This window comes from Polaribacter sp. NJDZ03, assembly GCF_019263805.1.
GTDB lineage: Bacteria > Bacteroidota > Bacteroidia > Flavobacteriales > Flavobacteriaceae > Polaribacter.
This window is the reverse complement of the sequence record NZ_CP079195.1, coordinates 588874-1395000: the sequence shown is the minus strand read 5'-3', so window position 1 is coordinate 1395000 and position 806127 is coordinate 588874. Positions and strand designations below refer to the sequence as shown.

Here is an 806127-nt window from a genome sequence, read left to right as displayed (position 1 = left end):
GTTGAAGCAATTCAACTGAAAATTTTAGGGTGGTTATAGCATTGGGGCTCACCTCTTCCCATCTCGAACAGAGAAGTTAAGCCCAATCGCGCCGATGGTACTGCATTTATGTGGGAGAGTAGGTCGCCGCCTTTCTTTAAACCTCAATTCTTACGAATTGAGGTTTTTTTTTTGTGCTAAACTCAAAGTAGAATGGCAAACTGTATGAAAACCAATTATCTGTGACGGTACTCGTTACAAACGAGCACTAGCCTTATGGGAAGTCTTGTTATTTGTCATTCTGTTTTTATTTTAGTTTTACCTTATTTTTCTGGAATTAAATTAGCACTAGCCTTATGTGAATCTTTATTTTTTATCGATCTTAATTTATTATAGGTTTACCTTAATCTTGGAATTGAGTTTTATATTTGCTAAAGTGAAAGCATAGTCTTTTTTCAGCACATTATATAAAACTATCTATGTTGTTATTTCGATTGGCAAGAGATATCTCATATCTTTGATTACAGAATACTTTACATTGTTAGATGATTTCTCCCCAAAAGGTAGAAATGATAAAATGTATGTGAAAATTAATTATCTGTGACGGTACTCGTTACAAACGAGCACTAGCCTTTCGTGAAGTCTTGTTATTTGTCAATCTGAATTTATTTTAGTTTGTCTTTTTTTATCACATTATATAAAACTATCTATGTTGTTATTTCTACGATAGGAGAAATCTCTTATATTTGATAACAGAATTCTTTAAATTGTTAGATGTTTAGTATTTTGGGAGTATTTAATTGAAGACTTAACTGCTTTTAAATAGTTTTTATACCCTTGCTTTCTTACAACAAAATTAATTTTATGAAACATTAACTGATATTGGTTTTTAATTTAGAAAAAACAAGTTAATTAAAAGACAAATATCCTTTATAAATGATCTCGTATTAGTAATAAAACATAGATATGCTTTACTACAAACAAATGGTTAAATATAATTCTTTAGTAGGTCTATTGTATAGTGATTTGTTATGGGAAACTTATTTTGAATCTGAAGAAGATTTAAAAGAAGAAATTTCATAATATTAGTACCATTATAATCTGGAAAGGACGACAGCAAACGTATAAACGGTTCAAGAACTAGTAAATTTAATGAAATCGTTCTACGAATTGTTAACTTTAAAGTACTGATTTATTTTTTATTCGCATTGCTACTAATAAACATTTCGTTTTTTTCTTCGAAATAATAGCTAAAAGCCTTTCGTAATGTTTGAGAACATCAGAAATTAGTTCATCTTTAGTAAAAAGGCGTACGTCATATCCTTTTCTGTAATCACCAAAATAAGTTATAGGAAGGTACGAACAATCTTCTTCAAACCCTCCAAGGTTGTCTTCATCAATTAAATATTGAGAAACTAATTTTGATTGATTTTTTACACCATATACAAAATTATTAACGACATCATACTTAATTTCAATCTCTACGCTTTTGGGTTTTTCGGAAAAAATGAACAGTTGCTTCAATTCCATTATTTACAAATTCTTGTTGTAGTTCTTTAAAGGCTGGTTTAACCGTATTTTCTATAAATTCATTAACAGATTTTTGATCATCATAAGAAATAATTTGTTTTAAACGTTCTTTCCAAAATAAACCAGACCATGGAGTTACTTGAAAATCACGTTTGTAATAATCATTATCTATAGCGAGTGCTTTTACAAGGCTTACAACAAATAAAAGAATTATTATGGAAAACGGTAGTGCTGTAATAAGCGTCATGCTTTGTAAGGCTTCAAGTCCACCAGCATTTAATAAAAATAGAGCCAGAACAGCAAGTAGAATTCCCCATCCTGCAGTTTGCCATTTTGGGTGAATTTTGTGAGTTCTTACTAGAGATACTATTCATTACAAACATCCCTGAATCTGCAGATGTTACAAAGAAAATAAGAATGATAGAAATAGCTAATAAACTAATTAACTTAGTGAATGGAAGGTATTCTAAAAAATTAAACATCAAGGCATCAGGATTACTAGATAATTCACTAAGTAGTCCATTTGCGACATTCATATCAAACCAAATAGCACTATTTCCGAATACAGACATCCAAATAAAATTGAATAATGTTGGTATAATTAATACTGCTGAAATAAATTCTCGTATAGTTCTTCCTTTAGAAATTTTAGCAATAAAAAGTCCAACATAAGGAGACCAAGAAATCCACCACGCCCAGTAAAGTATGGTCCAATCGTAAAACCAAGGCAGTGTTTCTTCTTCATAATATGTGTGTTAAATGTTAGTTTAAAAAAAGTTATGAATATAACTTCCCATTCCTTCGGTAAAACTGCTTATTATATAAACAGTTGGGCCTAGAAATAAAACAAATAATAATAAAATAACAACACTAATAATATTAATATTACTCAGTATTTTAACACCTTTATCTACGCCGGTTACAGCAGAAATAATGGAAATAGAAACCAATACACCTACTATTATAATTTGATAGATAAAACTACTTTCGGGTACTATGTTTAGGGTTTCTAATCCGGAATTTATTTGAACAACACCAAAACCAAGTGTGGTTGTTATTCCAAAAAAGGTACTACAAAGAGCGAATACATCAATTGCGTTACCCCCATTTTCCTTTAACCTTATCTTTTAGTATTGGATATAAACAGCTTCGTAATGAAAGTGGAAGTTTGTATCGATATGCGAAGTAGGATAATGATAATCCTACAGTACCATAGATAGCCCAGGCATGAATTCCCCATGGAAAAAAGTATATAATTGAGCATTTTTTGCAGGACTAATGTTACTATTGCCCATTAATACTTCATTGGAGTAATGTTGCATCGGTTCTGCTACACTAAAATACATCAACCCAATTCCCATGCCTGCGGAAAATAACATTGAAACCCAAGAAAAGTAAGAATAGTCTGGTTTGCTATCGTTACTTCCTAGCTTAATGTTTCCGTACTTACTAACATTAAATAAATTAAGAAATAACAAATATTGTAACAGACCAAACGTATACCCAGTTAAAGTTAACAAATATGAAGTTTTTAACCTTATCCAGCAGGGTTTCTGTAAATTCAGGGAAAATAGCAGAAATTAGACAAATGGAGATTATAAAAATCAGACTAGGTTATAGTTTACGCCTTTATCTAAGGTAGTTTTGGATCTAAAAGAATTACTCATATTGTAGTTTTCGTAAAATATATAGGTTAATTTATTTAGTGGCTTGTTTAATACTGTTTTTAAGAGGTAAACTTTAATGTGTAGTCAAGATAAAGCTTATAAGAAACAAATAAATGTAGAAAAACAGTTGTATGGACGAAAATACAATAAATAATAAGGAATCAAAAATATTTCAGTACTCAATAGCCTTTGTTTTTAATAAAGTATAGTTGATTTTCTTAGTTTTGAAGCGTTTAATATAATATGTATTCAGAATAAGTGGCTGTCTCAATATTATACTTTTTGAAGTGCCTTTTTAAGACAAAACCATGTATAATTATATTTTTAGAAAATAGGAGGTAGGAACTTATTAGCTTTATATGTCTGTTGAATCTTAATATTAATTATGATGAAATTATAAATATTTCTCAAGAATAATATTCAGGATTATTTTATAATGACATTTATATGAAAATATTTTATAGTTTTAAATAGTAATTTTTATGATGCTACAACGTTATAAAGTATATTTGTAAATTGAAACTAAATTAGTTAATGATTAAATTATTTTTTATTTCTATTTTATTTTTTTCTATCTCTTTAACTGCTCAAGTTGGAGGAGAAGAAGTGTATCAGTTTTTAAATATTTCTACTTCTGCGAGACAAGTAGCTTTAGGTGGTGAGGTTTTAACACTTTTAGATGATGTAAACCAACCTATTTGGAATCCTTCTGTGATTAGTGTTGAGCTTGATAATAAAATATCTGCAAATTACACGAGTTATTTAGCTGGTATAAATATTGGGTCTTTAGCATTTGCAAAGACTATTTCTAGAAGGTTTGGAACCATACATGGAAGTATTAAATATATAGATTATGGTTCTTTAATAGGAGCTGATGAGCAAGGAAAAGAAACAGGTAATTTTAATGCAAGTGATATTGCAGTGTCAGCTGGTTATGCTTTAAATATACCAGAATCAAATATTTTTGTTGGTGCTAACCTAAGGTTTATAAATTCTAATATAGACAGTTATAGTTCTGTTGGTGTTTCTGCAGATTTAGCCATTTTATACAATAACCCTTACAAACCTTATACATTTACTTTAGTTGCTAGAAATATTGGTACTCAGTTACAAAATATAATGGTGTAAAAGAAAAAATGCCATTTAAAGTTGCATTAGGAGGTTCTTACAAATTAGAATACGTACCATTAAAATGGTATGCAACTATAGATAACTTACAAAAATGGGATATTTCTGTAGCAAATCCTTCTGATCAAATAGCCGATTTTGAAGGTAATGCTACTAATGAAGACGTAGGTTTTATAGGAAATACTTTTAGACATTTTGTAATAGGAGGTGAATTGTTTCCTGAGAGTTTAATTAATTTAAGATTGGGATATAATTTTAGAAGAGCAGCAGAATTAAAATTACAAAACGCTAGAACTTTTAGTGGTTTTTCTTATGGGTTTGGAATTCAATTGAACAGATTAAAGTTTAATTATGCATATTCTAAATTTCATTCTGCAGCAAATGCAAGTACTTTTAGTTTATTAATAGATTTAGATAGTAGAAGGTAATATGAATAAAAAAATTATAATAGCTATTGATGGTTTTTCATCAACAGGAAAAAGCACCATTGCTAAATTATTAGCAAAAAAATACAATTATATTTATGTAGATACAGGTGCAATGTACAGAGCGGTTACTCTGTTTGCTATGAATAATAATTTTGTAAGTAAAACTCATTTAGATGAAAAAGGACTTCTTTTAAACCTTAAAAATATTTCTCTTACTTTTCAATTTAATAAAGATTTAGGTTTTGCAGAAATGTTTTTAAATGCTATTAATGTAGAAAAAGAGATTAGAACCTTAGAAGTTTCTCAACTAGTTAGTAAAGTATCTACTATTTCTGAAGTAAGAAAAAAGTTAGTTGCAGAACAGCAACTTATGGGAGTAAACAGCGGTATTGTTATGGACGGTAGAGATATTGGAACAGTTGTTTTTCCGAAGGCTGAATTAAAATTATTTATGACTGCTTCTGCAGATAAAAGAGCTACAAGGCGTTATAAAGAATTAATTGATAGAGGAGATAATGTAAAATTTGAAGATATTCTTTTTAATGTTGAAGAACGAGATAGAATAGATTCTACAAGAGAAGATTCTCCTTTAATGAAAGCGAGTGATGCAATTGGTTTTGATAATTCTGATATGGGAATTACAGAGCAATTTGAGAGAATTTGTACCTTAGTAGATAAAAAACTCACTGATTAGTTATTGTTTTATAAATACGCTTAGCCCTGATTGAAATGGCATCCTTTTTATAGCCTTTTAAATGTGATGATATGTTACCTTAAAGGAGATAGCCACAGTTTACAAAAAAGTAAACCTGGCAATGATAGTTATAAAAAGATATAATGAAAAGCAGGAAACAGCTTCTAATAAAAATATAAAGTACCTGAATATTATGGAATATTCAGGTATTTGTGTGTTTGTAAAGAAATTTTCCATTTTGGATTTTTCATTACATATTCTACAATTTCTGCTGTCATTTTTTCTTTTTTACTCCATTCTGGTTGTAAATAAAGTTGACATTTTTCTCCGACCTTAGCAGCTTCTTGTTCTGCAAAATCAAAATCAGATTTGTTATGAATTATCATTTTAAGCTCATCTGCTTCTGGATAACATTCTGCTAAAGGCATTTTTGTTTTCTTTGGCGATAGGCAAAACCAATTCCATTTACCCGAAAAAGAATACGCACCAGAAGTTTCTATGTGCGTTCTAATATTGTTTTTTTGAAGTAAATCTGTAATATAATCCATAGACCACATTAAAGGCTCACCACCAGTTATAACAACGGTTTCTGCATATTTTTTAACATTATCTACAATAGTGTCTGCTAAAGTTGGTGGGTGCAATTCTGCATTCCAACTTTCTTTAACATCGCACCAATGGCAACCTACATCGCAACCACCAACTCTAATAAAATAAGCGGCAGTACCTGTATGAGCACCTTCTCCTTGTATGGTATAGAACTCTTCCATTAACGGAAGCATTATTCCTTTATCTACTAAATCTTTTGTATTTTTATCCATCTTCATTAAAATCTACCTAAAAGGTTTTAAGGGTGCAAAGGTAGTTTTTTGTATATCAAGAATAAAAGGAATAATAAATTAATTGTAAAGTGTTATAAATCAAAACATTTTTGTAAATTTGCACTCCTTTTTACGAGAACAGATTTATAAAAGGAATATTTAAAACAATTTATAAAAACAACTCTTTGCGTTTATATCGTTAAAATCTGATAAACAATAAGATACAAAATTATTATTCAGAAATGTCTGAAGAAACAAAAAACACTGAAGAGCAAGTAGTTGCTGCTGAAGTACAAGAAACAGCGACTCCTGCTGTAGATCCAACACAATTTTTAGCTGATTTTAACTGGCACAAATACGAACAAGGTATTGAAGCTGTTGATGAAGAAAAATTACAAGCATTTGAAAAAGCGTTAGAAGGAACTGTAGGTTTTGTAAACGAGCGTGACGTAATTGAAGGAACTGTAATCAGAATTACTGATAGAGATGCAATCATCGATATCAACTCTAAATCTGAAGGAGTTATTTCTTTAAACGAATTTCGTTACAACCAAGGTTTAAAAGAAGGAGATACTGTAGAAGTATTAGTTGACAAAAGAGAAGATTCTTCTGGTCAATTAGTATTATCTCACAAAAAAGCAAGAGTTATTAAAGCATGGGAACGTGTTAACAATGCTCATGAAACTGGTGAAGTAGTTAACGGTTTCGTTAAATGTAGAACTAGAGGTGGTATGATTGTAGATGTTTTCGGAATTGAAGCATTCTTACCAGGATCTCAAATTGACGTTAAGCCAATTAGAGATTACGATCAGTATGTTGAGAAAACAATGGAATTTAAAGTTGTTAAAATCAACCACGAATTTAAAAACGTTGTTGTATCTCATAAAGCTCTTATTGAAGCTGATATTGAATTACAGAAAAAAGAAATTATTGGTCAATTAGAAAAAGGACAAGTATTAGAAGGTATTGTTAAAAATATTACTTCTTATGGTGTCTTTGTTGATTTAGGTGGTGTAGACGGATTAGTACATATTACTGATTTATCTTGGTCTAGAATCAATCATCCAAATGAGGTTGTTGAGTTAGATCAAAAATTAAACGTTGTAATTTTAGACTTTGATGATAACAAATCTAGAATTCAATTAGGATTAAAACAATTATCTGCTCACCCTTGGGAAGCTTTAAACAACGAATTAAAAGTTGGTGATAAAGTAAATGGTGAAGTTGTTGTTTTAGCTGATTATGGTGCGTTTGTAGAAGTAGAACAAGGAGTAGAAGGGTTAATTCACGTTTCTGAAATGTCTTGGTCAACTCACTTACGTTCTGCACAAGATTTCGTGAAAGTTGGAGATAAAGTTGAAGCTCAAATTTTAACTTTAGACCGTGAAGACCGTAAAATGTCTTTAGGTATCAAACAATTACACCCAGATCCTTGGACAGATATTACTACTAAATATCCTGTAGGTTCTACTCACACTGGTACAGTTCGTAACTATACTAACTTTGGTGTATTCGTAGAATTAGAAGAAGGTATTGATGGTTTAGTTTATATCTCAGACTTATCTTGGACTAAGAAAGTGAAGCATCCATCAGATTTTGTAACTGTTGGTGATAAACTTGAAGTACAAGTATTAGAATTAGATGTAGAGAACAGAAAGTTAAACTTAGGTCATAAGCAAACTCAAGATAACCCTTGGGATGCACATGAAGCTACGTATGCAATCGGTTCTAAACATGAAGGAACAATCAAAGAAAAGAATGATAAAGGAGCAGTTGTAACTTTCGCTGATGGCGTAGAAGGATTTGCACCAACAAGATTCTTAGAAAAAGAAGATGGTTCTAAATTAGAAAAAGGAGACAAAATCGAATTTGTAGTTTTAGAATTCTCTAAAGAATACAGAAGAGTTGTTGTTTCTCATACATCTTTATTTAAAGAGCAAGAGAAAAGAAATGTGAAAGTTGCCGTTAAGAAAGCAGCAGACGCAGAAAAAACTACCTTAGGAGATATTGGTGGTCTTGCAGCATTAAAGAAAAAAATGGAAGAAGGTAAATAATCATTTACAATTCTAATATATTTTAAAAGCCGATACAATTTGTATCGGCTTTTTTTGTGCTTTAAAGTTTCTAACAATTTTGTAGGTTTCCAGTATTCAAAAAATTTATTTTTTGAATACTGAATACTGAATACTGAATACTGAATACTGAATACTGAATACTGCCAACTCTTTTCTGGGTGTTCCCTAAAAAGGTCGGTCTTTCCACTATATCTTTTTATAGCTGTCATTACGAAGTTTATTTTTTTTGTAAACTGTGGCAATCTCATCATTAATTAACAGTTTGCTTCGTTCCTCGCAATGAAGCTTTTTAATAAGTGCTATAAAAAGGATGCCGTTGCAATCCCTAACGCACATTTTTGCCAACCAAAAGCAAATCAAAATTTACTACCTACTAATTTATTTTATCATTTAATAGAATTATATTTGTCCCGCTTAAAAAGACAACCAAAAATTATGACATTAATAAAATCAATTTCAGGAATTAGAGGAACCATTGGCGGAAAAACTGCTGATAATTTAACACCAATAGACGCAGTAAAATTTGCTTCTGCATACGGAGCATTTATTAAGGCTAGAAATCCTGGTAAGAAAAAAATAAAAGTAGTAGTTGGTAGAGACGCTCGTATTTCTGGTAAAATGATTTCTAGTTTAGTTGCCAATACTTTAGTAGGTTTAGGAATAGATGTAATAGATTTAGGTTTATCTACAACACCAACAGTAGAAGTTGCAGTACCTTTAGAAAAAGCAGATGGAGGAATTATTTTAACAGCATCTCACAATCCGAAAGAATGGAATGCTTTAAAACTTTTAAATGAAAAAGGAGAGTTCTTAAACGGAGAAGAAGGAGAGCAAATTTTAGCTTTAGCAGAAAGTGAAGATTTTTCATTTGCAGAAGTAGATGATTTAGGTTCTTATAAAAAGAATAAAAAATACTTAAAGAAGCACATTAAAGAAGTTTTAAAACTAGATTTAGTAGATGTTAAGGCTATTAAAAAAGCAAAATTTAAAGTAGTTGTAGATGGTGTAAATTCTACAGGAGGAATCTTTATTCCTGCTTTATTAAAAGAATTAGGAGTAAAGTGTGTAGAGTTATATTGTACACCAAACGGTGAGTTTCCTCACAATCCAGAACCTTTAAAAGAACACTTAACAGATATCTCTGAATTGGTGGTAAAGAAAAAAGCAGATTTCGGAATTGTAGTAGATCCAGATGTAGATCGTTTGGCTTTAATTTCTGAAGACGGTTCTATGTTCGGAGAAGAATATACTTTAGTTGCTTGTGCAGATTATGTTTTAGGGAAATTAGGTGGTGGAAACACGGTTTCTAATTTATCATCTTCTAGAGCATTAAGAGATGTAACAGAAAAGCATGGAGGAACGTATACCGCTTCAGCAGTTGGAGAAGTAAATGTGGTTATCAAAATGAAAGAAACCAATACAGTAATTGGTGGAGAAGGAAATGGTGGAATCATTTATCCAGCTTCTCATTATGGTAGAGATTCTCTAGTGGGTGTCGCTTTATTTTTATCGCATTTAGCAAACAAAAAAATATCTTGTAAAGAGCTAAGAGATTCATACCCTAGTTACTTTATGAGTAAAAATAAAATTCAGTTAACACCAGAAATAGATGTAGACAAGATTTTAGAAACAATGGCGTCTACCTATTCTAACGAAGATGTAAATACAATAGATGGTGTAAAGATAGATTTTGCAGAAGAGTGGATTCATTTACGTAAATCTAATACAGAGCCAATTATTAGAATCTACACAGAAGCAAAATCTCAGCAAGCTGCAGATGATTTAGCAGTAAGATTTATCAATGAAATTAAAGCAATAATAGCGTAGTATTTTGAAAACAAAAATAATTATAGGTTCATTTTTATTAATGAGTATCTGCTCTTTTTCACAAGAAAATAGCACAGAGAATATTGATAATTTAAAAAGTGTAGATAAGATTACCAATAAGGGAAAATTCTTTTTTTATTGGGGATGGAACAGGGCTAATTATTCTGATTCTGATATTCACTTTACTGGAGATAATGGTAGTTATGATTTTACTTTACGCAATGTAAAAGCAAAAGACAGGCAAACGCCATTTAGTTTTAACGATTATTTAAATCCGGGTAGAATTACCATTCCTCAAAACAATTATAGAATAGGATATTTTTTAAAAGAAAATTATACTATTTCTATTGGAGTAGACCATATGAAATATGTAATGGTTGCAGATCAAACTGTTAAAATTGATGGACACATAAATGCAGGAACGCCATTTGATGGTGTTTATAATAATGATAATCAAATATTATCTGAAGATTTTTTACAACTAGAACATACCGATGGTTTAAATTATGTAAATGTTGAGTTTAGAAGATTTGATGAAATTGGTCATTTAATAGGTCTAAACCATAAAAACTTTCAAATAAACCTTACGGAAGGTTTAGGAGCAGGGATTTTATATCCTAGAACAGATGTAACTTTGTTTAATCAAGAAAGACATGATGAGTTTCATATTGCAGGTTATGGTACTTCCGCTGTTGTTGGACTAGATTTTACATTCTTTAAATACTTCTATATTCAATCAGATTTAAAGTTTGGTTATATTTATATGCCAGATGTTCAAACAACTTATAATCCAAATGATGGAGCTTCTCAAAGTTTTACTTTTTTCCAAAGAAATATTTTAATTGGTGGAAGATTTAATTTGTAAAAGAAAAAAAAATCTACTAAAAGTGCCAAAAGGATTATAAAAATTCTTTTGGCACTTTGTCTTTATGTTTAAAACGTTTGTGAGACCATAAATATAATTCTGGTTGTTGTCTTATATTTTCTTCTGTTATTTTGGTATATTTATCTGTAATTTTATAATCATCAAAATCTTTAGGGGTTTCAGTTATTAATTGAAATTCAACTTCATAATAACCTCTTTTTACTTTTCTTGCTACATAGTTAACTACAACAAAGTCGAAATTTTTTGCAAGCATTTCTGCACCCGTATGTATTGGTACTTTTACACCAAAAAACTCGCTCCAATAATACGTTTTATGCGGTTGTGGAGATTGATCACTTAGTAAAATATAAGCAGCTTGTAGGTTATTATCAATATTTTTTTGAATATTAAGAATTGTTTCAGAGGTTTTATAACCATCAATTCCAAATCGCTTTCTACTTTTTTTAATAGCTTTTTCGTAATACTTGTTTTGTATTTTAGAGTATGCACCTAAAATAGTTGTTTCTAAAGCAAGTGGCATACTTGTAGACCATTCCCAGTTTGCCTGGTGTGCACCAACAATTATAATACCTCTTTTCTTTTTGTTATAATTATCTACTAATTCAGGATTTAGATACTTATAACGTTTTTTAATCTCTTTCTCACTAATAGAAAAGTATTTAACGCTTTCTACAACTAAGTCTGTAAAATGTTTAAAGAATTTTTTAGAAATTAATTTTATTTCATTCTCCGATTTTTCAGGGAAAGCAAGATGTAAGTTTGCCAAAACTACCTTTTTTCTGTAACGAAAGACATAATATACTAGAAAGAAGAAAAAATCTGAAATAATATATAAAACTCTCATAGGTAAAATAGAGAGTAGTATAATTAAGGGATAGGTAAATGCAAAACTTAAAAACTGCATATTTTTATTATTTATGATGTAGATGGCGGAACTTTATCTCTATGTTTAAAACGTTTGTGAGACCATAAGTACACTTCAGGCTGGTTTCTTATATTTCTTTCCGTTATTTCTAAAAATTTATCTGTAAGTTGGTAATCTTTATATTCTTTTGGGTTTTCTGTTATCAATTCAAATTCAACTTCATAATAACCTCTTTTAATTTTTCTTGTTGTCCAATATACAAAAGACATGTCATATCTTTTAGACAAAGTTTCTGCACCTGTGTGAATAGGTACTTTTACTCCCATAAATTCTGCCCAATAATGGGTATTCTTTATTTGTGGAGATTGATCGCTTAATAAAATATAAATACCCTGTTTTTTATTTACAAAATTTCTATGAAGATTTCTTATCGTGTCTGAAGTTCTATATAAGGTTCCACCAAACTTTGAACGAGACATTTTAATTACTTTTTCAAAGTGTTTATTTTGTACTTTGGTATATGCAGCATAGAAATCTGGTTTTTTAATTTGTAAAGGTAAACCGGTAAGCCACTCCCAATTTGCTTGATGAATTCCTACTAAAGAAATACTTTTTCCATTTTTAGCAACCTCTTTTAATAAATCAATATTTTTATATGTAATTCTTTTAGAAATTTCTTTTTCAGAAATTGTAAAGGTCTTTATACTTTCTACAATAAAATCTGTTAAATGTTTAAGAAAACCTTTTTGAATTTTTTTAAGTTCTTCTTCTTCTTTCTCTGGAAAAGCTAATTTTAAGTTCTCTAAAACTACCTCTTTTCTATAGCCAATAATGTAGTAATTTAATAAGTATAATCCATCTGAAATGATGTATAATACCTTCATAGGAAGTTTAGATATTAACCAAATAAACGGGTATATAAGACTAAAAACAATTAAATGCATGGAGTATTATTTTGAGTACAAATATCCGATATATATTTAAAATGAAGTAGCATTAGTAAATCAGATTTCAGTAATTTTGCTTTATGATGAACAATATAAATCAAGCAGTATTAATACTGATTATTGCCAATGTTTTGGTTTCTATGAAAGGGTTTAAGGATTATTCTTTTTTAGATAAATATAAGTTTCAAGTAGGTAAAGTTTTATCTGGAGAAAAAATAAGAACACTTACCTCTGGTTTTTTACATGTAGACTGGATACATTTAGGTTTTAATATGTATGCTTTATATCTTTTTGGAGATATTGTAGCTCATATTTTAGGGATACCAAATTTTTTAATGATCTATTTCGGGAGTTTATTAGCGGGCAGTTTGTATTCACTAAAATATCATAAAAATGAACCTTATTATAGTGCTGTAGGAGCTTCTGGAGCCGTTTCTGGTATTGTGTATGCTTCGATACTTTTATATCCTGCAATGGAATTGTATTTGTTTTTTATTCCAATTCCAATTCCTGGTTATATTTTTGGAGTTGGGTATTTATTGTATTCAATTTACGGAATGAAAAAGCAGTTGGGTAATGTTGGGCATTCTGCACATTTAGGTGGAGCTATTGGTGGTTTTGCAATAACATTGTTGCTAAATCCGTCTTTATTTGAAACAAATAAAATCTTAGTAATCTCATTAGGAATTCCAATTATACTATTATTACTTTTTGGGGATAAATTAAAAAATTTATAAAAAAAGAATCTATTGCTTACTATGAAGAACTGCTGATATAATGATCTTGTATCAGTATCTTAACGCATTAAATTTTAGTAGTTACAAGAATCTGAAATAAATTCAGATTGACAAACAAAAGTCTTTTGTATAGCTTTTTTTTTAAAGTGGGATATTGATACTATTTTAAATAATCAGAATTTATACCTATTTTAGAGAGAAACCTTTTTCATCTTGTTATTTTTGCAACAAATATACTTTCTGAAAAAAGCGATAATAAAATTAAGTCAAAATAAAGAATGAGTTTAAAAATTGGAAATAAAGTAGCTGTTTTAGATGATGTTCTAAAAGGAAAAGTCATCGGGATTAATGGTGATGATATTTCTGTAGAAACTACCGATGGTATGATTTTTAAATTCAATGCATCAGAATTAGTAAAGATTGATGTTGAACAACATGAATTATCTAAGTTTAGTGATATTAATAATTCGATCTTAAAAGAGAAGATTGCACAAAATAAACCAAAGAAAAGTTTATTTAAAAAAGAAAAGAAAGAAGTGATTTTAGAAGTCGATTTACATATTAGTAAACTGACTAAGTCTACAAGAAACATGGATAATTACGATATGTTAAACCTACAATTAGATACCGCAAAAAGTAAAATTGAGTTTGCCATAGCTAAAAGAATTGCTAAAGTTGTTTTTATACATGGAGTTGGAGAAGGTGTTTTAAGATCTGAACTTTTAAGATTATTAAATAAATACCCAGTTAAGTTTTATGACGCTTCTTACAAGAAATATGGCTTAGGTGCTACAGAAGTTTATATTTTTCAAAACCCTATTTAATTTTAAGTTATGAAAACCGTTTATTTAGATAACGCAGCAACCACTCAAATAGATGACCAAGTTATAGATGTAATGCATACGTCTATGAAAAATAATTATGGTAATCCATCCTCTATTCATCAATTTGGTAGAAAAGCAAAATCGGCTGTAGAAACTGCAAGAAAAAATATTGCAAAGCATTTTAATGTAACGGCGAACGAAATTATTTTTACTGCAGGTGGTACAGAAGCAGATAATTTAATTTTACACAATGCTGTTTTTAATCTCGGCGTAAAAAGAATTATTACTACAAAAATAGAACATCATGCCGTTTTACATACGTGTTATCATTTAGAAAAAACACATAACATACTTGTAGAGTATGTAAATCTTAATGAATTTGGAACTATTGATACTGTTCATTTAGAGCAACTTTTATCAGCATCAAAAGACAAGACATTGGTTAGTTTAATGTTGGTTAATAATGAAATTGGTAACATTTTAGATATTGATGAAGTCACCGAAATTTGTAAAAAGAATAATGCATTACTTCATTCGGATACCGTACAAGCAATAGGTCATTATAATATTGATTTACAAAAAACACCATTAGATTTTATGGTAGCTAGTGCACACAAGTTCCATGGACCAAAAGGAGTAGGGTTTGCCTTTTTTAGAAAAGGATTTGGAATTTTACCGATGCTTCATGGTGGCGAACAAGAAATGGGAGCAAGGTCTAGTACAGAAAATGTTCATGCTATTTTGGGCATGGAAAAAGCATTGGAGTTAGCTGTTTCTAATCTTGAAAAAGATCAAAAAGAAATAGGGGAGTTAAAAGAATACTTTATTTCAGAATTAAAAGGATTTTCAAAAGACATTGAGTTTAACGGACTTTCATCAGACATAGAAAAAAGTAGTTACACCATTTTAAATGTACGTTTTCCTTTTACCAACGACATGCTTTTATTTAGTTTAGATATGGCAGGAATAGCTATTTCAGGAGGAAGTGCTTGCCAAAGTGGTAGCAATAAAGGTTCACACGTTTTAAGAGAGATTTTAAATGATACTGATGCAGATAAAACTTCGGTTCGTTTTTCTTTTTCTAAATACACTACAAAACAAGAAATTGATTTTGTTGTAAATTATTTAAAAGAAAATATTTAGTTAGCAATGCAACTAACGTGTTTGACGATTAAATTATTTATAAAATTTATCCTCATTCCACATTAAAGGGTTGTTTGTAATGTAATTCTGAATGTTATTAAAAGAGATATTATTACGAATAATATGATCATGAAAACGAGATTGCCAACCAAAATATGGGTCAATTTTTCGGGCATTTTTTGACACAACAGATTTATAAGATCGTATAATGGTAGAAATAGAACCTGGTTTTGGTGAAATTTTTGCCATTTGTTCGTTTTTGGCACCAATATTTTTATCCCCCGTAGAAACGTTGCACTGCAACGTTTCAATTTGTTTGTCAATAATTTGTTTGTCAATAATTAGAATTCCATGGGTATGATTGGGCATTATCACAAAATTACCCAGTTCCACAAATGGAAAATGTTCAGGAATTTCCATCCAATATTTTTCTGCCAATTTTCCTATTTCATTCAATTGCATTGTAGGTAAATTGCTGGGCAATTTTTTTACAATTTCACCAAATAAATGTTTTCGATTGGCGGTACAAATTGTTATAAAATATGCACCATTGTTCCTGTAGTCCCAAGATTGCAAACGGGTAGAGGAAACGCGGTATTTATTTTTAAATTTGTCCAATTTTTTTGATTGATGTTTAATTTGTTTTTAATCAAGGAGACAATGCAATGTTTCCAAGAGAGAGACCTTGCAATGCAAGGTCTTTACGATATTATTTCAACTTAAAAAAAGAGATGTTATACTTTAAACCGAGGTTGATAAACGGGCTGCTTAGTTCTCCTCCTTTTGCTTTTACATAACCAGCAGCAGCTCTTAAATTTAAGGTTTTAGAAAGCTCATAATCGAATCCTAAACTTGGTTTAATAATAAATCCTTGTCCTGTACTTATATTTCCTCCACCTGCGGCACCTCCTAAAACTTGTATAAATAAAGAAGTAGAATTATTAAATAAAGGATTCGTTTTTAAACCTGCACCAACTAAACCTTCTGCATAAGCACCTGCATTACCAAAGTTTGCAAAAGAAGTTTGACCAGCAACATATACATTTTTATTTAAATCTAAATTTACTTGCAAAGAAATCTGATGCATATGTTCCGTTGGATCTTCCATTCTTTTTGCATTAAAGTACATGTCTTGTTTTACAATTACCTCTAAACCTTTAAATTTTCCTTGTGAAAAAGAAGTGTTCTCTGTTTTGCTACCATTTCTCTCTATATAATATTTAATTCCCACCCCAAAAGTAGAGGTGTAAAAATCCTTATTCGGAGTTAATAAATATCCCTTATTAACAGAAACATAAATGTCCTTAAATAATTGTTGTTCTATAGATAAATCAGGATATAATAAGAATCCACCTTTACTATCTACACCGCCACCGCCACCTGCACCAATACCAAATTTGGCTAAAATGTTGGTTCTGTTTCTGTTCATTGATAAATGATATCCTCCACCTAAAAGTACATCCATATAACCTGCTCTAATACCATCGTAAGCACCATCTACTTTTAAAAATGTAAACCAATTTTTGTTTAAATAAGAAGTGTATTCAAATCCGGCTAATTTTATGGTTTTACCTTCTAAAATTTTATCATCTGTAGATCTAGCCGTACTTAAAACTTTTAAGTTATTAAAGTGAACCATTAATGAATTTCTTTTGGGATTTTGATTCCAACTTGTATTTTTAAACTGTTCTAAATCTATTTCTTTTTCTGCCGATTTATAATCTGCATATTCAAAATCTAAAGGAATTTCTAAAGCAACATTTAGTTGATGCCCTTTAATTTCTCCACCATCAAAAAAGTTAACATAACTCCAACCTCCATTTATTGAAAAATCTTTAAAGTCATAACCTAAATTCAAATGAGGTAATATAAAAGCACCACCACCATCTGGAGCACCTGCACCACCACCGCCACCAAAGTGAAAGCCGGTATCTACATATAATTTATTAGAAAAATATTTTTTAAGACCTGCATTTACTCCCAATGTAAAAAATCCGCCTCTAATACCGGAAACAGAACCATAAAGTCCAACACCTGTATAGAATTCCTCACCTAATAATAAATTATAATGAATCCCGGTAAATCCCATGTTTGGCTCATTAAAATTTAGTGGAGTTGTCTCTGTGATAGGCATATCTATGGAAAGGAAATCTATTTTGGCAAATCCTTTTTGTATAATTTTCTTCGGAATATTTTCTGACTGAGAAAATAATAGTTGATTTGAAATAAGAAGTATAAGTAAAAAAGTAATCTTTTTCATAAGGTAATTTTTATCTTTTTTTGATGGTAATAATTACTGTTTTAGAAGTAGGTGTATTGCTAATATCTGCCTTACTTTTTAAAGGGACTAATACATTTGCTTCCGGAAAATAAGTAGCTGTACATTGTTTAGGTATACTATAAGGAATCACTAAAAATCCTTTAGCTTCTCTTTCTTCATCATTAAAATGACTTGTTAAATCTACCAAATCTAATTTTTCTAAATGTAAAGATTTCATATCATCTTCATTCATAAAAATAACTCTTCTTTCATTTAAAACACCTCTGTACCTGTCGTCTAAACCATAAATAGTGGTGTTGTATTGATCATGAGTTCTAATGGTCATCATCATAAATTGATTTTTCTTTAATTCAATTTCGGAAGGTTTATTGATACTAAAATTTGCTTTACCAGTTTTTGTTGGAGTAAAATCATTTTCACGTGCATTATTTGGTAAGTAGAATCCGCCTTTAATTCTTACACGTTTATTAAAATCACTAAAACCAGGAATAGTTACTTCAATTTTATCACGAATATTATCATAATCAGAAATTAGTTCCGTCCAATTTGTAGTTGTATTTTTTATTGTTGCATTTGCAACTCCTGCTACAATTGCAGCTTCACTTAATAAATTTTTAGAACAAGGTTGCAATGTACCATGAGATTGTTGTACAACTCCCATAGAATTTTCTATAGATACAAATTGCTCTCCTTTTGTTTGAAAGTCTTTTTCTGTTCTGCCTAAACATGGTAAGATTAATGCTTTTTTACCTGTAATTAAATGACTGCGATTCAATTTGGTTGATACTTGTACTGTTAAGCTGCAGTTTTGTAAAGCTTTTGCAGTAAAAACAGTATCTGGTGTTGCGGAAATAAAATTCCCACCCATTCCAAAAAATACTTTGGCTTCTTTTTTATGCATAGCGTCAATGGCTTCTACCACGTCGAAACCAAATTTTCTTGGTGCTTTAAACTTAAATTCTTTTTCTAAATTGTCTAGAAATGAAGTGGGTGGTCTTTCCCAAATCCCCATAGTTCTATCACCTTGTACATTTGAGTGTCCACGAACAGGACAAGTACCTGCTCCTTTTTTACCAATACTTCCTTTTAATAATAGAATGTTTACAATTTCACGGATATTATCAACCCCATTTTTATGCTGTGTTAAACCCATTGCCCAACAAATAATAATATTTTTATTGTTGATAATGAGTGCTGTAGTTTCTTTAATTTGATCTAAAGTTAGTCCTGTTTGCGGTAATAACTCGGCTATAGAATAGGTGTCTAAATCTTTTAAAAGAGCTTCTAAACCCGCTGTTTTTTCTTTTATAAATTGATGATCAAAAACACTATTTGGCTCAGCATCTTCTTTTTCTTTCATTAACTTTAAGATGATTTTTAACAAAGCAACATCACCATTTATTTTTACGGGTAAAAATAAATCAGTTAAATCTTGACCAGATCCAACCCATTTTAATGGATTTTGTGGGTCTTTATAATTCATTAAACCTACTTCAGGAAGTGGGTTTATGGTAATTATCTTTCCACCTTGTTTTTTTGTTTCCCCTAAAGCTGTTAACATTCTTGGGTGATTTGTTCCTGGGTTTTGCCCCATAACAATTACTAAATCAGCGTGATTAAAATCGTCTAAGGTAACAGAACCTTTTCCTATGCCGAGTGTTTGTGAAAGTGCAACTCCACTAGATTCATGACACATATTAGAGCAATCTGGTAAGTTATTTGTACCAAACTGGCGGACAAATAATTGATATAAAAAAGCTGCTTCATTACTAGTTCTTCCAGAAGTATAAAAGATAGCTTCGTTAGGAGAGTCTAAAGAATTTAATTCTTCACCAATCATTTTAAAAGCATTTTTCCAAGAAATTTCTTCGTAATGCGTTGCGCCTTCTGGCAAATACATTGGGTCTGTAATTCGTCCACTTTTACCAATTTCGTAATCAGAAAATTCTGATAGCTCTTGTACAGAATGTGTTGCAAAGAATATAGGAGAAACTTTGTTTTTAGTAGCTTCTTCTGCAACTGCTTTGGCGCCATTCTCACAATACTCAGCTAAAAAAGCTCTTTTCTCATCAGGATCTGGCCATGCGCAACCTGGGCAATCAAAACCATCTTTTTGATTTAATTTTGACAATAATTTAATTCCTTTTACAACACCAACTTCATTCTTAATATGCGTTAATGCAGAAACAATTGCTTTAACACCAACTGCAGATTTAGGAACGTCTGTTAATTGAATTCCTGTTCGTTTTTCCGGCGGTTGTTCTTTTATTTTTTTAGACATCGCTTTTTGTTGTTTTAACAAATGATGGATTAGAATAAATGGTCATTTTTTGTTCTCTTGTAAAACCTATTAAGCAAATACCAAATTCTTTTGCAAAATCTACGGCTAAAGAAGAACAGGCAGAAACTGCTACTATAATTGGTATCTTTGCAATAAATGCTTTCGAAACAATTTCGTAAGAAACGCGTCCGCTTACCAGTAAGTATTTAGCATGCTTTAAATAGTCTTTTATCAACAAGTCGCCAATTACTTTATCTACAGCATTATGTCTACCAATATCTTCTTTAACGGTTAAAAATTCATGATTTTTATTAAAAAGTGCTGCTGCATGACTACCACCAGAGTTTTTAAAGGTATGCTGAAAACTATTCATTTTTAAAAACATTTCATGTAAAACAGCACTAGAAAAAGTAGTTGTTTGAGTTAGTTTTTCGCCTTCAACATTAATATCTTTTAGCTCTTTTTTTCCACAAATTCCGCAAGAAGAAACAGACAGTAATGTTCTTTTATTTAAATATCCTTTACCTAATAGCTCTTTAGAAATAGTAACGTTTACAATAGTCGGAATTTCATTGTCTTCTTCAATTACTTCAAAAATTAAAGTTTTGTCACTTTTATAAATATCTTCAGCAAAAAGCAATCCTCTTATTAATGCTTTGTCATTATCTGGTGTTCTCATAACCACAGTATAAGGTTCGTCATTAATGTTAATTTGTAAAGCAGCTTCTACAACCAAAACATCCTGAATTGAAGTCTGTGTATTTTGATTAATTTTTAGTGCTTGATAAGTGCTTGTTTGCATGTTTAGAAAGTTAAGCTTTCCTTACAAAATTACTGAAAAAAGTAGTGTAAAAAAACAAAAGTCTCGAAAGTGAATTCGAGACTTTTTATTTAAGTGTTTTAAGCCCCTAATCAAAAAACACTTAAAGCATTTGTAAATTTAATGAAAAAAGTTAATAAAATGTTAAATAATTAGGTTAATTTATTAACATTTAGTTGTTTAGTTTGATTTTAATCTGTTTTCTTCTTACAGCTAATAACAATATAATCATTGGTATTGTGTGTGGTGAAAAATAGGTATGAATTTCCGCCGTCTTTAATTTTGGTTTCTTTTCTGATTTGAGCTACCGTTTTTGGAAAATTTCTTGTGGTAATATTTGCTTTATTTTCTACAACTAATTTTTTAAGTTTCTTTTTATCGTAACTTAAAACATTCTCTATTTTGAATGTCCTTCCAGGAAAATCAATGATTTCATCAGAAGTATATAAATGAGAATGTTGTTGTAATTTAAAAACCTTTAATTGTTGTGAAATTTCATGAAAACCTCCAGATTTTAAAATAGCAGCATTGGGTTCGTATAAATAGGAGCGTGGGTCAGAATATTCAGAATTTACTGCTTCTTTATAATTAAAGTTAAAAGTTTGTATTTCTTTTTTACCAATATTTACGGTTTTAATTTTTATTGGATCACTGTACTCTTTTTCCAATAAAAATAATAATTCTTTCACTTCATTATTCACCGCAATAATATGAATTTCTTTTACAAATTTTAATTCATTTATTGTGCTTGTAATATCTAAAATAGGTGAATTTTTAATGAGTATTTGATTGGTTTTTGTAAAAAGTAAATCGATGTTTTCGGGTACATTCGGCAAACAGTCATTTAGTAAGAAGACCTTTCCTTTTAGATCATTTCTTCTTGAAGGATCTATGTAAATACAATCAAAATTTTCTTTGTTATTTTTTAGATATTCAAGTCCATCACCCGAAAATGTAGTTATATTTTTTACTTGTAGTTTCTGATAATTGTGTTTTACAATTTCAGATAGATCTTCATTAATTTCACAATGAATAACTTCTTTAAATTGTTTTGAAAAATAATAACAATCTACTCCAAAACCTCCTGTAATGTCTATAATTGAATTGCCTGAAACTAGCTTGCTTTTATAAGCAGCCGTAATTTCTGAAGAGGTTTGTTCTATACTTATTTTAGGCGGATAATAAATATTTTCTGTAGAAAACCAGCTTTTAAGTTTGTGTTCAGATTTTTGTTTAGCCACAATTTGATTGGCTAATTCTTGTACAGAAACATTTTTAAATGGACTTCCTTTTAAAATCAGTTTTGTAATGTTTGATTTTAAATTATCAGTAATAAATTGCTGAATTTCTGGACTTAAAATGGCTTTATTCAAAAGAAATTAGAGGTCTTTAGTTAATGATTTTACTATTTTATTATCAGATAAAAACTCTTTTAAAATTACTTTTAACGCAGTGTATAAAGGTACAGCAGTAATCATACCTACAACACCAAAAAGGAGGCCTCCAATAATTATTATTAAGAAAATTTCTAACGGATGAGATTTTGTTGTCTTAGAAAATATGATTGGCTGACTCGCAAAATTATCAATTAATTGCGCTATTAAATAACCGATCATTACATACATGGTCGTTGGTAAAATTTCCGATTGAAAATCGAGTCCAATATTACTTGTCATCGATAAAATAAACATAATTACAGCGCCAATTAATGGTCCAACATACGGAATTAGGTTTAACAAAGCACATAAAAAAGCAATGACTACTGCATTATCAATTCCAAAAATTAGTAAGATAATTGTGTATATGATAAAGAGGATTGTAATTTGAGAAATTAGTCCGATAAAATATCTAGACAGTAAATTATTAATGGTATCTAAAGATTTAGAGAATCTGCTTTCATTGCCTTCTGGGACTATTGCCATCACGCCATTTTTAAGCAATTGACTATCTTTCATAAAAAAGAAAGAGATAAATAAAACAGAAAATAACCCAACACTTATAGAACCTACAGCGCCTAAAACGGCATTTAATAAATCTGGAATTTCTTTAAATTGAGAAATAAAATCTAGATTTTTTAATTCTCCTAAAACATCTATTCCTCTAGAAGAAAAATAGCTTGTTATTTGATTGAAAATTTCTTGAATATTTGATTCTAATTTATCTACTTCTAACAAAGATAAATTTTGACCTTGCTCTGTAATTAAAGGGATAAACATTACAATTAACCCTGTTAATAGGCTTAACATAAAAATCATGGTAAATACAACAGCAAGGGTGTTAGGAAACTTTAATTTTGTTCTAAGAAAAATAATGATGGGTCTTGCAACCAATGATAAAATACCTGCAATTATAATATAGATAATTACAGATTGAATGGTGTATAAGAAATAGCCAAGAAGAAAAATTCCTAATAGTATTCCTATAGCCCTTAAAATTCCGTTGGCAATTATTTTAGATTTCATTAATTATATCCTTTTACAGCACCCATACTTAAATTTCTATCATTTTCAAAAATATGATTTGTAGGCAATAATGTACCACTTTTTGTGGTAACCCAATCTTGCCAAGTAGCAGAAACCCCGTTCATATTCATGCTTGGTACAAACATTTTATAGCTTTTAGGAATGTAGTTTTCATCTACAAACCAAAGATAAGAGTCTCCTGGAGTTGTACCACCAGTGGTATATTTTACTAATAAAGCATCTTTGTCATCTACTTTTTGAATAGTTCTAATAGTTCCATTATCAAATAATTTATGAGGAGCAACTAACCAAAAAGAGTCATTATTAAAAATATCCCAAGCTTTTTTTACAATTTTAGTATTTGCAATTTCTTGTTTATTTTCGTTGATAAAAACGGTGCTATTTTCTTTATTTCTAGGATATAAATGTACACGAATGCTATCCCAAGAAACGTCTACAATATGTTTTTCTTTGTCCCATTTAAAATGTCTTTTTCCTCCAAAGCTCCATTCTATAAAACGAGTGTTTTTGTAAGCTTTATGTTTTATCGCTTTTAAAATATTATTAGCAAGAATATCTGCTTTACTATTTTCCGATGTTACTTCTCCCATGTCTATTTCTAAACCAAATAAAGAAAGTTTGTGTTTAGTTGGTAATTTGATTCCTGTTTTGGTGTCTTTTAAATCAGACCAAGTGGCAGAAACACCACCAATAGGAATTATTGAAGTCCACATTTTGAAAGAAGTTGGTAAATAGTTTTCATCTAAAAACCATAGATAAGAATCTCCAGGGGTAGAGCCTCCGGAAGTGTACGTAATTAATAAGGCATCTTTATCATTATACTTTACTAGGCGTCTTTCTGTTCCTGCATCAAAAACTTTGTAAGGAGCTACTAACCAAAAAGAATCGTTATTAAAAAAGTCTTGTGCCTGTTTTATAATTTTTGGATCAGGATTTTTAACCTCAATTCCTTTAACGTCCACAAGGCTTTTTTGCGGTTCATTTAAAAATAAATGAACGGTATTTTCATCCCATTTTACAACAACAACATTCGATCTTTTAATCCATCTATAATGATGTTCATTTCTAAAACTCCATTCTAGTATTTCTGTGTCTTTGTAGGCATCAATATTTAATGCTTTTAACATTTTATTTGCCAAAGCATCGGCTTCTTTACCTTGTTTTCCTTCCGGTAGAGGTTCGTTTGTAGCAAAATAATAGATTCCTGCCGATACAATTATTAGTAATAAAATAATTCCAAGAAATTTAAAAAGCTTCTTCATTTTGTGATTTTATAATAAGTGGCTAAATTAATCTTTTTAGAATGAAGAAACTATGTGTTGGCTTTATTAAAAGTTAATGAGATTTTTAAAACGATAGTTCATTAAATATTTTTTTAAATTTCTTTGGAAGTTCTTTTGATATAGAAATAGGTGTTTTTGTAAAAGGATGCATAAAATTTAAAGTTGCTGCATGTAAATACAAGCCTTTTCCGTTTAAAACTTTACCTTCTAAAAAGTATTCTTTATCACCTAAAATAGGATTTCCTATAGAAAATAAATGTTTTCTAAGTTGGTGTTTTCTTCCTGTTTTTGGTGATAATTTCACCAAGTTTAAATACTCAAAACGTTCTGAAATTACAGATTGTAAAACTTGAAAATCTGTTTCAGATTCCTTTTCATCAATAGGAAGTTTTATCGTTCCTTCTGAGTTCATTTTACCAATAGTAACGGTAAAATAGGTCTTTTGAACTTTTTTCTCTTTAAATAGTTTTCCTAATGCTGTAATTGCTGTGCTTGTTTTACCTACTAATAAGAGTCCGCTTGTAGGATAATCTAACCGATGAATTGGTTGTGGTTTTACAGCATCAGCTAAAGTACTTTTTTTAAGGTTTTGTGCCAATCCATTTGCAATGGTCACAAACTTATTACCACTCACTAAAATACCTGCAGGTTTGTAAACGATGGCTAAAGTTTCGTCTTCAAATAAAACTTTAATATCTAGTTCTAACCTTTCAAATGTAGATGAGTTTTCAGATTCAAATAGTTCTATTTTTTCTCCTCCAGAAATGTATTTGGATGTGGTTGCTAAACTTCCATCAATAAAAATAAGTCCCTTTTTAATAGCTTTTTTAATACCAGATTTTGTGGGGATTGTGTTAAAAATACCAACGCTATATTCTTGAAAACGAATTGGTTTTTCTAACTTATCTACAATATGAGTTTCTGATATATGCATTATCTTATTTTAATTAATTAAAGAGTTTAATTGAATTTCAAAAATAGTGCCTTTTATAAGATCTTCTAACTCATTTATATTTTTTCTTGTTGATTTAAAAATAAGTTTTGTATAACTTGTATTGCAGGTTATTTGTTTGAGTTCATTACAATCATCACATTTACAAGCCATTTTCACCGATTCTATGACCTCCAAAAAAGAAAAAATCTCATTATCTTCTAATATTAAAGCGATATCTCCTATTATTATCTGAATTTTATTCATACTTAAATCAGGGTCTAAATTATCTTTAAAAAAATAAGTAGCACCAATATTGTTATGATAAATGGTTTGTAGATAAAACATTTTATTTTTTGTCAAAAATACACTTATTTTTATTTAGAATAAATAAAAATAAGTGTATTTTTGCATTGTACTTAAATTGATAAAAGTGGGAGAATTAGAAAAAATAGGGTTGTTTTATGGTTCCGATACTGGTGTAACAGATGAAATTACAAAATATTTTGAAGAATATTGGGAAGATGGAAATTTAGAGTTATCTGAAATTGGGTATGTTTCTATTTGTGATTTTAATAAATATAAAACGATCATAATAGGTTTGTCAACTTGGTATGATGGAGATTTACAGAGCGATTGGGAAGATTTTTTTGATGATTTTAAAACAATTAATTTTACAGGTAAAACAGTAGCTATTTATGGTTTGGGAGATCAAATTGGCTATGCAGAATATTTTGTAGACGGTATCGGAATACTTGCTAAAGTAATTATAGAAAATGGAGGTAAAGTAGTTGGTTATTGGCCTACAGAAGGTTATCGTTATACAGAATCTGTTGCCATTATTGAAGACAACGAAGATCTGTTTTATGGTTTAGCATTAGATCATGATAATGAATCTCAATTAACCGATGATCGTTTAAAATCCTGGATAAAACAAATCAAAAATGAATTTAAAGAAGCTTAAAATTAAATGTGTTGTTTTGTTGAAGTAGCTGTATTAATAGAAAAAGTAAGTTCTTAAACTTTCACACTATTTTATAGCTACTTTTTTATAAATAAAAATCCCAAATACGTATTATTCAAAATGTAGTTGGGATTTTTAATTTTTATGCAATCATGAATTTCTACTAATTGCTTTATTTAGCAAATAATTGATTCATATCTTGAAAAGCTTTAAACTCTAAAGCATTATTTTCTGGGTATTTAAAAAACATGGTTGCTTGTTCACCAACTTTTCCTTGAAAACGAATACAAGGAGCAATTTCAAATTTTGTGTTAACAGATTTTAAACGCTCTGCTAAAGAATGCCAATCTTCCCAAGTTAAAACAACTCCAAACAAAATGCGGAACTGGAACATCATGACCATCAACAGGGTTTGTAACAGCTTCTGTTGGTACATATTCCTCTTTTTGGTGAATTACCAATTGATGTCCGAAGAAATTAAAATCTACCCATTGTTCTGTACTTCTGCCTTCTTCACAATTTAAAATATCTCTGTAAAAGGTTCTGCATTTTTCTAAGTCTTGAACAGGAATCGCTAAGTGAAATGGTTGTACTTGCATACGTTTAAAAGTTTTGTTGATTTATTATTTTGTCGACAATTTCTTTAGTCTCAATATTTTTATTTTTGCTAACTGCTAACTGCTAACTGCTAACTGCTAACTGTCAATTAAAATCCTACAGCAGTGTCATCTCCACGTTTGTCTGCTCCACCTTCTAAGGTCGCGTCGGGTAACACTAAAATTGCTGAAACTTTACCGATAATTCTAGAAGTAGTTTCATCAATGGTGTATCCAAGGTCTTTTAATTCTGAGGTTACTTGTTTGTCAAAACTGTTCGGTTCCATTTTAACTACATCTGGTAACCATTGGTGGTGAAATCTTGCAGCATTTACGGCTTCTTGCATCCCCATTTTATATTCATGAACATTTAGGATCGTTTGTAAAACAGACGTTATAATGGTAGATCCACCAGGAGTTCCGACTACCATAAAAAGTTGGCCATTTTTTTCTACAATAGTTGGTGTCATAGAACTCAACATTCTTTTTTCGGGATGAATTTCATTTGCTTTTGCACCAATTAAACCAAACATATTTGGCACACCAGGTTTGCTGCTAAAATCGTCCATTTCATTATTGAAAAAGAAACCTAATTCAGGTGAATATAATTTAGATCCATAAGCACCGTTTAAGGTTGTAGTTACAGAAACTGCATTTCCAAATTGATCTACAATTGAATAATGGGTAGTTTCATCACTTTCTATAATTTCTATATGTCCATGAGAAACATCAGCTGATTTTGTTGCTTTTTCAAAGGAAAAATCAGACATTCTTTCTGTTGCATATGCTTTAGAAATTAATTTTTGTTGTGGTACGGTAACAAAATCTGGATCTCCTAAAAAGAAGCTTCTATCTGCATACGCACGTCTTTCTGCTTCTGTAATAACTTGAATAGATTTTGTAGTGTTATGTCCAAATTTATCTACATCAAAAGGCTCAATGGCTTTCATTATTTGTGCTAATGCAATACCACCGCTAGATGGAGGAGACATCGAAATAACTTTTAAATCATCATAGGTAAAAGTAACTGGAGTTCTCCATTTAGCTTCATATTTTGCTAAATCTTCTAACGTGATGATTCCTCCATTGGCTTGAATAAAATCGACTATTTTTTGAGCAGTTTCCCCTTTGTAAAACTCATCCAATCCATTTTGTTGAATACGGATTAACGTTTCTGCTAACGCAGGATATTTAATAGTGTCATTTTCTTTCCAGTTTTTATTAAAAGGAATGGAATCTTTATTTGCTTTTAAAAATAAAGATTGATAATTTTTGATTCTATCTTCTTGCTTTTTAGTTACAACCACACCTCGTTTAGCTAATGCGATAACAGGCTTTAAAATTTCTGACATTGGCATTGTCCCAAACTTTTTATGAGCAGTAAAAATACCTGCTAATGTTCCTGGAACTCCTACAGCCATCGCACCTAAAGTGCTTTTTTCATTTACAACATTACCTTCATTATCTAAATACATATCTCTGCTGGAAGCTAACGGGGCTTTTTCTCTATAATCTAAAGCGCCAATTTCTCCATCAGCTTTTCGGTAGACCATAAAACCACCACCACCAAGGTTTCCTGCAAATGGGTATGCAACTGCCAAAGCTAAATCTGTTGCCGCCATTGCATCAAAAGCATTACCGCCTTTTTTAAGAATATCAGAGCCAATTTTAGAAGCTTCAATTCTTGCAGAAACAACCATTGCTTTTTGAGTGATTAAACCTGTAGTATGCTCTTTTTCAGGTGCTGTTTTACAGTTTATCATTAAAAGTGAAAGACTTAAAAGTAAAATTGTTTTTTTCATAAGGTTGGTATTAAGTTCTTTAATTTTTATTTAGATGGTCTTTTTAATCGGCTCTCTGCTTTGATTTTTTTTAGAAGGAATGATACTTCAATTTAAAAATTCTTCGTATTAGTTATGCAAAATGTATTCAACAAATATTACTCTTGAATTTCATTTGTATTAGAAACGCTAGTTATTTCTTTAAACTTATGATTTGTATGCTCAATTAAATCTTTAAAAAATAAGGTAAAATCTTCTTGAAGTTCATCTTCTAAAAGATTTAAATCTTCGATAGCTAAATTCATTTGAGATTTTCCTTTTGTTCTGGTATTCATTCCGTTTAAAACCTTTGCGATTCCTTCTTTATTCTGATAATTGAATAGAATGTTATATTCAATCATATATTTAATAAAGTTTTGAGATTTTATAGGCAATTCGTTAGCTATTTTACCAAACATTTTATTGATGCCATCTGTGTAAACCTCTAGAGGAACGTCTGAATAATCGGACCAATTCTTTGCTAAGAAATAATCATAAAAGATATCGATAATTACACCATCGTAATGTCTGTATCGTTCGTGCAAACGTCGTTTGCTTTTTCTTACAATTTTATGTGCGTCTGTAAACGTGTCTATTTCTCTATGTAAGAAAATACCTTGCTGAATTTCTTTAGAAAAACCTTCGTAATTATTACCTCTAATATGATCTGCAATAAAATTACCAATCATAATATTGGTGTCGTTTTGTGATAAATATAAATGTGCTAGGAAATTCATAAGGTAAATGTAAAGAAAAAACCACAATTAATTTTTAATCAATTGTGGTCTTAAATATTATAGATTCTTGTTTGTACAAGAAAGATATTTTTTTGTAATAAAAAAAGGTGTGTCTTAACTATTCAACATTACTGGCATTACCAACATAGTAACTTGTTCACCTTCGTCTGTTCCATCAATAGGCGTTAAAATACCTGCTCTGTTTGGTAAAGACATTTCAATTAAAACATCGTTAGAACTTAAATTGTTTAACATTTCGCTTAAAAAACGAGAGTTAAACCCAATTTGCATATCATCACCTTGGTAATCACAGCTTAAACGTTCGTCTGCTTTGTTAGAAAAATCTAAATCTTCTGCAGAAATATTTAATTCTGTACCCGCCATTTTTAAACGAATCTGGTGTGTTGTTTTACTAGAGAAAATAGAAACACGTCTTACAGAGTTTAAGAAAGAAGCTCTGTCTACTGTTAATTTATTTGGATTCTCTTTAGGAATAACTGCTTCGTAGTTTGGATATTTTCCATCAATTAAACGACATACTAAAACTACGTTATCAAACGTGAATTTTGCATTTGCGTCATTATATTCAATAGTAACATCACTTTCAGAACCACCTAAAATTCCTTTTAATAAATTTAAAGGTTTCTTTGGCATAATGAATTCTGCAGTTTGATCTGCAGTAACATCCGTTCTAGTGTATTTTACTAATTTATGAGCATCCGTTGCAACAAAAGTTAAGCTTTGTGAACTAAATTGAAAAAACACTCCACTCATTACTGGGCGTAAATCGTCGTTTCCGGCAGCAAATATTGTTTTAGAAATTGCAGTTCCTAAAATACTTGCAGGAACCACTGTTTTACTTGGTGATGGTAAAGAAACCGCTTTAGGGAATTCATCTCCACCAAAATAAGCCATGTCATATTTACCTTGATCAGAACTAATTTCAATTGCATTGTCACCTTCCGTTTTAAACGTTAAAGGTTGGTCTGGAAACGTCTTTAAGGTATCTAATAATAAACGTGCAGAAACAGCTATAGAACCAGAACTATCACTTTCTACATCTATTACAGAACTCATAGTTGTTTCTAAATCTGATGCAGAAACTTTTAATTGGTTTTCAGATAATTCAAACAAAAAGTTATCTAAAATTGGTAAGGTATTGTTGCTATTTATAACGCCGCCTAAAACTTGTAATTGTTTTAATAATTGCGAACTCGATACAATAAATTTCATTGATTTTTTATCTTAATTAGTCTTACAAATATAACCTTATTAAGTGATTCTGAAAATTAATTTATTAACAGGTTATGAGCATTTTGTTAATGAAATTAGAAACGTTATAATTATGTTAACAAATTTTAAAAACCCTCATAAAAAACTACATTTGTTTTTACATCAATCTTTTTTTAAGATTGTCTCCTCGTGCGCAGATAAGAGATTTCTATTAAGTTTCACCTGCGTGCTACCGTACAACAATTGACCAATATCTAAATATGAAGAAATTTTTACTTTCTACACTAGCTTTTTTACTGATTTCTATTTCAGTATTTGCACAAAAACCTCAAAAATTAACCTCAAATCAGATTTACGAGAAAATTCAGAAACTGAATTTTCTAGGAACTGCGCTCTATATTGCTGCGCATCCAGATGATGAAAACACGCGCTTAATCTCTTATTTATCAAATAATGTAAAAGCAAGAACTGGTTATTTGTCTTTAACAAGAGGAGATGGAGGTCAGAATTTAATTGGCTCAGAACTTAGAGAATTATTAGGAGTTATTAGAACACAAGAATTATTAGCGGCAAGACGCATTGATGGTGGAGAGCAACTATTTACAAGGGCCAATGATTTTGGATTTTCTAAACACCCAGATGAAACGTTAAAAATCTGGAATAAAGAAGCTGTTTTAAGTGATGTTGTTTGGGCAATTAGAACTTTTAAGCCAGATGTAATTATTAATAGATTCGATCATAGAACGCCAGGTACAACACACGGGCATCATACAAGTTCGGCAATGTTAAGTGTAGAAGCATTTGATATGGTGGGAGATTCTACAAAATATACAGATCAATTAAAATATACCAAAACTTGGCAACCAAAACGTTTGTTTCATAATATTTCTACGTATTCTTTTAAAAGTCAGGCAGCATTTAATGAAGCAGCAAAAGATTTAATGTCTGTTGATGTTGGTGAGTATTATGCTTTAAAGGGCCTATCTAATAACGAGATTGCATCTATAGCTAGTAGCCAACATTTAAGTCAAGGTTTTGGGCGTTTAACAACCAGAGGATCTCAAAAAGAGTATGTGGAGTTTTTAAAAGGAGATTCTTTAAAAGTAGATAGTGATATTTTTTCTGGAATTAATACTACTTGGAGTCGTTTAAAAAATGGAGCTTCCATTGGAAAAATTTTAAAGGATGTTGAAGATAATTTCGATTTTGTAAATCCGTCTAAACACTTATCTAAATTAATGTTAGCGTATAGCATGATGAGCGATTTAGAAGACAATCATTGGAAAACAATTAAAGAAAAGCAAATTAAAGAAATTATTGAAGCTTGTGCAGGTTTGTATATAGAAGCTTCTGCAAACAGTTCTTCTGGGACCCCAAACTCTAAAATTGATATCAATTTTGAAGTCTTAAATAGAAGTGATGTAAACATGCAATTAACATCTATTGTTTCTGAATTGGATAGCGTTGAGATTTTTAAAGGATTTAATTTAACAAAGAATAAGAAATTTACATTTAAAGAAACAGTTACTTTAAAAACAGACACGTACACAGATCCTTATTGGTTGCGTAAAGAACCTAGTTTAGGTATGTACACCGTAGACAATCAAGAATTAATTGGGTTGCCAGAAACACCAAGTATTTCTAAAATAACCTATAAATTAATTATAGATTTTATTCCCATAACCTTTACTAAAAACATTGTAAGAAGATATGCAGAAAGAGATAAAGGAGAAATTTATGAGCCTTATGAGGTTTTACCAGAAGTAACTACAAGAATTAAAAACAAAGTACTTGTTTTTTCTGATAGCATACCTAAAAATATCAATGTAGAAATTAGAGCAGGTATCAGTTTTGTACAAGGAAAGGTGAGTTTAAAAGTTCCTGAAAATTGGACTGTAACTCCTACAGAAATTAATTTTAATATTGAGCAAAAGGAAGATTTACAAATGGTTTCATTTTTAGTAACTCCACCTAAAGATCCATCTGAAGGACAATTAGAAGTTATTGCGGTTTCTAAAGGAAAGAGTTATACGAAAGAATTAGTAGAAATTAATTACAACCATATTCCTAAACAAAGTGTTTTATTAAATTCTGAAGCAAAAGTTGTTCGTTTAAATATTAAAAAAGTAGGAAATATAATTGGTTATATAAAAGGAGCAGGAGATGCGGTTCCAGAAAGTTTACGTCAGATTGGTTATAAAGTAGAGTTGATAAAACCTATTGATATTAATGGCGAAAATTTATTAAAATATGATGCTATTGTTTTAGGTATTAGAGCTTATAATGTGGTTGATGAACTAAAGTTTAAACAAAAATTCTTGTTAGAATATGTTGCAAAAGGAGGAAACATGATTGTGCAGTATAATACTAATAGAAATGTAGATGTTGCAGCACCTTATCCTTTACAATTGTCTAGAGATAGAGTAACAGATGAGTCTGCAGATGTTTTAATCTTGGCAGAAGACAATCCTTTAATGAATTTTCCTAATAAAATTACTAACGACGATTTTAATGGTTGGGTGCAAGAACGTGGTTTGTATTTTCCTAATATGTGGCACGAAGCTTATGTTCCTGTTTTATCGATGCATGATAAAGGAGAAAACATGAAATTGGGTAGCTTGCTAATTGCAAAATATGGGAAAGGAAATTATATGTATACAGGTTTAAGTTTCTTTAGAGAATTGCTTGCTGGTGTTTCTGGTGCGTACAAATTATTTGCAAATATGTTGTCTGTAGGAAAAGAGGTTTCTAAGTAGGTTTCATAGTGGTGAGGTAACAAAGTTTCAAAGGTTTAAAGGGGCAAAGTTACAAAGGTGTTGGAGTACTGAGTTGTAGGGTGAATTATAAGGTGTTCCTAGAGCACAGTTGAGAGGTTTATTTAGTGCGTGATTCTGATAGAACTGATGGTGAGTTGGCAAACCAGTTTAGCCTTGATTGAAACGGCATCCTTTTTTGAGGGACGAAAAAAAGATATAGTGGAAAGCAGGAAATAGCTTCTAATAAAAACAAGATAAAATGAAAGGACAGAAATACATTTGGAAAAAAGAATATTCAATGGTTTTAATTGCCAATGTAATTTACATTATTGCGTTTTATTTTATTTCAAATTATTTTACGGTTTAGTCTATGGAAATTGAAAGTAAATTACATTATATAGATTGGATTATTCTGTCTGTAACGCTTATTTTTATTGTGGCTTATGGTACGTATGTTACGCGTAAAAATGACAATGTTACCGATTATATAAAGGGTGGAAGTGACTCTAAATGGTGGACGATTGGTTTGTCTGTTATGGCAACACAAGCGAGTGCAATTACGTTTTTATCTACACCAGGGCAAGCGTTTCATAGTGGTATGGGGTTTGTACAGTTTTACTTCGGATTGCCCATTGCAATGATTATTATTTGCGTGGTTTTTATACCGATTTATCACAAATTAAAAGTCTATACAGCCTACGAGTTTTTAGAAGGAAGATTCGATTTAAAGACAAGGAGTTTAGCTGCAATTTTGTTTCTAGTTCAGCGTGGATTGGCCGCAGGAATTACCATTTTTGCGCCTGCAATTATTTTAAGTGCTGTACTAGATTGGGATTTGTTAACGCTAAATATTATCATTGGTTTCTTAGTGATTATTTACACGGTTTCTGGAGGTACAAAAGCTGTAAACGTAACGCAAAAACAACAAATGATTATCATTTTTATTGGAATGCTAATTGCGTTTTTTATGATTATGAGTCAGCTTCCGGAGAATATTACGTTCACCAACGCATTAGAAATTGCGGGTGCAAGTAATAAAATGGACGTGTTAGATTTTTCTTTCGATTTAAGTAATAGATACACCGTTTGGACAGGTATTTTAGGAGGTACTTTTTTAATGTTATCCTATTTTGGAACAGACCAAAGTCAGGTGCAGCGTTATTTGTCGGGGAAATCGGTTCGTGAAAGTCAATTAGGTTTAATTTTTAATGGATTGTTAAAGGTGCCAATGCAGTTCTTTATCCTGTTAATTGGGGTAATGGTTTTTGTTTTTTATCAATTTAATGCATCGCCTTTAAACTTTAGCCCTACGGCAAATGATGCAGTTCATAACTCTGAATATTTAGCAGAATATCAAGAACTAGAAGCAGAACATACCATTATAGAAAACGATAAAAGACTGTTGTTTTCTGATGGATTTCAGGCTGAAGAAAAAGAACGAATTCAAGAATTAAATGCAAGAGATTTAGAATTAAAAGAATCGGCAAAAGAAATTATTAAAAAAGTTGATGAGAAGTCGATTAAAAAAATAGAATCGAACGACAAAGATTATGTGTTTATTCATTTTATTTTAAACAACTTACCAAGAGGATTAATCGGGTTATTATTGGCTGTAATTTTATCTGCAGCAATGTCTTCTACCGCGTCAGAATTAAACGCGTTGGCAAGCACAACTGCTATAGATTTATACAAACGAAATGTAAGAGAAGACAAAAGTGAAGCCCATTATGTAAAGGCCTCTAAATGGTTTACTTTACTTTGGGGAATCATAGCTATTTCGGTGGCTTGTGTGGCTAATTTATTCGATAATTTAATTCAGCTTGTAAATATTATTGGGTCTATTTTTTACGGAAATGTCTTGGGTATTTTCTTGTTGGCGTTTTTTGTTAAATTTGTTAGAGGAAATGCTGTTTTTGTAGCAGCATTAATTACACAAGCATTAATTATTACTGTATTTTTACTTGATTGGTTGCCATATTTATGGCTTAACTTATTAGGGTGTGCGTTAGTAATGGGAATTGCAATTATTATTCAAACATTTATTCCTGTGGATAAATCCGCAGGCTATTCAGACAGGTAAATTAAAGATTATATTCAATAGACATGGGCTTTAGCCTGTGTTAACAAAGAATTACATGATATTGGCTTTAGCCAAATTTAAAAATGTCAAAATTTAAAAATGTTAAAATGGAAAAAAAAACGATTAAATGGGGAATTATAGGGTTAGGTAATATTGCTCATAAATTTGCTGAAGATTTAGCAACAGTAGAAAATGCAGAATTAGTTGCTGTGGCGTCTAGAAGTCAAGAAAAAGCAGATAAGTTTGCACTAAAATACAACTCAAAAAAAGCCTATGCTTCTTATTCAGATTTAGCGAATGATGCTGAGGTAGATGCGGTTTATATTGCAACTCCACACAGTTTTCATAAGGAGAACGCGATACTTTGTTTACAAAACAAAAAAGCGGTTTTATGCGAAAAACCTTTTGCAATGAATTTACAAGAGGTAGAAGAAATGATTGCGGTTGCTAGAGAGAATAACGTTTTGCTAATGGAAGCATTATGGACTTATTTTTTACCACATTATACTTATGTTTTAGAAAGTCTTAAAAATGAGAAATTTGGAAAGGTATTAAAACTAGAAGCAGATTTTGGTTTTTCTAGCACATTTGATAATGAGAGCAGATTATTTAAAAAAGAAGTGGGTGGAGGTAGTTTGTTAGATATTGGTGTTTATACAATTTTTGCAGCATTATCTACTTTAGGAGTTCCTAATTCTATAGAAGCAGATGCTACTTTTTTTGATAACGGAGCAGACTCTGCGTGTAATATGTTGTTTACTTATAATGACCAGAAAGCAATTTTAAAAACTACATTGGTAGAAGATGCTGCTACAGAAGCAATTTTTACTTGCGAAAGAGGTATTATAAAAATAAACACGATGTTTCATATGCCTACAACTGTAACTATTACAGAAAATGGTAAAGAGGAAACCATCGATTTTAACTACAAAACGATTGGTTATAATTTTGAAACGGAACACTTTAATAACCTTTTAAGAGCAGGTAAAAAAGAAAGTGATATAATGACGTTTGATTTCTCTAAAAACTTGATTAAAACCTTAGATGAGGTAAGAGATCTTATTGGATTAGAATATTAGTATTTTTTTAATATGTATTTTCAATTAGAAGAGCTATAAAAATCAAAAATATACATAATATAATTTTGATTTTTATAGCTCTTTTTAATGTTTTAAAAGGTGTTTTTACCTAAGAAAGTAGTTCTCTAAATTTTAGGTTGCCTTTTTTATCTAAACGAGACATTATTTTTAAAAAGATAATTGCTGTAATAAAAGCATCTCCACTTGCGGTGTGTCTATCGCTTTTAGAAACATTTAATTCATCGCACAATTTATCTAAAGTATAACGCTCTTCTGGCAATGTGTTTTTATAAATAGTATGTTTAGATTTTCTATACAAATACTCTGTGTCTAGCGTTTTGTTTTTAAGACCTGGTAAGTTATTTCTCAATAATATTTGGTTAATCATAGCAACATCAAAACCAACATGATGACCTACCAATACCGAGTTGCCAATATATTTTAAAAACTGTTTTAAAGCTTCTAATTCTGTAATTTTTGTAGTGTTACCTTCCTTTAAAATTCCATGAATGTGTACCGTTTCTGGATTAAATATTTCTTGTTTTAAATACACTTCAAAGCTATCATTTACATTTAAAGTATTATTAATTAAAGCTACGGCACCAATAGATAGAACTCTGTCTTTTTTCTTGTCTAAGCCAGTTGTTTCTGTATCAAAAACTACAAACCGAGTTTCATTAATTGGCAGTTTTTCTGTGTTTAAAATACTTTTTTCATATTCTAAAAAGAAGGCAGGTGGCACTTTTTTGTTTTTTTTACGAAACCAATTAAAATTCATAATTATATGATATTGGATAAGTTAAATTTAACGCTAAGTACTTCTTGAATCTCTCTAATTGGTTTAAAGCACCCTTTTAGTTGTAGCTTTTCTTCTTTTGTTAAAGATTCTAATTGAATAAATTTACCAGAATCGTTGTGTAATATTCCCTGTTTTGTTTTAAATTTTAGCAAAGCTTTAAAAGCATAAGAGCAAGATTGATACAACTCTTTATTTTGAGGTTCTATTTCTGCTAATCTTTCAAAACGGAGAGCAGTATTGTTAATCTCGAAAATATTATTGGAGAGTGTTAAAAGTCTTGCTGCATTAATTAATGGCATTAAGGCTCTTTGTTTTATATTAAAAGAATCTTTGTGGTCTCCATTATTCTCTAATAAAAATTGTTTAAAAAAGCCTAAAGGCGATGGACTTGCAACTGCTTCTTTTGCTAAAAAAACAAATAAAAGACTCCTTTCATTTAGTGTTTTAAAAATGCTTTTGGTTAGCGCTCTTGCCATTGAGAAGTCGCCATAAATAGCATTAAAATCAAAGAAAATAGACGATAATAAAATGGCTTCTCCATCAATATTTAAAATCCATTCGTTAAATTGATCTTTCCATTCAGACAATGATAAACACCATTTAGGGTTGCTTGCCATCATTTCTGCAGGACAATATTCATAGCCAATCTTATGCAATGATTTAGTGATATGACCTGCTAGTTTTAAAAAATATTCTTTTGTTTCTGCGTACTGTTCTTTACTAACATCTTCAAAAATAAGAGCGTTGTCTTGGTCTGTATATAAAAGCTGTTCTTTTCTACCCTGACTACCTAATGTTAACCAAGTAAATTTAGCCGGTGCAGGCGTTTCCATCTTTTCTAAAGAAAGCTCAATAACTCTCATGGCAACTCCATCATTTATTTCTGATATTATCTTAGAAATATGCGATAACGGAATATTTAGCTCTAAATAAGATTTTAAAAGTAGGTTTGCTTTGTTTCTAATTTCACGAATCTCTTTCGTTTTTTTAGCACGTTTAATTTCCTTTAAAATAATAATAGGGTTATTCCCTAGTGAAGTTAAAACATCATGGTTCGTTAAAATTCCTAACAGTTTAGAATTACTAGTTCCATCTGCGGTAATACATAAATGGCCTACCTTGTGTTTTATCATTTGTAACTGAGCATCTAAAACAGTAAGATTTTTAGATTGTGTAATTACTGGAGATGACATAATTTCTTTTACAGAGGTATCTATAGAAAAAAGGCCTGTTGCTATTTTGCTTTTAAGATCTCCATTTGTAATAATCCCTAAAGGAACGCAAGCCTCATCAACCACAATAATATAGCCAATTTTTTGATTGCTCATTTTTATTGCCGCTTCTTTAACTGTAGATTTAATGGTACAGTTTAAAGGTTTTTTGGTGTAATTTACAGAATGTAAATTAGAATAAGCCAAATTATCATTCTCTATATAATCTGTAAAAACATTGTTATTTTGTTCATTTGTATAGGGATCAAAAGAATTAGAAGCAAAAGAAGTTAATAGGTATTTATTAATCTTTAAACTTTTTTCTGAGACAGCTTCAAAAATTTCAATAGGAATAGCATAAACAATAGATTCTTCATTGGCAATTGCGTCTAGTAAATAGTTTTCTTTACTAATTAAGGGTCTTAAGCCAAAAATGTCTCCACTATCACAAATATCTACCAGTACTTTTTTGTCATTAGAATTTTTATACAAGCTAATTCCGCCATTTCTTACAATGTAAAAATGTTTGTGAATTTTATCATTTTCGTTTAAAATAACTTTTCCTTTTTCTAAATAGATGATGGAAACTTCAGTAGCAATTTCAAGTATTTTTTTAGGAGCTAATAAGTTAAAAGGAGGGTAGTTTTTTAAAAAATCATACACACGTTCTGCAATTGAATTTTTCATCTTTTTTTTAGTTTTTGATGCGCTTTTTATACTACAAACAACAATACGTATGAAATCTAGAAGGTTAAATACTTTTGTTTAGAATTCGCTTTTGCTAACGGGTGATTTTTCTAAATCAAAAACAGCTGTAGAAATAGTCACTTCAAACCATTTTTTAAACATTTTGTAATTACGTCTTTGAGGCCATTCTGTTTTGTTTGTATGCCAACCCTCTAATTCGAGCATAAAATATTTATCAAATTTCTTTTTTAGATGTGCCTCAATATCTGCATAACTAGTGCTGGTAATTAAATAGATATTTATATCATTAAAGTCTGTTGTATCAATGGTAGCGTCTGTATAAATAGCATTGTGCCAATCTATAAAAGGTTGCAAGGGTTTAATAGAAATTGCAGATCTATTGATGTAGTTTTCATCAAACTCGTCTTCCGTGAGTTCTGTTTCTGAAGATTGAAGTAACATATTAGTCATGTATGTCTCTTCATTTTCTGTAACTACGGTTATAGAGAGTTTTTTATTTGTTGTTTTTATATCAAAGTCAATTATAAAATTAGAAAACTCTTCAAAATTTAGACTTTTATATGCAATCATCTTTCGCAATAAATCATAATTAATAGCATCATCTTTTGCATTAGATATTATTTCCTCGAACTCATCATTATCAAGAATAGAACTCATATTCCCAAAATTCCAAGCATTAATGGCAAACTCAAAAATATCTTCTTGATATTCAAAATTCACAAACTCTTTTGCAAATGGCGACATAAATTTTTCAAGTAATGCAGAATATTTTACTGCTGCATTTTTAATGTCTTTGTTGTCTCCAAATAAATTGATAACCTTATTTTTTTTCATTTTGATATACCTTTTTAAATGTAATTTATAATTTTATCATAAACCGAACAATAATACGCATGAAATCTAGGGAGTAAAACATTTTCTAGATTTTCGGTATTCTTTAAAGTTGATAAATCATATAATTTGATAGCATCAACTTCCTCTTCTTGAATAGTTAGTGTTGATAAAGGAACTTTTAATTCTGCGATAAAAACATGATGATGTTCGTTATCTTGAATTCCGTTTGCATGAGAAACTTGATGAATTCTTGTGCCAATTTTAATAAGGTCTTTAGTCTCTAATTGTAACCCGATTTCTTCAAAAACTTCTCTTTTTGCCGAGGTTAAAATATCTTCACCAGCAGCAACATGTCCTGCAACAGAAATATCCCACAGACCAGGAAATACTTTTTTTGTCGACGCTCTTTTTTGAAGCAATATTTTTTCATCCGAAGTAAATAACCAAATATGAACCGTGGCATGAAACCAACCGTTTTTATGTGCTTCAGATTTTAAAGCAGTTTTTCCTGTAGGTTGTCCTTCGGGAGTTAATATGTCTAAGAGTTCATCCATAATTATAAGACACGAATTTCACTAATTATCACTAAATAGAGTTTTATAAGAACTAGTTTGTCATTTCTAAATGAGCTTTTTTAAGCCTTTGGACTTTGCTCAAGATATACTAATGAGAAATCTCATAACCATTCTATGTAATTATAAGATTCTTCCTCATTCTTCGTTCGGAATGACAAAACGGAATTTTATCAGTGTGAATCTGTGAAATTCGTGTCTGTATTTTATTTATTCAAAATAAGAAAAAGTCTCTCCACCCTTAATATTCAATAATGTTTCATAAATCATTTTAATCACATTTTCTACATCATCTCTATGTACCATTTCTACAGTGGTGTGCATGTATCTTAATGGTAAAGAAATTAAAGCAGAAGCAACCCCACCATTGCTATAAGCAAAAGCATCTGTATCTGTACCAGTTGCTCTAGAAAGCGCAGAACGTTGAAAAGGAATATTTTCTTTTTCGGCAGTTTCTGTAATTAAATCACGTAATTTTTGTTGTACAGCTGGTGCGTAAGCAATAACCGGACCTTTACCTAATTCTAAAAGACCAGCAGATTTTTTCTCAATCATTGGAGTTGTAGTATCATGTGTTACGTCGGTAACAATAGCAACATTTGGTTTTATGGTTTGTGTAATCATTTCTGCACCACGTAACCCAATTTCTTCTTGTACAGAGTTTGTTATGTACAAGCCAAAAGGTAATTCTTTTTTATTTTCTTTTAATAAACGCGCAACTTCGGCAATCATAAAACCACCCATTCTGTTGTCTAAAGCTCTACAAACAAACTTGTCTCCGTTTAAGATGTGAAATTCATCTGGATAGGTAATTACACAACCAACATGAACGCCTAAAGCTTCTACTTCTGCTTTGGTAGCACAACCTGTATCAATAAAAATATTGTCTGGTTTTGGTGCTTGTTCATTTGCTTTGTCTCTTGTATGAATTGCTGGCCATCCAAAAACACCTTTTACAATGCCGTTTTTTGTATGAATGTTTACAATTTTACTAGGTGCAATTTGATGATCAGATCCTCCGTTTCTAATCACGTAAATCAATCCGTTATCAGAAATATAATTTACATACCAAGAAATTTCATCTGCATGCCCTTCTATAACTACTTTGTATTTTGCGTCTGGGTTTATAACCCCAACAGCAGTTCCGTAAGTGTCTGTAATAAAAGTGTCTACATAAGGTTTTAGATAATCCATCCAAATTTTCTGACCTTCCCATTCGTAACCAGTTGGAGCCGCATTATTTAGATATTTTTCTAAAAATGTAAGTGACTCTTTATTTAATATTGATTTTTTTGCCATTATATATGTTTATAAGTGTGAAAAGTATTTAAAAATTAAAATGTCTGTTTGTAGGTTTTCTTTTTATGGATTTGAAAAAGAAAAAGTATGGAGAGCATTTTGTATTTCCAATTGTAAAAATAATACGATTTTTTAGGAATTCCATTAAAATAATCACAAAAAAGTGTAACAAAAGTGCTTACTTTTACACTAATCACCAAACGAATATCACTAAAAGCAACAATATGAAGTTAGTAATTGAAAATTTAACCAAGACTTATAAAAACGGCGTAAAAGCAATCGATAATCTAAGTATCGAAATTGGTACAGGAATGTTTGGTTTGTTAGGCCCAAATGGAGCAGGTAAATCATCTTTAATGAGAACCATAGCAACGTTACAAAGTCCAGATTCTGGTTCAATTACTTTTGGTGATATTAATGTTTTAGAAGACAATATGTCTTTACGTAAAGTGCTAGGGTATTTACCGCAATCTTTTGGTGTGTATCCAAAAATGTCTGCAGAAGAATTATTAGATTATTTTGCTACTTTAAAAGGAATTTCAAAAAAAGACGAGAGAAAAGCGATTGTAAAAGAGGTGTTAGAAATTACCAATTTATATGATGTAAGACATAAACATGTTGCAGGATATTCTGGCGGAATGAAACAACGTTTTGGTATTGCACAATTACTTTTAAACAACCCAAAATTAATTATTGTTGATGAACCAACAGCTGGATTAGATCCTGCAGAAAGACATCGTTTTTTAAATGTTTTACGAGAAGTTGGTAGTAATTGTACGGTTATTTTTTCTACACATATTGTAGAAGATGTAAAAGAGTTGTGTAATGAAATGGCAATTTTAAACGGAGGTAAAATATTAAAACATTCTACACCACAGAAAGCAACAGAAGAATTAGAAAATACTATTTGGACAAAAATTATAGAGAGAGACGCATTGGAAGAAAATGAGAAAAACTACAATATTTTATCTTCTAATTACAATCAAGATAATACGTTAAATATTAGAGTACATGCTGCCGAAAAACCTTCGGATGATTTTATTGCTGCAACTCCGCAATTAGATGATGTGTATTTTATCGCTTTAAAACAAGATGAACCCGTAATTGCATAATTAGAATGTCCGTTCGAGCGCAGTCGAGAACTAAAACTAAACAATTTAACAGTTCAACTTTTACATATCAAAATTATGTTTTTAACTATTTTTAAACAAGAATTAAAATACTGGTTTAACAAGCCTGTCTTTTATATTTACATAGCAATATTTTTACTAATTTCTTTCTTTTTATCCGCAACATCTGCAGGTATTTGGGATGGAGTTACAGGAACCACAGGTTCTTCTAGAATTGTAAATTCGCCAATTGGTGTTACAGGAATTATTAATGCATTTACGGTTTTAATATTCTTTTTATTTCCATCAATAATCGGAGTTTCTATTTATAGAGATTTTAAGAGTGAAATGCATACCATTTTGTATTCGTATCCGTTTACAAAAGCCAATTATTTATTCGCAAAATTTTTTAGCGGTATTGTAGTGGTTTCTGCTATCGTTTTGGTGGTTGCCTTTGGGATGATTATTGGTTTTAGATTTCCAGGAACCAACTCAGACATTGTGGGCGATTTTAATATAATGACGTATTTAACAACTTACTTGGTGTACATTTTACCCAATATATTGTTTTTTGGAGCAGTTGTTTTTGCGGTTGTTACTTTTTCTAGAAATGTAGCTGCTGGTTTTATTACCGTAATTATTTTAATGTTTGTACAAGGTGCAATTTCTAGTATTTTATCTGAACCAGAACACGCAACTTTGTTGGCAATTTTAGATCCTTTTGGGGCTTCTGCATCTTCTTATTATACTAAATACTGGACCGTTTCTGAACAAAATGAATTGCAAATTCCTATTAAAGAATTGGTTATTTATAACCGTTTGCTTTGGTTGGTAATTTCTTCTTTAGTTTTTGGCTTGGTGTTTAAGTACTTTAAATTCAGTCAGAATGCAATTACAATTTCTTTTAGAAAAGCAAAATCAGAAAGAGTTATAAAATCTAATTTCAGGGGAATTACTAGAATTAGTTTACCAAAAGTAACACACGATTATTCTTTTATTCAGAATTTAAAAGTGATGTGGAGGTTGTCTAACATCGACTTTAAATACATCTTTAAAAGTTTACCATTTATCTGTATTCTTATTGTAGGACTATTAATGTTATTTGGAACCTTATTTGTTTCTAGTGAAATTTTTGGAACAGATACACTGCCCGTAACTTGGCAAATGTTAGGCGGAGGTAGTATTTTTAGCTTATTTGTTATAAATGTTTGTACTTTTTTATATGCAGGTATGTTGGTACAAAGAGCTAGAACAGCAAAAATAAACCACTTGGTAGATAGTACTCCAATACCAAATTGGACGTTATTATTCTCTAAATTAATTGCTATTTTAAAAATGCAATTGGTTTTATTGGCAGTCATTATGGTTTCTGGTATGTTGTTTCAGGCGTATCAAGGATATTATAATTTTGAGATTGGTCATTACATAAAAGAGTTATTTGGGTTAAAATTTTTAAACTATGTAATTTGGGCTTTCTTGGCAATATTTGTACAAACCTTATTTAAAAATCAATATTTAGGTTTACTAGTTTTATTGATTGTTGCAATCGGAATTCCGTTTTTAGATTTAATAGGAATTGAGTTAGCAATCTTTAAATATAACGAAGGACCAGGTTTTAGTTATTCGGATATGAATGGTTACGGTTCTGCATTGTCTAGATATTTATGGTACAAATTATACTGGGTTTTAGGCGGGACATTATTACTGATAGCAAGTATTTTATTTTGGGTTAGAGGTTTACCAAGTTCTTTTAAAGAAAGAATAGAAATAGCCGAAGCAAGATTTAGAACACCTCAAAAAATTAGTTTAGCAGTTATTTTAGTGGCTTTTTTAACTTTAGGAGTTACTATTTATCAAGCAACAAAATCTGACGAAGAAAATACAGCATCTAAACAAGCCGAATTAAATGCGGTAGAATGGGAGAAAAAATATAAAAAATACGAAGATTATAAACAACCAAGAATTGTAGCAGTTAATGCCGATGTTGCTATTTATCCGAAGAAAAGAACGTACAAAGCCAGTGCTGTTTTTACAATGATAAATAAAACGGATAAAGCAATTGATAGTATTTTCTTAAATCATAATTCATTAGAAAGTACGTTTGAGTTTAATAAACCAAACAACTTGGTTTTAGAAGACACCATTTTCAATTTTGATATTTACAAATTTGAGAATAGAATACAACCAGGAGATTCTTTGCAATTAACAGTGCATTTAAAAAGTAATAAAAATACCATGTTTCAGCAAAAATCTCCAATAAGAGAAAACGGAACATTTATAAACAGTAATATGTTTCCTTCTTTAGGATATTCTGCAGGAGGAGAACTTACAGATAATAAAACACGTGAAAAATACGATTTACCACCAAATAATTTACAAGCACAACCAACCGATTCTACAGCTTTAGGAAACACGTATATTTCTAAAGATTCTGATTGGATAGATTTTGAAGCAACCGTTTCTACATCCGAAGACCAGATTGCAATTGCACCTGGTTATTTGCAAAAAGAATGGACAGCAGAAGGGCGTAAATATTTCCATTATAAAATGGATAGTAAAATGTTGAATTTTTATGCATTTAATTCGGCAAGATATCAGGTTAAAAAAGAAATGTGGAATGGCATTAGTTTAGAAATTTACTATCACAAACCGCATGATTATAATTTAGATAGAATGATGAAAGGGATGAAAGCTTCGGTTACTTATAACGAGAAAAATTTTAGTCCTTATCAACATAAACAATTAAGAATTATAGAGTTTCCAAGAACTCAAGGTACTTTTGCGCAGTCATTTGCAAATACAATTCCGTTTTCTGAAGGTTTTGGGTTTATTGCTGCTGTAGATGATACAAATGATGATGGCGTAGATTATCCTTTTGCAGTTACTGTTCACGAAGTTGCGCATCAATGGTGGGCGCATCAAGTAATAGGAGCAGACGTTTTGGGAGCAACAATGTTATCAGAAAGTTTGTCGGAATATGTTTCTTTAAAAGTGTTAGAACATCAAAATGGAAAACCTAAAATGCGTACATTTTTAAAAGAAGCTTTAGATGGTTATTTAATGCAAAGAACCATGGAGAGAAAACGTGAAAAAGCGTTAATGTATAATGACGGACAAGGGTATATCCGTTATCAAAAAGGTTCTTTGGTTTTTTATGCTTTGAGTGATTATATAGGTGAAGAAAACTTAAATGGCGCTTTAAAAAAGTATGTAGAAAAAGTAAAGTTTCAAGAAGCACCTTACACAACTTCTGTAGAAATGGTAAATTATATAAGAAAGGTAACTCCAGATTCGTTACAATATATAATTAAAGATATGTTTGAAACAATTACGCTTTATAAAAATAGAATTGTAGACGTAAAATCTACCCAATTAGCAAATGGAAAATATCAAGTAGACATAGAATTTGAAGTTTCTAAATATAGAAATGATGAAAAAGGAAAGAAGTTTTACGGAGAAAAAGTAGGAGATACTTTACGTTATCAAACCGAAAAAATGAGCAAACCAATTTTATCTCTTCCTTTGCAAGATTATATAGATATTGGTGTTTTTGCTAAAGAAGAAGTAGATGGAAAAACGAAGGAAAAAGAACTGTATTTAAAGAAACATAAGATTACACAAATTAATAATAAGATTACAATTATTGTTAATGAAAAACCGGTTGAAGTAGGCGTGGACCCTTATAATAAATTAATAGATACGCAGTCTGACGACAACAGAAGAAAATTATAATAAAATGAAAAAAGTAATATTTGGTGTGCTACTTACAAGTCTTTTTTTCTCTTGTAAAAATACGAAGCAGACGCAGTTAAATTTTTTAGATGAATTTGTTTTAGCAGATTCAATTTCGTTTCAAAATTCAATTATTGGTGGTTTATCGGGTGTAGATTATGCAAACGGCGCGTATTATTTTGTGGTAGATGATGCTAGAAATCCGCGTTTTGTGAAAGCTAAAATTAGCATCAAACAAAATAAAATTGAGACAGTAGATTTTGAAAATGTTGTTTTTCTAAACGATACCACTACATCTTATTATAAAGAAAATGTCTTAGATTTAGAATCTATTTTTGTAAATTCAGAAACCGAAGAGGTTTATTTTGTTGGGGAAGGATCTATTAATAATGATAAAAGTCCGACTATCTTTAAGACAGATCTAAACGGAAAATTTATAGACGCTTACGAACTTCCTAAAAGTTTAAATGATAATAAAATGATAAAGCACAATGCTGTTTTTGAAGGTTCGTCTAAAAGTTTGGATGGAAAAGGATTTTGGGTGGCAATGGAAGGTCCTTTAACAACAGACGGAGAAGATCCTACTTTTACAAAAGCATCATCTCCGGTTAGAATTACATATTTTGATAAAACATCAAAAAAAGCCACAAAGCAATTTGCGTATCAACTAGAACATATTACAAAACCATCTAAAGGGAACATCAATTTAAATGGCGTTACTTCAATTTTAGAATACAAAGAAAATCACTTTTTTATTATTGAAAGAACGTATCAAAGTGGTTATGGAGCTTATGGAAATGTTGTAAGAATTTTTGATGCAATTATAGACGATAAAACAACCAACGTTTTAAATGTAAATTCTTTAAAAGAGTCTAAATTTATTCCGCTTAAAAAGCGCTTATTATTAAATTTTGATGACATAAAAGAACACTTAACAGACGGAATTATAGATAACATAGAAGGGATTACTTTTGGACCCAAATTAGCAAACGGAAATCAATCTTTAGTTTTAGTTGCTGATGATAATTTTCAGGTGTACGGCAGACAATTAAATCAATTTATTTTATTAGAAATTGTACATTAATAATTAACGCATTTTAAGCAATGAATTTTTTGAAGTTAAAAGAAGCTAGAATCAAAAAAAAGTTTGATAAAAACCTCAAACAAATATCTGAGCACAGAATTGTTTCTCAAAAGGAAATTAAATCTGTAGGTGTTTTAACAACCGCAAGTATTTCTTTAAGTGTAGATTTACAAACAAAAATAGAAGCGATTCTTGGCGTTAAAAATGTTAAAATATATAGTTTTAAAAAGTATTCTAAATTAGATGATGTCTCATTTAAATATTTTTCAGAAAAAGATATTAATTGGAAAGGAATGTATGTTCAACCTAGTTTTAAAGGTTTTTTAGAAGAACCATTCGATTTATTAATAGGTTATTTTAATGAAGCAAATTTGTATTTAGAAACTGCTATTTTACAATCTAATGCTACTTTTAAGGCAGGTTTTTCTGGTGTGAACCCTAAGTTGTACGAGTTAGATATTTCTGAAAAAACAACACACGTAGATGCTTTTTTATCAGAACTAAAAAAATACCTTCAAATTCTTAAAAAACTAAAAAATTAAACTTTAATAATAAAGTTGTTTATTCTTGGTAAGAATTGTTTTTTTAATGATGAGATTCAGCATTAAATTGTAATTTTACGCCTTATAAAATACATAATAATGCAAAAATTTATTGGAACTGGAGTTGCGTTGATAACACCTTTTAAAGAAGATTTAAGTGTAGATTTTGATGCGCTTATAAAATTGGTGAACTTTAACATCGAAAACGGAACAGATTATTTGGTTATCAATGGTACAACTGGAGAAAGCGGAACAATTACCAAAGAAGAAAAACAAGAGATAATAAATGTTATTATTAAAACAAATAATAAACGTTTGCCTTTAGTTTTAGGTGTTGGAAGTAACAACACTGGTTTGGTTATAGAAGAACTACAAACAAGAGATTTTACAGGTTTAGACGGTATTCTATCTGTAGCACCTTATTATAGCAAGCCTACTCAAGAAGGCTTTTATCAGCATTTTAAAGCGATTGCACAAGCTACAGATTTACCTATTATTTTGTATAATGTACCTGGTAGAACTGCAAAAAACATGGAGCCTGCAACCACAATACGTTTGGCTAATGAATTTAGCAATATAGTCGCTATTAAAGAAGCAGGTAATAACCAACAACAGTATTATACGCTGTTAAAAGATAAACCAGCAGATTTTTTAATTATTTCTGGAGATGATGATATGGCTTTAGGAGTTGCATTAGCAGGTGGTTCTGGAGTGATTTCTGTTATAGGGCAAGCTTTTCCGAAGCAGTTTTCTACGATGATAAATCATGGTTTACAAGGCAATAACAAAGAAGGATATGACATTCATTATAAAATGATGGACATTGTAGATTTTATTTTCGAAGAGAATAACCCTGCAGGGGTAAAAACAGTTTTACAAGAATTAGGTATTTGTAGAAATGAAGTTCGTTTACCTTTAGTAAAAGCAAGTGCAGAACTTCAATCTAAAATTGCTAAATTTGTAACGAACTTTAAATAGAAATTATGTTATCACCAATTATTGAAAAAGCATTAAACGAACAGATAAAAGTAGAAGCACAATCTTCTCAAATATATTTGGCAATGGCTTCTTGGGCAGAAGTTTTAGGTTTTGAAGGAGTTGCACAATTTATGTATGCACATTCAGACGAAGAAAGAATGCACATGTTAAAGTTGGTGAAATTTGTAAATGAACGTGGCGGGCATGCAAAAGTATCTGCATTAGATGCACCTCCGGTAGAATTTGGAGCTTTTAAAGAAATGTTTCAAGAATTATTTAATCATGAAGTGTATGTATCTGATTGTATTAATGACTTAATTGATATTTGTTTACAAGAAAAAGATTACGCAACACATAACTTTTTACAATGGTACGTTTCTGAGCAAATTGAAGAAGAAGCATTGGCAAGAAATATCTTAGATAAAATAAAGTTAATTGGTGATGATAAAGGAGGTTTTTACCTGTTTGATAATGATATTAAACAATTAATTACTGCAGTACCAACTGTGCAACCATAATATTAACAAACTTTTAGTAACAACTAATCGCTTTTTTTGCGTCTTTTGTGTCATTATTATAGGACATAATTTATTGTCAAAAAAAGCGTTTTAGTTTCAGATGTTGTTCTTAATACAGAGTATTTAGAACTTTCATTGAAACAGTTATCTTAAATTTAATTTAAGAGCTAAAAGGAAAGAATTATTTGAGTAAAAATAAATTCTTTTATTATCCATATTTAATCACTAATTTTGCACGATGCAAAAAATTAAAAATTTAGCGTGTTTATTGATGTTCTCACTTGTATTATTTTCATGTGGTGAATATCAAAAAGTATTAAACAAAGGTACTGCTGAAGAGCAGTATAAAATGGCTGTGAAACTTTACGAAAGTAACAAGTTTGGTAAAGCTTTGCGTTTGTTTGATAAAATAACACCAACTTACAGAGGGAAACCACAAATGGAACGTATCCAGTTTATGGTAGCGCAGTCTAATTTTAATGAGAAAAACTATACCCAATCTGGTTATTATTTTGATCGTTTTGCAAAGAATTATCCTAAAAGTTCAAAGCTAGAAGATGCTGCTTTTTTATCAGCGTATAGCTATAAATTGGCTTCTCCACGTTTTAGTTTAGACCCAACAGATACAAATAAAGCATTAGAGGCTTTTCAAAGTTTTATAAATACGTTTCCAGATTCAGATAAAATAGAAGAAGCAAACCAGCATTATAAAGAATTAAGGTATAAGCTTCAGAAAAAATATTTTGAAATTGCGATGACCTACTATAATACAGCAGGGTATGATTCTAGAAATTATAAAGCGGCTATACAAGCTTTTGATAATTTGCTTTCTGACTATTTAGGTTCTGAATTTAAAGAAGAAGCGTTGTATTACAGATTAAAAGCGGCACATGATTTTGTTTTAAAAAGTTATGATAGAAGAAAATCTGAACGTATAAAAGATGCTATAGACGCATATGATAAGTTAAAAAGAAATTACCCAGAATCTCAATTTATGGAAGATTCAAATATAATGTTAGCTACCCTGCAAGAAGAACAGGCAAGAATTGAAGCATTGATTGCAAAACAAGTTGAAGTTCAAAATTCAAAAAAGAAATAATAATTAATTATGGATTATAAAGACACAAAGGCACCTTTAAGTACTATTACTTATAATAAGAATGAAGTAGAAGCTCCTACACAAAATATTTATGAAGCTATTTCTATTATTGCCAAAAGAGCAAATCAAATCAACGGAGATTTAAAGAAAGAATTGGTTGATAAATTAGAAGAGTTTGCTACTTATAACGATAGTTTAGAAGAAGTTTTTGAAAATAAAGAACAGATAGAAGTTTCTAAATTTTACGAAAGATTGCCAAAACCAACAGCTATGGCTATGGAAGAATGGTTAAATGGTAAAGTGTATTTTAGAACTCCAGAAACAGAATAATGTCTGTTTTAAGTGGTAAAAAAATTCTATTAGGAATTACTGCTGGAATTGCTGCATACAAAACGGCTAGTTTAGTTCGTTTATTTATAAAATTAGACGCAGAGGTCAAAGTTATTATGACTCCTGCGTCTAAAGATTTTATAACACCTCTTACACTTTCCACACTTTCTAAGAACCCGGTTCACTCTACTTTTTATGATAAAGAAGATGCTGAAAATGAACTGTGGAATAACCATGTAGACTTAGGTCTTTGGGCAGATTATATGGTTATTGCTCCTGCAACTGCAAATACCATGTCTAAAATGGCAAATGGTATGTGTAATAATTTGCTGTTAGCAACGTATTTATCATCAAAGTGTCCTGTCTATTTTGCGCCTGCAATGGATTTAGATATGTACATTCATCCATCTACAAAAGAAAGTTTAGAAAAATTAAAATCTTTTGGTAATACAATTATTCCTGCAACATCTGGTGAGTTAGCTAGTGGTTTGGTAGGAGAAGGTAGAATGGCAGAGCCTGAAGATATTGTATCATTTATAGAAAATGATATTTTATCGAAATTACCTTTAAAAGGAAAAAAACTTTTATTGACTGCAGGACCAACTTATGAAGCCATTGATCCTGTTCGTTTTATAGGGAATCATTCTTCTGGTAAAATGGGATTTGCAATAGCAAAAGCAGCGGCTAATTTAGGTGCTGAGGTTTTTTTAATTTCTGGTCCAAGTCATCAAAAAATACAACATTCTTTAGTTCATAGAATAGATGTGGTTTCTGCGGATGAAATGTATAAAGCAGCTCACAAATATTTTAAAGAAGTTGATATTGCTATACTTTCTGCAGCGGTTGCAGATTATAGACCAAAAAATGTAGCTACTCAGAAAATAAAAAAGACGACTTCTGCGTTAGAGATTGAGTTAGAGCCAACAAAAGATATTTTAGCCTCTTTAGGAGAAATTAAAGAAAACCAATTTTTAGTTGGTTTTGCTTTAGAAACAAATAATGAGGTAGAAAATGCAAAAGGGAAGTTAAAACGTAAGAATTTAGATGTTATTGTTTTAAATTCTTTGCAAGATAAAGGAGCTGGTTTTGCAACAGACACAAATAAAATTACTATTATTGATAAAGATTTGACTGAAAAATCATTCGAATTAAAATCTAAAGAGGAAGTAGCTAAAGATATTATGAATGAAATTGTAAGTAAAATATCTTAATATTTCTTATCTTCTCGAGCGCAGTCGAGGGGTTTCAATTTAGGTCTCAACTGCGCTCAACCAGACAGTAACACACAAAATGAATGCGTAAACTTATATTCTTTTTTCTGTTCTTATTTTCAGTTTCTTTGTTAAAAGCACAAGAATTGAATTGCTTGGTTACTGTAAACTACAACCAGGTTCAAGGTTCAAATACGCAAGTTTTTAAAACATTAGAAAAATCTTTGTCAGAGTTTGTAAATCAAACCAAATGGACAAATAACGAAGTAAAGCCAGAAGAGAGAATAGATTGTGCTTTTACAATTATCATTACTTCTAGAGATGCAAATAATTTTAATGCAACCATACAAGTTCAATCTACAAGACCGGTTTTTGGTTCTACATACGCATCACCTGTATTAAATTTAAAAGACAACGATTTCAATTTTAAATACAATGAGTTCGACCCATTAATTTTTAATAAAAACTCTTATGATAGTAATTTAATTTCTACCATTGTTTTTTATGCAAATGTAATTTTAGGAGCAGATGGAGACACCTTTAAAAGAAATGGTGGAGAGTCGTCTTTTAAAGTAGCAGAAAATGTAATGTTGCAAGCACAACAAAGTGGTTTAGCATCTTGGCAAAACGTTGTGGGTAAACAGAATAGATTTTTATTAATTGATAGTTTTTTATCGCCAAAACTTTCTGCATATAGAACAGCCAGCTACACCTATCATAGAAGAGGGTTAGATGAGTTTTCTTTAAATAAAGGTATAGCCAAACAAAATATGGAAGAGGCTGTAATTTCTTTAGAAAGTATGTATAATAAAACTGTTGGTAATTATTTAATACGTGTATTCTTTGATGCTAAGGCAGATGAAATAGTAAATATGTATTCAGACGATGCTACTTCTAGAAATAAAAATAGACTAGTTGAAATAGTGAAAAAAATATCTCCAAATAACAATGCTAAGTGGAAAAATATTAAGTAAAACATTCCTTATAATTATTGTTTATTCTTGATACAATTTTCCTTAATTTTAGCTTCTAAAACTTAAAGAATTTGTTAGCACAACTTACCATTAATAACTACGCATTAATCAATCACTTATCTATAGATTTTTCTTCGGGATTGTCTATTATAACAGGTGAAACCGGAGCAGGTAAATCTATACTTTTAGGAGCTTTAGGTTTAGTTTTAGGTAACAGAGCAGATTTATCTTCTTTAAAAGATACGTCTACAAAATGTGTGGTAGAAGCAAAGGTTGCTATTGCAAATTATAATTTAGAAGATTTCTTTAACGAAGTAGATTTAGATTACGAGGCAGAAACCATTATTAGAAGAGAAATTTTACCATCTGGTAAATCTAGAGCTTTTGTTAATGATACGCCTGTTACGTTGTCAGTTTTAAATCAATTACGGTCTAAATTGATAGATGTGCATTCTCAGCATCAAACAATGCAATTATCAGACAATAGCTTTCAGTTTACTATTTTAGATGCATTGGCAAAAAATACCGCAAAAATAGCGTCTTACAAACGTGGTTTTAACCAGTTGACTAAATTAAAAAGAGAACTTACCGTTTTAGAAGAGCAACAAAAAGAGGCAAATAAACAATACGATTATAACCTTCATCTTTTTAAAGAATTAGAAGAAGCAAAGATTAAAGTTGACGAGCAAGAAGATTTAGAAGAAAAGTTAGAGAAACTTAACAATATAGAAGATATTAAAGACAATTTATCTGAAGCTTTAGGAATTACTGTAAATGATGAAATCGGAATTCAGAATTTGCTAAATACTTTAGAAAACAGGTTGTCTAAAATTGCAATATTTTCTAAAGAATACCAAAATCTTTCAGAAAGGGTTACTTCTGTAAAAATAGAGATTGATGATATTGTTACGGAGTTAGAAGATGCAAATGAAAATGTAGATTTTAATCCGAATGAAGCAGAAGAGATTAATGATAGATTGCAGTTATTATACAATTTACAGAAGAAACATACAGTAGGTAATAATATAGAATTGATAGCTATTTTTGAAGAACTTTCAGAAAAAGTAGCACAAGTAGAATCTGCAGATGAAGTTATCAATCTAAAACAAAAAGAAATAGGTGAAGTTTCTGAAAAACTAGACAAAGTTGCAGATTTAATTTCAAGCGCAAGAACAAAATCAATTCCAAAACTAAATAAAGAACTACACGCTTTACTCAGCGATTTAGGTATGGAAAATGCCCGTTTTTCAATTAAAATAAAGCAAACTAAAAACTATTTTTCAAACGGAAAAGATGAATTAGAATTCCTTTTCTCTGCAAATAAAGGTGGTAGTTTTGGTGAGTTGAAAAAAGTAGCTTCTGGTGGAGAATTATCTAGAATAATGCTTTCTGTAAAAACTATTTTATCTGAAAACACACAACTACCAACCATTATTTTTGATGAAATTGACACTGGAGTTTCCGGTGAAGTTTCAAACAAAATAGCAGCTATTATGCAGCAAATGAGTAAGAATATGCAAGTAATTGCCATTACACATTTACCGCAAATTGCTGCAAAAGGTGCAAATCATTACAAAGTGTATAAGCAAGAAGTAAAAGGAGTAACCACAACTAATTTAAAACTTTTATCTACTGATGAAAGAATTAAAGAAATAGCAGAAATGTTAAGTGGTAAAGACATTACGGACTCAGCACTTACCCACGCAAAAGAATTATTGAGCTTATAAATTACAGCGTTTTAAAGCAGCAAAGCTTCAAAAGCGTTAAGAGACAAAACTATGTTTTTCTATGTATCTATGTGGTAAACTTTTAATGTAAGCACTAAAAACGAACAACCAAAAACGAATAAAGAACAACTACATGTACAACTTACTAAAAGGAAAAAAAGGAATTATTTTTGGTGCTTTAAATGAAAATTCTATCGCTTGGAAAACAGCACAAAGAGCACATGAAGAAGGAGCAGAGTTTGTGTTAACCAACGCACCAGCTTCTATTAGAATGGGTGAATTGGACGTTTTAGCAAAGAAAACAAATTCTCAAATTATTCCTGCGGATGCAACTTCTATCGAAGATTTAGAAAACTTGATAGAAAAATCTATGGAGATTCTAGGCGGTAAAATTGACTTTGTTTTGCATTCGATTGGTATGTCTGTAAATGTGCGTAAAAACAAACCGTATACAGATCCAAATTACGATTTCACTGAAAAAGGGTGGAATGTTTCTGCGGTCTCTTTCCATAAAGTATTAAATGTTTTGTATCATAAAAAAGCCATGAAAGATTGGGGCTCAATCGTTGCGTTAACCTATATGGCGGCGCAAAGAGTGTTTCCAGATTACAATGATATGGCAGATAATAAAGCCTATTTAGAATCTATTGCACGTAGTTTTGGCTATTATTTTGGTAGAGATTTTAAAGTGAGAGTGAACACCATTTCTCAATCACCAACACCAACAACTGCTGGAAATGGCGTAAAAGGTTTCGACGGATTTATCAATTTTTCTGAAAAAATGAGTCCGTTAGGCAATGCTTCTGCGGCAGATTGTGCAGATTATACCATTTCACTATTTTCAGATTTAACCAAGAAAGTAACTCTACAAAATTTATTTCACGATGGCGGATTCTCTAATATGGGAATTAGTGATGCCGTTATGGATAAGTTTGAGTAGTAATATATTCAGTTTAACTTTTTAAAAATAGCTTCATATAAATATTCTTATTTGAAGCTATTTTCTGTTAGGTGTTTATCTTGTATGTAGTCTAAAGACTTTCGTTTTTTTATTCAGAAACAGCATAAAAAAGAGTTCAAAAAATTGCTTCAATCAGGGCTAGGCTATTTGCTTATTTAATTTATAAGCATCAATAAGCCCTTATATAACTTCTGAAGTTAACTCAAAACCTTTTAGTTGCGGCCAACCTTCCCAAACAACAAGCCCATCAGGATCAATAATTATAAAATGCGGAATTCCTTTAATTTCTGAGGCTCTATTAAGTCTTGCTCTTCTATCAATAGCGTTATAATATTCAATTTTAGCCTTCTTAAAACGTTTAATTTTAGCCGTAGATTCGTTACTAATACTTATAACTACTATTTCTTTGGCAAACTCTTTATAAAAAGCGTTCATTTCTGGAATTCTCTTTATACAAAGTACACACCAAGTTCCCCAAAAATCGATTAAAACAAATTTACCATCCGTTTTAGGCTTATCTGTTAGCTATTTACTAACCACTAATGCTGGTGCTTTTTTATTTAAAAATGACTTTGACCACATCTTTTTTTGTTGCGCATAAGAAGTCATAAAAAAGAGACAAATACATAATAAGGTATTATTTTTTATATGTTCTATTCTATAATTTCGTAATCGATACTTAGTTTTCTTAAAGCCCTTAAAGCAGAACCAGCATTTTTATCTTCCATTTCAATATCTACTACGTCGCCTTCTAAAAGAATTTCTGTAAGTTCATTAGATAAAGATTCAGATATGCTCACGGAAATTTCTGCAATACATCTAGCAATCGCTCTTTTATCTGGTCTTTGGGCATCACAAGACAATAAGTTTAATTTCATAATATTTATTTGTGAATGCAATATACAAGAATTGAAATAGGTATAGTTATTACATCTATTCTAATATGAAATTTTGAAACGATTGAGGAATCTTAATTACTAAAGGTTGTAAGATTTTCTTCTTTCTTGTTTGAATTGGAAGGGTGCTTGCTTTTATTTTTGTGCTTAAAATCTAGCAATTTTTAAGAGAAACCTGTTTTTTTATTAGGACATTATTTGGATTCCTTTTTTTTCCAAACAGCACTTTTTGTTAAAAGAGTTAGTGTTACAAATATTAAAAGAAGTATAATTTTACCAATTAAATAACCAAAACCATATTCAGTTAATCTATCAAAATCATTATTTAGAATATTAAAAATACTGATAAGTAATATTATCGAAATTACAGAAGAAATATAAAATATTATTTTTTTCATTTTCAGATTATTCAAAAAGAAGGTAACTGTTAAATTACCTTCTTTTATTTAATTTACAAACTATTTAGTTACTGTAGTTGTAGATGGAGTATAAATTCCGAATGTTAAAGCAGACACTAATCCGTTAACAAATGATTGTCTAGTGAAAACAGTATAATCTTTAGCACCATCTGCCATTTGTTTAGAGTCAGAAACTCCAACAGGAGCTAATCCATAAACAACATAATGATTCCATTGAGTTGTCTGAGAATTCCCTTTAGCACCTTCACCTACAACACTTGTGTAAGAGTAACAAGAAGATAGTAACATTGATGAAGCAAATAAAACAGTCATCATTTTCATTGAATTTTTAATCATTTTTTAAGTTTTAAATTAAACATTATTTATAATACTCTTTATTGAGTTTTGTTAGGGGTTTTTTACCCATAATTTATGCAGATTAATCTTTCATTTTTGCAAATGAAGTTAATCTTTCTTAAGTTTTATATTCTAATTTAGAAATTCTTTCATAGCAAATAAGAAGAATTTTTAATGCTAAAATTAGTGATAATATTGGTTTTAGACTTCTTTAACTTTTAATTTTTTTTAACATAATCCTTACAGGTTGATTTTAAAATAATTACAAATATTTAAATTGTAACTACATTTCTTATTATTTGATTATAATTTGTAAACTAGGTTAAAAATCATTGTTTTTTTGTAAAAGTAGTCTCTAATGAATTGAATTAAATAAGGCTTTCCGTAAAGTGATTCGTTTTATAGTTGTCGTCCTGAAATAAGTTTTTTTAAGCATTTGAGAAATCTCATTTTTTGATGATTCTAAGATTTTCTCCTCCTTTGTCGTCCGAAATGAAAAATGTGAGTTTTTATATGAACTGTGAGAAGTGAAGCAACCTTTCTACTTTATATTTTTTATATGATATATATTAGGTTAAGTATGTCATTCCGAAATGAGCTTTTTTGCGATTGAGGAATCTTATTTTGTAATGATTATAAAGGTTCTCGGTAAATTCATTATTGTATTTATTAAAATAAAAGCCAATTGTATATAAATTACCGTCTATTCTAAGTATTTCACTGCACTTATCAATAGAAAAAAAGAAAGAATTAAACTAAATTAGAACCCTACAAAATAAATAGACATCGTATTTTTAAATAACATAATGTGTTGTTATTTAGTGTTTTAATGAAATGTGTAACTGTTGGGTATAATGTATGTACAGGTTTAAAAACGGAAGAAACCCAATAAATCGTTATTTTTGGTAGCTGATTATCATTTAAATAATTAAAGAACAAACAAATGGCAAATACATTATTTGACAAAGTATGGGATTCACACGTTGTTCGTCAAGTTAAAGACGGACCAGATGTGTTTTTTATAGACCGTCATTTCATCCACGAAGTTACAAGCCCTGTAGCTTTCTTAGGTTTAGAAAGTAGAGGAAACAGTGTTGTATATCCTGAGCGTACATTCGCAACAGCAGATCACAACACACCAACCATAAATCAACATTTACCTGTGGCAGATCCTTTATCTGCAAATCAGTTAGATGCTTTAGAAAGAAATGCAAAAAAGCACGGTATTTCTCATTGGGGATTAGGAGATCTTAATAACGGAATTGTACACGTTGTAGGTCCAGAAAACGGAATTACGCTACCTGGTGCAACAATTGTTTGTGGAGACTCTCATACATCTACGCATGGTGCTTTTGGTGCTATTGCTTTTGGTATTGGTACTTCTGAGGTAGAAATGGTATTGTCTACACAATGTATTATGCAACCAAAACCTAAAGCGATGCGTATTAACGTAAACGGTAAATTAGGTTTGGGGGTAACACCTAAGGATGTTGCTTTATATATTATATCAAAGCAAACAACTTCTGGTGCAACCGGATTTTTTGTTGAATATGCAGGAGATGTTTTTGAAGACATGTCTATGGAAGGTCGTATGACTGTGTGTAACTTATCTATAGAGATGGGAGCACGTGGAGGTATGATTGCTCCAGATGCTAAAACATACGAATATATAAAAGGTCGTGCTCAAACTCCTAAAGGAGCAGATTGGGATACTGCAATGAAATATTGGGAAACACTGTATTCTGAAAAAGGAGCAGAATTTGATGTTGAATTTAATTATGATGCAACAGATATTGAACCAATGATTACTTACGGAACAAACCCAGGAATGGGAATGGGGGTAACAAAATCGATTCCTTTGGCAGAAAATGTTGAAGGTGGTGTTGAAACTTATAAAAAATCATTGGGATATATGTCTTTTAACGAAGGCGAATCTATGATTGGTAAAGAAATTGACTTTGTGTTTTTAGGTTCTTGTACAAACGGACGTATAGAAGATTTTAGAGGTTTTTGTTCTATTGTAAAAGGAAGACAAAAAGCACCTAATATTACTGCTTGGTTGGTTCCAGGATCACATAAAGTAGTAGATCAAATAAAAGCAGAAGGTTTAGATAAGATTATTACAGACGCAGGTTTTGTTTTAAGAGAACCAGGTTGTTCTGCATGTTTGGCAATGAACGATGATAAAATTCCTTCAGGAAAATTGTCTGTATCAACATCAAACAGAAACTTCGAAGGAAGACAAGGACCAGGATCTAGAACCTTATTAGCTTCTCCTTTAGTAGCTGCAGCATCTGCAGTTAGCGGAGTAGTAACAGATCCTCGTACGCTTCTTGTGTAGTTGCAGTTTACAGTCGCAGTTTTCAGTGAACTGCGAATAACAATTAATATTAAGATAACAACTGCCAACTGATACTGGCAACTGAATACTAAATAACATGGCTTACGATAAATTTGAAGTACTTACAAGTACAGCATATCCTTTACCTACAGAGAATGTAGATACAGATCAAATAATTCCGGCTCGTTTCTTAAAAGCAACTGAGCGTGTAGATTTTGATGTTAATTTTTTCCGTGATTGGAGATACAATGCAGACGGAACACCAAAAGCAGAATTTCCTTTAAACAAAGAAATTTATGCAGGTTCTAAAATATTAGTTGGAGGTAGAAACTTTGGTTCTGGTTCTTCTAGAGAGCACGCAGCTTGGTCTGTGTACGATTTTGGTTTGCGTTGTGTAATTTCATCTGCATTTGCAGATATCTTTAAAAATAACTGTTTAAATGTAGGGGTTTTACCTGTACAAGTTTCAGCAGCATTTGCAGATACTTTATTTGCAGCAATTATGGCAGATCCTAAAACAGAAATTAAAGTAGATTTACCTAACCAAACAGTAACTTTAGTTGCTACAGGTGAGTCTGAATCTTTTGTAATTAATACCTATAAAAAAGACAATATGTTAAACGGTTTTGATGATATTGATTACTTAAAAAATATAGAAAATGAGATTACTGCTTTTGCTGAAACGAGACCGTTTTAATTATAAAGCATAAACACTATTTTTAACCACATAGTAACATAGGTTATATAGCTATGTTTTCTATGTTACTGTGTGGTAATGAAATTTTTTCATTACCATTGAAGAATTATTTATGTTTTTAACATTGATAAAATGACCAAGAGAAAGATTGAAATAATGGATACGACACTGCGTGATGGAGAACAAACATCAGGAGTGTCGTTTTCAGTTTCTGAGAAATTAACAATAGCAAAACTATTGTTAGAAGAATTAAAAGTAGATCGGCTAGAAATAGCGTCTGCAAGAGTTTCTGAAGGAGAATTACAAGCAGTAAAAAAAATAACTTCTTGGGCTACAGAACAAGGTTGTTTAGACAAAATAGAAGTGTTAACTTTTGTTGATGGAGGAAAATCTATCGATTGGATGCTAGGTGCTGGTGCAAAAGTTCAGAATTTATTAACCAAAGGATCTTTAAATCACTTAACACATCAACTTAAAAAAACACCAGCACAACATTTTGCTGATATTAAAGCAAATATTGAGTCGGCTGCTTCGCATAACATTAAAACCAATGTCTATTTAGAAGATTGGTCTAACGGAATGCGTAATTCTAAAGAATACGTTTTTGAATATTTAGATTTTTTAACAGCTTTAAATATAGAACGTGTTTTATTACCAGATACTTTAGGTATTTTAACGCATGATGAAACTTTTAAATTCATATCTGAAGTTCGAGAAAAATACCCAACAACACATTTCGATTTTCATGGTCATAATGATTATGATTTAGGAGTTGCCAATGTTATGGAAGCTATAAAAGCGGGTGCAAATGGATTACATTTAACCATAAATGGGATGGGAGAGCGTGCAGGAAATGCACCAATGGCAAGTGTTATTGCTGTTATTAATGATTTTTTAAAGGATGTAACAATCACCGTAAATGAAAAAGCATTAAATAAAGTTAGTAAGCTTGTAGAAACTTTTTCTGGTTTTCGTATTCCTGTAAATAAACCTGTTGTAGGGGCGAACGTATTTACGCAAACTGCCGGAATTCATGCAGATGGAGACAATAAAAACAACTTGTATTTTAATGATTTAATGCCAGAACGTTTTGGAAGAAAACGAAAATATGCATTAGGAAAAACATCTGGAAAGGCGAATATTCAGAAAAACTTACAAGATTTAGGTCTGAGTTTAAATGATGAAGAGCTAAGGAAAGTTACCCAAAGAATTATTGAATTAGGGGATAAGAAAGAAGTTGTTTCTCAAGAAGATTTGCCTTATATTATTTCTGATGTTTTAGATAGTAATGCCATTGAAAAGCGTGTTGTTGTAGAAAATTATGTTTTAGGACATGCAAAAGGAATGAAACCATCTACTACTTTACAATTAAGAGTAGAAGGCGTACAATATGAAGCACATGCACAAGGAGATGGGCAATTTGATGCCTTTATGAATGCATTAAAAAAGTTGTATAAAATACATAGTAAAAGAGATTTACCAAAGCTGATTGATTATGCAGTTAGGATTCCTCCAGGAAGTCATTCTGATGCATTATGTGAAACTATTATTACCTGGAAATTAGAAGAAAAAGAATTTATTACGCGTGGTTTAGATTCAGATCAAACAGTATCTGCAATTAAGGCTACCGAGAAAATGTTGAATATAATTTAGTAGGCAGTTACAGTCGCAGTTTTCAGTTCGAGTGATTTTCGGTTTTTTGAAGAAATTATATCGAGAATATTTTAAAATAAGAATAGAATTTAAACATAAAAATACAGTCATATGTCTTACGTCATAATAAGTCATACGTCATAAAACAAAAACAATGAAATTAAATATCGCATTATTAGCAGGAGACGGAATAGGACCTGAAGTAATTGACCAAGCAGTAAAAGTATCTGATGCAATTGCAAAGAAATTTAACCACGAAATTACTTGGAATCCAGCTTTAACAGGTGCTGCTGCAATTGATGCAGTTGGTGAACCTTATCCAGATGCAACACATGATATTTGTGTGGCTTCAGATGCTGTTTTATTTGGTGCAATTGGGCATCCAAAGTATGATAATGATCCTTCTGCAACGGTTCGTCCAGAGCAAGGTTTATTAAAAATGCGTAAAAAATTAGGTTTATTTGCAAATGTAAGACCAACATTTACGTTTCCTTCTTTGTTAGATAAATCTCCTTTAAAAAGAGAAAGAATAGAAGGAACTGATTTAGTTTTTTTACGTGAATTAACTGGAGGTATTTACTTTGGTGAAAAAGGTAGAAGAGATGGAGGAGAAACTGCATTTGATAATTGTGTTTATACAAGAGCTGAGGTGCAAAGATTAGCTGTAAAAGGTTTTGAATTGGCAATGACTCGTTCTAAGAAATTATGTTGTGTAGATAAAGCAAACGTTTTAGAAACATCTCGTTTATGGAGAGAAACTGTACAAGCTATGGAAAAAGATTATCCAGAAGTTGAGGTTTCTTATGAATTTGTAGATGCAGTTGCAATGCGTTTAGTTCAATGGCCAAATAGTTATGATGTTTTAATTACTGAAAACTTATTCGGAGACATTTTAACAGATGAAGCTTCTGTTATTTCTGGATCTATGGGCTTAATGCCAAGTGCATCTGTAGGAACTGAAAATGCATTGTTTGAGCCTATACATGGTTCTTACCCGCAAGCAACAGGATTAAATATTGCAAACCCAATGGCTACAGTTTTATCTGCAGCAATGATGTTTGAAAACTTTGGTTTACAAGAAGAAGGAAAAGCAATTAGAGACGCTGTAAATAAAGCTTTAGAAGCAGGTTATGTTACTGAAGATTTAGCAGACGGAGGAAAATCTTACGGAACAAAAGAAGTAGGAGACTGGTTAGCTAAAAATATCTAGTGTCCGTTCGAGCGCAGTCGAGAACTTATTGAGGTTTTAAATCTTAAATAATTTGTTCTACTTTACGCAACGAGACAAAAAAGTACATATATTAAAAAAGGTTCGCAATTTGCGAACCTTTTTTTGTTATAAAATGATTGTTATTATTTTATTTTCTTAGCTCTTTTTACCAATTCTAGTTTATCTGTAGTCGTTTTTGTTGTAAAGAATCCATAATTAATGGTTACTTTTTTCTTGTCTATTCTGTCGATTGTACCCACAGAATTAGAACCAATAACTTTTACACTATCATTAATTTGATAGTTATATTCAGATTTTTCTTTGGCTATTTTAGCTTCCTCTATTTTCTTTTCTTTTCTAACTTCTACTACTTTTTCTAAGACTTCTTTTTCTACTTTTTTAATTATTTCCTGCTGCTGTTTTTCGGCAACTTTAGCTTTTTGTTTTTGTGCTTTAGTTACAGGTACTACAGGTTTTTTCATGACTTGTTTTACTTTTAAGTCTGCAACCCATTTATTGAAATTAGTATTTAATTCCTTTTTGTTATTGGTTTGAAAGTATTTATTAAGTAGCTCATTGGTCTTTCTTCCTAAAGAAAGCATTCTTTGGTTCTGATCATATAATTCTTGAAAACCAGATAATTTATCTTGAACACGTTGTTCTTTTTCTTGTAATTTATCTAAATGCTCTTGTCCTTTAAATTTTTGTTGCTCTAAATTATCAGAATGCTTTTGCAATCTATTACGTTCTTTTTGTAGTTTAGAAATGGTTCTATCTAAACGCACTTTTTCTGTCTCTACACGTTTTTTAGCTTTGTTGATAATGCTAAACGGAATTCCGTTTTTCTGAGCAACTTCAAACGTAAAAGAACTACCTGCTTGTCCAATAAATAATCTATACAGCGGTTCTAAAGTACGTTCATCAAACTGCATATTTGCGTTGGTAACATTCTCTAATTCGTTGGCTAAGACCTTTAAGTTAGAGTAGTGTGTAGTTATAATTCCGAATGCTTTTTTATAATAAAATTCTTCTAAGAAAATTTCTGCTAAAGCTCCACCTAATTCAGGGTCTGAACCTGTACCAAATTCATCAATTAGAAACAAGGTGTTAGGTCCACATTTACGTAAAAAGTTACGCATGTTTTTTAAACGATAGCTATAGGTACTTAATTGGTTTTCTATAGATTGATTGTCTCCGATATCTGTTAAAAAAGTATCAAAAATATACGTCTGACTGCGTTCATCAACAGGAATTAAAATTCCACTTTGCAGCATTATTTGCAATAAACCAATGGTTTTTAAAGTGATACTTTTTCCACCAGCATTAGGACCCGAAATAACAATAATCTGTTGTTTTTCATTCAGTTCTATACTTTGAGAAACGGTAGGTAAATCTTGTTTTTTATTTTTTCGCCATAAAATGGGATGATATGCATTCTTAAAAAATATCTTTTTCTCACTAGATATTTTTGGTAAAACTGCATTCATTTCGTTGGCATACTTTGCTTTTGCACCCACAACATCTACATGGATTAAAAACGAAAGATATTCTTCTAATAAATATACATGCGGACGAACAGTTGCAGATAATGCACGTAAAATTTTTACGACTTCTTGCTTTTCGTCATAAATTAAATTTTGATATTCTCTAGAATACGCAAGTGTTGCTTGTGGTGCAATATAAACGATATTACCAGATTTTGAAGAACCTAATAAACTACCAGAAACTTTTTTTCTGTGCATTGCAGAAACAGCTAAAACACGCTGATTGTCTACAACGGTTTCTTTAATATCATCTAAATAACCTGCGGAAATAGATTTTGATAAAGCACTAGAAAAACTTGCTCCAATTTTTCCACGTACATTATTTATGTCTTTTCTTATTTGTCTTAAAGCGTCTGATGCGTTGTTTTTTACTTCACCAGAAATGTCTATTATTTTTTTTATTTCATCATCTATAAAAGTAGTGAATTCAATTTGTTGAGAAAGGTCGAAAAAAGTAGGAAATTGCACATTAAATTTCTTAAAAAACTTAATCAATTCGTTTACGGTTAAAGAAGTCGTTGCTATTTTTAAAAAAGCATCAGTTTCTACAAAGCTATTTTCTATAGCTAAACGTTTTACATTTTCGGTAATATTATCGAAACTATGGTTAGGAACTCTATTTTCACTTTCAAAAGAAGAAACGTATTCGTTTACCAAATACAACTCTTTAAAAAGTGCTTTTTTATTAACTATAGGTTCAATTTCAGTAACTTTTTCTTTGCCTAAACTAGAAATACAATACTCTGAAACGTGCTGTAAAACCGTTGAAAACTCTAAATCTTGTAAGGTCTTGGATGATATGTTATTATTCAAAAAAAAATATTTTATTGCGAACACAAATTTATAAATTCTTTTCGTTTGGTTTTAGAAACTGGCACTCTTTTTTTATGTTCTAATATAATATATCTTTCATGCTTTAAATGATGTGCTTTTTCTGAATTTATAATGTAAAGTTTGTGAATTTATAGAATGATTTATTCATTTTTATCTAGTATTTATTTGTCTTATTCTATAAACTTGATTACTTGCTGTCACATCGTTAATTATGTAATTTTTGTATTTATTTGCAAAAAAAAAACTCCCTATCATTTTTAGTGATATGGAGTTTAAAATAAGCGAATCTGGTTTTCTGTTTTCTAAATATTTTTTTTAATTAATCATTAAAAAGGAACCTCATCTTTATATTAAAAGATGAGGTTTAACCTTTTATTATTCTATCACAATTTTAGAAGTCTTTTTAAAGCTGTTTCCAACTGTTTTTAAAATATAAACTCCTTTAGATAAATTGCTTAGATTCACTTTGTTTTCACCATTATTAAGCGTGAAACGTTTTAGTTCTTTACCATTAATGTCATATAGAATACCTAATCCAGCTTCTTCTGTGAAAATATTTAAATTATCTTTTACTGGGTTTGGATATATAGACAATGAGGTCTTTTTATTTTTATCTTCTGTAGATAAAACTTCATTTCCTTTAACGTTTATTTCTCTTAAGATTAGATCTTCTTTATAGTTACCATATTTGTCTTTTATAGATACTTTAAAGTATAAGGTAGCTATATAGTTACAATCTGCACATTCTTTAAAGTAAGGTAGGTTATAAGCCAGTTTTAAGTTTTGTTTTTCTTTTAAACTTACACCTTCTTTATTAGACCAAGAAATTTCATTAAAAATAGAGTTGCCTTTATTTTCGTTTCCATAAATTGGTTTTTTAAATTCCATTTTTTTATTAGAAATTTCAATTTTTAATGGGTTTAAAGAAACTTTATGTGCTATTTTAGAATCTTCTTCTTTAGTGTATTCAATATCTACATATACAAGGTTTATTGTAAAATCTGTAACAAATTTTGAACCTATAGTAAAACTATAGTTATCGAATACAGATATAATTCCAAAATCTGCATAAACTTCTTCATAAACGTTATCAAATATAAAAGGACCAATACAGCAAAGTGGTTCTATAACCTCACAAGCATCTCCAATTCCATTTCCATCTGCATCTTCTTGATTTGGGTTTGGATTAGTAATACAATTATCTACAGAGTCACAAATACCATCATTATCTGTGTCTGTATCTCCATCTGCACAAACAGTTGCTGTTACACAATCTTCACAAGCATTACCTGTTCCATCACCATCCGTATCTTCTTGGTTAGGGTTTGCAATTTCTGGACAATTATCACATAAATCAGGGACTCCGTCTCCATCTGTATCTACAGTACCACAAGGAGTTGGGTCACATACATCACCAATACCATCATTATCTGTATCTAATTGGTTATGATTAGGCGTTTTTATACAATTATCACAATCATCAAAAATACCATCTTTATCTGTGTCTATGGAGCCACAAGTGTCTATAATAATATCGCAAGCATCACCAGTTCCATCTCCATTTAAATCTTCACCACAAGGAGTTGGGTCGCAAACATCACCTTCACCATCACCGTCTGAATCTAATTGATTTGGATTGTATTTGTCTGGACAATTATCACATTCATCACCAATGCCATCGCCATCAGAATCTCTTTGTTCTGGGTTTTTTGCATCAGGACAATTATCTTTATTATCTGGTATTCCATCACCATCAGAATCGTCACCTACAAAATCGCTATCACATAAATCACCTTTACCATCATTATCTATATCTGATTGATCAGGATTAAATTTTTCAGGACAATTATCACAAGCATCTGGCCAACCATCTTTATCATAATCGGGTCCTTCTACACAGTCTGGATCACAAAGATTTCCAACACCATCTCCATCTGTATCTTTTTGGTCTGGGTTGTATCTTGTTGGGCAATTATCACAATCATCAGGTATGCCATCTTTATCCCTGTCTTCTTTGCCTTCACAACAAACATCGCCTATACCATCATTATTAGAATCTGCTTGATCTGGGTTATATTCATTTGGGCAATTATCACATTCATCTGGTATACCATCACCATCAGAATCTTTGTCTCCTTTACATGGTGGTTCACATTCTGAGGCACAGAAATTATCTAAACTTATAACTTCGTTATTAGAACCATCATATTCAGATTCAAATAAAATACCTGTAACACCAATTATTAATTGATTCCAAGCATTTACAGCAGCAGCACCTGTTAATTGAGTAGTGCTGTTTGCATCAAATAATTGCCAACTACCTGTATTATTAGTAGGTATTGTATTATTTGTAGCTTCATAGATTGGTAAACAATAATTTCTCCAAACATTATTTGGTAAGGTTTGGTTTGCAGGGTTACCTACAAAAATTGCTCTTAACTTACTATTAACTTGTGTAATAGAGTTAATGGTAGAACCTGTGTAAATTGTTAATTTAGGTGCTGTACCAATGGTAGTACTTGTTTTATCTTTATATTGAATTTTAAAATCGAAGCACATACAATTGCCTGGGTAATTTTTGATCCAATCTCCAGAAAAATCTGAGTTATTTATTAGACTAGACTCTTTTGAGCTATTTACAAAAGAAATATATTTTTGATGTTCTTTGTCTTCTTTGTAATAAACATCATTAAGACTATTGTTTATCCAATTTTCTTTTTTGAAATCTTCATCAAAAGTAAAGCAATCATCCTCTTCTGGAGGTGTACAAGTATCTCCTATACCATCACCATTTGTATCTATTTGATCTTTATTTGATAGATTAGGGCAATTATCACAAGCATCACCAATACCATCATCATCTGTATCTGTTTGGTCTGCACTGTCTATTCCTGGGCAATTATCTTTAACTACAACACAAACAGCTGCTGGAGTTAAGTTTTGAGTAGATAAGCCATTGTATTGATCAACAGCAGTATATGTAAAAGTATTACAGATGGTGCTATTCAATTGAGCAGTTGCTACAACTGTTGCAGGTATGTCTATATTAATTTCATCTCCATAAACAAATAAGAAGTTACTTAAAGAAGAAACGGTTATTGTATTACCACTAAAAACAGAACTAAAATCTGTAGTGTTTGGAATAAAGTTACTACCTCCCGTTGAAACTGATATTGTTTCTGAATTCGGTGTGAAACTAACATTTGGTAAAGCATCTGTAATTATTAAGTCTTTAAACTCTAAATTACCTAGGTTTTTAATATTTAATCGATATAAAATATTTTGACCTGGTAAAATATTTGGTGTTGTAGTAGAATTTGTCCAAGTAGTACCATTATCTATACTTTGCAATTTAATAACGTTATTACCTGCCAACACCTTTACGTTTATACGTGATTTATTAGATGTTGCACTTGTAGAAATTTCATCTCCATTAACAGTAAAATTATTAAAGTAAGGCCCTGGAGGTGTGTTTTCATTTATTTTTACATCAAATTCTATATAGTTATTATGAGATGTAGAAGTATTACTACAAAGAGGACCAATAGAAGGAATAGTCCATTCTAGGGTATTTGTTTGTGTTGAGTTATTTAATGTTACTCCCCAATTACTGTAGTTACCTGATATTGTTGGATTGCATCCGTTTAGATTGACGTTTCCTGAATAGGAGTAATAGCTTTCGCTTCCTGGAATATAGGTGAAATTGGGGTCTAGTACATCTGTAATAACAACATTATTTAGTGCATCTGTACCTATATTTCTTACTCTTAGTTTATAACGTATGATGTCTCCAGGATTGTGATAAGAATTATATCCTTCACAAACTTGCTTAAACACATCAATTTCTGGTTCAGGTGTTTCAACATTAAAAGACTTACTAGCTGTGTTAAGAATCGGAGTATTATTTAAAAAGTTAAATTCTGTTTCAGCCTCATTAGTAATTGTTGTGCCAGGTTGTACACCGTTATTAATAGTGAAATTAACTCTAACAGTAAAATAATAACCAGCTTCTATGCCAGAGTCTAAACTTACTAAAAGTGATGTTATAGGACTTGTTGGTGTAGGGATATTGAAAAAACTATTTGCACTAAAAGGCAATGGAGAAGAAGAACCATTTAGTGAATATGTACCAGATATTGGCATATGACCAACAGATTGTTTATAAACATAGAAATCCATAGCCGTTACCGTTATATTTTGGGGTAATTGATCTGATATATCAACATTTTGAATGGTTTCTCCAGAAGTTGAATTATTATGAAGTACAATTTTATAATAAAGAGGACAACCAACTGTTTTTTTTCTACCATAAACAGATTTGTAAAAACTATAGTCATAATTAGCAATATTACAATTATTTGTAACACAATAATCACTTATGTAAATACAAGAAACATCAGAGCCACTGCTAGCTGTAAAGGTGTTGCTTGCCGTTAAGGAAGCATAATTTGCAGTAATATCTGCAACATTACCAAAACAAGTAGTTGTGTTTACTGGCAGGTTTGATGGATAGGTTATATCTATATCAATGTAAAATTCGCTAAATGTTTTTGTTGCATCTAAGAAAGTCTGAGGGTTAGTGCTAGTAATAATATTTGTATTTGGATCTAAATTTAATAGACTTAAAGGTATGTTATTATTACCTCCAGTAGCAACAAGATTCATAGTAACATTAGAGGGTTGTGGAGTTTCTAGTATTTGTATGTTTGTTAAATTTAAAATGCCCAAGTTGTCTTGTGGATTTTTTTCTTTAATAGTTATTCTAAACCTAGCAGTTCCTCCAGGTGCAACTATCCATTTACCTGTATTTGGATCTGTTTGTGTGGGTTCAATTATTTCTTTTTTAATTTCCCAATTTAAAATTGCAATTGCAGTTACAGTAATCGGGTTTGTAGTTACAGATTGACCGTTTGTTGTTATGGTTGCAGAATTACTTGCAATGGTTCCGTTTGGAGTTACACCTCCTTTAAATCTAACTGGTATTAGTATTTCAACGGAAGAGCTACTACCATCAGAAGGAGCTTGTAGTGCAACAGTAACTAAATTATTGTTTTGACCTCTTGCAGCGGTATTAGCAATTGATTGAGGTGAAATAGTAATATCTGAATTATTTCCAACAAATTCTAATTCTAGAGGTAATTGATCTGTTATGCTAACAGTACTTCCATCTCCATATAATGTAATGTATAATTTATAATTAAATACAGCGCCTGTTTTTACAGAACTTAGAGATGCAGATTTGTACAAACTATGGTTACCAATATTTACAGTATTAGAAACATTGGTTTGTGCTTTTGTACTAAAAGCGGCCATAAAAAGAATGGCTAAAACAATGCCTTTACATTGGTCGAGTTTTTTTAATCGATAAAATAAATAGTTTTTTTTCATGATAGAAGTTTTTAAAGTTATACAAATTTGGGTCACTATTTTAAAGAGTATTCAATTTAAACATCCCTTATTAATAGTAAATTTCCTATAAAAGTAATACTGTTTAAGGCTAATTTTTAGCTCGTTTGAGTAAGTGCTTGTTTCATTAAAGGAATGGTAGCTTTCATCGATTTATATGTAAAAAGCTATAATTAGGAAGCTTTTTAATAGGGGGAAAGTCCTCTTTTTTTGGATATAAAGTTTATATATCATTTAGCGCTTACATTGGTTTTTGTATTTTTATCACATTATTAATAATGGAATTGAATACTAAAACAATGCACCTAAATCTTACAAAATCTTGGACACCTATTTTACAACCAGAATTCGAAAAACCTTATTTTGAAGAATTAACAAATTTTGTAACATCAGAATATGAAAATCACCAATGTTTTCCGAAGCAAGAAGATATTTTTGCTGCATTTAATTTTTGCTCTTTAAATGATTTAAAAGTGGTGATTATTGGTCAAGATCCTTATCATGACATAGATCAGGCAAACGGATTGTGTTTTTCTGTAAAAGACGGAATGAAGCAACCACCTTCATTAAAAAATATTTTTAAAGAAATTGCAACAGATTTAGATCAAGAAATTCCACAAAGTGGGAATTTAGAAAAATGGGCAAAACAAGGTGTTTTATTATTGAATGCAACTTTAACTGTGAGAGCACATGAGGCCGGAAGTCATCAGAAAAAAGGATGGGAAGACTTTACCGATGCTGTAATAAAAAGTATTTCTGAAGAAAAAGAAAATGTAATTTTTTTACTTTGGGGTAAATTTGCAGAAAGTAAAACGAATTTAATAAATTTAGAAAAACACATTGTATTTACGGCTCCACATCCATCTCCATTAGGTGCTTGGAGAGGTTGGTTTGGTAGCAAACATTTCTCTAAAACTAATGAGGTTTTAAAGAAATTAAATAAACCTACGATAGAATGGTAGGGAAAGCGGTCTGATTTTCATAAGGTAATAAAATAGCGTCTAAAATGTCTTTTGTTTTGTCGGGATAATCTACAGGGATAAGAACATCACTCTGAATCCATTTAGCTATTTCAGGAACTTGTTTTCTACTTAGTTTTTTTAATACAGAAACGCCTATTTCCTTTAAAGATAAAGCATTACATTGTTGTTCATATTGATTTTTCATAGGAATTACCATTAACTTTTTCTTTAAAAATAAAGCTTCAGAAGGTGTTTCAAAACCTGCGCCACAAAGAACTCCTGCAGAAGAAGCCATGCTTTTTATAAAATCGAATTCGTTAATTGGGTAAATGGTAATGTTCTTTTTAAAGATTAAACGTTTATTTTCTTTAGAAAAAATATGCCATTTTATAATAGGTATTTTAGATAAGACGGCTACAATTTTAGCCACATTATAAGAGGGTAAATAAACCGTTATATGCCCTTTGTTGCTTATTTTTTTAGCACGAATACTTTTTCTTATAATAGGTGTAAATGTAGCAGAACTGTACGTTTTAAAGTGAAAGCCAAACCGAAGGTTAGCGGGAGCGTAGTATTTTAAAATAAGCTTTTCTATTTTATATTTTCTATATTTTGGAGAAGCAATATCTAAAACTGCATTTTGGTGACTTAAAGATACAATTTTAATGTTATTTAATTTTGCAGCCCAAGCAGTAACAGGCTCAAAATCGTTTACAATTAAATCGTAGTCATTTATGGGGAAGTTTTTAATTTCATTATAAAAACGAACTAAATTCATTTTTTTGTAGCTTTCCCAAAAGTCAACACCTCCTTTTTTACCGAAGGTGAAATTTAAACCAGATAGTTTGTATTTTATATTGAAACCAATATCTAAATTATTTTCATTTCCACTAACTAAAATATCTAAATCTCCTTTTTCTTGAAGAATAGGTATAATTTCTTTAGCTCTTGTAATATGGCCATTTCCAGTACCCTGAATTGCATATAATATTTTCATCATTAATTATTTTAAGGGTTTTTGAATATCAAATTCTTTGAGTAATTCTTCAAAAAGAAAATTGTTCTTTTCTTCTTTATTTACATTTTTTAGTTCCTTTTTGCTAAGTTTATTTTCGGTGTTTTGAGCTATTTTATCATTTGCGTATTCATACAAACTCCATTGCTGATTTTTGTATTCTAAAGCCGTTAAATTTTCGATCCAATCTCCAGAGTTTAGATAGGTAGTTTTTCCTTTTTGGTTTTCAATTTTTCTAATTTCTGGTTGATGAATATGTCCGCATATTACATAGTTATACTCATTTTCAATAGCAATGTCTGAAGCCGTTTTTTCAAAATTATCAATAAATTTAACGGCGCTTTTTACACTGTTTTTTATCTTTTTAGAAAGTGATAATTTTCCGTAACCAAAGAGTTTACTAATCCAATTTATAAACGTGTTTATTAGAATTAGAAAATCGTAGCCTTTTCCGCCTAATTTTGCTAACCATTTAGAGTGCTTCATGGTGATATCAAAAACATCTCCATGAAAAATCCATGCTTTTTTATCATCAATATTTAAAACTAGTTTGTTTAAAATTTTAAAGTTTCCTAATTGAAAACCTTTAAATTTTCGCAGCATTTCATCATGGTTTCCTGTTATGTAATAGATGGTTGTTCCATTAGATAGGAGAGAAGTAATGTGTTTAATTACACTCATGTGAGACTTAGGAAAGTAACGTTTGTTAAATTGCCAGATGTCTATAATGTCTCCATTTAGTATTAATACTTTTGGCTGAATTGTTTTTAAGTAATTTAATAATTCTTTAGCTCTACAACCATAAGTACCTAAGTGTACGTCTGAAATTACAACATAATCTAACTTTCGTTTTTTTTGTTTTTTCATTTTGTTTCATATAAAGAAAAAGAATTGTTTCTTGTGTACACACGTTTATGAAGAAAATGATTTTCTAAATATATGTAAACAATTATCTTATTTCTAAGTTCTTTCAAACATAAAAAGAGAATGTATTGTAAACGTAAAATAAAAATGAAAAAAAGGTAAGATAAACTTTATGAAAAAGTTTACGAATAGTTAGCTTATTATTAAGAGGTATAGCGGTTTAGAGCAAAAAAAAATCCGCAGTAAACGCGGATTCATTGAATTTGAAATTAAGAAACAAATAGATTTTAGGTTAAATCTACTTGCTTTAAAGTTGTTTGAATAGTTGTTGTATTGTCTGCTAAACCACATGGTTTAGAGGTACTTCTACAAGAAGAAAAACAAAGGATTCCTAAAATACAAACTGCAATAAATACTACTTTTTTCATAGATAATGGATTTTCGTGTTAAATGTACATATTTTTTATGAAATTGCTCGAATTTTTCTTCTCTTCAATAACGTTAAACTGTACCATTTTATTTTGTATACGTGTAATTATGTTTTTAGTAATTGGTTTTCCGTCATTCCATTCGGTGATTTTTAGCCATTGCTGGATGTCTTCTAATTGCTGCTCGTATCTTTCTGCCAGAATTTTATCAATAGCATCAATTTGTTTAAAGTCTTTTGTTTTGCCATTAATAATGTCTAAAACTTTTTTAACTTCTTCAAAATTATTTTTTAAAACTTCATCTCTAACTGCAATTACAAAACAGGGCCAAGGTGTAGGGCAGTCATCAATTAATCTAAAAGTACCATCATCTACCAAAGGTTTTGTGGTAAAATGTTCCCACATAAAATAGTCTGCTTCTCCATTGGTTAAAGCATCAATTCCGCCTTGTAAATTAGCAATTACTTTAAATTTTAAATTGGCTATATCCCAACCCTGGTTGTAAGCATTTACAATAGCCATTAAATGAGAACCAGAACCAAAACGACTAATGGCAATGGTTGCGTGTTCTAAATCTTCAATGTTTTTAAAAGATGATTTTGCGCCTACATGAATTCCCCAAATTAATGGAGATTTTACAAATGTCTGTACAATCTTAGAAGGGTTTCCGTCTGCAATATCTTTAATAATTCCTTCGGTTAAAACAATAGCAATATCTACATTACCAGCACGTAAGGCCTTACACATGGCACCAGTTCCGCCAGGGAAATCTTGCCAACGTAGATTGATGTTGTGTTTTTTGTATTCTTTGTTTTTTAAGGTTAAATACCAAGGATAATTAAAATGCTCTGGAACTCCTGCAATTGTAAGATTTGTCATTTACTCAATTAATTTTTCTAGTGTGTATTCTATTAAATCGGCAACAACTTTCCCTGGGTTTTCGCTAAAAGAACCATTAGCTCTATTAGCAATAATTGCGTTTATAGAACAAGCTTTGTGACCCAATAGTTTAGATAAACCATAAATAGCAGAGGTTTCCATTTCTAAATTGGTAATTCTATGTTGGTTAAAACTAAAACTATCAATTTTATGGTTTAACTCATTGTCTTGTAAAGCCAAACGTAAAATTCTACCTTGTGGTCCGTAAAAACCTCCTGCGGTAGCTGTGATACCTTGGTGTGTTTTATCAGATTTTAACCTATCTTCTAATTCTTTGCTATTTTCAATTACAATAGGATATGATTTTTTAGTACTCCAATTGGTATGCTTTACAAAAGCATCTTCAATTTCTGGATTAGAAATAGCATCTATTTGATAGGAGTGAAGCAACCCGTTTAAATCTAATCCGTGAGAACCAATAACAAAAGAATCTACCGGAATATCGTTATGCAAAGAACCCGAAGTTCCTATTCTTACAATGTTTAAAGACGTTAAATTCTCTTTAGGTTTTCTAGTTTTAAGATCAATATTTACAAGTGCATCCAATTCATTTAATACAATATCTATATTGTCTGGACCAATACCAGTAGAAATAACCGTAAATTGTTTGTTCTTGTAAGTACCTGTTGTAGTTTTAAATTCGCGTTTTTGAGTAGTAAACTCTATAGAATCAAAATGTTTTGAGATTTTATCAACTCTATCTTGATCGCCAACAAAAATTATATTTTTGGCAATATGTTCTGGTCTTAAATTTAGATGATAAATACTTCCATCTGGATTTAAGATAAGTTCTGATTGTTTTATAGACATTTAAGATGTAATTTGTAATAGTTTTTCTGATTGATTATTATATAGAAAACTATATTTTTTTGCTCCCCCAAGATACGAATTTTCATTACGAAGTTCGCCATAAAAATTTAGCTGGTTTTTTAAAACTTTTTTCCCTTTTCGAGATAATTTTACGGGATTGAAAGATGTAAATAATTTTTGAAGTTGTGCTATATGATGTTCGTACTGTAAATCTCCAAAGCCATAAACAGTTTGTGTTTTTAGCAATTGCTGTACTAATTGGTTTTTAGAAGAAAATTGTTGTGTATTTGCAGTTTCTAAAATAATATTCTCAACATTATTTAATCCATTTTTAATGGAAGGAAATCTGTGTAAATGTGCTTCTAATGCTTCTACTAGATAAATAAAAGGAGACATTGGGTTAAATTTATAGACAGTTTCTAACCTAAGCGGACTCTCTGAGCAGTATAGTTGCCATATATAATCTGCATATTCAATATCATCTTCAGATAAATCTATTCTGTTTTTATAATGTTGCTGAATTTGATTTTCAGTAAGCTCAGATAAACTTTTTAGTTTTGTACTTCCTTTTATTTTGGCACTGGTTACTAAAGAAATATGATAGCCACTTCTATAAGTTTTTAACCAACTAATAACAGCAATCATATTAATTTGGCAGAACAAATCGTGATCAAACCATAAGACTATTTCTTTAGATTCTTTTTTACTACAAAGGTTTCTATATTCTTTTAAAGTAAAGTCTATAAATTTGCTTTTGCTAATATTATAAGAAGTTTTTAAAAAGTGGAACCTGTTTTTCCAGAAAGTTTCACTGCCAACATCTATAGACGTTTTTCCTTCACATAACATTTCTCTCCAAGTGATAAAATCTCCAGAGAAATGAAGTTTTTTTAGATAGTTTGTAGTACTATCTCCATTTGTAATATGTAGTATAGACGAGCTCATAATTTATTAATAACGTTTACAGTAATTATTTATTGTAAGAGTACTAAAATTTATCCACCAACACGCTTCACTTTAAAGCCTTTATCTTTTAGCATGGTCATTATTTGATCTCTAAAATCACCTTGAATAATAATTTTATCATCTTTAAAGCTACCGCCAACAGATAGTTTTGTTTTAATTTCTTTTGCAAGTAGTTTAAAATCTGAAGTTGCACCTGTATAGCCTTCTAAAATAGTAATTGGCTTTCCTTTACGTTTTTCGTATTTGCAAATAATAGGATCGTCTTGTAACCAAATATCCGATTTTTCTTTTACAGGTTCTGCAGTTTCCTTATGCTCTGGAAATAAATTTTTTAATTGATCTTTAAAATCCATTTTTTATTAGTTTACAGTTCTCAGTAGCAGTTTTCAGTCAATTGATAACTGCAAACTGCCACTGCAAACTATTTTTTTAATCCTAATTCTCTTAATCTTTCGTCTAAAAATTCACCTGCAGTGATATCTTCAAATTGTTTTGGGTTGTTTTCATCGATACAGTTTTCTAAAACATCTAATTTCATATCAGAAACTGGGTGCATAAAAAACGGAATTGAATAGCGTGATGTTCCCCACATTTCTTTTGGTGGATTTACTACTCTGTGAATGGTAGATTTTAATTTGTTGTTACTGTGGCGCGATAACATGTCTCCAACATTAATCATTAATTCATCAGGTTCTGCCATAGCATCAATCCAATCTCCTTTGTGGTTTTGCACTTGTAACCCTTTACCTTGGGCACCCATTAATAAGGTAATTAAATTAATGTCTCCATGAGCTGCAGCTCTTTCTGCTCCTTTTGGTTCTGTTTGTATTGGTGGGTAATGAATTGGGCGTAGAATACTATTTCCGTCTTTAATATAATTATCAAAATAGGTTTCTTCTAAACCTAAATGCAAGGCTAAAGAACGTAACACATATTTAGCTGTTTTTTCTAACATTTGATACGTTTCTTTACCAACGGCATTAAAGTTTGCCAATTCATTAACAGTAACGTTTTCTGGGTATTCTTTAGCGTATTTAGAAGCAGCATCTACATACTGACCAAAATGCCAAAATTCTTTTAAATCGCCTTCTTTTTTTCCTTTCGCAGATTCTTTCCCGAAAGAAACATAACCACGTTGGCCTCCAATACCTGGAATTTCATATTTTTCTTTGGTTTCTAATGGTAAATCAAAAAAGTTTTTAATTTCTGTATATAAGCTTTCTACTAATTTTTCATCTAAAAAGTGACCTTTTAAAGCTACAAAACCTATGTTTTCGTAAGCATGACCAATTTCATCTATAAATTGTTGTTTTTTGCTTTTATCCGAAGATAAAAAGTCTGCTAAATTTACACTAGGAATTTTATTCATGATGTTTTGTTTAAAAATAAGGTTGATAAAGTTACTGAAAAATACTAAGTTGTAATAAAATTACTTTTTCTTAAAAGGAATTAAGTAGGTAAGTGTGTAGTTAAATCCGAAACCTGTACCACTATCAAATACTCTATTAAAGCCAGGGGCGTAAAGAGTTTCAAAATTATCTGGCTCTTTTACACTTATTGATATTTTATAAGAACCGCTAAAAGAAACAAAGAAGTTTTTAAACGTTTCTACTTTTAAACCTATTATAAATTCGGTCCAATGTACATTTAAATCTGTAGCCGAAACGGATGAGGTTATTTGGTTTGCAGGGAAATATACTGAATTAACGTTGGGTGTGTAAGTGTTTAAAGTTTGGTCAAAAAGACTAAAACCATAACGAGCTCCTATAAAGATTTCATTGTTCATGTCTAACCAATTTTGGTAGACATTATAGTTAACACCTAGTCTTATATAACTTCCTTTTGATGTAGAATTTGTGTAGTCTTCCGTAGTTGTTTCTTCTTCAAAACCAACTTCTGCAGCAAGGTATAAGTTTTTCTTAATTCTATAATCTCCTACAATTTCTAATCCGGTATAAGAACTATTAAATTGTGCCAAAATGGGTTTGCTAATGTCTACACCAAGTCTTAATCCATATTTAGATTTATATACTAGAGAATCTTTTTCAGCATTTATTAGGGTATCTTTTTTTTGTTCTTGAGCTTGCCCATTAACAAAAACAAAAAGGAAACAGATGCTAATGAAATATTTGTACATGCGCTGTATTTTGACTGTCTATAGTTGTTAATGTTGATGGTGTAAAATCTTTTATCCAATTAGTATTGTCTGATGAAAAAGAAACATCATTAAAGATTACTTTATAACCACAAGATCTAGAAACGTATTCTTCTTCTGGTGTATAGGTTATTGTAAAGGTTGTATAAAGATTATCTACTTCTGCTCCGTCTTCATTATTTATTTTTAAATTATAAATTGTTTCTAATGCTAAAGAATTTAAAGGAATAGCAATACTATCTGTAGTTCTACTGGTATAATCTGCAATGGTATCTTTACCTTCTGCCCAAACAGATAATAATTTAGCTGTTTTTAATGTTTCTTTATTGGTATCATCATAAAAACGTAATACCAAGTTTGGAGTAACAGGGTTTTTTAAGCAGAAATCATCTTTTGTACAAGAAGTATTTATAAGCAAACCAATTATTAAAATTACTATTATTTGATATCTATTATTCTTCAACTTCTACAATTTTATTGATGGCTTTAGCCAATTTAAAATCTAATTTAGTAACACCTTCTGCATCGTGAGTGGTTAACTTAATATCTAAAGTATTATAGTTGTTTGTCCATTCTGGATGATGGTTTAAAGCCTCACATTCAAATGCAATTCTATTCATTGCAGACATACAATCTTTAAAGTTATCGAACTCAAAATCTGTATGCAAAGCATCGTCATAATAATCCCAATCTTGTAATTTTTCTAATTTTCTATTAATTTCGAAGTCTGTTAGTTTTTTCATTCTTTTTAACTTTTATTATGAGTTACCAATATATAATGATTCTTATAAATATTTATTGTCCATTTTAATAAAATTATCTTAATTCTAATAAATTAGTTTCCTTATTAATAGTTCTCTATAAAATTTGATAAATAAACTTTTTATAAACAAATATCATTTACCCTTTTTCAAACAAAACAACCGTTTCAATATGGCTTGTATGCGGAAATTGATCTACCAAACTAATTTTTTTCATTAAGTAACCAGCTTCTGCCAACAACTCTGTATCTCTAGCTTGTGTTGCCGGATTACAAGAAACATACACCATTCTGTCTGCATTTAAATTGATGATTTTCTGCAGTGTTTTAGGTGCAATTCCTGCTCTTGCAGGATCTAAAATAATGGTTTTTATTTTATCTTTATATTCTGGATTTGCAACTAAGAATTTACCAACATCTGCTGCATAAAATTTTAATCCATCAATATTATTTCTTTTGGCATTTTTTTCTGCATCTTCAATTGCAGAAGCTACAATATCTACACCAACAATTTTTGCATTTTCACTTTTAGAAGCTACAATTTGCCCTATGGTTCCTGTTCCGCAGAACAAATCCATTACCACAGTATTGTCTACCTTGGTTTTGTCTTCTAAAACATATTCAACAACTTTAGAGTATAATTTTTCTGCACATTTAGGATTCGTTTGAAAAAAGCTTTTCATGCTGATTTCAAAATTCAAACCTAATAACTCTTCTACAATTTTATCTTTACCATACACTAAATCTAAACTACCGGCTGTTGCAATGGTTCTGTCACCAGTTTCATCATTAATAGTATGTAGTAAACCAGCTAAACGATCTCCAAAAATATCTTTTAGAAAAGAAGCAAATTTCTGTAAATCGAAATTCTCTAATTCGGGAGAAGTCGTTACTAAATTACATAATAATTCATCTGTTTTAAAAGATTTTCTCACTACAAAATATCTAAAAAAACCAGTCTTTTTTGGTCCGTGCCAAGGTTCTAAACCAGTGTCTATACAATATTGACGAATATTTTTTAGATTGTCTTCCATCTGTTTATCAAACAAACCAGAATCTTTTTCTAAATTATCTCCCATCCACCAAACACCACGTCTTTTAAAACCTAGTGTAAACTCATCTTTATCTCTTTTTGTTACTCTATCATATCCAATAGCAGAAAAACCATATTCCATTTTATTTCTGTAGTGAAATACGTTTGGCGATGTTACAAATTCATCAAAAAGATCCTCTATATTTTCTACTTTTCCTATTTTTTTAAATAAGGTTAAAGTACTTTCTTTTTTATATTGATGTTGTAAATCGATAGGTAATTGAATATAAGGCGCACCAGGAATGTCTTGAAAAGGAACTTCCACTTCATCTTCAGAAGGTTCTAAAACATCTATTAACTTAGCTTCTGCATAGTTTTTACTAGACTTACTTATTTGTGCTTTTACCAATTGACCTGGTAAGGTATTCGGAACAAAAATAACAAAACTACCTTCTTCAGATTTTATTCTTGCAATTCCTTTTCCGCCAAAAGCGTAATCTTCAATTTTTAATTCTAAAACTTGATTCTTCTTTACAAATTTATTTCGTTCTCTACGTGGCATTCTTAATTGTTTATGGGTTGCAAAATTAGGGAAAATATAGTTTGATGAAACAAAAAAGGCTACTCATTTGAGTAGCCTTTTTATAAAAGTAATATTATGTTTAGTTTTTTGCTTCTTTTTGTGCTTCTTTAATCATTTGTTCATTGGCAACAATTGCAAATTCTACACGTCTGTTTTTACTTCTTCCTTCTGCAGTTTCGTTTGTTGCAATAGGATCATTTATGCCTAAACCTTTGGTTTCAAATCTTGCATTTTCAAGACCTTTAGTTGTTAAATAATCTTTTACAGAACTTGCTCTTTTAGCAGATAAAGTTTGGTTGTACTCAACTTTACCAGTACTATCAGTATATCCGTAAATAACGATATTAGTGTTTTCGTAGCTATTAAAAATAGGAACTAATTTTTCTAAGTTTGCCTGTGCACTTGCAGATAAAGTTGCTTTATTAGTGTCAAATCTAACGGCATTTTCACCTAAAGTTAACATAATACCTTCACCAACTCTTTCTACTTCTGCTCCTGGTATCGCTTCTTCAATTTCACGAGCTTGTTTGTCCATTTTATTACCAATTACACCACCAGTAACACCACCAATTACACCACCTAAAACAGCACCTAATTCAGAATTTTTACCATTTCCAACATTGTTTCCAATTACGGCACCTAAAATAGCACCTGCTGCAGTACCAATACCAGCACCTTTTTGTGTGTTATTTGCGTTTTTAACAGCTTCACAAGAGGTAAGCATGCTTGCAGTTATAAATAATACTGATAAACTATAAATTATTGATTTTTTCATTGTGTTTCTTTTTTAATTATTTTCTTTGAAATGAATAGGTAATATCTTTTGTTTGTCCTGCAACATTAATTTGGTCTACCAGTTGGAAACTTGTTTCTGTTACATTTATAATGTCTAAAACAAAACCATTATTAACTTCTTTTGCTTTGTAGTCGTTAATAATTTTTAAAACAAATTTACCTTCTTTATTAAGGTACCAAGTTATTGGAGAACTAAATTCTTTACAAGAAGTACTTAGGCTAGTAAGTGCCATTTCTCCTTTGTTGTTATTAGAAACAAAACTCCAGTCACTGCCAACAAAACATTTAGAGTCGGCTATGTAAAAAGAAGTTACATTTAAAAAGTCTGATCCAGGAAAGTTAACAGCAGTAAGTGTAAAATCTCCTTTTAAAATACGTTCGGTTTTATTGTCTAATTTGGTACTAACTGCAGAGGTAGATTTACATGCAATAGCTACTGAGATAAATAAAACAATACATAAAAATTTTTTCATAAGTAATATAAATTAGTTTTTGCAAAGTTAAGAATACTAGTTCGCATATTCTTTGTTTTTATATGCTATAGTTTAAGACACGTTTTTATAAAGATAGTCACTTTTATTGACATAATTTTTGTGTTTTTTATCATTCACTTAAAATAAAGTCTAATATGTAATTTAAGGATGATTTTGTTGAGGTTCTAAATAGAAACATCCAATTGAAACTTTAATATTTTTTTAGCCTTTTACTGTAACAAACTTATTTTTGGGTCGTCTTATTTATATAACCAACCAAATATAAAAATGAGTTTTATAAGAGTATTATTTGCTATTTTCTTTCCACCACTTTCTGTGATAGATAAAGGTTGTGGGTCTTTTTTTATTATCTTTTTACTAACACTTTGTGGTTGGATTCCTGGAGTAATAGGTGCTTTAGTAATTTTAAATAATCCGAAAAATTAATTTAGACAGTGTTATTTTGGTGAATTTTATAATTTTTAGAGACAAGAGACAAGAGACAAGAGACAAAAAACAATTTGTACCTTTTTGAAATAAATCCTATATTTAAGATGATTTTATGTAATTTTTTTAAAATTTCTTAAACCTTTAACCTTAGTTACTATGTTGTTAATTAACCTGTTCTCCGTTTTTAATTTCTTTAGAAGCTTGTAGTAAAACCACATTTCCCGCTGTATTGTAAACACCAATTACTAAACATTCGCTCATGAAATTAGCAATTTGACGAGGTTTAAAATTTACAATTACAGAAACTTGCTTGTTTAGTAAATCTTCTTTTGTATATAAATCTGTTATTTGTGCACTCGATTTTTTAATACCTAAAGCGCCAAAATCAATTTTTAATTGATAAGCAGGTTTTCTAGCTTTTGGAAAATCATTGACTTCAATAATAGTTCCTATTCTAATATCTACTTTTAAAAAATCTTCAAAGGTAATTTCTTCTTTCATTCGTTATTTTTTCTTTCCTAATTTTTGAATGACCCATAAAGGACCAATCAATAAAAATTCTAAATCTTTTAAGAAGGATGGTTTTGCTCCTTCTACTTTATGTCCATAAAACTGTCCAATCCAAGCTAAAACAAAAATAATTAAAGAAGCAAAAAGTAAGTTTACTTGGCTACCTAACCAAAAATTAGCCACAATTGCTATTAAAATTATAAATAACATTTCTATAAAATACCAAAAACCTAAACGTAGATAAAAAACAGAAATGATAATACCCACCATAACAGCCCAATTTTCTAGTATTGGGTTAGATAAATTTAAGGTGTTTTCTAGAAATGTGGTTGGTATACTCATGAGTAAACCAATTACACTAAAAAAAATTAAAGGCACACAAATATAGTGTATCGCTTGGTTTGTTTCGTTTTGGTGACTTACAGCATATTCGTCAAAATATTCTTTGGCGGTTTTCATAAATTTTCAATTAATAATTTAAAAGATAAGTGTTTTTACAATCTATTTTATTTCCAACCTTCACGAATCATTAACTCTTCTATATGTGCAAAATGATGTTTACTATGCCAAGCATACATGCAAATATTTTCTTTTAAACTAATTTGTTCATTTTTAGAAGGGTGAATAAATGTTTTTTCTAATTGCGCATCCGTTAATTCTCGTAAGAAATATACCCATTTAGAGTGTAAGGCTTTTAAAGCGTCAATTGATAAAAAAACAGGAGCAGATTTAGAGTCTTGTAATGCTGCCCAACGATCTTCATAATATGCTTTAATAACCGGTTTATCTTCGGTTAAAGCCCATTTAAAGCGCGTGTATGAATTATGATGACTGTCATAACAATGATGCACCACTTGCCTAATAGTCCAACCACCTTCTCTGTAAGGAGTGTCTAATTGGTTGTCAGATAATTCTTTAATTAAGAATTCTAGTTCTTGAGGAAATCGCTCTAAAATAGAAACCCAATCTTCAATATTTTTTTTGGTGATATTTTTAGGAACATTTGTTCTTCCTATCGGATATTTTAATTCTTCTAGTGTCATTTATTTTTTGTAATTTTCTTAAAAAAGCGTTCAGAATTTCTGTTTTTATAGCGAACGTTTTTTTAAAGTTGATAATTGCATTAACAGTATCTTTTTTTTAAAAATATGCTTCTACTATGCAATCAAAAACGTTTGATTTATTTGGGTATAAGATAACATTTATTTTTAAAATGTTTAAAGAGATTTTAAAGGTGTCTTTTTGAGAGTTATTCTACCAACTTACTAAATGCAACAATTTTATTTATCGTTTTGTTAGGGTCGTTTTTTCTCCAATTGATAAACAAATCTATATTTTCATTTAGCTCAATAAACCGCACGTTTTTAGATTTAGAAAATTGATAAGAATAAGGCAGAATAGAAATGCCAAGTCCTTTAGCAACTAGGTTTAAAATCATGCCACCAAAATCTGATTCTATGATTGTTTTAGGTTCAAAATTATTTTTTTCAAAAAAGGTTCTTAATAGTGAAGCGAAAAAAGTGGTCTGATGTAAGCCCGCAATAATAAACTTTTCATTTTTTAACTCGTTAATGTTGTTTAAAGAAGCTTCGGTTAACCAATGATTTTTTGGTACTACAACACAAATTGGTTCAGAATTTAGTTTTAAGGAATCTATGTTTACATGATTTATTTTATCTCTACTAAAAGCAATATCTGTATTATAGTTTAGTAATAATGCTTCATGACTCTCGTCTGTGGGTTCAATCAATTCTAATTTTAAATCAGGTAGATTAGAGTTGATTACTTCTAAAAAATTAGGCAGAAATTTAAAAGCAATAGAACCAGGGTAACTAATAGATACAAAACCCATAGTACCTTCGTCAATTTTTTTTGCTTGTCGGTGTACTTGGTCCAGTTCTTTTATCATTGTAGACCAGTGGTCTCTTAAAAAAATACCAGCGTCCGTTAATTTTACATTTCTTTTATCTCTTTCAAATAGTTGAATACCCATTTCGCTTTCAAGCGCCTGAATTTGTCTACTTAAAGAAGATTGAGAGATATAGACCTTTTCTGCTGTTTTCCAAAAATGGAGTTCGCTAGCAAGAATTAAAAAATATTTTATTTGTTGAATCGTCATCTTTAATGTGTTTTTTGCATTAATCAACCAAAAATAAGTATTTTTTTAGAGGTTGCAAAATAGTTCCTTTGTATTCAAGTTTATTTTAATATAAAAATATCATGGGAATAGAGAATTTTATAGCTTTTATGTTTAGTGCGTTATTTTTTGTGATTACTCCGGGCATCGATACCGTATTTGTTTTAAACAAATCTATTGGTCAGGGCAGAAAATCTGGAATACATGCTGCTTTGGGTATTAATGCAGGTGTATTAACACATACTTTTTTAGGTGCTTTGGGGTTGACTGTGTTAATTTCTAAATCTGATTTTGCTTTTGATGTGATAAAATATGTTGGTTTTTTGTATTTAGTATCCGTTGGTTTTTTAAAGCTTAAAAACAGTAAGAAGGTAATGGATTTGGGTGATGAAAATACGACTCAAAAAAAAGGTAAAAGTGATTTTTGGTCTGGCTTTTTAACCAATACGTTAAACCCGAAAGTTGCATTATTCTTTTTGGCTTTCTTTCCGCAGTTTATCAATCCATTAGAAATAGAAAACCCAGTACCCTTTATTTTATTAGGTTTAACATTTGCCTTAATTGGTACAATTTGGTATTTAGGATTGTCTTTTTTTGCAAGTCTTTTTTCTCAAAAACTACAGAGCAACCCCAGTTTTAATGTATGGCTAAATAAAATTAGTGGTTTTGTTTTTATACTGATGGCATTTTCAATTTTACTAAGCTAAAGGAGTCTATTTTTTGTTGTTTTTTTGAGTTATTAGCGTTCAATTTTTTACATTTACAAGATCGTTTTAAATTAGTTTAACATTTACAACGTTGAAAATATTTATAATTTGATACTACATTTTTCTTTAATAATTCCAGTTTACAATCGTCCTAAAGAAATAGAGGAGTTGTTAGAAAGTCTTACAAAACAAGATTTTTCTAGTGATTTTGAAGTTTTAATTATAGAGGATGGTTCTACGGATAAAAGCAATTTAATTATTGAGAAGTATAAAACTGAATTAGATTTAAAATACTTTTTTAAAGAAAACAGTGGAGCAGGAGCGAGCCGTAATTTCGGTATGCAAAATGCTTCAGGTAATTATTTTATCATTTTAGATTCAGATGTAATTGTACCAGTACAGTATTTATCCGAAGTAAAAAAAACGTTAGAGACTAATTTTACTGATGCTTTCGGAGGACCAGATGCAGCACATAAAAGCTTTACATCCTTACAAAAAGCCATAAATTATTCTATGACTTCTGTGTTAACTACTGGCGGAATTCGGGGTAAAAAACAAGCGGTTGGTAAATTTCAACCAAGAAGTTTTAATTTAGGTTTATCAAAAAAGGCATTCGAAAAAACACAAGGTTTTTCTAAAATGAAAAATGGAGAAGATATCGATTTAACCTTCCGACTTTGGGAAAGCGGTTGTGAAACTCAATTGATAGAAAAAGCTTTTGTGTACCATAAAAGAAGAAGTACAATTCAGCAATTTTTTAAACAGACTTTTGGTTTCGGAACTGCAAGACCCATACTGAATAAAAAATATCCGGAAACAGCAAAACCAACCTATTGGTTTCCTTCTTTGTTTATTATAGGAATTGATGTGAGTATCATTTTAGCTTTCTTTGGCTACAATGAATTACTCTATTTTTACGGATTTTATTTTTTGCTAATATTCCTTGATTCTTTAGTGCAGAATACCAATTTGTATGTCGCTTTTTTAAGTATGTTTACTTCTTTAACCCAGTTTTTAGGATATGGTTTAGGGTTTTTAGAATCGAAATTTTATCCGAAGAAAAAATAAATTTGGCTAAAGCCATTGTGGTGATAAATTTTATTCAACTATGGATAAATCCATAGGCAATTGAAAAACATAAAATTTGTTTTGTTTTGAATTGGCATAGGCTTCAGCCTGTGCTAAAATTAATGAGATGAATATTGGCTTTAGCCAAATTTTAAAAGTTTAATGTTAGACAAGAATATGTCTTATGAACTTCTGTTTTAAAATAAAGATTTAGAGTTTACTACCTAAAAAACTCTTTAGATTTTTCCCAATAGACATCCATTTCAGTTAAGGACATATCTGCAAGTTCTTTTCCTTCTTTTTTAGCTTCTTGTTCTAGAAACTGAAAACGATTGATAAATTTCTTATTGGTTTTTTCTAAAGCATTTTCTGGGTTTACACCAATAAAACGAGCGTAGTTAATCATAGAAAATAAAACATCACCAAATTCTTTTTCGGTATTTTCTTTATTTCCTGCTTTTACTTCTTCATTTAATTCAGTGAGTTCTTCTTGTACTTTTTCCCAAACTTGTTCAGGTTTTTCCCAATCGAAACCAACTCCTTTTACTTTTTCTTGAATTCTACTTGCTTTTACAACAGCAGGTAAACTTTTAGGAACACCTCCTAAAACAGATGTGTTTCCTTCCTTTAGTTTTAATTGTTCCCAATTACGTTTTACATCTTCTTCCGTTTCGGCAACAACGTCACCATAAATATGAGGATGTCTGTGTATTAATTTGTCGCAAATAGCATTAGCAACATCACCAATGTCAAAAGCTTTTTGTTCGCTTCCTATTTTAGCATAAAAGACGATGTGCAGTAGCACATCGCCTAATTCTTTTTTTATTTCTGGTAAATCGTTTTCTAAAATAGCATCTGCCAATTCATACGTTTCTTCAATAGTAAGATGACGTAAACTTTCTAAAGTTTGTTTTTTATCCCACGGACACTTCTCACGAAGATCATCCATAATATCTAACAATCTATTAAAAGCGGCTAATTGTTCTTTTCTGCTATTCAAAATGATGTTTTATTAAAGTGTTATTTCGAAACGAGTTGATAAACTATTGAGAAATCTAAAAGAGATTCCTGCTCATTCTTCGTTCGGAATGACAATTGTTATATTATTTTTAGTATTAAATACCACAAACTTGCTCACTGAAAACTGAGACTGAATACTGCTTACTTTTTTTCAGTTTCTAAGTTGAATATTATGTTCAGTTTTTAGTATATCTAATCTGTTTATGAGATTTCTCAATCTCTTAAAAAAGCTCATTTTGAAACCACAGACGTTATATTATTTAGTTTCTAATGCCTAATACTACAAACAGGCTAACTGAAAACTGAGACTGAATACTGTTTACTCCTTTTCCGTTTCTTCAGCAGCAACTTCTTCTACTTTAGGGAACTCCATACCTGCTTTTACTAACATATTAAACCACTGAATTACTTTTTTAATGTTAGAAGCATACACTCTTTCTTCATCATAACCAGGTAAAACCTCAGAGAAAAAAGCAGTTAAATTTTTACTACTTTCTTTATGAGATAACGCTTCTTTACCTTCTGTTTTTTCATACATAGAAGTAAAAATGTTTAATAAAGGTACGTCTTCTTCATACGTGTAAATTGCTATGTTTTCTAACAAGCTAACGTTTTGAGCAGCATTAATTGCCACACGTTTTTTTTCTACTAAAGATTCTGCGATTACTGCATTTTTAGATTGTGAGATTACTTGAAATAATCCAGGTTTACCAGTTACGGCAATAATTTTGTTAAATTCCATTTTTGTATATTTTATTATATGTTATTTCTAGAGCAGACAAATGTGTTCTTAAATCAAAAATGAAAATTTTTTGATTGGACTAGAAAAAAACATGGTTTTTGTTATTTACCTTTTTTAGCATTTGGGAAACGCATTCTATAATCTGCATTAATTTTCCCTTTAGAAATATTTTCTAATTTCTTTTTTATCAATCTTTTTTTAAGAGTAGATAGTTTATCTGTAAATAAAACGCCATCTATATGATCGTACTCGTGCTGAAAAACTCTAGCAGCCAAACCATCTAAGGTTTCTGTATGGGTTTTAAAATCTTCATCTTGATATTCAATAGTAATTTCTGGCTGACGAAAAACGTCTTCTCTAACATCTGGAATACTTAAACAACCTTCGTTAAAAGCCCATTCATCACCTTCTTCTTTCAATATTTTAGCATTTATAAATACTTTATTGAAGTTTTTTAAAGCTTCTCTGTCTTTTTCAGATAAATCTTCATCTTCTGCAAAAGGAGATGCATCAATAATAAATAAACGAATTGCTTTACCAATTTGAGGAGCTGCCAAACCAACACCAGAAGCGTTGTACATGGTTTCTTTCATATTAGAAATCAATTTTTCTAAATTAGGATAATCGGCATCAATTTCTACGGCCATTTTTCGTAAAACAGGATCTCCGTAAGCAATAATTGGTAATATCATTTCTTTATTTTTAAGATTGGCAAAAATACAATTTACAATTACGAATTACGAATTTTTTGAAATTGGATTTTATTTTTTTTTGAAGTTTAGTTTTTTTAACAGTTTTGTCTTTTTTTAGAATAAAATAAAAGCATCTAAAAAAGAACTTATTATTTAAAAGTGAGTTTCTCATTCTTCGGATGAAAAGTAGAATAGTAACGGTTGCTTAATTAATAGCATAACCTTTGTGATCAATCTAAAAATTATGCGTTTTATTACTTATTGTATAAATAAGACTGTAAAATTATGGTAGCGCTAATTTCATCAACTAAAGCCTTGTTTCTGCGTTGCTTTTTATTTAAGCCACCATCAATCATCGTTTGAAAAGCCATTTTAGAGGTAAAACGTTCGTCAATTCTTAACAATGGAATTTGAGGTATTTGTTTTTCTAATTTTTTTAGAAAGGGTAGTATCAATGCTTCGCTTTCACTGTCGGAATTATTCATCTGTTTCGGTTTTCCTACGATAAAAAGTTCTACCTGATTCTCTGAAATATATTTTTTTAGAAATGGAATTAAATCATCTGTATTTACCGTAGTTAAACCAGAGGCAATAATTTGCAGTTCGTCTGTAACTGCAATACCTGTTCTTTTTTTGCCAAAATCGATGGCGAGAATTTTACCCAAATTAAATGTTTTTTGCAAAAATAAAAGTTATAATATAATAACTGCTGTTTAATTGAAATATTATCAATTAGTTAACGTTTTTTTTCTTAATATTTATCGAAAGGCAAGAATTAACACCAATTTTATCAGTTAAAGTCGTAATAATAGTTGGTGTTTTAGTTTCTAACTAATCCGTAATAAACTAACAATTTTGTCAGTTTGAGTATTTAAACATTGCAAAGTACAAGCTTTTTCTAACACTTTTTTTTATCAATTGAATATTCTTCGACAAGTTCTGGAAGACATTTTTGAGTTTTAATTGTTTTACGACTTTATAAAATTAAAAGGGTATAATTTAAATCTACTTCTTTTCATTTTAAAAATCATTTGTTATCACTCACATTTGTTTTTCAGTTAGTTGTAATAACGTCTTAGTTCTTAATTCTAAAAAGAAAGCGGTCTTAGAGCTTTTATTGATGATAAATGAGAATTGTATTTTAAACAAGATGTAATAATCTGTTTAAAAAACGTATATTCGTCCACGTTTTTGTGGATAGATTTATATTTGCGCAAATATACATATTACGATGAAAGAAATTAGAAAAATCATAGAGTCAGCTTGGGATAACCGCGAGTTGTTAAAAGAAGAAAATACAATTAACACAATTAGAAAAGTTGTTGATTTATTAGATAAAGGAGAATTAAGAGTTGCAGAGCCTGTTGATGGTGGATGGCAAGTAAATGAGTGGGTAAAAAAAGCAGTAGTTTTATATTTCCCTATTCAGAAAATGGAAACTTTAGAAGCAGGTATTTTCGAATACCACGATAAAATGCCTTTAAAAACAGATTATGCAGCACAAGGAGTTCGTGTGGTTCCTGGAGCATCTGCTCGTAAAGGATCTTACCTTTCACCAGGTACTATTTTAATGCCAAGTTATGTTAATATTGGTGCGTATGTAGATGAAGGTACTATGGTAGATACTTGGGCTACAGTTGGTTCTTGTGCACAAATTGGTAAAAATGTTCACCTTTCTGGTGGAGTAGGTATTGGTGGTGTTTTAGAACCATTACAAGCAGCACCTGTAATTATAGAAGACGGCGTTTTTATTGGTTCTAGATGTATTGTTGTAGAAGGTGTAAGAGTAGAAAAAGAAGCGGTTTTAGGTGCAAATGTTGTATTAACAATGAGTACTAAAATTATTGATGTTACTGGTGATGTACCTGTTGAAACTAAAGGAGTAGTGCCTGCACGTTCTGTAGTGATTCCAGGGAGTTATACTAAGAAATTTCCTGCAGGAGAGTTCAATGTACCTTGTGCATTAATTATTGGAAAAAGAAAAGAAAGTACAAATAAAAAGACTTCTTTAAACGATGCGTTACGTGAATATGATGTAGCAGTTTAAGAAATTAGGTTACTATGACAAAAATTACAGCAATTATTCCTACTTTAAATGAAGAATTTCATATTGCCGATGCTATTAAATCAGTAAGTTTTGCAGATGAAATTATTATTATAGATTCTTATAGTACAGATAAAACAATTGAAATAGCTGAAAAGTTACATGTAAAAATCATCAAGCGAAAGTTTGATGATTTTTCTTCTCAAAAGAACTTTGCAATTGACCAAGCAACACATAGCTGGATTTATATTTTAGATGCAGATGAAAGGGTAACTCCAGAAGTAGAAAAAGAAATTTTAGAGGCAGTTAAAAAACCGAATGATTTTGTGGGTTTCTATGTGAAAAGAGCTTTTTATTTTGCTCAACAGAAGATAAATTATTGTGGTTGGCAAAGAGATAAGGTTGTTCGTTTGTTTTTAAAGGAACATTGTAAATATTCTGGAGTTGTCCATGAAACTATTTCTACAAAAGGAGAATTAGGTTTTTTAAAAAATAAAATAGATCACTATGGATATAAAAATTATAACCATTTTATATCTAAAATTCATCAATATGGAGAATTAAAGGCACAAGAATTACATGCTAACGGTAAAACTGTAAATGCATATCACATTCTTGTAAAACCACCTTTTAGGGTTTTTAGTCATTTTATTTTGAGAAAAGGTTTTTTAGATGGTTATCCAGGATTGATACTTTCTGTAACTCAAGGGTATGCTGTTTTAACAAGGTATATTAAACTTTGGTTGTTAAATAAAGGATTAAAAGAGGGCTAATTTTTTTTGTAGAAAATATAATTTCTAATACATCTATTTAGCTTGTAGGTGAACAAGGTTAGAACTTGCCAAAAAGGGCGAATTATCTCTCTGATCGCTTTTTTCCAAATAATCATGTTGTTTTGCTGAATCGTACTACCGCCGATTTTTTTATCAATACTAAATACATATTGTTTATTTGTAGAATATAACTTCACTTTATGTTTGTAAACATCTTGTTTCATTACATCGATGGGAGCATAGTAACCACTTAAATTATCAGATAATTTTTTAGCAGCATTTTTACCTATAATTTGTCCAATCATTAGAACAGGAGGCATTAAAAAGGTATTAAGTAAATCATTTTTTTCTAATGAATAGAACCCTTTTTTTCCTGAGATATCTATGAAATCATCTGTAGTTATTTTTTCTAATAATAGTTCTAAATCCTTAAAGAAATCATTATTAATTTGAGCATCATCTTCTAAAACAATTGAAAAATCTTCTGGTTGTTTAGAAAGAAAGTCCCAAAGTTTAAAATGCGTTAAACAAATTCCAATTTCACCATCATTAGGAAAAGGGTAATGTGCTAAAATATTGTGTTTACTTTTTTCTTTTTTAAGAAGATTAGGGGCTAATTCCTTACCATGAACAGCAGATATTCTTGTAATAGGAATATTCAATTCTTTAAATTGATTTTCCATAAAATTTTTACGATCTGTACTTTTATCTAAATTTATGTAGTATACTTTGTGTGAAATCATCTAAGCTAAATAAATTGTTGTAATCAAGCAAATATAAAATTTAAATCTTATTTTCGTATTAGGAATTTGAATATATATAATAGATGTTAATTGATGCAGTAATTACTTGGGTTGATGGGAACGATTCTGACCATAAGAAAAAAGTAAGAAAATTTATATCTAAAGAATTATCTAATTCAAAAGATATTAGAACAAAATTAGACCAAGTTAATGAAATTGAGTTTGCTGTAAAATCAATTTTAAAATATGCTAAATTTGTAAGGAACATCTATATTGTTACAGATAACCAAACACCAGGTTTTTTAAAAGACAAAGAAAAATCTTCAAAAGAATTCCCGAATGTTATTATTGTAGATCATAAAGTTATTTTTGAAGGAAATGAGGAATGTTTACCTGTATTTAATTCCATATCTATTGAAACACTTTTATTTAAAATCCCGTCTTTAGCAGAGCATTTTATTTATTTTAACGATGATTTTTTTTTAAAAAAACACACAAAAATAACAGATTTTTTTATTGAAGGAAAACCTATAATAAGGGGGCATTGGAGTCCTTTTTATGATAATATTTGGCATAAGAAATTAAAGAAAATATTTCTAAAAATTATCAATAAAAAACAAAATACAGCTTATAAACATAGAAAAGGATTACAAAAATCTGCGGAGTTTTTAAATTTCGACAACTATTTTTTTACAGAACATACTCCTACATCAATTAGGAAATCTACATTAGATTCTTTTTTCAGTAAAAATAAAACGTTATTAAATTCAAATATTAAACATCGTTTTAGGAGTCCTAATCAATTTGTAATGCATTCTTTAGCAAATCATTTAGAAATAAAGAATAATACTTTTGTTTTAAAAAATGATTATCAATTAGTTTATTTTCAAAACTACAAGAAACCTTTTTGGTGGATAAAGAATAAACTTAAAAGAGCTGAGAAAGATCAAAATAAACTATTTCTATGTATGCAGAGCTTAGATCAATGTCCTGAAGAAAAACTAATTTATATAAAAAAATGGCTTCAAAATAAATACGAGTAATTATTTTGAAACCAAATTATAATTTTAACTATTTAGTCTACAGTTGTAGGTTTAGGTAGTTTCTTGTTATTAAAGTATAAATACTTAGTTGTGTAATAGTAAGCAGATAAAAGGCTATCCATTTGTTTTGCAACTTTAGGATTCTCTAACTGAATATCTTTTACGGTATTTGCTTCTAAACTGTACAACCCAGTTTTTTTAGAGATGTTTGTTTTTTCGTAATAAAAATTATCTTTTAATACACCAACTCCTTTTTCTCCTTTGCTTTGTAGATACACAAAGGCAGCAGTATTTATACTTGTGCTGTCTAATAGATCTCGTCCTAGTGTATAATTGGTATAGTCTACTTTTGCTAAACTTGTTGCTGTAGGAAATACGTCTATTAATTTAGCATATTTATCAACTACTTGAGGTTTTATATACTTTGGAGCATGAATAAAAAAGGGCACATTGTGTACTTGTATTCCTAAATCGTCTTGATTATTTTTTAAGAAATTTAGTTTTTTCATACCACCTCTATGATCACCAAAAAAGGCAAAAATAGTATTATCATAATAACCTGCTTCTTTCGCTCTTTCTAAAAAACGTGCAACGTTAAAATCTAAATATCTAATTCCATTTAATTGACCTAAAGACCTAAAACCTCCTTTTAACAAAGTTTCTTCGTCTATTTCATCTTCTAATATTGGTTTAAAACTTTCTTTTTGGTCTGGTACAGTAAAAGGCATGTGGTTTGTTGCAGTTTGAATGTAAGCAACAAAAGGTTTACAGCTATCATGTAATTTTTTAAATTCTTTATCAGCCTCCTTAAATAAGTCGTAATCATCAATACCCCAAACATCGGCTCTGTTTTCTTCATCAAAACTACCTTCTTCAAAGATTTGTAAATCTTTTACATTAGATTGAAATACGCCTCTTATATTAGCCCAATTTGCAGATCCACCTATAAAATATTGCTTTTCATATCCTTTATATTGATCAAAAATAATACGTTGATCTATAATCATAGGGTTTCTAGAAGCTGTTTTTACATCTTCTATATCTGGTAAGCCAGTAACACTTGCAAAAACGCTTGCTGCAGTTCCTGGTTTATGAACGTAGAATTTAGAGAAACTTAAACTTTCTTTTATAATAGAATCTATTTTAGGGCTACAGTTTAATGGATTTCCGTATAAACTTAATGTTGCAGTTCCGGTAGACTCTAGCATTACATAAATTACATTTGGTTTCTTACTATAAGGTTCTTTAAAGGTTACTTTCTTTGCAAAATTTATAGTGTCTTTTGGTAAGTTTAAGTGTTTTGCGATTACGGGATAATAGGTTTTAAATTTTTCAATATTAGCACCTTCACTTCTAAATGAAAAACTATCAAAGAAATATAAAACAGGGTTTAAAGCAAATTGATTTATAGTGGTGTTTTTAGAGAAAAAAGCCTCACTCCAGCGCAAAGGATAATGGGTAATACTGTTATAGATACCAAAAGATAAAACGAGTACGGTTAGGATAACAATTACTGCTTTTACTTTTTTAGTAATTTCTTGATGCGTTTTTGTAAATACATTATATATAAACCCCGCATATTTATAGATGATAAAACATAGAATTAACAACCCTATAAGTCCTTTGTAAATAGGGTAACTTTCTACTAAAACTTGAGTAGATATTTTTAAGTTACCTAAAAATCGAAGAGAAGAAGCATCTAGTCTTATTGCTAAATACTCATAATACCCAAGGTCGAACAGGTAAAATAACGTTAAAGTCAAGTAAATTAAAACGATATATATGGACGCTATCTTTTTATAAATTTTGTTTTTAAAAAAACGAAAATTAGTAATTAGAACTAATATTGCTAGTGGAAAAAATGCAATAACGGCAAGTTTTATATCAAAACGTATGCCTAAGGAAATAGCTTTTTGCAATTTTAATGGATCAAGATCTTCTAATTGTATAAAAAGAAGGTAGAAGATTCCTCTAAAAAGTAGTGCGAAAATAAATAGAAAAAATACATTTGTGAAAATGTATTTTATATAACTCGGAATTTTTTGAAACATAGGTATTATATAGAACTACAAAGATACTATTTTTCGAATACACAGTTATAAACTTCATTTCAATATTTAAAGAAATCTAGAATCCTCTTATCATTTTATAACTATAGGTTTAAGACTATGATTTAACAAAGTTGTAGTAGCATTTTTCTGTCAGATACTTTTTGATAAGAATTTTTTAACGGCTGGTTTGTTGTTTTGGTTATTGTATCTGTAATAATTACTTTAAAAATCATTTTAAGAAAAAGTAATTCATTTTTTTGCATAGCATGTTTTATATAGTAAATTTGCCTTAAATTAACAAGAATGTAAAATGACCAATCACTTAAAGATTGGTGGCTTATATTCGAACTTTAAGAGCGTAAATTAATGCAAAAGCAATTCTTCAAAGAAGCAATTTCCTCAGAAATATTTAATGTTATATCTAAAGCATCCAAAGAGTTACAAATAGAAAGTTATGTAATTGGCGGCTATGTACGTGATTTTTTCTTAAAAAGAGGAAACTCTAAAGATATTGATGTAGTAGCAGTTGGTAGTGGAATTGAGTTGGCTCAAAAAGTTTCTAAACTATTACCGAATAAACCTAAAGTACAGGTTTTTAAAACCTACGGAACAGCAATGTTACGTTATAACGATATAGAAATAGAGTTTGTGGGTGCTAGAAAAGAATCTTATTCTGAAGATAGTAGAAACCCAGATGTTACAGAAGGTAGTTTACAAGACGATCAAAATAGAAGAGATTTAACGATTAATGCCTTGGCTTTAAGTTTAAATGAAGATGATTTTGGTGCTTTATTAGACCCTTTCAATGGAATAGAGGACTTGAAAAATAAGGTAATTAAAACACCTTTAAACCCTGATATTACCTATTCGGATGATCCTTTAAGGATGATGCGTGCCATACGTTTTACTACGCAGTTAAATTTTAATATTGATACTGAATCTTTAGAGGCAATTTCTAGAAATGCATATCGATTAAAAATTATTACTAGAGAAAGAATTGTTGATGAACTAAATAAAATTTTATCATCGCCAATACCTTCTATTGGTTTTTTATTGTTGGAAAAAACAGATTTGTTAAAGCAAATTTTGCCAGAATTACTAGCACTAAAAGGAGTAGAGGAAGTAGAAGGACAGAAACATAAAGATAATTTTTATCATACCTTAGAGGTGGTAGATAATATTTCTGAAAATACAGAAGATGTTTGGTTAAGGTGGGCTGCTTTATTACACGACATTGGAAAAGCACCAACTAAAAAATTTAGTAAAAAAGTAGGTTGGACTTTTCATGCACACGAATTTGTAGGTTCTAAAATGGTGTATAAGTTATTCAAGCGCTTAAAAATGCCTATGAATAACAAAATGAAATTTGTTCAGAAAATGGTTATGCTAAGTTCTAGACCTATTGTTTTGGCTACTGAAGTTACAGATTCTGCCGTAAGGCGTTTGGTTTTTGATGCTGGCGATGATATCAATTCTTTAATGACGTTATGTGAGGCAGATATTACTACTAAAAATCCAAAGAAATTTAAACGTTACCATCAGAATTTTGAGTTGGTAAGAATCAAAATAAAAGAAGTAGAAGAAAGAGATCAAGTACGTAATTTTCAACCTCCCGTTACTGGAGAAGAGATTATGGAAGCTTTTAACTTAAAACCTTGTAGAGAAATAGGTCAAATTAAAGAAGCTATAAAAGAAGCTATTTTAGAAGGAGAAATACCAAATGAAAAGCAGGCTTCTTATGATTTTATGATTGAAAAAGGGTTACAACTAGGGTTGACGCAAATTTAGAGTTATATTTTTACATAAAATACATCATAAAAAAGACCATTACGAACTTAGTAATGGTCTTTTTTATGATGTATTAGAGTTATTCTTAACTTAAAGATTGCATAGTAACCAATTTAAAATACTCACCTTTTTTAGCGAGTAATTCTTCATGTTTACCTTGCTCTACAATTTTCCCTTTTTTAAGTACTACAATTTTATCTGCTTTTTGAATGGTAGATAATCTGTGTGCAATTACTAAAGAAGTTCTGTTTTGCATCATTTTTTCTAAAGCAAGTTGTACCAGTTGTTCCGATTCTGTGTCTAAGGCAGAAGTAGCTTCATCTAAAACCATTATTGGTGGGTTCTTTAAAACAGCTCTTGCAATAGATAAACGTTGTTTTTGTCCGCCAGAGAGTGTATTACCACTATCTCCAATATTTGTATCGTATTTTTCTGGTAAATTCTGAATAAACTCATCTGCATTCGCAATTTTTGCCGCTTCTAAAATTGCATCATCCGTTGCCTGTTGTGTTCCTAATTTAATGTTATTTGCAATGGTATCATTAAATAGTATTGAGTCTTGAGAAACAATACCCATTAAATCTCTTAAAGACTTTTTGGTAATGTCTTTAATATTGTTGTCATCAATAATTACATCTCCCTTATTAACATCATAAAAACGAGTAATTAAATTAGCTAAAGTAGATTTACCACTACCAGATTGACCAACCAAAGCGACGGTTTCTCCTTTATTAATCGTTAAAGAAAAGTCTTTTAAAACATATTCATCTTTATACTTAAAAGAGATGTTTTTAAATTCTATTTTACTTGTAAAGTCTTGTTTTATAATTGCGTTCGGTCTGTCTTTAATGGTGTTTTCTGTATTAAGAACAGTCATAATTCTTTCTGCAGAAGCCTCTCCTTTTTGAATGTTATAAAAGGTAGTGGTAATTAATTTTATAGGGTTTAAAACAGTATAAAACAGTACAATGTACCCCAAAAACTGACTCGCTTTTAAATTACCGGTATTAGACAAAACTTCTGTACCACCGTACCAAAGAATCGCAATAATTGTTGCCGATCCTAAAAACTCACTCATAGGTGAAGCTAATGTTTGCCTATGATAAACACTCGTCATTAATTGCTTAAAATTAAGTGTTGAGTTATTGAATTTTTTTGCGATTACATGTTCTGCATTAAAGCCTTTAATAATTTTTAATCCAGTTAATGTTTCTTCAATAAAAGATAGAAAGTTACCTGTTTCCTTTTGTGCTTTTGCCGATTTCGATTTTAATTTTTTACTAATAGAAGATATTATAAAACCAGAAACAGGTAATAATACAAAAACAAACAATGTTAGTTTTAAACTCATGTACAGCATAATTGTTATAGAAATAACAACTGTTAACGGTTCTCTAACAATGGTTTGTACAGAGCTTATTATTGAGTTCTCTACTTCTTGTACATCTCCCGTCATACGAGCTATAATGTCTCCTTTTCTTTTTTCTGAAAAATAGGCAATAGGGAGTTCTACAATTTTATTGTATAAATTATCTCTTAAATCTTTTACAATTCCTGTTCTTAAAAAAGCGATTGCATAAGAAGCTAAATATCTAAATAGATTTTTAAAAAAGAATAACGACAGTGATAATAAACAAATAAATAAAAGCACATTTATTTCGCCGTCATTAATAATTTTTTGAGAAATAAAGTAGTTAAATTCATTTTCTAAATAACTACCAATATTTCCGATACCACTATAAATTGGCTTTGAGACGGCTACTCTTTCTTCTCCAAATAAAATTTTTAGAACAGGAATAAACGCCAATACAGAAAGCACATTAAAAATTGCGTAAAGTATATTGAATAGAATATTTAGAATAGTAAATTTTCGATACTTTTTCTCATATTTTAAAATGTCCTTAAAATAGCCCATTAATTTAATTTCATTTCTTTAATAATTCTTTGAATTTTTGCATCTAAAGCATCTTCTACAGAAGTAGCGTTTTCTTTAGTATCTATAGATGTATTTACACTAAAGTAAAACTTAATCTTTGGTTCTGTACCACTTGGTCTTGCAGCAATTCTTGTACCAGATTCTGTTTGATAAATTAAAACATTAGATTTTGGTAAGTCTATATTTGTTACTTCACCAGTAATTAAGTTCTTTTTTGTTGATGCGTCGTAATCACAAAGAGATTCTATTTGCTCTCCGTCAATTTCTGTAATAGGGTTGTTACGCATGTCACTCAACATTTGCTGAATTTCGGCAGCACCATCCATTCCTTTTTTAGTAATAGAAATTAAATGTTCTTTATAAAAGTTGTTTTTAACATAGATTGCTAATAATTCTTCATAAAAAGAACTTCCGTTTTGTTTTGCGTATGCAGCAACTTCACAAGCTAATAGTGTTGCAGTAACCGCATCTTTATCTCTTACAAAACCACCAACCATATAACCAAAACTTTCTTCACCACCACCAATAAAATCTAATTCTGGGAAATCTCTAACCATTTTGGCTATCCATTTAAAACCAGTTAAACCAACTTTGGTTTCTACACCATAACTAGCAGCAACATCATTTACTAATTCGGTAGAAACAATCGTAGAACCAACAAATTGTTTTCCGTTTATTTTTCCTTCTTCTTTCCACTTCTTTAACAAGAATTCAGTCATAACAACCATGGTTTGGTTCCCATTCATTAATTTCATGTTTCCGTCTAGATCTCTAATAGCTACACCTAATCTATCGCAATCTGGGTCTGTACCAATTACAATATCAGCACCAACTTTGTTTGCTAAATCAGTAGCCATTTTTAAAGCTTCTGGCTCTTCTGGATTTGGAGATTTTACAGTTGGGAAATCTCCATCTGGTTCTCTTTGTTCTTCAACAATGTGAACATCTGTGTAGCCTGCTTTTGCTAATGCATCTGGTACAGAAACAATAGAAGTTCCGTGTAAAGAAGTAAAAACAATTTTTAAATTTTTACGATCAATTTTATCAGATAAAGTTCCGTTTTTTACAGAAGCATCAATAAAAGCAGCATCTACTTCTTTACCAATTACTTCAATTAAACTTTCGTTTGCATCAAATTTAATTTCAGAAAAATCTAAGGCATTTACATTACCAATAATTCCACCATCATGCGGAGGAACAATTTGTCCGCCATCTGCCCAATATACCTTGTAACCGTTGTATTCTGGTGGGTTGTGAGAAGCAGTTAAAACAATACCAGCATCGCAACCTAAATGACGCACTGCAAAAGACAATTCTGGAGTTGCACGTAAATCTTCAAAAAGAAATACTTTTATATTATTTGCAGATAAAACATCTGCTACTATTTTAGCAAACTTTTTACTGTTATGTCTACAATCATACGCTATTACTACGCTTAATTGTTCTTTTTTTACGTTTTCTATTAAGTAATTAGACAAACCTTGTGTTGCTCTACCTAACGTATATTTATTAATTCTGTTAGTTCCAGCTCCCATAACACCACGCATTCCACCAGTACCAAACTCCATATCTTTATAGAATCTGTCTGCTAAAGCATCCGGGTTATTGGTAATTAATTCTTGAATTTCAGTTTGAGTTTCAGCATCAAAAGTAGCTGTTAACCATTGCTTTGCTTTGTCTAAAATATTATTCATCGTTTATAGTTTGTATTACTTAGTTGAAAACAAATATACTATTTAGAAATTGAGTTTTTCTTTAATTGTATAGTGTTTTTCGTTACTTTTTGTTTTTATAATGAGTTCTCCAATAAATCCTGCTAAAAATAATAGTGTTCCTAATACCATAGAGGTTAGGGCTATATAAAACCAAGGATTATTTGTAATTAAAATTGTTTTAATGCCGTTAAAAACGTTGTAAAGTTTATAAGCACCAATGTAAAAAGCAGATGTTGTTCCAAATAAGAACATTAAAGTACCCCAAAGACCAAAAATGTGCATAGGTCTTTTACCGAATTTTGATAAAAAAGAAATGGTAATTAAATCTAAAAAACCATTTACAAAACGGTCCATTCCAAATTTAGTTTCTCCGTATTTTCTTGCTTGGTGTTGTACTACTTTTTCTCCTATTTTGGTATATCCTTCGTTTTTAGCTAAAACGGGAATGTATCTGTGCATTTCGCCACTTACTTTTACAGCTTTTATCACCTCGTTTTTGTAGGCTTTTAATCCGCAGTTAAAGTCGTTTAATTTTAAACCAGATGTTTTTCTGGCAGCAGCGTTAAATAATTTGGAAGGGATGTTTTTGGTGATAACATTGTCATAACGTTTCTTTTTCCAACCAGAAATTAGGTCGAAATCTTCCCTAATAATTAAATTATACAATTCAGGAATTTCATCTGGGTTGTCTTGTAAATCAGCGTCCATGGTAATAACCACGTCACCTTTTGCCATTTCAAAACCAGCATCTAATGCTTGAGATTTTCCATAATTTTTTTGGAATTGTATTCCTTTTACCTCGGTATGTGCAGCGGATAGTTTTTCAATTACATTCCAAGAATTGTCTGTACTACCATCATCTATAAAAATAACTTCATAAAAATAACGATTGGATTGCATCACTTTTGCAATCCAATCGTATAATTCTTGTAAAGATTCATCTTCGTTAAGAAGTGGTATTACTACCGAAATATCCATGTTTGTTCTATTCAATATGTATCATTCAAAGTTTAATTGATATTAAACCTTTAATATTAAAATTTAGTATGTTTCTTCTTCAGTTTTTTTCATAACAGCAGAAGCTATTGCAGAAATAATAAAACCTAAAATTGCAGCACCAATAATTGAAACAGCAGCAATAATACCAGGAGATTGAAATTTCTGAGCTATTTCATTAGCTCCTTCAATTTGTTCTTCTGTCATACCAGCATCTAAATATGCTTGATTTTGAATTTCCATAGCTTGCAGCATAAAGTCTGGCTCTATAACAGTCATAAAAATATATTGATAAATTGCAGTTATTAATGCAGAAAGAATACAGATACCAACACCAATTTTAACACCTTGTCCCCAAGAGATAAAACCATTATTAATTTCTTTGTATTTTTTTATTCCAAATACTACAAAAGCAATAGTTAATGCTATAGATATAACAGAAACAGACCAATGAGGTTTTAGGTGTGCACCCATTACATAGGTAATAACACTTAGTAATATACCAGCGACTGCTAAAATAACACCATAATTTATAATAAGACTTTTACTGTTTGCTTGTTCTTCCATTTTTTTAATTTAGTTAGTTATACAAATATATTGTTTTCATTGTTGATAGTTTTTAATTATTTATAAAAGTTTGTTTACTATCACAACAATACATTAGTATTCAGACTGTTGAAAATGTTACATAAAATTTACACTTTTTTTCTTGTCAATATAAAAATAGATTGTAAATTTGCCTCGGCAAGTCCTACACAACTAGCTCCCTTTGAATCCTCCAGGGCGGGAACGCAGCAAAGGTATTAGGTTGTAGCGGTGTGATGTAGGTAGCTTGCCATTTTTTTTATCTCTATTTAATTCTGAATTTTTTCAGAATTTTTCTTTTTTATAGACGTTATTAATTTTTCCTTTTTAGTTTCCTTCATTTAGTTTTATGATATTTGCCAAATACATATTTATAGATTGAAATATGTAAGATATTTAAAAATAACTTGTTTCAATTTTTTTAACCTTTCAATTATTTAAAAACCAATGTCTAAAGTTGTATTAATTACCGGAGCTTCTTCTGGAATAGGAAAGTCTATTGCTATTTTTTTATCAGAAAAAGGATATAAAGTATATGGAACAAGTAGAAACCCTAAAAATATTGCCGATTTTTCTTTTGAATTAATTGCTTTGGATGTTTTAAAGGTGGATACCATTACTACTGCAATCGACTTTATTATTAAAAAAGAAGGCCGGTTAGATGTTTTGATAAACAATGCAGGAATGGGAATTACGGGTCCAATAGAAGATACGCCAACAGATGAAATGCGTGCTGTTTTTAACACGAACTTATTTGGTGCGGTAGATGTAATGAAGGCTGTTTTACCGCAAATGCGCAAGCAAAAGTTAGGTACTATTATTAATGTAACTTCTATTGCTGGTTATATGGGATTGCCTTTTAGAGGTTTGTATTCTGCTACAAAAGGAGCTTTAGAAACCATAACGGAAGCAACAAGTATGGAAGTAAAACCCTTCGGAATTAAAGTAACGTGTGTTGCACCTGGAGATTTTGCAACCAATATTGCTGCAGGAAGATATCATACCCCAGTTTTTGATAATTCTGCTTATAAAGAGAATTATCAGATGAATTTAAATTTGATGGATGCACACGTAAGTGGTGGTATGGATCCAATAGAAATGGCAAAGGCTGTACATAAGATTATAGAGACAGAAAATCCGAGAATTCACTATAAAGTAGGTGGGTTTATGGAGAAATTCTCAATTGTTTTAAAACGTATTTTACCAGATAGAATGTATGAGAAAATTTTGATGAACCATTATAAATTGTAGTTTTTGATCAAGACCTCACAGGTTTTTTAAACCTGTGAGGTCTGAAAATATCTTTATTTAACTTCTATGAATTGTTATGAACTAACTATCTTTGCGTTAGGGATTAAAACGGCATCCTTTTTTATTTTTATAAAAAAGATATAGTGTAAAGCCCGACCTTTTTAGGGAACGCCCAAACCTTTCGACTGCACTCGAGATATTAATTATTAATATACTAAATATATACAAATGAAATTTTTTATTGACACTGCAAATTTAGAGCAAATTAAAGAAGCGCAAGCTTTAGGTATTTTAGACGGAGTTACTACAAACCCATCATTAATGGCTAAAGAAGGTATTACAGGAGAAGTAAACATTATTAACCATTATAAAGCAATTTGTGAGTTGGTAGATGGTGATGTTTCTGCAGAAGTAATTGCTACAGATTTTGACGGAATGGTAAAAGAAGGTGAGGCTTTGGCTGCTTTAAACCCTCAAATTGTGGTAAAATTACCAATGATAAAAGACGGTGTAAAAGCGTGTAAATATTTTTCTTCTAAAGGAATTAAAACAAACGTAACATTGGTGTTTTCTGTTGGTCAGGCTTTATTGGCTGCTAAAGCAGGAGCAACGTATGTTTCGCCATTTTTAGGTCGTTTAGACGATATTTCTACAGACGGAATGAACTTAATTTCTGAAATGAGACTTGTTTTTGATAACTATAAATTTGAAACTCAAATTTTAGCAGCTTCTGTAAGAAATACAATGCATATTGTTAATTGTGCAAAATTAGGATCTGATGTTATGACAGGGCCTTTAAGTGCTATTGAAGGTTTGTTAAAACATCCTTTAACAGATAGTGGTTTGGCTCAGTTTTTAGCAGATTACCAAAAAGGAAACTAACCAACACAGTTGGTTTTTATATAATAAGGTCAGAAAGTAGAAAAATATTTTACTTTCTGACTTTTTTGTCTTTAATAACTTTTGGACTTTGTAACTTTGCCTCTTTGTAACTTATTTAAATGTACCCTAAAAAAGAACTCGCACAAATTGTAATTTCAGCTTGTTGTCAATTTAATATTGATACGGTTGTTATTTCTCCAGGATCTAGAAATGCGCCTTTAACGGTTGGTTTTTCTAATCATCCAGAAATAGTAGCATTAAGTGTGGTAGATGAGCGTTGTGCTGCTTTTTTTGCATTAGGTATTGCACAGCAAACTCAAAAACCAGTTGCCATTATTTGTACCTCTGGTTCTGCTTTGTTAAATTATTATCCGGCAATTGCAGAAGCTTTTTATAGCAATATTCCGTTGGTGGTAATTTCTGCAGACAGACCAAAACATTTAATTGATATTGGAGACGGACAAACTATTCGTCAAGAAAATGTGTTTGATAAACATATTTTGTTTTCAGCTAATTTAGAGGATATAAACTCGAGTGCAGTAGAGAGCCTAAAACTTAAAAATAAGAACTTAAAACTTATTTCGGAAGCTTTACAGATTTCGGTTTCTCAAAAAGGACCAGTACATATAAATGTCCCTTTTGATGAACCTTTGTATGAAACTGTTGCAGAGTTAAAGAGTTTTAAATTGCCCAATGTTATTGCGAGTGTATCGAAACAATCTGTAGATTATAAAAAGTTAGCATCTATTTGGAATGCATCCACTAAAAAAATGATTTTGGTTGGTGTAAATTATCCTGATGCAGATTTACACAAATTAATGGATTTGTACGCAGATGATGCCTCTGTTTTAATTTTAACTGAAACAACATCTAATTTACATCAAGAAAAAGGCATAGATTCTATAGATCAGCTCATTTTTTCTTTAGATGAAACTCAGTTTGAAGATTTACAACCAGAAGTGTTAATTACTTTTGGAGGCATGATTGTTTCTAAAAAAATAAAACAATTTTTAAGAAAATATTCACCAAAACAGCATTGGAATATTGATGAATTTAAAAAAATGGACACGTTTTTTTGTTTGTCAGAATTTATAAAGATAAAACCTGTAGACTTTTTTAGTAACTTTAATAGGTTCGTTATCTCTAAGAAAAGTAATTACCAGCAGAAGTGGTTGCAAATTCGTGACGAAAAACGGGTAAAACATAGCGCATATTTATCAAAAGCAACGCATTCAGATTTTAAAGTTTTTGAACAGGTTATAGAAAGTGTCCCTGCAAATAGTCAGTTGCAAATAAGTAACAGTTCTATTATTAGGTATGCACAATTATTTTCTATTGATAAAACAAATACAGTGTTTTGTAATAGAGGTACAAGTGGAATTGATGGCAGTACTTCTACAGCAATTGGAGCCGCTTTTGCAAACAAAAATCAGACTGTTTTTATAACCGGAGATATTAGCTTTTTCTATGATAGTAATGCCTTATGGAATGCTAACATACCAAAGAACTTTAGGATTGTATTAATAAATAATTCTGGTGGCGGAATATTTAAAATTATTCCAGGACCAGGAACAACCAATGCTGCTAAATATTTTGAAACTCCGCATAACTTAACTGCAGAGCATTTGTGTAAAATGTATAATTTCGATTATTTAAAAGCAGATGCTACAATAACAGTAAAAGAACAATTAGTGGGTTTTTATGAAACATCAGAAAAACCAAAAATATTAGAAATCTTTACGCCAAGTGAAGAAAATAATTTAATTTTAAAAGAATATTTTAAATACATACAATAATGAGTTTACAAGAAGATTTATACGACGAAGAAGAGAACTTACAAGATGACGAAAACAACTCGGAAGAGGTAGATATGTACTTGAAAGAGGGAGATAAAGTTAGCTTAGTAATTGAAACAGAAACCAATTTAGGATATACGGTTTTAATTAATGAAGAGTTTGATGGTTTACTTTTTAGAAGTGAAGTTTTTCAGGAATTAGAAGAAAATATGGAAGTTGTTGGTTATGTGAAACAAATTCGCGAAGATGGAAAAATTGATGTTTCTCTAAGACCACAGGGTTTTAGAAATGTTATTGACTCTGATGTAGAGAAAGTATTGACAAAACTAAAAGAAAGTAGAGAAGGGTTTTTATTATTAACAGATAAAAGTTCTCCAGATTCTATTCGTTTTCACATGAAAATGAGTAAAAAAGCATTTAAAAAAGCTGTAGGAAATTTATACAGACAAAAACTAATTGTTATTAAAGAAGATAGAATAGAGTTGGTGTAACATAAGTATTCAGTCGTCAGTTAGCAGTAGGCAGTAAAGTTGTTTTTATAAAATTTATTTGTTATTTTTTTAACGAATATAGAATTTTTAATTTTGCATACTGCATACTGCATACTGCATACTTTTACCTTCCACCCAATCTTAAAATGTTTTCATAAAATTTATCTGCATTTGGGTCTGCAGGATTCATTTTTCCGTAACCAATTTTATACTGTATAATTGCTTTACTAATTTGTTTTCCGCTTTCGTAAAACTTACCAATATAGTAATCACCTAGCGGTGACGAAGGATATAGTTTTAAAATCATTTTACCAAAAGGAAGTAACTGATCTCCATTTTCTTTTTCCATAATTATTTTCTCGATTGCAAAAACATCAGCTTCTCTTATACCTAAACTACTACCAAAAAGAAATTCGATTTCTAGATATTTATTTTCTAAATAAGCAATAGCGTCTGAAGGTGATAAGTCTTTTATGTTTTTATCAAACTCTTCTTTAGAGATGGCAGAATATACTTGAAAAACTTGATTTAGTGCTCTAGGAATTGCTTCACCAATGGCCGATATGCTACTTGACGTGTTAATGGTGTCGTTTATAATATTAAGATTTTTTATCTCTAAAGATTTTAAACCTCCTTGTAATTCTCCTATCTTAGTCTGTTTTTCAAAAGAAAATGAAGTAGAATTGTTTATATATAGGTAAAAAGTATTGTCTTCCTTTTCATATCTCGGTAAATTATAACTTTGCAATTGCTGTCCTATAAAGTCAGAAAAAACAGGATTTATACAGATGTAAGAATTAACAAGAGGAACTCTTTCTCCTAAAAAAAAGGAAACTAAGTTTGCAGAAGTACCTTCACCAATAATAGAAATAAAAGGAGACGTTTTGTAGGTGCTTTCTATTTCAAAAATAACTTCATCTTTTATAAATTGATAAAATTTCTTATTATCTGTCGTTAATTCGCCAGTTGTAGTATTAAAATAGGTGTCTTTTTTACGGGTTTTAGCCATTTCAATTCCAACCACAATTTGCTTTGGTGCTTTGTCTTTAGCAGCAAATAATATAGAATTCCCTACATACATATCAAACAAAATCTCACTATCTAAAACAATTGCCAACGGATAATTTTTGTCTCCTTCAGAATCGTAACCTTCTGGTAAATATATTTTTATGTCTCTTTTATCATCTGTGTAATCAGAGATAATTGTTTTATTTATTATTTTTTGTGCATACCCGATAAGGCAAATCAGCATAAATATTAGGGTGAACGATTTCTTTATCATAAATTTGAATCTTTATTTTTGTAACCAATTTTTTTGTTCTTCTAAAAGAACGTCCAAAATACAAAATTATGATACAACCCGAGTGGAAAACTGTTAAAGAATACGAAGACATTACCTATAAGAAATGTAATGGAGTTGCTAGAATAGCATTTAATAGACCTAATGTTAGAAATGCTTTTAGACCTAAAACTACTAAAGAATTATACGATGCTTTTTACGATGCAGGCGAAGATGTAAATATTGGAGTTGTGCTACTTTCTGCGGAAGGGCCAAGTACAAAAGACGGTGTGTATTCATTCTGTTCTGGAGGAGATCAAAAAGCACGTGGACACCAAGGGTATGTTGGTGAAGACGGATATCACAGATTAAATATATTAGAAGTACAACGTTTAATTAGGTTTATGCCAAAAGCAGTAATTGCTGTAGTACCAGGTTGGGCAGTTGGTGGCGGACACAGTTTACATGTAGTTTGCGATTTAACTTTAGCTTCTAAAGAACATGCTATTTTTAAACAAACAGATGCAGATGTAACTTCTTTTGATGGTGGTTATGGTTCTGCATATTTGGCTAAAATGGTGGGGCAAAAAAGAGCTCGTGAAATCTTTTTCTTAGGTAGAAATTATTCTGCACAAGAAGCGTATGATATGGGTATGGTAAATGCTGTTATTCCGCATGAAGAATTAGAATCTACTGCGTATGAATGGGCACAAGAAATATTAGAAAAGAGTCCGACTTCTATAAAAATGCTAAAGTTTGCAATGAATTTAACAGATGACGGTATGGTTGGTCAGCAAGTTTTTGCAGGAGAAGCAACAAGACTTGCTTATATGACAGATGAAGCAAAAGAAGGAAGAGATGCTTTTCTTGAAAAGAGAAAACCAAACTTTCCTAAAAAATGGATACCATAGATTAGTAGGCAGTTTCAGTATACAGTCTCAGTGTTCAGTATTAGTAATAAAATGGAGCTTGCTCTAAAAAGGAAAAAATAATTAGAACTCCAAATTACCCAGTTTGTAGTTCCTTCCCTTCGGGAAGGTTAGGATGGGCTGTTTTTATGAAACCACAAGTAGTCTCTTTTTTAATTAAATGTCCAGATCAAAAAGGATTGGTAGCCAAAATTACCACTTTTTTTTATGAAAATGGATTCAATATTTTAAGTTCTCAGCAGTATGTAAATGCTATTGAAAACACCTATTTTATGAGAGTTCGTTTAGATGCAGAGGGAACGGATATTTCTAAAGAAACTCTAGAGCATAATTTTTTACAATTGGCAACGCCATTAAATATTGATTGGTCGGTAAACTATTGCGATAAAAAACAAAATGTAGCCATTATGGTTTCGCACACTAGTCATAATTTATATGATTTGTTAGAGCGTTCTAAAGAGGGGCGTTTAGATTGTAATGTAAAAATGGTTATTAGCAATCATGATAAATTAAGGTATATAGCAGACATGTTTAATGTGCCTTTTTATTATTTACCTGTTACTAAAGAAACCAAAAAAGATCAAGAAGATCAAGTTGTACAATTGTTAGATGCTAATGAAGTAGATTTAGTAATTATGGCAAGGTATATGCAAATTTTATCTTCAGATTTTATCAATCATTATCCAGAGAGAATTATAAATATTCATCATTCTTTTTTACCTGCTTTTCAAGGAGCAAACCCTTATAAAAAAGCATACGAAAGAGGTGTGAAATTAATTGGAGCAACGGCACATTATGCAACAGTAGATTTAGATGAAGGGCCAATTATTGAGCAAGATGTAAAACCGGTAACGCATGAAAGTACACCAACAACCTTAAAAAGAATTGGTGCAGATATAGAGAAATTAGTGTTGGCAAGAGCGGTTAAAAACCACTTAAATCATCAAATAATTGTTTCAGGAAATAGAGCTATTGTTTTTCCGGAAGCAGGGGAATAAAACAGTTGGCAGTTTTCAGTCAACAGTAATCAGTTAACCTAAATATGATTTTAAGTTAATCAATTTTAATAGTATAAAATTAACACAATAGTGTTTCTTCCCTTCGGGAAGATTAAGATGGGCTTTTTTTATGAAAATAATTTGTATTGGGCGCAATTACGCAAAACATATAGAAGAGTTAGCAAATGAAAGACCAGAAAACCCTGTAGTTTTTCTAAAACCAGATTCTGCTATTTTACCAAGAAAAAATCCGTTTTTTATTCCACCTTTTTCTAATGATGTTCATTATGAAGTAGAGGTTTTGATAAAAATAAATAAAGTTGGTAAACATATTGACGCTAAATTTGCTCATAAATATTACGATGAAATTGGTTTAGGAATCGATTTTACAGCAAGAGATATACAGGCAAAATGTAAAGAAAAAGGGTTGCCTTGGGAAAAAGCAAAAGGTTTTGACGGAAGTGCCGTGGTGGGAGAATTTTATCCGAAGGAAGAATTTGATTTAGAGAACTTAAATTTTCAACTTTTTAAGAACGACGAACTTGTTCAGGATGGTAACACCAATGCAATGTTGTGGAAAACAGATGAATTAATTGCTTATGTTTCTCAATACTTCACCCTTAAAAAAGGAGACATAATATATACAGGTACACCTGCAGGAGTAGGTAAAGTTGTAGAGAACGATAACTTAAAAGGAATTATTGAAGGAAGAGAAGCTTTTGATATAAGAGTAAAGTAGGTTGATAAATTTTACAATACAAATAATAGCCTCCATATTTGTTGGGATTTGTTTTATGTATTTGGCTAAAAGGTTTGAAAAAAATAAGACACTTTACTTTTGTATAGGTTTTTTTGTTTCTCTTGCTATTCGAATTATTTATTTACTTATTTATGGCTTTTTTACAGACTTTAAACTTCAGCAAGATTTTGAATCAAATAGAAATTTATCAGTCTTATTGAGTGTTATTATTTCATATTTCCTTTTCGTTTTTTTTCGAAAAAGATTAAAGAATAAAAATTTAGATTATCAGAATATAAATGAAATAGGCTCATAATGAATGCAGAAATTATTACAATAGGAGATGAAATTTTAATTGGTCAGATTGTAGATACCAATTCACAATTTATTGGTCAGGAATTAAATAAAATAGGAGTTTCAGTTTATCAAATTACTTCCATTCAAGATGATGAACAGCATATTTTAAACGCTTTAAAAGAAGCACAAGAAAGAGCAAGTATTGTTATTATTACTGGAGGTTTAGGACCAACAAAAGATGATATCACAAAAAAAACAATTGCAAAGTTTTTTAAAGATACTGAGTTAATTGAATATCCGGAAGTAATAGCACATATTAAAGAGATGTTTATAAAAGTGAATCATCCTTTTAATGAAGTGCAAAGATATCAGGCGCAATTGCCTTCTAAGGCTACTTTGTTAATGAATAATTTTGGTACTGCACCCGGAATGTGGTTTTATCAAAACGAGACTGTCTTTGTGTCACTCCCTGGAGTTCCTTATGAAATGAAAGGTTTAATAACCGATCAAGTTTTACCTAAAATTCAAAAGCAGTTTAAATTACCTTTCATTATTCATAAAACAATTATGACGTATGGGCAGGGGGAAAGTATGATTGCAGAAAGAATTGAAGAATTCGAAAACAATTTACCACCTTATATTAAGTTGGCATATTTACCTTCTTTTGGTAAAGTAAGACTGCGTTTATCCGCCAAAGGCGATCATAAAGAGACTTTAGAGGCAGAGTTAAATGAAAAAGTAGCTGAAATTTATAAACTAATACCAGAAATTATTACCGGTTTAGATGATGATAGCTCATTAGAGAAAAGAATAGGAGCGTTGTTAAAAAGAAATAAGCAAACAATTGCTACGGCAGAAAGCTTAACAGGAGGTCAAATATCTGCAAATTTAGTATCCGTTGCAGGCTCGTCTGCTTATTATAAAGGTAGTATTGTTGCGTATTCTGCAGAAACTAAAATTAATTTATTAGGTGTTTCTGTAGAAACTATCAAAAAATATAGCGTTGTAAGTAAGGAAGTTGCTTTAGAAATGGCTAGAGGAGTTAAAAGCAAACTACAAACAAATTATGCAATTGCAGTAACAGGTAATGCAGGTCCAACAACAGATCATACAGATAAAAGTGTAGGGATTGTTTACATAGCTATTGTGTCTGATGATAAAGAAATTGTAAAAGAATTTAATTTTGGGCAACCAAGAGAAAAGGTAATTAATAGAACAGTTAGTAAAGCGTTAGAAATAATCTACAAAGAATTAGTGTAATATCTCTTTTAAGTATTCTAATGTTTGAAAGGAAATAACATAAAATGAATGATAAAGAAATTATAGAAACCTCTAATAGTCTTTTAGAAGTTGGTAGTTTGTTAATGGAATCTGGAGCGAGCACGCATAGAATTAGAATAACAATAGAACGTTTGGGTGCTGGTTTAGGGTATAGTTGCGAAACATTAATAACTCATAAAACCATATTTTTATTACTAAGAAATAATACCACTGACGAACTTTATAATAGTTTTAAAAAAACGCCTCCGCATAGTGTTAATTTTACTTTAGTATCTGAAATAAGTAAATTAAGTTGGAAAGTTGTAGAAGGTAAATTATTATTAAAGCAATTACAAAATGAGGTTATTAGAATAAAAAATATTCCTCGTTACTCTTTTATATATGTTTTAATCTTTGTGAGTTTTGCAGGTGCAGGATTTTGTAGATTATTTGGAGGGATGTATTTAGATATGCTTATTGCATTTATAGCTACATTTTTTGGCTTTATTGTAAGGCATTATACGGCAAAAATAAAATTTAATATTTATTTAAGTATTTCTTTTGCAGCATTAACAGCAAGTTTAATTGCTGGTGGAAGTACTTTTTTTAATGATAATAGCACCAATCATTTAGCTTTTGCCACCTCTGTTTTATTTCTAATCCCTGGTGTACCACTAATTAATTCATTTTCTGATTTAATGGATGGTTATACAATGAACGGAATTGTTAGAGGTGCCCATGCCATGCTAATAGCATTATTTATTTCGTTAGGTATGTTTGTAGCCATGTTAATTTATGATTTTTAAACTATGAAAATTCTCCATTTTTTAGAAATGGCAGTTTGGTTAGCTGTTGCTTCTGTAGGTTTTGCTAAATTATTTAATGTGCCTAAAAAAGCATTAATTACGGCAGCTGTGTTAGCTGCTATAGGTGGTACTTGTAAGTTAATTCTAATTCACTTTGGGGTGCATATAACGTTAGCGTCATTAATAGGTGCTATTGTTGTTGGGTTTTTAAGTATCCCAGCGGCACATAAACAACATGTGCCTCCTTTAATATTATCTATTCCAGCAGTTATCCCTATGATTCCGGGAGCATTTGCATACGAGGCAATGTTAGGTTTTTTTAAACTTACCTATGAGTTAGATGCAGAAACATACCAAGTTGTTTTAAATCATACTATAAATAATGGCTTAAAAGCTATTTTTATTATTTTTTCTCTAACCGCAGGAGTTTCGTTTCCAATGCTAATTAGCCGTAAAGAATCTGCAAAAAACATCCATTTTTAATCAGTTTAAATGATTAGATAAATAAAAAAGTAAAAAATAGTAAAAATAGTTTTGTTCAGAATTAGAATTAACTGTATATTTGCACCTCGTTTAGAGATAACACTATAAATACTGTCGAAAAGATGTCTAGAGTTTGTGAATTAACAGGTAAAAAAGCAATGGTTGGGAACAATGTATCTCACGCTTTAAATAGAACTAAGAGAAAGTTTGACGCTAATCTAATGACCAAGCGTTTTTATATCCCAGAAGAAGATAAATGGATAACATTAAAAGTGTCTGCTTCTGCATTAAAAAATATTAACAAGAAAGGAATTTCTTCAGTTATAAAAGACGCAAGAGCTAACGGATTTTTAACTAAATAAGCTTAAGCAATTTAAAATTTTATACAGATGGCAAAAAAAGGAAACAGAGTTCAGGTAATTTTAGAATGCACAGAGCATAAAGCTTCTGGTAAAGCAGGTACTTCTAGATACATTACAACAAAGAACAAAAAGAACACTCCGGATAGAATGGAAATTAAAAAATTCAACCCTATCTTAAAGAAAATGACTGTTCACAAAGAAATTAAATAATTAAACTGTCTAGAACTCAGAATAGAGCACATAGATTAAAAAACTTAGACAATGGCAAAAAAAACAGTAGCATCGTTACAAACATCTTCAAAGAGATTAAGTAAAGCTATCAAAATGGTAAAATCTCCAAAATCTGGTGCTTACACTTTTGTAGAATCAATTATGGAACCAGAAAAAGTAGATGCTTTTTTAGCAAAAAAGTAATATTTACTACATATATTATATAAAACTACTTTCTTATTTAGGAAGTAGTTTTTTTACGTCTTATAATTCCGTATTTTTGGGCGTTACCTAAAAAGGTCGCGCTTTACATTATATCTTTTCTTAGACTCTTATGGTCAAGAAAATTTTGTACTTTTAATAATTAAATTTAAAAAGTAACTTAGTTACTTTTTAAAAGAAAAGGATGCCATTTCTATCGCTAACGCAGGCACTTTTAGTGACAATTTGACCAAACCCAACTAATGGCACGTTTTTTAACGTATAGCTATTATAGTATAATAAGATAAAGATGAGTTTTTTTAAAAAAATATTTTCAAAAGAAAAAAAAGAAACCTTAGACAAGGGATTAGAAAAATCTAAAGAAAGTTTCTTTGGTAAATTAACAAAAGCAGTTGCTGGTAAATCTAAAGTAGATGATGCTGTTTTAGATAATTTAGAAGAAATTTTAGTTGCTTCTGATGTTGGTGTAGATACCACCCTTAAAATTATTAATAGAATAGAAGACAGAGTTGCTAAAGACAAGTATGTTGGTACAGACGAGTTAAATAGAATTCTGCGCGAAGAAATTGCAGGTTTACTTTCTGAAACCAATGTTGGTAACGAAACCGAATTTGTAATTCCGGAAATTCCTAGAGATAAAAATGGTAATAAAATGCCTTATGTCTTAATGGTTGTTGGTGTAAATGGAGTTGGTAAAACTACTACTATTGGTAAGTTAGCAGCGCAATTTAAAAAACAAGGATTAAAAGTTGTTTTAGGAGCTGCAGATACTTTTAGAGCGGCAGCTATAGATCAATTACAAGTTTGGGCAGACAGAACAGGTGTACCAATTGTTCGTCAAGAAATGGGATCAGACCCTGCTTCTGTAGCTTTTGATACTTTAAAATCGGCTGTTAATCAAGATGCAGATGTTGTAATTATTGATACTGCAGGTCGTTTACACAATAAGATAAACTTAATGAATGAGTTGACTAAGATAAAACGTGTAATGCAAAAAGTGGTAGACAATTCACCTCACGATGTGTTGTTAGTTTTAGATGGTTCTACTGGTCAGAATGCTTTTGAACAAGCAAAACAATTTACGTTGGCAACAGAAGTTACTTCTTTAGCGGTTACTAAATTAGATGGTACGGCAAAAGGAGGAGTTGTTATTGGTATATCAGATCAATTTAAAATACCTGTAAAATATATTGGAGTAGGAGAGGCTATAGATGATTTACAAGTGTTTAATAAACACGAATTTGTAGATTCATTCTTCAAATAAAAAGGGTGTTGCTTAAAAGTATGTAACTTTTTCATACTGAACTTATTTTTGCTACTGAATGTCCTTAGACAAGCTCAGGAAGATATTTAGGTTTTCAATTGTTTTAACTATATAATAAAATTGGTTTAAGAATTTGAATTCAATTAAGATTGATAAAAAAGAAGCCTCACAAATTGTGAGGCTTTTTCTATGATTATACTTTTTGTAATTTATTATTCCGTTAAAAGACCTTCTACAGAAAGATAACGTTCTCCGGTATCATAATTCATGGTTAAAATCACCTCTTCACCTTTTAAGGTTGCTAACTGTTTTCTAACGGCAGCTAACGAGGCTCCTGTAGAAATACCTACTAAAATTCCTTCTGTTTTTGCAATGTTTCTAACTTCTTCAAAAGCTTCTTCATTGGTTATTTTAACAGCGCCATCAATTATGTCTTTATTGAATGTTTCAGGAAAGAATCCTGGTCCAATTCCTTGTAATTTATGAGGTCCTGGTTCTCCTCCAGAAATAATAGATGACCCACTAGGTTCTACTGCCAATACTTTTATTTTTGGAAATTTTTCTTTTAAAACTTCTGCCATACCCGTAATGTGTCCACCAGTTCCAACACCAGTAATTAAATAATCTAAACCTTCCGGAAAATCATTAACCACTTCTTGAGCAGTTGTTTCATGGTGTATTTTTGGGTTTGCTGGGTTTGTAAATTGAGAAGGCATCCATGCATTTTTATTTTCAGCAACCATTTCTTTAGCCTTAGCTATGGTACCTCCTAAACCTAATTCCTTTGGAGTAAGCACAAGGTTTGCTCCGTAAGCTTTCATTAAAGCACGTCTTTCTACAGACATAGACTCAGGCATTACCAAGGTAAGTTTTAAGTTTTTTACAGCAGCAACCATTGCCAATCCAACACCAGTGTTACCAGAGGTTGGTTCTATAATTTCTGTATCTTTTTTAATTAGGTTTTTGTTTTCAGCATCTTCAATCATTGCCAATGCAATTCTATCCTTAATACTTCCACCCGGATTTGCTTTTTCTAGTTTCATCCAAACATTTGCATTTGGGAATAATTTCGCCAATCGCACAACGGGTGTGTTACCGATACCTTCTAATATATTATTAATTTTCATAAGAACTTTATATTTAGTTTGTATTGTTATTTATAAGAGTACTAAGTTATAAAATTCAGTTAAAATAGCCTTAGAATAAATCCTAATTTAATGCTAAAAATAGCTTAACTAGCTTAAAAATTAGATGAAATAATACTTTTAAATTGTTTGAAAATTAGTTGTTTTTAAGTACCCAAAACGTGTTTAGGTGAAGCCTATTCTTAGAGGTAAAGTGTAATAATTATAAATATTTACTCTTAGATGTAGTTAAGATATTTGAGTTTAAAGAGTAACTATAATTGTATTACGATCAAAAAAAAAGCCTCACAAATGTGAGGCTTTTAGAGTAATATAAAACAATAAATTATTGATTTACTTTATTTTTAAATTTATCAAACTCATTGGTTTCTTTCTTAGGCCAGTTATTGTTAGAAGGATCTACATCTGCCGTTTCAAAATCTGGATCTATTGTTATGCTTATTATTTCTTGTGTTGATGAAAAAACTCTTTTAACACTAGTATCACTTTTCATCCAAATTTGTGCAGGGAATGTTTGTTTTTCAGTGGTGCCATCTGCATAGGTTAAGCCTACTATAATTGGCATTACTAATCCTCCTGGTTTTTCAAACTCTACAGCATACATATAAGAAGGTACTTCTTTTCCTTTTGCGTATGCATCCATCGCTTTAGCATTGGCATCTTCTTTTTTGTCTGTAATGTAGACTAAGTCTCCTAAACCGTCAAAATATTGCTTGTATTGTTCTTTTAACTTGGCAACTCTTTCGTTTGGTTTGTCTGTTAAGTATAAAGGTTTTACTTCCTTAATACCTATATCTGTTACATCTGTAGTGTAAAACCAACCTCTCCAAAACCAATCTAAATCCATTGCAGAAGCATCTTCCATTGTTCTAAAGAAATCAGAAGGTGTTGGGTGTTTAAACATCCATCTTTGCGAATAGGTTCTAAAAGCATGATCAAATAATTCTGGTCCCATTATAGTTGTACGTAATATGTATAATGCCGCTGCAGGTTTTGTATATGCGTTAGGTCCAAATTGTTTTACGTAATCTCCTTGAGACATAATAGGTGAGATGTTGCTTTGGTCTCCGCCCATATATCTTGTAATTTCTTTAGCAGGGTTTTTTGAAAATAAGTCATAATCATAAGAAAATTCTGCTAATATTTCTACAAAAGAGTTTAAACCTTCATCCATCCAAGTCCATTGTCTTTCATCCGAATTTACAATCATCGGAAAAAAGTTATGTCCTACTTCATGAATAATTACGCCTAACATACCTTTTTTAGTTCTGTCAGAATACGTTCCATCTGCCTCCGGACGACCAAAGTTGAAACAAATCATAGGGTATTCCATTCCTTGTCTTTCTGAGTGTACAGAAATTGCTTTAGAATAAGGATAATCGAATGTTAGTTTAGAGTATTCAATTAAAGTATGAGCAACTGCTCTTGTAGAATGTTCTTCCCATAAAGGGTTTCCTTCTTTAGGGTACAAAGAAACGGCCATAACTGTTTTACCATTTATGTTGGTAGCCATTGCGTCCCAAATATATTTTCTAGAAGAAGCAAAAGCAAAATCTCTTACTTTTTCAGCTTTAAATGTCCAAGTTTTTGTATTGGTAGCGCGTCCTTTTTCTGCTGCTTCAGCTTCGGCTTGCGTAACAATCATTACTGGGTTATCAAAAGTTTTTCTTGCTTGTTCCCAACGATTACGTTGTGTCTTCGTTAAGACATTTTTTTCGTTTTGTAAATCTCCTGTAGCATCTACAATATGATCTGCAGGTACTGTTATGTTAACTTCATAGTCTCCAAATTCTAAAGCAAATTCACTACGACCCCAGAACTGCATATTTTGCCATCCTTCTACATTATTATATACTGCTAACCTTGGAAAAAATTGTGCAATTGTATAGTTGTTGTTTCCGTCAGGAAAAGTTTCTAAACCAGAACGACCACCATCTTTATTAATGTCGTTAATTTTGTAATTCCATTTGATACTAAATTTAAAAGTATCTCCAGAAGCTAATGGTTTTGGTAAATTAATACGCATCATGGTTCTGTTGATAAAGTGAGATAAAGGTTTACCTGCACTTTCTACTTTTTCAATATTAAAACCAAAACCTTTCCCTTCTTTCATAAAGTCTTTTTGGAAATTTTCTGGAGTTATAAAAGGAGTTGCAGCGTTAGATTTAGCTAAAGGAGTTTTAGAATCATCTGCTCTCATGTTTTGATCTAATTGTACCCATAAATACTCTAATTGATCTTTAGAGTTATTATGATACGTAATTGTCTCGTCTCCATGAATTTTGTTAGCACTTTCGTCTAAACGAATGTCCATTACATAATCAACTTTTTGTTGCGTATATTGACTTCCTGGTGCTCCAGAAGCTGCATGTTGATCATTAGGTGTTGCCAAAACGTCTTTTAGTTGTCTAAATTTGTTTTGGTCTGTGTGCCCTTGTAGGGTTTTACTTTCTTCTTTTTTTTCTTGAGCAAAAGTACCTGCTGCAATAAAAAAGAAAGAAAATACGAATAAAGTAAATTTTTTCATTTGAGTTATTTGAATTTAAAGTGAGCTAAACTAAGGATATAGTTGGGAATCTGTTAAAAAAAGTTAAAACTTTAACAAATTTTTATAAAAAAAAGCGATATGTTGTTATATCGCTTTAATTATTGGGTTTTTGTTAACCTTTTATTTTACTTTTAAATTTATCGAAATTATTATTAGTTTCTTTTGGCCAGCTATTGTTGCTAGTATCTACATCTGCTGTTTCTAAATCTGGATCTATAGTAATTTTAGTAACCTCTTTAGTTGAAGAAAAAACCTTTGTAATTTCTTGATCATTAAGTCTCCAAATTTGTGCTGGATATACTTTTCTATCCGTTGTATCATCTTTATAAGTAAATTCTACAATAATAGGCATTACTAATCCGCCTGGTTTGTTGTAAGTAATTTCATAATGAAATTTAGATTTTTTGTTTTTATCAGCACCAAAACCTAGTCCTTTAGTAGTGTCTTCAATAAAATCTACATTTTCTCCATTTGCTTTTGTATAGTATTTTTTCACCTCTTTTATACCAATATCGGTAACATCTGTAGTGTAAAACCAACCTCTCCAAAACCAGTCTAAATCTACTCCAGAAGCATCTTCCATAGTTCTAAAGAAATCTGCAGGTGTTGGGTGCTTAAACATCCATCTTTGAGAATATGTTTTAAAAGCATGATCAAATAATTCATGACCCATTATGGTTTCTCTTAAAATCCATAAAGCAGTTGCAGGTTTACCGTAGGCATTGTTTCCAAATTCATAAACATTGTCTCCTTTAGACATAATTGGTGCAATTTTAGATTGATCTCCAGCCATATATTTTACTATATTTTTCGGATATCCTCTTACCACAGGAAAATCTTTGTCGTATGCTAATTCTGCTAACATTTCCATATAAGAATTTAAACCTTCATCCATCCAAGTCCATTGTCTTTCATCAGAATTTACAATCATCGGAAAAAAGTTATGTCCAACTTCATGTATGGTTACTTTTACCATTCTGTATTTTACTCTATCAGAATAACCGCCATCTGCTAAATCTGGTCTTCCTGGGTTGAAACAAATTTGTGGATATTCCATTCCCATTTGTCCGTCTACAGAAATTGCTTTGTGATACGGATAATCGAATGTGTATTCAGAATATGTTTTTAAAGTTTGTGCAACTGCTTTTGTAGAATGGTCACCATACAAAGGGTTTGCTTCTTTAGAATATAAAGAATGTGCCATTACTGTTTTGCCGTTAATATTTACTGCCATTGCATCCCAAATAAATTTTCTAGAACTAGCAAAAGCATAATCTCGTACGTTTTTGGCAACAAATTTCCAAGTCTTTGTTTCTTTAGATTTGCTTTTTTCTATTTTAGTAGCTTCTTTTTGAGTACGAATTACAACAGGCTTGTCAAAGGTTTTTTTAGCTTTAGCGTATCTTTCTAATTCTGTTTTTGTAAAAACATCATTTTCGTTTTGCAAAACACCTGTTGCACCTAACATATGATCTTTAGGCGTGGTAATGTTTACAGTAAAATCTCCAAATTCTAAAGCAAATTCACTTCTTCCCCAAAACTGACCATTTTGCCAACCTTCTACATTATCATACACGCACAATCTTGGATAAAATTGAGCAATTACATAATTGTTATTGTCGTTTTCTGTAAAATGTTCAAAACCAGATCTACCGCCTTGAGTTCTGTGATTATTGATGTTATACCACCAATCTATTTTAAATGAAAAAGTCTCTCCAGAAGCCAAAGGTTTTGCTAAATTAATACGCATCATTGTTTGGTTAATGGTATGCGATAATTTGCTGCCATCAGTATTTGTTACACTGGTAACTTTAAAACCACCATCAAAGGGAGCTGAATTATACGTACTTTCAAATGTACTTTTAGTAATGCTTTTTGAGATTTTATTAGGCTGAATATCTGGTGACTTAGAATCTTTAGCTCTTACATTTTGATCTAATTGAACCCATAAATACGCCAATTCATCTTTAGAGTTATTATGATACGTAATAGTCTCGTTACCTATTATTTTTTCATTTTTATCATCTAAAACAATATTCATTACATAATCTACCTTTTGCTGCGTGTAGTTTATGCCAGGAGCACCAGAAGCCGTTCTTTGACTATTTGGGGTGGCTAATTCATCTTTAAGTTGTTTAAACTTGTTCTGGTTGGTATGACCTTGTTTTGTGATTTTTTCTTGGGAGAATGTAGCTGTCCCAATAAAAAAAATGCTCAATAAGAGCAATGTGATTTTTTTCATTTGTACCTGAGTTTAATTAGCCTACAAATTAAGGATTAGTAGGGGAAAAAGTTAAAAAGAGTTAAAATTTTAACAAACCTTTATCATTTTTAGCATTTAACAGAATACTCTTGTGCTTTTTGCCAACTTTAGATTTAATTAAATTTTCTTGTTCTGGAAAGTGATTTGTTAATATTTTATTGATAATTTCTATAGTGTTAAGCTCTTTTATATCTTCAATTTCTAGATAAAAATAAACCAAATCACCATCATATTCTTTACCTATGTAATTAAAAGATTTAGGAGTACCATCAACTTTTAAATGTAGTTTTTTGTTTAAATATTTTATAAAATAAACATCGTTATCCTTTAATTCTTTCTTTGTTGTTAGTTGTAAATCAATGTTGTAATCTTTGTTTATGGCGAATTCAATATCATCCATAAAAACATTAATTGTTATTTGTACAGTTTGCAATTCACTTCTATATTCAATTTGAGTGAGGCTCAAATAATACTTATGAGCGGAGAAGGAGAGAAGAGGAATTATTAATAAAAGTAAAATAGATTTTTTAGTATTCATGCTGGTTTTAAAACAATTATTCTGCCAATTTACTCTTTTTTTATGATTTGTAAATAAGGCACACTTTCTTTCTGAAAAATTTTGATGAGTTCTAAAACATTACCTTCTTTGTGAAGACGTTCTATACCTAAAGGATTACAGTAGTCTAGAAAATGAAAGTAATTGTCTTTTGGGATTTTTAATTCTTCAAAGAAAAATGGTTCACCAAGTTCTATGAGTATTTTATCTGGAACAGCTTTTTTACGATTCAACTCTTTACGTAATAGTAAATCTTTAAATTTAAAAGTAATTGAAGCGCTGCCGCCGGCACCACCAAATGAATTTGCAACTGTGTTAACAATTGGTGGTTTCATTCTTATGTTAGCATCAATTCTTGTGTCTACTAGTTTAAAATTGACATTAGAAAAATTTAAGGTCTTTTGTAACAAAGAATCTTTTCTATCTGTGGGTACGTCTTTTATATCGACACCTAATCGTCCTATTAAATGATGTTTTTTTAATTCAAATTCATCTAAAACAAACGTATTTGTTCCCAATATAATGGTCATAAATTTATTATTGATAACCTCTTTGCTTATTCTAAGTTTTCTGGTAATGTGCTGCACAGACGAAATTTGTAAAGAATCTCCTTCGGTAGCATAGATTCCAAACATTCCATCATCTGAAGAAAAAGTACCTTTATTTGTTTTTAGGTTGATGATATTTACATTTTTAACAAAGCCCAAAGAGTCTACAACTTTACCGGAAATTAAGGTTTGACTTTCTTGGGATAAAGAGGTGCATGTTACAAAAAATAATAAAAATTGAAGTAGATTTTTTTCCATGCACAGCTGTTTTATTCTTCTTTTATGATTTCTAAATACGGGATACTTTCTTTCTGAAATATTTCTATAAGTTTTAAAACTTTATTTTCGTTATATATTTTATCGAGATCTAAATAATCACAATAATCTAAAAAATGATAATACTTTTCCTTAGGTATTTTTAATTTTTCAAAGAAAAAATCTTCACCAAGTTCAAGTAATATTTTGTTTCCCAATGCTCTTTTACGATCTAACTTAGCATCTAATAATTGTGACTTTTCGAATTTTTTAGAAGAAAAAAGACCTCCAATAAGTCCTGCAGCATTAAGTCCTGAATAAGAATTAGCAACCGTATTTACTACTTTAGATTTTGCCCTATCATTTGCATCAATTCTATGATCTTTCAAGGAGAAGTCTACATTAGAGAAATCCATATTACTTTTTAATAAAGCATATTTTTCTTCAGTAGGTATGTTTTTAACATCTAAAGCCAATTTACCAGTTAAATTATTTCTTTTTAATTCAAACTCATCTAAAACATAGGTATTGGGTTTAAGTATAACAATTAGTGCCTTGTTTGCTGTAATGTTTTTGGTAATCTTTATTTTTTTGGTAATGTGTTGTATAGATGAAATACTTAAAGTATCTCCTGTTGAAACATAGATTTGAAAACGACCAGCATCCGAAGAAAATGTACCTTGATTGGTATTTAGATTGATAATATTTGCATTTTTTACAATGCCAAGAGAATCTAAAATTCTACTAGAAATTAACGTCCCATTATTTTGAGACAAAGAGGGGAGTGTTATAACAAATAAAAAAATAGTAAGTAGTTTTTTTTCCATTCAATAGGGTTATTGGTTTGTTAAATAAAGTTCTTCCTCAACTATTCGTTTAGGAAATAGTTTGCTTTCTCTCATTAATAAGTTTAGCACATCTAATTTGTTTTCTCTCTTAAATACGCGAATTATATTTTTATCAATACAGTCATTTAAAAACTGATTGATATAGATTTTTTCAATTTTTAAGTCTGTGATAAAAAAGTCATCCGTAAAATAGTCTCTTACCTTTTTAAGTTCCGTGTCTTCTAAAGCCATTTCCTTTAGTTGCTTTTCCCTTTTTGCATTTCCGTTTATAAGATTTATTAAACTTGCTAAATTTATGGCAGCACCAGAGCTAAATTTTAATAATGATTTATCTTCCTTTGTTATGATATTTGCATAGGGTAAATTTAAGGTTTTTGCATTTATAACAATACCATTATTTGGAAGTATTTCTGGATCTTGGTAAAAAATACTTTGTTGTTTTTCTAATACTATTTCTTTTAAAACAACTGTTTTTTCTTCTAACGGAATGTTTAGCTTTTTAGTCGAAATCACTTTGTCTGTAATAACAATATACTTGTCTATATATTTTAAATGAGAATAAAATAAAGTATCACCTACTTGAACAGGTATTTCAAAAAAACCATTGGTATTGGTAATCGTACCACTACTAGTATTCTGGTTAATGATATGAACATCTGGAATAGCCAAACTATCTAAGACAGTTTTACCAGTTAGGTTCGTTCTTTTTTCTTGAGCTTCTAAGGATAGAAAACTTATAAAAAAGGCAAGAAAAGTAATTGCTTTTGACATTAATACAAAGTAAAGAAGTACGTGTCTTAAAATTCTATTAAGAGAATTGTAAACTTGTGTTAAAATGAATAGTTAAATTCTTATTTTTGGATTATGAAAAAAATGATTATTGCAAGTACATCAACAGTGCACGGAAGTAGCTATTTAGAATATTTATTACCTACTTTAAAAACACATTTTAAGGGAGTAAAACAATTACTATTTATTCCGTATGCAAGACCAAGCGGAATTAGTTATAACAGTTATACAGCAATTGCAAAAAAGGCTTTTTCTACTATTAATATTGATGTAAAAGGTATTCATGAATTTGAAAATGCTAAAGAAGCAATTCAGAATTCTGAAGCAATTTTTACAGGAGGAGGAAACACTTTTGAGTTGGTTAATCAATTATACAAAAATGATGTATTATCAACCTTAAAGCAGGTGTTAGATAATGGTACACCATATTTAGGCACAAGTGCCGGAAGTAATATTTGTGGGGTAGATATGAAAAATACCAATGATATGCCAATTGTATATCCGCCTAGTTTTACAACTTTAGGATGCATTCCATTTAATATAAATGCACATTATTTAGATCCTATAGAAGGTTCTACACACATGGGAGAAACAAGAGAAACCCGTATAAAAGAGTTTCATGTTTTTAATAAAACAGCGGTTTTAGGTTTGCGAGAAGGCAGTTGGCTTTCTGTATATGGTAATCAAATTAATTTAGAAGGTACATATACTGCCAGACTTTTTCAGCAAAATAAAGAAGCTTTAGAACTAGAAAGTGGAGTAGAGGTTAAGATTTAATTAACCGCAAAGTTTGCTTAGTATTTTACAAAGAACATTGCTATAAATAAGGCTATGTTCTTTGTAAAATAAGACTTTTACTTCTGTTAAAGAAAATAAATAAAATTGGTGTTACAAAAACCTTGTGTATTAATTAACGGCAAAGAAATGGTTAAGAATACAAAGAAAAACACCTATTGTAATAACTTAATAGCCTACATAATCTACAATTTCTAACCCATAACCAATAATACCAACACGTTTAGTTTGTTGGGTATTTGTAATTAGCTTTAATTGACGAATGTTTAAATCATGTAAAATCTGAGCTCCAATTCCAAAATCTTTATTATCCATTTTAATAGCAGGAGCTTTAATGTTTCCGTTCTTTTGGTTCTCTTTTAAAACAGCCAATCTACTTAATAAGTTTTGAGATTGGTTTTGTTGATTTACAAATATAATAGCCCCTTTACCTTCGTCATTTATCACCTGAAACATTTGGTCTAGTTTCTTATCGGCATTATTTGTTAAGGTTCCTAAAATATCATTATTTATTAAAGTAGAATTTACTCTAGTTAAGATTGCTTCGTCTTTAGACCAAGAACCTTTTGTTAAAGCAATATGAACTTGGTTATTAGTAGTTTGCTGATATGCTCTTAATCTAAAATCGCCAAATCTAGTTTGTAAATTAAAGTCTTCTTTTATTTCAATTAAAGAATCATGTTCCATTCTGTAAGCAACTAAATCTTCTATAGAAACAATTTTAATATCAAATTTTTTAGCTACCTCTAACAATTCAGGTAAACGTGCCATGCTACCATCTTCGTTCATTATCTCAACAATAACACCTGCTGGTTGTAAACCTGCTAAGCGAGCAAAATCTATAGCTGCTTCTGTATGTCCTGTTCTTCTTAAAACACCACCTTCTTTTGCTATTAATGGAAAAATATGACCTGGTCTTGCTAAATCAAAAGACTTTGTATCTTTATCTACTAATGCTTTTACCGTTAAAGCTCTATCTCCGGCAGAAATACCTGTTGTAACTCCTTTACCACGCAAATCTACAGAAACTGTAAAAGCGGTTTCCATTGGGTCTGTGTTGTTGTTAACCATAACGTGTAAGTCTAGTTCTTTACAACGTTTTTCTGTTAATGGAGCACAAATTAAACCTCTACCATGGGTTGCCATGAAATTAATTAATTCTGGGGTTGCTTTTTCTGCTGCTGCTAAAAAATCACCTTCGTTCTCCCTATTTTCATCATCTACAACAATAATAATTTTACCATTTCTAATATCTTCAATTGCTTCTGCAATTGAATTTAATTGTGTACTTTTTTTAGGGTTCTGGAGTGTCATATTATTTATGCTTCTTTTGTTGTAAATATTTTTTTAAAGAAATTGATAATGGGTTGCGTAATAGCATCCAGATTAAAAATACCTTTGTCTTTTGTAGCCCTTCTTGTTAAGATAATACCTATTGGAATCATTATAAAAGCAGATGCCCAAGATCCTAAAAAGGAAGTAATAGAACTTTCTTCTGCTAAATTTTTACCAAACGTATTGCTAAAGAAGTAGGTTACGTAAATAGCAATAGCCAATATCATAGGTAAACCAAAACCACCTTTTCTAATAATTGACCCTAATGGTGCACCAATAAAGAAGAGTATTAAACAAGATAATGAAAATGAAATTCTATTATAATACTCTGTGTCGAAAAAGTTTAAGTTTTTTCTTTTAAATTTAATGGATGTTTGGTTGTTTTTTATAGAGCTTAAAGTACGTTCTATTTTTGTAGTAGCAGAGTTTAGAACATTAATTTTAGATTGTAAATCAAAATTTTCTAGAACATCAATATTAATATTTTCTGCCTTTAAAGAATCTGGATATTTGTATAAATCCCTTGCAACCGCAGTGGCATATAGGTTCTTAGATTTTAGTAATAAGGCTTCATCATAACTTGCTTTTAAATCGGGTATGGTGTCGCCTAATTGGTTTAAACTAAGCATCATAAAGTTTTTGGTATGGTCTGTTTTGTTTAAATCATCATCTCCGGTAACAGAAGAAATATCAATGTTAAACTCATATTCTTTAAAGGTGGCATTAGAAGCCGCCATCTTTTTTCTTTGTAAAACTGTTTTTGCAGATTTTACGTGTTCTTGGTAGTAATAACCATCGTATAAAATAAAAGTCATATATCGACTTCCTTCTTCTGAGATAATCTTACCACTTTCTGCTGTAATTACTTTTTGGTTTCCTTTTCCGGCAGTTAAATCGTAAATTAAAACTTTTTTTAATAAACTTACTTCTTTTCCATCTTTACCTTCTTCATCAAATTTTTCATCAAATTTAATTTGAAAACCAGGAAGGTCACTATTAAAACTACCAGGTACTAATGCTAAAGCAGGTTGTTTCTTTTTAATATTTAAATATAAATTCTTTTGCTTTAAAACGGCATAAGGATATACATTATTTAAAAATAAGAAGTTAATTCCACTAAGAAGCATTGTTAAGAAAACCAAAGGTCTTACCAAACGTTGTAAAGAAATACCTGCAGATTTTGCTGCTGCAAATTCGTAGTTTTCACCTAAAGTACCCAATGCCATTATAGAAGATAAAAGAACTCCAATAGGCAATGCTTGTGGTGTAATAATTAAGGTAGAGTAGTATAAAAATTTTAAGATAAAAGGCAAGCTAATTCCTTTACCTGCAATGTTTTCGAATGTTTGCCATAATACTTGCATCACCAAAACAAAAAGCACGATTAAAAACGTAGCTATAAAAGGAACTAAAAACGTTTTTAGTATGTATCTATCTAAAATTTTCATCTAGGCAAAAGTAGTTTCTTATGATGAAATAAGCTACTAAATATCTGTTAATTGGAAATTTATTAATCTATTGAGAAGTTTAGCTTTTTGTATTTTGCTTCATCAAATGAGAAATGATTACTAGGTAAGGTTTGGTTGCTTTTAAATTCATTAATAGTAAAGGTTGTTTTAGAGCTATTAGAACCTGTTTGAATTAACTTATAAATATGCTTTGTTTTTGCATCAATTGCTAATTCTACCTTTACAATATCAGAAGCGCTATCTATTGGGCTTAAGGTAACTAGTTGAATATTTCTACCGTTTAAATTTTTTAAATCTCCCATTTCAAAATTATAACCTTCTTTGTAAAAAGTTAATAATTTAGAAGGATAAATAAAGCCATCATCACCACTCATGTCTCCATCTGTAATTGTTACTTCTTTCTCGTCATTATTAATTACATACAGTTTTTTTCCGTCAAAAATAAATTGATTCCCTAAGTAGTTAAGGCTATATTTTTCTCCAGATAACGTAATTTTTCCTCTAATTGGTGGTTCGTCACCTTCCATTATACCTGCATCTTCGTTACTTAAGGTTTGACTAAAGCTAATAGACATGTTTTTATAAGCCCCCATTGTGGTAGAAACTTCATCTAAAAGAGTTTTTGCTTTTTCTGCATTTTGAGAAAAAGTGATCGTAGTTAAAAATAAACTTAAAAATAAGATGGTTACTTTTTTCATAATTATAATTCTTATCATCTCGATAATAATCGAGAGGCTATTGGTTCTTTTCGTTTTCTAATAATTGCTCTAGGGCTATAAAATCTGGAACTAATACTTGTCTTGCCTTACTTCCTTCAAAACCGCCTACAATACCGGCAGCTTCTAACTGATCTATTAATCTACCAGCTCTATTATAACCTAATTTTAATTTTCTTTGTAATAAAGAAGCAGATCCTTGTTGTGCCGTAACAATAATTTCTGCGGCATCTTTAAAGAGCTTATCTCTATCGGCAATATCTATATCAATACTCGTGCCACTTTCATCATCTACATATTCTGGTAATTGATAGGCTTCTGCATAGGCTTTTTGAGAACCAATAAAATCTGTAATTTTTTCTACTTCTGGCGTATCTACAAAGGCACATTGTATTCTGTTAAGATTGTTTCCTTCGGTATACAATAAATCTCCACGTCCAATTAATTGATCTGCACCACCAGCATCTAGAATGGTTCTAGAGTCAATTTTAGAAGTTACTCTAAACGCAATTCTTGCAGGGAAATTGGCTTTAATAATACCCGTAATTACGTTTACAGAAGGTCTTTGTGTTGCAACAATTAAATGAATACCAATGGCTCTAGCAAGCTGTGCTAAACGTGCAATTGGTGTTTCTACTTCTTTACCGGCAGTCATAATTAAATCTGCAAATTCGTCAATAACCAAAACAATATAAGGTAAATATTGATGCCCGTCGTTAGGGTTTAATTTACGTTGTTTAAATTTAACGTTGTATTCTTTAATGTTACGCACCATTGCTGCTTTTAGCAAGTCGTAACGGTTGTCCATTTCTATACAAAGTGAGTTTAAGGTATGCACCACTTTTGTAGTATCTGTAATAATTGCATCTTCTACATCTGGCAGTTTTGCTAAATAATGACGCTCTATTTTATTAAACAACGTAAGCTCTACTTTCTTTGGATCTACCAAAATAAACTTTACTTCTGCAGGATGTTTTTTATATAAAAGAGATGTTAATACAGCATTTAATCCAACCGATTTTCCCTGACCAGTTGCACCAGCCATTAATAAGTGAGGCATTTTAGCTAAATCTACCACAAAAGTTTCGTTAGAAATGGTTTTACCTAATGCAATTGGTAGCTCCATTGTAGATTCTTGAAATTTCTTTGATGAAATTACAGAATGCATAGAAACAATGGTAGATTTTTTATTAGGTACTTCTATACCAATAGTACCCTTACCAGGAATAGGAGCAATAATTCTAATTCCTAATGCAGATAAAGAAAGTGCAATATCATCTTCTAAATTTTTAATTTTAGAAATTCTAATTCCTGCTTCGGGCACAATTTCATATAATGTAATTGTAGGTCCAACAGTTGCCTTAATTTCTGCAATACCAATTTTGTAGTTCTTTAAAGTTTCTACAATTCTATCTTTATTTGCTTCTAATTCTTCTGGATCTATAGAAATAGATTCATTGTATTGTTTTAAAAGGTTAAAAGTAGGAAACTTAAAATTCCCTAGTTCTAAGGTAGGATCAAACTCACCAAAGTCTTTTACCAATTGATTGGATAAATTTTCTGTAGAATGTTCTTCATCTCGACCGATGGCTACATCAATCTCAACGTCCATTTCTACTTCCATTTCAATTTCTTTTTCTTCTTCTTTAGGTATTTCTGTTGTTAATACAGGTCCCGATTTTTTATCAACATTTAAAGATATTTCTTCTTTTTTAGAAGGAACATCAGAATATTTAGTAATAGTTGGTTGTTGTTTTTCTAAAGATAATTCTACGACAGATTTTTCTTTTTGATCTGTTTTTAAAGTAACTGTTTCTGTTTTTTCTACAGCTTTAGTAGGTGTAACTGAAGCTGTTTCTGTTTCACTTAAAACTAATTCTTGTGCTTTTCTAGCCTCTCTTTCTTCTCTTTTTACTTTTAAGGTTTCTATGTGTTTATCAAAAGAAACTTTATAACGTAAAACTAAATAAGCAATAAAAAAGAAGGTTAAAAGTATTACTAAACCAGTTTTACCAATAAATGCTTGTAAAAATTCATTAATTTCAAAACCAATAACCCCAGATAGTAATGCGTATTTGTTATATGCAAAACCTAACGTTATAGAAATCCATATCATGGCCAAAAGAGACCAGTTCCAGGAAATTATTAGTGCAGCGAATTTCTTTTTAAAAAGAATATACCAACCTGTTAAAAGTATCTGAAAAGCTATTATAAAGGCTGCTATTCCAACTCCCTCATAAATAAAAAAGTTACTTAAAGTTGCACCAATTTTACCCAATAAATTTTTACTTCTAACGGTTTTATCTGCAAATTCTTTAAGTATGCTTTGATCTTCTTGCCAATTAAAGAAAAAAGAAATAAAGGCAATACAAAGAAAAACAGAGAATAAAATTAGGAAAGCCCCTAAAATAGTCTTTGCTTGTCTTGTTTTTAAATAGGCAAAAATACTCGGTTTATTTTCCGAAGAATTTAAGGGTGTTTTTGTACTTGTTCTTCTCTTGGCCATTAATAATTTTTGGTCGTTTTAGCAGTATATATAAAAATTCGCCTAAAATAATAAAGCTATTTTAGGGATGTATATAAAACCTGCAATAATTAATGAAATAAAAGCTGCAAAACTTGGTGCCCCTGCAGCTATATCTTTAATAAAACCTATTTTCTCATGATATTCTGGGTGTATAAAATCTGCCACTTTTTCTATAGCAGTGTTTAAAGCTTCTGCCACTAAAACGAGGCCAATAACTATAAACTGAAACATCCATTCTATATTAGAAAGATTAAAATAAAAACCTAAAATAGTAGCAAGTACCGCAATAAAAAGTTGTGCTTTTATGCTGTCTTCAGTAGTCATTAAAAGCCACATACCTCTTAAAGCAAACTTAAAACTACGAAGTCTTCCTCTTATAAAGCTATCATTAGGATTCTTCATAAATTAAATTGCGTTTAAAGCAGCTGTATAATTAGGTTCGTCAGCAATTTCAGAAACTTGTTCTGTGTAGATAACGTTTCCGTTTTCATCAATAATAACAATAGATCTAGAATGTAAATGTGCCAAAGGACCATCTGCAATTTCTAATTCGTAAGATTTTCCAAAGTTTCCATCAGCAAAATCAGATAACATTACTACATTATCAATCCCTTCTGCACCACAAAAACGAGCTTGTGCAAATGGTAAATCTTTAGAAACACATAAAACAACGGTGTTTTCTAAATCTGCAGCTTTTTTATTAAATTCTCTAACAGAAGTAGCACAAGTACCAGTATCTACACTAGGAAAAATATTTAAAATTACTTTTTTGCCAGAAAAATCTGATAAACTTTTTTGAGATAAATCTACTGCAGTTAGTTTAAAATCAGCTGCTTTAGTACCTGTTTTAGGTAAATTACCTATTGTGTTTATTGCATTTCCTTTTAATGTGATATTTGCCATTTTGGTATGTTTTTAGTATGTTTTTTAGAACTTCAAAAGTAATGATAATTAAATTATTTATGGAAATATTCTGGCGATTCATTTTATTTAAAATTTATTTTAAAACCGTAACTAAAAAAATCTCGTAGATATGTTGAACACAAATTATTATTAATTTTAAATATCAAATTATGAAAACCTTAAATTTTTTTAAAGTAACAGTTTTAATACTTAGTTTAGTAATTAGTCAAAATTTTAGTGCACAAGAAAAAACAAAAATGGTAGGTGGAGCAGAAATGTACCCTTCTAAAAATATTGTAGAAAATGCAGTAAACTCTAAAGACCATACTACGTTAGTTGCAGCCGTAAAAGCAGCAGATTTAGTAGATGTATTAACAAGTGATGGACCTTTTACTGTTTTTGCACCTACAAATAAAGCTTTTGAGATGTTGCCAGAAGGTACCGTAAGCACTTTATTAATGGCAGAAAATAAAACAAAATTACAAACAATTTTAAAGTACCATGTTGTTGCAGGTAACTGGAGTGCTAAAGAAATTGTAGGCTTAATTAAAAAAGGAAACGGTAAAGCTGCTATTAAAACAGTAAGCGGAGGTACCATTACTGCTTGGATGAAAGGAAAAAACGTTTATATTTCTGATGAAAACGGAGGGAAAGCTAAAGTTACTATTGCAGATGTAAACCAATCTAACGGAGTTATACATGTTATTGATGCTGTTTTATTACCAAAACCAGCAATGTAATAAACTATAATTATTAGTATTAAAAATCCACTTTGAAAAAGGTGGATTTTTTGTGTTTTTATTTTATAGAATAGCTGCAAATTATTCTAATTACAAGTTGTATTTTTGCAAACCGTAAAAAGAACAATAGACGTGAATATTTCTCAATATACATCAGAATTTAAATACAATTGGAAGCTTGCAGCACCAGTAATGTTAGGTATGCTTGGGCATACATTTGTAAGTTTCGTAGATAATATTATGGTGGGCCAAATGGGAACAGCAGAATTAGCTGCGGTTTCTTTGGGAAACAGTTTTATGTTTATCGCCATGTCTATAGGTATTGGTTTTTCTACAGCGATTACACCTTTAATTGCAGAAGCAGATTCATCCGATAATCTAAAACAAGCAAAAGCAACTTATAAAAGTGGTTTGTTTTTATGTACTACCTTAGGTATTGTCTTATTTGCTGGCGTCTATTTCTCTAAGCCTTTAATGTATTTAATGAAACAACCCAAAGAAGTGGTAGAGTTGGCAATTCCGTATTTAGATTTGGTTGCTTTTTCATTAATTCCTTTGGTTATTTTTCAGGCAATTAAGCAGTTTAGTGATGGGCTGTCTATGACGAAATACCCAATGTATGCTGCGTTAATTGCAAATGTTATAAACATTGTTTTAAACTATTTATTAATTTTCGGAAAATTTGGTTTCCCAGAAATGGGAATTATTGGTGCCGCCTATGGTACGTTAATTTCTAGAGTAATCATGGTTATTTACTTATGGTTATTATTGCGTTATAAAGAAAGATCTGCACAAATAGTAAGAAATATAAAATTCTTTGTTTTAGATGTTGTAACGATAAAAAAAATTGTGAATATTGGTTCTTTAAGTGCTATGCAAATGTTTTTTGAAGTTGCTATTTTTACAGCGGCAGTTTGGTTAAGTGGTTTGTTGGGGAAAAACCCACAAGCGGCAAATCAAATAGCCTTAAACTTATCTTCTATGACGTTTATGGTTGCAACTGGTTTAAGCGTTGCTGCTATGATTAGAGTAGGGAACCAAAAAGGATTACAAAATTATAAAGAATTGCGCAGAATTGCTTTTTCTATCTTTTTATTAGGAGTATTGTTAGCGATGTTTTTTGCATTACTTTTCTTTATTTTTCATAAAAGTTTACCAATGATTTATGTAGATTTAAGTGATACTGCAAATTATATAGACAATATGGAAGTGGTTTCTATTGCATCAAAATTATTATTAGCAGCAGCATTTTTTCAAATATCAGATAGTATACAAGTTGTGTTTCTAGGCGCATTGCGTGGTATACAAGATGTTAAAGTACCTACAGTTCTTACTTTTATATCTTATTGGGTTATCGGTTTTCCGGTTTCTTATTACTTAGGGAGCGAAGAAATGTATGGTAGTTTTGGTATTTGGTTAGGTTTACTTGCAGGCTTAACAACAGCTTCTATTTTATTATTTATCAGATTTAATTCATTAACTTTAAAGTTGATAAAAGAGAAAAAATAATGGTGTCCTCTCGAGTGCAGACGAGCGGATATTAAAATAAATAAATTAGTTATCGACTGCGCTCGAACAGACAGCATCTATAATCAATAAAATATTATGACTTTACCTAAATTTTTATTAGCAGATAACAGTAAATTTCCTGAAGATATTTTTGTGTTACACACAGAGTTTCCTCGTTTTTTAATCAACTTAAAAGATGATGAAGTAGAGTGGTTTGAAGATTTAACAGGAGAGAGTGAAGAAGATATTGCTACAGAATTAGCTGATTTAATGGATAAAGCAGGTGCTTTTTATGATGCTGAAATGAAGGAATTTGATTAAGATTCATTAATGTGTACGTAAGTTTTATTTTAATAAATACTTAAAAGCAGCAACTAGTCTTCTAAATACAATACTTATTAATAACGCTTAAAAAAAGGAAATCATATTTCTAATTTTTAAGCGTTTTTTTGTGACTAAAAGTAATTATATCTCTCTTTATTTATTCGTTTTGTATTTAAAAAATAAACTTTTTTTCTAATAAATATTAAAAATATTTTCACCAAATAAATTGATGAAAATATTTTTAGACTTTAAAAAGAGAGAATAATAGCACGTTATCGCATTTAAAAAGATACTAAATTTTAGTATTTTTATCCTCATATTTAAAACATGATAAAATGAAAAAAATACTGATTACATTTATTGTATTTATAATGTCGCTTCCGTCTGCAATGGCAAACGAAGGGATGTGGTTTTTAATGCATATAGAACGATTAAATCATCGTGATATGCAAAAAATGGGGTTACAGTTAACTTCAGAAGAAATTTATAGTGTTAATAATCAAAGTTTAAAAGATGCTATTGTACAGTTTAACGGAGGTTGTACAGCGAGTATCGTTTCAGAAAGCGGATTGGTATTAACAAACCACCATTGTGGTTATGATGCGATTGCAGAATTGTCTACAGCAGAACAAAATCATTTAAAAAATGGTTTCTGGGCAGGTTCTAAAGAAGAAGAATTGAAACCAGAAAGCTTATATGTGCGCTTTTTTGTAAGAATGGACGATGTTTCTAAACGTATTTTATCACTTGTAAATCATAAAATGAGTGAAAAAGAACGTGAAGCAATCATTAATAGAGAAATTGCTAAAATTGAAAAAGAAAATAACGAAGGTGGAAAATACACCGTTTCAGTGCGTTCTTTCTATGAAGGTAATGAGTTTTACTACTTTGTGTATGAGGATTATAATGATGTTCGCTTAGTAGGTACACCTCCAGAAAATGTTGGTAAATATGGTGGAGATACAGATAACTGGGAATGGCCAAGACATACCGGAGATTTTTCTTTATTTAGAGTTTATGCAGATGAAAATGGAGAACCAGCAGAATACTCTACTGCCAATGTGCCTTTAAAAGCAAAATATCATTTACCTGTTAATATTGATGGTGTAAAAGAAAACGATTTTGCGATGATTTTAGGATATCCAGGTAGAACAAACCGTTGGATGCCTGCACAAGGAGTAGAACAAAATGTAAAGTTTGCATATCCTGCTTGGGTAGAAGGTTCTAAATTAAGTATGGATGTTATGAAAAAATACATGGATGCAGATGAGTCTGTAAATCTAATGTACGCATCTGCTTACGCCGGAATTGCCAACTATTGGAAAAATAGAGGTGGAATGATTACCGCTTTAACAGAGCATAAAACGGTTGAAAAGAAGAGTAAAGTAGAAGCGAAGTTTGCAAAATGGGCTAAGAAAAAAGACAATAAAGAAGCCTACGGAAAAGTTATTGAGAATATCAATAATTACTATAGTTTAACCAACGGAAAAGCTAAACAAACAAACTACTTATTAGGGATGTTGCGTTCTAGTAAATTTGCTGTTTTACCATACAGAATTGGTGGTGCTTTAAAGCAATATACAGCTGCAAATGAAGCTGAACGTGCAAATATGTTACCAAGATTACAAGCGCTTATAGAGAGTTCTTATAAAGATTTTTACTTGCCTTTAGAAGAAGAGGTTTTTGCAAAACAATTAGGTTTGTTAGCATCAAAATCTAATTACTCATTGCCAGAATTGGTTGCAGAAATAGGAGGGAAAAACGATAATGATTTTTCTGCGTACGTAAAAGCTATTTTTAAGTTGAGTATGTTTACTTCTAAAGAAGGAGTAGAGGCTTATTTACAATACCCAAATGAAGCCATCTTAAATAGCGACCCTTTATTGCAATTGTCTAATCAGTTATTAGATAAGTATAGAGAGAACCCAGAAAGTTTGGTACAAGCAGAAAATGATTTTAAAGCATCTTTTAGATTGTTAGTAAAAGGATTGCGTGAATCTGGATTGAGTAATATTAAATATCCTGATGCAAATTCTACATTAAGATTGTCTTACGGTAAAGTTAGAGCTTTACCAGCCGATAAGAGAAACGATGCCAATGAGAATAATTATACTACTTTTCAGGGCATGATTAAAAAGTACAAACCAAACGATCCTGAGTTTGATTTAGATCAAAGCATGTTAGATATTTACGAAAAGAAAGATTACGGACGTTATGCAAATGAGCGTGGTCAATTGCCTGTAAACTTTTTAACAGATAACGATATTACTGGTGGTAACTCTGGTTCTCCTGTTGTAAATGGAAAAGGTGAATTAATTGGTTTGGCTTTTGATGGAAACATTGAAGCAATGGCTGGTGATGTTATTTTCGATTCAAACTTACAAAGAACTATTAATGTTGATATTAGATATGTACTTTGGTTGATAGATAAATACTCAAATGCAAAACATATTGTAGATGAGTTGACTATTATTAGTAAAAAATAGTAAAGTCTATTTGTAGATTTTATCTATAAAAAGAGGTTGTCTAAAAAGTGAATTTTTGTCAATCTGAATTTATTTCAGATTCTTTTGAACTGGAATTTCAGTAAGTAAGAAGCTGAAACAAGTTCAGCATGACAAGGTTTATTGCTTTTTAGACAGCCTTTTTTATGTTTTTGGAATTAAAGATTTTGGGGGTGCTAACGTTGTTGTGTATTGGAATTTGCGGTTTTATGAACGGCTATTTTCCGAAGGAAAACAGAAGTTTATAAAAAAGTAACTACTTTTAGTTAAGCACTAATTTAGCAATTTTTACTACACGTTGTTGGCTAAAGTACTTTTTTTGTTAAAATCGTATATAATTTTTCATTGACATAGTAATTGCCTGTTCCTAGTTTTTGTTTTTTTAGAATTCCATCTTTCGCCAGTCTATTTAAATAATTAGCAGCTGTAATTCTTGATACACCTAAATCTCTTTCTATAAACTCAATTTTTGTGTATGGATGTTGAAATAAATTATTCAATAAATCTTGACTATAAAATTTATAATTATCTCTAATTATGTGTTTATACTCAAGCATTAATTTCTGTATCTCTTTTATTAGAATTATAGTTTGTTTAGAAGTTTGCTCGACTGCTTTGATAATATAAATTAACCAATTCTCCCAATTGTCAGTAATTCTAATTTCTTGTAATAATTCATAATATTTAGCTTTATTTTCGATAATAAACCTACTCAAATATAGAATTGGTAAATCAAGTAAATCTTTCATTACTAAATAAAGCACATTAATAATTCTTCCTGTTCTACCATTACCGTCATAAAAAGGGTGGATACTTTCAAATTGATAATGTATGATAGCCATTTTTACTATTGGGTCAAAGTCAGATAAAGTATCGTCATTAATAAATTGTTCTAAATTAGACATTAAATTTTTTATAGTTTCAATGTCTTGTGGCGGAGTATAAACTGTTTCTCCAGTTTTAGCATTTTTTAATGCAGTTCCAGGAACTTTTCTAAAACCTGCATTATTTTTTTCTAATTCAGATTGTATTTGGATAATGTCATTATTTGTTAAAATATTTCTTTTTGAAATTAATGAATATCCAATTTTTAATGCAGAAATATAATTTTGAACTTCTTTAGCATCTAACGATTTTACTCCATCTAAATTTAGTTCAGCTTTATAAAGATCATCGTGTGTTGTGATGATATTTTCAATTTCAGAACTATCTTTTGCTTCTTGCAATCCTAAAGTATTAATTAGGATATTTTCATTTGGAATACTAGATACTAAACCTTTTAATTCAGCTAATGCTCTATGAGCTTCATTTAATTTTTTCAGAACATTTTTTGTTTCAATGTCTTTTTTTAAAGGAAGTTTTTCAAGTTTAAAGTCATTCATAATGATAAGAAATTCTATTTTTCTTAACAAAGGTAATTTATAATGATAAGAAAATTCATTTTTCTTTACATTATAATTTTAAATGATAAGTTATTTTAGTTTTCTTTACATTATATTTTTCGAGCTCACTGAGGTATTTTTGCCAACTTCTTTATATGCTAACTTTAATTACGGATATGTATCATTTAAAAGGGGATATATCCAGCAATCAGTTTAATTTTTAGGGAAAATTCTTTCATAGGAAATGGGAAGAATTTGATGCTTTGAATTTACAATAAATATTGAGTTTATTCTATTTTTTTTGTAAAATATTGATTTTTAGTTGTCAACGGAAGCTGTATAGGGTGTCAACTATAGAAAAACAAGTTTCAGAAATTTCTCTTAAGATGCTTTATTAGTAGGTGCTATTTGTTTTAAAATTTTAGGAATCATTTTAAAAATCATTCCGTATTAGAGAAGCCTATTTTAAGTATTAAAACTTTTATACATAGAAAAAGCTCCCTGAAATCAGAGAGCTTTTTGTAATTATATAACTTGTAAAGAATATTATTCTTATTTTACAGCCATTAATTCTACATCAAAAATAAGTGTTGCATCTGGTGGAATAACTCCTCCTGCACCTGCAGAACCATATGCTAAATTAGAAGGGATTACAAAACGAGCTTTGTCTCCTACTTGTAATAATTGAATTCCTTCATCCCAACCAGAAATAACCTGACCTACACCAACATTAAAATCGATTGGTTCTTTTCTCTTATAAGAAGAATCGAATACAGTACCGTCTAATAATTGACCTTTGTAGTGTACAGAAACTCCAGCACCTTTAGTTGCTTTTTTTCCTGTTCCTTTTTGTAAAATTTGGTAACGTAAACCACTTGCAGTTTCATCATAACCAGCAGCAACCGTATCTAACAATGCTTTTTGTTTTGCTATTTCATCAGCTTCACGCTTTTCTCTAGATCCTTCAAAAGTTCTAAAAGCTTCAACAGCGTTAAAAGCTTCTGCTTCTGCACCAACTTTAATAATTTCTACAGTCATATCATCACCTTGTGCAATTGCATCAATTACATCTTGACCTTCAATTACAGAACCAAAAACAGTATGTTTACCGTCTAACCATGGAGTAGGAACGTGGGTAATGTAAAACTGACTTCCGTTTGTTGCAGGACCAGAATTAGCCATTGCTAATTTTCCTGGAGCATCATGTTTTAAATCTGGGTGAAATTCATCATCAAATTTATAACCTGGGTTACCAGTTCCTGTTCCTTGTGGGCAACCACCTTGAACCATAAATTCTGGAATTACTCTGTGGAATTTTAATCCATCGTAATAAGGAGTTCCTTGTTCTTTTACTGAGTTTTCTAAATTTCCTTCTGTTAAAGCAACAAAATTACCAACAGTTCCAGGAGCTTTTTCGTGTTCTAATTGTACTAAAATCTCACCTTTTGGAGTGGTGAATTTTGCATAAATTCCGTTATTCATAATCTTTTAATTTACTTTTTTTGTTTTCTCGAGCGCAGTCGAGGTGTTTCATTCATTTAATAGTTCTCGACTGCGCTCGAACTGACATTAATTATAATCTTGAAATGCATCAAGATTTTATTGTTATTGATATGATTCTGAAATACTGAAACAAGTTCAGCATAAACAAGTCTAGAATGCATTATTTTTTAGCATTTAAAATTGATAAACCATAGGTAAAACCAATATTTAAATTTGTTGAGTTTACGTTACCATAAGGAGACCACATTTGTCCGCCCGAAGCTGTAAACGAAAAATTATCGTTTAAATGATAATTAATACCGGCGGTTGGTCTTACTAAAACACCTTCGCCAGAATCTACACCACCACCACCTGCAACACCTGCTGCAGCTTCTGCAAATAATGAAAAGTTATCATTTAAAAATTTATTTGATTTTATTCCTAGACCAAAAATACCATGAGCATAGCCACCTGCACCACCTAAATAAGCAAAGGAAGCTTCTCCGGCTATATAAAAACGATGGTTTAGGTCGTAATTAATTTTTAATGCTATTAACTCTAAATCATGTTCTTTGTATTGTGGTTTATCAAGAATGGCAACATCAAAATAGGTTTGATTTTGCACACCAATTTGTATTCCTTGGGTATTTATATATTTAATTTTTTCTGCTGTGTAAGGATCTTTTATTCCGCCGCTTAAACCATAATATTTTAAACTAAAACCGGCTGTATATGCTTCAAAAGTACCACTAACAGATTTATGATAACCACCATGAAGACCTAATCCAAAATTTTTGGTAACTTTTACATCTGCACCAACACTTGGGTACATGGTTAAACCACCTTCAGGGAAAATTCTACCTCCTGCAGCACCAATTCCTGCCTTGGCAAAAAAGTTTACATATTCTGTTTCTACAAAGTTTTTACCAATACCGAAAAAAACATCCATAAAACCAGCTCTTAAACCACCATACATAGCGTCTACATGTGCGTAAATAAAGGTGTTTTTGTTTAAATAACGTTGGTACTCAAAACCTAAAAGGCTTAATGTTTGGGTAAGTGGAGTGGTATTATTAAAGTTTCCAATACCATCATTTCTTGAAGATCCTATTGGAAATAAGTAGTCAAAAGTTATTTGTTGTACACTTTTTGCAGCGGGTTTTGTCCAAACTTTATCTTTAGTTTCATCGTTAGCTGTAAAAGATTTTTGAGCATGTTTGTAAGATGTAGATCTTAACGAGGTTGGTATTTCTACAAAAAAGGAAATATTATCTCCTTTTTGAATTCCTGTAAAAAAGTTTACATAACCATATTGCAAACCAAATGAATGTCCGTTATTTTTATATTGCAACCCTATATTTGGGTAGATAATTCCACCGCCATCAACTAAGCTTCTAAAGCCGCCACCGCCTCCTATATGCACGTTGGCGTCAAAATATAAGTTTTTATAAAGTTGGGTGTTTACTCCTAAATTTACGCCTAAAGTAAATAAACCACCTTGATCTCCATATACTGCCCCGTGAAAACCAGCACCTGTATATAACCAATCATTTAAAGGAAAATTATAACTTAATCCAAACAAACCCATTTTTGGTTGAAGTGTGTAGGATGTACCATCTCCATAATCGTATGTTTTATTTGGTTGGTCTATTAAAATATAATTTAAACGAATAAAATTGTGTAATTCTTTTGGTTTAAAATCTGATAAATTATAAGTCTGTGAAACCCCGTTAAAACTGAGAGCTGCTAGCAGTAAAAAAAGAAGTTTCTTCATCATAATTATTTTTTAAATTCACTTGTAAAATGCAACTTTACCGTTGGGTATTTACTTTGTGTCATTTGTATGGTAAATTCAGAATCTGCTAAAAACACCAACTGACCTTGTTTGTCTTTTGCTAAATAACGTTGCTTAACACGTTTAAATTCTTTAAATTCATCGTTCTTAATATCTTCTGGTTCTACCCAACACGCTTTGTGAACACTTAAATTTTCGTAAGAACATTTTGCTCCATATTCGTGTTCTAGTCTGTATTGAATTACCTCATATTGCAACGCACCAACAGTTCCAATAACTTTTCTACCATTCATATCTAAAGTAAATAGCTGCGCTACACCTTCATCCATTAATTGATCTAAACCTTTATATAATTGTTTAGATTTCATTGGGTCTGCGTTGTTTACGTAACGGAAATGTTCTGGAGAAAAACTAGGAATTCCTTTAAAATTCAATTCTTCACCTTCTGTTAACGTATCTCCAATTTTAAAGTTTCCGGTATCATGTATTCCTACAATATCGCCAGGAAAAGATTCGTCTACAATTTCTTTCTTTTCAGCAAAAAAGGCATTCGGACTAGAGAATTTTACTTTTTTACCATTTCTAACATGTAAATAAGGCGCATTTCTTTTAAAAGTACCCGATACGATTTTAATAAAAGCCAATCTATCTCTGTGTTTTGGATCCATGTTTGCATGGATTTTAAACACAAAACCAGTCATTTTTTTCTCTTTAGAATCGACTAAACGCTCTTCTGCTTTTTTAGGTTGTGGAGAAGGCGCAATCTTAATAAATGCATCTAATAATTCTTTTACTCCAAAGTTGTTTAAAGCAGAACCAAAAAATACAGGTTGGAGCGAACCGCTCAGGTACTCTTCTCTGTCAAAATCGGGGTAAACCTCGCTTATCAATTCTATTTCTTCACGTAAAGTATCCGCGGCTTTTTTACCCACTATTTCGTCTAGTTCTGGGTTCGATAAATCATCAAACTCAACACCTTTAGAAATAGAGGTTTTATTATCACCAGAAAAAAGATTTAATTTCTTTTCCCAAATATTATAAATTCCTTTAAAGTCATATCCCATTCCTATTGGGAAACTCATTGGAGTAACGCGCAAACCTAATTTTTGCTCAACTTCATCCAATAAATCAAAGGCATCTTTTCCTTCTCTATCCAACTTGTTGATAAAAACCAACATTGGTATGCTTCTCATTCTACAAACTTCCACCAATTTCTCGGTTTGAGGCTCAACCCCTTTTGCAACATCAATTACCACAATAACGCTATCTACAGCAGTTAAAGTTCTAAAAGTATCCTCAGCAAAATCTTTGTGACCAGGAGTATCTAAAATGTTTATTTTTTTATCTTGATAAATGAAAGCTAAAACAGAAGTAGCAACAGAAATACCACGCTGACGTTCAATCTCCATAAAATCGGAAGTTGCTCCCTTTTTTATCTTATTATTTTTTACAGCACCAGCTTCTTGAATTGCGCCACCAAAAAGTAATAATTTTTCTGTTAATGTGGTTTTACCAGCATCCGGATGCGATATAATACCAAAAGTTCTTCTACGTGCTATTTCTTCTAAAAATGTCATCTACAAAATTTGAGGTGCAAAGATAGGGTTTATTCTATAATTTTTTTAGTGATTTTAATCGCAGATCGATAGCTAAGGATTCAATTCTCTGAGGTTTGTTTCTAAATGAAAAATATTTGTATTAGAAGCAAGTCTAGTATCTTAGATAAAAGGTTGTTGATTGGTGATAAAAAGAAAATAAAGACACCTATTTTACAGGCTTTTATTGAGTTTTTCTTTTAACGGACCAAACACTTAAAAATAGTTATTTGACAAAGTCTTGTTTCTTGTGTCTTTTAGTGCAGCGGTCTTAAGTCCTTTTTTGCTAGACACTAAATAGTATCATTTCTTAACAATTCTCTATGGAATAGCTCTTTATTCTATAATTTCTATGTGCATTTTTACATCATTAACGGGCCATTCATCTACGCCAACTTCTACTTTAGATATTTTTGTCATGGTATCAAATCCAGAAATAACTTCACCAAAAACAGTGTGTTCATTATCTAAATGATGAGCACCTCTCTTGCTCTGAACAATATAAAACTCAAAAGGGCTGGATAATTTATTAGGGTTGTGGTCCCATTGTCTTGCTGCTGCCAATGCACCATATTTATGTTTTCTGTTATTTCTAAATTCTGGTTCTAGCAGATAGTTTCCATATTTTCGGCGTTCTCTCTGGGTGTACATTTCATCAGAATTACCACCTTGTAGCACAAAGTTTTTAGCAATTCTATAAAAAACGGTGGTGTTAAAATATTTTATTTTGGTTAAGAAAATAAAATTAGCTCTATGAATTGGCACATCATCAAATAAACGCAATTTTATTTTACCAAAATCGGTTGTAATTTCTACAATGGTTTCTGGGTTTTGTTTGCCAAATTCGGTTAAAAAAGCTTCTGTGTTTTTACTATTTAAGCTATCCCATGCTTTTACAACTTTCTCTTCTAGTTTAGTTTTATTGGTTTGTTTTTCTACAGGTTTCTTTTCATCTTTACATTGATAAAATGCAATTATGGCAACTATAAAAAAGGCTTTTAAGAAAATTTTCATGAAACAAATTGGGCGTTAAGAATTACAAATATATGTTATCAAAATAAAAGAAAAGAAAACTCTGATGGCTTTTGTAATTATTTTATGATTTAATACTCATTGATTTTCTTATTTTTGCTAATATGGAAGAACAAGTAGTTTTAGTTGATGAAAAAGATACCCAGATTGGGTTAATGGCAAAAATGGAAGCGCACGAAAAAGCATTATTGCATAGAGCTTTCTCAGTTTTTGTTTTTAACGATAAAGGAGAATTAATGTTGCAACAAAGAGCAGCACATAAATACCATTCGCCTTTATTATGGACAAATACCTGTTGTTCTCATCAAAGAGATGGTGAAACAAATTTAGCTGCAGGTAAACGAAGATTAATGGAAGAAATGGGATTTGTTACGGAGATAAAGGAAGTTTTTTCGTTTATGTACAAAGCACCTTTTGATAACGGTTTAACAGAGCATGAATTCGATCATGTAATGGTTGGTTATTATAACGATGCTCCAAAAATAAATAAAGAAGAAGTAGAAGCTTATAAGTGGATGACTTTACTTGATGTTAAAAAAGACATGGAGAACAATCCAAATGAATATACAGAGTGGTTTAAAATTATTTTTGATAAATCTTTTGAAAAATTAAAAAATGCCTAAAGTAAAAGTTTATAGAAGAGCACATTTTAATGCTGCTCACAGGTTATTTCATCCGGACTGGTCTGATGAGAAAAACGCAGAAGTATTTGGTAAATGCAGCAACCCAAACTATCATGGTCATAATTATGAAATGATAGTGGCGTTGTTTGGCGAGGTAGATCCTATTACTGGTTTTGTGTATGATTTAGGCTTGTTAAGAGAATTGATTAAAGAAGAGGTAGAAGAGCCTTTTGATCATAAAAACTTAAATATTGAAGTTCCAGAATTTAAAAACTTAAATCCAACTGCAGAAAATATTTCGATAATTATTTATAATAAATTACGAGCTCACATACCAGCAAATTTAGAAATAGAAGTAACTTTATACGAAACACGAAGAAATTTTGTGCGTTATTCTGGAGAGTAATAATTTTTTACAGTACCCTTTTAAATATAATTTATGAAAATAATTGCCATGATTCCTGCACGATATAGTGCATCTCGTTTCCCTGGAAAGTTAATGAAAGATTTAGGAGGGAAACCTGTTATTTTAAGAACGTATGAAGCCGCTTTGCATACCAATTTATTTGATGATGTTTTTATTGTAACAGATTCTGATGTTATTTTTAAAACTATAGAAAACGCAGGCGGAAAAGCAATTATGAGTATCAAAGAACACGAATGCGGTTCTGATAGAATTGCCGAAGCAGTAGAAAATATAGAAGCAGATATTGTAATTAACGTACAAGGAGATGAACCTTTTATAGATGAAGTTTCGCTTTCTAAATTAATTGATGTCTTTAAAAAAGACGATAAAAAAGAGATTGATTTGGCTTCTTTAAAAGTACAAATTACCAATAAAGAAGATATTGAAAATCCTAATAATGTGAAGGTAATTACCGATGTAGATAATTTAGCAATTTACTTTTCTAGAAGTGTAATTCCGTTTCATAGAGATAAAGATATTGCAGTTAAGTATTATAAACACAAAGGCGTGTATGCTTTTAGAAAACAAGCGCTAATAGATTTTTACAATACACCAATGACTCCATTGGAAGCTGCAGAAAAAATAGAAGCCATTAGATACCAAGAAATTGGTAAAAAAATTAAAATGGTAGAAACAGATGTAGAAGCTGTAGGTATAGATACTCCGGAAGATTTAGAAAAAGCGATTCAATTTTTAAAATTATAAATCATGAAAATAAGTAACAACATAAAGGTAATTGCTTTTGACGCGGATGATACTTTGTGGGTAAACGAAACTTATTTTAGAGATGCAGAACATCAATTTGCAAAATTATTAGCAAAGTACGAGACCGAAAATAAAATAGACCAAGAACTTTTTAAGAAAGAGGTTAAAAACTTAGCCTATTATGGTTATGGTGTAAAAGGTTTTATTTTATCGATGGTAGAATGTGCTTTAGAGCTTTCTAATTATACCGTAAATCAAAAAACAATAGCCGCAATTTTAAACATCGGTAAAGAGATGTTAGATAAACCTATAGAATTGCTAGATGGAGTAGAAGAGGTGTTGCAATCGCTACAAGGAAAATATAAATTGATTGTTGCTACCAAAGGAGATTTATTAGATCAAGAAAGAAAGTTGGAGAAATCTAATTTGCTAAAATATTTTCATCACATAGAAGTAATGAGTGATAAGAAGGCAAAAGATTACAAGAAGTTGATAAAGCATTTAGATATTAAGCCATCAGAATTTTTAATGATTGGTAATTCGTTAAAATCAGATGTTTTACCATTAGTAGCTTTAGGTGCATCTGCCATTCATGTTCCGTTTCATACCACATGGGTTCATGAAGAGGTGAGTGATCAAGAAAAATCTGATTCAGACTATACAACAGTTGCTAACATTAAAGACATCCTTCCTTTTTTATGAAATATTTAGATATTGATATCTGGAATAGGAAACAACATTACGAACATTTTAAAAATTTAGAAGATCCTTTTTTTGGAGTGACGGTTAATGTTGATGTTAGTAAGATTTATAAAAAATCTAAAACAGCAAAAGAATCTTTCTTTGTTATGTATTTACATGCTTGTTTAGTGGCATTAAATAAAATAGAAAATTTTAAATATAGAATACAAGGAGATAAAATTTTTATCTGTGATACTATTCATGCTTCAGCAACCATTGCAAGAAAAGACCATACTTTTGGATTTTCTTTTATTCGTTTTTCTGAAGATTTTAAAATATTCAATAAGAATTTTTTAGACGAGAAAGAACGAATTTCGAATTCTACAGATTTATTTCCACCAACAGAATCGGATAGTTGTATTTATTGCTCTGCTTTACCATGGTTTACTTTTACAAGCCAAAAAGAACCCATTTCTGGACTTAAAAATGAAAGTATACCAAAGTTATCTTTTGGTAAAATTTTTGAAGAAAACGATAAAATAATGATGCCTGTAGCTATTGCTGCAAACCACGCATTAGTAGACGGATATCATATTGGTTTATTTTTTGAAGAATATAAGAAACAATTAGATAAAAACACCTAACTTTGCAAAATTAAATTTTAAATAAGTTATGGCAAGTATAAAAAACTTAAAAAAAGATATCAATTACGTTTTAGGTGATGTTATCGAATATGCATTAGATGTTTCAATCTTAAAAAATGCAACTGAAAAAGGAGAAGCAATTATTGATGAAGCTATCGAAACTTTTGACACTTTAGTATCTAAAGTAAACAACAGTAAGGTAGAAAACAAAAAAGCTCACTTTAAAGCAATCAACCTAGAATTAGAAGAAAAAGCAAAAGGTTTAGTAGAAAAGATTAACACTTTATAATCTTAACAAATTTTTAAGCAAAATTTAAGACCATCATTTCAATAATGATGGTTTTTTTTGTTAAATTTGGTAACGCTACTATAACGATTTAGTAGGTGTTTTATATTGTCTAATTTAATTAATAAAAATGGCTAGAGCAATGTTTGAGTACACTAAAACGGTACTAAAGAAGGTGAGTTTTAATTCAGATTTGTTTTGTAAAGAAGTCGAAAAGGCCTTAAGTCGATTGTTACCTTATGAAATAGATGAGCTAACAATTTGGTTAAAGCAGTTTACTTCTAATAAACCAGAATTATATTCTTGCATGGCATTAATTAAAGAATAAAAAAAAGGAAGCATTTAGCTTCCTTTTTTTTGTTTAATTTTTAGATTCTGATTTCCTATGTTTGTATTTACTCATTAATTTTCTGCCAAACTCCATTTCTGCTACTTGTAGTTGAACAATCTTTTTATAAGAAATTACTTTTTTAATGTTATTTATAAAGATTTTCTGAGATTCGTACGTTTTCTGATCTGTTGTTAATTTTAACAGGACTAATTTTTCTGCATCATTTTCGGTTAAACAGTTTGTTTCACCTTCCTTATCTTTCATTGCCGTTTTAATTTCGTGCCTAAGTGTATATCTTAAAGAATATTGTTCTTTAGAGTATGCGTTGTAAATAGGCCAAAATTTTTCAGCTTCACTTGGTGTTAAGTTTAGTTTTTCTGTTAAATAAGAAACTTTAAGTGCCTTAATTTTCTCTTTACTTCCTTTACTGTCTTGAGCAGACAGGGTAAGAGTACAAAAAAGGGTAATGCAAATAAGGGTTATAATTTTTTTCATATTCTTAATTTTTATTTTATTTCATTTAAAAATGAAGTGTTATCTATAGAATTTATATAATCTTCAATGTTTTCGTCTTCTAAAGATGAAAAATAAAAATCACTTTCTTCTAATATGTCATTTTCTAATACAATAGCAATGTCATTAGTGTGTAGCGTGTTAGAGTTTATCCAAAATTCAATATCATCATCAGAAAGAGAGTCTATGGTAAGTTCTTCTGTTTTGTTAAATACATAAGAATTAAACCCGATAAATAAAATGATTGATGCTGCTGCTGCAAAAGGAATTGTTTTTAAAATCTTTTCTTTTAAAGAAATAACTTTTGTTTCTTTTTTAGGTGCTGAAACTTGAGCTAAAATTTCATTTTCTAAATCTTTAAAGTAGTTATCTGGTGTTGTAAAACCATTTTCTTTTTTTAGATTTTCTTCTGCTAATTTTGTTTCAATAGCATTTTCAATGGTATCAAAATAGTTTTTAGGAAGAGAAAAACTAGTTTTCTTTCCTAATATTGAGTTTAAATACTCTTCGCTATTTTTAATATTGTTTTCCATGATATTCTTTAGACCTCTTATTTATAAAAAGGTTTAATTTGTTTCTTTTTTTATATAAAGTTCAATTTTTTTAACAGCATGATAATAAGAGGCTTTTAAAGCTCCTACAGATGTTTCTAAAACTTCAGACATTTCATCATACTTTAGTTCATCAAAATATTTCATATTAAAGACAAGTTGTTGTTTTTGCGGTAATGTTGCAATTGCTTTTTGTAAAATGAGTTGAATTTCATCACCTGTAAAAAAATCATCACTCGCTAGAGTAGAAGCTAATTCTTGTTGATAATCAGCAATATCTAAACTTCGTTTTTTTGCCCTTTTGTTTATAAAAGTAATAGCTTCATTGGTAGCAATTCTGTACATCCAAGAAAATAGCTTACTCCCTTGGTTAAACTTATCTATATTTTTAAAAACTTTAATAAAGGTGTTTTGTAAAACATCATCTGCATCATCATGAGAAATCACAATTTTACGGATATGCCAATACAAGCGTTGTTTATAGAGAGTTATAAGTTCTCTAAACGCTTTGTCTTTAGTCTGAACATTTTTTAGTTGTTCTATTAAAATAGTTTCATCAGTCAACTATAATAGTTTGTAAAGTTTAGACTCAAAAAGTAATAAAAGGTTTAATGCTTATTTTCTTACTCTTGTTCTAGAGTAACCAAAAAGTCTTTTTTGCTTTATAGTGTCAGAAATTCCTTCAGGCAACATTTCTTCCCATCCTTTTTCTCCGTTTAAAATCATTTTTAAGATAGTACGAGAAAAAATATCTAAGATGTCTTTGTCAAAATCATCTATGTTAACCAGTTTTCCGTTGTTTTTAAAGAACTTATACAGTTCTTTCATTCTTGGATGAACTTTTAAGTTTTCTATGGTAATATACTCATCAGATTTCGTGTCATGATAAGGGTAGGTGTATACCTTTAAATCTCTATAAAATAACTTACCAAAAGCCTCTAAGATTCCTCCACTTAAATTACGGTAATATTTTTCTTCAAAAAGCTCTATAAGATTTTGCCCTCCCATGGTTAAGCCCATTCTTTCTTTGGTAAATTCACTAAAATATTCTACCAATTTAAAGTATTGTTGAAAGCTTGTAATCATTACATTTTGTCCTAGAGAACAAAGTAATTCTGCTCTGTCTAAGAAATCTCTTTCATTAATTTTACCTTCTGATGTTAGGTTACTTAGGGTAATCTCGAAAATTACTTGCGTTTTACTTTCTTCTACTTTATTTTCTGCTAAAAATATTTTTTTAGATTTTTCATACATGTCCATATTTACCTTAGTAACAGGTCTAAAACTTCCACGTAAAGCTAAAATGTTTTTCTTATATAAAACTTGTGCTGGTAATAAATTGTTTCCGTCTGGGCCAAACATAACGGCATTTGTCATACCATTTTTTAGTAATTGTAAACTCATTAAACGGTTGTCTACATACATAAAACGAGGTCCCGCAAAATTAATCATATCAATTTCTAACTGGTCATTGCTTAAGTTATCATAAAAAGATTTTACTAAATCTTTAGGATTATCATTTAAATAAAAAGCGCCATAAATTAGATTTACACCTAAAATACCTAAGGTTTCTTGTTGTAAACGAGCATCCGTTTCTTTAAAACGCAAGTGTAAAACAATTTCATTATATCCTTCTAAAGGATCTAGTTGAAAACGAATACCTACCCAACCATGTCCTTTAAACTGTTTTGCAAAATCTATGGTAGTTACAGTGTTGGCGTAACTAAAAAATAATTTATCTGGATGTTTTTGTCTGCTTAATCGATCTTCCATTAAATCGATTTCGTGACCTAGCATCTTTTTTAAACGAGGCTGTGTTACATAACGATTGTCTTGTTCCATGCCATAAATAGCATCAGAGAAATCTTTATCATAAGCACTCATCGCTTTTGCTATTGTTCCTGAAGCAGCTCCAGATCTAAAAAAGTTACGAGCAGTTTCTTGTCCTGCACCAATCTCAGCAAAAGTTCCGTAAATATCTCTATTTAAATTAATTCTTAGCGCTTTGCTTTTAATTGTAGGAACACTACTAATCTCTTGATCTCCTTTTAAAGATATTGCCATATATAATGCTATTTATTAAGGTTGAAACAAATGTACTAAAATAGACGGCTATCAGTCAATTTTTATGTTATTTTTGTTGGAATGAACTTAACTAAGAAACAACTGAATATTACTTTTTTAGGAACAGGTACTTCACAAGGAATTCCGATGATTGCAAGTAACGACCCTGTTTGTTTGTCTAAAAACTTAAAAGATAAGCGTTTAAGGTCTTCCGTTTTGGTGTCTTGGGACAATGTTTCTTATACCATAGATTGCGGTTTAGATTTTAGGCAGCAAATGCTAAGAGAGCATGTACAATCTTTAAATGGTGTTTTTTTTACACATGAACACGCAGATCATATAGGAGGTTTAGATGACTTAAGAGCTTTTTGTTACCAAATAGGAGAAATGCCTATTTATTTAAACGAGAGAACTTTAAGGAGTTTAGAGAAAAGGTTTGAGTATATTTTTAGTACAAAAAACAGGTATCCGGGTGCGCCAAGTGTGTTGCCAATAATTGTAGAGGGCACGAGCTTACTTATAGATGAATTAAAAGTAACTCCCATAAAAGTTTTACACGGAAGTTTACCAATAACTGCATATCGATTTGGAGATTTTGGTTATTTAACAGACGTAAAATCTATTTCTGATGAAGAAAAATTAAAATTGAAGGACTTAGATGTCTTAGTTGTTAACGCTTTAAGAATAGAAGAACATCCAACTCATTTTAATTTAAAAGAAGCCCTCGATTTTATTGCAGAAATGAAACCTAAAAAAGCGTACTTAACTCATATTAGCCATAAACTAGGTTTTCATGATGAAGTTTCTAAAATATTACCCAAAAACGTGTTTTTGGCCTATGATGGTTTAAAAATAACAGTTTAAGATTATATAAACTCTTTTTTGATGTATATTTGTTAGAAGTGCCTTTTTTTAACACTTATTAAGAATATAATAATTACTTATTGTAACCAACTTTTAGTATAAATGGAAAAAAATTCAGAAAATAAACAACCTGTTGTTGAAAATCATAAAATAGATGATAGAATTGCAGCGGTTAGAGATTTAATCTTTGGTGAAAACATGCAGCAATACAGCACAGAATTTGCTGATGTTTACGACCAGATTAAAACACTTAAAGACCAAACAAACAAAAATCTATCTGAGTCTGTTACTAACCTTGAAAATAAATTAGCAGATCTAGAAAGTTTAATGGAGCACAAGTTTCAAGACTTAAATGACGATTTAGATAAAAGATTGGCCGATTTAGATGATGAAAAAGCAGATAGAAAAAAACTAGGTAAAGCTTTAGAGAAAATTGCATTGATGTTGCAAGAATAGATGAAAAAAAAGCCTGCAGATAACAATAAAGACAATCGTTTTGAGTTGCTCAGAGACCTTTTATTAGCTGATGATAGAGAAAAGTTTGATTCTCTTAGTGAAGAAATTATTCTTAGAGAAAAACTGTCTAAAAGAGTTGCGCCTCTAGTAGATGAAAAAATTGCGGACTTACGTAATAATTTTTCAAGAGATTTTGGAGACACCATTACAGAAACTATAAAAGTTCAAATTAGAGACTCTCAAGATGAAGTTGTAGAAGCCTTGTACCCAATTATGGGTAAAATGGTTAAGAAATTTATTGTTGCAGAAATTACTAAATTATCCGATAGTATTAATAAAACTATAAAAGAAAAATTTTCTATTCAACAAATACTTAAAAGATTTTTTAAAGGAAAAAGAAATGATTCCGGTATTGTTTTAGAAGGAGTTTTTGAGTTTGTAATTGAAGAAGTTTTTATCATAGAAAAAGAATCTGGTTTGCTTTCTGGAAACTATTCTAGAGGAAGTATAGCCGATAAAGATATGATTTCTGGCATGTTAACGGCTATTAAATCTTTTGCTGAAGACGCCTTTTCTAAGGAAGGACAGGATTTAGAAAATATAAAGTTCGAAACTTTTCAGCTTTCTATAAAAAACTTTAAAACTATTTATATTGCCATTGCAACTTCTGGGGTTATCACAGAAGAGCATGCAGAAGAATTGTCTGACAACATAAATAATTTATCAGAAATTATTTTAAGAGATCGTTCTTACTTATCAGATGAAGAACGTTTAAATGATTTAATTTTAAACGAATTGATTAAAGAGTAAACAATTATTTATAATTTATGATTGCAAAAAAGGTACTGCTTGTTGGTAATTTTGGTGTTGGTAAAACATCCTTAATTAGACGATTTGTTTTAAATGAATTTTCTGAAGATTACATTAGTACTATTGGTGTTCGAGTAAGTAAAAAAATAGTGGAATACAAAAATGAAACTATTAAATTAATGATCTGGGATGTTGCTGGTACAAACGGCAATGAAAAAATACCCAAAGCTTATTTTCTAGGTTCTAATGCGGCAATGTTTGTTTTTGATGTAAGTAGAGAAGAAACGTATTTAACTATAGATGAAAATCTAAATATGGTTAAAGAACTATCTGGTTTACAAAACATAACAGTTATTGGTAATAAAAAAGATTTGCTTACTGCAGAAGAATTAGAAAGTGTAATACAGAAAATTTCTGTAAATATAGATTTAATTACCAGTGCTAAAGAAGATGAAAATGTTGAAGATGCCTTTATGAAATTAACCTCACTAGCTTTAAAATAAAAGTATTGATACCTGCAAAAATAGAGGATGTTTTTATACAATTAACTACTGATTATTCGGGGGTTATTACAAGTGTTATTGCTGGTAAATTTATCAAAACTACCTTTACACTTCAAGAATCTATCTATGATGCTTGTCCTTTTTTAGAAGGAACTTTAGAAGCGTTGCCTTTAAATGACCCATTTCTGTTAGAAGGTATGGTTATTGTTTCTGAAGGTATAGAATACAATATAGATTTAGAACTTTTTAAAAAAGAAGCTTCTGTTGTTATTTTAATACATAATAGAAGTAATGTTTACAAGTATGTAAGTCAACTAAATCAAAATAGAAATGATATCTTTTTTATAAAAAGAGAACTTGCAGAGAAAAATATAGAATTAGATAAACTACGTAAAATTGCTGACAAAGCAAACGAAGAAAAATCCCGTTTTTTAGCAATGATGAGTCATGAAATTAGAAATCCATTGAATTCTATTCTTGGCTATTCTGAAATGATTTCATCAGAAAAATTGAATAACAAAGCTACGGAATACATTAAAAACTTATCATCAGCAGGGAATAATTTAAAGGTTATAGTAGATGATATTTTAGATTTATCGCGTATTGAAGCTGGTAAATTAGTTTTAGTTAATGAAGAGATTTCTATTCTAGAAACTATTAAGAATTGTAAAAATGATTTTCAGCATATTCATACCAATAAAAATGTAGATCTCGTTTTTTTAACTTCAGAAAAACTACCAAAAATTGTTTTAGGAGATGCTGTAAGAATTCAACAAATACTATCAAATTTAATTAGTAACGCTATTAAATTTACCAGTAAAGGAGAAGTTGTTATAAGTGCAAAAGTAACTTTTGAGGTAGAAAATAAGGTTACCGTAATCTTTGAAATTACAGATTCTGGTAGAGGAATGAGTGCGTTTCAATGTTTAAAAATATTTGAAGAATACCAACAAAACGAATTGAATGACCATCGTGTTTATGGAGGTGCAGGTTTAGGTTTGGCTATTGTAAAACGTTTGTTAGGAGCCATGAATGGTAGTATTTCTGTGAAAAGTAAATTGAATAAAGGAACTTCCTTTTTTGTTGAAATTCCTTTTGAAAAAAACTCAAAATTAAAGAAGCAGAGAATAATACCTAAAGAGGTTAAGACTAAAAAGATTGATTTAAAAGGAAAAAATATTTTAGTGGCAGATGATGATCTAATGAATCAAAGAATAGTGGCGTATATTTTAAAAAAAGAAAAAGTGAATTTAACCATTGTAAAAGATGGTTTAGAAGCACTTTCTAAGATTAAAGAAGAAGTTTTTGATGTTGTTTTATTAGATATCAATATGCCAAATATGACTGGTGAAGAATTGATGAAAAAGAGAGCTACTATTACAAACGTAAATTCTAAAACGCCTTTCTTGGCATTAACAGGGAATACTTCTACCCAAGATATTGAGCGGTATTTAACACTAGGTTTTTCTGGTTTTATATCTAAACCTTTTACGATTGCTAATTTTGTTGATAAAATTAAAAATGCTTTGATAAATTAATAATTGATCAAACAAAAAGATTTTTCACTAAAATTTATTAAACTTAATCACGATCTAGAAAATCTTGAAAAGCTTCTTGAGAAATAGATTTACCTAATGAGTCTAATTTTGCAGCTTCTGTACCTTCTTCTAAAATTGCTTTTTTACTTACATGATCAAATAAATAAAGTCCGTTTTTAGAGAGTGTACCAAAACCTTTGTTAAAGATATAATGTGCATATTGTTTCTCGGAAGTATTAAAGATATTTTTACTGAATTTAAAATCAGAATTATCTCCTTTTAGTAAGTCTAGAAGTGTGTAAGGTAAATCTACTTGACTAGCAATATTGTCTATTTCAATTCCCTTTTTGTTTAAAGCACCACCTAACCATAACATTGGGATGTGAAACTTTAATGGTGAGTTAAAAGCTCCTTTGTGCTCAGGAGAACGATGTCCATGATCTGCAATAATAACTATTAAGGTGTTTTTGTACCAAGGTTGCTGTTTTGCAAATTGAATAAATGTACCAATAGTTTTATCTGTGTAGGCATGTGCACTTCTAAATTTATTTTCTTCAGTATCTTTTCCAAATTTATAGGTATCTGGGAACTCGTATGGCTCGTGGCTTGTAAGTGTTAACGCTATTTTAAAAAATGGTTCGTCTTGTTTTTTAGACAAGTCATCTGCCAAACGTTTCATAAATACATGGTCGTGCGCTCCCCACTTAGAATTCCAATCTTTTACATCAAAATCATTTCCGTCTACAAAATCGGTAATTCCAGAATTTCGTAAATAAGTATTCATGTTTCCAAAGTTTAAATCACCACCATAATAAAAAGAAGTATGGTACCCTAAATCCATCATTTTTTTAGGTAACATTGGTAGTCTTCTAGCTTTGTTGGGCATTTTCATAATGCTTTGTGTTGGTTGTGGGTAATAACCACTTAAAATAGCAGGAATCCCTTTATCTGTTCTATCTCCGTTTGCATAGTAGTTAGTAAATAAAATACCTTCTTTAGACAGTTTGTTTAGATTTTCTGTTACATTAGGTTCTCCACCTAAAGAGCCCACAACTTTTGCGGTTAAACTTTCCCATATAATAAATATTACGTTGGGTTTTGTTGTATTTAAAATACTATCTGTGTCTGCTTTTAAAAGTAGAGATCTTCTTTTGTTAATAGTGTTTTTTGCTATTTCACTATCAAAAAATTTATAAGGATTTTTACCATCTGGTTTATGAGTAAGTGCGTTAAAAAAGTTCCAAGCATAATTTATAGATGCATGGTTTGCAAACATATTATTAGAAAAATAGACATTACTTTGGTTAACAGGTATGGTTTGTATACCACCTCTTACTGGTATAATTAATGCCGCTGTTATTAAGAAAAATAGTACTGCTTGTAGCCAAAAACCTTCTTCTACCTTTGCTATTTTCTTTGAAATAATGTTGTTGAACCATTTTATAAAGACGAAAGAAGTTGCAATCCAAAATAGAGTTCCGGTTATCTTTTGAAAAGTAGAAACAGAAGCAATCATAATTTCTGGAGTATTTAAATACTTTAACAAAGCGGTATCTAAACGCGTTCCCCAAGATTGGTATAAGCTTGCGTCAATAATTAGTAATAAACTTAAAATAACAATCATAATACCCGAATACCATTTTATAATTGTTCCAATTATTTTAGAATTGATAAAAACAGAAAAAATGATAATTAAAAACGGAATAAAACATAAATATGCGGCAAAAGAACTGTCTAATCGCACACCATAAAGAAATGTTTTTAGTGTCGTTAAAAAGTCTAACTCTTTTGTTTTATCAACATAAAAAAGAAGGAAAAATAATCGTGCAAATGCAAAATATCCTATCCATAATAGAAAATAGTAAATATTGAATAATAATCTGTTTTTTAATGTTTTCAAGGAGTAGGAATTCAGTTTGTTAATTATATTTGTTTTTTCTGAAAATTTTTTAAGAATTCTCTGTAACTTTTAAACGTGCTTTTGCAGTTACAGAAACATCAGAATAATCGTTGTTTAAGTATTTTAAATAACCAGTAATAGCAATCATTGCAGCATTATCGGTTGTGTATTCAAATTTAGGCACGTAGGTAGTCCACCCAAAATGTTTTTCGGCTAATTGTAAACGGTGTCTAATTTCTGAATTAGCAGAAACTCCACCAGCAATAGCAATATGTTTAATGCCTGTTTGTTTTACTGCATTTTTTAATTTATCCATTAAAATTTCTACAATTGTATATTGTATGGAAGCACAAATGTCATCTAAATTTTCTTCAATAAAATTAGGATTTATTCTTACTTGTTTCTGAATAAAATATAAAATACCCGTTTTTAAACCGCTAAAACTAAAATCTAAATCGCCTACTTTAGGTTTTGTAAATTGATAAGCTTTTGGATTTCCTAGTTTTGCATGCTTGTCTATTAAAGGGCCTCCAGGATAAGGAAGACCTAAAATTTTTGCAGATTTATCAAAAGCTTCACCAACAGCATCATCAATAGTTTCGCCTAAAACTTCCATTTCAAAATAATTGGTAACCTTTACAATTTGTGTATGTCCGCCACTAATAGTTAGGCAAATAAAAGGAAAAGGAGGCATTTTACTATTTTCTTCTTCAATGAAATGAGATAGAATATGAGCCTGCATATGGTTTACATCTATTAAAGGTACTTGTAACCCTAAGGCCAAAGATTTGGCAAAAGAAGTACCTACTAGTAAAGAACCCATTAAACCAGGGCCTCTTGTAAATGCAATTGCAGATACGTCTTCTTTAGTTATATTTGCTTGTTCTATAGCTTGTTGTACTACTGGAACAATGTTTTGTTGATGCGCCCTAGATGCTAATTCTGGAACAACACCACCATATTTAGAATGTATTTCTTGATTGGCAACAACATTACTCAGCACTTTTGCATTGCAAATTACGGAGGCACTTGTGTCATCACAAGAAGATTCTATCCCTAATATATAAACCTGTTTTTTCATTAAAAATGATAATTTAAAGCAAAATTAAGGATTATTTTATCTTGTCTTCCTTTTTTAAGAATAGAAATTTAATTCTTTGTTAAATTTGCACGTTCTTTGTAGTAATTGGCAACGTTTTTGATTCGTATTTATCATCTTTGTTACAATCATTTTAAATAGAAAAGATTATCAAAAAAGTAGGAAAAATAATACTGAAATGCCTTGGGTACTTTGTGCTCTTCTTGCTGTTCATTTTTATTTTTATTTCTATACCTGCGGTACAAACAAAGTTAGGTAGTTATGCTACCCAAAGACTTAATAAAGATTTTAATACACATATCTCTATAGAAAAAATAGATTTATCATTTTTAGGTAATATTCAATTAAAAGGAGTGGATATTAAAGACCATCATCAAGATACTTTAATATATGTAAAAAAAATATCGAGCTCCCTTTTAAATGCCAAAAATTTTTTAGATAATAAAGTAAATCTTGGTAGTATTTCTCTAGATGGAGCTTACGTTTATATGAAAACCTATAAAGGAGAAAAAGACGATTCTATGTCTATTTTTATAGATAATTTTAATGATGGTTCTCCAAAAGATTCTCTCTCCAAACCTTTTATATTAAAATCTGATAATGTTTATGTAAGTGATTTAAATTATAAATTGATTAACGAAAATAGTAACAGTCCTGTTTTATTTTCTGCAAGTAATGGAGGCGGAAATTTACAGGATTTATTAGTGTATGGACCCGATTTTTCATCGAATATAAGAGGACTTTTTTTTGTAGATAATAGAGGTTTAGAAGTTACCAACTTAACCACCGATTTTTCGTATTCTAAAACGGAAATGCATTTTGTAAAAACAACATTACAAACTAGAAAATCTAAAATTAAGGCTACAATAGCTTTTAAGTATAAAAGAAAAGATTTAATTGACTTTAATAATAAGGTAGATATTACTGCGGCTTTTACTAAAAGTACTATTTCTATTCCAGATTTAAAGAAATATTATACGGAGTTATATGGAAACGACATTATTACTTTTACTGGAGATTTTAAAGGAAAGTTAAATAACTTTTCCTTAAATAATCTTTGGTTAACCTCTAATAAAGGAATTAAGGTAGTTGGTGATTTAGATTTTGTAAATGCGGTAGATTTTAAAAAAGGTTTTATTTTTAAAGGTAATTTAAGAGATGTAACAGCTACTTATAATGACTTAAAAAGTATTTTACCTAATGTTTTGGGTAAAACACTACCATCGGAATTTGTAAAATTTGGACAATTTACTTTAAAAGGAAAAGTACATGTTACATCAAAAGAAATTAAAGCCAATTTAGATTTAAAATCTGAAATAGGTAATGTTATATCAGATTTACAAATTTCTAATATAGACGATATTGATTATGCCGCCTACAGCGGAAAAATAGCCTTAAATAAGTTTGATATTGGTGCGTTATTCAATGATCCTTTATTTGGTAAAGTTTCTCTAAAAGGAGATGTAAAAGGGAGCGGTTTTAAGCTAGAAAATATTAATACTTCTTTTATAGGTACAGTTGCAGAGCTCAATTTTAAAAATTATACGTATAAAAATATTGAAGCAAATGGTCAATATCAAAATAATAAATTTGATGGAGATTTAAAGATAGATGACGTTAACTTTAAAATGAAGTTTAATGGGTTGGCAGATTTGTCTACAGATATAAATAAGTTCGATTTTAAATCTAATATAGAATACCTAAACTTAAAAGAAACAAAACTTTTTACAAGAGATAGTATAGCTGTTTTAAAAGGTAATATTGAATTAGATGTAGAAGGAAACACGTTTGATGATATTACCGGTAAAGCCACTTTTACAAACATTTTATACACAAACCAAAAAGAAGAATTTAATTTTAAAGAATTTAATGTTATATCTTCTTTAAAAGATAGTATTAAAACAATAGAGGTAGTGTCTAAAGATATTGCAGAAGGGTATTTGTCTGGTAAATTTTCATTTTCAGAATTGTTACCCGTTGCGCAAAATGCTTTAGGTAGTGTTTATACAAACTATAAACCTTTTACAGTAGCACCAAATCAGTTTTTAGATTTTAATTTTACAATCTATAATCAAATTGTTACGGTGTTTTTTCCTGAGATTTCTATTGATAATAATACAAAGATAAAAGGTAAAATAAAGGCAGATAAGAACCAATTAAGGTTAACGTTTTCTTCTCCAAAAATAGAAGCTTATGGCAATGAGGTAAAAGATATTTTGTTAAGAACAGACAATCAAAACCCACTTTATAACTCTCATTTAACGGCATCTGAAGTAAATACAAAATATTATAATATTTCTAAACTAAACTTATTAAGTTTAAACCAGAATGATACGTTATATTTTAAATCAGAATTTAAAGGAGGTATTAAAAAGAACGAAGATTTTAACCTCGATTTTTTCTACACTTATAATCCGGAAGGGAAATCTGTAGTTGGTTTCGAAAAATCATCTTTTATATTTAAAGAAAATACATGGGAGATTAATCCAGACTCATTAAATAAAAATAAAGTTACTTTCAATATCAAAGAAAATGACTTTGATTTTAGTCAGTTTAAATTTACCTCTGGCGAGCAAAAAATAGCGTTTTCAGGTAGTTTAAAAGGAGATTCAGAGAAAGTGCTTGTAGCAGATTTTACAAAGGTAGAATTAGAGAGTTTTTTACCTAAAATAGATAGCCTTGCATTAAAAGGAGTTTTATCTGGTCATGTAGATTTTGTACAAAGTAAAGGAGTTTACAACCCGGAAGCATTACTTTCTATAGCTAATTTTCAAGTTAATAATTTTAAGCAAGGAGATTTATCTTTAAATGTAAAAGGAGATAATTCTTACGAAAAATATCAAGTAGATTTAGCTATAAATAATGAAAAAGTAAAAAGTATTGCAGCTACTGGTTCTTTAGATTTTTCAGAAAAAAGGCCCTTAATAGATTTAGATGTTTATTTAGAAGAATTTGGATTAGATGCTTTTAGTCCGCTAGGTCAAGACGTTTTATCCTCTATAAGAGGTACTGCCAATGGAGATTTTTCTTTAAGAGGTTTCTTAGGTAATCCCGAAATGGAAGGAACTCTAACGCTTAAAAATGCAGGTTTAAAGTTTCCGTATCTTAATGTAGATTATGATTTTGAAGGAGAGTCTATAATTAGTTTACAAGAACAGTCGTTTATTTTTGAAGAAGTAAGACTGGTAGACACCAAGCATAAAAGTCGTGGAAGACTTATTGGAGATATTACCCATTTAAATTTTAAAAAGTGGTTTTTAAATATCGAAATAGAGAGTAATAATTTATTAGTTTTAGACACCAAAAACACAGATGAATCACTCTATTATGGTTCTGCTTTTATTGATGGATCTGCTAGTATTACTGGTTTAACAGATCAATTAACCATAGATATTAATGCCAAAACAATGCCTGGAACCGCATTTGTTGTTCCTTTAAAAGATATAGAAACCGTAGATAGTTATAATTTAATCCATTTTAAAACGAAGGAAACCGGAATTCAGGAAAAACAAAAAGAGGTTGCCTTAGAAGCAATAAAAGGACTGTCTTTAAATATAGATTTAGACGTAACAAGTGATGCAACCGCACAAGTAGTTATAGATGAGGTAAATGGAAGTCAGTTAACCGGTAGTGGTAAAGGAAATTTAAGAATAGAGATAAATACACGCGGTAAATTTAACATGTTTGGCGATTATATGATAGATACTGGTGTTTACGATTTTAAATATGGAGGTATTGTAAGCAAACCATTCTTAATACAAAAAGGAGGTACGGTTTCTTGGAATGGAAACCCGTATGAAGCCAATTTAGATGTCACCGCAATTTATAAAGCAAAAGCGAATCCTGGGGTTTTATTGCAAAATTTTAATTCTAATAGAAAAATTGAAGTAGATTTAGTAACAAAAATTACAGGAGGTTTATTTAGTTCTAAACAAGATTTAGACATTCAATTAACAAATGTAGATCCATCGATTGCGAGTGAGTTAGAGTTTATTTTAAATGATAATAATGTAAACGAGAAAACAACCCAATTTATATCATTACTAGCTTTTGGTAGTTTTGCAAACCCAGATAGAGCAGATTTTAATGCAGGAGAAACTTTTTCTAATACAGCTTCTAGTGCAGTATCTGCAGCTTTTTCTAGCTTATTAAATAATCCTGATGGTAAATTTCAATTAGGAGTAGATTATCAACAAGGAAATAGTGGTACAGATATAGGTAGTTTATATACCGATAATCAGGTTGATGTTTCTGTAAGCACACAGTTAGGAGATAAAGTGGTTATTAACGGAAAAGTGGGAGTGCCTGTTGGTACACAAACGCAATCTAGTGTTGTTGGTGAGGTAAAAGTTGAAATTCTATTAAATAAAGAAGGTAATTTTAGAGGTGTTATTTTTAATAGACAAAACGAAATACAATATTCTACAGAAGAAGAAGGCTATACGCAAGGTGTAGGACTTTCTTATCAGGTTAATTTTAATACACTTTCTGGCTTGTTAAGAAAAATTAAAGGAAAGAAAAGAGTTGTTAGAGAAAACGAAACTTTCATAAAAAGAGATTCTACCTTAAGATTAAAGGATAAATTAATAAATTTCGAAGGAAACTAATAAACTTACAATTTATTAAAACAAAAGTGATTTTTATCATTTAATTTTTTCGAGTTCATGGTTATTTTTGCGTCTTAAAAAATAATAACAAAACAATAATGTAAACCATTAAAATATTTAGAAAAAATTAGCTACTTTTCACTTATAATAACGAAAATTAGCCTAAAACGATTTCGTAATTTTATTATTTTAAATGGTTATAAAGCAGTAAATTTACATCAGGATATGAAGAAAATTAAAAAAATAGCAGTTATGACTTCTGGAGGAGATGCTCCAGGAATGAACGCCGCAATTAGAGCAGTAGTAAGGTCTTGTGCCTATTATAGTTTAGGTTGTGTAGGTATATATAGAGGATATGAAGGCTTAATTGAAAATGATCTTGTAGATTTAAATGCAAGAAGTGTTCATAATATTATTAACAAAGGTGGAACAATCTTAAAATCTGCTAGATCTAAAGGATTTAGAACCAAAGAAGGTAGACAGAAAGCTTACGATAACTTAATAGAGCGTGAGGTAGATGCATTGGTTGTTATTGGTGGAGACGGTTCTTTTACAGGAGCAGTGTTGTTTAACGAAGAGTTTGATTTCCCTGTAATAGGTATTCCAGGTACTATCGATAATGATATCTTTGGAACATCCCATACTTTAGGATATGATACCGCTTTAAATACGGCAGTAGAAGCAATTGATAAAATTAGAGATACAGCATCTTCACATAATAGACTTTTCTTTGTTGAGGTTATGGGACGTGATGCCGGTTTTATCGCTTTAAACGCAGGTGTTGGAGCAGGAGCAGAAGAAATCTTAATTCCTGAAGAAGATTTAGGATTAGATAGATTATTAGAATCTTTAGAAAGAAGTAGAAGAGCAGGTAAATCATCTAGTATTGTAGTCGTTGCAGAGGGAGATAAATCTGGTAGAAACGTATATGATCTTGCAAAATATGTAGAAGAAAACTTACCAGAATATGACGTTAGAGTTAGTGTTCTTGGGCATATGCAAAGAGGTGGTTCACCTTCTTGTTTCGATAGAGTTTTAGCAAGTAGATTAGGCGTAAAATCAGTAGAGTTATTATTAGATGGCAAAACCAATTTAATGGTAGGTTTACAAGATAATAAAGTAATTTGTACAGATATAAAAATAGCAATTGCTGGTGGGCATTCTATAAACCACGAGTTGCTTAGAATTTCTGATATTATAACAACATAAAAAATAATTAATTAAAAACTAGTAAAATGATTAAAATAGGAATTAACGGATTTGGTAGAATTGGAAGATTAGCATTCAGATCTGCAGTAAATAGAAAAGACATACAGGTAGTAGGAATTAATGATTTACTAGATGTAGATTATTTAGCTTACATGTTAAAATACGATTCTGTTCACGGTGCATTTGATGGAACTGTTGATGTAAAAGACGGTAAATTAGTTGTAAACGGAAACGAAATTAGAATTACAGCAGAAAGAAACCCAGCAGATTTAAAATGGGGAGAAATTGGAGCTGAGTATATTATTGAATCTACAGGGTTTTTCTTAACAGCAGAAACTGCAGGAAAACACTTAGAAGCTGGAGCTAAAAAAGTAGTTTTATCTGCACCATCTAAAGATGATACACCAATGTTTGTAATGGGTGTAAATAACAAAGAATTAAAAGCAGATACTAAGATTTTTTCTAACGCATCTTGTACTACAAACTGTTTATCTCCTATTGCTAAGGTATTAAATGACAACTGGGGAATCTCAGAAGGTTTAATGACAACTGTACACGCTGCAACTGCAACTCAAAAAACTGTTGATGGTCCTTCTATGAAAGACTGGAGAGGTGGACGTTCTGCTATTGGTAACGTAATTCCTTCTTCAACTGGAGCTGCAAAAGCTGTTGGAAAAGTAATTCCTGCTTTAAACGGAAAATTAACTGGTATGGCTTTTAGAGTTCCTACTATGGATGTTTCTGTTGTAGATTTAACTGTAAAGTTAGAAAAACCAGCAACGTATGCTGAGATTTGTGCTGCAATGAAAGCTGCTTCAGAAAGTGATGCAATGAAAGGTGTTTTAGGATACACTGAAGATATGGTAGTTTCTCAAGACTTTGTTGGAGATACTCGTACTTCTATCTTTGATGCTAAAGCTGGTATCGCTTTAAACGATAACTTTGTAAAAGTTGTTTCTTGGTATGATAACGAAATGGGTTACTCAACTAAGATTGTAGACTTAATAGAATATGCTGCTTCTTTGTAAGATAAAGTAGTTTATACATAAATAAAAAGCCTGATAGAATTAATTTTCTATCAGGCTTTTTTTTATCTTTATAGTAAATAAATTTAATACTATTTTATGGAAATAGCAATTATAGCACATGATGGTAAAAAAGCAGAAATGGTTCAGTTTTTAAACGAACATAAAGAAGTTTTGCTTAAAAAAAATATAAAATTAGTTTCTACAGGAACTACAGGTTCCAAAGCAGAAAAAGCGGGTTTTGTAGTTACAAAATTCTTATCAGGTCCTATTGGAGGAGATGCACAAATTGCAGCAAGAGTTGCAGAAGGAAAATGTAATATGGTCTTGTTTTTTAGAGATCCTCATGCAAAACACCCTCATGAGCCAGATATTATAATGTTGTTAAGAATTTGTGATGTACACAATGTTCCGTTAGCAACAAACCCTGCATCTGCAGATTTATTAATGAAGGCAATTGCTATTTAATAGCAATTGCACTAATTTCTACATTTACAAACTTTGGTAAGTTTGCTACTTCTACAGTTTCTCTTGCAGGAGCTGTCTCTTCATTAAAATAGTTTCCGTAAATAGCATTTATTTCTCCAAAATTATTCATGTCAGAAATAAAAATAGACGTTTTAATGACGTTTTCGAAAGTCATATCAGCAGCAGCTAAAACTTCTTTTAGGTTTTCCATAACTTGAGTTGTTTCTTCTTTTATGGAAGATAAAACCAATTCTCCTGTTTCTGGATTAATTGCAATTTGACCAGAAGTGTACAACGTATTTCCACTTAATACTGCCTGATTATATGGTCCTATTGGAGCTGGTGCTTTACTTGTTGTTATTATTTTTTTCATTGGGTTGTATGTTTCTAAATTATTGCATTCTAAAGCTACAAAGTTAATACGTTTTAACGATTGTTACTTATAAGGTAGTCTAAGTTTTTTAGATTAGAACACTGAACACTAAGTAGTATTAAAACAATCTTCTATCTGCAGGTTTGCTTTTATCCCATTTAAGATCTGATAATACAGAAGATTTTACACCAATAAAAAACGTGTAAGAAGAATTTGTACCAAAAGGAACCCAGTTAAAATTAAATTGCCAGCTATCTAAATCTCTAGTGAAATTAAATCTAGAAAATGTAAAAGCACCTCCTTTAACATCGTAACCAGAAGAATAGCCCATTTTCCATTTTGGAGAGAGTTCTAAGTTACCACTAAACATAATACTATGCACACCAATATTACCACCGTCTATACCATTATTCGTATAATTAGTAGAGTAGGCTAAATTTATAGACCAAGGGATATCTGCTCTATATAACTTTGTCTCTTTCTTTGTGTTTTTTTCTTCTGTATTATTAGCGTTATTTCTATTATCTCTACCAGTAGGATTAATATCTGCTCCAATAATATCTACATTATTGTCACCTCCGTTACCGCTTTCTTTAGATTTGTCTTTTTTATCCTTGTCAAAATCGGTACTAGATATAGAATAATTTGCAGTTAAATTAGCATTTGTTAATCTTAAAATATTTGCATTATACTCATTAATTCTTACACCATCGCTATTTACTTTATAAGGATCCATAGAACCACTTAAATTAATAGATAACTTATCTTTAAATAAACGTGTTCCTGCAGAAAAACTAACAGGAGACCATCGTAAACTATCGGCAGCAATATTATAAGAACTGCTAAAGTTTAAATTATTTAAAAGAGTTATTTTTTCATCTTCCTCGTCACTATCTGGGTCTTTGGGAGCAACCTTTGCTTCTAAAACGTTGTTTAAAGTAATACCTATAGAATTACTTAAGCCAGAAGACGGAGCACCATAAATACCTTGGTCATAAGCAGTGTAATCTAATAAATCGGTGGCATCTGCACTTTGCTGTACTTGTTTTATGTATTTATCCTTAAAATCGGGTCTGTAAGAATAAGAAATAGATGGTCTAAAGGTATGTCTAATAGTTTTTAATCTTCCTTTCTTAAAATTAAAAGTACCATAGATGTTTGTAGATAAACTAACACCAGCATTGTATTCTCTATAGCTTTTAAAGCCCCTAAGAGTGTCTGTAACAACAACATTTTCTGTTACATCATAATCTTTCTGAATATAATCAAACTGCCAAGTTTCTTCATAATTAGCACTTGGTGATAATGTAAAGTATTTAAATGCTTTTATATTTGTACTAGTTCCTGTTTTATGCTGCATTCCAGATCTTGCTGTTTCAAACATTTTTGGTGTAAAAAACTCATCATCTGTAGTGTTAATTAAATACTGGCCTTGCATTGTGTAGTTAAAACCCATTTTTTGAATGGGTGTTTTCTGAATGCCATTTTTTCCCGCAAACGGATATATTCTACTCATATTTACAGTTAAGGATGGCAATGTCATTGTAATCGCTTCTGTATTTGTATTTTGTTGATGACTAGCAGTAAGGTTCATGTTAAATGGCGTACCAACAAAAGTTTTGCTATAATTTATTGAAGAGTTAAATGTGTTTGTTAACGTCTGTGCTATGTTATACTGGTTTTGAGATTCTCTAAAAAACTTACTACTACCTAAGTTTACAGAAGCAGAGAATCTAGAGTTAGGACTCGCCTTAGCATCTTGACTGTGAGACCATCTAATATTAAAGTTGTTAGATTTACTATAAGTATCGAAGCCTCTAATTCCGCTGATATTATTTTCGAAGTTTAAACTAAAAGAACCGTTAAAGCGATACCGCTGCCTGTAGTTAGAAGATATTCTAGAACCCCAACTTCCGTTTGAATAGACATCAGACAAAACTGTTAAATCCATATAATCACTAATCGCAAAATAATAACCACCATTCTGAAAACCAATACCTCTATTACTACTTCCAGTATCAAAAGACGGAATTAAAAATCCAGAAACACTTGTTTCTGTTATAGGAAAATAAGCAAAGGGTAAATAGATTGGGGTAGGTATGTCTGCTAAAACTAAATTACTAGTACCCACAATTATCTTTTTTCCAGGTACTAATTTAGCTTTGTCAGTTGCAATGTAATAATCCGGATTTTTCTTTTCTGAAGTAGTAAAACGTATATTTCTTACATATATAGTAGAATCATTTACACGCTTGGTTTTTTCTCCATACGTAAACATTTCTCCTTGTTTTGTTTTTAATCCATAAATTAAAGCTCTTTTACTCTTAAAATTATAGATAATAGAATCTTGTTCAGATTCTTGACTGCCTTGTTTAAAAATAGGACGTTGAACGTAACCAGTACTATCTATGATTCCTTTTGCAAAAAGAGTGTTTTTCTTATAATCAACAACAATTATACCTGCTTTTAAATCGATATCTGTATAGGTGATATTTGCTTCGTTATAAAGTGTAACCGTTTGGTCTTTTGCATTTTGTATGGTGTAGTCTGTAGCAACATGCACAATAATGTCTTCTATAGTTTCCTTAAGTTTTATAGAGTCTAAAGAAATTGAATCTGTTTTTTTTAATGCTAAAGAATCTCTCTTATTTTTAAAAAGAGAATCTTTCTGAACATTAGTAATTGCTGTTTTATCTTCAGATTCTAGTGCTTGTGAAAAGCCTATTTCTATAAAAAAGATACCGCAAAATAAAAGAATGTATGATAGGTTTGTTTGCAATGCTTTAAATGCTATTTTTGTATAAAGGTTAAAAGTATGGCTCAATATTTGAAACACCAAATTTACGATGCCAAAATTAGTTAAATTTTATTGATGCAAATTAAAGAAAATCACAAAATTAATATCAAAGTAAGAAATCTTTTATTTTTTCTCTTTGCGTTCTCATTTTTAATGAATCCATCATTACTATTTGGGCAAAAAGAATACGTAGTTGTTATTGATGCTGGTCATGGTGGTAAAGATCCTGGAAACCTAGGTAACGGTTACAAAGAGAAGAATATAGCGTTAAAAGTTGCGCTACTTGTAGGAGGAAAATTATCTAAGACTAAAGATATAAAAGTTGTTTACACTAGAAGTGACGATGTTTTTATCGATTTATGGAAAAGAGGAGAAATTGCAAATCATGCAAAGGCAGACTTGTTTCTATCCATTCATTGCGACTCTCATACGTCTAATGCATATGGTGCGGGTACTTTTGTTTTAGGTTTAAGAGGTAATAAAAAGAACTTAGAAATTGCTAAAAGAGAAAATGCTTCCATTTTTTATGAAGATAATTATGAAGAGAAGTATAAAGGATTCGATTCTAATTCTGCAGAATCTGTAATTGGCTTATCTCTATTACAAGAAGAAAACTTAGATAGAAGTTTAACTATTGCCAGTTTAATTCAACATAGTTTTACCTCTAAATTAAAAAGACATGATAGAAAGGTAAAGCAAGATAACTTTCAGGTTTTAAGAGAAACTATTATGCCAAGTGTTTTGGTAGAATTAGGTTTTTTAACCAATAAAACAGAAGGTAGATATCTAAATTCTAAAAAAGGTCAAGAACAAATGGGAACTGCCATTACAGCAGCTGTTTTAAAATATTTAGGTAATTTAAAACTAAATACAGTAAACAATAATGTGTCAGAAAGCAAAGTAGTAGGTAATGTAGAATACAAAGTGCAAGTTGCCTCTGGAAGAAATAAAATAGAAACAAAAGCATACAATTTTAAAGGTTTAAGAGAAGTAGAGCGAGTTGCTGTAGGTAGTTATTATAAATATTATTTTGGAAACACTTCTAACTATTCTAATGTAAAACAATCTTTAAAGGTTGCAAAAGGTAAAGGGTATACTTCTGCTTTTATTGTTGCTTTTAAGAATGGTGAAAAAATTTCTGTACAAGAAGCGCTTAAAATACAATAGATTTGATGGTCTCAACCAAAAATTATTAGTAGTTTTGTTATTAAACTTTTATGGATGTCTAAAGAATTAAAAACAGGAATTGTTGCTATTGTTATTATATTCATATTTATATGGGGATATAACTTTTTAAAAGGTCAAAACTTGTTTGATGGAAATACCCGTTATTTTAAAGTAGAATACACCAATATTGGTGGTTTAACGAAGTCTAGCTCAGTAACTATTAATGGGTTAAAAGTAGGTAAAGTTATAGATATTGCTTTTAATCAATCAGATGATAAAAAAGGGCAATTAGTCGTTAATTTTGCTATTGAAAAAGATTTTGAATTCTCTAAAACTAGTGTTGTAAAAATATATTCTCCTAGTCCTTTAGGTGGCTCTAATTTAGCTATAATACCAAATTATGATGGTGAAATGGCTATTTCGGGAGACTATCTTAAAGGTCAAATAGAATCTAGTTTATTTACTTCTATTGGAGAGCGTTTAGATCCTATACAAGCTAAGTTAGAAATGGTAATGGTAAGCGCAGATTCATTATTTAAAAATGTAAATAATGTGTTAGATACAAACACACAAAAGAGTTTAAAAAACTCTGTTACAAGTTTAGAAACGACTTTAGGTGAAGTTCAAAAAATGATGTTATCTGTAAATGGAATGATAGATGCTACTTCTTCAGACCTAAAAGAAAGTGTACAAAACACCAAGAAAATTACAGAAAATTTCGCAAAAGTGTCTGATACTTTAGCAAATGCAAATATTGGAGCTGTTATTAATAAAGCAGAAATAACATTAAATTCTGTTAATTTAATGTTAGCTGGTATTCACGCTGGTAAAGGTACCGTTGGTAAATTAATTACTGATGATGCGATGTATAATAACTTAACTTCTATGTCTAAAGAGTTAGAAAACTTATTAAGAGAAATGAAAATGAATCCTAAGAGGTTTGTACATTTTTCTTTATTCGGAAAAAAAGCAAAACCTTATACGCCTAAGAAAGAGACCGAATTACAAGAAGAAAATAACTAATTTTATATAAACTACTAACTAATATGCAATACCTACCCAACATAATTTTTGCTTTAGCCTTAGCTTTAGGACTTAGTTTTTTTGCGATGAACATTCGTAAACTATTAAGAAATATTAAATTAGGTAAAGAGGTTAATCGTACAGATAAAAAGCCTGAACGTTTAAAAAATATGTTGATGATTGCTCTTGGGCAATCTAAAATGGTAAAAAGACCTTTTTCAGGATTTCTTCATATTGTTGTGTACGTTGGTTTTATTATTATAAATATAGAAGTTTTAGAAATTATTATTGATGGGTTATTTGGAACTCACAGAGTTTTTAAAGGACTTATAGGTGATGGTTTATATGGATTTTTAATTGGTGTTTTCGAGGTATTAGCAGTCTTAGTTTTTGTAGCTGTTATCGTTTTTTGGCTACGTAGAAATATATCTAACATTAAACGTTTCTTAAGTAAGGAAATGAAAGGTTGGCCTAAAAACGATGGAAATTATATTCTTTATTTCGAAATGGTGTTAATGACCTTGTTTTTAGTGATGAATGCTACAGACGCTAGTTTTCAGCAAGCTGGAATTGGAAATACAATCAGTCAGTTTATAGCGCCTTTATTTGATGGGTTTTCTCCAGAAGGGTTGCACACTATAGAAAGAACTTGTTGGTGGATTCATATTTTAGGAATCTTAGTTTTCTTAAACTATTTATATTACTCAAAACATTTACACATCTTATTAGCGTTTCCAAACACCTATTTTGCAAACTTAAATCCTAAAGGTCAGTTTACAAATTTAGAATCTGTTACTACAGAAGTAAAGTTAATGATGGATCCAGATGCAGATCCTTATGCAGCTCCAGCTGAAGGAGAGGAAGAAGCAATTCCGGAAAAATTTGGAGCATCTGACGTTGCAGATTTAAACTGGGTACAATTATTAAACGCATACACCTGTACAGAGTGTGGTAGATGTACATCATCTTGTCCTGCAAACCTTACCGGAAAAGAATTATCTCCAAGAAAAATCATGATGGATACTCGTGATCGTTTAGAAGAGGTTGGTAGAAATATTGATGCTAATAAAGGCGTTTTTGTTGATGATGGTAAGCAATTATTAAACGATTATATTTCTCCAGAAGAACTTTGGGCATGTACAAGTTGTAATGCTTGTGTAGAAGAATGTCCGGTAAATATAGATCCTCTTTCTATTATTATGGATATGAGAAGATATTTGGTAATGGAAGAAAGTGCAGCGCCACAAGAGTTAAATATGATGATGACAAACATCGAAAATAATGGAGCGCCTTGGCAATACAATCAGCAAGACAGATTAAACTGGGCTAACGAAGAGTAAAAAAATAGTTGGCAATTTACAGTTGTAGTTTTCAGCGAAAAGCTGTGGTTTTCAAAATTAGTATTCAGTAAACAGTCTCAGTTTTCAGTTCCTGTCAGTTCGAGTGAATTTAAGAGGAACGAATAAATTTGTATCGAGAACATACGATTAATCATTTAAACGAATAAACATCAAAGTTATGAACGTACCAACAATGGCAGATATGATGGCTCAAGGTAAGCAACCAGAAGTGTTGTTTTGGGTTGGCGCAGCAGGAAGTTATGATGATAGAGCAAAAAAAATATCGAGAGCATTTGTAAAAATATTACATCAAGCTAAAGTAGATTTTGCTGTCTTAGGAACGGAAGAATCTTCTACTGGAGATGCCGCAAAAAGAGCAGGAAATGAATTTTTGTTTCAGATGCAGGCAATGATGAATATTGAAGTGCTAAATGGTTACGAAGTAAAAAAAATAGTTACTTGCGATCCGCATTCATTTAATACTTTAAAAAATGAATATCCTTCTTTAGGAGGAAAATATGAAGTTTTCCATCACACACAATTCATACAAAATTTAATTGCAGAAGGGCGTTTAAAAATTGATGATACTACTTTAAAAGGGAAAAGAGTAACGTTTCACGATCCTTGTTATTTAGGTAGAGCTAATGAAGTGTATGAGTCTCCTAGAGAATTAATAAAAAGATTAGGCGTTAATTTAACAGAAATGAAACGCAATAAATCTACAGCATTGTGTTGTGGAGCAGGAGGAGCGCAAATGTTTAAAGATGCAGAAAAAGGGGATAAGGAAATTAATGTTTTAAGAACAGAAGATGCTTTAGAAACCAAACCAAATATTATTGCCACAGGTTGCCCTTATTGTAATACCATGATGACAGACGGAATTAAGTTTAAAGAAAAAGAAGCCGAAGTTGTTGTTAAAGATATTGCAGAATTAATTGCAGAAGCTAACCATTTGTAGATAAAAACATTAAATTATTTTAAATGTTTAAAAACGAATTGGTTTCTAATTTACCAAATATTACCGAGATAGCCTTTAAACAGATTCATAAGAATTATTTAAAAGTTATTTTATTTAATGTATTATTAATTTTTACTGCTGCCTTATTAGGGATTTACTTAGCAAGTTATTATAATTTTCTTGAAGGAATTAGTCCTTATGTTTACCTTATCTATATCGCCTTTATAATTGTTTTTATTTTCACAGTACTTTTACTTTACTACGGATTTAAAAAAAGAAAATACGCGGTTAGACAAAAAGATATTTCTTATAAAAGTGGTCTGTTCTACAAAAAAATAACAACAGTACCGTTTTCTAGAATTCAGCATATAGAAGTAGATGAAAGTCCTTTTTCTAGGTTTTTTAAATTGGCTTCCTTAAGTGTTTTTACGGCAGGAGATAGTAGTGATGATTTAGAAATAAAAGGAATTACCAAAAAAGAAGCTATAGAAATAAAAGAATTTATCAGCCAAAAAATCAATGAATAACACGTTTGATTTTAGCCAATTTTCTAAGCAATCTAAAAAAGGAATACTTATAATTTATCTTAAGTTACTGTATAAAGTATTAAAAACTTTTTGGATTTTACTGTTTCTATTTATTCAAAAATTTTCTAAGCTTAACGAAAGTACATTTTTTTATATATACTTGGCGCTTGGGTTTTTATTATTATTTTTTCTGATTAGAGCTTTTTTAATTTATGAAAACTTTCAGTTTAAGGTTCAAGATAATCACTTTATCTTAAAACAAGGCATTTTAAACAAGACAAATACTTCCATTTCTTTTGATCGAATTCAGAATATTAATTTTAAGCAAAATATTATTCAGCAAATTATTAATGTTCATGAAGTTAATATAGAAACTGCTGGGTCTAATAAAACAGAAATTTCTATAAAAGCATTGTCTTTTCAAAAAGCAAAAGCACTTAAAAGTGAACTTTCAAGTTACAATTCTACAGTAATAAATGAGGAAGAGGTTAAAGAGAAACCTTTTTTAAAAATAAGTTTATTAGAATTGTTAAAAGTTAGTTTAACAGAAAATCACCTACAAAGTTTACTTATTTTTCTAGCATTATTATTAGGTCTTTATCAGCAGTTAGAGCAATTATTTAGCGGTATTGGAAAAGATTATTTGCTAAATGAATATATAGAGAAGAGTGGTAGTTCGTTTCATAAAAGCGTATTTGTATTTATTGTGCTCTTTATTTTACTCGTTTTTATAGCCATTTTAAGTTCTTTTGTAAGAGTGTTTTTATTTCATTTTAATTTAACTGTTTTTATAAAAGACCAGAATTTTGAAATCTATCAAGGATTGCTTACCAAGAAATCTATTATTTTAAAAAAGGATAAAATTCAAAGTATTACTGTTTCTACAAATCCAATAAAAAAGATTCTAGGCATTTCCTTTATCACATTTAAACAAGCTGTTAGTGGTGAAATTGGTAAAAAAAACAAAGATAAATTAATACGAATTGTTGGTTGTAAGAGAACTCAAGTTAATAAGATTAAAGAACTGCTTTTCAATTTTTCTGAAGTAGATCATTTAGAAAAAAAGCAGGTGCATGTTTATTTAAAAAAGAGAATGTATTTTTTGTCTTTTATACTTTTGTTGATATTAAACGGAGCTCTTTATCTTACTTTTTTAGACAAATTGGTTTTCTTAGGGAATGTTTTATTGGTTCCTTTGTTTATCTTTTTTGTCAATTTAATTTTCAATAAAAGATTCTATAAAATAAGCGATGATGTTTTGTTAGTCGGTTCTGGCAGTTTTGACACTCATTTAACATATTTACCGTTTTTTAAGGTTCAAAATATTAAAATGATGCAAACTTTTTTTCAAGAAAGAAATAAGGTTGTAGATTTGGTCTTTCAAACCGCTTCTGGAGAAATTAAACTTCCTTGTATAGAAAAAAGCGAGGCGATAAAAATTTACAATTATACTTTATTTAAAGTGGAAAGTAGTACAAATTTATGGATGTAAAAAGTTACGTAAAAGCAGCACGATTAAGAACCTTACCTTTATCGGTTTCAGGAATTATTGTTGGATGTTTTTTAGGGAGTGATCAATTAAATAATCAAGTTTCAATTTTAGAATCTCCTATTTTTTGGTTAGCAATTTTAACCACTATTGGTTTTCAAGTATTGTCTAATTTTGCGAACGATTATGGAGACGGAATTAAAGGATCCGATAAAAATAGAACAGGAGAAGCACGTATGGTTTCATCCGGAGCAATTACTCCGAAACAAATGAAATCTGCCATGATAATTACAACAATTATTACGTTGATAATTGCATTATTGCTAATTTATGTTTCTTTCGGAAAAGAAAATTTCGGGTATTCAATACTGTTTTTAGGTTTAGGAATTGCCTCAATAGCAGCAGCTATAAAATATACAGTTGGTAATTCAGCCTATGGATATAGTGGTTTTGGAGATATTTTTGTTTTTCTATTCTTTGGATTACTAAGTGTTGTAGGTAGTTATTTCTTATTTACAAAACAGATAGATTTTACTGTTTTTCTACCCGCAATATCTGTTGGGTTGCTAAGTACGGCGGTTCTAAATCTAAATAATTTACGAGATAGGGAAGAGGATCAAAAAAATAATAAAAATACGCTAGTGGTAAAATTAGGAATATTAAAAGCAAAAAAATACCATTATGGATTGATTTTTGGTGCTTTAATTACTGCTTGTGTGTATACTTTTTTAGATTTTAAAACTGTTTATCAACTTATTTTCTTAATGGCTTTTGTGCCGTTACTTAAAAACGTAAAAACTGTTGCAAACAACACGGTACCTTCGGAATTAGATAGTGAATTAAAGAAAGTAGCATTGAGTACTTTTTTGTTTGCAATTCTTTTTGGAATTGGACAAATATTGTAAATTAGAATTCAATTATAATTGTAAGATATGAAGATTAAATATTTAGGGCATTCTTGTTTTTCTATAGAAATTAATAAAGTAACTATTTTAATAGATCCGTTTATTTCGGGTAATGCATTGGCTTCTCATATAGATATTTCTAATTTGAAAGCAGATTTTATCTTATTAACCCATGCGCATCAAGACCATGTTTTAGATGTAGAAGTAATCGCAGAAAGAACAAAGGCGGTGATCGTTTCTAACTATGAAATAGCCATGTATTATGGCGCAAAAGATTTAAAGATACATCCATTAAATCATGGTGGAACTTTTAAAACGGAGCAATTTTCTGCCAAATACGTAAATGCAATTCATACTTCTTCTTTTGTAGACGGCACGTATGGCGGTGAGCCAGGTGGTTTTGTTATTTCATCTAAAGATAAAAACGTATATGTTGCAGGAGATACTGCTGTTACCATGGATATGAAATTAATCCCTTTAACAACAAAACTTGATGCGGCTATTTTTCCTATTGGAGATACGTTTACAATGGGAGTTGAAGATGCAATTATTGCAAGTGATTTAGTGGAGTGTACCAAAGTAATAGGCTGTCATTTTAATACTTTTCCACCAATAGAAATAGATGTTAATGAAGCAAAATCTAAATTTACAGCAAAAAATAAAGAGTTGGTTATATTAGAAATAGGAGGAAATATAAATTTATAAAATGAAAACAATAAAAGTAATATTAATAATCATCTCTACCTTTATAGTGATTTTTTTACTAACAGGTTTAATTGTAAAAGAAACAACGTATACCGCAGAAGTGTCTATAGATAAGTCTGTAGACGAGGTTTTTACAGCTTTTAATAATTCTGAGGATGTAAATAACTGGATTCCAGAAGTACAGTCTTTTGAGGTTGTTAATGAAAATCCTGGAAAAATAGGAAGTATCTATAAGCTAGTAGTTCTAAATCAAGGTCAAGAAATAACAATGACTGAAAAAGTATTGGCGTATGTACCCAATGAAAAAGTAACCTTGTTTTTTAATGCACAGGGTATGCTTAAAAAAGACGATTATATTTTTACAGAAAAAGACGGAGTTACAACCGTTACTTTAAATGCAAGTTGCCAAAGTGATACTTTTTTAATGGCTTGTATTTTTCCATATTTTAAAGGAACATTCATGGAGCAAGATCAATCTTATTTAGATAATTTTAAAGCTTTTGTAGAAGATAAAAAAGAAGATTAATTCTTCTTCTTTCGTTGAAAAGACCATTAATAGTATTTTATTGGCTGTTGTAAGGCACAAAAAAGTCGGTATTCATATAAATATTTTTATAAAAAATAAATTCTTTTGATACACGCTACTCACAAAAAATATACGCTCAATTTTAAAAATCCAAGTGGTACTTCTCGAGGAATTTTAAGAACCAAAGAAACGTGGTTTATTATTTTAGAACAAAATGGTAAAACAGGTATTGGAGAAACTGGTTTGTTTAGAGGTTTAAGTATAGATGATGTAGTTAATTATGAAGAAAAACTAATTTGGGCTTGTAGGAACATTAACAAAGGTTTGTCTTGTTTACTTAATGAGCTACGTGAGTTTCCGTCTATACAATTTGGATTAGAACAGGCTTTTTTATCACTTAAAAGTGACGATCAATTTAATTTATTTCCATCAGAATTTATAAAAGGAAATGAATCTATTGCTATAAACGGCCTTATCTGGATGGGAGAAAAAGCATTTATGAAAAAGCAAATCAAAGAAAAATTAGAAACTGGTTTTTCTTGCATCAAAATGAAAATTGGTGCTATTGATTTTGAAGCTGAAATTGCGTTATTAAAATCAATTAGAAAAGAATTTTCTTCCAAAGAAATAGAATTAAGAGTAGATGTAAATGGTGCTTTTAATCCTAAAAATGCATTAGAAAAATTAAAACGGTTATCCGAATTAGAAATTCATTCTATAGAACAACCCATTAAACAAGGGCAAGTGCAAGAAATGGCTGCATTGTGTGCTAAAACACCTTTGCCAATTGCATTGGATGAAGAGTTGATTGGTATATTTTCATCCGAAGAAAAAAAGCAGTTATTACAAACAATTCAACCTCAATTTATCATTTTAAAACCGAGTTTGATTGGTGGTTTTGCGGGGAGTTTAGAATGGATTAAATGTGCAGAAGCAATAAATGCTGATTGGTGGATTACCTCTGCGTTAGAAAGTAATATTGGATTGAATGCTATTGCGCAGTTTACACATACATTAAAAAGTAATTTACCACAAGGCTTAGGTACTGGCGGTTTATTTACAAATAATTTTACAAGTCCGTTAGTTGTTAAAAACGGAACGTTACAGTATAATCCAGCACAAAAGTGGAATTTTAATTTATAAACATGAATTACATACAACAAGCATATAAAGGAAAAAGTGAATGGTTTCATTGGGTGTTAACCATTATAGTTGTTTTTGTTGGCTGGCAAATTATTGGTGTATTGCCTTTAACAGCCATAGCTATTATGCATTCTGCAAATTTTTCTGAATTTATTGCCGCTGGAGAAAATAATTTTATGACATTAGATATCGATAAAAATCTCTTCCTTTTTTTTATGATTTTGATGTTCATATTTGGTCTTATTAGCCTTATTATTGGAGTCAAATATATACATAAAAGAACGGTTACATCTCTAGTAACGAGTAGGAAGAGAATAGATTGGAAACGTTTTTGGTTTGGTTTTATTCTTTGGGGAATTATCTCTTCTGTAGTAATTATGTTGGGTATTTATTTATCTCCGGATAATTATGTGTGGAATTTTAAAGCGATTCCTTTCTTTACCTTATTAGCTGTTTCTTTTTTGTTTTTACCTTTTCAAACTTCGTTTGAAGAATTACTTTTTAGAGGGTATTTTATGCAAGGTTTGGGTATTTTAACTAAAAATAGATGGTTCCCATTAATTTTTACTTCGGTTTGTTTTGGCTTGTTGCATGGAGCAAATCCTGAGGTTCAAAAACTAGGGTACATTTCTATGGTTTTTTACATTGGTACGGGTTTCTTTTACGGAATAACTACTTTAATGGATGAAGGTACCGAGTTGTCGCTAGGTTTACATGCTATTAATAATATTGTAGCGGCATTTTTTGTAACGACCGATTGGACGGTTTTTCAAACAGATGCTTTGTACGTAGATACTTCAGAACCTTCTGTTGGATGGGAAATGTTTTTTCCTGTCTTGGTTTTATATCCAATTCTGTTATTTATTTTTTCAAAAAAATATGGATGGAAAAATTGGAAAGAAAAATTAACGGGTAAGATTACTAAACCGGTTAATTTAAAAGAAAATTATAGAATTTTAGAAGATTGAAAATAGATAAGTTTCATACCAGCTTTCAATTAAATGAGGTTTCATTTGCTTCTGTAAACGAAATTCTTTCGTATGCATCTCGTTTTTCAGTTGAAATTCACCATTTTTTAAAAACTTGGTTTTCTGAAGAAGCATATATTACGGTTAAAACTTCTGGCTCTACAGGTATTCCAAAAGATATAAAATTGGAAAAAAGTAAGATGATGAATTCTGCTTTAGCAACTGGTGCTTTTTTTGAGTTAAAAGAAAATACAACAGCATTATTATGCTTACCTACAGAGTATATTGCCGGTAAGATGATGTTGATACGTGCTTTAACTTTAGGCTGGCAATTAGATATTATATCTCCAACATCTTTTCCACTACGTGGGATGAAAAAACTGTATGATTTCTCTGCAATGGTTCCGTTACAGTTAGAGAATTCTATCAATTCATTACATCAAATTAAGAAATTAATTGTTGGTGGAGGCGTAGTTTCTAATCAATTACAAGATAAAATTCAGAGCTCTAGTTGTAGTGTTTTTGCGACTTACGGGATGACGGAAACCATTACTCATATTGCCGTTAAAAGGTTGAATAACTTTTCTTCATTACAAAACAATGGTCATAAAAAATCTTCACATAAGGACTTTTATCAAACACTACCAAATGTAGAAATTTATAAAGATGTTAGAAACTGTCTGGTAATTAAAGCACCAAAGGTTTCTAATGAAGTAATTTTTACAAATGATATTATTCAATTAGTTTCAGAGAATCAATTTGAATGGTTGGGGCGTTTTGACAATGTAATAAACTCTGGAGGTATAAAATTACATCCCGAAAAAATTGAAGAAAAATTATCAGAAATCATCAGTAAACGTTTTTTTGTTGCAGGGGTTTCAGACGAACAACTAGGACAAAAACTTGTATTAATTATAGAACATCCTTTTATTACAAATAAAATAAAAGGTGAATTAAAATTGAAAATACAGCAATTAGAATCACTTACTAAATTTGAATCTCCAAAAGAAATTTATTTTGTAGCTAAATTTATAGAAACAGAAACTAATAAAATTAGACGTAATAAAACCTTAGACTTGCTAAAAATGAACCCAGGTTCAGTAGTTCGTTTTTAATATTTAATAATTTTATACCATTGTATCTGAAAGCTAATTTTTATACAATTAAGATTCATATATTAATGCTAGAAGTTTCTTAACTATTTAATAATTTTATATTATTCTAATCATATTTTTAAATTTAATGTAATTAATAACTAAATGTGCTTGTTTTCTTAAAATATTGTTAAAATTTTTATATATTTGTTCTTATTCTGAAGATAAGATGTAATAATTAAATTGGGGGATTGAATTTATTATATTCGAAGAATAACCTAAGGTCGTAATTTTTTAATTACGGCTTTTTGTTTTTTACAAATCATTTTCTTCACCAGATTTCTTTTTCAAATTGAAAGATGAACCTTTTTTTAAGGCCTATTTAAGGTAAAATTTCTTTGGAGTTTTTTTTATGGTATTATTTTTGATATTTTTGATGAAATTAATATTCATGAAAAAAGTCATTTTAAGTTTTTCTATTTGTTTTTTATCAGCTACATATATTATAGCACAAGAAAAGCCAGTAGAAAAGCAAGAAGTTAAGATACAAGAATCATCTTCTATAAAGTGGGAGCCTTCTTTTAATGAGGCTTTAAAGAAGTCTAAAAAAGAAAATAAGCCAGTACTTATTTATTTTACAGGATCAGATTGGTGTGGCCCCTGTAAGGTTTTAGATAAGAATCTTTTTCATTCAGAAAAATTTAAGGCTATAGCAGATAAAGATTTAGTTTTATATGAAGCAGATAGTCCTAGAAATATAGATTTAATTTCTGCGGAGATGTTAGAGGTAAATAATGATTTAAAAAGAAAATTTAAAATAAGATCATTTCCTACGTTAGTATTTGTAAATCATAAAGGAAAAATGATTGGTTATAAAAAAGGTTTAATTCTTACAGATTATTATTATCCTTTTATTCAGTCTGTTATAGAGAATTATTAAAGCAAAAAAAAACCGAAGCAATTTGCTTCGGTTTTTTTTATATCTTTTTTAAAGAAGATAATTATTTTTCATTCACTACTCTAAACGTAGTTCTTCTATTTGCTCTGTGTTGTGCTTCTGTACAAGAAACACCATCTGCACATCTGTTTGTTAATTTAGCTTCACCGTAACCATTACCAGTTAATTTACTTGGGTTTACACCTTTAGAAATTAAATAGTTAGTTACTGCTTGTGCTCTTCTTTCAGATAAGTCTTGGTTAGATGCTTTGGTTCCTCTTGAGTCTGTATGAGATTCTAAAGCTACAGATACACCTGTTTTTAATACAGGTAATAATCTTGTATCGATAATTCCTTTAGCAGCAGAAGTTAAAGTAGCGCTTCCTAAATTCCAATTAATTGGTAAAATAGTGTTGTTAACTAATGCACATTCAACTTCTTTCCAAGTTGTTAATCCACCTTTATTAACTAAGATTTCTTTAGTTACAGTTTGGTACTTCGCAGCAACAGTAACTTCTTCTTGCCATGCATCTTTAACTAAAACTGTTTTGTTGATGCTTCCATATTCTGCAGGAATTTCAATAGATTTAGTAGTAGGTGGCGTTACCATTACTTTAGTAGTATATGTTTTATCATATCCAGGAACTTTGTTAGATACAGTACTTGCGTCTTTATCTAATTTAGTTAAAGGTACAGTTACAAATTGAGCAGGAACCGGCACAAAACACCAGTATCTACAATCGTTAGGATCGCTAGACTCACAATCAGGTGCTTTTTCACTCATTTCCCAATTTGCAGAAGCCGCTTTTGTTTCTATCGTTTGAGAATCTGGGTTAAAAGTAGCATTAATTACACTTAATTTGTTTGCGTCTACTTTAGCAGTATAGTTTACTGTTTTGTCTTCCCAAACTGCAGGAACAACAACTAAACGTTGTCCAGCTTCTTTAATTAAAACTCTTTCTGTAACAGTATTGTATTCTGCAGGATGTGTAACAATTTTCTTATAAGCTGGAGCCACTTCAATAGTTACATCTTCGTTTTTCCAAACTTCTGGAGTTTTACAACGTACGTAACATTTTCCTGGTTCTGGATTTGTTGGTAAGTCTTGAGCAAATGCTGCTGCTCCAAACATTAATAGTGTAGCACTTAGTAAAATTTTTTTCATAATATACTTATTTTTGATTTTTGAATTCATGTATATGACACACAATTTTTTAGCAAGTCACAATTTTGCCTAACAAAAATACAAATTATGTTAAAGAAATCATAAAAAAATCACAACTTATTGTAAAATAGGCTTTTAATTATTCCATCAGAAAGTCCAATTTTAGGAACATAAATTTTTCGAGCACCACTCCATTTCATTGCAGACAAGTAAATTTTGGTTGCTGGTATAATAACATCTGCTCTATCTGGGTTTAAACTTAACTCAGAGATACGTTCGTCATAAGTCATTTGTTTTAAGAATTGATATTGAGCATTTAGATAAATATAAGAAATAGGTTTTCCTTCTGCGCGTCCAGACATTTTAAATAACTTATTAATGTTACCGCCAGAGCCAATTAAAGAGACTTTCTTTAAATCTTTCGTATTTTTCTTTATCCATTTCTCTACGTTTGTAAAAATTTCTTTGTTTACAGATTTTTTGTTGCTTAACAAACGTACCGTACCCATTTTAAAAGATTTAGAAGTAAGAATTTTACCTTCAGAAAATATGGTGAATTCTGTGCTACCACCACCAACATCTACATAAAGATAAGAGCTATCTCCTTGTATTAATTGATTTAGATCTGTAGATGATATTATGGCTGCTTCTTCTTTACCACCTATAATATCAATTTTTACTCCAGTTTGATTAAAAATTTTTTCGGCAATTTCTTTTCCATTTTCAGCTTCTCTCATTGCAGAAGTTGCACAAGCTTTATATCTTTCTACACCATTTACATCCATTAATAATTTAAATGCTTCCATAGCATTAATCATTCTGGTAGTGTTTTTTTCGCTAATAATTCCGCCAACAAAAGCATCTGCTCCTAAACGTATGGGCACACGTACTAGAGAAGATTTTTTAAACTGAGGCTCTTTGTCTTCAGATACTATAACGTTGGATATAAGTAATCTAATAGCATTTGATCCAATATCTATAGCACCATATTTTTTAATTTCTAACAAATTATTTTATTTATGGTTTTTAGGGAATTCTATCATAAACGTTTTCCCTTTTTTAATATTTTTCCAATGTTTATCTTCGAACTGAATACCTACAACACCACAAGTTGATACATGGGAAATAGGCTTGTTACCAAACTTATTTACAAAGCTATTGATACCGTGATCATGACTAAAAATGATGGCAGAATTAAAACCATCGTCTAAAGCATTTACTGTTTTTACCAAATAACCATCACTAAAGCTATATAACTGTCTTTTTACTTGAAGGTTAGATAAAGGAAATTCGAAGTTTTCACAAAAAATTACAGATGTATGTAGTGCTCTATTGGCACTACTTGATACAAAAACATCTGGTCTGCCTATTTCTTTTGCTAAGAATTTAGACATTAAATGTGCGTCTTTTATTCCGCGTTTTTTTAAAGGCCTGTCAATATCTTCTATTCCTGAGTATTCCCAAGAAGATTTTGCATGTCTAACAATGTATAAAGTTTTCATTCAATTCTAATTGTTGAGTTGTAAATATAAAAATTTATGGTGCTAATCTTTCTTTTTTCCAAGAAAAATCTTCTTCTAAGGTATATCTTATTCTATCGTGCATTCTATTTGGTCTCCCTTGCCAAAATTCTATAGAAATTGGTTTTACCAAATAACCTCCCCAATGCTTGGGTCTAACTATTTCTTTTCCTTCAAATTTATCTTCTAATCGTTTTAAATTGCCATCTAATTCTTCTCTAGAAGCAACAACAGCACTTTGGTTAGATGCCCAAGCACCTAATTTACTTCCGTCTGGTCTAGATTCAAAATAACCATCAGATAAATTCTCTGCTAATATTTCTGCATTCCCTTTTATAATAATTTGTTGTTCTAAGGCAGGCCAGAAGAAAGACAAGCAAATATTATTATTTGCTGCAATTGCTTTTCCTTTTTCCGAATTGTAATTGGTATAAAATATAAAACCTTCCCAAGTGAATTTTTTTAATAAAACAACTCTACTTTTAGGAAAACCATCTAAACCAATGGAAGATACAGTCATGGCGTTACTTTCATCTACCATGTTTGATGTATCGGCTTTTAGAAACCAAGTTTGAAAAAATTCCATGGGATTTTCTGGACAAGTACTTTCTAAAAGTTCTTGTTTTTCGTAGGATTTTCTGTAATTACTTAAATCTTTAGACATTATATATAAATTCTATACAGTAAAAATACAGAATATTTTAAGAGTATTAACACTCTAAAACAGCCTTTTTAAAGATTTTTGTTGATATACTTTGCTAAGTAAACACCAGAACTTGCACAACCCTGAATTAAATATCCTCCAGTTGGAGCATCCCAATTTAGCATTTCTCCAATACAAAATTGATTCGGAATTTTATGTAACTGAAAATGAGTGTCTACAGCGTTTAATGCTATTCCGCCAACGGTAGAAATTGCAGCGTTTAATTTTCCTAAACCTGTAATATCTAAAGGGAATTTTTTAATGTTTTTTGATAAAATTGCTGCATCTAAATATGCTTCTTTAGAAAGATGAATTTTAAGTAAATCTATTTGAGAAGGACTTAATTTCAATCCTTTCTTTAAAATTTGTGTGGTGTTTTTAAAGTTTGAATTTACCATTTTATGGCTCACTTCTTCTTGTGAAAAAGTAGGTTTAAAATCGATGTAAACTATTGCCTTTTCTTCGGATTTTAGTTGTGCTCTAATCTGCGGACTCAAGGCGTAAATAGCATTTCCTTCGATTCCGAATTTGGTAATTACAGCTTCTCCTTTTTGTATTTTATCAGCACAAGAAAGAGTAATATTTTTTAAAGGATTTCCTTCGTTTTGTTTGATGAAATCTAGATTCCAATCAATTTTAAAAGCACAGTTAGAAGCTTCAAATGGTAGTGTTTTTACACCTTTTTCTTGAAATGTTTCTAACCAACTTCCATCAGAACCTGTAATTTTCCAACTAGCGCCACCTAAAGAGAAAATCGTGTAATTAGAATGAATAATCTTGTCATTGATTATTAAATTACTTTCTACATCCCAACCAGAAAAAGTGTGTTCGTATTTAAAAACGATTTCTTTTTCTTTTAAATGATTTAAAATAGTATTTAAAACGGTTATTGGTTTTATTCCTTCTTCTGGATAAATTCTCTTGCTACTGCCGATATAGGTAGGAATTCCAATGGATTGTAGCCAATTTCTAAAATCATCATTGGTGAAATTTAATAAAGCATTTTTTAAAATATCATTAGGAGTATAACGTTCAATAAAATCTAGAATAGGTTCTGAATGTGTCAAATTAAAACCACCTTTTCCGGCAACCAAAAGTTTTCTACCTGCTGTTTTATTTTTTTCATAAATAGTAACCTCAAACTTTTCAGTATCTAAAAATGCCGCTAAAAGTAGTGCTGAAGGTCCGGAGCCAATAATGGAAATTGATTTTTTCATGTTATTCATTTACACAAACAGGAATTATTGTTTTTTGAGGTTTTTTTTACGTGCTTTAAGTACGAAAAGGCAAAAGTAAATCAGTTGCCTGTTACTTTCTAAAATAAACTAAAATCTGCAGTTAATTTACAGGATATTACCAAGGTGTTTTAATTTTGTTTATCTCTACTGTTTGTTTTATCCCATCAGATTCTACAACAATTTTTAAAATGTCGTTGGTAATAAGGCTTTTCCATTCTTTTTTCCAAAAGTCACAGAATTCACCTGTTTTTTTTAATTCAATTAAATCTATATTGTTGATTTTTAATACTTTTGAATTCGGTTTTATTTTTCCAACTAGTTTGCTTTTATCATATATGTTAGCTACTGTAACTCTACTATTTTCATAATCTGTAAAAAAACCAACTTCATAAATATTTGGCAAAATAGTATCTGTTTTTTCTGTCTTATCTAAAACTAAATAATCATTTTTCCAGTCTATTGTAATTATGTAGTTTTCATAAAAATCATTACCTAAAAGGGAAGAGTTTCCTGGTTTAATTAAAAGGTAAGAAGGTTTTTTAAATGGAAGTTCATTTATATGAAAACTATCTATTTTTTTTATGTGTGTCTCTCCTTGCTTTGCTCCTGTAAAATTTACACCTTTTAATCCAACTTTTGTAATCGATGGACTGTCTTTCAATAAAGTTGTGTCTCCTGTTTGAATAAAACCATTATACCCAGTGTCAAAAGTGAAATAATTTGATTTTTGACCTATTTTTAGGTGTAAATATACATTACCAACATCTTCAGCATTCATTTTTATTTTTTTAGAATTACTAGATATATCAAATCTTTCATTGTTATCTGTAATTCTAATAAGTTGTTTTTGATAATCTATTTGCCAATTGGCTTTTCTCATCAAATTATTTCCAATGATACCATCTATTTTTTTACATCTAATATATTTTCCAAATTTAGAAACGTCCCAAATTAAACTAACAGTCTCCTGGAATTCAATACCTGCTATTTGTATAGAATTTATTTGAACTCGCTCTACTTTTTTTACTGAATCACTACCATTTGAAACAGTTCCTTTTTTTAGCTGTTTTACATTTAATTCACTTGATATTGTTGGATCAATTAGGTTTAATTCAGCTCCTGTATCAAGAAGGAAATTATACTCTTTTTCTTGAATTGTTACTGGTATAAATATAAAACCGTTTTGGTAGGTAAAAGGAATTTCTTTTAAGTATTCTTTCTTTGTTACAAACCCTTGTTTTTTATACTTGTATGTTACGCAACTACTTAATAAGAGAACTAAAAAAAAGGTTATTATTTTGTTGTTCATAGGGTTTGTTGTTTTAGTGTTGTTTATACAAGTAAAAGTTGTTTATTTTTGATGACTACAGGAATCTTTTTAGAATGAATTCGCTAACTGTAAGGATGTGAGATATAGAGCAATAAATAAGCTATATGTTTCGGTTTTATTACATAGCTAAATATAAAAATTTTGCTTTTATTTTTTGTTTAAATGTAAAATTTTAAATTTAGCGAACTTTGTAAATAGACGCAGAACTTTGGGGCTAACAAAAATGGCCTATGTTTTATATGCATTGTTAGTGTTTTGTAGTTTTTTTATCAATTATCTTTTAATAGCTTTAGTTTTTTGTTCATTTCAATAAAACTATCTTCATTGAGTTTTTCAAACCATTCTTCTGAAAATTCTGGTTTTGTAACTGTTTTATCTATTCCTAATACACTGTTTATCGTTCCAGTCTGAGCTCCAAATTCACGGATTATAATTGTCGGAAATTCTGAGTAAATCTGAGCCATGATTTTTATAGCATCCTCCTGTAGAAAATCGGTATTAGGAAACATTACTTTAATCGATCTTGTAGATATTATTAAGTCTTCTAATATAGTCTCTGTAATGACGTTAAAATCTGTATCTTTAAAGTATTGAGTAATTGCATTACTAAAGCTTTTTGCGAAAATAAAATCAAGAATTTCCCAGAACTCAGTTGAAACAAGATATAATTCAGAAATCAAATGCATTGAATATCTATAAATTGAATGGCTATTTCTAAAATCAAGATATTTATCGTAATGCAGTAAAAAAATAATACCGTCACTAATATCTAAATCACACGCTTTTATTGATTCAAAGCTAGTTTCTCTAAAAATTGATGTATGTTTTTTTATTAAATTGAAAATTGGCTCTTTATCTTTCAATTGCTTAATTAAAAGTATTGAATATAAACTTTTATAATCATTTTCTAATTCAAGACGAAATTCAAAAAAACGTAACGCTTCATCTATTAACCATTCATTTTCTTTCCAATTATTAATTAATAAATTTGATTTGAAATCTAAATAAACCTTATCTTCTGAATAGTGGTCTAATCCTTTATTAACCCAGTTTAAAGCTTCTTTTATATTTTCAAGCTTTTGATAAGCATATGCAATCCCAAAGTAAGTATATTGATATTCAAGAAGCATATTTTCGTCATTCCCTACAGCTTTAAGCATAAGAGATAAACCTTCTTCATCTTTATTATAAATTCTTGAAAGTGTAACTCCTTTACTAAAAAGAGCTTGAGGTAATAGAGGATTTATTATTAAAGCCTTGTTATAACAACTTAACTCTTTTTCATGTTCTTTAGTGTCAAAGTAAACTTGTCCAAGGTTTTTCCATGCTTGCTCAAAGTTTGGATTTAGTTTTAAACATAATTCAAAATGGTAAATTGCTTCTTTAGTATATCTTAATCGACTTAAAGTATTGGCATAATTATAATGAAAAATAAACTGTGTATTATCTTTATTTAAAAACTCTTTAAATAAGTTTTTTGCTTCAATAATTTTTCCCTTTATTCCATTTTGCATACCATCCTCTGCCAGAATACAAGCTTTTGTCAAATGTTGGTTAGGTGTACCTGATAGATTGATAGTCTTATTAATATTATTAATAGCTTCTTTGTAATGAAAAGTTTTGTACTGACTTTGTGCCAAGCCTTCCAAAACTGCAATGTCGTTTGGTTTTTCTTTCAATAAGTTTTTGAAATAGAAAATAGATTTTTCATAATCCTGTGAAAAATAATATTTCCAAGCAAGAATCTGTGAATTAGAAATTTCATCATATTCAAGATTTTTTATACCCTCTACAAGCATTTTGACACCGAAAATCTCCTGGACATATTTTGAAATTGGATTCCAATCAATTTGACTAAGTTTATTTGTTTTCGGAATATTTACTGTATATGTTTTTTGAGAAGATGTTAAGTCAAATTCTAATTCATTATACCAAGACCAATATGCTTCTTTTTCCTCTTGTACGTATGCGACAAGAAATACAGGCTCTAATTTTGTATTAAACAGTCCTAATGTTGAACGTTTTAATGAAATCACGGCAAAGTTGCTATTTTTTTCTTTTATTTTACTTTTCATTTGAACAGAAAAGCTAAGTCCAGTCACGTGATTATTAGTAACTATATTAACGACATAGTCAACACCATAGTCATGTTCAGGTTTATCAACGTACCATTCGTTTGGAACTTTAAAATTAAAAAACTTGTTTGATTCAGTTTCTAAAATATGATTATTATGCCTATTCGGTTTATTCAAGTTCTTTACAATTTTTCACTATTTTCTTCGTAATGCACGCTAACTCTATTGATATCAAATATTTTAATCTTTAACATCACAAGTTAACGAATTTATCTAAAAATAAGCTTAGAAACAACCCAAATTACTTCTTCGCTAAATACAATCCAATAAAGGTTAAAAAGCCGTTTAAAACCAATACAAAAAAGCCAAAGTCGAAACCAAGTTTTTCTTTAGAATAATAACTAATTATATACGTAAGAATCGGAGCAATGATACAAATGGCAGGTATCAATTTGTCTTTTACCTTTATTTTAGTAAACATTCCAAATGCATATAAACCTAATAAAGGTCCGTACGTATAGCCTGCAAACGTAAATATTTTAGCAATAACACTCGCGTCAGCAATAAAATATTTAAAGATTAGAATGGTTGCAATCAACACAAAAGAGAATATAATATGAATCTTCTTTCTAATTTTTTCTTGCTCGTTTTTATCTTTCTTTTTATCAATTTCTAAAATATCAATACTAAAAGAAGTGGTTAAAGAAGTTAAGGCCGAATCTGCACTAGAATAAGCTGCAGCAATTAAACCCAGTAAAAAGAATAGGGCAGTAGCCAAACCTAAGTTTCCTTGTGTTGCTATGATTGGAAAAAGCTCGTCTTTATGTGCTTCAATTCCTGATTGTTGGGCATAATCTGTTAATAAAACACCTAAAGTTAAAAAGAAAAAGTTGACAATTACCAATACAATCGTAAACCAAAACATGTTTTTCTGCGCATCTTTTAAATTTCTACAGGTTAAGTTTTTTTGCATCATATCTTGGTCTAAACCAGTCATTACAACAGCAATAAATGCTCCTGATAAAAACTGTTTCCAGAAATAATTTCCAGCTTTTATGTCATCAAAAAAGAAGGTTTTAGACATTTCGCTATCGGCAACATACGTAAAGAGATTGTCAATTTTCATTTCGCTAGAAATGGTGTAAATACAAACACCAACTGCAACTAGCATAAATAAGGTTTGTAAAGTATCTGTCCAAACAATGGTTTTTATTCCTCCTTTAAAAGTATATAACCAAATTAATAAAATAGTGATGGAAACAGTAACCCAAAACGGAACGCCGTAAGCATCAAATAAAATTGCTTGCAACACATTTGCGACTAAAAAAAGTCTGAATGCGGCACCAACGATTCTAGAGAGTAAAAAGAAACTAGCCCCAGTTTTGTAAGAATAATTACCAAAACGATCTTGCAAATAGGTGTAAATTGAGGTTAAATTTAGTTTGTAATACAACGGAAGTAAAACCAAACCAATAATTGCATATCCAACAACATAGCCTAAAACCATTTGAAAATAGCTCATAGAATCTGTTTCTACCCAACCAGGAACCGAGATAAAGGTAACACCAGAAAGTGAAGCGCCAATCATTCCAAAGGCAACTAAATACCAAGGAGAGGAGTTGTCTGCTTTAAAAAATGTTTTATTGTCTGCAGATTTTCCGGTGAGGTAAGAAATACCGATTAATACCGTAAAATAAGCGACTATTAAAAGGAGTATGTAAAGTGGTTGCATTAGATAAATTACGAATTACGATTTAACAATTACGAAGATATACTTTTTAAAAATTTTAAAGGATTAATTCGTAAATGATAATTGATAATTCGTAATTTTGACGGCTATGGATTTTTCATCAAAACTTTTAGAAAATGCCGTAAATGAAGTTTCTCGTTTACCAGGAATTGGTAAAAGAACTGCATTGCGTTTGGTATTACATTTATTAAAACAACCTTCGGATAATACCAAGTTTTTATCGGAGGCTTTATTGCATTTAAGAAATGATGTAAAGAATTGTGAAAAGTGTCACAATATTTCTGATACAGCTTTGTGTGATATCTGTAATAATGTAAAAAGAAATCCAGAGATAGTCTGTGTGGTGGAAGATATTAGAGATGTGATGGCGATAGAAAGTACCTCACAATTTAATGGATTGTACCATGTTTTGGGTGGTAAAATTTCTCCTATTGAAGGAATTGGTCCTCAAAATTTAAAAATTGAAAGCTTAGTAAAAAAAGTAGAAAGTGGAGAAGTAAAAGAATTGATTTTTGCTTTAAGTTCTACTATGGAAGGTGACACAACCAATTTCTATATTTTTAAACAAATAGAAAAATTTGAAATTACTACGAGTACAATTGCACGTGGAATTTCTGTTGGTGATGAATTAGAATATGCAGATGAAGTTACTTTAGGAAGATCTATAGTAAATAGAATTCCGTTTGAACAGAGTATAAGAGGGTAATTTAGTTTACAGTGTATAACTGAGATTGTTTACCGAAAAAGATCATGTTTGTATTCTGAAAGTTACGTTGTTTTAAATAATAATTTACTACATAAAACATAAGTAAAAAAGGTGTTTATCTTTATAAGTAAACTACAAGCAGCAATTTTTAATAATGGTATTATAATTTTATTTTATTCGGATTTTTATGATTTGAAAATAATGATATAATCTCAATATTTTCATTATTTATTAGGTAGTACAAAGTGTTATGTTTTTCCACAACTGCTCTTCGAATTCCTTTTTTACCTAACGAAGTAGGGAATATTTTAGGTGATTTTGAAATTAATTCTATTGTATGATCTAGTTTGGCTGAAAATATTCTCAATTCTTTTTCTGTCCATTTGTTTTCTAAATATTCTATAGTTTGTTCTAATTCAGAAAGTGCGTGGTCAGTCCAAAAGATTTTAAAGCCACTTTTCATAAATCTTTTTTGCATTAGAATGAGAAGTTAGTTTTCCATTTTCCGCATCAAGTAAACCTTTTTTAATAGATTCTCTTTCTGCTACTGAAATTTCATTCCACCAGTCTGTTTTCTCTTTTTCTCTAATTTTTATTAGTTTGTCAATTAAAGAAACATCGTTTAGAGTTGATAACCATTGTATCAATTCAATTTTTTTATTTTGAAGATTTATATCCATATTGTAAAGTTACAAATTTCATTTTATATTCTTTGTAAGAGTGTTTTTACTTGTGCTCATTTTCTTTGATGTCTTCCAAAACCTCTCTCTCGGCTTTTTCCCAAGATTTCTTTTCTCTAATTTTTTTGTAGAGTCTAATACCTAACATTAATAAAACTCCAAATAGAATAATTCCTGCAACACCCCAAATCCAATTAATGGCAGATTGTAGCGTAACTAAAAACACGACTGCAAAAAGGATAAGTGTTGCCACCTCATTCCATATTCTTAATTTTAAAGCAGAATATTTTATGATATCGTTTTGTAGTTGTTTGTATATTTTCTGACAGGAATAATGATAGAAATATAAGGCTAAAACAAAAGTTAATTTTACATGCATCCAAGGCATTTCTAAATAAATAGGATTTTTATACAACATCCAAAAAGCAAAAAAACTTGCCAAAATAGCAGAAGGCCAAGTAATCATATACCATAGCCTTTTACTCATTAATTTATATTGCGTTTGTAAAATTTCTTTAGCGGGTTCTGGTTTTTTTTCTGCTTCTACGTGGTAAATAAATAAACGAATTATATAGAATAAACCAGCAAACCAAGTTACTACGAAGATAATATGTAATGCTTTTACGTAAAGGAAATCCATTTTTTATAAATTTAGTTTCAAAAAAACTTCTCGCAAAGTCGCCAAGGCGCAAAGTTTTTATTTTTGCTTACTGCTTACTGCTTACTGCTTACTGCTTACTGCGACTGAATACTGCCTACTTCTTTCTCCAGTCGTTAATCCATTTTACCATCACATCTACCCAATCGTCATTGTCGTTCATACAAGGGATGTGTTTATAATCTGTACCACCAAATTTCATGAATTCGTCTTTTCCTTCCATGGCAATTTCTTCTAAAGTTTCTAAACAATCTGCAACAAAAGCAGGTGTAATTACGGCTAGTTTCTTTTTACCTTCTGCAGGAAATTTCTCAATTTCGAAATCTGTATATGGCTTTAACCAAGGATCTTTTAATAAACGAGATTGAAAAGAATTGCTGTACGTACCTTCTTTTAAATTTAATGTTTTCGCAATTTCTTTGGTCGTTTCAAAACACTGATGTCTGTAACATGTGTGGTGTGCAACCGAATTACGCTCGCAACAAGAACCGTCTATTTTACAGTGGTTTTTGGTAACATCAGATTTCATGATATGACGCTCTGGAATACCGTGATACGAAAACAAAATATGATCGTAATCAAAACCTTCTAAATGATTAGCAATGTTGTTACTCATTGCTTTTATATAATCTGGTTCGTTATAAAAAGCAGGTAAAAGGTCTAGTTTTACATTTGGATATTTTTCTGCCAAAATTTCTTCTGCCTTTACAACAACAGTTTCATAAGAAGACATGGCGTAATGAGGGTATAAGGGAGCTAAAAAGATTTCTGTAACCCCTTTATCTACCAGTTCTTTAATTCCTTTTTCCATGGTCATAGAACCATAACGCATTGCCAAAGCAACTGGTAGGTCTACTTTTTTAATTACTTTATCTGTAAATCTTTGAGAAATTACAACTAACGGAGAACCTTCTTTCCACCAGATTTTCTTATAAGCAGCACCTGCTTTTTTGGGTCTAGTTTGTAGTATAATTCCGTTAATTAGCAACCAACGTTTCCAATACGGAATGTCAATTACGCGTTCATCCATTAAAAATTCTCCTAAATAATTTTTAACGTCTTGTGTTTCTGTAGAGTCTGGTGATCCTAAATTGTTAAGTAATATTCCTTTCATTTAAAAAAGTTTCAAAGTTTCAAGTTTTTAGGTTGAAAAAATAGATTGTGTTATTTTATTTTTTTTTGTTCTGAACTTGTTCCAGAATTTTATTTTTGCTTACTGCTTACTGCTTACTGCTTACTGCTTACTGCTTACTGCTTACTGCTTACTGCTTACTGCTTACTGCCAACTGGTTGGTTACTTCATACAACGTAATAGCCAAACTATGTATTACATTCATGCTAGAATTTCTACCATACATTGGTATTGCAATTGTTTCGTCTAGTAAATTTATGTTTTCAATTCCGTTTCTTTCGCTGCCCAAAAGTAATACGATTTTTTCATGATTTTTAAAATTAAAATCTTGAATATCGATGCTTTTATCAGTAATTTCTATACCAATAATTGTGTTTCCTTCTAGCTTTAATTGCTGTATTAAGGTATCAAAATTTGTATAAACATCATGCTGAATTTGATTTACCGTATTTCTTGCCGTCTTTTTTACAATTCTATTTTCTGTGGAAGGTGAATTCTCATGAAAATAAATTTTTTGCACTCCAAAACTTTCAGAAATTCTAAAACACATTCCTATGTTTTCTGGTGTTCTAATAGCATCACAAACAATTGTTATAGGAAATTGCTTTTGATTATTTTCTATGTCGTAATGTGTAAGTTGTTCCAATTTTTTAATTTTGATTACTGATTACTGATTACTCTTTTAAGCTCATTACATATTTCTTAGGCGTCGTGCCAAATTTCTTTTTAAAGGCTGCAATAAAATGGCTAGAGGTACTATAACCTACTTTTATACCAACTTCATTTACATTAAATTGATTGCTTTCTAGTAATTTTCTTGCGTATTCCATTTTATAATCAAATAGAAAACTATACACGGTATCTCCGTAAATTTGTTTAAAACCTTCTTTTAATTTTTTAATATTTAAACCAATTTCATTAGCTAGTTCTTGCAAACTTGGTGGCTCTGCCATTCTTGCAATAATAATTTCTTTGGCTTTTCTAATTTTTAAAACATTTTGTTCATCTATTAAAAACGGACAAAATTCACCCTCTAGGTTTTCTTCTTTCTGAAAATGAATGCTTAATAATTCGTAAATTTTACCTCTAACATATAAATCTCTAATAGAGCTATTTGTTTTAGAATTTATAATTTGTTGTAAAATAATAGAAACAGTAGGTTTTATTTCTGTGTCATCATAATATTTCTTGTTACTGTTTTCATTACTTAAAAAAGGAATGTAACCAGATTCTTTAGAGAACAATGAGTGAAATTTTTCGATAGAAATTAATAATGAAACCAATGTTGTTTTTGGTTGAATTTCTAAATTGATAGGTAAAACTCCTTGAGGATTGTACAATAAAATGGCTCTATTGTCTAGTACATCAAAAGAGTAGGTGCCATTATTAAATAAAAATTTAGATTTACCTCTTAAACAAAAGTGAATTTGTATAAATGCGTTATTTATGTTTCTTTCAAAGTTTTCTATTTCTTTACTTTCGTTCTGAAAATGAAGCACATAAAAACCTTTTTCTAAAGTAATTTCTTCAAAAGTACTTTCTCCGACATTTTTGAACATAATTATTCTTTTTGGTTTCAAGGTTTTTATTTAGAATCATTCTATATAAAAAGAAGTAAAAACTCAATTACATAGCAAAAGTAATGCTTTTCGGATGTTTTATGGAAAAAAAATAATTAAAAAACATATAACGATACAAATAGTCCTTTAAGCGACATTTTTTTCTAATTGAAGTTTATACTTTTGTCCAACTTTTAGAATAATATGCAAGAGCACAGGCAAGAGCACTTTTATAATATTGGCGTTAGTTACAAAAAAGCGGATGCTAACACGCGTGGAAAATTTTCTTTATCAAAAGAAAATCAAATCTCGTTGTTAAAACTTTCAAAAGAGAGAGGGTATAAAGGGGTCTTTATAATCTCTACCTGCAACAGAACAGAAATAAGCGGTTTTGCAGAAAGACCATGTCAATTAATAGAATTGTTATGTGAATTTTCTGAAGGAACCATTCAAGAATTCTCTAAAGTTTCTAACGTTTATAAAAACCAAGAAGCAATACATCAGTTATTTAGAATTGGTACCGGTTTAGAAAGTCAGATTTTAGGAGATTACGAAATTGTAGGTCAGTTAAGACAGTCGTTTAAATTGGCGAAATCTTTAAAGACTACCAATGCGTATTCAGAAAGGCTGATAAATTCTGTTTTACAAGCAAGTAAACGCGTTAAGAATGAGACCAGATTAAGCTCTGGTACTACTTCGGTTTCTTATGCTGCTATTCAATATCTTATTAAAAATTTACCAAATTACAATTCTAAAAATATTTTAGTTTTTGGTTTAGGTAAAATGGGAAAACATACTTGTAAAAACTTAGCCGAATACACGCAAAATAAATCTGTTTGTTTAATTAATAGAACTGAAGAAAAAACAACAGAATTTGTTAAAGAACATGCTACTATTAGAAAAGCAGTTATAGAAAACTTGTCTGATGAAATAGAAAAAGCAGATGTTTTAATTGTTTCTACAGGCGCAGATAAACCTACCATTACAAAAGAACATATTTCTAAAAATAGAGATTTATTAATTTTAGATTTATCGATGCCAGAAAATGTGGCAAAAGATGTTACTGATTTTAATGGAGTTTCTATTGTAAATATAGATGAACTTTCTAAGATTACAGACGAAACTTTAGCAGTTCGTCAACAAGAAGTACCATTTGCAGAGGCAATTATAGAGACCCACAAAGCAGAGTTTAATGAATGGTTAAATCATAGAAGGTTTACACCAGCAATTGCTGCATTAAAGAAATCATTAGAAAATATTACAAACGACGAAATTAATTTTCAGAAGAAAAAAATTGCAGGTTTTGATGAAATTCAGGCAGAAATCTTAACTTCACGTTTTATACAGAAAATAACCACCCAATTTGTGAAACATTTAAAAGATGAAGAAACATCTGTTACACAAAGCCTACAAGTAATTAATAAGGTTTTTAAATCTTAATCAAAAACTCCATGCAGAAAATAATAAAAATAGGAACTCGTGATAGCGAATTAGCGCTTTGGCAAGCTAATAAAGTGCGCAAAGAATTAAAGGAATTAGGCTATGAGTCTGTAATTGTTCCTATAAAATCTTTGGGAGATATTGTTTTAGACAAACCCTTATATGAATTAGGGGTTACAGGTGTCTTTACTAAAAATTTAGATGTTGCTATGTTAAATGGTGATATTGATATTGCAGTACATTCTCTTAAAGATGTACCTACCGTTTTACCAGAAGGAATTATACAAGCTGCAGTTTTAAGACGTGATGATTATTCTGATGTTTTATTACTTAAAGGAACAGAAGAATTTTTTGGACAACCAGAAGGGATTATTGCAACCGGAAGTTTGCGTAGAAAAGCAATGTGGTTAGATAGATATCCAACACATAAAGTAGAAGGTTTAAGAGGAAATGTAAATACTCGTTTACAGAAGTTAGAAGAAAGTGAAACTTGGGATGGAGCTATTTTTGCAGCTGCAGGTTTATATCGTATTGGAAAAAAACCAGAAGACGCAATTAGTCTTTCTTGGATGACTCCTGCACCAGGACAAGGTGCAATGATGGTTACTTGTTTACAAAAAGATGAGTATTCTTTAGATGCTTGTGAACAATTAAACCATAAAGAAACAGAAATTTGTACCACAATAGAACGTGAGTTCTTACATCTTTTAGAAGGTGGTTGTACGGCACCTATAGGAGCTGTTGCTTACATAGATGGAAAAACAGAAGAGATAAATTTTAGAGGTGTTTTATTAAAAAAAGATGGTTCTAAAAAGATTTCTGTTGCTAAAACTGCAAAAGTTGGTAGCCATAAATTTTTGGCTAAAGATTGTGCAGACTATGTAATTAATAGAGGAGGAAAAGAGTTAATGGCAGAAGATGAAGAAACGGTTGCTCCTTTGCAAAATATCTTTTCTACTAAAAAGCTTTCAGAACTTCAAAAGGAAACAATATCAGAAACTATTGGAGTAAAAGATAGCGATTTTATTAAAATCCGTTTTAATAGAATTCCGGCTAAAGTGATTAAAAACGAAATAGAAAACGTTATTATCACTAGTCAGAATGGAGTAGAAGCACTTTTAAATTCTTTCACAAGAGATGAAATGAATTTTAAAAACATTTACTGTGTAGGTAGAAGAACTAAAAAACTAATTGAAAACAGAATTGGTAAAGTTGCGCACGCTGCAAAAAATGCTAAGAAATTAGCAGCGTATTTAGCAGAAGAATTAGATACTAAAAAAGTAACTTATTTTTGTAGTAACTTAAGATTAGATGTTTTACCAGCTTCTTTAAAAGCGAACGATATTTCTGTAACAGAAGTAGAAGCATACAAAACAATGCTAAGTTCAGAAAAAATTGAAGATGAAGTTTCTGGAGTTTTATTTTATAGCCCATCAGGAATTGAAAGCTATTTAGAAGAAAATAACCCAGATAGAGTTGCTTTTTGTATTGGAGAAACAACAGCGGTAGAAGCTAGAAAATATTTTGAAAAAGTAGAAGTAGCAAACATGCCAAGTGTAGATAGTTTGTTAGAATTAGTAAACTTATATTATTCAAGATAAAGAGATCTTTCCTATAAGGAATATACCTTTTTAGATACTAAAAAAGATAATTATTTAAGCGTTTTAAAGGGCTTTCCACGATATCTTTTTCTAGAAAAGAAAAAAAGTTAAGAATATCAGCAGATGTTAGAACGGAAGAAGTTCTTAACGCATATTGCAAGTTCACAAACATTCTGCAACGATCCTGCAAGGTTTTTAGAACCTTGTAGGTATAAATTACAAAAGTTAATCACCTACAAGGTTTTGGAAACCTTGCAGGAAAAGAAAAACACCTACAAGGTTTTTTGAAGCTTTGTAGGAGAAAAAATAGAGAAATGTTTCGTACAAGAAGACTTAGAAAAACAGAAGGAATTAGAAGATTAGTTAGAGAAACTAAAGTGTCTGTAGACGATTTTATTTATCCACTTTTTATAGAAGAAGGAGAAAATATAGAAACAGAAATTGTTTCTATGCCAGGAATAAAACGTTTTTCTTTAGACAGAATTTCTAAAGAATTAGATGAGGTTATGGAATTAGATATCCCAGCTGTTTTGTTATTCGGAATTCCATCAACAAAAGATGATGAGGGAACAGAAACTTGGAACGATAACGGAATTATGCAAAAAGCAATTCGTTTTATCAAGAAAAACTACCCAAGTTTATATGTAATTACAGACGTTTGTTTTTGTGAATATACTTCTCATGGGCATTGTGGAATTATTCATGACAATGATGTAGACAATGATGCTACGTTAATCAATATAGCAAAACAAGTTATTTCGCATGCAAAAGCAGGTGTAGATATGGTTGCACCATCGGGAATGATGGACGGAACGATTGATATGATTCGTCAGTCTTTAGACAATACCGGTTTTGTAAACTTACCAATTATGGCGTATGCTGTAAAATATTCATCGGCTTTTTACGGTCCTTTTAGAGATGCTGCAGATTCTGCACCAACCTTTGGAGACAGAAGAACCTATCAAATGGATCCCGCAAACAGAGACGAAGGAATGCGAGAAGCAACTTTTGACGATCAAGAGGGAGCTGATATTTTAATGGTAAAACCAGCATTGTCTTATTTAGATATTATTAGAGATTTAAAAAACAATTTCGACCGCCCGATTGCATGTTATAATGTAAGTGGAGAATATGCAATGGTAAAAGCTGCTGCAGAAAAAGGTTGGATTGATGGTGAAAAAGTAATGATGGAAAGCTTATTGTCTATGAAAAGAGCAGGAGCAGATATTATTATTACGTATTTTGCAAAAGAAGCAGCGAGAGTTCTGTTGAGAAAATAAAGTTACAATGTCACCTCGAGCGCAGTCGAGAGGTTTTATAAAGGTCTCGACTGCGCTCGACCAGACAAAAATCTATAAACATGGAATTTAAGAAATCAGAAAAATTATATAAAAAAGGATTAAAACATCTAGTAGGAGCAGTAAATTCTCCTGTTAGAGCCTTTTCATCAGTTGGAGGAAATCCTTTGTTTATTAAAAAAGCAAAAGGAACTAAAATTACCGATGTTGATGGTAATAAATATGTAGATTTAGTACTTTCTTACGGACCAATGATTTTAGGTCACAGACATAAAAAAGTACAAAAAGCTGTTGAAAAAGCATTAAAAAAGGGATATTCTTTTGGAGCATCAACAGAAAATGAAATAAAATTAGCAAAAATAGTTTGTGATGCTTTTCCTGGAATGGATAAAGTCCGTTTTGTGAATTCGGGAACAGAAGCTGTTTTAAGCGGAATCCGTTTAGCAAGAGCATTTACCGGAAAAGATAAAATTATAAAATTTGCAGGGTGTTACCATGGGCATCAAGATGCTTTATTGGTTGCTGCTGGTTCTGGTTTAATAACATTAAGTTTGCCAGGTTCTAAAGGAGTACCAGAAGGAGCTGTAAAGAACACCTTAATTTCTAACTTTAATGATTTAGATAGTGTAAAAAAACACTTTGAAAACGACGATAATATTGCTGGTGTAATTATTGAACCAATTGCGGGTAATATGGGAGTTGTAGTTCCAGAAAATAATTTTTTGGTAGAATTAAAAGCCTATTTAGAAACAAAAGGAGCCTTGTTAATTGCAGATGAAGTAATGACAGGTTTTCGTTCTAAATTTGGTGGAGCGCAAGAATTATTAGGTGTAGAAGCAGATATTACGTGTTTAGGTAAAGTAATCGGTGGAGGTTTCCCTGTGGGAGCTTACGGAGCAAGAGAAGAAATTATGCAAGAAGTTGCACCTTTAGGCGGAATGTATCAAGCAGGCACATTAAGTGGAAATCCAATTGCTATGGCAGGCGGAATTGCAACTTTAACAGAACTTAAAAAGCAAAATCCGTATAAACAATTTGAAGAAACGGGTAGTATTATAGAAGTAATTTTATTAGAAACGGCTAAGAAATATAATGTTGCTTTAACTGTAAATAGATTTGGTTCTATGTTAAATCCTTTCTTTGTAAACAGTGAGGTTACTAACTTTGTAGAAGCACAATTATCAGACACTAAAAAGTTTGCAGTATTTTTCTGGGAAATGATCAAAAACGGAGTTTTCTTACCGCCAAGTCAGTTTGAAGCATGGTTTTTATCATCTGCTTTGTCAGACAAGGATATTAAGACTATTGCCAATGCAGTTGATAAAGCGATGGAGAAAGTAGCAAATAGCTTTTAGCCTTTTGCTTTTAGAAAAACAACTATGAGAAATTTTAGAAAATTAAAGATTTGGGAACAAGGTATAGTTCTTGTCAAAGAAATTTATAAGATAGCTCAAAAATTACCTTCTGATGAAAAATTTGGTTTGAAAAGTCAAATAACAAGAGCAGCAGTGTCTATTCCTTCAAATATTGCTGAAGGCTCAAGTAGAAATAGTGAAGTAGAATTTAAAAGGTTTTTGGAAATTGCAATTGGTTCTCTTTTCGAGGTTGAAACTCAATTAATTATTATTCAAGAGTTAAATTTAATAAATTCTGAAGAATTGAAATACGTTTTCGAGCTGATAGAAAAAGAAGGTAAAATGATTAATGGATTAATAAATACGATAAAAAACAGCTAAAAGCCAAAGCCAAAAGCTAAAAGCGAATAGCAAAAAGCTATAAGATGATAAAAAACGATTTATTTTTAAGAGCATTAAAAGGAGAAACGGTAGACAGACCGCCAGTTTGGATGATGCGTCAGGCAGGAAGATATTTACCAGAGTTTCAAGAAATCAAGAAAAAGTACGATTTCTTTACACGTTGCCAAACACCAGAGTTAGCATCAGAAATTACGGTACAACCAATTCGTAGATACGGAATGGACGCTGCAATTCTGTTTTCAGATATTTTGGTCATTCCACAAGCAATGAACATTCATGTGGAAATGAAACCAGATTTCGGACCTTATTTACCGAATCCAATTCGTACTCAAAAAGACTTAGATTCAGTAATTGTTCCAGATATTCAAGATACTTTAGGGTATGTAATGGAAGCTATTAAGGCTACTAAAGAAAAATTAAATGACGAAGTTCCGTTAATTGGTTTTGCAGGTTCACCATGGACAATTCTTTGCTATTGTGTACAAGGACAAGGTTCTAAAAACTTTGATAAAGCAAAAGAATTATGTTTCACAAACCCTGTGGTAGCACATTCTTTATTACAAAAAATAACAGACACAACAATTGCGTATTTAAAAGCAAAAGTTGAGGCAGGAGTAGATGCTGTACAAGTTTTTGATTCTTGGGGAGGCATGTTATCTCCAGTAGATTATCAAGAATTTTCTTGGCAATATATGCAACAAATTATCGATGCTTTAAAAGAGATTACTCCGGTAATTGCTTTTGGTAAAGGTTGTTGGTTTGCCTTAAACGAGATGTCTAAATCGGGAGCTTCTGCTTTAGGTGTAGATTGGACGTGTTCTCCAAGAAATGCACGTTATTTATCTGGAGGCAAAATTACTTTACAAGGTAATTTCGATCCTACAAGATTATTTTCTCCACCGGCAGTCATCAAAAAAATGGTTCACCAAATGATTAATGAATTTGGTAAAGACAGATTAGTTGTAAATCTTGGTCATGGTATTTTACCTAACATTCCGTTAGAAAATGCCAAAGCATTTATAGATGCTGTAAAAGAATACAAAGCAAATTAAAATGCCACATTTTATTTTAGATTGTTCAGAAAATATATTAAAAATTCAAAATCCTAAAAAGGTATTAGAAGCTGTTTTTGAAACAGCTTTTTCTACTGGGTTATTTGACAGAAATGATATTAAAGTCCGATTAAACCCTTTTAAATATTCTTTAGTTGAAGGAGCAGAATCAGATTTTATTCATGTTTTTGGTAATATTATGGAAGGTAGAGTTGAGCAAGAAAAAGCAGAACTTTCTTACGCAATAGTAACAACGTTAACAACCTTGTTCCCAAAAGCACCAATTATTTCTATGAATATTAGAGGTTTTGAAGAGAGTACCTACTGTAATAAATCTATGATTTAAGTACATCATTTGGGCGTTACTTTATCTTGAAAAAAATCAAGATAAAGTCGCGCTTTTCGTTATATCTTTTTGCAAAAAAGCAAAAAGGATGCCACTACAATCGCTAACGCAAACCAACGCTAATGATTAAAAATATACTTTCAGCAATTAAAGCTTACGCTGGTTCTTTTGGTTTAATATCAAAATTAAAACTTTGGAAATACTTTATTGTTCCGGTTGTAATTAGTCTAATAACAGCAACAATTATTGGGTTTACATCGTATGGCTTATCTGATAATATAGGTGTATTTATCGCTAAATTATGGATTTGGGATTGGGGAAAAGAAACCGTTACTACTATTGCTTCTTTTATTGGAGCTGTTTTTGTTTTAGTTATTGGCTTTTTATTATATAAGCATATAGTAATGGCTTTATCAGCACCATTTATGAGTCCGGTATCAGAAAAAATAGAAACTTATATCAACAGAGATTTAACGCACAATCACAGAAAAACGAGCTTTCAAGAACAATTAATTAGAGGAGTTAGAATAAGTTTAAGAAACTTATCCAAAGAAATATTATTTACAATTCCATTATTACTACTAAGTTTTATACCAATAATAGGTTTAATTTTTACAGTACTATTATTTTTATTGCAAGCATATTACGCAGGTTTTGGTAATATGGATTATACGTTAGAAAGACATTTAAACTATAAAAACAGCATTAACTTTGTTGGCAAAAATAAAGGATATGCTATTGGAAACGGAATTGTTTTTATGCTTTGTTTATTAATACCCGTTTTAGGAATAATTATTGTTTTACCACTTTCTGTAACTGCTGCATCTGTAAAAACAGTAGCTTTATTAAATAAAGAAAGTAATTAAACACCTTAAAAGGTTTCCAGAACATCTTGCAAGGTTTTCAGAACCTTGTAGGTATATATATTCAACCAACCACCAATAACAGTTTAAAACCTTGTTGGTGTAAAATAGCAAATCAGACCTATAAGTTTTTTTTAACCTTGCAGGAGAAATAAAATAATTATGAAGTTAGAAGTTTTAGAAAAAGATAAATTTTATCATATATATAATAGAGGAATTAACGGTGCAATTATTTTTGAGAATGATGAAAACATGCGTTATTTTCTTACATTAGTAAAAAAACACCTTTCTAAACAAGTTACTATACTATCCTACTGTTTGCTTAATAATCATTATCATTTTTTAGTTAGAATTGATGTTGATGGAGAAAAGGCAACTCAATCTTTTTCAAACTTATTAAATGCGTATGCTAAAGCATTTAATAATCAGCAATATAGAACAGGTAGTTTATTCGAAAAACACTTTAAAAGGAAACAGATTTCTTCAGAAGAATATTTAAAAAATACGATTGTTTATATTCATAAAAATCCAGAAAATCACAAGTTGGTAAATGATTTTTCTAAATATAATTTTTCATCTTATAAAGATATAATTGCTGAAAATTCGGATATTATTAATATTGAAAAGGTTGTTACAATCTTTGATGATTTAGAGAATTTTGTTTTTGTGCACAAGAATATAGACTTACAAGGTTTTGAAAACCTTGTAAGTCTAGAAGAAGAAAGTTTGGAAAGTAATAACACCTACAAGGTTTTAGAAACCTTGCAGGAAGTGAAAGTCAGTTTTAAAGATAAATTCTACAGTTATATAGAAAAATTACAAGATACTATTACCTCTAAATTAGAAGAGGTAGACGGTGTTGCTACCTTTCAAGAAGATCTTTGGAAGCGGGAAGAAGGTGGAGGAGGAAGAACTCGTGTGATTGAAAACGGAAAGGTTTTTGAAAAAGGTGGTGTAAATATTTCTAAAGTTTTTGGAGAATTGCCACAAGCCTTAAGAAAGCAGTTTAAGGTAAAAGAAGGGAATTTCTTTGCTTGTGGTTTAAGTTTGGTTTTGCATCCTATAAATCCATTTATACCAACGGTGCATGCGAATTGGCGCTACTTTGAAATGTATGACGAAGAAGGGAATATTGTTACGCAATGGTTTGGAGGCGGACAAGATTTAACACCGTATTATTTATTTGATGAAGATGCAACACACTTTCACCAAACGTGTAAAACTGCTTGCGACAAACATAATGCTGATTTTTATCCTAAGTTTAAAAAAGTGTGTGATGAATATTTTTGGAATGCTCACAGAAATGAAGCACGCGGAATTGGAGGTTTGTTTTTCGATTATCAAAAAGAAACAGAAGAATTTTCTATAGAAGACAGGTTTAATTTTGTTACCGAAGTTGGTAATAGTTTTTTAGAAAGCTATGTGCCTATTGTAGAAAAAAGAAAAGAGTTAACTTTTACCAGAGCACAAAAAGATTGGCAAGAAATTAGAAGAGGACGTTATGTAGAGTTTAATTTAGTGCACGATAGAGGTACTTTGTTCGGCTTAAAAACCAACGGAAGAATAGAAAGCATTTTAATGAGTTTGCCTCCAATTGTACAATGGAAATACAATCATCTACCAGAAGAAAACACGGAAGAAGAAAGGTTGATTAAAGTATTAGAAACCCCGAAAGACTGGGTTTAGTTTTTATTTTTATTAGCATAGTATAAAAAATACCAGCTTTATTAAAAGCTGATATTTTTAGGCACTGTCTCATAAAGTGTGTGAGTTTTAGCTATTCCTGTTTCTTTTTATTTCCAAAAAGACCTCCTAATACATCTTTCACTTTATCGGTTACCTTATCTTTTGCTGTTTCAGTATTGGTAGAATCTTTTTTAGTATTAACACCAATTAAATCCTTCAATTTATCTTTTCCTTGATCTATTAATTGATTCTTTTGTTTTTCAACTAAATCTTTTACCAAGTTAGCAGTAGCATCTTTAATATTAGAAGTAAATTTAGGACTATTAAAGCTACCTGTTAATGTTCCGTTTACAGGAATACTTTTAATACTAGCTGCGTCTTTAGGAGTTAGTTTTGCAATAATATTGGTTACATCAGAACCCAAATATTTTACAGGAACATCAAATACCAGATTGTAGTTCATAGACTGATCAAAACCATGTGTTCCACCAACTTCTATATTAATATCGTTGTATTTTAAAGGAATTGGTTTTACAGTAACTCTACCATCTTTAAAAGAAAAATTACCTGTTATTTTATCTAAATTTAGTTTATTAGCATCTAAAAAACTAACATTACTACTTAATGCAGACAGTACTTTAGAGTTACTTGTATTTAGTTTTGTGTTTAATAACTGACCTAATAAATCTCCAGTAATTGTTTTTAAATTCGGCGTCATGTCTTCATTTAAATCACCCGAAACGGTAATGGTAGAGTTCATTTTACCTTCTATAGCTTTTGCAATTGGAGCAATAGATTTTAACATATCTAAGCTACCAAAAGATTCGCCAATATTTAATTTAGAAAGATTTAAATCCATCTTAAATTTAGGTGTTGTTCCTTTAGTAGAAACATTTCCTTCAAATGCAATATTACCGCCAAATACATCTGTTTTTAGGTTTTTTAAATCAATGGTTTCATCATGTATATAAAGATCTCCAGAAACATTGGCTAGGTTTATATTATCATACGCTACTTTTTTAGCATTTGCCGTAAACCTAACATCTAAAAAAGCAGGAATTTTTAAAGGAGAAGTACTTGCTTCTTTGGTTTGTGTATTGTTTTGTGGAGTAGCATCATCAGCAATAAAATCTGCTACTTTAAGGTTGTTAGAATTTAAAGTAAAGTTTCCTTTTAGTACATCGTTTTTAAATATAAAACCATAAAAATTGTCTAGGTTTCCTTTTATAGATAAATCTGAAGTTCCTGTTTTTGCTTCAAACTCATTTAGTGTAATTGTATTGGTGTTAAAAGTAACTTTGGTTTTGTTGATAAAAAAAGGATTTGCAACATCAGTTCCTTCATATTTAAAACCAGAAATAGTCATTTCTCCCGCGTTTTTAATATTCTGATAATTGGCTTTTTCAACCGAATTCATATCGAAGTTAGTAGTAATATCTGCCTTTAAAATACCTGCTAATGGCTTTTCTAAAGGAGCAGGATACACTTTGCCTATATTGGCTAAATTAATAGTTCCTTTAGCAGCTAATTTAATTAGTGGATTGGTAGTAAGGTTTTTTAAATTTCCATTGGCAGAAAAAATATCTTCATCAATTTTAAAGTTAAATTGATCAATGTTTACATACGTGTCCTTAACAAAACCTGTATTATTTACAATCTTAGTATCTATGTTTATGCTGGTTACAGATTTTGGTAAATCGGCATACTTAAACAACGCATTTTTAGAGATAATTTCTATATTAAAAGTAGGTATTGTAGTTTCAGATAAAGTTCCTTTTACCACACCATTTACTTCAAAATTACCTTCTGTTTTAATAGATTCTAAATTACCAGCATATTGTTTTGGTAATAAAGCCAATGCATTTTTAAATGATGAAGTTGGAGTTTTAAATTTAAGATCATATACTTGGTTTTTATCAACCAATTGTACAAAACCATCAAATTCTAAAGGCAATTGATTTATATAACCTGTATTTTCTTTAAAGGTGTATTTACTGTTTTTTAAATCGATACCAAGAATTGCGTCTAAAGTAATTTTGACGTTGCTTAAATAATTTGTTTGGTCTAGATCTAAAGATAAATAACCGGTTGTTTGGGTATTTAAATTAAAAATATCTTCAGCAAAATTTCCTTCACCAGAATGGTAAATACTATCTAAACTCATTTTTGTGTTGCTACTTCTGTCTATGTAATTAAAATTGATGTCTTCTAATTCATAATCTTCTATATTTAAAGAAAAAGAACTATCGGTACTTGCTGTAGCAGTTTCTTCTGATGCTTTTGCAATATCAAAATTTCCATTTCCTTCTTTATCAAATATAATATTGATATCTCCTTCTTTTGTTGCAATACTTTTTATAGAAAGTGTTTCTTTAGCGTTTTTAAAAAGTTCTGTTATTTTTAAAGATAAACTTAATTCTTTTGTATTAAATAAAGTATCACCAACAAATGGTGCTTTATTAGCTACAACCACATCGTTTACCGTTAAACTTATTAATGGAAAGTTTTTAAGTAAACTAAGGTCTGCTTCTTTAAAAGTTACCGTAGCATTTATATTGTTATTAATGGTATTTGTTACCATAACTACAATTTTATCTTTAAACAAAAAGGGAATTGAAATTACTGCTATTATCAATACAAGAGCAGTTATAGAACCCCATTTAAGGATTTTTGAAACTAAAGATTTCTTCTTTTTTTCGGTATTTGTCATTTTTTTTACTTGATTAAATATCAACTGCAAAAATACAACTTAGACACGCTTTATTGTGTTTATATAACGTTAAATATAAATGAATTGAAAAAAAAATACTGCAACTCTTAGAAAGAATTACAGTATTGGTAATTTAATATTTGTTGTGTTTATTGCCCAAATATTTCATTTATTCTTTGTTCTAACAACGCTGGGTCTTGTAAAGTTTCTAAACCTATTTGGTAAAAGAACCATACAATTAACAATATAAAAATTGTGTTTAATATAATACCAATAAGTCCTGTTATTTTACCTGCAGTGGCGTTACCAACACTATTATAGTTCTCTGGGTTAAGGTTGTATTCTTTTATAGCTTTGTTACCTAAAACAAAAGCAATAATACCTAAAGGCAATCCTAAAACTCCATAGCAAATACAAGTTACTAAAGATAAAATACCAAGTACTAAAGAAGTGGTTGCATTGGGTAAATTTTGTTTTTCCATGTTCAATTTTTAAAGTGTAAATAAAGGTTTCATTTTAATGCAGTAACTAATTACAATAACAAGCACGTTTATGGTTGTAAATGATATAATTATTTTCTGTTTGTTCTTAAATCTAAATTTAAAGGTTATCAATACAAATAGACCAAATAATAGTAACGTGTAAATTGCAGGGTACATTTTAAAAGCAGCTACAAAGTCTCCTTTTATAAGCAGCATAAATGCTCTTTGAATTCCGCAACCTGGACAATCTATTCCAAAAAGAGATTTATTTAAACAAGGCAGTAAATAGTCATTTGTACTTAAAAACATCTGTAATTATTTAAACATGTCCATTCCTGGTATGTTTGGCATTCCGCTTTTAGCGGCAACAGCCATTTCTGCATCATTAATTTTGGTTGCTTTTTCGATGGCTTTATTTAAAGCTAGAATTAAATAATCTTCTAATTCTTCGGCATCTTCTAGCAAAGAATTATCTATAGAAATAGATTTAATTTCTCTGTTTGCTGTTAAAGTTATTTTTAGTTTACCATCTGCGGCTACTTCATCTACTAAAACAGAATTTAATCTTGTTTTTGTTTCTTCTACTTTTTGCTGAGCCTCTTTAAGCTTATTCATCATTCCTGATAAGTCTCCTAACATATTTTTTTATTAAAATTTAAGTTTGCTACAAATTTAGTATTTTTATAAGAATTTAAATCAACCAAAAATGAGAAAAATAGTTATTCCTTTCGTTGTATTAAGCCTTACATTTGCAACCGCTTGTAAAAATAAGACCATGAAAAGTACAGATGCAAAAACTCCAGTAGCGGAAAAACAGCCTACAAAGTTAGAGAAACACGGAGATGTTAGAATAGATAATTATTTTTGGATGCGTTTGTCTGATGAGCAAAAAAATGCCGTAGACAAAGATGCTCAAACAGAAAAAGTAGTCAACTATTTAGAAGAGGAAAACACCTATTATAATGAGGTAACGGCATATACAAAACCCTTTCAAGAAGAATTATTCGAAGAAATGAAAGGTAGAATAAAAGAAGATGATTCTTCTGTACCTTATAAAGACAACGGTTATTTTTATATTACTAGATATGAGATTGGCAATCAATACCCAATTTACAGCCGTAAAAAAGAAAATTTAGAAGCAGCAGAAGAAGTGCTTTTTAATGTAAACGAAATGGCTAAAGATTTCGATTATTATCAATTAGGAGGTTTAAATATTTCTTCTAATAATAAATTGATGGTTTTTGCTACAGATACAGTAAGTAGAAGACAATATTTTTTAAGAATCAAAAACTTAGAAACTGGCGAAATTTATAAAGATATTATAGAAAATACAACAGGTGGCTCTGTTTGGGCAAATGATAATAAAACTATTTTTTATACCAAAAAGAATCCAGAAACGTTAAGAAGTGAAAAGGTTTTTAGACATGTTTTAGGTACACCAACCTCTGAGGATGTAGAAGTTTTTCATGAAGATGACGATACATTTGGTACGTATGTAACCAAATCTAAATCTGATAAATACATTATTATTGGTTCTTACAATACCGTTTCTACAGAAGCACAATATTTAGATGCAGATAATCCAACAGGAGCATTTACAATGTTGCAACCAAGAGAAAGAGATTTAGAATATAGTGTAGCACATTTTGGAGATTATTTTTACTTGCTAACAAATAAAGATAATGCTATCAATTTTAAATTGATGAAAACACCAATTACAAATACTACAAAAGACAATTGGGTAGATGTAATTCCGCATAGAGATGATACTTTATTAGAAGATTTTTCAATATTTAAAGACTATTTAGTTTTAGAAGAACGTACCAATGGCTTAAATAAAATACGTATTAAGCGTTGGGATGAAACAAAAGATTATTACTTACCTTTTAATGAAGAAACGTATTCTGTAGGGGTATATGCAAATCCAGATTTTGATACAGACGTTATTCGTTATTCATACAATTCTTTTACAACACCTAGTTCTGTGATTGATTTTAATATGAAAGATCAATCTAAGGAAATTAAAAAAGAACAAGAAGTTTTAGGAGGAAAATTTAACAAAGAAAACTACCTAAGCAGACGTGTTTGGGCAACTACTAGAGATGGAAAAAAAGTAGCTATTTCTTTGGTTTATCATAAAGATACAGAACTAAATAATAACACGCCTATATTACAATATGCGTATGGTTCTTATGGATATACCATTCCAGATAGTTTTTCTACCACTCGTTTAAGTTTGTTAGATAGAGGTTTTGTCTATGCTTTGGCGCACATCCGCGGTAGCGAATACTTAGGTAGAGAATGGTATGAAGACGGTAAAATGTTGAATAAGAAAAATACCTTTAATGATTTTATCGATTGTTCTCAGTATTTAATTGATAACAACTACACATCACCAGAGCATTTATACGCTATGGGAGGTTCTGCAGGAGGTTTGTTAATGGGAGCTATTGTAAATATGAATCCGGAATTGTATAACGGAATTATTGCTTCTGTACCTTTTGTAGATGTAATTTCTACCATGTTAGATGACAGCATTCCGCTTACTACTGGAGAATATGACGAATGGGGAAACCCTAATGATAAAGAATATTACGATTATATAAAATCGTATTCACCTTACGATCAGGTTAAAGAAAAAGACTACCCTAATATTTTAGTAACTACTGGTTTTCATGACTCTCAAGTGCAATATTGGGAGCCTGCAAAATGGGTAGCAAAATTACGTGAGTTAAAAACAGATAATAATTTACTGTTGTTAGAAACAAATATGGAAGCAGGTCATGGAGGAGCTTCTGGGCGTTTTGATGCGCTTAAAGAAACTGCAAAAATGTACACTTTCTTTTTAGCTTTAGAAGATAAATTAGAGACTAAATAAATTAAGTATTAAAAACAGTTTCAGTATTTAAGGATTAACCGTACTTTTGCTGCAAGAATCAAAGATTAAATAAGTGTCATTGCGAGCGTAACGAAGCTATTTTTAGCAATAAAAGATAAAATCGTAATGCAGTATCGTAATGACATTTACTTTGAGAATAGTGAGAGAATGACGAGAAACAAAGGAATTACCAATTCAATATTAGATTTAGTAGGTGAAACCCCGCTAATTAAACTTCATAAGATTACTAAAAATCTACCTGGAGCCTATTACGCAAAGTTCGAAGCTTTTAATCCGGGTCATTCAGCAAAAGATAGAATTGCTTTACACATTGTACAAAACGCAGAAAAAAAAGGCATCCTTAAAAAGGGAGCTACCATTGTAGAAACTACTTCGGGTAATACCGGTTTTAGTTTGGCAATGATAAGTATTGTTAAAGGGTACAAATGTATATTAGCAGTAAGTGATAAATCTTCTAAAGATAAAATAGATTTACTAAAATCTATGGGAGCAGAGGTACATGTTTGTCCTGCAAATGTAGCACCAGAAGACCCAAGATCTTATTATGAAGTTGCCAAAGCAATCCATAGAAAAACAAAAAATTCAGTTTATATAAATCAGTACTTTAATGAGCTAAATATAGAAGCACATTACAGAAGTACAGGTCCAGAAATTTGGGAACAAACAGACGGTAAAATTACACATTTAGTAGTTGCAAGTGGTACTGGAGGTACTATTTCTGGTACTGGAAAATACTTGAAAGAACAAAACCCAAATATTAAAATTTTAGGAGTTGATGCTATAGGTTCTGTATTAAAAAAATACCATGAAACTAAAGAGCTAGATTTAAACGAGGTAAGTCCTTATAAAATTGAAGGATTGGGTAAAAATTTAATTCCTACTGCTACCGATTTTGATGTAATAGATATCTATGAAAAAGTCTCAGATAAAGAGGCTGCCTTAGAAGCTAGAAATATTGTAAGGAAAGAAGGTATTTTTCCGGGCTATACAAGTGGGGCAGTAATGCAAGCTACAAAACAATATGCAGCTAAAGATATGTTTACAGAAGATAGTTTTGTAGTGTTGGTTTTTGCAGATCACGGTTCTCGTTATATGAACAAAATTTATAGCGATGATTGGATGAAAGAAAACAAATTTTTGTAAAAAGAATAGAAACAAACACAATTTGATTAACTGCAAAAAAAGCAGTTTCTTTGCGTTTCGAATAACAATAATAAAATAGAGCACATGGCGAAAGATTTATTTGAAAGAATAGAAGCAGATAAAGGTCCCTTAGGTAAATGGGCAAAACAAGCAGAAGGCTATTATGTTTTTCCTAAGTTAGAAGGACCAATCTCTAATAGAATGTCTTTTAATGGTAAGAAAGTTGTTACTTGGAGTATCAACGATTATTTAGGTTTAGCTAATCATCCTGAAGTTTTAAAGGTAGATGGTGCTGCAGCTGCAGAATACGGAATGGCTTACCCAATGGGAGCTAGAATGATGTCTGGGCATACAGAATTTCACGAACAATTAGAAAAAGAGTGTGCAGAGTTTGTAGAAAAAGATGCTGCTTATTTAGTAAACTTCGGATACCAAGGTATGGTATCTGCAATTGATGCTTTAGTAACTAAGCACGATGTTATTGTTTATGACATGGATACACATGCATGTATTATAGATGGTGTTCGATTACACGCTGGTAAACGTTTTGTTTATAAGCATAATGACATGGCGAGTTTTGAGAAAAATATTAAACGAGCTCAAAAAATGGCAGAAAAAACAGGCGGAGGAATCTTAGTGATTTCTGAAGGTGTTTTTGGAATGCGTGGAGAGCAAGGTCGTTTAAAAGAAATTGTTGCCTTTAAAAAAGAATATAATTTTAGACTTTTAGTAGATGATGCTCATGGTTTTGGTACCTTGGGTAAAGACGGTAAAGGAACAGGAGTAGAGCAAGGTGTACAAGATGAAATAGATGTTTATTTTGCTACTTTTGCAAAATCTATGGCAGGTATTGGAGCTTTCTTTGCAGGTAATAAAGAAGTAATACAGTATTTACAATACAATATGCGTTCTCAAATGTTTGCTAAATCGTTGCCAATGGCAATGGTAAAAGGAGCATTAAAACGTTTAGATATGTTGCGCACAATGCCGGAGTTAAAAGAAACTTTGTGGAGAAATACAAATGCTTTACAATCTGGTTTACGTGCTGCTGGTTTCGATTTAGGAACTACACAAACATGTATTACGCCAGTATTCTTAAAGGGAGATATACCTGAAGCAATGGCTATGGTAAATGATTTACGTGAAAACCACGGAATTTTCTGTTCTATTGTTGTGTATCCTGTAATACCAAAAGGGTTAATTATTTTAAGATTAATACCAACAACAACACATACCCAAGAAGATATAGACGAAACAATTACTGCTTTCTCTGCAATTAGAGAATTGTTAGAAAACGGTACTTATAAAAAGATTGCAGCTTCTATGATGTAATTTTTTATCTTTTTAGATATTAAAAAAAAAACCGAGCTATTTAGCTCGGTTTTTTTGTGCTTATATATTATGGCTTCATAATTTATAGTTTCTTTAATTCTTATGCTTATTAAACGTTTTAAAAAAATAGTTTCTATTTAGGAATAGAATAAAATATGAAACTTGATGTTTATAAAATAAAAAAAGTGCAGCAATCTCAAATGATTTAGGGATCATATCTAATAGAGATTGTTGCACTTTAATCAACAAAGAATTTTAAAAGTATTCTTTATCTAATTTATTTTTTAAGAAATTACTTATAACAATACCAAATTTATAAATTATTTAGAAAGGTGTAAATGATATTTATCAGCTTTATAAAATTTAGAAACTAGTTATAGCTATTTAAAGATACTACTCTATTGTTTAGAGCTTGTTCGTTTCTAAAGTTATCCATAGGCATGTTACTTTTTAATTTTAATACTTCATCAACAGAAATTATAATGGGGTCTTTAAAAACAATCCAATTTACAGTTTCTGTACATGGAGGTGTTGTTAAGGAACCACCATAAGTATAAAAGTTTTTGTTTTCTGGAAATAAGGTTGCTAAGTCAGATGATTGATGTATTTCTTTTTTTGTATTTACTTTTATAGGTAAAAAGCTTTCAAAAAACTCAAATAACTGACTTTTTACACCTTCTTTAGCTAAAATGCTCATTACAGTATAAGTATCAAATTTACTTTTGTGTACCATGTGAATTTCTAAAGGGTAACGAATTCCATCAATGGTGTGTTCAGACGGTTCATGAAAATGCAATTGTGATAAATAATAAGTATTTCCATGATATTGTATTGAGTCTCCAGCTTCAAAATCAAACTGAATTGAATGTCCGTTATTAATAACTTGTTTTAACTCTGTACTAGGAGTGTATAAAATGTTTAATGGATTAACTTTTTGTTGCGTAGGTTTTGCATCAATATCTATAATATTAATAGGAGATTGCTTGTTACCATTACAATCTGAATTTTTCTCTATTTCTACCCAATGTACTGGGGCAGTTTCTCCATTGTAACTCCAATGAGTTGCATGTTCTTTTGTGTGTGTTTCTGTTTTATCTTTTGGTGTTTTACAAGAGTTAAAAGCTATAAATGTAAAAACAATGAATACTGTAATTATCTTTTTCATATTTGTTATTAGTTCTTATTTTGAGAAACAAAAGTAGACCTAGAAGTAAGATGTATTTTATAACATTAGTCATGTTTTTAAGAAAAGTAAGGAATCGGTTTCGTAATGATAAAAAAGAATATTTGATACATGAAAAAGCCACTTCATTATTAAATGAAGTGGCTTTATAAAAGAAAATTTAGAATTTTACTAATTCCAGCCTCCTCCTAAAGATTTGTAAATATGAATATTTGCTATTAATTGATTTTTTTTAGTTTCTATCAATTCAATTTTAGCATCTAATGCTTCTCTTTGTGTTAATAAAACTTCTAAATAATCTGCTCTAGCAGCTTTAAATAAACGAGTAGAAAGATCTATAGACTTTGTTAAGACATCTACTTGTTTTGCTTTTAAACTATAAATAGTTTTAAGGTTTTTAATATTAGAAAGCTCATTAGCCACTTCTATGTATGCATTTAAAATGGTTTTTTCATACTCGAAAATTACTTGTAACTGTTGGTCACTAGCATTTTTATAAGCTGCCTTTATTGCATTTCTATTAATTAAAGGTCCTACAATATCACCAACTAAAGAATATGCAAGAGATTCTGGCGTACTTGTTAAAAACTTTGGTTTAAAAGATTCTAAACCTAGACCAGCTCTAATACCAACCGAAGGATAAAAATTAGCTCTTGCTACTTTTGTATTTAATTTAGAAGCGGCTAACTCTAATTCTGCCTGTCTAATATCAGGTCTGTTTTGTAACAACTGAGCAGGAATACCAGCGTATGTAGTATCTATTTTAGTAGTTAAAAATTCTTTAGATTTTCTATTTACTTGCTGAGGTGTTTTACCAATTAAAAAATTGATTTTATTCTCTGTAACAACAATTTTTTGCTCAATTTCGTGTTTTTCACTAAGGTTTTTAAGCACTTCTGCTTTAAATCTGCTAACCGCTAATTCAGTTGTTTTTGCAGCTTCCTTTTGTAATTTTACAATTCTTAAAGCATTTCTCTGAATATCCAAATTCTGATTTACAATGTCTAATTGATTGTCTAAAGCCATCAACTCATAATAAGTATCCGCAATTTCTGAAACTAGATTCGTAATCATAAAGTTTTTACCTTCTACAGAAGATAAATACTCGTAGACTGCTGCTTTTTTCTCGTTTCTTAGTTTTTTCCAGATATCTAATTCCCAAGAAGCAGAAAGACCTACAGAATAATTAGCAAGAGGATCAGGAAATTCTTTTCCATCTAACTCTAATTGCTCCTCTACAGCACCATTTCGGGTGTGTTCTCCTACTTTTTCTACTTCAGTGCCAGCGTAAATATTTACAAAAGGTAGGTATTCTCCTTTTTTAGCTTGAATCTGATTTTTAAACATATCTACATTTTGTAGCATAATATTTAATTCTTGATTATGTACCAAAGCAGTATCAATCAAAGAAACCAAGTTAGGGTCAGAGAAAAAAGATCTCCATGCTGTTTTGGCAGTATTTAAAGTGTCTATATTTTTATTTAAATATGTTTCTGGAACAGTAGTATTCTCTTTTCGTATTTCTCTAGTAGGTACGCAGGAATGCAAAAGCATTACCGCGCAAATACCTACTAAAAAGAGTCTGCTGTTTTTTATATTATTTTTCATTTTCTTTTCTTTTGGTTAATTTTTTCAAAAGTTTTGAAACCTCTTGAAGTTTAAGCTTTAGTTTACTGGTGCTATCATCTTGTATGTCGTGCATCAATCCTTCTGATAAAGGTTGGCTTTCTTCATCTTTTATAAGTGTTTTACCATCTGCCATTTTAGCAAAAACATAGTAAAGACCAGGTATTAATAATACCCCAAACACAGTACCAATTAACATACCTCCAAGTGCAGAACCACCAATAGTTCTATTACCTATTGCACCAGCTCCTGTAGCAACAACCAACGGAATTAAACCAGCAACAAAGGCAAAAGACGTCATTAAAATGGGTCTAAACCTTGCTTTAGAACCCTCTATAGCAGCTTCTAAAATGGTGGCTCCTTGGCGCCTTTTTTGAACGGCAAATTCAACAATTAATACGGCATTTTTACCCAGTAAACCAACCAACATAATAATACCAATTTGGGCGTACACATCATTTGCTAAGCCCATTATTTTCAGTAGTGCTAATGACCCAAAAATACCAACAGGTAAAGAAAGAATAACGGCTAATGGAAGTAAGAAACTTTCATATTGTGCAGCTAAAACAAAGTATACAAATATCAATACAACAATAAAAATGTATATAGATTCATTACCTCTTTGCGCTTCATCATACGTTAAGCCTTCCCAAGCAACATCATATCCATTTGGTAATTCTTTTGCCGCAACTTCTTTAATTGCTTTAATAGCATCTCCACTTGTAAAACCTTTTCCAGGAAGTCCTCTAATGGCAGCAGAATTATATAAATTATAACGTGTAATTTCATTAGGACCTAGTTCTTTTGTGATGGTCATAAATGCAGAATAAGGAACCATTTTACCAGATTCACTTTTTACATATAATTTTTCTAAATCTGTTGGTAACCTTCTATATTCAGGAGCAGCTTGTGTATACACTTTAAAGAATCTACCAAAACGGATAAACCCTTGCTCGTATGTACTACCAATTAGTATGTTTAGGTTTTCCATTGCTTTACCAATGCTTACCCCTTTTTGCATGGCAATTTTGTTGTTTATCTTTAATTTATACTGCGGATAATTAGCGGAAAAGAAAGTAAACAACCCTGTAAGTTCTTTCCGTTCAGATAATTTCTGCATAAACTCGTTATTAATTCTTTCAAACTCATGATAATCTGTAGAGTTTGTTTTGTCTAATAAACGCATAGAAAATCCTCCAGATGAACCAAAACCAGGAACTGCAGGTGGTTCAAAGTACTCTATAACTGCACCTAAATCTTTGGTTGCTTCTTCTAACTCTTCCATAATTTCGTGTACAGAATGTTTACGATCTCCCCAAGATTTTAGGTTGATAATACATGTACCTGCATTAGATCCTCTTCCTTCAGTCATAATTTCATAACCGGCTAAAGAAGAAACGGATGCAACGCCTTCTGTTTCCTCACAAATTTGTTGTAATTTTTTTGCAACTTCATTGGTTCTTTCTAGCGTTGCACCAGGTGGAGTTTGAATAATTGCATAAATCATTCCTTGATCTTCATTAGGAATAAATCCTGCGGGTAACACACTATTTGTATAGAAAATACCTGCACAAAAGGCAATTAAAATTCCGAATGTTACAATTCTTCTGGCAACAATTTTATTTAAAACTTGTACATATTTTCCGGTAAGTTTTTCGAAACCACCATTAAACCAACGAATAAATCTATCTATTGGCGATTTACTTTTTGGTTTACCATGGTTGTTTTTTAACATCATAGCACAAAGTACAGGCGTTAATGTTAAGGCTACAATTGCAGAAATTACAATAGAACCTGCCATAGTTATCGAAAACTGACGATAGAAAACTCCAACGGGCCCTGTCATAAAAGAAGTAGGAATAAATACAGAAACCATAACCAAGGTAATGGCAATAATTGCGCCTCCAATTTCATTTAAAACTTCATAAGACGCTTTGTATGGAGTAAGATTGTCCTCTTCCATTTTAACGTGAACAGCTTCTACCACAACAATGGCATTATCTACTACAATACCAATTGCCAATACTAAGGCAAAAAGAGTAATTAAGTTAATTGAAAGTCCAAATAACTGCATTACAAAAAAGGCTCCAATTAAAGAAACGGGTACTGCAATAATAGGAATTAAAGTAGATCGCCAATCTCCTAAGAATAAGAAAACCACAATACCTACCAATATAAATGCATCTCTAAGAGTATGTAAAACCTGCTCTACAGAAGCATCAAGAAAGTTAGAAACATCATAACTAATTTTAAAATCAATTCCCGGAGGTAAATCAACTTCTAATTCTTTTAATTTTTCCTTTACACTTTTAATTACATCACTACCATTACTACCAAAAGTTTGTTTTAATACGATAGAGGCAGAGGGCTTACCGTCTAAATTAGAGTAAATATCAAAAAATTCACTACCTAACTCTACATCAGCAATGTCAGATAGTTTTACGATTTGACCTTCTTCATTAGCTTTAACAATAATCTCTTTGTATTGGTCTGCTTTGTTGTACCTATTTTCATAAGTTAATACATATTCTAATGATTGTGCTGTTTTACCAGAACTTCTACCTAAACGACCAGGTCTTGCCAAAATACTTTGGTCTTCCATAGCCTCTAAAACTTCTTCGGCAGAAATATTATATGCTCTCATTCTGTCTGGTTTTAGCCAAACTCTCATTGCATATTTTCTACTTCCTAAAATTTTTGCACTTGCAATACCGTTAATACGTTGTATTTCTGGAATAATTTTAGTGTATGCATAATTGTATAAAAACTTTTCATCATTCTTTTTTTCTTTGCTGAAAAGATTCACATACATTAACATACTGGGTTGAACCGGTGTAATAACAACTCCTTCTCGCTGTACCAATTCTGGTAGCAAAGGCATTACTTGATCTACTCTGGTTTTTATCCGAACAACTGCCTGGTTTGGATCTGTACCAGGTTCAAAAATCACACGTAAGGTTCCTTCACCAGCACTAGTTGCATCCGAAGCTATATAACGCATTCCTTGTACACCGTTAATGGCAGTTTCTAAAGGAATTAACGTAGAGTTTACCAATACATCTGCACTAGAACCTGGGTATGCAATAAAGATGTTTACGGTTGTAGGTGCAATTGGTGGAAATTGTGATATGGGTAATTGCTTAATAGCAAGTGACCCTATAAATACGATCATCACCGAAATGACAATTGCCAAAACGGGTCTTTTTATAAATTTACTAAACATGTCTTTGTTATTTAAATTCTAGTTATTCTGCGTAAAGTGCTAAGTGAGATATAACCGAATTTGGTGCTACAAATTCACTATGTATCTTTTCATTATTTTTAACCTTTCTAATTCCTTCCAATAAAATTTTATCATCTTTAGAAAGTCCTTTACTTACTACAAATAGGTTTTCTAATTCTGCTTCTACTTCAATTTCTTGTTGTCTAACAGTATTGTCTTCACCAACTACATACACGTATTTTTTATCTAAGATTTCAAAAGTTACTTTTTGAGGAATAATAAGTGCATCTATTAAAGGGATTGTCATAATTATGCTACCTGTTTCACCATGTCTTAAAATGCCATCAGGATTCGGAAAAGTTGCTCTAAATGCAATGTTTCCAGTTTCATTATTAAATTCACCCTCAATAGTTTCTACAATTCCTTTTTGATTAAAAGGTTTGTTATTTGCCATTAATAAAGTAACTTCTTCTTTTTGTTCTTTTTTAGCGCTTATGATATAATCTAAATATTCTGCTTCCGGAACATTAAAATAGACCCACATTTTACTATTGTCAGACAATGTAGTTAGCAATTCTCCTTCGTCTAATAAGCTACCTTCTCTTGCGTGAAGATGATCCATAATTCCATCAAAAGGGGCTCTAATGTCTGTAAAACCTAAATGTGTTTGTGCTAAAGAAACTTCGGCTTTGGCTTTGTCAAAATTAGCCTTTGCCATGGCAAGTTCATTTTTAGAGACTACATTTTCGTCTGCTAATAATTTGGTGTTTTTGTATTCTATTTCTGCAACATTTTCTTCTGCTTTAGATTTCTGAAGCTCTGCTTGATATACATTAGGCATAATGTTAAACATTTTTTGCCCTTTTTTAAGATGCTGACCTTCATCTACAGATATCTTTTTTAAATACCCTCTTTCTATGGCTCTAATTTCGATATGTCTAATAGAATGAATTTGACTCACATAGTCTTTGGTAATTATAGTGTCTCTTTTAATAGGACTAGTTACGAGGTATTTTGCAGCTTCGTGTATTTCTTCAGTTTTGTGTTTACAGCTTGTGTAAATTGATACAATGAATAAGACAATGAAAATTTTTTTCATAGGTTTCATAATATAAATGGTGATTTTTTAAAAAATGAGTTGTTATACCAAATGAATTTAAAAATGATTGATGATAAATTTCAATTATTTTTTCTTAATATCAAATGGAATCATAGCCTTAGTTATAGAGCTATTTTACATTAAAATAGTAAGGAAAAAGAAGCGAACTTAATCGATCATTTTGATGTTTATTTGGTCTTATAGAAAGTCTCTTCATAAAAAAATGATGGAGTATACCTTTCTAAATTGAATTTTAAATGATATTAAGATGTGTATTAATACAGACGGAAGTGTATATTGGTCTGTTTTAATGTATTATCAAAGTATAAAAACCTCAAATTTCTTATGCAAGCTTAAAGAAATAGTTCTTGTATTAAAACACTGAGAAACTAGATTCTCTTTAGTTTTTACAGAATTACTTTCAATTAAAAGTTTAAAAAGAATAGCACAAGCATTATTACCAAAAAGAGAGGTATGATTGTAAATGGTTGCACTGTGTTCGCTTTCTTCAAAATCTTCAATACTTATGTTTTCATTAATAAATCCTCCCTTTTTAGAGTTAGAATTAGGTTTAAATAAAGTATTGTTAAGATTTTGTTGTTGGTATTGATAAGCGCTTTTTGTAATAGAGTTTACTGGTTTAAAATGAGAAGTATTTTGTGTATTAGCACACAAGTTAGTAATACTACTTAATAGTATTACGAGCGCTAAAAACAAATATCTAAGTATTTTTTTTCTCATTTGGTTGCAAAATTATATTAATAGATTTTTTTTAGCAAGAAAAGAGAAGGCTAAATTTTAGTGTATTTGGGGTTTTACGAATAACAATTATTTTTAATAGTATAATTTTATATTTAATAAAAAAAGACAAATATTTTTTATAATTAATGATAAAAGTCATGTTTTAATAATTTTATTAACACTAAATATGTTTTATATTTCAATGTTTTACCTTATTTCATCTTTGTTTCTTCAGCTTTATATTCTGAATAACAAATAACAAGTCTAATTTGTTTATTTAATTTTTGAATAATATGAATAAACTATAAAAATGTATTAGTACTATTTTATCTATTTAAAGTTAATAATTAGGCTGTATTTAATAATTTTTATGCATTGTTTAGGCATAAAAAAACCTCATCATTTTAAAATGATGAGGTTTGTATATATAGTTTAATATTATTTAGCTTTCTCTACGTTTTCTTCCAAAACCACCAGAAGATCTTCTTTCTCCAGAAGCACCTCCAGAACTTCTGTCTGATCTATCTGGTCTATCAGAAGAGCGTCTATCAGATCTTCCTCTACTAGAAGAAGAACCTTCAGAACCTTTACGTCTTCCAAAACCACCACCTTCTTTTTTACCAAAAGGTTTTTTACCACCTCTTCGTCCACCACCAGAACGTTCTTTCTTAGTAATCTCTATGTTTACAGAGCGTCCGTCAAAATCTGGTTGATTGCTAGCAAAAGCTTCTAATGTTTGGTCTTCGAAATTTTTATCAAGTTCAAAGAAAGAAAAAGTATCTAAAATATCTATAGAACCAATTTCAATCTTATCTCCAATATTTTGGTCGTTAATTAAACCAATTAATTTACCTGGGTTTAAGTTGTCTTTTCTACCAATATTGATAAAGAAACGGGTCATGTTTTCATTCTCCATTCTAGCTCTAGAGTTGTCTCTAGAAGATAGATCGTTTAAATCTTTAGAGTTTTCATAATACTTTAACATTGTATTAAATTCTAAAGAAACAAATTTCTTTATTAACTCTTCTCTATCTAAAGATTCTAGTTTTTCATAAATACTTGGTAAAAATTCCTCCATTTCAGATTCATTTACTTCCGTATTTTGAACTTTATCAATTAAATTCATTAATTGATTTTGAACAATTTCTTTTCCAGATGGAACTTTACCTTCTAAGAATTTCTTCTTAATTATTCTTTCAATCTGGCGTAATTTCCCTTTTTCTTTACCGTTAACTAAAACAATAGAAATACCTTTATTACCAGCTCTACCAGTTCTACCACTTCTGTGTGTGTAGTTTTCTATTTGGTCTGGTAATTTATGGTTTATTACGTGTGTTAATTCCGTTACATCCAATCCACGAGCAGCAACATCTGTAGCTACCAATATTTGAATTGTTTTCTTACGGAATTTACCCATTACAGAATCTCTTTGCGCTTGAGATAAATCTCCATGTAAAGCATCTGCACTGTAACCATCTTTTATTAAATTGTCTGCAACCTCTTGTGTCTCTCTACGAGTTCTACAAAAAATAATTGCATAAATGTCAGGGTTTAAATCTGCTATTCTTTTTAATGCTGGGTAACGTGTTCTTTCTGTTACACCATAAAACTCGTGACTTACATTGTCTGAACCTGCGTTCTTTTCACCAGAAGTAATTTCTACTGGTTTAGTCATGTAGTTTTTTGCAATTGCCTCTACTTCTCTTGGAAAAGTTGCAGAAAACAATAACGTTTGTTTAGTTTCTGGAGTAGCTTCTAAAACTTTATCTAATTCGTCTTTAAAACCCATGTTTAACATTTCATCAGCTTCGTCTAAGACTAACCATTGAACGTTTCCTAATTTTAAAGCTCTTCTGTTAATTAAATCTACGGTTCTACCCGGAGTTCCAACAACTATTTGTGCTCCTCTTTTTAAAGATCTAATTTGATCTTCCATACTAGAACCACCATATACGGTAGCTACTTTAACATCTGGTAAATATTTACAAAAGTCTTTAATGTTATTACCAATTTGAACGGCAAGTTCTCTTGTTGGTGATAAAATTATTGCTTGTACGTTTTTACTGTTCGTATCTAAAAGCTCTAGTATTGGCAAACTAAAAGCAGCAGTTTTACCTGTACCTGTTTGTGCAAATGCTTTTAAATCGTCTGTAGATGAAATAATTTGTGGAATTGCTTTTTCCTGAATTACGGTAGGTTTTTCGTAACCTAAATCCGTCAATGCTCTGTTAATCGGTTCTTTTAAACCTAATTCTAAAAATGTTGACATTACTGTGTTTTTTTGGATTCACAGAACGCCCACCTGCAAACCCGATTATAAATTCGACCTGATTATTAATGAGTTAGACTCAGAATAAAAATCGTGCAAATTTACAACTAATTTTTAGATTATAGAAATAAATTTACGATTACTTAAGTTTTTTTAAGTCTGAATACAGTTTTTTAGAAGAAATAGATGCAAAACCATTTGTAATAATGCCTTCTTTATTAATAATAATAGATCTTGTCATTTTGCTGGTTAAGAAGTTATTAGCTTCGCTTTCTGCTGATATAAAAAATTGATTTTTTATATCTAACTGCTCTATTCTATCTTTTGTGCTTCCATCAATTTTTATTTCAATAAATTGTACATCAGGAAATTGTTTACTTAAATAATTAATTCTAGAAGAGATATACATTGGGGTGGTGTTCTCTGGGTTCCAGAACAATAGAAAGGTATTTTTGTTTTTTGTTAGTTCTTTTATAGAAAAGGTTGCGTTTGTTAAATCTGTAATGGTAAAGTCTACCATTTCTTGTCCTTTTTGTAAGGCTTTACTATCTAAAAGTAAAAGTCTTACATGATCTTTGTCTTTTTTATTTGTACTTAAATTAAAATAAGTATCAAAAGCTTCTTTATTAACGTTGCAGCTAGATTTTTTGTAAAAATGACTAATTACAGTTTGTTTTAGAAAAGCATTTTTAGAAGCATCAGAGGTGATGTTCTTGTCTATCGTTTTTAATAAGTCTACCGTAAATTCAGATGAATACTCGTTAGTCATTGGTTTATGACCTAAAGAATACGTACTATTATATAAAAAGTTTCTTATGTACTTAGAGTAGGGTTGGTAGTACATTAAAGAATCATTATTTACTCCGGCAGATGCTCTATGCTTGTAAAAGGACTTGTTAACCTTATCAAAGTTTTTTTTATGATTATATCTTACATGAGTAATTGGGTACTTTTCTATTCTAGAATATATAGGATATGTAAGTGCTACTTTTAAAACATGATTAAACCCTTTGGTTTCACCTGGGTGATTTTTAGCATATTCTTTGTACGTTTTATCTTTTAAGAGGAGCAAGGAGTCTGTTTTTTTAATAAATTTATCAGGTTTTAATTGATTTAATTTATAAAACATTTTATTGTCTTTTTCTTCTTGTAAAAAGCAATCTATTAAAATGTTATTTCTTTCTGCTCCTTTACCAGCATAGACAATAGATTCATCAAAATCCCACGTGTTTAAACGTAACATTAAACTGTCTTGTGGCTCTAGGTAGATAAATTGATTTTCATTTCCATGGGCAAAATAGTACAAACCTTCATTGGCATTTTCTAATTTGCCTAAAAACCTATTATCTTTATTAAGATACATTGTATCTATCACTTTTTCCATAGAAAATAGCACAACATATTTAGATTTTGGATTTATAATCTTACCACCAAAATAAGTTGCTGTATTTTTAGAATTAGAATCACAACCTACAAAAGCAGTAATTGTAATTAATAAAATTATATGAACTAGATTTTTATTCATGAACAATAGGGATCTATTCTTTATAACAAAGTTAGGTATTCATACGAGCTATTGTTGTTAATTCATTGTTAAAATAGTTCTTAAATTGGTTATAAAAATGAAATGATAATTTATTTAAAACCGTTTTAAATCAAGGGGTAAAAGATAAATCAAATTTGTACTTTTGCACAAAATTAAAAATAATAGAGTATGTTATCAGTTTCTAATTTATCTGTTCAATTCGGAAAACGAATTTTGTTTGATGATGTTAATACTAAATTTCAAACAGGAAACTGTTATGGAATTATTGGCGCAAACGGAGCAGGAAAATCCACTTTCTTAAAAATTATTTCAGGTGTTCAAGAACCTACTTCAGGTCAGGTACACTTAGAAAAAGGTAAAAGAATGTCTGTGCTAACCCAAGATCATTATGCTTTTGATGAATTCCCGGTTTTAGAAACAGTGGTTATGGGTAATAAAGAGCTGTTTAAAATTAAAAAGCAAATAGATGATTTGTATGCAGATTATACAGATGAAAATGCAGAAAAAATAGGTGAACTTCAAATAATTTTTGAAGAAATGAACGGTTGGAATGCAGATTCTGATGCTGCAGCTATGTTATCTAACTTAGGTATTTCTGAAGAATTGCATTATTCATTAATGAAAGATTTAGATGGTAAACAAAAGGTACGTGTGTTAATTGCACAAGCACTTTTTGGAAATCCAGATGTTTTAATAATGGATGAGCCTACCAATGATTTAGATTTTGAAACCATTGCTTGGTTAGAAAACTTTATTGCAAATTTTGACAACTGTGTAATTGTAGTTTCGCATGATAGACACTTTTTAGATGCAGTTTGTACGCATATTTCTGATATTGATTATAGCAAAATAAATAATTATTCTGGTAATTATACATTTTGGTATGAATCTAGCCAATTAGCAACAAGACAAAGAGCACAACAAAATAAAAAGGCGGAAGAAAAGAAAAAGGAATTGGAAGAGTTTATCCGTCGTTTTTCTGCGAATATGGCAAAATCGAAGCAAGCTACTTCTCGTAAAAAAATGATCGAGAAATTAAATGTAGATGAAATTAAACCTTCAAGTAGACGTTACCCTGCTATTATTTTTGACAGAGATAGAGAAGCTGGAGATCAAATTTTAAATGTAGAAGGTTTATCTAAAAACTTTGAAGGAGATAAATTATTTGATGATGTACATATCAACTTAAATAAAGGAGATAAAATTGCAGTAATTTCTAGAAACTCTAGAGCAGTAACTGCTTTTTATCAAATTATTACTGATAATGAAACGCCAGATGCAGGTAAATTTGATTGGGGAGTTACAACAACACAATCTTACTTACCTTTAGATAATTCTTCTTTTTTCCAAGACGGAGAATTAAATTTGGTAGATTGGTTAAGACAATATGCGCAAACGGAAGAAGAACGTGAAGAAGTTTTTTTAAGAGGTTTCTTAGGGAAAATGATTTTTTCTGGAGAAGAAGCTTTAAAGAAAAGTAATGTGCTTTCTGGGGGTGAAAAAGTACGTTGTATGCTTTCTAGAATGATGATGAAGAGAGGAAATGTGTTAGTTTTAGATGAACCAACAAATCACTTAGATTTAGAATCTATACAAGCTTTAAATAATTCATTAATTAATTTTAAAGGAACTATTTTGTTTACAACGCATGATCATGAGTTTGCACAAACGGTTGCCAACAGAGTTATAGAGTTAACGCCAAAAGGTGTAATTGATAGATATTCTACTTTTGATGATTATTTATCAGATCCAAAAATTAAAGAATTAAGAGATAAAATGTATTCTTAAGATTCAAATAAATATTTTAACATAAAAAAAAGGAAGCTATTTTAGCTTCCTTTTTTTTATGATTTAAAAATAGTTTTAATACTGTTTATTTTTTCTGCAAAGGACTAATAATTTTTACATCAGAAAAAGAAATAGCACCTCTAACAACACCATCTATCGTTTTCTTTAAGGCTTCAATTAATTGCATTTTTAATTGTGATTTATGGTAAATTAAACTCACTTCTCTTGCGGGAGGAGGTGTTGTAAATTCACGTAAATGACTTTTATCAATCTCATTTAAGTCTAAAGTATGTAAATAAGGTAGCAATGTCATACCTAAACCTTCTTTAGATAGTTTAATTAAGGTATCAAAACTTCCGCTTTCTAATTGAAACCCTTTTTTGTTATCAATTTTATGTGTTCTACATAAATTAATAACGCTGTCTTTAAAACAGTGCCCATCTTCTAGTAATAAAATATCTTCCATTTCTAACTCTTCGGCAGTAATGGTTTTGTTTTTATATAAACGATGGTTTTGTGGTATTAAACCAACAAAAGGCTCGTAGTATAGAGGCCTCTCTTTTATAGCCTCATTTTCTAAAGGTGTGGCAGCAAGACCTGCATCTATATGTCCATCAGTTAATTTTCTTATAATTTCTTCCGTAGTTAATTCTTCTATAATTAACTTTACTTTCGGGTATTTTTTTGTAAAATTTTGCAAAAACATAGGCAATAATGTAGGCATAACTGTAGGGATAATTCCCAATCTAAATTCGCCTCCTATATATCCTTTTTGTTGATGAACAATATCTAATATTCTGTTACTTTCATCTACAATTACTTTTGCTTGTTCTACAATTTTTTTACCTACTTCTGTTAATTCAATTGGTTTTTTAGATCTATTAAATATCTTAACACCTAATTCATCCTCCAATTTTTGAATTTGCATACTCAGTGTAGGTTGAGTTACGAAACTATGTTCTGCAGCAACCGTAAAATTCTGGTATTCTGCAACAGACAAAACGTATTTTAATTGGGTAATAGTCATTTTGTATAAAAATTTTTGATAAAGATATTAAAACTATCAATTATAATTATTCTTTATCTGGTTAAATTTCTCATAAATTTGATGTATCAATAAAAAAAAGATAAAATGAACAAATCAATTTTAGGATTAGACAAAAAAGAAACTGCAAATTTAGTAGATGAATTAAACGGTTTGTTAGCGAATTTTCAAATTTATTATCAAAGTTTAAGAGGTTTACACTGGAATATTAAAGGGAAAAACTTCTTTGAATTGCATGTAAAGTTTGAAGAATTTTATACAGATTCTCAAGTAAAAATAGATGACATTGCAGAACGTATTTTAACTTTACAAGGCAAGCCTTTACATACTTTTACAGATTATATTAATTTAGCAATAGTACCTGTAGGAAAAAATATTTCTAATGATGTAGAAGCAGTGGAGTTGGTTGTAAACTCGCTTTCTGAATTATTAAAAGTTGAAAGAACTATATTAGACTCTTCAGATGAAGCAAATGATGAAGGTACAAACTCTATGATGAGTGATTTTATTGCAGAACAAGAAAAAACAATTTGGATGTTAAACTCTTGGTTAGGTAAATAATTTTAAAAAGATAGAAACGTATTATACTAAATTAGTTTCAGTATCTTATTACATTAAAAATTAATTCCTATTAGAACTAAAGTAAATCTTAGTTCTAATAGGAATTTTATTTTAAGGATAGTCTTTATTTTAGAGCATAAGAAACACCAACTTCCAAACCTAAAAAAGTATATCCATTATTTGGAGACTTAAAATCTAGGTTAGAAACGTGCCCAATATTACTTCCAATATACAAAGCTATTTTTTTTGTAGTTTTATAAGAAAGTCCTAAAGAGGCATTTTCTAAAAATGTAAAACCTTTTGCTAAACGCTCTGTTCTTGTGTCTATGGTTGCTATACCTAAACCTGCTGTAAACTGAAAATCTAAATTTTTAATAACTTCTTTTTTTATCACAAAGCCCAATTCAAAAGCATATAAATGCATTGTTTTAGGCGTTGTAAATTCAATTATTTTATCTTCAAAATTTTCTTCGGAAGGTAATACAAAATAAGAGTTCAGTAATTGATGTTTTATAACCTGTATTTGTGGTTGAATAATCAATTCAAAATCAAAAGACCTCCATTTTCCTAAGTTGTAAAAAGCTTGTAACTTTAATGTATTTGAGGTGTATTTGTAATCTTCATCTTCAAATATAAAGTTTTTAGCATTTACATTATTATACAAAATTCCAACCTTTTTAATGTTTAGAATCCCTTTTTTGTTCTCTTGCGCATTTAAAGAATAGATGAGTATAAAAAATAAAAAAAATAGATATTGTTTTTTGTCCATCTAATTAGATATTGTTGCTCTTGTGTCTAGAGATTAAGAAAACATTTTAGCTACTTTTTCAGCCTTTCTACTTTCTGAATAATCATAAAAACCTTCACCAGATTTTACACCTAATTTACCTGCCATTACCATGTTTACTAATAACGGGCAAGGAGCATATTTAGGGCTTTTAAAGCCATCATACAAAACATTCATAATAGACAAACAAACATCTAAACCAATAAAATCTGCCAATTGCAAAGGCCCCATAGGGTGTGCCATTCCAAGTTTCATTACCGTATCAATTTCTTCTACACCAGCAACATTATTGTATAAAGTTTCTATAGATTCGTTAATCATAGGCATTAAAATTCTGTTAGCCACAAAACCAGGATAATCATTTACTTCCACCGGAATTTTACCAACCTTTTTAGAAAGTGCAACAATGGTTTCCATTACCTCATTAGAAGTATTGTAACCTCTAATAATTTCTACCAACTTCATAATTGGCACAGGGTTCATAAAATGCATTCCAATAACCTTATCTGGTCTGTTGGTTGCTGCTGCAATTTGCGTTATAGAAATAGAAGAAGTATTGGTAGCTAAAAGGGTATTTTCATTACAAACTTCATCTAATTCTTTAAAAATTTTTGCTTTTAAAACAGCATTTTCAGTAGCTGCTTCCACAACTAAATGAGCATCTTTAACCCCGTCTTTAATAGAGGTAAAAGTGCTAATGTTTTTTAAAGTCTGAGTTTTATCTGCTTCAGAAATTTTTTCTTTGGCTACCATTCTGTCTAAATTTCTAGTAATGGTGTCCATTCCTTTTTTTAAAGAAACTTCAGAAATGTCTATTAAACTTACTTTATAATTATACTGTGCAAAGGTGTGAGCAATTCCATTTCCCATGGTTCCGGCTCCAATAATAGCTATGTTTTTCATATATATTCTATTTATTTGGGCGTTTTATCGGGCTTTCGCTACTCGCTTTTTTCGTACCTCAAAAGAGCTCAAACAAACCGCTCAATCCCTAACGCAATTATTTGTAAACCTTAGTATTTATTCAAAAACTATTCACTTTTTTAAAAGGAAATATCCGTTCGTAGTTGTTTTTAAATCAACAGCCTAGTCCTAAAGGGAGCGAGGTATATTTCCTATATAAATATTTTAATTTTAATACGCACTTTAGTCAAATATAACACTTGTTTATTACTTGTTATTAAAAACAATCAATAATCATTTGTGCAACTTTTAATGCTTCTGTTCCTTGTCTTAAACTTACTACAGGAGATGTGTTGCTTTTAATTGAACTAGCAAAAGATTCTAATTCATCTAAAATAGCGTTGTTATTTTCTACTTCAGGGTTTTCAAAATAAATCTGTTTTTTAACACCTTCTGCATTTTGTAAAATCATTGCAAATTCATCTGGGTTTGCAGGCACATCTTTCATTCTAACAACTTCAGATTCTTTACTTAAAAAATTAACAGAAATATAGGCATCCTTTTGAAAAAAGCGAGATTTACGCATGTTTTTCATAGAAATTCTACTTGCAGTTAAATTAGCCACACAACCGTTTTCGAACTCAATTCTTGCGTTTGCAATATCCGGAGTTTCAGAAATAACAGCCACACCACTTGCGTGTACATTTTTAACTTGAGATTTTACAACAGAAAGAATAATATCAATATCATGAATCATTAAATCTAACACTACTGGCACATCTGTACCTCTTGGGTTAAATTCTGCCAAACGATGACATTCAATAAACATAGGGTTTTCAATTTGATCCTTTACAGCTGTAAATGCAGGGTTAAAGCGTTCTACATGACCAACTTGTCCTAGAACATGAAACTGACTTGCCAAAGTTTTTAAAGCTTCTGCCTCAACAACAGTTTTAGTAATTGGTTTTTCAATAAATATATGACGTCCTTTTTCAATAGCAGATTTAGCGCAATCAAAATGAGATAAAGTAGGTGTTACAATATCTACAACTTCAACAGCATCTATTAAAGCTTCTACAGAATCAAAAGCGGTATAGCCAAATTCTTCTGCAACATTTTTTGCATTTTCTTTGGAAGGATCGTAAAAACCAACTAAGTTGTATTTGTCTGATTGTTGTAATAATCGTAAATGAATTTTTCCTAAGTGACCAGCACCTAACACTCCTACTTTAAGCATATATAATATTTTTAGTCTCTCAGAACAAAGTAAAAATAACCGTTTTAGTGTAATTGTTATTTTATGACTACTTACTTTGTAGTAAATAGGTTCATTATAAAGACATTAATTTATTTTTTCTGATTTAAAAATCAGCCAAAAACAAAGATACAATTTTATGCTTATGTATATGGATTAATTACTATTTTTAGACTCCAGAAATTTATAAAATTTGAAAGATACTTCTAAACACCAAGGCCTTAGAAACCAACTTGCTAGAGTGCTAAATGCAAAAGGGATTATTGATAAAAATGTATTGAAGGCAGTGCGTAACATTCCTCGTCATCTATTTATTGATAGTAGTTTTGAGTCTCATGCTTATCAAGATAAAGCTTTTCCTATTGCAGCAGAGCAAACTATTTCTATGCCTTACACGGTAGCTTTTCAATCACAAACATTAGAAATAGAGCCTGGTGAAAAAGTATTAGAAATTGGTACTGGTTCTGGGTATCAAACCGCTGTTTTGTTAGAGTTAAAGGCAGAAGTGTACTCTATAGAAAGACAACGAGAGTTGTTTAAGAAAACGTCTCTTTTTTTACCTAAATTGGGGTATAACCCCAAACGATTTATTTTTGGTGATGGATATATAGGTTTAAAAGAAGAAGCACCATTTGATAAAATTATCGTGACTGCTGGTGCTCCTTTTGTTCCTAAACCTTTATTGTCTCAATTAAAAGTAGGAGGTAAGTTATTAATTCCGGTTGGTGACAAAACACAAATAATGACTTTATTTATTAGAAAATCTGCTACAGCGTTTGAAAAACACGAATTAGGAGATTTTGCTTTTGTACCGATGTTGGAAGAAAAGAACTAACTATTTTCTTTAACCTTACCTACAGAGCCATTTATACTCGGAAAAAGCTCATAAATAAAATTAGGTTGTAGGTTTTCTACTTCTCTATGAGAAACAAAAAGTATAGTGGTATCACTTTCTTTTACAATTTTATTAATTAAAGCAACCACAATTGCAGTTCCTTGGTTATCTAGATTTATTAATGGTTCATCTAAAATTAATAATGGTGGATGCTTAATCATAGCTCTAGCTATTAAAACCAATCTTTGAGTAGCTGCTGTTAGGTCTTGAAAAGAGCTATTTCTTTTGCCTTTTAAATTTAACAACTCAAGCCAATCATCTGCTGTTTTAATTTGAAGTGTAGTTGGGGTTTGGTATAGACCAACGCTATCATAAAAACCTGAAAGCACCATTTGCGCAACTGTAATTTTGCGTTTAAATAATTCTAATATAGCAGGGCTAAAATAACCTATTTTCTCTTTAATTTCCCAAACACTTTCTCCAGATCCTTTTTTCTTACCAAACAAATAAACTTCTTGTCTAAAAGCTTTTACATTATTTCCATAAATCATGGATAAAATAGTGGTTTTTCCAGAGCCATTAGGACCTATTAAGTGCCAAAATTCATTTTTATTGATGGTCCAATTAATGTTCTTTAAAATACATCTTTCATCATATTCTACATTTACATTTTGTAAGGATATAAGTTGGTTTGGTATGTTTTTGTAAAATGTAATTGGTTTAGGAACTTCTCCGGTAAAACTAAAGTTAGTTTCTTTAAAAGTGTATTTTTCTATAGGAATATTCTCAATAATCTCATCGTTTTCAATTTCTAAAACATGTGTTATTATTGGTAAAATTTCTTCTTTTCTACTAAAAAGCTGAATTAAAGTAATTTCTGAAGATAATGCAATAAGATCTTCTTTTAAATTAGAGACAGAAGCAATGTCTAAACTTTCAAACGGACTGTCTAAAATTAAAAAGTCTGGTTTCTGTTGCAATAAATAGTTTAGTAAAGCCTTTTTTTGCTCTCCACTAGATAAGGTTCTAATGCTTCTCTTTTCTTTACTTGTTAAGGTTTGTTTGCTGTGTTTATCTTCTTCATCTATAAATCTATCTAAAATAGAATTTGAAAATAAAAGCCCTTTTTTGTTTTTTAAATTAGGGAAACTATGTATCCCTTTTAAGATATTTTCTACCAAAGAACTTTTAGCAGAAAGATTTTTGCTTTCAATTGTAAAATGGGTATTATCCATAATGATTTTAATAATTTAAAAAAAAAACTGAATTATATAATTTATAAAGCTCTTTCCCAGTATGTCGTTTTTCCAAATAATGAAAGACCAATATAACCACGGACTTTTAATTTATTTGGTTTTACTAATTCAACATAACTTTTGTAAACCTTACCATTTCTTGGATCTAAGATTGTACCTCCAGACCATTCATCACCATCTTTTTGTAGACCAGATAAAATATTTAAACCTAAAATTGGTTTGTCTTTATTAACTCCTTCACATAAACTACAAACAGCTGTTTTTCTGTCAGGGTTTTTTATGTCTATTATTTTTGCAAAAGCTTTTCCATCTTTTTCATAGATTTCTACAACAGAGTCAACTTTACCTGTTTCATCATTTTTAGAATTCCATTTTCCAAAAATTGTTTGTGAACTCATAGTAAAAGAAGTAATTATAAGTACGAATGTTAAAAGAGATTTTTTCATGTTTTTTGTTTTATAAAGACCTCGATAAGCGAGGTCTAATTTATTTAATTGATTTGTAAGTTATCGTTTTAAATTAAACGAATAGATATTTAGTCATATTTTGCACTAAAATTATTTTCCCATTTTCCTTGAACACGTAAAATTTGTTCAATAACGTCTCTCACGCAGCCTTCGCCACCTTTTTTATAAGAAATATATTTAGAAACTCCTTGTATTTCTGGCGCTGCATCATTTGGGCAACAAGGCATACCTACTAATTTCATAACAGGGTAATCTGGTATGTCATCTCCCATATACAATACATTTTCTGGTTTTAAATTGTATTTTTCTACCAATTCGTTGTATTGCTTAATTTTATCGTGAGCGCCTAAATAAATATCTTTTATACCTAAGTTGGCTAAACGGGTTCTAACACCTTCGTTTTTTCCTCCAGAAATAATACAAACATTTAAGCCTTTATCAACAGCCGTTTTTAAAGCATAACCATCTTTAATATTCATGTGTCTTACTAATTCTCCATCTGGCATAATGGTAACCATTCCGTTGGTGAGTACGCCATCTACGTCAAAAATTAAAGTATTTATTTTGGGTAATAATTGTTTGTAACTAATTTCCATATATATGTTTTATAAAACTTCTCAACTGCGTTAGAAGTGACATTATTTGTTTAAAATAAACTTAATCAATTGAACTCTGAATTGATTTTGTTAAAAGTTGATAGATTTCTTGTTGATTTACATCTAACAAATCTAGATGATTTTTTATTGTTTTTTTATCTTTTCTAACTGCAGGTCCTGTTTGTGCTTTTGTTGGAGATAAAGATGCTATTTTAGATGCTGTTTCTTTAATTAAAGGAAGCAAAACCTCAAAAGGTACTTTATGCTCTATACAAATATCATTCCCAATTTTATAAAGGTGGTTGGTAAAGTTATTTACAAATACAGCTGCAACATGCAATGCTTTTCGTTGTTCAGAGTTTATTAGGTAAATTTTTTGTCCTATTGCTTTTGCAACATCATTAAGTAATTGTTGGTCTTTTTTATTGGTAGCTTCTAAGCAAAAAGGTACGTCATTAAAATGAACATTCTTTCCTTTAGAAAAAGTTTGTAACATGTAAAAAACACCTTTGTTATTTTTGTTTTTTAACTCGCTAATAGCACATCCACCTGAGGTGTGTACTACAAGTTTATTTTTTATTTTAGAAGAAACTTCTGCAATTGCATCATCTGAAACAGCAATAATTGTAAGATCTGCTGCTGGGATATTCTCTAAATTTCTAGAACTAATTTGCGTAATAGCAATAGTATCAGCTTTTAAAAAAGCAGTATGTAAATGTGTAGCTACATTTCCAGTTCCAACAAGTAATACAGATATCATAGAACGAAGATATTGTTTTTTTTAGAGGATTACACAAGTAATTATTAAATTAGCAATCATAAAATAATGATAGAAATGAAAGAATCTAAGAAATTTGGAATTAACACTACATGTGTGCATGTTGGAGAAGTAAAAGACGAACAGTTTAAAGGAGCGGTTTCGCCTATTTATACTGCTACATCTTATGCTTTTGATGGCGTTGATGTAAAACGATATCCACGTTATTTTAATACTCCAAATCAGGAAATGTTGCACAAGAAAATTGCAGCTTTAGAAAAAACGGAAGATGCTTTGATTTTTGGTTCTGGTATGGCGGCAATTTCTGCGGCATTATTTGCTTTTTTACAAAAAGGAGATCATGTGGTTATACAGCAAGTAATTTATGGAGGAACGTATAATTTTATTGTATCAGAATTTGATAAATTCGGAATAGAATATTCGTTTACAGAGTCTGATAAAGTAGCAGATTTTAAACCTTTAATTAAAGATAATACCAAGGTTTTATACATAGAAACACCATCTAACCCGTTATTAGGGATTACTGATATGAAAGCAATTGCAGATTTGGCAAAAGAAAACGGAATTTTAACCATGATAGATAATACGTTTGCATCACCTATTAATCAGAATCCGATAGATTTTGGAATTGATATTATGTTGCATTCTGCTACTAAATACATGGGAGGGCATTCTGATATTTCTGCGGGAGCAATTGCAGCTTCAAAAGAACACATTGAGAAAATTTGGAAAACAGCCATCAATTTTGGCGGGAATTTAAGCGATCAAACGGTTTGGTTGTTAGAAAGAAGTTTAAAAACATTGAATTTACGTGTAAAAGAACAGACTAAAAATGCGCAGAAAATGGCAGAATTTTTAGAAAGTAATTTAGATATTGATACTGTTTATTACCCAGGATTAAAAAGTCATCCGCAGTATGCGTTAGCAAAGAAACAAATGAAAGGTTTTGGTGCAATGATGTCTTTTGAATTATCTGAAGGAATTGATGCTATGAAGTTTCAGAATCATTTACAGTTAATAAAACCTTCTATGAGTTTAGCTGGTTTAGAAAGTACAACCGTAAGTCCGGTACAAACAACACACGCTTTATTGAGTGAAGAAGAGCGTTTGGCAAGAGGAATTAAGGACGGTTTAATTCGTTTTTCTGTGGGGATAGAAGAAGTAGAAGATTTAATTGAGGATATTTTACAAGCCATAAAAAAAGCAAAGAGTTAAAAACTCTTTGCTTTTTAAAATGAAAATTTGTTAGAATTTTACATGTGATCTAATTTGTGGTGTTCATCAATTAATGGACCACCTTCAATGATGTGTTCTGATGCTTCGTTTGCAAATTTCTCAAAGTTTAAGTGGAAGAAATGTGCTAAATGAATTGCTTTACTAATGTAAGCACCTTTGTTTATCCAAGTATTCATTGGGTTTAACATTTCGGTAGGAACATTAGGACAGTATTTTGGCATAAATAATCCGAAAATAGGGTGTTGTTCAAATTCGATATTATCTAAACTTCCGTTTAAGATTTCAGTAATCATTGCTCTAGTGTATTTTAATTTAATACGAGAACCAGTTCCGTAAGGACCTCCAGACCAACCTGTGTTAATTAACCAAACATTTACACCTGCTTCTGTCATTTTTTTACTTAACATTTCAGCATATTTTGTTGGGTGTAATGGCATAAAAGGTTCACCAAAACAAGCAGAGAATGATGGTACAGGCTCTGTAATTCCTGCTTCTGTTCCTGCTACTTTTGCAGTATAACCAGAGATAAAGTGGTATGCAGCCTGACCAGGAGTTAATTTAGAAACTGGAGGCAATACACCAAAAGCATCTGCAGTTAAAAAGAAAATATTTTTAGGGTTACCTGCATAAGAAGGTTTTGCAATATTATCTATGTGATAAATTGGGTAACTTACACGTGTATTTTGTGTAATTGTGCTATCCATATAATCTACATCTCCTTGTTTATCAAATACTACATTTTCTAATAAAGCACCTGGCTTAATCGCTCTAAAAATATCTGGTTCTTTTTCTTCAGATAAATCAATTACTTTAGCATAACAACCACCTTCAAAGTTAAAAATGTTGTTTTCAGCTGTCCAACCATGCTCATCATCACCAATTAATTTTCTGTTAGGATCTGCAGATAAAGTTGTTTTTCCTGTACCAGATAATCCAAAGAAAATTGCAGTATCTCCATCTTCCCCAACGTTTGCAGAACAGTGCATTGGTAATACATTTTTTTCTATTGGTAACACTAAGTTTAAGGCAGAGAAAATACCTTTTTTAATTTCTCCTGTATAAGCAGAACCACCAATTAAAGCAATTTTATCTGTAAAGTTAATGATAGAAAAGTTTCCTTGACGAATTCCGTATGCTTTAGGATCATCACAAACATAACCAGGAGCACATAAAACTAACCACTCTTCACTAAAATTAGCTAATTCTTCTTCAGAAGGTCTTAAGAACATATTAAATACAAATGAACTAGACCAAGGAAATTCTGTTACTGTTCTAATATCTGTTTTATAAGTTGGGTCTGCACAAACAGAACCATCTCTTACGTATAATTCTCTGTTAGATAAGTAATCTACTACGTTTGCTTTTAATTTATCGAAGTTTTCTTGAGAAACTGGTTTGTTGGTTTTTCCCCACCAAACTTTATCTGTTGTATAAGCATCTTTTACAATAAATCTATCTTGAGGAGATCTACCAGTAAATTTACCAGTATTAACAGCTAAAGTTCCATTTTTAGTTTCTTTACCCATTCCTTTTTCAATAGTAATTTTTTGAAGTTCAGCAGGAGATAAGTTCCAATTTACAGTTACGTTCTTCAGACCGTAAGTTTCCATGTTTCTGTTAGTTTCCATAATTTAATTTTATATTTATTAATTAATGTGTATTACAATTGCCAATTTATTGACGTTTATATTATTGTTTTTCTATACTGTAAAATTACTCACATTATAGAGTTTGTTTTATGACATATATCATACCTCTAAGCTGGCGTTAACTTTTATGATAATCCTAACAAAAAGAAGTGAGCTTTATATAAAATTAAATACGAAAACGTAATAGAAATAATTTCTTGTTACGTTTCTTTAAAAATTGATTATTTTTGATGATTCAATTTATTTTTTTGTTATAGAATAATTAATAAAAGGATGAATTTGTTGTCTATTTTTAAGGCAATCGGACAGTTTTTAGAACAAAAACTGATAAAACATTAATTTATTTTAATAAGTACATTATATATGAAATTAGATATTTTGGCTTTTGGAGCCCATCCAGATGATGTGGAATTGGGTTGTGGAGCAACCATAGCAAAAGAAGTTTCCTTAGGGAAAAAGGTAGGGATTGTAGATCTTACAAGAGGTGAATTAGGTACTCGAGGATCTGCAGATTTACGAGATATTGAAGCTGCTAATTCGGCAGATATTTTAGGGGTTTCTGTGCGTGAAAACCTAAGGTTTTCTGATGGTTTTTTTACAAATGATAAAAAGCATCAATTAGCCATTATTAAAATGATACGAAAGTACCAACCAGATATTGTTTTATGTAATGCTATTGATGATCGTCATATAGACCATCCAAAAGGAAGTAATTTAGTTTCTGACGCTTGCTTTTTAAGTGGTTTAGTAAAAATTGAAACAGAAGTAGAAGGAGAGTTGCAAGAAAGATGGAGACCCAAATTAGTGTATCATTATATACAATGGAAAAATGTAACACCAGATTTTGTAATGGACGTTACCGGATTTATGGATATTAAGAAGAAATCTGTGTTAGCATATACTTCTCAATTCTATGATCCGACAAGTAATGAGCCAGAAACACCAATTACAAGTAAGAATTTTACAGATAGTGTAGATTATAGAGCAAAAGATCTAGGAAGATTGATTGGAGTAGAATCTGCAGAAGGTTATACTACAGAGCGTTATGTGGCTGTTGAAAATTTAAGTAAATTAATTTAATATTTTATTTTGTTGAATTAGAAAAAAGATATATATTTGCAGCCGCAATTATATGGTGGTTGTAGCTCAGTTGGTTAGAGTATCGGTTTGTGGTACCGAGTGTCGCGGGTTCGAGTCCCGTCTTCCACCCAAAAAACAAAGCTTCTTAGAAATAAGAAGCTTTTTTTGTACCTAAAGTTTTTTTAGAAATTAAGTAGGGACGAGAAGCTTATCTTGAGCAGTGACGAAAGGAGTCCCGTCTTCCACCCAAAAACAAAGCTTCTTAGAAATAAGAGTTTTTTTGTGTCCATACTTTTTTATATTAGTTTTTTAAAATTGATAACTAGTTAGTTAACTAAAATTATAAACCAAATTTCAACTCTTTTAGAGAGGCTTTTATAAAGCTTGCTTGTAATATTTTAAAAGTCTTTGCCTATTATCTGTTTTCTCTTCTCTAAAGCAAAATAAAAGTTTATTTTTACGCAAATTTTACAACACAATACAACACAATTATAATGAAAAAATACACGTACACAGAAAAGAAAGACACTCGTTCAGGTTTTGGAGATGGTTTAACAGAGTTAGGTAGAACAAACCCTAACGTAGTTGCCTTATGTGCAGATTTAATTGGTTCTTTAAAAATGGATCAATTTATTAAAGAAAACCCTGAAAGATTTTTCCAGATTGGTATTGCAGAAGCAAACATGATAAGTATTGCTGCTGGTTTAACAATTGGAGGTAAAATTCCTTTTACGGGTACGTTTGCTAACTTTTCTACTGGTAGAGTGTATGATCAAATTCGTCAATCGATTGCATATTCAGATAAAAATGTAAAAATTTGTGCATCTCATGCAGGTCTAACCTTAGGAGAGGATGGAGCAACACACCAAATATTAGAAGATATTGGTTTAATGAAAATGTTGCCAGGAATGACAGTAATTAACACGTGTGATTATAACCAAACCAAAGCAGCTACAATTGCTATTGCAGAACATGAAGGTCCTGTTTACCTACGTTTTGGTCGCCCAGTTGTGCCTATTTTTATGCCAGATTACAAAGATGAAAAATTTGAAATAGGTAAAGGAATTCAATTAACAGAAGGTACAGATGTTACTATTGTTGCTACCGGTCATTTAGTATGGGAAGCTTTGCAAGCTTCAGAACAATTAGAAGCACAAGGAATATCTGCAGAAGTAATAAACATACATACCATTAAACCTTTAGATGAAGAGATAATTTTAAAATCTGTTGCTAAAACAGGTTGTATTGTAACTGCAGAAGAACATAATATTATTGGCGGTTTAGGAGAAAGTGTTGCTAGAACATTGTCTTTAAACACTCCTACACCACAAGAATTTGTAGGTACAAAAGATACTTTTGGAGAATCTGGTACACCTGCACAATTAATGGAAAAATACGGTTTAAATGCAGTATCTGTTGTGGAAGCTGCTAAAAAAGTAATTTCTAGAAAATAAATACGTTATACTTTAAAGATCTTAAATAGTAACCTAAAATAATAAATGATGAAAAAAGTAATTTTAATTTTTTGTTTGGCTTTTGGATATACTCAAGTGTCAAATGCTCAAGTTGATTTTGGTTTAAAAGCAGGTGTAAATTATAATAATGCTGGAGAAGACTCCTTTAAAAACTCTACGGATGATATTGTAGATGGAGCTACTGCTAAAACAGGCTTTCATGCAGGTTTGTGGTTTAGAGGTAATCTTACTGATAATGGTTTATATATAAGACCAGAAATTGTTTATACACAGGTTAAAACAGAATTTGAACAACAAAGTGGTTCAGAGGATTATTCTTTTAAAAAACTAGATGTACCTGTTTTATTAGGTCATAAATTTTTAGGTTTTGCAAATGTTTTTATTGGTCCTTCTTTTCAGTACATTTTAGATGATGAAATTAATTATAGAAACATAACGTCAGATGATTTTGATAAATTCTCTTTAGGGCTTCAAATGGGAGCAGGAGTAGAGTTTGGTAATATTGGTATAGATGTACGTTGGGAAAGAGGCTTGTCTAGTAACGAGGCTAAATTTGCTAATAATATTTCTAATTTTACCGTAGATAACAGAACGAATCAAATAATATTTGGACTTTCTTTAAAGTTGTAAATAAATACGATATTTAATATTAAAAAGCTCTTGAAATTTTCAAGAGCTTTTTTGTTTTCTGTTGTTTTACAATCTATATGTAATAGAAATGTAAATGGCCTTTTAATATTTATTTGGCATTGTAAGCCTCTTTCTTTTATAATGTATTCTTTCTGTAAAAGGATATTAAGTTGCTCGTTGTGTATTTCTATTTTTAGTAAACTTACAAAGGTTATATTATACTATTTTAACCTAGAACCTCTTTAAATTTAATATAGATGTAAAACGCTACTCATTTAAAATCTAAAATCTTTAGAATAGATCTCGTTTTATCAATAATAAAAGCTTTTAAATACTCTATATTCAATTTATAAAATTAGTTAAAAGAAGTGCATCAATCTTTATAATAGAGCTTAATTAACTTGTTTTCTTACTTATTACATTTTCTAAAGTTTTTTATTCGGTTGTTTTTATAAAAAGGGGGGGAATTGGACAAAAAAAAACTCTTAATTTCTTAAGAGTTTTTTTGTTTTTTTTTAATCTTTATTTTATATCCGGATTCAAGTAATCTGGTAAAGTAGTATTGTTTGGGTCACTAAAATCATTTGCAGGATTTCCATCGTTATTTGCGTCTTCATTTTTAGTTAAAACGCCATCATTATCGTCATCAGCATCAAAATAATTAGGGACACTATCTAAATCAGTATCGTCATTTCTGGGATCTCCATTATTGTCAGGATCTTCCATTATAGAAGGTACTCCATCATTGTCATGGTCTGTATCTTTTACAAAATCATATAAATCAATATAAAAGAAAATACATTCATTAGGTAAAATATTACCACTTCCTGCATTTCTGTATGCCAATCCAGAAGGAATAAATAAAATTCCTTTTCCTCCGTTTTCATAGGTAATAGGACCATTATCGGTAATATTGTCTCCTCCTTTAAAATTCTTAAAGCCATAAGCCCAACCTCTAATAACGCTATTAAGAGTAAGCCATAAACCGTCGTTAGCATCAAATACAGTACTAATATTTTCTGTGTTTAAAATTCTTTGTCCAGAATACTTTACAAAAACAGAATCCATAACCGTTGGTTTTCCTTTTTCTATTGTAGGAGTACCTATGTTGTTTACATAATAATATAATGTATAGTCAATATCATTTTCTTTAATACTCATAGATTTAAGGTTTTCCTTATCATCATATAAAGCTGTTTCTCCAGGAACGATTGCTTGTACGGTTTTCAAATCAGTATCAAAATAATGATTTTTTAAAAACTGAACTAAAGTATCATTATCTATTAAAGCTTGTGCTTCGTGATTAAAATTTTCTATTGTTATAGAATTTGTGTTACTACAAGAATATAGTATAATTGAAATAATTGCAAAAGCAAAAATATTTTTTATTTTGTTCATTTAATCTTAAAATTAGAGCGTGCAATTTACCAATTTTATACCTTTGTAAAAAGACAAACATTGTATTTTAACTATTTTTATGAGAATTGATAAATATTTGTGGTGTATTAGGGTTTTTAAAACAAGGAGTTTAGCCTCTACAGCTTGTAAGAAAGGACAAGTTAAGATAGATAAAAAAAGCTTAAAGCCTTCTAAAGAGGTATTTGGAGATGAATTGATATTCGTGAGAAAAAATCAAATCAATTATCAAATAAAAGTTTTAGATTTACCGGAAAGTAGGGTTGGGGCAAAAATAGTAGATCTTTATAGAAAAGATGTTACGCCTAAAGAGGAGTTTGAGAAAACAGACCTCTTAAAATATGCTAAAGACTACTATAGAAAGAAGGGAACAGGTAGGCCAACCAAAAAAGACAGAAGAGATATAGACGATTATCAAGACGATACAACAGAAGAGATATGACAACATCAGGTAGCATTATATTAAATCAATTGCAAATTTCTCAAAAAATAAGAAGAATTGCGTATCAGATTTACGAAACTAATAGTTCTGAAAAAGAAGTTGTACTTGCAGGTATTGTAGGTAATGGTTTTATTTTTGCGGAAAAATTAAAGGAAGTTTTACAAGAAATATCACCTTTACAAGTAACTATCTGTAAGGTTAATATTGATAAAAAAAATCCTTTAAAACCGATTACAACTTCATTAAATACGGAAGATTATAAAAATAAATCTTTAGTTTTAGTTGATGATGTTTTAAGTTCTGGTACTACGCTAATTTACGGAATTAAGCATTTTTTAGACGTGCCTTTAAAAAGGTTTAAAACAGCTGTATTGGTAAATAGAAATCATAAAAAATACCCTGTAAAGGCAGATTTTAAAGGAATTTCTCTATCTACTTCTATTAAAGAACATATACAAGTAGAATTTTCTGCAAAAGAAGCAATTGCTTATTTAGCTTAATAAAATTTCTAATTCTTCTGCAACTTCTTTTTTAGTTTTATCGTCTATTTTTACAATCGTTTTTGCTTGTTCATAATAAGGGCGTCTCTCAAAAAGATGCTTTGCAACAAACTCAGGAATTTGGTCATCGTCTAAAGATGCTATTAATGGTCTTTTAGCTTTTTTTCTTATTAATCGTTCTATCATCGTTGCAGTGCTACCTTGTAAATAGATAGATTTAGCATCAGAATTATTAATTTCTTCCATATTATTTGCATAACAAGGTGTTCCTCCTCCTAAAGCAAGAATATAATTTTCACCTTTATTAAGAATTTCTTTCAAATATTTGCTTTCAATCAACCTAAAATAGATTTCTCCTTTAGTTTTGAATATTTCAGCAATAGACATTTTTTCTTTTTCAATAATATAATCATCTAAGTCTAAGAAATTAATTGACAGTGCTTTAGAAAGTCGTTTACCAATACTAGATTTTCCGGAAGCCATATAACCTAAAAGTACTATTTTCATCTATTTGTGTTTTTATGCAAATATCTATAAAAAAAAATCAATTTAATGCTAATTATTCCAATGTTTGATAGTATATTTGCAACCGGTTTACAAAAAAGACCTGGTAGCTCAGTTGGTAGAGCATCTCCCTTTTAAGGAGAGGGTCCTGGGTTCGAGCCCCAGCCCGGTCACAACAAAAATGTTAAGCAATATGCTTAACATTTTTGCTTTATACAAATGCGCACGTGGCGAAATTGGTAGACGCGCAGCCTTGAGGGGGCTGTGTTCGCAAGAACGTGGAAGTTCGAATCTTCTCGTGCGCACTTAAAGACTTCTTAGATCTTATTAGTTTAATTTCCTTTATTTTCTTAAAACGAACCGGTTTACTTCAATAGTAATAAATGGTTTTTATTATCTTTTTTAGAAAGAATTTAATACTTCTAACACTTCAGTTCGTTTTCTTACAGAAACCGGTATGTTAGATCCCTCTGTAAGCATTAGATAACCACCATCAGATTTAATAAATTCTTTAATAAAGGTAGTATTTACTAAATGACTTTGGTGTACTCTTAAAAAGCCGACTTCCTTTAACATATCTGCATAATATTTTAATGTTTTAGAAACGAGTATTTTTGAGCTGTCTTTAAAATAAAAGGTAGTATAATTATTATCAGACTTACAACGGATTATATCTTCAATATTTACCACAATTATTTTTTCTGAAGTATGTAGAGATATTTTACTGGGCTTATTATTAGGAGCCGTTACTGCTTCTTGCAAAACATGCAGTTGTTCTTTATCTGGCTGAATTTGGCTTTGCGCTTTTTCTATTGAAATAGCCAAATCTTCATCTGAATAAGGTTTTAAAATATAATCGATTGCGGCAAACTTAAATGCCTTAATAGCAAAAGCATCACTTGCAGTAACAAAAATAATTTTCGATTTTAAATCAGGAAAAATTTCTAGAATATCAAAACCTGTTCCGTCTCCTAACATAATATCTAAAAACAAAATATCGGGTTGTTGTTTGCGTAACAATTTTGCAGCTTCTACAACCGATTTTGCTTTTCCAATAATTTTAATTTCTGGATGATTGTTAGAAATATCAGTTGCTAACATTTCTAGTGCTACAGGTATATCATCTACTAAAATAGCGGTTAGTTCATTCATATTATGCTTCTTCTTCTAATTCAAAAATGGTTATTTCTGGTCTTACATTTAATCTTACTTGGTATAAATTTCCGAGTGCTCTATTTATATATAAAGTTCTTCCATCATACAGGTCAAATTGACCAGAGGAGTATCTTTTGTTTTCTACAGGTAGAATAGGTGGGTTTAAAAAAGGAGGTTTTACTTGTCCTCCGTGTGTGTGTCCAGACAAAATCCATCCTTTATAATTATTCCAAACATTTAAGTCGCAAACATCTGGGTTATGGCATAGAACTACATTTGCTTTTTTAGCATCGTACCTATTCATAACATTTACAGGATTAAAATTAGAACCCCAATAATCATCAATACCAAGAAAATTTAAACCATTAAAACTAATTTCATCGTTTCTTAGAATAGTAATGTTTTTTCGATCTAAAATATTAGATATAGTATCTGCAACCTTTGGTTCTAACCAATTAATACCATAGTCATGATTTCCTAAAACTCCTGCAGTTCCTAGTTTTCCGTTTACGGCATATTTAAAAACTTCTTCTAATTGATTAAATTGTTCTGGTGTTTCATAAGAAACAAAATCGCCCGTATACACTACAAAATCTGGATTGTAAAGACTTGCTTTTTTAAAAGAATCAATAATATATTTACGATCAAATTTATTTCCCACATGAACATCACTAATTTGCATTAATGTTTTTCCTATTAAGTTTTTTGGTAAATTTTTAATGGGCATTTTTACGTGTACAAATTCCAACCAAAAAGGTTCTATTTGCCAAGAATAAAGTCCACCCACAATACTTGCTCCAATTCCTGTAAGTACAGTGTTTTTTATAAATTTTCTTCTTTCCATTTTTTTAGTAATCTGTTTTTAGTGGAATCTTAAACCCAACTTTTGTTCCTTTTATTTCATTTTGTACTTTTATTTCTTCAATAGAAAATGAGTTATACTTCGATAAATGCTGAATCCGCTCTTTAGTAACTTCTAATGCTACAGATTGATGATTCGATTTCAATTTTTCTTTTTTAGATTGATGAAAACCAATTCCATTATCTTCTATTGTAAAATGTAAGAATCTATTTCTTACTTCAAAAAGAAGTTTAATTTTTGCATCAGTTTTATTAGGCTGAAAAGCGTGTTTAATACAGTTTTCTACAAAAGGTTGTAATAACATTGGCGGAATTAAAATTTCTTCTGCATCTATGTTATTTAAGGAAGTTTCAATGTGATACTCAAAAGATTTTGAATTCATGTTTTGTTCTAAATCTAAATAGTTTTTTAAAGTATCTATTTCATCTTCTAAGCTAATTTCTTCTAAACGAGAGTTGTTTAAAACACTTCTTAAAAGGACTGAAAATTGTGAAATTGTCTTATTTAATTCTTTAGAATTTCCAGAATTACCAAGCGCTTTTATTCCGTTTAAAACATTAAAAATAAAATGCGGATTCATTTGTAACTGTAAAGCTTTCTGTTCTAAAGTTAGTAAATGATTTTCTACTTTTAAAGTATCCATTTTTTGCTGATTTTTTTTATTCAGCTTTCTTATATATAGCTCAACAAAAAGCGCTAAAAGCAGACATAAAATGGCTCCACATAATATTATAAACCATGCTTTTTGATAAATAGGTGTTTCAATAAAAAATGAAAAAGTTATTTTTTTACTAAGCAAACTACCTTCTTTAGATTGCACTACAAATTGATAGTTGCCTGCTTTTAAATTTGCAAAATCAACTTTATTTTGAGAACTCCAAGGCGTAAAGTCATTGTTTAATAGGTAACGGTATTCGATGTTTTTTGGGTTCTTTAAATCTATTGTTTTAAAAGAAAATGAAATGTTATTTTCATTTGGTTTTAAGGCTAGCTTTGTTTGGTTTAAAGAATCTATTAATTTATAATTAACAGCAACACTTTCTATAAACACTTTTGGATTAATCATTGGTATCTCAGTACTATATTTGTACAAACCGTTGTTTATACTTCCTACCCAAATAGACTTTTGCTTGTCTTTAAAAACAGTGTTTACTTGGCTGGAAATAGCTGTGTTGTATTTGTTTATTTTTCTTTTAAAAATGTAGGTGTTGGCTTCTAAAACATCAATGCCATTTTTATTGGAGGTTACCCAAATTTCATCATTTAACTTTCTAATAGATGAAATTTTTTCTAAAGTAGAAATACTTTTAATAATGGTATTCTCATTAAAAATTTTTAATTTATTAGTAGCTGTTGCTGCAATTAAATAATTGTTATTTAATAAAAGAGAAGTGGTATTTTCTTGTATAATTTTATCAGCTTTTAAAGGTTTGTATAACTTGTCTAAACTCCATAAACCTTTTATAGAAGCTATATAAATGGTGTTATTCTTAGAAATAATATCATTAATAATAGAAAAATCTATTTGAGTGTTTATTTCTAAAGGTTGTATGTAATTTTCTTTTAATTCACAAACACCTTGTACAGTAGCTAAAATAATTTTATTATGAATCGATCTTATTTTTAAGATTTCTTTACTCTCAAAAAAGGTAGATGTATTATTTTGAAGGACCAAAAGCCCGTTTTTTAACCCGATATAAATTTTATCTTTTTCAATAAAAATACAATTTACTTTTTCTTGCTTGTAGTTGGTGAAATTTACACCATCAAATTTTGAGTATCCTTTATCGGTTGCAATCCATAAATAGCCTATTTCGTCTTGATTAATATCATTTATAGTGGTTGATGGTAATCCATCTGAAATAGAGAAGTTTTGTAAATTAAGATTTTGAGAATGTGTGGAGTTTATCAGAAAAAAAATAAGAAAAAACATTAAAATTAGCAGGTTTCCACTTATTCTCCTTTCAGAATGACGTTGTGAATATAAAATTGTAAATAATATTTTCATGATTACAAACTTACTAATTTAAACGTCATTACTTTATTTTAAATTTTTTGTAATAACGTTTAATGGTTAAAATATTTTCCTTCATTTTTTAGCTCAAGACCTTTAAAATTGTAATTGCTATGTAATGGAAATCTAAAATACAACGTTTTTTAATTTCTAAAAACGTTGTATTTTACAGTTTCTATTTTAATTTATTTTATAGCATACAAACGTTTGTTATTTGTATCTGGTGCTACGTGTTCTAATTCTCCATACGGTTTAATTAAAGGCTTTAAAACCACCAAGCCTGTTGTTCTACCTCTAATAATTAAAGTACTGTTTTTTCTACTCCAGGTCCATCTATATTTATCTAACGGAATGTTATAATTGTTCATTTCTACCATTAATTCATCGTTTTGTTCAATCCAATCCATCACTTCTTTTTCTGAAGTAAATATTGGCATTTCATTGTCTGTGTTGTGGTAACCAAATTCCCATTTAATGGGTATAGCAAACTGTGTTGTATATGCTTCACCAATATATCTTTCTTCTTCATTATTTAAAGCATCATACCAATTAATGTCTTTTATTTCTGGATATTTATTAGCAATTTCTTTAGATAAATCTATCTTTCCTGGAGAATGAGCTGTAGGATAAAACACATAATAAGGTTGTGCTAAATAATAGTTAGAAAATTTACCGCTAAAAATAGTGTAATATGGAGATGCAATTACTTTAGGTAATGTTTGCGCAGATAAAGCATCTTTTAGCGTTTTTAATAGGGCTTTATTTTCGACTAATCCAGAAGCATGAAAAACTATTCTGGTATCATTATTAACTACATTTTTTAGCGATGGTAATGTACCTTGTTTAATTGTTTTTCTTAAAGTTTCTGCGGTAATTTTATCACCTTTAACAATGGTTTCTAGATTCATACCTTTATAAGGATTGCTTTTATTTACAATATGAACATCACCATAAGGGTTTCCGTTGTCATTTTTATTTAGCCAAACAATTATTTCTTCTAAAGAATACTGGCCGTCTATTATTTTGATGTTTTTTTCTTCAAAATAACTTCTAGCATTTGCATAATAGGTTTCATCACCTACATCAAAACCTGCAATAAAAACAATTGGTGCTCTAGAGGTAACTTTTACGGTAGATTCTTTTGCAATAGGAGTAACGTTGTTTGCTAGAACAACAGCTTTATTTTCTTTTATTATTTTCTTATTATCACAACTGATAAATGGACTGCTCAATAAAATTATACCTGCTGCAAATACTGATTTTTTTAATATAGTTTTCATAATTTCTACGTTTTTAAGTGTTAATACACTGTAAAAGTAGAGGTGAAGTAGAGGTTAATTTTACGGGTTTTAGAATCCGTTGCTTATGAATTAGAATTCGTGTTTTAATTCAAGATTAAACTATAATCAATATCTGTAGTAGTTATCATTTTACTTTTATTGCCGGTGTTAATGCCTAAAAGTATTTTTAATTCTTCAATTTCATAAGAGTCAAAAACCAACACTAAATTCTGATGAAAAGTTGGCACCGGTATTTTTCTTCTTTGTGTTGTGTTTGCACTATAATCAAGCCAATAATTAACATCTATTTCGGCAACATAATCTCTAAACTTATTCAGTTGTTCTTTATCAAACTGAAAAAATATATTATTAAAAATAAGGTTATAATTATTACAATCTTTACAAATTGATATTTCTCCGTTTTTAACGCTGGATATTATTCTAGATTTTTGACACATTTTTTTTAATTTTTAGTAACAGTCAGTTTTTATTTGATTGTTTTCTTTAAATTTATCTAATGAAGATTGTAAATGTTTTTCAGAAATTTCTTCTAATATTTTAGTAACACCTTTTAACATGGATATAGATCCGCAAATCATAATTAGATTTCCGTTATTTAATGTATTGGCAATTAACGCTCCATGATTTGCTATTAAATCCTGAACATATATTTTCTCTTTTCCCTCTTGAGAATATGTGTCATAAAATGAGTTTAGGTGTTTGTTTTCTAAAGCAGTATGAATATTCTTTTTATAGATTTCAATAGATTCTTTTGTTCTTCCTCCCCAAAATAAATGGACTTTCGTTTTAGATTTATTTTGATGAATCATACCTAAAAAAGGTGCAATTCCGGTTCCATTGGCAATTAAAATAACTTCTTTTGTTTTCTTCGGAAGATGAAAAGCCGCATTCCTTTGAATGTTAGCAACCATTTTATCATCTTTCTGTAAAGAGTTAAAATAGGTAGAACAAAGTCCTAATTCATGTTTTTTAATGCTTAATAGAATGGTATTGTTAATTTTAGCAATTGAATACAAGCGACTTCTTGTTTCGTTTTTAGGAGTAATAGCAAGTAAGTCTCCAGATTCGAATTTTGTTTTTTTAGTCGGTTTTAATTCAATTAAAAAAGTTTGATCAATATTAATGTTCGTTTTACTTATAACTTTAAATTCTTGCTGTTTTTTCTTAGAGTTTAAAAGACTTTCTTGAGTTATGGTAAGTTCCATTTTATAAAAAGAATTCCATGCTTTAACCCATTTGTCAAAATCAGAAAAAGATTGGTTATCTATTTTAGAAAGCGGCAAAACAGGAACAAATTTTTCTTGGACTTGTAAATTAGCATGTACCAAAATAGCATACTTGCAATATTGGGTATATTCTTTAGAACCAAAACCAACTACAGAAAAGTTTAAAACATTTTGTGGCTGTATTTTTGTAATTTTTTCAATGAATTTGTTTGCGTTTATAGGTGCTTCTCCTTCACCATAAGTTGCAGCGAATATAATAATGTTGGTTGCTTTTTTATAGGTTGTATATTGGTTTAATTCTGATAAAAAAACTGTTTTACCATTGCTAATTAAAGCATTGTAAAATACAGTTGCAAAATTAAATGTACTTCCTGTTTCCGAACCTACAAGAATAATATATTCGGCTTGGTCTTTGTTAAATTTATTTTTAATTAACGTCGTAGTTTTTTTTCTTTTTAAAGTCATGACAAAACCAGAATAGATAAAAAATAAAATAGCAAAACAAGAAAAAAGTAAAACGATAGACCATATAATAGAACCTTTCCCTGTATGAAGTAATAAGCTGTAATAGGCAGCAAATGCAACTAAAGGCTGTTTTTTTATACTTATAACTTGCCCTGTAATTTGATTTACCGCTACTTCTTTATCATTTAGCTTTACGTAATAATAATCTTCTTCATCTTTAGAAAAAGGGAATTCTATTTTTAGAACTTCATTTAATTTTGTTGCTTTAAAAAACTCAAAAGTAGCATTGTTTACTGTCGTGTTTTTTGAAGTTATTTCTATATGTTTACTGTTATCTTTTGGCAATACAGAAAAACGATCTAGAGATAAATAAACCCCTGTTAGTGTAATTATTATAATAGGTATTAGAGTGTATTTACCAATAATTATATGGTAATATTGATTAAAATTTTCTTGTACAATTTTAGAAAATAATTTAGAAAACCCACCTTGTCTTTTTGCAATTAAAATAACACCTGTTACACTAATTAAAAAAAGCAGAAAAGAAACAAAACCAATAATAAACCTACCTGTCGATTTTAAAAATAAAGAACGATGTAAATTAGTTGCAAATACAAAAATTGGTTTTTTTTCTAAAAGCTCACCAACTTTCTCACCCGTTTTTGGGTTGATATAAAAAGTATCACTTTTGCCATTTTTTAAAACAACATTTGCCGCTACAAAACTATTTTTATCAATTTCTAAAGTAATAACTTCATCATAATTTTTTTGTAAAACAGCCACAGTTTCAGAAATAGAAATAGTATCAATATTTACAACATTATAAGGATTTAGTTTGTCAGAAATTGGTTCAAAAGCTAAAATAATACCAGTTATAGAAGCTAATAGAATAAATAAAGCAGAAGATATAGCCAAGGTTAAATGGCTATATCTCCAAATAGAAATCGTCATATATAATTTTTTATTGTGGCATAATTCTTATATAACGAATAAACCCTTTTCCTTCAATTTTAGATTTAACGTTTTCAGATGTTAATTCAAATTCCACATCATCTTTGTAGTATTCCTGGTTTTCAACAGAAGTTTCAAAACGGATTTTATAACCCGCATTTATTTTACTGTCATCAATTTTTATAACACTTATAGCGCGTTCTCCACCACTAATAGTTGCTCCTGTAACGGCATCTATGTCTGTACGTTTTGTTCCTTGAAACTTCCACCATTCAGTAAGGTTAGAGTACCATTCATCATCGTCTCCTAAAACATTTAGAGTTTCTTCATATTCTCCATCAGAATTTAGTAATGAAATTACAATATAGGCACCTTCACCAGTATAATTTGTTAACTGAATCATACATTTATATGAACTTGTTTCACTACTCTTAAAACTAAATAACACAAATGCAATTGCAATTATTAATGGTGTTATTTTAAATATATTTTTAGTTTTCATTTTTTTATTATTTTAAAAAGTTAATATCCGTTTTTTCTAATAATTCGTTCTCAGAAGCTAAATCGTAAGTAGATTCTTCAAAATCGGTTTGTATATTTTTATCGGCTCCAATACTTAATAAATATTCCATAATTTTAGTATCCTTAGATTTCATAGCAGCTAAATGAAGTACCGTATACCCTTCGGCATTTTTTGTATTTATATCTATACCGTAAGAATTTACTTCTTTTAATAAATTGATATTTTCTTTATCTAATGCAATATGAAATAACGTATTGTTACCACCTTGAAGTTCATTTAATTTTACACCATTTTTAAGAAGTAAGTCCTTTTTTGAATCAAAATCATCATTTCTTTTTTCGTTGAAGCTGTTAATTAAATAATACGCTAAAGTATTTCCGTCTTCATCAGTTACATTTAAGTCCGATTTTTGATTAATTAAATATGCTACAACGTTACTAGAATTATTTTTCACGGCGATTGAAAGTGCAGAATTTCCTTTTTTATTTACATGATTAGGGTATGCTGTTTTTTCTGATAAAAAAGTAACAACTTCTAAAGAATTTCTACTTGCTGCATTTATTAGAGGTGTATTTCCTTGCTTATCAGCAAGATTAACATCTACATTTTTGCTTAAAAAATAATTAAAAGTAGCTAAGTCTTTATTTCCTGAAGCTAAAAAGTGTAGTGCATTCTGTCCTTCCTTATTTACAACATTTGCATCCAGCCCCAGACTGTTTAAATATTTTAAAAAGGCTAAAGAATTGTAACCTCCACGACCACCTTTTGTAGCTAATAAAAGAGCATTTTCACCATTTTTATTTAAGTTTTTATAAGGTAATTCTTTGGCTATTAATAAGGCTAGCAGTTCTTTATTTCCTTTTTTAGCAACATAATTAAAAGCACCGTTTCCATCATTATCAGTGCTGTTTATAGACAATCCTTTTGATGTGAAATAATCTAATAAATCTAAATTTTTTAATGAAGGAAGTAATAAAAGTAAAGCATTTGCTCCGTTTCCGTTGGTATCAGTTGTTATATCTATTCCGTTTTCTATAAATAAATCATAGATTTTAGTATTCGTATTTCCTGCATTTGCAGCATACGTTAATGGAGAAGATTGATGAGAATCTTTAAGGTTTAAATTTGCTCCGTTTTTAATTAAAAAAGCCGTCAGTTCTAAATTATCTACATAAGCAGCCCAAAAAACATACGTTCTCTTATCATGTGTAATTTTATTAACGCCATTTCCTTCTTTAGAAAGTAAATGTTTAATGGTTTCATTTGGCGCTTTTTGCAAAATGGCATAGGTTACACCATCAAAACCGCGATTGTTTATTTCACTTGGGTTGTTCCCTTCTGCTATTTTTTGTTCAATAATTTTTACGCTTGGGTTGGTGCCCCAAAAATCTCTATCTAAAAATATATTTGATTGTTTTTGTTGTGCTACAGATACTGTGCTTATAAATAATATTGCTACGAGTACTACTAGTTTAATTTTTTTCATTTTTTATTTTTTACGAATGATTCTATTATTGTGTTAATTTCTTCTTTTTTTGTTATTTCATCAGAAAATAAATGTTTGTATAATTCTTTAAATTCTACTTTTGTTTCTAATAATAAGTCTGTATTTCTACCATAAACTTCGTTCCATTTGTTTCTAACTAATTGCCATTTGTCGTTTTTAGTTTTCCACCAATCTGCAGACGCTTTACATTTACTATCTGCAACCCTTACATAGGTGTTATATCCTTTTTCTTTAGCTAAAACAACATCTTCTTTTCCTTCTTTTCTAATAATTTTACTGTTGTCTTGATCATGTACCCAACCGTAATTGGTAATTTCATGTCTATTACCTCTTAAAGTAATGTTGTAATCACTTCTTTTGGTGTATTCTCTTCTTGGTAGAGGTGCTGTAGTTTCGTTTTCCCAATAATTTTTTCCGTCTACATGAACCCAAGTACCAGAACCTTCATAACGCGGACTATCATCTACTTGATACACTTTTTGTGTCCATTGTTTTTTAACTTTTTTTTTGTCTTTCTGTTCAAAAATCCAGTTGTTGTCTCCGTTATACGTATAAAAATATGTGTTTTCAAATAACCAATCTTGTCGCCAATGTTTTATAATCATCGGTTTGTCTGGGTTACCAACCTGTAGTAAATGCTGAATTGATATTTTGTTATTACTATCTTCTATTAAACCTGCCCACTCTAAAGCTTTATCAACTTTATTTTTAGAAGGTTTATAAGTAGAATCGTTACTGTAATTAAAAGTTTCTGCAAAATTGAAGGTAACTTCAAAACATCCACACATTTTTTTTATAACATTTTGATCTTTTGTTTTTTTGCTTTGTGCATTTATAGAAATGGATACAAAAAGTAGTAACGTACTTAATAATAATTTGGTCATTTTTAAAATTTTGGTTTTAAAGAGTTTTGACAAAAATATGAATTTTATTTAGACTGAATAAGAATAAGATGTATATTTATTTAAAGTTATTAAGAATGTTTCTAAATAATTAAATTGCATTATTATTACAGACGTTTTCTTTGACTATTTTTAGTCAAGAGAGAAAAAAAGATTCAACAAAATTATGGTTTTAGATGAGGTTGTGGTTACAGGGTAATACAATGCGCAATCTGTAAATAAGTCAGTACGCAATGTTATGGTTATCTAAAAAACACAAATAGAGAGTCTGGCAGCAAATAATTTAGACGGTTTATTACTCTTTAATTTAGATTTAACAATTGTATCAAGTTATCAAACCAGAAAATTTACGATTTCTTTCTTCGGATTAGGCGCTCAATATTTTAATATTTTGTTTGATACTATTCCGTTAGTAAGTGATAATGGTTTGGGTAAGATAGATTTAGCACAGATTAATTTAGATGAAAGTTTAAACGGCTTTTTTACTCCTTAATAACTTTGTTGTAATTTACCAATTGGGTTAAACCTTCTTTTTTAGGGTCTTTAGCAAAAGAACATAAATAAGTATCTAAATATTCGATAGCTCTGTCTTCTGGGTAGAACAAAACCTTGTTGTCTTTTTTAGACCATTCTATAACATTTATATAGGTTTTACCTTGGTAAACTCTATAAAAATCTTGAACATTTTCTGGTAATTTTTCCTTTAATTCATCATCTAAATACACAATATAGTATTTTAAATCTGCTGTAAAAAAATGGAATGATAACAAATTATCGTAAAAGCCAGTTAGGTTATTTGCTAATGGTAAAAACATTGTAAAAACCAATACAGCTATTTTTTGTTTGTTGAAAAACTGTAAGAAAAACGCTAATGCATTTGATGTTTTTAAAGTCCAAAAAATGATAAATACACTTAACATGTTCTGAATATTCCAAGGCACAACATTGTAACCATAACCTAAATAGAATAATAGAAACGTAATTGTTCCGTGCATGCATAGAATAAAAACAACTCCGAATTTTCTTGTTTTATTAAAGAGCAATAAAACGCCCATTAAAGCTTCTAACCAGGGAACTGCATAGGTAAAAGCAACTAAAAACCACTGTGGTAAAAAACTAAAGTGCTTGTTAATAGCGCTTAACCATTGTATGTAAAAAGCTTCATTTAATTTCTGAATTCCGCTCCAAAAATAGGTAGCGAAAAAGATAAGAATGATAGCATATAATATTTTTCTTGGATTTGCTTTTCTGCTGAAAATTTCTATCGCGAAAATGGTTAAGAAACTTTGATAGAAGTAGGGCTGTAGTCTGTTTTGATCTGCGAGTGCTAAAAAGAGATAGAGCGCAAGAACAGTAAAACCTTGCCACCTTTTATTCTGAAAAATATAGACAACTTGAATTAAGAAAAAGAATCCGGCTAAAATATAATCGAACGGATAAACAAATGTTGGTAGCCAATCGAACAACGGAATTAAAGGAAACACTTTTGTGGTAACCCATAATTTTGGCGCATACACCATCATTATTAAAACAGCAAGTATTGCAAGGATTCTTACCCAATTTATTTTCTGTTTGTCTGTTAGATTTGTAATCATCTTATGCTATTTTTTTTACCAGACCTCACAGGTTTTAAAAACCTGTGAGGTCTTTTAACTATCTATTTTATTTTCTACCACTTGTCATTTCGAAATGAGCTTTTTAGCGATTGAGAAATCTCATAATTTAATTCTATATGATAAGGTTCCTCCTCATCCTTCGCTAAAAATGACAAACATACTTTAACGATATCATTTAGTTGGCAAACAAGTTTAGCCCTGATTGAAACGGCATCCTTTTTATAGCTTTTATAAATAAGCATCTTTCTTCAATTAAGAGATTGCCACAGTTTACAAAAAAGTAAACTTCGCAATGACAGCTATAAAAAGATACAGTGAAAAGCAGGAAATAGCTTCTAATAAATCAACTTTTCCGCCAAATATTTAGCGGTATAAGATTCCTTATTTCTTGCTAAATCTTCTGGAGTTCCCTGAAAAATAAGGTTTCCACCATTTTTACCACCTTCTAAACCTAAATCTATAATATAATCTGCACACTTAATTAACTCGATATTATGTTCTATGACAATAATGGAATGCCCTTTGTCGATTAAAGCATTAAATGACGCCAATAATTTTTTAATATCATGAAAATGTAAGCCTGTTGTAGGTTCATCAAAAATAAACAATGCCTTGTCTTTGGTGTTTCCTTTTACCAAAAACGACGCTAATTTTATACGCTGCGCTTCTCCACCAGAAAGGGTAGAAGAAGATTGCCCTAATTTTACATAACCCAAACCAACATCTTGCAAAGGTTTTAATTTACTGGCAATTTTAGGAACTAAATTTTCCGAGAAAAAAGCTACAGCATCATCGATGGTTAAGTTTAAAATATCATCAATAGATTTTCCGTCGAACTTAACTTCTAAAACTTCTTTCTTAAAGCGTTTTCCGTTACAAACATCGCATTCTAAATGCACATCTGCCATAAATTGCATTTCTATAGTAACTTCTCCTTCTCCTTTACAAACTTCGCAACGACCGCCTTCTACGTTAAAAGAAAAGTGTTTTGGTTTGTAGTTTCTGATGCCAGATAATTTCTGATTAGAAAACAGTGCTCTAATATCATCATAAGCCTTAATATAGGTTACGGGATTAGAACGAGAAGAACGCCCAATAGGGTTTTGGTCGATAAACTCGACGTGTTTTAAAGTATCAAAATCTCCTGTAACATCTGTATGCTGACCGACTTTCTCTCCGTGACCAATCAGTTTTTTTTGCATTGTTGGGTACAAAATACTTTTAACCAACGTACTTTTTCCGGAACCAGAAACGCCGGTAATTACGGATAAACAATTTAGCGGAAATGTAACATCTACATTTTTTAAATTGTTTTCTCTTGCGCCGATAATTTGAATGCTATTTCTAGAAGTTCTACGTTTAGTTGGGACTTCTATTTTTAATTCTTCGTTTAAATATTTTGCCGTTAATGAGTCAGATTTTAGGATATCGTTGAAGTTTCCTTCGGCAACTACGTGGCCTCCAAAAGTTCCGGCTTCCGGACCAATATCTATAATATAATCGGCCTCTCGCATAATATCTTCATCGTGTTCTACCACAACAACCGTGTTTCCTAAATCTCGTAAATCTTTTAAAACACCAATCAATCTTTCGGTATCTTTTGGATGCAAACCAATACTCGGTTCATCTAAAATATACATAGAACCTACTAAAGAACTTCCAAGAGAAGTTGCCAAATTAATACGCTGACTTTCACCTCCAGAAAGTGTGTTAGATGTTCTGTTGATGGTTAAATAAGACAAGCCAACATCAGTTAAAAACAACAAACGATTGTTGATTTCCGTTAACAAACGTTTTCCTATTTTTTCTTCGTATTTGTCTAGTTTGATGTTCTTAAAAAACGGAGCCAATTCATCTAACGGAAGCGTTACTAAATCGGATATTGTCTTATCATTTATTTTTACAAAATTGGTTTCGTGTCGCAAACGTTTTCCGTTACAAGACGTACATTTTGTTTTTCCGCGGTAGCGAGAAAGCATAACTCTATTCTGTATTTTATAACTTTTTTCTTCCAACACAGTAAAGAAATGATGAATTCCGTTGAATGATTTATTACCATTCCAAACTAATTCTTTTTGTTCTTCTGTAAGCTCGAACCAAGGTTTGTGAATAGGAATGTTAAACTGATAGGCAACATCTATTAAATCTTCTTTATAATGTATGTAAGAAGGCGTTTTAAACGGAAAAATACAATCTTCCATTATTGATAAACCTGTATTGGGTATCACTAAGTCTTCATCAATACCAATGACGTTTCCATATCCTTCACAAGTTGGGCAAGCACCATACGGATTGTTAAAACTGAATAAATGTGTGTTGGGTTCTAAAAAAGACATGCCATCTAAATCGAATTTATTACTAAATTCTGCGACTTTATTGTCTGCTAAATTCTCTATAAAACAAATGCCTTTTCCTTCAAAAAAAGCAGTCTGAATGGAATCTGCTAATCGATTAAAAAAATCTTCATTGTCTTTGGTTACAATTCTATCTACTACTAAATATAAAGGTTCGTTTTTAAAATCCGCTTGCGGAAAATCTGCAATTCTATAAACAGTATCATTCCATTTTAAACGTGCATATCCTTGTTGTTCTAAAACCTGTAAAACAGTTTTTAGATCGCGGTTTTCATCAATAGAAATAGGTGCTAATAATAACAGTTTTGTTTTCTCGTCAAACTCTTTTACAAAATTAACAACATCAGAAACCGTATCTTTTTTAACTTCTTTACCAGAAATAGGCGAGAAGGTTCTACCAATTCTTGCGTATAATAATTTTATATAATCGTAAATTTCTGTTGAGGTACCTACGGTAGAACGTGGGTTTGTAGAATTCACTTTTTGCTCAATAGCAATTGCAGGTGCAATACCTTTAATATAATCTACTTTTGGCTTGTGCAATTTTCCTAAAAACTGACGCGCATACGAACTTAAACTCTCTACATAACGTCTTTGACCCTCTGCATATAGCGTATCAAAAGCTAAAGATGACTTTCCAGAACCAGAAAGACCTGTAATTACCACCAATTTATTTCTCGGTATAACTACATCTATGTTCTTTAGGTTGTGGAGTCTAGCTCCTTTAATTATAATATTTTCTTTCGGGTTTACTTTAGAAATGTCAGTCTTCATTTATGAAAAATATAAGCTATAAAAATACCTTTTTTTTAAACCATTATAAAACAAATGTGAATGAATTTTGCTGAAATATTTGTTGAATTGAAAAATAATAATGATATTTGAATCTCATAAGCATCACTAAATTAGCCGCATATACCTAAAAAACTACTTTTAAATTATTAATTTAATATAAAAAAGAAGAGCAACTTGTTCTTCAAAGGTAGTTATGATGGAAAAAAACTCAATTACAGATAGTCTTTTAGTAACCGATTACATTAAAGGTGATGAAGCTGCTTTAGCGGTTTTAATTAAAAGACATCAACAAAGACTGTTTAGCTTTATTTATAGTAAAGTTAAAGATAGAGATATTACAGAAGACGTTTTTCAAGACACATTTATAAAAGTTATTAGAACTCTAAAAAAAGGAACCTATAATGAGGAAGGTAAATTTTTACCTTGGGTTATGAGAATTGCTCATAATTTGGTGATAGATCATTTTAGAAAAACAAATAGAATGCCTTCTTTTAAAAATACAAATGAATTTGATATTTTTTCTGTGTTAGGAGATGGAAACCTAAATGCTGAAAAACAAATTATAAAAGATCAGATACATACAGATGTTAGAGAGCTTATAAACGAATTACCAGAAGAACAAAAAGAGGTTTTGATAATGCGTATGTATAAAGATATGAGTTTTAAAGAAATTAGCGAAAATACTGGTGTTAGCATTAATACAGCATTGGGTAGAATGCGCTATGCACTTATAAACATGCGCAAGTTAATAGAGAAGCATAAAATTATTTTAGTAGATTAACAATAAAAGAAAAAAGATGTCGTTAGTTGTTTATAACCAATTTATTAAATAAACTATATGATGCAACTTTACTCTAAAAAGCCTTCTAATTTACAGATGCAACCTACACAAGAAACAATTCAACTTTTGATTAATTTTTCCAAATCGCTAACTTTTGTAAAAACCAAATCTAAAGACTTCATTGAATTGAATTTGAATTAAGAGAGGAAAAAGCTTCAACTAACGTTGGAGCTTTTTTTTGTATGCATTCTTTTTTAGACGATATGAGGTAAAATACTTTCTGGTTTTTACGGAACTTGCAGTCATGGAAAATATATTAGTAGCAGGTGCAAATGGTAGCACAGGAAAAAAGATAGTAAACTTATTACAAAAATCACAATATTTTAATCCAATTGCTATGGTTCGTAAAGAGAGTCAGAAAAAGCAATTTGAAGATGAAAATGTAACAACTATTTTAGCAGATTTAGAAAAGGACGTTTCATTTACAACAGAAAATATTGATAAAATTATTTTCGCTGCCGGTTCTGGTGGTAAAAAAGTAGTTGCCGTAGATCAAGAAGGCGCCAAGAAGTTAATAGACGCTGGTAAGCATACAAAAGTTAAAAAGTTTGTAATGTTAAGTTCTATGGGAGCCGATAACCCAGAAAGTTCAGACACGCTTAAAGATTACTTAAAGGCAAAACAAAATGCAGATACTTATTTAAGAGAAAGTAACATGCCTTATTCTATTGTAAGACCAGGAGCCTTAAATAATGAAAAAGGAAAGGGTAAAATAGAATTGAGTAGTAAATTAAATAAATCGGGTGAAATTAGTAGAGATGATGTTGCACAAACTTTGGTGCATGCTTTACATGATACTGCAGCGGTTAATAATACTTTTGAAATAATAGCAGGAGAAATATTAATAGGTGAAGCAATACCTAGTGCATAAACTCTTTTTAGATCTAAGTGAGGTTGTCTAAAAGTAATAAATCTTGTCGTTTTAAACTTGTTTAAGTGTTTTAACTTGCTGAATTACAGTTTAAAAAGAATCTGAAATAAATTTAGATTGACAAATAATTACTTTTTAGACAACCTAATTTTTTTTATGATATTCGTCTAAAACGGTTTTTCTACCAACAGTACTTGTAATAATATCTTTGTCTAAATCCCAACCACGTGCCGGAGAATATTCTCGTCCGTACCAAATAATTTGCAAATGTAAATCGTTCCATAATTCTCTAGGAAATAAACGTTTTGCATCTTTTTCTGTTTGTGCAACACTCTTTCCGTTGCTTAAATTCCAGCGGTACATCAATCTTAAAATATGAGTATCTACTGGAAAAGCGGGGACACCAAAAGCCTGACTCATAACTACACTTGCCGTTTTATGGCCCACAGCAGGTAATTCTTCTAAACCTTCAAAACTTTGAGGAACTTCACCATTGTATTTATCAATTAAAATATGAGATAAACCATGTATTCCTTTACTTTTCATTGGCGATAAACCACAAGGACGAATAATTTCTTTAATTTCTTCTACGGTCATTTTTACCATATCAAAAGGATTATCCGCTTTAGCGAACAATAAAGGCGTAATTTTATTTACTCTTACATCTGTACATTGTGCAGAAAGTAAAACAGCAATTAATAAGGTATACGGGTCTTTATGATCTAAAGGAATAGGTATTTCCGGATATTTTTCTTCAAGTGTATCAATTACAAATTGTACTTTTTCTTGTTTGGTCATTTTTTTGAGTTGCAAAGTTTACAAGTTGTAAATTTACAAAGTTCTAGTTGAAACTTTATTTGTTTTTATGAATTAACTTTTAGATTGAAAAACACTTCGACAAGCTCAGTGTGACATTAAAGATTTTTATTGTGTTTGGTGCTAATTTGATAATATTTTAGATTTAAATTCACTTTTTTTGTTAATTATACTAAATAACAATGTATCTATAATATGTCAGTCAGAGCTTGTCGAAGACTCTTTTGGATGCACTTCGACAAGCTCAGTGTGACATTAGAGATTTTTATTGTGTTTGGTGCTAGTTTGATCATATTTTAGATTTAAACTCACTTTTTTTGTTAATTATGCTAAATAACAATGTATTTATAATATGTCAGTTTGAGCTTGTCGAAGACTATTTTTAATGCACTTCGACAAGCTCAGTGTGACGTTAGAGATTTTTATTGTGTTTGGTGCTAGTTTGATCATATTTTAGATTTAAACTCACTTTTTTTATTAATGATACTAAAGAACAATGTATCTATAATATGTCAGTCTGAGCTTGTCGATGACTGTTTTGAATGCACTTCGACAAGCTCAGTGTGACATTTAGAGTTTTAATTGGGACCATTCTTAACTTGATACTGTTTTAGTTTTTAATTCAATTTTTTGTTAATCTTTCGCAAGAACAATGTATCTATAATATGTCAGTCTGAGCTTGTCGAAGACTGTTTTGGATGCACCTCGACAAGTTCAGTGTGACATTTAGAGTTTTAATTGGGAGCAGTGCTAGTTTGATCATATTTTAGATTTAAACTCACTTTTTTTATTAATGATACTAAATAACAATGTATCTATTATATGTCAGTCGGAGCTTGTCGAAGACTATTTTGGATGCACTTCGACAAGCTCAGTGTGACATTTGGAGTTTTAATTGTGTTTGGTGCTAATTTGATCATATTTTAGATTTAAACTCACTTTTTTGTTAATTATACTAAATAAACATTTATCTATTATATATCAGTTTGAGCTTGTCGAAGACTATTTTAAAAGCACTTCTTCAATCTCAGTGTGACATTAGAAATTTTTATTGATTTATAGTTGATTAGAATGAAAGCATAAATACAGATTTACTTTTTATTAAGCTATCGACTTTAAACTTGAAGAAAACTTTGTTACTTTGTATCTTTGTAATAAAAATAATTAAAAATGACATCACTAAAAATAGGAGATAATGCTCCACAGTTTGAAGCAAAAGACAATGCTGGAAACACCATTAAGCTTTCTGATTATGCAGGTAAAAAGCTAGTATTATTCTTTTACCCAAAAGCAAGTACACCAGGTTGTACTAATGAGGCGTGTGATTTACGCGACAACTATCAATCTTTTTTAGCAAAAGGATATGATGTTTTAGGCGTAAGTGCAGATTCAGAAAAAAGACAGCAAAATTTTATCAATAAAAACGAATTGCCTTTTCCGCTTTTAGCGGATGAAGATAAAGCTGTAATTGAAGCTTTTAATGTTTGGGGGCCAAAGAAGTTTATGGGGAAAGAATATGATGGAATTCACAGAACAACTTTCGTAATAGATGAAAAAGGAGTAATTGAAGATATTATATTAAAAGTGAAAACAAAAGCACACGCTGCTCAGATTTTAGATTAAAAAAAATGTCAATACAAGTAACGAAGCTATCTGCATAGAAAAAGATTGATTCGTTACTTGTAAAGATATAAAATTTTTGATTTAAAATTTCATGCCAACCTTAAAGTTTAAAACTCTAGCTGTCATATAATTTGGTATGCCGAATTGTGTTTTAGAGTATACATCTCTTACCCAAGTGTTGGTAATTGAGTTTTGAATATCAAACATATTAAAAAGCTCTAAACCTGCGGATAATTCTTTAAATTTAGACAACCAACCCGTTTCATATTGTTTATTCGCATCTACAAAAATATAAGAAACTCCTAAATCTGCTCGTTTATAATCTCTTAAACGACTTTGATATTGGTATACATCTGCATAAGAAGGAGAACCTCCCGGAACACCTGTATTGTACACCAAGTTTAAGTATGCTTTTAGGTTTGGTAAATTAGGAACATAATCTTGAAAAAGAATTCCGAATTTGATACGTTGGTCAGAAGGTCTTGCAATATAACCTCTATTATCTATATTTTCTTCGGTTTTTAAATACCCTAAGCTTACCCAGCTTTCGCTACCAGGAACAAATTCACCATTTAAGCGAACATCCAATCCGGTTGCATACGCTTTTGTAACATTGTCTGCTCTATAACGAATTCTAACATTGTCAATAGAGTAAGCGTTTACATCAGATAAATCTTTGTAATACAATTCTGTGGTTAGTTTAAATGGTCTGTCCCACATATCAAAACTATAATCCATTCCTGTAACTAAGTGAATCGATTTTTGCGCTTTTACATCTACATTAATATCACCATTAAAATCTCTTAACTCTCTGTAAGAAGGTGGTTGAGAATACCATCCACCAGAAATTCGAAACAACATGTCTTTGTCCCAATTTGGTTTGATAGCAAATTGACCTCTAGGACTAATAATGGTCTGGTTTTTAGATTCGATACCGTTTCCTGTAACAGACCAACCTTGAGCTCTAAGTCCTAAGTTGTAAAAAACTTCATGCTCGTTCCAAAAAGAACGTTGGTTAAATTGAACAAAGGCAGAGAGTCTATTAATGGCAACATTATTATCTTTTCTGATGTTTTGATATGGCGTTATTTCACCTTCAAAAGGTTGGTAAGGTTGTTTGTTAGAAGTGTGATGAGGAGGTCTTATAGAAAAACCTAACGAATCGATCATTTCCCATTCTCTAATTCGGTCTCTAATATCTTCTTTTTGATATTTAGCACCAAAATTCCATTGTATATCATCTTTCTTGATCGTTCCTTTTATTTGAAGATTGGTAATTAAGGCATCTAAATCGTTACGGGCATGATTTAATTGAGAACCAATTCCTTGAGAGAAATCTACTTCACCAAAATTTTCTGATCCAATATTGGCATCAACTTCACCTAAATTATATGCTGCAGCAATATCAAAATGTTCTTCTTCTTGTGTGTTGTATCTAGATGCGGTTGCTGTTAATGTAAAATCTTCATTCACCTTATAATCCGCAGAAAAAGCACCAAACATCGTTAAATATTTATCTTGCTCTTGCCCTGAATAAAAAACGATTAATTCTAACGGATCTGCAACCGTACCAAAACGTGTTCTTCTAGATATCGGTTGATAATTATAATCGTTTAAAGAAAAATTCCCTAGAAAGTTTAATGTAAATTTTTCTGAAAATTCATAAGATAAATAGGTTTGTACGTCTGTAAATTGTGGTCTAAAATTAGTTTCAATTTGTTTACTATTTACAAATAAGCTATTGTCTCTATATCTAACACCTGTAATGGTGCTTAGTTTTTTATTTAGAAAATTTCCCTCAAAAGTAACGCTTGCACCTAGCAGACTTGCATCTATTGTAGTAGCCGTTTCTGTAGGTTTTTTGTAGGTAATATCTAAAACAGATGATAATTTATCACCGTATTTTGCTTGAAATCCACCAGCAGAAAAATTAATATTCTGCACCATATTCGAGTTGATAAAACTTAAGCCTTCTTGCTGACCAGATCTAATTAAAAAAGGTCTGTAAATTTCAATTCCGTTTACATAGACCAAGTTTTCATCAAAATTACCACCTCTAACATTGTATTGCGTACTTAATTCGTTGTTATTACTAACACCAGGTAAAGTCATTAATACGTTTTCTACACCCGCATTAGGTCCAATTACATTTTTAACAACAGCAACATCAATCTTCTGTATACCTTGGGCATTTCTTACGTTGTCTTTAATTACAATTTCTTTTAATTCTTCTGTTTTTGAAGAAAGAATAACGGAGTAACGGACACCATTTCTGCTGTTTCCAATATAATTTTTAGTAAAAGTTCTATAAGCTAAATGGCTAAAAACTAATGTAATTTCTTCTTTATATGGAATTCTCATCGAGTAGTTTCCATTTTTATCTGTGGTGGTACCAACGTTGTTGTACTTTATGGAAACTTTTTCTATAGGTTGTTTGTCCTTATCATTAACAGTTCCTTTAAGAATTGTCATTTTTTGAGCAAAAGCACAGAAAGGTAGAAAGCATAAAAAGAGTAATATTTTTTTCACGTAGTTTTTAGTTTACTTGTTTTTTAAAGAACGTTGTAGAAAAGGTATTGGTATTTCCAACATTGTCTGAGACTACAATTTTAAAGATATGTTTGCTACCAACCAATTTTTTATCACTAAAGTTATAGGTTAATATTCTTTTTTTATGATTGTATTCCATTAAAATCCATTCATCATTAAGCGTTGCTCTGTAATTTTTAATTCCAGAACCGATATCAGAAATTTTAACTTTTATGGTTTTTCTTTTAGAAATCCATTGGTTGTCTTTAAAGTATAATACGTTTACTTTTGGTTTATGAGTATCAGACATTAAAGCATAATTGCCCAAAGTTTTTGTTGTGGTATAAAATGTACTGTCTTTTTTTCTGGTATATTGAAACCTTGGGTATTTAGCGTTTTTTACATTTGCTATGTAAAGTTGTTTTTTTTCTGCTTCAGAATATTTAGAAACATTAAAAGTTAACGTAAAATTTTTAGCTAAAGGAATGGTAGGTCTATGAATTTTAGCAACGCCTTTATCAACTTTAAAATCTAAATATAGGTCTTCGTAAAATGTGTTCTTAGGAAAAGCAACAGTTACATTATCTTCTGTAAATTTATAAAAGTTTTTAGCAACTATTTTATAGGCAGTAGTATCTGCTGGTTGCATAAAGATTGTATTATTTTCTGTACCGGCAATTGGTATTTTTAAATAGCTTGCATTGCCTTTATAGTCTTTTGCAATAATTTCTATGTTGTAATTTAGTCCGTTTAAAATATCTAACTTACCGTTATTAACTAAGTCTTTATAAATAGAAAGTTTATTTACATCATCCTTATAGGTTTTTTGATACTTCTTTTTATATTTTATATAATGCGGATAATCTATAAGTAGATTGATGAATTTACTTTCTGGAAAAGAAAATGTTTCTACATCATGATAATAAAAACGTTTTCCGTTTACAAGCATTTCTAAACTGAATATTCCATTTTTATTGGTTGCTTTGTCCAGTCTATCAAACACATTTACACCAAAACCAATGGCGCCAGAAGCAGTGATTTTACCGACTTTATATTGTCCTTTTTCTATACTATTTAAAGAAATAACAGTGCTTTTATTTTTATTATTAATTCTAGCATTGCTGTTTAATGGATAAATTTTTAAATCCTGAAAAAGAGGTGGGTTTGTATCAATAGGATTCAACCCAAAAAACAACGGATTGATGATGTGTTCTGTGGCAGTATCTCTTATTTCGTAGTGTAGATGAGGTCCACCAGAACTACCTGTATCGCCAGAAAAAGCAATAACTTCTCCTTTTTTTATAGGAAATTGATTGGGTTTAAAAAACAAGTTTCCAGTTTCATAATTTTCTTTTTTGTATTGTATCGCTTTTACATACTCTTGTATTTTATCAGCATATTTACTTATGTGTGCATATACTGTTGTAAACCCGTTTGGGTGGGTAATATAAATAGCTTTACCAAAACCAAATTGAGCAACTTTTATTCTAGAAATATAACCATCTGCTGCTGCATATATTTTTAGTCCCTCTCTACCTTGTGTTTTTATATCTACTCCAGAATGAAAGTGATTGCTTCTTAATTCACCAAAAGTACCTGCTAAAATAGTAGGGATACCTAAAGGGTTTCTAAAATAGTCTTTTGGGTACTTTTCTTGTGAATGACCAAAAAAAGCAGCTAATAAGGTGAATAAGAATAGGGTTTGTCTCAAAATGAAAATATTTTCTACAAAAATAGTGAAAATCATTTTTGGGTTAAAGAATTCATCTTTAGTTTTTTAATAAAACAAGTTATTGAAGCTAACTTAATGATTAATAGCGCTGTACTAAAAGGCCTAAGAAATAAGACGCTCTTAATTAAAGGTTTTAGCAGTTTTTGTATTAAAAAAAATGTTTAATTAAAAGTATTTCATTTCACAATCCCTTTATTAATAATAGGTTTTACGTAATTTTTAAATGATGCTCTTGCTTTTTTGAAGATATAAAGTAGACTAATTTTATAATAAGCTGTAGCTGTTTGTTAGGTAGTTAAAGTGAATACTTGGTTATTGGATGTAAAAGAGAAGTGGTTATAAAGTATTATATCAGACAATAATGATTTTTAGTAAGAATATCATTTTATAAATTGAACTTACACATAATATTTTAGGTCTAAACAAATTGAATTCCATAATGTTAACTGAAGTATTTTATGAATTTAATAGTTGCTATAGAAAATAAGTGACAAAATGTTGTAAAGTTTAAAACAGAATGTTAACTTTGTAGTTATAGTTTTATTCTTAAAATATAGATGGGTAATACAATTGAAGCAATTCATTTACTGGAAGATAAGTTAGAAAGCTTATTATCAAATTATGAATTTTTGAAGAATGAAAATGAGATTTTGCTTCAGAATACAAGTAAATTACAACATCAATTAAAAGAAAGAGAGCAATTATTAGCAGTTCAGAAAAAAGAGTATGATTTGCTTAAGATTGCAAAAACTATAGACGGCAGTAGTACAAATACAAGAGATACAAAACTCAAAATAAATACTTTAATTCGAGAAATCGATAAGTGTATCATACAGTTACATAAATAAAGTTCATTAAATTGTGGGAAAACTTAAAATTAATATTGTTATAGCAGGTAGAACTTACCCTTTAAGTGTAAATAACACTAAAGAAGAAGAAGGCATGAGAAAAGCCGCAACTGCTATTAATAAATTAATTTCTATGTATGAAGAAAATTACGCAGTAAGCGATAAACAAGATGTTTTAGCTATGTGTGCGTTACAATTTGCTTCAAAAGCAGAAATAGCTTCATTAGAAAAGGATTCTACAGATAGAGAAGTAGTAGATAAAATAAAAGCGTTGACTAATTTAGTTGATGCTCATTTAAAATAAGTTCTTTAAAATATACATTAACAACACACTGCCTACGTTAGTACATTGTTTATTAAACTCAACACGATTCAATTATGAAGGATGAGTCTTAACTACTAAAGCAAGCCATCTAGAATGGATCCTTGAACAGTTAGTTAGTCCTATAAGTAACCATATTTGGAGTTTAAAAAACCTCACTAATGTAGGCTTTTTTTATATATTAAATTTAAATTATGGAGGAAATGATACTTCCCATTATTGTGGGAGTTTTGATAGGAATTGCAGGTGGATTTTTGATCGCTAAAGCGATGGAAAAAGCAAAAGGAAAAAAAATACTTAGTGGCACTCGAAAAGAGGCCGCAACAATCTTAAAAGAAGCTAAGATAGATGCCGATTCTGTAAAAAAAGAAAAGATTTTACAAGCAAAAGAAAAGTTTATTGAATTAAAGGCTGAGCATGAAAAAGTAATTCTTACTAGAGAAAAAAAGATTTCTGATGTAGAGAAACGTATTAGAGATAGAGAATCTCAAGTTGCCTCTGAAGTAGATAAAAATAAAAGATTAAATAAATCTTTAGAACACAAAGAAGGTGAGTTTAATAAAAAGTTAGACTTTTTAGAAAATAAAGAGTCTGAATTAGAAAAAATGCACAAGCGTCATGTAGATATGCTAGAGCAAATTTCTGGTTTATCGGCAGAAGATGCTAAAAAAGAATTGATTACCTCTTTAAAAGATGAAGCAAAAACAGAGGCAATGGCTTTTGTACAAACTTCTATTGAAGAAGCGAAATTAACAGCAGAACAAGAAGCTAGAAAAGTAGTTTTAGGTACAATACAAAGAGTAGGTGTAGAACAAGCAGTAGAAAACTGTGTATCTGTATTTAACTTAGAGTCAGACGATGTTAAAGGTAGAATTATTGGTAGAGAAGGGCGTAATATTAGAGCTTTAGAAGCTGCAACAGGTGTAGAAATTATTGTAGATGATACTCCGGAAGCAATTATTCTTTCTTGTTTTGATCCTGTGCGTAGAGAGATTGCTAGATTGGCAATGCATAAGTTAGTAACCGATGGTAGAATTCACCCAGCAAGAATAGAAGAGGTTGTTAAAAAGACAGAAAACCAAATTACCCAAGAAATTATTGAGGTAGGTAAAAGAACCGTAATAGAATTAGGTATTCATGGTTTACATCCAGAATTGATAAAAACGGTGGGTAGAATGAAATATCGTTCTTCTTACGGACAAAACTTATTACAACACTCGCGTGAAGTAGCAAATCTTTGTGGAATTATGGCTGCAGAAATGGGCTTAAATGCAAAGGTTGCAAAACGTGCTGGTTTATTACATGATATTGGTAAAGTGCCAGATACAGAAAGCGAACTTCCGCATGCATTATTAGGTATGGAATGGGCTGAAAAGTATGGAGAAAAACCAGATGTTTGTAACGCAATTGGAGCTCACCATGATGAAATTGAAATGAAAACCTTAATAGCGCCAATCGTACAAGTTTGTGATGCTATTTCAGGAGCAAGACCAGGAGCAAGACGTCAGGTTTTAGATTCTTACATTCAGCGTTTAAAAGATTTAGAAAATATTGCATTTGGTTTTCCAGGTGTTCAAAAAGCGTATGCTATTCAGGCAGGACGTGAATTACGTGTAATGGTAGAAAGTGGTAAGGTAAATGACACCAAAGCTGCTGAATTATCTTTTAGTATTTCTCAGAAAATACAAAATGATATGACATATCCAGGTCAGGTAAAAGTAACGGTTATTAGAGAAACAAGAGCGGTGAATGTGGCTAAGTAAAAGGCTGTTTTAACCTTCCCCAAAGGAAGGGATACTGTTGTGTATTCAAATATTTTAAAAATTCCTATCATGTTTATGGTAGGAATTTTTGGTTTTATGTATTTCTTAGTATTAATCGTTTTCCTTTTTGTTTGAGTGTCTACGAATCAACGAAGAAAGAAGCGGTTTGTATGTAAATGCTGGTTTCAGAAATGCAAAAGGAGCTAATTTGTCAGATAAAGAAGTTTTCTTAAATGAATTACAAACAGAAACTCCGAGTCCTTGAGGAAGCGTTCGTTTAGATGTTTTTACACATCATTATGCATTAGAAAACATTAAAAAGAAACATTCAAAATTGGTGTTTGTTTCTTATGGAGAAACCGATGATTTTGCACATGATGGCGAATACGATGCGTATTTAAAATCGGCACAAAGAACTGATACATTTATTAAAAAAAACTATGGGACTTTACGCAACAAAACTCTTTTTACAAAGGTAAAACCACTTTTATAATTACTACAGATCATGTTAGAGGTACAGCGCCTTTAGAAACCTGGAAGCATCACGGAAACACTATAAAAGATATAGACAAAGTTCGGCATGACAAGGTTTAAACTTTTTAGACAGCTTCTTTTTTTTGTCAACCTGAATTTATTTCAGGTTCTTTTGGTGTTTGGATTTCTGTGCGCAAAGATGCTGAAACAAGTTCAGCAAGACAAAGTTTAAACCTTTTTAGACAACTTCTTTTTTTTTGTCAACCTGAATTTATTTCAGGTTCTTTTGGTGTTTGGATTTCTGTGCGTTGAGATGCTGAAACAAGTTCAGCATGACAGGATTTAATTTTTTTTAGACAGCTTTTTTTTTGTTAACCTGAATTTATTTCAGGTTCTTTTGATATTTTAATTTCTGTGCGCTGAGATGCTGAAACAAGTTCAGCATGACAAAGTTTAAATCTTTTTAGGTAGTCTCTTTTCTTTGTCAACCTGAATTTATTTCAGGTTCTTTTGGTATTTGAATTTCAGTACGTTGAGATGCTGAAACAAGTTCAGTATGACAAGGTTTAAACCTTTTTAGTTAGTCTCTTTTTTTTGTCAACTTGAATTTATTTCAGGTTCTTTTGGTGTTTGAATTTCAGTACGTTGAGATGCTGAAACAAGTTCAGCATGACAGGATTTAAACTTTTTAGACAGCTTCTTTTTTGTCAACCTGAATTTATTTCAGGTTCTTTTGGTGTTTGGATTTCTGTGCGTAAAGATGCTGAAACAAGTTCAGCATGACAGGGTTTTAATTTTTTAGGTAGTCTCTTTTTTTTGTCAACCTGAATTTATTTTAGGTTCTTTTGGTGTTTGGATTTGAGTGCGTAAAGATGCTGAAACAAGTTCAGCATGACAGGATTTTATTTTTTTAGGTAGTCTCTTTTTTATTTTCTAGGATGATAGGTTTCAACAACTTCCTTTAAATAACTTTTATCTAAATGCACATATACTTCTGTAGTAGTAATACTCTCGTGACCTAACATTTGTTGAATAGCTCTTAAATCTGCACCGTTTTTTAATAAATGTGTCGCAAAAGAATGTCGCAATGTATGCGGACTAATTTTCTTCTTTAAATCTATTTCTAGAGCTAGGTTTTTAAGAATGATAAAAATCATCTGTCTAGTTAATCCTTTGCCACGTCTGTTTAAGAAAACAGTATCTTCAAAACCTTTTTGTGCATTTATATGTGTTCTAATATCTTTTATATAACTCGAAATATATTTTTGAGCAGCATAATGAATCGGTACAAAACGCTGTTTATTTCCTTTTCCGATTACTCTTACAAAACCTTCATCAAAAAATAAATCAGAAATTTTTAAAGTAATGAGTTCACTTACACGCAAACCACAACTGTACAAAGTTTCTAAAATAGTTCTATTTCTTTCGCCTTGCGGATGGCTTAAATCGATCGCAGAAATAAGACTGTTAATTTCATCTTCGGACAAGGTATCTGGTAATTTTCGTCCAATTTTTGGCGCTTCAATTAAATCTGTAGGGTTGGTTTCTCTATAATCTTCAAAAATTAAATAATCGAAAAAGCTACGCAAACCAGAAATAATACGTGCTTGACTTCTAGGATTTACACTTTTAGCAACTTCATAAATAAATTGCTGAATGGACTCTTCATCAATAGTAATAGGAGTGTGGTTGATTTCATTTTCTTCTAAAAACAACATCAGTTTTTCTAAATCTCTTGTATAACTATCAATTGTGTTTTTAGAAAGCCCTCTTTCTATCTTTAAAAAGAGTTGAAAATCTCTAATTGCGTTTTGCCATTTCATGGGATAAAGATATTGAATCTATAGAATTCAATTGATAAATACCTGTTTTTATTTATCAAAACTAGTTGAAAAAGATATTATTATTAGTTAAGGCACAGTGGAAGACTAATTGTTTCATAATAAAGATTTCTACTGTGCTCAACCAGACATATTACGTATTTATAAACGATGGAACTAATTACTGCTCTCTACAACTATCTTATTTGAGTCAATTTTTAAAGCAATAACGTTCATGTAAAAACCAGTACTCATTTACTTTTGTAGGGAACTTAAAAATTAAATATTATGAAAAAAGTATTGTTAGTTGCTTTTGTAGCAATAATGGGTGTAAGTACTATAAATGCACAAGAAGGTGTTTTAAATGGTGGCGTAAATGTAGGTATTCCTACAGGAGATGCCAATGATTTCTATGGGGCAGCATTAGGAGCAGAATTAAATTATATGTTTCCTGTAGCTGATGGTTTTACCTTAGGTCCGTCTGTTCAGTATGCTCATTTTTTTGGAAAAGATATAGATACTGCACTTGGAACAGTAGAAGTCTCGGATGCTTCTTATTTGCCAATATCTGGTGCGGCAAGATTTAATGTTTCAGATAAATTTGTAGTTGGAGCAAACCTTGGTTATGCAGTAGGTTTGAGTGAAGATTTAGATGGCGGTTTTTATTATAGACCTGTAGTTGGCTACAAAATTGGTAATACTACACAGTTAAATGTTTCTTATTCCGGAATTTCAAATGATGGTTTAGAGATGAACAATGTTAGTTTGGGAGTAATGTTCGGACTGTAAAATATAGACATTGTTTAAATAATGTCGTTGTAATTTATGAATTAAAAATGGTTTCACCAATGTCAGTTCGAGTGATTTTTAATGAAAAATTGTATCGAGAACTAGTTCCATTCTAAAATGGTATTATAATATAGGTTTACAGATTTCAATCTTAAACTTCACAGAAATTGATGTAATTTTATTAAAAGACACGATTGATCTTATTATATATGAACGGAAGCTGAAAAGCTTCCGTTTTTTTATGTAAAAAAATGTATTTTTGTTTTATGAAATTACTGATACTAAACGGTCCCAATTTAAATTTATTAGGAAAAAGAGAACCAGAAATTTATGGTTCAGAAACTTTTGAGCAATATTTTGAAACGCTACAAAAAAAATATTCAACGATTACTATAGAATATTTTCAATCTAATAGTGAAGGTGCAATTATAGATAAGCTGCACGAAGTTGGTTTTAGTTATGATGGCGTAGTTTTAAATGCCGGTGCTTACACGCATACTTCTGTGGCTATTGCAGATGCTATTAGTGGTATTACTACTCCGGTTGTTGAGGTACATATTTCTAATGTTCATCAAAGAGAAACTTTTAGACATCATTCTTTTTTATCGCCAGTTTGTAAAGGGGTTATTTTAGGTTTTGGGTTAAAGAGTTATGAGTTGGGAGTTGAGAGTTTAATAAAGGATTAAGATGATTGAATTTTCAGTAGTTGTTCCTTTGTACAAATGTTCCGAAACTTTAAAAGAGCTTTGTGCTAGGTTACAAACCGTTTTCAATAAGTTAGAAAAAACGTATGAAATTATTTTAGTCAATGATGGTAGTCCTGGTAATGATTGGGAAGTAGCTTGTAGTTTATCAAAAGAAAATAAAAACATAAAATCGATTAATTTAAGTCGTAATTTTGGACAGCATCCAGCTATTTTTTGTGGTTTAGAAAACGCAAAAGGAGAATGGATTGTTGTAATGGATGGAGACTTACAAGATGTGCCAGAAGAAATAGAAAAATTATATTTAAAGGCTTTGGCAGGGGTTGATATTATTTTGGCAGCAAGAACAGAAAGAGAAGATAAGTTTACCAAAAAATTAAGTTCTTTTCTTTTTTACAAAACATTAAATTATTTCACAGGATCTCAATTATCACATGCAGTTGGTAATTTTGGGCTTTACAATAAGAAAGTAATTAAATCAGTTCTTGGTTTAGGAGATTATATTAAATTTTTACCAGCAGCAATAAATTGGGTTGGTTACAAGTCTGACGTGGTTGAGGTTTTACATAGTAAAAGAAAAGAAGGGGTTTCGAGTTATAACTTATACAGTTTGTTAAGTCTGGCTTTTAATAATATTGTTTCTTTTTCTAATAAACCTTTAAAAATTGTTATAAAATTTGGTTTTATTTTAGTAGGAATATCTTTATTTATGATATTCTATAACTTTTATTTAAAAATTACTGACAAGATTACTGTAGATGGTTATTCGTCTATTGTAATTTCTATGTGGTTTTTATTTGGGTGTATGATATCTATTATTGGTGTTGTTGGTGTTTATTTGGGTAAAGTATTTGATCAAGTTAAAAATCGACCTACTTATATTGTTCAAGAAAAAATAAACATAGAATCATGAGATTAAATTGGGATTCCGACTTTTTTGAACACGCCGTATATAGAATTGATTTTAAAGAAAAGAGTAATCTTCAATTTTTGAAAGGTTTGACTTATATGTTTTCAGAAAATTTACTAATAGGTTTTTCTAATTTCTTGCAGGACACTAAAATAACTTATACAAAAGAAGTATCTAATAACGAGCTTGTAGAAAAAGAAACTTTAGATGATATAGTAAGATATGATTTTGATTATGTTGATAAAAATTTATTAGATTTAGCGATTCAAAGTGGAGCATATTCTAGGTTTAAGAAAGATGCTAATATTCCTAATTCTAAATTTGAAAACTTATATTATTTATGGGTACAAAACTCTATAAATAAAAAAATTGCAGATCAAATTTTTGTTGTTTTTAATAATGATATTATTTCAGGGTTTATAACAGTTAAAAAGAAAGGTTATATCTGCAAAATAGGATTAATTGCAGTAAATCAAAATTATAGAGGTTTAGGATTAGGAAAGAAACTTATGCAAAGAGTTGAGCATTGGGCTTTAGAGAATGAATGTAATTTAATAGAAGTAGAAACTCAGTTAGATAATGACATCGCAAATAAATTTTATAAATCTTTGAGGTTTCTAGAAAATAAAAGAGAATACATATATCATATATGGAAAAAATGAAACAGGTACCATTTAACAAGCCTTACCTAACAGGTAATGAAACAAAATATATAGAGCAAGCAGTTGCCTCTGGTAAAATTTCAGGAAATGGGGTTTTTACGCAAAAGTGTCAGCAATTTTTTGAGGAACGTTATGGAATCACAAAAACATTATTGACTACATCTTGCACAGATGCCCTAGAAATGTGTGCTATTTTATTGAATATTAAAGAGGGAGATGAAGTGATTATGCCTTCTTACACGTTTGTTTCTACAGCAAATGCTTTTGTATTAAGAGGTGCAAAAATTGTGTTTGCAGACTCAAGAGCAGATCAACCTAATATAGATGAAAATAGTATAGAAGCTTTAATTACACCAAAAACCAAAGCAATTGTGGTGGTGCATTATGCAGGCGTTGCTTGTGAGATGGATACCATTATGGCATTAGCTAAAAAATATGGTATTTATGTTGTTGAAGATGCTGCTCAAGCAATTGATTCTTATTATAAAGGAAAAGCATTAGGAAGTATTGGTCATTTGTCGGCATTTTCTTTTCACGAAACAAAAAATGTAATTAGTGGAGAGGGAGGTTTGTTAGGTATTAATGATACACAATTTATAGAAAGAGCAGAAATTATCTGGGAAAAAGGGACCAATCGTTCTGCTTTTTTTAGAGGAGAAATAGATAAATATGGTTGGGTAGATGTAGGTTCTTCTTTTTTGCCTTCAGAAATTATAGCTGCATTTTTATGGGCACAATTAGAAAATTTAGAGGATATTCAAAATAGAAGAAAAGAAATTTGGAATGGTTATTTTACGTTTTTTAAAGAAAATAACAACATTAAGTTGCCTTTAGTACCAAAGTATGCAACTAATAATGCACACATGTTTTATGTGCTTTTAGAATCGTTAAAGAAAAGAAACGAATTTATTGCTAGTTATAAAGAAAAAGGAGTGAACCCTGTTTTTCATTATGTAAGTTTGCATTCTAGTCCTTATTTTAAAGAGAAGCATGATGGTAGAGTGTTAGCAAATTGCGATAAATATGCAGATACGTTGGTAAGAATGCCTTTGTATTATGAGTTGGAGCAAGAAGTTGTTTTTAATAGTAAATAATGAAAAATATGTTATAAAATGATATTTAATTTTTTTAAAGATAAAGAAAAGATAAATATTTTAATAAAAAGTACAGTGATATTCTATGTGTTTTCTGCTGTACTGCTGTTAATCTATTGGATTTCAAAGTCATCTTTACAAGTAGGTGATAATGATGGCTATTTAACAAATTTTAAAATATATTTAGTTGAGGGCTTTTATGAGTCTAATATTCGGGGTACTACAGTCGTTTATTATGGGGTTCTTAAGTTGTTTTATGATATTTTAGGAAGTGTACAATATGCTTTTTTTACCTTAAATTTTATTTCTCAATTTATTATTTTATCTATGGGTGTAGTAATGATTTTGAAGGTAAAAACTAGAAAAGAAAAGATATTTAATTTAATAATAGTATTACTATTCTTTTTCAGAATTTTGATTTTAGAGTCATATATAAAAGCATCTAACGACACTTTTATGGGGGTTTTTGTTGTTTTAATTTTTTATCTTCTAATATTTAAAATTACACCTAATAAACGAGTTAAAAGTGTTCCATTTATATTGTTGGGTCTTTTTTTAGCCATTTGCTTAGGTATTAGGTTGCCTAGTGTGTTATTAATTCCTGTTATAGCTGTAGCTATTGTTTTGTGGGGGTTTAAACATAAAATAACTTTGTCTGTTTTTCTTAAAAAAGTATCCCTATTTATAATTTCTTTTATTGTATTTACATCGATCATACATTTTCCATCTTTAAAGGAAAACGGTAGTTTAAGTTTTTACGATAAGAACCCAAAAAGTGGTTATAATTGGTCGCAAAGAAATTATTTAGGGGTTATGAATTTAGATAAAGAAAATTTAAAATTAAGTAGTGGTAATATTTGGGTTACTAAATTTGAAGATGTATCAAAGTATATTTTGGATAATGGAGAAGATTCATTGCCTGTTAATTTATATGAGTCTGTAATAATGGGGCCACAGTTATATTTAAAACTTATTATTTCAAATCTATTGTACTTGTTACAATGGTTAATTAGGTTTAGTGGTTTTTTGTTATTGTTACCTTTTATCGCTTTTGTTATTAATAAAAAAAATGTCCTAAAAAATATACCGTTAATATTATTTTGTACTTTTTGTTTGAGTTTGTTATTAGTGTTATTTTCATGTTTAGAGTTACGTTGGTTTCTAGGTTATGAAGTCTTAATATATTTAGCAATTGCTTTTTCAATAAAAGAATTAACAATAGGTCATATGGCTAAATTAAAAGTTGTTTTTATAATATCACTTTTAGTAGTTACACTGTTGAATATTAGAGGGGTATTAGCAATTATATAAAGAGTTAATCATGTTTTTTATGAGTAAAATTAAATATAGGATATTGAGTTTTTTGCTTTGGGTTAGTCTTTTAATGACAGGTCTATACGCTTATATTAGAATTCTTACAATCTTTTCTAGCCCAATAACTCTTGGAGATGAAGGTGGTTTTTTAAAGGTCTTTAATATTTTTATTACTTCAGGATTTTCTGAAGCTAATATTTATGGAAACTCAACTTTTTTTAATTGTATTTCTTATTTATTTTATCAAATTGGTTTTGGACAACTTATGTCTTTAAGAGTAACTAGTTTATTTTTTGCTGTATTTAGTATATATTTACTTTGGGTTTTAATAAGAAAAAATTTTAATCATTTATCTTCATTATACAAAAAAGGTATCATGATTACTTCTGTGAATGCAATGGTTGTAATGTCATTTATATTTACAGGGATTAATGATGTTTTTATGACCTTTTTTACACTACTATTTTTTATAGTTTTCTTTAAAATTAAACAAGATAAAGAAAATAAGAATATTATACTTTACTTCTTGTTAGGTGCTATTTTTGCATTAATACTCTCAACACGAAAAATGGAGTATTATTATTATTCCCGACATTTATTTTTGTTTTGATACTGTATTTTTATAATCAAAAATTTGATTTTAAGACTTTAGTAAATAGAGTTTCTATAATAGCTGTTAGTTTTTTTTTAGGTTTACTACTGTTCAATTATCCGTCTTTAAAAGAAAACGGAAAATTATCTTTTCACGAAAAAAAAATAGAAACCGTAGGAGTCTCTTGGCCTCAATTACAGTATCTAACTGCAATTTGGTTAGAAGAAGGTAAAGTGGCGTATGGAAAACATTGTAATCCAGAAGATGTGTTGGCTTATATTTCTAATAATGGAATTAATTCATTGCCTAATTCTATTTTAGGAACAATGATTTTTAATGTACCTAGAAGTATTAAAACAGCGATAAGAGAAGGTGCTTATTTGATAAAACCATATACACGGTTACTTGGTTTAGTTTTTCTTTTAGGAGTGGTATTGTTTTTTAAAGGAATCTTTATGAAAGAAATAAATATAAAGAAAATTATTAATAATGAAATAGTTGTTTTTTTTATAAATTACACGCTAATATTTGTTTTAATCATTTGTACCTATATAGAATTTAGGTGGTTTATGCCATTAGTAATATTATTACCAATTTTGTTTTTTTCTTATTTTGATAAGTATATAAAAAGTAAGTGTAACAATAACCTTGAATTTTTATTTTTTGTAGGGCATTTTTTATTATTAGCTTTAATGAATGTGAAGTTTATCGTTAGTAATTATCATAGCTTAATATAAGTTTTTATACTTATTTATACCAATTCTTTTTATAACCAGTTTGTAAAGATGTTATTTTAGGTTTTGGTTAAAATTTATGAGTTGGATGTAGAGCATTTTTCATAAATTTTAATCGTCAATTATAAAAATAAATCAATAATAATTAAAGCTAATTTTTAGTGTTAAAAAATATATAATAAATTATATTTGTTCTCTAAGAAAAATTAATAAATGGAGAAAGAAAAGTGGTTGTTAGAAATAACACCAAAAAATAATTTATTCGATTTAAATTTAAAAGAAGTTTGGGAGTATAAAGATTTATTATTTCTTTTTGTAAAAAGAGATGTTATAACACTTTATAAGCAAACCATACTTGGGCCTCTATGGTATTTAATTCAGCCATTATTTACCTCAATTATATTTACTTTAGTTTTTAATAATGTTGCAGGAATTCAAACAGGAGGTATTCCTCCGTTTTTATTCAATTTAGCAGGGATAACTACTTGGAATTATTTTAAAGATTGCTTAACCCAAACAGCAGATACTTTTAAGAAAAATGAACAGATTTTTGGTAAGGTATACTTTCCAAGAATTATTATGCCTATGTCTGTAGTCGTTTCAAATTTATTGAAATTTGGAATTCAAATATTTATTTTTATAATATTTTATTGTTATTTCTTATTTGCTGGTTTTGATGTTGAGCCAAGTAAATACGTTTTCTTATTTCCTATATTGGTGTTGTTTATGGGGATGTTAGGATTAGGATTAGGAATGATTATCTCGTCTATGGTTACAAAATACCGCGATTTAACTTTTCTCGTAACTTTTGGTATTCAGTTGCTAATGTATATTTCTCTTGTTGTATTGCCATTGTCTCTTTTTCAAGAAAAAGGATTTGAATGGGCCGTAAGGTATAATCCAATGGCTTATATTATAGAAACTGGTAGATTTATGTTATTAAATGAAGGAAGTGTTTCTTTGTTTGGTATTATTTATACAGTAGTAATAACTCTTGTTACCTTATTAGTGGGTGTTTTAATTTTTAACAAAACTGAAAAAAGTTTTATCGATACTATTTAATCATGAAATCTAACGAAGTAATTTTAAAAGTAGAAAACCTAAGCAAACAATATCGGTTAGGAACCGTTGGCACGGGGACAATTAGTCATGATTTAAACCGATGGTGGCATAAAGTAAGAGGGAAAGAAGATCCGTTTTTAAAAGTTGGAGAATCTAATAATAGAGCTATAAAAGGAGAATCGGAATATGTTTGGGCTTTAAAGGATATTAATTTTGAAGTTAAAAGAGGAGAGGTTTTAGGCATTATTGGTAAAAACGGAGCTGGAAAATCTACGTTGCTTAAAATTCTTTCTAAAGTAACAGGCCCTAGTACTGGTAGCATAAAAGCAAATGGAAGAATAGCTTCATTGTTAGAAGTGGGTACTGGGTTTCATCCAGAAATGACAGGGAAAGAAAATGTTTTTTTAAACGGCGCAATTCTAGGGATGACTAAGAAAGAAATTGCTGATAAATTAGATGAAATTATTGAGTTTTCTGGATGTGAACGCTATATTGATACTCCCGTAAAAAGGTATTCTAGTGGAATGAAAGTTCGGTTAGCATTTGCTGTTGCAGCATTTTTAGAGCCAGATATATTAGTTGTTGATGAGGTTTTAGCTGTTGGTGATGCAGAATTTCAAAAGAAGGCGATTGGTAAAATGCAAGATATATCTAGCCAAGGAGGTAGAACCGTTTTGTTTGTGAGTCATAATATGAATTCAGTTGCAAAACTTTGTACTAGTACTATTCTTTTAGAAAATGGAGAAATTGTATTTACAGGGGAAGTAGAAGAAGGTATTAAAAGATATGAGTTTGGTAACTTAAAAGATACTAGTGATTACAAAGGTGTTAAAACTAGAGGGTTAAAAGTGTTTTCAGATATTATATCCGTAAAAATTTTAAAATCTAATGATTTAATTTATATGGGAGATGATTTGTTTTTTTCTATAAAATTAAAAATTAAAAATTTAACTAAAAACGTTGAATTAGGGTATCGTTTATATCATAAAAATATTCCAACTATGACTAATATTACTAATTGGGATATTGGATCTTTAGACTTAGAAAAGGGGAATTATAATTTTAATGCAGCTATTGCTAAAAACATGTTATTTCCAGGTATTTATACATTAGAAGTTTTTGTAAGGCAAATTAATAATCCGGTAGACGTTATTGCAGATAATGCAAAAAGTTTTAAAGTTGAGTGGAAAGATATTACAGGACACGAACCTAATTTTGACACTATAAGTGTAAAAGGGATGTACACAAAAACAGAATGGAATATAGAGAAAGATAATGGGTAACGAGTCTTCACAATTAAGAAAACATTTAAAATATTCTCTTTATAACAGACTCCGTTCATGGTATCAAGGATTTAGGATAGGTAAATTAGGTAAAAATGTTTGGCTTGATAAAAATGTTTCACTCATGCGTTTTCCTAAAAATATAAAAATAGCAGATGATGTTATTATAAAGGAGGGTGTAAAAATTTGCCCATGTAATATGGATGCAAATGTTATTATTGGAGAAAGAACGACAATTGGTTATCACACTTTTATATTTGCTTCTTCAAATATAAAAATAGGTAGTGATTGTTTAATTGCTCCATTTGTATATATCGTTGATAGTAATCATAGTATTTTAAAAGAAAAAAATATAAATCAACAACCAAACCAATCTAAAGAAATTGTTATAGGAGATGATGTTTGGATTGCAAGTAATGTTACCATTTTAAAAGGAGTTACTATTGGTAATGGGGCTGTTTTAGCTGCTGGTACAGTTGTTAATAAAGATATTGAAGCATTTAGTATTAATGCAGGAAGTCCTTCTAAAATAATTGGCTATAGAAAATGAGAATAGGAATTGTAGTTTTATGTAGGTATTCTTCGTCTCGTCTTTACGGTAAGATTTTAAAAGAAATTAAAGGAAAAAAAGTCTTAGAATATATTTGCGATAAAGTAAGTCGTGTAAAAGGAATTGATGGTTTCTGTATTGCTACGTCTGTAGAAAAAGACGATGATGCCATAGAACGTTTTTGTAAAAAAAATAATGTAAATATTTTTAGGGGAGATTTAAATAATGTTTCTAAACGTTTTTATGAGTGTGCAGAAGCAAATAACTACGATGTAATAGTTAGAATTAACGGTGACAATATTTTTTTAGATAAAGATTTAATTTCTGAAGCCATTATTAAATTTAAAAAAAATGATTTAGATTTTCTTTCTAATGTAAAAGAAAGAACTTACCCTAAAGGAATGAGTATTGAAATTGTTAGAAAAGATGTATATGAAGCTCATCTAAAAAATATGACTTCCGATTATTATAGAGAGCATGTAATGCCGTATTTTTATGATAATGAAAAGTTATTTAAAACAATGTATTTGTATAATGACGATGATAGATGTAAAGGAATAGATTTGGCATTAGATACTCAAGAAGATTTTAATACTGTTACTAAAATATTATCTTTAACTACTAAGTTACATTACAAATACAATTACAAAGAAATAGTAAGTTTATACAAAAAAATAAATGATAAACAAATTTAAAGGAAAACACGGTCCCTTACTTATTGCCGAAATAGGAGGAAATCATGAAGGTAATTTTGAATACGCATTAGAGTTAACAAAATTAGCTATTGATGCAGATGTAGATTATATAAAATATCAGATGTATTCTGGAGACACTCTTGTTTCTCAACAAGAAAGCCCTGTTAGAAATAAACATTTTAAAAAGTTTGAGTTATCAAAAGAACAATATATTCAATTAGCAGAACTTTGTGAAGCTAACAATGTAGGTTTTATGGCTTCTGTTTGGGATTTAGATTATATTTCTTGGATAGATAAATACATGCCAATTTATAAAATTGGCTCTGGAGATTTTACCGCTTACCCTATATTAGAAGGCATTGTAAAGCTTAAAAAACCAATTATTTTATCAACAGGACTTAGTACTCAGCAAGAAGTTTTAGATACAGTTAAATTTATTCAAAATTTAGACTCATTGTATTTAGATAAACAATATTTATCAGTATTACAATGTACTTCTATGTATCCAATACCATACTCTAGTGCTAATTTATCAGTTATGGATACTTATAAAAAAGAAACAGATTTAACTATTGGTTATTCAGACCATACAGAAGGTAGTTATGCTTTAGAGATAGCTGTAGCAATGGGAGCAGAGATTTTAGAATTTCACTTTACAGATAGTAGAGAAAATAAAGAATTTAGGGATCATAAAGTTTCACTAACAAAAAACGAAGTTTTAGATTTAATCTCTAAAATAAAAAAAATTAACGATTTAAAAGGAAACCCAATAAAAACTCCAACAGAAATTGAAATAGAAACAGGCCATTGTACAAGTTTTAGAAGAGCTGTATACCCAATTAGAAATTTAAAAGCAGGAACTATTATCACTAAAGATGATTTGGCTTATTTAAGACCTAATCATGGAATTGATGCTCGTGACTATAAAGAAGTAATTGGAAAAACTTTAAAGGAAGATGTTATTAAACATCAAAAAATTACATTTGAAATTTTAAAATAAGAAATGTTTTATCCTCTACTAAAATTATTTTATGATAAAAAACCTATTATTTTAGGTTGGATTTATAAAGTATTATTTTCTAATAAAAATCTTAAAATTGGTAAAAACTTTAAGTGTGATTCTTTCCCTATAATAACTTTAGATAAAAATGCTAAAATTCACTTAGGAGATAATCTGATTTTTAGAAGGAATGTTGAAATTAGAACGCATCAAAACTCTAGGTTAACTATTGGTGATAATTGTAGAGTAGATAGAGGAGTAAGAATATTGTCTACTAATAAATCTCATATAGACATAAGTTCTGGTGTTCGAATTGGTCTGTATAGTGTTTTTAACGGTGGAGACTCTATTTTTATAGGTAAAGATACTTTAATCTCTGGTTTTGTGTATTTACAAACAAGTATGCACAACTATTTTGAGGAAGGAAAAAATATACAAGAACAAGGTTATACACACAAGAGAATAATTTTAGGAGAAGATTGTTGGCTTGGGACACATGCAGTAATATTTCCAGGAGTTAATCTTAAAAATAAAGTTATTGTAGGTAGTAGTTCTGTTGTAAATAAATCTTTTGGAGAAAGTGCTATTATTGCTGGTTCCCCCGCAAAAATTATTAAAAAAAGAAAAATTAATGAAATATAATTCATCTCTAGTAACAGTTTATATAACAAATTATAATTATCAAGATTATTTAGAAGAAGCTTTTACTAGTTTAGTAAATCAAACGTATAATTCTATCGAAATAATAATTATTGATGATGGCTCTACAGATAATTCTATAAATATTATTAAAAGGTTATCTGAAAAGCATGAAAATATTCAAACTATTTTTCAAAAAAATAAAGGATTAAATAAGACTAATAACGTTGCTATTAAAAAAGCTAGAGGTAAATATATTATGCGATTAGATGCCGATGATATATTAGAACCGAAAGCTATAGAGAAAATGGTAAAGGTGTTGGATGAAAATGATAATATTGGATTGGTTTTTCCTGACTATTATTTAATGGATGAAAATGGCTTTAAATTTTCAGCTCATAAAAGGTATAATTTTGATACTGACGTTTTATTATTTGATAGACCTGCTCATGGTGCTTGTACAATGATTAGAATATCCTTTTTAAAGGCTGTAAATGGATATGATGAAGATTTTACATGTCAAGATGGTTATGAGATTTGGTTAAAATTTATTACACATTATCAAGTGAAAAATATAAATGAACCTTTATTTTACTACAGACAACATTCATCTAATTTAACAAAAAACGAAACTAAAATATTATCTACCCGAGCTGCCATTAATAAAAAGAGTGTTCAAACTAAAAATATTAATATTGAATCAATATTAATACTACCTATTAGAAATGATAAAAAATATTTAAAGGTAATTGCTGGTGAGTCTATTCTTGAAAAGAAAATTAATGTTGTTCTTTTAGCTGAAATACCTAAAAAAATTATTGTTACTAGTAGTTCTAAGGATATTAAAGAATTTGTTCAAAAACGATATAAAGATGAGTCTAAAATAATTTTTATAGAAAGAAGTGAGGTTTTAGAGCGCAAAACAACACCATTATCTGAAACTATTAATTTTATACAAAAACAAATTGATGTAAATTATAATGCAATTCAAATTATTTCTCCAGATTTTCCATTTATAGAAAGCTATAGTATAGATGATGCGCTAAATACTATGTTTTTATTTGGGTCAGATTCAATAATAAGTGTTAGAGAAGATAACCATATGTTTTTTCAACATCATGGTAAAGGAATGGAACCTATTTTAAATCAAAATAAATTCACAAAGTTAGAAAGAGACACTTTGTTTAAAAGTGTAGGTGGTATTTCTGCTGTTAAAAAAGAAGCTTTTGATTTAAGTAATGAAATTATTACAGGTAGAGTAGGTCATTTGATGGTGGAAGAAAAAGCAAGTATTGAATTAAAGAATCAATATGGACTTGATTTAGCTACAAATATTTTTATAAATGAACAATAAAGAATTAATTGAAGTATGTAAACCATACAGTTTTAATAAGGCTGTATACTTTCATTCAAGTGAGCAGTATGGTTTTGGTAAGATTCTTAGAAAGATGGCATTTTATCCTTCATTTTTACCTATTTGTGCCCATTTTGAACACTCTAGCCCTCCTTTCTTTGATGAAATTTGGGATATTGAAAAAAAATTTTTGACAGTAGCATTTTTTCACAGAGATGATTATGTAGCTCAATGGAATGATAGGTTTAAAGAAAAAGCAAAAGGAATGTCTTTTATGTCACCTTTTGTTTGGTATAAAAAAAATAAAAAAATAAAAATTTCAAAAACTGCCAAAGGAAGTCTTTTTTTTATTCATCATACAAGAGAAGGAGTTGATAGATTGCATGATCAGAATAGAATAATTAAAAAAATAGAAGGGGTAGATGAGGATCAAAAACCGGTTTCTTTTTGTTTTTATTATTTAGATATTCAAAAAGGACTGCATTTACCTTATCAAGAATTAGGATATAATATTGTTTCTGCAGGCAACTCAAATAATCCAAATTTTATAGAGAATTTTTATAATTTAATTATTAACTATAAATATGCTTTAACAAACTCTATTGGAGGACATTTACTGTTTGCGACAAATTTAGGCATGCCTGTTTCTTATTTTGAAGAACTAGAACCTATTCACAAATCAGAATTACATAGGTTTAACCAGGCTATGTTAACTTTACATACAAGTAAAACATATTTAGACGCAAAAAAACTGTTTAAAGGAAATAATAAAGAGGTAAATGTTAAACAAAAGGAGTTTACTGACAGGATGTTAGGTGTTTTCTCTAAAACAAATAGATTTCGATTATCTATAGTTTTATATAAATCACTGATTCAATACTTTTTTTTTAAGATAAATATAAAATATAATAAATGATTCCTAAAATAATACATTACTGTTGGTTTGGAAATAAAGAAAAACCAGGTTTAGTAAAAGATTGTATTGAGTCTTGGAAAATACATTTGCCCGATTATGAAATAAAAGAATGGGATGAAACCAATTCTAAATTAGATTCTAGATTTGTTCAAAAAGCATATAAGTTAAAAAAATGGGCGTTTGTTTCAGATTATATAAGGCTTAAAAAAGTATATGAATACGGAGGTATTTATTTTGATACAGATATGTTACTTTTAAAAAATTTAGATCCATTTTTAGAAGATAAAATGTTTATTGGTTGTGAAGATGAAAAAACAATTAATGCAGCAATTTTTGGAGCTACTAAGAAACATCCTTTTATTTATAAGATACTAGAAAATTATAAAGACTTAAAAATTGGAGGATTTGTAAATTTATTTTCCATAGCAATTCCTATAATAATAACTAAAACATATAAAAAGGCATATAATTATAATGATCTTTTTTTAACAAAGTTAGAGAATGAAAATCTTATTGTATATCCAACAGAATATTTTTACTCATTACCTTCTAATGAGTCTTCTAATAAAAATAATTTCACCAACTATTTAACTGAAAATAGTTATGCTGTTCACCTTTGGGATGCTTCTTGGGTAGATTTAAATGAGTTTGAATATATTAGAGCTAGAAAATACTTGAAAGGGTTTGTCGAGTCCATAAAGAATCTTAAACATTCTCAAAAATTAAATGCTAAATATTTAAGAAAAATTTTATCTGCAATAAAAACATCGATATTAACGCCAGAAAAGATTAAAATTAAATAGCTAGAAAATCTATTTAATTATAGTTAATGATTATGCTAGTTAAAAGTTTAAATATGATAAAAAAAGTTACTATTGGTGTTCAGTACTTAGATACTTATCCAGAAAAAAGAAATATTGTAAATATTATATCTAATGTAAATTATGTTAGTGTAGAAGATTGGTATAGAAAACTAGCAAACCTTAAAATTAAATTACGAAGCTATACTAGGCTTAAAAGAAGTTTAGGTGGTTTAATTGCAAAGAAGGATTTAGATAGGTATTCTTTTTATTTACCTAATAAAGATAACGAGATTAATTTTTTTCATTTTTTTAATACAATTAACCTTAAAGCTAAACAACCATGGGGAGTAACTTTTGAAGCTACACTGCCTCATTTTCCACCTTTTTCAGATTACCATAAAGATGATTTTCCTGGAGGTAATAAGAAAGCATTAAGAAAAATAAAAAAATATTTAAAAGCCTTAGCAGACGATAAATGTAAATTTATAATTGCACTCTCAAATTGTAATTATAAAATTCAAGAAAGTTTATTAAGTAATTTCCCTGAATATAAATTTGTAATTGAAAAAAAAATACAACAGATTCATCCACCACAAAAGGTTTTATTAAATAGTTTTTCAGAAAAAGAATCTATTAACGGAAAAGTTAATTTTGTGTTTGTTGGACGTGATTTGCTCGGTAAAGGTGGTGGTGAGGTAATAAAAGTGTTTTCTAGATTAATTAATCAGTATTCTAACTTTCATTTATATTTAATTGGAGATTTTCAATTAAATTCAGTTACAGCAAAAGATTTTACAAAAAATGATGTAATTGAATTTAAAAGGTTTATAGAAGAGAATAAAAAGGATGTCACTTATTTTCCTTTTTTAGAAAATAAAGACTTATTAGAATTGCTAAGAGATAAAATTCATGTAGGTATGCTGCCTACACGAGCAGATACTTACGGCTATAGTGTTTTAGAATTTCAAGCTGCAGGTTGTGCTGTAGTTAGCACGGGTTTAAGAGCGTTAACAGAAATTAACAACGAAGATATAGGTTGGTTAATCAATGTAAAAACGAATGAATTTGGAGAATCATTTCATTATAATAAAGAGCAATTAAAGAAATTAAGTGTTGATATTGAGAAAGGATTAGAAGAATGTATTATTTCTATACTTAAAAATCCTAATCAAATTATAGAGAAACAACGTTTGTCTTTAGAAAGGATAAAAATGATGCACAATGTGGATAATTATAGAGATAAGTTAAAAGATATTTATAATGATTTTATTGAATAAAAAAAGGAAATATAATAACTAATTATGCTTTTTAACTCCTTAGAATTTTTAATATTCTTAATTGTTGTTGTTTTGTATTGGTTTGTTTTTAAGAAAACGAAGCAACAAAAAGGGGCAAAATTTTTCACTAAAAAATTAGACAGTATTTTAAAAACAACTTTATGAAAATACTCTTTGTTTGTCAGCAATACATACATGCTGCACGTTGGATTGGTCAACTAAAAGATTCTGGACACGAAATATATGTTTTTGATTGTTTAGACCAAGAAATTCATCCAGATTTGTTATGGACAAATTACACCACAAATTGGAGTAAAAGAAAAATTCCTTATTTAAAGGGAGAGTTTTTTCTTGAAAAAAAAATGCCGAATATTTTTAATAAACTAGCACCTTATCTAAAAGTTACAGCAGCAGAAAAACTAGAGGAGTTGATTAAAGAAATTAAACCAGATTTGGTACATTCTTTAGAAATGCAATCGCAAACATACCCTTTGTTAAAAGTTCGAAAAAAACTAAATTTTAAATGGGCTTATTTTTCTTGGGGAAGTGATTTGTATTTATATCAAAATGAGAAAAAACATCAGCAAAAGATAAAACAAGTACTTTTTAATTTAAATTATTTATTTGTAGATAATCACAGGGATATTAATATTGCAAAAGATTTAGGCTTTAAGAATGAGGTTGCAGGTATTTTTCCCGGTGGTGGCGGTTATCAATTAGAAAAAATAAAAGATACTGTTGCGCAAACATCAAAAGAAAATTTAATTATAATTAAAGGATATCATCATTGGGCAGGTAGAGCTTTGGTCGTTTTAAAAGCATTAGAGTTGATAAAAAGTGATTTAATAAATTATCAAATTTTAGTATATTCTGCACATGATAATGTTATTGATAGAATTGTTGCAATGAATGCCAGTGGTTGGAATATAGAATATATCAGTAGAAAAAAAGAAGTGAGCCAAGGAGAGTTCTTAAAGTTGTTTGCCAAAGCCAAAATTGCAATTGGTAACAATATTTCAGACGGAATACCAAATACATTATTAGAGGCAATTATATTGGGAGCTTTCCCTATACAATCTAATCCTGGTGGAGCTTCAGAAGATTATATAACAAATGGTAAAAATGGATTTTTAATTCAGAATCCAGAAGATGCGGTAGAAATTTCTAAGTTAATTATAAAAGCATTACAAAACGAAGCGTTGTTAGAAAGTGCATTTTTAAAGAATCAAGAAATAGCAAAGAAATTAGCTTATAAAGAAATAAAAAACAAAGTGTTAAAAGCTTACGATAATATCAGTAAAACGCTATAAGTCTTCACTTATTTTTTATTAAATTTACAGCTTTTCAAATAAGCTATGATTTCTAAAAAAATCCTTTATTTAACAACAGATTTGTTATTTTTAAATACTGTAAAAGCAGGAGGCTCTGCGGTACAAGAAAGTCATCTTTCAATATTAATGAAACTAGGTTACCAAATTAAAGTGGTACTTATTAATTGTGAGAAATTTTCAAATTCAGCACCAAAACTATTTAAAGATACACAAACATTCTTTTACAATGGTGTCTATTTTTCTGTAGATGAAGTTCAATTGTATAGAACAGATAATTCAGAACTTTCTTTTTTAGAAAGAATTTCAAAAATGATTTTTAATCCTACAGACTATTATTATAATTTTGTAAATAAGGTAAATTACTCTTTTTTAGATGCTTATTTTAATAAAATGGAGTTTTCATTTATTTGGGCACAGTGGTTTTATGCAGGTTTGTTAGCAGCAAGTCATAAAGAAAAACAAAAGGTTTTTTACGTACATCATGATTGGCAATATAAATTAGTAGATTTTAAAAAAGAAAAAGGACTTAAAACTAAAATTTTAAAGTTTTCAAAAAAAAGGATTGAAGAAAAATTAACAAGAGACGTAGCTGCTGTAGTTTGTGTTTCTAGTACCGATGCATATTATTTAAATGCAAAAGGAATTAATTCACTGTATTTAACTACTACATATAATAAAACAAATATTGAATTATTAAAGCCTAAAGAAAAACCTTCTTTAGTGCATTTAGGAAGTTTAAATGCAACAGCAAATAGAGTTGGACTTAAAAATTTTATTTTAAACTCTTGGGAGGATGTTAAAAAGGAAATACCAGATATTTGCTTAGAAATTGTAGGAGAACTCTCTGTAGAAGACCAAGAGCTTACAGCATTATTACAAAATGATAAAAATATTATACTACATAAATTTGTGGAGAATTTAAATACTGTATTACGTCCTTTAGATATACATATTATTCCTTGGGATAAAGATACAGGTACAAGAACAAGGTTGGCACTAACACTACAGTACAAACAATGTTTGGTTGCCCGTAAAGAAGGTGTTGCAAATGCTAAAGAAATAGTACAGAATGTAAATGCATTATTAAGTGACTCTTGGCCTTCTTATACCAATGATATTGTTAATTTATATAACAATAGAACATTAAGAGATACAATAGCGGCCAATAGTTTTAAAACATATACAGAGAATTTTACGCACGAATCTCAATTAAAAAATGTAGCATCTTTTATAAAAGAAAATAGTTAAGTTTAATGAGAATAGCAATTTTAAATTACAATAATAATTCTAAAAAATGGGAATTTAATGGTACTCCATTTCATTCTTTTATAGATGGATTAAAAGAACTATCTAATAAATTTGATGTTTTGGGATGGTGTTATTTTCCAGAAGATAAACCTATTTTAAAAGCATCAATAATAAAAAATAAAACGAATGAATTACCAGAATTAGTTTCATTCGGTAGTCAATTATTTTTAGAGAATTCAGAATATTTAGAGGCTCAAAATCCTTATTTTAATAGTTTTAGCACAGGTGAAAAAGGACAATATGATACATGGAGAGTTCGGTCTAATGCTGGGTATATTTCTTCGATAATTATTAAAGAATTTTTAACGACCAAGTTTCCTAGTTCTTACAAAGTATGCTTAGGGGTTTTAGGTTATTATACATTTAGAGCTGGCGGTCTAGTCAGTGTTTCTTACAATAAGTCTCTTACAAGTAATAAGATAGAAGGACTTACAAATAATGAATATATTGAGGTAATCAGTTTTACTAGAAAAAAACATTGGATATTTTACTTTTTAATCAATCTTTTTTTGTTTGATAAAAAAATAGTAATACCAATAAAATATCTTTTTAAAAATAATTATATTCTAATAGAGCATAGACCTAGTTTATGGAGTAAAGTTTCTAAGTTTTCTGTTGATGTTTCATCAAAATCTGTAGATGTTGTTATACCTACTTTAGGAAGAGCTGATTTTGTTTTTCAAACACTATTAGACTTAAATGACCAAGATATTAAAATAAATAAAGTGATTTTGGTAGAACAAAAATTACCAAATCAAAAAGAGACATTATTAAGAAAAACACTAGATTATAATTGGAAATTTAATTTAGATCATGTCTTATTAGAAGAATTAGGTTTATGTAATGCACGTAATGTTGGTTTTGGTAAAAGTAAAGCAGATTATATTGTTATGTTAGATGATGATATAAGAATAGATAATCAGCCCAATATTTTAGAAAATTTAATTGTAAAATTAGAAACATCTAAAGCACAAATAATATCATTTGCATCTAATAATATAAAAGGAAATACTTTTTCCGAAATGTCTTATTTTGTTTCTGGCTGTTCTTTTCTAATCAGAAATAATAATATTTTACCTTTTAATTTAGATATTGAAGGTATGGGATGTGATGATCAAGAATATAACAACAATGTACATGATAATCATCAAAGAGTTATATATACAAATTTAGAATATATAAATCATTTAAGAGCACCCATGGGAGGTTGGCGTTTTGATGCAAAAGAATTTTTACCTTGGTATGACGGCGGTATTGTTCCATTACCAGGACCAGTAACATTGCATAGATTTTTAAAATATGCAACAGAAAATCAATTAAAAGGTTACAAGTTTTTTGTTTTTTTTAAATATTATAAGTTTAAAATTTGGAAATATTCGCTTTTTAATAAACGTTGGAACAAATCTTTATTATGGGCAAATAAAATTATAGAAGGAAAAGTGAAGTTAGATATAAAAAGTGGTGTTTTAAAAAATTAGAAAATTGGAAAGATTTATAGAAATACAAGGAAGAAAAGTAGGTTCAGATTATCCACCTTTAGTAATTGCAGAAATAGGTATTAATCACGAAGGTTCTTTACAGGTAGCCAAAGAAATGGTAGATGCAGCACATAGAGCAGGAGCAGAGTGTGTAAAACATCAAACACATATTGTTGCTGATGAAATGAGTAGTGTTGCCAAAAAAGTGATTCCAGGAAATGCCGATGTTTCTATTTATGAAATAATGGAACGTTGTTCTTTAAATGAAGAAGATGAAACTGCATTAAAGAATTATGTAGAATCTAAAGGAATGCTATTTATTTCTACCCCTTTTTCTAGAGCTGCTGCAGATCGATTAGAAAGAATGGGCGTAAAGGCTTATAAAATAGGATCAGGAGAGTGTAATAATTATCCTCTTTTAGAACATATTGCTTCTTTTGGAAAACCTGTAATTTTAAGTACAGGAATGAATACGATAGAAAGTGTACGTAAGGCAGTGGCTATATTTGATAAATTAAATGTACCAATTGCATTATTACATACTACAAATCTATATCCAACACCTGTACATTTGGTCCGTTTTGGGGCAATGACAGAGTTGTCAAACGCTTTTCCTGATAAAGTTTTTGGCTTGTCAGATCATACGTTAACAAACCATGCATGTTTGGGATCAGTAGCTTTAGGCGCTTCTATTTTAGAACGCCATTTTACAGATCATATGCAACGTACTGGTCCGGATATTGTTTGTTCTATGGATGAAAACAACTGTAAAGAATTAATTTACGGTAGTAATTTAATTTGGCAAATGCGTGGCGGTACAAAAGAACCAGCAAAGGAAGAGCAAGTAACCATTGACTTTGCTTTTGCAACTGTGGTAACTATTAAACCAATAAAAAAAGGCGCGCCTTTTACAAAAGAAAATTTGTGGGTAAAAAGACCAGGTACAGGAGACATTTTAGCAGAAGAATATAATGCTATTTTAGGAAAAACAGCAACCGAAGATTTGGCGGATGATCAACAATTAACTTGGGAGGATGTCGAAAACTAAAAAAATAGTTTTTTTAACAGGAACCCGTGCAGATTTTGGGAAACTAAAATCACTAATTCAGATAACGCAAGATCATACTGATTTTGAAGTGCATATTTTTGTAACTGGGATGCACTTAGATCATACATATGGGTATACTGTAAACGAAATTATTAAAAGTGATTTTAAAAATATTCACCAATATGAAAATCATGGTGAAAATGAATTTATGGACCGTGTATTAGCTAAAACCATTACCGGTTTTTCTGAATATGTTGCTAATTTACAGCCCAATTTGGTTATTGTTCACGGAGATAGAGTAGAAGCTTTGGCAGGTTCTATCGTTGCCAGTATGAATAATATATTAGTGGCACATATTGAAGGTGGAGAAATTTCTGGAACAATTGACGAATTAATTCGCCATTCGGTTAGTAAATTAAGTCACATTCATTTAGTAGCAAATGAAGAAGCTCAGAAAAGATTGATTCAAATGGGAGAATTGCCAAGTTCTATTTTTGTTATCGGTTCACCAGATTTAGATTTAATGAATCCAGAATCTTTGCCTTCACTAGATTTAGTGAAAAAATATTACGAAATTGATTTTTCGGCATATACTATTTTAATGTATCATCCTGTAACCACGGATTTTAAAAACATTAAAAAACATATTAAAGAAGTTGTAGATGCAGCTATAGAAAGCGGAAAACAGTATGTTGTTATTTATCCAAATAATGATTTGGGAAGTAATGAAATACTAGAAGAATATAAGCGAATTGAAGGTAATAAGAACTTTAAAATTTATCCATCTTTACGTTTCGAGTATTTTTTAACTTTGTTAAAGAATGCCGAATTAATTATAGGGAATTCTAGTGCAGGCATAAGAGAAGCACCTTTTTACAATGTACCTACCATAGATATTGGTACAAGGCAAAGTAATAGAGCCGTAGCAACATCAATTGTAAATGTTGCTCATGATAAAGAAATAATAAAAAAGTTACTAGCAACTATTTCTGTGCAACTAAATGAAACGATGAATAGTGATTTTGGAAATGGAAAAAGTGATGAATTATTTTTAAAATTATTACAAAGTAAAGAGCTTTGGAAAACAAATTGTCAAAAACAATTTCAAGATTTATAAATGAAAGTAATTGCTATTATTCCGGCTAGAGGAGGATCTAAAGGGATTCTTAAAAAAAACCTTACCAATATTGGTCATAAACCTCTAATAGGTTGGTCTATTGATGCTGCTTTAGAATCAGAATTTATTACAAATGTGATTGTTTCTTCTGATGATGAAGATATTTTAAAAACAGCAAATAATTACGGAGCTCAAACGCATCTAAGACCTGCTTCTTTAGCAACTGATACTGCTAAAACAGAACCAGTACTTGTAGAGGTACTTCGTTATTTAGAAGCTAAGAATGAGAAATTTGATTATTTAGTGCTTCTTCAGCCAACATCACCATTAAGAACAGCAAGTGATATTGATGCTGCTTTTAAAATGTTGATAGACAAAAAAGCAACAAGTTTAATTAGTGTAAAAGAACCAGAAAGTAATCCGTTAAAATCATTTGTATTAAATGAAGAAGGATACATGAAAGGTATTGTAAATAATGATTTTCCTTTTATGCCAAGGCAAGCGCTACCGAAGGTTTTTTATCCCAACGGAGCGATTTATATTGTTGAGGTGCCTTATTTTAAGAAGTCAGAAAAATTATTTTCAGACAAAACTATTTCTTATTTAATGAGTGCAGATAAAAGTGTTGATATTGATACAAAAGCAGACATACTACGAGCTGAAAAAATACTGAAAGAGCGTATATGAAAAAGAAAATAGCAGTTGTTTTTGTAACCAAACAGAGTTTAGATTATTATAAGTGTTGTGGTTTTTTTGAAGATGTTTCTAAATCGTATGATGTAGAAATTTTAAAATTAGATTCTTTTAATACAGAATTAGAACAAGAATTTAAAGAAGTAAACCTACCTTCTCTAGACCTTGGTGGTTGGATTGATTTGTACAAATACTTAAAAGAAAAAGCTTCTTTGCATTATAATGATAAAAGGTTTTCGAACAAAAACCATCATTTATATGCAAAATTTAATAATGCTAAAACCTTTGTAAATAAATTAAAATTTTCAATTATAAATGTTGCTTCCTTTTTTTATGCAAATGAAAAAAGTATTGAGAAATTAGAACGTAAAAGAGCTTGTTTAGTTGCAGAAACAAAATGCTTTAAAGAGTTATTGGTTCATTTTAAAGCTAATAAACCAGATTTTATATACTTAACACATCAAACTACAAGCCATACTTATTGTGTGTCTCAGGTAGCTAAAAAGTTAAATATACCTACGATTTCTTTAATTTATTCTTGGGATAATGTTGTAAAAGGAAACAAACAAGTAATGGCAGATTATTATTTTGTTTGGAGTCGTTATATGAAAGATGAAATGTTGCAATATTATGAAAAAGAGGTATCAGAAGAAAATGTTTTTGTTGTAGGCACACCACAGTTTCATCAATATTTTCAGGAAGATATTTTTATTGAAAAAGAACTCTTTTTTAAAGCGTATCAGATACCTAAAAAAGATTTTTATATCTGTTTTTCAGGTAATTTTACTTCTATTGGGCAAGATGATCCTGCTTATTTAGCAGATTTAGCAGCTGTTGTTACCGCATATAATTCTAAAAATGAAAAACAATTTCATATTCTTTTAAGAGCAAATCCGGCAGATTATAACCAAGGATTTCTTAAGGTAGTAAAAGAAAATACAACAGTTATTACAGATGTAAAAACATCTTGGGAAAGCACAGGTGTAGCTTTGCCTTTAAACGAGAGCAAAATGCCTTTGGCAATATTAAAAGCAACCATAGAATATAGTGATGCTATGTTAAATGTTGGCTCTACAATGGCTTTAGATGCTACTATTTTAAATAAATTAGCGTATTATTTAGATTATAAAATAGAAAATGGTTCAGATAAATTTAATATTGATGAAATTTATAAGTTTATTCATTTTAAGAGTTTAAAAGAATTAGACAACCCAGTAAAACATTTAAAGAGTAAAGAAGATTTAAAAACAATATTAGAGGATTTGGTTGATGAAAATTCAACACGTTTATCAAAACAAAAAGTTTGGGCAGAAAAAATAGTTGCGCATCCATTAAATGAAGTTTCTAAGAGAATGCTGTCTGCTTTCGATAAAATTTCTGAAAAATGCATATAGGTTTTTTACTTCCAGAATATCCGCACAAAAAAATCACAACTGCTTGTGCAGGAATTGGTACGTCTTCGCAAAATATTGTTTTGGGACTTTTAAAAGATGGGCATCAAGTTTCTGTGTTTATTTACGGTCAGGATTGTAATGAAGTTATAGAAGAAGGATCATTAATGATTCATAAAATCAAAAGAAATCAATTTAAATATTTCGGGTTTTATTTATACAGAAAACAACTGAATGCATACATCAATAAAATTATATCAGAAGATAAAATAGATCTATTAGAAGCAGTAGATTGGACCGGTATTACGGCTTTTATGAAGTTTAAAATACCACATGTTTTAAGATTGCACGGTACAGATGCTTTTTTCTGTAATTTGGATAAAAGACCACAAAGTAAAAAAAATTATTTTTTTGAAAAAGTAGCTTATAAAAATGCTACAGCTGTAATTGGCGTTTCTAATTTTGTTTTTGAACGTTCTAATCAGATATTTAAAATTCAAAAAAAGGGAATTGTTATTCCGAATGGATTGTTTTTTGAAAATATTCCAACACACGAAAATACGATTGTAGAAGAAAATACGATTTTGTATTTTGGTTCTATCATAAGAAAAAAAGGGATTTTAGAATTAGCAGCTATTTTTAATAAAGTTATTTTAGAAAGACCAAATGCAAAACTATCTTTTTTAGGAACAGATGTGCCAGATATACAAACGAAAACGTCTACAATAGGTTTGTTTACGGACTTATTATCCGCAGAAGCTTTAAAAAACTTTAAATATTTAGGGGTTGTCCCTTATATTGAGTTAACAAAAGTAATTGCTAAAACGCAAATTTGTGTATTTCCATCTTTGGCAGAATCTTTTGGTATGGTTACTATTGAAGCCATGTATTTAAAAAAAGCGATTGTAAATACAAATTATCCTTGGGCTACAGAAATTATTAAAAATGAAGAAATGGGACTTTTAGAAGACCCTAAGAATCATGAAGCTTATGCTCAAAAAATTATGCAACTTTTAGATGATAAAAATTTGTGTAAAATAATAGGAGAAAAAGCAAATAAAGAAGTGGTTAAAAACTTCTCTATAAAAACAATTACAGCAAAAAATACAACGTTTTATAAAAAAATAATTGCAGATGAAGTTTAGTTTAATTATTTGTACATATATGCGTCCTGTAGCAATTTTAAAGTTGCTAAAATCAGTAGAGGAACAAGAATTATATCCAGATGAGATTTTAATTATCGATGGTTCTACAAATGATAATACAGCACTTGTTTTTAAAGAAAATAATTTTAAAAACCTTGGCTATTTTAAAGTTGATAATGCGAACAGAGGGTTAACAAAACAACGTAATTTTGGTATTGATAAAGTGTCTGAAGATATAGATGTTGTTTGTTTTTTAGATGATGATATTATTTTAGAAAAACCCTATTTTAAAAACTTAATAAATACATATAAATTATATCCAGATGCTGGTGGCGTTGGAGGCTATATTTTAAATGAAGTAAAATGGAGGAAGTTAAAAAAGGATGAAAAACCCAGTTTTAAAGAATTTGAAATTGATGGTTATATCAGAAATTTAGGAACCAGAAATGTTTTACGTAAACGATTAGGGTTATTATCTGATCAACCACCTTGCATAATGCCAGAGTTTTCAAATGGTTTTTCTGTAGGTAGTTTACCGCCAAGTGATAAAACCTATAAAGCCGAATATTTTATGGGAGGCGTGTCATCTTTTAAAAAAAAGGTGGTAGATACTGTTAAGTTTTCAGAATACTTTGAAGGTTATGGTTTATATGAAGATTTAGAGTATTGTTTACGAGTTTCTAAAAGCTATCAATTATATGTAAACACTTCGGCTACATTATTTCATTATCATGAAGAAGGAGGAAGACCTAATAAGTACGCTTATGGAAAAATGGTAGTTAGAAATGGATGGTATGTGTGGCGAACAAAATTCTCTAAGCCATCTTTTATTGCAAGATTGAAATGGAATGCAATTGTTATTATTTTATCAATATTACGATTTATAAATGTACTAACAACTTCAAAAAGAAAAGAAGCGTTTACAGAGGGAATAGGGAGATTTGTAGGGTTGTTTAGTTTGTTGTTTGTAAAACCTAAAACTCAAAGATGAAATACATTCAAGATATAAATAAGTATAAGAAATATAGTAAAAATAGTAATAGTCTAATTCTTATGTTATTTACACAAGGACTTTGGGCTTTGTTTTTTTTTAGAATTTTTAATAGTATATATAAATCTAGAATTCCAATAATTTTAAAAAAGCTTCTTTTATTTTGTTATATACCTATTCAAAAGTTTATGGAATGTTTAACAGGTATCTCTTTGCCATATTCTGCATCTATCGGAGGAGGTTTTTATATAGGACATTTTGGAAACATTATACTTCACCCAAGTTCTGTAATAGGAGATAATTGTAATATTTCACAAGGGGTTACGATAGGTGTTAGTGGTAGAGGAGATAAACGAGGGATTCCAAATATTGGTAATAATGTTTATATAGGAGCAAATTCGGTTATTGCAGGAAAAATTTTTATAACCGATAATGTGGTAATTGGTGCCTGTTCTTTAGTGGTAAATAGTATTTTAACTGCTGGAACAGTGCTAGGAGTGCCCGCTAAAATGATTAACAACAATAATTCAGAAAACTATATTTAATGAGGTTTTTAATTATTACTGACGCACCAACTTTACAAAAAGAGGAAAAGAACTTTTCTTATGCTCCGTATGTAATTGAAATGGATTTATGGATGGAGTATTTTGATGATATTGTTATTGTTTCTCCAACAAAATATAACAAAACCCTTTTAGTTGAATCATTTAAAAAAGATATAAAAATATCATCAATACCTTCAATATCATTAATCTCATTTTTTGATTTATTGAAGAGTATTTTAGCTTTACCGTATATTTTACTTAAACTTTTTATAAATATGTATAAAGCAGATCATATTCATTTAAGGAATCCAGGGAGTATAGGTCTGTTAGCTTGTTTTGTTCAAATATTTTTTCCTTTTAAACCTAAAACATCAAAATATGCAGGAAATTGGGATCCTGAAAGTAAACAACCATTAAGTTACCGACTTCAAAAAAAGATATTAAGTAATACTTTTTTAACTAAAAACTGTAAAGTGTTGGTATATGGAGAATGGGAAAATCAAACTAAAAATATTATTCCTTTTTTTACAGCAAGTTACTCTCAAAAAGAAATAATAGAAATACCTGCTAGGAATTTAGAAGGTAAGATTAACTTTATTTTTGTAGGATCTTTAACAATAGGCAAACAACCTTTGCTATCTGTAAAGGTAATTCAGGAATTAAGTAAAACTAAAAAAAATATTCATTTAGATATTTTTGGAGATGGAGCAGAACGCAAATGTTTAGAAGACTATATTAAGGAAAACAATTTAGAGACTTACGTTAAACTTCATGGTAATGTAAATAAAAATACAGTAAAAGAAGCTTTTAAAAAAGCTCATTTTTTGTTATTTATTTCTAAATCTGAAGGTTGGCCTAAAGTGGTTGCAGAAGCCATGTTTTGGGGAGTGCTACCTATAACGTCTAAAGTTTCTTGTGTACCTTATATGATAGGAAACGGAAGTAGAGGAGCACTTGTAGAAAGTAATGTAGCGTCTATTTTATTGGTAATTAATGCCTACTTTAAAAAAGAAAAAAACTATGCGAGACAATCTAAAGAAGCAATGGAATGGTCGCAAGAGTTTACGTTAGAAAAATTTGAATCTGAAATAGGTAAATTATTAAATGACTAGAATTAAAATTTTACAAATTATAGACTCTTTAAATGTAGGAGGTGCAGAGGTTTTAGCTGTAAATATTGCGAATTCTTTAGCTGACGCTGGTTATGAGTCTCACATTTGTGTAACTAGAAAAGATGGAGATTTAAAAAATCAAATAAACAGAAATGTTGGTTATTTATTTTTAGAAAGAAAAAGAACAATTGATTTAAAAGCAATTAAAAAACTTAGTAATTACGTAAAAAAACATAGTATAAATAGAGTTCATGCGCATGCTTCTTCTTATTTTGTAGGGGTTTGTGTTAAGTTGTTAAACCCAAAAATAAAATTAATTTGGCACGATCATTATGGAAATAGTGAGTTTTTAAACGAAAGAAAAATTGTAGCATTAAAACTTTTTTCTAATTTATTTTCTGCAATTATTTCTGTAAATAAAACTTTAAAATTGTGGGCAGAAGAAAAGCTAGTCTGTTCAAGCGTGTTTTTTATTAATAATTTTGTAGAGTTTAGAGATCTAAGTCAAAAAACTAAATTAAATGGAGTTGACGGTAAAAGGATTGTGATGTTAGCTGGTTTTAGAACTCAAAAAGATCACTTGAATCTTTTAAAAGCATTTGATGAAATTGTAAAGAAATTTCCCGATTGGACTTTGCATTTGGTAGGTAAATTATATGATGATGCTTATTCAAGAGAAGTTATAAGTTTTGTGGAAAAGCAACAATTGAAAGAGAGTGTTTATTTTTACGGTGTACAATCTGATATTAAATACATTTTACAACAATCTTCCATAGGGGTTTTGTCTTCAAAGTCGGAAGGCTTACCTTTGGCGCTTTTAGAATATGGATTGGCAAATTTAGCTGTTGTTGTAACTGATGTTGGTGAATGTAAAAATGTTATAGAGCAATTTAAATCTGGTATTGTTATAGAAAAAGAAAATAGTTTAGATTTAGAAAATGCATTAATAGTATTAATCAATTCTGAAGAAAAAAGAAAGTCTTATGGGGCATTACATTTAAAAAATGTAAATAATTATTACTCACCAAAAAGTTTCTTAGATCAATTAATAAAAATTTATACGCTATAGTTTGATTCAATACATATTAAATAATAAACTTAAACTTATAATTATCCATATTGTTATTGGGTATTTAGGCACCTTTCCTTTATTTCCGAAATTTTATGGATTAATATGTCTTATTATTCCTTTAGTAGTTATTGTTAGTTCTAATAATAGAAATGAAGAAGCCTTTTTATTTGCTTCTTATTTGGCTGGAGGAGAAATATTTTTAAGAATGATTCAGGGAACTCTTCTATACGAAATTGGAAAATATGGTGTAATGCTGTTTTTAGTCTTGGGTATCATTTTTGGACCTTTTAAACAGCGATTTTCTGTCCATTATATTTTTTATATTTTACTTTTATTACTAGGTATTGTCTTTACACAGGTTCCAGAAGGAGAGTCTTTGCGTACAAATATTGTGTTTAACTTAAGTGGTCCGATTGTATTAGGTGTCTGTGCTTTGTATTTTTATTATAGGCCCATAAGTAAACAAGACTTAATGGATGCATTATTTTTTATGTTGTTACCCTTATTTTCAATGATTACCTATTTGTATTTTAGAACACCAGATTTAAAAGAAATTGTTTTTGGAGGGGGAGCCAATTTTTCAACTTCAGGAGGGTTTGGGCCTAACCAAGTGGCAACAGCAGTTGGGCTAGGAATACTTATAATAGCTATTTTTTTATTATTAAAAGAAAAATTAACTGGCTTTATTTATTTAGATGCTTTTTTTATAATTTACTTTATATATAGGGGACTATTAACTTTTTCTAGAGGAGGTATTTTTACAGCTGCCATTGCTTTAATTCTTTTTGCATTCTTTTTTATTTTATATAAAAAAATGAGTTTACAGATAATAATTAAATATATGTTAATTCTTTGTTTTTTTCTTGTTTCTATTTGGATATATACTTCTAACATAACAGGCGGAATGCTAGATAATAGATATACAGGTAAAAATGCTGCAGGAGTACAAAAGAAGGATATTACTACAGGAAGAGGAGATTTAATAGCTTTTCAATTTAATAATTTCTTTGAACATCCCTTAGGAATTGGTGTTGGGAATGGTAAATATGAAAGAATGAAATCTAATGAGACTATAACGGCAGCCTCACACAATGAGGTAGGTAGGTTAGTTGAAGAACATGGGGTTATTGGTTTTGTTTTACTGCTATTATTGTTAATTGTACCACTCATTAACTTTTTTAAAGCGAATAATTTTCAAAAAGCATTTATAATAGCATTTTATGTGATGTGGTTTTTAACTATTAACCATTCGGCAATGAGGGTTGCTTTACCAGGCTTTATCTATGCTTTAAGTTTGATTAGAATTACAGATATAGAAAATGATTTGATAGATGAATAATAAAAGAATTCTTTATATAGGTAATAACTTAACTAAAAAAACAAAATACAATTCTACATTAATAGTTTTAACTAACTTATTAAGAAAAGAAGGGGTTTCTGTTATCGTTTCATCCGATAAAATAAATAAATTATTGAGATTATTAGATATGTGCTTTTCTTTAATTAGAAACAGAAAAAAAATTGATTATGTTTTAATAGATACTTTTAGTGCCATAAATTTTTATTATGCATTAGTTATTTCTCAATTATCAAGATTATTTAATATTAAGTACATCCCAATTTTACATGGAGGGAATTTACCAGATAGATTAAACCGAAATGAGTTTTTTAGTGATTTAATATTTAATTATTCTTATAAAAACGTAGCTCCTTCAAACTATTTAAAATCAGCTTTTGAAGAAAAGGGATACCAAGTAATATTTATTCCTAATATTGTAGAAATTGAAAATTATAATTTTAAATTAAGGGAATCTCTTGAACCAAAGTTATTTTGGGTAAGGGCGTTTAAAGAAATATACAATCCTACATTAGCTATAAAGGTTTTAAGTATATTAAAAAAAGAATATCCAAAAGCGATACTATGTATGGTAGGACCTTTTGTAGATAATAGTTATCAAAAATGTTTAGAGTTGGTGTCAGATTTAAAACTAGAAGATTCTGTTGAGTTTACTGGTGTTCTTCTAAAAGAAGATTGGCATAAAAAATCAACAGACTTTGATATTTTTATTAATACAACAAATTTTGACAATACACCTGTTAGTGTAATGGAAGGGATGGCTTTAGGGCTACCTATTATAAGTACTAATGCTGGAGGTATGCCATATTTGATTGAAAATGAGGTTGAAGGATTGTTGGTTGAAAAAGATAATGCAATGAAAATGTCAATAGAAATTATAAATGTTTTAAAAGGTAATTACCCTAAAATGTCGGAGATCGCAAGGGAAAAGGTAGAGGGGTTTTCGTGGGAATTGGTGAAGAATAAATGGTTTAAAATATTAAAATGATTTATAATAAGTTATTAGAAAACATTATTCTTCCTATGGGAGATTTAATCTTAAATACTAGTTATATAAAACGACTAAGATATTGGAAAAGAATTGATCAATTGTCTTATAACGAAATAATTGAAGAACAGAGACTAAGTTTAAAAAGAATATTAAAATTAGCTAATGAAAAAACAATTTTTTATAAAGGAGTTGAATTAATTGGAGATAACCCGTATTCTTGGATCGAAAAATTTCCTGTTCTTACAAAAAAAATGCTAAATGATAATATTGATAAACTTTTAACGGAAGAAAAAAGTACTCTAATTAAATTTTCTACAAGTGGTTCTTCTGGTTATAGAACAGATATTTACATGAATGAAGAAGATTTATCTTCTTTTAGAGCCGGTAATACAAGGTGGTGGGAATGGTGTGGGTATAAAATTGGAAGCAATTTATTACAAACAGGAATGACACTAGATAGAAAATTTATAAAAAGGACCAAAGATTTCTTGTTTAGAACAGTATATATTAATGCTTTTTCACTTTCAGAAAAGGAAATGCATAAAGTTTTTAATAAGGTTAAAAATAAAAATTACTATCTGCTTGGTTACGCTTCCTCTTTAAATGTACTCGCTGAATTTGCTATAAAAGAAAATATAAAAGTTGAATTTAAGGGGGTTATAAGTTTAGGAGATAAATTATTTAGCTATTATAAAAAAAATATATATAAAGCTTTTAATGCTAAGTTAATTGAAACCTACGGAACTTCAGAAGGTTTTCTTATAGCATGTCAGTATGATTTAGATTATTTGTACATCAATTCAGCTCAAGTATATCTTGAATTATTAGATGAATATAACAGACCTGTTGAAGATGGAGAAATTGGTAATGTTGTTGTTACAAGGTTAGATAATTCAGCTATGCCGTTAATTAGGTATAAAATTGGTGATTTAGCCATTAAATTACCGAAAGAAGAATATCCATTAGGTAGAAAATTAGACTATCCCTTATTAAAAAAAGTAATTGGTCGAGATACAGATGTTGTTATTTTACCAGACAATAGGAAACTTATCGTTCACTCATTTACTGGCATATTTGAATATTTTGAAGAAATAAAGCAATTTAAAGTCATTCAGTATAATAATTCAGGAATTACTATTGAATACGTAAAAGGAGATAATTATCAAATTGAAGTACTTGATAAAATATTAAAAAAACTTCAGGCTATAATTCTTGATTTTAATTTTAAAATTTATTTTAAAGAAGTTTTAGAAATAAAGGCAACAAAGTCAGGAAAACCACAAATTGTAGAGTCACACATAAAGTCACTAAAGAATGAATAATTTAGTGTCTATTATTACACCTAATTTTAATTCGGAGAAATTTATTAGGGAAACAATTAAAAGTGTTATAAATCAATCCTACGAAAATTGGGAAATGATTATTATTGATGATCTTTCTACTGATGCTAGTATTAATATTATTAATTCTTTTTGTAAAAGTGATGCTAGAATTAAATTACATAAATTAAAAGACAATTGCGGAGCTGCAGTTGCTAGAAATAAAGCTATTTCTTTAGCAAATGGAAAATTTATAGCTTTTTTGGATAGTGATGATTTATGGTTACCAAGAAAACTAGAACTTCAATTAAACTTTATGTTATCCAATAATTTTGCATTAAGTTATACTTCGTATGAAATGATAAATGAAGAAGGTGATAAAACTGGTAAAGTTATTAATTGTAAAATTAAACTAGATTATAATAGAATGTTGTATTCCAATGAAATTGGATGTTTAACGGCTATGTATAATCAGGATCTATTAGGTAAGGTTTATATGCCTAATATTAGAAAAAGACAAGATTATGGTTTGTGGTTAAAAATTTTAAAAGTTGAAAAACATGCCTTTGGTATTCCTGAAGTTCTTGCTCAATATAGAGATCGTAGTCAGTCTATTTCAAATAATAAAGTAGAAATGCTTAAATGGAACTGGAATTTGTACAAAAATATAGAAAAACTCTCTTATTTTCAATCCAGTTATTACACAATATGTAATGTTATTAATAAATTGATCAAATGAATATAAAAATCCTTAATATTTACTTTGTATATTATTGAGTTATTTTAAATAAAATACATCATTTTTTATGAATAATTTTAAATTACTTTCTTATCAACTAATATTCTTTTTATAAATTTGCAGAGTTCCCCATTAAGTTTTATTATTTTTTAATTATATATAATTGAATTAGTTTACGTTAAACAAAACAGCATCATTTGACAACAAAAATATCATACTTTAATGTATCGGAAAGAAAACTTTTTTTAGGAATAATAGACGTTATTATTCTTATTTCTAGTCTTTATTTAGCTTCATTATTTATCAATTTTACCTATATTAAATTTACAAGTAGCGCCCTTCTAAATTGGTTGTTATTATTGGGTTTTTATTTTTTAATTTTTGGTCAAATTTTTCAACTCTATAGCTTAAATGTTGCTAATAATAGGTACTTAACTGTTAGAGCAACTGTTCTTACAGTATTTACAACAACTATTTTTTATATTTTTACGCCTTATTTTTCACCAGAACTACCACCTAATAGATTACAAATAGTCTATTTTTTCTTACTTTCTTTTATTCCACTTTTACTTTGGAGGTTTGTATATATATCTTTAATATTTTCGCCAAAGCATTTTAAATCTATTGTTTTTATTGGTAATTCAGAAAGAATTAAAAAATTACTGATTCAAGTAAATAAAGATTCTTTTCATCATGTTCAAGCTTATTTGTCAGATAAAAAGGTGGAAGGGGTAGAGGGTTATATAGATATTTCTAAAGCAACAATATCTTCAATTTTGGCAGACAATGCTATTACAGAAGTTATTGTATCTAAAAGAGATCTATCTGAAGAAGTAGTGAATCGTCTAAATAAAGAACTTATTTTGTTGTTTGAGAAAGGCGTAAATATTGTGAGCTATGAAACTTTTTACGAAAACGTAAATGTTAGAATTCCTAAAGAATATTTAGATCATAATTTTTATAGACACATTAATTTTAGTAAGAATAATTCTAATAATTTCTATCTATTTGGGTTAAGACTTATAGATATATTCTTTTCTGTAATAGGAGCTATCGGTTTTTTATGTGTTATTCCATTAATTTTTATTGGTAATATTATAGCTAACAGAGGTCCTTTATTTTACACACAAATAAGAGTAGGGAAAAACGGTAAAACTTTTAAAATTTTTAAGTTAAGGTCTATGGTAAAAGATGCCGAAAAAGGAGGCGCTGTTTGGGCTAAAAAAAATGATGTTAGAATTACTGGCTTTGGAAAGTTTTTAAGACGTACTAGATTAGATGAAATGCCTCAGTTTTTTAATATATTAAAAGGAGATATGAGTTTAATTGGTCCTAGACCAGAAAGACCAGAGTTTGTAAAAGATTTAGAAGCTCAGATTCCTTTTTATACTATAAGGCACGTTATAAGACCTGGTTTAACAGGTTGGGCTCAAGTAAACTATCCGTATGCAAATACCATAGAAGAACAAGAAACCAAATTGCGTTACGATTTATATTATATTAAAGAGCGTAGTACTTTCTTAGATTTTAAAATTTTTATTAAGACGTTTACTACTGTTTTATATTTTAAAGGTCAATAGTTTTTTTGATAAATAGTAATACCTTACAGCAAGTAATACTAATAAGGGGATTATAACTACAGGGAAGACTTGAATTTCTACAATCCATAGAACAGGAATTATTACTAGTAATATTAATAATAACTGCATATATTTTTTCAACCATTTTGGTTGATGTGTTTTCAATAAAAGAAAAGCAACAATTACATTAGGCGCAAAAGTAAACAATAAATTAAAGTTATTTGGTGCTGTAGAATGTGTTGAGAAAAACCATAGAAAAACTAATACAGTACCTATAAGGCCTGTTGTAAATAATATAATAAAATCTAATGATTTGGTTCTTTTATTATTTTTAAGATCTTTATAAGTAATATAAATACCTAAAAAAGCAAAGATACTAAATATTAGAAAAGGATTAAAAATAGAGCTTTTAGCTTCTTTTTCTTTAAAATTTAGAAGTACTACTTCTTTTTTTACAAGTTTTTCTGGTTGATTTCTAATAAAAACGGTTGCATTTTTAAAAGAGCTATATATATAATCTGGTAAAAACATATATTCATTAAAAGTAGCCTTTTCATCTAATTTTGTACCTGCAATTAAATTTAAACCAAAAGTTCCCCAAGAATTCCAAGCAATTTCATGATTTGTTAATTGTCTAAATGTTAATCCATTTTCTATATTATTATCATTAAAAGCAAGTTTATCACCTAAAACTAACCTTGTTATATCCCTTAACTTTGTAGCGCAATTATTAAAATAAGGATCATAAAGGTAGTTTCTATTTTCTGGCGATGCATTATTTTCTAGGAATTTAAAATAAGATTGTTTTTCTAATAGATCTAAATTTAAAACTTGTTCTTTTAACCAACGTTTCTCTCTTTTATAACTAGTTAAAAAATATTTAAAATCATAGCGAGCCAAACTATAAATCATATTTCCTTTTGCAGAATTCAATAAAAAGTTAGGAGCATTAAAATCAAACACTCCATAATTATATATTAAATCTAAATTTAAAACAGGATCTTTAACTCTTATAGCAGAATGTCCAAAAGCAAGAAAGAATTCTTCTCCTGGGCCAACAGTAATAATACTTACTTCTGCATATTCAGAAAGTTGAAGTTGTGCTTTTAAGGGGGAATAAATGGAAAGTAAAAATAGTAAAAGAAAGTATTTTTTGTTCATAAAAACTAAGGTCTAAAAAAACTATAATCTATTGTAATTGAAAAAATATTTGAATACAAAGCGTTACCAACACTACCAATGTTAGTTAAAGCATAATCTATTTTTATGCCATTGTATTTAAAACCAACACCAAAATTGGGTTGCATAGAAAGTGATTTTGAGTTATCGAATTCTGTCATGTATTGAAAATTACCAACGCCGGCTCTTAAATAAACCAATTCGTCATAATCTACTTGAAACCCCATTGCAGGGTCTATACTTAAAACATCTGAAGAAAAAATATCGTTTGTTTTGGTAAAACGCATATTTGCATTTATTTCTGAAAGTAAATGAAACATACGGCCTATTCTCCAGTTTTTAGCGACACCTAACTGTAGTTTAGGTTTGGTTATTTCTGTTGTTTCTGGTAAATCTTGATTTTGTCCTGGAATAGCCTTCTTAATTTTATTAAACTCATCTTCATTAATTGCCCAACTATTAAAAGTGGTGGTAATGTCTCTAGCCATTACACCAAATTTCCAAGAATTACGTTCAAACTGAATTCCGGCATCAAAACCAAAACCATAAGAAGAAGCAAAATCACCAATAATTCTTCTGACTATTTTTGCATTTACACCAAATTTAACATCCTTAAAAATTAAATTACGAGCATACGCAAAGTTAAAAGCATAATCTACTGATGAAAAAAGGCTAATATTATTATAATCAATATTTCCATCACTGTCAATTAATTCTGTAGTATTTAAAATATCATCTACACCAAAACGAATTATAGAAACTCCAACAGCACTTTCTTTGTCTATTGGCATAGCAAAACTTGCATGATTGTAATTGGCTATTCCGGCAAAATAAGAGGCGTGCATTAGGGAACCTTGGTAGTCTTCTATACCTACTAATCCTGCAGGATTCCAGTAAATAGAATTGACATCATTTGTTGTGGCAACAACACTTTTACTCATCCCTAACCCTGCAGCGTCTACCCCAATAGTTAAAAATTCATTGGAATAACTTCTAAATGCCTGTGCAGATAAAAGGAATGGAGTAAGTAGTATAAAAAATAATATTTTGTGTTTCAAAAGATGTAAATTATCAGTAACAAATATCTAAAAACCTACTAAAATAACAGTAGTTTTTTAAAGATATTGTTTACAATAGATGAATCTGAATATTTTGTCTGATAAATCTTTCAATTCTAAGCTCTAACCAGTTGTTTTTAGCACTGTAAAAAGAAGATATAAAGCCACAATGGCCGCCATAATTGGTCGTTTCAAAAAAGAAATTTTTAGAATTATTTGCTTCATCAAAAGGAAAGCACTGATTAGATAAAAAAGTATCGTCTTTAGAATTGATAAGTAAAGTTGGTATTTTTATTTTAGATAAATATGGTTTTGCACTCGCTTTTTCCCAATAATCTTCTGGACTCTCAAACCCAAATACAGGAACTGTGTATAAACTTTCTAAATGTTTAAATCGGGTAGCTTTAGCTAACAAGTCTTTATCTAACTGAAATTCAGGAAATTTAGCAGCTTTTTCTAAAATTTTAGTTTTCATGGTTTTTAAAAACCGCTCTAAATACAATTTGTTCTTTAATTTTTCTAGCTCAAATTCTCCTGAAGCAATATCAATAGGAACAGATATTGCTATTCCTCCTTTTACTTTAGTTGCACTATTTTCTGATTGTTCTCCAATATATTTTAAGGTTAAATTTCCGCCTAAACTAAAACCAATTAGTATGATATTTTCATACTCGTAATTTCTTGAAAGATGTTTTACTATAAAATCTACATCTTCTGTTTTACCACTGTGGTACGTACCTAAAAGTAAATTATCATCTCCAGAACAACCTCTTAAATTAAAACAAACGGTATCTAATCCCTTTTGGTTTAAATATTTTGTAGTAGATACGATGTATTTAGATTGAGAACTTCCTTCTAAACCATGAATTAATAAAACTAAGGTTTTAGAGCCTACTAAAGAAAAGTCTAAATCAATAAAATCATTGTCCCAAGTAGAAACTCTTTTTCTTTTATATTTACAAGATTCTTTTGAAAAAACAGATCTATAAATAGTATTAAAATGACCATTTTTAAAAAGAAAGGTAGGAGTAAAGTTAGAGGTTAATACAGGCATCTTTTGGTTTGTAAAGTTTAAAATCTAAAATAAAATGAGATGTTAGTAGTGTTCATTTTAATTTTATTGGTGAATTCGTGGCAAGTTCTTAAATATTGGTACAAATATTATAAAATTTTAAGGATAATGAAAACCAATAAAATCGATTTTCTTATTTTAGCCTTTAAATCAAACTATAAAAATGAATTTTAAAAAACACATTCCTAATTTAATAACGCTTGGTAATCTTTTTTGTGGAACAGTTGCAACAATTTTTGCTGTTGAAGGAGATTTTGTTTACGCTGGATTATTTGTTGTTCTAGGAATTTTATTTGATTTTTTTGATGGCTTTGCGGCTCGATTACTAAATGTATCTGGTGAGTTAGGTAAACAATTAGATTCTTTAGCAGATATGGTTACAAGTGGTGTGGTACCCGGAATTATTGTTTACAAATTATTGATAGAAAATGCATCGGGCTTAAATGATTTTAATGAACAAAATTACTTGCCTTATTTGGGGCTACTATTAACTTTAGGAGCTTGTTATAGGTTAGCAAAATTTAATATTGATACCAGACAATCAGATTCTTTTATAGGTTTACCAACACCTGCAATGAGTTTGTTTATTATTTCTTTACCTTTAATTCAAGAATATTCTACAATAGAATTTGCACAAAATTTAATAGGAAATAATTATTTTTTAATAGCAATTACTTTATTACTAACCTATTTAATGAATGCAGAATTACCGCTGTTTTCATTGAAGTTTAAAGATTACGCTATTAAAAAAAATATTGTTGTTTATTCTTTCCTTTTAGCTTCTTTACTTTTAATTTTTACTTTTAATTTCCTTTCTATTCCAATTATTATTATATTGTACATTATAATATCACTTTTTAAAAAATAATTATTTTTTATATCTAGATTTTTAATGGAAGTAGCCAGAATCCCCCAAAATGAAAAACAAAGGTTAGACGTTTTAAAAAACTATAATATTTTAGACTCTTTACCAGAAGAAGAATACGATGCCATTACAAAAATAGCTTCTAGTATTTGCAATACTACTATAGCACTTGTTTCTATAGTTGATGAAGATAGGCAGTGGTTTAAATCTACATATGGTATAGAAGCAACAGAAACGCCCAGAGAACTCTCTTTTTGCGCGCATAGTATTTTAAAACCTAATGAATTATTTGTAATTAATGATGCGACTAAAGATCATCGTTTTTTTGACAACCCTTTAACTGTAAATGCCCCAAATGTAATCTTTTATGCAGGTGCTCCTTTAAATAGTTCAGAAGGATTTCCGTTAGGTACTTTATGTGTTATTGATAACAAGCCAAACGAATTAAATGACAGCCAGAGAGAGTCTCTTCTATTATTATCAAAACAAGTAGTTGTACTTTTAGAACTTAGAAAGAAAAATGAAGAATTGGCACTGTCTAATGATAAGATAGCCAAATTAAATGAACAGTTAAATAATTTTGCAAATAGACTAACTCATGATTTAAAATCGCCTATAAATGGAATAAGTTTTTTGTTAGATGTTTTAAAACAAGATTATATATCAATTTTTGAAAACACAGAAGCAGAGGAATACATTTCTTTAATAGCAGATAGAATTGTATATGTAGATAGCTTAATAAATGAGATTTTAAACTATTCTAAAGTTACTAGTGAAAATATTGTTTTTGAGAACTTTAATTTAAAAGAGCTATTAGATAAAATTGTAGTTAATATCGATTTTGAAAACAAAATTATTTTAGACGCTAATAACTTAAATTTAGATATTTTTAGTTCTCAAATAGGATTAGTTCAAATATTTCAGAACTTAATTTCTAATTCTAGAAAGTTTTATGATGAAGATAAATCAGAAATTAAGGTAAGTTTTAAAGAAGATATAGAAAATTATTATTTTATCTATGAAGACAATGGTCCTGGTATTGAAGAGAAGTATTGGGCTAAAGTATTTGAAATGTTTGAAACATTAGGAAATAATGATCCTAACAATAATAATACAGGAATAGGTTTAGCAACTGTAAAGTCTATAGTAAAAAGACTTGGGGGTAAAATAGAATTAAAGAAAAGAGATGAAGATAAGAAAGGTGTATGTTTCTATTTTTATATATCTAAAAAAAAGGTAATTTTTTAATTATTAATAATTAAAAAATCTTCCTCTTTTTCAATTCAAAATCTTTACCTAAATATACTTTTCTAACCATTTCATCTGCTGCCAATTCTTCTGGTGTTCCGCTTTTTAGAATACTACCTTGGTACATTAAATAGGTTTTATCTGTAATCGCTAATGTTGCTTGTACATCATGATCTGTAATTAAAATACCGATGTTTCTGTCTTTTAAATGCGCAACAATACTTTGTATGTCTTCTACAGCAATAGGATCTACCCCCGCAAAAGGTTCATCTAATAAAATAAAATTTGGGTCAGAGGCTAAGCAACGTGCAATTTCTGTTCTACGTCTTTCTCCTCCGGATAATAAATCTCCTCTATTTTTACGAACATGACCAATATTAAACTCTTCAATTAGAGACTCTAACTTTTCTTTTTGTGCTTTTTTTGATAAATCTGTAAATTGTAAAACTGACATAATGTTTTCTTCAACAGACAATTTTCTAAAAATAGAAGCTTCTTGTGCTAGATAACCAATCCCTTTTTGGGCACGTTTGTACATGGCGTCTTGAGAAATTTCTTCATCATTTAAGAAAATTTTACCCGAATTTGGTTTTATCATCCCAACAATCATATAAAAAGAAGTTGTTTTTCCAGCTCCATTAGGACCTAAAAGTCCAATAATTTCACCTTGTTTTACCTCTAATGAAATTCCGGTAACAACTTTTCTACTTCCGTAGATTTTCTCTATGTTTTCTGCTCTTAAAATCATATTTTATAAATATGTGTAATTGTTTAATTGTTGAAACGTGTAATGTTAGTTTGTGTAAAAGTAATAAATTATGTTTTTTAAAATCTTAATAGATTCATAACATTCATTTTTATACTGATTACTGCAAATTAAACTGCTTACTTATTTTCTAGCATTTCCCAATACTCAACAGCTCTTCTTAAATGCGGAATTACAATTGTACCACCAACTAAGGTAGCAATAGACATCGTTTCTATCATTTCTTCTTTAGTAACTCCGTTTTTCATAGCAGCTTCTAAATGATATTGTACACAATCATCACAACGTAAAACTGCAGAAGCTACTAAGCCTAAAAGTTCTTTTGTTTTAACTGGTAAGTGCCCTTCTTTAAAGGTATTTGTGTCTAAATTAAATATTCTTTTGATTACTTTATTATCAGAATCTAAAATTTTATCATTCATTTTCTGACGATAGTCATTAAACTCTTGTACTTTTTCGTGCATTTTTTTCTTGTTTTTTAATTACTACTTTTGAAACTCTAATACTTATTTCATACAAAATAAGAATAGGAATTGCCACAATTACCTGACTCGCAACGTCTGGAGGTGTAATAATAGCTGCTAAAATTAATACAACTACTAGTGCGTGTTTTCTATATTTTTTTAAGAACTCTGGTGTTACTAAACCAATTTTAGTTAAAAAGTAAACCAAAACCGGTAATTCAAATAATATTGAAACTCCTAATAACATATTGGTAACTAGCCCTATATGAGAGTCTAAAGTAAAGCTATTCTGAATTAGATCTGTAATTTGATAATTATACAAAAAGTGTATAGAAATAGGTGCAATTACATAAAAGCTAAAAGCGATACCACAGAAAAATAGAAAAGAGGCTATAAAAATAAATCCTCTAGATTTATTTACTTCTTTTTTAGTCAATCCAGGAGCAACAAAACGCCATATTTCCCATAAAAGATAAGGGAAAGCTAGAATAATACCCAATATAAATGAAGACCAAATAGAATTCATTAATTGTTGGGTGGGTTTTAAACTTATTAAATTGTCTTTAAATACAACATTGCAAAAACCACTATCTAATCCAAAATAAGTGAAAAAATCACAAAATAATTGATAAGTTATAAAATCGGATTTTCTGTGTGCCAATAAAAAGTTTTCGTATACTTCTTTTTGAAACACAAATAATACAATTGCTATAATAAATATTGCTGCTGCACTTCTTACTAAGTGCCATCTTAATTCTTCTAAATGTCCTAAAAAGGACATTTCTTTCTGTTGTTCTGCCATTAGAAAATTCCTTCTTTAATTAAATCATGTAAATGTACAACACCTACATATTTGTTTTTATGGTCTACAACCAACATTTGTGTAATGCTATTTTTTTCCATAATAGTTAATGCATCTACTGCCATTGCATCCTCTAATATAGTTTTTGGGTTTTTACCCATTATGTCTTTTGCTGTAATTTGAGAAATCTGTGTAGATTTAGTAAGCATTCTTCTAATATCTCCATCGGTAATAATACCTGTTAATTTCTCTTTATTTAAAACAGCAGTAGCGCCTAATCTTTTTTCAGAAATTTCTACAATAACTTTTGCAATACTATCTGTTTCGTTAACAGCAGGAACCTGGTTTTTTTCTACCAAATCAGATACTCTTAGGTATAAACGCTTACCTAAAGCGCCTCCTGGGTGGTATTTTGCAAAATCTTTACTAGTAAAACCTCGTAAGTTTAGTAAACAAACAGCCAATGCATCTCCCAAAACTAATTGGGCAGTTGTACTTGTTGTTGGTGCTAAATTATTTGGGCATGCTTCTTTTTCTACATAAGCATTTAATGTAAAATCTGCGTGCTCACCTAAATAAGAGTCAATGTTTCCTGTAATTGCCACTATTTTATTTCCATAATTTTTTATTAACGGAACTAAAACCTTTATTTCTGGAGTATTACCGCTTTTAGAGAGGCAAATAACAACATCGTCTTGTTGTACGTTTCCTAAATCTCCATGAATAGCATCTGCGGCATGCATAAAAATAGCAGGGGTTCCGGTAGAATTAAAAGTAGCAACTATTTTAGATGCAATGTTTGCACTTTTACCAATTCCGGTTACAATTACCCTTCCATTTGAATTTAAAATAAATTTAACGGCCTCTTCAAAGTCCGCATCAATTAATTTTGCTAAATTAGCAATAGCATTACTCTCTGTTAAAATAGTTTCTCTAGCAGTATTTATAATTGTGTTTGTTTTTTTCAAATGTTTGGTATTTTATCAGAATAAAAAAAAGTTATATCTTTAAATTAAGTAACAAGCAAATTTACTATAAATAATAATTAGAGCAAATATAATAGTATGTTTGTGAATTGTTTTTAACGTTAAACGAATATTTAATAAAATGGATTTATATACCCCTCTAAAAAAGTTCTTTGGATTTAATAAATTTAAAGGTTTACAAGAGCAAGTAATTAAAAGTATTGTAGAGAATAACAATACTTTTGTAATAATGCCAACAGGTGGAGGTAAATCACTTTGTTATCAATTACCCGCTTTAATGTCTGAAGGAACGGCTATTGTAGTTTCTCCATTAATTGCTTTAATGAAAAATCAAGTAGATGCAATTAGAGGTATTTCTGAGCATAATGGTGTAGCACATGTTTTAAATTCATCTTTAAATAAAACAGATGTAGCCCAAGTTAAAGAAGATATTGCTAACGGAATTACAAAACTTTTGTATGTAGCACCAGAATCTTTAATAAAAGAAGAATATGTTACTTTTTTAAGAACTCAAAAAATTTCTTTTGTTGCTATTGATGAAGCGCATTGTATTTCTGAATGGGGCCACGATTTTAGACCTGAATACCGAAATCTAAAACATATTATTAAGGCAATAGATAATGTACCTGTTATTTGCTTAACGGCAACTGCAACAGAAAAAGTACAAGAAGATATTTTAAAAACGTTAGGAATTCCGGAAGCAAATAGATTTAAAGCGTCATTTAATAGGCCTAATTTATTTTATGAGGTAAGACCAAAAACAAAGGAAGTAGAAAAAGATATTATTCGCTTTGTAAAACAAAGAATGGGTAAATCTGGAATTATCTACTGCTTAAGCAGGAAAAAAGTTGAAGAAGTTGCTCAGGTTTTACAAGTAAACGGAATTAAAGCTGTTCCATATCATGCTGGTTTAGATGCTAAAACTAGAGTAAAGCATCAAGACATGTTTTTAATGGAAGATTGTGATGTTGTAGTAGCTACAATAGCATTTGGTATGGGAATTGACAAGCCAGATGTTCGTTTTGTAATTCACCACGACATTCCAAAAAGTTTAGAAAGTTATTATCAAGAAACCGGAAGAGCAGGTCGTGATGATGGCGAAGGATATTGTTTAGCGTTCTATGCTTATAAAGATATAGAAAAATTAGAAAAATTTATGGCCAGCAAGCCTGTTGCAGAACAAGAAATTGGGCATGCATTATTGCAAGAAGTAGTTGGTTATGCAGAAACGTCTATGAACAGGCGTAAATATTTGTTACATTATTTTGGCGAAGAATTTGATGCTGAAAACGGCGATGGAGCAGATATGGATGACAACTCTAGAAACCCTAAGAAAAAACACGAAGCTAAAGATGATGTACAGCTTTTATTAAAGGTTGTAAAAAAGACCTTACAAAAGTATAAGTCTAAAGAGATTGTAAATACAATTGTAGGAAAAGAAAACGCATTATTAACTTCTCATAAAACACATTTACAGTCTTTTTTTGGAAGTGGTAAAGATAAATCTGCACTTTATTGGATGGCCTTAATCAGACAGATTTTGGTAATTAATTTAATAAAGAAAGAAATAGAACAATATGGAGTTGTTAAATTAACTGAAAAAGGAGATGCTTATATAAAAAATCCTACTTCATTTATGATGACAGAAGATCATTCTTATAGTGAAGAGGATGATAATTCTATTATTACAAATGCTAAATCTTCTGGAGGCGTTGCCGATGATAAATTAGTGAAACTATTAAAAGATTTACGTAAAAATGTAGCAACAAAACAAGGTGTACCTCCTTTTGCTGTTTTTCAAGATCCATCGTTAGATGATATGGCTTTAAAATACCCAATAACTTTAGCAGAATTATCTACTGTACATGGAGTAGGAGAAGGTAAAGCTAGAAAATTTGGTAAAGATTTTATTAAATTAATAGCTAGTTATGTTGATGAGAATGATATTTTAAGACCAGATGATTTAATTGTAAAAAGTACAGGTACAAACTCTGGATTAAAACTTTTTATTATTCAGAATACAGATAAAAAATTACCATTAGAAGATATTGCGAAGTCTAAGGGACTTAAAATGGATGAACTAATTAAAGAAATGGAAATGATTATTTTTTCTGGAACCAAGTTAAATATCGATTATTCTTTAGATGATTTGTTAGATGAAGATCAACAAGAAGAAATACATGATTACTTTATGGAAGCAGATACAGATAAGATTCAAGATGCTTTAGATGAGTTTGATGGAGATTATGATGAAGATGAACTACGTTTAATGCGAATTAAATTTATAAATGAGGTAGCCAATTAAGAACATTATTAAACGATTATAATTAAAAGAGGTTGTCTAAAAAGTGAATTTTTGTCATTTTGAATTTATTTCAGATTCTTTTGAAACTTGATTTTCAGTAAGTTAAGATACTGAATAAATTTCAACATGACAATGTTTATAGCTTTTTAGACAGCCTCTTTTTTTTGTCGTTAATTTAATATTTAAATTAACTGCACTAATTTAATATATAGACTAACGAAAATATTGAAATAAAGATCCACAGTGTAAGTGCCAATATTATAGGTTTTATTCCTGTAGATTTTAAGTCTTTTATAGAAATACTAGCTCCTACTAGAAATAAAGTTAGTAATAACAATCGTTTTGATATTAAAACAATAAAATTAGTAGTTGGTTCAGGTAAAAGGTGGTAACTATTTATCATAATAGCTACAATAAATAGAAGAATAAAATAGGGTATTTTAATTTTTTCTCCTTTTGTTTTAAAAAGAAACATTGAAAAAATTGATAAAGGAATAATCCACAGTGTTCTAGAGAGTTTTACGGTAGTCGCTATTCGCAAAGCTTCTTCTCCGTACTCTAAAGCAGCTCCAACAACAGAACTTGTATCGTGTATTGCAATTGCACACCACAAACCAAATTGCTCTTGTGTTAAGTTTAGAAAATGCCCAACTGCAGGAAATACAAACAATGCAATAGAGTTTAATAAAAATACAATTCCTAAAGCAATACTTATATTTTTACTTTTTGCTTTAATAACAGATGAAATAGCAGCAATTGCACTCCCACCACAAATTGCAGTTCCAGAGGTAATAAGATGTCCTAACTTTAAATCTATTTTTAAAAGCCTTGTTAACAATAAACCTATTGTTACCGTTAATAGAATAGAATAAATAGTTAGCCCAAACCCTGCTTTACTTGTAGCTAAAGTTTCTTTTATAAACATTCCGAAGCCCAATCCCACAACAGAAATTTTTAGTAAATAATGAATAACTTTGTGGCTATATGTCTGGAATGGATTTTTGAAGATAATGGTATATACAAAACCGATGATTAAGGCTGTTGGGCTGTTTACAAAACCTAAAAGAGTAATTAGAACTAGAAGAAAATAAATAGTTTTTGAGGTAAAATCTTTCATATCATTGTGTATTATTTGATACAAAAGTAGCAAGTATTAATTACTTTAAAGCAAATTAATTAGCTATGTGAGATAACTAAAAGTTATAGTTATTTCGAGTAAATTTTTTAAAATAATCAAAAGTATTAGAAAGATATCCCGTTCTATTTACAAAATAGAACCACCTTTCAATACTTAAATCTTTAATGTCTATTATTTTGAGTTTATTACTCATCAAATCGTCAGAAATAGAATGGATAGAGAGTAGGGCGTAATGGTCTGAATTGTATAAATAATTTTTAATGGCTTCCGTACTATTAAAAGATACAACAGAATTAAGTTTCTTAATTTTATGATTTAAAAGGTAACTATCTATAATTACTTTTGTTCCAGAACCCTTTTCACGTTCAATCATGGGAATTTTTTGAAGTGTTTCTATATCAATACTCCTTTTTTGAAAGGTATTATTATTTACATTTGTTACAAGTACAATTTCGTCTTTAATAAATTTCTCAAAATGTAATTTAGGGTTTGATATACTTCCTTCTGTAATTCCAAAATCTATTTCTTCGTTTAAAATTAGGGCTTCAATATTTTCAGAATTATTACTTATGATATTAAATTTTGTTTGAGGAAATTGCATTCTAAATTTTGCAATTACTTTAGGAATAATGTAGTTAGATAAGGTGGTACTTACACCAAAGTTGATGAAATTTGATAAATCATCTTTTTTATGAAGAAATTTTTCATCCATTTCTGCATAAATAGCCAAAATTTTATTCGTATAAATAAGAAAAGACTTTCCTTCAGTTGTCAATTCAATTGAGTTCCTTTTTCTTATAAATAAGGTGGTTTTAAACTCTTGCTCTAAATTTTTAATAGACTTAGATATGGCAGGCTGAGAAAGATATAATTGCTCAGCAGCTTTTGTAAAGCTTAAATGTTTAGCAACAACTTTAAATATATGTAATTTGGTTTTCATTAGTTTGTGTACAATACCTTACTTTTAAATGTACAATAATTTCTACAGTTTTAATCAATATCATTACAACGTAAAAACGGTAAATAAAACACCTAAAATGATAGCGATAAATTTCTGTAAGTTAAATTTGTGATTTTCAGAGCCTTCAAAAAGAATAATGGTAGAAATATGAAGAAATACCCCAATAATTAATGCAGTAATTTCTTTAGCATAGGTTGTAAAAAAAGTAATTTTATCACCTAATAATAACCCTAAAGGACTCATAAAAGCAAAAACTATCAAGAAAATAAACGTTATTTTTTTAGAATATTTAGTCTGAATTAAAAAGGTAGTTAAAACAAATGCAATAGGTATTTTATGCACTACAATGGCCCATAGTAAATTATCACCTGCATGATGAATAGGTAAACCTTCAGAAAATGCGTGTAATGATAAACTTATAAATAACAGGGTTGGAAACTCCTTACCATCAGAATGAATATGTATATGTCCGTGTTCTGCTCCTTTAGAAAAAGACTCTAATACAGACTGAATAATAATTCCGATTAATATAAAAATTCCTATTTTTTTATATTCTGTAGTTTCAGCATATACTTCTGGCAGTAAATGTAGAATAGTAACAGATAACAAATAGGCACCACTAAAAGCTAATAATAGACGAACAGCTTTTTTACTTGGTTTTATTATAAAAACAAAAATAGAACCAATAAAAACGGCTATTAATAGTAGAATATAACTCATTTTGCAATAATAATTAATCTATCAGAAGTTTTTGCTTCAAAGGTATCTAAGTTGTAATTTCCAAAAACAGTAGTAATCGTAAACCCCACTTTTTCTAAAAAAGTAGTCATTTTAGTAAGGTCTAGGTATTTTACTTGTTCTGTATATGTATGGTTTTCTCCATCAGCAAAAAAAGAAATATGCTTTAAGATAAAACCATCTTTAATTTCTCTTTCAATATTAAAAGTAATATGATCTACCGTTTTAGTTTCTTTTTTTACTAAATTAAGTTTTACTTTTTCGGCATTTAAAAAGTCAAAAACAAAAAAGCCGTCTTTATTCAATCCGTTTTTAATGTTTTCAAGAATTAAAATATCCTCTTTATCATCTTTAAAATAGCCAAAACTTGTAAATAAATTAAAAATAGCATCATACGTATGATGAAAATGCTTGCGCATGTCATGCACATTAAATTTTAACGTATCATTTTCAAATTCTTTTGCAGCATTAATACTGTTTTCTGCCAAATCACCACCAGTAACAGTGTACCCTAAAGAGTTTAAAAATACAGAATGACGCCCTTTACCACATGGTAAATCTAAAATATGCGTTGTTTTTGGCAAGTTTAAAAAAGAAGTAATATTCTTCATAAACAATTGCGCTTCATCGTCATTTCGTTCCTTATAAAGTGTGTGATAGTAAGAGGTGTTAAACCAATCTGTAAACCAATCTTTTGTTTCCATTTTTATAAAATTTGCAATAACCAGTTAATTACTTTTATTGCTATTGGCTTTCCTTAGCCTTTTGCCATTATAGGCATTTCAGTCTGTAAAAGTAACCAAATCTTACGTTCTGTAAAATGAATTTCTTAATTAGTATAAAAGCTATTTATAAATAGTATTTTTGCAGTCAATTTTATGAGCATGAACAAAGATTTTAAAATGACAGCAACAACACTTTTCGGTTTAGAAGGTGTTTTGGCAAAAGAATTAAGAGACCTAGGAGCACAAGATGTTAATGAGGGAGTTAGAATGGTTTCTTTTAGAGGAGATAGCGGTTTTATGTACAAAGCAAATATTGCTTTAAGAACAGCTGTAAGAATTTTAAAACCGATTAAAGTTTGTAAAATCTACGATGAAGAAGATTTGTATGAAGCAATTCAGAAAATTAAATGGGAAAACTATTTAGATACCGAAGGTACTTTTGCAATTGGAGCCGTAGTAAACTCTAAGAATTTTACCTCTAACTCGCATTATATTTCTTTAAAATCTAAAGATGCTATTGCAGATTATTTTAGACATAAATATAGTAAAAGACCAAATGTAGATTTAGATTATCCAGATTTAAAAATACACATTCACATTCAAAAAGACTGGTTAACTGTTTCTTTAGATTCATCTGGAGATTCTTTGCATAAAAGAGGGTATAGAACTGCAACTAATATTGCGCCAATAAACGAAGTTTTGGCTGCAGGTATGGTTTTATTGTCTGGTTATACGGGTGAGGAAAACTTTATAGACCCAATGTGTGGTTCTGGTACTATTTTAATTGAGGCTGCTATGATTGCCTGTAATATTCCGGCAAACATTAATAGAAAACTATTTGCTTTTGAGAATTGGAAAGATTATGATGAAGACTTGTATTTTACCATTCAAGAATCGTTATTAAATAAAATCCGTTCTTCTCATTTTAAAATAATGGGCTTTGATAAAGCACCTTCTGCCGTTCAAAAAGCACAAGACAATGTAGTAAATGCCAATTTAGATGAGTTTATTGGTGTACACCACGTTAACTTTTTTAACTCAACAAAAGAGGTTTTTGGTAAAACTACTATTTTGTTTAATCCACCTTATGGTGAGCGTTTAAATATTGATACTGAAGAATTTTATAAAAAAATAGGAGATACTCTTAAAAACAATTACCCAGGTTCTACAGCTTGGTTAATTACTTCAGATACAGATGCTTTAAAGTGTGTAGGTTTAAGAACCTCTAAAAGGATTGCTCTTAAAAATGGAGATTTAAACTGTAAGTTTGTAAAGTATGATTTGTACGAAGGAACACGTAAATTTAAAGAACATAAAGAAGATACGGATACAGAAGTAGAAACAGAAACGGAAGATTAGATTCTTTTTTGTCTTTGTCAATTTACGAAGCAATCTATACTAAAATAGTAAAGAGGTTATCTAAAAAAGGTTAAATCTTGTCATACTGAACATGTTTCAGTATCTCAACTTATTGAAGTTCAATCTTCATAAGAATCTGTAATAAATTCAGATTGACAAAAAATCTTTTTTTAGATAACTTCTTTTTTTTTGAAGCTATTTCCTGCTTTCCGTTATATCTTTTTGTAAAAAACAAAAAGGATGTCACTTCAATCAGGGCTAGACTTGTTGGTAAGTTTTAGTAATCATTAATAGACTATTTAAATATAAAAAACGTCTTATAAAGTTGAATAAAATCAGTTTTATAAGACGTTTTTCTAGTTTTAGTTAATGTTGTTGTGTATGGTTTGTTGCGTGTTCAAACAACTAATTTAGTAAATAAATCACAGATAGAGTATTCCGCAGGAATGTTCGTAAGTTGGCAGTGACCAAGCAATTAATTATACAAGTTATTGCCAGTAGTTTTTATCTTCTTTGCACAGTCAGATGCAATTATTAATCCAGCTGCCATCATAATAATGTCTTTTAAAACCAATCTTCCAGCTCCAGATAGAAAAGGAAATCCAAATTGAGGTGTTTGCATATCGCCTCCTAAATTTGGAACATATACTTCTGGAGTGCTTATGAGGAAAGTTAAAGTAACAATGGACATTCCAAATGTAAACAATCCACCCCAAAGACCCATTTTTGGAAACCAAATTCCCAAAAGTGTCAGAAGTCCTATAATAACAATTACGCTTCCTAACCCATAAGAGAAGGCATATGTATTATTGGATTTATGCCATTCTATATTTTTCTCTACCATTTTACCTTCTGGGTTTTTGTGTAACATGTATTCTTTAACAGTTTTTCCTTCTTCATTGATGACTGTTTTGTTTGTGTTTTTATAAAAGAAGCTCATTAAGGGACTATTTGTTACAAAAGGAACTATTCCATCTGCTTCGTATTGATAAGCTTTTAGACCACCAATCCAAACCATTACTATAAAAATGGCAAAACGAATAAAATTGATAAAATTAGTTTGACTGTTTATTAGTAAATTAAGTAAGTTATTCATAATTATATTTGTTTGAGAACAAAATTATACATTAAGAACAAGCTAAAGAATGGATTAAAGCGGATGAACAATGGATTATTTTGCCACTATAGAAATCCCTACTTTCTCACGAAAATGAGTGGGAGATAATCCAACTTCTTTTTTAAAATATCTACTAAAATAAAATTCGTCATCAAAATTTAGCTCAATGGAAACTTCTTTTACAGTTTTAAAAGTGAGGTGCAATAATTTCTTAGCTTCTAAAATAACACGCTCTTGGATGAGTTGCGTTGGTGTTTTTCCAACTTGAGATTTTATTTTTTTACTAAATGAAGAAAGAGATATGTTTAACTTATTGGCATAGAATGAAGAATTACGTTCTTTATGAAAATGAAATTCTAACAAACCTTGAAATGTTAGTAGCTCATTTTCATTAGTTTTTTGTGTGAGTTTGTTTCCTAGTTGTTCATCTTTTTCACTACTACAAATAGCAAATATGAGCTGTAGGTAAGATTTTATAACAGATTCTGAAAATCTTTTATTGACTCCAACTTCTTTTTCCATTTTATCGACTAGTTGGGATATTTCTTGAAATTTAATTTTATTGAGTGAAACGTATGGTTGTAAATAGATATTATTAAATAACAATCCATTACAAGCAACTTCTTTTTTATGATACTCAATACAATAAAAATCTCCGTGAAATTGTAGTAATTTAACTTTTGAAGAAGTAGAACCGAACCATTTTAAATTTTGATAAGGAGAAAGGAATAAAATAGATTTTCGTTTTGTTTTATATTTTACAAAATTTACAGAAAAATCCGATTCATCATCCAATAAAATAATGGAATACAAGGGAACATTATAATTTTTAATAAAATATTTTGCTTCTATAGATTGAATTGAAAACAAATTTTGATTTTTTAATTATTGGTAACGTTAATATGAATATGTTAGGTTTTATATTCATCGTTAGCTAAGTTAGTTTTTTTGAGTTAAAAAGTCAATAGTATAAACACTTGTTTTACCTTAAAAGATATAAGATTTTACAATTATTTTAACCAAAAAAAATCCAAAACAATTAAGTTTTGGATTTTTTATTATGTTGAACAGCTAAAAAATTATTTTTTCTTCTTCTGTTGTGCTTGTTGCTCTTGTGCTTGCTTCATAGCATCGTCTATTTTTTGACGGAATTTACTTTTCTTCTTTTCCGGTTTCTTTTTGTTTTCTTCTATTTGAGCATGAATTTTATCTTCATCAATTACATAGTTCTTAATAACCAACATAATTGCAATGGTTAACAAGTTAGATACAAAGTAGTACAAACTTAATGAACTAGCATAGTTGTTAAAGAAAAACAACATCATAATAGGAGAGAAGTAAATCATATACTTCATCATTTTTCCCATATCTGGCATACCTTCTTGCGTAGGAGGTTGCATATTTGCTTGCTGACTTTGGTTCATTTTCATGTAAAAGAAAATGGCAATAGAAGCTAATATTGGAAATAAACTTACGTGATCTCCATAAAAAGGTATTTTAATTGGCAATTGATAAACCATATCATAAGAAGATAAATCATTTGCCCATAAAAAGTTTTCTTGTCTTAAAGCTAAGTTTGTAGGAAAAAACTTAAAAAGTGCAAAGAAAACTGGCATTTGTAATATGGCAGGTATACAACCAGACATCATGCTAACTCCTGCTTTACGCTGAATAGCCATGGTCTCTTGCTGACGTTTCATAGCATTTTCTTTCCCTGGATATTTATCATTTAAAGCCGTTAACTCAGGTCTAATCACCTTCATTTTAGCACTTGATAGATAAGATTTATATACTAATGGAGACATAATAATTCTAACAACAATTGTCATTAAAATAATAATCAAACCGTAGTTAGATAAAAATCCTTTTAAGAAGTTAAATACCGGGTAAAATACAGTTCTGTTTAAGAAACCAAAAATTCCCCAACCTAAATCTGCTGTATGGTCTAAATCTGTACCTTCAAAAGTCTTTAATAAGTTATAATCACTTGGTCCGTAAAACCATTTCATGTTATAGTTTAACTCTCCACTTGCTAATTCTAACGGAGTTTTTAACTCATATCGTTTTGTAAAAACAGTATCTAATTCTTCATTTTTAATAAGATCGGTAGAAGTTACCGTACTATTATTAAAAGGTGTATCTGTTAATAAAATAGAGGTAAAGAAATGTTGCTTATAAGAAATCCAATCTACATCATTTAAAATTTCTGTATTACCAGCATTTAAATGATCTACGTCATCTTCTGTTTTGTAATAAAGATGAGAATACATCGTATTTTCTGTCTTTACACTCTTTTCATGTGCATAACCATCTAAAGACCAATCTAAATTAATTGGCGTAGAAGAGTTAATTACAGAACTTAAACCTTGAGAACGAACTGCAAAATTAACCATGTAATTTTTAGGTTTCATCTCATATCTATATTCTAGAAATTGAGTGTCTGAAACTTTTAATTTCATAGAAAGAACAGTGGTTTCTCCATTTTTAGAAACTGTAGGTTCAAAGAATAAATCTTTTGTATTTAAAATTCTATTATCTGTAGTACCAAAATTAATGTTAAAAGAAGCATTTTTGTCTTTTATCATATATAAAGGTAAAGAATCATGTGTCTTGTAATTCTTAATTTCTGCCTCTATAATTTGTCCACCTTTATTACTAACAGTTAATTTAACCAAGTTGTTTTCTAAAACAGAATTACCGTTAGAACCATTAATAGCACTTTGTGCAAAAGCACCAAGTTTAGTTGTGTAAGCAATTTGTTTTAAAGAATCGTTTTCAAAAACGGGAGTGTTTTCTGTAAAAGTATTTGAAGTATTGTTTGTAGAGTCTACAATTTGTTCTGTATTCGTAGAAGTATCAGTAGTTTCATCTGGTTTATTAGAGTTAATCCAGTATAATAAAATACCTCCTAATAATAACATTCCTATAAAAGAATTGATATCGAATTTTTTTTGTTCCATGTGTTATTTTAAAATGTCAATTTGTCATTAAACCAAAAGTTTCTTTTGATAAAAAAGCGACAAATGTAGTTAAAAAGCAGCTTTATATTATTTTTGCTCCTTTATATTTGATACTAAGTATGTAGTTCAAATAGTATTCCTAATTTTATAATGTCATTTTAAGCGCAGTCGAGATATTTTAGATTTCGACTGCGTTTAACTAAATACTTTTTTATTTCTGAGACTGTTTTAAGGCAGCTTTAATAAAATCTACAAATAAAGGATGTGGTTTTAAAACGGTACTCTTATATTCTGGATGGTATTGCACACCAACAAACCAAGGGTGAGTAGGTACTTCTACAACTTCTACCAATCCTGTTTTTGGGTTGAATCCGGTTGCTTTCATTCCCGCAGCTTCAATTTGTTCTAAATAAGCATTGTTAAACTCAAAACGATGTCTGTGGCGTTCACTAATCAATTCCGATTTATAGGCTTTATATATTTTAGAATCTCTTTTCAACTCACAATCCCAAGCACCTAAACGCATGGTTCCACCTTTTTCGGTAACATCTTTTTGACTTTCCATTAAATTAATAACAGGGTCTTTTGTGCTTTTGTTCATTTCTGTAGAGCTTGCATTTTCTAAACCTAAAACGTTTCTAGCAAATTCAATTACAGCCATTTGCATTCCTAAACAAATTCCGAAGAAAGGAATATTATTTTCTCTTGCATACCTTACGGCTCTAATTTTACCTTCAATACCTCTATCACCAAAACCAGGAGCTACTAAAATACCATTAACACCTTCTAATTTCTTTTCGGCATTTTTAGGTGTTAAACTTTCAGAATGTACCCAACGTACTTTTACTTTAGTTTCATGCGTAGAACCTGCGTGAATAAACGCTTCTGTAATAGATTTATAAGAATCTTGCAACTCTATATATTTACCAATTAAGGCAATTTCTACTTCGTGTTTAGGGTTTTTATGTTTGGTTAAAAATTCGTTCCAAACTTTTAATTCTGGTTCTCCTTTAGAAGAAAGTTTTAATTTATTTAAAACAACAGTATCTAAACCTTGAGCTAACATTAAATTTGGCACATCATATATAGTCTCAGCATCTATAGACTGTATAACGTCTTCTTGCTTCACATTACAAAATAATGCTAGTTTGCGTTTAATGTCGTCAGAAATTTCATGTTCTGTTCTACATACTAAGATATCTGGACTTACACCACTTTGCATTAACATTTTTACAGAGTGTTGTGTAGGCTTCGTTTTTAATTCACCTGCAGCAGCTAAAAATGGAATCAATGTTAAATGGATAACAATAGCATTATCTTCTCCTTTCTCCCAAAGCATTTGTCTTACAGACTCTACATAAGGTAAAGATTCAATATCACCAACAGTTCCACCAATTTCTGTAATTACAATATCATAATCACCAGTTTCTCCTAAAATTTGGATTCTACGTTTAATTTCATCGGTAATATGCGGAATAACCTGAACCGTTTTTCCTAGAAATTCTCCTTTACGCTCTTTATTAATTACAGATTGATAAATTTTACCTGTAGTTACGTTATTAGATTGACTTGTAGGAATGTTTAAAAAACGCTCATAATGACCTAGATCTAAATCAGTTTCTGCTCCATCATCTGTAACATAACATTCTCCATGCTCGTACGGATTTAAAGTTCCTGGGTCTATATTAATATAAGGGTCTAGTTTTTGGATAGTTACAGAAAATCCTCTTTGCTGTAATAATTTTGCTAATGATGCTGCAATAATTCCTTTTCCAAGTGATGATGTTACGCCTCCTGTTACAAAAACATATTTAGTATTACTCATGGTATTCTTAGGTTTGCGCAAAAGTACTAACTCTAAAAATTCTGTCAAATAAAAAAGGTGAAAAGATTTCTAAAACTTGTACTTTTGTATCGTTCAAAAATATTTCATTTTTTTTTTAAATAGTGTTTGTCATAAATAAAAACAGTTGTATATTTGCGCACGCTTTTAACGATGTGATTTCGTTAAGAAAACTAATAATAACAGAGATATTTAAAAATACAGATAATGCCAAAAAGAACTTACCAACCGTCAAAGAGAAAGAGAAGAAATAAACATGGTTTCATGGAAAGAATGGCTTCTGCTAATGGTAGAAAGGTTTTAGCTCGTAGAAGAGCTAAAGGAAGAAAGAAAATTTCTGTTTCTACTGAAACTAGACATAAAAAATAAATGATTAACTTTTGTTAATATATTAGGTGTTACTTTTTTTAAGTAACACCTTTTTTTATACCCAAGCACTAACTATTTTTGTAAAACAACATAACACAACAACTTACAATGCCAAAAAGAAAAGACCTCAAATCAGTTTTAATTATTGGATCTGGACCAATTGTTATTGGACAAGCTTGTGAATTTGATTATTCTGGTTCACAATCTTTACGTTCTTTAAGGGAAGATGGAATAGAAACTGTTCTAATCAACTCAAATCCAGCAACAATTATGACAGACCCATCTATGGCTGATCATATTTACTTGTTGCCACTAACAACTAAATCTATCATTCAAATCTTAAAAGAGCATCCACAAATTGATGCTGTTTTACCAACAATGGGTGGGCAAACGGCTTTAAACCTTTGTATTGAAGCAGATGATAAAGGAATTTGGAAAGATTTTGATGTAAAATTAATTGGTGTAGATATAGACGCTATTAATGTTACAGAAGATAGAGAACAATTTAGAGAATTAATGATTAAAATTGGTGTGCCAATGGCGCCCCAAGCTACGGCAACTTCTTTCTTAAAAGGAAAAGAAATTGCACAAGAATTTGGTTTTCCATTAGTAATTCGTTCTTCTTATACTTTAGGTGGAGCAGGAGCTTCTATTGTTTACAAAGCAGAAGATTTTGATCAACTTTTAAGTTTCGGTTTAGAAGCATCACCAATACATGAGGTGATGATTGACAAAGCGATGATGGGATGGAAAGAATATGAGCTAGAATTATTACGTGATAAAAACGATAATGTTGTCATTATATGTTCTATCGAAAATATGGATCCTATGGGAATTCATACTGGAGATTCTATTACGGTTGCCCCAGCAATGACACTTTCAGATAGAACTTATCAGAAAATGCGTGACATGGCAATTCACATGATGCGTTCTATTGGAGATTTTGAAGGTGGATGTAACGTGCAATTTGCCGTTTCACCAGACGAAAAAGAAGATATTATTGCTATCGAAATTAACCCACGTGTATCTCGTTCATCCGCTTTAGCGTCTAAAGCAACAGGATATCCTATTGCAAAAGTAGCTACAAAATTAGCAATTGGTTATACATTAGATGAATTAGAAAACGGAATTACAAAATCTACATCTGCTTTATTTGAGCCTACTTTAGATTATGTAATTGTAAAAATACCTCGTTGGAATTTTGATAAATTTGAAGGTTCTGATAGAACTTTAGGTTTACAAATGAAATCTGTTGGAGAGGTAATGGGGATTGGACGTTCGTTTCAAGAAGCATTGCACAAAGCAACACAGTCTTTAGAGATTAAAAGAAACGGTTTAGGTGCAGACGGAAAAGGCTACACAGACTACAACCAAATTATAGAAAAATTAACTTTCGCAAGTTGGGATCGTGTTTTTGCAATTTATGATGCAATTGCAATGGGAATTCCTTTAACTCAGATTCATGATATCACAAAAATTGACATGTGGTATTTAAAACAATATGAAGAGTTATTTCAGCTTCAAAAAGAAATTTCTACTTACAAAATTGATACTTTAGGAAGAGATTTATTACTAGAAGCGAAGCAAAAAGGGTACGGAGACAGACAAATAGCACACATGTTGGGTTGTTTAGAAAGCGAAGTATATACTAAAAGAGAAGAATTAAAAGTACAACGTGTTTTTAAATTAGTAGATACTTGTGCTGCAGAATTTAAAGCAAAGACTCCTTATTATTATTCTACGTTTGAAAACGAGATTGAAACAGCAGACGGACAAATAACAATTGCAAACGAAAGTATTGTAACTGATAAAAAGAAAATTATTGTTTTAGGTTCTGGACCAAATAGAATTGGACAAGGAATTGAGTTCGATTACTGTTGTGTACATGGTGTTTTAGCAGCTGCAGAATGTGGTTACGAAACGATTATGATAAACTGTAATCCAGAAACGGTTTCTACAGATTTTGATACTGCTGATAAATTATATTTCGAACCTGTTTTTTGGGAACATATATATGACATCATCCGTCATGAAAAACCAGAAGGGGTTATTGTACAATTAGGAGGGCAAACGGCATTAAAATTAGCTGAAAAGTTAACGAAATACGGAATTAAAATTATTGGTACTTCTTTTGAAGCTTTAGATTTAGCGGAAGATAGAGGGCTTTTCTCTGAATTATTAAAAAGTAACAATATTCCTTATCCAGAATTTGGTATCGCAGAAACTGCAGATGAAGCATTGGCTTTAGCAGATGAATTAGATTTCCCAATTTTAGTAAGACCTTCTTATGTATTAGGAGGACAAGGAATGAAAATTGTAATCAACAAAGAAGAGCTTGTAAAGCATGTTGTTGATTTATTAGGAAGAATGCCTGGTAATAAATTACTGTTAGATCATTATTTAGATGGAGCGATAGAGGCGGAAGCAGATGCAATTTGTGATGCTGATGGTAATGTGTACATTATTGGAATAATGGAACATATAGAACCTTGTGGAATTCATTCTGGAGATTCGAATGCTACGTTACCTGTGTTTAATTTAGGAGATTTAGTTTTACAACAAATTAAAGATCATACACGTACTATTGCAACAGAATTAAAAACTGTTGGATTGATAAACGTTCAGTTTGCAGTTAAAAATGATATTGTTTATATTATTGAAGCAAACCCAAGAGCATCTAGAACAGTACCTTTTATTGCGAAAGCATACAAAGAACCCTATGTAAATTATGCAACTAAAGTAATGCTAGGTCATAATAAAGTAACAGATTTTAATTTTAACCCTCAATTAGAAGGATATGCAATTAAGCAACCTGTATTTTCTTTTAACAAGTTTCCGAACGTTGATAAGAAACTAGGACCAGAAATGAAGTCTACTGGTGAAAGTATTTTATTTATTGATAGTTTAAGAGACGATCAGTTTTATGATTTATACGCAAGACGTAAAATGTATTTGAATAAGTAATTTTCAAGTAAAACTTTATATTGAGCATCTAAAAATATTGATTTTCAGTATTTTTAGATGCTTTTTTTATGCTTATACTTTAAGGTTTTATATTTATTAATGATAAAAAATTATTCCCTTTTAATAAATGAATGAACATTTATTCATAACTTTGTATTCGGAAAATAACTCTAAGTATGGCGCGTAAAATTGATGAAGATAAAATAGCAAGAATTAAAGATGCGATTATGCATACCATTGTAGAACATGGTATTGAAGCAACTACAATTGCAATGATTGCTAAAAAAGCAAACGTAAGTGGTGGATATTTGTATAGAACTTATACAGGTAAACAAGATTTAATAAATGAACTCTATCATGATAAGGTAAACTCCTTATATAAAGAGCTAGAATATTTATTAACCATAAACTCTAATACTATTAAACCACTTATAGAAGAGTTTATAAGAAATAGAGTTGCTTATTTTCTAAATGAACCAAACGCATCAAAGTTTTTTTATCAATTGCTACATAATGAAAACTTTTTTGCATCAGAAATCATTAAAGAGAAAAGTGCGGAATTGATGAAAAGCATCAAGAAAATTGGAGTGAAATCTGGAGAGATTTCTAAAGAAACAACGGTGTATCAATTGCATTATCACATTTTAGTCTATGCCGTGGATTATATCAATTTTACAAGAAAAAATATTTTTGGAGAACAAGAAGTTACTATAGATGATGTAGATAAACTAACTGACAATATTTTAAATATTTTAAAATAAGTGAATATCAATTTAAAAAATAAATAAATGAAATTGAATAGGATAGGAGTATTTTTCTCTGTTGTATTAGGTTTTATAACAACATTTACAAACGCTCAAGATATTTCTTTAAGGCAAGCGTATGATTTAATGTTGTCTAAAAACGGAGATGCAAAAGCCTCTAGCTTTGAAGTAAAAGCGATGGAAGAAGAGCACAAAGCTACAAAAGGATTGCGTTTACCAACGATAGGTGTTTCTGGTACCTATATGCATTTAGATAAAGATATTTCGGCTGATTTAAATGAGCAAAGAAATATGGTAGGTGGTTTGTTAGGAATTACAGATCCTGCATCCGTTTTAGGAAGTTGGGATTTTACTCTGCAAGAAAAAAATATGGGGTTTGCTACTGCAGATATTTCGATGCCAATTTATGCAGGTGGAAAAATTAATGCTGCCAATAAAGCATCAGAAATAAAATTAGCATTGTCAGAAACCAAGCATAAAATTAAAGAAGATGCATTAACGATTCAGTTAATCAATTACTTTTTTAAGTTAAAGTTAACGCAAGAAGCAGTGCAGTTAAGACAAGAAGTATATGATGTTATTTTGTTACATAACAACCAAGCAACTAAGTTTTTCGAAAATGGTATTATTCCAGAAGTAGAAACTTTAAACGCTAAAGTAGCTTTGTCTAATGCAAATAGAGAGTTGTTAGGCGCTAAAAAAGATGTCGATTTGGCTACTACGGCTGTTCAGAATTTAATAGGAATAAATTCAATTTCTGGTTTCAGTAGTGAATTTAAGGAACCAACCATTGTAAAACCTTTGCAAGAGTTTACCAATGATATGTTGACTGACAATGAACAGTTAAAAATCATTGAAAAAAATCATGAGTTAGCAAAAGTAGGTGTACAAGTAGAAAAGAGCGATTATTTTCCGAAAGTAGGAGTTTCTGGAAAATACATCCTATGGAAAGATAATTTACCATTGGTAGATACAAAATGGTTTGTTGGTGTAGGCGTAGAGTGGGAATTGTTTAATGGTTTTCAAAGAGAACATAAAATAAAAGCATCTAAATACAAAATTTCTCAAGTAGAAGAAATTGATAGACAAGCGCGACTAAATTTAACGACGTATACAGAAAAACTGTACAATACCATGCAAAAGGAACTGGAGCAATACGAAAGTTTACATACAGATGAAGCATTGGCAAATAGGTTAAAGTTTATGAGAACACGTGCCTTTGAAGAAGGAACAGGAACTTCCCTAGAAGTGATGGATGCAACTCTAAAGTTATCAGAAATTAAATTACACAAAATAAAAGCCTTATACGAGTACAATGTAGCTTACGGAGAGTTAATGGTACTTACAGGAAAAACAGCCTCTTTCTTAAATCAAAATTAATACTAAAATTAAAATGAGAAATTCAAAATTTATAAAATCATTAATAGGTGTTGTAATTATTTCAATTATCGTACTTACAGGTGTGTGGTTTTTAACGAAACCCAAATCGGTTGTTTTACAAGGTAGAATTGAAGCAAAAGAAATTTATTTGTCTTCTAAAATACCTACACGTATCAATTCTTTTGAAGTAAAAGAAGGAGCAAGTGTAAAAAAAGGACAATTGATAGCAACGCTTTTAAGTCCAGAAATTATGGCAAAAGAGCAACAAGCCTTAGCTTTAAGAGATGCCGCAAATGCTCAAAAAAATAAAGCACAAAATGGAGCAAGATCAGAAGAAATTAGAGCCGCTAAAAGTGTTTATGAAAAAGCTACAGCAGCTGCCAATGTAATGAGTAAAACGTACACTCGTATGACAAACTTATTTAAAGACGGTGTAATATCGGAACAACAACGAGATGAAATATTTGCAAAAAAAGAAGTTGCCTTAAAAGACCAAGAAGCTGCATTAAGCATGTATCAAATGGCAAAGAAAGGTGCTAGAAATGAAGATATAGAAGCAGCCTCTGCAATGGTGAAACAAGCCGATGGCGCTTTAATAGAGTTAGAAGGTTATAAAAATGAGCGTAATATTATTGCACCTATAGATGCAGAAGTTCTTGATTTTTTACCAGAAGAAGGAGAATTAATAGGAGCAGGTTATCCAGTAGTTCATTTAGTAGATTTAACAAATAGTTACGCCATTTTAAACATCAAAGAAACGAGCCTTTTCAACTTTAAAAAAGAAGGAGTTTTTGAAGCAACGATTCCTGCTTTGAATAATAAAAAAGTACAATTCAAAATTTATTATGTGGCTCCATTAGGAGATTATGCTACTTGGAGTGCAACAAAAGCTACTGGAGATTTTGATATTAGAACTTTTGAAATTAAAGCAATTCCTGTTACAACAGAAGAAGATCTAAGACCTGGAATGAGTATTTTAATTGATTATTCTCAATTTAATGAGTAAAATGAAACCCTCTTTACGGATTGCAAAAAGAGAAATCGCACTGTTATTTAACAGTAAGTCGACTTTTGTTCTTGCAGTAATATTGCCTTTTGTGTCCATTTTGTTTTTCAATACGCTTTTAAGTGAAGGTGTTGCTAGAGATTTACCTGTTGCTGTGGTAGATTTAGATCATACGGCAACTTCTAGAAATGTAATTGCTCAGTTAGATGCTGCGCCGGATATTAAAATTGGTTTTTTTCCTATAAATCAGCAAAAAGGAGAAGAATTAATTAGCTTGGGAAAAGCGTATGGTGTCGTTACAATTCCTCAAAATTTTGAAGCCGATTTAAAAAGCGGAAAACAAGTAAATATCATCAATCAATACAATAGTAATTTGTTATTGGCGGGTGGCTTAGAGTACAAAGCATTTCGGAAGGTAATTGGTACAATTTCTGCAGGTATAAACATAGAAAAGCAACGTAAAAAAGGAGTTTCAATGCAACAAGCATTGGTAAATTATCAACCTATTTTGGCAAATAATCACGTATTGTCAAATCCGTATACAAATTACTCGTATTATTTGAATACGGGATTTTTAACGATGTTTTTTCAATTATTTGTATTGCTAACCACTATTTATTGTTTTGGAGCAGATTTAAAATATAGTAAAGGAAATAAACTAATGAGCATAACAGATGGACGTTTATCTGCTATTATTTTAGGAAAAGTTTTACCATATACGGTGTGGTTTTTATTTGTAGGTATTGTTACATTATTAAGTATGTACGTTTGGCAAGATTTTCCTTTTTTTGGAAGTAAAATAACCGTTTTAGCAGGTTTGCTTTTATTGATTTTAGCAAATCAATCATTTGCATTATTCTTTATTGCTATTAGTGGTAGTTTTAGAGAAGCTTTAACAATTGGTTCCGGTTTTGGTGCTGTAAGTCTTTCTTTTTCTGGAATTACATTTCCTATTTTTGGAATGCCAGAAATATTGCAATGGTTGAGTCAGGTTTTTCCGTTTACCCATTTCTTTGAATTATTATTAGACCAATCGCAACGAGGATTTCCTGCATTTTACTCTTTAAAGGCAATCATTATTTTAGTTGTGCTGTGTATTGTGCCAATTTCACTAGGTTGGTTTAAATTAAAAAGATTGTTTTTAAAAGGTAGCTTTAATCACAGTATTTAAAATGAAGAATTTATATAAATTATTTTACAAAGGCATCATCTCGTTTAAGAATACGTTTCGTACGGAATGGAATTCAATTAAATCGGACAAGGCAGTGGTAAGTACTTTTTTATCTGTAACACTTATTATTTTGGTGGTGTATACCTATATATATTCAAATCAAGTAATTAAAGAAGTTCCGGTAGCTATTGTAAACCAAGATGGTACCAGAATGAGTCGAGATTATATTGCTATGTTAGCGGCTACAGAAGGTACAAAAACAATAACATCATTTGCAGATTTAGAAGCAGCAAAAGTTGCCTATTATTCCAGAGAAGTGCAAGGAATTGTTATGATTCCAAAGAATTTTGAAAAGAATATTAGAAGTGGTAGACAAACTACCATTACTACTTTTTCTGATGCCGCAAATATGTTATTTTACAAACGTGTTTTAGGAGATGTTACTACAGTTAACGGATATTTTAGTGCAGGAATTACAATAAAAAAAGAAATGGCAAAAGGTGTTTCTTTTGATAAAGCTCAGCAAAATTATACACCTATAAAAGCAATATCTACTAGTTTATTTAATACAAATTCTGGGTATGCGACTTATTTAATACCAATGTTAACAGCTTTAATTATTCAATTGGTTTTATTGATGGGAATTGGTCTTTTAAGTGGATCTCGACGAGAAACAATATCTACACATACCAAATTTCCAAGAATACTACATAAAGGAGGCGTAATCTCTGTTTTATTAGCAAAAGCCTGTTTGTATACTTTAATTTATATCGTTATTATTCCTGTTCAAGTTGGCGTTGTTTACACCCTATTTGGAATTCCGGTGCGTTCCTCATTATTATCAATTTACGTATTTATAATTCCGTATATATTTTCTGTGGTATTTTTAGGAATAGCTATCAGTTCCTTTTTTAAAAGAAGGGAAGATTCTATAGTATTTTTAGTATTGCTTTCTATTCCGTCTTTAATGTTAAGCGGCTTGTCTTTTCCTGTTGAAGGGTTTTCTAAGTTTTATAAATTTATTTCAGACATAATTCCATCAACACCTGGTATGAATGGTTTTGTTAAATTGACTCAAATGGAAGCTTCATTTTTAGATGTGTTAAAAGAATGGAATCACTTATGGTTATTAACGATCGTTTATTTTGTGATTGCTGCTATTTCTTTAAAATTAAGAGCGAAAAAGGAAGTGAAATTAAAAAAGGAATTATAAAACCTGTACATCTCTTTTTTTTGATTAGAAATACCTTGAAAATCCTAAGCTTTTCTTAATCTTTCTCAAATTTCTATTATCTTCGTTTTTCTAAAAAAGAGACAGAAAATGAGTAGAAATATAAAGGATTATTTAATTATTGGGTTAAAAGGAATGGGAATGGGTGCAGCAGATGTAGTGCCTGGAGTTTCTGGTGGTACAATTGCATTTATTTCTGGTATTTACGAAGAGTTATTAGGTTCTATTAGCAATGTAAACCTTGGGCTATTTAAGACGTTAAAAAAAGATGGATTTAAAGCAGCCTGGACACAATTAAACGGTAATTTTTTAGCATCTTTATTTATAGGGATTTTTATAAGTATCATTTCATTAGCAAAAGTTATTAAATATTTATTAGAAAATGAGCCTATTTTATTATGGTCGTTCTTTTTTGGTTTGGTCTTGGCTAGTATCATTTACATTGCTAAGCAAATTACAAAATGGAATGCTATTTCTGTAATAGTCTTAGTTTTAGGTGCCTTTTTAGCATATTATATTACTACTTTAAATCCTTTAGTTTCAGAAAATTCATCTCCGTTATTTATATTTCTTGCAGGAGCAATTGCTATTTGTGCAATGATTTTACCCGGAATTTCTGGTTCTTTTATTTTAGTTTTGTTGGGCGCATATAAACCTGTGTTAGATGCTTTAAATAATAGAGATTTTAAAACGATTCTAGTTTTTATGGCAGGTGCAATTGTTGGTTTACTAACATTTTCTCATGTATTAAAATGGTTGTTTAAACATTATAAAAACATAACATTAGCAGCTTTAACTGGTTTTATAATTGGGTCTTTAAATAAAATTTGGCCTTGGAAAGAAACCTTAACATGGAGAACCAATTCTCATGGAGTAAAAGTGGCATTTAACGAACAAAGTATAAGTCCTTTTTCTTATAATGGAGATGCAGAGTTAACCATGGCTATTGTATTGGCGGTTGTTGGTTTTGTACTTATTCTAGGTATGGAAAAATTAGCCGTAAAGAAAAAATAAATGTTAGTAGAAAGAACTTTTTTACAGAAATTAATCCTTTTCTTAAAAGGGTTGGCAATGGGAGCTGCAAATAAAGTTCCTGGTGTTTCTGGCGGAACAGTTTCTTTCGTTTTTGGCTTTTATGAAGAATTAATTTACTCTTTTAGAAAGGTGAATTTAAAAGCATTTAAGTTGCTTTTAAATGGTCGATTCAAAAGTTTTTATAGCTACATAAATGGCTCGTTTCTGCTTTTAGTGATGGGCGGAAGTATTTTTAGTTATTTCAGCATTTCTTTAGTGCTAGATTATTTTTTAGTGAACTTTGAACTGTATGTTTGGAGTTGGTTTTTTGGGATGATCATTGGCTCTATTTATTATATTGGTAAAGATTTTGGAGAATGGAGTTTTAAAAACATACTGTCTTTAATTATTGGTGCTTCTATAGGAATTGGAATTAGTTTTTTAACACCAGCTACAGAAAACGACAATCTTTGGTTTGTTTTTGTATGCGGAATTATTGGTGTTTCGGGGATGACGCTTCCAGGGCTTTCGGGGTCTTTTATCTTAATTCTTTTAGGAAATTATGTGTTACTATTGGTAGATTCTGTAAATGTATTATTCAATGTAATTACAAGTCTTTTATCGGGAGATTTTAAAGTTTTATCAGATCCCATAAAAGTACGTTATTTAAAAATAATCAGTGTTTTTACGGCTGGTTCTACTTTTGGATTGGTTTCTATTAGTCATATTTTAGGCTATGTTTTAAAACGTTGGAATCAAATTGTAAATGCAGTTATTATTGGTTTTATTACGGGATCTTTAGGGATTGTTTGGCCTTGGAAAAAAGCAGTGTATTTAAAAGAACAAGAGAACTTTTTAATTGATCAAAAAGGGAATAAAATCGTTGAAAATTATGAACGTTTTGTCCCTGATTTTTCGAATTTAGAAACTTGGACCGCTGTATTTTATATTGTGTTAGGTATTTTGTTAATTTTAGTAATAGATTTTTATGGGAGAAATAAAAAATAAAGTTTTTGGATTATTAGGAAAAGATATTGAGTACTCTTTTTCTCGTGGGTACTTTACAGAAAAGTTTGAAAAATTAGATTTACAAAAATGTAAGTATGTTAATTTTGATATTCAAAAAATAGAAGATTTTACTGCTGTAATAAAAGAAGGAGGAGATAGTTTAGGCGGAATAAATGTTACCATTCCTTATAAGGAAGAAGTAATGAAATACTTAGATAAATTAGATGAAACAGCAAAGGCTATTGGAGCTGTAAATACTATTAAATTTACTAAAAGAGGAAATTTAAAAGGGTACAATTCTGATGTTGTTGGTTTTGAGAAATCAATATTTCCATTGATAAAAAAACATCATAAAGGAGCTTTAATTTTAGGGACTGGTGGTGCTTCTAAAGCAATTGCCTATGCCTTAAAAAAGAATGACATTAAGTTTAAATTTGTTTCTAGAAAACCAGAAGGTAAAAAAGAAATTTCTTATCAAGATTTAACGGAAGAAATGATGGAGAAATATCAAATTATTATCAATTCCTCTCCAGTTGGTACATCTCCTAATACAGATAGATGTCCGGATATTCCGTATCAGTTTATTACAGAAAATCATTTATTGTACGATTTAATTTACAACCCAGAAGTCACAACTTTTTTAGCCAAAGGCAAAGCACAAGGAGCAACAATTAAAAACGGATATGAAATGTTGCAACTACAAGCAGAAGAATCTTGGAGAATTTGGAATAAAGCATAATTAGAAGGCTATTATTTATTTAATATTAAAAAATAGTTGGCAATTAGCGCAGCGCGTTAGGGATTATATTGGAAATCCTTTTTATGAAGAATGAATAAAAAGATTGTAAAGGAAAGCCCGACCTGCAAGGGAACGCCCAAAAGTTAATTATCTAGATTATTTTATAGTTAGATAGTTTGTAGATTTAGTAAGTTGTCAGTATCTTTATAAGATATAATAGTAGTATTATAGTAAGACCTTAAACATTGTAGATATGTTAGAAAAAAATGAAGTAAACGTTGATAAGACGGAAAAGAAAGTAGAAGAAGTTTTAAATGAAACTAAAAAAGTTGAAGTTGTAGGAAATCTTGAAAAAACAGATGATACAGTTAATGCTGTTGATGAAATAGAGAAATCTATTGCTGTAGATGCTGAAAAAGATAGTGATAAAGAAGAGGAATCTGATGTTGTAGATTACTCTAAATTATCTTTAGAAGATTTAGTTTTAGAACTTAAAAAAACACTTTCTGATAATCCTGTTCAAAAAATTAAAAATCAAGTTGAAGGTATTAAAAGTGCTTTTAATCAACAATTTGGAGCTCTTTTGGCAGAAAAGAAAGCAGCTTTTTTAGAAGAAGGAGGTAATTCTATCGATTTTCAATTTTCTAGCCCTATAAAAACGGATTATAATACGCTGTTATCTGATTATAAAAAACAACGTGATGCACATTATAATGATTTAGATAAGCAGCTTTCTTCTAATTTAGAAAAAAGGCTTTCTGTTATTGAGCAATTAAAAGATTTAATTGAAAATGCAGATACTGCTACGATGTATAAAAGTTTTAGAGAATTGCAAGATTCTTGGAAAACTATTGGACCTGTTTCTAAGAACCATTATAATGATACGTGGAAAACCTATCATCATCATGTAGAGCGTTTTTATGATTTATTACATTTAAGCAATGATTTTAGAGATTTAGATTTTAAACATAATTTAGAAGAAAAATTAAAAATTATAGAAAAAGCAAATGCATTGGCAGAAGTAGCTGATATAAATATTGCTTTTAAAGAGTTGCAAGATTTACATAAAATCTGGAAAGAAGATATTGGACCGGTTTCTCAGGAGATGAGAGAAGATGTTTGGGGTAAATTTAGTGAAGCCACTAAAAAAATTCATGATAGAAGACATGATCACTTTAAAGAAATGCGTTCTAAGCATCAAGAAATTGTAGAAAAGAAATTATTGGTGGTAGAAAAGTTAAATGCTTTTGATACTTCTAATAATAAAACGCATAATGATTGGCAAAAAAGCATTAAAGATATAGAAGAATTAAGACAAGAATATTTTAATGCAGGGAAACTTCCGTATTCTAAAAGTGAAGAAGTTTGGCAAAAGTTTAAAGCGGCTACAAAGAAATTTAACAGTGCTAAGAATGTTTTTTACAAGCATGAAAAAAACGATCAGCAAGAGAATTTAAAGAAGAAAATGGAGCTAATTGAGCTTGCAGAATCTCTAAAAGAAAGTGATGATTGGGAATCTTCTACACATACTTTAAAGAAAATACAAGCAGATTGGAAAAAAATTGGTCATGTTCCTCGTAAATTTTCTGATGATATTTGGAAGCGTTTTAAAGCTGCTTGTAACCATTATTTTGACAGATATCACGATCAGAAAAACTCTTTAAATAAAGAGCAACAAGAGGTTGTAGATGCTAAAAAAGAATTTTTAGAAACGGTTAAAGAATTAAAGGAACCTACTAAAGAAGGTATTTTTGAAATTATAAATAACTGGAGAAATTTAGGTGCATTGCCAAGAAATGCAAGACATATAGATGGTAAATTCAACAAATTAATAGATAGAGCTTTAGGTAGTTTAGATCTAGATAAAAATGAAGTTGCAATGTTAAAGTTTACACATGTTGTAGATAGCCTTGCAGCAGATAAGGATGTTAGAAAGTTAGATTCTGAACAAATGTTTGTTAGAAAGAAAATTGATGAAGTTGTTAAAGAAATTCAGCAATTAGAAAATAATTTAGGTTTCTTTTCTAATGCAAAAGATGATAATCCTTTGGTTTTAAATGTGAAAAACAGAGTAGAGGAGTTTAAAGTAGATTTAGCTCTTTGGAAAGAAAAGTTAAGTTACATAAAGAAACTAGATTACTAGTTTACTTGTAAAGTATATGAAATTTAAAACTCGTAGCAATTTGCTTCGAGTTTTTTTTTGTTATTATTACAAAAAAAGTAGTTTTAAAATACTTTTTTAATTTTTGACTATTTAATTATAAAAACGATACGTCTGTCTGAGCATTTTGCCTTTGCTGAGTAAAAGCTTTGTTCAAGACTGTGTTTTTGTTCCTGAATGCTTTTCGATAAGGCTGCCTGTGGAAGGTAACCTTACTATGACATTTAGATTTTCAATTGTTTTAGCAAAATATTAAATATCTTGTAGTGTTAAAAAATAATATGAATAAAGCGAGCTAGGTTAATAAGGTAAAACCTTGTCATGCTGAACTTGTTTCAGTATCTCAACTTATAGACGTTCGGTTTCGTTAAAATCTGAAATAAATTCAGATTGACAAAAAAACACCTTTTTAAGTAGCCACTTTTCTATATAAAACAAAAAACTCGAAGCTAATTAGCTTCGAGTTTTTTATAAATTATGTGTAGAAAGATTAAGAAAAGAATTTCTCCATTTTTAATTTTTCTTCTTCAGCCAAAGCAGCATCTACTAAAATACGACCACTATGCTCATCGATAGTAATTTTCTTTCTATTTGCTATTTCTAATTGAACCTGAGGTGGAATTGTAAAGTAAGAACCTCCAGAAGCACCACGTTCTATTGCAACAACTGCTAAACCATTTTTTACTTTAGTTCTAATTCTTGTATAAGCTGCAAATAAATGAGCATCTAAAGTTTGAGAAAACTCTTCAGATTTTTGAGCTAATAACTCTTCTTCTTTTTCAGTTTCTTTTAAGATTGCATCTAATTCAGCTTTTTTATGACCTAAATGTTTTTCTTGTTTTGCTAACTTTTCGTTAGTAGCAGCAATAACTTCGTTTTTCTGAGCTATTTTTGCTTTGTATTCAATAATTCTTTTTTCAGCTAATTGAATTTCTAAATCTTGATATTCAATTTCTTTAGATAAAGAATCGAATTCTCTGTTATTTCTAACTTTCTTTTGCTGCTCATCATACTTTTTCATTAACCCATTAGACTCTTCTATCGCTAATTTTTTGTTGTTAATGTCAGTTTCTAAGTTTGCTGCGTCTTGGTTTAAGTTCGCAATTCGCGTGTTTAATCCGGCAACTTCATCTTCTAAATCTTCAACTTCTAAAGGTAGTTCACCTCTAACGTTTCTAATTTCGTCAATTCTAGAGTCGATTAATTGTAAATCGTATAAAGCTCTTAACTTTTCTTCAACCGAAATTTCTTTCTTCTTTGCCATGTTTATATATAATATATAGGATTTGTACTTTCTTCTGATAAAATGACTGCAAAATTACTAAATTTTTTCGTAAGATAGTCTACCAAAAGGTTTTTTGTAAACTGTTCACTCTCATAATGTCCAATATCTGCCAAAAGGATACTATTTTCGGCTGTAAAAAACTCATGATATTTAAAATCTGCGCTTACATACGCATCTGCACCTGCTTTTATTGCGTTAGAAATGGCAAAACTACCAGATCCGCCTAAAACAGCTACTTTTTTTATTTTTTTATTGATTAAATTAGAATGGCGCACACAATCGGTTTTCATTGTGGCTTTTAAATATAAAAGAAAGTCGGTTTCATCCATCTCCGATGGAAGTTCGCCAATCATTCCCATTCCAATATTTTGATGTATATTTTCGGTGGTTGTAATTTCGTAAGCAACTTCTTCGTAATGATGATTTGCTTTTAAAGCTTTTAAAATTGCTGTTTCATTTTTACTTTCATAAATGATAGAAATAAAGGTTTCTTCTTTTGTTGTGTTTTCTCCTTTTTTACCTACAACCGGATTCGATTTTTCGTTACCTCTAAAAGTACTTTTTCCTAAACTATTAAAAGAACAATTGTCATAATTACCAATATTTCCTGCACCTGCTGCAAAAAGATTATTTCGCAATGTTTCTGCATATTCGGTAGGTATGTAGGTAGTTAGTTTTTTGATAATTCCTTTCTTCGGAATTAAAATCTTAGGGTTTTCTAAACCTAAAACTTCACACATTTTAGCTGAAACCCCATTATTAGAATTGTCTAAAGCCGTATGAGTAGCATAAATAGCAATATCATTTTTTATCGCCTTTAAAACCACACGTTCTACATAAGAATTTCCGTTTAGTCTTTTTAAACCTCCAAAAATTATAGGATGAAAACTTACAATTAAATTACAGTTTTTAGCAATTGCTTCATCTACGGTTTTTTCTAAAGTGTCTAGTGTAACTAAAACTCCAGAAACAGTTGTACTGTAATTACCAACCAATAACCCAACATTATCAAAATCTTCAGCATAATTTAAAGGTGCTAATTCTTCTAAATAATTAGTGATGTCTTTTATAATCATAAATAAATATTGTGTCTAAAAACCAAAGTTAACATTTTCATTGTAAGAATCTATATAAATTACCTGCTTTTTAGGTGTGATCTCCTATAAATTTATGCAAGGAATTAATTTATTTTATAAAAAATATCGCAATTAAAATAATAGATGAATTTTACACAAGAAATATACGTGAAATTCGTGATTTTTTCTTTTTTAATGCGTGTAACCTGCTTATTTTTGAATTAATGAAACTTCTAAGATTTTTACTATTTCCATTTGCCATTATTTATGATGTGGTCACTAGCATTCGTAACTTTTTTTTTGAAGTAGGTTTTTTTAAACAGACTTCTTTTAAGGTTCCGGTAATTGTTGTTGGTAACTTAAGTGTTGGCGGAACTGGGAAAACGCCACAAATAGAGTATTTAATTCGCTTATTAAAAGACCATTTTAAGACCTCGGTTTTAAGTAGAGGATACAAGCGCAAGACTACGGGTTTTGTATTGTTAAATAATACGCATTCTGCGGAAGATGTTGGAGACGAACCTTTGCAGTATTTTAAGAAGTTTAAAAATATTAATGTTGCTGTTGATGCAAATAGAGTAGCAGGAATTTCTAAGTTGATTACAGACAATGCACCTGAAGTTATTTTATTAGATGATGCTTATCAACATAGAAAAGTAAAAGGTAGTTTTTACATTTTATTGACAAAGTATGATGATTTATTTACGGATGATTTTTTATTGCCGACAGGAAATTTAAGAGAAAGTAGGAGAGGAGCAAAGCGATCAGATGTTATTTTGGTAACCAAATGCCCTGTAAATTTAACGGAGTCTTCAAAAAATAAGATTGAAGAGAAGTTAAAGAAGTTTCATGAAAAGGTCTTTTTTACAACGATTTCTTATGATAATAAAACAGCTGGATCTGAGTCTATTTTGATTGATGATTTAAAAAATTACGAAGTTTTATTAATTACTGGAATTGCAAATCCAACGCCGCTTTTATCTTTTTTAAAGGAGAAGAATGTAAATTTTAAACATTTAAAATTCGCAGATCATCATCATTTTACAGAGAATGAAATAGATACAATTAAGAAGGAATACAACGATTTAAAGACTTCTAAAAAGCTTATTTTAACTACAGAAAAAGATTATGTGCGTTTAGAAAACAGCCTAGAAAAGCTTTCTTTTCTCGGAATACAAACTTCTTTTTTAGAGAGTGGCGAAGAATTTAATAGAATGATTAAAAATCATATACAATAAAACCAGCGTTGTTAGGACGCTGGTTTCTTTTTTGATTTTTGTTAGCAGTATATCTTTAAATATACCCCATTTATTAGACACAATTATTTTTGATAAGTCACATGTGTTACTTTTTTTTTGAATTTATAAAATATAAAGACCTCAGATAGTTTTATTATCTGAGGTCTTTATATATGTATTATAAATATTTTAAAATCTAAAATCCTTTTGCGTTAGGGATAGCAGTAGAAAGCCCACAGCCCGCAAGGGCGAGGACTTGTAACGAATAGCCCGACCCTTGTGGTAACGCCCAAATAATATTACATTTCCATTGAGTGAAATACATTTTGTACATCATCATCTTCTTCTAATTTCTCCAACAATTTTTCAACATCGGCTTGTTGCTCTTCGTTTAATTTTGTGGTTGTAGTTGGAATTCTTTCAAACCCAGACGATAAAATTTCTGTATTATTTTCTTCAAAGTAGCTTTGGATAGCTCCAAATTGCTCAAAAGGTGCGTAAATGATAACTCCTTCTTCGTCATCAAATACTTCTTCAACTTCAAAATCGATTAATTCTAACTCTAATTCTTCTAAGTCGATTGTAATATCTTCTTTTTTAATAGTAAAAGTACATACGTGATCAAACATAAAAATAACAGAACCAGAAGTTCCTAAATGTCCATCGCATTTAGTAAAAGCAGATCTAACATTGGCTACTGTTCTGTTGTTGTTGTCTGTAGCAGTTTCTAAAACAAGTGCTATTCCATGCGGTGCATAACCTTCAAATAAAACTTCTTTATAGTCTGCAGTATCTTTATCGGTTGCTTTTTTTATGGCACGTTCTACATTGTCTTTAGGCATGTTTGCAGCTTTTGCATTCTGCATAACTGCTCTTAATCTAGAATTTGAATCTGGGTTTGGACCACCTTCTTTAATAGCCATAACAATATCTTTACCAATTCTAGTAAAGGTTTTTGCCATTGCAGACCAACGTTTCATTTTTCTTCCTTTTCTAAGCTCGAATGCTCTACCCATTTCTAATTATTTTTTTGTAAAAATTATAAATACAAATGTAAAAATTAGCAAGTTGACTCACAATTTTTTAACCAAGGATTTTTTAGAAATATAGCTATTAGTGGGTATTGTAGTTAATTTAGTTTTTTTGTAATTTTATGAAAACTCTAAATATTGAAAATAAAAAATAATACTTTATTTATTATTACTTTTTACAATGTCTTTTTTTGCATAAGATAAACGAACATCTAATTGGTCTTAATTTTTAATAGACTTAATTAGTGGCATAGCCAAAAGTAGTGCATGTTTATCATGGCTATAAAAATTTAATAAGATAAGTATTGTTTTATTGTGTTGGTAGTGAATTGTTTAGTGGTTATGGTAAATGACGATTCTAATCATGAATTTTATAAGTAACGAATACATACTATAATTCTGATGGTATAACTTTTGACGATTAGAAGAGCAAAAATATTTAGATTTCTAACGAATATTTATGTCAAGTTTTACATCAAGATTTTAGTATGGTTATTTTAAAAGTTTGTAAGTCTCTTTTGCAATTTCTAGTTCTTCATTAGTAGGAATTACTAAAATTTTTACTTTGCCTGTTTCTTTCTGAATTTCTCTAATTTCGTTAGAGCGAATGTCATTTTTTTGTTCATCTAATTCAATACCAAAAAACTCTAAATCTTTGCAAGACATTTGTCTCATTAAAATTGAGTTTTCTCCAATACCGGCTGTAAAGATAATAGCATCTAATCCATTTAAAGCAGCAGTATAAGCACCTATAAATTTTCTAATTCTGTAACTAGCTAGATTTAAAGCAATTTTGCATTCTTCATTTCCATTACCTGCTTTTTCTTCAATTTCTCTTAAATCAGAATAACCTGTTAAACCTTTCATTCCAGATTCTTTTTGTAAAAGATCATTCACTTCATCTGCAGATTTATTAAATTTCTTCATTAAAAAGAAAATAACAGATTGATCGATATCACCAGCACGAGTTCCCATAACTAAACCGTTTGTTGGCGAAAATCCCATAGAAGTATCTATACATTTACCGTCTTTAATTGCAGCCATACTGCAACCATTACCTAAGTGAATGGTAATTATTTTTGATGATTTTTTACCTAAATATTCTATCGTTTTTTCTGAAACATATTTATGACTAGAGCCATGAAAACCGTAAGCTCTTACTTTATTTTCTTTTAAATAAATAGTAGGAATCGCATATTGGTATGCTTCCTTAGGCATTGTTTGATGAAAAGCAGTATCAAAAACGGCAGTTTGTTTTGCAGATGTAAAAATAGTTTCTGCAACCTCTATGCCCATTAAATGTGCAGGATTGTGTAATGGAGCTAAATCAAATAAATCTTTAATATTAAATTTTACTTTTTCTGTAATAAGAACAGTTCCGTTATATCTGCTTCCTCCATGCACAACTCTATGACCAATTGCTTTTATTTCATCAACCGAAGTTATAACACCTAAGTCTGGATCTAATAAAGCTTTTGCTATCTTTTTTAAACCAATTTCATGGTTTAATATTGGTGCAACTTCAGAGTGTTTTTTATCTTCTTTTTTATGAGTAAAAATAGCATCTTCCATACCTATTCTCTCTACTAAACCAACACATTTTACGGTTTGTGAAGGCATTTCTATTAATTGATATTTTAAAGATGAAGAACCTGCATTTATAACTAAAATATTCATATTATCCTTGGTGTGCTTGTATTGCTGTTAATAAAACGGTGTTAAAAATATCTTCTACAGTACAACCTCTACTTAAATCGTTTACGGGTTTGTTTAAGCCTTGTAACATTGGTCCAATTGCCAAAGCTCCTGTTTCTCTTTGTATAGCTTTGTAAGTATTGTTTCCTGTATTTAAATCTGGGAAAATTAATACAGATGCTTGTCCTGCTACTTCAGATTCAGGCATCTTTGTTTTTGCCACAGACATATCTACAGCTGCATCATATTGTATTGGACCTTCAATTTTTAATTCTGGATGTAAGCGTCTCACTATTTCTGTTGCTTTTCTTACTTTTTCTACTTCTTCTCCTTTTCCAGAACTTCCAGAAGAATAAGACAACATGGCAATTTTTGCTTCTATACCAAAAGCTTCTGCAGATTGAGCAGAAGAGATTGCAATTTCTGCTAATTGTTCTGCATTAGGGTTTGGGTTTACAGCACAATCTCCCATTACAGAAACTCGGTCTGATAAACACATAAAAAATACAGAAGAAACTACAGATACCCCTGGTTTTGTTTTAATTAACTGTAAAGATGGTTTTATGGTGTGCATGGTTGTATGCACAGCACCAGACACCATTCCGTCTGCCAAACCATTCATAATCATTAAGGTTCCGTAATAAGAAACATCGTTTACTAAATCTTCGGCCATGGTTTCTGTCATGCCTTTATGTTTACGAGCTTCATATAATGTTTTTATAAAAGCATTATTATGAATTGAGTCTTCTGGGTTTAGAATGTTTATTTTATCTAGATCTATTTGCAATCCTATTTGATCACATTTATACTGAATTACATTTCTATCTCCTAGTAATGTTAAATCTACAATGTCTAATAATTGCAAACGAGCAGCTGCAGTAATAATTCTTTCATCATCACCCTCTGGTAAAACAATATGTTTTTTATAAGCTCTTGCTTTTTGCAGAAGATTGTATTGAAACATACTAGGTGTTAATTTTACGGAATGGTAAGAGGTAAGTGTATTTGTTAACCCTTCTGCGTTTACATACGTATCAAAAGTGTCTAGAGATAGTAATATTTTTTTGTTGTGGCTTGCGTAAATTTTAGATTTTACAGCTCCAATTTTATTAGAAATACCAAAAGTACCTCCTTCTACAGAAATAATAGGCACGGTAGATTGTACACCTTCAATTAGCTTGGTAATTGATTCTTCTGGTAATAAAGATCCTGTTAAAACAATACCTGCAATTTTAGGATAATTAGTAGAAGCATTTGCTTGTAGAGCTCCCAATATAATATCTGCTCTGTCACCAGGAGTAACTACTAAAGCATTTTCTCTAATTCTTGTTAAATAGTTACGCAGTTGCATAGCACCAGTACTATAACTACCAATTGCATTGTCTAGAAATTGTTCTCCAAATAACACTTTACCTTCTAAAGCTTGTAAGACTTCTCTAACGGTTGGGTATGCTAAAAAATCTACTTTAGGTATTACGTTTATTTGTAAATTTTCTGGAAAACTTTTTTCTAATTCTTGTTGAATATAATCTACTTCATCAACTTCTATTTTATTAGCAATAATACCAATAACATCTACCTCTTTTTTGATAAAGGATTTATAGGTAAGTTGCATGGTGTTAACAAAATCTTTCTTTTTCTTGCCATTACCAGAACCCACTATTAATGCAGGAATACCTAAATTTTTGGCAATCATTAAATTTACATCTAATTCTGTAAAACCACCTTCACCAGAAAAGTCTGTACCTTCTACCAGCACATAATCATATTTAGCTTCTAGCTTTTTATATTTTTTAATTACTTTATGAATAACATCATCTGTTTTACCTTCACTTAATAGTTCTACAACTTCATTGTGTTTATAAGCATAACAGTCATCATAATCGATATCTAAATTAAAAAAGTTGATAGCAGTATTGGTGTGATCATCAAATTTACTGTCTTTTACTTCGTTGATAATAGGTCTAAAATATCCTACTTTAGATGATTTGGTTAACATCATTCTTAAAAGACCTAATGATACCAAAGATTTACCACTGTCAGATTCAATTGCGGCAATATATATAGCTTTACTCATTGTTTTTATTAATTGTTACGCAAAAATATAGTTTAGAAATATTATTATTTATGATAATAATCATTAATTAAATTTCTTAATTTTTAATAATAAATAGAGCTCTTTTCTTGAGCCTAAAAAAAGAGCTCTTGTAATAGTAAAACTCATATATTAAAATTAATTAATATGTGAGCTATTAAGATGTTTCTCTATTTTAAAAAACGATTACTAATTTATTTTTTTGAAGGTCTTTTCTTTATTTCTTTACAAAAGCAACACGTCTGTTGTTTGCTTTCTCTTCAGGAGTACTATTACTATTTAAAGCTTCTGCTTTTCCTTTACCAATAACGGTTAATCTTTCTGTCTTTATTCCTTGCTCTACAATAGCTTGTTTTACTGCATTTGCTCTTTCTTCAGATAATTTTAAATTAATAGCATCTGCGCCTTCATTATCAGTATAACCAACAATATCAAAATTCCAATCAGAATTATCTTTTAAAATTGATACTATTTTGTTAATAATTCCTAAAGAAGGTTTCTTAATTTTAGCTTTTCCGCTGTCGAAGATAATTCCGTTAGTTACGTATTTTCCTTCGGTAATAATTCTCTTATACATTTCTCCACCTCCATGAGCAATTCTAACATTTTTTAAAGCAATATAGGGATGCGCTTTCTTACTTCTAGTAAGGCAAATTAGTTCTAAACCAAAAACGGTTGGTTTTACATCAAAATTTGGTAAGTTAGAAATTCTTTTAGAGTCGTAATACATTTTGTACTTTCCCTTATAATAAGATATTGAAATATGATGCCATTCATTTTGAGCGCCAATTGCAATGTTTTCAATTTTAAATTCGCTATTAGATGCCCAACCAAGTAATTTATCTGAATTTACATTAAACCTAACTTGTACGTCTTCGTACTGAAACTTAGGTGTAAAATGTATGTTTTGACTCATCCACCAAATTTTTTCTTGTCTAAAATTAGGTATTAAAAGATCATATTCTATGGTAAATTCATCACCTAGATAATCTGTACTTTTCATTAACGGAGTAATTGTGTTTCCGTCTTTAGACATTAAAATTATTACTTTTTCTCCATTTAATCTAGCTACTTCAGCGCTTCCTTTTATCAAGTCCCAACGAGCAGGGAATTCGCCAATTTCTTCTGTTTTTAAATCATCATAAAAGATAACATCTTCTCCAGGTACAAAACGAAAGTTTCTCCATAAGTTAGGTGTATCATTACTGACTAATTCACTATCTTCATCATCATTTTCTATGCTCTCATTATCTGCAGTGGTTTCTCCGTTAATCGTTTTATCAATTTTGTCTTCTGCACCTTTTACAAGTGCATCTTCAGCTTTCTTTTTAAGTCTTTTCCATAATTGAGCTTCACTATTTTCTGTAAAAGCAAAAATCATTAGTAATGTTAAAAATAAGGTTGTAGTTTTCTTCATATTCAATTTATAGTTGTTTTTTTTTAAAATCAGTCAAAATTACACAAAAAACTACACTTGTAGAATTCCCATATTAAATTGTTTTGTAATAGGAGCGTGGTTTGCGGCTTCAATTCCCATAGAAATCCAATCTCTAGTTTTTAACGGGTTAATTACAGCGTCTGTCCAGATTCTGGCAGCGGCATAATAAGGTGAAATTTGCTTGTCATAACGCGATTTTATTTTATCGAATAGCTCAGCTTCTTTTTCTGGTGTTATTTCTTCTCCACGTTTTTTAAGTGATGCCGTTTCTATTTGTAATAATACTTTAGCGGCAGAGTTACCACTCATAACAGCTAATTCTGCACTTGGCCACGCAACAATTAACCTTGGGTCGTATGCTTTACCACACATGGCATAATTTCCTGCTCCGTAAGAATTACCAATAACAATGGTGAATTTTGGCACTACAGAATTACTTACTGCATTTACCATTTTGGCACCATCTTTTATAATTCCGCCATGTTCAGATTTAGAGCCCACCATAAAACCGGTAACATCTTGTAAGAAAACCAACGGTATTTTTTTCTGATTACAATTGGCAATAAAACGGGTAGCTTTATCTGCGGAATCGTTATAAATAACACCTCCAAATTGCATTTCTCCCTTTTGTGTTTTTACTAATTTTCGTTGATTGGCAACAATACCTACTGCCCAACCATCAATACGTGCATAACCGGTTAAAATGGTTTTTCCGTAGCCTTCTTTGTATTGTTCAAATTCAGAATTATCTACCAAACGCTTTATGATTTCTAACATATCATATTGCGCGTTTCTTTCCTTCGGAAGGATTCCGAAAATATCATCTTCATTTTCTTTTGGCGGAAAAGCTTCAGTTTTACTAAAACCTGCTTTGTCATAATCACCAATTTTATCAATAATGAACTTTATTTTATCAAGCGCGTCTTTATCGTCTTTTGCTTTGTAATCTGTAACTCCAGATATTTCGCAATGTGTAGTTGCCCCACCTAAAGTTTCATTGTCTATAGATTCGCCAATAGCGGCTTTTACTAAATAACTTCCGGCAAGAAAAATACTGGCAGTTTTATCTACAATCAAAGCTTCATCACTCATAATTGGTAAGTACGCACCACCTGCAACACAGCTTCCCATAACGGCAGAAATTTGTGTAATTCCCATACTACTCATAATGGCGTTATTTCTAAAAATACGACCAAAATGTTCTTTGTCTGGAAAAATTTCATCCTGCAAAGGCAGATAAACACCCGCAGAATCTACTAAGTAAATAATTGGCAATCTATTTTCTATGGATATTTCTTGAGCACGTAAATTCTTTTTTCCTGTAATAGGGAACCAAGCACCTGCTTTTACAGTAGCATCGTTTGCAACAACAATACATTGTTTTCCTTTTACGTATCCCATTTTTACAACTACACCTCCAGAAGGGCACCCTCCATGTTCTGCATACATATCTTCACCAGCAAAAGCTCCAATTTCTATAGATTTAGAATTGCTATCTAAAAGATAATCAACTCTTTCTCTTGCCGTCATTTTGCCCTTTTCATGCAGTTTGTCAATTCTTTTTTGACCACCACCTAATTTTACTTTGGCAAATCTTCTTTTTAGATCTGATGCTAACAATTTATTATAATCTTCGTTTTTATTGAAGTTTAAATCCATAGAATTTTATTTCTTAATTTGTGCTAATTTAAGAAATATTCTTATGATTAAAAATGATAAAAAAAAAGGTTGTTTAAAAAGTATTAAATCATGTTATAGAACACTTGTTTCAGCAGAATAACTAACTGTAATGACAGTGTTATAAATTTATTTATCTGATAATGTTATTTTTAGTATTACCAAATATGTTTAAAAAGTATTATAAGTCTCTCTTTTTTAACAAAGCATAAGAAAGATAAATAAATATGAACGACCAGAAACAAACAATTAATATTGAAGAAAAATGGACATCGTAGCTTTTTGTGAAATTTTCTCCTATTTGGCTGGCTACAGACCTTACAGCACCTAACCTAGAAAATGGCTCTTTTATTAAGTTAGATATAGACTCTAAAGGTAAAAATTGCATAATAGCATCTACAGATTCGGTTGTTTTATCTGCACCTCTAAAAGTCCAAAATAGATAGCCTTTAAACATACTTTCTATGATAAGCCAAACTACCATGGCCCCAACAGCAAAGGCAGATCGTTTTACTAAAATTCCAAAAAATAACCCCATAGAAAAGAAACCAATTAATTTTATAAAGAAAGCTAATAAGTAGATTAAATCTGTTGTAATTATTGAAAATTCATTGTAGTCTGAATAGACCAATCCTAAAATTAAAGAAACTACAAATACAAAAATAGTTGAAATTAAAGCAAATACAACTACAGTATAAAACTTAGAGAGTATAAATTCTTTTTTACTTAAACCATCAATTAAATTTTGCTTTAAGGTTTTATAACTATATTCATTAGCCATCATAGAAACAATAACTAAGAGCAAGAAAAACTTTAAAATAGAAGCCATATAGGTGTTAAAATGCCAGATGTATGGAAAATTAAAAATACCCATATCTGCTAAATGGAATTTAATTGGTCCAATATCAAATTTTATGGCAGCAATTAATGCAATAGAGGTAAGTAAACCAAAGTAAATAAGGGATAATACTTTACTGGCACTGTTGTGTTTTAATTTATGAAATTCTATAGTTAGTAGTCTTAACATTTTTTAAGATGTATTTAAAGTTGTTATTTTTAGTTGATGGAATACAAGGAATGTATAATTATTTTTTCTTGGTGAACTCTGCGTATTCCTTTGTGTCTCTGCGGTTAATTTTTAGTTAAATCTAAAAATTGTTGCTCTAAACTAGGTTTGCGTTTAACTAAATGAGATAAAAGAATTCCTTTTTTAAATAGAAATTCATTTATTTCTGTTGCTGAAATTTCGCTGTTTAAAGTAGCTATTATCGTTTCGTGATCTTTACTTATTTTACCAATTGCAGGATGTTCTTCTAAAAGAGCCATTAATTTATCTTCGTTCGTTTCTACTTTTAGTTCGAACAAACCATTAGAAGCTGTCATTTCATCTACACGACCAGCATATAATTTTACACCATTTCTAATTACAACCACATGAGAGCATACTTTTTCTACTTCGTCTAATAGGTGAGAAGCTAATAAAATTGTAGTTCCGTTTGCAGCAATATTTTGTATAATCTGACGAATTTCATGAATTCCTTGTGGATCTAAACCATTTGTAGGTTCATCTAAAATTAAAATTTCAGGATCATTTAATAGGGCAGAAGCAATAGCCAAACGCTGCTTCATCCCTAAAGAAAACGTACTAAACTTGCTATCTCTTCTGTCGAAAAGGTTAACTGTTGTAAGTTTCTCGTTAATTTTTTCTGTTGATATTTCTTTTATCTTACAAATTAAAGCTAGGTTTTGAGTAGCCGTCATGTAAGGATAAAAATTAGGTCGCTCTATAATTGCACCTACTTTTTTTAAGGCTTGATGTGTAGTTAGTTTTCCGTTAAACCAAGAAAACTCTCCAGAAGTTCTGTTTACAACATTTAAAATAATACCTAAAGTGGTAGATTTTCCACTTCCGTTAGGACCTAAAATTCCGTAGACATTTCCTCTCTCTATATCAAAAGAAAGATTGTTTACTGCGTGAACTTTTCCGTATTTTTTATCGAGATTTTTGAGTGATAAGATAGTTTCCAAAGAAATTGATTTAGTCGATTATATTTGTAAGACGACCAAATTACAATTTTGTTACAACAAATAAGTCAGCAGTTTTAAGTTGGCTGTAATCAGTCAAGTTCAGAATGGAAATAATTGACTTAAATATAATTACTAACGACTTAAAAAATTACTGTAAATTGTTACTGAATACTAAATTAATATTCAGTAAAATCGTAATCATCATCAAAATGACCAAATTCATCATCAATATCTTCTTCGTCACCAAAACCATCATCTAATTTTTCTGCAACAAATTCTTTTTCAGGAGCTTCACTTGGTATTTCTCCAACAGTTAAAATAATTTGGGGTAAATCTTCTTTTTTGTCAGCCGAAACCTCAATAACTTCAACGTAGAAAGTCCACATTTTTAAGAAATCGTACACATAAATTAGTTTATCACCTTCCTCTGGTAAAGTTTCATTTAAAATACAAGTTTTCATAGAAATACCTTCGCCAATCTCTTCCATATTAAACAACGGAATCTCTTCTCCCTGCTCCCATTCATCATCAGTTCTATAAAAAGAAGCCATTTCTCTACCTCCAAAACCAAAGGCTTTAGCAATTGTGGCATGTAAATCTTCTAAGTTTAAGTTGTTGTCAACCAAAATAGTTCTGATTACATCTTCTTTTGTGTCTAAAATTACGCGTATTTTGTACATGAAATGGATTAATTTTTCTGCTGCAAAAATACAAAATTTTATATGTACTTTTACCATATAATTAGAATGATATGGATACAGTTGCAATTTTAAAAGCGTTTAATGAGAGTTCTAAAAACACATTAATGGAAACTCTTGATATTGAATATGTTGCTCTTGGTGATGATTTTTTAACAGCAAAAATGCCTGTTAATTCTAGGGTGCATCAGCCTTACGGACAATTACATGGTGGTGCAACGGCGGCTTTAGCGGAAAGTGTTGGTAGTGCAGCTTCTAACTTTTTTATAGATAGTAAAACCCAGTTTGTAAACGGAATTCAATTATCTATAAACCATATAAAAAGCAAGCTAGAAGGCACTGTTTATGCAACAGCAACTAATATTCATAAAGGTAGAACAACGCATTTATGGGAAGTTAAAATTGTTGATGAAAATGGCGATTTAATTTCAGTTGCTAAAATGACCAACATTGTTTTAACAAAGAAATAAAAAAACCAACACATTGAATATTCTTTTTAATAAAATTGAAGAAAATTACAAAAGACATATCCCTTTTGTAGCGTATAGAAAACCGAATACAGAATCCGTAAATGGATTTTTTATGAAGGATGATCAACTTTGTTTCACAACCAAATTTACAGAAACAGGATTTGTTTTTGCTCCTTTTAATTCTGAAGAAAAAGCTGTTTTATTTCCTTCTGAAAATGCAGATTTTATCAGTGAAAATATTTTAATGGAAGAAAATTTTTCTTTGAATGAACATTTTTCTGATGCTATTAATACTGATAAAGAAAAACATCTTCACTTGGTAGAAAAAGCGCTAGATGAAATAAATAATAACGAGCTTATTAAAGTAGTTGTTTCAAGAAAAGAAGAGGTTTTGTTAGATGAGTTTGATGTCCTTCTTACTTTTAATAAATTATTAAAAACATACACAAATGCATTTGTATATGTTTGGTTTCATCCAAAAGTTGGTTTGTGGTTTGGTGCCACCCCTGAAACACTTTTAAATATTAGCGGAAACACTTTTAAAACGATGTCTTTAGCAGGGACTCAGGTTTTTGAAGGTTCTGATGAGGTTGTTTGGAAAAATAAAGAATTAGAAGAGCAGCAGTTGGTTACTGATTTTATTGAGAGTCAATTAAAACCAATTTCTAGCAATCTTAAAGTAAATAAGAAAGAAACTGTAAAAGCAGGGAATTTGTTACATTTAAGAAGTAAGATAGAAGGGGAGTTAAATAATGGCTCTAATTTAAAAGCATTAATTAGAGGTTTGCATCCAACACCTGCTGTTTGTGGTTTGCCAAGAGAAAATGCTGAGGAATTTATTAATAGAAATGAAAACTATAAAAGAACATTTTATAGTGGTTTTTTAGGCGAATTAAACATTGCAAATAAAAGTTCATCGCTTTTTGTGAATTTAAGATGTATGAGTGTAGCAGATAAAACAGCTTCTATTTATGTTGGTGGCGGAATTACAAAAGATAGCTCAGCAAAAAAAGAGTGGGAAGAAACCGTTGCTAAAACAAAGACGATAAAGAAAGTACTTTAATTTATAAATTAAGGTTGCCTTTTAGGGATAAATACAACCAGAAAAGAAAATTTAGAGTAAAAAAATAAAAAACCGCAAATAGTAAATTTGCGGTTTTTTTGTGTAAACTTGAATTAAAATATCTTTAACATATTTTTTTGTTCCTATTTTAGTCTGCTCAATTAAGGGAATACAAAAACAGTCTGTAATTATTATATATCTTCAAAAGAAACATCTGTAAAACTCTCTGTAGATTTAACTTCATCAGTAGTTTCAGTTCCTTCTTCCTTTTTAAAATCTTTTTGGTGACGCTCACTAATTACTTCGCTACCTTTTTCATTTAAAATGTAATCGGTTGCTTTACCTAACATTTCTTGAAAATCTGTAAAATCTTCTTTATATAAGTAAATTTTGTGTTTTTGGTAATGGAAAGATCCATCATCATGTGTAAACTTTTTGCTCTCGGTAACAGTTAAGTAGTAATCATCTGCTTTTGTTGCTCTTACATCAAAAAAGTAAGTTCTTCTTCCTGCTCTTAATACTTGTGAAAAAATTTCCTCCTGTTCAACTCTCTCTGCTCTCTCTGCCATAATTCTTGTAAAATAGTAATTATAATATTTTTTTTATACTTAACAAATCTAACAAAATATTTTATGTAGCAAGGTTAAAGATTAAATTTCTTTTTCTAAAAGTTGTTGGTCATACAAATCTTTGTAGTAACCGTCTATGGTTATTAGTTGATTATGAGTTCCTTGTTGTATGATTTCTCCTTGGTCTAAAACAATAATTTTATCGGCATTTTTGGCCGAAGAGATTCTGTGACTAATTATAAAAGTGGTAATATTTTTAGATATTCTTTCTAAATTAGAAAGGATTTTTTCTTCAGTTTCTGTGTCTACAGCAGACAAACAATCATCAAAAATTAAAATTTTAGGTTTTTTAATAATTGCTCTAGCAATAGAAACACGCTGCTTTTGTCCGCCAGAAAGCGTTACACCACGTTCTCCTAAAACTGTTTTGTATCCGTTAGGGAAATCGATTATGTTTTTATGTACATCTGCATTTTTAGCTGCAGCAATAATCTCTTCCTCTGTGGCATCTTCTTTACCAAATTTAATATTGTCTTCTATACTTTCAGAAAATAAAAATGGATCTTGAGGTACAAAACCAATCTGACTTCTAACAGCATCTAAATTAGCTTCTTTTATAGGGATGTCGTCTAATAAAATAGTTCCAACTTTTGTGTCGTACAACCTAGAAATTAATTCTATAATGGTAGATTTTCCAGACCCTGTTTTACCTAAAATAGCAATTGTTTCTCCAGATTTAACAGAGATGTTAATGTTTTTTAGAGCCGTTATATTGGTGTCATCATACGTAAAAGTAACATCTTTAAACGTAATATTTCCTTTTAATTCTATTGGTAAATTGCTGCTATTTTGTATTTCTGGTACATGTTGTAAAAACTCATTAATTCTAGCTTGTGAAGCTTCTGCTTGCTGCACCATAGAAGTAACCCAGCCTACAACAGCTACTGGCCAAGTTAAAATATTTACATAGAGCATAAACTCTATAATGGTACCTATTTGTATTTCATTTGCAATATATAATTGACCTCCAACATATAATACCAACAAGTTGCTAATACCAATTAAAAAGACCATCAACGGAAAAAATAATGCATTTGCTTTTTGCAGATGTATGTTCTTTTCCTTGCTTTCATCTGCAATTTCATCAAAGTCTTTTATTATTGATGCTTCAATTCCGTAAGATTTAACCACATTAATTCCTGAGAAAAACTCTTGGTTAAAAGTGGTTAATTTTGATAAATATTGCTGAACAATTGTACTTCTTTTATGTATTACTTTACTTAAAACAAATATTGAAATCGATAATAAAGGAAAAGGAATTAGAGTGTACATGGTTAGCTTCACATCAATATTCATCATCTGTGTAAAACCAACAAACAGCAAAACGATCATATTAATGGTATACATAACAGCAGGCCCTACATACATTCTTACTTTAGAAACATCTTCAGAAATACGATTCATTAAATCTCCTGTTCTGTTTTTTTTGTAGAAATTAAGTGACAACCTCTGGTATTGTTGATAAATTTCGTTTTTTAAATCGAATTCTATCAATCTAGAAGTAACAATAATAGTCTGCCTCATTAAAAAAGTAAAAAAACCAGATAATATAGCAACCCCTATAATAAGAAGTACATTTATTAATAATTGATGCTGTACGTCTTCTAAATCAGTAACGATTCCGTTTTGGTAGTCTTCAACAATATTTAAAGAATCTCCTACTATTTGAGGAATCTTTAAAGCTAAAAATTTGGCTAAAATAGTTATTAATAAACCTATTAATAATCGCCATTTATATTTAGAAAAATATTTATTTATGTGTCTTAGTTCCTTCAATGAATATTGAATTTTTAAAAAAATAAAATTACAATTATTATAATATCGAAAAATTATTTTTTTGTTAAAAAAGTAAAAGCGCAAAGATACAAGATTAAGGATAGAATTAATTCTTAAAAAAGAATAAAAAGGTAGTCGAATAAAAGTAAAATAACACTATTTTTGCACCCAAATTTATATAAGTTCTTTAGAAAATGATTAACAGGAGACATATTCGAGTTAAAGTGATGCAATCTGTGTACGCTATGTTACATTCTTATAATGATGATATCATTAAAGAGGAAAAATTTTTAAAACATAGTATTTTAAAAATGTACGATTTGTACGTTTTAAACCTACAGTTATTGGTAGAAGTACAGAAGTTAGCAGCTAAAAAAATAGCACTTTCTAAAAAGAAAATTCTTGCTACCAAAGAAGATTTAAACCCAAATAACAAATTTTTAAACAATAAACTGATAAATACCATCGCAGAAAGCGTAAGTATAGAAGGTTATGTTGAATTAAATGATTTAACAAATTGGGAGGAAAATGATGAGTATGTGAAAATTATTTTTGAAAAATTGCAAAATAGCGATTTGTATAAAAAATATTTAAGTACAGAAGAAGATTCCTATAAAATAGACAAATCTTTTGTAATTGATTTCTTTAAAGAAATTATTGCACCAGATGACAAATTAGGAGAATATTTTGAAGACACAATGATTTCTTGGTCAGACGATATTCCTTTTGTTAACACTTGGGTTGTAAAAACGTTAAGCAAGCAGAAAGATAATACTATTTTTGTGTTAGGTAAACTATACAAAGACAAAGATGATGAAGAGTTTGTATCTAAAATGTTTAAGAAAACAGTTTTAAATAATACAGAATACGAATCTATTATAGAAGAAAAAACACCTAACTGGGAAACAGATAGAATTGCAGACATGGATATGATTCTTATAAAAATGGCTGTTTCAGAGTTTTTAAATTTCCACTCTATACCAACCAGAGTTACTATTAATGAATATATAGAAATATCTAAAGATTATTCTACAGAAAAGAGTAGCTATTTTATTAATGGTGTCTTAGATAAAATTTCTAAGGAATTTATAGAAAGTAAAAGAATTGTTAAAATAGGTAGAGGATTACTTTAAACTATTGTTTTATATAAATTATTTATTATTTTTACTTAAAATTAAACCATAATGAAAAAAATAACAATCTTATTAGCATTTGTAGTTACAGCATCTTTCTTTACAGCTTGTAAAGATGGAGGAAATGCCGTTAAAAAAGTAAATCAAGAAAATTTAGAGAACGCTGCTTCTAGAGATATAGAAATTAAAAAAGGAACCGCTTTAATTTCATTAGATAAAACAATCTATGATTTTGGTACTGTAAATGAAGGAGACTTGGTAGAAACTACTTTTGTGGTTACCAATTCAGGTAAAACAGATTTAGTAATTACAAACGCCCAAGGTTCTTGTGGTTGTACAGTTCCTACTTGGCCAAAAGCACCAATTAAACCGGGTGAAACAGGTAACATTGATGTGAAATTTAATACAAATGGTAGACCAAATAGACAACAAAAAACAGTAACCTTAACAACAAATACAGAAGCTGGTAGGCAAGTATTAACTATTAAAGGTTCTGTAACACCAAAAGCAAAATAAAAAGTATGTATACTGTAATATTTTTACAAGAAGGAATGAGTGGTAGTTTAATGAGTATGTTGCCTTTTTTAGCAATTATTGTAGTGTTTTATTTCTTTATGATAAGACCGCAAATGAATCGTCAGAAAAAGGAAAAAGCATTTCAAGCTGAAATTAAAAAAGGCGCTAAAGTGGTTACTTCTAGTGGTATTCATGGTAAAATAGCCGAAATTAATGAAGCAGAAGGTACTATAACAATAGAGACAGGAGCAGGGAAAATTAAGTTTGAACGTTCTGCCGTTTCTATGGAATTAACAAACAAAAAATTAGCACCAGCTAAAAAATAAATAGTAGTTAATTTAAAATATTAAGTGAGCTTTGTCTTTTTAGATACAGCTCACTTTTTTGTTAACAAGCTTTTGTGTAAATTGCATTAAAATTTATTTACTACCTTGATAAAGAATAGAAAAATAGCAAAAAGTTTTATTAGTTTTTTAATTGCCTCTATTTTAATGTGGTTTTTAATTACTCTATCTAGAGAGTATACTACTAGTATCACTTTTCCTGTAAATTATAAAAATATTCCTCAAGATAAATTATTACAGAATAAGCCTATAAAAGAAATAGATATTATTGTAAAATCTACTGGTTTTAATCTTATTAGATCTGGTTTTGGAGATAAAACAATTACTTTAAATGCAAACAGTTTGCATAAAAAATCTACTGGTAGCTATTATTTTTTAACAAGAAATCAGGTTAGTACAATTCAAAAACAATTGCACTCAGGACTAGAGTTGCAAGAAATTGTTTTAGATACCATATATTTAGACATTGGTACTTTAACCTCTAAAAAAGTAGCCTTAAAACCAAATTTAGAAATTAAATATCAAATTGGCTACGATATTTTAGAACCAGTATGCGTAAAGCCAGATAGCATCTTAATTTCTGGTCCAGAAACTCAAATAAATAAAATAACATACATCGATCTAAAGTTATTAAAATTAGATAATATTCGAGAAGATTTTTCTGAAAAAATAGAAATTGTATTGCCTAAAAATTTAGGGAATATTAAGTTTACATCTAAATTTACAACCATTAGTGGTAAAGTAGAAAAGTTTACAGAAGGTACTTTAGAAGTTCCGTTTACAATAAGTAACCTTCCAAAAGGGGTAGAGTTAACAACGCTTAATAAAACTGTAGAAGTAGTTTATGTAGTAGGTCTTTCTAACTTTAATAAAATTGATAAAAACTTTTTTGAAGTAGTTTGTGATTACAATGTTTCTAAAGATAATAACCTGGGGTATTTATTACCTAAAGTAATAGGAAAACCAGATTATGTTAAAAGTTTTAAAGTGATACCTAATAAAATAGATTTTTTAATTCAGAAATAAAATGGTTGTAGGTTTAACAGGAGGTATAGGAAGCGGTAAAACGACAGTCGCTACTATTTTTGCCAAATTTAATACTGTTGCTATTTATAATGCAGATTTAGAAGCTAAAAAGTTAATGAATGCTTCTCCAATAATAAAATCTAAAATTATTGAAGAATTTGGAGTTGAATCTTACCTAGACAATCAATTAAATAGCTCTTTTATTGCCAACCTTGTTTTTAATGATAAAAGCAAATTAGCTGCGTTAAATTCTATCGTACATCCAGAGGTTAAAAAACATTTTCAAGTATTTGTAGATCAAAATGTAGACAAAGAATATGTTTTATATGAAAATGCCATTCTTTTTGAAAGTAAAAGTAATTTAAAATGCGATATTATTATTTCTGTATATGCACCTCTTAATATTAGAATAGAAAGAACAATGCAAAGAGATAACAGCTCTAAAACAGCGGTAAAAAACAGGATAAAAAACCAATGGTTAGAGGATAAAAAATTACTACAATCTAACTATGTTATTACCAATTTAAGTAAAGAAAACACTCTTTTTCAGGTTCTTAAAATCCATAATATTTTAACAAAAAAGAAGGCCTCAATTTAATTTTATTCAATAATATTGTTAAAAGACTCTTAAACTTAAAGTAAAGTTGTTAATTTAGGTTAAAAATCATAAAATCAATTTTTGAAAGCCGTAACTTTGACGTATGGGTAAGAAAATGTTTGTTCTTATTGTGGTTTTAATGAGCATTTCCTTAATAGGAATTATTGCTGTACAGGTGTTTTGGATAAACAATGCTGTAGCAAGTAAGAATGAGCAATTTAAAAATGATGTTCAAAAATCTTTGAGTAGTGTAACCCAAAGAATAAATGACAAAGAAGAAGCTTCTTTTGATAAAAAAATGGAAGGTTTCTTTGACAATGTTGGTTTGGCCAACGATGCCCAAATAAGAAATTACCTTTTTCAAGAAATAGATACCATAACTAAAGAGCGTTTTTCTATAGGAACTACTTATTTAGAAGAGAATTTTAAATTACCAACAGAATTTTTAGACAATGATTCTATCATTGTAAAGAGAGTAACGGGGAAACAAGATTTTTTTCATTCTAGATTAATTAAAGGAGTAGACAATGCTTTTTCTTCTACAGACGAAAATAGATATTCTTTCACTAAAAGATTTAAGAAAATAGAAAGTGCTTATAATTCGGCATACTTTGATGACTATAAAAAAATAACACCTCTTCATCAAAGAATAAGTAATAACGATTTAAATAATACCATTAAAGAAGAGTTAGAAAACCGAAATGTCTATTTAGATTTTAAATATGGGGTTTACAGTAAAGATGGTTTAGCTACAAAATTAAAATCAGGATATTATACAATTAACAAAAACGAAAGTTACCCATATCCACTCTTTTTTAATGCAAATGGTGAGGTAGAATATGAGTTATACGTAACTTTTCCTTCTAAAGATAAACACATACTTTCTGGGCTTTCGAGTATTTTAGTACTTTCATTGTCTTTTATTTTTATCATTATAATAGCTTTCTCTAGTTCTTTATATCAACTAATAAGACAAAAGAAAATATCAGAAATAAAAACTGATTTTATAAATAATATGACGCATGAGTTTAAAACACCAATTGCTACCATTAACCTTGCTTTAGATTCTATTAAGAACCCAAAGATTATTAATGATAACGAAAAAGTGTTACGTTATGTAAAAATGATTAGAGACGAAAATAAAAGAATGCACTCTCAAGTAGAAAACGTCTTAAGAATATCTAGATTAGAAAAAAATCAGTTAGATATTAGTAAGGAAACTATTGATATGCACGACACAATAGAAGATGCAATTACACACGTAAGTTTGCTAATTGCAGATAGAAAAGGAACCATAAATACACATTTTGAGGCAATTATTACAGAAATTCCTGGTAACGAATTTCATTTAACAAATGTAATTGTTAACATACTAGAAAATGGTTTAAAATATTCTGAAGGAGCACCAAAAATTAATGTATACACAGAAAGTGCTAACAAATTCTTTATCTTTAAAATAAAAGATGAAGGAATAGGAATGAGTAAAGCTGTTCAAAAACAAGTTTTTGATAAGTTTTATAGAGAACAAAAAGGAAACATACATGATGTAAAAGGCCATGGACTTGGTTTGGCGTATGTAAAAGAGATTGTAGAAAAACATCATGGTACTGTTTTTGTAGAAAGTGAAAAAGGAAAAGGAAGTACATTTACAGTAAAATTACCTTTAATTTAAAAACATAACAATGGGAAGTAAAAAAATTTTATTAGTTGAAGATGATCCAAATTTTGGAACAGTCTTAAAAGATTATTTAGCGTTAAATGATTACAATGTAACACATGCTAAGGATGGTATAGAGGGGTTAATCATGTTTAAAAACAGTGATTATGATTTGTGTATATTAGATGTAATGATGCCTCGTAAAGATGGTTTTTCTTTAGCACAAGACATTAGAACAACCAATAAAGAAGTACCAATTATTTTCTTAACAGCAAAAACGTTAAAAGAAGATGTTTTAAGAGGATATGCTGTTGGAGCAGATGATTACTTAAATAAACCATTTGATTCTGAAGTATTACTACATAAAATTAAAGCAATTTTACAGCGTAAGGATACAGATAAAACAGCCGAATCAGAACAATTCGAATTTGTAATTGGAGGCTTTTTCTTCAATTCTAAATTAAGACATTTGTCAGTTGGTGAAAATGGAGAACCTATAAAATTATCTCCAAAAGAAAGTAAATTGTTACGTATGTTGGCAATTCATAAAAACGATTTAATGCCAAGGGAATTAGCCTTAACAAAAATATGGAGAGATGACAATTACTTTACATCTAGAAGTATGGATGTGTATATTGCAAAACTTCGTAAGTATCTAAAACCAGATGAGCATGTAGAGATTTTAAACATACATGGAGAAGGATTTAGAATGGTAGATAAGTCTTAAAAAAAATAATTTTCCCATAAAAAAAACTCAACTTGATTGATAATCAAGTTGAGTTTTTGTATATTTATAGTATGTCAGAATTCATTAAAATATATAATGAGAACCCAAACCAAAAAGAAATCGATAAAGTTGTAGCGGTTTTAAAACGTGGCGGTTTGGTTATTTACCCCACAGATACGGTGTATGGTTTAGGGTGCGATATAACGAACAATAAAGCTTTAGAAAAAATTGCTCAGATTAAAGGAGTTAAATTAGAAAAAGCAAAATTTTCTTTTATTTGCAACAATTTAAGCCACTTATCGGATTATGTAAAGCAAATTGATAGCGCTACATTTAAAATACTTAAGAGAGCATTACCGGGTCCTTATACCTTTATTTTGCCAGGAAGTAACAACTTACCAAAAGTGTTTAAAAAGAAAAAAACGGTTGGTATTCGTATTCCAGATAACAATATTATTAGAGCCTTAGTAGAAACGTTGGGCAACCCAATTGTGTCTACCTCTATTAGAGATGAAGATGAAATCTTAGAATATACTACAGATCCAGAATTAATCTTTGAAAAATGGAGAAAGTTAGTAGATATTGTGATTGATGGAGGGTATGGAGACAATCTGGGATCTACAATTATAGATTTTACAGATGGATATCCGGAAGTAATAAGAGAAGGTAAAGGAAGTTTAGATATTTTGTAATGCCAAAAATTCAGTTAGAAACCATTATTAATATAGCAGATATTAATATTGTTTTCAATTTAATTAGAAGTATTGATTTACATAAAATTTCTACAAAAAACTCTAAAGAAGAAGCAATTTCTGGTAAAACTTCTGGTTTAATATCACTTAATGAAACAGTAACTTGGCGAGCTAAACATTTAGGCTTTACACAAGAATTAACTTCTATTATAACAGATTTTAAAGCACCAACTTTTTTTGCTGATGAAATGGTCCATGGAGCTTTTAAAAGTTTTAGACATGAACATTATCTTGAGCTAAAAGAAGAAAAAGTAATTGTAAAAGATATTTTTCATTATGTTTCTCCTCTTGGTGTTCTTGGAAAAATTGCTGATGTTATTTTCCTAAAAAGATACATGCAGCATTTTTTAATTGAAAGAAATAAGGTAATAAAAGACTATGCAGAGTCTGGTAAATGGAGAGAAGTTTTAGAAAATGAATTACTTTAGTTCGTCAAACTTTTTTCTACCCAACGCAAAGTATTGCCAAACAATACTTGTATGTAAATTGTAATCTTGTTTTTTTTGTAAAGTTCTACGCTTTTTTAAAAATTTAAAGAAATTTTTATAAAGACTTAAATGAGCTTTAACAATTGCTAAGGTATGAGTTGGTTTTAATTCTATTAGAAATTTTAAACCCGCAATTCCATCTAAAATTAAACGAGAAAAAAGAACGAACAGAAACCATCTTTTAGGAACGTTTTTTACAACATTCAGTAAGCTATTTCTAAAATTTAAATATGTTTTATGAGGATTCGTTTCTTGTAAAGTAGCTCCGCCAACATGGTATACTGTAGAAGTACCCACATATTTTATTTTGAAACCTCTATTTTGTGCTCTCCAGCATAAATCTATTTCTTCTTGATGCGCAAAATAATCTTCATCTAAACCACCTAGTTGATGAAAAACTTTAGAACGAATAAATAAACATGCACCTGATGCCCAAAAAATAGTAGCCTCATCATTAAATTGACCGTTATCTTTTTCTAATTGATTAAATATACGTCCTCTGCAATAAGGATAGCCATATAAATCTATAAAACCACCTGCAGCACCTGCATATTCAAACTTCGTTTTGTCTTTAAAATCTAATAATTTAGGTTGAATAATAGCTGTGTTTTCTTCATTTTTAAAAACAGTTTTAATCGGATCTAACCAATTTTCTGTAACCTCAACATCAGAATTTAAAAGACAGTAAATATCGGCATCAATAGATTGTAAAGCATCGTTATACCCTTTTGCATAGCCTCCGTTTGTAGTATTTTCTATAATTTTAACTGTTGCGAAATTTTCTTTTACATAAGTAATAGAAGAATCTGTAGAGGCATTATCTGCTATATAAATGTCAGCTTCTTTAGAACTAAAATTTATAACCGATGGTAAGAACTGTTCTAGCAGTTTTTGACCATTCCAATTTAATATGACGATTGCTATTTTCAAGAATGCGAATTTACTGTTTATAAGTTGTTTTTTTATATAATTTGTCTTAATAAAAGTATAAATTAAGGACGTTTATATAGATTTTTCTCTCCTTAAATAGTAGTAATATTTTGTTTTATAATTCTATATTTTTACTTTTAAAAGAAAGGTAATTGCTATTTATAATCAGGAATGTTCTTTAGAAAAATATAGGTTTCTTTTTCAAAATCCATTTTACAATAAAAGTGATCTAATCCGTTGGTAACAATTAAGTAATTGGCTTTTAACTTTAAATTATATCGTGCAATTTGATCGAAAGTATCTTGAGTTATTTTTATAGAAGGTGCTTTACACTCTACAATAATCTCATGGTTTCCTTCTTTATTAAAAACTAAAATATCCGTTCTTTTTTTACGATTATTAATGGTCAATTGTTTTTCTAAAGCAATTAAAGAAACCGGATATTTTTTTTCTTCAATTAAAAAAGAAACATAATGTTGACGTACCCATTCCTCTGGAGTTAAAACCATATATTTTTTTCTCAATTTATCAAAAATAAGCGTCTTATTTTCGCTACTTTTGAGTTTGAAATTATAAGAAGGTAGGTTAAGTTTTTGCATCAGTCAAAAGTAAGTAAATGAACGAAATAAAAGACATTGTTTCAGATATAAAGAAAGGAATTATAAAGCCAATTTATTTTTTAATGGGTGATGAGCCTTATTATATTGATAAAATTTCTGACTATATAGAAGAACATATTTTAGAGGAAGCCGAAAAAGGGTTTAATCAGCAGGTAATGTATGGTAGAGATGCAAGCATAGAAGATATTGTTTCTGCTGCAAAACGTTACCCAATGATGGCGGAAAGACAGGTGATAATTGTTAAAGAAGCACAAGATTTAAGTAGAAATATAGAAAAGTTAGTTGCGTATGCAGAGAATCCACAACCAACCACTGTCTTAGTTTTTAACTATAAATATAAAAAACTTGATAAACGTAAAAAACTGCACAAAGCAATTGCTAAAACAGGTTTAATTTATGAAAGTAAAAAACTGTATGAGAATCAGGTTTCAGATTGGATTCGTAGAGTTTTAAGTGGTAAAAAATATAAAATAGAACCCAAAGCATCTCAGATGTTAGTAGAGTTTTTAGGAACAGATTTAAGTAAGATTTCTAACGAGTTAGATAAATTAATGCTAATTCTGCCTAAAGAATCTATTATTAGTGATAAGCATATAGAAGACAATATTGGTATTTCTAAAGATTTTAATAATTTTGAATTGCGAAAAGCAGTAGGAGAGAAGGATATTGTAAAAGCTAATAGAATTATAAATTACTTTGCAGAAAACCCAAAGAATAATCCTTTGGTGATGACCATTTCTTTACTGAACGGGTATTTTACACAACTCCTTTCTTTTCATGGTTTAAAAGACAAATCTAAAAGTTCTGTAGCAAAAACATTAGGTGTTAATCCTTATTTTGTAGATGAATATTTTTTAGCCGCTAGAAATTATCCAATGCGTAAAGTGGCACAAATAATTGCTTTTTTAAGAGATGCAGACGTAAAAAGTAAAGGTGTTGGCGCAAGTCAATCTCAAAAAGATATATTAAAAGAATTATTGTTTAAAATATTACATTAAAATGAAAAATATTTTCGAGAAAGAAATTACAAACGACGTAATTAAAAGAATCAATAATTTATCGGCTACATCAAAACCAACTTGGGGAAAAATGTCTGTATCTCAAATGTTAGCGCATTGTGTTGTTACGTATGAGATGGTTTTTACAGATAAGTTTCCAAAACCAAATGTTTTTACCAGATGGATTTTAAAAATGATTGTTAAAAACATTGTAGTGTCGGAAAAACCGTTTGCTAAAAATGGAAAAACGGCATCACAATTTGTTATTTCCGATGCTAGAGAATTTGAAGCTGAAAAGAAAACTTTAGTAAATTATGTTATTAAAACCCAAGAATTAGGAGAAACTTATTTTGAGGGTAAAGACTCTAATTCTTTTGGTAAACTAACTGCGGTAGAATGGAATAACTCTTTTTACAAGCATTTAGATCATCACTTAACTCAGTTTGGAGTTTAGAATATATTAAAGTTTAAAAATAATAAGAAGCTGCCTAAAAAGTAATAAACCTTGTCATGCTGAACTTGTTTCAGCATCTTAACTTTCTGAAATTCAAACTTCAAAAGAATCTGAAATAAATTCAGATTGACAAAAATTCACTTTTTTAGACAACTTCTTGTTTATTAAAATCAAAAATTAATTTACAATCAGTTTTTTAGTTGTAGTTTCATTTTTGGCATCCTTAATTCTAATATAATAAACACCTTTTTTAAACATTGATATTTCAAAATAATTGGTGTTTATCACTTCTTTAGAAAACGATTTTACTTGTTTTCCGGTAATATCATAAATGGTAACTTCATTTGTTTTATCAGAAAGAACAAAGTGTGTTTTAGTCGGATTTGGATACAGTTTTATAGAACTTTTATCGTCTATCGTAAAATCATCCGTAGCAAGAGATGCTGGTTTATTTGCATACACTTTAAACTCACCGGGTGCTAACGAAATAGTAGTCGTTTTATTTGTAACAGAAATTGTAGCGTTATCTTCTAATAAATTATACCAAGTACCTGTTTGTTGAAAAGCAGGAGAAATACTCTGTGTAGTTACTCCAAAATTACCGATAATAGTAATGTTTTGTATACCCGACGCTGATGCATCTGATAAATGAATGGTGTTTAATCCGTTAGCATTACCAACATTTAAAGTGAAATTTGAAGTTTCAAAAATTTCATATTTCAGTTTTAATTGAATTAATTTAGACCAAGTTTCTTTTAAATTCTTTCTATTAACATTGTCTAAGTAATTCCATAAAATTGGTTTATTTCCTGTTCTACCATTTTCTTCTATAGAAATATCATACCCTAATTCTCCGAATTGCCAAATCATTTTTGGTCCAGGAACTGTAAAATAAAAAGCACCTGCTAATGCTTCTCTAACCAATGCTGTATTTAAGTCTTTAACATTATAACTTCCGCTAACGTTACCAAATTGTAGGTTTTTATACATTAAACGCTCTTCGTCATGGCTTTCCATATAGCTTACGTTTGCTGGCACAGACCAACCTCTGTTTTTGTAAGAAATCCAAGAGAAATCGGCTTCGGTTCCAAACCCCATGGTAGCTTGGTTGTATTGATGGTTATGATTACCCCAAACCATAATTCCTTTTCCTTCATTTAATTTATAATTCACCCATTCAGTTTCCTCTTCGTTGGTTCCTAAATGTTCGAAAATAATATAAAAATTAGGGTCTATTTCCCATTGATCATCAGCATATTCTTTTAAAACATCTACTCGGTCTTGCTGATATGCGTTTGTACAAGCATCTCCAGAAGCACAATTTTGAGTAAATCCTTTGGTTAAATCCCATCTAAAACCATCAATTTTATATTCGTCAATCCAATATTGAGAAACTCTTTTCACATAATCTTTTACGGCTTGTTTAGAGTGATTAAAATCGTTAAAAACACTGTACGAATGTGTTGCCGTTGGATTGAAAAAAGGGCTATCTGAATTTGCTTGTCCGCTATAACCACCATTATCTGTATTGTACATTCTGTAATACGGATTTTGACCAGAAGCATGATTAAAAGCAACATCTATAATTACTGCAATTCCTCTTTTATGGCATTCGTCTATAAATTGTTTAAAAGAAGTAGTGTTTCCATAATACTTATCTAAAGCCATGTGAAAAGAAGGATTGTAACCCCAAGATTCATTGCCATCAAATTCCATAACTGGTAAAAACTCGATGGCATTAATACCTAATTCTTCTAAATAATCTAATCTTGCTTTTACAGCATCATAAGAATGTAAGGCATCAAAATCTCTTATTAAAAGTTCATAAATAACCAAGTCTGTTTTAGCCGGTTTTGTATAAGTTGTGTTTTGCCAAACATAATCTGCATTACCAGTTCTTAATAAAGTAACTGCGTGGTTGGTTTCTCCCGTAGGGTAACTTGGTAAATTAGGGTAAGTTGTTGCGTTTATATATTGATCATTATATTCATCTAAAATTACAGTAGAGTATGGGTCTGCAACTCTTAAGTCTGCATTAATAATATATTGATATGTATAATCTGTTTGCGGAGTTAAATTTGTAAGTTCAATCCAAAAACGATCTGTAGCACTGTCTTTTTTAAGTAAATAGCCATTGTTAATTTCCCAATTATTGAAACTACCAATTAGGTGAATAAACTCTTTTTCGGGAGCATAAAAAACCAAAGTAGCTTTTGAATTGTCTGATGGGTTTAAATTAATTCCGTCTTTCATGCCTACAGGAACAGGTGCTTCTGAAACCGTTGGTTTTACAATTACTTTAAATGTTGTGCTTTTAATTTCTCCGTTATTTGTAGCTTCTAGAATAAAGGTTGTGTTTTCTGTAACGGTAGGAGTGTAGTTGTATGTTGATGTGTTATTTTGTTGATTAATAACAGTTCCATTTGCTTTTAAGCTAAAGTTTGATGATAGCGAAGTTGTTGCAGCAATTGGTAATGTTTCTCCAGAATTTAATATTGTTGTAGTGGTTGTAGGAGCATTTAAAGTTAGTTGATAAGCACCAACTTCAAAGTATTGGTCTTGAGTTTTTTTATCTCCAGAACCATCCTTAGCTTTAACTAACATACCAATACGTCCTAAACCAGTTCTGCTATAGAAAGTTGATGGTTTAAAAGTTATTGAATAAGTACCATTGCTATTGTTTGTTAGCTTTTGAGCTTCATTAGAGTTCGTCCAACTTCCATTTGTTGGAGAATCCATAGCGTTTGCATCATTGATATCATAAGACCAAGACCATAAATAGATATCTGAAATTCCCCAAGAAGCAGCTGTAATACCGGAGACCGTAATGGTTATAACATCGCTCTCGTTAAAAGTAGTAGGGGAAACAGAAAAGGTAGTATTTTGTACCTGACTATAGCTTAAAGAGGTTATTAATAATAAAAGTAGTGTAATTTTTTTCATAAGTAATCGTGTTAAAAAACAAAGACTACCGCTTTTAGGGGTAGTCTTTGTAAAGTTTTAAAAAAAATTAATTTATTGTATACGTTGGGTTTTCTGGATCAGTAAAGTTTAATACAAAAGAATATGTACCTGCAGTAGCAGGAATGTTTGCGCCATCGTCTAAAGTTCCGTCTAAACCGTCGTCACCATAACTTAGTGTCCAAGCTTCATTTGATCTAATTTTATATTCACCGTCTATAAGTGTTACGTTATTCAGGATCCAAATATCATCATTTGGTTGAGACCAATCTCTAGAGAACAAGGCATCTGGAGTATCTCCCCAATTATTATAAGCAGAACCAACAAGTCCCCAAATATGTTCTATTGGTTCTAAAGAATAAGATAAATCATTTAGGTTTACGGTAACAATATATCTACCAGCTGTAGTAGCAATATTACCACCAGCTGCATCTAAGAATCCTGCAGCACCTTCTCCGTAAGCGGTACTCCAATCATTATTCATTCTAAACTTCATTTCACCATCTAATAATTTTACAATTCCTCTAAATTGATCTGAGTAAGAATCGTAAGTAAGAGCAAAATCTGGAGTATCTCCCCAATTATTATAAGCAGAACCAATAATACCTAAAGAGAATTTTTCTAATTTATAGGTATTGCTATTTAAGTTCATGGTAATTTTATAAGCACCAGCCTCAACAGCGATGTTACTTCCACCAGCATCTAAAGTTCCGTCTGCACCGTCGTCACCAAAATTATTGATCCAATCACTGTTTTCTCTAAATTTCATTTCACCATCAATTAAAGTAACGTATGCTACTAAAACACCTGCAGTACTCGTTGTGTAGAATGGTAAGTCTGGAGTTGTACCCCAATCATTAGCAGCAGAACCAATGATTCCCCATGTAGTAGATAAGTCTAAAATACTAGAGTAAGGTGTTACATTAATTGTTTGTAAATTAGTATTAATTAACAATTGATTGCCAATAAAGCCTTGTAATTTTATAGATAAATCTGAAGCAACACTTGTTTCTGCTTCTAAAGCCAATGCAATAGAATTTAATTCTAAAGTTGTAAAAGATTTTTCTAAATTATCTCCTATTTCTATGGTTTTAGCATTACTAAAGTCTCCTGTAGCTAAATCTACTAATAATTTGTAAGTAGGTGCTGCATTAAAACCAAAATCTGGTGCTGCCCAACTTGTGTGTAAAGCAATTTCAGCCTGATTTTCCTCTAAAAGTACAATAGGTGTAGTTTCTTGAATAATCAAATCTGTGGTAGCTGCTACATCAGGGTTTATGATTACTCTGTCATTAATATCTTCACAACTGGTAAAACCAATTGATACAATAATAAGAGCGAATAATGAATTTATTATTTTTTTCATGTCTTTAGTTATTAGTATCCTGGATTTTGAGTTAAATTAGGATTCGTTGTTATAATATTGTTAGGCAAAGGAAAAAGGTTTCTATAATCTTGAACTCCAGATCCGTTTTTAGAATTACCTTTAAAAGGCCATAAATACGTATCAGAAGTAAAGTAATTATATCTAATTAAATCTGTTCTTCTTTGTCCTTCCCAATACAACTCACGAGATCTTTCATCTAAAACAAATTCTAAAGTTAAGTCTGCTGTACTAATGTTTCCACTTGCATTTCCGAAAGCTCTTTCTCTTAATTCGTTAATTTTAGTTACAGCCAATCCTACATCTCCGCCGCCACCTCTAAGAGATGCTTCTGCGTAGTTTAAATAGATTTCTGCTAACCTTATTAACGGTAAATCTGTATCTACAAAATCTCCTGCAGCATCAGATCCTTGGTTTCCATTAGAGTCTATGTTTTTAAATTTAGTAACAGCATATCCATTTTCAAAAGTAGGAATTTCATCGATTTCTAAAGTTTGACCATCTGAATGGAACATCCCTCTTTTATCGTTTGCATCAAATTTATTAACCAAGTTTTTGGTAGTTCTTAGGCCTCCCCAACCACCATTTACACCAAACTCTGTAGCATTCATGTTTCCTCCAATGGCAGCATGTACTAAAAATGTAGTACCTCCATAAGTTTGAGATCTAAGACCATCAAAATTTAAGGCGAAAATAAATTCATTTTGTGCTCCGTTTGTGTTGTTGTCTGCTAAGAAAAGTTCGTCATAAGCACTTCCGTTTCCATTAGCATCTGTAGTGTTTATAGAGTAACTAGAAGTCATTACTTTGTTAGAATAAGTTACTGCTTCTGCATATTTTGCTGTACCTGTAAAAACTTCAGCATTTAAATATAATTTAGACAATAATGCCCAAGCAGCAGCTTGATCTACTCTACCATACTCGCTAGATCCACTTACTTTTAATTCATCTTGAATTTCTAATAATTCAGCTTCAATAAAATTGAATATTTCTGTTCTTGATGCTTGCATTGGCAACTCAGTAGAAACTGAAGTTACTAAAGGTACGTTACCGTATATATCCATTAAGTTATAGTAAGCAAATGCTCTTAAAAAACGAGCTTCTGAAATATAACTAGCAACTTCCGTATCTGTTAAAACAGCTGCATTGTTTATAAATGAGTTACAAAAAGATACTTCTTGTGCTAACCTATAGTACAATGCTTCAGAAAAATCGTTACTACCAGACCAATACATACCATGTAAATCTGGTAAACCTGCATCTCCCCAACCAACAACTGCGTGGTCTGTTGTTAATTCATTTAAGTTGAACAACATTCTAGAATATTGAGAAAAACCTTCATCAATATCTTGTATGTCTGCCTCACCTGAAGGTCCTTTTTGCCCTGTTAAAGCTAAACTAGCATATAATTTAGCAAGTGCTCCTTGTGCTTCTGTTGCATTAGAAAACACATCTTGTTCTGTAAAACTATCTGGATCAATAGGTAATTGATTCAAATCTTCGTGACATGATATAACTCCTAAAGAGAATAACATGATTACAATTAAATATTTTAATTTTTGTTTCATTTTTCTTTTTATTAAAAGTTAACGTTTACGCCTAATACAAAAGATCTAGGTCTTGGGTAAAAATCATTATCGATTCCTAAGTTAATTTCTGGATCTAAACCATCATAATCGGTTATTGTTAAAACATTTTGTAATGATCCATAAAAACGAAACGTTGTGTTTTCTATCTTATCTAAAGTATAACCAAGTGAAATGTTATCAATTTTAAAGAAAGAAGCGTCTTGTACAAAATGATCACTTAAAGCCGTTCTATCATTAATAACTGTAAAACCACTATTGTAGTAATCTGCATGTAAGTTAGATAGTATACTGTTGTTTGTAGCGTTTTTTTCTACACCTTTATTCGCAGCAACATCATTATACATATAGTTACCAAAACTAGCTCTAGTTTGTATAGATACATCCCAGTTTTTATAACTAGCACCTGTGTTAAAGCCCATTAAAACATCTCCAAAAGGATCTTCATTAATGTATTTATCATCATCATTAATCATATTGTCGTTATTTCTATCAACAAAAACCCCTTCTAAAGGTTTTCCGGAAGTATCATACACTTGTTGAAAAACCAAGAAACTATTTGCTGTTTCTCCTTCTCTATGTACCTGCACATTATTACCAACACCTGTAGAGATTCCTCCTTGTGGTTGGTCTGCAGATAATTTGGTAATTTTATTATCATTTAATGAAATGTTGTAATCTACAGTCCATTCAAAATTATCTGTTCTAATAGGGGTTGTGTTTAAGTTAAACTCTAAACCTCTATTTTCCATATTACCAATGTTGGCGTTAATTCTGTTTCCAAAATTTGTAAAAGGATCTACAATAGAACTCGCAATAAGGTCGTTGGTTTCTTTAACGTAAGCATTTACAGAACCTGTAACTCTTCTATCAAGAAAAGCAAAATCTACACCAAGATTTAAAGTTCTTCCAACTTCCCAACGTAAATCTGTATTAATTGGTTCTGGTCTAAATGTTTGGTAAAAAGAGTTTCCGAATTGATAGTTAGCAGTATCTGTACTACCTTGATACCTAGTTAAAAACTGATAATCACCTAAACCATTAATATTACCTATTTCACCGTAACCAACTCTTAATTTTAATTCATTAAAGAAAGAATCTTCCATAAAATCTTCTTTATGAATACTCCAAGCTGCTGCAAATGATGGGAAGAATCCCCAACGATCATCTGGGTTTAATTTAGACGAAGCATCTGCTCTTACCGTTGCTGTTAAATAGTATTTCCCTTCATAATCGTAATTAGCACGACTGAAATATGATAATAACACATTTTTAGATTTATCTATAAATTCATAGGTATTACCATCTTCTTCTTTTTCACTATCATAACTATAGTTATCATATTCAAAAGATTGATATGCATAACCAGCAACTGCTGTGAAGTTATGCTTTTCATTAAAAGTTTTAGAGTACGTTAAGTAAGCGTCTAAAACTTTGTTGTCTGAATTTTGAGTATATCTAGTTAAAGAACCATTAAAAGTTGCATCTGAAGTTGGAATAAATTCTGAAGTAACTTTTCTACCATGACTGTTAGAAGTATCATATCCTAAGTTAACTGTTGCAGTAATATCCTCTAAACCGTGTATTTTATAATCAAACTTTACATTACCCACAAAACGTCTAATTTCTGCGGTATTATCTATTAAATCTAATAATGCTAAAGGGTTTGTTGGTGCTAAGTTGTTTTGGTTTCCGGTACCAGCGTCTAACCAAGCAAAGTAACCACCGTATTGAGAATTTGAATCAAATACAGATTGTGTAGGGTCAAAAGACACTGCACCACCAATTGCACCCCTATCTGCAAATTCATTTTCTGTGTACATTCCTTTTACATTAAAATCTATCTTTAAGTGTTTATCAAATAAAGTAGGTGATAGGTTAACAGAAGCTGTTGTACGTTGTAAGTTGTCTCCTTTTAAGATACCTTCATGTTCAGAATATCCTAAAGAAGCTCTCATTGGTATTCCGTAAAGTTTACCCAAAGCACTAAAGTTATGATCTTGCCCAATAGCAGTTGTATAGATTTCTTCTTGCCAATCTGTATCTGCAGCACCTAATAAAGCAACTTGTGCAGGAGTACCAATATCATTTATTAAGCTTCTAAATTTATTTGCAGATAAAACATCTACTTTATCTCTTAAAGTATAAACAGTTGTTTGAGAGCTTGCATTAAACTTAAACTCACTGTCTTTCCCTTTTTTAGTAGTAATTAAAATTACCCCGTTTGCAGCTCTAGATCCATAGATAGCAGTAGAAGATGCATCTTTTAAAACTACAAATGTTTCTATGTCATTAGGGTTTATAAAGTTTAATGGATTTCTAGATCCTCCAACCCCACCATTGTCTAATGGGATACCATCTATAACATATAATGGTTGGCTATTTAAAGATAAAGAGCCAGTACCACGAATGTTAATGGTTTGTCCGTCTCCAGGAGCACCAGAACCAGCAATTACATTTACACCTGCAACTTTACCACTAATAAGTGATTGTGCAGATACAATAGGTCCTTTGTTAAAATCTTTACTTGTTAGTAAATCTGTTGTACCTGTTAAGTCTTCTTTTCTTACTGAACCATAACCAACTACAACTATTTCATCTAGAGATTCTAAAGATTCTTCTAGTACTACAGAAAGGTTAAAATCTGTACCAATGGTAACTTCTTTGTCAGCAAAACCTAAATATCTAAAGACAAGTACGTTTCCTGTTTGTACCTTATCTAGAGTAAAGATTCCGTCAAAATCGGTTTGCATACCTCTAATAGTTCCTTTAATAACTACACTAACACCAGGCAAAGGATTGCCGGATGTTTTATCTTTTACAACACCTTTAACAGTTTGTTGCGCAAACATGCTAAATGATGATGTTAAAAGAATTCCAATTAACAATAATTTAAATTTTTCCATGTATAATTTGTTAAATAATAACTTTAAATTTGACTTTTTTGATTACAATAAACTTACATTCCACATTGTAAATATATAGATTAGTAGCATGTTTACAATATGATAAAAATCACGAAAACGTTTTCGTGTTAACAACTTTTTATGAATTATTGTTGCTAGATTAACAGAATTTAACTCTAATATTTTATTTTTGATAAATAATGAAGCAAAAAATTACCATAAAAACAATTGCTAAGGAATTAGGAGTCTCTACGTCTACCGTTTCAAAAGCTTTAAAGGACAGTCACGAAATAAGTAAAGAGACTAAAGAAAGAATACAAGCCTATGCAGATTATTATAATTACAAACCTAATAGTTTAGCACTGCAACTTCGCAATCAAAAAACAAAAGTAATTGGGGTTATTTTACCTAAAATAGTACATCATTTTTTCTCTACAGTAATTATGGGGATAGAAGAAGGTGCTATTGAAAAAGGGTATCATATTATGGTTTGCTTCTCTAATGAATCTTATAAAAAAGAGGTAGAAACTTTAAAAGTGTTATCAAACGGAAGCGTAGATGGCTTAATTGTTTCGATAGCAAATGAAACCCTCGAAAATAAAGATTTTAGGCATTTTATAGATTTGGTATCAGAAGAAATTCCGTTAGTACTAATAGATAGAGTGGTCGATGAAATTTTGTGCGATAAAGTAGTGGTAGATGATGTTGGTGCAGGTTACAAAGCGACGAAGCATTTATTAGAAAATGGTAGAAAAAAAATTGCCCTATTAACAACACCAAAACATGTAAATGTAGGTTCTTTAAGAAGGCAAGGTTATGAAAAAGCGTTGATAGAGGCCTATATTAAAACAGATTCTAATTTAATTGTGGAAATTGATGAAGAAGGAGATATCTGTGCACAGATAGAAAAAGTATTTGAACAAGACATTGACGCTGTATTTGCTGTAAATGAAATTTATGCAGCTAAGGCTATGAGAATAGCAAAACAAAAAGGATATAAAATACCAGAAGATTTTTCTATAATAGGTTTTACAGATGGTTTAATCTCTAGATATTCGTCACCTTCTATAACAACAATTGCACAACATGGTTTTGTAATGGGTAAACAAGCAGTAGAACTTTTAATAGAACGAATAGAAAAAGAATCTGAAGTATTTAAACCTAAAAAAATCGTGATTTCTAGCGATTTAAAACTACGAGAATCTACGAAACCGTCGTCGTAGATTTTTACTTTCCTTTTCTTCACATATATAAAAAACACATATCTTTGTTAGATATTTACGATTTATCAATAAATTACATTCCACAAAATTTATAAATTGATAAGTCTAAACGCTTATCGTAATATTAACTTAATAGCATACGATAAATGGAAAAGCGTAAATTAAGTTTTTGGCAAATCTGGAACATGAGTTTTGGATTTCTAGGAATACAATTTGGATTTGCCTTACAAGGTGGATTTATGTCGAGAATTTTTCAAACACTAGGGGCAGGAAAAGAAGATATTCCTTTGCTTTGGATAGCAGCACCTTTAACAGGTTTACTTGTGCAACCAATTATTGGTTATATGAGTGATAGAACTTGGAGTGTAAAATGGGGGAGAAGAAAGCCTTACTTTTTGGTAGGTGCAATTTTAAGCTCATTAGCACTATTTTTTGTTCCCCAATCTCCTACATTATGGGTCGCAGCTGGTTTTTTATGGATTTTAGATGCTTCCATAAATATTTCTATGGAACCTTTTAGAGCATTGGTAGCAGATAAATTACCACAATCTCAAAGATCTTATGGTTTTGTTGTACAAACTTTAATTATTGGAATAGGAACTTGGGTAGCAAGTAACTTACCATGGATGGTTTCTCAATTTGGTGTTAGTAATGAAGCAGCATCTGGAGTTGTACCAATGTCTGTAAAAGTTGCTTTTGCAATAGGTGCAGTTGTTTTTATGGCAAGTATTCTTTTTACCGTTTTTACAACGGATGAATATCCGCCAGAAGACATGGAAGAGTTTGAAAAAGAAAAAGCAAAAAAGAATAATTTTATTCCTGATATATTAGAGAATATTGGTAGCATGCCAACTACAATGAAAAAGTTGGGAGTGATTCAGTTTTTCTCATGGTTTGCATTTTTTACCATGTGGTCTATGGCAAACCCTGCATTAACGGAACATGTATTTCATACACCCGCTCCAATAGAGGCTGCTTTTAATATGGCAGACACTGTGCAAGCAGAAGCATTTAGAATCGCCAATACAAAATTTCAAGAATCTTCTAATTCAGTAGGTTCTGCAATGGGTATTTACGGGTTGTCTTCTATGGCATTTGCCTTGCTACTAACCTTATATACATCTAAAAGAAACATCAACAGAAAATATGTACACCTTTTTTCTTTGATTATTGGTGGTATTGGTTTTTTAACAATGAGTTATGCATCACCAGAAAATTTAAAATATTGTTTTGTATTAATTGGTTTTGCTTGGGGTAGTATTTTATCTATGCCGTATGCCATGTTATCTAGTTCTGTAGATCCAAAGAAAATGGGCGTTATTATGGGAATATTTAATATGTTTATAGTAATTCCGCAAATTATTGCCGCATTAGGAGGGATTAATTATGTTTCTAATTTATTAGGAGAAGATGCTATTAATGCTATGACAGTGGCAGGAATTAGTTTAATAATTGCAGGTTTATGTAATTTATTAATTACCAATAAAAACGCAATTAGTTATCAAGAAGAGATTTAAAAAAAATAAAGACTTTAGATAAAATTAATACATGCTAAAATTAATTTTATTTAAAAATAAAGAAGAAAAGTAGATGAAAAAAGGATTTATATTCGATTTAGACGGAGTTATTGTAGACACAGCGAAATATCATTATTTAGCGTGGAAAAAATTAGCAAACCACTTAGGTTTCGAATTTACCAAAGAGCAAAACGAATTATTTAAAGGCGTAAGTAGAAAACGTTGTTTAGAAATTTTGTTACAAATTGGTAACAGAACAGCAACACAAGAAGAATTTGACACTTGGATGATCGAAAAAAATGTAGATTATTTAAAGTATATAGAAAATATGGATGCTTCAGAAATTTTACCTGATGTACCTAAAGTTTTAGCTTTTTTAAAAAAACAAAATATTCCGATTGCCTTAGGTTCTGCGAGTAAAAATGCGCAACCTATTTTAGAAAAAGTTGGACTGTTACACTATTTTGATACTATTGTAGACGGTAATAATGTTACCAAAGCAAAACCAGATCCAGAAGTTTTTCTTTTGGCAGCAAAACAATTAGGTGTAAATGCAGCGGATTGTGTGGTTTTTGAAGATGCAGTTGCAGGTGTAGAAGCAGCAAATGCAGCAAAAATGATTAGTATTGGTATTGGTGATAAAAGCATACTTTCTGAAGCACAATTTAATTACAATGATTTTACAGAAATTAGTGTTGAATTTATACAAGAATTGATTAATAAATAAATTCACTAAATCCTGTAAGGTTTTTAGAACCTTGTAGGTATAGATTATAAACAAATTAAAGTTTTAGTTGTTTTATTAAAATTTAAGATAATATACCTACAAGGTCTCAAAGACCTTGCAGGAAAAAAGAAAACAAAATGAATCAAGATTACATCATACCAAACGAATGGTCTATTATAGAAGAAGGCTTTAATTCAGAAAAAGTAAAATCATCAGAAAGTTTGTTCAGTATTGGTAATGGCGCCATGGGACAAAGAGCTAATTTTGAAGAAAATTATTCAGGAGAAACTTTTCAAGGAAGTTATATTGGTGGTGTTTATTACCCAGATAAAACACGTGTTGGATGGTGGAAAAATGGGTATCCAGAATATTTTGCAAAAGTATTAAATGCACCAAATTGGATTGGTATAAACGTATTAATCAATGAAGAGAAATTAGATTTAAACACTTGTAAAGAGGTTTCTAAATTTAAGAGAGAACTAAACATGCAAGAAGGTTGGTTGTCTAGAGATTTTGAAGCTGTTTTACAAAACGGAATCAAAATTAAAGTAGCAGCAAAGCGTTTTTTAAGTTTAGAGTTAGATGAAATTGGTGCGATTAGTTTTACAATAACTCCGTTAAATTCAGATGCTAAAATTACGTATATTCCTTATATAGATGCAGGCATTACCAATGAAGATACCAACTGGGACGATCAATTTTGGGATGTTTTAAAAGTTTCTCAAAATAACCAACAATCTTATATTGAGGCAAGAACCATGAAAACACATTTTTACACGTGTACTTTTATGGAATCTCGTTTGTTTGTAGACAATAAAGAAGTTGAGGTACCTTGTAAAAGCGAGCAAACTTCAAATTTAATTTCTTGCACGTATCAACAAGAAATTAAAGAAAATGAAGCATTTACCATCCATAAATTTGGTGGTTATGTGGTGGATAGAGATTATGATAAAGACGCATTAGTTGCTGCAGCAAAAGTTGCTTTAGATAAAGCCGTTAGTTTTGGTTTTGATGTTTTATTAGAGAAACAAAAGGAATCTTGGGCACAAATATGGAGCATGAGCGACATTACCATAGAAGGAGATGTAAAAGCGCAACAAGGAATTCGTTTTAATATTTTTCAATTAAACCAAACGTATTTAGGTACAGATGCTAGTTTAAATATTGGTCCGAAAGGGTTTACAGGAGAAAAATATGGAGGAAGTACCTATTGGGATACCGAAGCATATTGTATTCCTTTTTATATGGCAACCAAAGACCATTCTGTTGCAAGAACATTGTTAGAATACAGATACAATCATTTAGATAAAGCGATTGAAAATGCAGGGAAGTTAGGTTTTACAAACGGAGCTGCGTTGTACCCAATGGTTACCATGAATGGTGAAGAATGCCATAACGAATGGGAAATTACTTTTGAAGAAATTCATAGAAATGGTGCCATCGCTTTTGCAATTTATAACTATCACCGTTTTACAGACGATTATTCTTACATTCCAGAAAAAGGATTGGAAGTTTTAATTGCCATTGCACGTTTTTGGCAACAAAGAGCCACTTTTTCTTCGGATAAAAACAAATTCATGATTTTGGGTGTTACAGGTCCGAATGAATATGAGAATAACATCAACAATAATTTTTATACCAATTATATTGCTAAATGGTGTATTAATTATGCGTTAGAAAATATCGAAATTGTAAAAACAGATCATATTTCAGATTACATCAGAATTAAAGAAAAAGTAAATTTCTCTGATGAAGAATTGGCAAAATGGAAAAGTGTTGCAGACGGAATGTATTTTCCATATTCAGAAAAACATAAGGTGTATTTGCAACAAGATGGTTTCTTAGATAAAGAATTAATTACGGTTGCCAATTTAGACAAAAGCCAAAGACCAATCAATCAAAAATGGAGTTGGGACAGAATTTTACGTTCTCCGTACATAAAACAAGCAGATACTTTACAAGGTTTTTATATGTTCGAAGATGATTTTTCTACGGAAGAATTAGAGCGTCATTTCGATTTTTACGAACCATTTACAGTGCATGAAAGTTCTCTTTCTCCTTGTGTGCACAGTATTCAGGCTGCAAAGTTAGACAGAATGGACCAGGCGTATACGTTCTATTTACGTACTTCTCGTTTAGATCTAGACGATTATAATCACGAAGTAGAAGAAGGATTACATATTACTTCTATGGCAGGAACTTGGATGAGTATTGTAGAAGGTTTTGGAGGAATGAGAGTACAAAATAACACCCTTTCTTTTTCGCCAAAAATACCTAAAGGATGGAAAGCCTATTCATTTAAAGTGAATTTTAGACATCAAGTAATTACAGTAAATGTTTCTCAAGCAGGAACAGAATTTACACTAGAAGGAAAAGAAGCTATTGATATTTTGGTTGATGGAGAGAAAGTAACCGTTACTCCAAATAAATAAAAATACCAACCTCAAAGGTTTTAAAAACCTTTGAGGTTTAAATTAGGGAAAATGAAACTATTAAAATACAGCCATTTAAATGTTCTTCTAATTTCGGTTATTGTATTTTTGTTTTCATGCCAAAAACGAGAACAAAATAAAATGGAGGTTACTAACGAAATTACAGCAGTAATAAACAAAATTGAAAGAGTAGAGCCACCAAATTGGTTTGTAGGTTTTAAGGATACTTCGTTGCAATTATTAGTAAAAGAAAATAATATTGGTGATGCAATACCTTCTATTTCTTATGAAGGAGTTACTATCGAAAAAGTACACAAAGCTAGAAGTAATAATTATTTATTTATCGATTTAAAAATTGCTTCTTCTACAGAAGCAGGTAAATTTAACATCGATTTTACTTTTGCAGATGGTACAAAAAAAACACATACATACGAGTTAAAATCAAGAGATAAAAAGTCGGATGATTTTATTGGTTTTAACAGTTCTGATGCTATTTATTTAATTACTCCAGATCGTTTTGCAAACGGAGATGATTCTAATAATATCAATACAGCATTAAAAGAAACAGATATAGACCGTTCTGACAATTACAAGCGTCATGGTGGCGACATACAAGGAATTATAAATCACATAGATTATATTTCAGACCTTGGTTTTACAACTGTTTGGCCAACGCCAGTTCTTTTAAATGATATGGCAGAAAGTTCGTATCATGGCTATGCAATTACAGATTATTATAAAGTAGATTCTCGTTTCGGAAATTTATCAGAATATAAAGAGTTAGCTGATAAATTAAGAGAAAAAGACATGAAATTAATCATGGACCAAGTTGCAAATCATTGTGGAATTGGGCATTGGTGGATGGAAGATTTACCTTTTGGTGATTGGTTAAACAATCAAAAAAATTATGAGGATAATATAGATAATTGGAACAATGAAACCAATATTGGGTCTAACCATCGAAGAACTACAAATCAAGATATATACGTATCAAAAGCAGATTTAAAAGGAAATAATGAAGGATGGTTTACACCTGCAATGCCAGATTTAAATCAGCGAAATCCGTTTTTAGCAAAATACATTATTCAAAATAGTATCTGGTGGATAGAAACCTTGGGCTTAGGAGGTATTAGACAAGACACATACCCATATCCAGACAAAAACTTTATGAGTGATTGGGCAGGAGCTATTATGTCTGAATATCCTAATTTTTCTATTGTTGGAGAAGAGTGGAGTTACAATCCGTTAATTGTTGGTTATTGGCAAAGAGGCGCAAATAACAGAGACGGTTATGAATCTAACTTAAAATCTCCTATGGATTTTCCAATGCAAAAAGCCATTGTAGAAGGCATCAATGAAGATGAGTCTTGGGACAAAGGTTTGATAAAACTATATGAAGGTTTAGCCAATGATTTTCATTATGCATCGCCAAAAGATGTGTTTATATTTTTAGACAATCATGATAAAACAAGAGTTTTTACAGAGCTTTGGGAAGATATCTCAAAAGTAAAAATGGGGTTGAGCTATATGTTAACTTTACCTAGAATTCCTCAAATTTATTACGGAACAGAAATTTTAATGAATGATTCTGCAAACCCCGGAGATCATGGTTTAATACGAAGTGATTTTCCAGGAGGTTTTAAAGATGATGCTGTAAATTCTTTTACTGGTGAAGGATTAAATGAATACCAAAAAGACATGCAATCTTTTATTACAAAGGTCTTGAATTATAGAAAAGATAGTAAAGCTATTCATGATGGTAAAACCATTCATTTTGCTCCTTTTATGGGGACTTATTTCTTGTTTAGAACAAAGGGTGATGAAACGGTTGTAAATATTATCAATAAAAATGTCGAACCGATTACAATAGATTTAAAACGATTTATAGAGGTTGGGTTAGATGGCAGAACCCTAAAAAACATTATTACGGGCGATACTTTTATTTGGGGAAATGAAATTCATTTAACTGAAAAAGGGAGTGTTCTTTTAACAACAAAAATATAAATAGTACGGTCAAAATCTTTAAGGTTTATAAACATAAAATATGAAGAATTATAAAATATTTTTTTTATTACTTTTTATAACAACTTTTTCGTTTTCACAGAATACAGATAGAGTTTTTAAAAGCATAAAACAAACAGCTAATGGTTTTAATATTAATGTAAATGATGGTTTGTACATTGTTAGATTTCTAAATACAAAAATTGTAGAAACTAGCTTTATTCCTGCTGGTGAGCAGCAAGTTAAAGAATCTCATGCGGTAGTTTTAAAACCAATAGAAGTAGATATTACTCCTGTAATTAGTGCAAACGAAAGTAATTTCTTTTCAGAAGGAATTTCGGTACTTGTAAAGCACAAACCTTTTCAAATTATTTATACCTATAATGATGAGGTTGTTACGTCAGAAAAAGCGGGTTATTTCAAATCAGAACATCAACCAATGGATTTGGTTAAAGGCAATATTGTTGCCGATAAAACAGAAAAAATTGAATTCAATTTAACTTCAGATGAGGTTTTATTTGGTGCTGGATCAAGAGCATTGGGCATGAATAGAAGAGGCAACAGATTGCCACTTTATAACAGAGCACAGTATGGTTATGAAACGCATGCCGAGTTAATGAACTTTACGATTCCTTTAGTCATTTCTTCAAAAAAATACATGCTTCATTTTGATAATGCACCTATTGGTTATTTAGATTTAGACAGTAAAAAAGATAATTCTTTAACGTATGAAACCATTTCTGGTAGAAAAACGTATCAAGTTATTGTTGGTGATTCTTGGATAGATTTGGTAAACAATTACACCAAATTAACAGGGAAACAACCATTACCAGCTCGTTGGACTTTAGGGAATTTTTCGAGTAGATTTGGTTATCATTCACAAAAAGAAACAGAAGCGACTATTGCTAAATTTAAAGAAGAAAAAATACCTGTAGATGCTGTAATTTTAGACTTGTATTGGTTTGGAAAAGAGTTACAAGGCACCATGGGGAATTTGGAGGTTTACAAAGATTCTTTTCCTGATATGAAAGGAATGATTTCTGGACTTAAAGACAAAGGTGTAAAAACAGTTTTAATTACAGAACCCTTTATTTTATCCACTTCTAAAAAGTGGGATGAAGCTGCAGCAAAAAAAGTTTTAGCAACAGATTCCATCGGAAATCCTGCAAAATATGATTTCTATTTTGGAAATACAGGTATTGTAGATATTTACAAAAAGGAAGGGAAAGAATGGTTTTGGAACATTTATAAAGAACTAATAGAATTAGGAGCAAAAGGACTTTGGGGAGATTTAGGAGAGCCAGAAGTTTTGCCTTCTTGGGTGAATTTTCAGAACAAAACAGCAGATGAAATTCATAATATTTACGGGCATGATTGGGCTCGTTTAATTTTTGAAGGATATCAAAAAGAATTTTCAAATGAAAGACCTTTTATTTTAATGCGTGCAGGCTATTCTGGTTCGCAACGTTTCGGGATGATTCCTTGGTCTGGCGATGTAAACAGAACTTGGGGAGGATTGCAATCTCAACCAGAAATTGCCTTACAAATGGGAATGCAAGGTTTGGGATACATGCATTCTGATTTAGGCGGATTTGCAGGCGCCAATTTAGATGATAATTTATATATCCGTTGGTTGCAATATGGTGTTTTTCAACCTATATTTAGACCTCATGCTCAAGAAGATGTTGCTAGTGAACCTGTTTTTAGAAGTGATAGAGCGAAGAGATTGACCAAAAAAGCCATTGAATTACGTTATAAGTTATTGCCATATAATTACAATGTAGCGTTTGAGAACAATCAAAAAGGAACGCCATTAATGCGACCTATTTTCTTTGAAGAAGATGATGAAAAATTGATGACTAATTCATCGACCTATTTATGGGGAAATGATTTTTTAATCACACCGATTTTAAAAGATTCGGTAGCAACCAAAGAAGTTTATTTTCCAAATACTGCCAATTGGTTTAATTTTTATACAGATGAAAAAGTTGAGGGGGGACAAACAAAAATTGTTCAGTTAAATGAAGCAACAATTCCTACGTATGTAAGAGGAGGTGCTTTTATACCAATGGCAAAATTAGTACAAACTACAGATGCTTATAAAGGAGATGTTTTAGAAGTTCATTATTATTTTGATGCTTCGGTTAAAGAAAGTAAAAGAACGTTTTATAATGACAACGGTTTGCTTTCTAATGCTTTTGAAAAAGGAGCTTTTGAAATTCTAGAATTTGAATCTGAATTAACCAAACGTTGCTTAGAGTTTGAATTGAAAGCAGCATTTGGTGAAAATTGGAATCCAGCGCAAAAAGAAATTACGTTGGTATTACATAATATCAATTGGAATCCTAAAAAGATAAAAGTTGATGGAAAAAGAAAACGAATTTCATCAGAAAAAAATATGCTTACAATTCCATTAAAATGGAATCCGAATAAAGAATTAAAAGTAAAAATATCATTAAAATAAGAAATCAATTATGAAAAAAATATACAGCGTTATATCCGTTTCTGTTTTAGCAATAATAATTGGTTGTTCAACAGAAAAAACACCAAAAATTAAAAAGATGAATACAAATCAAGAGAAAAAAACAGTGGTTTATCAGGTATTTACACGTTTATTCGGTAATACAAATACCACTAATAAACCTTGGGGAACTATCGAAGAAAATGGTGTTGGTAAATTCAATGATTTTACAGATAAAGCCTTGTCTGAAATTAAAGAATTAGGAGTTACACATATTTGGTATACTGGTGTTCCGCATCATGATGTAATTAGAGATTATACCGAGTTTGGTATTTCAAATGACGATCCAGATATTGTAAAAGGTAGAGCAGGATCTCCGTATGCAGTTAAGGATTATTACAATGTAAATCCAGATTTAGCAGTAAATGTAGAAAACAGATTAGAAGAATTTGAGGCTTTAATAGCACGTTCTCATAAAAACGGATTAAAGGTAATTATAGATATTGTTCCAAATCACGTTGCTAGAAATTACCAAAGTTTATCCAATCCGGCAGGCACAAAAGATTTTGGTGCAGATGATGATAAAACAGTGGAGTATGATGTAGATAATAATTTTTATTATGTGCCTAATGAAGCTTTTCAAGTGCCAGACTTTTTAAATGGATATGCCCCTTTAGGTGGAGAAAAAAATCCGTTATCAGATAATAAATTTGTGGAAAACCCTGCAAAATGGACAGGTAATGGTTCACGAGCAGCAAAACCTCATTTTAACGATTGGTATGAAACGGTAAAAGTAAATTATGGTGTTTCTCCAGACGGAAGAAAAGATTTTGACGAATTTCCAGAAGGTTTTGATAATGAAGATTACAAAAAACACTTTGAGTTTTGGCAAGATAAAAAAGTACCTAGTTCTTGGATTAAATTTAGGGATATTGCATTGTATTGGACTGCAAAAGGAGTAGACGGATTTAGATATGACATGGCAGAAATGGTGCCTGTTGAATTCTGGAGTTTTATGAATTCTGCTATTAAAATGAAAAATGAAGATGCTTTTCTATTGGCAGAAGTGTACAACCCAAATGAGTATAGAAATTACATCCGAAAAGGTAAAATGGATTATTTGTATGACAAAGTGCAGTTGTATGATACCTTAAAAAATATTATGCAAGGTCATGGAATTACAGATCATATTGCGCCAATACAAGAAGATTTAAGAGATATAGAGCACAATATGTTGCACTTTTTAGAAAACCATGATGAGCAAAGAATTGCAAGTCCGGAGTTTGCGGGAGATGCTTTAAAAGGAAAACCAGCAATGGTGGTTTCTACAACAATTTCTACGGCACCAACAATGGTGTATTTCGGACAAGAATTTGGAGAATCAGGAGCAGAAAATGCAGGTTTTGGAACAGAGTCTAGAACTTCAATTTTCGATTATATTGGTGTGCCAACTTTACAACGTTGGGTAAACGATAAAGAGTATGATGGCGGCCAATCTACGGATAAAGAAAAAGCATTAAGAGATTTTTACAAACGTTTATTAAACTTTACTATTAAAAGTGATGCCTTAATGGGGGAGTACCAAGATATTCATCATTTTAACCGTCAGCATACAGAATGGTATAATGAAAGAGTTTTGTCTTTTGTACGTTGGAGCGATCATGAAAAATTAATTGTTGTTTCTAACTTTAATGCAAATGACACCTATGGATTTGAGTTAGGTTTACCTCAAGATATTATTGAAAAATGGAACTTAAAAGACGGCGAATATCAAGTAGAAGATCAATTGTATAAAGAATATTCATCGATTTTAAAAGTAGAAAATGGTGAAGCTAGGGTTAGAATAGATCTAAAACCATTAGAATCATTTATCTTAAATGTGAAAGAATAATTATAAAAGATTACCATACCTATCTAATTTCCTACAAGGTTTTAAAAACCTTGTAGGTCTAAATACATAAAATACTCATGAAAAAAATACTCTTCCTTTTCATATTAGCAACTATTTTTAGTTGTAAAGAAAACTCATCAACACAGAAAGTAACAGCACAAACTAAACAAAAGGAGTTTGTTTGGGAAGGCGCCAATATTTATTTTTTATTGACAGACCGTTTCAATAACGGAGATACCACCAATGATATCAATTTTGAAAGAACTAAAGAAACAGGAAAGTTACGTGGTTTTAAAGGTGGAGATATCAAAGGAATCACTCAAAAAATAAAAGAAGGATATTTTACTAAATTAGGAATCAATGCCATTTGGATGACGCCAATTGTAGAACAAATTCATGGTGGTACCGATGAAGGAACTGGTTTGTCTTATGGTTTTCATGGCTATTGGACAAAAGATTGGACTAAGATTGACCCGAATTTTGGAACCAAAGAAGATTTAAAAGAATTGGTGGCTATTGCTCATAAAAACGGAATTCGTATTTTATTAGATGCCGTTATTAATCACACAGGGCCTGTTACAGATAAAGATCCTGTATGGCCATCAGATTGGGTAAGAACGGGGCCTGCATGTACGTATGATTCTTATGAACATACGGTTTCTTGTACCTTGGTAGAAAATTTACCAGACATTAAAACAGAAAGTAATGAGGCCGTAGAATTGCCAATTCAGTTGATAGAAAAATGGAAAGCAGAAGGACGTTATGAGCAAGAAGTAAAAGAATTAGATGCTTTTTTTGCAAGAACAGGTCACCCAAGAGCACCACGTTTTTACATTATGAAATGGCTAACAGATTATATTACAGAATTCGGAATTGATGGCTACAGAGTAGACACCGTAAAACATACAGAAGAATTTGTATGGCAAGAATTTAAGCAGGAATGTGATGCCGCTTTTGCTATTTATAAAAAAAATAATCCTGAGAAAGTTTTAGATGAAAACAATTTTTATTTAGTAGGCGAGGTGTATAATTACACTATTTCAGATGGAAAAGCATTTGATTTAGGTGGAGAAAAAATTAATTATTATGACAATGCTTTTAATAGTTTAATCAATTTTGAGTTAAAATGGAATGTAAAACAAATGGCAGAAACAGCTGTTTTTCAAAAATACGATTCACTTTTACATACAGATCTTAAAGGATACGGAATTTTAAACTATTTAACGTCGCATGATGATGGTCAGCCTTTTGATAAAGAAAGAGAGCAGCCATATAAAACGGCCACCATGTTACTATTAACACCCGGAACAGCACAAGTATATTATGGAGATGAATCTGCAAGAGATTTAACCATAGAAGGCACTGTGGGCGATGCTACTTTGCGTTCTTTTATGAATTGGGAAGACATTCAATCTAAAGAAGAAACTCAGAGAGTTTTAAAACATTGGCAAAAATTAGGTCAGTTTAGAGCCAATCATCCTGCGGTAGGAGCAGGGAAACATACTCTTATTTCTGCCGAAAATGGAATTGTTTTTTCTAGAGTTAGAAAAGAGGATAAAATTATTGCAGGTATCAATTTACAGAAAGGAAATAAAGAAATACATGTTTCATCAATATTTAAAGACGGAGACAAATTGAATGATTTTTACTCTAATCAGCTGGTAGAAGTTAAAGAAGGAAAAGTTGTTGTAAATTCAGAATTTGATATTGTTTTGTTAGAAAAGAAATAACTTTTAATTATAAAACTATTAATACAAGCGTTCAGAATTAATTTTTGGGCGTTTTTTTATGTACATTAATTTATTCTAGGGGCGTTACCTAAAGGTCGGGCTTTACACTATATCTTTTTGAGAAAAACAAAAAGGATGCCGTTTCAATCCCTAACGCAAGCTAGTTTGCTAACAAAAGAGCCAAATAAAATAATGAATAGTATTTTAATAAACATAGAAAGAAGTACGTTTTTAGTCTGTATGCAATCTCTTTTTTTCTATTTATTAAAAAAAAGAAAAGGCAATTAAAAAAAGAATACAAATATCCGCAAGAATAGCACAAACAGAACGTACTTTTGTACTTGCTAAAAAACAGCATATTTAAAAGGAAATTAACGAGCAATTATTCATAAAAAAAAAAGCTAATTAGAAAATGGCATAATTGATGAATAGATAAATAAAGTAAGTGTTGTTGTTAAGATATTACAAAAAAAAGTTGTAAATTATAATATCGAACATACAGAATGATACACCAAAATAAAAATCGTTTACGTTGATTATTATCAACTTAAAACAATTTTAGTAAAAAAATAGAATAAAAGAGTCATTTTTTTAGAATGACAAATAAAGAAATAAAATGGGAACATTGGTAAATAATTATATTTTTAAAGCATTAGAAAGTTACCCTTTCGATTTAGAAGAGGTAATGGAAGCTTTAAATTTTGCGTTGTCTTATGATGATAAAAATACAATGGCATTAACTTTAATGGGGAGAGTTTATGCAGAAAAGTTGTATAAATATGAAGAAGCAATTGTGTATTTTAAACAAGCTTTAGCAGAAAATATTCATGCTTTTGAGGTATACACACCTTATATAAATACACTTCTATGGAATGAAGATTATAAAGAGGTAGAAGATTTTATAGATTTTGCCTTAACAGTTAAAGGTTCTGATAAAGCACTTTTATACCTTAAGAAAGCTATTTTACATGAGCAATTAAAAGAATATAAAACAGCTATTACTTTTATTAAGCTAGCTAAAGAGCATACTTTTAATTCAGAATTTATGGCAGATATTGTTATCGAAAAAGAGAGAATAAAAGGGAAAATGCCTAAGAAAAAGAAAGCAAAAGCAGTAAAGAAACCCGGTAAGACTCCTAAAAACAAGAAATAAGTTTAAAGACTGTCTAAAAAAAGATGAAATCTTGATATACTGAACTTGTTTCTGTAGATCAACTTACTGAAGTTTAATCTTCTTAAGAATCTGAAATAAATTTGGATTGACAATAAACTTTTTTAGACAGTTTTTTTATTCAAATAAAGCATCTAGAGTTAAAACATCTAAAACACCATCTACAAAAAGGTTGTTTTTTTCTTCAAAACCTTTAATAGCATTTAAAGTTTCAAGCTTATAAACCCCATCTAATTTTATCTCGAAACCCTTTAGATTTAATTGTTTCTGAATTTCAAATATTAAAGCACTTTTATTCCCATAATCCAATTTTTTATCAGCATTAAACATGCTTTTTATTTTGTTGACTGCAATTAATTTTTGGTGAGATTTTAAGTCAATTCCTGAATTTTCTAAAAATAGAATTTCTTCATTAGACAAACCTTTCTTTTTTAATACAGCAGATTTTTCTAATTTGCTTTCATAGTATTTAATGATTGCAACTTTATCTGCATATGTATAAACAGCTAATTTAGTTTCTTCCGTACCCTCTTCTGGAGATCTAACATCAATATTATTAGCTGTCCATTGCATTTTCACAAAACTATTTAAATCTTCAATAGCTTTATAATAATTAATTACAGCTTCTTGGTTATAATATGCAACATCTATTTCTTTTGCTGTTTTATAATCAACATCTGGAGAATTAAATCTTTGATATTGAGAATACTGTCCGTAACCAATAAAAAAGGCAATAATCAATAAAAGTAAAATAATTAGTTGTTTCATAAAGTGTTCTTATTGTCTATTAAGTACTAACAAAAATAAGCAAAAGAAAAGGTTAGATGCCTTTTCTATTTGATGAATCTCTAATAAGTAATTCTACGTCTAAAATCTTTTTGGTGAGTGTTTGTTTTACAACGTCATTTTTAACATGTTTTAAAAAAGAAAGCGCAGCTTGTTTGCCAATTTCGTCACTATGTTGCTCTATACTTGTAATAGAAGGTGTAACCATAGAACTAAAAGGTTCATTACCAAAACCAACCAAGGCTATTTCATTAGGAATACTAATTTTTTCTTCATTTAGCACTTGTAAAGCACCAAGAGCAGCATAATCTCCAGCTACATAAACAGCATCTGGTCTGTGTTTTAAAGCTAGTAATTGATGCATTTTTTCTCTACCATCTTCAATTGTTAAATCGCTTTCTAATAATAGCTCATCTATGAGAGGTAAGTTGTGTTTCTTTAACGCATCTATATAACCTTTAATTCTGTTGTTAAAAATTCTAGTACGTTTAAAACCACCAATATGTGCAATTCTTTTACAACCTTGGGCCGCAAGATGAGCTACTATTAAATGGCTGCTATTAAAATCATCAATACCAATATAATCTACATTTAAATCATTTTCTCCACGATCAAATGTTATCAAAGGAATGCCTGCTTTTTTTACTTTTTCAAAATAACTTAAATCTACAGTTTCATTGGCCATAGAAGCAATAATACCATCTACTTGCGTAAATAATAAGGTATCAATACTAGCACATTCTTTTTTAAATGACTCGTTAGATTGGGTAATAATAATATTGTAGCCTTCCTTATTTAGTACTTCTTCTATATTCTGTATTACAGATGAAAAAAAGTTACTATTTGTTCTAGGCACTATTACGCCAACTAGTTTACTTTTTCCACTTCTAAGAGCACTTGCTAAGTGATTGGGTTGATAATTTAAATTTTCAGCAACCTGTCTAACGGCTTTTTTAGTTTTTTCGCTTATTCTAGAATCGTTGTGTAATGCTTTAGAAACAGCAGCTGCAGAGATGTTTAAAACACTTGCAATATCTTTTATGGTAGTTTTCTTTTTGATAATACTTTTTTTTATATATTTGCTTAATCGATTAAGCAAATATAATTCGATATTTAATATAATCAAAATGATAGTTCAATTCTTTCATTTTGATTTTATTTTGAAAAATTGCTTAAACGTTTAACTAATTAACTATAATTTTTAAAAAATAATTAAAATGGCAAAAGTAGTAACATTTGGAGAGATCATGTTAAGATTAGCTCCTCAAGGATTTTTAAGATTTTCACAAGCAAATAATTTTGATGTTGTTTATGGTGGTGGAGAATCTAATGTAGCAGTATCATTAGCAAACTACGGAATTGATGTAGATTTTGTAACCCGTTTACCAAAAAATGATATTGGTGAGTGTGCAATGATGGAGATGCGTAAAAGAGGTGTTGGTGTAGATAAGATTGTTTATGGTGGAGACCGTTTAGGAATTTATTTCTTAGAAACTGGTGCTGTATCTAGAGGTTCTAAAGTGGTTTATGATAGAGCGCATTCTGCTATTGCAGAAGTAGAATCTGGAATGATCGATTGGGATGCCGTTTTTGAAGGATGTGAATGGTTTCATTGGACAGGTATTATCCCAGCAATTTCTCAAGGTGCTGCAGATGTAACTTTAGAAGCTTTAAAAGTAGCTAGTGCAAAAGGAATTACTATTTCTACAGATTTAAACTACCGTGCAAAATTATGGAATTTTTGTGATGATGCTCATAGAGAGTCTATAATGACAGAATTAACTTCTTACTGTGATGTAGTTTTAGGAAATGAAGAAGATGCAGAAATGCATTTCGGAATTAAGCCTGATGGAGCTGCAGTTCAAACAGCAGGACATGACGTAAAAGCAGAAGCTTTCTTATCTGTTTGTAAGCAAATGATGGAGAAATTTCCAAGAGCTAAAAAGGTAATTACTACTTTAAGAGGTTCTATTTCTGCGTCTCACAATACATGGGCTGGAGTTTTATATGATGGAAATGAAATGTTACAAACACGTCAATACCAAATTACAGATATTGTAGATAGAGTAGGTGGTGGAGATTCTTTTATGGGAGGTTTAATCTACGGATTATTAACATACCCAGATAACGATCAAAATGCATTAGACTTTGCAGTTGCTGCGTCTTGTTTAAAGCACACTATTAAAGGTGATGCAAACTTAGTTACAGTTGCAGAAGTAAATAAATTGATGGGTGGTGATGCATCTGGAAGAGTAGCTAGATAAATCTAGATTTTTGTTTAACTGTTAAGTAGTTTAGGCTATTTAACAGTTAAATAAATTTATAACTGTACACATACTAATTTTAAAATCAACAATAAAATATGAAGAAATCTGTAGCTATAATGTGTGGAGGCGGTCCTGCACCAGGAATTAATACAGTAATTAGTACTGTTGCTAAAACCTTTATGAAAGATGGTTATGAGGTAATTGGTGTCCATCATGGATATCAAGGATTGCTTTCAGAAAATCCTGAATTGGAGATTTTTGATTTTCATCGTGCAGATCGTATTTTTAGTAGAGGTGGTTCTAGTCTTATAATGAGTAGATTTAAACCTAAAGACAGTGATTTTAAAGTAGATTTTTTTAAGAAAAATAATGTAAAATTATTGGTTACTATTGGTGGAGATGACACAGCTTCTACAGCAAATAGATTAACTAAATATTTAAAGGAGCAAGAATTAGATGTTAGACATATTCATGTTCCAAAAACAATAGATAACGATTTACCTTTGCCAGATAGAAACCCAACATTTGGTTTTCATACCGCAAAAGATGAAGGTGTACGCATTGGAAATACCGTTTATGAAGATGCAAGAACTAGTGAAAATTGGTTTGTAATGTCTGCAATGGGACGTTCTGCGGGGCATTTGGCCTTCGGAATTGCATCTGCATGTCATTTTCAGATGGTAATTATTCCAGAAATGTTTAATAAAACTACTATTACATTTAAGAAGTTAATCAATATGATTATTTCTTCTATTGTAAAATGTAAAATTATGGGTGTAGAATACGGTGTCGCTTTAATAAGCGAAGGTGTTTTTCACTTTATGGAAAAAGAAGAAATCATTAATTCAGGTATTAACTTCACCTATGATGAGCACGGACACCCAGAATTAGGAAACGTAAGTAAATCTCATATATTTAATTACTTACTGCAAGTTAAATTAAAAGAAATAGGATTAGAAATAAAGTCTAGACCAGTAGAATTAGGGTATGAATTAAGATGTTGTAATCCTATAGCATTCGATTTAACCTTATGTACATTATTGGGTATTGGAGTTAAAAAACTATTTGATCAAGGTGCTACAGGTTGTATTGTAAGTGCTAATTCTAATGGAGATATTTCACCTTTATATCTAAAAGATTTTGAAGATGAAAATGGTAAAATTCCACCAAGGTTAGTAGATATCAATTCTGATATGGCACAATTATTCATAGAAAACTTATTCTTCTTAAAAGAAAAGGACTATGAAAATGCAAAAAAGTATGTTACCAATCCAGAAGCATACGATTTTAAAAAAATATTAAACTGGAATTAATAAGTAGCAGTTTCCAGTTGCAGTATCCAGTAAAAAATAAAATTTTTGTCACTTTTGGATAAGATATTTCATAGTTACACAAATTAAAGTTTACACAAAAAAACAGTTAAAAATATAAAATAAAATGGCACAATTTTCAAGATTAGAAGTAGCACAAGTAATGAAAGAAACAGGAATGATTCCTTTATTTTTTCATAACGATATAGAATTAAGTAAAAAAGTATTAAAAGCATGTTACGATGGTGGCGCTCGTTTAATGGAGTTTACAGCACGTGGAGATTTCGCTCACGAAGTTTTTGGAGCGTTAACTAAATATGCTATTGCAGAATTACCAGGTATGATAATGGGTGTAGGTTCTGTTACAGATGCAGGAGCAGCTTCATTATATATGGCATTAGGAGCAAACTTTATTGTAACTCCTGTTTTAAGAGAAGATATTGCAATTGCTTGTAACCGTAAAAAAGTATTATGGTCTCCTGGTTGTGGTACTTTAACAGAAATTACTAGAGCAGAAGAATTAGGGTGTGAAATAGTAAAATTATTTCCTGGTGATATTTATGGACCACAATTTGTAAAAGGAGTAAAAGGACCTCAACCTTGGACCAGCTTAATGCCTACAGGTGGAGTTTCACCAACAGAAGAAAACTTAAAAGGTTGGTTTGATGCAGGTGTAACTTGTGTTGGAATGGGGTCTAAATTAATTTCGAAAGAAATTATTGCGAACGAAGATTATGCAAAATTAGAAAAAGATGTGAGAGCAGCTTTAGCTATTGTTAAAGCAGTAAGAAAATAGTCTAAACTATTTTTATAAATTTAAAACTCCAACTGAAAAGTTGGAGTTTTTTTTAGTTCCAAAAAGTCTATCTATACTTTTTAGCATTTCATCTACACTTAAATCTTTTTGACCAACCACTCATAAATTAGTCTATTTAATTACCTTAAGTTTGTATAAATTAAATGTAAAACATCCTAACATGTCTAAGAACTTAAAAATATTGTTGATTGAAGATAATCTAATTGAAATTATGAAAATGAAGAGAACTCTTTCATTGTTAAAATTAGAGCATACAATACAAGAAGCTAAAAATGGTGAAGAAGCAATAGATATTTTACAAGAAAAAGGTAATTTTCCTGATTTAATTTTATTAGATTTAAACATGCCAAAAATGAGTGGTATAGAATTTCTATCAATCTTAAAAAATAATAAAGACATACAACATATTCCTACGGTTATATTAACTACTTCAGATAATCAAAAAGATTTAGAAGAATGTTATAAAATAGGTGTTTCTGGTTATATTTTAAAACCTCTAAAATATGATGATTATGTTAAAAAAATTGAAACAGTATTATCTTATTGGAGTATGAATGAATTAAAAAAATACTAATATGAAAGGAATAGTTTTTACTGAGTTTTTAGATTTAGTTGAAGAAAAGTTTGGGTTAGAAATGGTAGATAAAATTATTTATCAGTCAGAATTAGCTTCAGAAGGAATTTATACTTCTGTTGGTACTTATAGCTTTTCTGAGATGTTACAATTAGTTACAAACCTTAGTGATAACACAGGTATTTCTACAGATGATTTGCTATTAGTATATGCAGAACACTTTTTTGGAATGATAGAAAGAAGCTATCCAGGTCTTTTAGCAACCTATAATGACCCCATAGAAATGTTAGCTTCCATTGAAAACCATATACATGTGGAGGTTCAAAAAATCTATCCAGAAGCAGAACTACCAACTTTTATAGTAGAACAAAAAACAGAAAACTCTTTAACAATGGTGTACAAATCTAGTAGAGCAATGCACCATTTTGGATTAGGATTAATGAATAAAACTTTTGAGCACTTTAATACAGAAGCCTCTATAGTTTTAGAAAAAATTAAAGAAGATGGTACAGAGGTAAGGTTTATTGTTAATAAAAAATAATGAGTCAAAATCAAATAGAAATACTACAACGAGCAGTAAAGCGTGAAAAAGCTGCTAGAAAAGCAGCAGAAAAAATTCTTGAAGATAAGTCTAGAGAATTATATGACCTTACAGAAAAATTAAAAGGTTCTAACTTAAAGCTAAATGAACTTTTAGAAGAGAAATCTAGCACTTTAAAAGGAGTTTTTGATAACATTAATGATGCATATTTAGTTATGGATTTGTTTGGTAATGTTTTAAAAATGAATGAAGTTGCAAAGGATCTTTTTGGGTATGATATAGAAAAGGAAACCTTTAATGTTACTGAAATTATTTATGAAGAAGATATAGAATATACCTCTAATTCTTTTAAAGAATTATACGAAAAAGGTTTTTTTAACGCTTATACTGCAAGAGTTTACAGTAAAAGCAAAGAAGTAAAATGGATTCAAATAAATGCAACTGTTATTTATGATAAAAATAATAAAGCAATAGCTGCGCAAGGTATTATAAGAGATATAACAAAAGATAAAGTAGCAGAAGATTTATTAATAGAGTCAGAAAATAGATTAGCAGCACTAGTATTAAATCTAAACAGTGGTATTATTTTAGAAGATGAAAATCGAAAAATAGTATTGTCGAACACAAAGTTTTGCGAGTTATTTAAAGTAGATGCATCACCTCAAGATTTATTGGGGATGGATTGTAAAATGGCATCAGAACAAAATAAAGTATTATTTAAAGAATCATCGTCTTTTGTTGAAAGGATGGATGAAATAGTAGCAAAAAGAGAACCTATTTTTGGAGAACAACTAGAAATGGTAGATGGTATAATTCTAGAAAGAAATTATATTCCTATATTTATTGGAGGAAAAATAAAAGGCTATTTGTGGACTTTTAGAGACATTACTTTAGAAAAAAAATATAATATAAGTTTAGAAGTAGAAAAAGAAAAGTATAGCAATATTATAGCCAATATGAACCTAGGGTTGGTAGAGATTAATATAGAAGACAAAATTTCTATGGTAAACCAAAGTTTTTTAGAAATGTCTGGCTATGCTAAAGAAGAATTAATAGGTAAAGTAGGAGGTGATATTTTTACATTTAACTCGGGGTCTAATATTATAAAAGATCAAAAAGTTAAACGCCTTAAAGGAGAATCTACTTCTTATGAATTTAAGACAAAAAATAAAAAAGGTGATATTAAGTACTGGCTTGTAAGTGCAGCACCAAATTATAATTTGCATGGAGAAAACATAGGCTCTATTGCCCTAAATTTAGACATTACAAATTTTAAAAAATTAGAATTACAAAAAGAGCAAATTTTAAAAGAATTAGAAAAAAGTAACGAACATTTGCACGAGTATGCACATATTGTTTCTCATGATTTAAAATCTCCGCTTAGAAGTATAGACGCATTAGTTTCTTGGATTAAAGCAGACAATGAAGGGAAGTTTGATGAAATGACGTTGCAAAACTTTGGACTAGTAGAAACGACATTAGAAACTATGGAAAAACTAATTTCTGATGTTTTAGAGTACTCGAGTGCCGGTTCTAGTACACAAGAAGATGAAGATGTAGATTTAAATAATACATTATGTGATTTAAAAAAGATCTTATTTATTCCAGAAAACATCTCTGTAAACGTTCTTAAAAACCTACCTATTATAAAAGGAGATAAAACGAAGTTTCAACAATTATTTCAAAATTTTATAAGTAATGCTATTAAATTTTGTGATAAAGAAGTAGGAATTGTAGAGATAAACTATGAAGATAAAGAACCATTTCATCAGTTTTCTATAAGAGATAATGGTATTGGTATTGAAAAAAAATATCACGACAAAATTTTTGAAGTTTTTACTTCTTTAAATAAAAGAGAAGATTCTACAGGAATAGGATTATCAATTGTAAAGAAAATAATTGCTTTACATGAAGGCAAAATTTGGTTAGAAAGTGAACCCAATAAAGGAACTACTTTTTACTTCACCATAAAAAAAGAATTAAATGAAAACAGTACAACTTAAAAAACATAAAAATTCTGATTGGAAATACTTATCTGAGAACATAAATTTAAAAGCACCGTTGGTATTGGTTTTTGGAAATAGGTTTCTATTAGAAGATGAAACTATTTTTGATGAAATTAGAACCATATTTAAAGACGGTCATATTGTTTTTGGTTCTGCTTGTGGAGATATTTCATCAGAATCTATTGATGACGAAAGTATAACTATTACAGCAATAGAATTTGAGAAAAGTAGTTTTATAATTAAGACTGCAAATATTTTAAATGAAGATTTAGAAGCTAAAATAGATAGCTTTGCCGTTGGTAAAGAATTAATAAGTCAATTACCAAAAGAGGGATTAAAGCATGTTTTTGTACTCTCTGAAGGAAGTTTTATAAACGGAAGCCAATTAACAAAAGGAATGAATGCTGCTACAGAAAATAACTTGTTAATTACAGGTGCTTTGTGTGGAGATGATGCACGATTTGAAAAAACAATTTCTTCTTATAATGAAAACCCTAAACCAGGAGAAATGGTGGCTATTGGTTTGTATGGAGAAACGTTAGAAGTTACTTTTTCTATTAATGGTGGTTGGACTCCTTTTGGACCAGAAAGAGTGGTAACTAAATCTAAAGGAAATGTTTTATATGAATTAGATAATTTACCCGCTTTAGATTTGTATAAGAAATATTTAGGAGAAAAATCTAAAGAATTACCTGGTGCAGCATTGTTATATCCTTTAAATGTAAAGTCTGAAGATGGTAACAATACAATTGTTAGAACAATCTTAAATATTGATGAAGAGCAGAAATCTGTGATTTTAGCTGGAGATATTTTTGAGGATTCTAAAGTACAACTAATGATGACTAATGTAGATAACATTGTAAATGCAGCAGAAAAAGCGGCTGTAAGTGCTTTAGAGTTTAGAAAGAAGAAACCAGAATTAGCAATTTTAGTAAGTTGTATTGGTAGAAAATTGGTTTTAGACCAAAGAGTAGAAGAAGAAGTAGAAGAGGTAATGGAAGTTGTTGGTGATTCTACAACGATTACAGGGCTATATTCTTATGGAGAAATTGCACCATTTATTGGAGAAAGTAGCTGCCAATTACATAACCAAACCATGACGGTTACTCTAATTAGCGAATAATGAATTCTTTATTAAAAAGACAAATAAGAAAGTTTCTCTCTAAAGAATTACAATCTAATGTCGAATTAGATAAATTCTTAGAGGTTATAGATCGATCTTACCATACTTCTGATGAACAATTTTTAATGCTACAGAGAGCAACAAAAATTAGTTCAGAAGAACTATTTAATGCTAATGAACAATTAAGAGAAGAGTCTAATTCTCAGAAAAAAGTAATCTCAAAGTTAGAAAGTGTAATAGACAAATTACAGGTTTATGATCTAACAACAAACCGACCTAAAGAAAGTATGGATTCTTTAAAATTGGTAGATTTTATAGACAATCAAACCAATGAAATTATTAAAATTAATCAACAAAAAGATAAACTTTTAAGAAACTTAGAGCGACAGAATCAAGAGTTAAATGATTATGCACATATGGTTTCTCATGATTTAAAATCTCCTCTACAAAGTATAGAAGCATTAACAGCTTGGGTTATAGAAGATTATTCTGGTGTTTTAGATACTACTGGTACAGAAAATTTACAATTGATAAGAGAAAATGTAGAAAAGATGGATACTTTAGTAAAAGGTATCTTACAATATTCTACAATAGGTAAAAATGAAAAAGACCTTTATGATATCGATTTAGATTCTTTAGTGCAAAATATTTTAGATGATAAGGAAAAAGCAGAAAATGTAAGCTTTATTATTCCTGAAAAATTACCAAAAGTAAAGGGAGATAAATTTAGACTAGAACAATTGTTTAAACATTTAATAGACAATGCCATTAAGTTTAATGATAAAAAGGAAGTTATTGTTGAGATTGGGTTTAAAGAAGAAAAGGAAGCTTGGCAATTTTATATAAAAGACAACGGTAAAGGAATAGAAAAAAAATATTTTGATAAAATTTTTATCGCATTTCAGAAATTAGAAGATGATTATAAGTCAACTGGAATAGGTTTATCTATAGTAAAAAAAATTGTAGAAGCGTATAGTGGTAAAATTTATTTAGAATCTGAGCCAAAAGTTGGTTCTACTTTTTATTTTAGCATAAAAAAATAAACATGGAACAACCAAACTTAGAGTATATAGAACAACTAGCAAGAGGAGACGAATCTATAAAAGCAGAGTTACTAGCAGTTATAAAAACAGAGTTTCCAGAAGAGAAGAAAGATTACTATAATAGCTTAGAAAATAAAGAGTTTAAAAAAATTGAAGAAAATGTTCATAAACTTAAACATAAAATTAGTATTTTAGGTCTCGAAAAGAGCTATGAAATTGCTAATGAGTTTGAACATAATCTTCGAGAGCTAAGTTTAGAGAAGCAAGAAGATTTTGATAAGATATTAAAAGCAATTACAGCGTATATAGAAACTATATAAGTTTTATGAATTGTATTATTATTGATGATGAAAAAATGGCAAGGGTTATAATTAAAACTCTATGCAATGAAATAGATTCTTTAAATCTTTTAGAAGAGTTTCCTAGTGCCATTGAAGCAATAAAATATTTAAATGAAAATAAAGTAGACTTAATTTTTTTAGACATTCATATGCCTAATTTTAGTGGTTTAGATTTTATTAGAAGTTTAAAAAATCCACCAAAAATTATTTTAACAACTTCAGATCCTAAATTTGCTATTGAAGCTTTCGAGTACGATTTTATTGTAGATTATTTATTGAAGCCAGTAGAATTACCTCGTTTTAAAAAAGCAATTGAAAAAGCAGAAAGGAAAAATATTACTACAAATGAGGTAAAGAACGAAAGTGCTAAACCCATAGATATTGAAAACGATTTTTATGTAAACATAGATCGTAGATTGATAAAAATAGATTTACCAAGTATTTATTTAATAGAAGCTAAAGGAGATTATATTAAAATAAAAACAGAAAGTAAAGATTATATAGTGCATTCTACACTTAAAAAAATTGAAGAAAAATTACCAGACTCTTTATTCCTTAAAATACATCGTTCTTACATTATCAATATCAAAAAAATTATAGATATTGAAGATAATAGTGTACTTATAAAGAAAGATGTTATTCCCGTTAGTAGGTCTAAACGACCAGAATTAATGAAAAGGTTAGATTTACTTTAATTCTTTATCTAATGAAATCTTACAGCTCATCGACAGTTAAAGTATAAGTAACTAAAATTCGAAAATTACACTTTAATTAGTTCTTACTTTTGTGGTATATGAAATATATCATAAAAATATTATTGCTGATCTCTACTTTTATAGTAGCAATAAACTTAAATGCTCAAACAAAAAAAGCCAATAGATTTGGTGCTGTAGAAGTTGTAAGGTTTAATAAGAATCAATTATCTAAAAGTAATATAAAAAATTCTTTAATAGATTATTTACCAGAAACAGGAATTAATCATACCGAAACGGCATTTGTTTTTGAACCGAAAGAGCTCTCTGAAAATTCTAATCTTAAAGAGACTTTTTCCGTAAGTTATTATCAGGGTAAAAATAAAGTTTCTTCTATTATAGCAACTAAATCAGACGGTGTTGTTTATGATCATTCTAAAATTATTTATGATCGCTTAAATACTGATCGTTTAGATAGTATTAGTACTATTCTTGTAAAAGAACATCAAGTAATTAAAGCTACAATAAGTAGTGTTTCTGGTCAAATTACATATACATTACGTTTTTCCGTTAGAGTTGATACAAAACAAAATGAATTATTTAGTTTTTGGAATGTAGACCAATATCCAACAGGTAATTATCATAACTATTTAATTTTTGGACCTTCTTTTTCTCAAATTTTATCGACAGCAAATTTTATTATAGATCAACATTCATCTAAAAATGGATTAAAAAGCACCAGAGAAGCAAGTGTTTTACCAAATGTTTTTGTTAAATCTGGTAACTATGTTAATGGCATTCTAAACTTAAATTTAGTAAATAGAACTCAAGAAAAATCTGTAAATTTTGTTGGTAATATTGCCGAAACAGAATTAACAACACATATTAAAGCTGCCAATGTTTTTTCTCTTTCAGGAGACTATAATGAAGTATTATCTATAGAAACAGGTGTTTTATTTGACATTGGTTTTTATTTAGAAACAACTACTTCTAAGCAAAAAGATGCTTTATACGTGGCAGATGGTCCATGGGGATTAGATTACTTAAAAGAATATGTAACGGTTTCTAATTTTGAAGTAAACTTATCTGAAAGAGAAGAAGATGATGCTATTTATGAAGTAGATAGGAGCGTAAAAGTAATAGGAGAAGTAAAAGGAAATATTAATTTATTTAGACATCTTTTGCCAGGAAATGAAAGCTTAAGTGTTGAGGGGTATAATTTTGTAAATTTCAATATTAAAAATAATGAACCAGTAGAAGTCGTTATTATGACGAATGAAAATAGAGAATGGGAGCATAGATTACGATATACCGTTCCGGCAAATTCAGCAGAGAAAACATATACCATTTCATTGTTAGATTTTGTAGATGATGCGGGGAAGAAGGTTACGGTTTCAAGTATTAAAACAATAGTGTTTTCTGTAATAGGTGATTACACATATTATAAGCCTTTTAGTTTAGATATAAATAAGATAGCATTTACTCTAAACAATAATTTAAATGAGGAAAGTTTTACAGAAGAGATTAGTGAAAAATTATTAAACTATCCAAATCCTTTTACAAATTCTACAACAATAGAATTACCTAAAGTAGCTAAATATGTTCAAATTAATGTATATAATTTAATGGGTAGAATTGTAGATGCTCAGAAAATTAATACCAATTCTTCTTCAAAGAAAATACAATACAATGCTCCTCAGTTAGAAAAAGGAGTTTATAAGTACAGACTGATTGACGATAAAAACAATCAACATTCCGGAACCTTTATCGTCAACTAGTCCCCCAATGTAAAGTAGGAATGTTGTTGGGCAAAAGAGAAATCTTTTGCCCTTATTTTTTGTATAAAGGTTTTTTTAAGAAGATCCATTTAAAGCGTAATCCAAACTCAGTATACGTAAAACTAGCTGTGGTTGTTGCAGATGCAGCAGCAGAAGCAATATTACTTTGTAACCCATAGATATTTATTAATGCACGGTCAGAAAATTTATATCCTAATTTCGCTTGAACTCTATAAGTGCTTTGAGCTTCATCATTTTCTATATATTGCAAACCAGTGGCTGCAGTTAATCCATAAAACCATTCTTTTTCTTTAGCTGCAGCTTCATCTTTTATAAGATCAACAAAAATTTCTACTGCATTAAATTTACTAGGACTAAAATAATTTTCTTTAGATTCTTTAAAAGAAATGTTTTGATAATTAAGACCTGCTTTTATAGAAGGTTTTGCAAATATATTATAGTAAAGAGACGTAAATAAGAGGTTTCTAGCATTATCATCACTTTGCCATGTATAATAATACTGCGTAAACCAACCGAGGTTAAAATTTGTATTTAAACTGTAATTTAAAATAAGGTTATTTTGTACAATTTCATCATTTAATAAAGCGGCATTAAAATTCTGAACATCTCTTTTGTAACCTAAATCTAAACTTTGAAGCTTAAATGGTTTTATATTAACGGAAATATCTGTTAATAATTGATTGTACTTTTTAGATTCTGAATCAGAAGAAGTAACACCAAAACTACCTTTTAAGGTTACGTTATTTAATAATTGATAAGAAATACCTAACAATAAATTATTGGTAGTTGCTTTTAATGAGTCAATTTGATTATTAAGAGTAGTTCTGTAATTATAGTTCGCTAATATTTTAAACTTTGTAGAAAACGGAATTTCAGCTTTTACATCGTATGCGTTTGCTTCGTTATTTCCGTTATCATAAGAATAAGAAAATTTTGTTTCTACAAAAGGGGTAAAACTTAAATCTAATTGTTTTATAAAATTAGATGCATCTTTCTGGTTTTCATAAAAAGATAACGTATTTTCTGCACTCTTGTATGCATTATTATAATAACCAGAGGCTTTTAAAGCATTTGCTTTTCCTAGATTACCATCAAAAGAAGTACTATCTTTTTTTAATATTAAATTATAATCATCTATACTTTTATTAAAATCACTTTTATAAATATTAAGAGTAGCTCTTAATGAAAGCATCCAGTTTTTTGGTTTTTTATTGTTGTCTAATAATTTATCAATTTCAGTTTCGGCAGGTGTATATTTTTTATTCCAAATTAATGCTTGAATATATCTTTCTATTGTTTGATTTTTTAAGGTTTCAGAGGTGTTTTTATCAATGCTTTTTAGTGCTGTTTTACTTACAATTAATGCCGTTTTATCATCAGTATCTAGGTGATACGCTAAAGAAATTCCGTTTAAAGAGGTTAGTTTATCTTCTGGTTTTTTACCTATAATTTCATAGGTGCTTTTTGCTTTTTCTATTTGATTAGAAATTAAATACAAATTAGCAAGGTTTAGTAATGTTTCTTTATCGTCTTTGAAAGAAGTAAAATTTTCTTTTAAAATTGTTTCTGCTTCTTTATATTTTTGATCCGTTACCTTTTTATTAGCCAATCCTAACCTCATGTATTTTTTAGAAACCAGTGCATTTGGGTTTCCTGGGAGTACTTCTAAAGCTTTGTCTACATTAAGTAAAGCAGCTTCAAATTCTTTTAAATTAGATAACGTATTTGCGTAACCTAATAAAGCAGCAAAGCTTTTATTGTTTTCTTTTAGTAATGTTTGATAATAGATTTTTGCATCAGGATAATTTTTACTCCAAAGTAATGATTCTGCATAATTAAGTTTTACTTCAAAATCGGTAGGGAAATCTTTTAAAAGATTTGTAAAAAGAGATACCGCTGCAGTTGCCTTTCCGTTTAAACCAATTGCTCTTCCGTAACAAAGTCTTGCTGTTTTATTTGTAGGATATTCTTTTAATATTTCTTTAAAAAATACTTCTGCTTCTTGGTATTTACCTGTTTCTAAATAAGTAAAACCTTCTTGCATTTCTTGAGAAATGCTGCTAAGACTTATCATAAAAATAATTAAAAAAGAAAAATACTTTAAACGCATAGGAGGATATTTTATAAAATGTAAGTTAAACGATAGCTATTAATCACAAAACTAAAGATAAATGTTTTTCGTCGATTAATAGTGATAAAAGTTTGTTTCTATTTGATATTTGTATTAATTTAATAAAATATTTAAAAACTTAATTTTTAAAGCAATATAAATGATTTTATCCCCTAGGCTATTAAAAGGAAAAATTAAACCAGAACAACTGTTTATGTTAAGTGTTCTCTTAGTTAATGGAGGAAATTACTTATACAATTTGGTTTTAGGTAGGGTTTTAGGTCCAGAGAAATTTGCTGATGCAGCAATTTTAATTACTTTTTTATTGGTTTTATCTTTTGTAGCCATGACTTTTCAGTTGGTTACCGCTAAGTTTTCTGTGCTTTTTGAAGATTCAATTTTTAGTGGTTTTATTTCTAAAATTTACAAAAATGCGCTATTTACAGGAATCTTTTTAGGGATTGCAATTATTGTTTTTTCAACGCAATTGCAACATTTTTTTAAAACAACTTCTTCAACAATGTTTGTTATTTTTGGGTTTGGAGTTCCGTTTTATTTTCTGATGAGTGTTAATAGAGGTGTTTTTCAAGGAAAACAAGAATTAAAATCTTTATCAGTTACATACCAATCAGAAATGATTAGTCGTTTATTATTAACTTTTACATTATTATATTTTTTAGATATAGATTCATCATTAATTATAGCAATCGGTATTTTTTGTTCTTTTGTTTTTGGGTTAATTCCATTTAAAAGTAGCAATTTTTCATTATTTAAACCTTTTTCTTTAGAAGCAGATAATAAAAAGTTAGTGAAGAATTTCTTTATTATTACTGCTTTTTATGAGTTAACACAAATCATTATTAATAACAGTGATATTCTATTGGTTAAACATTATTTTGAATCTTATGAGGCTGGGTTATACGCTTCATTAGCACTTATTGGTAGAGTAGTCTATTTTATTGCTTGGATGTTTGTAATGTTACTTTTACCAAAAGTTGTTCAATTAAAAAAAGAAGGCAAAGATACGTTACCAATCTTGTTAAAATACGTTGTTTATATTGGTTTTATTGCAGCTGTAATCGTTATTAGTTGCTTTTTATTTCCTGATGAAATAATTAAAATTTTATTTGGTAGTGAATACTTATCAGTTTCATCATTATTATGGAAATATGCTTCTGCAACAGGAATTTTTGCCATCTCAAATATATTTGCATATTATTATTTGTCGTTAGATAAATATGTACCTGTTGTACTTTCTGGTATTTTTGGAATGTTACAAATAGTATTGGTTGTTTTGTTTCATGAAACTTTAGAGCAAGTTGTTCATGTACAAATTATAGCCATGGTATTATTATTAATAGTACAACTTAGTTTCTTCTTTTTTAAAGATTCTAGAACATCTAAATCTATAAAAGAAATAAAAGAGTAATATTGTCTAAACCAATTTTCTAATCATCTATATATAATTGTATTTGAGCGGGGTTTATAAAAAAAGAATAAGTAATAATATAAATTTGTAATAAAATTAATAATATGAAATTAGCCATTGTAACAGCATATCCACCAAGTAAAGTAACTTTAAATGAATACGCTTATCACTTGGTAAAAAGTTTTAGACAGAGTAAAAAAGTAACAGAGTTAATTTTATTAACAGATAAGACTTTAGAAGGAAAAGATATTAATTTTACAGAAAATGGATGTAAAATTACGGTGAAAGAATGTTGGGAATTTAACAGCTACACAAATATTATAAATGTTACCAAAGCAATTAACCAAACAAAGCCAGATGCTATTTTGTTTAATTTACAGTTTATGAAGTTTGGTGATAAAAAAGTGGCTGCAGCTTTAGGATTGGCAATACCAATGGTTTGTAAAATAAAAAAAATACCTACAATTGTTTTATTACATAATATTTTAGAACAAGTAGATTTAGAAAGTGCAGGTTTTACATCAAACAAACTGGCTCAAAAAATATATAATCTTATAGGAACTTCATTAACCAAGTTAATTTTAAAAGCAGATTTAGTTACGGTAACCATGGATAAATATGTAACTACTTTAGCAGATAAATACAAGGTAGGTAATGTAAAAATGATTCCTCATGGTACTTTTGAAATACCAGAAAATCCGTCTCAAAAATTACCAGAAGGACCTTTAAAAATTATGACTTTTGGTAAATTCGGAACCTATAAAAAGGTAGAGTCTATGATTGAGGCTGTAGAAATTGTAAGAAAAGAAACAGGTTTAGATTTAGAGATTGTAATTGCAGGAACAGACAACCCAAACGTACCTGGTTATTTAGAAAATGCAAAAGAAACCTATAAACATGTACCACAACTTACTTTTACAGGTTATGTAGAAGAGGTAGAAGTAGCACCTTTGTTTACGGAAAGCGCTGTTGTTGTTTTTCCTTATACGTCTACAACAGGAAGTTCTGGAGTATTACACCAAGCAGGTAGTTATGGTAGAGCTGTAGTAATGCCCAATCTAGGAGATTTAGCCACTTTAATTGAAGATGAAGGGTATAGAGGTGAGTTTTTTGAACCAGAAAGTGTAACCAGTTTAGCAAATGCTATTAAAGCTATTGTAACTAACGATGCATACAGAATAGAATTAGGTGAAGCTAATTATAAGGCTGCAACTGCTTTTCCAATGGAAAGAATTACAAATATTTATTTAGACGAATTCAATAAAATTATAGAGAAAAAGAAATAATCTATTTTAAAAATTATTCGTTAGAAATATATTTATAAGATAATTTCTTTTTTCCTGAGCTGGTAATAAAACCAAATTTTTTCTGAGGATTTGTACGCCAAGGAAGTCTACCTAAGACTTCTTTGGGAACAACATCAAAATCATATAAAGTCCATGACATAAAAGGAATTGAATTTTCTGTCATTATTTTTTGTACTTCTTTATAATAGTTTGCTTGTTTTTCTTCAGACCCTACAAAAGGTCTCCAAAAACCTCCGTAAGAAGATAACCCAAACTCTTGTAAAATGATTGGTTTGTCTTTTATTTCTTCTTTTAGTTTTAAGTACTCGTTTTCAAGTTCAGCTAAGTCTTCATAATAATGAAAAGAAACTACATCTACTTTATCTTTTAAAATAGTAGCACTTCTGGTGTTAGACCACCCAATAGTTACAGGGTGTTTTTTATCAATAGCTTTAATTAAAATAATCATAAAATCTAACCAAGCTGTTACGTTTTCTTTTCCCCTAGAATTAAAATCTAAATTGGGTTCATTTTTAACGTCCCAAGCTAAAATAGCCTGATGATCTTTAAAAGTTGCTACAATTTTTTCTGCATGTCTTTGGTTTAATGTCCAATCTAAAACATCATAATTACCATAAAAATCAAACAAAGTAATTACCACTTTTAAGTCTTCTGTTAAGGCTGTATCTAAAACTTTTTTTAGTTTTTCTAACTTTTCAAATTTTACATCTGCTTTTCCAAAATCTTCATAAGGCACAAAGATTCTAATGGAATTTAAACCTGCTTTTTTTATAATTCTAAAATCGTTTTTAATAATATTGATGTCAAATTTATCTCCATACATATCCCATGGAGTTGCTTGTGGGTAGTAGTTAATCCCTTTAATATTTGTAAAACTTATTGGGTTTTTTTGAGAGCTGTCTTTAAACTTTTCTGAAGCTTCTTTAACTACGTGTCTTATGCGCCAAAAACCATCTTCTAGCAATAAAACGTATCTATAGGTTGAAACTTCGGTAGCTTCTAAAATTATTTTTTCGTTTTTAAAAACTTTTTTATATTCTAAAGCACTTGAGTCTTTTAGTACAATTAATTGACCGTCTTCACTAAAAAATTCAATATCTAAATTGTGTTCTAAAGTAGTCGCATCAATAGACGTTTTATTTAATTTATTATAATCTAAAATATTGTAGATATTTTCTCTGGCACTTTTAGTAAAATAATCTTCTATACCAACTCGTGTATTTGTTTTGTAGGCAATTTGCTTTACGTACCAAGCATCTAAATAATCGTTTTCTACTGCATTTATTTTTTGCTGACTTATTTTTCTTCCTTCGTTTCCGTCATTTTTCCAAGTTACTTTTGGTAAATATTGTTCTACCTTTTTAACTTCTGTATGTAGCATTTTACTTCTGTCTGCACCCGTATTTAAAAAACTGTATAAAGAACTTACTAAAAATAAAAGAACACCAATTATAGCAAGGTAAGTAAGCATTAAAACACCTCTTAGAATTTGTTTGTTCATTTTTACCATAGTTTAAAGCTTTTAAATTCTTTTTTAATACCTGCAGTTTCAATTATAATTTTATAGACATCATTTTCAAAAATATTTGGATCTAAATAGAAGACAGCAAACCCATTTTTAGACTCTTTATAAATCTCATTGATTTTCTTACCTTCTTTATAAATGGATAGTTTTATAGACAATCCGTCAGGAATTATTTGATTCATAAAACTTTTTAAAGGACCTACTTTTATAGTTCTATTGTTGTCTAAAAAAACAATATTGTAATCTTCAATTACTTTTTTGTACTTAATTTTTAAAATATTACTTTCTGCAATACCTATAAAATACGCTTTTATACTCCAACTATCTTCAAAATCTGGATGAATAATTTTGGCATGAGCAACACCATTTAAAGTAGTACCTGTTGTTTTTAAAATATTGCCATTTTTATTGGTAATATAAAATTCTATATAACTACCATCACTTATAATGTTCTTGTTTTTATCTTTTATGGTAGATGTATAAAAGGTTGTTATTTGATTACCATCTGCATATTCATGGTTTCTATTAACATATATTTTAAAATTGGTAGCTATAGCTGGCATAATATTAACATCAAATTCTTTAGAATTTAAGCCAAAAGATTCTGAAGAAATAATCATTCTTCCACTTTTTTTAGGGGAAAAAATATTTTTATATCCAATTAATTTGTCGGTTAAAATAGGTTGTTTTTTTTCTGATTTTAAAAATTGATATTTTACATCTACTTTACTATTGTCTCTAATAGGATTGTCTAAACTATCTGTTGGTATTACAACTAACATAGTGTAATCAGATCCGCCTGCATCTATACTTGGTGGGCCTAAATAGGTCTCTATAGTTGTTGGTTGTTGCTGAGAATGAATAAGAATATTGCCAGAAATATCTTCGGAAGTATTTATAATTCTCCAAGACAATATGCCTCTTTTATTTGATAAAAAAGTAGGGATTTTAAAAGATACTTTTTCTTTTAAAACAGTTGCATCTAAAACAGTGGTACCATAGCTATTCGAACAATATAATTGAAGTATAGTATCGTTTTTTACATGAAACTCAAGTGAAACTTTATCACCAACAATAAAATCTGTTTTTGTTGATATTAAAGAAATAGCTGTTTGCTTGGTTGTTGTTTCTTGGGCAAGAAAAGAAACAACAATTAATTGTAAAATGATTAGAAAAAAAAGTTTTTTTAATTTCATTATTTTGGATTACCGATATACATACTTAATTCTATTCTAACATAACTAAAAAGTGGATGCGCTACTTTTTGCAAGTTACCAATAGTCTGATTTTTAACTCTATTAGGTATTATTTTAAAAGCAATATCTTTATTTGGTAACCCATTAACAAAACAGAAACTCATATCATCATTAATTGTTTTTATAGTTGGGTTTAAAGGAATAGAATAGTTAAAACGGAGTTTTCTCTCTTGTCGTATTCCTTCTTTTAAAAATAAATTATCTACCCAAATCATTTCTTTTTCTTCATTATAGAAAGTAATAATCATTTGAGGTACAGTAATTTCTTGAATTCCACTATTAAACAAAGTTCCGCTAATTGTATTAGGCGTTATATTTATTTCACTTAAAACAATGTCTTTAAATAAGTCTGAATTAGTCGTATTTCCTGCAGCTTGCAAATTAAACTTTGTAGGTTGTTCACTTAATTCTACAGGTGTAAACTCATCTGGATTAAATGTTTTAGGAATAGAATCTTTGGTCTTAGACCAAGCGATACCTTCAAAATTAATTCTAAAAGCACTAATTTCTTTTGGCATTAATTTATGCTTTAAAATATGCTTAGCATTGTAAGTTGCTAATTCTTTATTATCATCATTATAAAGAGTTCCTTTTAGAACAACATCTGCAGGTACATTGTCTATATTTTGTACTTCTCCAATAATTGCATAGCGTTTATTAAATTTAATTAATTTAGCAGAAACAATTTCTAAAACGGGTTGTTTTAATACATCTTCATGATGGGTTTGTTCTGTTGTAATTCTTCTTCTACCTTGGTTAAAATAACCAGTAGAATTTTTAGAATAGAGTTGATCTGGAGGTAAGTCTATAGACTTTCTTGTAGGTTTTAAATACCATTTTCCTTTTCTTTTAACAGCTGTTTTAAATGCTGTTTTTGATAATTTTTCTAACGGAGTAATCCATTTGGTTTCTACTTTTAAAGTAGCCAAACTATCTGTTTCTTTTGTAATTTCTGTAGTAATAGCATCTAGTTTTGCATATGAACTAAGCAAACCATCTGTAACAGAAATTTCTAATAGATATTGAGCCCGAGAAACACCACTTTTAGGATCTATATAGCTGTAGCTTTTATTTAATTCTTTAAAATCTATAGCATCATAATAGGCTTTTACTACATTTTCTGGAGACCTTTGTGTTTCATTTTTAATATAAAACATATAACAAGCATACGCAATAACTGCTATTAAAACGACTGCCCAAATATGAAGTGCTTTTAAAACAATTCTAGGAAATTTATGGTAATCTACTTTAAATTTAAAATAAATAGGTACCGCTTTTACCTTTGTTTTTAAACTGTTTACAAAAAGAGACTGTACATTTAAAATAAAGGCAATTAGCACGGTTAAGAAAGGAATTACACCCCAAATTATTTTTACCCAAGCAGGTACATCTTCTTTTGGTAAAATAGAAGAAACAGGAGGGACGTTTAATTTTTCCCAAACCATAATTCCGTTTTCTAATTGCGACAAACGCTGCCATCCGCAGAAAAATAAAACAGGATCATAAAATTTATCATTAGAAAAGATATATTTTAAATTATATTTTTCTGGAGTTGTTAAAAATTGCTGCAAAGAACCAATACCTGCAACTCCCTTAAATTTAGAATTTTCTAAACGTTCTATAGGTCTTGTAGTTAATTCTGGTAAACGTCTTGCAGAATGGTAATTACCATCTACACTCATAGCATTTGTTTGTGCTGCTAACCACGCCATTTGATCGCCAAAACCTAAAGTTAAATAACGCCAATGATCATGAGAATCTTGACTCAAAAAATTAACAATAGGCAACATTTTTATTTTTTGAGGTTGAGAAGGTCTAAAATATCCTAAACTCATAGTAAATATCACCATAGAAACATAGGCGCCTGCCAAAAGACCTCCTAATAATCGATGATAAACTGCACCAAATCTATCTTGAATTAATGTTTTTAAATCTCCTTCTACAAACCTATAAATAAATTCACCAAAAATAGGAATAGACATAATAGAACCCCAAAGTGTAAACCTATCTAAGGTTAAGATATTAAAGGCCGTTTCACCTAAAATAATTTTAGGTATAGGAGTTGTTCCACCAGTTCCTAAAATAACTAACATGGTAAAAGACAAACCAAAGAATAAATATCTTTTACTAAAATAGCGGTAAAAAATATAAGGTAGAATAAATAATAAAATTCCCCAAGGAATTGTAAAAAACACTAAACCAGAAGAAGTTACATCAATAAAACTATCTCTAGAACCATGTGGAATAGGTACTTGTGTAATTGGGTTTAATTTAGAATTCATCCAATAAGGAAAAATGCAAAAAATAATAAGGAATAATGAAGAGAAACCAAAAGCTAAGTTTTTCTTCAACTGTTTCATAAATGTTTTTAAAAATAATAAAAAAGTAACTTCTTTATAAGAATCTACTTCTTCTCTAGCAACATCCATAATTACCGTTCCTATTAAAGGGAAAATAAAAAATAACATTCCAAAAATAGGGGTAACATGATGAGAAGTTACTGTAACTGCAATTAAAGAAAGAGATGTAAAAAAGAATTTATACTTACCCGTTTTAAGCCATAAATAAATTTCGGGTAACGAATGCATTAAAACAGAAACACCAATTATACTGGGCAATTGCCCAAAAATGTGTAAAGTTTCTACAAAAGAAGAGGAGAAAACAGCTAAAATAGCAGCATAACCAGCAACAGTTCTATTAGATGTTATTAGTAAAGAATACCTATATGCACCCGTTACAAAAAGTATAATGGCAATTATGGCAACAGAAAACATTCCAAATTTTAAGCCACCAATTAAAGATAAAGCAGCAATTGTTTGATGCACTAAAGGCGGATAACTTTGTACTGTAAAACCGGTGTACCACTTATAGTTCCATGGCTCAAACCAATGATTTGCATAATGATCTGCAAAAAATAAATGAATTAAAGCATCGTAGGTTGTTTCTAAAGTAAAGAAAATAGTAGATCCATGAAATAGTATTGCTAATAGTATTGCAGTTATTAAATATTTGTTTGATTTTTCTTTCATTAACCGAGCTATCTCTTAAGATAATGTAAATATAAAATATTTTTAAGGATAGTTTTTTTTTTATTTGTCTAAAGTAAACTACCTTTCATCCATGTTAATTTGCTGTTAAAGTGAAAATTAATAAAATTTAGTAGTACTAAAGTACTTTTGTTATGTAATTAAGAAATAAAAAACTCCCAAACATGAAAATATTAGCGATAGATGATCAGAAATTAGTTTTAATCCCTCTAGAAGTTAGATTAAAAGAATTAGGTTATGATGTAATTACAGAAACTGATGGAGTAAAAGGAATTGAATTATTTAATTCTTTTAAGCCAGATTTAGTTATCGTAGATATTAACATGCCAACCATTTCTGGATTAGAAATTGTAAGACATATTAGAGAAGTAAAAAAATCTGAAATACCAATTATGATTTTATCTGGTAATACAGATGATGAAATGATTACACAGGGTTTTGAATTAGGTGCAAATGATTATATGAAAAAGCCTTTAAGTTTGCAAGAAGTTTGTGCAAGAACAAAAAGATTAATTGGTGCGCCAGATATAGATAATAAAGAGAAAAAGTTTAATAATGTATTAATTCAGCAAAGATGCGTTGGAGTTGTTATTCCTTGTTATGATGAAGAAAAAAGACTTTTAAGTAAAGAATTTACAGACTTTATTATAAAAAATTCTGGTTATCATTTGTGCTTTGTAAATGATGGAAGTAAAGATAATACGTTACAAGTTTTAAATGATTTAAGAAAAGGAAGAGAAGACTTTATTACGGTATATGATTGTGAAAAAAATGGAGGTAAGGCAGAAGCAGTAAGGCAAGGAATGTTGCATATGGCTAAGCAAGATGATTTAGATTATATTGGTTTTTTAGATGCAGATTTATCTACAGATTTGGCAGATTTTGATGATTTAGTTTCAACCATAGAAAACTCTAATTATAAGATTGTTAGTGGCTCTAGAATTAGTAGAATGGGAGCAGATATAACTAAAGAATCTGCAAGAAAGGTTATTAGTTTAACGATTAATTATATTATTAGAAAAATACTTTCTATGGATTTTAAAGATACTCAATGTGGCGCAAAAATTTTCCATAAAGACGTTATTGATGTTTCTTTTGGAGAAAAATTTGTAACACAATGGATTTTTGATGTTGAAATTTTTAGAAGAATTACGCTTCATTATGGTTTAGATAAAGCAAAAGAAATGCTATGTGAGCAGCCTTTAAAAAGATGGATTCATGCAGATGGATCTAAACTATCTATGAAAGATTCTGTTAAAATTGTAGGGCAATTAGGTCAAATAGCTTGGTTTTATAGAAAAGGAAAAAAAAAGACTATTAAAAATTAATATATAGAAAAGAGTAATTGTAATTTTTCGAAAGAAGGTTATTCGTGTTTCAAAAAATTTACAAATAAAACTCAAACTTTTTAGTTTGAGTTTTATTGTTTAGGTGAATTTTCTGTATAAAATTAAATTTTTTAGAAACTATAGAAACTGATTAACTTCCGAATTAAAAAAAAATGAATATTTTTACGCAAACTATCAGGTTTTAATTTGATAAAATTATTAGGAGTAAAAAAGATGAAAGACTTAGAAAATAGATTATTTAGAATAGAAGGTAAAGTGCAAAATTATGATTGGGGAGGAGACCGTTTTATTCCTAATTTAGTTTCAGAACCTATAGCACCAAAGACAACGTATGCAGAATACTGGTTAGGGGCGCATTTAAAAGCACCATCAAAAGTAACTACAGATAACGGAAGTGTTTCACTAGAGCTATTTTTAGATCAAAATATAACAGAAAATTTAGGGGAAGATGTTGCAAAGGATTTTGGTAAATTACCTTATTTATTTAAAGTTTTAGATGTAAGTAAAATGCTTTCTATACAAGTACACCCTAGTATTGCTGCTGCAAAAATAGGCTACAAAAAAGAGAACGAACAAGGAATTCCGTTAACGTCAAGTAATAGAAACTATAAAGATGAAAATCACAAGCCTGAAATAATGGTGGCTTTAACAGATTTTTGGTTATTACATGGTTTTTTAGAACAAGAAAAATTAGTAAAAAATTTAAAAGAAACGCTGGAATTAAGTTTCTTATTAAATACTTTTTTAGAAGAAGGATATTTAGGACTTTATAAAAAAGTGATGGAATATTCGCAAGAAGAAGTAAATACAATTTTGAGACCTTTGGTTAAAAGAATTCTCCCAAAATTTGTAAATAATGAATTAGAGAAATCATCGCCAGCATATTGGGCAGCCAAATCATTAGACAATACAGATTCTGAAGATATTGATAAAGGAATTTTTTCTATTTACTTTTTTAATATTTTAAATTTAAGTAGAGGAGAAGCTGTTTTTCAAGATGCAGGTGTACCACATGCGTATTTAGAAGGTGTTAATATGGAGTTAATGGCAAATTCAGACAATGTTTTAAGAGCCGGATTAACTAGTAAACATATAGATGTTGATGAGCTTATTAAAAATACAAAATTCGAAGAAACGATTCCTAATATCTTACTTGGTGATGAAAATATAGCAAACGGAGAAGTTGTTTTTAAAACGAAAGCTAGAGATTTTGAACTAAGTAAAATTGAATTGACAGAAACGGTATCTCATGCATCAACTTCTAATTCTGTAGAAATATTAATGGCTTTAAAAGGAGCTGCTACTGTTTCTCAAAATAAGGAATCTATCTCTTTAAATAAAGGGCAGTCTGTACTTATAAAAGCCAATACAACGTATAAAATTACTACAAATTCTGAGGTAGAAATTTATAAAGCAAGCGTACCAAAATAAAATTTCAAATTAATTTAAAATTGTTTTAGAGTTTTTTACTCTAAAACAGTTTTCTGATCCCAAGAATTTAGGGTTTCCTGCTTCTTCAGACCAAAAACCTTCTAAAATATCTTTATTCAGACATTTGTAAACCACGACTCCTTTATAAATGTGATCCTCAAAGCCCAAGTATTTAAAGTTGATAACAAGAATATTGTTTTTAAAGAAACCTGTTCCTGTTTGTTCTTGAGAGTCATCAATCATCCATTTGGCAACAATTCTTTCATTTTCATCTAAAGTTAAATGAAGTTTTCCTTTATACGAATTTTCATCTGCATCTTGGTTGCTACCAATAATAGCATAGGTACCTACTAAATCTTGAATTGTCATTTTTTTGAAAGGTTTAGACTTTTAAGTTTACAATAATAAGCTATTTTCTTATCATCTAAAGTAAGCAATTTTGTAAACGGACATATTTTATATATTGATGGTGGAATTTTGGCAACCATAGGAAAACCATTGATAGAAGAGTAAAGATAATACCGTTTATTAATTAACGCATAAAGATATAAAAGGCTTAAAAAATAAAATTATTTTTAACACCAATATATAGGTGAGGTAAAGGGAATTAGTTTGCTATATTATTTATTGTTGAGGTTTCCAATCAAAACAAAAACCATACAAGTTATTAAATTTAGTCTTGTTTAATGATATTTAATGTAATTTAGTAACCAAACACATTGTAACAAGTTATGTATAGACTTTTATTTTTTATTTTTTTTATTAATGTTGTTAGTAGTGCTCAAGAATTACCGCCAATAAAAATATTTACAGCAGAAGATTATAAAGGTCAAAATCAGAATTGGGGAATAGCGCAGTCTGAAGACAATTTAATATATGTAGCTAATAATGGTGGGCTTCTCGAATATAATGGAGAACAGTGGCAACTATATACACACATTTCAAACCCCATTTTAAGATCTGTAAAAGTTAAAGACAAAATAATTTATTCAGGTTCTTTTATGGATTTTGGCTTTTGGAAAAAAAATGAAAAAGGACAATTAGAATACAGCTCATTAGTAGAAAAGTTATCAATAAAATTAAAAGAAGGAGAAGAATTCTGGGATGTCAAATTTTATCAAAATTGGATTCTTTTTAAATCCAATACAAGAATTTATTTTGTGAATACTGTTTCTAAAGAGGTTAAAATAATAGAATCTAAAGAAATTATTTCTGGACTTTTTGTGTCAAATAATACCATTTTTTTTCAAAAAAAGAATGTAGGTTTATTTACTGTCCAAAATGGAGAAGAAAAAATTTTCTCAAACGATGCTTTTTTTAAGGATAATAAAATTATTAATTGTTTTTATCATAATAAAGAATTGCTTTTTTTATCCAAAGAAAAAGGTTTTGTTACGGTAAAGGAAACAGGTGTTACACAACTAAAAACGGATTTAAATAAACACAGTTTTTTAATTTTTAGTGCTATTCAATTAGAGGATAAAAGTTTCTTGCTTGGTACAATTTCTAATGGTATTATTTTTCTGAGTGAAAATGGGGAAATTACGTCTAATATAAATCGAAAAAAAGGATTAAGTAACAATACAGCACTTTCTTTATTTCAAGACAATTCTCATAATATTTGGGTTGGTTTAGATAACGGTATAAATTACTTAAATGTATCATCAGTATTTAAAATTTTTGAAGATGAAGATGGCGCTTTAGGAACTATTTATACTTCTTTGTTTTTTGATAATCAACTTTATTTGGGGACTAATCAGGGATTATTTTTTAAAGATAAAAATTTAAAATTTAAGTTAATTGAAAATACAGAAGGCCAAGTTTGGTTTTTGAAAGAAATTGAAGGAAATCTTTTCTGTGGACATGATAAAGGAACGTTTATTATTAAAAATAAAAAGATAATAAGTGCTATAACTAAAGAACTTGGTACTTGGAATATAAAAGAAGTACCAAACAATAAGGATATTCTTATTCAAGGTGGTTATGACGGTTTATCTATTTTAGAAAAGGATAATAGGAGCTGGCAGTTTAAAAATAAAATTGATGGATTTGATATTTCTAGTCGGTTTTATGAGTTTTATAACGATAAATTATATGTAAATCATGAGTTGAAAGGGTTCTATGAACTAGAAATTGATGAAAGCTATACTAAAGTGCTCAAAAAAAAGAAAATAAATATTCCTCAAATAGGGTATGGGTCTAATGTTTTTTCTTTTGGTAATGATTTATTCTACTCATCTTCAGTAGGAATATATAAAAAACAAACTGATGGTAGTTTTAAAGTAGATTCTTTATTTTCAAAAAAAATAAATGATTTAGAGAGTATTACAACGATAAGAAAATTAGAGGAACAAAAGAACACGTTGTATAGCTTTTCTAATAATAATATACTTCTTATAACCTCTAATAGTATTAGTTTAAGCCCGCAAGTAAAAGCAATTCCTATTGCTGGTAGTATCAGAAATAATGTTTTAGGTTTCGAGAACTTAACACAAATTAGTGCAGACAATTATTTAATAGGTACTTCTCATGGGTATTTACTATTAAATGATGCTCTTGTAAAAAAAGAAAAGTACGTAACCATTTCCCTTCAACATGTACTTGTAAATAAGATTGATGGTGTAAAAACTGGCCTTTCGTTGGTGGAAGCACCAGTGTTAGAGAATAAGCACAACAATATAGAATTTTCATATAGTATTTCTAAGTATGATAAAATGATAAAAAACGAATATCAATATCGATTAGAAGGACTGTCTAACAACTGGTCCGATTGGACGGAGAATTCATCTCAATTATATGAGAACCTACCTTATGGAGACTATCTTTTTCAGGTAAGAGGAAAATATGGAAATCAGATAGCAAACATCAAGTCTTTTAACTTTTCTATCGAACGCCCTTTTTATTTAAGTAATCTATACATCGTATTTTATGTAATAGCTGTTTTATTCATTATTGTTTTGATAAATATTTATTATAGAAGAAGGTATAAACTTAAAAGTAAATCTCTATTAGAGAAAGCTCAAAAAGAATTAAAGCTAAAAGAATTAGAAAGTGCTCAAATAATAATGAAACTTAATAATGATAAGTTAAGAGTAGATATAGAGAGTAAAAGCAGAGAGTTGGCAAGTTCTACAATGAATATTATAAAGAAGAATGATTTTTTAAATACTATTAAAACTGAATTGGCAAACAGTGAGAATAAAGATATCTCAAAAGTAGTTAAGATTATTGATAAGAACTTAAACAATACAGATGATTGGAAAATGTTTCAAGAAGCATTTAACAATGCTGATAAAAACTTTCTAAAAAAGGTAAAGGACAAACATACAAGTTTAACACCAAACGATTTAAGACTTTGTGCTTATCTAAGGCTAAACCTATCTTCTAAAGAAATAGCTCCTTTATTAAACATTTCTCCTAGAAGTGTTGAAGTTAAAAGATACCGATTAAGAAAAAAAATGGGTTTACCTCATGATGAGAACTTAACAAACTACATTTTGGAGATTTAATACCCAAACATTACTTTTTTTTACCAATACAACACCTATACAAGGGTAATATAAACATGTTTTGGGTTAATATTTCATACATTCTGTAAGCCTTGTGTTTATTAAGGATTCAGCATTTTTTTGCCATTTTATTTGTGATGTATGTTTTTTGTTGTGGCTGTTTTTGTCATTTAACTATAATTTAACTATAATTTTATAATCAAAATAATAAATACCTTATTCATGAGAAAACAAATCACGTTATTACTCCTTTTACTTATAGGTTTTTGTGCTTCTGCGCAAACTATAGCAGTAAAGGGTGTTGTTAAAGATGCTAAAACGGGTGATCCATTGCCGGGAGTAAGTATATTAATTAAAGGAACAACAGTTGGAACTGAAACAGATTTTGATGGACTTTATAGTTTTGCCAAAGTGGAGGAAGGAGCAACTTTTGTATTTAATTATTTAGGATATGCTGCAAAAGAAGTTGTGGTAAATCAACAAACTTTAAATGTTTCTTTAGAAGAGTCTGCAGAGGCTTTAGATGAAATTGTAGTTGTTGGTTATGGTAAACAAAAAAGAAAGGATGTTACAGGTTCTGTATCTATAGTAGGTGAGAAAACTTTAGAAGCATTAAAACCTATTGATGCAACAAGTGCATTGCAAGGAACAACTTCTGGTGTTGCTGTAAATCTTTCGTCTGGAGCACCTGGTGCAAAAGTAAATATCTTAATTAGAGGGGTTAGTTCTAATACTAACAACCAGCCATTAACTATTGTAGACGGTTATGAAGGTGATTTAAATAGTATCAATCCAAATGATATTGAATCTATAACTGTATTAAAAGATGCCCAGGCTGCCATTTATGGTATAAAAGGAGCTAATGGAGTTGTTTTGGTAACTACCAAAATTGGTAAGAAAAATAAAAAAGCAACTGTAAAATACGACTCTTACGCTGCTTTTCAACAAACTACTAAAAAGTTAGACTATTTAAACGCAACGGAATATGCATTGGTTTTAAATGAAGCGTATGCAGCAAGTGGGCAAACATTACCTTTTAGTAATGTAAGTCAACTAGGACAAGGTACCAACTGGCAAGATGAGCTTTTTAATGATGCTATGTTAATGAATCATAATATTAGTTTATCTGGTGGTGGAGAAAGTTTTAGATATTTTATTAGTGCATCACGTACCGAGCAAGATGGTATTATAGCCAAAGAAAAATCTAATTTTATTAGAAACAACATCAAGTTAAACTTAGGTGTAGATATTAGTGAAAAATTAAATTTTTCTGTAATAGCAAACTATTATACGAGTGCTTCACAAGGTTTTGATGAATCGCTTTTATTTAATGGTTTAAATTATGCTCCTACTTTTGGAGTAAATGAAGAGGATACAAATAACTTTTTAGGAATTGAAGTTGTAAATCCTTTATCATTATTAAACAACACATTTGGTGAAAATAACGGTAACGGAATTGAAGGAAACTTTAAGTTAGAATACAAACCAATTGAAGGTTTAAATATAGTTTCACGTTTAGGATATAAAATTTATAATGAAAAACAACGCACGTTTACACCAATTCAAGAATATGGTTCTAGTAAGGTGTATAATAAAACGCAAAGTTCGGTTTATCAATTTAAAGCAACTTCTACACGTGTAAACTGGGAAACATTTGCAACATATCAAAAAACATTTGCAGAAAATCACAATACCACTTTTACGTTAGGTACAAGTGTACAGAACGATTTATTTGATGGTATTTACACTACCGGATTTGATGTGCCTAATAACTCTTATGAATTTGCAGATATTAGCTTAACAAATTCGCAAAGTGAACAAAGAAGTTTAAATACAGGTAATGGAGATATTAGGTTAACCTCTTTCTTTGGTAGAGCTCAGTATGATTATAAAGGGAAATATTTATTTTCTGGATTAATTAGAAGAGACGGTGCTTCTGTTTTTGCAGAAGATCAAAGAGTAGATAATTTTTGGTCTGTAACTACAGGTTGGAAAATTTCTGATGAAAACTTCTTAAAAGATAATAAAACGATTAACTTTTTAAAATTAAGAGCAAGTTACGGTACTTTAGGAAACTTAGTTGGGGATAACTTATACAGATCTTTATTAGATGGTGAAGGTGAGTATGTTTTTAACGGAAGTTTAGTAGATGGTACTGCACAAGGAGCATTGTCTAATCCGTCTGCAACTTGGGAAACCGCAGAAAAATTAGACATTGGTTTAGATATGAATCTATTTGATGATAAACTGACTATTGTTGCAGATTATTTTGAAGAAACAAGAAAGGATTTACTAATTGAAAACTTTCCAGTTTCTGGTTTGTTAGGTTCAGGCGCAGCAGGAGGGGAAAACCCAACAGTAAATGCAGGTACTTCTAAAAATACAGGTGGAGAATTGGCAATTAACTACAATGCTATTTCTAAAGAAGATTTTTCTCTAAATTTTGGATACAATGTTACCTATGTTAAAAACAAAGTAACAGACGTTTTAGACGACGCTATTGTAGAAGGAGGTGATTTTGGAATCGGTAACCTTCCTATATCAAGAATGGAAGTAGGACAACCAATTGGTTATTTCTTAGGCTTACAAACAGATGGAATTTTCCAAACGCAAGCAGAAGTAGATGCACATCCTTCGCAAACAGGGCTAGGAGCAAGTGTTACTTCTCCCGGAGATATCAGATATAAAGATACAAATAACGATGGTGTTATAGACTTTGATGATCGTGTTAATATTGGTAATCCACAAGCAGATTTTTATATGGGATTCAATGTGTCTGCAAAATATAAAAACTGGGATTTCACTTCTTATTTATATGCAGAGCTAGGAAAAGACATGGTTAGAAATTTTGAACGTTTTTTACCAAATGTGAATAAACCCGCTTATTACTTAGATAGATGGACAGGTTCAGGAACAAGCAACTCGGTACCTAGGTTAACTAATGATGCTACAAACAACAGACTGTTTTCAGATTTCTTTGTAGAAGATGCTTCTTTTTTACGTATGCAAAATATACAAATAGGATACACTTTTGCGCCAGGTTTATTAGAAAAAGTAGGGCTGTCTAAATTAAGGTTATATACTTCTATCAATAACTTATTTACGCTAACAGACTACACTGGTTACGATCCTTCTATTAATGGCGGAGCAATTGGTGCAGGTATCGATTCTGGTAACTATCCATCTGCTAGACAGTTTTTGTTAGGTTTAAATGTTGAATTTTAAAAAATAAAAGATGAGAAATTACAATCAAATAATAAAATTAGGATTCATCTTTATGGCAAGTTTACTTCTTTTAAGTGCTTGTTCTGATGACTATTTAAATAATTCTAAAATTTACGCGGAAGATTCTGAATCTTTTTTCAATTCAGAAACAGATTATTACAATGCTTTGGTAGCAGCTTATGATCCTTTACAATCTACATTTAGAAATGTATTAATGGGAGAAATAGCTTCTAACAATACTTTGTGTGGTGGAGAAACAGCTACAGATGTTCCTGGATATCAGCAAATAGATGATATGACGCATACTCCTGTTAACGATCAACTTCAAGACCTTTGGAGCCTAATGTATGGAGGTGTTAATAGAGCCGCTTATATAATAGAATTTAAAGATAAAACCGACTTTACAGGTAAAAATGTAATTCTTGCGGAAGCTTATTTCTTAAGAGCGTATTATAATTTTGAATTGGTAAAATGGTTTGGAGACATTCCTATTAAAGCAGACGGTCGTTTTGTTTTGGGTGATGAAAAAACAATACTAAGATCGCCAAAAGCAGATGTATATGCTTTAATTGAAGCAGATTTAGAATATGCAATTGCAAACATGACGTATACAGCGCCTCAAGTTGGTAGAGCAACAAAAGGTTCAGCTCAGGCATTATTAGGAAAAGTTTATTTATATCAAGATAAATTTGATGAAGCTGCAACTGTTTTAGAAAGTGTTATAAATAACGGAGGATATGTTTTAGAATCTGATTATGACAAAATTTTTGAATTTGACGGAGAAAACGGTACAGGTGCTGTTTTTGAAGTACAATATACAGATACACAAGGTGCAAGTTTCGATTGTTTACAGTGTAGTGAAGGTAATGTTGCTGTTGGTTATCAGGGTGTAAGAGGATATGAAGGGAGTTTATTTACTTCAGGATTTAGTTTTAATGTACCAACTCAAGAAGTGGTAGATGAATTTGAAGATGGAGATAAGAGAAAAGAGGTTGCTATTTTAGATATTGATGCATGGGCAGCTTCAACTGGAGCAAAATTCACTACAGGTTATGAGCATACAGGTTATTTTAATAGAAAATATCTTCCTAGAAAAAGAAGTGAAGAAGCAGCAGGAGACTTAAACTTAACAAACCCTAATAATTATAGAGCTATTCGTTTTGCAGATGTTTTATTAATGGCAGCAGAAGCTAATAATAGAAAACCATCAGCAGATGATGCTAAAGCTAAAACGTATTTAAATAGAGTGAGAGAAAGAGCTTTTGGTGATGCAGATCATAATATTGTTACAACTGGTTCTAACTTAACAGCTGCAATTTATAAAGAGCGTAGAGTAGAATTAGTAGGAGAAGGTCATCAATTTTTCGACTTGGTAAGAACAGGTAGAGGGGCTCAAATACCAGGTTTTACAACGGGTAAAAATGAGGTTTTTCCAATTCCGATTGAAGAAATACAATTTTCACAAGGAAATTGGAAACAAAACGATAAATACTAATAATTATGAAGAAATTAAAAATAATATACAAAGCATTAATACTACTTTTGATTATTAATGCTTGTTCAGAAGAAGATAGAGATTTAGGTTTCTTAGATAATGTAGTAGCTCCATCTGAAGTTGCTGCAAGTTATAATCTAGCGCAAGATAACTCTGGTTTGGTTACTATTTTACCAACTGCGGTTGGAGCTACCATGTTCGATGTGTATTTTGGAGATGCATCTGCAGAAGAAAAAGGGGTGGAAGCAGGTAAAATGGCGCAACATACTTATGCAGAAGGTACTTATAATGTAAAAGTTATAGCCTATAATTCTAAAGGAGATACAGCAGAAGAAACACAAGAATTAGTAGTTTCTTTTAAAGCTCCAGAAAATTTAGAAGTTACTATAGAAAATGATATTGCAATCTCTAAACAATTAAATATTACTGCGAAAGCAGATTTTGCAGCTACTTACGATTTTTATTCAGGAGAAGCAGATGTAGCACAACCAGCAGCATCAGCTAATATTGGAGATGTCATAAATTATCAATACGCTACAGCAGGTACTTACAATGTAAAAGTAATAGCTAAAGGTGGTGCAATTGAAACAACAGAATATACCGGTGAGTTTGAAGTTACTGCTATTTTAGCACCTTTAAAATCAGCAAATACACAACCAGCAAGAGACGCTGCAGATGTTATTTCTATTTTTAGTGATACCTATACAGATGTTGCAGGTACAGATTTTAACCCGAATTGGAGCCAAACAACTGTTTATACTCCTTTTGAGTTAAATGGTGATGCTATGATTCAGTATAGTAATTTAAACTATCAAGGAATTCAAATTGGTGAAACACAAGATATTTCTGGTATGGAGTTTCTTCATTTAGATGTTTGGACTGCAGATGCTACAGAATTAGATACCTATTTAATTAGTGTTGCAAGCGGAGAGAAAATGATAAAAACAGCATTAACAAAAGATGCTTGGACAACGATTAACATTCCTATTTCAGCATTTACAGAGCAAGGTTTATCAGTAGATGATATTCACCAATTCAAGTTTGAAGGTTCGGGGTCTGTGTTTATAGACAATCTTTATTTTTACAAAGCGAGTTCAGCGCCAGTTACTGGTGTAACTCCATTAACTTTTGAAACAGATTATGAATTAAGTTCTTTTGATGGTGGATCTGCTTCCGTTATTGCAAATCCAGATGCAAATGGAAATTCATCTTCTTCAGTTTTAGAACTTGTAAAAAATGCAGGTCAGCTTTGGGCAGGATCTAAAATTACAATTTCGTCAACATTTGATGTTTCTAATACAACAATTACTGCTAAAGTTTGGTCTCCAAGAGTAGGTTTAGATTTATTGTTAAAATTTGAAGATGCTACTCCATGGCCTAATACTGTGTCTTCAGCAGAAATTACAGCAACTACAACGGTAGCGAATGCTTGGGAAGAGTTAACGTTTGATTTTTCTGGAATAAGTACTAGTGTAGATTTTAATAATCTAGTTTTAATAATGGACAACGGTACGGAAGGAGATGGATCATCTGATTTTACTATTTATGTAGATGATATTTCTACAAGTCCTGTTTTAGATTTCGAACCAGAGTTTATATTAAGTTCTTTTGATGGTGGTGCAATTTCTGTAATTGCAAATCCAGACACAAACGGAAACGCATCTGCAATGGTTGCACAAATTGTAAAAAATGCAGGTCAACTTTGGGCAGGATCTAAAATAACGGTTCCAACTCCGTTTAGTTTTACTAACGGAACAAGTGTAAAAGTTAAAGTTTGGTCTCCAAGAGCAGGTTTAGATGTATTATTAAAATTTGAAGATGCTACTCCGTGGCCAAATACCGTGGCTTCAGCAGAAATTACAGCAACTACAACCACAGCGAATGCTTGGGAAGAGTTAACGTTTGATTTTTCTGGAATAAGTACTACTGTAGACTTTACAAACCTAGTTTTAATAATGGATAATGGTACAGAAGGAGATGGTTCTGCTAATTATACTATTTATCTAGACGATATATCACAATTTTAAAATAATGATTATGAAAAAACTTAAAAATATTTATATAATCTTATTTTCTTTAATGACAGTTCTTTACGGTTGTCAAGAGAATGAGCACGAATTCGGAGAAATTGTTTCTCCAACAGACATCGTAATAACTGCAGAAGTTGTAGGTGTAGATGCTAGTAATCCTTACGGTGACGGAAGTGGTTCTGTAAATTTAATTGCAACAGCTGCCAATGCTTCATCTTTTATATATTATTTTGATGGAGTTGCACAAGCTTCACCTTCAGGGATCTTAACAAAAAGGTTTTCTAAAGTAGGTGTAAATTTATATACCGTTGTTGTAAAAGCAAATGGTACAGGTGGCGTTTCATCAACAAAAACAATAGATGTAGAAGTTTATAGTTCTTTTTCTGATGTGGAGGCAGAAAACTTTTTAAGTGGTGCTAATGTAGGTGATAGTAAAAAATGGTATTGGCAAGCAGATGTTGCTGTACATGTAGGTATGGGACCAGCTACAGATGACTATGGGAATGGAGAGTTTGCATATGAGGCTTGGTGGAATGGAATTAAGGCTTGGGATGATGAAAAATCTTGTATGTATGATAATGAGTTTGTGTTTACAAGAACTGCAAACGGACTTACTTTTGAGCAAACAGTTGGACCAGCTTTTATACCTGGTACTTATGGAGATTTAATAGGTGTAGATGGAGATCAATGTTATGATGAAACGGTAGCAACGACAATGTTTGGTGTGAAAACAGTTGCTTTTGGACCATCAACATCTAAAGCAGGAACAGAAGGGACTTATAACAACGCATCATATAGAGGTACTGAATTTGAAATTTCTGATGGAGGTTTTATGGGATGGTATGTAGGTGCTAGTACTTATGATATTATTTCGATTACTAATGATGAAATGATTGTTAGAATTATAGAAAATTCTGCTTCAGGAAGTGGTGCTGCTTGGTATCATAGATTTACATCAACAAAACCTGTAGAAGGCGCAACTACTCCAAATTATACTTTTAATGAGTTAGTTTGGGAAGATGATTTTAATACAGATGGAGCTCCTAATGCTGCAAATTGGACCTATGATTTAGGTGCAGGTGGTTGGGGAAATGGAGAATTACAAACTTATACAGAAGCTGAAGAAAATGTGAAGGTAGAAGGTGGTTCTTTAATTATTACAGCTAAAGCTGATGGAAGTGATGGTTATACTTCTGCAAGATTAAAATCTCAAGGATTGTATCAATTTAAATATGGTAGAGTTGAGGTAAAAGCGAAGTTACCGGCTGCGGCAGGAACTTGGCCAGCAATTTGGATGTTGGGTTCTAACTTTCCAACTGTTGGTTGGCCACAATGTGGAGAAATTGACATTATGGAGCAAACAGGAGATGATAAAAACACCTCTTTAGGAACTTTACATTGGTTTGATGATGCTAGTTCTTCTAATGCAAGCTATGGTGAAACTACTGCGATTTCTAATGCAGCTTCAGAGTTTCATGTTTACAGTATGGAATGGACAGAAGAGTCTGTTAAAATTTATTTAGATGATGTTATGTTTTATGAAATGACAAACAGTGAAACATTGCCATTTAATGCAGATTTCTTTTTAATTCTTAATGTAGCCGTTGGAGGTACTCTTGGTGGAGATGTAGCAGATACATTTACAGAAGATACCATGGAAATAGATTATGTAAAAGTGTATCAATAATATTTTTTGGTTTATTTAATAAGGTCAGTTTTTTATGGCTGGCCTTATTTTTTCTTCTCTTTAGTTTGATGATACATTAAAAACTTACGTATTAAAGTTGATATTTATGAAATACATTTTCTTACCAATAATCCTACTTTTTTTTACTTTAAACTCTTGTGATAATAAGACAGATAAAGTTGCTGTTTTAAAGAATGAACAAGGAATGAAATTAGTTGTAAATGGAGAAGATTTTATAATTAATGGAATGAATTGGGATTATTTTCCGGTTGGTACAAATTTCGCTTACAGTTTATGGGAGCAACCAAAGGCATTTATTAAAACGGCATTAGATACAGAAATGACTTTGCTGAAAGAAATGGGCGTTAATACAATTCGTGTCTATACAGGAATTCAGCCAGAATGGATTACGTATATCTATGAAAATTATGGCATTTATACCATGTTAAACCACTCTTTTGGTAGATATGGAGTTGCTATAAATGGCAACTGGGAACCAGAAACAGATTACAGAAATGCAGATGCACAACAGAGCTTATTAAAAGAAGTTGGTGAAATGGCAGCAACTTATAAAGATACACCGGGTTTATTATTATTTCTTTTAGGGAATGAAAATAACTTCGGACTTTTTTGGGCAGGATCGGAAACAGAAGATTTTCCTGAAGGAGAAAATGAAAAGAAAGAAATAGGAGAGTTAAGAGGTAGAGCAATGTATCGATTAATGAATGAAGCAGCTGTTATAATGAAAAATATAGATGTAAACCATCCTGTTGCTATTTGTAATGGAGACGATTTATATATAGATATTATTGCAGAAGAATGTACAGACGTAGATATTTATGGAACTAATATGTATAGAGGAAAGTCTTTTGGAAACGCTTTTGAAAAAGTAAAAAACACATTAGACATGCCCGTATTATTCACAGAATTTGGAGCAGATGCTTTTAACTCAATTACCCAGAAAGAAGATCAAAAAATGCAAGCCTATTATATGGTAGAAAATTGGAAAGAGATTTATGAAAATGTGGCGGGTTTAGGAAAAGCAGAAAATGCTATTGGAGGTTTTACGTTTCAATTTAGTGATGGCTGGTGGAAAAATGGCCAAACGACAAGCTTAAATATTCATGATAATCATGCTTCTTGGTCTAATGCAGGCTATGGAATAGATTATGAAAAAGGAGCAAATAACATGAATGAAGAATGGTTTGGTATCTGTGCAAAAGGATTAACAGATAAAAATGGTTTTTACACATTATCACCTAGGGCAGCTTATTTTGCTTTACAAAAAGCACATGAATTAAATCCATATGCAAAAGGAATGACAACCGATTTAATTTCGGAGCATTTTAAAGAAATAAAATTTTAACGAAGCTTCAAGCGCTTCTTCTTGCAGGGGTTCGAAACCTGTAATTATATAATATAAAATTCTACAAGGTTGAAAAGTACCTTGTGGAATCAATAAATAACAACCTCTTTAAATGAATTATAAGAGGTTCAAAAAATAATTTTGATGACAAAAAAGACTATTTTTTTAGGAAATAATAAAGCAGCGTTTAAAACGCAAGAGGTAAAAGGAGAAATGATGAACTTCGAAAATGAAGTGTATTATAAAATTTCGAATAGTAATGAAATGAGACCTTTTTTTATGAGTATTGTTTCAGACTCTAACCATTGGATGTTTATTTCTAGTAATGGAGGTTTGTCTGCAGGAAGAAAAAATAGTGAGTATTCACTTTTTCCTTATTATACAGATGATAAAATTACAGAGTCTGCAGATATAACAGGGAGTAAATCTATTTTTCAAGTTACTAAAAATGACAAAACGTATGTTTGGGAACCTTTTTCTCAAAGACAGATAGGTTTATATCAAACAAAACAAAACTTATATAAAAACAGTTTTGGTAATAAAGTGATTTTCGAAGAAATTAATGAAGACTTAGGAATCACTTTTAGATATCAATGGAGTTCTTCTGATCAATTTGGGTTTGTAAAAAAATCGACTTTAATTAATAATTCACCAGAAAAAATTGAAGTTACTTTTTTAGATGGTTTGCAAAATATTATTCCTTCAGATGTAACTACAGATTTGCAAAACTCTTATAGTAATTTAGTAGACGCCTATAAAAAGAGCGAATTACAAAAAGAAGTTGGTTTAGGTGTTTATGCTTTAAGTGCAATTATTGTTGATAAAGCAGAACCAAGTGAAGCTTTAAAAGCAAATATTGTTTGGTCTTTAGGGATCGAAAATCCTACGTATTTATTGTCATCATTACAATTAGATAATTTTAGAAGAGGTCTAGAATTACAACAAGAGGTAGCTATAAAAGCAGAAAAAGGAGCTTATTTTATTAGTTCTGATATCGCTTTAGAAGCAAATGAAACAAAAGAGTGGCGTTTTATTGCAAACGTAAATCAAACAATTGGTGATATTCAAAAAGTTTCTAAAGCAATAAAAGAAGATGAAAATTTATTAGAAAGTATTACTAAAGATATTGAGTTAGGTACAAAAAACTTAATTGCTTTAACTGGCGCAGCAGATGGTTTACAAGTAACCGATGATGCTTTGGTAAACACAAGACATTTTGCAAATACGCTTTTCAATTTAATGAGAGGTGGTACTTTTGATGATGATTATAAAATTGAAAAAGAAGATTTTATAAAATATATTAGTAAGGCAAATAAAAAAGTTCTAAAACTAAAAGAAGACCTTTTAAATGCATTACCAGATTTATTTACATTAGATATTATTCTAAATATTGCAGAGAAAGATGAAGATAAAAACTTTAAAAGACTTTGTTTTGAATATTTACCATTAAAATTTAGTAGAAGACATGGAGACCCAAGTAGACCTTGGAATAAGTTTTCTATCAATACAAAAAATGAAATTGATGGTTCTAAAATTTTAGATTATGAAGGGAATTGGCGAGATATTTTCCAGAATTGGGAAACTCTAGCGCATTCGTATCCAGAGTTTATAGAAAGTATGATTCATAAGTTTTTGAATGCAACTACTTTTGATGGCTACAATCCGTACAGAGTTACAAAAGATGGTTTTGATTGGGAAACGATTGAAGAAAATGACCCTTGGTCTTATATTGGATATTGGGGTGATCATCAGATAATTTACTTATTAAAATTCTTAGAATTTATAGAAAACCATTATCCAAATCAATTAGAAAAACGTTTTTCTGAAGCTATTTTTGTCTATGCAAATGTGCCTTATAGAATTAAGAAATATGAAGATATTTTAAAAAATCCAAAAGATACTATTGATTTTGATTTTGAAGAACAAGAAAATATAGAACAAAGAAGAGAACGTTTAGGTGCTGATGGTGCTTTACTAAGAGATGAAAACTACTTTATTTATAAAGTAAATTTAATCGAGAAATTATTAGCTACCGTTTTAGCAAAAGTCTCTAATTTTATTCCTGAAGGCGGAATTTGGATGAACACTCAAAGACCAGAATGGAATGACGCAAACAACGCTTTGGTTGGTAACGGTGTTTCTATGGTAACGTTAAATTACCTAAATCGTTTTATTAATTTCTTCGAAAAAGTAGTTGTAAAATCAACAGCAGAAGAAGTTGCTATTTCTTCAGAATTAGCAACATTTTTTAATGAAGTTATAACTACTTTTAATCAAAATAAAAATATTTTATCAAGAAAATTTTCTGATGCAGAAAGAAAAACTGTTTTAGATGGTTTAGGTGAAGCTGGAAGTAAATTTAGAACTTCAATTTATGAAAACGGATTTTCTAGTGATAAAATTATTCTTAAAAAAGCAGCTCTTTTAGACTTTTTTACCATTACAAAAGAGTATTTAGATCATACCATAAAAGCAAATAAACGTACAGATAATTTATATCATTCTTATAATTTAATGACAATTGAAAACGATACAGAAGTGTCTGTTTCTTATTTGTCTGAAATGTTAGAAGGGCAAGTTGCTGTTTTAAGTGCTGGCTATTTATCGTCAAAAGAAGCTTTAAAAGTTTTAGACGGAATGAAAGCAAGTGCGCTGTTTAGAGAAGATCAATACAGTTATATTTTATATCCGAATAAAGAATTAGCTCGTTTTGATGAAAAGAATATAATTCCGAAATCTTCGGTAGAAAACTCTGAATTGTTATTAAAATTAATTGCTGATAACAATACGCAAATCATTAACAAAGATGTTTTGGGTACCTATCATTTCAATGCCAATTTTAACAATGCAAATAGTTTAAAAGCAATTTTTGAGGATTTACCAGAAGCATACGCTGATTTAGTTGAAAAAGAAGGACAATTATTAGCAACTATTTTCGAAGAGGTTTTTAACCACAAAGCATTTACAGGTCGTTCAGGAACATTTTTTGGCTATGAAGGGTTAGGTTCTATATACTGGCACATGGTTTCTAAATTGTTGTTAGCAGTGCAAGAAAATTGCTTGTTAGCAATAAAAAATAATGAAGATGAGGTTCTTATTGGTGCGCTATTAGATCATTATTATGAAATTCAGGCAGGAATTGGAGTACACAAATCACCAAAATTATATGGTGCATTTCCTACAGATCCATATTCTCATACACCAGGCGGAAAAGGAGCACAGCAACCAGGAATGACTGGTCAGGTTAAAGAAGATGTTTTAAGTAGAATAGGTGAGTTAGGTGTTTTTGTAAAGGAAGGAAAAATCAATTTTAATCCAAGGTTGTTAAAAGAAAGTGAGTTTGTAGAAACTCCTAAAACTTTTAAATATACAGCAATTAACAAAGAAGTGAAATTGATTGATTTAGAAAAAGATTCGCTTTGTTTTACGTATTGTCAAGTGCCTGTTATTTATAAAAATACAGGTAAAGAAAGTGTCACCATCTTTTTTGTGAATGGGGAACAAGAAAACTCAGAAAGCTTAACTCTTAACAGTGCTATTTCTAAAATGATGTTCGAAAGAACAGGAGAAATAGATCACATAGAGGTTTCAGTAAAAAAGTAAATAATACAACTCAGCTGTAAGGTTTTTGCTTTACAGTTGGTGGAGTATTCGTAAAATATAGTAAGGAATGAACATATTTGATATCAAAAGGAAAATGAAAAATTATACTGGAAAAATGAATAAGCAATCTGATATTCTAAACATTGGCGGGTTATGGTTTTTGTTTATATCCATAATTTTTGTTAGCTGCTCACCAAAAAGTGCTTATGAAAATTATGTGTCAGATGTTTATCAAACATCACAAGCTGGTGACAACCTTAAATTACTATCAAGTGATGAAGTTAAAACACCTGTTACAGAAGTAAAAAAAGTAACATTACAGCTTTTTCCTAATGAAGAATATCAAAAGTATTATGGTTTTGGTGCTTCTTTTACTGAATCTTCAGCATGGAATTTAGCTACCATACCAGTCGATTCTCGTAAAAAAGTTTTAGCCAAACTTTTTAGTCCAACAGAAGGTGCTGGATTTACGCTTACACGAACGCACATTAACAGTAGTGATTATTCAAACAATCATTACACTTATGTAGAAGAGGGAGATGAAGATCTTTCAACTTTTAGTATCCATGAAGATATGAAAGGATTTTCTGGAGAAGAAAACGATCAGGTACGTGGCATTGAATTGATAGATCCAAACTATGATCTTATTCCAATGATTTTAGAAGCAGCTAGTATTCCTGGTGCAGATTTTAAGATTATTGCTTCACCTTGGAGTCCTCCATCTTGGATGAAAGCAGGAGAAACTGCTAAAATGACTAATGGTAGTTTACTACCGGAATATTATGGGCTTTGGGCTGAATATATGTCTAAATATGTAACTGCATATAAAGAACAAGGTATTACTCTTTGGGGACTTACGCCACAGAATGAACCATTACATGCGCATGATGCACAATGGGATAGTAATGGATTTACGCCAGAACAAGGGAGAGACTTTTTGAGAGATCATTTGGGGCCTCAATTGGTTAAAGATGGTCATCTTAATCTTGATGATTTAGATGCAGGATTACACGTATTGATTTATGACCATAATAAGTCTACAATGAATGACTATGTTGCAAAAACGTATGAAGATCCAGAAGCATCTAAATATGCTTGGGGAACTGCTTTTCATTGGTATACAAATTCAGAGTTAAAAGAGAATAATTGGTATGCAAAAGAATTAGCAGAATTACAGAAAAATTGGCCAAACAAAGGGATGATTCATACCGAATCTAGTATAGATATTGATGCCAATGATCCAATTGGTCAATATTGGAGATCAAGTACAGATTATGCAGGTACTTTTGTGCCTTTCGAAACGTATGCAAACGATATTATTACAGATTTAAACCACGGAACTCAAGGATATATTGAGTGGTGTAGCATTCTTAGTAATAAAGGACAACCAAATCCTTACGATAATTTTAATAGCGCACCAGTACTTATCAATCCTGTTACTGACGAAGTAATTTATACGCCTTTATATTATTTATTGAGTCATTTTAGTAAGTTCATTCGCCCAGATGCACACAGAATCGGTGTAAAAGGAGAAGCAGTAGATGGGGTAATATATACAGCTGCAAAAAATACAGATGGTTCTATTGCTGTGGTTGTTTTTAACCAAAATAAAGAAGCTCATGAAGTATCGATTGTTTTAGAAACTAAGACTTTTACAACGAAAATAGCAGCTAGAGCTGTTCAAACGATTCATTTACGTAATAAGTAAAAAAAATCAAAACGTATGCTTAAAAGTAGACTAGGCTAAGTGTAAAACTGAAATATAGTGTCAATTCAAATACTATGTTTCTTATACAAATCGGTATTCTAAATAAATATATTCAAGGTTATACATCTTGATGTGTAAACAGTATTTAATTATCAAAAATATGAATTCAATTATTAAAATTTTCTTTGCAATTATTGTTTTGACTTTTTGCATTAGTTGTAATTCTAAAGTGAAGTTAAAAGAAGAGAAAAAGGTAGCAATAACAGCAGAACATATTTTAGGAAATCCAGAGTATTTAGCCATTTCTTATGGAGGTTATAGAGAGCAATCAAGAGAAAATCAGCCTACAATTAAAGAGTTGAAAGAAGATTTAAAAATTCTTTCGGCAATGGGTATTAAGGTTTTAAGAACTTACAATGTTCAACAAGAATTACCACATGCAGCGAATGTTTTAGAAGCCATTCATCAACTTAAAAAAGAGGATGTAGATTTTGAAATGTATGTAATGTTGGGGGCTTGGATAGATTGTTTAAATGCTTGGACGGACAAAGAACCAAATCATGATATTGAAAGTGATCAGAATGAAGGAGAAATTGCAAGAGCAGTAGCGTTGGCAAACAAATATCCAGACATTGTAAAAGTAATTGCAGTGGGTAATGAAGCGATGGTAAAATGGGCGGCAAGTTATTTTGTGCAACCGAATGTAATTTTAAAATGGGTAAATCATCTTCAAAATTTAAAGAAAAACGGCGCATTGTCTAAAGATGTTTGGATTACAAGTTCAGATGATTTTGCTTCTTGGGGAGGCGGTGATTCAATGTATCATACTGAAGATTTAGAAAAATTGATAAAAGCGGTAGATTATATTTCTATGCACACGTATGCGTACCATAACTCTCACTATAATCCGGAATTTTGGAAAGTTCCTAAAAATGAAGAAAATTTATCAGACAAAGAAAAGGTAGACAGTGCCATGTTGCGTGCTTTTACGTTTGCTAAAAAACAATATAGTGATGTTGTGAATTATGTAAAAAGTATAGATGCTACCAAAACGATTCATATTGGTGAAACTGGGTGGGCAACTATTTCTAGCGGACATTATGGTATAAATGGTTCTAGAGCTACAGATGAATATAAGCAAGGTTTGTATTATCAACATTTAAGAGAATGGACGCATAAAGAAGGAATTTCTTGTTTCTATTTTGAAGCTTTTGATGAACAATGGAAAGATGCAAATAACTCAAATGGATCTGAAAATCACTTTGGTTTAATCAACCTAAAAGGAGAAGCTAAATATTCACTTTGGAATTTGGTAGATAAAGGTGTTTTTAAAGGTTTAACAAGAGGAGGTAAGTCAATTACAAAAACATATAATGGAAATAAAGAAGCATTAATGAACGATGTTTTGGTTCCGAACACAGAGTATAAAAGATAAAAATAACAACAATGAAAACGAACTATTTTTTTTACACACTATTTTTAGTCATAATGATTAGTTGCAACCAGAAGGATAACAAATTATCAGTAGATGTTTATGAAACTTCGGAAGCAGGAAATAAACTAACTAAAATCACTGATTTTATTCCTGCTGAAAATGCAGCTACAATCACATTAAATCCAGATAAAACCTTTCAAACCATTACAGGTTTCGGAGGTGCTTTTACAGAATCATCGGCTTATTTATTAAATAAATTGAGTCAGAAAAACAGAGATACTATTATTCAAGCGTATTTCTCAGAAGAAGGCGCAAATTATTCGTTAACAAGAACCCACATGAATTCTTGTGATTTCTCTTTAAGTCAGTATTCATATTCTCCGGTAGCAGATGATGTAAACTTAGAACATTTTACTATTAAAGATGATATGGACGATTTAATTCCGATGATAAAAGATGCCATGAAAGCCTCTAAAGACGGATTTAAAATATTTGCTTCACCTTGGACGGCTGCTCCGTGGATGAAGGATAATAACAAATGGGTTGGAGGAAAATTATTACCAAAATATTATGATACTTGGGCATTGTTCTTTTCTAAATATATAGATGCTTACGAAGCAGAAGGAATAGATATTTGGGGGTTTACAGTAGAAAATGAACCACACGGAAATGGAAATAACTGGGAGAGTATGCATTTTACGCCAAAAGAAATGACTGATTTTGTAGAGTTCCATTTAGGTCCAAAATTAGAAAAAGATGGATATGGCGATAAAATTATTTTAGGATATGACCAAAATAGAGAAGGATTAAAAGAATGGGTAGATGAAATGTATAGAAGTGAAAATTCTTCTAAATATTTTGATGGAACTGCAATTCATTGGTATGAAAGCACTTATGAAGTTTTCCCAGAAGCATTACAATATGCACATAATAAAGCACCAGAAAAATACTTAATTGAAACAGAAGGATGTATCGATTCTGAAATACCTGTTTGGCAAGACGATGCTTGGTATTGGAAAAAAGAAGCAACAGATTGGGGATATGACTGGAGAGAACCAGAAAATAAATATTTACATCCAAAATATGCACCAGTAAACAGATATGCAAGAGACATTATTGGTTGCCTTAATAACTGGGTAGACGGTTGGGTAGACTGGAACATGGTTTTAGATACTAAAGGAGGTCCAAATTGGTTTGAAAACTGGTGTGTAGCTCCGGTAATTGTAGATCCAGAAAAAGATGAAGTTTATTTTACACCATTGTATTACACCATGGCACATTTTAGTAAATACATTAGACCAGAAGCAAAAGTAATTGGTTTAGAAAATTCTGATAAAGAGTTGCAAGTTACAGCAGCTCAAAATCCAGATGGTTCTATAGCTGTGGTAGTTTTTAATGAAGGAAAAACGAAGAAAAGTTTCAAAGTTCTTTTAGGAGAAAAAGAAACGCTTATAAATATAGATGCACAAGCATTACAAACAGTAATGATAGCAATTAAATAAAATCTAAATTATGTCTTATACTAAAACGTCTTCTAAAGTTCCATTGAGTCAAAAAATTGCCTTTGGAGTAGGTATGCTTGCAAATCAAATGTTTCCAGCTGTAATAGGAATATTTATAGTCGTTTTGGTGAAAGATTTAGGTTTTCCGGGTTGGATGTGGGGAGTTATCTCTTTAGTGCCAAGAATTTTTGATGCGATTACAGATCCTATTATGGGATATATTTCAGACAACACCAAATCTCGATGGGGTAGACGAAGACAGTATGTTTTTATTGGAGCCATTGTAATGGGGATTTCCTTTATAATTATGTGGCAATTGTTTAGAGAAAACTCGCTCGATTATAATTTTTGGTATTTCTTATTAACCTCTTTTGCATTTTATTTAGGTCTTACCATTTTTAGTGTTCCTTATGTAGCTATGGGCTATGAAATGAGCGACGATTTTCATGAGAGAACAAGTATCATGGCAGTAGCACAATGGATTGGTCAATGGGCTTGGGTAATTGCGCCTTGGTTTTGGGTTATTATGTACGATCCAGAATGGTATGTTACAGCAGATGTTGCGGTAAGAGAATTGGCTGTTTGGGTAGGCGTTGTTTTTGCAATTTGTGCAATGGTACCTGCTATTTTTATCAAAAGTAAGTCTACCATAAATGAAAATTATGCTTCTTTAACATTAAAAAATATTGGAGGAAGTTTAAAAGAAATAGGAAATAATTTTGTGGAAGCATTCAAATCTAAACCTTTTAAGAAACTATGTTTTGCTACTTTCTTTGTTTTTAATGCATTTAATACCGTAGCAAGTTTTACCTTTTTTATTATTGTGTATTATCTTTTTAAAGGAGATGCTGCTGCCGCAGGAATTTGGCCAACGTTATTTGGAAGTGTTGGGGCTTTGGTAACTACTTTTTTAGTGATTCCTATTGTGGCTAAAATGTCTAAAAAAATAGGAAAAAAACAAGCCTTTATGGTGTCTCAAGGAATTTCTGTAGTTGGTTATATTATGTTATGGTTTTTGTTTATTCCTGGTAAACCCTATATGTTTCTTTTTGCATTGCCTTTCTTTTCTTTTGGTATTGGAGGTTTATTTACTTTAATGATGTCTATGACAGCAGATGTAATTGATTTAGATGAATTAAATACAGGTAAACGTAGAGAAGGTGTTTTTGGAGCTATTTACTGGTGGATGGTGAAGTTTGGGTTCGGAATTGCAGGAGGTTTAAGTGGTGCAATTTTATCTGTTGTAGGGTTTGATTCTGCAGTTAATATTCAGACAGAAGAGGCACTTATTGGATTAAGGTTATTCTTTTCAGGGTTTCCTATAGCAGGAACTCTTATTGCAATGTACATCATGAGAAATTATGACCTTTCTGAGAAACGTGCTGGAGAAATTAGAATAGAATTAGACAAACGTAAGGTACACTAAAATAGAGAAATTGATGATGTTTAAGTTTCTATAGATAACAGGTAACAGGTTAAGAAAGGAAAATTAAAATATTAAGAAATAAGATAAGTTACTTTTTAAATTATTTTTTAAACGCTATGAATATTAATTATTTATAGCGTTTTTTTTGTAGGATCTGTATTGCATAAATAAAGGAGTTTAAGTTGAGGTTTTAATGGTTATTGATACCAAATTAGGGGTTGTAATAGTTATACTTTTTATGTAGGATGGTGTAACAGGTTTTAATTCTTATTTTACTTTAAGAACATAAAGGGGATTCAAATTGCATAAAAGTAATTAAGATCTTGATAAATGAATTGTTTATTTTGTGTATAGTGGAAAGTTATTCGTTTTATTTTGGTTTAGAACAATCTCAAACAAAAATAGAACTCTACTTATGTTTTTTTAGCTATACATTACCAATACAAATAAATATATCTATTTAATAATTAGTAATTTAAAGGAAAAATAAAACGATGTTAAGTACTTATTTCATTGATGAATAAACTTAAAATTCAGAATATTTTTTGGTTGTATGTTTTTTGTTGTAGTGTTTTAAGTTAATATAGTGCATAATAAGGTTAATATTGTTCCATAAATTTAAAACACAAATAATTATGAAAAAAATTACTTTACTACTAGCCTTTTTAATTACTTCAATAGGCTTTTCACAACAACAAGAATATCATTTAGATTTTGAAGAAGGTACTCCGTCAGGATTAGCATCTAATTGGTATACCTTTGATAACGAACCAGCTCCAGCAGAAATAGTAGACAATCCAAATTTAAATGGTGTAAACGCTACGACTTCTAAAGTAATGAAAATTGTTATGGGACCTAGTAATGCTTTTTATGCAGGTGTTAATAATAAATGGGAAGACTCTAAATTTGGTACTTGGAAAATTGATATGAGTGTTGCAAGTAACTTAACCTTAACTATGGATGTACATAAAAATTACGTAGGTACTGTAGGTATTAAAATGGGAACAAATAGTGCAGGAACTTCATTTCAAATTACAGACCAAAATGTTGGTAATTTAGTTGTTAATGAATGGCAAACATTAACATTCGATCTTTCTGGTATAAATCCTAATGGAGATTTATCAAATATTAGTCAAATGGTTGTTTTTGTAGATTGGACGCAAGATATGGCGGATAGAGCAGAAGGTAACACCATTTATATTGATAATATAAAATTTAATGCAGAAAAATTAACAGATGCACCAGCAGCTCCTGTTGCAGGTACTGCTTCGTTACCATTAGATTTTGAAAGCGAAATAACTTGGTCAGATTTTGATGGAGGAGTTGTATCAACAGTAACAAACCCTTATAACAATGCAGATAATACTTCAGAAAAAGTTGGTAAGATGGTGAAATTTGAAGGTAAAACTTGGGGAGGAAGTGCGTTAACCTTAAGTTCTGCAATGGATTTTGCTAATAATGATACTTTTACAATGAAAGTATATTCACCAAGAGTAGGAGCAAAAGTATTATTAAAAGTAGAAAATTCTGGAGATGCAGGAATTAATTATAGTAAAGAAGTTCTAACAACAATTGCAAATGGATGGGAAACTTTAACTTTTGATTATGCAGCAATAAGTAAAACGGCATCTTATAAAAAATTAGTTATTATTTTTGACAATGACATAATGGGAGATGGAAGCGAAAATTATACTTTTTATATAGATGATATTTCGTTGTCTTCTTCAGGTGTTGTAATACCTAAAGTAGCTTTACCTCTAGATTTTGAGAGCGCAACGACATGGGGAGATTTTGATGGAGGAGCTGTAACAACAGAAACAAATCCTCATAGTAATGCAGACAATACTTCTGCAAATGTTGGTAAAATGGTTAAAAGTGCAGGTCAACCATGGGGAGGAAGTTCTCTTAATATGAGTGCTGCAATGGATTTTGCAAATAACGACATGTTTACAATGAAAGTTTTTTCTCCAAGAGTAGGAGCAAAAGTTTTATTAAAAGTAGAAGATTCAGGAAATGGGGCAATTTTTTTCGAAAAAGAAGTAGCAACAACGATGGCGAATACTTGGGAAACTTTAACTTTTGATTATACGGCAATTAATAAAGCGAATACCTATGATAAATTGGTTATAATTTTTGATAATGGAACAGAAGGTGATGGTTCTGCAAATTTTACTTTTTATATTGATGATGTTGTTTTATTTAATTCTGCAACAGCAGGTGTAAATGATAATGCTTTGTCAAACGTTTCTATGTTTCCTAACCCTACTTCAAATAGATTAAATATTACTGCTCAAAACATGATTAAAAGTGCAGCGATCTATAATTTATTAGGGAAGCAAGTAATGAGTTTGGAAATCAATAAAAATAACGAATCTATTGATGTTTCTAATTTATCCTCTGGAATTTACTTAATTAAGTGTTCTATAAATAGCGTATTTGCAACAGCAAAATTTATTAAAGAATAATTAATATTTTTATTTAACTTAAAAAGGATGCTATTTAGTATCCTTTTTTTTTATCCATTATATAAAATAATTTATAAAAGTTTAACAAAACGTCTGAATGACTAACTTTTTTACATAAAAAAATCCTATATTTTTATATAATTTAGTTCTGATGAAGATTTGTATTTTTGCTTTTCAATATCATTATAAATAACTATAATTATTTATAATGATATTGGGTAAGGTGCCCCCGGCTTTAAAAAAAATATAAATCAATTTAAAATGGATATTGTTATTATTGAAGATGAAGACTTAGCAGCAGCATCTTTAGAAAATTTACTATTAAAAAGTACGTATTCTATAAACATAAAAAAACGGTTAGAAAGTGTAGCGCAATCTATCGAATGGTTTAAGAACAATAGCTGCGATTTAATTTTAAGTGATATTCATTTAGGAGATGGAGAAAGTTTTGAGATTTTTGAAGCCTTAAAAATCAATGTTCCAATTATTTTTACCACCGCGTTTGATCAATATGCCATTCAATCATTTCAGTTTTTTGCTATTGATTATTTATTAAAGCCATACGACAAACATAAATTAAATGCTGCGCTAGAAAAGTATAAAAATTACGCGATAACTCCTGCTAAAGATTCTAGTGATTTAGAAAAACTATTAAATCATTTTAAAAAACCTAAAGAAATAAAAGAAGCGCAACAACGATTTTTAGTTTCTAGAGGCGAAAAATTAATTTCTATAACTGCTGATGAAATTGCCTATTTTATGGCAGAAAACAAATCGCTATTTTTATATACAATTAAAGGAGACAGTTTTTTGTATGATGATACCATCTTAAATTTAGATTTAAAGTTATCAAAAAAAGATTTTTTTAAAATAAATAGAAAATTCATTGTAAGACATACAGCTATAAAAACAATTATAAAATACAGTCAGAATAGGTTAAAAATAGAATTAGAACCGTCTTCTAAAGGCAACGATTTTATTTTAATTAGCTCAAAAAATGTGCGTCCTTTTAAAGAATGGTTAAATAATTAATATGCAAACCTCTATATTTTGGACCCGTTTAAAAAAGCATCAGCAATACTTGTATATAAGTTTATTGTTGATTGCTGTGTTTTTTATTGGCAGTTCATTAATTACACCTAAAATTACATCGGTTACAGAAAATTTAATTCAAGATGTTATTCAAGGGAACTTAAAATCTAAAGAAAACATTGTTGCTTTCGAGTTTAATCAACTAAATAACTCTTTTAAAAATTCTCAAAAAATTATTCAAAACTCAGAAAATAACTCTTTTGAGTATTTAAAGGAAAAATTACTTTTTACATCAGACTTAGTCTTAGAACAGCATAGTATTCATAATAGTTTTATATCCATTATTTCATCTAAAGGTATATTGGAATCTCATTTTTCGAATAAGAAAGATTCTTTGTATCAAAAAGAAATACATACATTTTTAAAAAATATTCGTTTTATAGCAAATGAGGTTTTAATAGATACTATTATTAGTAATAATCACAAGGTAATTAATAGAAAAATCTATGGAAAAAAACTATCTAATAATACCGTTGTTTATACAGGTTACGATGTAGATTTAATTTCATTTTGGAGTTATTTTTCTGAAACCTATAAAGGTGATGGAGGTTATACGGTAGTTACAAATAAAGATGGTATTTGTATGTTACATCCTGATACAAAATACATCGGAAAAAAAATAGACACCTATTTTAGTACAATTACCATTAAGCAATTATTAAATAATTCACTTAAAATTAATGGATATTACGTACCAAATAATGTTACTATTTTTAATGATAAGGCAATTTCAGAATTTTTAGGTTTAGAGGTCATACGTTATTACGATACTATTAAAATAGGAAATACGCCTTTAATAGTTGTGGTTAGTTTTCCTGTGGATATTCATTTAAAAGAAACTACAAAAAACATACAAGGATATTTTTCGTGGATTAGTTTTTTGGCATTTGCTACATTTATGTTGCTCTTAATTGCTTCTAGAATGCAGTTAAAAAAAGAATATGTAGAGAATTTAAAGGTTGTAGAAGAGAAAGATCAATTAACATATAGTAACGAAAAGTATCAGAAAGAAAATGCAATTCTTCAATTAAATCAATTGAAGAAAAAAATAAATCCACATTTTTTATTCAACAGTTTAAACTCTTTACATGTTTTAATCGATTTAAATCCAGATTTGTCACAACAGTTTGTATTAAAATTAGCAGATGTGTATAGGTACCTTTTAGATGAAAAAGAAGGGAATTTAATTTCAGTAAAAAAAGAAATGAGCTTTTTAGAGCAGTATATTTTTTTACAAGAAATTAGATTTAATAAGAGCTTAGAGGTAACAATTGTTAATAATTGTGATGATGGCATTTTAGTAAAAAAAATACCATTCCTATCTTTAGAAACGTTGGTAGAAAATGCGATAAAACATAATGAAATAACTAAAATAAATCCGTTGGTTATTACTATTATTATTGATGAAGATTTTATTACGGTTAAAAATAATTACACGCCAAGAAAGCGTAAAGCTAAAGATAGCCATCATATTGGGTTAACTTATTTAGAGAATACGTATCAGTTTTATCAGATAACTAGCTTTAAAACAGGTGTAATTGATGACGAATTTGTATGCACATTGCCATTTATTACTTAAAAATAGTATTTCACTCCGTTATTTATTGAGTTCACTCCATTTCGTTTTGTTAAGTTGTTGATATCATGCAAATTTGATGTTTTAACAATATCATTTATGAAAACCCCCTCTTTAAAAGGTGCTTTATTGGTTCAGTATTTAATTGTTTCTATTTTGATGCTTACCAGCTTATCTGGTTTTTCTCAAGATAAAAAGGATATTTCTGACAAAGAAAATCAAGAAAAAAAAGATTCTATAAAACCTACGGACAATAAAAAACTGACGTATCAGAAGTTTTTGAAAGAAGGGAATGTAAAAAAAGGATTGTTTAATGTCTATTCTATAAAAGAAGATTACTATTTTGAAGTTCCAGATTCATTATTATCTAGAGATTTATTAATTGTAAATAAGGTGTCTAGCGTTCCTTACGCTTTAAACGGACATGGTTTAAACAAGGGAATGACTTTTGAAACCAAACTTGTTCGGTTTTACAGAGACACTATTTTAAACAAAGTTTGGGTTAAAACCATAAACCCCAGAGTTCAATCTCCAGAAAATGATGCAATTACTTTATCTGTAAAAGATAATTTTGGTGAGTCTATTATAGAAGAGTTTAATATAGAAACGAAAAATACAGATTCTACTTCTGTATTTATTAAGGTGAATAAAATTTTTAATGGTAAAGAGCAAAGTTTTAGTGATGTACTAACCAATATAGGTTTAGGAGGAAGTATAAAAACTAACTTGTCTATTTTAGAAAGCATAAAATCTTTTCCAGAAAACATTGTTGTAAAATCATTATTAACCACTTCTGTTAAAGAAGGAGCAAGCGCAGCATTGCCTTTAACTATTGGTGTTACTACAAATATTGTTTTATTGCCAACAGATGTAATGAAACCTCGTTTTTCAGACAAACGTGTTGGGTATTTTACAAAACCTATGGATTATTTTTCTGATGAGCAACAAGAAGTTGAATCTAGAGAGATGATTACTAGATGGAGATTAGAACCTAGAAAAGAAGACATCAAAAAATATCAACAAGGAGAATTGGTACAACCTAAAAAACAAATCATTTATTATTTAGATCCTGCTACTCCAAAACAATGGCGTCCTTTTATAGAACAAGGTGTCTATGATTGGAATGTGGCTTTTGAAGCAGCTGGTTTTAAAAATGTTTTAAAAGTAAAGTTTCCGTCTAAAGACGATAAAAATTTTGATGCAGATGATGTTCGGTATTCTGTAATTACCTATGCAGCATCAGAAAAACAAAATGCAATGGGACCTGCTATTGTAGATCCTAGAAGTGGCGAAATATTAGAATCTGATATTATTTGGTGGCATAACTTAATGAAAGGATTACATTCTTGGATTCGTGTGCAAACAGGACCTATCGATGCAAAAGCAAGACCAAACAAGTTTACAAATCAACATATGGGAGAAGCAATTCGTTTTGTTTCATCGCATGAAGTTGGGCATACCTTTGGATTAAAACACAACATGGGCGCATCATTTAGCTATCCAGTAGATTCTTTAAGATCTAAAACGTTTACCGCTAAAATGGGCGGAACAGCACCTTCTATTATGGATTATGCACGTTTTAATTATGTAGCGCAACCAGAAGACAATGTTACAGATATTACGCCCAAAATTGGTGTGTATGATACCTATGCAATTGATTGGGGATATAGATGGATGGATGAGACATCTGCGCATCAAGAAATTCCGATATTAAACCAATGGATTCGCAAACATGAAAATGATCCGTTATATTTTTATGGACCGCAACAAGCAGAAGTAATCGACCCAAGATCTCAAAGTGAAGATTTGGGTGATGATGCTGTAAAAGCAAGTGAATACGGATTGAAGAATTTAAAGAGAATATTGCCAAATATTTTAGATTGGACAGCTGCAGAAGGGCAAGATTATTACAAAGCATCTAAATTGTACAAAGCGGTTATAGATCAATGGGGAACTTACAACGGTCATGTAATGGCAAATATTGGTGGCGTTTATGTTAACAATACCGTTTATGGAGATGGTAAAAATACTTTTGAACCTGTATCTGTTAAAAGACAAAAAGAAGCACTGAATTATATTATAAAAAATGCTGTTTTACCTCAGAAATGGTTATTTATGCCGGAAACAATCAATAAAGTTTTTGCTGTAAGAGATGCGCCAGACGGAGAAAGATATTACGCTCCTGTTTCTATGTTACGCATTCATCAAACCAATGCAATTTATGCTTTGATAAAGACAGAAAGGTTGATGAGAATTACAGAAAACAAAGTCTTAGAAAGTGATGATACAGACGTTTTTACAGAAGAATATGTATTTGATCGTTTATTTGAAGCTGTTTTTCAGAAAACTAAAAAAGGAAAATCTTTAGACATGTTTGATCGTATTACGCAAAAAAACTATGTAGATGTTTTAACTGTAGATAGAAATAAGTTGTTAGAGAAAACAAAAGAAAAAACGATTTCAGAAAAATCTAATAAATTTAAAAAGGTACACTTCTCATACTTACCAAGAGTTGCAGATATAGGGACTAATAAAAGGGCTGCATTAGAAAAAATATTGGTGCTTTTAAAAAGAAAGAAAAATAAAGGAGACAGCGCTACTAAGGCACATTATAGTGATTTAATAGCAAGAATTAAATATAATTTAAAGAATTAAATCATGAAGAAATTAATATACCTGTTAGTTTTTATTCCTAGTTTACTTTTTGCTCAGCAAGAAAAAGTAATTACCGGGAAAGTTATTGACGCTGGGTTTCAAATGCCAATTGTTGGTGCATCGGTTTATGCATCATCGGCAATTATAGGGAATGAAACCAATACAAAGGGAGTTATACAAGGCACAATGTTAGGAACTACTACCGATTTTGATGGTAATTTTTCTCTAAAAATAGGACAAGACATTAAGTTTATTTTGGTTTCTTATATGGGATACGAAACCGAAAAAATTGCAGTTTCTAATGTAACTTCAAATTTATCTATTGCTTTAAAAGAAAGTGCAGAAAGTTTAGAAGAAGTTGTTTTAACCGGATATCAAAAAATTGAAAAACGAAAAATAACATCTGCGTATGCAAAAGTAGAAATGGCAGATATTAATCAAGCAGGTGCTGCTAGTGTAGATCAAATGTTAGTTGGTCAATTATCTGGAGTAGCTATTCAGCCTACAAGTGGAGCTCCTGGTGCACCTTCAAAAATTTCTATTAGAGGTGCTGCAACTTTAAATGGTTCTTCAGATCCTTTATGGGTTTTAGATGGTATACCGTTAGATGGTAATGATATTCCAAAAGATTTTAGAGACAAAGACAATATCGATAATTTGCAATCGTATCCAATAGCTGGTTTAAACCCAGAAGACATAGAAAGCATTACGGTTTTAAAAGATGCTTCTGCTACTTCAATTTACGGAGCAAGAGCAGCAAATGGTGTTATTGTTATCACAAGTAAAAAAGGGAAAAAAGGTACCATGCGTATCAATGTAAATGCAAATATCTTTGTAACTCAAAAACCAGATTTTAGTAAGTTAAACTTAATGGATTCTTCTCAAAAAGTAGATTTCGAACTGCTTTTAGCTGGTAGATCAGATTTAAAATACCAACAAGATAGAGGAGAGGTTGCTAGAATTTTAAATAATTATAACGAGTATAACAATTTTAGAGATAATGGTTTTGCTAGTATTTCTAGTGCTGCCCAAAATGAGATTAATAATCTAAGAAAAATAAATACGAATTGGGGAGATGAGTTGTATGAAATGGCTATAAACCAACAATATGGTGTTAGTCTTTCTGGAGGAACAGAGAATAATGATTACTATTTTTCTACAGGTATTTTCGATGAAAAAGGAACAACGAAAGGTACAGGTCAGAAACGATTTAATATTACGTTAAAAGATAATTTTAAGGTTAACGAAAAACTAAAAGTTGGTGTAGCGTTATTTGGTAGTCAAACCACAACATCTTCTTATATTACAGGAGCAGATGCATATACAAATCCTTCTAATTACTCAAGAAATGCCAATCCATATTTAAAAGTAAAGGATGCGGATGGCAATTATATGTATGATCCAGATTTGGTAGAAAGATCAGATTTAAATCTAGATTATAACATTTTAGAAGAAAGAAAAAATACCAATTACGAGTTAGTATCAAGCTCTTTAAAGGCCATTTTTGATGTTGGTTATGAATTGAATAAAGATATTCACTTTAATACACAATTAGGTTTACAATTAGATTTTGATAAAACTGAAAAGTATAGTGCAGAAGACAGTTACTATACCCGTAAATATGAGCAAAGATCTGAATATGCATCATCTACAGGTACTTCTTATTATATGCCTAAAGGTGGAATTATTCAGAATTGGAATGCAGATGTTTTTCAATATAACTGGAAAACGACGGCTAATTACAACACTTCTTTTAATGATGTTCATGAACTAGATGTTATGTTGGGAACAGAATTTAGAAGAAACAAAAGAACACAAATTCATACCAAAGGTTTTGGTTACAATGCAAACACTTTAACTTCTGTTGCTATTACAGATGAACGTTCATTAACCAATTCTTTATTTGATCCTTATCAAAAAACATTGAGCGAAAATGCATACGCTTCTTTTTTCGGAACAGTTTCTTATACATACGATAAAAAATATACTGCTTTTACCAGTTTAAGGTATGATGGTTCTAACCTTTTTGGAGTGAACCCTAAATATAGATATTTACCTATTTGGTCTTTTGCCGGTTCTTGGAATGTGTACAAAGAAGATTTTATGTATAATGTAGATGCTATAACAGATTTAAAAGTTAGAGCTTCTTATGGTGTACAAGGAAATATAGATAAATCTACCTCACCATTTGTGGTTGGTGAGTATTATACAGCCTCTATTCTTCCAGGGACTAATGAAGAAACAATTAGAGCTTTAAACGCACCTAATGGAAATTTAAGATGGGAAAAAACAGTATCCTCTAATATTGGTTTAGATGTAGGGTTGTTAGATAATAAAATTTATATTTCTGGAGATTATTATACAAGAAAAAGTACAGATTTAATTGGTTTAAGATCTGTGCCTTTAGAAAGTGGTTATAATTTTATCAACACCAACTGGGCTTCTGTAAGTAATAAAGGGTTTGAACTTTCTATTAATACCACAAACATTAATACGCCAGATTTTAAATGGACAAGTGGTTTAAATATTTCTCATAATAAAAGTATTGTTGATAACATTGAAACTAGAGAAGAAGACTTTAAACCTTCTTTAAAAGGGTATAGTGTAAATGCCATTTTTGCAATTAAAACAGCAGGTTTAGACAGTAACGGCTTGCCTTTGTTTTGGAAAGATGGTAAGAAAGTTTCTGCAGTAGATTTTTATAATTTAGAAAAAGGAACCAACGGAAATCAATTAACAAGAGAAGAACATAGAAACCTATATTCTTATGTGGGCGATGGAACGCCTAAGTTTACAGGAGGTTTTAGAAATAGCTTTAAATATAAGCAGTTCGATTTACGTGTATTAACTAATTTTAATATAAAGCAAACCGTAAAAGGGGCACCTAGTTACAACCTTGCTCTAGCGCAACCAGGTAATAATTACAATACAGATATTTTAAAAGCAGGCACTGGTAGTTATCCTGCTTTAATTGGGGCAACTTCTCCAGGTTTCGATACCGATTTGGTATACACATGGTTCAATTCTTCAGATGACGGAAAAACATATAATGACTTAGATATTTGGGTAAAAGATATTTCTTACATCCGTATAAATAGTATTAAGTTCAGTTATGCAATCCCAAAGAAAAATTTAGAAAAGTTAAACATATCAAGTTTAAATTTTAATATAGAAGGACGTAATTTATTTGTGATCGGTACAGATTATGACGGTTTCTTTGACCCAGAAACGTATGGTAGTTTGTATGCGCAACCTATTCCTAAAATTATTTCTGCAGGATTTAATCTTTCTTTTTAAAAAATAATAATTTATGAAAAATATAATATATACTTTCTTTATCACCTTAAGTTTTATCTCTTGTGATGAATATTTAGATATTGAACCAGTAGGACAAGTAATTCCTAAATCGGTAGAAGAATATAGAAGTTTTTTAACTTCTGCATACGCAATAACTAAAGAGTCTAAAGTTTTAACTACTTACAGAACCGATGAATTGTCTTTAAGTAAAGATGCAGCAGGAATAGAGTTTTATCAAGATCTTTTTATTTGGAATGATATAAATCCAAGTCCTTTAACAAGTGTTTTTCCGTATGCTACTTTTTACAATACAATCTTTTATACCAATCATGTAATAAATAGTGAAGCAACAATAGAAGAAAGTCAGTCTGATAAAGAACAATTGATTGGAGAGGCGTATGCTTTAAGAGCAATGCAGTATTTCGAGTTGATAAACTTATATGCAAAACCTTATAACAAAACAACTGCAAGTACAGATGTTGGAGTACCAATTACTACAGAATATGATTCTGAAAAGAAATATGAGACAAAAACAGTTGAAGAGGTTTACGCCTTAATATTAAGTGATTTAACACAAGCAGAGGCATTGTTAAATATAGAAAAGCAAGTTGTAGGTTTAAACTACAGATTTTCTATGGTTGCAGTAAAGGCTTTTAAATCTCGTGTGTATTTATATCAACAAGAATGGCAAAAAGCAATAGATGCTGCAAATGAGGCGCTAGCTATAAATACAGAAATTCAAAACCTAAATGCTGATGCTTCTATTATGCCTTCAGAATTTAATTCTGTAGAATCTATTTTGGCATTAGAAACCGTTGCAACGGTAGATTTGGTTAGCAATACTACTATTTCTAATACTTTAATAAATGCTTACAATTCTTCTGAAGATTTACGTTTTTCGCTTTATTTTAAGCAAAATACAGATGGAAGTTTTAGCTCTAAAAAAAGCGCTGAAACTAAGTTTAAGGTTTCTTACAGAACAGCCGAATTACATTTAACCATTGCAGAATGTTTAGCAGCTTTAAATGAAGATGTTTTGGCAAAAGAAAAGTTGATTGCCTTTGCAGAAAATAGATACACTACCGATGGTTTTAATACTTATAAAGCAAACGTAAATTTATTAAATAGTAACGACCTAAAAACAGAAATTTTAGAAGAACGTAGAAGAGAATTTGCTATTGAAGGACAAAGATGGAATGATTTAAGAAGAACTACGCAACCTAAATTAACTAAGATTTTTGACGGAGTAACCTACATTTTGGAAGAAAATGATGCTAGATATGTGATTCCTTTTCCTAATGATGCAACTATTAATAACCCTAATTTATAAATAAAAACAGTTGTAACCCTTTATTATCTTATAGGTTACAATTTTAATAATAAGATAAAAATAACCCAATTAAATATTTAAATTATGAAGAAAATTTTTTCGATTCTTACTGTTTTTTTTACCTTAGCTGTAACAACTGTTTCATGTTCAAGTGATAATGATGCTCCAATAGAATCATCTTTGGCAACTATTACCGATTTTTCAATTGCTATTGATGGTGTAAACGCAGATGATATTGTTTACGACCTTGGAACAGATATTATTGTTACAGTTCCTTTTGGAACAAACTTAACTGCCGTTGTTCCTACAATTACAGTTTCAGAAAACGCAACTGTTTCTCCAGTTTCTGGTGCAGCAATTTCTTTTGTAGATGGTGAAGCTAAAACTTTTACGGTAACTGCAGAAGATGAAGTTACTACTAAAGAGTATACTGTAACTATAAATGTTCGTGGTGAAGTTGGTAGTGGGTCTAAGTTAGAAACATATGTGCTAGCAGATTTGTTTGGTGAGAATTCAACAACAACATACACATACAATGAGGCTAATTTTGTAAGTGAATACACAGAAGAACAAGACGATTTTGACACTATTACAACAACGGTTTATACATTGGTTTATAATGATAAAAATCAAGTTGTAGAAAAAACAGCAGCAGATGAAAGTACTGTTTATACTTATGATAATGGTCAAATTGTAAAAGGTGAATATAAATCTGAGGATAAGTTAGTTTACACTTATGATTATGCATATAATGCAAATGGAGATTTAACATCAGAAAAACGTACAAACCATACAGATGAAGATGCTATAACTGAAGTTTTATTTACTATTGTAGATGGTAATGTTACATTAGAAACTAGATTTGGAGATGATTATACAGCTGCTTACGATGCTAGTAATAATCCTTTTAAAGGTCTTTATCCAGCTGCTTTTGCTGCAATTAATGTTGGTATTGCTACAGTAAATACAAACAATCCAATATCTGGTACTTTAGCTGATGATGTAGTTACTTATGAGTACAATACAGATAATTACCCAACAAAAGCTTCTTATACTTACTTCGGTGGTTTTGCTACTGTTGAAAAAACATTCACATATTTAGCAAATTAATAATACTTATTCCCCTTTTTTTTAATTACACAAACACTCTTATTTATAAGGGTGTTTGTCTTTATACAACCTATTTTAAAATGAAAAAATCCTTTTTATTCCTATTTCTTTTTTTAATGTTTGCTTGTAATACGAATTCTTCAAACGAAGAAGTATTTCCTCCTAATAAAGAAATTTCATTAACTAAAGAAGAAAGTATTATTAAAGTATATAATGAGTCTGTTTTGCCATTATTTAAAAACTATATGGATGTAGAAATACCTACCCAGTTTAAGGTAGATAAAGATGACTTAAGTATAAATGCAGGCGCAACTTTTGGCTATGTAGAAGTTAGTCAAGGTTTGGTAAACTTAACAAAAGAGCATATTCAATTATTTGCTTTAACGCATGAAGTAGCACATATTGTAACCATTTCACAATCTAGGATTTTTGGTTTGGAAGGAAGTATTCCTAAAGGAGCAATAACAAATGATTATAAAAAAGCAGAATATTTAGCAGATTTAATTGCAATTCATTTAATTAAAACAAAACTCAATAATGAGTTTCGTTTATTAAGTACTGACTTTCCTTTCTTAGAAAACTTGTTGGGAGGTAGTACTTTTACACATCCTTCAGGAAGTGATAGAATGAATGAGATACAAACGTATTTAGAAAATAGCCTCTCAACAAATAATGATGAAGCTTTTAAAATCAATTTCCTTAGAATATGGGAAATGGAGTAATTAGAAAGGTGAACAAACACTCTGTTCTATAATAATATTAAAGAACTAAAATGTGCTGTAATTGCAGCTCGTTCCTAGTTGGAGTATAAGGAAATGAAATAATTTTTGTCTCCTTCTGATTTATAGTTTCATAAATCTAATCAGTACATTTCACGAATAAAAGAACTTTGTAAAGAACATCTTTCTAAGTTTCGTATTTTAAAAAAACCGGACAATATTACTTTAGAAGAAAAAATGGATAGTTAATTCCTGAGTAGGTTTTAACGCTATAAAAATGAAGTTTTATAGCGTTAAAAAACTACTGTTAGATTTATTTTTAACAGCTATTTTTTATTCTGTAATAGCATCTGCATTTTTATAGATTTCTTTCAATTCTTCAATAATTTCTTCGGATGGATTTTCCCACATACCTCTTTGTATAGCTTCTAGCATACGCTCAGACATGTCTTTTAAAGCCCAAGGATTGTGTTCTTCTATAAAAGCTTTATTCTGTTCATCAAACAAATAAGTTTCTGTAATTTGTTGATACATAAAATCTTCTATTAAGTTGGTGGTAGCATCATAAGCAAACAAATAATCCATGGTAGCAGCCATTTCAAAAGCCCCTTTATACCCATGTTCTTGCATCCCTTGCATCCATTTTGGGTTTACAACTCTAGAGCGAAAAACTTTTAATAACTCTTCTTTTAAAGATTTTACCTTCGGATTATCAGGTCTAGAATGATCTCCAAAATACGTTTCTGGTTGAGATCCTTTTATAGTATTTACGGCTGCCGTCATTCCTCCTTGAAACTGATAATAATCATCAGAATCTAAAATATCATGCTCTCTATTATCTTGATTTTGCATTACGACTTCAATATTAGACAATCGTTTTTTAAAGGTCTCGTGTGCAGATTTTCCACTATTGTCTTTTCCGTAATACGCATAACCACTCCAATTAATATACGCTTGTGCTAAATCATCCGAAGTTGTCCAGTTTTTTCCATCAATTAAACCTTGTAAACCTGCACCATACGCACCAGGTTTCGAACCGAATACACGATATAAAGCTCTTTCATTGGCTTGTTTTTCATCTAAACCTTCTTCTTGCCATTGCAGTTTTTCTTCATCAAAACGTTTCTTTATTGGGTTTTGTTCATCGGTTTCATCTAGCGTAGCTACTTTTTCTACTGCGGCATTAAAGAGAGAAATTAAATCAGGAAAGGCATCCCTAAAAAAACCAGAAATACGCAACATTACATCTACTCGAGGTCTTCTCAATTCTAAAGTAGAGAGGACTTTAAAATCTTTTACTCTTCGGTTGCTTCCTTGCCAAACGGGTATTACACCAATTAAGGCCAATGCTTGGGCAATATCATCGCCACTGGTTCGCATGGTAGAAGTACCCCAAACTGATAAACCGATAGAAGTAGGGTATTCTCCGTTTTCTTGTAAATAGCGATCAATAATATTCTGAGCACTTTTTTTTCCTAATTGGTAAGCGGTTTCAGAGGGAACAGTACGTACATCAACAGAATAAAAATTTCGTCCCGTAGGTAAAATATCTATGCGTCCTCTTGTGGGAGCGCCAGAACCTCCAGCAGGAATGTATTGACCGTTTAAGCCTTTAATTAAATGACTGATTTCATTACTTGTTTTTTCTAAAACGGGTACTGTATGTTGTTGTATATAGTTTAATATTTGATTGGTGTATTGTCCAATATTTTCTAGAACATCGTTGTTAAATAATTGGCTTACAAGGTTCTTCGCTTTGTTTTCTAGCAATTCTACTGCTTGTCCGTAAGTTCTACAAGAAATACCGAAAATATCTTTTTCAAGTTTATCTGAATAGACAACATTTATAGGATCAAAATTGAGTTGTAAATCTACTGATAAACACTGTGTAATTCCTTTTAAATCGCCTTGTGGCAAACGATGCAAGGCAACAATTAAATCGATTAATTTTTCTTCTCTAGGTAGTTTTCCTAAAATATGTAAACCACCTCTAATTTGCGATTCCTTCAATTCACATAAATAACCGTCAATAACTTCTAATAACGCATCAATATCTTTGCCGTCTTCATTTAAATCAGATTTAAGATGGGTTTCATTTACCAGCGTTTCAATCTTTGTTTTAATTAAGCTAGCTCTTCTTTTATCAACCAAAGCCGACTCGTAAAACTCATCAATTAACAGTTCTAATTTTAGTAAATCGCCATAATTTTCGGCGCGTGTCATTGGCGGAATTAAATGGTCTAATATAATTGCTTGGTTTCTTCTTTTAGCTTGTGTGCCTTCTCCTGGATCATTAATAATAAACGGATAAAAATGCGGAATAGCGCCTAAAATAGCTGCAGGGAAACAGGTTTCTTTACTTAAAGCAACACTTTTTCCGGGCAACCATTCTAAGTTTCCGTGCTTGCCAATATGCACTAAAGCATCTGCTTTAAAACTATGTTGCAACCAAATATAATACGCTAAATAGGCTGGAGGAGGAGGTAAGTCTGGCGAGTGATAACTGGCTTGTAAATCTAAATTATAACCTCTACTTGGCTGAATACTCACCAACACATTATTAGAAATAAAACCCGGAATTAAAAAAGAACCTTCTTTATAATTTGGTGAATCTTTTGGGTTTCCCCATTGTGCTTCTACTGTATCTTTAAGTGTTTTAGAAAGCTGATTGTAGTACTTATAAAAAATAGCTTCGTCTAATTTAATAGCGTGGCGTTCATTTAATGTATTTATCGTTTCTAAATCGTTGGTAACAGAATTAGTTAACTTATGTATAAGTTCTTTGGTCGTTTTAGGATAATCGGCTGCAAGGGCATAATTTTCAGCTGCCAATTGTGCTAAAATTTGCAACGTACTTTGTGGTGTATCTAATCCAACACCATTTGCTAAACGACTATTGTTATTTGGATAATTAGGTAAAACCAACGCAATTTTCTTATCAGCATTTGTTTTCTCTTGTAGATTAATCCACGCTTTAGCCATTTGAGCTACAAACTCACAACCTTCTAAATTCGGAACGTAAGAAACCACTTCAGAATCTGTTAAAGCATCTTTTTCTACCGATTCTTTAAACGAAATTACTTTCGATATAATTTTCCCGTCCACCTCTGGCAACGCAATATTCATGGCAATATCGGTAGGCGGCAATCCAAAACTACCTTCTAGCCAACTTTCTCTATTGCAACTTCCCATAATTGCTTGTATAACGGGTACATTAAACACATCGAACAAGCTCTGTGTAGTATCATTAAATCCTTGCACACTAAACCCTGTAGTATTGATAATAACTTGGGGGTTTTCTGTTTGATGGGTTTTTAATAAATTAAAAATTTGTTGCTGAATATCATGTTCTCGATACCCAGCTGCCATTAATGCAATTGCAGAAATTCCTTGTTGTTCTAAAGCATCAATAATACTATGTATAGGAGCTAAATTATTAGATAAATAATAACTTCTATACCCAAAAATAATAGCTTGTTTTTTTTCTTTATTTTCTGTTGATGAAGTATAAATCCCTTCTTTTGGGTGATATAAAAATAAATCGGGAATGGTTTTTATAGCATCCGGAATTACAACTGTATTTGTAATTCTGTTGCTTATTAATTGCAAAGAAGCTTTACAGTTTTCTAGTCCACCAGCCTGTATGTATTTCCAAATTAAATCGACATCCTTTAACGGAATGTTAGAAGATTGCATCAACTCTAAATCTGGTTTGTTATCACCAGGTAAAAACACCAACTGAATATTGTTTTCTTCGCAACAATCTGTAATTGCTTCACAAAGATAATTGTAATAGGCTTTTCCTCCCAAAAGTTTAAGAACTACAATTTTTGCAGCAGAAATTACCTCATCAACATACGTATCTATCGTTAATTCTTGTTTAAAATAACTAAGATTTGCAAACCGAAAAGTAGGTGCATTGTCTACAGAATTATGTATTAATTTGTAGGCATTATTCATCATAAATAAATCGGAATCTGCCGAAGATAAAAAAACAATGTCTCCCGGAGATTGATCTATATAAAACACCCCTTCATCATTAGGATTCCAGCCGCCTGGTATGGTAGAAATTAAATGCACGTTGTTATAATTTTTTTAGATTACTTATTTTTTAATATACAGCAAACCACCAATTACTTATTGTTTCCCAATAAAGAAATCATTTCTTCATTGGGCGTTTTCCAACCTAATTGTTTAAAAGGAGTTCTGTTCAATTTTTGCGTCATTTCTCTAATTACAGAAGCGTTAAAAACAGGATAGTCATATTTAAAATAGTTCAATTTCTCTATATTATAAGTAAGAACACCAATGGTTTTTCTGTTATTATTAGTGGAATGAAACGTTACTTCTCCAATTTTAGCAAGAATGTTATTATAATCAACCGTTATTTTTTCAAATAACAATTGATTATAATAACTATCCATAAATAACGCAGCTAACTTGTCAATATCTTTCATTGAAAAACGAGGAATAACGACAGAGAAAAAAGTTTCAGAATTAACAAAAAGCAAACATTTTTTTTTCGCTACATAAAAAACATTTGCATTCCAATTTCCAAGAACATGCTCATCGATTAAATCGCTATTTTCAATTTTCTTGTGTATAATCTTCTCCAGCTTTTTTGTAGTAAAAATGTGGGTCATCGTTTAATGAGAATGAGAGTGAGAATGTCCGTGATCATGACTATGAGCATGCGTTATCACTTCATTATTTTTAGTCAATTCTATATTTTTACCAATAACCACTAAATTTGTTTTGCGAGCTTCATTTTCTCCCCAAGGTCTTTCAAAATAATAATCGAAACGAGCACCAACACCTTGTAAAACCATACGCATTGGCTTGTTAGGGATATTTACAAAACCTTTAATTCTATAAATCTCGTTGTCTTCTACAAGCTTTTTTAAATCTTTTACTAAAACTTTAATATCCGCAGTTTCGGTATATTCTAATAAAACTGTTTTAATATCATCGTTGTGGTGGTGGTGGTTTCCAGATTTATGGTGCTCTTCGTGAATAGAATGACGGTTATCTACATCATCCTCTGCAGAAGCTTCCACACCTAATAATAAATCATTATCCAATTCTCCATTTACAACCGCAATAATTTTGGTATTAGGTCTTGCTTTGGCTGTAATTATTTTAGTAACCTCTTCAAACTTTTCATCATCAATTAAATCTCTTTTGCTCACTAAAACCAAATCTGCACAACCTAACTGATCTAAAAATAACTCTTCAATAGGTGTTTCGTGGTCTAAAGAATCATCTGCCAAACGTTGCGCTTGCACACGTTCTCTATCGCAAATTTCTCCAGTAGCAATTCCTACAGCATCTACCACCGTAATTACAGCATCAATAGTAATATGAGGCTTTAAATCTGGCCAGTTCACTGCTTTTACCAAAGGTTTTGGCATCGATAAACCAGACGTTTCTATCACAATATGATCAATTTCATGTTTACGCTCTAACAATTGCAACATAGAAGGTAAAAACTCTTCTTGCACCGTACAGCAGATACAACCGTTTGGTAACTGAATTAAATTACAACCCTCATCATCACATTCCGATGAAGCAATTAATTGTCCGTCTACATCTACCTCTCCAAATTCATTTACCAAAACAGCAATACGCTTTCCGTTGGCATTTTTTAGCATATTATGCACTAAAGTTGTTTTCCCTACACCTAAAAATCCGGTAACTATGGTAATTGGTATTTTCTTGTTCATGTCTTTAAAATTTAGATTCTTACTATTTTATAATAATGTTCTTTATTCCTTTTTGGGCGTTTCCCTCTGGGTCGGGCTATTCGCTATATCTTTTTTATCCAAAAAGGAATAAAAAAGGATGCCGCTACTATCCCTAACGCAAAACTTACTATCCATTTTAAAAAGATTCAGTAAGTATTGCTGTTTTATAATAAGCTATTTACATCTCTGCAAACCTTCTTTTATACAATTTGTTATTAAATATTTCACATGTCAGTTCGAGTGATTTTTATGAAGCGGTAGCGTAATAAAAATTGTATCGAGAACTCTTTATGAACTTGAAATTCATTTACACGAAATAATTATTTGTAAACCGTATTAATTTGAATATGCAAAGCGATTCACTTTAACTTTTTTTCTTCTTTCTCTTGTATAAAAACAAGTTCCATTTTTCTTCTGCAACACCATGTTTGTCCATTTCTGCTCTTGCCATGGTAAAAAATAAATCAGACATACGGTTTACATAACTCATAATATAGTCGTGTACACACTCTGGATCTTCTTGCATTAAGGTAACCAATTGTCTTTCTCCTCTGCGCATTTGTGTTCTACAAACATGGCAAAGTGCCGATATTTCATTTCCACCAGGCAATAAAAAATAATCTGATGGAGAGCTAATATTTGCTTCCATTTCGTCCATCCAAACCTCACAAAAATCTGCGCCATCTTTCGGTTCCGGATTCGGATTTTCTTTTTTAGAATCAGAAGGTCTTGCTAAGTGAGACATCATATTCATCATATCTTTCTGAATGCGATGTAAATTTGGTTGCCATTCGTGTTCGTTTCCTAGTTTAGAACGCATTAAACCAATGGTAGAATTTACTTCATCTAAAGTTCCAATACATTCAATTCTTGCAGAGTTTTTAAATTCTCTTTTCCCTCCAAAAACTCCGGTAGTACCTTTGTCTCCTTTTCTTGTATAAATTTTCATGTGCTAATCGTTTATTTCGTTAATCAATTGTAACAGTTTTTCTGATGTACCAAAATAGTGATGTACATAAGAACCCATTACCCGTTGTTTTTTATAAATTTTAGTGTTTGTATCACCATTTCTTGCATTTGTAATTGTGGCATTTATGGTGGTTTCAGTATCGTTTACTAAACTAGAATAATGAAACTCGTGCCCTTTAAAAATATGTTTATTTATGGCAGAAGTACGATACCCCAAATGCAATTTTTTATCCGCTATTGAAGCTTCAAAATCAAAATAATTTACCATTTTGAAAGCTTCGTTATTTTCTGAAATAATCGCTTTTCCTAAATACATCATTCCGCCACATTCAGCATAGATTTTACCGTCATTTTGTGCGAATTCTTTAATGCTTTTCAGCATTTCTGTATTGCTAGACAATTCTTTTAAATACATTTCTGGGTATCCGCCAGGTAAATATATAAAATCGCAAACAGGAATTTTTACATCAGCTATCGGACTAAAAAACACCACTTCGCCTAATGTTTCCATGGCAGCAATGTTCTGCGGATATATAAAATTAAAAGCTGCATCTTTAGCGACTGCAAATTTTATTTTTTTGGATGCTATTGTTTTTTCTGTTGATAAAATAGCATTTGGTTCAATCTCTTTAGACGCTTCTAAAATAGCTTTCCAATCTACTGTTTTGTCTAGTTCGTTTGCAATTTTATCAATAACAACATCAAATTTTTCTATTTCTTGTATGTTTAACCCTAAATGTCTAGACGGAATTTCAATGTCCTTTAAATTCGATAAATACCCAAAACAACGTACATCAATATCATCACAAGCTTCTTTTAGCATGTGGTAATGCCTCTCGGAACCTACGCGGTTAAAGACAACGCCCATTATTTCTACTTCTTTATCAAAATTTACAAAACCCTGAATAAGCGGTGCAACAGAATACGCTACAGCTTTGGCATCAATCACTAGTAAAACAGGAGTTTTTAGTTTTTTAGCCATTTCTGCCGTACTACCTTGGTCTTTTTTTGCGCCATCAAACAAGCCCATTACACCTTCTATGCAATTAATTGTAGCCTCTTTACCATAGAAGTTTAAACAGGTGTTTATCTCTTCTTGAGACATCATAAATAAATCTAAATTGACCCCCACTTTTTTACAAGCCAATTGATGAAATTTAGGGTCTATATAATCTGGACCAACCTTAAAAGGTTGTATCGCAATGTTTTTATTTTTAAATAAACGCAGCAATCCTAAAGTAAGCGTAGTTTTACCAGCGTTACTACTTGGTGCAGAAATTATCAGTTGTTTTATCATCCTTTGGTGTGTATTGGAATTCCGGATACCATAAAATCTACTTTAGTCGCCTTTTTGGCAATATATTGATTCACTTTTCCTTGTAAATCTACAAATTGTCGTGTTGCTTTTTCCATAGGGATTACGCCCAAACCAATCTCATTACTAATAGCAATAACGATATTATTTTTCTCGCAAAGTAAATTCCATTCTTCAACAATAAAATGATAACTTAATGCAGCATCATATTTAAAATGATCCATTACGTTGGTTATCCAAAGCGTTATACAATCTACAAATAGTACTTTATTTACAGCAGTTATTTTACTTAAATGAAGCGTTTCTTCTATGGTGGTCCAATTATTAGTTCGTCTATTTTGATGAATTTCTATACGTTTTCTAAATTCAGCATCCCAATATTTAGAAGTTGCTAAATAAGTTGGCGAATCGTCTAAACTTAAGGCAATTTCTTCTCCGTATTCACTTTTACCAGAACGTTGTCCGCCAGTAATAATATGGATTATTTTAGTGCTCATTTTCGGTAATTAAAGGTTGGTAATTTGCATGAATACGATTGGCAAAATCTGCAGCAACACCAATTTTTACCATCCCTTTTTCTGCATCAATAATCTGCGTGCTATGTACGCCTTTACAATACGTTTGAAAAGCCAATACTGTTGCTTCTAAATTACTATCTGTATTTAACTTTCCGTCTGTTATAATATGTAAATTGTGTTTAAAATCAACATCAACACAAATACTTTTTATTTGTTTAAAACCGGCAGTTAAGTTCGTTTTTCCACCTGTTTTAAGAGAAGTTAGTGCAATTTCAATATCTTTTAAAACAGCAGTTCTATGTAAAATATGTTGCGCTTCTCCATCAAACAAAGAAACAATAGAAAACTGAGTGTTCTGGTTTTTAGATTGTGTAGCAATTTTATCTACAGCTCCTTTTGCATACGCTATAATTTGATTTTTTAACATAGAACCACTAGAATCTATTAAAAAGATATGGTGTTCTTTTAAAAGTGATTTTTTGTGTTTCGTCTTTATTTCAAACTTATCGGTAGCTACATATTGACTCACCGTTTTTTTTGTGTCTGTAGTAGAAACATTTCCTTGGTTATAGTGAATTGCTTTAGAGCCATTTTCTATCTTATCTGTAAACGTATTTTTTTGTTTTTGAAAATCGTTTTTAGGACTTAAAAAATGGATATTTTCTTCTTTAGATGTATTTCCTTCAGATAGAGTTTCTTTGGGTTGCTCGTTTTCATTTTGATTCGGGTTTTGCTGATTCGGAGACTTATTTAAACTTCGGTGGTTTAATACAAAATCGGCTATTTTATCAACATCTTCTTTAGTGACTTCTGTCGCGTTTTGATACGCCGCAAAAGCCCTTGCCGTTTTCAATAATAAAATGTCTGCACGCAAACCTTCTACTTGATGCTCTATCGCTAATTGACTACAATATTCTATAATAGCATCGTTTATAAGAACCGTTTTTAACTTGTTTTTAGCGGTTTCAATTTGCGTTGCAATACGTTGGTCTTTACTTTTATAATTAGCAACAAAATCCGCAGGGTTATCATCAAACTGAAAACGTTGCTTAATAATTTGCTGACGTACTTTAGCATCTGTAGTTGTGGTAATGTTTACACTTAAACCAAAACGGTCTTTTAGTTGTGGTCTTAAACTTCCTTCTTCAGGATTCATAGAACCTACTAAACAAAAGCGACTTTTAAAATAACGAGAAATTCCCTCTCTTTCTAAGTAATAATTTCCCGAAGCAGCGGCATCTAATAAAATATCTGTAAGATAATCTTGTAATAAATTTACCTCATCTACATATAAAACACCTTGGTGAGCTTGCGCCATTAACCCAAGGTTAATCACTTCTTTTTTCGCATTAATCAACTCTTCTAAATTGATGCTTCCAATAAGTCGGTCTTCAGAAACACCAATGGGTAAATTTATAAAAGGATATTTTTCTTGATCAGTCATTAGATTTGTTAACGATCTAATTAATGTAGTTTTTCCTGTTCCTTTATCACCAATAGCCAAAACACCACCAATAAGCGGGTCTACCAAGTTTAAAATAAGAGCTAACTTAAAATTATCTTGACCAACAATGGCAGAAAAAGGAAAGTTGATTTGTTTTTTATCAGCAATCATAAGGTAGAAAGTGTATTATAAGTCCATATAATTCCGATAATTGCAGATGCTGCACCGGCAATACCATTCATCCATTTAAAAATGGATAAATTTCGCTCTAAAAAACGACTCATTACCGTAATTAAAACATAACTATAAGCACCCATTGCTACAATGATACCTAGAGATTCTACGGCAAGAATAAGAAGAGCATCGGTTACAGTATCACTACTTAAAACGAGTGCAGAAGTTAAAGCGCCACCTGTACCAGCTAATCCGTGTAACATGCCAATCCAAAAAGATTTATTCATTGGGTTTACCGCAATTTCTTCTCCTTTGGTACCGTGTAAATGTATTGGGTTAGCTAGTTGATGCTCGTGCGCTTCAATCTTTTTATGCTCTTTAACCATTTCATTAATCGCATGGTTTCTTTTAATTGCAACAACACCTAACCAGATCATAATAGGACCAACCGCTAGTTCTGCATAAAAAGAAATATTATGTACAAATAAAGTAGCCATACTTTTAAAAAGTAAAGCCACGCCACCAAAAAGTAATAAGGTTGCAGAATGCCCAAACGCCCACTGAGATGCTTTAAAGACAGTCTTAAAATCTACCTTTTTTTTACTGATAGCATTTTCGGTTGCCAATACAGAAACTGCTGTAACGTGGTCTGGTTCAAAAGAATGTAAAATCCCTGCCATTAAAGGCCTAATTAAAGAAGTTATTGTCATTATTTAATATATTTAATAAGTGTTCCGTTTTTATGAATAAGGTAAATATCTAGGGCTACCTGTTTCATTTTTGTATGCGTGTGTTTATAGCAATGTTCTAATAGTAATTGAAAGAAAGGCGAATTTTGTTCAAACTCGAATAACTCAATTAAACGACCTGCCATATTTAATTCTTTAATTTTATCTCCGTCTTCAAAGCCAATTTGTTGTGCTAAATCCACTACAAAATCTTTATTCCAACTAGATACACAACTGTGCGTATCTGTTATTCCACCTGCTAATTTTACAGCTTTACCAAGCATAATACCAATGCTTACTTTTTTAATATTGCATTCATTTATTTTGGTTAGGGTTTCTCCAATCCAATTTCCGTAATGGATAAAAGCATATGCTGGCAAATGATTAAATTTTTCTGATAAAAACTTTTCACTTCTTGCTCCAGAATTAATCACCAATTCTGTAATCTTATTAGCCACAGCAACATCAATACCTTGTTCTATACTGGCTATATAAGAAGAAGAGGAGTAAGGTTTTACAATACCAGTTGTACCTAGTATAGAAATGCCATTCATAATACCTACACGTTCATTAAGCGTACGTTTTGCTAATTTTTTTCCGTTGGTCACAAAAACGGTCACGGATACCCCACATTCTAAATCGTAATCGTGCAATAATTTCTGAATTGCACTGGTTATCATTTTTCTAGGAACTGGATTAATTGCAGGTTCTCCAATAGCCAACTCTAAACCTTTAAGAGTTACGGTACCAACGCCTTCTCCGGCAATAAACTGAATGTCTTTTTCTTGTGTTAATTTTAAAATACAACCTATTTCTGCGCCATTGGTAACATCTGGATCATCGCCAGCGTCTTTTATCACAGAACATGTAGCCGTGTTTTCTGTAAACTCACAAGAATGAATAGTGATTTCTAATATTTTATCAATAGGTAAATGTACGTTTACAGTGCTGTTTTTCTTCTGATGGATAATTGCCATCAATCCTGCTTTAGCAGCAGCCGTAGCGCAAGTGCCTGTTGTAAAACCTTCTCTTAAAGGGCCTTTTGGTATTTCTCTTAATCCCATAATTGCGAAGTATTGGTTAGCAAGGTTGGAGTAGGAGTATTCGTTAAAATACGTTGTAAATCAATTTCATGAAACACAACCGTAAAGTAACTTGGTGTTTTAGGTTGATTGATAATAATAATTTCTGCATTCGTTTGTAAAGCCGCTTCAATCTTGGTGCTTAAAAACCCACTGTTACCAGTTTCTTTAGTGAGAATTACATCAATATGATGCATTTTAATCAGCTCAATTTCTTTTTCTAAACTGTCAGACGGTAAGCCTAAAATTAATTGCTTTTCAGGGAAATTACTTTCTTTAGCAATGGCTAAAGATTCGGGTCTGTTTAGTATTCTAAAATACGTTGTGTTTTCTTGCCACCACGGATGCAATTTTTTAATAGATTGTACACCAGTTAAGGCTAATAAAGTCTGTTTTTCTTTTAACAACGCAAAAGCAGCATCATATGAATTCACATATTTTACTAAAGGATGAATGGTTTTAGAAAGTAATTCTCGTCCGAATTTTAGTACAGGGATTTGTAGCTTTTCTGCCACTTTAGCAATGGTTTTATGCAATATTTCTGCAAACGGATGAGAAGCGTTAATAATGGTTTGTATGTTGTTTTCTAGTAAATAACTTTCTAGTTCTTTTTCATCTAATGCACCGTAACGGTAACGCGCAATTTTAGTGATATCAAAAGAGATATTTGTTTTTGTTGAATACACAAAAGGCATTGCCATACTTTCTAATAAAGCAGCTGTTTTTTTACCTTCTGTTGTTCCTCCAAAGACTAATATCATGCTATTTGTTTTATCAATAAGTTTATAAAAATCTCACAGGTTTTTAAAACCTATGAGATCTAAATACGAAATGGTTTTATTCTGTTACTACAAATTTCTTATTCGTTCTAAAAATGTGTTTCACATCTGGACTGTATAATTGAGACCTGTTTTTACGAGCACCAATTGCATGACCAACGATAATTAATACTGTTCTTGTTTTTTTACTGTCCTTTACAATTTTTGCTAGATTTTCTAATTTACCTTGATAAATTTCTTCATCTTTCCAAGAGATTCTGTACATCACTGCTACAGGCGTATCAGCATCAAAATGTTCTAATAATTGTGCTTCTACTTTTTTAGCAATTCCTACACTTAAAAAGATACACATGGTAGCATTTGTAGCAGCAAAAGCAGCAATATTTTCTTTTGATGGCATTGGTGTTTTACCTTCTCCACGTGTTAAAACAATAGACTGTACTACTTCCGGAATCGTAAATTCAGATTTTAAAACGGCAGCTGCGGCACTAAAAGCTGAAATTCCTGGTACAATAAAGTACTCCATTTCTAATTCATCAAAAATGGTCATTTGCTCTTGGATAGCGCCATACAAAGAAGGATCTCCACATTGTAAACGTACAATAGCATTACCTTTTTTGTAATGTTCTTGCATTACCGCTATTTGCTCTTCTAAAGTCATCATTGCAGAGTTTCTAACCACAGCACCTGGTTTACACCAATTGGTCATTTCTTCAGGAATTAAACTACCTGCGTACAATACACAATCTGCGTTTTCTAAATAGGCTTTTCCTTTTACGGTAATTAATTCTTCATCACCAGGTCCTGCACCAATAATTGCGATAGCGGTTCTACGTTCTGCCTTAACATCTAAAGCAATAGAAAAAGTGAATTTCTCACCATTTTCTAAATGAATTTTTTGTTTTTCAATTAGTACATTTTTGCTTCCAGAAAGTAGCATTGCAGTAGATTCGGAAACACCATCAACACCAATTTTAGATTGCACCATTTCACTTGGGTTTGGTACGGTAATGGTGTCTATTTCGTCTGAAGTAAAAGTGCTAAACGGAATGTTGTTTTTTGTACTAAAATCTAAATACGCTTGTTGTTGTGCCTTAATATCTATAGATCCAACGTTTTTAATCGCTGAAAAGTGAATGTTTCTACTTTTCAATTCTTCTTTTAAAGTAGTTTCAAAAAGAACTGAATCTAATTGTTTAGAGCAACCAGAACCAACAGAAAGTACTTTTGGTATAAAGAATACACTAGCAATTGTACTTGTATACACTTTATAACTTACGGCAATAAATAACTCAAATTGTGTGTAATCAATCTCCGCTTCATCGTAAAAAACAGTAACAAAATTAGGTACTGTTTTTTCTAAATGCTGAGTACCTTTATCTTTAATATCTAACAATAGGGCAGTAGGTTTATTATTTACAAACAACGCCATTGTTTTGTTCATTGATAAAGAAGTGGCTACTTGCCAATCATATTGATTTGCTAACGTATCTAACGCCCAAATATTTTGTACATCACTAGACGTAGATATAATTGGGTTGGCTCCTAAAACGGAAGCAACTTTTAAAGCAAAATCATTTGCGCCACCTTTATGTCCGCTTAAAACAGCTTGCACATTTAGACCTAAATCATCCACAGAAATTACTGCAGGATCTGTGTTTTTATCTTGAATATAAGGTGCAATTAATCGCACACAAATACCTAAAGCAGTCACAAAACAAATACCGTCTAATTTTAAGAAATTATCAGTTAAATAGTTTGATATTGAGCTAATAGTTGATACGTTTTTATCCGAAGAATTTAACGTTGTAATTACCAAAGATTTTGGAAATTCTTTCTGAATAATAAGGGCTTTTTCTAACCCTTTTTCAGTAACTGCTATAATGGCTATTTTTTTCATTTATTGTTTTTCTGCGGTGTGAATGCTAATTTTGTTATGCTCGTTTACTTGAATGCTATTTGTACTAATTGTATAATTTAATTTGGTAAGTTCTTCTGTAAAAACCTCGCTACTATTTTTTCTTACAGCATTGGTAACCAGTTTTAAATATGGGTTTACTTGATGTAAGAGTTTAATTAGTTCTTTTAGCCTTCCTCCATGTCCGCCAATGAATACAACATCCGGAATTGGGTAGTCTTTTAGGTTGAGGTTAAAGAAATCATCAATAATAATTTCGATGCCAGGAGTTGCCAAACGTTCGGTGTTTTGCTGAATAATAGCAGCGCATTCTGTACGTTTTTCAAAAGCTATAATTTTTAAATTCGGATAGTGTTGTTTGGCTTCAATAGCGACAGATCCGGTACAAGAACCGATGTCCCAAAAAACAGCTTTATTTTGCAACTCTAATGCCTGAATTGTACTTAAACGAATGGGCATTTTTGTAATCATATTCGCTCTATTCTTTAACGGAATAAAAGCAGTATCGGGTATGCCAAAGTGTTTCTTTTTTGGTGCTATTTGTTTTAATAAAACACAGTTTAAATGTTGATGTGTTTTTAGAGTACACGACAATAAATCGAGTTGCTCAATATGTTCTGTATCTCCATCCAAAGCCTCTCCAATAGTTATCGAATAATTATCGAAACCATATTGTAACAAACGCTTTGCAATTTCTGCCGGTGTTTTTTTGTTATCAGTTAATACTCCAATTAATTCGGTTCTATTGATTAATGCTTCGTCTAAAGCCGACCAATCTCTACCGTGAACCGATATCGATTTTAAGTTGTTATAATTGGTTTGCGTTTTATGACATAGTAACTGAATGCTATTAAAATAAGGAACTGAATTTAGTTTAGCATTCGGTATTAAACGTTGTAAGGTATTTCCGAATCCGTAGAAAAAAGGATCTCCAGAAGCAAAAACAACAATAGACTTATCATAAGTATTGTATTGCTGAATTAAAGCGTCCATTTTTCCTGAAATCTCTATCCAAGTATGGTTTTCTGGCAAGTAAGATTTAACCAATTGATAATGACGTTTTCCGCCAGAAAAAACAGTAGATTCTTGGATGAACTCTAAAGCATCATCATTTAACTTGGGCGTAGGATGATTGCCTATTCCAATTAAATAAAAATCGATATGTGTCTTTGTTTGCTTCATTTCTTAATAAGAATCCTTAATAATAACATCATTTATATTCTTACGTTTTTCCCATTGTAAACGTTCTAATTCTGGGTTTTCATAGAATTTATCTACATGTCCTAAACACAAATAACCAATTAGTTGTCTGTCTTTAGGAGCGTTTAATATGGTTTTCACCTTATCAGGATTTAAAATACTAACCCAACCTAAACCAACATTTAACGCTCTTGCCATTAACCACATATTTTGAATGGCACAAACCACAGAATAAACGCCTGCTTCCTTCATGGTAGTTTGTCCTAAAACAGGATGCTCACTAGGTTTGTAGAATACAGCAATATTTAGTGGAGATTCTACAATACCTTCCAATTTTAATTGGGTATATGCATCTGCTTTTTTTCCTTCAAAAAGGGATTTAGCTTTCTCATTTTCTTCAAAAAAACTATCCTTTATTTTATTTCTAATGTCTAAATCTTTAATTACAACAAACTCCCAGGGTTGCGAAAAACCAACGGAAGGTGCGTTTACTCCAGCAAATAGAATTTTATCTAAATCTGCTTGAACAACAGGTTCGTCTGTAAATCGATTCCCTCTTACATCTCTACGAGCAAGAATAATCTGTTCTAACGTTTCTATATTTTCTGAAGTAAATTTGTTCATTTTTTAAGATTTAAAATAGGTGGATGCTTCTGGTAACGTAAAAGCGGCATTTACAATAGCAGCTGCCACATTACTACCACCTCTGTTGCCTTCTACAATTACCCAATCTGTATTTTTAATTTGAGATAACTGTTCTTTAGATTCTAAAACATTTACAAAACCAACCGGAACACCAACAACACCAACAGGTTTAAAGGCTTTATTATCTCTTAATTGATCTACAATTTCAAACAAAGCAGTAGGTGCATTACCAACTACATATAAAGCATTTGGGTGTTTTTCAATTGCTTTTCTAATGCCTGCTTGTGTGCGTGTAATATTTGCAGATTTAGCCAATTCTTGTGCCTCCTCATCATTTAACAAACAGTGAATTTGGTTGCCGTATTCCTTTGTAAAAGCTTTTGTAATTCCTGCTTGTACCATGGTAACATCAGTCACAATTTCACCTCCGTTTTTAAGATGGTTGTGCCAATTTTCAATCGCTTCTGGTGTTGCCGAATAATGATTAAAATCTTCTAAAATTCCAGTGGTATGAATGACTCTCGTTATTGCCCATTTATCAGCAATAGCAAAAGGCAAATCTTTAATATGTTCGGTAACGATTCTAAAGCTTTCTTGCTGAATTTCTTTGCCTGTATGTGGTTTTCTGTTTAAGTATCCTCTAGGAGTCACCAAATAGTCTTTAAAACGATAGGTTTGCGAGTTTCCAATCATCACCAAGCAAAACATATCTACATCATCAGGATTAAATTCACCCAACGTCGTTATTTTAAGTTCTTCTTCTGGTCTAGTTACGTGTCTTATAATGGCAACCGGAGTAGAAGGTGAGCGTTCTGCTAAAAATATTTTTTGCAATCTGCCTAATTGCCAATGTCTCTTTTTACTTTTTGGGTTGTACAAACTCGTTACAAAATCGCCCATTGCGGCAGCTTTAATTCGTTGCTCAATCTTGTTCCATGGTGTCATTAAATCAGAAAGAGAAATACAACAAAAATCGTGACCTAATGGCGCACCCAATTTGCTTCCTGCAGCTAAAAATGCCGAAACTCCAGGTAAGGTTTCTAATTCAATATCAGTATGATTTTCTTTAGAAACTACCTCGTAAACAATTGCTGCCATGGCATAAATACTGGCATCACCAGAGCCAATAACCACTACATATTTATCTTCTTTTGCTTTTTCAATAGCTTTATGAGCTCTTGCTTCTTCCATACCTAATGGCATAGAAATAAGTTCTGCATCTTCTTTAAATAAAGAGGCTCCAAATTGAAAATAATAGTCGTAACCAATAACTACATCTGCTTTTTGTAAAGCATTTTTAACTACGGGTAACATATAATTGATATCTCCAGGACCTAAGCCTGCTACAGTTATTTTCATTTGTTTATTTTTTTTATGATGATAAGAGAAAAATAAGGCGTTTCTCTTTTATTTGCAATTGACCAATCGGTTGTTATAAATTGTTGATAGGTGCCTAAGCGTTCTGCATAGGTAATGCTATGTTTTTTGTGATTTATTACGTCGGTAATAATATCTACAACCGATATAATTTTCATTAATACTACGGTGTCAAAATGCGCAATCGCTTCTTCTAATTCCTCTTGTGTTTGTATACGCGGAATAACAACTACTTTTTCGTTTTGTAAACACAAAGGCATTTTACTTTCTGCAGCTAAATGCAAATAAGAGCTAATACCCGGAATTAAATGAATGGTTAATTGATGCGCTTGTATTTTTTCTAATAGATAAGAAAAAGAACTAAACGTACTAATATCTCCTTCGCTTACAATGGCGATTGATAATCCTTTTTTATAATCAGCTAAAATTTGCTGAAAGGTAGTTTCGTAAATTTCTTTGGCTTGCGCTCTTTCTAAATCCATCTTTAGATGAAAACCGACTAATTTAGCAGCATCTAAGTTATAATTATCTAAGATAGAAAGCGAATAACTTGCCTTTCTTCCGTCTTTAAATAAAGAACCCGGATAATATATTTTATCAGCTTGCTGTAACGCTTTTAAACCTTTTAGCGTAATTAAATCGGCATCGCCAGGACCTAATGAAACGCCGTAAATTTTACCTGCTATCATATGCCTAACATTTTTTTAATTTTACTTGTAAAACCGTTTTCTTCTTCATTTGGTTTTTCATCTTCTTCAAATAAAATTCCTTTTACATTAAGATGATGACCAATTTGCTCTTTCCCTTTGTCTTCTTCAAAACCAATGACTTGTTTTCTGTATTTACATAACTGACAATTCATGTTTGCTATTCCGTTTTTAGCTTCATGTAAACGCTCATCAAAAGCCTGTAAAATTAATTCATCGGCACCAAAAGGATCTGTGTACACATATTCTAAATTAGAACTCGCATCCATTTCCGAAACGCTTTTATAAATTCGCTCTAATAAAATACCTGTAAAAAAGAAAAAAGGAATCACAATAGTACGTTTAAAACCTAATTTTTCGACTAATTGTAAACCTTCGTCTACATTAGGAAACGCTGTTCCGCTATATACTGTGGTGGCAAAACCAAAGCCCATTCCGTCCCAAAGCATACTGGTTAATTTAGCAACATCGCTATTGGCATCTGGGTCTGTAGTTCCTCTACCAACTACTACCAAACAGGTTTCTTTTCTATCAATTTTAGGTAATTTTTTCTCTGTTTCTTCAATCCGTTTTAACGATAAATCAAGTAAAAAAGAACTTACACCAATATGTTTTCCCATAGAAATGGTTAAATCATCGTGATAACCTTGTAAGGTATTTAACTCAAACGGAATGTCATTCTTGGCATGTGAACCCGCAAATAAAATAACAGGCAACGCATATATTTTTCGAATACCTTGCGCATACATGCGTTCTACGGCAGCTTCATACGTAGGATGATTAAATTCTAAAAACCCATAATCTACTTCATATTCATCTTGGTAGCGTTCTTTAAGAATGCTCACCAATCGTTTAAACGATTTTACGCCAGCTTCTCTTCTTGTACCGTGTCCGCATAATAAAATTCCTTCTTTCATCTTCTTAATTTATTGGGTTTGCACCTATTAAAAATACTACGGGCATTGGTAGTTTTTGTGTAATGATATCTTCTTCAATATTTTCTAATGTTGATGTTAGTAAGATTTCATTATCTCTAGAAACATTAGAAATAGCATTAATAGGGATGTTTGGATTGTTGCAAACGGCTATTAATTTCGGAATGATTTTATCTAAACTTTTAGAGCCCATATAAAGCGCCAAAGTATTACCAGCATTCAACATTTCTGCAATACCCTTTAATTGCGTTGTAGAATAATCTGCAGTGTGTGCTGTACAAATTAAAAAAGCATTAGAAAAACCTCTTTCTGTAACAGGTATACTCATTGCACTTGCCGCTGCTAAAGCTGCGGATATACCAGGGATAACTGTAAAAGGAAGTTGATGTTTCTTTAAAAAACGTACCTCTTCTGCAGCGCGACCGTAAATATATGGATCACCAGATTTTAGACGAATTACTTTATTACCCATTTCGCAATGTGTTTTTAGTAATTCGTTTATTTTATGCTGACGAGCTTGTGGATCTTCTTTATCGCCAAATTTTCTACCTACATAAATACGTGTTGCAGTTGTATTGATATCCATTATTTCTTCTGATATTAAATTATCATGTAAAATAATTTCAGCATTCTGTATGGCTTCAAAAGCTTTTAACGTTAATAGGTTTTTATTACCAGGTCCTGCACCCACAATGCTTATTTCTGGCAATTTGTCTTTTGCAAAAATCAATTCTGGATTTGCAAACTGATATTCGAAATTTAAGATTGATTTCGATTTAGAATTATCAACAATTTTAAAATCTTGTGCAGTATCTTCTCCAAAAATAGGAGCAGGCAAGTTTAATTGTATGGCAGCGTTTTTATAATATTCCTTTCTTTTAGGATGCACATCTGCACAACCATTGATAATTTCTCCAAAACAATCTTGTTCTAAAATAGTTTCAATTAAACCAATACTATCTTTTAAATGAATGAGGTTTACCGGAACGTTTGGGTTTTTTAATTGCTTTTTGTTGGCAAGAAATCTTCCGGGATGACGTTTTGGACCAATTAATCCTGCCAAACGTAAAATAGTTAGGTTGCTTCCAAAATGTTGTTTTAATAATTCTTCTGCTTTTATCAACCCAATACCAGAAGCTTTTTCTGGCACACAATGTATTGTTTCGTCTATAAGGCTATTTGTATTTTGATACACAGAAGTAGAGCTTACAAAAATTACCTTTGTAGTTGCGGCAGTATTTTTTATAATTTGCGCTATCTGAAGCGGATGTATGGTCTCAATATTATCAATCCGCTTTGGCGGAAAATTGATGATTAAAGTTGAGGTTTCATGGATAAAAGATGCCCAATCACCAATAATTTTATCAGCTTCAACTTTTATTCTATCTGATTGAAACGCATATTTAGACAATGGTTTTAAACGACCAAGTGTTGTGGTACTACCATTTACGGAGTAGCCACTTTTTTGAAGTTGTAAAGCCAATGGTAATCCCAACCAACCTAAACCTAATATAGAGATGTTCTTATTCATAGTGATATTAAATCTTGACTCGCGTTTTGTAACTGAATTTTAGTACAATATTTCCAAGCCAAATTATCTATAGAATCAAAGTTAATGATTCCTATAACTTCTCCAAACTTATTTTTAAAACGGATACCTGTTTGGTTTACGTTTTTCTGATAAAAATACTCTGTACTAGAAATTTTTGATTTTTGTAATTCCTTATCTTCTTTTGGTACACCAGCAATGGTTAATGGAATACAATCGGTTGCTGTTTCTAATTCTAACGTGTATGTTTTAGCATAATTTACGGCAGTTATTTCTGTAAACGGCATTGCTTTTAGATGTGCCATTTTAAGTGTTACACCTTTGGGGTTTTCTAATAAGTATAAGAATAAAGGATACAAATATTGATCGGAGCTAAAGCCTTTTGTTATAAAACATTCCCCTAATTCTTTGTCGTCTTTTAATTCGAAAGGTTTGGGTTTAAATGGCGCTATTTCTCTATTAGATTTTAGCGCATCCCATTCCTTTTTATATAATAAATTAGCTTCAACGGGTAAGTTATTATCAATATGACTTTTTACAATAGGAATAATTTTATCAGCAGTTAGTTCTTTGTACCAATATTCACCTGGATTTACAATACAAGTAGGTGCGTCTTCACATCTTCCATTACATCTGGTTTTAATAGTATGTACAGTATCCCAAAGATCATTATTACGTAAATAAGCTCTTGCAGCTCTTACTACTTTTTCTGATCCTGCTTTTTGGCAAGAGCCTCCGTCGCAGAATAAAAAAGTATGTGTTGTATTGGCTATATTTTTACCCATAATTTAAAAGAAATAAGTTAGATTTAATTTAGCTAAAAACGGAGTTCCTGGTGTAAAATGAATATCATCTACAGGCGCTAATTCTCCTTGTAATTGTGACGAGTCGTAAAAGACAGCTTCTCTCCAACTAGTGTCAAATAAGTTTTCAATAGAAATTCCTATTGTATATTTAGAAGTTGTATAATTAACAACAGCATCTGCAATAAAATAATCTTGTGCTATTATAGATGCGTCTTCGGTTAAAGGACGTTCTCCTAAATAACGATAACGTAGCGATGCTTTAATTCCGTTTTGTAAACGTAAAGTAGCACCACCAGTAGTGGTAAAACGAGGCGCACTCGGAATTTTATTATCCCCTTTAGGGGCATCTAATAAAGTACCGTAACTATAATTTAAATCTGTATCTATCCAAAAGTAGGGCAGAGGTTGGTATCTAAAAGAAGCCTCACTACCTAAACGTTTAGATCTTCCTTTGTTTTCGAACTCGAAACCATCAGACACAAATACAAATTCGGCATCACTTTGTAAATAATATGAAGTTAAATTACCTATAAAATTATCACCTATTTTAAATTCAGTCCCTAAGTCATACCCAGTTGCTTTTGGCAAAGGATTTATACTCTTGTTTTTTACTGCGGCATTTGCATAGTTAGAATGAAAACCAGTGCTTGCTTTTGCATAAAATTGAAGATCTTCTGTAGCGTCGTAAAACAGACTTAGTTTAGGGCTTAGTTTAAAAGCGGTTGTACTTCCTTGTTGCGGAGTTGGTATAATTTCTGTTACATTAAAGTCGAAATAATCTGCTCTTAACCCCGCTAAAACCGTTAATTTATTAGTAATTTGTATTCTTTCTTTAATAAATGCAGCGTAATTGGTTTCTTTAATTTTAAACCTATTTACATTTTCTAATAATTCTCTGCCAATAGTATGATTTAAACCAATGTAATTGTGATTATGTTTTGCAGACCAACCAAAGGTTGTGGTACTATTAGGTATTTCTAAAATGTTGTTTATGGCTATATTTCCTTTATAAGCAAAGACATCTCTGTTTTCTTGTTGATGAATCATATCTCCATGAACAGGATCGTTTTGAAAGAATGAAAAATTAGAAAACAAATTGTAGGTATTAGATACATAATACAACTGATTAATAAGCGTTGTATTGTTAGATAATGTAGAATTTAACTGTGCATTTACGTGTATTCTTTTAGTATCGCCACCTTCTTTATCATCAATAGCACCATATTTAGTTATAAGCCCGCTTTTTACAGCACGTAAAGGAATTTGTCCAGAAGCATTCCAATCACTATGAAAAGTAGAAAGAGAGGTTTTTAATTGATGTTTATCCGATAGGGAAATACTATATTTAGTAAAAGTATTTAAACGCCTAAGTTTTTGATTACTTTCAAAAAAACTGTTATTGTAAGTCCCTTCAATTGCTATATAAGCACTTTCATCATTTTTAGTTAAAAAATTCTTTTGATCTATAAGAGAAACCATTGCCAGAGCTCTTGTAAAATCATATTGACCATATTCTAGTTTTACAAAATTGCGATGTAGTTTGTCTTTGGTTGTAAATTTTGCAGCACCAGAAACAGCAAAGTTACCTAAAGAAGTTTCATGTGGTCCTTTGTAGTAATCTGCATTCTGAACCGTTTCTGGAATTAAAAAATGTAAATCGGCATACCCTTGTCCGTGTGCATGCGAACTTAAATTAATTCCAATATCATCTACCAAAACAGCAAAGTCAGTTCCATGATCATTATCAAAACCTCTAAGAAAAATTTGTTCTGCTTTTCCGCCACCTGCATGTTGGGCTATAAATAAACCAGGAACCGTTTTTAGAAAATCTTGCGAACTACTAATAGGTATTAATTGCAATGATATTTTAGAAACCTTATGAACACCTAGTTTTTTTTCGTCTTTAGAACTGATAATAATTTCAGAAAGTTCTGTAGTTTCTCTATCTAAAACAATAGCTAAATTGTTGGTTCCTTTTTTTAAGGTAATTGTCTTTTCTATATAGCCTTCTAACAAAAATGTTAGATTTATAGGTGCTTTTACAGCCGTAATAGAAAAGTTTCCTCTTTCATCAGTTGTTGTTAATACTGTTTTTCCGCTTGTTAAAATACGAACTTGAGAGATTGCTAACTGTGTTTCTGCATCAGTTATTTTACCTTTAATGGCCTTTTTTTGTGAGAATATGGGCAATGAAAAACACATAGCCCATACGCTGCATAAAATCAATTTTTTGTACATTTAAAAATGATGTTAAGCAGGTAAGGAAAGAAAATATGAAATAAACATAATTTTCTAACTCTTTACCCGAGAGTTAATATTATAAATTATTATCATAGTGGCAGGTCTCCTGACTCAACTTTATATTCATTTACCTTCCCATAGTCTTACTACAGTGGTTTACTTAATGAGTACTTTATAAGTTTTACAGTTGCGGGAACAGTCTTGGATTTACACCAAATTCCCTTTTAATCTTTACGAAAACGTAAAAAACCATTTGATGCAGCGAAGGTAGTACTTTTTAAATGAGTTAACTAATAGTAAAAACGGATTAATTAACGATTTTTTTGATAAAATCTAAACGTTTAGAAATAGTTGTTTTAGGTAGACTTTTAATTGAAAACCCTAAATTAGTATAAGTTTCTACCAATAAATTATGTAGCTTTTTAGCATCTTCGAAAGATTGAAGACGTTGTGGATCTTCGGTATAAATTTCTTGCCAAGGCGGAAGCATAAAAACAGTAATGTGATAATGTTTTTTATAATTAAAATTTAAAAATTTAGAACAAATAGGATGTTTTTTTAATTTTAAATAAGCAATATTATCTGCTAAACCACGATCTACAAAAGTAATTTTATTGCTTTTTATATTTAATTCTGCTGTTATTTTTTGATAGACTAAATTGGTAAACCCAACAACATCTTGCCAAGGAGTCTTGTTTCCTTTTTGCTCTTGCTGAGAAGTAATTAATTTTCTAGAAACTTCTTCAAAGCAATTAAAGCCATCTGTACGAAGGCTATCTATCAAGGTCGTTTTTCCAGTACCAGGAGCACCTGTAATAATATATTTTTTTTGAAGCTTAGACATTTTAAAACAGTAATAAAATTGCAATACTTAAAAGACAAAATAAGATACTTACAGCATAATTAATTCGACTAGCAATTTTAATTTCTTCGTGTTTAATTATACGGTTGTTACTACCAATAAAAGGTTTTTTAAGTAATTTTCCGTGATAATAATTAGGCCCTCCAAACTGACAATCTAAAATATAAGCTAATGCAGCTTCTGGGTAACCAGCATTTGGACTACTATGTTTTTTACCTTCTTTAAAAACAAAAGAAATTCCGCTTAACTTAAATTGAACAAGTAACATTAATATAGCTGTAATTCTAGCCGGAATATAATTGGCTACATCATCTAATTTAGCAGCAAACTTACCAAAAGATATATAACGATCGTTTTTATAACCAATCATAGAATCTAAAGTATTTATCATTTTATAAGCCATTACCCCAGGAATCCCAAAAATTAAAAAGTAAAAAAGAGGTGCAATCACTCCGTCACTTAAGTTTTCTGACATGGTTTCTAACGTGGCAATTCTAATTTGTTGTTCGCTTAAATTATTAGTTTCTCTACCTACAATCCAAGATAAACGTTTTCGTCCGGCTTCTAAACCTTCATTTTTGAGCGTATTAAAAACGGCATATCCTTCTTTTATCAATGTTTTGTTGGCAAGACAATAAAACAACATTATTATTGAAAACAAAATAGAAAGAATAGGGAAGTTGTACGCATTTAATAAACGAATAGTTAGGTAAGGAAATACAAAAGAAATACCAACCAATAGAATAGTTAATAGCGCACCTTTAAGGACTTTAGAAGCGCCTTTGTTTAATTTTTTTTCACCAAAATAAATACTATTTCCGTAACCAACAATTAGGTGCGGTAATTTTTTAGGATCTCCAAAAATGGCATCTAAAGCAAAAGCAATTATTAAAATGTAAATTGAGTTTAAATCCATTTTTTTAAAGCTTCAATTAAGGTATTATTCGCTTTTTTGCTTTGTGTAGAAAGGCGAATGTATTCTCCTTCTAAACCATTAAAATTAGTAGCATCTCTAATAAGAATTTGATGCTCTGTACTTAAATATTCTTTAAGTTTTTTTGCTGATGTATGCAGTAATTCAACTAAAAAATAAGAAGTAGTACTATCGCAAACTTTTATGCCTTCTAATGCTGTAAGTTGCTTTTTAAATAAGGCCGTTTCTTCTAATAATTCTGTACTATTAAATTGAAGCGAATTGTAATTGTTAAAAATATATTCTCCTGCTTTTATAGCCAATAAATTAACACTCCAAGGCATCTTTAAAGCTAAGAGATTGGTAATATTTAAAGCATTTGAAACTACATAACCAAGACGTAAACCAGGAATTGTAAATGTTTTGGTTAAAGAGCGAACAACTATTAAATTGATGTGTTTTTCTGTTAATGAAACGATAGATTCAACACTGTTTGTAAACTCAATATATGCTTCATCAATAATAAAAGTAGTATTTGGTTTTTGTTGAAAAAGAAGTTCTAATTCGCTTTTAGAAAAAATAGCTCCCGTAGGATTGTTTGGGTTGCATATAAAAATTAAGTCGGCATTTGTTTTATGTATTTCTGTTCTAGAAATTAACTCGTATTTTAATTTAAATATTTTACAAGCATCTTCATATTCAGAAAAAGTTGGTGCAATAATTGCTGCCTTTTTATCAGAAAAAAACTGAGCGATAAGATAAAAAGCTTCGGTTGCTCCGTTGGTAAATAAAAACTGTTCGTTTTTAAGGTTGAACTTTTTAGCAGCAAGAATATTCAATTCGTTTGCAGCAGGAGAAGGATAACTTTGTATTAAAGGAACGTGCTTTGAAACTTCATTAAGTAGCATTTCTGGACACCCTTTATAATATACGTTTGAGCTAAAATTATGTTTAATTTCTCCATCAATTAAATGAAGATCATCTCCGTGGCCGTTTAACATTCTTGTGCACTATTTTTTAGAATTGCTTCCATATCTAAGTTTTCATCAATCCAATCTGCTAATTTATCAAATTGTTGGGCTTTAAACTCCTTGTAGTTTATGGCTGTTGCGTCAGGGAATTTTAAATGTAGTAATTCGGTAACAACGTTTTGATTATCAAAAATACCATGAAGGTAAGTCCCCCAACTTTTATTGCCATCAAAATAGCCTTCTTCTTTACCGTTTATAATATTTAAATGGTTGTTTTTTGGAACGGTAGTTTCTCCCATATGAATCTCATAACCAATACAAACCTCTTTAAAATCTTTAAATTGAAAATTACGTTGTACGGTTTGTTTTGTTTTGGAAAGAGTTGTATCAATTTGAAACAAACCTAAACCTTCTTCTGATTTTACATTACTTTCTACGGAAAAAGGATCTTTAACCGTTTTACCTAACATTTGATATCCACCACAAATTCCGATAACAGGAATGTGTTTGTATTGTTCTTTAATAATAGTATCTAAACCGTCTTTTTTTAAGGCGATTAAATCTTCAATCGTATTTTTTGTCCCCGGAATAATAATAATATCTGCTTTATTAATTTCCGAAGAATTTCTAGTAAAATAAAGGTTGATTAATGGTTCTTGTTCTAAAACCTGAAAATCTGTATAATTAGACATATAATGAAGTCTAACAACCGCTATATTAAGTTTGTTTTCTTTTGCAGTTGTTGCTCTTCTATTTAAAGCAACAGAATCTTCTTCTTCTATAATAATATCTGTTGCGTAGGGTAAAACCCCTAAAATAGGAATACCTGTTAGTTCTTCTAGTTTCTTTTTTCCATCAACAAATAAAGAAGGATCGCCTCTAAATTTATTAATGATAATTCCTTTTACTAATTTACGTTCCCAATCTTCTAGCAACTCTATAGTACCATATACGCTTCCAAAAACACCGCCTTTATCAATATCTGCCACTAAATATACACAAGCATTTGCTGCTGCTGCCATTCGCATGTTTACAATATCTCTATGCTTTAAATTGAGTTCGCTAATGCTGCCAGCACCTTCCATTACAATTGGGTTGTGTTTAGAAGCTAATTGTTTAAACGATTTTTTAGCTTCTTCAAAAAGGTGTTTTTTATCATCACCTAAAAAATATTCTTTAGCGGTTTGGTTTCCTATTGGTTTTCCGTGTAAAATAATCTGAGATTTATTTACCGAAGATGGTTTTAATAAAATAGGATTCATTTCTACTGTTGGCGGAATTCCGCATGCTTCTGCTTGTACAGCTTGGGCTCTTCCAATTTCTAAATTATCTGGTGTAGAAAAACTATTTAAAGACATATTTTGCGCTTTAAATGGTGCGGGGTTATATCCTTTTTGTTTCAACCATCTGCAAATTCCAGTTGTTATCCAGCTTTTACCAACATCAGAGCCTGTGCCAACTAACATGATAGGTTGTAATTTTTGCATTCTAATTTTGTTTATTGTAGAAAACAAAAATATATAAATAATATAGACTTCGTATAGGGTTACCGATAAAGTTATTGCTAGAATTTTTTAATAATGTTGTTGTCTAGAGACAATTATAAAAATAATGATATAATTAGTCGTTTTTTATATTTATTGTATGAAAGTATAATCTGTAATATTTCTTTTTTTAGAAGTAATTTAGATTGAGTAGTGGTGTCGTATTTTGTCTTTTTTATAAAGCATCTTTATAGACCCAATGATTATCTTCTTTTACAAAACTAGAATTTTCATGAATGACATTTAAAGAGTTGTTTTCGTAAAAAAAAGCTTTAAACTCAACCGTATTTTCTGTTGATTTTAAAACATCTAGTTTTATCCATTCTACGGACTTTGTCCAAATTAATGTTTCTTTTTTTTCAGAATTTGATGGTCTAGTTGCACTATGATGACTTTTTTGTAAATAATCAACATCAGCCATCACAAAAGCACTATACCTAGAACGCATTAAAATTTCTGGGGTAGTTACAGAATTAATATCTTGATGCGCTTTTTTACAACAATCAATATATAACTTAGATGGATTACAAGGACACTTCATTGTTTTACTTTTATAAATACAATATATAATAATCCTTTTACATATCGATTTTATATTCGTTTAAATAGTCTAAAAAAACCATCTATATAAAAATATGAAATGTAGATTATTAAATTCATTAAATCTTAATATAAAATTTTTTACTCTAGAATAATTTGAAGGCATTATATATTTGATGTCATAAAGTTTTTAAAGAACGCTATTTCTTTTTTAATTCTGTGATATTATAAATACACCTTCATCTAAAAAGTTAAAACTTTACAAAAAAATATCACTAAATACAGTGAGTAAAAAAAGTTGAAGTACTTTTATCTTGCCATTAATTATAATTCCTTTTTTTTGATAAGGTTTATAATCAGTATTTATAATTGATTTTAAGAATTAAGATATATGATTCCAGTAGAAGACGCTAAAAAATATATAGAAAAATATAAAAAACCAGAAATAGATCGGTTTGAATTTCGTGCATTTTCTGAACCTTATAGAGTTTTAGCTAAAATTTTAGGAGGCTTTGATAAAGGCGAAAGAAGAACCTATTATAATGTAAGTGATTTTGTTGCCGTTTTTGACGATGCAATTACGGTAAATCCATGGAGAACCGAAGAAGGAATGCGTTTAGCAATTCAGTTATATGGTATTGTTCAAACTCCGTATTTAGCCGATATGTGGGATTTTATGGATACGTTACCTTATCAAAGAGGATACGACAGAAAAGCTTTTAGGTCTGTAAAAACGCAAGATACATTACGTAATAAATTACAGTTTTTCACCCATTTTTTACGATTAAGTAGAAGTGGGTTTGGCGGCTTAACATTACAAGAACAGTTTCAATATAGCACGTATTTTCCAGGATCGAGTAGTTATTTCTTAGCAACCTTACTGCATAATGGAGAAGGAGTGTTTGATGAGTTATTAGACGATATTATTCAGGGAGAAGATGAAATTGGTGGAATTAGTATAGATATTATAAAAGCATTATTACTATCTGAAGACGAAAAGCATTGGGAAATGGTTGGTAAATTATTACTTGCTGCCCAACGTCAAGAAGGATTAAGACAAACTATTCTAGAATCTTTAGATGAAGCTGGTCTTGGCGCTTTAAAATACATGATCAATATTGTTTTAGAAAACGACCTTACTCGTTTTAGTAGTGTTACAAGAGCAGTAAGTACTTGGTTTGGTTTAAATTGGGACACACCTAAAAAATCGGTAATAAATAGAGTTTTAGAATTGGCACAATCTTTAATTTTAAATTTAAAAGAAGTAGACACACTTCTTAAAAGTAAAGATAATTTAGAGGTTTTAGTTGCTTTATGGTCTATCGCTATTTTAGATGTAGACAAAGCAAATGCCAAAGCGTTAGATCTTGTTTTTACATCAGAAGATAGAAATAAAAAGATTTTAGCCTTATATTTTATATCTAAAACAGACAGAACAAACGATTCTTTAGTAGAGTATTTTAAAAATGAAATTGGTAAAGATTATGCTTTAGATCATTGGATGGCAGTAAATTTACCACACAATACTTCATTAGATAATGATACTTTTTCAAAATTATTTGAAGTAGCAAAAACAGCAGAAGAAAAAGGGAAAACTTTCGAGAGTAAAATATTCTCTTGGTGGAGTTTTACACCTAATTCTTATTATTTTTATCAGTTTCTTTTACATGAAGCTACAGAGCAGCAATTAAAATTAATGGCGAACGATTTAGAAGCGTTGCCAACGGAATTTAGAGAGAGTTACATTCGTAAAGTTTTCCCTATAGATTACAGTTATTCTTTTTACAATTATCAAAAAGATTCAGAGAAAAAAGAACCTTTAAATTTTGATAAAAATTCGTGGAAAAGAGCTTTAGCAAGAAAAGCAATTTATAACAGAAACGAATTGTTAATGGCTACCGGACTTAATTTGTTTAGTAGAATGCATCTTTATGATGAAGATTTAGAAATTGCAGAAGATTTATTAAGAAGAAAACATAAAGAATTACGTACTTCTTTAATTCAGTTATTGGTAAAATTACCAGCAGATCGTTTAAGAAATAGTGCTACAAATTTGGTAACAGCAAAAAGTATAGATCAACGTTTAGGAGGTTTAGAAATGTTAACGCTTTTACACGACGAAAATAGACAGTCTAACTTTGTAGAAGATCAAATTCGTATGTATAACGAACGACCTAAAATTACCAAAAACGAACAAGTTTATTTAGATAAATTTTCTGACAATGCAGAAGAGTTTAATTATAGTAATGGTTTTGGAGCTATAGATTATGATAACTTAACACCATTATATATACCACAATCTCGTTTTGAAAAAAAGACGAGTTTCTTTGATAAATTAGGAATTACCACTTCAGAATCTGCAGGATTTAAATTTAAAGAATTTATAGACGCTAATAAGATTATAAAAGAGGTTAATAAGTTAATAGCAATTGTTACTAAAAACAAACATTTCGAATATCAAGCGGAACTATATAGAGGAGAAATAGCAACCACTTATATAGAAAAAGGGATTCGTAGTATAAAAAGATTAGATGAAGATGCTACTGCAGAAGATCATTTACAGAACCTTCCTTTAGCAAAATTATGGATTGCTTGGTACGAGCAAAGTACGCTTAATGATTTTGAAATGCATGCTGCAATCCGTTACATTAATAATCATAATAATCCATTTGGAGATTACAAAGAATTAGGCACTTTTGCGAGACAATATTATCCAGATTTAAGCGGATTAAATTTAGATAAAGAAGAGCGTTATAACTCAAAATCTGAGGCTTATAATGAAATTTTACAACGTCTATATAAAGTGTATGTAGAAGAAAAAACAATAGCTAATTTTAAGCTAGATGTTATGGAAGATATGATTGCTAATTTTCCAGAGAAGCTGAAGTTAGTACAATATCAAACGTCTAATTATCGCTATAATAAAAAAACGTACAATTGGGCAAACATCATTTTACCACTTGTACCAAGTTTAAGTATTAATCACTTGGAACTTCTTACAGAAGCGCAAGTGCATAAATATTGGAGCTTTTATATGTATTTAGTTGCACAAGATATAGAATATCCTAATGCAACTGCAGATGTAAGCGTAATTACAAAACAATTCAGTAGACCCGGAATTGTTCCATTTCCGAGTATTGCTGTTACATTAAGATTGTACAAAAAAGGATTAATTAATGATGATGATTTATGTTTACAAGCTTTACATTCTCGTCAATTAATGTCTCTTATGGACGGTGGTTATAATTCTAGAATGAATTATAAATGGATAGAAAGAGGCTGTGTATCTAAACATGTTTTTGCAGCTTTAAAAACCAATTTATTAGAAACAGAATTAGAACGTGGAGATTTAGAAACCACCGCTACAGGTTACATGAATGGTATTCATCGTGTAGAAGGTGTAGATTATGTATTTAGAATTTTAGAACGTTTAGGCAAAGATAATTTTGAGCGTGGTTACAGTTATTACGGAGAGAGTAAAAAAACTATTTTTAGTGCTATGCTTAAAAAATCTCTTTTTAAAGATACCGAAAGTTATGCCGATTTTGCTGCACGTGCAGATGCTTCTAAAGTGACTAAAAAACGTTTGATAGAACTTGCCTGTTATGCAACACAATGGACAGGTGTTATTGGAGAATATTTAGGTTTAGAAAAATTAGAAGATGCCGTTTGGTGGTTTCAAGCACACGCTTCAGATCGTATGAATAGCGAACAAGAAACCATTATTTCTCGTTATTCTAACATTCCAAAAAGTGATTTTGCTCTTGGTGCTATAGATGTAGATTGGTTTAATAGAGTGTATAAAACCATCGGAAAAGCCAATTGGAAATTACTACATGATGCAGCCAAATATATTTCTGACGGAAATGGACATAGACAAGTAAAATTATATTCTAGCGTAATGTTAGGTGAAGTAAAAATTACTGAAACCTTAAAGAAAATTAAAGACAAGCGAGACAAAGATTATGTGCGTGCTTTAGGTTTAATTCCGTTAAGTAAAACCATACCAGAAAAAGATTTATTAAAGCGTTACAATCTGTTGCAAGATTTCTTAAAAGAGAGCAAGCAATTTGGAGCACAGCGTCAAGAAAGTGAAGCGATTGCTGTAGAAATTGGTTTAGATAATTTATCGCGTAACGCAGGTTATCAAGATCGTGTACGTTTTAGTTGGGCAATGGAAGCAAAGGCGACTCAAAAAATCATGGAGAATGCTAAAATTTCCATAGAAGAAACAGAAATAGAATTAGTAATTAATAATCTTGGTAAAACAGATATTAAGGTTACCAAAGCAGGTAAATCGTTAAAAAATATTCCTGCAAAATTACGTAAGGATAAGGAAGTAATCGCTTTAAAAGAGAACAAAACATACCTTTCTAGACAATACAGCAGAACCCGTTTATCATTAGAAAATGCAATGGTAAATGAAGATGAATTTACAGCGCTAGAAATTCATAATATGATGCAACATCCTATTGTAAGAGTGATGTTGAGTAAATTAGTAATGTACGTTCCAGAAAAAGAAATTTCTGGTTTTTACAATGAAAGTGTTTTAACAGATGCTACCGGTAAAACGCATCAATTAGAAGAAAACGACCTTTTAGTTATTGCGCACGCATCTCATTTATACAAAGCAGTAGAATGGGATATGTATCAGAAATACTTATTTGCAGAACGCTTAACGCAACCTTTTAAACAAGTATTTAGAGAGTTGTATTTAGTTACAGATGATGAACGTGAACACAGCAATCGTTCCGAACGTTACCAAGGACACCAAATTCAGCCTAAAAAAACCATAGCACTTTTAAGAAGTAGAGGTTGGACGGTAAGTATGGAAGAAGGTTTGCAAAAAGTATATCATAAAAAAGGTTTTATAGCAACAATGTATGCTATGGCAGATTGGTATTCGCCCTCAGAAGCAGAAGCACCAACCATAGAAGATATCTGTTTTCATTCTGTAGATACGTATCAAAGAATTCCGCTTACCGAGATTCCGACTGTAATTTTCAGTGAAATTATGCGAGATATAGATCTTGTGGTAAGTGTTGCTCATGTTGGTGGTGTAGATCCAGAAGCAAGTCATAGTACCATGCAAATGCGTGCTGCTTTGGCAGAAGAATCAGCAAGATTATTCAAGCTTAAAAACATTACCGTTAAAGAGCGTTTTGTGTTTATTAAAGGAACCTTTGGCGAATATAGTATTCATTTAGGAAGTGGTCAGGTTAGCAAAAACGGATTAGCATTGTCTATAATTCCGGTGCATAGTCAACATAGAGGTCGTATGTTTTTACCATTTGTAGACGACGATCCAAAATCGGCAGAAATTATTTCTAAAATGAAATTACTTTCAGAAGACAATAAAATTCAAGATCCAACAATTTTAGCACAGATTAATAGCTAATTTAAAAATAATACCAAATGAATTTTAAAGTTATTGATGATAAATTTGAATTATTTTTTATTAATATGAAATAGAAAATCTAATCATAGCCTTAGTTATGGTTCTATTTTATATTAAAATATTAAGGAAAAAGAAACGAATTTAATCGATCATTTTGATGTTTATTTGGTATAACAAGGGCGTTACCTCGCTTAGGCGAGGTCGGGCTTTTGTTGCAAGTCCTCGTGCTAACGCACTGTGGGCTTTCCACGACAATCCCTAACGCAAAAAACATTTAGCATATTATGGAATTAACGTTACAACTAAAAAGACTAGGCAAGAAGAAGGTTAAAAAAGTGCCTTTTACTTTAGAAGAAAATCCTAAAAATTTAGAAGAATTATTAATTGGTTGTGTAAAAAATCAAGTAGAAGCTTTTAATAAAAAACGAACAGAAGTTAATGTAATTGGGTTTTTAAGTCCTGCAGAAATACAAGAAAAAGCAGAAAGTGGTAAAGTAGAATTTGGTGAGTTAGCCAATACAGATTTAGCAAATTTGCAACAAGCAATAGACAATGTTTTACTTTCTTTTAAAGACGGTTTGTTTGTCGTTTTTGTAGATGAAGACGAAATTACCGATTTAAAAGCACCTTTAGAATTAACGTCAGAAAGTGTCATTGCATTTATAAGAATGACGTTTTTAGTAGGTACGTATTGGTAGTATTTTAAATTTAGTAAATATGGATATTGAAAACATACAAAACCAATTAGCAGCACAAATTGTTAATCATCATAAAACTTGGAGCAATTTATTAGTGAACCTAGAATTCGGCAATGAAGCTTCCAGTTATTGGGATGTTACCTTAGAACCAACTAACGTTTCTGTTGAGGTTAATACTAATTCTTTCACTTTTGATAATGCCAAATTTATATTTGATGTAAATGTAGGAGTTTCTTACGGAGATGATGTTCAAATTTTCACCAAACAAATTTCGGGTAAAGGAGTTTGTCAACTTGTTGAAAATAAGACAATTAATCTTACAGAATTAAAAATAGAGGAGTAGCGTTTAAAAAACAAATCTTAATAAAAAATGCTATTCAATATTAATAAAAAAAAAGGATCAAGTTAAAAAAATAGCAAGAAAATTAATGGAAAAACAATTTAAAACTAAAACAGGATTTTGTCATATTTTACCACATAAAATTATTTTAACAAGAGATGGAATCATTGGGAATGTGGCAAAAGTGGCTGTTGGAAAAAGCATCACTCGAGTTTTAATAATTTATGGAGGAATTTCTATTTTCTTACTTTATTCAGCATTTGATAGTTTTCAAACAGGTCAAATTCCAATGTCTATATTTTATTTAATAATTGGTTTATTTCTAATGTATGGAATATTTGCAAGCTTTAATAACTCTGCAACACCAATAATAGAAAGAAAAGACATTACGAGTATTAAATTAAAAAAAGCAATATTCGGAATAACGCGTTCTCGTTTTGAAGTTCTTTTTAAAGATGAAAACGGAAAAATTAAGAAGCGTATCATAATGTTACCAGGTTCATTAGATAATGGAAAAAATGAAACCGAAATAGCAAAAAAAATAATGAAAGAAGAGAAGTTATTAGATGAATAAACATAAAGAAATACTAAATGTTATGAAAAATAATAGGTTTAAAGCTAACCTTTTCTTTGTCCGAGATTGTTATATTTATTTAAGTTGCTTTATTGTTTTTGTAATGCTTGGTATTGTTTTAATTCCGAATTTCTATTTTAGAGTTTATTAACCAAATATGTTTTTTAACATGGCATTTGTGTATATATGATACTAAAACAATTTAAGATAAAAAGTTAGATTTTCAGAAGAAATAAAGGTGTAATTTTATCGAAAATTAGTACATAAAATAGCAGCGAAAACGAATAATAATGGTTGAAATTATAAAAGCAAACACAACTCATTCCGAATTAATTGTAGAAATAGGAAAACAGGCTTTTCTTGAATCTCATGGACATAGTGCTTCTAAAGAAGATATAGCACTTTATATTTCTAAAGCATATAATAAAGAAGCGATTCTTACAGAGTTAGAAAACAAAAAAGTACAGTATCATCTTATTTATACTGATACTGTTATTGCTGGTTTTTCTAAAATAGAATTAGATACTACCAACAAAAATATAAATGATGTAACTATTACAAAGCTAGATAGAATATATCTTTTAGAACGTTTTCATGGCCAAAAATTAGGTGCTCAATTATTTGATTTTAATATAGAATTATCAAAGAAAAATAACCAGAATGGTATTTGGTTAGCCGTTTGGACAGAGAACCAAAAGGCCGTGAAATTTTATAAAAAAAGGGGCTTTAATATTGCTGGAGCATTCGATTTTAAAATATCAGAGACACATACCAATCCAAATCATATAATGTATTTAAAATACTAAAAATTAAAATTTAACGATAGATTCAACAAGGTGTTCTTATACTAAAGAATGCCTTTTTTTGTACATTATATTTTTAAAAAAAGTATAGAAGAGATAAACCGTTATATTTTGAAATAGCTGAATACAGTGATAAAAATTTTTAGATGCTTCTCTAGTTTTGTAGTAAATAATAAAAACAAAACATGATGAGCAATACAGTTAACGGAAACGAAAATTCAAAAGAAATAGAAAAAATAATTGAACAAACTGAAAATAGTGATAAAAAAATATATCCTATTTTAAAACCAGGAAATTGGGTTGGTTTAAAAGCAGGTGCTTTAAGTAATACTTTAATTCCTGCTGAAAATGGAGCAGAAGTGGTAATTGCATATGGAATGGATACACCAGATAACTTTGTGTTTTTAACTCAAAAACATTTAGAAACTATGGATGGGAAACAAATTACAAGTGAAGCTTTTGAAAACTTAGGAAACTATGAAGCAGAATTAGAATTTGTTGGATCATTAGATAATAAAGCGGTTGCTACTAACGGAAAAGATTTTTCTAGTGAAATAATTCTTTCTAAAGCACATATGTTAAAAGCACATGCTATGTTAGATGCAGAAGAATTATTGGTGTCTATACCTAGAAGAACGTGTATGACCATTATTTCTAGAGATGTAGATGAAGAAACAATGAATAAATTTGCATACCTACACAACTTTACTTGGAATGATGATAGTTTTGGAAATGCGCCTATTACCAATTCTCTTTTTATTGTAAAAGAAGGAACTATTGTAGGACATATTCCATTATAATTCAATTTAAATAATTACAAAAAAGGCATTCTTATTTTTAAGAATGCCTTTTTTTATGGAGTTAATTCTATTTTAATAAATAAATTACTAAATATTAAAATAGCTGAATACAGTGATAAAAAAACGTATGTGCTTCTTTAATTTTGTCGTAAATCTATGAGATGTAGCTTTATAAGTATAGCAAATTATATCGTCTTTTCGTTAGTTGTAAATAATTAGCGATACATATTAAAAAACAACTTTTAAAAATTATAAATTGAAAAATCTAGCCCCTGGTATTAACGATAGTGTACAAAATTTAATGGTAGATGTCTTTGAATCTATTAGCGCTTCTGATAAAGGAACAATAGAGATTAGGGAACTTTTAGATACCAGAAGTATTTTTGAACTCGTTTTTGAAATTGTTAAAGAGAGTGGTTTTTACAGTCAGGATGAAAATTTTAATCTTATAAAAGCTTTAAATATAGATACGGATGAAGATAGTTTAGAAGACGCTTTATGTGCTTCTTGGGTAACTATGGGCACAAATTTAAACACCGCAAAAACACAAGAAGAATTTAATGCTAAATTTGCCTTATTTGTACCCATCATTCTTAAAAAGATGGAGGCTATTAAGCGTATAGCAGGTTAAAAGAACCCTCAAGATTTATCATTTTACTATTCAAAACAAAACTTATGAAAATAGAAAAATTAATAAAAACTCGTGAGCCTTATCAGGAAATGTTATTTGACAGTTTCTTAATAGAAGACATAAAGTCGTACGAGGAACTTATAGATGTTTATAAAACCTATAAACAAAATAATCCAGACAAAACCATAATATTAACCCTTGATGATTTAGGTCAAGCTGAATATACCAGTGGTCACGCTTGTGATTGGAATTCTCTTCTGGATACAGAAGGATATGATTTATCTGGACTTGACAAAGCATGCTATGATGAAGATAACGAGCACTTGGGGCATCTTTCTACACCATCTGAATATTTTATTATAAGAGAAAACTTTTTAAAACAAACAAAAGGCATTGATTTTAAAAAAGTTTGTGAAAGAAACATAAACAATTCTGAAGATGATGTTTTAGATTTAGAAAACATGAATGAATCTCCATTAGCATTTTTAGACAAACAGGTGATTCTTAAAATTCTTCCCGTAGAAAAGCCATACGAAGGACTTACCGGATTTCCGAATGGATACTTTAGTGCAGATTTAAGTCCTTTTGAAAATTATGCTTTATCTAAGCACTTATTTGATAAATACAATCTTGAACTTTTTGGCATTGGTGCTTCCTTTTTAGGATTCATTAAAAATGAGCATTTAAAAGACAATGAATTAAAAGCATTGATAGCCGACTTAGCAAAACTGTATAACACCACCGAATCAGAATTTGAAAAATTAGCAAACATCATTAAAAATAAAAACCATTTATTTTTAAGATATACCGAATAATTTCAGTCATAAAAAAACTAAAAAGCCCAATTATAAAATTTATAATTGGTTTTTTTTATTACTTACGATACGTAATTAAAATTTATTCTGAATAGGCTTTAATCAATTTGTATAAAGTCATTTTTGTTTTAAACAAACCACCATCATCATGACGAAAAATATAAAGTGTTTTACCATCGTGTCTATCAACAAATAACAAATCCCCTTCTGAATTTTTTCCAATAGTGATACTCGAAGATAACATTCCCGTTTGCCATTTTTTTCCTTTTTGGTCGTACATTGTAGATCCGAATATATCATTTAATGTAGTGGCATAAGCTCTTAAGGCACGAGCTTCGCTCACTTCCATACCATCAATATTTGTTAATGAAATCATCTTTTCAAAACTATATAGTTTAAAATCTTCATCTTCTACAGTAACTGTTCTCGGTTTTTCTGAAATAAAATCTCTATAATTTTTTCTAAACAAGTTTTTAGCAAGGTCAATGCTTTCTATAATAAAATCTGTACTCATAATTATATTTTTTAAATATTAGTTTTTAGTATTTTCTTTGGTTTTAGTATCTACAATCTGTAGTAACGTTGGCATTCGGTATTTACCGTGCATTCGTTCTATGGCGTGGCAAATCTCCTCTTTATCAACTCCAATAGTGGTCACATACAATGGCTTTTTACTTTCGCCACGAATCACTTCTTTAAATACAGATGTTTTAGACACAAACTCAGATTTAGCAATACCAACAACCGGAATTTTGGCTTCTAAATATTGGTACAAATAGCCACCTAAACCCAAATGTTTTTCTTCTAGAATAACGTAACCATCAACGATAATTAAGTCTACTTCTTCTAAATTCACTTGTTTAAGCAGACTTAAAATACACGGTAATTCGCGTTTGTAAAAAGATCCTGGTTCATACGGTTCTACACCTTCAATAATATCTGTGTAAATTTGTGTAGGTACTTCATCTTCCCAATTGTTAAAGCTTACAGCAATTGTTTTCGCCTTTCCGTCGTAATAATAAGTGTCAAAAGCAAGTTTCATAATTGTTGTTTTTATCCTTTTTCAGTTTGATGTTCGTAATAACTCAATGCTTCAGCTCTCACTAAATCGGTATAATTCTTATTCTCAGAAATCGATTTTAATAAATCGATATGTTTTTTACGTTCCTGTTCTTTTAAACCATTGATAAATCGATTCAACAAAAGGGTAGTAGTAATCGTTCCGTTTTCTGTATTAAATTTCAGCAATTCAGCATTATAAATATTGTAATCTGGTTGATCTATAGCTTCTATTAAATGAATGAAAGAAAAATCTTCTTCTAACTCTGGATCTTGCCGTTTTAGAAAATCAAAAAGTACCTGAATCAATTGTTGCTTTTGAGAACTTGTAAACGTTTTTACATCCCTTAATTCGTTTCCAATAGCATCAAAGAATTCACTAATTTCATAAGCTTCCATATCATCATTGACGTCGAAGTTTTGAATTTTTATGATGGCATTTTCTAAATCCATATTGTTATTTTACTATTCGAATTATTACTTGTAATAAGAGTCTACTTAAACTTCTTATTTAAATACGTTTATTCTCCCTTTTTGTAAAAGCTAAAATTATTCAAATCAATTTCGTAGTTTAAAGCTTTTACATCATTAACAGCCGGTTGATGAATACTGACTGTGTTGTTTTTCTCATTCCATTTAAAATTTGTAATTCTAGCATAAAATTTTAGTGGAATATAGAATGATGCCTTCGGATTATTTTTCTGTAATTTTGATGGAAATGTCCCTTCTTCCTTTAAATTAGGATACACTTTTGTGTCAAAAAGGAAAATTTTACAATACGCATTATCATCAACATTTGCAGATTCCATATATAGCACTAAACTACCATCTAAAGACTGAGAAACATGACTTTCATCTTCTTGAAATTTGGCTCTATTTGTATAATTAATGATAGAATATGTTGCTAAACAAACAAGAAATACGGTAAGTAATAGTACTATTTTTTTCATCTAATTGATATTTTGAAGTTGTGGAATGATATTTTTTTAATTACTTATTAAATCATAAACAATATTGTGTTTCACTTCTGAAATTGGATTTCTTCTCTCTTTTTGTAAAAGTTTTATTCGATTGAATCTTCTGTAATAAAATGAAATTTATTGTCTATTAGCATTTGTAAATACGCATCAAAACTATCTGCAATTACTTCAAACTCATTCGGATCATGAAGAAACCTCAACACTTGACCTATTTTTCCTTTTTCAGAAGGACTATAATCTATGTAAAGTTGAGACGTTCCGCCGTTATTTGTACAATCTGAAAAATGAAGCCAGTTAAGATCTTTTGCATTTGTTAAGATTTTTTCATCGATGTCTACGATATCATATTCTCCATATAAATAATCTTGAAAATTATATGGTGCATCACCTTGATTTTTTAAAATTTGCTGAGACGATAATAAGTAATATCGACATTTAGATAAATCAGAACCCAATAAGGTAAAAGCAATGTCTTCGTCACCATACGTTCTCCAATACGTACCATCTACATACTGCAATAAATCAATTAACTCCTTAGGAATAGCAGGACAATCTGCTTTCAATTTATCTAAATTTTCTTGAGAGGCACCGTGTTTTATATTTTCAAAATGATCCCAAATTTCTTTTCCTTTAGCATTGTAATATCCGTTTTTAAGTCCTGAAATGTATGTATCTGCTATGTTGTCCATTTTAAATTTTCTTTTTCACTAACTTTCATAAAAAAAAGATGACGACTAATTTTATTTTAAAATTGGTATAAGGTGAGACCAGTTTAGCGCTGTAGCAAAATCGAATGCTGTTTTTCCTGTTTTAGTTTTAGCATTTTTATCTGCACCTAATTCTAATAAAATTCCTACAGCTATTTTGTTTCCTGCAATGGTTTCTGTGTGTAATCTTGTCATACCATTTTCACCTACAGCAGCTACTACGTCTAAGTTTTCTGTAAAGAAATCTCTAGCAGGTTTTTCCATTACTTTACTCATTGGGTGCTCTATAAGGTTTTCTTCTTTTTCTTCTTGTTGATGAGCTATTAGAATATTATTATAATCCCCAAAGTTTAATCCCCAAGCATTATCATGGTTTTCTCTAGCTTTATCTGTCATATCAGAGCGTAGTGCCTGAATGGTATATCCGCCATAAGTTTTACGATCTATAGATAACATCCAATCTGATATTTCTGATACTTTTCTGGTTACGGTATCACCTTCAGCAACATTTGTCAATTTATTTGGTGCGTTTTGTAAAATACCTGTAATAAATTCTCCATCAAAATCAATTTCACTAATCCACATGTGTTCTACTAAAGGTTGTTCTTTTCTTTCAATTTTTTGTTGAAAAGGAATTTTTACTAATGCTAAATCGTGAGCAGGAACAACTCTTTTAGCTTCCCAATAAATTTCACGCCAAAAGTAATTAAAGGTTGACTGTGCTTTAAGATAAGCAGCTTTCATTTTTGCGTTTTGTTCGGTGTAGATTACATTATTTTCTTGACTCATAATTTCTTTGTTTTTAATTATTTATTTTTATTCAATACTAAAAATTGGATGATTTTGTAAATAGGAAACAACCTTTCAATTAGCAACTTTATTTTTGCCAGTTATATTCTTTAGGTTGTTTTAAAGCGTACGTCTTCATTTTAGAATGACTTATTTTATTAGTAATCTTAAAGTTCTTTTTATTAAGATATTGTGTCATTATTGGGTAATTATTTTTTTCATTAGCATTGGTAAGTCCTAATTCTGTAAATTCAAAAATGTTAAATGTCCAATAATTATTATTTTCATAATTATCAAGTTTCATGGTAATCGTTTCAAAGATTCCATCTTTATTAAAATCTCTTTCTTCACGATTTCCGTCCATCATATCATCATATGAAATTTTTGAAAACTTTTTGTTTTTACCTTGAATTAGGTATATAACACGAACATTTAAAGCTGCGATTCCATTTCCCATATACGGAATTAAAATTTTTATGTCTTTTAAATTATCAGCATTAAAATCAGTTATTCTAATTGGTTCAAAAATATTTAACGTACTAAAAAACATATCCTCAGAAAGCTTCTGAATTTGAGTTTTACCTCTAAATATACTTATGGAAGAAGCTTGATCTTCATCTCCTGTATAAGATGTTAATTGAATGGTTAGCGCTTCTGTTTCAAAAAAATCATCAATAGTAATTGTATAATCTGCTTGTTGTTTTGTTTCTGTTAAATCGTATAATTTCCAATCGTTGAATTCCTCATAAACAGGTTTAGGCGATGCTTCAAAAGGATATTGGCAATACCCAGTTAAATAGATTAAATTGAATATAATTAGTAATGATTGTTTCATGTTACGGGTACTTCTGTATAAACAGATCAATTAAATATTTTGAATAAAAATGAATTGCTTTTATTTCTTTATAGGAACAAAGATGAAGCTTTGTACGTGTTTCTATGTAATGGTTTTCAGTGATATTAAAATATAAAGAAAAGTGTTTTGCTGTTTTTTCTTTCTTACAGAGTTACCATTTCATAATAGATTCTTCTTTCCAAAAAATGAATCTGAATTCTTCATAATGATTTCCATTTCCAATGGTGTGGTTATCTCTAAGACCTTTATCTAATTGTAGTTTATGAAGCATTCCTGATGCAGAACCAATCCATAATGTGTTTTCATCGTCAGAAATAGTAATACTTGTAATGGTAGAACCTAAAAAGTATTTCCAAATGCAATTTCCGCTAGTATCAATGGCTTTAATATAACCGAAAGCATCACCTAGAATATAATATTTAGAAGTTGCTACACCACAATAAACTCTCATTCCGTCATCTATAACTGTATAATCTTCGCTTTCTTCGTAAGCTGTTATGTTGATGTTTTTTAAGTCTGTAGCATCTACACCAATAGTTACACCATTATAAAAGTGACAAGAATTTGTAATTAATTGATGATCATTTTTAGAGAAAAGACAAAAATCTGGATAAGAAGATTGCGGACCAACTTCTCCAATTTCTACGCCATTATTATCTAAAACCCTATGATCGCTGCATTGGTCGCCAACAACAATGTAATTATTATCATTAGAAATTGTAGCATTTTCCATGTCCATATCAGACTCCCATTCTTCGTCTTCTAGATCCGGAACTGGGTGAATCATGTTTTCTGCATCTTTAGAAATAATATAAATTCCTTCGGATGTTGTTAGTAGAATTTTATGTCCGTCGTTAAAAGGAGTTAATTCTGTAATTCCTAAGTCCTTCGTTTTTTCTAAATTAAAAGTTGCAATAATTTCTCCTTGCCAACCTTGTGTTGTTACTATTTTATGATTAGAAACAATTGCAAAAACGTTATTCTTTTTAGATTTTCCTATAGCACTAATAGCGTCATCAAGTTCTGTAATTGTATCATTTTTAAGAAGATATGCTTGCCTTTTTTGATACGCTGTACCTACTAAAAACACAATTTTCTGCTCAGTTATAAAATGTAATTGGGCTATACTTTGCCCTTTATCTTGCAAAAATTTGATGAAAGGCGTGTGCGCAGGCGGAAAATCATTTCTAAATTGAGTAACCGTATTATTTTTATTAGCTTCTTTTAAAAGCTGATAAATAGCATCTGCTAAATGATCCCTTTCGTCTTTAGGTTCTTCTCCTTTCCAATTTTCCCATCCGTTCGTTTCACCAAACTTCACCATTTCATTTACATCAAAAGCATATTTGCTTCCTAATAAATTCCATTCTTGTTTGATATTTTCTTTACTCTTGTCTGTGAATTTCATTTGTACTATTTTTTCTTTTTTGGAGAGAACCTAAAGTTAAAAGAGGTTACTATTTAATTAAAAACAATTGCTGTTTTGTTATTGATACTAAATTTAGCTGCATCTAAAAGAGTAGCACAAACCAATGTTTCAATCCAAAAATCACCTTCGTTTTTAATTTTCTCATTCAATTCTGGTAAATTAGATATAATATCATTTTCATTTAAAGTGATACCTAAATGCTTTGTAAGACTTTTTAATTCTCTTAAAAGATCGTAAGAAGAACCAATCATTGCACCAGGAACAGGAGCCTCATCTGTATCGTAAAGAACTTCTGGCAATTCTACAGGAATATAAAAACCTTCTGAATCTGAATGTGTTAAAAGGTGGCTAGATAAATAAGAATATTGATCTTCTAAAACTGCATCACCTTGTGGTTCTTCTTCCGGAGAAAAAGGTGTTGGTACCCAATCCCAATTCTCATTATCTTTATTCTCCCAAACGTGGGCTGCAAAACGTCTTAAATGATGTAAAAAACCATAAGAAAATCCGCCAGTAGATAAAGTCTTTCCTTCTAGGGTATCTGGTTCTGTGTAAGGTGCTACACCATTTTTAACTAATATTGTATTTATATTCTCAAAAATGACTTTATAAGCCTCGTAACCTTCTGGCTCATTTTCTTTAAAATCTGCTAATATTCCACTTGAAATTGTTAATCCCATAACTTTTTTTGTTTTTTATATTGTTAGACAAAATTAGAGGGAATGTGCTTTTTGTTTATCACTGAAATTAATGATATTTAAAAATAGTAGATTTTAGTTTAGAGTTTTTAGCGTGCTAAAAGGCAAAAAAAAAGTACATCAATTAAGTGTGCTTTTTTTTAATTATTGGTAATCCAATTATAAAGACTCTGCTTCAATACCCATTTTTTCAAATTCGTCATAAACACAATCTTTAGCGTAACATAAGGTTGCTTTTTTAAGGTTAGGAAATTGTTTTGCATCAACAGCAGTTTCCATATCCCAATCATCTTCACCACCACCAGAAAAAGGGGAGAGGTTCATATAAATATCGTTTCCGCCATCTTGATAAATGTCTGTGATTTCTGTAGCCAAACGTTTCGGAATTGGTAAATCTTTAAAATATTGTACCACTTCTGCTATAGGTTCGTAACCTTCTTCATCAATATCTATTTTACGATCTCTATACCAATCTGCAAATTCATAAATGTCGAATTTAGGTTCTAGTAAGCCTTTCATATACATTAATTCTTCTATAATAGACAGTTTAAAGCCAAAGTCTACAAAAGTAATTTCCTCTTCCTTTAAAGGTTTAATACTATATTTATCATCCGGAATACCTAGCCAACGCACATAAGGTTTGTATGTACTTATTTCAATCGCTTTTATCGTTTCTTCTTCATCAACATTAAACCAAGCACAAATATCATTTATAGCTAATGCGCCAGAATCATCATCTTTAAAAAGTGCTAAACGTTCTTCTTTATGTGTTTTATAATAATTGGTAATCTCTTGATTATTAAAGTAGCATGTTCCAGAGAATTTGTTTTTAGAAGAGAAATCGTACGTCTCTCGTTCTAATTCTAAAGTGAGTGATTCAATGAGCTCACCATTTTTAGAATAACCTAAAAGCCCTAATTCATCCCAAGTAAAAACAGTATTTCTTTTTCCTTTAGTTATTCTGTAATTATCATCTAAACATTTTTTTAAAGTGTTTATAGAAATAGGAAACTCTATAGAAACTGAATTAATTTTTAAATCAGTTGAAGTTAAATGTATGGTTGTCATCAGTAGTTTTTTTAATCATCAAAGGTAATTACTTGGTTAAAAATTTTACTGCCTGATTTCAGTGATTTTATAGATCTATTAAAAATAAATCACCCTTTTCAGGGATAAAAAAATGAAGAGTTACCTATAATTTTGGTGAAAATATATTTGATGGAAGATAAAATTAAAAGTGCAGCTTTTTTAGATTCATTAAAGCGCAACAACGAAAAAATAAGAGACGATCGTGCAAGTGCCATTGCAGAAGATGTGCAATTAATGTACAAACGTGAAACTGAAGATTTAGCCTTGTCATTAAAACGCTTAAAACGCGAACAAGAAAACATGTTAGACATGAGTCCGACAGACGCAAACAGTTTGGTTCTAGCATCCGATTTTGATGCAAAAGATTATGTAGCAAAAGACTTAGAAATGTCTGTAAAGATTAGAAACTTAGAAATTAAATTAGAATTAGCCAAAAAGCGATACACGCATTTATTTGGCGGAATCATAAACGAATTATAATTATGGGAGGAGGAAGATTTAGTAACGACGCTTATAAAAAATTAAGAAAATCAAAAGACTATAGCAACAAGTCTAGAGAAGAGATATTTACGTCTAGAAATATAGATGCAGAAATGGATCCTGTAAAAGCACTTGTTAGAGAATCTAGAGATTCTGAAGAGCATCCAGAAACGGTATCTATTATTGTGGCATTAGATGTTACCGGGAGTATGGGATTTGTGCCAGAACATATTGTAAAAGAAGCATTGCCAGACCTTATAGGTTCTTTAATGGAAGCAGGAATTGAAGATCCACAAGTATTATTTTTAGGGATTGGAGATTTTATTTATGATGCTGCTCCTTTACAAGTTGGTCAGTTTGAATCTTCTGCAGAATTGTTAGACCGTTGGTTAACGCGTGTGTATTTAGAAGGTGGCGGTGGCGGAAACAATCAAGAAGGATACAATTTGGCGCATTTGTTTGCTGCACGTCATACTTCGATTGATTGTTGGGAAAAAAGGAAGCAAAAAGGTTTTTTATTTACTATTGGTGATGAACATGTTTTTCCTACTATTCCGGCAGAAATTATTAAAAGATACACCTGCGTAGAAGAAGCAGAAACAATTACTACAGAAAACATTATTAAGGAAGCTCAAGAAAAGTATAATGTATTTCATATGCATTTAGAGCATAATGAATGGTCTAAAAGAGATTACCGAAAAGGAAATTGGAAAGCGCTTTTAGGAGGTAATTTTATAGAAATTGAAGACTTTAAAACCGTAGCAAAACGTATTGCACAAGAGGTGATTCAAAATCATAAACCATTTAGTGCAACCACAAACACCAATACTTCTTCTGATGATATAGAAGTAGAAAATATGTTATAAATGACAAAATGTAGTATTGTTATAGATTTAGGTTTTGGTGATGCTGGAAAAGGTTTAACGACCGATTTTCTGGCATCAAAAAATCCTAAAGAAAGTTTAGTGGTTCGGTTTTCTGGAGGACACCAAATTGGGCATACCGTAAGTACAGAGGCACTTACGCATACGTTTAGTAATTTTGGTTCAGGAACATTATTGGGTGTTCCAACGTATTATTCAGAGCATACGACACTTTTTCCACCAGCTATTTTAGACGAAGGGAACTTCTTAAAAAAATATAAACCAAAACTGTATTTTCATCCTCTTGCGATGATTACTACTTTTTATGATATTGCTTTTAATAGAGCCATAGAAAAGCAACAAAATCACGGTTCTTGTGGTTTGGGTTTTGGTACAACCATTGCTAGAAATAAAGAAGAAGTTTATTTGTATGCCAACGATTTGCAGTTTAATTGGGTTTTAAAACAACGTTTAATTAGTATCAAAAATTACTATGAAACGAAGTTAGAAAGTCAACCAAAAAGAGTTCAGGAATATTACAAAAACGAACTAAAGGATTATAACGAAGCGTATTTTATAGAAAGTTGTTTCTCTATTCAGAAATTTTATAATTTAAAGACTCTTTCAGATTTAAAAACAATATTCGAACATTTTATTTTTGAAGGCAGCCAAGGAATTTTATTAGATACACAACATGGTTTTCATCCGCATACAACGTGGAGTTACACCACTTCTAAAAATGCGATTCAGCTTATAAAAACGCATTTAGGAGAGGATGCAGAAATAGCTGTTTTTTACGTTACACGTTGTTATCAAACAAGACACGGAAACGGACCAATGTCTAAAACAGAATCTGTAACACTGCAGAATAATGAAAATGAAGCAAATGTTACAAATGAATTTCAGGGGGAATTTAGAACGCAAGATTTAGATGCTGAATTATTAAATTACGCCTTAAGTTCTGATGCAATTCATCATCAGGATTTAAAAATTGAGAAAAATTTAATGATTACTTGTATCGATCAATTGCCTAGTTTTTCTTACGAGTATTTACTTCAAAAATTAGATGTAAAATTCAATACTGTTCATGGAAGTTATGGCCCAAAACGCCAGAATATTAAGCTACTTAATGAATAATTTAAGTAAAATAATATGTGTTCGTTTTTTACGGAGTGTATTCCGTAGTTCAAAAAATCATTAGTTTCAGTGATAAAAATTTTAGTATTGCAAAGTACCTTAGCAGTATTAAAACAAAAGAGAAAATGAACAATAGTATCCAATATTCTGAAGACTTTAAATTGTTGAAATGGAACGATTTTAACTTTGAACCTATACAAATAAACACACTTTCTATTCTTGAAGATCCAAAACATTACAAGAATTCTTTTACGTTTAGAGATGCAATTATAGATGCTATTGAAACTCGCTCTGGTAAAAAAATATTCAAACTCTCACTTGTTACACCAGATTATAAATCTAGTAAAAAATTCTACGGTATTGGATTTTTAGAAGACAGAACTGTTGCTACTTTTGAAATAGAAAATACGCCAATATTTGAAGAATGGTTTATAAATATTCAGCGTTTTAAAAGTGATGACGTAACTAAAAAATTTGTTCCATCTATTTACAATTTTAGTACGAGTTTGTATAGCTCTCAACCTGTTTCTAATATAAAGAATATCACTTTTCAAGAAAATACAGGCGCTTTTATTGATCAATTTATTCCTGATCAATTTATAGCAGAAAAATTAGCAAAAGAAAAAGTAGATTTTTTAACACCTTTTATTCAGTTAGAAGCTAAAATTAATTTAGAAGAAGTAAAACAATCTTTTAATGCTTTAATTGCAGAAAAAGGTTTAACAATACACCCACCAAAGAACAATGATGCCATTTATGCTCAATTTGAAAAAGAAGCTAGTTTTCCTTTTCCTGCAATAATAAAGGAATACTTAACGTTGCATAATGGGATTGATAGATGTGCCATAATGGGTGCAGAAGATATTTATAAGAAATGGAAAGATTGGAAAAAATGTTATGATGATTGGACGCAAGAAGACTTGTTAGATACCTATTCTACAAACCAAGGAAAAGCGTTATTAATGTACACGACACCTTATTGGATTCCGTTTTTCGATTTAGAAAATGGAAATTTTTTAGCTTTCGATTTCGCGCCAAATACAAAAGGAAAAGCCGGACAAATTATTCGTTTTGGAGCCGATCAAGAAATTGCATATATAGAAGCTGAAGACCTAAATACTTTTCTAAAAAGTTTAATGGGTAACGAAGGAGAAATTGAAGAGAATGAATGGTTTTTCGTCGAATAAAATCTTCCCAAAAGAATAAAATTGATTACAATATAATTTGAATAACACCCAGCAAATGTCTGCGATTTTTAAAGAGAAAATAGTTCCGAAATTAGAGATGTCATCTTTAGATGCTTCTGAAGTAAAAGCAATACTTCAAGTTTTAGAATTAATGAACATTACTGATACTGATGTTTATCAAAATACAAAAAACAATTATAATACAGAGGGTGTAAAAGCTGATTTTACAGAAAAAGTAGCACAACTTATTTATTTTCATCCTGCTATTTTTGCAAATGAAAAAGAAGGATTATCGCTTATTGCATCTTGGATTCCATTGTTAGAAAAAGGATTTTATCCGGATGAAAAAAGCACTAATAAGCTCCTAGAATTTTTATATTTCAATCTCAGTTATTTACAAACCGATGCTGTTTCTGAAGATTTGAAAACGCAATTTTTTAAGGTTTTAAAAATGTTGGTACAAAGTGAATCTAAGGCTTCTCTTTGTGTGGCTCGCTTTTTAGTTTACAGAATTTTTGATATTAGAGATGTGCTGAGTTCAGATTTTTTAATTCAGTATTGCATTCGATATCAAATTTTAAACGAAACGTATTCGGTTGTCAATGCAGATAAAACCATAACTACTTTTCCGTTTAAGATAGACAATGCTTTTATAGAACATTTTTTTGATAATAATTGGCATAAATTTATTTCAGAATTTCATAAAATATTACCTGTAGGTCGTGTGTATGTTAAAGGTGCATACGATTTAATGTTGCCTTGGTTTAGTACAGAATTAGCTGCTTTTTATTACAATGATTTACAACTTATTTACGAAGCACATAAAGCGATAAAAGAGCGCATTATTTACTTAGAAGTAACTAGTTTAGAATTGTTAAATCTAAAAACTACCGAAGGTTTTCATCCGTTAATTGCCGCATTAGGTCCTAGAATGCTATGGTATTCAGGCGATGTTTTATTATTTAATAATCGTGATAAAAATATTCCACAAGAACAATTAGATGTTTGCTATTTACGTTTTGTAGATTGGTTAAACGCCGATGGCGGAAGTAATTTTTATACAGAAGCTTTTAAAGATTACGGTAAGTTAATTCTTACAGAAAATAGGGTAGAAGCACTTCCGTTACAATTCATTCCGTTTTGGTTTGATAGATGTCATCCTAAAACAGGTGTTAAAAATCAGACAGAAACCTTTAATACCATATTTTCAGATTTATTGATTAAAGACAGAAAAGGACAATTTCCTGTAATGCGTTATAATCACAAAGATTTTCAAATGACAGGTTCATTTTTAATTCAAAATGTTTATCGGAATAAAGACAACTTAAAAGGTTTTCTTCAAGACTTTATAAAAGAAGGCATTAAAATTCCATTAAATCAGTTTTTAATTCTCACTTTTTATGATGCTCGCGAAGAGTTATTAACTTTATACAACGCAGAACAACAAGAAGTTTTACAATTATATTTGATAGAAATCGCTTATTCAACAAGAGATGTTAGCGATGAAATCAGAAAAGAAAACTTACCTTTTATTGTAGAAACATTAGCTAATTTATGTGTAGAGCCAGGTAATTTTACGCGTGTAAACGAAATTTGGGCACTAAAAAACATTGATGCTTGCGTTACCGATCTTTGTAACAATTTTGCAAAAGGACATTATGTTAATGAAGAGTGTCCTTTAAACTTAAATATTATTCAAGCTTGGTTTAACTATTTAGGCGATTTTTATTATAGTTCTAGACAAGAAGCCGTTTGGATTTCAGATGTTTTAGACACGCAAGGTGTTCGTACAGCAAACTATTTTAATTCTAGAGAAGACGATGTGAGTTACTTTTTAGATAGAGCTATAAATAGAATTATCACTTTTCATAGAAAATGTAAACTCAAAGAAAAAGACAACGGCATGTTAGGTTACATTTCGATGCAAATTGACACGTATTTAACCGATTTTCTAAAGACATTAAATAAAGAAAAATTAAATACAAACACGGTAAAATACCTTACTGATTACAGCAGAAGTGTTATAGCGTGTTTTACGTATCAAGAAGAATTATTAGCCGCTATTGATGGTTTTTATCATTTTCATTTTAAAGGAGAACCTCAAACAGAAATTGAAAGTATTGCAGCAGAGTTGCAAACTATTAATGTTGAAATGGAAGTTAAAGAAATTAACCAAAAATATGTAGATGCTGTACTTTATAATCTAGAAAATTATAAGGAAAACGGAAGTTTCGACACTAAACTTTTAGAGCCTTTAGATGAAAAAATAGAAGAATTTAAAGTTTGGTTAGCTAATGATAAAACAGGAATTGAAGCTAAGTTTATTCAGGCTCTTTATATGACTTTACTCGATACAAATTTAGCGCCAAAAACGGAACAAGAAACGTACGGAACACTTTGTAGAAGTTTATTTGTGCATTTGGTAAAAGGAACTAAAATGGCACCATCATACGGAATGGGATTAAAATCGATGGCAAAATCTGGAGCCTATTCAGAAGATTTAACAAAGGCTTTATTAGAACTAGTTGACCATTTAAAAGCTTAGATAATGACACAAGAAATAACACCAAAAATACAAGACCAATTAAATTTATCGGCCTTGATTTTGAAGAAAAATTATAAAAGTGCCGACTTAAAAAGTTGGTCTGGTTTCGATTTAGAAAACCAAATGCATGTGAAGCAAGCAAAACGACTTTTAAGTTTATATGGCATAAAATCTGGTTTGCATTTGCGTAATAGTTTACAGCGTTATGAAAACGGAGAAATGGTTTCTAATGCATTCGAAAAACTAGCAATAGAATTCCGAATGAGTACCACAAGAGATTTTGATGCAAAATACAATGCCGAAGAAAACCCAAAAACGAAAGGTATTTATAAAATGGTTTGGAAATATCGTTTTAGTCTAAAAAAGCAAAAATTAATTGGGTATGAAATGGCGTATTATATTTTTCAAATACGCTTAGGGCATGTATTAGGATTTATTGATACAAGAGAAATGGTTTTACGTTTAGAAGAAGCGAATGACACTATAAAATCAACTTTTTCTAGTTGGGGAGAATTTCATAGAAATGTATGTTTGGGAGATGAGTATGTTTTAGGAGCAACAGAACAAGATGTTAGTAAATTCCCTGGAATGGAAACACTTTGGGAATGCTACCAACGCTTATATATAGAACATGCCGATTGGTTTAAAACATGGGAAAAATGAGTTTAACAAGACAAGAAGTTATCACACAAATAGCGCGTGCAGAAGAACTTTATAAAGCGAATCTATATGTTCCTATGCAACCTATTATGGCCAATATTCAAGAAAATATTGAAATATTAGGAGAGAGTTATCCTGCAGATACTGCCAGATATTATCGCATGTATATGCTTTATATTGGAGTTTTTGAAGAACTAAATATGCCCGTTTTAGAGTCTTATTTACAAGCTTTAATCAATATAAATGAAGTTTTACCTTCAGATTATGAATATGTTTGTAGTTACTATAAACACTGTGAAGAATGGGTGTATGAAAAGGCATTAATGACATATCCGTATAACGAAACCTTACACATACATTATGCTCTAAAGTTACAAGAAGAACAACGATTTGAAGAAGCAATTAGTACGTTAAAATATATTTTAGAATGTTATCCTGCGTTAACAGAAGCTCGGTTTTTACTTTGGGAGGTGAAAACTGCTCGTATAGAACAATTACGTATTTCTAATGAAGCAGCAGATGCTTATGAATTATTAAACTTAGCATCAGATACACATCGTAAAGAAATTTTAACTCCCTTACAATTTGATGATAATTTAGACCAAGCAGATCAAAATTTAGCGCGTATTCAATTGACTTTATGGAGCAATAAGTCTATCGATAATAAAAAACAATGGATTTCAGAATGGCGACATTTAGAATTGACAGATACCACACGTTTTTTATTAGCGGATTATGCCAAATCTTTTATGATGTACGATATGGTTTCTCAAATTTTAGCTGCACCAAAAGAGCCTGTATTTCCAGAAGAAAACTATACCAATTTTAGCGAGTATGAGAATTATATGATAGCATTGGCTAATTCGGGTTGGCAATTAGCACAGCATCAATATATGTTAATAGGAAATTCATCATACTATTATTCAAAAAATAAAAAAACAATAGAGATTTGTGTAGAACGAGGTTTGGCTTTAAATCCTAAAAACCCATTATTACTAGTCTTAAAAGCGAAGTCTTTTTTCTTTGTAAAAGATTACAATGCTACTGGAGCAGCTTATCACGAGGCCTTTAAAAACGGACTAAGAATGAGTGAATATTTGTTTTATTTACTAGAAGTGAATAGTAGAATAGAAAGTTGGCAAGGTATTTTAGATGTTGTTGTACAATTTCATCGAAGAAAAACACCAACGCTTAAAACGTTATTTTTTCAGTCACGAGCGCTCATTAAATTAGGTAGATTTGATGAAGCGCATGAAGTTATAAATGAATCACTTTCAGATTTTCCGTTACCATCACATTCTTATGCACCTTGGTTGTATAATTTACGTATGATTATTCATGCAAGAAACCAGAATTACAAAGCTTTTTTTGAGGATATGAAAGAAGAAATTAGCTTTTATAAAATTGGTGACGGTAATTATTGTAGCACCATGAATATGTGTGTGGAAGCGCTTCTAGAAAAAGGAGATTATGCAGAATGCCATAAATATGCAATCTATAATTTTGAACAAGGAAAATTAGCACCCTATTTAGAACCTATTTTTCAATGGATTTGCTATGAAACTTTTTTAGAAAAGCCAGAAGGTTTAGGAGAGGTATCTACAGATGATTTAATAGCCAACCCAACTACATTTTCAGATTACAGAAATAATGGATTTATACATTGGATGTTAAGAAATAATGCTGCAGGATCAGCATCTTTAAAAAAGGCAGCAGATTTATCAACGAATAAAGGTGCTTATTTAAAATTATCATTTGAATGTTTGTTAGCAGGTTTTGATAATCCGGCTGCTATTGCTCTTTATGAAACTATTAAAAAAGAAGCTCCGGAAGCTAGAGATTGGAAACTAGATTTTCAATATGCTAATTTATTAGAAGAAGAAAATAGGTATAAGGAAGCTTTTGTTGCGTATCAACATTTAGGACAAAGTTATCCGGAAGAATCGTTTTTTAATTTACCGAAAGATGAATATAATGTGATGTTAAGAGTGTTTAAAAAATTTACAAAAGGATTGAATGATGTAGAAGGTTTTACAAAGTATAACGCCATGTATTTAAGTAAAGATAATCCGTCTGAAGATGCTTTATTAGAACATTTAGAAGTTGCAACAACAAATTATAAAGAAGATGTATTTTTACAACATAATTTACTAGAAAGCATCTCTAAATTAAATATTGAATTTGAAAATAATGAATTAGAAATGTTAAAAGAAATGAAATCTAGAATAAGAAACAATTATTTCGCTTAAAGGTATTAAGTTTACTTTTTTTTAGAAATGAAGCAATTTACAAGATATATAGTTTTAGTCCTTTTTTTAGGGATTTATAATGTGACTTTGTCGCAAGCAATAGACAGTACAGCTCGTATAGATTCGCTTGCATCGGAATACCAAAATAATATAAATTCTAATCCGCAGACAGCAAAAAAAGCGGCTACAGAATGGCTTAAAGAAAGTAGAAAATTAAAAATTGATATTCAAGAAGTTAGTGCGCTTTATGCTTTAGGAAACTTAAGTAACATTACAGGAGATTACAAAAACACCATTAAATATTCAAGTGAAGCAATCTCTTTACTTCATAAATTTAAGATAGAAAAAGGTTTGGCAGCTTGCTATAATATTATGGCATCTGCTTATAAGCATTTAGGAGAATATCCGAAGGCTATTGATTACTTTATGCAGTGTTTAAGTTATTCAGAAAAAACAAATGATAAAATACAAGAAGCAAATGCGTATCAAAATATTGCGACACTTTATTTGCTTCAAAAAGAATATAAAAAATCTGCAGAAAATTTAGATCGTGCAGCCAATCTTTACAGAGAATTAGGGGATGATGACGGTGTTTTAACCACCTTATTTAATTTTGCTAATATTTTAAAAGAAGAAGGGAAGTTTGACCAAGCACGTACACATTATAAAACAATTTTAGATTATAGAGAACGAGAAGGAAATAAAGCGGTTATTGCTTATGTAAACATTAATCTTTCTCAAATGTTGGTAGAGGAGGAGCGTTGTGGAGAAGCTGTAGTTGCTTTAAAGAAAACATTAGGGCTTTTAAAAGAGTTAAAATTTCATTCTGATATTGCTATTGTTTTAAACGATTTGGGCTTATGTGAAGCTAAATTAGGACATAAAAAAGAAGCGATTAATTACTTTAAAGAAGCATTGGCTATTGGAGATGAACAATCTCTATCTGTTTATAAATCTGATATTTACAAGAATTTAGCACAACTTTATCAAGAAGAAAAAAACTTTGAAAAAGCTTTAGAATTTTATCAAAAAGGAGTTGCTACTGTTGCAGATCAGAAGACATTAGATAAAGAGAAATATGTAGCTAAAATTCAAGAAGGATATGAAACACAATTAAAAGAAGCTAGAATTTTACTTTTAGAAAAGGAACAAAAATTAAGCGAAGTTGAGTTGCAAAAAGTAGAACTTACGGTTAAAAGACAACGTATTGTTAGAAATGCTTTTATAGCTGGGTTTATATTGGTCTTAATTATTTTAATTATACTTAGATTATCTTACGTTAAACGTTTACGCATTCAGAAAAAATTGAATTTACAACAAGAAGAAAATGCGAAACAAAAAATTACAGATATGATGAAGGATCATAAATTATCTGTAATAGAACGTTATCAAGAAGGACAAGATGAAGAACGTTCTCGATTATCACGAGAAATTCATGATGGAATTGGAAGTGATTTGGCGGGTATAAAAATAGCTTTTGAACATTATACAGAAAATCATAAAGACGAATTACAATCTAAAAGAATTGCAAATGCTATAAATAATGCTTGTGTAGATGTACGTAGTCTTTCTCATCAATTACATCCGCTTTCTTTTTCTAAAATAGGATTTACTAGTTTTTTAACCGATTTTATTGATCAAATAACAAAGAAATCGAAACTAGATATTCAGACCTATTTTTTCCCTGAAGAAGACATCGATAAATTACCTGCAGAACTTTTAGCAGATGCATACAGAATTGTACAAGAATTAATAAATAACATCTTAAAACATGCAGAAGCAACAAAAGCAGATGTACAATTAACCAAGCATGAAGACCATTTAAATATTGTAATTACAGATAATGGTAAAGGATTTATAAAGAATAAAAAACAAGGAATTGGGCTACGTAATATTAAAGAACGTTTACAAAAAATAAAAGGTACTTTAGATATAGATAGCAGTTCTAGTCATGGAACTTCAATTACAATAGACATTCCAACAACATAAATATTGTGAAAAAAACAAACATCATTATTGCAGACGATCACCTTATGTTTTTAGAAGGCATAAATACCATATTAAGTGATATGGAAGAAATTGGTGAAATACATTTAGCAACAGAAGGTAAACAAGTAATTCGATTATTAAATCAGTTTGAAGTTGGCTTAATTATTAGTGATATCAGCATGCCTAAAATGGACGGAATTGAGTTACTAACCGAAATAAAGAAAAAGCATAGTAAGGTAAAAATTATTATGTTAAGCATGTTAGATAATCATAGAACGGTACACAAAGTAATACAAAAAGGTGCCGATGGTTTTGTGCCAAAATTTACCAGCAAAGATGAATTACAGAAAGCAGTACGTACTGTTTTAGGAGACGAACAATATTTTTCTAAGTTGATAAAAGAGCGTTATATGGAAAGCGTTTTTAAGCGTAAGAAATATAAAAACATAGAACTTTCTCCTAGAGAAAAAGAAGTGTTAGCACTTTTAGGAGAAGAATTAACTTCTAAAGAAATTTCTGAAAAACTATTTATTTCTGTCAATACGGTGGAAACGCACCGAAAAAATATTCTTTTAAAAACAGGTTCTAAAACAACAACAGGAGCTGTAAAATATGCCATAGAATCTGGTTTATTTGATTAATAAAAAAAGAGGCTTTAAACATATTAAAGCCTCTTTTTTTATCTAAAATTTGAAATGAAATTATTATTTAGTTCTAATTCCTTCTTTTTCTATCGTTTCTATAATTTGTCTTAATTCTTTTACATAAGACATTTTATCATTTTCTTCTGTTAACAATTCTCCACGATATATAAATTTAGAATCTAAATCAAAATAGACCACATAAAGTCCTGTTTGTGGGTTTTTCCATTTACCTTTTCCTTCATTTGTAATTCTCTTATCTTCTAGATATTGTAACCAAGCACCTTTAGATAAAGAAGATTTATCCATATAAATTTTGCTATGCTCAGTAATTTTATAATAAGGATACGGAGTTTCTAATTTCGCTTGAATGTTTTTATGAACCATTGTTTTTAAAACATTAAAATCACTGTTAGATTCTGATAATATATACGGTTTTCTCTGCCATTTACCATCTTCTATTTCTAATGGAATTATTATAAATCCTTCGGGATATGTAAGTGTTTTAATAACTAAACTAAATTGAAAGCTGGTATTTAACTCTTTAAAATTTTCATTTAAGCTAACCACAAAACGTGTAGTTACATCTTCTAATTCATTTGGTTTGAGATTTCTCTTAAAATTTAATTCGATAGTTTCTGTAGAAAAAATTATTTCAGGAATTTCATTTTTAAAATCGGCTATCACCGCTTGTCTTGTTTCGTATTGTTTTACTGCATCTTGGTATAAATCATCAAAAGTCATTAAATCTGATATTGGATACATAGGCAAAGTGTCGTTTTCTAAAATCTCTTTTACATTAATATGAGTGTAAAATTCAATTTCCGGAATGTTTTTATCATAAATTAAGACACTAAACATATTAGGGTCCATTGTGGCTGCGTTAAAAAAACGTTTTAAATCACTAAAAACAAGTCTACCATTATATTCTCTTTGTAAATAGGTTTCTAAATTTAAAGATGCTTTCTTTTTAGATATTCCAATATAATTAGAACAACCTGCTACGATTAATACTAAAATTATTAAGCAGATTATTGACATAATTGTAATTTTCATATGTTGTTATTTTATAAAATAAATGTAGTTGAATCTATTGATGCAGTACTCACGGAATTCAGTGAGTTTTAAGTTTCACTTAATGGTGGTGCTAATTTAAGAATCTCTTCTAATACCTTTGATACATTACTGAAACTAAAAACACCCATTATGAAATTAGAAAAAGAAAAAGCTGCAAAAGTAATAGAAGATCAGTATTTAGAAGGTTATCAAAAAGAGATTAATGAGATCGTTGGTAAAGAAATTCCGATTAACATCAACTGGAATACTTTTGAAATAGACTTCATTAAATTTGTGCCAAGTATTTGTTTGCAACGCCTTACAGATGGTTTAAAAGCAGTTTGTAAAGACGAAAAATCAATAGAAGTTGTATCGGAAAATATAAACTCAATTGAAGTCTATTGCAGACCTAATGAAGAAGCAGAAGCTAAAAAAGAATTAAAATTAGATGCAAGTGTGTTTTCATTAACAGCATGTTGGGGAGGTCATAAAAGTGGCTATTTTACAGACTTAGAAATTTGTGAGTTTTTAGAAAATAATTTGCAGCAGTCTTAAATTATTTTTTGTTTTATAAATTGAATAAAAAAAGCCTTTAAGACATTTATCTTAAAGGCTTTTTTAGATAATTAGAATAAATATATCTTAATTCATTTTTACATCATTAAAAACAACACCTGTTAAAATTCCACTAAAATAAGTATCTTGAGATTGAACATTGTTCTCTGAAAAAGATTGATTATAGTTATGAATAATTGCATTGTCAAAAACAAAATTAATTACAGGTTTATCTTGATTTTGATGATAAATTTTTAAACTACCAGACCATTCTCCAGGTTTATGAGATAACCATTCTAAAAAAAAAGTATCTATTTCATTACTCATTACGCCAGATAAATTTACATCTAATCCTCGTTCTTGCTCTTCGTTTGGGTAAAAAGTAGAAGATAAATTATAATCGCATTGCGATAGCTTAAATAATTTTTCTGTATGATCGTCTTTTTTAATTCTTAATTCTATACGCTGTATTACATTTAATTCTTTCATATTATTTATGTTTTTAATTGTTTCTTATTTATTACAAAGTTGAAATAATTAGCCTAAATAATACTAACTGTTTTCAGTGATATTTATAATCAATCAATTTATAATTCTTTTTTTTTGTTTAACTAAAACAATAAATAGTTAAACATTTTGTATCTTTACAAAAAAAAATAAAGATGTTCGGACTATTTAAAAAGAAATCAGAAGTAGAAAAATTACAAAGTAAGTATGAAAACCTTATGAAAGAGGCTTATTCTTTATCTACTTCGGATAGAAAAAAAAGTGATGAAAAGACATGTGAAGCAGAAGAAATAATGAAGGAACTAGAAAAATTAAATGTTTAGATTTCTTTAAGAATGATAAAAGAAGATAAAAAACCAGACAATGTAGTTTTTAATACAGAAACGCAAAAGTATGATGCATCGCTTAAGCCATATGCAACTTCTGTTGGCGCTCCCGTAATAACAACAACAGATACTATTGCTTGGAAAAACAGAAGTATTAATAAGGTAAATCATAAAATGAAGTCGAAGTATTTAGAGTTAAAAGCTGAATATGAGAATATGATGAAGGAGTATGAGTATAATAAAATGATTTTTGATGCAGAATTTACTTTTGAACCTACTCTTGGAGAAACATATCATTTATACCAAAGAGATACAGAAGAAACTTTTTTATCAATTATAGCTCCAAATGAATGTCGTTTTAATTCTTTAGGAAGTTTTTATTTAAATGTCGATCAAATTTGGCAAAAGGTATAATATGAAATTAGCAACAAAACAATTTACAGAAAGAGAATTAGACCGTATTATAGAAATGGCTTGGGAAGATAGAACTCCTTTCGAGGCGATTGAATTTCAATTCGGATTACCAGAAAAGCAAGTGATATTGGTAATGCGAGGTAATTTAAAAGAATCAAGTTTTAAACGTTGGCGTAAACGTGTACAAAGTGGTGTTAGTCAGAAACACTTAAAAAAACGGAATCCAGATATTACACGTTTTAAATGTTCTCGTCAAAAAGCAATCTCAGGGAATAGGATTAGTAAACGTTAATCGCAAGGAGATAACCAAGTCTTTATTATCTAGATTTTGTGAGAATAAAAAAAATACCATAAAAACTCGTGTTTCCATCGAGGTAATTTATTTAAATACCTATTGAAAAAACAGCCTATAAATATTGTTTGGTTAAAACGAGATATTCGTTCGCTAGATCACGAACCTTTGCATAAAGCAGAGAAATCTGGTGTTCCTTACAAGATAATCTATTTGTTTGAACCTTCAATTATTGAATACCCAGATACAAGTCCGAGGCATTTAAAGTTTATTTATCAATCTTTAAAAGCTTTAAATACAACACTAAAACCGTTTAATAGAAATGTGGACGTCTTTTATGGAGAAGCAGTATCTATCTTCGATTATTTAGAAGCATCATTTAATATACATACGGTTTTTAGTTATCAAGAAAGTGGAACACAAATAACCTGGAACCGTGATAAACAGGTAAAGTCTTTTTTTAAACAATATAAAATAACATGGCAAGAATTTCAACGAGATGGAATTTTACGCGGTATTAAAAACAGAGATAATTGGAATAAGCAATGGCACACAACGATGCATTCGCCAGTAACACAAAACAGGTATTCGGTTTCTAAAGAAGTTCTTTTAAAGCATTCTTTTTTACTTCCCAAGACATTGGAAACAGCATGGAATGAATATCCTTCAGAATTTCAACCCGCAGGAGAACAAAATGCTTGGCGTTATTTAAAATCATTTGTAGCTAAAAGAGGCGGGAACTATCAAAGGCATATTTCTAAGCCAACGGAAAGTAGAATGTCTTGTAGTAGATTGTCACCATACCTGGCTTGGGGAAATATCAGTATCAAACAAGTTTTTCAGTTTGTAGGTACACATCCTAACGGAACAAAAAACGACAAAGCATTTTCTGCGATGTTAACACGTTTGCATTGGCATTGTCATTTTATTCAGAAGTTTGAAGTAGAATGCAGATATGAAACATTGTGTATTAATCAAGGATACGAGTTATTAGAACATCAAAAGAATAATGTCTTTATAAAAGCTTGGAAAACAGGAATGACTGGTGTACCTTTAGTTGATGCTTGTATGCGAGCCGTTGAACAAACAGGCTGGATTAATTTTAGAATGCGTGCTATGGTAGTTTCGTTTTTAACATTGAATTTAGACCAAGATTGGAGAGACGGAGCATATCATTTAGCAAGACAGTTTTTAGATTATGATCCGGGTATTCATTATCCGCAGTTTCAAATGCAAGCAGGTACTACGGGGATTAACACGGTGCGGTTGTACAATCCTGTAAAGAATTCTCAAGAACACGATCCGGAGGGAGTTTTTATCAAAAAATGGATTCCAGAATTAACAAATGTTCCCGTAGCGTATATTCACGAACCTTGGAAAATGACAACAATGGAGCAAACGTTTTGTGAAGTTGTTATTGGTGAAGATTATCCGTTACCAATTGTAGATTTACAAGAAAGTGCCAGATTAGCAAGAGATAAAATATGGGGACATAAAAAGCATCCCGCAGTACAAAAAGAAAAGAATCGCATTTTAAACATGCACGTAAATACAAAATAATGATTTACAATAAAGAAGCTATAAAAGTATTTGATCGTGTTACCAAATTAAAAATTATTAATTCGGTAACAGGTATAAAACCAGCAAACTTAATAGGTACCATAAATAATGAAAGGCAAACTAATTTAGCAATTTTTAGTTCTATAGTTCACTTAGGTAGTAGTCCGGCGCTTTTAGGTTTTATTACAAGGCCACAAACGGCAGAAGTTGGGCATACGTATGCTAACATCTTAGAAAATGAAGTATATACGATTAATCATATTCATCAAAATTTTATAAAGAATGCACATTATACCTCTGCAAAGTTCGATGTAAATACATCAGAGTTTAAACGCTGTGGGCTTACCGAAGAATATATCGAAGATTTTAAAGCACCTTTTGTAAAAGAAAGTAATTTTAAAATAGGAATGCGCTTTGTAGAAGCCATTGATATAAAACATAACGGAACCAAATTAATTATAGGTGAAATAGAACAGTTAATTTTTCCAGATGTTGCTATCATAGATGGTGATATTGATTTAGAAGCTACGGAAAGCATTGGTATTTCTGGTTTAAATAGTTATTATTCCTTAAAAAAGATAGCGAAACATCCTTATGTAAGAATAGATGAAGTTCCTGAATTATAGTTGTAGTAAGACAACCAGGGTTTTAATTACCCGATGCTTTACATCAAGGAAATTTATTATGTTTCCGTAGTTATTTAATAACTTAATATAAGATTTTTTATCAATGAAGAAAGAGCATCTACCCGAAAAAATATGTGTGGTTTGTGAGCTACCATTTACGTGGCGTAAAAAATGGGAAAAGAATTGGGAAACGGTAAAATATTGTAGTGAACGCTGTAGAAGAAATAAATGAAAACAATTAACTTAATATTTCCACATCAACTATTTGAAGAATCACCAATTTTTCAAGTCGATGCTCCTGTCTATTTAGTAGAAGAATATTTGTTTTTTAGACAGTATTCTTTTCATAAACAAAAAATAGCTTTCCATAGGGCTACGATGAAATGTTATGCTGATTTTCTTCAGAAAGAAAAAAATGTTGATGTTCATTATATTGATGCAATAACAGATATTTCCGATATTAGAGCATTGATTTCTGCTTTAAAACAAAAAGGAATTGAACATATTAATTATATAGACCCTACGGATAATTGGCTTCAGAAAAGATTGGTAAAAGGATGTTTGGATAATAATATTTCTACAACGGTTTATGACTCGCCTTTGTTTTTAAATTCGAAAGAGGATTTAGAAGTTTTCTTTAGAAAGGATAAAAAGAAATACCATCAAACCACTTTTTATACAGAGCAACGTAAAAAAAGAAATATTCTTATTACTCCTGATGAAAAACCAATAGGAGGAAAGTGGACTTTTGATGCAGAGAATAGAAAAAAATATCCTGCTAAAAAAACGCCTCCATCAATTCAGTTTCCAGATGTTGATAATTATTTTAAAGAAGCACAAGAATATGTAAATATTCACTTTTCTAATAACTTAGGGAGTTTAACAGATTACGCTTTATATCCTACCGATTTTAAAACGAGTAAAGATTGGTTGCAGCAGTTTTTTGAGCAACGCTTTATGGAGTTTGGCGTGTATGAAGATGCCATTGTTGCTGAAAATTCAATATTAAACCATAGCGTGTTAACACCAATGCTTAATGTTGGTTTAATAACACCTAAATATATTATTGAAGCTTGTTTGGTGTATGCTAAAGAAAATAAAATTCCTATTAATTCTACGGAAGGTTTTGTCCGTCAAATTATTGGTTGGAGAGAGTTTGTAAGAGGTATTTACGAAGTGAGAGGGAGTGAAGAACGGACTACCAATTTTTGGAAATTCACGAAGAAGATTCCGAAATCGTTTTACGACGGAACTACAGGTATACTACCAATTGATCAGACGATAAAGAAAGTATTAAAAACAGGATATTGTAATCATATAGAACGTTTAATGGTATTAGGCAATTTTATGATGTTGTGTGAATTTGATCCGGATGAGTTATATAAATGGTTTATGGAGCTGTTTATAGATGCTTACGATTGGGTAATGGTAACTAATATTTACGGCATGAGTCAGTTTGCAGATGGAGGATTAATGGCTACGAAGCCTTATATAAGTGGCAGTAATTATCTAATGAAAATGAGCAACTATAAAAAAGGAGAGTGGCAAGGAACTTGGGATGGACTTTTTTGGCGTTTTATGAACACGCATAGAGATTTCTTTTTGTCGAATCCTAGATTAGGAATGTTGGTTCGAATGTTTGATAAAATGCCTGATGAGAAGAAAGAAAATCATTTAAAAAACGGAGAAGAATATTTATTAAAGCTATAAACAAAAGATATGGAATCGTTAGTTATTTTTGATTTAGAAAAGAACAGTCCCGATAATTGGAAGATTATAAATGATGCTGTTATGGGAGGGAAGTCTTTAGGTAGTTTCTATTTTAATGAAAAAGGAAATTGTGTTTTTGAAGGAAATGTATCCTTAGAAAATAACGGAGGTTTTTCTTTGTTGAGGTACCGTTTTGATGCGGTAAAAACTCAAAAGTATTCTAAAATTATTATAAAAGTTAAAGGAGACGGAAAGCGGTATCAATTTAGATTAAGAAGCAGGTTATCAGATGATCATGTTTATATTTCTTTTTTTGAAACGTCTAATGAATGGAAGGATATTGAAATAAACTTAACAGATATGTATCCTACATTTAGAGGGAATAAATTACAAAAGCCAAATTATAGTAAAGAGCGTCTTGAAGAAATTGCTTTTTTAATTGGAAATAAAAAGGCTGAAGGTTTTAAATTAGAGATAGACAGTATTATGCTAACTTAAATTAATTTAAAGCTGAATATTTTAGTAGTATTAAAACTACTAACAAAGTGTTTTGAAAGGAAAGAAAACAAAATTATTTTTTATAAAAATACTGTTTATTAGCTCTTTGTAGTCTTTTGATTTCCTTTGTTAACTCTTGTTACTTCCCAATACAATCTGTAATATTCCTTTTGTTTAAAGGGTTTTAAGTGTGTTGGGGTGGAGTAGTAGTGTAGTGTTTTGTCTTCTTTTGATTGATTTAGTCAAGTAAAAGAAGATGACTTTTTTATCTAGAGTTGTTCCGTTTTATAAAAAAATAGTATTGTAATTTGTTTGTATATCTTTAATTTCAATCTCTTCTAATACTGAAAACTCTTTTTTCAGTGCACGTTTTGATAGAATACCTTCATTCTGTTCTAAAAAACGAACAAGTATTGCAACTGTTTTATCAGGCATTTCAAAATGATTATCTAAGTATTTTTTAAATTCATCATACTTTTGCAGATAACTAACTTCTTCAGGTATAATTCTAACTAAAGTGTCTTCTACACAATCGTATAAAAATTCTGCTTGTTTTGTAGCGTCAAAATAACGATAAAAATCAATGGTATTATTTGTAACTTTAATGTTATGATTTTCCGTTTCTTTCCATGTTATGTAATCTAATAATGGATGTGAATAAGATTCTAAAACATCTTTGTAATCATTAATATGTTCTAGAATTGAAGCAGAAACAGGAAAAATAACTCCTTGCTGTGTAAATTTCTTTTTCGCTAAAATGTGATGCATTATATAGCGGTGTAAACGACCATTTCCATCTATAAAAGGATGTATGAATACAAAACCAAATGATATGGTTGCAGCTGCTAAAACGGCATCATAACTATCGTCTTGTAATAGTGTGTTTGTTTCTATTACTCCATTTAATAACTTGGGAATATCTTGTTCTTTTGCAGAAATATGATCCGGAATAGGTTCTCCTGAACTTCTATCATGTTCTCCCACAAAACCACCTTCTTTCCTTAGACCCATTTCTATAAATCTACTGTTTTCTATAACTATTTGTTGTAAGCGCTCAAGTTCGGTTATACTTAATGATTTACCACCTGCTTGACCAATTGCTTTACCCCAGCGCATAGCCCTATTATTACCAGGATTTTCACCCTCTATGGTAAAAGATGCTTTAGAGTCTTTTAATAATAAAAAAGAAGAAGCGCGTTGCAATATGTCTTTATGTATGCTATTTAGAATTGTATTTTTTCGGCTAGATAAATTAGCATTAATATAGTTTTCTAGCTTTTGAGTTTTAAAAATTAATGGACAAAAATCTACAGTTCCTGGTAGGTTGTTAATAATTTTATGCCTTGCAGATTCTTCTCCTTTTATTGTGTATTGGATATTAGAGTCAAGTAGTTGAATGTATTTACGTTTTTTTAAATCTATTGCTACATCAATTTTTTCTTGTTGAAGCCATTCGTATATAAACCAAATCTTTCGACTATATTGACCAGATGGTTCTATATGTAGAATTTCTTTTATTTGATCTTTTGTAATTACTTTAAATAACGCTTTAAATAATAGTAAATTAATACCTTCATATTTAATAGCAAATACCAGTTGTTTGTACAATGTCTCTTCTGGTTGATATGAGGTCGGAAATACTTTCCAATAGGTATTATTATACTTTTTACTTTTTTGGGTTATTAGCGATAGTGTATTTGGAAAGGGTATTGGTAATTTTAAACTTTCTATTATAGCACCATAACCCACTATTTTTCCTCTTTCAGGTGTGTTTCTTCCTTGAAAAAATGAAGTTTCATTTAATGGTATTATTATTTCCATACAATAAAGTTATTTAAATTATAATCAAAGGTAATTAAAAAACATGCGCAAATTAAAAATAATGCGCGCATGAGTGTTTGTTTTAAAAATAATGTGCGCAAAGTTCTAGGAATAAAAAGATGCGTAAACTAAAAAAATGCGCGCAAAATTTAATTTTACAGAAAAACGAACGCCTTTATAAATTAAAATTTGGGTATTATAGTAAATACGGCTTAGAAAAGATAAGAAATGTACAGATCCCTTTTTTGATGCTAAAGTTTCAATATAAGAACCAATCTGCCGCAAAAAAAATCTCTTATCTAATGCAATTCTTGATAAAAAAAATCGAATATTTTATCCAAAACTCAAACAAAATACTACCAAAAGAAACTAAAGGAAAACAAATCTATTTCCCAATACAATATGTAATATTTCCTTTGTTTAAAGGGGGGTATGTGTGTTGGGGTGGAGCATTGGTGTAGTGTTTTGTCTTCTTTTGATTGATTTAGTCAAGTAAAAGAAGAAAAATAAATTCTAATTTTTATTCGTAATGAGCTATAAATAAGACTTATATAGCTAAAATATAGTAAGAAAATTAGCTATGAATATAATTTATATAGCAATTATATATTCAATTTTTTCTTTTATAATAGGTACTCTTTCTTCTTCTAGTAAATGGCATAAAATAATTTCTTCGAAACTTAAGTTTTCATAAACCTTAGTAAATTCTTCTTTTAAAAATTGTTTTATTTTTGGATGATCGTTTTCTATTTCTTCAATAACTGTAGTTCTATTATTTAGTACATAAATTATATCTTCAAAATCATGACTTGCTCTGTAATCTCCACTTCGATTGTTAAATGCTTTAAATTTTGTTGCTAAAAACAGGGTGCTGAAAGGATCTTAATAGTTTCTTCTCGTACTTTTTTATTCCATAGATTTTTATAACCTATTTTATACCATTCATTTCCTCCTCCAGAAGAATCGTCTTCAGAGGTCATAATGTCTACTGGTATTCCTTTATATAAATAACTACAAATAGAATGACCTTTTGGATCTGGATTAAAACCTAATTCTGCTAAACGTTCTTGCATTTGCACCCAAGCATTATAATTAATTAAGTTAATTGTGACATCAACATCATCAGTTTGTCTTACTTCTTCGGCAGCTTCATCATCTACATACAAGTTTACTCTAGAACCACCCACAAAAATCATTTGATCTTTCAATTCTTTTAAAGCTATGGCCACTTCAGCAACAACAGTATTATTTATAATTCTATTTTTCATAAGCTCTTATTTGTTAATTTAAAAGCAATGCTCTTTTATCAGTAATAGAGTCTTCTCCTAAAATTCTAATTTTTAATTCTCTTAGAGCAATTTCTTTTTCCCTAGCTCTACCAACTCTTAATGCATCTACTAAAGCTAAAAGTTCATATAGTTTGTCATCTTTTAATACAGCTTCTACAACAGATGCATATAATGGTTCTATTGCTTGTCCTCTTTTTTTTCCTTTTGCATAAGGCCAAACATAGTGTTCTTCGCTTACGATTGTATTATTTAAAGGAGGTGCAGAATGTGCCGTTGGTATTCCTCGTACAATTGCTCCTGGTTGTTGTGGATATACATACTTTATACCATGCTCTAAAAAATCCATTAAAGCCAAACGCATTATGCTTTTTTTGTTTGGTGCTATTAAACCAGCAAATTTAGATCTATTTAAGCTCTCGCTAATTTCACTAGCGCTAATATTTAGTTCATATGAAAGATCTTTCATAAACCAATTTTGCTTTCCTTTTGCTGCAATTTTTAATAAAACTACAATATCATGAGGTCTCATTCCACTATGTTTCTTCATAACTACTATTTTGTTATATTACAAATATAATGAAAATTCGCAAATTCGCGATTCGCGAATCGCGAATTAAAATATTAGTTGTTTTAATTTATAATTTTTTATAACTACTTAATTAATTGAAAATCAATTTTATTTAATAGTTAAGAATAAATACTGATTGATTAATTATGTGGTTTTTTATTGTTTAGTTTGTTAAAAGTTTCAAGTGTTAATTAATATTTTTAGATAAAAGAAAAACGACTTTACCAATCAAGATAGAGGAAATAAAAAAATAGTTAAGTTTTTTACTGATTTTTATTCTTTTCTAAAATATGTAATATGCCTTTTGTTTAAAGGCTTTACGGGAGGTGGAGTATAGGTGTCACTTTTTATTTTCTTTTAGTTGATTTAGTCAAGTATAAGAAGAAAAATATAAAATTAGGTCATTTTTAAATTCAATTCATAACGACTGCTTTTTAAAGTTCCTGTTTTTGTTAAAACACCTTTATCCACCATATCTTTTAAATCTCTCGTAGCGGTGGAAGCAGATGTTTTAGCAATTTTAGTATATTTTTCGGCACTTAATCCACCTATAAAACCAGTATGTCCAGCTTCAAATATTCTTAACGATACTTTATATTGTCGTTCGTTTAATTGATTTTTATATCGTTCAAAAAACTTTGCTTTTTCTATAATAAAATCTACACGTTTTAAAGTATTTTCTTGAGCACTTAAAATAGTTTCACTAAAGTATTGCAACCAGTTTGTTATTTCTAAAGTTGTATTATTCGTTTCAAGCGATGTGTAATACATTTTTCTATTACCTTCTATGGTGTGTGATAATGAACTTAATGTTGGCTGTTTAGAACTGATGGCAATAGATTTTTCAGCTAATGCTCTAGCAATTCTTCCATTTCCATCTTCAAAAGGATGAATACATACAAAATATAAATGCGTAATGCTAGCTTTTGCAAGTGGTAATATATTTGTATTATTTGGATGATGAACTTGATTGAACCATAAAATAAATTGTTCCATTTCAATAGGTACCTTGTCCGATGGAGGAGCTTCAAAATGAACATTGGGTCTATCAAGCCTTCCAGAAACAACTTGCATTGGATCTGTATGTGTTCTATAGCTTCCAATATTTGTTAAATCTCTTCTTCCATTGGTTAACATTTTGTGCCAATCAAACAGTAAATTATGACTTAATGGTTGATTGAAATTATGATATAAATCGACCATCATTTCAGAAATGCCAAGTTCTGCAGGTGCTATTTTTCTTTTGTCCGTAGCAAAACCGAGATTTTTTTTAATGGAAGATTGCACACTTTCTCTATTCAAAATTTCGCCTTCTATTTCTGAAGTTTTTATAGCTTCTTCACTAAGTATTTCTACTAATAAGTCATCTTTAGAAACCCCTTCTATATGTTTTATGGCACCTAATACAAGTCCTGAGTTTTTAGAAAATTGCATTTCTAATTGTTCAAGAGTCTCTTTGTTATAAGTAAAATTAGGCCATTCTTTGTGTAGCCAATTCCAATTTTTATATACCATGAGCTATAAATATGATTTTTATAGCTCAAATATAATGATAACTTGGGCTATATTTTTTGTTTTTATAGCTCAAATTTTATTTTGAATTATTTGATGTTTTTTTTAATCAACTTAACGAAGCGAAACAAGTAAAGATTTGAGATAAGGAAATGTAATGACTTAATGATAATTTTATGCAGTTGAGTGAGGTAAGGTTATTCTTCAAAATCCAATAACGTTAAAATATCCGCAGCAATATCATTTCTAAAGTTACCTTCAGTATCTAAAACAGAAACATATCCCATTTTACATTGATGTTTTATTTTTTGAGAATATTTATTATAGTCTAAGGAGTAATCATCGGTTTGATATGATTTAAACTTATTTTCTGAAGTTTCTCCAGGATACAATAAAACAGCTTTCTCTGCATCCCAAAAACGACAATAGGCATACATTTGACGTAAATCACTTACAGAAGCAGAACTTTTTTGAGGTCGTTTCCATTTGGTGTCTATAATGTAGGTTTGATTTCCTTTTCTTAAAACAATATCAGGTCTTAAGCTATTAGCTCCCCAAAATGATTTTGATTCTTGTCCTGAAACTTTAATATCTGTTCCTTCACACGCTTTTTGAAGTTGTTTCAACACATATTCTTCCCAAAGTTGATTCATATCAAACAATAAAGACAACATTTTTTCTTTTCCGCTCGTAATATCTGGAGAGTAATTTAAAATAATCAACCGTGCTAAATCTAAGGCAGGTTTATAGCTATTCGATTTTCTGGTTAATATAATTGTGCTTAACTGTTTTGCGTTAATGGTTTTAGTATCTACTTCGGGAAAACTTAACTGAACTCTATTTGTTGTGTCTTGTAATCTTGTACCTGTTGTAAATTGACTCACAATAGTTAAGGCTTTGTACAATACTTGATGCAGAAAATGATTGCTATCATACACTTGATGCGTTGTGTAAAAACGTTCTTTATGAACGATATTATGTCTTATGTTTCCTGCAAATTCTAGTTTCCCTTTAAGTGCTTTTGTGTTTTTAGTGTGCTTTCTATATTGTTTGATGAAACCTTTCCGGACTAAGCTTTCAACTTCTTTTAAGTACAATTCAAAATATATTTCTAATAAATTAAGATGTTGTCTTTTTACATTTGCGTCGCCAGAGGAATCTGCTTTAATTTTTCCACAAGCTTTCAGCATTTTTAATAAAACACCTTTCCATTTGTAATCTTCATCATCTTTATCAGCTTTTGGATTAATCTCGATAATTAAACCATCTACCTGAATAACTCCAACATACTGATTAAAGCGAATCCCTTTTGCAATAGGCTCAAAATAATTTCCATCATGGTATTCGTTTAGTTTTAAAAGCGCATCTAAATGCGTTTGTTTAAAACCTTGTGTACCAATGTATAATTTTTGGTGTTCGAAAACGGATATTTTATGCTGTTTTATCAATGTTATTGAGGAGTTTCTTTTGAGCCTAATAATATTGAAACAGCATCAATAATCGTATTTTCATCAACTTGATTTAATTTGTAACTAGCAATTTTAAAATCGTTCGCATTGTCATATTTAAAATCTGCAAAATTAATAGTATCATTTTTATTAATTTTTACAAAACCTTTGCCAAGTACTAAGCCAATTTTCCCATAATCTCCGTAAAAATATTCTTGTAACAAAGGAATAATTTTATTGTTAAAAGCACTGGCTAATTTTTCTAACGTATCTACATTTACAAAGTAGGAGTGACCAATGGTATGATCTCTATCGATTAATAATTCTATACGTTGATTTATCTTTTCTAAAACCTTAGAAAGTTTGATTCCTTCAATTTCTTCTTTTTGAATAACATCATAATCTGGCATCATTTCTTTAAACTCAAAACGACGACGTAAAGCAGTATCTAAAGCTTCTACACTTCTGTCTGCTGTATTCATAGTTCCATAAATATCAATATTAGATGGAACGCTGAATGCTGTTTTAGAGTAGGGGAGTTTAATGCTTATTTCGTTTTTAGCGTCTTTACGTTTGTCTATTTCTATCAATGTAATGAGCTCTCCAAAGATGGCAGAAACATTTCCTCTGTTTATTTCATCAATAAAAATAGCGTATCTATTATTAGGATCATTTTTTGCTTTTAAACATAATTTTTTAAAAACTCCATCTTCAATGGCATATCCTAGATCTTTCGATTCTTCCCCTTCTACGGGTGAAATTGGTTTGATCCCTTCAATAAAATCTTCGTAAGCAAAAGATTGATGGAAGGTTACAAAGTCGTAGTTTTTAATTTCTTTTTCCGGGCTTAATTCAAAGTCGTTAACATCTTTTAAAACATCATAAATCTCAGGACTTTGTTCTTTAACTTCATCCGTTAACAAATGCCAAGTTTTCTCATTCGTTTTATCAAAAATTAAAGGGTTCTGACGTTGTTTGTAAGCTACATTTTTCGATTCTACAATAGTATGCATTTGCAAAGTTCCCCATAAAGTGGCTCTCACATTTTTAGATTCTGATAATGCTGCTTTTTTTGCTACCCATCTATTTTCTAAAATATCATTTACTTTGGCTGTACCAATTTCTATAAGTGCCAAAGTAATCACTTGCCACCAAGTTAAATTGGTTACAACTTCTTCAAAATATTTTTCCTTGGTAATCGCATTTTCTTTAAGTGTATATGTATCAAATAATTGATCTTTTAAATAAAACGTTTTTCCTGTTCCTGGAGGTCCGTATAATATTTGGTTTGTTGGTGTTTTGTTTTTGTTAATTAATTGATTGATAAAACGAATAAAAGAATTAACTCCTGTAAACCCTCTATCTAATAAAGGTATTATTTTTTTTAAATTTAAATAATCAATTTTAAAAGTATTAAAACTGTTTTTATAAAAATCATTCCATCTTTCAGGTATTTTATTTGAAGCTTCCTCTACATAATGATTTATTGTTTGTTTTGTAATTTCATTTTTTCTAGTTTCAAATAAATATTCTTGAAACTTTAAAAATATATCTGTTGTTTGAATCATATTCTCTAATAAAATTTTACTTTTCACTGTATCATTAACTCCTCCAAATTTTTCAAACCTCTTTATCAATTTAGATTGCATATTTTGAAACTCTTCACTAGAAATTCTATGTGCTATAAATTCAGGGTTTACTATTTTTTCTTTTTCAATATAATTATTAATTATTGGTATTATGCTGTCTAAATCTTTTTCGATATCCAAAAGCATGCTAGTTAAATCGGTATAACTTTCCGATCGTTGTTTTGTTACATAAGCAAACATTTTGTTATCTCGTGAACCTTCTCTCTTTAATACGATTTTTTCTTTTATTGGAGATTCAATAGCTTTAACAAGATTTAAAACAGATTGATTTTGAGTGTTTTGAGGTGAGTTGGTTTGTGTAAACTCAAATTTGTAAGTATAAAAATCGTTTTTCGATTCAAAAATTAAATTAATGCAATCTGAGGATGATCCTGGGTAAGAAATTGGTAAAGTCCAAAAGGTAATTCCAAAATAATTGGATTTTTCTGTTCCTATAAAATAATCTAACTCTGTTCCTTTGGTAGCTTTCTGCCTTAATGAAAACGTAAAACTAGCATCAACTTCATGCTTTTGCATCAGCCAATCATAAACTTGCTTTTCGTAATCTTTATAGATAATCATAACTGTATTTTTTCTCTTTTTTTTAATTAATTCATTTTTTATTTATCAATTAACCCAGCATCCCAAAGTGCCAAAACAACATCCATTTGAGAATTAGACCTTTTATCACCTAAATTTAACTCTGCCCACAATTCTTTTGGAGTATAGGTTTTATTATCTGCCCATTTTAATATTTCAATAGCTTGTAAAGCATATTCTTTATTCTTAACAGATTTTGTATAATTCCCTCTTGGTATTCCTTTTACCAAACCTTCTTCACACAATCCTAAAAATGTGCCTTTCGGACAACCTTTTTCTTGTGAACTTTTTGTCTCAAAAACCTCTTTTGCTGCTCTAGCATAAATTTCTGTAATAGAATAAGAGCTTTTATAATTTTGTGCTGCTTTTAAAGCTGTTTGTCCGTATTTGTTCATAGTTGTTTTTTTTATTTTACAATTACTCTCTAATATTTGACATCCTCTTCATCGTATCAAAAAAAGCTTGATAAAAAGCATCGTCTTTTGCGTACAAACGATACAAGTCTAATTCTTGTTTACGTTGTTTAGACATTACATCATCTAAAATCTTTTTAAACGCTAAATCTTTGTTTTGTTCATCATGATTTTCGGCAACTTTTGATAGAAAATCTGGATGCGCCTGAATAGATTTCGTCAAGCTAATAAACTTTACACGTTGATCATCTGGTGTTGCTTCCCAACCTTGAAACCATTTTTCATTAAAACTATTGATAATTAAATCTAAAGGATCTAATTCTTCATCAGTTCCGTGTGCGCCTCTTGGGTTTGGGTTTTGTGGATCTACTTCTGTTTCAGAATCGTCTAAACCAATGGTTTCATTTAATCGAACACGTTCTAAACCATACGTAGATAAATCAATCGATTCTAATAATTCATCTAAACCTTCAAGACCTGTTGGTTTAATAGGTAATTTAGGAATTAAGAATTTTAAAAACCAATATAATTTTTCCCAAACAACAATTTCGTATGGCATTATGGAAGCCATTTGTCCGTATATTTTTACAAACTGTTTTGCTTTAATTTTAAAATCTGCCTTGTCATCATCTTCTAATTCTAATTCATGTATAAAGCGTTCTGCGGCTCTTTCTATAATCGGACTTAATACTTGCGCGTCTTCTTTATTAAAAAACTTGATGTTAAAATCTTCTACTTCTTCCCATTCATAAACACCTACTTCGTCTAAAACATCTTTTAATTCATGTAAAACATTTACATCGGTAGCTTCACTCAAAGAGGTTGCTGTATAAAAAGGATCGAAAGATGTTTTTATATCGTCTATAGCATTAAAGAAGTCTAGCACAAAAACATCTTCTGTTTTCTTTGCCAATTTTGTGGCTGCTCTGTTTAAACGAGATAATGCTTGTACTGCCAAAACGCCTTGTAGCTTTTTATCCACATACATGGCGCACAATTTAGGTTGATCAAAACCTGTAAGGTATTTGTTGGCAACTACTAATATTCTGTACTCATTTTCATCAAATTTTATACGGGTATCTTTTTCTGCAAAACCATTCATTTCTGCTTCCGTGTGTTCTATACCATCTACTTCTTTTGAACCAGAAAAAGCAATGGCTATTTTAAACGGATCGCCTTTATCTTTTAAGATATTTTTTAAAGCCTTGTAATATCTAATAGCAGATACAATGCTTTGGGTTACCACCATGGCTTTTGCTTTCCCTTTTAGTTTTTTCTGATTTACTATTTTAGGAATAAAATGGTCGAGTATAATTTCTGTTTTTGTAGCAATCGTTCTTTTATCGCTTTCTACATAAGCACGTAACTTTTTTTGTGCTTTTACAGAATCAAACAACGGATTGTCTTCTATAGACTTTTCTATTTCGTAATAACTTTTTAGGGTGGTATAATTCGCTAACACATCTAAAATAAAGCCTTCTTCAATAGCTTGTTTCATAGAATATAAATGAAAAGGTTTAAATTGACCTTCTTCATTTTTTACACCAAACTTCTCTAAAGTAATTGGTTTTGGTGTTGCTGTAAATGCCAAGTAAGATGCATTTCCTCGCATTTTACGAGATTGCATAGCTTGCACAATTTTATCTTGTGCATCTGCTTCTTCATCGTCATTAAATTGTTGTCCCATTGCTCTGTTCATGTTGTCATGCGCAGAACCACTTTGACTAGAGTGCGCTTCATCAATTATAACAGCAAAACGCTTTTCGCTTAAATCTGCAATGCCATCAATGATGAATGGGAATTTCTGAATGGTAGTAATAATTATTTTTTTGCCTTGTTCTAAACTTTCTCTTAATTCTTTGGATGAATACGCAGGAGCAATAATATTTTTTATTTCTGAAAAACTCGCAATGTTATCGCGAATCTGTTTGTCTAATAATCGTCTGTCGGTAACTACAATAACGGAATCGAATAAAGGTTGTTCTAATCCTTTGTTGCCAGGAACGTTTTCATTTTCGGGGTAGGTTTCTATCAGTTGATATGCTGCCCAAGTTATAGAATTCGATTTACCTGAACCTGCGGAATGCTGAATTAAATAGGTTTGTCCTACGCCTTTTTTACTGGCATCTTCTATAATTTTACGCACTACATCCATTTGATGGTAACGCGGAAAGAATAAGGTCTTCGTTTGTAAAGGATCTTTCTTTTTACCATCTAAACGGACAAAATGTTGAATGATATTTGCCAGACTTTCTCTTGTAAAAACTTCATTCCATAAATAATTGGTTCTATGGCCAGTTTCTCCTTTTGCTAATTCTGGATTGCCTTTTCCGTGTTTGTTTCCTTTATTAAATGGTAAAAAGAAGGTTTTCTTACCGTCTAACTTTGTAGTCATATAGGCTTCGTCTGTATCTACAGCAAAATGAACCACACAACGTGCAAAGTTTAATAAGGGTTGTTTGGTGTCGCGTTGGGTTTTATATTGATGTTGTCCATGCACTCTTGCATTTTGACCTGTCCATTGGTTTTTAAGCTCCATGGTAACAATTGGCAAACCGTTTATAAACAATACCAAATCTATTTCTTCTCTTGGGTTGTCAATAGAATAACGTAATTGTCTAGTAACGCTAAAACGGTTTTGTTCAAACCTGTCTTTTATACTTTGACTACTACTAGCCAATGGCAACTGATAAAACAATGTAAAATTAGCATCATCTACTTGCAAGCCTTTTTTTAGCAGATGTAGAATACCATATTTTTTCACCAAACGATCAAAACGATTTAGAATTTTTAATTTCCAATCGCTTTGTTTTTGCCCTTCGACTCCGCTCTGGAACCTTAGTTTATCTAATTCTTCTTTTTGGGTGTTTTCTAAAAAAGACCAAAAGAATTGCTCGTCTAAAGCAAACTGTGCATTAAAATTAGAAGGTTGACCCAATATAATAGCCTTTACCGGTTCTATATATTTCTGCATCTTCGTTAACGGAATCTACAGAAACACCTTGCTTTTTAAGGTCTTCTAAACAGGTTCCTGTTAGTTGCTTTTCTATAGCTGCTTCTAAGGCTTGTTCGTTTGTTTGGCTATGCATATTCTATTTTTTAAACAATTTCTAAATGAACTAAATATTCATTTATACTAGTTATATATTTTGGGTTTGAAAAGAAGTCATAAATAGGGATAATGTCTAATTTGTTTTTAACTAACCATACCTCATAATCCTTTTCATTATTTTTCCCGAATTCAAACTCTGATTTGGATAAGAAGAAATTACCATTATCAAAGGTTTTAACTTCAACATACTTTACTTCGTCTTTTTCGTTTGTGTATCTTATATCGCATTGCAGCCCTTCATTGTCTTCACTTACAAGGTCAACATTTTTATAGCCATTTTCAATTAGAAAATCATAGACAACTTGTTCTGAGTTATTCCCTTTTAACTTTAAACCTTTACTGTTTTTCTCTTTTGGTGTAAACACCCTATTTCTTTTGACGCCTTTAGGTGGTATTTTGGTTTTTAAAACATCACTATCAAGTAAACGAGTTTCTACAATAACACCGTCACCATTTTTAGGTATACCGTTAGATGAAAAATTTTCGCTTTCATTTTCCACAGCCTCTTTTAACTCATCCTTAATAACTTCTAATGTATCTTCAAAATATAGTAGACTTTTTAAACGTTCGCTTTGGCTGATTTCGTAAAGCTCATCTTCAGTAAAATTCTCTTTATGTTTTCTTTTTATTTCTTCAAGATTAAAATTGCTATTTAAACTTAAATTCGGATAAATTGTATTTTTATAATCTTCAAAAACAAGAACTTTATTTATATTAAAGTGATGTCTAAACTCCTCCGTTTTCTGTCGTGCATATTCTCTATAGTCTTCATACTTATTTATTTCAACTAAAAACTTAGCTTTCTCATCAATCGTTTTAGTTTCAAAACTTTTCCAAACAGAAGATTTTATTGAGTTTTTTTTGGAAAGAATAGAATCTTTTATTTTTGAAAGATGATATTTAGAAAGACTAATTTTATAACTATAATGTTTAGCGAAATTCTCAAGAGTGATATCTAATTCACTAAACAACTGTTCAATTTTAGCTAATTCATTTTCTAAGTTGATTTTTTCATAATCTAGAGAATTGGTGTCAAACTCAAGACCAAAATTCTCTATTATCTTTTTCTCTAAAGCAAAATCGTCAAGAAAATCATTATATGTATGGTTCTTTGTTTGAAATATCGCTTGCCAAAAGGCTTGTTTATAATCAGCAAGACCTAAAAACTCCCTAGCATCATTCAATGTATCTATTCCTAAATCATTTTTTATACTATTCTGAACATCTTCATAATCACTTCTTAAAATATATTTATACTCATTTTTATCACTATTAACATCAAAAGCAAGAGATATAATATCTGCAAAACTGTTTATGAATTCCGCATTTTTCTTTAAAGAATCTATAGAATCAAAATCATTTACTTTTATTAAATACGTTTGTTCTTCTAAATGTAAAAATTCATAATCTGCTACTTCGTAATTGTACTCTTTAACACTATAATCGATAGAAGTACACAGCAAAATTTCTATTTTATTACAAATTGATGCCTGTGTTTTTCTTACTTCAACGTCTTCAATTACATTTAATCGATGACTTAGCATAAAAGGCTTTAAACCTGTTAAAATTGTAGCAAATGTTTCCGTTAAGGATGTTAACATTACCTTATCCTTAATTTCAATTTTAATCTCTTTTAAATCATTAATACCGAAAAATTTTATAGCTTCTGCACCACCTGCTCTTGATGGATAATTAAATATTGGAAAATCTTTTTTAAGTTTATTAGGCAATTTAATCTTCTCACTAAAATATACTTCGTCTTGATTATAAAGTTGAAGTTCACTTCCATTATGAGCAAAAAGCTTTAGTGGTTCTTCAATTTCAACTTCATTATCATTATAATGGCTTAGTGCTTTTTTATAAAAAGTTTGTGACTTAGCTCCTGTCGGGTAATTATCAGGTAACTTATTTATAATTTCTGCAACTTTTTCAATTGGTAATTGGTTAAAATCATCATTTGCTCCTAGACTTACTAATATTTCATTAATTATGGTTTTATTGATATTACTATCAAAATCCATAATCTTCTTATAGTTTATTTTATAGTTATTAACCCAAGAATACTTTTCGTCTATAAGTAATTCTGAAAAATTATACTTGTAATTTTTAATAATTAAATACTTTAAATAAGAAGGTTTTGTTTGGACTGTGTGGTAAGTGCGATAAAAGTACTGAAACTTATCATCATTATTATTATCATATAATTGTTGTTTTAAAACATCATCATAATAAATCCAAAGAATTAACTTTTCTATAGTTATCTTATCTAAGGTAGATTTAAAGTTGTTAATTGTTTTATAATTAATCCTATACCCGGTTTGTTTTTCAAATCCATTATAACTTTGTATGAAGTTGACATAACTATCAATTTCGGAATTTATAGAAAAATTATTACTGTAACTTGCATAATTATTTACTTTTATCCATTTTAAATACCTTTCTAATTCTTGAATATTTTCATTTTCATCTAAACCTGAATCACTCGGTTTAGCTATAAATTTTTCATCAGGATAAACATCCTTAAAGATTAAAAATGTTTTTTCTCCTGTTGGATAAAATTCTGAAAGCACCATATCTTCTGTGAATGCTATTTTACCACTTTTGGTAATACACGGAATTTTTATTGTATCATCAGGAATCTTTGTACCTTCTTTCATTAATTTGAAATTGTGATACAGACAATTATTCATTTCCTGAATATAGATGTTAGCTTTAGTTTGATCCTTTTTTATTTGATTATTAGTTTCACTAATAATTTTTTGAGATAATGTTGCTGGCTCATAACTATGAATATTACAGAATGTTTTTAATTCATCATATATAAAACGACCTTTATTTGAGTTTTCATTTGTTTCAAATTTAAATTCATTTAATAAGTAATTAAATAAATCATCATTTATAAATTGAATTTTAGTAAAGCTTGGTCTTTTTAATTCTTTTTCTTCTGAGGTAGATTTGGTTGTGGAAACAGGTGTGTAAATGTATTCATTGCCATCTATTGGTTTACCTTCCTTATTAATTAAGAAATTAAGCCCTTTTGTCTGTTCTTTTTTATTAAAATAAAGGTTTTTAGTTATTAAGCGTATCCAAATTGCTCGATGCTCGTTTGACATTTTTTTTTCTGAAACCTCATTTATTAAATCTAAATAATTTTCTACTCTGACAAGTTTACTTTTTATTTTATCCTCTAAATTAAATTGTTTAAGAGAAAGTTTTTTTAAAGGCAATAGATGAATAGGAAATATATCTTGAACATTTACATCTTGTAAAATTTCTGCAAATTCTTCATTAATATATAATACTTCTTCTAAACTTCTATATTCATTATCTATACAAGGAAATATAGGTTCATTATTAATGGCTTCTTCAATTAAATCGTAATACCCTAAATTATCTAGAGTATCGGCTTTGTGTTTATGATTTAAAATTGATAAAGGTTGATAAGATACTTTAGCTTGCGAATAATATTTAGCAACATCAATAGTAAAAGCAACTACTTCTTCTAAAATAAATCTATTTTTATCTGAATCGTTTAATTGATTTCTTGTTGCATCTAAATCAAAAGTTGCATGTAAAACATATGGCTGATTTAGCTTAATATTGGTTGGGAAAAATGAATATAAATTTGGTGAAGATTTTTCAAAATTATCTTCTACAGCAATTTTAATTTGATAATATTCTATTTCTTTTTTATTAGAATCCTGAAATTTAGAAGGTAATTTTTTTTCTACTTCAAAAATAGACCAAGAATTATCTGTAAATTGAATATGTTCTTTAGGTGAAAAATTAGTTGTTTTTTGTAAATGAGTTTCTCTATTACATTTTATATTATCAACGTCTTCAAAGCCAATAAAATGAACTTCTTCTATGTGTTTTAAAAATAATAAGGTCTCTGGGGTAATGTTTTTGACTTGTTTAAAAATATCTTTAAATGCCTTTTTCTTAAACTGAATAATTATAGCTGTTTTAAAGTTACCTTGATTAATGTTTTTAAGTATTGGCATGCTTAAAAAAGGCATTGGTATTGTACTTTCAGAAAGATTTTCCTCTTTAACGATGTGTTGTCTTTCTTCTTCTAAAAACAACTTTTCATAATTCTCTTTTGTGTTTTTTTCTGAATAGAAAAGAGATAGATTATTACTTTGTATTTCTATAGATTTACTCCAATTAATAATAGAACGAAAACCTAGGCCTTTATTCCCAATATATTTACGAGAAGTTTTAGAAGATAAATTGGCTATAAATAATGAACGATATCCTTTTTCTGAAAACGAAGTATTCCCATTGTTACTAATACTTATAGTCTTAGCGTCTTTATTTAATGCTATGGTAACTTTTGTTGCACCTTCATCATCACAATTTTGAAGTAACTCAAGTAGTTGTCTTCCATTGTAACCTTTAATGGTTTCTAGCTCGCGTTGGTAGTCTCCAAGCATTTCGCCATAATCATCTATATAACGTTTTTTCTTTTTCTTAATAAGATTTAAAATAAAGTCTTTCATAGCTTTTTTTATTCTTTTTCTAACAAACCCTAACCTTACCAGTTACAACCCCATTTATTAAACTACTCTTATACTCCTTTAACTTATCTATTTCTTGCTGTTTTAAGCTAATAGCAGTTTCTGTTTTTTTATTATCATCACTATATTTTGCAAGAATTTCTTTTTGTTCATTAACAGGTGGTACAATTACATTTAATTGTGAATATTTATCTGCTCCAATATTTTCAATAGTTGCCTTAATAAAAATACTATCCTTCCATTTATTGAATAACTCTGAATTAGTAAACAAATAAAGAAAGTCACTTAAAATAATTTCTTCATTCGCTTCTGCTTTAATCAAATACCCTGCAAAATGTATTGTCCTGATATAGGTTGACCTTTTTTAGGTTAATTTATACCGTTCAAACTATTTTTTTAGCCGTTTAGAAGGCTAAAAATAATTTAAACTAGGTTTGTTCTTAAATTGTTAGTTCAGTCAAATTTACATTATTTTTTCGATAGGATTTGTATTTGATGTTTGGATTTAAATGTACTTCAGCTGGTTTTCTTAATTCTAGGCTAAAATGTGTTCTTAAATTGTTGTAAATATATACAGCTTGTTTAGCTGATTTTTGAGCAATAAGAGTGTTTTTAAGGCAGTTTCTAAGGCCATATTCATATTTCAAAGTTCTATTGATTCTCTCTGCAATAGCGTTTTCATATGGGTCATATTGCTCTGTCATGCTCATTGTTATTCCATTATTTTCAGCAAACTGGGTATATTCTGGGCAACAGTATTGCATACCTCTGTCAGAATGATGAATTAATTTTTTGTCAGGGTATTTTCTGTTTTTAATAGCCATTTTTAAAGCATCTTTACAGAGTGATACCCTCATATGGTCATCTAATTTATATCCCATAATTTTCTTAGAGTACGCGTCGGTTACAATTGCTAAATAGTTGTGTCCTTTTTCTGTTTTAATGTATGTAATATCACTTACCCAAAGTTGTTCGGGTCTAGTAGGTATTTTGCTTTGAATGAGGTTTTTATATTTTTTAAATAGATGATTAGAGTTTGTGGTAGTTATGTAGTTTTTGAGTTTAGGTACGAGTAAATTATGCAGTCTTAATACATCAAAAAACTTATCTCTACCGATTTTAATTTTGTGTTCTATCAACTGATTTTTAAGTTCTTTATAGAGTTTTTTACCCCCAGTCCTTGAGCTTACTTTTTTACGATATTCTTTGACCATCGAAATTATTTTAGTGTCGTTTATCGCTTTGCATTGTTTTACTTTTTCTCTTTTGTAGAAGGCTTGTTTACTAATCCCAAAACATTGATAGAACCATTTTCTTTTAAAATGTTTTTCTTCTTTAGTTCTATCTCTTTTGCTAATGTTTTGGGTAGCGACTTTTTTGACAAATCGATGCCAGTAATGATTTCCATATCTGCAATAATATCTTGCTGAAAGTCTTTTACAAACTCCAGTTCTTCAATACGTTCCTTTAGTTTTTTAATTTCATCTAATTTACTCATACCTGTGTTTTGTTGGACTAAAGTACTATATTTTTTGATCCAATAGCCAATTGTTGTTCTTGGAACGGCATATTTTTTGGAAGCAAAGTTAGTAGAAATCTGACCATTTTGAATTTGGTCAACGACGAATAATTTGAGTTCTAAAGTTACTTTTTCGTAGCTTTTTTTTCGCCAGTGTTCTTTTTGTGTTTTCATAAGTGACTATAATTAAATGTTTAATTTTTAGTCAACCTATTTCAGGACGCTTCAAAACAATAATTATCCTCAACGGACATAGATTTTTTAAACTGATACGTTTTTCCTACAGTAGCTCCACTTCTTGCAAATAAAATATCTCCATCTTTAAGTAAATAATCTCCTCCATTTTTCCAAGAAAGTGAAAGTTTGTTCTTCTCACTTAATTTACCATCATTCCCAAAATCAGTTATTCTTACATAACGTGGTAAATCAATATCGTAATCAATTCCACTTTCATTTGCTCCGTATTTTAATTTTTCATTTAAAAGATATTTCAATTTCTTCACCTCCCAACCCACAGGAATCTCTCCAATCCATTCTACACCAGAGTCTTTCATTTCGACTTCGCTCAATGACCGAATCCCTTTAGTAACCGCATTATGGATTAGTATTTGTTTGCGTTCTTTAAGCAGTTGTATTTGTTGGTCTTTTATAGCAATAGCTTCGTCTATTTTGGTGGTTTTATCGTCTAAAAATTGTGCTATTTTGGTTTGTTCTTGAAGTGGTGGAATCCAAACATTAGTTTCTTTTAAAACTGATTGAGTAATACTATACACTTTAACCCCTTTAACTTTTTTTCTAATTTGATTTCTAAATGAGGTAGAATCAAATACAAAAGCTAAAAAAAGCGACTCTATTTTAATTTTTGGTCTTGCAATTACAGTATGGTATCCTGCAAAGGTTTTATCGCTTGACCTTAAATGTGTGAAATTCCCAGAACCTTCAATATCTTCAGATGTATCTGCAAAAACAAAGTCACCTTTGTTTAAAAGTGAATTTGAATCTGAAATTAGATATTCTTCACCAACACATTTTAACTTATGTTTAGTTGTGTCTAATTCAAACCCAAATTTTGAATGAATCTCTCCATAATTCACACAAAAAATACCTTCATTAATTAAGTTCTGTTTCGTAATTGTTAAACCTTTACTTTGGTCAAGAACAAACTTAAATTTTTTAGTTTCCCAATGCTCAGGAATTTCACCCAACCATTCTACACCAGAGTCTTTATAAGCTTCGTAGCGTTTTATATTCTTTTCTACAGCTATTTCTTTCATCATCTTATTTCTTTTTTAGCTGTTTTTGGGTTTGTTCTAAATGTTTAATAAAATCGTTTTCTGCTTTAGACAACTCGTTTTTGGTTTGCTCTTTATAGTCTAAATACGTTTCGTTTGCTCTTTCAAGCGCTTGTTTGTGGCTAACGGTTCCCGCGTGTGTTAAAATATCGTTTCCTGTTAAACTTAAAAAATCGTCTGCACGTTGCAACCAATCTTTCATGGTCATGGGTTTGCGGTTTAGTGCTTGCAGTTCTGCTATTTCTAAATAGGCAGTTACCATTCGGTTGAGTACGTTTAACTCGTCCTCATTTAAATAGTTTTTAGCAATACCTACTTCTTGTTTGGTCGGTTTTCCGCCTTTAAAGGTGGTTAAACCTAAAAAAGGTTTTGCTGCATCTATTCGGCTATACACCACTTCGGCAGCGGTTTGCCCATGTGCTGCCCAATGCATTTTATTTTGTATGGTTTTAAAAAATAGTTGAGACGTATCGGCATTAGGGTCATAATCTACACTGGTAGCATAGATGTCTAATACTTTACGCCAGAATACTTTTTCGGAAGAGCGTATATCACGAATACGTGCTAAAAGTTCTTCAAAATAATTACCACTACCTGCTTCTTTAAGCAAGTCGTCGTTCATAGTAAAACCTTTTACAATGTACTCTCGCAAACGTGCGGTTGCCCATTGTCTAAACTTGGTTCCTTGTATGCTTTTAACTCGATACCCTACAGAAATAATAACATCTAAGTTGTAAAATGTACTCTCTGTTTCTTGTGTTTTTCCAACAATGGCACCATGTTGCGTGGTATGTCGGATTTTCCGACTCACCACTGTTTTATCTAATTCACCCTCTTTAAAAATATTCCCAATATGTTCCGTAATCGTAGAACGCCCTTTTCCAAATAACGTTGCCATTTGTGCTTGAGTAATCCAAACAGTTTCGTTTTCTAATCGCGTTTGTATTTTTGTTTGTCCGTCTTCGGTTTGGTATATAATAATTTCTGAATCCATTGTTATACCAAGTTTAAAATTTCGGCAATTAAACCATCACTTTTGGTTTCTAAATCTAAAATATCTTTAGTAACGTCTTCTATATTTCGTAAAGGTGTGTGCTTGTAAAAGTATTTGTTAAAACTAATTTCATACCCAATTTTGGTAGCATCAAGGTTTATCCAAGATTCTGATACATGTGGTTGTACTTCACGTAAAAAGTAACTGTGAATGTTGTCTTTTAGAGGAACGTTTTCGGTGTCTCGTAAGTCACTTTCGGTTTCGTAGACAATGTATTCGCCTTTTTTATTAGTTGCGGAATAGCCAAAGTCCGCTAAATCAGCTTCTTTGCAATCTAAATGTGCTAAAAGTTTGGTTAATTTATCACCAGATAGTTTTTCTACTTTTTTAATTACTTTATCTGCTGTGGCATCGTACCAACTTACGGCGTTTAAAATGGCTTTTTTATCGGAAGCAGAAACGTTTAGCTTTTGTTCCTTAATTGCGGCACTTACTAATTTTTCAAAATCATTAAAATTACTGTGTTCTTTACTGCCAATGGCTTTTAAAAGTTTAGTACCTGCTTGTACCAGATTCAAATGTTTTTGCCACGTTTTTATATTGGTTAATTTGTTTTTGTTGGCAGCAGATAAATTGAGTTCATTTTTTTCGCACCAAACTAATAAAGGAACTTGGTATTCTTTTGTATTTGTATAGATGCTATCTCCGTATGTTTTATACGCATATTCCATGGGCTCTTTTAAAGCCTTGTCAAAACGAAGTTTTTCTATACGTTCTTTTGAAAATTGTGCTTTTAAACGTTTTGGTCTTTCTATAGTTGCTTTGTAATACCCAAAATCTGTATTATCGAATACTTGTGCTGCTATACTTGCTTGTGCTGAGCCTGTCGAAGTATCGCTTTCACGTTCGGTAACACTTAAATTTGTATAGGTTTTTACAATTTCGGTAATATGTTTTGGTGAGAATTCACAATTCTTGTTTCCTAAGTTTTTACGCAATTTTCTATACAACTGTCCTGCATCAATTAATTGTACTTTTCCTTTTCGGTTAGCGGTTTTATTGTTGCTTAAAATCCAGATATAAGTTGTAATTCCTGTATTGTAAAACAAGTTGTTTGGCAGTTGCACAATGGCTTCTAACCAATCATTCTCTATAATATGTCTTCGGATGTTGCTTTCGCCTCCGCCTGCATCTCCTGTAAATAAGCTACTTCCGTTATGTACCGAAGCAATGCGTGTTCCTGATGTACTTTGGTCTAAAGATTTCATTTTAGAAACCATTTCCATAAGGAATAATAATTGTCCGTCTGAAGACCTTGGAATGGCATCTACATCTTCTAAAACTCCAAAATAGTTGGTGTTTTGAATTTTAAAACGAGGATCAATAACATCTTTACCATCTTTGATATATTTCTGCTCACTTGCCCATGATTTTCCATACGGCGGATTCGAGAGCATAAAATCGAAGCTTCTTCCTGCAAATTGATCTGTAGATAGGGTAGAACCTACTTTAATGTTTTCGGGATCATTCCCTTTAATCATCATATCAGACTTACAAATGGCGTAGGTTTCGTCGTTTATTTCTTTTCCGAAAAGATATACATCACCTGTTGCTTTTATTTCTCCTGCTTCATCTTTGATAAAGTTTTGAGATTCGGTTAACATTCCGCCAGAACCACAAGCAGGATCGTAAATGGTCATTACAGGTGGTAAATTATCTTTAATGGGATCGAAGATAATGTGTGTCATTAAATCGATTACTTCACGAGGCGTAAAATGTTCTCCTGCTTCTTCGTTATTTTCTTCGTTAAATTTACGAATCAGTTCTTCAAACACATAACCCATTCCTAAGTTAGAAAGCGCAGGTAGTTTTCTACCATCTGGGTCTAATTTCTCAAAAGGAGTTAGGTTGATGTGTGACGATGTAAATTTTTCTAATACGTCTAACAACACATCTTTACTCGCCATGTGCGCTACTTGACTGCGTAATTTAAACTTGCCAATAATTTCTTTTACATTCGGACTGAATCCATTTAGATAATCTTCAAAATTACCTTGTAAAATTTGTGAGCTATTGGTGGCTGTATCTTTTATTTTTTGAAGTGTCCATTTGCTGGTATTGTAAAAAACGTAACCAGAAGCTTCTGTTAATCCTTTTTCATCGAATTCAGTGAATTTTAATTCCTCTTTTTGAAAAACAACTTCTTCTAAAACTTCGTCTTTTGTAGGTTCTAAAAGGGCATCTAATCTTCGTAAAACAATCATTGGTAAAATAACGTCTCTATATTTTCCTCGTACGTAAACATCTCTAAGACAATCGTCTGCTATAGACCAAATAAAGGATACTAATTTATTGTGTGATGATTTATTCATATATATGGATTTTTCCTTATCATGCTATATACATCATTAGGAATACAATTTTTTTGAGAGCATCTAAAGTAGTAAAATCGGTTCATATATAATTACGGAAAACCATAATTGTATAAAACTATATTTATAGAAATATATAAGAGTTTGAACAACAAACTTATATTCTAAGAAGATATTATTTTAAGTTGAATATTCCATATTCCATATTCCGATATGGAATATAAAATATCAGAGATTAAGAATTTCTAGGATCATTAGCAAACTCATTTTTGTAGACTGAATTACATTGATACTAAAAGACCTAAAACGTTGTGTATTATTATAAAAATATTTAATAGGTTAGGAGTGGAGTTAAAGGTTTTAAAGATATTTCTATCTTAATATAAAACTATATTTTTATAAAACTTTAGATTATTTATTAGTGTTCAGTGAGAATGAACACCAAGTTATTATGGACAAAAAAAAATCGAGTAGTTTTTCCGTTTTCAAAATCAGTTGATTATTAACTTAAAAAACAGTATAAAAATAAAGATATTCTGAATGGTTTATATATTATATTCAGGTGGATTTTATAATTTTAAAATTAACTTTTAATAAGTATTTAAGTAGTTTTTAATCAATGATTTACTTCCCAATACAATATGTAATATTCCTATATCCTATTGGGTTTGTAGCAGTTTTGGTGTACTATAGCTGTACACTTTATTTATCTTTTAGCTGTTGTTTAGTGGATAAAAGTACAAATATTTTTGAAGTGTTTATTCATAATATGTTTTTTCTGTTAAATTAAATAAAGGTTTTTATAAGTAATAAAATTAATTAGAGGTTAAAGGATCAATAGAGTTTGCAATGTCGGTAGCCCATTTTACCCAAGCTTTTTTCTGCTCATCAAATGTATTATTTGATTTATCTTTTTCAATGGCTGCATTAATATAATTTCTTAAAATAGTAGCTTTCTTCCATTTTTCACTATGAATAATTAAATTTTGAATTCGTACTTCTTCTTTTTTTATAAGCAACAGTCTTTCTTCTTCTTTTAAACGTTCAATTTCATTAATCCGTTCTTGTTCTGCCTGTTTCTTCCTTAGATCGTGCCAATATTTACAATCCTGCTCTATCCAGGCAATTATGTTAGGAATATACTCTTCAAGTTTTTTATTTTCTTTATCAATCCAGCTTTTATGATTGAAGGATGGTCCAGCTCTAAATTCTAAGTTACTTGTTTTTATAAAGCTTTGATTACTCCAACCTTTTTCGTCTGTGGTACGAATACGATTATATTTTTGACGTAAATAAAATTCTGTTTTTTGACCAAACATTTCAACACAGCAATTACCATATTCAAAAACTATAGAATGGTTTTGTTTGTATATATATGAAACAATTACATTCATTATCCTTAGTGCTCTATTCCGAAGTTTTAGGTCTGTATGAATAGGAAGAATCTCGTTAAACACTTTTCTTTCAATCTCATAATTAGATTTAGTTAATTTATCTAAATCTTCTAATCCTTTTTTTGCTTTTAAAATAAGAGGATGGGGGTTTTTTAATGTTAATGGAACATTAAAACTATACGTAAGGTTATTTTTTAGTTCAAAAACCCTTTTATTAAAAGGGGAAGTTAAAAACGGAATATCTTTTTCACCTTCGTTTCGTTTTACTAGTTTAATCTTTTCTTGAACTACTTTTTCATTCTCTGGTAAATCAATTATAATAATAGCTTTATTATACTTTATTTTTTGCCAATGACCATTAAGAGGTAGAGGGATATTAAAATGTTTACATATTTTCCTTACATCACTAGTAGAAATACGATAGTTTTTAGAAATTGCAGATATGGATTTTGACCAAACTAAATTGTAAAATAATTTTCTCGTAAATTCAATTGTTTTCATAAGTCATATATAATTATACTTTTATATAAAAATATAACTATTTTATGAAGATGAATTTATTTTTGATATTTGAATAGGGGAGTGCTTAGATTGTTTTCATATAGTTTAAATACTCATTTAGCAATATCATTGGTTAAATCATCATTCTCATTTTACTTTTACTTATTTATAACAAACTTAATAATAGTTGAATAAAAATTATTTAATTTTGAGATGAGAGTCATTAGTTTTAAAATGAAACTTGATCGATACCTAGATATTTTTCTTCAATAGAATCAGCAAACTTAATTACTTTTTTTATAATTGTTAGTTGCTTATGAGGTTCCTCATTCAAACTCATTAAACTTTGAACTAACAGAAAACTATTACCTTCAATAAAATTTAAATTGTACTCATCTAAATAATTCCTAATTTCTTCTCGCTCTCTTCTTGACCTTAAATCATTACTACGACAAATAATAGACTCCACAGAATACAATAAAGAACCAAAAAATTCTCCTTTCACTAACAATATCTTTAAAGGAGCTCTTCTTCCATTAAGTTTAATATTAGATTTTATCGTAAAACTTCTTTCATTAACTGTTGTTGGCGAATTGAATTCAGTAAAACTACTTTTAATAAACTGAAACATCTCATTTAATGATTTAAGCAAGTCCGCTTTTTTGTGCCCTATACTATTTTTTATAATCAATTCTGATTTATCTTCAGAACTTACACCTTTAAAGTTTTCGAAGTCATAGGTAGAAGATAATAGTGTTTTTATTTGTTTAGGTATTTCTTTTACAATTTCATCTGTTGCAACTTTAGTATCTTTCTCGCTTACTATAGATATATCGTAAAATGTCTCAATAAAATCATTCATTTTATTGAATACCTTCGCTACTTGATTTACTTCTAATGTGTCAGCTAAATACGGATAAAACACCTGTAATGAATTATTAAAACTATTTTCACCATCTCTTTTAAGATCAAAATAGCAACTTGAATTTATCCTATCAATTCGACCAGTACGTTGTTCCATATCTGAAGGATTCCATGCAATTCCGTAATGATAAACATCTTTACAGTATAAATGCAAATCCTCTCCTTCTTTTAATATATCAGTGGTTATTAATACATAAGGATAACCAGGCATTCTAAATTGTGTAGCTACTCTACTAACATCTCGTTTATGAGATCCACTAACCCCTACTATTGGTTGTTGTCCATAAAGTGCTCGTTTAATCTTGTCTTTATCAGAAAAATTAGTAGTCATTATTTTATCAAAATCATTAATAATTTGCTTTAATTCAGAAAGTACTTCAGGAAAAGAATTTTTAAGAATTTGTACTAATTCTTTTTCAAAATTATCCTTAACCAAACATTCTGCAATGTATGCAGGTAATAACCCAGAACCATTTCTAAAAACACCTTGCAGGATATCAATTAAAGCATTAAAATCATTTAAAAATTCATCTTTTTTTGATGTTGACTTCCATTTACTTGAAACCCAAATATCAAATTCATTTTTTAATATCCCTTCAAATAGATAGTTAAAAAATGTTTTCTTTTTATAATATGAGTCTATAGCTACATTGTTTTTATCCTTTAAAATCAATGCATCTAAGAGATTATCATTTACTACATCAATACGTTTAGCTTCTGTTCTATCTTTATCCTTGAATTTTATGATTTTTAATTTAGAAGAATCAAAAGCAATATCATTTATTGAATCTTTTAAATAATAATTGTTAAATCTATACCAGTCTTTTGTTGCTACCCTTTTTCTGAAATTAAACCCCTCTATGTAGCGTTTAGAACTAAAATATGACGAAAAGAAATACCCAAAAACATCTTCATTTAAATCTAAAAATTCTTCATTTTCATCAAATTCATCATTCTCTTTTTTTTCAACTAGATGTGAATCAATTAGTTCTTTTGCGATTTCTTTTAAACTTAACTTAATATTCTTTAAGCCAATATGTTGCTTTACATTATCCCTAAACTGAATTACTTTTTTATTTTCATCATCCGAATTATAAATAGCGATTAAATATTCATTAACCAACTGTAAAGGATCATTTAGATCATCAACAATTAATTCATGATAGTCTTTTTTATAACTTTCATAAACTCTATAACTAAGATCTTTAAGGACATTTTCTATATCGAATATTTGATGACGTTCTTTAAAAGAAGTGTCTAATTGTTTTAATCTATTATGTCTTTTTAGATATTTTTTTATTTTAGAATAATGCCAGTTTTCAACCTCAAATGTTAGTTTTCGCTCTAATTCAATTACAGATGCAATACGCCTTACAAAAACCAGTGACTTATGTCCATGCTTTAACCCATCTATTAAAACACGAATAAGATTATCTTGTTTTGGGTGTGGTAAATGTTTATCAAATGTATCAAAATAGGATTCTGCTACTTGTTTTATGACATTATGATCTGCAGCTTTATTTGCATTCTGATTTGAATCTTCAAATTCTTTTTCTTCATGTTCTTGAGTTTTAAAAGTTTCAAAACCTGCAAGCATGCCTATTTCAAAACTTCTATTATTGGACTCGTTAAAATGTTTTAATGTTTTTAACTGAAGTAATCCAATAATAATAGACTCTAAATCATCTTCTATATATTGAGGGTTTGCGTCTTCTTTTTTAACTACATTTCCCCGTCTATGTTCATGCCTATACATATTTCGACTAACATCACCATCTTTATCTAATTTAATTTTCATTAGACCTCTAATCATAAAAGTGTTTAAAGCTGCTTTTACTTCTTCATTAACATTTTTGGCTTTTTTAAATTTATGTTTTGGTAAAAAGCAATCCAATTGCTGCTTTAATTCATACAAGCCATTATCGATAGGAGTTGCTGATAAAAAGATTACTTTTTTAACCTTCTGAGTAATTCTAGATTTTAATTCTGGAAAATGATTAAAAATAAAGTCATTATCCTCTGGAATAATAACGCCCATTAATCTCGACACAACTTGATTTCTAATAGAAACTCCGCTATCAATTCCATGTTTAAAATTATGAGCTTCATCAACAATTAATAGATCTACTTCAGGAAATGAAATATTTAATAAAAACGCGAAAAGTCGCTTCAAATATATTTCAGAAGGACCTTTATAAAGTGTTCTCCCTTCATTAAAATAAGGTTTTATATCTTCGGGAAGTTCATTTTCTAACTTTGTTTTCCAATCGTAATTATCTGATGTAGCAATGCTAAATGATGAATTTCTGTATACCTCGTAAGACGTATAATCAGTATTAAACCCCTCTAACTTATTATGTATATTACTATCGTTACAATTCCCTACAGATGTTCCTAATACAGACTTAACAATATTACATTCCAATAAATAATTATGATTAATAAAATTATTGATTTCTTTTGTCCATTTATATTGCAGATTTCTCTTAGGAACCAAAATCACATCTTTATAAACAGCTCGTCTTTCAGAAGTCGAAAAATGCCTTAAAAGCGATGCGATACCCAAAGCAACATAGGTTTTACCTAATCCAACTTCATCTGCTATATATAACATATCAGAATCTTCTTGAATTAGACAATTAAAGCCCTTTAAAATAACCTGAAATTGTCTTTCTGCTATTTCATTATCAATAGAATCATAAGGGTTTAAATTGATTATTTTTCTTGCTTCAGCTTCACTTAATATCATTCTTCAACATTTTTAAAGTCCATTTTAAGTGTTTTTCCGTTAAATTACCTTTAACTATTTCATTTGCTACTTTTTTAATATTTGTCTTTAGTGTTTTTCGAATATCCTTTATTTTAATATAATCCAAGTCATCTTCAAAATCACTATCACTTAAATCTTTATAAAAAAACATATAAATAACATTCAAGAGCAACCAATAAAATCCAGCATTTAGTTTGCCATCGGTAAACATTTTAGCTATCAAATTTCTATAGCCAATAATTGTATCTACATTATTAGTAAAAAGGTAATAATCTCTTAATGTTCTATTAGTCTTCTTTTCAGATATAGTTCTACCTTGTGCAAACATGCGCTTTTGTAGTTTTATTAAACCACTTAAATGGGTAGCCATAATATTAAGCGTGCTACTTGTAACCTTTAACTCATCATCTTTAATATCTCCTGCCTCATCTGTAATACGGTCAATAAAACTATCTATAATTCTAAGTGTTGTTGCATTGTCTTTTGTAGTATCCAGTTCCAGCCATAACTGGAGTAATTCAGCATCATTAAGATTAAGGTGTTCTGGCAATGGTTTTGCCTCAATGTTTTTATGAGTTAGGTAATAATAAAAATAATATTGATGTTTTGAAGGTTTTACTTTTAAAATAGGATTGTTAGATAACGAACGTATATAATCATCATTTAACTTTACTTTTCTTGATCTATTTATTTGTAAAGAATTTAAATTATCAAATTCAATTTCACCTTTTTGGTTAGGCTCATCATAATTAATAATCTCTAAAGTTTTTAAACTCCAATCTAAAACAAAACTGAGCATAAAAGCATCTTCTCTTTTGTCTGGAACCTTCTCTTCTTCACTATGCCCTGAGAATGTTAAATTATCTAAAGAGCACGATTGTAATAAACTTTTAAAATCATCCTTAGGATTGGAGTAAAGTATTGCAGATTCGTAATTACCTCCTGCTTTAACACCTTTCCAAGCCATATTGGTAAAATTTACAGAACCAACAATAGTAAAAACATGTTTATTTCCAACAAATTGATATATTTTTGAGTGATTAAAACGATAGCCTTTAGTGTCATTAATTGCTATTATAGATTTCCATTGAAAACCTTGAGACTCCACTTCTTCAAATAAGGATTGATCTAAAGCTACTAAATTTGTATTTTCAAAAGGAATAGACAGACTAATATCCTCACATCCAGTAACTCCTTTTAAGTCGTTAAATAACACCATTCCCTTTGAAAAATAAGGAGATACAACTTCTACTTTTTCAAAGGGTTCATTATTATTTAATCGTTCTTTAATATTTTTAATATAATCTTTAAAGCTATGGAAACTGTAATCTGAAATGGTATCAAAATATTCTGTAGAAACTTCCTTTGTATAACCTTGTGCTTTAAAGAAACGCTCTAATAAGATATCTGCTTTACTTAAAGTATCTTCATTTCTAAAATCATCATGATAAAAATGACCTCTAACATGACGATTAAATTTTTTTAACTGGTCTTTAAAAGTACGTGGATAATACACCTTACTTTTCAATTTAAAAAAATTGACACCTTCTAGGTTACTACACCAACCAGCTTCTGTTAAATTATTAGAACCAGTAATTACTATTAGTTCATTATCTTCTAATAGAATAAAACTATGTTTTGGATGGTAACACGGTTTAAAACCATTTTTATGTTTAGGAACATCAATTGGTCGTACTAAATAGTTTAAATGAATTCCTCTCTGTGTTTTTGCATGAAAATCACAATACACAGTAATAGGCGGTAAATCGTGCTGAAATTTTTTCCAAAGTATTGTATTTTGAATTTTGTTATCTCCAAACGGAATATCTGGTAAAAATAATGGCAGTAAATAGTTTTCAAAAAACTCAGAATCAAAATTGAATGTATGAAAAACAGCAGCCTTAACTCTTCTTCCGTTTAATTCTTCCTTTAAATGTTCTGCTAATACGTATTTAGTCATTGCTTAACATAATTTGCTTATACAAAGAAATGTATGTTGGTAAAAAATAATTATTTTCAAAAGATGTATTGTAATCAAACTCTCTAATAATTCTTGCTCCGTCAGCATAACAAATAATTACAGTGTTTCCTTCTTGTTTAATCCAAGCTGAATTTTTTCTACTATCACTTATGGCTTTGTTTCTATTTATTACAGCTAAAGCCATATTATAACAATTCTCTTTAAAGCATTTGTTTAAATCATCGAGAACAGTATGGTTAAAAATATAATCTAAACTATCTGGAAACCACTTAAAAATAGGAGCATTCTCAATACTATTAACTGTCCAAGTTGGCTCTGATTGTAAAGTTCTAAATAGGTAGGAGTAAGGCGCTAAAACTTGCTCTGCATTTCTAATCTTTAATAAGTTAGTTTTTAATCCTTCAGAATTTGTTTTTGTATTTATAGCATCAATAAAGCTGTAAAGATTAAAGCTCTCCATTTTTACAAACTCAGAATCAGATTCAAATAAATTGAATATATCATTCTGAACATGACCTTCTTCTGTTTCTAAAATTAGCTTTTTATAAAATGTTCTTTCCTCTTTTGTAATTGTTTTTACGCAATCTGAAAAAATTTGTAATTCTTGCTTTGTAAATTCGGATACGTTTTCAGAATACAGGCGGTTTATATACTGCTCTAAAAGGCTATAGTTAACCTTACCTTTTAATGAAGTTTCCATCACTTCTTTAAAATCGATATGTTCTTTTATTCTCATTTCGGTATATGGTCTGTTATATTTACCATAAATACCATAACTTTTTTGATTACTTAAAAGTGTATGTTCGCTTTTATTACTAAAGTGAAATATATTTTTGTTTAAATTTTTTCTAACAAAATCAATACCATTAAAACGATCATCTTTTAAGTATTCTCCTCTAGCAAAACCAAAAGCTTGTTCAAACTTAGTAAAGAATTTTAAAAAATATTTTGGATCCCTATCTCCATAAAAGTACCACGCATACGATAAAATTTGGAAATCTTTTAAATTAATAGAAACTGTAGATAAATACTTTACAACTGTTCTACCCAAAGATTGCCATATAGGTTGAAAACCTAATGGATCTCTTGAACCTTTAATTCTGAAATTGGGGTCTTGTTCTGTTAAGAAAAACATATACTTTTTATTATTATTTTAGTTTTAAACCTTATAATATCTCAATCAATCCTTCATTCCAAAGTGCCAAAACAACATCCATTTGTGAGTTATGATCTTTTTTTAAAATTAATAATTCTATTTTGACTTTTATCCAAAGTTCTTTTGGCGTATAAGTAGTTTCTGTGTTGTTTCTTAATATTTCAATAGCTTTTACAGCATATGCTTTATTGTCAATAGACCTAGTGTATTTTCCTTCAGGTATTCCTTTTATTAGACCTTTTTCACACAAGCCTAAAAAAGCGCTTTTCGGGCAACTTTTTTTCTGAGAACTTACGGAATTGATAAAAGTTTTTTTCACTTCTTTTAACCAATTCTCTTCTGGTGTTCCTTTTGCTTTAGCCGCTTTTATAGCGACTTCTCCATAATCGTTATAATTACACATCATTTATTTTCTTTTTAATTCATCCAAAGTTTTACCAGTTTTATCTTTCCATGATGTCCAACCATTAGCAGCTCTAGCTAAAACAGTTGTAGCTGCAGCACTTAAAGAATTAAATAGATAATCAGATTGAAAAACATATTGACCATTTTCTTCAATTAAAATTGAGTCATTTATAAGTTGTGTACGTAACCTTGAAATCCAAGAATCAATTGATTTTGTTTCTTGTATAGTACAACGACCTCCTTTATAAATTAAGAAACCTTCGTTTGTCAATATACCTTGAGCCGATGCATCTTTGCCTTTACAATAATACACCTCCTTTTTAGATCCTTGTCTTTTATCTTCAAAAATTGGATACCCTAAAGTGGCTAATAATATTTTGGCTGTATCAAAATTATCTAATAAATCATACTCTCTACTTTCTGAAATCGATGGCTTTTTAGAACCTGTATCATTATCTATAACATAACGACCAATCTCTTTGGCTTTACTTAGACAATAATGCTCTAAATATTTACCATCTGTTTTCGTGTACTCATCTGTTTTAGTAGATATAATAACGCAATGTGTCCAGAAGTCTTTTTTACGGTTGTGAGATTGTATGCGTGTAAAACAATCTTCTCCTTCTCCAATATATACTTTGGGTTTTACTCCATCTTCTGTATTGCCGAACAAAAAATATACTCCTGTAAAATAAACCATTTCACGCTTAACAACTTCTTGCATTTTATTTCTAGGAAACAAAATAGCTTTTACTAATCTATTGGTTATTTCTGCTTCACGGATACTGGTTGGCGAACCGTCTGGCAAAAATATTTGTATGGTTTGTGGTCTCATTTTTTATTTTTTTTTAATTAACCCTAACTCTTTTGCAATATCTTTTTCAAATTTTGCTAAAGGTTTTTTATTAAAATCATCTGGATTATAATGATTACGAATAGCTAATTCATAAAGCTCTTGTTCTCCATAACTCCATCGCTTACCAGCATTATCAACAAAAACGTTTCTATAAATATCTTTTATTTTTTTCTTGTTAGTTTTTCTTTGCAAATTAATAAACCCATCTACTATGTCTTGATAATCATTATATATATAATCTAACTTGAATATCTCAATATTCTTTTTTATTCTATTATCATTTCTTAATAAATTTGAAGTATCTATTTTTAACTTAAGCCCTCTTTTATCTCCAAAAAATGCTAGTGGATTTTTAGGTTCATATGTGAATTTTGCGTTTTCTTTTTCAAAACTACTTAAGTAAGGATGAAAATGGGTAGTTAATTCAAATGGTATTTTTCCTTTCAGATTAGAATTACAAATATGACAACTAGGTATTAAGTTATAGAAAGAAAGAGTTAATAGAGGATACTTAGATTGAGGAAAGAAATGGTCTAATTCTGGGCGAATTATTTTTTCACCACAATTCGTTACAGTTAACGTGTAATTTCTATTACAGTATAGACAAGAACGAACACCTAAGGCGTCTGTTAATTTGTACGCACCCCAATTTAGAGAATACATCGAACTATTTTTTATAGAAAACTCAGAATAATCAAAAAGAAAACTTATTAATCTTTTTGTCTGTTGTGTTATTATTGTGTTTTGCTTTTTACTAAAGGCTAACTTATAATTATCACTTTCTTTTATTAAAAAAGAAGGTTTACCAATTAATAAATCACCTATTCTAGTGGTGTTGAAATAATTTAATTGTTTTGTTAATTCATTTATGGTATTTACGTTATTTGGAAATAAACGGAATTTTGAAATGAAAAAATTATCAGTTTTAGTTATAGTTTTAATATTTCGATATTCTCCTTTTACTTTTTTAGTTTTTTTTGTTGATTTCTTTAAAAACCAATTGATTGACTGTACTTTAACAATATCAGAACCATTAATTTTTGCTAAATCTAAATCAAATTGCTTCTTATGAGATTTAGATCTTAAATTAGAATAGTGTAAACATAGTTTTAATACCTCTTTTTTTAAACTAAAAATTTCAGAGATGTATTTAGCATGTTGAATGCTTGCTGATAATAATATTTTATCTGAGATACTAACCATTATTCTTCAAGTTTTTTCAACTGTTCTTCAATTTGTTTTTGTTTTAGTTTTAATTGAATAATTTTTCGCTGATTTTCATCTATTGAACTAATGTATAAATCATATAGTAACTGATTTAATTTTTGATTAATTATTTCGTCTCCTATAATATTAGTAAGTTCTAAAAAATAATCATGCTTCGTTTCATCATATTTCTTGCTAGCTATATAATCTAAAACTTCCTTTATTTTAAACATTGCATGCTCTCCAATAAAGCCATTCTCCATAAAAAATTCATTGTCTAAAAGATCATAAATATTTGCTCCAAATGTTTGTTCCATAGGATTTGACTCCTTAGGTTCTCCTTTGATTAATCTTAAAATATTTTGATTTGGTATGTCAGATAGTATAAATGGAGAATGAGTTGAAAAAACAATATTTAAAGCTTTAATCCCTACCTTATTGTTAAAACCTTGTCTCTTAATCGACTTTAATAATTCTGATATAAATTTACGCTGGTAATCGGGGTGAAAATACAATTCAATTTCATCAAAAATCACGTTAATATACTCGTAAGAAAGCCTCTCATCATTACTTTTATGAACTGATTGTATATTATATAAATGATATAGTACCGTTTGTATAGAATGAATCATTTGTTGCTCTCCAGAACTTAAACCATTAAAAGAAGGTTTTGAATTTGATACTGAAATTTCGGTTTTATCAGAAAGAATAATGTCAAAAGAAAAAATTGAGGGTGGAATTAGTGTTATCAAATCATCTTCTTTTTCACATTTCATCCAAATCAGTAACTCATCTAATGAAAAATCAATATTATCTTTTTCTATTTTTAAAGGTAACCACGGATTTTCTCCATTATATACGTCAGAAGATAACCTTAAAAAATTTATTGCTTGTTTTAATTTAAACGTTATATGGCTACCATCCGTCTTTAGCCTTGTTAAGAACTCAGTATTATCACCACCATCTATATATCCTTCTTTGTATTCATCATAAGTCTTGGAAATTTTTTCTACTTTACGGATAATATAATTGGAAATCTGTAACTGAAAAGGTAAATTTCCTTCCGCTAATATTAATTCAGCAATCCAATTCTCCTTAAAAAATATCTCTTGGAGATCAAGAATTAACTTGAGACCATTCGATTCTCCCGCAATACCAGGGTAATTGGTTGATTTAATTTTATTGGATAAGTTTTTCTTTTCATTAATTTTAAACCTAATACACTTCACATATTGATTATCACTTATAAAGATTTCTTCATCTGTTTTCTTATTTTTTTTCTCTAGAAGTAAATTGTGTAATAATCTATATGATGCAAATTCAATTTCATCATTAATATCAAAGTTGCCTTCTATTCTCATTGGACCTATTACTAAAGGTGTTTTATATCCATCGTTCTTATGAAACAATGGTTTTATCCACTTACCTAAGATATTTGAATTTAGTCCATATATAGAGTAGTTTATAGCAATAGAGTAAAAAAGCTGAGAAAGCTCTTTTTTATCGTCAAGTTTTAATAGATTTTTAATGCCAAAATAAAATTTATTTTCCTCCTCTTCACTTCCTACATGCAGTTTGATTTTCGCTCCTCTAAATTGTAACGAATAAAACTCATTGTTTTTCTCAAAAAGAATATCAAAATTTAGGTTTATACTTTCACAAGTTATATCCTTACCGTTTTTAATCGGTTTGCAATTTTCATCAAATTCTTCTATTTCACTAGGCTCCCAATCTTCTAATAAATCGTAATTACATCCTAAATTGTAACTAGCTAAATAAAGTAACTCTAATAAGGTACTTTTTCCACTACCGTTCTTGCCTACGATTGCTGAAATATTTATTTTTAAATCATTCTCCTCAGAAGAATACAGGTCTATTTTATTTACAGATTCACGAGTCAAGACTCCTCCATCTTTTGATAATTTATAGTTTGAATAAAAAGGATAATAAGTATTATCTTTTAAAACCTTTAAATAATCCATAACATCTGGCTTTTTTGAAAAACCAACCCTATCTTTTGTTTTTATCCCTAACAACTTAAATCCACTCATATCTCAATAATTTAATTCTTTACTTAAAAATTGAAGAAAAAACTTTGCTTTAACAGTTCAATATCTTCTTAGTTTTATTCTCCTTCTTTAATTATTCAGACTTAAAACCACCTTCTTGATACCAATTAGAATTAAATAACGCCTCATAAGTAGCCGTTTGCCATGAATTTACATTAGCATTCCTCATGCTTAACCAACTGCCTTCAAGAAAATTTCTAACAGATAGGACTCCACCTGATTCAAACAAATTATTTATTCTGAAATTATTGATTGTCAATTCTTCTGCACTGTGCGATGCATATAGTTTTTCTAACTCAAATAATCTAAAATGATTTTCAACCCTTGCATACTTAATGTCATCCCAATTATCTGGTTTAACAGTATAAAATTTTATTGAAGCAGGTTTAGTTTCTATAACTGCTGCTTTTAACCATAACTCATCATCCACATCATCAAAATACGGATGGATAGGTTCTCTTTCAGGAGAGTTGACTACTAAGTCTAATTTTATTTTATTACAAGAACTGCAAGCAGGAAATATGTTAATAGGTACTATAGAGTATATTGGGTATTTACTTTTTGGTAAATGGTGCTCTAAAGTTTCTGTTGTTCTTTGAGCGCATAAAGGACAAATATTATTAGGTGCAGATGCTCTCCATTTATCATAAATATAACGACCAGGAGATGTAGCTCCAACCATCCTATCGGAATATACTTTTATCATTTCTTCTTTAGTAACATTCCCATTAATTGAATTATGAGGTACTATAGTATGAAGCTCAATTATTGAAGCTTTAGTTGTATAATCAACTTCAGCTGTTACAATGGATGGTTTGCAATTTTCAAGTCTATCTTTTAAAATAGTATTTGATACCTTACTAATACATTTATCAAATACATCTATGGCATTCTCAACTGGTAAATTAAGTTTTCTCATAGCTTAGTAGTCTGTTGTATTTAATAAAGCACGAATAATAGATTGTGCTTCCAAACCTAATTCTCCATTGAATTTTTCATATACTTCCCTGTAACTATAGCTCTCATTTACAACATCAGATACTAACTTATGAAAACCTGAATCTGTTACTTCAAACCCAAAAACTTCTCTTGTTAATGCTCCTAGATTTTCTCCATAAGATTCAAGAGATAATCTTTCTGCTTTTGAATAACTCCCTGATCTACTAAATTTCCAAACAGAACTTTTAGGCACTTCTTGTAAAATTACTGGAGAATGAGTAGCTATTATAGCCACGGCATTTCTATGCCTAAGTATATTTGAGAGAGCTTTCATAAAAGCAGATAATAAAGGCGGATGTAAATGTGTTTCAGGTTCATCTAATAACACTAAACTTCTCTCTTCTACCGTGTCAACAAGCCTTACCATTGTTAATAGCACTATTTTATGACCAGAACTTAAATTTTTAAATAAATCTCCAATGTCTTTATTAATATCGACCTCTATTTTTGAGAAATTATAATTCTCAATTACTTCTATGAAATTAAATTGATTAAAAACAGGGTCGGAGGATAAAGTTAAAAGCGCAGATTTTAACCGCCTCCATTTTGCTCCTTTTAAAATAGATTCTAGACTTTTAATAAATTCATTTTTTAAAATTGTTGTGCTTTTAGGAGCTGAATTTTTATCAGACTTTACTCTTTTTAATCCTATGTAAGAATAATTTATACTTTTTGACTCATCATTTCTTTCTTCAGGAGGGTCTCTATCATCGAAAGCACTAAAAGAAACAGAAACTAAATTTGCGAATATCTCGTCTGAATTAGTCTCAGAAGAAAAATAGCCATATTTAGAATTGGATTTAGAATTGTTTATTAAAGAGTCAATCATATTATTAAGATGATAGGTTTTACCCACTCCATTGCTACCAATTAATACATGTATGTTGGTAGTTGGAATATTATTGGGTACTACATTAAAGCTTATTGGCGGTCTGGAGGCAATTTTAGATTTAGTATTAGGAAAATTATATTGAAACCTATATTCCGAAAGTACAGCATCTCCATTTGCTAAACTTCTAAAATCATGAGTAACCTCTTTAACAGAAACTTCTCTTAAAAGTGAAATTTTAGTAACATGTTCATTAATAACTTCTTCAAGTTTATCTTCATTTGAGGCAATATCATTTAAGGCTGTAAGTATAAAATCTCTAACAGTTTCCTCTAAATTATTTAGATTTTCATAATAAACTTTATCAACACCTAATGAGAAGAAATCATTATCTAATTTTTTAAAAGCTTTAGGAATAATAGTATGTCCTTCCCTTATTTTTTTATTAGCAATTTTGAGTGAACCGATATTATCAAACTCTTTATTTTCATTATAATAGAATAGAGTAAATACTGTCTTATATCCCCAATCATCCCAATCATGTTTAGTTAGGTAAAATTCATTAACATTATAAGAATCTTGACTTTTATATACATTGACTTTCATTTTATCTTTAAGTATTTAAAATAATATTTAATTAACTACTTTTCCCCTTCAAAAACCTCCCTCAAAACACTCTGCATCATCATTTCACTATGTTCTTGGCTCTGTTGTACTTCTTGTACTAAAACATCACATTAAAACATTTACTTTTTTAATGATAGCCTTCTTTTCTAATAATCACCTTTAATCTCTATTTATATATTGCCGTATGTTTCGATAAAAGACTTTGTTTGATGAACTATAGTAGCTACCATGTTTTCAAAATAGTACTCATCATTATTATTTAATTTTTCTAAAATAGATGTACTACTTAAATTTAAAGCATTGTTTTCTGGTGTTTTAATATCACTTACAATAGGCCAAAAATTGCTTAACCTAAAATCACCATCTCTTATTGATTCATATTCTTTTTGTCTATCAAATATGCCAATAAAAAGTCGTCCTTTATTATTCCCTTTAGCAGAAAATGACTCTATACCAATCTGTATTCCCTTTTTATGAAGTATTTCAGAGCTAATCCATATTTTAGAATAATTATGGTTTATATCATTACCAAGACGTGCTTTTACATTTAATTGTAAGTTATTTATTTCTTCGCAAACAGCCTTTCTTAATTTTTCTCTTATACTATCTACTGCTTTTTGATAATGAGAATGAATATATTTTGCCTCTTCTAAGTTATTTTGAATAAGTGCTGTAAAATTATTTTCTAAATCTTTTTCCATAGAATTTGTAAGGTCTCTTATTAAAATTTGATATTGTTTAACGGCGTTTTTTACAATAGAATCTGGTTTTACAATTGATAAACATGCATCTAACCAATTTAAAATATGATTTTTATAGGTTATTACTTCAAAATCTTTATCTGTTAAAGTATGTAGACTTTTTTTAGTGGGTTTCCCTTTTTCTCCAAAAAGATTTAAGTAGTACAAAGCACAATCATTACCTTTAAACAAACTATATCTATACATTTGTTTTGGTTGATCTTCTGCATTTATTTTATTTTCAATTGCAATGGCTTTGCCAGAAGGAAAGGTAATTAATATATCTATAAAACCTCCACTGGTAAAATCGTCTGATATTTTTCCTAAATGATGTTCTGCTTTTACTTTAACGTTTTTTAAATCACTATCAATAAAAGAAGTGTAACCAATTTCTTGAAGAAAAAGTCTTAAAAATTTTTCATCATAATAATGATTTCCTTTAGGATCTAATAACGAAACCAACATTGCAGAATGGGTTTTGGTTTCATTCGTTTCCATACCTAATATGGAAAACACGTTAAAATCTTCTCCTTTTTCTCTTACAGATATGTAATGCATCTCTACAATATCTCCAGATTCTTTAAGTAACGTATTTAGTTTTTCTATCTCCATAAAATTAATCTTTAACTGTTTTCTTACCATCAAAAACCTCCATTAAAACACTTTGCTTTAATTGATCACTTTGTACTCAGACTTTATTATACTTTTCCTCTAAACCATTATGCTTCAGACATAAATTATAAAAGCCTTTAATCTGTTTAAGATAATTATAATCTGCTCGTTTGTTTTTTCCTCTTGTATATAGTTTACCTTGAACGATAATTCGTCCATCAGTAAAAGAGACTTCTTCACGTACTTGAGTTCTCATATTCCAACCTGCTTTTTGAATGGCAGGGTTAATAAATTTAGTACAAATATCTCTTTCGCTTAAATCTTTTTTATTCATACTTGATAGCAATTTCTTTTCAAGCCCTAAAGTAAGCAAACCAACCGATATAGAATTGTGGATTTCCGTAAAACTATAAAACTAGAATTGTAGAAATCTAGTTTTATGATTCCTTTTTTATTGTTGGATTTCTCACAATATTAATTAGTAGGTAGATAGCCGTAATTACATCTACGATATTCCATAAAGTTCTACCAAGTGCAATTTTAAAAAATGGCTGAAAGAGTAGGGCAAGGGAAGCATAAATAATTAGTTCACTTTTATTTTTTTTTTCTTTAGATTGATATGCCAAAATTCCAAAGGCAATAAGTGCTACAAACCTTACAAATTCATAGAATCCATAAGGCATATCTAATAAACATAACAATAAAAGTATTGCTAATGGAATTTTGATGATTTTATTCATTATTAGTTTTTATATTTCTAAGCTTTGAATTAAACTATATCCTTGTATTAAGTTAAAAAACTAAAAGATTGTTAATTAATTTTAAAAACTTAAATTATTTTTACATCTTTTATTCTAATATAACCAATTGTAATTGCTTTAATTCCTTTATGATAGTAATTAATTTTATAAAAACCGTTATAATTTTTTTTATCTATTGTTGTAAGCGTAGTATTTCTACTTCTTTTATTTTCATTTCTATACATATTTTTATTTTTAGGCAAAAAGTATATAGAAGCCATTCGTGATGTGACAATAATTTTATAATTTGATATTGGAATATTTGTGTTTCTCTTATACGTTTTTGATGTGGATTGTGTTTGTTTTTGAACAAGAGAACTTTTTGAAATATATCCAATTTTACCTCCGATATACACTTTAAAATAAAAAGGATTTGTCTTTTCAAGAACATAAACATCTTCATTATTATTGTTATTTCTCGTTTCTTTAGAAATTGTGTAAGGTTCCTTTGTTAATGGTGCAATATGCCCAGTGTACAGTGTTTTTGTTTTGTATAAATAATTAGTAGGTAAAGGATGAATTATATTATTTTGTATTTGTTCTTTTATTTTTGCTAAATTTTCTTTGTAAGTTATACTTGAAGAGTCATTGTATATAGCTTTTTTATAATTTTCTACAGCTTTATTAGAGTTCTTTAAATACTTATAACAATCTCCTCTTAGGTTGTAATATTTGGCCTTTACTTCACCATCGCTTAATGTTTCTATTATATTAGAACAATCTAAGATTGATAGTTCGTACTTATTTAAGTTAAAATAAGCATAAGCACGCCATTGAAGTGATAAAAGGTCTGAAGAATTTTTATTAATAGAGCTAGTAAACCTAATAATTGCAGATTCATAATTTTTATTTTGATAATAACAGGTACCTAATAACCAATAGTAGCTACTGTTCACGTATTCCGAGTTAAAAGCATCATTTAAGATTAAAATAGATTCGGAGTATTTTTCGTTTTCAAATAATTGTTTAGCTTCGTTTACAGATAATTCAAAACTATTTTTTTCTCGTTGTTTGTTAAGAGCTATTCTTTCTTGTTCATCTGTTTTTTTAATTAATGCTTTTTCTATTTTTAAGGCTTTATTTTTATCATCATTAGAATCGATTGAATATTTTATAGAAACAATTATCAATATTAAAATAGGAATAGCCCATATAAATGAATAATTAGGTTTTTTACTTGGAGCAGTTGTGGTTTTTATAGTTTTTTTTGCTATAACTGTTTTTTTTGGAGCCTCTTTTATTATTGTTTTCTGACTTTTTTTATGAGTTATCCGTTTTTTAAGAGGAGGCAATGAATAACTTGAAAAAGGTTTCAAATTAGTATAAATATCGATTTCTAAATATTTTTTTAAAACAGCTAAATGTTTATTAATATTATCAGAGAGTCCGTTTAATTCCCCAAAAATTTTTGAGTTCTCTAAATCTTCAAAATCATTTTCAGAAAACAATAAATACTGTGTTTTTTTAACTTGATATTTATCCCAAAGTTCTGGCTTTTCTACAAAAGCTAAAATTGAAATGTAGATAATTAGTTCGGAAAAATAATCAGCTTTTAGTGAGGTTGTCTTTGCTTTAAATCTTGAAGGGTGTTGATAGCCTTTAAGTCCGGTAACAATTTCTTGTTGACCTTCTATTTCAGGAATACAAACCGAATCATAATCTACTAATTTTACCTCACCTTTCTCTGTTACTAGTATATTCCCCTCTTGTAAATCTCCATGAGAAATTTGATGATATCTTAAATCTTGACACATTTTTAAAAAATTGTCGGCAAGTGACATTAATAATGTCGAATTGGAAATGTTTTTTTCAATGTAATCTTTGAAAAGTAAACCATCTAACCATTCCATTCTAATAGTATCAACTAATTCTCCATTTATTAGAATTCCTTTTTCATCATAAATAAATTCAGCAAAATAGGGTAATTTCTTAGAAGTGAGATATTTTGATATTTTTAAATACCTTTCTTTATTTTCTCCAATAGGAGCGTGCCAAACTCTAAATGCCCATTTTTTATATTTATGAGTTAATTGAAACACCATATTAAAACCACCCACATAAACAAATGGACTTCCATTTTTATTAATCCTAGCTTTAGCTCCTTTTAATTCAGGGACCTTTAAGAAAATCTCAAGATTTTTTATAGCGGTTAGTATGTCCTGCTTGTTAGCCATTTGTTAAAATTTATTTAAAATATTTGAGGTGTTTTTTGATGTTTTTTTTAGCGTAGGTTCTTTCTCCCATTTAGACATTATATTTTCTATTGGTAACAATGAAACCTTATTATTTTCAATTACAAAACCAAATTTTGGTTTAAGATCAAAAAATTTATTCTCAAATTGTTTTGTTAATAAATCATCATTTTGGATGATTAATATATTTTCATCATTCATTCTAGCTTTAAATGACCAATTATATGAGCCTGTAATTACAATATCGCTGTCTATTATACAGAACTTATTGTGCATAAAGCTATCTCTAGAACTGTCGTTAATATTACCTATGTAACCAACTTTTCCATTAAACTTTAAAAACTCTTTGAAATCAACTTTTGATTTTTTGTTGAATTTATGATTTGCAACAATTACCTCTATATTTACCCCTTCTTTTAACTTAGCTACTAATTTTAGGTAAATTTCAAAGTCTGTAAACCAAGCAACACAAATCTTGATATCCGATTTTGCATTCTCTATGTGATGAATAATTTGAAGATGTATATTATCAAAGTAAGCTTTTACCATTAAAACTTGTTTGTGATGTCATTTTTATTAGGTAACTCTACCTGCTTCTTTTTAGCTTGATTTGGCTGTTTATCCCATTTGTCAAAGATATTATCCTTAGCTACTTTTAGTCTGTTTATTAATAAATCTTCTAAAGGACGTAATTGTGTAATGTCAGTAGAGTTTAGTTCTTCTACCATCTTTTCTGTAAGTTCAGAAATTCTCGGATTGGTTGATTTTAAATGATCAATAATTAGTTTTGAGTTACTAGGATCTATAAAGTCCTCTTTTGAAAAAAGTAAATCTTCTGTTTCATAATAACTATCCCATAAATTTGGAGAATCTGCATATATTAATAGGGATAGATATATTACAAGTTCAGAGAAGTAGTCTAATTTTAAATGTACAAATTTGTTGCTATTTCTGGAAGGATGTTGGTAGCCTGGTAAACCTTTAATAGTGTCTGACATTCCGCTTAATGGTTCAATGAACATAGAGTCATAATCTATTGCGACAAGAGAACCGTCACTTTTTACTAAAATATTACCATGTTGTAAATCTCCGTGAGCAATATTTTCTTTATGAAAATATGTTGTCATTTCCTTAAAGTTTTGAGCCAATTTAAGAATTATAGAAGTATCTAAAATATTGGTATTAATATATTCCTTTAAGGTTTGACCATCTACCCAATCCATAAGAACAATTGGGTGTAATGTACCATTTACCAATACAGCATCATCAATATATTTGAATCCAGCAAAATATGAATTATCCAAATTTTCTAAATAATTAGAAATCTCAAGAGAACGTTTTTTTGCGTCTCCAATATCTGCAATCCAAAGTCGAACAGCTACTTTACTTCCTGTTTGTTTATGAAAAGGAAAAACACTTGAATATCCACCAGAATATTGAATTATTCTAGAGCCTTTTTGAATAATGGAACCACCAATTATTTCATTTGATTTAAAACTAACGTGTGGGTTTCGCATTGCTGTAACAATATCTGTTCTAGAAGGATAATTCGACATAGTTAAAATTTATTAGTTATACTTTGTGCAGACTTACTTGGTATTTTCGAAGGAAGTTCTTTTTCTTGTTTTGGTTTGGGTTCGATTTCTTGAGTTTCGTTCTTTTGTGAATCTTCTGATTTCACAATTGCTATATTATTTTCTTCGTCTTGAGTAAACAGTTCTTTCTCTTCCGAAATTTCTTCTGGTTTTAGAGATGATTTATTTTCTTCTAGATTTTTTTTAGCTACTTCGGTTCCAATTTCTTCTGTTTCTAGAGGTAACTTACTTTCTTCTTTTTCAGAAGATTGCTCATTTTCTTTTTCACCAAATAAAAACTCTTTACTTTTTTCAAATATTCCTTTTTTAGACTTTTCGATTTCTGTTTCTTTGGGTATTTCTTGTGCTTTTTGCTCTACTGATGTTTCAAGATTGGAGTTTTCTTTTTGTGTAATTAATTCTTTCTCTTTTCTTTTTTCTGCAACTTCAATTTCATCCTGTTGAAACTTTACTAGTTCATTAATATTTGAAACATCCTCCAAGATATATGTTAATTCGTCCTTTTCATCATCTGAGATTTCAATTGACAAAAAGGCTGTATCATCATTTCCTAATTTATCTTTGTATCTTTCTTCATTTACAAAATGTTCAAAATCCTTTTGATCTTGCCAAACACTAATTTTACCAATAGCAATATCTTTTTCATTTAAAAACCATTCAGCAAGTGCATCAGTCATCAAATAAAATGTACCAGAGGTCAAAGGCTTGTCCTTAACCTGTTTTTCACCTTTATGGTTGTTTCCTGAGCTACTCAAATAATCAGGGAAATTATCAAAAATTATGGGTTCTTTTTTTGATGATAAAGCAATGCATTCTTTTGAATTTGTTTTTGCTTTTTTTGAAACAAAAAACAAAAAACTATCACCCAAAGCATCTGCCTTCCAATACCATTCTTTACTTTTTTTGTAGAATCTTAACCCAACAAAAGTAGCAAGTCCAGCTTCCTTTCTATTAAAAGCATTCTTAGTAAACCATTTTGCGTTAGGTTTATTAACAATTTCAGTAACTTGTTCTAACCAATCTTTTTGACAATTAAGAATAAATTGAGATTCATCAGGTTCTTTAGAATTAACCCACTTATTCACTAAAACGTCAGCCCAGATTTTTGGAAAGAACGATTTAGATACACCGTCAGAGATTGCGAATTTATTCTGTGTTTTATTATAAGCATATCTATCCGCACAGTCATAAAATAATTCTGATTCTTTTGATGTGATATATCCTTTAATTGATATTTGCATTTAAGTTATTTTAAAAATTATGCTATTTTATCTGAACCTCCAGAAGAACCAAAATTGATAAACTGTATAAATAATTCAGGGTCAGCATTAGAAACAAAACCTCTTGATTCAGGCTTCGCCTTAAAATCTTGTTTTACTGCAGCTTGTTTATATGATTCAGGGACTTTACTAGACACTTTAAAAAGGAATTTTGCTTGGTCGTCAGAAAGTTCATTTTCACTTTCATTAAAACTATGAGATTGTCCTTCTCCTAAATGACAATTAAAAATTAATGGATTACCATCTGTTGAATTGATATTCATTATTTCTTGTGAAACAGAGATGGCGTTAGCCATATCATCTACATTTGAATTTCCTGTATATGGGATTCCATCAGAAATATTTATAATAATTGGTGCAGGGTTATCAGGCTTTTTTTGAAGCCAACCTTCAATTAATTCTTGTGTAAAAGAAAGTGCATCTGCCATTGGTGTTAAACCATTTGCAGTTGGTTCAATAAAAATAGGCATTTGTTCATTTATTTCTATTAATCCACCTGCTCCGTCAGAAACTTTCTTTTTTAATTGTTCCATTCTTAATGGATTGTCAGCAAAAGAACTTAAGTAGTCTGACCTAATATCATCAACAGCAAGAGAACTACTACCACCATAACCTATCATAGAAATAAAAACACGGTCTTTTACTTTCTCACCATCCATATTTGTGTTAATAAGTTCGTTTATGGTACGATTAATAACAAGTGCTGTAAATTCCGATCTAGTTTTTCCTTCAGCATAGGGCTGGATCATTGAACCTGATTGGTCTACAAGAAAGATAATGTATCCTGGTGTTGCAGTACTCCATTGTTTTGAATTAGTCATATTAATTTTTTTTATAATTTGTTTTAAGTTTTTTGTTTTTTTGAAAAAAAACATTAGATCCAGTTAGGGAAACTGTAACCAATGAAGGTTTCTAATAAGAATAATAAAATATAAATATATTGAGAATAAATGATATATAATTACGGATTTCCATAATTATATAAAACTATATTTATATAATTCTATAAAAGTATAAACTACAATCTCGGATCGCCAGCAATACTCATTTTTTTAGACTGAATTACGTTCATGCTACAAAACCCAAAACGATTAGTAATCTTACCATAACAAGCATAAATTCCCATTCCGTTTATTGGAAATTGGTGTACCACATTTGTAAAATGTACCGCATCAAAATAAATACCATCAGCATCTATAAATGTACTTAAACGCATGAGTTTTCCTTGTGATGTTTTGTTGAAGCGAGTAGTCACTAATAAACCATAAAGTAATATGTTTTTATTAGAAAACTCAGGCATTTTTTTTGCTTTTACATGCGGACATAATTTGTCGGTAAGCAATGAAAAATAATCATGAATGGTAAAGCCTAACAATTCCATTTCATCATAGACGTTTTCTAACCAATGTGTGTTTAATTTCGGAATTTCAAAATGCTGATTCTGAACACGGAATAATTTTCCTTGTTGCTGTTCTATAGGCTTTTTTGTACCGCTTAATTTAAAAGTAGCTTGCCATAATAAAGCTGTTTTTGGTTTGTTTGTAAATCTAAATACATCAATTCTTATTAAAACCGTTAGTTGTTCTATAGAGATGGTAACACGATCTATAAAATCATCCAAAGAAAGAAAATGACCATACAATTGACGTTCCGTTAAAATCCGTTGGATTAATAAATGTTCTAAGTTTTTAAGGTATCCAAAACCCAAGTAGATGGTTTTTCCTTTTACGGTATTTGCATGATCGCTTTTATTGATACAAGGCAATTCTACAATAGCTCCACACATTTTTGCTTCGTGGATATAATGTTCTTGAGAATAAAATCCGCCACCATTATTTAAAACAGCAACCATAAATTCAATAGGGTAGTAGCATTTTAAAAATAAACTTTGATAACTTTCTACGGCATAAGAAGCGGAATGTCCTTTTGCAAAAGCATAACCAGCAAAACTTTTAATCTGATTCCAAACTTCAAAAATTAACTCGTCTTTGTGTCCTTTTTTTCTGCAATTGGCAATGAATTTATCTTCAACTGCTTTAAATTCTGCTACAGAGCGATATTTTCCGCTCATTCCTCTTCGTAAAACATCGGCTTCACCTAAGGTTAAATCAGCAAACTGATTGGCGACTTTCATTACATCTTCTTGATATACCATAACTCCATAGGTTTCAGGCATAATTTGTAATAAAATAGGATTCGCTTCTTTTCTTTTTTCAGGAAAACGATGTCTTTTTATAAATTCATCTTTCATACCAGAACCAGAAACGCCTGGTCTAATAATAGAACTTGCAGCCACCAAACCAATATAATCTTCTGTTTGTAGTTTTTGCATCAAACCACGCATTGCAGGGGATTCTACATAATACGCTCCAATGGCTCCACCAGTTTTTAAAAGATTGTTGATGTTTTTATCCTTCTTAAAAGTTTCCACATCTGTTATGTCTATCGGTGGGGCATCAGGATTGTTTTCTTTGATAATTTCTAACGCATCTTTAATTTTTGCCAAGCCACGCTGTCCTAAAATATCAAACTTGAAAATACCCACATCATCTGCAATATTCATATCAAACTGAACGGTAGCAAATCCTTTTGGCGGCATACTAGTTGCTGAATAATAATGAATCGGCTTGTCTAAAATTAAGATTCCTGCGGAATGTACACTCACATAATTTGGGAAACCTTCAATGAGTTTTCCGTATTTTAAAACTAGTTTAGCAATATCGTCGATATCAGTATTGGTTTTCCCTTTACTCAATTTATCAATTTCTTCTTTAGGCAAACCAAATACTTTCCCCAATTCTCTAACTACTGCTCTGTATTTAAAAGTAACATAGGTTGCAAGCAAAGCCACATTGTCAAAACGATCAAAAATATATTGCGTTACCGTGTTTCTGTCTTTCCAAGAAAAATCAATATCAAAATCGGGAGGAGAAGCTCTAAACGGATTGATAAAACGTTCAAAATATAAATCCAATTCAATAGGATCTACATCTGTAATACCTAAAATATATGCCACAATACTATTGGCGCCACTTCCTCTACCAACATGAAAAAAGTTGTTGCTTTTAGCGTATTTAATAATATCATAATTGATTAAAAAAAAGGAAACAAATTTTAAATCAATAATTACTTTCAATTCTTTCTGAAGTCGATCGTGTACTTTTTGGGTAGGATTAGAATAACGTTTATCAATATTTTCATCGCACAGTTTCAATAATGCTTTACAGTCTTGCTCAAAACTATTATAGTAAATATTTAGATTCTGGTTTTCACGATCATCATTAAATCCGAAGTTGATACTACATTGTTGTAAAAGAGATTCTGTGTTTTTAAGGATAAACGGAAACTCATTAAAATGATTTTGTAATGCTACTTTTGAGTGCATTACATCGGATGTTAAACATTCTTCTGTTGTGGGTAATTTACTTAAAAGTGTATTGTTATCAATGGCACGTAATAATCTGTGTGCGTTAAAATCCTTCTTATTTCTGATGGTTACTTGTTGTTGAATGACTAATTTATCTTCATACTTTTTTAAATGAGAAAATCGAAGTTTATTAATCTCAGCAATAGAAATTCCAATAAATTCATGATCTTTAAAATCTATGATATTTAATTCCAGCACTTTTTCAAAAGGATATATGATAAACACATCTTCTAATGAATCTGCTTTATCAGGAATGGAAGTTTTAGATTCTAAAAAAGTAGATAAATATTGATTGATATTTTGAAACCCAACATTGCTTTTTGCAAGTGCTACAAATTGTTGTTGATTGCCATTTCTAAAATCAACACCAATCACAGGTTTTATGTTCTCTTTTTTAGCTTGTTGTACAAAATTCATACAAGCAGAAGTATTGTTGATGTCCGTTAAAGCAAGCGTGTCAATATTATTTTCTTTAGCAAGCAGCAATAGTTCTACTTCGGAAAATGTTCCGTAGCGCAAAGAATAATAAGTATGACAATTTAGATACATAAAAGGATGAATTATTGTTTTCTATGTGCCAAGACCAACGGTGGTTCTCCGTTAAAAGGATTGTTAAAACGACCAATAGATTTTGCGCCCATAGAAGCTGCTCTCATAATACTTTTCTCTCCGTATTTATTACGAACCGTATCCATTGCATTGTATAGATCTAACATTTGTTCTGTATCGTCAAACAAATTAATTTGATAATTACCACTCACAATATCCGATACTTTTACACCGACCAATCGAATTAATAATCTTCGTTGATATAGTTTTTTAAATAATTCTAAAACTGCAGGAATGATAATATGATCTGCACTCGTATATGGAATTTTTACTTGTTTATTATACGTGTTAAAATCTGAATATCTAATTTTTACACTAATTACACCTGCTAATTTATCTCCTTTTCTTAATTGATACGCTAAATTTTCTGCCATTGCAAAAATGGTTTCTTTTAACTTTATCATATCAATCGTATCTTTAGTATACGTTCTTTCTGTGGATAAAGATTTGCGTTCATGAAAAGCAATAATTGGCGGATTGTCGATTCCGTTGGCACGTTTCCAAATTGTTTTTCCGTTTTTACCCAAAACGCTAATCATCATTTCTAAAGGCATTTCTTGAATTACTTTTATTTTATCAACGCCAAGGTTTCTAAGAATTTGATAGGTTTTATTTCCTACAGATGGAATTTTTTTAATGGATAAAGGTGCTAAAAAATCTTTTTCAAAACCTGCATCAATCAATAATTGATTATTTGGTTTTGCTTCGCCAGTTGCAACTTTAGAAACAATTTTGTTTTGCGACATTCCGAAAGAAATAGGAAGTCCACTTTCTTTAATAATTCGCTGACGTAATTCTGATGCGTATTTATAACTTCCAAAAAAAGCATCCATTCCAGAAAGATCAGCATAGAATTCATCAATACTCGCTTTTTCAAAAATGGGTACTTTTTCTTTTATGATTTCTGTAACAATATTGGAGTATTTAGAGTAGATACTCGTGTCTCCTCTAATAACTGTTGCTTCAGGACATAGCTTTCTTGCAATCTTCATAGACATACCAGAATGCACACCAAATCTTCTTGTTTCATAACTGCAAGCAGCCACAACACCTCTGTCTCCAGTTCCGCCAACTAGTATAGGTTTCTTCTGCAATCGACTGTCAATCAATCGTTCGCAGGAGACAAAAAAAGTGTCTAAATCGAGATGTAAAATATTTTTTTTCACGGTGTAAAATTAGCTACAAATTCATACATTTGTTGCTCAATATTGTAGCATTATGAATAATTTATCTAAAAACATCAAACATTTAAGAGGTTTAAAAGGGCTAACACAAGAGTCTTTGGCGGAAGAATTATTGGTAACAAGATCAAGAATAAGTTCTTATGAAGAGAATAGATCTTCACCTACCATCGATTTTTTGGTTGATTTTTCAGCTTATTTTAAAATACCAATTGACATCATTATTAAAAATGATTTGACAAAAGCAAAAGATGTTTCTTTTATTGAAGTGGGAAATAAAAGGGTCTTATTTCCGATAACGGTGGATAGTGATAATGAAAATTTGATTGAGGTAATTTCAGCAAAAGCATCTGCTGGTTATTTGTTAGGATATGATGATCCTGAATATATTGAGCAATTACAAAAAATAAAATTGCCGTTTTTACCAACAGGAAAACACAGAGCTTTTCCGATAAAAGGAGATTCTATGTTACCGATGAAAGATGGTTCTTATGTGGTAGCAGAATTTGTAGAAGACATAAAAGAAGCTAAAAGCGGTGTTTCATATATTGTCGTTACTAAAGATGATGGGATGACGTATAAAAGGTTGTACAATCAAGTAGAAGAAAAACAATCTTTTTTATTGAAACCAGACAATACCACTTATCAACCTTATGAGGTTCCTGTTTCTGAAATTTTAGAATTATGGAAATTCACCTGTAGTATTAATACGCAAGAATATGAGGAACATGAATTAAAATTGAGTAGTATTATTCAAATGTTTAATGGGTTAGGAGTAGAGTTAGAGGCTTTGAAAAAGTCTTTAATTTGATATAATTATACAAAAGTACAATTGTATAAAAACACATTTGTATAAGAGTATTTTATATAAGTGTACATTTATATTTATTAAAAAAAAACGAAGGTAAATTATTAGAATATTTACCTTCGTTTGTGTTTTAAGGGTAAAATATACCCATGTAGTTTTTCCGTTTTCAAAATCAGTTGATTATTTTTTATCATTTAACTAGAAATTATTAACTGATTTTTAAAATGAGCCCGAGCGGCAGGCTCACGTACAGTTTATCTTTTTATATAAAGGTATAAGTGTGTAAAAATACAAATATATAAAACTGTAAGTATATTTTTGAATAAATATATAAAGCCACAAATGTACATTTATATAAATGTGTTAATGTATATTTTATTTTTTTAACCAATCTCTGAAATAGGATTCTGTTTTTGGGTTTTTAGAGAAAAAATCATTTGTAATATTAACATATTCTCTTAAATCATTTTTTTCTTTTAAAATGTCATTATATTCTGTTTGGCTAATGTAATTTGTTATGGATACATACATAGAGATTCCTGCGACAGAAAAAAGGAAAACATTTAAAATTATCAGATAAAGTAATCTTTTAGAACTTACATTTTTATGGATTTTTAATAATTCTTTATTGTTTTTTACTGTTTGTTGGTGAAAAATATTAAAATCTTTATTAAGAATCTTTCTATTAGATTCTTTCATTTCTTCAAGTTCTTCCACATTAAAATCTACTTGTATAGTGTTTAATTTAGAAATTGATTCTGTAAGGATTTTATTGCGGTCATTAATCGTTTTTTCAAATTGAGATAACTGTTGAATAAGTATTTCAATTAATTCAGATACTTTGGGTTGAGTTTGTTTAGCCATTATTTTATTAATATTTCATTGAATTTTTTCTTCGTTTTCGTTTTTTAGTATTGTTTTCTTCATCTTCAAAAGCTATTTGAGAAAATATATTACTGAAAGCACTTGTGTTTAGGTTGTAGTCTTGCAAAATAGGAGTGTAGTCTATTGTTTTTGTGTTTAATGGTTTTATAATAGAAAACAATTGATTAAGTTTTAAATTACGGTCAACTTCACTTGCTTTTAAATCGGCTCCAGAAGCTTCATGTATAAATCGAAACCCTTGGATGTTACCTTGCTTATTAATTGTTGGATTCACTTTTATTCCATGTTCTAACATTCTATTTTTATAAATTTCTAAATTTTTAGGTTTCTCTTTTAAAACTAAATAATGTGTTTTTTTAATGACATTTCTTATTTCTTTATAATACTTTTTACGTTCTTGTTCTTGTTTATTTTTTAACTCTTTAGCAGAAGTTCATCCATGTTTTAAAGCCATTTCATGAGCTACAAATTGAGCTTTTTTACTAATAAAATTATCTTTAATTAGAGTACCATCTGGTTTTACTCTATTTAGAATAAGATGAATGTGCTTGTGTTCTTTTTCCGTGTGAACAAATGCAATAAACTGATTGGTTTTAGGGTCTAAATCCATTTCTTTTAAAAAATCTTTTGTTAATGTTTTCAACTGCTCATTAGTCATTTTAATACTATCATTTATTGTTGGAGATAAAATGATACTAATAGTGTTGTTTTTGCATCTCAAATTTTGTTGTTGTAAAATTGACATATCTGAAAACATTTCTTTTGGGGTTACACCTGAAATATTATTGCGTAAAAGTTCATATCCTTTATTATCATTAACAACATAATTAAAGAGTGCTGTTCCTCCAGGGCAAGATTTAGCTTTACTTATCATTTTAATTTATTTAAATGGTTTCTAATTAATTTTGCAGTTTCTATTGAAATTTCCTTAACTCCTGTAACGTCTCCTAATTTGTATAGATTACTGATTCTTCTAAAATTATCGCTAAACTTATTTAGTTCTTTGTAAACTTCAATTTCATCAGCACTTAGTTTGTAGGTTAAATCATAACCCAATGCCATACTCCTTAAATATTCAGACATTGAACCGCCTGTTTTTTTTGCTTTATTTTTTATAATCAAATGTTCTGTTAGCGAAACTCTAAATTCTATTTTCTTTGTTTTTTTCATTTTTTTACTTTTGCGACCTTCGGGAGAAAAACAAGATGTTAGTGGAGTGAGAAATTGAAAATTTGTCAGTACAATGACACCTCTTGATATATTTTCACCCTTTACTTTTTGGTTTTAATTGCAATTAAATAATCATTTAAGTCATTATTAAACTTATAAAAACCTCTCTTGTCAATAGACTCATTGGGAAATAGTTTTAGAATTATATTTGTTGTTTTAGTACCCTCACTATCATTATCTAGGAAGCAGTAAATAGTCTTATTTTTTTTTAAAAAAGCAATCCCTTTTTTTAGTTGAGTTGTAGAATTTAAAATCAAAAAGTTCATTTCTGTCACTTCTGGGTAAAGTGTTTTGAAAGATAAAAAATCCATAAACCCTTCAAACACGCAAACACTTTTTACAGTTTTTTTGTAAAATGTGGTTATGTTTTTGTTAAGTATAGTTCCTTTAAATTTTGGATGATTACTTCCATTATAGTTTAGTTCATAACCATTTGTATCATTAATGAATCCGACAGCTTTTCGTGGGTATTTTTTATAATATCCATAATCAATTTCAAAACAATATTTTTCTATTACTTTTTCTGAAATACCTCTTTTTATCAAATAGTTTAATAAATGAACGTCAATAATTTTTTGAGTATTCCAAACACAATTTTTAAGATTTGAGCTTATTATTTCTCTTTTTTTGATAATAGTTGAAGTTATTTTAACATCGGATAGAAGTTGCTTTATTGTTGTTAGATTACCGCCTTTTTTAGTCGTATAATCAATAAATAAGTCCTTTTGGTAATCTACCTTGAAAGAAGTATTGTTTTCTTCTCTTAGCGGCGATAAATACATGCCATAAGTGTTATAATCTTTAATAGGGTGTATATTTTTGGAAGCCAAAAAATCTTTTATATTATTGTGAGACATTTTTACGAAGTTTGAAATGATAAATTATAATTATTGAGACGTTTTTACGAAGTTTCAAAAAAGTACTAGTGTTTTTTTTTATTACATTGTTTTTTTGTAATTTATAAACACCTGATAATCAGTTCTTTTTTTTCTTTCATTTTATCTAAATACTAGGTTAATTGTTTTTTGTTTATGGGTTAACCTATTGTATATCGTTTTAAGTCACTATAACTGTTTGTTTATTAGTGTTTTAAAAAACATCCTTAAGACGTTTTTACGAACTTTTTTACTCCATATTAAGACGTTAAAACGAACTTAATGAGGCATTTTTACGAACTTTCCTTTATTTTGATATTGTATTCAGGTAGAATTACAGAAATAAGTAAATTTTGGACATCTCTTTTATTTTTTATTGATTTACCAGATGAAAGTTCGTTTTTTAGTCTTTTAACTCGATTATAGAATTGCTCAGAATTTCCACTTTCAATAATTTGTTCTGTTATCAACTGTGGTTGATCAGAATCATTAGAAGTGAAAAAGACCTTTAGAAAATTATAAATAAACATCTCCCGATTGCCTTTAATTATGTTTTGATAATTTCTATCTAATAAAACTGAATTATTGGTGTCAATAATTTTAAAGGATAAATAAGATTTGGTTTTTTGTGTATTGATTTTGTAGTTAAATTCAACTTCACATTTATTTTTTAGCTCTTTTTTTACAAGATTTATTTTTTTTCTTAAATCAGAAGTTCGTAGATATTTATTTTCAATTCCTATGATCTTTCTGAATTTAGGCTCACTTATATTAAAACCTCCTTTGTCACTAAATTGAATAAGTAGTTTATAGATTCTTTTAGAATAGATGCTTTTTAAAGAAATAAAATGTTTAAAATCTAATTTGCTATAACCACCTTTTAAATAAGTTAAGAATTCAACTGTAAAACCTGGGATTTCAATAATTACTTCTCTTTTGTTTTTAGTTTTTCTATACCCTGAAATGAAGTTCGTTATTGTTCTCTCAATTTTTTCGTGTTTGGGTATATTTTTTGAATAATCAATACTAGTATTTGATAGTTTCTTTAAAGTACTTTCAATAGATTTATAGTTTCTATTGATGTTTAAAAACTTGAATTTGAGTTGTATTTTCTCTGATTCATATTCTTTGAACTCTTCAAAATGATTTTTATGTTTAATTTGATTAAGGATGTGAAAAATAATATTTTCATCAATACTTGTAAGTTGCTTGTTAAATGAAGCGTAAATAATATGATTAGGATGATTTATGATTGTCTTCATTATCTCCTATTTTTATTAGTGTATGATAATGCAACTTTACTTAAATAGGCAGGAGCCAATTTTTTATTACTCAATAAATAATCATTAAGATCATCAATGTCAAAATAAATACATTTACCACCAGGTTTTGAATGCGTTATTTTTCCTGCGGATACAAGTTTGTATAAATAGCTTTCAGCAATCCCCGAATAAATAGATGCTTCGGGAATTCTTAAAACTTTTTTCTGTGATAATAGTAAATCTTCAATGTTATTTAATCTCTGGTCTAATGTTAAAACGTCCATATTTTAATTCGTTTAAAATTAATAATGAACAAGTGCACTTGTTTTCTTTTATTCGATATCTGTTAGCAAAGATGAAGTAAAAGTTAACATTTGATGGTAATGTATTAGGTACTTATAAGGTAGTACTACTTATTATGGAATCAAATTTTTGTCTTAATTCTATAAGGTAATCTTCATTATTTCCTTTCCATCTGTATATTGAATTTTCTTGTAATAGGAAGCTTTCAGATTCATTTTTTTTAAAGTAATAATTAATTATATATTCAATATTCTGTTTATAATTTTCATCTTCTGGGCTAATTTTTTGTGCAACAGATATAAATTCAATTAGTGTTGTTAGACTTCCTGTTTTATCTTTGTTTCTCTTTTTTCCTGTTGCATCCAACCAAATAATCTTCTCAGAAAATAAGGCTTTGGAATTTATAAATGAGTTAAAACTTTCTAATGAACATTTGAAGTACTTATGGTTTAGTTTCTTGTAAATTTTATCAACTTCTTTTTTTGTAATAACATCTTTTTTATTTTTTGTGCCGAAATTTTCTAGCTGTTTTACTTGTTGTCTGAAAATAAACTTCTTTAATCGTTTATCATTGAAGCATAGAAAGATAAATACTGAAATGAAATAAATAAAAAAGGTTAAAATAAAAAAGATGGTAGTATTATATTCTGATTTTTCTAAACCATATTTAGTATGTATTAGTGCAGAAAAAAGTAATAATAAAGAAGCTATCAGAAATAATCTAGGCTTCTCTAATCTTTTATTCCATTTTGAATTTAATTCAAAAGCATGATATCCAATTGCCTTGTAATAGAATATAAAGATAAAACCAAAAATAGTTAGAGATAGGATGGCGTCAATTATAATTGTTGTTTTAATAATAATATTCATAATAATTAAAATTTTAAAGTAGGTATTAGGTTAGCAGCTTCTTTCATTTTCTTATCAATAATTTTTGCGTATATCTCTGTTGTGCGTACAGTTTTGTGACCTAATCTCTTTGAAACCGTATAAATATCTGCTCCATTTTCCAGTAATAAAACAGCGTTAGTATGACGTGCCGAATGAAAAGTTATGTGTTTTGTAATTCCGGCATACATACACCACCTTAATAAGATAAAATTCATATGTGCGCTATAATGTAAATTAACAAAAACTCTTTCATTTTTCCCTTTTCTTTCTCCAAGTAAATCTCTTGCTTGTTTAGAAATATATAAATACTCTACACCGTTTGTTTTCTTTTGAGCAAAAACCATTCTATAAATTTCGTTACCTTCTTTGTCTATTCCCTCATCTCTAATTTCACTCCAAACTAGTTTATTGATATCACTCCATCTGGCTCCTGTAAAAATTGAATATAAGAATGCAGTCTTTAAAACAGGGATTCTGCATTCTGTTTTAAATAAGGCTGTAACTTCATCTAAAGTTAAATATTCTCTGTGTGTTTCACCCATAGGAATACTTTTAACCTTTCTTACAATATTTTCTTTTAAATAGCCTTCTTCAAATGCAGCTGATAAGCAAGCTTTAAATTTATTGTAGTAAGTATGTTTTGTGTTTTGAGATAGGGGATAACCCGACTTTGCAATAGCTTTAGTGTGTAAGAATTTTTGAAAGTTTTTCACGAAATCAATATCAATTTCATCAAACGTAATATTAGGAGGGCAAAAGTTTTCGATATGCTTTTGAGCAGCTTCCCAATTATCATAATTTTTATCTGATTGATAACGTTCTTCTTTTTTTAGAATATAAAATTGAAGGAATTGTAGTTTGGTTTTACTTTTGTCTTGAATTTTAAATTTACCTTGAAGGTATTCAGCTTTTCTAATGCTATAAATATTTTCGGCTAATTCAAGATTCTCTTTATTTTCTTTTTTCTCTTTAGAGGTAGAAGGAGAGAGGTGTAAGTATATTTTTAGATATTCCTGCCTTCTGTTGTGGATTCTTTTTCCTTCGTCATTAATTGTACTACCATTGTAGTATTCAATAAATAAACTGATGTTCTCTTTTAATTTTTTCTGCTTTAATGTGATTTTCATAATAGGTGTACATTTGTACAGCTCTGTGAAAAATAAAAGTATGTAGCTGTACTTTTGGAGTACCAAAACTACCAATAAAGTGTTTTGAAAGGAAAGAAAACGAAATTACTTTTTATAAAAACGCTGTTTATTAGCTCTTTATAGTCTTTTGCTTTCCTTTGTTAACGCTTCTTACTTCCCAATACAAAAATTCCCAAAAATATGCCCCAAAATATCTTTATCCACATCGTATTCTCCAGTGATATTACCCAGATGACGTAAGCACTCTCTAATATCAATAGAAAATAAATCGGTAGAAATATCTAAATCAATTCCCTCTTGCACAGAAGAAATAGCGATTAAAGCATTGTTTAAAGCCTCAAAATGACGCGAATTGGTAACAATCGTTTCATTATTACTTAAAGCACCAATATTAACCAAAGAAGTCAATTCGTTTTTTAGTTCTTCAATACCCGTTTTGTTTTTAGCAGAAAGTAAAATTAAATTCTCAATTTCCGATTGTAAAATAGAAGAATCAGAACAAGATAAAGTATCCACTTTATTAGCAATCACTAACAAGCGCTTGTTTGGGAAACGTGTTTTTATGGTCTCAATTTCAGATAAAAAATCTTCACTAGAATATGCATATTTATTAGAATCGATCAAGAAAATAATTAACTGCGCATTTTCTGCTTTTTCGTAGGCTTTTTTAATTCCGATGCTTTCTACAACATCCTCTGTCTCTCTAATTCCGGCAGTATCAATAAAACGGAAAGCAACACCATCAATAATCATTTCGTCTTCAATAGCATCACGCGTAGTACCAGCAATATCAGAAACAATGGCTTTTTCTTCATTTAAAAGCGTATTTAATAAAGTTGATTTTCCAACATTAGGTTCACCGATAATAGCAACCGGAATACCATATTTCATAGCATTTCCAAAAGAAAAACTATCAATTAAACGTTTTAACACAAAAGTGATTTTAGCCACCAATTCTTTAAACTTCGTTCTGTCTGCAAACTCAACATCTTCACCAGAAAAATCTAATTCTAACTCAATTAAAGCAGCAAAATCTAATAATTGAACACGTAAGTCTTTCAATTCATTGGTAATTCCACCACGCATTTGCTGAATTGCCATTTGGTGACTTGCAGCCGAATTAGAAGCAATAACATCTGCCACAGCTTCCGCTTGCGATAAATCCATTTTACCGTTTAAAAAAGCACGCATGGTAAACTCACCATTATCTGCCATTCTACAACCATTTTGTAAAAATAACTGAATAATCTCTTGCTGAATAAAGCTAGAACCATGACAAGAAATTTCAACTACATTCTCGCCTGTATACGAATTCGGATTCTTAAAAACCGATACCAAAACTTCATCAACAAGAATATCATTTTGTATAATATGTCCTAAGTGTATGGTGTGTGTTTTCTGGTTTTTTAGTGTTTTTCCTTTTTTTATCGATTTAAAAAAAGCATCAACAATAGTAATGGCATTTTCACCAGAAAGTCTAATCACAGAAATTGCACCAACACCAGCAGGAGTTGCCAAAGCAATAATAGTATCGTTTTTAATCATAGTGCAAAAATACACAAAGATTTTACAGAAAAATAAAAAGCTCAACACAAAATGTGCTAAGCTTTTTAAGTCGTTAGGGGTATAAAGTTTATAAATTTAAGATTGCTCTTTATCTAAAACATTCTTAATGTCTAACTGCTGATTTGGTAAAATTTCTAAAGTTCTCATAGGGAACGGGATGCTAATATTTTCTTTATCAAACGCTTGTTTAATTTTTATAATAGCATTACTTTTTCCTTTCAATCGTTCAAGTGCATTTTCAGACTCTATCCAAAATCTACATAAAAAATTAATAGAGCTATCGCCAAATTCGGTAAAATAGAATTCTACATTTTTCCCTAGCTTTTTTTGATCAAAATTAGTATTAATAACTTCTTTTGTCAAAGTTTCTACCCTCTCTAAATCCGCTCCATATTCCACACCACATTCAAGAGAAATTCTCATTTTAGTAGTTAGAGAGTAATTTTTAAAAGGACTCTCTAATATGGTTTTATTAGGTATAACTACCATGTTATTATCTGCTTCTTTAATAACAAAGTAATTTAAATTTATATCCATTACTTCGCCAGAAAACCCATTTGTTTCTATCCAATTACCAATATTTAGGTTTTGTCTAAAAGATAAAACAACACCAGAAATCGTATTAGAAAGTGTTCCTTGTAGCGCCAAACCAATAACAATACCAGAAACACCGGCAGCAGATACAATTGCTTTTAAAGTATCATCAAACTTTAAGATTGTCATTGCAAAATATAAACCAAGTAAAATAGTAAGGGCAGAGGCAACTCTAGATACTAAATCTCTTACAGATTTTTGACTTATTTTTTTTCCTATCGTTTTATTTACTATAGAATTCATTGCTCTAGAAGCAAAGTAAGCTATAAATAATACAATTATGGCTATGGCAATATTCGGTATGTTTTTAATAAAAACATCTTTCCAGATTTCTAGTTTGTTAATTATTTTATTCATGTTTTGTTTTATGGGTTAGTGTTTTTTTAATTTGTTTATTAAAAAAAAAGCACTATTCAACAAAACTACTATCCAATACGTCACTCGTATTTTTAGACCATGCATTTAACATCCAAGAAGATTTCTCTAACTCTCTAATGTAAGCGCCAATTAAGTCTAAGGTACCTTCATCTTCAGCTACATTTGCTTTTGTAATAACTTTAGACAGTTGTGTTAAAATAATTTTATGATCATTTTTTAAAATGTCTACCATTTCTACATCTGTTAACAATGGGCTAGACTCTTTTACATTAGAAACCTCTATATAATCAGATAATTTACTAATTGGGTGGTACTTTAAGGTAACTATTCTTTCTGCAATATCATCAATTTTAATTTTGGTGTCATTGTACATTACTTCAAATTGATTGTGCAATTCAAAAAAGTTTTTACCTAAAACATTCCAATGAAAATTTCTTAATTTCTGATAATACACTTGGTAATCTGCCAATAGCACATTTAATTCTGTTACAACTGGTAATACTTTGTCTTTGTCTATATTTAAGTAATTCATAACTATATATGTTTTTAAGTTCCATACAAAATTACAATCAATGCACAATTTGTCTTTGCTCAAATAGAGTACATCTTAACTCAAATACTTTTTTTATAAAAAATAACAGACAAAAATATGTAACAAAACAAGTGTTTTTAAGTCTAATAAGTACACAACTAAAACTTTAAATATAAAAATGAAAGAAGATAAGCAGTTATTAATACTTACCCATTTAAGTCAATTATTAGATTTTGTAACCGTCATTGGTGGTTTTATAGTTCCCTTAATTTTATGGCTAACCAAAAAGGATGAAATTTTTGGAATGGATACACACGGAAAAGCAATTCTTAATTTTAGAATCTCTATGTTTATTTATATTCTAATTTGTATCCCTTTAATTTTTCTTTTTGGATTAGGAATTTTAGGGTTCATTGTAATCGGAATTTTTTATTTAATTTTTCCAATTATAAACGCCATAAAAGTAAGTAATAATGAAGCACCTAATTATCCTTTAAGCATTACATTTATAAAATAGAAAAAGAAGAAAGTAGCTTATTAAAATCGTCCTTTTTTAGGACGATTTTTTTTTGTTATAAATACGCTTAGTTAGTTGGGCGTTCCCTCAAAAGGGCAGGCTTTACACTATATCTTTTTGTAAAAACAAAAAGGATGTCGTTCCAGTCCTTAACGCAAGTAAAATATAGACTATAAGAAAAATTGATAGCTTGTGTTTGAAGCTATTTTTTTAATTTTAATATACTGTATATTAATTACTTAATAGTTATTTGTTAAACCTTTTATTTAAGTATTTTTTATTTGTTTTAGGATAGTTTTTTTAGCTCTATAATTTAATTAAAACTACAATTTCATCAATATAATTTTCCTTTTAATCACAAAATAATAAGCAAATAGTTAAAGTAAATTTTTAAAATATAAAGATTAAATGTTCTTAATAATATCTTCATATTCATAATAAAAGAGTTCGAATTTAGGCATGGTTTCCATGTAGAATTCAAAACAATCTCTCCAAGAATTTTTATTATAAACGCTAAATTTCCCTTCAAAAGGAACGTAGATTCTATGAATTATTTTGCCACTTTCTAGCTCATATTCATCATTAAAAATCACCTCTGGCAACTCTGTTTCTAGCAAGGTTTTTAAAGATAACATTTGGTCGTAGTAGAGTAAATTAACCAATTCATCTGGGTTCTCTATGTCTATACAAACCATTGCTTGTTTTCTTTCGGCAACAAATTTAAAAGAGAAACCCTTAATTTTTGTATTATATAATAACCATTTTCTAGGAAAAGATTTCCCAAAACTAGTCCAAAAATCTTTTCGTAAAAGCGCTGATTCTTCTTTAGAGAACATTCGTTATTTTTTTTTCGGTGTAAATATGTGAACCTTTTCTGTACTAAAACCAGTAGAAAACCAGGTTCTATAATATAAAATATCTGTATTAAAATTAGTAGCAATAACGTTGGCTATTACTTCTAATTTTGTGTTGTTAAAATCGGTATTTATTTTATCAATACTTAAAACAATTCCAAAATTATGCTCTTTAGGTACATTTTCATCCCATTCATTTAAGGTCCCAATTTTATTAGGTTTACTTATATTATAAGCAATTCCGTTAAAATTGACTTCTGCACTCTCAGTTTCATCTTCCGTAATAAAAGTCATCGGAGGCAATGATAACAACAAGCTAAATTGCTCACAAAACTCTTTTAAACTCAAATCTACAAAAGCAGAAAAATGTTCAATTTTAGAAATATTATCTATATCCATATCTAGTGTTTATCCGTGTATTTTAGCCGTATTACCACGTTCTTTCATCAATTCGGCTTCAAAAGCTAACAAAGCATTCCATTTTTTATCAACAATTTCTCTATCTTGATATTCACGGGCAAACTGTAAAAAAGTAGTGTAATGTTGTGCCTCAGAGATCATTAAGTTGTTGTAGAATTTAGACAACTCTTCATCTTCCATGTTTTCAGAAAAAACTTTAAAACGCTCGCAACTTCTTGCTTCAATTAGTGCTGCAACTAATAAACGCTGAATTAAAGCATCGGTTCTGTCTCCAGTCTTTTTAAAGAATTTTTGCAATCGAATAGCATAATCATTCTTTTGCTCACGTCCTAAAACCATTCCGCGTTTTACCATTAACAAATGCACCATTTTAAAGTGTTGCATTTCTTCAATAGCAATATTGCTCATTTCCTTAACAAGTTCTGTTTCTTCAGAGTAATTAATAATAATAGAAACCGCATTAGAAGCCGCTTTTTGCTCTAAAAAGGCATGGTCTGTAAGTATTTGCTGTAAATTATCTTTGGCAATTTCTGCCCAAGAAGTTTCTGTTTCAAATTGTAATCCTAACATACTTTTATATTTTTTTATAATCTCAAACTAAAATAAGTAAGAGATTTCATTTCTTTAGCATTTAATAAAGGTGTACAATCTACTTTAAAAACAAGAGAAGCATTTACATTGTAATTAGTTAATACGGTTGTTAAAATAGCCTGTTTTAGAAATAGTGTACCTTCAAAAAAATTGAACGTCAAAAATAGTGCAATTTTCATTAAAAAGTATTGTAGATTCTTTATTTACTTGTTGCGGACTTTGTTTAAAAGAAACCGTTTTGTAAAATATTTAGGTAGATATTGATAAAAGTTGTTTCTAAAACAAGGTTTTTAACTTCAACATTAATTATAGTGCCTAATTTTAAAGGTTTCTTATTTATACATTCGTTTTCAAAAGCATTAGTTATTAGGGCTCTACGGAGAAAAAATAATTTTAATTTTTAAGAAAATGTAGCTTTATTTGTAATTTTATACATTTTATGTAAAAAAAAGATATATAGTTTCATTTATCCGTAGAATAATGTCAATTTTAGAAAAAATAAAAAAGTATCAATTTTATTTTTATGATACGCAAACATTCTTATTTTTACATTTAATAGAACGATTGATATATGATAGAGTTAGCGGGAATAATTATTTTAGGAATATTAGCACAATGGGTAGCATGGAAATTTAAAATACCAGCAATATTACCTTTAATATTAATTGGTTTGCTAGTAGGGCCAATTGCTGCAGAGTTTTTAAGTGAAGATGGCACTAAGTGGATAGAACCAATCTGGAATGGGCAAAAAGGTCTTTTTCCTGGAGATAGTTTGTACTACTTTGTTTCTTTAGCCATTAGTATTATTCTTTTTGAAGGTGGTTTAACCTTAAAAAGAAGTGAAATTAAAAATGTAGGACCCGTAATTACTAAATTAATAACGATAGGATCTACTATTACTTTTTTTGGAGCAGGAATTGTAGCACATTATGTTTTTTATTTAAGTTGGGAACTTTCTTTTCTGTTTGCGGGTTTAATTATTGTTACAGGACCTACAGTTATTACACCAATTTTAAGGAATATTCCATTAAAGAAAGACGTTTCTACTGTTTTAAAGTGGGAAGGGATTTTAATAGATCCAATAGGTGCCTTAGTTGCAGTATTGGTTTTTGAGTTTATTAGTGTAGGTGGCGGAAGTGGTTTTACTAAAACAGCCTTATTGGAGTTTGGTAAAATATTACTATTCGGAACCACTTTTGGGTTTACGTTTGCGCATGCTTTGGCGTATGCCATTAATAAAAAAATGATTCCTCATTATTTACTAAATGTAGTGTCTCTTTCTACCGTTTTATTAGTTTTTATAGAGTCGGAAGTTTTTGCACATGAGTCTGGTTTATTAGCTGTTGTGGTAATGGGAATGGTTTTAGGAAACGGAAAATTAAGCAACTTAAAAGAGCTTCTTTACTTTAAAGAATCTTTAAGTGTATTGTTAATTTCTATCCTATTTATTTTATTGGCTGCAAATATAAATATGGAAGATTTACTCTTGTTATATACCTGGAAAACAGCAACGCTTTTTGCTATTGTTGTCTTTGTAGTTAGGCCTTTAGCTGTTTTTGTAAGTACAAGAAATTCTAAATTAAAATTTAATGAAAAACTATTTATCAGTTGGGTAGGACCTCGTGGTATTGTAGCGGCTGGTATTGCGTCTTTATTTGGGAGTAAGCTAATAAAACAAGGTGTAGAAGGAGCAGAGTATATTACACCTTTGGTGTTTATGATTGTTTTAGGTACGGTTTTATTTAATGCTACTACGGCAAGGTTATTTGCAAAAATGGTAGGTGTTTTTCTAAAAAGTACCGATGCTATTTTAATTATTGGAGCTTCTAGCCCTGCAAGGTTAATTGCAAAATATTTAAAAGAAAATAACAAAAGAGTTATTTTGATAGACTCTAATAAAAACTTTATTCAAAAATCATTAAAAGCGGGTATAGAAGCTATTGAAATAGATATTTACAACCAAGATTTAACAGACAATATAGAGTTAAATGATGTAGGTTATCTAATTGCAATGACGGGAAGTGAAGCTGTAAATAAATATGCTATAGATAGTTTTTCTAATAATTTTGGAGAGCAAGGTTCATATAGATTAGCAACTTCCGAAGAAATAAAAAATCCGAATTTAAGTAAAGAAGAGCAACAAATATTATTCAACCCAAAAGGTGATTATATCAATCTAAGTGAGGCTTTTAGAGAGAATCCTAAAATTTATGAAGTAGAAATTACTACGGAAGAAGAATATAAAACTATGGTTTCTAGATTGTTTAATGAATTCAAATCGGTACTTTTATTTATCAAAAAAGATGAAAAATTATACTTAATTCCTGAATTTGAAAAAACAGAATTACCTAAAGAGAATTGTACTTTAATATACTTAGGGAAAAATGTGTAATCATTTAATGAAAGAAATTTACTTAAGTAAAAACAATTCAACGTCAAAATGTCCTCCTGAGCCTGTCGAAGGATCATATTCGAGTTCTCAGTTCTATTTACGTCAAAGTAATTGGTAAAAAAAAAGACTTCGACAAGCTCAGCCAGACAAACGTTAGTGTAATTGTGCTATGGGTGTATTTTAACGAAAACAATTTACTTAACTAAAGATGGTAAAACAATTCAACGTCAAAATGTCCTCCTGAGCCTGTCGAAGGATCATATTCGAGTTTTCAGTTCTATTTACACCCAAGTAATTGGTGAAAAAAAAGTCTTCGACAAGCTCAGCCAGACAAACGCTAGTATAATTGTGCTTCGGATGTATTTTAATGAAAGAAATTTACTTAATTAAAGATGATAAAACAATTCAACGTCAAAATGTCCTCCTGAGCCTGTCGAAGGATCATATTCGAGTTCTCAGTTCTATTTACATCAAAGTAATTGGTGAAAAAAAAGACTTCGACAAGCTCAGCCAGACAAACGTTAGTGTAATTGTGCTTCTGATGTATTTTAATGAAAGAAATTGACTTAACTAAAAGCGCTAAACCAATGAAAACTCACAATGTCCTCCTGAGCCTGTCGAAGGATCATATTCGAGTTTTCAGTTCTATTTACACCAAAGTAATTAGTTAAAAAAGACTTCGACAAGCTCAGTCAGACAAACGTTATTATAATTGTGCTTCGGATGTATTTTAATGAAAGAAATTTACTTAACTAAAAACGATAAAACAATTCAACGTCAAAATGTCCTCCTGAGCCTGTCGAAGGATCATATTCGAGTTCTCAGTTCTATTTACACCAAAGTAATTGGTGAAAAAAAGAATTCGACAAGCTCAGCCAGACAAACGTTATTATAATTGTGCTTCGGATTTAATTTAATGAAAGAAATTACTTAACTAAAGACGATAAAACAATTCAACGTCAAAATGTCCTCCCGAGCCTGTAGAAGGATCATATTCGAGTTTTCAGTTCTATTTATACCAAGATAATTAGTTAAAAAAGTCTTCGACAAGCTCAGCCAGACAAACATTATTATAATTGTGCTTTAGAAGTATTTTAATGAAATCACTTTACTTAACTAAAAACAATAAAACAATTCAACGTCGAAATGTCCTCCTGAGCCTGTCGAAGGATCATATTCGAGTTCTCAGTTCTATTTACACCAAAGTAATTGGTAAAAAAAAGAATTCAACAAGCTCAGCCAGACAAACGTTATTATAATTGTGCTTCGGATTTAATTTAATGAAAGAAATTACTTAACTAAAAACGATAAAACAACTCAACGTCAAAATGTCCTCCTGAGTCTGTCGAAGGATCATATTCGAGTTTTCAGTTCTATTTATATCAAGATAATTAGTTAAAAAAGTCTTCGACAAGCTCAGCCAGACAAACGTTAGTGTAATTGTGCTTCGGATGTATTTTAATGAAAGAAATTTACTTAACTAAAAACGATAAAACAATTCAACGTCAAAATGTCCTCCTGAGCCTGTCGAAGGATCATATTCGAGTTCTCAGTTCTATTTACACCAAAGTAATTGGTGAAAAAAAGAATTCGACAAGCTCAGCCAGACAAACGTTATTATAATTGTGCTTCGGATTTAATTTAATGAAAGAAATTACTTAACTAAAGACGATAAAACAATTCAACGTCAAAATGTCCTCCTGAGCCTGTCGAAGGATCATATTCGAGTTCTCAGTTCTATTTACACCAAAGTAATTGGTGAAAAAAAGACTTCGACAAGCTCAGCCAGACAAACATTATTATAATTGTGCTTTAGAAGTATTTTAATGAAATCACTTTACTTAACTAAAAACAATAAAACAATTCAACGTCGAAATGTCCTCCTGAGCCTGTCGAAGGATCATATTCGAGTTCTCAGTTCTATTTACACCAAAGTAATTAGTTAAAAAAGACTTCGACAAGCTCAGTCAGACAAATCGCTAGTGTAATTGTGCTTCGGAATTATTTTAACTAAAACAATTTACTTAACTAAAAGCGCTAAACCAATGAATACTCACAATGTCCTCCTGAGCCTGTCGAAGGATCATATTCGAGTTCTCAGTTCTATTTACATCAAAGTAATTGGTAAAAAAAAAGACTTCGACAAGCTCAGCCAGACAAACGTTATTATAATTGTGCTTCGGGATTATTTTAACGAAAACAATTTACTTAACTAAAGACGGCAAAATAATTCAACGTCAAAATGTCCTCCTGAGCCTGTCGAAGGATCATATTTGAGTTTTTAGTTCTATTTACACCAAAGTAATTAGGTTAAAAAAGACTTCGACAAGCTCAGCCAGACAAACGTTAGTGTAATTGTGCTTCGGATGTATTTTAATGAAAGAAATTGACTTAACTAAAAGCGCTAAACCAATGAATACTCACAATGTCCTCCTGAGCCTTTCGAAGGATTTTGTTTTAATTATTAGTTTTAAAAATATTAAAGTAATTATTTAAGTAGATATGTTTAAGTGTCATTTATAATGATTTTTAGTGTTGTTTTTAAAACTTAAACAAAGCAATTTACTAAACTAAAAGTGCTAAACCAATGAATACTCACAATGTCCTCCTGAGCTTGTCGAAGGATATGATTTATGGTATCTAAAACCGTTCAACTTTCACTTAATAGATTTCATTTATAAGCAGCAATAAAACAAGTATTGTTACATATCTAACTCAAAACTTTGGCGCAATTTATCGATAAGAGGGTTTATTTCTTTCATCTTATTGTATTTTTCTTGCGGAGTGTAGGCAAACTTCTTTTCTATGCTTTCATTTAAACGAACATCTAGACTGATCCCATAGTTGTTCAGTTTTTTTCTTAAGAAATTAATTAATTCAGACCTTCCTTTTCTAAATTGCTCTTCCATTAATTTATTAGGAACCGAAAAAGATATTTTATTGTTTTTACCTAATTGAGGTGTGTCTGTGCCTACAATAGAAGCCATACTGCGCTCTCCTTTTTGAATTAACAAAGCAACGTAGTCTTTCCATAGATTTTGTAAAGCATCTTGGGTAAAAAAGTCTTTCGGGTGGTTGTCGAAATTTTCTTCTTCAATAGCTTTCTTTTCTACCTTTTTTTCGTGAATACTTTTTAACGATAAAGAAGATGCACGCCTACCAACAGATTTTAAAATAGGTTTTATCTTAGGTTTGGGCGGTTCTACTTTTGGAGCTTGCGCAATGACAGGTTTTTCAAGTTTTTTTTCAACCGGTTTTGCAATCTCTTTTACTGCAGGAGAAAGTGCCTGAAAAAATGTAGCAGGAATTATGTAGTTAGCTGATTTTTTTTTTTCTCCATCAAAAGTGATAGAGGCAATTTGCATAATGGTTAATTCTACCAGCAGTCGCTGATTTTTACTGGCTCTATAATTCAAATCACACTGATTTGCTTTTTCTATAGATTGCATTAAAAAAGGAATGCTTGCCTTAGTGGCTTGTTCTAAGTATTTCTTTTTAGCAGCATCACCAACTTCTAACAATTCTAAAGTAGCTTTGTCTTTGGCAACCAGTAAATCTCTAAAATGACTTGCCAATCCGTTTATAAAATGATGTCCTTCAAAACCCTTTGCTAAAATAGTATTAAATGCATTTAGCACTTGTGGTATTTTGTTGGTTAACATTAAATCTGTCATATTAAAATACGTATCGTAGTCTAATACATTCAGGTTTTCGGTAACGGCTTCTCTTGTTAAATTACTTCCAGAAAAACTAACAACTCTATCAAAAATAGACAAAGCATCTCGCATTGCGCCATCCGCTTTTTGAGCGATAATATGCAAAGCATCATCTTCTGCCGTAATATTTTCTTTTTCACAAATTACTTTTAGGTAATTTTTAGCATCTAAAACACCAATTCTTTTAAAATCGAAAATTTGACAACGAGATAAAATCGTCGGAATAATTTTATGCTTTTCTGTCGTTGCTAAAATAAAAATAGCATGTGCAGGTGGTTCTTCTAAGGTTTTTAAAAAAGCATTAAAAGCTGCCTGAGATAACATGTGTACCTCATCTATAATATATACTTTATACTTACCGGTTTGTGGCGGAATACGAACTTGGTCTGTTAAACTTCTAATATCATCAACAGAATTGTTAGAAGCAGCATCGAGCTCAAAAATATTAAAAGCAAAATCTTCATCTGCAGAAACTTCCGCATCTTGTTGATTAATGCTTTTAGCTAATATTCTAGCACAAGAAGTTTTACCAACTCCACGAGGACCTGTAAACAATAAGGCTTGTGCCAAATGGTTGTTTTTTATAGCCTTTTCTAACGTGTTTGTAATGGCTTGTTGCCCAACAACATCCGCAAAAACTTGTGGACGGTATTTACGCGCAGAAACTATAAAATGCTCCATGTATAATAGATTGTATATGGTTAACGTCTTTTTAAGTGTTCTTAAAAATCAAAAATGAATTTTGATTAAAAGTAGCTATAGAAGTTTAAAAAAATAGTAAACTTTTTGCTTCACTTATCGAGACCGGTTTATTTTGTGACTAAATTATTCAACAAAAATAGGGGTATCAGGTATTTTTTACAAGATATTTTCTTAATAAAAACTTAAAGTTGTAAACAACGTGTAAATTATGCATATTTATAACGACTACTTAGGTAAGTTAAAATTAAATTTGATTCCCCAATAATGGGATTGAATGTTTCCAAGGATATCCTAATGATATAACCCCTTGGGATTTTTTTAATTAAAAGTTCGGAAAATTGTACTAAAAATAGACCAACTGTTTTTTGTGCAATTTTCTTTTTAACCCTAATCCGTAAGTAAAATGAATATTTTAAAGTCTGTTACCTTTTTAAGTTTATCAATATTATTAATTTCTTGTTTTGGTTTTACTGATAAAAAAGAAACTAAAACTGAAACCAAAGCAATTTATATTGCCAAAGAAAATACTAAAGTAGCGTATTTTGCAAGTGGATGTTTTTGGTGTGTAGAAGCTATTTTTGAAAGTGTAAGTGGAGTAGAAGAAGCTGTTTCTGGTTATGCTGGTGGGCATACGTTAAACCCAACGTATAAAAGTATTGGAACCGGAAAAACAGGACATTCAGAAACTGTAGCGGTGTATTACAATCCGGAAAAAGTGTCTTTTGAAACGTTAGTTACCGTGTTTTTTGGTTCTCACAATCCAACAACCAAGAATGGACAACACCCAGATTACGGAACACAATACAGATCTATTGCTTTTTATGAAACGGATGCTGAAAAGGCAATTATAGAAAAAATGATTAGTCAACTAAACAAAGATGTTTATAACGGTAAAATAGTAACGGAAGTTACTAAATTTAAAAAGTTTTACAAAGCAGAAGACTATCACCAAGATTTTGAGCATAATAACCCAAACCAAGGTTATATAAAGGCGGTTTCTGTGCCAAGATTAAACAAATTTAAAAAGAGGTTTCCGGAGTTGCTGAAGACCAATAAGCATTAAAGAATGCATCTATAAATTAAAAAAAGCAACTCATTGAGTTGCTTTTTTGTTTTTAACTGTTATACTTTAAATATAATGATTCAAGAACTAAAATAAATGAGAAGAAAATATTATATAGTTATTTAATTATAATTAATTTCATCTTCAGTTACAATTTTAATATTCGTTCCAAACTTCTTATATAAGCTATTATCACTGATTGTATTAGGGAATGCCATTGCTAATACTCTTTTAGGTCTTGACATAGCAACATAAATTAACCTTTTGTTTTCGTTAGGAAAGCTGTTATCTGGATTTGAAATATCTTCAAATAGAATGTTACTAGCGTGCTTTCTATCGTTAAAAAATATTAATACTGAATCTAAAGTTTTTCCTTTGACTTGGTGAATAGTAGTAATTGGAATATTGGATTCAGAATATGATTTTTTAAAATGAATGTTTATTGATTCGTTTAATGTTTTTTCTTTGTTGAAAAATTTTGATTTTCTATTTCGCAGATTAAGATCAACATCATAATCTAAATTCAATTTTTCTTTCATAAAGCTTTGAGTTTGACTTGTCCAATCTGCAACTGTCAAATCAAATCTTGGTAGTTCTATTAGAATCTGAAATAAAAGTGAATTAAAAAGATGATTTTCTTTTAAATCTCTTTCGATTTCTTTTAACTGATGGTAGTCACTACTAGGATTTAATAACTTTATAGAAATAGTACGTATTTCGTTTATAGAGTTTTTAATGTCATTACCTAAAAAACGATTTTTTGCTGTAATAATTTCTTTTGGTAGTTCAATTCCCCAAGGTTTTTCTTCTGCTGTTTTTCCTAATAATTTATTCTTTAATGAATTTCCTCTAACTACAATGTTGTTTTTTTTGAAATTGTTAGACGAGCAAAGTTCTTCATAGTGTTTGATGATTGATTGAAGATTGTTTTCAGAGTATTTATAAACAATAATTGAGTTGTCTAAAGTAGGATTGTCAACACAATTTATTTTTGAATCATCTGCTTTTCTAAGTACAGAGAATATGTCAATAATATTTTGAGGAGACCTTCTGTTATCTGTTAAGTCAAAAGAGTTCCAACTATTATCTTCGTTATATTTTTTTAAAAATTCATTTGGATTTGCATCTCTCCACTCATACAGGCTTTGATAAGGGTCACCAATTAGTTCTATGTTTTTTAATCCTTGTTTAGACAATTCTTCAAAAATTGCGTGTTGAATTAAAGAATTATCTTGAGCTTCATCAATTATGATAAAAGGAAATCTTAAGGCTAACCATTGACAAATTTTTGGATTTGTTCTTAAAATATGAAGAGCAATAAATGCCGAATCTCCTGTTGATATTAAACCTTTAGTAAATTGAGTACTCTTTATTAATTTACAATAATTTTTAAATTTTTCTATATCAACTTTTTCTGATGATGGTTGATTTCCTTTTACAGAATAACTGCCGTCAGGTTCAATTCTAATTTCGCTTGGAGGATATAAATGATAGATACTTCTATTATTTTTTGCTTTATATGCATCAAAGTTTAATGGTCTTTTTAAACCTTCTTTTATTTTCCCATCTTTTCCTGTGTATTCTATTTTCCACATATCATCTAAGATATTTGTGTGGTCTAAAATTTTAGGTCTACTGAAATCTCGATTTAAGATATTATAAAAAGGAAGTGTGATAAATTTATTTATAAAACTATCAATAGTGGAAACATGATTAGGAAACCTTAAAATTTTACCACTTAGTTTTGAATAAGATTCATTTATTTCATCTTTTGCAGAGTTTGTAAATGAAAGACAAGCGATACCAGAATAAGAATCAATTTCTTTTGATTGTTCTAACTCTATAATTTTTTGAGCTATTGTAGTTGTTTTACCGCTCCCTGGACAAGCATTTAATATGATTTTTCCTCTTGCCTTTAGATATGCACTTCTTTCTTCATTTAAGTCATAAATCATATTCCTTGTCTTAAATGAGTTAATCCTTCTTGTATATAAGGAGGAATTACAAAAGAACCTTTTGCACTTGCTAAGTTTTCAAGGATATGTATTGAAAAATTTTGAGCGAAGTCGGCTTTTGATGGTAATGCTTTCCATAATAAAATCCCTACTTTTCGTTTTTCAGCTTCTGACATAATATCATTTTCGAATGTTTGACTGTATTCAATGATTTTGTCAATTTTATCTGAGGAGTTTTGATTGACATAATCAAAAAGGAAATTATTAAGTAGTTCTGTACGATTCTCCTTGATATTATGAGTGGCTAATTCATACTCTAAAGTTTTATAAGAGTGAGATATTTTTATGTTATCTGCATTATTTGCAACAGAGTTCAGATTTGCAATCCTAGTTACTTGATTTCCATTTTGTATGTTATCATCTAGCTCTGTTAAAACAGAATAATCTGTTTCTAGTAATTTGTCAAAACTATATTTCGATTCTTTAGAAGATGTAAAACGGTCATCATCTGTCAGTACTGTAATTGGTTTGTTTATTCTTTTACTTTCCTCTTGGTTGTTAAATAAATATAAGAAAGGATAAAAAGATGTTCCTTTTACATTTACTACTTCAACTCTATAATCTTCTAGTTGATAATCGTCTAATCTTGTAAATGAAGAAAGTAAAAGTTCTTCTGAAATCCCTTCTACAAACAATACTGCCTTTGCGTAAAAAAAGTTGAGATTTTGTTACGTCAATATATCGTTCAAGTTTTTTTTGACTTAATTGAAAATCAACATTTCTTAATGGAGTATTTTTAGTAGTATCTTGAATTATATTTTCAGCTAATCTATTTTGAAATTGATGTTCAAGCTTATGAGCTTTCTTATTATCTAATAGAATTAGATTTTTTAAAGGAACTTTTGAAGTTAGAGTAGGAGAATGAGTAGTTATAAATAGTTGACTGTTATCTGAAGTGTTAGCACTAGTTAGAAAGTTATATAAACTTAATTGTAGTTGTGGATGTAAATGGGCTTCAGGTTCTTCAATCAGAAGTGCGTAATGTGGAATTCCATCATCTTTAATCTGTTCTGTTACGTCTCCTAATACAATTGCAATATATATAAGATTGTTTAAGCCTAAACTGTTTTGCCATAAATGAAACCCTTCTTCATTTAAACTATCTCTGTTATGAGGTAAAAATGGTTTTATTGCGTTGACAATATATTCTGTTCTTGAGTCTTCTATTCTAAGACCAATTTTATTGTCTAAAAACCTCTTGAAAATACCTTCTAAATTTTGATTTACGCCTTCTCTAGTGTTTTTGACTTCATCTCTTTCAAGTAACTTAGAATTTGCATCTTTCATTATTTGTTCAATATCAGATTCTGTTTCATTCCTTTTAACGAATCTTTTAATTACTCTTCCTAAAACATTTCCACGAGTACTTAATAAATCACGAGTACTATCTCTTAGTGCCCCTAAATAATAATGTTGAAATAATTCAAATGTTTTGTAGTCAGCTTTTTGACCATCAATATCTCCAGTATTGTATGAAAACTGAGGATATTTCCCATCTTTTTCTTCGTAACTGATTGTTATTTTAGCATAATCCTCAGCAGTATCATCTGGGTCTATTACCATATACTCATAAAAAGCTCCTTTCTGAGCAGTTGTAAGACCTTTAAAAATATATGTTATTGTAATTAGTGTAGCTTTCTCAATATTGATACCAGTGTCAATTATTACTCTTTTTTGATGAAAATCATCTGATGATACTGATATTTCTCTTATTGGTTCACCAATATTGTATAATAATCTTATTGCATCAATTAAAGCTGATTTACAACTTCCGTTTTCTCCAATAATTATATTGATATCAGGGTCAAAATCTGTTTCTACAATTTCAACTCCTTTATAATTTTCTACTTTAATATATGATAGATACATTTTTTATTTTTTGGAATCGTATTTCTGATTTTATTGTTAATTGAGTTACATCACTTTTCCTGCTAAATATTTTTGAACTTCATAAACATCAATGCTTTTATTAAATTTTTTACTCACAGAAGGAATGTTTTCACTTGATATCCAAATTTTTAATTCAGCATCCAAGTCAAAAGTTCCTGAGGTTTCTAGAGAAAATCTAGAGATACTTTTATATGGCATAGATTTGTACTCAACTTTACTTCCTGTTATTCCTTGAACATCAATTAAGATTAAACGCCTGTTTGTAAACATAAATGTATCACGGAAAAGCTTAAAACCTAATTCAATTTCTTCATTTTCAGTAAGTAATCTGCCATATTTTTGATTAAGCTTTTCAGATGAAACCTCACTTGCATTCCCTAACAATTTATTAAATAATCCCATTGCAATTTTTAAATTATATTTTGTATTAATTATTTCTTTCTACCCCCTAAATTTCGGCAAAAAGATTTAATAAAGTTTACGGTTTCCCATAATGTTATCAACTAGTTGTTTACGTATTGTCAACACCATCCAATTTTGTCATTTCGACTTTTCGGAGAAATCACATAAAATCACATGTCCTAAAGTTTATTTTAAGTCTAAGGGATCGCTATTTAAAACAAAAAAAGCCTCACAAAAAGTGAGGCCTTATAAAAAATGTTTTAATAGCTAAAACTTATTTTTCAGTTTCGACAGGAATTGCAATCCCTAAGCTTTTTAAGACTAATTCTGTAATATCAAAATCGTTATCTATGTATGCAAATTCGTTACCAGTTAAGGTTAAAACTTGCGTGTATTTATTAGCTTTGGCAACAGTAGTAATAGCGTTGCTTAATCTTGTATATAAAGGACGCATTAACTCATCTTGCTTTAATTGCATTAGTTGGTTTCCGTTTTGCTGGTATTTTTTAATATCAGCTTCCATTTCTGCTAATTCTGTGTATTCAGCTTGCTTTGCTAATTCCCCAAGTGTTTTTTCATTCTTTTTAAAAGCCTCTATTTTGGCTTTATACGTTTCTACTTTTAGGGTAAAAGAAGAATCTAATTTTGCTCCGTAATTTTGAGATCTTTCTGATACCACTTTTGTTTCTGGCATTAGACTAATAATATATTCACTATCTACTGTACCAACTTTAGACTGTGCAATAGAAATAGAACTAATTAAAGCAAAGGCAATACATATAATTTTTGATTTCATGTTTTTTGATTTTTTTTTATGTAACAAAGATATAAAAGTGAGTGAATTACAAAAGGTTTTACAATTTTGAGATGTTAATTTTATCAGAAATTTTAGCAATAATTGTGTTTATCTCTGTCTGATAATCAAACCACAAGGTTGTTTCATCTCTTTTAAACCAAGTACCTTGTCTTTTTGCAAACCTTCGGGTATTTTTCTTAATTTCTGAAACGGCAAATTCTTTGGTAAAATCACCATCAAAATAAGAGAACAATTCTCTATAGCCAACCGTTTGCAGTGCATTTAAACCTTTGTGTTGGTATAGGTTTTTAGCTTCTTCTAGCAAACCGTTTTCTAACATATTGTCTACACGCATATTTATTCTATTATAAATAATTTCTCGGTCTGCGTCTAAGCCAATTTTAATAGATGTAAAATTTCTAGGAGCTTTGGGTTTATTTTTAAAAGTAGAGTAGGGAATACCAGAACCAATACAAACCTCTAAGGCTCTCATTACCCGTTTAGGGTTTTGTAATTCAATTACATTGTACGTTTCTGGGTCTAGTTCTTTTAATTGTTCTTGCAATACTTCAACGCCTTCTTTTTCTAATTTTAGGGTTAAGGCTTCTCTTATTTTAGGATCTACTTCCGGGAAATAATCCAATCCTTTTAAAACGGCATCTACATACAAACCAGAACCGCCTACCATAATCTGAATAGGGTTTTCTTTAAAAAGATCGTCTAATTTAGTAAGTGTATCTCTTTCAAAAGAACCTACATTATAATCTTCAAAAATACTTCTATTTTGTATAAAATGATGTGCTGCAGCTGCTAATTCATCTGTATCTGGTACCGCAGTACCAATAGTCATTTCTTTGTAAAACTGTCTAGAATCGCAAGAAATAATAGCGCTTTTAAAATGATTGGCTAATTGAATGCTTAAGGCTGTTTTACCAATTGCGGTAGGACCTACAATGGTAATTAAAAAGTTATTAGAAGTCATTTAGTTTAATTTACTACCACAGTTATAACAAAATTCTGCACCGTCTTTATGGTTTTCTTTTGCGCAATTAGGGCAAGCTTGTGTATTTGTATCTATGTTGTTATTTGCGGTTTTTGTCATTTCTGCAGTTACAATTCCTGTAGGAATGGCTATAATTCCGTATCCTAAAATCATGATAATACTTGCAAGAAACTGACCAAAAGGAGTGTGAGGCGCAATGTCTCCATAACCTACAGTTGTTAAAGTAACAATTGACCAATAGATACTAATAGGTATGCTTGTAAATCCGTTTTCCGGACCCTCTACCATGTACATAATGGTTCCTAAAATAACACATAATATGACTATAAAATATAAAAAGACCGAAATTTTGGTTCTACTCATCTTTAGTGCAATCAATAATTTATTAGAAGCACCAATATATCTAGCCAGTTTTAAGATTCTAAAAACTCTTAAGAGTCTTAAAGCTCTTAAAGCAGCTAAATGGTGAGAACCAATTAAAAATAATGAAAGGTATTTTGGAATGGTAGAAAGTAAGTCTATAAGGCCGTAAAAACTAAAGATATATTTTAAAGGTCTTTTTATAGAAACGATTCTTAATACATATTCAATTGAAAAAAGGATGGTAATAACCCATTCTGCTATGTTTAAAAAAGTATGGTACTTAGTGTCAAAGCTTTCAATGCTTTCTAGCATCACTAATAATATACTAGCAAGTATTGCTATTAATAAGACAACATCAAATAATTTACCAGATTTAGTGTCCGCCTCATAAATAATTTCATGAATACGGTATTTCCAAGAGGTATTTTTATAGTTATTTTTCAATTTTTATATAAATTTCTTTTACAATACTACAATTAATTTACTGATATAGCATTTTTTTTAGTCTATTTTTCTCTTTGTTTACAAGGGGTTTCAAAAATAATTAAAAAAAAACAAACTTTTTTAAAACCGTAACAATCTTTTCCTCGTAAGTATCTGTGAGATTCAATTAATAATTAACTTAAAAACTCACACAATGAAAAAAAGTAAAATTTTAGTAGCAACCGCATTTGCAGCGGTTATCGGATTAGTTACAATTGCAGCAGATCATATTGACGCTCCTGCATCTAAAGGAACTACAGCAGACATTACAGACTTCTATGCTTTTCAGGCAGAAGACACAAACAATTTAGTATTTGTTGCCAATGTGCAAGGCTTATTAAGTCCTACTGCATCTGCAACAGCGGCTTTTGCTGAAGACGTTATGGTAGAATTTAATATTGATACTAATAATGACATGGTAGAAGATTTAGTAATTCAGGCAATACCAAGAGATGGTAAAATGTATTTCTTCGGACCTTTTTCTCCATCTGCAACAGGATTAAATAGTACGGTAAATGAAATGGCAACAAAATCTGAAGTAGCAATTACTTCTTACGGAGCTGCACCTGTTATTGGAAATATGAATGGGATGAAAATGTTTGCAGGACCAAGAGACGATCCTTTCTTTATGGATTTTGCACAATATGGTAAAGTAGTAGGCGGTATGGAGCCAGGTTTTAACAGCCCAGGAGCAGATACATTTGCAGGTTCTAATGTACTTTCTATTGTGGTAGAAGTTCCTAAAAGTGAAATAGGAGGTTCTGGTAAAATAAATACTTGGGTAACATCTAACGCAAAACAATAATCTTAACAATCAACTTTAAAAAATAATATCATGAAAATTTATAAAATAAAATATATCGCAGTAGCAGCTTTTTCTCTTTTAGTAATGAGTTGTAGTAATAATGATGATGACGCAACTTCTATGATGGAAGCAGGGACAGATTTTTCTGGAACGTATGCTCAAAAAGATCAAATGGGTAGACCAGCAATAAATACTGTTTTTGTTTCTGCAGATAGTAAAGATGCTTTTAATGCTACTATTCCTTCTATGCAAAGTGCAATGTTTCAGCCAATGTTTGAAACAAATTTAAAAGGTTTAAGCCCTGCTTTTGCAAATGAAGGAGATAAAAATGCATTAGGACAAGAGGCTGCCGCTTTTACAGGTTTATTAGCTACGGATGTTTTAAATGTTTCTTTAGATGGTAAAACAACATTTTATGATGGTGTTGCAGCAAATACACTTTCTGGTAGAGCTTTAGCAGATGATGTAATTACAGTTGAATTATTATTGATTTTTGGTGGTGAAGATTTTTCTGAAAACCCAACTCTTTCTAATGATAACGTAGATGCAAATGATAAAGAATTTTTAACTTCTTTTCCATATTTGGCTTCTCCTTGGTAGAATGTCATTTTAAAACTGGCGCAATTCTTAAGAGAGGCGCCAGTTTTTTTTATTATTAAACTAACTAAAAAATATAAATTATGAAATCTATCCAACTAATTTTATTATTTGTAACTTTTTCAATCGCAACTAGTTGCACTACAGATACCAACAAACAGGTAACAAACGTTAACGATTACAATAGTTATTTAAGTACGCATAACAATAAAGCTTTAGAAAACTCAACATCAGAATTTAATTTCTGGAAAACAAAGCTAAACAATACACCAAACCAATATCCTTATAATGCAAAATTAGCTGCAGCAAATACTACCATGTTTAAAATTACAGGTAATATTGATGCACTAAAAGAAGCAGAACAAAACTTATTAATTGCCAATAAACAAACTAATTATAATAGCGCAGGTTATTTAAGAAGTTTGGCAAGAAACTACATTTCTCAACACCGTTTTAAAGAAGCGCTTGCTTTGGCTACAAAAGCGGAATCTATTGGAGAGAATTTACAACAAACACAATACTTATTAATAGATGTGTATTTAGAATTAGGGAATATCTCTAAGGTTGAAGAATACTTGTCTATTGTTAAAAATTTAAAAGAGTTCGAATATTTAATTAGACTTTCTAAATACAATGATCATATTGGTAACTTAGACAATGCTATTAAATATTTAGAAGCATCTTTAGAGATTTCAAAATCTGCAAAAAACACTTATTTAATGCAGTGGAGTTATACCAATCTTGCAGATTATTATGGGCATGCAGGTAGAATTAAAGATTCTTATAATGCATATTTAAGTGCACTTGCAATAGATGAAAATGATAGTTATGCTAAAAAAGGAATTGCTTGGATTGTTTTTTCTTATGAAAGAAACCCAGCAGAAGCAATGCGTATTTTAGAAACCGTAACCAAAGAAAATGCTGCGCCAGATTATCACTTATTAAAAGCAGAAATAGCTGAATATATGGGAGATACTGCGCAAAAAGAAATAGAGGTTGAAAAATATGTAGCAAAAGTAGCCAATAAAAGTTACGGTGTAATGTATCATAAATACGATGTTTTATTATTTGCAGATGATGACACTAAAAAAGAAATTGCTTTAAAATTAGCGCAACAAGAAGTAGCAGAAAGACCAACAGCACAATCGTATGATTTATTAGCATGGTCTTATTTTAAGAACGGAGACGCTAAAAAAGCATTAGAAATTTCTAGAAACTATGTTATAGGTAAAACCTTTGAGCCAGAAGCATTATTGCACACCGCTCAGATATTAAAAGCGAATGGTGAAATTGAAGAAGCTAGAGTTTTAAAAACAGAATTATTAGGTGCTGTATATGAGTTAGGTCCTTTAACAGAAATTAACATAAAAAATATCTAAATTCGCAAAATTTTAAAAATATGAAAAACAAATTACTATTATTTTTTGCGATAACACTATGTTTACATTCTTTTGGTCAGCAGTTAAAAGGGATTGTTTTAAATCCGCTAAATGAACCTTTAGAAAATGTTTATATTATAAATCAAACCTCTAATGTTCATACACATACAAACGAAGCAGGTAGTTTTATACTTCAAAAAACGGCTGTAGACAATACTTTACAAATAAGTATTTTAGGTTTTGGTACAAAGACGTTAAAAGTTACAGAGCAAGATTTAAAAAACGGAATTACCATAAACCTAGCAACAAAAGTTTTTCAGTTAGAAGAATTGGTCTTGCGTAAAGAAATAAATGCTTTACAAACCTTAACAAATATAGATGTACAAGTAAATCCGGTAAACAATTCTCAAGAAGTTTTAAGAAAAGTTCCTGGTTTATTTATCGGCCAGCATGCTGGTGGTGGAAAAGCAGAACAAATATTTTTAAGAGGTTTTGATATTGATCACGGTACAGATATTGCGCTTTCTGTAGACGGAATGCCAATAAACATGGTTTCTCATGCACACGGACAAGGATATTCTGATTTGCATTTTGTAATACCAGAAACCATACAAAAAATAGATTTTGGAAAAGGACCTTATTACGCAAATCAAGGAGATTTTAATACGGCTGGTTATGTAAATTTTGCTACAAAAACAGCTATTGATAAAAGTATGATATCTGTTGGTTATGGAGATTTTAACTCTCTAAGAACTGTTGGTATGTTTAATTTATTAGAAAACTCTAAAAATAACGATGCCTATGTTGCTGTAGAATATATAGAGTTTGATGGTGCTTACGAATCTCCACAAAACTTTAACAGGTTAAATCTTTTTGCAAAATACAATACGTTTTTAAACGGAAAAGATAAGTTAACATTAACAGCGTCTCATTTTACAAGTTCTTGGGATGCTTCTGGTCAAGTGCCAATTAGAGCCGTAGAAAGCGGATTGATTAACCGCTTTGGTTCTATTGATGATACAGAGGGTGGATTTACTTCTAGATCTAACTTAAATGCACAATTGCAAAAAACGTTAGATAATGGTGCTATTTTAGAAGCAAACACATTTTATTCTAAATATGATTTTGAATTGTATTCTAATTTTACCTTCTTTTTAGACGATGCTATAAACGGAGATCAAATTAAACAATTTGAAGATAGAAGTATTTATGGAATGAATGCAAAGATAATTAGCACAAAAGAGTACGGAAACGTAGAGGCTAAGTACACTAAAGGTATTGGTTTACGTTACGATTTAATTGCTGATAACGAATTATCGCATACAAAAAATAGAAGTGAATTATTAGATAATATTCAATTAGGAGATGTAAAACAAACCAATTTATATGCATTTTTTAACTCAGAATTTGAGATTGGAAAATTTAAAATAGCACCTTCTGTTCGTTTAGATTATTTTAAGTTTTTATACAATGATGCTTTAAATACAACGTATGAAACATTGAGCAAAACAAAGGCAATTGTAAACCCTAAATTGAACTTTTTATATACACAGAACGATAACTTACAGTGGTTTTTAAAATCTGGAATTGGTTTTCATTCTAATGATGCAAGAGTTGTTTTACAAGAAAATGCAGATAAAGTTTTACCTAGAGCGTACGGAGCAGATTTAGGGAATATTTGGAAACCTACTAAGAATTTAGTGTTAAACACAGCAGCTTGGTACTTGTTTTCTGAAGAAGAATTTGTATATGTTGGAGATGCTGGTATTGTAGAACCATCTGGAGAGTCTGAGCGTTTTGGATTGGATTTAGGAATTCGTTACCAATTAACAGATCAAGTTTATTTTGATACAGATGCAACACTTACGCATGCAAGAAGTTTAGAAGCAGCAGATGGTGAAGATTACATTCCGTTAGCGCCAAGTTTTACAATGGCAGGTGGTTTGTCTTTTAGTGATTTAGGTAAATTTTCTGGAGGTTTGCGCTACCGTTATTTAGCAGATAGAGCAGCAAATGAAGATAATTCTATTACTGCAGAAGGATATTTAGTGAGTGATTTTAATATCAATTATAAAGTAAATAAGGATGTTACTTTTGGTATTGCATTAGAAAATATTTTTGATGTAGAATGGAATGAAACTCAGTTTGCAACAGAAAGTAGGTTACAAAATGAAACGGATTCTGTAGAAGAAATTCACTTTACACCAGGGACACCGTTTTTTGCAAAAGCAACAATAACATACACGTTTTAATTGAGTTTTATAAGAATTTAGATAAAACTATAATTCCCACTTTAGCGGAAATAGCGTATAATTTTAGTTAGTTTTAGTTGGATGAAATGTCTATCACAGCAATGTGATAGGCATTTTTATTGATTGTAATAAATATTACTAAGTTGTTTCGGTTAGTTATTTAATGTCCATATTAATGCCTTTTCTTTGGTAGCTCTAAAAATGGTGTTGTGTTGCTCGTTAGAAGCATCTGTATATTTAAAAATTAGGTTTTTATTAGATTGTTCTAACTGGTTATTTAACTCTTTAGCGTGTTTAGAGATATCTGTAGCATCAGAATTAGCAAACCAAAGCTTTTTTTGATGGTTATAATTGTTACTGAATAGCGTTTTAAAATTAGCAACTAAATAATTCTCATTAAACCATAAAGAAGGATCTATTGCAATATAAGCATCAAACATATTATTGTCTAAGAGAAAGGTTTCTACCACAAATAAACCAGCTAAAGATTCGCCAATAATTGCCTTTCTACTGCTTGTTCTATATTTTTTATTGATTGCTATAAATAATTCATTTTTAATAAAATTTCTAAAGTCGTTTGCACCACCGGCATTCGGTATATAACTTAAATCATATTCAATTTTTGTAGGTCCACATAAATCTCGTCCTCGTTTGGTGTTTTCTATGCCCACTAAAATATAAGAAGGTATTTTATTTTCTTTAATTAATTTAGCTAATGTATTGGCTACATGCGGAAAATCTTCTTTAATTCCGCCATCTGGCATATATAAAACAGGAAAGCTATCTACTGTTTGGTTGTAATTTGGTGGTGTCCAAATATTAATGATTCTGTCTTCGTGTACAAATTTAGAAGCAATGGTTAAACTATCATGTTTAGGAATTGGATCATTATAAACAATCTCTTTCTTACATCCAATTGTAATAGTGATAAGCAGCAAACAAAAGATTATATTTCTCATTTATATGATTTTTTTATAGGTTGAAGGTATTTTAGATACAAAACTATTTCTTTAGCTAATATAGTTTTTTTTAAAACAAATATCTAAACAGTTGTTTATTAGTGTATTGTGAGTTAAAAAAGTGACATTTTTTATAAAGGATTACTTCTTAAAATAAATTGAAAATTATGCAAGTTTAATTGTTTAGAGAAAACTTAAATATTGCTAAACTTGTTTATTTTATAGGATAATTTTTAATTATTCAACAATAAATATTCCTTATTTTATTGATATTGTAATTTTATAGATTTTAGTTATTTTTGAATTATATACTAATATTAATATTTTTTTCTTATGAAGTTTAACCTATTATTCAGTTTTTTATTCGTTTTTTTATCAAGTATTATGTATTCTCAAAATTCTAATTCAGACATCAAAGTAGGAGATGTTTTTGTAGTAGGAGAGGTGATTAATAACAATTATAAACATATCAATTTTCCTAGAGCAAACTTTATTATTAAAAAAGGTGGACTTGCAAATTACAAAAATGTAAAAGGAGAAAAAGTTCAAATAAAGTCAATCAAAGAAAGCAAAAACGGAGCTTTAATTGCAACCATTGAGTTAGCTTCTAAAAAGAAATTTTTCAATAGCCATAAATACATTAAAGTAAATATTAATGAAGCAATTTTACAAAAGGAGTTATTAAAAAATTAATAGTATTCTTTTTTCTTTAGTTTAGGCTTTCTTTTTAGGAAGCCTTTTTTTTGTTTAAAATTTAAAAAAAGAAGTAGGTAAATAAATATCTACTCTTTATTTAGCTTAACTTGTTGTATTCTTTTAGTGATTAAATTTGTTATCGTCAGTTCGAGCGCAGTCGAGAACTATTAAACTATTAAAATAGGTTTAGACTGAATTTAACCATACATATTACTTGTTTTATACAAAATTCTATGCAGTTAACTATATTTCTCTAAAGAATGCATTTAATTGGAGGGAAGCTTAAGGTTTATACGTTATTGGATTTTCTTTTTTGATGGTATTTTCGTCTCGTTTTTATTATTTTATACCTAAAATCATCAAAGAATAAGCTTGCTAACAAAAACAGTGCTGCTAAAATTAAAGTATTTAATTTTAAATCTAATTTAGAATAGAAAAAGCCCCCCGTTAAACCGCCTGCAAAAAAGAAGAGGATAATGTAAGTTCTAAGTTTAATATTAGATTTTAATTTTTTTTTCTGTGCTGTCAATTTAGGAAAACACAATAAAGAAAGATCGATCCCTAAATCTGTAAACAAACCCGTTAAATGTGTAGTTCTTACAACAGCGTTAGATATTTTAGTTACAAATGAATTCTGTAAACCCATTGCAAAAAGCAACAAACAGATAAGTAGGTTTGCATATTTTAATTCCATAATATTACTAATAAGACCTATAGAAATTAAAACAAGACATTCAATAACTGTAGGTAATACAAATACATTCAGTTTTTTGTTTTCACTATATTTTTCTATCAAAAAGCTAGATAAAAACGAACCAAATAAAAAAGAGAAAATATAGAGGAAGTAAATGGTGCCTTTCCAGAAATCAAAATTAGCAACATCATAAATAAACAAAGCAAAATGACCTGTAACATTTGTAGTTAATTGTTTAAATGCCAAATAACCGCTCACATTTACAATTCCTGCTACAAAAGAAAGTATAGTTGCAATTCTTAAATTATGTTTTAAAGTTCTGCTTTTACCTTGATGTCTAAACATTTGTTTTCGTTTATTCTTAGCTTTTATAAGACACGTAAAATTAACACATTTTAGAGTGTATAAAAATTCTATAAAGTATAAATTATAAGTAGAAGGTAAAGTTAGTATTTTTGAATGATTCTGCTTTTATATACCATCTGTTTATTAGATAAGATTATTTAAAAGTAGTAAACTTATCAATCTACATTTCTTTAATATTGATAAAGTTGTTGACTTTCAATAGGTGAGATGCTGAATCAAATTTAGTATGACAAGATTATTTTTTAATCAAGAAAACTATAGAAAAATGATGATTATAATAAACCTAAGATACTACGGCACCTAAAGTATATAATTGCTCTAGATTAGGAGATACACTACCACCTGCAGGCTCTAAGGTAATACCAAATGCCTCAGATTCGTTAGCATTTTCTATGGTAAATATTTTGTTGGTATCTGCCATAAAAGTGTCTATTGTACCTAAACTTGTTGGTGTTAAAGGATTTAATTTTAAAGACCAAACTTGGTATACCTTTCCTTTTGGAGGTGCTGGCAATCCTTTAGCATCTAAATAAATACTTTTTGTTTTTTTATCCCAATATACCTTTGCATAAGAGGTTGGAGATACTTTTTGACCCGCTAACGGTACAGAAACAATGTCTTTATCTCTAAAGATGTCAATTAATTTTTCTGCAGCTGCTAAACTGTTAGAAGCTTTGTCTATTTGTTCTTCTAATTGTTGTTTTTCTGTAGCAACCTGATCTTTAAGTTGGTTGTTTTGTGTAAGTGACCAAATAAGAACACTTCCTATTAATAAAGAAGCTGCCCAACCACTATATTGTAACCAATTTGTTTTCGGTTTTGTAATAGAGATTACTTTTGGTTCTTCAACCTTCAATTTATTTTTTATGTCTGAAAAGGAATATGGAGCATCTTTTTTAGCAGCAGCAGTTAATTTTGCAATTGCTTTTTCTATGGATACAACTTCGGCCAAAACTTCTGGGTATTCTTTAATTTTAGCATGCACTTCCTCGTTTTCCTTTTCAGAAAGCGAGCCTGCAACATACAGTTCTAAAATTCCAGATGTTATGTATTCTTTTATATTCATTATTTAAACTCCAAGCATAGAGCGTAATTCGCTTATGCAATTTCTATTTCTTGTTTTAATGGTGCCAATTGGCATTTCTAATTCTTCAGAGGCTTCTTTTTGTGTAAACCCTTTAAAATATAATAATTCAATTACTGCTTTACACTTGTCTCCTAATTTGATAACAAACTCTTTTAAGCCAATTGTATCAGTGGCAGTATCTAAACTTTCACTGGTCTCTAATATATCTACGAAAAAATCTGCGTTATGGTTTTGTTTAGACTGTTTAAAATTTTTAGAGCGTGTATAATCTATAGCTGCATTTCTTGCAATGTTTAGTATCCACGTAAAAAAACGGCCTTTTTTAGAAGAATAAGTATCTGCTTTATTCCAAGCTTTTATAAAAACATCTTGTGTAATTTCTTGCGCAACGTCATCATTTTTAACAATGTTATTTACAATACCAGAAATACTATCACAATACATATTGTATAGTTTTTCATAGGCCTTTACGTCCTTTTGTTGAAATTGTAAAATTAGTTGCTCTAAATTCATAAAATGTATCTGCTGCTAATCTATTAAATAAAATTGATATGCAAGCATTTTATTATCGCTATAATAAACATAATATAATTTCTTCTAGAACTAATTTTAAATCTTTGGTATTTTAGATTGAAACTCCAAACCGTTACTACTTAAATCGAGAGATAAAACACTGTAAGTATATATTATAACAGATTCAACTTTTATATTAGGCAGTATAAAATTTTTAACCGTAAAAGTATCTCGTTCTTTAGTAGGAAAGAGGTCCTTATCTTTAATATAGAGTAGGTTTACTAAGTTTAAAATTTTTATTTATAATCTAATAATTTTCTGTACTTTATTTTTGTTGATGTAATTTTTGATAATATTTTTTGCTTGTACCTTGTTTTCAATAGGAGTTAATATTTTTTTTAAAATATCTAACTTACTTTCTTGGTTACTTAAGTTTGTATAACCACAACCAAAAACCTCGTTATTTTCTATTAAAATTACCGCATTTTCTTCTACTTCTCTTCCTTTTTCAATGATCATAAAATTCTCATTGTTAAAGTCTTGATTAATAATTTTGGGACTCTTTTTAAAGTTAAACTTAGGCGTTAATGTATCTAATTCAATAGCATATTTTAAACGGGTAAAAAGTTCATTACCTGTTTTGTCAAAGGAGATAGATTGTGCTCTTTCCTGAATTTTAACAGCTCTTTTTGTTACTTTTAAAAAGAGGTTATTTACTTCCGATTTAATATTCTTTCCTTTTCCAATAAAAAGAACTCTACCTTCTTTATCATGAATGTAATACACACCTTGTACCGTTGGTATTTCTTCTATTAAACTTCTTAGTTTTTGTTTTTGATGTCTTCTATCAAAGTATTTAATAGAACTTTGTATAATACTTTTATTTGTGTCTTTTTCTAACAGTAACTTAAATAATTGTACGGTTGCCAAGGCGTCTCCAGAAGCTCTATGTCTATCTGTAATAGGTATACCTAAAGATTTGGTAAGTTTTCCTAAACTGTAAGAAGGTTGGTCTAAAATTAATTTCTGACTTAATTCTACCGTACACAAAGTATTTCTATTAAAGTCGTACCCTAATCGATCAAATTCTGTACTTAAAATTCTATAATCGAAAGTGGTATTATGAGCCACTAAAATACAATCTGAAGTAATTTCTATAATACGTTTAGCAACTTCATAGAATTTGGGTGCATTTTTAAGCATTTTATTATTAATGCCCGTAAGTTTTACAACAAATTCTTGTATGGGTTTTTCTGGATTTACTAAGCTAATAAATTGATCTACTGTAGTGTGCCCGTCAAATTTATAGATAGCAATTTCCGTGATGCCTTCTTCATTAAATTTTCCTCCTGTGGTTTCAATATCTAAAATTGCGTACAAAGTCTTTTTCTTTTATGATAAAATTAAGCATTATAATTTCTTTGACCAAATATAGAACTACCAATTCTTACCATATTACTGCCATTTTCTATAGCAAGCATATAATCTCCACTCATTCCCATAGATAAAGTTTCTAGTTCGCAGTTTTCAGTTGCAGTTTTCAGTTTGTGTGTGTCGAAGAAGGTTTTTAGAGAAGAGAATTCTTCTTTTAACTGTTGCTTATTGTCTGTAAACGTGGCCATTCCCATAAAACCAGTGATTTTTATATTCTTTAATTCAGCAAATGCTTCGGATGCTAAAATTGTATTAATTTCATCAAAAGATAAACCAAATTTAGTGTCTTCTTTGGCTATTTTTACTTGTAATAAACAGTTGATAACTTTATCATGTTTTTTTGCTTGCTTGTTAATTTCCTTTAAAGTAGAAAATTTATCAACTCCATGAATTAAATCTACAAAATGTGCCATGTACTTAACCTTATTACTCTGTAAATGACCAATCATGTGCCACTGAATGTCTTTGGGTAAGGCATCATATTTATCTACCATTTCCTGAATTTTATTCTCGCCAAAAATACGCTGTCCTGCAGCATAAGCTTCTTGCAAGTCTTCTAAAGGTTTGGTTTTAGAGACGGCAACTAAAGTTACATTTTGTGGTAATGATTGTTTTATTTCTAATAGGTTTTCTTTAATCATGTTTTCTTTTTTGTAATTCAGACGAAGATTATAAACACTAAGTATGTATGAGATTTCTCAATCGCTTAAAAAAGTTCATTTCGAAATGACAGCGGTTATCATTGTTTATTAACTAGCTGCCACTTCGAGTGAAATTATGTATTTAAGAGTTTATTCAGAAACTTTTCTAATTCTTTAACAAAGCAATAATCTGGTTTGCCAATTCAACTCCAATTCTATCTTGTGCCTCTTTGGTTGCAGCCCCAATATGCGGAGTTAAAGAAATTTCTGGATTCATTAATAATTGCACTGCCGGAGTAGGCTCTGTTTCAAAAACGTCTAAACCAGCAAATTGTACTTTACCACTTTCTATAGCCTTTACTAAATCTACTTCATGTAAAATACCACCTCTTGCCGTATTTATAATACCTACACCATCTTTCATTTTTTCAAATTCTGATGCCGTAATAATATAATCTTCTTGATCTGGAGTATGTAAAGTAATAAAGTCCGACTCTTTTAAAAGCTCTTCTTTATCTACCGTTTCAATAACAAAAGTAGTTTTTTGACCGTTAAAAAACTCTAAAGTAATTGGTGCACTTGTTACTTGATCATCTGTAGCTAAAACATTCATTCCTATTCCAATAGCTATTTTAGCAACTTCCTGACCGATACGTCCAAAACCAATAATACCAATGGTTTTACCTCTTAATTCAATTCCTTCAGAATATGCTTTTTTCAATTCTTTAAAACGAGAATCTCCTTCTAAAGGCATTTCTCTGTTAGAAGAATGTAAAAAACGCGCCATTCCAAAAAGATGAGCAAAAACTAACTCAGCCACAGAGCCAGAAGAAGCTTTTGGTGTATTAATTACATGTAAACCATTATCTTCTGCATATTCTACATCTATATTGTCTAAGCCAACACCACCACGTCCAATTAATTTTAAACTTGGGCAAGCTTCCATTAATTCTTGTCTTACTTGTGTTGCACTTCTTACTAAAATTGCATCAACATTGTTTTCATTGATATAATTTTCTAACTGATTTTGTGCTACTTTTATGTCTAGTACTTCAAATCCTCCTTTTTCTAAAGCATCTATTCCGCTTTTAGAAATTCCATCGTTCGCTAATATTTTCATGGCCCATCCCAACCTTCCCAAAGGGAAGGAGTTTTATTTATTATTTATATTATTTTGTATTATCTTCAAACTTTATAAGTTTAAAAAGTACTCTTTTTTTGTTTGTTAGGTCAAACCCTCAACAGTGAGAGTTCCTCTCCTTCGGAGAGGCTAGGAGAGGCTTTTCATTACATCAACCAAAGCTTGTACACTATATAAAGGCAATGCATTATACATACTTGCTCTATAACCACCAACACTTCTGTGTCCATTTATTCCGCTAATTCCAGCTTCTTTGCACATGGTATCAAATTTCTCTTTTAAAGAATCATCTGTTAAAGTAAAAGTAGCATTCATGGTACTTCTGTCTTCTTTGGCTACAATTCCTTTAAATAAAGGATTTCTATCAATTTCAGAATATAAAAGTGCTGCCTTTTTATTGTTTACTTCTTCAATAAATTCAATTCCGCCTAAATCTTTTAACCACTGTAAGGTTAACATAGAAACATAGATTGCAAATACAGAAGGTGTATTAAACATACTATCTTTATCAATATGAATTTGATAGTTTAACATAGAAGGAATATGTCTTTCTACCTTACCTAAGATTTCTTCTTTAATAATGACTAAAGTGGCACCAGCTGGACCCATATTTTTCTGAGCACCTGCATAAATAAGATCGAATTTTTCAAAGTCTAATTGACGAGAAAAAATATCTGAACTCATATCACAAACCAAAGGAATATTCGTTTCCGGAAAATCTTTCATCTGCGTACCAGCAACTGTATTGTTACTTGTACAGTGAAAATAATCTGCATCTTTTGGAATGGTATATCCTTTAGGAATATAGTTATACCCTTTATCTTTAGAAGAACCAACTTCTACAACTTCTCCGAATGCTTTTGCTTCTTTTTGAGCTTTATCTGCCCAAGTTCCCGTATTTAAATACGCTGCTTTTTTATCTAACAAATTGTATGCAACCATTAAAAACTCTAAGCTTGCACCACCTTGTAAAAACAAAGCTTGATAGCCTTTATTTTCTAAACCTAACAATTCTAAAGCCAAAGAACGTGCTTTTTCAATTACTTCTACAAAAGGCTTACTTCTGTGAGAAATTTCTATTAATGATAAATTATCATCATTAAAATTTAAGATTGCTTCTGATGCTTTTTGCAACACTTCTTGTGGTAAAATACAAGGACCTGCACTAAAATTATGTTTTTTCACTTGAATAAAATTAAGTTTTACTACTTTTATTATAATAAAATTAAGTCAGCAAATAAGCTAACGTTAATTTTGTTTTTAAATTCCCTCTGCAAGGGTTATATTGTTGATAAAAATTCTAAAGTATTTACACCATCTGCATAATCTGTTAACTCAGGATGTTGCGTTTGTCCAAAAGCAATTTCATTTTCTATAAAGTCTTTGGCAACAATACACTGAATCTTCTCTTTATCTTGATGTAATTTTATTTTTAAATCTGTTTCATTGTCGTAATATTCATAGAATATCGTGGCAATAGGAGAGGCGTAGCTTTCATCTTCTTTAATCATTAGAAAACCATTTTCTAACAAATCAAACAAGCTCATTAAATACACCGCTTTGTTATAATCGTAATTATTCGCATATTTTGCGTTCTCAATCATGTCTTTCTTAGCATACATTCCTGTAAAGAAAGCATCAAAATTATAACCTTTAGGTACATATAATTTAGAAACAGATCTGCAACCTAAACCAAAATATTGAAAAACATCATCAGATAATTTAACAAAATCCTCTTCGGTTTCTTTTCCGGTGATAACTGCCACGGAGTTTCTACTTTTTCTAATAATATTTGGTTTATTTTTGAAATAATATTCAAAATAACGCGCAGTATTATCGCTTCCAGTAGCGATAACTGCATCAAAATCTGTTAGTTTTTCTTCCGTAAAAGTGATTTTTCCCTTAAAAGTAGGTTCTACATACTCTAAATACTTTGCTAAAAAGGGTAATAAGTGTTTATCACTAGAAGATTGCTTTACCAATACCGAATGACCAGATATTAATACCGATAAAAAATCATGAAAACCTACCAATGGTATGTTTCCTGCCATTACAATTGCTACTTTTTTTGATGATTTAATAGTTGAATCAAAACTTTCGATAAACTTATTTAAGTTATTTTCTGTTAGTGATTTATGTAGGCTATTTAAAGAGAATAAAAGATTGTCTTTTGTAAACCAAGAATTCTTTTCTTGTGCTAATTTTATCTGATGTAAAAAGCCATCAAAAAAGATTTCATTATGTTCAATATTATCGATTTTTTTTATTTTATCGATAGAAAACTGCCCTAAAAAGGCGCCTAATTTTGCGAAAGCAATAATTCTGTTTTGAATACTATCCATTTATTTTGGTTGTCTATTATTTTGGCTTTATTTTTGCAATTGCAAAGGTACAAAAACAGAACAGAAAATTATGGCAATTATAATAACAGATGAATGTATAAATTGTGGGGCATGTGAACCAGAATGTCCTAACACTGCAATTTATGAAGGAGCAGATGATTGGAAATATTCAGACGGAACAGATTTGAAAGGAAATGCGGTTTTACCAAATGGTAAATCAGTAAATGCCGACGATGTTCAAGAACCAGTTTCTGATGAAATTTATTACATCGTTCCAGATAAGTGTACAGAATGTAAAGGTTTTCATGATGAGCCACAATGTGCTGCAGTATGTCCTGTAGATTGTTGTGTGCCAGATGACGACGTTGTAGAAACTGAAGAGGAGTTGTTAGACAAGCAAAAGTTTATGCATAACAACTAATTAATATTTTTATATTATTTAAAAGCCCCAAATCTAATAATTTGGGGCTTTTTTTTTAATTATATTGTGCTAAATATTGGTTTATTAAAACTTTATCTTTCCAGCTAGAAGCTGCATAAGCTGCTTTGGTCATATAAGAAGTTCTTTTTTTATAGGCTTCTTTAATCTCTTCTTCGGTTTTCTTTTTAAAACTATTAACATCAAAATCAGTTATATTATTTACAAAGGTTTCTCTGCCTTCACTTACATTTATCTCTACCTTAACATTAAACTTTACCTTGTTTTTATCTTTAGCATTTTCTATAAACTTTATAGGTCTATCTATGTATGCGTAATTTGTTTTGGTTTCTTTTAGGTAAGAAGTGTAGATTTTATTGTCCATATTTTTTTCATAAAAAACAGTTACATGATGCTGGTTTTCAGAGAATTTGATTCCTAATAAAAACTTTAAATTTAAATGTTGTCCACGTTTTCCTTCCGCATACTGGTATTTTATTTTTTTGATAAAAAAATCAGTAGGATCAATATACATTTTACCCGAATATTTAGATTTAGATTTGTTTGGCGTAAAAGAAACTACATAATACTTTTTAGTTCCTAATATTTCATTTTCTTCTAATTGATGTTCGTAATATTTCTGATCAAGAAAATTATTTTGGGTAGCATCATTAAAAAATACACTTTTAAATTTTAAATTTCTAAGCGGATAACTTTGGTTATAATCACTAAAAGTATTGTCTTTTGCTATTGAATCTGCAACTCTAGCAGTTTCCGACATAGACAAAGAGTCTTCCAGTTTAAAAAGTCCAGACTTTACTTTATACGTATTTTTAGAATTTAAATGTTTTAAAACTACATTTTGCAACCTTTGCGTTATGTTTTCTAAGGTTACACCGTTTCCTATGTCTATTTTTTTAAAGCCCTGAATAGCCTCTACTTTATAAGAATTTATTTCTTTTTTGCGTTCTTCAGAATAGAATTTTTTGTTTAAAATAGTAGCCTTAAATTCAGTACCAAAAGCAGGTTTTTTATTCTGAAGATTAGCCGCAAATTGCATTAATTCTTTTTCTGCTAATTTTCTTTTCTTTCTACTTAAAAGTGAACTAGCATTTAATTCGAATTCTAGTTTTTTAAAATCTAAATTTTGATTCTCGATAGCATATACATCCTGTTTTACAGGTGATGAAAGGTAATTTTCTTTCATGTTTGTAGCTGTTTTAATCAATAAACTATCTAAAGTAACTTTGGTAAGGTTTAGTTGAAATTCATCTAATTGATTTACATCTTCTAGTAAGTTTACAACATAATGATTGTTTATTAATTGCCTTTTTGTAATTGTTTTAGATTGATATCCTAAACAAGAAATAGTAAGTACTTTTACATTACTTAAATTTAAGGTGTATGTACCAGATTCATCGGAAGTTGTTCCATATTTTATATCTGTTAAAAGGGCTGCGTTATCAATAGGGTTTAAAGAGTTTTGGTTGATGACTTTACCTGAAATTGTTTGAGAATTGATTACTATAATATTCAAAAATAGTAATGAAAAACAGAGTATTTTTTTTGTCATAAATGGTTGATTTTTCATAAAAGTAGTATTATTCAGCACTAATAAATACCAATTATTTTAAGTTTAACAATACATTATATTTATTGTTCTTAAAGTTTCTTAAAAAACTTAAAATTAGGTTAAAAGTGATGGTGTTTGATTACAAAAAATTAAACAAAATAGAGTAGGAGCTATAATAATTGATTGATGGTTGATAAAATTTCAAACAAAAAAAGAGGTTGTCTAAACAGAAATAAATCTTGTCATGCTGAACTTGTTTTAGTATCTCAATTTACTAAAATCAATTAGCATAAGAATCTAAAATAAATTCAGATTGACAAAAAAAATACTTTTAGACAGCCTCTCTTATAATTAAATTTTAATATATTTTTTATAAATTAAAGCTAAGTCTTGTAAAATAATAGGCTCCATCAGAACCCATTTGTACAGAATCTGCCATTCCACCTTGGTCTGTCCAACCATCAAATTGTGGAGTAGGGTAAACGTTAAATAGGTTATTGGCACCTACCGTTACATTTATTTTATCAGAAATTTTATATCCTAAACTTAAATCTGTTGTAATTAAAGATTTATAAGTATCTGTGGCAACTGTATATAAAGCATCTGCCTCTGCTTTTGTTGTTGGAGGTGCATCTACCCACTGAAAATCTTGTAATTGAACATCACTAAACTTTGTTAAAGTTACATTTGCGTTAAACTTTTTTCTAGTGTAGCCTAAATTTAATCCGAATTTATAATCGGGAGCAGCCGCTTCTAAGTACGCTTGAGAAAAACCACTAAAGAAAGTATAAGGGTTTAAATTACCATTATGTACTTCTTTAATTTCTAACTTATTTAAGTTCCCTATTAAAGCAACATTTATTTTATTGTACTCACCTAAAGTAGTTGCATAGTTTAAAACAATATCTACACCACTTGTTTTGGTATCTACACCATTTGCAAAAAACTGAGCAGCATCTACATTTAAAGGGCCTAAAATAGCTTGATCTGTAAAATTATCTGTTAATATAATTCTATCATCAACAGCAATAGAATACGCATCTATAGTAGCTGTAAAACCATTTTTCTTATACGTAAACCCAATACTAGTATTTAATGCTTTTTCTTCTTGTAAAGCACCAATACCAAAGGCTTTTGTTACGGTACTGTTGTTTGCAGATAATAAAGAAGGAATAGATTTACCAGCAACAATGTTTGTGAATTTTAAGTTGTAATACACTTGAGCTAAAGAAGGTGCTCTAAACCCACTAGACACAGAACCTCTAAAAGATAAATTATTATTTACTTTATACCTACTAGCTACTTTGTAGTTAAAGGTATTTCCAAAATCGCTATAATCTTCGTAACGCAATGCAGCATTAATTAAGAAAGAGTCTGTAATGTTAACTTCTGTATCAAAGTAAAGCCCCATATTGGTTCTACTTCTATTTACTACGTTGTCTGGACTATACCCAGGAAAACCTTGAGATCCACCAGGTAATTCATCTCCATTAGAATCTTTTGCTACCGTTTGTGTTGCAGGGTTTGTTAGAATTACTCCGTTAGTATCATACAAACCATAAGAAGCTTCTTCGCCAGAAAAAATTTGAAAGTTTTCTGTTCTGTATTCTAAACCAAAAGCAAAATTGATTCCTTTTGCATAATCTTTAAAATATTTAGAAAAATCTAAACCTGTTGTATTTTGAGACAAGCTATGTCCACCTCCATCAAAATCTACAGGAGAAGCACTACCTAGTGAAGCATTATTAGTGTCTTTAATAAAATAATGGAATTTATTAATTCCGTATGTATTGTTAAAATCTACTAGCCAACCATTGTCTAACGTATGTTTTAAACCAGCAGAAAGTGAATTGTCTGTTATTATAGAGGTAATTCTTGGTGTAAACCCATTAGGATAAATACTAGGAACAGCTCTATTATCTCCATCTGTAAAACTATCTCTAGAATAAGCATACGCATCTGTGTCTCTATAATTTCTACCTCCAAAGGCATACACCTCTGTATTATCAGAAAGAGGTATTATAGAATTTACCATAAAACTGAAACCTTCTAAACCAGCACTTCCGTACCCTTTACGCCAAGAAAAACCTGGTCTAAGAGTATTGTCTTTAGATAAAAACTCTGTTGTAAAATTTACAAAACCACCTCTGTCATTAATTTTAGCTCCAAAATTTAAATCTAATTTTACAGTACCGCCATCAAAACTTTTGTCTTTACCATCTAATCTGTTTTTTCCGTTTACATTATACAACGTTTCTCCACTTGCTTCTGCCCAACCAGACCCCACATTAGTACTGTAGGCACCATAGGTAATTCCTGCAGTTATGCCTTCTGTATTGTCTTTTAAAACGATATTAATAACCCCAGCAATTGCATCAGATCCATATTGTGCGGATGCCCCATCTCTTAGAACTTCTATTCTTTTTATAGCAGAAGCAGGTATTGCATTTAAATCTGTACCAGAATTTCCACGACCTCTTGTACCAAAAACATTAACTAAAGAAGATTGATGTCTTCTTTTTCCATTAATTAAAACTAACGTTTGATCTGGACCTAAACCTCTTAGAGAGGCAGGTACAATATGGTCTGCTCCGTCTGAACCAGATTGTTTACTCGCATTAAAAGAAGGTGCTGCAAATTGTAAAATATCATTAATTTCTACTTTACCGTTTTGTGTTGCCAGTTTTTGAACATCAATAATATCTACTGGTACCGGGGTGTCTACTACAGTTCTGTTAGAGTTTCTAGAACCAACAACAACTACTTCATCTAAAGCATTGTCTTCATCTATTACTATAGTTAAAAAAGAGATTGTATTTACTTTTACGGTTTTAGTTTTAAACCCCATAGAAGACACAATTAAAGTTATTGGTAATTCTTTTACTGTAATTGAGAAACCTCCATTATCATCTGAAACCATTCCGTTAGCAGTGTTTCCTTTTTCTACTACATTTATATAGGGTAGTGGTTCACCAGATGAATCTGTTACTTTTCCTTTAATTGTTTGCGCCATGAATCCTAACGGAAACATCAACATAAAAGCAATTGTACTAAATTTTAATAGATACTTTTGTTTCATAAATATAATTATTGGTTAATAAATGTGTTTGGTGAGTTTCTTAATTTTTTAAGATAAATTAAGTACTCTTTTATTGTATAAGGAAGAAAACAAAAAAGTATACTCTTTAAAAATGATTTTTTTTTAAAGAAAATGCTAAAAAAGAAATGTAATGATAATGTTTAGAACTTAATGCTTAGTTTAGTGTAGTAAAAAGAGCCATTTGTTCCCATTTGTGTAGCGTCCCATAAACCACCACTATCTGTATGTTTATGTTGTTTAGTTGGGTAGATATTAAATAAGTTATTTGCACCTAGCTGTAGATTAAATATTTTATTTAACGGGTAACTAAAATGTAAGTCTGTTATAATTTTGGGTTGATAAATATCTGTAGAAGCGTCTAGTCTTTCTTGTTCAGAATTATTAAAAAGAGACAAGTCTTGGTTTATTTGCCAGTCAATTAGTGCTACTTTACTAAATCTAGTAAAAATTAAGGAGGTTTTTAGTTTTTTATAATTATAATTCAAACCCAAGTTAAACTTGCTTTTAGGAGCAGAGGCTAATAAAAATTGTTGGTCTCTTTTACCGAAAAAAGTTTCTTTATCTAGTTGTTTGTTTTTAATATTGGTAATCTTCATATAGTTGATGTTTCCAGAAAGATCAATAGAAAATAGGCTGTTTCTAATTTTTTTGTTCCAGTTTAAAACCAAATCAACACCTGTAGTTCTAGTATCTACACCATTGGCAAAAAATTGTACATTCTTTACATCAAAACCAAGTGTTGAGGCATCAAAATTTCCACTTAAAATTATTCTATCTTTTATAGAAACAATGTAAGTATCTATAGATGCTTTAAAGTTAGTGTTTAAGTTAGAGGTAAAACCGAAACTAAAGTTTCTGGCTTTTTCTTCTTTTAGCTCATCAATATTAAACCTTCTTGCAATAGGACTATTGTTTGCAACCAATAATGATTCTGTTGGTGTATCACCAATAAAATTGGTAAAAGTTAAATTGTAATAAATTTGAGCTAGAGATGGTGCTCTGAAACCCGTACTATAAGAACTTCTGAAATTTAATTTTTTAGTAATTTTATACCTCGATGCCAATTTAAAATTAAGTGTACTTCCAAAATCACTGTAATATTCGAAGCGTAGGGCAGAACCAATCATAAATTTCTTAGAAAAATCTATTTCTGTATCCGCGTAAATACTAAAATTAGACCTGTTTCTATCTACTTCATTTTCTGGTGAATACCCAGGGAAACCTTGTGAGCCTCCGGGTCTAATTGTATTATTATAGGTTTTGTAATTCTCTGCAGGTGTATTGGTGTGTATTACATTTCCGATTATATCATAACCTGCATAAGAAGTCTCTTCACCTGCAAAAATTTTATATTTATCTAATCGATATTCTAGCCCTAACGCAATATTAAAACCATAAGTACTAGTATCAAAGTATTTAGAAAAATCTATACTTGTTGTGTTTTGTATTAGTTGATGCCCTCCGGCATCAAATTCTGTGGGTGAGTTTTCTAAAAGAGTAGCATTTAGTGTGTTTTTTATAAAGTAATGAAAATTATTTCGCCCAAAAGTGTTATTAACATCAACATTCCAATCTTTAAAATTGGTAAGTAACCCTAGAGAAAAGGAATTGTCTAATATATTAGATGTAATTAAAGGATTAAATCCGTTTGGGTAGATTTCAAGTACATTTCTTTCGCTATTCGGTTTTCTTGAAAAGGCAAAAGCTTCGGTGTTTTTATAGTGAAGACCACCATTAAAATATAATTTTGTTTTATTATAAATAGGTATTTCAGAATTTACAAAAAGGCTTACGTTCTTTACTGCTGCTTGTCCAAATTTTTCTCTTGCAAACGTACCAGATCTTACTGTATTATCTACGGATAATGCTTCTGTTGTAAAATTTATAAAACCTCCATTATTAATCTTAGTTCCATAATTTAAAGCCAATTTATAGGTAAAACCATCCACTTTATTAGGTAGAAAACGATTGCTATTTGCATTGTGAAAACCTAATGTAGAACTTATATTTAATTCATTATCTGTGTCTTTTAAAACAATATTTAAAACTCCTGCAATAGCATCGGAGCCATATTGAGCAGAAGCTCCATCTCTTAATAATTCAATTCTTTTTATAGCAGAAATAGGAATCGCATTTAAATCGGTACCAGAATTTCCTCTTCCTCGGGTTCCGTATAAATTAATTAATGAGGCTTGATGCCTTCTTTTTCCGTTGATTAAAACTAAGGTTTGATCTGGGCCTAGACCTCTAATAGTTGCAGGATCTATATGATCTGCGCCATCTGCACCCGATTGTTTTGTAGCGTTAAATGAGGGAATTACATATTGTAAAAATTGATTAATTTCTACTTGACTGCTTTTTGTAGCCATTTCTTCAATATTGATAAAATCTATGGCAACAGGAGAGTCATTGGCAACTCTATTTTTATTTCTAGAGCCAATTACTTGTACTTCTTCTAGTTCTTGACCAGATTGTAAAATAATGGTGTGAAAAATATTTGAAGAAAGGTGTAATGTTTTAGAGTTGTGCCCTATAAAACTAACGGTAATAGTGTTGTTTTGTTGAACTTGAAATTCAAACGTACCCTCTTTATTTGTAGTTGTTCCTTCTAAAGAAGCTTCTTGTAAAGTTGCTCCACTAAGCGGTTTATTGTCCGAACTGATTACAATTCCTTTTACAGTTATTTTATTTCTATTAAAAGGACTATCTATATTCTTATAAAAATTAGGTTGACCGTTTAAAATTAAAGTTTTTTTTGAAGAATTAATTTTAGGATAAATTACAAAATAACTATTTCCTAAATCATCAAAAAGAAAAGGAGTTAATTTTTCTAATAAAGAAATAGATTCTTTTATAGATAAATTACTAAATCCTTCTTCTTGAATGAGTTTATGATCAAGTAAGTTTGCTTTATAAGTAAAAAATATTTTGTGATTTGTACTAATTTTATTGAGCAGTGTAGCTAATGGAATTCTCTTTTTAGGATACTTTTGAGCATTTGTTTTTTGAAAAGAAAAAGTTACAAAAATAAATAATATAAGTTTTATGAATACTAATTTTTGAACCATTTAAAAATGTATAATTATGCCTACTTTGTACTTATAATTAAGTTATTATCCTTTTTTAGAATTGTAACATTGGCAGATTTTTCAATGGCTTTTATACAGATGTCTATATTTGTAATTGGAACAGCTCCTGTTATTAAAGTATTTTTAGTTAAATTATCTTTAAAAATGATGGAATACCCATAAGATTCTTCTATTTTTTCCATAGCCTTTTCCAAAGATAAGTTTTCAAATAATAAAGAACCATTTTTCCAAGAAGTTTTTATGGTTGCATTCAAAATATTTTTATCTTCTAAAATTTTATTTTTATCCGAGGAATAAGAAATATAATTACCAGGAATCATTTTTTTATCGGTTCCATTACTTAATTTTAACCAAATATTTCCTTCTTCTAAAAATACATCTGTTTTTTTCTTTTTTGTATTTACATTAAATGATGTTCCGTAAACTTCTACAGATAAATCATCTGTTAAAACCCAAAATTTTGCATTTGTAGCTGTTTTTTTATCCACCTGAAAAAAAGCTTCACCAGTTAACCAAACTTTTCTACTTTTATTTTTATAGTAGGACAAACTAGAATTAGAGTTTAAAGTAACGTGGCTGCCATCTTGTAGTTTTAGGTTTAAAATTTCACCGTAATTAGTATTATGCGTAATTTTAGAGTTATTGTATACAAAATAAAAACTAATAGAAATTAACAAAAGTATAGAAGCAGCTGCACTAAAAGCTTTAAAGTAATTTCTTTTTTTCTTTAGAATAGGATTTTTAGCTTCAATTTTAGTTTCTAATTTTTTCCATTCTAGGGCAATTTTTTCTTTGTCAACATCCTTTTTATTAAAAGAAATACCTAAAACAAGGTCTTTTGCAGTATCTACTAATTCTTTTTTATGAGGATTATTTGCAATCCAAAAATTCCAAAAACCAACATCAGTGCCGTTATTTTGAAGTACCCAATTTTTAAATGAAGTATCATCTAAAAAATCATTTATGGTATTGTATTCTTTTTTAATCATTGTAACAAATAATAGGGAATTGTACTTATATAAGGAGAATTTAGTTTTTTTATACTCTTAATTTTATGTTAAACTCAATTAAATAATTTTAAAATAGAGATTTCTTCTTTTAAATTTTTAATAGCTTTATGCAGCGAGTTTATAACACTTTGATAATTTATACCCATTATTTCAGATATTTCACTTGCTTTAAGACCGCTGTAGTATTTTAAATAAATGGCTTCTTTTTGCCTTTTAGGCAATTTATTTAATAGTTTAGAGAGGTTTTTATTTTTAAAACTTTCCGATTCTTGCTGCGTCATTATTTCTTCTGCTGTAAATTGAAAATCTACAAAATGTACATTAGAAAAATCTGTGTGTGTTACTTTTGCGTTTTTTTGCATCATCTTTAACAAAAAACGCTTGTAAGAAGTAAATAGGTAAGGAGCAATGCTTTCTAAATCACTTAAGTTTTCTCTATGTTCATAAACATATAAAAAGAAATCTTGCAAAGAATCTTCTGTAAGTGCAACATCTTTAGAAATTTTTAGGCCATAACTATGCAGTTGAGGATAATAGATTTCGAAGAGTGTAGAAAACGCTCTAAGATCTCCTTCTTTTAAGGCTTTCCAAATAAATTGATCTGTTATTTTGTTCATTTAGAACTTTAAATATGAAAAATATTTTTTAAAAATAAATAAAAAGGATCATTCTAAGCTTTCTTTATTGATTTAATTCTATTTTTATGAAAGTTGCGTTATATTTGCACTCGCAAAATTTATTTACATGAAAGCCGGAATTGTAGGATTACCAAACGTAGGAAAATCAACTTTATTTAACTGTTTATCAAATGCAAAAGCGCAAAGTGCTAACTTTCCTTTTTGTACAATTGAGCCCAATTTAGGAGTTGTAAACGTGCCAGATACACGTTTAGAAAAATTAGAAGAATTAGTTGTTCCAGAAAGAGTTCAGCCTGCTACTGTAGAGATTGTAGATATTGCTGGTTTGGTAAAAGGAGCAAGTAAAGGAGAAGGTTTAGGAAATCAGTTTTTAGCAAATATTCGCGAAACAGATGCACTTTTACATGTAATTCGCTGTTTTGATAATGATAACATTATACACGTAGATAATTCTATAGATCCTGTTAGAGATAAAGAAACAATTGATATTGAATTACAATTAAAAGATTTAGAAGCAGTAGAAAAACGTTTAGAGCGTGTAAAAAGAACTGCAAAAACAGGTAATAAAGAAGCGCAAGTAGAATTAGTAGTTTTACTTAAAATTGAAGAAACTTTATTAAAAGGAATTTCTGTAAGAACTTTAGAGTTTACAGAAAAAGAAATGGAGTTTGTACAACCATTACAGTTTATTACTTTAAAACCAGTGTTATATGTTTGTAATGTTGATGAAGGTTCTGCAGTTTCTGGAAATGCATATGTAGAAAAAATTAGAGAGGCTGTAAAAGATGAAAATGCAGAAGTTATTGTTTTGGCAGTAGGTACAGAGGCAGATATTACAGAATTAGACGATTACGAAGAAAGACAAATGTTTTTAGCCGATATTGGCTTAGAAGAAGCGGGTGTTTCTAGATTAGTACGTTCTGCATATAAATTATTAAACTTACAAACCTATTTTACAGCAGGTGTAAAAGAAGTTAGAGCTTGGACAATTCCTATTGGTTCTACTGCGCCACAAGCTGCAGGAGTTATCCATACAGATTTCGAAAAAGGTTTTATTAGAGCAGAAACAATTGCTTATGAAGACTTTGCTACTTATGGCTCTGAAGCGAAAGTAAAAGAAGCTGGTAAAATGAAAGTAGAAGGTAAAGAATATGTTGTTAAAGATGGTGATATCATGCATTTTAGATTTAATGTATAATAAATTCTAATTTTAGATTTATTTTTATAAATATTAGAAAATCCCAATAAGAAATTATTGGGATTTTTTTTAATGAAAAATTAAAAGTCCTATTATTCTTACAAATTATTTAAATTGAAAATTACAAAGGAATAAGCAATATTTTTAATTGCTAATTTTAAGACAAAATTTTATTGTTCAAGCAAATTTATAGTACAACTATTGCATTTAAATTAACACTATTATAATTTTAATAAGTTAACTTTAAATATTGCCAATTTTGGTAATAACAACTGTTATTAATAAGGTTTGCTTATGTGGTTACGTGTTCGTTGTAATTTGGTTTTTAATATAGAAATACCTACTCCTTTTATTTTAAGATTGCGTCCTCGAAGCGGAGCAGAACAGTGGATTGAGCGCGACGAATTTAAAATAACACCCAATATAAAAATTCTTGAATTTACAGACGATTATGGTAATTTATACCAACGGTTTGTTGCTCCAGTAGGTCAGTTTTCTATTTATACGAGTTCAGATGTAAAAACTTCTGAATTTGTGGATGTTAATTTTGATGCTGCCTTTGTAGAGATTGCGCAGCTACCCAATGATGTACTTTGCTATTTATTACCAAGTAGGTACTGCGAATCTGACCGTTTTAATGATTTGGCAAATGCTATTACTTTAGATAAACCCGCTGGTTATAAACAAGTATTTGCAATAGAAGAATGGCTGCGGACTAATATAAGTTATATTCCTGGGAGTAGTGATTATCCTATTTCTGCTACAGAAGTGTATAGTAAACGCTCTGGGGTTTGTAGAGATTTAGCGCATTTAGGCATTGCTTTATGTAGAAGTTTAAGTATTCCTGCTCGTATGGTGGTAGGATATTTACACCAATTACAACCAATGGATATGCATGCCTGGTTTGAAGCTTATGTTGGTGGGCGATGGTATACTTTTGATGCCACTCAAACCGGACAAAAGGGTGGCTATGTAACAGTGGGTTATGGTCTTGATGCAGTTGATGTTGCTATTTTTAATCAATTCGGACCTGTAGCACACTCTTTAGAACAAAGTGTTTCTGTAGAACAAATTAAAAATTAACCTATTTTAAAATAGAGGTTTATACGTTAGACTAGTGCTCATGTTTTATATTTTTTTTTCTTCTAAAAATAGTAACTGAATTCAGTTCTGTCAATATAAAACGATAATAGCATTGACTTGCATGACTTTTCTATTTTGGTAGTTTTATTGTAAACCTTTTCCATTAAATTTATTAGGTAAATTTTTTAAAAATTAGATTTTCCTAAAAAAAAAGTTTGATACTATTCAACATAATCAAACCAATAATAATTAATAAACAAGCTAAAAACTGTTCTCTATTCTGATTAAAAAAGAAGCTATATGAAACTTACTTTCTCCAAAGTATAAGTTCAACTTGATCGCAGAATAACTAGAATTACATCCTAAAAGAATATAACAACCTGCTTAATTTTTTATTAATTTTATTTTAGATTTATTTACTATTTTTTTCGGTACACTTTTCATCTGTAGTTTCAAACTCTAGTGTATTATGCGTAATATGATGCGCCATGAGTTCTTCTTTAATATTTTTTTTAATGGTAGATAAATCATCCAAATTATTTACAACAATATGAGCCGTAAAAGCATTTTCACTAGTACTCATACTCCAAATATGAACATGATGAATTCCTAAAACTCCTTTAATTGATATAAGATGTTTTGTAATTTCGTTTATATCAATAGATGTTGGTACACCATCCATCATAGCAATAAGGCTATCTTTAAAAAGACTCCAAGTACTAATTAGTATCACTATAGCGATTAAAATAGCGGTAACACCATCTATGAAATTCCAACCGGTATATTTAATTATGAATCCAGATAAAACAACACCTAAAGAAACCAAGGCATCTGCCATTAAGTGCCAATAGGCTGCTTTTATGTTTAAATCGTCTTTCTTTTTTTTATGAAATAAAAGTGCAGAAGAAAAATTAATTACAATACCAATTGCAGCCACTATCATCACTACATTTCCGTTGATATTTGTAGGGTGTAGAATGTTTCTAAACCCTTGCCATGCTATAGCTCCAATAGCAAAAGCTAACAATATTGAATTGAGAAAAGAAGCCACAACAGAGCCTTTTTTTAGTCCGTACGTAAATACAGCATTGGGTTTAAATCGTAATAATCGAAAAGCTAAAAAAGCCAATAATAAGCCCGAAATATCACCAATATTATGAACAGCATCAGAAAGTAAAGCTGTAGAACCTATTTTATAACCATAACCTAATTCTATAATAACATACACCACATTTAAACCGATACCAATTAAAAAAGAACGGTTAATATCTTTAGAACTTAAGGAAGGTGGAGTATGATTGTGTGAATGAGCCATATTAATTCTTATAAAATCATATTAAATAAATAACCAGAAATGATGATGCAAAGCGTAACCACGCCAAAAAAGATTCCGATCAGTTTTAAAGTCATTACTTTCTTTAAAAGCATTGCTTCTGGTAGAGACAAGCCAACAACCCCCATCATAAAAGCAATTGCGGTTCCTAAAGGAATACCTTTTGCCACTAAAACTTGCGCTACTGGTAATATTCCGGATGCGTTAGAATACATGGGTACTGCTAAAATGGTAGCAATTGGTACTGCAAATAGATTGTCTTTTGCCATGTATTGTTCAAAAAAACCTTCGGGAATATAACCATGCATTAATCCGCCAATGGCGATACCCACAATTACATAAGGAATAACACCTTTTAAAATAGTTAGAACTTCATTCCAGATTATAGGTAACCGTTGTTTTAAAGATTTTTTCTCTGCAATAAAGATGTCTTGTTCTCTTTGTGCTTTTGCTAAAACTTCTTTTACCCATGGTGTTAAATAAGTTTCTAGTTTTAATTTTTGAAGAATTACTCCAGAAATAGTCCCTAATAAAATACCACTAACTACATAAATTAGGGTAGTTTTAACACCGAATAAACCGATAAAAAGTCCGATTGCAACTTCGTTAACTAGGGGAGAAGTAATTAAAAATGCAAACGTTACACCTAACGGAATTCCTCCTCGTACAAAACCAATAAATAAAGGAACTGATGAACAAGAACAAAAAGGAGTGACCACCCCAAAAAGACTTGCCATTAAGTATTCTAATCCATATAATTTATTTCTAGAAAGATAATTTTTAACTTTATCTATTGGAAAATAACTGTTTACAATTCCCATTAAAAAGATAATAACAAAGAGTAATATTAAAATTTTTATGGTGTCGAATATAAAGAAATTGAGCGCTTCTGCAATGTGTTGTTCTTTGCTCAAGTTCAAAACATTATAGACAAACCAATCTGCTAAATTTTGAACCCAATCAAACATTTTCTATTGTTTTTAGTGTACCAGAAATATTACAAGCCAATTTTATGGTATTGTAAATAGTTCCAAATTTTTCTATGTTTTTTTTAAGTAAATCTGTATTCAGTTTTTTGTCGTTGCTGTAGATGGTTAAATGGTATATAATATTGTCCATCCTTGGCGGATTTTCTAGTCGAGTGGCACTTACTTCCAACGTAGCTTTAGAATACGTAAATTTCATCATTCTCGAAAAACGTTCTACATTTTTTAACATGCAAGCAGCAAATGAACCTAAGAATAGTTCTGCTGGATTAGGTAAAGTTTCGGCAGTTTTAGAAGTTGTACCAAAATCAATATTCGATTCTTTTATATGAATAACAGCATCTTCATTTGAAATGGAAGAGGCTTTAATTTGATAATTCATAATGTGAGATTTAATTAGTTTAAGAGTGCCAATACTTCTTCTTTAGAGGGGATTCGTCCTTTAATGGTAACTACATCATCAATTACCAAAGCAGGTGTACTCATTACATTAAACTCCATAATTTTCATGATATCTTCCACTTTTTCAATAGTGGCGTCTATGTTGTTTTCTGAAACTACTTCTTGAACTACTGCTGTCATAGATTTACATTTCGGACAACCTGTACCTAAAACTTTAATTATTTTACTCATAATATTTATACTTGTTTATCGCCAATAGGCGATGTGGTTATTAAAAAAATATCACTCAAAAAATTGTTGAAACAATGATTTTGCAATGCTCCAATTCTCTTTGTTGATACAATATTTTATTTTCGGTGGTTTTAATTCACCTTGAATTAAACCTGCATTTTTTAACTCTTTTAAATGTTGAGAAATTGTAGATTGAGCCAAAGGAAAAACTTCCACTAAATCCCCCGTAAAACAACAAGATTGATTTTCGAGATGTTTTATTATAGCTATGCGTGTTGGATGCGCCAAAGCTTTAGCAAACTTAGCTAAGGCTTCCGTGTTTTCTTTATAGTCGATAGGTTCTAAATTTCTTTTCATATTCTCTATCGTAAATTTACGATGAGTTTATTAGCTAAAACGTGATATTTATCACGTTTTAATATTTCTTAGCAAGTTGTAGTAAACAAAAAAATCCCACTGATTTCTCAATGGGATTCTAATATATTTTAAATTGAATGCTTACTTTTTAATATAGTTTTCTGGTATTGCAAAGTCTTTTCTAAAACCTTCCACAAAGTGGATGTTGGTAATTTTTGCACTACCTATTTTATCAGATAAACCTGTTTCTATGTTCCAACCGTAGTATCCCCAGTTTGTAGCAAAAGGAATATTATCAACCATTTTATAATCTTCATATTTAATAGCATGAGGATCTGCTTCTGCAGCTTCTTTTGTTTTACCAGCAGTAACTATGTAGGCAACATCTTCTAAAAGGTGTGTCTTTTTATCGGTATATACAATGTACCAATCATCTGGAGCGTCACCAATATTTGCTTCAAAACTTAATTTTGCTATATCAAAATTGTTGGTAGTTTCTTTTGTTTTAAAGTTGTTATCCCATTTAGTTCCTTCATCATTTAATTTATAAGGAAACAAGAAAAAGTAACTCCAAGTATATGCATGAAAACGAACCCCTGGATTTTCGGATAAACTAGGTGAAACAAAAACATTTTCTTTGTTTACATAAATTTCATCACCATTTTTATAGGTAATTTTAGCAATGTCTGAAGTTGTTGAAACAGTAATTGTAGCATTAAAAATTTCATTTCCTCCAAATTCAATGGTAGCATCAAACTGAACAGCTTCTTTTGTTAAAAAAGCCTCTTTTTTATGAGCTACTTCTATTTTTTGAGAAAAAGTTTTTTCTACAACAGGTTGTGGTTTTTCTTCTATTTGTTTTGTTGCTTCTGGTGCTTTTTTACAACTTACAATAAGTAGTAAACTTGCAAATAATGTAATAATTGTTTTTTTCATTTGATGTTTTAAATTGATTCAATTTAGTTTTTGATAATTAATAGTCTGTTAAAAATAGAAACCTTACATTTTTTTGAAATAAAAATAAAATCTTTTTTTAAGCTCTAAAATATTATTCTTTTGCACCATTGCTCTTTGCTGTTTCTACCCAAAGTTCTGCAATTCCTTTGGTATCTGCGCCCAAACCTCTAGATAAATGTAAAGCAACACCCATAAGTAAAACAGCAGCTTTATGTACTTCGTTAAGTGTTTGTAAATTACCAAATTCTTCTTGTGCTTTTAATAGCAATAAATCACTATGTTTTTTAGCAAAATCAACAGGGTTATCAATAACATCCGTTATTTCTGGAATCATTAAAGAATCTATCCAATCTGCACCTATTCTTTCTGCCAATAATTCGGGAAGTTCATTGCCCATTTCTCTCCACAAAGTTAATGTTTTTGTATCGCCAGAGGCGGATAAACCACTATCTAATAACAATTCAAAAGCAATATCGGCAATGTTTTGCATTACATCTAAATATGCATCTTGTGCTTTTTCAAAAGGTGCTGCACCTTGTCCTTTTAGATAATTACCAACACTCATTTTTGGTAAATCTAAAACTTCTGCACAATCTGTTAAACATGGAAATTGTGGTCCTTCAAAAATATAATGTGCTTTTTCAAATTGAATTTGACGACCTAATGGGTATAAACGACATGCCAACGGACGACCTTGATGCACGCTACAACCATGATTATCTATATATTGACTACACGCATTTTGTCCTTTTTTATCGGGTTTTCCGTTAAAAGTTAATCGAATACCTCCAAAATCTGTATATAAATCTCTAAAAACTCTCTGACTTACATTTTTCTCTTTACTAAAACGATACAACTCCCAAGGGTTTAACATTACAGCTTTACCAAAACAGCAGGTTCCAGATCGTGAGCAGGTGAGTGGTAATATACTTTCTTTGCTTAGTTTTGTAGTTTGCATTATTTGGAAATCGTTTATAATAATTGAGTTATTTGCAGATGTAATTACGCTAAAAATATAAGCGTAATTGCGTTGTAAAGATATTGTATTTTTTTATCCTAAAGAAAAATTACAAGGTTTGAAGGATGATTGTTTCTAAAGTTTTATTAGCGTTTAATATTCCATTAAAGCATTAAACTTACTATTTAAACTGTAGATATTTAAATTATCATCAAAGGCAACCTGAACCGCCAAAAGTTTAGTTTCTAATTCTGCTATTTTATTGTTAATTTTATTTTTGTCTCCAATTACTTTACTTTTTTCTAAAACTTGCTTTAAAGCAGATTGATAGGTTGTAAAAATAGAGATATATTCTTTACTCAAAGACTCTACTTCATCTCGTATAAATTTTGCTTGGTTTAAAGCATAAGTAGGGTACATTAAGTTTCTGTTTGTTAAGTGATTGTTGTAATCTAATGGTTTTGAACTAATTATTTTATCGACACTTTGTTGTATAATACCCTTGGTGTAGTGTTTGTTAATTACCTTTGTTAAGGTTAATTTTTTATCTTGTTCAGAGATAGAATTAGGGTTTAGTGTATTAGAGCGTTCTGTTGTGTATTGTGTTAGCAATAAAACCAAACCTTCTTTTCTAATGTCTAAATTACCAAGGTTTTGTTCAAATTCTGTTTGTGATTTAGCCAAACCTTCATAATGTACCAAATATGAACTTAAAGATTTTTTTAAATCAATAACATCATCTATAGAAACATCATTTCCTCTAAGTGCATTTCCCATCACCAATTCTACTACAGATTTTATAGAACTAACCACAGGTATCGCACTTGAAATTTCTTGAGTTAATGGCGATTTAATAATATTATCTACAAAAAGTAAGAATTTAGATTTTTTAACTCCATTTATCTTTTTATTTCCTTTTATGATTTTATTTTCTAAAATTTCTGCAATTTCTTCGGATAATGAAAACCCTAAATCTGAATTATCTGGATTGTTAAGGCTAGAAATTTGGGTAAGATAATCACTAGTTGCATCTAATTGTTTTATAGCATTTAAACTAGCGTTTGAGGCAAAAACAAATTCTGTAGTATTTATTATTTTCTTTCTTCGTTGTTCTAATTGTTTCTTTAAACCAAAAAGTTCTGCATCAGAAAGTTCTTTAATAATTTGGTTATTAGACTTCATTAATTCTTCAAAGTTATTAACTTTAAGAACTATGGTATCTAATTTTTCTTTTGTTTTTAAAAGTTCAAAGTAGTTTTTATAAATTACGTTTAAAGAGTCTTTATTGTTTTGTCCGCTTACAATTGATGTTGAAATAAGGATAATAATTGTCAGTAATTTTCTCATAAGATAGTTTGTTCTTGGTTTCAAATTTCTTAAAATATTAATTCTGATACAAATCAATATTCATGCCTTTAATCTGAAGTATGCTAAATTAGCTTTTTTGAGTTAAAATTTCAAATTGAAAAAATACTGAGTTTAATTCCCTTTAATTCTTTCCCACAATTCAGAAATCAATTTTTTAGCATCATTTTTTTCTTTGGGTTCTTCAATAAAAAAGGGTACTCCATTGGCATCAACTTCAATTTTATATTTAAAAACGAAATTTTCAGCATTTGGTTTTATACTTAATGTGCCAAAACGTAAATCATTAAAATACAGGGTGTCATCTTTTTTATTAATGGTATACCAACCTTTAGAGATAGCAATCATACGTTGTACTTTTGGCTGCTGTATTAAATTGCCTAATAATTCATGATTTTTAGGATAGTGATAAAACTGAATCGGATTTTTATCAAAAAAAGAAGAATGCCCAATTAAATATTCATTCTCTTTCTCCACATTTGCAGTCCATAAAATGCTATTTAAAGGCGAAGGTTTTGTTTCAATTTCTTTGTATTGAATGTTCTGAGTAGCCAATTCTTTAGTGAATGTTTGATAGGAAATACCTTTTAAAACCATGGTAAGTACTAAATAAGAACTACTAATAATAAGCCCTAAATTATTATAATAACGTCTTTTTTTGGTCTCCTTTTTTTGAAGCATAGCCAAAACTAAAAGCACCAAAAACGGAATTGTATATAAAGGATCAATTACAAAAACATTTTTAAAAGCTAAGCGAATATCTAAGGGCCAAAAAAGTTGCGTTCCCCAGGTAGTTTGTGCATCTAAAATAGGGTGTGTTATAAAAGCCCAAAAGAAAAGCCAAGACCAACTTTTAAGGTTTTTAAATTTTTCATACCGGGTAACAATAAATGCAAAAATAGGAGCGAAGACAACCGAAAATAAAATAGAATGTGTAAAACCTCTATGCATTTCTAAGGCAGTAACGGAATCTGTAAAGAATGCAGAAAGTACATCTAAATCTGGAATTGTACCTGCAATGGCACCATACAACATGGCTTTGTTACCAATTTTTTTACCTAAAACAGCTTCTCCAACGGCTGCACCTAAAATTATTTGTGTTAATGAATCCAATATTTTAAAATGTTTTTAGTGTAAATTAATAACTCTTTCTAAACTTTTTTTCAACAGAAAAATTAATCAAGTTCATAAAATTTTCATGAACACCTAATGTGTTTTCTAATTTTAATTGCTGAATGAGTTTTAAAATTTGATCAGTTTTAAACTGTAAATCTGGGATAGAAATATAGTTTTCAAAAATATCGCCAATGGTTTTGTAATACAGCGTTTCAAAAGTATTTAAGTTCTCTGGCTTTTCGGTTACATATTCATAAGAATTAACATCAAAAGACTCTAAAACATCACCAACATATTCTTTGTGTAAAATCTGTGTAGGGTTTACGATATTCAATTCTTTTATTTTTGGATTTAAAAAAGCATATAAAATTGCTTTCGAAACAAAATCTACAGGCACAATATTTAAACCACTTTTTGTATCAATCCAAATTCTAAAAGCATCTTTAGATTTGGTTGCATACTTTGCTAAAAAGATGGCCCAAGAATAGAAAACATCATATTTTGGTGTTTCGTAAAAAGGTTTATCAATTAAACGACCACAAATAATACTAGGCCTTAAAATCTGAGAATTTATATTTTTTTGCTTACATGTTTCTTTTACAAATCGTTCACTTTCATATTTAGATTGCTCATACGGATTTCTAAAATTGCTAACCGTATAGTTTTCAATAGCATCATTTACTTTTTCATCTTGTATGCCAAAAGAATAGGCTGTACTAATGTATAAAAAACGAGTTACACGCTCTGGTAACTGCTCTAAAAGTTGCTTAGTTACTAAATAATTTTGGGAATGAACTGTCTTTTTAGAATCACTTGTGCTAGATAAGTTTGTAGAACCAGCACAATGGATTATAGTATCAAAATTATATTTTTCTAAAATTTCTTTGCTAATGCTTCCTAAATCATGCGAGATTATTGTAATTTTTTCTAGACAAGATTCAATAGTGAAATTATTTAAAAAACTTGGACGAGAGGCATCTTGTAAAACAGCTAATAATCTTTGTTCAGCAGATTTTTCATTCGCTCTTATCACCACAAAAAGATGATTTACAGTTTTTTCAACGATAGCTTTGTGCAACCATTCAAAAATAATATGACTTCCAACAATTCCGGTTCCTCCAGTTAATAAACAATTCATATTTTTTTGATGAAATTTCAAAAGGTGATTTAATAAAAAAATAGTTGTCTTATAAAAGACAACTATTTTTCTGCTTGAGTGCAATTGAATTTTTTATTGATTATAAAGTTATCAACGGCACTCAAACGGACATATTATTTTATGTTATCCTTTGTAAAAAGGCAATTTTACAATCGTTGCAGGAATCGCTTTTTTACGAACCTGAATATGAATTTGTGTACCTGCTTTCGATAAAATTCTTGGTACATACCCCATTCCAATTCCTTTTTGTAAACAAGGGCTCATTGTACCAGAAGTAACTTCTCCAATTACGTTTCCGCTACCATCTACAATGTCATACCCATGTCTTGGTATTCCTCTTTCGTCCAATTCAAAAGCAACCAATCTTCTCTCTGGTTTGTGTTCTTTTTCTTTTGCTAAAGCTTCTGCATTTACAAAATCTTTAGTAAATTTAGTAATCCAGCTTAATCCAGCTTCAATTGGCGATGTTGTGTCATTAATATCATTTCCGTATAAACAATATCCCATTTCTAAACGCAAAGTATCTCTTGCCGCTAAACCAATAGGTTTAATTCCAAAATCTGCTCCAGCTTCAAAAACTTTGTTCCAAATTTGAGTTGCCTCTTCATTTTTACAGTAAATTTCAAATCCGCCAGAACCAGTATACCCAGTTGCAGAAATAATTACATTGTTAATTCCCGCAAAATCACCAATTTTAAATTTATAAAAAGGAATGCTTGCTAAATCTACAGAAGTTATAGATTGCATTGCTTCAATAGCTTTAGGACCTTGTATCGCTAATAAAGAATAACCTTCAGATAAATCTTTTAAATCAGCATTAAATTCTTCATTGTATTTAGAAATCCAGTTCCAATCTTTTTCAATATTAGAAGCATTTACTACTAATAAATACGTGTTTTCTTTAATTTTATAACAAATTAAATCATCTACAATTCCGTTGTCTTCATTAGGGAAACAGCTGTATTGTGCATCTCCAATTTCTAGTTTAGAAGCATCGTTAGACGTAACTTTCTGTATTAAAGACAATGCATTTTCTCCTTCAACCAAAAATTCTCCCATATGGCTCACGTCAAAAACACCAACAGACTCTCTAACTGTTAAATGTTCTGCCGTAACTCCTTCGTATTGTACAGGCATGTTGTAGCCCGCAAAAGGAACCATTTTAGCACCTAAAGCAACGTGAATATTATTTAATGCAATATTTTTCATGTATAGATTTCTTAAAATTTCAGCTAATTTATTGAAAAAAATGGAATTATCAATCACTAATAGTTTGTTAATATTTTTAACTAGAAAATAATAAATGTTACTTTTGAAATTCTCTATAAAAATCTACTTTTATGAAAGTTTTTAACTTTTTAGTTGTCACTTTTCTACTATTTACTTTAAATAGTATGGCACAAATTCCTACAGATTATTTACCAAAAGAATTTCATAAAGAAAGGCGCGCTATTTTGCGTTCTAAAATGCCAGAAAACTCGGTAGCTGTTGTGTTTGCAAATCCTATAAGAAACAGAGCGAATGATGTAGATTATGTATTTCATCAAGATCCAAATTTTTATTATTTAACCGGTTATAGAGAACCAAATGCGGTTTTAGTATTGTTTTCAGAAGATCAAACAAATATAAAAGGAGCGTCTTACAACGAAATTTTATACGTTCAGAAAAAAGATCCTAAAGCAGAAATGTGGTACGGAAAACGCTTAGGTGCAGAAAAAGCAGCAACAGAATTAGGTTTTAATACCGTATTAAATGCAGAAGATTTTATAAAAACAAAAATCGATTTTAAGAAATTTAAGAAGGTTTATATAGAAGGATTTAAGGATGATTACAGAAATTCGGCCAGAAATAAAGCAGAAATTTACGATTTAGTGGCTAGTTTTAAAGAGAAATCTGGTTTTAATGACATTCAATTTTCATCTAAAAATGTAGAGAATGCATATCATAAGATTGCAAATGTCCCTGATAAAAACATGATTGAACTTTCTAAAAAAATCAATCAAGATCTTACACAATTTCCAGAATTGCAAGAAGATAAATTAATAATGGATTTTGCAAGTGCAAAAAACAATAATGAGTTAAAAGATTTTAAACAAAAAATCAGTTTAAATCTAAAAGCAAAAAAGAAAAACAATTTCGATTTTTCTTTCTTTCCAAATAATTTAGCGACGCTAAGAGAAGTTAAAACTGCCGAAGAAGTAAAGCTATTAATCAAAGCAGTACGTATTTCTGCAGTTGGTCAAATAGAAGTAATGAAGGCTATGAAACCGCACATGTCGGAAACAGAACTACAAGGAATTCATGAATTTGTGTACAAAAAATACGGAGCAGAATACGAAGGATATCCATCTATTGTAGGTGCCGGAAATAATGGTTGCATTTTACATTATATAGAAAACAATAAAACAAAAATTGGAAACGACTTGGTTTTAATGGATTTAGGTGCAGAATATAGAGGTTACACTGCAGATGTAACACGTACAATTCCTGCCAGCGGAAAATTCACCAAAGAACAAGAAGAAATTTACAATATCGTTTATAAAGCCCAAGAAGCAGGTATTGCTTTATATACCGTTGGCGGTAAAATGAGAGCGCCAAACAAAGCAGCAGTAAAAATAGTAAATGAAGGCTTGTTTAAATTAGGTATTATAAAATCTGTAGATGAAAAACACTCTTATTTACCACACGGAACCATACATCATATTGGTTTAGACGTGCACGATCCAGGAAATTATAATAACTTTGAAGAAAATATGATTGCCACCATGGAACCCGGAATTTACATTCCAGAAGGTAGTAATTGCGATAAAAAATATTGGGGAATTGGTATTCGAATAGAAGATGATATTTTAGTGACCAAAAGCGGTCCCGTAAACCTTTCTGAAGCAGCACCAAGAACCGTAAAAGAAATAGAAAATATGATGGCAAAAAAATCTGTTTTAGACGATTTTGTTTTACCAAATTTAGATAATTAATGAGCAACGAACAACCAAATAATCCGTTACACGGTATAAAATTAGCCACCATGTTAGAACAATTGTTCAAAGAATATGGATGGGAAGAATTAGGAGATAGTTTAAATATTAACGCATTTAAAAACAACCCAACGTATAAATCTTCTTTAAAGTTTTTAAGAACAACACCTTGGGCAAGAGAAAAAGTAGAGCAGTTTTATTTAAAAAATATGATTGATTAATTTTTATTAGAAGCTATTTCCTGATTGGAATTTGTCTTGAGCGTAGTTGAAAGACACTCGCTTTTTTTATTCCGAAAAAGAATAAAAAAGAGCTCAAACAATTGCTACAATCAGGGCTAAACTTGTTTGCAGACTATTTTTAATTAACATGTTCTATGTCATTCCGAATGAGGTACGAAGAGGAATCTAGAAGTATTATGAGATTTCTCAATCGCAAAAAAGCTCATTTCGAAATGACAGTCGTTAGAAAATAAAGTATAGATATTTAATGGATAAACGTATCCTAAAAACTAAATTTAGTTATCATTTTTGACCTTTTGTGAGAAATCGCATAACGATGCTCCATTTTTTAGTTTCACTGTTATGAGATTTCTCATTAGTTTATCTTGAGCGAAGTCGAAAGGCAAAAAAGCTTATTTCAAAATGACAGGCGTTAGAAAATAAAGGATAAACAAATTATAAAAACTAAAATTTGACTAATTAGTTTTATTCTAAGTGTTATTTGGGTGTTCAAAATGTCATTCCGAAAGAGGTACGAAGAGGAATCTAGAAGCGTTATGAGATTTCTCTTTAGTTTATCTTGAGCGAAGTCGAAAGGCAAAAAAGCTCATTTCGAAATGACAGGTGATAAAAAAGAATGAACGGGCTAATTTAACCTTTCAACAACTCCATCAGTTTTTCGGTTCCGGTAGTCGCAACTTCTTCAATAATTGTCAAATTATTAAAACGACCTTTAGAGACTGCAGGTTTAGGATCTATGAAATAAATTGGAGTATTCGGTTTTATATAATCGACTAAACCAGCCGCTGGATACACTTGCATTGAAGTACCAATAATGACCAAAATATCTGCATTTTTAGTAATTTCTATCGCTTTATCTAACATCGGTACCATTTCGCCAAACCAAACAATGTGAGGTCTTAATTGGCTTTTTTTAGTACATAAATCCCCTAAAATTATATCTTTTTTCCAATCGAGTACATTTTGTTCATCAACAGAACTTCTAACTTTTAAAAGTTCGCCATGTAAATGAGTAACGTTTTTACTACCTGCTCGTTCGTGTAAATCATCTACATTTTGGGTAATAATTTCTACATTATAATCCTTTTCTAACGCAACTAAATTAATATGACCTTTATTTGGCGAAACTTCTAGCAATTGTTTTCTGCGTTCGTTGTAAAAGTTTAAAACTAATGTAGGGTTTGCTGCAAAACCTTCTGGAGAAGCAACGTCCATAACATTATGTCCTTCCCACAATCCATCTGCATCTCTAAAGGTTTGTATCCCGCTTTCTGCGGAAATTCCTGCTCCAGTTAAAACAACTAATCTTTTCATTAGAAAATTGGTTTTTGTATTTTTATAAAATCTTTAATGAAGATAGAAATAATAATTCTAAGTTTGTAATTATGATTGATGAAAAACTATTAAACTACTTCGAAACCTATTTAACAGATAAAAGAAAGAATCTTTTTAAGAAAGTTTTAGAAGATAGAACCAGACATTTTGCGGTGGTTTTAGAAGATATTTTTCAACCTCATAATGCAAGTGCAGTTGTTAGAACTGCAGATATTTTTGGCGTACAAGACGTACATGCAATAGAAAACAAATACACCAATAAAGTTTCTAGACATGTGGCTAAAGGCTCTCAAAAATGGGTGACTTCTAAACGTTATAAAAAAGACGGAGACAATACCAAAGTTTGTTTAGATCATTTACGTGAGCAAGGGTATCAAATTATTGCAACGACGCCGCACAACGATTCTTGTTTATTACAAGATTTTGATGTTACTAAAAAATCTGCTTTTGTATTTGGAGTAGAAGCAGAGGGCGTTTCAGACTATGTAAAAGAACAAGCAGACGGGTTTTTAAAAATACCTATGGTTGGGTTTACAGAGAGCTTAAACATATCTGTTGCTGCAGCTATTATTTTGCAAGACGTAACTACTAAGTTAAGAAACTCTTCTGTAGATTGGCAATTAACCAAAGAAGAAAAAGAGGTTTTATATTTTGATTGGGTAAAGAAAACAATTAAAAATGTAGATAAGATTGAGAAATATTATCATGAAAATTTAAAAACTGAATAAAAAAAAAGTCCTTTCTATTTTAATAGAAAGGACTTTTTTTTAAGATATATATACTGTAATTGTCAATTTATAGATAATTACAAAACAATACTATTTTACAATAATTTTTTCGATAGTAGAAGTAGTTTCACAACGTTTAACTAACAAGCTAATTTTTTCTAATTCTTTAGTACCTGTAATATAATATTCAGGGCAAGGTTCTTGTCTAGGTTTGCTATTTCCAAAATCAACATCACCAGTATATAAAATAGTGTTAATTTTTAAAGAATCAATATCATATTTATGCATCGCATTTTTAGCGTCATCAGAAAATAAGCGTTCTTTAATTCTAATAGATTTTAGGGTTCTGGCATCCATTCCGTAATCGAAAGTAGCTTGTTTCTTTTGCCAGAAAAAATATACAGCAATAGAGCCTAATGATAAACCTACTAAATAATATCCTATTCGTTTAATGAGCATTGTATAATTTTGAAATGCAAATTTAAGTCTTTTAATCAGTTTTAAATAATATTACTTATTTTCTTATTAAAGAAAAGTGCGATCTAAAAATTGCAGGATTTCCATCTTCGTCTGTATATTTTAAAACATACCAATAGTCTGTACTTGGCATTCTATTTCCGTTACTACTTACCCCATTCCAACCAGAACCACTCGGTTTTATAGTTTTTATAAATATACCAAATCTATCAAAAATATCTATGGTTGCTGTTGGATCATCTTTTAAGTCTGTAATATTCCATTCATCTTTATTAGGATCAAAATAAATTGGGTTATTTAATGCGGTAAACTCAAGTTTTATATCATTACAAATACTTGTAAGGTCTTCAACTAAAATTGTATAATTACCTGGTTTAATATTATCAAATATATTAGAAGTTTGAAAACTTTTACCATCTAAAGAATATCTATAGTTACCAATACCTTCCGTAATTGTAATAATTTCTATAGCATATAAGTTAGAAAAATTATCACTTAATACATTAATTTCAAATTCAGGATTAGAACTTACTATAACTACTTCTGTTGGATTGTAATCGCAATCATTATTATTAATAGGGTCTATTCTAGTAGCTTCTATTCTGTAAGTTCCTGCTTTTGTTGCGTTCCAATTAGCATCAGAGGTTATATTTATCTGATCACCGTCTAAATACCATTTTATATCATAAACACTGGCATCTAACTTTGATTCTATTAAAAAAGGATTAATAGTTTGGTTAGTTAGTGGATCAACGCAAATAGCCCCTCCTTGTACATTAAAATCTAATAAAGGATGTACTGTTATTGAAAACATATCATCTACAGAACAAGATGGGTTTTCTTCTTGATATGCGTGTACATAAATATCTTTCAATCCAGATTCTGTAATAGTATATTCAGTTGGGTCTATTAAATCGGTTTTAGCTTTATCTCTATAGTATTCTATTATAATGTTTGGTAATGTAATTGTAGGCAATGTGACAGAACCACATAGTTCTATGTTTTTTAATGTTCCTAAATTTGGTTCAGTAAAAATTCTTACATCAAAAGAGCTTATATTTTGACAATCAGTAAATCTTATATTATTACCAATAATATAGATTGTTTGATCTGTTGTAATTACATCACCCGCATTTAAAGGTCCTGTTTTATCAGTATTTTTATAATAGCCTCCTGGTTTTGTTAACTTTGGTAGTATAAATGATTCACAAGCTTTTATATCATCAAGAACGTCCACTTGTATTTCTAAAAGAGTTACTTTAAAAATAGCTTCATTATCACAAGTAGCCAATTCTGGGGCTTGATAATAGACGTATATGTCTTTAGTTTCTGTAATTAGGTCACCTGGTTTCAATTCTATACCTTTTCCATTGGTTTCTGTAAAATATTTTCCACCAGAACTTAAAGCAGGTAATTTATATGGTTCACACACAGGTTTATCAAAGAAAACCGGTATTGTAGGAACAGGTATAATTGTTACTAAAAAACTTGTTTCATTAGGACAATTGGTAATTAAATCTTTATTATAAATGTAAATTGTTTGTGAGGTACTTATTTCATCTCCTTCTAAGAGTTCATCACCTAATCCCTCAGGTTCTGTGTAATATTTTCCATTTGTTAATTTAGGTAGTTTTGGTAAGTCATTTTCACAATTTATAAAATCGCTTAGTGAGTCTACTTCTGGAAGTTGATTAATTTTAATTTCTATATCATAACCGGTACAATTAGGAGTAGTTGTTATTTCATCTGCATAATAAAAGACCGTTTGTGTTAAAGTTATTGTAGTCCCTGGAATTATTTCATTCAATTTGGTGCTGTCTGTGTAATATTTTCCAATTGTATCAGGTATTGTATAACTTTCACATTCTTCAATGTCTTCTTTTTTTATAATTGTTATATCTAACATACTTTCGTTTTCACACCCTGTAACTAAGTCTTTATTATAGATATAAACAAGTTGTGTTTCTGATATTATGTCACCTACATTTAATTGTTCACCAGTACCATCTGGACCAGTATAATAGTTTCCATTAGTTAAACTCTCTAAAGTTACAGAATCACAAGTTATTATTGGGTCTAAAACATCTACTGGAGGTGATGGAAGTATCGTTATATTGAATTCTATATCTTTACAAAATGCTCCATTTAACTCAGAATAAAGGTAAATAGTTGTGTCTTTTGTAATTTTCTGATTTGTTTTCAATGGATCTCCAACACCATTTTTTTTACTATAAAATCTTCCAAAAGGTGTACTCGGTATTGTGAAAAATTCACATTGTACTAATTCTGATTCTAATTTTCTTACATAATCATCAATAAAATAAACTCTAAAAAATTCTTCTGAAAAGCATGTACTAACACCTCCAATATTATAATAAATTAAGCTTTGCTCTGTAATTTTATGTCCAGGAAACAATTCTGTTCCTTTACCCCAATAACTTGTAAAATATTTTGCACCATTATTTAATGGTGGTAATATAAATTCACTACAGACATAATAAGCAATTGGCAACTTTTCTACTAAAATTTTTGCAGTAACTTCTACATTAAAATTAACAATATCAAAACAAGTTTTAGTATTGTTAGAAAGTCTAGCCCAAAGTTTAAATGTATTACTTGTTATTGGGTATTTTGTAGGATCTGTAATTGAATTTTGATTTTTTGTAGCATCTTCCTCATTTTCATAATAGATAATAGTATGATCTTTAGCTTCTAATCCATTTAGTATTTTATTATCTACTTCTTTTGAAATATTAGAAGTTGTAAGCTCTGTGCATATTTTAATAATTCCAGGATCTGTCGCTTTAATTGTTTCTATTTTTATTTCATCGGTTAATAGACAACTAGGGTCTGTTAAAGATGTAATTGTTAGTGCATATGTACCTATAGTATTTACTGTAATTTTAGTTCCATTATCTGTTAATGGAGTACCATTTTTAGTCCATTCAAAATTAAAGCCATCTGTTTTAGAAAAACCAGAATCTATAATAACATCATCTCCTCCGCAAAGTTCCTTATTTCCTCCTAAATTTAAAGTATTATTAAAACTTCCTGCTTCTATAAAAACAGCAGAATCATAATCTGAATTATCGTAATCTCCTATTACAAATTTTATGTTATATTTAGTATTAGGAACTACGGTTGCAGAGGCATTTAGAATTTTAGAAAAGCCCCTCATATTAATTATAGTATTAAGACTTTTAAGGTCATAATATGATCCAAAGGAATCTTCATTATTAGAATTACACTCACCATTATATAAGTTATTTTTTATATTTTTTACAGATATATTTGCATTGTCGGGTAAGGTTGCTATGTTTGTTGATTTTCCAGTACTTAAATCTGTTAATATTATGGCGAAAAGATCTCTTCCTACACATTGAAATGTACCATATTCATTAGAGGCAAATATGTAATTAAAACTAAATTCTTTATCTATTGGTGTAAAGTCAAATTCTAAGAAAGCTACATCAGTAATATTCTTTGTATTTCCGTCATTGTTACTAATTCTTTGTAAATCAGCATCTCCACTTGTAGAAATTTCACTACTTAATTTAGTATTGGTAAAAGGTCCTTCCGTATCTTTAGCATTACCTGTTCTTATGATAACTCCTTCGGAAATAGGAAAACTACCACTATTATTATTAAAAGTGGCAACAGATTTACTAGAAGAAATAGCTACATCAGTTAGATTTATACAAGAATTATCTATCAGTAGGTTTGTAAGTTGTTCTGTTGTTTTAGTATCGTCTACAATTACCGTTTGAGAAAAGATAGAAGATGTAAGTAATAACGCAGCAACAAAAAATATAGATTTAAAAAATCTATTTAAGTTACTCGTTTTAGGTTTTAAATGTCTCATATTAATAAATGTTTATAATAGAAAAATATTGTTGTTATGAGGGAGGTTAAATAATTAATAAATTAATATCTCTGTAAGGCAAATCGAACCAATCTGCTACTGTTTTGTTTGTAAGAATTCCGTGATAGAAATACATTCCGTTTCGTAAACTTTTATCAAAACGAGCGGCATTTTCAAAACCGCCTTCTTCTGCAATATTTAATAAATATGGGGTAAAAATATTACTAATAGATAAAGAAGCTGTTCTTGCATAACGAGCAGGAATATTTGGTACGCAGTAATGTACAACACCATGTTTTATAAAAGTAGGTGTTTTATGTGTAGTTACATTAGAGGTTTCAAAACAACCACCTCTATCTATACTAACATCTATAATTACAGCTCCTTCTTTCATGGTTTCTACCATCTCTTCTGTAGCACAAATGGGCGATCTATTTTTACCTCTTATTGCTCCAATTGCTACATCTGCACGCATTAATGCCTTTGCAACCGACTTTGGCTGCAGTGTAGATGTGTAAATAGGGGCGCTTAAAGAATCTTGTAGTTTACGTAATTTACTAATAGAATTATCAAAAACTTTTACTCTTGCACCTAAGCCAATAGCAGTTTTTGCTGCATATTCACCAACAGTTCCGGCACCAAAAATAACAACGCTAGAAGGCGGAACGCCACCAATATTACCCAATAATAGTCCGTTTCCTTTATTAATTCCGCTCATTAATTCTGCTGCAATTAATACAGAAGCGGCACCTGCAATTTCACTTAAAGATTTTACAATAGGATACGTGTTATGGTCGTCTTTAATATAATCGAAGGCAACAGCAGTAATTCTTTTTTTTGATAAACACTCAAAGTATTTTTTGTTTTGAGTTTTTAACTGCAAAGAAGAAATTAGAATCGTTTGCGGATTCATATAATCAATTTCACTTTCTGTGGGGGGTGCAACTTTTAAGACAATATTACATTTAAAAGCTTCTTCTACATCGTAAGAAATTTTAGCACCTGCTTCAGAATATTCTCTATCTGCATAATTTGCATTATCTCCTGCACCTGTTTCTATTACAACTCTATGTCCGTGAGCACATAATGCAGAAACGGCATCTGGCGTCAAACAAACTCGTTTTTCGCCTAAATGGGTTTCTTTAGGCAAACCAATAAATAGTTCTCCTTTTTGCCTTTTAATTTCCAACATTTCTTCTTGCGGAAGCAATTCTTCTTTACTGAAAGGAGAAAATGAACTCATAGTTAGGTTATTTAAGTTGAATGTTTCGTTGTTCGTTATTTAAAATAGTCAAATAAATTTGAACAGCCTCTAAAGGTAGTAAATTTTCTATATTTTCTGGCCATTCTATTAAACACCAATCATTATTATCTAAATATTCTTCAATTCCCATGTCTAAAGCTTCTTCTTGGTCTGTAATTCTGTAAAAATCGAAATGGAAAACTTTTTCATTATTTTTAGTCTGATATTCATTAACTAATGAAAAAGTAGGAGAGGATATGTTGTCTAAAACACCTAACTGTTTGCAGATCTCTTTAATAAGTGTTGTTTTGCCAACGCCCATTTGTCCGTAAAACAATAAAGTTTTATTTTCTACGGATGAAATAAGTTCTGCTGCAACTTCAGATAAATTGTCTAAAGAATAGTTTTTGTTCATAAAGACAAAAATATAAAAAGTATTCAGTATTTTGTTACTGTTTTCTGTCAATAATATATAAAGTTATTAAAGATTATTAATAACGATATGTTTTTACTACTCAATTTGTTAAATGTAAAAAGTCTGACAAGTATTTAAAACCTATCAGACTTTTCTATAATTAATTTTGTTAGCAAAGAATTTTAGCTATGATTGAATCTTTTGTTAAGACAAAGACTAGCTTTTGTTTGAGCTTTTTTTTACTTCTTTATCAAAAAAAAATCGAGTATTGAAGATAGAAAATAGCTTCTAATAATTGAAACTATAATTTTATAGAATCAATAGAAAATAAATGTAAACTCTTTACTTCGGACTATAAACTGCGCACGGAATAATGACTTCTTCTAATGAAATTCCGCCATGTTGATAGGTGTTTTTGTAGTATTTTACAAAGTGATTAAAGTTATTAGGATATGCAAAAAACAGGTCTTCTTTAGCAAAAATAAATGGACTATTCATTGCAATAGTTGGTAAAAAGATATCTTTTGGGTTTCTTACTGCATACACGTCTTTTTCTTCGTAAGAAAGACTTCTACCAGTTTTGTAACGTAAATTAGCGCTAATGTTTTTATCGCCAATTACCTTGGTTGGGTTTTTGCAATTAATGGTTCCGTGGTCTGTAGTAATAATTAATTTCTGACCTAATTGTTGGGCTTTTTGAATAATCTCGAACAATGGCGAGTTTTTAAACCAGCTTAACGTAAGGCTTCTGTATGCTTTATCGTCTCCAGCCAATTCTTTTATTACTTCCATTTCTGTTTTAGAATGCGACAACATATCTACAAAGTTATACACAACAGCAGTTAAATCGTTTTGTTTAGTTCCGTTGTAATTATCGGCTAACTCTTTACCGTTTTTTAGCGTGGTAATTTTATAGTATTCGTGTTTAATATCTAACCCTAAACGTTTTATTTGTGCTGCTAAGAAATCGTTTTCAAACAAATTCATTCCGCCTTCGTCGGTATCATTTTTCCAAAAAGTTGGATGACGTTTTTCCATTTCAGAAGGCATCAAACCTGAAAAAATAGCATTTCTAGCGTACTGGGTTGCTGTTGGTAAAATAGAGAAATAAGAATATTCTTGGTCCTTTTTGTAATGGTTATTAATTAAAGGCTCTAAAATTCGGTATTGGTCGTAACGTAAATTATCAATTACAACCCACAAAACCCCTTGGTCTTTACTTAATTCTGGTACCACATAGTTTTTAAAAAGTGTATGAGAAAAAGTTGGTTTGTCGTGTGCTGTTAAAAAATCTTCATAATTTTTTTTGATGAATTTAAAAAACTGACTATTGGCTTCTTGTTTCTGGCTTTCTAAAATACCTAACATTCCAGGGTCGCTAATATTCTCTAACTCTAACTCCCAATGCACCAATTTTTTATAAAGATCTATCCATTCTTCATAAGAATTTACCATGGCTAAATCCATAGAAATTTTTCTAAATTCTTGCTGATAGTTAGAAGTGGTTTTTTCTGAAACTAAACGAGAATGATCTAAGTTCTTTTTTAAACTTAATAATATTTGATTTGGGTTTACTGGTTTTATTAAATAATCTGCAATTTTAGAACCAATTGCTTCTTCCATTATATACTCTTCTTCACTTTTTGTAATCATAACAACAGGCAAATTTGCATGTATTTGTTTAATTTCTGCAAGTGTATCTAAGCCTGTTAATCCAGGCATGTTTTCATCTAAAAAAACGATATCAAAATTTTGTTCACCTACTAAATCAATAGCATCTGCGCCATTAGTACAAGTAGTTACTTTATAATTTTTACGTTCCAAAAAAAGAATGTGCGGTTTTAATAACTCTATTTCATCATCTACCCATAAAATTTGTATACTGCTCATATTTTTGTTTATCATTTTATCATTTAATGATAAAAGTAATTAAAAGTTATACTTTTTTGACTTTAAAAATGATAAAATATTGCCAATTTTGGCATACTTACAAATAATTGAAACCTAGAATTTTTAGTATAAATAGCGCTATTTATTTTATTTTCTTAACAAATTTCTATTTTCTAAACATAATTGCTTTCAGAAAAAACTAAAACTTTAAATTTGCTGGTTCGTGGCATTAATTTGTACTTTGCCATAGATTGATAAAAACACTCATTTGAAGAATAAAAAACATAATAAATTAAAGATTTTGAATGATCCTATTTATGGGTTTATACAAATACCAAATACTTTAATTTTTGATTTAATAGAACATCGTTATTTTCAACGTTTAAGAAGAATTGCCCAAATGGGTTTTTCTAACTTGGTGTATCCAGGAGCTAATCACACCCGTTTTCATCATGCAATTGGTTGCATGCATTTAATGCAAAAAGCAGTAAGAGTTTTACGTTTTAAGCAGGTAAAAATTTCTGAAGAAGAAGAAAATGGTTTGTATATAGCAATTTTATTGCACGATATTGGTCATGGAGCTTTCTCGCATGCTTTAGAGCATAGTATTGTAAATGGCATTTCTCATGAAGAAATTTCATTAAAATTTATGAGAAAGCTAAATGATGAGTTTAATGGAAAGTTAGATATAGCAATCGAAATATTTGAAGGGAAATATCCTAGAAAGTTTTTGTGCAAGCTTATATCTAGTCAATTAGATATAGACAGATTAGATTATTTAAAACGCGATAGTTTTTACACAGGTGTTACAGAAGGTAATATTTCTTCCGATCGGTTAATTGCCATGATGAATGTAAAAGACGATGAATTAGTTATTGAAGGAAAAGGAATTTATTCTGTAGAAAACTTTTTAATTGCTAGACGATTAATGTATTGGCAAGTATATTTACATAAAACAGGTTTGGTAGCAGAAAATATGCTGGTTAATGTTTTAAAAAGAGCAAAAGAATTGGCGGATAATGGCGTGGAATTATTTGCAAGTACTTCTTTACGTTATTTTCTATATAAAAAAATATCACAAGAGAACTTTACTGATGAAACGTTAGAAATGTTTTCTAAATTAGATGATTATGATGTAATGTCTGCCATAAAAGAATGGACAAATCATAGTGATAAAATTTTATCTTTATTATCTAAAATGATTGTTGATAGAAAATTGTTGCGTATAGAAATTCAACAAAAGGAGTTTGAAACGGCTGAATTAAATAAAAAAATAAATAAAGTTTCAAAAAAATTGGAGCTTTCAGAAAACGAAGTAAAATATTTTGTTTTCACCAAAAAAATAGAAAATCAAGCATATCAGCAAGAAAAACCTATTTTTATTCTGAATAAAAAGGGAAAACTAAGAGATATTGCCAAAGCATCAGATCAATTAAATTTACAAGCGCTTACAAATCCAGTAATAAAATACTTTATTTGTTATCCAAAATAGAATGAGATTAGCCAAATCACTATAAATTTTATATTTTTGCGATTAATGAAATTTACAGCACAACAAATAGCAGATATTTTAGAAGGTGACATCGTTGGTAATTCTGATGTAGAAGTTTCTAAATTATCTAAAATAGAAGAAGGAGAAAAAGGTTCTTTAACCTTTCTCTCTAACCTAAAATATAAATCTTTTTTATATACTACAAATGCATCTGTAGTTATTGTTAACAGTACTTTTGTTCCGGAAAAAGAAGTGAATGTAACACTAATAAAAGTAGAAAGTGCTTATGAAGCTTTTTCTAAAATATTAGCATTTTACAATGAAGTTAAAAATAACAAACAAGGTAGAGAAGTACCTCATTTTATTTCTGATTCGGCTAAAATAGGTGTTAATGAATATATTGGTGCGTTCTCGTATATTGGAGAAAATGTAGTTTTAGGAGACAATGTAAAGATTTATCCGCATGCTTATATTGGAGACAATACAGTTGTGGGAGATAATTGCGTTATATTCTCTGGAGTGAAAATTTATTCTGAAACAATAATAGGAAATAGTTGTAAAATTCATTCTGGATCTATTATAGGTGGAGATGGATTTGGTTTTGCACCAGATAAAAACGGCGTATATACTGCCATACCTCAAATAGGTAATGTTATTATAAAAGACAATGTAGATATTGGCTCTGCGTGTACAATAGATAGAGCTACTATGGGCTCTACAATTATACATGAAGGTGTAAAGTTAGACAATCAAATACAAGTAGCCCACAATGTAGAAATAGGTAAGAACACCGTAATTGCAGCTCAAACTGGTATTGCAGGTTCTACCAAAATTGGTGAAAATTGTATGATTGGAGGACAAGTAGGTTTTGCCGGTCATATAACTATAGGTAATAATGTAAAAATATTAGCCCAAGCAGGTATCTCTAAAAGTTTAAAAGATAATGAGATGGTAAATGGTTCACCTGCATTTAAGATACAAGATTTTAATAAAAGTTCGGTTTATTTTAGAAATTTACCTAAAATAGCATCGAAAATTAACAATATAGAAAAAGAGTTGAAGTCTCAAAAACTGATAATAAATGAGTAAGAAGCAAAAGACAATTCAGAAAGAGGTAAGTTTATCTGGTGTAGGTTTACACACTGGTAACACTGTTAATATGACTATAAAACCTGCCCCTGTTAATCATGGTTTTGCTTTTAGCAGAATAGATTTAGAAGGATCTCCAATTATTGAGGCAAATGCAGAATATGTAGTAAATACGCAAAGAGGTACAAACTTAGAGCGAAATGGTGTTCAAATCCAGACTACAGAGCATGTTTTGGCTGCCGCTGTTGGTTTAGATATAGACAACCTTTTAATAGAATTAGATTCTTCAGAACCACCAATTATGGATGGTTCTTCTAAATATTTTGTAGAAGCATTAGAAAGTGCTGGTATACAAGAGCAAGATGCAGATATAGAAGAATATGTAGTAAAAGAAATTATTTCTTTTAAGGATGAAGTTACAGGAAGTGAAATTATTTTAATGCCATCAGATGAATACCAAGTGACAACTATGGTAGATTTTGGTACTAAAATATTAGGTACTCAAAATGCTAACTTAGAAAAGATTTCTGATTTTAAAGAAGAAATTGCTGATGCTAGAACATTTAGTTTTTTACATGAAATAGAAATGCTTTTAGAGCACGATCTAATTAAAGGTGGTGATTTAAACAATGCTATTGTTTATGTAGACAAAGAATTGTCTACAGCAACTATGGAAAAATTAAAAACAGCATTTAAAAAAGATAATATAACTGTTAAACCAAACGGTATTTTAGACAATCTTACTTTACATTGGGCTAATGAAGCTGCAAGACATAAGTTATTAGATGTAATTGGAGATTTAGCTTTAGTTGGTATTAGAATTAGAGGTAAAGTTATTGCAAACAAACCAGGACATTTAATTAATACTACTTTTGCAAAGAAATTAGCCAAAATTATTAAGCAAGAAAAAAGAAATAACGTTCCTCAATACGATTTGAATTTACCTCCTTTAATGGATATTCATCAAATTATGGAAGTCTTACCTCACAGACCTCCTTTTTTATTGATTGATAGGATTTTAGAGCTTTCTGACACCCACGTTGTTGGTATGAAAAATGTAACCATGAACGAAAACTTTTTCGTTGGTCATTTTCCAGGTTCACCTGTTATGCCAGGAGTATTACAAGTTGAGGCAATGGCACAATGTGGTGGCGTTTTAGTTTTACATACGGTACCAGATCCAGAAAATTACCTTACTTATTTTATGAAGATGGATAAAGTAAAGTTTAAACAAAAAGTTTTACCTGGAGATACCTTAACCTTTAAATGTGAGCTAATTACTCCAATAAGAAGAGGTATTTGCCACATGCAAGCGTATGCTTATGCGAACGGAAAAATAGTTGCAGAAGCAGAATTAATGGCTCAAATTGCTAGAAAAAAATAAACTATGAATCAACCTTTAGCGTATGTACATCCGCAAGCAAAAATAGCAAGAAACGTAGTAATAGAACCTTTTACTACCATTCATAATAACGTAACCATTGGTTCTGGAACTTGGATTGGATCTAACGTAACCATAATGGAAGGTGCTAAAATTGGTGAAAATTGTAGAATTTTTCCAGGAGCAGTAATTTCTGCAATTCCGCAAGATTTAAAATTTAATGATGAGGAAACTACTGTAGAAATTGGTAATAATGTTACTATTAGAGAATGTGTTACCATAAACAGAGGTACTTCAGATAGAATGAAAACCAAAATTGGAGACAATTGTTTAATTATGGCATATTGTCATATAGCACATGATACATTTGTTGGTGATAATTGTATTTTTTCTAACAATACAACCTTAGCAGGGCATGTTACTATTGGAGACAATGTTGTTTTAGCAGGTATGGTGGCAGTTCACCAGTTTGCATCTGTAGGAAATCACGCATTTGTAACAGGCGGTTCTTTGGTAAGAAAAGATGTTCCGCCATTTGTAAAAGCGGCAAGAGAGCCACTTTCTTATGTAGGGATTAATTCTGTAGGACTAAGAAGAAGAGGATTTACAACAGAAAAGATAAGAGAAGTTCAAGATATTTATAGAATTTTATTTCAAAAAAATTACAACACTACTCAGGCAATAAATATTATTGAAGCAGAAATGGAAGCAACTCCAGAACGCGATGAAATAGTACAATTTATTAAAGATTCGCATAGGGGAATTATGAAAGGGTATTTTAAAGCCAATTAATTTTCTATATTAAAAGTATCGTTTATAAAGCTTAAAACTAAAATTAACAAATATTGCCTACGGTAAATAGCTAAAGGCAAACAGCACAATAAAATATGGCAACTACATCAGATATTAGAAACGGATTATGTATTAGATACAATAATGATATATACAAAATTATAGAATTCTTACATGTTAAACCTGGTAAAGGACCTGCATTTGTTAGAACAAAATTAAAAAGTGTTACCAACGGTAAAGTGGTTGATAATACTTTTCCTGCAGGAAGAAAAATTGATGACGTAAGAGTAGAAACTCATAAATTTCAGTTTTTATATCATGATGGTGAGTTTTACCATTTTATGAATGAAGCAGATTATACACAAATTCGTTTGTTAGAAGCAGCTTTAGATAACCCTGGTTTAATGAAAGAAGGAGAAATTGTAACAATTATCATCAATTCTGAAGATAATATGCCACTATCTGTAGATTTACCAGCAAGTGTAATTTTAGAAGTTACTCATGCAGAACCTGGTGTTAAAGGAAATACAGCTACAAATGCAACAAAACCTGCAACAGTAGAAACAGGAGCATCTGTAAATGTACCTTTATTTATTAATGAAGGAGATAAAATTAAGATAGAAACGACTAAAGGAACGTATCAAGAACGTATTAAAGAGTAATCACTATTGGCTTTTAGCTTTTGGCATTTCGCTAAGAGCTAAAAGCTAAAAGTTAAGAGCTAACAATGAAATTCAAAAATCCACAAACGCTTCAGCAAATAGCACAGCTAATAAATACAGAATTTATTGGTGATAAAAATTTTGAGATTTTAGGAATCAATGAAATTCATGTTGTAGAAAAAGGAGATATTGTTTTTGTTGATCATCCTAAGTACTATGACAAGGCGTTAAATTCTGCAGCAACTACAATTTTAATCAACAAAAAAGTAGAATGCCCAGAAGGAAAAGCTTTATTAATTTCAGACGATCCTTTTCGTGATTTTAATAAAATAACGAAGTATTTTAATCCATTTATAGCATCTAAAGTTAGTATTTCTGAAACTGCTATTATCGGAGAAAATACAATTATTCAACCAAATGTATTTATAGGAAACAATGTTACTGTTGGTAATAACTGTATTATTCATCCAAATGTAACTATTTATGATAATGCTGTAATTGGTAATAATGTTACCATTCATGCAAATACAGTGTTAGGAGCAGATGCTTTTTATTATAAAAATAGACCAGAAGGATTTGATAAATTAATTTCTGGAGGTAGAGTCGTTTTAGAAGATAATGTAGATTTAGGGGCATCTTGTACTATAGATAAAGGTGTTACAGGAGATACTACTATTGGAAAAGGAACAAAAATTGACAATCAAGTTCATGTAGGTCATGATACTAAGATTGGAAAAAAATGTTTAATAGCTTCGCAAACAGGTATTGCTGGTTGTGTTATTATTGAAGATGAAGTAACAATTTGGGGACAAGTTGGTACAAATAGCGGAATTACCATAGGTAAAGGTGCTATAATTCTTGGTCAAACAGGAGTTACAAAATCTGTTGCAGGAGGAAAAAGTTATTTCGGAACTCCAGTTTCAGAATCAAGAGAAAAATTAAAAGAAATGGCAGAAATAAAACGTTTTTTAAAAGATAGAAAAAGTTCATAAATGTTTTTTACGAGAATTATAACTCGTAAAAACATTAAGATTGTCTTGTTCTAAAAAAATAGCGGTTAAAACATATAATTATTACTTTTTTATTAATAATAATTTGTTTGAATCCTTTTTTAGAAACTATCAATAAACTATTTTTGTGAAACAAAATAAAATATCAAACCAATGAGTGTTTTAGTAAATAAAAATTCAAAAATTATTGTTCAAGGTTTTACTGGTAGTGAAGGTACTTTTCACGCTGGTCAAATGATTGATTATGGAACGAATGTAGTTGGAGGGGTAACTCCAGGAAAAGGAGGTCAAGAGCATTTAGGAAAACCTGTTTTTAATACAGTAAAAGAATCTGTAGATGAAGTAGGAGCAGATACGTCTATTATTTTTGTACCACCAGCATTTGCTGCAGATGCAATTATGGAAGCTGCAGATGCAGGAATTAAAGTAATCATTTGTATTACAGAAGGAATTCCTACGGCAGATATGGTAAAAGTAAAAGCATACATCGATAATAGAGATTGTAGATTAATTGGCCCTAACTGTCCAGGTGTAATTACACCAGACGAAGCCAAAGTTGGCATTATGCCAGGTTTTATCTTTAAAAAAGGTAAAGTAGGTATTGTCTCTAAATCAGGAACTTTAACGTATGAAGCTGCAGACCAGGTTGTAAAACAAGGGTACGGAATTACTACTGCAATTGGTATTGGTGGAGATCCAATTATTGGAACTACAACAAAAGAAGCTGTTGAGTTATTAATGAATGATCCAGAAACAGAAGCAATAGTAATGATTGGTGAAATTGGTGGAAATCTTGAAGCAGAAGCTGCACAATGGATTAAAGCGGATGGAAATAGAAAACCAGTTGTTGGTTTTATAGCAGGTCAAACTGCACCAGCAGGAAGAACAATGGGACATGCAGGTGCAATTGTTGGTGGAGCTGATGATACAGCACAAGCAAAAATGAAAATTTTAGCAGAAAACGGAATTCATGTTGTGAGTTCTCCAGCTAAAATTGGTGAAATGATTGCAAAAGTTTTAAAATAAAAAACTAATTTTATCTGTAATATTAAGATATAATAAATATAAACTCGTAAAACATTTTTGTTTTACGAGTTTTTTTAATTTAGTATCTTTGCAGTCTTAAAAATAAAGACTTAATATGAAATTATTAGAAAATAAATCTGCTATCATTACAGGTGCAACAAGAGGTATTGGACGTGGAATTGCTATTGAATTTGCAAAACAAGGTGCAAATGTGGCTTTTACTTACAGTTCTTCTGTAGATGCAGCAAACGCTTTAGAAGAAGAATTAAAAGCATTTGGAGTTTCTGCAAAAGGATACCAATCTAATGCTGCAGATTTTGATGCTGCTCAAGAGTTAGCTAAAGAGGTTTTAAAAGAATTTGGTGCTATAGATATTTTAGTAAATAACGCAGGTATTACAAAAGACAACTTGTTAATGCGTATTTCTGAAGACGATTTTGACAAAGTAATTGAAGTAAATTTAAAATCTGTATTTAATTTAACCAAAGCAGTTATTCGCCCAATGATGAAACAAAGAGCGGGTTCTATTATTAATATGAGTTCTGTAGTTGGTATTAAAGGGAATGCTGGTCAAACAAATTATGCTGCTTCAAAAGCTGGTATAGTTGGTTTTTCTAAATCAGTTGCATTAGAGTTAGGTTCTAGAAATATTAGAAGTAACGTAGTTGCTCCTGGTTTTATAGAAACAGAAATGACAGAAAAATTAGATGAAGCAACAGTGCAAAGTTGGAGAGATGGTATTCCTTTAAAAAGAGGAGGGCAGCCAATAGATATTGCAAATGCATGTGTGTTTTTAGCTTCTGATATGAGTGCTTATATTACAGGGCAAACTTTATCTGTAGATGGAGGAATGAACTAAAGTAAACACTTTATAAATTATAAAAAAGCTTCAATACTATATTGAAGCTTTTTTTATGCTCTAATTTTAGGTAACTCTATTTGGGGAATTGAAACTATTTTTATGGTATTCGTTTATTTTATATTAAAATATTCTCTGTTGGGTTTAATAGTAACTAATTAATACCAATTTAATTTTATGCTATCGCTAAAACAATTTAAAATCTAAATGTCTTCCTGAGCTTGTCGAAGGATATTCATTAGCCAAACTAAAGTCTTTAACAAAGCTTATGCTGAGTTAAAGGTAAAGTGTTCAGGCAGATATCTCTTTTTTATATATAAACAGTCAAAAACTTAAAGCGACTTTAAATAGTTAAATTGGTATAATGTCTGCTATGAAAGGTTTTTTAAATAATTAACAACATCTAGCATTGAAGTATAAATGTTATTGGCTAATTTAAATCTCGGATCATTTTTGTCTTCAGGAATCACAATAGTATTCATACTAGCAGATTTTGCTGCAATTAAACCTGTTACACTATCTTCTAAAACCAAGCAACTTCCAGTAGGAACTTTTAATAATTTTGCTGCTTTCAGATAAATAGCCGGATGCGGTTTTCCGTATTCTTCATCGTCTGCACTACAAACTACTTTAAAATAAGAAGCAATATTCAATCTGTTAAAAACGGCATCGATAATAGGTTTGCTAGATGATGTTGCTAAGGCAATATTAAAGTTGTTTTCTGTTAAAAAATCTAACAACTCGAATAAACCTTTTTTTGCTTTTCCTTTTTCAGTAATTAATTGGACTACAGCCGCAATAATTTCTTTTTCTAATATTTGGGGATTTATAGATAATTGATGTAATTGACACCAAGTTAAGGCAACATCATCTATCCTTTTTCCCATCGTGTTTTTAATACAATCTTCTACAGTAATCGTAATACTGTAAGTAGATAAAATTTTTATTTGTGCTTGTCGCCAAAAAGGTTCAGAGTCTATAATAACTCCATCCATGTCAAAAATAAAAGTGTTTAATTTCATTAAATGTTGATTAAGTAATTTTTTTGAAACATTTTATTGTAGATATCCTTGCTAAACATATACAATTGTGCCGGTTTTTTAGAAACTCCAACTTGTTTTTCATCTAAAGGTACAAGATATTTTTTATTGATTAATTTTCTTCTAAAATTCCGATTATCTATTTCTATAGCTAATATAGATTGATATAAATCTTGTACGTCATTTATGGTAAATTTATCTGGCAATAACTCAAAAATAATAGGTTCCTGCAAGCATTTGGTTTTTAAATCTTCATATGCTTCCAAAATGATTTGTTTATGATCAAAACCTAATTCTGGTAAATCGTTAATTGAAAACCATTGTGCCTTGTATTTATTATTTTCGATAGCAACATCTTCTGTTTTTAGTAAAAAATAATAAGCAATTGTAATGGTTCTTAAGTTAAATGCTTCATTTTTAATCCACAATAAATCTTTTTCATTCGTCAATCTATTTGGGTCACCAAAAGCTCTAAATTGTTTTTTATATAAATTGGTAAGTCCAGTTAATTCCTTTAATACTCTAGAAGCAGAGTCATCTAAGGTTTCATCTTCATAAACGTGATACCCTGTTAATACATAATCATCAACAAGTACTTTATTTTCAGACTTTGATTCTAAATATCGTTCTATTAATAAAACATTTAAAGATTTGGTATCTGTATCATATCCAAAAACAACACAATCTACTGATATATTTGATATTTTCTTGTTACTCATATTTGTATTTCTAATGTAAATTTAATCTTTTTTTTTAAATTATTTAAAATAAACGTATTTATAACGTATAATTTTTTTCTAATTAAGAAAATACTTTACTACTACCTTATAATGTGTTTTTACTGATAAAATTAGCTTTAGTAATATCAATTTAACATACATTCAAGCTAATATAGGATATTTTTTTGCTTTTTTATTAGTTTTTGTAATATTTTTTTATTTACATTTGCGTATCAAACGTCATTATGACGTTTTATTTTAAAGGTATCCTATTAAAATTTATAACTATTTAAAAGATAAGTAATGAGACAATTATCCAAAGAAAAGAAACCAGTAAGTTATTATCTTAAAAAGGGAAGTGTTTCTATCGTACTTTTAAATATATTTTTATTGATATCAGTACAACATACAATTGCTCAAAACGATTTAGTTAATGACGAATATCAATCTTTTAGTATTGGGGCACATGTTAAAAATATGCATTTATGGCATGGGAGTGTTGTGCATCCTGGAGCAATGATTGCTACGAGTTTAGAATACAATTCAAAAAACAAGAAATTTACTTTTGGTCTTTGGGGAGGCGCAAGTTTTTCTACGATAGATGTAGATAATTTTACAACAGGAAAAACAGAAAGTGCTTTTTATAAAGAAGTTTCTATTTATACCAAATATCGTTTTTCTGATCGTTTTTTTATAGAAGCAGTTTCTCATAACAATTACACAGGTGTAGAAGAAAGAGGAGATGAATTAAAATTTTGGAGTTATGATAAAACGCAAGGCTACAATTTTGTAGATATTAATTTTGGATACAATATAACTACAAATACTTTATTATATTTAGCAACTATAATTAATGGAGGTTCAGGAGATTATGAAGTTCAAGTAGATGGTAGCTTAAAGAATTCTTGGACACATTATTTTGAAGTGAATAGTAAAGTTTGGGAAAAAGGAGATGCTAGCTTAACTTTATTTACTGGTAGTGCTTGGTCTTTTGCTACGGATAAAACATTTTATACTGATAGTGCAGCTAATATTATAAATGTAGGAGCAACATTTAACAAAGATGTTAAAATAGGCAACTATAATTTACCAATTGGAGTTACTGCAATGTGGAATCCAGAACAAGCAAAAACAGTACTTCAATTAGATCTAACTTTATTTTAAGACATATATAATTACTTAATATTTACAACAGTATGTATAACATTATCACTAAAATTAAAAAGAACTAACTTTAAATAAACGTCATATGGAAACTCCCAATCAATATCAGCAGTTCGAAGACTTAGAAATAGAGCAATTACCAATTGCTAAAAATAAACTACATAATTGGACGCATTTTGCCGGTTTGTATGCTGCAGAACATGTTGCCGCCACAGAATTTGTAATTGGTGCAACGTTTGTTGCCTTAGGCGCAACTACAAAAGATATTATTTTAGGATTATTGATTGGTAATATATTAGCTGTTTTAAGTTGGACGTTAATTACATCTCCAATTGCTGTAGATACTAGATTGAGTTTGTATACCTATCTTAATAAAATAGCTGGAGACTCTATGACAAAGCTCTATAATTGGGCAAATGTTGTTATTTTTACAGTCATTTCTGCGGCAATGATAACCGTATCTTCTACAGCAGTTCGGTTTGCTTTTGATATTCCGGCACAACTAGATTGGTATCCAACAAATCTTTGGTTTGTTTTAATAGTTTTACTCGTTGGTATTGTTGTGGTTGCAATTGCTATATATGGTTTTACAGCGGTTTCTAAATTCTCGGCAATTTGTGCGCCTTGGTTATTTGTGATGTTTATTAGTGGTGCATTTATACTTTTACCAGCACTTTCTTTAGATGTTTTAGGTGAAACATTGCCAAATGGATGGACGGAACTTATAAATTTAGGAGATCAATCTATTTGGACGGGACTTAATAGTGATGGAGAACCAGGAATCGGATTACTTGAAGTTATCGGTTTTGCTTGGGCAGCGAATTCAATTACCCACTTTGGTCTTATTGATATGGCTTTATTTCGTTTTGCTAAAAAGAAATCTTACGGATTAACAACAAGTACAGGAATGATGTTTGGTCATTTTGTTGCTTGGATCTCTGCAGGAATAATGGGAGCTGGTGCAGCTGTTATTATTGGTAAATCTATCGTAGAATTAGATCCGGGAGATGTTGCTTATTACGCTTTGGGTTGGTCTGGTTTTGTAATTGTTATTGTTGCTGGTTGGACGACTGCTGTTGCCAATCTTTATAGAGCTGGTTTGGCTGCACAAGCTATTTTCACTAAAAATTCTAGAAAAAAGACAACTATAGTTGTTGGTTTAGTAACTATGGTAGTCGCTTGTTTTCCGTTTGTGTTTTCTCAAATGCTTCCGTTATTAACGTATGCAGGTTTATTAGTTGTACCAGTTGGTAGTATTGTTTTTGCAGAGCATCAAATTTTCCCTAAAATAGGGTATACGCGTTATTGGTCTCATTATCGTAATTTAACCTTTAGTACTCCTGCCATTGCTTCTTGGGCATTAGGATTGTTGTTTGGTTTTGGTTTAAATATTTTAAATGTAATGTCTTTTTACTATTTATTTATACCAACTTGGATTTTTACAATACTTATTTATACTTTTTTAGCAGGACGTTATGGAGCAAAAGATAAATATCCAGAAGAAGAAGAAAAAGAGAGCGTAAGAAATACGCACATAGATGAATTTCAAGAAATAAAGGCACAAAAAGAAGTAGTACTTATAGTAGATACATCATTATTTACAAAGGTATTAAAAGGTATCTCATTACTTTCATTAGCAATAACCCTTGTGTTGGCCTGTATTGTGTTATTTGGTAGTGAAACAGAAAAAGTATATATAGCAAATAGAGAACTATTTTACACCTATGCATTTGTATGTACTGTAGTCTATTTTGTAACATCAATTTGGGCACTTAAAAGAGGTAATTCTTTAAATAAATAATAAAATCATGGAAAATATAATTAAATTAAATCAAAAGAATTTAGCAGAAATTAGTACTAAAATAACTTCTCCTACTTATAATAGAAGCGAAATTAAAACAGGTATTGTACATGTTGGTATTGGTGGTTTTCATAGATCACATGAAGCATTTTATACGGACTTATTATTAAAAGATGGTGCTCAGAAAGATTGGGGTATTTGTGGTGTTGCTTTGTTAGATTTTGATACTAAAATTTATAACATACTAAAAGAGCAAGACGGTTTATATACGTTGATTATAAAAGAATTAGATGGTTCGTTAACAAAACAAATTATCGGTTCTATGGTAGAAGTTTTATATGCACCAGAAAGTCCAATAAAAGTTATTGAAAAAATGGCGAGTGAAGATGTAAAAATCATCAGTTTAACCATTACAGAAGGAGGTTATAACTATAATGAAGCAACAGGAGAATTCAATTTTGAGAATCCTTTAATTCAGCACGATTTAGAAACTCCGAATGCTCCTAAAACTATTTTCGGATATTTAACGCAAGCGTTGAAATTAAGAAAAGAAAATGGTTTAAAAGGTGTTACTATTCAATCTTGTGATAATATACAAGGAAACGGGCACATGACAGAAAAAATGTTGTTAAGCTATGTAAAAGTAGCAGCACCAACTTTAGTATCTTGGATTGATGAAAATGTATCGTTTCCGAATGCAATGGTAGATAGAATTACACCAGCAACATCTGCATTAGATATCGAAAAATTAAAAGAAACTTCTGGTATTGATGATGGTTGGCCAGTAGTTTGTGAGCCTTTTAAACAATGGGTTATTGAAGACGATTTTGCAGCTGGAAGACCTGCTTGGGAAAACGTTGGCGCTCAGTTTGTAAAAGATGTGATACCGTATGAAAAAATGAAGTTAAGTTTACTAAATGCAGGTCATTCTGTATTAGGAATCTTAGGTGCATTATATGGTTATTCTACTATTGATGAAGCTGCAAATGATGCAGATATCAGTTCTTTTTTAAGAATATATATGGGGAATGAAGTTACACCAACTTTAGGAGATTTAGAAGGTGTGAATTTAAAAAATTATAAATTTTCATTAATCCAAAGATTCGGAAACACCTATATAAAAGATCAAATTGAAAGAATCTGTTCTGAGAGTTCTGCTAAAATTCCAATTTTTATTTTACCTACAGTTTATAATCAGTTAGAAAATAATAGAACTGTAAATCATGCTGCTTTTATCATTGCTGCTTTTGCTATTTATAGTGTTGGCGTAAATGAAAATGGGTCTCAATTAATAATTAAAGATGCTATGGAAGCTGTTTTAACTGAGAAAGCAATTTTATCAAGAAATAATCCAGCAGTTTTTTTAGAAATAGAATCTATTTTTGGGCAACTTAAAGACACTAAAACCTTTTTGGACGCTTATACAGATGCGTATCAGAATATTGTTAAAAACGGTATAGAGAAGTCTGTGAAAGATATTAATAGTACTATTTTAAATGAAATTTAGATGGCAAATATTACATGTTTTGGCGAAGTGCTTTGGGATGTGTTTCCAACGCATAAAAAAATAGGAGGAGCTCCTTTAAACGTTGCAGTAAGATTACAGTCTTTAGAAAATAATGTATATATAATCACTAAGGTTGGTGAAGATGATAATGGTCAAAAAATTAAGGATTTTATTAAAGAGAATAACGTTAATAAAGTAACGTTACAAATAGATGAAGAACTAAAAACAGGAAAAGTAAAAGTTTTATTAGATGACAATGGTTGTGCTTCTTATGATATTATGTTTCCAAGAGCTTGGGATCAAATAGAATTAACAGAAAGTGCAAAGAAAATAGTAAAAGTTTCAGACGCTTTTGTTTATGGTAGTTTAGTGGCTAGAAATGAAGTGTCTAGAAATACATTATATGAACTTTTAAAAATAGCAAAATATAAAATTTTTGATGTAAATCTTAGGGCACCTTATTATAACATAGAGCGTTTAAGTTACTTGATGAATGAGGCTAGTTTTATTAAATTTAATGATGATGAAATTATTGAAATTTCAAAGGCATTAAATTTTAATTCAACTTCTTTAGAAGAGAACATTCAATTTATAGCAGAAACTACAAGTACAAAATCTATTTGTGTTACTAAAGGTGGGGCAGGAGCAATAGTTTATTATAATAATGTATTCTATTATAATGAAGGTTATAAAGTACAAGTTGTAGACACTGTTGGAGCAGGAGATTCTTTTTTAGCTTCTTTAATTAATAAACTATTAAAAGGTGTTGCGCCACAAGAAGCATTAGATTTTGCTTGTGCTGTAGGTGCAATAGTTGCAAATAGTGAAGGTGCAAATCCTGAAATTAAAGAAAGCGATATTCTAGATTTTATGAAGCAAAAGACTCTGTAAAAATAAAATGCTTTATATATGAAAAGAAGTTGTCTAAAAAGAGTTAAATCTTGTCATACTGAACTTGTTTCAGTATCTCAACTTACTGAAATCCAAAACTCATAAGAATCTGAAATAAATTCAGATTGACAAAAAAACTACTTTTTAGACAATCTCTTTTTTTGTTTATGAATACAAAATTAAGAATACACCCAACATAATTCCGAATAAAGGAACCAACTTTTTACGTTTATTTTGTTCCTTAAAAATAAGTCCTCCAACTACAACGGCAATTATAATCTGACTCCTTTTTATAGCCGATAATAGCATAATTAAAGCATCAGGATCTTGTAGAGCTTTAAAATAAAAATAATCTGCTGTTTGTAATAAAACACCTACTGCTGGTATAGACCATCGCCATTTAAAGGCTTTTCTTTTATCAGCATAAGGAAACCAAGTGATCGATAAAATAATAAACAAAATAAGAATGGTGTAAAAGCAAAACCAAAATTGTAATGTTTGTGGGTTTAATGTTAAAGTCTGAATTAAAAACTTATCATACAAACCACTAGAAGCACCTAAAAAGGTTGCACCAATAATGGCAAAAATCCATTTATTTCTTTTAAAGTTGATACCCTCTTTTTTTCCTATTTTAGAATACAATAAGACCGATAGTATAATAAGGAAGAAACCAATCCATTGCAATGAGTTTGGTTTTTCATCATAAATTAAAATAGCACCTATAAAGGTAAAAAAAGGTCCTGCAGATCTTATGGGAGTAACAATTGTTATTGGTAAATGTTTTAATGCTTGGTAAGCCAAAACCCAAGAGGCAGCCATAATCATCGATTTTATAAAAATAAACCCATGTGTACTCCATGGAATACTATTGATATAAAAGCCTATTTTTTCCATGTAACCAGGGTTCCAAACAGAACCTAAATAGAAAGGAAGTATCAATAAAAAACCAGCAGAAATTGTTCCTAATAAAACAGGAAATACTTCATTGCCTTGTACGGCATGTTTTTTACATAAATTGTGTAATCCTAAAAATAAAGCCGCTAAAAGTCCTAAGTACATCCACATAATGCGCGCGAAGATACTAGAATGAAAAAAATACGAGACTTTTAATCGTTGTTATTTTATTTAAAAGACAGAAAATGTATTTAATTAGTTGATATATATTATTTTAATTAAGGTTATAAAAATGATGCCTTTTAATTTATTTTATTAATAATACCTTTTATTTCTCTTTTAGAATAAATAGTGTTACCTTTTGTAGGTGTTTAAAGGAAACATATAAAAAAGTAATTTATCTTTTTAATGTAGCTTTTAATCATTTTTATAATTCATTTAATTTTTTTGACTAAAAATAGGAGAGGAATTAAATTTTAAAAATTATTTAATTAAAAATATGATAATGAATTTTTACGATTACTGTAATTAATTAAACGAAATAAAATTATTATTACAATAACCACAACATATTTTAAAAATGATTGCTTTTTTCATAAAAGTAATTTATATTTACTAAAAAATTATAAGATTTGAAAGAAACTACAACATTACCGCTATTTTCAACTTACGAATTAGATTCCAGATTTTATGATGAGCTTTTTAAGAAAAATAATGAAATAAGAGAGGTTTATAAAACCTTATATAATTTGTTTGGTTCTTATTCTGTTACAGAGTTTGATCGTTTAAATAAGCAAGCAAAAGATTCTTTTTTTAATCTAGGAATTACATTTCAGGTATATGGAGATAAGGAGGTAAAAGAGAAAATTTTCCCTTTTGATTTATTTCCAAGAATTATTAATAATGAAGAATGGACTACCATAGAAAAAGGAGTTTTACAGAGAAGTAAAGCTTTAAATCTTTTCCTTTGGGATGTTTATCATGATCAAAAAATTATAAAACAAGGTATTGTACCGGAAGATTTAATAAAGTCATCTGCCAATTTTTTACCAGAAATGATAGGTTTAGATCCTCCTGGAGGCATTTATAATCATATTTCGGGTACAGATTTAATAAAACATTCAGATGGTAAATATTATGTTCTAGAAGATAATATTAGATGTCCTTCTGGTGTTAGTTATGTTATTGGGAATAGAAATGCTGTAAAACATGCATTGTTTGGTGTTTTTAATCAATATAACGCACATACGGTTGTAGATTATGGTTCTAAGTTATTAGATACTATGGAATCTGTAAAACCAAACGGAGTAGATGCTCCTGTTTGTGTTATTATTACACCTGGCGTTTATAATTCTGCTTATTACGAGCATTCATTTCTTGCAAAACAAATGGGAGTTGTTTTAGTAGAAGGAAGAGATTTATTTGTAGAAAATGGTTTTGTGTATATGAGAACTATTTATGGACCAGAAAAAGTAGATGTTATTTACAGAAGAGTAGATGATTTATTTATAGATCCTTTAGTCTTTAAAAAAGATTCTATGTTGGGCGTTCCTGGTTTATTTTCTGTGTATCAAAAAGGAAATGTTACTTTAGTAAATGCTCCTGGTACAGGTGTTGCAGATGATAAAGCGGTGTATACCTATATGCCAGAAATTATTAAATATTATTTAGATGAAGAACCAATTCTAAATAACGTACATACCTACCATTGTAGTAGAAAAGATGAGTTAAAATATGTGTTAGAAAACATTGATAAATTGGTTGTAAAACCTGTAGATGAATCTGGTGGATATGGAATCTCTATTGGAAGTAAACTAACAAAAGAAGAAATAGAAACTGTTAAGAAAACAATTTTAGCAGCACCTAGAAAATACATTGCTCAGCCTATAATGTCATTATCTACACACCCAACGTATATAGATGAAAATGAGTCTTTCGAATCTAGACACGTAGATTTAAGAACGTTTACTTTATTAGGAAAAGATACCGATTTTGTATTAAAAGGAGGTTTGTCTAGAGTTGCGCTTAAAAAAGGAAATTTAATAGTAAATTCATCTCAAGGTGGAGGCTCAAAAGACACTTGGGTTTTAAAAAAATAAAGAAATATGTTAGCAAGAGTAGCCAATAACCTTTTTTGGATGGGAAGATATATTGAACGTTCAGAGCACTTGGCAAGGTTTTTAAACGTCAATTACTTTTCTTCTTTAGATGCACCAGATGAATTATCTCAATCTAGACAATTTGTATTAAGATCTGTAATGTACATGTCTGCAAACGAAATTATAGATGCAGATATTACATTAGAAGAAGAAGCTGTTTTATTTAATGTTGGTCTAAATTTAGAGCAACCGTATTCTATTGTAAATACCTTTATTAATGCGCATGAAAATGCAAGAAGCTCTAGAGATTTAATTTCTACAGAATTATTTGAATGTATCAATAGAATTAATCATAGTTATAAAGGATATCCTATAGAGAAATTTGTAAAAAGTGGTTTGTACGAGTTTACTTCTATGGTAACACAATCTGCTTCAGAAGTAAGAAGTAAAATTAAAAGTACACTTTTACATGATGAAGTATACGCCATTATTATGCTTGGTGTTTATTTAGAAAGAGCCATACAAGTATCTAGAATTATTAATTCTAAATTAAGTGATGTCGCGGCAGCTAAAGAAATCTATGGAGATGCTATAGATAGCAGTTATCAATGGTCAACGCTTTTAAAATGCGTATCTACACATGATATGATGCGTAGTTTCTATAAAAAAACACCTTCTAGAAAAACTACATTAGAGTTTATTATTTTAAACGGAAAATGCCCAAGATCTATAAAAAGTTGTTTGTATCAAATTTACAAATACATCTGTATTATTTCTAAAAACAGACAAATAAAAGATGATTCTGCGGCTTTTTTAATTGGTAAAATGAAGGCTGAATTTGAGTATAAACTCATTACGGATATTGAAGATAATATAGAAGAATTTATTGCAGATTTAATTGAGCATTTAGTTTTAATTGCAGATAAACTAGAAGAGAATTACTTTAATATTTCAGATGCTATAATTAAACCAGATGTTAAAGTGGCTCCTGAAGTAAAAAAACAAACTCAAAAGCAATAAATCTCACAAAAGAAATAATTGTCTATTTAAGTGAATAATTTAAAACAATAAACCTCAAAGTTTTTACAAGCTTTGAGGTTTATTATTTAGTTTTATTTTTTTTAAAGTTTAAGACTGACTCTGGCTTTGACTTTGATGATTTTTGGCAGGTCTTAAATCTACAGCTACATCCATTTTACTTTTACCAGTACTATAAATAACTCCTTTTAATGGCGGAACATCATAATAATCTCTACCGTGAGCAACAACTATATGTTGGTTTTTTGGTATTTGGTTGTTGGTTGGGTCAAAATCTATCCAACCTAGGGTTGGGATAAATACAGAAAACCATGCATGAGAAGCATCAGTACCAATCAGTTTTTCTTTTCCTTCTGGTGGCAGTGTTTCTATGTAGCCACTAACATATCTGGCAGGTAATCCCATAGACCTAACACAAGCAATAGCTATTTGAGCAAAATCTTGACAAACACCTTTTTTCTCTTTCATTACTACTTTTAATGGCGTTGCAATGTTTGTAAAGCCAGAAACAAAATCGAAATCTGTAAAAATTCGTTGCATTAACTCGTAAGAAGCTTCATACAAAGATCTTTCTGGTTTAAAAGAAACCAATGCATATTCTTTAATTACAGCACTCATATCCGAAATTAAAGGAGATCCTAAAACAAATTGTCTCGCTTCAATAATGTCTGGTTGTGTTCCTTTTAATAATTTAAGCGCTTCTTCTATAGTAACTTTTTTTCCTTCAGTTAAATTTTGTCCTTCTATTTGTATATCATAATCTCTAGAAACTTTACTACGTGCAATAACAACTAGTTCTTCATGACTTTGCTGAATAGAAAAACGAGTAACCGTATTTCCAAAAAAATCGAGTCTTTCTGAAATATCAGTAGGTTCTGGACTAATTTCTAACGCATACTCTAAAACAGTTTGTCCTTTAAAACTTTTAGGCTTTAAAGTGGTTATATTATGACAAAAGGAAGCACCGTTTTCATAACTATATTTTGTTTTGTGCCAAAGATCAAAAATCATATTAATTAGAAATTTTTCTATCTACCAACTGTTTTTGTTGCTGAGAGTGGTTAAAGTAAGTGTCTGAAACAGATAAAGATGTTAAGTGTAATAAATCACTTAAATCAGACAGTAAGTTGTCTAACTTTTTACGCATATTAGATGCTTCATCAATTTCTAGAATTTCTTCTAGCGATAAACTTTCAATTTTTTGAATTACCGTATTAATGTTTTTTTGACAAATAGTCATTTCTACAGATGTACTTGTATTCGGTAACTTATCAATATCTTTCTTAATCCTTTTTACTTGATACATTAAAGATCTAGAATATTCTTTATCTAAAAGTAATAACTTTAAGACGTTTTCTATACTTAGATAAGACTTGTAACTGTATCTATAAATGTTTAAACTTTCGTGACTATTTAAAAGTGATTCTAAAACTTCATACTCTAATTCCTCATTATAATTTACAATAATTAAAGACCTAAATTTCTCTATAGTCATAGATGCTTGTTCTATTTGCAAACCAATAAAGTAGAGTAGAAGTCCTTGTCTTACTAATATACTTTCTTCTGACAAAGCCATAAAAGCAATCAATCTTGTAATTATTTTATCAAAGAACTTAGATAAAGTAGAAATAGTGTAAACCTTTTCTTCTTTAAGTTTTGTAAGTTGTTTCTGAATTCCATCAAAAACACGCCACATATCTTTAGACCATAGGTTTCTAAGAGAATAATAAGAGTTGTTAAAACTCTGCATAGATTGCGCAAAACCTCCAATTCTTTGGTTATCTAAAGTAAGCGACTTTAATTCTTTAAGAGGATTCTTTAATGCTTCTTCTTCATTTTCTCCTGTAAAACCAGGAAACGTAGAAGTAATGTTTGTAATAGATTGAAATAATATTTTTAAACTTTCAGATTCAGATTTTCTTTCATCATTATATTGTACATGCGTCATTTGGTTTAAAACCATACGTAAATACCTTGCTGTAAATAAAGTTCGACCCAAATATCTACCAGACCAATATAGGTTTTCGGCAGTATTACTAGGTACGTCATTAATACTTTCTGCCTGATTGGAAACGCTCTTATTCCAAGAATAGTTTTGTAAGTAATTTTGTTTTTTATCACTAACAATCCAAAAATCTTTACTAGTTCCTCCTCGCTGATTAGATACAAAAAGCTCTTCACGTTCTGTGGCAACTCTAACTAAACCACCAGGCATAACGCTATAACTATCTTGTTTTGCTATAGAAAAAGTCCTACACACAATTTTACGAGGTTCTAATTTATCATCAATAAAATTAGGAGCTGTAGAAAAAGATATTTTTTCTTGTGCTACAAATCTATTTGGGTTTTCTAAAATTTCAGCTTTTAGTTCCTTTAATTCTTCTTTGCTTAAAAACTCACAGAAATAGATATGTTCTCTATGCGATCTGTCTATTCTTTTTACTACATAAGAAGGTAAATCTTCTAAAACATGTTTTCTTTCTTTTTCTTGTCCGCACCACCAAGAAGCAATTTGAGGTAGAATTAACTTTTCTTTCAAGAAAAATTTGCAAATATTCTCCATAAACGGAATTAAAGCAGGGTTTTCTAAAACACCACTTCCAATAGGATTTACAATGGCAACATTTTGTAAACGTACAACCTCTAATAAACCAGCAACTCCTAAATAAGAATCTTCTCTTAATTCTAAAGGATCCATAAAACTGTCATCTACACGTCGTAAAATAACATCTACTTGCTTTAAACCTTTTAACGATTTTAACCAAACTTTACCATGTCTTACCACTAAATCATTTCCTTTTACCAAAGGATGACCTAAAAATGAAGATAAATAGGAATGTTCAAAATACGTTTCATTATGTGGCCCAGGTGTTAAAATAACCACCATTGGGTTCTCTTTATTAGACGGAGCTACGTTAAGCAATAATTTATTAAAATCATTAAAAAAGGTAGAGGGTTGTCTAACGTTTACATCCTTATATATTTCAGGAATAATTTTAGTGGTAGAAAATCTATTTTCTAAAGCATATCCCATTCCAGAAGGTGCTTGTGTTCTGTCATTTACAACCCACATACGTCCGTCTGGACCTCTCGCTAAATCTACTGCATGTACCAGTAATTGTTTAGGTGTTTTATATTCAATTTGATCACAAGAACGTAAAAAACCACGATGTGCGTAAATTACTTCTGGCGGAATAATTCCGTTTTTAAGTAATTCACGTTTTCCGTATAAATCTTTTAAAATTAGGTTTAATATTTCAGATCTTTGTTGAATTCCTCTTTCAACTTCACTCCATTCACTTTGATGAATTATAAACGGAACTACGTTTAAATTCCAGGGTCTATTTAACCCTTTAGGATCGTTATAAACATTATAGGTAACACCATTTTCTGCCAATAGCCAGTCTATATCAGCTTGTTTAGAAGCTAATTTTTTGGGTCCAATTTTTTGTAAATTGTCTAATAAAACTTTCCAATCAGATGTCTCTTCCATTTTAGAAATTAATAGTTCATCATATTTACTTTTATTTAAAAAATAATCGTGTAAGATTGTCTTTTCAATTTTACTTTCTTCTATCGTCATATTTCATGCTGCCTAAAAAAAATCCTTACTTTTTTCTTAAATCTAGGGTGTAAGGAAATTCAAAATTAACAGGTAATTCTTTAAACTTAAATCGCTTAGAACTACTGTTGGTTTCTACACTTCTACTAGTGCTTTCTGTATTTGGGTTGATACTTTCCACAGGATCAATTTCACCTTGTGTATGTCCAAACTCCCAGAAACGATTAATTCGTCTCGATTCTGCTTCATAACTATTTACTGGATATTCATCATAAGATCTTCCTCCTGGATGCGCAACAAAATAAGTACAACCTCCAATAGAACGTTTATTCCAAGTATCTACAATATCAAAAACAAGTGGAGTATCTACCGGAATTGTTGGGTGTAAAGCAGAAAACGGATCCCAAGCTTTATAACGAACACCTGCTACATATTCTCCATGAACACCTGTTTTATTTAATTGTACCTTAACGCCGTTACAACTTAATGCAAAACGGTCTTCGTTAAAATTAGAAACTTTTACTTGTAATCTTTCCAATGAAGAATCTACATATCTTGCAGTTCCTCCACCAGTCATTTCTTCACCTAAAACATTCCAAGGTTCTATACCTGCTCTTAATTCTAAATGAATATTATTAATGTCTACCATCCCATGTAATGGGAATCTAAATTCGAAAAATGGATCGAACCAATCTTCTTTAAATTCGTAACCTGCTTTATTTAATTGGTCAACAATATCTTTAATGTCTTCTCTTACGTAATGTTCTATTAAAAATTTATCATGTAATTCTGTTCCCCAACGAACTAAATTATGTTCGTAAGGTTTTTTCCAGAACCAAGCAACCAAAGTTCTAACGAGTAGCATTTGTACCAAACTCATTTTTGGGTGCGGTGGCATATCAAATCCACGTAATTCTAAAATACCTAATCTTCCTGTAGAAGAATCTGGAGAGTATAATTTATCAATACAAAACTCTGCTCTGTGCGTGTTTCCTGTTAAATCGGTTAATAAATGTCTAAACAATCTATCTGTTAACCAAAAAGGAACTTCGCCATCTTTCGGAATTTGATTAAAAGCAATTTCTAATTCGTATAAGTTGTCTAAACGAGCTTCATCTACTCTTGGCGCCTGACTTGTTGGTCCCACAAAAGAACCAGAAAATAAGTACGTTAAACCTGGGTGATGTTGCCAGAATGTTAATAAACTACGTAACAAACTTGGTTTACGTAATAAAGGACTATCTGCAGGACTTGTACCTCCTAAAGTTACATGGTTTCCACCACCAGTTCCGGTGTGTTTACCATCTAACATAAACTTTTCTGTACCTAATCTTGCTTTTTTAGCTTCATCATAAAAAGTAAATGTGTTTTTACACAAATCTTGCCAGTTGGTAACCGGATGTACATTCACCTCAATAACAGCAGGATCTGGTGTTATTTTAAGAGACTCTAATCTGTTATCTTTTGGCGGTTCATAACCTTCCATAATAACAGGTACATTTAATTCTCTTGCGGTAAGTTCTATGGCAGCAATTAAATCTAAAAACATTTCTGCCGTTTCTAAAGGCGGTAAAAATAAATATAATTTACCTTCTCTAATTTCGGCACAAAGTGCAGTACGTACAAAATAGTTAGGTTGATTTAATTCTAAACCATAATCTAAAAATTCTTGATACCTTTTCTTTACAATATTTTTAAAACTAGGTAAGCGTTTCTTTTTAGAAAACAAATCTGGTTCATAAATAGGAAAAACCTCATGTTCTGGTTTTTCCATTAATGAATCTAAAGGCAATCTTAATCCCATAGGAGAATTCCCTGGAGTTAAAAAGATATGCTGTCTTCTAAAAGTCCAAGCACTTGTAAACCATTTATCTTCTGTTTTATTTAAAGGCAGTAAATGACCAACAGGTGTAGATGCGCCTTTTTCATAAATTTCATGTAATTTTTTACGTGCTAAAGAACCGTCTTTATCCTTTGCAGGATCTATATCTATCGGTAAATTTCCTTGTTCCCATAAATGATAAAATGGGTCTTCGTAACTAGGAAGAATATGTTCTGTAGAAACACGTAAATACTTAGAAAGTGTTTCTAAAAATAATTTATCAGAATTTTCTGGAACAATAGGATTATCAGCATAGCTGGATAAAAACTTTTTATTGTACCAAATAGGTCTACCATCTTTACGCCAGCAAATTTCTATTTGCCATCTTGGTAAAGGTTCTCCTGGATACCATTTTCCTTGTGCATGATGTAAAACAGCTCCGTTACCAAATTTATCATACAAACCTTTGGTTAAATCGCCTGCTAGTTTTCTTTTATTTGGTCCATCTGCAGCAGTATTCCACTCCGGAGACTCTAAATCATCAATAGAAATAAAGGTAGGTTCGCCACCCATTGTTAAACGAACATCTCCTTTTTCGAGTTGTTTTTCTACTTTATTACCAAGTTTGTAAACAGCGTCCCATTGTTCTTCTGTATACGGTTTTGTAACTCTTGGAGATTCTAAAATTCTAGTTACTTTGTTTTCAAAAAAGAATTCAGTTTCACATTTATCTGTCATTCCAGAAACGGGTGCGGCACTTTCAAAAGAAGGTGTACAGGCTAACGGAATATGACCTTCACTTGCTAAAAGACCAGAAGTGGCATCGAAACCAATCCAACCAGCACCTGGTAAATAAACTTCTGCCCAAGCATGTAAGTCTGTAAAATCTTCTTCAGGTCCAGAAGGACCGTCTAATGATTTTTCGTCTGATTTTAATTGTACTAAATAACCAGAAACAAAACGTGCTCCAAACCCTAAGTGACGTAAAGTCTGTACAAATAACCAGGCATAATCTCTACAAGAACCGTTTTTCTGCCCCAAAGTTTCTTCACAACTTTGAACACCCGGATCCATTCTAATATTATAATTTAAAAACTCATAAATTTTCTGATTGATATCAATTAGAAAATAAATGGTTTTTCTTGGCGTATAATCTAATGTTTTTATAAACTCTTCTAAAAGCTTCCCCTTATCTGTAATTTCTAAATAAGGTTGTAATTCTTTTTTTACAGTTTCTGTATACACAAAAGGATATTCTTCTGCATACTCTTCAATAAAGAAATCAAAAGGATTGATCGTTTTTAAATCGGCTATAATCTCAACATCAATAGACATTTCATCTGTTTTCTCAGGAAAAACCAAACGCGCTACATAATTTCCAAAAGGATCTTGTTGCCAGTTAAAGAATTGCTCTTCTGGCGTAATTTTAATAGAATAAGATTCTATAGGTGTTCTGGAGTGAGGTGCTGGTCTTAGCCTAAAAATATGAGGAGATAATGATACTTTTCTATCATATTTATAAGTTGTCTTGTGTGATATTACGATTTTTAATGCCATGTATACATTTATGTTATGAGTGCAAATTACTTAGTTAACCTTACTTAACCTTTCAAACTAAAGCGAAAAAAAACGCCGGCAAATTTAGGTATTTATTATTCTAAATACCTTGAAATTTACAATAAAAAAGAGATTCAAAAAAGCATTATAGCTTCATAATAAATCAATTTTTAAGATCGTTTTAGAATACTTTTATTTTTTATAAATTTAGTAATAAAACAACAGAATATCCTTATTAATACATCTATATTATTGCTTTTTATTAGCGTTGTAATAATTTTTGCATAAATAAAATATTAAAATGATAATTTGTTAATTTAAGGACAGTATCTGCCTACTTTCTTAAAAGATATAATTTAAAATTAGAAAATAAACAAAAACACTATTTTTTTCAATTCCTTAATTTAACTTAAAATAAGTTGTAATAATCTATGAATATGACAACTATCATATTATAAAATATAGATGTATGCTAAATTTGATGAAATTAAAACATCAAAATTATGAATATTTCACATATAGAGCATTTAGGTATTGCTGTTAATAATTTAGAAGAATCCATAAAATATTACGAAGAAGTTTTAGGTTTAAAATGTTATTCTATAGAAGAGGTTGTCGATCAGAAAGTGAAGACAGCCTTTTTTTTGGTAGGTAACACAAAAATAGAATTATTAGAGAGTACTTCTCCGGATGGTCCAATTGGTAAATTTATAGAGAAAAAAGGACCAGGTATTCATCATATAGCCTTTGCGGTACCAAATGCAACAGAAGCATTAAAAACTGCAGAACAACGTGGCGTTAAACTTATTGATAAAGTCTCAAGAAAAGGAGCAGAAGGACTAAACATTGGCTTTCTTCATCCAAAATCTACCTTGGGCGTACTTACAGAACTTTGTTCTAAAGAATAATTTTAAAAGAAAATACTTATATAAAAATGGCAAATCAAGATAAAATTAACGAACTCATTGAAAAAAGAGCGGAAGCTAAAATGGGTGGTGGAGAAAAACGTATCGATTCTCAGCATGCTAAAGGTAAATTAACTGCACGTGAACGTATAGATATTCTTTTAGACGATGATAGTTTTGAAGAGTTTGATATGTTTGTAACACACAGAACAAAATCTTTTGGATTGGATAAACAAATTTATCTTTCTGATGGTGTTGTTACCGGACATGGTACAATAGACGGAAGAATTGTATATGTATTTGCACAAGATTTTACGGTATTCGGTGGTTCTTTATCTGAAACCTATGCTTTAAAAATATGCAAGGTAATGGATATGGCAATGAAAATTGGTGTACCAGTAATTGGTTTAAATGATTCTGGTGGAGCGCGTATTCAAGAAGGAGTTAGATCTTTAGCGGGTTATGCAGAGATTTTTCAAAGAAATATTATGGCTTCTGGGGTAATTCCTCAAATTTCTTCAATTTTAGGTCCTTGTGCTGGTGGTGCTGTGTATTCACCGGCGTTAACAGACTTTACAATTATGACCGAAAATACAAGTTATATGTTTGTTACAGGCCCTAAAGTGGTAAAAACCGTTACTGGAGAGGTTGTAACGGCAGAAGAATTAGGTGGCGCTAAAATTCATTCTACTAGATCTGGAGTCTCTCATTTTTTAGCTGCAAATGATGAAGAAAATTTATTATTAGTGCGTAAGTTATTAAGTTACTTGCCTTCAAATAATTTAGAAGAAGCACCCATTTTACCTTGTAACGATCCTATTGATCGTTTAGAAGATGCTTTAAATGAGATTATTCCAGAAAACCCAAATCAACCTTATGATATTGTAGATGTAATTTCAATCCTTACAGATAATGGAGAATTTACAGAAGTGCACAGAAATTATGCTAGAAATATCTGTGTCGGTTTTGCTAGATTTAATGGTCGTCCGGTTGGCATTGTTGCCAATCAACCTAAATATTATGCAGGTGTTTTAGACATTGATGCTTCAAGAAAAGCAGCACGATTTGTTCGTTTTTGCGATGCTTTTAATATTCCTATTGTAACCTTAGTTGATGTACCAGGTTTCTTACCAGGAACAGGTCAAGAATACGGCGGAATTATTTTACACGGGGCAAAATTACTATTCGCTTATGGAGAAGCAACTGTACCTAAAGTAACAATTACTTTACGTAAATCTTATGGTGGAGCGCATGATGTAATGAGTTGTAAGCAATTACGAGGTGATGTAAATTATGCGTGGCCAACCGCAGAAATTGCTGTAATGGGAGCTAAAGGAGCTGTAGAAGTTTTAGAAGGATCTAATATTCGAAAAATAGAAGATGCAGATGAAAAACAAGAGTACATTCAGAAAAAAGAGGATGAGTATACTGCCAAGTTTGCAAATCCATACATGGCAGCAAAATACGGATTTATAGACGATGTTATAGAGCCAAGAAACACGCGTTTCAGAATTATTAGAGCATTAGAATTACTTCAAAATAAAAAAGATGTAAATCCTCCAAAAAAACACTCAAACATTCCATTATAATGACAAACATATTTTTAAATACCAGCAATATCAATGAAGGCTACGTTATTTTATTTACAGGGTTATTCATTGTTTTTAGTGCGTTAGTAGTACTAGCACTTTTCTTTAACTATGGATTGCCTGTAATGCTTTATGTGTACAAAATAATTACCAAAGGAAAGGATAAGAAAATCAGTGAAATAAAAGTAAAAGGAGATCATAATTTTACTGGTGAAATTTCTGCGGTTATTGGTGCTGCAGTACATATGTATACAAGTGAACAACACGACCATGAAAGCGCAATTTTAACCATAAAACAAGTTAAAAAAACGTATTCACCATGGAGTTCTAAAATTTACGGAATTCAAAATAGATTATAACAAATGAAAAGCTATAAATTTAAAGTAAACGAAAACGGCTATACCGTTACTATAAAATCTCATGAAGATAATATTATTAACTTAGAAGTTAATGGTACGTCTTATGAAGTAAAAATGCAAGAAGAGGTGAAGAAAACAAAAACACCTACATTAATTAGATCTGCATCTAAACAACCTTCTGCACCATTACAAGTAAATCCAAAATCTGCAAAAACAAGAATTGTTGCACCTATACCAGGAGTTGTACTATCTATTGATGTAAAAGTTGGCGATACACTAAAAGTAGGGGATAGAATGCTTGTTTTAGAAGCTATGAAAATGGAAAATAGTATTGTCTGTGAAAAGGCAGGTACTATTACCGCCATAAAGATTAGTGTAGGGCAACAAGTACTGCATGATGAATTAATGATAGAACTAGAATAAAACACGAAGTATGAAAAAAGTAATTTTAATATTCTGCGTTTTATCTTTATTGATCTTTATTAGACCAGTTTTAGGATTAAGCTCAGATGCTAACCCAGACTCCATAGACAGCGCTACGGTTACTACAACGCAAGTTGATAAAGCACCACAAGAAGTGAGTGTTTTTGAAGGAGCATTTAAAGGAATAAAAACATTTTATAGTTATACCGGGTTTGCAAATTCAACCTCTGGAAACTTAATAATGATTGTAATAGGAATTACATTTATCTACTTAGGTATTAAATTCGATTATGAACCTCTACTACTAATTCCTATTGGTACCGGTGTTATTTTAGGAAATATCCCTTTTGTGGCCGGAAACCAAACAGGTATTTATGAAACCGGATCTGTATTAAACTATCTCTATTTTGGAGTAGTAAAAGGAATTTATCCGCCGCTAATTTTCTTAGGGATAGGAGCAATGACAGACTTTTCCTCTTTAATTGCAAACCCAAAATTAATGCTTTTAGGAGCAGCTGCACAAATTGGTGTATTTGCAACCTTTATGGGAGCTTTATATTTAGGTTTTAACCTTCCAGAAGCAGGTGCAATTGGTATTATTGGTGGAGCAGATGGTCCTACAGCAATTTTCCTTTCATCAAAATTAGCTAATGGTATTAATATATTGCCAGATGGTACCACGGTAAAAAATCTTATTGGCCCTATTGCTATTGCAGCCTATTCTTATATGGCTTTGGTTCCTGTAATTCAACCTCCTTTAATGAGAATGTTAATCTCTAAAGAGGATAGAAAAATTAAAATGAAACCACCAAGAGCTGTTACTCAAAAAGAAAAAATGATTTTTCCTGTAGTAGCTTTAATTTTAACAACGTTTATTTCTCCGAGTGCATTACCATTATTAGGGATGTTATTCTTTGGTAATTTATTAAAAGAATCTGGTAAAACAGAAAGATTAGCAGATACAGCAAGAACGAAGTTAATTGATATTGTAACTATTTTATTAGGTGTTACCGTAGGTGCCTCTACACAAGCAGATATCTTTATTACAAAAGATTCATTATTAATTTTTGGTTTAGGAGCCGTATCATTTGTAATTGCTACTTGTGGAGGTTTACTGTTTGCTAAATTTATGAATAGATTTTTAAAAGAAGGTAATAAAATAAACCCTTTAATTGGTGCAGCAGGAGTTTCAGCGGTTCCAGATAGTGCTCGTGTAGTACATATTGAAGGCTTAAAATCTGACCCAAGTAATTACTTATTAATGCATGCTATGGCGCCAAATGTTGCTGGTGTAATAGGTTCTGCAATTGCTGCAGGTATTATTTTAAGTTTCTTAGGATAAATGATGAAATAGAAGGTTCATTTTAGTATGTAAATGGACAAACAACAATTTTTAAAATTTGATAATATGAAAATACCAAATAAAATGACAGCTGCACAAGCTGTTCAGTTAATCAAATCTAACGATAGAGTTTTAATCCAAGGAGGATCGGCTACACCACAGGCTTTAATAAATGCCATGGTAGCTAGAGCTCCCGAATTAAGAAATGTTGAGCTTGTTCATTTACATACCGAAGGAGCTTGTGGTTATACAGCTCCAGAATTAAGAGAAAGTTTTCATACCAATGCTTTTTTTATTGGAGGAAACATTCGTAAAATGGTAGGAAATACGGTAGATTATATTCCGGTTTTTTTAAGTGAAATACCAAGTTTATTTCGTGAAGGATATATGAAATTAGATGTGGTATTGGTAAATGTATCACCACCAGATAAACATGGTTTTTGTTCTTTAGGAGTTTCGGTAGATATTGTTATTGCTGGTATAGAACAAGGTAAAACCATTATTGCTCAAATTAATCCTCGCATGCCAAGAACTTTTGGCGATGCACAAATACATTTGAAACATTTTGATGCTTGTGTTGAAGTTGAAGAAGAAATCTACGAAATGAAATTTGTAGAACCGTGTGATATTGAAAAATCTATAGGTAGAAATATTGCTGAAATTATAGATGATGGTGCCACACTTCAAATGGGCATTGGAGGAATTCCTAACGCTGTTTTAACATTTTTACATAACCATAAAAATTTAGGTATACATACAGAAATGTTTTCTGAAGGAATTGTCGATTTAGTTGAAAAAGGCATTGTAAATGGATCTAAAAAGAAAACGAATCCGTATAAAATTGTATCAGGTTTCGCAATGGGAACACGTCGTTTATATGATTTTATGGATGATAATCCAGAAATAGAAATGAATGACATTGCCTATGTAAATGATACGTCTATAATCCGTAAAAATCCAAAAGTAACAGCAATAAATTCTGCCATCGAGGTAGATTTAACAGGTCAAATTTGTGCAGATTCTATCGGTCAAAGAATGTTTTCTGGTGTTGGTGGTCAAATGGATTTTATGCGAGGAGCGGCATTATCAAAAGGAGGAAAACCAATTTGTGCAATTACTTCAACTACAAATAAGGGAATTTCTAAAATTACACCAATGTTAAAAGTTGGAGCAGGTGTGGTAACAACTCGTGCGCACGCAAGGTTTGTAGCTACAGAATATGGTATTGCAGAACTATTTGGTAAAAATTTAAAACAACGAGCACAAGCACTAAGAGATATTGCGCACCCAGATCACAGAGAAGAATTAGACAAAGCTATTTTTGAAAGATTTGGAAGTAGTATTAGGGTTAAATAAATATATGGAAAATTCAGTTCTTTAAAGTCTATTTTTAAGGAACTGTAGTTTTTAAATAATTAATAAAATTGACACATAATGAGCGATAAAAAGAAAGCACTATTTTCAGATTTTTCTTCAGTTTCTACTGAACAGTGGATGGAAAGAGTGACCGCAGATTTAAAAGGTGCTGATTTTGATAAAAAACTAGTATGGAAAAACCTTACTGGTATCAATTTTCAGCCTTGTTATACTATTGAAAATTCAATTACACAGCTAAAAAATACAGGAGAGAATTCACAGTCGTTGGTAAACTATAGAAGTGTATCTGCTTGTTGTGGAAAATCTGGAAATGATTTAGCTCTAAAAGCAATTGAAGAAGGTATAAACGGAATCATTTTTCAAATGGTAACAAATGTATCTGTTAAAGAGCTTTTAAACGGAATAGATTTAAATGAGATTTCTGTATCCTTTAAATTATTTAATAATGCAATCCCTTTTACAAAGGAGTTAGTTGCATTTGCTAAAGGTAAAAACTTAAAAGGTTATATAGATACAGACCTGATTTCTAGTTATGTAACAACTGGTGTTTTTAATGAAAACCTTGTTGATATTACTGCAGAATTAGTGAAATTAACGAGTGATTTTCCAAATTTTAAAGCAATTTCTATTTCTGGAACGGAGTATTTAGATTCTGGATCAAATCAAGTTCAAGAAATAGCGTATACATTAAGTTCTCTAGTTTTCTTAACAGAAAAACTGAAAGAAAAAGAGATTGCAGTTCAAGATATTTTCAATAATCTAAACTTCAATTTAGCCATTGGTTTAGAGTATTTTGTAGAGATTGGTAAATTTAGAGCGTTTAATAATTTATTAGCTGAGGTTGCTGCTAAATATCAAATTACAGATTTTGCGAACACAATTACTGCAAAAACGTCTATTTGGAGTAAATCTGTAACAGATGCAGAAACAAATTTATTGCGTTGTACTACAGAAGCAATGGCTGCAATATTAGGCAATGTAGATGGTGTTTTAATTGATGCGTATGATAAAGAATTTAAAAGTGCATCCGATTTTTCAAGTAGAATAGCTGGTAATATTACAACCATTTTAAGAGAAGAATCTTACTTTGGTAAAGTTTCCAATCCTGTAGATGGTTCTTATTATATTGAAGAAGTAAGCTCTAAGATAGCCGAAAAAGCATTAGAATTATTTAAGGCGATTGAAGCAGATGGTGGTTTTTATATCAATTTTGAAAACGAAACCATTCAACAGCAAATTGCTGAAATCCGACTTCAAAAATTAAAACTAATTAGTCAGCGTAGAACCCCTATGGTTGGGATTAATAAATACCCGAACCTAATGGAAAAAGTTCCTGTAAACGTTCTTTCTTCAGGAATTACAGATGATCCTAAGGTGCTAATTCCAAGAAGAGCTTCTTTAGAAATTGAGGCAATGCGTAGAGTTACAGAAGAATTAGTAGCAGAAACTAATGTGCGTCCAATTGTTCAATTAGCCAGTTATGGAAACTTAACGATGCGTAAAGCCAGAGCAGCTTTTGCTTATGATTTTATAGGTGTAAGTGGTTTTGATGTACACCAAGAAGAAAGTTTTGCAAATGCAGCAATTGCCGCTACAGAAAGCGCAAAATCAAATTCAAATGTAGTTGTTATTTGTAGTTCCGATGAAGATTACAATGCAACCGCTGTCGATTTTGTAAAAACATTTAGAGCAATTGATACAGACAAAGTCTTACTATTAGCTGGTGCTCCAAAAAACATGGATGAATTAACGGCTGCTGGTTTGGATGGTGTTGTAAATATGAGAACAGATGTTCTTGTTGTGCTTTCTAATATTCAGAAAAAAGTTCAAAAAACCTTTAAATCTTTAGAAGTATGAAATCGTTTTTACGATTACATGTGACGATTGAAAAACAATAAAAAAGAAACACATGAAACCAGATTTTTCAGATATAAAAATAAATTCAGCTGTTAAGCAAACAGCTGCAAATGCAGAGAATCAAGATGTTTGGAATACTCCTGAAGGAATCCCTGTAAAAAAACAATTTACAAAAGAAGATATTAGCAAAGCAGAACATTTAGGTTTTGCTGCTGGTGTACCACCTTTTTTAAGAGGTCCTTATAGCGCCATGTATGCCATGCGTCCTTGGACGATTCGTCAATACGCAGGTTTTTCTACTGCGGAAGAGTCAAACGCTTTTTACAGAAGAAATTTAGCAGCAGGTCAAAAAGGACTTTCCGTTGCTTTTGATTTAGCGACACACCGTGGTTACGATTCCGATCATCCACGTGTAACGGGAGATGTTGGTAAAGCAGGTGTTGCCATCGATTCTATTTTAGATATGGAAATTTTATTCGACCAAATTCCGTTAGATAAAATGTCTGTTTCTATGACCATGAATGGAGCCGTTTTACCAATTATGGCTTTTTACATTGCAGCCGCAAAAAAACAAGGTGTTTCTTTAGATCAGCTTGCTGGTACGATTCAAAATGATATTTTAAAAGAATTTATGGTGCGTAATACATACATTTATCCACCGTTACCTTCTATGAAAATTATAGGTGATATTTTTGATTACACCACTAAAAATATGCCGAAATTTAACTCAATTTCTATTAGTGGTTACCACATGCAAGAAGCAGGTGCAACAGCAGATATTGAATTAGCATATACCTTAGCAGACGGAATGGAGTATATAAGAACCGGATTAAAATCGGGTTTAAAAATTGATGAATTTGCGCCTCGTTTATCATTTTTCTGGGCGGTAGGAATGAATCATTTTATGGAAATTGCAAAAATGCGTGCTGCACGTATGCTTTGGGCCAAAATTATAAAAACGTTTAACCCCACAAATCCAAAATCGATGGCTTTGCGTACACATAGTCAGACTTCTGGCTGGAGTTTAAGCGAGCAAGATCCTTTTAATAATGTAGCCAGAACTTGTATTGAGGCAATGGCCGCTACTTTAGGCGGAACGCAATCTTTACACACCAATGCATTGGATGAAGCCATTGCTTTACCTACAGATTTCTCTGCAAGAATTGCACGTAACACTCAGATATTTATTCAAGATGAAACTCAAATGACTAAGTCAGTTGATCCTTGGGCGGGTTCTTATTACGTGGAATATTTAACGCAAGAAATTGCGAAGAAAGCTTGGAAATTAATTGAAGAGGTAGAAGAACTAGGAGGAATGGCAAAAGCTATTGAAACCGGAGTTCCAAAATTACGTATAGAGGAAGCTTCGGCACGTAAGCAAGCGCGTTTAGATTCTGCTCAAGATATTTTGGTAGGTGTTAATAAATTTAAAACGACTGAAAAATCTAATATTGAAATTTTAGATATAGACAATACTGTCGTTAGAGATTCTCAAATAGCCCGTATAAATAAAATGAAAGCGGAACGTAATTCTAAAGCGGTTGCTGCCAATTTAAAAGCTTTAGAAGATTGTGCAGGAAATGGTAAAGGTAATTTATTAGCTTTGGCTGTGGAAGCTGCAGAAAATTTTGCTACATTAGGTGAAATATCAGATGCTTTAGAAGTTCATTTTGGAAGACATAAAGCAGATACTAAATTAATAAGCGGAGTGTACGGAAAAGAAGTAAAAAACGATGATACATTTGCAAGAGCGCAAAGGTTAACCGATAAATTTGCAGAAATAGAAGGTCGTAGACCAAGAGTTATGATTGCAAAAATGGGGCAAGATGGGCATGATAGAGGTGCAAAAGTTGTTGCTTCTAGTTTTGCCGATTTAGGTTTTGATGTAGATATGGGATCGTTATTCCAAACGCCAGAAGAAGTTGCTAAACAAGCAGTTGAAAACGATGTGCATTTTGTTGGAGCCTCTAGTTTAGCGGCTGGACACAAAACTTTAATTCCACAATTAATTACTGAATTAGAAAAAATAGGAAGACCAGATATTATGGTTTTTGCTGGAGGTGTAATTCCTGCACAAGATTATGATTATTTATTAGAAAGAAAAGTAGTAGCCATTTTTGGTCCTGGTACTGTAATTTCTGAATCTGCGATTACCATTATGGAAAAATATTTAGAGCAAGAATAAGTTTTAAATTATTAATCATTAGTGTCCGATTAATATTTTTTTTTAGTTTGATAAATCTTTCAAAACAAGGGTTTATGTGTTTTTTGATGATACCCTTGCTTTTTTTAAGTAAAATTACTGAGAAAAGGCAGACTAATTTTAATTTAAGTTACATCTCTTTGTCAAGGTGTTAGAGTCAAGTCTTGGTTCTTGATTCTAAAAGCGAAGCGGTCTTATGTCTTTTATCGGACAATAATGATTATTAATATTTAAAAGCCCAAACATTTATTTGTTTGGGCTTTTTTGTTTTTTATAATATTAAGAAAAAAAAATGAAGTGAAGCATTCTTATCACTTCGATGTGAGGGGAAGTCACATAATAAGAAAACACTTATTTTGTGTTTTCTTATCGTAAATCTTAATTTATTTAAGGATTTTTTTTAACTTATACCAAATGAATTTTAAAATGATTGATAATAAATTTGAATTATTTTTTCTTAATATGCAATAGAAATTCTAATCATAGCCTTAGTTATGGTTCTATTTTATATTAAAATATTAAGGGAAAATAAAATTATTAATACGGCTTCCAAATAGTTTTGGCAGTAGCACAAATGGTATTGCTTCCTTTAATTTTTATAGTATGTGCAAAAGAATTGTTTTCTTCAAGTTCTTGCGTTAAAGACAGAACGGTATCACCATATTGAGCTTCAGCAATAAAACGACCATCAATTTCATGTAAAAAGAAATTATCTGTAATCTCTTCCGGAATCGATTCAATTACCCATTGTAAATATCTAATATTATTTACGTGTTTATTAGCGTCTGTGTCATAGCGATTGACTCTAAATTGTTTTGTATGATGAGGTGAGTCTACAGCAATTATTTTTTTTTTAATATCACGATGAATAGAGTCTTCATTAAGACAAGACCATTTTTCTTTAATTTCATTAAAAATAGGGATTGGTTTTCTTTTATCAATATCAAAGAAAACCCATAAACCTTTTGCGCTGCCTATAATATTATTTTTTTCATCGTAAATAATATTTTCTCTATATCCTTTGATAAAAGAGTAGTGGGAGAGCCAAGTTCTGATGGTAATTTTTTCTTTATAGTTAGGATAACGGATCATTTGTAAAATGCCAGAAACTAACACCCAACCTGCATTTTTTTCTAAGAGATCAAATAAACTATGTCCTATGGAATGAGAATGATCTGCAGCCGTTTCTTCTAACAAGGCTAACATTATAGTAGGTGTTGCAAGCCCTAATTTATTCACTTCAAAATACCTTAATTCAAATTGTTTATCAAAATAATTATGAAATATCATTTTATACAATTTTTAAGATTCATGAATTTTTAATTCAGTTTAAAAGAATTTTTAAATTCCTCTATAATTTGTTGCGCCGCTTTTACAGGCGAAATTTTAGCAGTAACAATATCTTTTTCTAATTCTGAAAGTTCTCTTTTAATATTATTAGAACCATAAAACAAATGTTTTAATTCTTCATTAATATTATTATACATCCATTTTATTTGTTGATGGTTTCTATTTTTTAAGAAAAAACCATTATCGTCAACTAATTTTTTAAATTTTAAAATTTCATCCCAAACGTTATCAATTCCAATGTTTTTTATGGCTGAAGCAGTACTTGCTACTGGAGTCCAACCAGACTCTGAAGCCGGAAAAATATGTAGTGCATTTTGGTATTGTCTTTTAGCTAGTTTACTCATGGTAATATTATCGCCATCGGCTTTATTAATGACTATCATATCTGCCATTTCCATAATTCCTTTTTTAATTCCTTGTAATTCATCTCCTGCTCCAGCTAGCATTAAAAGTAAAAAGAAATCTGTCATTCCGTGAACCGCAGTTTCAGACTGACCAACACCAACGGTTTCAATTAAAATAACATTGTAACCTGCGGCTTCACAAAGCAACATGGTTTCACCAGTTTTATTAGAAACACCACCTAAAGTATCGCCAGAGGCGGAAGGTCTAATATAGGCTTCTTGCAAAATAGACAATTCGTCCATTCTTGTTTTATCGCCTAAAATACTTCCTCTAGAACGCTGACTACTTGGGTCTATAGATAATATGGCAACTTTGTGACCTAATTTAACCAAATGCAAGCCGAAGACTTCTATAAAGGTACTTTTACCAACGCCAGGAACTCCTGTAATACCAATACGAATAGATTTCCCAGAACTTGGTAATATTTCTTGAACAATCTCTTTAGCGACTATTTTATCACTTTCTAAATTACTTTCAATAATAGTAATTGCTCTAGACAGAATTACTCTATCACCTTTTAAAACACCATCTATATAAGCTTGTGCAGGTAATCTTTTTTTAGGTTTGTAGTTTTTCATTTTAGAGATAGAAAGGTAGGTTTATTGCTAGAATTCCGTGTCTAACAAAGATACTAAAAATGAAAAAAACACCACTAATTAAAGGGTGTTTTTATAGTATGATGATGTTGTTTAATTCGCCATGAATTCACAAATTATTTAATGTAGTTTACTTGAGTAAATGCACGGATAAAAAAAATAGAAATTTTCTGTAGTCTGTTAGAGCGTAGTCGAGAACTATATTGTTATTTAAAAATAGGTTTCGACTGCGCTCAACCTGACATTTAGTTTTTTTTAAGAACAATTAATTTTTAATCTTAATAGCTTTTAATTTAATAAGACCTAAAAAATCTAAAACTTTTATAATTACATACGTCATGTCTATTTCATGCCATTTTACACCAAAATTAGGGCTACTAGCATGTTTGTGGTGATTGTTATGGTAACCTTCTCCCATCATTAAAAAATCGAAGTGAAAAAGATTCTTACTCGTGTTCTTCATTTTAAAGTTTACATACCCATAAATATGTCCAAACCAGTTGATGATTACTCCGTGAATAGGTGCCATTAAAAAAGCAATTGGTAATAATAACCATTGCCACCAAGCAGTTACAAAAAAGACAAAGAATAAAATGTAAAAGGTAATCCAAAGTAAGCGAGAAAAACGAGAACCAGCAAAAGAATCAAAAGATTTCCATTGCGGTACATTTTTAGTAAAACGTTCATCAATAGCAATACGTTGCTCGTTTATATCTTGATAAATAGTTTTCGTTTTCCACATCATTGCAAACATATTTGCATCGTAAGAAGGAGAGTGTGGGTCTTTTTCTGTATCTGTATACGCATGGTGCATTCTGTGCATAATTCCGTATCCGTAAGCGCTTAAATAACTAGATCCTTGAAAAACCCAAGTTAAAATAAAGGTGATTTTTTCCATGGTTTTAGACATGGTAAATACTTGATGTGCCGCATAACGATGTAAAAAGAAAGATTGAAAAAACAATCCTCCATACCAAAGCACTATAATAAAAATAACTACTGCCATATTTAAAATTTTTGACAAAGGTAGTCTGCTATTTTAGGTGAAACAATGAACCTAAATCAATAAAAAAAGACTAGTGCGCTTTAATAACCAAGAACCAAGACTCGTTTTTATGATAAAAAGGACACCCAAAAGTGTTATAAAATGTATAGATATTATTAAATACGTTTTCTAATTCGGCTTAATGCTTGTGCGGTTATACCAATATAAGAACTAATATATTTTAACGGAATTTCTTTTAAAAGTTCTGGACGTTCCTTAAATAATTTAAGGTAACGTTCTTCTGCCGTAAGATTTAGTAAATTCTGTTCGCGACTAGATTTTATTAGAAACAACCGTTCTGCAGTTAACCGACCAATTAAATTACCAATTTGTGTTTTTTTATAAATTTCTTGTAAATCTGAATAAGAAATACTTAAAATGGACGTTTCTGTAAGTGCTTGCAATTCGTAAGCAGAAGGTTTTCTGGTTAAAAAAGAATCGTACGCACTAATAAATTGATCTTTAAAACTAAAACCAAAAGTAATTTCTTTTTCAGGATTTTCTTTAGGGATATACAAACGCACCACGCCAGATTCTATAAAAGAAATATAATTTTCAATTTCGTCTAATTTTAAGAAAACAGTTTTCTTTTTAATGATACGAGGCTGTAATTTAGACGTAAAAAAGACCCAATCTTCTTGAGATATGTTGGCTATTTGCTGCAAGTATGCTTTTATCTGTTCCAAATGTGTTTTTAGACTAAAATAGAGTTACAAATATACGTATTTCAAAAAATACAATACCTCTTATTTAGATGGATAAGAGTTAATTTTTGTACAATTTTAAAAGTTGATAACTGTAATTATTATCGTTTGTATTTAATTTTCTTATAAATTTGTATTTATGACCAAAAATCTTCCTCATTTACTATTCGAATCACAAAAACCAAATAATATAGGTATTGAAATATTAACGATAGAAAGTCTTTTTGAACGTAAGGATGATCAAGAACATAATCCGGAAAAAGCGCATCAAGTTGCATTTAATATGATTGTGTTTTACACAGAAGGTGTAAGTAAACATTTGGTTGATTTTGTTTGGCATCCTGTTAAAAAAAACACCATTATTCATATTTCTAAAGGTCAAGTGAATGCTTTTCAGTTTAATGATAAATTAAAAGGGTTTATTGTTTTATTTACAGAAGATTATTTAAAAAAGCAGCTAAACTCCTTGCCAAAAAATGAAATTGATAGATTGTTTAATGCACAATTATTTTCGCCAATAATGCAAGTGCCAAGAACTTCTAATGTAGCGGAGTATATTCAATTATTTTATGAAGAATATAGAGATACAGAAGAAGATTACAACCAAGAAAGTACTTACAATGCGTTGTATTCTATCATTTTTTCTAAGCTAGAGCGTTTAAAACAATATCAAACTTTTCATTTAAAACATTCCGATAAATTAAATACATTCTTAAATTTTAAAGCTTTGTTAGAAACTAATTATAAGCAAAGTAGAAATGCTGATTTTTATGCAGAAAAACTAAACATTACCTACAAGCATTTAAATACCATTAGTAAAAGCATTATTTCATTAACTGCTAAACAGTTTATTGATGCATTTTTAGTTTTAGAAGCAAAACGTTTATTGATGAATTCTGAAATTAAAAGCACAGAATTGGCTTATTTGTTAGGTTTTGAAGAACCTACAAATTTTGTAAAATACTTTAAGAAGCATACAGGTTTTACTCCAAATCAATTTAAAAAAGAATATATTTAGTTTTTGGGTTAGATATTTACCCTTTTTATAGAGATATTAACCTTTTAAAGTTCTGACTATTATTGGAATTTTGTATCCAATTTAAAAATCAATTAGAATGAAAAGAAAGGTTATAGTAGTTTACATTGAGTTAAAAAAGATCAAAAGAAATAATAATATTTTATCTATTCTTTAAAAGAATAGAAGCATTAAAAGAAAGCCGTTTTGTAACCTAGCCTAAAGAGGGGTTATAAATTTAATTTTTCTGATAATTATCAATAGCCACATGTCCCCATTCAGCAATAGATTTTAGTAAAGGAATTAATGTTTTTCCAAATTCGGTTAAAGAATATTCTACTTTTAAAGGTGGTTTTGTTGTGTAAACCTTTCTAGCTACAATGCCGTCTTCTTCTAACGTTTTAAGTTGCAAACTTAATGTACGTTCTGTTACCGTTGGCATCATTTTTCTAAGTTCGTTGTAGCGTAATTTACCTTCAATTAAATGAAATAAAATAACCGTTTTCCATTTTCCTCCAATTAGGCCCATAGTAATACTTGCACAACATGGATATTCTTTACCGTTTACTTGATACATAATTTTAATTTTTTACTCAAAAATAGATACTATACTTTCCGACCGTTATTGCAAAGATAAAATACTATACTTACTTTTGCAACTATAAAATTTATAGTAATAAAGAACCATCATAAAATAATATAAAAAATGAATTTAACAGAAACATTAAACTGGAGATACACTACCAAAGAATTTGATACCTCAAAAAAAATATCTGCTTCAGATATGGCAGAAGTAAAAAATTTATTAAGGATGAGTCCGTCTAGTGTAAACTTACAACCTTGGCACTTTATTATTGCAGAAACAGCAGCAGGAAAAGAACGCATAGCAAAAGGTACGGAAGGGTTTTATCACTTTAACAAACCTAAAGTTGTTAACGCATCTGCAGTAGTATTGTTTTGTTCTAGAACAAGTGCAGATGATGTTTATATGAAACATCTTTTAGAAGTGCAGGATAAAGATGGAAGATTCCCTAATGAAGACATAAAAAACGGAATGTATGGCGGAATGAATGCTTTTGCAGATATTCATAAATACGATTTAAAAGACGTACAACATTGGATGGAAAAGCAAGTCTATTTAAATATTGGTCAATTTTTATTAGGAGTTGCAAGTTTAAATATTGATGCTACACCAATGGAAGGTTTAGATATGAAAGCTTTAGATGAGGAGTTTGGTTTAAGAGCAAAAGGATTTACAGCAATTACCGCTGTTTCTATTGGTTACAGAACAGCTACTGATTTTAATGCTACAGATAAAACGCCAAAATCTAGATTACCAGAAAGTGAAATATTTACTGAAATATAAACGTAAACCTATTTTTAAAATTTATAGAATTAGGTATCTAGAAATATAGCATTAACCATAAAACTTCTTTTTAAAAGGAGTTTTTTTGTTTATAGGTTCTATATTAACCATTTTTAATCCGATATCTATCTTAATGAAACGGGTATTCTATTCTAATTTTGCATCATAAATAATAACAATTTTAAAAATTATGAAACAAACAATTATAGCAATAACAGTAGTATTTGCATTCACATCTTGTAAAACTATAAAAACAGATAATAATCAAAATTTAAAAGAAGGTATAAAGATGGAAACAATCAGTAAATTATCGAATAAACAAAAAACATTAGCCGTATTAAAGAGTATAGAAACTGGAGATAAAAATGCAGTGGCTTTTATTAACCCAACTAATTATACACAACATAACCTTGCGGTTGCAGATGGTTTAGCAGGTTTTGGCGCTTTATTAAGTCATGCTCCAGAAGGTGGCTTTAAAGTAAATACAGTAAGAGCTTTTGAGGATGAAGATTATGTTTTTACACAGACAGCTTATGATTTTTTTGGTCCAAAAATAGGATTTGATATTTTTCGTTTCGAAAACGGACAAATTGTAGAACATTGGGACAATCTAACAGCAGTTTTACCTAAAAATGCTAGCGGACATTCACAAATAGACGGAACAACAGCAATTACAGATTTAGATAAAACGACTGCTAATAAAACATTGGTACATAATTTTGTAAAAGATGTTTTAATTGATGGTAAAATGGAAAAACTATCTAATTATTTTGATGGAGATAACTACATTCAACACAATTCACAAATTGCAGATGGTTTATCTGGTTTAGGCGCGGTTTTAGAAGGAATGGCAAAACAAGGAATTGCTATGGTTGTTACAAAAACGCACAAAGTGTTAGGACAAGGGAATTTTGTATTAGCCATTAGTGAAGGAACTTTTGCTGGAAAAGCAACCTCTTATTACGATTTGTTTAGAGTAGAAAACAATAAAATAGCAGAACATTGGGATGTTATGGAAACCATTTTAAAAGAGTCTGACAGAAAAAACACCAATGGGAAGTTTAATTTTCATAATTAATTTTCAACTCTAGAATTAAAGTGTCATTATATTTCACGTTTAAATCCACCTTTTTAGGTGGATTTTTTTATTTTTATAATATATAGCGAGTTTGTTTGTTCTTATAAAAGTAGACTTATCTTTGCAAAAAATATATTTAATGTCAAAAACTTTTTCATCTTTAGGAATTCATAAAGAATTAGAAGCACGTTTAGCAAAATTAGAAATTACAGTTCCTACTGCGGTTCAAGAAAAAACCATTCCTTTTATCTTACATAAAAAGAAAGATATGGTGGTTTTAGCAAAAACAGGAACCGGAAAAACAGCTGCTTTTGGTTTGCCTTTATTGCAAAAAATTAAAGCAGATGAAACACATATTCAAGTTTTAATTTTAGCGCCAACAAGAGAATTAGGACATCAAATTTATGACAATTTACTTTCTTTTTCTTCGGATGAACAAAAGGAGAAAATAATATCTATTTGTGGTGGAATCCCAATAAAACCGCAGATTGAAGCGATTAAACAGCAACCTAGTATTGTAATTGCAACTCCAGGTAGATTGGTAGATTTGATGAAACGTGAAGCGATTGATATTACAAAAATCAACTACTTTGTTTTAGATGAAGCAGATGAAATGGTAAGCGCTTTAAAGGAAGAAGTAGATGCTATTATAAAAGAAATTCCGAATGTTAGAAGAACGTTGTTGTTTACAGCAACAATGCCAGGAACCATCAAGCAATTGATACAAAACTATATGTCTAAACACGTAGAACATATAGAAACGGATATGGATTCTGTTGGGCATCAAGGCATCGATCATCAATATGTGGTGGTAGAACCGATAGAAAAATTGAATGTTTTAATGCATTTTTTATCGACTAAAGAAGGAGAACGCGGAATTATTTTCTGTAAAACCAAAGCAGCCGTTAATAAATTAGCTAAAAATTTAGCGATTAATAAATTTTCATCAGGTGCTTTACACGGTAGTTTAACTCAAGGGATTCGTGATCGCGTAATGGGACAATTTAGAGAAGGAAATATTGATATTTTAGTAGCAACAGATTTAGCTGCTCGTGGTATTGATGTAAAAGAAATTTCTTACGTAGTAAATTACCATTTACCAGACAAATATGAAACGTATGTACATAGAAGCGGTAGAACGGCTAGGGCAGGTGCAACCGGACTTTCTTTAAGTGTGATACAACCAGAAGAATTAGAAGAAATTCCTGAATTTGAAGAAGATTTAGGGTTGGTTTTTAAAGAATATAAAAAAGCAGATGCACAAAGTATTGAAGATAATAATACAATTCTGTGGGCTAAAAAAGTGTTTAAAGCAAAACCAAATCGTGCTATTTCAGAAGATTTAAAAGCAGAGATTAAAACGATATTTCATCATTTAACCAAAGAAGAATTGGTAGATAAAGTTTTGTCTAATTATTTAGCACAAACAGCTAGTGCAAAGACAAAACCAGCGATAATTAAAAAGAAGAAAAAGAAATAAACAATATTATTTACCACAGAGGAACATAGAAAACATAGACTATATGAGCTATGTATCTATGTGGTGATTTTTGTAAATAGTAAGTTATATAAACTGTCAATGGTAGATATAAATATTTAAGTTCGTCTTAATTTTATTCAACCAGACATCATTAAAAAAGTAAATGATACCATTTACTAAAAAAAGAAATAAGTATGGCAAATAACATTAAAAGTCAACAAGATATATTATCAAAATTGCAGATTGAAGAGTTAAATCAAATGCAAAAAGAAGCGATTGCTACCATTAATAAAAACGATAATGTAATTTTACTTTCGCCAACAGGAACAGGAAAAACATTGGCTTTTTCTTTACCTTTATTAGAACTTTTAGATCCAAATTTAGAAGAAGTACAAGCTTTAATTTTAGTGCCTTCTAGAGAATTGGCAATTCAAATAGAACAAGTAATTCGTTCTATGGGTTCTGGCTTTAAAGTAAATGCGGTTTACGGAGGTAGACCGATGTCTAAAGATAAGATAGAATTAAAACATATTCCTTCAATTTTAATAGGAACACCGGGTAGAATATCTGATCATTTTGCAAACGATCGTTTTTCTAAAGAACATATTAAAACCTTAATTTTAGATGAATTTGATAAGTCTTTAGAAGTTGGTTTTGAATATGAGATGCGTAATATCATCAATCAATTATCTTTAAATAAACGCATATTAACTTCTGCAACACAAGGAGTTGAAATTCCTGATTTTGTAGGTTTAAGTAAACCAAACACCGTTAATTATTTAAAAGCGGTAACATCAAAATTACAAATAAGAACAGTACTTTCTCCAGCTAAAAATAAACTAAATACCTTATTACATTTACTAAATCATTTAGGAAATAAACAAGGAATTGTTTTTTGTAATTTAAAAGATTCTATAAATAATGTAAGTACATTTTTAGAGAGCAAGAACATAAAACATGGTTGCTTTAGTGGAGGAATGGAGCAAAAAGATAGAGAACGTTCTTTAATTAAATTTAGAAACGGAACCAATCAATTATTAATTGCAACAGATTTAGCAGCAAGAGGAATTGATGTGCCAGAAATGAGTTTCATCATTCATTATGAATTGCCACAAGCAATTGAAGAATTTACTCATAGAAACGGACGTACAGCAAGAGTTTCTGCAGAAGGAACTGCCTTTGTTTTAAAATGGAAAGAGGAACGTTTACCAGATTTTATTAAACATGCAGATTTACAAGACATTTCTAAACAAGCAGAAAGAAGTCCTGTTTTTTGGGAAACATTATTTATTTCTGGCGGTAGAAAAGACAAAATTTCTAAAGGAGATATTGCAGGTTTGTTTATAAAACAAGGAAAATTAAGTAAAGATCAACTGGGTGACATAGAGTTGAAACAAGATTGTGCTTTTGTAGCAGTACCATCAACATTAACAGCCGAATTAATTGAGAAATTAAACAATTCTCGTTTAAAAAAGAAAAAAGTTAGAATTTACGAAGTGTAAGAGTATGAGTAATAAAGAATTAAAATCAGAAGTAAATTCGTGTATCAATACCCTTCAAAAATTATTGGAGGATACGAATCAGCTTTTTGAATTGCCAGAAGAACAAAGAGTCGCACTTTTTAAAGTTGCTGGCGAATTGTCTCGTCCAAATCGTGATGAATTTCAACGCAGACGTAAAGACGCAAAAAAAGCAGCAAAACGTAAAATGATTGAAAGCGATAAACACGCTAGAAAATCAACAGGGATTCGTTCTGCAAGAGAGGCAGCTTTATTTGTGGCACCTAAATTATTAGGGGCAGCAGAATTAAATGAAGATACACCAGAATTAGAATCGCCAAGAAATTGTTATGTATGTAAAACGGTTTTTACCAAGTTGCATCATTTTTATGATACGATGTGTACAGAATGTGGCGATTTAAATTATGCAAAACGTTTTCAAACTACAGATTTAAAAGGACAAGTAGCTGTAATCACAGGTTCTCGTTTAAAAATCGGATATCACATTACGTTAATGTGTTTACGTTCTGGAGCAACGGTTGTAGCAACAACTCGTTTTCCTGCAGATTCTGCGATTCGTTTTGCAAAAGAAGAAGATTATAAAGATTGGAGCCATCGTTTGCATATTCATGGTTTAGATTTAAGACACATACCAAGTGTAGAAATTTTCTGTAATTATATAGAACAAAAATACGATCGATTAGATATTTTAATCAATAATGCAGCGCAAACAGTAAGAAGACCATCTGGTTTTTATTTCCATTTAATGGAGAACGAAAAGAAACCGATAGATCAATTACCAAAGTTAGCACAAAGGTTATTACAGGATCACGAAGGCTGTTTAGAAGAATTGTCTAGCTTAAGTGTATCTACTGCTAAAACCGATAAAAACAACGTGTTGCCAGTTACTTGGCACGGACCAGAACCAGGAATTGGTTTGCGTAATTCTGCTGAATTATCTCAAATTCCGTATAGTTTTGACAACTCATTACAAACGGCAGAAGTTTTTCCGGAAGGCGAATTAGATGCAGATTTACAACAGGTAGATTTAAGAAAAACAAATAGCTGGCGTTTAAAATTAGGCGAAATCGAGACGACAGAAATGGTAGAAGTTCAGTTGGTAAATGCTGTTGCTCCGTTTGTGTTGTGTAATCGTTTGTCTAATTTAATGATGAAAGAAAATACGGGTAAAAAGCATATTATCAACGTTACAGCGATGGAAGGGAAGTTCCACCGATTTAAAAAGGTAGACAGACATCCACATACAAATATGGCAAAAGCTGCCTTAAATATGTTAACGCATACTTCGGCTTCTACATTTGCAAAATCGGGTATTTATATGAATGCTGTTGATACAGGTTGGGTTACAGATGAAGATCCTGCAGAATTATCTAAGCACAAAGTAGAAACACATGATTTTCAGCCACCGTTAGATATTGTAGACGGAGCTGCAAGAGTTATGGATCCTTTAATTGATGGAATTAATACCGGAAAACATTGGTCTGGTAAATTTTTAAAAGATTATTTTCCGATTGATTGGTAGTCTCATTTAAACAATAAAAAAAAGCTCAACTATAATAGGTTGAGCTTTTTTTTTGTAAAATTTTATACCGTTACGGTTTTCCGTAAAAGAATTATAAAATTTATAACTATTCTTACCTAAGCTATATTGTTAAAACATTGTTTTTAAACAATTTAGTGGTAGATATTGTCTAGTATAAAACGAAAACTATGATTAAAAGAACGCTATTTTTTTCTAATAAATATTCTTTAACAACAAAATTGGAGCAACTTGTAGTTAAAAATGAAAAAAAAGAAATTAAAACAGTACCCATAGAAGATATTGGTTTTATTGTAATAGAAAACCAAGAGACCTATATTTCTGTTCCGGCACTTTCTAAATTAGCGGCTAATAATGTGAGTGTTATTTTTTGTGATAATAAACACATGCCACAAAGCATGCTTTTAAACTTAGATAATCATCACATACAACAAGAATTATTTAAACATCAAATAAATGCTACAGAACCACTAAAAAAACAACTATGGCAGCAAATAATAAAGTATAAAATAGAAAACCAAGCTTTACTTTTAGAAAAACAAGGAAAAATAAATACGCCTTTAAATCATTATAAAACGAAGGTTTTAAGTGGCGATATAGATAATAGAGAAGGAGTAGCGGCAGCTTATTATTGGAAACATATTTTCGACTTTAATTTTAAAAGAGAAAGAGTAGGCGTGTACCCAAATTTATTTTTAAATTATGGTTATATAGTTTTAAGAGCCGCAGTTGCAAGAGCACTTTCTGGTAGTGGCTTATTAAATACGCTTGGTATTCATCATCATAATAAATACAATGCGTTTTGTTTGGCAGACGATATTATGGAACCTTACAGACCTTTAATTGATGCAAAAGTTTTAGAAATTATAAACAAATATGATGAGCACGATTTAATAACGCCCATTAAGCTAGATTTATTAAGTGTATTGACACAAACTGTTTATTTTGAAGATAAAAAAAGCCCATTAATGGTCGCTTTAAGCAGAACAACAAGTTCTTTACAGCAATGTTATGCAGGGAAAAATAGAAAAATTCTATATCCAAAATTATGGATTTAAATGCATACAGAATTATGTGGTTATTTGTTTTTTTTGATTTACCAACCGATACTAAAATAGACCGTAGAAATGCGCAATTGTTTAGAAAAAACTTATTAAAAGATGGTTTTACAATGATGCAATTTTCTGTTTATATGCGTCATTGTGCCAGTAGTGAAAGTGCGGATGCTCATGAAAAACGTATAAAAGCTTTATTACCGCCTTACGGAAAAGTGAGTATTTTAAGAATTACAGATAAACAATATGGTAATATCATGAATTTTTGGGGAAAAGTTGCTACTCCAAAAGAACCACCTCCATTGCAATTAGAACTTTTTTAATCGAGGGGAGGTAGGCAAGTATTTAATACATAGTTATTTGCTTCTAAATAAAAATATTTATTTCCGTGCCATAGCTAATGCTCTTGGGAACAGATTTATTGATTAGGAAACAAAAAATACTTCAAATAAAGCAATTATGTCTTTACAAGAAGCATTTTTTATATACGATATTTCACTCTAAAACCATGATTACTAGTAGTTAACATAATAACTAATATCGTTTTTTCTAATCTTTAATCAAACCACAACTTAGTAAAGATTCCGAGCAAAATCTTTAATAATATCGTTTTTTCTAATCTTTAATCAAACCACAACTCTTGTGCATCACTTTCTAAGGCAGTTTCAATATCGTTTTTTCTAATCTTTAATCAAACCACAACTCAATCAAACGAGGTTCTGCACTATCTGCAAATATCGTTTTTTCTAATCTTTAATCAAACCACAACTGTAGCCGTATCTCTTTCTGTAGTAATATTAATATCGTTTTTTCTAATCTTTAATCAAACCACAACAAGGGAACGGCGCACAACTTACAAATGTAGAATATCGTTTTTTCTAATCTTTAATCAAACCACAACACCTACCGCTGTAGATTTTAGATAGCTGCCAATATCGTTTTTTCTAATCTTTAATCAAACCACAACAGCAAAAACATAGCTAGTCTAATTGTTTTTAATATCGTTTTTTCTAATCTTTAATCAAACCACAACACAACATCCTTTAATAAATTAGGAATAGCAAATATCGTTTTTTCTAATCTTTAATCAAACCACAACTGTAAAATCATTCCTGTAAGCATCTCCAAAAATATCGTTTTTTCTAATCTTTAATCAAACCACAACAAGATGTAACCTTCCCAAGCAGATTGTAAAAATATCGTTTTTTCTAATCTTTAATCAAACCACAACATCTATATTTAAAAAAGAAAGTAAAATTAGAATATTGTTTTTTCTAATCTTTAATCAAACCAAATTTATAAAACCCGTATTTATAAATCCTTACCAAATCTTTTTCTGCTTCAATAGATAGCTTATACAAATACATTATTTTAAATTGCTTTTAACTTCAGCTAATAATACTTCTTTATTTTTATTACTAAAACCACTTTACTCTCTTCGTTTTATTTTTAGTCGTACAAAATTATAATATTCTTTTTTATTTCGTGCTTGTTTTATAAGGTAATTGATAGCCTCACTTTTACTGTTAAACTCGTCTTCTGATATTTTTTTTTTAACCATTCATCATTTTTTTTAGAGAAGTAAACACTTTGCTTAGTCATAATTTCTAAATTTAGTAATGTAAATTAACATCAAATATCATAAGTTATATCATTATTTTATATAATTTAAAGAGTAATTGATATTTAAATTACCTAAAGCATCAATCTTGGCAGGTATTATTTTCAAAGTTGATGGACTTCTTCTTAAAACTACTTCGGTTAAATCGGATAAATTATTTTCATTTTTAATTGCTTTTGCTTTATCAACATTTCCTGCAGCATAATTATGTCTAGATAAAACGAAAATCCCATTCTCATTAAATTTGATTATTTTAAATAATCGATTTTGCAAATCTAACTTGTTATTCCAAACCACCTCTTCCAAAGGGTCTTTATCAAAAATTAAAAACATATCATCTTGGTGAAGCTTTAGAACTAAATGACCTTCTTCTTTTTCAAAAATATTTTTCACAATATTATAATGATTTATCAACTTAAAATCTCTATTTTTAAATTTACCTTCTTTATTTGGCAATAAATCTCCAAAAATTCTCGCCTCATAATTGGTATAGCTTTCTTTATCATAATAATAATCTTGTTTATAGTCAAATTTTGATTTATCAATAGCTCTAATCTCTTTGTAATCTTTAAGATTCGATTTAGAAGATTGTAATCTAATGCGTTTAATTACCATTGTACCAATCATTTTTTTCTTTTTCTCATCAAAATATTCTGGCAATATTATAGCAGGATATTCGCTATCTTTATTCTCATTTAACAATAACTCTAATCCTTTTGTTCGGGTTAAATTAGTTACCTCATTAATAATTTTATTTTTATAGTTTTCACTCTTCTTAATATCTATATCTTTTTTTATAATAGAATCATAAAGTATATTTGTAAATTCTGATGTTTCTGAATATTCAGAAAAAATTGTTTCTATTGTAATACCCTCAACTACAATTTCTTTCTTCTTATCTGTTTTCTTTATTTTGTCAAAAACCCGAAAAGCAATTCCTTTTTTATGTTCCATTTCCTTTTCTTTTGCATCTTCATCTCCTTTTACTTGAAACTCCATTAGTTTTTCCCAACCTTTTAAGTCGGCAAGAGCAATTAATCTTGTTTTGATTCCATCATCAATTATATTTTCAATGTCCTTTCCAGTAATACTACCAATGGATTTTCGTTGTGCAAAAATCAATTTATCATTCTTTTTAATATGTGCATAGGGGGTTTGGCTGTTTAGTTTCCCTTTTAAATTCAGCTTTTTAGGTTGCTCTTTTTTTAGATTTTCAAGTAATGGTTTAATTCTGTCTATTTGTTTGTGATAAACAAAAACCTCCTTATGTAAATTATGCATCCTATGAGCAAAATCAACCATTGGTTCTTTTAATTTATATTTAGGATTGTTATTCCCTTTAAAATAATCACTTTCATATTTATGAAATGCTTCAGAAATCCAATTTGCAGTTCCTTTTTCTACACAAGCAACTGTTACAGCATCAATACAATGATGAATATGATTGCTCCTGTCTTTTTTTGCATATTCACCTTCCAGTCCCCACATTTTTCGTAAGGTATCGGTGATTTTTCCGTTAACTACATTTACGTTATTGAAGTATGATTTTAAATAAGCCCTTGCGTATTTTGAAATAATACGAGTATCTACCAAATTTGCATTTGTAAACCTCTGTATAATTTCTTCTGTTTCAAAGGTTTTATATTTTGCGCTTAAATAATCTAATTTCATTTTAGTGTAATGCGCTTTTGTCATTACCTCACTATGACTTATAGGATCTGAAATTGCCTTGGCTGCATTTTTAAATTTGTTATACGCTGCTTTTAGACTTGACAAACTCACATTCCAATTTGGTATATTACTTTTAATCGAATAAGACCTTAAATTAGCATCTCTATTATTTAGTATGGAAGCTTTGTTGATTTGCTCTCCATTAAAGTTTACATTTAACAAACCTGGTAAAATATCTTTTTTAATTTTTCTATTAAATTCTGCATTTGCTAAAGTTTTATTGCTTAAAGAATTATCGTGGAGTTTACTTCTAGGAACTGTGTGCTCGATATCATAAGTCGTTTTATCTCCTAAAAAATCACAAATAGAAATTGGTTTAAAACTGGTGTATAAACATTGATGATTTTGTTCCTTCCATAAAATGTATTTTACAACATCTGAATCTGATGGATTTATTTCATGCTGACATTCTTTTGGATAAGTTTTTATAATTTCTTTCTTTGCCCAATCTCTTATAGATTCTTGGTCTTTTTGCCATTCTGATAAAGCTCTACGATAACTTGCACTATTAATTTCTCCCGCAACCTCTACATTAACAAAGGTATCTTTATCTACAACACCTTCTTTTATCAACTTATTACACAATCGTTTAATTTGATGCATTGCTCTATTAAAAACAGGATTTTTAATAGAGCTTATTTCAGGATTACCTAGTTTTTTATGCGCTTTTGGATAGGCTTCCATTGCAGATGGATGATATAATTTTGTTATATCGATTCTATCGTTTGGAAAAACTTCTTGTAATTTATTTAATATGAAATTGGGGATTGTTTCAGTTTTTAAATAGGAAATTTCTTTTGGTAATTTATTTAACGCTTCTTTGTAAAATAGATTCCAACAATCTTTAAAAATATCATCTTGTTTAGTTTTAGATAGTTTTTCATACTGCCTTTCTCCTAACCAGTTTATTAACTCAAATTTAAACTCTTTTTTAAAGATTTCAATACTGTACTCATCTTCTCCAAGAATAACATCTTTATTTTCTTCTTTGTTCTTTAACAGACTGATGAAGTTATTCAAAATACCTTTAATTTGCTTCTCTACTTTATGCTCTTTCAAAGATTTAACAACAGCATTAGTAACTGTTACTTGCTCTTTTTCTGAGAGTTTATGACCTAAAACATCTGAAATATTTGCTAAAAATACTGCATGCGTATAAATTTCTCCTTTCTGAAGAAATGGTATAATTTTTTTTATTGCTGCTTTACTTAAACTACCGTAGCTTTTTACTAATTTAATTTTTTGAAAGTCTTCTATATCTTTTTCATTTAAAACTAAATGTTTTCTTGCAAAATCAGCTCTTCCTTGTTTCTTATCTTTTTGTCCAAAAGAATCCAAGAACAAACAATGCCATATATCTTCAATGCTTATTTGCGCTTTTTCTTTTTCATCATTATAACCAGAATTTAAAAATGGATAATTATAATATTCCTCTTTTCCTAAAACTTTTATTAAATGAGATGTCGTAGGACAAGCAGAAAATTTTTTGTCAATAGGGAAATTAAAAAATATTTCAGCGACTCCTCCTTCAACAGGTTTAACATCTTTTTTAAAAAACACCTCTTTAGTTTTCTTAATGTAGCTATAGGTTTTATCTCCGCTTAATAACGAAGCAATCTGTCTAAATTCAAAATCACCTACCTTTAAGAAAAGTGTTTTTATTTTTTCTTTTTCCTCTTTTGTTAAAAATTCTAAGTTGGCATTCTCACTTCTTGAAATTTTAATTCGATTGATAGATTCCCACATCCTGAATTCTTCAAAAAGAGGATGTGATAAAGCAATTCTTTTTCGTTTGGGTTCTAAAGGACATTTAGCAACAAGTCCTTTTTGAGATTTTAAAGGGCGTTGATAAAAAATAGCATTATGTAATTCTGTTCTTAATTCACCATTAATATTTTGTTTGTTACAAATAATATTAAATTCTTCTAAATAATGTTCATTTCTATGTGTATATCGTCCTCTTATTTTAGTAATTAGTCCAGTCTTTTTGTCTGCTTTGGTATAGATTGAGTAAAAATAACTTCCCATTGTTGGAGCACATTCTCCTTTTTTAGCAGCTGTTTTAATTTCTTTTGAAAGCTCATTTATAGCTTTTAAAACTTTACCTTGATTATCTGGTTTATCAAATTCAGTTATTATAAAGCTTTTTATTTTTTTAAATTCAATTTCCTTTTTAAGTTCTCTGTTAATTTTACTACCTAATGTCTTTACTTTTTTGTCGGATTTTCTACTATTTAAAATTACATCAAAAGGGTCTTTAAATGCGCCTGAATCATTTACTTCTTCTAACAATTTTATTACTTCAATTTTAAACAGCTCTAATTTATCTTCTGTTTGTTCTTCATCAGAATTAGATAAATACCCTCGTCGTTGTGCTAAATGGTAAAAAACTCGACCTAATTGCAAACGTCCTTGTTTAAAATCCATTAAACCTTCTTTGGTTGCAGCTAAATGACGTAAATAGTAAGGCTGTTTTAAGTGTTCAACTTTACCTTTTCCATTTTTCTTACCCGTTCTTTGCCATTCAATAAAAGCATCATTTTCACATGGGTATATTTTTTTGTTTTTCCACGTATTAAGTTCTCCTTCTTCAAAAGTTGGACACAAACCATATTTATTTAGAACCTTTAACGTAGCTATTTTTCTTAAAATAATACGCTGTAATCTTACTCTAGCACTTCTAAAACCTCTACGCTCTGCTGCTTTTGAATTTTCATCAGCATTTACACCTTTAGGAAAAATATAACTTCCTTTTGTTGGAATTAAATTGTTATTCTTATCATATTTCTCTAAAAAATTATACTTTTTGTCTGCTTTTTTTAAAACTGCCCAACCTATACTATTTGTTCCTAAATCTAATCCTAATTTTATTTTGCTCATTATTTTTTTATTTTATATTCAAAAAAACATTACTTTTACACTAATCAAATCACAATAAGGCACTTGTTTGCAAGATAGCCGTTGGAATAATCTGATTGAAGTGATTCAAGAAGTACCTATTTAGAGCCCTCTTAATTGAGGGTTCGTTGTTTTATAGCTTTTATTAAAATTTCACTGAAAAATCTTTTGTTATAAAATTACAATAAAATTTTATTTTAAAATTACTGTTTTCCGTAAATCCAATTAGATTTAGTTTAATCTTACCACAATAAGGCTATATGCCGTAGATGAAAATCTTTAGTCCTCTTCGGTAGGACTTTTTTTATACTCTTTTAGTAATTATTTAGGAAGTATGCACCAAAATCAGTAACTTAGAAGAGTTACTTTAATGTAACATTATTTATGAACCTTTTAAATTTATACAATTATGTTGGCATTTAGAACAGAAATTAGAAACTCTCCCAAAGAACAAACCTTAAAAATCTATTTAAGTGATACTACATTAGATATTGCATTAAAAAATTTGTTAGAAAACATTAATGGTGTTCGTGTTGTAGAAGTACAAGAAAGTATAAGTAGAAATAGAGTTGAAGAAAATGTAACTGTATTTAAAAATGAAGACTTGTCTATCAGTACATTAAAGGATAGAATAGATGCTTTTTTAGAAATTTATTTTGAAGAAGTAAGTAGGTAAAATTGGTTTTTTAAACCGACTATAAGTCGTTTTTTATTCTAAAGAATAAAAAATCTAATAAAAAACAGAAAAGAAAACAATTAAATGCTTGTATATTAGAAAAATGGAACCATCTTTGCAATATAATTAGTATTATAAATTTAACAACATTATTATGAGTAAAGGTACAGTAAAGTTTTTCAACGACACAAAAGGATTTGGTTTTATTACTGAAGAAGGAGTAAGCAAAGATCATTTTGTACACGTTTCTGGTTTAATTGATGAAATTAGAGAAGGTGACGAAGTTGAATTCGATTTACAAGAAGGAAACAAAGGTTTAAACGCGGTTAACGTAAAAGTTATCTAAGAAATATACTTAAAGTTTTATAAAAGCCCATCAATTAATTGATGGGCTTTTTTTTTATTACTATTTTATAGAATAGCTTAGTCTTAAATTATCTAAGCTTGAAAAAAGAATTAAAAGAAGGTTGTCTGTAAATAGTTAAATCTTGCCATATTGAACTTGTTTCAGTATTTCAAATTACTGCAATTTAATCTTTATAAGAATCTGAAATAAATTCAGATTGACAAAAGCCTTCTTTTTTAGACAACCTTTTTTATAGTTTATTTAGTTTTGTATTTATTAGAATAGCGTTTCCAAAGTTTTGTTTGATGTGTTTCTAGGCTAATTTTTCTACCTTGTATAAACGCATCTGTTAAAATATTAGTTCTCATATCTAAAGCATCACCTTCAGAGACAAACAAGGTAGCATCTTTACCAACTTCTAAGGTTCCAACCATATCATCTATTCCTAAAATTTTAGCAGAATTAGAAGTTAATAATTGCAAGGCTACTTCTTTATCTAATCCGAATGCAGCAAATGTACCCGCATAAAACGGAAGGTTTCTAGTATTCATTCTTTCCATTTGACCTTCCATACCAAGTGCAACAACAACACCTTTGTCTGTTAAAACTTTTGCAATTGTGTACGTATAATCGTAAGCATCGTCCTCATTTTCTGGATTTCTATGTGGTCTTTCTAAAACAACTGCTATGTTATTTTTAACTAATAAATCTGCTACTTTATCAGCTTCATCACCATGAACAATTACAATGTTTTCTATTCCTAATTCTTTAATAATTGTAATTGCATCTGTAATTTCTTTTTGTCCGTTTACATGAATAAACAATTTTTGATTTCCATTAAATAAACCTTTAGTAGCTTCATAAGGTAAATGTGTTTTATCGTTATTACTAGCTAAATAAGATTTAGCATTTTTAAAATAAGATTGAATGTCGTTTATCTTTTTAACATACTCTTTATCTGGCTTTAAAGCAGGATCTTCTCCTAACCACCATCTACCGCTTGTAAAACTACTTGGCCAATTAATGTGAATTGCATCATCTGTTTTTATACTTGCATCTTCCCAGTTCCAAGCATCTAATTGTACCACAGATGAAGTACCCGAAATGATACCACCTCTAGGTGTAATTTGTGCCATTAAAACACCATTAGGCCGCATAGATTCTACCACTTTACTTTCTGCATTATAAGCAACTAAACTTCTAATATGTGGGTTATTTGCTCCAATTTCATCTTCATCATCACTTGCTTTTACAGCATCTATTTCTACCAAACCTATAGAGGCATTTGTAGCAATAAAGCCAGGATATACATGTTTCCCTTTGGCATTAATGATGTTTCCTCTTCGAGCAATTTTTGCATTTGCATTTCCAACAAATACAATTTTCCCATTGCCAAACATTACCAAAGAATTTTCTATAATTTTTCCATTTCCTAAATGTGCTGTAGCACCTTCTATAGAATAATCTGTAGTTTGTTTGTCTGCGGGCGTTTGTTGCGCGATGCTATTTCCTACTAAGAAGAAAAATAGCAAATTATATATTATTTTTTTCATCATTATTTAGCTTTATATTTCTTCTAATGTATCACAGTGAAAATTTCTATCTTTTCTTTTTGTTGGAATTTGAGTTTTTGCTCCTCCCATTTTTTCCTGCAACATCATGTTAATTAATTTGCTTTTTTCTTGCTTTATAGCTTCACGTTTTTTGATGTCTTCAGTTCTATCAAAAAAGACTTTTCCTTCTATAATAGTTTTTTCAACTTTAGCATAAATAGACATTGGGTGATGGCTCCATAAAACAACATCGGCATCTTTACCTACTTTAATACTACCAACACGTTCATCTATATGTAATAATTTTGCCGGGTTAATAGTAACCATATTCCAAGCTTCTAATTCTGTCATTCCGCCATATTTTACTGTTTTAGCAGCTTCTTGATTTAGTCTTCGAGACATTTCTCTGTCGTCTGAATTTATAGCAACCGTAAGACCTGCATCATGCATAATTGCGGCATTGTAAGGTATCGCGTCGTTTACTTCGTATTTATATGCCCACCAATCTGAAAATGTAGAAGCACCAATATTGCGATCTTTCATTTTATCAGCAACTTTATAACCTTCTAAAATATGTGTAAATGTATTTATTTTGAAGCCCATTTTATCGGCAACATTCATTAACATATTGATTTCAGATTGTACATAAGAGTGACAAGAAATATGACGTTCTCCGTGTAAAATTTCAACCAAAGTTTCCATTTCTGCATCTATTCTATATGGTTTTCCACTTTTCTTTATAGCGTCATATTCATGAGCTCTTGTAAAATAATCTGTAAAAACTTGTTCTACACCCATTCTTGTTTGCGGAAAACGTGTTCCGTTTGTATAACGAGATTGTTTTACATTTTCACCTAAAGCAAACTTTATAAATTTAGGAGAGTTTTTATAAATCATCTCATTTGCATTTTCTCCCCATTTTAGTTTGATAATTGCAGAACGACCACCAATAGGATTGGCAGAACCGTGTAGAATTTGAGAAGTTGTGGTTCCTCCAGAAATATTTCTATAAATATTAATATCGTTAGGATCAATAACATCTTCCATAGTAACTTCTGCAGAAGAATTTTGAGCACCTTCATTTACAGCAGAAGCAGCAATATGAGAATGTTCATCTACAATACCAGCAGTTAAATGCTTGCCTGTTCCATCAATTTCTGTTGCGCCTCTTGCACTTAAATTAGAACCAATTTTTTCGATTTTACCATCTTTTAAAAGTACATCTGTATTTTCTAAAATTCCTTCTTTTTCACTGGTCCAAACAGTAACATTTTTAACTAGAATTGTTTCTGTTTTAGGCTGAACATAATTTCCAAAACCAATATTTGGATAACTTACAGGAACTACTGTAATTGTGTTATCTTCTTTTTTGATTTCTTTTTTTGATACTTCACTTTTTTGAACTTTTTTACTAGCAGACCAATAAGTTTTATTTCCTTCGGTATCAAAAGCATCACCTTGCATAACGTTAGAAGCATTTACAATTTTACCTAGCATTCTAGTAAAATGATTGTCTTCGTTTAAGGTGATAGAAATCCAATCATCAGTATAAGAAAATTTAGACTTTATTTTTTTATCACCAACCTTAATCGTTCCTGTTTGTTTAGCGCCTTTACCTGTAATTGATAAATTGTAGTTTTTGTTATTTACAGACAACATATAATCTCCTGTAATATCTTTAATATCCATGTTATGAACTACATTTTTAGCTCCCTGAACCCAGTTTTCATAAATGGTAGTTTTAGCATCAAAAATATCGCCAGATGTAATAATAAAGTTTGCGTAGCTTCCTGTATTTAAGTTTCCTATTGTGGTGTTTCCAATAATAGTTGCAGGAATTGTAGTTAGTGCAGCTAAAGCTTTTTCTTTATCAAAGCCATATTTTATTGCTTTCTGTAAGTTTTTATGAAATGAATTTACAGATTTTAAAGTGTGGGTTGTCAATGCAAAGTTGATTCCATTTTTAGAAAGTACACTTAAATTAGAAGGAGCTTGATTCCATTTACGCATGTCTCTTAAAGAAATATGTTGTGCCAATAAAGGATCTGAAACATCATAAGCATCACTAAAATTAATAGGAATTATAAAGTTTGCATTTGTTGCTTTTACATCATTAATTCTTTCAAATTCTTCTCCACTACCAACAATTGTATATTGCACACCAAATTCGTCTCCAACTTTATCTGCTCTTAAGGCATCTAAAACAGTTGAAGTTTCAAATATTTGAAGTAAATTTTTATTGTTATTAAAAGCTTCTAAAGACAAATCTTTATTTTTCATATTGCCTTTTGCATACCAATCGGCATCATTAAAAACCTGACGAATTAATGCCATTGCACCCATTCTAGAACTAGGATACGCTTGCGTAGATTTTGCACTTTTATGAAAAGATAAATACTGTGCAGATTTTGTATTTAAAATTCGGTAAGCATCAGAAGTATTTGTGTTTAGAGCAATTAATAAACCATTTCCTTGTACAATTCCGTCATTAGAATGGGTGTTTACAATTCCAAAACCGGCATCAATTAAACTTTTCGCTTTTTTGTCATCAAATTTAAAATTATTGATTGGGTTAGTTTCTGGTCTAATATGATCATTCCAATAATAACCTTCTCTTGTTGGCTCGTATTGTGTTGTTCTAGACCTGGGTTGACTTTTTGGTTTCGCGATTCCAAAATCTGAATAAATATCAATAAATGAAGGATACATCGTTTTACCTTCTAAATCGATGGTTTTTATTCCATTCGGAATTTTAACAGATTTACCAACGCTAACAACTTTACCATCTTTAATTAGTAAAGTTCCTTTTTTTACAATCTTATTATGCGTTACATAAATAGTTGCATTTGTAAATGCAAAAGTGGTGTTTTCAGTAGTTTTTACTCCGCTATCTGTAGGGAAATATTCTTGCGAGTGCATAGAAAAAGCCACAAATAAGGAGAAAAATAAGAGTACTTTTCTCATATAGGTTTGGTTTTGTAAATGAATTAAGTTTCTAAAATAATTAGAAGCATTTTAGAAAATGTTAAAAGCAGTTATTTTAACATAATTTTAAGAAAATTAAACAGGGTTTACTTTGTCAAAATAAGAAATAAATAAATCTACCACATAATTGTAAGATTGTACACCTTTATCTTGTTTGTTGGCTTTTAAATAAGCATTGTATCCTTTTTTAACAAGCGGTTCAAAGGGATTTTTATATTGCTGCCAAAAGGTATAACTGGCATTAAAATCTTTAATAATTCCTTTGTTGACAGTTTTCCAAAGTACTTTGGATAAATTTTGGTCGCGTTTTCTCAGTTCAGAAATACAATAGCCAAAAGCCATTCTATAACTGGCGTATTTAAAGTAAAGATCGTTATTATAATTAGCCGCCAAAAAACCAACAAAATTAGCTTCATTTTCTGCAGCAAAACCAATTTGATGTGCCATTTCATGACACGTAGTTGTTGGGTAACTTGTTTTAGGAAGTTTGTTGTTTACCTGAGCTTCTCCTGTTAAAGGATTCAAGTATCCTGCGGTTCCGTTGTAAGATTGTAGCAAACTCATTAAAGAACTTTTTACAGATTTATATTGATATTTTAACTGCGGTAAGTCTTTAGATAAATTTTCATAACCAGAAATAGCCATTGTGTACATTTCTTTTTGGGAATACGGATTTTCTACCTTTAAAGTATCGCTTTTTGTAATTTTAAATTGATATTCATTTAGCTTTTCAATTACATGTGCTGTTACTTTTTGAAGTTGCTCTGTAGTGTATTTTTTTTGTTGATACTGTAAGTTTTTAGCCAAAGGTTCTCTGTAATAATTTAAGCCCCAAAAGAGATAAAAACAAAAATAAATAACTGATAAAATGGCAGTAAAATGAATAATTTTAGGAATAAAATCTCTGAATCTATTTTTTATCAACCTACATATAAAACGAATAAAAATAAAGAGCCCGAACGCCAATAATACATCACCGACAGAAAAAGGAATCCAACCAAAAATAATTCTAAAAAAGGATGCAATAGGAGGATAGATTCCATTTGAATAATATTTTTCTATAAACGCAGGGTTTTCTGCAGCCAATTGAATTAATACTATTTGTACAGGAAGTAAAAATGTTAGTAATACATGTTTTTTATTGATCTTCAAGGATACTATTTTTATATAAATAAGCGTTTATGTATATTCACAAAAGAGGATATAACAGTTTTTAAATATCCAACTTTGTTTGTAAAAATAACATTTCATTTTAGAAGTTGGCTGGTTATTAACAAGATAATAACATTTTTGTTTACAATAAATGTTTACAAATTAAAATGAACTTTTAGAAATTAATTTCAACCTAAAAAAGTACCTTTGTAGTAATGGAAAAAACGACTCCTGTTACGGGAAAAAAGATAGATAAATCAAGATTAATTAGTCTTGAAAAAGGCAAGATTCCTCCACAGGCGTTGGAGTTAGAGGAAGCTGTGTTGGGGGCAATGATGATTGATAAAAAAGGAATTGATGACGTTATAGACGTCTTAAGTTCAGATGCTTTTTATGATCAAAAACATCAAGAAGTGTATGCGGCTATTTATGAGTTATTTCAAAATTCTGAACCAATTGACCTTTTAACAGTATCTAACTTGTTAAAAAAGAATGGTAAACTAGAATTTGTTGGTGGAGATTTCTTTTTAATTCGTTTAACTCAAAAAGTAGCATCATCAGCACACATTGAGTTCCATGCAAGAATTATTCTTCAAAAATTTATTCAACGTAGATTAATTTCAATTTCTAGTGAAATTATAGAAAATGCGTATGATGAAAGTACCGATGTCTTTGATTTATTAGACGATGCAGAGGCAAAACTTTTTGAAGTTACCCAAGGAAACTTAAAAAAGAGTTCTGAAGATGCAGGATCTTTAGTAAAACAAGCCTTAGCTAAGATTCAAGAAATTGGTAACCAAGAAGGTATGTCTGGTTTGGCAACTGGTTTTACAAAATTAGATGCGTTAACTTCTGGTTGGCAACCATCGGATTTAGTGATTATTGCTGCACGTCCTGGTATGGGAAAAACAGCATTTGTAATTTCTATGGCAAAAAATATGGCAATTGATTTTGGTCATGGTGTTGCTGTGTTTTCTTTAGAGATGTCTTCTGTTCAGTTAATTACGCGTATGATTTCTTCGGAAACAGGTTTAACTTCAGAAAAATTAAGAAAAGGAAATTTAGAACCACACGAATGGGAACAACTAAACGTAAAAGTAAAACGTTTATCTGATGCGCCTATTTTTATTGATGACACACCGTCTCTTTCTGTATTTGATTTACGTGCAAAAGCACGAAGATTGGTGTCGCAACACGGTGTTAAAATTATTGTAATTGATTATTTACAATTAATGACTGCCGGTGGAAAATCTAACGGAAATCGTGAACAAGAAATCTCTATGATTTCTAGAAACTTAAAAGCTTTAGCAAAAGAATTAGAAGTGCCAGTAATTGCACTTTCTCAGTTATCTCGTGCGGTTGAGACGCGTGGAGGATCTAAAAGACCTTTATTGTCTGATTTACGTGAATCTGGAGCAATTGAGCAAGATGCAGATATTGTATCGTTTATTTTCCGTCCAGAATACTACGGAATGACAGAATGGGATGATGATGATCATTCACCATGTGAGGGACAAGGAGAATTTATTGTTGCAAAACACAGAAATGGTGGTTTAGAAAATATTCGTTTGAAATTTACCGGTCACTTAGCAAAATTCTCTGATTTAGAAGAAGGATTTAGTTCTGAATTTCAATCATCTATGAATGCAGATTTCCCAGAAGATCCTTTTGCAGGACAAGGAGGAGTGGATCCTAAAGATGCTTTTGGAAGTGATGATGATGTTCCGTTTTAAGCCTTAAAAAAAATATAAAATTATAAAAAAACACAATTGCTTTAAGGTAATTGTGTTTTTTTATTTTTTGGTAAACAAATCTATAATTTGCATAACAGGTACTCCATCTTCAATAGCACAAGGGTTTTTACCTGTATTTAAAAAGTAATTTACAGTTTTTTCAATCATAGGTTGTTGTACGTGTAAAGGGGTTAAGAATTCAAAAGTTTCTTCATTTTCATTGGTTTTCAAAACTACTTGTCCTCCATAAAAAGAAAATATAATAGTTCCTTTTTCACCATAAATAACGCATTCATCTTTAACATCTTTTTCAGAGGCATTAAAATTCCAAATTCCTCTAAATTGTATTCCGTTTTTAAACTCTATAATTCCGTTAACAATGTCTTCAACCCCGTTATTTTTGAAAGATGTAGAAAAACCTCTAGCATTTTTAAATTCACCAAAATAATAAAGCATTAAATCTATTTGATGGGGCGCAATATCATGAAAATATCCACCACCAGAAACTACAGGATTCAACCTCCAATTCGTTTCTGTTTTAGCTATAATATTGTTTATTTTAGGTTGATAGATTTGAATATCAGCAAAAAGTATTTTACCTATTTCATGAGCATCAATTAACTCTTTTACCTTTTTAAAAGCGTCTAATTCTCGTCTATAATGAGCAACTACCAACATATTTTTTTTGGTAATAAATGTTTCTAATTCTTTAGCTTCATCAAAATTTAAAGTAATTGGTTTTTCTAAATAAACTAATTTTTCTGCTTTCAAGTATTTTTTTGCTATTTCTAAATGAGTTGATGGAGGAGTCGCTATATAAATTGCATTTATTTCAGGGTTTTGTAATAACTTATCTATAGAATCATACCAAAAAGGAACATGATGTCTTTTAGCAAAATCTTCTGCTTTAGCACCATTTCTTCTCATTACTGCAATAAGTTTAGAGTTTTTAACCTTCTGAAAAGCAGGTCCACTTTTTACTTCAGTAACATCACCACAACCAATAATTCCCCAATTAATACTATGCATTTTTATAATTTTTAAGATTAATCAAATATCACAGAAACAAAGATATAAACTTAGTATATTTATCACTTCTAATATTTAGAATATATTATTATTGATGAAAAAACACCTATTTATACTTATATTTCTATTAATCTCAAACTCTATTTTGGCATCATTTATTTATGTACCAATGAGTTATGATAACCAAGGAAACCATTTAAAAGCTTATGGAATTGTCTATTTTTCATTAGAGGCAGGCTTAAAATCGAAATGGTTATTAAATTATGATGGAGGTGCTTTTTTAATAGAAAACAATAAAATAGCAGAAAATGAATGTAAAATACGTGGTGTTTCTTACCAAATAATTTCTGATGCAAAAGCGCAATTAATTTTACAAGAAATTTCATCACCATCTTCTAATCAGGATGCAGTAACTTTAGAAAAAGCACCAAAAATAGCGGTGTATTCGCCAAAAGATAAAATGCCTTGGGATGATGCTGTAACCTTGGTTTTGTCTTATGCTGAGATTCCGTTTGATGTTATTTACGACCAAGAAGTTTTAGAAGACAAACTACTATTATATGAATGGTTGCATTTACACCATGAAGATTTTACCGGACAATATGGTAAGTTTTACGGATCTTTTAAAACGGCACCTTGGTATGTAGAAGGAAAATTAAGAGCAGAAAAGCAAGCATCTGAATTAGGTTTTTCTAAGGTTTCTGAAGAAAAACTAGCCGTTGCCAAAAAAATAAGAGATTACGTAATTGGAGGAGGCTTTATGTTTGCTATGTGTTCTGCAACCGATAGTTTTGATATTGCTTTATCTGCCGAAGGTGTAGATATTGTTGAGGCAATGTTTGATGGTGATGCATCTGAATTAAATTATCAATCTAAAATAAATTATAATAAAACCTTTGCTTTTAAGGACTTTCAATTGATTAAAAATCCTACAACCTATGAGTTTTCTACCATAGATATGACCAGTAAGCGCAAAATACCAAAAACATCAGACTATTTTTCTTTAGGTGAATTTTCTGCAAAGTGGGATCCAGTGCCAACTATGTTAACACAAAATCATACTGTTTTAGTAAAAGGATTTATGGGGCAAACTACTTCTTTTAATAGAAATACAATTAAAACAAATGTATTGGTTTTGGGTGAAAATAAAACCAATGGTGAAGCACGTTATATTCATGGAACAAAAGGAAAAGGAATGTTTACTTTTTATGGAGGACATGACCCCGAAGATTATTCGCATAGAATTAACGATCCAAAAACAGCATTAGATTTACATCCAACATCACCTGGTTATCGTTTAATTTTAAATAATGTATTGTTTCCTGCAGCAAAGAAAAAGAAACAAAAAACCTAGCTTTTGACTTTTAGAATTCACTTTTTTTAGAAATATCATTTTAATTATTGATAAAGCTATTTTGCTTACAATTAATCTTGTTAGTTGCTGTTAAAAAAATTACTTTTGTACAAATTAAAACAACAAAATGCCAACAACACAACAATTACAAGATTTTACGCAACAAGTTCGTAGAGATATATTACGTATGGTTCATAAAGTAAATTCTGGTCACCCAGGAGGATCTTTAGGATGTGCAGAATTTATTACATGCTTATATCAAGAAGTAATGGACTATTCTACAGATTTTACAATGGACGGAAAGAATGAAGATTTATTCTTCCTTTCTAACGGACATATTTCTCCAGTTTTTTATAGTGTTTTGGCGCACAGTGGTTTTTTTCCAGTAGAAGAATTATCAACTTTTAGATTGTTAAACTCTCGTTTACAAGGACACCCAACTACACATGAGGGCTTACCGGGTATTAGAATAGCATCTGGTTCTTTAGGGCAAGGAATGTCTAATGGTTTAGGAGCTGCGCAAGCTAAAAAATTAAACGGAGACGATAAAATTGTTTATACATTACATGGTGATGGTGAATTGCAAGAAGGTCAGAACTGGGAAGCAATTATGTATGCATCAGCAAAAAAAGTAGATAACATCATTGCAACAATCGATTTAAACGGTAAACAAATTGATGGTTCTACAGACGAAGTTTTACCTATGGGAAGCATCAGAGCTAAATTTGAAGCTTTTGGTTGGGATGTTTTAGATGTAGAAAAAGGAAATGATATTGATGCAATATTAGCCGGTTTAGCAGCAGCAAAAGCATTAACAGGAAAAGGAAAACCAGTTTGTATTTTATTACATACAGAAATGGGTAATGGTGTAGATTTTATGATGCACACACATGCTTGGCATGGTAAAGCACCAAGTGATGAGCAGTTAGAAAATGCATTGGCTCAAAACCCAGCAACTTTAGGAGATTACTAAAAAATAGCGTCTTTAGATTCTAAAATTAATATATTAAAAAGGCTTTTCGATCTAATTGAAAAGCTTTTTTTATGTTTTTATTTAGATTTCAACTGTAAGAATAGAAGTATATTTACAACTAAAGAATCATATTTATGAATCTTTAAATATAAGGCATCTAATATTTCAAAAAATTATATGAAAATAGGAATTGTTTGTTACCCAACATTTGGGGGAAGTGGAGTAGTAGCTACAGAATTAGGAATGGCTTTGGCAAACAAAGGTCATGAAGTACATTTTATTACCTATAATCAACCTGTTCGGTTAGATTTTTTATCTCATAATTTACATTTTCATCAAGTTGTAATAGAAGAATATCCTCTTTTTGAATACCAACCATATGAGTTAGCACTGTCTAGTAAAATGGTAGAAGTAGTTAAAAAGCATGATTTAGAAGTTTTACATGTACATTATGCGATACCGCATGCGTATGCAGCCTATATGGCAAAACAAATGTTAAAAGAAAAAGGGTTAGATGTTAGAGTTGTTACTACTTTACACGGAACAGATATAACTTTGGTAGGGAGCCATCCTACCTATAAAACAGCAGTAGAATTTAGCATCAATAATTCTGATGTTGTTACTGCAGTTTCTAATAATTTAAAAGAAACAACCAATAAGTTGTTCAATATTACAAAAGACATTAAGGTAATTTATAATTTTATTGATGTTGAGAAATATAATGATGCAAATAAAGAAGAGTGTAAAAGAATAGCATTAGCAAAACCTAATGAAAGAATTTTTACACACGTAAGTAATTTTAGACCGGTAAAGAGAGTAGAAGACGTCGTTAAAATTTTTAGTGAAGTAAGAAAAGAAATTCCGTCTAAACTTTTAATGATTGGTGAAGGACCAGAAAGAGCAAAAGCAGAGAAATTAGTAAAAGAATTAAAACTAACGGAAGATGTTTTCTTTTTAGGAAATAGTACAGAAGTAGCTAAAATATTATGTTACACAGATGTTTTTCTATTGCCATCGCAAACAGAAAGTTTTGGTTTAGCAGCTTTAGAAGCAATGGCTGCAGGTACTGCTGTAATATCTACTAATACAGGTGGTTTACCAGAAGTAAATATTCAAGGAGAAACAGGTTATTTAAGCAATTTGGGAGATATAGCAGATATGGCAAAAAATGCAATATCAATTGTAAAAGATGATGCTACTTTACAAAGGTTTAAAGAAAATGCTAAAAAACATACCAAGCAATTTTCATTAGAAAATATATTACCAGTTTATGAAGAAATTTATAAATCTTGTTATAATTGTAAAATTATTTAAATATAAAAAAAGCTCAAACAATTGTTTGAGCTTTTTTTATACCTATTATTAAGAAATCTTATTTTCCAAAAAGACCACCTAATAAACTACCAATTCCACCAGAACTTTTTTTATCACCTCCTAAAACCATTCCTGCAACATCATCAATAATACTACCATCACCATCTGCATCTAGTATTTTTTCTAAGAAACTTTGTTCATTTGCAGTATCATTTCCTCCTAACATTCCGCCTAATAAACTACCTAATCCAGAAGAATCTGTCACGTTGTTTTCTTTAGATTGTTTTGCTAAAACGCCCATTAATATAGGTGCCGCTACTTTTAAAATATTAGCTACAGAACCAGCGTCTAAACCAGATTTCTGACCAATAACCTGCTCAACACCTTGTTGTTTGTTTCCTAAAATATGACCAAGAATTCCTGCTCCATCTTGTTTAACGCTTTCATCTACACCTCCGTTAAATAAGCCTCCAAGATTATCTAAAATACTACCATCATGTTTACCAGATAAAGCACCCATTATTCCTGCAGCACCTTCTGGCGTAGCCGCATTTCTTTCCATAGCTTTCATTAAAACAGGTAAAGCCATTGTTAAAACACTACTTGTTTTACTGGTGTCATTTCCTGTAGATCCAGAAACTCCTGAAATTATTTGTTTTCCTAAATCACTACTTAATAAGTCTAATATACCTGCCATTTTTATGTTTTTAATAATTAATATGTATGTTTTCTAAAAATTATGACACAATATACGAATAAAGTCACATATGTTTTATTATTTTTTTTACCTTTCAGAATCTTAATTTTTAAACTATTTAATGAAAAAACTAGCATTACACTGGAAAATTTTAATTGGTATGGTTCTTGGAATTCTTTTTGGTTTCATCATGAATACTATTGATGGAGGTAAAGGTTTTGTTATAGATTGGGTAAAACCATTTGGTACCATTTTTATAAACTTATTAAAACTAATTGCCGTACCCCTTATTTTGGCCTCTTTAATTAAAGGAATTTCTGATTTAAAAGATATTTCTAAAATTAAAAAAATGGGAATTAGAACTATGATTATCTACATGTTAACTACTTTGGTTGCAATTATAATTGGCTTAGGTATTGTAAATGTGGTAAAACCAGGAGTAGGTATGTCTGCGGATACAATAGAGAAGATAAAGGCCAAATATGAAACATCTTCTGATGTTGTAGACAAATTAACAAAAGCAAGCGCACAAAGTAATACAGGGCCATTACAGTCTTTAGTAGATATCTTTCCGAGTAATATTTTTACATCATTAAGTGATGCAAGTATGCTTCAAATTATCTTTTTTGCACTATTTGTAGGAGTTTCTCTATTACTAATTCCAGAGAAAAAAGCAAAACCATTAATGAATTTCTTTGATTCCTTAAATGAAGTTGTCATGAAAATGGTAGACTTAATTATGCTTTTTGCTCCGTATGCAGTATTTGCGTTATTAGCAAATGTTATTATTGCTTTTGATGATACAGAAATCCTTTTAAAACTTTTAGTTTATGCACTTTGTGTAGTTGGAGGTTTATTATTAATGATAGGATTCTATCTAATTTTAGTGAGTGTTTACACAAAAAAATCGCCTCTTTGGTTTTTAAAACAAATAAGTCCGGCGCAATTATTAGCATTTTCAACAAGTTCTAGTGCTGCAACCTTACCGGTAACTATGGAAAGGGTAGAAGAACATTTGGGTGTAGATCCAGAAGTCGCTGGTTTTGTTTTACCAGTAGGAGCCACCATTAATATGGATGGAACAAGTTTATACCAAGCCATTGCAGCCGTTTTTATTATGCAAGTAATATGGCCAGAAGGACTTACATTTTCTAATCAGCTTGTTATTGTAGCCACTGCTTTATTAGCTTCCATTGGTTCTGCAGCTGTACCTAGTGCAGGTATGGTTATGTTGGTTATTGTTTTAGAATCGATAGGTTTTCCTGCGGAATTACTACCAATTGGATTGGCGCTTATTTTTGCTGTAGACAGACCTTTAGATATGATGAGAACTACTGTTAATGTAACAGGAGATGCCACTGTAGCTATGATAATTGCTAAGTCGTTAGATAAATTACATGATGACCCTAAACCAAAAGATTGGGATGATAATTATGATGATGTAAAGTAGTTTTCTATAACTTTTCTAATTCTTTAATAGGATGTCCTTAAAAATAACAAAACCGATAGTTTCTGTAGCTTGGTTACAAGATAATTTAGATCATAAAAATCTAATTATTTTAGATTGTACGATACCAAAAGTTACAGAAAAGTCCAATGCCGTTAAATCTGATGAAAAAACACAGATTAAAGGCGCTATTTTTTTTGATATTAAAAACACTTTTTCTGATGTAAACGGAAAATTTCCGAATACCATTTTATCAGCAAAAGAATTTGAACATAAAGCACAAGAATTAGGTATTAATACTGATAGTCTTATTGTTTGTTATGACGATTTAGGAATATATTCTTCAGCAAGAGTTTGGTGGATGTTTCAATTAATGGGCTTTACAAACGTTGCTGTTTTAGATGGCGGTTTCCCTAAATGGATTGAAAATAAATATCCTATTGAAAATCAACAAAAGAATTCACGTTCAAAAGGTGATTTTAAGGTGAATTATCAACCAGAAAAAATTAAATTTACAGAAGATGTTCTTAAAGCAATTAATAATGAAACTATTTTAATTGCTGATGCACGCTCCAAAGGTCGTTTTAATAGTACCGAACCAGAACCTAGAAGTGATGTAAAAGGAGGTCATTTACCTAATTCTGTAAGTTTGCCTTTTAGTGAAATTATAGAAAATGGAACATTCAAATCTGAAGCAGCATTAAAAGTTATCTTCAATGACATAAACCCCAAAAAGAAACCTTTTATTTTTTCTTGCGGAACAGGAATCACTGCATCTGTATTAGCTTTAGGGGCAGAAATTTCAGGGTCTAAAAACTATGCTGTTTATGATGGTTCTTGGACAGAGTGGGGAAGTACGGAGAATTTACCAATAGAAATTTAAAATAAAATATGATGAACATCAATTGGACAAAAGAAGAATTTCAAACTTACGTATTGTTGTACGCGGCACAAAGCAATTATATAGAAACTGAATCTGAAAGTGAGTATATTTTATCGAAAGTAAATGAAACTTTATTTAATAGGATTCATACAGAGATTGTACATGATAATGATTATCAATCTATGGAGAAAATTAAAACATATTTAGCTGAAAATAAATACACAGATATTGAAAAAGAAAATCTTTTAAAAGATATAAAAAATGTCTTTTTTGCGGATGGCTCTGTAGACGTTTTAGAACGAAATGTATTTCTCTTATTGAAAAAAATTATAGCGTAAAATTAAAAAAGCTTCACAAATTGTGAAGCTCTTTTAATTTTATATAAAGATTTAGCACCTATTTAGCAGGTAGAATTTTACCTACACATTCTCCAAAACCAATACGCACTTTATCATTTTTACAATGTGCACGCATAATTACAGTATCGTTATCATTTATAAATTTACGTTCTGTACCATCGTTTAACTTAATAGGGTTTTGTCCTCGCCAAGTTAACTCTAACATAGAACCGTAGCTATCTTTTGTTGGACCAGAAATAGTACCAGATCCCATTAAATCTCCAGCTTCTACAGGACAACCATTCACAGTATGATGTGCTAATTGCTGTGCCATTGTCCAATACATATATTTAAAATTAGAATTAGAAACAATGGTTTCTTTTCCGTTTTCTGGTTGTATACCAACTTGTAAATGAATATCGTAACTTCCTTTTCCTTTTTGTTTTAAATAAGGTAAAGGTTCGTAAACCTGTTTAGGGCTTTCTACTCTAAAAGGCTCTAAAGCATCTAAAGTTACAATCCAAGGAGATATGGTAGATGCAAAACTTTTCCCTAAAAATGGGCCTAATGGTACATATTCCCAAGCTTGAATGTCTCTTGCAGACCAATCGTTAAATTGCACCAATCCAAATATATATTCTTCCGTTTCTTCAATCGGAATTCTATCACCTAAAACATTTGCATCTGTGGTTATAAATGCCATTTCTAGTTCAAAATCTAATAATTGAGAAGGTCCAAAACCAGGAGTATTACTTCCTTCTTCAGGTTTTGTTTGTCCGTAAGGTCTTCTAATTTTTGTTCCAGATGGCACTATAGAAGAACTTCTACCATGGTAACCAATAGGTATGTGTAACCAATTTGGTAACAATGCATTTTCTGGATCTCTAAACAAAGAACCTACATTGGTAGCGTGTTCTTTACTCGCGTAAAAATCTGTATAATCACCTACAGCAACAGGTATCAACATTTCTACTTCGTCCATTCTAAAGATAATTTTATCTTTATGATTGGCATTATCTCTTAAAGTTCCATTGGTAACATCAAATACTTCAGCAATTCGATTTCTAACCAAACGCCAAGTTTTACGACCATCCGCAATAAAATCATTTAAATTATCTTGTAGAAAAATATCATCCGTTAATGGTATCCCTTCAAAATAACCTAATTGATGAAAAGCTCCTAAATCTATTGCAAAATTTCCAATTCTACTACCAATCGTAATAATATCATCTCTAGTGATAAAAACACCAAAAGGTAAGTTTTGAATGGGGAAGTCTGAATCTTTATCTACTTTTAACCAAGATTTTCTATTCGGATTATTTGCTGTTATGATCATTATAATGAATTTTATTTTTCATCAAACCTACATAATTTTTTTTCATTTTAAAATAAAAAAACAATTAAAAACGCATTTTTAACAGTACTTTTTTAATAAAAATATAAATATAATAAAAAATGATAAAATATAGTTAAAACATGATTTTTACAAATATGATTTTATTATTTTTGATGCTACTATAAAAACAACAACAATGCAATTAGACAACCAAATTTTTGACCTTATTCAGGAAGAAAAAGAAAGACAGTTAAATGGATTAGAATTAATCGCTTCAGAAAACTTTGTAAGTGATGATGTTATGAGAGCCCAAGGTTCTATTTTAACCAATAAATACGCTGAAGGATATCCTGGTAAAAGATATTATGGAGGTTGTGAAATAGTTGATGTTATTGAGCAAATTGCTATAGACAGAGCTAAAGAGTTATTTGGTGCAGAATATGTAAACGTACAGCCGCATTCTGGTTCTCAGGCAAATACAGCTGTTTATGCTGCTTGTTTGAAGCCTGGTGATACTGTTTTAGGGTTTGATTTATCTCATGGTGGCCATTTAACACATGGTTCTCCAGTAAACTTTTCTGGTAAATTATACAATCCTGTTTTTTATGGAGTTGTTAAAGAAACAGGAATTATAGATTATGATCATTTAGCTGCACAAGCTAAAGAGCACAAGCCTAAACTAATTATTGCTGGTGCTTCTGCATATTCTAGAGATATCGATTTTGAAAAATTTAGAGAAGTTGCAGATAGTGTTGGTGCTATTTTAATGGCAGATATTTCTCATCCTGCTGGTTTAATTGCTAAAGGAATTTTAAATGATCCAATTCCTCATTGTCATATTGTTACTACAACTACCCACAAAACTTTACGTGGACCAAGAGGTGGTATGATTATGATTGGTAAAGATTTTGACAATCCTTTTGGAGAGACTTTAAAAAATGGAAATCCTAAAAAGATGTCTACTTTAATTAATTCTTCTGTTTTTCCTGGAAACCAAGGTGGACCTTTAGAGCACGTTATTGCTGCTAAAGCGGTTGCTTTTGGAGAGGCTTTAACAGATGAGTTTTTAGAATATCAATTACAAGTAAAAGCAAATGCTGCAGAAATGGCAAAAGAATTTGTTGCAAGAGGATATGATATTATCTCTGGCGGAACAGACAACCACTGTATGTTAATAGATTTACGTAATAAAAATATTTCTGGTAAAGATGCAGAAATTGCATTAGGAAAAGCAGATATTACAGTAAACAAAAACATGGTTCCTTTTGATGATAAAAGCCCGTTTATAACTTCAGGAATCCGTATTGGAACTGCTGCAATTACTACGCGTGGTTTAGAAGAAGATGATATGAAAGCTGTTGTTAACTTTATTGATGAAGCTATTATAAATGCTGCAAATGAAGATGCTTTACATAAAATTGGTGAACGTGTTGCGCACATGATGAGTGCAAGAAGATTATTTGTAATGTAGACCACGTAGTGGTTTTAAGTATTCACTCTTGTGAATAAATATGAGACTAAAAAAGCATCAAGTTAATTCTTGATGCTTTTTTAGTTTTAAATATATAACGAAAGTTGTTTACCAACTTTTTACTTCTTTTTCGATGGCTTCACGAGTTTCGCCATATTTTTCTTGGATTTCTCCAACTAGTTTATCAAAAGATCCTTCTGCTTCCGTACTCTCATCATTGGTAATACGACCAAATTTTTCTTTAAATTCTCCTTTTATTTGTTTCCAATTTCCTTTTGCTGTATCCGAGTTCATATTCATTTCATTTATGTACTTCAATAGTACTGGTTAATAATAGTGTAAATTTAGAAAGATTTATAATTGCTTATGAATGCTATCTATAAAAATTTTGACTCATTAGATAAAAGTTATTCTTTTTCTGAACTTTTAATTTTTCCTGCAATTTCATCTGCATCATCAGTTGCACTCTGTATTTGGTTTTTTAATTTGTCTTTCTCTTTTTTCTTATCAATTTCTGCAACGATACTTTCTTTCTTGTTATCTGAATCTTTTTCGTTCGTTTTTACCGTTCCTTTTAAAGGATGTAAACCTCTTTCGTGTTTTATAACTGACATATTTTTTAGTTTTTTAGGTTAATACTCACTTCAAAAGTAAAAAATAAGTGAATTTCAGCTTAACTACATTCAGTTAAATAATAACGCATTAGCTATTCATCAACTTCATTAGCACGCTTAATAATGTTTTCTGGGATAGCTTTTTTAGCTTTAGCCCCCATTTTCTTTAATTTTTCTACAGAAGTAATTAAGTTTCCTCTTCCTTCAAAAAGCTTGTTCATTGCATTGGAGTATTCATTTTTACTGTCGTCAATTCGTTTTCCAATTCCAACTAAATCACCTAATAAACCATTAAACTTGTCATATAAAGCACCGGCTTGTCTTGCAATTTCTAAAGCATTTCTTTGTTGCTTCTCATTATTCCACATAGAATCTATGGTTCTTAAAGTAGCCAAAAGAGTAGTAGGAGTTACAATAACAATATTTTTTTCGAATGCTTTATTGTATAAATGATTATCATAATTTATGGCAACAGCAAAAGCAGGTTCTATCGGTATAAAAAGGAGTACAAAATCTGGAGATTCAATTTTATAAATATCCTCATATTTTTTTTCTGATAATTGATGTACATGTCTTTGTAATGAGGCAACATGTTCTTTTAAAAACTGTGCTTTTAAAGTTTCATCTTCTTCATTTATATATTGCTCATAAGCCGTTAGAGAAACTTTAGAATCTACAATCATTTTTTTATTATCTGGTAAATGAATCACCACATCGGGTAGTATTCTTTTGCCATCATCATTTGTAAAGCTTTGCTGTACATAATACTCTCTATCTTTCTCTAAACCAGATTTTTCTAAAACTCTTTCTAATACTAATTCGCCCCAATTCCCTTGTGTTTTATTATCTCCTTTTAAGGCTTTGGTAAGGTTTAAGGTTTCTTTACTCATTTGTTGGTTTAGCTCTTTTAAACCTAAAATTTGCTGACGTAAAGCAGCGTGATAATCGATACTTTCTTTGTGTGTTTTATCTACTTTATCTTCAAAAACTTTAATTTTTTCTTGTAATGGATTTAAGATGATTTTTAAGTTTTCTTGATTCTGTTGTGTAAATTTTGATGATTTTTCTTCTAAAATTTTATTGGCTAATACTTCAAAATTATTGGTGAATTTTTCTTGTAATTTTTCAACTTCATTTTTATTATGCGCTAGCTTTTCTTCAACATTTTTGAATTCTGTTTCTAAACGTGTTTTATCTGAAATTAAAAATTCTTTTTCTTTTTGAACGTGTCTTAATTCACCTTGTAAATCATCAATTGTAATTTCTGTGTTTTTAAGTGTTTCATTTAGTTTAGAAACTTCAAACTCTAATACAGATTTTTCTTTTTCAGAAACTCCTTTTGCTTTTTCAAATTTTAGTTTGGTTAATAGTTTGCCAATTAATAATCCTAAAAAGCTAAATATCAGTGCAATTAAGAAGTAAATTATCATTTCGTTCATCATATCAAATTATAGTATTGTAAAAGTAAAAAATAATTCAGTTTTTTAGTTGATTAAGTTTTATCAACATTTGAAAACTCATATTTTTTGATTGTTTTTTGTAATATTTTCCAATGATTTCTTAATTGTCTTTTTATTTCTGGAGCATTTAAATCATCTGAAGCTCTATAGGCATATCTTAAATAATTACCTCTAAATTTTCTATCAAAATATTTAGTTTTTGCTACTCCATTAACAAAATCAGTTCTTTTTGCAGGAAGCTCTCTTGATTTTACTCCCTTAAAACTATATAATCTATAGAGTTTCCTCTTAAAAAGTGGAGCTTCATCTAAAAGTTTTTCTTCTTTAATATGTTCTACGCGTTTATGTTTTCTCTTTACAGTTTGTTTCATTTCTCTGTAAAACTGTGCAAGATTTTTAGATTTTATTAAAGTTTGATAACCATAAAACTCAAACCCTAAGTAATTTAAAGGAACATTTTCTTGAATACTTTTGTCTTTTCTTATTTTAAAAGATTGAAGTCTATTATTCTGAGTTTTAAATAATGTCATTTCAGTTTTTTCTTCTGAAATTATTAAATCAATTTTTGCAACTTCATCTATAATGAATTTTTCAACAAAGTCTATTTGATTTTCTTTACAGAGAACAACAATATCATCAGAGTACCTTCTATAGTAAACATCGTGTTTAACTGATAATTCATTAATTACAATTTCATCAAAAGCTAACATGTACATATTCGCTAACAATGCACTAATAGGTAAGCCCTGAGGAATTCCAATTAGTTTTTTATCTGAATTCTTTTTTTGATTTTTATGAATAATAATATCAGAATCTAAAAGTTCTTTAATATTATCAAAAAAAGTATGTTTGCCACTTTTCTTATTTTTTGCTAATTCCTTCTCATCAAAATGGTTATTCTTTGTTTTTAAATCGTCTAGTTTAACATAAGAAAACCTTGTCGCAGCTTTAAAAATATTATAATGATCTTTAGGTAATGTTTTATTTCCTAATATTTTTGCCCAAGCTAATTTTAGCTTTTTATGATTAAGAGTAGGGAAGAAGTTCTCAATATCTAAAACGAGTGCAACACAATTTTGTCTTTGTTTAATCTCATCAAATACATCTTTAGCAAAATGAACATTATTTTTAAACTTTACTTTATCTTCAGTTTGAATTCTTCTGTAAGCTGTTATAGCATCTGAAAGTAATTTGTTTTTATTTAAATAGGACTCATATTTTGGAGTTATAATTTTTTGAGTATAATAAGAATACACATGTGCGTCTATATGAGTTGCATATAATATTTCCCTAATTTTAGTATTAGAAATTATTACTCCTTCTTTTGTTTTTTTATGAGAGCGCTTTAATTCACCTCCAAATTCAGACTCTTTATACCTACGTTGCTTTATTTCTTTAAAAATTAAAGGTAAAAAGGAATGTTTAGCAACTTTTTTGGGATTAGAAACATAATGTTCAGCTTTATCTCTAACAGATACAGGTGTCTTATTAGAAAAATGAGGATAACCTCTATCTTTAAACCAATCTTTTTCTTTTTTCTTCATAGCTAATAAAAGTAAGAGAAGTTCTCGCTCGGTATTTAATCTAATAAACGTAACATCATTAAATGACTGAGCTATTAACCGTGTTCACGATTCCCGATGCAATTGAACTTATCTTTGCCTATAGAGACATCAATGCAGCTAATTATTAATCTAAACCTTATTTACTATATGATAATAAATAGACCTAACCCCTTAGGGTTATTCCAGTTATTTATAGATTGCTTAGGAGTAATAACTAAGCTTCTACAGCTAACAAATAATATGTCGACATATTGTTTGTTAGGTGTAGAATTATACTTACAAACTAATTCACGTATTTATTAATCCCTTTAAAAAAGGTCTGAATTAATTGAAATTAAAAATTTACAATGGCTCAATAAATGTTTATTAAAAATAACTAAAGAACTTCCTTACTTAGAAGTAAATATAAGATTTTTAGCTATCTTTAAAGAAAAAAGAACTATGAAAAATAAATATCCTATAGGTTGTATTGTTACCTTTAAATCTCATCCTTTATTATATGATTTTATGATTAAAGGTGATGGAAAATTAGTTCCTCCTTTTATGGTTGTAAAAGAGGTTTTTATTGAAGATGAAAAAAGGAAAGTAGCAGATGATGTTACAGGAGAACAAATTGCAGAAAGAGTAAAATATACATGTGTTTTTTTTGATGATAATAAGACGGAGTTTAAAGAAGTTATTCTTTATGAATCAATGATAACTAGTTATAAAGAGATTTTTATAGCAAAAATGGATGGTGAAACAAAATCTAAAGAATCAGATTATAAATCTCTAATTAAAGAAGCTTCAGAATATAAAGTTCCCAAATATAATTATGGTAATATTATTTATTTCAAAACTAAGAAGTTTGAAATTTTTAAAAAAAGAAGTTCTATAAAATCAACCAGAGATATTATATCTGAAAAGAAAAATAATGGTTTTCAAAGAAAAGAAACCATACAATATGTTGTTAATTATTCAACACCAGAATTTATTTTATGTGGTATAAAAAAAGAAAATCATGATAATTTATTTTATCCTAATGGTGATGTAAAAAAAGTAGTATCAGAAGTTTTATACAAAGTAAAATGGTTTAATTCTAACCAAATGAAGTTTAGCGAAATTTATTTACCAGCAAAATGTTTTACAGATATTCAACCCTATGAAACAAAAGTTCTACATAATTCTGATACTAAAGATAAATAAAGCTTAATTTTGTTCTTTGATTAAAGAATGAAATGAAAACAATTGCAAGATTTATATTATTTACCATATTAGGATGGAAACTAGAAAACGATTTTCCTAAAGAGCCTAAAAAATATGTTGTAATCGCAGCACCACATACTAGTTGGTTAGATTTTCCAATAGCAATTTTATCTAGAATGTCTTCTGGAACAATGGTTCATTTTATTGGTAAATCATCACTTTTTAAAGGGCCTTTTGGTTTTTTATTTAAAGCACTAGGTGGTACCCCTGTAGATAGAACTCAAAGCACAAATATGGTAGATGCCGTTATTGATGTGTTTAATACTAAGGAAGAATTTAGATTAGGTATTTCGCCTGAAGGAACCCGAAAAAAAGTAGATAAATGGAAAACAGGGTTCTACTATATTGCAAAAGGAGCAAATGTTCCGATCGTTATGGCAACCTTAGACTTTAAAAATAAGAAGATAAAAATATCTAATCCTTATTATACAACAGCAAGTATAGATGCTGATTTTGAGGTGTTTCACTCGTTTTTTAAAGACGTAAAGGGGAAAAACCCTGAATTATTTTAATTATTTGGTTTGTTTTATAAAAAAGTTTATATTTGTGCGTTACATATAATTATTGATAGAGATTAGGGGCTTTATTTTTAAGAAATATGTTACGCAAATAGTATCATGCTATGATATTGAGTCTTCAGGATACTGAAGACTCTTTTTTTTTATGCAAATTTCACAGAAATTTTTTCTGCAATTCCTATAATCACTTCTGTTGCTTTTACCATAGACTCTACAGGTACATACTCATATCTACCATGAAAATTATGTCCGCCAGCAAAAATATTAGGACAAGGCAAACCTTTAAAAGATAATTGAGAACCATCTGTACCACCACGAATTGCTTTAATTAAAGGTGTAATTCCTAAATCTGTCATTACTTCTTCTGCAATATCTACAATATGCATAACTGGAGTAATTTTTTCTTTCATATTAAAGTACTGATCTTTAATAGTAACTTCAATTAAATCTTGATTGTATTTTGTATTAAAGTCTAACGCAATTTTTTGTATTAAATTTTTTCTTTTTTCAAATAAATCTAAATCATGATCTCTTACAATGTATTCTAAAACTGTTTTTTCTACATTTCCATTGATGTCATGTAAATGGAAAAAACCTTCATAACCTTCTGTTCTTTGCGGAATCTCGTTTGTTGGAAGCGCTGTAATAAATTCATTCGCAATGAGCATAGAATTGATCATTTTACCTTTTGCATATCCTGGGTGTACAATTTTACCAGTAATGGTTACGATTGCTCCGGCAGCATTAAAATTCTCATATTCTAATTCTCCAATCTGACTTCCATCCATGGTGTATGCCCATTCTGCACCAAATTTATCCACATCAAACATGTGAGCTCCTTTACCAACTTCTTCATCTGGAGTAAAGCAAATTCTAATTTTACCGTGTTTAATTTCTGGATGCTGAATTAGGTATTCCATAGCGGTTACAATTTCTGTAACTCCGGCTTTGTCATCTGCACCTAAAAGAGTAGTACCATCCGTTGTAATTAAAGTCTGACCTTTATATTGCAATAAATCATCAAAATAATCTGGCGATAAAACGATGTTTTCCTCTACATTTAAAATAATATTATTGCCTTGATAATTTTCTACAATTTGAGGTTTTACATTTTTACCTGAAAAATCTGGACTTGTATCTATATGCGCAACAAAACCAATGGTTGGCACTTCATAATCTAAATTACTTGGTAAAGTTGCCATAATGTAGCAATTGGCATCTAAATCTACCTCTTTCATACCAATTTGTTTTAGCTCTTCAACTAATACATTGGCTAAATCCCACTGTTTTTCGGTACTCGGAAAAGCAGCATTGTTAGGGTCTGACTCTGTGTCAATCGTTACGTATTTTATAAATCTATCGGTAATATGTTGTTTTTCAATCATTTTATTGAATGTTTTTTAATTTTTTCATCAATGTAAGCGCCTCACATAATCTTTTATTCACTAAAGAATCTCCATAAACTTCTGCCTTTGCAAGTATAAAGTTTTGATCGTTTATTTTTATAAATACATGGCAAACTTGGTAGTCAAATTTTCCTTTTTTTCCTTTTGAAACTGTGTAATACGAAGGTTTTTCTAAAAAATTAGTCTCTTCAGATTTTATGTTGATAAGACTTTTTGAGATATCTTCTTGCGCTCGTTCCAGTTTAAAAGACGTATCAAAATTAATACTTTTATTGATAAATGTAACATCTAAAAGCAAAGTTTCTGTTAATTGTTTGGTAGTGTCTGCAGTGTAAATAGAAGATTGAATGTCGTCATAATACAGATTCGTTTTCCATGTTTTTGGTATCTCTATAGAAAACAAATTCTTAACGTCTTTTACTTCTTCTAAATTGTTAAAAGTAGTGGGTTTACAATTAAAGTGTTTGCTAATTTCTGTTTGATCTGAACAGGAAAAAAAGACTAGTGAAGCGAGTATTATGAAAAGAATATTCTTCATGAAAAATATTTAGAGGTTTTAAATATCACTTTATTTTAAAATTGGTTTTAAAACAGACCACACATTTTTAGCCAATATTTGATGTCCTTCTTTTGTTGGGTGAATGCCATCTTTTTGATTTAAATCTGAGATACCACCAACATCCTCTAATAAAAAAGGAATTAAATATAAATCATTTTTTGTAGCCAAATCAGGAAACATATTTTTAAATTCAGTGGTATAATCTTGTCCCATATTTGGTGGAATTTGCATTCCAGCTAACACAATAATTGTATCTGGATACTTCTTTTTAACAGCATCTATAATATCTTGTAAATTTTCTTTAGACTGCTTTAACGGCACACCTCTTAAACCATCATTTGCACCTAATTCTAATATGAAAATAGTAGGTTTTTGATTCAGCACCCAATCAATTCTATTTTTTCCACCCGATGTAGTTTCTCCACTAACTCCAGAATTTACAATGCTATAATTTAATTGTAAAGCATCTATTTTCTGCTGAATGATTCCAGGATAAGCATCATTTACATCTTCTAAACCATAGCCCGCAGTTAAACTATCACCAAAAAATACAATTGTTTTTACACTACTATTTTCAGTCTGATTTATTTCAGTATCAGCAGTCGTTGTTTCTGCATTTGTTGCTTTTTTAGAAGCATCTTGTTTGCAAGAGAATATGAATATCAGTAAAAAAATGCAACAAAATTTTAAGAAAACCTTTTGAGATAAATTGTTGATATGTATGAGCAATTGATTATTTTTCAACATCGGAATATTTTAGTAAAAAATTAAATAAAAGTAATGTCAAATATATTAAAGATTAATGATTTAGAGAAAACTTATACGAGTGGTTCTAAAAAATTAACAGTAATTAGCAATATCTCATTTGAAGTAGAAAAAGGGAGTATTTTCTCTATTGTAGGTCCTTCTGGAAGTGGAAAAACTACGTTATTAGGTTTGTGCGCAGGTTTAGATTATCCAACAGCTGGAACTATTGAGTTATGCGGTAGCTCTTTACAAGGCTTAAATGAAGATGAACGCGCCGCATTACGTAACAAAGAAGTGGGGTTTATTTTTCAAAATTTTCAATTATTGCCCACCTTAACGGCTTTAGAAAACGTGATTGTTCCTTTGGAATTACAAGGCGAAAAAAATGCAGCTAAATTTGGAATAGCATTGTTAGAAAAAGTAGGTTTAGCAGATCGTTTACACCATTATCCATCTCAATTATCTGGTGGAGAGCAGCAAAGAGTAGCGTTGGCAAGAGCTTTTGCTAATAGACCTTCTATTTTGTTTGCAGATGAACCAACTGGTAATTTAGATGAAGAAACTGGCGAAAAGGTCATTCAATTATTATTTGAATTGAACAAAGAAGCGGGTACGACTTTAATTATTATTACACACGATTTAGATTTGGCAAACCGAACGCAACAAATTTTACGATTAAAAGGTGGTAAGATTATTTCTAACGAAAAAACCAACACTATTAATGCGTAAAATGACTTCAAAAGTAAATTTTAAGTGGCTATTAAAAATGGCTTGGAGAGATGGAAAAGCAAGCCTTTCTAGGTTAATGCTTTTTATGGCATCTATTATTTTAGGTATTGCAGCCGTGGTTTCCATTCAGTTGTTTAGTGACAATTTAAAGCAAAACATAAAGCTACAATCGAAATCCTTAATGGGAGCCGATTTTATTATTGATAGCAAACAAATTCCATCAGAAAAAGTATTAGCTATTATAGATTCTTTAGGAGCAGATGCCTCTGAAGTCAACTTTGTTTCTATGGCTGCTTTTCCTAAAAATAATGAGACAAAATTAGTGAAAGTTAGGGCTATGGAAGGCAATTTTCCGTTTTACGGAGATTTATTAACCGAACCTGAAGAAGCTGGTGTAAAATATCAAGAATTAGGAGGCGCTTTGGTAGATGCTACCTTGCTTTTACAATACAATTTAAACCCAGGAGATTCTATTAAATTAGGTAAAACTACGTTTGTAATTACTGGTGCTTTAAAATCAATTCCGGGTACTACAGCAATTTCCTCTTCTGTGGCACCAGCGGTTTTAATTCCGTTTCGGTTTGTAGAAGAAACTGGTTTATTACAATTGGGAAGTAGAAAAGAATATCAATACTTTTTTAAAGATTCAGCAATAGATTTAGTTGCTTTAGATAAAAATATAGATCCTATTCTTAAAACAGAAAATGCAGATTTAGATACACATACAAGTACTAGTGAACGTTTGGGAAGAAGGTATGATAATGTGAGTAGGTTTTTAAATTTAGTTGCTTTTATAGCTCTTTTATTAGGCTGTATTGGTATTGCAAGTTCTGTACATATTTATATTAAAGAAAAACTAAAAAATGTAGCAATTTTAAAATGCTTAGGAGCTACTAGAAAGCAAACTTTTTTAATTTATTTGATACAAATTATAGGTATTGGGTTGATTGGTGGTTTAATTGGTGCTACCATTGGGGTTAGTTTACAATATGCTTTTCCGTATCTTTTACAAGATTTTTTACCTTTTAATGTAGCTATCTCAATTTCTGCTCAACCAATAATAATGGGAGTTACTTTGGGGGTTTTAATGTCTGTTTTATTTGCATTATTACCCTTGTTAGGCACTTGGTATGTATCTCCTTTAGAGGTTTTAAGAGGTTCTGAAGATAATTTACAAAAACCTAAAAAAGCACAAATTGCAGTAGTGTTGGCAATTTTACTTTTTATCTATTTGTTTTCTTTTTGGATGTTAAAAGATGCCGTAAACGGATTAATTTTTACCGTAGGTATTTTTATCACATTTGCAATTATGGCAGGTGTTGCCAACCTTTTTATAAAGTTGATTAAAAAATTCTTCCCAAGTTCTTGGGGATATACTAAACGTCAAAGTTTATTAAATTTATTTAGACCGAATAACCAAACTATGGTACTTGTTTTAGCCATTGGTTTGGGTACATTTCTAATAAGTACACTCTATTTTACCAAAGATATTTTACTAGCAAAAACATCCATAGAAAATAAAAAGAATGATGCAAATATCATTTTAATAGATGTACAAAAAAAGCAGGAAACTGCTATTTTAGAAACTTTTTCTAGTAAAGGATTAGAAGTAATTAATAACATACCAATTATTACCATGCGCATGCAAAGCATTCATGGAAAAACCGTAAACGAGATTCGTAAAGATTCTACTATTAAAATGCAAAAAAGGATTTTAAACAGAGAATTTAGAGTTACTTATAGAGAAGAACTTGCGGAAACAGAAGAGATTATAGAAGGGGAGTGGATAGGAAAAAGGATGAAAGGAGTACCTGTAGAAATTTCCATTTCAGATAATTTAGCTGAAGATGGTAATTTAAAAGTAGGAGATCCAATTGTTTTTAACATTCAAGGGGTGTTAATGGAAACCATTGTAGGGAGTATTAGAAAAGTAGATTGGACCAGCATGAAAGTTAATTTTATGATTTTGTTTCCAACGGGAGTTCTAGAAAATGCACCTCAATTTAACGTAATGACTACACACGTGCCAAATAAAGAAGGTTCTGCAGAGTTACAAAGAACTTTAGTGAAAGAATTTCCGAATGTTACTATTTTAGATTTACGTCAGGTTTTTAGTCTTGTAGAAGAAATTTTAGATAAAATCTCTTGGATCATTAATTTTATGGCATTTTTTAGCATTTTAACAGGTTTTATTGTGTTGATCGGTTCTGTTAGAAATAGCAAATACCAACGAATTAAAGAAAGTGTATTGCTAAGAACTTTAGGAGCAAAAAGCAAACAAATTTTACAAATAACCGCTTTAGAATATGTCTATTTAGGTGTTTTGGGTAGTTTAACGGGGATTTTATTGTCTTTAATAGGAAGTCAATTATTGGCTACTTTTATATTTAAAGAACCTTTTATTCCGTCTGCTATTCCGTTTTTAGTTTTTCTACCAGGAATTACACTTTTAGTGGTATTGATTGGTTTGAGTAATTTAAAATCGGTTTTAAAAAGTCCTCCATTGGAGGTGCTGAGAAAAGAGGTGTAGTATTTCTTATGATGAAGTTGTGTCTATTTAATTAAATGAAAATTGAATAGAAAATTTCAATTTTAGATTCTACAAGAGTTCTCGATACAATTTTTAAAAAAAGAAAAATCACTCGAACTGACATTTTATAATGAGTTTTAAATTCTTTTTTTCGATCAATAAGTGATATGTTAAGTTTTGCGCAATCGAAACCTATTTAGTTATTTAATAGTTCTCTACTGCGCTCGAACAAACAATGATAAGTACAAAAAGTGCTTTTAAAATCAATACGTTATAATTAATAAAAACATGAATCTGTTTACTTTTCAATATCTTATTAAAATCAATAAGAAAAGACTGTTAACGAGTGTACTGTTTTGGTTTTTATGTATATCAATAACAGGGTTTAGTCAAGATATATCAGATGTTTCAGAAGGAAGTATTTTACTTGAAAACACTATTGAGCAACCAGCAATTACGTATCCCAATTTTAAAGCTCCCATTTACAATGAAGATAAAGAAAGTTATTCAATTAAAGAGGTTCCGAGTCCTAGAGGCAGCGGAATTATGGGGTATGTATCAGACCCAAATGATTATATAGATGCATCTTCAGAAAATCGTATTAATCGCTTATTATATGAGTTAGAACAAAAATCTTCTGTAGAAGTTGCAGTAGTTGTAGTTCCGAGCATTGGTGAAGAAATACCTAAACAATTTGCTGTAGATCTTTTCGAATTATGGGGAATTGGTAAAGCAGATACAGACAACGGATTGCTAATATTAACGGTAATGGACCAACGTAGAACAGAGTTTGAGGTTGGTTATGGTTTAGAACCCGTTTTAACGGATGCTGTTTGCTACCGAATTGGTGTAAATGAAATTATCCCTAATTTTAAGAATGGAAATTATGGCGAAGGATTGATAAATTCGGTGGTTAGAATCCGTGACTTTTTAGATAATCCGGCGGTTATTCAGGAAGTCTATGGTACAAGTATTGTATATCCAAAAGACAATAGTTATCAATGGTATCACTATTTATTATTTGGTTACGCCATTATTTGTATGTTGATGGTGCTTTGGTATTATGGTGTATTATTTCAAACGAAAATCTCTAAAGAAGATTTTTACGACAAGTATAATCGAGTGGCCGAATTAAAATTAGGATGTCTCATTGTTTTATTTCCGTTCCCATTATTTTTTATATCAAAATTATTAAAAAAACGCATGCAAGAGTATCGTACTGCTCCGCGATATAGCAAAGTAAATGGTCAATTATTACATCTTAAAAATGAATGGACTGAAAATGAATTTTTAGAAGCTGCTCAAATTTTAGAAGAAAATCTAAAATCAATTCGTTATGATGTTTGGGTAACGGCAGACCATAGTGATATTTTAATTTTAGAATATGAGGGAGCTAATAGTAGAAAATATAGTGATTGTGTAAAATGTAGTTATAAAACCTATGGAAAAAAATCTTCTAAACTACTAAAAGCTGCAACTTACGCGTCTCAAGGAGAAAGAATTGATTTTTACGAATGTCGTAATTGTAATTATCAAGATGAAAAGAAGATTGTTCTTTCGAAAAAAGTAAGAGCTAGTTCGTCTTCCTCTTCCTTTAGTTCTTCTTCAGGCTCATCATCTAGTTTTGGAGGTGGTAGTTCTGGAGGTGGTGGAGCAGGTGTTAGTTGGTAATCCTTTGCATCTATATTCGATCGAAACATAAAATTTCAAAAAAAAACAGATTATTTATAGGAGATTTACAAAAACTTTGTATATTCGCAGACCTTTAGAAAAATAAGGTTTTTTTCTAAACTAAAGCTAATGTAAAGTAGCTGATTTGTAATCAGCAAGTTGTCGTTTTTAGTCTCTTTATAGAGTTTTAAAAAAGCAATACATTACAGAGGTAATAGTAGGTTCATTGAAATAATAAATTAAAGGGGAGATACTCAAGCGGCCAACGAGGACGGACTGTAACTCCGTTGACTACGTCTTCGCAGGTTCGAATCCTGCTCTCCCCACAATTTATCCTTTTCAACTCTAAAATGAATTAAATTTCTTCATAATTCATTCCATAAAACCCAAACACAGATACTCTTATTTTAGTTATTACCATAAAAACTACTATCTTATTTATATTAGAATTTCAATAGCTTATTTTATTCTAGTAAAAGTTAATTTCATTAAATTTAGATTACAAAGCGTTTTTAACACTAAAATTATTCCATAAATAATGAATAAAGTAGAAGTAATTATGAGAGAGAATGTTTCGTTATGTACGCTCGTAAAAGCCAAAATTGATTTAGTATAACTGTATAAAATCAGTATCTATTTCAAGTACTTAGTGATACTATATAAAATATGTCTAGTAACTTTTAATATTATTGAAGCATTAAAAGAAACTTCCTTTATTTTTTTTTAGTAAATTTGATTAAAATTCTTAAAAATGAGTCAGTTTTATAAAAAAATTAATTATTTATTAATTATCGTTTGTTTACCATTTTGTTTAAATGCCCAGTCTGTATTGTATGTTTATGGAGACGTTTCTGCAGATGGAAAAATTCCTTCTGGAGAACAAGAACCTTTTCATCAAATGAGATTGAATGATACTGGTATCTTGGGTATGAGTCAATTTTTAGAAGCATTAGAAGAAGTTGGTCTAGATGTAAAGGAAGCTTATGATCAGGAGTTAATCTTGAATTCAAAAACGTTAAAAACAGTTGATGTTTTAATTTTAGCGTCTAACCAACGTGTGTTTTCTAAAGAAGAGGCAGAAGCGGTAAGTGTTTGGGTTAAAAAAGGTGGTGGTTTAGTTGTTTGGTCAGACAGTGGTTTTGGTGGAGAATATAAACTTGTTGGAGTTGATAACCCAACGGGTAGAATTTCTGATAATAGTGTAACGGAACAATTTGGAATGCATTTTTTAACGGATAATGGTGCTGGAAATTACTTGGTACAGAATTATACTGAAGATCATTTTTTAAACAATTTTAATAAAAATGGTGGAATTCGTTTTAGAGGTGAAGGAGTTAGTTTTATTAGAATCTCTAAACCTGCTAAAATGTTAGCGAATGCACAAGAGGGTGGTTTAGGAGGAAAACTAATAGTAAATGATAATGATGGTGTCTTTAATCCTAAAACAGATGCTTCTTTAGCTATTTCTACAATAGGTGAGGGAAGAGTTATTGGTTTATTTGATCGTAATTTATTTTGGAATGCAGGAGCAGGTACTAGATTAAGTCATTCTGATAACAGAGAATTTACACAAAGATTAATGTTGTTTGCTGCCGGAATTACAGATTCAAAACGTATTCCTGTTCAAACTTCAAAAAATTCAAAAGAAATAAATACGCCTCCCACTATAGAAATTTCTCAAAAATTATCTAAAGATGGAAAATCATTAAGTATTGTAACTGTAATTACAGATAATGATGCTGATGGAATTGATGCTGAAATTAGTTGGAAGCAAGTAAAAGGACCTTCTGATGTTATTTTTGAAAACAATAATCCAAATACATTAACGCCAACAATTGAATTACCTGAAAAAGGAATGTATCGTTTTGAGGCTTCAATTACAGATGGAGAATTTGATTTTAGACGTAGCATAGAAGTTATAAGAAAATAGCATACTTTTTTAAATAATAAAAAAAACTCAGAGTTTAATTACTCTGAGTTTTTTTTTGTTAATTTCTTACTTGTTTTAATATTGAGTTCTTCTAATTAAAGAAAAACAGATATCACTTTTAATATATTAGGTTTTATAAACCTTTTCTGTTTTAGGTCTAAAATTTTAGCATCATTCTATCTGTCATTTATAAAAAAGTGAACTATTTTTTACTTTTATTCAATTAAACACTCTTCACACTTTCCTTGAAGCAATATTTGAGACACATCAACTTTACGGTTAGGAATGTTAGGTATAAAAATATCTGTCGATAAACAATCTACTTTTCCACAATTTAAACATTGAAAATGGGCATGCACATCATGATGTTCGGTACTAGAGCAACCATTGCATTTTGCATACCATTTATGGCCGTTTTTACCTAAAAAAGAATGAAGAAAACCATCATCTTCTAGCTTGTCTAAAATACGATATATGGTTGTTTTATTCATATTTAAATGAAGACGTTCTATTAATGTAATTACAGAAATAGCTGTTGCTTGTTTCTCAAATTCATCAAGCAGTATTTTAACTGATTTTGTTTTCCTTAAAATTCCCATTACACAAATATAGCGTAACTAAAGTGTAGAAAAAAATAAAACCATATTTAACGCAACTATGTTGCAGTAGTTATTAATAATATTATATTTGCAACTCAGTTGTATTAAAGTAAATTATGATATTGATAAAACAAAAACCAGACAGTATAGGTGCCATAGCAAGTACATTGTGTCTTATACATTGTATTGCTACACCTTTTATTTTTATAGCTCAAAGTTGCGCGGTATTTTGTTTCGATAAAATACCTAGTTGGTGGGGTTCTATAGACTATTTCTTTTTAGTAATTTCTTTTTTTGCTGTATATCGTTCAGCCCAGACAACTGCTAATTATTGGATAAAACCTTTATTATGGTTCAGTTGGTGTGCATTGTTTCTAATAATAATGAACGAAAAAATAGCATGGTTTGCTTTAAGTGAGCAAGCTATTTATTTTCCGGCAATTACATTGATACTATTACATCTATACAATAAAAAATATTGCCAATGCAATACAAATAAATGCTGCACTCATGAAGAATAAAGAACAGATTCAAATAATAGGAGACAATCATTTTTCAACAAGTATTAAAACACCGTTACGTGCTGATGCTTTTGATAAATCTGATGATGAAAAAATTAAAAATATAGAACATCATTTTAAAATGATAATGCAAGAAATGGGACTAGATTTAACGGATGATAGTTTATCTGGAACTCCTTATCGTGTTGCAAAAATGTATGTAAAAGAGTTGTTTTATGGCTTAAACCCTGCTAATAAACCAAAACTATCTACATTTAAAAATAAGTACGGTTATAAAAAAATGCTCATAGAACACAATATCACCATAGATTCTGCTTGCGAACATCATTTTCTACCAATAACAGGATATGCTAATGTGGCGTACATACCAAAAGACAAAGTAATTGGGTTGTCTAAAATTAATCGTTTAGTAGATTATTATGCACGTCGTCCGCAGGTTCAAGAAAGATTGGTACTTCAAATTCTTCATGATTTACAAGAAGTTTTAGATACAAAAGATGTTATTGTTTCGGTAACAGCAAAACACCTTTGTGTTTCTTCAAGAGGGATAAAAGACCAAAGTAGTTATACGACAACTTTAGAATACGGTGGCTGTTTTTCAAAAACCGCTATTCGAAATGAATTCTTAAAGGTATTATCAGATCAAAAAATGTAAAAAGATAATTAAACAATAATAGAAGATCCTTTATTTACTTTAAAAGAGAAGCTGTTTTTATACCTCAATTTTTAAGTACTTGTGGTACACAAACAAATAATTTTAGCACTAGAAATATTTAATCAATAGAAAAAATGAACAGAAGAAAGTTTTTTAAAAATGGATCGCTAATTAGTCTTGGTGCAGCTTTATTACACCCTTTTAATAATGTAGCAAATACAATTATTGATGATATTAAAAATAAAAAAGCAAAGAATATTATCATTATTGTTAGTGACGGAATGAGTATTGGAACTTTAAATATGACAGATTTATATCTGTCTAGAAAAATGGGTACTGGTACTAATTGGTTACAATTATATAAAGATAATAAAGTAAATAGAGCTTTAATGGATATGGCTTCTGCTAGTTCTATTGTTACCGATTCTGCTGCAGCAAGCTCTTCTTGGGGTGGCGGTGTTAGAATTAATAATGGTGGATTAAATGTGAGTAAAAATGGGGAACCGCACCTTCCTATTTGGCAAAAATTTAAAAAAGCAGGCAAAAAAGCGGGTTGTGTAACCACGGTACCTATTACGCATGCAACTCCTGCTGGTTTTTGTGTAAATTCTAAATCTAGAAATGCTCAAGAAGAAATTGCAGAAATATATCTAGAACAAAAGTTTGATGTGATGATGGGCGGAGGAGATGCTTATTTTTCTTCAGAAAAGAGAAAGGATAAAAAAGATATGTACAAAGCTTTTGAATCTAAAGGTTATAAAGTTGTAAAAAACAGAAACGAAATGCTTTCTGCTGCTATTGACAAGCCTATTTTAGGTGTTTTTGATGATAATGGACTTCCATATTCTATAGATCAACAAAATAACAAAGAATTATCGCAGCAAATACCAACACTTGCCGACATGACTAAAAAAGCCATTGATGCAATGGAAAATCATGCTAAAGGTTTTGTTTTACAAGTAGAAGCCGGAAGAGTAGATTGGGCTGCACATGGTAATGATATTGCAGGTCTTATATATGACCAAGCGGCGCATGATGAAGCCATACAAGTAGCCATGGATTTTGCTGAAAAAGATGGAGAAACTTTGGTTATTATTACAACAGATCATGGTAATTCTAATCCTGGAGTAATTTATGGAGACAAGGCGAATGATAATTTTGATGCTATTCAAAAATACAAACATAGTAACGAGTGGATTTTAAAAGGATTTGGAAAAGAAACGTCTATATCTCAAGTAAAAGAAAGAGTAGACTATGCTAATAATTTTAGCCTTACAAATGAGGAGGCTACACTATTATTAACGTATTATTCTAACCTAAAAACAGAAAAAGGTCTTTACAACCCTAAACATCTTCCTTTTAAAGCTTTGGCAGAAATTCAAAAAAAACACAATTCTGTAGGTTGGATAAGTATGCATCATTCTGCAGATTATGTAGAATTGGCAATGTATGGACCAGGAAGTCAACTTTTAAAACCTTTTATAAAAAACACAGACCTTCATTATTTAATGTTAGAAGCTGCAGAAGTTGAAAATAAATTTTAAATTGTATTCCTATTTTTAATGTGTAAATTATTTAGAATATGGAAGCTATTATTACAATTGTAGGTTTTTTAGGTGCAGGAAAAACAACGTTATTAAAACAGTTAATCAATAGTTTTACAGAAAAAGGTTGGAGTCCATTTTTAATTCTGAATGATTATGAAAATGCAAATATGGATGCGCAACAGTTTACAAAACAAGTTGAATTAAAAAGTATAAAAGCACTTAGTGGTAGCTGTATTTGTTGCAGTGGTATTGTAGAACTTAGAAATATTGTAAATAGAATTCCGCAAAGAAATAAAGGCATTACTTTAATAGAAGCAAACGGAACATCAGATGCTTGTTCGTTGATGGAATTTTTGGGCGTTGGTATTAACGAACGCTTTTTACCGCCCATTCAAATATCTGTTATCGATGTTAAAAACTGGCAAAAAAGGGGAGAACATAACGAATTAGAATTAAATCAAATTCTAGTTTCTTCTTTATTTGTTTTAACACATGTAGATAAAACATCAAAAACTAGAGAAAATGAAGTGATCGAAGCATTAAAAAAAATAAACCCATTTGCAAAAATTATAAACATTCATAATTTAGATGTTTCATTACTACCAGCGCTTTTACCTACTAAAAACAAGCTTCAAAAAATAGAACATCAAAAAACACATTGGTCTTCATGTTCTGTAGCATTACCTAATTTACCAAACCATAATGCCATCAAAGAAATTTGCAGAAAAATACCTAAAAGTATTCTTCGTGTAAAAGGTTGTACTCTAATTGGTGCAGAAAAGAACTACACGTATTTTGAACGCACTCCAGATGGTGAAGCCTTTATTAGACCTTTTAAAGGAATCCCTATAACAGGTTCTAAATTATTAACAATAGGTCCAGGAAGTGAACCCCAATTATTACATAAAATTGTTAATAGTGTTCTTAATTAATATTTAAAACAACTATAAATCAGCATGAAAAAATTACCAGTAACAGTATTAAGTGGCTTTTTAGGGGCAGGAAAAACAACTTTACTAAATCATATATTACACAATAAAGAAGGCTTAAAAGTAGCCGTAATTGTAAATGATATGAGTGAAGTAAATATAGACGCTCAATTTATTGAAAATGAAAATACGCTTTCTAGAACCGAAGAAAAATTGGTAGAAATGTCTAACGGTTGTATTTGTTGCACATTGCGTGAAGATTTAATGATTGAGGTAGAAAAGTTAGCGGCTCAAAATAAATTCGATTATTTATTAATTGAAAGTACTGGTATAAGTGAGCCAATTCCTGTAGCGCAAACGTTTACTTTTGAAAGTGAAGATGGTAAAATAGATTTAAGTCGTTTTAGCTATATAGATACTATGGTAACCGTAGTAGATGCTTTTAATTTCTTAAAAGATTTTTCGAGTGCAGATTATCTAACAAGTAGAGAATTGACCAATATAGAAGGCGATAATAGAACTATTGTGAATTTATTGACTGACCAAATTGAGTTTGCAAACGTGATCCTTATAAATAAAATTGATTTGGTTTCTGAAGATCAATTAGAAGAATTGCGAGCAATTATTCATAAACTAAACCCAGAAGCGAGTATTATTATAACAGAAAAATCTAAGGTTGTCTTAGAAAGTGTTTTAAATACCCGTTTATTTGATTATGAAAAAGCCGAAGCTTCTGCAGGATGGATAAAAGAATTAGAAAATGATCATGTGCCAGAAACTGAAGAGTATGGAATAAGTTCTTTTGTTTATAGAAGTAAAAAACCATTTCATCCAGACCGCTTTTTAAATTATCTAAATCAACGTTTTCCTCAAAATATTATTAGAAGTAAAGGATTGTTTTGGTTAGCCTCAAGATCTAACCAAGCTTTAGTATGGAGTTCTGCCGGAGGATCTTGTAAAGCAGACAATGCAGGTGTATGGTGGGCATCTAAGTCTTTTTCTGAAAGAATTAATGCGGCTTCATTTGCAGAAAATAAAGATCAAATTGAATCTGATTGGGATCTTGTTTTTGGTGATCGGAAAATAGAATTGGTTTTCATAGGTCAACATTTAGACAAAGAAGGAATGATTAGGCAATTAAACACATGTCTACTTACAGATGAAGAATTAAAGTTGTGGAAAAATGAATTATTTACGCAAAAAGATCAATGGCCAATAGCTGTGTAAAATAGGAGCGTGGTTTCTATAAAATTTAGAATGATACAAACAGAGAATCTTACCTATCAATATAAAAAAAAAGGCGCTATTTTAAGTTTTCCAAATATCGCATTAGAGAAAGGAGAAAATTTACTCATTTTAGGTGGTTCAGGAATTGGAAAAACAACACTTTTACATCTTTTGGCAGGTTTATTAAAACCTGCTACAGGAAATATATGTATTGATAACACAGATTTAAATACTTTAAAAAGTAATAAATTAGATACATTTAGAGGTGAAAAAATAGGTCTTGTTTTTCAGAAAAAACACGCTATTACATCCTTAAATGTGTTTCATAATTTAAAAGCGCGTCTTTTGTTTAGTAATACTCTTGTAAATAATAAAAAGATTGAAATCTTATTAGAACAATTGGGGTTGTCTAAACTAAAAAAAAGTAAAATTAACGAACTTAGTGAAGGGCAATTGCAACGATTAGGAATTGCCTTATCAGTTATACATAATCCACAAGTTATTTTAGCCGATGAACCAACTTCTAGTTTAGATGATAAAAACTGTAAAATTGTTATTGAATTGCTAAAAAATCAGGCGAAACAAACAAATGCCAATTTAATAGTGATTACACACGACCATAGAATTAAACCATTTTTCCAAAACTCTATTACATTATGAATATTTGGAATATTAGCCTTCAAAACATAAAATCTAAACCATTATACACTTTTTTAAGTGTTTTTATATTAGCCATAAGTATCGCTTTACTTTTAGGAATTTTACAATTAAAAAGGTCTTTTAAAAATCAAATAGAAAACAATTTAGGGAAAATAGATGTAGTAATTGGTGCTAAAGGAAGTCCGTTACAGCTTGTTTTGGCTTCCGTATTACATATAGACAATCCTACAGGGAATATTTCATACAAAGAAGCTCTTAGAATAAGTAAAAACCCTTTAATTAAACTTGCCGTACCAATTTCTTATGGTGATAATTATAAAGGTTTTAGAATTGTAGGAACCACCCATAATTTTACTTCTCTTTATAATGGTGAATTAGAAAAAGGACATCGTGTTGAAAATTCTATGGAAGTAATTTTAGGAAATTCTGTAGCTCTAAAATTAAATCTTAAAATAGGAGATACCTTATTAAGTTCTCATGGATTAATAGCAAATAGTATTGAAGAGCATGATGGTTTTTTAACTGTTGTGGGTATTTTAAAACCAACACAAAAAGTAATAGACCGCTTAATAATTACCAGTTTAGAAAGTGTTTGGGATGTACATAACCATAAAGAGGAGATACATGATGAAGAAAATGATGAGGAACATAATTTTAACGAGAGCCATAATGAAAAAGAAATTACGTCAATATTAATTAATTTTAAAAGTCCAAGAGGATTGCTTACGTTTTTTAGGCGAATTAACAAGCAAACTAATATGCAAGCTTCCTTACCTAAATACGAGTTACATAAACTGTATGAATACACAAGTATTGGTTTACAAACTATTTCTTTGATAGCTTATTTAATTCTTCTAATATCTTGTATTACAATATTTATAAGTCTTTATAAAATGATAAAAGAACATGCTTTTGATTTGGCAATTTTAAGAACTTATGGTGCTAGCAACTTTCAATTGATAAAAATGGTTTTTTATGAAGGATTTATCGTAGTATTTTCTTCATTTGTACTTGGGCTTTTACTATTAAAAATAAGCCTATTTGTAGTGCTTCGCTTTATGGAATCTAACAATCTACAAAACATGCTTTTAGAGTTATATTTTAAAGATGTATTACAAATAGGAATACTAATTTTAATAATGATAATTGCATCAGTTTCATTGGCTATATATCCAATCATAAAGATGAACATTTCAACAATTTTAAGCAATGAGAGATAAAGTTATATATTTAATTTTTATATTCGTTTGTACGTTTTGTTTTAGTCAACAAAATATTACTTGGCAAGACTTGTCAAAAATAAAATTTACAGATACCTATTTTTCAAAATATGATGCTTATTTTATGTATCCCACATTTTCAGCATCGGTAAAAGCTTTAGAAGGGAAGGAAATAACAATTAAAGGTTATTTTTTAGATGTTGTAGCAAAAGAAAATATATACATGCTATCTAAAGGGCCAATGGCATCTTGTTATTTTTGTGGTCAAGGAGGTCCGGAAACTGCAATAGAACTTGAATTTATTAACAAACAAAACTTTAAAACAGATAATGTTGTTAGTATAACAGGAACCTTAAAACTAAACAAAAATAATGTTGAACATTTTAATTATATACTTACAAATTGCAAAGGAATATTAAATAAATAAAGTTTATCAAATTATTATTATTATAAATTACCAGCTAATATCAACTTAATGAAAACAATCCATTTTATTTGTCTGTTTCTTTTATTTGCTTCATGTAAAAATACAGAAAGAAGCCTCACCAAAATAACAGCTAAAAATATTACTATTGATAGTACAATTGTTGCATCTGCAGAAATTGATAACGTTATTATGCCTTATAAAAATAAATTAATAGGCGAGATGGAAAGAGTTTTAACCTACACAGCTAAAGACTTAACCAAACAAAGCACTCAAATGCAAAGTACTTTAGGTAACTTAATGGCAGATTTATGTGTAGATATTGCAAACCCTATGTTTCAAAAAAAAGCAAACACTTCTATAGATTTTTCGATGTTTAATAGTGGTGGTTTAAGAACATCAATTGGTGCAGGAAATGTAACCAAAGAAAGTGCTTTTAAATTAATGCCTTTCGATAATGAACTTGTTGTAGTAGAATTAACAAGCGATAAAGTGAAAGAATTAATCCAATATTTTATTCAAAAAAAGAGTGCACATCCTTTATCAAAAAATATAGATTTATTAATAAAAGACGATGGTTTCGAATTAAAAATAAATGGTAATAAGTTCGATGAAAATAAAACATACAACGTTTTAACATCCGATTATTTACAAACTGGTGGAGATGGAATGGATTTCTTTAAAAACCCAAAGAAATTAACAAACCTTAATTATAAAGTAAGAGATGCTGTAATCGATTATTTTGAAAAAACAGATACTTTAAAAGTAGGAATTGATAATCGTATAAAAATTCAATAAATATGAAAAGAAGAAATTTTATAAAACAATTTGGTGGAGCCTCTGCATTAGTAGTTGGTGGTTTTTCGTTGGCTTCTTTTGCAGAAAAACAAAAACGTCATATCACAATTTTACATACAAATGATACACATAGTCAAATAGAACCCTTTAAACCAAACCATAGCAGAAATGCAAATAAAGGTGGTGTTGCAAGAAGAGCCACTTTAATTGAGCAAATACGAAGAGAAAATAATAATACGTTATTATTAGATGCTGGTGATATTTTTCAAGGAACTCCTTATTTTAATTACTTTGGTGGCGAGCTTGAGTTTAAGTTAATGAGCATGCTAAAATACGATGTTGCAACTATAGGAAATCATGATTTTGATAACTCAATAGAAGGTTTATACAAGCAATTACCAAATGCTAAATTCGATTTTGTTTCCGCAAATTACGATTTTAAAAACACGGTTTTAGATACGCACGTAAAACCATATAAAATTATAGTTAAAGATGGTATTAAAATTGGCATTTTTGGCTTGGGTATTGAGTTAGAAGGTTTGGTTAGTAAAAAAATGTACAAAGAAACGGGTTACTTAAATCCTGTTGAAATTACTCAAGACATTACAAATCAATTAAAAAACGTAGAAAAATGCGATTTAGTAATCTGTTTATCGCATTTGGGGTATAATTATAGAAGAGATCCAAATAAAATATCTGATTTAAGTTTAGCAAAAATCACTAAAAATATAGACTTAATTATTGGAGGTCATACACATACATTTTTACCAAAACCAACTATCGTAAAAAATATTGATGGAAAAAACACACTTGTAAATCAAGTTGGCGCTTATGGTATTAATCTAGGAAGAATAGATTTTTATTTTGATGAACAAAATAATAAAACATCAAAAGGAACTACAATCTTAGTTTAGTTTAATTTTAGTTTTGTTTGTTATTACGTATTTGATGCATTGATAAATAGTCAGAAAAAGCAAACTTTTTCTGGTCTGATGTAAATAATAAGAACATTAGAGATTTAACCCATTTTACAACTGCTTTTTTAAATACAAAGCATTTAGGGTTAATGATTGCAAAGTATATTGTAAGAAACCAAACACATAAAATTTTAATGGTGTTAAGACCTTACCAATTTTATGCAGTAGAAAAACTAGTTAAACAAGTACAAAACAATACAGAAAACGCTTATATATGGCATACAATGGGTTCATGTAAAACATTAACCTCTTTTAAAGCAAGTCAAATTATTATGGATTTGCCCAAGTAGACAAAGTACTTTTTGTAGTAGACAGAAAAGATTTAGATCACTCGAACTAACAATGTGGTTTCTGACTAATAATACGGTTCCTGAGAATCGCGTATTTAAAAAATATTCCTACATAATACCAAATACGAGATTCTACGGAATTTAAATAAATACGTGTTGTAGAATAATAAAACTCATGTTTATAGAATGTTCAGAATCTTCTGTGATATTTTAGATCATAAAGTACAAATCACTATATTGCACCAATAGTATGATTATTTAATATTATGGTTATGGCAACAATTAGGAAGACAGTTACTTTTACAGAACAACAAGACCAATGGATAAAAGCTCAAATTGAAGCTGGAGAATTCACCAATGACAGCGAGTATTTAAGAAATTTAGTACGACAAGATCAAGCTCAAAACAGTGATTTTATTTCATTAAAAATTAAACTTCAACAAGGTTTAGATAGCGGTGTTAGTTCTAAATCGTTACCTGAAATTATGAAAGAAGTTGAAGCCAGAATGAAACAAGATGGCAGACTATAAACTTTCTATCAAAGCGGAATTCGATTTGACTGTAATGTATGAATTCGGCATATCAAAGTTTGGCCTTTCACAAGCTCAAAATTATTTCTTATCAATGCACGAAACTTTTAAAGTCCTTTCTAAAAATATTGATTTGGGTCGAGATGCATCAGAATATATTAGAGAATTAAAAAGATTTAGGTATAAATCACATACTATATTCTATCTAATCACAACAGACGGTATTTTAATAATCCGTGTTTTGAGTCAGCGAATGGATTATGAGTTTAATTTGTCTTTAGATTAATATTGTTATAACTTATAACAATTTTATCCTGTTCTTCAACGGGACAGGCGCCATGTCATATTATGAAATAATATGTTTCATACTATTCTGCGTGTCGCCTTTCCTGTCTTTTTATTACTGGGTTACTTTGCTTTACTCATGCCATTTTATTTATAATATTCGTAAATTCAATTCCTTACTTTAATTAAAATTGAAGAAGCGTATCTCTTTTGTTTTCCATCCCAAAAATCTCTTTTAAATTCATTTGCCAATTCCATCAAAAAATGTAATTTTAAACAAAAAAAAATTGCACCTATTTATGAAATTCATTTCATAGAAAACTACACACATAAATGTCAGAAAACCAAGTACAATTGCATCAAACATTATGGAATATTGCCAACGATTTAAGAGGTAATATGGATGCAGATGATTTTAGAGATTATATATTAGGCTTTATCTTTTATAAATATTTAAGTAAAAAAATGTCTTTACACGCCAATGTTATTTTAAAACCAGACGGTTTAGAATATCATGAAGTTATAGGGCACGAAGCAGAAGAAATCTTATTACAAGAAATTAAATTAGATGCCTTAGATGCTTTAGGTTATTATTTAAAACCTACTGAATTATTTAGTGAATTAGCCAAAAGAGGAAACTCGGGCGGTGTACATAAATTTATTTTAGAAGATTTACAAAAAGTACTCACCAATATAGAACAGAGTACTATGGGAAGTGAATCTGAGGACGATTTTGGAAATCTGTTTGAAGATTTAGATTTAACAAGTAGTAAATTAGGGAAAACGGAAGAAGCAAAAAACGAACTTATTGTAAAAGTATTAACACATTTAGAAGGAATTGATTTCGATTTAGAAAACAATGAAAACGATTTGTTAGGCGATGCTTATGAGTATTTAATTGGGCAGTTTGCATCTGGAGCAGGAAAAAAGGCAGGCGAATTTTACACTCCGCAACAAGTATCTAAAATATTAGCAAAAATTGTTACTACAGATAAAGAGCGTTTAAAGTCTGTGTACGACCCAACGTGTGGCTCTGGTTCTTTATTATTAAGAGTTGCCAAAGAAGTAAAAGAAGTGGGTAGTTTTTACGGACAAGAAAGCAACCCAACTACGTACAACTTGTGCAGAATGAATATGATTATGCATGATGTACATTATAAAAAATTTGATATTTATAATGATGATACACTCGTAAACCCAAGCCCAAAGCATATAGAAGAACGTTTTGAAGCTATTGTAGCAAATCCGCCATTTTCTGCAAATTGGAATCCAGATAGTATTATTAGTGATGACCGTTTTTCGCCTTACGGAAAGATGGCGCCTAAAAGTAAAGCAGATTTTGCCTTTGTACAACACATGATTCATCAATTAGATGAAAACGGAACCATGGCGTGCGTTTTACCACATGGTGTTTTGTTTAGAGGTGCTGCAGAAGGACATATTAGAAAATATTTAATTGAAGATAAAAACCAATTAGATGCCGTTATTGGTTTGCCGTCTAATATCTTTTTTGGTACAAGCATACCAACGTGTATTTTAGTATTAAAAAAGAACCGCGCTTCGACTCCGCTCAGCGAACAAAATATTTTATTTATTGATGCAAGCAATCATTTTGATAAAGTAAAAACGCAAAATGTACTTACAGATGCACATTTACAAGAAATTATAAACACCTACAGAAATAGAGAAACCAAAGATAAATACAGTTATGTTGCTACTTTAAATGAAGTTAAAGAAAACGACTATAATTTAAACATACCTCGTTATGTGGACACGTTTGAAGAAGAAGAAGCTATAATTTTACAAGATGTCGCTAAAGATTTAAAAAGTTTAGAAACTGACATTGCTAAAACTGATGCAATTATAGCAGATTTCTGTAAAGAGTTAAATATTGAAACACCGTTCTAACGTCATTGCGAACGAAACGCATTCAAACCAATCGTCATTGCGAGCGTAACGCAGTGGAGCGCGGCAATCTGTCAATTAAACTAACGAAACAAAATGAGTAACCAACATATAAATAATAAAGAGATTGCCACGGCAAAAAAGCCTCGCAATGACGCATCTAATCTGTCATTGCGAGGTACGAAGCAATCTGTTTCTTTAACTCCTAAACTTCGTTTTAAAGAGTTTGCTGGTGATTGGGAATTTGATAAAATGAACAATATTACATCTTATGTCGATTATAGAGGTAGAGCACCAATAAAATCAAATTCTGGTATATTTTTGGTTACTGCAAAAAATATTAAAAAAGGTTTTATTGATTATGAAAAATCAAAAGAATTTGTGCCTAGTGAAAATTATAATTTAGTAATGAGCAAAGGATTACCACAAAAAGGAGATATTTTGTTTACAACGGAAGCTCCTTTAGGTAATATTGCTTTAGTTGATAATCCTAAAATAGCATTAGCGCAAAGAGTAATAAAATTAAGAGGAAAAGAAAACATAGACAATATATTTTTATTGCATTATATGTTAGCTCCAATTTATCAAAAACTTATAATAAAAAAGTCTATTGGAACAACTGTTCAAGGAATTTCAGGAAAAGAACTTCGAAAAACTAAAGTTTCTTTCCCAAACCTACAAGAACAACAAAAAATAGCCGCCTTTATAACATCTGTAGATGATAAAATACAACAATTAACAAAAAAGAAAACCCTTTTAGAGCAGTACAAAAAAGGCGTAATGCAACAAATTTTTAGTCAGCAATTGCGTTTTAAAGCTGATGATGGAAGTGATTTTGCAGATTGGGAAGAGAAGAAGTTGGGGGAGGTTGCAAAAGTTATAACAGGAAGTACACCATCAACTTCTAATCAAGAATATTATGGTGGAAAAAAATTATTTGTATCTCCTGCAGATATTCAAGGAAATAGATATGTTTTTAATACAAAAACGACTTTAACAGAATTAGGTTTTAATAAAGGAAGAAAAGTAAAAAAGAATAGTGTTCTATTTGTATGTATTGGTTCTACAATTGGAAAAGTTGCTCAAGCATCAGAAGAGTGTTTAACAAATCAACAGTTGAATGTATTAGAAGCTTTAGAAACAAATAGTAATGATTTTATTTTTTCTATTTTAAGTTTTAATGGTGATAGAATAAAATTACTTGCAGGGGTTCAAGCAGTACCACAAATAAATAAAACGGATTTTTCAAACTTCAAGTTTAAATTTCCATCCCTAAAAGAACAACAAAAAATAGCCACCTATTTAAGTGCTATTGATACAAAAATAGAAAACGTACAAACACAAATAGCAAAAACACAAACGTTTAAAAAAGGGTTGTTGCAACAGATGTTTGTGTAAAGTGTCATTATGAGTTATAAGTCATTGCGAGAGAGGAACGATTGAAGCAATCTGTCTATTGAAACTAACAGGTTGCAACGGCTAGATTACTTTTGCTTCGTACCCTCGCAACAGGCTGTACCTCGCAACAATGGTCTTGCAATGACGAGTTTGAAGGTAATGACACTCGAATCCGTCATTGCGAACGATAGTGAAGCAAACCCACGCAAGAGTGAGGACACAAAGAGGAGAAGAGTTCGAGTGTCATTGCGAAGTATGAAGCAATCTCACGTAAGAGTGAGAACGTAAAGAGGAGAAGACAGAGAGTAGAGCGTAACAATTAACAGATTGCCGCGGCCGAAAAAGGCCTCGCAATGACGAAGAGTAAGGCAATGACGGAACCTATTATGAAACCAGGATTTGTATACATATTAACTAATAAAAATAACACCACATTATACGTTGGTGTAACAGCTAATTTAGAACAACGCATAAAACAACACAGAAGTAAAGTTGATAAAAAATCGTTTACTGCGCGTTATAATTTAGATAAATTGGTGTACTTTGAATCCTTTCAAATGATAGGCGATGCCATTGCAAGAGAAAAACAATTAAAAGCAGGAAATAGAGCGAAAAAAATTGCGTTGATAGAAAGCGAGAATCCTAATTGGGTGGAGTTAATGTAACGTCATTGCGAATAATTATGTCATTGCGAGGAGGAACGACGTGGCAATCTCATGATTGGAACACAAATTAAACAGATTGCTTCGTTCCTCGCAATGACACTCGAATCCGTCATTGCGAACGATAGTGAAGCAAACTCACATAAGAGTAAGAACATAAAAAGGAGAACACAAAGATTAGAGAGTTCAATAAACAGATTGCTTTTGCTTCGTACCTCGCAACAATGGCCTCGCAATAACACTCGAATCCGTCATTGCGAACGATAGTGAAGCAAACCCACGCAAGAGTGAGAACGTAACAGTAAGAACACTAAGAGTAGAGAGTTCAATAAACAGATTGCTTCGGCTAGATTGCTTTTGCTTCGTACCCTCGCAACAGGCTGTACCTCGCAACAATGGCCTCGAAATGGCAAGTTTGAAGGCAATGCCACTCGAATCCGTCATTGCGAACGATAGTGAAGCAAACCCACGTAAGAGTGAGGACACAAAGAGGAGAAGAGTTCGAGTGTCATTGCGAAGTATGAAGCAAACCCACGCAAGAGTGAAAATGTAAAGGGGAGAAGACATAGAGTAGAGAGTTCAATAAACAGATTGCTTCGTGCCTCGCAATGACGAAAAAGGGAAAGCAATGACGGATTGAAAATAAAAGAAAAAGAATATGAGCAAACAATCTGAATTACAATTAGAAAACAACCTAATTAAACAATTAGTTGATTTAGGGTACGATAAAGTAACTGTTTTAAATGAAGTTAACTTAGTTTCAAATCTTAAAAATCAGTTAGAGAAATTTAATAATTGTACGTTTTCAGATAAAGAGTTTGACAAGGTTTTAAACCATTTAGAAAAAGGAACTATTTTTGAAAAAGCAAAGACTTTAAGAGGTCGTTTTCAATTTGAAAACGACAGAGGTGAAGCTACCTATATTCGTTTTTTTAATAATGAAGATACTTCTAAAAACTTATATCAAGTAACCAACCAAATTACCCAAGAAGGCACCTATAAAAATAGATATGATGTTACTTTGTTGGTAAATGGTTTACCATTAATACAAATAGAATTAAAAAGGCGTGGTTTAGAAATAAAAGAAGCTTTTAATCAAATCAATAGGTATCAAAAGCACTCTTTTTGGTCTAATCATGGCTTATTTCAGTATGTACAATTATTTATAATTAGTAATGGAGTAAACACAAAATATCTTGCTAATAATGAGTTGCAATCTGTAAAACAAACTTTTTTCTGGTCTGATGTAGATAATAAGAACATTAAAGATTTAACCCATTTTACAACTGCTTTTTTAAACACAAAGCATTTAGGGTTAATGATTGCAAAGTATATTGTAAGAAACCAAACACATAAAATTTTAATGGTGTTAAGACCGTATCAATTTTATGCAGTAGAAAAACTAGTTACACAAGTAGAAAACAATACTGATAACGCTTATATATGGCATACAACGGGTTCTGGTAAAACATTAACCTCTTTTAAAGCAAGTCAGATTATTATGGATTTGCCTACAGTAGATAAAGTACTTTTTGTAGTAGACAGAAAAGATTTAGACTATCAAACCATGAAAGAATTTAACTCTTTTAAAAAAGATAGTGTAGACGTTACAAAAAACACCAATAGCTTAGTAAAACAACTAGCAAGTGATTCTAAATTAGTATTAACAACTATTCAGAAATTAAACAATGCTATTTCTAAAGAACAGTATAAGAAGAAATTAGAAACGTTAAAAAATAAACGAGTAGTCATTATTTTTGATGAATGCCATAGAAGTCAATTTGGAGAAACGCACAAACTAATTACCGACTATTTTACAAATTCACAATTATTTGGTTTTACTGGAACACCAATTTTTGCGGATAATGCCTCTAAAAACGATTTAGGAAAAAGAACCACCAAAGACTTATTTGGTAACTGTTTGCACAAATATGTAATTACAGATGCCATTGGAGATGGTAATGTTTTAAAATTTGGAATAGAATATATTGGTCGTTATAAGAAGAAAAGCAACACATTACTAGATATTGATGTAGAAGATATTGATAAAACAGAAGTTTTTAAAGATGAAAAACGCTTAGAAAAAGTTGCTGATTATATTATTAGATATCACAGTACAAAAACAGATAACAAACATTTTTCTGCATTGTTTGCAGTAAGTAATATTAAAAGTTTAATTAAATATTACGATATTTTTAAAGCCAAGAAATTAGCTGGTGAGCACAATTTAAGAATAGCAACTATTTTTTCTTATGGAGCAAATGAAGCTAATGAAGATGCACAAGATAATTTACCAGACGTTGAATTTGATGTTGCTGCAGAAAGTGAATTAAGTTATAAATCTAGCCATTCTAGGGAAAAATTAGACGAATACATTGTAGATTATAACCAAATGTATAACACAGCTTTTTCTACAAAAGACAGCAAATTATTTGAAGATTATTTTAAAGACATTAGTAAACGTTTAAAAGAACGAGAAAAGATAAATTTTAATGATGCAAAAGACCGCTTAGACATTGTTATTGTTGTAAATATGATGCTTACTGGCTTTGATGCTAAAAAAGTAAACACCCTTTATGTAGACAAAAATTTAAAACAACATGGTTTAATACAAGCCTTCTCTAGAACGAATAGAATATTAGGAGAAAAGAAGTCACAAGGTAACATTGTATGCTTTAGAAACCTAAAAAAGGCTACAGATGAAGCAATTACGTTGTTTTCTAATAAAGAAGCCAATGAAACTATAATTGTGCCACCTTATGAAGATATTGCTTTAAAATTTGATGAAACTTTAAAGGCTTTATTAACAATTACACCAACACACCAAAGTGTCGATAATTTAATAGGAGAGGAGCAGCAATTTCAATTTGTACAAGCATTTAGAAGGCTTTTAAGAGCAAAAAACGTTTTAGAGTCATATGTAGATTTCGACTGGGAAAATTTAGGAATTGATGAGCAAACATTTGAAAACTATAAAAGCGAATATTTAGATATTAAAGATTTTGTAGATGAACAAAGAAGAACTCATAAAACATCAATTTTGAATGATGTAGATTTTGAGTTAGAGTTAATTCATAGAGACGAAATAAATATCGTTTACATTTTACAGTTATTATCTAAAATAAAAGTAAAAGATAAAACAGAAGCTCAAAAACAGAAAAAAGCAATTATAGACTTATTAGGTGGTGATGTTAAATTAAGAAGTAAAAAAGAACTAATAGAAAAGTTTATAGAGGAAAATTTACCACATATAGATAATGTAGATAAAATTCAAGATGAATTTGAAAAATATTGGCATCAAGAAAAAGTATTAGCTTTATCTAGAATCTGTGAAGAGGAAAATTTAGACCAACAGCAATTCAACTCTTTAATTGAAAGCTATATTTATAACGGACAAGAACCAATTAGACAAGACATTTTTAAATGCTTAGACAATAGACCAAGTATTTTAAAGGCTCGTGAAATTGGTGAAAGAATCATCATAAAGATGAAAAAATACATAAACATCTTTATTGATGGAATGACTGCATAATTGCGTATTAGTTATAATATACTATATTTGCATAAACTGTATTATAATTTATATTATGTTAAATAGGTTTTTTAGAAACAACAAGTCATCCTCTTTTCCAAAGACTAATTAATAATATTACATACTCTGAGTATAAAAATTATAATCCTTTAAAACAACATCTATAAACTCAATATCTGTTTTATGGATCGATTTAATTCCGGTTACTTCTAAAACTTTAGATCTAAGTTTAATTAGAGTTTTAAAATCATTATATTTTTTTGCGGAATTAAATGTGTTTTTAATAATACGCACATCGTTATCAGACAGTTTAATAACATTTGGATACGTGGGTACATATGTATTTGAAATATTTTCTAAAATAGTTTCAGAAAATTTTACATCATCTTTTAAATAAATAACAACTGTATTGGCAATAATATCTCCAAAACGTTGGTAATTTTTAGTAAATAAAATTAAAAAGAAACCAATCATTTTTCCTAAGAAAAAAAGTAATATCAAAAAAGCTATTTCTCCATCTAAGCCTAATGAAGCTACATAAACAAATAGCAATGTAAAAAGGTTAAAATCTACCATTCTTAAAAACCAACGGATAATAAAATCTGTTGTAGAAGGCTTAAAACCATCAATATTAATAACCTTTAAATGCACTAATTTTTTACCAATGGTTTGTCCGTCTAGCAGTAATTCCGAATACAAAGAATAAAATGTAACAGGCAGCAGAATAAATACATCTATGGCGCGTAAAGACCACGAATCTCCATCCAGTACGTTTTGAAACATACTAAAATCTAAAAATTTAATGGCAAAATAGAAATATGCAAACTTTATAACATTATCTATTCCAAAAGCAAATAGCCGTTGGCCAACATTTGCAAGGGTAAAATTGATGTTTACATTTTGTGCCGTTTTTATTTGGAGTCTTTTCATGCAATGGTTAAATTCGCTCTGTATGAGAGAGGTCGCTTTTATAAAGCAAAATAAAGAAAAATGGCTCGAATTTGAACAAGGTTTTTCAAATAAAGAGAAAAAAAGTCCAGATGATATTGCAAACCTGCATATAAAAATCATGAATGATTTGGTATATGCGCAAACCTATTACCCAAAAAGTAAAGTTACTCAGTATTTAAATAAGTTGGCTAAGTCTAGCTTCGACAAGGTTTATCACTCAAAAAGACGCAATAAAAATGTTTTATTATACTTCTTTTTTGACAAAGTACCACTACTCGCCTACCAATACAGAAAATATATTTATTTGTCTTTTATTATCTTTTTTGTTTGTTTTTTCATCGGTTTATTATCAACATTAAATGATAATTCATTTGCAAGACAGATTTTAGGCAACAATTATATAGATCAAACGCTAGAAAACATAGAAAGTGGCGATGCCATGGCAATTTATAAAGGTGGCAGCAATTGGGGAACTTTTATTGGTATTTACGATAATAACCAACGTGTAGGTTTAAACATGTTTTTATCTGGTTTGTTTTTAGGCATCGGAACCGGCTTTTATGTTGTCTATAATGCCATTATGGTAGCGGTTTTTCAAGCCTTTTTTTATCAAAATAATAGTTTATTTGACAGTTTAAAAGGAATTTGGATTCATGGAACTTACGAGATTTTTGGTATGATTATAGAAGCTGCAGCGGGTTATATTATTGGTGCTAGTATTTTGTTTCCAGGAGCATACAAACGTTTCGAATCTTTTAAAATAGGCATGAAAGCAGCATTTTATATTTTTATAAGCACCATTCCGTTTACCTTAGTAGCCGCTTTTTTAGAAGGTTACATTACCAGATATTCTAATGTTATGCCTACAATTTTATGTTTTTCAATTATTGGTGTTAGTTTAGCTTCAATTAGTTATTACTATTTAATTTTACCTTTTAAGGTAGCTAATAAACATCATTTACGTTAATGCAGAAAAAGGTATTTCTTTTCGTCTTATTTTTTACTTCCATTGCTTTTGGACAGGTTAAAAATGACAGTCTTCTTTTCTTAGAAAAAGACACTGTTCATTATGAGAAATCTATTGATTATGCAGAAAAAAGAACGTTTACAGAAAATATAAAAGAAAAATATAACGACAAAGAGTTTCAATATACAGAAGAAGAAATTGAAGAGCCGGTGTCTGAAGAACTCTCTAAAGGAGAATCTGCAATTATTGCAGCCTTTTTGTTTTTTATCAGTACTATTTTTCCTTATTTATTAGGAGGAATTATTCTAATTATTATTTTAAAAACCTTGTTAGGTACAGAAACTAATTTTTGGAATTTTAAAAAGTCTAAAAAGAAAGTATCCAAAAAGTTAATTTATGAAGATGAAGATATTCATGAAACTGATATCGACGGATTTCTACAAAAAGCCATCAATGAAAAAGAATACAGATTGGCAATTCGGTATTATTATTTATCGGTTTTAAAAATATTGTCTGATAAAAATTTAATTGATTATCATAAAGATAAAACCAATTCAGAATACCTTTTCGAGATTGAAAACACCACTACAAGAACTGATTTTTCGTATTTATCGTACGTATATTCTTATGTTTGGTATGGAGATTTTCCGATAGATGAAATCAATTTTAAATTGGCAGAAAGCAAGTATCAATCTTTTAAAAAATCTTTAAAATAATGATATTTCAACAACTAAAAAAATATACTCCACTCCTGCTCTTGTTCATTATAATAAGCTGTAATAAAACAGATTGGACAGAAAACTTTAAAGAGAAAGAGAAAAGTCCGTTTGGTAATTATATTGTTTATAATGAAGCTGAAACGTTGTTTAAAAATCAAAAAGTAACCTTGTTAAAGGAAAATATTTATGATTATTTAGAACTCAATACTGCTTTTGATAGCACCAAAACGCACAATTATATTGCTATAAAAGACGGTGGTTATAAATTGACTAATACAGGAGTTGCAAAACTTTTAGACTTTGTTTCTAAGGGAAATAATGTGTTTTTAGCCTTTAATAGTTTTAAAGACAGTTTAAAATCTTCCTTAAAATTTACCACCAATAATTTAGATAAAGACGTTTATGAGGTAAAAGATTTAAAAAAGTTAGACGGAACTTTTGAGTTAAATAACAATGCTTTTTCTAAAACGTCTTTTTCTTTTGATAGAAATATTAGAAGAAATTACTTTCTACAATACAATAAAAATACCACTAGTATCTTAGGAACCTTTGCTGTAGATGGAGAAAAAGTTCCTAATTTTATTAAAATACATCATGGCAAAGGGGCTTTTTATCTACACACCCAACCTATCGCCTTTACCAATTATTATTTGTTAAACGGTAAAGAAGAATATGCGGCCAATGTATTTTCGTATTTGCCAAATGCAGCCATTATTTGGGATCCGCAGATAAAATCTAGTAAATATGAAGATAAAAAAGAAGATGATCATAATGTGTTTAAATTCTTTTTAGAGCATCCAACGTTAACGTGGTTTTTATTTGTTTCCTTAATTGGGTTATTATTGTTTATGCTTTTTAATGCACGAAGAAAACAACGAGCAATTCCTATTATAGAACCCTTAAAAAATTCGACAGTAGAATTTACACAAACCATTGCCAATTTGTATTTAAAAGAAGACGATCATACCAATTTGGTTGATAAAAAAATAGCTTACTTTTTAGAAAAGGTTCGCTCTAAATACCTTTTAGACACCACCAATTTAAATGCTGATTTTATAGAGAAATTAGCGGCTAAATCTGGTAATGATTTACAGAAAACAAAATATTTAATCAATACAATTATCACTTTAAATAATAAGACAGAATGCTTTGAAGGAGAGCTGATTGTATTACATAAAATAATAGAAAATTTCTTAAATAAATAAGATATGGAAACACCAAATAGCGAAGAAGTACAACAAGGAATTTCTTTTGAAAATAGAATAGATTTATCTGAATTACAAGAGTGTGTTTTTAAGATAAAAAAAGAGCTACAAAAAGTAATTGTAGGTCAAAAAGACATGATGGATTTATTAATCGTTGCATTGCTTGCAGATGGTCATGTTTTAATAGAAGGTGTACCTGGAGTTGCCAAAACCATTACCGCTAAATTACTAGCAAAAACGATTGATGTTGGCTTTAGTCGAATTCAGTTTACACCAGATTTAATGCCTTCAGATATTTTAGGAACTTCTGTTTTTAATGCAAAAACATCTGATTTTGAGTTTAAAAAAGGCCCTATTTTTTCGAGTATGATTTTAATCGATGAAATAAATAGAGCGCCTGCAAAAACACAAGCTGCTTTGTTTGAAGTCATGGAAGAAAAACAAATTACTATAGACGGACAAACGTTTAAATTGCAAGAGCCTTTTGTAGTTTTAGCAACGCAAAACCCTATAGAGCAAGAAGGAACGTATCGTTTACCAGAAGCACAATTAGATCGTTTTTTATTCAAGATTAATGTAGATTACCCAAATGCAGATGAAGAATTACAAATTCTTTTAAAAGAACAAGCATTAGAAAATACGACAAAAGCGAGTAAAATTGAAACGGTTATTTCTGGAGCTAAAATAGTTCAGTTTAGAAATTTAGTCAATCAGATTAAAATTGAAGAAAATCTATTAAAATACATTGCCAATATTGTAGTAAATACAAGAACAAATTCCTTTTTATATTTAGGAGCTTCACCAAGAGCAAGTATTGCTATTTTAGGAGCTTCAAAAGCATTTGCAGCTATTGAAGGACGTGATTTTGTTACACCAGAAGATATTAAAAGAGCAACAATACCCGTATTGCAACATAGGGTAATTGTAACGCCAGAAAGAGAAATGGAAGGTTTAACGAGTAAACAAATTATTGAGCAAATTATTGAGGCAGTAGAAATTCCGAGGTAAAAACATGCTTTAGCCTTTAGCATTTTGCTAAGAGCTAAAAGCTAACAAGCTAAAAGCAAACAACATTGAAACACTTTTACAACACATTATTTTTAAACAATCGATTTTTCTATATTTTAGGAAGCATTGCAGCTCTTTTTGTGGTTGGTTTTTTTATTCCTTTCTTTTTTGAAGTTTCTAAAGTGTTGCTTTTTATGTTAGTTGTTTTGGTGTTGATAGATATTTTTATTTTGTACAATACCCAGAATGCAATTGCGGTAAATAGGTGTTTACCAGAACGATTGTCTAATGGAGATGTAAATAAAATATCGATGCAATTACAAAGTTCATACAAGTTTAAAGCACATCTTTCTATTATAGAAGAAATTCCGTTTCAATTTCAAAAGAGAGATTTTATCTTCAATATTATTTTATCAAAAAAAGAAGAAAAAACAATTCATTACGATTTAATTCCAACTGAAAGAGGTGTTTATTTATTTGGAAATATTAATGTGTACGCCAGTTCTCCGTTGCAATTAGCCACTAAAAAACATGTTTTAGGAGAAGAAAAAGAGCTAAAATGTTATCCATCCTTTTTAAAGTTAAGAGAATTCGATTTTAGAGCTTTTAACAATGATGCTGTTTCTTACGGAACAAAAAAAGTAAGAAGAATTGGGCATTCTTTAGAATTTGAGCAAATTAAAGAATATGTTTCGGGTGATGATATTCGGTCTTTAAACTGGAAAGCAACTGCAAAGAGAAATCAGTTAATGATCAATCAATATGTAGAAGAAAAATCGCAACCTGTATACTCTATTATTGATAAAGGACGCGCTATGCAAATGCATTTTAACAATTTAAGTTTGTTAGATTATGCCATCAATTCTACATTGGCTATTAGTAATGTTATTTTAAGAAAGCAAGACAAAGCAGGTATGTTGTCGTTTTCAACAAAGTTGGAAGATTGGGTGGTTGCAGAAAAAAGAAACTCTCAAATGAGTTTAATTTCGGAAGCCTTACACAATATTAAAACAGATTTCTCAGAATCGGATTTTAGCACTTTATATGCCGTTGTTAAAAGAAAAATTACACAAAGAAGTTTACTAATTCTTTATACAAATTTTGAAACTATGGACGGTTTAAATAGGCAACTACCCTATTTAAGAGCGTTGGCTAAAAGCCATTTGGTGTTGGTTGTCTTTTTTGAAAACACGGCTTTAGAAGCCTTAACCACAACAAAAAGTGAAGATGTTTTAGGGATTTACGACAGTATTATTGCAGAAAAATTTATGTATGAAAAGAAGAGTATTGTAAAAGAATTGAAGAAATATGGAATTCAGGCTGTTTTAACAAAGCCAGAGAACTTAACAGGAGATACCATTAACAAGTATTTAGAGTTAAAGTCTAGAGGATTATTTTAAATAATATATATTTGCCGCTTATCAAACTAACGAAACACTTATAAAAAATGAATTGGTATTTAAAAGTTTTAAAAGAACATTACGCAGATTTTAATGGAAGAGCAAGAAGAGAAGAATATTGGATGTTTACATTATTTAATGCAATAATTTCTATTGTAATAAGTATTGTGTTTGCAGGGATCGGTATCGCTTTAGAGTCTCCATTATTAGGAGGTTTAAGCTATATTTATACTTTAGCTATTTTAGTACCGAGTTTAGCACTTGTAGCTAGAAGGTTACATGATGTTGGAAAAAGTGGATGGTTCATTTTTATTGTCCTTATTCCTTTAGTTGGATCGATTTGGCTTTTAGTTTTATTCTGTACAGACTCAGAAAGTGGTGCTAATAAATGGGGAGAAAACCCAAAAGGAATTGGAAACAATTCTGCTATAAATGAAATTGGGAGAGAATAACTCTTTTAAATATTAAAATACTATAGAAGGTTGCTTATTTAGCAACCTTTTTTTTGTTTATTTTTTTTAAATTTAACCATCTTTAACCCCTAAATAAAACTACTTTTGCCTCGTGAAAATTAGACAAAAATCAGAATCAGAATTTATAATTGTAATGGCATCTTTAATGTCGTTGGTTGCTTTTGCAATAGATGCATTGTTGCCTGCAGTAGCAGATATTGGTAAAAGCATACATATTATAGACCCAAAAAACAATCAATTATTTATTACCATGATCTTTTTAGGGATTGGTTTTGGACAACTTATTTCAGGGCCATTATCCGATAGTTTTGGTCGAAAACCTATTATCTATGTTGGTTTTAGCGTTTTTGTATTCGCTAGTTTTATTTGCCTTTTTGCAACCAATTTAGAAATGATGATTGTTGGTCGGTTTTTACAAGGAATTGGTTTGTCTGCGCCAAGAACTATAAGTATTGCTATGGTTAGAGATCGTTTTAACGGTAATTATATGGCAAGAGTAATGTCTTTTATTACGGTGATATTTCTTTTAGTACCTGTTATTTCTCCTGCTTTAGGTAAGTTATTATTAGACGCTTATGGCTGGAAATCTATTTTTTATAGTCAATTAATTATAGGAGTTTTTATAATGCTTTGGGTTTGGAAAAGGCAACCAGAAACTTTAGATATAGAGAAAAGAAAGGAATTTAAATTAGCCCTATTTATAGAAGGTGTAAAAGAGTTTCTAAAGTATAAATATGCTGTAATTTTTACTATATTTTCTGGTTTTATTACGGGGTCTTTTATGGTGTATTTAAGTGCTAGCCAGCACATTTTTGTAGAACAATACAATTTAGAAGAAGAATTTCCTTTTATATTTGCTAGTTTGGCAATTAGTATTGGAATGGCAACTTTTTTAAACGGAAAGCTCGTTGTTAAAATGGGAATGTTTAAATTAGTTTCCTTTTTTACGGTAATGTTTACTGTAGTTTCATTTATTTATATCTTATTTTTCTATGGAGAGTCTAATCCTAATATTTATATTTTATTAATTTTCTTCGGATTACAATTCTTTTCAATTGGGTTTTTGTTTGGTAACACTAGAGCTTTAGCAATGGAACCAATAGGACATATTGCAGGTGTTGGAGCCGCAATTAATGGGTTTGTTTCTACTATTATGGCAGTACCAATTGCTACTTTTATTGGTAGCTACATAACCGATACTGCACTACCTCTATTTATTGGCTTTTTTGTTTGTGGAGTTATTTCTTTACTTTTAATGCTACTTCTTAAATTAAGGAAAACTTAATGCTAAACGTTCAATAATACATCTTGTTACTTTATTTAATATAAAAGGTTAAAAAGAGCATTTAAAGTTGTCGGAATAATAGTATTTTGCACGGTTGCTAATTTTAAATGAATGATAAATATATTGTATGTCTAAATTACTTTTCTGTTGTATTTTTATATTGCTAACTTCTTGTAATTTAACAGATAAGAAAGAAAAAGTTTATAAAGGATACACTATTTACGGTGCTTTACCAAACACAAACAATAGTGCTTTGGTTTATTTAATTAATGAGCAAAACAAAAAAATAGATTCTTCTAAAGTTATCAATAACACATTTCATTTTAAAGGTTTTGTAGCTTTACCAACGTTACATCAATTACAATTAAGAAATCAAAGAAAAAAACATACAATCATTCTAGAAAACACGAAGTATACAGTTGTTTTAGGTGATGACAATACATTTGTTTCTGGCGGAGATTTAAACACAAAACAACTTGCTTTTAATAATTTACAGAGTAATTTAAACACAAAGAAATTAGATGTTTTAGATGCATTTATGTCTGGTGAAATACAATTGGATAGCTTACAGAACGCTGTAAATAAAATTGAGATTGATCAAAAAGAATTAACTACAGAGTACATCATTTCAAATGCAGACAATCTATTATCTGCTACCCTTTTTTCAACAACACAGTACTTTAATTTAAAGGAACTTAAGGATTTATTAAGTAATACAGCGGTTGCTAAAGCGACAGTGTTAAAAAGTGTTTTAACTAAAGAGATTAAAAAGTTACAAAAAATTACTGATGATGCATTGGCAAAAAAGGCAATAGTAGTTGAAGCGAATGCTAAAAAAATATATAGAAAACCTGCAATTATGTTTTCTGGAGATGGAATAAATAGAGAGTTAATTTCCTTAAAATCGATAATTAAAGGGAAAAAAATAGTGCTAATCGATTTTTGGGCAAGCTGGTGTGGACCTTGTAGAGTAGTAACGCCTAGAGTTAAGCAACTTTACGATAGGTATAAAAACAAAGGCTTTACAATTCTTACTGTTTCTGAGGATAAAACAAGAGAGGCTTGGAAAAAAGGAATTGAACAAGATAAGATGCTAAGTTGGCATCATATCTTTGATGATTTTGGTAGAATTTCTTCTATGTATGGTGTTAAAGCAATACCTTATATGGTGTTGATTGATGGAAACGGCGGCATTATTAAAGAAAAAATTTCAGTAACAGAACTAGAGTATCAACTTCAAAAATTATTATAATTATTTATGGAAATCCCTATAATTTATCAGGATGAGTATATTATTTGTGTTGCGAAACCCAATAATGTACTTGTACACCATGCACATCATTCTAGAAATGTTGCTGATGAAAAATCTCTTTTACAGCTATTAGATGAACAAATAGGTGGTAAATTTTACCCAATTCATCGATTGGATCGAAAAACATCTGGTATTATTCTACTTGCAAAGGAAACGTATCATGTCTCTAAGTTTCAAGATTTGTTTACGGCAGATCAAATTCAGAAAACTTATTATGGGGTTGTTCGTGGTTTTTCTCCAGAATCTAAAATTATAGATTCTCCTGTAAAAGGAAGAGATTCTAATGTGCACAAAGAGGCATTAACTCATTTAAAAACGTTAGCGCAAGTAACTTTAGATATTCCTGTAAAACCGTACGATTCTTCTCGTTATAGCTTAGTCGAATTGTCTCCAAAAACAGGACGAATGCATCAATTGCGTGTGCACTCAAATAAAATAAGTCACCCTTTAATTGGTGATACAAAATATGGAGACAAGAATCACGATGTAATGTTTGAAGAAAATTTTGGTTGGAAAAACATGTTTTTACATGCAGGGAAACTAGAATTTAAACATCCGTTTACAGAAGAATATCTTATTCTAAAAGCTTCTTTTCCCGATGATTGGAATGGTTTATTTAAAGCTTTTTCTTGGGTAAATCCTGTTGGGTAAAAAAGTTGTTTCGTGGCGATTCTCGGAGTAAAAACACAGAGGTTCACGGAGTTTAATTTTAAAATAATTTACTTAAAAAAGTATTTTACTTTTTTATTGCTGTGAAAACTATAATCTACAGTTCATTTTTACAAACTGTGTATTTCTGAAAAATTATAAAATATTAGAAAATAATTCTAGCTCTGATTGAAAAAATTATTTCGCAGAGATTCACAGAGAAAATATCAAAAAAATCTTTGCGAGTCTCAGTGATAAACTCTGCGCATCTCTGTGTAATATTATTGCTCTATAGACTGTGCATTAAAACTAACCAACTCACCTTCCTCAAAAATTGGCGTAATTTCTATGGGGTTGCAACAAACCTCGCAATCTTCTATGTAGGTTTGTTTATATATGCTTTGGTCTAAAATCATTGAGATTTCTTCCCAACAATAAGGGCATTGAAAAAAATGTTCTACTTCCACTATTCTATTACTTTTAGCACTAATTTACCTTTTTTCTCACCAGAAAATAATCTGTTGTAGGTTTCATGAAAATTTTCAATTCCTTCATAGATATCTTCGCGAGACTTTAATTTACCTTCTTGTAACCAAACTGCCATTTGTTTTGCCGCTTTGCCAAAATCTTTAGAATAATCTGTTACTACCATGCCTTTCATTGTAGAACGAGTAACTAATAAAGACAGGTAATTACTTGGTCCGGCTACTTTCTTTTTGTTATTGTATTGAGAAATTGCACCGCAAATTACTACGGTTGCTCTCATTCGTAATTTACTTAAAGCAGCATCTAAAATTTTTCCGCCTACATTATCAAAATAAACATCAATTCCTTTTGGGCATTTTTGTTTTAGTGCAGTATAAATATTTTCTGATTTATAATCGATGGCAGCATCAAAACCTAACTCATTTACAATATAATCGCATTTTTCTTTTCCGCCCGCAATACCAATCACGGTACAGCCTTTAATTTTTGCAATCTGGCCAACAATACTACCAACAGCTCCTGCTGCACCAGAAACCAATACAATATCGCCTTCTTTTATTTTGGCTACCTCTAAAACACCAAAATAAGCAGTCATTCCTGGCATTCCTAAAATGCCTAAAAAAGTTGGCATTGAAGCCACTTTTTCATCTACTTTAAAACAGCCTTCTCCGTCTGAAACAATATATTGTTGTACGCCTCCCCATCCAGAAACACAATCACCAATTTGAAAATTAGGATTGTTATTATTCTGAATCACTTTACCAATAGAACCAGCTCTCATTACACTATCTAATGCTACTGGCGGAATATATGATTTGGTGTCATTCATCCAACCACGCATTGCCGGATCTAAAGAAATATAATGTTGTTGAATTAAAATTTCTCCATCTTCTAAAGCAGGAATTGGGGTTTCTTTAAATTGCCAAGTATTTTTATCTGGTGCTCCTAGTGGACGGTTTTTTAAGGTGATTTGTTTGTTGTTCATTAGTAAGTGTTTAAGATCTAAAAATAGCAATTTTTAATAATCTATCAAATTTAAAAGCATTTTTTCTAATCTATTTTTCCCTAAATATTGATTTTCTAAGTTTTTATCAAACGGAATTGGAGTTTCTAAACTAGCGACTCTCTTTACGGGGGCATCTAAGTGTTCAAAACAATTTTCATTGATTAAAGCAGAAATATCACTTGAAATTCCACTAAACAAAGAATCTTCTTGTACTATAATGGCTTTACCCGTTTTTTTAACAGATCTATATATAGTTTCTACATCTAAAGGCTGTAGGCTTCTTAGATCTATAACATCTGCACAGATATTTTTATTCTTTTCTAAAACATCTAAAACCCAATGTATTGCTGCTCCATAACTGATAATTGTAAGTTGTTTACCTTCTTTTAAAAGTGCAGCTTTACCTATTTCTGTGGTAAAATAATTCTCTGAAACATCTTGGTAAACAGATCTATACAACGCTTTGTGCTCAAAGAAAAGCACTGGATTGGGATCGTTAATAGCTGCAATTAACAACCCTTTTGCATCTTGCGGAAATGCAGGGTACACAACTTTTAACCCAGGCGTTTTAGTAAACCAAGCCTCATTGGTTTGACTATGAAAAGGACCTGCTCCAATGTCTGCACCACAAGGCATTCTAATTACTACATCAGCTTTTTGCTGCCATCTATAATAAGATTTTGCCAATAAATTTACAATTGGATTAAAGCCAGAAGAAGCAAAATCTGCAAATTGCATTTCTACGACAGATTTTATTCCGTTTACAGACAAACCGTATGCAGCAGAAACAATTGCAGATTCACAAATAGGTGTATTTCTAACCCGTTCTTTTCCAAATTTAGCAACAAAACCATCTGTTATTTTAAAAACACCACCATATTCGGCAACATCTTGTCCCATAACTACTAAGTCGGGGTGTTTTATCATAGATTGTTCTAAGCCTTCAGAAACGGCATCTACAAATCGTATTTTTTTCTTTTCTATTGAAGGTAGAATTTTGTCTGGTACATAATTCTGATACACATCATTTAATTCAGTTTCTAAATTAGGAGTTATTTTTTCTTCATCAAAAGCTATTTGTAAATGTTCATTTATTTCGTGAACTATTTCTTTTTTAAGAGAAACCTCAAATTCATCGGATAAAATACCTTCATTTTTAAGAAATTCTTGATAGTTTTCTACTGGATCTTTAGCTGCCCAAAAATCTAAGTCTGCTTGCGGAACATATTTAGTACCACTCGCCTCTTCGTGCCCACGCATTCTAAACGTTTTAAATTCTAATAAAATTGGTCTTGAATTTTTTCGAACACTTTCTGCAAATTCACTAACTTTAGTGTATACCTCTAAAATATTATTACCATCAATAATGTGGCTTTCCATTCCGTAACCGATACCTTTATCTGCAATATGTACGCATTTAAATTGCTCTAAAGAAGGTGTAGATAAGCCATAGCCATTGTTTTCAATACAAAATAGCACAGGTAAACTCCAAACAGCGGCTACATTTAGGGCTTCATGAAAATCACCTTCACTAGTAGCGCCATCACCAGAAAAAACAGCACATACCTTATTGTTTTTCTTTAACAAGTTAGCGAGTGCAATTCCGTCTGCAACGCCTAATTGTGGGCCTAAATGAGAGATCATGCCTATAATGTTGTAGGCTTGTGTACCAAAATGAAAGCTTCTGTCTCTACCTTTTGTAAATCCATTCATTTTTCCCTGCCATTGAGAAAATAATTTATATAAAGGAATTTCTCTAGTAGTAAATACACCTAAATTTCTGTGCATTGGTAAAATATATTCCTCTTTTTCTAAGGCAGCGGTAATGCCAACAGAAATTGCTTCTTGACCAATTCCAGAAAACCATTTAGATATTTTTCCTTGCCTTAAGAGTATTAGCATTTTTTCCTCAATTAATCGAGGTTTTAACATGCTTTTATAGAGACTTAATAACGTTTCGTTATGAATGGAAGGAGGTTTAATAAAATCAATTTTTGAAGACATAATATATAGATTTTATACTTATGCTAACAAACATACAGATAAAGAGATAGAATCCATAAAAAAAACCTTATCTTTTTACAGATAAGGTTTTTTAAATAGTGTTTAAAAAAGAAGCTTACAATTGTTGAAAAATCTCATGCATCATTCTCTTTTTATCATTGATGCTTTCTTCTAAAGCAATCATTGTTTCTGTTCTATTTACTCCAGGAATGTCATCTATTCTGTAAATAATGTCTTTTGCATCATTAGTACCTTTTGCTCTAACCTTGCAAAAAATATTGTATTTTCCAGCAGTTACATAGGCTACAGTAACGTTAGGTATATTTCTTAGATCTGAAATAACATTCTGAGTCATAGATGTTTTCTCTAAATACACACCTACGTGTGCTATAAAAGAATAGCCCATTTTCTCATAGTTTAATGTAAGTGTAGAGCCTTGAATAATACCTTCGTCTTCCATCTTTTTTACACGTACGTGAATTGTACCTGCCGATACTAATAATTGTTTTGCAATATCCGTAAAAGGAGTTCTTGCGTTTTCAATTAACACATCTAAAATTTGATGATCAATTTCGTCTAATATAAATTTTTTCATTTTTTACGTATTATTCAAATTACTACGCAAATTTATGAATTTAATTTAATTAAACTAACATAAAACTAATAAATACTTAAACTTTTTCGCCTCCGAAAACGATTTCGGAGTGTCCAATTTTAGAATTTAAACGATTTTCATCTACTTTGTTTAATTTTGAAACAAACTTACCCTCTATTATTTTGTCTTCATATTGATAGGCAACATCCTTTTTTGAGTCTGAATATCTATGAATAACATCGTAGAAAATTTTATCATTATTCGGAATGTTAAAATAATCCTCGTAATTAATAAACGTAGTTGAGTTTGCAATGTGATGCAATCCTTGTAGTATCGAAAAGAAGGTATATTTTCTAGCTTCCTCTCTATTATAATCATCTGGATAATGGCCTGATTCAATTAAAATAGTATTGTAACCTAATTTTTGAAAATTATCTCCCGTTGCTGTTGGGTAAAATTCATCAGTATATCTACCGACAAAATTAGGAATCACGTTTTGCAACATCGTATTCATACTTACAATTACATCCATTGTTGCTATTCTTCCCTTTGTAAGACCTCTTGTAATTTCTTCCGAAGGAGCTAAAAAAGATATCGTTGCTGGGTTCTTAGTTCCCTCTACGCTAAAAATAGTTCTTTGGTCGTGTAGATTAAAGCAAAACTGCGGATTAAAATCTTCTAAAATACTGCGTAAAAGCTTACTTTCCTTTGCTTCTCTGTTAACGGCATCTCTGTTTAAATCAACATTATTGGCATTAACTCTAGTGTATGCTAATGCGCCATCGGGGTTTAACATTGGTATAAAAACCAACGTACACTCTTCTAGTATTTTTGTAAAAGTGCTCTCTGTAGAATTTAAGATACAGTTAAAAAGATCAAATAATGCTCTTGTACCTGTGCTTTCGTTTCCGTGCATTTGAGACCATAATAATATTTTTTTAGACCCCGTACCAATTTTTAATTGATGAATAGGTCTGTCTTCTTCTGAAGTACCAATTTTAGAAACCTCAAATTTAGAAGTGTATTTAGAAAACAAGTTTTCGATGTCTTTATAAGTAATCCATTTTCCTTGTAACGCATTTTCTTTTTCTGCGGAATAAATATTTTCTAAAAAATCGATAGGTAAAGTATTCATGTATGCTGATATTTTTTTTCAAAAATAAAGAATTTTTAAAAGCTAGCTATCATATAAATTTAATCATATCTATAATTATTTATAAAAATTAATAGCCATAAAAATTAATTGAAGTACCGTTCTCTAATTTTAATTTATGGAATAATTGGTTGCTATTTACACATTTACATTTGTTAATAGTTTACAAGTTACAATTGTAAATTGACCAATTGTTACAAATGTAAAGACTTCTTTCGGTTACGGATGTTACCTTTGTAAATTGCATTCTGTAATCAAGCCGATACTAAATAGTATTGAGTAAAATTGTATAGTAATCTTTTATAACTTAAACTCAAATAACTATATTTTAGAACTTTATATAGTTTACATGAACCTTTACTTTACATGTAAAAGAACTATTAAAACTGTTTACAATTATATTTTTTGTCACGACAATTAGATTGTATACATTTGTATAAAGAAACAATATTACAATGGTAAACATATCTGAATTTACTACACGTTTAAAACAAGTGATGGAATTTCATCAATTATCTGCCTCTATGTTTGCAGATAAGGTTGGCGTACAACGCTCCAGTATTTCCCATATCCTATCCGGAAGAAATAAACCAAGTTTAGATTTTATTCTAAAAGTAACTACAGAATTTAATGACGTAGATATGTATTGGTTGTTAAACGGAAAAGGTAGTTTTCCTAAAAATGCAGAAACGAAAGCAGCTACTGCTCCAACTTTTTTTAATGATTCTTCTTCTGAAAAGGTTGGGAAAAAAATACAACGTATTGTTGTTTTTTATTCTGATGGTACTTTTGATGAATATCAGAAATGATAAAAATTTATTAAACACAGATTGTTTAAAACAAATTCTCTTTAAATAAACTTGAAGTTATAGAATTAGTATAATTTAGTATTTATGAACACAATTGATATTAGAACCGTAAATGTTGTACAATATTTGCAACCTTTACGAGAAGGCGGATCTTTGCCTGCAATCGTAAAAGCTGACGATGGCTTTTTATACGTACTTAAGTTTAGAGGTGCAGGTCAAGGTAAAAAAGCATTAATTTCAGAATTTATAGGAGGCGAACTCGCAAGAGCGATTGGTTTAAAAGTGCCAGAGTTGGTTTTTATGAATTTAGATGATTCTTTTAGTAAAACAGAACCCGATGAAGAAATTCAGGATTTATTAAAATTTAGTGTCGGTTTAAATTTAGGATTACATTTCTTATCGAGCGCAATTACCTATGATCCTTTGGTTTCTGTTGCAGATGCGCTTACGGCATCTAAAGTAGTTATTTTAGATAGTTTGATAAGCAATATTGACAGAACCGCTAAAAACACCAACTTGTTGAATTGGCATAATGAACTTTGGATTATTGATAATGGAGCAAGTTTTTACTTTCATCATAATTGGGCGACTTGGGAAAACCATTTAACAAGAACTTTTCCTTTAATAAAAGACCATGTCCTTTTACCAAAAGCTTCGCTTTTACAACAAGCTTCATTAGAAATTAAAACGATGATAAATGCAGATGTAATTAATGAAATTGTGGCAAATATACCGGAAGATTGGTTAATAAATGAAGGAGATATTTTAAATACTAATGAGATAAGAGCTGCGTATATTCAATTTTTAAATGCAAAACTTTCTATGATTGATAAATTAGTTAAAGAAGCGGAAGATGCTAGATAAAGTTACATTTGAATATGCCATTATTAGATTGGTTCCAAAAGTAGAACGCGAAGAATTCTTTAATGTGGGGGTTATTTTATTTTCTAAACGTAAAAAATTCTTAGATATTAAATTCCACATTAATGCAGATAAGCTAAAAGCATTGGCGCCAGAATTAGAATTAGATACTTTAAACAATTATTTAAATGCTTGGAAATTAATTTGTGAAGGAAAAGCTGCAGGTGGTAAAATTGGTGAATTTGAAATATCAGATCGCTTTAGATGGTTGGCGGCCTGCAGAAGCACCATTATACAGAGTTCTAAAACGCACCCTGGTTTATGTAATGAGCCTGAGAAAGAATTGAATGATATTTTTGAAAAATATGTTTTGTAAAAATAGAAAATCACCTTTTTAAAGATTAAAATTAGTATAAAATCAGAATGGATTTATTAAAGAAAATTTTAGAATTCGAACTCTTTAGTCTTGGAGCGTATAGTTTAAAAGTAAGCACGCTTTGTATGGTGTTTCTTATTATAATATTCACAAAAATTGTTTTAGGAATATTAAAGAAATCTATGTTTAGAAACAAAGGTGTAAATGAATTTAATGAAGGTAACACGTATTCGTTATTTCAAATTATAAAATATGTAGTTTGGATTGTTTCTTTCGGATTAATTTTAGAAACTTTAGGTATTAAGGTAACCATATTAATTGCAGGTTCTGCAGCTTTGTTAGTGGGTGTTGGTCTTGGATTACAACAAACCTTTAACGACGTTATTTCTGGAATTATTTTACTTTCTGAAAGGTCTATTCGAATTTCTGATATTTTAGAAATAGATGGAGATATTGTAAAAATACAAGAAATTGGTTTGCGAACATCAAAAGGATTAAATACAGATGATATTTCTATAATTATCCCTAATTCTTTAATTACAACAAATAAAGTGATTAACTGGAGCCATCAAACACACTTAAATCGTTTTAGAATTAATATTGGTGTTTCTTATGAAAGTGATGTAGAGTTTGTTATTAAAATTCTTAATGAAAGCGGTAAAGAACATCCAGAGGTAGATCATAAAAAACCTATAGAAGCTAGATTAGTAGGGTTTGGAGATTCTTCTTTAGATTTTCAACTCTTATTTTATAGTAGTTCTATCTTTGGTTCAGATAGAATGAAAAGTGATATCCGCAGAGTTATAAGACGTAAGTTTGTTGAAAATAACATTGCTATTCCTTTTCCACAAATGGATGTGCATGTAAAACAAAACTAAATAGTTAAAAAAAATCATAAAAAATGCAACTTTTATATTAAACCCTTAGTAGAAATATAAGTCCAAACTATATACTTTTTAAATTAAATAATATCATGACTAAAAGAAAGACTCCATTCTCATTTCAAATTAGAATTATTCACAGGTATTTAGGCTTTTTCTTAGCAGGAATTATGTTTGTGTATGCATTAAGCGGAATTATAATGGTTTACAGAAATACAGATTTCTTAAAAACAGAAGTAATCACTGAAAAAAAATTAGCTCCAAATTTATCTGAACGAGACTTAGCGCCCATATTTAAAAAAGGAGCAAAAGTAATAAAACAAGAAGGTGCTGTTTTATATTTAAGAAATGGAAATTACAACCAAACAACAGGTGTTGCAACGATAAAAAAAATGCAATTGCCCTTTGTGCTTGATAAAATGGAAAAACTACATAAAGCAAATACCAGCAGTCCTCTTTATTTTTTAAACATCTTTTTTGGAGTTGCGTTGCTCTTTTTTGTTTTTTCTGCTTTTTGGATGTACGCACCAAAAATGCCTGTTTTTAAAAAAGGAATGTATTTTGCTGTTGGCGGTGTACTTCTAACAATTATTTTATTGTTTATTTAAAACTAAAAATGAGTTATACTTTAAAGGGTTTGGTTATTTACAATTATTGCCTCGCCTCTACTTTTAGCGTTCATTTCTGTAGATTTTATTAATGATTCTAGTTTAGATAGCATCTTAAATTCATTTAAAATTAGTTTTATGATGATGCTTTTTGGAGCAGTTTTATTTGTACCAACAATGGTTGTTTTTTGGTGGATTCAAAGTAGTTTAAATGCTAAATTATCAATATGGAAACATAAAACTATTTTATCTATTTACTCTTTAATAGCTATTTGGGCAACTTTTTATGTTGTTGATTATAGGTCTGTTACTAGTTTTTCTGAACGAAAAAGCGGTATATTAATTGCTGCTGTAACAATGGTTTTAGCTATTTTTTTTTAATTACAATAAATTAAAGCAACTTAATAACGAATAGTTTTTTATTTTAACTAATGTCTTCTAATCCCCATTTATCTAAATTCCTTAAAATACTTTCTAAAGATTGTCCTCTTTTAGTCAATTTATATTCTACTTTTGGCGGAACAACAGGGTAGACTTTCCTAGAAATAAGTCCATCTTTTTCTAACTCTCTAACCGTCTGTGTAAACATTTTGTTAGAAACACCTATTATGTGTTTTTGTAAAACTCCAGACCTTAAACCACCTTCTAATAAATGGAATAAAATTAAAGGTTTCCATTTTGTACCTATTAAATTCATAGTATAATTTAAAGGACATGTAACTTTTTCTATCAAATTTATAGTCTTATTGTATTGATAATCATTATTTTACTCGTTTTGGTAACTATACTACTTTTAGGTAAGTTATTGCCAAATAGACAAATATAATTTAATTTTGCAACGTAAATTAAATATTATGAAAACAAAACAAGAGTATCCCAAATCATTTTCACACATAGGTCTTACCGTTCCAAATATTAAAGAAGCTGTAAAATTTTATTCAGAAGTAATGGGCTGGTACATTATTATGGAGCCTTCTACTGTTAAAAAAGAAGCAGACACCGCAATTGGAATTATGTGTATTGATGTTTTTGGCGAAGATTGGACAGAATTTGAAATTGCACATTTATCTACTTCAGACGGAATTGGGGTTGAGTTATTTTCTTTTCCGAAAGGCATAAAAGAAGCACCAGAATTTAGTCCTTTTAATACAGGCCTTTTTCATTTTTGTATCCAAGACCCAAATTTTGAAGCATTGGTAGATAAAATTGTGGCGTACGGAGGGAAACAAAGAATGCCAATTAGAGAATATTATCCAAAAGACAAGCCTTTTAAAATGTGTTATGTAGAAGATCCTTTCGGTATCGTTTTTGAAGTGTACACACATAGTTACGAGTTAACCTATTCTTCTGGAGCGTATGCTAAATAAAGTTTAAGTCCGTTTTAAAAATTGCAATAAAAACTTAAAATGTTAGTTGATTACTGTTATATTGACTAACATTTTCTTTTAGAAGCTTTTTCCTGCTTTCACTACTCTCTACTAGTGCTCGTTTGTAACAAGTACAGAAGCTGGTGTTCTATATGTTATTGGCACTCGTTACAAATGAGCGCGAACAACAGCCAACAAACAAGTCTAGACCAGATTGAAACGGCATCCTTTTTAATTGTTATTTAATAAGCGTCATTGCGAGGTACGAAGCAATTTATTTGCGATAAATAAATTGCTCTGCTAGTGCTCGTTTGTAACGAATATAGAGCCTAATGTTTTATATGTTATTGGCACTCGTTACAAACGAGCGCGAACAAAAGCTAACAAATAATTCTAGCCCAGACTGAAACGGCATCCTTTTTAATTGTTATTTAATAAGCGTGATTGCGAGATACGAAGCAATCTGTTTGCGGTAATTAAATTGCTCTGCTAGTGCTCGTTTGTAACGAGTACAGAGCCTAATGTTTTATATGTTATTGGCACTCTTTACAAATGAGCACGAACAAAAGCTAACAAATAATTCTAGCCCAGATTGAAACGGCATCCTTTTTAATTGTTATTTAATAAGCGTCATTGCGAGGTACGAAGCAATCTGTTTGCGGTAATTAAATTGCTCTGCTAGTGCTCGTTTGTAACGAGTACAGAGCCTAATGTTTTATATGTTATTGGCACTCGTTACAAACGAGCTCGAACAACAGCCAACAAACAAGTCTAGCCCAGATTGAAACGGCATCCTTTTTTTGAGGTACGAAAAAAAAGATATAGTGGAAAGCTGGAAATAGCTTCTAAAAAAAATAGCATTTTTACACTTTTAAATATCCTGCTATTAAGTTGTTTTCTAAAGTGATTTTTGGAACCTTAAAATTAAAATAATCTTCTAATGGAATTTCAAACCCTTTGTGATTTAAGTAATTATTTAAAGCGGTATTTAATCCTTGGCTGTACAAATGATGCTCTGCTCCTGTTGGATCTTCGTGATATAAATCGTTTTCTGCAAAGCCTTTAAATTCCGGACCAATAATGTTAATTTCAAACTCGTCTGGGTTTTTACCAACCGGACTGTGGCTTGTACACGCAAATTGATGCCAAAAAGCAGATTGAATACAATTATGATAAAATAACTGACGTACAACTTCTAAAGAATCGATGGTTTCTTGTGCTGTTTCTGTAGGAAAACCGAACATTAAATAGGCATGTACCATAATGTTTTCATCAGAAAAAGCTTTGGTTACTCTTGCTACTTGCCCAATATCCACCCCTTTTTTCATCTTTGCTAATAACCTATCTGAAGCAACTTCTAATCCGCCAGTTACAGCAATACAACCAGATTTAGATAATAAAGCACACAATTCTGGCGTAAATGTTTTTTCGAAACGAATGTTGGTCCACCAAGTAATGTACACTTTGCGTTCCATCAATTTATTAGCCAAGGCTCTTAACATTTTTGGCGGTGCAGCTTCATCTACAAAATGGAAACCTGTTACGCCGGTTTCTGAAATTATTTTCTCTATTTTATTGACTAAATCATCTGCTGTGGTGTTTTCGTAATTGCTAATATAATCTAGTGTAACGTCGCAAAAAGAACATTGTTTCCAATAACAACCGTGAGAAATGGTGAGTTTATTCCACTTTCCGTCAGACCACATTCTGTGCATTGGATTCATAACATCTAAAAAAGACAAGTATTTTTCCGTTGGCAAACCAATGTAACTTGGCGCGGGTAAATTTTTATGATGAAAAATGGTATTCGGTAATTTATTCTGATAAATTACCGTATCATTTCTACAGATATAAGTTCTTTCTAGCTTGTCCTCGCCTATTTTACCTGCAATAAATTCGGTAATTCTTAACAACGGACCTTCGCCATCATCTAGCGTAATAAAATCTACAAAATCGAAAATTCTAGGATCAGACAAACGTCTTAATTCGGTGTTGCAATAACCACCGCCCATGGCAATTTTTATATCTGGATAGTTTTGTTTTATAAACTGAGCACAACGCAACGCAGAAAACAAGTTTCCCGGAAAAGGAACCGTAAAACAAACTAAATCATAAGTGTCTTGTTGTATTTTCTCGTCTAACAAGTACAGCATTTCGTCTTCTATTAACGTGGTTTCGAACTGTAAACATTCGTCTAGTTCATCGAAACTAGAAGCGGCTCTACCAATTTGTTCTGCATAACGTGTAAACGAGAAAAACTCATCTACATTGGTGTTTATAAAATCGCCTAATTCTTCTACAAATAACGTGGCAATGTGTTTGGCTTTGTCTAAAATACCTAGTTTACCAAATTCTGTACTTAAATCGTTTTTTAATTTTACACGTCTGTGTCCGTGTGGTAAATAGTCTTTATGCACAATTTGATACGCTGCCGTTACTTCTTGCACTCGCAAATAGTTCATTACAGAATCTACTTTATTTATGTAATCTTCTTTCTGCTCCCAAACTAAAGGCAATTCTTTGTTGCCTAACATTTCTGCTTGTTTAAAAATAGCGTCTATAAATTCTTTTGTAAATACCGCCGTAAACAACTCTATACTTAAATCCATCTGTGTAGTTGGTACATTTTTAGAATCTAAAAATCCTTTGATGTATGCGGTTGCTGGATACGCCGTATTTAATTGCGTGAAAGGTGGGGTAATTAAAAGTGTGTTTATAGACATAAAAATTTTGTAAAGTGCAAAGATACTATCTGATTTAGGATTACAGTTAAAAATTTTGGTTGGTTTTTGTTGATTTGGTTTTGGGAGGTAGTATTTTTGGTTGATAAGTTGGTTATAATGAGTAGTGTTACTTGTGGGGTTTATGACTAAAAAAATCTAAATTCGCTAAATTCTGATAGTTAGTGTTAAAATAAAGTCAAAGCATTATTCAGTTGGAACACAAAAAATAATGAAATGGAAAAAGAAAGAATAATGCAAGAAAGTATTACTAAACAAGACAAACCTATCAAAATTTTGGAGCTAGAAGAAATTTATGATATTGTTTTAGAACAAGAACCTGAAGAGAACCTTTTTAATGATGGTCTAAGACAAATGAGGGATTTTTTTGTGACTAACGAAGAAAACAATATAATCGCTTTAGGTATATCTAATAGAAATGTAAATACAGCTATAATGGACTTAAGTCCAATTAGCAATTTAAAAAATTTAACATCTCTTTCTTTATCAAACAATAATATTGAAGATATATCTTCAATACACCCAAACCCTAATTTAAGACACTTATTTCTAGGTGGGAATAAAATTGATGACATTAGTTTATTATTGAAATTTCCATTACTGGAAGTATTAGCTATTTGGAATAATCCAATTTCAGATGAATATCCTTTAAGTTTATTAACAAATCTAGAAGAATTGTATTGCCAAAAAATTGGTTTAAAAAATTTAAATTTTGTTTCCTCATTAAATAAACTTGAAAAGTTAAACGCAAGTGAAAATGAAATAATTGATATAGAAATTTTAACAAAAAACACAAAAATAAAAGAATTAATTTTATCTAATAATAAAATTAAAATTATACCTACCAAGTTAGCTGAAAAGTTTGAATGGTTGGATTCTAATATTGATGAAGTTGAGGAGTTCTTCATAGATGAAGGTATAAATATTAGAAATAACCCCTTAGAATACCCTCCTAATTCTGTTATAGAATTAGGTGCTGAAACAATAAAAAATTATTATGAAGCTACTGATGAATTTGGTCACGCCCCTCTTTCAGAAGGAAGAATAATAGTCGTTGGAGATGGTAGTGCTGGAAAATCTAGTTTAATTGAAAGAGTTTTATATAATACTTTTGAACAAGGTAAATCTCAAACGAATGGCGTTTTTATTGAAAATTGGAAACTTATACATACAGACAATAGAGAGTTGACTTTTCATCTTTGGGATTTTGGTGGACAAGAAATTCAACACGCTATTCATAAATTCTTTTTCACTGAAGGTTGCTTATATATTTTAGTTCTTGATAATCGTAAAGAAGAAGAACCTGAATATTGGCTACAACAAATAGAAAGCCTTGGAGGTAAAGCAGATGTTTTAGTCGTTTTTAATAAACAAGATGACAATACAACAGAAATAGCTGATAGAAAGTTTTTAAAAGAAAAATATCCCAATATCGTTGGGTTTTATAATACAAGTTGTAAGACAGGTTGTGGAATAAATGAATTTAAAAGAGATTTAGAAAACCAAGTTGTTAAATTACAAACAGTAGATGAACAGTTTCCTAATAATTGGTTTAAAATAAAAAAAGAAATTAAAGAATGTACTTCAGGAGATCAACATTATTTAGACTATAAAACTTACAGTGAAATATGTAATAGGAATAATGCAGGTAATGAAAAAACTCAAAAATTACTATTAAAGTATTTTACAACAATTGGAGCAGTAACCTGGTTTGGAGACACCTATCTTAATTTTCTTCATGTACTTAGCCCTAAGTGGATTACTCAAGGTGTTTATAAAATAATTACCTCAAAAAAAACAGCTAGCCTTTTTGGTGTTATTAACATTAATCATTTTGAAGAATTACTACTACCAATAAGTGATGAGGATTATACATATGACGAAACACATTATGGTTATATCCTAAGCATGATGAAAAAATTTGATTTGTGTTATACTCCAGATGATGAAACCTTATTAATACCCTCTGCATTTGGTAAAGTCCCTAAAGTAGAATACAGTGATTTCCGTGGAGAAGGTGTTCGTACATATATATTGCAATTTAAAGATTATATGCCGCTTGCCTTGATACATCGTTTTACAGCGAAAAAATTACCTTTTGCATATGATAATAATTACTGGTATTCAGGTATAGTTATAAAAGATAGTAAAAGTGAATCCATTTCTATGATACATGCGGATAAAGAAGCAAAACGTATCTACGTTCGTATAAAAGGTAATGAAAAATTAGGTATGTGGGAACACATAAGAAGAGAACTACATGAGATTGCCTCTAGTTATGCTCAGATATCATATAGCGAATTAATTTCTTTGGATGAGGATTCTAGAAATACTGTCGCATATGAAGATTTATTAAGTCATATTTCAGCTAATAAGTCAATCTATTTTCACTCTAAATCTAGAAAAGACTATAACGTTGGTTATTTAATTGGAATGTTTGAAAGTAAAGAACAAACATTAGAAAAGTATAAAAAAGATGAATTAGTTTTTCAGGAAAAAGGAGGCAATTTAGTTTTAAACATATTAAACAATAATAGTCCGACTGTAAATACTCAACTAAATACTCAAATTAATATTGATATTGATATTAATATCGTTAATAATATTAGTAGCACAGTAAAAGGTGATGCTCTTTATCTACTTGAAGAATTAGGCTATTCTAATAAGGTTTTAAGCGAAGCGTTAAAAAAGGTAATGCAATTTGCTGATGATTCTAAATCGGCGACCAATAGTGGAGATGTAAAAGAGAAAGGTTGGGGCAGAAAATTGAAATCTGTTTTAAAAACATTAGGTAATGCTAAAGAGCAGTTAAAGAATATACAAGATGGTGGAGAAGCACTTAAGTCAATATTAAAAGGCTTAAAAGATCTATCGACTCAATTTAATTTAGATGATTTAAAAAATTTATTTGAAGGAATCTTATAATTCGATAACAAACATCTAGCATTTTATTCAATGCTTGGTGTTTGTATTTAACAACTTTGGTTTATCTAAAAAAGTATGCTCTTAAAATTAATAAGAATTCCGCTTTTAAGTTTTAATATTATTTTTACATAAAACAGTGTAATAAGTATTTACATTTTTAATATTGGTGAAAAATTATTACAGAAAATAATAAAAACCAAACCTAACTAACTTCTGATATAAAAAATTGAAACGATTTTCTTATACTAAACCGTTCACAGCAATAACAAAAATGAGAAACTACCTACAAACATTTGGCATTTTAACCGAAAAAGAAATCGACATTTTTGAAAGTAAGGTTCAGAAAAAGCAATTAAAAAAAGACGATTTTTTCATTAAAGAAGGTCAGACATCTAAAGAAGTCGCATTTGTAGTTTCTGGTTTATTTAGATCTTTTTATTATACTTCATCAGAAGAAGAAGTTACCTATTGTTTTACCTTTTCTAATTCATTTGTTAGCGCCTACTCTTCCTTCTTGTCTCAAACAAAAACAATTGAAAATATTCAGGCATTAACAGCTATAGAATTATTAACAATATCTAGAGAAGAAATTTTACTATTAGAGAAATCGAGTACCAATTGGCTAAAATTTTTTAAGTTAATTACGGAGCAAGAATACATTAAAATGGAAAAAAGAGTTTTCTTGTTGCAAAAAGAATCTGCAGAAAAAAAATATAAAGATTTACTTATAAATCAGCCAGAATATTTGCAAGCAATTCCTTTAAACTTTTTGTCTTCCTATTTAGGCATCACCCAAAGACATTTAAGTAGAATAAGAAAGTCAATTACGAATTAGACATATGTCCTTTTAAAAAAGTACAGAAGTATTGTTCTTTGCACAAAACAAAGAACAATTATGAAACAAGTACTAATAATAAATGGACATCCTGATAAAGAGAGTTTTAATTATGCCTTATCAGAAGCTTACCTAAAAGGAGCAAATAAAACAAATGCTATAATTTCTAAAATTAACATTGTAGAATTGGAGTTTAATCCTAATCTGCAATTTGGGTATCGCAAAAGAATGGAATTGGAGCCTGATTTAGTTTTAGCCATCGAAAAAATTAAAAAAGCAGATCATATTGTTTGGGTGTTTCCAATGTGGTGGTATGGATATCCTGCGCTTATGAAAGGCTTTATAGACAGAACATTTTTACCATCAATTACATATTTACCGATTAAGGGAAAAGCATTACCCGAAAAACTACTGAAAGGAAAATCTGCACGTTTAATTATTACCGCAGATACACCAAAATGGTATGATTTTCTGGTAATGAAAAGTCCGGCAATAAACCAGTTAAAAAACGGAACACTAAAATTTTGTGGAATAAACCCTGTAAAAACAACTTATATAGCTTCAATAAAAAATTCAACTTCTGCTTTTAGAGCAAAGTGGTTAAATAAAGTAACCTTGTTAGGAGAAAGCGTTAAATAACAATTGCCAATACCGTATATAATTTATAGACTACTTCTCGCCTAGTACAATAATTCTTGCTAATCTATCTTAAAAAATTAGCAACTAATAAAACAAATATCTAACATTCTATACAATGCTGGATGTTTGCTTGCAAATAACTTTTATTTATTAAACAAGTACTCTCTTAAAAAAATAAGAATTTTATTTTTTAAACTTTAATATTGATTTTCCTTAAAACAGCCTAATAAATATTTACATTTGAAATATCAGTAAAAACTAATTACAGAAAATAATGAAAAACCTAAGAGCACAAACAGACGCTAAAATTGCAGCAGGAAGAAAGAATAACCCTAACTTTATGAAAGGGATTGATGAAATTATAGCAAAAGCAAAAGATTTTGAAGAAGGTAAAAATGCGCTTAAAGTAGGTGAAAAAGCACCAAGTTTTGAGTTGTCTAATGCTGAAGGGAATTTAATTTCATTAGATGTTTTATTAGAAAAAGGTCCTCTTGTAATTACATTTTATAGAGGTGATTGGTGTCCGTATTGCAACTTACAACTAAGAGCCTTGCAAGCAAAGTTAAACGAAATTAAAGCTTTGGGAGCTTCATTAGTTGCTATTAGTCCGCAAGTACCAGATGGTTCTTTAACAAAAAGCGAGATTAATGAAATGGATTTTATAGTATTGTCTGACCAAAATGCAAAAGTAGCATCTAAATATGGAGTTGCTTGGGAAGTACCTGAGTTTATGGCAGAGCACATGCGAGTAGATCGTAATCTTGATTTAGAAAAGATAAACAATGGTAATGGCAGTATATTGCCAATTCCTGCTACATTTATATTAAGTAAAAATGGCGTTGTTGCTTGGAATTATGTAAATGTTGATTATAGAACACGTTCTGAACCTAATGAGATTATTGAGGCTTTAAAAAAGTTATCTTAGTAAACTATTAAGACTATACAAATAGTAGTATTTTAACACATTAAAAACCAATCTATGAAAGTTAAATTTTTAGTACTTTTTATAACCGCTTTATTGGCTGTTAATTATCAAACATCAGCACAAGAAAGTACAAAAGTTTTATTAGAAAAAGCACAAAAGAAAGCAAAAAAAGAAGGGAAATCTATTTTTATAAAATTTGAGGCTTCTTGGTGTAGTTGGTGCCATAAAATGACCAAAGACATGCGTTCTAAAAAGACTAAAAAGTTTTTTGATGATAATTATGTAATTGTACCTATTGTTGTGCTAGAATCTTCAAAAAATAAAAATTTAGAAAACCCAGGTTCTCTAGATTTATTAAAAAAGTATGATGGAGATAAAGCTGGCTTACCCTTTTGGTTAATTTTAGATAACAACTTAGCGCTTATTACAGATTCTAATGATAATAATGGTCAGAATTTAGGAGCTCCAGGAAGTGCTGAAGAAGTAGAAGTGTTTCTAGAAAAAATAAAGAAATCTGCCATAAAAATTACACAAAAAGATGTAATAAATATTACAAATCAATTTGTTATGAAAAAATAGAACTCAAATGAAATTTGTTAAAACAAATAAACTCCTACTGTTTTTTATCCCTTTGGTTCTTGTTACTTATTTAGGTATCGATAATTATTATAAAATTATTACCCAAAACGAGTTAGAAATTATAAAAAATAGTGCAGAAAATGATTTAAACGCAAAAGGAATTTTAATTAATGAAATCTATAAATATCTAGCTACAGATATTGATATTATTGATTGGCAATTTAATACAACAGGTTTTAATAAAGACATACATCCTAAAAGAGAAAAATTAGAAGACTTTTTTCTTCATTTTTCTAACCTACAAACTACTTATGATCAAGTTCGTTTTATAGACACTCTTGGTCATGAAGTTGTTCGGGTAGATTTTGATAGCGTTAACTCTGCCAAAGTTGTGGATTCTATTAACTTACAAGATAAAAGCAATAGGTATTACTTTAAAAATGCTAAAAATTTAAAGAAAAACGAAATCTATTTTTCAAATATAGATTTAAATATGGATTTTGGGAAAATTGAAATTCCATACAACCCAGTACTTAGAGTTGCTAAAAAAACATACAATGTTAATAATAAGTGGACAGGTTTAATAGTTGTTAATTATTTTATTAGCGATATTTTTAATAAATTATCTAATCAAAACAATCTTAAATATACTTCGTTTGAATTAAATACATTGGAAGGTTTCTCTTTAATATCTAAAGATAAATACAAAAATTTTAGTCATATTACTACTAATTCAGATAGTTTAGCTTTAAAAAACACACATAAACAGTTGTGGCAAAACATACAGCAAAACAATGCTGGAAGCGATACTTATAAAGATGTTATTTACGTATTTAATAAATTAACAATTAATAACACTAGTTTAAAAAACAGTAATTATAAAGAGAATAAAACACTTATACTTATTCATAAAATAGATTTAAAGCAGGTTTATAAATCTCAATCTATTTATAATTTTTATAAGTGGTTATCATTTATTCTTAGTGCTATTTTAATACTTTTTATTCTAATTGGTATTCAGTATTATAATAACAGAATACGAATTCAATACAAAGAACTTCAGAAAAAAAATATTGAATTAGAGGGATTAAAAAATAAAACACAAAAAAACCTAAACATTAAATTAGACGAATTAAAGTTAACAGAAAGAAAGTTCTATTCTATTTTTAACAATGCTGGTATTGGTATTACTTTGGTCGATTTAAAAGGAAAACCAGAATTTACAAATAAAAAACTTCTAGATATTTTAGGATATTCTGAAGAGGAAATGACAAACATGACCTTTGCAGATTTTACACATTTAGATGATTTAAATACTGATCTTGAGAAGTTTGATAAACTGATTAAAAGAGAATTTGATTCTTATAATATAGAAAAACGTTATATTAGAAAAGATAAAACGGTTATTTGGGGAGATTTAAATGTATCATTATTACTAAATAAAGAAAATGAAATTATTAATGTAATAGGTGCTGTTACAGATATTACAGATCGTAAAGACGCACAAAAAGAGTCTAAGAATCTTAAAAAAGTTATAAAGAGTTTAAATTACATAGCAAATGTTTTAAATATTGACTCGATAGAAAATTCCTCAGAAATTAACGAGTCTATAAATTTGGTAAAACAAATAGAAAAACAATCTGATGATATTTTAAAAGCAAACAAAGCAAGAGAAGAACTTTTAAAAAACTTAGAGCATAAAAACACCGAATTAAACAACTATGCTCATATTGTTTCTCACGATTTAAAAACACCGTTACAAAGCGTATATACTTTAGTAAATTGGATTGAAAGTGACAAAGAAAACAAGCTAACGGAAGAAAGTGAAATGTACACTCAATTAATTCTAGAAAATCTAGAAAGAATGGAATCTTTAATTACTGGTATTTTAAAATATTCTAGCATTGATAATAATGAAATGGAAGAATATGATATTAATACACTCAATTTGGTAAACGAGCTTGTAAAGTTAATGGTTATACCAAAATCTATAGAAATTAAGGTTGATCAAAATTTACCAACTATAAAAGGAAATAAACATAGAATTCTTCAAGTTTTTCAAAATTTACTTCAAAATGCAATTAAAAGTATTGTTGATGAAAAAGGAGAAATAGAAATTGGCATAACAGAAACGCCTCAATTTTGGAAGTTTCACATTAAAGATAACGGAAAAGGAATTGAAGAAAGGTATTTTAAAAAAATATTTGAACTTTTTCAGAGTGTTGATGATAGTGAAACGAAATCTGGTATTGGTCTTTCTATTGTAAAAAAAGTAATTCAGCTTTACAAAGGAGAAGTTTGGGTTGAAAGTGAGGTTGATAAAGGAACTATATTTTACTTTACAATACCTAAAGAAACACAAAATTAAAGGGTTTACTTTCTAAAAATTAAAAGAGGTTTTATCTATGTGTAACACATAAATAAAACCTCTTTTTTGTCCGTATAAATAGAAGATATTCAATTACTCATCATTTCATTGAAAAAAAAATTATAGTAATTTTGCCATTGATTCTTTTATAATTTCTGTATTTCTAACTTTATTTGGCGTGTTTTTTGCTTTTTGATCATTAATCATGGTTTTCATTAAATTAATAACCACTTTATCAAAATTAAAAGACTTGTATTGATTTCCTTTTACCACCATATCATCTACTAAATTCTGAATTGCTTCAGAATTATTACTTTCAGAGATTTGCTTAAATGCTTTTTGATAAAGATTTTTTGTAGCATCATCACCCGATAAAAACATTCCAGAAACCACACTTTTAGCAATAAAAGGTAATTCAATTTCGTCGTTTTCTTCTATGTAAATGCGCGTTAAAGGCGTTGCTAATATCTTTTTAATTTCGTCTGGTAATTCTTTAGCTTTAGCAATTGCTGTTGGTTTATCTATATAATACATGCCAACCAAAGATTTTCCTATAACAGAATAAGATTTACTTTGTAAACCTTTTTCAAAAATAGACTTCAATGCTGGATCTGTTAATTTACCTAAAGTTTCAATTGCAGTTGCTTGCACCAATGTTTTTTCATCTGAATTGGCAATTTTCATTATTTTATTAATAGCATCTTTTTTAGAAGATTTATTAATTAAATCTATCTTTTGTAAAGCAAGTATTCTAATTTTATAAGAAGCATCACTCATTGCAGCTTCCACCGCATTAAATGCCTCTTTTTCTTCTTGTTTTTTAGCTACTTCTAATAAAGCTTCTCTTCTGTGTTGATAATTTTCAGCATTTTTCAACTGAAAAATATAATCACTTAACACCTTATTTTCTGTAATTTCACATAATAAAACACCATCTGCATTTATTTGAATTAACGTTGGTTGTTTTGTATAAGAAAATGTAAAAGAGGCGTCATTTCCCTCAACAAAAACATTGTGTCTTATTTTTTTACCATTTTCAAAAATATCTATTGCTAAAGGAAATTTAAATTCATTTACATTTGTTTGTAAAAGATTTACAGTTACTTTTTTCTGAATCGTATTGTAATCGTAAGAAACATCTATTCTTGGGTGGCCAGCACCAAAATACCATTGGTTAAAAAACCAATTTAAGTCTTTACCTGTTATTTTTTCAAAAACCAATCTTAACTGATGTACTTCTGCAGCTTGGTATTTATTTTCATTTAAATAGGTTTTTAATCCTAAGAAAAAAGCTTCATCACCTAGGTAATTACGTAACATGTGTAAAATAGCGCCACCTTTGTTATAGCTAACTAAATCGAACATATCTTCTTTGTCTACATAGTTAAAACGGACTAAATGTTTATCAATATCTTGTCCATTTAAATACGCCTGACTATCATCAAACAAATGCATATCTGCGTCTAGTTTTCCGTATTTATGTTCTCTCCATAAATACTCGCTATAATTTGCAAAAGATTCGTTTAAAGTTAAATTAGACCAACTTTCTGAGGTTACTAAGTCTCCAAACCAATGATGAAAAAGCTCGTGTGCAATGGTGTTTTCTTGCACATTTTCGTCAATTAATTGCCCTGGAGTTTGGTATGCTTGTTCTCCATGAATTACAGCTGTTGTGTTTTCCATGGCACCAGAAACATAATCTCTTCCTACAATTTGGCTATATTTATTCCAAGGATATTCTACTCCTAAAATATCAGAAAAGAAACCAATCATTTCTGGAGTTAAGCCAAAAATATCTTTTGCATACGGAGCATATTCTTTTTCTACATAATAATCTACAGGAATATTTTTATACGAATCTTTAATAATTTCATACGCTCCTACTCCCATAAAAAATAAGTAAGGAGCATGCTTTTGATCCATTTTCCAATAATCGGTTCTGTTTGTTCCATTTTCTATTTGGCTTATTAACTTTCCGTTAGAAAGTGTAACAAACTTTTTAGGAACCGTAATATAAATTTCTTGTGTAGTTTTTTGATTCGGACTGTCTATCGTAGGAAACCAACAACTGCTTGCTTCAGTTTCTCCTTGCGTCCAGATTTGAGTTGGTTTGTTTTTGTCTGAACCATCTGCATTAATAAAATATAAACCTTTTGCATCCGTTATTGCCGCACTACCTTTTTGTTTTACTTTTTCAGGACGTGCTATGTATTTAATATAAAGCGTAAATTCTTCGTCTTTTTTATATTCTTTTGGTAAATCTATAACAATGCTAGCATCGTCATACTTATAGTCTAATTTCTGATTATCTAAAGAAACCTGTTCAATAATCATTGCTTTTGCATCTAACGTAATTTTATTAGTTGCATAAAAATGAGGTTTTGCGGTAACCCAAGCTTCACCATTTAACTGTTTCTTGCTAAAATTAAAATCTACTTTTAATTTGGTATGTACTAAACTGTGTATTTTATCTCTTTCTGGTTTGTAAGTAGTGTAAGTTTGCGAAAAACTGATTGAACTCACTAAAACTAAAACAATAAACAGCACTTTTTTAATCATCATAAAATATATTTTCGTAAAGTTTCAAAAGTAATAAATAATTAGAGCGTAATTCGTTAATTAGCAGTTAAAAATAGCATTCAATTTACAGTGTAGTTTACACTAATAAAAGCTTAACCACTAAGTCACAAAGAAAATCGTATAGTTCTCTAAAAATTAAAATCTCTTGTGAATTCTGCGAAAAAAATTACGTTCTCTTTGGTTTATTTACTCACCGTTTTCAGATTCTGTTTACATTAAAAAAAAAGTTCAATTCCTGAGTTTTTTTGACATAAAAAAAGTTGACAATCCTAGTATTCAGTGATAAACTACTTCTGAATACTAGAACTGCCAACTTTATACTGAATACTGTAAATCTATTTCCCTTTAAAAATAGCACTAAATTGTTCTAAATTAATGTTATCACCATCAAATTTAACGCTGTTCATCATCTCTATAATTTTAGCAGGATTCATGTTATCACCTAATAAACGGGCAACTCCTACTCCAATTTCATTACCATAACCGAAAGCAATTACTTCATCTATAGATTCTGTATCTCCAGTATAATAAAGACTTACATTCATTCCTTGCGCTTTTAGAGACATTAAAGTTTTATAATCTTCATTATCTTTAAAAATACTTTTTAATTTTAATCTCTCCACTTCATACGCAGCTTCATTTCCTTTAATTGGCAAAGCAACTACGTTTACTTTTCGTATACTTTTTAAAGTTTCTTTAACTTCGTCTGATACAGCATCTGATTTTAATTGTAAAAAACTTGTAGGAATATCTACGGTGATAAAACCAGATTTATCTTGACTCTCTACTAAATATCCTTGTAATGATTTTTCATTTTTACATGAAGTAATCATAAAAACAAGTAATAAAAGAGAAAGTATTTTGGTTGTATTTTTCATGATTTATTTTAAGTTTTTGTTAATGAGTAGTCTCTTTTTGAGTCCTGTTTTAAATTATCTTTATCCTTTTAGTACTGATAAATTTATCGACAGCACTCGAACAGACATTAATTTACTTGTTTTTAGAAAAAGTATCTGCTAATTCAGACATTTTATTAATATCTATGTTTCCTGTTAAAGAAACTACGATTGCTTCTGCTTGTCCACTTGTTTGTTTATCAACTCCTTTAATAAACATTAATACTTCACTAACAAAATCTTTGTTTTGTGTAGATTGCACGTAAATTTTTACATGAGAATTATCGTCTTTGATACGCATTAACTGTGTTAAATTCTGTTTTTTAATTGCAGCATTTGCCATCGCTTCCATTTTACTTGCAATGTTTGTATCTTTTGTAGAAAACATTTTAAACTCTTTTAACTCTTGAATCATTTGAAAGACTTTCATTCCTTCATTATCATCTACTTGTACGTTTTTAAATTTAGAGATTAACTCAAAAGCATCTTTGGTTACTACTACCATATCTACTCCGTTCATATCCTCTAAAGTATCAAAAAAGGACTGTGCGCTTGTTACCATTGGGGCAATTACTAACGCTATTAATATTGCTATTTTTTTCATAATTTCTGTGTTTACTTGGTTTACTATTGTTACTTGGTTTTTATTTTAATATTTTTTTTACGGTGTCTTCATAAGTATATAAGGTAGCTACCGCTTGCTCTCCTTTTTGAAGGTTAGATGATAAAAGCATTAACCCTTTACTTATTTGATCGAATTGTTTTTTAGCTTGATATCTTTCGTATTCATTTTTACCAATAAATACACTAAATAATAAGACTACAGATGCTGCAACAGACAACCATTTTAAGTTTCTATTTTTAGATTTCTTAGGTTCTAACTTAATGGTTTTTGTGTACGTTTCATCTTTGCTAGTAGCAAAATAGTTAAACATGTATTCGTATTCTTGCAAATGTGGTGCAACAGACCCTCCTGTAAAATAGTTTCTTAAGGTTGTTTCTTCTTGCAAAGACGTTTCTGCGTTTTCGTATTTTTCTACTAATTTTTCTATGTTAGCTAACTCCATAGTTGTGTTTTTTAATTAATTGTTCTCTTATTGTTTTTCTCGCTCTAGATAGCGCAACTCTTACTGCTGTTGGCTTCATGTCTACCATTTTGCAGATTTCATCAAAATCATATTGCTCAATATCTCTTAATTGAATAATAATTTTTTGTTGCTCTGGCAAGTTTTCTATCAATTGGTGTACTTGGTTTACACTATCTCTATGTTCTACTTGCTTATCTAAAGACGTATCTTTTTCTTTATAATTACTGTGTATTAATGTTAAATTACTTGCTTGTTTACTTTTTAAACGATCATAACAATAGTTTTTTGTCATGGTCATAGCAAACGCTTCAACATTTTTATATTCAGCAATCTTTTCTTTGCTTTTCCATAATTTAAAGATCAGCTCTTGTGTAGCATCTTCAGCTTCTTCTGTAGAAACTAAAAGTCTTTTTGCTAAACGGAATACTTTATCCTTAAAGGGTAAAACAACTTTTAAAAAGTCTGACTGGTTCATTTGGTTTGGTTGATTTTTCTTGTAAACTGATACTAATTTTATGTTGTTATTATCGGTTTACATAATTAAGACGATGCACAATATCTTTTGTTACAACATATTTTAAAAATAATACTATTTCTTTTTATATTGCGTTGTATCCTATAAACATAAATTCATGACGTTTAAATTATTCCCTAAAGTAATTGTCTTTTTTATAATTTCCCTACTCTTTATTAATTGTGATAAAAGTGAAGATGGTATTCCCACTGATTTAGAAGTTGAAAATTTTATTTTGGGAGGTTTAAATGCTTACTATTTATGGCAAAGTGATGTTCCTGATTTGGCAGATTTACGTTTTAGCAATCAGAATCAATTAAATAGTTATTTAGAAGGCTTTTCATCACCAAAAAATTTATTTGATAATTTATTATACACAAAAGAAAATGGGTATGATCTAAATGAAAAAGGGTACGACCGTTTTTCTTGGATTGTGGATGATTATGTAGCTTTAGAAAACTCTTTTCAAGGAATCATTATAAGTAATGGAATGGAATTTGTTTTATATTCAGAAAAAGACAACAATACTAATGGTTATGGTGTTGTAAGATACGTTGTACCAGGATCAGATGCAGATACTAAAGGGGTGTTAAGAGGTATGGTTTTTAAAGCTGTTAATGGTACACAAATTACAAACAAAAATCTTCAAAATTTACTATTTGGTGACAATATTAGTTACACTATTAATTTAGCCAATTTTAATGGAGGAAACCCGATATTAAACGGTAATTCTATTAATTTAACAAAATCTCAATTACAAGAAAATCCTATTGCAAAAGTTGAAGTTTTTACGGAAGGAACTAAAAAAATTGGTTATTTATTATACAATCAATTTGCAAGTTCTTATGATAGTGAATTAAATGCTGCTTTTGCTACTTTTAAAGCAAGTGGAGTTACAGATTTAATTATAGATTTACGTTACAATGGTGGTGGCTCTGTACAAACAGCAACTTATTTGGGAAGTATGATTACGACAGAATCTAACACAACTGTCTTTTCTAAACAAATGTGGAATAAAAAAGTCATGGAAAATAATAATGCTAGTAATATTATAGATTATTTTACAGATAACATTTCAAGTACAAAAGAACTAATAAATAGTTTAAATCTTCCTACTGTCTATTTTATTGTAACAGAAGATACTGCATCTGCTTCAGAATTAGTTATAAATGCTTTAAGTGCATATATTGATGTAAAATTAGTTGGAACTAAAACAGTTGGTAAACAAGTAGGTTCTATAACTCTATATGATTCTGATAATTTACAGAGAAATGGTGCTAATTTAAACACAAATCACACCTATGCTATGCAACCTATTGTGCTAGAAATAACCAATGCTAAGGGAGAAAACAACCCTAATGGTTATACACCAGAAGTTGCGTTTGAGGAAGATTATGGTCAAATTTCTGGAACCATAAATTTAGGTGTATTAGGAAACAGAACAGAGCCTTTATTAAATAGAACGATAAATTATATTAAATTTGGAATAATACCTTCTGCAAAAACACCTGTTTCTATTAAAAAAGAACCAATTACCAATTCTAAATTGCAAAGACCTTTTGCTAATGAAATGTATGTGGAATTTAAGAAGTAAATCTATAATTACTGAACCTTACATTTGTTGACTCTAGTGCCTCGCTAGTGCTCCTCCGCTAGCGCGAGCGTCCCGCTCGTGTTTTTACACAATATTTATTTATTCAAAAAAATAAATAATTAAAAAACAGCATATATAGGCCTTTTATAACTTTCTTATTGACTTTTATATTGTTGTGTCACGAGCGCGACGCTCGCGCTAGCATAAATATGCGTTCGGTTGTTATGTAACATTATTTGTACAGATCTTAACTCAACAGCTCCGCTGCCGCTAGCGTGAAAACAAATTCAATCGTTATGTAACTTTATTTGTTAATAATCTAATTCATATCTATTTCTAAGATACTGGAATCGTTATTGCCATAATTTCTAGCACTACTATATTTTCAGTCTATAGCATCAGTTACAAAACCGGTTTCTATAAGGTTATTATGAATATATTTTAGTTTTTGCTCAAATACCTTCAAGGACCAAATTTCAATTGGCTGATTATGTTGTTGCCAAAACTGTCTATTAGTAATATTACTATTCTTTCTCCCAGCTCTCTCAAACATCCAAAGCATCCATTTTTTTTCTGCTTTCTTGAGGATTTTCTTCAATAATTTTCAGCATTTTTTTTGAAGTAAACCCCTTAAAGTCTCTAATTAAACCTGAAGGATCATTTAAAGCAGAACGAAAAATTAAATGGATATGACTTGGCATAATACAATATCCATAAATTTCCATTCCTTTATTCTTTCTACAATAATCTAAAGATGCTATAATGCACCAAAAATAAGCGTCTCTTGTAAACACATCAATCCAATTTACAGTAGCAAAACTGATAAAATAAGCTCCTGATTTTTCTCCAAATTTATATTTTCTGCTCATTTATATAAGTTTATTATTTTTATCTGCTGGCGCGAGTGCCCCGCTCGTGCACACACAGCTATTTTATTAAAAAACTAATCATTGCAAATATCTCATATAAGCTTTTTGTAAATTACTTTTTGTATTTTATTTGTTGTTTCACGAGCGAGACGCTCGCGCTAGCGAATAATCAATAAAATATCATAAACTTTATATCTGAAGGCATAAAAAAACCGAATGAATTTATAAGTCTAA

686 protein-coding genes, 4 tRNA genes, 1 rRNA gene, 2 other RNA genes, 9 pseudogenes, 1 CRISPR repeat array and 1 riboswitch (1 of these 704 only partly in view) are annotated in these 806127 nt (G+C 30.0%); of the genes and pseudogenes, 356 read left to right on the top strand and 346 right to left on the bottom strand.

Annotation, left to right across the window (positions count from 1 at the left end; genetic code table 11):
• Positions 1-25: 25 nt before the first annotated feature.
• Positions 26-135 (top strand): 5S ribosomal RNA (rrf, locus tag KV700_RS05945).
• 1023 nt (positions 136-1158) lie between these two features.
• Here rrf and KV700_RS17265 read toward each other — a convergent pair.
• From KV700_RS17265 to KV700_RS17390, 4 genes and pseudogenes are all read right to left on the bottom strand, one after another.
• Complete coding sequence (locus tag KV700_RS17265; protein WP_254712983.1) at positions 1159-1509, bottom strand: hypothetical protein; 351 nt, start codon at positions 1507-1509, stop codon at positions 1159-1161.
• Positions 1454-1804, bottom strand: coding sequence for a BCCT family transporter (locus KV700_RS17260; protein WP_254713004.1), 351 nt, complete (start codon positions 1802-1804; stop codon positions 1454-1456). The genes KV700_RS17265 and KV700_RS17260 overlap by 56 nt, the downstream gene beginning before the upstream one ends.
• Positions 1770-2567 (bottom strand): annotated as a pseudogene (locus KV700_RS17255) (BCCT family transporter). Before KV700_RS17255 ends, KV700_RS17260 begins: the two are co-directional and overlap by 35 nt.
• 40 nt (positions 2568-2607) lie before the next feature.
• Positions 2608-3081 (bottom strand): annotated as a pseudogene (locus tag KV700_RS17390) (BCCT family transporter).
• Between the two features lie 629 nt (positions 3082-3710).
• Between KV700_RS17390 and KV700_RS17250 the strand changes: the two are divergent.
• Genes KV700_RS17250 through cmk form a run of 3 tightly spaced genes read left to right on the top strand, consistent with a single transcriptional unit; the run spans position 3711 to position 5426 of the window.
• Positions 3711-4304 carry a PorV/PorQ family protein gene (locus tag KV700_RS17250; RefSeq protein ID WP_254712982.1) on the top strand — a complete coding sequence of 198 codons (594 nt, stop codon included), beginning with the start codon at positions 3711-3713 and terminating at the stop codon, positions 4302-4304.
• Between the two features lie 8 nt (positions 4305-4312).
• Positions 4313-4732, top strand: coding sequence for a hypothetical protein (locus KV700_RS17245; RefSeq protein ID WP_254712981.1), 420 nt, complete (start codon positions 4313-4315; stop codon positions 4730-4732).
• A gap of 1 nt (position 4733) precedes the next feature.
• Entirely contained in the window at positions 4734-5426 is a 693-nt protein-coding gene (gene cmk, locus KV700_RS05930; protein ID WP_166381631.1) for a (d)CMP kinase, read from the top strand.
• Positions 5427-5617: 191 nt separating this feature from the next.
• On the opposite strand, the gene KV700_RS05925 is transcribed toward cmk, so the two are convergent.
• The gene (locus KV700_RS05925) at positions 5618-6247 is read right to left on the bottom strand and encodes a 7-carboxy-7-deazaguanine synthase QueE (RefSeq protein WP_166381633.1); all 630 of its coding nucleotides are present in this window, start codon (positions 6245-6247) and stop codon (positions 5618-5620) included.
• A 242-nt stretch (positions 6248-6489) separates the two neighbouring features.
• Between KV700_RS05925 and rpsA the strand changes: the two genes are divergently transcribed.
• The 3 genes from rpsA to KV700_RS05910 all read left to right on the top strand — a co-directional run bounded on the left by rpsA (position 6490) and on the right by KV700_RS05910 (position 11014).
• Positions 6490-8301: a 30S ribosomal protein S1 gene (rpsA, locus tag KV700_RS05920; RefSeq protein WP_166381635.1), complete on the top strand. Its 1812-nt coding sequence runs from the start codon at positions 6490-6492 to the stop codon at positions 8299-8301.
• A gap of 456 nt (positions 8302-8757) precedes the next feature.
• Positions 8758-10149 carry a phosphoglucosamine mutase gene (glmM, locus tag KV700_RS05915; RefSeq protein ID WP_218599504.1) on the top strand — a complete coding sequence of 464 codons (1392 nt, stop codon included), beginning with the start codon at positions 8758-8760 and terminating at the stop codon, positions 10147-10149.
• Between the two features lie 40 nt (positions 10150-10189).
• Positions 10190-11014, top strand: coding sequence for a hypothetical protein (locus KV700_RS05910; RefSeq protein WP_218599825.1), 825 nt, complete (start codon positions 10190-10192; stop codon positions 11012-11014).
• A gap of 34 nt (positions 11015-11048) precedes the next feature.
• Here KV700_RS05910 and KV700_RS05905 read toward each other — a convergent pair whose 3' ends face one another.
• Positions 11049-11939, bottom strand: coding sequence for a lysophospholipid acyltransferase family protein (locus KV700_RS05905; protein WP_218599503.1), 891 nt, complete (start codon positions 11937-11939; stop codon positions 11049-11051).
• Between the two features lie 11 nt (positions 11940-11950).
• Positions 11951-12844, bottom strand: coding sequence for a lysophospholipid acyltransferase family protein (locus tag KV700_RS05900; RefSeq protein ID WP_218599502.1), 894 nt, complete (start codon positions 12842-12844; stop codon positions 11951-11953).
• Between the two features lie 83 nt (positions 12845-12927).
• Here KV700_RS05900 and KV700_RS05895 point away from each other — a divergent pair, with 83 nt between their 5' ends.
• The 3 genes from KV700_RS05895 (at position 12928) to KV700_RS05885 (ending at position 15551) form a co-directional block, all read left to right on the top strand.
• Positions 12928-13584 (top strand): rhomboid family intramembrane serine protease, encoded by a 657-nt coding sequence (locus KV700_RS05895; RefSeq protein ID WP_218599501.1) that lies wholly within the window; start codon positions 12928-12930, stop codon positions 13582-13584.
• A gap of 278 nt (positions 13585-13862) precedes the next feature.
• Positions 13863-14408 carry a Smr/MutS family protein gene (locus KV700_RS05890; RefSeq protein WP_218599500.1) on the top strand — a complete coding sequence of 182 codons (546 nt, stop codon included), beginning with the start codon at positions 13863-13865 and terminating at the stop codon, positions 14406-14408.
• Between the two features lie 9 nt (positions 14409-14417).
• On the top strand, positions 14418-15551 hold the full coding sequence (locus KV700_RS05885) for a cysteine desulfurase family protein (RefSeq protein WP_218599499.1): 1134 nt from the start codon (positions 14418-14420) through the stop codon (positions 15549-15551).
• A gap of 33 nt (positions 15552-15584) precedes the next feature.
• On the opposite strand, the gene KV700_RS05880 is transcribed toward KV700_RS05885, so the two are convergent.
• The 9 genes from KV700_RS05880 to KV700_RS05840 all read right to left on the bottom strand — a co-directional run bounded on the left by KV700_RS05880 (position 15585) and on the right by KV700_RS05840 (position 25993).
• On the bottom strand, positions 15585-16169 hold the full coding sequence (locus tag KV700_RS05880) for a transposase (protein WP_218599498.1): 585 nt from the start codon (positions 16167-16169) through the stop codon (positions 15585-15587).
• Positions 16170-16260: 91 nt separating this feature from the next.
• On the bottom strand, positions 16261-17811 hold the full coding sequence (locus tag KV700_RS05875; protein WP_218599497.1) for a hypothetical protein: 1551 nt from the start codon (positions 17809-17811) through the stop codon (positions 16261-16263).
• Positions 17812-17821: 10 nt separating this feature from the next.
• Positions 17822-20113, bottom strand: a complete 2292-nt coding sequence (locus KV700_RS05870) for an FdhF/YdeP family oxidoreductase (RefSeq protein ID WP_218599496.1) — start codon at positions 20111-20113, stop codon at positions 17822-17824.
• Positions 20106-20915 (bottom strand): formate dehydrogenase accessory sulfurtransferase FdhD, encoded by an 810-nt coding sequence (gene fdhD, locus KV700_RS05865; protein ID WP_218599495.1) that lies wholly within the window; start codon positions 20913-20915, stop codon positions 20106-20108. Before fdhD ends, KV700_RS05870 begins: the two co-directional genes overlap by 8 nt.
• Before the next feature lie 209 nt (positions 20916-21124).
• On the bottom strand, positions 21125-22306 hold the full coding sequence (locus KV700_RS05860) for a class I SAM-dependent methyltransferase (protein WP_218599494.1): 1182 nt from the start codon (positions 22304-22306) through the stop codon (positions 21125-21127).
• A gap of 6 nt (positions 22307-22312) precedes the next feature.
• Positions 22313-23395 (bottom strand): AI-2E family transporter, encoded by a 1083-nt coding sequence (locus KV700_RS05855; RefSeq protein ID WP_218599493.1) that lies wholly within the window; start codon positions 23393-23395, stop codon positions 22313-22315.
• Positions 23395-24678, bottom strand: coding sequence for a hypothetical protein (locus KV700_RS05850; RefSeq protein WP_218599492.1), 1284 nt, complete (start codon positions 24676-24678; stop codon positions 23395-23397). The genes KV700_RS05855 and KV700_RS05850 overlap by 1 nt, the downstream gene beginning before the upstream one ends.
• 85 nt (positions 24679-24763) lie before the next feature.
• On the bottom strand, positions 24764-25633 hold the full coding sequence (locus KV700_RS05845; RefSeq protein ID WP_218599491.1) for an RluA family pseudouridine synthase: 870 nt from the start codon (positions 25631-25633) through the stop codon (positions 24764-24766).
• 9 nt (positions 25634-25642) lie between these two features.
• The gene (locus KV700_RS05840) at positions 25643-25993 is read right to left on the bottom strand and encodes a hypothetical protein (RefSeq protein WP_218599490.1); all 351 of its coding nucleotides are present in this window, start codon (positions 25991-25993) and stop codon (positions 25643-25645) included.
• Between the two features lie 70 nt (positions 25994-26063).
• On the opposite strand from KV700_RS05840, the gene KV700_RS05835 reads away from it, so the two are divergent.
• Positions 26064-26594: a flavodoxin gene (locus KV700_RS05835; RefSeq protein WP_218599489.1), complete on the top strand. Its 531-nt coding sequence runs from the start codon at positions 26064-26066 to the stop codon at positions 26592-26594.
• A 172-nt stretch (positions 26595-26766) separates the two neighbouring features.
• On the opposite strand, the pseudogene KV700_RS05830 reads toward KV700_RS05835, so the two are convergent.
• The 4 genes and pseudogenes from KV700_RS05830 to dnaN form a co-directional block, all read right to left on the bottom strand.
• Positions 26767-27193 (bottom strand): annotated as a pseudogene (locus KV700_RS05830) (VOC family protein).
• A 107-nt stretch (positions 27194-27300) separates the two neighbouring features.
• Entirely contained in the window at positions 27301-28992 is a 1692-nt protein-coding gene (gene ggt / locus KV700_RS05825) for a gamma-glutamyltransferase (RefSeq protein ID WP_218599488.1), read from the bottom strand.
• A gap of 137 nt (positions 28993-29129) precedes the next feature.
• On the bottom strand, positions 29130-29699 hold the full coding sequence (locus tag KV700_RS05820) for an ACP phosphodiesterase (protein ID WP_166382492.1): 570 nt from the start codon (positions 29697-29699) through the stop codon (positions 29130-29132).
• Positions 29700-29861: 162 nt separating this feature from the next.
• The gene (gene dnaN, locus KV700_RS05815; protein ID WP_166381672.1) at positions 29862-30980 is read right to left on the bottom strand and encodes a DNA polymerase III subunit beta; all 1119 of its coding nucleotides are present in this window, start codon (positions 30978-30980) and stop codon (positions 29862-29864) included.
• A 260-nt stretch (positions 30981-31240) separates the two neighbouring features.
• On the opposite strand from dnaN, the gene KV700_RS05810 reads away from it, so the two are divergent.
• The 3 genes from KV700_RS05810 (at position 31241) to KV700_RS05800 (ending at position 36895) form a co-directional block, all read left to right on the top strand.
• Positions 31241-33736: a PIG-L family deacetylase gene (locus KV700_RS05810; RefSeq protein WP_218599487.1), complete on the top strand. Its 2496-nt coding sequence runs from the start codon at positions 31241-31243 to the stop codon at positions 33734-33736.
• 370 nt (positions 33737-34106) lie between these two features.
• The gene (locus KV700_RS05805) at positions 34107-35816 is read left to right on the top strand and encodes a sodium:solute symporter (RefSeq protein WP_218599486.1); all 1710 of its coding nucleotides are present in this window, start codon (positions 34107-34109) and stop codon (positions 35814-35816) included.
• 107 nt (positions 35817-35923) lie between these two features.
• Positions 35924-36895, top strand: coding sequence for a Gfo/Idh/MocA family protein (locus tag KV700_RS05800; protein WP_218599485.1), 972 nt, complete (start codon positions 35924-35926; stop codon positions 36893-36895).
• Between the two features lie 109 nt (positions 36896-37004).
• Here KV700_RS05800 and KV700_RS05795 read toward each other — a convergent pair whose 3' ends face one another.
• The 5 genes from KV700_RS05795 to KV700_RS05775 form a co-directional block, all read right to left on the bottom strand.
• Entirely contained in the window at positions 37005-37673 is a 669-nt protein-coding gene (locus KV700_RS05795) for a PolC-type DNA polymerase III (RefSeq protein ID WP_218599484.1), read from the bottom strand.
• Between the two features lie 2 nt (positions 37674-37675).
• Complete coding sequence (locus KV700_RS05790; protein WP_166381682.1) at positions 37676-39592, bottom strand: DUF294 nucleotidyltransferase-like domain-containing protein; 1917 nt, start codon at positions 39590-39592, stop codon at positions 37676-37678.
• 78 nt (positions 39593-39670) lie between these two features.
• Positions 39671-40447 (bottom strand): hypothetical protein, encoded by a 777-nt coding sequence (locus KV700_RS05785; protein ID WP_218599483.1) that lies wholly within the window; start codon positions 40445-40447, stop codon positions 39671-39673.
• Positions 40448-40461: 14 nt separating this feature from the next.
• The gene (locus KV700_RS05780) at positions 40462-41001 is read right to left on the bottom strand and encodes an NUDIX domain-containing protein (protein WP_218599482.1); all 540 of its coding nucleotides are present in this window, start codon (positions 40999-41001) and stop codon (positions 40462-40464) included.
• A gap of 228 nt (positions 41002-41229) precedes the next feature.
• Complete coding sequence (locus KV700_RS05775; protein ID WP_218599481.1) at positions 41230-42318, bottom strand: M42 family metallopeptidase; 1089 nt, start codon at positions 42316-42318, stop codon at positions 41230-41232.
• A 224-nt stretch (positions 42319-42542) separates the two neighbouring features.
• Here KV700_RS05775 and KV700_RS05770 point away from each other — a divergent pair, with 224 nt between their 5' ends.
• The 12 genes from KV700_RS05770 (at position 42543) to KV700_RS05715 (ending at position 56562) form a co-directional block, all read left to right on the top strand.
• Complete coding sequence (locus KV700_RS05770; protein WP_166381690.1) at positions 42543-43430, top strand: ATP-binding cassette domain-containing protein; 888 nt, start codon at positions 42543-42545, stop codon at positions 43428-43430.
• Between the two features lie 75 nt (positions 43431-43505).
• A complete protein-coding gene (locus tag KV700_RS05765; protein ID WP_218599480.1) occupies positions 43506-47159 on the top strand; it encodes a M1 family aminopeptidase in 3654 nt (1217 codons plus the stop codon).
• 4 nt (positions 47160-47163) lie between these two features.
• Entirely contained in the window at positions 47164-48243 is a 1080-nt protein-coding gene (locus tag KV700_RS05760) for an esterase-like activity of phytase family protein (RefSeq protein ID WP_218599479.1), read from the top strand.
• 20 nt (positions 48244-48263) lie between these two features.
• On the top strand, positions 48264-48785 hold the full coding sequence (locus KV700_RS05755; protein WP_218599478.1) for a hypothetical protein: 522 nt from the start codon (positions 48264-48266) through the stop codon (positions 48783-48785).
• 99 nt (positions 48786-48884) lie between these two features.
• Complete coding sequence (gene dapA, locus KV700_RS05750) at positions 48885-49763, top strand: 4-hydroxy-tetrahydrodipicolinate synthase (protein ID WP_218599477.1); 879 nt, start codon at positions 48885-48887, stop codon at positions 49761-49763.
• Positions 49764-49768: 5 nt separating this feature from the next.
• Complete coding sequence (locus KV700_RS05745) at positions 49769-50281, top strand: ferritin (protein ID WP_218599476.1); 513 nt, start codon at positions 49769-49771, stop codon at positions 50279-50281.
• A 238-nt stretch (positions 50282-50519) separates the two neighbouring features.
• Complete coding sequence (locus tag KV700_RS05740) at positions 50520-51380, top strand: outer membrane protein assembly factor BamD (protein WP_218599475.1); 861 nt, start codon at positions 50520-50522, stop codon at positions 51378-51380.
• A gap of 9 nt (positions 51381-51389) precedes the next feature.
• Entirely contained in the window at positions 51390-51710 is a 321-nt protein-coding gene (locus KV700_RS05735; protein ID WP_165730089.1) for a DNA-directed RNA polymerase subunit omega, read from the top strand.
• Positions 51710-52921 carry a bifunctional phosphopantothenoylcysteine decarboxylase/phosphopantothenate--cysteine ligase CoaBC gene (gene coaBC / locus KV700_RS05730; RefSeq protein ID WP_218599474.1) on the top strand — a complete coding sequence of 404 codons (1212 nt, stop codon included), beginning with the start codon at positions 51710-51712 and terminating at the stop codon, positions 52919-52921. The genes KV700_RS05735 and coaBC overlap by 1 nt, the downstream gene beginning before the upstream one ends.
• Positions 52922-53004: 83 nt before the next feature.
• Positions 53005-53895, top strand: coding sequence for a DUF4835 family protein (locus KV700_RS05725; protein ID WP_166381705.1), 891 nt, complete (start codon positions 53005-53007; stop codon positions 53893-53895).
• 71 nt (positions 53896-53966) lie between these two features.
• Positions 53967-55622, top strand: coding sequence for a DNA repair protein RecN (recN, locus tag KV700_RS05720; protein ID WP_218599473.1), 1656 nt, complete (start codon positions 53967-53969; stop codon positions 55620-55622).
• A 133-nt stretch (positions 55623-55755) separates the two neighbouring features.
• Positions 55756-56562 (top strand): enoyl-ACP reductase, encoded by an 807-nt coding sequence (locus KV700_RS05715; protein ID WP_218599472.1) that lies wholly within the window; start codon positions 55756-55758, stop codon positions 56560-56562.
• 201 nt (positions 56563-56763) lie between these two features.
• Here KV700_RS05715 and KV700_RS05710 read toward each other — a convergent pair.
• From KV700_RS05710 to KV700_RS05695, 4 genes and pseudogenes are all read right to left on the bottom strand, one after another.
• Positions 56764-57078: pseudogene (locus KV700_RS05710) on the bottom strand (TlpA family protein disulfide reductase); the annotation flags it as partial.
• A 158-nt stretch (positions 57079-57236) separates the two neighbouring features.
• Positions 57237-57461 carry a hypothetical protein gene (locus KV700_RS05705; RefSeq protein WP_218599471.1) on the bottom strand — a complete coding sequence of 75 codons (225 nt, stop codon included), beginning with the start codon at positions 57459-57461 and terminating at the stop codon, positions 57237-57239.
• 212 nt (positions 57462-57673) lie between these two features.
• Positions 57674-57877, bottom strand: a complete 204-nt coding sequence (locus KV700_RS05700; RefSeq protein ID WP_208888823.1) for a hypothetical protein — start codon at positions 57875-57877, stop codon at positions 57674-57676.
• Between the two features lie 60 nt (positions 57878-57937).
• Positions 57938-58234 (bottom strand): Bor family protein, encoded by a 297-nt coding sequence (locus KV700_RS05695; protein WP_218599470.1) that lies wholly within the window; start codon positions 58232-58234, stop codon positions 57938-57940.
• Between the two features lie 943 nt (positions 58235-59177).
• On the opposite strand from KV700_RS05695, the gene leuC reads away from it, so the two are divergent.
• From leuC to leuB, 4 genes are all read left to right on the top strand, one after another.
• Positions 59178-60575 carry a 3-isopropylmalate dehydratase large subunit gene (leuC, locus tag KV700_RS05690; RefSeq protein ID WP_166381715.1) on the top strand — a complete coding sequence of 466 codons (1398 nt, stop codon included), beginning with the start codon at positions 59178-59180 and terminating at the stop codon, positions 60573-60575.
• Positions 60576-60672: 97 nt separating this feature from the next.
• Positions 60673-61272 carry a 3-isopropylmalate dehydratase small subunit gene (gene leuD / locus KV700_RS05685; protein ID WP_166381717.1) on the top strand — a complete coding sequence of 200 codons (600 nt, stop codon included), beginning with the start codon at positions 60673-60675 and terminating at the stop codon, positions 61270-61272.
• 132 nt (positions 61273-61404) lie between these two features.
• Positions 61405-62925 carry an alpha-isopropylmalate synthase regulatory domain-containing protein gene (locus tag KV700_RS05680; RefSeq protein WP_218599469.1) on the top strand — a complete coding sequence of 507 codons (1521 nt, stop codon included), beginning with the start codon at positions 61405-61407 and terminating at the stop codon, positions 62923-62925.
• 154 nt (positions 62926-63079) lie between these two features.
• Complete coding sequence (leuB, locus tag KV700_RS05675) at positions 63080-64135, top strand: 3-isopropylmalate dehydrogenase (protein ID WP_166381721.1); 1056 nt, start codon at positions 63080-63082, stop codon at positions 64133-64135.
• A gap of 143 nt (positions 64136-64278) precedes the next feature.
• On the opposite strand, the gene KV700_RS05670 is transcribed toward leuB, so the two are convergent.
• The 3 genes from KV700_RS05670 to KV700_RS17380 all read right to left on the bottom strand — a co-directional run bounded on the left by KV700_RS05670 (position 64279) and on the right by KV700_RS17380 (position 71901).
• On the bottom strand, positions 64279-66492 hold the full coding sequence (locus KV700_RS05670) for a DNA mismatch repair protein MutS (protein ID WP_218599468.1): 2214 nt from the start codon (positions 66490-66492) through the stop codon (positions 64279-64281).
• Positions 66493-66503: 11 nt separating this feature from the next.
• Positions 66504-66641: a hypothetical protein gene (locus tag KV700_RS17385; protein ID WP_368384771.1), complete on the bottom strand. Its 138-nt coding sequence runs from the start codon at positions 66639-66641 to the stop codon at positions 66504-66506.
• 247 nt (positions 66642-66888) lie between these two features.
• On the bottom strand, positions 66889-71901 hold the full coding sequence (locus KV700_RS17380; RefSeq protein WP_218599467.1) for a thrombospondin type 3 repeat-containing protein: 5013 nt from the start codon (positions 71899-71901) through the stop codon (positions 66889-66891).
• 317 nt (positions 71902-72218) lie between these two features.
• Between KV700_RS17380 and KV700_RS05660 the strand changes: the two genes are divergently transcribed.
• The gene (locus KV700_RS05660) at positions 72219-72881 is read left to right on the top strand and encodes a uracil-DNA glycosylase (protein ID WP_218599466.1); all 663 of its coding nucleotides are present in this window, start codon (positions 72219-72221) and stop codon (positions 72879-72881) included.
• Here KV700_RS05660 and KV700_RS05655 read toward each other — a convergent pair.
• The 14 genes from KV700_RS05655 to KV700_RS05590 all read right to left on the bottom strand — a co-directional run bounded on the left by KV700_RS05655 (position 72865) and on the right by KV700_RS05590 (position 83702).
• Entirely contained in the window at positions 72865-73881 is a 1017-nt protein-coding gene (locus KV700_RS05655; protein ID WP_368384767.1) for a glycosyltransferase family protein, read from the bottom strand. The two genes, KV700_RS05660 and KV700_RS05655, sit on opposite strands and share 17 nt — an antisense overlap.
• A 3-nt stretch (positions 73882-73884) precedes the next feature.
• Positions 73885-74763 carry a UDP-2,3-diacylglucosamine diphosphatase gene (locus KV700_RS05650; protein ID WP_218599465.1) on the bottom strand — a complete coding sequence of 293 codons (879 nt, stop codon included), beginning with the start codon at positions 74761-74763 and terminating at the stop codon, positions 73885-73887.
• Between the two features lie 284 nt (positions 74764-75047).
• On the bottom strand, positions 75048-75188 hold the full coding sequence (locus tag KV700_RS05645) for a hypothetical protein (RefSeq protein ID WP_166381733.1): 141 nt from the start codon (positions 75186-75188) through the stop codon (positions 75048-75050).
• Positions 75189-75206: 18 nt separating this feature from the next.
• Positions 75207-76067: a substrate-binding domain-containing protein gene (locus KV700_RS05640; protein WP_218599464.1), complete on the bottom strand. Its 861-nt coding sequence runs from the start codon at positions 76065-76067 to the stop codon at positions 75207-75209.
• The gene (locus tag KV700_RS05635) at positions 76068-76937 is read right to left on the bottom strand and encodes a nucleoside phosphorylase (RefSeq protein WP_218599463.1); all 870 of its coding nucleotides are present in this window, start codon (positions 76935-76937) and stop codon (positions 76068-76070) included. It abuts the gene before it with no gap.
• Complete coding sequence (locus KV700_RS05630) at positions 76938-77882, bottom strand: DUF1835 domain-containing protein (protein ID WP_218599462.1); 945 nt, start codon at positions 77880-77882, stop codon at positions 76938-76940.
• Between the two features lie 50 nt (positions 77883-77932).
• Positions 77933-78256 carry a translation initiation factor gene (locus KV700_RS05625; RefSeq protein ID WP_218599461.1) on the bottom strand — a complete coding sequence of 108 codons (324 nt, stop codon included), beginning with the start codon at positions 78254-78256 and terminating at the stop codon, positions 77933-77935.
• A 68-nt stretch (positions 78257-78324) separates the two neighbouring features.
• Positions 78325-79272, bottom strand: coding sequence for an isopenicillin N synthase family oxygenase (locus KV700_RS05620; protein WP_218599460.1), 948 nt, complete (start codon positions 79270-79272; stop codon positions 78325-78327).
• A 60-nt stretch (positions 79273-79332) separates the two neighbouring features.
• A complete protein-coding gene (locus KV700_RS05615) occupies positions 79333-80040 on the bottom strand; it encodes a DUF6048 family protein (protein WP_218599459.1) in 708 nt (235 codons plus the stop codon).
• The gene (locus tag KV700_RS05610; RefSeq protein WP_254712979.1) at positions 80021-80521 is read right to left on the bottom strand and encodes a DUF6452 family protein; all 501 of its coding nucleotides are present in this window, start codon (positions 80519-80521) and stop codon (positions 80021-80023) included. The genes KV700_RS05615 and KV700_RS05610 overlap by 20 nt, the downstream gene beginning before the upstream one ends.
• A complete protein-coding gene (locus KV700_RS05605; protein WP_166381745.1) occupies positions 80511-80801 on the bottom strand; it encodes a 4a-hydroxytetrahydrobiopterin dehydratase in 291 nt (96 codons plus the stop codon). The genes KV700_RS05610 and KV700_RS05605 overlap by 11 nt, the downstream gene beginning before the upstream one ends.
• 157 nt (positions 80802-80958) lie before the next feature.
• Positions 80959-82413, bottom strand: a complete 1455-nt coding sequence (gene rlmD, locus KV700_RS05600; protein WP_218599458.1) for a 23S rRNA (uracil(1939)-C(5))-methyltransferase RlmD — start codon at positions 82411-82413, stop codon at positions 80959-80961.
• Positions 82414-82513: 100 nt separating this feature from the next.
• Positions 82514-83209, bottom strand: coding sequence for an OmpA family protein (locus KV700_RS05595; protein WP_166381749.1), 696 nt, complete (start codon positions 83207-83209; stop codon positions 82514-82516).
• Positions 83210-83225: 16 nt separating this feature from the next.
• Positions 83226-83702 carry a lipocalin family protein gene (locus KV700_RS05590; protein WP_166381751.1) on the bottom strand — a complete coding sequence of 159 codons (477 nt, stop codon included), beginning with the start codon at positions 83700-83702 and terminating at the stop codon, positions 83226-83228.
• A gap of 288 nt (positions 83703-83990) precedes the next feature.
• On the opposite strand from KV700_RS05590, the gene KV700_RS05585 reads away from it, so the two are divergent.
• Complete coding sequence (locus KV700_RS05585) at positions 83991-84149, top strand: YqaE/Pmp3 family membrane protein (RefSeq protein ID WP_105048061.1); 159 nt, start codon at positions 83991-83993, stop codon at positions 84147-84149.
• A gap of 165 nt (positions 84150-84314) precedes the next feature.
• Here KV700_RS05585 and KV700_RS05580 read toward each other — a convergent pair whose 3' ends face one another.
• From KV700_RS05580 to KV700_RS05565, 4 genes are all read right to left on the bottom strand, one after another.
• Positions 84315-84653, bottom strand: a complete 339-nt coding sequence (locus KV700_RS05580; protein ID WP_166381753.1) for a tRNA-binding protein — start codon at positions 84651-84653, stop codon at positions 84315-84317.
• 3 nt (positions 84654-84656) lie between these two features.
• Positions 84657-85121 (bottom strand): DUF962 domain-containing protein, encoded by a 465-nt coding sequence (locus KV700_RS05575; protein WP_218599457.1) that lies wholly within the window; start codon positions 85119-85121, stop codon positions 84657-84659.
• A gap of 47 nt (positions 85122-85168) precedes the next feature.
• Positions 85169-85705, bottom strand: coding sequence for a YfiT family bacillithiol transferase (locus KV700_RS05570; RefSeq protein ID WP_218599456.1), 537 nt, complete (start codon positions 85703-85705; stop codon positions 85169-85171).
• Between the two features lie 206 nt (positions 85706-85911).
• Positions 85912-86781 carry a LysR substrate-binding domain-containing protein gene (locus KV700_RS05565; protein WP_218599455.1) on the bottom strand — a complete coding sequence of 290 codons (870 nt, stop codon included), beginning with the start codon at positions 86779-86781 and terminating at the stop codon, positions 85912-85914.
• Positions 86782-86882: 101 nt separating this feature from the next.
• Here KV700_RS05565 and KV700_RS05560 point away from each other — a divergent pair, with 101 nt between their 5' ends.
• A complete protein-coding gene (locus KV700_RS05560) occupies positions 86883-87506 on the top strand; it encodes a LysE family translocator (RefSeq protein WP_166381760.1) in 624 nt (207 codons plus the stop codon).
• 108 nt (positions 87507-87614) lie between these two features.
• A complete protein-coding gene (locus KV700_RS05555) occupies positions 87615-88574 on the top strand; it encodes a glycosyltransferase family 2 protein (RefSeq protein WP_218599454.1) in 960 nt (319 codons plus the stop codon).
• Between the two features lie 220 nt (positions 88575-88794).
• On the opposite strand, the gene mazG is transcribed toward KV700_RS05555, so the two are convergent.
• From mazG to ruvX, 4 genes are all read right to left on the bottom strand, one after another.
• A complete protein-coding gene (gene mazG, locus KV700_RS05550) occupies positions 88795-89574 on the bottom strand; it encodes a nucleoside triphosphate pyrophosphohydrolase (RefSeq protein ID WP_166381764.1) in 780 nt (259 codons plus the stop codon).
• Positions 89575-89913: 339 nt separating this feature from the next.
• Positions 89914-90336, bottom strand: coding sequence for a DUF5606 domain-containing protein (locus KV700_RS05545; RefSeq protein WP_165730163.1), 423 nt, complete (start codon positions 90334-90336; stop codon positions 89914-89916).
• Positions 90337-90437: 101 nt separating this feature from the next.
• A complete protein-coding gene (def, locus tag KV700_RS05540) occupies positions 90438-91028 on the bottom strand; it encodes a peptide deformylase (protein ID WP_218599453.1) in 591 nt (196 codons plus the stop codon).
• A 254-nt stretch (positions 91029-91282) separates the two neighbouring features.
• Positions 91283-91693 (bottom strand): Holliday junction resolvase RuvX, encoded by a 411-nt coding sequence (gene ruvX, locus KV700_RS05535; RefSeq protein WP_166381768.1) that lies wholly within the window; start codon positions 91691-91693, stop codon positions 91283-91285.
• A 566-nt stretch (positions 91694-92259) separates the two neighbouring features.
• On the opposite strand from ruvX, the gene KV700_RS05530 reads away from it, so the two are divergent.
• The gene (locus KV700_RS05530; RefSeq protein WP_166381770.1) at positions 92260-93075 is read left to right on the top strand and encodes a 2,3,4,5-tetrahydropyridine-2,6-dicarboxylate N-succinyltransferase; all 816 of its coding nucleotides are present in this window, start codon (positions 92260-92262) and stop codon (positions 93073-93075) included.
• Positions 93076-93089: 14 nt separating this feature from the next.
• Positions 93090-93845: a glycosyltransferase family 2 protein gene (locus tag KV700_RS05525; RefSeq protein WP_218599452.1), complete on the top strand. Its 756-nt coding sequence runs from the start codon at positions 93090-93092 to the stop codon at positions 93843-93845.
• Here KV700_RS05525 and KV700_RS05520 read toward each other — a convergent pair.
• On the bottom strand, positions 93842-94588 hold the full coding sequence (locus KV700_RS05520; protein ID WP_218599451.1) for a glycosyltransferase family 25 protein: 747 nt from the start codon (positions 94586-94588) through the stop codon (positions 93842-93844). The two genes, KV700_RS05525 and KV700_RS05520, sit on opposite strands and share 4 nt — an antisense overlap.
• 83 nt (positions 94589-94671) lie before the next feature.
• Between KV700_RS05520 and KV700_RS05515 the strand changes: the two genes are divergently transcribed.
• Positions 94672-95631 carry a Stealth CR1 domain-containing protein gene (locus tag KV700_RS05515; RefSeq protein ID WP_218599450.1) on the top strand — a complete coding sequence of 320 codons (960 nt, stop codon included), beginning with the start codon at positions 94672-94674 and terminating at the stop codon, positions 95629-95631.
• Between the two features lie 32 nt (positions 95632-95663).
• Here KV700_RS05515 and KV700_RS05510 read toward each other — a convergent pair whose 3' ends face one another.
• Entirely contained in the window at positions 95664-97394 is a 1731-nt protein-coding gene (locus KV700_RS05510) for an LTA synthase family protein (protein WP_254712978.1), read from the bottom strand.
• Between the two features lie 654 nt (positions 97395-98048).
• On the opposite strand from KV700_RS05510, the gene KV700_RS05505 reads away from it, so the two are divergent.
• Complete coding sequence (locus tag KV700_RS05505; RefSeq protein ID WP_218599448.1) at positions 98049-99470, top strand: CCA tRNA nucleotidyltransferase; 1422 nt, start codon at positions 98049-98051, stop codon at positions 99468-99470.
• Between the two features lie 85 nt (positions 99471-99555).
• On the opposite strand, the gene KV700_RS05500 is transcribed toward KV700_RS05505, so the two are convergent.
• From KV700_RS05500 to KV700_RS05485, 4 genes are all read right to left on the bottom strand, one after another.
• The gene (locus KV700_RS05500) at positions 99556-101385 is read right to left on the bottom strand and encodes an ABC transporter ATP-binding protein (protein WP_218599447.1); all 1830 of its coding nucleotides are present in this window, start codon (positions 101383-101385) and stop codon (positions 99556-99558) included.
• Entirely contained in the window at positions 101385-103100 is a 1716-nt protein-coding gene (locus tag KV700_RS05495) for a phospho-sugar mutase (RefSeq protein ID WP_218599446.1), read from the bottom strand. Before KV700_RS05495 ends, KV700_RS05500 begins: the two co-directional genes overlap by 1 nt.
• Positions 103101-103142: 42 nt before the next feature.
• Entirely contained in the window at positions 103143-104099 is a 957-nt protein-coding gene (locus KV700_RS05490; protein WP_218599445.1) for a glycosyltransferase family 2 protein, read from the bottom strand.
• Positions 104100-104162: 63 nt separating this feature from the next.
• Positions 104163-104684, bottom strand: coding sequence for a DUF4199 domain-containing protein (locus KV700_RS05485; protein WP_166381788.1), 522 nt, complete (start codon positions 104682-104684; stop codon positions 104163-104165).
• 175 nt (positions 104685-104859) lie between these two features.
• Here KV700_RS05485 and ffs point away from each other — a divergent pair.
• The 5 genes from ffs (at position 104860) to KV700_RS05460 (ending at position 109122) form a co-directional block, all read left to right on the top strand.
• Positions 104860-104958: signal recognition particle sRNA small type (ffs, locus tag KV700_RS05480), an RNA gene on the top strand.
• A 191-nt stretch (positions 104959-105149) separates the two neighbouring features.
• On the top strand, positions 105150-105953 hold the full coding sequence (locus KV700_RS05475) for an SDR family oxidoreductase (RefSeq protein WP_218599444.1): 804 nt from the start codon (positions 105150-105152) through the stop codon (positions 105951-105953).
• Between the two features lie 228 nt (positions 105954-106181).
• The gene (fsa, locus tag KV700_RS05470; RefSeq protein WP_166381792.1) at positions 106182-106835 is read left to right on the top strand and encodes a fructose-6-phosphate aldolase; all 654 of its coding nucleotides are present in this window, start codon (positions 106182-106184) and stop codon (positions 106833-106835) included.
• 119 nt (positions 106836-106954) lie between these two features.
• The gene (gene menD / locus KV700_RS05465; RefSeq protein ID WP_218599443.1) at positions 106955-108631 is read left to right on the top strand and encodes a 2-succinyl-5-enolpyruvyl-6-hydroxy-3-cyclohexene-1-carboxylic-acid synthase; all 1677 of its coding nucleotides are present in this window, start codon (positions 106955-106957) and stop codon (positions 108629-108631) included.
• Positions 108631-109122, top strand: coding sequence for a DNA-binding protein (locus tag KV700_RS05460; protein ID WP_254712977.1), 492 nt, complete (start codon positions 108631-108633; stop codon positions 109120-109122). Before menD ends, KV700_RS05460 begins: the two co-directional genes overlap by 1 nt.
• A 124-nt stretch (positions 109123-109246) precedes the next feature.
• Here KV700_RS05460 and KV700_RS05455 read toward each other — a convergent pair whose 3' ends face one another.
• Positions 109247-110404: an alpha/beta hydrolase-fold protein gene (locus KV700_RS05455; protein WP_218599442.1), complete on the bottom strand. Its 1158-nt coding sequence runs from the start codon at positions 110402-110404 to the stop codon at positions 109247-109249.
• 68 nt (positions 110405-110472) lie between these two features.
• On the opposite strand from KV700_RS05455, the gene KV700_RS05450 reads away from it, so the two are divergent.
• From KV700_RS05450 to ftsY, 10 genes are all read left to right on the top strand, one after another.
• Positions 110473-111312, top strand: a complete 840-nt coding sequence (locus tag KV700_RS05450) for a 1,4-dihydroxy-2-naphthoyl-CoA synthase (protein WP_218599441.1) — start codon at positions 110473-110475, stop codon at positions 111310-111312.
• 146 nt (positions 111313-111458) lie between these two features.
• Positions 111459-112328 (top strand): formyltetrahydrofolate deformylase, encoded by an 870-nt coding sequence (gene purU / locus KV700_RS05445; RefSeq protein WP_166381800.1) that lies wholly within the window; start codon positions 111459-111461, stop codon positions 112326-112328.
• A 130-nt stretch (positions 112329-112458) separates the two neighbouring features.
• Complete coding sequence (locus tag KV700_RS05440) at positions 112459-113067, top strand: fumarylacetoacetate hydrolase family protein (protein WP_218599440.1); 609 nt, start codon at positions 112459-112461, stop codon at positions 113065-113067.
• Positions 113068-113382: 315 nt separating this feature from the next.
• Positions 113383-114624 (top strand): competence/damage-inducible protein A, encoded by a 1242-nt coding sequence (locus tag KV700_RS05435; RefSeq protein WP_218599439.1) that lies wholly within the window; start codon positions 113383-113385, stop codon positions 114622-114624.
• A gap of 44 nt (positions 114625-114668) precedes the next feature.
• Complete coding sequence (locus KV700_RS05430; RefSeq protein ID WP_166381806.1) at positions 114669-115430, top strand: threonine/serine exporter ThrE family protein; 762 nt, start codon at positions 114669-114671, stop codon at positions 115428-115430.
• 3 nt (positions 115431-115433) lie between these two features.
• The gene (locus tag KV700_RS05425; protein ID WP_166381808.1) at positions 115434-115913 is read left to right on the top strand and encodes a threonine/serine exporter family protein; all 480 of its coding nucleotides are present in this window, start codon (positions 115434-115436) and stop codon (positions 115911-115913) included.
• 122 nt (positions 115914-116035) lie between these two features.
• Positions 116036-116275, top strand: a complete 240-nt coding sequence (rpmB, locus tag KV700_RS05420) for a 50S ribosomal protein L28 (RefSeq protein ID WP_158838598.1) — start codon at positions 116036-116038, stop codon at positions 116273-116275.
• Positions 116276-116302: 27 nt separating this feature from the next.
• The gene (rpmG, locus tag KV700_RS05415; protein ID WP_068449915.1) at positions 116303-116485 is read left to right on the top strand and encodes a 50S ribosomal protein L33; all 183 of its coding nucleotides are present in this window, start codon (positions 116303-116305) and stop codon (positions 116483-116485) included.
• A 51-nt stretch (positions 116486-116536) separates the two neighbouring features.
• Positions 116537-116689 (top strand): DUF4295 domain-containing protein, encoded by a 153-nt coding sequence (locus KV700_RS05410; RefSeq protein ID WP_105020018.1) that lies wholly within the window; start codon positions 116537-116539, stop codon positions 116687-116689.
• Positions 116690-116996: 307 nt separating this feature from the next.
• Positions 116997-117971, top strand: a complete 975-nt coding sequence (ftsY, locus tag KV700_RS05405) for a signal recognition particle-docking protein FtsY (protein WP_166381810.1) — start codon at positions 116997-116999, stop codon at positions 117969-117971.
• A gap of 212 nt (positions 117972-118183) precedes the next feature.
• Here the strand turns inward: ftsY and cysK are convergent, their stop codons facing one another.
• From cysK to KV700_RS05370, 7 genes are all read right to left on the bottom strand, one after another.
• Positions 118184-119098 (bottom strand): cysteine synthase A, encoded by a 915-nt coding sequence (cysK, locus tag KV700_RS05400; RefSeq protein ID WP_166381812.1) that lies wholly within the window; start codon positions 119096-119098, stop codon positions 118184-118186.
• Positions 119099-119441: 343 nt separating this feature from the next.
• Complete coding sequence (locus KV700_RS05395) at positions 119442-121643, bottom strand: M1 family metallopeptidase (protein WP_166381814.1); 2202 nt, start codon at positions 121641-121643, stop codon at positions 119442-119444.
• A 133-nt stretch (positions 121644-121776) separates the two neighbouring features.
• Positions 121777-123906: a M1 family metallopeptidase gene (locus KV700_RS05390; protein WP_218599438.1), complete on the bottom strand. Its 2130-nt coding sequence runs from the start codon at positions 123904-123906 to the stop codon at positions 121777-121779.
• A gap of 61 nt (positions 123907-123967) precedes the next feature.
• Positions 123968-124465, bottom strand: a complete 498-nt coding sequence (locus tag KV700_RS05385) for a DUF6702 family protein (RefSeq protein WP_254712976.1) — start codon at positions 124463-124465, stop codon at positions 123968-123970.
• 29 nt (positions 124466-124494) lie between these two features.
• Positions 124495-125289 (bottom strand): carboxypeptidase-like regulatory domain-containing protein, encoded by a 795-nt coding sequence (locus tag KV700_RS05380; RefSeq protein ID WP_218599437.1) that lies wholly within the window; start codon positions 125287-125289, stop codon positions 124495-124497.
• An 11-nt stretch (positions 125290-125300) separates the two neighbouring features.
• The gene (locus KV700_RS05375; protein ID WP_218599436.1) at positions 125301-126113 is read right to left on the bottom strand and encodes a carboxypeptidase-like regulatory domain-containing protein; all 813 of its coding nucleotides are present in this window, start codon (positions 126111-126113) and stop codon (positions 125301-125303) included.
• Between the two features lie 9 nt (positions 126114-126122).
• Positions 126123-126905, bottom strand: a complete 783-nt coding sequence (locus KV700_RS05370) for a carboxypeptidase-like regulatory domain-containing protein (RefSeq protein ID WP_218599435.1) — start codon at positions 126903-126905, stop codon at positions 126123-126125.
• Positions 126906-126998: 93 nt separating this feature from the next.
• On the opposite strand from KV700_RS05370, the gene pepE reads away from it, so the two are divergent.
• A complete protein-coding gene (pepE, locus tag KV700_RS05365; protein WP_218599434.1) occupies positions 126999-127700 on the top strand; it encodes a dipeptidase PepE in 702 nt (233 codons plus the stop codon).
• A gap of 186 nt (positions 127701-127886) precedes the next feature.
• Here the strand turns inward: pepE and ribB are convergent, their stop codons facing one another.
• The 6 genes from ribB to tpx form a co-directional block, all read right to left on the bottom strand.
• A complete protein-coding gene (gene ribB, locus KV700_RS05360; protein ID WP_166381825.1) occupies positions 127887-129032 on the bottom strand; it encodes a 3,4-dihydroxy-2-butanone-4-phosphate synthase in 1146 nt (381 codons plus the stop codon).
• 5 nt (positions 129033-129037) lie between these two features.
• On the bottom strand, positions 129038-130501 hold the full coding sequence (locus KV700_RS05355; RefSeq protein ID WP_218599433.1) for an LptF/LptG family permease: 1464 nt from the start codon (positions 130499-130501) through the stop codon (positions 129038-129040).
• A gap of 62 nt (positions 130502-130563) precedes the next feature.
• The gene (locus KV700_RS05350; protein ID WP_218599432.1) at positions 130564-131220 is read right to left on the bottom strand and encodes an outer membrane lipoprotein carrier protein LolA; all 657 of its coding nucleotides are present in this window, start codon (positions 131218-131220) and stop codon (positions 130564-130566) included.
• 37 nt (positions 131221-131257) lie between these two features.
• The gene (locus KV700_RS05345) at positions 131258-133744 is read right to left on the bottom strand and encodes a DNA translocase FtsK (protein WP_218599431.1); all 2487 of its coding nucleotides are present in this window, start codon (positions 133742-133744) and stop codon (positions 131258-131260) included.
• A 42-nt stretch (positions 133745-133786) separates the two neighbouring features.
• The gene (locus KV700_RS05340; RefSeq protein ID WP_166381833.1) at positions 133787-134167 is read right to left on the bottom strand and encodes a diacylglycerol kinase family protein; all 381 of its coding nucleotides are present in this window, start codon (positions 134165-134167) and stop codon (positions 133787-133789) included.
• Between the two features lie 3 nt (positions 134168-134170).
• A complete protein-coding gene (gene tpx / locus KV700_RS05335) occupies positions 134171-134668 on the bottom strand; it encodes a thiol peroxidase (protein WP_218599430.1) in 498 nt (165 codons plus the stop codon).
• A 170-nt stretch (positions 134669-134838) separates the two neighbouring features.
• Here tpx and KV700_RS05330 point away from each other — a divergent pair, with 170 nt between their 5' ends.
• From KV700_RS05330 to KV700_RS05315, 4 genes are all read left to right on the top strand, one after another.
• Positions 134839-135408, top strand: a complete 570-nt coding sequence (locus tag KV700_RS05330; RefSeq protein WP_218599429.1) for a fasciclin domain-containing protein — start codon at positions 134839-134841, stop codon at positions 135406-135408.
• Between the two features lie 132 nt (positions 135409-135540).
• On the top strand, positions 135541-136917 hold the full coding sequence (locus KV700_RS05325; protein WP_218599821.1) for an MATE family efflux transporter: 1377 nt from the start codon (positions 135541-135543) through the stop codon (positions 136915-136917).
• 96 nt (positions 136918-137013) lie between these two features.
• Positions 137014-137238, top strand: a complete 225-nt coding sequence (locus KV700_RS05320; protein ID WP_218599428.1) for a hypothetical protein — start codon at positions 137014-137016, stop codon at positions 137236-137238.
• Between the two features lie 338 nt (positions 137239-137576).
• On the top strand, positions 137577-139727 hold the full coding sequence (locus KV700_RS05315; RefSeq protein ID WP_218599427.1) for a S46 family peptidase: 2151 nt from the start codon (positions 137577-137579) through the stop codon (positions 139725-139727).
• A gap of 323 nt (positions 139728-140050) precedes the next feature.
• Here KV700_RS05315 and KV700_RS05310 read toward each other — a convergent pair whose 3' ends face one another.
• From KV700_RS05310 to KV700_RS05290, 5 genes are all read right to left on the bottom strand, one after another.
• Positions 140051-141127: a Fic family protein gene (locus KV700_RS05310; protein WP_166381843.1), complete on the bottom strand. Its 1077-nt coding sequence runs from the start codon at positions 141125-141127 to the stop codon at positions 140051-140053.
• Between the two features lie 552 nt (positions 141128-141679).
• A complete protein-coding gene (locus KV700_RS05305) occupies positions 141680-142609 on the bottom strand; it encodes a peptidylprolyl isomerase (protein WP_218599426.1) in 930 nt (309 codons plus the stop codon).
• A 181-nt stretch (positions 142610-142790) separates the two neighbouring features.
• A complete protein-coding gene (locus KV700_RS05300; protein ID WP_218599425.1) occupies positions 142791-144383 on the bottom strand; it encodes a hypothetical protein in 1593 nt (530 codons plus the stop codon).
• 5 nt (positions 144384-144388) lie between these two features.
• A complete protein-coding gene (locus KV700_RS05295; RefSeq protein ID WP_218599424.1) occupies positions 144389-145981 on the bottom strand; it encodes a peptide chain release factor 3 in 1593 nt (530 codons plus the stop codon).
• 354 nt (positions 145982-146335) lie between these two features.
• A complete protein-coding gene (locus KV700_RS05290) occupies positions 146336-147013 on the bottom strand; it encodes a peptidylprolyl isomerase (protein ID WP_166381849.1) in 678 nt (225 codons plus the stop codon).
• A gap of 122 nt (positions 147014-147135) precedes the next feature.
• Here KV700_RS05290 and idi point away from each other — a divergent pair, with 122 nt between their 5' ends.
• The 7 genes from idi to KV700_RS05255 all read left to right on the top strand — a co-directional run bounded on the left by idi (position 147136) and on the right by KV700_RS05255 (position 150764).
• A complete protein-coding gene (gene idi / locus KV700_RS05285; protein WP_166381851.1) occupies positions 147136-147654 on the top strand; it encodes an isopentenyl-diphosphate Delta-isomerase in 519 nt (172 codons plus the stop codon).
• Positions 147647-148060, top strand: coding sequence for a 6-carboxytetrahydropterin synthase (locus KV700_RS05280; RefSeq protein ID WP_166381853.1), 414 nt, complete (start codon positions 147647-147649; stop codon positions 148058-148060). The genes idi and KV700_RS05280 overlap by 8 nt, the downstream gene beginning before the upstream one ends.
• 33 nt (positions 148061-148093) lie before the next feature.
• The gene (gene kdsB, locus KV700_RS05275) at positions 148094-148825 is read left to right on the top strand and encodes a 3-deoxy-manno-octulosonate cytidylyltransferase (RefSeq protein WP_166381855.1); all 732 of its coding nucleotides are present in this window, start codon (positions 148094-148096) and stop codon (positions 148823-148825) included.
• Between the two features lie 3 nt (positions 148826-148828).
• Complete coding sequence (locus KV700_RS05270) at positions 148829-149527, top strand: HAD family hydrolase (RefSeq protein ID WP_218599423.1); 699 nt, start codon at positions 148829-148831, stop codon at positions 149525-149527.
• Positions 149524-150150 carry a chloramphenicol acetyltransferase gene (locus KV700_RS05265; protein WP_166381859.1) on the top strand — a complete coding sequence of 209 codons (627 nt, stop codon included), beginning with the start codon at positions 149524-149526 and terminating at the stop codon, positions 150148-150150. The genes KV700_RS05270 and KV700_RS05265 overlap by 4 nt, the downstream gene beginning before the upstream one ends.
• A 28-nt stretch (positions 150151-150178) precedes the next feature.
• A complete protein-coding gene (locus KV700_RS05260; RefSeq protein WP_166381861.1) occupies positions 150179-150439 on the top strand; it encodes a hypothetical protein in 261 nt (86 codons plus the stop codon).
• A 127-nt stretch (positions 150440-150566) separates the two neighbouring features.
• A complete protein-coding gene (locus tag KV700_RS05255; RefSeq protein WP_166381863.1) occupies positions 150567-150764 on the top strand; it encodes a hypothetical protein in 198 nt (65 codons plus the stop codon).
• A gap of 33 nt (positions 150765-150797) precedes the next feature.
• Here the strand turns inward: KV700_RS05255 and KV700_RS05250 are convergent, their stop codons facing one another.
• Genes KV700_RS05250 through KV700_RS05235 form a run of 4 tightly spaced genes read right to left on the bottom strand, consistent with a single transcriptional unit; the run spans position 150798 to position 153895 of the window.
• Positions 150798-151262, bottom strand: a complete 465-nt coding sequence (locus KV700_RS05250) for a sensor of ECF-type sigma factor (protein ID WP_166381865.1) — start codon at positions 151260-151262, stop codon at positions 150798-150800.
• Between the two features lie 11 nt (positions 151263-151273).
• Positions 151274-151813 (bottom strand): hypothetical protein, encoded by a 540-nt coding sequence (locus KV700_RS05245; RefSeq protein ID WP_218599422.1) that lies wholly within the window; start codon positions 151811-151813, stop codon positions 151274-151276.
• A gap of 33 nt (positions 151814-151846) precedes the next feature.
• Complete coding sequence (locus KV700_RS05240) at positions 151847-152395, bottom strand: RNA polymerase sigma factor (RefSeq protein WP_166381869.1); 549 nt, start codon at positions 152393-152395, stop codon at positions 151847-151849.
• Positions 152396-152446: 51 nt separating this feature from the next.
• Entirely contained in the window at positions 152447-153895 is a 1449-nt protein-coding gene (locus KV700_RS05235) for a TonB-dependent receptor (RefSeq protein ID WP_166381871.1), read from the bottom strand.
• Positions 153896-153976: 81 nt separating this feature from the next.
• Between KV700_RS05235 and KV700_RS05230 the strand changes: the two genes are divergently transcribed.
• From KV700_RS05230 to KV700_RS05210, 5 genes are all read left to right on the top strand, one after another.
• Positions 153977-154759, top strand: a complete 783-nt coding sequence (locus KV700_RS05230; protein ID WP_218599421.1) for an MBL fold metallo-hydrolase — start codon at positions 153977-153979, stop codon at positions 154757-154759.
• A gap of 102 nt (positions 154760-154861) precedes the next feature.
• Positions 154862-155215 (top strand): hypothetical protein, encoded by a 354-nt coding sequence (locus KV700_RS05225; protein WP_068449955.1) that lies wholly within the window; start codon positions 154862-154864, stop codon positions 155213-155215.
• A complete protein-coding gene (locus KV700_RS05220; protein WP_166381875.1) occupies positions 155216-156025 on the top strand; it encodes a cell envelope biogenesis protein OmpA in 810 nt (269 codons plus the stop codon).
• A gap of 17 nt (positions 156026-156042) precedes the next feature.
• Complete coding sequence (locus KV700_RS05215) at positions 156043-156528, top strand: Rab family GTPase (protein WP_218599420.1); 486 nt, start codon at positions 156043-156045, stop codon at positions 156526-156528.
• Between the two features lie 5 nt (positions 156529-156533).
• Entirely contained in the window at positions 156534-158066 is a 1533-nt protein-coding gene (locus KV700_RS05210) for an ATP-binding protein (protein ID WP_218599419.1), read from the top strand.
• Between the two features lie 43 nt (positions 158067-158109).
• Here the strand turns inward: KV700_RS05210 and KV700_RS05205 are convergent, their stop codons facing one another.
• Together KV700_RS05205 and tsaD are read right to left on the bottom strand one after the other, a co-directional pair.
• On the bottom strand, positions 158110-159966 hold the full coding sequence (locus KV700_RS05205) for an LTA synthase family protein (protein ID WP_254712975.1): 1857 nt from the start codon (positions 159964-159966) through the stop codon (positions 158110-158112).
• Between the two features lie 49 nt (positions 159967-160015).
• On the bottom strand, positions 160016-161047 hold the full coding sequence (tsaD, locus tag KV700_RS05200; RefSeq protein ID WP_166381881.1) for a tRNA (adenosine(37)-N6)-threonylcarbamoyltransferase complex transferase subunit TsaD: 1032 nt from the start codon (positions 161045-161047) through the stop codon (positions 160016-160018).
• 212 nt (positions 161048-161259) lie between these two features.
• On the opposite strand from tsaD, the gene KV700_RS05195 reads away from it, so the two are divergent.
• The 4 genes from KV700_RS05195 (at position 161260) to KV700_RS05180 (ending at position 168374) form a co-directional block, all read left to right on the top strand.
• Positions 161260-165672 carry a translocation/assembly module TamB domain-containing protein gene (locus tag KV700_RS05195; protein ID WP_218599418.1) on the top strand — a complete coding sequence of 1471 codons (4413 nt, stop codon included), beginning with the start codon at positions 161260-161262 and terminating at the stop codon, positions 165670-165672.
• 225 nt (positions 165673-165897) lie between these two features.
• Entirely contained in the window at positions 165898-166881 is a 984-nt protein-coding gene (gene pfkA, locus KV700_RS05190; protein ID WP_166381885.1) for a 6-phosphofructokinase, read from the top strand.
• Between the two features lie 26 nt (positions 166882-166907).
• Complete coding sequence (gene gap / locus KV700_RS05185) at positions 166908-167909, top strand: type I glyceraldehyde-3-phosphate dehydrogenase (protein WP_166381887.1); 1002 nt, start codon at positions 166908-166910, stop codon at positions 167907-167909.
• Between the two features lie 96 nt (positions 167910-168005).
• Positions 168006-168374 (top strand): methylglyoxal synthase, encoded by a 369-nt coding sequence (locus KV700_RS05180; protein ID WP_166381889.1) that lies wholly within the window; start codon positions 168006-168008, stop codon positions 168372-168374.
• Here KV700_RS05180 and KV700_RS05175 read toward each other — a convergent pair.
• Entirely contained in the window at positions 168367-168747 is a 381-nt protein-coding gene (locus tag KV700_RS05175) for a RidA family protein (protein ID WP_166381891.1), read from the bottom strand. The two genes, KV700_RS05180 and KV700_RS05175, sit on opposite strands and share 8 nt — an antisense overlap.
• 118 nt (positions 168748-168865) lie before the next feature.
• Positions 168866-171526, bottom strand: a complete 2661-nt coding sequence (locus KV700_RS05170; protein WP_218599417.1) for a putative LPS assembly protein LptD — start codon at positions 171524-171526, stop codon at positions 168866-168868.
• 93 nt (positions 171527-171619) lie between these two features.
• Here KV700_RS05170 and KV700_RS05165 point away from each other — a divergent pair, with 93 nt between their 5' ends.
• The 13 genes from KV700_RS05165 to KV700_RS05105 all read left to right on the top strand — a co-directional run bounded on the left by KV700_RS05165 (position 171620) and on the right by KV700_RS05105 (position 184329).
• Complete coding sequence (locus tag KV700_RS05165) at positions 171620-172711, top strand: N-acetylmuramoyl-L-alanine amidase (RefSeq protein ID WP_166381893.1); 1092 nt, start codon at positions 171620-171622, stop codon at positions 172709-172711.
• Positions 172712-172765: 54 nt separating this feature from the next.
• Entirely contained in the window at positions 172766-173734 is a 969-nt protein-coding gene (locus tag KV700_RS05160; RefSeq protein WP_166381895.1) for an MlaD family protein, read from the top strand.
• A 23-nt stretch (positions 173735-173757) separates the two neighbouring features.
• Positions 173758-175074, top strand: a complete 1317-nt coding sequence (locus KV700_RS05155; protein ID WP_218599416.1) for a (Fe-S)-binding protein — start codon at positions 173758-173760, stop codon at positions 175072-175074.
• Positions 175075-175252: 178 nt separating this feature from the next.
• The gene (locus tag KV700_RS05150) at positions 175253-176032 is read left to right on the top strand and encodes a (Fe-S)-binding protein (RefSeq protein WP_218599415.1); all 780 of its coding nucleotides are present in this window, start codon (positions 175253-175255) and stop codon (positions 176030-176032) included.
• 23 nt (positions 176033-176055) lie between these two features.
• Positions 176056-176559, top strand: a complete 504-nt coding sequence (locus tag KV700_RS05145) for a PH domain-containing protein (RefSeq protein WP_218599414.1) — start codon at positions 176056-176058, stop codon at positions 176557-176559.
• Positions 176552-178051, top strand: coding sequence for a PH domain-containing protein (locus KV700_RS05140; protein WP_218599413.1), 1500 nt, complete (start codon positions 176552-176554; stop codon positions 178049-178051). The genes KV700_RS05145 and KV700_RS05140 overlap by 8 nt, the downstream gene beginning before the upstream one ends.
• Positions 178042-178953 (top strand): 1,4-dihydroxy-2-naphthoate octaprenyltransferase, encoded by a 912-nt coding sequence (gene menA / locus KV700_RS05135; RefSeq protein WP_218599412.1) that lies wholly within the window; start codon positions 178042-178044, stop codon positions 178951-178953. The genes KV700_RS05140 and menA overlap by 10 nt, the downstream gene beginning before the upstream one ends.
• A gap of 27 nt (positions 178954-178980) precedes the next feature.
• The gene (locus tag KV700_RS05130; RefSeq protein ID WP_218599411.1) at positions 178981-179658 is read left to right on the top strand and encodes a metal-dependent hydrolase; all 678 of its coding nucleotides are present in this window, start codon (positions 178981-178983) and stop codon (positions 179656-179658) included.
• Position 179659: 1 nt separating this feature from the next.
• Positions 179660-180184 (top strand): SRPBCC family protein, encoded by a 525-nt coding sequence (locus tag KV700_RS05125; RefSeq protein WP_218599410.1) that lies wholly within the window; start codon positions 179660-179662, stop codon positions 180182-180184.
• 105 nt (positions 180185-180289) lie between these two features.
• Positions 180290-181327, top strand: a complete 1038-nt coding sequence (locus KV700_RS05120; protein WP_218599409.1) for an o-succinylbenzoate synthase — start codon at positions 180290-180292, stop codon at positions 181325-181327.
• A gap of 2 nt (positions 181328-181329) precedes the next feature.
• Positions 181330-182295 (top strand): CPBP family intramembrane glutamic endopeptidase, encoded by a 966-nt coding sequence (locus KV700_RS05115; protein WP_218599408.1) that lies wholly within the window; start codon positions 181330-181332, stop codon positions 182293-182295.
• The gene (locus KV700_RS05110) at positions 182292-183410 is read left to right on the top strand and encodes an AMP-binding protein (RefSeq protein ID WP_218599407.1); all 1119 of its coding nucleotides are present in this window, start codon (positions 182292-182294) and stop codon (positions 183408-183410) included. The genes KV700_RS05115 and KV700_RS05110 overlap by 4 nt, the downstream gene beginning before the upstream one ends.
• 430 nt (positions 183411-183840) lie before the next feature.
• Positions 183841-184329 carry a thioredoxin family protein gene (locus KV700_RS05105; RefSeq protein ID WP_166381915.1) on the top strand — a complete coding sequence of 163 codons (489 nt, stop codon included), beginning with the start codon at positions 183841-183843 and terminating at the stop codon, positions 184327-184329.
• A gap of 61 nt (positions 184330-184390) precedes the next feature.
• On the opposite strand, the gene KV700_RS05100 is transcribed toward KV700_RS05105, so the two are convergent.
• The 8 genes from KV700_RS05100 to KV700_RS05065 form a co-directional block, all read right to left on the bottom strand.
• The gene (locus KV700_RS05100) at positions 184391-185491 is read right to left on the bottom strand and encodes an OmpA family protein (RefSeq protein ID WP_166381917.1); all 1101 of its coding nucleotides are present in this window, start codon (positions 185489-185491) and stop codon (positions 184391-184393) included.
• Between the two features lie 110 nt (positions 185492-185601).
• The gene (locus KV700_RS05095; RefSeq protein ID WP_218599406.1) at positions 185602-186498 is read right to left on the bottom strand and encodes a Ppx/GppA phosphatase family protein; all 897 of its coding nucleotides are present in this window, start codon (positions 186496-186498) and stop codon (positions 185602-185604) included.
• 6 nt (positions 186499-186504) lie between these two features.
• Positions 186505-186993: a histidine phosphatase family protein gene (locus KV700_RS05090; protein WP_166381921.1), complete on the bottom strand. Its 489-nt coding sequence runs from the start codon at positions 186991-186993 to the stop codon at positions 186505-186507.
• A gap of 34 nt (positions 186994-187027) precedes the next feature.
• Positions 187028-187675, bottom strand: coding sequence for a pyridoxamine 5'-phosphate oxidase (gene pdxH / locus KV700_RS05085; RefSeq protein WP_166381923.1), 648 nt, complete (start codon positions 187673-187675; stop codon positions 187028-187030).
• Positions 187676-187743: 68 nt separating this feature from the next.
• The gene (locus KV700_RS05080) at positions 187744-188931 is read right to left on the bottom strand and encodes an NAD(P)-dependent oxidoreductase (RefSeq protein WP_218599405.1); all 1188 of its coding nucleotides are present in this window, start codon (positions 188929-188931) and stop codon (positions 187744-187746) included.
• A 136-nt stretch (positions 188932-189067) separates the two neighbouring features.
• Positions 189068-190261, bottom strand: a complete 1194-nt coding sequence (locus KV700_RS05075; protein WP_218599404.1) for a retropepsin-like aspartic protease — start codon at positions 190259-190261, stop codon at positions 189068-189070.
• Positions 190262-190551: 290 nt separating this feature from the next.
• Positions 190552-192534: a DUF4365 domain-containing protein gene (locus KV700_RS05070; protein ID WP_218599403.1), complete on the bottom strand. Its 1983-nt coding sequence runs from the start codon at positions 192532-192534 to the stop codon at positions 190552-190554.
• A gap of 124 nt (positions 192535-192658) precedes the next feature.
• Entirely contained in the window at positions 192659-194089 is a 1431-nt protein-coding gene (locus KV700_RS05065) for a sodium:solute symporter (RefSeq protein WP_218599402.1), read from the bottom strand.
• Between the two features lie 106 nt (positions 194090-194195).
• Here KV700_RS05065 and recR point away from each other — a divergent pair, with 106 nt between their 5' ends.
• On the top strand, positions 194196-194813 hold the full coding sequence (gene recR, locus KV700_RS05060) for a recombination mediator RecR (protein ID WP_208888907.1): 618 nt from the start codon (positions 194196-194198) through the stop codon (positions 194811-194813).
• Positions 194814-194973: 160 nt separating this feature from the next.
• Here the strand turns inward: recR and KV700_RS05055 are convergent, their stop codons facing one another.
• The 6 genes from KV700_RS05055 to KV700_RS05030 all read right to left on the bottom strand — a co-directional run bounded on the left by KV700_RS05055 (position 194974) and on the right by KV700_RS05030 (position 198842).
• Positions 194974-195291 (bottom strand): type II toxin-antitoxin system RelE/ParE family toxin, encoded by a 318-nt coding sequence (locus tag KV700_RS05055; RefSeq protein ID WP_254712974.1) that lies wholly within the window; start codon positions 195289-195291, stop codon positions 194974-194976.
• A complete protein-coding gene (locus KV700_RS05050) occupies positions 195260-195493 on the bottom strand; it encodes a hypothetical protein (RefSeq protein ID WP_208888909.1) in 234 nt (77 codons plus the stop codon). The genes KV700_RS05055 and KV700_RS05050 overlap by 32 nt, the downstream gene beginning before the upstream one ends.
• A gap of 46 nt (positions 195494-195539) precedes the next feature.
• Complete coding sequence (locus tag KV700_RS05045; RefSeq protein ID WP_208888910.1) at positions 195540-196133, bottom strand: CopD family protein; 594 nt, start codon at positions 196131-196133, stop codon at positions 195540-195542.
• Positions 196134-196248: 115 nt separating this feature from the next.
• Positions 196249-197265: a ferrochelatase gene (gene hemH / locus KV700_RS05040; RefSeq protein WP_218599401.1), complete on the bottom strand. Its 1017-nt coding sequence runs from the start codon at positions 197263-197265 to the stop codon at positions 196249-196251.
• Between the two features lie 148 nt (positions 197266-197413).
• On the bottom strand, positions 197414-197929 hold the full coding sequence (locus tag KV700_RS05035; RefSeq protein ID WP_166381941.1) for a TrmH family RNA methyltransferase: 516 nt from the start codon (positions 197927-197929) through the stop codon (positions 197414-197416).
• Between the two features lie 28 nt (positions 197930-197957).
• On the bottom strand, positions 197958-198842 hold the full coding sequence (locus KV700_RS05030; RefSeq protein WP_166381943.1) for an AraC family transcriptional regulator: 885 nt from the start codon (positions 198840-198842) through the stop codon (positions 197958-197960).
• Between the two features lie 204 nt (positions 198843-199046).
• Between KV700_RS05030 and hemA the strand changes: the two genes are divergently transcribed.
• From hemA to hemF, 9 genes are all read left to right on the top strand, one after another.
• Positions 199047-200282: a glutamyl-tRNA reductase gene (gene hemA, locus KV700_RS05025; RefSeq protein WP_166381945.1), complete on the top strand. Its 1236-nt coding sequence runs from the start codon at positions 199047-199049 to the stop codon at positions 200280-200282.
• Positions 200283-200293: 11 nt separating this feature from the next.
• The gene (gene hemC / locus KV700_RS05020; RefSeq protein ID WP_166381947.1) at positions 200294-201883 is read left to right on the top strand and encodes a hydroxymethylbilane synthase; all 1590 of its coding nucleotides are present in this window, start codon (positions 200294-200296) and stop codon (positions 201881-201883) included.
• A 314-nt stretch (positions 201884-202197) separates the two neighbouring features.
• Positions 202198-203163 (top strand): porphobilinogen synthase, encoded by a 966-nt coding sequence (hemB, locus tag KV700_RS05015; RefSeq protein ID WP_218599400.1) that lies wholly within the window; start codon positions 202198-202200, stop codon positions 203161-203163.
• An 80-nt stretch (positions 203164-203243) separates the two neighbouring features.
• Positions 203244-204536 (top strand): glutamate-1-semialdehyde 2,1-aminomutase, encoded by a 1293-nt coding sequence (hemL, locus tag KV700_RS05010; RefSeq protein WP_218599399.1) that lies wholly within the window; start codon positions 203244-203246, stop codon positions 204534-204536.
• 24 nt (positions 204537-204560) lie between these two features.
• Positions 204561-204917, top strand: a complete 357-nt coding sequence (locus KV700_RS05005; RefSeq protein ID WP_218599398.1) for a four helix bundle protein — start codon at positions 204561-204563, stop codon at positions 204915-204917.
• Positions 204918-204961: 44 nt separating this feature from the next.
• Positions 204962-205990, top strand: coding sequence for a uroporphyrinogen decarboxylase (gene hemE / locus KV700_RS05000; RefSeq protein ID WP_166381953.1), 1029 nt, complete (start codon positions 204962-204964; stop codon positions 205988-205990).
• A 1-nt stretch (position 205991) separates the two neighbouring features.
• On the top strand, positions 205992-206336 hold the full coding sequence (locus KV700_RS04995) for a 5-carboxymethyl-2-hydroxymuconate Delta-isomerase (RefSeq protein ID WP_218599397.1): 345 nt from the start codon (positions 205992-205994) through the stop codon (positions 206334-206336).
• A gap of 122 nt (positions 206337-206458) precedes the next feature.
• Entirely contained in the window at positions 206459-207202 is a 744-nt protein-coding gene (locus KV700_RS04990; protein ID WP_218599396.1) for an EI24 domain-containing protein, read from the top strand.
• 768 nt (positions 207203-207970) lie between these two features.
• A complete protein-coding gene (gene hemF / locus KV700_RS17240) occupies positions 207971-208885 on the top strand; it encodes an oxygen-dependent coproporphyrinogen oxidase (RefSeq protein ID WP_254713001.1) in 915 nt (304 codons plus the stop codon).
• 91 nt (positions 208886-208976) lie between these two features.
• Here hemF and KV700_RS04980 read toward each other — a convergent pair whose 3' ends face one another.
• From KV700_RS04980 to KV700_RS04965, 4 genes are all read right to left on the bottom strand, one after another.
• Complete coding sequence (locus KV700_RS04980) at positions 208977-211595, bottom strand: AsmA-like C-terminal region-containing protein (protein WP_218599394.1); 2619 nt, start codon at positions 211593-211595, stop codon at positions 208977-208979.
• A gap of 149 nt (positions 211596-211744) precedes the next feature.
• Positions 211745-212077, bottom strand: a complete 333-nt coding sequence (locus KV700_RS04975) for a CCC motif membrane protein (protein ID WP_166381962.1) — start codon at positions 212075-212077, stop codon at positions 211745-211747.
• A 9-nt stretch (positions 212078-212086) separates the two neighbouring features.
• Positions 212087-212386 carry a DUF2752 domain-containing protein gene (locus KV700_RS04970; protein WP_166381964.1) on the bottom strand — a complete coding sequence of 100 codons (300 nt, stop codon included), beginning with the start codon at positions 212384-212386 and terminating at the stop codon, positions 212087-212089.
• 6 nt (positions 212387-212392) lie between these two features.
• Positions 212393-212716, bottom strand: a complete 324-nt coding sequence (locus KV700_RS04965; protein WP_165730382.1) for a YbaB/EbfC family nucleoid-associated protein — start codon at positions 212714-212716, stop codon at positions 212393-212395.
• Between the two features lie 136 nt (positions 212717-212852).
• On the opposite strand from KV700_RS04965, the gene KV700_RS04960 reads away from it, so the two are divergent.
• The 3 genes from KV700_RS04960 to KV700_RS04950 all read left to right on the top strand — a co-directional run bounded on the left by KV700_RS04960 (position 212853) and on the right by KV700_RS04950 (position 217451).
• Positions 212853-214955, top strand: a complete 2103-nt coding sequence (locus KV700_RS04960; protein ID WP_254713000.1) for a S9 family peptidase — start codon at positions 212853-212855, stop codon at positions 214953-214955.
• 168 nt (positions 214956-215123) lie between these two features.
• The gene (locus KV700_RS04955; RefSeq protein WP_166381966.1) at positions 215124-216119 is read left to right on the top strand and encodes a PLP-dependent cysteine synthase family protein; all 996 of its coding nucleotides are present in this window, start codon (positions 215124-215126) and stop codon (positions 216117-216119) included.
• An 84-nt stretch (positions 216120-216203) separates the two neighbouring features.
• A complete protein-coding gene (locus KV700_RS04950) occupies positions 216204-217451 on the top strand; it encodes an aminotransferase class I/II-fold pyridoxal phosphate-dependent enzyme (protein WP_166381968.1) in 1248 nt (415 codons plus the stop codon).
• A 370-nt stretch (positions 217452-217821) separates the two neighbouring features.
• Here KV700_RS04950 and KV700_RS04945 read toward each other — a convergent pair whose 3' ends face one another.
• The 7 genes from KV700_RS04945 to KV700_RS04915 all read right to left on the bottom strand — a co-directional run bounded on the left by KV700_RS04945 (position 217822) and on the right by KV700_RS04915 (position 229117).
• Positions 217822-218616: a carbonic anhydrase gene (locus KV700_RS04945; RefSeq protein ID WP_218599392.1), complete on the bottom strand. Its 795-nt coding sequence runs from the start codon at positions 218614-218616 to the stop codon at positions 217822-217824.
• A gap of 189 nt (positions 218617-218805) precedes the next feature.
• Positions 218806-220242 carry a TolC family protein gene (locus tag KV700_RS04940; protein ID WP_218599391.1) on the bottom strand — a complete coding sequence of 479 codons (1437 nt, stop codon included), beginning with the start codon at positions 220240-220242 and terminating at the stop codon, positions 218806-218808.
• A complete protein-coding gene (locus tag KV700_RS04935; protein ID WP_218599390.1) occupies positions 220232-223483 on the bottom strand; it encodes an efflux RND transporter permease subunit in 3252 nt (1083 codons plus the stop codon). Before KV700_RS04935 ends, KV700_RS04940 begins: the two co-directional genes overlap by 11 nt.
• 22 nt (positions 223484-223505) lie before the next feature.
• Complete coding sequence (locus KV700_RS04930; RefSeq protein WP_166381976.1) at positions 223506-224582, bottom strand: efflux RND transporter periplasmic adaptor subunit; 1077 nt, start codon at positions 224580-224582, stop codon at positions 223506-223508.
• Between the two features lie 318 nt (positions 224583-224900).
• Positions 224901-225323, bottom strand: coding sequence for a hypothetical protein (locus tag KV700_RS04925; protein WP_218599389.1), 423 nt, complete (start codon positions 225321-225323; stop codon positions 224901-224903).
• Between the two features lie 442 nt (positions 225324-225765).
• Positions 225766-227592 carry a DEAD/DEAH box helicase gene (locus KV700_RS04920; protein WP_218599388.1) on the bottom strand — a complete coding sequence of 609 codons (1827 nt, stop codon included), beginning with the start codon at positions 227590-227592 and terminating at the stop codon, positions 225766-225768.
• Between the two features lie 139 nt (positions 227593-227731).
• Positions 227732-229117: a hypothetical protein gene (locus KV700_RS04915; RefSeq protein WP_166381982.1), complete on the bottom strand. Its 1386-nt coding sequence runs from the start codon at positions 229115-229117 to the stop codon at positions 227732-227734.
• 189 nt (positions 229118-229306) lie between these two features.
• Between KV700_RS04915 and KV700_RS04910 the strand changes: the two genes are divergently transcribed.
• On the top strand, positions 229307-230926 hold the full coding sequence (locus KV700_RS04910; RefSeq protein WP_166381984.1) for an ABC-F family ATP-binding cassette domain-containing protein: 1620 nt from the start codon (positions 229307-229309) through the stop codon (positions 230924-230926).
• 85 nt (positions 230927-231011) lie between these two features.
• Here KV700_RS04910 and KV700_RS04905 read toward each other — a convergent pair whose 3' ends face one another.
• Positions 231012-231953 carry a hydrogen peroxide-inducible genes activator gene (locus tag KV700_RS04905; protein ID WP_166381986.1) on the bottom strand — a complete coding sequence of 314 codons (942 nt, stop codon included), beginning with the start codon at positions 231951-231953 and terminating at the stop codon, positions 231012-231014.
• Between the two features lie 105 nt (positions 231954-232058).
• On the opposite strand from KV700_RS04905, the gene KV700_RS04900 reads away from it, so the two are divergent.
• Positions 232059-232532, top strand: coding sequence for a Dps family protein (locus tag KV700_RS04900; protein WP_166381988.1), 474 nt, complete (start codon positions 232059-232061; stop codon positions 232530-232532).
• A 124-nt stretch (positions 232533-232656) separates the two neighbouring features.
• Here KV700_RS04900 and KV700_RS17235 read toward each other — a convergent pair whose 3' ends face one another.
• The 3 genes from KV700_RS17235 to KV700_RS04885 form a co-directional block, all read right to left on the bottom strand.
• Positions 232657-233301 (bottom strand): acyloxyacyl hydrolase, encoded by a 645-nt coding sequence (locus KV700_RS17235; RefSeq protein ID WP_254712973.1) that lies wholly within the window; start codon positions 233299-233301, stop codon positions 232657-232659.
• A gap of 33 nt (positions 233302-233334) precedes the next feature.
• Positions 233335-234222: a 3-hydroxybutyryl-CoA dehydrogenase gene (locus tag KV700_RS04890; RefSeq protein WP_218599387.1), complete on the bottom strand. Its 888-nt coding sequence runs from the start codon at positions 234220-234222 to the stop codon at positions 233335-233337.
• Positions 234223-234499: 277 nt separating this feature from the next.
• Positions 234500-235459 (bottom strand): Gfo/Idh/MocA family protein, encoded by a 960-nt coding sequence (locus tag KV700_RS04885; RefSeq protein ID WP_166381992.1) that lies wholly within the window; start codon positions 235457-235459, stop codon positions 234500-234502.
• A 211-nt stretch (positions 235460-235670) separates the two neighbouring features.
• On the opposite strand from KV700_RS04885, the gene KV700_RS04880 reads away from it, so the two are divergent.
• Positions 235671-236312, top strand: coding sequence for a protein-L-isoaspartate(D-aspartate) O-methyltransferase (locus KV700_RS04880; RefSeq protein ID WP_166381994.1), 642 nt, complete (start codon positions 235671-235673; stop codon positions 236310-236312).
• On the opposite strand, the gene KV700_RS04875 is transcribed toward KV700_RS04880, so the two are convergent.
• The 4 genes from KV700_RS04875 to KV700_RS04860 all read right to left on the bottom strand — a co-directional run bounded on the left by KV700_RS04875 (position 236309) and on the right by KV700_RS04860 (position 239391).
• On the bottom strand, positions 236309-237547 hold the full coding sequence (locus KV700_RS04875) for an ATP-binding cassette domain-containing protein (protein ID WP_218599386.1): 1239 nt from the start codon (positions 237545-237547) through the stop codon (positions 236309-236311). The genes KV700_RS04880 and KV700_RS04875 overlap by 4 nt on opposite strands.
• 41 nt (positions 237548-237588) lie before the next feature.
• A complete protein-coding gene (locus KV700_RS04870; protein ID WP_218599385.1) occupies positions 237589-238014 on the bottom strand; it encodes a DUF2147 domain-containing protein in 426 nt (141 codons plus the stop codon).
• Between the two features lie 89 nt (positions 238015-238103).
• Entirely contained in the window at positions 238104-238631 is a 528-nt protein-coding gene (locus KV700_RS04865) for an HAD family hydrolase (protein WP_218599384.1), read from the bottom strand.
• Between the two features lie 61 nt (positions 238632-238692).
• Complete coding sequence (locus tag KV700_RS04860) at positions 238693-239391, bottom strand: Rossmann-like and DUF2520 domain-containing protein (RefSeq protein WP_166382003.1); 699 nt, start codon at positions 239389-239391, stop codon at positions 238693-238695.
• A 75-nt stretch (positions 239392-239466) separates the two neighbouring features.
• Here KV700_RS04860 and KV700_RS04855 point away from each other — a divergent pair, with 75 nt between their 5' ends.
• Positions 239467-240624: a PLP-dependent aspartate aminotransferase family protein gene (locus KV700_RS04855; RefSeq protein ID WP_218599818.1), complete on the top strand. Its 1158-nt coding sequence runs from the start codon at positions 239467-239469 to the stop codon at positions 240622-240624.
• Between the two features lie 38 nt (positions 240625-240662).
• Here KV700_RS04855 and pckA read toward each other — a convergent pair whose 3' ends face one another.
• On the bottom strand, positions 240663-242273 hold the full coding sequence (pckA, locus tag KV700_RS04850; protein ID WP_166382007.1) for a phosphoenolpyruvate carboxykinase (ATP): 1611 nt from the start codon (positions 242271-242273) through the stop codon (positions 240663-240665).
• A 384-nt stretch (positions 242274-242657) separates the two neighbouring features.
• Between pckA and bshB1 the strand changes: the two genes are divergently transcribed.
• The 4 genes from bshB1 to KV700_RS04830 all read left to right on the top strand — a co-directional run bounded on the left by bshB1 (position 242658) and on the right by KV700_RS04830 (position 245479).
• A complete protein-coding gene (bshB1, locus tag KV700_RS04845; RefSeq protein WP_218599383.1) occupies positions 242658-243374 on the top strand; it encodes a bacillithiol biosynthesis deacetylase BshB1 in 717 nt (238 codons plus the stop codon).
• A gap of 54 nt (positions 243375-243428) precedes the next feature.
• Positions 243429-243504, top strand: a tRNA-His gene (locus KV700_RS04840).
• Between the two features lie 364 nt (positions 243505-243868).
• Complete coding sequence (locus tag KV700_RS04835; RefSeq protein ID WP_166382011.1) at positions 243869-244828, top strand: transketolase family protein; 960 nt, start codon at positions 243869-243871, stop codon at positions 244826-244828.
• Between the two features lie 48 nt (positions 244829-244876).
• Entirely contained in the window at positions 244877-245479 is a 603-nt protein-coding gene (locus KV700_RS04830) for a porin family protein (RefSeq protein ID WP_218599382.1), read from the top strand.
• A gap of 522 nt (positions 245480-246001) precedes the next feature.
• Here KV700_RS04830 and KV700_RS04825 read toward each other — a convergent pair.
• Positions 246002-246877, bottom strand: coding sequence for an FKBP-type peptidyl-prolyl cis-trans isomerase (locus KV700_RS04825; protein ID WP_218599381.1), 876 nt, complete (start codon positions 246875-246877; stop codon positions 246002-246004).
• A 79-nt stretch (positions 246878-246956) separates the two neighbouring features.
• Here KV700_RS04825 and KV700_RS04820 point away from each other — a divergent pair, with 79 nt between their 5' ends.
• Complete coding sequence (locus KV700_RS04820; protein ID WP_218599380.1) at positions 246957-247337, top strand: RNA-binding S4 domain-containing protein; 381 nt, start codon at positions 246957-246959, stop codon at positions 247335-247337.
• Positions 247334-247837, top strand: a complete 504-nt coding sequence (locus KV700_RS04815; RefSeq protein WP_218599379.1) for a phosphoribosyltransferase domain-containing protein — start codon at positions 247334-247336, stop codon at positions 247835-247837. Before KV700_RS04820 ends, KV700_RS04815 begins: the two co-directional genes overlap by 4 nt.
• Here KV700_RS04815 and KV700_RS04810 read toward each other — a convergent pair.
• Positions 247829-248344 (bottom strand): shikimate kinase, encoded by a 516-nt coding sequence (locus KV700_RS04810; protein ID WP_218599378.1) that lies wholly within the window; start codon positions 248342-248344, stop codon positions 247829-247831. The two genes, KV700_RS04815 and KV700_RS04810, sit on opposite strands and share 9 nt — an antisense overlap.
• A 97-nt stretch (positions 248345-248441) precedes the next feature.
• Here KV700_RS04810 and KV700_RS04805 point away from each other — a divergent pair.
• Both KV700_RS04805 and KV700_RS04800 read left to right on the top strand, forming a co-directional pair.
• Positions 248442-248514, top strand: a tRNA-Lys gene (locus tag KV700_RS04805).
• A gap of 48 nt (positions 248515-248562) precedes the next feature.
• Positions 248563-248646 (top strand) — tRNA-Leu (locus KV700_RS04800).
• 97 nt (positions 248647-248743) lie between these two features.
• Here the strand turns inward: KV700_RS04800 and KV700_RS04795 are convergent.
• From KV700_RS04795 to uvrA, 11 genes are all read right to left on the bottom strand, one after another.
• Positions 248744-249493, bottom strand: a complete 750-nt coding sequence (locus KV700_RS04795) for a LytTR family DNA-binding domain-containing protein (protein ID WP_218599377.1) — start codon at positions 249491-249493, stop codon at positions 248744-248746.
• 1 nt (position 249494) lies between these two features.
• Complete coding sequence (locus KV700_RS04790) at positions 249495-250340, bottom strand: metallophosphoesterase (protein WP_218599376.1); 846 nt, start codon at positions 250338-250340, stop codon at positions 249495-249497.
• Between the two features lie 4 nt (positions 250341-250344).
• Complete coding sequence (locus tag KV700_RS04785; protein WP_218599375.1) at positions 250345-252291, bottom strand: histidine kinase; 1947 nt, start codon at positions 252289-252291, stop codon at positions 250345-250347.
• A 266-nt stretch (positions 252292-252557) separates the two neighbouring features.
• Complete coding sequence (locus KV700_RS04780) at positions 252558-253652, bottom strand: hypothetical protein (RefSeq protein ID WP_218599374.1); 1095 nt, start codon at positions 253650-253652, stop codon at positions 252558-252560.
• A 104-nt stretch (positions 253653-253756) separates the two neighbouring features.
• On the bottom strand, positions 253757-254110 hold the full coding sequence (locus KV700_RS04775; RefSeq protein ID WP_205860350.1) for a DUF6686 family protein: 354 nt from the start codon (positions 254108-254110) through the stop codon (positions 253757-253759).
• Positions 254111-254122: 12 nt separating this feature from the next.
• A complete protein-coding gene (locus tag KV700_RS04770) occupies positions 254123-256315 on the bottom strand; it encodes a PepSY domain-containing protein (RefSeq protein WP_205860351.1) in 2193 nt (730 codons plus the stop codon).
• Positions 256316-256325: 10 nt separating this feature from the next.
• The gene (locus KV700_RS04765; protein ID WP_166382031.1) at positions 256326-256817 is read right to left on the bottom strand and encodes a DUF2271 domain-containing protein; all 492 of its coding nucleotides are present in this window, start codon (positions 256815-256817) and stop codon (positions 256326-256328) included.
• A gap of 7 nt (positions 256818-256824) precedes the next feature.
• Positions 256825-258324, bottom strand: coding sequence for an ankyrin repeat domain-containing protein (locus KV700_RS04760; protein ID WP_166382033.1), 1500 nt, complete (start codon positions 258322-258324; stop codon positions 256825-256827).
• Positions 258321-259229, bottom strand: a complete 909-nt coding sequence (locus KV700_RS04755; RefSeq protein ID WP_218599373.1) for a DUF6607 family protein — start codon at positions 259227-259229, stop codon at positions 258321-258323. Before KV700_RS04755 ends, KV700_RS04760 begins: the two co-directional genes overlap by 4 nt.
• A 500-nt stretch (positions 259230-259729) precedes the next feature.
• A complete protein-coding gene (locus KV700_RS04750; protein ID WP_218599372.1) occupies positions 259730-260842 on the bottom strand; it encodes an HTTM domain-containing protein in 1113 nt (370 codons plus the stop codon).
• Between the two features lie 356 nt (positions 260843-261198).
• Positions 261199-263991: an excinuclease ABC subunit UvrA gene (gene uvrA / locus KV700_RS04745; RefSeq protein WP_218599371.1), complete on the bottom strand. Its 2793-nt coding sequence runs from the start codon at positions 263989-263991 to the stop codon at positions 261199-261201.
• A gap of 217 nt (positions 263992-264208) precedes the next feature.
• Here uvrA and KV700_RS04740 point away from each other — a divergent pair, with 217 nt between their 5' ends.
• Both KV700_RS04740 and KV700_RS04735 read left to right on the top strand, forming a co-directional pair.
• Complete coding sequence (locus tag KV700_RS04740; RefSeq protein WP_205860352.1) at positions 264209-264793, top strand: RNA polymerase sigma factor; 585 nt, start codon at positions 264209-264211, stop codon at positions 264791-264793.
• Positions 264794-265097: 304 nt separating this feature from the next.
• Positions 265098-265724: an SDR family oxidoreductase gene (locus KV700_RS04735; RefSeq protein ID WP_218599370.1), complete on the top strand. Its 627-nt coding sequence runs from the start codon at positions 265098-265100 to the stop codon at positions 265722-265724.
• 144 nt (positions 265725-265868) lie between these two features.
• On the opposite strand, the gene nth is transcribed toward KV700_RS04735, so the two are convergent.
• On the bottom strand, positions 265869-266522 hold the full coding sequence (nth, locus tag KV700_RS04730) for an endonuclease III (protein WP_166382045.1): 654 nt from the start codon (positions 266520-266522) through the stop codon (positions 265869-265871).
• Between the two features lie 1188 nt (positions 266523-267710).
• Here nth and bcp point away from each other — a divergent pair.
• On the top strand, positions 267711-268163 hold the full coding sequence (gene bcp, locus KV700_RS04725) for a thioredoxin-dependent thiol peroxidase (RefSeq protein ID WP_165730456.1): 453 nt from the start codon (positions 267711-267713) through the stop codon (positions 268161-268163).
• An 81-nt stretch (positions 268164-268244) separates the two neighbouring features.
• Here the strand turns inward: bcp and KV700_RS04720 are convergent, their stop codons facing one another.
• Together KV700_RS04720 and KV700_RS04715 are read right to left on the bottom strand one after the other, a co-directional pair.
• On the bottom strand, positions 268245-270635 hold the full coding sequence (locus KV700_RS04720; protein ID WP_254712972.1) for a carboxypeptidase-like regulatory domain-containing protein: 2391 nt from the start codon (positions 270633-270635) through the stop codon (positions 268245-268247).
• 64 nt (positions 270636-270699) lie between these two features.
• A complete protein-coding gene (locus KV700_RS04715) occupies positions 270700-272403 on the bottom strand; it encodes a M23 family metallopeptidase (protein ID WP_254712971.1) in 1704 nt (567 codons plus the stop codon).
• Between the two features lie 578 nt (positions 272404-272981).
• Here KV700_RS04715 and KV700_RS04710 point away from each other — a divergent pair.
• From KV700_RS04710 to rny, 4 genes are all read left to right on the top strand, one after another.
• Positions 272982-273272, top strand: coding sequence for a hypothetical protein (locus tag KV700_RS04710; RefSeq protein ID WP_166382051.1), 291 nt, complete (start codon positions 272982-272984; stop codon positions 273270-273272).
• A gap of 13 nt (positions 273273-273285) precedes the next feature.
• Positions 273286-273576: a cell division protein ZapA gene (locus KV700_RS04705; protein WP_166382053.1), complete on the top strand. Its 291-nt coding sequence runs from the start codon at positions 273286-273288 to the stop codon at positions 273574-273576.
• 56 nt (positions 273577-273632) lie between these two features.
• Positions 273633-273741, top strand: a non-coding RNA gene (gene ssrS, locus KV700_RS04700) — 6S RNA.
• A 47-nt stretch (positions 273742-273788) separates the two neighbouring features.
• Entirely contained in the window at positions 273789-275357 is a 1569-nt protein-coding gene (gene rny / locus KV700_RS04695; protein ID WP_166382055.1) for a ribonuclease Y, read from the top strand.
• A 1400-nt stretch (positions 275358-276757) separates the two neighbouring features.
• On the opposite strand, the gene xerD is transcribed toward rny, so the two are convergent.
• Entirely contained in the window at positions 276758-277654 is an 897-nt protein-coding gene (gene xerD / locus KV700_RS04690) for a site-specific tyrosine recombinase XerD (protein ID WP_218599367.1), read from the bottom strand.
• Between the two features lie 285 nt (positions 277655-277939).
• On the opposite strand from xerD, the gene KV700_RS04685 reads away from it, so the two are divergent.
• The 35 genes from KV700_RS04685 (at position 277940) to KV700_RS04515 (ending at position 313246) form a co-directional block, all read left to right on the top strand.
• Positions 277940-278440 (top strand): transporter, encoded by a 501-nt coding sequence (locus tag KV700_RS04685; RefSeq protein ID WP_218599366.1) that lies wholly within the window; start codon positions 277940-277942, stop codon positions 278438-278440.
• 266 nt (positions 278441-278706) lie between these two features.
• A complete protein-coding gene (gene aroQ / locus KV700_RS04680; RefSeq protein ID WP_166382063.1) occupies positions 278707-279126 on the top strand; it encodes a type II 3-dehydroquinate dehydratase in 420 nt (139 codons plus the stop codon).
• 1 nt (position 279127) lies between these two features.
• The gene (locus tag KV700_RS04675; protein WP_218599365.1) at positions 279128-280057 is read left to right on the top strand and encodes a glycosyltransferase family 2 protein; all 930 of its coding nucleotides are present in this window, start codon (positions 279128-279130) and stop codon (positions 280055-280057) included.
• Positions 280054-280716 carry a GNAT family N-acetyltransferase gene (locus tag KV700_RS04670; RefSeq protein ID WP_218599364.1) on the top strand — a complete coding sequence of 221 codons (663 nt, stop codon included), beginning with the start codon at positions 280054-280056 and terminating at the stop codon, positions 280714-280716. The genes KV700_RS04675 and KV700_RS04670 overlap by 4 nt, the downstream gene beginning before the upstream one ends.
• Positions 280704-281810, top strand: a complete 1107-nt coding sequence (gene rffA / locus KV700_RS04665) for a dTDP-4-amino-4,6-dideoxygalactose transaminase (RefSeq protein WP_218599363.1) — start codon at positions 280704-280706, stop codon at positions 281808-281810. The genes KV700_RS04670 and rffA overlap by 13 nt, the downstream gene beginning before the upstream one ends.
• 18 nt (positions 281811-281828) lie before the next feature.
• Positions 281829-283121, top strand: coding sequence for a hypothetical protein (locus KV700_RS04660; protein ID WP_218599362.1), 1293 nt, complete (start codon positions 281829-281831; stop codon positions 283119-283121).
• A gap of 19 nt (positions 283122-283140) precedes the next feature.
• Positions 283141-283734, top strand: coding sequence for a glycosyltransferase family 39 protein (locus tag KV700_RS04655; protein ID WP_218599361.1), 594 nt, complete (start codon positions 283141-283143; stop codon positions 283732-283734).
• Positions 283731-284453 carry a hypothetical protein gene (locus KV700_RS04650; RefSeq protein ID WP_218599360.1) on the top strand — a complete coding sequence of 241 codons (723 nt, stop codon included), beginning with the start codon at positions 283731-283733 and terminating at the stop codon, positions 284451-284453. Before KV700_RS04655 ends, KV700_RS04650 begins: the two co-directional genes overlap by 4 nt.
• A 210-nt stretch (positions 284454-284663) precedes the next feature.
• On the top strand, positions 284664-285512 hold the full coding sequence (locus KV700_RS04645; protein ID WP_218599359.1) for an ABC transporter permease: 849 nt from the start codon (positions 284664-284666) through the stop codon (positions 285510-285512).
• Positions 285513-285514: 2 nt separating this feature from the next.
• Positions 285515-286795, top strand: a complete 1281-nt coding sequence (locus tag KV700_RS04640) for an ABC transporter ATP-binding protein (protein ID WP_218599358.1) — start codon at positions 285515-285517, stop codon at positions 286793-286795.
• Between the two features lie 124 nt (positions 286796-286919).
• Entirely contained in the window at positions 286920-287345 is a 426-nt protein-coding gene (locus KV700_RS04635; RefSeq protein WP_166382077.1) for a DapH/DapD/GlmU-related protein, read from the top strand.
• Positions 287342-288040 (top strand): hypothetical protein, encoded by a 699-nt coding sequence (locus KV700_RS04630; protein WP_218599357.1) that lies wholly within the window; start codon positions 287342-287344, stop codon positions 288038-288040. Before KV700_RS04635 ends, KV700_RS04630 begins: the two co-directional genes overlap by 4 nt.
• Positions 288024-289040 (top strand): N-acetylneuraminate synthase family protein, encoded by a 1017-nt coding sequence (locus KV700_RS04625; RefSeq protein ID WP_166382081.1) that lies wholly within the window; start codon positions 288024-288026, stop codon positions 289038-289040. Before KV700_RS04630 ends, KV700_RS04625 begins: the two co-directional genes overlap by 17 nt.
• Before the next feature lie 3 nt (positions 289041-289043).
• A complete protein-coding gene (locus KV700_RS04620; protein WP_218599356.1) occupies positions 289044-289682 on the top strand; it encodes an acyltransferase in 639 nt (212 codons plus the stop codon).
• Positions 289672-291033, top strand: a complete 1362-nt coding sequence (locus KV700_RS04615) for a glycosyltransferase family 2 protein (protein ID WP_218599355.1) — start codon at positions 289672-289674, stop codon at positions 291031-291033. Before KV700_RS04620 ends, KV700_RS04615 begins: the two co-directional genes overlap by 11 nt.
• Positions 291023-291949, top strand: coding sequence for a hypothetical protein (locus KV700_RS04610; protein ID WP_218599354.1), 927 nt, complete (start codon positions 291023-291025; stop codon positions 291947-291949). Before KV700_RS04615 ends, KV700_RS04610 begins: the two co-directional genes overlap by 11 nt.
• Positions 291946-292752 carry a glycosyltransferase gene (locus KV700_RS04605; RefSeq protein ID WP_218599353.1) on the top strand — a complete coding sequence of 269 codons (807 nt, stop codon included), beginning with the start codon at positions 291946-291948 and terminating at the stop codon, positions 292750-292752. The genes KV700_RS04610 and KV700_RS04605 overlap by 4 nt, the downstream gene beginning before the upstream one ends.
• A gap of 53 nt (positions 292753-292805) precedes the next feature.
• Positions 292806-294029 (top strand): glycosyltransferase family 4 protein, encoded by a 1224-nt coding sequence (locus tag KV700_RS04600; RefSeq protein ID WP_218599352.1) that lies wholly within the window; start codon positions 292806-292808, stop codon positions 294027-294029.
• A 161-nt stretch (positions 294030-294190) separates the two neighbouring features.
• Positions 294191-295339: a glycosyltransferase gene (locus KV700_RS04595; RefSeq protein ID WP_218599351.1), complete on the top strand. Its 1149-nt coding sequence runs from the start codon at positions 294191-294193 to the stop codon at positions 295337-295339.
• A 45-nt stretch (positions 295340-295384) separates the two neighbouring features.
• Positions 295385-296608: a glycosyltransferase gene (locus KV700_RS04590; protein WP_218599350.1), complete on the top strand. Its 1224-nt coding sequence runs from the start codon at positions 295385-295387 to the stop codon at positions 296606-296608.
• A 5-nt stretch (positions 296609-296613) separates the two neighbouring features.
• Positions 296614-298146: a glycosyltransferase family A protein gene (locus KV700_RS04585; RefSeq protein ID WP_218599349.1), complete on the top strand. Its 1533-nt coding sequence runs from the start codon at positions 296614-296616 to the stop codon at positions 298144-298146.
• A gap of 4 nt (positions 298147-298150) precedes the next feature.
• On the top strand, positions 298151-299194 hold the full coding sequence (locus KV700_RS04580) for an N-acetylneuraminate synthase family protein (RefSeq protein WP_302849989.1): 1044 nt from the start codon (positions 298151-298153) through the stop codon (positions 299192-299194).
• Positions 299181-300311 carry a UDP-N-acetylglucosamine 2-epimerase gene (neuC, locus tag KV700_RS04575; protein WP_218599348.1) on the top strand — a complete coding sequence of 377 codons (1131 nt, stop codon included), beginning with the start codon at positions 299181-299183 and terminating at the stop codon, positions 300309-300311. Before KV700_RS04580 ends, neuC begins: the two co-directional genes overlap by 14 nt.
• Entirely contained in the window at positions 300312-300998 is a 687-nt protein-coding gene (locus KV700_RS04570) for an acylneuraminate cytidylyltransferase family protein (RefSeq protein ID WP_218599347.1), read from the top strand.
• Entirely contained in the window at positions 300995-302398 is a 1404-nt protein-coding gene (locus KV700_RS04565; RefSeq protein ID WP_218599346.1) for a hypothetical protein, read from the top strand. The genes KV700_RS04570 and KV700_RS04565 overlap by 4 nt, the downstream gene beginning before the upstream one ends.
• Positions 302389-303540 (top strand): glycosyltransferase family 4 protein, encoded by a 1152-nt coding sequence (locus KV700_RS04560; RefSeq protein WP_218599345.1) that lies wholly within the window; start codon positions 302389-302391, stop codon positions 303538-303540. The genes KV700_RS04565 and KV700_RS04560 overlap by 10 nt, the downstream gene beginning before the upstream one ends.
• Entirely contained in the window at positions 303530-304531 is a 1002-nt protein-coding gene (locus tag KV700_RS04555) for a glycosyltransferase family 2 protein (protein WP_218599344.1), read from the top strand. The genes KV700_RS04560 and KV700_RS04555 overlap by 11 nt, the downstream gene beginning before the upstream one ends.
• Before the next feature lie 188 nt (positions 304532-304719).
• Positions 304720-305076: a serine O-acetyltransferase gene (locus KV700_RS04550; protein ID WP_254712970.1), complete on the top strand. Its 357-nt coding sequence runs from the start codon at positions 304720-304722 to the stop codon at positions 305074-305076.
• Positions 305076-306188: a glycosyltransferase gene (locus KV700_RS04545; protein WP_218599342.1), complete on the top strand. Its 1113-nt coding sequence runs from the start codon at positions 305076-305078 to the stop codon at positions 306186-306188. Before KV700_RS04550 ends, KV700_RS04545 begins: the two co-directional genes overlap by 1 nt.
• Entirely contained in the window at positions 306181-307257 is a 1077-nt protein-coding gene (locus KV700_RS04540) for a glycosyltransferase (protein WP_254712969.1), read from the top strand. Before KV700_RS04545 ends, KV700_RS04540 begins: the two co-directional genes overlap by 8 nt.
• Before the next feature lies 1 nt (position 307258).
• Entirely contained in the window at positions 307259-308599 is a 1341-nt protein-coding gene (locus KV700_RS04535) for an O-antigen ligase family protein (protein ID WP_218599341.1), read from the top strand.
• Positions 308592-309605, top strand: coding sequence for a glycosyltransferase family 4 protein (locus tag KV700_RS04530; RefSeq protein ID WP_218599340.1), 1014 nt, complete (start codon positions 308592-308594; stop codon positions 309603-309605). Before KV700_RS04535 ends, KV700_RS04530 begins: the two co-directional genes overlap by 8 nt.
• Entirely contained in the window at positions 309602-310930 is a 1329-nt protein-coding gene (locus tag KV700_RS04525; protein WP_218599339.1) for a hypothetical protein, read from the top strand. The genes KV700_RS04530 and KV700_RS04525 overlap by 4 nt, the downstream gene beginning before the upstream one ends.
• Positions 310923-311666, top strand: a complete 744-nt coding sequence (locus tag KV700_RS04520) for a glycosyltransferase (RefSeq protein WP_218599338.1) — start codon at positions 310923-310925, stop codon at positions 311664-311666. The genes KV700_RS04525 and KV700_RS04520 overlap by 8 nt, the downstream gene beginning before the upstream one ends.
• Before the next feature lie 197 nt (positions 311667-311863).
• Positions 311864-313246 (top strand): exopolysaccharide biosynthesis polyprenyl glycosylphosphotransferase, encoded by a 1383-nt coding sequence (locus KV700_RS04515; protein WP_218599337.1) that lies wholly within the window; start codon positions 311864-311866, stop codon positions 313244-313246.
• On the opposite strand, the gene KV700_RS04510 is transcribed toward KV700_RS04515, so the two are convergent.
• From KV700_RS04510 to KV700_RS04500, 3 genes are all read right to left on the bottom strand, one after another.
• A complete protein-coding gene (locus KV700_RS04510; RefSeq protein WP_218599336.1) occupies positions 313226-314407 on the bottom strand; it encodes a DUF4105 domain-containing protein in 1182 nt (393 codons plus the stop codon). The two genes, KV700_RS04515 and KV700_RS04510, sit on opposite strands and share 21 nt — an antisense overlap.
• 5 nt (positions 314408-314412) lie before the next feature.
• Positions 314413-315483, bottom strand: coding sequence for a PorV/PorQ family protein (locus tag KV700_RS04505; protein ID WP_218599335.1), 1071 nt, complete (start codon positions 315481-315483; stop codon positions 314413-314415).
• 70 nt (positions 315484-315553) lie between these two features.
• Complete coding sequence (locus KV700_RS04500) at positions 315554-316537, bottom strand: YheT family hydrolase (RefSeq protein ID WP_218599334.1); 984 nt, start codon at positions 316535-316537, stop codon at positions 315554-315556.
• 181 nt (positions 316538-316718) lie between these two features.
• Here KV700_RS04500 and KV700_RS04495 point away from each other — a divergent pair, with 181 nt between their 5' ends.
• Together KV700_RS04495 and KV700_RS04490 are read left to right on the top strand one after the other, a co-directional pair.
• Entirely contained in the window at positions 316719-317423 is a 705-nt protein-coding gene (locus KV700_RS04495; protein WP_166382135.1) for a phosphatidylcholine/phosphatidylserine synthase, read from the top strand.
• Positions 317424-317447: 24 nt separating this feature from the next.
• A complete protein-coding gene (locus KV700_RS04490; protein ID WP_218599333.1) occupies positions 317448-318668 on the top strand; it encodes a GAF domain-containing sensor histidine kinase in 1221 nt (406 codons plus the stop codon).
• A 10-nt stretch (positions 318669-318678) separates the two neighbouring features.
• Here KV700_RS04490 and lptB read toward each other — a convergent pair whose 3' ends face one another.
• The 4 genes from lptB to KV700_RS04470 all read right to left on the bottom strand — a co-directional run bounded on the left by lptB (position 318679) and on the right by KV700_RS04470 (position 321668).
• Complete coding sequence (lptB, locus tag KV700_RS04485; RefSeq protein WP_166382139.1) at positions 318679-319416, bottom strand: LPS export ABC transporter ATP-binding protein; 738 nt, start codon at positions 319414-319416, stop codon at positions 318679-318681.
• Between the two features lie 137 nt (positions 319417-319553).
• Positions 319554-319898, bottom strand: coding sequence for a carboxymuconolactone decarboxylase family protein (locus tag KV700_RS04480; RefSeq protein WP_218599332.1), 345 nt, complete (start codon positions 319896-319898; stop codon positions 319554-319556).
• Positions 319873-320700 carry a twin-arginine translocase subunit TatC gene (tatC, locus tag KV700_RS04475; RefSeq protein ID WP_166382141.1) on the bottom strand — a complete coding sequence of 276 codons (828 nt, stop codon included), beginning with the start codon at positions 320698-320700 and terminating at the stop codon, positions 319873-319875. The genes KV700_RS04480 and tatC overlap by 26 nt, the downstream gene beginning before the upstream one ends.
• Positions 320700-321668, bottom strand: a complete 969-nt coding sequence (locus tag KV700_RS04470) for an SIS domain-containing protein (protein ID WP_166382143.1) — start codon at positions 321666-321668, stop codon at positions 320700-320702. The genes tatC and KV700_RS04470 overlap by 1 nt, the downstream gene beginning before the upstream one ends.
• A gap of 139 nt (positions 321669-321807) precedes the next feature.
• Between KV700_RS04470 and KV700_RS04465 the strand changes: the two genes are divergently transcribed.
• A complete protein-coding gene (locus KV700_RS04465; protein ID WP_218599331.1) occupies positions 321808-323991 on the top strand; it encodes an ATP-dependent DNA helicase RecQ in 2184 nt (727 codons plus the stop codon).
• Between the two features lie 196 nt (positions 323992-324187).
• Here the strand turns inward: KV700_RS04465 and KV700_RS04460 are convergent, their stop codons facing one another.
• The 4 genes from KV700_RS04460 to KV700_RS04445 all read right to left on the bottom strand — a co-directional run bounded on the left by KV700_RS04460 (position 324188) and on the right by KV700_RS04445 (position 327532).
• Positions 324188-325108 (bottom strand): YeiH family protein, encoded by a 921-nt coding sequence (locus KV700_RS04460; RefSeq protein WP_218599330.1) that lies wholly within the window; start codon positions 325106-325108, stop codon positions 324188-324190.
• Positions 325109-325184: 76 nt separating this feature from the next.
• A complete protein-coding gene (locus KV700_RS04455) occupies positions 325185-326069 on the bottom strand; it encodes a LysR family transcriptional regulator (protein WP_166382149.1) in 885 nt (294 codons plus the stop codon).
• A gap of 63 nt (positions 326070-326132) precedes the next feature.
• A complete protein-coding gene (locus KV700_RS04450; protein WP_166382151.1) occupies positions 326133-326810 on the bottom strand; it encodes a ZIP family metal transporter in 678 nt (225 codons plus the stop codon).
• Entirely contained in the window at positions 326807-327532 is a 726-nt protein-coding gene (locus KV700_RS04445) for a class I SAM-dependent methyltransferase (RefSeq protein WP_166382153.1), read from the bottom strand. Before KV700_RS04445 ends, KV700_RS04450 begins: the two co-directional genes overlap by 4 nt.
• Before the next feature lie 180 nt (positions 327533-327712).
• Between KV700_RS04445 and KV700_RS04440 the strand changes: the two genes are divergently transcribed.
• Positions 327713-328912 (top strand): class I SAM-dependent RNA methyltransferase, encoded by a 1200-nt coding sequence (locus KV700_RS04440; protein ID WP_218599329.1) that lies wholly within the window; start codon positions 327713-327715, stop codon positions 328910-328912.
• Between the two features lie 475 nt (positions 328913-329387).
• On the opposite strand, the gene KV700_RS04435 is transcribed toward KV700_RS04440, so the two are convergent.
• The 4 genes from KV700_RS04435 to KV700_RS04420 form a co-directional block, all read right to left on the bottom strand.
• Positions 329388-330008, bottom strand: a complete 621-nt coding sequence (locus tag KV700_RS04435) for a DUF417 family protein (RefSeq protein WP_218599328.1) — start codon at positions 330006-330008, stop codon at positions 329388-329390.
• Between the two features lie 75 nt (positions 330009-330083).
• On the bottom strand, positions 330084-330899 hold the full coding sequence (locus tag KV700_RS04430; RefSeq protein ID WP_254712968.1) for an AraC family transcriptional regulator: 816 nt from the start codon (positions 330897-330899) through the stop codon (positions 330084-330086).
• Positions 330900-331108: 209 nt separating this feature from the next.
• Positions 331109-332989, bottom strand: coding sequence for a membrane protein insertase YidC (gene yidC / locus KV700_RS04425; RefSeq protein WP_218599327.1), 1881 nt, complete (start codon positions 332987-332989; stop codon positions 331109-331111).
• A 211-nt stretch (positions 332990-333200) separates the two neighbouring features.
• Positions 333201-334814 (bottom strand): CTP synthase, encoded by a 1614-nt coding sequence (locus tag KV700_RS04420; protein ID WP_166382161.1) that lies wholly within the window; start codon positions 334812-334814, stop codon positions 333201-333203.
• 225 nt (positions 334815-335039) lie between these two features.
• Between KV700_RS04420 and rpmH the strand changes: the two genes are divergently transcribed.
• From rpmH to KV700_RS04365, 11 genes are all read left to right on the top strand, one after another.
• The gene (rpmH, locus tag KV700_RS04415; protein WP_036820926.1) at positions 335040-335201 is read left to right on the top strand and encodes a 50S ribosomal protein L34; all 162 of its coding nucleotides are present in this window, start codon (positions 335040-335042) and stop codon (positions 335199-335201) included.
• Between the two features lie 108 nt (positions 335202-335309).
• On the top strand, positions 335310-338165 hold the full coding sequence (carB, locus tag KV700_RS04410) for a carbamoyl-phosphate synthase large subunit (protein WP_218599326.1): 2856 nt from the start codon (positions 335310-335312) through the stop codon (positions 338163-338165).
• Positions 338166-338341: 176 nt separating this feature from the next.
• On the top strand, positions 338342-338926 hold the full coding sequence (locus tag KV700_RS04405) for a TetR/AcrR family transcriptional regulator (protein WP_218599325.1): 585 nt from the start codon (positions 338342-338344) through the stop codon (positions 338924-338926).
• 27 nt (positions 338927-338953) lie between these two features.
• Complete coding sequence (locus KV700_RS04400; protein ID WP_218599324.1) at positions 338954-340309, top strand: TolC family protein; 1356 nt, start codon at positions 338954-338956, stop codon at positions 340307-340309.
• Between the two features lie 13 nt (positions 340310-340322).
• On the top strand, positions 340323-341315 hold the full coding sequence (locus KV700_RS04395) for an HlyD family secretion protein (protein WP_166382169.1): 993 nt from the start codon (positions 340323-340325) through the stop codon (positions 341313-341315).
• Positions 341308-342486 carry an ABC transporter permease gene (locus tag KV700_RS04390; protein WP_218599323.1) on the top strand — a complete coding sequence of 393 codons (1179 nt, stop codon included), beginning with the start codon at positions 341308-341310 and terminating at the stop codon, positions 342484-342486. Before KV700_RS04395 ends, KV700_RS04390 begins: the two co-directional genes overlap by 8 nt.
• A gap of 1 nt (position 342487) precedes the next feature.
• On the top strand, positions 342488-343699 hold the full coding sequence (locus KV700_RS04385) for an ABC transporter permease (RefSeq protein WP_218599322.1): 1212 nt from the start codon (positions 342488-342490) through the stop codon (positions 343697-343699).
• A 108-nt stretch (positions 343700-343807) separates the two neighbouring features.
• Entirely contained in the window at positions 343808-344731 is a 924-nt protein-coding gene (locus KV700_RS04380; protein ID WP_166382175.1) for a DUF368 domain-containing protein, read from the top strand.
• Positions 344732-345739, top strand: a complete 1008-nt coding sequence (locus KV700_RS04375; protein ID WP_218599321.1) for a DUF368 domain-containing protein — start codon at positions 344732-344734, stop codon at positions 345737-345739.
• Positions 345720-346478 (top strand): shikimate dehydrogenase, encoded by a 759-nt coding sequence (locus KV700_RS04370; protein ID WP_218599320.1) that lies wholly within the window; start codon positions 345720-345722, stop codon positions 346476-346478. Before KV700_RS04375 ends, KV700_RS04370 begins: the two co-directional genes overlap by 20 nt.
• Positions 346479-346731: 253 nt before the next feature.
• Entirely contained in the window at positions 346732-348621 is a 1890-nt protein-coding gene (locus tag KV700_RS04365) for a DUF349 domain-containing protein (protein ID WP_218599319.1), read from the top strand.
• Positions 348622-349129: 508 nt separating this feature from the next.
• Here the strand turns inward: KV700_RS04365 and KV700_RS04360 are convergent.
• Both KV700_RS04360 and KV700_RS04355 read right to left on the bottom strand, forming a co-directional pair.
• A complete protein-coding gene (locus KV700_RS04360) occupies positions 349130-349903 on the bottom strand; it encodes a zinc ribbon domain-containing protein (RefSeq protein ID WP_166382183.1) in 774 nt (257 codons plus the stop codon).
• Positions 349904-349905: 2 nt separating this feature from the next.
• Entirely contained in the window at positions 349906-351000 is a 1095-nt protein-coding gene (locus tag KV700_RS04355; RefSeq protein WP_218599318.1) for a Nif3-like dinuclear metal center hexameric protein, read from the bottom strand.
• 224 nt (positions 351001-351224) lie between these two features.
• Here KV700_RS04355 and lpxK point away from each other — a divergent pair, with 224 nt between their 5' ends.
• A complete protein-coding gene (lpxK, locus tag KV700_RS04350) occupies positions 351225-352238 on the top strand; it encodes a tetraacyldisaccharide 4'-kinase (protein ID WP_218599317.1) in 1014 nt (337 codons plus the stop codon).
• Positions 352239-352537: 299 nt separating this feature from the next.
• Here lpxK and KV700_RS04345 read toward each other — a convergent pair whose 3' ends face one another.
• The 8 genes from KV700_RS04345 to KV700_RS04310 all read right to left on the bottom strand — a co-directional run bounded on the left by KV700_RS04345 (position 352538) and on the right by KV700_RS04310 (position 362882).
• A complete protein-coding gene (locus KV700_RS04345) occupies positions 352538-353254 on the bottom strand; it encodes a YebC/PmpR family DNA-binding transcriptional regulator (RefSeq protein WP_218599316.1) in 717 nt (238 codons plus the stop codon).
• Positions 353255-353761: 507 nt separating this feature from the next.
• On the bottom strand, positions 353762-354946 hold the full coding sequence (locus KV700_RS04340; RefSeq protein WP_218599315.1) for an acetate/propionate family kinase: 1185 nt from the start codon (positions 354944-354946) through the stop codon (positions 353762-353764).
• 1 nt (position 354947) lies between these two features.
• Positions 354948-357041, bottom strand: coding sequence for a phosphate acetyltransferase (pta, locus tag KV700_RS04335; protein WP_218599314.1), 2094 nt, complete (start codon positions 357039-357041; stop codon positions 354948-354950).
• A gap of 235 nt (positions 357042-357276) precedes the next feature.
• Complete coding sequence (locus KV700_RS04330) at positions 357277-358476, bottom strand: OmpA family protein (protein ID WP_218599313.1); 1200 nt, start codon at positions 358474-358476, stop codon at positions 357277-357279.
• A 51-nt stretch (positions 358477-358527) separates the two neighbouring features.
• Entirely contained in the window at positions 358528-360156 is a 1629-nt protein-coding gene (locus KV700_RS04325) for an acyl-CoA carboxylase subunit beta (RefSeq protein ID WP_218599312.1), read from the bottom strand.
• Positions 360157-360355: 199 nt separating this feature from the next.
• Positions 360356-361201, bottom strand: a complete 846-nt coding sequence (locus KV700_RS04320) for an ABC transporter permease (protein ID WP_166382201.1) — start codon at positions 361199-361201, stop codon at positions 360356-360358.
• A 104-nt stretch (positions 361202-361305) separates the two neighbouring features.
• On the bottom strand, positions 361306-362202 hold the full coding sequence (locus tag KV700_RS04315) for an ABC transporter ATP-binding protein (protein ID WP_166382204.1): 897 nt from the start codon (positions 362200-362202) through the stop codon (positions 361306-361308).
• A 176-nt stretch (positions 362203-362378) separates the two neighbouring features.
• Positions 362379-362882 carry a plasmid pRiA4b ORF-3 family protein gene (locus KV700_RS04310; RefSeq protein WP_218599311.1) on the bottom strand — a complete coding sequence of 168 codons (504 nt, stop codon included), beginning with the start codon at positions 362880-362882 and terminating at the stop codon, positions 362379-362381.
• Positions 362883-362953: 71 nt separating this feature from the next.
• Between KV700_RS04310 and KV700_RS04305 the strand changes: the two genes are divergently transcribed.
• Positions 362954-363370 (top strand): PaaI family thioesterase, encoded by a 417-nt coding sequence (locus KV700_RS04305; RefSeq protein WP_166382208.1) that lies wholly within the window; start codon positions 362954-362956, stop codon positions 363368-363370.
• A 13-nt stretch (positions 363371-363383) separates the two neighbouring features.
• Positions 363384-364433 carry a chorismate-binding protein gene (locus tag KV700_RS04300; RefSeq protein WP_254712967.1) on the top strand — a complete coding sequence of 350 codons (1050 nt, stop codon included), beginning with the start codon at positions 363384-363386 and terminating at the stop codon, positions 364431-364433.
• A gap of 191 nt (positions 364434-364624) precedes the next feature.
• Here KV700_RS04300 and KV700_RS04295 read toward each other — a convergent pair whose 3' ends face one another.
• Both KV700_RS04295 and KV700_RS04290 read right to left on the bottom strand, forming a co-directional pair.
• On the bottom strand, positions 364625-365002 hold the full coding sequence (locus KV700_RS04295) for a PUR family DNA/RNA-binding protein (protein WP_166382210.1): 378 nt from the start codon (positions 365000-365002) through the stop codon (positions 364625-364627).
• Positions 365003-365083: 81 nt separating this feature from the next.
• On the bottom strand, positions 365084-366838 hold the full coding sequence (locus KV700_RS04290; RefSeq protein ID WP_218599310.1) for an ABC transporter ATP-binding protein: 1755 nt from the start codon (positions 366836-366838) through the stop codon (positions 365084-365086).
• 194 nt (positions 366839-367032) lie between these two features.
• Between KV700_RS04290 and nusB the strand changes: the two genes are divergently transcribed.
• From nusB to KV700_RS04245, 9 genes are all read left to right on the top strand, one after another.
• A complete protein-coding gene (gene nusB, locus KV700_RS04285; RefSeq protein ID WP_218599309.1) occupies positions 367033-367971 on the top strand; it encodes a transcription antitermination factor NusB in 939 nt (312 codons plus the stop codon).
• A gap of 51 nt (positions 367972-368022) precedes the next feature.
• Positions 368023-368487, top strand: a complete 465-nt coding sequence (locus KV700_RS04280; RefSeq protein WP_166382216.1) for a DUF1573 domain-containing protein — start codon at positions 368023-368025, stop codon at positions 368485-368487.
• 5 nt (positions 368488-368492) lie between these two features.
• A complete protein-coding gene (gene yajC, locus KV700_RS04275) occupies positions 368493-368813 on the top strand; it encodes a preprotein translocase subunit YajC (protein WP_218599308.1) in 321 nt (106 codons plus the stop codon).
• Positions 368814-368918: 105 nt separating this feature from the next.
• The gene (locus tag KV700_RS04270; RefSeq protein ID WP_218599307.1) at positions 368919-369857 is read left to right on the top strand and encodes a CdaR family protein; all 939 of its coding nucleotides are present in this window, start codon (positions 368919-368921) and stop codon (positions 369855-369857) included.
• A 1-nt stretch (position 369858) separates the two neighbouring features.
• Positions 369859-370455, top strand: a complete 597-nt coding sequence (gene coaE / locus KV700_RS04265; RefSeq protein ID WP_166382220.1) for a dephospho-CoA kinase — start codon at positions 369859-369861, stop codon at positions 370453-370455.
• 103 nt (positions 370456-370558) lie between these two features.
• Positions 370559-372127: a sensor histidine kinase KdpD gene (locus KV700_RS04260; RefSeq protein WP_166382221.1), complete on the top strand. Its 1569-nt coding sequence runs from the start codon at positions 370559-370561 to the stop codon at positions 372125-372127.
• A gap of 10 nt (positions 372128-372137) precedes the next feature.
• A complete protein-coding gene (locus KV700_RS04255; RefSeq protein WP_166382222.1) occupies positions 372138-372839 on the top strand; it encodes a response regulator transcription factor in 702 nt (233 codons plus the stop codon).
• Positions 372840-372910: 71 nt separating this feature from the next.
• Positions 372911-373531, top strand: a complete 621-nt coding sequence (locus KV700_RS04250; RefSeq protein WP_218599814.1) for an L-threonylcarbamoyladenylate synthase — start codon at positions 372911-372913, stop codon at positions 373529-373531.
• Positions 373531-374019, top strand: a complete 489-nt coding sequence (locus KV700_RS04245) for an SRPBCC family protein (protein ID WP_218599306.1) — start codon at positions 373531-373533, stop codon at positions 374017-374019. Before KV700_RS04250 ends, KV700_RS04245 begins: the two co-directional genes overlap by 1 nt.
• On the opposite strand, the gene KV700_RS04240 is transcribed toward KV700_RS04245, so the two are convergent.
• The gene (locus KV700_RS04240) at positions 374011-375009 is read right to left on the bottom strand and encodes a glycosyltransferase family 2 protein (RefSeq protein WP_218599305.1); all 999 of its coding nucleotides are present in this window, start codon (positions 375007-375009) and stop codon (positions 374011-374013) included. The two genes, KV700_RS04245 and KV700_RS04240, sit on opposite strands and share 9 nt — an antisense overlap.
• A 155-nt stretch (positions 375010-375164) precedes the next feature.
• A complete protein-coding gene (locus tag KV700_RS04235; RefSeq protein WP_218599304.1) occupies positions 375165-375608 on the bottom strand; it encodes a type I restriction enzyme HsdR N-terminal domain-containing protein in 444 nt (147 codons plus the stop codon).
• Positions 375609-375625: 17 nt separating this feature from the next.
• Here KV700_RS04235 and holA point away from each other — a divergent pair, with 17 nt between their 5' ends.
• Both holA and KV700_RS04225 read left to right on the top strand, forming a co-directional pair.
• Positions 375626-376627, top strand: a complete 1002-nt coding sequence (gene holA, locus KV700_RS04230; RefSeq protein ID WP_165730646.1) for a DNA polymerase III subunit delta — start codon at positions 375626-375628, stop codon at positions 376625-376627.
• Position 376628: 1 nt separating this feature from the next.
• Positions 376629-377081, top strand: a complete 453-nt coding sequence (locus KV700_RS04225; RefSeq protein ID WP_218599303.1) for a DUF1569 domain-containing protein — start codon at positions 376629-376631, stop codon at positions 377079-377081.
• Positions 377082-377258: 177 nt separating this feature from the next.
• On the opposite strand, the gene KV700_RS04220 is transcribed toward KV700_RS04225, so the two are convergent.
• From KV700_RS04220 to KV700_RS04205, 4 genes are all read right to left on the bottom strand, one after another.
• Positions 377259-380024: an alpha-amylase family glycosyl hydrolase gene (locus tag KV700_RS04220; protein WP_218599302.1), complete on the bottom strand. Its 2766-nt coding sequence runs from the start codon at positions 380022-380024 to the stop codon at positions 377259-377261.
• Positions 380025-380091: 67 nt separating this feature from the next.
• Positions 380092-381408, bottom strand: a complete 1317-nt coding sequence (locus KV700_RS04215; protein WP_218599301.1) for a SusE domain-containing protein — start codon at positions 381406-381408, stop codon at positions 380092-380094.
• 11 nt (positions 381409-381419) lie between these two features.
• A complete protein-coding gene (locus KV700_RS04210) occupies positions 381420-382994 on the bottom strand; it encodes a RagB/SusD family nutrient uptake outer membrane protein (protein WP_218599300.1) in 1575 nt (524 codons plus the stop codon).
• Positions 382995-383005: 11 nt separating this feature from the next.
• Positions 383006-385918, bottom strand: coding sequence for a SusC/RagA family TonB-linked outer membrane protein (locus tag KV700_RS04205; protein ID WP_218599299.1), 2913 nt, complete (start codon positions 385916-385918; stop codon positions 383006-383008).
• Between the two features lie 200 nt (positions 385919-386118).
• On the opposite strand from KV700_RS04205, the gene KV700_RS04200 reads away from it, so the two are divergent.
• The 9 genes from KV700_RS04200 (at position 386119) to KV700_RS04160 (ending at position 401053) form a co-directional block, all read left to right on the top strand.
• Complete coding sequence (locus KV700_RS04200; protein WP_166382230.1) at positions 386119-387141, top strand: LacI family DNA-binding transcriptional regulator; 1023 nt, start codon at positions 386119-386121, stop codon at positions 387139-387141.
• A gap of 146 nt (positions 387142-387287) precedes the next feature.
• Positions 387288-388658 (top strand): MFS transporter, encoded by a 1371-nt coding sequence (locus KV700_RS04195; protein ID WP_166382231.1) that lies wholly within the window; start codon positions 387288-387290, stop codon positions 388656-388658.
• A gap of 73 nt (positions 388659-388731) precedes the next feature.
• Positions 388732-389385, top strand: a complete 654-nt coding sequence (gene pgmB / locus KV700_RS04190) for a beta-phosphoglucomutase (RefSeq protein ID WP_166382232.1) — start codon at positions 388732-388734, stop codon at positions 389383-389385.
• A 137-nt stretch (positions 389386-389522) separates the two neighbouring features.
• Complete coding sequence (locus KV700_RS04185) at positions 389523-391817, top strand: glycoside hydrolase family 65 protein (protein ID WP_218599298.1); 2295 nt, start codon at positions 389523-389525, stop codon at positions 391815-391817.
• A 51-nt stretch (positions 391818-391868) separates the two neighbouring features.
• Positions 391869-393821, top strand: a complete 1953-nt coding sequence (locus KV700_RS04180; protein WP_218599297.1) for a glycoside hydrolase family 13 protein — start codon at positions 391869-391871, stop codon at positions 393819-393821.
• A gap of 40 nt (positions 393822-393861) precedes the next feature.
• On the top strand, positions 393862-396282 hold the full coding sequence (locus tag KV700_RS04175) for a TIM-barrel domain-containing protein (RefSeq protein WP_218599296.1): 2421 nt from the start codon (positions 393862-393864) through the stop codon (positions 396280-396282).
• Between the two features lie 10 nt (positions 396283-396292).
• Complete coding sequence (locus KV700_RS04170; protein WP_218599295.1) at positions 396293-398170, top strand: alpha-amylase family glycosyl hydrolase; 1878 nt, start codon at positions 396293-396295, stop codon at positions 398168-398170.
• A 77-nt stretch (positions 398171-398247) separates the two neighbouring features.
• Positions 398248-399900: an alpha-amylase family glycosyl hydrolase gene (locus KV700_RS04165; RefSeq protein WP_218599294.1), complete on the top strand. Its 1653-nt coding sequence runs from the start codon at positions 398248-398250 to the stop codon at positions 399898-399900.
• A gap of 616 nt (positions 399901-400516) precedes the next feature.
• Complete coding sequence (locus KV700_RS04160; protein WP_166382238.1) at positions 400517-401053, top strand: M48 family metallopeptidase; 537 nt, start codon at positions 400517-400519, stop codon at positions 401051-401053.
• 135 nt (positions 401054-401188) lie between these two features.
• On the opposite strand, the gene KV700_RS04155 is transcribed toward KV700_RS04160, so the two are convergent.
• Both KV700_RS04155 and KV700_RS04150 read right to left on the bottom strand, forming a co-directional pair.
• On the bottom strand, positions 401189-401839 hold the full coding sequence (locus tag KV700_RS04155) for a peptidoglycan-binding protein (protein ID WP_218599293.1): 651 nt from the start codon (positions 401837-401839) through the stop codon (positions 401189-401191).
• 52 nt (positions 401840-401891) lie between these two features.
• Positions 401892-402920, bottom strand: a complete 1029-nt coding sequence (locus KV700_RS04150) for a LacI family DNA-binding transcriptional regulator (RefSeq protein WP_218599813.1) — start codon at positions 402918-402920, stop codon at positions 401892-401894.
• Positions 402921-403074: 154 nt separating this feature from the next.
• On the opposite strand from KV700_RS04150, the gene KV700_RS04145 reads away from it, so the two are divergent.
• The 11 genes from KV700_RS04145 (at position 403075) to KV700_RS04095 (ending at position 414349) form a co-directional block, all read left to right on the top strand.
• Positions 403075-404121, top strand: a complete 1047-nt coding sequence (locus tag KV700_RS04145; protein WP_166382240.1) for a sugar kinase — start codon at positions 403075-403077, stop codon at positions 404119-404121.
• A gap of 98 nt (positions 404122-404219) precedes the next feature.
• Entirely contained in the window at positions 404220-405437 is a 1218-nt protein-coding gene (locus KV700_RS04140) for a 6-phosphofructokinase (RefSeq protein ID WP_218599292.1), read from the top strand.
• 124 nt (positions 405438-405561) lie between these two features.
• The gene (locus tag KV700_RS04135) at positions 405562-406230 is read left to right on the top strand and encodes a bifunctional 4-hydroxy-2-oxoglutarate aldolase/2-dehydro-3-deoxy-phosphogluconate aldolase (protein WP_165730684.1); all 669 of its coding nucleotides are present in this window, start codon (positions 405562-405564) and stop codon (positions 406228-406230) included.
• Between the two features lie 181 nt (positions 406231-406411).
• Entirely contained in the window at positions 406412-406825 is a 414-nt protein-coding gene (locus KV700_RS04130) for a response regulator (RefSeq protein ID WP_166382243.1), read from the top strand.
• A 1-nt stretch (position 406826) separates the two neighbouring features.
• Positions 406827-407366, top strand: a complete 540-nt coding sequence (locus KV700_RS04125) for a heme NO-binding domain-containing protein (protein ID WP_166382244.1) — start codon at positions 406827-406829, stop codon at positions 407364-407366.
• Positions 407366-409369 carry a PAS domain-containing sensor histidine kinase gene (locus KV700_RS04120; protein ID WP_218599291.1) on the top strand — a complete coding sequence of 668 codons (2004 nt, stop codon included), beginning with the start codon at positions 407366-407368 and terminating at the stop codon, positions 409367-409369. The genes KV700_RS04125 and KV700_RS04120 overlap by 1 nt, the downstream gene beginning before the upstream one ends.
• Positions 409350-410495: an FIST signal transduction protein gene (locus KV700_RS04115; protein ID WP_166382247.1), complete on the top strand. Its 1146-nt coding sequence runs from the start codon at positions 409350-409352 to the stop codon at positions 410493-410495. The genes KV700_RS04120 and KV700_RS04115 overlap by 20 nt, the downstream gene beginning before the upstream one ends.
• Positions 410495-411538 carry an ATP-binding protein gene (locus KV700_RS04110; RefSeq protein ID WP_166382249.1) on the top strand — a complete coding sequence of 348 codons (1044 nt, stop codon included), beginning with the start codon at positions 410495-410497 and terminating at the stop codon, positions 411536-411538. The genes KV700_RS04115 and KV700_RS04110 overlap by 1 nt, the downstream gene beginning before the upstream one ends.
• 2 nt (positions 411539-411540) lie before the next feature.
• Entirely contained in the window at positions 411541-411858 is a 318-nt protein-coding gene (locus KV700_RS04105; protein ID WP_166382251.1) for an Hpt domain-containing protein, read from the top strand.
• Positions 411859-411863: 5 nt separating this feature from the next.
• Positions 411864-412574 (top strand): LytTR family DNA-binding domain-containing protein, encoded by a 711-nt coding sequence (locus KV700_RS04100; protein ID WP_166382253.1) that lies wholly within the window; start codon positions 411864-411866, stop codon positions 412572-412574.
• Positions 412575-412672: 98 nt separating this feature from the next.
• The gene (locus KV700_RS04095; RefSeq protein ID WP_218599290.1) at positions 412673-414349 is read left to right on the top strand and encodes a T9SS type A sorting domain-containing protein; all 1677 of its coding nucleotides are present in this window, start codon (positions 412673-412675) and stop codon (positions 414347-414349) included.
• Positions 414350-414401: 52 nt separating this feature from the next.
• On the opposite strand, the gene KV700_RS04090 is transcribed toward KV700_RS04095, so the two are convergent.
• The gene (locus tag KV700_RS04090) at positions 414402-416480 is read right to left on the bottom strand and encodes a tetratricopeptide repeat protein (RefSeq protein ID WP_218599289.1); all 2079 of its coding nucleotides are present in this window, start codon (positions 416478-416480) and stop codon (positions 414402-414404) included.
• Positions 416481-416640: 160 nt separating this feature from the next.
• On the opposite strand from KV700_RS04090, the gene KV700_RS04085 reads away from it, so the two are divergent.
• Entirely contained in the window at positions 416641-417909 is a 1269-nt protein-coding gene (locus KV700_RS04085) for an oligosaccharide flippase family protein (RefSeq protein WP_218599288.1), read from the top strand.
• A 104-nt stretch (positions 417910-418013) separates the two neighbouring features.
• Positions 418014-419195 carry a glycosyltransferase gene (locus KV700_RS04080; protein ID WP_218599287.1) on the top strand — a complete coding sequence of 394 codons (1182 nt, stop codon included), beginning with the start codon at positions 418014-418016 and terminating at the stop codon, positions 419193-419195.
• 13 nt (positions 419196-419208) lie between these two features.
• Here the strand turns inward: KV700_RS04080 and KV700_RS04075 are convergent, their stop codons facing one another.
• Genes KV700_RS04075 through KV700_RS04065 form a run of 3 tightly spaced genes read right to left on the bottom strand, consistent with a single transcriptional unit; the run spans position 419209 to position 425026 of the window.
• Positions 419209-420726, bottom strand: a complete 1518-nt coding sequence (locus KV700_RS04075) for a glycoside hydrolase family 2 TIM barrel-domain containing protein (RefSeq protein ID WP_218599286.1) — start codon at positions 420724-420726, stop codon at positions 419209-419211.
• Positions 420720-421937 (bottom strand): hypothetical protein, encoded by a 1218-nt coding sequence (locus KV700_RS04070; RefSeq protein WP_218599285.1) that lies wholly within the window; start codon positions 421935-421937, stop codon positions 420720-420722. The genes KV700_RS04075 and KV700_RS04070 overlap by 7 nt, the downstream gene beginning before the upstream one ends.
• Positions 421937-425026, bottom strand: coding sequence for a hypothetical protein (locus KV700_RS04065; protein WP_166382267.1), 3090 nt, complete (start codon positions 425024-425026; stop codon positions 421937-421939). The genes KV700_RS04070 and KV700_RS04065 overlap by 1 nt, the downstream gene beginning before the upstream one ends.
• A gap of 182 nt (positions 425027-425208) precedes the next feature.
• Here KV700_RS04065 and KV700_RS04060 point away from each other — a divergent pair, with 182 nt between their 5' ends.
• Both KV700_RS04060 and manA read left to right on the top strand, forming a co-directional pair.
• Entirely contained in the window at positions 425209-426372 is a 1164-nt protein-coding gene (locus KV700_RS04060) for a response regulator (protein WP_218599284.1), read from the top strand.
• 234 nt (positions 426373-426606) lie between these two features.
• Positions 426607-427824 (top strand): mannose-6-phosphate isomerase, class I, encoded by a 1218-nt coding sequence (gene manA, locus KV700_RS04055; RefSeq protein WP_218599283.1) that lies wholly within the window; start codon positions 426607-426609, stop codon positions 427822-427824.
• Between the two features lie 9 nt (positions 427825-427833).
• Here manA and KV700_RS04050 read toward each other — a convergent pair whose 3' ends face one another.
• Complete coding sequence (locus tag KV700_RS04050) at positions 427834-428193, bottom strand: hypothetical protein (protein ID WP_218599282.1); 360 nt, start codon at positions 428191-428193, stop codon at positions 427834-427836.
• Positions 428194-428232: 39 nt separating this feature from the next.
• Between KV700_RS04050 and KV700_RS04045 the strand changes: the two are divergent.
• The 20 genes and pseudogenes from KV700_RS04045 to KV700_RS03950 form a co-directional block, all read left to right on the top strand.
• Positions 428233-428337, top strand: a pseudogene (locus tag KV700_RS04045) (gluconate 5-dehydrogenase); the annotation flags it as partial.
• A 218-nt stretch (positions 428338-428555) separates the two neighbouring features.
• A complete protein-coding gene (locus KV700_RS04040) occupies positions 428556-431333 on the top strand; it encodes a triple tyrosine motif-containing protein (RefSeq protein ID WP_218599281.1) in 2778 nt (925 codons plus the stop codon).
• Between the two features lie 222 nt (positions 431334-431555).
• On the top strand, positions 431556-434558 hold the full coding sequence (locus KV700_RS04035) for a TonB-dependent receptor (protein ID WP_218599280.1): 3003 nt from the start codon (positions 431556-431558) through the stop codon (positions 434556-434558).
• A 52-nt stretch (positions 434559-434610) separates the two neighbouring features.
• Complete coding sequence (locus tag KV700_RS04030) at positions 434611-436053, top strand: RagB/SusD family nutrient uptake outer membrane protein (RefSeq protein ID WP_254712999.1); 1443 nt, start codon at positions 434611-434613, stop codon at positions 436051-436053.
• A gap of 5 nt (positions 436054-436058) precedes the next feature.
• Positions 436059-438080, top strand: coding sequence for a PKD domain protein (locus tag KV700_RS04025; protein ID WP_218599278.1), 2022 nt, complete (start codon positions 436059-436061; stop codon positions 438078-438080).
• A gap of 10 nt (positions 438081-438090) precedes the next feature.
• Positions 438091-439770: a family 16 glycosylhydrolase gene (locus tag KV700_RS04020; RefSeq protein WP_166382283.1), complete on the top strand. Its 1680-nt coding sequence runs from the start codon at positions 438091-438093 to the stop codon at positions 439768-439770.
• Between the two features lie 106 nt (positions 439771-439876).
• Positions 439877-441136 (top strand): glycoside hydrolase family 2 TIM barrel-domain containing protein, encoded by a 1260-nt coding sequence (locus tag KV700_RS04015; RefSeq protein WP_218599277.1) that lies wholly within the window; start codon positions 439877-439879, stop codon positions 441134-441136.
• A 144-nt stretch (positions 441137-441280) separates the two neighbouring features.
• Positions 441281-444739, top strand: a complete 3459-nt coding sequence (locus KV700_RS04010; RefSeq protein WP_218599276.1) for a hypothetical protein — start codon at positions 441281-441283, stop codon at positions 444737-444739.
• A 94-nt stretch (positions 444740-444833) separates the two neighbouring features.
• On the top strand, positions 444834-446447 hold the full coding sequence (locus KV700_RS04005) for a glycoside hydrolase family 30 beta sandwich domain-containing protein (RefSeq protein ID WP_218599275.1): 1614 nt from the start codon (positions 444834-444836) through the stop codon (positions 446445-446447).
• 160 nt (positions 446448-446607) lie between these two features.
• Complete coding sequence (locus tag KV700_RS04000) at positions 446608-447882, top strand: glycosyl hydrolase family 17 protein (RefSeq protein ID WP_218599274.1); 1275 nt, start codon at positions 446608-446610, stop codon at positions 447880-447882.
• A gap of 11 nt (positions 447883-447893) precedes the next feature.
• Positions 447894-449384: a glycoside hydrolase family 30 beta sandwich domain-containing protein gene (locus KV700_RS03995; protein ID WP_218599273.1), complete on the top strand. Its 1491-nt coding sequence runs from the start codon at positions 447894-447896 to the stop codon at positions 449382-449384.
• Positions 449385-449394: 10 nt separating this feature from the next.
• Entirely contained in the window at positions 449395-450810 is a 1416-nt protein-coding gene (locus KV700_RS03990; protein ID WP_218599272.1) for an MFS transporter, read from the top strand.
• Positions 450811-451445: 635 nt separating this feature from the next.
• Positions 451446-453275, top strand: a complete 1830-nt coding sequence (locus KV700_RS03985) for a T9SS type A sorting domain-containing protein (protein WP_218599271.1) — start codon at positions 451446-451448, stop codon at positions 453273-453275.
• Positions 453276-453536: 261 nt separating this feature from the next.
• Positions 453537-454307, top strand: coding sequence for a LytTR family DNA-binding domain-containing protein (locus KV700_RS03980; RefSeq protein ID WP_218599270.1), 771 nt, complete (start codon positions 453537-453539; stop codon positions 454305-454307).
• 1 nt (position 454308) lies between these two features.
• Entirely contained in the window at positions 454309-455946 is a 1638-nt protein-coding gene (locus KV700_RS03975) for a sensor histidine kinase (protein ID WP_218599269.1), read from the top strand.
• A 96-nt stretch (positions 455947-456042) separates the two neighbouring features.
• Positions 456043-458598 (top strand): zinc-dependent metalloprotease, encoded by a 2556-nt coding sequence (locus tag KV700_RS03970; RefSeq protein WP_218599268.1) that lies wholly within the window; start codon positions 456043-456045, stop codon positions 458596-458598.
• A gap of 3 nt (positions 458599-458601) precedes the next feature.
• On the top strand, positions 458602-461895 hold the full coding sequence (locus KV700_RS03965; protein WP_218599267.1) for a SusC/RagA family TonB-linked outer membrane protein: 3294 nt from the start codon (positions 458602-458604) through the stop codon (positions 461893-461895).
• Positions 461896-461908: 13 nt separating this feature from the next.
• Positions 461909-463225 (top strand): RagB/SusD family nutrient uptake outer membrane protein, encoded by a 1317-nt coding sequence (locus KV700_RS03960; protein WP_218599266.1) that lies wholly within the window; start codon positions 461909-461911, stop codon positions 463223-463225.
• An 84-nt stretch (positions 463226-463309) separates the two neighbouring features.
• Entirely contained in the window at positions 463310-464335 is a 1026-nt protein-coding gene (locus KV700_RS03955; RefSeq protein ID WP_166382309.1) for a hypothetical protein, read from the top strand.
• An 80-nt stretch (positions 464336-464415) separates the two neighbouring features.
• Positions 464416-465057 carry a hypothetical protein gene (locus KV700_RS03950; RefSeq protein WP_166382311.1) on the top strand — a complete coding sequence of 214 codons (642 nt, stop codon included), beginning with the start codon at positions 464416-464418 and terminating at the stop codon, positions 465055-465057.
• 330 nt (positions 465058-465387) lie between these two features.
• Here KV700_RS03950 and cobN read toward each other — a convergent pair whose 3' ends face one another.
• The 24 genes from cobN to KV700_RS03830 all read right to left on the bottom strand — a co-directional run bounded on the left by cobN (position 465388) and on the right by KV700_RS03830 (position 494016).
• Positions 465388-469134: a cobaltochelatase subunit CobN gene (cobN, locus tag KV700_RS03945; protein WP_218599265.1), complete on the bottom strand. Its 3747-nt coding sequence runs from the start codon at positions 469132-469134 to the stop codon at positions 465388-465390.
• 53 nt (positions 469135-469187) lie between these two features.
• Positions 469188-469697: a hypothetical protein gene (locus KV700_RS03940; RefSeq protein ID WP_218599264.1), complete on the bottom strand. Its 510-nt coding sequence runs from the start codon at positions 469695-469697 to the stop codon at positions 469188-469190.
• Between the two features lie 3 nt (positions 469698-469700).
• A complete protein-coding gene (gene cobW, locus KV700_RS03935) occupies positions 469701-470777 on the bottom strand; it encodes a cobalamin biosynthesis protein CobW (RefSeq protein ID WP_166382317.1) in 1077 nt (358 codons plus the stop codon).
• Positions 470778-471162: 385 nt separating this feature from the next.
• Positions 471163-471747, bottom strand: a complete 585-nt coding sequence (locus KV700_RS03930) for a cob(I)yrinic acid a,c-diamide adenosyltransferase (RefSeq protein ID WP_166382319.1) — start codon at positions 471745-471747, stop codon at positions 471163-471165.
• Between the two features lie 3 nt (positions 471748-471750).
• Positions 471751-473064: a cobyrinate a,c-diamide synthase gene (locus tag KV700_RS03925; RefSeq protein ID WP_218599263.1), complete on the bottom strand. Its 1314-nt coding sequence runs from the start codon at positions 473062-473064 to the stop codon at positions 471751-471753.
• Positions 473061-473579: a bifunctional adenosylcobinamide kinase/adenosylcobinamide-phosphate guanylyltransferase gene (locus KV700_RS03920; protein WP_218599262.1), complete on the bottom strand. Its 519-nt coding sequence runs from the start codon at positions 473577-473579 to the stop codon at positions 473061-473063. Before KV700_RS03920 ends, KV700_RS03925 begins: the two co-directional genes overlap by 4 nt.
• Positions 473569-475215 (bottom strand): AAA family ATPase, encoded by a 1647-nt coding sequence (locus tag KV700_RS03915; protein WP_218599261.1) that lies wholly within the window; start codon positions 475213-475215, stop codon positions 473569-473571. Before KV700_RS03915 ends, KV700_RS03920 begins: the two co-directional genes overlap by 11 nt.
• The gene (locus KV700_RS03910; RefSeq protein ID WP_166382327.1) at positions 475212-475928 is read right to left on the bottom strand and encodes a hypothetical protein; all 717 of its coding nucleotides are present in this window, start codon (positions 475926-475928) and stop codon (positions 475212-475214) included. Before KV700_RS03910 ends, KV700_RS03915 begins: the two co-directional genes overlap by 4 nt.
• Positions 475928-477010 carry a cobalt-precorrin-5B (C(1))-methyltransferase CbiD gene (gene cbiD / locus KV700_RS03905; RefSeq protein ID WP_218599260.1) on the bottom strand — a complete coding sequence of 361 codons (1083 nt, stop codon included), beginning with the start codon at positions 477008-477010 and terminating at the stop codon, positions 475928-475930. Before cbiD ends, KV700_RS03910 begins: the two co-directional genes overlap by 1 nt.
• Entirely contained in the window at positions 477001-477789 is a 789-nt protein-coding gene (locus tag KV700_RS03900) for a precorrin-6A/cobalt-precorrin-6A reductase (RefSeq protein ID WP_218599259.1), read from the bottom strand. The genes cbiD and KV700_RS03900 overlap by 10 nt, the downstream gene beginning before the upstream one ends.
• Before the next feature lie 76 nt (positions 477790-477865).
• Positions 477866-479707, bottom strand: a complete 1842-nt coding sequence (gene cobM, locus KV700_RS03895) for a precorrin-4 C(11)-methyltransferase (protein ID WP_218599258.1) — start codon at positions 479705-479707, stop codon at positions 477866-477868.
• Positions 479708-480907: a precorrin-6y C5,15-methyltransferase (decarboxylating) subunit CbiE gene (gene cbiE, locus KV700_RS03890; RefSeq protein WP_218599257.1), complete on the bottom strand. Its 1200-nt coding sequence runs from the start codon at positions 480905-480907 to the stop codon at positions 479708-479710. It lies immediately after the preceding gene.
• Positions 480908-480910: 3 nt separating this feature from the next.
• Positions 480911-481549, bottom strand: coding sequence for a 5,6-dimethylbenzimidazole synthase (gene bluB, locus KV700_RS03885; protein ID WP_218599256.1), 639 nt, complete (start codon positions 481547-481549; stop codon positions 480911-480913).
• Between the two features lie 3 nt (positions 481550-481552).
• Positions 481553-482929, bottom strand: coding sequence for a precorrin-3B C(17)-methyltransferase (gene cobJ, locus KV700_RS03880; RefSeq protein ID WP_218599255.1), 1377 nt, complete (start codon positions 482927-482929; stop codon positions 481553-481555).
• On the bottom strand, positions 482926-483636 hold the full coding sequence (gene cobI, locus KV700_RS03875) for a precorrin-2 C(20)-methyltransferase (protein ID WP_218599254.1): 711 nt from the start codon (positions 483634-483636) through the stop codon (positions 482926-482928). Before cobI ends, cobJ begins: the two co-directional genes overlap by 4 nt.
• Positions 483633-484571, bottom strand: a complete 939-nt coding sequence (locus KV700_RS03870; RefSeq protein WP_166382343.1) for a sirohydrochlorin chelatase — start codon at positions 484569-484571, stop codon at positions 483633-483635. Before KV700_RS03870 ends, cobI begins: the two co-directional genes overlap by 4 nt.
• A 4-nt stretch (positions 484572-484575) precedes the next feature.
• Complete coding sequence (gene cobA / locus KV700_RS03865; RefSeq protein WP_218599253.1) at positions 484576-486120, bottom strand: uroporphyrinogen-III C-methyltransferase; 1545 nt, start codon at positions 486118-486120, stop codon at positions 484576-484578.
• Positions 486117-486923, bottom strand: a complete 807-nt coding sequence (locus KV700_RS03860) for a ferredoxin (protein WP_218599252.1) — start codon at positions 486921-486923, stop codon at positions 486117-486119. The genes cobA and KV700_RS03860 overlap by 4 nt, the downstream gene beginning before the upstream one ends.
• A gap of 3 nt (positions 486924-486926) precedes the next feature.
• The gene (locus KV700_RS03855) at positions 486927-489182 is read right to left on the bottom strand and encodes a TonB-dependent receptor (RefSeq protein WP_218599251.1); all 2256 of its coding nucleotides are present in this window, start codon (positions 489180-489182) and stop codon (positions 486927-486929) included.
• Positions 489183-489263: 81 nt separating this feature from the next.
• A riboswitch (cobalamin riboswitch) is annotated at positions 489264-489454 on the bottom strand.
• Positions 489455-489492: 38 nt separating this feature from the next.
• Entirely contained in the window at positions 489493-490029 is a 537-nt protein-coding gene (locus KV700_RS03850; protein ID WP_166382351.1) for an AAA family ATPase, read from the bottom strand.
• A gap of 1 nt (position 490030) precedes the next feature.
• Positions 490031-490963 (bottom strand): adenosylcobinamide-phosphate synthase CbiB, encoded by a 933-nt coding sequence (cbiB, locus tag KV700_RS03845; RefSeq protein WP_218599250.1) that lies wholly within the window; start codon positions 490961-490963, stop codon positions 490031-490033.
• Positions 490954-491961: a histidinol-phosphate transaminase gene (locus KV700_RS03840; protein WP_218599249.1), complete on the bottom strand. Its 1008-nt coding sequence runs from the start codon at positions 491959-491961 to the stop codon at positions 490954-490956. Before KV700_RS03840 ends, cbiB begins: the two co-directional genes overlap by 10 nt.
• Positions 491955-493418 (bottom strand): cobyric acid synthase, encoded by a 1464-nt coding sequence (locus KV700_RS03835; RefSeq protein WP_218599248.1) that lies wholly within the window; start codon positions 493416-493418, stop codon positions 491955-491957. The genes KV700_RS03840 and KV700_RS03835 overlap by 7 nt, the downstream gene beginning before the upstream one ends.
• Before the next feature lie 232 nt (positions 493419-493650).
• Complete coding sequence (locus KV700_RS03830) at positions 493651-494016, bottom strand: YchJ family protein (RefSeq protein ID WP_218599247.1); 366 nt, start codon at positions 494014-494016, stop codon at positions 493651-493653.
• 390 nt (positions 494017-494406) lie between these two features.
• On the opposite strand from KV700_RS03830, the gene KV700_RS03825 reads away from it, so the two are divergent.
• The 8 genes from KV700_RS03825 (at position 494407) to KV700_RS03790 (ending at position 504074) form a co-directional block, all read left to right on the top strand.
• Positions 494407-499413, top strand: a complete 5007-nt coding sequence (locus KV700_RS03825) for a DUF4132 domain-containing protein (RefSeq protein WP_218599246.1) — start codon at positions 494407-494409, stop codon at positions 499411-499413.
• 284 nt (positions 499414-499697) lie between these two features.
• A complete protein-coding gene (locus KV700_RS03820) occupies positions 499698-500111 on the top strand; it encodes a hypothetical protein (protein WP_166382363.1) in 414 nt (137 codons plus the stop codon).
• A 19-nt stretch (positions 500112-500130) separates the two neighbouring features.
• Complete coding sequence (locus KV700_RS03815; RefSeq protein WP_166382365.1) at positions 500131-500454, top strand: hypothetical protein; 324 nt, start codon at positions 500131-500133, stop codon at positions 500452-500454.
• An 85-nt stretch (positions 500455-500539) separates the two neighbouring features.
• On the top strand, positions 500540-501025 hold the full coding sequence (locus KV700_RS03810) for a phosphoribosylaminoimidazolesuccinocarboxamide synthase (protein ID WP_218599245.1): 486 nt from the start codon (positions 500540-500542) through the stop codon (positions 501023-501025).
• Positions 501026-501315: 290 nt separating this feature from the next.
• Positions 501316-501831 carry an N-acetyltransferase gene (locus tag KV700_RS03805; RefSeq protein WP_166382369.1) on the top strand — a complete coding sequence of 172 codons (516 nt, stop codon included), beginning with the start codon at positions 501316-501318 and terminating at the stop codon, positions 501829-501831.
• A gap of 185 nt (positions 501832-502016) precedes the next feature.
• Positions 502017-502628 (top strand): DUF1444 family protein, encoded by a 612-nt coding sequence (locus KV700_RS03800; RefSeq protein WP_166382371.1) that lies wholly within the window; start codon positions 502017-502019, stop codon positions 502626-502628.
• A gap of 256 nt (positions 502629-502884) precedes the next feature.
• Complete coding sequence (locus KV700_RS03795; RefSeq protein ID WP_240914543.1) at positions 502885-503259, top strand: hypothetical protein; 375 nt, start codon at positions 502885-502887, stop codon at positions 503257-503259.
• Positions 503260-503303: 44 nt separating this feature from the next.
• Complete coding sequence (locus tag KV700_RS03790; protein ID WP_218599244.1) at positions 503304-504074, top strand: hypothetical protein; 771 nt, start codon at positions 503304-503306, stop codon at positions 504072-504074.
• A gap of 82 nt (positions 504075-504156) precedes the next feature.
• On the opposite strand, the gene KV700_RS03785 is transcribed toward KV700_RS03790, so the two are convergent.
• From KV700_RS03785 to KV700_RS03740, 10 genes are all read right to left on the bottom strand, one after another.
• Positions 504157-504588, bottom strand: a complete 432-nt coding sequence (locus KV700_RS03785) for a hypothetical protein (RefSeq protein ID WP_218599243.1) — start codon at positions 504586-504588, stop codon at positions 504157-504159.
• Positions 504589-504606: 18 nt separating this feature from the next.
• Entirely contained in the window at positions 504607-505116 is a 510-nt protein-coding gene (locus tag KV700_RS03780; RefSeq protein WP_166382377.1) for an endonuclease V, read from the bottom strand.
• Positions 505117-505127: 11 nt separating this feature from the next.
• Entirely contained in the window at positions 505128-505586 is a 459-nt protein-coding gene (locus tag KV700_RS03775) for a hypothetical protein (protein ID WP_218599242.1), read from the bottom strand.
• Between the two features lie 68 nt (positions 505587-505654).
• On the bottom strand, positions 505655-506083 hold the full coding sequence (locus KV700_RS03770) for a hypothetical protein (protein WP_218599241.1): 429 nt from the start codon (positions 506081-506083) through the stop codon (positions 505655-505657).
• A gap of 113 nt (positions 506084-506196) precedes the next feature.
• The gene (locus KV700_RS03765) at positions 506197-506802 is read right to left on the bottom strand and encodes an SMI1/KNR4 family protein (RefSeq protein WP_218599240.1); all 606 of its coding nucleotides are present in this window, start codon (positions 506800-506802) and stop codon (positions 506197-506199) included.
• Between the two features lie 51 nt (positions 506803-506853).
• Positions 506854-507609, bottom strand: coding sequence for a DUF2314 domain-containing protein (locus tag KV700_RS03760; protein WP_218599239.1), 756 nt, complete (start codon positions 507607-507609; stop codon positions 506854-506856).
• A gap of 88 nt (positions 507610-507697) precedes the next feature.
• Positions 507698-508444: a hypothetical protein gene (locus tag KV700_RS03755; protein WP_218599238.1), complete on the bottom strand. Its 747-nt coding sequence runs from the start codon at positions 508442-508444 to the stop codon at positions 507698-507700.
• Between the two features lie 172 nt (positions 508445-508616).
• The gene (locus KV700_RS03750; protein ID WP_218599237.1) at positions 508617-509873 is read right to left on the bottom strand and encodes a hypothetical protein; all 1257 of its coding nucleotides are present in this window, start codon (positions 509871-509873) and stop codon (positions 508617-508619) included.
• Positions 509874-509926: 53 nt separating this feature from the next.
• Positions 509927-510574, bottom strand: coding sequence for a hypothetical protein (locus tag KV700_RS03745; protein WP_218599236.1), 648 nt, complete (start codon positions 510572-510574; stop codon positions 509927-509929).
• A gap of 177 nt (positions 510575-510751) precedes the next feature.
• Positions 510752-511660: a hypothetical protein gene (locus KV700_RS03740; protein ID WP_218599235.1), complete on the bottom strand. Its 909-nt coding sequence runs from the start codon at positions 511658-511660 to the stop codon at positions 510752-510754.
• A gap of 150 nt (positions 511661-511810) precedes the next feature.
• Between KV700_RS03740 and KV700_RS03735 the strand changes: the two genes are divergently transcribed.
• The 9 genes from KV700_RS03735 (at position 511811) to KV700_RS03695 (ending at position 523432) form a co-directional block, all read left to right on the top strand.
• Positions 511811-512161, top strand: a complete 351-nt coding sequence (locus KV700_RS03735) for a hypothetical protein (RefSeq protein WP_218599234.1) — start codon at positions 511811-511813, stop codon at positions 512159-512161.
• A 2-nt stretch (positions 512162-512163) separates the two neighbouring features.
• A complete protein-coding gene (locus KV700_RS03730; protein WP_218599233.1) occupies positions 512164-513027 on the top strand; it encodes a hypothetical protein in 864 nt (287 codons plus the stop codon).
• Positions 513028-514161: an adenylosuccinate synthetase gene (locus tag KV700_RS03725; protein ID WP_218599232.1), complete on the top strand. Its 1134-nt coding sequence runs from the start codon at positions 513028-513030 to the stop codon at positions 514159-514161.
• Positions 514162-514286: 125 nt separating this feature from the next.
• Positions 514287-515348, top strand: coding sequence for an SMI1/KNR4 family protein (locus KV700_RS03720; RefSeq protein ID WP_218599231.1), 1062 nt, complete (start codon positions 514287-514289; stop codon positions 515346-515348).
• 55 nt (positions 515349-515403) lie between these two features.
• Positions 515404-517893 carry a hypothetical protein gene (locus tag KV700_RS03715; RefSeq protein ID WP_218599230.1) on the top strand — a complete coding sequence of 830 codons (2490 nt, stop codon included), beginning with the start codon at positions 515404-515406 and terminating at the stop codon, positions 517891-517893.
• A 3-nt stretch (positions 517894-517896) separates the two neighbouring features.
• Positions 517897-518556 carry a DUF1266 domain-containing protein gene (locus tag KV700_RS03710; RefSeq protein ID WP_218599229.1) on the top strand — a complete coding sequence of 220 codons (660 nt, stop codon included), beginning with the start codon at positions 517897-517899 and terminating at the stop codon, positions 518554-518556.
• A complete protein-coding gene (locus KV700_RS03705; RefSeq protein ID WP_218599228.1) occupies positions 518553-520802 on the top strand; it encodes a lipopolysaccharide assembly protein LapB in 2250 nt (749 codons plus the stop codon). The genes KV700_RS03710 and KV700_RS03705 overlap by 4 nt, the downstream gene beginning before the upstream one ends.
• Positions 520803-520829: 27 nt before the next feature.
• The gene (locus tag KV700_RS03700) at positions 520830-522791 is read left to right on the top strand and encodes a tetratricopeptide repeat protein (protein WP_254712966.1); all 1962 of its coding nucleotides are present in this window, start codon (positions 520830-520832) and stop codon (positions 522789-522791) included.
• A gap of 5 nt (positions 522792-522796) precedes the next feature.
• Positions 522797-523432 carry a response regulator transcription factor gene (locus tag KV700_RS03695; RefSeq protein ID WP_166382406.1) on the top strand — a complete coding sequence of 212 codons (636 nt, stop codon included), beginning with the start codon at positions 522797-522799 and terminating at the stop codon, positions 523430-523432.
• Positions 523433-523495: 63 nt separating this feature from the next.
• On the opposite strand, the gene KV700_RS03690 is transcribed toward KV700_RS03695, so the two are convergent.
• Positions 523496-524488, bottom strand: a complete 993-nt coding sequence (locus tag KV700_RS03690; protein ID WP_218599227.1) for a hypothetical protein — start codon at positions 524486-524488, stop codon at positions 523496-523498.
• A gap of 150 nt (positions 524489-524638) precedes the next feature.
• On the opposite strand from KV700_RS03690, the gene KV700_RS03685 reads away from it, so the two are divergent.
• On the top strand, positions 524639-525043 hold the full coding sequence (locus KV700_RS03685; protein WP_218599226.1) for a hypothetical protein: 405 nt from the start codon (positions 524639-524641) through the stop codon (positions 525041-525043).
• Between the two features lie 87 nt (positions 525044-525130).
• Here the strand turns inward: KV700_RS03685 and tssD are convergent, their stop codons facing one another.
• Entirely contained in the window at positions 525131-525532 is a 402-nt protein-coding gene (tssD, locus tag KV700_RS03680) for a type VI secretion system tube protein TssD (protein ID WP_218599225.1), read from the bottom strand.
• Between the two features lie 173 nt (positions 525533-525705).
• On the opposite strand from tssD, the gene KV700_RS03675 reads away from it, so the two are divergent.
• The 8 genes from KV700_RS03675 (at position 525706) to KV700_RS03640 (ending at position 530976) form a co-directional block, all read left to right on the top strand.
• A complete protein-coding gene (locus KV700_RS03675; RefSeq protein WP_218599224.1) occupies positions 525706-525873 on the top strand; it encodes a Lacal_2735 family protein in 168 nt (55 codons plus the stop codon).
• Positions 525874-525888: 15 nt separating this feature from the next.
• Positions 525889-526290, top strand: coding sequence for a DUF2452 domain-containing protein (locus KV700_RS03670; RefSeq protein ID WP_218599811.1), 402 nt, complete (start codon positions 525889-525891; stop codon positions 526288-526290).
• A 1-nt stretch (position 526291) separates the two neighbouring features.
• Entirely contained in the window at positions 526292-526582 is a 291-nt protein-coding gene (locus KV700_RS03665; protein WP_218599223.1) for a TIGR03643 family protein, read from the top strand.
• 102 nt (positions 526583-526684) lie between these two features.
• Positions 526685-528142, top strand: a complete 1458-nt coding sequence (locus KV700_RS03660; protein ID WP_218599222.1) for a cryptochrome/deoxyribodipyrimidine photo-lyase family protein — start codon at positions 526685-526687, stop codon at positions 528140-528142.
• The gene (locus KV700_RS03655) at positions 528142-528768 is read left to right on the top strand and encodes a flavin reductase family protein (RefSeq protein ID WP_218599221.1); all 627 of its coding nucleotides are present in this window, start codon (positions 528142-528144) and stop codon (positions 528766-528768) included. Before KV700_RS03660 ends, KV700_RS03655 begins: the two co-directional genes overlap by 1 nt.
• Positions 528769-528871: 103 nt before the next feature.
• Positions 528872-529000, top strand: a complete 129-nt coding sequence (locus KV700_RS03650; RefSeq protein ID WP_166382421.1) for a DUF2256 domain-containing protein — start codon at positions 528872-528874, stop codon at positions 528998-529000.
• A complete protein-coding gene (locus KV700_RS03645) occupies positions 528997-530478 on the top strand; it encodes a cryptochrome/photolyase family protein (RefSeq protein WP_218599220.1) in 1482 nt (493 codons plus the stop codon). Before KV700_RS03650 ends, KV700_RS03645 begins: the two co-directional genes overlap by 4 nt.
• Before the next feature lie 9 nt (positions 530479-530487).
• Positions 530488-530976, top strand: coding sequence for a CIA30 family protein (locus KV700_RS03640; RefSeq protein ID WP_218599219.1), 489 nt, complete (start codon positions 530488-530490; stop codon positions 530974-530976).
• A gap of 285 nt (positions 530977-531261) precedes the next feature.
• Here KV700_RS03640 and KV700_RS03635 read toward each other — a convergent pair whose 3' ends face one another.
• A complete protein-coding gene (locus KV700_RS03635) occupies positions 531262-532797 on the bottom strand; it encodes a Fic family protein (protein ID WP_218599218.1) in 1536 nt (511 codons plus the stop codon).
• A 119-nt stretch (positions 532798-532916) separates the two neighbouring features.
• On the opposite strand from KV700_RS03635, the gene KV700_RS03630 reads away from it, so the two are divergent.
• On the top strand, positions 532917-533258 hold the full coding sequence (locus tag KV700_RS03630; RefSeq protein WP_218599217.1) for a hypothetical protein: 342 nt from the start codon (positions 532917-532919) through the stop codon (positions 533256-533258).
• A 396-nt stretch (positions 533259-533654) separates the two neighbouring features.
• Here KV700_RS03630 and KV700_RS03625 read toward each other — a convergent pair whose 3' ends face one another.
• The 35 genes from KV700_RS03625 to dinB form a co-directional block, all read right to left on the bottom strand.
• Positions 533655-534065, bottom strand: a complete 411-nt coding sequence (locus KV700_RS03625; protein WP_218599216.1) for a hypothetical protein — start codon at positions 534063-534065, stop codon at positions 533655-533657.
• Between the two features lie 13 nt (positions 534066-534078).
• A complete protein-coding gene (locus KV700_RS03620) occupies positions 534079-534633 on the bottom strand; it encodes a hypothetical protein (protein WP_218599215.1) in 555 nt (184 codons plus the stop codon).
• A gap of 417 nt (positions 534634-535050) precedes the next feature.
• On the bottom strand, positions 535051-536169 hold the full coding sequence (locus KV700_RS03615) for a Fic family protein (RefSeq protein WP_218599214.1): 1119 nt from the start codon (positions 536167-536169) through the stop codon (positions 535051-535053).
• Positions 536170-536363: 194 nt separating this feature from the next.
• Positions 536364-537614 (bottom strand): McrC family protein, encoded by a 1251-nt coding sequence (locus KV700_RS03610; RefSeq protein WP_218599213.1) that lies wholly within the window; start codon positions 537612-537614, stop codon positions 536364-536366.
• Positions 537615-537616: 2 nt separating this feature from the next.
• Positions 537617-539824 (bottom strand): McrB family protein, encoded by a 2208-nt coding sequence (locus KV700_RS03605; protein WP_218599212.1) that lies wholly within the window; start codon positions 539822-539824, stop codon positions 537617-537619.
• Between the two features lie 38 nt (positions 539825-539862).
• Positions 539863-540237, bottom strand: a complete 375-nt coding sequence (locus KV700_RS03600) for a hypothetical protein (protein ID WP_218599211.1) — start codon at positions 540235-540237, stop codon at positions 539863-539865.
• Between the two features lie 22 nt (positions 540238-540259).
• The gene (locus KV700_RS03595; protein WP_254712965.1) at positions 540260-543229 is read right to left on the bottom strand and encodes a type I restriction endonuclease subunit R; all 2970 of its coding nucleotides are present in this window, start codon (positions 543227-543229) and stop codon (positions 540260-540262) included.
• Positions 543177-543344, bottom strand: a complete 168-nt coding sequence (locus KV700_RS17230) for a hypothetical protein (RefSeq protein WP_254712964.1) — start codon at positions 543342-543344, stop codon at positions 543177-543179. Before KV700_RS17230 ends, KV700_RS03595 begins: the two co-directional genes overlap by 53 nt.
• A 10-nt stretch (positions 543345-543354) precedes the next feature.
• Entirely contained in the window at positions 543355-547869 is a 4515-nt protein-coding gene (locus KV700_RS03590; RefSeq protein ID WP_218599210.1) for a sacsin N-terminal ATP-binding-like domain-containing protein, read from the bottom strand.
• 19 nt (positions 547870-547888) lie between these two features.
• A complete protein-coding gene (locus tag KV700_RS03585) occupies positions 547889-548209 on the bottom strand; it encodes a hypothetical protein (protein WP_218599209.1) in 321 nt (106 codons plus the stop codon).
• Positions 548210-548327: 118 nt separating this feature from the next.
• Positions 548328-549176 carry an IS3 family transposase gene (locus KV700_RS03580; RefSeq protein ID WP_254712998.1) on the bottom strand — a complete coding sequence of 283 codons (849 nt, stop codon included), beginning with the start codon at positions 549174-549176 and terminating at the stop codon, positions 548328-548330.
• Complete coding sequence (locus tag KV700_RS03575) at positions 549140-549580, bottom strand: helix-turn-helix domain-containing protein (protein WP_218597751.1); 441 nt, start codon at positions 549578-549580, stop codon at positions 549140-549142. The genes KV700_RS03580 and KV700_RS03575 overlap by 37 nt, the downstream gene beginning before the upstream one ends.
• 41 nt (positions 549581-549621) lie before the next feature.
• A complete protein-coding gene (locus tag KV700_RS03570; RefSeq protein ID WP_218599208.1) occupies positions 549622-550683 on the bottom strand; it encodes a restriction endonuclease subunit S in 1062 nt (353 codons plus the stop codon).
• A gap of 1 nt (position 550684) precedes the next feature.
• Complete coding sequence (locus tag KV700_RS03565) at positions 550685-551692, bottom strand: virulence RhuM family protein (protein WP_218599207.1); 1008 nt, start codon at positions 551690-551692, stop codon at positions 550685-550687.
• Between the two features lie 2 nt (positions 551693-551694).
• Positions 551695-554064 carry a class I SAM-dependent DNA methyltransferase gene (locus tag KV700_RS03560; protein ID WP_218599206.1) on the bottom strand — a complete coding sequence of 790 codons (2370 nt, stop codon included), beginning with the start codon at positions 554062-554064 and terminating at the stop codon, positions 551695-551697.
• An 815-nt stretch (positions 554065-554879) separates the two neighbouring features.
• Positions 554880-555959 (bottom strand): hypothetical protein, encoded by a 1080-nt coding sequence (locus KV700_RS03555; RefSeq protein WP_218599205.1) that lies wholly within the window; start codon positions 555957-555959, stop codon positions 554880-554882.
• 229 nt (positions 555960-556188) lie between these two features.
• Positions 556189-559632 carry a helicase-related protein gene (locus KV700_RS03550; protein WP_218599204.1) on the bottom strand — a complete coding sequence of 1148 codons (3444 nt, stop codon included), beginning with the start codon at positions 559630-559632 and terminating at the stop codon, positions 556189-556191.
• Positions 559619-561613, bottom strand: a complete 1995-nt coding sequence (locus tag KV700_RS03545; RefSeq protein WP_218599203.1) for a hypothetical protein — start codon at positions 561611-561613, stop codon at positions 559619-559621. Before KV700_RS03545 ends, KV700_RS03550 begins: the two co-directional genes overlap by 14 nt.
• A complete protein-coding gene (locus KV700_RS03540) occupies positions 561606-562769 on the bottom strand; it encodes a hypothetical protein (protein WP_218599202.1) in 1164 nt (387 codons plus the stop codon). Before KV700_RS03540 ends, KV700_RS03545 begins: the two co-directional genes overlap by 8 nt.
• A 31-nt stretch (positions 562770-562800) precedes the next feature.
• On the bottom strand, positions 562801-563196 hold the full coding sequence (locus KV700_RS03535; protein ID WP_218599201.1) for a hypothetical protein: 396 nt from the start codon (positions 563194-563196) through the stop codon (positions 562801-562803).
• Entirely contained in the window at positions 563197-564030 is an 834-nt protein-coding gene (locus KV700_RS03530; RefSeq protein ID WP_218599200.1) for a GIY-YIG nuclease family protein, read from the bottom strand.
• Positions 564031-564033: 3 nt separating this feature from the next.
• The gene (locus tag KV700_RS03525; RefSeq protein WP_218599199.1) at positions 564034-565254 is read right to left on the bottom strand and encodes a hypothetical protein; all 1221 of its coding nucleotides are present in this window, start codon (positions 565252-565254) and stop codon (positions 564034-564036) included.
• Positions 565254-567308 carry an AAA family ATPase gene (locus KV700_RS03520; RefSeq protein ID WP_218599198.1) on the bottom strand — a complete coding sequence of 685 codons (2055 nt, stop codon included), beginning with the start codon at positions 567306-567308 and terminating at the stop codon, positions 565254-565256. Before KV700_RS03520 ends, KV700_RS03525 begins: the two co-directional genes overlap by 1 nt.
• 91 nt (positions 567309-567399) lie before the next feature.
• Positions 567400-568245: a hypothetical protein gene (locus KV700_RS03515; protein ID WP_218599197.1), complete on the bottom strand. Its 846-nt coding sequence runs from the start codon at positions 568243-568245 to the stop codon at positions 567400-567402.
• A gap of 3 nt (positions 568246-568248) precedes the next feature.
• Positions 568249-569760: an AAA family ATPase gene (locus tag KV700_RS03510; protein ID WP_218599196.1), complete on the bottom strand. Its 1512-nt coding sequence runs from the start codon at positions 569758-569760 to the stop codon at positions 568249-568251.
• Positions 569761-569951: 191 nt separating this feature from the next.
• The gene (locus KV700_RS03505; protein WP_218599195.1) at positions 569952-571133 is read right to left on the bottom strand and encodes a PD-(D/E)XK nuclease family protein; all 1182 of its coding nucleotides are present in this window, start codon (positions 571131-571133) and stop codon (positions 569952-569954) included.
• A gap of 76 nt (positions 571134-571209) precedes the next feature.
• Positions 571210-571467: a hypothetical protein gene (locus tag KV700_RS03500; protein ID WP_218599884.1), complete on the bottom strand. Its 258-nt coding sequence runs from the start codon at positions 571465-571467 to the stop codon at positions 571210-571212.
• 103 nt (positions 571468-571570) lie between these two features.
• Entirely contained in the window at positions 571571-571873 is a 303-nt protein-coding gene (locus tag KV700_RS03495) for a DUF6804 family protein (RefSeq protein ID WP_218599194.1), read from the bottom strand.
• Positions 571874-571962: 89 nt separating this feature from the next.
• Positions 571963-574107 carry a hypothetical protein gene (locus tag KV700_RS03490; protein WP_218599193.1) on the bottom strand — a complete coding sequence of 715 codons (2145 nt, stop codon included), beginning with the start codon at positions 574105-574107 and terminating at the stop codon, positions 571963-571965.
• Positions 574108-574110: 3 nt separating this feature from the next.
• Positions 574111-574674: a phospholipase D-like domain-containing protein gene (locus KV700_RS03485; RefSeq protein WP_218599192.1), complete on the bottom strand. Its 564-nt coding sequence runs from the start codon at positions 574672-574674 to the stop codon at positions 574111-574113.
• On the bottom strand, positions 574674-575681 hold the full coding sequence (locus tag KV700_RS03480; protein ID WP_218599191.1) for an AarF/UbiB family protein: 1008 nt from the start codon (positions 575679-575681) through the stop codon (positions 574674-574676). Before KV700_RS03480 ends, KV700_RS03485 begins: the two co-directional genes overlap by 1 nt.
• Positions 575682-575683: 2 nt before the next feature.
• On the bottom strand, positions 575684-576961 hold the full coding sequence (locus tag KV700_RS03475) for a hypothetical protein (protein WP_218599190.1): 1278 nt from the start codon (positions 576959-576961) through the stop codon (positions 575684-575686).
• Positions 576962-576978: 17 nt separating this feature from the next.
• Entirely contained in the window at positions 576979-577821 is an 843-nt protein-coding gene (locus tag KV700_RS03470) for a vWA domain-containing protein (RefSeq protein ID WP_218599189.1), read from the bottom strand.
• A gap of 197 nt (positions 577822-578018) precedes the next feature.
• Positions 578019-580976: a DNA polymerase III subunit alpha gene (locus KV700_RS03465; RefSeq protein ID WP_218599188.1), complete on the bottom strand. Its 2958-nt coding sequence runs from the start codon at positions 580974-580976 to the stop codon at positions 578019-578021.
• An 11-nt stretch (positions 580977-580987) separates the two neighbouring features.
• Positions 580988-582202, bottom strand: coding sequence for a DNA polymerase IV (gene dinB / locus KV700_RS03460; RefSeq protein WP_218599187.1), 1215 nt, complete (start codon positions 582200-582202; stop codon positions 580988-580990).
• Between the two features lie 52 nt (positions 582203-582254).
• Here dinB and KV700_RS03455 point away from each other — a divergent pair, with 52 nt between their 5' ends.
• On the top strand, positions 582255-583028 hold the full coding sequence (locus tag KV700_RS03455) for a LexA family transcriptional regulator (protein ID WP_218599186.1): 774 nt from the start codon (positions 582255-582257) through the stop codon (positions 583026-583028).
• A gap of 372 nt (positions 583029-583400) precedes the next feature.
• On the opposite strand, the gene KV700_RS03450 is transcribed toward KV700_RS03455, so the two are convergent.
• The 12 genes from KV700_RS03450 to KV700_RS03395 form a co-directional block, all read right to left on the bottom strand.
• Complete coding sequence (locus KV700_RS03450; RefSeq protein ID WP_218599185.1) at positions 583401-583889, bottom strand: hypothetical protein; 489 nt, start codon at positions 583887-583889, stop codon at positions 583401-583403.
• Between the two features lie 7 nt (positions 583890-583896).
• Positions 583897-584205 carry a hypothetical protein gene (locus KV700_RS03445; protein ID WP_218599184.1) on the bottom strand — a complete coding sequence of 103 codons (309 nt, stop codon included), beginning with the start codon at positions 584203-584205 and terminating at the stop codon, positions 583897-583899.
• A gap of 138 nt (positions 584206-584343) precedes the next feature.
• Positions 584344-584784, bottom strand: coding sequence for a relaxase/mobilization nuclease domain-containing protein (locus tag KV700_RS03440; RefSeq protein ID WP_218599183.1), 441 nt, complete (start codon positions 584782-584784; stop codon positions 584344-584346).
• Entirely contained in the window at positions 584781-585080 is a 300-nt protein-coding gene (locus KV700_RS03435) for a mobilization protein (protein ID WP_218599182.1), read from the bottom strand. Before KV700_RS03435 ends, KV700_RS03440 begins: the two co-directional genes overlap by 4 nt.
• Before the next feature lie 101 nt (positions 585081-585181).
• The gene (locus KV700_RS03430; protein WP_218599181.1) at positions 585182-585997 is read right to left on the bottom strand and encodes a toprim domain-containing protein; all 816 of its coding nucleotides are present in this window, start codon (positions 585995-585997) and stop codon (positions 585182-585184) included.
• A 311-nt stretch (positions 585998-586308) separates the two neighbouring features.
• Positions 586309-587277 carry a replication initiation protein gene (locus KV700_RS03425; protein ID WP_218599180.1) on the bottom strand — a complete coding sequence of 323 codons (969 nt, stop codon included), beginning with the start codon at positions 587275-587277 and terminating at the stop codon, positions 586309-586311.
• Positions 587277-587561, bottom strand: coding sequence for an AlpA family transcriptional regulator (locus KV700_RS03420; RefSeq protein ID WP_218599179.1), 285 nt, complete (start codon positions 587559-587561; stop codon positions 587277-587279). The genes KV700_RS03425 and KV700_RS03420 overlap by 1 nt, the downstream gene beginning before the upstream one ends.
• A gap of 112 nt (positions 587562-587673) precedes the next feature.
• Positions 587674-588450 carry a hypothetical protein gene (locus tag KV700_RS03415; protein WP_218599178.1) on the bottom strand — a complete coding sequence of 259 codons (777 nt, stop codon included), beginning with the start codon at positions 588448-588450 and terminating at the stop codon, positions 587674-587676.
• A 5-nt stretch (positions 588451-588455) separates the two neighbouring features.
• Positions 588456-589598, bottom strand: coding sequence for a site-specific integrase (locus tag KV700_RS03410; RefSeq protein WP_218599176.1), 1143 nt, complete (start codon positions 589596-589598; stop codon positions 588456-588458).
• Positions 589599-589769: 171 nt separating this feature from the next.
• Entirely contained in the window at positions 589770-591164 is a 1395-nt protein-coding gene (gene mnmE / locus KV700_RS03405) for a tRNA uridine-5-carboxymethylaminomethyl(34) synthesis GTPase MnmE (RefSeq protein WP_218599175.1), read from the bottom strand.
• 96 nt (positions 591165-591260) lie between these two features.
• The gene (locus KV700_RS03400; RefSeq protein ID WP_166382476.1) at positions 591261-592136 is read right to left on the bottom strand and encodes a mechanosensitive ion channel family protein; all 876 of its coding nucleotides are present in this window, start codon (positions 592134-592136) and stop codon (positions 591261-591263) included.
• 52 nt (positions 592137-592188) lie between these two features.
• On the bottom strand, positions 592189-592689 hold the full coding sequence (locus KV700_RS03395; RefSeq protein ID WP_166382478.1) for a Dps family protein: 501 nt from the start codon (positions 592687-592689) through the stop codon (positions 592189-592191).
• 178 nt (positions 592690-592867) lie between these two features.
• Here KV700_RS03395 and KV700_RS03390 point away from each other — a divergent pair, with 178 nt between their 5' ends.
• The gene (locus KV700_RS03390; RefSeq protein WP_166382480.1) at positions 592868-593206 is read left to right on the top strand and encodes a DUF4870 domain-containing protein; all 339 of its coding nucleotides are present in this window, start codon (positions 592868-592870) and stop codon (positions 593204-593206) included.
• 404 nt (positions 593207-593610) lie between these two features.
• Here the strand turns inward: KV700_RS03390 and KV700_RS03385 are convergent, their stop codons facing one another.
• From KV700_RS03385 to KV700_RS03370, 4 genes are read right to left on the bottom strand one after another with little or no spacing between them, the layout of a single operon-like run.
• A complete protein-coding gene (locus KV700_RS03385) occupies positions 593611-594042 on the bottom strand; it encodes a DUF4268 domain-containing protein (protein ID WP_166382482.1) in 432 nt (143 codons plus the stop codon).
• A 3-nt stretch (positions 594043-594045) separates the two neighbouring features.
• Positions 594046-594459: a hypothetical protein gene (locus KV700_RS03380; protein WP_218599173.1), complete on the bottom strand. Its 414-nt coding sequence runs from the start codon at positions 594457-594459 to the stop codon at positions 594046-594048.
• 9 nt (positions 594460-594468) lie between these two features.
• Positions 594469-595050 (bottom strand): tRNA-(ms[2]io[6]A)-hydroxylase, encoded by a 582-nt coding sequence (locus tag KV700_RS03375; RefSeq protein ID WP_166382486.1) that lies wholly within the window; start codon positions 595048-595050, stop codon positions 594469-594471.
• A 14-nt stretch (positions 595051-595064) separates the two neighbouring features.
• The gene (locus tag KV700_RS03370; RefSeq protein WP_218599171.1) at positions 595065-595250 is read right to left on the bottom strand and encodes a hypothetical protein; all 186 of its coding nucleotides are present in this window, start codon (positions 595248-595250) and stop codon (positions 595065-595067) included.
• A gap of 392 nt (positions 595251-595642) precedes the next feature.
• On the opposite strand from KV700_RS03370, the gene KV700_RS03365 reads away from it, so the two are divergent.
• On the top strand, positions 595643-597463 hold the full coding sequence (locus KV700_RS03365) for a sodium:proton antiporter (protein WP_218599170.1): 1821 nt from the start codon (positions 595643-595645) through the stop codon (positions 597461-597463).
• A gap of 2702 nt (positions 597464-600165) precedes the next feature.
• Here KV700_RS03365 and dnaX read toward each other — a convergent pair.
• Positions 600166-601860 (bottom strand): DNA polymerase III subunit gamma/tau, encoded by a 1695-nt coding sequence (gene dnaX / locus KV700_RS03360; RefSeq protein WP_218599169.1) that lies wholly within the window; start codon positions 601858-601860, stop codon positions 600166-600168.
• A 424-nt stretch (positions 601861-602284) separates the two neighbouring features.
• Between dnaX and msrA the strand changes: the two genes are divergently transcribed.
• The gene (gene msrA, locus KV700_RS03355; protein ID WP_218599167.1) at positions 602285-602944 is read left to right on the top strand and encodes a peptide-methionine (S)-S-oxide reductase MsrA; all 660 of its coding nucleotides are present in this window, start codon (positions 602285-602287) and stop codon (positions 602942-602944) included.
• A 122-nt stretch (positions 602945-603066) separates the two neighbouring features.
• Here msrA and KV700_RS03350 read toward each other — a convergent pair whose 3' ends face one another.
• From KV700_RS03350 to KV700_RS03320, 7 genes are all read right to left on the bottom strand, one after another.
• Positions 603067-604899, bottom strand: coding sequence for an ATP-dependent helicase (locus tag KV700_RS03350; protein ID WP_218599166.1), 1833 nt, complete (start codon positions 604897-604899; stop codon positions 603067-603069).
• Positions 604896-605594, bottom strand: a complete 699-nt coding sequence (locus tag KV700_RS03345; protein WP_218599165.1) for an ATP-dependent endonuclease — start codon at positions 605592-605594, stop codon at positions 604896-604898. Before KV700_RS03345 ends, KV700_RS03350 begins: the two co-directional genes overlap by 4 nt.
• The gene (locus tag KV700_RS03340; RefSeq protein ID WP_218599163.1) at positions 605515-606828 is read right to left on the bottom strand and encodes an ATP-dependent endonuclease; all 1314 of its coding nucleotides are present in this window, start codon (positions 606826-606828) and stop codon (positions 605515-605517) included. Before KV700_RS03340 ends, KV700_RS03345 begins: the two co-directional genes overlap by 80 nt.
• A 45-nt stretch (positions 606829-606873) precedes the next feature.
• A complete protein-coding gene (locus tag KV700_RS03335; protein WP_218599162.1) occupies positions 606874-607251 on the bottom strand; it encodes a PH domain-containing protein in 378 nt (125 codons plus the stop codon).
• A gap of 274 nt (positions 607252-607525) precedes the next feature.
• Complete coding sequence (locus KV700_RS03330) at positions 607526-608047, bottom strand: OmpH family outer membrane protein (protein ID WP_218599161.1); 522 nt, start codon at positions 608045-608047, stop codon at positions 607526-607528.
• A gap of 58 nt (positions 608048-608105) precedes the next feature.
• Entirely contained in the window at positions 608106-609029 is a 924-nt protein-coding gene (gene miaA / locus KV700_RS03325; RefSeq protein ID WP_218599160.1) for a tRNA (adenosine(37)-N6)-dimethylallyltransferase MiaA, read from the bottom strand.
• On the bottom strand, positions 609030-609857 hold the full coding sequence (locus KV700_RS03320) for an ion transporter (RefSeq protein WP_166387516.1): 828 nt from the start codon (positions 609855-609857) through the stop codon (positions 609030-609032).
• A 193-nt stretch (positions 609858-610050) separates the two neighbouring features.
• On the opposite strand from KV700_RS03320, the pseudogene KV700_RS17225 reads away from it, so the two are divergent.
• From KV700_RS17225 to KV700_RS03300, 4 genes and pseudogenes are all read left to right on the top strand, one after another.
• A pseudogene (locus tag KV700_RS17225) lies at positions 610051-610323 on the top strand (DUF4331 family protein); the annotation flags it as partial.
• Positions 610312-611301, top strand: a pseudogene (locus tag KV700_RS03310) (DUF4331 family protein). The pseudogenes KV700_RS17225 and KV700_RS03310, both read left to right, overlap by 12 nt.
• An 80-nt stretch (positions 611302-611381) precedes the next feature.
• Positions 611382-612677 carry a cell surface protein gene (locus tag KV700_RS03305; RefSeq protein ID WP_218599159.1) on the top strand — a complete coding sequence of 432 codons (1296 nt, stop codon included), beginning with the start codon at positions 611382-611384 and terminating at the stop codon, positions 612675-612677.
• Positions 612678-612697: 20 nt separating this feature from the next.
• The gene (locus KV700_RS03300; protein ID WP_218599157.1) at positions 612698-614929 is read left to right on the top strand and encodes a TonB-dependent receptor plug domain-containing protein; all 2232 of its coding nucleotides are present in this window, start codon (positions 612698-612700) and stop codon (positions 614927-614929) included.
• A 152-nt stretch (positions 614930-615081) separates the two neighbouring features.
• On the opposite strand, the gene KV700_RS03295 is transcribed toward KV700_RS03300, so the two are convergent.
• The gene (locus tag KV700_RS03295) at positions 615082-615888 is read right to left on the bottom strand and encodes an alpha/beta hydrolase (protein ID WP_218599155.1); all 807 of its coding nucleotides are present in this window, start codon (positions 615886-615888) and stop codon (positions 615082-615084) included.
• A 333-nt stretch (positions 615889-616221) separates the two neighbouring features.
• On the opposite strand from KV700_RS03295, the gene KV700_RS03290 reads away from it, so the two are divergent.
• Positions 616222-616581 carry a dihydroorotase gene (locus tag KV700_RS03290; RefSeq protein WP_166387504.1) on the top strand — a complete coding sequence of 120 codons (360 nt, stop codon included), beginning with the start codon at positions 616222-616224 and terminating at the stop codon, positions 616579-616581.
• Positions 616582-616873: 292 nt separating this feature from the next.
• On the opposite strand, the gene KV700_RS03285 is transcribed toward KV700_RS03290, so the two are convergent.
• The 8 genes from KV700_RS03285 to KV700_RS03250 all read right to left on the bottom strand — a co-directional run bounded on the left by KV700_RS03285 (position 616874) and on the right by KV700_RS03250 (position 624802).
• Positions 616874-617623 carry a YoaK family protein gene (locus KV700_RS03285; RefSeq protein ID WP_218599154.1) on the bottom strand — a complete coding sequence of 250 codons (750 nt, stop codon included), beginning with the start codon at positions 617621-617623 and terminating at the stop codon, positions 616874-616876.
• A gap of 304 nt (positions 617624-617927) precedes the next feature.
• Entirely contained in the window at positions 617928-618710 is a 783-nt protein-coding gene (locus KV700_RS03280; protein WP_166387500.1) for an anti-sigma factor, read from the bottom strand.
• Between the two features lie 3 nt (positions 618711-618713).
• Positions 618714-619244 carry an RNA polymerase sigma factor gene (locus KV700_RS03275; RefSeq protein WP_218599153.1) on the bottom strand — a complete coding sequence of 177 codons (531 nt, stop codon included), beginning with the start codon at positions 619242-619244 and terminating at the stop codon, positions 618714-618716.
• Positions 619245-619544: 300 nt separating this feature from the next.
• A complete protein-coding gene (locus KV700_RS03270) occupies positions 619545-620624 on the bottom strand; it encodes an exonuclease domain-containing protein (protein ID WP_218599152.1) in 1080 nt (359 codons plus the stop codon).
• Positions 620625-620647: 23 nt separating this feature from the next.
• Positions 620648-621319, bottom strand: coding sequence for a YggS family pyridoxal phosphate-dependent enzyme (locus KV700_RS03265; RefSeq protein WP_218599150.1), 672 nt, complete (start codon positions 621317-621319; stop codon positions 620648-620650).
• A 166-nt stretch (positions 621320-621485) separates the two neighbouring features.
• Entirely contained in the window at positions 621486-622439 is a 954-nt protein-coding gene (locus tag KV700_RS03260; RefSeq protein WP_218599809.1) for a D-2-hydroxyacid dehydrogenase, read from the bottom strand.
• A 150-nt stretch (positions 622440-622589) separates the two neighbouring features.
• Positions 622590-623645 carry a 3-phosphoserine/phosphohydroxythreonine transaminase gene (gene serC, locus KV700_RS03255; protein ID WP_218599149.1) on the bottom strand — a complete coding sequence of 352 codons (1056 nt, stop codon included), beginning with the start codon at positions 623643-623645 and terminating at the stop codon, positions 622590-622592.
• 95 nt (positions 623646-623740) lie between these two features.
• Positions 623741-624802 carry an acyl-CoA reductase gene (locus KV700_RS03250; protein WP_218599148.1) on the bottom strand — a complete coding sequence of 354 codons (1062 nt, stop codon included), beginning with the start codon at positions 624800-624802 and terminating at the stop codon, positions 623741-623743.
• A 70-nt stretch (positions 624803-624872) separates the two neighbouring features.
• Here KV700_RS03250 and KV700_RS03245 point away from each other — a divergent pair, with 70 nt between their 5' ends.
• Positions 624873-625223, top strand: a complete 351-nt coding sequence (locus KV700_RS03245; RefSeq protein WP_166387488.1) for a 4Fe-4S dicluster domain-containing protein — start codon at positions 624873-624875, stop codon at positions 625221-625223.
• A gap of 55 nt (positions 625224-625278) precedes the next feature.
• Here the strand turns inward: KV700_RS03245 and KV700_RS03240 are convergent, their stop codons facing one another.
• The 5 genes from KV700_RS03240 to KV700_RS03220 all read right to left on the bottom strand — a co-directional run bounded on the left by KV700_RS03240 (position 625279) and on the right by KV700_RS03220 (position 634609).
• On the bottom strand, positions 625279-626793 hold the full coding sequence (locus tag KV700_RS03240) for a carboxypeptidase-like regulatory domain-containing protein (protein WP_218599146.1): 1515 nt from the start codon (positions 626791-626793) through the stop codon (positions 625279-625281).
• Between the two features lie 370 nt (positions 626794-627163).
• On the bottom strand, positions 627164-629872 hold the full coding sequence (locus tag KV700_RS03235) for a TonB-dependent receptor (protein ID WP_218599145.1): 2709 nt from the start codon (positions 629870-629872) through the stop codon (positions 627164-627166).
• 161 nt (positions 629873-630033) lie between these two features.
• On the bottom strand, positions 630034-632961 hold the full coding sequence (locus KV700_RS03230; RefSeq protein ID WP_218599143.1) for a TonB-dependent receptor: 2928 nt from the start codon (positions 632959-632961) through the stop codon (positions 630034-630036).
• A gap of 20 nt (positions 632962-632981) precedes the next feature.
• Positions 632982-633971: a FecR family protein gene (locus KV700_RS03225; protein ID WP_166387480.1), complete on the bottom strand. Its 990-nt coding sequence runs from the start codon at positions 633969-633971 to the stop codon at positions 632982-632984.
• A gap of 74 nt (positions 633972-634045) precedes the next feature.
• Complete coding sequence (locus KV700_RS03220) at positions 634046-634609, bottom strand: RNA polymerase sigma factor (protein WP_166387478.1); 564 nt, start codon at positions 634607-634609, stop codon at positions 634046-634048.
• Positions 634610-634736: 127 nt separating this feature from the next.
• Here KV700_RS03220 and ychF point away from each other — a divergent pair, with 127 nt between their 5' ends.
• Both ychF and KV700_RS03210 read left to right on the top strand, forming a co-directional pair.
• Complete coding sequence (gene ychF / locus KV700_RS03215; protein ID WP_218599141.1) at positions 634737-635828, top strand: redox-regulated ATPase YchF; 1092 nt, start codon at positions 634737-634739, stop codon at positions 635826-635828.
• Between the two features lie 294 nt (positions 635829-636122).
• On the top strand, positions 636123-636911 hold the full coding sequence (locus KV700_RS03210) for a transglutaminase family protein (RefSeq protein ID WP_218599136.1): 789 nt from the start codon (positions 636123-636125) through the stop codon (positions 636909-636911).
• Positions 636912-637323: 412 nt separating this feature from the next.
• Here the strand turns inward: KV700_RS03210 and KV700_RS03205 are convergent, their stop codons facing one another.
• The 11 genes from KV700_RS03205 to gcvT form a co-directional block, all read right to left on the bottom strand.
• Positions 637324-638226: a cation diffusion facilitator family transporter gene (locus tag KV700_RS03205; RefSeq protein ID WP_218599134.1), complete on the bottom strand. Its 903-nt coding sequence runs from the start codon at positions 638224-638226 to the stop codon at positions 637324-637326.
• Between the two features lie 8 nt (positions 638227-638234).
• On the bottom strand, positions 638235-639158 hold the full coding sequence (locus KV700_RS03200) for a permease (RefSeq protein WP_254712963.1): 924 nt from the start codon (positions 639156-639158) through the stop codon (positions 638235-638237).
• Positions 639159-639204: 46 nt separating this feature from the next.
• The gene (locus tag KV700_RS03195; protein ID WP_218599129.1) at positions 639205-639612 is read right to left on the bottom strand and encodes an OsmC family protein; all 408 of its coding nucleotides are present in this window, start codon (positions 639610-639612) and stop codon (positions 639205-639207) included.
• A 14-nt stretch (positions 639613-639626) separates the two neighbouring features.
• Positions 639627-639863, bottom strand: coding sequence for a thioredoxin family protein (locus tag KV700_RS03190; protein WP_218599128.1), 237 nt, complete (start codon positions 639861-639863; stop codon positions 639627-639629).
• 51 nt (positions 639864-639914) lie between these two features.
• Positions 639915-640220, bottom strand: coding sequence for a helix-turn-helix transcriptional regulator (locus KV700_RS03185; RefSeq protein WP_218599126.1), 306 nt, complete (start codon positions 640218-640220; stop codon positions 639915-639917).
• A gap of 141 nt (positions 640221-640361) precedes the next feature.
• The gene (locus KV700_RS03180) at positions 640362-641156 is read right to left on the bottom strand and encodes a hypothetical protein (RefSeq protein WP_218599125.1); all 795 of its coding nucleotides are present in this window, start codon (positions 641154-641156) and stop codon (positions 640362-640364) included.
• A gap of 112 nt (positions 641157-641268) precedes the next feature.
• A complete protein-coding gene (locus KV700_RS03175; RefSeq protein ID WP_218599124.1) occupies positions 641269-642135 on the bottom strand; it encodes a YkgJ family cysteine cluster protein in 867 nt (288 codons plus the stop codon).
• A gap of 153 nt (positions 642136-642288) precedes the next feature.
• A complete protein-coding gene (locus tag KV700_RS03170) occupies positions 642289-643482 on the bottom strand; it encodes a hypothetical protein (RefSeq protein WP_166387461.1) in 1194 nt (397 codons plus the stop codon).
• A gap of 132 nt (positions 643483-643614) precedes the next feature.
• Positions 643615-644613 carry a metal-dependent hydrolase gene (locus tag KV700_RS03165; protein WP_218599123.1) on the bottom strand — a complete coding sequence of 333 codons (999 nt, stop codon included), beginning with the start codon at positions 644611-644613 and terminating at the stop codon, positions 643615-643617.
• 25 nt (positions 644614-644638) lie between these two features.
• Complete coding sequence (locus KV700_RS03160) at positions 644639-645754, bottom strand: SDR family oxidoreductase (RefSeq protein WP_218599121.1); 1116 nt, start codon at positions 645752-645754, stop codon at positions 644639-644641.
• A 144-nt stretch (positions 645755-645898) separates the two neighbouring features.
• Entirely contained in the window at positions 645899-646984 is a 1086-nt protein-coding gene (gene gcvT, locus KV700_RS03155; RefSeq protein ID WP_218599118.1) for a glycine cleavage system aminomethyltransferase GcvT, read from the bottom strand.
• A 131-nt stretch (positions 646985-647115) separates the two neighbouring features.
• Between gcvT and KV700_RS03150 the strand changes: the two genes are divergently transcribed.
• A complete protein-coding gene (locus KV700_RS03150; RefSeq protein WP_218599116.1) occupies positions 647116-648750 on the top strand; it encodes an aminopeptidase P N-terminal domain-containing protein in 1635 nt (544 codons plus the stop codon).
• On the top strand, positions 648750-648971 hold the full coding sequence (locus tag KV700_RS03145; RefSeq protein WP_166387451.1) for a VF530 family DNA-binding protein: 222 nt from the start codon (positions 648750-648752) through the stop codon (positions 648969-648971). Before KV700_RS03150 ends, KV700_RS03145 begins: the two co-directional genes overlap by 1 nt.
• 651 nt (positions 648972-649622) lie before the next feature.
• Here the strand turns inward: KV700_RS03145 and KV700_RS03140 are convergent.
• Positions 649623-650306, bottom strand: coding sequence for an NAD-dependent deacylase (locus KV700_RS03140; protein WP_166387449.1), 684 nt, complete (start codon positions 650304-650306; stop codon positions 649623-649625).
• Positions 650307-650377: 71 nt separating this feature from the next.
• On the opposite strand from KV700_RS03140, the gene KV700_RS03135 reads away from it, so the two are divergent.
• Positions 650378-651055: an RNA methyltransferase gene (locus KV700_RS03135; RefSeq protein ID WP_218599808.1), complete on the top strand. Its 678-nt coding sequence runs from the start codon at positions 650378-650380 to the stop codon at positions 651053-651055.
• Positions 651056-651145: 90 nt separating this feature from the next.
• Here KV700_RS03135 and KV700_RS03130 read toward each other — a convergent pair whose 3' ends face one another.
• The 5 genes from KV700_RS03130 to KV700_RS03110 form a co-directional block, all read right to left on the bottom strand.
• Positions 651146-651514, bottom strand: a complete 369-nt coding sequence (locus KV700_RS03130) for a DUF4258 domain-containing protein (RefSeq protein WP_166387447.1) — start codon at positions 651512-651514, stop codon at positions 651146-651148.
• A gap of 55 nt (positions 651515-651569) precedes the next feature.
• The gene (locus KV700_RS03125; RefSeq protein WP_218599115.1) at positions 651570-655394 is read right to left on the bottom strand and encodes a choice-of-anchor L domain-containing protein; all 3825 of its coding nucleotides are present in this window, start codon (positions 655392-655394) and stop codon (positions 651570-651572) included.
• Positions 655395-655440: 46 nt separating this feature from the next.
• A complete protein-coding gene (locus tag KV700_RS03120) occupies positions 655441-656637 on the bottom strand; it encodes an alanine dehydrogenase (protein WP_166387443.1) in 1197 nt (398 codons plus the stop codon).
• Between the two features lie 7 nt (positions 656638-656644).
• Positions 656645-657052 carry a tRNA (adenosine(37)-N6)-threonylcarbamoyltransferase complex ATPase subunit type 1 TsaE gene (gene tsaE, locus KV700_RS03115; protein WP_166387441.1) on the bottom strand — a complete coding sequence of 136 codons (408 nt, stop codon included), beginning with the start codon at positions 657050-657052 and terminating at the stop codon, positions 656645-656647.
• A gap of 342 nt (positions 657053-657394) precedes the next feature.
• Positions 657395-658942 (bottom strand): bifunctional response regulator/alkaline phosphatase family protein, encoded by a 1548-nt coding sequence (locus KV700_RS03110; protein ID WP_166387439.1) that lies wholly within the window; start codon positions 658940-658942, stop codon positions 657395-657397.
• Between the two features lie 268 nt (positions 658943-659210).
• Here KV700_RS03110 and KV700_RS03105 point away from each other — a divergent pair, with 268 nt between their 5' ends.
• From KV700_RS03105 to fabG, 8 genes are all read left to right on the top strand, one after another.
• Positions 659211-660434 (top strand): HD domain-containing protein, encoded by a 1224-nt coding sequence (locus tag KV700_RS03105; RefSeq protein ID WP_218599114.1) that lies wholly within the window; start codon positions 659211-659213, stop codon positions 660432-660434.
• Positions 660435-660479: 45 nt separating this feature from the next.
• The gene (lpxD, locus tag KV700_RS03100) at positions 660480-661523 is read left to right on the top strand and encodes a UDP-3-O-(3-hydroxymyristoyl)glucosamine N-acyltransferase (protein ID WP_166387435.1); all 1044 of its coding nucleotides are present in this window, start codon (positions 660480-660482) and stop codon (positions 661521-661523) included.
• Entirely contained in the window at positions 661516-662907 is a 1392-nt protein-coding gene (locus tag KV700_RS03095) for a bifunctional UDP-3-O-[3-hydroxymyristoyl] N-acetylglucosamine deacetylase/3-hydroxyacyl-ACP dehydratase (protein WP_166387433.1), read from the top strand. The genes lpxD and KV700_RS03095 overlap by 8 nt, the downstream gene beginning before the upstream one ends.
• Positions 662908-662910: 3 nt before the next feature.
• Positions 662911-663696 (top strand): acyl-ACP--UDP-N-acetylglucosamine O-acyltransferase, encoded by a 786-nt coding sequence (gene lpxA, locus KV700_RS03090; protein ID WP_166387431.1) that lies wholly within the window; start codon positions 662911-662913, stop codon positions 663694-663696.
• Positions 663697-663791: 95 nt separating this feature from the next.
• Positions 663792-664358 carry an elongation factor P gene (gene efp / locus KV700_RS03085; protein ID WP_166387429.1) on the top strand — a complete coding sequence of 189 codons (567 nt, stop codon included), beginning with the start codon at positions 663792-663794 and terminating at the stop codon, positions 664356-664358.
• Between the two features lie 65 nt (positions 664359-664423).
• Complete coding sequence (locus KV700_RS03080) at positions 664424-665350, top strand: UDP-3-O-(3-hydroxymyristoyl)glucosamine N-acyltransferase (RefSeq protein ID WP_218599113.1); 927 nt, start codon at positions 664424-664426, stop codon at positions 665348-665350.
• A gap of 171 nt (positions 665351-665521) precedes the next feature.
• On the top strand, positions 665522-666394 hold the full coding sequence (sucD, locus tag KV700_RS03075) for a succinate--CoA ligase subunit alpha (protein WP_218599111.1): 873 nt from the start codon (positions 665522-665524) through the stop codon (positions 666392-666394).
• Positions 666395-666509: 115 nt separating this feature from the next.
• Positions 666510-667253, top strand: coding sequence for a 3-oxoacyl-[acyl-carrier-protein] reductase (gene fabG / locus KV700_RS03070; RefSeq protein ID WP_165731136.1), 744 nt, complete (start codon positions 666510-666512; stop codon positions 667251-667253).
• A 371-nt stretch (positions 667254-667624) separates the two neighbouring features.
• Here fabG and hxpB read toward each other — a convergent pair whose 3' ends face one another.
• A complete protein-coding gene (hxpB, locus tag KV700_RS03065) occupies positions 667625-668275 on the bottom strand; it encodes a hexitol phosphatase HxpB (protein WP_218599109.1) in 651 nt (216 codons plus the stop codon).
• Positions 668275-669012: an NUDIX domain-containing protein gene (locus tag KV700_RS03060; protein ID WP_218599106.1), complete on the bottom strand. Its 738-nt coding sequence runs from the start codon at positions 669010-669012 to the stop codon at positions 668275-668277. Before KV700_RS03060 ends, hxpB begins: the two co-directional genes overlap by 1 nt.
• Positions 669013-669315: 303 nt before the next feature.
• Here KV700_RS03060 and KV700_RS03055 point away from each other — a divergent pair, with 303 nt between their 5' ends.
• The 4 genes from KV700_RS03055 (at position 669316) to KV700_RS03040 (ending at position 674375) form a co-directional block, all read left to right on the top strand.
• Positions 669316-670176, top strand: a complete 861-nt coding sequence (locus tag KV700_RS03055) for a hypothetical protein (protein ID WP_254712962.1) — start codon at positions 669316-669318, stop codon at positions 670174-670176.
• An 85-nt stretch (positions 670177-670261) separates the two neighbouring features.
• Positions 670262-671977 carry a cytosine permease gene (locus KV700_RS03050; protein ID WP_166387418.1) on the top strand — a complete coding sequence of 572 codons (1716 nt, stop codon included), beginning with the start codon at positions 670262-670264 and terminating at the stop codon, positions 671975-671977.
• Positions 671978-671984: 7 nt separating this feature from the next.
• The gene (locus tag KV700_RS03045) at positions 671985-673484 is read left to right on the top strand and encodes a mannitol dehydrogenase family protein (protein WP_218599105.1); all 1500 of its coding nucleotides are present in this window, start codon (positions 671985-671987) and stop codon (positions 673482-673484) included.
• On the top strand, positions 673485-674375 hold the full coding sequence (locus KV700_RS03040) for a carbohydrate kinase (protein WP_218599103.1): 891 nt from the start codon (positions 673485-673487) through the stop codon (positions 674373-674375).
• 165 nt (positions 674376-674540) lie between these two features.
• On the opposite strand, the gene KV700_RS03035 is transcribed toward KV700_RS03040, so the two are convergent.
• Positions 674541-675440, bottom strand: coding sequence for an EamA family transporter (locus tag KV700_RS03035; RefSeq protein WP_218599102.1), 900 nt, complete (start codon positions 675438-675440; stop codon positions 674541-674543).
• Between the two features lie 461 nt (positions 675441-675901).
• On the opposite strand from KV700_RS03035, the gene KV700_RS03030 reads away from it, so the two are divergent.
• On the top strand, positions 675902-677368 hold the full coding sequence (locus KV700_RS03030) for a circularly permuted type 2 ATP-grasp protein (RefSeq protein WP_166387410.1): 1467 nt from the start codon (positions 675902-675904) through the stop codon (positions 677366-677368).
• A 6-nt stretch (positions 677369-677374) separates the two neighbouring features.
• On the top strand, positions 677375-678388 hold the full coding sequence (locus tag KV700_RS03025; protein ID WP_218599101.1) for an alpha-E domain-containing protein: 1014 nt from the start codon (positions 677375-677377) through the stop codon (positions 678386-678388).
• Between the two features lie 108 nt (positions 678389-678496).
• On the opposite strand, the gene KV700_RS03020 is transcribed toward KV700_RS03025, so the two are convergent.
• The 3 genes from KV700_RS03020 to KV700_RS03010 are packed head-to-tail and all read right to left on the bottom strand — an operon-like array spanning position 678497 to position 685347.
• Positions 678497-679417, bottom strand: coding sequence for a transglutaminase family protein (locus tag KV700_RS03020; protein ID WP_166387406.1), 921 nt, complete (start codon positions 679415-679417; stop codon positions 678497-678499).
• Position 679418: 1 nt separating this feature from the next.
• On the bottom strand, positions 679419-681989 hold the full coding sequence (locus tag KV700_RS03015; protein WP_218599100.1) for a circularly permuted type 2 ATP-grasp protein: 2571 nt from the start codon (positions 681987-681989) through the stop codon (positions 679419-679421).
• A gap of 25 nt (positions 681990-682014) precedes the next feature.
• Positions 682015-685347, bottom strand: coding sequence for a DUF2126 domain-containing protein (locus KV700_RS03010; RefSeq protein ID WP_218599099.1), 3333 nt, complete (start codon positions 685345-685347; stop codon positions 682015-682017).
• 503 nt (positions 685348-685850) lie between these two features.
• On the opposite strand from KV700_RS03010, the gene mce reads away from it, so the two are divergent.
• The 8 genes from mce to scpA all read left to right on the top strand — a co-directional run bounded on the left by mce (position 685851) and on the right by scpA (position 695384).
• Complete coding sequence (gene mce / locus KV700_RS03005) at positions 685851-686255, top strand: methylmalonyl-CoA epimerase (RefSeq protein ID WP_218599094.1); 405 nt, start codon at positions 685851-685853, stop codon at positions 686253-686255.
• Between the two features lie 26 nt (positions 686256-686281).
• Positions 686282-687841, top strand: a complete 1560-nt coding sequence (locus tag KV700_RS03000; protein ID WP_166387398.1) for an acyl-CoA carboxylase subunit beta — start codon at positions 686282-686284, stop codon at positions 687839-687841.
• Positions 687841-688200, top strand: coding sequence for an OadG family protein (locus KV700_RS02995; RefSeq protein WP_166387396.1), 360 nt, complete (start codon positions 687841-687843; stop codon positions 688198-688200). Before KV700_RS03000 ends, KV700_RS02995 begins: the two co-directional genes overlap by 1 nt.
• A 3-nt stretch (positions 688201-688203) precedes the next feature.
• A complete protein-coding gene (locus KV700_RS02990) occupies positions 688204-688623 on the top strand; it encodes a biotin/lipoyl-containing protein (protein WP_166387394.1) in 420 nt (139 codons plus the stop codon).
• 10 nt (positions 688624-688633) lie between these two features.
• Positions 688634-689965: a sodium ion-translocating decarboxylase subunit beta gene (locus tag KV700_RS02985; protein ID WP_166387392.1), complete on the top strand. Its 1332-nt coding sequence runs from the start codon at positions 688634-688636 to the stop codon at positions 689963-689965.
• Positions 689966-690031: 66 nt separating this feature from the next.
• Positions 690032-691321 (top strand): acetyl-CoA hydrolase/transferase family protein, encoded by a 1290-nt coding sequence (locus KV700_RS02980; RefSeq protein ID WP_218599093.1) that lies wholly within the window; start codon positions 690032-690034, stop codon positions 691319-691321.
• Between the two features lie 78 nt (positions 691322-691399).
• Complete coding sequence (locus KV700_RS02975) at positions 691400-693199, top strand: methylmalonyl-CoA mutase family protein (RefSeq protein ID WP_218599092.1); 1800 nt, start codon at positions 691400-691402, stop codon at positions 693197-693199.
• 52 nt (positions 693200-693251) lie between these two features.
• Positions 693252-695384, top strand: coding sequence for a methylmalonyl-CoA mutase (gene scpA / locus KV700_RS02970; protein ID WP_218599091.1), 2133 nt, complete (start codon positions 693252-693254; stop codon positions 695382-695384).
• 555 nt (positions 695385-695939) lie between these two features.
• On the opposite strand, the gene KV700_RS02965 is transcribed toward scpA, so the two are convergent.
• The 4 genes from KV700_RS02965 to KV700_RS02950 form a co-directional block, all read right to left on the bottom strand.
• A complete protein-coding gene (locus KV700_RS02965; RefSeq protein ID WP_218599090.1) occupies positions 695940-696692 on the bottom strand; it encodes an acyl-[acyl-carrier-protein] thioesterase in 753 nt (250 codons plus the stop codon).
• Positions 696693-696721: 29 nt separating this feature from the next.
• Positions 696722-697735 (bottom strand): methylmalonyl Co-A mutase-associated GTPase MeaB, encoded by a 1014-nt coding sequence (meaB, locus tag KV700_RS02960; protein ID WP_218599089.1) that lies wholly within the window; start codon positions 697733-697735, stop codon positions 696722-696724.
• Positions 697736-698018: 283 nt separating this feature from the next.
• Positions 698019-698759: an acyl-CoA desaturase gene (locus tag KV700_RS02955; RefSeq protein WP_166387077.1), complete on the bottom strand. Its 741-nt coding sequence runs from the start codon at positions 698757-698759 to the stop codon at positions 698019-698021.
• A 155-nt stretch (positions 698760-698914) separates the two neighbouring features.
• The gene (locus KV700_RS02950) at positions 698915-699484 is read right to left on the bottom strand and encodes a Crp/Fnr family transcriptional regulator (protein WP_218599088.1); all 570 of its coding nucleotides are present in this window, start codon (positions 699482-699484) and stop codon (positions 698915-698917) included.
• A gap of 157 nt (positions 699485-699641) precedes the next feature.
• On the opposite strand from KV700_RS02950, the gene KV700_RS02945 reads away from it, so the two are divergent.
• Positions 699642-700520 (top strand): AraC family transcriptional regulator, encoded by an 879-nt coding sequence (locus KV700_RS02945; RefSeq protein ID WP_218599085.1) that lies wholly within the window; start codon positions 699642-699644, stop codon positions 700518-700520.
• Positions 700521-700755: 235 nt separating this feature from the next.
• Here KV700_RS02945 and KV700_RS02940 read toward each other — a convergent pair whose 3' ends face one another.
• Positions 700756-701094: a helix-turn-helix domain-containing protein gene (locus KV700_RS02940; protein WP_166387083.1), complete on the bottom strand. Its 339-nt coding sequence runs from the start codon at positions 701092-701094 to the stop codon at positions 700756-700758.
• Positions 701095-701223: 129 nt separating this feature from the next.
• Between KV700_RS02940 and nfsB the strand changes: the two genes are divergently transcribed.
• The 7 genes from nfsB (at position 701224) to cas2 (ending at position 708879) form a co-directional block, all read left to right on the top strand.
• Positions 701224-701883: an oxygen-insensitive NAD(P)H nitroreductase gene (nfsB, locus tag KV700_RS02935; protein ID WP_218599082.1), complete on the top strand. Its 660-nt coding sequence runs from the start codon at positions 701224-701226 to the stop codon at positions 701881-701883.
• A gap of 190 nt (positions 701884-702073) precedes the next feature.
• Positions 702074-702961, top strand: coding sequence for a hypothetical protein (locus tag KV700_RS02930; RefSeq protein ID WP_254712961.1), 888 nt, complete (start codon positions 702074-702076; stop codon positions 702959-702961).
• 139 nt (positions 702962-703100) lie between these two features.
• Complete coding sequence (locus tag KV700_RS02925) at positions 703101-704441, top strand: DEAD/DEAH box helicase (RefSeq protein ID WP_218599081.1); 1341 nt, start codon at positions 703101-703103, stop codon at positions 704439-704441.
• Positions 704442-704635: 194 nt separating this feature from the next.
• The gene (locus KV700_RS02920; RefSeq protein WP_218599078.1) at positions 704636-705943 is read left to right on the top strand and encodes a DEAD/DEAH box helicase; all 1308 of its coding nucleotides are present in this window, start codon (positions 704636-704638) and stop codon (positions 705941-705943) included.
• 4 nt (positions 705944-705947) lie between these two features.
• Complete coding sequence (locus KV700_RS02915; RefSeq protein WP_218599077.1) at positions 705948-707483, top strand: SDR family NAD(P)-dependent oxidoreductase; 1536 nt, start codon at positions 705948-705950, stop codon at positions 707481-707483.
• 188 nt (positions 707484-707671) lie between these two features.
• Entirely contained in the window at positions 707672-708559 is an 888-nt protein-coding gene (gene cas1, locus KV700_RS02910) for a type II CRISPR-associated endonuclease Cas1 (protein ID WP_218599076.1), read from the top strand.
• A complete protein-coding gene (gene cas2, locus KV700_RS02905) occupies positions 708550-708879 on the top strand; it encodes a CRISPR-associated endonuclease Cas2 (RefSeq protein WP_218599074.1) in 330 nt (109 codons plus the stop codon). Before cas1 ends, cas2 begins: the two co-directional genes overlap by 10 nt.
• Before the next feature lie 213 nt (positions 708880-709092).
• A CRISPR array of direct repeats spans positions 709093-709853; the repeat unit is 36 nt; unit sequence AATATCGTTTTTTCTAATCTTTAATCAAACCACAAC.
• A gap of 357 nt (positions 709854-710210) precedes the next feature.
• Here the strand turns inward: cas2 and cas9 are convergent.
• Positions 710211-714788 carry a type II CRISPR RNA-guided endonuclease Cas9 gene (gene cas9 / locus KV700_RS02900; RefSeq protein ID WP_218599072.1) on the bottom strand — a complete coding sequence of 1526 codons (4578 nt, stop codon included), beginning with the start codon at positions 714786-714788 and terminating at the stop codon, positions 710211-710213.
• Positions 714789-715215: 427 nt separating this feature from the next.
• On the opposite strand from cas9, the gene KV700_RS02895 reads away from it, so the two are divergent.
• Positions 715216-715482: a hypothetical protein gene (locus KV700_RS02895; RefSeq protein ID WP_218599071.1), complete on the top strand. Its 267-nt coding sequence runs from the start codon at positions 715216-715218 to the stop codon at positions 715480-715482.
• Between the two features lie 154 nt (positions 715483-715636).
• Complete coding sequence (locus KV700_RS02890) at positions 715637-715828, top strand: cold-shock protein (RefSeq protein ID WP_068448022.1); 192 nt, start codon at positions 715637-715639, stop codon at positions 715826-715828.
• Between the two features lie 257 nt (positions 715829-716085).
• Here KV700_RS02890 and KV700_RS02885 read toward each other — a convergent pair whose 3' ends face one another.
• The 3 genes from KV700_RS02885 to KV700_RS02875 form a co-directional block, all read right to left on the bottom strand.
• On the bottom strand, positions 716086-717381 hold the full coding sequence (locus KV700_RS02885; RefSeq protein WP_218599069.1) for an amidohydrolase family protein: 1296 nt from the start codon (positions 717379-717381) through the stop codon (positions 716086-716088).
• A 12-nt stretch (positions 717382-717393) separates the two neighbouring features.
• On the bottom strand, positions 717394-720345 hold the full coding sequence (locus KV700_RS02880; RefSeq protein ID WP_218599068.1) for an amidohydrolase family protein: 2952 nt from the start codon (positions 720343-720345) through the stop codon (positions 717394-717396).
• A gap of 96 nt (positions 720346-720441) precedes the next feature.
• Positions 720442-721518, bottom strand: coding sequence for a DUF3810 domain-containing protein (locus tag KV700_RS02875; RefSeq protein ID WP_218599067.1), 1077 nt, complete (start codon positions 721516-721518; stop codon positions 720442-720444).
• 215 nt (positions 721519-721733) lie between these two features.
• On the opposite strand from KV700_RS02875, the gene dnaB reads away from it, so the two are divergent.
• On the top strand, positions 721734-723251 hold the full coding sequence (gene dnaB, locus KV700_RS02870) for a replicative DNA helicase (protein ID WP_218599064.1): 1518 nt from the start codon (positions 721734-721736) through the stop codon (positions 723249-723251).
• Between the two features lie 60 nt (positions 723252-723311).
• Here the strand turns inward: dnaB and KV700_RS02865 are convergent, their stop codons facing one another.
• Positions 723312-724280 carry a Gfo/Idh/MocA family protein gene (locus tag KV700_RS02865; RefSeq protein ID WP_218599062.1) on the bottom strand — a complete coding sequence of 323 codons (969 nt, stop codon included), beginning with the start codon at positions 724278-724280 and terminating at the stop codon, positions 723312-723314.
• A 169-nt stretch (positions 724281-724449) separates the two neighbouring features.
• Between KV700_RS02865 and KV700_RS02860 the strand changes: the two genes are divergently transcribed.
• From KV700_RS02860 to bshA, 3 genes are all read left to right on the top strand, one after another.
• Positions 724450-725634, top strand: a complete 1185-nt coding sequence (locus KV700_RS02860) for an asparagine synthetase B (RefSeq protein ID WP_218599806.1) — start codon at positions 724450-724452, stop codon at positions 725632-725634.
• Positions 725635-725761: 127 nt separating this feature from the next.
• Entirely contained in the window at positions 725762-726607 is an 846-nt protein-coding gene (locus KV700_RS02855; RefSeq protein ID WP_166387107.1) for a transketolase, read from the top strand.
• A 177-nt stretch (positions 726608-726784) separates the two neighbouring features.
• Complete coding sequence (gene bshA / locus KV700_RS02850) at positions 726785-727921, top strand: N-acetyl-alpha-D-glucosaminyl L-malate synthase BshA (protein ID WP_166387109.1); 1137 nt, start codon at positions 726785-726787, stop codon at positions 727919-727921.
• A gap of 58 nt (positions 727922-727979) precedes the next feature.
• Here the strand turns inward: bshA and KV700_RS02845 are convergent, their stop codons facing one another.
• Positions 727980-728618, bottom strand: a complete 639-nt coding sequence (locus KV700_RS02845; protein WP_166387111.1) for a DUF937 domain-containing protein — start codon at positions 728616-728618, stop codon at positions 727980-727982.
• Positions 728619-728739: 121 nt separating this feature from the next.
• Between KV700_RS02845 and KV700_RS02840 the strand changes: the two genes are divergently transcribed.
• Genes KV700_RS02840 through KV700_RS02830 form a run of 3 tightly spaced genes read left to right on the top strand, consistent with a single transcriptional unit; the run spans position 728740 to position 731286 of the window.
• Entirely contained in the window at positions 728740-730068 is a 1329-nt protein-coding gene (locus KV700_RS02840) for a dicarboxylate/amino acid:cation symporter (RefSeq protein WP_166387113.1), read from the top strand.
• Between the two features lie 31 nt (positions 730069-730099).
• Complete coding sequence (locus KV700_RS02835) at positions 730100-730948, top strand: sulfurtransferase (RefSeq protein WP_218599060.1); 849 nt, start codon at positions 730100-730102, stop codon at positions 730946-730948.
• 8 nt (positions 730949-730956) lie between these two features.
• On the top strand, positions 730957-731286 hold the full coding sequence (locus KV700_RS02830; RefSeq protein ID WP_208889397.1) for a hypothetical protein: 330 nt from the start codon (positions 730957-730959) through the stop codon (positions 731284-731286).
• A 58-nt stretch (positions 731287-731344) separates the two neighbouring features.
• Here the strand turns inward: KV700_RS02830 and fahA are convergent, their stop codons facing one another.
• Positions 731345-732622, bottom strand: a complete 1278-nt coding sequence (gene fahA, locus KV700_RS02825; RefSeq protein ID WP_218599058.1) for a fumarylacetoacetase — start codon at positions 732620-732622, stop codon at positions 731345-731347.
• Between the two features lie 196 nt (positions 732623-732818).
• Between fahA and glyA the strand changes: the two genes are divergently transcribed.
• Positions 732819-734093: a serine hydroxymethyltransferase gene (gene glyA / locus KV700_RS02820; protein WP_166387121.1), complete on the top strand. Its 1275-nt coding sequence runs from the start codon at positions 732819-732821 to the stop codon at positions 734091-734093.
• A 46-nt stretch (positions 734094-734139) separates the two neighbouring features.
• On the opposite strand, the pseudogene KV700_RS02815 reads toward glyA, so the two are convergent.
• The 4 genes and pseudogenes from KV700_RS02815 to KV700_RS02800 all read right to left on the bottom strand — a co-directional run bounded on the left by KV700_RS02815 (position 734140) and on the right by KV700_RS02800 (position 737711).
• Positions 734140-734387, bottom strand: a pseudogene (locus KV700_RS02815) (CsbD family protein).
• 113 nt (positions 734388-734500) lie between these two features.
• Positions 734501-734707: a hypothetical protein gene (locus KV700_RS02810; protein ID WP_218599057.1), complete on the bottom strand. Its 207-nt coding sequence runs from the start codon at positions 734705-734707 to the stop codon at positions 734501-734503.
• 92 nt (positions 734708-734799) lie between these two features.
• Positions 734800-736146, bottom strand: coding sequence for a DNA recombination protein RmuC (gene rmuC, locus KV700_RS02805; RefSeq protein WP_218599055.1), 1347 nt, complete (start codon positions 736144-736146; stop codon positions 734800-734802).
• A gap of 53 nt (positions 736147-736199) precedes the next feature.
• Positions 736200-737711, bottom strand: coding sequence for a reverse transcriptase domain-containing protein (locus KV700_RS02800; protein ID WP_218599053.1), 1512 nt, complete (start codon positions 737709-737711; stop codon positions 736200-736202).
• A 462-nt stretch (positions 737712-738173) separates the two neighbouring features.
• Between KV700_RS02800 and KV700_RS02795 the strand changes: the two genes are divergently transcribed.
• Both KV700_RS02795 and KV700_RS02790 read left to right on the top strand, forming a co-directional pair.
• The gene (locus tag KV700_RS02795; RefSeq protein WP_166387131.1) at positions 738174-738917 is read left to right on the top strand and encodes a hypothetical protein; all 744 of its coding nucleotides are present in this window, start codon (positions 738174-738176) and stop codon (positions 738915-738917) included.
• Between the two features lie 32 nt (positions 738918-738949).
• Positions 738950-739489 carry a 1-acyl-sn-glycerol-3-phosphate acyltransferase gene (locus tag KV700_RS02790; protein WP_218599052.1) on the top strand — a complete coding sequence of 180 codons (540 nt, stop codon included), beginning with the start codon at positions 738950-738952 and terminating at the stop codon, positions 739487-739489.
• Positions 739490-739638: 149 nt separating this feature from the next.
• Here the strand turns inward: KV700_RS02790 and pepT are convergent, their stop codons facing one another.
• Genes pepT through KV700_RS02775 form a run of 3 tightly spaced genes read right to left on the bottom strand, consistent with a single transcriptional unit; the run spans position 739639 to position 742204 of the window.
• The gene (gene pepT / locus KV700_RS02785) at positions 739639-740880 is read right to left on the bottom strand and encodes a peptidase T (protein ID WP_166387135.1); all 1242 of its coding nucleotides are present in this window, start codon (positions 740878-740880) and stop codon (positions 739639-739641) included.
• 1 nt (position 740881) lies between these two features.
• The gene (locus KV700_RS02780) at positions 740882-741439 is read right to left on the bottom strand and encodes a hypothetical protein (protein ID WP_218599050.1); all 558 of its coding nucleotides are present in this window, start codon (positions 741437-741439) and stop codon (positions 740882-740884) included.
• Positions 741440-741469: 30 nt separating this feature from the next.
• Entirely contained in the window at positions 741470-742204 is a 735-nt protein-coding gene (locus KV700_RS02775) for an arylesterase (protein WP_254712960.1), read from the bottom strand.
• Between the two features lie 36 nt (positions 742205-742240).
• Here KV700_RS02775 and KV700_RS02770 point away from each other — a divergent pair, with 36 nt between their 5' ends.
• From KV700_RS02770 to KV700_RS02750, 5 genes are all read left to right on the top strand, one after another.
• Positions 742241-742936, top strand: a complete 696-nt coding sequence (locus KV700_RS02770; protein WP_166387141.1) for an ABC transporter ATP-binding protein — start codon at positions 742241-742243, stop codon at positions 742934-742936.
• A gap of 37 nt (positions 742937-742973) precedes the next feature.
• Positions 742974-745466: an ABC transporter permease gene (locus tag KV700_RS02765; RefSeq protein WP_218599805.1), complete on the top strand. Its 2493-nt coding sequence runs from the start codon at positions 742974-742976 to the stop codon at positions 745464-745466.
• A 288-nt stretch (positions 745467-745754) separates the two neighbouring features.
• Positions 745755-747137 carry a YgcG family protein gene (locus KV700_RS02760; RefSeq protein WP_218599047.1) on the top strand — a complete coding sequence of 461 codons (1383 nt, stop codon included), beginning with the start codon at positions 745755-745757 and terminating at the stop codon, positions 747135-747137.
• Positions 747138-747381: 244 nt separating this feature from the next.
• Positions 747382-747463: transfer RNA gene (locus KV700_RS02755), tRNA-Tyr, on the top strand.
• Between the two features lie 425 nt (positions 747464-747888).
• A complete protein-coding gene (locus KV700_RS02750; RefSeq protein WP_166387145.1) occupies positions 747889-749067 on the top strand; it encodes a ThuA domain-containing protein in 1179 nt (392 codons plus the stop codon).
• 215 nt (positions 749068-749282) lie between these two features.
• Here the strand turns inward: KV700_RS02750 and KV700_RS02745 are convergent, their stop codons facing one another.
• The gene (locus tag KV700_RS02745; RefSeq protein ID WP_166387147.1) at positions 749283-749666 is read right to left on the bottom strand and encodes a Fur family transcriptional regulator; all 384 of its coding nucleotides are present in this window, start codon (positions 749664-749666) and stop codon (positions 749283-749285) included.
• 116 nt (positions 749667-749782) lie between these two features.
• Between KV700_RS02745 and KV700_RS02740 the strand changes: the two genes are divergently transcribed.
• From KV700_RS02740 to KV700_RS02660, 17 genes are all read left to right on the top strand, one after another.
• Positions 749783-750187 carry a MerC domain-containing protein gene (locus tag KV700_RS02740; protein WP_218599045.1) on the top strand — a complete coding sequence of 135 codons (405 nt, stop codon included), beginning with the start codon at positions 749783-749785 and terminating at the stop codon, positions 750185-750187.
• A complete protein-coding gene (gene folE / locus KV700_RS02735) occupies positions 750177-750842 on the top strand; it encodes a GTP cyclohydrolase I FolE (RefSeq protein WP_166387151.1) in 666 nt (221 codons plus the stop codon). Before KV700_RS02740 ends, folE begins: the two co-directional genes overlap by 11 nt.
• 134 nt (positions 750843-750976) lie before the next feature.
• Complete coding sequence (locus tag KV700_RS02730) at positions 750977-752386, top strand: alkaline phosphatase (protein WP_218599042.1); 1410 nt, start codon at positions 750977-750979, stop codon at positions 752384-752386.
• Positions 752387-752424: 38 nt separating this feature from the next.
• Complete coding sequence (locus KV700_RS02725) at positions 752425-753321, top strand: GTP-binding protein (protein ID WP_218599041.1); 897 nt, start codon at positions 752425-752427, stop codon at positions 753319-753321.
• 24 nt (positions 753322-753345) lie between these two features.
• Complete coding sequence (locus KV700_RS02720) at positions 753346-754545, top strand: GTP-binding protein (RefSeq protein WP_218599039.1); 1200 nt, start codon at positions 753346-753348, stop codon at positions 754543-754545.
• A gap of 30 nt (positions 754546-754575) precedes the next feature.
• Positions 754576-755205, top strand: coding sequence for an ABC transporter ATP-binding protein (locus KV700_RS02715; RefSeq protein ID WP_218599037.1), 630 nt, complete (start codon positions 754576-754578; stop codon positions 755203-755205).
• On the top strand, positions 755202-756425 hold the full coding sequence (locus tag KV700_RS02710; protein WP_218599036.1) for an ABC transporter permease: 1224 nt from the start codon (positions 755202-755204) through the stop codon (positions 756423-756425). The genes KV700_RS02715 and KV700_RS02710 overlap by 4 nt, the downstream gene beginning before the upstream one ends.
• Positions 756426-756495: 70 nt before the next feature.
• Entirely contained in the window at positions 756496-756852 is a 357-nt protein-coding gene (locus KV700_RS02705; RefSeq protein ID WP_254712959.1) for a hypothetical protein, read from the top strand.
• Positions 756853-756900: 48 nt separating this feature from the next.
• On the top strand, positions 756901-757647 hold the full coding sequence (locus KV700_RS02700; RefSeq protein ID WP_218599034.1) for a 5'-nucleotidase C-terminal domain-containing protein: 747 nt from the start codon (positions 756901-756903) through the stop codon (positions 757645-757647).
• A 2-nt stretch (positions 757648-757649) separates the two neighbouring features.
• Positions 757650-758561: a bifunctional UDP-sugar hydrolase/5'-nucleotidase gene (locus tag KV700_RS02695; RefSeq protein WP_218599031.1), complete on the top strand. Its 912-nt coding sequence runs from the start codon at positions 757650-757652 to the stop codon at positions 758559-758561.
• A gap of 152 nt (positions 758562-758713) precedes the next feature.
• The gene (locus KV700_RS02690; RefSeq protein WP_254712958.1) at positions 758714-758914 is read left to right on the top strand and encodes a DEAD/DEAH box helicase family protein; all 201 of its coding nucleotides are present in this window, start codon (positions 758714-758716) and stop codon (positions 758912-758914) included.
• Between the two features lie 272 nt (positions 758915-759186).
• Positions 759187-759444, top strand: a complete 258-nt coding sequence (locus KV700_RS02685) for a type II toxin-antitoxin system ParD family antitoxin (protein ID WP_166387164.1) — start codon at positions 759187-759189, stop codon at positions 759442-759444.
• On the top strand, positions 759431-759730 hold the full coding sequence (locus KV700_RS02680) for a type II toxin-antitoxin system RelE/ParE family toxin (RefSeq protein WP_166387166.1): 300 nt from the start codon (positions 759431-759433) through the stop codon (positions 759728-759730). Before KV700_RS02685 ends, KV700_RS02680 begins: the two co-directional genes overlap by 14 nt.
• A 332-nt stretch (positions 759731-760062) precedes the next feature.
• Positions 760063-761637: a type I restriction-modification system subunit M gene (locus tag KV700_RS02675; protein ID WP_218599029.1), complete on the top strand. Its 1575-nt coding sequence runs from the start codon at positions 760063-760065 to the stop codon at positions 761635-761637.
• A gap of 93 nt (positions 761638-761730) precedes the next feature.
• A complete protein-coding gene (locus KV700_RS02670) occupies positions 761731-763032 on the top strand; it encodes a restriction endonuclease subunit S (protein WP_218599027.1) in 1302 nt (433 codons plus the stop codon).
• Positions 763033-763418: 386 nt separating this feature from the next.
• On the top strand, positions 763419-763697 hold the full coding sequence (locus KV700_RS02665) for a GIY-YIG nuclease family protein (protein ID WP_218599804.1): 279 nt from the start codon (positions 763419-763421) through the stop codon (positions 763695-763697).
• A 655-nt stretch (positions 763698-764352) separates the two neighbouring features.
• Positions 764353-767226 (top strand): type I restriction endonuclease subunit R, encoded by a 2874-nt coding sequence (locus KV700_RS02660; RefSeq protein WP_218599025.1) that lies wholly within the window; start codon positions 764353-764355, stop codon positions 767224-767226.
• 117 nt (positions 767227-767343) lie between these two features.
• Here the strand turns inward: KV700_RS02660 and KV700_RS02655 are convergent, their stop codons facing one another.
• Positions 767344-768156 (bottom strand): RDD family protein, encoded by an 813-nt coding sequence (locus KV700_RS02655; RefSeq protein ID WP_218599023.1) that lies wholly within the window; start codon positions 768154-768156, stop codon positions 767344-767346.
• Between the two features lie 22 nt (positions 768157-768178).
• Here KV700_RS02655 and KV700_RS02650 point away from each other — a divergent pair, with 22 nt between their 5' ends.
• From KV700_RS02650 to KV700_RS02610, 9 genes are all read left to right on the top strand, one after another.
• Entirely contained in the window at positions 768179-769144 is a 966-nt protein-coding gene (locus tag KV700_RS02650; protein WP_166387176.1) for a stage II sporulation protein M, read from the top strand.
• Positions 769144-769860: a hypothetical protein gene (locus KV700_RS02645; protein WP_218599022.1), complete on the top strand. Its 717-nt coding sequence runs from the start codon at positions 769144-769146 to the stop codon at positions 769858-769860. Before KV700_RS02650 ends, KV700_RS02645 begins: the two co-directional genes overlap by 1 nt.
• Positions 769861-769901: 41 nt before the next feature.
• A complete protein-coding gene (locus KV700_RS02640; protein WP_254712957.1) occupies positions 769902-771068 on the top strand; it encodes a DUF4350 domain-containing protein in 1167 nt (388 codons plus the stop codon).
• Between the two features lie 3 nt (positions 771069-771071).
• Positions 771072-772076 carry a MoxR family ATPase gene (locus KV700_RS02635; RefSeq protein WP_166387182.1) on the top strand — a complete coding sequence of 335 codons (1005 nt, stop codon included), beginning with the start codon at positions 771072-771074 and terminating at the stop codon, positions 772074-772076.
• A gap of 65 nt (positions 772077-772141) precedes the next feature.
• A complete protein-coding gene (locus KV700_RS02630; protein WP_254712956.1) occupies positions 772142-773476 on the top strand; it encodes a DUF58 domain-containing protein in 1335 nt (444 codons plus the stop codon).
• 47 nt (positions 773477-773523) lie between these two features.
• The gene (locus KV700_RS02625) at positions 773524-773928 is read left to right on the top strand and encodes a DUF805 domain-containing protein (RefSeq protein ID WP_166387186.1); all 405 of its coding nucleotides are present in this window, start codon (positions 773524-773526) and stop codon (positions 773926-773928) included.
• A 112-nt stretch (positions 773929-774040) separates the two neighbouring features.
• A complete protein-coding gene (locus KV700_RS02620) occupies positions 774041-775234 on the top strand; it encodes a multidrug effflux MFS transporter (protein WP_166387188.1) in 1194 nt (397 codons plus the stop codon).
• Positions 775235-775361: 127 nt separating this feature from the next.
• A complete protein-coding gene (locus tag KV700_RS02615) occupies positions 775362-776486 on the top strand; it encodes a TlpA disulfide reductase family protein (protein WP_218599020.1) in 1125 nt (374 codons plus the stop codon).
• A gap of 6 nt (positions 776487-776492) precedes the next feature.
• Complete coding sequence (locus tag KV700_RS02610) at positions 776493-777197, top strand: pseudouridine synthase (RefSeq protein ID WP_218599019.1); 705 nt, start codon at positions 776493-776495, stop codon at positions 777195-777197.
• A 278-nt stretch (positions 777198-777475) separates the two neighbouring features.
• Here the strand turns inward: KV700_RS02610 and KV700_RS02605 are convergent, their stop codons facing one another.
• The 5 genes from KV700_RS02605 to KV700_RS02585 all read right to left on the bottom strand — a co-directional run bounded on the left by KV700_RS02605 (position 777476) and on the right by KV700_RS02585 (position 782420).
• The gene (locus KV700_RS02605; RefSeq protein ID WP_218599018.1) at positions 777476-777661 is read right to left on the bottom strand and encodes a CPXCG motif-containing cysteine-rich protein; all 186 of its coding nucleotides are present in this window, start codon (positions 777659-777661) and stop codon (positions 777476-777478) included.
• Complete coding sequence (locus tag KV700_RS02600) at positions 777661-778665, bottom strand: NADP-dependent oxidoreductase (protein ID WP_218599017.1); 1005 nt, start codon at positions 778663-778665, stop codon at positions 777661-777663. Before KV700_RS02600 ends, KV700_RS02605 begins: the two co-directional genes overlap by 1 nt.
• A gap of 33 nt (positions 778666-778698) precedes the next feature.
• Complete coding sequence (locus KV700_RS02595) at positions 778699-780690, bottom strand: thiamine pyrophosphate-dependent enzyme (RefSeq protein WP_218599016.1); 1992 nt, start codon at positions 780688-780690, stop codon at positions 778699-778701.
• A gap of 115 nt (positions 780691-780805) precedes the next feature.
• Entirely contained in the window at positions 780806-781285 is a 480-nt protein-coding gene (locus KV700_RS02590) for an Lrp/AsnC family transcriptional regulator (protein WP_166387200.1), read from the bottom strand.
• A gap of 76 nt (positions 781286-781361) precedes the next feature.
• The gene (locus tag KV700_RS02585) at positions 781362-782420 is read right to left on the bottom strand and encodes a M14 family zinc carboxypeptidase (RefSeq protein ID WP_166387202.1); all 1059 of its coding nucleotides are present in this window, start codon (positions 782418-782420) and stop codon (positions 781362-781364) included.
• A 473-nt stretch (positions 782421-782893) separates the two neighbouring features.
• Between KV700_RS02585 and KV700_RS02580 the strand changes: the two genes are divergently transcribed.
• The 6 genes from KV700_RS02580 (at position 782894) to KV700_RS02555 (ending at position 786354) form a co-directional block, all read left to right on the top strand.
• Complete coding sequence (locus KV700_RS02580) at positions 782894-783247, top strand: helix-turn-helix domain-containing protein (RefSeq protein ID WP_218599015.1); 354 nt, start codon at positions 782894-782896, stop codon at positions 783245-783247.
• 84 nt (positions 783248-783331) lie between these two features.
• Positions 783332-784111, top strand: a complete 780-nt coding sequence (locus KV700_RS02575) for a HipA family kinase (protein WP_218599014.1) — start codon at positions 783332-783334, stop codon at positions 784109-784111.
• A complete protein-coding gene (locus tag KV700_RS02570) occupies positions 784101-784484 on the top strand; it encodes a DUF3037 domain-containing protein (RefSeq protein ID WP_218599013.1) in 384 nt (127 codons plus the stop codon). Before KV700_RS02575 ends, KV700_RS02570 begins: the two co-directional genes overlap by 11 nt.
• Positions 784485-784531: 47 nt before the next feature.
• Entirely contained in the window at positions 784532-785362 is an 831-nt protein-coding gene (locus tag KV700_RS02565) for a mechanosensitive ion channel family protein (protein WP_166387210.1), read from the top strand.
• A 95-nt stretch (positions 785363-785457) separates the two neighbouring features.
• The gene (locus KV700_RS02560) at positions 785458-785973 is read left to right on the top strand and encodes a PepSY domain-containing protein (protein WP_218599011.1); all 516 of its coding nucleotides are present in this window, start codon (positions 785458-785460) and stop codon (positions 785971-785973) included.
• 138 nt (positions 785974-786111) lie between these two features.
• Complete coding sequence (locus tag KV700_RS02555; RefSeq protein WP_218599010.1) at positions 786112-786354, top strand: hypothetical protein; 243 nt, start codon at positions 786112-786114, stop codon at positions 786352-786354.
• A 43-nt stretch (positions 786355-786397) separates the two neighbouring features.
• Here the strand turns inward: KV700_RS02555 and KV700_RS02550 are convergent, their stop codons facing one another.
• Positions 786398-786670 (bottom strand): helix-turn-helix domain-containing protein, encoded by a 273-nt coding sequence (locus KV700_RS02550; protein ID WP_166387274.1) that lies wholly within the window; start codon positions 786668-786670, stop codon positions 786398-786400.
• Between the two features lie 157 nt (positions 786671-786827).
• Between KV700_RS02550 and KV700_RS02545 the strand changes: the two genes are divergently transcribed.
• Positions 786828-787340: a VOC family protein gene (locus tag KV700_RS02545; RefSeq protein WP_218599008.1), complete on the top strand. Its 513-nt coding sequence runs from the start codon at positions 786828-786830 to the stop codon at positions 787338-787340.
• 863 nt (positions 787341-788203) lie between these two features.
• On the opposite strand, the gene KV700_RS02540 is transcribed toward KV700_RS02545, so the two are convergent.
• Entirely contained in the window at positions 788204-790063 is a 1860-nt protein-coding gene (locus KV700_RS02540; protein WP_218599007.1) for a radical SAM protein, read from the bottom strand.
• Between the two features lie 234 nt (positions 790064-790297).
• Here KV700_RS02540 and KV700_RS02535 point away from each other — a divergent pair, with 234 nt between their 5' ends.
• From KV700_RS02535 to KV700_RS02510, 6 genes are all read left to right on the top strand, one after another.
• Positions 790298-793006 (top strand): COR domain-containing protein, encoded by a 2709-nt coding sequence (locus tag KV700_RS02535; RefSeq protein WP_218599006.1) that lies wholly within the window; start codon positions 790298-790300, stop codon positions 793004-793006.
• A gap of 271 nt (positions 793007-793277) precedes the next feature.
• The gene (locus tag KV700_RS02530; RefSeq protein ID WP_218599001.1) at positions 793278-793841 is read left to right on the top strand and encodes a Crp/Fnr family transcriptional regulator; all 564 of its coding nucleotides are present in this window, start codon (positions 793278-793280) and stop codon (positions 793839-793841) included.
• A gap of 60 nt (positions 793842-793901) precedes the next feature.
• Positions 793902-794480 (top strand): NAD(P)H-dependent oxidoreductase, encoded by a 579-nt coding sequence (locus KV700_RS02525; protein WP_218599000.1) that lies wholly within the window; start codon positions 793902-793904, stop codon positions 794478-794480.
• Positions 794481-794754: 274 nt separating this feature from the next.
• A complete protein-coding gene (locus tag KV700_RS02520; protein WP_218598999.1) occupies positions 794755-795405 on the top strand; it encodes a peroxiredoxin-like family protein in 651 nt (216 codons plus the stop codon).
• 54 nt (positions 795406-795459) lie between these two features.
• Complete coding sequence (locus KV700_RS02515; RefSeq protein WP_218598998.1) at positions 795460-795984, top strand: thioredoxin family protein; 525 nt, start codon at positions 795460-795462, stop codon at positions 795982-795984.
• Positions 795985-795991: 7 nt separating this feature from the next.
• Positions 795992-798352 (top strand): ATP-binding protein, encoded by a 2361-nt coding sequence (locus KV700_RS02510; RefSeq protein WP_218598997.1) that lies wholly within the window; start codon positions 795992-795994, stop codon positions 798350-798352.
• A gap of 120 nt (positions 798353-798472) precedes the next feature.
• On the opposite strand, the gene KV700_RS02505 is transcribed toward KV700_RS02510, so the two are convergent.
• From KV700_RS02505 to KV700_RS02485, 5 genes are all read right to left on the bottom strand, one after another.
• A complete protein-coding gene (locus KV700_RS02505) occupies positions 798473-800914 on the bottom strand; it encodes a M1 family metallopeptidase (protein ID WP_218598996.1) in 2442 nt (813 codons plus the stop codon).
• Positions 800915-801267: 353 nt separating this feature from the next.
• A complete protein-coding gene (locus tag KV700_RS02500; RefSeq protein WP_218598995.1) occupies positions 801268-801810 on the bottom strand; it encodes a DUF4252 domain-containing protein in 543 nt (180 codons plus the stop codon).
• A 112-nt stretch (positions 801811-801922) separates the two neighbouring features.
• Complete coding sequence (locus KV700_RS02495; protein ID WP_166387237.1) at positions 801923-802432, bottom strand: DUF4252 domain-containing protein; 510 nt, start codon at positions 802430-802432, stop codon at positions 801923-801925.
• 40 nt (positions 802433-802472) lie between these two features.
• Positions 802473-802895 (bottom strand): hypothetical protein, encoded by a 423-nt coding sequence (locus tag KV700_RS02490; protein ID WP_166387239.1) that lies wholly within the window; start codon positions 802893-802895, stop codon positions 802473-802475.
• Entirely contained in the window at positions 802882-803391 is a 510-nt protein-coding gene (locus KV700_RS02485) for an RNA polymerase sigma factor (RefSeq protein ID WP_166387240.1), read from the bottom strand. The genes KV700_RS02490 and KV700_RS02485 overlap by 14 nt, the downstream gene beginning before the upstream one ends.
• Positions 803392-803548: 157 nt before the next feature.
• Here KV700_RS02485 and KV700_RS02480 point away from each other — a divergent pair, with 157 nt between their 5' ends.
• Positions 803549-805024: a S41 family peptidase gene (locus KV700_RS02480; RefSeq protein WP_218598993.1), complete on the top strand. Its 1476-nt coding sequence runs from the start codon at positions 803549-803551 to the stop codon at positions 805022-805024.
• A gap of 319 nt (positions 805025-805343) precedes the next feature.
• Here KV700_RS02480 and KV700_RS02475 read toward each other — a convergent pair.
• Positions 805344-805893 (bottom strand): annotated as a pseudogene (locus KV700_RS02475) (transposase).
• Between the two features lie 222 nt (positions 805894-806115).
• Positions 806116-806127 carry the final stretch of a patatin family protein gene (locus KV700_RS02470; RefSeq protein ID WP_166387246.1) on the bottom strand. The gene runs 957 nt beyond the window's last position, so 12 of the gene's 969 nt are visible here — the last part of the coding sequence; its start codon lies beyond the right edge, outside the window; the stop codon is at positions 806116-806118.

Coding starts and splice junctions, on each gene's coding strand:
- KV700_RS17265 (WP_254712983.1), bottom strand. CDS start 1,509: ATGGAATTGAAGCAACTGTTCATTTTTTCCGAAAAACCCAAAAGCGTA.
- KV700_RS17250 (WP_254712982.1), top strand. CDS start 3,711: ATGATTAAATTATTTTTTATTTCTATTTTATTTTTTTCTATCTCTTTA.
- KV700_RS17245 (WP_254712981.1), top strand. CDS start 4,313: ATGCCATTTAAAGTTGCATTAGGAGGTTCTTACAAATTAGAATACGTA.
- cmk (WP_166381631.1), top strand. CDS start 4,734: ATGAATAAAAAAATTATAATAGCTATTGATGGTTTTTCATCAACAGGA.
- KV700_RS05925 (WP_166381633.1), bottom strand. CDS start 6,247: ATGGATAAAAATACAAAAGATTTAGTAGATAAAGGAATAATGCTTCCG.
- rpsA (WP_166381635.1), top strand. CDS start 6,490: ATGTCTGAAGAAACAAAAAACACTGAAGAGCAAGTAGTTGCTGCTGAA.
- glmM (WP_218599504.1), top strand. CDS start 8,758: ATGACATTAATAAAATCAATTTCAGGAATTAGAGGAACCATTGGCGGA.
- KV700_RS05910 (WP_218599825.1), top strand. CDS start 10,190: ATGAGTATCTGCTCTTTTTCACAAGAAAATAGCACAGAGAATATTGAT.
- KV700_RS05905 (WP_218599503.1), bottom strand. CDS start 11,939: ATGCAGTTTTTAAGTTTTGCATTTACCTATCCCTTAATTATACTACTC.
- KV700_RS05900 (WP_218599502.1), bottom strand. CDS start 12,844: ATGCATTTAATTGTTTTTAGTCTTATATACCCGTTTATTTGGTTAATA.
- KV700_RS05895 (WP_218599501.1), top strand. CDS start 12,928: ATGATGAACAATATAAATCAAGCAGTATTAATACTGATTATTGCCAAT.
- KV700_RS05890 (WP_218599500.1), top strand. CDS start 13,863: ATGAGTTTAAAAATTGGAAATAAAGTAGCTGTTTTAGATGATGTTCTA.
- KV700_RS05885 (WP_218599499.1), top strand. CDS start 14,418: ATGAAAACCGTTTATTTAGATAACGCAGCAACCACTCAAATAGATGAC.
- KV700_RS05875 (WP_218599497.1), bottom strand. CDS start 17,811: ATGAAAAAGATTACTTTTTTACTTATACTTCTTATTTCAAATCAACTA.
- KV700_RS05870 (WP_218599496.1), bottom strand. CDS start 20,113: ATGTCTAAAAAAATAAAAGAACAACCGCCGGAAAAACGAACAGGAATT.
- fdhD (WP_218599495.1), bottom strand. CDS start 20,915: ATGCAAACAAGCACTTATCAAGCACTAAAAATTAATCAAAATACACAG.
- KV700_RS05855 (WP_218599493.1), bottom strand. CDS start 23,395: ATGAAATCTAAAATAATTGCCAACGGAATTTTAAGGGCTATAGGAATA.
- KV700_RS05850 (WP_218599492.1), bottom strand. CDS start 24,678: ATGAAGAAGCTTTTTAAATTTCTTGGAATTATTTTATTACTAATAATT.
- KV700_RS05845 (WP_218599491.1), bottom strand. CDS start 25,633: ATGCATATATCAGAAACTCATATTGTAGATAAGTTAGAAAAACCAATT.
- ggt (WP_218599488.1), bottom strand. CDS start 28,992: ATGAAAAAAACAATTTTACTTTTAAGTCTTTCACTTTTAATGATAAAC.
- KV700_RS05820 (WP_166382492.1), bottom strand. CDS start 29,699: ATGATTGGTAATTTTATTGCAGATCATATTAGAGGTAATAATTACGAA.
- dnaN (WP_166381672.1), bottom strand. CDS start 30,980: ATGAAATTTATTGTATCGAGTTCGCAATTATTAAAACAATTACAAGTT.
- KV700_RS05810 (WP_218599487.1), top strand. CDS start 31,241: ATGAAGAAATTTTTACTTTCTACACTAGCTTTTTTACTGATTTCTATT.
- KV700_RS05805 (WP_218599486.1), top strand. CDS start 34,107: ATGGAAATTGAAAGTAAATTACATTATATAGATTGGATTATTCTGTCT.
- KV700_RS05800 (WP_218599485.1), top strand. CDS start 35,924: ATGGAAAAAAAAACGATTAAATGGGGAATTATAGGGTTAGGTAATATT.
- KV700_RS05795 (WP_218599484.1), bottom strand. CDS start 37,673: ATGAATTTTAATTGGTTTCGTAAAAAAAACAAAAAAGTGCCACCTGCC.
- KV700_RS05790 (WP_166381682.1), bottom strand. CDS start 39,592: ATGAAAAATTCAATTGCAGAACGTGTGTATGATTTTTTAAAAAACTAC.
- KV700_RS05785 (WP_218599483.1), bottom strand. CDS start 40,447: ATGAAAAAAAATAAGGTTATCAATTTATTTGGAGACAACAAAGACATT.
- KV700_RS05780 (WP_218599482.1), bottom strand. CDS start 41,001: ATGGATGAACTCTTAGACATATTAACTCCCGAAGGACAACCTACAGGA.
- KV700_RS05775 (WP_218599481.1), bottom strand. CDS start 42,318: ATGGCAAAAAAATCAATATTAAATAAAGAGTCACTTACATTTTTAGAA.
- KV700_RS05770 (WP_166381690.1), top strand. CDS start 42,543: ATGAAGTTAGTAATTGAAAATTTAACCAAGACTTATAAAAACGGCGTA.
- KV700_RS05765 (WP_218599480.1), top strand. CDS start 43,506: ATGTTTTTAACTATTTTTAAACAAGAATTAAAATACTGGTTTAACAAG.
- KV700_RS05760 (WP_218599479.1), top strand. CDS start 47,164: ATGAAAAAAGTAATATTTGGTGTGCTACTTACAAGTCTTTTTTTCTCT.
- KV700_RS05755 (WP_218599478.1), top strand. CDS start 48,264: ATGAATTTTTTGAAGTTAAAAGAAGCTAGAATCAAAAAAAAGTTTGAT.
- dapA (WP_218599477.1), top strand. CDS start 48,885: ATGCAAAAATTTATTGGAACTGGAGTTGCGTTGATAACACCTTTTAAA.
- KV700_RS05745 (WP_218599476.1), top strand. CDS start 49,769: ATGTTATCACCAATTATTGAAAAAGCATTAAACGAACAGATAAAAGTA.
- KV700_RS05740 (WP_218599475.1), top strand. CDS start 50,520: ATGCAAAAAATTAAAAATTTAGCGTGTTTATTGATGTTCTCACTTGTA.
- KV700_RS05735 (WP_165730089.1), top strand. CDS start 51,390: ATGGATTATAAAGACACAAAGGCACCTTTAAGTACTATTACTTATAAT.
- coaBC (WP_218599474.1), top strand. CDS start 51,710: ATGTCTGTTTTAAGTGGTAAAAAAATTCTATTAGGAATTACTGCTGGA.
- KV700_RS05725 (WP_166381705.1), top strand. CDS start 53,005: ATGCGTAAACTTATATTCTTTTTTCTGTTCTTATTTTCAGTTTCTTTG.
- KV700_RS05715 (WP_218599472.1), top strand. CDS start 55,756: ATGTACAACTTACTAAAAGGAAAAAAAGGAATTATTTTTGGTGCTTTA.
- KV700_RS05705 (WP_218599471.1), bottom strand. CDS start 57,461: ATGAAATTAAACTTATTGTCTTGTGATGCCCAAAGACCAGATAAAAGA.
- KV700_RS05700 (WP_208888823.1), bottom strand. CDS start 57,877: ATGAAAAAAATAATATTTTATATTTCTTCTGTAATTTCGATAATATTA.
- KV700_RS05695 (WP_218599470.1), bottom strand. CDS start 58,234: ATGATTAAAAATTCAATGAAAATGATGACTGTTTTATTTGCTTCATCA.
- leuC (WP_166381715.1), top strand. CDS start 59,178: ATGGCAAATACATTATTTGACAAAGTATGGGATTCACACGTTGTTCGT.
- leuD (WP_166381717.1), top strand. CDS start 60,673: ATGGCTTACGATAAATTTGAAGTACTTACAAGTACAGCATATCCTTTA.
- KV700_RS05680 (WP_218599469.1), top strand. CDS start 61,405: ATGACCAAGAGAAAGATTGAAATAATGGATACGACACTGCGTGATGGA.
- leuB (WP_166381721.1), top strand. CDS start 63,080: ATGAAATTAAATATCGCATTATTAGCAGGAGACGGAATAGGACCTGAA.
- KV700_RS17380 (WP_218599467.1), bottom strand. CDS start 71,901: ATGAAAAAAAACTATTTATTTTATCGATTAAAAAAACTCGACCAATGT.
- KV700_RS05660 (WP_218599466.1), top strand. CDS start 72,219: ATGCACCTAAATCTTACAAAATCTTGGACACCTATTTTACAACCAGAA.
- KV700_RS05655 (WP_368384767.1), bottom strand. CDS start 73,881: ATGATGAAAATATTATATGCAATTCAGGGTACTGGAAATGGCCATATT.
- KV700_RS05650 (WP_218599465.1), bottom strand. CDS start 74,763: ATGAAAAAACAAAAAAAACGAAAGTTAGATTATGTTGTAATTTCAGAC.
- KV700_RS05645 (WP_166381733.1), bottom strand. CDS start 75,188: ATGAAAAAAGTAGTATTTATTGCAGTTTGTATTTTAGGAATCCTTTGT.
- KV700_RS05640 (WP_218599464.1), bottom strand. CDS start 76,067: ATGACAAATCTTACAATTGCAGGAGTTCCAGAGCATTTTAATTATCCT.
- KV700_RS05635 (WP_218599463.1), bottom strand. CDS start 76,937: ATGTCTATAAAACAATCAGAACTTATCTTAAATCCAGATGGAAGTATT.
- KV700_RS05630 (WP_218599462.1), bottom strand. CDS start 77,882: ATGAGCTCGTCTATACTACATATTACAAATGGAGATAGTACTACAAAC.
- KV700_RS05625 (WP_218599461.1), bottom strand. CDS start 78,256: ATGGATTTTAAAGATCAATTAAAAAATTTATTTCCAGAGCATAAGGAA.
- KV700_RS05620 (WP_218599460.1), bottom strand. CDS start 79,272: ATGAATAAAATTCCTAGTGTAAATTTAGCAGACTTTTTATCTTCGGAT.
- KV700_RS05615 (WP_218599459.1), bottom strand. CDS start 80,040: ATGTACAAATATTTCATTAGCATCTGTTTCCTTTTTGTTTTTGTTAAT.
- KV700_RS05605 (WP_166381745.1), bottom strand. CDS start 80,801: ATGAAAAAACTAACAGACTTCGAAATTAATAGAAAATTAGAAAAATTA.
- rlmD (WP_218599458.1), bottom strand. CDS start 82,413: ATGCCACGTAGAGAACGAAATAAATTTGTAAAGAAGAATCAAGTTTTA.
- KV700_RS05595 (WP_166381749.1), bottom strand. CDS start 83,209: ATGAAAAAATCAATAATTTATAGTTTATCAGTATTATTTATAACTGCA.
- KV700_RS05590 (WP_166381751.1), bottom strand. CDS start 83,702: ATGAAAAAATTTTTATGTATTGTTTTATTTATCTCAGTAGCTATTGCA.
- KV700_RS05585 (WP_105048061.1), top strand. CDS start 83,991: ATGAGTTTTATAAGAGTATTATTTGCTATTTTCTTTCCACCACTTTCT.
- KV700_RS05580 (WP_166381753.1), bottom strand. CDS start 84,653: ATGAAAGAAGAAATTACCTTTGAAGATTTTTTAAAAGTAGATATTAGA.
- KV700_RS05575 (WP_218599457.1), bottom strand. CDS start 85,121: ATGAAAACCGCCAAAGAATATTTTGACGAATATGCTGTAAGTCACCAA.
- KV700_RS05570 (WP_218599456.1), bottom strand. CDS start 85,705: ATGACACTAGAAGAATTAAAATATCCGATAGGAAGAACAAATGTTCCT.
- KV700_RS05565 (WP_218599455.1), bottom strand. CDS start 86,781: ATGACGATTCAACAAATAAAATATTTTTTAATTCTTGCTAGCGAACTC.
- KV700_RS05560 (WP_166381760.1), top strand. CDS start 86,883: ATGGGAATAGAGAATTTTATAGCTTTTATGTTTAGTGCGTTATTTTTT.
- KV700_RS05545 (WP_165730163.1), bottom strand. CDS start 90,336: ATGGAATTTAACAAAATTATTGCCGTAACTGGTAAACCTGGATTATTT.
- def (WP_218599453.1), bottom strand. CDS start 91,028: ATGATATTACCAATTATTGCTTACGGAGATCCTGTTTTACGAAAAATG.
- KV700_RS05530 (WP_166381770.1), top strand. CDS start 92,260: ATGAAAGAAATTAGAAAAATCATAGAGTCAGCTTGGGATAACCGCGAG.
- KV700_RS05525 (WP_218599452.1), top strand. CDS start 93,090: ATGACAAAAATTACAGCAATTATTCCTACTTTAAATGAAGAATTTCAT.
- KV700_RS05520 (WP_218599451.1), bottom strand. CDS start 94,588: ATGATTTCACACAAAGTATACTACATAAATTTAGATAAAAGTACAGAT.
- KV700_RS05515 (WP_218599450.1), top strand. CDS start 94,672: ATGTTAATTGATGCAGTAATTACTTGGGTTGATGGGAACGATTCTGAC.
- KV700_RS05505 (WP_218599448.1), top strand. CDS start 98,049: ATGCAAAAGCAATTCTTCAAAGAAGCAATTTCCTCAGAAATATTTAAT.
- KV700_RS05500 (WP_218599447.1), bottom strand. CDS start 101,385: ATGGGCTATTTTAAGGACATTTTAAAATATGAGAAAAAGTATCGAAAA.
- KV700_RS05495 (WP_218599446.1), bottom strand. CDS start 103,100: ATGAATAATATTTTAGACAAAGCAAAGCAATGGTTAACAGCTACTTTT.
- KV700_RS05490 (WP_218599445.1), bottom strand. CDS start 104,099: ATGGATATTTCGGTAGTAATACCACTTCTTAACGAAGATGAATCTTTA.
- KV700_RS05485 (WP_166381788.1), bottom strand. CDS start 104,684: ATGGAAGAACAAGCAAACAGTAAAAGTCTTATTATAAATTATGGTGTT.
- KV700_RS05475 (WP_218599444.1), top strand. CDS start 105,150: ATGTCTAAAGTTGTATTAATTACCGGAGCTTCTTCTGGAATAGGAAAG.
- fsa (WP_166381792.1), top strand. CDS start 106,182: ATGAAATTTTTTATTGACACTGCAAATTTAGAGCAAATTAAAGAAGCG.
- menD (WP_218599443.1), top strand. CDS start 106,955: ATGTACCCTAAAAAAGAACTCGCACAAATTGTAATTTCAGCTTGTTGT.
- KV700_RS05460 (WP_254712977.1), top strand. CDS start 108,631: ATGAGTTTACAAGAAGATTTATACGACGAAGAAGAGAACTTACAAGAT.
- KV700_RS05455 (WP_218599442.1), bottom strand. CDS start 110,404: ATGATAAAGAAATCGTTCACCCTAATATTTATGCTGATTTGCCTTATC.
- KV700_RS05450 (WP_218599441.1), top strand. CDS start 110,473: ATGATACAACCCGAGTGGAAAACTGTTAAAGAATACGAAGACATTACC.
- purU (WP_166381800.1), top strand. CDS start 111,459: ATGAAACCACAAGTAGTCTCTTTTTTAATTAAATGTCCAGATCAAAAA.
- KV700_RS05440 (WP_218599440.1), top strand. CDS start 112,459: ATGAAAATAATTTGTATTGGGCGCAATTACGCAAAACATATAGAAGAG.
- KV700_RS05435 (WP_218599439.1), top strand. CDS start 113,383: ATGAATGCAGAAATTATTACAATAGGAGATGAAATTTTAATTGGTCAG.
- KV700_RS05430 (WP_166381806.1), top strand. CDS start 114,669: ATGAATGATAAAGAAATTATAGAAACCTCTAATAGTCTTTTAGAAGTT.
- KV700_RS05425 (WP_166381808.1), top strand. CDS start 115,434: ATGAAAATTCTCCATTTTTTAGAAATGGCAGTTTGGTTAGCTGTTGCT.
- rpmB (WP_158838598.1), top strand. CDS start 116,036: ATGTCTAGAGTTTGTGAATTAACAGGTAAAAAAGCAATGGTTGGGAAC.
- rpmG (WP_068449915.1), top strand. CDS start 116,303: ATGGCAAAAAAAGGAAACAGAGTTCAGGTAATTTTAGAATGCACAGAG.
- KV700_RS05410 (WP_105020018.1), top strand. CDS start 116,537: ATGGCAAAAAAAACAGTAGCATCGTTACAAACATCTTCAAAGAGATTA.
- ftsY (WP_166381810.1), top strand. CDS start 116,997: ATGAGTTTTTTTAAAAAAATATTTTCAAAAGAAAAAAAAGAAACCTTA.
- cysK (WP_166381812.1), bottom strand. CDS start 119,098: ATGAAAATTAATAATATATTAGAAGGTATCGGTAACACACCCGTTGTG.
- KV700_RS05395 (WP_166381814.1), bottom strand. CDS start 121,643: ATGAAAAAATTTACTTTATTCGTATTTTCTTTCTTTTTTATTGCAGCA.
- KV700_RS05390 (WP_218599438.1), bottom strand. CDS start 123,906: ATGAAAAAAATCACATTGCTCTTATTGAGCATTTTTTTTATTGGGACA.
- KV700_RS05385 (WP_254712976.1), bottom strand. CDS start 124,465: ATGAATACTAAAAAATCTATTTTACTTTTATTAATAATTCCTCTTCTC.
- KV700_RS05380 (WP_218599437.1), bottom strand. CDS start 125,289: ATGGAAAAAAATCTACTTCAATTTTTATTATTTTTTGTAACATGCACC.
- KV700_RS05375 (WP_218599436.1), bottom strand. CDS start 126,113: ATGGAAAAAAAACTACTTACTATTTTTTTATTTGTTATAACACTCCCC.
- KV700_RS05370 (WP_218599435.1), bottom strand. CDS start 126,905: ATGTCAAAAGCAATTACTTTTCTTGCCTTTTTTATAAGTTTTCTATCC.
- pepE (WP_218599434.1), top strand. CDS start 126,999: ATGAAAAAAATGATTATTGCAAGTACATCAACAGTGCACGGAAGTAGC.
- ribB (WP_166381825.1), bottom strand. CDS start 129,032: ATGACACTCCAGAACCCTAAAAAAAGTACACAATTAAATTCAATTGCA.
- KV700_RS05355 (WP_218599433.1), bottom strand. CDS start 130,501: ATGAAAATTTTAGATAGATACATACTAAAAACGTTTTTAGTTCCTTTT.
- KV700_RS05350 (WP_218599432.1), bottom strand. CDS start 131,220: ATGAAAAAAGTAACCATCTTATTTTTAAGTTTATTTTTAACTACGATC.
- KV700_RS05345 (WP_218599431.1), bottom strand. CDS start 133,744: ATGGCCAAGAGAAGAACAAGTACAAAAACACCCTTAAATTCTTCGGAA.
- KV700_RS05340 (WP_166381833.1), bottom strand. CDS start 134,167: ATGAAGAATCCTAATGATAGCTTTATAAGAGGAAGACTTCGTAGTTTT.
- tpx (WP_218599430.1), bottom strand. CDS start 134,668: ATGGCAAATATCACATTAAAAGGAAATGCAATAAACACAATAGGTAAT.
- KV700_RS05330 (WP_218599429.1), top strand. CDS start 134,839: ATGAAAACCTTAAATTTTTTTAAAGTAACAGTTTTAATACTTAGTTTA.
- KV700_RS05320 (WP_218599428.1), top strand. CDS start 137,014: ATGACTTTACCTAAATTTTTATTAGCAGATAACAGTAAATTTCCTGAA.
- KV700_RS05315 (WP_218599427.1), top strand. CDS start 137,577: ATGAAAAAAATACTGATTACATTTATTGTATTTATAATGTCGCTTCCG.
- KV700_RS05310 (WP_166381843.1), bottom strand. CDS start 141,127: ATGAATGACTTTAAACTTGAAAAACTTCCTTTAAAAAAAGACATTGAA.
- KV700_RS05305 (WP_218599426.1), bottom strand. CDS start 142,609: ATGAATAACGGAATTTATGCAAAATTCACCACTCCAAAAGGTGAGATT.
- KV700_RS05300 (WP_218599425.1), bottom strand. CDS start 144,383: ATGAAGAAACTTCTTTTTTTACTGCTAGCAGCTCTCAGTTTTAACGGG.
- KV700_RS05295 (WP_218599424.1), bottom strand. CDS start 145,981: ATGACATTTTTAGAAGAAATAGCACGTAGAAGAACTTTTGGTATTATA.
- KV700_RS05290 (WP_166381849.1), bottom strand. CDS start 147,013: ATGAAAATTTTCTTAAAAGCCTTTTTTATAGTTGCCATAATTGCATTT.
- idi (WP_166381851.1), top strand. CDS start 147,136: ATGGAAGAACAAGTAGTTTTAGTTGATGAAAAAGATACCCAGATTGGG.
- KV700_RS05280 (WP_166381853.1), top strand. CDS start 147,647: ATGCCTAAAGTAAAAGTTTATAGAAGAGCACATTTTAATGCTGCTCAC.
- kdsB (WP_166381855.1), top strand. CDS start 148,094: ATGAAAATAATTGCCATGATTCCTGCACGATATAGTGCATCTCGTTTC.
- KV700_RS05270 (WP_218599423.1), top strand. CDS start 148,829: ATGAAAATAAGTAACAACATAAAGGTAATTGCTTTTGACGCGGATGAT.
- KV700_RS05265 (WP_166381859.1), top strand. CDS start 149,524: ATGAAATATTTAGATATTGATATCTGGAATAGGAAACAACATTACGAA.
- KV700_RS05260 (WP_166381861.1), top strand. CDS start 150,179: ATGGCAAGTATAAAAAACTTAAAAAAAGATATCAATTACGTTTTAGGT.
- KV700_RS05255 (WP_166381863.1), top strand. CDS start 150,567: ATGGCTAGAGCAATGTTTGAGTACACTAAAACGGTACTAAAGAAGGTG.
- KV700_RS05250 (WP_166381865.1), bottom strand. CDS start 151,262: ATGAAAAAAATTATAACCCTTATTTGCATTACCCTTTTTTGTACTCTT.
- KV700_RS05245 (WP_218599422.1), bottom strand. CDS start 151,813: ATGGAAAACAATATTAAAAATAGCGAAGAGTATTTAAACTCAATATTA.
- KV700_RS05235 (WP_166381871.1), bottom strand. CDS start 153,895: ATGGCAATATCTTTAAAAGGAGATCAAGAGATTAGTAGTGTTCCTACA.
- KV700_RS05230 (WP_218599421.1), top strand. CDS start 153,977: ATGAACTTAACTAAGAAACAACTGAATATTACTTTTTTAGGAACAGGT.
- KV700_RS05225 (WP_068449955.1), top strand. CDS start 154,862: ATGGAAAAAAATTCAGAAAATAAACAACCTGTTGTTGAAAATCATAAA.
- KV700_RS05220 (WP_166381875.1), top strand. CDS start 155,216: ATGAAAAAAAAGCCTGCAGATAACAATAAAGACAATCGTTTTGAGTTG.
- KV700_RS05215 (WP_218599420.1), top strand. CDS start 156,043: ATGATTGCAAAAAAGGTACTGCTTGTTGGTAATTTTGGTGTTGGTAAA.
- tsaD (WP_166381881.1), bottom strand. CDS start 161,047: ATGAAAAAACAGGTTTATATATTAGGGATAGAATCTTCTTGTGATGAC.
- pfkA (WP_166381885.1), top strand. CDS start 165,898: ATGAAGAAAATTAAAAAAATAGCAGTTATGACTTCTGGAGGAGATGCT.
- gap (WP_166381887.1), top strand. CDS start 166,908: ATGATTAAAATAGGAATTAACGGATTTGGTAGAATTGGAAGATTAGCA.
- KV700_RS05180 (WP_166381889.1), top strand. CDS start 168,006: ATGGAAATAGCAATTATAGCACATGATGGTAAAAAAGCAGAAATGGTT.
- KV700_RS05175 (WP_166381891.1), bottom strand. CDS start 168,747: ATGAAAAAAATAATAACAACAAGTAAAGCACCAGCTCCAATAGGACCA.
- KV700_RS05165 (WP_166381893.1), top strand. CDS start 171,620: ATGCAAATTAAAGAAAATCACAAAATTAATATCAAAGTAAGAAATCTT.
- KV700_RS05160 (WP_166381895.1), top strand. CDS start 172,766: ATGTCTAAAGAATTAAAAACAGGAATTGTTGCTATTGTTATTATATTC.
- KV700_RS05155 (WP_218599416.1), top strand. CDS start 173,758: ATGCAATACCTACCCAACATAATTTTTGCTTTAGCCTTAGCTTTAGGA.
- KV700_RS05150 (WP_218599415.1), top strand. CDS start 175,253: ATGAACGTACCAACAATGGCAGATATGATGGCTCAAGGTAAGCAACCA.
- KV700_RS05145 (WP_218599414.1), top strand. CDS start 176,056: ATGTTTAAAAACGAATTGGTTTCTAATTTACCAAATATTACCGAGATA.
- KV700_RS05140 (WP_218599413.1), top strand. CDS start 176,552: ATGAATAACACGTTTGATTTTAGCCAATTTTCTAAGCAATCTAAAAAA.
- menA (WP_218599412.1), top strand. CDS start 178,042: ATGGATGTAAAAAGTTACGTAAAAGCAGCACGATTAAGAACCTTACCT.
- KV700_RS05130 (WP_218599411.1), top strand. CDS start 178,981: ATGAAGATTAAATATTTAGGGCATTCTTGTTTTTCTATAGAAATTAAT.
- KV700_RS05125 (WP_218599410.1), top strand. CDS start 179,660: ATGAAAACAATAAAAGTAATATTAATAATCATCTCTACCTTTATAGTG.
- KV700_RS05115 (WP_218599408.1), top strand. CDS start 181,330: ATGAATTACATACAACAAGCATATAAAGGAAAAAGTGAATGGTTTCAT.
- KV700_RS05105 (WP_166381915.1), top strand. CDS start 183,841: ATGAAAAAAGTCATTTTAAGTTTTTCTATTTGTTTTTTATCAGCTACA.
- KV700_RS05100 (WP_166381917.1), bottom strand. CDS start 185,491: ATGAAAAAAATTTTACTAAGTGCTACACTATTAATGTTTGGAGCAGCA.
- KV700_RS05090 (WP_166381921.1), bottom strand. CDS start 186,993: ATGAAAACTTTATACATTGTTAGACATGCAAAATCTTCTTGGGAATAC.
- pdxH (WP_166381923.1), bottom strand. CDS start 187,675: ATGTCTAAAGATTTAAGTAATTACAGAAAATCCTACGAAAAACAAGAA.
- KV700_RS05080 (WP_218599405.1), bottom strand. CDS start 188,931: ATGAAAAAATCAATTTCCATTATTGGCTCCGGACCTTCAGCACTACTT.
- KV700_RS05075 (WP_218599404.1), bottom strand. CDS start 190,261: ATGAACAACAAAATAATAACCTTTTTTTTAGTTCTCTTATTAAGTAGT.
- KV700_RS05065 (WP_218599402.1), bottom strand. CDS start 194,089: ATGCAACCACTTTACATACTCCTTTTAATAGTCGCTTATTTTACGGTA.
- recR (WP_208888907.1), top strand. CDS start 194,196: ATGGATTTTTCATCAAAACTTTTAGAAAATGCCGTAAATGAAGTTTCT.
- KV700_RS05055 (WP_254712974.1), bottom strand. CDS start 195,291: ATGCAAAAAAGATTTATGAAAAGTGGCTTTAAAATCTTTTGGACTGAC.
- KV700_RS05050 (WP_208888909.1), bottom strand. CDS start 195,493: ATGGATATAAATCTTCAAAATAAAAAAATTGAATTGATACAATGGTTA.
- KV700_RS05045 (WP_208888910.1), bottom strand. CDS start 196,133: ATGGATTTCCTTTACGTAAAAGCATTACATATTATCTTCGTAGTAACT.
- hemH (WP_218599401.1), bottom strand. CDS start 197,265: ATGAAAGGAATATTACTTAACAATTTAGGATCACCAGACTCTACAGAA.
- KV700_RS05030 (WP_166381943.1), bottom strand. CDS start 198,842: ATGTTCAAAAATGTCGGAGAAAGTACTTTTGAAGAAATTACTTTAGAA.
- hemA (WP_166381945.1), top strand. CDS start 199,047: ATGCAAGAGCACAGGCAAGAGCACTTTTATAATATTGGCGTTAGTTAC.
- hemC (WP_166381947.1), top strand. CDS start 200,294: ATGCAGAAAATAATAAAAATAGGAACTCGTGATAGCGAATTAGCGCTT.
- hemB (WP_218599400.1), top strand. CDS start 202,198: ATGTTTCGTACAAGAAGACTTAGAAAAACAGAAGGAATTAGAAGATTA.
- hemL (WP_218599399.1), top strand. CDS start 203,244: ATGGAATTTAAGAAATCAGAAAAATTATATAAAAAAGGATTAAAACAT.
- KV700_RS05005 (WP_218599398.1), top strand. CDS start 204,561: ATGAGAAATTTTAGAAAATTAAAGATTTGGGAACAAGGTATAGTTCTT.
- hemE (WP_166381953.1), top strand. CDS start 204,962: ATGATAAAAAACGATTTATTTTTAAGAGCATTAAAAGGAGAAACGGTA.
- KV700_RS04995 (WP_218599397.1), top strand. CDS start 205,992: ATGCCACATTTTATTTTAGATTGTTCAGAAAATATATTAAAAATTCAA.
- KV700_RS04990 (WP_218599396.1), top strand. CDS start 206,459: ATGATTAAAAATATACTTTCAGCAATTAAAGCTTACGCTGGTTCTTTT.
- KV700_RS04980 (WP_218599394.1), bottom strand. CDS start 211,595: ATGACAAATACCGAAAAAAAGAAGAAATCTTTAGTTTCAAAAATCCTT.
- KV700_RS04975 (WP_166381962.1), bottom strand. CDS start 212,077: ATGGAAAAACAAAATTTACCCAATGCAACCACTTCTTTAGTACTTGGT.
- KV700_RS04970 (WP_166381964.1), bottom strand. CDS start 212,386: ATGTTTTTAAGTACAAATGACTATTTACTGCCTTGTTTAAATAAATCT.
- KV700_RS04965 (WP_165730382.1), bottom strand. CDS start 212,716: ATGTTAGGAGACTTATCAGGAATGATGAATAAGCTTAAAGAGGCTCAG.
- KV700_RS04960 (WP_254713000.1), top strand. CDS start 212,853: ATGAAAAGTACAGATGCAAAAACTCCAGTAGCGGAAAAACAGCCTACA.
- KV700_RS04955 (WP_166381966.1), top strand. CDS start 215,124: ATGACGAGAAACAAAGGAATTACCAATTCAATATTAGATTTAGTAGGT.
- KV700_RS04950 (WP_166381968.1), top strand. CDS start 216,204: ATGGCGAAAGATTTATTTGAAAGAATAGAAGCAGATAAAGGTCCCTTA.
- KV700_RS04945 (WP_218599392.1), bottom strand. CDS start 218,616: ATGAAAAAGATAATTACAGTATTCATTGTTTTTACATTTATAGCTTTT.
- KV700_RS04940 (WP_218599391.1), bottom strand. CDS start 220,242: ATGAAAAATAATATAAAAAACAGCAGACTCTTTTTAGTAGGTATTTGC.
- KV700_RS04935 (WP_218599390.1), bottom strand. CDS start 223,483: ATGTTTAGTAAATTTATAAAAAGACCCGTTTTGGCAATTGTCATTTCG.
- KV700_RS04930 (WP_166381976.1), bottom strand. CDS start 224,582: ATGAAAAAAATTTTCATTGTCTTATTCATTGTATCAATTTACACAAGC.
- KV700_RS04925 (WP_218599389.1), bottom strand. CDS start 225,323: ATGAGAAAAAAAATACTTAGATATTTGTTTTTAGCGCTCGTAATACTA.
- KV700_RS04920 (WP_218599388.1), bottom strand. CDS start 227,592: ATGTCAACATTTTTAGAATTAGGTTTAAAAGAACCGATTAACAGAGCA.
- KV700_RS04915 (WP_166381982.1), bottom strand. CDS start 229,117: ATGAATAAAAATCTAGTTCATATAATTTTATTAATTACAATTACTGCT.
- KV700_RS04910 (WP_166381984.1), top strand. CDS start 229,307: ATGTTATCAGTTTCTAATTTATCTGTTCAATTCGGAAAACGAATTTTG.
- KV700_RS04905 (WP_166381986.1), bottom strand. CDS start 231,953: ATGACTATTACCCAATTAAAATACGTTTTGTCTGTTGCAGAATACCAG.
- KV700_RS04900 (WP_166381988.1), top strand. CDS start 232,059: ATGAACAAATCAATTTTAGGATTAGACAAAAAAGAAACTGCAAATTTA.
- KV700_RS17235 (WP_254712973.1), bottom strand. CDS start 233,301: ATGGACAAAAAACAATATCTATTTTTTTTATTTTTTATACTCATCTAT.
- KV700_RS04890 (WP_218599387.1), bottom strand. CDS start 234,222: ATGAAAAACATAGCTATTATTGGAGCCGGAACCATGGGAAATGGAATT.
- KV700_RS04885 (WP_166381992.1), bottom strand. CDS start 235,459: ATGCTTAAAGTAGGAGTGTTAGGTGCTGGTCACTTAGGAAAAATTCAT.
- KV700_RS04875 (WP_218599386.1), bottom strand. CDS start 237,547: ATGGATAATACCCATTTTACAATTGAAAGCAAAAATCTTTCTGCTAAA.
- KV700_RS04870 (WP_218599385.1), bottom strand. CDS start 238,014: ATGAAAAAATCTCTTTTAACATTCGTACTTATAATTACTTCTTTTACT.
- KV700_RS04865 (WP_218599384.1), bottom strand. CDS start 238,631: ATGGAAATTAGTTACAAACAATTATTACCCAAAATAAATACTTTAATT.
- KV700_RS04860 (WP_166382003.1), bottom strand. CDS start 239,391: ATGATATCTGTATTACTTGTTGGAACTGGAAATGTAGCTACACATTTA.
- KV700_RS04855 (WP_218599818.1), top strand. CDS start 239,467: ATGAAAGAATCTAAGAAATTTGGAATTAACACTACATGTGTGCATGTT.
- pckA (WP_166382007.1), bottom strand. CDS start 242,273: ATGGAAACTAACAGAAACATGGAAACTTACGGTCTGAAGAACGTAACT.
- bshB1 (WP_218599383.1), top strand. CDS start 242,658: ATGAAATTAGATATTTTGGCTTTTGGAGCCCATCCAGATGATGTGGAA.
- KV700_RS04835 (WP_166382011.1), top strand. CDS start 243,869: ATGAAAAAATACACGTACACAGAAAAGAAAGACACTCGTTCAGGTTTT.
- KV700_RS04830 (WP_218599382.1), top strand. CDS start 244,877: ATGAAAAAAGTAATTTTAATTTTTTGTTTGGCTTTTGGATATACTCAA.
- KV700_RS04825 (WP_218599381.1), bottom strand. CDS start 246,877: ATGAACAAAATAAAAAATATTTTTGCTTTTGCAATTATTTCAATTATA.
- KV700_RS04820 (WP_218599380.1), top strand. CDS start 246,957: ATGAGAATTGATAAATATTTGTGGTGTATTAGGGTTTTTAAAACAAGG.
- KV700_RS04815 (WP_218599379.1), top strand. CDS start 247,334: ATGACAACATCAGGTAGCATTATATTAAATCAATTGCAAATTTCTCAA.
- KV700_RS04810 (WP_218599378.1), bottom strand. CDS start 248,344: ATGAAAATAGTACTTTTAGGTTATATGGCTTCCGGAAAATCTAGTATT.
- KV700_RS04795 (WP_218599377.1), bottom strand. CDS start 249,493: ATGAATGAACTAACCGCTATTTTAGTAGATGATATACCTGTAGCACTA.
- KV700_RS04790 (WP_218599376.1), bottom strand. CDS start 250,340: ATGGAAAGAAGAAAATTTATAAAAAACACTGTACTTACAGGAATTGGA.
- KV700_RS04785 (WP_218599375.1), bottom strand. CDS start 252,291: ATGTTTTTTCTTATTTTTTTTCTGATAAACTCCACACATTCTCAAAAT.
- KV700_RS04780 (WP_218599374.1), bottom strand. CDS start 253,652: ATGAAAACTATATTAAAAAAATCAGTATTTGCAGCAGGTATAATTTTA.
- KV700_RS04775 (WP_205860350.1), bottom strand. CDS start 254,110: ATGTGTCAAAAATCTAGAATAATATCCAGCGTTAAAAACGGAGAAATA.
- KV700_RS04770 (WP_205860351.1), bottom strand. CDS start 256,315: ATGACGATTTCTATTTGGAGATATAGCCATTTAACCTTGGCTATATCT.
- KV700_RS04765 (WP_166382031.1), bottom strand. CDS start 256,817: ATGAAAACTAAAAATATATTTAAAATAACACCATTAATAATTGCAATT.
- KV700_RS04760 (WP_166382033.1), bottom strand. CDS start 258,324: ATGAAAAAAATTAAACTAGTAGTACTCGTAGCAATATTATTTATAAGC.
- KV700_RS04755 (WP_218599373.1), bottom strand. CDS start 259,229: ATGACCAAATTATTATTAAGTACGTTACTACTTTTTGTATCCATTTCT.
- KV700_RS04750 (WP_218599372.1), bottom strand. CDS start 260,842: ATGATTACAAATCTAACAGACAAACAGAAAATAAATTGGGTAAGAATC.
- uvrA (WP_218599371.1), bottom strand. CDS start 263,991: ATGAAGACTGACATTTCTAAAGTAAACCCGAAAGAAAATATTATAATT.
- KV700_RS04740 (WP_205860352.1), top strand. CDS start 264,209: ATGGAAAAAAACTCAATTACAGATAGTCTTTTAGTAACCGATTACATT.
- KV700_RS04735 (WP_218599370.1), top strand. CDS start 265,098: ATGGAAAATATATTAGTAGCAGGTGCAAATGGTAGCACAGGAAAAAAG.
- nth (WP_166382045.1), bottom strand. CDS start 266,522: ATGACCAAACAAGAAAAAGTACAATTTGTAATTGATACACTTGAAGAA.
- bcp (WP_165730456.1), top strand. CDS start 267,711: ATGACATCACTAAAAATAGGAGATAATGCTCCACAGTTTGAAGCAAAA.
- KV700_RS04720 (WP_254712972.1), bottom strand. CDS start 270,635: ATGACAATTCTTAAAGGAACTGTTAATGATAAGGACAAACAACCTATA.
- KV700_RS04710 (WP_166382051.1), top strand. CDS start 272,982: ATGGGTAATACAATTGAAGCAATTCATTTACTGGAAGATAAGTTAGAA.
- rny (WP_166382055.1), top strand. CDS start 273,789: ATGGAGGAAATGATACTTCCCATTATTGTGGGAGTTTTGATAGGAATT.
- xerD (WP_218599367.1), bottom strand. CDS start 277,654: ATGAAATGGCAAAACGCAATTAGAGATTTTCAACTCTTTTTAAAGATA.
- KV700_RS04685 (WP_218599366.1), top strand. CDS start 277,940: ATGAAAAAAGTATTGTTAGTTGCTTTTGTAGCAATAATGGGTGTAAGT.
- aroQ (WP_166382063.1), top strand. CDS start 278,707: ATGAAATTACTGATACTAAACGGTCCCAATTTAAATTTATTAGGAAAA.
- KV700_RS04675 (WP_218599365.1), top strand. CDS start 279,128: ATGATTGAATTTTCAGTAGTTGTTCCTTTGTACAAATGTTCCGAAACT.
- KV700_RS04670 (WP_218599364.1), top strand. CDS start 280,054: ATGAGATTAAATTGGGATTCCGACTTTTTTGAACACGCCGTATATAGA.
- rffA (WP_218599363.1), top strand. CDS start 280,704: ATGGAAAAAATGAAACAGGTACCATTTAACAAGCCTTACCTAACAGGT.
- KV700_RS04660 (WP_218599362.1), top strand. CDS start 281,829: ATGATATTTAATTTTTTTAAAGATAAAGAAAAGATAAATATTTTAATA.
- KV700_RS04655 (WP_218599361.1), top strand. CDS start 283,141: ATGAGTAAAATTAAATATAGGATATTGAGTTTTTTGCTTTGGGTTAGT.
- KV700_RS04645 (WP_218599359.1), top strand. CDS start 284,664: ATGGAGAAAGAAAAGTGGTTGTTAGAAATAACACCAAAAAATAATTTA.
- KV700_RS04640 (WP_218599358.1), top strand. CDS start 285,515: ATGAAATCTAACGAAGTAATTTTAAAAGTAGAAAACCTAAGCAAACAA.
- KV700_RS04635 (WP_166382077.1), top strand. CDS start 286,920: ATGCGTTTTCCTAAAAATATAAAAATAGCAGATGATGTTATTATAAAG.
- KV700_RS04630 (WP_218599357.1), top strand. CDS start 287,342: ATGAGAATAGGAATTGTAGTTTTATGTAGGTATTCTTCGTCTCGTCTT.
- KV700_RS04625 (WP_166382081.1), top strand. CDS start 288,024: ATGATAAACAAATTTAAAGGAAAACACGGTCCCTTACTTATTGCCGAA.
- KV700_RS04620 (WP_218599356.1), top strand. CDS start 289,044: ATGTTTTATCCTCTACTAAAATTATTTTATGATAAAAAACCTATTATT.
- KV700_RS04615 (WP_218599355.1), top strand. CDS start 289,672: ATGAAATATAATTCATCTCTAGTAACAGTTTATATAACAAATTATAAT.
- KV700_RS04610 (WP_218599354.1), top strand. CDS start 291,023: ATGAACAATAAAGAATTAATTGAAGTATGTAAACCATACAGTTTTAAT.
- KV700_RS04605 (WP_218599353.1), top strand. CDS start 291,946: ATGATTCCTAAAATAATACATTACTGTTGGTTTGGAAATAAAGAAAAA.
- KV700_RS04600 (WP_218599352.1), top strand. CDS start 292,806: ATGATAAAAAAAGTTACTATTGGTGTTCAGTACTTAGATACTTATCCA.
- KV700_RS04595 (WP_218599351.1), top strand. CDS start 294,191: ATGAAAATACTCTTTGTTTGTCAGCAATACATACATGCTGCACGTTGG.
- KV700_RS04590 (WP_218599350.1), top strand. CDS start 295,385: ATGATTTCTAAAAAAATCCTTTATTTAACAACAGATTTGTTATTTTTA.
- KV700_RS04585 (WP_218599349.1), top strand. CDS start 296,614: ATGAGAATAGCAATTTTAAATTACAATAATAATTCTAAAAAATGGGAA.
- neuC (WP_218599348.1), top strand. CDS start 299,181: ATGTCGAAAACTAAAAAAATAGTTTTTTTAACAGGAACCCGTGCAGAT.
- KV700_RS04570 (WP_218599347.1), top strand. CDS start 300,312: ATGAAAGTAATTGCTATTATTCCGGCTAGAGGAGGATCTAAAGGGATT.
- KV700_RS04565 (WP_218599346.1), top strand. CDS start 300,995: ATGAAAAAGAAAATAGCAGTTGTTTTTGTAACCAAACAGAGTTTAGAT.
- KV700_RS04560 (WP_218599345.1), top strand. CDS start 302,389: ATGCATATAGGTTTTTTACTTCCAGAATATCCGCACAAAAAAATCACA.
- KV700_RS04555 (WP_218599344.1), top strand. CDS start 303,530: ATGAAGTTTAGTTTAATTATTTGTACATATATGCGTCCTGTAGCAATT.
- KV700_RS04550 (WP_254712970.1), top strand. CDS start 304,720: ATGGAATGTTTAACAGGTATCTCTTTGCCATATTCTGCATCTATCGGA.
- KV700_RS04545 (WP_218599342.1), top strand. CDS start 305,076: ATGAGGTTTTTAATTATTACTGACGCACCAACTTTACAAAAAGAGGAA.
- KV700_RS04540 (WP_254712969.1), top strand. CDS start 306,181: ATGACTAGAATTAAAATTTTACAAATTATAGACTCTTTAAATGTAGGA.
- KV700_RS04530 (WP_218599340.1), top strand. CDS start 308,592: ATGAATAATAAAAGAATTCTTTATATAGGTAATAACTTAACTAAAAAA.
- KV700_RS04525 (WP_218599339.1), top strand. CDS start 309,602: ATGATTTATAATAAGTTATTAGAAAACATTATTCTTCCTATGGGAGAT.
- KV700_RS04520 (WP_218599338.1), top strand. CDS start 310,923: ATGAATAATTTAGTGTCTATTATTACACCTAATTTTAATTCGGAGAAA.
- KV700_RS04510 (WP_218599336.1), bottom strand. CDS start 314,407: ATGAACAAAAAATACTTTCTTTTACTATTTTTACTTTCCATTTATTCC.
- KV700_RS04500 (WP_218599334.1), bottom strand. CDS start 316,537: ATGCCTGTATTAACCTCTAACTTTACTCCTACCTTTCTTTTTAAAAAT.
- KV700_RS04495 (WP_166382135.1), top strand. CDS start 316,719: ATGAATTTTAAAAAACACATTCCTAATTTAATAACGCTTGGTAATCTT.
- KV700_RS04490 (WP_218599333.1), top strand. CDS start 317,448: ATGGAAGTAGCCAGAATCCCCCAAAATGAAAAACAAAGGTTAGACGTT.
- lptB (WP_166382139.1), bottom strand. CDS start 319,416: ATGATTTTAAGAGCAGAAAACATAGAGAAAATCTACGGAAGTAGAAAA.
- KV700_RS04480 (WP_218599332.1), bottom strand. CDS start 319,898: ATGCACGAAAAAGTACAAGAGTTTAATGACTATCGTCAGAAAATGAAT.
- tatC (WP_166382141.1), bottom strand. CDS start 320,700: ATGGCAGAACAACAGAAAGAAATGTCCTTTTTAGGACATTTAGAAGAA.
- KV700_RS04465 (WP_218599331.1), top strand. CDS start 321,808: ATGGATTTATATACCCCTCTAAAAAAGTTCTTTGGATTTAATAAATTT.
- KV700_RS04460 (WP_218599330.1), bottom strand. CDS start 325,108: ATGAAAGATTTTACCTCAAAAACTATTTATTTTCTTCTAGTTCTAATT.
- KV700_RS04455 (WP_166382149.1), bottom strand. CDS start 326,069: ATGAAAACCAAATTACATATATTTAAAGTTGTTGCTAAACATTTAAGC.
- KV700_RS04450 (WP_166382151.1), bottom strand. CDS start 326,810: ATGAGTTATATTCTACTATTAATAGCCGTTTTTATTGGTTCTATTTTT.
- KV700_RS04445 (WP_166382153.1), bottom strand. CDS start 327,532: ATGGAAACAAAAGATTGGTTTACAGATTGGTTTAACACCTCTTACTAT.
- KV700_RS04440 (WP_218599329.1), top strand. CDS start 327,713: ATGAACAAAGATTTTAAAATGACAGCAACAACACTTTTCGGTTTAGAA.
- KV700_RS04435 (WP_218599328.1), bottom strand. CDS start 330,008: ATGAATAACTTACTTAATTTACTAATAAACAGTCAAACTAATTTTATC.
- yidC (WP_218599327.1), bottom strand. CDS start 332,989: ATGGAACAAAAAAAATTCGATATCAATTCTTTTATAGGAATGTTATTA.
- KV700_RS04420 (WP_166382161.1), bottom strand. CDS start 334,814: ATGAGTAATACTAAATATGTTTTTGTAACAGGAGGCGTAACATCATCA.
- rpmH (WP_036820926.1), top strand. CDS start 335,040: ATGCCAAAAAGAACTTACCAACCGTCAAAGAGAAAGAGAAGAAATAAA.
- carB (WP_218599326.1), top strand. CDS start 335,310: ATGCCAAAAAGAAAAGACCTCAAATCAGTTTTAATTATTGGATCTGGA.
- KV700_RS04405 (WP_218599325.1), top strand. CDS start 338,342: ATGGCGCGTAAAATTGATGAAGATAAAATAGCAAGAATTAAAGATGCG.
- KV700_RS04400 (WP_218599324.1), top strand. CDS start 338,954: ATGAAATTGAATAGGATAGGAGTATTTTTCTCTGTTGTATTAGGTTTT.
- KV700_RS04395 (WP_166382169.1), top strand. CDS start 340,323: ATGAGAAATTCAAAATTTATAAAATCATTAATAGGTGTTGTAATTATT.
- KV700_RS04390 (WP_218599323.1), top strand. CDS start 341,308: ATGAGTAAAATGAAACCCTCTTTACGGATTGCAAAAAGAGAAATCGCA.
- KV700_RS04385 (WP_218599322.1), top strand. CDS start 342,488: ATGAAGAATTTATATAAATTATTTTACAAAGGCATCATCTCGTTTAAG.
- KV700_RS04380 (WP_166382175.1), top strand. CDS start 343,808: ATGAGTAGAAATATAAAGGATTATTTAATTATTGGGTTAAAAGGAATG.
- KV700_RS04375 (WP_218599321.1), top strand. CDS start 344,732: ATGTTAGTAGAAAGAACTTTTTTACAGAAATTAATCCTTTTCTTAAAA.
- KV700_RS04370 (WP_218599320.1), top strand. CDS start 345,720: ATGGGAGAAATAAAAAATAAAGTTTTTGGATTATTAGGAAAAGATATT.
- KV700_RS04365 (WP_218599319.1), top strand. CDS start 346,732: ATGTTAGAAAAAAATGAAGTAAACGTTGATAAGACGGAAAAGAAAGTA.
- KV700_RS04360 (WP_166382183.1), bottom strand. CDS start 349,903: ATGGCAAAGAAGAAAGAAATTTCGGTTGAAGAAAAGTTAAGAGCTTTA.
- KV700_RS04355 (WP_218599318.1), bottom strand. CDS start 351,000: ATGATTATAAAAGACATCACTAATTATTTAGAAGAATTAGCACCTTTA.
- lpxK (WP_218599317.1), top strand. CDS start 351,225: ATGAAACTTCTAAGATTTTTACTATTTCCATTTGCCATTATTTATGAT.
- KV700_RS04345 (WP_218599316.1), bottom strand. CDS start 353,254: ATGGGTAGAGCATTCGAGCTTAGAAAAGGAAGAAAAATGAAACGTTGG.
- KV700_RS04340 (WP_218599315.1), bottom strand. CDS start 354,946: ATGAATATTTTAGTTATAAATGCAGGTTCTTCATCTTTAAAATATCAA.
- pta (WP_218599314.1), bottom strand. CDS start 357,041: ATGAGTAAAGCTATATATATTGCCGCAATTGAATCTGACAGTGGTAAA.
- KV700_RS04330 (WP_218599313.1), bottom strand. CDS start 358,476: ATGAAGAAAACTACAACCTTATTTTTAACATTACTAATGATTTTTGCT.
- KV700_RS04325 (WP_218599312.1), bottom strand. CDS start 360,156: ATGGATTTAAACTTCAATAAAAACGAAGATTATAATAAATTGTTAGCA.
- KV700_RS04320 (WP_166382201.1), bottom strand. CDS start 361,201: ATGTTAAGACTACTAACTATAGAATTTCATAAATTAAAACACAACAGT.
- KV700_RS04310 (WP_218599311.1), bottom strand. CDS start 362,882: ATGTACAAAATACGCGTAATTTTAGACACAAAAGAAGATGTAATCAGA.
- KV700_RS04305 (WP_166382208.1), top strand. CDS start 362,954: ATGGATACAGTTGCAATTTTAAAAGCGTTTAATGAGAGTTCTAAAAAC.
- KV700_RS04295 (WP_166382210.1), bottom strand. CDS start 365,002: ATGGCAGAGAGAGCAGAGAGAGTTGAACAGGAGGAAATTTTTTCACAA.
- nusB (WP_218599309.1), top strand. CDS start 367,033: ATGATTAACAGGAGACATATTCGAGTTAAAGTGATGCAATCTGTGTAC.
- KV700_RS04280 (WP_166382216.1), top strand. CDS start 368,023: ATGAAAAAAATAACAATCTTATTAGCATTTGTAGTTACAGCATCTTTC.
- yajC (WP_218599308.1), top strand. CDS start 368,493: ATGTATACTGTAATATTTTTACAAGAAGGAATGAGTGGTAGTTTAATG.
- coaE (WP_166382220.1), top strand. CDS start 369,859: ATGGTTGTAGGTTTAACAGGAGGTATAGGAAGCGGTAAAACGACAGTC.
- KV700_RS04260 (WP_166382221.1), top strand. CDS start 370,559: ATGGGTAAGAAAATGTTTGTTCTTATTGTGGTTTTAATGAGCATTTCC.
- KV700_RS04255 (WP_166382222.1), top strand. CDS start 372,138: ATGGGAAGTAAAAAAATTTTATTAGTTGAAGATGATCCAAATTTTGGA.
- KV700_RS04250 (WP_218599814.1), top strand. CDS start 372,911: ATGTCAGAATTCATTAAAATATATAATGAGAACCCAAACCAAAAAGAA.
- KV700_RS04245 (WP_218599306.1), top strand. CDS start 373,531: ATGCCAAAAATTCAGTTAGAAACCATTATTAATATAGCAGATATTAAT.
- KV700_RS04235 (WP_218599304.1), bottom strand. CDS start 375,608: ATGCAAAAACTTAACCTACCTTCTTATAATTTCAAACTCAAAAGTAGC.
- holA (WP_165730646.1), top strand. CDS start 375,626: ATGAACGAAATAAAAGACATTGTTTCAGATATAAAGAAAGGAATTATA.
- KV700_RS04225 (WP_218599303.1), top strand. CDS start 376,629: ATGAAAAATATTTTCGAGAAAGAAATTACAAACGACGTAATTAAAAGA.
- KV700_RS04220 (WP_218599302.1), bottom strand. CDS start 380,024: ATGAAAAAAATTACACTACTTTTATTATTAATAACCTCTTTAAGCTAT.
- KV700_RS04215 (WP_218599301.1), bottom strand. CDS start 381,408: ATGAAAAAAATAATAAATTCATTATTCGCTCTTATTATTGTATCAATT.
- KV700_RS04210 (WP_218599300.1), bottom strand. CDS start 382,994: ATGAAACAAAAATTAAAATATTTAATTGTAATCATGTTATTCTCTTTA.
- KV700_RS04205 (WP_218599299.1), bottom strand. CDS start 385,918: ATGGAAAAATTTAAATTATTGTTAATTGGAATTCTTTTAACATCATCA.
- KV700_RS04200 (WP_166382230.1), top strand. CDS start 386,119: ATGAAGCAAAAAATTACCATAAAAACAATTGCTAAGGAATTAGGAGTC.
- KV700_RS04195 (WP_166382231.1), top strand. CDS start 387,288: ATGGAAAAGCGTAAATTAAGTTTTTGGCAAATCTGGAACATGAGTTTT.
- pgmB (WP_166382232.1), top strand. CDS start 388,732: ATGAAAAAAGGATTTATATTCGATTTAGACGGAGTTATTGTAGACACA.
- KV700_RS04185 (WP_218599298.1), top strand. CDS start 389,523: ATGAATCAAGATTACATCATACCAAACGAATGGTCTATTATAGAAGAA.
- KV700_RS04180 (WP_218599297.1), top strand. CDS start 391,869: ATGAAACTATTAAAATACAGCCATTTAAATGTTCTTCTAATTTCGGTT.
- KV700_RS04175 (WP_218599296.1), top strand. CDS start 393,862: ATGAAGAATTATAAAATATTTTTTTTATTACTTTTTATAACAACTTTT.
- KV700_RS04170 (WP_218599295.1), top strand. CDS start 396,293: ATGAAAAAAATATACAGCGTTATATCCGTTTCTGTTTTAGCAATAATA.
- KV700_RS04165 (WP_218599294.1), top strand. CDS start 398,248: ATGAAAAAAATACTCTTCCTTTTCATATTAGCAACTATTTTTAGTTGT.
- KV700_RS04160 (WP_166382238.1), top strand. CDS start 400,517: ATGGGAACATTGGTAAATAATTATATTTTTAAAGCATTAGAAAGTTAC.
- KV700_RS04155 (WP_218599293.1), bottom strand. CDS start 401,839: ATGAAACAACTAATTATTTTACTTTTATTGATTATTGCCTTTTTTATT.
- KV700_RS04145 (WP_166382240.1), top strand. CDS start 403,075: ATGGCAAAAGTAGTAACATTTGGAGAGATCATGTTAAGATTAGCTCCT.
- KV700_RS04140 (WP_218599292.1), top strand. CDS start 404,220: ATGAAGAAATCTGTAGCTATAATGTGTGGAGGCGGTCCTGCACCAGGA.
- KV700_RS04135 (WP_165730684.1), top strand. CDS start 405,562: ATGGCACAATTTTCAAGATTAGAAGTAGCACAAGTAATGAAAGAAACA.
- KV700_RS04130 (WP_166382243.1), top strand. CDS start 406,412: ATGTCTAAGAACTTAAAAATATTGTTGATTGAAGATAATCTAATTGAA.
- KV700_RS04125 (WP_166382244.1), top strand. CDS start 406,827: ATGAAAGGAATAGTTTTTACTGAGTTTTTAGATTTAGTTGAAGAAAAG.
- KV700_RS04120 (WP_218599291.1), top strand. CDS start 407,366: ATGAGTCAAAATCAAATAGAAATACTACAACGAGCAGTAAAGCGTGAA.
- KV700_RS04115 (WP_166382247.1), top strand. CDS start 409,350: ATGAAAACAGTACAACTTAAAAAACATAAAAATTCTGATTGGAAATAC.
- KV700_RS04110 (WP_166382249.1), top strand. CDS start 410,495: ATGAATTCTTTATTAAAAAGACAAATAAGAAAGTTTCTCTCTAAAGAA.
- KV700_RS04105 (WP_166382251.1), top strand. CDS start 411,541: ATGGAACAACCAAACTTAGAGTATATAGAACAACTAGCAAGAGGAGAC.
- KV700_RS04100 (WP_166382253.1), top strand. CDS start 411,864: ATGAATTGTATTATTATTGATGATGAAAAAATGGCAAGGGTTATAATT.
- KV700_RS04095 (WP_218599290.1), top strand. CDS start 412,673: ATGAAATATATCATAAAAATATTATTGCTGATCTCTACTTTTATAGTA.
- KV700_RS04090 (WP_218599289.1), bottom strand. CDS start 416,480: ATGCGTTTAAAGTATTTTTCTTTTTTAATTATTTTTATGATAAGTCTT.
- KV700_RS04085 (WP_218599288.1), top strand. CDS start 416,641: ATGATTTTATCCCCTAGGCTATTAAAAGGAAAAATTAAACCAGAACAA.
- KV700_RS04080 (WP_218599287.1), top strand. CDS start 418,014: ATGAAATTAGCCATTGTAACAGCATATCCACCAAGTAAAGTAACTTTA.
- KV700_RS04075 (WP_218599286.1), bottom strand. CDS start 420,726: ATGGTAAAAATGAACAAACAAATTCTAAGAGGTGTTTTAATGCTTACT.
- KV700_RS04070 (WP_218599285.1), bottom strand. CDS start 421,937: ATGAAATTAAAAAAACTTTTTTTTCTAATCATTTTACAATTAATTGTT.
- KV700_RS04065 (WP_166382267.1), bottom strand. CDS start 425,026: ATGAAAGAAAAATCAAACAAATATTTAATAACTGCAATACTATTAGCA.
- KV700_RS04060 (WP_218599284.1), top strand. CDS start 425,209: ATGAAAATATTAGCGATAGATGATCAGAAATTAGTTTTAATCCCTCTA.
- manA (WP_218599283.1), top strand. CDS start 426,607: ATGAAAGACTTAGAAAATAGATTATTTAGAATAGAAGGTAAAGTGCAA.
- KV700_RS04050 (WP_218599282.1), bottom strand. CDS start 428,193: ATGACAATTCAAGATTTAGTAGGTACCTATGCTATTATTGGTAGCAAC.
- KV700_RS04040 (WP_218599281.1), top strand. CDS start 428,556: ATGTATAGACTTTTATTTTTTATTTTTTTTATTAATGTTGTTAGTAGT.
- KV700_RS04035 (WP_218599280.1), top strand. CDS start 431,556: ATGAGAAAACAAATCACGTTATTACTCCTTTTACTTATAGGTTTTTGT.
- KV700_RS04030 (WP_254712999.1), top strand. CDS start 434,611: ATGGCAAGTTTACTTCTTTTAAGTGCTTGTTCTGATGACTATTTAAAT.
- KV700_RS04025 (WP_218599278.1), top strand. CDS start 436,059: ATGAAGAAATTAAAAATAATATACAAAGCATTAATACTACTTTTGATT.
- KV700_RS04020 (WP_166382283.1), top strand. CDS start 438,091: ATGAAAAAACTTAAAAATATTTATATAATCTTATTTTCTTTAATGACA.
- KV700_RS04015 (WP_218599277.1), top strand. CDS start 439,877: ATGAAATACATTTTCTTACCAATAATCCTACTTTTTTTTACTTTAAAC.
- KV700_RS04010 (WP_218599276.1), top strand. CDS start 441,281: ATGACAAAAAAGACTATTTTTTTAGGAAATAATAAAGCAGCGTTTAAA.
- KV700_RS04005 (WP_218599275.1), top strand. CDS start 444,834: ATGAAAAATTATACTGGAAAAATGAATAAGCAATCTGATATTCTAAAC.
- KV700_RS04000 (WP_218599274.1), top strand. CDS start 446,608: ATGAATTCAATTATTAAAATTTTCTTTGCAATTATTGTTTTGACTTTT.
- KV700_RS03995 (WP_218599273.1), top strand. CDS start 447,894: ATGAAAACGAACTATTTTTTTTACACACTATTTTTAGTCATAATGATT.
- KV700_RS03990 (WP_218599272.1), top strand. CDS start 449,395: ATGTCTTATACTAAAACGTCTTCTAAAGTTCCATTGAGTCAAAAAATT.
- KV700_RS03985 (WP_218599271.1), top strand. CDS start 451,446: ATGAAAAAAATTACTTTACTACTAGCCTTTTTAATTACTTCAATAGGC.
- KV700_RS03980 (WP_218599270.1), top strand. CDS start 453,537: ATGGATATTGTTATTATTGAAGATGAAGACTTAGCAGCAGCATCTTTA.
- KV700_RS03975 (WP_218599269.1), top strand. CDS start 454,309: ATGCAAACCTCTATATTTTGGACCCGTTTAAAAAAGCATCAGCAATAC.
- KV700_RS03970 (WP_218599268.1), top strand. CDS start 456,043: ATGAAAACCCCCTCTTTAAAAGGTGCTTTATTGGTTCAGTATTTAATT.
- KV700_RS03965 (WP_218599267.1), top strand. CDS start 458,602: ATGAAGAAATTAATATACCTGTTAGTTTTTATTCCTAGTTTACTTTTT.
- KV700_RS03960 (WP_218599266.1), top strand. CDS start 461,909: ATGAAAAATATAATATATACTTTCTTTATCACCTTAAGTTTTATCTCT.
- KV700_RS03955 (WP_166382309.1), top strand. CDS start 463,310: ATGAAGAAAATTTTTTCGATTCTTACTGTTTTTTTTACCTTAGCTGTA.
- KV700_RS03950 (WP_166382311.1), top strand. CDS start 464,416: ATGAAAAAATCCTTTTTATTCCTATTTCTTTTTTTAATGTTTGCTTGT.
- KV700_RS03940 (WP_218599264.1), bottom strand. CDS start 469,697: ATGACCCACATTTTTACTACAAAAAAGCTGGAGAAGATTATACACAAG.
- cobW (WP_166382317.1), bottom strand. CDS start 470,777: ATGAACAAGAAAATACCAATTACCATAGTTACCGGATTTTTAGGTGTA.
- KV700_RS03930 (WP_166382319.1), bottom strand. CDS start 471,747: ATGAAAATTTATACAAGAAAAGGAGACAAAGGTACTACCGGAGTTTTT.
- KV700_RS03925 (WP_218599263.1), bottom strand. CDS start 473,064: ATGATAAAACAACTGATAATTTCTGCACCAAGTAGTAACGCTGGTAAA.
- KV700_RS03920 (WP_218599262.1), bottom strand. CDS start 473,579: ATGAGCACTAAAATAATCCATATTATTACTGGCGGACAACGTTCTGGT.
- KV700_RS03915 (WP_218599261.1), bottom strand. CDS start 475,215: ATGATTGCTGATAAAAAACAAATCAACTTTCCTTTTTCTGCCATTGTT.
- KV700_RS03910 (WP_166382327.1), bottom strand. CDS start 475,928: ATGACAATAACTTCTTTAATTAGGCCTTTAATGGCAGGGATTTTACAT.
- cbiD (WP_218599260.1), bottom strand. CDS start 477,010: ATGGGATTAAGAGAAATACCAAAAGGCCCTTTAAGAGAAGGTTTTACA.
- KV700_RS03900 (WP_218599259.1), bottom strand. CDS start 477,789: ATGATATTAGTCTTTGGAGGAACAACAGAAGGTAAAAAAACAGCTGCT.
- cobM (WP_218599258.1), bottom strand. CDS start 479,707: ATGAAAAAAATAGCCATTATAGCAGTTACTGAAAAAGGGTTAGAAAAA.
- cbiE (WP_218599257.1), bottom strand. CDS start 480,907: ATGAAGCAAACAAAGACACATATCGATTTTTATTTAATTGGAATAGGC.
- bluB (WP_218599256.1), bottom strand. CDS start 481,549: ATGAACAAATTTACTTCAGAAAATATAGAAACGTTAGAACAGATTATT.
- cobJ (WP_218599255.1), bottom strand. CDS start 482,929: ATGAAAATAACTGTAGCAGGCTTAGGTCCTGGAGATATCAATTATATG.
- cobI (WP_218599254.1), bottom strand. CDS start 483,636: ATGATAGCAGGTAAAATTTACGGCGTTTCATTAGGTCCTGGCGATGCC.
- KV700_RS03870 (WP_166382343.1), bottom strand. CDS start 484,571: ATGAAAGAAGGAATTTTATTATGCGGACACGGTACAAGAAGAGAAGCT.
- cobA (WP_218599253.1), bottom strand. CDS start 486,120: ATGAATAAGAACATCTCTATATTAGGTTTAGGTTGGTTGGGATTACCA.
- KV700_RS03860 (WP_218599252.1), bottom strand. CDS start 486,923: ATGGGTAAAAATATAGCCAATACAACACATACTTTTTTATTCTGCGAC.
- KV700_RS03855 (WP_218599251.1), bottom strand. CDS start 489,182: ATGTACAAAAAATTGATTTTATGCAGCGTATGGGCTATGTGTTTTTCA.
- KV700_RS03850 (WP_166382351.1), bottom strand. CDS start 490,029: ATGTCTAAGCTTCAAAAAAAATATATTATTACAGGTGCTCCTGGTACT.
- cbiB (WP_218599250.1), bottom strand. CDS start 490,963: ATGGATTTAAACTCAATTTACATTTTAATAATTGCTTTTGCTTTAGAT.
- KV700_RS03840 (WP_218599249.1), bottom strand. CDS start 491,961: ATGTTAAACGGCCACGGAGATGATCTTCATTTAATTGATGGAGAAATT.
- KV700_RS03835 (WP_218599248.1), bottom strand. CDS start 493,418: ATGCAAAAATTACAACCTATCATGTTAGTTGGCACAGGCTCTGATGTT.
- KV700_RS03830 (WP_218599247.1), bottom strand. CDS start 494,016: ATGAAGTGTCCTTGTAATCCATCTAAGTTATATATTGATTGTTGTAAA.
- KV700_RS03825 (WP_218599246.1), top strand. CDS start 494,407: ATGATTCCAGTAGAAGACGCTAAAAAATATATAGAAAAATATAAAAAA.
- KV700_RS03820 (WP_166382363.1), top strand. CDS start 499,698: ATGGAATTAACGTTACAACTAAAAAGACTAGGCAAGAAGAAGGTTAAA.
- KV700_RS03815 (WP_166382365.1), top strand. CDS start 500,131: ATGGATATTGAAAACATACAAAACCAATTAGCAGCACAAATTGTTAAT.
- KV700_RS03810 (WP_218599245.1), top strand. CDS start 500,540: ATGGAAAAACAATTTAAAACTAAAACAGGATTTTGTCATATTTTACCA.
- KV700_RS03805 (WP_166382369.1), top strand. CDS start 501,316: ATGGTTGAAATTATAAAAGCAAACACAACTCATTCCGAATTAATTGTA.
- KV700_RS03800 (WP_166382371.1), top strand. CDS start 502,017: ATGAGCAATACAGTTAACGGAAACGAAAATTCAAAAGAAATAGAAAAA.
- KV700_RS03790 (WP_218599244.1), top strand. CDS start 503,304: ATGAAAATAGAAAAATTAATAAAAACTCGTGAGCCTTATCAGGAAATG.
- KV700_RS03785 (WP_218599243.1), bottom strand. CDS start 504,588: ATGAGTACAGATTTTATTATAGAAAGCATTGACCTTGCTAAAAACTTG.
- KV700_RS03780 (WP_166382377.1), bottom strand. CDS start 505,116: ATGAAACTTGCTTTTGACACTTATTATTACGACGGAAAGGCGAAAACA.
- KV700_RS03775 (WP_218599242.1), bottom strand. CDS start 505,586: ATGGATTTAGAAAATGCCATCATAAAAATTCAAAACTTCGACGTCAAT.
- KV700_RS03770 (WP_218599241.1), bottom strand. CDS start 506,083: ATGAAAAAAATAGTACTATTACTTACCGTATTTCTTGTTTGTTTAGCA.
- KV700_RS03765 (WP_218599240.1), bottom strand. CDS start 506,802: ATGGACAACATAGCAGATACATACATTTCAGGACTTAAAAACGGATAT.
- KV700_RS03760 (WP_218599239.1), bottom strand. CDS start 507,609: ATGAGTCAAGAAAATAATGTAATCTACACCGAACAAAACGCAAAAATG.
- KV700_RS03755 (WP_218599238.1), bottom strand. CDS start 508,444: ATGAAACAATCATTACTAATTATATTCAATTTAATCTATTTAACTGGG.
- KV700_RS03750 (WP_218599237.1), bottom strand. CDS start 509,873: ATGAAATTCACAGACAAGAGTAAAGAAAATATCAAACAAGAATGGAAT.
- KV700_RS03745 (WP_218599236.1), bottom strand. CDS start 510,574: ATGGGATTAACAATTTCAAGTGGAATATTAGCAGATTTTAAAGAAAAT.
- KV700_RS03740 (WP_218599235.1), bottom strand. CDS start 511,660: ATGACAACCATACATTTAACTTCAACTGATTTAAAAATTAATTCAGTT.
- KV700_RS03735 (WP_218599234.1), top strand. CDS start 511,811: ATGGAAGATAAAATTAAAAGTGCAGCTTTTTTAGATTCATTAAAGCGC.
- KV700_RS03730 (WP_218599233.1), top strand. CDS start 512,164: ATGGGAGGAGGAAGATTTAGTAACGACGCTTATAAAAAATTAAGAAAA.
- KV700_RS03725 (WP_218599232.1), top strand. CDS start 513,028: ATGACAAAATGTAGTATTGTTATAGATTTAGGTTTTGGTGATGCTGGA.
- KV700_RS03720 (WP_218599231.1), top strand. CDS start 514,287: ATGAACAATAGTATCCAATATTCTGAAGACTTTAAATTGTTGAAATGG.
- KV700_RS03715 (WP_218599230.1), top strand. CDS start 515,404: ATGTCTGCGATTTTTAAAGAGAAAATAGTTCCGAAATTAGAGATGTCA.
- KV700_RS03710 (WP_218599229.1), top strand. CDS start 517,897: ATGACACAAGAAATAACACCAAAAATACAAGACCAATTAAATTTATCG.
- KV700_RS03705 (WP_218599228.1), top strand. CDS start 518,553: ATGAGTTTAACAAGACAAGAAGTTATCACACAAATAGCGCGTGCAGAA.
- KV700_RS03700 (WP_254712966.1), top strand. CDS start 520,830: ATGAAGCAATTTACAAGATATATAGTTTTAGTCCTTTTTTTAGGGATT.
- KV700_RS03690 (WP_218599227.1), bottom strand. CDS start 524,488: ATGAAAATTACAATTATGTCAATAATCTGCTTAATAATTTTAGTATTA.
- KV700_RS03685 (WP_218599226.1), top strand. CDS start 524,639: ATGAAATTAGAAAAAGAAAAAGCTGCAAAAGTAATAGAAGATCAGTAT.
- tssD (WP_218599225.1), bottom strand. CDS start 525,532: ATGAAAGAATTAAATGTAATACAGCGTATAGAATTAAGAATTAAAAAA.
- KV700_RS03675 (WP_218599224.1), top strand. CDS start 525,706: ATGTTCGGACTATTTAAAAAGAAATCAGAAGTAGAAAAATTACAAAGT.
- KV700_RS03665 (WP_218599223.1), top strand. CDS start 526,292: ATGAAATTAGCAACAAAACAATTTACAGAAAGAGAATTAGACCGTATT.
- KV700_RS03655 (WP_218599221.1), top strand. CDS start 528,142: ATGATTTACAATAAAGAAGCTATAAAAGTATTTGATCGTGTTACCAAA.
- KV700_RS03650 (WP_166382421.1), top strand. CDS start 528,872: ATGAAGAAAGAGCATCTACCCGAAAAAATATGTGTGGTTTGTGAGCTA.
- KV700_RS03645 (WP_218599220.1), top strand. CDS start 528,997: ATGAAAACAATTAACTTAATATTTCCACATCAACTATTTGAAGAATCA.
- KV700_RS03640 (WP_218599219.1), top strand. CDS start 530,488: ATGGAATCGTTAGTTATTTTTGATTTAGAAAAGAACAGTCCCGATAAT.
- KV700_RS03635 (WP_218599218.1), bottom strand. CDS start 532,797: ATGGAAATAATAATACCATTAAATGAAACTTCATTTTTTCAAGGAAGA.
- KV700_RS03630 (WP_218599217.1), top strand. CDS start 532,917: ATGCGTAAACTAAAAAAATGCGCGCAAAATTTAATTTTACAGAAAAAC.
- KV700_RS03625 (WP_218599216.1), bottom strand. CDS start 534,065: ATGAAAAATAGAATTATAAATAATACTGTTGTTGCTGAAGTGGCCATA.
- KV700_RS03620 (WP_218599215.1), bottom strand. CDS start 534,633: ATGAAGAAACATAGTGGAATGAGACCTCATGATATTGTAGTTTTATTA.
- KV700_RS03615 (WP_218599214.1), bottom strand. CDS start 536,169: ATGGTATATAAAAATTGGAATTGGCTACACAAAGAATGGCCTAATTTT.
- KV700_RS03605 (WP_218599212.1), bottom strand. CDS start 539,824: ATGATTATCTATAAAGATTACGAAAAGCAAGTTTATGATTGGCTGATG.
- KV700_RS03600 (WP_218599211.1), bottom strand. CDS start 540,237: ATGAACAAATACGGACAAACAGCTTTAAAAGCAGCACAAAATTATAAA.
- KV700_RS03595 (WP_254712965.1), bottom strand. CDS start 543,229: ATGCAGAAATATATAGAACCGGTAAAGGCTATTATATTGGGTCAACCT.
- KV700_RS17230 (WP_254712964.1), bottom strand. CDS start 543,344: ATGCATAGCCAAACAAACGAACAAGCCTTAGAAGCAGCTATAGAAAAG.
- KV700_RS03590 (WP_218599210.1), bottom strand. CDS start 547,869: ATGAAAGACTTTATTTTAAATCTTATTAAGAAAAAGAAAAAACGTTAT.
- KV700_RS03575 (WP_218597751.1), bottom strand. CDS start 549,580: ATGAAAACACAAAAAGAACACTGGCGAAAAAAAAGCTACGAAAAAGTA.
- KV700_RS03570 (WP_218599208.1), bottom strand. CDS start 550,683: ATGATGAAAGAAATAGCTGTAGAAAAGAATATAAAACGCTACGAAGCT.
- KV700_RS03565 (WP_218599207.1), bottom strand. CDS start 551,692: ATGGATTCAGAAATTATTATATACCAAACCGAAGACGGACAAACAAAA.
- KV700_RS03560 (WP_218599206.1), bottom strand. CDS start 554,064: ATGAATAAATCATCACACAATAAATTAGTATCCTTTATTTGGTCTATA.
- KV700_RS03555 (WP_218599205.1), bottom strand. CDS start 555,959: ATGAAAACAATTGAATTTACGAGAAAATTATTTTACAATTTAGTTTGG.
- KV700_RS03550 (WP_218599204.1), bottom strand. CDS start 559,632: ATGATATTAAGTGAAGCTGAAGCAAGAAAAATAATCAATTTAAACCCT.
- KV700_RS03545 (WP_218599203.1), bottom strand. CDS start 561,613: ATGACTAAATACGTATTAGCAGAACATTTAAAGGAAGAATTAAACGGA.
- KV700_RS03540 (WP_218599202.1), bottom strand. CDS start 562,769: ATGTTTTTCTTAACAGAACAAGACCCCAATTTCAGAATTAAAGGTTCA.
- KV700_RS03535 (WP_218599201.1), bottom strand. CDS start 563,196: ATGATGTGTAATTATAACGATTATGGAGAAGTCGCTATAAAAGCGGCT.
- KV700_RS03530 (WP_218599200.1), bottom strand. CDS start 564,030: ATGAGACCACAAACCATACAAATATTTTTGCCAGACGGTTCGCCAACC.
- KV700_RS03525 (WP_218599199.1), bottom strand. CDS start 565,254: ATGGTTAGTATCTCAGATAAAATATTATTATCAGCAAGCATTCAACAT.
- KV700_RS03520 (WP_218599198.1), bottom strand. CDS start 567,308: ATGAGTGGATTTAAGTTGTTAGGGATAAAAACAAAAGATAGGGTTGGT.
- KV700_RS03515 (WP_218599197.1), bottom strand. CDS start 568,245: ATGAGAAAACTTAATTTACCAGTTGAGAATGCCATAGATGTATTTGAT.
- KV700_RS03510 (WP_218599196.1), bottom strand. CDS start 569,760: ATGAAAGTCAATGTATATAAAAGTCAAGATTCTTATAATGTTAATGAA.
- KV700_RS03505 (WP_218599195.1), bottom strand. CDS start 571,133: ATGGAGATAGAAAAACTAAATACGTTACTTAAAGAATCTGGAGATATT.
- KV700_RS03500 (WP_218599884.1), bottom strand. CDS start 571,467: ATGAATAAAAAAGATTTAAGCGAAAGAGATATTTGTACTAAATTTATT.
- KV700_RS03495 (WP_218599194.1), bottom strand. CDS start 571,873: ATGAATAAAATCATCAAAATTCCATTAGCAATACTTTTATTGTTATGT.
- KV700_RS03490 (WP_218599193.1), bottom strand. CDS start 574,107: ATGGCTAACAAGCAGGACATACTAACCGCTATAAAAAATCTTGAGATT.
- KV700_RS03485 (WP_218599192.1), bottom strand. CDS start 574,674: ATGGTAAAAGCTTACTTTGATAATATACATCTTCAAATTATTCATCAC.
- KV700_RS03480 (WP_218599191.1), bottom strand. CDS start 575,681: ATGTCGAATTATCCTTCTAGAACAGATATTGTTACAGCAATGCGAAAC.
- KV700_RS03475 (WP_218599190.1), bottom strand. CDS start 576,961: ATGCAAATATCAATTAAAGGATATATCACATCAAAAGAATCAGAATTA.
- KV700_RS03470 (WP_218599189.1), bottom strand. CDS start 577,821: ATGACTAATTCAAAACAATGGAGTACTGCAACACCAGGATACATTATC.
- KV700_RS03465 (WP_218599188.1), bottom strand. CDS start 580,976: ATGTATCTAAATTGTCATACTTATTATTCTTTGCGCTACGGAACATTT.
- KV700_RS03455 (WP_218599186.1), top strand. CDS start 582,255: ATGAATAATTTATCTAAAAACATCAAACATTTAAGAGGTTTAAAAGGG.
- KV700_RS03450 (WP_218599185.1), bottom strand. CDS start 583,889: ATGGCTAAACAAACTCAACCCAAAGTATCTGAATTAATTGAAATACTT.
- KV700_RS03445 (WP_218599184.1), bottom strand. CDS start 584,205: ATGTTAGAACATGGAATAAAAGTGAATCCAACAATTAATAAGCAAGGT.
- KV700_RS03440 (WP_218599183.1), bottom strand. CDS start 584,784: ATGATAAGTAAAGCTAAATCTTGCCCTGGAGGAACAGCACTCTTTAAT.
- KV700_RS03435 (WP_218599182.1), bottom strand. CDS start 585,080: ATGAAAAAAACAAAGAAAATAGAATTTAGAGTTTCGCTAACAGAACAT.
- KV700_RS03430 (WP_218599181.1), bottom strand. CDS start 585,997: ATGTCTCACAATAATATAAAAGATTTTTTGGCTTCCAAAAATATACAC.
- KV700_RS03425 (WP_218599180.1), bottom strand. CDS start 587,277: ATGAAGACAATCATAAATCATCCTAATCATATTATTTACGCTTCATTT.
- KV700_RS03420 (WP_218599179.1), bottom strand. CDS start 587,561: ATGGACGTTTTAACATTAGACCAGAGATTAAATAACATTGAAGATTTA.
- KV700_RS03415 (WP_218599178.1), bottom strand. CDS start 588,450: ATGAATATTATTATTAAAACAACAATTATAATTGACGCCATCCTATCT.
- KV700_RS03410 (WP_218599176.1), bottom strand. CDS start 589,598: ATGAAAATCACATTAAAGCAGAAAAAATTAAAAGAGAACATCAGTTTA.
- mnmE (WP_218599175.1), bottom strand. CDS start 591,164: ATGATTAAAAACGATACTATTATTGCTTTGGCAACTCCTGCTGGTGTT.
- KV700_RS03400 (WP_166382476.1), bottom strand. CDS start 592,136: ATGAATAAAATAATTAACAAACTAGAAATCTGGAAAGATGTTTTTATT.
- KV700_RS03395 (WP_166382478.1), bottom strand. CDS start 592,689: ATGAATTACTTAAATATAGACAAAGACAAAGTATTACCAGTTGTAACA.
- KV700_RS03390 (WP_166382480.1), top strand. CDS start 592,868: ATGAAAGAAGATAAGCAGTTATTAATACTTACCCATTTAAGTCAATTA.
- KV700_RS03385 (WP_166382482.1), bottom strand. CDS start 594,042: ATGTTCTCTAAAGAAGAATCAGCGCTTTTACGAAAAGATTTTTGGACT.
- KV700_RS03380 (WP_218599173.1), bottom strand. CDS start 594,459: ATGGATATAGATAATATTTCTAAAATTGAACATTTTTCTGCTTTTGTA.
- KV700_RS03375 (WP_166382486.1), bottom strand. CDS start 595,050: ATGTTAGGATTACAATTTGAAACAGAAACTTCTTGGGCAGAAATTGCC.
- KV700_RS03370 (WP_218599171.1), bottom strand. CDS start 595,250: ATGAAAATTGCACTATTTTTGACGTTCAATTTTTTTGAAGGTACACTA.
- KV700_RS03365 (WP_218599170.1), top strand. CDS start 595,643: ATGATAGAGTTAGCGGGAATAATTATTTTAGGAATATTAGCACAATGG.
- dnaX (WP_218599169.1), bottom strand. CDS start 601,860: ATGGAGCATTTTATAGTTTCTGCGCGTAAATACCGTCCACAAGTTTTT.
- msrA (WP_218599167.1), top strand. CDS start 602,285: ATGAATATTTTAAAGTCTGTTACCTTTTTAAGTTTATCAATATTATTA.
- KV700_RS03350 (WP_218599166.1), bottom strand. CDS start 604,899: ATGATTTATGACTTAAATGAAGAAAGAAGTGCATATCTAAAGGCAAGA.
- KV700_RS03340 (WP_218599163.1), bottom strand. CDS start 606,828: ATGTATCTATCATATATTAAAGTAGAAAATTATAAAGGAGTTGAAATT.
- KV700_RS03335 (WP_218599162.1), bottom strand. CDS start 607,251: ATGGGATTATTTAATAAATTGTTAGGGAATGCAAGTGAGGTTTCATCT.
- KV700_RS03330 (WP_218599161.1), bottom strand. CDS start 608,047: ATGAAATCAAAAATTATATGTATTGCCTTTGCTTTAATTAGTTCTATT.
- miaA (WP_218599160.1), bottom strand. CDS start 609,029: ATGACTTCTAATAACTTTTTAATTACCATTGTAGGTCCTACCGCAATT.
- KV700_RS03305 (WP_218599159.1), top strand. CDS start 611,382: ATGAAATCTATCCAACTAATTTTATTATTTGTAACTTTTTCAATCGCA.
- KV700_RS03300 (WP_218599157.1), top strand. CDS start 612,698: ATGAAAAACAAATTACTATTATTTTTTGCGATAACACTATGTTTACAT.
- KV700_RS03295 (WP_218599155.1), bottom strand. CDS start 615,888: ATGAGAAATATAATCTTTTGTTTGCTGCTTATCACTATTACAATTGGA.
- KV700_RS03290 (WP_166387504.1), top strand. CDS start 616,222: ATGAAGTTTAACCTATTATTCAGTTTTTTATTCGTTTTTTTATCAAGT.
- KV700_RS03285 (WP_218599154.1), bottom strand. CDS start 617,623: ATGTTTAGACATCAAGGTAAAAGCAGAACTTTAAAACATAATTTAAGA.
- KV700_RS03280 (WP_166387500.1), bottom strand. CDS start 618,710: ATGAATATAAAAGAATACATAACATCTGGAATTTTAGAACTGTATGTT.
- KV700_RS03275 (WP_218599153.1), bottom strand. CDS start 619,244: ATGAATTTAGAGCAACTAATTTTACAATTTCAACAAAAGGACGTAAAG.
- KV700_RS03265 (WP_218599150.1), bottom strand. CDS start 621,319: ATGATTAAAGAAAACCTATTAGAAATAAAACAATCATTACCACAAAAT.
- KV700_RS03260 (WP_218599809.1), bottom strand. CDS start 622,439: ATGAAAATATTAGCGAACGATGGAATTTCTAAAAGCGGAATAGATGCT.
- KV700_RS03250 (WP_218599148.1), bottom strand. CDS start 624,802: ATGGATAGTATTCAAAACAGAATTATTGCTTTCGCAAAATTAGGCGCC.
- KV700_RS03245 (WP_166387488.1), top strand. CDS start 624,873: ATGGCAATTATAATAACAGATGAATGTATAAATTGTGGGGCATGTGAA.
- KV700_RS03240 (WP_218599146.1), bottom strand. CDS start 626,793: ATGACAAAAAAAATACTCTGTTTTTCATTACTATTTTTGAATATTATA.
- KV700_RS03235 (WP_218599145.1), bottom strand. CDS start 629,872: ATGAAACAAAAGTATCTATTAAAATTTAGTACAATTGCTTTTATGTTG.
- KV700_RS03230 (WP_218599143.1), bottom strand. CDS start 632,961: ATGGTTCAAAAATTAGTATTCATAAAACTTATATTATTTATTTTTGTA.
- KV700_RS03225 (WP_166387480.1), bottom strand. CDS start 633,971: ATGATTAAAAAAGAATACAATACCATAAATGATTTTTTAGATGATACT.
- KV700_RS03220 (WP_166387478.1), bottom strand. CDS start 634,609: ATGAACAAAATAACAGATCAATTTATTTGGAAAGCCTTAAAAGAAGGA.
- ychF (WP_218599141.1), top strand. CDS start 634,737: ATGAAAGCCGGAATTGTAGGATTACCAAACGTAGGAAAATCAACTTTA.
- KV700_RS03210 (WP_218599136.1), top strand. CDS start 636,123: ATGTGGTTACGTGTTCGTTGTAATTTGGTTTTTAATATAGAAATACCT.
- KV700_RS03205 (WP_218599134.1), bottom strand. CDS start 638,226: ATGGCTCATTCACACAATCATACTCCACCTTCCTTAAGTTCTAAAGAT.
- KV700_RS03195 (WP_218599129.1), bottom strand. CDS start 639,612: ATGAATTATCAAATTAAAGCCTCTTCCATTTCAAATGAAGATGCTGTT.
- KV700_RS03190 (WP_218599128.1), bottom strand. CDS start 639,863: ATGAGTAAAATAATTAAAGTTTTAGGTACAGGTTGTCCGAAATGTAAA.
- KV700_RS03185 (WP_218599126.1), bottom strand. CDS start 640,220: ATGAAAAGAAATTTAGAACCTATCGACTATAAAGAAAACACGGAAGCC.
- KV700_RS03180 (WP_218599125.1), bottom strand. CDS start 641,156: ATGAAAAAAACAATTATTACATTATTTGCAAGTTTACTACTTATTGTA.
- KV700_RS03175 (WP_218599124.1), bottom strand. CDS start 642,135: ATGCAAACTACAAAACTAAGCAAAGAAAGTATATTACCACTCACCTGC.
- KV700_RS03170 (WP_166387461.1), bottom strand. CDS start 643,482: ATGAGAAAATTACTGACAATTATTATCCTTATTTCAACATCAATTGTA.
- KV700_RS03160 (WP_218599121.1), bottom strand. CDS start 645,754: ATGAATTGTTTATTAACTGGAGGAACCGGAATTGTTGGAAGTCATATT.
- gcvT (WP_218599118.1), bottom strand. CDS start 646,984: ATGAAAAATATTGCATTAAATAATATTCACGTTGCTTTAGGTGCTAAA.
- KV700_RS03150 (WP_218599116.1), top strand. CDS start 647,116: ATGAAAGTTTTTAACTTTTTAGTTGTCACTTTTCTACTATTTACTTTA.
- KV700_RS03145 (WP_166387451.1), top strand. CDS start 648,750: ATGAGCAACGAACAACCAAATAATCCGTTACACGGTATAAAATTAGCC.
- KV700_RS03140 (WP_166387449.1), bottom strand. CDS start 650,306: ATGAAAAGATTAGTTGTTTTAACTGGAGCAGGAATTTCCGCAGAAAGC.
- KV700_RS03135 (WP_218599808.1), top strand. CDS start 650,378: ATGATTGATGAAAAACTATTAAACTACTTCGAAACCTATTTAACAGAT.
- KV700_RS03130 (WP_166387447.1), bottom strand. CDS start 651,514: ATGCTCATTAAACGAATAGGATATTATTTAGTAGGTTTATCATTAGGC.
- KV700_RS03125 (WP_218599115.1), bottom strand. CDS start 655,394: ATGAGACATTTAAAACCTAAAACGAGTAACTTAAATAGATTTTTTAAA.
- KV700_RS03120 (WP_166387443.1), bottom strand. CDS start 656,637: ATGAGTTCATTTTCTCCTTTCAGTAAAGAAGAATTGCTTCCGCAAGAA.
- tsaE (WP_166387441.1), bottom strand. CDS start 657,052: ATGAACAAAAACTATTCTTTAGACAATTTATCTGAAGTTGCAGCAGAA.
- KV700_RS03110 (WP_166387439.1), bottom strand. CDS start 658,942: ATGAGCAGTATACAAATTTTATGGGTAGATGATGAAATAGAGTTATTA.
- lpxD (WP_166387435.1), top strand. CDS start 660,480: ATGAAATTTACAGCACAACAAATAGCAGATATTTTAGAAGGTGACATC.
- KV700_RS03095 (WP_166387433.1), top strand. CDS start 661,516: ATGAGTAAGAAGCAAAAGACAATTCAGAAAGAGGTAAGTTTATCTGGT.
- lpxA (WP_166387431.1), top strand. CDS start 662,911: ATGAATCAACCTTTAGCGTATGTACATCCGCAAGCAAAAATAGCAAGA.
- efp (WP_166387429.1), top strand. CDS start 663,792: ATGGCAACTACATCAGATATTAGAAACGGATTATGTATTAGATACAAT.
- KV700_RS03080 (WP_218599113.1), top strand. CDS start 664,424: ATGAAATTCAAAAATCCACAAACGCTTCAGCAAATAGCACAGCTAATA.
- sucD (WP_218599111.1), top strand. CDS start 665,522: ATGAGTGTTTTAGTAAATAAAAATTCAAAAATTATTGTTCAAGGTTTT.
- fabG (WP_165731136.1), top strand. CDS start 666,510: ATGAAATTATTAGAAAATAAATCTGCTATCATTACAGGTGCAACAAGA.
- hxpB (WP_218599109.1), bottom strand. CDS start 668,275: ATGAAATTAAACACTTTTATTTTTGACATGGATGGAGTTATTATAGAC.
- KV700_RS03060 (WP_218599106.1), bottom strand. CDS start 669,012: ATGAGTAACAAGAAAATATCAAATATATCAGTAGATTGTGTTGTTTTT.
- KV700_RS03055 (WP_254712962.1), top strand. CDS start 669,316: ATGAGACAATTATCCAAAGAAAAGAAACCAGTAAGTTATTATCTTAAA.
- KV700_RS03050 (WP_166387418.1), top strand. CDS start 670,262: ATGGAAACTCCCAATCAATATCAGCAGTTCGAAGACTTAGAAATAGAG.
- KV700_RS03045 (WP_218599105.1), top strand. CDS start 671,985: ATGGAAAATATAATTAAATTAAATCAAAAGAATTTAGCAGAAATTAGT.
- KV700_RS03040 (WP_218599103.1), top strand. CDS start 673,485: ATGGCAAATATTACATGTTTTGGCGAAGTGCTTTGGGATGTGTTTCCA.
- KV700_RS03035 (WP_218599102.1), bottom strand. CDS start 675,440: ATGTGGATGTACTTAGGACTTTTAGCGGCTTTATTTTTAGGATTACAC.
- KV700_RS03025 (WP_218599101.1), top strand. CDS start 677,375: ATGTTAGCAAGAGTAGCCAATAACCTTTTTTGGATGGGAAGATATATT.
- KV700_RS03020 (WP_166387406.1), bottom strand. CDS start 679,417: ATGATTTTTGATCTTTGGCACAAAACAAAATATAGTTATGAAAACGGT.
- KV700_RS03015 (WP_218599100.1), bottom strand. CDS start 681,989: ATGACGATAGAAGAAAGTAAAATTGAAAAGACAATCTTACACGATTAT.
- KV700_RS03010 (WP_218599099.1), bottom strand. CDS start 685,347: ATGGCATTAAAAATCGTAATATCACACAAGACAACTTATAAATATGAT.
- mce (WP_218599094.1), top strand. CDS start 685,851: ATGAATATTTCACATATAGAGCATTTAGGTATTGCTGTTAATAATTTA.
- KV700_RS03000 (WP_166387398.1), top strand. CDS start 686,282: ATGGCAAATCAAGATAAAATTAACGAACTCATTGAAAAAAGAGCGGAA.
- KV700_RS02995 (WP_166387396.1), top strand. CDS start 687,841: ATGACAAACATATTTTTAAATACCAGCAATATCAATGAAGGCTACGTT.
- KV700_RS02990 (WP_166387394.1), top strand. CDS start 688,204: ATGAAAAGCTATAAATTTAAAGTAAACGAAAACGGCTATACCGTTACT.
- KV700_RS02985 (WP_166387392.1), top strand. CDS start 688,634: ATGAAAAAAGTAATTTTAATATTCTGCGTTTTATCTTTATTGATCTTT.
- KV700_RS02980 (WP_218599093.1), top strand. CDS start 690,032: ATGAAAATACCAAATAAAATGACAGCTGCACAAGCTGTTCAGTTAATC.
- KV700_RS02975 (WP_218599092.1), top strand. CDS start 691,400: ATGAGCGATAAAAAGAAAGCACTATTTTCAGATTTTTCTTCAGTTTCT.
- scpA (WP_218599091.1), top strand. CDS start 693,252: ATGAAACCAGATTTTTCAGATATAAAAATAAATTCAGCTGTTAAGCAA.
- KV700_RS02965 (WP_218599090.1), bottom strand. CDS start 696,692: ATGATATTTCATAATTATTTTGATAAACAATTTGAATTAAGGTATTTT.
- meaB (WP_218599089.1), bottom strand. CDS start 697,735: ATGAAAAACTACAAACCTAAAAAAAGATTACCTGCACAAGCTTATATA.
- KV700_RS02955 (WP_166387077.1), bottom strand. CDS start 698,759: ATGGCAGTAGTTATTTTTATTATAGTGCTTTGGTATGGAGGATTGTTT.
- KV700_RS02945 (WP_218599085.1), top strand. CDS start 699,642: ATGACCAAAAATCTTCCTCATTTACTATTCGAATCACAAAAACCAAAT.
- KV700_RS02940 (WP_166387083.1), bottom strand. CDS start 701,094: ATGTATCAAGTAAACGGTAAAGAATATCCATGTTGTGCAAGTATTACT.
- nfsB (WP_218599082.1), top strand. CDS start 701,224: ATGAATTTAACAGAAACATTAAACTGGAGATACACTACCAAAGAATTT.
- KV700_RS02930 (WP_254712961.1), top strand. CDS start 702,074: ATGAAACAAACAATTATAGCAATAACAGTAGTATTTGCATTCACATCT.
- KV700_RS02925 (WP_218599081.1), top strand. CDS start 703,101: ATGTCAAAAACTTTTTCATCTTTAGGAATTCATAAAGAATTAGAAGCA.
- KV700_RS02920 (WP_218599078.1), top strand. CDS start 704,636: ATGGCAAATAACATTAAAAGTCAACAAGATATATTATCAAAATTGCAG.
- KV700_RS02915 (WP_218599077.1), top strand. CDS start 705,948: ATGAGTAATAAAGAATTAAAATCAGAAGTAAATTCGTGTATCAATACC.
- cas1 (WP_218599076.1), top strand. CDS start 707,672: ATGATTAAAAGAACGCTATTTTTTTCTAATAAATATTCTTTAACAACA.
- cas2 (WP_218599074.1), top strand. CDS start 708,550: ATGGATTTAAATGCATACAGAATTATGTGGTTATTTGTTTTTTTTGAT.
- cas9 (WP_218599072.1), bottom strand. CDS start 714,788: ATGAGCAAAATAAAATTAGGATTAGATTTAGGAACAAATAGTATAGGT.
- KV700_RS02895 (WP_218599071.1), top strand. CDS start 715,216: ATGTTGGCATTTAGAACAGAAATTAGAAACTCTCCCAAAGAACAAACC.
- KV700_RS02890 (WP_068448022.1), top strand. CDS start 715,637: ATGAGTAAAGGTACAGTAAAGTTTTTCAACGACACAAAAGGATTTGGT.
- KV700_RS02885 (WP_218599069.1), bottom strand. CDS start 717,381: ATGAAAAAAATAATATATAATTTGCTATTTTTCTTCTTAGTAGGAAAT.
- KV700_RS02880 (WP_218599068.1), bottom strand. CDS start 720,345: ATGAGAAAAGTACTCTTATTTTTCTCCTTATTTGTGGCTTTTTCTATG.
- dnaB (WP_218599064.1), top strand. CDS start 721,734: ATGGAAAAAACGACTCCTGTTACGGGAAAAAAGATAGATAAATCAAGA.
- KV700_RS02865 (WP_218599062.1), bottom strand. CDS start 724,280: ATGCATAGTATTAATTGGGGAATTATTGGTTGTGGTGATGTTACTGAA.
- KV700_RS02860 (WP_218599806.1), top strand. CDS start 724,450: ATGAGTTATGATAACCAAGGAAACCATTTAAAAGCTTATGGAATTGTC.
- KV700_RS02855 (WP_166387107.1), top strand. CDS start 725,762: ATGCCAACAACACAACAATTACAAGATTTTACGCAACAAGTTCGTAGA.
- bshA (WP_166387109.1), top strand. CDS start 726,785: ATGAAAATAGGAATTGTTTGTTACCCAACATTTGGGGGAAGTGGAGTA.
- KV700_RS02845 (WP_166387111.1), bottom strand. CDS start 728,618: ATGGCAGGTATATTAGACTTATTAAGTAGTGATTTAGGAAAACAAATA.
- KV700_RS02840 (WP_166387113.1), top strand. CDS start 728,740: ATGAAAAAACTAGCATTACACTGGAAAATTTTAATTGGTATGGTTCTT.
- KV700_RS02835 (WP_218599060.1), top strand. CDS start 730,100: ATGTCCTTAAAAATAACAAAACCGATAGTTTCTGTAGCTTGGTTACAA.
- KV700_RS02830 (WP_208889397.1), top strand. CDS start 730,957: ATGATGAACATCAATTGGACAAAAGAAGAATTTCAAACTTACGTATTG.
- fahA (WP_218599058.1), bottom strand. CDS start 732,622: ATGATCATAACAGCAAATAATCCGAATAGAAAATCTTGGTTAAAAGTA.
- glyA (WP_166387121.1), top strand. CDS start 732,819: ATGCAATTAGACAACCAAATTTTTGACCTTATTCAGGAAGAAAAAGAA.
- KV700_RS02810 (WP_218599057.1), bottom strand. CDS start 734,707: ATGTCAGTTATAAAACACGAAAGAGGTTTACATCCTTTAAAAGGAACG.
- rmuC (WP_218599055.1), bottom strand. CDS start 736,146: ATGAACGAAATGATAATTTACTTCTTAATTGCACTGATATTTAGCTTT.
- KV700_RS02800 (WP_218599053.1), bottom strand. CDS start 737,711: ATGAAGAAAAAAGAAAAAGATTGGTTTAAAGATAGAGGTTATCCTCAT.
- KV700_RS02795 (WP_166387131.1), top strand. CDS start 738,174: ATGAAAAATAAATATCCTATAGGTTGTATTGTTACCTTTAAATCTCAT.
- KV700_RS02790 (WP_218599052.1), top strand. CDS start 738,950: ATGAAAACAATTGCAAGATTTATATTATTTACCATATTAGGATGGAAA.
- pepT (WP_166387135.1), bottom strand. CDS start 740,880: ATGATTGAAAAACAACATATTACCGATAGATTTATAAAATACGTAACG.
- KV700_RS02780 (WP_218599050.1), bottom strand. CDS start 741,439: ATGAAGAATATTCTTTTCATAATACTCGCTTCACTAGTCTTTTTTTCC.
- KV700_RS02770 (WP_166387141.1), top strand. CDS start 742,241: ATGTCAAATATATTAAAGATTAATGATTTAGAGAAAACTTATACGAGT.
- KV700_RS02765 (WP_218599805.1), top strand. CDS start 742,974: ATGGCTTGGAGAGATGGAAAAGCAAGCCTTTCTAGGTTAATGCTTTTT.
- KV700_RS02760 (WP_218599047.1), top strand. CDS start 745,755: ATGAATCTGTTTACTTTTCAATATCTTATTAAAATCAATAAGAAAAGA.
- KV700_RS02750 (WP_166387145.1), top strand. CDS start 747,889: ATGAGTCAGTTTTATAAAAAAATTAATTATTTATTAATTATCGTTTGT.
- KV700_RS02745 (WP_166387147.1), bottom strand. CDS start 749,666: ATGGGAATTTTAAGGAAAACAAAATCAGTTAAAATACTGCTTGATGAA.
- KV700_RS02740 (WP_218599045.1), top strand. CDS start 749,783: ATGATATTGATAAAACAAAAACCAGACAGTATAGGTGCCATAGCAAGT.
- folE (WP_166387151.1), top strand. CDS start 750,177: ATGAAGAATAAAGAACAGATTCAAATAATAGGAGACAATCATTTTTCA.
- KV700_RS02730 (WP_218599042.1), top strand. CDS start 750,977: ATGAACAGAAGAAAGTTTTTTAAAAATGGATCGCTAATTAGTCTTGGT.
- KV700_RS02725 (WP_218599041.1), top strand. CDS start 752,425: ATGGAAGCTATTATTACAATTGTAGGTTTTTTAGGTGCAGGAAAAACA.
- KV700_RS02720 (WP_218599039.1), top strand. CDS start 753,346: ATGAAAAAATTACCAGTAACAGTATTAAGTGGCTTTTTAGGGGCAGGA.
- KV700_RS02715 (WP_218599037.1), top strand. CDS start 754,576: ATGATACAAACAGAGAATCTTACCTATCAATATAAAAAAAAAGGCGCT.
- KV700_RS02710 (WP_218599036.1), top strand. CDS start 755,202: ATGAATATTTGGAATATTAGCCTTCAAAACATAAAATCTAAACCATTA.
- KV700_RS02700 (WP_218599034.1), top strand. CDS start 756,901: ATGAAAACAATCCATTTTATTTGTCTGTTTCTTTTATTTGCTTCATGT.
- KV700_RS02695 (WP_218599031.1), top strand. CDS start 757,650: ATGAAAAGAAGAAATTTTATAAAACAATTTGGTGGAGCCTCTGCATTA.
- KV700_RS02690 (WP_254712958.1), top strand. CDS start 758,714: ATGATTGCAAAGTATATTGTAAGAAACCAAACACATAAAATTTTAATG.
- KV700_RS02685 (WP_166387164.1), top strand. CDS start 759,187: ATGGCAACAATTAGGAAGACAGTTACTTTTACAGAACAACAAGACCAA.
- KV700_RS02680 (WP_166387166.1), top strand. CDS start 759,431: ATGGCAGACTATAAACTTTCTATCAAAGCGGAATTCGATTTGACTGTA.
- KV700_RS02675 (WP_218599029.1), top strand. CDS start 760,063: ATGTCAGAAAACCAAGTACAATTGCATCAAACATTATGGAATATTGCC.
- KV700_RS02670 (WP_218599027.1), top strand. CDS start 761,731: ATGAGTAACCAACATATAAATAATAAAGAGATTGCCACGGCAAAAAAG.
- KV700_RS02665 (WP_218599804.1), top strand. CDS start 763,419: ATGAAACCAGGATTTGTATACATATTAACTAATAAAAATAACACCACA.
- KV700_RS02660 (WP_218599025.1), top strand. CDS start 764,353: ATGAGCAAACAATCTGAATTACAATTAGAAAACAACCTAATTAAACAA.
- KV700_RS02655 (WP_218599023.1), bottom strand. CDS start 768,156: ATGAAAAGACTCCAAATAAAAACGGCACAAAATGTAAACATCAATTTT.
- KV700_RS02650 (WP_166387176.1), top strand. CDS start 768,179: ATGAGAGAGGTCGCTTTTATAAAGCAAAATAAAGAAAAATGGCTCGAA.
- KV700_RS02645 (WP_218599022.1), top strand. CDS start 769,144: ATGCAGAAAAAGGTATTTCTTTTCGTCTTATTTTTTACTTCCATTGCT.
- KV700_RS02635 (WP_166387182.1), top strand. CDS start 771,072: ATGGAAACACCAAATAGCGAAGAAGTACAACAAGGAATTTCTTTTGAA.
- KV700_RS02625 (WP_166387186.1), top strand. CDS start 773,524: ATGAATTGGTATTTAAAAGTTTTAAAAGAACATTACGCAGATTTTAAT.
- KV700_RS02615 (WP_218599020.1), top strand. CDS start 775,362: ATGTCTAAATTACTTTTCTGTTGTATTTTTATATTGCTAACTTCTTGT.
- KV700_RS02610 (WP_218599019.1), top strand. CDS start 776,493: ATGGAAATCCCTATAATTTATCAGGATGAGTATATTATTTGTGTTGCG.
- KV700_RS02600 (WP_218599017.1), bottom strand. CDS start 778,665: ATGAACAACAAACAAATCACCTTAAAAAACCGTCCACTAGGAGCACCA.
- KV700_RS02595 (WP_218599016.1), bottom strand. CDS start 780,690: ATGTCTTCAAAAATTGATTTTATTAAACCTCCTTCCATTCATAACGAA.
- KV700_RS02590 (WP_166387200.1), bottom strand. CDS start 781,285: ATGAAAAAATTTATATTAGACGAAATTGATCATCAAATTTTAGATGTG.
- KV700_RS02585 (WP_166387202.1), bottom strand. CDS start 782,420: ATGAATACTTTACCTATCGATTTTTTAGAAAATATTTATTCCGCAGAA.
- KV700_RS02580 (WP_218599015.1), top strand. CDS start 782,894: ATGGTAAACATATCTGAATTTACTACACGTTTAAAACAAGTGATGGAA.
- KV700_RS02575 (WP_218599014.1), top strand. CDS start 783,332: ATGAACACAATTGATATTAGAACCGTAAATGTTGTACAATATTTGCAA.
- KV700_RS02570 (WP_218599013.1), top strand. CDS start 784,101: ATGCTAGATAAAGTTACATTTGAATATGCCATTATTAGATTGGTTCCA.
- KV700_RS02565 (WP_166387210.1), top strand. CDS start 784,532: ATGGATTTATTAAAGAAAATTTTAGAATTCGAACTCTTTAGTCTTGGA.
- KV700_RS02560 (WP_218599011.1), top strand. CDS start 785,458: ATGACTAAAAGAAAGACTCCATTCTCATTTCAAATTAGAATTATTCAC.
- KV700_RS02555 (WP_218599010.1), top strand. CDS start 786,112: ATGATGATGCTTTTTGGAGCAGTTTTATTTGTACCAACAATGGTTGTT.
- KV700_RS02550 (WP_166387274.1), bottom strand. CDS start 786,670: ATGAATTTAATAGGTACAAAATGGAAACCTTTAATTTTATTCCATTTA.
- KV700_RS02545 (WP_218599008.1), top strand. CDS start 786,828: ATGAAAACAAAACAAGAGTATCCCAAATCATTTTCACACATAGGTCTT.
- KV700_RS02540 (WP_218599007.1), bottom strand. CDS start 790,063: ATGTCTATAAACACACTTTTAATTACCCCACCTTTCACGCAATTAAAT.
- KV700_RS02535 (WP_218599006.1), top strand. CDS start 790,298: ATGGAAAAAGAAAGAATAATGCAAGAAAGTATTACTAAACAAGACAAA.
- KV700_RS02530 (WP_218599001.1), top strand. CDS start 793,278: ATGAGAAACTACCTACAAACATTTGGCATTTTAACCGAAAAAGAAATC.
- KV700_RS02525 (WP_218599000.1), top strand. CDS start 793,902: ATGAAACAAGTACTAATAATAAATGGACATCCTGATAAAGAGAGTTTT.
- KV700_RS02520 (WP_218598999.1), top strand. CDS start 794,755: ATGAAAAACCTAAGAGCACAAACAGACGCTAAAATTGCAGCAGGAAGA.
- KV700_RS02515 (WP_218598998.1), top strand. CDS start 795,460: ATGAAAGTTAAATTTTTAGTACTTTTTATAACCGCTTTATTGGCTGTT.
- KV700_RS02510 (WP_218598997.1), top strand. CDS start 795,992: ATGAAATTTGTTAAAACAAATAAACTCCTACTGTTTTTTATCCCTTTG.
- KV700_RS02505 (WP_218598996.1), bottom strand. CDS start 800,914: ATGATGATTAAAAAAGTGCTGTTTATTGTTTTAGTTTTAGTGAGTTCA.
- KV700_RS02500 (WP_218598995.1), bottom strand. CDS start 801,810: ATGAAAAATACAACCAAAATACTTTCTCTTTTATTACTTGTTTTTATG.
- KV700_RS02495 (WP_166387237.1), bottom strand. CDS start 802,432: ATGAAAAAAATAGCAATATTAATAGCGTTAGTAATTGCCCCAATGGTA.
- KV700_RS02490 (WP_166387239.1), bottom strand. CDS start 802,895: ATGGAGTTAGCTAACATAGAAAAATTAGTAGAAAAATACGAAAACGCA.
- KV700_RS02485 (WP_166387240.1), bottom strand. CDS start 803,391: ATGAACCAGTCAGACTTTTTAAAAGTTGTTTTACCCTTTAAGGATAAA.
- KV700_RS02480 (WP_218598993.1), top strand. CDS start 803,549: ATGACGTTTAAATTATTCCCTAAAGTAATTGTCTTTTTTATAATTTCC.